We start from the raw sequence: 922,746 nt of genomic DNA, 5'->3' as shown, positions 1-922,746 counted from the left end.
AAGGCGCTGGAGGGCATACGCTACCCGATCGACTATCTGGGCATGCAGATACCTCTGGACCCCGCCCTGGGAGTGGCAATTTTTCCCGAGCACGGCACCGATGCCAATACCCTGATACGCCGGGCAGTGATCGCTGAAGGATCCGACTCTGCGCGGGAACGTGGCATTGCCTATTACAAATCCAAAAAGGACTCCTACAGCGCCGACCGATTGACCCTGGTGTCGGAGCTACGGCATGCGCTCAATACCAACGAGCTCGCTCTGTTCATGCAACCCAAGCAGAGCCTGAAAACCGGTCGAATCGTCGGAATTGAGGTTCTGATCCGGTGGCCCGGCCGGGCAACCCCCCTCCGCGCCGATGAGATCGTCAGCCTGGCCGAACAGACGGGACTGATTAAACCAATGACCCGATGGGTTCTCGAACAATCGCTTGAGCTACGGTCGCGATTGTTGGAGCGCGGCTGGCCCCTGAACATATCCATCAACATTTCACCCAACAACCTGCGCGAACCGGATTTTCCCATTTTTGTGCAGCGCCTGATGAGCAGCTACCACAGCCACCGGGGCGCAATCATTTTTGAAGTTACGGAAACGTCCATGATGCAGGACCCGGCCAACTCTCTCCGGGCGCTGAACTCGCTGAGTGCCACGGGAATCCCCGTGTCGATCGATGACTTCGGGTCCGGTTATTCCTCACTGTCCTACATCAAACAGCTCCCGGCGAGCGAGGTCAAAATCGATCGGTCGCTGGTCACCGAGCTGAACACCGAGGCGGAGGACCGCGTGATCGTCCAGACCACGATAGACATGTGCCATAGCCTCGGCTACCAGGTGGTGGCCGAAGGCGTCGAGGATGAGGTCACCGCCAATCTGCTCAGGGACATGGGTTGCGACATGATCCAGGGCTACCTGCTGACACCGCCACTACCCTTCGACGAAATGATGGATTGGCTGGATAACAATCACCAGCAGCCGGACCATCGCAAACTGGGCTAGCCGGCTAGGACCTCTGACGAATCAGTGCTTCCTGGGTAGTGGATGCCACCAGCACACCGTCCTGATTGAAGAAATTACCCCGATTGAATCCCCGTCCGGCCGAAGCGCTGGGGCTATCCTTGTCGTACAACAGCCATTCGTCCATGCGGAAATCCCGGTGGAACCAGATCGAGTGATCAAGGCTGGCCACCTGCAGCCCCTTGCTCATGAATGTCAGGCCGTGCGGGTTCAGGGAAGTCCCGAGGAACTGGAAATCCGATGCGTAAGTGAGCAGGCAACGGTGAAGTACGGGATCGTCTGGCAGATGCCCCTGGGCCCGGAACCAGCTCTGCTTGTGGGGCGGCCGCTTCTCCGGTTTCAGGGGATTGACCGGATTCACCGGGCGGATCTCGATCGGGCGGTCCCGGGTCAGAATCGGGCGCATCTTCTCGGGTACCTGGGGTGCCAGCAGTTCGCCCCATTCCTGTTCCGAGCGAAGTGTTTCCGGGTCCGGCGCATCCGGCATGGTCAGCTGATGCTCGAATCCTTCCTCGGCTACCTGGAACGACATGGAACCGGTCAGGATTTCCTTGCCGTCCTGGCGGGCAATCACCCGACGTACCGAGAAACTGCCACCATCACGGACCCGCTGGACCTCGTAGTCGATGGGCATGTCCTGATTGCCGGGGCGCAAAAAGTAGGCATGAAGGGAGTGGCAAAGGCGACCTTCAACAGTTCGGCTGGCCGCCATCAGCGCCTGGCCAAGAACCTGCCCGCCAAACACGTTTGGAAAGCCCAGATCCTCGCTGTCCCCCTGGAAATGGTCGTCACCGATGGGCGAGAGATCCAGCAACTCCACCAGTTTCTTGGTTACCTCAAGCATGCCTGCTCCTGTGATTTCGTTAGCACACGAAGGAGTTTTCTACCGCAAGCGGCGGAATTTCGCAATGAAAAGCCGTCGCCGGCCAAGAGAAAGCAGCCCCGTGGTATCGGGACTGCGGATTGGAGTCCGGCTAATCAGCCGTGTATCGGAGGCACTTCCTTGGACAGGGCCTGTTTCTCCATGGCATAGCTGCCGGTTACCGCAAACCCCAGTACATCGCCCCCGGCGCTCTTGAACAGCGCCTTGACGCTGGTGCCATCCTGCTCAACTTCCCAGTTGCCCTCGGCTTCCGACGGTGGTGGACAGACGGCGGTCGGGCAGCAGGGGGTCTTGATCATCACCGGCATGGTGCCATAGCTCACTTCGGTGCGCTCACCGAGCAAGGTTTTTGCAAGCGCCCGGGAACAGGCCATCAGCGGCAGGACATAAAGCAGCACGTGGCCGTCGACTTCGGCGCAATCACCGAGTGCGTAGACATCCGGCGCAGAAGTCTCGAGCGCGCGATTCACTACGATGCCCCTGGCCGTCTCCAGCCCGGCAGCCCGGGCCAGATCGGTCCTCGGGCGCAGGCCCACAGCGGACAGTACCAGATCAGCGTCCAGAGTCTCACCATTGGCCAGGGCCAGACTGACTCCGTCACCCCTGCGGTCGATCCGATCAACCACGGTTCCGAGATGAAACCCGACCCCCAGATTCTCGAGCTCCTGCTGGACAGCATGGGCGGCCGCCTCCGGCAGCAGCCCCGGCATCACCTCCTCGGAAGGAGCAATCACGTCAACCTCGTAACCGCCATTGCGCAGGTCGTTGGCGAACTCACAACCAATCAGACCAGCCCCCATGATCGCCACCCGCTTGCCGTCGCCCAGGGCGTCCCGGAAGGCACGGTAATCCATCAGGTCATTGATCGAAAACACATGCTCCTGGCCATCACCGTCCAGGCCAAGCCGGATCACATCGGCGCCCCATGCCAGAACCAGCTTGCTGTAGGCAAGTCGTTCATCACCGAGAATCAATTCGTGGGCGTCGGTATCAATGCCGGTGACCGTGGCAAATGTGCGAATCCGGACATTCAGCTGATCCGCCATGGCGTCGGTACCGCCCTGGGCCAGGCCATCCGCGTCCTTGCCCTTGGTAAAGCCGGTGGACAACATGGGCTTGGAGTAGCTCACGCCATCGTCGGCGGTAACCATCAGAACCGGGGTTTCCTTGTCCTGCTTCCGGATTTCCCGCGCCAGGGAATAACCGGACAAACCGGTACCGACAATAATGATGGGGGCCTGTTCAGTCATAACCGTGTTCCTGTATTTAACTCACCTGGGCGGCTTTTACCGGCCGTGCCGGGTGCTATCAACCGATCTCGATCATTTCAAAATCTTCCTTGCCGACACCGCAATCCGGGCATACCCAGTCTTCCGGTACGTCTTCCCACTTGGTGCCCGGCTCAATGCCGTCCTCGGGCCAGCCTTCGGCTTCATCGTAAATCAAACCACACACCACACACTGCCACTTCTTCATAACGTTCTCCCAACATCAGACGGGCGCAATAATAATTGTCAGACAATATTACACGCAAGTGTTTTATTCAGTTAACAGATACGAACAACTGTCGAATCAGGCCATCATACCCATCGCCCCGGTATTGACCAATGCCAATGCCGACGGTCCGGTCAGGGGATTTCTGCCAATAGCCACAAATACAGATCTGACAACCGGGGTGGCCCCTCCCTTCTGCAGGCCCTGTCCGGTATAATCGCCCGTTTTACGACAGGACCGACCGATATGACCGATACCGTCGCCGAAATGAACCAGGTTATGGCCGAAGCCGACTGCCTGGTGGATGAACAGCAGGTACAGACTGCAATCGGCAACCTGGCCGACGATATTACCGCCCGCCTGAAAGACAGTAACCCCCTGTTGTTCTGCGTGATGAACGGCGGGCTGATCCTGACCGGACAACTGCTACCCCGGCTCCGGTTTCCGGTCCAGGCCGAATACCTGCATGCCACCCGCTACCGTCAGGAAACTACCGGCGGCATTCTCGAGTGGAAACTGCAACCTGAAGCCAATATGCACGGCCGTACCATCCTGATTATCGATGACATTCTGGATGAGGGGACGACCCTGTGCGCCATCGCCGACTACTGCCGCGCTCACGGTGCCAGTGAGGTACTGACGGCCGTTCTGGTCGACAAGCAACATGACCGGAAAGCCCGTCCGGATCTGAAGGCCGATTTCACCGGCCTGGAAGTGGAAGACCGCTTCCTGTTCGGTTACGGCATGGACTACAAGGGCTACTGGCGCAATGCCCCCGGCATCTATGCAGTCAAGGGTCTCTGACATCGACAGTCACCTGACCATACCCCCGACGGACTGGTACCAATCGCTGACGGCCGCCGGCCTCCTAAACCCGGAGGTTCACGGGCCTGCCCGCTATTGGTTGCAGGTTGAGGGTTCGTTTACGCGGGCCCTGCAGAAACAGTGCAGCCATTCCTTTCACGTTGAGGTCCGCCGGGAGGGCTTTGCAACGCCGACACAGGAAGAGGCCCGGCGCCTGCGCATTCCCCACCGTCAACACGCCTGGATACGGGAAGTCAGCCTGTGCGGCGACAACCAGCCCTGGGTATTGGCCAGGACGGTCATTCCCCTGAAGTGTCTGGAGGGCGAGGGGCGCCGGCTGCTTCACCTGGGCAATCGACCTTTGGGCGCCTACCTGTTCACCAGCCCCCACTGGCAACGGGGCCCTCTGGAAACCGGCCTCTGCAGACCGGTAATCCCGGGACAGCCGGAACTGGCAAGGCGCTCCCTGTTCAGTGGCCACAACAGCTCTCTGCTGGTTGGTGAATACCTGCTACCGGCGCTGTTTCAGCGGAACACGCTTTAACCGGCCTCCTGCGACTGGCTATAATCCCAGCACTCATTCAATTCGAAGAACACCAGACGGACGCGCGCCATGCTGCCTGACGCTGTGCCAGAACCTATCCAGCGCCGGTTGGCCGACTACGCCAGCCTGCTCAGAATCGACCGCCCGATCGGAACCCTGCTCTTGCTGTGGCCGACCTACTGGGCCCTGTGGCTGGCCGGAGACGGCAGCCCCGCATTGGCTAATGTCATCATTTTCACCCTGGGCGTGTTCTTCATGCGGGCGGCTGGCTGCGCCATCAACGATTTCGCTGACCGGGACTGGGACAAGCATGTCAAACGCACCAAGGACCGGCCACTGACCGCGGGCCGGGTAAAACCCTGGGAAGCGGTGGCGCTGTTCGCGGGACTGTGCCTGGTTTCCTTCCTGATGGTGGTTCTGTTCACCAACCCGCTGACCCTGTATCTGTCGTTCGGCGGTGCCCTGCTGGCGTTTATTTACCCGTTCATGAAGCGTTACACCCATTTGCCGCAGCTGTTTCTGGGCGCGGCCTTTTCCTGGGCCATTCCCATGGCCTGGGCGGCGGAGGCCGGCGAACTGAGCCAGCTCACGTGGCTACTGTTCACGGCCAACGTGCTCTGGACCGTGGCCTACGACACCCTGTATGCCATGGTGGACCGGGACGACGATCTGAAAGTGGGCATCAAGTCAACGGCAATCCTGTTCGGAGAAGCCGACAAGGCGATCATTGGCATGCTGCAGGCCATGGTTGTACTGATCCTGATCATGGTGGGCCATCGTGCCGAACTGGGCACCTTCTACTATCTGGGCGTCGTGGCCATGGCCTGCCTGTTCGTTTACCACCAGTACCTGGCGCGGGAACGTGAACGGGACGGCTGCTTCAAGGCGTTTCTGAACAACAACTGGGCCGGCTTTGCCGTTTTTGCCGGTCTTGTAATTGATCTCATGGTCAGCTGAACCTGTCATATACTTGTAACACTTGAGCGTTGTAATGAGGCAGCAACAAATCAAGGTCTGACACAGGTTAAAAGCTCATGACTGGAAAAACTGTCCTGATCGTCGATGACGAGGCCCCGATCCGAGAGATGATCGCCGTGGCCCTCGAAATGGCGGATTATGACTATCTGGAGGCAGCGGACGCCCGGGAAGCCCATGCCCTGATTGTCGACAAACACCCGGATCTCGTACTCCTCGACTGGATGCTGCCCGGCACCAGCGGCGTGGAACTGGCACGCCGCCTCAAGAAAGAAGAAGCGACCGCCGACATTCCCATCATCATGCTCACCGCCAAGGTCGAAGAAGACAACAAGATCCAGGGCCTGGAAGTTGGTGCCGATGATTACATCACCAAACCGTTCAGCCCCCGGGAACTGGTCGCCCGCCTGAAAGCCGTGCTTCGGCGTGCGACGCCGCCGGGCGTAGACAGCCCGATTGAAGTGGAAGGCCTGACGCTTGATCCGGTCGGGCATCGGGTCACCACCCAGGATGGCGCCCTGACCATGGGCCCGACAGAATACCGACTGCTTCAGTTCTTCATGACGCACCAGGAACGGGTATATACTCGCTCCCAACTCCTGGACCAGGTCTGGGGTGGCAATGTCTATGTTGAGGAACGGACCGTGGATGTGCATATCCGCAGGCTCCGCAAGGCGCTTGGCGACCAGTATGACCACCTGATCCAGACCGTACGCGGAACCGGTTACCGCTTCTCGACCAGAGCCGCGTAAGTAACTCCGGCCAGCTGAGCATCAGCCCCGGAACGGACACAAGGCAGTTTTTGATGCAGCACAACTGGTCACGATACCTGCGCTACATTATCGGTGGCCTGATTGGCTCCACCCTGGTTGGCCTCTATTTCGGTGAGCCCGTCTACGGCCTTACCCTCGGGCTGATCGTCTATCTCTGGTGGACGCTGCTTCAGGCCAGGCGCCTCTACCAGTGGCTGTCCAACCCCAGCGCCACCGACGAAGCCCCCCAGAGCATCGGCCTGTGGGGCGATATTTTCGACAACCTTCACAAACTGCATCAGACCCACCTGAGAACCCAGGACCGGTTGAGGGCCCAGATCAATCGGGTTCAGGAATCCACCAACGCCATGCGCGATGGCGTGATCATGACCGATTCCCGCGGCGCCATGGAATGGTGGAACGGCTCCGCCGAGTATCTGCTGGGTTTCCGGCGCAACACCGATCAGGGCCAGTACATCCATAACCTGATCCGCACGCCGGCCTTCAAGACCTATTTCGATTCACGGGATTACCGCGATCCCCTGGAGATACATTCGCCGGCCAGACCTCATATTCACCTTCAGATCCAGATCAGCCTGTTTGGTGACGACGACCGTCTGATTGTCGCCAAGGACGTAACACGGCTGTACCAACTCGAACAGATGCGCCGTGACTTTGTCGGCAATGTGTCCCACGAGATGCGCACGCCCCTCACGGTCATCAGCGGCTACCTGGAAACCCTGGTGGACAATGCTGCCGACCTGCCGCCAAAGTGGCGCCGGGCCATTAACACCATGGCTGCCCAGTCATCCCGGATGGAAGCCCTGATCACCGATCTGATCCTGCTCTCACGTATTGAAACCGGGGAGCAAACGGTCAACGACACCCTCACGGACGTGGACCAGCTGCTGACCCAGATCTGTCATGACGCCCGGGCGCTCAGTGGCGAAAAACAGCACGAGATTACCGTGCATATCGGCGATCATCGCCTGCTGAAAGGCGATGAAAGCCAGCTGCGCAGCGCTTTCTCGAACCTGATATTCAATGCGGTGAAGTACACCCCTGCAAATGGCCAGATTATCGTGTCCTGGTCCACCAACCGGGAAGGCGCACACCTGTCAGTCAGGGATACCGGCATCGGTATCGACCCGGTCCATATCCCCCGTCTGACAGAACGTTTCTATCGGGCCGATCCCAGCCGTCACAAAGACACCGGCGGCACCGGCCTTGGCCTGGCAATCGTCAAACACGTGTTGCTCAACCACGATGGCAATCTGGAGATTCGCAGCCGGATTGGCGAGGGCAGTGAATTTATCTGTCATTTCCCGCGGGAGCGACTGGTCGAGCGGATCCCCGAGAGGGCAGAGAGCTAGCGCATACCCGCGCGGAAGCGGGCGACAAACCTCGACAGGTCCTCCAGCTTTTTCGGGTCTTCATCGACAAAACGAATGGTAACGCTGACAAAGTCCGTGTCCTGGCGTTTGTCCACCGCCTGCAACTGGTGCACGTAGCCGTTCAACCTCGCCATCTGGCCCTCGGCGATCTCGATGTCCACTACCGCCTGGTCGAGAATCCCCGGGAATACCTGGTCCCGCTTCGCGATCACCCGCACCTCCGTCAGATTGATATCCTTGACCACCGATTTCAGGGTGCTCTCGGCGAAGCGTACCGAGGCCAGGCTCATGGGCGCCCGGGCCGAGGTCGGCCTTGTCGGTGCCAAAGGCTCGGGCCCGGGGGGAGAGGACGGTGACTCGGCGGAAACCTCCGCCGCGGCTTCGGGCTTGCGGGTCAGTAGGTTGGCCGACTCTTTGAAGGCATCGGCAGGGCTGGCCATGGATTTGCCGCTCCGGTCCATGGCATCTTTCAGTTTGCGGCCCATCACCTTGATGATTTTCTTGCTCAACCCCTCGGGGCTGAACGGTTTACCAAGGTATTCGGAAACGCCGCCCTTGACCGCTTCGATCACGTGATCCTTGTCGCCCCGGCTGGTGATCATGATAAAAGGCACGTTTTCGTACTGGGGCTGCTGGCGCATCCATTGCAACAATTCCAGCCCGGACATTTCTGGCATCTCCCAGTCGCACAGAATCAGGTCAAACGCGGTCCTCGACATCAATGACTGCGCTCGCCGGCCGTTCTGGGCGTCGGTAGTCTCGATGACCGGGAAACGCTGGCGCACGGTTCGCTTGACCAGATCACGTACAAAGCTGGCGTCATCCACCACCAGCGCTTTCAGCATTGCCATAGTTCAGACCTTCCCCTATCCACAACCCGGTTCTATGTTGCAACTATAGAACAAACACCCACGCCAGAAACCTGTCGGCAACAAAAAGACCACAATCGCCGTTTTTCGGGAACCGTCAGGTTAAAGAATTGTCACTCCACGGGAGCCAGGACAGTGTTTCTCCGGCTGGAAAACGCGCTAACATGGGCTCAGGATACTCCACGTTCATCAGCCTGATAGAGGTTTTGTGTGCTGACCAAACCTGCAAGGATTCTTCGCCAGGGCGGCGTTACTCGCGGCTTATTGTTTTCCGGTTTTCTGTCATGTCTGTCACTGCCCGCCATTGCCCAGGACAGCGCTGAAGTTGAGCCGGCGGGATTTGCCGAATGCAAGGCCCGGCTTCAGGAGCAGGCCATTGCCGCCGGGGTCAGCAGCAAGACCGCCAGCGAGGTGATGTCCGGGGTCCAGCATCTGGCACGGGTGATCGAACTGGACCGGCGGCAACCGGAGTTCACCACTACCTTTGCCGATTACCTGAACCGACGGGTTAACGATGCCCGGGTCAACACCGGCCGCGAACTGTTGCAGGAACATCAGGAGCTGCTGGCAAGAGTCACCCGGGAAACCGGCGTGCCCGCGCCTTATTTGGTGGCCTTCTGGGGCCTGGAAACCAATTTTGGCAGCTATTTCGGCAAGATGCCGGTACCCAGCTCCCTGACAACACTGGCCTGCGATCCTCGCCGCAGCACTTTCTTTACCGAGCAGTTGATCGCGGCCCTGCGCATTATTGACGAGGGCGCCATACCGGCAGACCAGATGGAAGGTTCCTGGGCCGGCGCCATGGGCCACGTTCAGTTCATGCCGACGGTTTTCCTGAAACACGCGGTGGATGCCGATGGTGATGGCCGCAGGGATCTGTGGAACAGCCTTCCGGATGCCATGATGTCTGCGGGCCGGTTTCTCGAATCCATGAACTGGGACGGCGACTACCGTTGGGGCCGCGAGGTCCTGTTACCCGAGAATTTCGACTATTCCCTTGCGGACGGGCGTCGTCTGCCACTCGAGCAGTGGCGCGAAATGGGCATCACGGATGCCTTCGGCAAGCCACTGGCCCGCGAACCGATTAATGCCGCCCTGGTGGTGCCGGCAGGACACCGCGGGCCTGCGTTTCTTGCCTATCACAATTTCCGCGTGATCATGGGCTGGAACCGCTCCGAGTTCTACGCCATTGCGGTTGGTCATCTGGCTGACCGGATTGCCGGCGCGGGTAAACTGCAAAATCCGCCGCCCGAAGACGCCCCCGCGCTGTCCCGCGCCAACATCATCAACCTCCAGAAAGCCCTGCAGCAACGGGGGTATGAGCCAGGCAACCCCGATGGCATCATGGGCCCGGCAACGCGGTCTGCCATCCGTCAGTTCCAGGCTGCCAACAACCTGGTGGCTGATGGCTACCCCGGTGAATCGGTGCTGGCGGCGCTGGAAATACCTGCAGGACAGTGATCCACCGGGGAGTCGGTGGCCTACTACTGCAGGACACCGTTTTGATGCGAGACTGATCTGACATGGATTCACTCACCCAGGCCGCCCTGGGCGCCTCCCTGGCCGGCGCCGTAGCCGGCAAGACTCTTGGCCGCTCGGTTTTGCTGACAGGCGCAGTTCTGGGCACCCTCCCGGATCTGGATGTCGTCATCGATTACGGCACCGCAGTGGCCAATTTCACCCAACACCGTGGATTCAGCCATTCGTTGTTCGTTCTGGCCCCTCTGGCAGTGGCCCTTGCCTGGCTGCTCTGGCGCTGGAAACCACAACTGAGTTTTCAGCGGTGGCTCGCCCTGACGGGGCTGATCCTGATTACCCATCCTTTACTGGATGCCTTTACAACCTATGGCACCCAGTTGTTCTGGCCCATCGGGCCCCCCGTAGCCGTCAGCAGCATTTTTATCATCGACCCGCTATACACCCTGCCCCTGCTGGCCGGCTGCCTGTTTTTTCTCGCCCGGCCGCCCGCCAAAACAGCGATAGTTGCAGGCCTGGCAGTGTCCACCCTGTACCTGGGCTGGAGTGTTCTGGCCCAGCAAGTGATGACACAGCGAGTACAACCCGCGCTTGCGGCCGCCGGCCTGGAAGACCCGGACCTGCTGGTTCAGCCCATGCCATTCAGCACCCTGTTGTGGCGGGCGACGGCTCTGCAGGGTGATCAGCGGGTGGAAATAGTCACCGGCTTTCTGGATGGCGACACGCCACTGAATCTTGAATACTTTCCACGCCGCCCGGAGCTGGCGAGCGAAGTCTCGGACCTGCCCGAGGCCCGGCGTCTTGAATGGTTCACCCGGGGCTTCCTGGATTACGACCAGGCCGGCGACCGCATCACGGCCACCGATATCCGGCTGGGCATTCCAGGCGCGCACCCGTTTACCTTTGTTCTGGCGACCCGCAATGGCAGCGGCATCGACCCCACGGCGAGCTTTCGGACTCCACGCCCACCAGTAAGCTCCGAAGCTCTGGGGCTGCTCTGGTCCCGGATGATTGCCGAAACGCCGGTGCTCTGCCTGGCCAGTCTGAGCTCCCCGGCACCAGGACAACGCTGCTGAATACCATGCGACTGGACCAGTTTATTGCCAACACCACCGAGCTCTCCCGAAAAGAGGCCAAGCGGGCCATCGGCCGCGGAGAAGTAACGATCAATGAGCAAATCTGCAAGGGCGCCAACACCCGCCTGGCCGGGGATGAACGGGTGGCCTTGTCAGGCACCCCTCTGAGCCTCCCGGGCGAGCGCTATCTGATGATGAACAAGCCAGCAGGCGTGGTGAGCGCGACGACCGACAGCGACCATCCAACAGCGCTGGACCTGTTGCCAGCAGACATCACCCGACATCTCCATATTGCCGGGCGCCTCGATGCAGATACAACCGGCCTCCTGTTACTGACCACCGATGGACAGTGGTCTCACCGGGTCACCTCACCGCGAACCGACTGCCCCAAGACTTACCGGGTAACCCTGAACGAACCTCTGAGCGACGCCGCGGCACAGCAACTGGAACGTGGTGTGGACCTGCATAATGATCCCAGGCCGACGCGACCGGCCCGGGTGCATTTTCTGGAAGACAGGATCATTGAGCTGACGATTTCGGAGGGGCGCTATCATCAGGTCAAGCGCATGATGGCAGCCGTTGGCAACCACGTGGAAGCCCTTCATCGTGTCCGCATTGGACAGGTCGAACTGGACGATGCGCTGATGCCCGGCGAATACCGGGAACTGACCGCCGAGGAAAGAGACAGCCTGGCGTGATACTCAGGTGCGCTCGAAACGTTGCGCCTTGAGATTCTTGCGCACTGCACCGGCCTCGAACACTTCACCATTCATAGCAATATACACACCCGGCGGCAGCAGCTGCACCGCAGCCCAGGCAAACCCGACATTGAATACCGCATCGGTTCGGCGCATACGGGCCGGCTGCATCGCGCCGGTCAATACGATGGTCTTGTCCTTCAGGCCGGACAGCACCGCCGCAGTATCGGCCATGGTGTCCGTGCCGTGGGTGATAATGATTCGGCCACAATCGCATTCACTGGCCGCCGCCAGTACCTGCTGGCGATCATCATCGGTCATCTCCAGGCTGTCCTTGCGCAGCAGTTCCCGCAGGCGATAGCCCTCGTGGATGTTGGATTCAGACAGCAGCTCCGGCAGCAGGCTGTGCCCTACCTCGAACTCGCTGTTGGCATCGAAGTAGACCTTGTCGATGGTGCCACCGGTCGTGAATATCTGGATCATAACGGGATTCCCTTCAGTGTCAGTTCACACTGACCGTACTGTTACCAGCGGTCGCGTATGACGCGTTCTTTTCCTGTTCGTAACGCCGGGCGGCAGCGGCCACCGAGCCCCTGGCTCCGGTATCAAGCCAGCGCTTTATCCGTCCGGCATCGCCCATCGGCGAGCGGGTACCGAGGGAATCAAGCAGCACGGTCACCACCTCTTTGCCGTTCATCTTCGAAATCATCACCAGGCAGCGCCCGGCCTCGGAGAGATAGCCGGTCTTGCTGAGGGCCACCCCCCAGCTATCCCGATGCACCAGGGCATTGGTATTCCCGAACGACAGGCTGTAACGGGGCTGCCGGAATTGCCCACGGAAATAACCGGTGGTGGAGTACTCCCGGATTTCCGGGTAATCAGCCGCAGCGTTTACCAGCTTTACAAGATCCGCGGCGGTTGAAAGGTTCTCCGACGACAGCCCGGTCGGATCAACAAACCGGGTACCGGTCATTCCCAGGGCCGCGGCCTTGGCGTTCATCGCCTCGATAAAGGCATCGAACCCGCCCGGGTGGCTACGGGCAAGGGTGTAGGCGGCAAAATTTTCGGAGGACATCAGTGCAATGCGCAGGACATCTTTACGCCGCATCTCCGAGTCGATGCGAATCCGACTGTAGGCGTTGGCGGCGGCGGGCGTATGCCGCTCATGAAAAATCAGCCACTCATCCAGCGGCTCGCCGGATTCCAGCACGACCAGCGCGGTCATGACCTTGGTAACAGAGGCAATGGGTACGGACCGGTCGGCATTCTTGCCGAAAATCAGCTCGTTATCACCAGCCACGGCAACCGCGGCATTCACCGAAGCGAGCCTGGGTCCACTGTCTGTTTCTGCCTCCCGCTTTTGGGATTCATCCCCCGTTTGATGGGCCAAAAGCGATCCTGGCAGCCAGAGCAACATCAAGATCACGAAAGGGGAAAAGCCGGCGAGTCTCATTTGTACAGATCCTGTGGTTTATTCATGCATCGCGCAACCGGTCCGGAAACAGGCTTCTACAGATAGGATGGTCAGGGTTAACTATACCAGCGAATGTCTTGTTTGATCAGGTGAAAAGTTTCTTGCGCCAATTTCACCTGGCAAATGCAAGTGAGCTGAAAAACCATTAAAATTCGAGCTGATTCTTCGAGTCAGAAAACACCACTTAGCGGGACCGTCGCTTCATATGGATGACAGCACACATCAGACCGAAAAAGCCGTGCTGTCACAACTCCGAGCCCAGTCCGGGCTGACACCTTTTCGACGCTGGATGCCATTCCTGCTCCTGATGGCTGCCATGGCATACGGTCTGCTCGCAAGCCTCCTTCAAGCGCCTGAAAATCCGCTTTCCGCGCTGTCGCAGGTCGACTCTCCCGAGCCAGCGTCCCAGTCCTCCCGCATTGTGCAGATCGACTATCTGGTTACGCCTCTGGAGCAGGTTATAGAGGACGAAAACTGGCGGCAGAAAAACTGGCAGGCGGCCCCGTCAGAGAACTCCGGCATTGGCTATTACAACGGACCTGTCACCTTCAAGGTGACGGCGGAGAACCTTGGAGCCACAAACGCCGAACAGTGGGTCCTTGTATCCGCCCCCTACATCGACCGGCTCAGACCCGCCATTCTCGATGAAAATGGCGCTTTCCAGCGGCTTCGCGACATGGGAGACCTTTACCCATTCGGTAACCGGCTGATTTCGCTACCACCGTGGATCTGGCCAGTTTCATTACCGGCGGGTACGACCACACTGTTGTTCGAGGTTCAGAATGCCGGCCCCACGCTACTGCCCATTAGCATTCTGGAACCTGACAAGGTTGTAAGCGACATTGCAGGAACCATGACCTGGAAGGCATTCATCACTGGCCTCCTCGTTTTTGCGCTGTTGCTGAACCTCAGCTTCATGATGAAATTCAGGCTCCCGGGGCTGGCCTGGTTGGGCGTTCTCACGCTATCCGTTATTCACGTGCAACTTGTCATGGAGGGCTTCGGGCTCTGGCTGATTTGGCCAGACTTCCCGGAAATAAACGCATTACTGAACATCAGCCTCTGCCTTTGCCTCATCTCACTTTGCCAAATCACGCCAAACTTTATCCAGGTCTCCAGACTCCCGAGACTGCTACTGAATGCAGCGAGTGTTCTTGGCCTTTTACATCTGCTGGCCATGCCACTGCGGCTACCGTTGCTCGGTCAGGACTCCTTCCTGATACTGGCCCTGACCGGTGGTTCAATGATTCTGGCCCTGACGCTCAAACAGGCCCGACACGAGGTGTATGCCCGCTATTTTGCGTTATCACTGCTCTTCATTCTCCTGGGTACAGTTATCTCGGCGGCGCGGACTGTCGGCTGGGTCCCGGTGAACAGCTTTACCGATTCCGCCTTCTTTATCGGTGCAGCAGCCGCATCTCTGATCCTGACCAGCGGCATTGGCCGTCAGATATTGGAAGAGCGCAAAAAAAGGCTGGCTTCTGATATTCGGGCTCGCCAGGAACAAACACTGCGATCTCACGTAGAGCAAAATTACAAGCAACTCCTCAAAACCCACAGTGTTACCGGCAAACCCAATCGGGCCATGCTGGAGGAGTCGTTGGATCAACTTGATAGCCACCAACAGCCCTACACCGTCGCCATGATTCAGTTGACCCGGTTTAACGAAATCGAGCAGGCTCTCGGCTATCGGACGGCAGAGGATCTGCTCAGAAGTTATCTGTGGGAGCTCGACGGATTCCTGAAACGGATCATGGGTGATCAGTTGATCATGATTGACGGCTATGCCCTCGCCAGCATTGATACCAGCAATCATGCCTTTGCCTTTTTCCATACTGACGCCCCGGACGCTTACCCGGAAAAACTGAAAACGCTCATGAACTGGTTGGGAGAGAACTTCCGCGAGGGCCGGTTCTCGCTATCGTGGAGTTCATCGGTGGGTATCGCCCATGCTCCGGAGCATGGGGTCGACGCGTCAGATATCCTTTCATCAGCTGGCTTTGCTGCCCTGGATACGCATCAGCCCCTGACGGTTTACGACCCGGCTATCGCGGACTGGCAGTACCAGCAGCAAATGCTGATGCTGGATATCGAAGAGGCACTGGGTAATGGCTGCATATGGCTGGAATACCAACCAACCGTGCGAATACAGGACGCACGTATCGCTTCATTGGAAGCCCTGATCCGCTGGCAACACCCGGACTTCGGCACGGTTGCTCCGGATCGGTGGATCCCATTAGCCGAACAGGTCGGGATGATTCACCACGTTACGCTCTGGGTGGTGGACCGCGTCTGTGAAGATATGAGCGCGCTGAAGGCCCGTCACGGGGACCACATTGCCGTTGCGGTCAATATTTCTGCAAACGATCTCACCCACCCGGACTTTGTGGAAAAGGTGAAGGCAATTGTGCAGCACCATGGGGCACAACCTTCCGATCTTATTCTGGAGATTACCGAAACAGCGATGATGGCTGACACAGCCTTGGCAAAAGTCGTTATTCGGACCCTGAGCCAAAGCGGGTTCCGAATTGCCGTCGATGATTTTGGAACCGGGCACTCGTCGTTGGGAACCCTTGCCACATTCGAGCTGGACGAGTTAAAAATCGACCGGAGTTTTCTCAGCGACATACTCACCCAACCTGCCCGACAGCGAATATTCCGAGCGGCGCTTGACCTGGGTGAGGCTCTCGACCTGGATGTTGTGGTCGAAGGTGTGGAGGAGGAAGCTATCGCCGCCTGGCTACAGCAGTTCCCCGGCCTGTATGGCCAGGGATACTACTGGGGCAGGCCAGAACAGCTGAAGACCTGAGCTCCGATCAGATCAGGGCAAATCGGTCACAGCCCCTTTCGAGGCAGAACTTACGGTTCGCGAATACTTCGCCAGCGTGCCTCGGGTGAAACGGGGTGGTGGAGCCTGCCAGGCCTGCCGACGACGTTCCAGTTCCTGATCCGAGACATCCAGCTCAATCCGGTTACTGACGGCATCAATGGTTATGGTGTCGCCATCCTCGACCAGCGCAATCGGGCCGCCCTCGGCCGCTTCCGGTGTGATATGACCAACCACGAAACCGTGGCTGCCCCCTGAGAACCGGCCATCGGTAATCAACGCGACATCGCTGCCCAGGCCCTTGCCCATGATCGCGGAGGTGGGGCTCAGCATCTCCCGCATGCCCGGTCCGCCTTTGGGGCCTTCGTAGCGGATGACCAGCACATCGCCGGCCACCACTGTGCCGTCGAGAATCCGCTCCTGGGCTTCTTCTTCCGAATGGAATACCCGGGCACGGCCGGTAAAATGCGTGCCTTCCTTGCCGGTGATCTTCGCCACCGCTCCCGTTGGTGCGAGATTGCCAAACAGGATCCGCAGATGGCTGTCAGCCTTGATCGGGTTGTCGAAGGCGTGAATGATGTCCTGCCCTTCCGGATAGGGGTCAACATCAGCCAGGTTCTCGGCCAGCGTCTGCCCGGTTACGGTCAGACAGTCGCCATGCAGCAGACCGCGATCCAGCAGCATTTTCATCAGCGGCTGGATACCGCCGATGGCCACCAGCTCCGACATCATGTAGTGGCCGCTCGGGCGCAGATCCGCTAGCACCGGCACCCGCTTGCCAATCTCGACAAAGTCTTCCAGCTCCAGATCGACACCGACGGTGCTGGCCATGGCCAGCAGGTGCAGTACCGCATTGGTGGAACCGCCCAGGGCGATGACGACCGTAATGGCGTTTTCGAAGGCTTTCCGGGTCATGATGTCGCTAGGCTTGATGTCTTTCTCCAGCAGGTTCAGCACCGCAGCCCCGGCACCCCGACAATCCTCCGCCTTGGTTTCCGACACAGCGTTCTGGGCGGAGCTGCCCGGCAGGCTCATGCCCATGGCCTCGATAGCCGACGCCATCGTATTGGCGGTATACATGCCACCACAGGACCCTGGCCCCGGAATCGCGGTTTCCTCTATCTGCTTCACCTCAATCAGATCCAGATCACCACGGGCGTGGGCACCCACGGCTTCAAACACGGAAATAATATCGGTGTGGTTCTCGCCAGGCATGATGGTGCCGCCATACACGAACACAGACGGCCGGTTCAGACGCGCCAGCCCCATCATGCAACCGGGCATGTTCTTGTCGCAGCCACCGATCGCCACCAGGCCATCGAACCCTTCACAACCGGCCACGGTCTCAATGGAATCGGCGATCACCTCCCGGGACACCAGGGAATACTTCATGCCCTCGGTACCGTTGGCAATGCCGTCCGATATGGTAATGGTATTGAAAATAAGCGACTTGCCGCCGGCCTCATCGGCTCCGGCAGCCGACTCCTCAGCCAGTTGGTTGATGTGCATGTTGCACGGCGTGAGGTTACTCCATGTGGACGCAATGCCGATCTGGGGCTTTTTGAAATCCTCATCGGTAAACCCGACGGCCCGAAGCATGGCACGGCTGGCGGATTTGCCAATGCCATCAACAACGGGGGCCGAATATTTCCGGCGCTTGTCCTGATTCTTGTCTTGCGTCATGGGAGTCTCCTTATCAGGTGGCTTATTCGAACAGACTCTCAGAAACCATGGCTTTCGGCAACGGGCAGGCGAGCAAGCCTGTACGCGGGCGGGTGGAGCGCTTGGCTTGGAGCAGTCTGCAGAAAGATGCAGTTTCGACTGACCTGCATCAATGGCAGTTCACAGCGGTGGTTTTAAAATTCGCGAACACACTGACGCCATGGAGGCATCTCATGCCATTTCCCATTCAAACAGCAGCGGTGAATCATGCCGCTTCAGACTGCCCGGATTTCCGGCGCTGGTGCGATGGTTATGGCGTCATCCAGCACAGTGAAGCCACGCAACATCAGGTCAGCCTACTGGCAGAGCACCTGGTTGCTGCCGGCCACCAGCCCGATGCTGCCACGGTCTATCGTAAACTCGCCGACCTGGACAGACTGACCAGTGCCGGTCTCTGGCTGGTAGTTCACATGACCTACGCCCGCCGGGTTGATGTCTCCGGCCAGCCGCTGGCGCCTCAGGACTTCAAGACCAATCCGGAAGGCCACACCGGCGGGGCACTGAACATGGTGCCGGCCTATGCCGGCTATCTGGCTCTGAACAATCTGACCGGACGCACACGGAGCTGGCTGATGGGCCAGGGGCACTGCGTGGCAGCCGTGGACGCCCTGAACGTCCTCACCGGAAACCTTCACCCGGAACAGGCGGAACGTTATCGAGGGCCGGACGGGCTCTCAACTCTGGTTTCTGATTTCTACAGCTACCGCCAGAAGCCAGACGGTACCATGGCCGCGCCCCTTGGCAGCCACGTCAATCCGCACACCGCCGGTGGTATTATCGAAGGGGGCTACCTCGGGTTTGCCGAGCTGCAATACGCCCATATGCCCCTGCCGGGTGAGTCTCTGGTGGCCTTTCTATCTGATGGGGCCGCCGAGGAGCAGCGCGGCAGCGACTGGATCCCCCGCTGGTGGCGCGCCGAGGACTGCGGCGCAGTGATGCCGGTTATGATTGCCAATGGACGGCGCATTGAACAGCGAACCGAGCTGGGCACCCGCGAGGGTCTCGAACGTTTTGAAGCGCATCTCGAACACAGGGGCTTTGTGCCCTTCCGCTTTGATGGCCGCGATCCTGCCGCCTTTGTCTGTGCTCTCTATGAAATGGAGCAGGCACTCGCCACCAATGGCGAGGCGGCGCTACGGGGAGAGAGCGGCTATCCCGTTCGGGTACCCTATGGCATTGCGGAGACCACCAAGGGGTATGGTTTTTATGGCGCCAGCAGCAATGCAGCCCATAACCTGCCACTGCCCGGAAACCCGCGAATGGATGCCCGGGCCAGGGAGCTGTTTAACGAGCATGCCACCAGATTGTGGGTGGCTCCGGATCAGCTTCAAAACGCTATCACTCATCTTAACCAGCACGCCGGGCAATCTCGCCCACTTGAGCGTGATCATGCTCTCGCGACCCGCAATCCACCGGACCCGATAATCCCCCGGCTTCCGGCCTGTCGGGAATGCACCTCGCCGATGAAGGCTGTGGATGATTTTTTCCGTGCGCTGGTAGCCCAGAACCCGGACCTCAGGGCCAGAGTGGGCAATCCGGACGAGCTGGCAAGCAATCGTCTTGGCGGAGTGCTGGATGATCTGAAGCATCGGGTGAACGATCCCGAGAACGATCAGGAGTCGGTGCACGGCAAGATCATCACGGCACTGAACGAAGAATCTGTGGTATCGGCTTGTCTGGCCAATAAGGCGGGGCTCAATCTGGTCGCCAGCTATGAGGCCTTCTGCGTGAAAATGCTTGGCGCCATCCGCCAGGAGCTGATTTTTGCCCGGCACCAGAAAGAAATCGGGCGGCCTGCCCGCTGGCTCGGCTTGCCGGTTATTGCCACCTCACACACCTGGGAAAATGGCAAGAACGAGCAGTCCCATCAGGACACCACCTTCTGCGAAAGTATGCTCGCGGAGATGAACGACGTCTCCCGGGTGCTGTTTCCGGCCGACTACAACAGCACTCTGGCAACATTGCCATCGGTATTCCGTGAAAGGGGCACGATCAGTTGCATGGTAATCCCGAAACGGGAACGCCCCTGCGTCTTCGACACCCGGGAAGCGGAACTGCTGGCGAGGCACGGGGCCCTGGTGGTGGATGAAGATACCTCGTCCGGTGAACCATTGCTGCTCATCGCCAATGGCGCCTACCAGTTATCCGAGTCAATCAGAGCCTGTGAACGCCTGAGGGAGACCGGCACTCCCTTTCGCCTGGTCTATATCCAGGAACCCGGCAGATTCCGCCAACCTAGGGACACCATGGAAGCCCAGGTATGCCTGTCCGAATTCGAGCGGGAGCGCCTGTTCCCCCACCGCATTCGCCGACGGGTTGCTCTCACGCACATGCGCCCGGAGGTCTTCCGGGGCCATCTCCATCCGCTGTTCCCGGAACCGTCACAGGCCCGGGTTCTTGGCTACATCAACCGAGGCGGGACATTGAATGAGGCCGGCATGCTGTTTGCCAACGGCTGTTCCTGGGGCCATGCCCTGGCTGCCTGCGCCAGCGTAATGGACAAGCCCCCGGGCGAATGGCTGTCCAGTGCGGAGCTGGCAGCGGTAGAAGGCCGGGGGGACCCGGCGGTGATTACCCGGGGCCTGCCCTGAGCCAACGCCTTCTGACAACCGTTTCGATTTCGAGGATCACCAGAACCACCACACCGGAAGCCGCTGCAAACGCGAGCATTTCAAAGCTCAGCGCCTGCGTGCCAAAGGTCTCGTTGAACCAGGGCGTATAGGTAAACAGCAGTTGCAATGCAATAACCGCGGCGACTGCCAACAGGACGATCGGCGTACCCAACACCCCGCGCAGGGTAATTGACGCTGAATCCAGGTATCGCACCGCAAACAGGTAAAACATTTCCATTGCCACAAGCGTGTTAACCGCAAGGGTCCGGGCAGTGCTCTCATCACCATGATGATGCATGGCCCAGTACCAGGCAGCAAAAATGCCACCAAGGAACAGAAGTGAAACGAAGACCACGCGCCAGACCACGAATCCCCGAAGCAGGGACTCATTCCGCCCCCTTGGCGGATGCTTCATAACATCGGGTTCCGCGGGCTCAAACGCCAGTGTCATGGCCAGAACCACAGAGCTGACCATATTGACCCAGAGAATCTGCAGTGCCGAAATGGGCAGGGTCAGCCCAAGCAACAGGGCGGTAACGAGACTGATAGACTCCCCACCGTTAATGGGCAGCATAAAGGCAATGCCTTTTTTCAGATTGGCATAAACAGTTCGCCCCTCGCGCACGGCTGCCGCAATACTGGCGAAATTGTCGTCCAGCAACACCACCGAAGACGCTTCCCTCGCAGCCTCCGAGCCCTTCACCCCCATGGCAATACCCACATCCGCCCGCTTGAGGGCCGGTGCGTCATTGACCCCGTCCCCGGTCATGGCGACAACTCCATGCAGGGCCTGCAGCGCAGTGACCAGCCTCAATTTGTGTTCGGGACTGGTCCGGGCAAAGACATCCACTTCACCAACAAGACCCCGAAGTTGATCATCATCCAGCTGGTCCAATTCCTTACCAGTCAGAACCCGCCCGGTATTTTTCAGGCCCAGCTTGCGGGCAATAGCGCCTGCCGTGATCCCGTGATCACCGGTAATCATCTTCACCCGGATTCCGGCTTCGTGGCACTCGGCAATAGCCCGAATGGCTTCCTGCCTTGGCGGATCCAGCAAACCAACCAGACCAAGCAGTTCTGCACCCTGTTCAAGATCTTCAATGGCCAGTTCGCCACTGCCACGTTCTGCGGGCTTCCGGGCAAGGGCCAGCACTCTGAGACCATCGGATGCCATTTCGGTGATAACCCGCTCCCAGAAATCCCGGCGCAGTTCGCTGGTTTCCCCGGATTCGGCAACCTCGCTGTTACACATATCCAGGATCCGCTCCGGTGCGCCTTTCAGGTAGATCACGCTGTGGCCGTGGTGGTCATGGTTCAGCGTGGCCATGAAGCGATTCTCGGTATCGAAAGGGATCTCATCTTTCCGGGGCCAGTCGGCGGCGCTGCCATCAACATCAAACCCTGCTTTGCGGGCAAACACGGAGAGCGCGGCCTCCATTGGATCGCCGGCGATTCGGATTCTGCCTGAGTCATGGTGAACATGGGCGTCGTTACAAAGGGCTGCGGCCCGGGCAAGTTCGTCCAGCAGAGTGGAGCCCGACGAGTGACCATTTTCGGCGTTTACCGCACCATCAAGATCGTAGCCTTCGCCAGTCACCTCGAGCTGAACCCCGGATAACACCGCCCGAGTGACCATCATTTCGTTCCGGGTGAGCGTTCCGGTTTTATCCGAACAGATTACCGACACCGCGCCCAGGGTTTCGATAACCGGCATTCGGCGAACCACGGCCTGCCGGCGTGCCATCTGGCGCACACCGATGGCCAGGGTAATGGTGAGAATTGCTGGTAAGCCCTCGGGTATCGCGGCAACGGTGAGGCCAACCACTGCCATAAACAGTTCCCGGAATGGCAGACCGCTGAATGCAGCTCCGCCAACAAAAATCGCAATGCCGGCGGCAATCACGATGATGGAAAGGATTCGGGCGAACCTGTCCATTTGCTCCAATAAGGGGGTTTTCAGAGTTGTGGTCTGAGCGAGGAGTCCGGAAATGCGACCGATCTCAGTGCGCGCGCCGGTTCGAACCACAACGCCACGGCCGGTCCCGGTCGCAACCATGGTGCCGGAGAAGGCCATCCCGGACTGGTCCCCCAACGGAGCATCTGGAGCCACCGACCCTGTTGATTTATCAACAGCCTCGGACTCACCCGTGAGAATGGCCTCATCGATTTTCAGGTTGTGGGACTTTTCCAGACGCAGATCGGCGGGCACCCGGTCTCCGGGCTCCAACAGTACCGTATCGCCCGGAACCAGATTGGCAGCATCTATCTGATGCTGGCCATCAGACCGCACGACCCGTGCTTTGGGCGCAAGCATGTGGTGAATGGCCGACAGGGCCTGCTCGGCCTTGCCCTCCTGAACGAAGCCCACCAGCGTCTGGATAACAACAACGGCAAGAATGACGCCGGCATCCACCCAGTGGCCCAGGCTTGCCGTGATTACGGCGGCCCCTGCCAGTACGTAAATCAGGAAATTCTTGAGTTGCCGTCCGAGTCTCGCCCAAGGCCCCTTTGCACGAGCCTCCGGCAAAGCATTTGGGCCATGGCGGGCCAGGCGCTGGCGAATCTCATCCTCAGACAGGGGCTCCTTAGCTTTGAGCTCCTGCCTTGCTTCCGCGGACTGAAGCACATGCCACTCCGGCTCCCGCTGCTCGCACTCGCCGTTTTTCAAGACCTCCGATTCCGACATCCCCTGAGAGCTCCCTGCCATTGCAACACCCCATTAAACCCCGGAAAGCACCCGGGGTGGTTTGCGCTGCATCAAAGACAGAATAGTCTGGGGACCGGTCGGACTTCTTATCCTATGCCTGTGTCCTGCACCGTACGATTTCCGGGACCGGGCAATACCCGCCGGGAAGCGGTGCGGCTCGCGTCGATCTGATAATCCTTTGACTTGATGGTGTCCACGAAATACCAGTCGGCCCGGGCTTCTTCGGGCGTAAAGGTCACCAGCATGTAGCCACGCTGATTCACGTTCAGGTAATCCAGGTCATCCACCAGCAGACCAATGGCCTGTTCCGCGCCCTGAATCATGTCATCCGGAATGCCCAGATACTCCTCCAGGCCGGGTGATGTAACCGACGCTGTAGCGAACTCCACGCCAATCTGGTCGCCCTGGATGTCTTTCAGGTTGTTGGCCCAGGCGTTATGGGTATCCCCCGCCAGTACCACCAGGTTCTTGTTCAGCGCCTTGGCCGTTCCCAGAACCACTTCCCGTTCATATTGGTAGCCATCCCAGGCGTCCAGATTGTAGGGGGCAACCGTGTTGATGCGAGCCAATTCCTCTGGAGTCAGGGACGGATCCCCCTGGAGCTCCCGGCCTTTGAGCTGGGCCAGTTCCGCCAGTTTTTCCGGCAGACCGTCAAACTGCTCAGTAGCAATGGCCACCAGCAGCTCCGCAGGCAGATTCATTCGGCCCATGAGGACTTGTTGCCCCAGCACCTGCCATGTGGCGGTGGAGTAGTTCAGGGAAGACTGCAGCCAGAGCAGTTGCTCCGCACCTAGCATGGTACGGTTCTCACTGCCAACATCCGCAGTAAAGCGGACAGCATCGAGGCCTTCTCCCGTGAAATAGTCCATGTAGTCCAGTTGCTGATCACGCCCGATAATGCGGGTATCCAGCATGTGCAGGTCCACCAGATTGCCGAACCGGAAGGTCCGGAAGATGGCCTCGTCGCTGCCCTCGATCACAGGGCGGATCGGCATCCATTCGAAATAGGCCTTCAGGGCATTGAGCTTACGCTGGGTGAAATCGCCCTCGCCCTCGTTGTGGTTTTCAGCTCCCTCTTCCCAGGCGTCGTTCGCCACCTCGTGGTCGTCCCACACCACGATGAACGGCACTCTCGCATGCAGGGACTGAAGATCCGGGTCCGCACGATACGCAGCGTAACGTCTGCGATAGTCCACCAGTTCAATCAGCTCAAGATTGTTGTCCTCAGAAAAGGTCCTCCCCAGCGCCTGGGCATCCTGTGCCGCATAACTGCCGCTGTCGGAGCTGTATTCGTAGATGTAGTCGCCCAGATGGACCACGGCATCCAGGTCATTCTGTTTACTGATTTCCCCGTAGACGTTGAAATAACCGGCCGGATAATTCGCGCAGGAGACCACGGCCAGGCGCACTGAGTCGATACTGCCTTCCGGTAAGGTCCGGGTTACGCCCACCGGTGACTGCCGATCGGTCGTCTGAAAGCGATAATAGTAGCTCTGCCCCGGTGCCAGGCCGCGGACATCCACCTTGACGGTGAAGTCATGGGCTTCAGTGGCCTCTGCCGTGCCGGAGTGCACAAGGTTCTCGAAACCCTCATCCGTCGACACCTCCCAGGCGACACCGACAGGTGCCGAGCCGGTCGCCGGTGCAGCCCTGGTCCAGAGCATGACACCATCGGCAAGCGGGTCGCCGCTGGCCACTCCATGGGTAAAGCTGATTGTTCGCCTGTCGGAGCTGTCCAGTACACAGCCTGCGAGGCCGGTTGAAATCACCACGGCGCCCATACCCATGGCTGATGCCTTCAGAAAATCCCGTCGTGTCAGTCGTTTCATTGTTATATCTTCCCCTGCGTTCGTCCCTTGTAGTCTCGACGTTCTGCACCTTTCGCCGTTTCTACTCCCAATGAAGAAGCTAATCGGGCTTGGTTAAGAACGCATTGCCAATTTGCGACAGGGGGATGGCAAATCACGACAAGTCTTTTGCAAGGACCAGAAACCATAAAAAAGGGGAGCCAATGGCTCCCCTTTTACGGTCCGTTTAAACCCGGTCTATCCGCTGATAAATACCGGACCGACTCCGAAGTTCCAGAGAATGACGGAACCCACGCGAGTGGATACCAGGATCACCAGGGCGACGGTCAGCAACGCTCCGGCGTACATTACCGCCCGCTCCTTTTCGATGCCCATGACAATCGGCAGCCCGTCATACATCAGATAGGCGCCATAGCAGGCGGCGGCCAGGAAGACGATGGCGTTGAACCAGGGCACTGGATACAACAGGGCAAATCCTGCCAGGAACAGAGGAGTGCAGGAGTATGCTGCCAGGGCAATACCGTTCGAGGGTACGTGTTCCTCCTTGGCGCCGTAGGTTCTTGCCATCCAGTTGATGGCGTAACCCAGCGCAAAAACGCCGACCAGCATTGCCAGATAGGTCAACACGCTGAGCTGCATTGCACTGATCTCGGTTAACTTGATCAGCCGCTCATTGCCGACCGTCCAGCCGAAATAGGCGGTCGATATATAGGCACAAATGGGAGCTATCGCCGCCAGAATCAGAACATAGGCAACATAGACCCGGCGCGGAGTTTCATGTTCTTTTCGTATGGAAGCCCACTCTTCATCAGGATGGGTAAAGAGACCGAACGCATGTGACAGGAGCATGGATGACCCCCTCTCTCTTCTATTGTTGGTATTTATACGTACGGAACGCGGTAACCGGCAGATCAGACGCTGTTCCTTAATCTTAACTATAGTCAAGAACAGCGATTGCGAAAGCAAATTGACGCAGGATGATCGGGCAAGTTTTTTTCAGCCTTGGCTGGAGGCGGCGGCCGGCGATTGCCGGCCGCTCGGAGTCAGGAATTGCGCGGATCGGTCTCGGCAACCCAGGGGTAATCCCTGTGGCTGTCGCGGAAGGACAACAGGCTCTCCACACCGGAAAAGTCCACCAGGTCCCTGAAATCCAGCCAGTCCACCAGGCAATAAAGACAGATGGCCGGATAATTCCATTCCTCGAACTGGCCCTCTTCCGCCATTGCCGACAGCGTGCGCAAGGTTGTCATGATGCGTTCACGTTGAAGGTTGTAGAACATCAGGTCGGCGCCGGTATCGATTCCGGACTTCTCCGAGAGCAGCAACGTGACCGCGGAGTCATTGGCGCCATCAATCATGGTCAGCTGGTTTTCCTGATCCCAGGTCAGCGGATCGCGGCCCTGTTTGGCACTGATGTAACGGGCGATAATCCGGGAATCATAGATTTCCTTGCCACCGTCTTCGAGTACCGGAATTTTCAGGGTCGGATTGTTTCGCCGCAGCTCGTCCCGGCCTTCACCATAGATATTGAGATTGAGGAATTCATAGGGCTCTTCGTCCAGCAGGATACGAATACGCCGAACGTAAGGTGAAGTAGTGGATCCGATCAGTTTCATGGTTTCTCCGAGGATTTCACACTCAGGATCCCAACAGGGATTCAGGGTTGGTGTATGGGTGCCCGGTCGCTTCTGCCACTTCCCTGTAGGTCACCTTGCCCGCGGCCACGTTCAGCCCGGCCCTGAGGTGTTGATCTTCCTTCATCGCCCGATCCGGACCCTTATTGGCCAGGGCCGCCACAAAAGGCAAGGTGACGTTATTCAACGCCAGAGTCGACGTGCGCGCAACGGCACCCGGCATATTCGCCACGCAGTAATGTACCACACCATCAACAATATACGTGGGATCGTCGTGCGTCGTGGCCCGGGAGGTTTCGGCACAGCCACCCTGATCAATGGCAACGTCCACGATAACGCTTCCCTCCGGCATCCGGCGGATCATGTCGCGGGTGATCAGCTTTGGCGCAGAGGCCCCTGGAATGAGCACACTGCCGATCACAAGATCGGATTCCGTCACCGCCTGATCGAGAGTCTGGGCCGTTGAAAACAGGGTTGTGATGCGGTTGCCGTAGAGATGGTCCAGGTTTCTGAGTACGTCCATGTTGCGGTCCAGAACCGTGACCTGGGCACCCAACCCGACCGCCATGGCAATCGCATTCTGGCCGACAACTCCGCCACCAACGACCGCTACCCGCGCCGGACTGACACCGGGTACGCCGCCCAATAGCACGCCGCGACCGCCCATGGCTTTCTCCAGGCAATGGGCACCGGCCTGGATCGACATGCGCCCGGCGACTTCCGACATCGGCGCCAGCAGGGGCAAATGCCCTCCATGGTCGGTCACTGTCTCATAGGCAATGCAGGTAGCGCCGGACTTCACCAGGTCGTCCGTCTGCGCTTTGTCCGGGGCCAGATGCAGATAGGTGAAAAGCGTGTGTTCCGGCTTCAGCATGGCCCGCTCTTCGGCCTGGGGCTCCTTGACCTTGACGATCAACTCTGCGGTATCGAAAACCTCCCCGGCCGTCTCAAGAATTCGCGCTCCGGCCTGCCTATAATCCTCGTCAGAAAAACCGATGGCGAGGCCAGCTCCGGTTTCCACAAACACCTCATGATTGTGGCCGCACAGCTCATGAACGGCAGCGGGTGTCATGCCTACACGGTATTCGCGGTTCTTGATTTCCCTGGGTACACCGATCCTCATACACAACCTCCAGATCATTCGGGATTTGCGGGTGTCTGACTGTAGTGTAGTCAAAAGGTCCTATACTGGATTGGCAACTGATTGCATCGGTTTACCGGTTCCGGGCGTAGATTTCCGGACAAAAAGACAATCCGACCCAAAAGGAGCAGGACAGATCATGAAAACTATGAAAACAGTGGCGACCGCCGCAGCCCTGTCACTAACTCTGGCAAGCACACAGGTACTGGCAGAAATGCAAACCAAGACCGTTGAATACAAGGTCGGTGAAACCACCTTTACCGGCTATATGGCCTGGGATGACGAATTCGAAGAGAAACGCCCGGGCGTTCTGGTGGTCCATGAGTGGTGGGGCCACAATGAATTCGCCCGGGATCAGGCAGAGCGGCTCGCCGCCGCCGGCTATACCGCGTTTGCCCTGGATATGTATGGCTCTGGCAAGCAGGCGGACCACCCTGATACCGCCCAGAAGTTCATGCAGGAAGCGACCAAGGACATGGATCAGGTGAAGGCGCGCTTCATGACGGCGATGGAGATCCTGCAAAACCATGAAAGCGTTGATGCGTCCCGCATCGCTGCACAAGGCTACTGTTTCGGCGGCGCGGTGGTCCTGAATATGGCACGTATGGGCGTGGATCTGGACGGCGTCGTCAGCTACCACGGTGCGCTTGGCAGCCCCATAACCGCCGAAGCCGGAACAGTGAAGGCCAGGGTTCAGGTGTACACCGGTGGTGCCGACAAGATGGTTCCCTCGGACCAGGTCGCCGGCCTGGTGAAGGAGATGCAGGATGCAGAAGTCGATCTCACCCTGGTGAGCTTTCCCGGCGTGCTGCACTCATTCACCAATCCTGGCGCTGACAAGGTCGCCGAGGAGTTCGGCATGCCGATAGGTTATGACGAAGAGGCCGCCACCCGTTCCTGGGAGGGAACCATGCGTTTCTACGAGGCTATTTTCGCCCGGTAACACCGTGCGCTGAACACCGGAACCCGGCCGGACGGCTGGGTTCTTCTGCTTCAGAGGGACGACGCAATACTGTTGCGAACGTCTGTCATCAGATCATCCAGCGGCAAAGCCCCGGACGCCATCGGGGGATGAATGACGATTTCAATGGCACCGCTGCTGAAGGCAGCACTTCCCTTGGGCAATCGCTGGTGGGACCCACAGATGGTGACGGGCAGAATCGGAAGCTCGCCATCCTGTGCAATGACGAAACCACCCTTCTTGAAGGGTAGTAATTTGCCATCCCACGAACGGGTTCCTTCCGGGAAAATCAGAATGCCGGTGCCGTCCGGGAGCTGGCCGACACCCCGCTTGATGCTCTCCAGTGCATCACTGCCTTTCGAACGATCGATAAACAAATTCCGCGAGGCTTCCAGTGCCAATCCGAACAGGGGCGCCTTGCGCAATTCTTTCTTGATCACCCATCGATATTGCAGACCAAGGGCGAGCACCAGCGCCGGGGGATCAAGATAGGAGGCATGGTTGCTCAGAATGACATATCGCTGACCGGGCTCGATGTTTTCCCTGCCACGAACCTTGAGGCGGATACCGCAGACTTTCAGGATAATCCATGCATAGATCTGGGTGCCATGGAACGCCGCATCCCCTCGCTTCCCCAAAAGGGCTGCAATAACAATCGGGAAGAACAGAATCAGGGTGAGCAGTATGGCCCAGAACAGGATCCAGGCGGCCTTGAGCGGTCGGAGCATGTAATGATTCCTGGAGATCTCGACTTCCGGTTAAACGAGCAGCAGGTCGGTAAAGATTACACAATGATGGAAAAATAACAAAAGCGTGCCACCTTGCCAGGCGTTTTTCAGCCATTAAAAAAGGCAGCCGAAGCTGCCTTTTTGGCGGTTATTGCCGAATCCATCAGGGATTACAGGGCAACAACGTTCTCCGCCTGAGGACCTTTCTGGCCTTGGGTAACGGTGAACTCAACCTGCTGGCCTTCTGCCAGAGTTTTGAAACCGCTGCCCTGAATAGCGCTGTAGTGAACAAAAACGTCCGGGCCGCCTTCACGAGTGATAAAGCCAAAGCCTTTTGCTTCGTTGAAGAACTTAACAGTACCGGTAGTAGTAGACATACTTAAACTTCCTGAAATCAATCATATTATCTGCCGCCTCGCACCTTCATGGTGTCAGGTCAGCGTTTTGCGGAAATACAGAACTCGCGGAATCAAAAACAGGACGGTCACTACTAACTGCGGAGGTACGTCTTATTCATGAAATGCTTTACTGAATCTTTCCTACGCCCTTCACTCTACTCCTGAATCCGAAGCTTGCCAAGGGTATTTTCGAGAATTTGTGTAGGTAGTGGTACCCATCATCCCTTCACCAGGCCAAAGGTGTAAATTCCCAGTGCAGTCATGAGGATGGAGCCGACAACGTGGGCCAGAATACCGGTGATGGCCATGGCCCATTTGCCGTCCTGGATTGCAGCAAACATCTCGAGTGAAAACGTCGAAAAGGTGGTCAGCGCACCGCACAATCCGGTTATGGCAAAGAGCCGCCACTCCGGTGCCAGCGTGGTGCCATGGCTGAAGTAACCGATCAGCAGCCCGATCAGCCAACCACCACTGAGGTTGGCAACCAGCGTTCCGTAGGGGACGGCATGGTAGGTCGTGTTCAACCACAACCCCAGAGCCCAACGAAGGTTGGCGCCGATAACGGCGCCAACACTCACAGCAACGAACGACAACCACATGTCAGGGCTGTCTCCTGTCAGGCAGGGTTGTGATCAATCACTGTCTCCTTATTGCGCGCAAACTCATCAAACGGGAAGTCATCGACCGTCAGCATCTCAAGTACCACAGTCTCATACTGGCGCATGAAATCGGCCTCTTCCTTGGTATAGATACCAGCCTTCAGGGCCGCCTCAAACCGCTCTTCCGGATGCAAGGCGGTCATCGGCAATTCACCCTTGGCGTAGGCCTTGGTCGCTTTCCGGTATAGCTGTTCTGCCTTGTCGTAGTCCTTGAGCAAACCGTTGTAGCGAGCCACCGGATTCTCCACGGTACCCTCGCCATTGGTATGCCAGATGCTGGCAATCAGCTTGTTGCGGATAGGCGTGTCTGTGGAGATTGCACGAGCCAACTTGCGCGCAAGGTCGTCCTGCGGACTACCCCAGCGACGGCCGAGCGGCATCGTGACGCCCCGCAGAACCAGCGCCACGGCACGATTCGGCAGGTTCTGGAGGAACTCATCCAGGGCGTTTTCAGTGCGATGCAGCAGCATGCCCAGGCTGTACTCCATTACTTCCTTCTCACCCTCTACCGGCTGAGTCTCGTGCCAGTTCTTGAGGACCATGGAAGCCAGGTACAGGTTGGACAGCATATCCCCCAGCCGTGCAGAGATAAGCTCCCGCATTTTCAGTTCGCTGCCAAGCGTGGTCATCGCGGCATCCGAGCACAGACCAAAGGCCGCACTGAAGCGGGCCACGGCCTGCGCGTACTTGCGACTAGCGCTGTCAAACGGCACATCTGCCCGTCCAAGACCCAGAGCCTGGGTGAAGGCGCGGGCGGCATTGCCGAAAATCAGCCCGGCGTGGCCGAAGAACGCATCGTCAAACGCGTTGATATCGTCGTTGTCCTTGGCCGCCAGCTCCTTGAGCACATACGGATGGCAGCGAATGGCACCCTGACCGAAGATCATCAGGCTGCGGGTCATGATGTTGGCACCCTCAACAGTGATCGAGACAGCGGCACCGCTGTAGCCTATGCCCAGGTAGTTACGCGGGCCGAGCGTGACGGTCTTGCCACCGTGAACGTCCATGGCATCGGTCAATACACCGCGCTGGAACTCGGTAAGGTGGTATTTAAGGATGGCAGACGGCACTGCCGGCTTCTCACCTTTATCAATCATATTGGCAGTGTGGTTTACAGCTGCCTGCGAGATATAGGTCTTGGCGGCGATTCGGGCCAGAGGCTCCTGAACACCCTCCATATCAGCAACCGGCGTATTGAACTGACGGCGGATACGGGTGAAACCACCAGCGGTGCCAACGGCCGACGCAGCCGCACCGGCCGCACCGGACGGCAGGGTGATGCAGCGCCCCACCGACAGGCACTCAACCAGCATGCGCCAGCCCTGACCGGCCATATCCACGCCACCGATGATGTAGTCCAGCGGAATGAAGACGTCTTTACCCTTGATCGGGCCATTCAGGAACGGGCTGCCAATCGGGCAATGACGACGGCCGATCTCCATGCCTTTGGTGTCCCTGGGGATCAGTGCGCAGGTAATACCGTAGTCTTCGGTTTCGCCCAGGAGCCCGTCCGGGTCGAACATGCGGAAGGCAAGGCCAACAACCGTGGCGATGGGCGCCAGGGTGATCCAGCGCTTCTCGAAATTGAGCCGAATACCGACAACTTCCTTGCCATCGACTTTCTGTTTGCAAACGATACCGGTGTCCGGAAGCGACGTCGCATCTGAACCAGCCCTTGGGCCCGTCAGACCAAAGCACGGAATTTCACGACCGTCTGCAAGCCTTGGCAGGTAATGGTTTTTCTGCTCCTCGGTGCCGTACTTGACGAGCAGCTCGCCAGGACCAAGGGAATTGGGTACGCCCACAGACACCATGAGCGTCTCGTTGGATGCCAGTTTTTGCAGAACTGCAGACTGCGCCTTGGCAGAGAATTCGAGGCCACCGTATTCCTTGGGAATGATCATCCCAAAGAAACCTTCCTTCTTGAGGAAGTCCCACAGCTCTTTGGGCAGATCAGCCCGCTCGACCGCCACGTCCCAGGTGTTACACATGGAAATTGCCTGGACACACTGGTTGTCGACGAAGGCCTGTTCTTCCTCGCTCAGGCCGGTATTGCGGTTGATCAGCAGGTTGTGCCAGTCAGGCCGACCAGTGAACAGTTCACCGTCCCAGCCGACCGTACCGGCTTCGAGAGCCACTTTCTCAGTCTCGGAAACCTTCGGTGCGACCTTCTTGAACATCGCGAAAATGCGGGGTGTCAGCCAGCTTTGGCGAAACCCGGGGAGGCCGGCAGCAGCTGTTACGGCGGCACCAATAAACAAAACCAGGGCCAGCAAACCAGAGGCAAAAATCAGCGACAGCAGGCCGGTAACGGCCATTACGCCAATCGCGGACGTTGCACCAGACTCGCGCCGCATCACAATCAGCAGGCCAGCCAGTGCCACTACAAACAGTATGAAAGTCATCATAGGTTCTCTCTGTCATCCATGGTTCGGGAATGTCGAAGACTATAAACCGTTACGTTTACGGTACCGCATCAGATGAGGGCTGACCAGCAAATGCCGCACAGTCAGCCAGTTACGGAGATCACACCTGGCATTATGCGGTCACGATCACACGAATGCCTTCCAATGCCAGGCTGGCGTGCCCTATCGCCTCTTTTGCCGCTTCGAACTGATCGCGGAAAAAGTCGATTTCCTCCTCACGAATCGCCGGATTCACCTTTTGCAATGCTTCCAGCCTACGGATTTCCGGTCCGAAACTGGCCTCCAGCTGCTCAAGCGCCTGTGACTTCAGGGGCTCCAGATGAGGCTCCGACAACCGCTCCACGTGATCCACCATGGTTTCCACCTGGGGCCGGATCTGCGGAACGATGGCCTGGGCCGTGCGCCGCCGGATATTCGAGCACATCTCGTTGAGCCGGTCGTGAGGCAACGCGCCCGAGAGCTCCTTGCCATTCACATCCACCAGCAGCCGAAGTGGCGAGACCGGCAGGTAGCGGGTCAGTTGGAGCGCTTCCGGTGCCGGGCAGTGCACAGTAAACAGGGCCTCCATCAACAGCGTTCCGGGCGGCAGCGCCTTTACGGAAAGACTGGCGAGGGCGGCCTTGCCAAGGCCGGAGCTGGTCACCGAGTCCATCACCCCCGTGACCATCGGGTGCTCCCAGCTCATGAAAGCCAGATCTTCCCGCTCCAAGGCATTCTGTCGGTCCCAGGTCACGGTAATCCCGTCTTCCGGTAATTCGGCGACATGGCCGGCCTGATATTGCTCGCCGGGTCGCAGAATGTCGGAGTGATCGGCATGGTCTTCGACATCCACGCCGAGGATGTCAAAAGCCTCCATCATGTAATCCCGAACCCGGGCCTCGGATTCTTCGTCTTCTATGGCGGCGATCAGATCCTCTGCCACCTCAGGGCGACAGGAATTCAGCTCGATCAAGGCATCACGGCCAGCCTGCAAGAGCGTTTTCAGGCGCGTTGCTTCGTCCGCGGAGGCCTCGACGAGTCCATCAGCCACATCAAGGTCGCCATCAATAGCCTGCTGCCACTGGGCCTGCACCGCTTCCTGAACGGCAACGCCCACCGCGCAGCTTTCGGCAAAGGCGTTCAGGCCCTCGTGGAACCAGCGGAACTGCACCTCCTGACTGGTGCCACTGAGGTAGGGCACGTGAATATCAATCGCTTCTGTCTGGCCGATCCGGTCCAGTCGCCCGATGCGCTGCTCGAGCAAGTCCGGGTTTGCAGGCAGATCGAAGAGCACGAGATGATGGGCAAACTGGAAATTGCGGCCTTCGCTGCCGATTTCAGAGCAGATCAGCGCCTGGGCACCCTGCTCCGTGTCGGCGAAATAGGCGGCGGCGCGATCACGCTCGATCAGGCTCAGGTGTTCATGGAAGGCAGCACTGCGGATACCCGCCCGCAGCTGGAGATAATGCTCCAGGGCCATGGCGGTCTGGGCACTGGCACAGATCACCACCACTTTGGCGGGGCGCAGGCCGATCAGCTTTTTCTCAAGCCATTCAACCCGGGGATCGTCCGCCAGCCACTGCTCCTCGGGCACCAGTTGCTCCGGGGTCAACCCCTGAATACCTGAGGCCTGCCCTTCGTACATGGCCGGACAAGGCAACGGTTCAGGATCGGGTCGACGCTCGGGAAATCCCTGGATGGCCGCCCGGGTGTTCCGGAACAGCACGCGACCGGTACCATGCCGGTCCAGCAGGGCATCGATCACCGATTGCCTCGGATTGTCACCGGCCAGCAGCTGGTCCAGCTCTTCACCCAACCATTCCCGCAGCAGCTTCTGATCGCCCTCGCTGATATCGGAGCTTTCGTCCTGAAGCCGTCGGACAACACTGTTGATGGCTTCATACTGCTGCTCTTCTCTGCGGAAGGTTTCCAGATCATGGAAACGGGCCGGGTCGAGAAGCCGAAGGCGTGCAAAGTGACTGGCGATACCCACCTGCTCGGGCGTTGCTGTCAGCAAGAGCAGGCCGCGGCTGACCGCCGACAGTTCCTCAACAATCCGGTATTCCGGGCTAACCTCTTCAGGGCTCCACGCAAGATGATGGGCCTCATCAACAATCATCAGGTCCCAGTGGGCCTTGAGGGCATCGTCCTGCGCCTTCTGGCTTTTCTTCAGGAAGTCGAGGCTGCAGAGCACCAGCTGTTCGCTCTCGAACGGATTCACCGCATCTTCATCGCCAAAAATATGGTTAACCAGCGCATCCACGTCGCTTTCCTGCTCTTTCAGAGCGTCGTAGCGACCCTGATCCACTATGGAAAATCGCAGATTAAAGCGGCGGAGCATTTCCACCAGCCATTGATGGGTGAGGGAATCCGGTACCACGATCAAGGCACGCTTTGCCCGGCCAGTATGCAGCTGATAGTGGAGGATCAGCCCCGCCTCGATGGTTTTGCCAAGACCGACCTCATCTGCCAGAAGAACTCGTGGCGCATGGCGCCGGGCAACTTCATGGGCAATGTATATCTGGTGTGGCAGATGCTGCGTGCGGGCGCCGATCAACCCCTGGGCTGACGATGCCCGCAGGCGGTTCATGTGCTGAAGCGTGGCAAACCTCAGGCGAAAGGCGCCGTTGCGATCGAACTGGCCCGCAAACAGCCGCTGGTGCGGCGCAGAAAAATTCACGGATCCGGCGAGTTTCACCTCGGAAATTTCGTGCAGATCGGTGCCGTCGTCCCCGTGATACAGGAGCACCCCGCCCCGGTCCTCAACTGCACGGACGGTGTACCGTTCGCCATCGAAGGTCTCAATCTCTTCCCCCAACTGATAGATGATGCGGGACAGCGGGGCGTTATCAATCGCGTAGGTGCGCTCCTCATCGGCGGCGGGAAACCCGAGGGTCACCCGGCGCCCGGAGATATCCGTGACGATCCCGAGCCCCAGGCCGGTATCACTGTGGCTGACCCAACGCTGACCAATAACAAATTCCGATGTATCCAAGAAACCTCCAGACCAATTAAGTTCTTGTGGCGCCGTTCTCACGCACCCAGTAAGCCGTCGCCCCACATACCGCCGCCGGCACAACAAACAGATTCAGCACCGGCACCATGGCGGCCAGCGCCACCGGCAGGCCAAAGCCGAAGGCAGACAGGCGTGTGTCGCCGAGCAACCGTCGCAGGGCAGGGAAACTCACCTTGTGGTTGTCTGCCGGGTAATCCACGTATTGCAGCGCCATCATCCAGCTGTTGAACAGGAACCAGAGAACAGCAGCCACCAGATTAACAACCGGTATAAGACCGATGATCAGTAAACCGATAGCCCGCGGCAGGTAATACAGGATCTTCTGAACCTCGCGCCAGAGTGCGCGGGGAATATCCTTGATGATCGATGCCCAGCTGTCATCGGTATTCACCTCCTGGCCGGTCAGGTGCTTTTCTGTCAGTTCGGCAAGATAGCCATAGAAAGGGGAACCAATCAGATTGGCAACGATCACAAAGCCGTAGGCGAGCATCAGTACGATGACCGCCCCATACAGAATCCAGAACAACCAATCCAGTGCCTGAAGCCACGCCCAGTCAGGCAACCACGACATCGCGGCGGCAATCAGGCCTGCAAACAGCTCTCCCATGAAGAAGAACAGCAATCCGAAGAGCAGAATATTGATAACCAGTGGAATGATGACGAACAGCCGAAGACCGGGCTGACGAATCAGGCGGAAACCCTCACCCAGGTAGCCCAGTCCACGAAAAAAATTACCCTTGAGCATAGCTGGCAGGACCTCCGCTTCAATGACAATGACGGGGCGCAAAGCATATCATGTTGGCAACATTCCCACAGCCCGAGAACGCTCAGTGACTTCCCCGATGGATACATTGAAACAACAACTGACCAGCCTGCTGCAATTCCGCCCCCTCTGGCAGGCAGCCTTTGTGGTTTCCGTTCTGGCCATCGGGTTTCTGGCGACAACCGACAGCCCTCATGCCATACCTTCATCGTCGAACGACAAGGTGAACCATTTTATCGCCTTCCTCGAGCTCACCATCCTCACCCGGCTGGCCTGGCCGGAGCTCCGGGCCATCTGGTTTGCGCCGGCGCTGCTGGGCTTTGGTCTTGGCATTGAGCTTATCCAGGCAACCCTGCCCTATCGGGAATTTTCCCTGGCCGATCTGGCTGCGGACGGCGCCGGCATTGCCATCGGACTTCTTCCCTGGCCCGGCATCCGAAACGCCGGAAAACCGGATTTGCGAAATTCGCCAGAATCGCTGTGAGATATCTCTTACAAAGGCGTGAGATCTTGCAGTGACGTTGTGTGCGCGGCAGTGCCAGAAACTCTTTAGGAAAAAGCTAACTCACTGATAACTTTGTTTTATTGGAGACACCCACGCTGACATCTCCTGCGATGCGTGCACAGTTCACACGTTTGTCAGAATCCAGTTGGTATATTGTTGTTGTCAAGGATGACAGGGAAATGGACGACGCACTGGATGCACCCCGGCAAGGACCGCGGGGAGAGGTAGGGACACAAGGACGCCTCGCTTAAGGGATAACTATTCGGATAGCCGGCTCGGATGCCGGCACCACGGAGTGGCTCAAGGATCTCGCAACACGGCTGTTGCCAAATGCGCAAGGATGCGCCGACCTGTTCCGAGAAAGGGTAACCGTTTGGTTGCCCTTTATTTTTTTATACCTTCTTTTTTCTCACCTCTGATCCATCTCTGGTTGTTCTCGGCCAGGTAGATACGAACCTTATTGAACTCCTCGAATTCGTTAAGATCCGGCCAGGTCCGGGCCTCAAGCGTTGTCTGCTTGCGGTAGGCATCGTCACCCAACACTTTCATCCGCGAATCCGCCAGCAGCACCCGAGCAGCCGCCTCGCGTAAAACGCCGAGCAACGGCCGGTTTTCCGGATCGTAGAGCACATCCGCAGCGGTCACGACATCTATTTCGTCCGGCCGGGCTGTCCAGTCAGGGCAAAGGCCAACGGAAACACCATTGAGAGCCGCATTCGCATTGGCCGCGTCCAGCGCAGCCGGATCAATGTCACAGGCGATGGCTTCCCTGGCTCCGGCCATTGCCGCCGCGACAGCCACGATTCCGGATCCCGAGCCGAAATCCAGGACGCGCTTGCCCTCAACCCAATGGGGATTGTCCAGAATCCAGTTGGCGAGCACCTGGCCGCTGGCCCAGCAGAACGACCAGTAGGCGGGTTCGGCAACGACCGCCTGGGCCTCTTCGTGCGATAACGGCCCCTCAAGCACCCTCGGGTCAAAGAGGTACAGGGCAATGCGCTCACAGCCGGCAGGACGGGAAACGGCCACCCGGCCTCGGGAGAGGGTTTTGCGCAGGTGCTGATTCAGACTGTCCACTGACATGGGGTACCCAACCTCAATTTTCCGGAAGGCGTCATTGTACCCGTGACCAGTCCGGGAAACAGGCGGCGACAAGCAGAAAAACCCCATTTCCGCTATACTGCCGCCTCCATCTGACAACTGGTTTACCGCTGAAATGGCAAGCAGACCCGACACCGACGACTACCTTTCCCTGTTCCTGAATGATGTGCCGCTGATGGACGTCCGGGCACCGGTAGAGTTCAGCCGTGGCAGCTTTCCGAATACCGAAAACGCGCCCCTGATGAACGATGAGGAGCGCCATCGGGTTGGCATCTGTTACAAGGAGAAAGGTCAGGACAAGGCGATTGAATTGGGGCACCAGCTTGTGTCCGGTGACATCAAGGCCCAGCGCATTGAAGCCTGGAAACGTTTTGTCGCCCGCCACCCGAACGGCTACCTGTTCTGTTTTCGGGGCGGCCTGCGCTCCCGGCTCACTCAGCAGTGGATCCGGGAGGCCGGCATTGACTACCCGCTGGTCAAAGGCGGCTACAAGGCATTGCGCCGATTCCTGATCGACAGTCTGGAAGCGCAGATCGAATCCGGCGAGTTCCGCATTCTCAGCGGGCGCACGGGAACCGGCAAAACGCGGGTTCTGCAACAGTTACCCAATCCGGTGGATCTTGAAGGCCTGGCCAATCACCGGGGCTCCAGTTTCGGGCGTCAGGTAACACCGCAGCCTTCACAGATCGATTTCGAGAACCGGCTGGCGGTAGCCATGCTCAAAGCCCGCCACCTGAACAGTGGTCCGGTCTATCTGGAAGATGAAAGCCGCCTGGTGGGCCGTTGCGCCCTGCCCGAATCCCTCAAGGAGCGCATGGCCAGGTCGCCGTTGCTGATCCTCGAGCAACCGATGGAAGAGCGTATTGGCATCATTCGCGAAGATTATGTTGAGGGAATGTACTCGGATTACGTGGATCGCGACGGGACCGAAGCAGGGTGGCTGAATTTCCGGGACTATCTGCTTAGCGCCATTGACCGCATCCGCAAGCGCCTGGGTGGGGAGCGACACCAGCAGCTGCGCGGCCTGATGGAACAGGCACTCGCGCAGCAAGAAGCCACTGGAGAGACAGCGGCCCACAACGCCTGGATCCAGTCACTGCTCCAGGATTATTACGACCCCATGTACGACTACCAACTGGGCAAGAAAGAAGGCCGGATTCTTGTCCGCGGAGGCCCCGAGACCATTCTCGACTGGGCCAACAAGAGCTCGGTTGCGTAAGGCCCTGACTGAATATTACGCCTGCAGTACACAGCCCTGACATTTGTCTGCTATATAAAGAAATAGACGAATCAGGTTGTTGCAGTAATTTGTCCGTTAATCCGACACTTATGAAAAATACCAACGAACAAGGAGTCCTTTATGGAAGACCTATTTGGCGCTGAAGGCGGTGCCTCGGAACTCATGAATCAGGCCATGTCTCTGGTCATGACATACGCACCCAAGGTCGTGCTGGCGATTGTCACTCTGATTGTGGGCATGTGGCTGATCAACCGGTTTGTCGGTGTCCTCGATAACAAGCTGGGCAAAAAAGACCCCACCCTGAACAAGTTTCTCTGCGGCCTGATCGGAGCAATCCTCAAGATTCTGCTGCTGATCTCTGTCGCCTCCATGGTCGGCATTGCCACCACCTCCTTCATTGCCATTATCGGTGCTGCCGGCCTGGCCGTCGGTCTTGCGCTTCAGGGCAGCCTCGCCAACTTTGCCGGTGGCGTGCTGATCCTGATCTTCAAACCGTTCAAGGTTGGTGACACGATTGATGCCCAGGGCTATCTCGGCTCCGTCCGCGAAATCTCCATCCTGTACACCATCGTCGACACCTTCGATAACCGCCGGATTGTGATCCCGAATGGTCAACTGGCCAACGCCAGCCTGACCAACCTGAGCGCCTATGAAACCCGTCGCTGCGACATGAGCTTCGGTATCGGCTACGGTGATGACATCGACAAGGCCAAGGCCGTCTGCAAGCGCCTGATTGAAGAAGACGAGCGCGCACTGAAGGACCCCGAACCACTGATCGTTGTTGGTGCCCTGGGTGAAAGCTCCGTCGACCTGACCGTTCGGGCCTGGACCAAATCAGGTGACCTGTGGCCCTTCTACTGGGACATGCATGAGAAAGTGAAGAAAGCATTCGACGCCGAGGGCATCAGCATTCCGTTCCCCCAGCGCGATGTTCATATGATTAAAACCGACTGAGATTCGCGATCGGTTTCTCATTGATACATCCGGTTACTCGCAAACTGCGTAACCTCGACTAAGCTGACCATTAATGGCGGGGTTGACCAACCCCGCCAGGCCATCGGGGCCAGGCAATTAGATCAACACAGGCTCCGGAACGCTGTCATTGCTGGTAGGAGGTTGTCACTATGCCGGTACAGCAGTTGAAGGAATTCCTCGATGAGGCAGGTGTGGAATACATGTGCCTCTCCCACCCTCCTGCATTTACCGCCCAGGAACTCGCCCACCACGTCAAGATTGCCGGCGACCGTGTCGTCAAAACGGTGATCATCGAACTGGATGGTAAAATGGCAATGCTGGTGATGCCGGCCACCTGGCGAATCCGCTGGGACAGGTTATCCCGCATCCTCGACACCGACTTTCTTGACCTCGCTGACGAACAGGAATTCCAGGACCGCTTCCCGGATTGCGAGGTAGGCGCCATGCCCCCCTTTGGCAACCTGTTCGGAATGACCGTCTATTGCGCCGAAGCGCTGACCGAGCAGCCCGAACTGGCGTTCGCCGCAGGCAGCCACAGCGAATCGGTACATATGAAAACCTCGGATTTCCTGACCCTCGTGCAACCCATGGTCCTGAACCAGGGGTTCAACAAACCGGGTGCACAGAAGCCCGCCTGGCTGATCAAGAACCGTCGCAGGCCTGACGACGCTGCCGAGCCGCGGGTGTCAGGTATGGCAGGCTATTGAGGGTTTTCATTCCGGCTTGATCCCGGTCTCTTGTCTGGCTGCCGTCATCGCGTAAACTGAGGGCATCAGACAGGAAACCGATATGACTCAAGTCTTTGATATTGTTGTAGTTGGTGCCGGCATGGTCGGCGCTGCTCTCGCCACTGGCCTCGGCCAGAATGGCTTCCGCGTTGCCCTTGTCGACCGGGCTCCGCCCCCCGACTTTGACCCGGAAAGCGCCCCGGACATCCGGGTTTCTGCCCTGAGCGCCGGCAGTGAGCGCTATCTCCAAGGCCTGGGCGCCTGGGACCACATCCTCGGGATGCGCGCGACGCCCTACAAGCGGCTGGCCGTGTGGGATGAAACCCGCTATCCACTGCAGAACCTGGTACCCCGAAAGCTGGCTGAGGTCCAATTCGACGCCACCGAGCTGGGCGCCCACCACCTGGGACACATCATCGAAAACTCAGTAACCCAACAGGCGCTCTGGCAAACCGCCGAGGCCTGCCCCCAGGTATCCCTGTTCCACGGTCAGGGTGTCGCCTCACTGGCGCAGTCCGGTGATACAGCCACGGTCACCCTGGATGACGACCGCGAGCTGCTAGCAAGCCTGGTAGTCGGTTGCGATGGCGCCCAATCCCGGATCCGGGATCTGGCCGGCATCGGCGTAACCCGTAACCAGTATGACCAGCAGGCAATGGTTATCTCGGTACGCTATCAGGGGCCGGTTGAAGACATTACCTGGCAGGGCTTTCACCCCTCGGGGCCCCGAGCCTTCCTGCCCTTGCACAGTGCCGGTCCGGAACATCCCGGCGAAAGCTGGGGTTCCCTGGTCTGGTACGATTCGCCCGAAGAGCTTGCTCGCCTGAAAGCACTGGACGACAGTGCGCTGATGAGCGAGATCCAGTCTTCGTTTCCCGCAAGCCTGCCTTTACTGACACACATCGATAGCAAAGCCTCGTTTCCCATTGCGCGCCAGCACGCCAAACAGTACCACTGCGGTCGGGTCGTCCTGGCTGGCGACTCGGCCCACACCATCAACCCGCTGGCCGGACAGGGCGTGAACCTGGGCTTCCAGGATGCCCAGGCCCTTCAGTCAGCCCTCAAGGAGGCCAAGCGCGCAGGTGATGATCTGGCCACGCCAAAGTGGCTGAATCTCTATGAGCAACAGCGCCGGCCGGCAAACCGCAGAATGATGCTGACCATGGATGTGTTCTACCATCTATTCAGCAACCGGATTCCACCCGTCCACCTGCTACGCAACCTCGGCCTCGGCGCCGCCCGCGCCCTGCCCTTCGCCCGCAACCGGGTTGCCCGCTACGCCATGGGCATCGACGAGGAACTGCCGGCCGTGGTCAGGCAGATAACTTCCCGGATTCCCGGCCTTAGTCAGCTTTGAAGCCAAACAACAATCCCAAGGACACGCGAAAAGGAGCCACCATGTCAGAGACGATTTTCACCAAGATCATCAACCGGGAAATTCCCGCGGACATCCTGTACGAGGACGACATCGCCCTCGCCTTCAGCGACATCAACCCCCAGGCGCCGGTTCATTTCCTGGTCATCCCGAAAAAGGCCATCGCCACCATTAACGACATCACCGAGGAAGATCGGGAACTGGTGGGGCATCTGTATCTGGTGGCAGCGAAGATTGCCCAAGAGAAAGGCTTTGCCGACGACGGCTATCGCGTCGTCATGAACTGCGGGGAAAATTCGGGGCAGACGGTGTTCCACATCCACTTGCACGTTCTTGCCGGCAAGCCGCTGGGCTGGCCGCCTTATACCGACAAGATGAAGCAGGCCTGATTGTTTTAGGCTTGGGTGGAGGGACGGCATGTGGTGGGGCTTTCCGGGACCCGCTCGAGCCGTCCCTGGTCGCTTGACTTTCGCCATGGATGGCGAAAGCTAAGCGCGCATGGATGCCTTGAGCGTGTCCCAAACAGCACTACCAGCCCGCTTGCTTCCTCCAAAGCAAAAATCAGCGTCCGACCACCTTCTCAGCTTCTTCCACCGGCGTATGACGAACGTCCTCGCCTTTGACCATGAAGATCACGTTCTCGGCAATGTTACATGCGTGGTCACCCACCCGCTCCAGGGCACGGAGCACCCACATCACGGACATGCACCGTGAGATGTTGCGGGTGTCTTCCATCATGAACGTCAGCAGGGTACGGGCCGCGGCCTGATATTCCTCATCGACGCGCTTGTCTTCCTTCATGATCCGCAACGCCTGCTCCGAATCCAGCCGGGCAAAGGCATCCAGGGCATCGTGAAGCATGCTCAGCACGTGGGTGCCAATGTGGCGTACTTCCACATAGCCCCGCGGGGCCTGGCCTTCTTCCTGCAGCTTGATCGCAAGCTTGGCGATTTTCTTGGCCTCGTCGCCAACCCGCTCAAGGTCGGCCACCATCTTGATGACCGAGATCACCAGACGCAGATCCCGGGCCGTCGGCTGGCGACGGGCGATGATCAGGGTGGCTTCCTCGTCGATTTCCACTTCCATCCGGTCAACTTTCTTGTCGTTGGCACGGATTTCGTCGGCCAGATGACCATCGCCATCCACCAGGGCCAGGATGGCATTATCGACCTGGGCCTCAACCATGCCGCCCATTTTGAGGAACTCGGTCTTGAGTTCCATCAGTTCGTCATTGAACTTGTGGGAGATGTGATCCCCGTAAACGTCGTCCTTCTTTGTAGGCATACTGTTCTTCTCCAAAATTCCTCAGGTCCGGAATCAGCCAAAACGGCCGGTGATGTAGGACTCGGTCAGTTCATGTTCCGGCGAGGTGAATACCTTGTTGGTCTCGTTCACTTCAACCAGGTGTCCCAGGTGGAAGTAGGCCGTACGGTGAGATACCCGGGCCGCCTGCTGCATCGAGTGGGTCACGATAACGATCGTGTAGCTTTCGGACAGTTCAGCAATCAGTTCTTCCACTTTCGCGGTCGCAATAGGGTCCAGGGCCGAGCAGGGCTCGTCCATCAGCACCACTTCCGGGCTCACGGCAATGGCACGGGCAATACACAGACGCTGTTGCTGGCCGCCGGACATGCCGGTTGCGTTGGCGTCCAGGCGATCTTTTACCTCTTCCCAGAGGCCGGCCTTGCGCAGGCTGTTTTCCACTATCTCGTCCAGATCCGACTTGCGGTTGGCCAGCCCGTGAATCCGGGGGCCGTAAGCCACGTTGTCATAGATGGACTTGGGAAAGGGGTTCGGCTTCTGGAATACCATACCGACCCGGGCCCGCAGTTCGACCACATCCCGCTTGGGGTCGTAAATGTCGTGGTCGTCCAGTTGCAGGGAACCCTTCACACGACAGATATCGATGCTGTCGTTCATGCGATTCAGGCAGCGCAGGAAGGTGGATTTGCCACAACCGGATGGGCCGATGAAGGCAATGACTTCGTTACGGCCAATATCAAGGCTGATCTTCTTGATCGCCGGGGCATCCCCATAGAATACCTCGACATCCCGAAGCTTGAACTTGGGGTCGTCCGAGTAAGGCTTACCGACGGTCTTGCCTTCCTCGATGATGGTTTCAGCGGGCTTCGATTCCTGAACTGGCACGGCAACCTCGTCCGGTTGGGTAACTTCACTGGTAATGGTTGTATTCACACTATTCATCTTGATTCTCCTTACCACCGGCGCTCGAGACGTTTGCGCATCCAGATGGCCAATGCGTTCATACTGATCAGGAAGGCCAGCAGCACCATGATGGCTGCCGACGCTCGCTCAATAAAGGCCAGCTCCGGGCTGCCCGCCCACAGGAACACCTGCACAGGCAGCACCGTCGCCGAATCGAAGAACCCGTCGGGTACGTCCACAATGAACGCCACCATACCGATCAGCAGCAGCGGTGCGGTTTCACCCAGTGCCTGGGCCATACCAATGATGGAACCGGTGAGCATGCCAGGCATGGCCAGCGGCAGCACATGGTGCAGAACTACCTGCATCTTGGATGCACCGATACCTTCAGCGGCCTCGCGGATCGAGGGCGGAACGCTTTTGATCGCGGCCCGGCTGGAAATGATGATGGTCGGCAGCGTCATCAATGTCAGAACCAGACCACCAACCACAGGAACCGAACGTGGCATCCCGAACAGGTTGATAAACACCGCGAGGCCAAGCAGACCAAAGATGATGGACGGCACCGCCGCCAGGTTGTTGATATTTACCTCGATGAAATCGGTGAATTTGTTCTGGGGCGCAAACTCTTCCAGATAGATCGCGGCCGCGACACCGATCGGGAACGACAATATCAGGGTGACGAACATCGTCAGCAGCGAACCGACAATCGCCCCGAGAATACCTGCCTTGGACGGATCACGGGAATCGCCGCCACTGAAGAACACATCATTGAACGATGTCTCGATAATGCCCCGCTCCAGAAGATCATCTACCCAGGCTTTTTGCTGGTCGTTCAGCTTGATCGAGTAGGCATCATCCCCTGCATGCTTGACGTAGACATCCACATCAGTGTGCGTGAGAAACGTCATGGTCTGGGTGGTACCCAACCACTCGGGATTTGCCTTCAGGGCATCCCGGAGCGTCACCGAGGCGTAAGGGTTGATCAGCTCGCGAACCTGTTTCCGGTCGTCCTCCGTTGCTCCGGGGATCTCCTTGATCAGCGCCTGAACCAGAGGCTCGACAAAATCGGCCATCTTGATCTGGCGCTCGTCCGTGGGATCATCCAGGTACATCATCTCACCATCCAGATTTACATCCATGGTGATGGTGGTCTTCACGAAGCCGGTATAACCCTTGCCGATGATATCGGTGAACAGGATTAACAGAGCCCCCAGGGCAATGGCGATGGCCAAGATGCCGTAGGCGCGGAAACGGCGTTCCTTACGGTAGCGGCGCTTGAGCGACTGGCGGACAATCTCCGCCTGTGAACGTTGGTCAGTCATACTGTTCCCGATATTTGCGTACGATTTTCAGTGCAATGACGTTGAGCAACAGGGTTGCCAGGAAGAGCATGGCGCCCAATGCAAAGGCGGCCAGCGTCTTGGCGCTGTCGAATTCCTGGTCACCGGTAAGCAGGGTCACGATTTGCACGGTCACGGTGGTAACGGTTTCCAGCGGGTTGGCCGTCAGGTTGGCCGCCAGCCCTGCGGCCATGACCACGATCATGGTCTCGCCGATCGCCCGGGAGACCGCCAGCAGAATACCGCCCATGATGCCGGGCAGCGCAGCCGGGAAAATTACCTTCTTCATGGTCTCGGACTGAGTGGCGCCAAGTGCCAGAGAGCCATCACGCATAGCCTGTGGCACGGCATTGATCACGTCATCCGACAAGGAAGACACAAACGGAATGATCATGATGCCCATAACGGCACCGGCGGCCAGGGCACTCTGGGATGACGCCTCGATACCCATGGAGGCGGCCACATCGCTGATAAATGGCGCTACGGTCAGGGCGGCGAAGAAGCCGTAAACCACGGTGGGAATACCCGCCAGCATTTCCAGCAACGGCTTGACCACACCGCGCACTTTTCTACCCGCGTATTCCGACAGGTAAATAGCCGACAGCAAGCCGACCGGCACGGCCACAACCATGGCAATGGCAGAAATCAGCAGAGTGCCGGTAAACAGGGGGATCATGCCAAAGGCACCCTGGGAAGCTACCTGATCAGCACGAAGGGCGGTCTGAGGACTCCAGTGACTACCAAAGATAAATTCGGTGAACGGGACCTTGCCAAAGAAACGAAAAGTCTCGAACGCCACCGAGAAAATGATTCCGACGGTCGTCAATATAGCCAGGGCTGCACAGGCGAAAAATACCCACTTGAGAATGGACTCAACCTGGGAACGGGCATTCAGCCGCGGACGGATTCTCAACCAGCCAAGGAAACCGGCGAGCACGGCAACCGAGATAACAAGGCCAGACATCAGGAACCGACTCTGCGTGCGCAGCGTCTGTAAACGCTCGGCGGCCTCGGCTATCGGGGCTTCAACAAAGCCCGGAGGCAAGGCTCCGCTGGCCACATTGCTGATTTTGCTCAACAGCAGGCTCGCTTCACCGTCGGTCGCCGGAATCATGCCGTCCGGCAAACCACCAATAACAATCAGCTGAATGACTTTGCCCTGAAATGCGGCCCATAAACCGAGCACGATGAGGGCCGGGATACCACTCCACAATGCCGCTCTGGCTCCGTAGTAGAAAGGGAGGGATTTGAGATGACGGATCCCACCCAGCGGCATCGCCAACGACCGGGAGCGAGCGTAACCGAGCCAATAGGCTACGATCGCCAGCACCAGAGTCAGTAATAAAAGATTAGCCGGTTGCATGAAAATTCCTGTATTCGACTTCGGATTGGCGCACAGTTTACAGATTCAGGTCCGCACTGGCACCGGATCGTCCAAACGTGCAAAAGGTGCGGGCCTCCAACGAGACCCGCACCTCCATTCTTGACCGGACGACGGTGTTACTTGAGCTCGTCCAGGGTCAGGTTCGGCATGCTTTCTGCCTTATCCATCAGGTCCATCAGCGCAGCACGGGGCGGCACGATCAGGCCTACATCTTTCAGGTAGCCGTTCTGGCCCATGGCAGCGTTACTGATGAACTCGCCAATGTATTCCTGGATTCCCGGGACCACACCAACGTGGGCCTTCTTCACGTAGAAGAACAGTGAACGGGCCACCGGATACTCATCCGCAGCAATGGCTTCGGCAGTCGGGATCATACCGTTCAGGGTGGCAGCCTGCAGACGGTCTGCGTTTTCTTCCAGGAAGCTGTAACCGAACACGCCGTACATGCCGGTATCACCGATAAGCTTCTGCACGATCAGGTTGTCGTTCTCACCCGCTTCGATAAAGGCGCCGTCTTCACGAACGCTTTCGCAGATGGAGGCGTGCTCGTCCTTACCCAGATTGGCGGCTTCAGGCAGCTGGTCACAACCTGCGGCCAGGGCCAGCTCGTTGAAGGAGTCACGGGTACCGGAAGTCGGGGGCGGTCCCATTACGCGAATCGGCTTGTTCGGCAAGCTGGAGTCAACGTCGCTCCAGTTCTTGTTCGGGTTGGCAACCCACTCGCCGTTAACAGGCACTTTGGAACCCAGAGCCAGGAACAGCTGCTCCAGAGTAATATCCAGGTTCTCGGCTTCTTTGGAGCTGGCGATCACAATGCCGTCAGAACCGATACGGAACTCGGTAATGTCTGTAACGCCGTTGCTCTGGCAGAGCTCAAGCTCGGAGGTCTTCATACGGCGTGAAGCGTTGGTGATATCCGGGTGCTGGGTACCAATACCCTGACAGAACAACTTGAGACCGCCGCCAGAACCGGTGGATTCCAGCTTCGGAGTGCTGAAGTCGGTCTTGGTGCCAAAACGCTCGGCAACAACCGTGGCGAACGGATAAACGGTAGAGGAACCCACGATGCTGATGGTGTCACGGGCCATGGCCGGTGCAGACATGGCGGCAACGGAGCCAGCCAGTGCTACAGTCGCGAGTGCTTTGTTCAGTTTCATCACGTCAAGTCTCCATTATTCGGTTTGGACGTTGTGTCGGATGTGTTTTACCGATGTGTGCAGACTAATGGCACTCTGTGACAACTTTGTTACAGCTTCTGAAATATAGTCCGGAATGTTCAAATTTGCTTGCAGCGGTGCCTCAGCCCGCTACCATGCGTGTTAAAACAATTCCAGGCTCGCAAGAAGGCAGTACTATGACAGCGTTAGATGATGACAAACCCACGCCCCGTGGCGAACTCACCCTGCAGATTATCCCGCTCCCCTCAGACACCAATGCCAATGGCGACGTCTTCGCAGGCTGGCTGGTAAAACAGATGGATCTCGCCGCTGCGACCATGGCCGGACGGATTTCCCAGGGCCGTAACGCCACCGTGGCCATGGACCGGATGGAGTTCCTGTCACCGTTGCGAGTAGGTTCTCAGGTAGGTTGCTACTGCGAACTCGTCGATATCGGCCGCAGTTCCATGAAAATCAGCGTAGAAGTGTGGACTCTTGACCGCACTGCCAAGAATCCACGAAAGGTCACCGAGGGTCTGTTCGTCTACGTTGCCATTGATGAGCACGGTCGGATCCGCGAGGTGCCGGAGCAGGTTCTCTGACCCTGAGCCGCTCTATTTCCAACCGTGCAGAAGGCGGGCGTAGTTGAGACGCTCCCAGGTTCGGGCATTGGGGGCGTTCGCCATTGACAGGACGCCCCGTGCTTCCGCCAGCGAGCGGTATCCCATTCCGGAGAGCCGAGCCGTCATTTCCCGGGTAATCCTCGACAGGGCGCCAGTACCCTCCGACAACACGGCCGAGACCACCTGCACAGCGGAAGCGCCCGAAAGGATGGCTTTTGCCGCATCGTCACCACTATGAACGCCACCCGAAACAGCCATCTCCAGTGTTGTCTGGCCATACAACATGGCGGCTGCGTGTAACCGCAACGGCAGCTCCGCACTGGTCGACAGCACCACCTCCCGGCTTAACTCCAGCTCGTCCAGATCCATATCCGGCTGATAAAACCGGTTGAACAACACCACGCCCCGGGCCCCGGACTCTTCGATACCGGCGACGAACGCAGGCAAGGCCGAGTAGAAAGGCGACAGCTTGACGCTGACCGGAATGCTCACCTGCTCAGCCACTGACCTCACAACCGAGAGTTGCCTCTGTTCCAGTGCCTCCGCCGTTTCCTCCGGATTCGAGGCCAGGTCGTAGAGATTCAGTTCTATGGCATGGGCGCCCGCCACTTCCAGCTCACGTGCATGCCTGGTCCAGCCACCCGCTGAAATACCGTTGAGCGAGGCAACCACCGGCACACCCAGTGAATGTCGCAACAGCTCCAACCGCTGCAGGTAGCTGTCCGAGCCCATCTCGAAGAGTTCCGATTCGGGAAAAAACGATCGGGCCTCGGCGTCCATGTTGATCCGCGAATCAATAAACCGGTGAGCCGCCAGCTGCTCCTCCACAAGCTGCTCCTCGAAGAGGGAATGCATCACCACGGCACCGGCGCCAGCGTCAACACAGGCCTTCAGCGCGTCCAGGTCATCGGTCAGGGGGCTGGCGCCGACCACAAGGGGCGAGCGAAGCTCCAACCCCAGCCAACGGGTTGCCAATTCAGTCATGACGTTCACCCTTTTCGTTGTCAGGGTCAGAAGTTTCATGGGGCTCGAAGTGGATCCCCGCCAGCTGCTTGTAGAGCTCACGCTGCTCAGTTGCAGCCTCAGAAGCCGCGGCCACCAGCTGTTCGTAGCGTTGGGGATCCCGCAGCTCCAGCATCCGGAACCGGGCCTCTTCCTGCATATAGGCTTTCATGGTGACTTTCTGGCGCAGGGAGTCCAGCTGCAGGGGCGGGAGCCCTTCGTGGATGCGCCGGGGATCAAACCGGTACAGCGGCCAGGCCCAGCTGTCTACCGCCCGCTTCTGCTGTGCGGGCGAGTGCACCAGGTCGTAACCGTGGGCAATGCAGGGGCTGTGGGCGATGATCAGTGCCGGGCCGTCGAAGCTCTCGGCTTCCTGCAGTGCCTTGGTGGTGTGGTTGCTGTGGGATTGCATGGCAATCTGGGCCACATAGACGTGACCATAACTCATGGCCAGCAGGCCCAGATCCTTCTTCCGGGTGGCCTTGCCGGCAGCGGCGAACTTGGCAATCGCACCCATGGGGGTGGCCTTGGACTGCTGGCCGCCGGTGTTGGAATAGACTTCGGTATCGAGTACCAGCAGTTTCAGGTTCTGCCCCGAGGCCAGGGCGTGGTCGAGACCGCCATAACCAATATCGTAGGCCCAGCCGTCGCCCCCGATTACCCAGACACTCTTCGGACAGAGCTCATCGGCCAGACTGTCCAATTCCCGGGCCTCTGGCGTCTGCTTGTCTGCCAGCCAGTTCCGCAGCTGCTCAATGGCTGTGCGTCTGACTGCCATTGCCGATTCATCAACGGTGGTGCAGGCGCTGGTCAGCTCCGGGTAGAGTCCGTCAGGTAGTTCTTCCCGGAACCCTTCCAGTAACTGCCGGGCCCGACCGACAAGCTTGTCCAGCCCCAGACGCATGCCCAGGCCCAGTTCCGCCGCGTCCTCAAACAACGAGTTGTTCCAGGTAGGACCACGGCCGTCGGCGTTCACTGTGTAAGGAGTGGTGGGCAGATTGCCACCATAGATCGAGGAACATCCGGTGGCGTTGGCAATCAGCAACCGATCGCCCACCAGCTGGGTTAGCAGACGGATGTAGGGTGTTTCACCGCAGCCGGAACAGGCGCCGGAATATTCGAACAGGGGAATCAGCAGCGGCAGGGATTTGAAGTCCCGGGGGATACGGTCTCTGGGCACATCCGGCAATTGCCGGAAAAACGCCAGGTTCTCTGCCTCTACCTCACGGTGCGCTTCGATCGGCTGCATATTGATGGCTTTGCGTTTGGGCTGGGTACGGTCCTTTGCAGGGCAGACCTCGACACACAAGCCACAGCCGGTGCAGTCATCCGGTGCCACCTGAATCCGGTAATCCAGACCTTCCAGTTCAGAAGTCTGCGTTTCCGGCACCACCTCGAACGCCTCCGGCGCCCCTTTGATCGACTCGGACTCAAACACCTTGCTGGTGATCGCTGTGTGGGGGCAAATCATTGCGCAGAAGTTGCACTGCACGCAGAGGTCGGATTCCCAGATCGGGATTTCCAGGGCGATGGTTCGCTTCTCGTACTGGCTGGTTCCCGTTGGCCAGGTACCGTCCGGCGGGAACGCGCTGACCGGCAGTTTGTCCCCCTGCCCTTCCAATAACAGGCGAGTGACTTTCTGCACAAAGTCCGGCGCATTCTCGGGCACCCTTGGCGGTCGCGCGCGGGTTGCCGTCACCTTGTCCGGGACCGGCACCTCATGCAGGTTGTCCAGGGCAGAGTCCACAGCTTCCACGTTGCGGCGCACCACCTCCGGCCCGCGGCGGCCCCAGGTTTTGCGAATGGATTCCTTGATATGGGCAATGGCCTCTTCCCGGAGCAGGATATCTGCCAGGGCGAAGAAGCAGACCTGCATCACGGTGTTGATCCGCCGCTCCAGACCCGCCTTTTCCGCCACCTCGGCGGCATCAATCACGAACAGCCGGGCCTTGCGCTCAACCAGCGCGCGCTGGACCTCCACTGGGAGCCGGTCCCAGACCTCTCCCTCTGGCCAAGGCACATTGAGCAGCACCGTCGCGCCCTCGGCGGCATGCTCCAGCACATCAAATCGTTCAAGGAACTGAGGCGCATGAATGGCTACAAACTGGGCCTTGTTGATCTGGTAACTGGAGCGGATGGGCAGCGGCCCAAACCGCAGATGGGACACGGTGGTGGCGCCGGATTTCTTGGAGTCATAGACAAAATGGCCCTGGGCGAACAGCTCCGTGCCCTCACCCAGGATCTTGATGCTGGCCTTGTTGCTGCTGACAGTGCCATCGGCACCGAGACCGAAGAACAGCGCCCGGCGGGTTTTCGGGGATTCAATATCCAGTTCGCTATCCACCTCCAGCGAAAGGTGGCTGACATCGTCCCGCACGCCCACGGTAAAGCGGGTTTTCGGCGCTGCCGCTTTAAGTTCGTCGAAAATGGCGCAGACCATGGCCGGCGTAAACTCACGGGAAGACAGCCCATATCGGCCGCCAGTCACCCGGGGCAGTACCTTCCGATCCCCCCGGCTGTAGGCCTCCATCAGGGCACCGCTGACTTCCAGCAACAAGGGCTCACCCTGGGCTCCGGGTTCCTTGGTGCGGTCCAACACTGCCAGGTGCTCGATGGTCTCCGGCAAAGCGTCCAGAAAACGCGCCGTGGCAAAGGGCCGGAAGAGGCGGACCTTGAGGACACCGACCTTATCGCCCTGCGCCAGCAGCCACTCGACCGTTTCGTGGGCGCATTCGGCACCAGAGCCCATCAGGATGACCACACGGTCGGCCTCGGGGTGTCCCACGTAATCGAACAGCTGGTATTGGCGGCCGGTAATGCCGGCAAACCGGTCCATCACGGCTTCCAGCTTCTCCGGAAAGGCCTCGTAGAAAGGATTAATCGCTTCCCGGGCCTGGAAGAAGGCGTCCGGGTTCTGGGAGGTTCCTCGAACTACAGGCCGGTCCGGTGTCATCCGGCGGCTACGATGTGCTTCCACCCCTTCGTGCGATACCAGCGCCTGCAAATCCTCGTCACTGAGCGCTGCAATCTTGGAAATTTCATGGGAGGTGCGAAAGCCATCGAAGAAATGCATCACCGGAACCCTGCTTTCCAGGGTGACGGCGTGGCCGATCGCGGCCATGTCCTGGGCTTCCTGCACCGATCCCGACGCCAGCAGGGCAAAGCCGGTACCGCGGGCACTCATCACATCGGAATGGTCGCAGAAGATCGACAAGGCGTGGGTGGCAATGCTGCGGGCGGCAATGTGCATGCAGAAGGGCGATAGCTCACCGGCAATCTTGTACAGATTGGGCAGCATCAGCAGCAGCCCCTGGGACGCGGTAAAGGTGGTCACCAGTGAACCGGCCTGCAGTGCCCCGTGCATGGCACCGGCGGCACCAGCCTCGGACTGCATTTCGACCACACTGGGCACCTGCCCCCAGAGATTGGGCTTGCCCAGGGCCGCCCAGTCATCGGCATGCTCGCCCATGACCGAGGCAGGGGTAATCGGATAGATGGCAATGGTCTCGCTCAGGCGATAAGCCACCGAAGACACCGCTTCATTGCCATCGAGGGTATGAAACTCCATGGCCACGACTCCTTGTGGTGAGGCCGAAAGACAGTTCTGAGTCTAGTATCGGCCGGGCCAACCGCAAAGGAACGGGATTGATCTGAGACAGATTTGAAGAAGAAACAGGTTCAGGAACTGGCTGATCCTGCCTGGATCAAATCCTGGAACAGGGAATGATAATCGCCGGCCAGGCTGGATGCCCGCCAATCCTCCGGCGGGCAGGCCAGAAGCTGTCCTTCCAGCAGCTGTTCAAGCGTGTCGGCAGCCACTTCAGCCTCCAGCGCCGCATTTTCCTGATGACTCTCATAGCGACACAGATCCGGCACGTACTCGCGATAGGCCAGGCGATCCGGCGCCAGTGGCACGCAACCTGAAGCCATGGCTTCCAGCATCGACAGCCCCTGGAAATCGTGCAGTGCCGTGGAGATCACAATACCGGCCTGACGCAGCAACTGATCATAGTCTTCACGATTCTCGAGAAACCCCCAGTGTTCGATGCGATGACCAAACTGTTCCCGGATCCGGTCAAATGCCTTCGGATAGCTGCGAAATCGCTCACCCACCACACTCAACCTGAACGGCATCGAACGCTGGTCCAGCACCTGCAGGAACTTCAGCAGACGGTCAGGCCCCTTGTCGTATTCCCAGCGATGGTTCCAGAGCAGATGGGGGCAGGCCCGGTTCATAAGTGGCCGGCGATCAGCAAACAACCGGTCCTCGATCGGCACCGGTATCACCCTCGACTTGTCCCGCAGGGTTTCGATCAGGCCCTCGGGCACTGCGTCGGGCAGCTTCTTGAGGAAAGAGTCGGCGCCAGCCAGAAAACTGTCCCGGTTCCAGCCACTGTTGAACACCACACAGTCGGCCGAAAGCGCGCTGTACAGGTTCACCATCTGCGGGTCAGCACTGGCGTTCTGGCCGCTGGATACCGGGAAGGCGAACTGGTTTTCGTGCATGTAGAGCAGGCAGGGAGTGTGAGCAAGACGCGGGTGCAGCCCTCGGAGGGTTGCCAGATCCGCCATGGATGTCGCAATGATCAGATCCCAGTGTTCCTGCAGGAGTGGCTCGTTCAGCCAGCTCAGTGGATTGCCACGGATACGCCAGCGGAAGAACCTGGGCGGCAGAACAAGACTCTGCCATTCATAATGCGGAAACATGGCGCCTAACTGCTCCCGCCAGCGCCTGTGACTGGCGGCATCGTAGCCAGACAGAAGGAGTATTCTCGGCGTGGTTCCAGAGGTCGTCATACGATGTCTCACTAACCAGCCTGAACCTCAGGCCGAGCCCGGAAGAGCGCCCAAAGCCCGAGCACCGGACCGGGGAACAGCAGGAGAACCACCCAGACATTCAACTGGCCCCAGAGCCCACTGGTCAGCCAGATGGCAGGCAGCGTCAGACCAAACCCGACCGCATTCATCACCGCCAGAGAGGAGCCTACCGACTCCCTCGGTGCCGTTGCCGAGGCCAGCGCCGAGAATTGAGGTGAATCGGCAACCACAGCAATGCCCCAGACTATCAGCAAAACGATCAGCAAGGCCGGCGATAGTCCGTTCAGCCAGGGGTAAACCAGGCAGAAGGCTCCGGACACCATCAGGGCTCGCCGGGCCACCCATTCACTACCCCGTGTTCGGCTGAGCCGGCCACCACCGACGCAACCTGCCGCACCAATGCCAATGACAGCAAACGACAACCAGGGAATAAGTGCGTCACTCTGCCCCATCCGCTGCAGCTCCCGGCCGATGAGCAGGGGCGTCAATGTCCAGAATGCGTAGAGCTCCCACATATGGCCGAAGTAGCCACCGGCCACTGCCCGGAATCTCGGGATGCGAAGAGCCGCCAGCCCCTGACTCAGGGGCAATCGCCCGCTGCTTTTAGGCAGATGCGGGCCGTCACCCAGCAGGAACACCAGCAACCCTCCGGCCACGGCAAGACAGGACGCCGCCATCAGCGGCCACTCCCAGGGCATGCCGAGGGTTGCCCCGCGCATCAGGTGTGGCAGCGCCGTTCCAAGTGTCAGCATGCCCACCAGCCAGGCCAGGGCAGCCCCGGCGTACTTTGGCGTCCAGGCAATGACCATTTTCATGCCCAGGGGGTAGATGCCAGCCAAGCACAGACCTGTGGCAAAGCGCAGGAGGAAATCGAGTGGCGGCGCACCGGCAGCGAAAATAAATCCACCGTTAACCAGAGCCCCCAACAGGCTCGACAGCGCAAAGATCCGACTGGCGCCAAAGCGGTCGGCCAGGCCGGTCACCGCAATGGTCAGGGTGCCCGCGATAAACCCGGCCTGCACCGCCAATGTCAGCCGCCCGAGATCACTTTCGGTCAGGCCCAGCTCGCCGGCGAGCGACAACCAGACACCGTTGATACTGAACCAGAGCGAGGTGCCGAAAAGCTGGGCCAGAACGATCACAGGGAGGGGGTAACGTCGTAGTATGTCGATCATTGTTTCACCAGTCGATCCAGTCGCAGGCGCTCCCGGTCGTCGAACAGTCTTCGCCCGCCCCAGGAAACCGCCATCAGGGCACCGAATCCGGTACCGACGGCGATGATCAGCATCACCAGAATCTGGTATTTCACCGCCACTGCCGGCGGGCTGCCTGCGAGAATCTGGCCGGTCATCATGCCAGGCAGGCTGACGATACCGGCGGCGGCCATGGCGTTAATGGATGGCATCATACCACTGCGCATGGCGTCCCTCCGGATATCCTCCAGCGCCTGCTGCCAGGTCTGACCCAGCATCAGGCGGTTCTCGATGACGGCCCGCTGGCGCCAGACCGATTCATTCAAACGATCCAGTGCCAGGCTGACGCCTGTCATGGTGTTGCCGAGCATCATGCCCAGAAGGGGAATGGCATACTGTGGGGTGTACCAGGGGTCTGGGCCGATCACTACCGAGAGCGCCAGTACCGTCACTGAAAAGGACGATACGAACATCGATCCGGTGCCGATACCGAACGCCCACCAGCCCTGGAGTCGTCGGCCCTGTCGCGCTACCACTTCTCGCCCTGCCACCAGCAGCATGATCAGAGCCATCAACGCTATCCAGTAGAAGGCAGCGGAGGCAAACAGCGCTTCCAGAACCAGTCCGATCAGCGCCAGTTGAATCACCGTTCGAAGTGCAGCGATCAACAGGTTTCGGGTAATGCCCAGTCGGGCCAGATACCCCGTCCCAGCCAGGGCGAGCACCAGCAGCGCCGCCAGCCCCAACTTCCACCAGGCCAGATCAATCACTTCCATCTGCGCGCTCCAGACTGGTGCCAATAATCCGGTAATGGGCATCGGCCACCCGATTAATCTGGCCAACATCATGGGCGACCCAGAGCACTGCGATCTGCCGCCTCCGGATTTCCTCAAGCAACCAGGTTTCAATCGCTTCTGTGCTGTCGTTGTCGAGGTTGGCGGTGGGTTCGTCCAGTAAGAGAACCTCAGGCTCAAGCAGCAGGGCCCGCCAGAGCGCCAGCCGCTGCCGCTCACCGGAAGACAACCGGCTTACCGACCACTCCATAACCTCGGGCGGGAAGCCCAGCGCTGACGGCAAATCTGCCTTCACATGATCCGGGAAGTGACCTCCAACCCCATCAAACCACCACTGGCTGTCTGCCGGCACCATCACCACCCGGCTTCGCCATTGGTGGGCGGGCAAATCCTCCTGGCAGGTATCAGCCACAGACACGGTGCCCCCATGGGGCTCCAGGTCCGCCACGGCTCTCAGCAGCCGACTCTTGCCACTGCCTGACGGACCGGACAGACAGACAACCTGTCCACCAGGTACCGTCAAAGACACGTTACTGAGAGTGCCAACACAGAGATTTTTCAGGACCAAATCTGTCAAGATAGCCTCATCAGGGCTCGCCAATGTTCATAACGGATATACCATTGCACAGTGTCCTGCCAACAACCAGCCACACAGGCCAGGGATGTATGAAGCTTCGATCTCTTGTTACGTTCACACTGGCAGTTGCACTGATTGCCCCGCCGTTGGCAGCAGAGGTCAGTCTGGCACCGTTTGCCGGTTTTCGCATGAGCAGTTCGGTGGATATCGAGACCGCTGGCGCCAGCACCTCAGACCAGATCGACTTCCGGGATTCCGCCAGCCAGGGACTGGTGTTCAATTTTGATCTGGCAGAGCCCGGCAAACAGGGAGAGATTTATTTCGGCCAGCAGAGCACCTCGGCCCGACTGGACAATGGTCTGTTTGCACCGGGCCTGGATTCCATCGACCTGACCATCTACCAGCTCCAGTTCGGCGGGCTGTATTTCCCGGGTGGCCAGAATCACGGCGGGTTTGTCTCTGGTGTGTTCGGCGTTACCCGCCTAGAGCCGGACGATTCACGGTATGAAACCCACCACCGGGCCGCCCTGTCCATTGGCGGCGGGTACCAGTTTTTCCTGACGGAACAGATGCGCCTGAGGCTTGATCTGCGTGGCGTTTACACAGCCCTGAACTCGGGCGGCTCCGCGTTTTGCTCCGGCGGCTGCGAACTCAGATTCGACAGCAGCGGCTACCTGCAGGTGGAAGCCGCCGCAGGGCTGGCCATTCGGTTCTGAAGCCCGGTCAGGCCGTCACTGGCCGCCGCTGGGGCAACAAAACCGACAGCAACGCGGCCATGGCCACCAGACCCGACGATATCCACAAGCAGGCCTCCAGCCCCCAGGCTTGGTAGACCCAGCCTGACAGAATGGTTCCCAGCAGCCTGCCGGCGGCATTGGACATGTAATAGAAGCCCACATCCAGCGACACCCCATCCCCACGGGCGTAGCTAACGATGAGATAGCTGTGCAGCGACGAGTTGACGGCAAACAGCACGCCAAACAACAGCAGGCCACCAACAATCACGAATTGGGGTGACCAACCCGCTGCCAGGCCGATGGCAATCGCTGCCGGAATCAGCGCCAGCGCTGCTGCCCAGAGCACAGCAGGCTGCTTGCCTTCCATGTTGCCGGTGATGCGCGGGGCAATGGTCTGGATAAAGCCATAGCCGATAATCCAGCTGGCCATAAAGCCGCCTACTTTCCAGAAATCCCAGCCAAAGACCGTGTGCAGGTATACCGGCAAGGCCACCACAAACCAGACATCCCGGGCGCCGAACAGAAACATCCGGGCTGCGGACAAAACGTTGATGGCCCGGCTTTTGGAGAGGATCTCGCTGAACTTCGGTTTGGCCTTGCTCTTGCCCAGATCCTGTCCCAGCAGGAACAGGCTGGACAGCCAGACCAGTCCCAAAGCCACCGCCATGATAATCACGGCACCCTTGAAGCCGGCCGCCATCAGCAGGACCCCACCGAGGAAAAAGCCCACACCTTTGAGGGTATTCTTGGAGCCCGTCAGAATGGCCACCCACTTGTACAGGGTGCCCTGCTGCTCATCCGGCACCAGCAGCTTGATACCGCTCTTGGCGGACATCTTGTTCAGATCCTTGGCAATGCCTGAGAGCGCCTGCGCCGCCATTACCCAGGGCACCGTCAGCATCACCGCCGGGACTGCCAGCATGGCCAGCGCCACAATCTGCAGGAACAACCCGATGTTCATGGTGCGGTTCAGCCCCATACGGGCGCCCAGGTAACCACCCACCAGATTGGTCACCACTCCGAAGAACTCGTAAAAGACGAACAGCAGGGCGATTTCCAGGGGCGAGTAGCCCAACTGGTGAAAATGCAGTACCACCAGCATCCGCAGGGCGCCATCGGTAAGGGTGAAAGCCCAGTAGTTGCCGGTGATTACCAGGTACTGTCGGATGGCCGCCGTCATATCAGGCCAGACCCACCCTGCGCGCCAGTTCTGCGGTGCGGTTGGCGTAGCCCCATTCGTTGTCGTACCAGGCGTAGATTTTCACCTGGGTGCCATTCACCACCATGGTGGACAGGGCATCGACGATGGAGGAACGCGGGTCGGTCTTGTAATCGATCGACACCAGCGGTCGCTCTTCGTAACCCAGGATGCCTTTGAGCTCGCCTTCAGCGGCTTCTTTCAACAGCTGGTTTACGGTATCCCTGTCCGTCGCCGTTTCAACTTCAAACACGCAATCCGTGAGCGACGCATTGGTCAGCGGAACGCGCACTGCGTGGCCGTCCAGACGCCCTTTCAGCTCGGGGAATATTTCGATAATCGCCGTTGCCGAACCGGTGCTGGTAGGAATCAGTGAACTCCCGCAGGCCCGTGCCCGGCGCAGGTCCTTGTGGGGCGCATCGATAATGGTCTGGGTGTTGGTCAGGCTGTGAATGGTGGTGATGGAGCCGTGCTTGATGCCCAGCTTCTCGTGAATCACCTTCACCACCGGCGCCAGGCAGTTGGTGGTACAGGAGGCGGCAGTGACAATACGGTCGTTGGCCGGCTCGAAAATATCGTCGTTCACACCAACCACAATGTTCTTGGCGCCCGCCTCCTTCACCGGTGCTGTGACCACGACGCGTTTCACGCCCTGATCCAGATACGCCTGCAGGGAATTGACCTTCTTGTTGACGCCACTGGCCTCGATCACCAGATCGCAGCCGGACCAGTCAGTTTCGCCAATGGTGCGGTTATGGGTCACGCGGATGCGCTTCCCTTCGATCTCGATCTCCGTTCCATCCGCTGTTGCCTCATGGCTCCGACGACCATGGATGCTGTCAAAATTGAGCAGATGCGCCAGCGTAGCTGCGTCGGCACCCGGATCGTTGATGGCGACAAACTCCATGTCTGGCCAGCCCCAGGCGGCCCGCAAGGCCAGACGACCGATACGGCCGAATCCATTAATGCCTACTTTGATTTTGCTCATAATCTGCTCCTGATGAACCTGTTCCCTGAATTTAACCGCGCGGGCACTACAGGCATTGGACAGCCGGGCGGTCTGCCATGGCCTGCAATCGCGCCAGCGGGCTCTCTATCAATTGTTCGTTATGGCTGGCGGTTTCATCGAGCACCCGGGCCAACCACTGTGGAATTCCCGGGCTGAGGGAATAGTAGATCCACTGGCCCCGACGCTCCGTGGCCAGCAGGCCTGCATCCCTCAGAGTGGCCAGATGCCGGCTGACCTTTGGCTGGGGCGCCTCAAAGGCTTCCGTAAGCTCGCAGACACAGAGTTGTTCCTGGCTTCGAATCAGCAGCAGGGCTGCCAGACGGAAGTCGTCGGCCAAGGCCTTGAATACTGTAACCGGGTCATAGCTGGCGGGTTTTGGTCCGGTTTTTTTCTCATGCACCAGTGCGAACAGCGCAATTCGCTCTTTGATTTCCTTGAGAGTGAGGGCGAAGGTGGAGTGGCGGTTTGCCGGTACCGGATCGGCAAAATCCCAGGCAATCTGCTGGGCCGGCTGGCAGACCGAACCGCACTCGTTCGCGGCTTTTTCGCACAGGGTGATCACGTAATCCCAGTATTGCCCCTGCACATCGGCCAGCTGCTTGCTTTGTAAGCCTTCGGTGGATATGCCGGCTTCCTCCAGCACCTGCAGTGCCACGGGGTGGGGCCTGGTTGGCTCGGTACCGGCGCTGGCAACTTCAAACCGGTCCCCCGCCATGTCACGAAGCAAGGCTTCTGCCATCAGGGAACGGGCACTGTTGGCGGTACAAACAAATAAAACGCGGCGCTTCATATCTGGAGTTCCGTATATTCGGTTTTATGAATATCTAATTTTGTGCATAATAGATTCAGCCTCCCTACGAGTAAAGGAATCATCAAATACGATGACCACCAACACAGAAATAACCCGGGCTGAAGACGCCGACGGCGGCATGGATTTGTTCGGCAAGTTCCTGTCGGTATGGGTAGCCCTGGCCATCATCGCCGGCGTGGCGCTCGGTCAGCTCGCACCAGTGGTACCCGAGACCCTGTCCCGTTTCGAGTACGCGCAGGTCTCCATCCCCATCGCCATTCTGATCTGGGCAATGATTTTCCCGATGATGGCGCAGATTGATTTCAGTGCAGTGGTGGGCGTGCGAAAAGAGCCAAAGGGGCTGGCCATCACTACCATAGTGAACTGGCTTATCAAGCCCTTCACCATGTTTGCCATTGCCTGGTTCTTTCTGATGGTGGTGTTCGAGCCATGGATTGCGCCGGGGCTGGCCAGCGAGTACCTGGCCGGCGCAATCCTGCTGGGTGCAGCGCCCTGCACCGCCATGGTATTCGTGTGGAGTTACCTGACCAAAGGCGATGCCGCCTACACCCTGGTTCAGGTATCCCTGAACGACATCATCATGCTGTTCGCCTTCGCGCCGATTGTTGTTTTCCTGCTCGGTATTTCCGACATTCAGGTGCCCTGGGATACTGTGCTGCTGTCCGTCGTCCTGTACATCGTGATTCCGCTGACGGCCGGGTACCTGACCCGTCGCACCCTGATCTCGCGGCACGGTCAGCAGTGGTACGATGATGTCTTCATGAAGCGCCTCAGCCCGGTCACGCCGGCGGCGCTGATCGTCACCCTTGTGCTGCTGTTCGCCTTCCAGGGCGAAGTGATCCTGAACAATCCCCTGCACATCGTGCTGATCGCCGTGCCATTGATCGTTCAGACCTTCCTGATTTTCTTCCTGGCCTACGGCTGGGCCAGACTGTGGAAAGTACGCCACTGCATCGCAGCACCGGGGGCCATGATTGGTGCCAGCAACTTCTTCGAACTGGCCGTGGCCGCGGCTATCGCCCTGTTCGGCCTGCAATCCGGCGCAGCGCTGGCGACCGTGGTCGGGGTACTGGTGGAGGTACCTCTGATGCTGGTTCTTGTTCGCATCGCCAACAAGACCCGGGATCGGTTCCCGGCATAAATCGCGGCGGCCAGCGCCATGCTTTTGGTCACGGCGCTGGCCCCACTCGCATTACCTGTTCAGCTCATCCCCACCCTGCTAATATCGCGGCCACATTTCTGACGCACTGAACCTGACGGAATCCACGCAATGGACGTTTTCCAGGCCCTTTTCCTTGGCCTTCTCCAGGGACTGACCGAATTCCTGCCCATCTCCAGCTCCGCCCACCTGATCCTCACCCCGGCCCTGTTCGACTGGACCGATCAGGGCGTAGGCTTCGACCTGTCGGTGCACGTCGGGACCTTGCTGGCGGTTGTGCTCTATTTCCGGCAGGACGTCTTCGGAATTGCTCGGGACGGACTGATCTCCGTCAGCCGCCGCAAAATCGTTGGCCAGGGCGCCTTGGCCTGGTACCTAGTGATCGGCACCATCCCTGCCGGCCTGGCCGGCCTGGCGTTGCTGGATATGATCGACAACGAACTGCGGGCGGTGGAAGTCATCTTCTTCACCACCCTGTTCTTCGGCCTGCTCCTCGGCCTTGCAGACTGGTTGCCCAAACGTCAGCGCACCCTCGACAAACTGAACTGGAAAGACGCCGTCCTGGTTGGCATCGCCCAGGCCATGGCCCTCGTCCCCGGCACCTCCCGTTCCGGCGTAACCATCACCGCCGGCCTGTTCCTGGGCATGACCCGCGAAACCGCCTCCAGGTTCTCATTCCTCTTGGCAATCCCCATCATCGTGCTGGCATCGGCGGTGAAACTGCTGGAAGTAGCAACTTCGGATGTGATCGTCGACTGGAGTGGTTTTCTGATTGGCGGGGTGACTTCGTTCCTGATGGCCATTACCGCAATCCACTTCTTCCTGAAGTGGCTTAACAAGGTAGGGATGTGGCCGTACGTCATCTACCGGATTGTTCTGGCAGGTGTAATCTACGCGGTTCTTATGTAAGAGCGGCTGATAAATGGTCTGAAGCGCAGGTCGGGTAAGGGTTTCCAAAACTGTGCGGAGCCATGGATGGCGGAGCCCAAGCGCCACATGGGTGAGGCCGAGCGCTTATGAAGCGAAGCTTCATGCGACAGCCGAACGACTGCAATCTGTGATTGCAGGCTGGACCCCGGAGGGGTGCCGCAAGGAGCGTGTTTTGGAAAGGCCACCCCAACCCTGTGCACGCACTCAAACTAGCAGGCTTCTAAAGGCGCATAAGCCAAAACCAGCCACTTGGCGCCCTCATCAAAATTCACCTGCACCCGAGTATGGTGCCCGGTGCCCTCGGAATTCATCACGACGCCCTCGCCAAACTTGGGATGGCGTACCCGTTGCCCCAGGCTAAAGCCTGACTGCTGCGCAGAATCCTGGCTGAACATGCTCTCATTCGGACGCTCGACCATGGCCGGACGGGTGACGGTATTTCGCAGCCGCACTTCCTGCAGACAGTCGCCCGGAATCTCCCGCACAAACCGGGACAACGCGTTGAACTTTTCCTGACCGTACAAACGCCGGGATTCGGCGTAAGTGAGTACCAGCTTCTTCATGGCCCGGGTTATGCCCACGTAGGCCAATCGGCGCTCCTCCTCCATGCGACCCGGCTCTTCCAGAGACATGCCATGGGGGAACAGACCCTCTTCCACGCCGGCCAGGAACACGAGTGGGAATTCCAGGCCCTTGGCGGAGTGCAATGTCATCAGCTGAACACTGTCTTCATGGTCTTCGGCCTGAGATTCACCGGCATCCAGAGCCGCCTGGGCAATGAATTCCGACAGCGCGTCCACGCCATCCTCCACTTCGTAATCAGACAGGGCATTCACCAGTTCCTCAAGGTTCTCCACCCGGGCCTGGCCTTTCTCACCTTTTTCGCTGGCGTGATAGTCCTTCAGGCCGCTGTTTTCGATGGTCTGCTTCATCAGGCCATGTAAAGACGCATCGCCTACCATTTCGGAGAGGCCTTCAATAATGGCAATGAAAGACTGCAACCCGGTTTTGGCCCGGCCTTTCACCTGCCCGGCTTCCAGCAGACGCTCGGCGGACTCCCACAATGAGATGCTCTGCTCGGTGGCGTATTCCCGAAATTCAGCGAGACTTTTTGCGCCTATGCCGCGGGGCGGCACGTTCACCACTCGCTCAAATGCCGCATCGTCGCGGCGATACTGGACCAGCCTCAGGTACGCCAGGGCGTTTCGGATTTCCTGGCGGTCATAGAAACGCAGACCTCCATAGACCCGATATGGGATCCCCTGGCGCATCAGCGATTCTTCCAGCACCCGGGACTGGGCGTTGGAGCGATAGAGAATCGCGGATTCACTGCGCAGATTGCCGTCCTGCACCCAGGCGGAAATGCTGTCGGCAATGTAGTTGGCTTCGTCCTGTTCGTTGAACGCCGCGTAAAGGCTGATCGGTTCGCCTTCCGGACCGTCGGTCCAGAGCTCCTTGCCCAGCCGGCCCTGGTTGTTGGCGATCACCGCGTTGGCCGCCTTCAGGATCATCTGGGTGGAGCGGTAGTTCTGCTCCAGACGCACCAACCGGGCATTGGGGAAATCCCGCTGGTACTGCTGGATGTTTTCGACCTTGGCACCCCGCCAGCCGTAGATAGACTGATCGTCGTCCCCCACCACCGTCATTGGCACGCGATTGCTGGCCAGCACCTGCAGCCAGGCGTATTGAATGGTGTTGGTGTCCTGAAACTCGTCCACCAGGATATGCTGGAACCGGCTCTGGTAATGGGCCAGCAGCTCCGGGCGATGCAGCCACAGTTCATGGGATCGCAGCAACAGCTCGCCAAAATCCACCAGACCACCCTGCTGGCAGAGTTTTTCGTACTGGCGATAGATCTTCAGCATGATCGACAGGAAATGGTCGCCCGGATTCTCCTGGATATGGTCCGCCCGCAGCCCTTCGTCCTTCTGGCTACTGATAAACCACTGGGCCTGCTTCGGCGGCCACTTGCTCTCATCAATCTGGTTTTCCCGCATCACCCGCTTGATCAGCCGCAGCTGGTCGTCACTGTCCAGAACCTGGAAGTTCTCCGGCAAGCCAGCGTCTTTCCAGTGCGAGCGCAACAGACGGTGCGCGATGCCATGAAAGGTGCCAAACCAGAGGCCGCGAGCCGGAATGTCCATCATCTGCTCAATGCGGTAACGCATCTCCTTGGCGGCCTTGTTGGTAAACGTAACCGCCAGGATGCCAGTGGGCGGCACCCGATCCACGGTCATCAACCACGCAATCCGGTGCACCAGAACACGGGTTTTGCCGCTACCTGCGCCGGCCAGAACCAAGAGGTGATCGTTCTGAGCGGTAACAGCTTCACGCTGGGCATCGTTCAACGGATCGATGATGTGGGAGACGTCCATAAAGAATCGGTTCGCTACTGGTTAAATAAACAGGTTGTTGAGTATAACAGGAGAAAAGAGGGATTTCCGGGTGGGAATGTTTTGTAGTTGTTTGTCGAATTACGCTTCGCTAATCCGACCTACTCATGTCAGGCGAGAAGATTTGATAAGCGCTCATCTAATGCCAGAAAGAGCGCGGGGGAGGTTCCCCTTCAGGACTGTCTGTGGCCAAGGATGGCCACAGCCAAGCGCACATGGATGTGCTCGTAGCGTGTCCTGAAGGGGAACCTCCCCCGTGCGACACCCCCAAGAATGAGGGCTATTCTTTAGAAGCCTCTGGGTACAGTCTGAGCTTCCACGAACTCGAACAGACCTTCCAGGCCACCTTCACGGCCAATACCAGAGGCTTTCATGCCACCAAACGGCGCTTCCGGTGTCGGGCCGGTGCCGGTGTTCCAGCCGCAGTGGCCGAAACGAAGGCCAGCAGCCACGCGCTGGGCGCGTTCGGCATCGTTGGTGAACACGTAGGAGGCGAGACCGAACTCGGTGTCGTTACCAGCTTCGATGACTTCCTCTTCCGTGCGGAACAGGGCCATGGGCACCAGCGGACCGAAGGTTTCTTCCTGGTAGCAGCACATATCCCGGTTTACGCCGTGCACGACGGTCGGCGGGAAGAACAGATCGTTGCCCAGCTCTTCCGGTTTCTTGCCGGCCACCAGGGTTGCGCCTTTCTCAAGGGCATCCTGTACGTGGCGTTTGACCTTGTCGTAGCCCGCCTGGTTGATCAGGGGGCCAAGATCAACATCACCGTTGATGCCGTCACCGACGGTCATTTTGTTGACCCGCTCGGCGAGCTTCTCACCGAAGGCATCGGCCACTTTCTCATGCACGAAGATCCGGTTCGCGCAGACACAGGTCTGACCGCCGCCTCGGAACTTGTTGGCGATGAGGTTATCCGCCGCAGCGTCCAGATCGGCATCATCAAAGACGATGAACGGCGCGTTGCCGCCCAGCTCAAGGGCCAGTTTCTTGACCTGGTCCGCCGTGTCGACAATCAGCTTGCGGCCCACTTCGGTGGAGCCGGTGAAGCTGAGCATGGGTACATCCGGGCTCTCGCAGAGAACCTTCCCGATCACGCTGGCTTTGCCCATCACCAGGTTAACCATGCCGTCTGGAATGTCCGTGTGCTTGTCCATCAGGCTAAACAGGGCAATCATGGTCAGCGGCGTTTCGCTGGCCGGTTTGATCACCGACGGGCAGCCTGCCGCCAGCGCAGCCGAGAGCTTCTTGGCAATCATACCAATGGGGAAGTTCCAGGGCGTGATGAGACCGGTGACACCAATGGGCCGGTAGTGAACCGTCCAGGTGCAGTCTTTCGGCTTTTCCGGAATGGTATGGGCATCCAGGGCCTGGATATGCTTGGAGCAGTAATCAAAGAACCCTGCGGCGTAATCCACCTCACCCTGCGCCTCCTGCAGCGGTTTGCCGTGTTCCATGCACAGGATCCGGCCCACCTCCTCCTTGTTGGCCTTGAGCGCGTCCCGGATGTCTTCCAGCCACTTGCGACGGGTCTCGATGCTGTAGGGACTGGTCAGCCGAAGTGCCGACTTGCCGGAGGCAACGGCGGCGTTCACTTCGTCTTCCGACATGGACGCGACCTGGGCAATCACCTTGCCCGTTGCCGGGTTGTAAACATCAAAGGTGTTGCCATGCTCATTGTCAGTCCAGCGACCACCGATATAGCCGGTCAGCTTTTCCAGCAGGGGTGACTCGATCATCTCGGCTCCTCTTCTGTGATTGGCTCCGCCCCCGAGTGGGGCGCAGTACAGGTACTCTGGTTGCGTCAGTGTTTTATGTCTTCCATAGTGGATGTTGTATCCCGACCTGTAAAGTCAGGGGCAGGCTTTTGATCATCGCCTGAGTGTGCCTATACTCGGGAAATCAGACACCCAGGAGACCGGACAATGAAGGCATTTTTCCATCCCGCACAGGATGAGCATGTTCCACAGACCTACTTTACCCGGGGACAAATGCGCCAACCCCAGGAAATTCCTGCCCGCACTGGCGAAATGCTGGGTGGACTCAGGGAGCTGGGCATCTCTGTGCTGCAGCCGGCAGACCAGGGCGCGGGGCCTATTTCAAAAGTTCACGATCTGGGCTACCTGCGCTTTCTGGAATCTGCGCATCGGCGCTGGAAGCAGATGGATGACTGGGGCGACGAGGTTATTTCGAATATTTTCGTCCGCTCCCCGAATCACCTGACTGGCATTCTCGCCGAGGCGGCCCGCTATCAGGCCGATGGCAGCTGTCCGATCGGCGAACATACCTGGCATGCCGCGTACTGGTCTGCGCAGAGCGCGCTGGGTGCGGCCGATGCGCTGATCGCCGGCGACAGAACGTCGTACGCCGTGTGCCGTCCGCCTGGGCACCATGCCCGCCGGGATGCCGCCGGTGGTTTCTGTTACCTCAACAACGCCGCAATTGCTGCCGAGCATATGAAGGCCCGGTTCCCGAAAATCGTTATCCTGGATACCGACATGCACCACGGCCAGGGTATCCAGGAGATTTTCTACGATCGCAGCGATGTGCTGTACATCTCCATCCACGGCGATACCACCAACTTCTACCCGGTAGTCAGCGGCTTCGAGAACGAACGTGGTGAAGGGGAAGGTTTTGGCTACAACATCAACATGCCGATGCCCCATGGTTCCTCGGAAGATGACTTCTTCGCGAAACTGGACGACGCCCTTGCAGCGATCAAGCTGTTCCAGCCGGACGCCATCATTCTCGCCCTCGGGTTCGACATCTACAAGAACGATCCCCAGGCCAAGGTATCGGTATCATCGGAAGGTTTCTGCAGGCTCAGCACCCATGTGCGCCAGCTGGGACTGCCTACTCTGGTGGTGCAGGAAGGCGGATATGACCTGGACGCCCTGAGCGAGAACGTCCAGCAGTTCTTCAAAGGCCTGGCCGGCTGATATTTCAGGCCGCGGGCGCGTAAACCTTTACGTTTTCGTGCCCCTCGGCCCTGAGGTGCCCCGCATGCATGCGGCTCATGGTGCCGCGATCGCAATACAGGAGATACTGCCGGTTGGCCGGCAACTCCGGCAGCTGTTGATTCAGCTCGTAGAACGGAATCTGCAGAATTTCGTTGTTAGTCAGTTTCAGCGGTGAATGCTCCCCCTCGGAAGGGTGGCGGACATCAATGATCACGTCGTCCACGGAGGGCGTCTGCACCATTTCCACTTCCTCGGGGGTCACGGTCGTTTCCAGCAACCGATTGACCGGCGTTTCTTCCCGGGCCTCGATTGCGCTTGCAAGCACGGAAGCATCCATCCGGGATTCATCTTCCTCTACCCGGTGTAACTTGGCGCGAGTGGCCGGCTTCTGGGAAATCACACCACAGTATTCCGGCATGTTGCGGGCATAGACTTCGGTACCAATCTCCCTGGCGATGCGGATAATGGATTCCTTGTCCATGGACACCAATGGGCGCAGGACCACTTCGTCACTGGCCCGATCCACCACATTGAGGTTACTCAGGGTCTGGCTGGACACCTGGGCCACGGCATCTCCTGTCACCACCCCCGAGGCGTTGTTTTTGCGGGCAATCTCTGCTGCCGCCATCAGCATCTGACGCTTGAGCACCACGCCCCAGTGACGGTGACTCACCGAACGCATGATTTCAGCGACAACACCCTCGAAGGGCACCGATATAAACTTGGCACTGTGGGAGGCACCATAGCGATCCCACAGGTAATGCACTACCTGGCGCACACCAACCTCGTGAGCCGTGCCACCGAGGTTGAAAAACAGGAAGTGGCTGCGCAAACCCCGACGCATCATCAGGTAAGCCGCCACGGACGAATCATAGCCCCCGGAAATCAGGGTCAGCACATTTTCGACACTGCCCAGCGGATAGCCGCCCAACCCCCGGTGCTTGCGATGGGCAATATGGAACTGGTCGTCCTGGACTTCAATCCGCACCTCAACCTGTGGAGATTTCAGGTCAACCCCACTGGCACCCGATGCCTGCATAAGCGCGGCACCCACGGTGCGCTCCAGATCAATAGAGCGGAAACTGTGTTCACCGTGACGTCGGGCCCTGACGGCAAAGGTTTTGCCAGTCAACCGGTCCGCAAAGGCCTCAACAGCCTTCTCGGCAACGTCTTCCAGACTGACAAATGGAAACGCTCCGATTTCCTGGATCGTGGAAATGCCCGGTATGCGCAAAAGCAGCTCAAGGGCCGGCCCGGACAACCCGCGACCGTCTGGCACCTCCACGTCTACCCTGTCCCAGCTGCCTTCAACCCGAATCTCCGGATCAAGCCGCGCCAGCAGCTTTCGGATGTTCTGGCGCAGATGACGCATCTGCTGGCGACGGACGGGTTTACTCTTGATAGCAACTTCCGGAGCGGGACGAATAAGCAGTTTCATAAATCGGAATTTTGTCGGGTGGCGTATTGTACTGAAAGGCCTTAGTCTACCCTTTTGACTGCGTGCCTCAAAATCGGGCATTTCCGCAACATCCAGGAGTTTCACCGTTAATGCAGGAAACCACCATCAATGCCCTCGTCTCACCAGAGGGCAGCCTTGAAATTCTCTCCAATCATGAGGTCAACCGCCTCAAGGACCGCAGCGAAGGCGGGCTTTACCGGCTGTTTCGCCAATGCGCGCTGGCGGTTCTCAATACCGGCATCGAGACTGACGACTGCAAGGCATTGATGGAATCCCATGCCGACTTTGATGTCCGCCTGGTACCGCAGCCCCGGGGCCTCAAACTGGAACTGATCAATGCGCCCGGCCATGCCTTTGTTGATGGCGAAATGCTGAGGGCGATCCGCGAGCACCTGTTCTCGGTTTTACGAGACATTATCTACTCGCATTCGATCCCTCAGACAGCCGCTGGTTTTCGCCGGGATGATCCGGAGGACCTGACCAATTACGTATTCCACATTCTCCGCAACGCCCGGGTGCTGCAGGCAGGACGACAACCAGACCTCGTGGTCTGCTGGGGTGGTCACTCAATCGGCCATGATGAATACCAATACAGCAAGGATGTCGGTCATCAGTTGGGTCTCAGGGCCCTGAGCATCTGCACCGGATGTGGCCCGGGTGCCATGAAAGGACCCATGAAAGGTGCCACCATTGGCCACGCCAAGCAGCGGGTAAAGAACGGTCGCTACATCGGCATTACAGAACCCGGCATCATTGGCGCCGAAGCCCCAAACCCGATCGTCAATGAACTGGTCATCATGCCGGACATTGAAAAGCGCCTGGAAGCGTTCGTTCGCTGTGGTCACGGCGTGATTGTATTCCCGGGCGGTGTCGGCACCGCCGAGGAAATTCTCTACCTGCTCGGGATCCTGCTGCATCCGGACAATGCAGATCTGCCCTTCCCGGTGGTATTTACCGGCCGGCAGGAAAACGCGGAATACTTCGAGATGATCGACAAGTTCATCCGGAACGCCCTCGGGGATGAGGCTGCGAGCAAATACGAGATCATCATCGACGATCCGGTGCGCGTGGCCCAGACCATGAAAAAAGGAATGAAGGAGGTCGAGACGTTCCGGCGCGCGATGCAGGATGCCTATTATTTCAACTGGATGCTTAAGATCGACCCGGTGTTCCAGCTACCGTTCGAGCCCAATCACGACAACATGCGGGCGCTGGAACTGCATCGGGACCAGCCTGTGCACCTGATCGCTGCGAATTTGCGCAAGGCCTTCAGTGGCATTGTTGCCGGTAACGTCAAGGAGGGTGGTATACGGCAGGTTCAGGAAAAGGGGCCATTCGAAATCGCAGGCGACCCGACTCTGATAAAACCCTTGGAAGCCATGCTCGAGCAGTTTGTGACCCAGAACCGGATGAAACTACCGGGTTCTTCGGCCTACAGACCGAGCTATCGCATCGTCAGCGGAGCGGCCTGAGCCGCTTCGCTGACAGGGTAAGGCTTACTTGCCGCCGTCTGCCGGCAGGCTCGCGAAGTAGGCCGCCAGATTGGCAATGTCGGCGTCACTCAGGGCAGCAGCCTGCCCCTGCATAATCGCGGCCTGGCCGCCAGAGCGTTGCTTGTTCTTGTACGCCTTCAGGGCCGATACCAGGTACTGCTCGTTCTGGCCCGCCAGGTTGGGGTATGTCGGGATTTGCGCAAGACCATTCTGGCCATGGCACGCAGCACAGACTGCCGCCTTGGCCTTGCCGGCTTCGGCATCTGCGGCAGAAACTACTGCAGGCACAGCAGCGCCAAGCGCAAAAATTCCCGCAACAGCGTAGTGTTTCAGATTCATTGTTATTACCCTCTCATCGTCATTTTCCAGATTTTAAGGCCGGTTCGGAGGCCGGGCACTAAACTGACTTGCACTTATAGCACAGAGCGGGGCAACCTCAAATGCGATAGGTCAAGGACATCTTTTCGACGTTAGTCCTCTTTCCTGTTCTGGCTATTAGGGTGAAAGTACGTTCGATTCCGTATCCAAGATTGATTTAATTCTCCGGAGAAAACGCCAATGTCTGTAGAGGCCGAGGAACTTGCATGCCGCGAAGGGCACATGGGTGTTCTGACACTGAACTCCCCGGGCACTCTCAACGCGCTTTCCGAACACATGATCGAGCAGATTCAGGACATCCTGGACCGCTGGGCCAATGATGACCGAATCTGCATCGTGGTCATTCAGGGCGCCGGTGAGAGAGCCTTTTGCGCCGGCGGTGATATCCGCGAACTCTATGATGCAATTCTCGATGGGCAAGAGCCGGAGAAACCGGTACGGTTTTTCAGCCGGGAATACCGGATGGATTACAACATCCATCGCTTCCCAAAGCCCGTGCTGGGTATAGCCCACGGCGTGGTGATGGGCGGCGGTCTTGGTGTGTTCTCAGGCTGCCGGTATCGGCTGGTTACGCCCGATGTCACGCTGGCAATGCCCGAGATCACGATCGGGCTGTTTCCGGATGTGGGTGCCAGCTGGTTTCTGAAACGGCTGCCAGGAAGGCTGGGGCTTTTCATGGGGCTGACCGGCGCCCGTTTGAACGTCAGCGATACGCTGCGGGTTGGTCTCGCCGACATGGCCATCCTGCCGGAGGACCGGGATCGCCTGCTTGACCGACTGGCCTCGGAACGCTGGACCGGCCAAACCGCCGCCGATGACAATCGACTGTTCAGGTTACTCAACCAGATCCAGACACCGGATTACCGGACACTGCCACCCAGTCACCTCGCCCGGCACGAACAGCGGATTGCCAGGCTGAGCGCCGGCGATGAACTTCCGGACATCGTTGATCAACTGCTGGCAGCGGAGGTTGACTGCGACTGGTGGCATGCCTGTATGAACACGCTCAGAAACGGATGCCCGGTCTCTGCATGGCTGGTCTGGACCCAGTTACAGAAAGCGCAGCAAATGTCCCTGAAGGACGCCTTCCGCATGGAACTGGCGATGGTTTCCGAATGCATCCGCCGGCCTGATCTGGCAGAGGGAATCCGGGCTCTGGCTATCGACAAGGACCGCCAGCCAAAATGGAGTTACCCGAGCGTGGCCGATGTGCCGGAAGACGTGGTTGCGGCTCATTTCACTCCGGAGTGGGATGACGAGACGGATCCGATGGGCCTGGAGTAAGCCGGTCGGCGCTAGAACTCGGCGCCCGCCTGCACCAGCAACATTTCCAGATCCCGATTGTTGGTGGCGCGGGCAACGTCCAGTGCCGTTTGGCCGTCGCTCGCCTCGTAATTGACGTCGGCTCCGGCCGCCACCAACCGCTCCGCCGTCAGCAAATCCCCGTTGGCCACGATTTTCATCAACAGGGATTCGCCCCCCTGACTCACGTTGACGTTGGCACCGGCTGCCACCAATACCTTCACCACCGACAGATGGCCGTTTTCCGCCGCCCGCATCACGGGGGTATACCCGTACTGGTCACTGGTGTTCACATCGGCGCCGGCCGACAACAACAGCTGCACGCGCCGCTTTTCACCATTCCCGGCGGCTGAAACCAGCAGTGCATCCGCCTCGGCCAGGGCCTCGGGGCTCAGGGCAACCGGTTGGTTCGGGGAGGCGCAGGCGGACAGGAAAACAACAAGCGGAAGCAAAATCAGCAAAACACGGAAGGCGCCGGTTCCCTTGGCCATAACAAACAGTCTCTGTGGATCGCGTTGAAAGGATACGAGGGCCCATTCTGGGCAGACACCGGCGGAAATTAAATCGAGCGAGTCACAAACCCGGGCCATCCTTCAAAAGATCACGCACCACCTGTCGCAGACGATCTTCGCCTTCTCTCTGGCCCAGGCAAAGCCTGTCCGCCTGCAGCGCGGACCAGGGCCGCCCCTGAAGAACACCCTGGCACCAGACCGCAAGCGCCTCATGGCTTTTCAGCCACGCCATGATCCCCGGCACCTGACTCAGCTTCCGCAATACCGGGACAGTAACCTGAAAGCCACGATGCCCATTGGCGAAATTGCGGAGATCCCGCAAATCATCCTTGTCCAGCGTCGGCCCGGTGGGCAGATCGGCGGTTATCCCGGCCAGCAATGTTGGCTCCAGCCCCTGCCAGTTGCCGGGCAAGAGAGTAAGCCAATGATCGGCCAGGCGGTTGCGGATGCGTTCTTCCAGGTCGCGACCAGCCTGCGAAAAGCCGGCCACCATCTGCAGTGGGTATTCGCCACTGGATGCTTCCTGCTGCAAGCCAACCCTGACAACATGCAGACCGCAGGTCTGCCAAAACGCGAGCAGGTCAGCGCTGCCACCGAAGCTGGTTCCGAGGTAATCAACATCCTGCTCGGCGGCATACGCCCTGGCAGCCTGCACCATGCTTTGGCCAATGCCCGCGCGTCTGACCTCGCCTGATACTGCAATGCGGACAACCCTCAGACCCCGCAGGACCGCGGCCTCGGGATAGCCGCTGTGGCTGGCCAACGATTGCGGCAGCAGATGGCCCCGTATTCGCCGGGTACCCAGACTGACCTGCTGTGCCAGCTCATCCGGAAGGCCACCCTCAAGCGCGCACCAGAGCACACCAACCGTCTGATCGCCAATTCGCGCACGCCAGCTACGGGCGGCCGGGTCATCCAGCCACTGCCTCAGATCAGCGGGGCTGGTCCGGTAATGGGCATCCACCAGCAACCCAAAGGCACGGGACAGAGCTTCGTCACTTGCCGTTGCCGGCTCCCAGGGTTCGATGACCAGCTCGCCGGCGCTGTATTCAGTTTTCCCGGGCAAGCGACCACCGTCGGCCGCCAGCAAAAAGAGTCGGCTGATCAGGGCTTCCAGCGGATCGTTCATGGCCCAGCGTACCGGCTCGCTCAACGTTACCGACTGCCACTGGGGCGTTGATTGATCAAGGACCTGTCGAAAACGAATGGCAAAGCCCCGGCCAGCCCCTTCGTAACCATGGACCGTGGTGGCGAACGCCACTCTCGGCCAGCCGAGCAGAACCGATTTCAGCAGCGGCGCCGGAATCGCTGCTGCCTCATCCACCAGGACCACTTCGGCTTCCGGCAGCAAAGCCAGCAAGTCACGCACCGGAATAAACCTCAGGCGGCCACCGGTTCGGGAGGCGAGTATCCCCGGGCTGGCTTCGGCCAATTCGTCCCCGAGAGACTCAAGGGCGTGGCGAAAGAGGGTCTCCACATTCTGCTCCGAGGGCGCGGTAACCACGATGTCCTGCCTGCCTTGGCGCAACAATTCGGCTGCAGCCATACCCATCGCTGCAGATTTGCCACGGCCCCGGTCCGCCGTCACTATCAGCGGCCGGCGCCGTCGGCCCAGGCCAAAACGGACGAGGCGCTGAACCAATTGTTCCTGATCCCGGGTGGCGGCGATTCGAAAGCGTTTCTCAGGCAGGGGCGGAACCGGCGGCCGTGATTCCGGACGGTCGGGTGACACCCGGATGACCGCATCATCGTCGGCAAGCAGGTCGGCCATGCGGGCAGCAAACGGATGGTTCGGACCATGCTCCAGACCGGTTCTCGAGTAATCGGGATCCGCAAAGCGGGACCACTCTGCCAGCGGCGGCATCAGCCAGAACAGCAGGCCACCAGCGGTGAGCGCACCCGAGAGCGCGGCAAAGGCATCCGGAGGATTGCCGTGCCAGCCATCCCAGACGATAAGCGAGACTTCACACCCGAGCCACTTCCGGGCCCCGGGAGGCGTGACCCGGGTCAGCCGGGTATCGGGGCTATGATCCGCTGGTCCCGTCCAGAGGCCGCTCTGTATTTCCAGCCCGGGTAACAGACCGGAAAGCCACCTGAGGTTCTCTTCCCGATCACCCTCAAGCAGAACCAGTCGGCGTTCACCGTTGGCGGTGAGGCTGTCCTGCAAGGCACGCCATGCGGACGGATCCGCTTTGGCATCGGGTCCGGAATGGCTCATCAGCTAAGGTCGGCACCATGAGACTTGAGGTCGTCCAGGGCGCATTTTTCAAGGGCAGCCCGATGGGTGGCCCGCAGTCGGACCCTGGGGGCACAGCCGGCTTCAAAGGCTTCCTGCCACCGGCCGGCACACAGGCACCAGCTATCACCCGCTTTCAGGCCTTCGAAGCCGAATTCAGGCCTGGGGGTGCTGAGGTCGTTGCCCTGGGCTTTGGAGAATTCGAGGAATTCGTCGGTTACCACGGCGCAGACGGCGTGCAGGCCAAAATCATCCGGGCCGACGTTGCAGCAGCCATCGCGGTAAAAGCCGGTGATCGGGTCTTTGCCGCAGGTTTCGAGTTTTTCGCCAAGTACGTTTACCGATTCGGACATTTCCATGTTTAAGACCCTTTCGCTCTCATGTTTTGATCGCAATTATGCGGGAGCGGTATCCGCTCTACCAGCAGGCCGTTACAATACCGGCCATGCCGACCGAACCCCAAATTTCTGAGACCACCAACCTTCCGGATTTCCTCACCGATGAGCAGCGGGCGATTATCACCGCGGGCTATGAGCATTCGGTGATTACCGCCGTAGCCGGCAGTGGCAAGACGTCGACGCTGGCTTGGCGAATCCGGTATCTGCTGGAACAGGGCCACGATCCGGACCGGATGCTGGTGTTGATGTTCAACCGCAGCGCCCGGGTGGATTTCGAGCGCAAGCTGCAGGAGGTGTGCGCCCGGAGCGGGCTGGCGCTGCCAGAGATACGGACGTATCACGCCATGGGCTTGAGGTTGTACAAGAGGTTTGTTCGGGAGGGCTATCTGCCGGGGTTTTCGGACAAAATCCTGACCGAGCAGGAGATCAGCTTCCAGGCCTGGCAGTTGACCCGACGGCTGGCGCCGGAGGATCTGGCGGATGAAATCCGGCGCAACAAGAAGGATTTTGTCGAGACGGCGACGGGGTTTATTGATCTGGTAAAAACAACGCTGTCGCCGGCGGAAATCGTGTTTGAGGAACTGGGGTACTCGGACAAGCACAAATACCTCATTGACCTGTTCCACAGCTTTGAACAGTGGCGTAAGAGCCAGGGACGGATCAGCTACGCCGACATGCTGTACGAGCCGGTGATGGCGATTCACCAGAATCCGCCTTTGCAGCGGCTGGTAGGCAACAAGATGGATCTGATTCTGGTGGATGAGTACCAGGACACCAATGAGATCCAGCACCTGCTGCTGCGCTACGTGGCTGGAGACCGGGCCCGGGTGACGGTTGTTGGCGACCCGGACCAGACGATCTACGAGTTCCGGGGCGCAAAGCCCGAGTTTATTCTCAAGCGGTTCAGCGATGAGTTCGAAAGCCCGCTGGAGCAGACGCTCAGCTATACCTTTCGGTACGGCCATCGCGTCGCTTTGCTCGCCAACCATCTGATCTGCCACAACACCGGTCGCAAGGATGTGCTTTGCCATTCCCACGCTTCCACACCCGGCACGGAGATCACCCTGCATCGGTCGGAAAGCGATGCCGATACCGTTCTGCAAATTCTTCAGGGCCAATCGGAACCGGCTCTGGCAGGCACGGCCATACTGTTCCGGGTCTGGAGTCAGAGTGTCCCTATCGAGCTGAAGTTGCTGGCTCGTCAGATTCCCTACCGGATTGATGCCGGCAAGGGCGCGCTGTTCAGCCGGGAAGTTCAGGCGATCACTGCCCTTCTGATGGTGGTGACCGGGAAACTGGAAAACCTGCCGGACGAGGATCGCCTGGAGCTGGCACGGCAGTTGTTGCGCTTTCCTCATGTGGGTCTGAAAGAGCCGGAGCTGGAGCAGTTGGCGCGTTTCCTGGCAGGATTTTCCAGTGGCTGGCACGAACGTCTGCTGGCGATGGACTTCGACGCGCTGGCGCCCATGGCCGCCCGCAAGCTCAGGAAACTCGGCGAAGTGCTTGCCCAACTGCGCAGCTACGGAGGCCCGGTTGCAGGACTGATCAGTGTCTATGCCGAGCACACTGATCTTTACGAGGGCATCCGCAGCCTGGCGCTGACGCATGAGAGTGCCGAGGAACGGATCGATACGATACAAGGATTCCGGCAGTACCTTAAAAGCCTTGATGTCACAGCTGAAGGCGCCCTGGAGCACCTGAAAACCCTCAAGCAGCAGGCAGGTGAAAAACAGCAGGGTGGAGTGCTTCTCTCAACGATTCACCGCACCAAGGGTCTGGAATGGCCGACAGTTATCATTCCCGGACTGCAGGAGAAATACCTGCCGTACAGCCCCCGCCCCCAGGACAATGCCAGAGCATTTCTGGAAAGCGAGCGACGGCTGCTGTATGTGGCTATGACACGCACACGCCAGCAGCTGCACCTGATCACCCGACCGGCCAGCAAGCAACCGCACCTGGACGGCGATCTGGGCCCAAGCCGTTTCGTGGAAGAGTGCTGCTTTGAACTTGCCGAGGAATTCGGTCGCTGGCTGGATGATCGATCTCCGGCAGAAACATCAACCATTCGGTTAACTGCCCCCCTGACACCGGTCAGCCAGCGTTACGCCGACCGGGAGAGCGTCACCATTGAGGGCCAGGCAGCAACATTCGAAAACTCAACGGAACCACTCTGGCATCAAAAACGTCTTGGCCACGCGATCTTTGGTCCCGGCTCGGTGGTCGCCGAAGATGAGAATTCTTTCGAGGTACATTTCGACAACGGCGAGGTGCTTAACTTCAGTAAAAAAAGCGCGCATCTGTATTTTTCCGCTCTGGCCTGAAACGACCTCGGGGTCGTAAAGGTCAACTGGGTACAATTGCGGACGTAACAATCCGTATCATTTTTTTGTTTTTTTTGGCCTACTGGCCTAAATTCCGGGTATACAAGCACTTTTCATCTGGAAGTGCGGTACCACAACGACAATGAACAGGAGGTTCTGCATGAACGTCATGCGTCCGATTTCCGCGGCTGTACTGGCCGCTACCCTGGCAACCCCGGCCATGGCCGATCGTCAGGAAACCGTTTACATCAACCCGTTTGCCGGTTTTCAGCTGTTTGACGACAAGCGCGATCTGAGCGAAACCGGCACCTTCGGCGTTGGTGTGGAATACCGCTTCCGTCCCCACTGGTCGGTGGAAGCGCTTTACTCACGTGCCGATGCGGACCGCAAATACGTGCCGGGCGAATCGGAATTTGATGAAGTCCGGGTTGACGGTACCTACTACTTTGCAGGTCCGGACGAAGCCTGGAACCCATACGTGTCTCTGGGCGCAGGCCATGCAGACTTTGGTTCGGACAACAGTGGCGTTCGCACCGCGGGCAGCAATCATGACGAAACCCGAGTGAACGTGGGTACCGGCTTCCGCTACAACATCAACGACGCCGTATCACTGCGCGGCGACCTCCGTGAATTCCACGGCATCGATGAGAGCACCTTCGACACTCAGGTCTCTCTGGGCATCAGTTTTGCGTTTACCCGCACCGTGGCACAAGCGGCTCCGGCGCCTGCGCGCCCGGCAGATGCAGATGGTGATGGCGTGCCGGATTCACGGGACCAGTGCCCCGGCACCCCGGCAGGCGCAACCGTTGACAGCAATGGCTGCGAACCGGATTCGGATCGCGACGGCGTGGCCGACAGTCGTGACCAGTGCCCAGAAACACCGCGCGGTGCGGAAGTAAACAGCCGTGGATGTGAGCTGGACAGCGATAATGACGGCGTTGTGAATAGTCAGGATCTTTGCCCAGACACAACTGCGGGTGCTGAGGTCGACGAAACCGGCTGTGAAGGTGTCGTTGAAACCATCCAGACGTTCACCATCGAAGTGAATTTCCCGACCAACAGCTCTGTGATTGGGAACGCCTACGACAGTGAAATCAGTCGAGTTGCTGACTTCATGAAAGAAAATCCGGAAACCATCGTGGAAATTGCCGGTCACTCTGACAGCCGCGGTGATGCGGACTACAACCAGTTCCTGTCCCAGCGTCGCGCTGAAGCAGTTGCCGGCCGCCTGACCGGGCCTCTGGGTGTTGATCCGGCACGAGTGGAAGCCGTAGGTTACGGTGAGGAGCAGCCGATCGCATCCAACAACACAGCGGACGGCCGAGCTGCCAACCGCCGGGTTGAAGCGCGCATTCAGGTTCGCCGTTAATTTAAGGTTTTACCTGAGTGGTTTGAAAAGGCGCCTTCGGGCGCCTTTTTTTGTTTCTGCATAAATGCGAGGAACCGATGCTCAGAGCCATGGCACTGATCTTCACGCTCTCTGTTCTGGCAGTGCCGGCGCAGTCCCAGGTTTTTCGCTGCGAAAAAGACGGCAATACGGTGTTCTCGGACCAGCCCTGCGGCGAGGATGCTGAATCGCTTGAGCTACGGGATAACCGCATTGGCGGCAGTTTCAATCAGAATCTCCCGGTGCAGGAGTCCCCTGATCCAGAAGAACAGACCGAAGAGTCAGAACAAGAAAAAGAGGCCGGCACATGCCGTTTTATCAACTCCACCGATTTGCGTCGTTATCTGGTTCGCGAGCAGGTGGTGCGGGGCATGACCCGGGACAACGTGCGCCGTGCTTTCGGCAACCCTCCTGAAACCTACACCAGCCCCCAGGAAGTCTGGATCTACCAGACCCGCTATTACGGCGCGCTCTATGAGCTGACCTATGTGTATTTCAGGGATGGCTGTGTTGAACGGGTTGAGTACCGGAAACCCTGACCGCATCAAGCAGCAGGTTGCGGGGTGTCAGTGAACGATCGCAGAAATGCCCCAGCCTGACCCTGTACCCCTGCTCTTCCAGAAAGAGCGCGTAATCCAACACCATCCAGAGTTCCAGAGGACGCCGGAACAGATGCCTGACCAGCTCATGGCGGCGAACCTCGGCCAGCCGTTGCTCGCCAAACGCCTGCCAGTGATCAAAGTCCACCGTATCGGGTAATCGCAGCTGTTTTTTTGCCGCCGCCCAACGGCAAAAGGCGGGAAAACCTTCGTTCAAAAGGCGGGGCGGATTCGAAGGAACCGGCAGATACTCATCACACCCACTAAGTTGCCGCTGCAGACCATCAAATCCCAGGCGCCACTGGCTGACAAGGCGGGTCTGTTCTCTCACCCGCGCCGGTGCCGTCACGGTTTCCTGAACCGCAAGCCGAAGATCGTTACGGCTCGGCTGCAGCGCTTTTGGGTGATCCGCCGCCCGCTGTGAAAGCGGCCGGTAGTGTTCCATCTCGGTGAGGTGGTAGCAGCAGGGCGAGACGCTCAATCTTGGCAGCCCGGCTTCACTGCCTCGCTTCAGCAACTGTCGGTGCAGATCGCCACAAGCATGCAGTGCAACACCGTGGTGACGGCTGGGAAGCGACAAATCCTCTGCCATAACATCCTGGCAGCGGATCGACACGGGATCTCCGAACTGTTGTGCCAGTCGGTTGCCATCGCGCACCAGCTCCGGATTCCACTCGAAACCCTGTATCTCACTGGGGCAAAACGGCGCCAGCGTCCGGGACAGATGGCCCTTACCACAACACCAGTCCAGGGCGGGGTGTTCCAGCGGTGTCAGTGCCGCCGTAAAGGCGCCCGACTGCAGGCGTTTCCGACCGGGCATATCCGTGGCCCGGATTTCCGGGAGAGTCGCCTCTGATGCCTTTTCGGGTGCCGATAACAGCTCCGGCAGTTGAACCATGTCGGCGTAACGGTCTAGGGACGGCAACCATGAGGCAACCCGAGCCGCCAACTCAACCGGGCTGCCATCCAGTTGCTGGCATTCCCCATCGGTTAGTTCCGCCAGCATGGTGCCCAGTTCCGGATAACGACGCGCCCAAGCAGGCTCCGGCGTCATGAACGGCGCCGGTTGCCAGAACTCGGAATGCTGTACCAGCCAGTCGTTCAGCTGCTGCCAATGCTGGTAAAAAGATTCCGCGCCGTGGTGTAAACTCGCCGCCGGAGGTAACGTCATGCAACTGGCCTTTGTACTTGTTGAACCCAAGGTTCCGGAAAACGTCGGTGCGGCCGCCCGTGCGCTGTGCACCATGGGCTTCGGCGAGCTGTGGTTGGTCAATTCCGATCTGCACTCCCGCCCGGAAGCCCACTGGCTGGCCCATGGCAGCGACCATATCCTGGACAATGCGCGCATTTTCCCCGATCTGGCTGCGGTAAGAAACTCCGTAGACCTGCTGATGGGGACCTCCGCCAAGACCCGGCATCAGCGCCAGGATTGGCACGGCCCCTCAGATCTGCGGAAGGTTCTGGCCACGAAGGGTGCGTCCGTGGCAACCGCAGCACTGGTGTTTGGCCGGGAAGATCGCGGGCTGTCCAATGAAGAGCTGGCTCTCTGCGATCTGTTAACCGGCATCCCCATGAAGGTCACCTACCCCTCCCTGAACCTTGCCCAGTCGGTGATGCTCTACGCCTGGGAAATGTCCGGGCTTTCGGATGCCATGGATATCCGGCATGAACCTGCCGATGACAATCGTCTTGGCGCGCTCCGCGGCCGGCTCGAAACCTTACTACCGGAGCTGGACACTCCGCCGGAAGGGAAACTGTCCCAGTGGGTCTTTGAGCGGCTGCCGTTATTGTCTGATCGGGATATCGGGTTTGTTCATACGCTGTGCTCGAACATTGAGCGAAAGCTTGGCTCTAAGGCCCGCTCAGACTCTGAGAAGGCGCCGAACGGATAAGCCTTCCCGGGATACGCTGTGAATACGTCCATGTACGCTCGACGAAAACATCCATGTTTTCGACGATCCCGGGAAGGCTTATCCGTCCTGCTCCCGAGCCTTTTGCGCGCACCGGTTTGTTGGGACTATTCCCGAAATCTTCCGGGGCGGAAGGCATCCAAAGATATGGCTGGCTCCTCGCCTTCGATTACCTGGGCGATGACATCGGCACTGCCCGCGGACAGGGTCCAGCCGAAGGTGCCGTGGCCGGTGTTGAGGTAGAGATTTTCTCTGGGACCTCGTCCGATGATCGCCGGGCCGTCCGGGGTCATGGGGCGAAAGCCGGTCCAGGTTTCGGCGGCATCGAGGTCGGCGCAGCCGGGGAAACGGGATTCGACCGACTTCTTGATAGTTGCCAGTCGGGCTTCGGGAATATCCCGGTTAAAATCCGCCAGCTCGACGAAACCCGTAGCCCGTAGCCTGCTCCCCAGACGGGTGGAAACCACTTTGTAGTTGTCATCGTGAATGGTGGAGGCGGGGCCTCGTTCCGGGTCCTTCATGGGGACCGTCAGGCTGTAACCTTTTACCGGATAGATGGGCAGTTCGAGGCCCAGGGGCTGAACCAGGTGGTTGGACCAGCAGCCGGCGCTGATCACCACGGCATCCACTTCCAGGGCTTCCATGACTCCATCGCTGTTTCTGACTGAAATTGCGCTGACCCTCTGGTCATCGGCAATCAGCTTTTCCGCTTCCACGTTGTAACGAACCACTATCCCCTTTGCCTCGCAGACTTTAGCGAGTTCCCGGGAAAATTTGTGGCAATCGCCGGTTCCGTCGGTGTCATAGCTCAGGGCGCCATAAAGCGGACCATTGCCAACCATGCCGGGCTCGGCGTCGCGCACCTGTTCGGGTGTGAACAAACGGGAAGGGATGCCCAGTTCGTTCAGCAGTTCATGGGTCGTCCGGTAGCCTTCCAGCGCTTCCGGTGTGCTCGCCAGGTGCAGCAGACCCTGGTGGTCGCCATCGAAGGACAGATCAAGCTCCTTCTCAAGCGCCATGAATCGCTCCCGGCTGTGGATACCGAGGCGCAACATGGCGCGGCGATTCAACCCGAACAGCCCTGGCGACCAGGCGTAACGGAGCGTGGCGAACATGAACTTGAGTGTTTCCACAGACGGCGGAAAGCGTAGCTTCAGGGGGCCATCCTGCTTGAGGATCCAGGGGATGGCCTTGAATACAATCGCGGGATCGGCCCAGGGGTACACCACCCCATAGGATCGCTGGGCCGCGTTGGCCTTGCTGGTCTCGTTGCCGGCCATTGAATGACGTTCCAGCACAGTCACCTGGTGGCCCCGGCGATTCAGTTCATAGGCGGTGGTCATTCCCACCACGCCGCCACCGACAACAGCAATGTGCATGCATTCCTCCCTCATGTTTACTCCACGCCGGTCTTCGCCAGAAGACGCCGGTACTCTTTTAAAACGCTTTCATCTTCTTTCGGATATTCCGGCGCCAGTTTCTGCAATTGCTCAGCCAGTATGGCTGCGACAATCGGGCGCGCCTGGGGCTTCCGATCGCCCGGCACGATAAACCAGGGTGCCTGCTCTGTATGGGTCGCGGCAATGGCTTCCTCGGCAAACGCTTCGTACTCCCTGCGTTTTTCCCAGCCATCGATATCGGACCGATCAAACTTCCAGCGCTTGCGCGGCTTGTCCAGACGCTTGAGAAGCCTCTGGCGATGCTCATCCTCAGACAGGTTGAGCCAGATCTTGATCACCGTGGTGCCCTCTTCCACGAGATGATTCTCGAAGTTCCGGATGGAGCGGTAACGGTTTTCCCAGTTATAGCTGTCTGCTTCATGAACCGGCCAGACCCGTTCTGCGATCACAGCCTCATGATGGCTGCGATTGAAGGCGACCATCTCACCAAAGCCGGGCAGAAACGGCGTGACCCGCCAGAGAAAGTCATGGCGGGTTTCGGCCCCCCTCGGCCGGCTGAACGACCAGGCATGGAAACCAGCGGGGTCGGCGTAGGTTGCCAGAGTACGGATCAGGCTGTCTTTTCCACTGGTGTCCGGGCCGTGGGTAACCAATAGAACCGCCCTGGACTGGTTGGCCCAGAGCCGGCGCTGGTATTCACCGATCTGATCCAGACTGGCTTCCAACCCTGGCAGGGTGGTGTCATCGCCATCCAGAAAAGTCGGGTAATCCCGGAATCTGGGTTTTCCAGGGTCGTAGAGAAAAGAACTGGCAAACGCCGACAATTTCATCCAATGCTCCGTGCAAGTCCCTATGAATGTAATACAGGTCAACAATCGTACAAACTGGTAAACTTGTGAGATTGAATTCACAGAATAGCAGCCCGAATACAGGTTGCGATGGAGTGTAGTACCCGGCAATGAGTAAAAAACGTCGCGAGATTCCCGTATTCGATCACCCGATCATCGAAACCCACTGTCACCTGGATTACCTCAAGGACCGCCCGCTTGAGGAAACCCTGGAGCAGGCAAAACGGGTCAATATCGAGAAAGTGATCACCATTGCGGTGTCCCCGGACAACCTTGCCAGAGTACGCGAACTCAGCCAGGTTGCGCCTTGGGTTTATGGTACTCAGGGGATCCACCCCCACGATGCTGAAAGCTATTCTGATGACGTGGAAGCCGAAATCCGTGCCCACGCCCGGGACGAGAAGATCGTTGCGGTGGGCGAGATCGGGCTGGACTATTTTTACGACAACGCCGACCGGGACGTGCAGCGCGAGGTGTTCCGGCGCCAGCTCCAGATCGCCTGTGACACAGACAGACCCGTGGTGATTCATAGCCGGGAAGCCGACGAGGATACCATCGAGATCCTGGGCGAGTTTGAGACCACCCTCAAGCGCCGTGGCGTCATTCACAGCTTCACGTCCGGCCCCGGGCTTGCCCGTTATGCCCTGGACCAGGGGTGGTGCCTGGGCTTCAACGGCATCACCACGTTCAACAAGGCGGAGAACGTGCGTGACATCGTGCGTATGGCGCCGATCGAGCAGATCCTGCTGGAAACCGATTCACCCTTCCTGACCCCGGTGCCCTACCGCGGGAAGGAAAATGCACCGTTTTACCTGCCTTTTGTCGCCGAAAAAATCGCCGAGGTGAAAGAACTTCCCTTGGACGAGGTGATTGGTAAGACTTACGCAAACAGCCTGAGGACGTTTTTCCCCGGCGAATGATCAAGCGCGTCCCCATTTCCGCACTCAAGGTCGGCATGTACATAACCGACCTGAACAACGACTGGATTCCCCACAACACCCAGCGCAAGCGAGGTGTTATCAAAAAAGAGGAAACCATCGAGAAAATCCGCCGGATGGGGGTGGAGTTCGTTTATATCGACGCTTCAAAAGGCCTCGATTCCCAGGACTCGGAAACGGCCGCCGAAGTGGATCGTCGGAACGAGTCGGCCCTGCAAAAGGCGGGTGAACTGACGCCGGGCTTGCGGCCGCATGTTCCGCTTGCGGAAGAAATCGTGATTGCGCAGCAGATCCATAGTCAGGCCCAGGGGCTGGTGGGCGAGTTCATGAACCACGCCAAGGTGGGCAGCGCTATCGATGTGGCGCCCATCCACCAGTTGGCGGACGAACTGCAACACTCCGTGCTCAGGAATGCCAACGCACTAAGCTGCCTGGGGCGCATCCGGGAAAAGGACAATTATCTTCTGGAACACTCGGTAAATCTGAGTGTGCTGATGTCCCTTTTCGGAAACTACCGGGGCCTGTCGTCTGACGTCCTGCACCAGACCATCGTTGGCGCCCTGCTCCACGACCTTGGCAAGATCCTTACACCCGACGAGATACTGCACAAACCCGGCCGCCTGACTGCCGAAGAGTTCGAGGTGATGAAACTCCACGCCCGCCATTCACGGGACATTCTGGCTACCACAGAGGGCATTGGCGAGCTCACCGTCATCACGGCGGCCCAGCACCACGAACGCCTCGACGGCACAGGCTATCCAGAGGGTCTGAAGGGTGATGAGATCTCGGAATACGGTCGCATGGTGGCGATCAGCGATGTATACGATGCCATCACCGCAGACCGGGTCTATCACAAGGGCATGACACCAACACAGGGTCTGAAGAAGCTTCTGGAGTGGAGCGGCACTCACCTCGATCCCAGTCTGGTCAAACAGTTTATCCGTTGCCTGGGCCTTTACCCGGTGGGCTCGCTGGTGCTTCTGGAAAGTGGTCGCCTTGGCGTCGTGGTTGAAGCCAATGAAAGTGACCAGAGGCTGCCGACTGTGCGCATTATGTACCACACCAAATTCCGAATGCCGATCACGCTAGAAACCCTCGATCTCGCGAAACCGGGCACACAGGACCGGATTCTGCGAGCCGTTGATCCGGAAACCTACAAGATTGATGTCCGGAAATTCCTCGCCTGAGAACGCTGACAGCCGCGGACAGCTCGGAATGGAGTGGTTCAACGGCTGCTATCAGGAAGATGGATCAGAGAATCGGACATAGCGATTGCGGCCCCGGTGCTTGGCCTGATACATGGCCTGGTCGGCCTGGCGCAGGAGCTGGTCGCCGTCCAGATCCTCTGCCTGCGGGAACAGCGTGTAGCCGATACTGGCTGAAACTTCGACGCTGTGGTCCGCTACCCAGACCGGTTCGGCCACCCGGGCCAGCAAACGCATCAAGAGGCTTTCCAGGGCCGGATCGTCCTGAACATTCATGACAATGGCCGCGAACTCATCACCTCCGATCCGCGCCAGGGTGTCCTCTTCCCGGAGTTCCGAACGCATTCGGTGTGCGATCTCGACCAGCAACTGGTCACCCGCCTCATGGCCGAAGGCATCGTTTACCGGCTTGAACTCGTCCAGATCAATATAAACCACAGCCAGTTTGCCGCTCTGTCGGCGTGTCAGGGCCATGGCCTGCTGCAACCGGTCGGCAAACAGAACCCGGTTAGGCATTCCGGTCAGGGCATCGTAATGGGCCATGATCCGGAGCTTTCTTTCCTGCTCTTTAAGCCGACTGATGTCACTGAAAATACCGACAAAATGCGAGACTTCGCCATGATCGCCACGAACACTGCTGAGTGTTACCGACAAGGTAATCGGCTCGCCATCATTGCGCCTGCTGGCGAACTCTCCGGACCAGAAGCCCTGAGACCGGGCACTGGCGAAAATACCACTGCCTTCCTCCACCGGTAAGGGTGGCAGTCTTCCTATTGCCCGATTGCGGGGCCGGCCGGTTATCGCCAGATACGCATCGTTGGCATCAATCACGATGCCGTGATTATCAGTAATGAAAATAGCCTCGCGGGCGTATTCGAAGACGCTCGCCGCCAGCCGCTGCCGCTGTTCCGCGTGTTTCCGGAGAGTGATCTCATACAGGGAGCAAAGAATCAGAGCCTCCGGTTCGTCCTCGGTGTGGACGGGCGCCATGGTAAGCTCCACCCAGATCTCCGTGCCGTCAGAGCGATTCAGAACCCATTCGCACTGTTCCACCTGACCCGCCGAAACCCGGGCCAGCATGGGCGCCATTTTCTGTCGGGAAATCTGCCCGTCTGGCTGGAATTCCGGCGAAAAGACCGCCAGATCCTTGCCGACCAGTGATTCACTGGAGGTGTACCTCAGCAGGTCGACAGAAGCCCGGTTGGTGTCGATGAAAAGTCCACCCCGGATCAGCAATGCAGCTTGTGGCCAACCCCGGATAAGCTGGCGCAGACGCCTCTGTTCCGCGGCCAGCTGCCGCTTGCTCTTGCCCAGCCAGAGCGACGATGCCACCAGCAACATGAGCAACACCAGAATGGTAAAGACCCAGAGGCGATACTGGTGCAACGCATCCACCCAGGTAAGTTGGGGCGCCTGGTCGTAGGGCGGCACCCGTAGAGTGCGCGCCAGGTACTCAACCGACTGGTAGTCTGCAGGCGGCGAAAAACCCGAAATGCCGACTGACAGCGCCACCTCGTCTTCCGGCTCAATGGCAAAAAGCGCCGACGCGATACGACGGACAGCCCGCTCGTTTACATGGGGCAGCGCCACCAGGGGCCATTCCGGGTATAGACGGGTTGAAACAACGTAGGGGAAACCCGCCAGCCGCTGACGGTTCAGAACCTTTACCTTGGTAAACAGATCAGGGTCTTCCTGCGCCATCTGCTCCAGAATGCTGGTTCGGATAAAGCCTACATCGGCATCTCCGGAGAGAACCGATCGAACCACTCGGTCGTGGGTGCCCATAAACCGGATCAGATTCACTCTCCGGATATCAATACCGGCATCCAGGAGCTCGAGAACCTGCGTCTGGTAGCCCCCCAGGAAATGGACACCGGGCGAGGCAATGGTCTTATCACGGATATCAGCGAGCTGTTCAATGTCGTCGCGCTCGGCCCTGGTAAAGATCACGCCACCAAGACTGCCAGTCGAAGACTGGCCGGAGCGCCTGACCAGAGTCGCCAGAACGCCGGTCAGACTGCGTTCGCTTCGGATCAGTAGAAAATGGCTGGGATTGGTAAGAAAAAAATCGAGCCGGTTGGCGGCGATCGCCCGGCTCATATTCTCCTGATTGAGAACCTCCAGCCTTACGGATATGCCGGTTTCCCTGGACAAGTAGTCCGTCAGAGGCTGGTAACGTTCCTGAAGCACACTGTCCGGCCGATAGGCGAATACACCCATAGTCAGTGTTTCATCGGCACTGGCTGATGCCATCGCCACAAATTCCGTGGCAAACAGAAAACAAAGACAGGCAGCAAACCGGCGAATATTCAAGAGACCCTCGCTGGCAGAAACGAAGGATCTGACATGCGCTGGATGCCAGGATTCTGATCAATCATACCCTCTGCCAGCATAAGGCGAGACAGGGATCCGGCCATGGTTTCGATGGGTCCGGCTGCTCTGAGATAACGCTGGTTCGCGGCCAGATCCGGCAGCATAACGCTGGCCAGTGCCGTGCGGACCTCGTCCGGACTGATCCCCTGACGGGTGGCAATCCGGTACATTGAGTCGTGCATGCTCCGCACGAGATGCTGCAGGCCGGAAAAATGTCCGGTCAAAAGGTCGCGAACCGCTCTGGAATTGCTCTCTGCCACTTTCCGGGTCACCACCAACACATCGAAGATGGTTTCCGGAATGGCACTACTATCGAAGAGTCTGACGCCTCCGGTGTTCTCTATGAGTGACGCTGTTGGCTCGTAGCACACGGAAGCATCCACTTCACCGCGGGACCAGGCTTGTGCATGCTGGCTTACCGGCAAATCCACTTTTATCACGTCGCTGCGATCGAGCCCCGCTACCTCAAGGATTTTAAACAGCATAACGCCCGAGACACCGTCCAGCTCCACCGCAATTCGCTGCCCCTTGAGGGCTGCCAATTCCGTGATCGATGGCTTGACCATCAGTACATCGGCGCCGGCGGACACATCAGCGACGGCGACCACAACCAGTTCCAGCCCTCTCGACCATACGCGTATGGTTTCATCGAGAGTCAGCGCCGCCCCATCAAGCGCCCCTGAAAGAAGGCCCTCCATGGAGTCTTTGGCAGACGTGCCCGGCACCAGCGCAACCGTATCCGGCAACCAGTTGAAATCACGGGCAAGGTACAGTGGCTCTTAGCCGATCCAGGGGTGGATACCGAACCTCAGCGGGCCGGGATCGCTGCAACCCGGCAATCCCGCCGCGGACAGTCCGGCTGCTATCGATAGACCAAGGAATTCACGGCGTTGCATCAGGCTCCGGACCGGGCGAAGACATTAACATTTGTCAATAAACGACAGTTTACTGCTTCACATACTACCCGTAAAACCGCAACTTGCCTTGCACCGCGTCAATTTATCCCAAAGACAGGAACACCCCCATCAGCACCGGCGAGAGAAAAGACAGCAAGAAACCGGAGGCGATCGCCACCGGAACACAGGTCAGCCCGCCACTGCTGCGGATTACCGGCAGGGTGAAGTCCATGGCGGTAGCGCCACCATAACCAATAGCCATGGCCGGCCTGTTGGCAATCAACAAGGGGATGATTGCCAGCGCAACGATCTCCCTGAGCACATCATTGAGGAAGGCCACGCCGCCCCACGCAGGGCCAAGGGCTTCGCCGATGACAATGCCGGACAGCGAGTACCAGCCAAACCCGGAGGCAACCGCCAGGGCGTCGTGCCAGGGCAACCCAAGCCAGGGTATCAACAGGGCACCAGCCACCAGGGAACTGAGCGTCAGAGCCAGCGCGATACCGAGCCCCTGACGATTCATCAGAAGTTTGCGCAGCGACAGCCCGGCATTGCGCAACTGCAGGCCGATCAGAAACAGCAGCAACATCAGGGACCAGGTCGCCAGCTGTTCCGCCATGGGCATGTCCGGCAACAGGTAGTAGCCGGCAAGCAGCCCGGCAATAACCGCCACCAGCGGTTTCAGGCCAGCCAGAAAAAGCCGGCGGTATCCGGGGCTGACACTGCCCTCGACCCGCTCGATGGACATTGGCTGCCAGCGGTGGAACATCCAGAGCCCAAACATGTTGGCGACGAAAAGCACCAGCACCAGTGCCAGTACCTGGGTCGCCATGCCACCCAGTTGCGCCGCCAGGCCCTCCATCTGGCCAAGCCCCAGGCCCAGCAGCAACAGGATGAAGTAAACCAGTGCCTCCACCGTGTAATGGATCACCGTCATGGCCCGGCGGTTTTCCAGGGCGATGGCAAAACCCAGGAACAGGGGAGCAAGAATGAGCAAGGCTCCAGTCAGCATGGCGTCCTCGAAACAAAAAGGGGGTTATCAGGTCAGGGGTTTGAACTGGTCGGGGTCGGCATCCGGGCTGGCCTGTTCACCCTGCGGAACGCCGATGGTGCGGGCAAGACGTTGGGCGGTAACGGACCAGACCGCATAATCTCCGGGCTTCGGTTCGTAGCCTTTTCCCATCATGGTGCCGGCGACGCTCCGGAGAACCGATTCAGCCCGGGCCTGGGTTGGCCAGGGCCCACGGCAGAACTGCCCATCCGGGCGCGCTTGGTCAGGGCCAGAGAGAGCGACCAGGCCCCAATGGCCGCCGCCTGCTGGCCGGATGTGTAGCTCGATGCGTTGGCCGTCTTTCACCATGACAAGATCCCGGAGCGGGCTACGGCCGTGGAAATAGTGGAGCTTCATGGCGTTATGCTGTCAGTGCAGAACATGCCCTGACCTGTCCTGAACGAGAACCCAGGGTGCGATGACGACCGCCCAGAGTTCCGCATTGCGATCATACCAATCCTGCGCGGTGTCCGGCGCAACCTCACCAACGCGACCATCGTTCATCCACTGCTCGAAACGAGCTTTGTTATCCGCCGCCAACTCAGTCGCCACTTCAAGCAGATCCAGGTCCGGCGACACCCTGACGACCTGCCCCCTCGCAAAGTAGGTCTGCAGTTCGTGCCAGTGGATGCGAGAAGTCTCAAGATTCAGCTTGGCTTTCAATTCGTCCCGGGATGGGGAGGATGACATGACTACCTCATCAGTCTAAACAGGGCTCAGGCTGGCCAGACTACCGGAAATTGCATCTTTCCGCACCTGCCGGAGGACTCTGCCGATCTGCCGGTTTTACCCTCGGGAGTCTTGCAGAATACGTGAAATCTGATCCGAAAGGGTCATGGGGTCGAAGGGCTTCGGGATCACGCCCAACGCACCTAACTCACGGTACTCGCGTATTTCCGAATTCTGCAGTCGTGCCGTCATGAAAATAACCGGCACATCCGCCATCCCGTCAAGCTCGCGCAGGGCCTTGAGCGTTGCTGGGCCGTCCATACCCGGCATCATGACATCCAACAGAATAAGCTCGGGATCGAAGCCTGGAGCCGCTGCCAAAGCGGCAACGCCGGATTCGCACACAGCTGCCTCAAAACCACCGACATCTTGCAGAGCGATTTCAGCAATTGCCCGAATGTCCGGGTCGTCCTCGACGTAAAGAACTCGTGATATGGAGCTGGTATTGCCTGGTTTCATTGCGTCAATCCCTGATTGGTTCTTCTGTGTCCATTCCAAGGCGACGAAGAAGTCGCTGACACTCCTCGGACTCCTTCTGGCCACCGGCCAGCATTGCAGCGGCGCGCATGATAATCCGGTCCTCCTGCGTGCAATCGACAGGCAAAAAATGCACGGCGCCGATCAACTCCCTCACCCTCAATGGCAATCGCCACTGAACTTTCAGGCGATTACCATAGGATTGAGCCCAGGTGCGCACCAATTGCTCCGCCTCGGACGCATCAAGTGCCCCACCAAGGGCTATATAATCGTTGAGTACCTTGAGTACCGCCAGCTCACCCAGGCGACTGAGCAACGCGGCCTTTTGCAAAGAAACGGGCTGCTTCTTCAGTTTGATCGCCAGCCCCTGCGCCTCTTTGGCGACCTGCAGTGCACCCTCGTAGTGACTCTTCGCAAGCCCTTTGAGAACCTCGTGTTTGAGCTTGCCAGACACATCCAGAGACAAAGCCAACACCTGATTCAAGGCAAGACCTACCCCCATCGAGGAGATAGAATCCCGCAGGCTTTCTACTGGCTTACCGGTACGCCGAAAAGACGTGCTGTTGGCGACATCCATCAATCGAGCAGTAATGCTTGCCTCTTCGCGCCAACGTTCTGCCAACTGAGACGGCGATAATTCATCCTGACGTCTGATCAGTTCCAGAACGTCTGCCGGATCGACATCCGTTGGCAGCTGGATAATCCCCTCAAGCGAACTTTTCAGCAACGCCGACACTTCTGGAACTGTGTCTTGAGAAGGTTGAAGGAGTTTGACAAGACGTTGATGCAACTGTTGCACATCGAATGGTTTGGTCATATACCCATCGATACCGTAATGGGCGGCCTTCAGCACAGAATCGCGATCTGACCGGGCTGACACCATGACGATGGGTACATCACTATCTGATTTCCGGACTTTTTTGACGAGCTCCAGCCCGGCACCGTCAGGCAGATTCCAGTCAGCAATAAAGAGATCAAATGCATTTCCGCTCACCAGCTCGAGCGCCTCGCCCAGGCTGCCCGCCACTTTGACCAATGCACCGGGATAGATTCCCGCAACGACCGTCTCGAGCAGTTCCGAAACCAGATCGTCATCTTCGAGGATTAGCGCTTTCAAAAAACCACCACCTGACAAAAGAAAACACCGTCATTTCTTCGCGGAATAAATCGCGACCCCGTTACGCCCTTCATGTTTGCATTGGTAAAGTGCCTGATCTGCAGCTTCCAGTGCCTCCGCCCCGCTCGGGAAATCGTTGACGCCGGCAATGCCCGCGCTGAGCGTAACGTGGAAATTCTTTTCACCTACCGCAAAAACAAGCTCGGAAAAGCTCTCCCCAATGCTTTTCAGCAAATCTGCCGCCGCCTGCACCGAGCAATCAGGCAAAACAACCATGAACTCTTCCCCACCGTAGCGGCCGATCATATCCGTTTCCCGAAGCCGGTTCCGTAATAAATTTGCAAGCGCTCGTATCACGATATCGCCGTACCGATGCCCCCAGGTATCATTGACCTGCTTGAAATAGTCGAGGTCAATCATGGCGACGCTGGAAAGGTGGCCGAAACGACGGCATCGCGCGAGCTCTTTTTCAAGCTCCTGTTTGATCAACGAATGCTTGAGAAGCCCGGTCAGACTGTCACGGTTCATCAGGTCGGAAAGCTGACGCGCTCGATAGCAACGAATGCGCGCCGACCGAACCAGATAATCATCTGAAACCGGCTTTACGAGAAACTCATCTGCGCCTTTGGAGAGTGCTTCAAGCTGATCACCCCGGTCATCCTCTGAAGACAGGTAAATAATGGGCAAACTTAACCAGCGAGACTCGAAACGGATCAGTCGGGCGAGAGTGACGCCCGAGTAATCTCCAATCTGAACATCCATGAGCACGATGTCCGGCTGAAACGAGGATAGCTCCGCCATCAAACGCCTTGGGTCGGTGAGAGACTTCGCTTCTATCCCTGCTGCGCTCAGTACCAGACAGTAATGCTCGGCCAGCTCAGCATCATCTTCAACAATAAGCACCCGGCCGTTGACGCCAGAACTCCGTTCAATCGCCAGCAATTCAACACGCTCGGCCAACTCTGGCACGTTCACAGGAGCGGCAAAAAACGCCGATGCGCCAGCCTTTGCAATCCGATATTCATTATCAAAGGAGTCATTGGCACCAATGACAACAACAGGGGGACTGCGACGAGAGCCCTCGTTTTCCTGCTTCCTTGCGTGCTGCATAACAACAGGCATTGCCGAATCTCGGCAAAGAATAGAAGAAGCCCCTGTAATGCCAGAGAAAATACCCTCCAGAGCGGTTTCGTCATGCTGGTCCACGAATTGACAAACAAAACCGTAACGCCCTAGCTCGGTGGCCAATGAGGCGACCTGCCCCCCAGCATCATCGTCAACGAGAAGAATCCGGATCTGCATGCCATGGCTGCCCTCAAACCGGTTCTGATCCGGTGACGTTATATTTCCAGACTCCGCGCTTGAAAGATTCTCAGAGCTTTCCTCGATGAGACTGGCAAGAGCATCAATGCTGTCTGCAAAGCCGTCGGAAACCTCCACAGATTGCCTCTGCACCTCCGACGTTTCTCCCAGGGCTTCGGCCTGACTCTTCAACTGTTTTTCGATTAAGCGCGCCTGCTCACCCAGCCGAGGAAGGCCAAAGGTACCTGCCGAACCGGCAAGGCGATGCAACGACTGATAACAGCGGATAAGTCCCTCGGCAGACAATGTTCCAGACCGGGTCTGCTCGGCATAGCCGATCAACTCCCTGATGTCTGATCTGGCCCTGGTGAGAAACTTTTCCCTGAGGACTTTCAGCTTTTCGGAAACGTTATTGTCTGACTGCAAATCCACTACTCTCTTTCTTCCGGCAAAAGCAGTTTGCCGCAATGATTAAATCCACTATTCTCGTATCCAATGAAACCACGTTGCGGCCCACAAGGCTATTCTTCCAAGGAAGTACTTTGAAACGTCTGTCCCTCGGCACCCGAATTGCACTCATTACCCTCCTGACAAGCGCTATTACCGTTCTGATCCTCCTGGGAACCGCCTACAACGAGTTGCTGAAAGACTTCGAACGCGTTCTCAGCCAGAAACAGCTGATTGAAACGCGGGGCGTTGCAGACGAAGTCAACCGTTCGCTCGAGATTCGGTTGACGGCCTTGCAGGCCTTTGCCGCGACGCTGACAGATGGCAAAAACCTCATCCCTCTTGAGCGCATTAATAACCTGATGGGACGCCAACCCACTCTGAGCAATTATTTCAAGGAAGGCCTTACCGTGATGGATGCAAATGCCGTCGCCATCGCGGAAAACACTTTTGTGCCGGGCCGCATAGGCACCTCTTACGCTGACAGAAGTCACTTCCGGCGGGCAATGACAAGCAGGCAACCGGTTATCAGCAGCCCAATCATCGGCCGAAAAACGGGTCTCCCACTGCTGTCGTTTGTAGCCCCGATTGAAAACGACGACGGCGACCTGCTCGGGTTTGCCGGCGGCATTGTGAATCTCGAAGAATCCCGGATAGTGCCTCAAACCACCCTGGGTGATTCACAAACCATATTTCAGGTACTGGACACTGAAAGGTTCATTCAGGTCGATTCGCTGTCATCAAACGCGCCGATGCCCGAATTACCGGCGCCGGGAGAAAACCTCATCGTCGACGCGGCCCTCTCAGGTGTGACCTCCGGCGTTGTCACCGATAACGAAGGCAAGAAATGGATCTATGCCACCGAACACCTCGAGAGAGTCGGCTGGATGTTTTTGCGCGCCGTGCCCTACGAGAAAGCCACCAACCCGGCCTGGGCGTCGTTTCGGGAATTTCTCGTGGTAAGCGTTCTGGCTACCGTGTTGTTAGCGGTCACAGCCCTGATTCTTACTCGCGCAGCAACCCGTCCTCTGGAAATAATGTCGAAGAAAATACGAGCTATTAGCCGTGATGGTTCTGCCACCGGTCGCGTCTCGGAGTCCGGCCCCCCGGAAATCCGTAATCTTGCCCAGGCGTTCAACACTCTCATGCGGGAACGGGAGGGACTCGACCGCCTGAAAGATGAGTTCGTCTCCACCGTCAGCCATGAATTGAGAACCCCACTCACATCCGTTAACGGTTCCCTGAAGTTGTTGCAGGCGGGCGCAGCGGGCGAGCTGCCCGCAAAAGCACGGGCGATGGTCGATGTTGCGTTCCGCAACAGCGAACAGCTTCAGCACCTGATCTCAGACCTGCTGGATTTCAACAAGGCACTGGCTGGCCGGATGCCCATTCATCTCGGGCAGATCGAGGTGCAGCGGGCAGTCCATGAGGCCTGTCAAGGCAACGACAGCATGGCACGGCATTATCGGATCCCACTGAAGCCCGAGGACTGCGAACAGCACTGGCTCATGGCTGATCCACTACGGTTACGCCAGATACTGGATAATTTTATCAGCAACGCAATCAAGTTCTCGCCGGTGGATGGAACTGTTCGCATCTGGTCCAGTTATGCTCCGGATAACCAGATCAGGATTACGGTCGCAGATGAGGGCGCTGGCGTCCCGGAAACCTTTTCTGACAGATTGTTCCAACGCTTTGCCCAAGCTGAATCAGGTACTGAAAGGTCGAAGGCGGGAACCGGCCTGGGCCTTGCAATCACCCGGGAGCTGGCGGGCTTGATGGGCGGCGAAGTTGGTTACTATTATGAAAACGGGGCGCGTTTCTGGGTACAGCTGCCAGCGTGCAAACCCGATAACTCGGAGAAAGGGAGCGACCGTGAAGGCACCTGACGTTCCACCAGACGAACCCTTCCGATTGTCTGCCCTGGAGGAACTGGCTCTCCTTGACACACCACCTGAGGAAAGATTCGACCGGCTGACCCGGCTTGCCGCCCGAACCCTGAACGTCCCCATCGCGCTCGTATCCCTGATTGACACGGACAGACAGTGGTTCAAGTCGCGCCAGGGGTTGGATGCCAGAGAGACCGGTCGGGATATCTCGTTCTGCGGACATGCTGTCCTGCGCGAGGAAACACTTGTCATTGAGAACGCACTCGACGACGAACGCTTCTTTGATAATCCTCTGGTAACTGGCGATCCCCATATCCGGTTTTATGCCGGCGCTCCGCTCCACGACCCTCAGGGACAGAGGATTGGAACGCTCTGCATAATTGATCGCAAGCCCCGATCCTTTTCAGAAGAAGACAAAATAACCTTGAGGGATCTGGCAGACCTGGTGGAACGGGAATTCTCGATCGGTGCAATCCGGGACCACTCCGAGGATCGCACCCGAGCACTAAACGTGCTGACCGAGATCGTCCTGGATTCTGCCGGTGACACCAATGAGCGAGCGGCGAGAGCCCTGAGGATCGCCTGCGACTATCTTGGTCTTGAAACCGGCATTGTCAGCCGGGTCACCGACACGGTGTATACCATCCACTGGCATTTCACCCGTGGCACTAACCCAATCGAAAACGGCACGACCTTACCCCTCGAACAAACCTATTGCTCCCTGCTCCTCGAATCCAGCCATAAATTGTTTGCCATTCAAAACATGGCCGAATCCGGATTCACCAACCGCCCGTGTTACGAGATCTTCGGGCTGGAGACGTATCTGGCAGCGCCTATCTGGATCGACGGCGAAATCTTTGGAACCGTAAACTTCTCGTCGCACTCGCCCAGACATCGCCCATTCAGCGCAACAGAGGAGATGTTCGTCACTCTCTTTGCAGACTGGGTGGCCGATACCCTTTATCGCGTCCAGCGCACAGAAACCCTGAACAAACTGGTAACCCAGGCGCCCGGTATGCTTTACCAATACCGCCTGTGGCCTGACGGACACAGCAGTTTTCCTTACACCAGCCCGGGCATTAAAGAGATCTATGGGATTGACGCCGAAGAAGCGGCTATCGACGCCAACAAAGCCATAGCCCGGGTACACCCTGATGACCTTCCCGGGGTGCTCAAGTCGATTGAGGAATCTGCACAGACTCTTTCTCAATGGCAGCTCCGGTACCGAGTGCGCCTGGATACCGGTGGCTGGAGCTGGGTTGAGGGACTGGCACAACCGGAGGCTCTGCCCGATGACAGCATCCTGTGGCACGGTTACATCACCAATGTTGATGAACGCCAGAGAATCGATGAGATGAAGAACCAGTTCATCTCCACCGTCAGCCATGAATTACGAACACCATTAACCTCAATATCCGGTTCTCTGGGGCTGATCCTTGGCGGCGCAACCGGTCCAATCAACGAGAAAACCGCTCAGATGCTTGCTATTGCCCAGCGCAACAGTAAACAACTGCGGCATCTTATCGACGATCTTCTTGATATAGAAAAGCTGGTCAGCGGCAACGTGACGTTCGACGCGTCTGTCCAGAGACTGGATAAAGCAGCCGAGGCAGCCGTCGAAGAGATCCAGCCGATGGCCAGAAAGCGAGGCGTCGAGGTGCAACTGAATGTCCTGGAACGAGACCTGTATGCCAACTATGACATTGTTCGGCTTACCCAGGCCATAACAAATCTTCTGTCAAACGCAATCAAGTTTTCCCCGGCCGGTGCTGCCGTTAGGGTGGATTTGTCCAAATCTGGGGATGAGGCAAAGCTTGAAGTCAGGGATCAGGGCCCTGGTGTGCCTGAGAGTTTCCGGGACAGGATTTTTCAGAAGTTTGCCCAGGCGAACTCAACCTCTTCAAGGACAAAGGAAGGAACCGGGTTGGGCCTCGCGATTACGCGGGAATTGATGCAGGCAATGGGCGGTGAGGTCGATTTCGAATCCGAAGAGGGATCTGGCGCCTGCTTCTGGATCACCTTGCCGCTCGCGGAGCCGGGGACTCAATAAGGCCCCCGGTTCGCAAACGGTATGCTGAAAGCACGATGAATCAGCTGTCCAGCCCTTCCAGCAGACCGGCCATATCGTCGGCGTGCTCCTCTTCCTGAGCCAGGATTTCCTCGATAATCCGCCGTGAGGTCGGGTCCTGATCTCCCAGATAACGGGCAATTTCGCGGTAGCTGTCGATGGCAATCCGCTCCGCCACCAAATCTTCCACTACCATTTCCCGCAATGTATCGCCCTCAACGAACTCGGCGTGGGACCTCGTTAAAAGACCTTCGGGCGAGAAGTTCGGTTTCCCACCCAACTGCACGATACGTTCGGCCAGCCAATCGGCGTGCTGCTGCTCCTGGTCTGCATGCTCCAGGAACTCCTGGGCAGCGACATTGGCGTTGATGCCATCGGCACGGAAGTAATGGCTCTTGTAACGCAGGGTGCAGACAATTTCGGTTGCCAGCGCCTCATTCAGGATTTTCACGACATTGTCGCGGTTGGCACCGTAGCCCTCGGTAAGCGCTCCTTCTTCGATGTGCTTGCGGGCCCGCTCTCTGAGGGTTTTCACGTCGGTCAGAAACGGTTGATCGGTCATAATGTCTCTCTCGTTTCTCTCATTGATCTCTTGAATTCGGCATAGCGGCCGCCCGCTATGCCATTTCACCCTGTCCACTCAGGCAGTGCGCAACATTTCCCGCACCACGTAATGGAGGATGCCGCCATGCTTGAAGTAGACGGCCTCGTTGGCGGTGTCGATGCGAGATTTCAGCTCGCAGGTCTCCGTGGATCCGTCCTTGTACTTCACCGTCATCTTGAGGGTCTGTCCCGGCTTGATCTCGCCAGACAGGCCTTCGATGCTGATGGTTTCCTCACCGGTGAGCTTGAGGCTCTTGCGGTCCGTGCCTTCCGGGAACTGAAGTGGCATTACGCCCATACCGATCAGGTTGGAGCGGTGGATGCGCTCGTAGGATTCGGCCACCACAGCTTTTACACCCAGCAGACGGGTACCCTTGGCGGCCCAGTCGCGGCTGGAGCCGGTACCGTATTCCTTGCCGGCAATGACCACCAACGGCGTGCCTTTCTCCTGATACTTCATGGCGGCATCGTAAATCGCCATCTGTTCGCCCGAGGGCACGAATTTGGTGTAACCGCCTTCCACGCCGTCTAGCATTTCGTTCCTGATACGCACATTGGCAAAAGTGCCGCGCATCATGACTTCGTGGTTACCCCGGCGAGAGCCATAGGAGTTGAAGTCTTTCGGCTCGACACCGTGCTCCTGCAGGTATTTACCGGCAGGGGTGTCCGGCTTGAAGGAACCGGCCGGTGAGATGTGGTCGGTAGTCACCGAATCGCCCAGCAGTGCCAGTATGTTGGCATCCTTGATATCGTCGATCGCGTCCGGTTCTTCCTTGAGCCCTTCGAAGAACGGCGGATGCTGGATGTAGGTGGATTTATCAGACCACTCGTACACCTTGCTTTCCGGCACCTTGATGGACTTCCAGGTGGCGTCGCCGTCGAAGACTTCCGCGTATTCCTTACGGAACATATCGGTCTTCACTTTCTCCACCGCTTCAGCGATCTCCTGCTGGCTCGGCCAGAGATCCTTCAGGTACACCGGGTTTCCATCCTTGTCGTTGCCCAACGGATCTTTTGAGAGATCCAGGCGCACGTTGCCCGCCAGCGCATAGGCAACCACCAGAGGCGGCGATGCCAGCCAGTTGGTTTTCACCAGCGGATGCACCCGGCCTTCAAAGTTCCGGTTGCCGGAGAGCACAGAGGCCACGGTCAGGTCACCATCACTGATGGCTTTCTCTACCGCGTCCGGCAGAGGCCCGGAGTTGCCGATGCAGGTTGTGCAGCCATAGCCGACGAGGTTGAAGCCGAGCTTGTCCAGATCGTCCTGGAAGCCACCCACTTTCAGATAGTCAGTGACGACTTTGGAACCCGGCGCCAGCGATGTCTTGACCCAGGGCTTGGTACTCAGTCCCTTCTGGACCGCTTTCTGGGCGATCAGGCCTGCGGCCATCATAACGCTCGGATTCGACGTGTTGGTGCAGGAAGTGATCGCCGCAATGACGACCGCACCCGGATCCAGCCGGCTTTTCTCGCCATTCATCTCAAGGGGCTGGCTGGCATGATGCTTGTAGCTGTCGTCCACGCCCACCGCGGTCTGGCCACCCTCGGATTCCAGGTTGGCCTCACGGTTCTCGGCAGGCCCCTCGGCAGTTTCCATCAACAGCTCAAAGGAGGACTTCATGTTCTTCAGGGCAACACGATCCTGCGGGCGTTTGGGGCCGGCAAGGCTGGCCTCAACTTCGCCCATGTCGAGTTCCAGGTTGTCGGTGTACACCGGCTCATGGCCGGGCTCACGCCACAAGCCCTGGGCCTTGGCGTAGGCTTCCACCAGCTCCAGCTGTTCTTCCTCACGGCCGGTCAGGCGCATGTACTTGATGGTCTGCTCGTCCACCGGGAAGAAACCACAGGTGGCTCCGTATTCCGGGGCCATGTTGGCGATGGTGGCCCGATCTGCCACCGGCATGTCCTTCAGGCCGTCGCCGTAGAACTCCACGAATTTGCCAACCACGCCTTTCTTGCGCAGCATTTCGGTGACGGTAAGCACCAGATCTGTTGCGGTGATGCCTTCCCGAAGCTTTCCGGTGATCTTGAAGCCCACCACTTCCGGAATCAGCATGGAGACCGGCTGGCCCAGCATGGCGGCTTCCGCTTCGATGCCGCCAACGCCCCAGCCAAGAATGCCCAGGCCGTTGATCATGGTGGTATGGGAGTCTGTGCCCACGAGGGTGTCCGGGTAGGCGATGGTCTTGCCGTCCTGGTCCTTCTGCCAGACGGTCTTGCCGAGGTATTCCAGGTTCACCTGGTGACAGATACCCGTGCCCGGCGGCACCACACGGAAATTGTCGAACGCCTGCTGGCCCCAGCGCAGGAACTCATAGCGTTCCTGGTTGCGTTCCATTTCGATGGCTACGTTGTCCTTGAACGAGGACGCGTCGCCGAATTTGTCCACCATTACCGAGTGGTCGATCACCAGGTCGACCGGCGACAGCGGGTTGATCATCGCCGGATCCTTACCGGCTGCCTTGACCGCCTCACGCATGGCAGCCAGGTCGACGACGCCGGGCACGCCGGTGAAATCCTGCATCAACACACGGGCAGGCCGGAACTGGATTTCAGTGTCGGAATGACGATCCTTCATCCACTGCACCATGGCATCAATGTGGCTTCTGTCCACGGTGGTGCCATCCTCATTGCGCAGAAGGTTTTCCATCAGCACTTTGAGCGAAAACGGCAGGCGATTCAGGTCGCCGAGGGTGTCCGCAGCCTTGGGCAGGCTGTAGTAATTAAAGGTTTTACCCCCAGCATCCAGGCTGGAAAGGGTATTCAGACTGTCTTTACTGAGACTTTCGTTCGACATGTGGTGCCTCCTTTTTCGTCGTTATCCGCGTATTCCGGAAGGCTCTTTCGAAGCCCTTTCAGCAACGCATCGACCGGGAAAGCAATCCCATACCGGGCAATAGCCTGATGAAAGGACTCCACAGCGTGAAGTCACCTTTAACTATTGCAGCAATTAACAAGAGTTCAACCGCGGGCCGGTGAATGTTCGGCATCAGCGCGGTGAATATCAGACCAACGTCGGAGAGCCGGACGACTCTCCGACATCAGTTCCTGGAAGGTTTAGATGCGATACAGCTTCACCAGTTCATTCAGTTTTTCGGTGACCGCCTCAAGGTCTGAAGCCATGGTTCTGACCCGCTCCGCCTCGGATACCACATCGTTGTTCCGGTTGGCGATGGAATGAATATTCTCATTGATCTGAAGCGACGTGGCTGCCTGCTCTTCCGAGGCCGATGCGATCTGGTAATTCATTCGCGAAACCTCGCCGATGGCTGCTTCAACTTCGCGAATTGCCTCGCCAGTTTCTCGCATGGCCCGTGTTGACTCGGCAGAACGGGTCCGGCCCATCTCCATCGAAGCCTTGGTAGCTTCTGATATGTCGCTCAGTTCGCCGACGGTAGCCCGAATCTGGTCAGTAAATTCCTGGGTTCTCAGGGAAAGCGCCCTGACCTCATCCGCCACCACGGAGAATCCACGGCCATGCTCTCCGGCTCTTGCCGCCTCGATGGCGGCGTTCAGGGCCAGCAGGTTGGTCTGTTCGGAGATCGCATTGATAGAGCCGACGACAGAGGAAATGGATTCGATTTTTTCGCTCAGCTCATCAACCCGATTAGCACTGCTTTCAAGAGCTTCATCGGTAGACTCCGTGAGTTTCGACGCGTTAGCCATGGCCTCACCACCTCTGGTGGCGGCAGCAGAAGCATTGCTGGCCGCATCGGACGCCAACTGCGCGTTACTGGCGACTTCCTGGATACTGGCGGACATTTCATTGGTTGCCGTGGCCGCCTGATCAGTCTGAACCTGCTGCTCGTTGGCAATCTGCGTGGTTGTGTCACTGACACTGGTCATGTCATCAGCGTTCGAACGCAGTTGACCAGAAAGCTCTTTCAGCCGGGCGATGAGTTCGACAAACCTGTCGAGCATGTTATTGAAGGAGCTGGCCGTGACGGACTTGTCTGCGCCATCGAGACGTGAGGTAAGATCATTATCCGCATCGAACGTCCGTATAATGTCAATAATCTGAAACGACTGCCTTTGCTCTGCCCCCATTTGGATCGCAAAAAAGACGAGAATTGCAGACTCAAAAACCACGAATGCAGCATGCAGGAAGGTAATGGACCAATTGCAATCGTAGTTGAAGATCATGATCGGCATCTCGCCCAATGTGGCACCCGCCAGTTCAAGCGCTGTAAATGCAACATGATGCAACGCTATCGTTGCAGCACCGACCACCACGGGCAGCCAGTCGCGATAGATGATCACCAGCGCAAGCGCAGCAAAAATGTGGAAATGCATTTCAATACGACCCAACTGCGCCTGGATCATGATGGCCGAGAACAGCATCAGGCAGATTGCGAACAGTGACGACAAGGCCCTTGTTCCACGCATCGTAAAGAAGCCGGCAGTCGCAAGACCTCCCACTAGCAAAGACGCAATCAGAGCGAACATAGTGGTGCCATAGCCCATCGGCACCAGCAAGCCGACCACCGGAATATGAGCCAGAAGGATCAACAACATCTGGCGATCGGTGCGCTCCCGGATTTCAACTTCGTAAGACTGACTGTTTACTGCGGTCGTCATATGGAACTCTCGCTATTTTTGTCTTTTAGTAAGCGGCGAAGATCCTGTTCAACCAGCTTGAGATTCAGATCTGGTGTTGTGTAAACCAGCCTTCTGCGGAACTCTCCCGTCACCACATGCAGATGTGCGCTGTGAGCAATGAGATCATCCTCTGAACTACCCTGTTTAACGGCAAAATCGTTGTACGCTGAAGCCAGTTTTTGAGCGGCCCGGTGAGTTTCTGGCCGGTAGAATCTGAACGCCTTCCCAAGACTCTCCATGGTCTGGTCAAGCTCTTCCGGCGTGTCGTTTTCCGGGTCAAGGGTGACAAACAGGAATTCGACCTCAGCCCCATCCAAAAGCTGGCTCAGCTCCATCAGATTGACCAATTGAACCGGGCAAACAGTTCCGCACTGGCGATAACCAAAGAAAATAACGGAAAGCCCGTTCTGCGGCGGCTGGTAGCCATCCAGGTTCTCCCCCGGCTCATCAATCGCCATCCCGTAAAACCCGCTGTTGTTGAGCAACGACGGCATCACCGGGAGCGCAAGTGCCAAAAGGAAAGCTGCGGCGAAAAGCAGAATACTTGTCGTTTTCCTGTTCACATTTCCTGTCCGTGAAAGATCGGCGCAAGTTTGCAGAGAAGTTTGAAACCGGGCTATAGGTGCATTACGCAACGTTTAGCCCCTAGAACTTGCATTTGCAATCTTTTACGGACGCAAAAAGCGACAGATCTTTTTTTGTTGTAATGAGAAGTAAACTTTAGGGACAGGACTACATCTGGCGCTCGCCATAAAGTTGGGCGTACAGCCCTTCCCTGGCAATGAGCTCGTCGTGGTGACCCTCTTCAATAATCCGGCCATCTTCGAAAACACAGGCACGATCTGCCTGTTTTACGGCGCTGAGGCGATGGGCAATGATCAGCGTGGTGCGCTGTTTGAGGAAGGCTTCAAGATCTCGATGGAGCTGAAACTCGGTTTCCGCATCCAGCGCCGAGGTGGCCTCATCCAGGATCACCACTGAAGGCTCTGACAGGATCATCCGGGCAATGGCCAGGCGTTGACGCTGTCCGCCCGACAGGCGCACGCCCTGTCGGCCAATAACGGTATCAAGCTGGTCGTGCATTGCCGCAACCGTGCCGTCCAACTGGGCGATTCGCAGGGCATCCCAGAGCGCGGCATCGGGCTTATCCCGACCAAGGGTCAGGTTCTGTCGAACGGTATCGTTGAACAGAGCCGGGTGCTGAAGCACGGTCGCGACATGTTCACGAAGGCAGGGCAAGCCAATGCGCTCAACAGGCACTCCATCAATCAACACCTCGCCCTGCTGCGGGGTGTACATGCCGAGGATGACCTGAATCAGAGTCGACTTGCCGCCACCGCTGGCGCCCACCAGGGCCACTTTTTCGCCGGGCGCCAACTCCAGATTGATGCCCCGGAGCACCTGCTCCTCGCCATAAGCGAAGTGGATATTGCGCAGGGTAAGCCCCACGGTATGACGGTCGCGGAACGGGTTCTCCAGCGCCGGATAGCGGGGTTCTTCTTTCAGATCCAGCAACCGGTTGATACGCCCGAGCGCCGCATTGGCAGCGAACCAGGCGTACTGCATGTTGAGCATTTCCTGAACCGGCGTCAGCATGAACCAGAGGTAGCCGAAAATGGCGAACATCATGCCGATGCTCAGGTCGCTGAACAGCACGGTTACCATCGCGGCGGCCCGGAACGCGTCGACGCCGAACTGGAACAGCGCAAAGCTGGCCCGGCTGGCTGCATCGCTGCGCCATTCGAACTGGATCGCGTGGTCCCGCACGTTGCGGGCGCGGTCGATCAGCTGGCGCAGGTAATGCTTTTCCCGATTAGCCGCCCGCAGCTGGTGAATCGCATCCAGGGTTTCGGTCAGATCCCCCTGGAATTCCTCGTAAGCGCTGTTCTCCCGCCGCTTTAGCTCCTTGACCCGCTTGCCGATCAAAATTGTGGCGAAGATGACCAGCGGATTGAACAGCAGAATGAGCAGGCCCAGCTCCCAGTGCACCCAGAGCAGGACCCCAGCGGTACCCAGCACTGTCAGGCTCGCCACCAGAAAACGGCTGATGGTGGTACCCAGAAACTGGTCTACGGTATCCAGATCGGTAATAAAGTGACTGCTGATTCCGCCCGAGCCGCGAGTCTCGTACTCGGACATGGCCACCCGTTGCAAACGCCCAAGCAGGCGGGACCGGATGCGGAACACCACATCCTTGGAAACCTTGGAAAATTCCCGGGACTGCAAAACGTTGAACGACAGTGCCGCCACACGAAGCAGAAATGCCACCACAACCATCAGGCCGATATAGACCACCGGTGTTTCCCAGCTCCCCGGCAGGAAGGAATCCATTACCGGTAACACCGGGCCAGGCTCGTCCAGCAGCACTTCATCCACCAGAACCGGCAGCAGCAGTGGCACCGGCACACTCATCACGGTGGCCATGATAGCCAGCAGATTGGCACGCACCAGTCTTGGCTTGTGCTTGAGCGCAAGCCCAAAGATATCCCGCCAGGTGTACTGCTGCCGGGTTTCGCGAGTATCGATACCGGTTACGCTGTTTTGCGGGTGTTCCAAGCAACCTCCGGAGAATCAGATGTGCCCGGTTGGATACGCCCGGGAACTGACAATAGTCTACCTGTTAACTGGTTTGCTGCGATCAAAACCGACATCTGTCATCATGAGCCAACGATTTTCTGATGGACCAGGACACAAGCACCTGTGAAACACGATTGCCACTATCACCCCGGCGACCCTGCCAAATGGCACTGTGGGGAGTGCCAGATTCACTACTGCAGCCGCTGCATGCCCGACGCCGATACCCGACAGCGTCGGGCCCTGTGTCCGCAATGCAGCAAGGCCATGCGATACCTGGGCGCCGCCACCGAAGTGGTTCCTTTCTGGCAACGACTCGGCGCGTTCTTCCGCTACCCGTTCCATACCGATCCGCTGATCGTGATCGCCATCTGTACCCTGGTGCCGGTAGTCGCCCCCGCCAACCTGATTGGCATCCTTATCTGGCTGGTGCTGGCGCTTGCGCTCTTCAAGTACACCTATGCGGTGATCAACCACACCGCTGAAGGCCACCTGAAACCGCCCGCCGTGTCCGTCGCCTTCACCGGCAGCGGGTTTGATATTGTCATCCTGCAGTTGCTGGTCTTCGTGCTGATGGGCGGGCTGGTTGGCGCGGCTGCCATGCTCGGCGGCCCCATCCTGATGCTGCTGGCGCTGGCGTTTGTCATCCTGGCATTGCCGGCCAGCATCATGGTGCTTGCCATGGAGCGCTCGGTGGGCGCGGCGGTGAATCCGATGAATCTGGCGGTGCTGATCTCCCGAATCGGCACCCCCTATTTCCTGCTATACGGCTACCTGATCCTGCTGACCCTCGCCTCGGGCGCGGCCCAGGACTTTGCGGTGAATCATTTTCCGTTCTGGGTTGCCCAACCCCTCGCCGGCTTCCTGAACAGTACCTTCACCCTGATCCTGTTCCACATGCTTGGCTACCTGCTGTTCCAATACCAGGAAGAGCTGGGTTTTGCCTCGGATATCCAGGATGACACCGCCGGGCAAGACACCCACCAGCGCGACCGCAGCGCCCGCTTTGATGCCGATATCGATATGAACCTGAAAGACGGCAACTACGATCGGGTTCAGAGTATGTTGAAGGAAGCTTTGAAGCGGGACCGTGATAACGCCCTTAGAATCGGCCAGCTGTACCAGCTACTCACCGCCCGCCAGGACACCGACGAACTCTACCGCTACCATCCACGCATTCTGGGCTGGCTGGCCGACCGCAACGACGGCGAAGGCATCGCCGGTGTGCTGAATACGATCCAGAAAGCAGAACCCGGCTTCAAACTGGAGGATCCGGACCTTTCAGTGCGCTGCGCCCGGGCCCTGTACCACCGGGGCCAGTTCAAACCGGCCTTGCGAGTGCTTCAGGATTTCCACAAACGCTTCCCGGACAGCGAACAGCTGGCCCCAGCCTATCTGCTGGTGGCCCAGACCCTGGCCAACGGCTTGTCCCAGTGGGAAAAGGCAACGGCCTTCCTGACGTTTATCCAGAAAAAATGTGTGAATCATCCGCTGCATGAGCAGATTACGGTTTATCTGGAGCAGGCGCAGAATAAAGAGCCATTGAAGGGTCCCAAGGCGTCTTTTTCGGTTCAGGAGTAAGGCAGCGTATGGGGGCGGCTTCCCAAAACACGCTGTAAATACATCCGTGTACGCTTGGCTCCGCCATCCCTGGCTCCGCACAGTTTTGGGAAGCCGCCCCCATACCCTGCCCCGAACTGTGTCAATTGGCCTGCAATAATTGGCGATAATGGCGTGCTTTGGGCGCCATCTGGCGCTTTTCAAACTCTTCCACAAGCAACCGACAGGCCTCGGTGGTCAGCATGTCATCGCCCGTGCTTTTGAGCCGCTCGAAAGCTTTCTCGGCAGCCTTGAGGTCATGTTGCTTGAGACTGGTGAACAGGACCCGGTTATGGTCTTCTGCCGCTAGAGGCTGATAGCTTTCCCCTTTACCCAGGTATTCCTGCCAGATCGCAATCATCTGCTCTGGCTGGCGCCGGCTGAGGGCATCGTTCATCAGCTCTTTGGCGCGATCACGATATTCGGGCAAGTCCGGGCGGAGTTTGGCCAACTGGTAAAGGTGTTCCAGCAGAATATGGCGTTCCGGATAGTGCTCACGAAGAGCCTCGAATTGCCGCCGGGCCAAATCGAACTCCATTCGGCCGAGGCTGGCCATGGCCTGGGCGTAACCGGTGGTAAACCGGGCATCCTGCTCTTCCTCTTCGGGTTCGAAAAATTCCTCTCGCACCTGCAGCCAGCTTTTGCCAAGCAGCCAGACCAGACCGGCACCTGCGATCAGACCGCCAGCGTGGGCCATGTAGGCGATACCGGTGGCACCGGCATACCAGTAATCGTAGATTTCCTTGCCCACCCATACCGGTAAAAGAGCAATAGCCGGAGCACGAAAATAGTTGAAGTAAACGCCGAGAAAGTAGAAGAAACGGATCTTCTGCAGGCCATAGATGGCTACGTACATGCCCATCAGGCCGGAGATCGAGCCAGAGGCACCCACCAGGGGTACATAGCTACCCGCCGAAACCGCGGTAAACATCAGGCCAGACAAGGCACCGCAAACCAGATAGGCAATCAGGTACCGACCCGGCCCCAGGGCTTTCTCAACGGTGAATCCCAGTAGGAACAGGAAGATCAGGTTACCGATGATGTGGCCCCAGCCGCCGTGCAGAAACTGGTAGGTGATCAGGGTATACAGTGACAGATCGGCAGGAACCAGTCCCAACTGGTTGGCACTCAGCTTCTGGATGTACTGCTGCTCTATCGCAGTACGCTGCTCCTGCCAACGGGCCCTTTCTGTCGGCGCCCAGATCACATCACGGTTCTGCAGCAGATACTGGTAGAACTCCCGGTCCATCATCAGATTGATGGCCAGCCAGAAGGTTTCGTTCTCTTCCCGGAGTTGCTGAAACTGCTGTAGTTCGTATACCCGGCCTTCTTCACCCTGGAACTGGATTTGCCGTTGCAGGTAATCCTCGTAGGCCGGCGCCTCCAGCTCATGTAGGTCGGCGGCCAGGTACTGTTCAACGGCCTGCTCGAGTTTCCGGCTGTCGTCCCCCTGATAAAACAGGAAAACCAGCAGGCAGGCCATGATCAGGCCCAGGGTGACCCAGGGCGGGCGTTTCCAGTTGATGGCGTTCTCGGCGGGGATAATCAGCATGGGCGGTCACAATTCATCATAATCTGTCCCTGAAAGTCTGCTTTTTACCACAGCCACGCCTTCTTTTCGCGCTCAAATGGAATCCAGCGCAAAGGTCGCTATGGGTCAATCCCGGAAATGTGGCACACCCCACAGAGTCGGAAAAGCCCGGACTACCGGTGAGACTGTCATTGGCGCGTCACACAAATGACATTAAATCATTTCCAGCGACGGACTGTGCCGGGACATGTATCGACTTTTCGCCAATTGCCGTTATTCCTGCTCCGGCCAATAGTGAACAGGAATAACAAGAAAAACCGGATACCGAACCAAGGATTTTCAGATGACCGTACTTGTATTGGATAACCCGGGCCTGATCGCCAATGCTGCGATGGCCGCAGGCTTCACCGCTGCCACTTACGATGCCGGGACCAAACGCCCGCACCGCATGAAGTTCCATTACGGCTTCAACAAGCACTCACTGGACAAGGATGACATTGCCTTCCTGCAACAGCACGCCGCCTACCTGAAGGAGCATCCTTCCGTGAGCGTGCGGATTCATGGCCATTCCGACAACTTCGGTTCGGAGGATTACAACCAGTTTCTGTCACGATTGCGGGCCAATGCAGTGGCTCGAAGTCTCATTCAGGAAGGCGTGGATGAATCCCGGATTCTAATGCGGCACTGGGGCTCAGCGCGCCCTCTGGCAACGCCGGAAGACAGGGCTGCCAACCGCCGAGTAGAACTGGAATACATGGACATGGATGTCGCCCAGGCACTCTGAGCGGCAACGCCAACCCCATAGGCCGCCCCCGGACTTACCGCATAGCGGGGGCTGGATGCACCCTGCACAGGCGTGATGGAACACCCTGCAACCGCTGTCTGCGGCTTTTATGAAATCTTAATTATTCCGATTTCTGAAGCGATAAACGGATCAATTTCATTAAAACTGAAAATTATTATTCAATAAAAACAAGACTTTATTTACAAACTAGAAAGCAAACTTACATTTATTTAACGAACCTTTTGCCCGAATTCCTCGTCTTAGTCATGTATCCAGGGTTTAACTGTTACCTGACTAGAGAGGTCACTATGAACGCAAAAACCTTCACCACTGCCGCACTCATTGGTTCGATGTTCCTTGCCAGCGCCACATTCGCTGCAGGCGGTCCGCGCAACAGCGACGGCGGGGGTCGATCGGCAGAAACTGCCGATTCGGAAGATCTGACCACCATTGAGGTGAGCGATCTGCAGTTCATGCGCGAAGAGGAAAAGCTGGCCCGAGACGTTTATCTCACAATGGACCAGTACTGGGGCGACAGAACGCAGGTATTCGCAAGAATCGCGCTGTCCGAAGAATCCCATACCAGCACCGTAGACTACCTGTTGAAAAAGTTTGATGTTGAAGACCCGGTAGTGAATGACACGATCGGCGTATTCACCAATCAGGAACTTCAGGCCCTGTATGACGAATTGGTTGCCAAGGGAAAAAACTCGTTTGTTGATGGCCTGTTCGTAGGGGGCCTGATCGAAGAGAAGGATATGAGAGATATTCTGGCTGCGATTAATCAAACCGATGAGCGCGCCATCATTCTTGCCTATTCCAACCTGCTGGATGGCTCAAAAAGCCACCTGAAAGCCTTTGTAAGCGTGATCGAGGCACAGGGACTGACCTATGAGCCTCAGGTACTGGATGCGGAAGAAGTAGAGCTTATCCTGGAGGATGAGAGCCAGGTTGAAGACTGACCGGTTATAAAACCGGGTTGCTGAAAGCAGAACGGGCGGCCATTGGCCGCCCGTTCTTTTCTGGTCTAGCCATAAACCTGCCAGACGTTCCACAACAGCAATAAGGCTGTCACCAGAATCGCCAGCCAGGTCAGCAGAATGCCGATCATACGGGCCCAATGGGTGCCACCGCGACCGTTGATCATGCCGAAGGCATGAAGAATGCGGCCAACCACCAGCGCCATACCTGTCCAGTAAATCAGAGTACTGGAAACGCCGTTGAGCTCAGCGATCGCCAGCATGAGCAGACCGAGTGGCGCATACTCCACCAGGTTGGCGTGGGCCCGGACCGCGGCCTCGAAATCCCGATCATCGGTGACGCCCAGGCCCTTTTTGTACTTCAGACGAAATTTGACGACCTGCGCCGACAACACCAGCAAAAGAATGCCGATAACTGCGGCAAACACTCCGGTTACGGGTACGATCATGCTCAGGCCTTCTTGATTGCACTAACAATAGCGAGAAGCAACACAGCGCCTACCGTTGCGGTGACCAGCTCACCAACAGCACCCTGGGCCGCCAGACCCAGAAGACGGAACACAAAACCGCCGAGAAACGAGCCGACAATACCAATACCGATGTTGGCCAGAATGCCAAAACCACGGCCCTTCATGATCAAACCAGCCAGCCAACCGGCCACACCGCCTATAATCAAAAACAGAATCAGATTCATCTCTTGCCTCTCCCTGAGGGTCGTTGAACGAAACGATCAGTCCCGCAAGACTGCCCTGTTTACCGAAGTGCTTCAAGCACTTCCAGACGAGGCGATTACAATGTGGCAATCGTCTCCGACATTTTTTTATGGCAACGCTCGATCAGCTCCGGAATATCATCAGCCGTGAGACCCTCGGTTTCGATGGGCGGTAAAACCCGAATGGCCACTGACTCACGCCGGCCGGTCCAGCCGACGGCCTCATCGGCGTACTCCTGAACACAGACCATGGTGATGGGCGCGCCCGATGCTACCGCTGCGTGAAACGCGCCTTTCTTGAATTTCTGCAGTCCCCGGCCTCTGCTGCGAGTGCCTTCGGGGAACACCCAGAGGCTCTTTCGATCCCGTGCGATGGCGCTGCTTGTGGCCTTCATGACCGCAATGGCCTTGTGGGAGCGTCCGCGATTAAGGATAACGTTACCGCCCAGCCAGAAGACCTGGCCAAAGAAAGGCACCCAGACCAGTGACGATTTACCAACCGTGACGGTGCGCGGCGGCAACAAGTCGCCCACAACAAACAGATCGTCATTGTGCTGGTGATTGGCAATGACGACGGTAGGCCGGTCCTGCGGCATGTTGTCCCAGCCTTCAAGAGGACGCTCCATACCCAGAACCGCCCGCCCGAAACGAGCGACGACTCGCGCCAGGATACGGTTGTTATCCGGATTGAACGGCCTCGCCACGTAGAACACGAGCGCGAACAGGCAAATGATCGGTACGCTCAGCCACGCCAGCAGTTTTCTGATAATACCCATGCAACCAAACTCTGCAGCGAAATTTTGGCGCACAAGTGTACGCCAACTTTATATTCCGGCAACAGTGTCAATTTGTTCCCTTTGTTTACCCTTCGCCGAGGCTCTGACGACGTATCGCAGTGGCCCACCGGCGTCGACACTGTCGAACGGGTAACAGGTCACCAGCAGAAGCGTCCCCTCTGGCAGACGCTGGGTATCGATCAGCTCTGAACGGCTGTCCACCACCCGGGCACCCTCCACCAGGTAACTCTGCCAACGGCCATCCCTGCCCTGCAGACGCACCTCATTGCCGGTCTCCAGTGCTTTCAGGCTCCGGAAATGTGTATCCCTATGCCCGGCAATGATCACGGCTCCCCCAACATCTGCGCCTCCGGTTAATCGGCCCGGCCCAAAGGCCAGGCTCTCACCATGGGTATCGGCCAGAACAATCATCGAGTCGTTCAGTTCCGGAATAGCCAGCCGGGCTACCGGCCAGGTGTCCGCCCACGGCCAGGGGCGCGATTCCGTCTGCCGGGCCTGGCTTTCAGCCCAGGCGATCGCCAGTAATTCCTGGGCGATAACCGCCTTGAGCGGAATCCATAACCCGAATACCAACAAGGTAGCAGAGCTGGTCAATAACAGAAGCAGAAGCCGGGTCATGAGAACGCCCTCCTCTGCAGCAGCACAATCGCCAGTGAAAACATCAACCCCACCAAACCGAGCGCGATGAGCAACGGCGCCGATGTTGCCGTCTGTGGATAGCGCAGCATGCCCGCCTGGCTGCCCGCCGGTAGAAGAGTGGGCAAATTATCCGATTCCATGGGCGCCTCTGAACTTCGGGCGGGTGTGGAATCCACGGCCACAAAACTGGTGTAGGCAGACATCAGGCCGTGCTGAACCGCCAGCTCGGTCAGGCCGGCCTCATCCGGCTCCCGGCCTGTGACCTTAGCCTCATCCTCCAAACTGTCGATTTTCTCCCTCGCCCAATGCCGATGCAGCCCCGTTGCGGGAGCGGCCTGCTGCAGATCGAGCGTTCTGGTCCAGTCCCTGCCACCCGGCAGGCGCCCCGACACCTCCAGCTGCCCCATGGCCGGGACGCCACGGACCACATGAATCAGCGGCTCGCCCTGGAACAAATCGCCCGGGCGTCTCGGAAACGACTCCTGACCGGCTTTCTGGCCGGGCCAGTTGACCCCGATATCGGTCAGAACCGGTGACTCCATGGCTGAGAACAGGGCCTGCAGAGGTCCATCCACATCGGAAGGCGAGTGAATCGCCGTGTAGGTACCCCGCCCCCAGCGGGCGGCTTCGCGCATGAAGTGCCGGTTCGGCGCAGAGCCAATAGCCACCGTAAACAGCCTCTGGTTTCCAAGCTGCTGGCGGATCTGCCGGAACAGCGCAGCTTCATTTCCCACCGCGCCATCGGTGATGAAAATGACCTGGCGCACCCGTGCGCCGTCTTCAGTCTCGCCTCCGCCTTCCAGGGCTCTGGAAAGGGCCGGAGCCATCTCGGTGCCACCGTCGGCACGAAGGCGATCCACATACTGGCGCGCCCGGGCAAGGTTGTTACCGGTGGCCACTTCAGGCTGCATGAACAGGGAATGCGTCTGGCTGTTGAACTGGATGACATTGAACCGGTCCCTCGGTGTCAGTGTGTCCAGACCGGCCTGAAGAGCATCTCGGGCCTGGCGGATCGATTCGCCCGCCATGGAACCGGAGGTGTCGATCACGAACACCAGATCCCGGGGCAACGCCATGGCGCCGCTTTCTCCGGGCACCAGCATGGCCATGAGGTAGTCCTCTCCTTCCCAGGACTGATGGAACACCGCTGCCGAGGGCTCCAGCCCGGCAACCGGGCGCCAGCGCACCACAAAGTCCCGGTCCATAAGGATTTCGCCCCCATCGGGACGAACTGTGAACGTCTGGCCGTCCTGACTGGTCGCAAGTCGGTGCGACGGGCTGGAGACGCTCTCAAGGGGGAGCCCGGAATCAATCACCAGATTGATCACCGCCCGATGGCTATCGTCCGCCACATCACCCGGATTGACCGTAAAGGGACTGATGGCACCGGCGTCCGGCACTTCGGTCGTCGGCACTGCCCAACCACCCTGCCACTGATCCGGCGCTGCACTGAGCGCCTTTCCCGGCATGTAACGGGGCGTCAGCGTGGTTGGCACAGTGAGTTCGAACACGCCGGCCTGATACTGCACCGGTTGTTGATACTTCAGCTCCACCGATACCGTCTCCCCCGGGGGAATGTTGGCCACCCGTGCGGTAAACAGATTCGGCCGCTGCTGCTCGACATTCGCCGCGTGCTGCCCGGCCTGTTTTGCTTTCTCATAGGTCCGGCGCGCCGTCTCCTTCGGCTGCACCTTGCCTTCGATCGTCCGCTCGCCCACTTTCATGGTCAGTCCATACACACTGGCCTTTTCCGGCAGCGGGAACACAAACACGCCCTCCCGCCACCGGTCGCTGGTGTTTCGAAAACGCCTCAGCAGCCGGGAGTCGGCAATCAAACCGCTGATGCGCACATCGAAATCGCTCTCCAGAACCAGGGCCGGCTCCTGCCACTGACCCTGGCCGTCAACGAAATGAAACTGGCCAACGTTGTCGGTCTCATTCGCCTCGGCATAGAGTGGGTGGACAAACAGCATCAACATCACGGCGAGCCAAAGGCTGATGCCCTCCAGGCAGCGCTTTAACCGGATTCGCTGGCCGCTGTTAACGAAGGGACGTGAATAAAGCCTTAGAAGGGAACTGGAAATAATCATGAGGGAATCCTTGTGACTGCATGACTGTGCGAAACACCGCCATTTCAGCAATCCGGAAAGGAACTCCCATGGCAGATTGCGACAAACCGCCCTCGAAAAATGATGAATTGTGGCAACAACGCCCTTCAAACTTGTTATCAACACCTGCCGTGGTTAAATAGGCACACACCGGCAAGGGGAAGCAGCCGCCACCATGAAGAAACACGTTGTACTGATCGAAGACGAACCCGCCATCCGCGACAACTATCGCGCTGCGTTTGAGCGCCGTGGCTATCGTGTGAGCGCACACGGCGACCGGGCTTCCGCCTGGCAGGTGCTGCGTCAGTCGTTACCCGACCTGGCCATTATCGACGTCGGGCTGGGCGATGAACCGGAAGGCGGTTTTGCCCTGTGTCAGGACCTGAGATCACTGTCCCAGACCCTGCCGATTATCTTCCTGACCGCCCGAGACAGCGACATCGATTCCGTCCACGGTTTGCGCCTCGGCGCCGACGATTACGTCACCAAGGACATGAGCCTGGACCACCTGCTGGCCCGGGTTACCGCCCTGCTCAGGCGGGCCGACGCCTGGGCCGAAGCCCTGCAGAAACCGGACGAGGTGCTTGAGCGGGGCAAACTCTCCCTCAATGTGGATCGCATGACAGTGGCCTGGGATGAAACGCCCATCGACCTGACCGTCACTGAATTCTGGATGCTACACTCGCTGGTTCAGCACCCCGGCCATGTCCGCAGCCGGGAACAATTGATGGAAGCCGCAAGCACGGTGCTGGATGACAATACGGTCACCTCCCACATCAAGCGTATCCGCCGCAAGTTCCAGCAGATTGACGCAACCTTTGACGGCATACAGACCGCCTACGGCATGGGCTACCGGTGGAACGCCCGTGAGGTCTGAGTATTGAATCTCAAGCGCCAGCTGTTTGTTGCCAGCCTTCTGATGCTGCTGATCCCCTGGGCGGGCCTTCAGTTTGTTCTGGAGCTGGACGATGCCCTCCGCCAACAGGCCCGGCAGCAACTCCAGGCCCAGGCCGAAAGACTGGCCGCGACTGCCGGCGATCAGATCATCGGTACGCCGGTGGTCCGGCCCGGTGAGCCCGCCATCTACGTGGAACCTTTTGCCGGCAACCTGAACCTGGATGGTTACGCTGACGATTGGCCAGGATATGACGAGGCAAACCAGACCAGAAACTGGCAAAGGGTCACCAGCGGCAAAGCCGGGGAAACGGCTCTGCAATGGCAGGCCGCTACCGATAGACGGAACCTGTACCTGCTAATTCGCGTTAGCCATAGGCAACCCGTGTTCTTTAATCCCGGCAGCCCGGAACAGGCCCATGACCGGCTGAGGCTCTGGCTAGAGCCCTCAGGCGGCAACCTGGCCCAGGAATCCGGCCGGCAGTCCTGGTTACTGCGCACACCGGCTCCCGGCCAGCTCTATGGCCTTGAAGAGAAAGGCGGCCAGCCTGACTATCGCCTCTCCGGCTTTTTGCAGGGCGCCGGTGATGGCTGGCAGCTGGAACTGAAACTGCCCATGCCTGTCGACCGCAGCCGCCTGGGTTTTGCGGCCTTATGGGGCAGTGATCAGGTAACCGGCGTCTCCACGTCGGTTGATCCATTGCCGGTGCTGGTCAGTCGAAATCTCGCCCTGGAGCGACAGCTGGAACCACAACTTAACCCCGGCCAGCAGGCCCGACTGGTTGAACCGGCCGGATGGGTCATCGCGAGACAACAGGCTGACTCAGCCGTCACAGCGCCAGAGTTCGATAGTCTCAGCCCGGTGCAGGTGATCGAAAAGATCAGTCTCAATGCACTCAGGGGCCTGGTGCGCCTTTACCAGCCAGAACCCACCTCAATCGAAACCGACACCAACCGTGTGGACGTTGAGGCGCTACCGGAAACGAGCCTGGTCCGTCATGAAGATGACAGCGTCTGGCTGCTGACCACCCGGGAGGTTTTCGGTGGCCGCACGCTGATTCTGGAGAAGTCGCTGGATCAGCTTCTTACCCTCTCCGGCTCTGCCCTCGGCTCGGTCATTGCCCGCAGCACCCTCATCATTGTCGCTCTCACCCTGGTTCTGCTTGGCTATGCCAGCTGGTTGTCCTGGCGGATTACCCGGCTGCAGCGTGCTGTCAGCGCCAGTATTGATGAAGACGGCCGGATCACGGGCAGAGTGCCGGATGCCCGAAGCAAGGACGAACTGGGCCAGTTGCAGCGACACTTCAGCCTGATGGTGGATCGTCTCCACGGGTACAACCGGTACCTGGAAAGCTTCTCCCGGCGACTCTCCCACGAGCTTAAAACACCTGTCGCCGTGGTTCGTTCCTCGCTGGAAAACCTCAACCACAGCGATTCGGAGGAAGAGCGCAGGCAATACATCGAAAGGGCCGCTTCCGCCACCGAACGCCTCCGGCAGATACTCCATGGCATGAGCGAAGCGGCGCGCCTGGAACAGAGCCTGGACCATGCGGATAAAGAACAGTTCGATCTGGCGGAGGTGGCCGCAGAAGCAACCGCTGCGTATCAGGCCCTCGACAGCAGCCATCAGATCCGCTACTCGGGGCCGCAGACAGGCTGCAAGATCACGGGTTCGCCAGAACTGATGGTGCAACTGCTCGACAAGCTGGTCGATAACGCCCGGGATTTCACACCACAGGATGGCCTGATTCAGGTGGGCCTGAAAACAACTTCGGAAGGGCTGTGTCTGTCGGTCTTCAACGAGGGTTCAACGCTGCCCGAAGACACAACAACAGACATCTTCAGCCCCTTCGTTTCAATGCGGGACGGCCAGGAACAGGGCCACCTGGGACAGGGGCTACTCATTGTCAACCTGATTGCCGACTACCATGGTGCCCATGTGGAAGCCCGGAACCGCGCCCAAGGTGGCATTGACGGTGTGTCCTTCCGGGTTATGATCCCAGCTATCCACTCTTGACCACAGGACCACCCCGCCGTGAGCGCACGCCTGGAATCCCTCGACATTCACCCGCTTCGGAACGATCTCTACAACGAGCTGCACTCAAGGCCGTTCCAGGTGCTACCGACACCGGCGCGGGTTACCCAGATGGCGGTTCTGACAACACCTGAGCAACGGCAGGAACAATTCCGGCACCTGCAGGAACTCCATCGGCTGATGGGGCATCCGGTACCGGAGAACGAGGTGGGCTGCTTTGAACATACCTTCGGTGCCCTGCGGGTGCGTCGCGAGATGCACATGGAATTCGCGTCCTACACCTTTATCAACCTGGCTGCGGGTGAGGAAACACCCTTTAGCGAGACCGGCATTACACCGTTGCCCGAGGGGTGGCTGGAACAGCTGACCGGTACAGTGATTGCGGCATTCCACCTGGAAGTACGGCCCGCCGCTGACGGAACCGAAGGCGACCTGGACTATGTACGCAAGCACTTCGAAGGCATGCGACTGGTCGGGAGCAGTCCCCAGGAGGGTGCCGCCAGGGTATGGGGCACCTTTCGGCTACACAGTGACGGCTTTGGCCGGTTCATGGTGATGAACCACCACATGTCGGACAGCCAGCTGGGCCGTCTGACCCAGCGCCTGATGGAAATTGAAACCTACCGCCTGATGTCACTGCTAGCACTCCCCGTTGCCCGGGAAATCACACCGTCGCTGAACGATATGGATGAAAAACTGGCCGTGATCACCCGGTCACTGGCGGAAAATGAGGATGTCGACGAAGAAAAACTGCTGGCCCAACTGACCAACATTGCGGCCCGTATCGAGGCCTTCCGGGCCCACTCCACGTTCCGTTTCTCTGCCACCCGCGCCTATCACCGGCTGGTACTGACCCGCCTGGAGGAACTACGGGAAGACGAACTCTCCGGCCACCTGACCCTGACCGAATTCATGACCCGCCGGCTGACTCCGGCAGTGAAAACCTGCGAAGCGGTGAGCGAACGGCTGGAAGACCTTTCCCGACGGGTCGACCGGGCCTCGGACATGATGCGCACGCGGGTGGAGCTGGCAATCCAGAGCCAGAACCAGCAACTGCTAAGTTCCATGGACCGGCGCTCCAAGATCCAGTTGATGATGCAGCATACGGTGGAAGGCTTCTCGGTGGTGGCCATCACCTATTACCTGATCGGCCTGCTCAAATTCGGGCTGGATTCGGTTTACGAAGCCGGTGTCGTCTTCAACAAGACCCTGGTTCTGGGCATCGCCATTCCGGTGGTGATGACCCTGGTGTTTCTCGGCGTTCGGGTGGTCCACCATCACTTCATCAAGATGGCAAAACGGCAGTAGCTACTTCAGCCTGCCGAGATCCTGCTCGCCGGCAAACTGCCGGTAAAACTGCTGGGCCGTGCGCCCATTGCGTACGCCCTTGGCAGTGGCGAATCGGATCGCCTCCCGATGCAGGCCTTCCCGATCATCAAAATCGGGGAACAGCGCGTCCACCGCCTGCAGGTACACAGCCTGCGAAAACGCATAAAACGAAAGCTGAAGACCGAACCGGTCCGCCAGGGACACCTGCTCTTCGATGGCTTCGGCCGGGTGCAGCTCACCGTCGCGCATTTCGCTCTTGAGGTTATCAGACATGAACTCCGGCATCAGATGACGGCGGTTGGAGGTGGCATACACCCTCACATTCTCCGGGGGCAGTTCCAGGGAACCTTCCAGCACACTTTTCAGGGCCTTGTAGCTGGACTCACCAACGTCAAACGATAGGTCGTCGCAGAAGATCACAAACCGGAACGGCAACTCGCAGATGTCGTCAACGATTTCCGGTAGGTTGACCAGATCATCCTTGTCCACCTCGATCATCCGCAGCCCACGCTCCTGGTAGCGGTTCAACAGCGCCTTGATCAGCGACGACTTGCCGGTGCCGCGTGAGCCCCAGAGCAACGCGTTGTTGGAGGGTTCACCGGCCAGAAACCGCTCGGTATTTCGGGCCAGAGCCTGCTGCTGTCGGTCGATGCCCTTCAGATCCTGCCATTGCACCGGATCGAGCCGGCGGATGGCGCGCAGCCCCGAGCGATGCCGACGCCAGACAGCCGCCGGTGTGGATTGCCAGTCAAACGATGTTGTCGCGGACATAAACCTCTTTCCTATTCCGAACCGGGCCAGCCTGTGAAACACTGGCACCGTAAAAACCTTGATAACAGGAGACTTTACCCCAAATGGCCGTAAAATCCGTCGCTTTGGTGGCACACGACAACAAGAAAAAAGAACTGGTGGACTGGGTTGCCGAGAACCGCACCCGATTCGCTCCGCTGAAACTCTACGCCACCGGCACCACCGGCCGGCTGCTCCGGGATAACCTGGAGCGGGACGATATCCATTGCCTGCTAAGCGGTCCACTGGGCGGCGACCAGCAAATTGGCGCCAAGATCGCCGAGGGCGAAATCGACCTGTTGGTGTTCTTCTGGGACCCCCTGGAACCTCAACCCCATGACCCGGACATCAAGGCACTGCTGCGCATTGCCGCGCTATGGAACATTCCCGTGGCCTGCAACCGCGCAACTGCCGAATTCATTCTTACCTCGGCGTACATGACAGACGACCAGCATCATCCGAAAAAGCCGGATTTCTCCGATTACACCGGCCGCCCAGTGAGCACCTGAGTAATGTTCAATCGAGTCGGTTAAGGCTACACTTAAGTCGAAGCTGTGAAGCTGTAAAGGATCGCCGGCTCGCCGATGAAGACTTCCGATACTCACAAAGAAACTCGATACCGGAGCGTGGCCGCGACAGTCCTCTGGGCCCTTTGCCTTTTGCTCGCATCCCCACTGGCGATGTCCGAACAGGCCGACGACACCGTGACTGTCGGCATCGTGGGCGACAACAAACCCTTCTCGTTCGACGATGGTCCCGGCGCCTCCGGTTTTTCTGTTGATGTGCTTCGCGAGGTCGCCCGAAATGCCGATCTGAACTTCCGATTTCGCGCTGGCAGTTGGCCGGAGATCTACGATGCATTTGTTCGGGGTGATCTGGATGTCATTGACGGCATCTCGTTCAGTGACGAGCGGGCAGGAAACATCCTGTTCACCAAGCCCTACCACCTACGCCAGACCTATCTGATGCAAAACACCCAGAGGCCACTGGGAGACATCAATACTCTCTCAGATCTCAAGGGACTTCGGGTAGGCATTGTGCGCGACGTGTACTATCGCGACGCCCTCCAGGCAGAAGGTGTCTCCCTCACAAGCTATGATTCCGTTCACAGCCTCATTCGGGCCCTCGCGTTCGGCTGGGTGGATGTGATTGTGGGCCCCAGGCTCATACTTCAATACTATGCGAACCAGGCCGGATTCGGTTTTCTCGAAATTGCCGGCGCTGCGCCACTCGGGGAACTGGCGACCGAGGATTTTCGCATTGGCGTGCTGAAAACCAATGAAGACCTGTACCAGAAGATCGCCTTCGGGCTGGAACAGATTCCGAAAGAGCGAATCAGCGAACTGCTCAAGCGTTGGCAGGATCTTGGAGGTAACAGTCTCGTAGGCGGAACCAGTTTCTCCCTGTCGCCAGAACAGCGCCGGTTCATTGCTGAAACGGGCCCGGTTCGCGTTGGCCTGATGCGGGATTACGCACCCTACAGTTTCGAAAGCGGCACACGAATTCACGGCTTGAGCGTCGATATCCTCAATCGGATATCGGACCTGACGGGATTACAGGTGATACCAGTTGAGGGGCAATGGGTAGAACTGTTGCCATTATTCCGGGATGGCGAGATCGACGTCCTGGCCAACATGTCTTTCAGACCGGAACGGGAGGCTTTCACTCGTTTTACCAAGCCCTATCACACCATCCCGAATGTCGCTTTTACCCGGGACCCAACCCTGAGAACCGAGACTCTGGCTGATCTCAAAGATCAGCGTGTTGCCCTGGGTTCCGGTATTTACTACGAAGAGCCTGTCAGAGAGGCCCTGGGCGAAAATGCCCGAATATTCACGACCCAGGAGGCCATGTTCCAGGCGCTATCCCGAGACGAGGTGGATGTTGTTCTGGCCGCCCTGCCCAATGGCAACTTCTGGATTCGAGAGTTGGGCATCCCGGGTGTCCGGATCGCCGGCGAGCTGGTTCTGGACGAACAGACGGGAGAAGATCTGCGGTTCGGTGTGAGGCCGGGGCTCGCGCCGCTCGCGGACATCCTTGACGATGCATTGGCAGCAATCACGCCGGAAGAAATGCACACCATCGAGAGCCGATGGTTGGGCGCCAGTGTTGATATGGAAGTTCAGGAAACTGGCGAGGTTTCTCTGAACGCCGTTGAGCTCGCCTGGCTCGGGACGCATAACAATCAACTCAGCTACTGTATTGATCCGGACTGGTTCCCGTTGGAAGGCCTGGACGAGGAAGGCAGGCATGCCGGATTATCCGCAGAGGTTGCGCGACTCTTCTCCAAACGATCGCCAGTGGACTTCGAGCTGGTTGCCACGGACAGCTGGACCGAATCCATTGCCTCGATCAAACAGGGTAAATGTCAGATTTTTACCATGGCGATGCAAACGCCGGAGCGGTTGGAGTTCCTCAACTTTACTGAACCCTATCTTGAAGTGCCTACCGTTGTGCTGGGCAGGATCGAAGCTCCATTTATAGAGCGCGTGGGCGATCTTCGTGGCCAAAAAATTGGCGTTGTCGAGGACTATGCGTTCGCAGAGCTGCTCCAAAGCCGCTATCCCTCCTTGAACCTGGTCGAAGTTCCCAATGAACAAGCTGGCCTGAGGCAACTGCAGAACAACGAACTGGATGGTTACATCACCACTCTGGCAACCGCCAGTTACTATATGCAGGAACTCGGCCTCGCTGATTTGAAGGTCATCGGGCGGATTCCAGCAGACTGGTCGCTGTCTATTGCAGTCAGGAAAGACGAGCCTGTTGTTCTGGGCATCATGCAGAAACTGGTATCCAGTCTTACCACCCAGGAACGCAAAGACCTCGAAAGGCAATGGCGCAACATCCGCCTCAAAGAGCCTGTGGATTACACCCTGATCTGGCAACTGTCGATCGCCGCCATTGTGATCGCTTTCCTACTGGTTTACTGGAATAGAAAGCTGAATCGCCTCAACCATGATCTGACCGAGGCCAACGAGACGCTCGCGAAACTCAGCGTTACCGACGACCTGACAAAGTTGGGCAACCGAAGCTACTTTGACCAGGAATTCCGGAAGAGCTTCCAGTGGTGCCAGCGCCACAATTCTGGCTTTGCAGTGGCCATGGTCGACGCCGACCACTTCAAAAGGATCAACGACAATTACGGCCATGAAGCGGGCGACATCTGCCTGCAAACACTGGCAGAGCTTATGCGCAAACATTTCCGGCGGGAAACCGACCGGCTCTCGCGCTTCGGTGGCGAAGAGTTCGTTATTTTCGCCAGCTATGAGGACAACAGCGAAATTCGTAACCGACTGGAATCCTTCCGCAAACACGTCGAAAAAAGCTGCTCGGTGTGCGGAGAACACGACGTTCACCTCACCATCAGCATTGGCCTTGCCACTGGCATACCGGGCCCCGACGACTCGCCAGCAGAGTTTCTCAGACAGGCAGACCAGGCGCTCTACCAGGCCAAGCAGAACGGTCGCAACCGGCTGGAAGCGCGTTCAGTGGGTTCCTGAGTGGTGCTAGACTGAATAAAAACAAAGTAACAAGGAGAACGCCATGGCTCGCATCTACGAGGACAATTCCCTGTCCATCGGCAACACCCCACTGGTCAGACTGAACCGCGTGAACGACGGCGCCACGATCTGGGCCAAGATTGAGGGCCGAAACCCGGCCTATTCCGTTAAATGCCGGATCGGCTCTGCCATGATCTGGGACGCCGAGAAGCGCGGCACCCTGAAGGCGGGCATGACCATTGTGGAACCCACCAGCGGCAATACCGGTATCGCCCTGGCCTACGTGGCAGCCGCCCGGGGCTACAAACTGATCCTGACCATGCCCGCCTCCATGAGCCTTGAGCGTCGCAAAGTCTTGAAGGCACTGGGAGCCGAACTGGTGCTGACCGAACCTGCCAAAGGCATGCCGGGTGCCATCGCCAAGGCCGAAGAGATCTTCTCGTCAGACCCGGATAACTATTTCCTGCCCCAGCAGTTCCAGAACCCGGCCAACCCCCGAATCCACGAGGACACCACCGGCCCGGAAATCTGGGAAGACACTGATGGTGAAATCGATATCTTCGTGGCGGGCGTGGGCACCGGTGGCACGCTGACCGGCGTTTCCCGCTACATCAAAGGCACCAAGGGCAAACAGATTGCCACCATTGCCGTCGAGCCTACCGACTCACCGGTGATCACCCAGATGATGAACGGCGAAGACATCAAGCCGGCGCCCCACAAGATTCAGGGCATCGGTGCGGGCTTCGTGCCCAAGAATCTGGATCTGGAAATGGTTGACCAGGTGGAGACGGTCACCAACGAAGAGGCCATGGACATGGCCCATCGGCTGATGAAGGAGGAGGGCATTCTCTGTGGTATTTCCTGCGGCGCAGCGGTGGCGGCTGCGGTACGCATCAGCAAGCAGCCGGAGTACCAGGGCAAGAACATTGTGGTGGTGCTGCCGGATACCGCCGAGCGTTATCTTTCCACCGCGTTATTCGCCGGCCAGTTTGGCGAGCAGGAAAACGTTCAGTAAAAGAGAAAGGCGCAGCCTCGTGCTGCGCCCCGCACTCATCAGAACTGATATTTCAGGCCGACCCGACCGGTATCAAACTCCGGACCGCTGTTGGTTACCTGGCCGTTGAAGTCCTCTTTATCAATGTCGACGTTGTAGCGATTGTATTCCGCGAATGCCGTCAGAGCGGGCGTTACCCGGAAATCCACACCGGCACCGACAAAGGGCGACACCTCATCGTAGGTTTCACTTTCGTTGAATGCATCAACATCGAACGCAGACGCAAACGCGCCGGCCTTACCATAGACGCCGAAGCTGTCGGTCAGAGGCAGACGGCCAACAGCGCTCAGGCCAAAGCCTTTCAGCTTGCCTTCAACGTCGTCCTCGCCAAAGTTGCCGAAATCAATGTACTCCGCCTCCAGGGCAAAAAACGGATTGAACTGGTAGCCGACAGCGGCGCCAAGCAGATCGTTTTCGTCCTCGAACTCGCCGCCGTGTGATTTGTAGCCACCGTAGCTGCCGCTGACATACGGGCCTGACTGGTCCCTCTCCACGTTGCTCTGAGCTAATGCCACGGGCGCAGTAACAAACGAGGCTGTGAACAGTGCGGCGCTGGTAAAACGGATTGCGGAATTCATAGGGCGTTCCTCCTAATGAGTTCAAATATCCTTTCATTCCATGGAAATCGAAAGTTGCCTTTCAATTACCTGAACTCACCCTACTAGGAATTCCTGCCCTACCGGGTTAAACCCGGACTAAGATCCCGTAATCCGCAATTAACCTCGAAAAAACAACTAGTTTAATTCAGCGACTTCCTCACCAACCCCATGCAGTTGGCATAGAACGTTGTGGTGGCTGGCCAGTCCGAGAAGATACCGATGACACCTACCTCTCGGGCCAGAACATCGATCACGGTAAGCACGTCGCCGTCGTTGTTAATGGCGTCTGTCACTGTCTGGTAGTACCAGCCGCCGCCATTCTCCAGCGGGCCGCTGCGCTCGACGGTCCAGGCAATCAGGTTCAGGCCGGCTTCGCGCGCATTCTCCGCGTACCGGGACGGAACGATCTGCCCCTGGCTGTCCAGAGTCAGCAGCTTCCAGAGCGCCGGCGCCAAAATGTTCACACCCCTGCTTTTAAGGTAAGCCATATAGGTTGCGGACGCGTTCACAAGGGTAGACTCAGACTGGTCGAGGAAGACTGCCTGCCGACCAAATTCCGGCATTTCGTCTACCCAGAAAAGCACGTCCTGCAAGTTGAAGGACTGAGGCCATACGTCCTCCGGCTTTACTCCGGCATCAATGTAATCCTGGATCATCTGGCGGGCATAGTATTGCTGGCTGTAATCCCCCTCAAAGGGCATAGTAACCACCGGTGATTTCAGTTCCGGAGTGAACTTCGCGCCCAGAGCCCTGAACAACTCAATGCTCTCACGGTGTGTCATCAAGGTGCCCCGGCTGGAGTAGAGATCAGTGCGCCAGTCTGCGGTTCCAGCCAGGTATTCCTCCGGCGTGGTTGCCATTGGGTTGTGGGCATCCATCTTGCCCTCCAGTGACTTGAACTCGGCCAGGGTAATATCACTGGTGCGGCACTCGGCCTGTGCCGGCGTGCCCGTGGCAGGATCGGCGGGCACAAAAGGCTGGGTACACTTGGCGTTCAGCGCCGGAACGGCAACAATATTGGTGGTGGTATGAAGGTCGTCCTGGGCATGTCGGCAAACCAGTTCCCGATCCCTGGTGAAGGCGACATCACACTCCAGAATACCCGCACCCATGCGCGCTGCCGCAATGTAGGATTCACGAGTATGTTCGGGAAACTGCAGGGGTGCGCCCCGGTGGCCGATGGAGAAATCCGTTTTCTCGACAGTGTCGGTATTGCAGGCTTGCAGACGCTCTTTGAGCGGACTGTCGTCCATTGCACCAACCAGCCAGAAAGGCCGTGGCCCCAGATGGACCGAGGGCTCCGACTGTTCAGGCGCCAGCGCAATTGATTGCTGAGAGAGCTCTTCAACGGTCGCCGCTTGTGCCAGGGAAAGTACCGAGCACAGCACCAGCCCCGAAAGGATCCGTAACGTCATAACCTCCTCCTTGTGAGACCAATGATACCTTATCAACAGTCTCCCCAAGGAGGATTACGGCCAATTGACAGCCGATGCTGGATTATCTGGCAGGTTGCCCTCAGCTAGCCGCCGAAGCCTCATACTCGCGAATCATGGCAAACAACTGGTCCTTCAGATTCAGCCGCTTCTTTTTAAGGTTTTCCAGATACTCATCGGAGGTGTTTTCAGCGCCCGTTTCAATGCGATGAACGGCGTGATCCACTTGATGATATTCATCAAAAAGCTTGGCGAAGTGAGTGCTGTTGGTCTTCAGCAGGTGAATAGCTTCTTTGGATTCCGGCAGTTCGTGAATCAGATCGTGTTTTTCCAGGGACATTCGCGCAGTCTCCATGACTGTGGGGGATGAGATGTATTTGACTCATTCCAGTGTATGGCTAGCTGCGCTTGCCAGTCTTGACCCCCGTCAAGCGCCAGTGAGCCTGTGCGCTCAATTACCGCGCAGGTTCATCATTCCGGATACGGAGAAAGCTGGCAAAGCGGGGCAGCCCTGAGGCTGTGAGGCCATAGTGCTTGAATGTGATCGTGGTTCCGGGTCTCGGAGGAGACGCTCGCTCGGAATCGCTGAACCCCGTACCAATCCGGAATCGCCTGCCATCGTCCAACTCCACCAGCAGTGACCCCATCAGCCCCTCGTATTTGCCCTTTCCCGGCAGATGATGAACAACCACCGCTTCGGCATCCTGATACTGTTTTACTTTCAGTAGATCATCGGAGCGCCCACTTCGGTAGTGACTGGACCCCAGCTTCAACATCAAACCCTCTGCGCCGCCGTCGACGATCTTATCCAAACGCTGCATCAGTTTCTCATGGGTGCTCGCCCGTTGCTGATCGACAAGCGCCATGTAGGGTGATTCAACCTCTTGGATTAATACACGCAGCCGGGCCAAACGTTGGTCGAAGGTTGCCTCCTTATCCGGAAGATCAAACACCATGAACCGAATCCGCCGCCAATCGTTGTCATCGGGCACCACCTGACGCACCGCCCCTGACAATTCCGCAAAACGGCCCCGCCCCATCCAGAGCTCACCGTCCAGGGGACGTGCTGGAAACCCTCTGGTGAACCAACCGGGTGCCCGATACTCATGACCGCCACGGGAAAGAAATCGCTCGCCAGTCCAGTATGCTCGCACCCCGTCGAGCTTTTCACTGACCCAGTAGCCGTCCAGCGGCATGCCCTTTTGATACACGTTGGCGAGTGTCAGCTCGGGCGGTTTCGCTACCGCCACGGGGGAAAACAGAAGGGAAATCAGCACCGGCAGCGCGGCGCTGAACAATCGAAACGGCATGGCAATTCCTTTGCTCTCAGTTGCTTTTTCCTACAGAGGTCAGACTTTCCTTTCCGCCCCTGGTCAGCATCCGCGTATTAGTCGTTTCCGCAGGTGCTCCTCACCTTTTCCCGGAAATCCTCACGAATACGGGTATTCTCGGCCTCATTGACATAGACCCGCTCGCCCTGATCGTTGATGTTGTAGAAGGTCGAAACGCTGGCAAGAAACTTGAGGCGCGCCCGAAGCTTTTTGCACAGCTCGGCTTGCTTCTCCGCCTTCTCCTCGGCTTTGGCATTGGCAGCCTGCCGCGTCTCACGCTCTTCCTGCTGCTGCTCCAGAAACTCGGTCATCCTCTGATGCCGCTCCCGGGCTCCAGCATCCACGCTGGCCGGGGCGGCCTTTACCGTAACTTCACTTGATGCTGCCTGAGCTGGTGGACGGTCCCCGAAATGGGTCTGGCCGTTGGCATCGACCCATTTGTAGACGCCGGCGTTTGCCGAGAGGGGCATAAGGCAGACAGAGATCAGAACCAGAAATGCTTTCACAAAGAACTCCTTTTCACTTCGTTAACTCCATGGCTCACCTTCGAGGATATGCCTTCTACGTCGTTGGAAAGCCTAGCACCTCAGCGAGGAGGAGGTAAGCTCACCTGCTGGCGAAACTGAAGACTTTGAGACAGCGCTTGTACATTTCGTCTGTTTTCTGTTTGTAGGTGGCCTCGTCCATATCCCGCCAGTAACGGGGATTTCGGCCGCTGCGTTTGTCATGCTCGGCGGTCACCGGGTCCTTGTGACGATGCGGCTCAAACAGCGGGATATCCGGCAGCGGGGCGGTGCTGTCCATGTATTGCAGCCAAAAATTCCATAGGGCCTTGTGGTCTTCATCGTTGCTGGACGCAGCCTGGAAGTCGGTCAGGGGCAGCGCCTCTTCCCGGAAACGATGAACCATCGCACCGTAGTACAGGGGTAAGCCCTGGTGGGTCGGGCCAGTGTGGACATAGCCATCAAAGTCGGCAAACGGTGACTGCCAGGCAATCTGTCCAGCGTCCCGTTTTCGCTTGGGATTGCGGAAGGCGGTGACGAGCCCGGTTCGGCGGTTGAATTCCCACAGGGGGCCTTTGGGGGCTTTGTAGATCCAGCTGGGAAAGAGGTGTTCGATTAGGCTGACCCCCCCCCAAATGAGAGCGCAGCCGCCCCCTCCATAGACAACTATCGGCAAAAAGCCCTCTAGGAATAACTGCCTCTTTTCTTCGGCGCTAACATCAAGAAGGAGCGTAACAGCCACGGAAGCAAGGAAAATTCCCACTCCCCCTAAAATCAACGTAAACTTCGCAAAAACTTTGAGCAATAACCATCGCCAAGAAGATCCTGGCAGCGTAGCCCAGCGAATGCTTTCCTGGTTGATCCAGGCCATCGGAACTCTCTTCCTCTCCTCACCTCGGCCTTCTTCAACGTACCAGTTAGTGTCCTCATCCTGTCCCGGCAGCCAGGTTTCCAGAAAGTCGCCCGGGACCATGTTGGGAACATACTCTTTGGACAATTTCTGCCCAGCCTCCCACTGAAAGCGAAAACCCCGGGAACGCTGATCCAACTGCCCACGATGACGTGGACTACTGTCTCGCTCGGGGTGCCAAGCGGTAGGGCCGTAATACGAGCTTTCAAACATCTGAGGCTTCCTCCACAGTGTTCAGTTGTCGATGAGAAAGAACACTCAATGCTCGCCGATTGGTAGTCAAGCTAGCCCAGAACGGAGCACCATCTTTAGTAAAGTCCGGAGCCTCATGATTCCCGTGCCTGAACTCCTGGTAAACCAGAGGATCCCTGACCGGCGGCGCAGGAAATACGTACTCTCTATCAGTACCAAGATCCGCAACCATCCGCGCCCTTATCTTCCATTCGTGAAACACGAGCCCTCTGGGTCTCGGAGTTTCCAGCCAGTATTCTATGCCGTCAGGCAAAAATCTCCGATGCACCCACCAGTCGCCGTCCTGGGATTCCTGCAACTCAGTTTTGGCGACCGTAGTGCCCCCGGAGCCTGGATTAGGTCGGTGAACTTCCTTGACTCGACGAATGTTTACCCTGAGTGCACCGTCCAAGGGGCGCGCCGGAAACCCTATGGTGAACCAACCGGGTGCCCGATACTCATGTCCGCCACGGGAAAGAAATCGCTCGCCGGTCCAATATGCGCGCACCCCGCCGAGTTTCTTACTGATCCAGTAGCCGTCCAGCGGCATGTCCTTTTGATACACGTTGGCGAGTGTTAGCCCGGGCGGTTTCGCTACCGCCACAGATGAAAACAGAAGGGAAATCAGCACCGGCAGCGCGACGCTGAACAATCGAAACGGCATGGTCTAACCCTTCCGAAGAATCGGATACCACCGCAACTTTTCGGGCCGGTAGACTGGCGAGCCGAGCACCATGAGTGCGATACAGTTTCTTTTCCAGCTGTTGTTCCGGGCCCGTTTCCGGAAAATCACGCTTCAAAGGCGAGTCTTTCATGAAAAAGACCGAAGCCATTAAGGTAGGCCTCAAACTCAATGATAATTAACTTTTCCAAAAATCGCCTCGACTTCCTTCGGCCATTTGTATTTGAAGGGAGAGAATTTCCACCAAATAACTGTTGGCATAAGAAAAATAAATACCAGATGACCAAAAATCTTTGCTATTACAGGCTTCCCCTGCATCCCGTCCAAATATGAGTCGTAATTAGCCACTTCAAGATTACTGGAGTCTGCAGGAAGCAGGCCTTGATTAAAAAACCTCAAAACAAAGTTCCACCTCCGATAAAGATCTTCCTCTTTATAGCAAGAAAAAATCTTCTTGCGCTCCAGCTGCCTTTTGGGACGCCTTCCACAGAAATAATACTTTTCCCGAAGATAAATATGAGCGTAATATTGCTTATCCCACATGACGCCTGAACCAAAATATTGCCAATTGTATGAAAAAGCCACCTCTAGATCTTCCCAAGGGATCTGGTAACAGGTACCCCAACGGACAACGTAGACATTCTTACCTGCGCGATCAATTCTGATCGGCAGCGTTAGTGGAAAGAAAATCTCGAATAGATAGAACGTAACCCATACTGGCACAAGGAAGGCCGCTGTTGCCATTAATGCTTCCGAATAGAAATTATCGATAAACCACATTAGTAACAGAACGATCACCATAAATATATTTACCACAACCAGCATCCCTCTTCGGAAAAGGGAAAATGCCGTCCGTATATCTATAAATCGTTCGCAGATGTAAGCAACAGCCAATTCCATATCTTCCGACGAATCAGAAACACCAACCACTGGCTTTGCCGGCGGACTCGCAAGTCGCGCCCCCCGCGTGTGGAATACCCTGGTTTCAAGCAAGCCTTCCAGATTCGTTTCCGGAAAATCACATTTCAAAGGCGAGTCTTTCATCGACACTCAACTCCTCTACGTCGTTGCCATTAAGAATGAGGCGGAGTCCGCTTTCGCCCGTGATTTTCCGGCCATCCTTGACGTACTCAATCAGCATTCCAAGCTGGTCACACTTGTTGTGGTTGTAGTGGTCAAACCGAAATAAAACACCCCCAGTAAAAGAGTCTAACTGTTTCCTCCTATCAAACAGGTCTGAGATATCCTTCGATTCATCTTTCTCAAACCAGTTGGTGTCCAACTCGAACAGCTTGATGGAATACGTGCAAGTCCCATCACTGTAACCCGGTAAACACACCACAAAAGAGGTCATTTCCGACATGATCTGATGCTCACCCCGGTTTGTATCCCAATGAACTCCGATATGCTCAGTTATCCGCACAATGGGAGAGAACAGCATGTAATAAAACGCATCCAGCTCCGCTTCGAAATAGCGTCTAACTTCGACGCCCTCATTCGGAGAAATGGCGGTTCGGCTTTCCTCCAGCAGCTCTCCGTTCGATGGCCTGGGCTGCCGATCCCAGTATCGCAGCGTGGGCGCGTTACCCCAGAAAGACAGAGATAGGAAATCTTCAATCCGGGATCGAGTAATATAGGCCTGCACCATGCCGATCGCGACGGAAATTATGATCAGCGCAACACCTATGGCCACACCCACACCTAATGAAAAGACCCCAATCGCGGCCAAACTGGGTACAACAAGAAGACTGACACTGAGCCCAAACTGTACGCTTCCTAAGGCTACGGAGGCGTGGTGTCCAGTTTCCAACGACCTGTTAATAGTCCTAAACTCCAGCCACATCGTTAATATCGGCCCAGCGATCGCAATAGTCTTAACCATTCCTTTTGCAATTAATTTCGTTACAAGTCCCACCACCCTGAGTTCTTTAGAGGCACCAAGGACCACTGAAACCTTTAATCCTGTTGTCGCTGATATCCTCGTTTTCAGCACTTGCATGTGTTCGGAATTTGCCAATAAAGCACTGCCGTTAATGACACCTTCGGCCACACTGGCCAGACTATCCATAAAAGGCAGCCAACGTTCGAGGGCGGAGCGATCACCCAGCATCACGTCTTTTTGGGTCTCTTTCAGACCTGAGAACAGGTTGGCCACATTGATCGCGTGAAAGAAGGTCACAGCCCCAATGAACTTGCCCCGGTTCTGTTTAATGCTTTCAACCACCGGGTCCAACCGGGTATGAAGCCAGCCAAAGGGGTTGTCCTTGAAGTCCGGGGTCAAGTGGAAAACGTCGATCATGGTGCCTCGCAGGTAATTCCTGATCCTGGCATCCGCCATGCCGGCAGCCAGCGGCGTCATTGTCAGCTCAGACAGGTTATGGCCAGCGGCTTCCAGTGAGTTGCGGTGGACCGCCGTGAGCAGGTCCGTCGCGGTATTCAGAGTTATTCCCTGCCGATGAACATCTATGCCATAGCGCTTCTGGACGGCCTTGGTCCACTTTTTCCACCGCGGCCAGGTTTGAGGGTCTTTTGCCCAGGTTCCCATCTTTGCGGCGGGGGCGGCAAATTCCAGCATCAAGACGTCGGTGGCGGTGCTCACGCGCACATACGCTGGCATGTCGAAGATTTTGTTCACAATCTTCAGGCGACCATAATCAAAACCGGGGAGGTCTTTCAGTTTCTGGGCAATACCGTTGGTGGCAGATGCCAGAAACAACACGGTGTTGAGCATGTTACCGACAGTGCCGGCTTCGCCTTCGTCTGCTTCCAACCACCGCTCGGCGTCTTCCTTGCCCTTTTCCGCACCGACATATCCGTCCAGTATATCCGCCAGTTCCTGCTCAACCGCCTCGAACCCTTCCGCGCAATAACAGTCGTTGAACTCCAGCTTCCCGGCCAACTGGTCGGAGTCGATCCACCGCTTCCAGTCATCGAACACCAGTGCACGGGCCTGGTCATACTCTTCAATCTGTGTGTGGTAGCTTTCAACGAACGCGTCTTTTTCCCCTGAACGAATTCTTTCTTTCAGTTCCTCGGTCACTGCTTGCCGGTCGTCTTCCGTTTCCTTCTTGCTGGCCTCACGGGCAATGAGCGCATCCACCATCTGGGAGGTGGTGTAGGCGTAGGCGTTCTCCTCCGCATAATTCGTAATCAGGTTTACATGAAGGGCATGGAGTTGGCCCAGCTCAGAGGCGATACCTATTTCATCGGCAAGGGCGACGCAGTAAGAGAATTGAGTTTCTTTTTTGCACTGACCCTGCAAATCCGACTCACTGATTCCTTGTGCAAAATCCGTCAAGCTCCACTCGAAATCCACTGGCTCTGGCCGAAAATCTTCAACCACCTCGCTTATCGCTTCGGTTTCACTGATATTAACGGCCTCACCTCTTTCAGGGAGGCTACTCAAGTCGAACGACTGCATGTGCTCTTCGCGAATTTCCGCATCCGTGCGTACAAGTTCCTGCAAACGGGAAGTCCATCGATGTCGCACAAACTTAAGAAAAACTTTTCCTTCCGCCGGGTGATGTAAGGCGGGCAAAGCGCTTTGTGCGTCCACAGCGGAAAGAAGAACCGAGTTGAACCCCGGCTGCACTTCTGTCAACTCGCCTTGTTCGTTAACACGATACTCATGCAGCGTTCCGAATACTTCGGAGAACATATACACCCACCCGGGCGTTAGTTTTCGTACACAGTAATGCGTGGTTTCAAGCGCAACGGTGGGCGGTCGGAAGTGAGGGGGCAGCGCTACTTCTTCCTGACTGATCGCCCAACGTACCGGATACAACGCAACTGTCTTGAACTGGAGCGGGCACATCTGTGCCGCTGAGTCTATGTCATCAGCACCCTGTATAAACGCTGAGCTGTTAGCGCTACCCATGAACCAGTCCCTCCGTTGACTTTTTCTCGGCGAATTCTGCAATTCGCGCTATGGCTTTGCCTGGCGCTGCGGAATTCTCTTTCCACAGATTCTGTACTTCACTGTCGTCGAATGCATGGCGTCCAAGCCAGCCAGTCGTATTGATATACAGGGCGATATCGCGGGTGCTGTACAACCCCCGCGCTTTCGCCGCGTCGACTAGCGTAGAGACCATCCCCCAATCCTGCCCATCTGCATCGGTTTTTTGGAGCAAACGGGGAAAGTAGTTTGCAACGTGAAGTTCGAGCTTCCTGAGGGCTGTCTTTTCCGCCGCTCTTTCCATGGCAACCTGATGTTCCTCACGAATGCTAAACCTCTCAGCCGGCCGCTCACTACTGGGCTGATCGTTATGAAAGTAGTCCCACTCACCCTCGCGGCGATCCTGAATGGCAAACAGACTACAAGGCCCCATCAATCGCCTCACATTTTCACCTGACGAATCCAGCTTCAACAGGTGCCGCGCGATTTCAGGATCATAAAACCGGAAAACAACCTCATCTCCCGTGACCAACCTCGCCATAAGCAATCCACGCAAGTGTTGCATGACCTCTTCGAAGTGGCAGTCAGCCCGCAATACGATGGCAACACCCTGATGTTTCCAATCATTGAAGCATTTAAGTGTCAGCGAGCTATCTATTCCCGTTTCAACCAGCCACGGTGAAATTTCCAATAGGTCGGCAAGCTCCGTTTGCCTGTAGAGCGCATCACAATGAGGTGTTTCGATCTCACGATAAATAACTTGGGGCAGATTATTTACTTTGGCGCCATCAATAAGAATGAACGTCTTTCCCTCACCGGGAAGTCCAGCCAGATGCCCCATCAGATCGCACCTTGTGATTCTGGTGAGCAGACCTGGCAAATTCCCTTACCCTGATTCGCGGCATTCTTGATGGCGCGCATCTGGTCGGACTTCGCCATCGGTCTTTGCTGTGTCTCCGGCAGGGCCAACGGCGCAACAGCCCCCCCATTCTTATCCACCAACCCCGGCATCTCCGGCACCTGAACCTTCTGCCCACTCCCCTTACCCGGCGAACCTCCGGCATTCAGCTTGATGGCAGCGCCACCCATAGCCACACCGCTGGGGTCGATCTTCACGAAACTGCCACCGGCCTTGAGGGTGATTTCCGCACCGGCTTCAATAACGGTTTTCTGGCCGGCCTTGATGTGCAGTTCGGTGCCACAGTCGGTTAGCCAAGCCGTGCCGGCTTTCAGGTGCAACGTACCAGTGACGTTGAAACTACGGTCTTTGCCGGTTTTCTCCCGTTTTTCACCGTTCACCGTGGCGTGGTCACTGCCTTTGATGTGGGCCTTGCGGTCGTTGCCCACGGTCAGGTGGCGATCGTTCCTGATGACTTCAGTGCGGTTGTTCTCCGTGATCAGGGCCAGTTCTTTCTGGGCGTGAACGTAGATCTGTTCTTCGCCGGCTTCGTCTTCAAACCGAAGCTCGTTACTGCCCTCGCCCTTGTGGGTTTTGGTTTTCAGGGTGGTGCGGGTTTTGTGTTCCGGCAGCGAATACGGCGGTGTGTTGGTGGCGTGCCAAGTCCGGCCGGTGATGATGGGCTGGTCCGGGTCGCCGTCCAGGAAGGAAACGATCACTTCATGTCCGATCCGCGGCAGTGCGGTGAAACCATACTGGCCGCCGGCCCACTCCTGGCTGACCCGAAGCCAGGCACTGCTGTGCTCATCATTTGCCGCATAGCGATCCCAGGGAAACCGAACTTTCACGCGGCCGTATTGGTCGCAATGAACTTCCTCACCTTCCGGGCCGGCAACTACAGCCATCTGCGGCCCATCCATCAGGGGCTTGTGTTTACACAGTGGCCGCCAGCTTCGGTCTGCAGGGATGGCGGTAAAGTGGTTGGCGTAGCGTGTCGGTTCGCTGCCACCCTCTTCTTCCAGGGCCTGGGGTTGTGAGCCGGTGTGGGTGATCGCCGTGAGCAGCCAGTCGCGATTCATGGCTTCGTTGTCGTGGTCGGTCAGGGGCACCCTGGCCCCAGGTGCAAAATCCGGGCGATTGCTCTCGCCAAAGGCTGTGCTGGCGTCGCTGCGCAGGGCAGCAAGCCTGGCTTCAGTGAACGGCCGACCACTGGCATCCTGTTTGAATCGACCGGGGTAGTCGTAGTGCTGGTAATCCTCCCGGTGGACGAGCTGGTCACCAGACTGTTCATGCATCAGGGCGTAGGCCGGGTTTTTGAAGGTGTAATCCTTCATGACGACCGACGCGGGACGTACCCGTTCCCGGTAAGCGAACCGGAACACACAAGGCGTTCGGGTACTGCCCCCGGCTGTGCCTTTGTATGGGACGGCCTCAAGCCGTGGCGGATCACGATGATGATCGGCAAAAATCAGGGCCGGTGGCTCCTGGCCATCGAGGCTGCCGTGCTGGTAGCGGTAGTGCCAGCCTTCTTCGGCAGCCAGACGTTCAACAAAGGCCAGATCACTTTCCCGATGCTGGACGCAGTATTCCCGCTCCTCGGGGCCGCGTTTAAGGTCAAAGACGGTATCGACAATCCCCCGCTCCTCCAGCAGGGTACGCACAATCTCATCCGTGCCCCGGTTCTGGAAAATACGGCTGTTGTGCATAAGCGCCAGGCGCCAAAGCGGTGGCCGGAAAACCAGTTCGTAGCGGGTACGCCGATGGCCGGAATCACCACGGGAAAATTCGCTGACCACACCGGTAAAGCGACGCAGCGGCGCCCCGTCCCGCCAGACCACCAGATCCACCGTTTGCTCCAGAACGCTGGAGGCGCCAACGGACGAATCGGCACTGGCGAGATCAAGACGTCCCTGGAACAGCTCGGACAGCCGCTCTGTCAGCGCAAAGCCAACAACGGAAAAGTGATCAGAGGAGTATTCGCCAACTGTGGCGGTGAATTGCAGTCCGCTTGCCTGAGGCATGTCTTCGGTCCCTGAAGAGAAAAGAAAGTCCGGGCTTTCGCACCATCCTGTGCAAAAGTTTCGCCCTGATGAGAACATCCCGCTCTCATCAGGGCGGACCTAGTCTAATACAAGCTTCGGGGTATGCGGTACCCCGCCAGTAGTTCCTGTGTGAACGGGTTGGTGTTGCTGGCCGCATGGAGGCGATACCGCATCTCCCCGTCGTCAACCCGGAAACGGACATCCACCGCGCTGCTGCTCACGCCGGTAATGTCGGCGCTATCGAGCAGTCGGAACAGCGCCCAAGGGCCGCTTTCCGAGAGGCTGCGCGGCGAACGATTCACCTCCACCGGCACCAGGGTAATACGGCTCTCCACAGAGTCTCGGAGGGTATTCGGCCAGACCAGCGGAATACTCTGGCGCGGGCCGTGGCTGAACTCAACCAATTGGCCATCCACGTTGACCACGCTGCGCCGCTTGTTGGCTGAGAGATTGAGCGGCTCCAGCGCGAACTCCACGTCCAGGGAACCACCGCGAGTGAAGTAGGCCCTGCGGATTCGGTCAGCATTTTCCAGGGAAGTCAGTACCGCACCGCGCACCAGTCCGGCACGTCGGGCATCGCCCACCTGTTCCGGGTGATCCTCGAGGAACAGTTTCAGGTTGTCCTTATAGAAGGCGTCCAATACGCCGCCCGGGGCAAAGAATCGTTCAAAGTCCTGCAGTGCAACATCCCGCCCGGAGTCCGGGTTAAACGGATAATGGCGGGCCAGATTCTGCTGAAAAGGCTGATACACCTCGCGATACCACTCACGCTCTAGCTGCGCCACGGCCTGGTCCAGGACTACTCGCCAGCTTTCCGTAGCCAAACGTGTCAGAAGCCGGTTAAGAGGCTCCGGCTGGTTATCGGCCATGCGCTGCAGGGTGAATATCGGATCGGCACCCTGCAGGCCCATGCGGGCCCGGGCAGCGGCCAACGCAGCCTTGCCCTTGTCTGGCGCTTCCTGGATGTTACGCATGTATTCGTGCAGTTCCCCGACCACCAGCATGATCTGCTCAAGCCCGGTTGGCTGATCGCCATTTTCCCGGGTCAACTGATTGAGCTCCGCAAACTGCCGTTCAATATCCTGCAGCATGCGGAAATGGGGCGACTGCTCCAGAAGCTCCCGGGCTGCGGCATTCTCACCTTCTGCCGAAGGCACCAGGCGCGTGTGATGGCGAACCTGCCCGAGCAGGCTTGCCAGGGGCTCGTGGCCGCTGGTCAGGCTCTCGAGGATACGTACGCCGTGGTTGAGGTCCTCAAACCGCTGAATATCGATGCGGCTCAAGGCGGTGCGCCAGGCGTCGGCATAGTGCTCGGCATAGAGGGTCTGCAAACTGGCCAGCAGCCTGGCTTCATCCGCCTTGCTAAAATCGACGTTGTCCCGGCGGCCCAACACCCAGGCGTCTACCAGGGCCAGCTCCGTTACCGAGCCGGACTTGCGCAGGAACCACTTCTCAAGTCCCTCCCGGGTCAGCAACGCGGGGATAGTCAATGGGTCTTCCTCGACCGCTGCCCCAGAGTGGGAGGGCTCGCCATACCCATCCACCCGAGTGAACACAGTGCTGAATGCCGGCCCGGATGCCCGGGCCAGTTCCAACGGTGCACGGAATTCCTGTTCTGCTTCAATTTCCAGATCCCGGTAGACCCGGTCTGGCGTGGCAATCCGACCGAGCTCATGTTGTGCCCACTGCACACTGCTACGAAACGGCGCCAGGGTCATATCGGCAACCGTATCTCCCTGGCGAGTGAGCTGTGCCAGATCGGTATGCGCCATGGCATAGTCCAGATGACCCAGAAGCCGCTGCTGCAGGTCACTCTGACCGGGGAACGCCTGTTGCCAATAGTTCTGCATGTAGCGGGTCACAATATCGTCCCGACGACCACTGGCGTCATACAACATGCGCAACACCCGCAGGTGCTCCAGACGCTCAGTGCTGTTGTCCGGCGCCTGACCCATCTCGGCCATCACACCGAACATCAGGGCTGGCAAATACTGGTATGCCAGCATATCCAGATAGGATTCTTCTACTTCCGGGCCCACCTCATGGCCACGGAACAGGCCCATATCACTGAATAACGGCCAGTTCCGGCGATAATCGCCAAAGGCCAGGGTCGCCTCACGAAGTTCATCCAGCGGGCCGAGCAAATTCCGTCCGGTGTTATCCGGTTCAAAGCCCACCGGCTGCCAGTTATCGATGAACCCCTTAACACGGGTTTCCACGGCGGTCGCGGCCTCTGCATTCTTGATAAAGAAATGCTGCCAGCCGGCGGTCATACCCGCACCGGCACAAATGGCCACCACGGCGGCCACGGCCAACCGCCGTTGGCGGGACTGAATCACCCGTCGGTTATCACCGGCCAGGCCCGCCTCCGGATAGATGATCTGGGGGAACAGTGCCCGGGTAAACAGGGCAGCGGACTGCCCTGTCCGTTGAGCAGGCTGAATGGGTCCGGCAATCTGATAGTTGGCGGCAGCTGCTGAGACAAAGGCATCCTCCGGAACGCCCTCCTGCAACACCGAGGTGAAGTAGGTGCCGCGAACCATCGCAGGTGTCGAGAACACATCCGCAGACAGCAAATCGGTCAGGAATTGCTCCAGAACAGGCTTGAGGCCAGCAAGCTGGCGAGTAAAAGAGTAGGCTGCTGCCCGCTCCTCGGCGTCCCGGGTATTGGCCAGAACATCCGGCAAGCGATCGGTAAGCCGCTCAACCATGGCGGTGTATCGGTCCGCGAACTGGTGCAGCCAATCGTCGTTGTCCATCTGGCCCTCGAGGCTGAAGGTAAAGCCAAGGGCCTGTTCCTTCTCCTGCTTGCTCAGGGTCCGCACGAGCGGGCCAAAACCGTAGAGCAGGTCCATCTTGGTGAAAGTGACATAAACGGGCAGGCGGGAGCCGATTTGCTCCATCAGTTCCCTCAGGCGCGTCCGTAACAGGATGGCACGGTCCCGCCTCTGGCCGGGGTCTGCCACGCTGAGACTGGCCACATCAATGGCCAGCACCACACCGTTGAGGGGGCGTTGCGGGCGATTTCGCTCAAGCCAGGCAATGAAATGATTCCAAAGACGCTGCTGGATCTCCGCACCGGCACCCTGACTCTGGCTCAGCAGTTCACCATCCGGATCGATAAGGACACCCTCATCGCCGATCCACCAGTCAAAACCGAAGGCATTGCGATCCACCCGATTGTTGCGGGTTACGTTGGTGAGCGTGTAGGTCTGCCCGGAGCGTTGAATCAGGCTGGTCTTGCCAGCATCCTCCAGGCCCATCACCAGGTACCAGGGCAGCTGATAAATGCCTTTGCGGCCGGGGAGGTTGCTTTTCAGGGCCGCCAGCTGACGATCCAGCAGGCGCTGCTGCTTGCGCTCCATCGGCAGAATCGGATCTTCCTGTTCTTTCTGCACTTCGGCCTGCTGGACATTCACCTTGCGCAGGCGGCGCGCCAGCACCATGCCCCACATCATCGCGACCACAAGGACAACGCCCAGGGTTACGAGGGCCCGCATCTGCCAGGCCGCCAATGGAAACTCACCACTCAGCTCCCAGCGGGGCCCCAGCCACCAGGTGGCCACCAGCAAGGCGATAACGCCCAGTGTCAGCGTGACAGGGGCTGCATTTTTAAGGTATGGCAGAAGCCAGCGACCAATGAGTAAAGCTTTTCTCCACATGGTTTCCATTCCTGCTGTGATTCCTTGGTGTGCTCCGGGGATCAGCCCAGCTTTTCAAGCTGCCTGATCAGGGCTGGCTCCCAGTCCTCGAGAGCCAGCCCGCGAACCTGCGTTTGCAGATCCTGGACCTGCTGCGCGGCCAACGATTTAAGGCCTGCGTCTTTCATTAAACGCGCGCTGGCAAGACGCCAGTAAAAGCGGTCTCTTGGTTCTCTCGCTTCCGCCAGCCCGTCCTCCAGAAGTTGCATCCCGGCAGCCAGTTCCTTTTGTGAAACCAGATCCCGAGCTTTGTCATAAGTCTGCTCCCAGGCATTGGCGCTGCCGGCGGAACCACTGGTCGCCGGCGCGGACCAGAGCCACTCTTCCGCCTCGCAGGAGAGGAACGGCGTGCCATCGTTGAAGGTGAGCTCCGGCAACTGGGTAAGCCGCTCAACAAACTCCTTTGCAGACACACGGATGGCTTCAGCACAAGCATGATGGCCCAGGGCTGTCGCTACCCGGGCACTCAACCAATGGCCGTCGAGCCAGAACGGACTGACGGACAAGCTCTGCTCGATTTTCTGCCACAACGCCAGGTCGGCGGACTTTTCCAGGGCTTCCCGATAGTCGGCCACACGATCGGCACTCACGGCGGCAAGATCGGTACGCTTTCCATCCCGTGTCGGCGGTACCGTGGTGATGTTCTGCCAGATAGCGTAACGGCGAATCTGGTAACCCAGAGGCTGGTCCGGCCCGGTTTCGGTGAGCATGTCCGCGACTTTCAGAAGACTCTGCCGGGTTGCTCGCTCATCGCCCGGGTCCAGGGTTAGTGGCCCCAAGGAAGGCTTCGACGATGCGGGTTTCTGCTCTGGCGTATCCGTTCCCGAATCCTGGCTGACCGATCCTGCCGGCGAACGGGGTTCGGGGGCTGCCGTGGCGTCGTTAACCCTGGGAAGCTTTTCAACCGCCCGTTTAAGATCCTGCAGTGACTCCTCGGGTAACTCCCGGCCAGTGGCCTGGTCCATCAATCTGGCCAGAAGTTCAAGGCAGAACGCCCGACCGTCGCCAACGCTACCATCGAACGCCAGGGCGTCTACGCCTTTGCTGGCGCGCTGGAGCATCTGAGTGAACATCATTTTGCGGGCCCGCTTGCCCTTGTCCCCGGGATACGGCCAAGCTTGCTCCCACCATTCGTCCAGGATCCGGTGCAGCAGGTACAGAGACAGGGCGAACCGTTCACCGTCACCGCCACGTTGCAGAGCGATCAGCAAAAAGCCGAGAACTTTCAGATCCTTGCTGCGGTCCGAGAGAATCGTCAGGGCATCGCTTTCAACCCTGTTCCAATCAATATCGGTATGGGCCAGAGAGCCCACCTTCATGATCTCGTTTTCCAGAAACTCGAGCGTTGCATCGTCTCCGAGTGCCTCGCCGACAACTGAATCGCCGGGCAATGGTGAGACAACCTGTTCAACGTAGGGATGTTGCTCAATGATCTGCATGTTGCTGTCCTGAATCACTGTATTTCGCCGGCATTTACCAGCCACAGGTCTCGCGAAGCGGTTCGATTGCCCTGCGGTATCCCGAGAGATCAAACAGAAGGCCGTCAATGCGGCTGTTGGGCGAGTCGATGCGCGCTTCCGTACCAGTGATCATGGCTTTCACGGTACGAATGGCTGGCAGTCCCCGGCCGCCACTGAGCACGAAACCGTTGTCCCGCACCCGCCAGACGGTTTGTCCCCGGCCAAACCCCATCCGAACCCGCTCTTCGTCCATCGCCTTTGGCAGCATCAGAGTGAGCTCCGTAATGTTGTTGTGGCACTGAAGGGCCAGCAGAGGTCTGGGAGGTTGAACCCCCAAAGCCGGAACCGTCACTAGTTGGCCAGCTGCTTGCCCGGTATTCCGGTAAAGTACGCTCGCACCGGTATTTTCTGAATCGAGGCTGGCGTAGGCCTGTCGCCATCGCTCGGATCGCCGGGCATCCGGGGTCGAGAGTTCCTCGCCGGGTGCCGCCACGGGGGTACCAAAGACCTTGTCAAAGCAGGCCAGCCGTTCAAGTCGCTGGGACTCACTGGTACAGAGTCGAGCATCTTCAAGCTGGTCAGCGCAGGCATTGGAGACCAGTGAAACCAGCGCCAATGCCGCCGCAACACCACCGGTTAATCGCACTCTTCGGGGAATCATGACTCTGCCACCTGATACTTGAGGCACTTATGGGCAAGGGTCCGTTTTGGTAGGCCGAGGCTTTCTGCCGCCTGGGCCCGGTTGCCACCATACTGGCGCAATCGCTCGCGAATAATTGCCGCTTCAAATGCCTGTGCTGCGGCTTTAAGATCCCGAATCTCTTCCACAGCAGGTAGATCGATCGGATGTCCTTCTCTGACATCCCAGGGTGGGCTGGTCCAGCCATCGGACTCTTCGAACAGGTCATTAATCCTCAGAACCTCCGGCTGGATATCGTCACCGCATGGAGTTTGCAGGCAGGCCAGTTCAATGATGTTGCGCAGCTCACGGACATTTCCCGGGAAGTCGTATCCGGCCAGCAGGTGCAAGGCGTGGCTGGAAATGCCCATGGGTCCACTGCCCTCACGCTCGGTATATAGTCGGATAAAGTGACGGCAAAGAGCTTCGAGGTCGTCGGGCCGCTCCCGCAAGGGCGTCACCCGCAGCGGAAACTGGCTCAGGCGGTAAAAAAGGTCCCGCCGGAAGCTGCCGTCTTCGATACCTGCCTGCAGCGGCTGGTGGGTGGCCGCTACCAGCCGAAAATCCGAATGCTGTTCCTCGCGGGCCCCCAACGGGCGGAACTGACGACTTTCCAACACCCGGAGCAGTTTCGACTGCAGTGCCATGGGCATGTCACCGATTTCATCCAGGAACAGAGTGCCGCCGTTGGCCTGCGCCAGAAGCCCCTGCTTGTCCTGATCGGCGCCTGAAAACGCTCCCCTGGTATGCCCGAAAAGTTCGCTTTCCAGAAGGGTATCGGGGATGGCGGCGCAGTTGACCACTACCATCGGGCCTTCGGCCCGGTCGGACAGTTCATGGATACCCCGTGCGACGACATCCTTGCCACAGCCGGTCTCACCCTGAACCAAAACGGACAGCTGGCTGCCGGCGGCCCGGACGATCTGGGCCCGGAGGCTGGTCATGGCTTGGGAGTTGCCCACCAGTGTTCGGGCCAATTGTTCGCAACGGGTGCGAACGGTTTCCGCGTCGTGCAGATGATCCAGTGACCGCTTGAGCAGGCGGCGTTGCCAGACCTGATCGCGGCTCTGAAGTTGGGTAATCCATTGATGAACAAGCAGTTGCCGTAGACCACAGTACAGAGGCTGGCCGGTAATGCCGTCCCAGTCGGGTTCGTCCCGACACAGGACGAGCATGCCAAGGGTTCGGCCATCATTACCGGTGAGGGGCTCGAGCCACAGGGAACGCGGCCGGTCGCTAGCCTCGAACAAGGCCTGGAAGCCAACGTGGTCCAGGCGGTAGCTGGCGGCACGTGTGAGTTCCCGGGCTTTGCCGGTCTGCAGAACGTGAGCAAAGGGGTGGCTGAAGTCGCCGCAGTCGAATTCGCCCCCCTCGCCCAAGTCGCTGCAGTGCAGGGTCCGGCCACTGAGGTCGAGTTCGAGTGCCCAGCAGCGGGTCAGGCCGAAGGCGTTTTCCAGCTGCTTTGTGGCGGTTTTCAGCAGGTCCGGCAGGTTGTCCTGCTGGATCAGGGCCACCGCCAGGTTGATGCCGGTGTGCAGTTCCATCTGCATCCGTCCCATTCTTGTTCCCTTTATTGAGTTCTCGCCGACCGCGCACCCTGTGGTTCGGCTTTCCAAAACACTCTGTGAATACATCCTTGTACGCTCCGCCATCCATGGCTCCGCAGGGTATTTGGAAAGCCGAACCACAGGGTCCGCTACCTCCAGTTACCTCAAGCGACAGTTCCCACAAACTGCTGCTCATCTACACCGAGAGTCACTTTTCTTACCGGCTCCCGCGCCGCCAATTTTTCCAGCAACGCCAATGAAACCGGCGGCAAAAGCTCTCCCTCTATGATTGACTCAAGCATCCTTGCGCCGTTTTCACTTCTCGTCGCACGACTGCGAACGGCGTCAACCAGGCCGTCCTGAAGTTCCACGTCGGTGTGATAACGAACCTCGATCTGGTCTGCCAGGCGCTGGAGTTTGTCGCCCACGATCCGGTTGAGGGTTTCCTCGCCAAGAGGCAGGTAGGGCACCACTTCCATTCTTGCCAGCAAGGCCGGCTTGAAGAAGCTGGCCAGTTCCGGGTAGAGAGCTTCGTCCAGGCTGGCCGGCGACTCGGCGTGGTTGACGATGGTCTGGTATCCGAGGTTTGAGGTGAGGAAGAAGACCACGTTCTTGCAGTCGATCAGACGGCCTTCGCCATCGGCCAGTTCGCCTTTGTCAAATGCCTGGTAGAACAGATTGAGGACTTCCGGATGGGCTTTTTCGACTTCGTCGAGCAAGACCACGGAGTAGGGTTTCTGGCGGATGGCTTCGGTGAGGATGCCGCCTTCACCAAAACCCACATAGCCGGGGGGCGAGCCGATCAGACGGGAGACGGTGTGTTTTTCCTGGTATTCGGACATGTTGATGGTAGTAAGGAACTGACGACCGCCGTAGAGGAGTTCAGCCAGCTGTACCACGGTTTCGGTTTTGCCAACGCCGCTGGGTCCCACCAGCAGGAAGGCGCCCATGGGGCGGCCGGGCCGGCGCAGGTCGGCGCGGGCGGTAAGCAGGTGTTGGTGCAGGCAGTCGATGGCGGTGTCCTGGCCTTTGATATGCTCCTGCAGATAAGCCGGCAAATGGGTGATTTTTTCCAGTTCGTCGGTGGTCATGCGATTGACCGGAATACCAGTCCAGTCGGCAATGACTTCGGCCACCTGTCTGGCGTCAACCCGGGTGTGAACCAACGGCTCGTCGGCCTGGAGTTCCGTCAGTTCCTGCTCAATGGCGGCGGCTTCGCTTTTCAGGTCCGGGCGTTCTTCTGTTATCCCATCGGTCAATTCAGGGGTATTCGCTTCAGCCTGCGATTCGCCGGTGAGCAACTTTTCCCGGATCTCCACCAGTCGTGCCACCAGTTCGCGCTGGTCGTTCCAGCGTTGTTCCAGGGCTGCAGATTCAACAGTGATCCCGGCAACGCGCTGTTCCAGTTCCCGTTCCCGTTCGGCATCCACGGTCTGTCCCAGGGTGTGTTCCCGGCTCAGCAGGTTCTGTTCCATGGCCAGCTGATGCAGCTCGCTTCGGACGCGGCTCAGGCGTCTGGGCGGCGTGCTCAGATTCAGGCTAACGCGGGCGCAGGCGGTATCCAGCACGTCGATGGCTTTGTCCGGTAGCTGACGGCCGGCAAGGTAACGGGCAGACATTTCGGCGGCGGCTTTCAGGGCGCTGTCGGCGATAAGTACCTGATGGGCTTTTTCATAGACGGTGCGCAAGCCACGGAGGATGTGGACCGCTTCCACGGGAGTGGGCTCATCCAGCGCCACAGGCTGGAAACGGCGGCTCAGGGCTGGGTCTTTTTCGAAGTATTTCTTGTATTCGCGCCAGGTGGTCGCTGCGATGGTACGCAGCTCGCCCCGGGCAAGGGCAGGTTTGAGCAGGTTGGCAGCATCAGAGCCGCCTTCGCTGTTGCCTGCGCCAATCAGGGTATGGGCTTCGTCAATGAACAGGATGATCGGGGTAGCCGAGCCTTTGACCGCTTCAATCACGCCTTTGAGGCGTTTCTCGAACTCGCCCTTCACGGAGGCGCCCGCCTGCAGGGCACCCATGTCCAGGGTCCATAGCTCAACGCTCTTCAGACGGTCAGGCACGTCGCCGTTGACGATGCGCAGAGCCAGGCCCTCCACCACGGCGCTTTTGCCCACGCCGGCATCGCCCACCACAATCGGGTTGTTCTTGCGGCGGCGGCAGAGGATGTCGATCATCTGGTCGATCTCGGCGTCACGGCAAACCACGGGGTCCAGTTTGTCCTCCCGGGCCAGTCTGGTGAAGTCGGTGGCGTAGCGTTTGAGCGGGTCCAGATCCACGCTGGCCACTGGTTGCCCGGGTTCCTGCTCGCTTGGTTCCAGTCTCTCCGCGGAGCCCTCGGTGAACCGGTCAAATTGCTTGCGCAGCTGCTCACGATTGATGTCCACCATTGCCTTTGCCACCCGGGGCATCAGGTATCGATCGGCATTCATCAGCAGGGCCAGGAATACCGCGCCGGAACGCAATTCGGTGTGGCCAAGTTCGGTGGAAGCCAGCAGCCAGGCATCCTGCATTAGCTCCACCAACAGCGGAGAGAACGATGGGTAGGGCTCAGCGCTTTGCGACTCTCCGTTCAGGCTATCGCCTACCAGCGGTTGCAGTTGCTGATGCTCAAGGCCGGTGTGCTCCAGAATCTGGCGCACGTCGGAAAACGGCGTTTCCAGCAGTTTGAACAGCAAATGGGCCGGAGTGATTTCCGCGCCCTGACGGCTGATGCACAAAGCGGCCGAGGCTTCCAGCGCCTGGCGTGACATGTCGTTGAGGCGCCCGATCAGCGCTGGCAGTTCTACCCGAATCACGTTGATGTCCTTATTTCGGTAGTTGGTCGAGTACGCGCAATACGTCCGTGATGCGCTCGTTCAGTGCGATGTTATACAGGGAGTAGATGCCGGCCATGGCCGCCACAAACAGACCAGCAATGCCCCAGACAGGCATGCCGCTGCGCAACCGGTTCCGGGTTGGCGTTACATTTGCCCGGGCATCCGCAAGAGGCGCCGGTTCCTGCTCCTCCTGTAACGCTTTCAGTTGCTCGTGCAGGCCACGGACAATCTGGTCGTATTCATCGCGGCCGTTTTCCATCACCTTGTATCGCCCCTCGAAACCCAGACAGAGACACAGATAGATAAACGACAGCATGTCGCGATAACGGGCCGGCTCCTGCTCCATCCGGGCAAGAATGGCAAAGACCTTTTCTCCACCCCATGTCTCGTTGTGGAAGCGGGACAGCAGGGAGTGCTGTGACCAGATGCTATGGGCGCCCCAGTCGGTTCCCAGCACGGCCTCGTCGATTAAGGCGCAGAGGACGTACCGATAGGCGACAACAACCGGCCGGTCGTAACCCTGTTCCACCAGTTCCCGGTCGATGGCCGAGATCTCATCCACCACCTGCTGGTAGAGGATTTCCACTGCGCGATAGTCTGCCAACCTGCGTATCCTGATCACCAGGCCCAGCAATGGTGTGGCGGCGTCAATCAGGCGGTTATGTTCCAACCCTCTGAGCTGAAAATGCTCGTCGACCTGGCCTTCCCTATCGCCCTCAGCTGCTCCCCGGCTGTCGGCAAAAATCAGATCACTGAACGCACTGCTGCCGGAATTTCTGCCGCCATTGGGTAAGTCCATTACCTGTGCATCTGCCATGATTTAGCTCCTGATTGCCCAGAACTGCATTTCCATGCCCGGGAAACTGCCGGCCACGTGGAATGCGAAGCCGCTGGCGTTGTCGAGCATTTGCCAGGCCTGGCTCTGGTCGTCCAGGCGGAAGTACACGAAGCCGGCGTGGTACGGCAACTGCCGGGGTGCAACCGGCAATGCAGCAAGCGGAATCCCCGGCAGCTGCAGGCTGATCAGATCCCGGATCTTTTCCACCGAGGCCACCTTGCACTGCTGAGTGAACTGCTTGCGCAAGTCGTCCAGCGGCATGTCAGCTTTGACCGCCAGAATGAATTCCGCATCCCGGAGCAACTGGGCATCCTGGATCGGGGCCACGGTCAGTCCGTACTGGCGCTGCTGGAGCTGGATAGCCAGGGCCCTCGGTTCCAGCACTGTGCTCAGGGACTGCCGCAGAACCTGCATGAGCGGGGTAAAAGCATCCTCCGGGAGATCGTGGTCATAGGCCGGATACTCCCGCGGCAAGCGCCCTTCATCGGTGAAGGTCACCAGCTCACCACAAAGTTCAAGCAGGGCTTCGAACAGCCGTTCAGGATGCAACTGGCGAAGGCGAGCCAGATGCATGAACCTGGGGTGGGCGCGATTCAGCATCTGCAGCAACATGAAATCCGCCACGTCTGCAACGCCGGCCTGCCCAGGGGCACCGACACGCTCGGCAATATTGCGCGCCCGTTCCCGCATCAGTCCCGCCATTTCACCGACAAATCGCTGCAGCCTCGGTGCGGCTCGCACACTCAGCATGGTGGGGAGGAAGTTCGGATCCATCACCAGGCTTCCGTCCGGGCGCTTTTCAAGAATCCGGCCAATAGCCAGGGCCGCATAGGCGCTGCGATCTTCCCTCTCCAGCATCAGGCGGGGCGCCACTAGGCCCACATCAATGGCGTGGGCATCGCCGTCAATCGAATGCAGGTCCCGGATTTCCCGTGAGTCGGCACGGAACCGGCCGGCCACGGGGGCGTCCGGCCATTCCACTTCAGCCAGGCTTTCACTGCCCAGGGGTAACGCCAGGTAGACGACCTGGTTGGCCACTGAGGCATCGGTGATCTCCATCGGTTCAGGCATCACGTCGTCCTGGGGAAGACTGAAGCGGGTGCCATCCGGGAACAACCCCGATGCCCGAACCAGGCCAACCCGGCCGAAACTCAGATACTCCGCATTCAGCTCCAGGTCGCTGAAGCCATAGAGATAATCAGAGATCGCGAGCGCCCGTTCATTGATCTGATGCTCCAGATATCGTTGCTGTTGCTGGAAATGTTGAGGCTTGATAAACAGGCCATCACTCCAGACGACTCGATTGGTTACCGCCATCAGGTGTCATCCGAATGCTTGAGTTGAACTTCCCGCTCCCGCAGGTTCACTAGCAGGTTGTAGCGGCCGCCGATTGGATCCACCTTTACCACCTTCTTCCACTGGGACAGGTTGGGGTAGGCGTAAAAGGCGATCACGCCGATAAATCGGGTGTCCTCGCCAATCTCAAAGGGTTCGATGAACTTGAACTGGCCCGGCACCAGGGAGTAATCGCTGTGGTCCACATAGTTCTGGCCCAGTGACGACTCGAGGTCACTCAGTAGCTGGTCGAAATCCCCGGCCATCAGTAGTGAGCTGTCGCGCATCTCGATGATCTGAAACGCAACGGGCGTGGGTGCCAGGGATTCATTCGGGTTTACATCCGGTTCGGCCACCATGGTCAGTCCGACCCGGCTGGGCAGATCCTCCGGGTATCCCACCGGGATATCCGGGTCCCAAAGCACTTTTGCGGTTTTGGTGACCGCGTTATAGGGTGTGCTGCATCCGGCAAGCACGAATACGATGGCCAGCAAACTCCATTTGCAGGTCTTCACAACGGGTTCTCCCTCTGTAGTTGGCGCAGGTTCTGGTCGTAAGCCTGTTCGAACACTTCCTGGAACAGACGCTCGAATCCCTGCTGACGACTGGATTTCAACTCTCGGTAATAATGCTGGTACATATCCCATGCCCAGCGTCCCTCGTCCTCGTTCTGGCGCAGTCCCCGGCGGTAACCATGGAAACGACGCAGCAAGGCCTCGGGCGAAAAGGCATGCAGGATGGCCTCCAATGCCTCGCTGATGGCCTCACGGGTTGCCTGCTGGTGATGATTCAGGCTCTGCAGACTCTCCCGGACCGCCGCCGGCGCCGACAGGTGAACCGGGCTACGATGGCTGGCGAACAGGGTCTGCACCGTATCCTCATAACCCTCACCCAACCGCAGTGGATTATCCTCGATGGGTTGCAGGCGGGTTCGCAGCGCCTGATGCCTGCTGTCTTCTCCCTGATGCAGGGCCAACAGGCCTTCCACGGTCGACTTCAGTGTTTGCCCTGCTTCCTCCAGGAACAGACGCATCTCGTCGCTGTCGGCAAAGTCCAGCCCGACTTCCATACCCCGCAACAGGGGGGCACCACTGATGTGCTTGCTGCTCTGATCGGAAGCCTCCCTGCGATCAGCGCTCTCTGAAATCTCAGACATCCTGTCTTTCTCTCCTTTGCGAACTGGCAGGCCCATCGCTACGTCGCGGTTTTCACGGTACTCATCCGAAACCTGCCTTTCGGCGGCGCGCCAGGAGGTCTCGCTGACCATCAGCGCGTCAGCATCCGACTTCTGTTGGTCCGGCTGTAGGTTCCAGGGTGCCAATGGGTCATCACTGACTGCCTCCCCGGCTACCGCGCCAAAATTCTGCAGCGGCTCTGGGTTCTCAGTCTGGCTGGTTAAGTACCCGGCCCGCATCAGCGGCCCTTCATCGACATCAATCAGTTGCCGGGCCTGATCTGCCTCACCTCTCTCAAGCAACGGTTCACTTACAACCTCGGCCAACTCCGCACGAAGTTGATAGCGACCAATACTGATGGTATCGCCATGATTCAGTCGTGCCCGACGGCCCCGACCCACCGGCTGACTTGCGCTATTGATGTAGGTCCGGCCACTGCGATCAATCAGGCAGAAGCCGCCGTCCAGAAAACGGATCTCCGCGTGGCCGGGAACCGCACCCGTTCGGTGGGACGATAACCGCCAGGTATCACTGGCTGCTGTACCGATAGAGCCGCCACGAACACTGAAGCAGTGGTCGATGGTTGCCCCGCCGCCAGCAACAGTCGGATTGGTGACTGTCAGTTTGAGTCCCACAGCCTGTTGTTCATCCATGAATATCTTCCCTGCCGGATTCACCGGCGAATCTGGATCCGGACCGCCGGTCGGCGCCTTGCCTTTTCCGGGGTCACGAAGGAATTCCAGCCCAGCCGCACATCTTCTCCCAGCTCCATGGGACGGATGTCTTTCGGACGCATTTGAAGCTCCAGGTCGTACGCCAGCTGCTCCCGTGTGGTGAACTCAACGAGCTTGACCAGGCGTTGGTGGTCCTGGCCATTAGGCAGGAAATCCGCAAAGCGCTGTCGGCTGAGATTTCGCAACCGGAGCACGAATTTACCACTGCGGTCCCGAATGGCCGATCCCACCAGTGTGTCGCTGCCCAGACAGGCGTTAGCCTGGCCTAGTCGGGTCTGCTGATCATCGGCGATGGCCACCTTGCGCAGGACCCACTGTTCAATACTGACATCATCCAGATCGAAGCAATGGGCAACGATGCCGCTCACCACCTCAGGCGACCGGCTACGACCGGCCATCAGGCCGGAATAGGCCAGCATCTTGGACCAGTTCACCGGTGTCGCCTCCCGCAACCGGCTGTCGCCCAGACCTATCAGGGCAAAGATCAGCTCTGAAAAGCCGTCCGAGGCACCGGGTTGAAACCGAACGTAGTAGCGATACTTGCGCCATGCCCGGTGGAACAGCGTGACCAGGCGATGATTGAAAAAATCAAGAAAATGCCGCCGGATGCCCAGATTCTGCCCCGCTTCCCAGGCCAGGTCTTCAAGGTAATAGCCCGGCAACGGCGACTGTGAGCCGTGCAATCCCAGAAAGCTGACTTCCATCTGATACGGGGCGTGCTCGTGCTCCGGCGACAGCGCCGAAACCACATCGCTACCGGGAAACCCTAGCCCCGCGGAGGCAGAAAACCGGATCCTCTCCTGGCGGGGTTGATCGTCGCTGTTTCGCTCCAGGTCATCCCCGTGGTGCCGGTGAATCAGGTCCACCAGCTGGAAAAAACTGTATCGCCGCGCATTGCCCAGAACGGGTTGCAGCTCGGCTACATCAGCGGCTGCTGACCTTGCTGTAACGTCCATGTGTACCGTTCCTGGTTATCGGTGTTCACCACTTCCAGTTGGTGAAATGCGTTGATACTGGCGTAAAGAGCAAAGAACTGGCTGAGTACCGTGCCGAACAGGTAAAGATCGCCCTCCGATGCAAAGGCCTGCTGCTCCAGTTTCAGTACCGAGCGAATCCCCCGCACCGGCAGGCCTTTGACCATCCGGTCAACCGGAGCCGTCTCGATACAGGTAATACCAGCAAGACGCTTCTGTGATACCCGCTCCGCCTGACGGTCCACCAGAGCCCGGAAATCATAAACTCGAAGCACCGTGCGCAGAGCATCCACGTCCAGCATGGACAGGTAATTGAGCGACAGATTCGAGATCAGCGTCCACAAAAGGCTGCCATCCAGTGTTGGCCGCAGGGTCGCCGTGGGCCGGGTAATGTTGCTGAAGGCGGCAAACGCCGGCGTGCTCTCGGTCGCCATGCAGATTTCGCCTACCGCCAGTTGGCTGGGCAAGTGGCGGTTGGTGCAGGTGAGGGTCAGGGAAACCGCTTCCTGCCGACTCAGGCACTCCGACTCGTCGCCCCGGACAAACGACATATAATGATCAAAGCCGTCCCCGCGCACGCTATCCCGGGCCCGGACTCGATAGTACAGGGCGGTCCGTCCTCGATCCCGTTCCACCTCATGCTGGAAACTCTCAAAGGGCGTGTAGATGCGGGGCTCACCGCGCCCGGACCGTCCCTCCAGCCAGCCTTCCACCTGCTCAATGCTGAACACCTCGTAGTGATCCGGCGAGCGGCTGGAAGGCGAAATCCGGTATTCGGTCTGGCGGCCGTTCAGGTCCACCGGCTCACCTTCGTGGGTAAACAGGTTCACCGCCGGGGTACAATAGAGCTGGAAATTGTCCTCCCGCACTTTTGCATCCGGTGGCAATATCCGGCTGAAATGGAAACGCAGGCTGATTTCGTCGGCCTGCAGCGCTGGCAGCCGACGCCCGAGTCCGAGAAGATCCACAAAACGGAAGGCCTCCGGGAAACTGAGATACTCCTGTAGAATGCGGTAACCGGGGTAGGCGTTCTTGGGATACGGCAACAGGGCCTCTTCGTTGCCAAAACCGACCGGCCGCAAAAGCGAGGCAGGCAGACGGTAAACAGCGTCGCCCACCACCAGATCGATGCGTTCCAGATAGTGGTTCAACCAGAGAAAAAGGGTTTCGGCGATATGACTCTCGCCGCCCAGATAAAAGCGCAGGCTGTCCATGCCCAGTGACGACAGGGGCTGATCGGTGTGCAGTGCCAGGTCCACGGTCACTGAGGACACTTCCCGTGAGTGCTCTGCATGTGCCGCGGCAACGCTCACAGGAAATACATCCACCGCCCGGCAAGTACGAAACCGACACTGGGTCTGGCGATTCGCATCGCCCAGGGGACGGCTCTTGATCTCGGTATGACGCTCTACTCTCTGGCGTTCACTGATTGCATGCAACTGCGGATCGAAGCGCATGATCGTGCAACTGGGTACCGGCCGCAGATAATTCGGCCACAGCATGTTCAGCAGCGAGTGCGTGATCTCCGGAAACTCGTCCTCAACCTTTTCCCGCAGTTTGCCGGTCAGGAAAGCGAAGCCTTCCAGCAGCCGCTCCACATCCGGATCGGTACTCTGCTCTGAGAGGAACCGCGTCAGCTGTGGATGGGCATCTGCGAATTCCCGGCCCTGAAGCCTGAGAAAACTTAACTCGTCTCTGTAGAACCGATTTAACCTCATACTGCTACCGCATCCTTGGGAGTATGAGACGGTCGGTACACTTTTCTTCCGGGAAAAAACAACTCGCTACGCTCAGACATTTTTTTCCCTGCAGAAAAGCATCCCCACCGTCTCCTGCCATCCTTGGTGTTTGCTTATCCGTTTCGTTACACCACCTGGTAGTAACGTTTGTCATCCAATACCAAATCTATGGTTGTTTTGTCGTCTTTCGAACCGACGTTCAGATAGACCGTCACCTGAAACCGCAGCTGTAACGGATCAGGGCCCTGGGGCAAATTAACGACATCCACCCGCTTCACCCTGGGTTCGAACTTCTCGATGCACTGCCGGATCGCGCCACGGATCTGAACGCTCAGATCGTGGGTGCCGAGCGTGGCGTCGTTGAAGTCCAGCAGGCCCAGATCCGGTACACTGGCACTGTTACCCGGGTGGGCATTCAGCAGCCGAACCAGGTGGCGCTTGATCGATTCAACAACGCGGGTGACGTCTCCCATACTCTGGCCAGCCGGTTCAGCAGCCTGCTCGAGTCTCTCGAACAGGCTGCCGCTGCTGGCCTGCGATCCGTCGCTGGCCGGGTGCTGAAACACGGATTAATCCTTGTCCAGCCGGCCAACCAGTGACAGTTCGAAGTTGGCACCCATGTACTTGAAGTGGGGCCGAACCGCCAGGGACACCTGGTACCAGCCCGGATCACCTTCCACGTCAGAAACGGTGACCTGTGCCGCGCGCAGGGGGCGACGGCTGCGGACTTCGGCGGGCGGGTTTTCCTGGTCGGCCACGTACTGACGTATCCAGGTGTTCAGCTCCCGTTCCAGATCCTGACGTTCCTTCCAGGAGCCGATCTGCTCCCGCTGCAGGACCTTGATGTAGTGGGCCAGGCGGTTCACGATCATCATGTAGGGCAGCTGGGTACCCAGTTTGTAGTTGGTCTCCGCTTCCTTCCCTTCCTTGGTGTTAGGGAACTGCTTGGGTTTCTGCACCGAGTTGGCGGAGAAAAACGCAGCGTTATCGCTGCCTTTGCGCATGGTCAGGGCAATGAAGCCTTCGTCGGCCATTTCGTATTCACGACGATCGGTGATCAGCACTTCGGTCGGGATCTTGGCTTCCAGTTGACCAAAGGATTCGAACAGGTGCACCGGCAGGTCCTCGACTGCACCACCGCTTTGGGGACCGATGATGTTCGGGCACCAGCGGTACTTGGCGAAGCTTTCCGTCAGGCGGGTGGCCAGCAAGTAGGCCGTGTTGCCCCACAGGTAGTGTTCGTGGTCTGCCGACACGTCTTCTTTGTAGTTGAAGCTGCGCACCGGGTTTTCGGTAGGATCGTAAGGCACCCGCAGCAAGAAGCGCGGTGACGTGAGGCCCAGATAACGGGCGTCTTCGGATTCACGCAGGGAGCGCCATTTGGCGTATTTCGGGCCTTCGAAAACGGCCTTCAGTTCCTTGATGGCGGGTAGTTCCTGGTAACTGTCGACGCCAAAGAACGACGGTGCCACCGAGGACAGAAACGGAGCATGGGCCATCGCTCCGACAGACGATACGTACTGCAGCAACTTCATGTCGGGTGTGGACGGGGTAAAGGCGTAGTTGCCAACAACCGCGCCGACCGGTTCACCACCGAACTGGCCATATTCCGTGGAATAGATGTGCTTGTAGAAACCGGTCTGGGTAACGTCCGGCGCGAACTCGAAGTCTTCCAGCAGCTCGGTCTTGGTGGCGTGGAGGATATCCACCTTGATGTTCTCACGGAAATCGGTGCGGTCCACCATGAGCTTCAGGCCGCGCCAGGAAGATTCCAGCTCCTGCAGCTTGGGCGCGTGCAGGATTTCATCCATCTGGGCGCTGATCTTTCGATCCAGCTCCACCACCATCTGGTCCACCAGGGCCTTATTCACCGGCTGACCTTTTTCATCGCTTTTCAGCAGATTGGCTATAAATGTTGCCACGCCCTTGCGAGCGACATCGTAACCCTCATCCGCCGGCGCCATGCGGCTGTTGGCCATGACCTGGTCGAGGAGAGAGCCTTCAGTGACGGATTCGGAGGCAGCAGATTGCTGCACAGCAGTATCAGACATACCACATCCTTTTAGTACGTTTTGAATTCAGTCGGAAATTATGAGCGGGTGTTCCCTTACTCGTTGCTGTCTGTGGCCAGTTCCAGTTCGGCCAACAGCTTGTCCCGGGCGTCGTCGTTGTCCAGCAGTTCCTGAAGCTTGGAACGGAACGACGGTACGTTACCCAATGGGCCTTTCAGGGCCACCAGGGCTTCCCGCAGTTCAATCAGCTTGTTCAGCTCCGGAACCTGACGGGCAACGCTGTCGGGAGAGAAGTCATCAAGGGTCTGGAATTCCAGGTTTACCGGCAGTTCGTCGGCTTCCTCATCCAGCTTGTTGGTCACGGTGGTGGAAAGGGTCAGGCCGGCTTCCTTCATGACCGAACGGAAGTTGTTCTTGTCGACGGAAATGGCCTTGCGATCTTCGATGGGGGTTTCTTCTGCGTGTCCCTTGAAATCACCAACCACGAACATCTTCAGCGGCAACTCGGTTTCTGCCTGCTGATCTCCGGTGGCGGGGACGTACTTGATATTGATGCGCTCTTTAGGCGCGACGGAACCGTCTTTTGAAGACATGCGCTTGCTCCCTGTGCAAATCATTTGCAATTGTTCAATCCCTTGTACGCACCCTCCTGGCGCGCAACGAACAAAACTCTACACAGATCACTTGCCAGTCTCAAGCAAAAACTGGCCAACTTTGTTCGCGAATGTGCGGCCGGGCAAGCTTTTGCCAGAATACGCGGGATCTCCAATCTGTCATCACTCATACGAAAATTCAGTCAATGACGGCATTGTTGGCTGTGGCTATACTCGCCCAACGAGCAGGATCAACACGAAACCATAAGGAGATCAACATGAGTGACCTGAAAACCCGCTTCGACGAGGCCGTGAATTACATCCAGACTGCCGAGGGCGACTTCAAACCGTCCAACGAGATGAAACTGGAGTTCTATGCGCTCTATAAGCAGGCCACCGAGGGCGATGTGTCCGGCAAGCGCCCGGGCATGATGGATTTTGTCGGCCGCGCCAAGTTTGATGCTTGGGAAAAGGCCAAGGGCATGTCCAGCGATGAGGCCATGCAGAAGTACATCGACAAGCTTGAAGCCCTGAAATAACTGGTGTTCCAGCCCAGACTCTGGTCGAAAAATGACCAGAGTCAATCTTCCTGAATAAAGCTTTGCGCTCGTAAATGAGCTGTCATAAGATGCGCGCAAAATAACAATACCAATTCACCAGGAAGAGTTATTTATGGACATCACGGAAGCGCTGGAACAGTCCCAGCCAGGCTTGGTGGCACGGGTCAAGGACGCCATCCACGAACAAAAGCTCAATCAACGCTCGGAGCAAACCTACCTGCACTGGATCACCCGGTTCGTGCTGTTTAGTGATCTGAAAGATCCGGATGCGCTGGCCAATGAAGACCGCCGGCTGTTTCTGGAATACCTGAACGATCGCATGCGGGTATCCCGGGCGCGTTTCAATCAGGCCAGCCAGGCCCTGGCATTTTTCTATGAAGATGTACTTGGTAAGACGCCCGCCGGAGACAACGGCTGCGCCGCAGCCTGATAGCCTGTCTCAACGCTCATTCATATTGATGTTAAGCGCATCGTAAGTGCGGTTCTCGGGTGGGCGGATCACGTAGTTGTTGCTGTGGGTCTGCCCGGGGATGGATTTCGGATTGCTGAACCGGAACTCCACCGGAATCTGTGATCGGCCGAGGTCCGTGCGGTTATCTCCGGGTCGAAGCCCGAGGGGATCCAGGTAGAAGTCGTCTTCAACCCGGGGTTTGAGCGGTACACCCGCAGCCGGTGCCGCAAGGCCACCCTCGATAACGGTATTGGCCAGCGTCTCTTCCTCCATGGAATTCAGCTGGATGGTGTGGATGGTTGAGCGTTCTTCGTACTGGAAAGCACTGTCCTGCGCATCGCTCTGCGCAAAGGCCGCACCGGCAGAAAATGCCGCAGCCAAGACAAGCACCGTGATTACCCTGCTCTGAACGTTCCCCGCTTCTCCACGCATACCCATGGCATTTACCCCGGCAGACGATCCTGTCTGCGACCAGTTGTGACAAATTTTGATCAGTTTATCGACAAATCACACAACCTGCCCGGGCACTCGCCAATTTTGTGACATCATTCACTTGTCGTCGGATGGCGCCTCGTAGCGAATTCCTACGACAAAGACCGACTTCCAACCTTCCGGGGTGCGAACGCTCACTTCGTCGTCCAGGCGTTTGCCGATCAGGGCCCGGGCGAGCGGTGAGTTGATGCTGAGATAGCCTTTGTTCAAATCAAACTCGTCGGCGCCGACCAGGCGATAGGTCTGTTCGTCACCCTCTTCGTCTTCCACCGTTACCCAGGCACCAAAAAACACTTTGTCCCGGTCATCCGGCAATCGGTCCACAACGGTCAGCTCTTCCAGGCGCTTGCCCAGAAAGCGCACCCGACGGTCGATTTCCCGCAGCTGCTTCTTGCCGTAGATGTACTCGGCGTTCTCGGATCGATCACCAAGAGCGGCAGCTTCCCGCACGGCCTGAGTCACTTCCGGGCGCTTTACCTTCCAGAGATACTGCAGTTCATCACGCAAGGCCCGCTCGCCTTCCGGAGTGATGTATCTTGGGCGTGGGCCGCCATTACCGGGAACCTGGGTCATTGGTCTCGCAACGTCCTCTGCCAGTTGGGAATCAGAAATTGGAAGGGCATAAAAAAACCCCGTAAAAACGGGGTAAGGCTAGCGCTGTGCTGGAGGGAGAAGCAAGCAACAAATCTGCAGGCTTCCAAAGCTACAGTTTCAATTATGCACAGCATGGATTACACCGGCGTGGCCGAGGAATTACGTTTTGGTCAGGGAAACTACGAACGCTGGCCCCGGGAATTAGGTTGCAGACTCTAGGTTCGGAGCATAGCGTAGCGCTTATATTCTTTTCGAACGTTTCCATTCTCGGAGAAAACAACATGAATACACAGAAGCTGCTGAACATGGCACTCAATGGCGTGGATGCTATTGGTTACCGGCTCGACCAGTACGGAATTACTGGCAAGGTCAATCGGCACAACATTGCGGCTTTTCTCGCGGCCGAGCAGAAGCATCTGGAAGGTGAATGGGACAGCATTCAGGTGCGGGTAAACCGTCGCCGCTCCCAGGTGGAAAAGATTACCCACGAGATCGAGTCCCGAAGGGACGCGCTGATTGGCCCCGTGATGTCACGCATCAACCGTTTCCGCGCCAGTCAGTAAGTATTTACGCCGGCGGATCAAGAGGCGGTTCGGGTTTCCCCGGCCGCTGAATCCGTCGGCTGCTCGGCCTGGGCCGCGCGAATGCGTTTGCGGGCTTCAGTGTAGGCGGGAATCTTCACCGCCACGGTAAGCCCTGGCGATTCCTCCCCGGGATGCGTATCACTGAGGACAATCCGGCCCTGGTGAATCTCAGCAACAGCGCTCACAAGGCTCAGACCCAAACCATTCCCCGGTAGCGAACGGCTCTTGCCTACCCGGTAAAACCGCTGGAAGACCTGGTCTTTCTCGGCATCGGGAATACCGATTCCACTATCCCGAACTTCAAACACCGCATCGGCACCCTCGCGCCGAACCGAAACCCCTATAACGCCATGCTCCGGCGTATATTTGATAGCGTTATCAATCAGGTTGCTGACCATCTGAAACAGAAGGTCGCGGTCGCCCTCGATCATCACTCCGCTTTCCAGGCCCTGCTCGAACGACTGGTCCTTGTCCTCAGCCAAGGCCTCATAGAGCTCACAGGCATCGGTGACCAACTCATCCAGCGGCACAGGTTTCATGTCGGCGGTATTACCCCGGGTTTCCAGGCGGGCGATGCGCAACAACGCGTTGAAGGTGGCCAGCAGCTGATCGGCCTCCGCCACGGCGCGGCCGGCCTGCTCCCTCGCCTCGTCGTTATCCACCGACATCAGGGTGTTTTCCAGCTGGTTGCGGAGTCGGGTCAGGGGCGTGCGCAAATCGTGGGCAATACTGTCGGAAACGTGCCGGATGCCCTCCATCAGATACACAATCCGGTCCAGCATCTGATTCAGGTTTTCCGCCAGCTGGTCGAAATCATCGTCGGTGCCACGGGTTGGTATCCGCAGGGAAAGGTGGCCGTTCATGATCCGACGTGATGTGTTGTTGATAACCTCGATACGCCGGGTCGTACTGCGGCTCATCAGGAAACCACCAAGCAGCGCAAGGGCGAGGGTGATCCCCATACCCCAGTTGATGGCGGTTTCAATCACCCGCTTGAGGTTGGTGAGTTCGTCAACATCCCGTCCGACCAGCAGGCGCAAACCACCCTGAACCTCAAAGATCCGGGCACGGGCGAGGCGTTCGGGCCCCGTCCAGCCGACGGATTCGTTCAGGGTAAAATTGATCCAGCCGCTCTCTGACCGGCTGCCTTCCGGCCAGGTCTCTATGTTGCCGGCCAGCTTCAGGAAGTCGTCGGTGGTCAGCAGATAGATGGATTTGGCGTTGGGGTCGCGGGCAACACGCTCACGGATGATGGTGATGAGGCCATTTACGCCACGGCCACGATATTGCTCCGCCAGACCGGCAATTTCCGCTTCAATGGTTTCGTCGGTCTGGGCGGTCATGAAGCCCGCCGTACGCCAGTAGATAAAGGCCAGTAACAGAAATACCGAGGTGGCGAACACCACCATGTACAGCAGGGCTAGCTGGAAGGACGAGGTCCTGAGCTGGCTAAGCAGTTTCACGTAACATGTACCCTGCACCCCGGATGGTCTGCAGTAAGGGTGTATCGAATTCCTTATCGATCTTGGCTCGCAGCCGGCTGATGTGTACGTCGATAACGTTGGTCTGGGGATCGAAATGGTAATCCCAGACTTTCTCCAGCAACATGGTCCGGGTGACCACCTGGCCGGCATTACGCATCAGGTACTCCAGCAGACGGAACTCCCGGGGCTGGACATCAATATTCTGGCCGGCCCGCTTTACCGTGCGTGCGAGCAGATCCATTTCGAGGTCGGCGACCCGCAGTACGGTCTCGGTTTCAGCCGACTGCCGATTTCTGCGCACCAGGGATTCGATACGGGCCAACAATTCGGTGAATGAAAACGGCTTGGTGAGGTAGTCATCGCCGCCGCCACGCAAACCTTCCACGCGGTCGTCCACATCACCCAGGGCGCTGAGAATCAGAACCGGCACCTGGTTTCCGGTCGCACGCACGGTTTTAATAATGGACAGGCCGTCCATTCCCGGCAGCATGCGATCTACAATCATGATGTCGTAATCCTCGCTGGCCGCCATCATCATGCCTTCCTTGCCATCGGCTGCATGGTCGACCACGAAGTCGGATTCCTTCAGCCCTTTGACAAGATAATTTGCAACGTCCTGATCGTCTTCGATTACCAGCGCTTTCACCGGCTCTCCTCCCGATAGCGGATTACAGTAACGACAAGGGTACGAAGAAGTTGGCAACCCGGCCAGTTACGATCTTGTAAGAGGGTGTCGCCAATGGCGACGGTCAGGCTTTCCCCGGAAACCAGCCCAGACTCTCACCGGTCGCCCCGGTAGGCCGGTATTCCGCGCTTACCCAGCCGTCATATCCCATGGCATCGATAGCCGCAAAAACATTCGAAAAGTTAATCTCCCCCGTGCCGGGTTCGTGTCGCCCCGGGTTGTCCGCAAACTGAATGTGGCCGATCCAGGGCAAAAGACACTCCATGGAGCGCACCAGATCCCCTTCCATGATTTGCATATGGTAAAGGTCGTACTGCAGGCGCACGTTGTCGGCGTCGATTTCCTCGATCAGTGCGAGCACCTTGCCGGAGGTATCCAGTACGAAGCCTGGCATATCCACGCGCGAGTTAATGGCTTCCAGGCACAGGGTGATACCCTCGTCAGCCAGCTTGCCTGCTGCCCAGGCGACATTACTCACCAGCGTCTGCCAGGCAATGTCATCGGCAACGTTCGCCGGCTTCAGCCCCGCAAGGCAGTTCAGCTGCCGGCACCCAAGGGACTTGGCATAGTCGATCGCCTGATCCACGCCGGCCTGGAACTCCTCAACCCGGTCCGGGAGACAGGCGATGCCCCGTTCACCGGCGTCCCAGTTACCGGGCGGCAGATTGAACAGCACCTGAGTCAGCTGGTTATCGCTAAGCATCTGGCCGAGTCGCTCTTTGGGGTAGGCATAGGGGAACAGGTATTCCACGCCCTCAAAACCCGCGGCCCGGGCCATGGCGAAGCGCTCGGGAAAGTCCACTTCCGTGAACAGCATGGACAGATTGGCAGCAAAACGGGGCATGGCGTGTTTACTCCTTCGGTCCGCGGCCAGGGGAGCCAAGCAGGGCACCGTTCAGATGCTCCAGCTCCAGCAACAGGCCACTGTGGTCGACATCACTGTGGCCATTGGCCACCAGCGACAGGTATTCGTTATGCGTCTGTTGAGCCAGGGGCAGGGTCAACCCTTCCGCACGGGCCTCATCCAGAATCATCCGCATGTCCTTGAGCTGAATCCGCGCCGGCGCGCCGGGTGCAAATTCCCGGTCAATCATCCGTTGGCCGTGCAGCTCCAGAATCCGGCTACCGGCGAACCCGCCCAGCAACGCTTCCCGCACAGCGGCAGGATCGGCACCGCCTTTCGCCGCCAGCAAAAGCGCCTCGGACACAGCACCAATGGTGATACCAACAATAGCCTGATTGGCCAGCTTCGCCAGTTGCCCCGCGCCAACAGGACCAATCCGCGTGCACTTGCCGAGCGCCTCGAACACCAGCCGGGCGCGATCCACATCCGCTTCCGAGCCACCCGCCATGATACTCAGGCGGGCTTCAGCCGCGCCCACAGTACCCCCGGACACCGGCGCATCCACATACCCAGCGCCCTGCTCTGCAACCAACTCGCCATGCCGCCGGGCCACGGAAGGTTGAATTGAACTCATATCAATCACCAGCGCGCCCGGCTTCAGGGCATCAATCGCGCCCTGGGCGACCAGCACCTGCTCCACCACATCGCTGTTCTCCAGCATGGTGATCACCACATCGGCATTGGCAACGGCCTCCGCCGGGGATTCGGCGATCACCGCCTCAGAGGCAAACGGCTCGCACTTGCTGGACGTGCGGTTCCACAGAGTCATTGGAAAACCCGCGTTCAGGAGGTTACGGGTCATGGGCGTACCCATCAGGCCGATGCCGAGAAATGCAATATGGGGTTTAGTCGAGGTCATGGTTAGCTGGCCTTACTCAAAGGTTCGGGGCGTGGTTGGGAGGCGTCTTCCACAAAAGTTAGATGGCCGATTATACAAACAAAAACGCCACCAACCGGAACCGGTGGTGGCGTTTTTTACGACCCAGGTACTCAGTGGCTAGCCAATAACTCAGGCCACCTCTGACATCTGTATGCGAATCTTCTTCATCGCATTCTTCTCTAGCTGCCGTATACGCTCGGCAGAAACGCCGTACCTGTCGGCCAGCTCGTGCAGGGTCGACTTGCTTTCAGACAACCAGCGCTCCCGGAGAATATCCTGGCTGCGCTCATCCAGTTGCCCCAGAGCCTGCATCAGCCGGCCATTGGAATCGTCCGACCAATCCGCGTTTTCAAGCTGGGTCGCCGGGTTGCTGCGAGCGTCTTCCAGATAGTACGCAGGCGCCTGATAGGCGTTGTCGTCATCGTCGTCCTGAGGACCGTCAAAGGCGGTATCCTGAGACGCCAGCCGACCTTCCATTTCGCGGACAACCCTGGGCTCGACACCCAGATCCTCGGCAACAGCGTTCAGCTCATCATGGCTGAGCCACGCAAGCTTCTTCTTCTGGCTGCGAAGGTTAAAGAACAGCTTACGCTGGGCCTTGGTGGTGGCCACTTTAACAATCCGCCAGTTACGCAGGATAAACTCGTGAATCTCTGCCTTGATCCAGTGCACCGCAAAAGACACCAGCCGCACACCGTATTCCGGATTGAAGCGCTTGACCGCCTTCATCAGGCCAACGTTGCCTTCCTGAATCAAATCCGCCTGAGCGAGGCCATAGCCGGAATAGCTCCGGGCAATGTGAATCACAAAGCGCAGGTGGGACATAACCAGCTGACGGGCGGCTTCCACATCGCCCTCGTAATGGAGCCGTTCAGCCAGCTCCCGCTCTTCGTCAACTGTGAGCACCGGGATGCGGCTCGCAGCCTGAATATAAGACTCGAGATTCTGACCCGGAACCAGTCTGTCAACCAGTTGTAAACTCGTACCCATGCTCTAACCTCCGAACCCAACGGCCCTAAATATATCAATTACCCTTTAGACCGCCAAGAACCCTGAAAGTTCCCGAAATTCCCAGTAAAACGTTATAAAACAACTATCTGGAAAATTCACCGTGGCTTTACTATTTATCAACCTACGCTAATAGAAGCTGTCTCTTCAATACGGTTTTCCCGTTATTCGGATCATGCTCCTCCGGCAATATCACCCGGCTCCATGTCATCCAGATGACGCTTCACGGCCACCCAAGCGCCTAGCCAGCCTAGCAGCATCGAAACAATTATCAACGCCAGGGCGCCATCAATGTGCAGCCCATCCAGGGAAAAGTCGCTCCTGTACAGGCCTGCCAGCCGCTCTATGGGCCCGCTGAGCCACCAAAGTGACAATTGCAGTAATATCAGGGCAACAATCCCACCACCGAGCCCGAACCAGGCGCCGGTGTACAGAAAGGGCCTGCGAACAAAACTGTCTGTTCCGCCCACCAGCTTCGCAACCAGAATCTCGTCCCGACGGCTCTCGATTGAAAGCCGTACGGTATTGCCGATCACCAGCACAACCGCCGCCGCAAGCAGGATCGCCAGCGCCCAGACAGCACGGGCAAGCAGATCCGTCATGGCGTTCAGCCTCTGCAACCAGCCCAGGTCTACCTGAACCCGCTCTATGCCTTCCATGCCCTCGATAAACCGCACCAACCCCTCAACACCCTCAGTGGACCGGGCGCCCTCTTCCGGGGTAATCAGCAGGGTATGTGGCAGCGGGTTATCCCCAAGATAGTCCAGAGCATCTTCCAGGCCCGATGAAGCGCGGAACTCTGCAAGCGCCTGGTCGCGATCCACCAGCTCAACACCTGCCACCCGGCCGTCTCCGGAAATTTCGTTACCCAGCACTCGGGCTCGTTCGAGAGGCACATCCAACTGGATATAGGCGGTCACCCGGGCGCTGCTCTCCCAGCCTGCGCTGACTCCCTGAAGACTGGTCAGCAGCAACAGCAATGCCACTGGCAGCGCCAGGGCAACCCCCATGACCGTCCACGTCATCAGACTCGCCACCGGTGTATGCAAAAGGCGGTTGGCACTGTCCCTGGCGACCTTGCGGTGATGGATGAAATAACTTTCTGCCTGCTCACGCCAGGGCGCGCGAGCCTGGTTGGCGCCGCGGGTAGGCTGTACTTTCTTGCGGGGATCAGCGGCCATGGACACCTCCCCCGAGAACTGGCGTGCCGCCGGCCACCAGACGGCCATGATCCAGTTTCAGCGTTCGACGCCCCATCTCGTTGATCAGGGCGATGTCGTGGGTTGCGATCAACACGGTCACACCCACCTGGCTGAACTGCCCGAACAGATTCATGATGTCCGCAGACAGAGCCGGGTCCAGGTTACCCGTGGGCTCATCCGCCAGCAGCACCGGGGGTTTGTTCACCACCGCCCGGGCAATACCCACGCGCTGCTGCTCCCCGCCAGAGAGCTGCATCGGGTTCATTTTTTCCTTCTGCAGCAAACCCACCTTGTCCAGGGCCGCGCGCACGCGGCGACCCGTATCTCTGGGAGAGGCGCCCATGACTTCCAGTGGCATGGCGACGTTGTCGAACACCGTGCGGTCAAACAACAGTTGGTGGTTCTGGAAGACCACGCCAATGTGGCGACGAATGTAGGGAATCTGGCGTCGGGGCAAACGGTTGAGAACCTGCCCCCCAACCACCACTTCACCGGCACTGGGGCGCTCCATCACCATGATCAGCTTCAGCAAGGTACTTTTGCCGGCGCCGGAATGACCGGTCAGGAACGCCAGTTCGCCACGCTCCAGGCCAAAGTTGACCTGTCGCAGAGCGGTGTGATCACTGTCGTAACGCTTGGTGACCTGGCGAAACTCAATCATGGGCGGCTTCCGCGCGGCTGGATTCCGGGCTATTCGTCAAACAGGGCGTCCACAAAGGTTTCGGCATCAAAACTGCGCAGGTCGTCCACCTGCTCACCAACACCAATAAACCGGATGGGCAACTGCAACTGACGGGCGATGGCAAACACGATACCGCCTTTGGCCGTGCCGTCCAGTTTCGTTAACGTAATGCCACTGACGCCGACGGCCTGCTGGAACACCTGCGCCTGGCTCAGGGCGTTCTGGCCGGTGCCTGCATCCAGCACCAGCATGACCTCGTGGGGTGCGGATTCGTCCAGCTTCTTCATAACCCGGACCACCTTTTCCAGCTCCTGCATCAGGTTGTCCTTGTTCTGCAGGCGGCCGGCAGTATCGGCAATCACAACATCAACACCACGGGACTTGGCCGACTGGATGGCATCGAAAATCACCGACGCACTGTCAGCACCGGTGTGTTGCGCCACCACCGGAACCTTGTTGCGCTCGCCCCAGACCTGCAGCTGCTCAACGGCAGCGGCACGGAAGGTATCGCCGGCGGCCAGCATGACCGATTTTCCTTCGTTCTGGAATTTCTTGGTGAGCTTGCCGATGGTGGTGGTCTTGCCCACCCCATTTACGCCCACCATGAGAATCACATAAGGCGTCTTGCCGGAGTCGATCTGCAGTGGCTTGGTGACATCCTTCAGCAGACCGTGCAGTTCATCCCTCAGAGCCTTACGCAGGGCCTCGCCGTCTTTGAGCTGATTGCGCTCAAGCTTGTCGGTGAGTGAGTCGATGATTTCAGAAGTGGCGGTTACGCCAACGTCTGCCATCAGCAGCGTCGTCTCGATTTCCTCCAGCAGCTCCTCATCAATTTTCTTGCCAAGCGAGAACATGTCGGACAAGCCACCGGTCAGGCTTGCCCGGGTTTTGCCCAACCCCTTTTTGATGCGCTCGAAAACGCTGACCTGAGGCTCCGGTTCCGGTGCTTTCTGCGGTTCTTCCGCGGGCTCTGGGGTCGGTTCCGGCTCAGCCACCGGCTCTGGTTGTGGCTCTGCGGCGGCAGGCGCTTCAATCTCGCCCTCTTCCGGCTCTGGTGCCGGCCCTTTGGAAACCTCGGGCTTGCGCTGCGGCACCGGCTTGGGGCGTGGTGCCCGGCTACGGTTGCCGACGATATCCAGGACAAATACGAGCACAAGAAGGGCCAGGAGGCCGATTGAAATCCACTCTGCCGTCATAAAAATCAATCCATCAGTCTGAATGGGCGGGACAAAGAAAGCCGGTATTCTAGCAGACTGTCCCGGTGAAGTGAGGGTCGCTCCGATTATCGCGACCGTAAACGTTTCCGGTAAGATGCAGGCACATATCCTGAACCGAATATTTCCGTGGAGCGGCGGCTATGGCGCGCAGACAATCCGCAAGCAGGTCTCACCAGACGAGATCCCCAGCCGGTCGCGAGGCGGCTCCGGCTGGCAAAGGCAGCGGCACCGGTGAGCTGCGAATCATTGGCGGCGACTGGCGCAGCCGCAAACTGCGCTTTCCGGACGCCGGTGGCGTTCGACCCACCCCCGCGCGCACCCGCGAAACCCTGTTCAACTGGCTTGCCTTCCACCTTGCCGGCAGTGACTGCCTCGATTTGTTCGCCGGCTCCGGCGCCCTCGGGCTCGAGGCTCTTTCCCGGGGTGCCGGGCAGGCCACCCTCGTGGACCACACGCCAGCCCTGGCCAGAGCACTGCGGGACAACCTCCGGTTGTTGAAATCCGACAACGGCGAAGTGGTGTGTTCGGACGTCGAAAGCTATCTGGCCCAGAGAAACCGGCCGCCATTCGATATCGTGTTCATGGATCCGCCGTTTCGCCAGGGCTGGCTCGAAAAGCTGTTTCCGTTGCTGGAACAACAGGCGTGGATCAAACCCGGCGGCTGGGTTTACGTGGAACACGAGAGCGAGCTGCCAACGCCTTCTGTGCCCGTTTCCTGGCAGCTGCACCGGCAAAAAAGTGCGGGACAGGTCACCTACTCCCTGTTCCGGGTTGTTTCCGGGCCAGAATAAAAAAGGGCCAGATGAACACTTTCATCTGGCCCCGGATTCCCCGCCGAAGCAGGTTTACGTCGATTCTCTACCCGGTATCAGGCCGAGGGGCGCAGCGAGTAGGCCCGGAGGTGCTCGGCGAACTCTTCCAGATAGCGGATACCGCTGGCTTCCGCCTCACGGCACCACTCCATCAGCGCGTTCAGCTTGTCCTGGGGTTTGAGCCCACGCTGGCGCCAGAGCGCCTGCAGCTCGTGGCTCTTCTCATAGATCTGGCGCAGCACCGCATTGCGCTCCAGCACAGACTCGAGGGTTTCCTTCTCCTTCGGCTGAATCAGCGTGATCTCACGGGAGAGCAGTTGCTTGAGCTTCCGGTAACGGGGACGGATCTCATCGTCCATCAGCGACTTCTGCTGGCGCAGGACCGGCTCCATGACACGTTTACGATACTGGCGCATGATATCAAACCGGTTGTTGGCGATGGCCTGAACCGTTTCCACATCCACCTCCAGTTTACCTGGCACATGGTGGGCAATCGGTCGATAACCCTTGGGCTTGGCCAGCCCGAACAACTGGAACAGGCGGATGTAGCCCCAGCCGATATCCACCTCGAACCAGCGGCGAGACAGCTTGGATGAGTTGGGATAGGTATGGTGGTTGTTGTGCAACTCTTCACCGCCAATCAGAAGACCCAGTGGGCTGATATTGCGGGCGTTATCGGCACATTCGTAGTTCCGGTAACCCATCCAGTGGCCGATACCGTTGACCACTCCGGCAGCCCAGACTGGAATCCACATCATCTGCACCGCCCAGATCCAGATACCGTGAACGCCAAACAGGGCCAGGTTGATTACCGCCATCAACGCGATGCCGAGCATCTTGTAGCGGCTGTAAACATTGCGCTCCACCCAGTCTTCCGGTGTCCGCTGGCCATAGCGCTCGAGCGTTTCGGGCGTCGCCGATTCCGCATAGAGTTCGGCGCCCTGGAACAGGACCTTGCGAATACCCAAGACGACCGGGCTGTGGGGATCTTCCTCGGTTTCGCACTTGGCGTGGTGTTTACGATGGATGGCGGTCCATTCCTTGGTGTTCTGCGCAGTGGTTAACCAGAGCCAGAACCGGAAGAAGTGTTTCAGGGCCGGATGCAGGTCCAGCGAGTTATGCGCCGAATGGCGATGCAGGTAGAGCGTTACACTGACAATCGTGACGTGTGTCATTCCGAGGGTGACCAGAATGAGCTGCATCACCGACAGGTCAAGAAGACCATTAAACCACATAGCAAATCCTCAAAATCAATATCTTTGGCGCGAGGCCAACCTTCACACTTTAGCGTACAGCTGTAAGCCACAACAACAGCATTTGGATGCAAAATTGTTACTGATTACACTTAGTCGTTTTCCACCGGAGATTCCCGCCCGTGCCTGAACTGCCCGAAGTAGAAACGACCCGACGGGGTATAGCACCCCACTGCGAAGGCGAGACAATAACCCGAGTGACAGTCCGCAACGGCAGTCTGCGCTGGCCTGTTCCGGCCGATCTGGGCGAGAAACTGGAAGGTCAGGTGATTAAAAGTGTAGACCGCCGGGCCAAGTATTTGTTCCTGAACATGGACCGGGGCACGGTAATTGTTCACCTTGGCATGTCCGGCAGCCTGCGCATCATCACTGACAACACCCCTCCCCTGACCCATGATCATATCGACGTGGCATTACAGTCTGGCGTCATCCTTCGATTCAACGACCCACGCCGGTTCGGCTGCTGGCTGTGGGCTGATTCCGCCGAAGAGCACCCGCTGATCACCCACCTGGGTCCGGAACCCCTGGCCCCTGAATTCAATGGCGCGCACCTGTTCCGGCTCTCCCGCGGCAAAAACACACCGGTGAAATCGTTCATCATGGACAATCAGGTGGTCGTGGGTGCCGGTAACATCTATGCCAATGAAGCGCTGTTCAAATCGGGCATTCATCCCCGGCGCAAGGCCGGGAGAATCAGCCTCGACCGCTATCACAGGCTGGCCGAAGCCATCCGGGAAACGCTCAGCGCCGCCATTCTGATGGGCGGAACCACCCTTCGGGACTTCGTGAACAGCGATGGCAAGCCCGGCTATTTTGCCCAGTCCCTGCTGGTGTACGGCCGGGGCGGCCAGCCCTGCAAGGAATGCGGGGCACCACTGAAGGAAATCCGGATGAACAATCGCTCAACGGTTTACTGTCCCCGTTGCCAGCGCTGAACGCTTACCAGATCGCACATTCTGCAACGAAAAATCGTTTGAAAATGCGCAAATATGATTCATAGTTAACAGAGGATTAACGCCCACGGTTTACAATAGGATGGTATCCGGTAGATACGATCCGGGTTTGCTTTTCTTTAAAGCACTACCCTTTCAGGGCCACTAAAGCTCAGGAGACAGTAAGATGACCCGCAAGATTTCCCGCACCCTGGTAGCCACTGTGGCGGCCTGCCTGTTGGCATTCTCATCCCTCGGGCACGCCCAGGCCGTGGACGAAACCCCGTCGGCACTGGCAATGACCGGTGATGCGATTTTTGTTCGCCCGGCCTTGCTGGCTACCACCATCGTGGGCAGCGCTGTCTACCTGGTCTCCCTGCCCTTCTCCCTGCTGGGCGGCAACGCTGATGAAGCAGGGGAAGTTCTGGTAATGGGCCCGGCCAAGGCGACCTTCGTGCGCTGCCTGGGCTGCACCCGTACCGGCAAGAAACCCGAGACGGTCCAGACCAGCAACTGATCCGGCTCCATCGGGCGCGCCTCCGTACTATCACGGCTTGCCCCGACGAGCGAACTCCGGCAGCCTGAAGAAAATTCTTCAGGCTGTTTTTCTCTATGGTTGACTGGTCCTCGCTTAACACGGTGTTCCTGGATATGGACGGGACACTGCTGGATCTGCATTTCGATAACCACTTCTGGCTCGAGCATCTGCCGGCAAGGTACGCCGAGCACTACGACCTCCACCCCCAGGAAGCGAAAGACCGCCTGATTCCGATGATCATGGCCGAGCGCGGCTCACTGAACTGGTATTGCACCGATTACTGGAGCGAGCGGCTGTCCCTCGACATCACGGGGCTGAAAGCAGAGGTAGGTGACCGGATCGGTTACCGCCCCCACGTCACGGATTTTCTCGATGCCCTCCGACAAGTCGGGCTTCACTCGGTGATTGTCACCAACTGTCACCCCGACCCCCTGGCCCTGAAGCTGAAACGAACTGGCCTTGATACACGGGTGGATGCCATTGTTTCCAGCCACCAGTTGGGCAAGCCCAAGGAAGATCCCTCGTTCTGGCAGGACCTCCAGCGAGTAACGCCTTACCAGGCCGAAAGCACCCTGATGGTCGACGACAGTTTTCCGGTGCTGGAAAGTGCGCTGGCGGCCGGCATTGCCCAATGTCTGGCGGTACTGGCACCGGACAGCCAGCAGGAAGCCCGCGAACAGCACCCGGAAATACCCTGTATTCATCACTTCGATGAAATTCTCCCCGCGCTTCGCCAGCGGTCGCCCCTGCCATCCGGCCGATGACAGGGTTATAATTGGGCTACAAGCCCATCAGGTGAGGAGACATGACGGCATCAACCGCTGACGACCAACGTGTAAGACTCGATAAATGGCTCTGGGCCGCCCGATTCTACAAGACCCGCTCCCTGGCCAAGGAAGCGATCGAGGGTGGCAAGGTCCACTACAACAGCCAGAGATGCAAACCCGGCAGGCTGGTGGAAGCCGGCGCAAAGCTGACGTTGCGCCTGGGCTGGCAGGAAAAAATCATTATTGTTGATGACATCAGCGACCGGCGCCGTGGTGCACCCGAAGCCCAGAAGCTCTACCACGAAACCGAAGACAGCGTTAAGAAACGCGAGGAAATGGCCTGGCAGCGTAAAACCATGCAGGCAGCGCAGCTTCCTCCGGCCAGACGCCCCTCAAAGAAAGACCGAAGGGACATTCAGCGCTTTCGCGAACAGAACGGCCTCTGAACCCTTTATTACATCCCCGCCCTAAGTCAAACGTGCAACGACCGGCATTCAGCATTCAGGAGACACAACATGGCAGCCCGCGACCAGTTCCAGCGCTTTATCTTTGAACACAGCCAGGTGCGGGGAGCCTGGGTTCAGCTAGCGGACAGCTATCAGGAAATCGGCAGCCAGGCGCCCTACCCGGACACGGTCCGGGAACTCCTCGGTGAAGCACTGGTGGCAAGCATCCTGATGAGCAGCACCCTGAAGTTTGAGGGTACATTGTCGGTACAGGCCCAGGGTGAAGGGCCTCTGCGCACATTAATGGCCGAGTGCAGCCACGACAGACACATCCGCGGCCTGGCCCGCTTTGATGAGCATGCGGTCAGCGAAGACAGCTTCCACGATCTGCTCGGCGAGGGTCGGATGGCTATTACCATCACGCCCAACCGCGGCAACCGTTATCAGGGCGTTGTACCCCGGGATCAGGAGACACTCGCCGGCTGCCTTGAGGAATACTTTGATCGCTCGGAGCAGATTCCCACCAGCCTGTTCCTGTTTGCCGACGAAAACGGCGCCGCCGGCCTGATGCTACAGCGCTTGCCGGGCGCCACAGAGGAGGATGAAGACCTCTGGGACCGGGTAAACCATCTGGCCCGAACTGTGGAAGCCTCCGAATTACTGGAGCTGGACAGCGAAACCCTGCTTCACCGCCTGTTCCATGAGGAGACCGTACGCCTGTTTGACTCCGAACCGGTCGCCTTCCAGTGCAGCTGCTCACGGGAGCGTACCCTCGGCGCCCTGGAAGCCATCGGCCGCGAAGAGTGTTACAGCATCCTGGAGGAAGAGGGCTCTATCGAAATGGACTGCCAGTTCTGTCATGCTCACTATCGCTTCGATAGAAATGATATTGATCATCTTTTCACCGGTCATACGCTACACTAGAAACACGTTCGATTAGCCGGGAACCCGCTGATAGCAAGGCTTCCCGGGCAGTCGTTTTTTACCGGCGTCTCTGGCATAATAGCGCGCCTGAATTGACCCGATTGCTCAGATTTCCGTCAATTTTAGGAAGCGGCCTGAGCAATCACTAAGACATCCCGAGGGCGAGGTCGAAGTGAGCAACACTTATAGTGATCTGAGTACAGCACGACTGGTTGAGGTGGCACTGGCGCGTGAAGAAGGCCAGCTGGCATCCAACGGTTCCCTGGTCGTAAAAACCGGTGAGCGCACGGGCCGGTCTCCCAAGGACCGTTATATTGTCGAGGAGCCCAGCACCTCGGACGATATCCACTGGGGTCCGATCAACCGTCCTTTCGACGCTGAAAAATTCGACGCCCTCTGGGATCGTGTTGAAGCCTACATCGCCGAGAAAGACCAGTTCGTGTCTCACGTTCATGTTGGTTCCGACCCGGAACACTACCTGCCGGTCAAAATGACGACCGAGACCGCCTGGCAGAATCTGTTCGGCCGCAACCTGTTTATCCGTCCGGACAGCTATAACCCGGCAGACAAGCAGGAATGGCAGATCCTGAACGCCGCCAACTTCGAGTGCGATCCCGAGCGCGATGGCACCAACAGCAACGGCTGCGTGATGATCAACTTTGCCAAGCGCAAGGTTCTGCTGGCTGGCATGCACTACGCCGGCGAGATGAAAAAAGCCATGTTCTCCGTGCAGAACTTCCTGCTGCCGGAAAAAGACGTGCTGCCCATGCACTGCTCGGCCAACGTCGGTGAAGACGGCGAAACCTGCCTGTTCTTCGGTCTGTCCGGCACTGGCAAGACTACCCTCTCCGCCGATCCGCACCGCTTCCTCATCGGTGACGACGAGCACGGTTGGGGCCCGGGCACCGTATTCAACATCGAAGGCGGTTGCTACGCGAAGTGCATCGACCTGACCCGGAAAAATGAACCGATCATCTGGGACGCCATCCGTTTCGGTGCCATTGTCGAGAACGTGACCATCGACCCTGAGACCCGTGAGCCGGATTACACCGACGTATCCCTCACCGAAAATTCCCGCTGCGCCTACCCGCTTGAGCACGTTGAAAAGCGCGTGATCGAGAACCGCGCCGGTGAGCCATCTCACATCGTGTTCCTGACCTGCGACATGACCGGCGTCCTGCCGCCCGTGTCCATCCTGAGCCGCGAAGGCGCCGCTTACCACTTCCTGAGTGGCTATACCGCTCTGGTTGGCTCCACCGAGATGGGCTCCTCCTCGAAGCTGAAGTCCACCTTCTCAACCTGCTTCGGTGCGCCCTTCTTCCCCCGTCCGGCCGGCGTTTACGCCGAGCTTCTGATGAAGCGGATGGACGAGTTTGGCAGCAAGGTCTTCCTGGTCAACACCGGCTGGACCGGCGGTCCTTACGGTGAAGGCCAGCGATTCAGCATTCCGACCACCCGTGCCATCATCGCCTCAATCCAGAATGGCGACCTGGACGACGTGGAAACCGAACACCTGCCGACCCTGAACCTGGACGTGCCCAAGCATGTTCCGGGCGTGGACACCGAGCTGCTGAACCCGCGCAACACATGGGTAAGCCCGGACTACTACGATGGCAAGGCCCAGGAACTGATCGCCCAGTTCGTCGAGAACTTCAAGAAGTTTGACGTGGCAGATTCGATCGTCGAAGCCGGTCCGAAGCTGAGCTAAGTCGATTACGGCAAGTAAGGAAAGCGCCCTGCGAAAGCACGGCGCTTTTTTTGTATGATAGCCCAACACACTTTAGGAAACGGCTTCATGAAACAGCGTCTACGCCAGCTCTTTTCGTTTATTCTCAAACCACTGGAATCCGGAAAGGTTGGGCCCAGCTACAAAGATTCGCACCGCACCGTGCTGAATGTGGTGGGCGTCCTGTTCCTCGTTCTGGCGACGGTGTCGGCGGCTATGCTCGTTTACACCGGTAAGGCAGGCGCCTTGATTCCCGTGCTTGTTTTCTTCGGTATTGGTGGCGTGTCCCTGGTGGTCGGGACGTTGGGCTCGGATGCCGCGGTGTCGAAGATGTGGGGCAATCGGTGAGCTGAACCGGTTCCAACAAGGAGGGTTATTCGTGGGGAAGCATTCATGGAACTGAAGCGCAGTCTTCTCGATCAAGCCGCAGGCAAAGATATCATAACGGACGAACAGGCTGACCAACTCTGGACGTTCCTCTCAGAACAGCAGCAACAAACACCCTCTTTCCGTTTCACCCACATCCTCTATTACTTCGGCGGGCTGATTGCAATCGGGGCCATGAGCCTGTTCATGACCCTCTCGTGGGAAAGCCTTGGTGGATGGGGTCTGCTGCTGATTGCCCTGATCTACGCCGGCGCAGGCCTGTGGCTCACCGAGTTTTTCCTGAAGCGGCTGAACCTGAAAATTCCTGCCGGGATCACTGCCACTTTTGTCGTTGTCCTTACTCCACTCGCGGTTTTCGGGTTTCAGGCCGGCATGGGCTGGTGGTCGGGCGGCCATGAATACCGGGACTACCACCGCTACATCGACTGGAGCTGGTTATTCATGGAACTGGCTACACTGGCCTCAGGCGCAGTCATGCTGTGGCGCTACCGATTGCCCTTCCTGGTCATGCCGGTGGCCGTCACGCTCTGGTACATGAGTATGGATCTGGCTCCCTTCCTGTTCGGTGAGGAGTACCTTGCCTGGGAGCTCAGGAAATGGGTCTCCCTCTGGTTCGGACTCCTGATCGCCCTGCTGGCTTTCTGGGTGGATATCCGAAATCAGAGCAGCCGCGACTTTGCGTTCTGGTTATACATATTCGGTGTGACGGCTTTCTGGAGCGGACTTTCCCTGATGGAGTCTGAGAGCGAGTGGAGCAAGCTGCTCTACTGCATGGTGAATATTGCCATGATTTTCACCGGGGCCATTCTGGGCCGGCGGGTATTCGTGGTCTTCGGCGGTCTGGGAGTGGCCGGGTACCTTGGCTATCTTGCCTACGAGGTTTTCGAGAACAGCCTTCTGTTTCCAATTGCGCTTACGTTGATTGGTCTGGCGATCGTGTGGTTGGGCATTCTTTGGCAACGGCACGAACAGCCCGTTTCAGACCGATTGCGACGCCTTCTTCCCACACCGCTCAGGGAACTGATCGAGCGTCGCCATTAGACAGAGAGCCAACACCAAAACCTCAGGCGTAAAAGATAAGGGGTATGAAGGCCACCAGCACCAGCGAAATCCCCATGGCAATCAGCGGCATAATGATACGCTCATGGCGCTGATAAAAAGTCCCCGTTTCCTGTTGCGCCGCCAGCACTTCCGCCTCTCCAACCACCTGCCGGGTCAGCAGATGGTTCAGGGCTACCGGCGGGCTCAGGTAGCCAAGTTCAAATGCCACCAGGGTCACCATCCAGAAATGGATCGGATGAATTCCGCTGGAATAGGCAATCGTGGCAACCGTGGCGGTCACCAGGATCACGGCACCGAATGCGTCCATGATCATGCCCAGGATCACCAGGATTACCACCATCAGCAGCATGGCCGACCAGGCACTGTCGAACGACTGCGGGAAAACCTCCATCAGGTGGGCCCGCTCGATCACACCACCGATGCTGACCGACAGCCCCAGCAACAGCAGCAGCGCGCCAATTTCCGCCGTCGTATCGTTTGTGGCGCCGCGGAGACTTCGCTCCAGGCCCTGATGATTGATCTCTCCCGAGGCTTTTCCTGACCGGTTTTTCAGGCTGACATGCTCGTACACAAGGATTGCCAGCATGATCACCGGCAGCAGCCTTGGCGCCGAGAATTCATCCATGCTCACGTCCAGCGCCAGCCGGTAAAACAGCACCACGGCAGCGATGACCAGAACGTAGGGAATCAGGGGTTTGAGCGCCTGCGTCATGGCCGGGAAGGCTTCAGCAGAGGGCGCCAGGTTGAATTCACTCTGTCGGTTCACACTGAGGGCCACGATCGCGAACATGGTGGCGGTCAGCACGAACACCCAGATGCCCCAGCCAAACAGCTCATCAGTGGTGACTTCCCGGTTCAGGTAAGCAATGACAACCACCAGCAGGCAGGGGCGCAAAACCACGCCCAGGGAACCGGACATAGCGGTCGCCGCCAGGGCCAGATGCCGCCGGGCACCGGCGGCACGCAGCTCACTGTATATCACTGCGCCGGCCGCGATCACGAAAATGCCGGAAGCGCCGGTGTAGGCCGTTGGCACGGCCGCCACCAGAACCGCTACAACCGCCAGCATTTCCGGTGGCATGCGCCAGGGCCGGAAGACATTGAACACCAGGGTGGCCAGGCGGGTCTGCTTGAGCATCATGCCCACCCACACATACAGACCGACATTCAAAAACATGTCGGACAGCTCCATCATCTTGCCGAGATAGATACCAATCCCGGAGGCGTGTCCGATCAAAGCGAAATAGGTGCCGGAGATCAGGCACATCACGGTATACAGGGGAACAGCCAGGAAAGCCTTGTTCAGGCTGCCGCCCTCCTGAAGGTCATCGGGAACGCGGAACAGCCGGTACAGGCTAGCCAGGGTCAGGCAGGCGAAACCGATAATCCAGAAATTGTGCAGCAACAGCTCTTCCGATGAGACCGCCGTGTCCGAGCCAAGGCTGGATTGTCGGAAGATCGCACTCGAGCCCAACAACATGGCGTTGGCAATGGTTTGCAGGGTATGAGAGACGGTGTAATCCAGCCGGGTTTCCATGGCACGCATGGCGATATGATGACGAGTGAGAGTCGCCGTGACCGCACACAGCATGACAAGGATCACGAGGATGAAACGCTGTGACTCCAGGCCAAAGGCGATCAGGTCAGCAATAAAAAGTTCGATGGCCCGATAGGCTTTCACCCCTGGTGTCAGCTGTTCACTGAGATTCTCGAAATTCTGGTGGGCCTCGCGGCAGTCAGCAACCGCTCGTTCGATGGCAAGCCGGACGTCAGCCGGGTCTTTTTCCTCGGCCCCCAGCAACGCGGCCATCGGGTCATCCGTCTCGGCATCCGCCGCCATTTCTTCAGCAACCGCCGCGTCGATATCCCGGTTCGGGTCGCAGGTGGGCTGAACCGGATCCATCCGCAACTTGTAATAGCCACTCCAGAGCTGTTCACCGCCCCGAAGCATCTGGTTGTGGATGTCGCTGCTCGTGGAGAAAATGACCACCGCAAGCAATAACAGACAGGCGGGCAGCGATGAAAACCACTCCAGCCCGCTACGATGAAAACCGCCCTTCGACATAACTGATTACTCTGGGTAGGGAGTGGTTACAGCAGATCGTCCAGATCCATGGTTTCAACGGCTTCCGCCTGGTCATCCCAGAAGCTGCCCAGCTGCCCCATGGGGGTACGGTGCCCGGTGTTCTCAACCCAGAGACGGTCAGAAACCGCGACGATCATATCGGTGGCCATGGCGTCCACGAACCGCCACTGCTCATTGGCCGGCGTAGTCTCGATCGATTCGGCATGATCCCGGATCACCGAACGAACCATGGCTTCGTCACCCTTGTTCAGGGCCGCGATGGCGTGGAACACGTGGGGCAAACGCACACCCGCAACCTCGCCCTGATCGTCGGCGATGGCCAGCCGTTCAAACGCGTTCTCACCCTCGGGCTGGGCACCCGGAATCATCGCCCACACCGTTGCCCGCAATGCCATGGGCGCACCCCACCATTTTTCATTATCGAGGCAGCTTGTGGCCCGGGCGGCAATGGAGCCAACGTTCGCCGGTACGCCAATGGACGAGGTGGACTGAATCTGGGCATTAAGCGCCTGGAGGCCGGAAAGAAGACCCGCCATGTAGATGAACTCGTCCATGTCGTCATCAAAATCCGGGCATTCGCCATCGGCAGGATTGCCGTAATGGGCATTGTGGTGCTGCCAGGCCTTGTAATAGCGCCGGGCAGCAACGCTATGCGCGCGCTTCTGCCGGATCATGGCATCCTCGGCCTCATTGCCGTTCATGGCATTCAGGGCGGCAAGTGCGGCCAGCTCGTGCTCCCTTGCCTCTTCTTCGGCGCAGCCGCCGGCACTGAGGTAGAGCATCACCGCCAACTGGTCCGGCTCATTGGTAACGCGGCCGAAGGACATCAGCAGTGGCGCAGTCGCCTCGCTCATGGCGCACCCCATGGCCAGATCATTGCTTTCCATCAAAAAAGGCACCGTGTGATCCCTGGAGAAGCCCTGCATCACATCCCCGGTAGTCTTGTACATCACGTGATTCACCGCGCTGCAGCCGCCAAGGACCAAACTGGCCGTGAAAGCCGCCACAAGGTTACGTACTCGACGCGTGGAAAATGGCGACTTGCGGGAGGGATTCCGGAAATGGGTCATACCTTCTTCACCTTTTGCGTTTTTTGTTCTGATGCAGCCCTGCTGCAATCGCACGGCCCGGACTCTGGCGGAGAAACCGGTTTGTTACAGTCTGTAACCAGGCACGCATTATGGCGCAGGAGGCCCCGTTTTTATGCGACCGATGCCGCAAATGACGCCAATTTACACACACCTATGCCACCCCTTGGTTTGCACAATGGGCCGCGAGCCACTATAGATTGGAGCAACCGAGAGTCGTTGTGATTCCGGCCAGTACAGACCGAACCCGCAGAAATACAATAAAAGGAGTATCCGATGCGCAAACCTGAACTCGCCGCGGCCATTGCCGACCGCACCGGGCTGACCCGGGAAAAGGCCAGCGAAGTAATTACCGCATTTACCGACCAGGTATCGGCCGCCGCCTCCCGTGGCGAGGATGTCACCCTGATCGGCTTTGGCACTTTCAACATCCGCAGCCGCGAAGCGCGTGATGGACGAAACCCGCAAACCGGCGAGACCATTCGCATCCCTGCCAGCAAAACCGTAGGCTTCAAGGCCGGCAAGGCTCTCAAAGACGAAATCCGCTAGTCAGGCACAGGCCCGCAGCTGCGGGCCTGCTCTACCCCTGGTTCAGGTTCCGGCGACGGAAGCACACTCGGAGCGAGTGGCATCTACCCGGCAGCGAATCGCTTTCATCAACTTGATAGCCCGCTCATCGTATACACCGTCCTCCAGCAACGAGAGACGCACCTTGCGCAGCATCTTGTCGTATTCAGCGGTGTCTTCCTGGGGCAGCTGCATCCAGACGTCTTCCGGAATTTCAGCCTCTGCCTGGGCAATAATCTCGTAGGCTTCGTCTATGCGTTTGATGGCCTGGTCACGCACCATCTGGCCGGCCGAATCCGGGAACCGGTCACGGTGGATGATTACCTGGAAATTCATATACCCGAGGGCATATTTGACCACCGCACCGTTGGGCTGAACGCCCTTGTAAAGTTCCAGTGGTGTGTAGGCGACGGCCGGAGCATAGGCCAGGTCCACGCTACCGTTGTTGAACTTGCCGGCAAAGTTGGCGGAATTGGACCCCACCACAGATGCCCCCACATGGCGAACCATCCGCACGGATGCCTGATCGTAATCGAGGGTTGCAATCCGTTTGCCCTGCAGTTTCTCAACAGAATCGATGTTGCGGTCCCGGGTGTGGAGATAAATGGCGCCCCCGGGGAATACACCGGCAACCTCGTAGGGACCATCAATCAGGAACGGCCGGGCTTTGGGCTGGCTGAGGGTGTTGTACAGCAGCCGCATTTCCTCTTCGCCGGGCACTGCGCCCATGGCTTCAAGGCTGCCCGTGAACTTGTTGAATTCCCGGGCCCGGGTGCCGGTGAGCAGCACGGCGTCGCACTGGCCCGCCTTGAAGTCCTCGGCGGCCACCTTCTCATCGGTGTAGGCGCGAAGGTCCAGCTTGATGCCGTTTTTCAGAGCAACCGGCTGGAAGGTTTTGGTGATGGCAAACAGGGGACCATTGGCACCAACCGGGTCAAAAACGCAAAAGCTGCGTTCCAGAGGCTCGTTCTGCGCCTGTGCCTGCCCCATCGAGGGGAATACCAGACTGGCACAGAGGGCAGCTGCCAAAGCTACCCGCTGGGGGAGGTTTGCTGATTTCACGGGATGACTCCTGATTATTATTGTCGGGCGCCGGTCTGTGAAAATGAACCGGTCAGGCCACGCTTTCCTTGGTCGACCATAGGGCGACGGCTACAAGAATACGTTGGCACAGGTGCCTGCCATCAAGGGTTTTTCAGCAAAAAGGGGGGATTCTGTGATGGTGTCGACAGAGGTTCCGCAACCCCTGCCGCACTTTGTCGCCTAAGCCGGATTCAGATTGCCGGCTTTGGCCAGGCCTTTCGACCCTCACTGAGAGTGAGCCGGACGACACCCGGCAGTTCGCGATCGGTCACCGGCGCATGGCGACCGGCTGAAACCAGTGTTTTCGAGTTCGGTGTCCAGAAGGCATCAGGATCAAACACACAGACATCAGCGATTTCACCCTCGGCAAGGCGGGCTGTTCTGCCCAGCGCGGAAGCCGGACCGTTGGTCAGCGCGCGAATCAGATCAGGCAATGCCAGCTCATTCATCTCCACCAGTTCCAGCCCCAGCGACAGCACACTCTCAATGCTCGACAGTCCCGGCTCGGTGGCTGCCATGGGGGCCTGCTTGGCGGCGGTATCGTGAGGTTGATGCTGGCTGACAATGGCATCAATCACACCGTCCCGAACACCGGCTATCAACGCCTTCCGATCGCCCTCGCCGCGCAGAGGAGGCCGAACATGGAAGCGGCTGTCGAAACCGGCCAGGGCCTCCTCGGTGAACACAAGCTGGTGCATGGCCACATCGGCGGTTACCGCAATGCCGCGGCGGCGGGCTTCAGCCAGCATTTCAACACTGCGACCACAGGAGAGCTGGCTCAGATGCAACCGTACCCCGGTTTCCTCCGCCAGCAACAGCATTTCCATCACCGCAGCGGTTTCCGCCACTTCCGGAATACCGAGCAGCCCCAGGCGCGAGGTTACCAGGCCGTCGTGGGCGTAGCCGTCGGCAGCCAGGGCCTGGTTCTCGGGACTGAACATTACCGTCAAACCAAAGGTCTGGGCGTAGGCCATGCACCGGCGCAAGATGCGGGCGTTACGCACGCCCCGGGAGCCATTACCCACAGCGACACAACCCGCTGAGGCCAGGCCCGCCATGTCGCTGAGCAAATCCCCCTCCAGACCACGGGTGATGGCACCAATGGGCAACACCCGGATCGGCGACCGGCTGGCGGCGCCGTCCCGGATCAGGTGGGTGACGGCACTGGAATCGTTCACCGGCGAGGTTTCCGGCGAAGCGCAGACCGTCGTGAAACCGCCATGAGCCGCTGCGAGAGTTTCCGAGGCAATATTGCCTTTCTGGCCATTGCCCGGCTCACGGAGGTTACAGCAAAGATCCACAAAGCCCGGCGTTATGACAGCGTTTTCTGCGCTGATTGTCTCGTCGGCATGTGCCCGGGCGGCAGCTTCGCCCATCGCGGCAATACGGCCATCCCGAATCAGCAGCGCGGTATTCTGCTGCTCCGGGCCCTGACCATCGAACAGTCGGCCTCCGGTAATCTTCAGGCTGGTTCCGGATGTGTTGACACTGCTCATGCCTGGCCCCTCTCACTCAATTTCTGCTGCCGTTCTGAAACCTGGCCACCCATGGCCATGGACATGACCGCCATCCGGATGGCGATGCCGTTGGTCACCTGGTTCAGAATGACCGACTGTGGTCCGTCGGCAACCGCCGATTCGATTTCAACGCCCCGATTGATCGGCCCCGGGTGCATAACGATGCATTCCGGATGGGCCAACGCCAGTTTTTGCTGGTTCAGGCCGTAGAGCCGGTAGAACTCGCGCTCGCTGGGCAGCAATGCGCCTTCCATCCGCTCTTTCTGCAGTCGCAGCATGATGACCACATCCAGATCCTTCATCCCGCGGGTCATGTCGTATTCCACCGTGCAGCCGAGGCTTTCCACGTCTTTGGGAAGCAGGGTTCCCGGGGCAATGACGCGAACTTCCTCCGCACCCAGCTCGTTGAGAGCCCGGATCTGGGAGCGGGCCACTCGGGAGTGCAGCACGTCGCCAACGATAGCGACTTTGAGGCCCTCGAAACGCCCCTTGCGCTGGCGAATCGTCAGCATATCCAGCATGGCCTGCGTCGGGTGAGCGTGGCGACCATCACCAGCGTTGATGATGGCGACGCCGGGCGTCACGCTCTCGGCAATAAAATGCGGCGCACCACTCTGGGAGTGCCGGACCACGAACATGTCGCTGGCCATGGCTTCCAGGTTGAGCAGCGTGTCAGACAGGGATTCGCCCTTGGAGGTGGCCGAGGTGCTGATATCCAGGTTGAGCACATCCGCAGAGAGGCGTTTGGCCGCCAGCTCAAAGGTACTGCGGGTTCGGGTGCTGGACTCGAAAAACAGGTTTACCACGGTTCGCCCGCGAAGCAGTGGCACTTTCTTGATGGTTCGCTCACCGACCTCGATAAAGGAGTCCGCCGTGTCCAGGATGTCGGTCAGCAGCGCCCGATCCAGACCGTCGAGAGTGAGGAAATGCCGCAACTGACCATCCCGGGTCAGCTGCAAGTGGTGCGGGGAAGAGTCGTTCGCGGTCATGGGTCGCCTGTTATCCGATTCGGAGGTTTATTGTCCGGCTTCCTGAAGCTCGATACGGAGCGGGTCGGGGCCACGCAGTTTGACGCGTTGATGGGATTCCAACGCCATTGTCTTGCCAGCCACATCCGGCTGGATGGGCAGTTCCCGGGCACCGAGGTCAATCAGGGTGGCCAGTATGATACTGGCTGGACGGCCATAATCGAAGATCTCATTCATGGCGGCGCGGATCGTCCGGCCGCTCATGATGACATCGTCAATCAGGATGATGTCACGGCCTTCGGTATCGAAGGGCAGACTCGAGGGTTTCACCCGGGGATTCAGGCCGATGCGGCTGAAATCATCGCGGTAGAAGGAGATGTCCAGTTCGCCGAACGGCTCTTCGATGCCAAGGCGTTTGCTCAGCACGTCGGCCAGCCAGACGCCTCCGGTCCGTATACCGATCAGGACCGGGGATTGCACGCCCCGTTGCTCGAGCGCCTGACGCAGCCCGGTTTCCATCTGGTCAAGCAACTGATCAATATCAAGCAATGCCGTCATTCGGTCCTCACTGTTGAAAAAAGGTTTCCAGGATCAGCACCGCGGCCCGGTCATCCACTCCGTGGCGACCAAAATCACGACTGCCTCCGGCGGCCATCACTTCACCCTTGGCCTCGAAGCTGGTGAGCCGCTCGTCCACCATCTCGACCGGCACGTGGTAGCGCCCATGCAGGCGCTTGCCGAATTTGCGCGCCCGGGCACACATATCGTTTTCGGTGTCGTCCATGTTGAGGGGCAAACCGACCACGACCAGGTCCGGACGCCACTCCTCGAGCAGGGACTCAATCTGTTGCCAATCGGGGATACCGTCTCGGGCAGGAATCAGAGCCACCGGTTGGCCGGATCCAAGCAACTCCTGACCAACCGCTACGCCAATACGGCGGGTGCCAAAATCGAACGCCATGACGCGACGGCTGGCCGGTTCAGGCATGACCGACCGATTCGCTGAGCTGATTGAGATCAATGCCGATCAGCTGCAGCACCGCCTTGTAGCGCTCTTCCCAGGGAGTACGGAACAGGATGTCGGTGTTGGCCGGACAGGTGAGCCAGGCGTTGCTGCCCAGTTCCTCTTCCAGCTGCCCTTCGCTCCAGCCGGAATAGCCCAATGCCACCAGGTACTCGTCGGGACCTTCGCCACGACCAATGCCTGCCAATACATCGCGGGATGTGGTCAGCAGAACATCGTCGGTGACCTTCGCCGTGTTCTGCCAGCTGGTGCCTGGGGGATGCAGCACAAAGCCGCGTTCCGGCTGCACCGGACCACCGCTGAATACCGGCAGATCCAGCTCGCCGCCTGGCAGGTCCAGTTGTTCCAGGATTTCACCCAGGTGGATGTCCAGCGGCTGATTGATCATTAACCCCAGGGCACCGTCGTCGGAATGCTCGCAAATGTAGATCACGCCGCCATGGAAACGGGGATCAGCGAGATAGGGCGATGCCACCAGGAACTGGTGGCGCAAGCTATGGGGAGAGTGTTGTGATGCTGTCATCCGGATGTCAGCCCCCGACGCTGGAAGGACCAGGTACGTATGATTTCGAGTTCATCCACCTCTTTCCGCATTTCGTCCGGAAATGGTGCAAAAGGTGAGGCCATCCTGACTATACGGATGGCAGCATCATCCAGGACGGTGCTGCCGGAAGACTGCAGGATCGCCACCTCTTTAATGGTGCCGTCTTTCTTGAGTGACACCAGCATTCGCAGTGTGCCATAGATTCCGGCATTGCGCGCCTCGGTCGGGTAGTTGATATTCCCCACCCGCGTTACCTTGCTCACCCAGTTCTGAACGTACCAGGCGTTGGTGGACTTGAGCGTAGAGGCGGCGGTTACCCGCATCACCCTGGGTTTGCGGGCATAGGCCTGCTGCTGGGCATCGAATCGGGCCTCAAGGCTGGCAATTTCCAGGCTGCGCTCCATCAGGCTCTTTTTCTCGCGAACCGGCAGAGGCTCCTCTTCCGGCCTGGTGCGCTCCTCAGGCTGGCGAACCTTCTGACGGGAAGAACTTTCGGTCTGAACGACCTGCTTTTCCTGACGCGGCTGCGGCTCGGTTTGCGCAGGAGGCTCGGGTTGAACCTGGGCCACCTGCGGCTGGCTCACCTCCGCCGGCTGCGGGGTGGTCATTTCCCGAACCTCTTCCTCGGTACCACTGCCCTTCTGACTGGTCTGGGCCAGGAAATCCGCCTTCTCCGGAGCTTCCTCATCGTCAAACTGGGACAGGGTGATTTCCATGGTCTGGGCAGAGGAACGGGGCGGTTCAGGCGCAAAGGTGATTCCCAGCACCACGATGGCGTGCACCGCCAGCGCCATAAACAGGGTGAAGGAAAACCGGTCGAAGTCGCTTACCTGAACTGCCATTCCTGATATGGATCCTGTCGTTATACCTGCCCGGCCGCCATCACCGGATTATGCCTGGCCCAGACGCTTCGCAATCGCGTCCATCAATAAGCCACCAATATCGATCCCGAAGGCCGCATCGAGTTCCCGGATACAGGTCGGGCTGGTGACATTGATTTCGGTAAGGTAGTCACCGATGACATCCAGGCCCACAAAAATGAGGCCTTTCTCTTTGATCACCGGGGCAACGCGTTCGCAGATCTCACGATCCCGCGCGGTCAGTTCACGACCTTCACCCCGGCCGCCGGCGGCCAGATTGCCCCGATTCTCGCCATGGGAGGGTATTCTCGCAAGCGAATAGGGGACCGGTTCACCGTCGATCAGCAGGATGCGCTTGTCGCCATCGCTGATTTCGGGGATGTATTTCTGGGCCATGGCCTGGTGCGTGCCATAGTTGGTGAGGGTTTCGATGATGACACCGAGATTGAAATCGTTTTCCCTGATACGGAAGATCGAATGACCGCCCATGCCGTCCACCGGCTTCATGATGACATCGCCGTGTTCGGCGTAGAACTCGCGGAAGCGACTCGCCGAACGGCTGACAAGTAGTGGCGGCGTCAGGTCAGTAAACTGCGTGGCGAACAGCTTCTCATTGCAGTCGCGCAGCGTGGACGCCGGATTGACCACCAGAGCGCCCTGTTGCTCGGCCGCCTCCAGTATATAGGTGGCCATCAGGAACTCCCGGTCTACCGGCGGGTCCTTGCGCATGAGGATGACATCAAGATCTCCCAGCGCCCGGTCCTGGGACGGCCCGAAGCCGTACCAGTTTTCCGGATCCATGTGCACAGTCAGGTCACGGGTGTGCGCCATGGCACGGCCACCGTCCAGGTACAGGTCGGGGAGCTCCATGTACTCGATTTTCCAACCGCGTTTCTGGGCAGCCAGCAACATGGCCAGTGAGCTGTCTTTCTTGAAGTGGATATCTTCAATCGGATCCATCACGATCCCGAGTCTGACGGTCATGGGCGTTCCTGCACTCCTGAGGGTTAAAAACACGAACCGGTCTGCAGAGCGGACCAGACATTAAGTGCTATGCTTTGAAATCAGATGGTATTGTACCCGAACTGCAAATGCATCCGGAGAAATCCTCAGTCAGTTACGTGACGTTGCGGGCAGTAGTACATTTGGTCACAAACTAATACTTTTTATCCGGCCATTGATAATCTATAAATGAGCGGGGTTTATAGAAGAACCTTAAGGTTTGTGTTAAAACCCCCGTTTTAAAATAACGACAGTCGCTGAGCGCAAGGCAGTTGGACAATGGATGACAACTTCGAGAACTTGAAGATCATGGTGATCGACGACAGTAAAACCATACGTCGCACCGCAGAAACCCTTCTGAAAAAGGTCGGCTGTGAGGTCATCACCGCGACTGACGGCTTTGACGCTCTTGCCAAGATTGCCGATTCACAGCCGGACATCATTTTTGTCGATATCATGATGCCCCGTCTGGACGGCTACCAGACCTGCGCACTTATCAAGAACAATTCCTCCTTCAAAAAGACGCCGGTTATCATGCTCTCCAGCAAGGACGGTCTGTTCGACAAGGCCAAGGGCCGTATTGTCGGCTCGGACCAGTATCTGACCAAACCGTTCAGTAAGGATGAGCTGCTCAATACCATCCGCCAGTATGTTCCACAGGCGGAACAGTAAACCTGCTGACCCAAAGAACCATCGAGGAAACCATGGCCCGCATTCTTATTGTTGACGACTCCCCTACCGAGGTTAAGAAAATCTCCACGATCCTGGAAAAGCATAAGCACGAGGTGCTTACAGCTGACAACGGCGCAGACGGCGTTGCCAAGGCTCGTGCAGAGACCCCGGACCTGGTTCTGATGGATGTGGTTATGCCCGGCCTGAACGGCTTTCAGGCAACCCGCCAACTGACCCGCGCCCCGGAAACCGCGTCCATCCCGGTCGTCATCGTAACCACCAAGGATCAGGAAACTGACCGCGTTTGGGGCACCCGACAGGGCGCCAAGGGTTACCTGGTCAAGCCGGTTAACGAAGACGACCTGATCAAAACAATCAACAGTCTGATTGCCTGATCCCCAACCGTGGAGTAAGCATGTCCGCCCAGGCCGCCCCTTTTGCCGTTCTGACGGATATCGCCGCGCGCAGCCGGTCGCTGGCTGCCGGCCTGCCGGAACAACAGCAAGCCGTTGAACTGTGGAACGGCATCGGCTTCGTTCTCGCAGGCGAACGGTACGTTGCCCCCATGGGCGAAGTCACTGAAATCCTCCACGTCCCCCGGTTTACCCATATACCGGGGGTTCGCCCGTTTTTGCTTGGTGCGGCCAATGTTCGCGGCCGCCTCCTGCCCCTGGTTGATCTTGCCGGCTTTTTCGATATTCCCCGCTCTTCCCGTAGCCAGCGGGAACGGCGCGTGCTGGTGGTAGAGCAGGGTGACATTTTCAGCGGGCTGGTAGTCGATAGTGTGCTGGGCATGCAGTATTTCGCAACTGACAGTTTCAAGGATTCGCCCGAGGGCGTGCCTGAAAACGTTCGACCGTTTGTCTCAGGCGGTTATGAACGCAACGAGGAAGTCTGGAAAGTGTTTTCGGCCGTCGACCTGCTCGAGGACGAACGATTTCTTGACGTCGCACAGTGGTAAGGGTGGTGACAATGGCAGGAACATCACCCTGACCGCCTGAAACCCGAAAAAACAAACTTGCCAATTTCTTGAAGAGGCCGGGAGCCAGAAAATGAAGAACAGAGCCGGAAGACTCAGTATGGGACAGGGAGGCAACAAGCTGGTTGCCGGCCTGATCGCCGCGCTGATCGCACTCACTATCCTGCTCGTTGTGGTGCTGTTCATTATCAATACAGACAGCCAGAACGATCAGGAATATATCGCCAACACCGCCGAACTGAGGGTGCTCTCTCAGGAGATTGCGAAGAACGCGACCGAGGCTGCCGGCGGTACCGCCGAGGCCTTCAACCAGCTGCGCCGCTCCCGTGACGAATTCCAGCAGCTCTGGACCAACGTAACCGAGGGTAATCCGGAAACCGGTCTGCCGCCGAGTGAACTGGCCCAGCAGAGTGGCGTTCAGGAAAACTGGAACACCGTGCGGGAAAACGCCGACAGCATCCTCTCCACCCAGGATGCGGTGCTCGGTCTCCACGAGGTTGCCCGGACTCTGAACGAAACCATTCCGCAGCTGCAGGTTGAGTACGACGATATCGTACAAATCCTGCTCGACAACGACGCACCCGCCGAACAGATCGCACTGGCCCAGCGTCAGTCACTCCTGGCGGAGCGGATTGTTCGCTCGGTCAACAACGTACTCTCCGGTGACGAAGACGCGGTTATCGCCGCGGACCGTTTCGGTCGTGACGCGAGCCTGTTCGGGCGAGTGCTTGAAGGCCAGCTGAACGGCAACCCGGCCATGGGGATCTCTCAGGTAAATGACGAAGACGCCATCTACGGCCTTGAAGCTGTCGATGAACTGTTCCAGTTCGTTTCCCAGAACGTAGACGCAATCCTTGAAGCTTCTCCCGACCTCTTCAAGGTTCGTACTGCTGCCAGCGACATCTTCCAGAATTCCGAGATCCTGCTTTCCGAACTGTCTGTACTGGCCGAGAACTTCCGGACCCAGTCCGGCTCACGTCTGGTCAGCCCGACCCTGGCCTTCGCGATCCTGGCCGCCATGGTTGCCATTGTTGTGTTTATCGGTCTGGCCCTGTACCGCGAAGCCCAGGCCCGACTGGCTACTACGCAAGAGCAGAACGAGCAGAACCAGAACGCGATCCTGCGACTGCTGGACGAACTGGCCGACCTGGCTGATGGTGACTTGACCACCGAGGCCACGGTAACCGAGGACTTCACCGGTGCCATCGCCGACTCCATCAACTACGCGATCGACCAGATGCGCGGACTGGTACAGGCGATTCGTGGTACTGCCGTACGGGTAGCGTCAGCGGCTCAGGAAACCCAGGCCACTGCGATGCATCTTGCCGATGCTTCCGAGCACCAGGCCCAGGAAATCGCCGGCGCCTCCGCCGCGGTGAACGAGATGGCCGTGTCCATCGACCAGGTATCCTCGAACGCTGCCGAGTCCTCCGCGGTTGCGGAGCGGTCGGTTGCGATCGCGAAGAAAGGCGCGGAAGTGGTACAGAACACCATCCGCGGCATGGACAACATCCGTGAGCAGATCCAGGAAACCTCCAAACGGATCAAGCGTCTGGGTGAATCTTCCCAGGAAATCGGTGACATCGTATCCCTGATCAACGACATCGCCGACCAGACCAACATCCTGTCCCTGAACGCGGCGATCCAGGCCTCCATGGCCGGTGACGCTGGCCGGGGCTTCGCGGTTGTTGCGGACGAAGTACAGCGACTGGCGGAACGCTCCTCTGCAGCGACCAAGCAGATTGAAGCGCTGGTTAAGACGATCCAGTCGGACACCAACGAAGCCGTTATCTCCATGGAACACACCACCGCCGAGGTGGTCCGTGGTGCTCGTCTGGCCCAGGACGCGGGTATCGCCCTCGAGGAAATCGAAAACGTATCCATGTCTCTGGCGGAACTGATCCAGAACATCTCCAACGCTGCACGTCAGCAGTCTTCGTCGGCGGCGCACATTTCCAACACCATGAACGTTATCCAGGAAATCACGTCCCAGACGTCTTCCGGTACCAACGCGACTGCGAAGTCTATCGGTAACCTGGCAGAAATGGCGTCCGAGCTTCGGTCCTCCGTTGCCGGCTTTACTCTGCCGGAAGAAGAAGCGGCGGATTACGAGGAAGAGGAAGACAGCGACGTTCCGGTGGTGGGCTGATTTCCGTTCCAGGGCTGTTGACGGTTTATGGCGCAAATGCATAACAACCTGTCACCTGCCGAGGGCATCTGGTCACTGCGTCGACTCCCGGATATGGACGAGGCGCAGTTCAGCCAGTGGCAAACCCTGCTGGAACACCGAACCGGGATCACCCTGTCTTCCGAGCGCCGTTCGTTTCTGGAAACGAACCTTGGCATCCGGATGCGGGAAATCGGCTGCAGCAGCTATCAGGCCTATTACGAAAAGATCGTATCCGGGCCGGATGCGATCAGGGAATGGTCAACGCTGGTGGACCGGCTCACTGTCCAGGAAACCCGGTTCTTCCGGGATTCCGACGCTTTCCGGCTGGTATCCGACTATGTTCTGACACGGCCGCGGGAACAGCTGAAAAAGCGCCCCCTGGAGGCCTGGAGTGTCGGATGTTCCACCGGGGAAGAGCCCTACACCCTGGCCATGGTGCTGAATGAATGCATGGAGCAACTGGCATTGCAGCCTCTGTTCGGTGTCACCGGCTCTGATATCAGCAAGCCGGTGATCGAGAAGGCCCGGAACGGTCAGTTCAATCCCCGCAAACTGCTGGGAATGGACGAGGAAATGAAAGCACGGTATTTCCGCCCGGCCGAGCGGAACACCGTAGAAATCGTGAACAGCATCCGCGACAGGGTGTGCTTTACCAGACTGAATGTTCTGGACCTGGATAAAGCACCCATGCACGGGATGAACATTATCTTCTGCCAGAATCTGCTGATTTATTTCCGTCGCTGGCGCCGGCGGGAAATTGTCAAGCGACTTGCAGAGCGGCTGGCGCCCGGGGGGTTGCTGGTACTGGGCCAGGGAGAGCTGACCGACTGGCAGCCTCCAGGGTTACAGAGAGTCCCCTCGGAACATGTGCTGGCGTGGATCAAACGCCAGACTGACGAAGAATAACCGGAGTGGTTATGGGCAATCACCATGACAGCATCGCCCTCGACTGGGTTCGGGGAGAGATACAGGACACGCTGACCCAGGGTCAGCATGCACTGGAAGCGTATGTCGAGAATCGTGACGACACCGCGCGCCTGCGCTTCTGCCTGAATTATCTCCATCAGGTACATGGCACCCTGCAAATGGTCGAGCTCTACGGTGCAGCCCTGCTCACCGAGGAGATGGAAAAGCTCACCCAGGCCGTACTCAACGAAACCGTTGCCAATACCGACGAAGCCGTTGAAGTCCTGATGCAGGCCATCCTGCAGTTGCCCCAGTACCTCGAGCATCTGGCCAGCAGCCAGGACGATTTCCCGATGGTGCTGCTGCCACTGCTTAACGACCTCCGGGCCGCCCGTGGCGAATCCCTGCTGTCTGATACCTCTTTGTTCAAACCAGACCTCGCCCCCTCGCGAATGACCGTGTCCGGGAAGGTCTCTCAGCGCCTGCAGGACCCCACAGTCCTGGGCCACATCCGCAAACTGCGCCAGATGTACCAATTCGCGCTGGCCGGTGTTATCCGGGAAGCGGATCTCGATGCTCATTTCGAGTACATGCAGAAGGTGATTCAACGGTTGGTCCGTTTATGCCAGAAAACGCCCCGGGGCGAGCTCTGGAAAGCGGCCAGTGCGTTTGTGGAAACACTTCAGGCACATGTAAACCCGGTGAATGCGGCGGTGAAATCCCTGCTCAGGGAGCTGGACAGTGAAATACGCCGACTGACCGATGAGCACGCCGATATCCTTCAGCAACCGGCACCGGAAGCGCTGCTCAAACACCTGCTCTACTACGTTGCCCGTGCGCGGGATCTGGATTCACCCCAGGTCAGTGCCCTGCGGGATGCCTACCAGTTGAACCAGGCACTGCCGTCAGAAGACGATGTTGATGCCGCCCGAACCCGTGTCTCCGGCCCCGGCCGGGACGCCATCCATTCCGTTGTCGGCGCGCTCAATGAAGAGCTGGCGAAACTGAAGGATCAGCTGGATCTGTTTGTCCGCTCAGAGCTCCGCCAGAACAGTGAGCTTGACGACCTGTTGCCGGGTCTGCGCCAGGTGGCCAATACCCTGGCCGTGCTGGGTCTGGGCATACCGCGGAAAGTGATCACCGAGCAGGTCGAACTGGTTGAGAAACTCAGCGCCCAGTCCGAGCTGGTTGACGATGGCACGCTGATGGATATCGCCGGCGCACTGCTTTACGTCGAAGCCAGTCTCGCCGGTCTGGACAGCGAAGGTCAGCAGGAGTCGTCCGCTGACGAAACCTCCGATACACCGATTAACCTTGGCTCCCGGGAACTGGGCGAGGCCAGCGGCGCGTTGCTGCGGGAATCACGGAACACTCTGGAGCAGGTGAAATCCGCCATCGTCAATTTCATTGCCTCGCAATGGGATACCCGGGAAATCGAGCATGTCCCCGGCCTGCTGCACAGCATTCGCGGCGGCCTCAGCCTGATTCCGCTGGACCGGGTTGCAAGCATGCTGGCCTCGGCAGAGCGCTACATCAGCGATGTGCTGCTGGACGGCAAGCAGGTTCCTGACTGGAAGCAGCTCGACATCCTGGCCGATGCGGTTACCAGCATCGAGTATTACCTGGAGCGCCTCGCTGAAGGGATTGGTGAAAACGATTCGATTCTGCGGGTTGCCGAGGACAGTCTCGCTTCCCTTGGGTTCCCGGTCGGCGCAGAGCCCACCTGGACCGAAACTGCCGCAGAAGACGTGCCGGTTGTTGAACCGGCTGAAGAGCAACCGGAAACCACCGTTACGGCTGCCCCGGAAGAGGCCAAAAGCTCGGATTCGGAGCTCCTGGACGATGAGATTCTCGGCATTTTCGTTGAGGAAGCCGAAGAGGTACTCGAGACCATTCATGAATTCTATCCCCGTCTGCGCCAGAATCACGACGACCGTGAGGCTCTGACCGAAGTTCGTCGTGCTTTCCATACGCTCAAGGGCAGCGGACGACTTGTGGGCGCGACCAGTATCGGCGAATTGGCATGGTCTGTGGAAAACCTGCTGAACCGGGTGATCGATCAGACCATTCGCCCCACCGAAGACATGTTTACCCTGGTGGACGAGGTCAATGCCCGCATTCCGTCACTGATCCGTGAATTCAAGGACGGCCAGACCGCAGGCGACGTGGAGGAGCTCATCAACCGGGCCGAGGCCATGGCAACCACCCGTCGCACCGACGACGATGCCGTGACGGCGCAGGACATTCCCGAGGTCGAAGACACCGTCGCCGACTCGGGAGAAGAAGAGCAGGAAACCCCGCAATCCATCGTTGAAGAAGCCACCGTTGAGGCCGTGTCGGATGAGTCCGCCGATGACGATGACCTGATTGACGATGAAATACTTGAAATATTCGTCGAAGAAGCCGGTGAGGTGCTGGACACCATTCGCGAATACCTGCCAATGCTTTTGCGCCAGCACGATGACCGCAGCGCTTTGTCAGAAGTTCGCCGTGCCTTCCACACGCTGAAAGGCAGTGGCCGTATGGTCGGCGCGCTGGTTGTTGGCGAATTGGCCTGGTCCGTGGAGAACATGCTGAACCGCGTTATCGACGGCAGCATCTTCATGAACGATGACATCGCCAGTCTTCTGGAGGATGTCACTGCCAGCCTGCCGGCCCTGGTCGACGATTTCGAGAAGCGCCGTGCGGCTTCCCTCGATACCGCCAACCTCGAAGCCCGCGCCAACGCCCTGGCCAGCGGTGAGATTCCTGATGCCAGCATCATGCCGGCGGCCGAATCGGACGGCTCCGAAACCGTAGCGGAAGATGAGATCACCGCTGCAAGCGCAGAGATCGAGACGACTGAAGAGGATGCGGTCGACCCGGTATTGCTGGATATTTTCGAAAGTGAAACCGAGACCCATCTGCAGACGCTGAAGGATTTCCTGTCAGCAGCCGGAGACAAGACCACGGTTACCTACACCGATGATCTTTCCCGGGCCCTGCATACCCTCAAAGGCAGCGCCCATACCGCCGGCATTGCACCGATTGCTGCTGTAATCACACCACTGGAACGCTTCGTCAAGGAATCCCGGGCACAGAACAAGCGGGCCAACCGCGACGTGCTCTCGCTGATCGAATCCGCCTGCGATTTCCTGACACAGGGCCTGGCCCAGATCCGTGAAAATCCACAGGCCTCGCTGCCGGGCACCGAAGCCTTCCTCGAGAAGCTGGACCAACTGACCGAAGAGACACTCCGCGGCCACAGCGAGGAAGCTCCTCGCCAGCATCCGCAGCAGGCTCCGTCACGGCTGGTTCAGCTGTTCCTGAACGAAGGCCTTGACATTGTTCTGGATGCTGACCGGATTCTCGACCACTGGGCGGACAACCCCGGCGAGATGGAGTCGTTGAACCCGTTGCGTTCCGAGCTGGAGCAGTTGACCTCCGGGGCCTCGGAAGCCGGACTCAGCGACGTTGCCGCGCTCTCCAGCGCGTTGAAAGACACCTATGACGAAGCCGCCAGACACGATGAAGCGCCGGACGAAGCCTTTTTCGAGACCGTTCGGGCAGCTCACGAACAGCTGATCAACATGATGGATCAGGTGGCTGCCGGGCTTGCCACGGAATCCAGCGACGACATGGTTACCGCGCTCGAAAACCTGAAACGGGCCCCGAGCACAGAAAACCAGGAACCCGACGCCTTCGAGCAGGAATTCACCGGTGAACTCGAGGAAATCGATCTCAGCTTTGAGATGGATGAAACCGAAGTACCGGCAAATGAAGAACCAGCGGCGGCCGAACAACCGCCGCTGCCGGAAATGTCCGAATCCGATGATGAGATGGACGAGGAGCTTGCGGAGATCTTCCTGGAAGAGGCCCGCGACCTCATCGACAGCACCGCCGAAGCGCTGCAGAGCTGGAGCGAAAATGCCGGAAACCTGGATATCCTTCGGTTGCTGCAGCGGGATCTGCATACCCTTAAGGGAGGTGCACGCCTGGCCGACATTCCTGCCGTGGGCGATCTCTCCCACGAGTTGGAAAACCTGTTTGAGGGACTGACCGAGCAGCGGCTATCGATTAATGATGAGCTCTCAGATCTGCTGTTCCGCTGCCACGATCGGCTTGCGGGCATGGTCGAGAACCTGGAAGCCAAGGAGCCACCGCGCCCTGCGCCGGATCTGATTGGCGAAATCCAGGCGTACATGGACAGCGCCACCGGAACACGCCCGGTCACCAATGTTGCGAGCCCTGAAGAAGAAGCGGAACCGGATTTCAACGACGAAGAGCAGGCCCCGCTCCCGGAGGTCGAGGAACCCGTCGATTCCGATTCAGAAGCCGCGGAAACCGGCGAGGCGGAAGACGGCGTTGCCGATCTCTCGCACCTGGATCCGGAGCTGGTCGGCATTTTCCTGGAAGAAGCCTACGACCTGATCAACTCTACCGGCAGCGCCCTGCACACCTGGACCGAAGACCCGTCGGACCGGAGCATTGCCGCGGAACTGCAACGGGATGTCCACACGCTCAAGGGTGGCGCCCGGATGGCTGGCGTTGAGGCCATTGGCGACCTGACCCACGTGCTCGAAGACCTGTTCGAAAAGGTTGCAGAGGGCCAGCTGGAAGCCAGCGACGCCATGAACGACCTCTTGTTCGCCTGCCATGACCGGCTCGCGCAAATGGTTGAGCAGGTGGCGACGCAGAAGCCTTGCCCACCGGCGGAGGAGCTGGTCGCTCGCGTCCAGTCCATCCTTCGGGGCGAGTCGGCGCCGTCCGATGATCGTGAGCAAGAGCCGGAACAGCTGGCAGGGGCCGAAATTGCCGAGGCGCCCACCGAGGAGTCAGCAGATGCCCCCGACCTCAGCGAGACTCTGACACAGGCCAGCGATGATGACCTGATCGGCATCTTCCTGGACGAAGGCCTGGAAATCTACGACGCCATCAGTGAGTGTCTTGACCAGTGGCGCGAGGAACCGGAGGAACTGACCGGACTGACCCAGCTGCAGCAGGAACTACATACCCTCAAGGGTGGTGCACGACTTTCTGACGTCGATCCGATTGCCAACCTGGCAGAAGCCTGGTCCGACGCTCTGGATCCCCTCATCTCCGGGTCCAATAACCAGAAGACGTTGCTGAAGCTCAGCGACCGGGCATTGGGCAGCCTGAAGACCATGCTCAACAGCCTGGAACAGGGCAGCAAGCCCGAGCCGGATGCGGACCTGATCGAGGACTTCCGGGTGGCCCACGAAGTGGCCGCCGAAGAGACCGCTGCTCCCCGAGAAGAGTCCCAACAGGAAGCAATCGATCCGGAAGTACTGGAAATCTTCCTGGAGGAAGCCGGTGAAATCATGGATCAGCTGGAGCAGCTGCTCGATGACTGGCGCAAGGAGCCGGCAAACCACACCTTCAACCAGGAAGCTCAGCGTGCATTGCATACGTTGAAAGGCGGCGCTCGCCTCTCCCAACTGACCCAGCTTGGGGACAGGGCCCACGCCTTTGAGACACGTCTGATCGACCTTGGCGGCAATGCCCCAGATGAGTCCCAGTGGCAGGCCATCACCGAAGATCACGACGCCATCATCGCCCTGGTTGCCGACATCCGTAAGGGCTATGAGTCCGGCATGGGTGTGCCTTCGGCAAAGGCCGAACAGCCTGCGCCAGCCCCGGCCGCGCCGGAACCGAAAAAGCCTGAAGAGCCAACGCCTCCCGCCCAGGCAGAAAAACCGGTAGCACCGGCACCGAAGCCCGGGAAATCGCCGGCCAAGGTTCGCAAACAGGCGGCCGAGGCACAGCGGGCGGCCCAGGAGACCATTCGGGTGTCCGCACCGCTGCTGGATGAGCTGGTCAACCTGGCGGGTGAAACCAGTATTACCCGTGGCCGGCTTGAGCAGCAGACCAGTGATTTTGGCCATACCCTGGAGGAAATGGCCGCCACCATCGAGCGTCTGCGTGAGCAGCTGCGCCGGATGGAAATCGAGACGGAAGCCCAGATCCTGTTCAGTGCCGAGAAAGAACACGGGCCGGATTACGGCGACGACTTCGACCCGCTGGAGATGGACCGTTACTCCTCCATTCAGCAGCTGTCCCGCGCTCTGACCGAGTCCTCTTCGGACCTTGCAGACCTGCGGGAAACTCTGTCTGACCGGGTGCGGGACACCGAAACCCTGCTTGTGCAGCAGTCCCGGATCAACACGGAGCTCCAGGAGGGTCTGATGAAGACCCGGATGATTCCGTTCGCCTCCATGGTGCCGCGTCTGCGGCGCATCGTTCGCCAGATCAGCGGCGAACTGGGCAAGAAAGTCGACTTTGATGTCCGCAACGCCGAAGGCGAAATGGACAGGAGCATCCTGGAGCGCATGATCGCACCCCTGGAACACATGCTCCGGAACGCCCTGGACCACGGCATCGAAAGCCCGGCGGACCGTAAGCAAGCCGGCAAGCCGGAGACCGGCGAAGTCACACTGTCACTGACCCGCGAAGGCGGCGACGTTGTCCTGAGGATGATCGACGATGGCGCCGGCATTCCCTCTTCGGTCATTCGCGACAAGGCGATCCGTCAGGGCATGCTGCGGGAAGACGAGGATCTGTCCGAGCGGGAAATCCTGCAGTTTATCCTGCAGCCCGGCTTCTCCACCGCCCAACAAGTAACCCAGATTTCCGGCCGCGGCGTGGGCATGGACGTGGTTGCCAGCGAGATCAAACAGCTCGGTGGCAGCCTGGACATCGATTCCGCCGTTGGCCGCGGAACCACCTTCACGGTTCGCCTGCCGTTCACGGTTTCCGTCAACCGGGCACTGATGGTGTCCACCGGCGAGGATTTCTACGCGATCCCGCTGAACACCATCGAGGGTATTGTCCGGGTCAGCACCTACGAGCTTGAGGAATACTACAAGCCGGACGCACCGATGTACGAATACGCCGGCCAGGAATACCGGCTCCAGTATCTGGGCAGCCTGCTGAACAGCGATCACCATCCGAAGCTGCAGGGACAGGCCCTGCCGCTGCCAGTGATCCTGGTACGCGGCGCCGAGCAGCCCATGGCCCTGCAGGTGGACAACCTGATGGGCAGCCGGGAGATCGTTGTTAAATCCCTTGGCCCGCAATTCAGTTCGGTGCGCGGTGTGTCCGGTGCCACCATCCTGGGTGACGGCAACGTGGTGGTGATTCTCGACCTGCCTGCGATGATCCGTTCCGACATCCTGTCCGAGCGCCAGCGCCTGGCCAATCTCGAGAAAGCCCGCGAGTCTGCACGGTACGAGGAGCAGGCTACCGTGGTCATGGTGGTGGACGACTCGGTTACCGTACGAAAGGTTACCTCACGACTGCTGGAGCGCAACGGCATGGAAGTCATCACTGCCAAAGACGGCCTGGACGCGGTCGCACAGCTGCAGGATCACAAACCGGACATCATCCTGCTGGATATCGAAATGCCGCGGATGGATGGGTTCGAGGTTGCCAGCTTTGTGCGCCACGACGATAGCCTGCGGGAAATTCCGATCTGCATGATCACCTCACGGACCGGCGAGAAACACCGCGAACGTGCGCTGGCCATTGGTGTGAATGAGTACCTCGGAAAGCCGTTCCAGGAAACCGAGTTGCTTGAGACCATTGAGCGGCTGACCGGACGTCAGTGATGGCCGGCCAGACTGGCCGGCCACGGGTCGGGATCGTCTCGGATGTGGTTCTGCAGCGACACCGACTGCAGGCCGCAACATCCAAGTTCGGTCTCGAGGTGCGTTTTTCCGGGGATCCCGAGCGTTTGCTGGGCTACCCGGAGTTCCCGGATGCCAGCCTCTGGCTGGTCACCCTCGAAGACGAGGCCGATCACCCGTTACTGTTCGATCACCTGCTTGAAAATACCGATGCACCGGTACTGTTCGGATTGGATGAAGCACCCAAGCCGGGAAGTACCGAGTATTTTCGCTGGGAACGACGTTTACTGGGCAAGCTTGAGCAGCAACTGGGGCATCTGGAAGAGCTGGACTCAGAAGCCACTCTGGCAGAATTGGAGCAGGAAACGCCGGCACCAGCACCATCGCCGGACCTGCCTCACTGGATAACACCTGCAGTACCCGGTTCGGTGGCCGAGGAAGTCTGGATTCTGGGCGCTTCACTGGGAGGGCCGGCGGCGGTTAAGACGTTTCTGGACCACCTGCCGCCGAATCTGCCCGTGGGCTTCATCTACGCCCAGCACATAGATGGGAACTTCACAGAGGTTCTTACGCGGGTACTGGGTCGCCACGCCCATTACCAGCTCAAGCGGGCCGAGGAAGGCTATCGGGTCAGGAATGGTGATGTCGTGCTGATGCCGGTGGAGCACGAGTGGAAGCTGAGCGAGCAGGGAGCCCTCACCGAAACCAGCAATGCCTGGCCGGGGCCCTATGGCCCCTCCATTGATCAGGTCCTGCTTAACGTCGCGGACCATTACGGCCAGCGCTGCCATGCTATTCTTTTTTCCGGCATGGGTAATGATGGCGCTATTGCAGCGCCTTTACTGAAAGCCTACGGTAGCCGGATCTGGGTCCAGGAGAGCACAAGCTGCGGCAACAGCTCTATGCCCGAATCCGTCGCGGCCACCGGTTGCAGCGGTTTCTGTGGCACCCCGGAGCAGCTGGCACGGGAACTGGTAAAAACCATCGAAGAATCCTGCCTGCTCAAGAGCCGGCAGAAACGGGACTCCGCCTGAGGTAACACGCAATGAATGACAACAGCCAATCCCTCTCCTGCGTCATGATTCCCATGAGCGGACGGCAACTCTTGCTGCCCAACGTCTCGATTGCGGAAGTGGTCGACTATGCCAGCGCTGATGCCGGCGCGAACACGCCGGAATGGCTGGTTGGCTACCTTGACTGGCGGGGCCTGCAGCTTCCGGTGATTTCATACGACGCGGCCAACGGCGGCGCCCTCACCGTTCCAGGTGACAATCGCGGTCGCATCGTGGTCCTCAACACCATCGGCGATCATCACAAGGAAGTCCCGTTTATGGCACTGGTTACCCAGGGCATCCCCAGCCAGGCCCGTTTGGCGGAAGACCAGGTCAAGAAGCTGGAGGGTGAACCGGGGCCGGCGGATCTGATGCAGGTCGAGGTTGAAGGTGAGCATGCCTGGATCCCGAATCTGGAATTTCTGGAATCCCTGGTTGTAAAGTCCCGACACTGACCCGTGCCACTGCCAGACATGGCAGACAGCCCTGCAAATGTTATAATGTTTCAAATTTTGCAGGATTGCGACCATGTCTGCCCGTGCTATTCCCTACCGGCCTCACAACCACGATGCCTGTGTCATTCAGGCCCTGACTGACGCCCGGACCATTTGCCAGCGGCAGAATGCCCGACTGACGCCCATTCGGGAACGGGTTCTGGAGCTGATCTGGCAATCCCACAAGCCGCTGGGCGCCTACGATGTGCTGGCGGAGCTGTCGTCCGATGGTCATAACGCTGCGCCGCCCACCGTTTACCGCGCACTGGATTTCCTTCAGCAGCATGGGCTGGTGCACCGCATCGCGTCGCTCAACGCCTTTATCGGCTGTACCCACGCGGGTGAAAGCCACACCGGCATGTTTCTGATCTGTCGCGCCTGCGGCAATGTGCTCGAACTGACCGCTCCAGAGGTGTCAACAGAGGTTCGTAAAGCCGCATCCGGCGAAGGCTTCCGGGCCGAGACCACGACGCTTGAAATTGCCGGCCTTTGCCCCCGATGCCAGTCGGAGCCCGGCCATGACTGATCCTCTGGTCAATCTGGAGAACCTCACTGTCCGGTTTGACGAACGCCCCGTGGTTGATCAGGTCAACCTGAAGATTCACCGTGGCGACATCATCACCATCATTGGTCCAAACGGGGCAGGCAAGACGACACTGATCAAGGCCGTACTCGGCATCCAGAAAGTGTCTGAGGGTCAGGTTTCTCTGAAAAAGAACCTGGTGATCGGGTACGTCCCGCAGCATCTGACGCTGGAGGCCACACTGCCTCTGAGCGTCAAGCGGTTCATGCTGCTCAGCGGCCAGTCCCTCGCGGAATGTGAGTCTGCCCTTGCCCGCACCGGCGTCGGACACCTGCTGCATGCCTCCGTGCACCACCTCTCCGGGGGAGAGAAGCAGAGGCTGTTGCTGGCTCGGGCCCTGGCCCGCAAACCGGACCTTCTGGTCCTTGATGAGCCCGCCCAGGGCGTCGACATCAACGGCCAGGCGTCATTGTATGATCTGATACGCCAGCTGAGGGATGACCTGAACTGCGGTGTTATCATGATCTCCCACGACCTGCACCTGGTCATGGCAGCAACCGACAAGGTTATCTGCCTGAACCAGCATGTCTGCTGCAGCGGTTATCCCGAGGACATCTCCCACGACCCGGCTTTCATCGAAACATTCGGTCGCCCCGTCGCAGAGTCCCTCGCGGTCTATCATCATCACCACAACCACAGCCACGATCTGCACGGGGATGTTGTCGAGGGCAGACACACGGAGTGTGACCATGCCCATCATTGACGCGATTCTGGACGATTTCTTCTGGCGCGCCCTGATCGGCGGACTCGGCGTGGCCCTGGTAGCCGGGCCATTGGGCTGTTTCGTGGTCTGGCGGCGAATGGCGTATTTTGGCGACACACTGGCGCACTCGGCCCTGCTTGGCATCGCCCTGAGCTTCCTGATCAGCGTACCGCTGAACCTCGGTGTGATCATCACCTGTGTGGTGCTGGCCATGGCGCTGGTACTCCTGTCACGGACCCGGACTCTGGCAACCGATACCCTGCTGGGCATACTGGCCCACAGCGCCCTGGCCATAGGCCTGGTAACCCTGAGCTTCATGCCGGATGTCCGCGTCGATCTGACCGGCCTTCTGTTCGGGGATCTGCTGGCCATGAGCCGTGAAGACCTGCTGTGGATCTACGGCGGCGCGGCACTGATCATTATCCTACTTGCCGTGCTCTGGCAGGGGTTGCTGATGAGCACGATTCACGAAGAACTCGCCCGGGTGGAGGGTGTTGCCGTAGAGCGGCTTCGCCTGGTTCTGATGCTGATGTTCTCACTGGTCATCGCGGTAGCCATGAAAATCGTCGGCGTGCTGCTGATTACCGCACTGCTGATCATTCCTGCGGCAACCGCCAGGCGCCTGGCCCACAATCCGGAAATCATGGCAGCCATGGCCGTCGGATTCGGGTTTGTCGCGGTGAGCGGCGGTCTGAGTCTGTCCTGGCACCTGGACACACCGGCCGGCCCTTCCGTTGTTGTCACGGCTTTTGCCGTATTCCTGCTGGTCTACGGCGCAGCTGGCAAAGTCCGGACCTGAGCATTTCCCTCTCTTCATGAGCTGGACTAGAGTATAGGAGTAACGTCGGTCTGTTCTGAGGGTACAGACCCAGCCGCAAAGGACGCCCGGCATGGAAAGCTCGACTCCAGCCCGTTTCCGCAGACCGGTCTTATGGCCAGGAATCTGGATTCCCCTGCTTCTGGTCGCCGCCGGCCTGCTGGTAACCGGAATTACTGCCAACATTGAAGCGCGTCGGGCCATGGCGCTTGCCGAAGCGCGATATCACGCCCAGCATCAGGCCCTGGTGAATCATCTGCTGGCCAACGTTCCGGACCAGTCGATGGTGGGCGACCACAACCAACCCGTGTCTGCCTGGCTCCAGGCCTTGTTCAGTGACACCCTGCCGGATTCTCTCGGACTGCGCATCGACACCCTCGAACGACATACCAAGATGCCGCTGTTGGAACTGGGCACCAACGGTTCGGTGGACCCGACACGGGCGCTGCGTACCGAAGTTTCGCCAATGGATCAGAACTGGATACTCACGACCGTGCCGTCTCCAGAGGGACTTGAAGCGGTCGCCCAAGCCTCCCGACGAACCGTCTGGATCGCCGGTGCAGCCCTGTCGGTGTTCGCGGCCGCCCTCACCCTGGTGCTGAACCGACGGCTACACCGGCAAACACTTCACATCCGCGGTCTGGAACAGAGAGAAATTGGTGCTGACCATCAGATCGCCAACTTTCAGGTCGAAAAATCGATACTTCGGCGGGCACTGAACGATAGTGAGCAACGGAGCCGGGATCTGGTGGCCCTGTCCGGTGCGGTCATATGGGAACTGGACGAAAGAGGCAGGATCGGTTTTGTTTCACCGCAAATCGCCGAACTTCTGGACCAGGCACCCGCTGACCTGGTCAACCAGCCCCTGGAGGAACTTGTTGCACCGGCGTCCCGGGACAATTTCCGGCGAGCTCTTGCGGCCGCCCGCAGTGACAGTTCCATTGAACGCGTTGACCTTTCCCTGGTCCATCGTGACCAGGAGACGGAGATTCCAGTAGTACTCAGGGTTCGGGCGCTGAAAGACCCGGTTCACGGCCTCTCGGGCTTCAGGGTGAGCACCCTGCAGCGAATGGCGCTCTACTCGAGCGCTTTGTGACTGCCATCGCAGAGAGGGGCGTTACCGGTTTGCTTGCACCCGCAGAACCACACCCACTCTTTCTTCTCCGCCTCGTATTTGATCGGGGTCATCCCGGTCCCCTTGTGGGAACCGTCACAGAATGGCTGGCTACCACTGCGGCCACAGGCACACCAGAAGTAGTTCTTGCCCGCCTCAACCATCACAGAAAACGGTGTCTTGCTGGCGACCACCGGTTTTTCATCCGACATAACATATCCCCCGATTCGTGACTTTACTGCACCAGTATAGTCACTCTTTCGGAAGCCCTGTGTTCAGAGCGGCCTGATGACATCGGGCAGGCGCCGGGTTTCGGTGAGTTCCATAAACTCATCGCCAAGGCGATCACTCTCGGCAATCGCCGAACGCCAGGCTCGTTCCCGGCCGGCATCGTCACCGGCATAGCGCTCGAAATCCTTCCGGTCCGGGAGCTTGCGGTCAGGCAGGGACTCCAGATAGCTTCTTGATGGCGCAACCAGCAGCACGTCCTGCAACCGGGAGGCGTCGCCCCGCCGCCAGGGCAGGGACTTGTCGAACCAGCCGGGAACCACCTTGTCGGTGAAATGCGGGTAGAGCACCACGCCAGGCTGCTGGTAAGGCAGATCCAGGTGGTAGTCCAGCAAACCACCGTCTCGATAGACACCCTCGGGCGCGCCGGGGATATTGCGGACACCGGACATCACCAGGGGGATAGATGCGGAAGCCAGGAGAGCAGGCAACAGGTTATCCCGGTTAAACGCAACCTCGTGGCTGGGAAAATCCACCAGTTTGGACACAGGCGCTTTCAGGCGGGCGTCATGGATGATGCCCCGCTCCATGAACCTGCCCAGATGACGACGACTGACCATGTTGGCGCTGATTGCGCCCATAAGGCCGAGCCCCAGCCGGCCCCGGGCGTCTTCCGCCAGCATGCCAAGGCTGCGAACGACCACAACGTTCAATCGGTACCATGGGTGGTTCAGAATGGCGTCTTCCCGCCCACCGAGCAGCTCTTCCAGAAACAGCACGCTCTTGCGGCTCACTTCCGCAGCGCTGACACCCTTGGCAAAGCGTTGTGCGGTATAAAGTTCCGCCAGCCGGGCAAGCTGGACTTTCGGGTCATCGGAGCAAGCCACGGCGGCAAAACGCCAGCTACCGATCGACGAGCCGATCAATGATCGCTCCTGCGGAACCGTTGGCAACCAGTCACCGAAAATGGCTTTATCCAGGCCACTTATTCCCAGAGCCTTGGGGCCCCCGGCAGCACCCGGAATGACATGCACGTCCTCGGGCGACAGCGGCTTTTCCCTGAGGCGCTGCATCGCGCGCCGGCCTGCCCGGATCGTCAGAGCCGGTTCTCGGATGTGAATAGCAGTCATAGGATAGTCCCTGGGCGTGTCCCTGAATCAGTCCCGCGGAGTTTAACGAAGTGGACAAGGCGCGGCCAACTGAACAAAACTAATGGTGGTCATAAACGGCGCTATCTGCTTCATTAAATGAACGGCCATGCTAGACTTCAAGACTGTCCCGGCACCGGACGCGGGCGGATACGACTCAAACAGCGGGAGTATGCTGTGAATTTTTCGGTACCACCCTCCACCCTTGCCACCAACCCCACACTCGCGGTGCTGGGGTTCAAGCGCCAGTTGGTCTATCACCTGCATTTCTGGGCATTTATCGCCGTAGCGCCCCTGGTTCTGGTGCAATGGCAGCAATCCCATTATCTGCTTTCCGCGGTACTGGTCCTGTTCTGCACGAACGCCCTTCTGGTTATCGCATTCCTGAGGTTCCGGGGCACCTACTTCCTCAAAGGCCGTCTGTTTCCACTGCTCGCCGTGGTCAGTGCCGCCTACTCGACACACATCAATGGCCATGCCGGCCTGTACTGGGCCTACCCGGCTGCCACGGCCCTGTTCTTTTTACTACCGCTCAGGGAAGCGATTGGAAGCAACATTGTTTTCGTTGTTGTTATGGCCGTCGTGTCCTTTTTACGATTTCCCGAGGCCGACTTCTGGCGGATAACCTTTTCGCTGGGTCTCACGTGCCTGTTTGCCATGATTTTCGCCTGGCTGGTGGGCAAGCTTCAGCAGGAACTCACGCGACTGGCAACCACCGATCCCCTGACCGGCTGTCTGAACCGCTCGCAACTGGCCGACATCCTCAACGGTCAGATTCAGATGCGGGAGCGGTATGAGCGGGTCTCCAGCCTGATTCTGCTGGACCTTGACTACTTCAAGACGATCAACGATCAGTGGGGTCATCTGGCCGGCGACAAGGTGCTCACGGAAATGGCACTGCGCCTGAGATCCCGCCTGCGCGAGAGCGATCAGCTGTTCCGGATTGGTGGTGAGGAGTTCATGATCGTTCTGCCGGAAACCCGCCAGAAAGATGCCGATGTGCTGGCGAATCAGCTTTTGACCAGCATCAGCGCACGGCCATTCCTGGAGGATATCAAGGTAACCGCCAGTGCCAGTGTCGCAGAGGTCAGCAAGGGTGAGACCTGGTCAGTCTGGCTGAACCGGGCGGACCAGGCGCTTTACGAAGCAAAATCCCGGGGTCGCAACCAGGTCGTCAACGCGGCCCGGCCGCTACCGGTTGTAGGCCGGGGTGCCGAGGATATGCCCGATTCCGCATCGGGCTAAGGAAAGCCCGCCCCGGGGGTTATCCCTCGCAGCGCTTGCGAAACTCCCGATAGGCACTGAAAACCTCCCAGGGGCACTCCAGATGGGGGTAGTGCCCGATATTCCTGAGGGTGACCACATCACCATCGGGCATCAGTTCCCTGTAGCGTCTGACCATGCCGGCACCCGAGACCGGATCGGCGGTACCCGAAATCAATCGCATCGGCTGCGTTGCCTTCTGCAGCGCGCCAACCCACCGGTTGCGGTGACAGCGTCGTTCTTCCATGAACTGGATCAGATGATGCAGGATGCCCCGGCCGTTGTTATAGGTCAGCAGGTGCCAGAAATCCTCCATATCCTGTCGATCAGGCGGATTCTGGCTTCCGAATAACCGGCGGAAGTTTCGCTCGAAACTGCGTCGAGTCAGGCCCCGGCTGATCAGCCCGCCAAAGGGGCTCCCCAGCAGCTTCTGAATAAGCAGGGGATTGTGGACCTCGGGAAAAAGGGCGCCGTTGAGGAAACAGACACTCGCAATCCGGAAGGGCAGCAGGTCCTCTTGCTCCCTCGCCAGAAGCTCCTGGGCAACACTGCACCCGTAGTCATGAACCAGAAGGTGCACGGATGGCAGACCCAGACCCTCAATCCAGCCCTGAAACAGATCCGCCTGGTCTTCAATGCTGTAGTCGTAATCGGCGGGTTTATCGGAAAAGCCAAAGCCCAGCATATCCAGGGCCAGCACGTTGTGCTGCTGAATCAGCATCGGCCAGAGTCGATTCCAGTCCCAGCTGGCAGTGGGAAATCCATGAATCAGCACCAGCGGTTCTCCCGAGCCTGCCATCCGGCTGAAGATGGCATGTCCCTCGAAACTGAACCACTTACCTCCATGTTGCCACCCTTCTAGGGTGCCTTCCTCGCGCCCCGCGGCGGAAACCCCACCAACGGTCGGCATCACCTCATCCATGCATTGTCCCCGACGAACATTGATAGCCTGAAACTGTAGAACAAACCGGCCGCCACTGCCATAGCCCCACCGCCCATACCACTGGGCGTGGCGGCCAAAGTGGTCTTTTCCGACGATGCCTGCGTAAAGCGTAGAGATGGCGGGCAAATTGCCTTAAGCTTTGGCCCTCGTAAGACACTGCTAACCGGAAAAGACTATGAGCAAACTCCTTGACGACCTCTCAGGGCACTTCCGTGCCATCATCGATGGCCTGGGCGAAGACCCGGATCGCGAGGGTCTGCAAGACACTCCAATGCGCGCGGCCAAGGCCATGCAGTTCCTCACATGCGGGTACCAGCAGGACCTTGGCGACCTGGTGAACAATGCGGTATTCGAATCGGCCATGGATGAAATGGTCGTGGTTCAGGATATCGAACTCTACAGCATGTGTGAGCACCATATGCTGCCGTTCATCGGCAAGTGCCACATTGCCTACCTGCCCGCAGGCAAGGTACTGGGCCTGTCCAAGTTTGCCCGCATCGTCGACATGTACGCCCGCCGTCTGCAGATCCAGGAAAACCTGACCCGACAGATTGCCGAAGCTGTTGAGAGCGTCACGGGCGCCAAGGGCGTGGCCGTTGTCATCGAAGCCCAGCACATGTGCATGATGATGCGGGGCGTGGAGAAACAGAATTCCCGCATGAAAACCTCGATGATGCTGGGGCAGTTCCGCAAATCCCAGGCGACCCGCACAGAGTTTCTGACGCTGATCAGTAACAATCGCTGAACTATCTGACCCGAGGGAGGGCGCATGACAGACGTCAACGGGAATCACCTGGCAAAAGTCCGCATCAAGGATCTTCTTCTCAGGGCCTACATCGGCATCAAGGAAGAAGAAATCAATAATCAGCAGGACGTGTTGATCAACGTTGCGCTGACTTATGATGCGACGGAAGCCGTAAACCAGAATGAAATCTCCGCTGCCCTCAACTATCGAACCATCACGAAGCAGATCATTCACCACGTGGATGGCAATCGCTTCGCCCTGCTCGAGCGTCTGACCCACGAGGTCCTGACCATCGTCATGGAGCATGAAGCGGTACAGTGGGCCGAGGTGGAAATCGACAAGCCTCACGCGCTACGCTACGCGGAGTCCGTGTCTGTCTGTCTGCAGGCACACCGTTAATCCAGCGAGGTTTCGCCAGCATCATGCCCAGTACCAGCCCGGAACAGTTGCGTGACATCCTGACCACTGTAAGGACCATCGCCCTTGTCGGCGCGAGTGAAAAGACCAGCCGGCCTTCCCACGAGGTCATGGAATACCTGCAGTCCCAGGGCTACCGAATCCTGCCGGTCAATCCCCGCCTGGCCGGTCAGACCGTGCTCGGTGAAACGGTATACGCCGACCTCCGAAGCCTTCCCGAACCGGTGGACATGGTTGACCTGTTCCTGGCGCCGGAGCGCACCGATGCAATTATCGACCAGGCCATCGATCTGAAAATCCCCGTGGTCTGGCTCCAGATTGGCGTCATCAACCATGAGGGGGCGGCGCGAGCGGAAGCCTCGGGACTGACCGTGGTAATGGACCGTTGCCCCAAGCAGGAAATTCCACGACTGGGGATAACCGGAGTTTCCGGACACGCCTGATACCCGATTTGCATCAGGAACTGCGTCACACTTCCAGCACTCTTCTGTAACCGGCCTGTCAGGTCTGACATAATCACCGGACATAAAACAGAAGACTGGTAGAGCCATGTGGTTCCGACGTAAATCCAGCAAACAGCACCGACATTCCGTCTCGGCGCCGGCGCTCGCAACTCATTCGGACTCCCCTGTTTCGACTCTCCAGCGGGTGCGCTTACCGGTGGACCTTCTCCAGCCCGGCATGCGCGTCGTGAGCCTGGACCGGCCCTGGACCCAGGTGCCGGTTCTGTTTCAGGGCTTCACCCTGACTGATGACAACCAGGCGCAGATTCTGCGGCAGTACTGTGAGTGGGTTCTGGTGGAAGATGAAGAATCACGCCTGAACCCGGTGCTCGATCAGATCTCCCTACTCAAGCGTCGCACCAGCGAACCGCTGCCGGAAACCTGCTCTCTCCAGCAGGAACTCCCAAGGGCACACGCAACCTGGAGCCGGACCCAGGCCTTTGTGGAAGAAGTCACCCGACAGATTGAAGCCGGCAATGACCTCAACCTCCAGAGCGCCCGCCCTATCATCCGGGAGTGCGTGGACAGCGTGAAAGCCAACGCAAGCGCCATGTTCTGGATGAGCCGGATAAAGTCCCGGGATGCCTACACCGCAGAGCATTGCCTCAGGGTGGCTATATTCTGTGTCGCCTTTGCCCGCTTCCTGGGCATGCCGGACGACGACCTGGAGACCGTGGGCATGTGCGGTCTGCTGCACGACCTTGGCAAACTCAGGGTTCCCGACGAGATCCTCAATAAACCCGGCGCGTTGACGCCGGAAGAGCACAGCATCATGCGCCAGCACACAACGCTGGGTTACGAGTTGCTTCGTGCTGATGCCAATCTGGATCCGATTATCAGCGATGTCTCCCGTCACCACCATGAACGCATGGATGGTCGCGGCTATCCTGAACAGCTGGCGGAATGGCAGATCAGCCGTTTCGCCCGTCTGGTTTCCATCGTCGACGCCTTCGATGCCATCACCAGCGACCGGTGTTACCGGGATGGGCTACCGGCCTCCGAAGCCATTCGCATCCTGTTCCGTAACCGCGGCCAACAGTTCGACGCTTCCATGGTGGAAGCCTTCATACGGATGATTGGCGTGTATCCGCCCGGAAGCCTGGTCGAGCTGTCGACGGGAGAAGTGGCCATCGTCCTGGCGACCCACCCCCGGCGCAAGCTGAAACCAAAGGTGGAGGTGCTGCTCAATGGCGACAAGCAGCCAGTCACCCCGCGTATCATCGACCTGGGAGGCACGGGTTCCGAACCAGACGAGGGTTCTCCGGAAATTGCACGGCCACTGTCCGACGGCGCCTTTGGGGTCTCGCTTCGGGACCGAATCAAGCAACTGATGGCGGTGGCCGATAGAAATGCTTCATAATTGCGCTGGCGCTGCCGACTGCCCGGCACCACCGTTTCAAGTCACGGAGTAACCTGTGGAACAACCTGTATCACCCCCCAAAGCTGTTGTCTCGGGCCTGCTGAACCCGCTGTTTCCGGTGGTGATCTTTCTGGTTTTCCTGGGTCTGGCAGCCGGCCTGCGCTATGGGCTGGTGCAGCAGGACAAACGTCAGATAGAAGCAAACCTGGCCAACGAAGCCCGGGCCATGGCCAACCACCTCGAGCGGGAATTCCTGATTCATGCCGAAGCAATCCGGCGCATGGCTGAAAGACTCGAGACAGCTCCGGACATCACCGAACAGGAGTGGCGCCAGGACGCCCGCAACTATCTGGACGATTTTGGGGTTTACCAGGCTATTGAATGGATTGATTCTGATTTCGTTATCCGCTGGCTGGAGCCATTCACCGATAACGAGGAGGTCATTGGATACAACGTTGCCTTCAACGAGGAACGACGCCAGGCGCTGGAGCTGGCGAAGCAGACCGGCACCTGGGATCTCTCCGGTGTCATCAATTTGCGCCAGGGCGGCAAGGGCATGGTGATCTACGCGCCCGTGGGAGCAGGCCCTGCAAACAATGGTTTCATGGCCGGCGTGTTCAGGATGGAAGTACTGGCCCGCCAACTCCTCACCGAACGGGTTCTGGAATCGTTCCGGATCGAGATCCGTGAAGCCGGCGAAGTGAGCTACCAACTGAACGTGTCAGAGCCGGTCAGCAGCGAATTTTCGCAACGCCAGTCCGTGAATCTGCCAACGCTGGACTGGACCCTGACACTTCGCCCGTCTGTCGAGTGGGTGGAGAACCAATACAGCGACTGGCCGGCCCTGACCTTTACCACGTTCCTGTTGATGGGCCTTCTCACCAGCCTGACCACGTTACTGGTACAGCTGATTCTGAAACGCAATCAGGCCCTGCTGAAGACCCGCCGGGAACTGGATCAGGAAATCGAACAGCGCACTGCGATCCAGAAGGATCTGGCGCGGCTGGAATCCACCGACACCCTCACTGGTCTGGCCAACCGTCGGTTCTTCATGGAAGACCTGTCTCACACCCTGAACATTGCGGATCGCCAGATGCGCCAGGTTGCCCTGGTTATGCTCGACCTCGACCGGTTCCAGACGCTGAATGACTCGCTTGGCCACCAGTTCGGGGATGAGCTGCTGATCAAGGTGTCCGAGCGGCTCAACCGTTTGAGTAACGAACGGCTGCTGGTGGCCTACTCCGGAGGCGATGAGTTCATGTTCTGCCAGCAGCAGGTAGACGACATTGACGACATCATTCACCTGCTGGGCCAGATCAAACAGTGCTTTGACCAGCCCTACGAGGTTCAGGGCCAGTCCCACAGCATTACCGGCACCATGGGCGTGGCGGTGTATCCCCAGAGCGGTCTGGACGCAGATACGCTGTTGCGCAATGCCGACATTGCCCTGTATCGCGCCAAGGAACAGGGCCGGAATACCTACCAGTTCTATACCGAAGGCATGCAGGAACGGGAAGTCATGCGCCTGGAGCTGGACAAAGATCTCAGCCAGGCCCTGGCCAACAACGAATTCGTGCTCTTCTATCAGCCTCAATTGAATCTGGACACCGGTGAAATCCAGAGTGTTGAAGCGCTGATACGCTGGCGCCATCCCCGCCGGGGGCTGCTGCCTCCCGTGGAATTCATCCCCCTTGCTGAGGAGAGCGGCCGGATCACCGATATCGGGCGCTGGGTAGTGATGGCCGCCTGTCGGCAGCTGGCAGCATGGAAAGGGACGCCACAGGATGGCCTGCGCATTGCGGTCAATCTCTCGGGCCGGGAGCTGGACGACGAGGATCTGGTGGATCATATCCGGGAAGCGCTGGCCGCAGAGAATGTCCCGGCGGATCGTCTGGAGGTTGAGCTGACCGAGGAGATCTTCATCCAGAATATCGAGCACAATCGCAATCAGCTCTCCCGTCTGCATCAGCTGGGAGTGAACCTGGCGATCGATGACTTTGGTGTCGGTTATTCGTCTCTCGGCTACCTGCGGGATTTCCCGGTCGACCTGCTGAAGATCGACCGCTCGTTCATCACGGAGGTCACCGAACGCCACGACGATGCCGTCATTACCCGGGCGGTAATCAATCTGGCGCATAATCTGGGTATTCAGGTGGTTGCCGAGGGCGTGGAAACCGAGGAGCAACTGAGCTTCCTGAAGAACCAACGCTGCAACTTTGCCCAGGGTTACCTGATCAGTCGGCCGATCCCGGTCGATGATCTTGAGAAGGCGCTGGCCTCCGGTGTTCTGGTGGCAGGTATCACCGCCGATTCCGGATTGTAATTCCCCCCGGCCGTCCCCAAGATACGGGTAAATCCTCCAGGTGAGATTCTATGGCTGCGCAATACCTGACACCGGAACAGGACGACAAGATTCGCCAGTGGGAACGCTGGAACCGGAACTATTTTATTTTTGCCTTTGTGGCGCTGACCATCATTCTGGTGTTCAGCAGCCAGCTGGGCTTGTCCAGCGATGAAAGCTGGGGCCCCTTGGGTGTTCTGATCGCCGCCCTGATTACGCCGATCATAGTTCTGCAGCTCAAGCTGGCGTGCCCGGCCTGTTGCCACAAGATTGGCTGGCAGGCAAAGCTTATGGCGCCGGATCAATGCAAGACCTGCGGTACGTTTTTGCGTTCCCGAGATTAATAGGCCTTCTGTGAACCCCATCACTCTGAAAAAGGAGCAAGGCTTGACGGATGACTGGCTTCGCAGAGTGACTGGGAAAACCCTCCGCTCTAGTCCTAATTCAGAATCTCAGGCCCGTTACTCAGAAGTTTACGATACGAGTTCTCGGAATCTGCTGGAGTCCACTTCCCGGTTAAATGCTTTGCTACATACTTTTTGCTACAGCAGCGTAGCTAGCCAACGCATTAGCTCTTGATACAGAAGGCGGCGATGTAAAGAAAAGCTCACCATTCTCAAATGAACGTTTCATTTCCCCATCTTCCATAGAAGAAGTCATATCCTCATATTCCCTATGAAACCAGTCAGGCACTTTTTGAGAGTTGATCATGATTTGATGTTTGTTCAATGTGACACTGCTGCCTGCGAATGAAGTACCGCTGTCTTGAGCAGCTTGCGAAAAAGCTTCTTGGAACGCCTTTCCGGCGGCCACTACACTATCATCTGAAATCAAAAGGCCCTTTGACGACCATTCTTGCATCGTGTCTATACCAAGAGCCATTCTACCCAGCATATAGGTCCCAATTTCCCCAGTTACGCTTATTAACCCGCCATTTATTGGCTCTCCCGAGGTAAGGGATTTAGCCTCTCTGCTGATTTGCACAGCGTCCTCAGGAGGCTTCTCTTTTGGCAAATTATTGCCGCCTGTTGTGGCAAGTTTTGTACTATTTTCTGTAAAACCAGTCTGATTTAGCGCAGACAAATAACCCGTATTGTTCGATATCATATTTATTGCTCCTCCCATTTCTCGGGGGAGCAATATCAATGCCGCTTTCCCACTGAATCACAGCAGTCCTCGCCTAAAATACATTAATCACCGGTGGCGACACCGTATGGTAGAAACGCCGTTGGATAGAAGCCAAGACTTCTTCTGCTTTCTCCGCATTCAGACCAACGTCCGCAGCGATATCGACAAGAACTTCAGTCTGACCAATATCACGATCCTCTTGGAAGAATGCCCTCAACACGCGCCCAGAGTAATCATGGTCGAACCCCTGATCTTGAGCAAAAGCGAGCAGTTCAAACGCCTTATCAGTCCGTGGCTGCGGAGAAATTTAAGGCTGTTTCATCACATTGGCATCAGCTTATAGCTTGCGCCCCCGCCCCTGTTCATCCAATGCGATAACTGTGCTTTAGCCCGCCAATCGACCAAAAAATAAACGCAGCCAAACACCATTAATTGACTATTGCATTCAGTAAACATTTAAACCAAAATATTAACACGTCGGGCGTTTGTGTCCCCTCGTTTCACTGGCAGTCCCGTGGCAGAGGTTTTTCAACAAGGTCGAGCGGAGCAGAACACATTGAAGCTATTGCATCTATCGAGGATCGAGAATGATTTCGTCAAATTCATCACGACCCAAAACTGCGTCTCCAGTACCGAAGTCGGAAACTGAGCTTGTGGAAGAAATGAAAGAGGGCAGACCAGAGGCTTTTGCGGAGGCGTATAAACGCTACCAACCCTCAATGGCTCGCATAGCGAGAAGGCTGGTTGATCGGAACCTTGCAGAAGATGTCGCCCATGAAGCCTGGTTGGCGGCACTCCAGAGGATTACAGGGTTTGAAGGTCGGTCGACGCTTCAAACGTGGCTGTGTCGAATTACCTTAAACGTGGCATTCAATGCGCTGCGAAGAAATAAACATGAGGTCCAACTAACACCAGACCCGGGTGAATGGATTAACGAGCATAATCTGGGTTTGGCACCTGACCAATCATTGCCACTGAGTGAACCAGAGATGGCAACTCATGTTGCAAGAGTCCGAAGCCTTGTAGACGTGCAGCTAAAGAATATGAGCCGTGTTCAAGCGAATGCTTTGTACCTTACAGGTACTTCCTCAATGGATGGAAATCAAATCTCCAAGATATTTTCGATCTCGCACGGAAATTTGAGAGTTATTCTACATAGAGCCAGGGCGGATTTAAGCAGTAGCATCAGCATAAATTAGCAAGGTCGGTCTTTGCTGAAGTGAAGACGCGACTCTCACCCCACCTACTCTCTACTATTCCACCTGAGTGACTAAATCGTCACTTGGTGGAAGACTCCGCAATACTCCCGCTGAGCACCAAGGTCTTTCCTTCAAAGCAACGTCAGTGTTGAGCCAGCTGTTTTCCGAATTCTTCCAGCGCATTCGTTTGTCGCAAAGACCCCAAAATGATTTCGCGAATACATCCCGTTTTTGGTTGTGGCAGATGAGGCTCTCCAATTGGTCAGCAGAAGTGCCGAATCTGCCGACAGCATTCAGGAGCTATTGGAGCAATTCAAATTCTGAGTGATCGGTAGAGGGGACAAACCCTCCATGTTTGCAGTCTCTACCAACCAACGTTCAACGGACCTCAACGAACCCTGAAATTGAGGTCATAGATTTCTCTATCGTCACCGTTAACCGGTGTGATGTCCTGAGGGCAAGCAGACATCGCAACGATCAGATTGTCTAAGGCCTCAAACTCAATCACATCGCCTGCCTTCGAAATCGGTGGAAGAAACTCAATGGCACCATTCTTACCAAGCCCAACGTTCATCCATAAGTTCAGAGGTGATGGGAGATGTGTGGCAGTCTCACCGATTGCTGCGAGTGCCATTCTCAGGTTATCAGTACAGTTATCGTGGTAACCATCGACGCCTAGCCCCTTGTACCTATTGAGATCGCAGGAAGCGATGAGCATGTCATGCACGCCTGGAGAGGTGTCACTAAGCACCTTCAACACGGGACGCCGCCAGTTCGTGACTAATTCGTCCTGTTCCTTGATCGAGTTCCTTCCCAGATGAGTCCTGCAATGCTCCATAGATAACGATTCATGCAGGTTATCTTCCTTAAACGCCCAGAAATCACAAACCTGGCTCCCGATGTCATTCCTCAATTCGAGCGTGTTGCCTTTTTTCAGGCGCACGGCCACACCACAACGAGCTGGAACCCTGTACCATTGTCCCAGATTGGGGGTGCCATCTGAGGCAATTGCGCTAGTCAGAGAATCGTTACTGCCTTCGGGTATCCCTGGAGCAAAACTGAGAAAGTTCTCGTTCATGATGATCTTTACGCCTCTGCTGATTTCGGAATGGCCCTTCTCGCTACCTTCTCGAGGGCGGCGGTCAGAACTGCATAGCTAACGATGGTCGCAACGATGGCATTCAAAGGTGCGACACTGAAAACACCCGTGTCTGGCGATGCCACCGAGACGGCAATTGCAATTAACCAGGCGACAATCGCGACGCCGTTGAATCTTTGTGGCGTAAAGCTCTCAACGGATGGGTACTTTGTTCTGGCACGGAAGAAGAAGTCGGCAATGATGATCCCACCGATTGGTGGCAGGGACACGCTCAGGAAACTGAGCCATCCTATGAAGTTGTTGTACAAAAAGTCCGATGCGACCGTACCGAATATGCCAGCAGCCCATACCAGGTGGGATCGCTTCAGGCCGGTAATATTCACCAACCCAAGACCTGACGCGTAGAGTGCGTTGTCGTTGGTTGTCCAGATATTGAGGACGAGCAAAATAATCCCAGCGCCTAACAGGCCTTGTAGAGCCAGAACCTCAGCAATGTCCGAAACCCCTGTGGCGATTGCGCCGACAGCGCCAAAAATGAACATCAGGCTGTTACCGAACACGAAACCGATTGCAGTAGAAAAGACACCGATTCGCTTATTCTTTGAGAAGCGCACAAAGTCCGGAGTAAGCGTCGCCCCACTGATGAACGAACCGACGGCGAGTGACATCCCGACCGCAATGGTCATAGACCCGCTGGGCTCCGAGAAAAGGATCGTATCGATGCCTTCGGGCGCGTCAAATATGGCCTTGAAAACGGAAGTGAATCCGAGAATCAGTATGGCAGGAACCGCGATCATGCTGAGCAATTCAATGGCCTTGAAACCTACCGCTACGGTATAGGTCATTGCCAGACCGCCGACCAAGAGAAGAGGAACATAAGGGATGCCCACATACTTGGTAATGGGGGCAGACAACATCGCTATCCCTACACCGAACCATCCAATTTGCGTTATGGCCAGCATGAAAGAGGGAAGCTTCGACCCTTTAACGCCGAAGGAATGCCACAATAAAACGTGCGTTGAGAGGTTGGTTTTAGACGCAGCGAACGCCAGGAGGGAACCGTATATCCCGAGTAGCAGGTTGCCACCAAGAATAACCAGGAGAAGATCGGGCCAAAGACTGAAGTTCTGGCCTAACGTGCCGCCGGTCCACATGCTCGACGCAAAGAATGTGAATCCCAGCATTACCGCTGTCATAGAAATAAAGCCCCTTCTTGCATTGAGAGGGACCGCTGTTAATGCGTAGTCACCATGACTCTCCAGCTCGTCTTTGCTAGTTTGACTGTTCATAGCCTTATCCTTGTAGTTTGATCAAACTTCATTCTTGAACGTCCAACCATCGTCTTGAGAGATAGTTGTGTTCGTCCATCACCGAATTCCAAATTGCTATATTTGATCTACGCTCGAGATAGTTTCCGCCTTCGTGCACCTCCCCTGGGTCAATGATTTTGTTGCCAAACGGATCTTTAAGAGATTTTTTGGTCTCGCGACCTTCGTACCAATAATTCCATTCATCCTTTTCCAGAAACTTCTTGGTGCTTTTCGGGTTTGCGACATATGCACCGTTTCTTGTCATCGAAGCGCCGGCAAATCCGTCAAGCCACCAATTCAGGTACCGATATGCCATATCAAGTTTTTTACCTTGCGCTTCACTGGATATTGAGAGCCCACCAAACCAGCCTCGATATCCCTCTTTTGGTGTGCACATATTGATGTTTATTCCGAGACGGCGAAGATAAACAAATCCTTGCCACCACATACTTGATATTTGAACTCGTTGAGCATTGATTGCATTAGCCACTTCGGATTCTTCTTTCCAGAACTGTGCAAAATGCTTTTTCTTTTTTAATCCCAAAAGAGAATCGATCAATTCGTCTATTTCAGGGATTTCAAAGTTTCCCGCATCCTTAAAACCTTTTCCGGAATACGATTGGTAGGCGAGATAACAGTCGATCACACCGATTGCCGCATCATTCTGGATGCTTACCTGACCGGAAAATTCAGGATCAAATAAGGCTGCCCAACTATTGGCGTAGTCCGTTTTCTTGCCGACCATGGCAAAAGTGTCGGCGTTGTAGACCGTTGGCAACATGCTCAGCTTTTCGGTGCAATCTCCGGTTAAACGGTCCCCTGAATCGATAAACAGTCTTGAAAATGGACTTCCTCCGGGAGTTCCCTTGGAGTCACAAGAAACTTTTAGACTATTGAGGGACTCAGATATGTCATCCCAATGGGCAACCCTGTTGATGTCTATCGCTTGTAAGCTTTTAGTCGGCCAAATCAAATCCAGGTCGTGAAACCACTGGTCATATACATCAAACTTTTGAGGACTTAGCGCAGCAACCCGCTGCGCCTCAGTACCGTCCAATGTGATGTACTTAATTGGAAACCCAAGATCTGACTCAGCCTTTTTCTTTATTACTTCCAGGTGCGTTACTGATGTTCCCAAGACTGTTAATTCTTCTGTGTTGCTATTTTTTATAGTCTTCATCACATACTCCATTTCACATATAGGACGGTGCTTGTTCCATAATTTCTTTAAAAGTACAGAACTCAACACCCTCGTGGCTTAACATGTAATCAATTAACCTTTCGTGCATAAGAAGGACTTGAGGCCTTCCCGAAACATCTGGATGGATCGTCATTGGAAAAACCGCGAAATCGTATTCTCGATAAACCCAATCAAACTGGTCCTTCCACAATTCTTCAATTTGCCGTGGTGTGACAAACCCATGACTGTTTGCCTGGTTTTTCACAAACATCATTGGGACTTCATCATCCAGGTACCAATTTGCAGGGATCTCAAGAAGGTCAGTCACCTGCCCTCTTTCGATCGGTTTCATCCACTCTGCGGCATCCTTTGAGTAGTCGATCTTCGTCCAACGATCATTCTTTCTCAGGTAATAGGGCTGGAAGTCGTGGTGCATCAGACTGTGGTCGTACTTGATGCCGCGAGAAAGCAAAAGATCGGCGGTGTTTTTACTGAACTCCCACCATGGCGCGACGTATCCAACTGGCCGCTGTCCACTGAAGCGCTCCACCAGTTCAATGGATTTGTCCAGGACGTCACGCTCTTGCTCGTACGTCATTGAAATCGGGTTTTCATGGCTGTAGCCATGCAGCCCTACCTCATGCCCTGCCTCGACTATTTCCATGAATTGATTCGGAAAGCTTTCAATCGAGTGACCAGGAACAAACCAGGAGGCTTTGATCCCGAACCGATCAAACAGATCAATCAGTCGCGGAGTACCGACTTCGCCCGCAAAAACACCTCTGGAGATATCGCTGGGTGAATCCTCGCCTCCATAGGAGCCAAGCCAGCCGGCGACGGCGTCGAGATCAACTCCATAAGCAACCATTATTTTTTTCATCGGTATCACCTCAATGAGACACAGTGTCTGGTGTGTAAATGTTTTGTTTTGATAGCGCTGCTTCCAGGAAGAGCGCGGTTTTGAGAAGGAAATCGTCCTTGCCGGACGCCGCAGACAACTGAATAGACGTCGAAAACCCATTGGGGGCGTGGCCATTCGGAATGGCTATCGCTGGCATCCCAAGGTAATTCGCGTACATCGTGTTGCCGAGGATGAGTTTGTTGAACGCCTTGAATTCCTCGACGCCCTTTAGCACCGACTCAATAGCAGGCGGTAGAATTTTTACTGTCGGCTGGAGAAGGATCTTGTTACCAATACTGGAAGACAGCTCCGCTCGCAGGTTTCTTCTTATCTTCTGCAAGAGTGCATAGCTCTTCCGATTGAGTAACGTTCCCTCTTTCAGTCTCTGCAAAATCTTCGGGTCGATATATGAGGTCAGTCCATTCTCAAATAATGCTTCGTACTGCTGGGCGGCCTCATGGGCGACCAGGCTTCCATGTATTTCGAAGAGCCGGTCAACTTCGGCGTAGGGTGAAAAATCAACTTCGTGAATCTCGAACCCAAGGTTGGACAACAGATCCAGGGTTTTATCGAAATTGTCTTTGATGTGCGGATCCCGTGGCTGGATCGATTTATTCCGTGGCACCAGAAACTCGGTTTGCTCGGAGAGCATTCGAAACTTCGGTATGGGGGCCAGACCTCTCAGGGCCTGATCCAGAATGATGCAGTCCTGTACTGTAAGAGCATTTATGCCCAAATGATCCAGGGAGGGGGCCAGAGGGGCCACTCCCCTTAGGGGATACCTATCGAACGATGGCTTGAATCCGACGACGCCACAAAACGCAGCGGGGATCCGGGACGATCCCGAGGTATCCGTACCCAGTGACACGGGCCACAGTCCGGAGGCGACACCTGCGGCACTTCCCGAAGACGAACCGCCTGTGATGTATTTCCCGGTAGTTGCTCGTGGATTAATGGGACTGCCAAATAAGTCGTTTGTCCCAACTCCAGAAAACGCCAACTCGGACAGATTTGTCTTCCCGCCGAAGACCATTCCCTGAAAACCAAGTCTTTCGACGGCCTCGGCATTTCTTTTTGCTGGCGGCGCGTTCCTGTATAGAAGAGAACCGCGAGAGGTAGTGCACCCTTCAACATCGATAAGATCTTTTACTCCAAAAGGAATGCCGTCGAGCAATCCAAATTGCTCATCATTCAGATACCTTTTTTCACTGGAGCGAGCTTGGGCCAGAGAAGTTTCGCCCAGAGGCTCCACCAGGATCCCCTGGTTCTTGGAATACCCCTGTTTAAACCGAGTTTCCCTAAAGACATCGACCGGACTTAATCGACCTGATCTCATCCCAAAGCTAAGAGCCTCAATTCGACTTCTTAGGGCCCCCTCACGAAGAATTTCGCTAATTCTCATCACAATTGCCTTCCAGGTATTGTTCTATTTTTGAAAGATAGCTGAAAATGACTATTGGATACAATACCTATTTGTGATTAGCAAGGCTCTGTTAGGTCCAATTTGCATTACAGTGCAAAGTCGCTATGCTCCGACAAGCGTTTCGGGAGGAAAAAGGCATTGGCAAAACAAAGGGCTAGTGGGAAAAAACCGAATTTTGAGGTCATCAAGGACGCACTGGCGGCGGCGCTTGAAAGGAGAGCTTTTCCGGAAGGACAGGTTATTCTCGAGAGACCAATCGCTGAGATCTTCAAAACAAGTCGAGCCCCGGTAAGGCGCGCCCTGGCCGAGCTGCATGAAGAAGGCAAGCTGTTTAAGTTCGAAGGCAGAGGCTACAAAACCGACAACTCTGACATCATCCTGAGGGAGGAGATTCGCCCAGAGACGCTTGGTTTGGACGACGAAGCCCAGACTAGCGCTCCCGCAGAGGCTAGTATTATTGACGATGTTTACAGAGCGACTAAAAGGTCCACCTCAATCGCTATGACGTTTGGCCAATTCAGGATCCGCTCTGAAAAACATTCCCAGCATTTTGGAGTCAGCAGGACGATCTCCAGAGAAATTCTCGGCAAACTGATGGACGAAGGGCTTGTTGGAAAAGACAGTACCGGACACTGGATTACCGGGCCGCTCACGGCTCGGGATGTAAAGCAGGATTTTGAAACAAGACGGCTGTTAGAGCCTTACTCCCTTGAAACCTGCGGACCCTTGATTCCGGTGGAACTCCTAGAGCAGATGAAACTTCGCCTCCAGGAAGCACTTGCGCAAACCCCAGAAGAAAAGAATCAGAGTCTTTTGGAGACGATTGAAGCTGACCTTCATCAGCGATGCCACTCATTCAACCCGAATAAAAAAATCGCCAAATTTATCAACCAAAGCTTAACGCCTCTGGTTGTCGGGCTGGTTTTCAGCGACGCAGTAAGGGCGTCAGTTGAAAAACCTGGCCTTCGCGAGCACCTTGCTATTATTGAGTTGCTGATCGCCGGGAAGCACTCTGAAGCATCTGAGCATCTTCATGATCACTTGCTCAACGCAGAAACCAGGACTTTGGAAAGGATGAAGTCCCTATCCGTTATCCCAGAGCCTTCTTTGCCAAGCTACCTGGTAAAAATTTCCTAAAAAAAAGCCGGGCTAACTTCCGCCCGGCAAAGGGCTGACACTGTGCTAAGCCCATACCTCCCAACAGAACAACTACATTTTAAAACCCCGCTCCCAATTGGCTAGAGCCGTTTCGGATTGCACACCACCTGCGTACCTCAATACCTCATCCTCAAGTTGCCCTAAAAAACCTTTGACCTGTGAGTTGCTCACAGGTTTTAGTCTATCTTTAATATTTTGGAGTTGGCCGTGTCTGTGCGGGGCCGGCTTCCGAAAACCGCTGCGAGTACATCCATGTACGCTTGCGCTGAGCCATCCATGGCTCAGAGCATTTTCGGAAGCCCGCCCCGCACAAACTCTCCTCCAACTTTAGCGATATTTCCTGACAATCTCCGATTGGGGAGTTGAGGCAAATGAAAGTCAAAGAGATTGCACAGGCCGCTGGTGTTAATCCGGATACGGTTCGTTTCTACACCCGTGAAGAACTGCTCAAACCAACCCGTAACCCGGACAACAACTACCAGCAATACGATACCGAGGATCTTCGGCGGCTTCGATTTGCCCGGAAGGCCCGGCAGCTGGGATTTTCGTTGCCTGAAATTCGGCAGATTCTGGATCAGGCGGACGACCATCATTCGCCGTGTCCGATGGTTCGGGACGTGTTTCAACACCGGCTGGCAGAAGTTGAGCGGGAGATTCGGGAGTTGCAGCAGCTTCGCAAGCGAATGACCGCTGCGCTGGCGGCCTGGCAGGACATGCCGGATGGTACACCGGATGGTCATACCATTTGCCGGCTGATCGAACACTGGGATGATCCGGCGCCCTGTTGCGGGGCAAACGAACAGAACGAGGGGTGATTCTGGATGACTGATACACCTGTTCTACAAACAACCCTCAGCATTTCCGGAGCTTCGTGCCAGGGCTGTGCGAAGAAGATTCGTAACGCCCTGGAGCCGTTGACCGGCGATACCGGGCTCGTTGACGTCGATCTGGAAAAACAGACCGTGGCCTTGCCGGAGGGAGTGGATGCCTCTGAGGCCGCGCGTATTGTTACCGAGACTGGTTACCCGGCTGAGCCTTTTGAAGAAGACGCCAAGCCGGGCAGTTGCTGTTCTCCAGCTCATCAGGATAAGGGTCACTCTATCGACAGCGCCGAAGACCGGGCAACCGGTGAACGTTCGGCACCTGCCAGCTCTGACGCGACAACCGTAGCGGATGAGCAGATTCATCTTTCGGTGACAGGTGCGACCTGTGCCTCTTGTGTCAATACGATTGAAAAGGCCCTGATGTCGGTTTCCGGGATCAGCCATGCGCATATGAACCTGGCAGACAATACCGCCACCGCCACGGGTGATGCCGATCCCGAGTCACTTGTGAAGGCGGTTGAGAGTGCCGGTTATGGCGCCAGTGTGATCGAGGACGCGGACGAAGCGGACGATCGCAAGCAGGAGGAAGACCGGAGACAGTACAAGACACTGCTGATAAAGATGGCAGTGAGTCTGGGCCTGGGGCTTGGGCTGATGGTTTGGGGTATGGGCTTCGGAACCATGATGGTGACGGACGCCAACCAGGGCACCTGGCTCGGACTGGGTCTGTTGACGCTGATCGTGATGGCCGCCACCGGCGGGCATTTCTACACCGGTGCCTGGAAGGCGTTCCGTCACCACAACGCCAACATGGACACCCTGATTGCCCTGGGTACCGGCACCGCCTGGCTCTATTCCATTGTCGTGGCGAGTATTCCCGGAGCGCTGCCGGAGATGGCGCGCCATGTCTACTTTGAGGCCTCGGCGATGATTATCGGCCTTATCAATCTGGGTCAGGCGCTGGAGCTTCGGGCTAAAGGCAAGACATCAGAGGCGGTTCGCAGATTGCTGGACCTGCGGGCAAAAACGGCGCGGGTGATTCGCGATGGTGAAGAGCAGGATCTTCCGGTCGAGGAGGTTCGCAAGGGCGACCATATTCGGGTAAGGCCCGGGGAGAAATTGCCGGTCGATGGAGTCATCGCCGAAGGCTCCACCCGCATGGATGAGAGCATGCTCACGGGTGAGCCCATGCCGGTGAGCAAATCCGAAGGCGATGAGGTTTCTGCCGGTACCCTGAATACCCACGGTTCGATTGTCTATGAGGCTACCCGGGTAGGCAGTGAAACCGCGCTGGCGCAGATCATCAAGCTGGTGAAAAAAGCCCAGGGCTCCAAACCGGCTATCGGGCGGCTTGCCGACAAGATTTCATCGGTGTTTGTGCCCACCGTGATGCTGATTGCGGTAGTCGCGGCGCTGGTCTGGTACAACGTTGGGCCGGAACCGGCCGTGGTTCATATGATGGTGGCAGCCACCACGGTGCTGATTATCGCCTGCCCCTGTGCCCTGGGCCTGGCGACCCCGATGTCGGTGATGGTCGGAGTTGGCAAGGCCGCGGAGTACGGCGCGCTGATTCGTCAGGGCGATGCCCTGCAAACCGCCGGCAAGCTGGATCTGGTCATACTGGATAAAACCGGCACCATCACCGCAGGCCATCCTGCTGTCACCCGGGTTCATGCCATCGACGGAGATGAGCAGCGGCTGCTGGTCCTGGCGGCCGGGCTGGAACAACACTCCGAGCATCCCCTGGCCGAGGCCGTTCTGGAGAAAGCGAAAGCTCAAAGTGTGCAGCCCGCGAAGGTGACCGGTTTTGAAGCACTGAACGGCAAAGGGGTGCAAGGTAAACTCGACGGAGAGCCCCTGCGTCTGGGCAACCGCCGCTGGCTGGAAGACCAGGGCATTGGACTGGACGGACTGGCTGAGGCCGCCCGCGCAATAACCGAGGAGGCCGGCACGCCCCTGTTCCTGGCATTGGGCAACGAGGCCCTCGGCGTCATTGGGGTAGCCGATGCGATCAAACCGGACTCCAAGGCCGCTATCCAGCGACTCCACGAAGCTGGGATCAAGGTAATGATGGTCACCGGCGATGTCGACGCCACTGCAAGGGCAATCGCCAAAAAAGCCGGTATCGATGACTATCGCGCGGAAGTTCTTCCTGAAGACAAGGCCGAGGTAGTCAGCGAAATGCGCGGCAAAGGCCACGTTGTTGCTATGGTCGGCGATGGCATCAACGACGCCCCGGCCCTGGCGGCGGCGGACGTCGGCTTTGCCATTGGCACCGGAACGGATGTTGCCATTGAGAGCGCAGGCATCACCCTGATGCGCGGTTCGCTACACGGCGTGCCCGATGCCATCGAGATCTCCCGGGCCACCGTAAAAAACATTCACCAGAACCTGTTCGGCGCGTTCGTCTACAACACCCTCGGTATTCCGGTGGCCGCCGGCCTGCTCTACCCGGTCTGGGGAATACTGATGAGCCCCATTCTGGCTGGCGCCGCGATGTCATTGTCATCGGTCACCGTAGTCTCCAACGCCAACCGTTTGCGGCTGTTCCGAACCAGCCACCGTCCGGAACGGAACGACAGCAACAGTGATCCGAAAGAGCAACAGGAGCGGAACTGATGGAAACACTACTGGTCAACGTCGGAGGTCTTGCCCTGATGGCAGCCATCGTCTGGTGGTTCTGGCTTTCCGGTTCTGACGACACAGGCTCCAATGAGCATGAACATCACCACTGAGGTATTCGCCATGAAAAAACACACCCTGGCTTTTGGCCTGATGGCAGCCCTGGGATTCAGCACCACGGCGCTGGCAGCCGGTGCAGCCCAGAGCATACACGTTTACAAATCCCCAACCTGCGGCTGCTGCGGTGACTGGATTGATCACCTGGAAGAAAATGGCTTCGAGGTGGAGGCGACCAACACCAACGACATGGGCAGGATCAAGGCCGATGCCGGTCTGATCGCCGGTCTGGGTAGCTGCCACACCGCCTTTATCGGCGACTACGTCATTGAAGGCCACGTTCCGGCCGAAGACATCAAGCGCCTGATAAGCGAAGCGCCCCGGGCCAAAGGCCTCAGCGTGCCGGGTATGCCCATCGGATCTCCGGGCATGGAGATGGGCGACCGGAAAGACCATTACAAGGTCATCCTGTTCAACGAGTCAGGACAGACACGGATTTTTTCCGAACATAACTAGTATTGATCGCCACGCAGGGGTCGTTGCATCAGCGGCCCTTGCGACACTGATTCCCTCCCGAAACGTTCCCTGCCCTGTCTGTTTTTTCTACACTCTGATTAACCAGTGTTCTATCATTGGCGCCCAGAAACCCAGAAAAACCGAGAGGGACCCTCGTTGAGCATTAAAACCCGAATCCTTGGTCTGGCCGCCAGCCTGATAGTCGTGGCTTCGCTGGCATCTTGGCTGGCCTATCGGGAGCTATCCGAAAATATCATCGAACGCTGGGGCCAACAGGTGGCGGAAATACAGGTGCGCTACGACAGCGCCCGACTGCTGCAGTCCCTGGAGCGGGAGATTGGGCTGGCCAAACAGATGGCGAGCTCCTCCACACTGATCAACTGGGCCGCCAGTCCCGATGACGAAACGCTCAAGTCTGAAGCCATTCGCCAGATGGAGAGTTTTCGTTCCAACTTCCGGGACAATAATTACTTTGTCGCGCTGGTCGGGAACGGCCACTATTACTACAACAACGCAGAGAATGAGTACGCCGGCAGCCAGTTCCGGTACGTTCTCGACGAGGAGAAGCCCGACGACGCCTGGTTTTTCCAGCTGATAGAAGAAGGCCGCGACTTCCATCTCAACGTGAATCCGGATACCGAACTGGGGGTCACCAAGCTCTGGATCGATGTATTGATGCGGGACGAGGCCGGCGAGATAGTCGGCATGGTCGGAACCGGTCTTAGCCTCGATGCTTTCCTGCAGGATATTGTCGACATCGATCAGGAGGGCATCACCACGCTGTTTGTCGATTACAACGGCGCCATACAGCTGTACCGCGACCGCAACTACATCGATTTCGCCAGTATCATCAAACCCGAAGGTCAGAAGAACACGGTCGACCTGCTGTTCGAGGATCCCCAGGACAAACAGCAGATCCTCGGTATGCTGCAGCTGCTGAAAAAGCGCGGGGACCAGGCCGGTCAGGTGGAAAGCGGCTTTGTGACGGTGGATGGTCGCAAGCATCTGGCCGGGGTTGCCTTTCTGCCCGCCATTGGCTGGTTTGAAATTACTCTTCTGGATCTGCACACTCTCCTACCCCAAAGCTATCTCTGGCCACTCGTAGCCGTATTCCTGGTGACCTTGCTTGTGAGCCTGTTGCTGTTCCATTTCATCATCCAGTCACGGATTCTGAAGCCCATCATGAGCCTCGAACGCGCGGTGGAAAAAGTCCGTGAGGGTAGCTTCGACCTGCCACGTCTCGAAAAACCGAATAATGAGGTCGGCTGGCTTGCCGACCATTTCGAGAAAATGGCCCAAAAGCTGGGCCAGTCCACGCGGGAGCTAGAGACAAAAGTGGCTCAACGAACGGATGAGCTGAACCGGCTGGCCCGAATTGATCCGCTGACCGGTCTCAAGAACCGTCGTGGACTGGACGAGATACTGGAAGAAGAGATTCAGCGGGCTCGTCGGCAGGACAGCGGGTTTGGCGTTATCTGGCTGGATATTGATCATTTCAAGACGATCAACGACAACCTCGGACATCAGGCGGGCGACCAGATTCTCTGCCGTGTCGCACTCTGGCTCAAAGCAGGCGTTCGGCCTTACGATCATCCAGGAAGGTGGGGCGGCGATGAGTTCGTGGTTCTGCTATCACCCTGTGACCCTGACACTCTGGAACAGATTGCCCGGCGCATTCGGGAACTGGTGGAACAGGAGAGTCGAAAAACCGGCGCAGCGGTAACGGTCAGCGTCGGCGGATTTTTTGCCCGACCCGGCGACACCAGCGATACCATTCTCAGACATGCAGACCGCGCGCTTTACCGTGCGAAAGCCGGCGGCCGTAACCAGGTCTGCATCGACACGCGGGATGACGAAACAGCGCTTTCCGAAAACTGACAGACAAGCCGGAACCCCGAATCGGAGGCTCCGGCGGTATCAATAATCAGTACAGGAACGGCGCAAGGGCCAGCTCCAGCCGGGCCTGGGCCGAGTAGACATTAGCCACGGGAACGGCTGGCTGCTCGGGCGGCACCGCTGAGGGCCAGGCTTTTTGGAGCTCGTCCAGTGCCTTCACGGCATCACGCCAGGCTTCCCTGTTCTGCTTTTTCAGTGTCGCCTGATGGCTATCCAGATAGTCACGCGCGGAACTCACAAAGCCGCGACCGTCCTGATATTCGTGCACGGCAACAAAGCGCCCTTCTTCCAGGGCCTCGTCATACTCAAGCACGGCCTGCTTGGTCAGCGAGAGGACCACTCTCGAGACGGTTCCGGCGCTCTGTGCGTTCTTGCTATCGACAGCATTGACCGCTTTCTCGAGAGCCACCCAAGCCGCCTGGAACTCCTTGTTTATGTCGCTCCAGCGCTCAACCCCGCCGGCCTGATTCGCCAGCAACTCCAGACGTTCACTCACGTCGTTTTGACCCCGGCTCTCAAGGCCGGGTTCAACCATGCCGTAAAGCTCAACCCAGGGATGGGTCAGATGTGGACGCCCGTCAGCGACCTTGCCCGCCTTGATCAATTCCCGAGCCGCCATCAAATGACCCTGCATCATCTGCAACATGGCAACATAGGCGCCGTCAGAGGCGATAGGAGAAACAGCGGACGATCCGCCTTCGCCACCTTCTCCGCCTTCTCCGCCTTCGCCACCGGCGGCAAAGTAACTGAACGCCGCTCCTGCTCCGGCTTCACCACCTTCACCTCCATGGTGTTCACCGCCTCCACCTCCGTGATGTTCTCCGCCCTCGCCGCCTTCTGCTGAGCCCGAGGTCATCATATCGTCATGATGCTTCTCTTTATGCTCGCTGGCGACAGCTCCGGAACTGGCAATCAGCGTAGCCATGCCGATGCCGGTCCAAAGCTTCAGCTTTTCATTCTTCATTCCGTTCTTTCTCCTGTTAAAAACCGCCTGCTGCTCTTCGTCAACAACGGTAGAATTGATGGCATGTCCATAGTGGTGCATGATGCGCCACAGCAAATACTGATTGCAAATTATTCGTATTAAGAGTTGAGCTAACCATGATTATCTGTATCGACCAGATCCTGACCCCCGAACAGCTCGAGCGAATCCGCAACACTCTGGACGGCGGCGAGTTTCAGGACGGGCGGAGCACAGCCGGGTGGCATGCAAAGCTGGTCAAGAACAACGAGCAATTGACGGTGTCCGGGGGCCAGACGGAAGGTCTTCGGGCCGAGGTGGAAAAAGCCCTGACGGAACACCCCCTGTTCCAGATGGCAGTGCGGCCTGCCAAGGTCACACCTCTCATTTTCAGTCGCTACCGGGATGGTATGACCTACGGCAATCATGTGGACGATCCCGTGATGGGCCGGGGAGCCGGCAGGTTGCGGACCGATGTTTCCTTCACGCTGTTCCTGGACGATCCTGACAGCTACGACGGGGGCGAACTGGTTACCGAGACTACGGCGGGTGAGCAATCCTACAAATTACCGGCCGGCGCGGCGGTAGTCTATCCGTCCTCAACCCTGCACCGGGTTGATCCGGTCACACGGGGCCAGCGCCGTGTCGCTATCGGTTGGGCTCAGAGCACCATTCGGGAACCAGCCCAGCGGGAAGTGCTCTTTGATCTGGACACAGCCCGGCGACAACTGTTTGAACGTGAGGGCAAAACGACCGAATTCGATCTGCTCACCAAATCACTGGCCAACCTCCAGAGATTCTGGACAGAAATCTGATTTGCGTATTCTGCTATCTGACGCATAGAGCCATAACCGTTATACTCCGCCCCATCATTCATTATTTACCAGCCAGGTTACTTCATGCTCAATGCCGACGCCCTCAGCCAGTTGCGCCAGCTGAAATCGGATATCAAGGACAACAAGGTGGTTTTTCCAGGTACCGTCAAAGCCACCAATGGCCGTTTCGGGTTCGTTGCGCTCGACGAGGGTCGGGATGTTTTCCTGCCACCCGAGGAAATGCAGAAGGTGTTGCCCGGGGACCGGGTGAATGTCACCGAGCAGGAGGTTGAAAAAGGCAAAACCCAGGGCGTAGTGGACGAACTCCTGGAAACCCGCCTGAACACCTTTGTGGGTCGTTACCTGGTAAAAGGTAAAGGGCATTTCGTGGTGCCCGAGACGCCGGGGATCAACCGATGGATCTTCATTCCCCCCAAGGAGCGAATGAACGCCCAGCAGGACGATTACATCTACTGCCAGATTCACAAACATCCGATCAAGGACGGCAAGGGCCAGGCCAAGGTACTGCGGGTAATCGGTAAGGCCGGGGAACCCGGTATCGAACGCTCTTTCACCCTGGCCACCTTTGATCTGGCTGACACCTGGCCGGACGCTGTGCGCGCTCAGGCCGACAGCCTCGGTGAAGGCGATATCGAATCCAGGGAAACCGGACGGGAGGACCGCACGGACCGCCCGTACGTGACCATCGACAGCCCGGGCACGCAGGACATGGACGACGCCCTGCTGGCCGAACCCAACGCCACCGGCTGGACCCTCTCGATTGCTATTGCCGATCCGACCGCCGTGATCGACACCGACAGCCCGGCGGAACAGGAAGCGTTCAATCGGGCCACCGCTATCTATTTCCCGGGCGAGCCCCTGCCCATGCTGCCAGACAGCATCAGCACCCGCCTGTGCTCGTTGATGCCGGAAGCCAAGCGTCTGTCCCTGGTCTGCGATCTTCAGGTTAACAATGATGGCAGTCTTGGCGACTACAGTTTTCATCAGGCCGTTATCCAGTCCAAGGGCAAGCTCAGTTACGAGCTCGTTTCCAACCTGATCGAAGGACGGGAAGACGACGACATCAAGGCACTGCCGGAAGCCGTTGCCAACAGCCTCGATCAACTGCATCAGGCAGCGACAGCCCTCCGGAAATGGCGCAACGAACATGCGCTGCTGAGCGGCGACCGTCCCGAATTCCGCCTCCGGCTGGATGAAAACAAACGTATCCGGCTGATCGAACCGTCCATCCAGAATGAAGCCCATCGGCTGGTGGAAGAATGCATGGTTGCCGCCAACCGCTGCGCCGCGGATTTCCTGAGTAACCACACGGCCGGCCTGTTCATCCAGCATCCCGGATTACGTGATGATCGCGCCGACAACATCCGGTCACTGATCGACAGCCACGCACCGCATCTTTCAGGCGTCGACGCCCATCAGGCCGAGGGTTTCAGGAAGCTGATGAAGGAGACGGACTCTCTGGAGGCCGAGGTACCGGTCAAGGCCATCCTGTCCCGCCAGCTGGCCCGGGCCGAGCTGAGCTTCAAGCCGGCTCCTCATCAGGGCATGGGCCTCGATGCCTACACCACCTTTACCTCGCCACTGCGCAAGTTCTCGGATTTTTACGTGCATCGGCTGATCAAGGCGGCTCTGTGGGACACCCCCATGAAAGCGCTGACAGAGGATCAGCTGGAAGCCCTGCAAGCTGCCCAGATCCGCGCCCGACAGGCGGCGAACAGCCTGGAATCCTGGCTCAAAAGCGATTTTGCCAAAACTCTCGGCGAAGAACCCATGGCCGGCGTTATCTGCCGCACAGTGCCCGCCGGCTTCTTCGTTCGCCTGGATGCCAACGGGCTGGAAGGCTTCGTCAGCTGCAAGGATCTTGACGGAAAGTACAGCTTTGATCCGGTTACCATGCGCCTTATCCACAACAAGAACGGACGCATCTTCCAGCTGGAACAACCGGTAACGGTCAGCTTTTCCGGGGTGGATGACGAGCGCAGGCAGATTAATTTCAAGCTTGTGGAAGCCCAGGAAATTGCCAGCCAGAGCAGCACTGACGGCGGTTGAAAAACCACAATGGCAGGCGCATCGTATTCATCAGGACATGCTCCCCTGATGGAGGTGCGCCATGCCCATCACGCCCGATGAATTTCTGAAAAAGTACGGCTTCGACAAGGAAGACGAGGAGCGGGACCACAGCCTCCGCAACAACGCCATGGAGCATGCCAAACACTTGCGCAGGCCCCATGCTGGCACGCCCCACGACTGGGAAGAATGGGAGCGCTACAAGCGGGAGCATCCGGATGAAGTGGAGGATGATGATCACTGAGCATCAACTCCTTCCTCCACCTTGTTTTCGGGTTGGTTAACAAATTTTTGCATTGTTTTTCATTTCTCTATATTCCATAGAGCAGCCTGATAACTCTTTTCATTTCATTTAGTTAGAAAAAACACCTTCCTCATCTTCCTGATTCTATTGGGTCAATGCCTCATGCTGGTGCACCAGAGGCGAGACGCGCTCATTAAAAATTGTTTATACATTTACCCAAATTCCGGAGTGTCGCTGTCCCGGACTCATTTCAACCAGTGGAATTTGGGTAGCAAAATGAAGTTCAGTTGTTCTCAAAGCGTGGAAAAAAGAGGCGCTGCATTTGCAGCAGCCGGAAGGGCTCTCGTCAGTCTTGTCATGGTCTTTTTACTGGCCGGATGTCAGGTTTATCAGTTCGACCCGAATAGCGTGAGCGCCGAAAACCCGGGTTCGTATACAACAGGAACGGTCCCGTTCACCATTGTTGGAGAGGAGCGTCCTGACTGGCTGGTTCCGGAGTCTCCCGATGCGCCTGAAGTTATGGTCACCCGGACAACTGAAACCAAGGGGTCGACGGGTTTCAACGGCGCCAGCTTTTTTGGCTACATGGTTACCCTGTCTCTGATTCCTTATTACGATGAAGTCCAGTACGAGGACATCTACGCGCTCAGCTGGCAGGGTGAAACCTTGCTCGAAAGCCGGGTGACCTACTCCATTGATTCCTATCTGTCTCTGTATTTCCCGACGCCAATGATGTTCATGGGATCACTGAATGATGAAGCCGCCGAACAGGCAGTAGCCCGGGACTTCATCACCAACCATCACAAGGACAGTGTTCTGGCACTCATCGATGAGCAGCGCCGCGAATTCGAGCAGGCAAACCCTGAGACCGCCGCCGAGATTGCAGCCTACCTGAAAGCCGGAGGAGCGAACTCTGTCTATCGCCCGTCGGCTGTTCTCAGACTGATTGACCTGGCTCCCGACACCAACACGCTTGCCTATCACGCGGCCAACAGCCAGGTGCCCGGCTACGTTGACCTGCTACCTGCTCGCTATCAGGCCTGGCTGATCGGTCCGGAAGGTTTGCGTGGCATAGATCTGAAGACACAGCTCGCCGACGGAACCGACGCCGATCAGTTACTGGTCCGCATGCTTAACGCCTATCCAGACCAGAGTGGCGATGTTCAGTCCGGTTATTACACCGGTATGACCCGGGCGCACCGGGAGACATTGAAAGAAGCGGGCCTGCCCGAAGGGCTCGTGGATCGTATGACCAATGAGGCGCCCTCTGCTCAACTGCTGGCCGCCGCAAAAACAGGCAAACTCCGCGATGACAGCGGCAACATTCGTACTCCCACCGAAGAGGAATTGCTGGAACAATTGGTTCGGCAGGACAATCAGGGTAAATTCCTCAGCCCCTACACCAGCGATGACGTCCTTGCGGAATGGGTGAATTCCGCCATCAATGCCAATATCGGCGCAACTGTCGGCACTGGGCTCGGAGCAGCAGCAGGCGCCTATGCGGGTGAAAAAGCTCTGGAGCAGGTACCTTTCGTCGGCAGCTTTCTGGGTGGTGCCATAGGTGCCGAGATAGGCAAATCCGCAGGCCGCGAAACTGCGATCAGTGCCTCGGGTGGCTGGGAAGCGATTCGTGCCTCTTCAGACCGGAGTTTTGATGACATCCATTCCATGGCTCGCTACCTGAAAGCAAAATACGGCCACACCGGCAACTTCAAGGATGCCATGGAAGCCACCCGACAGATCTACCCGGAGCTGGCAGAAGCCCTCGCGAGTGCCTACTGAAATAATTGGAGATATACATGTTTACCAAGAATCATTTGAAACTGGTTTGCGCTGTAGCGCTTGCCTCCGGGTTTCTCTCGGGCTGTGCCAGCAAAATTGAAAACGTTCAGGGCAAGCCCAGTGTCTACGAGGACGTTTCCACCACCGGCAGCGTGGGCGGTGTCGGCATCGAAAGCCAGGACGTGGTCGCCATGACAGACCAGATGATGCGTGACATGCTGGCAAACCCCATGCTCACCGGCCGTTCGACGCCACCGCGAATCATCATCGACAATGAATACATCAAGAACGAGAGCACCTCGGTTATCAACACCAACATGCTGACAGATCGCCTGCGCATTGAGCTGAACCGCGCTGCGAACGGCCGCATGGTCTTTGTGGGTCGCCACTTCTCCGACATGGTCCAGAAAGAGCGGGATCTCAAACGAGATGGCGCCGTTGATGGCGGCACAATTCGCCAAACAGCTGCCCAGGCCGGTGCAGATTTCCGCCTGGGAGGCCGTATCTCTTCGCTGGACGCGATTGATCGCAACACCGGAACCCAGTCCCGTTACAGCCAGGTGACCTTCGAGATGGTCGATCTTGAGCTGGGCACCATTGTCTGGAGCGGACTCTATGAGATGAGAAAGGCGGCCCGTGACAATGTGGTTTACCGATAAGACCTGGCTGAGGCCGGCACTGGCGACCGCCATCGCCGGCACACTGGCCGGCTGTGCCAGCGGACCGAAAGTGTATGATCGGGCCACATTGGCACCGGCCGAAACGTCGCTTGTAGCGAGCAAGCCCGCGGTTCTTCGGGCCGATTTCGAGAACCTGTTCGAGGAAGGACAACGAAACAAAGTCCTTAACCTCATGGAAATCGGGATCAAGGCCTATAGGGCAGGCTATCGACAGGAGGCGAAGAACACTCTGACCCAGGCCCGCCTGGAGATCGAGAATGTTTACGCTGACTCCGACGCCGCCCGTAAGGCCCGCAGCATCTGGTATGAAGAAGCGGAAAAGGACTTCAAAGGCGAGCCTTACGAACGGGCTATGGTCTACCTGTATCTGGGCCTGGTTTACCTGGAAGAAGGTGACTACGGTAATGCCCGTGCCAGCTTCCTGGCAGGATTGCTGCAGGACGCCTTTGCCGAAGAAGAACAGAACAGCACCGATTTCGCGCTGTTGTTGTACCTGGCAGGCTGGTCCGCCATGCAGATGGGCAGCGACCAACTGGCGCGGGAGCATTTTGAGGAGCTGAAACTCTATCGGCCGGATGCGCCGATTCCCCAAGCCGACGACAACGCGCTTCTGATTGTGGAAACCGGCACCTCCCCACGGAAGCTCGGGGATGGCGTCGGCCACTATCAGTTGGTCTATCGCCGTGGCAAGAACTTCCGGGATGTAGCTGCCGAGGTCCGCAACGGTGAGGAATGGTCAGCCCTGTATCCCATGGAAGATATTTTCTTCCAGGCCTCCACTCGCGGTGGTCGGGCTATCGATCGGATTGTCGAGGGCCAGATCCAGTTCAAGGAAAACACCCGCGCCGTTGGCTCCACCCTCAGCAGTGTCAGCCAGGACAGCATGCTGGCCGGCTTCAGTAGCGCTGCCGGCGGCGCCGTCGGGGCCGGGTACGCTGCCATCAGCCTGATCAGCGTTGCGGCCGAAGGTATGTCAGCGTCCGCCAATACCCGGGCAGACATCCGGTACTGGGCGGGACTCCCGGACACCATACACCTGTTACCGGTAACCGCCGCCGATGGCGATCCGGTCACTGTCCGTTTCCTGGATAAAAACGGTCAGCCTGTGCCAGGCCTTGCCGACAATACCGAATTCAAATTTGATGGTCGCGGGGCCGGCCTGGCCTTTGCCACGTCTCGCCGCCCGGATTCCGGAGGAAGCCAATGAACAAACTGATTACTTCTCTTGCCATCGCTGCGACCTGCGTGGGTCTGCTTTCCGGGTGTGCCGGCAAATCCGCCAGCAGCACGGACCTGATTGAGCGCACCGCGCCAATCACCATGAACTCGGTGGCATTCACCGACTACAACCTGAAGCGCACCTGGAGCCGCGGGTTTGGCCAACTGGAAGACGGCGAACGCTATCGTCTGTCACTGGTCCAGCACGGCCAGCGGCCAACGGCAACCGGGACCACAGAGGTGTACGTGGTTCTGCGCAACCACACAGATTACGATTACCGGATCGAAGCCCGCACCCAGTTCTTCGATCAGGACGGCGTACCCACCGATGTGAAACCGACCTGGCAGCGCTCGACCATCCCGGCCAACAGCATCGCCACCTATCGTGAACTGTCTACCAGCACGCAACCTTTGCAATACCGCGTGGAAGTCCGGGAGCTTAACTGATGAAGCGATTTGCACTGGCACTCTGCGTGCCCTTGCTGGCGCCGGGTTTCGCCCTGGCAGCCGACCAGACCCATGAGGCTGCGCCGATGATGGCGCCGGCACAGAAGCCGTTGACTGATGAAGACCTGAAAGAAGATCGTTCGGCACCCCAGCGCACAGAAAGCGTGGACGTGATCCTCTCACGCTTCAAAGGTGCCTTCGGCGAACAGCCACCCCGCATGGCGGTGTTCTGGAATCGCGCGTTCGACGACCAGGTCAGCGACTGGAGCAGCAACACCCGTGGCGTGGTATCAACACGAGCCTCTCTGAATGGGGAGGTACCCGACGGTAACGTCAATCTCCAGGCACAGGGCCAGGCAGCAGCGCAGGGTGAATACCGCTCGAATCGTCAGACAGGCCCTGCCGGACCGGCGTTCGAACTCCAGAGTGGGCTTGTCAGCCAGATGGTTGAGGCCGGCGTCACGGTGGTGGATCGAGCGGCCATTATGCGTATTACCGATAACGCACTGGAAACCGGTGAGTTCTCTCGCCTCTCCCCGGATCAGCGCCGGCTGGAAATGCGCGCACTGGGCGAACACGCGGACATGTTACTGGTGTTTCGAAAGCTTGCCAGCGACCGATTCGAAGTGCAGGTTCTGGACGTTCGCGACGGCAGTGTCCGTGTGATGTTGAGCTCCAATGGTGTTCCGCCCGAGAAAGCCGGGGGCCGCCAGTGGAAAGCCACCGATCGCGGATTTCAGAAAGTCGAGCAGACCGTTACTCTGGATGAAATCGGCCGGGAACTGGCGCTGCAGACACTGGCAAGGCTGTCTTCCTGATTCAGGAAGACAGCATCCGGTCCAGCTTCTCATCCTTCTGGCTCCAGACTTCTCCGAGCCAATTCTTGACGTTCCGGCGGTGTTCTGCGTCGGATGAGTAATCGCGGCCCTTCAGATGGTCCGGGATATCAACCGTGCGGATTTCCATTTTCACTTCCTTGACCCGGCCACAGATGAAGTCCCAGAACGTGGGCGCCCCATCCGGATAGGCGATGGTCACGTCCACCAGGGTCTGAATCGAATCGCCCATGGCGTCAAGCACAAAGGCAGCACCGCCGGCCTTGGGTGTCAGCAGGTGCTTGTAAGGCGATTTCTGTTTGTCATGTTTGGCCTGGGTAAAGCGGGTGCCTTCAACAAAGTTCATCACGCTCACCGGGGTATAGCGGAACCTCTCACAGGCCTTGCGCGTTGAGCGAAGATCCTCACCTCGCTTCTCAGGGTGCTTGATCAGGTATTCACGGGTATAGCGTTTCATGAAGGGGAAATCCAGCCCCCACCAGGCGAGACCGATCACCGGAACCCATATGAGCTGCTGCTTGAGGAAGAACTTGAGGAACGGCGCCCTGTGATTGAAAACCCGCTGCATGGCAAAAATATCCACCCAGCTCTGGTGATTGGCCAGCACCAGGTACCAGCTCTCACGCTTGAGTTTATCGGCGCCCTCCACATCCCATTTCGTGCCATGGGTCAGCTTCATCCAGCCGGTATTGCACGCCACCCAGGCTTCTGCAATCCAGATAATGACTTTAGTGCACAGAACCCGGAAGCCGGTGATGGGGATAATGAGTTTCAGAATGGCCGGGATGTAGAGCAGGATGCACCAGAACAGGGTGTTGATTCCGAGCAGGATGGAATTGAGTACGCCGATCACGGGGGCGGGTAGAAAGCTGAGCATGGCGATCCTGTTTTTCTGGTTGTTCTTTCCAAATGGGGCCCAATGATAGCAACCACAGACCTCATTGGGCAGTGGCCTGAAGTGACCGGTTTGCCAACCGGTTTGGACACTTCTGCCATGGCCCCGAAGGGTGCATTTGCCCTATTCTTGCCACAGCCTGCGGGTTCGGGCGTTAGCACGTTGTGTTCGTCATCATTCTGAATCTTTGCTTTTACGGATAGTCCCATGCCCAATCTTTTCAAATCAGCCGCTGATCGCGCAGCGGGCGTTACCCGCCAGACAGCCCTGTACGCAGGCAACGCCTTTGACCGGGTTTTCCGGGCCGCCAGCCTGGTTCAGGCCGGGCAGACTCCGTTTGAAACCCTCTACACCGACGGTCTGGTCAGTCTGCGTTACTACCCGCCACTGGCCGAGGATTTTATCGAGCTGGACGGGGAGACCATCGCGGTTGAGCGAAAAGCGCACAGGACACCAATTGTGATCGTACCGCCCCTGGCGGTGAACATGCTCATCTATGACTTGTTTCCCCAGCGCAGTCTGGTGCGGTTTCTGCGGGCCAAGGGGTTCGAGGTCTATCTGATCGACTGGGGCACGCCAACACGGGAACACAGCCACTACAACCTGCATACCTATGTGGCCGAATTGTTGCCGGCCTATCTGAACCGGGTGCGGGAACACAGCGGTGAGCAGGAGCTGTCGCTGCATGGCTGGAGCATGGGCGGCATGTTCACGTTGTTCTATTCCGCACTCAGCAACGATCAGCACGTTCGCAATGCCATCGTACTGGGCTCGCCGATCGACAGTCACGCCTCGGGAATCCTGGGGCTTGTGAATCAGCGCATGGCGGATGTGGCCGGATTTGTCCGGGAACGGACCGGTTTCCGCCTTCACGATGTCAAACCCCACTGGTTTCACACGCCGGGCTGGGCCAACACCATCGGGTTTAAGCTGACGAATCCGATTGCCAGCGTGATGAGTTACTGGGAGCTGATCATCCGGCTGGGTGACCGGGAGTTTGTCACCAACCACGCCACGACGTCGGCGTTTCTGGACCGCATGGTGGCCTATCCCGGCGGGATCATTCAGGACACTGTGGTTCGGGTATGGATCGACAACCAGCTGTCCAAAGGTGAGATCCAGATCGGCGAAGATATCGCCAAACTGGACAATGTGAGTGCCAACTTACTGGCCATCGCCGGCGGCGACGACACGCTCGTTACCCCCGGTGCCGCAAAGCGGGTGATGGATCATGTAAGTTCTACGGACAAGACGTTCCGGGTTGTGCCGGGTGGGCACATGGGCATCCTTGCCGGGAGCAAGGCGCCTCGTCAGAGTTGGCTGGAGTTGGCGGAGTGGCTGGCTGTTCGGTCGGACTGAGCCCTCTGCCTCGGATGCTTTGGAGATTGCCGGCAGATGTCGGGGAGGGCTTTCCAAAACACGCTCCTTGCGGCACGTCCATGTGACGCTTGACTGTCGCCATCCATGGCGACAGACAGTTTTGGAAAGCCCTCCCCGACACCTGCCTTCGCTGGCATCAGAAGTTCCTCAGTGTTAACTCCAACTCTGAAAGACTGCTGATCACTGCTGAGGGCTGAATCCCCCAGTCTTCGAAAACCTTATCCGGATCCCTTTTTACCCAGATTGCGAGTAATCCCGCAGCTCGGGCACCAATGACATCCCAGGCATTGCTTGAAACCAGACACAACGGCTTCTCCCAACAGCCCGTGGCCCTTCGGGCATGGGTGTACACTGCCGGATCGGGCTTGAAGCTTTTGATGTCGTCTACCGATACCAGACCTTCGAACTGCTCCAGCAGATCGTTGTGTCCCAGGACCTTTTCCAGCGCCGGATAACTTCCATTGGAAAACGCGAACAGCGGATACTGCCCTTTCAGTGTTTTCAGTGCCGGCAAGGCATCGTCGAACGCAGGCAGAGACAGGTAAGCCGACATCAGGGCGTTTTCGCGTTCTTCGGACAGGGTCAGTTTGTGGGTTGCCATGGCGTAGCGCAGGGCTTGGCGGGTGCAGACACCGAAATCTTCGTAGACTTTCATCAGGCCCTTGCGAAACGAGAATTCCAGCTGTTTCTCCCGCCACAACGCGGCTACGCCCTCTGCCCTGTCACCAGCGTCTTCCGCCAGCAGGCGGGACATGCCCATGGGGTCAACCAGGGTTCCGTAGACGTCGAAAGCGAGGGTCATGCTCATCGGTGGGGCTCCTCATCCGGAAGGCGGTTCGGGGTCGTATACTGAAGTCACAGTATCGGGATTTGAACGATCACTCAACACAGTCACCAATGACGACGGTTCAAGCGAAAGGAGCGAATCTCACTCGCCGGCTATGATTATCCTCAGGAATTTGCTCGTTTTAATGGTGCTGGGCACGACCGCCGCCTGCGCCACCAGCACGCAACTCTACACGCCAGGGCCATCAACATTAGGGGCCGAACCGGTTACTGATTTCGACCGCTATGTGGCATCGGTCAAAACCTACGTCGATACCAATCTGGTGCCGGTGGAAGGGTTTGAACGGGAACAGCAGGTATTATGGAACCTGCCATACAGGCTGTCGCCGGCCGCCGATTGCAACTCCGGAGATCGCACCGGGCTGTTGCTGGTGCATGGCCTGAGCGATTCACCCTTTGTGTTCCGGGATCTGGCTCGTTACCTCGCGGATCAGTGCGTGGAAGTCCGAACCCTGTTGCTGCAGGGACACGGCACCCGTCCCGGGGATATGGTGACGGCCAGCGCCGACGTCTGGCGCGATCAGGTACGTAATCACTTCGTCGCCTTGTCGCAGGATGTGGACCGGGCATTCATTGGCGGCTTTTCACTGGGCGGGGCGCTGGCCACGGATTACGCTCTTTCGGAGACGGGGCCAAGACCGGCGGGCCTGATTGCAGTCGCGCCCGCCTGGCAGCTCAACGGTCTTCGGGATTACCTCTGGCTGGCGCCCATTGCCGACGTTTTTGGTGATTTCGTGGAAAAAGAACCCGAGCTTAATCCGGTGAAGTACGAGTCGTTTTCCTTTAATGCCGGCAGCCAGATCGGCGATGTCATCTCGGCGGCGCAAAGCCGGATAATCCAGAAGGAAAGCCTCGATATACCCCTGTTTCTGGCCGCCACGGAGGCCGACTCGGTGATCAATCTCGAGTATCTGGTCACGCAGTTCCGGGAGCGGTTTAGCAATCCCGGGAATGCCATGATGATCTTTCGGGATACCCGTAAACCCTGGCCGGTCGCGCAGGCCGATGAGCGCATCCGTTTCCTGAACAGTTATCTGCCTGATGCCAATATCCTGGAATTCTCTCATCAGTCCCTGCTGATTGCGCCAGACAACGAACTCTACGGCCTAGGCGCGCCGCTGCAACGGTGCCTGGAACCCAACAACATTTCCCTCGAGGATTGCCGGCAGTTGTCAGAAAAAGATCTCTGGTTCAGCGCCTGGCACGATACAGAGCGGCCCGTGTTTACCAGCCGGCTGACCTACAACCCATGGTTTGATGATCTTGCTCAGGCCATCTGGTCCTTCATCAAGGAAAGCGAGTACACCAAGGTGCCGTAGCGCCACAGGGGGCATCGGGTTACACTGCCATTCATGAACCCGATTGATACATTCAACCTGGATTTCCGGGCCCTGAGTACGTTCCTGGCGGTCCTTGATGAAGGCAGCGTGTCCCGTGCTGCGGTGCGGCTGGGTGTTACCCAGTCGGCGGTGAGCCACACGTTGGAGCGCCTGCGCCAGGCTTTGGGTGACCCACTGTTCGTGAAGTCCGGGCGAGGCATTGTGCCAACCCGCTACGCGCTGCAGGCCGGGCCGCATATCCGTCAGATCCTCGATGACCTGCAATCGCTGTCCTCAGGCCCGCCGTTCAGTCCGGCCACGGCCGAGTTCACGTTCACCATTGCTGCCAATGACTACCAGCGGGACCTGCTTTTGCCCGGCCTGGTGCGTACCTTGCGGCAGGAAGCTCCGGGCATCAGCCTTCAGGTGATTCCATCTGGCATTCCCCGGGCAGACCTGTTGCGGAAGGATGTCTGTGATCTGGTCATTTCTCCGCACGCGCCGGAGGCGACGGACATTATGCAGCGGGGCCTGATGGCCGATCGGATGGTGGTGTTCTACGATCCCGAGTACCGCAAACCGCCTGCAGATCTGCCGGAATACCTCAAGGCGGACCACATTGCGCTGCTGTTTGCCACTGGCGAGAAGCCAACGGTGGAGACCGCCATGGATACCCGTGGCCTGGTTCGCCGCAATGTGGTGACGGTTTCCAATTTTTCCGGCCTGCCTGAGTTCCTGCGAGGCACGGATATGCTTGCCACGGCGCCGGAGGGCATGAGCAAACACTTACTCCGCGACTTCGCCTGGGTGCCTCTGCCCTTTGATTTCAAACCCTTCACCCTGCTGATGTTGTGGCATCGCCGCAATCAGAACGATCCTGCCCACAAGTGGCTGCGGAATCAGGTAAATGCTGTTGCCGCTACGCTCAACGGTCTGAAAAGTTAATCAATTAGTTTTGCTCATAGGTTGTATGAGCCTTCTTGCCGTTATCTTCCCTCTGCTTCTGCCCTAGACTGCGTTTACTCCCCTGTCGACCGGGTCGGGTAGGGCTCTCCAAAACACGCTCCTTGCGGCACGTCCATGTGACGCTTGACTGTCGCCATCCATGGCGACAGACAGTTTTGGAGAGCCCTACCCGACCCGGCCTGTTGGACTTTTTGAGATAACGCATCAGGAAAACCATGCTGACTTTAACCAGTGTCTGGACAACGATACTTCTCGCCGCCGCTGTGGCCCTTGGGCCGCTGGCAACGGACATGTATCTGCCGGCACTGCCACAGATTGGTTCAGACTTTGGCACCGGTACCGATCAGGTTCAGCTGACGCTGAGTCTGTATATGGTCGGCTTTGCCATTGCTCAGCTGATTTGCGGTCCGTTGGCAGATCGCTTTGGTCGCAAGCCGATCATGATTGGTGGTTTCGTGCTTTTCGCCATTGCCAGCATTGGCTGTGCCTTGGCGTCGAACATCGAAACCCTGATTCTCTGCCGTTTCCTGCAGGCCCTTGGTGGTTCTGCCGGCCCGGTCCTGGGTCGGGCGGCGATTCGGGATATCTATACGCCCCGCGAGGCCGCCAAGATCCTGGCGATCCTGGCCAGTATCATGGCCCTGGCGCCTGCCGTTGCACCGACCATTGGCGGTCTGCTGACCGCCAGCCTCGGCTGGTCATCGGTGTTCCTTGCATTGGGTGGCTACGCCCTGGTGATGGCGGTGGTTGTGGCCTTTGGTATTCCCGAGCCGATGCGCCCGGAACATCGCCAATCCCTTAGAATCTGCAGCCTGCTGCGGAACTATCGGACCATCGCGAAGGACATCAGCTTCGTGGGCTACACCCTGACCAACGCGCTGATCTTTTCCGGACTGTTTGCGTTCCTGTCCGGTTCTTCGTTCGTCCTGATCGATTTCCTGGGCGTACCGACCGAGCAGTTCGGCCTGTACTTCGCCTGTATGGTGGCCGGTTATATTGTCGGCAACCTGACCGCCGTCCGTCTCGGCCGTCGTCTGCTGCCGGACCAGATTCTGGTTCGTGGCCTGATTATCGCCGTCGGTGGCGGCAGCCTGATGGCCGTTCTGGCCCTCAGTGAAGTATTCAACGTCTGGGCGGTTATCCTGCCCCAGGCCCTGTTCATGATTGGTACCGGGATGGTGCTGCCCCAGACCATGGCGGGCGCCCTGGCCAACTTCCCCACTATGGCCGGTTCTGCCTCTGCCCTGTTCGGCTTCACCCAGATGGCCGTCGCCGCCATCGCTGGCATGCTGGTCGGCCATCTGCACGACGGCACCTCCCTGGTCATGGCCTCTATCATTGCAGCATGCGCCGCCATTGCGATGGGCTGTTATCTGCTGCTGGTTCAGCGTTACCCTGCGAAAGGTTTCGAACCGCAAAGTGCAACCGGTAATTGAGGCAAAATCATCCAAAGTGGTCTACACAGAGTACGTTAGACTCTAAACCAGACACCGAGGAGCAAATACCATGAGCAGCGTTAACCTGGACGGCAACCCCATTGAATTGAGCGGTAAATTTCCCGAAACAGGCGACAACGCGCCTCCCTTTACCCTGACCAACAGCGGGCTGGAAGAAGTCAAACTCGACAACTGGTCCGGCAAGCGCAAGATCCTGAACATCATCCCGAGCATCGACACCGGCGTCTGCGCCGCGTCTACCCGGAAGTTCAACGAAAAGGCCGGCAGCCTGGACAACACCGTGGTCCTCGTAGTCTCCGCCGACCTGCCCTTCGCGGCCGCCCGCTTCTGTGGCGCTGAAGGTCTGAAAAACGTCGAAACCCTCTCCACCTTCCGGAACTACAGCTTCCAGCAGGACTACGGCGTCGCCATTCAGGATGGCCCCCTGGCCGGTCTCTGCGCCAGGGCGGTGGTCGTACTGGATGAGAACGACAAGGTCATCCACAGCCAGCTGGTTGATGAGATCAAGGATGAGCCGGATTACGATGCGGCGCTGAAGGTGCTGTAACGCTTCTTATCGCCCTGAGCGCCGGACATATCACCGGTTTTCGGGGCAGTTGGATGGGGGCGGGCTTCTGAAACCGTGCGGAGCCATGGATGGCGGAGCCGAGCGTACAGGGATGTATCCACAGCGTGTTTCAGAAGCCCGCCCCCAGCCGACTGCATGCTCCAAAACCAGAACCTGTTAGAATCCCCGCCCAAAGCCCGAATCCTAACCGAAGGCCCCTGACGCCCCGTGCAGACCACCACCCAAAACCCATCCCTGGCCCGCCAGCTCTACAGCATGACCTGGCCCATGCTCTTCGGGGTGCTGTCCCTGATGACCTTCCAGCTGGCCGACAGTGCCTTCGTGGGTCAGTTGGGGCGTGATCCGCTGGCAGCCCTGGGTTTCACCCTGCCGATGCAGCAACTGATCATCGGCCTTCAGGTGGGTCTGGGGATCGCCACCACAGCGATCGTATCCCGCACGCTGGGGGCCGGCGATGAATTGCGCGCCTTCCGGCTGGGCGGCCTGATCATTACCGTGGGCGGCAGCCTCGTTTTCGTCATTTGCATGGCACTGTGGTTCCTGCAAAGCCACATCATGACCGCCCTGGGCGCTGAAGGCTCACTACTGCCACTGGTCCGGCAATACTGGGTCCCTTGGCTGATGGCGGCCTGGACCGGGGCCTTCCTGTACTTCGGCTACAGCGTTTGCCGCTCCCACGGCGATACCAAATTGCCCGGGTACATGATGGTGGCCACGAGTCTGACCAACATCGCCCTGGACCCGCTCTACATCTTTGTTTTCGGCTGGGGACTGCCCGGCGCCGCCTGGGCGACCATTACCTCGTTCGGAATCGGCTGCCTGGTGATCTATCCGAAACTTCTGAAACGCCACTGGATCCGGTTCGACCTGCGCGAGCTTGCCCTTTGGAAGGCCCTGAAACAGCTCAACGGCATCATGGCCCCGGCCATGGTGAGCCAACTGATGCCGGCGGTCTCGGCTATGCTGGCGACAGCTCTCGTGGCCGGCTTTGGCTCCGCCGCCGTAGCCGCCTGGGGTCTGGGCACCCGTCTGGAATTTTTCTCCATTGTGGTGGTGCTGGCCCTGACCATGTCGATGCCGCCGATGATTGGCCGCATGCTGGGTGCCGGCGATATCGAGCAGATTCGTAAACTGGTGCGTCTTGCGGTCCGGTTTGTGGTGGTCTGGCAACTGGCCATTGGCCTGACCTGGGTGGTCGCTTCCGGGTTGGTGTCGGAACTGTTCTCCAGCGACAGTGATGTTCAGGAGGTTCTCGCCGGTTATCTGGTGCGGGTACCGCTCAGTTATAGCGGTCTGGGCGTGTGCATGCTGATGGTGTCGGTGTGCAATGCCCTCGGCCTGGCGATGCGGGCCCTGCTGGTCTCCACCCTGCGCCTGTTCCTGTGTTTCCTACCCCTGCTCTGGATCGGTAGCCAGATCAACGGCGTCTACGGCCTTATGAGTGGTGCCCTGGTGGGCAATCTGTTTGCAGGCGCCATGGCTTACAGCTTTTACCGTGCCGGCATGACGCGCCTTAAGGCCGAGATATCCTCAGGCAAAGCGTGAGCGGAAGCTCTCGGGCACCGGCACCACTTCCTTGCGGTGGTAGTTGAAGAAGACGAAGCCATACTTCGCCAGTGCCACCGGCTGGCCGCTCTCGGCCTTGGTGACCCGGAATACGAAATCCCCGCCATACTTGTTGAAGTCCATCAGACCCACTTCAAAGCGCAGCATTTCCGGGAAGAAGGACTCGGACTGGTACATGGTGGCCAGGTCGGTGACGATAATGCCGGTGCCGTCCTTGCTGGCTTCCTGTATGCCATAGCTGACCAGGAACTGGGCCCGGGCCTCGGAGAGCATGGAGATGAGGGCGTCGTTGCCGAGGTGGTTGGCGCCGTTGATGTCGGTGATTCTGACGGGCATCCTGGTTTCGAAGCAGAAGACGTCATCCGGGAAGGAGAGTTTGATTCGGGCCACGGGGGTTCCTGTTTTCACTGGGTATCTTGGGGCAAATCATACGCTGTTCGACTTTAGTGTTCATCTCAAGACGCCCAGTCCCAAATCGGTTATCTTGCTATGAGACCTCCGCGCCGATGGTTTTGGTGGAGCGACGGCAGGGAAGGGCTTTCCAAAACACGCTCCTTTCGGCACGTCCATGTGACGCTTGACTGTCGCCATCCATGGCGACAGACAGTTTTGGAAAGCCCTTCCCCGCCATCGTTCGTATCACTCCCGCGCACTGACAATAAATATTTGAAGATGGAGTTTTATGGATATTCGCCCTGCTGCCACACTGGTTCTGGTTCGAGATACGGCCGACGGCCTTGAAGTCCTGCTGCTGCAACGTACCTGGGACGCCGTGTTTATGCCCGGCTATTTTGTATTCCCCGGAGGCAGGGTCGAGGAAAATGAGACTCACGGCCAGGATCATATAATCGGGACCGCAGACGCCGAGATCAGTCAGATCATGAGCGTCGATGAGGGCGGCGCGGACTATATGTTGGCGGCGGTTCGGGAGTGTTTCGAGGAGTCCGGCGTTCTGGTTGCGGTGGATAAGCAGGGCAACCCGATCGCCGGGGATCATCCGGCCCACGCGGATCGGAAATCGGTGTTCGACGGCGATCTGTCTCTGGCCTGTCTGTGTAAAAAACACGGTCTGGCGATTCCGTTGGACCGACTGGCCTATCTCGGCCACTGGATTACGCCACCAGGACCGCCACGGCGTTTCGATACACGGTTTTTCGTGACGCCCGCTCCTGAAGGGCAACTGGCCGGGCACGACGGGATCGAAACCATTGATCATATCTGGACCAAGCCGGAGCAGGCCCTTGAGGACCATCGCAAGGGTCAGTGTTTGCTGGGGTTGCCGACGATCCGGACGCTGCGGGTACTCAGTGATTTCGACACCACTGAGGCGCTGATGCGCTACGCCCATGCCAATCCGCCGGAGCCTTATCCGAGCCAGCCCTGGCCCGCTCGGAAAAAGGGCAAACCGGTGACGCTGGAACCGGGTGCGCCGGCCTACGATGAGGCGGCCAAGCTGGATCCGGAGGGCGAAGGCTCCACCCGGGCGGAGATTATTCCGGGTGAGGCGGTAGAGGTTGCCGCCAGGGTCGTCCGTCTGACGGCGCCCAACCCGGGCATGATGACGGGGCCGGGTACCAACACTTACATTCTGGGCCATGAACGCTTTACGGTGATTGATCCCGGCCCCGCCAACGAATCCCATATCGAGCGGATTCTGGAGGTGACCGGTGGCGTGATTGACCAGGTTCTGGTGACCCACACGCATCAGGACCATTCGCCGGCGGTTGCTGCCCTGAAAGAGCGCACAGGTTGCCGGGTGTTCGGTTGGCCGGCGCCCGCGGGTGCCGGGCAGGATCAGACCTTCCGGGCCGACGATGAACCGGAGCACGGTGATCTGATTGTGACCGAAGCCGGGGTCCTGAAGGTGCTGCATACGCCGGGCCATGCGTCGAACCACCTGTGTTTTCTGCTGGTCGACCAGCAGCTGCTGTTCTCCGGTGACCACATCATGCAGGGCTCAACGGTGGTCATTAATCCGCCGGACGGCGACATGAAGGCCTATATCGAGTCGCTCTACGAGTTGCTGGCAGAGTCTGTACGTTACATTGCGCCGGCACACGGGTTCCTGATGGGGCATCCCGAAGCGGTGATCGATTTCCTGATTACGCACCGCCTCTCGCGCGAACACAAGGTGGCCCGTGCGCTGGAAGCCCTTACTCCCGTGGATCTGAAAGCCCTTACCGCCAAAGCCTATGACGATGTTCCGACGGCCATCCACGGCCTGGCGGCACGGTCAGCCCTGGCGCATTTACTGAAACTGGAAGCGGAGCACCGGGCGTTCCGGGAGGACGATCTCTGGCATGCCATACACGAGAGCTAACGCGGGAGTAACGAAAGCACACCGGATTTCGCAAAACACCCATATTGTTAATCGCTTTTCCGGCGTATAACAGGGTTCGTTATAACTTGCCCGGATTTCATGAAAGTGGCATTAAACCTTTGTCACAGCGGTATTCATGACCGACAGAGGCACTCTATCCTTGAGCGCACACTGACGAACCGTGAGGAAATATGCTGTTCGAGCGGCTTAAAAAACCGTCCCCCCGGATCCTGCTGATCGGCCTGGTGATACCCTGGCTGTCGGCACCGCTTTTGGCCGAAACCGATTCGGCAAAGGCCAACAAAAAATCTGAAGTGCTGGTTGCCGAGCTGGCCGAGGACGAAAGCGTCGAGGACGTTGAGCAGTCGGCTCCCTTGCAGACAAAAGGGCAGGAACACAAATCCCGGAAACCGGAAGCCCCGCGGGGCGGTGCCGGTGTCGATACGCCCTCAGCCGCATCACGGAAAGTGGCGCCGAATATCGATCTGAAACAGGTAGCACCGCCACCGGAAGCCCAGGTGTCAACGCCGGCGGACACGGATGCGGATGCCGCCGAATCCGAGGTGATGGCAACCGAAGCCGTGGCCGAACCTGAGCCGCAATCCGAACCCGAAATTCGCGAGGGCAAGGTATTCACCCTGCTCGAAAACGATGTCATGCCGGGCACGTCTACCCGCCTGGCCTGGACGCCAGGCATCCAGATTGCCGGTCTGTCCCAGACCACGCCGGTACTGGTGGTTAACGGTATCAACGCCGGCCCCACCCTGTGCCTCACCGGCGCCGTCCATGGGGACGAGCTGAACGGCATCGAAATCATCCGCCAGACCATGTACGACCTGAACCCCGAGAAGCTCTCGGGCACGGTGGTAGGCGTGCCGATTGTGAACCTGCCTGGATTCCAGCAGGGCAGCCGCTACCTCCCCGATCGTCGGGACCTCAACCGGCATTTCCCGGGCAGCCCCAACGGCAGCCTGGCGGACAGGATTGCCCATTCGCTGTTCGAGAACGTGATTCGCAAGTGCGACATGCTGGTGGACATCCATACCGGCTCGCTGAAGCGCACAAACCTGCCACAGCTTCGCGCCGACATGAACAATCCGGATGTGGCGGAATTTACCCGCGGCTTTGACCGCATGGCGGTGGTACACAGCTCGGGTTCTGCAGGCATGTTGCGCACGGCCGCCGTGGAGGCCGGCATTCGAACGGTCACCCTGGAAGCGGGCGAATCCCACCGTATCCAGCAACACCAGATCAGCGCCGGCGTTAACAGCCTCACCAGCTTGATGGAGCGCCAGGGCATGATCTCCCGAATGTTCGTGTGGGGCGATCCGGAACCCGTCTACTACGATTCCGACTGGATCCGGGCCGATCACGGCGGGATCCTGTTCAGCGAAATTGAATTGGGCGCCAATGTATCAGAAGGTGAGATTCTCGGTTACGTCTCCGACCCGATCACCAACGCCCAGCACCCCATCCGGTCCACCAGTGATGGCCGTGTGATCGGTATGGCCGTGGACCAGGTGGTGATGGCCGGTTTCGCCGCCTACCACATTGGTACGGAGGCAGAAGTTCCCGGAGAGTAGTATGCTAGGCTTTTTTCGGGCATCACCAACCCAGAGGAGCCTTTGTGTCTTCCGAGAACGCCGGAGTCTTATCACGTATTCCCGGCCTGGCCTACATCGGGCTCGTTCTCACCCCGCTATTCTGGGCCGGCAACGCCGTGGTGGCCCGGGGTACGGTCGAGAACATCCCGCCGTTATCCATGTCCTTCTGGCGCTGGGTGATCGCGCTGGCTATCCTGCTGCCCTTCGGGCTTCCCGGTATCTGGCGCCACCGCCAGGTTATCCGCCAGCGCTTCGGTTCCATGCTGGCACTGGCGACCTTCAGTGTGGGAGCCTTCAATACCCTGCTGTATCTGGCGGCCACCACAACCACCGCGACCAACATTGCCCTGATCAACGCCACCATTCCCATTTTTGTCGCTCTGCTTGCCTGGATCCTGCTCGGCGACCGGACCCGGCCGATTCAGGCCTTGGGAATCGCGCTGGCGATTACCGGCATCGTTACCGTGATTGCCCGCGGCGACCTCTCGGTGCTGACCAGTCTCCAGGCCCAACCGGGCGATCTGATCATGGTGGCGGCAGTATTCAGCTGGGGCCTGTTCTCGGTGCTACTGAGGCGACAGGCGGTGCCTCTGCCGGCACTGACTTTTCTGACCACCCAGATCCTCCTGGGCACGCTGGTTGTGCTGCCCTTCTACCTGACAGATCTGGTTTTCTTCTCCGGAGGCTTCGAGCTGTCAAAAACCACCGCCATGCCGCTACTGTACTTCGCGATCTTCCCGGGGATCCTGGCCTATGGATTCTGGAACCACGGTGTGCATAAAATTGGCCCGGCCAGAGCAGCCATCTTTATGTACCTGACGCCTGTCTTTGCCTCGATTCTTGCGGGCATTTTCCTGGCCGAGTCCCTCGGACTGTTTCACATTATCGGAGCCGTGCTGATTCTTGCGGGACTGGTGCTGGCGACACAAACCCGAGTACGCACGAACTACCCACTCTCAAAGCAGCAAGCAAAAGGAGACACCCATGGTTGAACTCACTCTCAGTAACGCTCGCGGCTTCTTTTGCCTGATTCTGATGCTGTTGACCGCGAGCCTGTCGGCACCGGCTGCGGCAGAACCCTGCGATCCGGAGACAGCCAAGTGGAATCCAGAGCATTATTACCCCGAAGATGCCGTGGTTTTCCATAAAGGCCACTGGTACGAGTCCAGAGAGATGCATAAGGGACTGGAGCCCGGCATCACGTTTGACTGGAACAAGCTCGACTCAGTGCCCGACTGCAGCAACCGACCCGAGAGCGGAAAGCAGGCCAAGGGCAGCGACAAACAGAATGACGGCAAATCCCATCGCGGCGAAACCGCCTCAGGAATGTGCGTAAGGCCGGAACAATGGCTGTTTTCGAAAAGCTATGAAAAAGGCGACCTGGCCAGTCACGGAGGACAGATCTGGGAAGCCACCGGGCCAACTCGGGGGGACATGCCAGACATGGACGAGCCCCCTCACTGGAAACTGGTTGAAGAGCACTGCGCCCTTCAAAATCAGTGATCTGACAAGTCCCTGTCCAGGGCCGCTTCAATGCGGCCAATGACCTCCTCAAGAACCGACCTCGGGCAGCCGATATTCAGGCGCATAAAGCCACTGCCCGGGTCGCCGAAGGAAAGTCCGGGATTCATGCCCACACCGGCCTTCCGAACAAAAAAGCGTTTCAGGCCCGCATCGTCCAGACCCAGTTCGCGGCAATCCAGCCACATGAGATAGGTGCCCTCAGGAGCAGACACCCGGATGCCGGGCAGGCGCTGACCAACCGCTTCCACCACATAGTCCCGATTTGCCTGCAGGTAGGTCATCAGGTCGTCCAGCCAGGGACCGCCATGGCGATAGCCGGCCTCAAACCCGGCAATGCTGAACGGATTGCACTGGGGCAGATGCATCGATTCGAACACCGCCTTGATAGCCTTGCGCCGGTCCGCATCCGGAATCACCAGCGCCGACAGTCCCAGCCCGGGCATATTGAAACTCTTGCTGGGCGCCACCGCCATGACCAGTGCGTCGTCAGGGCCGGCCAGGTTGGCCAGCATCGTATGACGGGGTTTGTCGGGAAAAATGAGATCGCAATGGATCTCGTCGGACACTACCACCACCTGATGTCGGCGGGCGATAGCCAGAACCGCGCTCAGCTCCTCCTCCGACCACACGCGACCGACCGGGTTGTGCGGTGAACACAGCAGCAGGACTTTGGCATCGGGACGTGCTGCACACTGTTCAAGGTGATCCAGATCCATGCGGTAATGGCCCGGGTCACCTGTGTCCCGATCCTCGGGCACCAGCGGATTCTCGATCACCAGCCGGCCACTGTGCCGGACCGAACTGAAGAACGGCGGGTACACCGGCGGCTGAATGATCACACCCTCGCCGGGCCCGGCGTAGGCCATGCACGCGGCGTTGATGGACGGCACCACGCCGGGCGCCATCAGTATCCATTCGCGCTGGATTTCCCAGCCGTGACGGTTGGCAAACCAGTCAATCATCGACTGATAAAGACTGTCCGGAAACAGGGTGTAACCGTAAACCGGGTGTTCCGCCCGCTCGGCCAATGCACGGGTAACCGCCTCCGGTGCCGCAAAGTCCATATCGGCAACCCACACCGGAATCACCTCCTCGGTGCCAAAAACCGCCTGGCGGGCATCGAACTTGACGGAACAGGTATTCTCACGGGAAACCGGGTCATCGAAAGGGCTGGACACAAGGACTCTCCAGAGCAGATATCAGTATTGGAAACCGGTATTGTGGTGGGCCCAACCAGGCACCGCAAGCGCCTGCCCGAACACAAACATTGTATTCATCTCCGGCTTTGGTCGAACATCGTCGATTAACACTTGCCCAGATGGGCCGATACTTGCGAACCTAACGGTTTATCCAACAAAAACTTCCAAACTTTCTCCCGGAGCCTGTTCAATGATTGGCCAGATCCTGTCCACCATGTTGCCGGTGTTCCTGATCGCTGGTTGCGGCGCCCTCTACGGCCGTTATCGGACCCCCGATATCCAGGGACTGAACGTTCTCAACATGGAGCTGTTCGTGCCCATGCTGGTCTTTGCCGTTCTCGCCGACCAACAGGCTCCGCTTCAGGAGTATGCCCGGCTGGCACTGGCGGCCACCGTGGTCGTGCTCGGGTCAGGTATTGTTCTCTACCCGCTGGCCAGGATTCTGAAGCTGAACCTGAAAACCTTCCTGCCGCCAATGATGTTCAACAACTCCGGCAACATGGGGATCCCGCTGCTGGTGCTGGCGTTCGGTGATGAGGCCCTTCCGGCGGCAATCGTGCTGTTTATTGTGGAAATGCTGCTGCACTTTTCGGTGGGGCTTTACATGCTTGACCCCCACACCTCCATCATCAAACGGCTCAAGCTGCCCATAGTATTTGCCAGTATTGCCGGGCTGTCGGTGAATCTCGGGGGCGTACCCCTGCCGGAATGGCTGCTGGAAACCCTGAACATGCTGGGGGGTGTCTGCATCCCGCTGATGCTCTTTGCCCTCGGCGTGCGCATGCTTGATATTGATTTCAGTGACTGGAAGCTGGGCATGCTGGGCGCAGTCGCCTGCCCCGCCAGCGGCCTGATACTGGCCTGGCCGATGATTGCGGTGCTGGATCTTCCCGGCATGCAGATAGCCGCGCTGTGGGTATTTGCGGCCCTGCCACCGGCTGTACTCAACTACATGGTGGCGGAACAGTATCGACAGGAGCCACACAAGGTCGCGTCGCTGGTATTATTGAGCAACCTGGGCAGTCTCATCGTTATGCCGGTTGTGCTCGGGCTGGTGTTTGCCGCCGGCTACGTTTGATCAGAGGAAGGACCCGATGTCTGAAACCGTTGCGGTGGTGCGCGCCTCCCGCCCGAACTTTCTGATACTCGCACCACTGTGCGCCGGTCTCGGTGTGGCCCTGGCCTGGCAGCAGGGCGCATCGCCGGCCCTGGTTGACACCTTGCTGGTTCTGATTGGCGCCCTCCTGGCCCATGCCGCCGTTAACCTGCTCAATGAATACGAAGATTTCATCTCCGGACTGGACCTGATCACCCGGCGCACGCCTTTCTCCGGCGGCAGTGGCGCTCTGCCGGAGGTTCCCTCCGCCGCCCGGCAGGTCCTGTTGGCCGCATCCGGTACGCTGGCACTGGTTGTGGCCATTGGCCTCTACTTTCTGTGGCTCCGGGGCCTGCCCATGCTGGTGCTGGGTGCCGCAGGCGTGGTGCTGGTGCTTACCTACACCCGCTGGATTACCCGTTCGCCACTGATTTGCCTGCTTGCTCCCGGGCTGGGATTCGGCCCCGTGATGATCCTGGGCAGCCTGATTGCCCTGGGGGCACGGCTCGATGCTGCGGCCGTTGCGGCCTCTGCCATCAGCCTGCTGCTGGTAAGTGAGTTACTGCTGATCAATCAGATTCCGGATGCCGATGCAGATCGGAAAGTCGGCCGGCGGCATCTGGTCATTACCATGGGCCGGCCGGCTGCTGCCCGCCTGGCAGGCCTGCTGTTACTTGGCAGCTACGGCCTACTCGGCTCGGCAATCTGGGTCGGATGGTTGCCGACCTGGACGGCCATCGCCCTTGCGCCATTGCCGGCAGCGATCTGGGTTAGCACCAGGCTGCGGGGCGCCCTGAGCAGCCCCGCACAGCTGAACACCCTTCTGGGCATCAACGTCGCGGTGCTGTTAGCCACTCTCGCGTTGTTGATCTGCGGGCTCAGCCTTTAAACCGGAAGACGCTGACCCGCGAACGCAGCTGCCCGGCAAGCACCGCCAGGTCCCGGCTGGCCCCGGCAACCTGCTCGGAACCGGCTGACGTTTCCACCGTGGCGTCGTGGATGCGGCTGATGTTGCGGTTGACCTCTTCCGCAACGGAACTCTGCTCTTCCGAGGCACTGGCAATCTGGGCGTTCATGTCGTTGATGGCGCCGACTTCATTGCGGATTCTGGCGAGGGCAGCTTCCGCCTCGCTGGTCTTGTCCACCGTGTTACGTGCCAGTTCACGACTGCTTTCCATCACGTTGGTCGCCTCGCCGGCACCGGTCTGCAGGTTGCCGATCATTTCCTGGATCTCCCGGGTGGAATCCTGGGTCCGCGACGCCAGGGAACGCACCTCGTCTGCCACCACCGCGAAGCCCCGACCGTGAGTACCCGCACGGGCGGCTTCAATGGCAGCATTCAGTGCCAGCAGGTTGGTCTGTTCGGCGATGGCATTGATCACTTCTATGATCTTCTCGATGTTGGCGCTGTCCTCAGACACCCGCTGCACGGTCCGGGTTGCCTGTTCCAGGGTTTCCGCCAGCTCGCCAATGGAGGCCGCGGTTTCCTGGACCACGCGATTCCCGCTTTCAACCTCGGTATCGGCCTTCTGGGTAGCGGTGGCCGCGCTGGCCGCGAAACCGGCCACTTCGTTTACCGTGGCCGCCATCTGGTTCACGGCTGTCGCCATCTGTTCCGCTTCGCTGGCCTGCAGACGGATCTGACGGCTGTTGTTGTCGGAGGTCGCTTCCAGTTCAGAAGACGAGCTGGACAGTTCCTCCGCCGCTGAGCGGACCTCCCGGATAATGCCGCCCAGTCGCTCCACGGTATCCTGCAACGCGCCCATCACGCTGTCCGGGTAGCGGGTTTGAATATCCTGGTCCAGCTCTCCGTCAGCCAGCTGGCGAATCGCCTGGGCAACATCCTCCGGTTCACCGCCAAGAATTTTCTTCAACCTGCGGATGATTACCATTGCTACAAGTGCACCCAGAACGACCGCAAGACCTGTTACCGACAGGTTCAGGGCATTAAATGTGCTCGCCGCCTCACGCACTTCATCAACACCGGTGGTCACCACGTCTTCCTGGTGGTCGATAAAGGCGTTGACCCGTTTGAGCCACTCCGAATAGGCGCCGGAGACATCGCTGAGAAGAAATGCCCTGGCCTGATCGATGTTGCCTGCCAGTCGCAGCTCGAGCAGTTCATCCGTTAACGTGAGGGCCCTGAGCTCAATGTCTTTTATCGCCGCCAGCAGTTGCTTTTCCCGGCTGGTAGCGCCTTCTTCCCGGAACATTTCATCCATGGGGCCAGCAGAATCCCGGTAAAACGCCTTCAACCGCTCAATGTCAGCGAGGTGTGTTTGCAGGTCCCGCTCGTTCTCTACCAGCACCGCATCCCGGATGGCTATCGCCCGATCGTGGACACTGCCGCGAAAGTTGATCGCGTACCGCTGTTTCACGGCAGCGCCGTCACCCACATCGGTCAGGGTCCTGTCGATGAAACCGACCCGCTGGTTGCCAATCAGACTGACCGCAATTACCAGGGACAGAATCAGTCCAAAACCAAGGGCTAGGCGTTTCGCAACGGTGAAATGACCAAACATCAGTAGGCTCCGGGGCAGATTTTTATTGAATGAGCCTATGACTTCTTTAAAAATGGCAAACTGGATCAATCAATAGAGCCTTCAACCCCGTTTTTTGACAATCCTTTTCATTACTGCAATCAATCTTTACATCTCACGCCCCGAGCCCTTGCAACTGCCTGAACTTTAACCGATGGTAAAAGTAGCTTCTGAGCAATTGCATTCACGATACGGAGGTCTCCCCATGAGTGTTCTTCTCCTGCTGATCAGTGCCCTGGTACTGATCTATCTGGGTATCGGCGGCACCACAGCCGCTGCCGTCATGTCTCTTGCGACCGTTGTGGGCCTGTTCCAGGATGAATGGCATCTGATCAGCATTCTCTGCGGCGGTGTGCTGCTGGCCCTGGCGTTGATTCTGGTTATCCCTGGCGACTTGCGTCTCGACAAGCTCAGCCGCCCACTGCTCGGCTGGGTACGCAGCCGACTGCCCAAACTCTCGGACACCGAAGCCGAGGCCCTGAAGTCCGGGTCGGTCGATTGGGACGGTGAGCTCTTTTCCGGCAAGCCCAAGTGGAACAAGCTGCTGGACGCCAAGCCGGCACACCTCACCAGCGAGGAACAGGCCTTCCTGGATGGACCGGTGGAAAAGCTCTGCGCCATGCTCGACGACTGGAAGATCACCCACGAGCAGTACGACCTGCCGGACAAGGTCTGGAAGTTTATCCGTGAGAACGGTTTTTTCGGCCTGGTGATTCCCAAAGAAGACGGCGGCCTGGGGTTCTCCAACACCGCCCACTCTGAAATCGTGATGAAGATTTCCACCCGGAGCGTATCGGCTGCCGTTACCGTGATGGTGCCCAACTCCCTCGGCCCGGGCGAGTTGCTGATGCACTACGGCACCGATGAGCAGAAACAGCATTATCTGCCCAGACTGGCCGGCGGCGACGAGATTCCCTGTTTCGCCCTCACCTCCCCGGTGGCCGGCTCCGACGCCGGCGCCATCCCAGACAAAGGCATCGTCTGCAAGGGCAAATGGAACGGCAAGGAAGTGCTGGGCCTGAAAGTCACCTGGAACAAGCGCTACATCACCCTGGCCCCGGTGGCGACACTGATCGGCCTGGCCATCAAGGTCTATGATCCGGACAAGCTGCTGGGCGATTCCGATGAAATCGGTGTGACCTGTGTACTGGTGCCCAAAGACACGGACGGGGTCAACGCCGGTGCCCGCCACCTGCCCATGAACACCGTATTCATGAATGGTCCTACCTGGGGCAACGACGTGTTCATTCCCATGGAACAGGTCATCGGCGGCCAGGATATGCTCGGCAAGGGCTGGACCATGCTGCTGGAGTGTCTTTCTATCGGCCGCTCCATCTCCCTGCCCGCCCTCGGCACCGGTGCCGGCAAGGTGGCCAGCCTGGCCACCGGCTCCTACGCCTACACCCGGGAACAGTTCGGCCGGACCATCAGCCAGTTTGAAGGCGTGCAGGAAGCCCTGGAGCCCATCGCAGGCTACACCTACATGATGGACGCTGCCCGGCTGCTGACCTCCGGCATGCTGGACCGTGGCGTTCGGCCCTCGGTGCCGTCCGCTGTGCTGAAATACCGCAATACCGACCTGATGCGGGAAGTCATCAACCATGCCATGGACGTAGTGGCAGGCCGCGGCGTCATCACCGGCCCCCGCAACTTCCTGGCCCGGGCCTACCAGGCGGTGCCAATAGGGATCACCGTGGAAGGCGCCAATATCCTTACCCGGAGCCTGATGATCTTCGGCCAGGGTTCCATCCGCTGCCATCCGTTCATTGTTGAGGAAATCGAAGCAGCAGGCATGGAAGACGAGGACAAGGCAGCGAAGAAATTCGACGGTATCTTCTACCGGCATCTGGCTCACACCACCCGCAATGCCCTTCGGGCCCTGCTGCTGGGGCTGACCAGGGGATGGGCCGAATCGGTGCCACGGCAAGGCAACATCAAGTCCAGCTACCGACAGCTGGCGCGGTTCTCAGCAGCCTTCGCCCTGATGACCGACGTCACTCTGCTTACCGTTGGTGGTGGCCTCAAGGCCCGGCAACGCCTCTCAGGGCGCATGGCCGACTGCCTGGTGCAACTCTATTACGCCACCGCCGTCATCAAGCAGTGGCATGAGGAGGGTTACCCGGATGACCAGCGGCCGCTGGTAGAGTGGTGCCTACAGACCTGCCTCAGGGATCTACAGGGCTCCATGCGCGAAGCCATCATCAACTTCCCGGTTCCGGCCCTGCGCTGGCCCCTGCGACTGCTGGTGTTCCCGCTGGGTGCCACTGGCCTGAACGGTCCGGACGACAAGTTGGGCGCACAGGTCGCGGAATCCATCGTCAAGGACACCCCGGTACGCCAGCGCATCAGTCGCGGTGCCTACACCACCATGGACCCGGAAGATCCGCTCGGGCGGGTGCTCAATGCCTACAAGCTGGCCAACGAGACCGCGGACATGCGCAGCCGGCTGCATGACGCCATGCGTAACCGCGATGAAGACGAACTGGGCGGCATTGACCTGTTGATGGGGCATCAGCGCAAGGAACTGGTTGACTGGGCCTGTGCCCAGGGCGTGGTCAAGGCAGACGAGTGCGACAAACTGCTGGAAGCACTGGAAGCGCTCTATGATGTGATCCGCGTCGATGCTTTCGATGCCGACGGCCTGAAAGCGCTTTCGCGCTGTGCCAAGGGCAAACGCAAGGTGGTCGAGCGCCCACCCAGAGAAGAGAAATGACGAGGAATAAAGCGTGGGCCAGTCGATGAACGATCCTGGTGATTTGCGTCCGAATGAGGAGGCCGTGGCACTTGAACCGGCCTCCGATGCAACGCTGCGATTCATCGGCACCATTCATACCCCCTGGCGCGATCGCAAGGACTGCCCGCGCCAGGGCCGCCTTAACGGCCCGGAGTGCCAGCTGGTTCTGGACCCTGTTTGGCACGACGCGCTGGCGGGGCTCGAAGACTACGACACCATTGAGGTGCTTTACTGGCTCGACCAGAGCCGCCGGGACCTGATCCGGCAAAGCCCCAGAAGCGACGGCCAGACCTTCGGCACCTTCGCCCTGCGCTCCCCGGTGCGACCCAACCCGATTGGCACGTCCATGGTCAAACTGGTTCGTATAGAAAAAGGAGCGCTGATCGTACGCGGCCTGGACTGTCTGGACGGCACCCCGCTGCTGGACATTAAGCCAGACCGCTGCGCCTTCAGCCCGAAAGCGCCGGATAAAACGGGCGGTGGGGAGTGACCCGTTACTGGTCGAGAAGGTTGATGATTTCCCGAGTGTCCTTGATCACCGTATAAATTCGGTCTTCCACTCTCACTTCTTCCCGACCATCGCCGATGTCGCGCACATCACCATAATCGTAAAGCTCACGATGCAAACGGTCGCCCCGGCCAATATCCACTTTTTTCTGCCAGCCAGGGGGCAGCGGCTTGCCCTGTTCCAACTTCTTCTGCAGCCCGGGCGGCAATGCATCGGTGTGATTGCCAGCGTTGACGGGCATGCTCGCACCAAACAGCAATACAATAACGACAGCGGACAGAGTTTTGTACATGGTCTTGTGGCTCCTCTCAAACAAAGGTCAGGAACGGGCTCGATGGATCGCCAAGCCCCGATAACTTTGTGTACACACGCTCAGTGTCCACGTTACGTTCCGTCGCAGGATTAGCATCCTGCTCGCCTGCCCGGCTAATCGGATACCTCTTCCGAACGTAATCCTGAATTGATCGCTTCTGAAACCAGCCAACGCCGCAGAAGCTGAATCCCTCGTTCACGACGACGGCTGGTTTTCCATGCAAAGTAAAAAATGTCGCCCGTCATCACGGAGTGGCAGGGCAAGCGCACAAAGTCACCGGAATCCTTGCGGGTGCTGAGCATGTAGTCGTTGGTCAGCGCAATTCCCTGGTGGAAGCGCGCAGCCTCCAGCGACAGCAGCATATGACTCGAGTGCAGTAAACGGCAGGATTTGGGCAGGTCCAGGCCCGCTTCACGATACCAGGCTTCCCAATCCCCACCCTGCCGGTTATAGATGCTGTAGGTCGACAGCAACGGAAACTCCGCCATCATCGCCGGCGTTAACGACACCGATGCCGGGTCGCCGGCAACCTCTTCCAACGCCAGCTCCCGGCGTATCTTCTGCCAGTAATCCTGGCTGCACACGGGGAACAGTCGCTCCTCGTAAAGCAGCTCATAGCTGAATGCAGGAGAAGAAGGCTTAACGGTAATAAAGCAATCTGCAACCCGGTCCGACAACACCGGATTGCCACTACTCATCTCCAGCGCCAGATCCAGCTGAGGATGCAACCGCTTCAGATCCGGCAACCTTGGCACCAGCCAGCGCACGGCAAACGAACTGAACACCGAGAGCCTCAGCAAGGACTCCTCATGCCCCAGAATCTGCTCACTGGCCCGCTCAATCTGCAACAGCGCTGAACTGACCGCATCCAGGTACTGCCGGCCCTCATCGGTCAGCGACAGCGTCCGTCCACTGCGCCAGAACAACTGCTCGCCCAGGTAGGTTTCCAGCTGCTTGATCTGATGGCTGACGGCACTCTGACTCACCGCCAACTCATCGGCGGCGAGTGAAAAGCTGTTGAGACGGGCAACGGCTTCGAAGACAGGCAGGGCTTTTAGAGGTGGGAGCTTCATTATCTAATTTTCTAATAGCAGATGAATATTGATCATTTTATCGGATATTAGCACTCAAATAGAATTCCTGAGCCAGTTAGGGGGGCCTGGGCAGGAAATGGCTTCCGAAAATGCTCGGAGCCAGGGAAGGCGGAGAGCAAGCGTACATGGATGTACTCGCAGCGGTTTTCGGAAGCCATTTGCTGACCGGGCTCATGCACCCAAAGTTGAAGAATTGAGGAGAAAAAAATGTCAGGAAAAACCGTAAACAGCGCCATCCTACTGCTGGTGATCGGCAACGCCATGGCATTGATCTCTGACGTGTTCATCAAACTCCTCGAACCCGGCGCCCCGGTGTTCCAGTTTGCCTTCCTGCGCTGCCTGATCACCCTGGCACTCCTGCTGCCAATGGCCGGGCAACTGGATCGGAAAAACCTGTTCGCCGGCCTGAAAATCCACACCTTCCGGGCCCACATCCACCTGGCCGGCCTGCTGTGCATGGTAGTCGCCCTGGCCAACCTGCCGCTGGCGACCGCTAACGCCGTGTTCTACGCCGCGCCCATCCTGGTGATGGTGCTCTCGGTATTCCTGTTCCGGGAAAAGCTCACGCCGCTGAGTGTCAGCGCTGTGTTCAGCGGCTTTGCCGGTATTGTGCTCATCCTGCGGCCAGTGGAATTCAACTGGGCGGCCGTGGCGGCGCTTGGCTCTGCCTTTGCCCTGGCCATCAACGCCGTGCTGGTCCGAAAACTGCCGAAACAGCAGAGCACCGTTCACAAACTGTTCCTGAATTACCTGCTGATTCTGCCCGCAGCGGGTGCACTGGCCTGGTGGGAAGGCGCCCAATGGGATTCTGGCATCCTGATCGGTGCCATGGGCTCGGCGCTGTTTATTCTCGGCTACAACATCACCGTACTGCTGGCCTATCGGCAGGTGGATGCCAACCAGGTCACCAGTGCCGAATACACGGGCCTTATCTGGGCCGTGGGGATTGGCTGGATCTGGTTCGGTGAAGTGCCCGACCTGTGGTTCCTGGCTGGCAGCCTGATGATTGTGGTGCCCCTGCTGCTCATTGGTCTGCAGCACCGGCGCAAGGAACCTGCAAGGGGGTTCAACCCGGCCCCCGAGCAACAGGGGCGCCGGAACCAGGAGGAATCATTCAGTGCCGGGAAGATTCAATTAGCACGTGAGTGTCGTGAATAATCCGACCGATACGGGCCTCCGGCGGCAATCCGTCACCATAGCCGAGTTTGATGCGGTAATGGCCCGAATGGTGACGGTGCCAGTCGCGCCGACGCTCGTATCTGTCGCGATAGACATCCCGCTTGTGTTTCTTGCCCCATCCGCGCTTGTCACCGTGGTACCTGTGGCGATCGTGGTACTTCCGGTCCCATTGATGCTTCTTGTAGTGCCGTGGTTTGTGGTGGTGCCGATGGTGACGGTCGTCCCGATAGTGGGCCTGCAGGAACTTTTTCTGGTGGCCTGGGGGTAGCGCACTCCCCCGCTCATGGTGCGGTTGCCAGCCATGACCGCGGCGGTCATCGTCACCGGCCATCACCGGAGCCGATGCCATCAGGAATGCCGTTACCAGGCTTCCGATCAACAGTCGCTTCATGATGATTCTCCCGTTCTGCTCAGAGACAGATCTCGCATCCGGACCCAGTGCCGGATGCCTCTGAACCCAGATTATCGAAGCGGGAGCGAATGTCAGTGCCTTGGGGCCGGCTTTGCAGGATCTTTACGCAAGGCCCCGTCAGCTTGACGTTTGAATGGCCGGTAGTGTCGTATTTTCTGTCAGAAGGTGAAGAAAACGTTCAGCGCCTCAGGTGGTTCTGCAGTCCTCGAAAATATTGAGCGACGGCTTGATCGCTTCGGTCTTCACGTTCATCAGTCCCAGCATGGAGGAGAACAGGTTGTCGTGGCTCAACGGTTGCGATGCGATCCGGTTGACGCACTCAGCATCAATCCGGTTATCCATCCGGAAACCGTCTGACAACCACACAACCATGGGCACATGGGTCTGGGCCTCCGGCGCCAGCATGTAAGGAATACCGTGCAGGTAGATGCCACCCTCGCCCAGTGACTCGCCATGGTCAGAGACATACACGAGAGCCGTGTTGTAATCCGCCTGCATGGATTTCAGCATGCGCACGGTTTCTCCGAGCAAGCGATCGGTTACCAGAATACTGTCATCGTAGGCGTTGATGATGGCCTGTTGGTCACAACTCTGCAGTTCATTGCTCTGACACTCGGGCAGGAACTTTTTCTGGTCCGGTTTGCTGCGCTTGTAGTACTCGGGACCGTGACTGCCAAGCTGATGCAGCACCATGAAATGGTCGTTGTTGTCTGCGGCATCGAGCTGCTGATGGGCACCCTTCAGCAGCACCAGATCATCACAGTACTCGCCCTGGCAGAGATCGGTATCCTCCGGACGAACGGTCGGAATCCGGTCACACATGCCCTTGCAGCCGGAGTTATTATCCAGCCAGGTACTGACAATGCCGGCGCGGGTCATGACATCCAGGAAGTTATCACTGTTCTTGGCCACGGCTTCATCGTAATCCGATCTGCCCAGCCACGAAAACATACAGGGCACCGACAAGGCCGTTGCGGTCCCGCAGGAGGATACCCGGGGAAAATTGACCAGTGTTCCGCCCGATTGCCGGGCCAGTTTACTGAGCTCCGGGGTGGTATTGCGCTGATAGCCATTCAGACCAAAATTGTCTGCGCGCGCAGTTTCACCAAGAACGAAAACCACCAGATTGGGTCTGCTGCGATCGGAAACCGGGAGAGAAACCGTCGCATCCAGCCCCACCTGCTGGTATTCCTGGGGAAACTGCGCCGCAGCCACCTTGCTACCCAGCGATGCCAGGGCAGCAACACTATTCACCGGCACCACAAGATCCTTGATGTCGCGGTGATTACGGAACGTTGAAGCCATCTCCTGATAGCTGGTCAACGCCAGTACCAGAATCAGAGCGATATCAACAATGATCGGGGCCAACCAGTGAGTGACCCTTTTCAGGCCCGCCGGCCAGCTCACACGAACCAGGAAAAGCAGCACAACCGGAATCACAAAAAAGAGCGCCATGTGCACAAGCAGTCCGAGGCTCAGCAGGCCGCGAGCCTCCTGCACATCGGTTTCGAACACGTTCTGCAGCATGTGCTTGTCGATCAGCACGCCATACGCGTTCATGAAATACCCACTGAGCGCTGCATTCAAAAACAGAAACACCAGTACCGGCTTGAGGATAAATCGTGCCGAAAACAGGCCGATCAGGAGATGGTTGACCAGCAGCAACAAAAACGCGAGTTTGAACATCAGCATCGGCTGATCAAAGCCGACGTATCGATCAATGGCGGTGTAGAAAGGACCGTTATACAGAGAGGTCAGTGCAAGGGCGCTGATCAACACCAGCCAATGCGGTTTGATTGCAGGCCATTGAAACCGGCCGGTTCCGCTACGCACAAACGGCTGCGCGTGAAGAGTGGGTTTTGAGGACAAGCCCATGGGATTTTCCGGGATAAGTGTGATTCAAGGTCTGGTGAGTGTGCTCCCCGAACCTTAAAGCAAACTTAAACGGACTTAGCTCAACTCATCACGCAGGTGGGATTCGATGGCAAAGGTGTGCGGGCAATCCGCACCCATTGCCCTCAGGGACTCTGCAAGGCGCAAGAGATAATCGGCATTCGGGCCACTGGGGCCTGAGGCAGAGGCGATCTGGCGGGCAATATCCGCATCCGGCGCGTGGCCCAGGAAGGCTTCGTTGTCTTCGGTGGCAATGTAAACCAGGCCGTCGGCATGGCTGCCATCGTCGAAGGTGAGCGTGATGCTCAGGCGCAGATAGCCGTTCTTTTCACGGACATCCAGGTGCTCGAACACTTTGGGTGACACCCTGAACGCCATGCCCTTGCAGACAGCATTTGGCTTTTCTACCAGGGTAACCACGCGGCCGGGCGCCTCCGGCGTGCCCCGATGATCGTGGGAACCCTGCCAGAACCGCCTTTCCCACCCGCGAATCGACGCCGGGCGCTGCTCCAGAAAGGGGAAATCCACCTTGTAGATCAGCGAGCCGTAACCAAACAGCCACACCGACTCCACGCCGGAGAAATCGTATCGTTTGCGATTGTGCTCAATGGTATTGGCAGACATCAGACACCCTGCAGCGAAAACCTGTCCCGCGATACTCTAGGTGGAGGCAATGAAACCCGCAATGCCCGTCAGCACGATTTCAGCCGCCATGGCCGAGAGGATCAGACCGCTGATCTTAGACATGATGTTCAGGCCGGTCTTGCCCAGCACCTTCTCCAGATAGCCGGACAGGTGCAGCAACACCGCGAGGATCAGCAGGCTGGATACCAGCCCCAGGAGCCCGCCTGCCACTTCGGATACCCGGTTAAGCTCGGCGCCATACACCATGATTGCACCAATGGTGGCCGGCCCGATCATCACCGGAATCGCCAACGGCACAACGGCAATGTCATCCCGATCTTCATCGGGCAGCCCGGTGGCGTGATTCCGGGTACCACTGGTCACCAGGCTGATGGCGGTCAGGAACAGCAGGCAACCGGCACCGATCCGGAACGAATTCAGCGTGATGCCGATGGCGCTGAACAACAGCGGGCCGGCAAAGAACAGAATCACGCCCATCAGAAAGGCCGAAACGCAGGCTCGGCGGATAATCGATGTTTTCTCGGTTGCTGGCAGGCCCCTGGTCAGCGCCAGGAACATGGTCACCACGAAAAAAGGCGCCAGCAGGAACAGAAAGCGAATGGTGCTGCTGATGTAAGTCGAGAAAAACGTTTCAATCATTCCGTGTCGTCCGGGTGCCATCGAAAGCCCGCAAGCATAGCTTGCTACGCGGCACTCTGCCGTAAGGAAGTGAACGTATGGATAAGCTTAACCACAGCCGGACGGGTGGATTCGGTTAAGTCGACAGTTCTTCCAGATAGGTTTCGCCGTCGCCGTACAGAGAGGCGAACTCCTCCTCGGGCACCACGGTCACGGCAATCTCCGGTTCATGTCCACCACCGCCCAGCAGGACACCCCGCATCGGTGTGATATCGGAAAAGTCCCTGCCCCAGCCGAGGGTAATGTGTTCCAGATCCGGCCGCAGGGCATTGGTTGGATCCAGTTCCAGCCAACCAAAATCCGGCACAAAGACGGCCACCCACGCATGGGTAGCATCGGCACCGACGAGTCGTTCCTTGCCCTCGGGCGGATGGGTCAGGATATAACCGCTCATGTAACGCGCGGCCAGGCCCACCGAGCGCAGGCAGGCAATCATGATATGGGAGAAATCCTGGCAGACCCCGCGACGGGCCTTGAACGCCTGCTCGACCGGAGTGAAGGTTTCCGTCGCCGTTGCATCGAAGCTGAAATCGCGATGAATCATCCGCATCAGGGCATCGGCCGCCTCCACCAGCGGGCGTCCCGGAAGGAACGCCTCCCGGGCATAGGCGGCGTACTGGGAATCAATGGGCACATTGGTGGAGACAAACCGGAACGCCGTGGCCTGAAGATGGTCTGGCGGGAACTTCCTGTCGGCTCGGTACCGCAGGCTGTCACGCACGGTTTCCCAGGGAACTTTTGCAGCGGCTGCCGAGGGCTTCGGACGTTCACGAAGCTCCACCCAGAATTCGCTGATGATCTCGAGGTACTCGTGGTCGGCGGTGAAATGAATCTTGGTAATCCGGTTGCCAAAGCAGTCCAGGAAGGAACGCCTTGCGGAGGGTTCCGGTGAGATCGCCAGGTGATGCTCAAGATTCCGCTGCCAGGGCAACGCCCGCGGCGTGAGCCTCAGCAAATGGTGGGACTCCCCCACCACCTGATCGTACTGGTAGAGGGTCTCATGACGCACATGGTAACGGACAAATGTCATGACAGGCGCCTCAATCCGGGTTCACAGACCGGTCGGAATACCGGGTGTGAATAAAACACTGCCGCTGGATTTCATCAGAGACACGATAGGCCTCCGACCGGATGTCACACAATAGCTCCGCCAGAGCTTCACAGGCTTTATCCGGGCGCTTGCGCTCAAACGGATGCAAATCAAGCGCTCGCAGCCGCTGCAGCGATTCGTTCAGATCCGGCGGAAACAGCTGACCAGTTTTACGCCCCATCTCCGGCAGGTCCTTCTGCAGCTGGCGCAGCTGGAACATCACCGAATGAGGATTGCTTGCGTCTATCACCAGGGTATGGAGTACCCCCAGAAGCTCCGGTGTCCGACGGTACCGGGTGCGGTAGGTGACTTCCGAGTTGGCCACTTCCAGCAGCCACTCGAGCATGGCATGGCGGCTGAACCGGTCGCTGAACAGGGGCACGCAAATCAGCGTACAGAGATTGGCCAGTCGCTCCAGGCGCCGGCCGATCACGAGGAAAACCCAGCTGGCATCCCGCGTAATGTCATCCATCGCAAAGCCCGCCAGGGAGATGCAGTCCAGCAACACCAGGTTCAGTGCCCGAATCGACCGGTCCGGCGTGGTTGGCGCCGGGCTCAGGGGCTTGCCCACCCGATTGAGCGTGTGCCAGTTGTCGGAAGACAGACGGTCCCGGACCTGGCTGGCATTGAACAGCAACGCCTGGAGAATCGACGCAATTGAACCCGGAAATTGCAGGTCACTCACCGCTCGCAACAAGGCGTCGGGAAGCGGCTCGGGGACCGCATCTTCTTCAGGCTCCGGAAGGGTCCCGAATTGCTCGGCTGCCTGTTGCAGCCCGAGCAGGGCTTCTTCACTGGCCTGGTCGTGGCCCGACAGACGGTTGAACGCCGCCCGCAATAAACGGGCGGTTCCCTCCGCCCGCTCCGAGTGCCGGCCCATCCAGAACAGGTTTTCCCCCACCCGGGAGGGCGTGTCCCGCTCGCCGTCGAGCAGGTCAGACACCTGCAGCCGTTTCTTAATCAGTGATTTGGAGGGAGCCGTGTAGCGAGCCTGTACCCAGGTGTCCTTCGACAGCCCTCCCCGTTGCATGGAGATGACTTCCACACCCGCATCCATGGCGACCCGGGTCAGCCCACCGGGCATGACCCGCCAGCCGGAGGGCGTGGCCGCCGCAAACAGCCGCAGGCCGATGGACCGGGTGGCCAGCGGCTGCTCCGGATCCCCCTTCCAGACCGGCGCCTGGGAAAGATGGACGAGCTCCTGGCCAACAAAGGCATGGGGATGGGCATGCATCTTCTTGATCAGGGCGTCACGCTCTGCACCTTTCACCTGGTAACCGAACACCGGCTCCATTCGCATGCTTGCGAAGGCGGGTTTAATGACCAGCTCGTCCAGGTGCTCGATGACATAGTCCAGAGCCGGTTTCTCACCACACCACCAGGACGCCACCGACGGCATAGCCAGAGGCGAGCCCAGTAATTTCTTCGAAATCTCCGGCAAAAACCCGAATAACGCCGCACTCTCCAGTACCCCGGAACCCAGAGCATTTGCCATCAGAACCTTGCCTGCCCGCACCGCTCCCAGAAGCCCGGGAATCCCCAGCACGGAATCGGCGCGAAGCTCCAGCGGATCACAGAAGCCATCGTCCAGCCGGCGATAAATGGCGTGTACCCGCCGCAGGCCCTGAAGCGTTTTCAGGTACACCGTGTCATCTCGCACGGTCAGATCCTGGCCCTCGACCAGCGGCAAACCCAGGTAACGGGCCAGGAACACATGTTCGAAATAGGTTTCGTTGAAACGGCCCGGGGTCAACAGAACGCAAAGCGGTGACTCGGTTCCGGCTGGCGACATGCCCGCCAGGCTGTTCTGGAAACCCTGGAAGAATTCCGAAAGGTTGGTCACCGGCAGGTTGTGGAATGGCGCCGGGAACGCCCGGGAAATCACCAGCCGGTTCTGAAGGGCGTAACCGGCGCCGGAGGGCGCCTGGGTACGGTCTGCCATCACCCACCAACCGCCGTCTGGTGCGCGCGCCAGATCCACGGCATACAGGTGCAGGAACCGGCCCCCGGCAGGCTGAATCCCCTGGCAGGGCCACTGGAAACCCGCCTGCCCATAAACCAGGGCCGGAGGCATAAGACCTTCTTTTAACAGCGACTGCTCGCCGTAAAGATCGGCCAGAACGCTGTCCAGGAGCTCTGCACGCTGGGCGACGGCTTTCGAGAGCCATTGCCACTCATCGGCGCCCAACACCAGCGGCAGCAGATCCACCTCCCAGGGTCGGGTATCGCCTCGGGGATCTTCATAGACGTTGTAGGTTACGCCATCTTCGGCAATGGCATTGGAAACCGCCTGAGCCCTGAGATTCAGACCGGCGACAGACTCAAGGTTCAGCTGCTGCAACAACGGCCGCCAGTGCGACTTGGGCCCGGAACCCTCGGTGCCAAGCTCATCAAACCGGTCCGGCACCGGATGGTACTGGCGGAGGATGTCAGTAACTGCTTGCTGCTTCGCCACCTTGAATTCAGGCTCCGTTAGTCAGTGAGCTGGAAGCATAGCCGCTTTCTACTCTCCGGAGCCAGCATCAAACCACACGTCCAGGCATCTTATTTGTGATATCGCAGATCCAGGGTAAACGGAAACTCACGATGCTCCGGAACCGGCCGCAGGGGCTGTTGCCCCGAGCTGTGTCCCATCCGGAAGAAGCGCGCCATGCGGCGGCCTTCCGCTTCGAACGAGTTCACCGGCAAAGTCTCGAAATTCCGGCCACCGGGATGGGTCACGTGATATTCACAGCCGCCCAGGCTGCGTTCATTCCAGGTGTCCACGATATCAAACACCAAAGGCCCATCGACACCAATGGTCGGGTGCATGCACTGGGATGGCTGCCAGGCCCGGTAACGGACGCCGGCGACCGATTCACCCACCATCCCTGTTGGCTGAAGTGGCAACGGCACCTGATTGCAGGTGATCTGGTAACGATCCGGGGCAGCGCCGCGTACCTTCACCTGCAAACGCTCCAGGGAAGAATCCACGTAGCGGGCGGTACCGCCGATCGCGCCGTGTTCCCCGGTCACATGCCAGGGCTCCAGAGCCGAACGCAGTTCAAGGGTTATACCCTTGACCTTGTAATCGCCGATCCGGGGGAAGCGGAACTCGAAATGGGGCGCGAACCACTCGCTCTCAAGCGGGTAACCCTGGGCCTTCATATCGTCGATAACGTCCTCGAAGTCCTGCCAGACATAGTGAGGTAGCAGGAACCGGTCGTGCAGCTCGGTTCCCCAGCGAACCAGCCCGCTGGGTTTGTAGGGCTGCTCCCAGAATCGGGCCACCAGCGCCCGCAGCAGCAATTGCTGGGTCAGGCTCATGCGGGCATGGGGTGGCATCTCGAAGGCCCGCAATTCGAGCAGACCATGACGCCCACCCGGGCCGTCCGGGGAATAGAGCTTGTCGATACAGAACTCGGCTCTGTGGGTATTGCCGGTGACGTCCGTAAGCAGGTCCCGGAGCAAGCGGTCCACCACCCAGGGCGCGACCTTTTTGCCCACAGGGCATAACCGCTCCATCTCCCGGAACGCCAGCTCCATTTCGAACACATGGTCGTTGCGCGCCTCATCAATCCGCGGCGCCTGGGAACTGGGACCAATAAACAGGCCGGAAAACAGATAGGACAGGCTGGGATGGTTATGCCAGTAGCTGATCAGGCTGCGCAGCAGATCCGGACGCCGCAGGAACGGGGAATCCTCTGCCTTTTGCGAACCCAGCACAAAATGGTTGCCACCACCGGTGCCGGTGTGACGTCCGTCCATCATGAACTTCTCGGAGGTCAGCCGGCACTCGTAGGCGTCCGCGTACAGAGTCTCGGTCTGTTCAACCAGCTCATCCCAGGTCCGGACCGGCTGCACATTCACTTCGATCACCCCGGGGTCTGGCGTGATGCGGAAATGACTCAACCGGTGATCCGAGGGCGGCTCATACCCCTCGAGCAGGACCGGCTGCTGCAGCTCCTTGGCGGTTTTCTCGATGGCGGAAACCAGGGCCAGGTATGGCTCCAGCTTTTCCAGCGGCGGCATAAAAATACGAAGAATGCCCTCCCGGGGCTCCACGCAAAGGGCGGTGCGGACGATCTCGGGTGCCGACTTTCCTTTTTTCGGCGGCGCCCGTTCCGGCGACACCTGCCCGGACTGGCCCCGGCTGTTCCATTGCCGGATTTCCTCGCTGGCAGGCAGCGGGCCACGGGGCGCAAACGGGTCCTGCTCATGGATCCAGGGGTAATCGGCTTCCTCCACCCAGGGCTGGCTGTCCAGGGGCAGCCGGTGCCCCATGGGGGAGCCGCCCGGAATCAGGTAACAGCGCTCACTGCGAAGGAACCACGGACCGGTTTCCCAGGCCTGTTCCTTTTCCGACACACGCAGTGGCAGCACATAGCCGACGGGCTCATCCAGCCCCCGGCTGAAAATCTGCTGAAGCTGCTTGCGCTCCAGGGCATTCTCGAGTTTTGCATCGAAAGGATCGACGTTGACCGGCAGCCGTCGTTCCCGCCACAAGTAATAAAAGGCATCCTCGAACCCCGGGAACAGCTGTTTTTCATCAACACCAAGCTCTTTCGCCAGGGCCGACAAAAACCTGTGAGCATCTTCCGGGCTTGCGTTGCCTTCGATGCGCTCATCCGCCAGCCAGCGCTCGTCCCGCCAGATCGGCTCGCCGTCCTTGCGCCAGTAACAGTTCAGGGACCATCGGGGCAGCGGTTCTCCCGGATACCACTTACCCTGCCCGAAATGGACCAGCCCGCCAGCGCCGTAGCGGTCCCGCATCCGGTGATAGAGCTCGATGGCCTTCTTGCGCTTGGTGGGGCCCATGGCCTCGGTGTTCCACTCCGGCTCGTCCCGGTCGTGATTCGCCACGAAGGTAGGCTCACCGCCCTGGGTCAGACGCACATCCAGTTCTGTCAGACGCTGGTCCACGTCATGGCCCAGCCCAACGATGCGCTGCCACTGGGCCTCGGTATAGGGTTTGGTCACCCGAGGTGCTTCCCAGATGCGCTGAACGCTCATCTGGTGCTCGAACTCAACTCCGCACTCCTCCACCATGCCGGTAATGGGCGCCGCCGAGGACGGATCCGGGCTGCAGGCCAGCGGGATATGCCCTTCTCCGGCAAACAGGCCGGACGTCGGATCCAGCCCAACCCAACCGGCGCCCGGCAGAAAGACTTCGCACCAGGCGTGCAGATCGGTGAAATCTTCCTCAGCGCCCGAAGGGCCATCCAGTGCTTTCTGGTCAGCCTTGAGCTGAATCAGATAGCCGGACACAAAGCGGGCCGCCAGCCCCAGATGCCGGAGCGTCTGCACCAGCAACCAGGTCGAATCCCGACAGGAGCCGGAGCCCTTTTTCAGGGTTTCCTCCGGGGTCTGGACACCCGGCTCCATCCGGATCAGGTAATCAATACGGTCAGCAAGGCTCTGGTTCACACCCACCAGGAAATCCACGCTGGGGGTTTCCTTGCGGTCTATGGTGGCCATCCACTTACGGAATTCCGGTGTTTCCGGCAGTTTCTGTAAATAAGGCGCCAGCTCTGCCGTCTGCCATTCCTCGTAGTCAAACGGAATGGTCTCTGCCCGGGGTTCCAGAAAGAAATCGAACGGGTTGATCACGGCCATCTCGGCAACGAGGTCCACGGTGATCTTCAGCTCGCCCGTTTTTTCGGGGAACACCAGGCGGGCCAAATAATTGGCCTGGGGGTCCTGTTGCCAGTTAAGGAAATAACCTTCTGGTTCCACCTTCAGCGAGTAGCTGAGGATGCGGGTTCTCGCGTGCGGACAGGGACGCAGACGAACTATCTGGGGCCCAAGGGTGATCGGGCGCTCATAGCGATAGTGGGTGGTATGGCTCAGGGCAACATGAATCGACATGGAACCTATCTCGCAGGCGAATAGAATTGGCAGTTTCAGGCTGTCTCGTAGACAGGAAACCAGGTCTCTGCAATGTCGTCGTGGAGCTCACCGATTTCCAACTGCAGGTTTTCCAGGAACAGGATCACGTCTTCCTTGCGGATCAGCGCATCCACGTCGCCCTCCCGGGTATGACGTACCGCCTGCAACGCGGTGCGTAACGGAATCTCGTTCCTTGGAAGGCGCCCGAGCGCGTTGGCCACTTCGCTGAGGCTGTGCAACACCGACCGCGGGAACGGCTCATTCTGCAGCAGAAAGCGAATGACCAGAGGCCCGCTGACCTTGCGCCGGACATTGTGACGGTACATCTGGAAGGCACTCTGGTAACGCAGCACACTGGTCCACAAGAGCCCGCCGTAGGTTTCGGTGCCATCCCAGCCGTCGAGGAACTGCAGGGCGCCCACTTCAATCTGCCGGGTGGCCATGTCCGCCCGCTCCAGGTTGCGGCCTACCCGGATGAAGTCATACCCCTCATCGTGACTCATGCAACCGGCCAGCAAACCATTGAGCATCTGGCAGCGACCCACGATTTCGTTGAGGAATTCGTACCTCGCCCGCTTACCAACCCCCTGGTCTATGTTCTCCAGGATGTACCGGTACAGCTCGTTGATCACCTCCCAGGCGTCGGTCGGAATCTGGTCGCGGGTGGTGCGCACGTTCTCCCGAGCGGCCTTGATGCAGGAGGCAATGGAGCTCGGGTTGTAGCCATCCGCCATCAGAAACTTCACACAGTTGCGCTCATCCGCCTTCTGATGATGCTGGTCAAACAGCGCCCCCATGCCCGTCACGGCCACCAGTCCCTTCCAGGAAAGCTGGGTTTCTCGGGGCATGTCCAGCGACAGGGAATTAAAGGCCATGATCATCCGGGCGTTGTTCTCGGCCCGCTCAAGGTATCTGGCCATCCAGTACAGTCGTTCCGCTACACGTGACAGCACATCAATTCTCCTCGTCCACGATCCAGGTATCCTTGCTTCCACCGCCCTGGGACGAATTCACCACCAGGGAGCCTTTTCGCATCGCCACCCGCGTAAGCCCGCCGGCAGTAACGTAGGTTCTCACGCCCTGCAGCACGAAGGGCCGAAGATCCAGGTGTCGGGGCGCCAGGCCCTCGTCGCACAACGTTGGGGCCACAGAGAGACTCAGTGTGGGTTGGGCAATGTAGTTGCGCGGGTTCTTTTTGATCAGGCGCGCGAACTCGGTGCGCTGCTTCTTGGTGGAATGCGGCCCCACCAGCATGCCATAGCCCCCGGACTCGTTCGCGGGCTTGACCACCAGCTCGTCGAGATGCTCAAGGACATACTCCTGATCCTGCTTGTTCACACACATATAGGTGGGCACGTTCGGGATGATCGGCTCCTCATCCAGGTAGTAACGGATCATGTCCGGCACGAAGGCATAGATCACCTTGTCGTCGGCCACGCCGGCACCCGGTGCATTGGCCAAGCCAACCTTGCCATTGCGCCAGGCTCGCATCAGACCGGGCACGCCCAGGGTGGAATCGGAGCGGAATACCTCCGGGTCCAGGAAATCGTCGTCAATGCGGCGATAAATGACATCCACACGTTCCAGCCCCTCGACCGTGCGCATGTAGACACAGTCATCCTCGCCAACCACCAGGTCGGCCCCTTCCACCAGTTCAGCGCCCATGCGCTGGGCCAGGAAGGAGTGCTCGAAGTAGGCGGAGTTGAAAATACCCGGTGTCAGCACCGCAATTTTCGGGTGGTCCTGAGGCCGGGGCGAGATTGACGCCAACATGTCGAACAGCTGGTTGGTGTAGTCGTCCACCGGCAGGATGTTGGTGTTGTCGAACAGCTCCGGGAACACCCGCTTGGTCAGCTGACGGTTCTCCAACATGTAGGAAACACCCGAGGGCACCCGCAGGTTGTCCTCGAGAACATACACCTTGCCGTCCTTGTCACGCACCAGATCCGATCCGCAGATGTGCGCCCAAACTCCCAGTGGCGGCGTGAATCCGCGACACTGCTCGCGGAAGTTCTTGGAGTTAGCGAACACGTACTTGGGAATCACCTTGTCCTTGACGATGTTCTGGTCGTTATAGATGTCGTTGATGAACATGTTGAGCGCCGTCAGGCGCTGCGCCAGGCCCTGCTCGATGGTTTCCCACTCCCGGAGCGAGATGACCCTCGGGATGATGTCGAAGGGCCAGGCCCGGTCGATGTTCTCGCCCTCACTGTAAATGGTAAAGCTGATCCCCATCTCCAGTATCGCCAGTTCGGCTGCCTGCTGACGCGCCTGGATTTCCTCGGAACCAAGGTTGCCCAGGTAGTCGGTAATCGCCGTGGCCGCCGGCCGGGGCTTGCCCTTGGCGGCAATCAGCTCATCGAAGAAGTCGTTGGGGTCGTAGTTTTTCCAGTCTATCGATTTGTTCTTTTTCATTTGGGGTCCTTTCGTTAACCACCGTGAGCTATTCGGTGTACCAGGCGGAGCTTCTCCACCACCGGAGCCGCAAGCACGAAGGGGTAGGCGTCCTCATGCCCCATGCTTCGGTTAAGGCTGTTGAGCGCAAGCGTCAGGGGTAACCAGTGCTTGATCAGTGCATCGAAATCGTCGGCCTGGTAGGGATCAAACGCAGGGTCTGGTTCGCTGTTCATTACCGGGCGCTGGCGGGCATTCACCCGCATCCCGAACTGCCAGGCAGTCTCTAATGTATCCACCATATGCAGGTAATGTGCCCAGGTCTCGGCCCAGTCTTCCCAGGCATGGCTGCTGGCATAGGCGCTGATGTACCAGCTCTGCCAGTCACCGGGCGGGCCGTACTGATAATGCTGGTCCATGGCCTGCCTGTAGTCCCTGGTGTCGTCACCAAATACTTCCCGCACCGGGCTCAGCCAGGGCCCGGACCGCACCAGCAGGTCCCAGTAGTAGTGGCCGGATTCGTGGCGAAAGTGCCCCAAAACAGTGCGATAGGGTTCAGCCATCTGGCTCCGCATTCGCTCGCGCTCTACGGGGTCCGCCTCCGCTATGTTCATGGTTATCACACCATTGGCGTGGCCGGTTTTTACTTTCGCGCGTTCGTCGAACATCGCCGGCTGGTCAGCCAGAAAATCAAACGCCAGCCCGTACTGGTCCTCATTACGGGGTTCGCAGGGCAGCTCAAGGCGCAACACCGAATACACCAGTCGCCGCTTTTCCTTCTCCAGACGCCGCCAGAGATCGTTGTTCTTCAAGATGCTGAGATCGGGGATGGTGCGGTTCAGTCGGCAGGCGACACAGAAGGTGTGGGAGTCCGGAGAAGGGATCAGCCAGTTGCAGGCACCCTGGTTCTGATAGTTGCCACACAGCCGGTAGAGGTCGCCCCGGGCGACGGCCGCCCAGGTGCCATCATCGTTTGGCTCGATAGCCAGCAAGTCCATGACATCCGGGGCAAAGCCCAGTCCAGACCCACAACTGGTACAACGACTGTTTTCAAAATACAGCAGGTTGGCGCATCGGCCACAGTGAAACAGCTTCATCAGGGGACATCCTTGGCCGAGAGCGGCAAGACCATCCTTTTAGTATTGGCCAAAAGGGCCAAAACGCAACCTGGACACGCCCGAAAGCTGCCCGAAAGTCCCCTGCTGCCAACCGTTAAACGGCCAGAGCCGATTCGTTCTCGCTAACCCCGGATTCTGGTGCACGAACCAGATATTGAGCCGCATCAAAGCGTCGTGTCTGCTGACGGAACTGCCAGGTGAAGCCTGGCCATAATGTGGTGTTCTTGCCGTTTTCGTTCACGTACCAGCTCTTGCAGCCGGTCTGCCAGACTGAATCACCAAGCTTTGCGTGAATGGAGGCGTTGTAGCGGCTCTGGGCGTCCTGTCTCACTTCCAGGGTGCTCCATTGATGCCGCTGCTTTTGTTTGAGGGCATCCAGCACATACTGAATCTGGCTCTCAATCATGTACACCATGGAGCTGTGGCCGAGGCCGGTATTCGGCCCCATCAGCATGAAGAAATTCGGGAAGCCGCTGATGGTGGTGCCTTTATAAGCTTCGGCGCCATCCTTCCAGGCCTCCAGCAAATCCTGACCATTACGGCCAAAGATCATGCCCGCGGGAATCGGGTCCTGGGCTCGGAAACCGGTACCGTAGATGATGCAATCCACTTGCCGCTTGTTGCCCTGGCCATCGATCACGGTGTTGCCCTGCACCTCACGGATACCCTCGGTCACCACATCCACATGATCCTGGGCCAGCGCCGGATAGTAGTTGTTGGAGATCAGCACTCGCTTGCAGCCGAAGTGGAAATCCGGGGTAACCTTTTTGCGCAAGGTCTTGTCCGGAATCTGGTTGCGAATATGCCGGCGGGCCTGCAATTCACCCAGCTTCAGAATACGCGGGTTGCCAACAAAGCCCAGTACCCGCGCCTCAAGCGACCAGTAAATACTCTGCCTGAACGCATTGAGTGTTTGTGGGAACATCCGGAACAGCCGCTTCTCCATTGGCCGGATGGCACGGTCCGGCTTGGGCATTATCCACGGAGGGGTGCGCTGGTACAGGTCTACCTTCGCCGCCTGCTTCGCCACTTCCGGAACAAACTGAATGGCCGACGCGCCGGTGCCAATCACCGCTACCCGCTTGCCACGCAGATCGTAGTCGTGGTCCCAGTCCTGGGAGTGGAAGCGCTTGCCCGTGAAGGACTCAATCCCTTCGATTTCCGGATACGCCGGCGTGCTCAATCCCCCCATCCCGGAAACGAGGATATCGGCCCTCAAGGTAGTGAATTCCGGCAGCCCCTTATCGGTTCGATCCAACCGGTCTCCCGGCTTCACGCCTCTTTCCTGCATGTACGCCCAAAGCGCCGGACTATCACAGGTTTCAACAACCCACCGCTGGTGATTCTCGTCAAATCGCGCCCCGGCCACATGGGTGTTCAGCCGGATATGCTTCATCAGTCCGTATTTCTCGGCACAATGCTTCAGGTAGGCCTTGATCTCACTTTGCTGGGCATACATCCGGCTCCAGTTCGGGTTCTGCTCGAAGGAGAAGGAGTAGAGTGCAGACTGAACGTCACAGGCACACCCCGGGTAATGATTCTGGTGCCAGGTGCCGCCGATGTCGTCGCTCTGTTCAAAGATCACGAAGTCGTTGTAACCGGCTTCCTTGAGTTTGATGGCCATGCCCAGGCCGGAGAAGCCGGTGCCGATGATGGCGATCTGTGTGTTCTGTGTCATTGCTGCACTCCTGCGTTGGCCTGCCCGGCCTTGTCTGTTGTTGTCCGGTTGGTCATGATGTCCGGTAGACACATGTATACACAGGTGGGTATACAGCCGTATACCAACGGAGCAGCGAATGGCCTGCGTTGACTAATACTTGGCCCCGCCTGCAGGCCCAACCTCCAAAAATGAGAAAAAGATGAGCGTAATAACCGGCGGAAAGCTGAAACTCATTCAGGCGGCGCTTCGGCTGATTACCGAAACCCGGAGCCTGACATCGCTGGGATTGCGGGAACTTGCCCGGGAGGCGGGGCTGAATCCGAACACGTTTTACCGGCACTTCAAGAGCCTCGATGAATTCGGGCTAACGGTACTGGGTTACATTGCCGAGGAGATGAAAGCCGGAGTACGGGATTTGCGCCAGATGGCCGATTCTTCGGAACAGGCATCCCGGGATACCGTGGCCTTCGTTTACCACTATTTCCTGGCCAATCCGGCGGCCACCACTGTCGCTGTCCGGGAGCTTCATGGCCCCTCGCCGGTACTGCGCCGGGCGCTCGAATCCCAGCTGGAAGCCAGCGCCCAAGAGATGGCCGAGGATATTATCGAGCGTCAACTGGTCAGCGACGTGCCACCGGAGACCATTCATGAAATCTCCCGCATGACCATTCGGTACATTCTGTTCCGGGCGATGGACTACATCGAGAAACCGGCACAGCGGGAAACCATCCAGGCCGAAACCGAGCGTTTCATCAACCGACAATTCCGGGGCGCCATTCTGGACGGCCTGTCGGAATCGTCGATTCAATCTCTGCGCCACCGCCTTCCCTAGCCTTCGGTACCGTCATTTGACCGTAAAGGTTCTCATTTAGGTGTTTCTCAGCAAATCTGGTACCATCCCCGGCTACGTAAAAACCGAGATATCCATTGAGTCGGTCGTTCCGGAGGACGCGCTTAACATGAAAATCGGTATCCCCAAGGAAATTTTCGAGGATGAGAGGCGGGTGGCTGCAACGCCACCCTCTGTTCACAAATTAGTCGGGCTTGGTTACGACGTCATCGTGGAAGGAGGCGCCGGCGAGGCGGCCAACTACTCCGATGCTGCCTATGAAAAAGTGGGCGCAGCCATAGCAACAGACACCAGTTCGCTCTGGAAAGAAGCCGACTTCATTCTGAAAGTCCGCGCGCCCATGGAAAATCCGGCGCTGGGTAAACACGAAGCGGATCTGATGAAAGAGGGCGCGTTTCTGGTCAGCTACATCTGGCCGGCGCAAAACCCGGAACTCCTGGAAAAGCTGGCCGCCAGAAAGATTACCTCTTTCGCTATCGACAGCCTGCCCCGCATCAGCCGCGCCCAGAAGATGGACGCCCTCAGCGCCATGGCCAATATTGCCGGCTATCGGGCGGTGATCGAAGCGGCCAACCATTTCGGGCGTTTCTTTACCGGCCAGGTCACGGCTGCCGGCAAGGTGCCACCGGCCAAGATCATGGTGATCGGTGCCGGCGTTGCCGGCCTGGCTGCCATTGGTGCTGCCAACAGCATGGGCGCCATCGTGCGAGCCTTCGATACTCGCCTGGAAGTGAAAGAACAGGTTGAAAGTATGGGCGCCCAGTTCCTGGTGCTGGACTTCGAAGACGAGGACGGCAGCGGCAGCGGCGGCTACGCCAAGCAGATGAGCGACGAGTTCATCAAGGCGGAAATGGAATTGTTCGCTGAGCAGGCCAAAGAGGTGGACATCATCATCACCACCGCTTTGATTCCCGGCAAGCCAGCACCGAAGCTGATCACCGCAGACATGGTGAAATCCATGAAGCCCGGCAGCGTGATTGTGGATCTGGCGTCCGAACGGGGCGGCAACTGCGAGCTCACCGAGCCTGGCAAAGTGGCGCACGAGCACGGCGTAACCCTGATCGGCTACACCGATTTGCCCAGCCGCATGGCCAAGGTGGCCAGTGAGCTCTACGCCACCAACCTGGTGCATCTGCTGACCGAGCTGACACCCGAGAAAGACGGCAAACCCGTGGTGAACATGGAAGATGATGTCATCCGTGGTCTTACCGTGGTTCATGAGGACGACATCACCTGGCCACCACCACAACCGGAGGCACCGGTCAGTCCCAAGCCGGCACCGGGTACGGAGGAGCCGTCGGCCGCTGACAAGGCCGCCGCGAAGAAAGAGGCCGATCGCAAGAGCCTGATCGGTAAAGGCGTCCTTCTGGCTGTGACCGCGCTGGCACTCTACGGGGTTGGCGCACACGCGCCGGAAAGCTTCCTGCAGCACTTTACCGTGTTTGTTCTGTCCTGCTTTATCGGTTGGCAGGTCATCTGGAATGTCACGCCTTCCCTGCATACGCCTCTCATGAGCGTAACCAACGCGATCAGTGGCATCATCGTGATCGGTGCGATTCTGCACCTGGCACAGGCGGAGAACATTGCCGTCGGGATCATGGCCTTTGTCGCGGTGCTGATTGCCAGCATCAACGTAGGGGGCGGCTTCCGGGTCACCCATCGCATGCTCAAAATGTTCCGCAAGTAGGAGACGCCCGATATGAGCACAGGACTGGTGAGCGTGGCCTACGTGGTCGCAAGTATCTTGTTTATTCTCAGCCTTGGTGGCCTTAGCCACCAGACATCGGCACGACGGGGCAATCTCTACGGCGTCGCCGGTATTATCATCGCCGTGGGAGCAACCCTGGCCAGCGTTGACGGCGGCATCGTCTCGATCCTGGTGGCCGTGTTGCTGGGCGCCGGCATCGGCATTGCTATCGCCAACAAGGTGGAAATGACCCAGATGCCACAGCTGGTGGCCCTGCTTCACAGCTTTGTGGGCGCGGCAGCCGTGTTTGTCGGCTTTTCAGGCTACATCGAGCCTCTGATTGCAACCTCCGGCGCGGAGCACACCATCAAGCTGGTGGAGGTCTTCGTTGGCATCTTCATTGGTGCGGTGACCTTTACAGGTTCGCTGGTGGCCTGCGGCAAGCTTGATGGTCGCATCGACAGCAAGGCCCTGACCCTGCCCGGCCGGCACCTGATGAACCTGGCAGGCGTTATCGTCTGTGTCTTCCTCGGGGCCTGGTTCCTGGGTACCGACAGCATGGCCCTGGGCATCGTGGCGCTCGTTCTAATGACCATCATTGCCTCGGTCCTCGGCATCCATCTGATCATGGCCATCGGCGGTGCCGACATGCCTGTGGTGGTCTCCATGCTCAACAGCTACTCCGGTTGGGCCGCAGCCTCCATCGGCTTCATGCTGGGCAATGATCTGCTGATTGTCGTTGGTGCCCTGGTGGGCAGTAGCGGTGCCATCCTCAGCTACATCATGTGCAAAGCCATGAACCGCTCGTTCATCAGCGTGATTCTCGGCGGCTTTGGCCAGACCAGCAGCAGCTCGGCTGCCGCCGATGCTGACCAGACCGTGCATGAATCCAGTGTGGATGAGGTCTGTGAAGAGCTACGCAACGCCCAGTCGGTGATCATCGTGCCCGGTTATGGCATGGCGGTCGCCCAGGCGCAGAACGGCGTCAGCGATATGACCAAGATCCTTCGGGACCGTGGCGTAAACGTGCGCTTCGGTATCCATCCGGTGGCCGGCCGCCTGCCAGGGCATATGAACGTACTGTTGGCGGAAGCCCACGTTCCTTATGACATCGTTCTGGAAATGGATGAAATCAATGATGATTTCCCGGATACCGACGTGGTGCTGGTTATTGGCGCCAACGACACGGTAAACCCGGCGGCAGCAGAAGATCCCGGTAGCCCGATTGCCGGCATGCCGGTGCTGGAGGTCTGGAAGGCTGGACAGGTTGTCGTGCTCAAGCGAGGCATGGCCACCGGCTATTCCGGCGTAGAGAACCCGCTGTTCTTCAAGGACAACACGCGCATGTTGTTCGGCGATGCCAAGGACAGCATCGACAAGCTGGTAGGAGGTTTGCGGGGCTGAAGGCAGCCCCGCGCCTGATCTGTTGCCAGTTTATTCCGTGGTGTTGTAGACGTAAGACGAGACCGTGCCGTCCTGGTTGAACCGAACAACCAGGTCGGTGGTTTCTGCATCACCAAAGGCAGACCACTTGTACTTGCCATAGGTCCAGGTGCGTTTGCCGTCTTCGATCCCGGTGCGCCACGGCTCGCCGAACATCTCCTGGATATCCGCCCGTGTGGTTTCACCAATCTGGATCTGGTCCACATTGTGGGTGGCGAAGTCTTTCCCAACGGTCGCACAGCCCACGATGGCCGAGATCATCAGAGCCACAGCCAGTGTTTTGATTGAACCCATCATCGACATGCTGATCCCTCTTACTTCAGGTGTGTTTCACCCATCATAACGTGTCTCTGATCAGACGCGATTACGAAGACGACAGATTCACCGGGCACAAAAAAGCCGCAGGCCCGAAGACGCTGCGGCAGGTTTCGATCGTCCGATCGAAAGGGGTTAATCAATAAAGCTTGGCGAGGGACTTCTTGGCGAAAGATTCCACCTCGTTCAGTCGGCCTTCTTTCACCTTGATCAGCCATTCCGGATCCTGCAGAAGTGCCCGTCCCACGGCGATCAGTTCAAACTCGTGGTTGTTCATTCGCTCCACCAACTCATCAATGCCGGCTTTCTCAACGGCTTCCTGCTTGCTGGCAAAGGTGCCGCTGATGAAATCTTCCGTCAGCCCGACACTGCCCACGGACATGGTCGGTTTACCGGAAAGCTTCTGGGTCCAGCCTGCGAGATTCAGATCCGAGCCTTCAAACTCCGGCTCCCAGAAACGGCGGGTGGAGGCGTGGAAAATGTCGACACCTGCGTCCACCAGAGGCTTCAGGAACCGCTCAAGTTCCTCAGGGCTATTAACCAGTTTGGCTTCGTAATCCTGCTGCTTCCACTGGGAGAACCGGAGCATAATCGGGAAGTCCGGGCCAACCCGATGACGCACCGCTTCAACGATCTCCACTACGAACCGCAGACGGTTCTCCAGGCTGCCGCCGTACTCATCGTCGCGCTGGTTGGTACCTTCCCAGAGGAACTGGTCCAGCAGATAGCCGTGGGCGCCATGGAGCTCGACACCATCAAAACCCAGGGCCTTGGCATCCTGAGCCGCATCGGCAAAGGCGACGACAACATCCTCGATGTCTTCTTTACTCATGGCCTTGCCGTTGGGCTTGCCCGGTGCGAACAAGCCGGAAGGACTGTAACCGGGTACCGAAGGATCCGGCGGGGTGCCCTCCTTCCTGACCGCACCCACGTGCCAGAGCTGCGGGAAAATCGCGCCGCCGGCCTCATGGACCGCGTCGACCACATGCTTCCAGCCCTCAAGAGCGTCGGTGCCGTGAAACGCCGGTACATTCGGATAGCCGTTGGCGGCCGCGTGATTGACGGTCGTGCCTTCGGTAATGATGAGGCCAACGCCCGCTTCGGCCCGTCGGCGGTAATAGGACACGACGTTCTCTCCCGGAATGCCATCCGGCGAGAAGTTACGGGTCATGGGCGCCATCGCCACCCGGTTTCGCAGTTTGAGGTTGTGAAGTTCAAACGGTTCGAAAAGCGGGCCAAGATTCATGCTCATGGTAGTATGCAACCTCACTAATTTGGTTTCGTAAAGCAACCCTATTAAATCTGGTTTTAAAATGCAACCCTATTCGGTACACTCCCGTCATGGCCAGAAAACGTTTTGATGACTCCAGCTGTTCCGTCGCCCGCGCCCTCAATGAAGTGGGCGACTGGTGGTCCCTCCTGATTGTCCTGCACGCCATGTATGGCACCCGTCGGTTCGTGGATTTCCAGCAGGAACTGGGCATTGCCAAGAACATCCTGTGTGATCGCCTGGCACGGCTGGTGGACAATGAAGTGCTGCGCAAGGTGGATGTGGGCGAACATGGGTCACGCTTTGAATACCGCCTGACCGAAAAAGGCAGAGATCTTTTCCCGGTGGTTATCGCTCTTCGTCAGTGGGGAGATAAGTGGAACCCTGCCCCGGACGAGCCTCCGCTCGATTTGCGCGACCGCGCCACCGGCCGGCCGATTCACACGGTAGAAGTCCAGGACGCTGATGGCCAGGCCCTGTCCATCAGAGACGTGTTTGTCCCGGACGAGAGCCTGCCCGTGCGGAAAAAGAACTCTGCCTGACTATTCGCAATAACCGCAGCAATCGAATCACCGTCGTTTTTTTTGAGTTGAATCAATCCGCTGATTAAACGCGCTCACCTGCCCGGGCATTCTTGCGCTAAATCAAGTTTCCATTTCCCGATGTCATTAATCTGCAGTCATCAACGATTCAGGTTAAGGAGATGGATATGTCCCGTACATTCAAACTTGGTGTTCTGGCTGCAGCGGTAATGGCTGCTGCTCCCGCTGTTCAGGCGTACGAAGCTGGTGATTTTATCGGCCGCGTTGGTGTGGCAACGGTTGATCCGGATTCTTCCAGTGGCAACTTGAACTCCAACGCGCTTGGCGAAATTGATGGCGCCAAGGTCAGCGTCGATTCCAACAGCCAGTTGGGACTGACCGCAACCTACATGCTGACCGACCAGATCGGGGTTGGTGTTTTGGCGGCAACCCCGTTCAAACATGACATTAATGGTGATGGTTCCGTTCTCGGCGGTGCCGGCAAACTGGCAGAAACCAAACACCTGCCTCCGACCATCACGCTGCAATATTTCCCGATGCCCAGCGGGAGCAAACTGCAGCCATACGTTGGCGCTGGTGTGAACTACACCAACTTCTTCGAAGAGAAGACCACTCAGACTCTGACCAACACCTACGCCACTCTGGCACCGGGTGTGACCAGGACCGACATCAAGCTGGATGACAGCTTTGGTCTGGCAGCCGAAATTGGTCTTGACTACATGATCACCGAAAACGTGGGTATCAACGCTGCGGTCTGGTGGATCGACATCGACACCGAGGCCACCATCAACGCGTACGCGGGCAATGCAGTCGCCGATACCAGCACCATCGACGTGGATATCGACCCCTGGGTCTACATGGTAGGCGTGTCCTACAAGTTCTGATCCCCGTGCCTCCGCCAGTCGCCACGGTCTGTTGGCTGGCGGAAGGTGCGTTTTCCTATGCGGGGCTTCTCCGGCCCCGCCTTTTTATATCGATACCCAATCATAAAACAGCTCTTCCCTGAGCCTGTCATCAAATCCTACTGAACCTCGAAGCTGAGCTTGGCCATAACCTCGGCAGGCGGTGGGTTCAATCTGGCGATTGTCTGGAACTCATCAACCCATTCATGCTCTCCGTGCAACCCATCAATAAAAGTTGGTCGGATAGACTGGTAGTAGAGAGTCGCATCCACCTGCAGGGGCAAAGCCACAGCCGCGCCAACCGGAATCCGATAGCGGATGGTGTCCCGCCCCGCGTTATCAGCGTTAAAATCACTATCCCCATTCAGCCCGATCGGCCGGACATCTTCTGGCACCGAGGCCATATCGAACCCCTTGGGAGGGATACGATTGTCCTTCAGCGGGTTAGCGGCGTAGAGCAGAATATGGGTAATTGCGCCGGTGGTTGAGCCAAGAACAGTTTCATAAACCGGCACATCGTTTTCGGACGATACCTCATTGAGATGAGCCTGATAGCAGACCGAGGAATCAAAATCGGAGGTCTTCTTTGCGGCCAGACAGGCCTCCGAAGTAAACACCGCATCCATTGGCAAACGATAAGACTCATCCGGGAGCCCGCTGGCAAACACCGTTGCGCCATTGGCATCACTCACCCGGGTTCCTACCCACATTCTTCGAGCGGGGAAACTGGTGGGTAACTTGTGGCCGGTTTCGTTCTGAATGGTCAGATCAAAGGCCAACTCGCCAGCTCCGAGGATCTGCCCGGTTACTGATAGCGTGACAGCCGTTTTGAGGAACGCCCGGGTCAACTCCGCCGTTGCCGCGAATTCTCCCGCCTCATTGATATCGCTGCGACCGAGTTCCTCCCTGAACAGTTCCAGGGTTTCAAGCAACCAGGTATTTCCGCCGAGCATCACATGAGGTGAGTAAGGCTGCCTCTCGGGCCAACTGGCGTTTACCGAGCCGTTCGGTCTGACCGCCAGACGGGTGAGGAAGTCCTCACCGATCTCTTCACGCGCCATATGGCACTGCTGACAGGAACGGGGATTGCTGCCATTGGGTCCGAAATCACTGTTTGCCCACTCGGTGTAAGGCGTCTGTTCGGGGTAATCCTCACCGTTGGGCTGATCCGTCTCCATATCGATGGTCGGGGTGTAAAGTTCGTGGCAGCTGGCGCACTGCCGGGAGTCCGACATATGCAGACCAAAGACTGGCGTGTAACCGACCTGATTCTGCATCGCCTGCCCCTGCGGGTTCTGGTATGGCCCATGGATCGTGAATGCGTCTGGATCACCCTCGGCAGGAATCTCGAAATTTCCGGAGTGCACGCCATCGGGGTAGGCATTACCGTCCAACACGCTGTCGGTTATCTGATGGCAGGCTGTGCAACTGACCCCCTCTCGGGCATGGGGGTCAACAAGGGCCTGTTCGGCCCGGTAAAAACCATCATCGAGACCTGACCCCGTCTGGTGAGCATGCGTGGTCGCCATGGGGCTGTGGCAGGTCAGGCATTTGTTCTCAATGAAACCTGCCAGATGGGGGAATGTCTCCGACTCATGCACCATGTTCGCCCGGAAATAAGGATCGGTGAACGCATTCGCCATCACCGTACTTTTCCAGTCTGCGAAGGGACTGATTTCATCACCCTGGGGCGAGGGCTGGTTCTCCGAGATCTGAGCATCTGGCGCCCGCAGCACGGCGGGGCTGTCACCCGGAGAACTGGCTTTGTGGCATTGACCGCAATCCGCGGCCGCCAGGAAAACGCCGGTCGGACTCCAGTGTTCTATCTGGGCAGTTAGCGAAGGTAAGACCTCTTCATGGCCGGAATCCGGGTCGGTTTCGTCGCTAACATCAAGCCCTGGCCCACCGCTGTCACTACAGGCTGCCAGAAATATTGCCGCGACTGCGACACATCGTCGCAGAAACGCACCGCTTCGGAGCAAATTTCCCATAACTACCTCGTAGAAATACCTGAATTTTCAGGCTGATACACAATCAGGATCGTGGTTTTGACGCTGATCAAATTTTCCTCAGAACAGTCAGGGATCAGTAGCCAATTTTTGCAAAAGAGTTTTAAGCTAATAACGAAAAGTCATGGATTGCAAGCATTCGCGAGGCGGTCTGCAAAAGAGAACTGGGGGTCAAAACATGAAGAAAACACTTCTTGCTAGCGCGTTAATAGCTGCCGTTGGCTCGTCCGGGATGGCCTGGGGGGCGACCGGGCTGAGTTTTGGTGACACCGTTCAATTGAGTGCCAATGGCGGCGCCAATAAAACCAAACTGGTCCGGATGACCAATGGTCGGCTGGTTTCCGTTTACGGCGATTATCTCGATCCCAACGGCAACACCGTATACGACGTCAAAGCCCAGGCCGAACGGCCAGCCCGGGACCTTTTCGCACGGTATTGCGATTCGGGTTGCGATGATATTGCCAACTGGTCAACCCCGGTCAACATCTCCGGTACCGCCAGTCAATCTTCCATTGACACTGATTGGTCAGGCGATGGCACCCGAACGCCTTTTGCGGGCGATTCTGACAAGCCCAATATTTTTAACAGCGGCTCCCGGATTATCGTGTCCTGGGTTGATAAATACTGCGATGGTGGTGCACAGAGAACGGTGACCTACCTTACCCGGGAAAACCGGGAAATCCCGTTCAGCTGTACTTACGCGGTCACAAGTGCCAATAACGGCGAAACCTGGTCCACGCCGGTGCAACTCTCAACCGGTGAGCGGGATGCAAAACAGGACGTACACCGGGGCCTCGGAACCGGAGAGTGGGCCATTACCTGGCAGGAAGATCCCCGGGGTCTTCAACTTGGTGAAGCGGACGGCCCGGGCGATGGCGCATCCGGCGCGAACGTAAGCCACGGTACCGATATATGGTACAGCTATGCCGTGGCTGGCTGGACGGTTCAGGATAAGGGCATCTGGACCACTCCAGTGCGAGTCACTGACAACTACGATACCCAGACTGCGTCCGGTAACTTTGACGTTATCCAGGACACCGCTGGCAACGTTGTGGCAGATGATCAGATCGAGGGAGGCACGGCCGGAGCGTCACGGGCCAACCTGGCCCTTCAGTTCGGGTCACTGGATTCCGTTCCACAAGTGATTCTTGCCTATGAGGAAACCAAAGGCTCGAGCGGTCTCGATGAAGGCAAGTACGTTCGCTACCACACCTTCGACTGGAACACGCCGGGCGAGGAAGCCGGCTGTATCATCAGTAATCCGGCTCTGAATGCCCGCCGGGTACGCTTTGTACCGCAAAAAGAAGCTGGCAGTGCCAGCGGGCTTCGCTTGGGCATCTTTTGGAAAGAAGGTGAATTTACCCAGGGCGGTCCCTCCGACATCATGCTTCGCAAAGGCGTGGTCAATGGCGGAAACGGCTTCTCAACGGCAGAAATGGTGCCCGCTGTGGATGCCAACTGCGCCGTATCCGACTACGCGTCCGCCATTGTGCTGAACAATCAGCCGGCACTGAACATGAGCAGCCGAACTGAAGACGCACAGGCGACCACCGATGCCAATATCGCCACCTCAACCATCTCCGATGACACGTATCAGAAGGTTGAGGAAAATGCGATTGCCCACCGGGGCCTCCTGCGGGGCGACGATCTCTACATTGGTTACACCTACACCCCGGTACTGGCAGAGCTGCTGTACACAAACACCAAGAACTACAACTTTTACATCCGGCATTACGATGCGGCGGCAGGCACCTGGTCTGTACCGGAAAACCTGAGCAATATCGAGGACACCGGCATCAATGTGCGAGAGCCCCGGCTGGTCGGCACGCCCGGCAGCACGCCAGCGTGCACAGCGCCGACACCGAATCCGGAAGAGTGCCAGGACAAGACCAAGTTCTACGTTGCCTGGGGCACCCAGACCAACGTCTCAGAGTGGAGCCTCGAGGAACCCAGCGAGCTGGACCTATATGCCGCACGGGCTGAGGACAAGGGTGATTACGTCACGCCGATAGTTCGTTTCGCGGGCGATGCGGAGGATGTGGAAGACTTCGAGTCACAGATTCGAATGACGCCGGCCGGCAACGAACTGTTCGTGGTCTGGAACGAAAATGATCCGTCAGGGACCCATGCCCTTTACCGTGAGGCAGTCACCACCGAGATTCCCGATGATGGCGGTGATGACAATGGTGACACCCCAACCGCAACCAGCAGCAGCGGTGGCGGTACCATCTTCGGATGCAGCTACAACCCGGGCGCTCCGTTTGACCCGACCCTGTTCCTCCTGACTGCGCTGGCCATTGGTGGTCTGACCGTAAGGAAGATCAAAGCCCGCGCATAACGGCCAGCGGCGATAACGAAAAACCCCGGCACTGAATTCAGGCCGGGGTTTTTTCAATGGTACTCAGGAAAACAGATACCAACCCGGCAACAGGGCAGCATTATAAGCAGCATGCAAAATCACACAGGGCAGCAGCGAGTCGTACCGGTCCCGAAAATACCCAAACACCAGAGCAGGCAGGAACACCAGCCAGGCCATCAGATCGGTTCGATAAACAAGATGCCAGGCGGTAAACAGAAACGCCGCGATAAGGTTTGCGAAGGACAGGCCGGCAAAGCGTTTCTGACCCACCGGAGTACTAGCCAGCCAGCCCTGCACCACCCCGCGAAATGCCAGTTCTTCGATGATAGGCGCCCAGAGCACCAGTGAAAGAATCGACAACAGATCAGCATCCTGCCAGCCACTGCCTCCGGCAAGCACTGTCAGCAAAACCCCAATCAGACAACCGGCAACCAGAGCGAGCACAAACTGACCATCGGCCATGGACCGCGTTGGTCGGCTCAAGCCCAACTGTGCCCGTAGAGAGCTGGATCGATGCATAGGCGGGAATATCCTGGCCGGACTGGTTTCAGACCCTGATACTAGAGCATCCACACTCAAAAAGTCAGGGCACCAGAAACAGAAAAACGGAGCCGAAGCTCCGTTTCTGATAACTGCCAATCAGCCTTCAGGCACTCTGGCGCTGAGCCGGACGGCTCCGCTGACTACCGCCATTCTGGCTACGGCCACCGCTGCGACCACCCGGCTTGGCGCCGAAGCTCTTCGGCTTTCCGCCGGGACGACCATTGCCACCGCCGTTACCATTACGGTTACGGGCACGGCTGGGGTCGGCCTTGGCCTTGGGCTTCAGCGGCAGGTTGTTGGTCGGCTCAAAGCCTTCCACTTCCGTGCGCGGCAGCTGCTTTTTAATCAGTCTTTCGATACCAGCGAGCATTTTGCCTTCATCGGCACTGACCAGTGACAGGGCGTGACCGCTTTCACCGGCGCGGCCGGTACGGCCGATGCGGTGCACGTAATCTTCCGGCACGTTGGGCAGTTCAAAGTTCACCACCTGGGGCAGCTGCTTGATGTCCAGGCCACGGGCGGCGATATCCGTCGCCACCAGCACACGCACTTCTCCGGCCTTGAAGTCCGCCAGCGCACGGGTACGGGCACCCTGTGACTTGTTGCCATGGATGGCAGCGGCGGTAATGCCGTCCTTCTCCAGCTTCTGGGTCAGGCGGTTGGCACCGTGCTTGGTGCGAGTAAAGACCAGTACCTGATCCCAGCTGTTGTCCCGTACCAGCTTGCTCAGCAGGGCTGTTTTCTGGCTCTGATCTACCGGGTAGACAGACTGCTTGATGTTTTCGGCAGAGGTATTTCGAGCCGCGACTTCAACCTGAACCGGGTTATCCAGCAGACCTTCGGCCAGAGTCCGGATCTCGTTGGAGAAGGTAGCGGAGAACAGCAGGTTCTGACGCTTGGCCGGCAACAACGAAAGGATCTTGCGGATGTCGCGGATAAAGCCCATGTCCAGCATGCGGTCGGCTTCGTCCAGAACCAGGATTTCCACTTCGTTGAAGCGCACAGCATTCTGCTGATAAAGGTCCATCAAACGACCCGGTGTAGCCACCAGCACGTCCAGGCCTTTGCGCAGCTTCATCATCTGCGGATTGATTTTCACACCACCGAAGACCACAGCGGCCTTGGTGGGGATGTATTTGCTGTAAAGATTCACGCTGTCATGAACCTGCGCCGCCAGCTCACGGGTGGGTGTCAGGATCAGGGCGCGGGGGCCTTTGCCAGTGCGCGGGTTTTCACCCAGACGCTGCAGCAGGGGCAAGGTAAAACCGGCGGTTTTGCCGGTACCGGTCTGGGCAGCAGCCATAACGTCCCGGCCAGAAAGCACGGCGGGAATAGCCTGGGCCTGAATGGGAGACGGGGTTTCATAACCCTGGTCAGACGTGGCACGGACCAGCTGCTCGGACAAACCGAGTGAAGAAAAACTCATATAAGATCAACTCTTGATTATTCTGCCTCCACGACCACCGTTTTCGGCGAATGCGGGCAGATGCCATGAACATTCATGGAATAAAAGACGACTACGGTCACGCGCCGTTATCGGGGTGACGTCCTCTGACAGGTCGTATGGAAAGGTCGCACGGGCTTAAAGCCTTAAACTGCGGAATCCCTAGAGGCAGGATGCGGGCACATTAACAGAGCCCCGGCCAATTAGCCATAGGTGATTATAATAAGCATCCGAAGGAACCTGGCACTCATCCTCAAGTCAGAGTGCTTTGATCCCCGCAACCTAACACGGAATTATAAGGAAGTTTCAGGAATGAGCGTCAGTATCGGCCCATTGAGCCTGTCCATCGGTCACCTGCTATTGGTTATTGCCTTCGGCCTGGCTCTACTGGTTGGAGGGATACTCGGCCGCAAACACCGGGTTCCGGTGGCCGGATCAGTGGCCGATATCTTTGTGGTAGCGATGCTGAGCGCCCGGATCGGTTTCGTGATCAGCTACTTCGAGCATTACCAGAACGACCTGCTGGGCATCATTGATATCAGGGACGGCGGTTTCGATGCGCTCTGGGGTGTCATCGGCGCCATCATCTTCACCGGCTTTCTGATGTGGCGCAGGAAATCGCAACGCAAGCCACTGGCTACGGCCGCGTTAACGGGCGCCCTGTTCTGGGCCGGCACCGCAGGCACCATCACACTGATCGAACAGCAGGCCCGCAGCATGCCGGACGTTACCCTGCGCTCGCTCAATGGCGAAGTGATCAACCTGTCCCGGTTGGCTCCGGGCCAACCCCTGGTGGTGAACCTCTGGGCGACCTGGTGCCCACCCTGCATCCGGGAAATGCCGGTGCTGGAGGAGGCCCAACACATCTATCCGGATATCGCGTTTGTGTTTGCCAACCAGCGGGAACAGCCCGAGACCATCCGTTCCTTTCTGGCGGAAAACCGCCTCAACCTGAATAACCTTTACCGGGACGATCAGGCCCAGCTGGCGCGAGCCGTGGGCAGCAATGGCTTACCAACCACGCTTTTTTATAATGCTCAGGGCGAGTTGATCGATTCCCACATGGGCGAGCTGTCACGGCCGACCCTGGCCAGGGGCCTGGAAAAGATCCGGGTACTCAAAGAGTGAACCAGACCCGCTGGTCCCGTTAGCCGCATGGCGTTTTTATTTATTGGGTTGCCGCTTTGGCAAAATTTCCCAGTGCGCCGCTTACTTTTCCAAGCACCTCATCGCATCCTTCAATGCCATGGCGGCTCTTGAGGTATTGCGGGTCGTTGTACCCCAGCCAGACATCACCGTTGGCATCCTCCCAGATCAGGGCCTTCTGGGGCAGGTCGATGGCGACACTCTGGGCGCACTGCATCAGGGGCGTACCGACTTTGGGATTGCCGAAAATAACCACTTCGGTCGGACGCAACGCCAGCCCGGCTTTTTCCGCGCCCTTCTGATGATTGACGCGAGCCATAACCGTCATGCCCTTCTCTTTGAGCACAGACTCGAGTTTGTCGGCCGTGGCTTTGACATCGTGACTGCTTTTGATCGCGACCAGCCCGTCTGCGGCATGGGTGAGCATGGCGAACAACAGGGTTGATGCCACCAGAACCAGTCTGAGAGTGCAGCGCATAATATCCTCCAGAGGATTTGCTGAAGTTTTCAGGATAGAACAGAGGCAGGCGTTACGCATGAACGCGCATCAGTAGATCGCTGCCGCACCCTCTGGCCTGCTCTTGAATCGCTTGTGCAGCCAGAGGTACTGATCGGGCTGCTCACGAACGGTGGTTTCAATAAACCGGTTCCAGACTTCGGCGTCCTGTTCGGGATATTCACCGAAGGATTCCTGAATCGGAGAAAATACGACACGGTAACTGCCATCGGGCATTCGCAAGTGACTCACGCAAATGACCGCGGCGCCGGACTCGCGGGCAATGTAACTCGGCGACGTAATACAGCCGGCACTGACTCCAAAAAAGGGCACAAACACCTCCGACTTCTTGCCGAAATCCTGATCGCAGGCGAACCAGACCTGTCCACCTTCTTTCAGGAACGACAACATGGGTCTGATCTGACGCTTGGTGAACGAACGGATACCAAAGTGCCTCCGCCGGCCACGTTCGATCATACGGTCAATCACCGGATTGTTGTTGGGGCGATACATGTAACCCGGTTTCTCAAGCTTGCAGGCGATCAAAGGCAGTGCAAAGTCGAAAATACTGTAGTGTCCGCCGATCAGCAGCACCCCCTTGCCACGTCGTTTCGCTTCTTCAAGGTGCTCGGTGCCATGTACCGAGGCGCTCTCGCAGTAAGGGGTCATATCCCGCCACCAGGCATGAACGCTTTCCAGAACGCCACGGGCCGAGGCCACAAAGGCGTCTTCAACCAGTTGCCCGCGACTTGCGGCGTCCAGCTCCGGCATACAGGCTGCCAGGTTGGCGTCTGCAACCCTGGCGCGGGATTGCATCTTTCTGGAAAGGAGCCTGCCCAGCCAGCCTCCCAGACGCTGCTTCAGCCCCATTGGAAGAAACGACAAAAGCCAGAGCAAGCAAACCAGAGTCCAGGCAGGCCAGTAGGACGGATGCCAGAGAGAGCGTTTCCTGTTTCTTTTGCCGGACGCCATGTAAAAGTGGCCTGTGATAATGAAAAAACGGTCGACCAGCCTGACACACTCTTCATCCGCTAGATAGGTGAGATTCTCATGGATGCGGTTGGTCAAAGGGAATCCGATTCCCGAGTTCAGGAGTATGGTTTTGAGGAGATACGTGTTAATACGTAGAAGTCATTCCAAAAAGACAGGAAACTCCTCGCTATGTTCCGATGGAAGTTCGCCCCAGCTCTTGTGATCATGCCGCTACTGCTAGCCGGCTGCAGTGATAACACCAGCACGAGCCAACCGACGACAACGGATATCAAGCCACCGTCGGAAACGGGGGTACTCAAAGTGGCTACCCGCAATGGTTCCACCACCTATTATCTGGACCGACATGAAAATCCCGTCGGCCCCGAACACGCCCTGATCAGCGCCTACGCCGAACAGCGTGGCTGGCAGGTGGAGTGGACCATGCTCGAATCCACGAGTGAGGTTCTTGCTGCGCTGGAGTCTGGCAACACCCACCTGGCGGCCGCCGGGCTGACCCATTTGGCCTCCCGCGATGAGCGCTTCGTACGAGGCCCGGCGCACACCGAGATTACCGAACAGCTGGTTTGCCATCGCGACGCACGTCCCATGCCCCGGAAACCCGAAGACATTCCCGGCACCGATATTGTCGTAACCGCCGGCTCCAGCTACGTTGAAACCCTGAACAAGCTGAATGAACAGCATCCGGGAATTGGTTTTGAGGAGGATGCGGACCGCACTACAGAGGTCATTCTCTCGGACGTTGCCGAACAGGATGTCGGCTGCACCGTCGCCGACTCCAACATTGTTCAGGTCATGCGCCGGCATTTCCCCCACCTGGAAGTGGCGATGACGCTCACTCAGGGCCGGAATCTTGGCTGGTACATGCCCAAGGCTTCCGAAGATCTGGCCTCCGATGCCCACGAGTGGATGAATAGCGTCGAAGGCGATGAGGCCATAGGGCTGATGGAGAACCGCTACTATGCCTACATTGGCGACTTTGATTTCGTGGATCTGCGGGCCCTGAATCGACGCATTGAAGACCGCCTGCCCGATTTCATCGATCAATTCCGGGAAGCGGAGGCCAAAACCGGCATGCCCGCAGACCTGCTGGCCGCGCTGGCCTATCAGGAATCCCACTGGGATCCAGCGGCGAAATCCCCCACCGGTGTCCGCGGCATCATGATGCTGACCCGACGGACCGCCGAATCTCTGGGAGTAACCAACCGGCTCGATCCCGATGCAGCTATTGATGGCGGCGCCCGCTATCTGGCCGACCGTCACCGCCGCCTGCCAGAGACTATTCCTGAGCCGGACCGCACCTTCCTGGCGCTGGCGAGCTACAACATCGGCCGTGGGCACCTGCTGGATGCCCGGGAGCTGGCGCGGAACCTGAACAAGAATCCGGACTCCTGGCAGGATATGACCGAGGTGCTACCCCTGAAAGCCGACAAGCGATACTACCCCAGCACCCGCTACGGATACGCCCGGGGCTATGAGCCGGTGCACTACGTGCAGCGCATTCGCAACTACCGGGATGTCATACGTTCGGCGTTTGAGTGATCAGGTTCCGAACAGGGCCGAGCGCAGGGGCCGCAGGAAACCCCCGGATTCCTTGTGGCTCGCATGGGTCCGCTTGCCATCGAATTCCAGGTAGCCATCCTCAATCGGCTCGAATCGCAGGATTCTGACGTCCTCGAGATAATTCTGGGACGATTTCCAGGGCCCGTGAGTGCCCTGGCGGGGCAGGCGATCGGCGGCCCGGCGAATGTAGCCAGCATCCAGAGAGCCAAGCACCGTGTCGTCGCCGCGACTGTTCTCAGTGTCCCGGGCCACCACGCTACGATAGCCACGCTTGTCCATCAGGTTCATCAGCCGGCACAGGTACTCGGCGGCAATGTCCACCTTCAGGGTCCAGGAAATGTTGGTGTAACCGAAGATCATGCCGGCGTTGGGCACGCCCTCCACCATCACGTTCTTGTAAATAATCTTGTCTTTCATCACGACTTCCTGGCCGTCCACGGTCGGCCGGATCCCACCCAGCATCTGGATATCCAGACCTGTTGCCGGGATGATGATATCCGCTTCCAGTTCCTCGCCCGATTTCAGGCGGATGCCGGTTTCCGTGAAGCGGTCAATATGATCGGTGGCAATGGACGCCTTGCCGGCTCTCATGGCACGGAAAAGGTCCCCGTCTTTTACCACGCACAGGCGCTGGTCCCACGGATTGTAATCCGGCGTGAAGTGCCGCATATCGGCGGTGTCCCCAACCTTGCGTTTGATAATGCCCAGGAACAGCCGGCGCATGAACTTCGGGCTCCTTCTGGAGCGCAAGTAAAGGAAACGGGAAATGGAAATATTCCGGGCCCGGGTCAGCCGATAGGCGGTTCTCTCGGGCAGAATTTTCTGCAGGGCCAGAGACACTTTGTCGGTTGAAGGCAGAGGCATCAGATAGGTGGGTGAGCGCTGAAGCATGGTGACATGCGAGGCCTTCTCGGCCATGGTCGGCACCAGGGTAATAGCAGTTGCGCCGCTGCCAATAACCACCACCTTCTTGCCCGCGTAGTCGAGATCTTCCGGCCAGTGCTGCGGGTGTACGATCTGGCCGCGGAAATCATTTTCACCCGGGAAGTCCGGCTTGTAGCCCTGATCATAGTTGTAGTAGCCGGTACAGCCGACCATGAAGTTGGCGGTGTATTGTTCTGTTTCGCCGGTGGCTTCGTTCAGGGCCGAGAGCTTCCAGCATTTGTCGACACCTGACCAGTCCGCTGTCCTCACCGCCAGCCCGAAGCGGATGTGGCGTTCGACATCATGCTCCCTGGCGGTCTCCGCCACATAATTCTTGATCGATGCGCCGTCGGCCAGCACCTTGCCGCCTGTCCAGGGGCGGAAATTGTAGCCGAAGGTAAACATGTCCGAATCCGAACGGATTCCCGGGTAACGGAACAGATCCCAGGTGCCACCCAGGGACTGCCGACGTTCGAGGATGGCAAACGACTTGCCGGGGCATTCACGCTTAAGATGGCATGCCATGCCAATGCCGGAAACGCCGGCGCCGATGATCAGTACATCGAAATGCTGGTTACTCATTGCCTGTCCTCTCGGATTCCAGTCCGCTTTTTATAATCAATGGCCTGCAATCAAGATAGCTCAGGCTGCGCTGGTCGGGAATTGGCCAAAGTGGTCCCTGCCCCTGGTTGTTTCAGTCAGTCTCGAGATGCGAAACCGCCGACCCGCAACGCCGTTCAACTCCCGGGCGTGAAATCGGGGTATTTCTTCTGCAGCCGATAGAGCCGGATGATGGTGATGATGTTGGTGACCAGCACCATGCCTTCTGCCAGGGTTCCACCCACGGAACCGATAACGATGTTGTTGAGCATCCAGGCCAGGGCAGCAAACCCGAGCACGATTCGCAGGGGAATTCCCCTGAGCATGAACATGCCCACGGTGCCGAAAACGGCGGCGGCGAGCGGGAATACATCGGTGATGGATTTCCAGGTCGCCCAGGCTACCACCAGGTTCACCACGAGCATGCCCAGCATAATAGGCCAGTTGCCCTGGTACTTGCGCGCCAAAGTAATGCGCACAATCACCAGAACGGTCAGTGCCGAGGCGGTCCAGCTCTCGAAGAACGCGAACATCAGGGCAAACGCAACGTTGGCGGAGATAAGCAGCACCATCAACCGGTCGTCATTCTTGTTCGCGAAGCCGGCAATGCAGAAACCCAAGGCTACAAGACCGCACACCTGGCCCAGAACCTCGGCGAGGGTCATGTCCGCGATCAGATCAATCATCCTTTACCGGCCTGTCGCTCGTCGCCATATCGGTAATCCCCTCTGCCCGCAAAAGGTTTCAGCCTGCCACAATCAGGGCCTTTGAGCCATCAAGCTCCCTGTGCCAAAGTGCTCACGTCATTCAGCAAGGACCACTCAAGACCATGAAAACCGTATTCTCTCCATTGCACAGCCGCCGACACGTCAAAACCGAACTGGATGGCGGACTGCTGATCGAGCCTCACGAGAAGCCGTCCCGTGCCGAAACCATCCTGGCACGAGTGAAAGAACAGGCGCTGGGAGAGATTCTGGAACCGGAAGAATTTGGTCTGGAGCCCGTCAAGCGGGTGCACACGGCGGATTACGTGGCGTTCCTGGAAACCTGCTGGCAGGAATGGCTGGCTGCCGGCAAACCGGGTGAAGCCATCCCGGCGGTCTGGGCGGGTCGCGGCATGCGCCACCGGCTGCCCAGGGACATCGACGGCCGGCTGGGCTATTACAGCTTCGCGGCGGAGACGTCGATCTCGGATGGCACCTGGGAAGCCGCCCGGGCATCCGCCAATGTGGCCCTTACCGCCCAGAAACTGGTGGCCGGAGGCGAGCGCGCTGCCTTTGCCCTGTGCCGCCCACCCGGACATCACGCCCACGCCGATCTGTTCGGCGGGTACTGTTTCTTCAACAACGCCGCCATTGTGGCTCAGGCCTTTCGTGACCAGGGCTATGGCAAGGTCGCGGTGCTGGATGTGGACTTCCACCACGGCAACGGCACCCAGGCGATCTTCTATGATCGCAACGACGTGCTCACCATCAGCCTGCACGGCGATCCGGATCTGGTGTTTCCCCATTTTCTGGGCTTTGAAGACGAGATTGGCGAGGGCGCCGGTGAGGGCTACAACCTGAACATGGTTTACCCGCCAAACACGCCCTACAGTGTCTGGAGTCAGGGTCTTGAAACCGCCTGCGAGCGGATCCATTCATTCCAGCCAGACGCCCTGGTCGTTGCCCTGGGTGTCGATACCTTCGAAGAAGACCCGATTTCGTTCTTCAAGCTGACCTCCGGCGATTATCTGACCCTGGGCCAACGTCTCGCCCGGCTTGGACTACCAACGGTATTTACCATGGAAGGCGGTTACGACGTCGACGCCATCGGCGTGAATGCGGTGAACGTGATGCAGGGATTCGACAGGGCTGCAGGCTGAATCAGCCCTTGAAGCCCTTGCCGAGAATGTAGACTTCCCGGGAGCGGGAGCGGGAGGAATCCGGCTTGCGCACCACAACCTTGTCGAAGACAGCGCGGACTGATTTCAGGTACTCGTCGTACCCTTCGCCCTGGAACACCTTGGCCAGGAAGCTGCCTTTGGGCTTAAGCACCTGGCTTGCCATGTCCAGGGCCAGTTCCACCAGATACATGGACGAGGCCTGGTCGGCCACGGTCACGCCGCTGATGTTCGGAGCCATGTCGGAGATCACCACGTCCACCGGGTCATCACCCAGGGTGGCCATAATCGACTCGAACACGTCGTTCTCAGTGAAATCGCCCTGAATGAAATCGACGCCGGCAATGGCGTCCATGGGGAGGATATCTGAGGCAATGACACGGCCCTTGTGGCCCACCAGTTTGGCCGCCACCTGAGACCAGCCGCCGGGCGCCGAGCCCAGATCCACCACCACCATATTGGGGTGGATCAGCCGGTCCTTCTTGTTGATTTCAAGAAGCTTGTAACTGGCCCGCGAGCGGTAGCCATCCACCTGCGCCTGTTTCACGAAGGGGTCGTTGACGTGCTCTTCAAGCCAGCGGTTACTGCTTTTGGATCGGGCCATGGGGTCTCTTCACAACGGGAAAGCCAAACCCTAATTGTACGTGCCGCGCCGGGTGGCGGCAAAATCCTGACAACCGGGACGGCCACACGTACAATCCTGCCTGAATTCTGTGATTTTTCAGAACCCACCACGCCCACCTGACGGGAGACCGCCTTCGTGAATCTGGCCGACATCAAAAAGCTGCACCAGAAAAAGTACCGGCAGTCGTTTGGCCACTATCTGGTTGAGGGCGAACACCTGGTTCTTGAGCTGCAGAAAGCCGCCGACCGCCAACCTGCTCTGAAGGCCTCGGAACTTTACGTCACCGGAGCTTATGATCACTGGCAGAGCCCGTTCAGGACTCATGTGATCAGCGATCGCCAGATGGCACAGCTCGCCGACACCCGAACACCCCAGGGGATTCTGGCGGTGTTGCCCATGCCGGAGCGCCCGGCGGAACCGGTGCCCGGCGAAAAAACGATTTACCTGTATGAGGTTCAGGACCCCGGCAACCTCGGTACGATACTGCGCACCCTCGCCTGGTTCGGCGGTTTCCGATGTCTGCTGAGCCCGGGCAGTGTCGACCCCTTCAACCCGAAGGTGGTGCGTGCCAGCATGGGGGCGCTCTTTCACGTCCCTCTCGAAACCGACGTTGCTCTGACAAGCCTTGCGGACCGATACCAGAGCTTGGCCTGCCTCGACCTCAATGGCGGTTCGATGGCATCCCGCGGCTTCAGGGAACACGACTGTTATCTGTTCGGCAACGAAGCCCGGGGCGTGCCGCGGGAAGCCCTCGATCAATTGAAGGCGGTGCCGTACAGCATTCAAGGCCAGGGGCAGATCGAGTCCCTGAACCTGGCCTCAGCGGTGAATATGTGCACCTACGAATTAATGCGGGACCTTTAGACTGCAAACCCCATGCTCTGAGCACTTTCCCCAATCGTTCTGGCGGAAACCGCCATTGCCTGTGCATTGCCAATTGAGCACGATCAGAGTCTGATCCCGAGACCGGACTGATGACTATGGAACGCTATCTCCAGCCCACCGCCTTTTTTGACTATGACCATCCCCGGCTGAAGGCCTGGATCGAGTCAGAGCTGGAGGGAGTTCCTGATGAGCCGGTGGAGCAGATCAAGGCGCTCTACCTCGCTGTTCGTGACAGCATCAGCTACAACCCCTACGTGTTCCGGACCGATGCCAACACGTTCAGTGCCAGCTACGCTCTGGAAAGCGGCGAAACCTACTGCATCCCCAAGGCGGTTCTCCTGGGCGCGGCAGCTCGCTCGATTGGCGTTCCCAGCCGCCTCGGCCTGGCGGATGTACGCAACCATCTCTCAAGCCCGAAACTGATCGAATGGCTGCGGTCGGACATTTTCCGTATGCACGGGTATATCGAGCTGTTCCTGAACGGCCAATGGGTCAAGGCGACGCCGGCGTTCAACCGGCAACTGTGCGAACTGATGAAGGTGGAACCGCTGGAATTCGACGGAGTGCACGATTCCATGTTCCAGGAGTACACCGAGGACGGCCACGCGCATATGGAGTATGTGAACGACCACGGCCTTTTCGACGACGTGCCTCATGAGTTCATCGTCTCTGGTGTCCGGGCGGCCTACGGTCACCTCTTTGCCGGGGAAGAGGAGCCTGAAGCTCCGAAAGGCAGTCTGGTGCAGGATATATCGAGCCCCTAGAGCCTGCTCGAATCCATGAAGACCTTATTCTCTCCTCGCTACCGTGTCTGCTCTCTGTCCTGCCAGCGCCCCAGTGATCGCATCCAGCACGGCATCAGAATCGGGCACTGTTTTCCCGGTCTCAGTCTCGCCAACGCGGCTGAAGCGCCTGAAATCAATGGCGCTCCAATTCTCAGGGTCCATAATGCGCTGCACCCGCTCAACATTGTCACGGGTTGCAGGTTCCAGCTTGTAGCGGAAAACATAGTCCGGTGACATATCTCCGAAATCCTGGCCATGGTGATAATCATGCAGCAGGAGCAAGGCAAGTCCACCGCCCATGAAATGTCGGCCGAGGCTGACCAGTAACTCCCCCTGCCGGATACTTTCCAGGGCCTCAGGTTCCCAGTCTACGCCGCCCACCAACAGATCTTTGCCCGGCGTCCGGCCGGCATTTCGAGCGGCTTCAATGGCACCCATTGCCATACCATCACTCGCGCTCCAGATTGAGACAGTATTCGGATAGCGCTTCAGCAGGACCTCCGTTTTTTCACGGGCCAGCGTGCCGCTCCAGTTGGCGTACACCAGTTGCATAAGCTCGCTGCGCTGCTGGACCGCAGCCGCCAGCAGCCCTCCATTCCTGTCCTTGGTGGCAGACGAATCAAGGGTTCCCGAGAGGGCGACCATGGGAATACTGGGGCCGGAGGCCAGCCCCAATTGTTCGGCCTGTTTGCCCAGCAGGGTGACCAGGGAACGGCCGGCGGCGATATTGTCCGGCGAAAGATGGCCAAGCCAGCCCGACAAGACGCTTCGGGGCATACCGATGCTGGCTCGAGCGGCGTCAGGCACATCGGTATTAAAGGTAAACGTCTTTACACCGGCCCCATCCGCGAGCCTGAGCATGGATTCGGTAACATGTTCCTTGCACATGAACAGCAGGTAGTCCGGCTTATCTTCACGGCTCAGCACGTCCTTCGCCATGCGAAGGTAGCTGAATCGATGACTCTCCCGATCGTATTGAACCTCCAGGTCAACCTCGAGATCCTCCGCCACCGCTTCCATGAAACCGGCCACCAGTTGCCAGAAACGGGAGTCGTCCGGGGAAAGAAAAACAACGCTTGGCCTTGGGCCGGCGTTCGCCAGAGGAACTGAAAGCAGGAGCAGGAAACTGATCAGAAAGCGGGCTGAATAAGACCTCATGGAACGAATTACCCTCTGGACGACCTAGCAGAGTTGGCTTTTAAGGGGCTTAAGCTACCGACCTGTCGTGTAACACACAAGCGGAGATCCGTAACCAATGTCTCAGTTCAGAAGGGAATGTTCAGAGGCCGGAGCGGGGTCTTCAAACTCAACGTAGAGCTGGCCGGCCAATTGTTCGTAGAGCCCGGCTTCTTTGAGGCTCTTCATCCGAGCCGAGAGCCTGGTCAGGAACTGCCGGTTGGCTTCGGTGTTGTGGCAGGTAAGCCGATCGTAACTTTCAAGAAGAGGCGTCTTCGGATCGTAGCTGAGCTCGTCCATGAAAGGCCGGACATCCGGAACCGCAGCAATCATGGCGCCGAATCTCTGGTGCTCGAGCATGGCCAGGTTCTGGGCATCGCTCTTCGACCAGATCACATTAACGTCGTGGCCCTCCAGCACTCCGTCCAGATAGGTCTCATGACCAATAACCGCACCCACGGTTTTCCCCTCCACTTGCGACAGGGAACTGATGGGATCTGCGTCCTGCGGGGTGAACAGGTAATAGGTGAATTTGCCGAGTGGAAAACTGGCAATAACCGCATCGTCGCCCAGTCGACGCTCCAGGACCTCGGTGAAGGAATAGATGCAGTCTGCGCCATGCTGCTCGAATACCATCATGGCCCGTTTGTAGGGAAAGAACTGCTCGGTCACAGGCACATCAAGGCCTTCCAGGGCCCTGTGCAGGATTCTCTGGTAAACACCATCCCGATTTTCGGTCAGCAGACTGGTGATATCCGGAACCGCGATCCGGATAACCGGATCGGCCACGGCAGGCGTACTCAGTATGACTGCGGCAAACAGGAGGACCCGAAATTCAGAGAGGTAGCGTTTCATGACTCGCGCATCAGTCCATGACGACAAATAAATGACTATTTTTCATACAGGTTCCTCAGTATGGCAATGTCGTTTTCTATACGCCAGAAAAACCTTGTTAAATATGGGGGTTTGAAAAAAAGGCACCGGATTGCTCCGGTGCCTTTCTCTCTCATCAGGCGGCGTTGAGTCGATTACGCCGCTTCGTCTTCGCTCTCGTCCACAGAATTGCGGATCAGGAAGTCAAAGGCGCTGAGTGCGGCTTTGGAACCTTCGCCCATGGAGATCACGATCTGCTTGTAAGGCACGGTCGTCGCGTCACCCGCCGCAAAAACGCCCGGGATGGAGGTTTCGTTGCGGTCGTTAACGATGATCTCGCCGTGCTGGCTCAGTTCGATGTCACCCTTCAGCCATTCGGTGTTGGGCACCAGGCCGATCTGTACAAACACACCTTCCAGAGAGATGTGATGCTGCTCACCAGAGGTGCGGTCGGTGTAATTCAGACCGTTGACCTTGCCGTTCTCCCCGGTAATCTCGGTGGTCTGTCCCGACGTGATGATCTCCACGTTCTTCAGACTCCGCAGTTTCTTCTGCAACACCTCATCAGCGCGCATCTCGGCACCGAATTCGATCAGGGTTACATGGCCCACGATACCGGCCAGATCGATGGCTGCTTCGACACCGGAGTTACCGCCACCGATCACCGCCACGCGCTTGCCCTTGAACAGGGGGCCGTCGCAGTGCGGGCAGTAGGCCACACCCTTGTTGCGGTACTCTTCCTCTCCCGGAACGCCCATCTGGCGCCAGCGGGCACCGGTGGACAGCACCAGGCTGCGCGCTTTGAGAGTGGCACCGTTTTCCAACCTTACCTGGTGGAGCATGCCCGGGCGTGACGCCGGGATCAGCTTCTCGGCGCGCTGCATGTTCATGATATCCACGTCGTATTCCTTGACGTTTTGCTCCATGGCCGCCACCAGTTTCGGACCCTCGGTGTAGGGTACGGAAATCAGGTTCTCAATGCCCATGGTGTCGGCCACCTGGCCACCGAAACGCTCGGCCGCGATGCCGGTGGAAATGCCCTTCCGCGCAGCGTAGATGGCAGCAGAGGCGCCAGCCGGGCCGCCACCAATGATCAGGACCTCAAAAGCGTCTTTCTGATTGATTTTCTCGGCGTCTTTCTCGCTGGAGCTGGTGTCCAGCTTGGCAACAATTTCTTCCAGAGTCATACGGCCCTGGCCCCACGGCTCACCGTTCATGTAAACGCTGGGAACCGCCATGACTTCGCGCTGCTCCACTTCATCCTGGAACAGGGCCCCATCGATAGAAGTGTTCGTGATGTTCGGGTTCAACACGCTCATCAGGTTAAGGGCCTGAACCACGTCCGGGCAGTTCTGGCAGGACAGCGAGAAGTAGGTTTCAAACTCGAACCGGCCTTCCAGAGACTGGATCTGCTCGATCACATCCTGGGACGCCTTGGAGGGATGGCCACCCACCTGCAGCAGGGCCAGCACCAGGGAAGTAAACTCGTGGCCCATGGGAATGCCCGCAAAGCGAACGCCAATATCAGTGCCTACACGGTTAATGGCGAAGGACGGACGACGCACGTCATTGGATTCTTCAGTGCGGAGACTGATCTTGGAAGACATCGGCTCCAGCTCTTCCAGCAACTCCCGGAGTTCCTGGGACTTCTTGCTGTCGTCATAGGCCGCAACCAGCTCAATCGGCTGCTGCAGCTTTTCCATGTAGGCCTTGAGCTGTTCCTTGATATTGGCATCCAACATAGTCTGACTTCTCCTTTAAATTTCGGAACTAAGTATTTGAATCAAATACGGTGGTTAAGTTGAGTTGGTGCAACAATACGGCCCGGCCACTCAATGCTCAAATTAATTGACCCAAACTGTTTGATAGGGCTTTGCTATACCACCAGATTCACCGCTGCTCGGGGCTTGACCAATAGCGCATATCCACCGAAAGCCTGCCGCAGTATGATGTTGTCATATCGTCGCAACATCATTCTCTGGTATCCAGAATAGGCAACGCATGTTTCTAGACCGTTTCCACTCCGTCCAGGACGGACACGTCGTAATTTCCGCCCTGCAGGCAAGCCAGTTCGCCAAGGAAATCGCGGGGGATTTCAATCCCATCCACGACCCGGATGCCCGCCGTTTCTGCGTGCCAGGAGACCTGCTTTTCGCCATTGTGCTCGCGCGATTCGGGCTGTCGGAGAACATGACCTTCCGGTTCCGCAGCCTGCTTGGGGAGAATGTGCCGCTCAAGTTCGTTGAAACCGAAAACACCATTGACGTCTGTGACGACGCCGGCAAAGTCTATATCGAGGTGGCCCGCAGTGGCGCGACAACCCGGGATGAGGAGTTGATCGAGACCATCACCCGTGCCTATGTGGCGGCCTCCGGCAAGAACTTCCCCCATACCCTGAAACCTTTGATGGAGTCTAACGGGGTGATGTTCAATCCTGATCGCCCCATGGTGATGTACGAGAGCATGAGCCTGGCCCTGGAGAATCTGGATCTGCCCTCGCCCGGGCTGGAATTGCACAACGCCACCCTGGAGGCAGCCGGTAAACGGGGTAACGTTCTCCTGGAATACCGTCTGACAGCCGATCACAAACCAGTGGGCGAAGTGACCAAACGGCTCGTATTAAGTGGTCTGCGGCCGTACTGTGCCGAGGCGATGGCCGGCGTAATTGAAGAGTTCTATCGCCTCAAGGCCCGGGGTGCCGACTATTTCAACAAGGACAACAGCGGAGACCATAGCAATGCCAATTCAGCCGGGTGATACCCTGCCAGACATCGAACTTCAGGTAATGGGCGAAAAAGGCCCTGAGAAAGTCCGTACCAGTGAACTCTTTGCCGGCAAGAAAGCCGTTCTGTTTGCTGTACCCGGCGCGTTTACCCCCACCTGTTCAGCCGCCCATTTACCCGGTTTTGTGGTAAATGCCGACAAACTGCGGGCCAAAGGCATCGACAGCATCGTTTGCACGTCAGTAAACGACGCGTTTGTAATGGACGCCTGGGGCAAGGCCCACAACGCCGAACAGATCGTCATGCTGGCCGATGGCGTGGCAGAGTTCGCCAAGGCTCTGGATCTGACCCAGGATCGGACCGCGAACGGCATGGGCATTCGTAGCCAGCGCTACGCCATGATCGTGAATGACGGCAAAGTCGAGCTGCTGAATATCGACGCTCAGGGATTGGACCAGACCAGCGCCGAAACCATTCTGGAAGCTCTCTGAACCTCACTTTTTCGTCAGACATAAAAAACCCCGGAAAATCCGGGGTTTTTTGTAACCAAGCTTTCCGTAAGGAGAGCTTAGATCTTGCCAACCAGGTCCAGTGACGGAGTCAGCGTTTCTTCGCCTTCCTTCCACTTGGCCGGGCATACTTCGCCAGGATTCTTGCGAACGTACTGAGCGGCTTTCACTTTGCGCATCAGGTCGTCTGCGTCACGGCCGATACCTTCAGCAGTGATTTCCATCGCCTGGATAACACCGTCCGGATCGATCAGGAAGGTAGCGCGGTCTGCCAGGCCCTGACCTTCGCGCATCACACCAAAGTTGTTGGTGATGGTGCCGTTCTGGTCGCCAACCATGTAGTAGTTGATCTTACCGATGGTCTCGGAGCTGCTGTGCCATGCCTTGTGGGTGAAGTGCGTGTCGGTAGACACGGAGAATACTTCAACGCCCAGTTTCTGCAGCTCTTCGTACTTGTCAGCCACGTCGCCCAGCTCAGTCGGGCACACGAAAGTGAAGTCGGCCGGGTAGAAGAAAAATACCGCCCACTTGCCTTTCACGTCTGCTTCGCTGATCTCAACGAACTCGCCGTTTTTGAAGGCGGTAGCGTTGAACGGTTTGATCTCGCTGTTAATGATGCCCATTAAAGAACTCCTTGTTGATGGATTCATAAGTTAATGAATTTGTGGCGCCCACAGTACGGATATCGGCGATGCGGATAAAATTGATAATTCCCAAGCCAGGGATAGAAAAAACCTATCTCTGGCTTTTGAAGGGAATTTTTCCGCCACCCCGTTTATGGGGTCTTAGCCAGCCAGTTCAATCTTTCCAAAGTCCAGAATATTTTCTTTCGGTGACGCTTTAATGGCAGCCACTTCGGCCCGCTTGTTCGCGAGGATATACACGAAGCAGCCAAAATACAGTGCAATCACCAGGGCGCCAACCCACTGAATCCGCAAGAAATCCAGCTGGAACAGCATGGTCAGACCAACCATCGCCAGGAAATTGAACACAACATAATTCACCCGCCCGAGGCGCTGGGCAGTGAGATTGAGGTTGTCGGTATAGAGCCGGATCAATGAATCCAGCGAGTTCACCACCATCAACACACCCACCGAAATCATGGCGAGATTGGTGAACGCCGCAATCTGCAGACCTTCCGCGTGATAGTGGTAAAGCACGGTAAACCAGACACCAATGGCGATGGACGGTACCACCAGCATGGCAATCAAGAGCTGCCAGGTGCGGATACCGCTCACGAAACGGGCGGTGAACTGGCCGATCATGATGCTCCAGGCAAACCACCAGAACAGGTAGAACTCGTGGTAGTCGTTGATCGGCAGGGCAAACTGGTGGATGTTGGCGAAGTACTCGCCGATCAATCCGGCGGTGCCAAAGAAGTCTGCCGGTGAGCCCGCACCCATAACGAACGCCCGGAACCACATGCCCACGATCAGGGCAATAAACAACAGGCTCGAACCCAGACTGAGGATGCGCACATATTTGATCTTGGAGCTGGAATAGACAGCCAGCGCAATCGAGGCAAAGACAATGAAGTAGAACGCTGGCACCACCGATTCGCCATCACCGAGCATGGGCAGGTACCAGGGCAGATTCACCAGCAGCAGATAGGCGGTAAACGCACAGGTGCCGATGATCACCACGTTATTTACGACCTTTACCAACGGAATCTCAAAGAACTGCACCCGCGGCTCAATGATCGCGAAGTAAAAACAGGTCAGGAAATAGAAGCCCCAGATCAGGAACGCCCAGAACCCGAACTCGATAGCCAGGGGGTTGGCAAAGCCGTACTCCGGGCTCGCAGACAGATCGCCATAGCCACCGAACTCGGTCAATGGGAACATGATCAGCCCCACATCCAGACCTGAGGTGAACAGGATGGCGATAAAGGTGAAGGTGCGGACGGGCGTCACGCCGATGCACTGGATGTCCCACCATTTGTACAGAATCAGCACAATGGCGGCGAAGGTGAAGATCAGACCTGCGGATAACCAGAGTGTCATAAGGTCCTCCGGTTACTTTGTTTCTTTGCAATGAACAGCATGGGTGTTCCTCCTCTACTTTGTAAGCGCTGCTTCTTTCGAATCGGACACAAACCCAGGACTTGCCTATCGGGCGCCCGAAAACGGCAGAACACCGTCGCGCTGATAGGGAAATCCTGAGGGCTTGCAAAACCCCGGGCGCGTTGCACGTCCGGGTGGGATGACGACGCACTATGCGAGCGCGCGCTTTGCCTGTCCCGGTCGCTGACGTGTCTGCCACTGGTCGTCCATCACCACAGGCGCGTCAGAAGGTTGCAGGGGCTCCCTGCCCCGGATCAGATCGGCTGCCCGCTCGGCCACCATGATGGTGGGCGAATTCAGGTTGCCATTGGGTATGGTCGGGAAGATGGACGAATCCACCACCCTGAGATTCCGGATACCGTGAACCCGCGTCTCCGGGTCCACCACCGCCAGCTCGTCGGTGCCCATCTTGCAAGAGCAGGACGGGTGGTAGGCGCTCTCGACCGCCTGGCGGACAAACGCATCAATTTCCTCGTCGGTCTGGACCTCGGCGCCGGGCTGGATCTCCGCTCCGCGGTAATGGTCCATGGCCGGCTGGTTGATGATTTCCCGGGTCAGGCGCACACAGTCCCGGAAGCCCTCGCGGTCTGCCTCGTGCTGCAGATAATTGAAGCGGATGGTCGGTGCCTGTTTCGGGTCGGCCGATTGCACATGCACAAAGCCCCGACTTTTCGGCTTGTTGTGACCAATGTGCAGCTGGAATCCGTCTCCGTTGAAGGCTTCTTTACCGTCGTAGCGCATGGCTGCCGGTAAGAAGTGATATTGCAGGTCGGGCCACTCGACGCCGGCCTTGGACCGGATAAAGCCACAGGACTCGAAGTGATTGGTGGCGCCCAGACCGTCCTTGCGGAGAATCCAGCGAACACCGATCTTCAGCTTGTTCCACCAGTCCAGCTTGCCGTTGAGCGACACCGGTTGTTTGCAGCGGTACTGAAAGTAAAACTCCAGGTGGTCCTGCAGGTTCTCACCAACGCCGGGTAGCTCGTGCTTTACCTCGATACCAGCCTTCTCCAGTACCTCACGCTTGCCTATTCCGGACAGCTGAAGCAGGTGGGGTGAACCGATAGAGCCCGCTGACAGGATGACTTCTTCGGCGGCTTTCGCCTCGTGCACCTTGCCGCCCTGCTCGTAACGGACACCGGTGGCGGTTTTGCCATCGAGCAACACCTTGTGCACCAGGGCATGGGTGACCACAGTCAGGTTATCGCGCTCCATGGCCGGGCGCAGATAGGCGTTCGCAGTGGACCAGCGACGACCGTTCTTCACGGTCATGTGCATGGCGCCGAAGCCTTCCTGCTGGGTACCGTTGTAATCATCGGTCTCAAAGTAACCGGCATCGGAACCCGCCCTGATAAAGGCCTTGTAGAGCGGATTCTGCATGTTATTGCCGTTATTCACACCGAGCGGGCCCTTATCGCCCCGGTAGTCATTGCCGCCAAAAGCCCAGGTCTCGGCCTTCCTGAAATAGGGCAGGACGTTGCGGTAATGCCAGCCGGTAGCGCCCTCGGAATCCCATTCGTCAAAATCCCGGGCGTGGCCACGGACATACACCATGCCGTTGATGGAGGAAGAACCGCCCAGCACCTTGCCCCGTGGGCAGTGCATACGACGGTTATCCAGGAAGGGCTCCGGCTCGGTCTCGAACTGCCAGGCGTATTTCTTGGTGTTCATGGGAATGGACAGGGCGGTGGGCATCTGGATAAAGATGCTCTTGTCGCTGCCGCCGGTTTCCAGCAGCAGCACCCGGTGGCGCGCGTCCTCGGTCAGGCGGTTGGCCAGCACGCAACCGGCGGAACCCGCACCCACAATGATGTAGTCGTATCGATTTTCTGTCATACGCGTTCTCCTGTGTGGCCTGCGATTAAAAGGGTGCGTCCAAATCTTCCATGCCCACATACACCGATTTGATCTGGGTGTAGTGCGCAATGGTTTCGCCCCCGTTCTCGCGGCCGATGCCGGAGAGTTTGTAGCCACCGACCGGCATTTCCGCCGGGGAAGCGCCGTAGCTGTTGATCCAGCAGATGCCGGCCTGGATCTGGTGAATCACCCGGTGAGCCCGACGGATATCGTTGGTGAACACGCCAGCGGCCAGACCGGTGTCGGTGTTGTTGGCCCGGGCAATCACCTCGTCCTCATCGCGGAACGTGAGCACCGACATCACCGGCCCGAAGATCTCTTCCTTCACAATGGTCATGTCATCGGTGCAGTCAGTGAAGATGGTGGGCTCCACGAAATAGCCGCCTTTGGAATCCTCCGGCTCAAAGGCCCGACCGCCGTGGCTGAGAGTCGCCCCTTCGGACAGGCCTTTGGCGATGTAATCGAGCACCAGATCCCGGTGTTTTGCGGAGATGAGCGCGCCGAAATTGGTGTCCGGATTCATCGGGTCGCCAGGCTTGATATTGTTGCGGGTGCGTTCCAGCAGACGTTCGATAAAGCGCGGGTACAGATCTTCATGAACAAACACCCGGGTGCCGTTGGTGCAGATCTCACCCTGGGTGTAGAAGTTGCCGACCATGGCGGCGGAAATGGCGTTCTCAAGATCCGCATCGTCAAAGATGATCAGCGGTGACTTCCCGCCCAGCTCCATGGTGACGTCCTTCAGGGTGGAGGATGCCGCTGCCATCACCTTCTTGCCGGTGGCCACTTCTCCCGTGAAGGAGACCTTGGCAATCTCGGGGTGGTGGGTCAGCCACTGGCCCACTTCGGCGGCGCCCTGCACCACGTTGAATACGCCCGCCGGCACGCCCGCTTCGGTAAAGATTTCCGCCAGCTTCACCGCACCCATGGGGGTTTCCTCAGATGGCTTGAAGATCATGGCGTTGCCGCAGGCCAGGGCCGGCGCGGATTTCCAGCAGGCGATCTGGATCGGGTAGTTCCAGGCGCCAATGCCGGCACAGATGCCCAGGGGCTCCCGGCGGGTGTAGTAAAAATCACCGCCCAGGTCCTGTTGGTTACCTTCGATGGAGGGTGCCAGGCCGGCAAAGAACTCAACCGCATCGGCACCGGTGACCACATCCACGGCTTCTGCTTCCTGCCAGGGCTTGCCAGTATCGCGCACCTCTGCGGCAGCCAATTCATCATTACGCTCTCTCAGAAGCGCAACCGCCCGAAGCAGAATCCGGCTGCGCTCAATGGCAGTCATGGCAGACCACTCGGCAAAACCGGCACGGGCACTTTCAATGGCGGCCTTCTGCACGGATTCATCCGCCACTTCCACTTCGTAGATAACCTGACCCGTGGCCGGGTTCACCACAGGGAAGGTTTCGCCGGTGCTGTTGGCCAGGAAACGGCCATGGACGAAATTCTGAACAACAGGAAGAGATGCAGACATAGTCGGTAATTAACCTCGGTTCGGTGTCTTCAGGCCTTGTGGGCCGTTCGAATCAATCTCGGCTCAGGCGGCTGCCTGGGCCAGTGTCTCGTGGACAAATTTCTTGCAGAGCCGCTCACCGGCTTCAAAGCTCTCTGCCGGGTCCAGGCTCAGGGCACTGCGCAACCAGAACCCATCGATCATTGCCGCGGTTTGCCGGGCGACCTCGGTCGCCGCAGCCGGTTCAAGCACCTGTGCGAAGGAATATCGCAGGTTGCTGTACAGCCGGGCGTTGTTGATCTGCTGCAGCCGCTTGAGCCCCGGCTCATGCATCGACCGGGCCCAGAAGCTCAGCCAGGTCTTGGCCGCCAGCGCCGAGCGCTGAAACTCGGAAAAGTTCGACTCGATGATGCAATTGAGCCGCTGTTCCGGGGAGCGGTCGGTCTTGGCCATGCGCTCCCGCAGTTCCTTGCCCAGTTGATCGAGCAGATAACGCAGGGCCGCCTCAATCAGACCCTGCTTGCCGCCGAAATAATGGCTGATAATCCCGGAGGACATGCCCGCCCGTTTGCTGATGCTCACAATGGTGGTGTTCTGCATGCCCAGCTCGGCAATTGAATGCATGGTGGCTTCAATCAGCTGCTGCTTGCGTGTGTCTTTGACCCCAACTTTTGGCATGGCGGCTTCGGTTACTCGTCTTGTTTCCGGTGTTGAAAAGCAGCACCAATCAGCCCTGCTTTTTATTAATTGAACGTTCAATTAATAAAAAGCTTACAGAAGCGAGGCGGGGAATTCAAACCTGATCAGAAAGCAGGGAAGCCTCGCGCCACTCTGATATGGCGCGGTTGTGACGGCAGGAAGGACAAGCAAATATCAGCTATGGCGACGGTAATCCGGGTCTGTCCAGCACACAGGAAGCGCTTCACCGGAGGGAAATGCGAGTTCGGCTTTTTTAAACAATTCAGGATCCTGCGCCTCCTCTCCGTAATGGAGGCTGCCTCGCACCTGCTGGCTATGGGGATCAAACAGCGCCTGTGTATCCAGAACTTCGATCAGGTGCCCGGTTGCTTTTTCAGCGACGAACATAGAGGCCTCCTTGGGAATGAATGTCTCCTTTCAACGTAGCAGATGGGCCGCTATCGAGACAGGTGCTTGAGGGCTACGGAGAGCACAAAGGGACGGGTGGGCAAGGCGGAGAATCTGCAGATATGAGACATTTCGCTACATTAAATATTGGTTCTCGGCTTTTCCGGTGAAGAAAGGCTGTTAAGCTGATGATCAGGAAAATAAAAAAGCCTGATGGCGATATAACGGGGTCTACTGTTGGTGATCCTCAGCACTGCTCTGCGTATCTTTTTACTGAGTCTGGCGACTTTCACGTCGCATTTTGCGCATGCGGATAGCGCCCCGGTCACACTTGCCTCAGAAAAACCGATTGAAAGCCATTTCCAGTACTGGGAAGACGCCAGCGCCGAAGCGGAGCTGGCCGATGTTCGCGCCCTCCCCGATGCAGCCTGGCAGACCAACCCATCGGGAAAGGCCACCTTCGGGATTACCGATTCCGCCTACTGGCTGCGGGTTGAGGTGCAAAACCAGACCGGCCGCGACCAGCTTCTGATTGCAGAGCTGGGCTATTCCCAGCTTGATGACGTGGTGTTTCACGAGCTCTCCGGCGGCACCCTGCTCCGAGAATTCGCCACCGGGGACACCCGCTCTTTCTACCCCAGGGATGTCGACCATCCCAACATGCTATATCGATTCCATGTAGCCCCGGACGCCTCGAAAACGCTTTATATCCGGGTCGCCACCCAGGGCACGATGGTGGTGCCGCTGCAGATCTGGCAACAGAATGATTTTTACGAGGCCGCTGCCAACGAGCAGAAACTGCACTTTTTCTATTACGGCAGTCTGGCAGTGATCATCCTGATCAACCTGGCCGTGTTCCTGACCCTGCGAGAAAAGCTGTACCTGTTTTACGCCCTGGCCATTTCCGGCTACTTCCTGTTCTTCGCCGCTGTGCGCGGCTATACACTTCAGCACATTTACCCGGGCGCACCGTTTCTTCACACGCATGTGCTTCTGCTGTCGATGCCATTCCTGGCGATGTTCTCGATACTGTTCTGCATGGAGTTCCTCCAGGTGCGCTCTAACAGCCCCAGGCTGTACCGGGCCCTGCAGGCGATGCTCTTGTTTGAAATGCTGTTTTTCCTGTCTGCGCCGCTGCTGGATTACGACACCGGTATCCGGGTGGCGGCCGTTTCCGCGTTCGCATTCTTCTCGCTGCTCCTGGTGGCCGGCCCTGTTGCCTGGGCTGCCGGTGTCCGGGCCGGGGTGTTCTTCACGATCGCCTGGACACCTCTTACGATAGGGGTCTCGGCAACGGCGGGGCGGGCCCTGGGCCTGTTGCCGGAGAATTTCTTTACCGAGTACGCCATGCAGATCGGCTCCGGGCTTGAGGCTTTCATTCTCACGCTTGCCCTCGCCGACCGCCTATACCGGGAACGGGAACAGAAAATCCAGGCTCAGGCCGATATCCTCAAACAACAGAAGGCCCGCAACGAAGCCCAGACCCAGTTGAATGAAGCACTGACCCATGACCCGGTGACCGGGCTACCAAACCGCAACCGGTTCGAATGGATGGTGGATGAGCAATTGCGGCAAAACCCCAACGGGCGCTTCATGGTGGGCGTTACCCGGATAACGCAGCTCAAGGAAATCAACCGGACCCTGGGCCTGGACCGCAGCGAACGTTTGCTCAAGGCCATGGCAGAGCAGATGACCCGTTTGGCCTCAGGCCTGCCGATGGTTCATCACATCGTCGATGCGCGTGGGAACGATGAGCGGGTATATCAGCTGTCTGGCGACAGTTTTGGTTTGTTGGTGAACGTCAGTAAAACGGCAGACGACTTCCAGTCGCTGGATAACGCACTTAAACAACTGGCGGAACCCGTGTTGCTGGACAACATTGCCATAGAGCCCAATCCCCGGTTTGGTGCCGCCAGCTATCCGGAACATGGCAAGAAAGCCGCTCTGCTGATCCGCAATGCCCATGTCGGCATGGAAATGGCGCCTCATGGCCCTTATCAGACCGGCCTGTATTCCCGCAAGGATGACATCTATGACGAAAGCCGGCTGACATTGATGTCCGACCTCCGGGAGGCACTGCACCACAATCAGACCGAGCTCTACTATCAGCCCAAAATCAGCCTGGCGACAGGCAAAGTGGTGGGTGTGGAAGCCCTGATCCGCTGGCATCACCCGGACCGAGGCTGGGTACCGCCGATTGAGTTCGTTCCGATGGCCGAGAAAACCGGGGTGATCAAACATCTGACCCGATGGGTGGTGGATCAGGCTCTGAACGATCTGAAGGAACTCCATACCCTCGATCCGGCTCTGACCGTCTCTGTGAATATCTCTGCCCGGGATCTGAGCTCTCCAGAACTGGTGGGGTTGTTCGAAACCCGGACAAAGCGAAATCAGCTGAACCCGGAACAGGTCATCATTGAGCTGACCGAAACCGCTGCCATGGACGATCCCCACAGGGGCCTGAACGCCCTCAACGATTTAACGGCTATCGGGCTGAAGCTGTCGATTGACGACTTTGGCGCCGGCTACTCCTCGCTTTCCTATCTCAAGAAACTGCCGGCCAGCGAAATCAAACTGGACCGCGCCCTGTTACAGGATATCGAATCCAGCGAGGGCGCGCGGATGATTGTCGAAACCGCCATCAGGATGGGCCAGGGCCTGGGCTATCAGGTGGTGGCCGAGGGTGTCGAAACCGAAAAGTCGGCCCGCCTTTTGAACCAGTTGGGAGCGGAAATGCTCCAGGGCTACTGGATCTGCTCGCCGAAGCCGCTGCACGAGCTACAGGCCTGGCTAGAGGTTGAAAGAAAGGCGCCCAGCCTCCAAGGACTACAACAGGTATAGAATTCCCTGAAAAGGACGGTATTAGCCATGAGCCTTGATCAGATTCAGGCCCTTATCGACACCTGGACGGGATTGGGCATCTGGCTGGCCCTTGTTGCGGCCAGCGTCGTCTGGGTGGTTTACGACCTGAGAACCAGCAACAGCCACATTGCCTCCATGATGCAGTGGGTGTGGGGGCTTACCGTGCTTTATTCCGGGCCGGTCGGCGTGGCTATCTACCGATACTCGGGGCGTAAACAGATCCCGACCGACAGCCTTGCCCGCAAGGGTTTCCGGTCGGTGGCACACTGCTACTCCGGCTGTGGGATCGGTGAAATTCTCGGCGTGATTATTTCGGTTGGCCTGTTTGCCATGGGTAATTTCTGGGCTGCCATCATCACCTTTACGCTGGCCTATATCTTCGGCTTCGCCCTGAATATTGGCCCGATGATGCAGAACGGCATGGCATTCAAAGAGGCGTTCAAGGGCGCCTTCTTCGCAGAAACCATAAGCATCGTTGTGATGGAGTCCGTGGCAATTACCACCGATCTCTACCTCGGCGGCAACGCCACCATGGGTGATGCCCTGTTCTGGTCCTCTCTTTACATCTCACTCTCACTGGGTTTGTTTGCAGCCTGGCCCGCCAACCTGCTGCTGATCAAATACGGCCTCAAGGGTGGCATGGGCGATCCGAGGGATGAGAACGCGGCTGCTCACGCGCACTGCCACTGAATTGCTGATCACATCCAGCGGCGAACCTCGGCACAGTAGGTCGCATAGGCGGCACCGAACTTGTCCCGCATGAACCGCTCCTCCGGAACAATCTGGAAATGGTTCATGTAGAGGACAAATGCCGGTAGAAAAAGCAGGGCCGGCAGATTGCCAAGCCACAGCCCCCAGGCGCAGAGAACCAGCAGGAATCCGAGGTACATCGGGTTTCTGCTGTACCGATAGACACCAGAAACCACGAGACTTTCCGACTGCCCGGGAACCCTGGGATCTACCGTTGTGCCCACCGTTCTGAACGCCAAGACACCAAGAACCGCGATCGCCATACCCGTCAGTGCAACGCCAGACGCCAACCAGCCTGCTGCTGGAATGGCGATTGCCAAGTCAGGTGCAATGCGGGACAGAGCCCACATTCCAACCGCCACAATAGAGACTAGAGCCACCGGCGGTACTTTCAGCTCAAGCGCTGTCATAAGCCATTACTCCTCTGTTGACCGGAGCGCCCGGCCAAGAGCGGTATAATAATCGTAAAAAGCGCTGTTGACGCGTTCGCGTTCCGCGCCCACCGGGTACAGACCCAGTTTTGCCTCTTCAGATTCCCGGGTTCCGCTCACCAGAAAGGCGTTCTTCACGTTTGCATCCTGCACAAACGCTTCAAACGCCCGGGCGCAAAGCTCTTCGGGCAAGCTGAAATATTGAATTCCTGCCGCTTTGTCCGCCTTCACCGAGCACCGGAAGAGCTCGCTGGGCTCTGCGCCTTTTTCGTCCAGAAGAATCGCCTTGAAGCAGGCCTGCAGTCGATCGTTCAGCGGATGCCGCACAGCGTCGTCACGGCCAAGCCAGAGCTTCGAGGCAAACTGGCCTCTCTGGGCCTCGCCGAAAAGTTTCTCGCCGATGTAATGATCGAAGGCGTGAAACCACTCGTGGGCGATGCTGCCGGGCCCGGCATTCTTGGCCAGTGAGAAGCTGCGCGTGGCCGGCGTGTAGTGGGCCGACACACCGGGCCGCCCACCAATGCCATATTGAAGAGCCAGGGTGCCACGCAGGGAAACCAGCGACTCGGTGTCGCCAAGAATGGTCATCAGGTCGCACAGGGCATCGTAGAACAGCGACGCACTGCGCTGTTTTTCCGGCTCGGTGACCCAGCGGCCAAGCTCGATGGAACGGAACTGGAAACGACGGCGGACGTCGAGAAAGGTAACCGGCGCTCCGGCTCGATGGTCCGGGCCCCGACGGTAAAAGGTTTTAGCCATGGGGCTATTGTACGATGAAATTCCGGCCTGTCTTTCAGGCACCGGGAGAAACATTATTTGGCGGGATTGACCGGTTTTATGTGAATTATGACCGTCTGATTTTCCGCCGGCTTGTGCCACACTGCCAGAACCAATAACGACAATATCCGGACCGAGTGTTTGCCATGACCGACACCCAGACCCACTACCGCACCTGTAACATCTGTGAAGCCATGTGTGGCCTCGAAATCCAGCATCGGGGTAGCGAGATCCTGTCCATCAAGGGTGACAGCAACGACCCGTTCAGCCACGGCCATATCTGCCCGAAAGCCGTTGCACTGCAGGATTTCTACAATGACAAGGACCGCCTGAAAGCACCCATGAAGCGCACCGCGGACGGCTGGCAGGAGATCAGCTGGGAAGCTGCCTTCGAGGAAATCGCCTCGCGGTTTCGGGGCATTCAGCAGGAACACGGGCAGGATGCGGTCGGGGTGTACCTGGGCAACCCAAACGCCCACAACTTCGGCAACGCCATCATGCTGCCGCGGTTCTTCAAGGCGCTCGGCACCAATAACCGCTACAGCTCCGCATCGGCGGACCAGTTACCACACCACGTGGCCTCCAATTACATGCTGGGTGCCGGCATGCTGATTCCGGTGCCGGACATCGACCATACGGATTTCATGCTGATCATTGGTGCCAACCCGATTGTTTCCAACGGCAGCCTGATGACCGCCCCCGGCGTCGGCAAACGCCTGAAGGCCATCCAGCAACGTGGCGGCAAGGTGGTGGTGGTTGATCCACGGCGCACCGAGACTGCGAGAAAGGCCGACCAGCACCTGTTTATCCGCCCGGAAACCGATGCCCTGTTCATGCTGGCCATGGTTCACACCCTGTTTGAGGAACAATTGGTTACCCTTGGTCATCTGGAAGACCGGATCGACGGGCTGGAGCAACTGGCCGAGGCCGTAAAACCCTATAGCCCGGAAACCGTGGCGGCAGCCTGTGGTATGACCGCAGAGGCCATCCGCGAGCTGGGCCGGGAGATGGCAGCTGCGAAGAGCGCCGTTTGCTACAGCCGCATGGGCGCATCGACGCAGTCGTTCGGCGGCCTCTGCCAGTGGCTCAACAATGTATTGAACATTCTCACCGGCAACTTCGATAGCCGCGGTGGCGCCATGTTCCCCCAGCCGGCCTTTGATCTTGTCAGGGACAAAAAGGGCAAGCCGAGTTCCTATGGCCGTTACGAGTCCCGGGTGCGAAAACTGCCCTACTTCAACAACGAATTCCCGGTCGCTACCCTGGCTGATGAGATCCTGACCCCGGGCGAGGGCCAGATCCGCGCGATGATCACCATCGCCGGCAACCCCGTGCTTTCGGCTCCCGGTGGAGCCCGCCTGGAAGGCGCCTTCGATAACCTGGATTTCATGGTGTCAGTGGATATCTACCTGAACGAAACCACCCGCCATGCCGACATCATCCTGCCGGCCACAACCGGGCTGGAAGTGCCGCACTTCGATGTGTTCTTCAACTCTTTCGCCGTTCGAAATACCGCCAAGTTCTCGGAACCGATGTTCGAGAAAGGACCGAACCAGAAACACGACTGGGAAATTCTGCGGGATCTGGCCCTGCAGTTAACGGGCCTGGAAGACGATGGCGTAACGCCGGAGGCCATGCTGGATCTGGGACTGAAACACGGCGCCTACGGGAAAGAGGGCATGAGCCTGGAGACCCTGAAAGCCAACCCTCATGGCGTGGATCTGGGACCGCTGCAGCCCTGCCTGGCGCAGCGCATCCAGACCGAAGACGGCAAGATCCGGTTGGCTCCGCAGCTGTATCTGGACGATCTGAAACGCCTGGATGCCTCGGGCCTGTTGCAGTCAGATGAGAACAGCGAGTATCCGTTCACGCTGATCAGCCGCCGCCTGCCCCGCAGCCACAACACCTGGACCCAGAACTCCCACCGGCTGGTAAAAGGCAAGAACCCGTGCACGTTACAGATGAACGCGTCAGATGCCCTCAAAATCGGGCTTGAAGACGGACAACTGGCCACGGTTACGTCGGCTTCCGGAAGCATCAACCTGCCGGTGGAAATCGACGACGATATGTTCGAGGGTGTGATCAGCATGCCCCAGGGCTGGGGCCACAACCGGCCGGACACCGCCATGTCGATCGCCGAGGGACAGCCCGGCGTGAGCATGAACGACGTCACTGATTCCGGGCGCATTGACGCACTGACCGGGAATGCGGCGTTTAATGGTACCCGGGTGGCGGTGAAGGCCGCATAAAGATGCCGGGCAGCTAGCCCGTGCAGCCTTATCGATAACTCCTGATCAGAGTCGTCAATTGTGACTGAAAGTCCGGCTTTTGCATGATTGCATCAACCTGATTGATCACATCGTTAGCGGATGGATGCTGGCGCGAAACCCCAAGATGGAAAGGGATCATGGAGTTTGGAATAAAATCGACCTTGCGAATCTTCAGGTTTTCGGTGTAGCCCAGTTTCCCTGCAATAAAACGGGCGTCTTCAGCGGGCTGCACCAGAAAATCCCCGGCTTCCCGGAACATCAGGAGATGCATCATCGTCTCACTGTCCCGACCGGGAACACGCTCCAGATAGCCTGGTATATTGTTCTCTTCCCATTGAGAGCCCTTTTCGACGATTACCTTCAAACCGGACAAGTCAGCAAAGCTGGAGGCCGATTCGATCAGGTCTTTATTGGGGTTTTCAGCCGAGTAAACCAGGTGGCCAAAATCCTGAATGAAAAGCGGCCCCGCTGAAAAGACTGCGTAGTTCTGCCGCTCCTTCGACGGATAGGTGAGGAGGCCATCGTTCAGCCCCAACCTGACGTTGTACTGCGCCCTCGACCACGGCATCACCGCGCTCGCCATATCGTAGTCGGGGATAAAACTGAAAGTTAACCGTACCACTTCCGGAAATAGCCCGGCTGCCTTTTCATCCTGAGAGAAACTGTAAGGTTTTGAATTGTCGGCAAACGCAAACTTCAGTGTACCCTCTGCCACGGAGACAGCCGGCAAAGCCAGCAACCCCATCGAGCAAACGAGGCACCACAGCGCGATGAGGGCTTTCAGACTGCGTTTGTTCACCAACGTTACCTCTGAAGAAATTCATGCCAGGCCCAAGGTTATACGCCCTGCTCGGATCACAGATTCATGCGAACACAGGGCGTATCACTCCGGCTGCTCGGCCGAATTTACCACTCTAGCTGCGCGCCCGTCTGGTACTCAATCACCCGGGTTTCAAAAAAGTTCTTTTCCTTGCGCAGTGTGGCCTGTTCATCCAGCCAGGGTGAGACGTTCTTTGCTCCGGGGAACGGCTCTTCAAGACCTACCGTCCTGGCACGGCGGTTGGCCACAAATCGGAACTGTTCGCTGTGGTACTCGGCCGAATAACCGAGAATCGGGTCTCGCAGGATGTAGTCCGCATAGGCCCTCTCGGCGGCTTCTGATTCGTCCCACATCTCGCGCACGGCCTTCGGATCGAAGGTGATGTTCTCCTCTTCCACGATCTGGTTGACCACTTTCAGGCCGAAGGAGAAGTGCATGGCCTCGTCCCGCAGGATGTACTGCAGCTGTTCGCCGGTGCCTCGCATTAGCCCACGGCGCTGGAGGGCGAAGATGGGGCTGAAGCCGTTGTAGAACCAGGTGCCTTCGAACACCGCCGCGAAGAACAGGTAAGACATGATGAATTCCTGCAGGTCGTCTTTGTTACGCAGGTTCATATCCGGCCGCATGGCCGCATCCAGCCGGCGGTTGGCAATCTGGATCTTGCCGTTGATGGCGGGCACCACGCGGTAGCGGTTGTAGATCTCGCTCTGGTCCAGGTTGAGGGTTTCGATGCAGTGCTGGTAGGCCCAGGTGTGCATGGCTTCCTCGTACACCTGGCGGGCCTGGTAGATCTGCAGCTCGGGCGCGCTCATCTTCTCCATCACCGCCAGGCCGATGTTGCGCATGGCGAGGATGTCGGAAGTGGTGAGGTAAGCCAACACGTTCTCGTACACGTGCTTTTCCGGCGCGGTCAGCCGGTGGTGGTAGTCGTGAACGTCCTGGGCCATGTTCACGTCCAGGGGGGTCCAGTGGTTCTTGTTGGCGTTCATGAAATACTCCCAGGCCCAGGGGTACTTGAACGGTGCCAGCTGGTTAATGTCGGTTTCGCCGTTGATGACGCGTTTGTCGTCCACGTTCACCGGTGCCGGGGCGCCGGGATGCGCCGCTTTGGATTCAGTTTTTGGTTCGTCGTCCCAATCAAGCATGGTTTTGCCTCGAAATCGTTAAGTGAGCAGTTACTGACAGGCTTCGCAGTCCGGATCGTCGATGCTGCACACCTGGGGTTGGGGCGCGGCAACCGGTGCGGTTTTTTCAGCGCCGGTAGCTCCCAGGGAGCGCAGGTAATAGGTGGTTTTCAGCCCACGTTCCCAGGCCAACTGGTACAGGGCATCCAGCTTTTTGCCGCTGGGCTCGGCCATGTACAGGTTCAGGCTCTGGGCCTGGTCCAGCCATTTCTGGCGCCGTGCTGCGGCTTCCACCAGCCATCTTGCGTCGATCTCAAAGGCGGTGGCGTATCGCGCTTTCAGTTCGTTGGGGATGCGGTCGATCTGCTGAACGCTACCGTCGAAATACTTGAGGTCATTCACCATCACGTTGTCCCACAGGTCTTCGGCCTTGAGGTCACGAACCAGGGAAGGATTGACCACCGTGAACTCGCCGGAGAGGTTCGATTTCACAAACAGGTTCTGGTACGCCGGTTCGATGGACTGGGACACACCCACGATGTTGGAAATCGTCGCAGTCGGAGCGATCGCCATCACGTTGCTGTTGCGCATGCCGTTTTTTGCGATCAGTTCGCGTACGGGAGACCAGTCCAGCCGGGCGTTGGTGTTCACAGACAGGTCCCCTTCCCGGCGGTTTTCCTTGAGCAGGTTGATGGAGTCGATGGGCAGGATGCCCTGCTGCCAGAGTGAACCCTCATAGCTCTCATAGGCACCTCGCTCACCCGCCAGCGAAGCTGAGGCGCGGATGGCGAAGTAGCTGAGTTGCTCCATGGCAACGTCAGCAAACTCAACCGCTTCCGGGCTGGAGTACGGCAGGCCCAATTGATAGAGCGCGTCCTGGAAACCCATGAGGCCGAGGCCAACCGGGCGATGCTTGAAGTTGGAGTTGCGGGCCTGGGGCACGGCGTAGTAGTTGATGTCGATAACGTTATCGAGCATGCGCACGGCGGTGTTTACCGTCTGTTCCAGACGCTTCACATCCAGCTCGCCATTGGCGATGTGGGCCGCAAGGTTCACGGAACCAAGGTTGCACACGGCGATCTCGTCGGCGCTGGTGTTCAAGGTAATTTCCGTACACAGGTTGGAGCTGTGTACCACGCCCCGATGTTGCTGGGGGGAGCGGAGGTTGCACGGCTCCTTGAAGGTAATCCAGGGATGGCCTGTTTCAAACAGCACGGTGAGCATCTTGCGCCAGAGTTGCTTGGCCGGGATCCTCTTGAACAGCTTGATTTTGCCCTGCTCTGCGAGGGCTTCGTAATGCTCGTAGCGTTCCCGGAAGGCGTTGCCATACAGGTCGTGCAGATCCGGCGCATCGCTGGGGGAGAACAGGGTCCATTCCCGATCTTCGCGCATGCGCTCGATCAGCAGGTCGGGCACCCAATTGGCGGTGTTCATATCGTGGGTGCGACGGCGTTCGTCGCCGGTGTTCTTACGCAGCTCCAGGAACTCCTCGATGTCCAGGTGCCAACTTTCCAGGTAGGCACACACCGCGCCCTTGCGCTTGCCGCCCTGGTTGACCGCCACGGCGGTATCGTTCACCACTTTCAGGAAAGGCACCACGCCCTGGCTCTGGCCGTTGGTTCCTTTGATGTGGGAGCCCAGCGCCCGCACCGGTGTCCAGTCATTACCCAGGCCGCCCGCCCATTTCGACAGCATGGCGTTATCGCGGATGGCGCCGTAGATGTCTTCAAGATCGTCGCCCACCGTCGTCAGGTAACAGGACGACAGCTGAGAATGGCGGGTACCGCTGTTGAACAGCGTGGGTGTGGACGCCATGTAGTCGAACGACGACAAGAGGTTGTAGAACTCGATGGCCCGGGCATTCGGGTCGTCTTCCCGCAGGGCCAGGCCCATGGCCACGCGCATGAAGAAAACCTGTGGCAATTCGAGGCGGGCCTTGTTCCAGTGCAGGAAATAGCGGTCGTACAGGGTTTGCAGACCCAGGAAGCCAAACTGCAGATCCCGCTCCGGCTGAAGGGCGGCACCCAGGCGCTCCAGATCAAAGGCGGCCAGAGCGTCATCCAGCAATTCGTAACGGATTCCCGCCTCGACAAAGGCGCTCAGTGCCTGTGGATAAATCTCAGCCAATGGCAGACTGATAGGCAGACCAAGGGCAGCGGCATTCTCCAGGCGAAGCTGCTCCAGGAGCAGGCGTGCGGTGACGGCACTGTAGTCCGGCTCCCGCTCAATCCGGCTGCGAGCCGTCATGATCAGGGCCGACAGCACGTCTTCCTCAGCGATGCCGTCGTACAGGTTGGTCAGGGCATCGTCCACCAGGGAATCACCGTCGATGCCCTCCAGCCCGGTGGCGGCTTGCTCCACCTGCACTTTCATCAGGCCCAGATCCAGCGGAGCAATCTCGCCACTGGTCTTTTTCACCGTCAGGTGGGGGTGTGCCTCAACCGGGGCATGGCGGGCGCGCTCGCGGGCATGCTCTTCCCGGTACAGGACGTAGGCGCGGGCCACCTTCTGCTCTTCCGCCCGCATCAGGGCCAGTTCCACCTGATCCTGGATGTCTTCGATATGCACCTTGCCACCGGCTTTCAGGCGGCGACCGATGGCCTGGATCACCTGGTCAGTCACCCGATGTACGGCATCGTTGATCCGTGCGGAGCCGGCGGCTTTGTCACCCTCGACGGCGAGGAAGGCTTTGGTCACGGCAATGCTGATCTTGGACGGATCAAAGCCCACAAGCGTGCCGTTGCGCTTGATGACCTGAAGGGATTCCGTGTCCGTGTGCGAGGTTGGCCGGGGTTCGGCCAGGGCTGAGGCAGACATGCAGTGTTCTCCTGAATACGCGTTGAGTTCCTTTCACCATCGCGTACGCAGGGGCACACCTCACCATGGGAATGGCTGGGCATAACCGGTCTGCTCACCCTGGGTCGCGAAGGTGCAGTTGGGAGCCTTAAGGCTCCTTCATCCCTGGCAGGTCTTCGGACTCAGGGGCGTGAATCGTTCGATTCGGCCTCGTGTGGCGACTTCCCGGCTTTCGCCAGTGTCTTGATGCCACGCTTGTTCCCCAATACCGCTGCGCGTCAGTTCCGGAGTCTCACCGGATTCCCGATACCAGAATGGCTGAGATGATCACACGTTGACCGAGTTGGTTACGCACTGATCACTACATCTGGTATTTGACCAAGGATAGAAACACTATATACACGATATTCGGAAGGGACAACCTGAAGCAATAAAAAAGGCCCCGGAGAGGGGGCCAAACACGTGACAGTTTCAACTCAGCCAATCAGTGGCTGATCATCCAGGGCCGCATGGAGGGAAACATCTTCTTCCCGTCAGCGGTGTAGAACAGCATGGACTTTCCGGGTTTCGGGGCGCCGCAGCCGCAGGCGCGACTGTGCTCCTTATCATTCGCCCTTCGGTCTGCGGTGGAAAACACCGGCTCATGCCGGGACCGCTCGTTCCGATCCTCGGCAGCCCTTTTGGCCGGGTCCATGGCGGCAATGTGGGATGGCAATACGATCACCCGCGGCGACATGACCTTGCAGGTGGGGCATTGCGCCGGCTTGGCCGCATCCTCCATGGTGGCCAGTGTGTGAAAGAGGCCATGTTCACGGCACTTGTAGTCATACACGGGCATGGCGATTACTCCTTATCTTTCGACAGCGGTACGTCCATGCCCCCGCTGACTTTTTTCTGCGGACCCTCAGCGGACGGGTTAATGTCGAAGTCGAAGATGCCCGTCGGTAACCAGAGCGTGGCGCAGGCGTTCGGGATATCCACCACGCCGCTGATGTGGCCTTCCACCGGCGCACAACCCAGAATCGCGTAGGCCTGAGCCTTGGTGTAACCGAACTTGGTCATGTATTCGATGGCGTTCAGACACGCCTGACGATAGGCCACATGAACGTCCAGGTAATGCTGGCCGCCGTCCTCGTCTACGGAGATGCCTTCGAAGATCACATAGTCGTCGTAACGGGGCTTGATCGGGCTGGGCTTGAACACCGGATTCTTGATGCCGTACTTCTTCACGCCGTCCTTGATCAGGTTTACCCGCAGATGAATCCAGCCGGCCATTTCGATGGCGCCACAGAAGGTGATTTCGCCGTCGCCCTGGCTGAAGTGAAGGTCGCCTACAGAGAGGCCGGCCCCGTCCACGTACACCGGGAAATACACCTTGGAGCCACGGGACAGATCTTTGATGTCACAGTTGCCACCATGTTCCCGCGGCGGCACGGTACGCGCGGCCTCGGCGCCGGCAGCTTTGGCGGCATCACCGGTCATCTGGCCCATGTGGGCGGTCTCACCATTGGGCAGTGTTGCCAGTTCCGGCACACGCTCCGGATCGGTCGCGACCAGTCCGGCTTCACGCTTGTTCCAGGTATCCAGCAATTCTTTGGAGGGCAGGCAGCCAATCAGGCCCGGGTGAATCAGGCCGGCAAATTCCACATTGGGAATGTGCCGGGATTTGGTGAACATGCCGTTGAAGTCCCAGATGGATTTCTGGGCCTCCGGGAAGTGTTCGGTCAGGAAGCCACCGCCGTTCTGCTTGGAGAAGAACCCGTTAAAGCCCCACTGGCTCTCTTCGAAAGTGCCGATGTCGAGGATGTCGACTTCCAGCAGGTCGCCCGGCTCTGCGCCCTCGACCCCGATCGGTCCCGACAGGAAGTGAACCTGGCTGAGATCAACATCGCGCACGTCGTCGGCGCTGTCGTCGTTCTTGATCTGGCCGCCGGTCCAGTCATAGCACTCAACGATGAAATCGTCGCCCGGCTTGACGGTGGCCACCAGCGGAATATCCGGGTGCCAGCGGTTGTGAATTTTGTCGTTCTCATAGGCCGACTTGTTCAGATCGATCTTGATAATGGTTTCAGCCATAACGGGCGCTCCTTGGTGTTGGCTTGCACGATTAGGTAACGGCTTTACTATCCGAAATCCCGTCCCTGTGAGGTATTCGCGAAATGCCCCCGGTGCCTACGTCATTCGACGTATTGGTGCACCGTGACCTTCCTGCCCTGCAGGCCGGCTTCAAACCGGCGACAGTCCGGATACGCCAGCAACGCCCGGGCAACGGCGGGTTCGAGCCGCTGGCGAAAAGCCCGCAGCAGTTCCCGGGCGCCATAGCGAGCGTCGTAGCCACGGCACAGTTCCTCTCGCAGCTCAGGCGACAGCGACAGCTCAGCGTGCTTTTTGGACAACCGGCGATTGAGGCCCGCCAGCTCAATATCCAGCAGGGCTTCCAGCCAGTTGTCGGTAAGTCGGTTGAAGGTGAGGATCTGATCAATCCGGTTGAGGAATTCCGGGTCAAAGTGCCGGCGCAGGGCGGTATCGCGAATGGCCTCGCCGTTGCCGGCTGATAACCCGAGCCAGCGGCGCCAGCCCCGCTGGTAGCTCTGCTCATACGTCTCCGCCTCCAGCGCACCGGCGTTGCTGGTCATGAAGATCAGGGTGTTGCGGAAGTCGATCTCGCGGTTACCGGAGGGAAACACCAGCCGACCGGTGTCCAGCACGTTCAGCAGCGTGCGCACCACTTCCTTGCTGGCTTTTTCGATTTCATCAAACAACACAATGCCGGGTTTGCTAAACGAGCCCTGTACCTTGTCCAGATCGAACAGGCTGTGGCCTTCCTTACTGCCCACGTAGCCCGGCGGTGCACCGGTCAGGGCTGCGGCGTAATGCTCCTGGGCCAGGGTGTTCATGTCGATACGGCACAGGCCATCGCGATTACCGTGGATGGCTTCGGCAGTGAGGCGCACGGTTTCGGTTTTGCCCACGCCGGTGGGACCCAGGAACAGGTGCACCGCCAGCGGCCGGCTGTCCTCGCCGATATCGGCTTTCACCCGCACCAGCATGGATTCCATGGCGGCCAGGGCCTCATCCTGGCCGACGATATTTTCCCGCAGTCTGGCCATCACGGCCTCGGGCTCGAAGCGGAACCGGGAAGCACGAACCGGGCCTGAGGCGGCCCGGTTCTTTTCAATGGTTTCCCGATTGGCTTCCAGCCGTTCGTTGATAAACGGCATGAACGCCTCCCGGGCTTAAGCCCCTGCGGATTTTTCCTTGCAGTCGAACGGCAGCTCGCCCACCGGGCACTCGGCGGTACCTACCGTCTTCCGGGTCATGGCCTCCACGTTTTCCTGCGCCTTCTGGGCGTCCATCACCCAGGTACGGTAGAACTCGAACGGGCAGTCGGCCACGCCCTTGTCGCCGTCCCCGGAGGCATGCACACCGGTGTAGCCCCTGTGCAGCAGCTTGAACAGGTGATTCTGGGACTGGTCGTTCGCACGGGCATCACGGATCTGGCTTACGGACAGCTGGGCATACTGGATACCCATATCTTCCTCACCGCATTCCCCGAGGGTACGGCCATCGAAGCCAATGATCGCGGAGTGGCCGAAGTAGGAATACACGCCGTCAAATCCGGCGGCGTTGGCCACCGCAACGTAACAGTTGTTGGCCCAGGCCATGCTCTTGGCCATCATCACCTGCTGTTCCTTGGCCGGGTACATGTAGCCCTGACAGCGAACAATCAGCTCCGCCCCCTTCATGGCGCAATCGCGCCAGATCTCGGGATAGTTGCCGTCGTCGCAGATGATCAGGCTGATCTTCATGCCCTTTGGCCCCTCGGTGACGTAGGTGGTGTCACCCGGGTACCATCCCTCGATCGGACACCAGGGGATACACTTGCGGTATTTCTGAACGACCTCACCCTCGTTGTTGATCAGAACCAGGGTGTTGTACGGCGCCTTGTTGGGGTGATCCTCGTGTCGTTCTCCGGTCAGCGAAAACACGCCCCAGGTGTTCGCCTCACGACAGGCGGCGGAGAAGATGGCCGTTTCGTCACCGGGCACGGTGGCCGCGGTTTCCATCATTTCCTCGTTGTCGTACATGATGCCCATGGTGCTGTATTCCGGGAACACCACCAGGTCCATGCCCGGCAGGCCGACTTTCATACCCTTGATCATGTCAGCAATGTTGCGGGCGTTGTCCAACACCTCAGCTTTGGTATGCAGCCGCGGCATCTTGTAGTTCACCACCGCCACGCCGACGGTATCGTTGCTGCTGGAAATATCACCGTGTCTCATCGTTCTGCTCCTCGTTAAACCGCCAGATAGCTCGCAATCTTGTCCTGATCCGCTTCTTCGCGGCTCTCTTCGTGCACAATCGCGCCCTTTTCAATCACCAGGATCCGGTCTGCCGCATCCATCACGAAGCTCAGAACCTGCTCCGACACCACAATCGACAGGCCCCGCTCATCCCGGATGCGCCGAAGGGTCTGCGCGATTTCCTTGATAATGTTGGGCTGGATACCTTCCGTAGGTTCGTCAAGCAGCAGCACCTTGGGCCGGGTGGCCAGTGCCCGGGCAATAGCCAGCTGTTGTTGCTGGCCGCCGGAGAGGTTGCCACCACGCCGGTTTTGCATTTCCTTCAGTACCGGGAACATCTCGTAGAGGTCCTCGGGTACCTTCTTCTCTCCCACGGCGGCCAGGCCGGTCTCGATATTCTCCCGTACCGTCAGTGTCGGAAAGATCATCCGCCCCTGCGGCACGAAACCGATTCCGGCGCGCACACGCTGGAAGCTCTTCAGGCCGGAAAGGTCGTTCCCATCCAGGCTGACCTCACCGCCTCGCGTGGGGGTCATGCCCACCAGGGATTTCATCAGCGTGGTCTTGCCCATGCCGTTTCGCCCCACCACGGCGACAATTTCGTTCTTTGCCACGTCGAGGTTGAGGTCATCGATGATGGTGCTTTGGCCGTAGGCCACCGAATGATGTTTGATGCTCAGCATGATCAGTGCCCCAGGTAGACTTCGATGACTTTCGGGTCCGATTTCACGTGCTCGATGGACCCTTCGGAAAGGACTTTGCCCTGATGCATGACCGTGACCCGGTCAGCGATATCACCGACAAACTGCATGTCGTGCTCGATCACCAGCACCGTATGGTCCCGGGTAATCACCCTCAGCAGCTCGGCGGTTTTCTTGCGCTCGGTGACGGACATCCCGGCCACCGGCTCATCCAGCATCAGCAGGTCCGGTTTCTGGATCAGCAGCATGCCGATCTCCAGCCACTGCTTCTGGCCATGGCTCAACGAGGCAGCCGGCTCATTCAGGGCCTCGGTCAGGAAGATGGTTTCAGCCACTTCCTCCACAGCCTTGATCACCTCCGCGTCGCGCTTGAATCCCAGGGCGCCCATCACGCTGTGTCCCTTTGGGTAGGACACTTCAAGGTTTTCAAAGACGGTCAGGTCCTCGAACACGGACGGGGTCTGGAATTTCCGGCCCACACCCGAGTGAACAATCTGGTGCTCCTTGAGCTTGGTAAGCTCCTTACCGTCAAACTTGATGGAGCCGGACGTGGCCTTGGTCTTGCCGCAGATCAGGTCCAGAACCGTGGTTTTACCGGCACCGTTGGGGCCAATGATGACCCGGATTTCCTTGGGATCGAGGTAGAAGGACAGGTCATCCACGGCCTTGAAGCCATCGAATGACACGGTCAGGCCTTCGACCGCCAGCAGGAAATCCCCACTTTTGCTTTTGGCTGCACTCATCACGATTTCTCCGGGCTGTAGGAATCGATCATCGGATCGTAATCAGGAGTCTTCTCAGCGGTCGGCTTCGGCTCTGCGGCTTTTTCCGCGGGCTTGGCCTCCAGCTGAGCACCCTTGTTGCGCTTGAAGATCTTGTCTTCCAGGGGCATGACGTAGGTCTGATACAGGCCGGCCAGACCGTTCGGGAAGGCCAGTACGACACCGATAAACAACGCACCCATGGCAAACGGCCAGAGTTCCGGGAAGGATTCCGAGAAGCCACTCTTGGCGGCATTCACGAGCAAGGCACCGTAGACCGCGCCGAGGATGGACAACCGGCCACCCAGGGCACAGAAGATGACCATCTCGATGGAAGCGACGATGCCGATGAACGACGGCGACATGAAGCCGACAATCAGGGTGAACATGGCACCACCGACGCCTGCAAAAGCCGCTGCCAGGCAGAACACGAAGATCTTGAAGGCGGCAACGTCATAGCCGGAAAAACGCACCCGGTTTTCCTGGGCGTTCATGGCCACCAGGATGCGGCCCAGCTTCCGGTTCTGGACAAGGCGCGCCACAAACAGGCAGAGGAACAGCATGCCAACACAGACAAAGTACAGGATGGTCCGGGCCTCATCGGTGCGGATGTCCCAGCCGTTCAGCGTCTGCAGATCGGTAATGCCGTTCACACCGCCGGTATAGCCCTGCTGTCCGATAATCAGGATCGTCAGGATTGCGGCAATGGCCTGGGTGATGATGGCGAAGTACACGCCCCCCACCCGCCGGGTAAACATGGCGAAGCCGATAACGAACGCCAGCAGAACCGGCACACCGATCACCGCAAGCAGGGTGAAGGAGAAGCTGTGGAACGGTTCCCAGAACCAGGGCAGCTCGGTGAGCTGGTTCCAGTCCATGAAATCCGGGATGCCGGGGGTGGACTGGATGGCGGTGGCCTCCGGAGTGGAGGCCTCCAGCTTCAGGAACATGGCCATACAGTAGCCGCCAAGGCCAAAGAACACACCCTGGCCCAGGCTGAGAATGCCGGCTTTGCCCCAGCACATCACCAGGCCAATGGCGACAAAGGCGTAGGTCAGGTACTTGCCCACCATGTTCAGGCGGAATGGGTCCAGCGCCAGTGGCAAAAGCACCACCAACAACACGGCCAGTGCGACGTAATACAGTCCCTCGCGGGTGGCAAACCATTTCAATGGGGATGAACTCTTCATGACAATCTCCTAGCGACGGACCTTGAGGGCCATGAGTCCTTCTGGACGCAGCATCAGGATGCCGACGACAACCAGCAGGGTGAGCACCTTGGCCATGGAACCACTGAGGAAGAACTCCATGGTGGACTGGGCCTGGGATATACCGAAGGCGGACACAATGGTGCCGATCAGGCTCTGGGCACCGCCAAACACCACCACCAGGAAGGTATCTACGATATAAGCCTGGCCAGAGGACGGACCGGTGGAACCGATCATGGTGAAGGCAGCACCCGCGACGCCGGCGATGCCACACCCGAGGGCAAAGGTGGCTCGGTCGATACCGGCACTGTTGATACCAACGGCTTCAGCCATGGGGCGATTCTGAACCACCGCCCGCACTTTCTTGCCATAGCCGGATCGGTACATCAGGAAATACACGCCCACGGCAATGGACAGCGCGATGATCATCACGAACAGGCCGTTGATGGGCAGCTCCACCAGGTCAGTCACCTGGATCGCTCCCATCATCCACTCGGGCAGGTCCACACCCACTTCCCGGGCGCCAAAGATGGATCGGTAAGCCTGCTGCATGATCAGGCTGAGACCCCAGGTGGCCAGAAGGGTATCCAGTGGTCGGTGATAGAGTCGCCGTATCATGAGCCATTCAATGAATGCCCCGAGGGCAGCACAAATCAGGAAAGCCAGAACCATGGCGACGAAGAAGTAGCCGCCGAACAGGCTCGGCAGATAGGACTGGAAAAAACCGGATGTCAGGTAGGTTGTGTAGGCGCCGAGGATCATGAACTCCCCGTGGGCCATATTGATCACCCCCATCTGACCAAAGATGATGGCCAGGCCCAATGCCATCAGTACGAACACTGAAAACAGGGAGAGCCCGGCAAACCCCTGCATGGCAAATATCGACATCAATTCACTGCTGGTGTAGCCATCAAACATGACCCTTACTCCCCTTTAGACCAACGTACCCTTCAAACCCTTAATCTCGTGTTCAGAGGCAACGGATGCTGGCGCCCGGGGGCGCCAGCAGTCCGGGCTTATTGGTAGCCTTCCGGGAACGGGTCCGGTTCCATCAGTTCTTCGGTCTCGTAGACAACCTTGTACTGGCCGTCAGGTTGAGCCTGCCCGATGCGGGTCTTGGACCACAGGTGATGGTTTTCGTGGATGCGCACGTAACCTTCTGGCGCTTTCGTGAACTCGATGCCTGCAAACTCTTCACGGATCTTGTCGATGTCGAATGAGCCGGCTTTTTCAACCGCCGCTTTCCACAGCCATGGGCCGAGATAAGCCGCCTGGGTCACGTCACCGATGACCATGTCATCGCCGTAGGCTTCCTTGAAAGCCGCAACAAATTCCTTGTTGTTGGGGTTATCGAGGCTCTGGAAATACTTCATGGAGGCGTAGATGCCGTCCACGTTCTCACCGCCGATACCGCGGATCTCGTCCTCGGTCACGGAGATGGTCAGCAGAAGGGGCTTCTCATCGGTGAAATCGATACCGGCTGCTTTCATCTGCTTGTAGAAGGCCACGTTGGAGCCACCGACAACCGAGGCAAAGATCACGTCCGGCTTGCGCAGCTTGATCTTATTGATAACGGAGTTGAACTGGGTGTGGCCCAGTGGATAATACTCTTCGCCAGAGACCTTGAGGCCCAGCTTGTCCTCGATGTGCTTGCGGGCGATCTTGTTCGAAGTACGGGGCCAGATGTAGTCCGATCCAAGCAGATAGAAGCTCTTGGCACCCTTGGTTTCTGCGGCCCAGTCGATACTGGCAAGAATCTGCTGGGTCGCTTCCTGGCCGGTGTAGACCACGTTGGGTGACTGCTCCAGACCCTCGTAGAAGGTGGGGTAATAGAGCATGCCGTTGTATTGCTCGATAACCGGGAGAACGGCCTTGCGGGAAGCCGAGGTCCAGGCACCGAAGATCGCAGCAACGTTGTCCTGGCGCAGTAGCTTCCGGGATTTTTCAGCGAAGGTCGGCCAGTCACTGGCGCCGTCTTCCTGAACGAATTCAATCTGGCGGCCCAGGACACCACCGGAGGCGTTGATCTGGTCAATAGCCAGCTTTTCCGCCTGAACCGAGCCAATCTCACTGATCGCCATTGTGCCGGTGATGGAGTGCAGAATGCCCACCGTAACGGTGTCATCCGTCACCGCCAGACCGGTCGTGTTGACCTCTGCTGTGGCCGGCACTGCCGCCTGTGCGGATGTCGCAAGCATGACGGAAGCCGCCAGCGTCATCAGGCTCTTTTTCAGCCCCAGTCCCTTACCGAACGACCGCCCGCTGGCGGCTTGATCTGTCGTATCCATGGTGATTCCTCGCAGTTTTTGAAGTCCGGATCCGCGCTTCCCTTCGAAAGCACAGTGCCCACGAGAATCATTCTGCTCGGCACCCGTACAGGTGCCCATTCGGCAATCGCCCCAGCGCGCTACGTCATTTGACGCATTCCTGTAACCAACAGGACAGGCTAAAAACGCAGGCATGCAAAAGAAGAACATCCCTGCACCGGTCTATGGCACGGATATTGTTCCGGCTTTCTCATCCGGTGCATTTCAGCTTGAAGCTGCACTAACGCGGGGCACCCAGAAACCAAAGGCAAGGCAGTCATGGCGGCAAGACAGAATATTTTTCGGGTTCGGCGAAGCTACAACCAGTGGGTAGCCAACCAGACCCTGGAAGACTATGCGCTTCGCTTTACTGCCAAGAGTGCCAGGCGGTGGTCTGCGGCCCGGGTGAGCAACACCGCCCTGGGCGCGATTTCCTTCCTGGCACTTGAGGCCATTGGGGGCTCCATTACTCTCCATTACGGGTTCGACAATGCGGTTGCCGCCATCCTGGCCGTAAGCCTGGTGATTTTCCTCACCGCCATCCCGATCAGTTACTACGCGGCCCGTTACGGCGTCGACATTGACCTGCTGACTCGCGGTGCTGGTTTTGGCTATATAGGCTCCACCATCACCTCGCTGATCTACGCCTCGTTCACGTTTATCTTTTTCGCCATCGAAGCCGCCATCATGGCCATGGCACTGGAAATGCTGTTCGGGGTTCCCCTGGTTCTCGGCTATCTGATCTGTGCCGTGGTCATCATTCCACTGGTCATACATGGCATCACCACGATCAGCCGTTTCCAGGTCTGGACCCAGCCGGCTTTCATCCTTTTGCAGCTGATACCGTTTGTTTTTATTGTTTACGCCGATGCCTCGTCAGTCAGCGACTGGACACAGTTCGAGGGACTTAACCCGGTTGATTCCGGTGGCTTCAGCATCGTTATGTTCGGGGCTGCGGCGGCTGTGGTGTTCTCATTGATTGCCCAGATCGGCGAGCAGGTGGATTTCCTGCGCTTCATTCCAGAACCCCGCAATGCCCGGGAAAAGCGACGTTGGTGGGCCGCCGTTATGGCAGGCGGACCTGGCTGGATTGTGATCGGCATGTTGAAAATCCTGGCGGGCTCCTTTCTTGCGGTTCTTGCCCTGAAACAGGGCGTTACCGCCTCAGAGGCGGCTGATCCAACCCAGATGTATCTGATCGCCTTCAATTACATTACCCATTCGCCCGAGATCTCCCTGGCGATGGCGGGCATTTTCGTCATTCTTTGCCAGCTCAAGATCAACGTTACCAATGCCTATGCCGGCTCCATCGCCTGGTCCAACTTCTTCTCGCGACTCACCCACAGCCACCCCGGGCGAGTTGTCTGGCTGTTTTTCAACGTCGCCATTGCCCTTCTGGTGATGGAACTGGGTGTTTACCGGGCGCTGGAGGAAACCCTGGGTTTCTACGGCATCGTCGCCATTGCCTGGGTTGGTTCGCTGGTGGCGGATCTGGTGATCAACAAACCACTGGGGCTCAGTCCCGCACACATTGAGTTCAAACGTGCCCACCTGTATGACATCAACCCGGTCGGGGTTGGTGCCATGCTGACGGCCTCTATAGTAGGCATCATCTGCCACACCGGCATACTGGGCGTCTATCCGGAGGCTCTGTCCCATTTTATCGCCATGGGCGTTGCGCTGATCATGGCGCCTCTGATCGCCTGGAAAACCGGTGGCCGTTTCTACACAGCACGGCCATTCGTCCCCATCGCTACTGACCATCAGCTCGTGCAATGCACGATTTGTGAACATCACTTCGAGCCGGAAGATCTCACCCATTGTCCCGCGTATGACGGCACCATCTGTTCACTGTGCTGTTCGCTCGATGCCCGTTGCGCAGACGCCTGCAAACCGGGGGCGGGATATCAGGAACAGCTCAATCAGTTTCTCGGGAGCCTGATGCCAAAACCGGTGTTGGCCGGTCTGCGCTCAAGGCTCGGGCATTTTCTGAGCCTGCTGGTGCTCATCAACGGCCTTTCCGGCCTGCTGCTGTCCCTGATCTATTTCAAGACGCCGGTCGCTTCACCCGCTGAAGGCCTTCTTTTGTCGGTGACCCTGTGGAAAGTATTCTTCATTCTGGTGATCGTAACCGGCGTGATCTGCTGGCTGTTCGTGCTCGCCCATGAAAGCCGGGTAGTCGCCGAGGAAGAGTCCCGACGCCAGAACCGCCTCCTGATGGAAGAGATCGTCGCCCACGAACGGACCGACCAGGCTCTTCAGCAGGCAAAAGAACAGGCGGAGGCCGCCAACGGGGCGAAAAGTCGCTACTTGACGGGGATCAGTCACGAACTCCGTTCCCCGCTCAATGCCATCCTCGGCTATGCCCAGTTGATGGAAAACGACGAGACCATTCCCTCCCACCGCAAGGAAGCCCTCGGCGTCATTCGCCGCAGCGGTGAGTACCTCGCCGATCTGATAGAGGGGCTGTTGGATATTTCCAAGATCGAGGCTGGCCGCCTGGACCTGCACCGCGATCAGGTTCGAATAGAGCTGTTGATGGAGCAACTGGTGACCATGTTCCGCCTGCAGGCAGAAGATAAAGGCCTGGCCTTCGATTACCACTGCCCCAACCCGCTTCCGGAAATGGTCACCACCGACGAGAAGCGGCTGCGCCAGATTCTGATCAACCTTCTCTCCAACGCCATTAAATACACGGATCGGGGAGGCGTCTCCCTGACCCTGCGTTATCGAAGTCAGGTCGCCGAGTTCACCGTACGCGATACCGGGGAAGGCATAGCCCCTGAGAATGTGGAACGCATCTTCCGACCCTTCGAACGTATCCGGACACCGGGGCAAAGCCGGGCCGGCACAGGCCTGGGTCTAACCATTACCCGCCTGCTCACGGAAATCATGGGTGGGGATATCTCGCTGGAGAGCGTGCCGGGCCAGGGTAGTGTCTTCCGGGTCAGTCTGATGCTATCAAGCCTGCATTCGTCGACACCTCGCTCGATATCAATGCCGGCCAAGCGCATCTACGGTTACCACGGTTCGCGGCGAAAGGTACTGCTGGTGGATGACGATGTGTCCCACCGCCAGGTCATGCGGGCCATGCTCTCGCCCCTGGGCTTTGAAATCGTCGATCTTGGCAATGCTCTGCAGGTTTTGGCAACCGTTGAGGCGGAACGCCCTGACCTTGTGCTTCTCGACGTGTCCATGCCGGGCCAAAGCGGCTGGGAAGTCCTGGCAATGCTACGACAGCACAAGCACACCATGCCTGTCGTGATGGTCTCTGCCGACGCTAACGAGGGCCACCACGCCGCAGACTCACCGCGTCTGCACGATGGCTACATCATCAAACCGGTTCGGCTGAACCTGTTGCTCGACACCATTGCCAGCGTGCTGGATCTCAATTGGCGATTCGATAAGAGCCCGGATCCCATGGCGGCTATTCCAGCACCCGACCATGGCGTTTTGCCTTTACCCAAAATGGAGCAGCGCCTGGCTCTGGCCACTCTGGCCCGGATCGGACACCGGAAAGGCCTGCTTGAGGCATTGCATGACCTGAAACACAGCGGTGAGGCAGCCGAACCCTTTGCGATTGAGCTCACCAGACTCACCAACGATTTCCAGTTTGAGAAAATTCTTGAACTACTCGAGGTAGCCGAACATGAAGCTTCATAATGACCGGAAGACTGTCGTGATGGTCGTAGATGACGCAGTCGACTCCATTCGAATGATCAACGATGCCATGGAAGAGGCAGGTATGACGGTGCTCGTTGCGCTGGAAGGAAACCAGGCCCTTACGATCAGCCAGAATATCACCCCGGATGTGGTATTGATGGACGCTTTGATGCCCCATATGGACGGCTTCGAAACCTGTCGTCGATTGAAAGAGAACCCTGCGTTCGCCGATATTCCCATCATTTTCATGACCGGTCTGAGCGATACCGAACACGTTGTTATGGGGCTCAACGCCGGTGGCGTGGATTACGTGACCAAACCGATTAACACCACCGAACTCCTGGCCAGAATGGATGTACACCTGACGAATGCCCGCATGACCCGCAGTGCTCGTAGCGCCCTGGATACGGCCGGTCAGAACCTGTTTGCGGTGGATCGCGAGGCAAATTTGCTCTGGGGCACGCCACAGGTTTGCCAGTACCTGCCCGACGCAGCACACCCCGAATTCCCCGAGGTACGCGCCAGACTGGAGGAATGGCTGGGCCATCGTCCCGAGCCGGGCCACAGCATGCCAGTCGAAATCATGGGCATCGACAGGACGGTAGAGTTTCTTGCCCTTGTGGATAACCGGGAATACCTGCTGCGGCTGAAAACACCACAGAACCAGAACAGCGCAACAGCAGCCTTGCGGCAACGGTTCGAACTGACACTGAGAGAATCCGACGTGTTACTCTGGATCGCCAACGGCAAGACCAACCGGGAGATAGGCCAGATCCTGGATATGAGTCCCCGAACCGTTAACAAACACCTGGAGCAGGTATTCCGGAAACTGGGCGTAGAGAACCGGACGGCGGCCGCAGCCAGTGCAATCCGCTTGCTGGCAATCCAGTAATGGCCTCGGGCACTTTTGCTCATAGCGTCTGTCCATCGGGGTACTGTGAACCTGAAAGCGAGAAGCGTGATGAGAAAGACTGCCACATTTTTATCAGTGCTGGTTCTGATGGGCCTGTCAGGGCTTTCGTTGGCACAGACACCATCCCCGCTCACACCTTTCTCGGAAATGCAGTCCCTGAATGATGGCTGGGAGCCTCTGGAATTCCCCAAGATAGATCAGCTCAGCCGCTATGAACTGACAACCGAAGACGGTCAGCAGGTCGTGCGGGCGACCACGGACGGCGGTGCGTCAGGACTGATCGCACGGGTCAGGCTGGAGCCAACCGATTCGCTGATTCTGCAATGGCGCTGGAAGGTCTCGAATGTCTTCGAAAACGGGGATGCCCGGGAAAAGTCCGGGGACGATTACCCGGCCAGAATCTATGTGGCGTTCGAGTTCCAGCCCGAGAAGGCGGGGTTTTTCGAGCGCGCCAAACGCAAGACCGTCGAGGTGTTATTCGGTGAGTCCCTGCCGGGCAATGCCCTCAACTACATCTGGGCCAATACTCTCCCGAAGGGCGAGATTGTGCCCAACCCCTACACCGAGAAAACCATGATGATTGCCGTTAATTCCGGATCAGAACAGGTCGGCGAATGGGTCACGGTGGAACGGGATATCATGGCCGACTATCGGGAAGCGTTTGGCGAGGAACCGCCACCGGTGGTGGGTATTGCCATCATGTCAGATTCGGACAACACCGGTGAGAAGGCCACGGCCTGGTATGGTGACATCCTTCTGAACCCGGGTTCCTGAGCACCGAACACGACTAACGGTATTGCTCGGGAAATCCGGGGATCACAAAGCTTTCTCCAAGCTTTCGTATCGGCGGCACTTCACCCTTTTCAGCCAGACGGATGTAGGCATCATCGAACTCTTCCCGCAGGATGGCTGCCCGGGGATTGGCCAGCGAGAACAGCCAGGTCAGATTCCTCAAACGGATCGCCGATTCACGGATTTTCTCGTCTTTAGGCATGGTCAGGGTTTCCACAACCGGATCCCGATGACCAAACAGGTAATGGCCGCGGCCAAGCTTGAGCATTTCCAGAGCAGCCCGATAGTTTGGAGCCTGGGTGACGTCAATCGAACCTTCCGCCTCCAGCCAGTACAAGAGCCCTCCATAGGTGTACCCGCCTATCGTGATGACGGTCTTGCCCTGCAGTTGATCAAAATGTGTAAGTGGTTCGGTTCCCTCCAGATACCAGGCGCTGAGCTGGGTCGCTAGGGGAGTGACCCAGGTCTCCAGAACTTCACCGTTAAGGGCGGGAACATTGGCCGAACCTGGCCAAACGTCAATTTTACCGTTGCGCAGATACAGGTATACCCGGCTGATGGGCAAGAAGAGAAATTCCGGTTCGTAACCTGCTTCCACAGCGATCTTCCGGGTAAGCTCGATAAAGCTGCCAGCAGCGCTGCCATCGCTGGCCTGATAGGTAATTGGGGGAAACTCCACATAGGCAATGCGCAGAGTCTTGTTTACGGATTCCGACGCGGCAAGGGAGGCGGAAGTAAATAATAGACCTACCAGCAATATCCAAAGCCGGACAACGATCAAATGCATGGCTTCAGAGAGTCGGGAAGAATGGACCGGGCAGTTTCTGGGCATGGAATCCGTATTGTTCGGGTCTGTTTTGCCAAAGATTAACAGACCCGGGAAGATCTGCACTGACACCGCCCGCAAAAATCTGAACAGAATGTCAAATATGGTTAATAACCATGTACAGACCGACACCGCCCATGACCAGCATGTAGGGAAACGCCATCACCACCATCTTGCCGTAGGACAGCCGAACCAGCGGCGCTATAGCAGACGTCAGCAAAAACAGGAAAGCCGCCTGGCCATTCGGTGTGGCAACGCTGGGAAGGTTGGTTCCGGTGTTGATGGCAACCGCCAACTTCTGGAAATGCTCGTAGCTGATGGCCCCTGCATCCAGAGCCTGTTTGACTTCACTGATATACACAGTCGCTACGAAGACGTTATCGCTGATCATTGAAAGCACGCCGTTGGCAATGAAGAACATGCCAGGCTGACGGGCTTCAGGAAGCGACAGCACGTAATCAATAATCGGCTTGAACAGGTGCTGTTCGTGGATCACCGCAACCACCGCGAAAAACACCACCAGCAGCGAGGTAAACGGCAGGGATTCCTGGAAGGCCTTACCAATTTGATGCTCGTCGGTAACGCCGGTAAAGGAGGTAATCAGGATGATGACCAGCAGGCCAATCAGGCCGACCTCGGCGAGATGGAAAGCCAGGCCTACCACCAGGATCGCGGCGGCAACGGCCTGTACCCAGAGCGCAGCCTGATCAGCCTTGGTACGCTTGGTCCGCTCGTTCTCCGCAAACTCTTCCAGCACCTGACGCACAGGCTTGGGCAAGCGCCCGCCGTAGCCGAACCAACGCAGCTTCTCCAGGGCCCAGCAGGTAAATAATCCAGCCGCCAATACCGGCAAACTCACTGGCGCCATATGCAGGAAGAAACCGGCAAAGTCCCAACCCACGACTTTGGCAATCAACAGATTCTGGGGCTCACCCACCATGGTGGCAACGCCGCCCAAGGCGGTACCGATAGCACCATGCATCAACAGGCTCCGCAAGAACGCCCGGAAATTTTCCAGATCTTCACGGTGCAGCTCGATTACCTCGTCGTCGCTGCCGGCGTTGTGATCCTTGTGCTGGTAACCCTTGCCGGAGGCCACCTTGTGGTAAACCGCGTAAAACCCGACCGCCACGCTGATAATTACCGCGGTAACCGTCAGGGCATCGAGGAAGGCCGAAAGCAGTGCTGCTGCGCTACAGAACAGCAACGATAACGCCGACTTGGAACGCACACCCACCAGAATCTGGGTGAACGTCACCAGCAGCAGTTCCTTCATGAAGTAGATGCCCGCCACCATGAACATCAGTAGCAATATCACCGGGAAGTTGGTGAGCACTTCCAGATACACTGCATCCGGCGTGGTCAGGCCAATCAGCAATGCCTCTACCGCCAGCAGGCCACCCGGCAGAAGCGGGTAACATTTCAGGGCCATGGCAAGAGTAAAAATAAACTCTGCGATCAGAAGCCAGCCGGCTGTTCCGGGCCCCAACGTCCACATGACAATCGGGTTGGCGATGAGAAACAGCAGGATGACCTGCTTGTACCAGACGGGCGCCTTGCCAAGGAAGTTGTGGGTAAAGCCGGAGATAACGGTATTGGGCATTACGGAAATCTTCTGAGAAAACGGGTTATTGGTATTGTGTGCCAGCAGGCCCGCATCTTCCTTGATATTTGCGTACCGGGGTATGGGCCAAAGGTACAAAATGAAGACCGATTTTGGTCTTACTAACAAGCAAATGGGGAATGGGCGCTGATCAACACAGATATCGTCGTAGTAGTACTTGATCAACAAAGATGTAGCGCGCGTATTTTAACCGATTTATGTGGCTGTGAGGTCGCTTTGTGAAAAAAATACACAATTGTTCTGGGAGAACGGCGCTGATGGGGTCTGTTGAGAAAATTTGTCGGAGTCGGCGCGTCCCTGCGCCGGGAGGATAATGTAATCAGAACCGGTAAGTAACGGAACCGGTCACTTCACGCCGCGTGCCGCACGTACCAGAACTGTCAAAAGCCGTTGCTACATACTGTTCGTCCAGCAGGTTCTGGGCATGCAGCCCCAGCGACACCTGGCCAATGTCGTAGGTAATCGCAGCATCCACCAGGGTGACATCCGGCACTTTGAGGACCGAATTATCCGCGTTGAATGCCGCTCCGAAACTCTCGCCGAGATAACGCACGCCGGCACCCAGCACCAGGCCATGCAGCATGCCACCCCGGAAGCTGTATTTTCCCCACAAGGCTGCTTCATGTTCCGGTGTGTATTCCAGCGGCTCGCCCTCTTCCACCGGGTTGCTGGCTTTGGTGATCTCGGCATCGGTATAGCTGTAGCTGGCGATCACATCCAGCGTCTGGAACAGACGGGTGCGGGCTTCCATCTCAAGGCCCTGTGAGTTGGCCTCGCCCTTCTGCTCATTGGCGAAGGTCGATGGGTTGGTGGTCAGGTAGTCTTCCCGGGTCAGGTCGAACCAGGCCAGTGTCACCAGCGTGTCCGTATTGGGCTGGTATTTTACGCCCACCTCGTATTGGTGTGCGGTTTCGGGCTCGAACGGGTTGCCGGCCGCATCGGTACCTGTGGTGGGGAGAAACGACTCCATGTAGCTCACATAAGGGGCAAAGCCATTCGCGAACTGGTAACTGGCGCCGACACGACCAGTGAAGGCCTCGTCTACCCGGCTAGCTGTGGCGCCGGTGAGAGTATTGATTGTCTCGGAACGGGCCACGTCATACCGGCCGCCAAGGGTAACCGTCCAACGATCTACCCGGATCTGATCCTGGAGGTAAATGCCGGTCTGTTTGAGTTGTCCGTCCTCGTCTTTAAACAATGGGGCATCAGGGACAGGCGCCCCATAGACAGGATCATAGATGTCCAGGTTACTGGCGGCCCCAAAGAACTGCCGGGATGACACATCGATATCCTGATGGTCGAGGCCGACCAAAACGGTATGTTCTGCCGAGCCCGTCTGGGCAGTCAACTGCAGCTGGTTATCCATGGCCAGTCCGTCAATGCGACCGAAACTGTCGAAGCGTGACCGGGTAATGGTTCTCTGATCCGCCAGCAAGCCGGTGGTGTAGATGGTCTGGTCGTCAACATCGTTACGGTAGTCCCGGACATTCTGACGCAGAACTATCTGGTCATTGATGCGGTGCTCAAACTCGTAGCCGATGGCACTCTCGCGACGCTCATAGGCATCGTACCCTGGCTCGCCGGTAAACCGGTTGGCAGGAATCGGGCCATTCGGATTTGGCTCCAACGTGCCCTGCAACGGGTAACGTTGAGATGGCTGGGTATCGTCGTACTGCCAGTGCGCCAATACCGTCAGTCGGGTGTCGTCCGTGGGCTGCCAGGTCAGGCTGGGGGCCAGGTACTTTCGGTCGTCGTTGACGAAATCCACCTGGGTTTCGCTGTCGCGAACCAGGCCTACCAGGCGAACCGCGAGGGTATCACTGTCATTCACCGCCCCACTGATATCAAACTGACCCTGGACCAGATCGTTGGTACCAGACTCAACGCGCACTTCTCTGCGGGTATCGAAAGTAGGACGCTTGGACACATAGTTCACCAACCCACCCGGACCGGCTTGTCCGTACAGAACGGAAGAAGGCCCCTTGAGCACATCAATGCGCTCGGCGCCATAGGGCTCCAGGCTGTAACCAGCGGCAAAGCCGGGGTTCGCCAGTTTCAGGTTGTCACGAAACAAGCCACTGGTGGCCACATCGAAGCCGCGTATTCTCAGAAACGTGGTGCGCGGCTCGAAACCAAAGGTCTCGCCTCGGGCGCCGGCTGTATAACGCAGAACTTCGCCCAGGTTGGCCGCGTTCTGGTCCTCGATCTGATCCGCTGTGACTGTGGAAATGGACTGGGGCGTTTCAACCACGTTGGTGGTTGTTTTCGTGCCGGTAACGGTCGCCTCTGCGGTGTAGCCATCACTCGGTGCGGTGCCGCTCGGTTCGGCGGCATCTGCCGATACTTCAATGGCATCCAGCTCGGTAATATTCGCTTCCTGCGCATACAGTATCGGGCTTGCCAGAACCCCGGCTATGGCCACGGCCAGGCCGGACGGGAGTATGTACTGGCGATTATCACGTAACGAATTCATTGATCAGCTCCAAACAACGCGCTTTACAAGTTTAAGTGTAATGCGAATTATTGTCGTTTAGATCCGAGCTTTGGTATTCCAGAAGCCAAAAAACCTGTGCGCAATGCTATTTCTTGTGATTGGCCGCCCGTTGTCGGGGAGAAAAGCCGAACTCTCGGCGAAACGCCGTCGAAAAATTGGTCGCGTGGGTGTAACCCACCCTGTTCGCGCTCTGTTCAACACTGAAGCCTTGCTCCAGATAATGTTTTGCCAACCGAAGTCGGCATTTTCTGAGATAGTCGAACACCGGCACGCCGTACATCGCCCGGAATTTCGCTCGCAAGCCGCTTGGGCTCATGGCAGCCATCTGTGCGAGGTCCTTTAGAGTGTGGTCATGGTCCGGGGTGAACTCCAGATGCTGCCTTACGAGCTCAAGTCGCTGACGTTGCTGGACCGGAACCACCGGAACATCCGGGGATTCATGCTCGTCGCCTACCAGACCCAGTCCGGCAAGCTGCAGCGCGAGGCCCTCCAAAACCAGGTTTTTCTGGGCGACGGTCATCGTGAGGCGTGCATGGGTCCGCAGCAACTCCTCGAACGGGTGGGGCAGACTCCATTGGCGCAGGGGAACCCGGGGAAGAATGGTCAGGTCTTGTAAGCTGGAGGAGACGTGGCCCAATGTTGCGCCCCGTGGATCGAAAGCGAGTGCCACAATTTGCAGATGCTCTTGCTCAGGCTGGTGCGCCCGTAACGGATAGTCCGGGTGCAGCTGCATGCTGACAGCATTACCCGGTGACAAAACGTGTTCGACCGACCCGAGGGTAAGCTCAACGGTGCCATCCAGAACGACCAGCACAAGCAACGGCGCATGACCAGAAGAGACTGATTCATACGCCTGGAGCACCTGAAGCGAAGAAAACGTAAACCGAAAACCCGAAGGCAGGCTGTACTCGGCAATCTCACCCCGGGCAACAATACGGTCATCACTTCCGGTGTCGCCCTGGATGGCCGGAAACCGAAATTCTATGTCGTAAAGCTGCCCGAAACGTTCGAAATCTGCCTGACTGAATGTGTGCAACCTGCCCACTCCACGCCTATCCAACCTGGTCTGCTAACTATGTCTCTGTTGTCCGGTTACGAGGTCAATGGAGCGTCCGTATCATAGTTGCCCGTCTTGGTGGAACGAAAGGTAAGGAAGGCCAGTTCAGGTAGTCAGCAAAAAAGTCTGCGTGCCGTGAAGGATCTATAAGCACAGAAACGCAGTCGTGGATATCACAGCAACCGTCGATGGGGGCGGCATGGTCCGGGTGCTGAAGGCTCTCCAGTGCCCGGAGAATCACCGCGTCCATACCGGCCCGCTCACCGCGATCGGAAAGGGCCCGGGAGACCAGTATGGCTGAGAGAGTCAGTTCGATGTGCATACAGGATTCATCCCGCGGCCCGTGCAGGCAAGCAAGATCGAAGGCGCTGCCAGCCAGCGAGATAACATCCCGCCACTGCCCCTGCTCACTGCAGTCGTGGGCATTCTCCATCCAGAACAGCCAGAGGTCTTTGCGTTCTTCCAGCGGCAGGTCCGCGAACTGTTGGCGGTGATTGGGACACAGGAATTCCATCACGTTCTCCTTGTTTATTCACGATAATGATAATAATTATCATTATCGCAAAATACAAGAAAACGTTTATTCTGTGATCGAGGCCTTGCTGGCCTGCGGGGCTATTCTACAGTGACGCTCTTGGCCAGGTTCCGCGGCTGGTCCACATCGGTACCCTTCAACACGGCCACATGGTAGGACAGCAGCTGCAGTGGCACAGTGTACACAATCGGCGCGGTAATCGGATGCACGGACGGAATCTGCATCACGTGCAGGCCCTCTTCCGCTTTGACGTCGGCCTTTTTATCAGCAAAGACAAACAGTTCACCGCCGCGGGCCCGGACCTCTTCCAGGTTGGATTTCAGCTTCTCAACCAGGTCATTGTTGGGAGCGACAGTGACCACTGGCATTTCGCTGTCGACCAGGGCCAGGGGGCCGTGCTTGAGCTCGCCGGCAGGATAGGCCTCGGCGTGGATGTAGGAGATTTCCTTGAGCTTGAGGGCACCTTCAAGAGCCACCGGGAACTGGGAACCGCGCCCCAGGAACAGGCTGTGGTTCTTATCCATGAATGCCTTGGACATCTCGGCGATCTCGCCATCCAGGGCCAGCACATCGCTGACCTGGCCAGGCACGAGGTGAAGAGCCTCGACGATTTCAGCTTCCTGCTCCTCGGGCAGCCCATTATGACGGGCCAGGGCCAGGGTAAAGATCAGCAAAGCCGTGAGCTGGGTGGTGAACGCCTTGGTAGAGGCCACGCCGATTTCCGGCCCCGCCTGGGTCATGATCACCAGGTCGGATTCGCGAACCAGGGAACTGCCCGGCACGTTACAGATGGCCAATGCTGCCCGGAAACCCGCTTTTTTCGCCTGACGCAGGGCCGCCAGGGTATCGGCGGTTTCGCCGGACTGGGAAATACAGAGGAACAGGGTGTCCTGCTGGATCACGTGTTTGCGATAGCGGAATTCGGAAGCCACCTCGACGGAACAGGCAACGCCCGCCAGCTCCTCAATCCAGTAACGGGCCACCATACCGGCATGGTAACTGGTGCCACAGGCAATGATCTGGACATGACGAACGTTTTCGAGGAGGTTCGCAGCCTCGGTCCCGAGGGCCTGTTCCAGCACCCGGGTCCTGGTGACCCGGCCTTCCATGGTCGCCTTGATCACCTTCGGCTGCTCGTAGATTTCCTTGAGCATGAAGTGGCGGTACTCGCCCTTGTCGGCGGAATCGGCGCCGTGCTCGAAGCGTGTTACTTCCCGCTCAACGGCATTGCCATCGCGGTCGAGAATGGCAATGGCGTCCTTTCGGATATCGGCGATATCGCCTTCTTCAAGGAACATGAACCGGTCGGTCACTGGCAGCAGCGCCAGCTGGTCAGACGCGATGAAGTTTTCGCCAATACCAACACCAATGACCAGGGGGCTGCCCTCACGGCATACCACGAGGTGCTCCGGTTCGTCGGCGTGTACCACCGCCAGGGCATAGGCTCCGCGCAAACGGGCGATCGCCGAACGCACAGAATCATGGAGATTACCCAGTGTGCGGTAGTGTTTCTCGATCAGGTGCGCGACGACTTCGGTATCGGTCTGGGAGGTAAACTCGAAACCGTCAGCACGCAATTCCTCACGCAACTCCTGATAGTTTTCGATGATCCCGTTGTGGACAATAGCCAGCCGGTCGCCGGACATGTGCGGATGGGCGTTGATCTGCGATGGCTCGCCATGGGTTGCCCAGCGGGTATGGGCAATGCCCAGATGGCCTGCCAGGGGATTAGCTTCCATAGCTTCCGCCAGGGCGGCTACCTTGCCCAATTCACGGGCGCGCTGGACACTGTGGTCGCCACCGATTACAGCCATACCGGCCGAATCATATCCCCGGTATTCCAGACGGCGCAGACCCTCAAGAAGGATACCCTGAACGTCCCTTTCCGAAACGGCGCCTACAATTCCACACATGCTGTTCTACCTGTCTGTTGATCGTTTGTATCAGTGTTTCTTCGGCTTTTCCCAACCGGCGATATTGCGCTGCCGGCCCCTTGCGACGGCCAGTTCGTGGTCGGCTACATCACGGGTGATGGTGGACCCGGCACCGATGGTGGCATCGGCCGCAACGGTAACCGGCGCAACCAGGGCTGTATTGGAGCCGACAAAGACCCCGTCGCCGAGCACCGTCCGGTACTTGTTCACACCATCATAATTACAGGTGATGGTTCCTGCACCCACATTCACATTACGGCCCAGTGAGGCATCACCCACATAGCTGAGATGGTTGATCTTGCTGCCCTCACCCACAATGGCCTTTTTGGTTTCCACGAAGTTGCCCACTTTGGTGTTGGCCGCCAGTTCCGTGCCCGGCCGGATACGTGCAAACGGCCCGATTTGGGCGCTGGCGCCAATTACGGCCCCTTCAATCACGCTGTTGGCCTTGATCTCCACGCCATCTGCAATGGTAGCGTCCTTGATGACGCAACCGGGGCCAATGGATACATTACTGCCAAGGCTGACCTTGCCCTCGAACACCACGTTCACATCAATCCAGAGGTCATTGCCGATACTCAGCTCGCCACGGACATCAATCCGGGCGGGATCCGCGAGTGTCGCTCCTTCTGTCATCAGCCGGTTAGCCTGCTGGCGCTGGAACCAACGTTCCAGTTCAGCCAGTTGAAGGCGATTGTTGACTCCCTGGACTTCATAGGGATTCTCCGGCTGGGACACCGCAATACGGAGACCCTGTTCCACCGCCATGGCAATGATATCTGTGAGATAGTATTCGCCCTGGGCATTGCTGTTGGAGAGCGTCGGCAACCAGGTTTTCAGGTGTTTCGCCGACACCGCCAGAATCCCGGTGTTCACCTCGCGGATCTGCCGCTGCTCGGCGGAGGCGTCTTTCTGCTCGACGATCGACTGCACGTCGCCATCAGCATTCCGGACAATCCGTCCGTATCCCTGGGGATTGTCCATGGTGACGGTCAACAAACCCAGGGTGTGGTCATCCAGTGTCCCAACCAATCCGTCGAGCGTCTCATGACGAGTCAGAGGCACATCGCCGTAAAGCACAAGAACACGGGCGTCATCGGGAAGATCCGGCAGGGCCTGAGCCACAGCATGGCCGGTACCCAACTGCTCACTCTGGGTGACCCAGTTTACCGAGACCTCATCGGTGGTTTCCCGAACCTTGTCAGCACCATGACCTATGACCGTATGGATCCTCTCGGCGCCAAGCTGTTTGGCGGTGTCGATCACGTGATGAAGCATAGGACGGCCGGCAATCGGGTGCAGCACCTTCGGCAGTGCGGATTTCATTCTGGAACCCTGGCCAGCGGCCAGAATGACGACGTGTAGCGGGCTCATGGAAAAGTCAGGCTCCCGGAGTGTTTACTCTCTGAATGCTGAAAATAAAGAACCGCACCCTTCAGGGCCGGACGGCCAACGCAACACGTTGGTCTTCCAGCCGCTCAGGATGCGGCTTCGGTGTTCGGCAAACCCGAAACGGAAATGCTTAGCGCATTTTGTTACGCAGCTGCTGGATGGTACGAAGCTGGGCAACAGCCTCGGCCAGCTCTGCAGCGGCACGGGAGTACTCGAATTCACCAGTCTTGTTGGCAAGTGCTTTCTCGGCTTCTTTCTGAGCTTCGAGCGCGGCTGCTTCGTCCACATCCTTTGCACGAACAGCGGTATCCGCCAACAAAGTCACCAGATTGGGCTGGACTTCCAGATACCCGCCGGACACGTAAAGAATTTCTTCCTCACCGCCCTGCTTGATAATCCGAATAGGGCCCGGCTTCAGCTGGGTCAGCAGCGGGGTGTGACCCGGGGCAATACCCAGGTCACCTTCAGAGCCCGCTGCGATCAGCATTTCCACCAATCCGGAATAGATCTTTGTTTCGGCACTTACCACATCACAATGCACGGTCATACCCATGTCAGTTGCCTCTTTGATCGATCCGGAAACAAATGCGTCGGCTCAGATTAGCTCTTTGCCTTGCTCTTCATTTCCTTCGCTTTCTCGACCGCTTCCTCAATGGTACCAACCATGTAGAACGCCTGCTCGGGCAGTTCATCATAGTCGCCATTCAGGATGCCCTTAAAGCTGCTGATGGTTTCCTTGAGGGAAACGTACTTACCGGGGGAACCGGTGAATACTTCAGCAACGTGGAACGGCTGGGACAGAAAACGCTCGATCTTACGGGCACGGGCTACAGTCAGCTTGTCTTCTTCTGACAGTTCATCCATACCCAGGATGGCGATGATGTCTTTCAGCTCCTTGTAGCGCTGCAGGTTGGTCTGCACGCCACGGGCCACTTCGTAATGCTCCTGACCGATGATCAGCGGATCCAGCTGACGAGAGGTGGAATCCAGCGGATCGATCGCCGGGTAGATACCCTTGGAAGCGATGTCACGGCTCAGTACAACGGTAGCATCCAGGTGCGAGAAGGTGGTTGCAGGCGACGGGTCAGTCAAGTCATCCGCCGGTACGTATACCGCCTGGATGGACGTGATGGAACCGTTCTTGGTGGAGGTAATACGCTCCTGCAGCTGACCCATCTCTTCAGCCAGAGTCGGCTGGTAACCTACCGCAGACGGCATACGGCCGAGCAGTGCGGATACTTCGGTACCTGCCAGGGTGTAACGGTAAATGTTGTCGACGAACAACAGTACGTCACGACCTTCGTCCCGGAACTTCTCGGCCATGGTGAGACCGGTCAGGGCCACACGCAGACGGTTTCCGGGGGGCTCATTCATCTGGCCGTAAACCATGGCAACCTTATCGAGAACGTTGGACTCCTTCATTTCGTAGTAGAAGTCGTTACCTTCCCGGGTCCGCTCACCAACACCTGCGAATACGGAGAGACCGGAGTGCTCTTTCGCGATGTTGTTGATCAGCTCCATCATGTTTACGGTTTTACCAACACCGGCACCACCGAACAGGCCAACCTTACCACCCTTGGCGAACGGGCAGATCAGGTCGATAACCTTGATGCCGGTTTCCAGCAGGTCCGCAGACGCTGCCTGATCGGCATAGCCCGGTGCCTTACGGTGAATCGCCCAACGCTCTTCTTCACCGATCTCGCCGGCTTCGTCGATGGGACGACCCAGAACGTCCATGATACGGCCCAGAGTCTGGGTACCAACCGGTACCGAAATCGGGTTGCCGGTGTTTTCTGCTTTCAGGCCACGCTTCAGGCCTTCGGTGCTGCCCATGGCGATGGTACGAACAATGCCGTCACCCAGCTGCTGCTGGACTTCCAGAGTTGTTTCGCCACCTTCAAGCAGCAGTGCGTCATATACTTTGGGTACGGAGTCACGTGGGAATTCCACGTCGATAACCGCGCCAATGATCTGAACGATTTGTCCGCTACTCATGCTCGGTTCCTCGTTATCTTGATAGTCAATAAAACCAGTTGGATTGTGGGTCGGATCAGACCGAAGCGGCGCCGCTCACAATCTCCGATATCTCTTGGGTAATGGCTGCCTGACGCGCCTTGTTATAAGCCAGCTGAAGCTCGTCGATAATGCTACCGGCGTTATCAGTTGCGCTCTTCATGGCGATCATCCGGGCTGCCTGTTCACATGCCAGATTTTCTACCACACCCTGGTACACCTGGGATTCAATAAAACGTGGCAGAAGGCCATCGAGGATCTGCCTGGCATCGGGCTCGTAGAGATAATCCCACTGGTTCTTGATCTCTTCTTCGTCTTCGCTCTCAGGCAGGGGCAGAAGCTGCTCCACCTTCGGGCTTTGGGTCATGGTGTTGACGAACTCGTTGCTGACCACATAAAGACGGTCGATCTTGCCTTCCGAGAACGCATCCAGCATAACCTTGACGTTGCCGATGAGTTTTTCAGAGCTCGGGCTGTCCCCCAGATGGGTCAGCGCCGCGACGACATTGCCGCCGTAGCTCCGGAAAAAGGAAGCCCCTTTCTGCCCGATGGCGCACAGATCGGTTTCCACTCCTTTTTCTTTCCACGCTTTCATTTCACGGACAAGCGCTTTGAACAGGTTGATGTTCAGACCACCACAGAGGCCACGATCAGTTGACACCACGATATAGCCTACGCGCTTGACCTCGCGCTCGACCATGAACGGGTGCTTGTACTGAGCATTCGCCTTGGCAATGTGCCCGATCACCTGACGCATCTTGTCGGCATACGGGCGAGTTGCCTGCATGCGTTCCTGAGCCTTACGCATTTTACTCGCAGCCACCATTTCCATGGCGCTGGTGATTTTCTGCGTGCTCTTGATGCTTGAAATCTGGTTACGTATTTCTTTGCCGACGGCCATAACTCACTGCCTTCTCAAGTTAGACACTCGTTGCTACGAAAAGCGGCCCGCGACAATTGCCGCAGGCCCGTTTTCTTACCAGCTCTGAGTGGTCTTGAATTTCTCAAGTGCAGCTTTGAGGCCGGCAGCGATTTCGTCGTTGTAATCGCCTTTCTCGTTGATCTTGTCGAGGAGGTCTTTCTGCTCGGAGCGCATCCAGTCGAGCATCTGCGCTTCAAACTTCACTACCTTGTCGACATCAACGTCGTCCAGGAAGCCTTCGTTGGCTGCGAACAGAACCGTACCCATTTCAGCCACAGACATCGGGCTGTACTGGTTCTGCTTCATGAGTTCCGTTACACGCTGACCGTGCTCAAGCTGCTGACGGGTTGCTTCGTCGAGGTCGGAAGCAAACTGTGCGAAAGCGGCCAGTTCACGATACTGGGCCAGAGCCAGACGGATGTTACCGCCGAGCTTCTTCATGATCTTGGTCTGGGCCGAACCACCTACCCGGGATACGGAGATACCGGCGTTCATCGCCGGACGGATACCGGAGTTGAACAGGTTGGTTTCCAGGAAGATCTGACCGTCGGTAATGGAGATTACGTTGGTCGGTACGAACGCGGATACGTCACCAGCCTGGGTTTCAATGATCGGCAGGGCGGTCAGGGAACCGGTCTGGCCTTTCACTTCACCGTTGGTCAGCTGCTCAACGTAATCAGCGTTAACACGGGACGGACGCTCCAGCAGACGGGAGTGCAGGTAGAACACGTCACCCGGGTATGCTTCACGGCCCGGCGGACGACGCAGCAGCAGGGAGATCTGGCGGTAAGCCACAGCCTGCTTGGACAGATCATCATAGATGATCAGGGCGTCTTCACCACGGTCACGGAAATATTCACCCATGGAGGTACCGGAGTACGGAGCCAGGAACTGCATCGCTGCAGGATCGGCGGCACCGGCGGCAACCACGATGGTGTGATCCATGGCACCGTGCTCTTCCAGCTTGCGTACAACGGCCGCAATGGAAGACTGCTTCTGACCGACGGCAACGTAGATACACTTGATGCCGGTGTCTTTCTGGTTAATGATCGCATCGATGGCGACAGCGGTCTTACCGATCTGACGGTCACCGATGATCAGCTCACGCTGGCCGCGACCGATCGGCACCATGGTGTCGATTGCCTTCAGACCAGTCTGAACCGGCTCATCAACGGACTGACGAGCGATAACACCCGGTGCAACCTTTTCGACCGGAGAGGTCAGGTCGGTACCGAGGTCGCCCTTGCCGTCGATGGGGTTACCCAGAGCGTCGACCACACGGCCCATCAGTTCCGGACCAACCGGTACTTCCAGGATGCGGCCGGTGCAACGAACTTTCTGGCCTTCGGCCAGATCTTCGTAGTCACCCAGCACAACCGCACCAACGGAATCACGCTCCAGGTTCAGAGCCATGCCGAACGTGCCGTTGGCAAATTCAATCATCTCGCCGTACATAACGTCGGCCAGACCGTGGATCAGCACGATACCGTCGGATACCGACAGGATCGTACCTTCGTTCTTTGCTTCGGAAGAGATGTCGAGTTTCTCGATTCTCTTCTTGATGATGTCACTGATCTCGGATGGATTCAGTTGCTGCATGCCAATATCCTCAAACCTTGTGCTGAAATCAGGAGCCCAGAGCGTCGGCCAGCTTGGTCAGCTTTCCGCGTACAGATGCGTCAATGACCAGATCGCCGGTGCGAATAATCACGCCGCCAATCAGAGACTTGTCCAATGACGCTGCGAGTGACACTTGCCGCTCGAGTTTCTTCGAAAGTGCCTGGGCGAGCTTCTGTTGTTGTTCGTCCGTCAGCTCGAAAGCCGCGGTAACTTCGATATCAACAGTGCGCTCCAGATCAGCCCGGTACGTGTTGAAGAGCGCTGCAATCTCAGGAAGAAGAGTCAGCCGGCGGTTTTCAGCCAGTACAGCGAAAAAGTTGCGGACCTGATCGGTGACGCCATCTTCAGCGACCTCCAGAATCAGTTCAGCCTTCTTCTGCTCTTCCAGACCCGGATTCGCGAGAAGCTGTCGAATGTCTTTGTTCGCGGTGACCTGCCCGGCGATCGTCAGCACCTTGGACCACTCAGCCAGCTGTTCATGCTCCTGAGCGGCACTAAATGCTGCCTTTGCGTAGGGACGGGCCAGCGTTCTCAGTTCTGCCATGATGAACCTCGTCGTTTAAAGTTCTGCCGCCAGTTTTTCCAACATCTCGTTGTGCTTGGAGGCATCGACAGAGGTTTCCAGGATCTTCTCGGCACCGGCAACGGCAATGCTGGCAATTTCTGCACGCAAAGCGTCACGAGCCTGATTCCGCTCCTGTTCAATTTCGGCCTTGGCCTGCTCAATCAGCTTCTGGCCTTCCTTGCGGGCGTCATCCTTGGATGCTTCCACAATCTGGGCCGCGCGCTTGTTGGCCTGTTCAATCAGACCAGCAGCTTGCTGCTTGGCTTCACGCAGTTCCTGAGCTGACTTTTCCTGAGCCAGTTCCAGATCGCGCGCAGCGCGGTCTGAGGCAGCCAGTCCGTCAGCGATCTTCTTTTGACGCTCCTGCAGTGCGGCCATGATTGGCGGCCACACGTACTTCATGCAGAAGACGACAAAGATAAAGAACGCGATGGCTTGACCAATCATCGTCAAATTAATGTTCACGTCTTCACCTCTCGCCTGTTTTGTTAAGAATCATCTGACCGGGGCAAAACCCCGGCTCTGGCGACTCGATTAACCGGCGATCTGGCCGACAAACGGGTTGGCGAAAGTGAAGAACAGTGCGATACCAACACCGATCATGGTTACGGCGTCCAGCAGACCTGCAACGATGAACATTTTAACCTGCAGCATCGGGGTCATTTCCGGCTGACGCGCAGCGCCTTCCAGGAACTTGCCACCGAGGATACCAAAGCCAATCGCAGTACCCAGGGCACCCAGGCCAATCAGCAGTGCAACGGCAATAGCGGTCATTCCAACTACAGTTTCCATGATAACTCCCAGTTTTCAGTTAGGTTTTTCAGTTTAAGGGTTTAGGGTTTAGAACTACGGCTTAATGGTGTCCGATCAGTGACTGTCTTCGTGAGCCATGCTCAGGTACACGATCGTCAACATCATAAAGATGAATGCCTGCAGGGTGATAACCAGAATGTGGAAAATCGCCCAGGGTACAGACAGTGCCCACTGTGCCCAGAACGGCAGCAGTGCAATCAGGATAAAGATCAGCTCGCCTGCGTACAGGTTACCGAACAGACGCAGAGCCAGTGAGATCGGCTTGGCGATCAGGCTCACGCCTTCCAGCAGGAAGTTGATCGGGACAAGCAAAATCTTCAGGAACAGATTGTCTGAAGAGAAGGGGTGCAGGGTCAGCTCACCAACGAAGCCACCCACGCCCTTCACTTTCAGGCTGTAATAGATGATCAGAGCGAATACGGACAGGGACATGCCCAGAGTAACGTTTACATCCGTAGTCGGAACGACCTTCATGTATTCCAGACCCATCAGGTGGAACAGCTGGGGCAGGAAGTCCACGGGCACCAGGTCCATCAGGTTCATCAGGAATACCCAGCAGAAGATGGTCAGCGACAGCGGCGCAATCACCTTGTTCTTGCCGTGGAAGGTTTCCTTGACGCTCTGATCGACAAACTCAACCATCACTTCAACAAAGTTCTGGAGCCCGCCCGGCTGGTCTGAGGTGGCGCGCTTGGCGGCCAAGCGGAAAATAAACAGGAACAGGGCACCGAGGGCGACTGCCCAGCCCAGTGAATCGATGTGCAGAGCCCAGAAGCCCATGTCGGATGCTTCCCTGCCGGTGTGAGCCAGCGTCCAGGTTGCATCTTGAAGTACGGTACCGTCGGCACGCTCGTAGCCTGCCGGAAGTTTACCGTAGGTGAGGTTCTGGAGGTGATGCTGGATATATTCGGATGCACTTCCTGCCATAACGGTTTCCCAGGTCCAGTTAGCTTTGCTGCGTATTGCTGCCCGCCAGAAGCGGTGTCAACCAGTTGGTGACCAGCATGATCGCAAATGTTAAAAAAAGTGCCGCAATATCAAGCGGCTGAATCCATTTGAACACCATCGTGAAGAGGATGGCGCACAGGATGAGCTTGCCGGCCTCACCCTGATAAAAAGACGTCATGATCTTCTTGGCAGACCGCGCGCCGGCGTAGCGGAATGCCTTGAGCGCAAAATAACCATGGGGGATCAGAAAGATAAGTCCACCCAGCAGCGCTGAATAACCGGAAACCTCGCCTCGCAAGAGAAACGCCACGCTGACGAAGACAAGTACCACACTCTCTATTACAAACCATCGTGCGATGGGTGGACGGCCAATGCCGCCTGAAGCTGCCTTCGTCATGTTCGTTCCGGAAGTACGGTGCTTTTCGGTCGATGTCGTTTAAAAAGTAAGCAAATACACCGACACGAGCGCCGCAGATTATATGTGTTCAATGTGCACGAATCAACAAAACCGGGAACCGGCTGATCCGTCAAAAGCGGCGTAATAACTGGGTTTTGGCAATTTTCGTCACAAATAGACGGCCGTTCAGTTTTTCACCACTACATGTTGTGTACGTAACCAGATACGAACTTTCGTAGGGGGGTCGGACGACCCACAAAACCCCGACGATTTTATTTGATGTGGCCCAGGATGCCGTCGAGTTCGTCGAGGGAACTGTACTCGATCACCAGCTTGCCTTTGCCACGCTGGCCATGATCGATCGACACTCGTGCACCCAATCGCTCCGCCAGGTCATCCTGGAGCGCGCGAATGTTGGGGTCCACCACTCCCTTTTTCCGGGATTTGCTGTCCGGTGTTTCCTGTTGCACCCGTCGTACGAGGGCTTCAGTCTGGCGAACCGACAGGGATTTGGCCACCACCTGTTTGGCCACCTGCATCTGCAGTTCCGGCGCCAGGGTCAGCATTGCCCGGCCATGGCCCATTTCCAGATCGCCATGCTCGAGCATAATACGAACGTCTTCGGACAAACCGATCAGTCGAAGCAGGTTGGTAATAGTCGTACGGGATTTGCCCACGGCTTCGGCCACTTGGGCCTGGGTCAGGCCAAACTCGTCCTGCAGGCGCTGAAGAGCGAAAGCTTCTTCAATGGGATTGAGGTTCTCACGCTGGATGTTCTCGATCAGCGCCATGGCGATGGCGGCTTCATCGGGGACATCCCGGATGATGGCGGGGATGCTGTCCAGGCCGGCCATCTGGGTGGCCCGCCAGCGGCGCTCACCGGCGATCAGCTCGTAACGGCCTTCAGCGATGGGACGAACCACCACCGGCTGCATCACGCCTTGTTGGCGGATGGAATCTGCCAGTTCCTGCAGGGCGGCGGGATCCATGTCGCGCCGGGGCTGGTACCGGCCGCGCTGGATCAGATCAATGGGAACTTCGCGGAGCTCACCGTCGTGGTCTTTCAGCTCCTGGTCAAGATTGACCTTGGAGCCCGCCAGCAGGGCGCCCAGTCCACGTTCACCCAAACCTCGTTTCTTCGCCGCCATGGTGTCAGTCATTCTTCCCGTTGAATATCGTTGTGCTTAAGTGAGTGACAGGGCGGTATGTTACACCGCAACCGGCGCGGATGTCTTTTTTGAACCGTGGCGGCGTACCATTTCGCCGGCCAGGGCCAGATAGGCGATCGCACCCTTGGAGGCGCGGTCGTATTTCAGGGCCGGAACCCCATAGCTGGGGGCCTCGGCCAGACGGACATTGCGGGGAATCACTGCACGATACACCTTGTCGCCAAAGTACTCGCTCAGCTGGCCGGAAACGTCCAGGGTAAGGCTATTGCGAGGGTCGTACATGGTGCGCAGAATGCCTTCCACCTGCAGATTCGGATTGACCGTTTCCTGAATCTGCTCAACGGTGTTCATCAGCGCCGCTAACCCCTCAAGGGCGTAGTACTCGCACTGCATTGGAATCAGCACAGAGTCTGCCGCCGACAGGGCATTCACCGTCAACAGGCTGAGCGATGGCGGGCAATCGATGAGGATGTAATCGTAATTATCACGAACGGTGTTCAACGCCAGTCTCAGGCGGTGTTCGCGACCGATCTCGTTCATCAGTTCCACTTCGGCCGCCGTCAGGTCACCGTTGGCCGGAAGGATATCGAAGCCGGAAGCCTCGGCGGGAATGATCACCTCGGCGGCGCTGGCGCGCTTGGTCAGCATGTCGTAGCCAGACAGTTCCAGGGCGTTTTTATCCACACCACTGCCCATGGTGGCGTTGCCCTGGGGATCCATATCCACCAGCAGCACCCGACGCTTAGTGGCGGCCAGGGAGGCAGCAAGGTTGACGCAGGTGGTGGTTTTGCCCACACCGCCTTTCTGATTGGTCACTGCAATCACGCGCGCCATGTCCTGCCTCCTTGTTTATGGGTTACCGGTTCAGAAATTGGACTGCCAAACTACCGGGAATTCACGGTCCGGGCGATCACCAGCAGGTGGCGGTCGCCATCGGCGCCCGGTACGTCCAGGGAATGGCTGGATGTTACCTGCCAGCCAGCCGGAAGGGCAGACACTTCATCATCCGGAAACTGACCTTTCATGGCAAGGAACTCACCCTCATTTGCCAGCAGATCACCGCACCAGCTCACCAGATTCTCGAGCGCGGTAAAGGCTCGGCTGCTGATCTGGCTGAAGGGTTCCGGAGGATTGCAATCTTCCGCGCGCCCGTGAACAACCTCGACATTTTTCAGGCCGAGCTCCAGCACACACTGGTTGAGAAAGCGGGTCTTCTTGCCGTTGCTGTCGAGCAGGGTAAAGCGTTTTTCGGGCAGGGCGATCGCCAGGGGAATACCGGGCAGGCCGCCGCCGGCGCCCACATCCAGAAGATGGTCCGTCGTTACCCACGGCAGAATGCTCAGGCTGTCGAGCAGTTGCCGGGACACCATCACACGCTCATCACGCACAGCAGTGAGGTTGTAAGCCCGGTTCCACTTGTTAAGCAGGCCCAGAAAAGCCAGCAGCTTTTCCTGCCGATCCTCATCCAGGGACAGGCCCATCGTGGCCAGTCCATCCCGGAGTTGGCCGTGCCAGAGTGACTTGGTCATGGGCGCGGATCAGGCCGACTGTTTGCGCAGCAGGTCGCGCTTTTTCAGGTGCACCAGGATCTGGCTCACCGCCGCCGGGGTCACACCCTGGATACGTGAGGCCTGAGCCACGGTTTCCGGCCGCACGGTCTTGAGCTTTTGCTTGATCTCGTTGGACAGGCCGCCGATGACGTCATAATCCAGATCCACCGGCAGGGCGGTGTTCTCGTTTTTACGGAGCCGCTCGATCTCGTCCGTCTGACGGGAAATATAACCCTCGTACTTGATCTCGATTTCCACCTGATCGGCGACCACCGGATCTTCGGCTTTCTCGGCACCGATCTCGGCAATGTGGCTGTAGACAATCTCGGGCCGGCGCAGCAGCTCTGCCAGGGACTGATCACGGGTCATCGGCTGCTTGAGAAAGCCGTTGGCGCGCTCACCGGCCTCGGTATTCGGGTGAATCCGGGTGGCCTCGAGGCGGCTACGCTCGGTGGCGATCGCTTCGCGCTTGTCATTGAACTTCTGCCAGCGCTCATCATTAACCAGGCCGAGCTTGCGACCGGTTTCGGTCAGACGCAGATCGGCGTTGTCCTCGCGCAGGATCAGGCGATACTCGGCGCGGCTGGTAAACATGCGATAGGGCTCGGACGTGCCCATGGTGATCAGGTCATCCACCAGCACACCCAGGTAAGCCTCGTCACGGCGCGGGTACCACTCGTCTTTTTCCTGCGACCGCAGGGCAGCGTTGATCCCGGCCAGCAGCCCTTGGGCGCCCGCTTCTTCATAGCCGGTTGTGCCGTTGATCTGGCCGGCAAAATACAGGCCCTGGATAAACTTGGTTTCCAGGGTATGGCGCAGGTCCTGCGGATTCAGGTAGTCGTATTCGATGGCGTAACCCGGCCGGGTGATATGGGCATTTTCAAAACCGGGAATAGAACGCACCGCCGCCAACTGGATATCAAACGGCAGGCTGGTGGAAATCCCGTTCGGGTACAGCTCGTTGGTGGTCAGGCCTTCCGGTTCTACAAAGATCTGGTGCGAATCCTTGTCAGCAAAGCGGTTTACCTTATCCTCGATCGACGGGCAGTAGCGGGGGCCCACACCTTCGATGCTGCCGGCAAACATCGGCGAACGGTCGAAACCGCTGCGGATAATATCGTGGGTCTGTTCGGTAGTCCGGGTCACGTAGCAGCACACCTGTTCCGGATGCTGGCTACGGCTGCCGATGAAGGACATCACCGGGGTGGGGTCATCCCCCCACTGCTCCTGCATTACCGAGAAATCCACAGACCGGGCGTCGATGCGAGGCGGCGTGCCGGTTTTAAGGCGACCAACGTTGAACGGCAGTTCCCGCAAGCGCTGTGCCAGGGCATTGGCCGGCGCATCACCGGCACGGCCGCCGGCATGGTGCTGCATACCAATGTGAATAACGCCGCCCAGGAAAGTACCGGTGGTAAGCACCACGGTCCTGGCGTTGAAGCGAATACCGGTCTGGGTCACGACACCGGTCACCTGGTCGTTTTCCACAATCAGATCGTCCGCCGCCTGCTGGAACAGTGTCAGGTTCGGCTGGCTTTCCAGGGTATGGCGGATGGCGGCTTTGTAAAGCACACGGTCAGCCTGGGCACGGGTGGCGCGCACGGCCGGTCCCTTGCGACTGTTAAGGACCCGGAACTGGATGCCAGCCTTGTCCGTGGCCTCGGCCATGGCACCGCCAAGCGCATCGATTTCTTTCACCAGATGGCTTTTACCAATACCGCCGATGGCCGGGTTGCAAGACATCTGGCCCAGGGTCTCAATGTTGTGGGTCAGCAGCAGGGTCTGGGAACCCATGCGCGCAGCCGCCAGCGCGGCCTCGGTACCGGCATGGCCACCACCAATGACAATGACATCGAAACGGGTCGGAAAATCCACAGCTCACCTCGGAAATCGGGGGATAAAATCGGGCGGCGAGTATAACGCTTCACCCGGGAAATTGCAGTCAGGATGTGCAAATTTTAACCAGAGACGAACTACGTTGAAAGCGGCAGTGGCCTGGTCAGGGCTCAAAGGGGAGTTTTCCGAGCGTTAAATGGATAGTGGAAAACCGAAACCTACGGCTTTTCATGGGTTTGGATAACTCTTCTCAGAAAAGTTTTCAAGAAAGTTATCCACATGCAAGACTACTTATTAATCACCCTAAAAAAACAACTAAGCTATTGTTTTATTTAATTTTACAGAAAGTAATCCAGAGGCTTTCCGTAGGTTGTCCAACTAATTATCCACAGAACTGCCGGCTGTTTTTCGTCGAAGCCGCCAGACCACCAGCAACACCAATCCGTTCAGGAGCGAGAGCAGGAGGAAAAACCCCGGAATGCTTACCTCCAACACACCAAGCACCACAATTCCGGCCAGGGCACTCACCACCATGAACAACGCATTAATGACATTCAGCGCAGCAATGATACGGGCACGTTTGGTCCGTGGCGTTTCGTGCTGGATAAAGGCGTACAGAGGCACGATGAAAAGACCGCCGCAAATCCCGATACCGACCAGATCCATCAAAACCCTCAGATAGACAGGATCGGTCAACAGGGTCCACCAGGTGGAGGCCATGGGATCATCCGGCACCGCAAAATACAGGTCTATTCCGAACAGGCTCAGCCCCAGGGCGCCCCAGGGCACGGGTGACAGGGTAATGCGGTGTTTGGTGAGTCGCTCGCACATCATGGAGCCGATGGAAATGCCGATCGTGAACATGGCCAATAACAGGGTCACCACGGTCTCGTCACCCAGGAGGTTGGTGCGGGCAAAATTGGGAAACTGGGTCAGATAGGCGGCTCCGAGGAACCAGAACCAGGAGATGGTCAGCACCGCCAGCAACACCTGCCGGCGCTCGGCCGCCAGAGCCATCAGTCTCCAGGTTTCGAGCACCGGTCGAAAACGGACATTGACACCGGAACCATCGGATTCGGTCACCGGAACCTGACGCGCCGCCAGATAGCCGAACACCGCCATGACAAAAACGGCAACCGCCGTCAGCCGGGCCGCCATCTCAAAGCCCATCAATAGACCTGCCGCAATGGTGCCCAGAAGGATTGCCACAAACGTGCCCATACCAACCAGGCCATTGCCGCCCACCAGCTCATCGTCCGCCAACACCTGGGGCAGGATCGCGTATTTCACCGGACCGAAGAACGTGGACTGGGTACCCATCAGGAACAACAGAACCAGCAACAACTCGTACCAGCCGAACCACAGTCCGAGTGCGGCAACGGCCATGATGACAATTTCCGCCAGCTTCACATTTCGGATGATTCGGGATTTTTCGTAGCGATCCGCCATCTCGCCGGCAATACCGGAAAACAGGAAAAACGGCAGTATGAAGAGGAAAGCGGCCAGGTTAACCACCACATTCACCGACAACCCCATCAAACCGCCGGCACTGAAGGTGATCAGCAGCAGCAGCGCGTTCTTGAACAGATTGTCGTTGAAGGCGCCAGAGAACTGGGTCAGATAAAACGGCAGGAACCGGCGTTGGCCAAGCAAACGGAACTGACTTTTCGATGGCATCAAGAAACCCTGTTTTGGTGCGTTGCCGGCATTACGACCGAAAATCTGCCCGGATCCGGTGCGGTAGCGTAGAAAGCGGCAATCATGTTCATTTATTTGACGGGGTTAAGCTTAGTTAAACGCTTGATTTTTGGCCGTCTGGTACGCAATTCGCTTGGTCTCCTTGTTCAGACACTATTTTATCAGGCCAGGATGGCTGGATTATTGGCACTATAAAGGTTCCTGACCATGAGCAGCGTAGTCCGACTTCCAAGGCGCATCTATCGCGGAGCCGAAATATCCAGGACTCCCAAGATCATCGACGACTATGATTTCAGTTCTGTTTACCAGCCGATCCTGAGCCCAACCCATCGAAAACTGGTTGGCTACGAGGCATTGGTCCGGGTCAGAAAGAATAATGAGAGTGTCTCTCCGTTTACGCTTTTCGAACAGGCCGAAAAAAACAACCAGACACCGGAGCTGGACCGGCATCTGTTGCAGCTTCACCTGGACAACTTTGCGGCCAGCTCCCAGGCCGTCTGGCTGTTCCTGAATATCAATCCCGGTACCTGCATCCATCCGGAAGCCTCCCTGGAAAAGCTTGCTCTGCAATGCCAGCGTAGCGGAATCGATCCCGAGAAAGTGGTTCTGGAACTGGTCGAAACCGCATCCGACAACCCAGCCGCACTTCTGGAATTCATCCTCAAGGCCAAAGCACACGGCTTTCAGATCGCTATCGACGATTTCGGTATGGGCGATTCCAATTTTGAGCGCCTGTGGCGCATCAATCCGCTGATTGTGAAACTCGACCGGAGCCTATTGGTAAACGCCGAGAACAACAGTCGCGCCCGAATGCTGCTGGAGAGTCTGGTAAAGATGATCCGCGAAAGCGGCAGCCTCGTGCTTCTGGAAGGGATCGAGAACCACACCCAGGCTCACATTGCCCTGCAAACGGAGGCCGATCTTCTGCAGGGCTTCCTGTTCGCAAGGCCGTCCAACCTGAAACAACACGAGCCGGAGCTGACCGAACAGGCGCTAAAACGCATCATTGCCGATTCCAGCGAGTCATCAGCCCAGGACATACGGGATCAGGAGAGTTATTTCCGCCTTCTGCGTTTCGAAATTCTCGAAGCCTGCCATTCCCTGAGCCGGGAGTTGCCGTTCAGCACCGCCTGCAACAAGCTGTTGGAAGTGGATGGCGTGAAACGCTGCTTCCTGCTCAATCCACAGGGCATCCAGCAAGGCAACCTTGCCCGCGCCAATCCGGACATTCATCGCGGAAAGTTCAATCCGCTGTATCATTCCGCCGGCGCTCAATGGACCCACCGGGAGTACTTCCGGAATGCCCTGGAACGGCCCCAGCACATCAGCAGCTGTCGGCCCTATGTCGGTCTGCCGGATGCAAAACGTACCGTCACCCTCTCAACAATGCTGCCGGGGCAACAGGTCTTGTGCGTCGACATACATCCGGATGAGATGTTTGGCGGCCAGCTGGAGTTCCCGGCCACCCTGTAATCATCCGGTCAGTCAGAAATCGTCGGCGCGTTTCTGTGGCGCGGCGGCCAATCCCGTGCCGCCCGCCTGTCCGGACGCCTGACGTTCCAGTTCTTTTTCCACCGCATTGGAAGACTTGGCAAACCGGGCCAACAGGTTGTAGAGCACCGGAATGATGAACAGGGTCAGCGTGGTGGCGAAAATCAGCCCGCCCAGAATGACCATACCAATCGCAGCCCGACTCTCGGCTCCCGCACCGGTGGCAATCACCAGGGGCACGGCACCGAAAATCGTCGATATGGTAGTCATCAGTACCGGACGGAAACGCAGACAGGCGCCTTCGAGAATCGCCTCCCGAACCTCGTAACCCTTGTCCCGGAGCTGGTTGGCGAACTCCACGATCAGTATCCCGTTCTTGGCCATCAACCCCAGCAACATGATGATGCCGATCTGGCTGTAGATGTTCAGACTGATACCCGTCCACCAGAGCGCCAGGAGAGCCCCGGTTACCGCCAGCGGCACCGACAGCATGATGATCAGCGGATGTATCCAGCTTTCAAACTGGGCTGCCAACACCAGGAACACGATGACGAAAGCCAGCGCAAAGGTAACGTAAATTGCCGCCGAGGATTCCTGGAATTCCCGGCTCAGGCCCTTGTAACTGACGCGGGCTTCCGGCGGCAGGTTATCCACAGCCAGGTTGTTCAGGTAGGTCAATGCCGAACCCAGGTCGTAACCATCCGCCAGAGACGCACTGATCACCACAGCGGGCAGGCGGTCGATGCGGCGGAGGTCCGGGTTGGCGCCGATCTCCTGCACGGAAACCAGTGCCTGCAATGGGATCAGGTTACCGCCCTCCCGGGGCCGCAGGAAAATCTGGCCCAGGTCTTCGGGCGTTGCCCGGTTGGCGTCTTCCGCCTGAATGATTACATCGTATTCCCGGCCTCGATCGATGTAAGTGGTTACCTGCCGGGAAGCCAGCATGGTCTGCAAGGTGAGGCCCACGTCTTCCACCGTGATATCGAGATCCGCGGCCCGCTCCCGGTCGATGTTTACCCGCAGTTCCGGCCGGGTCAGCTCGAAATCGGTATCCAGGTCCTGAAGATTGGGGTTTTCCTTGGCCCGCTCCACGATCTCCTGGCTCCAGGCCTGCACCGATTCGTAGTCCGGGCCGGCCACCACAAACTCCACGGCCTGGCTGAACCCCCGCTGACCCAGACCCGGCGGGTTCACGGCCACGGTCCGAATGCCGGACACATCGGCCAACTTTTTGCGGATTTCGCTGGTCACTTCCTGCTGCTTGATCTCCCGATCTTCCCAGGGCACCAGGCCCATGATCATGAACGCGTTGTCCTCTTCATCACGGAACCCGACGATGGCAAGCAGGCGGTTGGCTATGCCTTCATCCAGATACGGCAGCAATGACTCTTCCACCTGGCGGACGTAGTGGTCGGTGTATTCCACCGTTGAGCCACGGGGCGCGCTGGTGGGCATGATAATCACGGCACGGTCTTCGGTAGGCGCCAGCTCCTGAGGCAATTTCGGATACACCACGGCGGCAATGACCAGGCCGACAAGTCCAAGGCCCAGTAACAAGCCCGGCTGCCTCAGGGAAAACTCCAACAGCCTGCGGTAACCATTGGTCAGGCCATTCAGGACCTTTTCACTGGCGGCCCAGAGACGATGACCTTCTGCCGATTCGGGGCTGTGCCTGAGCCACTTGGAACACAGCATCGGCGCCAGGGTCAGGGCCACGAGGCTGGAAAACACCACTGCCGCCGCCAGGGTAAAGCCGAATTCGGCAAACAACCGGCCAATGTTGCCGCCCATGAAGGAGATGGGAACGAACACCGCCACCAGGGTCAGAGTGGTCGCAATCACGGCGAAGGCAACCTGCTTCGCGCCCCGGTAGGCGGCAAGCAACGGGGGCTCACCCTCGTCAATCCGGCGCTGGATGTTTTCCAGCATCACGATAGCATCGTCCACCACCAGGCCGATGGCAAGAATCACCGCCAGCAGGGTCAGTACGTTGATGGAAAAACCCAGGAAGCCGAGACCGATAAAGGCACCAATCACCGCAACAGGAATGGTCACCGCGGGAATGAGGGTCGCCCGCCAGGAGCGCAGGAACAGGAAGATAACCAGGATAACCAGGGACACCGCAATGGCGAGCGTGGTGACCACTTCCTTGATGGAAGCCCGGATGAAAATGGATTCGTCGTAGCTTTCCGCGATGGTGACTTCCGGTGGCAGTGTCTCCCGGATCTTCTCCAGCTCGGCGCGGACGGCATCGGAAACCGCAACGGTGTTGGCCTTGGACTGGCGGATAATCCCCATGCCGATGGCGGTCTGGCCATTGGCGCGCAGGCGGCTCACATCCGACTCCACACCCATCTGGACATTGGCCACCTCGCCCAGGCGCAACAGATCATTACCATCCCGGCGAACCACAAGCTCCCGGAACTGTTCCACGTTCGACAGCCGGCCCTCGGCCCGCACGGTGAAATTCCGGGTGGACGAATCCACCGATCCTGCAGGCAGCTCCACGTTGTTGGCACGCAGGGCCCGTTCCACTTCCGCCACGGTGATATCCCGGGCCGCAAGACGTTCGCGGTCCAGCCAGACCCGGATGGCATAGCGCCGTTCGCCGCCAATACGCACGTCGGCAACACCATCGAGTACCGACAACCTGTCCGCCAGGACCCGGTCGGCAAAGTCACTCAATTCGGCACTGTCCCAGACATCACTGCGCAGGGTCACCCACATCATCGGGCGTGCATCGGAATCCGCCTTGCGCACCACCGGTGGATCGGCTTCGTCTGGCAGCTGGTTCGCCACCCGGGACACCGCATCACGGACATCATTGGCGGCAATATCCACATCCCGCGCCGTCGTAAATTCAATACTGGTTCGGGACTCGCCCTGCTCGGTGGATGATTCGATCGACCGAATACCCTCAATGCCACTGATGGCACCCTCGATCACCTGGGTAATCTGGGTGTCTACCACCTCGGCCGCCGCGCCGGTGTAGTCGGTGGAGATGGAAACAACGGGTGGGTCAATATCCGGGTACTCGCGCACCGGCAGGCCCATCAGGGCTGCCAGACCGAACACAACGATCAGAAGACTGAGGACCGTAGCGAACACCGGCCGCTTGATGGAGACGTCAGAGAGGACCACCGGTTACGACTCCCTGGCCGTAATAAAACGGTTCTCGGGAATGGCTTTGTCGTCTTCCAATACCCGAACCCGGTCCCCACTGCTGAGCCGGTCCTGACCGGTCACGATCACCGGGTCTTCCTGGCTCAAACCGTTCGAAACTTCCACAAAACCGGGCATGCGCGAGCCCAGGCTCACCGAAACCCGCCGGGCCACACCGTCTTCAGCCACAAACACATACTGTTCATCACCCCGGATCATCACCGCCTGCTCGGGGATTACCAGCGCCTGCCGTTGCCGGAGTGTAAGCGTCGCAGACATGAACTGTCCCGGCCGGAGCAGGCCATCCGGGTTATCGATCAGTGCCCGGACAGGCAGCGAACGACTCAACTCACTGACCCTGGAACCCAACTCCACCAGCTGACCGGAAAAGGTCTGGTCCGGATAGGCCGGCGATGCGCCCCTTACCTCTTGCCCGAGACTCACCTGCCCCAGGAAACGCTCCGGGATCGAAAAGCCCAGTTCCATACGGTCGGTGGTATCCAGGGTAGTCACCGAGGTTCCGGCAGTGATATAGGCGCCGACGCTGATGTCACTCAGCCCGACCACACCGGCGAACGGCGCCTCAATCCGGTGGTTTTCCAGACGAACTTGAGCTGACTGGCGCTGTGCCTCGGCGACATCGACTGACGTTTTCAGTTGATCCACCTGGGACTGGGAAATACTGTTGTTCGAACGCAACCGCTGTGCCCTTTCGAGCTGTCGGCGGGCATCCGCCAGTTGCGCCTCGATCACCTGCAGGTCTGCCCGGGCCTGGCGATCATCAAGCCGCAACAGCACCTCGCCCTGCCCCACCCGGCGGCCGGTTTCCAGATTCAATTCCACCACCCGGCCACTGACTTCCGTGGTCAGTTCCACCGCGTTCAGGGCTTTTAGACTGCCAACGGCGTTGACCACATCCCGTACTGCCTCCATCTGCGGAAGCATGGTGTTAACCGCGCTGGCGGGACGTTCGCGGCCGCTCTGGGCGGCGGTCGCATCATCGAAGTTCTGATACACAAAGGCGCCGCCGATAGCGACAGCCACCAGTACCAACGCAATCAACCACTGTTTCCACATAGGATTTCCAGGTATTTCGGGGTCAGGTTAGTCGTCTGTTACTTTTTCTGGATGACCAGAACCACCTCGCCCACGTCGATTCCCCACTTGCTCATGGTGGTCTGATTGATCAACGTGTCGGGCGTAATCAGGTACATCCAGTCATCCATGCGTACGTCCAGGGTACCGTCGCCATAGGCCACCTGGAGCACATAATTCATGTGAATTGCATTGCCACTCCAACGCATGGTTCCGGGTTCAACCACGTCACCGGCGTCAGCATGGTAGCCGTCTTCCGCGGGAGTCAGGGTCCAGACGCGGGTCTGCACTTCGCCGTCATCGAAACGGAACACTTCATCCAGGGTGCCCACGCCCTCGTCATCCCACGACGCGCTGATATCCGCATCAAAGGTGCGAATCACCTCACCGGAAAAATTCTTGACCACCCCCCGGGCGGAAAGTTCGCCGGTAAAGAACTCTTCAGGGACCAGCTCTGGCGTGCGGTCGGCATAGTCCTCGAGCGAGGGGCTGGCACAGCCACTGAGCAGCAGTGCCGAAAACAATACCCAGAGTATAGGGGTCGACAGGCGTTTCGATATCTCAGTAAACAGGCTTTGCATGACTTTTACACTCTCCGAACAGGGATATGTGGGGGTCCTCGGCGCAAGGAAATACGCCGAAACCCTCTTTAACGATCATTACCCGGAATCCACGATCTCTGCTACGTCATCTCGGCCAATTGTCCTTTCTGACAGTCTGCCCGGTGCTTTTCGTCAATGGCAGTGCCCCGGTATTGGCGTAAAACACAAGGCAACGAACGGTGGTTGTCCACCAAAGATTGTTGAGAAAGACACAGAGGAATTGGCTATGCCGGTTTACAAAGCGCCCTTGCGCGACATGAAATTCCTGCTGAACGAGGTGTTCGATTACCCGGGTCATTACGCCACCCTGACCAGCGGTGAAAACGCTACGCCCGATATCGTGGACGCGATACTCGGCGAATGCGGAAAGTTTTGTGAAGAGGTGCTGAGCCCACTTTACCTCTCTGGCGACGAAGAAGGCTGCAAACTGGACAACGGTGAAGTCACCACACCCGCCGGTTACCGGGAAGCCTACCAGCAATACGCCATGGGGGGCTGGCAGGGGCTCTCAGCGCCCGAGGAATACGGCGGCCAGGGCCTTCCCGCTTCCATGGGACTGCTGAAACAGGAAATGATGGGTACCGCCAACTGGCCTTTCTCCATGTATCCGGGGCTGTCCCTGGGGGCCATGAACACGATTTTCCTTCACGGTACGGAAGACCAGAAACAGACCTACCTTGCGCCACTGACCGAGGGCCGCTGGGCCGGCACCATGTGCCTGACCGAACCCCAGTGTGGCACCGACCTCGGCCAGGTAAAGACCAAAGCCGAACCACAGGCCGACGGCAGCTACCGGCTTACCGGAACCAAGATCTTCATCTCCTCTGGTGACCACGACCTGACCGAGAACATTGTCCACATCGTGCTGGCCCGTCTGCCCGACGCCCCCAAGGGCACCCGGGGTATCAGCCTTTTTATCGTTCCCAAGTTCCTGCCCGACAGTAATGGCGATGTCGGTGAGCGCAACGGTGTCGTCTGCGGCAGCCTGGAAAAGAAAATGGGCATCAAGGCCTCGGCCACCTGTGTACTGAATTTCGATGGCGCCACCGGTTTTCTCATTGGTCCCGAGAATGAAGGGCTCAATTGCATGTTCACTTTCATGAACACCGCCCGCATCGGCACCGCCATTCAGGGCGTCGGGCCGGCGGAGCTGTCCTATCAGTGGGCGTTGGCCTATGCAAAAGATCGGCGCTCCATGCGGGCACTCTCAGGCAAGAAAGAGCCGGACCAGGTCGCTGACAGCCTGATCCATCATGCTGATGTGCGCCGGATGTTACTGACCCAGAAGGCCATCGCCGAAGGCGGTCGGGCCATGCTGTATTACGCAGCCCGGCTGGCCGATCACATGGTCGAGGGATTCACCGAGGGTGACGATAAAAAGGCGGAGAAGTACGATGACAAACTCGGCTTCCTGACGCCAATTCTGAAGGGCTTTCTCACTGAACTCGGCTGCGAAGCGGCCAACCTGGGGGTCCAGGTGTTTGGCGGCCACGGGTACATCCGCGAACACGGCATGGAGCAGATTGTCAGGGATACCCGCATCGCCACCCTGTACGAGGGCACCACCGGTATCCAGGCGCTGGACCTTCTGGGACGAAAAGTATTGCTGATGACCCAGGGCGGCGCGGTGCGCGAGTTCACCCTGAACATTGCCAATTTTGCCCGTAAGCATCTCACCGATAAACGGCTACGGCCCTGGGCTCTGGAACTGCTCAAGCTGACCGGGCAATGGAACCTGCTGACCGTCCGTATCATGCTCGCGGCGCGCAAGGATCGCGATGTGGTGAGTTCCGCATCCTACGATTTCCTGATGTATAGCGGCTACGTCACCATGGCCTATATCTGGCTGCGTCAGGCTTCGGTGGCTGTGGATAAACTCGATAACGGTGGTGAGGAATCCACCGGCTTTTACCAGGCCAAGCTCGCCACCAACGAGTTCTATTTTGAACGTTTGCTGCCCCGGGCCCAGAGCCACGCCACCAGCATGCTCAGCCCCAGCAAAAACCTGATGCAGCTCGACGCCGAGAATATGGCCTTTACCGGGTAAAGGTTCCGGTACAACTTACACCCGGGCCCCGGCCCGGGATTTTTTTGGCCTTGAAAACGGGCTCTCTGACCATACTCTTCTGGCGGACCTTTTATTGGAGCTTTTAACTAACTGAAGATATTGGACATTATCCGGAAAATAAAAGAAGGAGGTTCGAATATGGACACTCGTACTGACGACTTTTATCCAACCCGCCTGGAACGCCCCACCAAAAGCTTTGATCGGCAGGACCCCGTGGTACACAGCGAAGGTTCCGAGAAAACAAACGGACCACTGAGTGAAACCGAACTGGCACAGTATGAGCGCGACGGGTTTTTAGTCTTCGACAGTTTTCTCGACCAGGCCACCGTTCGCGAATTCCGCGAGGATCTGCGCGCCTACGAAGACGATGAGAGCATCCTGCGCTCCGAAGGCACCATCACCGAACCCGGAAAACAGGAAATCCGTTCGATTTTTGGCATCCACGAACTGTCAGACCGATTCGACCGCCTGACCAGGGATCCGAAGATTCTGGCGATGGTACGCCAGCTACTGGGCAGTGAAGCCTACATCCACCAGTCCCGGATCAATTTCAAACCCGGTTTCCACGGCAAGGGTTTTGACTGGCACTCGGATTTTGAAACCTGGCACGCCGAGGACGGCATGCCACGGATGCGGGCAGTCAGCTTCTCCATCGCCCTCACCGACAACACGCCTTTCAACGGCCCGCTGATGCTGATTCCCGGCTCCCACAAGACCTTTGTTCCCTGCGTTGGCCGCACACCGGAGGACAACTACCAGTCATCTCTCAAAAAACAGGAATTGGGTGTTCCCAACAATCGGGACCTGGCAGCCATGGCGGATGACTACGGTATCAAAGCGCCAACCGGCCCTGCCGGCTCGCTGATCATCTTCGAGTGCAACACGCTCCACGCCTCCAATGCCAATATGTCGCCCTGGCCGCGCAGCAACCTGTTTTTCGTCTATAACAGTGTGGAAAACCAGCTCCAGGCCCCATTCTGCGGCAACAAACCGCGCCCGGATTTCCTGGGCAACCGCAACAGCACTGAGGCATTGGTGCCAGTCACCTCCGAGGAACGCCGGAAGACCGGGTAGCGCTATTTACCGATACAGAAGCTGCTGAAGATCTTGCCCAGTAACTCATCAGGCGTCAGATGCCCGGTGATCTCGCCCAGGCTATCCTGGGCGGCACGCAGGTCTTCAGCCAGAAGCTCGCCGGCACCGAAACCCTCCAGCTGGCTCTGGCCCTGGATCAGCAGGGCCTGGGCGCGCTCCAGGGCATCAAGATGGCGGCGCCGGGCGAGGAAACCACCTTCTGTGGTGCTGGCAAACCCCATGCATTGTTTGAGATGGTCCCGGAGAATCTCCAGGCCCTCGGCAGACTTTGCTGCCAAACGGATCACCGGCGCGCTCTGATGCTCTTCGGCACTGATACCGACCGTTTCACCAGAGAGGTCCACCTTATTCCGTATCACCGTCACCGGGGCGTTGGCCGGTAGCTGGTCGATGAAATCCGGCCAGATTTCATGGGGACTGGTTTTATCGGTGGTGGTGGCATCCACCATCAGAAGAATGCGATCGGCCTGACGGATTTCCTCCCAGGCCCGGGCAATACCGATCTGTTCCACTTCGTCCGGGCTGTCCCGAAGGCCGGCAGTATCGATAATGTGCAGGGGCATCCCATCGATGTGGATATGCTCCCGCAGAACATCACGGGTTGTGCCCTCAATCGCCGTAACAATGGCCGCTTCGCGACCGGCCAGGGCATTGAGGAGACTCGACTTGCCGGCATTAGGCCTTCCGCCGATCACCACTTTCATGCCGTCACGAAGAATCGTTCCCTGCTGGGCTTCGGCCAGGATTTTCCCGAGCCGCTCCAGGAGGTTTTGAAGGTCACTGGCTACCTTGCCGTCGGCCAGGAAGTCGATTTCCTCCTCTGGAAAATCGATCGCCGCCTCCACGTAGATCCGTAGATGAGTGACCGCGTCCACCAGATCCTCGATCTGCCTGGAGAACACACCCTGCATCGAACGAACCGCGCAGCGGGCCGCCTGTTCCGAACTGCTTTCAATCAGGTCGGCAATCGCTTCGGCCTGGGCCAGGTCCAGTTTGTCGTTCAGAAACGCCCGCTCGGAAAACTCGCCGGGCCGGGCGAGCCTTGCACCCTGGCCGCACACCTCACGGAGCAGAAGATCGAGAATCACCGTACCACCGTGCCCCTGAAGCTCGAACACATCTTCGCCGGTGAACGAGTGGGGGTTGGGGAAAAACAGGCCGATGCCCTCGTCTATTAACTCGCCATGGCTGTCATGGAAGGGGCCGTAATGGGCGTATCGCGGTTTCGGCTCAAACCCCAGCATCTTTTTTGCAATGGCGAGGGACTTGGGCCCAGAGATACGAACAATGCCAACTCCGGCCTGTCCCGGTGCGGTGGCGATGGCTGCGATGGTGTCAGAACTCTGGCTCATGCTTTTTCCACAGGCTGAAAACAACAAAGGCTCCATACAGGAGCCTTTGCCGGGTCGGTTCGGGCACCGGTCAGTGCTTCTTGCCGGCCATTTCTGCTTCGATCTTGCGGGTAATGTACCACTGCTGGGCAATGGACAGAATATTGTTCACCAGCCAGTACAGAACCAGACCTGCCGGGAACCACAGGAAGAAGACCGTAAAGATCAACGGCATCATCTTCATGATCTTGGCCTGCATCGGATCCGGCGGCGTCGGGTTCAGACTCATCTGAAGGAACATGCTGGCACCCATCAGAATCGGCAGGATGAAGTACGGGTCCATGACCGACAGATCCTGAATCCACAGCATGAATGGCGCGTGGCGAAGCTGAACACTCTCGAACAGAACCCAGTACAGGGAGATGAACACCGGCATCTGCACCAGTATGGGCAGACAGCCACCCAGCGGATTGATCTTCTCCCTCTTGTACAACGCCATCATTTCCTGGGACATGCGCTGCCGGTCGTCTCCGTACAGTTCTTTCAGCCGGGTCAGCTGGGGCGCAACGGCCCGCATCTTGGCCATGGACTTGTAGCTGGTAGCGGACAGATGGAAAAACACCGCCTTGACCAGAACCGTCAGCAGGATGATGGACACGCCCCAGTTGCCAACCAGGCTATGGAACCAGTCCAGAATGATGAACAGCGGCAGCGAAATGAAGAACAACCAGCCGAAATCAACGGTACGGTCGAGGTTCGGAGCCATGCCTTCAAGGCGCTCAATAATCTTCGGCCCAACGTAGGCCCGGGCACCGATCTCTGCGGTTTCGCCCGGCGCCACACTGGTAGCCGGATAAACAAAGCCCATTACATAGTTCGGGCCACGGCGCGTGGTCTGGTACTGGGCGGGAATATCGCGCTCCGGTACCCATGCCGACAGGAAGTAGTGCTGCAGGAAGGCCAGCCAGCCGTTGGTAACCGACTGATTGATCTGGTTTTCCTGGAGGTCTCCGAAATCAAACTTCTCGTAGGGATCTTCCGGGGAGCTGATGACCAGACCCAGGAAGGCCTGGATACCCATGCTGGTCTGGGAGGTCGGGTCCGGGGACTGATCCCGGACGATCTTGCCGGTGAAATTGGCCTGCCATTCTTCACTCGACTGGTTTTCAACCAGATATTTGACGCCAATTTCGTAGCTGTTGCGTTCAAATTCATAACGCTTGGTGATCTGGACGCCATTATCAGAGGTGTAAGTCAGATCTACCTGAAGCTGATTGTCGCTTTCCGCCAGTTCATAGCTTGCAGCGTCAGCACTGTAGACCGGAGCCGAACCGTTTTTGCGACTATCCGGGCCATCACGACCAATCAGCCCACTTTCTAGAACGTACAGCCGATTCTGCGTGTTGTTCAGGAGCGTCAACGGCTTTTCGCTGTTCAGGGTATCGTCGTAATCAAGCAGCCGTGCTTTTACCAGGTTACCGCTGACCCGATCGATCTGCAGATCGTAGACATCGGTGCGAACTGTGATGAACTGATCGCTGACCGCGGTGGTGGTTTCGGTTGAGCTGATGACAGCCTGACCAGTCTCCGGAGTGGTGAACTCGCCATCACCATCAACCTGAGCGGAGCTGTCCTCCGGAAGCACCATATTGTCGGAATTGCCCATGTTGCCAGCGGTTTGCGAAGGCTGGGATTCAGCGACCTGAGCCGTCTCGGGCGGCTGATGGTAGTCCTCATTCCAGGCAAGCACCATCAGATAACTGACAATAGCCAGGCCGGCAAATAATACGATGCGTTGAATATCCATAGAGTTACTGTCTGGTCTGGGTTGTTGTATGGGAGTGATCAGCGTGTACGCAGGCTGTTGCGGTTTCCGGAGCCCGGGGTTCTGCCGTTCCCGGTACAGGATCATAACCGCCTTCCGCCCAGGGATGACACCTTAACAGACGCCGGATTGCGAGAAATAATCCTTTAAGCGCGCCATGGTGGTTAATGGCTTCAACGGCGTATTGTGAGCAGGTGGGGTAGTGGCGGCAGTGGCTGGCCATCAGCGGGCTGATTGCATACTGGTAGAAGCGGATGGGCAGAAGCAGAAGCTTGCGCATTAACCCGTTCCTCGATTGGCAGATTCCGATGGTGCTGCCCGGGATGGCTGAGATTGAGCGTACTTTTTCCTGAGACGTCGCCAGAGGTCATCCATGGATGCCCGAACCGAGTGGTTGTCCAGGGAAACCAGCCCCTGGCGTCCCAGAACCACAAGATCCAGGCCGGGCAGGTCCGTCTGGTGACGGAAACTTTCCCTGACCTGGCGCTTTACCCGGTTTCTCTGGACTGCAAGCTTCAGGTTTTTCTTCGAAAAGATCAAACCGATCCTGGCGTGACCGAGATTATTCGGTGTCGCCAGGATCAGAAAATTCCGGTGTGGAACTTTCAGCTGCACGTCGTTGAAGACTTTGCCGTAATCAGCAGGTCGCAAGAGACGATGTGATTTCGGGAAACTCAAAGCCTTTATGAGGCAATCAGAGCTTACGCGGACAGACGTGCGCGGCCCTTGGCACGACGACGGGAAATAACCTTGCGGCCGTTGGCAGTGGCCATACGGGCACGGAAACCGTGAACGCGCTTACGCTTCAGGACGCTTGGTTGAAACGTTCTTTTCATGGTGATGATCTCACAATTCGTAAGTTGGAAATTCAGTAACTGGCTGGAAAATGAACAGCCAAAACAGGAGCGGCATTCTATGCAAATACCGGTGGGAATTCAATGCTTATTGCTAGGGGGTTGTGCGCATGCCCGAAATTCTTAATCGGCCAGGTCAGCTAATAAATTCAGTAAGTCTTTTTAAAATTCTTTTAAGGATTAATTATTACTGTTATTAGTACCTAAGGTTTCTGTGGATAAGCGAAGAAAATATCAGAAAAACAGGTTGTTGAGCGGTTTATAAGGGTATTGATAAGGCACCCTGAGATCTGTGGACGATGGCAGGGTGAAATGTGGGTAAGTCGTTTTCGAAGCGACGTTCAAAGTTATCCCCGGTTGCATCCCGTGGTTCCTAACAGGGTTAAACCCGGGCTGTACACACAGGGCTGTGGGTAACTTTCATTGCAGGAATTTTCTGTACACAAGGTTGTAGGTAAGTTCGTAAGAAATTGAAATATAAAGAAATAAATTTCCACAGGCTGTTCATGAACTGGCTTTAGCCCTTTCACTGGAGGGCCGGTCGGGTTAGAATTCGGGGTCATCTCACAGGACAGGAAGTCCCTTGTCCGTTTAGAGACATTTCAGGGTTATCGGGAGCAGGCTGTCGTGCCAAACAGTATGTGGCATCAATGTCTTGAAGTACTCCGGGACGAGTTTCCCGCACAACAGTTCAATACCTGGCTCAGGCCCCTGCAGTCCGATCACCGGGAGGGGCAGCTGATGCTGTTCGCCCCAAACCGTTTTGTTATGGATTGGGTGAACGAAAAGTACCTGCGGCGTATCGAAGAGGTGCTCAAGGATCTGAACGGTGGGCAGGCGCCCCGGGTCAATATGAAAGTGGGTTCTGCACCCCGTGAAGGCGAACCGGTCAAACGGTCGGAAGTACCTGCCCGCGTCAACGGTCAGGTTCAGGAAGAGGCCGGCAGCCGGGTAACCGAAGAAGAAAAAGGCGTGGCCGCTACCGTCGCATCCACACCATCCGTGCGCCCGAAGAGTGACACACAGCGGCGTCCGGTTCAGGTTGAAGGTGACATCAAGCACCAGAGCTTCCTGAACGAGGGATTTACCTTCGAAACCTTTGTGGAAGGTAAATCCAACCAGCTGGCCCGTGCGGCATCCATGCAGGTGGCTGAAAATCCGGGTGGCGCCTACAACCCTCTGTTTCTCTACGGAGGTGTTGGTCTGGGTAAAACCCACCTGATGCATGCGATCGGTAACGAAATTGTCCGTCGCAATCCCAAGGCCAAGGTTGCCTATCTCCGGTCAGAGCGCTTTGTCGCAGATATGGTTAAGGCATTGCAGCTGAACGCCATCAATGAGTTCAAGCGCTATTACCGTTCAGTGGATGCCCTGTTGATCGATGACATCCAGTTCTTTGCCCGTAAGGAACGTTCCCAGGAAGAGTTCTTCCACACGTTTAATGCGTTGCTGGAAGGTGGTCAGCAGGTCATTGTCACCTGCGACCGGTTTCCGAAAGAAATTGTGGATATGGAAGAGCGACTCAAATCGCGGTTTGGCTGGGGCCTGACGGTGATGGTTGAGCCGCCTGAACTGGAAACGCGGGTCGCTATATTGATGAAAAAAGCCGATCAGGCCAACGTGAAGCTCAGCAGCGAAGCGGCCTTTTTTATTGCCCAGAAAATTCGTTCAAACGTTCGAGAGCTTGAAGGTGCGCTTCGTCTGGTGATAGCGAATGCTCACTTCACTGGCTCTGAAATCACGCCACCGTTTATCCGGGAGAGCCTGAAAGACCTGTTGGCGCTGCACGAGAAACAGGTGAGCATCGACAACATTCAGCGCACGGTGGCGGAATATTACAAAATCAAGGTGGCCGACCTGCTCTCCAAGCGCCGGACCCGGACGGTTACCCGGCCAAGGCAGGTCGCCATGGCGTTGTCGAAGGAGCTGACCAATCACAGCTTGCCGGAGATTGGTGATGCCTTTGGCGGGCGTGACCACACCACCGTATTGCATGCGTGCAAGAAAATCGTGGAGTTGCAGGAGACTGATCCGGGCATCCGCGAGGATTATCAGAATTTTATGAGACTGCTGACCACCTGATGCCGGGCGTTGGCGAACAACATTCACCCTTCCAACATAAAGAAAGCTGAGTGCCATGAAACTGACGATCAGCCGTGAATCCCTGCTTACCCCGCTGCAAAGCATTGCTGGCGTGGTGGAAAAGAAACAGACCATGCCCGTGCTCTCCAACGTCTTGCTGGTGGCCGAGGACAATACCCTGACCCTGACCGGTACCAATATGGAAGTGGAACTGGTGGCGCGGGTAACACCGGTGCATGTAGATCAGCCCGGCCGGATTACCGTTCCGGCCCGCAAGCTGTCGGATATCTCCCGGGCCCTGGGGGACGAGGCGCCGATGGAGCTGTCGCTTGAAGGCGATCGGTTGCACCTGCGGTGTGGCGCCAGCCACTTTACCCTGTCGACCCTGCCGGCGGAGCACTTTCCGAACGTGGAAGACGAAGACGAGAGCTTCCGTCTGGAATTGCCCCAGAAAGAACTCGGCCGGATGCTCGATGCCACGGCGTTCGCCATGGCTCAGCAGGACGTGCGCTATTACCTGAACGGACTGTTGCTGGAAGTGGACAAGGACCATGTGCGGACGGTAGCTACCGACGGCCATCGATTGGCCATGGCACATCTGGAACTGGCCACCAATTGCCCGGAGCTGCGTCAGGTTATTGTTCCGCGCAAAGGGGTACTGGAACTGGCCCGGTTGCTCGATGATGTGGAAACACCGGTGACCCTGGTTATTGGCGATAACCACCTGCGAGCGACGGTGGGGTCTTATACCTTCACCTCGAAACTGATTGAAGGCAAATTCCCCGACTACAATCGCGTGATTCCGCGCGGGGGCGACAAGATCGTCCTGGCGGACCGCGCCACCTTGAAGAATACCCTGCAACGGGCGGGCATCCTGTCCCACGAGAACATCCGCGGCGTGCGCTTGAACCTGGCATCCAATGAACTCCAGGTATTTGCCAACAACCCGGATCAGGAACAGGCCGAAGACGCGCTGCCGGTGGACTATCAGGGCGAATCCCTGCAAATCGGTTTTAATGTAGGCTATCTGGTGGATGTCATGAACGCGCTGGATGAGGACCAGGTAAAAATAACCCTGTCGAATCCGAACAGCAGTGCGTTGATAGAGGCGCAAAACGATAACCGTTGCCTCTATGTTGTCATGCCCATGAGGCTGTAGGAGGAGATGAGATTGATGAGTACCGTAACGAATGGAATCAAAGGCGCCTTCAGGATTGGCCAGACTGTGTCGGTACTCGGGCGCACCGGGATCAACTGGCTTCGGGGGGATCGCCCTCCAACGCCGCGCTTGCTGAGGCAGACGTTTGAATCCCTCGGTGCAACCTACATCAAACTGGGACAGTTCATTGCCAGCTCCCCGACGTTTTTCCCTAAGGAGTATGTCGAGGAGTTCCAGCACTGCCTGGACAGAACACCCAACCTGCCCTTTGGTGTGATCAAGAGAATTATCCGGGAAGAGCTTGGTCGGCCCCTGGAGGAAGTCTATTCGGAAATCGATCCGGTGGCCCTGGCGTCGGCATCGATTGCCCAGGTTCACGCCGCGCGTCTGGTCTCCGGTGAAGAAGTGGTGATCAAGGTTCAGAAGCCGGGTGTGGAAAACATTCTCTTAACCGATCTGAACTTCCTGTACCTGTCTGCCCGTATTCTGGAAACTCTGGCACCGAAACTGTCCTGGACCTCCATGTCCGGTATCGTAGAGGAAATCCAGCGGACCATGATGGAAGAGTGCGATTTCATCAAGGAAGCGAACAACCTGAAGGTGTTCCGGGATTTTCTGCATGATACCCATAATGAAGATGCGGCAGTACCGAGGGTGTTCGAACACTGCAGCACCCGGCGGATCCTGACCATGGAGCGGTTCCACGGTGTGTCCCTGACCGATCTGGAAAGTATCCGCGGTTACGCCCGTGATCCGGAGCGAACCCTGATCACGGCCATGAACACCTGGTTCTCCAGTCTGACCCAATGTGAGTTTTTCCACGCGGATGTGCATGCCGGCAACCTGATGGTTCTCAAGGACGGTCGGGTTGGTTTTATCGACTTCGGAATTGTTGGTCGTATCAAGCCGGATACCTGGCAGGCGGTGAGCGATTTCATTTCAGCCGTTATGGTTGGGAATTTCGAGGGAATGGCCGACGCGATGATCCGAATCGGTATTACCCGCCAGACGGTTCGGGTAGATGATCTGGCCAGCGATTTGAGACGGCTGTACCAGCAGATGGATCGAATGGTGCCCGACGAGGTTCCCTATGAGGCGGAGCAGGCAGAAGACGATGTTAATCATATCCTGATGGATATGGTTAAGATCGGCGAAAGCCATGGTCTGCATTTTCCAAGGGAATTTGCTTTGCTACTGAAACAGTTCCTGTATTTCGATCGCTATGTTCACATCCTTGCACCAGAAATGGATGTGTTCATGGACGAACGGTTGAACATGCTCCACTGAGGCTGTCGCCTTGAGCGATTGGCTTTTGTACACTAGGGCAGCGTTACCGACGGGAAGGTAACGCTGCCTTTTTCGTTAAAGGGTTTTGTGTTGTTTCCTGCCCTCGTCCCCTTCGAGTCTGCTTTTCTATGGCGCTTGTAAAATTCCAGACTGAGAACTTCCGTAACCTGTCGTCGGCGCCGGTCAGCTTTTCATCGTCGTTTAATCTGCTTTACGGAGAAAATGGAAGCGGTAAAACAAGCGTGCTGGAAGCCATCGGTTATCTGGGATTGGGCCGTTCGTTTCGGGTGAACAGACACCAGGCAGTGGTGAGTCATGGCGAACAACGGCTGACGGTGTTTGGTGGTCTAGATCATGGGTTGGACTCACGCAGGCATGGCAGCGAGACCGATCTGGTGCATCGCCTGGGAATATCCCGGGATGTGGGTCAGAAGGAAACGATGTTACGGGTGGATGGTGAGGCGGTCAGGAGTCTTTCTGCCCTTGCCAAGCATCTGCCGGTATCTGTGATCGATCCGGGTGTTTTTGATGTGGTGGCAGGTGGACCCGGCAAGCGGCGTCAGTTTCTGGACTGGTTAGTGTTCCACGTGGAACCTTCCTTTGGATCTCTCTGGCAACAATGCCAGAGAGTGACATCACAGCGGAATCAATCGCTGAGAAATGGTAGACTAGACGAAGCTTTAATGCGTGTCTGGGATCATCAGTACGCTACCCTGAGTGAGCGCATTACTGAGGCCCGTGTCGGCACCTTTGGCCGGTTCAAGTTAGCTTTTGAAAAGCTGGTTCGGGAAGTAGAGGTACCCTGGACCGAAGGTCTGAAGCTCGAGTATTACCCGGGCTGGGATGTCAGTCGGCCGCTGGCAGAATTACTGGTAGACCATCGGGATCAGGAGCGAAAAGTCGGGCACACATTGTATGGTCCGAATCGCGCAGACATCCGGTTGAAGTTTCAGGGCAGGCCTGTTGCCGAAACGTTCTCCCGGGGCCAGCAGAAAACCCTGGTGATTTTGATGAAGATTGCCCAAGGCATGGTGTTGAGTGACATGGGCAAGCAGGTGACCTTTTTGCTCGACGATATTAACGCCGAGTTGGATGAGGGCCATCGCGCCATGCTGGCTATCAGGTTACAGGCATTACGTTGTCAGGTGTTTATCACGTCTATTGAGCGTCCCATGGTGGATCAGCTCTGGCCCGAGGGTAATGCACCGGATTACAGATTGTTCCACGTGGAACATGGCAAATTGACGGAAGAATAAGACCGGTGCGAAGAGCAAAGAATGCTCCGGCCTATCACGCTTCAGGAGTTTCCGAATGAGTGAATCGAACTATAATTCCTCCAGTATCAAAGTCTTGAAAGGGCTGGATGCGGTGCGAAAGCGGCCAGGCATGTACATCGGGGATACCGATGATGGCACTGGCCTGCACCACATGGTCTTTGAATTGGTGGATAACTCCATCGACGAAGCGCTTGCGGGCTACTGCTCAGAGATTGGTGTGATTATCCACCCGGACGAATCGGTAACCGTGAAAGACAACGGACGTGGCATCCCGGTGGACCTCCACGAAGAGGAAGGCGTTTCGGCTGCGGAAGTTATCATGACCGTGCTGCACGCCGGCGGTAAGTTCGACGATAACTCCTACAAGGTGTCCGGCGGTCTTCACGGCGTGGGCGTCTCGGTCGTGAACGCATTGTCCTCTACCCTCACCCTGACCATTCGTAGAGACAACAAGGTTTACGAGCAGACCTATACCCACGGTGTTCCCAATGCACCTCTGGCAGCCGTCGGCGAGACCGACGCATCGGGTACCAAGGTGCATTTCATTCCCTCGCCGGAAACCTTTACCCACATTGAATTCCACTACGACATTCTCGCCAAGCGTCTGCGGGAACTCGCGTTCCTGAACAGTGGCGTGCGCATTCGTCTGACCGACGAGCGTTCTGGCAAGGAAGAAGTCTTCGAGTACGAAGGTGGCCTGCGCGCCTTTGTCGAGCATCTGAATTCCAACAAGACCCCGATCAACCGCGTTTTCCATTTTAATCGCGAGCGCGAAGACGGTATCGCGGTGGAAGTGTCCATGCAGTGGAACGATGCTTTTCAGGAGAACATCTACTGCTTCACCAACAACATCCCCCAGCGCGATGGCGGCACACACCTGGCCGGCTTCCGGGCGGCCCTGACCCGTTCTCTCAATAACTATATCGAGCAGGAAGGTCTGGGCAAGAAGGCGAAAGTTGCGACCTCCGGTGACGATGCCCGGGAAGGCCTGACTGCCATCATCAGCGTTAAGGTTCCGGACCCGAAGTTCTCCTCACAGACCAAGGACAAGCTGGTCTCCTCCGAGGTGAAGACTGCGGTTGAGCAGGAGCTGTACCAGAGTTTTGCGGAGTACCTGCAGGAGCAGCCGAACGAAGCCAAGCTCATCGTCAACAAAATGCTGGAAGCCGCCAGGGCTCGTGAAGCCGCTCGAAAGGCGCGTGACATGACTCGCCGCAAAGGCGCCCTGGATATCGCTGGTCTGCCCGGCAAACTGGCGGACTGCCAGGAGAAGGACCCCGCCCTTTCCGAACTTTACATTGTGGAGGGTGACTCGGCCGGTGGTAGCGCCAAACAGGGCCGTGACCGCAAGACCCAGGCAATCCTTCCGCTGAAAGGTAAGATCCTGAACGTGGAAAAAGCCCGCTTTGACAAGATGCTGTCCTCTGCAGAAGTGGGCACCCTGATCACCGCTCTGGGCTGTGGCATCGGCCGGGAAGAATTCAATCCCGATAAACTGCGTTACCACTCCATTATCATCATGACCGACGCGGACGTGGACGGTTCCCACATCCGGACGCTGCTGCTGACCTTCCTGTTCCGTCAGATGCGCGAAATCATCGAGCGTGGCCATGTCTTTATCGCCATGCCGCCGCTTTACAAGGTCAAGCGTGGCAAGCAGGAGCAGTACCTGAAGGACGAGAAGGCCAAGGAAGCCTACCTCACCCAGACCGCTCTGGAAGGTGCCCAGCTCTATGTGAACCCGGAAGCTCCGGCGATCAAGGATTCCGCTCTGGAAACCATGGTCAAGGACTACCAGGCGGTCATGAACATGATTGGGCGTCTGTCCCGGGCCTACCCGGCCAAGGTGCTGGAGCAGATGCTCCAGAACGTCACGCTCAAGCCTGAGCATCTGAAGGAAGAAGCTTCCGTGGCTCGCTGGGTTGCGCGTCTTGGTGATGGCCTGGACCTGGATACCCGCACCGGTACCAAATACACCTTCTCGGTCACCAAGGATACCGAGCGGGCGCTGTACCTGCCGAAGGTAACCATCTACGTGCATGGCATTCCCTACGAGCATGTATTCAGCCATGAGTTCTTTGAATCATCCTCGTACGCAGCGATCGCCCGCATGGGTGAAACCCTGGATGGCCTCATTGAAGACGGCGCCTATATCCAACGTGGCGAGCGCAAGCAGCCGGTGCTGTCGTTCGAAGGTGCCCTGGACTGGTTGATGAAAGAGGCCCAGCGTGGTCTGAATATCCAGCGCTATAAGGGGCTTGGCGAGATGAATCCAGAGCAGTTGTGGGAAACCACCATGGATCCGGAGACCCGCCGAATGATGAAAGTGACGATCGAAGACGCCATTGCGGCAGACCAGATCTTCACAACCCTGATGGGCGACGATGTCGAACCGCGTCGTAACTTCATTCAGACCAATGCCCTGGAAGTGACCAACCTGGACGTCTGATCACAACCGTCCAAAAGGCACAAAAAAAAGCGGCGAAGGCTTCAAACCTTCGCCGCTTTTTTTGTTTTCGATCCCGTGCGGCAACGACCCTCAGAGGTTTTATTTACCGGTGCTCGATTCCGACGATTCGTTTCGCTCCCTCTCTTTCTCCGCCAGATGCGGTGCCATCACCTCTTCCAGCGTGTACCCGGTCAGCCGGCGGATGGTGCGCCAGAGATAATAAAAGATCAACATCATCATAATCATGGAAGGAATGGCGATCATGGGATAGCTCACCAGGGTCATCCGACCAAGCTCCTCATTAAACGCCTCGGTACCGGACGGGCTGACCACGATCCATTTAGCAATCACGTAGTTCATGATGGATGAAAACAGGAAGGTGCCCGCAAAGAAGTAACTCGCCTTGAGCAGGCGGGCTTCGAATTCCTCAACCCGATTGTGTTCTTCAAGGGTCTTATGGATCTTATCGACATCCAGAACACTTGGGTTATACAGAAGGGTGCGTACCAGAGGGTACTTGGTCCGTGTGGAAGCCAGTACCGCCAGACCTATAATCGCGGGAATCGCGGCTTCCTTGATGGCTAACCAACCCGCATCCAGCTCAAGCAGGCCAATGCCGCCTGTCAGCCCGACACTGACCAGACCGAGTACCGCAATGAAGTTTTTCTTGCGGTACTTGATCAGTTCGAACAACCCCCAACCCAGTGGAAACGCCAGGCCGATGACCAGTGCGTTCACGCTGCCCAGATGTTCTTCGCCACTGAACTTCATCAGGATAACGGATGGAATGATAATACTGACCAGCAAGTCGACCCAGGGCCTTGGCTTGTGGTCCGGAACGTTGGTGGAGCTCGGAGACGTCATGTTCTAGCCTGATTGGTAAACTGGAGCAGGCCGGAAGGCACTGCCGGAGTAGTCTGGGCAGTATACGATGAATCCAAGTGTGGACGTAACCGCCGTCACCGCACACAGAAGCGGCGGTTTGGCTGAATAGAGGCTTTCCAAACGGGCATAAAAAAACCGGGCTTATGCCCGGTTTTTCTGTTTCCTCTTGAGCGTCAGCGCCGATCAGGCACCCACTTCCTTGAGGCTTTCTTCCACAATCGCCAGTCCTTCTTCCAGCACCTCGTCTTCGATGGTGACCGGCATCAGGAACCGCAAGGTGTTGCCGTACATACCACAGCTCAGGAGAATCAGACCCTTCTCCTTCGCCTTCTTGGTTACCGCCGCTGCCAGTTCCGGCTTCGGCGTACGGCTTTCCTTGCTTTCCACCAGCTCAAACGCAGCCATGGGACCAAGATTGCGCACATTGTCGACGTGGGCAAACTGTTCCTGCCACTGGCTGAAGCGCTGCTTCAGTTTTTCGCCCAGCGCCTGGGACTTGCCGAGGATGTCCTCTTCCTTGAACACGTCGAATACGGCCAGGGCTGCCGCACAGGCGGTCGGGCTGCCCGTGTAGGTGCCGCCCAGAGAGTTCGGCCCGGACGCGTCCATGTACTTGTCGGTACCGACGATGGCGGAAATCGGCATGCCATCAGCCATACTCTTGGCCATGGTCATCAGATCTGGCTCAACGCCACTGTGCTCTATGGCAAACATCTTGCCGGTCCGGCCAAAACCGCTCTGCACTTCGTCTGCGATCATGAGGATGTCGTTCTCGTCGCAGATCTTGCGGATTTCCTTGAGGAAGCTGGTCGGAGCCGCGTAGAAGCCGCCCTCACCCAGCACCGGCTCGATAACGATCGCTGCGGTGTTGTGGGCCGGGGAATCGGCTTTCATGGCCATTTTCAGGCCACGAAGTGCTTCATCTTCACTGACACCGTGGTACGGAACCGGATAAGGCGCACGATAAACGGTGCCGGGCATGGGGCCGAAATCCGTCTGGTACGGCGCTGCCTTACCGTTCATGGCCATGGTGTAGAAGGTCCGGCCGTGATAACCACCGTCGAAGCAGATGACGTTGGTTTTGCCAGTCGCTGCACGGGCGATCTTCATGGCGTTTTCCAGGGCCTCGGCACCGGAGTTGGCCAGCATTACCTTGGCGTGGCCACGCACAGGAACCACACCGCTGAGCTTCTCCGCCAGTTTCACGTAGCCCTCATAGGGCATAACCGTCTGGCAGGTATGCATCAGCTTGTCCAGCTGTGCTTTGACCGCTTCCACCACCTTCGGGTGGCGATGGCCGATATTCAGTACGCCGATGCCGCCGGCGAAATCGATCATGCGCTTGCCGTCTGCGTCCCACAGCTCTGCATTCGTTGCATGGTCGGCAAACTGTTCATTGGGACTTGCCGCGCCCGCCGCAACGTAGCGTTCTTTGAGTGCCTGCAATTCTTTATTGCTCACTTTGCCATTCTCCCTGGGTTCAGGTTCGAAAGTTTCACCTAACAGTGTAAGTAGTACGGTCACAGGAAACAAACCGACTATTGTCGCCCTCAGGCCGCATTGTCCCGGAATTGCAGTTTTGCCAGGCGTTGATAGAGGGCGTTATGGCGCATCAGTTCCTCATGGGTGCCCACCGCCAGCAGGCGTCCCTGGTCCATAACGGCAATCCGGTCCGCGTCCCGGACCGTGGCCAGGCGATGGGCAATCACGAGGGTGGTACGCCCGGCAGTGAGAGCTGGCATCGCTTGCTGGATCAGGTTCTCGCTCTCCGCGTCCAGTGCGCTGGTGGCCTCATCCAGCAACAGCACTGGCGCGTCGGCCAGCAGCGCCCGGGCGATGGCAAGACGCTGCTTCTGGCCACCGGACAGGCCCAGGCCGGCATCCCCGAGCAGCGTCCCGTAGCCTTTTGGCAGGCTCTGGATGAAATCATGGGCATGGGCGATCTTCGCAGCCTGCTCGACATCCTCCTGGCTCGCGTCAGGCCGCGCGTAACGGATGTTGTCGGCCACCGTGCCATGGAACAGGGCGGGATTCTGGGGCACCAGGGAAAAACACCGGCGCAGGGCATCGAGAGACAGATCGGCAGTGTCGACGCCATCGAGCAGAATTCGGCCCTCTGTCGGTTGATAGAAGTGCAGCAGCAAATCGAACAGCGTGGATTTTCCGGCTCCGGACGGCCCCACCAGGGCCAGTGTCTCGCCTGCTCTGATCTCCAGCGAAAGATCTGTCAGCGCGGGCTGTTCCAGCCGCCCCGGGTAACTGAAGCTCAGCCGCTCAATCCGGATTGCCCCCTGAACGTGTTCAGGGAGTGTCTGTGTCGACGCTTTGCGTTCAAACGCCGGCTCAGTCTGTAACAGTTCAAACAGCCGCGCCGCCGAGCCTGCAGCCCTCTGCAACTCGCCGATGACCTCGCTGATGGCGCCGGCAGCAACACCCACCAGCAGACTGTAGAAGACAAAGGCTGCCAGCTCGCCCGGGCTGATCCGGCCGTGAATAACGTCCAGACCCCCTATCCAGATGACGATGCCCACAGCGCCCATCACCAGGGAGATGGCCAGTGTGGTCAGCCAGGCGCGCTGACGGATACGCTGGCGGGCAATCTCGAATGCCCGTTCAGACACTTCGGAAAAATACTTGCGGTCGTGGGGCTGATGGTTGAAGGCCTGAACGGTCTTGATCTGGGTAAGGTTCTCGCCCACGTAGCTGCCGACATCGGCAACCCGGTCCTGGCTTAAACGGGAAAGAGCCCGCACCCGCCGGCCATAGAACAGAATAGGCGCGATCACCAGGGGGAAACCCAGCAGAATAATGCTCGCCAGTTTGGCGTTGGTGATGAACAGCAGCAGCAAACCCCCGACCAGCATCAGGGCATTGCGCAGCGCAATGGAAACCGTGGAGCCAATCACCGACTGCAGAACCGTGGTATCAGCGGTAAACCGGGACTGGATTTCCAGGGCCCGGTTCTGCTCGAAAAAGCCGGGATGAAGATCAATCAGGTGGTTGAAGACTTTTTTGCGGATATCCGCCACCACCCGTTCGCCGATCCAGGACACCAGATAGAACCGGGCAAACGAGCCAAATGCGAGGCCCAATACCAGGATGAAAAACAGACCGATGGCCCTGGCCAGGTTCTCCGGCGACTCGGTGGCTAATCCCTGATCGACAAGAATACGTAGACCCTGTCCTAACCCGAGTGTAATTCCGGCCGTAAAAATCAGCGCCACCAGGGCACCGGCGACAGCCCGGCGATAGGGGCTGATAAAGTCGATGACCAGTTTCAGGGCCTTGCGGTGACGAGTGTTAATGATGTGCCTCCTGGATACGGGGTGCTGTAGACTCCGCTAACAATACGGTTTGTACTCCATACAAGACCTATCATACAGCTACGCAAGAGCGTGCGGGTGGAGCAGCTTGCCAGGACCGTCGAAAGCCAGGGATGGCTTTCGCCGAGCGTACAGGGACGTATTTACAGCGTGTCCTGGCAAGCTGCTCCACCCGCGCGCTCGACTACTCCGAAGCGGAAGGAACATGAATTGAGAGCCTACGCCGACAACGATTACCCGGCAGATCATAAACCGGACTGGAAAATCATTTCAGGCCTCTGGCCCTATCTTGCCGAATTCCGCGGCCGAGTAGTCCTGTCCCTGGTTTTGCTGGTGTTGGCCAAGCTGGCGACCGTTGCCACGCCCATTGCCCTGAAATACATCGTCGACTACCTCGACCAGAACCGCGGCGCGGACATGCTGCTTTGGATCCCGGTGATCCTTGTGGTGGCTTACGGCACACTGCGGTTTGGCGCCACCCTGTTCAACGAGCTTCGGGATGCGGTATTTGCCCGGGTGGCTGAACGGGCCATGCGCCGGGTGTCCCTGCGAGTGTTCGAGCACCTGCACCAGAGGGAACTGGCCTTCCACCTGGATCGAAAGACCGGTGGCCTGGCCCGGGATATCGAGCGGGGTACCAACGGCATCAGCTTCCTGCTGCGTTTTACCCTGTTCAACATTGTGCCCACCCTGCTGGAGATCCTGATGGTCGCCGGCATTCTTTTCGTGGTGTTCAACGTGGGTTATGTGCTGGCGATCCTGGTGGCCGTGGTGGTGTATGTGGTCTTTTCCATCAAGATCACCGAGTGGCGGACGAAATTCGTGCGCGAAGCCAATGCCCGGGATAACCAGTCCAACTCGCGGGCCATAGACAGCCTGTTGAACTATGAAACCGTCAAATATTTCAATAACGAGCGGTACGAGGCCGAGGTCTATGATCGGGATCTGGACGACTGGGAACAGGCCCGTCTGAAAAACCGCCTGTCCCTGGCCGCGCTTAACTCCGGTCAGGCATTGATTATCGGTCTGGCGATGATCGTGATCATGGCCATGGCGGTCCGGGAAGTGGCCAGTGGTGAGATCACCCTCGGTGACTTCACCATGATCAATGCCTACCTGCTCCAGCTGTTCATTCCCCTGAACGCCCTGGGGTTTGTCTACCGGGAAATCCGGCAGGCACTGGTGAATGTCGAGCGCCTGTTCAAACTGCTGGGGGACAAACCGGCGATTGAAGATGCTCCAGATGCTACCGAGCTGGCCGTGGATAGAGGCGAAGTGCAGTTTGACCACATCCACTTTGCCTACCGCCCGGACCGCCCGATTCTGAAGGATGTGAATTTTTCCATCCCGTCCGGCCACAAGATTGCCGTGGTGGGAGCCAGTGGCGCCGGCAAGTCCACCCTCGCCCGCCTGCTGTTCCGCTTTTACGACGTCGATCAGGGCGCCATACGGATCGACGGCCAGGACATTCGGCAGGTGACCCAGGACAGCCTGCGCTCGGCGATTGGTGTGGTGCCTCAGGATACGGTGCTGTTCAACGATACCCTTTACCGGAACCTGGCCTATGGCCGGCCGCAAGCTACCGAAGAAGAAGTCTATCGGGCGGCCCGGATGGCTCACCTGGAAGACTTTATCCACAGCTTGCCGGAGGGTTATGAAACCAAAGTCGGCGAACGGGGCCTCAAGCTCTCCGGTGGTGAAAAACAACGGGTGGCCATTGCCCGGGTGATCCTGAAGAACCCGCCGTTGCTGATCCTGGATGAGGCCACGTCCTCTCTCGATTCACTTTCGGAGCAGGCCATCCTTACGGCGCTCAAGGAAGTCAGCCAGAGGCGTACAACACTGGTGATTGCCCACAGGCTGTCGACTGTTATGGATGCGGACAGCATCCTTGTTATGGAGGGCGGAAAAATCGTGGAGAGCGGACACCATCAGGATTTGTTGGCCCGGAACGGGCACTACGCCCGACTGTGGTTCCAGCAACACCAGTCTGATGGCGGGGATACCGAAATTCAGCCGGAATCCTGATCGTTGTAGTCAAACACGACCACTTGATTGCGGCCTTGAGCCTTGCCCCGGTACATCGCCTGGTCCGCACGTACCAGAATCTGGCTGGGTTTTTCGTCAGTCCGGTCGGAAATGGCAACGCCGCAGGTTATGGTGCCCCGCAGTTCATCAAAACCAATGAACCGCAATTGTTCAACGGATCGGCGAAGGCGTTCTGCAAATTGCCTGGCACTGTTCTCGTCGCACTGAGGCAAGAGCACGGCAAACTCCTCGCCACCGATTCGCCCCAGCGTGTCGCCCGTACGCAGTTCATTTTTGATGCGGTGGGCAGTCTCCCTCAGGACAAGGTCACCAACGTGGTGCCCGTAATGATCATTCACTCTCTTGAACCAGTCAAAATCGAAGAGTACGACCGCATAGCCGGCGCCGTTCCGTTTCAGCCTCTCAAACTCCCAGGACAGCACCTCGGTGAAGCGACGCCGATTGGCTGCACCTGTGAGATCGTCAGTGGTTGATGTCTGTCGGAGCTCTTCTTCAAGCGTTTTCTGGGAGGTGATATCCAGGATCGCGCCGTGCCAGATGACCGTACCGTTCGGCTTGAATTCCGGTTTGGAACGGCCCAGAACCCAGCTGACCACGCCCTCGTTTATAACCCGATATTCACAGATCCAGTTTTCGCCGCTTTTCTTCGAGTGGTTAATGGTCTGTTCAACAAAGCCGCGGTCTTCTGGATGAATGGCCTGGAACACAATAGTCCCATCGGCGAGCGCCTGCTCAGGCGTCACGCCATAGACCCGTTCAATGCCGGCACTGGCATAGGGAAACGTCATGGTTCCGTCCGGTCTGATCTCGAACTGGAACACCACTCCCGGCAAGAGCGACGCCATTTTTTCAAAACGCTGGATCGTTTGCTGTTGCTCAGCCTTGATTTGCTCCAGCCTCTGTTCGTACTGCTTGCTGCTGGAGATCTCTATGTGCGTTCCGGAAATCCACTCGGGCTCACCTTCAAGTGTCCGACTGACGAGGCGACCATAATCTCGGACCCAAACCCAGTAGCCGTCGCGATGACGCATGCGGGCTTCACACTCGTAATACTCGGAGTCGCCGCGGAAATGAGCCGTTAACTTCTGTTCGGACAGAGCCAGATCGTCCGGATGGGCGTGCTTCATCCAGGTGTCGATGGAAACCGGTTGAAGTTCTTCCAGCGAATACCCGATGATTTCCGCCCAGCGCTCATTAAAAATCGTCTCCCCCGTCTGGACGTTCCATTCCCAGGTTCCGGCGCCGGTCCCTTCCAGAATGGTTTTTAGACGTGAGGCTTCGTCTTGCTGAAGATAAAAAGAATGAGAGGGCATTCCACGTACTGCATGTCAGAGAGTTCCCGGCGATCATATAAGAACATGTAGCTGGAGGCGATACCCATTAGTCAGTAGATTCCACAAGTGCGAGCGCCAAACCTGAGGCCCTGGAGACCTGCTGCGAGACGGCCTCCCTGAGCACCGGAATGTCCCCAACAATCAGGCTGAACCAGTTCCGGGCGCGGGTGATGCCGGTATAGACCAGCTCTTTTGTCAGGACCGGGCTCAAACGGTCCGGCAAGACCAGGCAGGTGTGGTTGAACTCCGAACCCTGGGATTTGTGCACCGTCATGGCGTACACGGTTTCCAGCTGCTGCAGACGACTGGGCGAGATCCAGCGAATACCGCCAGCGGTGTCGCTATCCGGAAACGCCACCCGCAGGGTATAGCGAGGCTCACCGGTGTCGGTCCGGTCCCAGGGCACGTTGACGGCAATGCCGATGTCGCCGTTCATCAGGCCCAGATTGTAGTCGTTGCCGGTAATCAGCACAGGCCGGCCCTCATACCAGCCCTCGGCCCGCGGGATCAGTTTTTCAGCCAGTAACTGCTTTGCGATCCGGTCGTTCAGGCCTTCCACGCCCCAGGGGCCCTTGCGCAGGGCACAGAGCACCTGAAAGTCACTGAAGGCTTCAAGGAGCTGCACCGCCATCGCATCCCAGTCTTCGCGGGGACTGTTTTCGTTCAGGCCATGATTCTGCAAGCGTTCGAGGTAATGGCGGTAACCAACGGCTGGTGGCAAGCTCTGCCCATTCACTTGCCGGCCCTGCCCGGCATTTCGGAATGCCTCTGGTGAGCCGGTGATGGCATGTCGACACACCAGGTCCAGGGTGTCTTCCGTGTCCCCACTTTTCGACCGGCTGTTAAGCAAAATTACGTCGTCGAATTCTGCTTCCCGGATCTGGCGCAACATGGCGTTGTCAAGCGCGTTAGTGTTCACTGCTTCGGCAAAGGCGCGGATACCGCTGTCCTCCCGGAACCGGTAGCTCTTGCGCAGCATGGCCACGGCCTGATCCATGGGTTGGCCGGTTTCGTCCACCAGTGACTCCGGTATCTCGCCTTCGGCCATGGCGGCCAGCCACCGGGCCGTCTCCGGTGTGTAATGCGCCAGCAACGCCCGCTGGCAAAGTTCCCCCAGTACTGCACCGGCGTCCACCGAGGCCAGCTGGTCCTTGTCGCCCAACAGGATCAGCTGGGCGTTGGCGGGCAGGGCATCAAACACCGACGCCATAAGATCCACGTCCATCATTGAGGCCTCGTCGATCACCAGGATATCCACCAGCAAAGGGTTGTCCCGGTTATGGTGGAATTTGCGGGTATCCGGCCGGCTGCCCAGTAACCGGTGCAGGGTAGTGACCCTGGTGGGGATATCATTCAGGTCCACGTTGCCCGGCAGTTCGGCAAGGGGTAACCGGCTCACTGCACCACCGATGGATTCGTTCAGTCGGGCCGCCGCCTTGCCGGTCGGGGCTGCCAGGCGGATCCGGTATTTCCGACCGGCCCGTTCGGGGGATTCCCCGGCGACGGCCTGCAGGGCCGCCAGCAGGTTGACCACGGTGGTGGTCTTGCCGGTGCCCGGCCCGCCGGTGATCACGGCGAAATGGTTGCGGGCCGTCAGGGCACAGGCCAGTTTCTGGTAATCCACCGGTTCTGACGACCGGAACAGCGTATCCAGAGCGAGGGACAGGGTGCGGGCCGGACCGGATTCCGGATCTGCCAGGGGTGATGGCAAAGCCAGGCGGTGCCGGATACCCGCCGCAATGCGTTGTTCGTAGCGCCAGAATCTGCGCAGATAGAGCCGGGTTCCGTTCAGCACCAGGGGTGTTGTATGTGAGCCATCACTTACGGCGCAGGCGCTTTCCAGTGTGCTCAAGCATTCCGGCAGCGTTACAAGTGCAAGCACGTCGGCGGGCTTGGGCCGGTCCGGCTCGCTGGTGCCGGGATCGGTGAGCGGCTCCTGGACCGACTCCTCTGGCGGCAGTGACAGGGTACGCCCGGCATCGGCCAGGAGATTGCCCAGATCGACGCAGACATGGCCACGCCCCACCTGATGGGAGACCAGTGCCGCCAGCAGCAGGAGCAGTGGGTCCGGGCGTTCGCCCTGCTCTTCCGAGAGCTCCCGGATCAGCCGGGCAAACCCCACATCCAGCGCGCGGATCCACTCCGCCTGCTGCCAGTGCAGCAGCAGGGTCTCGGTTTTATCCGGGCTCGAGAGCAGATCTTTGATAGCGAAGGTGGTATCACCGGCAGCGGGTATGGTCGGCGTTTCCGCAGCGATGTCCTCCGCGAACAGATCAATCTGGTGGTCGGACTTTCCGGTTTGGGAGCGGGAACGGCTCATGCGGCCACCTCCGCAACCGACTCGCCATCAAACAGGGCATCCAGTTGTTCAATCAGGGCTCTGGGCGGTTTGTCGGTGAAGGCGCCACCTGTGCTGGAATCAATGCCTCGCAGGAACAGATACACCGCGCCGCCAATGTGTCGGTCGTAGTCGTAATCCGGCAAACGGGCTTTAAGCAGCCGGTGCAGGGCCAGCAGGTAGAGCACGTATTGCAGATCGTAGCGTTTATCCAGGATGGCGTTGCCCATTGCCTGATCGGTATAGGCGCTGTCGTCTTCGCCCAGGGTATTGGATTTGTAGTCCAGCACGTAATAGCGCCCGTTGTGTTCGAACACCAGATCGATAAACCCCTTGAGCATCCCGTTGAATCGGGTCTCCTCGACTCGGGGACGGTCCGCGTGATTCAGGGTGTGCGCGGTTACCAGCTCGTCGAGTTTCCGGATACTGACGTTGCGGCTTTCAAACCAGAACTCCAGTTCCGGGCGCAGGGTGGTCAGGTCCGCCAGGCAGACGGTTTCTGCACCGGCCCGGTCGAGGCTCAATGGTTTGCTGATCAATGCCAGCAACCAGCGCTCCAGCGACTCCACCCACTCGTTCCAGCCACGGGTCCCGCAGCGCCGAGTCAGTTGTTCATGAAGCAGCGGCGGGTTATCCACAACCCGCTGGAACCCCTGTTGCGTGCACCATTCCAGCAATTCGTGCAGGAAGGTGCCGGGTCCGGCGCCTTTCGGAAAGTTATGCTGGTTGCGCTGGTTGGCCATTTGAGCCGAGTCTTCCTCTTCGTCCAGGCTGCTTTCTTCCAGCAGGTTCTGGGTCTGGGCATCTTCCACCTCACCGGTAAACGCGATCCCGGTGCCGGTCATGCCGGTGTATTCGATGGAGGAGTAGCTGGCAATCCACCAGTCCTCTCTGGCCTCGCGGGAAGAGACCATGGCCGGGCCAAGCGCTTCCGGCGCCGGTTCGTGGTAGTGCGTATCGTCCGGATCCGGTAACGGGGCTATCCGGATCTCTGCTCTGCCCTCTGCCAGTTTCCCCAGGCAGTCGCTGATACGGCTTTGCCCTTCGCCGGCAATCAGGTAGCCCAGTCCGCTTTGCTGCCAGTTGTCCAGGGCCGCCGTGCCGACCCAGGTGGCGAAGCGGGCCCGGGTCAGGGCCACGTAGAGCTTGCGGATATCCTCGCCTAGGCGCTCCCGGTCCGCCCTGGCCACGTCGTCCGGCGACGGGTCGAATACCGTGACCAGCCTGCCCTGCTCATTGTGATAGCGCACGAAGGCCTGCTTTTCACTCTGGGCGCGAAAGGCCGTGCCGAAGGGAAGAAACACCAGCGGGTACTCCAGGCCCTTGGACTTGTGCACGGTGATGACCTTCACCAGCCCGGCATCACTTTCCAGCCGCAGGGTACGGTGTTCATCTTCCTCGTCGGCTGCACGCAGAATCTGGGTGTAGTGATGCACCAGGGCATGTTCGCCGTCCAGTTGCAGGCTGTCCTGCTGCAGCAACTCGGCAATGTGCAGAATGTCGGTCAACCGCCGTTCGCCGTCAGGGCGTTGCAGTAACTGGCCTGGCACCTCGAAATCCATCAGGAAGGTTCGCAGCATGGGCAGTACACCCTGTTTCTGCCATTGCTGCTGGTAACCAATAAAGCGCTCGATTTCCCGTTCCAGCACGAGCTCGTCGGTGAGAAGCTGATTCATGGCATGCCAGGACTGACCGAGGGTGGGTGTAGCCAGGGCCGCGCGGATATAGGCCAGCTGCCGGGGCTCGGCAAATGCCCGAAGCCAGCAGAGCATTTCCTGTGATTCCCGGGAGGTCAGCACCGAATCGCGGTCTGACAGGTACACACTCTTGATACGCCGCTGGCCCAGGGCGTCCCGCACGGCGCTGGCCTCGTTGCGGTTGTTGACCAGTATCGCGATGTCTTTGGGGGCAACCGGCTCCAGATTCTCTGAATTATCGTGCAAAGCAAAACCCGCCTGCCCGGCCTGGCCCAGGGTCAGCAATTGGGCGATCTCACTGGCGCAGGTTTCCGCCACATCGGCCGTGGCAGTGCCCTTGGCCATACCTTTCGGATTGCCGTCCCTGTCCTCTTCCCCGGATTCGTGGGTCCAGAACACCAGGCTGGGCTGCACTTCCCCGTTGATCGACCAGCTTCGTTTGGTGCCATGGGCGTCCACACCCTGGAACGGCAGCGGTGAGGTATCGCCCTTGCCGAACAGGAAGGCGCCGTCCCGGCTGTTCTGGTCACTGTGTTCAAAGACCCGGTTAACCGCCGCCACCATGGACTTGGCGGAGCGGAAGTTCTTACCCAGTGTGTAGGTGCGCTCTTTCACGCCCTGCCGGGCCTGCAGGTAGGTGTAGATGTCGGCCCCCCGAAAGCCGTAAATGGCCTGCTTGGGATCCCCGATCATCAGCAGGCAGGTACCGTGATCACTGCCCGCCACGTTGTAGATGCGGTCGAAGATACGGTACTGCACCGGGTCGGTGTCCTGGAATTCGTCAATCAGAGCAACGGGAAACTGGCGACGGATCGTCGCGGCCAGCTGGTCGCCCCGGGGGCCGTGCAGCGCATCGTCCAGACGGGTGAGCAGATCGTCAAAGCCCATTTCCGAGCGTTTCTGCTTTTCTGACTCCAGCCGCCCGGCAATCCAGTGGCTGGCGTGGCGCAGGATGTCGGATTTGGCGTTGGGCTGGTTCTGGCTGAATTCCAGCAGCGCTCCGATGGCATCAAAGGCCGGGTGATGAGGGGCAGAATCATCGCCCTTGAGAATCTTGTCGAGCCCTTCGGGCGTCTGATTCTTGAAGCCCGCGGCGCTATCGATCTTTTCGGGCAAAAGGTCGTCCGATTCCGCCCAGGCAACCAGCAAATCCCAGACCTTGATCATGGCATTCTTGCTGGCGCCATGGAGTCGCTTGCTCTTGTTCAGATCGTTCAGCAGCTCGATGACGTCATCGCGCCACTGGCGCCAGGGGTGGGCTTTCAGGGCCTGTGACTGTTCCAGACGCCGGTGGACCACCTGATCGATGGCCTGATAAACACTGTCCGGCGGTGTGCCCAGGCTCTGGGGATCGTCAATCAGGTTGCGAACACCCTGGCGCAGGTCCCCGGGGGTTTTCCAGTGGCTCAGGGCCTCGTCCATCAGCGCCGGCGGCAGAGGATAGACAAAGGTGCGCCAGTAATCCCGGGCAACCTCGTCCAGCAATTCGCTCTGGTCGGTTTCGAGGGTGAGTTTGAACAGGCTGCCGCTGTCGAAGGCGTGCTCGCTGAGCATGCGGTTGCAGAAACTGTGGATGGTGGATACCGCCGCCTCGTCCATCCATTCGGCGGCCAATAGCAGCTTCTTTCGGCATTCCGGCCAGCTGGCCGGATCCGGGTAGCTTTCATCCCGTAGCTGGTAGATCAGTGCCGTTTCCGCGGGTGGATTGGGCTCGTCGGGCGCGTCGGAAAACACCTCCGCGGCCTGGGTGAGCCGGGTGCGGATACGGTCACGCAGTTCCTTGGTGGCGGCCTCGGTAAAAGTGACCACCAGCAGGTTGGGAGGCAGCAGGTTTTGCAGCGGGCTGTCTGACGGCTGGCCGTGGCCAAGCACCAGTCGCACGTACAGGATGGCAATGGTGAAGGTTTTGCCGGTGCCGGCACTGGCCTCGATCAGGGCACTGCCGTTGAGGGCCAGTGCCAGGGGATCCAGGTTCGGATTCCGGTTGGTCATCTGCTCGGTCATTCCAGGCCTCCGATCTGATCTGCAGCCGATTTGTCCTGCTCGGCTTCCCAAACCGGCACGTAGAGCTGATGCAACAGGGCTTCGAATTCACCGCTGGCCATCAGCAGCTCCGGTGTTTCAAAGGCCCCTCTCAGGTAACCGGTATCCCGCTCCAGAGCAATGGAATAGGCCTGCTGCGCCTCCGATATGGCTCGCTCATGGTCACCGACGTACTTTTTGCTGCCGTAGAAACTGGTGATCCAGGCAAAGCCGGCCTCGCAGTGAATGGGCAGCGCCCGGGTGGTGGCGTCCATCCACCCGCTGAGCACCGTTTCGAACAACGGTCTGGCCCGCTCTGGATGCAATGGAGCAAAGCGGAATTTCCGTCCCTCCTCCTTGCCCAGAACCAGGGTCTCAAAAGGTTGACCGCCGAGCTGGCCTGCCAGATGGATCAGCCAGTCCCGCATCAGATTGGCATAGCGTACTTTCTTGCTGGATCCTGAACCGGTCAGCAGGCTGGAACTGGCTACCACCAGCCGGCACAGCTCTCCCTGGGCATTGCAGCGCAGGTTGTCGATCAGATCCGCGATTTCCACCGAACCCAGGGCGTTTTCAAACCGGTAATCAAAGGGCAGCGGTTCAGCAACCGCTTCCGGCCAGTCAGCCAGTGCGTTCTGGTAACGCTCGAACAGATCGGGCAAGCGCCCCGCCAGCTCGGAACGCAGGCGGTGTTCGGTCACGCCCATACCCAGGTCGCCGCGTCGCGCCATGCGGTCCAGAGTTGCCTGCAACCGATCGTGCAGTTCCTCGTCGCTGCTGGCTTTCAATAGCCCATCCTGGATCAGCTCGTTGTCCAGGCGCCAGCGGTCCAGGCCGTCCAGCTCGAAATTTTCGTTGTCGGTATCGTCGTCTTCGACATCCTCGAAGCGCACCTGCAGCCGGCGCTGGTAAAAGGTGTCGATGGGCTTTTTCAGGAAAGCCGCCAGATCGTTCAGGCTGATGGGCTCTTCGGGCGCCTGGTAAGGTAGTGCCGACTGTGTCTGCGCGGCAGCCTCACCACCATGGGCACTGCGCCATTCCCGCTCGTAGGTAAATAACCGGCGTGCCTCCAACACCTCGGCCAGGGGACGGGGCGAACTGGTTTCCCCCTTTGCACCCGCCTCCAGCCCGTTGGCTTTCGGGAAATAGCTCCGGCTGAACGGCTGTAACGGGTGTTGGGTAGTCAGTGCCTGGGTGACCTTGGTCTCCGGTTGCCCTGCCACGGACCACAGGCTGTCCAGATGATCCTGAAGCTGCCCCACCAGAACCGACGGCGGCCGTTCCGAATCATCCTTGATGCTGCGGCCTACCCAGCTGATGTAAAGCTGCTCCCGCGCGGATAACAGGGCTTCCAGGAACAGGTAGCGATCGTCTTCCCGGCGGGAGCGGTCCCCCGGGCGGTAATCCTGGGCCATGAGATCGAAATCCACCGGCGGCCGGGAGCGGGGATAGTCGCCGTCGTTCATGCCCAGCAGGCACACTTTCCGGAAGGGTATGGCCCGCATGGGCATCAGGGTGGCGAAATTGACCTTGCCGGCCAGGAAACGCTGGTTCAGGCCGCCTTCATCCAGCCCCTCCAGCAGCACATCCTTGACGATGTTCAGGGGCAGGGTCTGTTCCTCAAGGCCTGCTGCCAGGGCGTCTTCCAGCCACTGCTCCAACTGGCGGCGGAAACGGTTCAGCAGCAACAGGTCGCCGCCTTCGACCTTGTGGAAGAACTGCCCGAGCATCTCTGAGAACAGGCGTTCCCATTCGTCCGGTGTGCGATGGGTCTGAAGTGCCTGCCAGAGGGTTTCCAGCTGATGCACAAAGTCGTTCAGGCGGCCGGCAAGACTGGCCTGCAGCCCGCCGATCTCGCCGAAGGGTTCCACACCGGCCCAGGGCTCATCGTCGCCCATACCATAGCCCAGCAGCATTGAGCGCAGCCCGGATTGCCAGGTGTTGCGCTCCAGCTCGGAGGGCAGGTCCAGGCTTTCCCGGTGCTGGCCGTGCAGACCCCAGCGGATATTGGCGCCCTCGACCCAGCGACGAGCCAGGGGGATCTCGTCTTCATTGATTCCGAAACGGTCCCGTATGCCAGGTACTTCCAGCAGGCTGATGATCTCACTCACCGAAAAACGGCTGCGGGGCAGTGACATCAGGGTTTCCAGGGCAATCAGCACCGGCTCGTGGTGGCGCTGGCCCTGGTCGGAAATGGTGAAGGGAATGTGGCGCTTCCGGCCCGGCTGGTAGCGGCCGAATACGGCCTGGATGTGGGGCGCGTACACGTTGATATCGGGCACCATCACGATGACGTCCCGGGGCCGCAGCGTGGGATCGACGTTGAAGGCGGCGAGAAGCTGATCGTGCAGAATTTCCACTTCCCGCTGCGGGCTGTGGGCCTCGTGGAACGCCAGGGAATGATCCCGCTGAATATCCAGTTGTCGCCGTTGCTGGCGGATCTCCTGGAGGGGCGTCAGGTTGTGGATATCGTTCTGCAGCTGATGCAGCAGGCGCGGTGCTTCCGGGTTGCCATGGTCCGAGAAGATATCAATTTTCTGGTCCGGGGTCTGGAAGCTGCCCCGGTACTGGTCTGGATTGTCGAACTCGTCCAGCAGACGGATGTAGTCCCGGCCCTGCTTGCCCCAGGCGGCGAGCAACGGATTGGCGTGCTGGTGCAGCTGGTCCGGATCTTCAATGGCGGAAAGTGTCGGATGGGTCCTGCCCCGTTTGCGTTCGGCGGTGAGCAGCTCCCGGTCGCTGATGATGTCGGCCCAGTAGAACTGGCAGGGGTTGTGAACACACAGCACTACCTGACTGAACCGGCTCAGCACGTACAGGGCTTCCAACGCTTGCCGGGGCAGTGAGGAGACGCCAAAGACGACAATGCGGGTCGGCAGCCGGAACGGGTTGGCCGGCGCCTGAAGTCGCTGGCCCTGTTCCATGAACCGGGTATGGATCTGCGAGCGGCTGGTATGAGCGTCTGCGCCCACATCCTCAACCAGCCGGCGCCAGAGCAGGGGCTGCCAGCGGGTTTCCGCATCCAGAGGTTTTTCCTCGGCCCGGGCGGTGATGATCACATCCTTGCCCTGCTCCCAGGCCGCCAGCCAGTCGGCCCGGAACACCTGGTACTGGTCAAACAGATCGGCGACCTTCTCCGCCAGCTGGAAATTGCGCAGGTCCGGATCGTTACCTTCCAGAAAACGGGCCAACGGTGTAAAGGCTTCGTCCTGCCCCACCAGACGTGGCAATAACCGGTACAGCCGCCACACCAGCCGCCGCTTGTCGAAGGGCGACTGCTCCGGTACCTCACCGTCCGGAAGCACGGCCCGGTAGGCTTGCCAGATAAACCGGGCCGGGAACAGGAAATCCATACCGGCAGCAATCCCAAGGCCGCCTTCAAAGCCATCTTCGGTGCGCTTCTCCGCCAGCGCCAGCTTCAGCCACTGGGCAATACCGTTGCTCTGCACCAGGAAGGTCTCGCTCTCCAGTGGCGGCATGGGGTTGTGCCGACAGATGTAGACAACGGCCCGGCGCAAGTCTTCCAGATGGTTGGCGTGGATCGCGTGAAACCCGGGTTCGATCCTGGCGCGTTGCTCGGTGGGCTCGGTGGAGAGTGCGGCCATGAATTTCCTTGTCTGGTGTGCAGTTCAATCCTGTTGCCACAGGTTACCGTATGTGACCACAGATGCGGACTGTCTGAAACGTCTGATCTCCAAAAATCATAACGGCCCGTCGCGACAAACGGTGTCGTGAATTATCGGCAAAAGGGAGAAGCACTATGTGGACACTGATCACTGGCGCGGGGTCGGGCATTGGGCGGGCCCTGGCCCTGGAACTTGCTGCTCAAGGCCACGACCTGATCCTTGCAGGTCGCACCGTGTCGAAGCTGGAGGAGGTCGCGACAAAGCTCCGCGTGGAGGCGCCCGACCGTGAAGTGATGACGCTGCAAGTGGACCTTGCGGATCCCGAAAGCACCCGTGATCTCGCGCAGCAGGTGAGCGACGCGGTAGATCGTCTTTCAGCGTTTGTGTATTGCGCTGGCGTGGGTGAGCCAGCTGCGGATTTTGCCAGCCTTGGGCTCATCGATTTCCAGGAAGCCCTGACCGTGAACGTGTCCGCGCCCATGCTGCTCACCCAATCGTTGTTACCGATACTCAAAGGGGGTGATCCCGCGTCGCGAATCGTGATGATTGGTGCGGGTATGGACAAGCATGCGCAACCCGGAACGGGCAGCTACGGGATCAGCAAGATGGCGCTGCGTCGGCTGGTGCGTCAGATGTCCGTTGAGTTCGACACCATGTCGGACGGGCCGGTTGTCAGCCTCTTTCAGCCGGGGCTGGTGGATACGCCGGGTATTCGAAGCCATATCGATAAGGCGGGCAAGTTAGATCTGCCCCACGCGGAGTGGCTGGCCAATCGTCTGGCGTCGGGGGATTGCCTGAGTGCCGAACAGGCCGCCAGTGTCATCGTGTTTGCGCTCAATCAGATACCGGAAAGCGATTTTCACGGGGCCGTGTTCAACGGCGCCGATCTGGTGGATTCGCTCTCATTCGCTGGAAGCTAGGGGAACGTCAAGCGGGCCCTAGAGAGGGACCCGCATGGTTTCGGAGCCGCTGTCAGGCATACCAATCATTTCATCGGTTCCAGTCGGCGGAATCACCTCGGTGCGCTCGACCTCGTATTCGTGGAAATGTTCTCGCACCGCGCAGGCTCCGGTGAACATCACTGGCTTGTCGTAGGGGTCCGTCAGAACGTAGCCCTGACCATCCAGATAGAACCGCGCCATATAATAGCGCCCTTCCATCGAGACAATCTCCAACAGAGAAATCGTGTCGTACTTGTGTTTTTTCAGTTCGCCGGTGTCCATGTGCATGGGAAGTCTCCCGCAGGTTTATTGTCGTAAGGAACAGTACGAAACGCTTTCCGTTACAGGTCATAAAACGAGCAATTATGAGCAGGATTGATTTGGTCAAAGCCGCCGTGGACGAGCAGTTGAATGACAGCTACGACCTGCTGGCCATGCGGATGCTGTTTCCCCCGGACCATGTTGAAGTAAAAATTGATCAGGAAATCAAAGACCTGTACGTGTATCCGGAAAGGCTCGATACCGGGTATCGCGACGAATGGCGAGCCATTGCCACCCGGGCCTTGTTCCGGAACGCCTTTGACGATCACTGGCGGCCTGATGAAGAGAATCTGGAGCGCTACCTGCATTTTCTGAGAGATGAGGCCATTCCCCGTTGTGTTCACGACAACATCGAACTGTTTCGTATGCTCGGCGAGGTCCTGTCAATCGCGAGGTCTGACAACGCCATTGCCTTTCCGGATCCAAAGCGTCGTGCCCTGATGAAAATCATCTGGCCGGAGAAGGGTCGTCGGTGAGAGTAAGCTGGCTGGCGGAACGCGAATCCGGAGCCCTGATCCGACCGTATTGTTTAAAAGATGAACAATAGAGAGGTGCCATCATGGGTCACCAACACATCGTTTTCGGAAAGTGGCTGATTCCCGTGCTTCTGGCTTTCATTGGCCTCGCGGTTCTCGGGTCCCCACAATCTGTGGCCAGTGACAAAGACGCAGAAATCCGCGACACCATCCTGCGCCAAATCGAAGCGTTTGCGAACAACGACGAGGAGCAGGCCTGGGCCCACGCCTCCGAGGGCATCAAGCGTCGATTCGGGTCGTCACAGGTGTTTGTCGATATGGTTCGTGAAGCCTACCCGGCGGTGCACAACGCCACGGCCATCGAGTTTACCCAGCGCGTGCCCCACGGCGCCTTTGAAATCCAGGTGGTGCGGTTGCAGGGGCCGGAGGGCAAGCGATGGGACGCCTATTACCGGATGGTGCTCACGGAAGGGGCCTGGAAGGTGGCCGGCGTGAGACTCCAGCCGGCCGAGCTGGGCATTTAACGGGATCAAACCAGATGGCGCCCACCATCCAGGGGCAGGGTGCGGCCCGTGATATAGGGGTTGTCCAGCAGAAACTGCAGCGTGGCGACAGCGACCTCTGCCCCAGGTTCTATTCCCATAAGCGACTTCTTCAGGGTTTTCTCCCGATACGCCTGGCTATCGCCCTGGTTGAACATGATCAGGGACGGCGCCACGGCGTTCACCTTGACCCTGGGCGCCAGTAGACGGGCGAACGACAGGGTCAGGTTAGTCAGGGCTGCCTTGCTGGCGGCATAGGCGATGTGCTTCGCGCTGCCCTTCTCCACCACGTAGTCGGTCATGTGGATAATGTCGGTTGTCGAACCCTCCTGCTCCAGCATCGACCGGCACGCGAGGTTTATCCGGTAAGGTGTCATCACGTGAATCTGCATCATGGCGTTCATCACGTCTGCCGGGTCGGAGTCTTCGCTCTCTGGTATCCAGTCCGACGCATTGTGGATAATGGCACGTAGCGTGTCCGTCCGGGATTTCAGGGCCTGGATGAAGTCATCAATGCCCGCATTCGTGGCAAAATCCGCATGGAGACACACTGCTCCCGCCTTCTGCAGCGCGTCGATGGCCGGTCGATAGGTTCGGTAGGTGACGATGATGGGCTGGCCGCGGTCAAGACAGGCTCTGGCAAAGGCCAGACCAATGCGTTGGCCGGCGCCGGTAATCAGGATGGGTGCGGTCATGACGTCTCCAATCAGGGTTCAATCTGCTTAATCTCCGCATTGAATACGTCAATAATCGTTTCGCAGAGCCATTTATGGCCGGATTCTTTTTCTGAATTCTGATCCCAGCAGAGGTCAAAGGAGAACACGACCTCTTCCAATGGCAGAGGCGCGGATTTGAAGTGTTTTAGACGGGGATCCAGCGCCAGCAGGCGACGCGGCGCTATGGCAATCAGGTCCGTCTTCATCAGAATATCGGGAATAGCGTCCCAGCTGGACACGATCAGCGCCGAATGCCTTTCAAAGCCGCGCCCGGCGAGCGCATCATCAATCACTGTTGTACCGGTGGACGCCTGGGACAGTTTTACATGGGGCAGCCGGGCGTACAGCTCTGGTGTCATGGGTTCCGAGGCGCTGGGATGGTCGGGCCGCATCAGTACTACAACGTCATCAGCCATGAGGCGTTTACTGCGGACCGCCTTGGGCTTCAGACGCCCGGGGGTCAAACGAATCTGTGCGTCGACCCGGTCCCACTCGGAGCTCTCGGTGGAAATTGAGAAGGGCAGTATATCGATGGTGATATTCGGCGCTTCCTCGCGAATCCGCTGGGAAAAACTTGGCAGGAAAAAACCGGAAACATAATTGGCGACCTGCATACTGAACACGCGCTTTGACTCTGCCGGCACGAATTGCTGTTGGGCACTGATGGCGCTGGACAGGTATGACAGGCCGTCCTCCACCTGAACGATGAGCTCTCTGGCCCTGTCGGTGGGTTCCAGCCCCTTGGCGGTACGGTAGAACAACTGATCGTTGAGCATCAGACGCAGTCGCGCGAGCGCATGGCTCACCGCCGAGGGTGATAGCCCCAGCTCATTGGCGACTTTTGAGATAGAGCGTTGTTCCATGATGTTGGTGAAAATTACCAGCAAGTTCAGATCAAAATCGCGCAAATTCACCATATTTCCCGACTCTCGCAGCTTACCTTCATTGTTGTTATTGCAGCGTCCACCTGGCGCCGCCCGAGTGCCTCGGGGCGGCCATTGATTGCCAAAGGCTGCCGACAAGTCTCGCAGACCCTTCCTGTTTGCGCCAGATTCGGGGGGATACCAATAGGAGGAAGCCGATGCCCTTGTAACCAGGCACCGGACTGGGAACAGCGTATACGCGCAGAGGTGCCGGAAGCGGCCGCGATGGCCCGGCTCAGCCGAAGGTTGCGGGCAGCCAGAGGGTGATGGCCGGAACATAGGCGACCAGGCCCACCACAGCAAGCAGCACCAGCATGAAGGGCCAGATATGGCGCGCGACAGTCTCCACGCGCAATCCGCTGATGCTTGAGGCCACGAAAATGGAATAGCCAACGGGGGGCGTTACCATGCCGACGGCAAAGTTGATGACCACCATGGCGCCCAACTGGATCGGATCCAGGCCGATCTGCTGACCCAGGCCGATCAACACGCCACTGAGTATCACCATCGCTGAAATGTTATCCATCACGGCGCCAAGCAGAAGCAACATGAGGTTGACGATCAGCAACAGGATGATCGGGTTGTCCGTGAGCGCAAGCAGCGCCTGGGTGAGCTGGGCCGGAATCTGTTCACTGGCCATCACCCAGGCAAACCCGTAAGCCACCGCCACGATAAACATGATAACGGCGGTCGTTCTCATTGAGCTCATCAGGATCGAGGGCATTTTTTTCCAGTCCAGATCGCGGTACAGGAACAGGCCAACGATGGTGCTGTACAGAACACCCACCATTGCGGCCTCGGTGGGCGTGAACATGCCGCTATAGATGCCGCCCAGGATGACAACCGGAGCGAGCAGAGCCCAGATGCCATCCTTCATAGCGAACAGGAATTCTTTACCGGTGGCCCGTTTTTCCTTTGCCACACCGTGATACCGGGCATAAAGAACGCTTACGATGCAGAAGCCGGCGGCGGCAATCAGGCCGGGAATGATGCCTGCCAGGAACAGCTTGGCTATCGACTCCTCCGCGAGGACCCCCCAGATGACCATCGGGATGGAGGGCGGAATCATCTGTCCCAACGGTCCCACCGCAGTTGCAAGTGCTGCTGCATATCCACGCTGGTAGCCGCGGTCTTCCAGCTCATCAATCATGATCGAGCCGACCGCTGCCGTGGTGGCGGGTGCGGAACCGGAGATCGCGCCAAAGAAGGTTCCGGCGGCAACCGTCGACATCGAGAGGCCGCCGGTGAGGTGTCCGAAGAAGGTTTCGGCAACACGAACCAGCCGCCTGGACAGGCCGCCGGCGCTCATGACTTCCCCGGCGAGGATGAAACCGGGAATCGCGAGCAGGCTCGTGACACTGCTTCCGGCAATGAATTGCTGGGGCAGAATCATCGGGTTCACATCGGCCATCCAGATGCCTACAGCCGCCAGCAGGCCGATTGTGAACGCAATGGGCACGCCGAGGGCCAAAAGAACAATCAGGCCAATGATCATGACCAGGCCAATCTCACCCATGTTAATGCTCCGAGGATTTGTGGATCGGCCGTGGCCGGACAAGAAGGATCAGGGCATGAATACTGATCAGTGCGCCCCCAACGGGTACCGCTGCATTCCTGAGCCAGACCGGATAGCGGATGGCGGGAGATACCTGGCCGGCAGTGAACTCCGCGAAGTTCCAGCCGGTCCAGAGCATCACAAGCCCGAGGCTGATGATCAATATCATGATGCTTCTTTCCACCAACTCACCGAGCAGCGCCGGCAGCGAGTCGACCAGCAGGGTGACCCGAACATGGCCCCCGGTGCGCACCAGTGCACTGGCAAACAGGAAGACCGTCCAGGTAAAGGCCAGCGCTGCAACTTCATCGCTCCACACCAGCGCATCCCCGAGTACATACCGGTAGAAGACACCCAATAACAGGCTGCCGATCATGGCCAGAGCGGTTGCCACTCCGACAGCCTGGGACCCCAAGGCCAGGGCGTTGCCAAATTTATCCAGATACTGATACATCGAAACGGTTCCCGGTCAAAAGTCCTGATTGCCTCGGGGTGTTCCTGGACAGGTGGCGTTATTCGGCCACCTGCTCCAGGGCCATGTCGACAATATCCGAGCCAATCTTGCTGCGGTACTCGTCATAGACATTGGCGACCTTGCTCCGGAAGGCTTCAACATCGTCGACTTCATTGACGGTCATACCTGCGGCCTTGATCTGGTCCAGGACGTTGCCGTTGTTGGATGCAACGGTTTCCCGCTGACGATCAATGGCTTTTTTGGCGGCTTCCCTGACAAGTTCCTGGGTTTCCGGAGAAAGTTTGTTGAAGGTCTGCTTGGACATCAGCAGGGCCAGGGCGTTGTAGGTGTGGCTGGTCAGCGACAGGTAGTCCGTGACCTCCGGGTATTTGTTGGCATAGATAACAGGAAGCGGAATCTCCAGTCCGTCGACTGTGCCCTGCTGCACCGCGGTGAATACGTCGCTCCAGGCCATGGGCACCGGATTGGCGCCTATGGCCCGGAAGCTGGCAATGAAGAGGTCGCTGGGCTGAACCCGTAGCTTCACACCGTTGAAATCCTCGGGTGTGCGAATCGGGCGTTCGTTGTTAATGGTGTGCCGGAAGCCGGCCTCCGGAAAACCAAGCCCCACGATGCCTTTGGCATCAAGCTTTTCAAGAAGTGTCTTGCCTACTTCGCCATCGAGCACTTTATGGGCCTGCTGGTTGTTGGCATACAGGAAGGGTAGATCGTTGAGTTGGAAGGCCGCGTCCAGGGTGCCTACCTGTGTACCTGTAATCACACCTGCGTCCATGGTTCCAAACTGCATGGCCTGCAGCATCGCGGTGTCATTGCCGAGTTGGTGGTTGGGATAGAACTGGACGTTGAATTCGCCGGGAGCGGCAGCCTCGAGTTCTTCTGCAAAGTAGTGGGCAGCAATGGCGTAGGGGTCGACTTTACTGTCGGCCGTGGTCCAGCCGAGCTTGATGGTTGTCTGGGCTTGGCTCAACGTGGCGGCGCTGGCCAGGATGGCGGCGGCGATCAATTTACGATTCATGAGGTTCATTGTTTTTCTCCGATGTAAATCAAACTGGAAAAGGTTTCTTCTTGATGGCATTTGTTTTCCAGTCAGGCAGGTTGTGCCAAATTTATTTGTGTATATTTGCTCCGATTTCGATCGGTAAAATTAATTTAGGGCAGCCAAAACAAAAGCGCAAATTTAATATTATTCAGCTATTTGTGAATGAAACTAAAAAAGGATTTCTGCTGAATTTCATTCATAAGAAGCTGAATATAATTGAATTTGCAAAAAGTAATAAATCATATTATTTAATTGTTGTCTGATTATTTATTTAATGCGGTTGGTTATTTATTAAAAAAGGAAAAAGCGATGAGCCAGGAATTGTCATGTGAAATAGAGCGCCTGGGAAAAGACTTTTTATGGCCCGAAAACAAACGATTGGCGATTAATTTTAATATCGCGTTTGAGATGTGGACACCGGATTCCTGTTCCAGTGTAAATCCCATGGGCAATGTTCTTGCAGGAGACAGGGTAGATCCCAACGCTGACAGTTATGGTCGGTATAACGCCAACGTCGGTGCGAAAAGGCTGTTCGATATTGCAGAGCGTTACGGCGTGGCCACCAGTGTGTTTACCTCTGGACTGGTTGCCGAACACTGTTCGGCCGAGCTCAAAAAACGCTTTGATTATGGGCATGAAATCATCGGCCACAGCTATGGCCAGAATATGCTTTTCCCGTATCTGAACGAACAGCAGATCGAGGACAACATAAAAAAATCGACAGCGCTGATTGCGCAAGCCACCGGTGAGAAGCCTGGCGGCTGGATCAGTCCCCGAATCACCTCCGATCTGGATGTCCAGCGCCGTCTATCCCTGCATGGCTACAAATGGCACGGTGACGCACTGGATGATGATCGACCCTACCTTCAGCGGTTTTCCGAAAGTTCCATCATGGCGATCCCGGTAACTATTGATTTCAACGATCTGCCACACGCCATGCGATTTGGCAGAACGCCCGAGCAGTTTGTCGAGATGTTCACCGCGACGCTGGACAAGCTGTTGGCGAGCAATCGCGAAACGCTGATTCTCGACGTGATTGTGCACGGCCATTGCTACGGCAGGCCTGCCGGCGCCTGGGCCTTTGAGGAGATTGTCAAACGGTGTGCCGGGCAAAAGGAACTGTGGCTAACCACCAGAGGACAGATCTTTGATTATGTGAGACCATTTTTCGACGATTGATACCGGAGGCATCACGCCCACATTACTATGGCAGTACGGAACCCGATAAGCCGACAACCGGGTACCGCAGATCTGAACAATCCGCTGTACTACCTCGAGAACATGGAAACCGTCCTTGGCTGGGTCCAGAGCCATCACGGTGACTTGCTGACAGCAGAAGAGCTGGATCGACTGGCCAGTTTCCATACCCTTTCAATGCCGGCCCGGGCCTTGCTGACCCGAATGGTGATGCGCACGGGCGATCTCTTCCGGTCGGACAAGCTCAAGTATCCGGAGCTCGGCGTACCAGAGGCCCGTGCCCTCGACGAAATCACGGAGGCAGGCTGGTTGGACACCGATCCCCTGCTCAGCCTGGATGAACTTTTCAGATTGTTCACTCTTGGAGAACTGCGTCCGGCCATGGAGCCGCTTTTAAAGGCGGCCGGAGAGCCCGCCAACCTGCCCAAAGGCCGGATGCGCGACGCTCTGCTTCTGCGATTTCCCGACCCTCTGATCGTTGCCGACTGGCTTGGCCAGCACGCCAGGCCGGTTATCAGGCTCAAAACCATGGCGCTGTTTGACCGGGTGCGTCTGATGTTTTTTGGCAATCTTCGCCAGAGCTGGTCCGATTTTGTGCTGGTGGAACTGGGCCATCAGCAGTATGAGCCGGTCACTTTCACACCGGATTCCCGGGCCTTCCAGCAGCGTTCCGAGGTCGACCTGTATCTTGCCATGCACCAGTGTCGGGAATGGCTGGACCAGGGCGTACCCGCCCTCGAGGTTTGGCAGGCGGTTCCGTCGCCCTCGAATAACGCCTGGCTGACCAGCCGCCGTGACCGGCTGTTGCTGGAATTGGGCCGGCAGGCGGAGCGCCAGGGGGAGCGGGAACTGTCATTAGAGGCTTTCGCCAGCAGCGGCCATCGGGAAGCGCGGCTGAAACAGCTCCGGTTGCTGGAGCGTATGAAGCGTCACCGGGAAGCCTGGGCCATTGCCTCCGAGTGGCAGAACCGGGAACTGAGCGATGCTGAAGCCCAGGGCCTGGCGCGGATTCTCAAGCGGCTTGCAAGCCGGCTTGGCGAGATACCGCCACCGCCCCCAGAGCAGCCGCTTATCCGGGAGATCACCCTGACCCTGCCGAAGCCAGAGGTCGGGTCGGTCGAATACGCCGTTCGGGACCACCTGTATCGGGACGAGGCGCCCGTGCTTTATGTGGAGAATACCCTGATCAACGGCCTGTTTGGCCTGCTCTGCTGGCAAACCATTTTCGAGCCGGTGCCGGGGGCCTTTTTTCATCCCTTCCATGTGGGCCCAGCGGACCTTACCCGGGAAGATTTCGTCAGCCGTCGGAAGGCATCGTTCGAGCAGTGCTTTGCGCGGCTGGCGGATGGCAGCTATCGGGAGCGGATACTGGCGAATTACCGGGCCAAACAGGGCACCACCAATCCGTTCGTGATCTGGCCGGTCCTCGATGAGGAACTGCTCGGCCTGGCGCTGGACTGTCTGCCACCGGCGGATCTGGAACGCCTGTTCCGTCGCTTGCTGTTGAATATCCGGGAGCATCGCAGCGGCTTTCCTGATCTGATCCGGTTTCTCCCCAATGCGGCTGAGCCTGACAAGCGTTATGAAATGATCGAAGTGAAGGGGCCGGGTGATCGCTTGCAGGACCACCAGATCCGTTGGCTCGAATTCTTCGCGGTTGAAGGCATCCCCGCCAGTGTCTGTTACGTGCGATGGCAGAAGAGCGGGGCGATGGAATGACGGTGACAGTTGCCGTCCGGACTCTGTGCGAGTTTGCCGCGCGTAAGGGCGATCTGGACTTCCGCTATACCCCGGCACCCAGTGCCGAGGAGGGCATTGCTGGCCATCAGGCAATCCAGTCCCGGCGCGGCTACGGCTATAAAAGCGAGCATTTACTGACCGGTGAATGCATGGGGTTATTGCTTTCCGGCCGCGCCGATATCTATAACCCCCACCGAGGCCGGCTGGAAGAGATCAAAACCCATCGGGGTGACCTGTCCCGAATCCGTGAACATCAGCGGGCACTCCATCGCGCTCAGCTCAGAGCCTACGGCGCGCTGTTGTGCCGGCAGGAAAACCGGAAAACCCTGGAACTGGCACTGATCTATTACGACACTGGTAGAGACAAGGAAACGCCAGTGGTGGAGACCGCCAGTGCCGAAGAGCTCTGGCAGGAACTGGAAACCCTGTGTAGTCATTACAAGGCCTGGGCCGAACAGGAGGAGCATCATCGCGAACAGCGCAATGCCCTGCTAGCAGGCCTGGCGTTTCCCTTCCCCGCGTTTCGCCCCCGGCAGCGCCAGCTGGCGGAGACGGTGTACAAAAACACGGTAAAGTCGGGCACGCTGTTGCTGGAAGCCCCGACCGGGCTGGGCAAGACCCTCGGCACGTTGTTTCCGGCGTTGATGGCGATGCCAGCAGCCGGCCAGGACCGCCTGTTCTACCTCACCTGTCGCAATACCGCCCGTCAGTTGGCCATGGATGCGGTTGCCCGCCTGCGTTCGGCTCAAACTGCCCAGCATTGGCCACTGCGAACCCTGGAACTGGTCTCGAAAGACGACGCCTGCGAACACCCGGATAAAGCCTGTCATGGCGATTCCTGCCCACTGGCGAAAGGGTTTTTCGACCGGCTGCCCGACGCCCGGGCGGAAGCCGCCCAGAGCGAAGGCACGCTGGACCAGCACGCCCTGGCGAAGATCGCCGCCGGTCATGATATCTGCCCCTACTTTCTGGCCCAGGAAATGGCCCGGTGGAGCGATGTGGTGATCGGGGATGTGAACCGGCTGTTCGATCAATCCGCCCTGCTCCACGGTTTGATTCGCCAGAACAGCTGGAAGGCCAGCGTACTGGTGGATGAGGCCCATAACCTGGTGGATCGTGGCCGGGGTATGTATTCGGTTCGGCTGGATCAGCAGCGTTTGCTGAGGATAAAAAAAGCCGCACCTAAGCCGCTGAAATCCGCCATCGATCGCACCGCCCGCGCCTGGCAGAGCCTGATCCGGGATTGCCAGGCTGATACACAGAGCCCGGAGTTTCTGGAGACGCTGCCGACGCAATTGCTGGGTGCCCTGCAGGCGATGGTTTCGAATCTGACCGATTACCTGGCCGATAATCCCCCGGATCTGGCCCTGCAGGAGCTGTTGTTTGAAAGCGTCGCCTTCATGAAGCTGGCGGACTCCTTTGGTGATCATTCCCTGTGTGAATTCCAGCGCGCCGGTCGGGGGCGGGCCAGCCTGACCCTCCAGAACCTCATTCCGGCGGATTTCCTGCGGGAGCGGTTTGAAGCGGCGCATTCGGTTCTGCTGTTTTCCGCCACCCTGAGCCCCGGTGTTTACTATCGGGATTTGCTGGGATTGCCCGAGGATTCCCGTTTTACCTCCTTGCCCAGCCCGTTCAGCGCCGACCAGCTGCAGGTGCAGTTCACGCCCGGTATCAGCACCCGCCAGGTTCACCGGGAGGCATCACTCAAACCGATTGCCGACCTGATCGCTCGCCAGTTCCGGGATCGGCCCGGGCATTACCTGGCGTTTTTCAGCAGCTTCAAATACGCGAAGCAGGCCAGCGACGCGTTGGCGGAGCAGGCGCCGGATATACCCCAGCGAGCTCAGCAACCGGGCATGTCGCCTCAGCAGCGAGCAGATTTTCTGGCCGGTTTCCGGAATCCGGAGGGCAGTGTGGCGTTTGCGGTGTTGGGTGGGGTGTTCAGTGAAGGCATTGATCTGCCCGGTGATCAGTTGATCGGTGCCTTTGTGGCCACCCTGGGCTTGCCGCCGTTCGATGCCTGGCATGAAATCCTGAAGGTTCGCCTCGAAAAACGCTTCGGCGCCGGCTATGACTACACCTATCTCATTCCGGGGCTGCAGAAAGTGGCCCAGGCGGCGGGGCGGGTGATTCGCACCCCGGAAGACCGGGGGGTGATCTGGCTTATTGATGACCGGTTTCTGCAGCCGGCAATCAGCAGGTTTTTTCCGCGCTGGTGGTTTGCAGAGGGCGACTCTGCCGATCCGCGGCCCGAGTCTTCAGAGACCGGTTAATCACTATGGTGTCGACAGGGCCTTCCTGGGCAATAGCCGACAGTGCCTGTTCAAGTGTGGCATTGGCGATGGCCTCATGATCCTGGGGCAGAGAGTTGACCGCCAGTGGAAGAAAGTCCAGCAGCCGGTCATCGCCGAAGGTCGCTATTTTCAGAGTCTTCGGAAGCGGGCCCGGCTGATCGAGCAGAACATCCAGAACCCCTTGAAGCAGCGTGAAAGAGGCTGTAACCAGGGCATCCGGCAAACCATGGTCAGTCAGGATCCGACGCATCATTGCGGCGCCAGAGGCGCGATCGTAATGAGGGCCACTTTCTACCAGCGGGGCAATGCCGGCCTCATTTGCGGCCGCCATAAAACCTTCCCGGCGCTCCCGGGTCATGGCGATCTCCGGCACGGCATCCAGCCAGGCGATACTGGCGGTTTCTCCTTCCAGCACAGACCGGGTCAGGATCTCGGCTGCTGAGCGGTTGTCGCTGACCACACATCGAATCTGATCCGGAGACTGGGCGCGATCAACAGCAATCACCGGTAGACCTTCTTTCTGCAGTTGGGGATAAAAGGGGTCGTCCAGGGACAGGGCGCTGGCGACTATCAGGGCGTCGCAGCGCCTTGCTTTCAGTGCTCGGGCCAGGGATTTTTCGGTCTCGGGGTCGTCATCAGAGCCGGCAATCAGGAGCTGATAGCCTCTCGCCCTCGCGCCCTGCTCAAGCAATTTGGCCAGGCGGGCATAACTGGTGTTCTCCAGATCCGGCAGAATGAATCCGAGGGTTCGGCTGGCGCCACCCCGCAGCGCTGCCGCCTGGGTATCTACTTGAAAGTTGTGCTTGTGAGCCACCGTAAGCACTTTTTCGATGGTGTCCTGTTTGATGCGCCGTGCAGCCCCTTGACCATTAATGACATAGCTGGCCGTGGTTCTTGAAACGCCGGCAAGCCGGGCAAGTTCTGCAAGGGTCATGGACGACAGCTCCGATTAAAAGATTGCTTGATTTCTGATCATATCTGTTTCACCATCGATTTTAAGCATGCTGACACGATTCAGCAAACAAAAACTGATACGCATCATCAAAACAAAAAGCGAGGCAGCCTTATGCTGACGCTAACCGCCAATGACGTTCGATTGGGTGCCACTGCCTCTGACTGGCAGGACGCATTGCAACAGGCTGCTCGAGACCTTGAGCTCGCTGGCCGGACTTCCCCGGAATACCTGGCTGGAATGAGCGCCCGTGAACAACAGTCTTCCACGGTATTGGGCAACGGTATCGCCATTCCCCACGGTACACCGGAAAGCCGGGATGCCGTTCTTGAAACCGGTGTTCGCATTCTTCAATTCCCCGAGGGGGTCACCTGGCACGACGGTGCGCGGGTGCATGTATTGGTGGCCATCGCTGCACAGTCCGACGAGCACCTGGATATTCTCCGACATTTGACCCGGGTACTGGACAAGCCAGGACTGGCTGAGAAGCTGGGACATGCTACGGATGCCACCGAACTGGTTGCCTTGCTTTCCAAAGCTCCGGCCGTTGCCAAATGCGACAGCGAGACGCTCTGTCTCGGAATAGATGCCTCCACACCGAACGAACTGGCTTTGATTGCAGCTGCACGTCTGCAGAGTTTGCGGTGCGTCGACACGGATTTTCTGGCCAGCATCGTCGGCCAACCGCCGGTGGACCTTGGTCAGGGCTTCTGGCTGACCCATCACACTGTTGGCGCCAGGCGCCCGACCCTTTCATTGGCAACACCAAAGCGTGCAACTCCGGAACTGCGTGGGGTGTTTTGTCTGGCCGGACCCGGTGATGAATGCCATGACCTGCTGGAACGCATCGATACTTTCCTGGCTGGTGATGAAGCTATTCAGGGCCTGAGTGCTGAGGCCCTGTTGGCAAGGCTTTCCGGCGAGGCCGCTGATGCAGTGACTGCGAAAGTCACACTTTTGAATACGCACGGCCTTCACGCACGGCCTGCCAAGCAACTCGTCCAGGAGGCGCGTCGCCACAATGCCAGTATTCGGTTGCGCCTGTTGGAAGGCGAAGGTGCCGCAGTATCCGCTACCAGCCTGACTCGGGTGATCGGCCTGGGCGCCCGCAGGGGCCAGACGTTGCTGCTCTCGGCGACTGGGGATGAAGCAAGCCAGGCCATTCAGTCTCTGACCAGCGCCATTGAAGGCGGCTTGGGTGAGAAAGTCTCTCCATTGCGGTCTGCGGATCCGCAAACCAAGGTACCTGAAGCCGAACAGGCCCCCGCACTGACGGATGATCAGCCGGTTAAAGCGGTTGCCGCATCTCCCGGACTGGCGCTGGCACCGGCTTTCGTCATGCGACAGCCGACCCTTGAATATCCGCAATTAGCAGAAGATAGCGAACAACAGATCCAGCGTTTCAATCAGGCCGTCGATAGTGCTGACGGTCAGCTTCGAAACCTGATCCGTCAGGCGGAAGGCGGCGAAGCCGCGCCTATTCTCTCGGTTCACGTGGAAATGCTTCAGGACGAAGATCTCTACCAGGCTACGTTGGAAGCGATCAACGAAGGGGCGTCCGCCGAGGCAGGCTGGTGGAAAGCCATAGATACCGCGGCCAGGGCCCAGGAAGCGCTGGCGGACCGTTTGCTGGCCGAACGTCCCGCGGATCTGCGGGATGTCGGGCGCCGGGTCCTGTCCAACCTCTGTGGCGTGGCCATGCCAACGCCGCCAGACACTCCCTATATCCTGGTGGCTGACGATCTCGGGCCATCGGATGTGGCTCGGCTGGATACCACCAGGGTGCGTGGCCTGGTCACAGCCCGCGGGGGAGCGACGTCCCACAGTGCGATTTTGGCCCGCGCCCTGGGGCTGCCTGCGGTCGTGGGTGCCGGTGAGCGCATACTGACAATCCTGAATGGCTCCGATCTGGTGGTGGATGGCGAACGGGGTTGCCTGGTGCCGAACCCCGGGGCCGAACGCTGCGAGAAGATCCGTCGCCGTTTGCAACAACTGGACGCGTTGCAGGCCGAAGCTCATGAGAACCGCAATCAGCCTGCTACCACCGTAGATGGCCATACCATCGAAGTCTGCGCCAATCTCGGCAACACCGCCCACACCCCGGATGCTGTTGAACGGGGCGCCGACGGTGTTGGCCTGCTTCGAACCGAGTTCATTTTCATGGCCCATCCGGAAGCGCCGGACCTGGCCACTCAAGTCACTGAATACCAGCACGCGTTCGATGCCCTGAAAGGTTTGCCCCTGGTAGCCCGGACCCTGGATGTGGGTGGCGACAAGCCCCTGGATTACTGGCCGTTACCCCAGGAAGACAACCCGTTTCTGGGCATGCGTGGCATCCGCTTGTCACTGACCCGCCCGGACATCCTGGAAACCCAGGTCAGGGCCCTGCTGACTGCGGCAGGTGATCGCCCCCTTCGCATCATGTTCCCCATGGTGAAGGATCTCGAGGAGTTCCGGGCAGCCAGGGCCATTGTTACAAAAGTCCAGAGCGAGGTTTCGGCCAGTAATGTTCAGGTCGGCGTAATGATTGAAGTGCCCTCCTGTGCCTTGCTTGCTTCGACCCTGGCGCCGGAAGTGGATTTCTTCTCGATAGGTACCAATGACCTGACCCAGTACACACTGGCTATCGATCGCGGCCACGGGCAGCTCTCCGCGGAATCGGATGGACTGCACCCCTCGGTATTGCGACTGATCCGGATGACCGTGGAAGCTGCCCATGCCCACAACCGTTGGGTCGGGGTGTGCGGGGAGCTGGCCTCAGATCCCCAGGCGATTCCGGTTCTGGTCGGGCTGGATGTCGACGAACTGTCTGTGACCAGTCGTCGGGTGCCCCTGGTTAAGGCCTGTATTCGCGGTCTGAACCTTGAAAACGCCCGACAACAGGCTGAAAAGGCGCTGTCTCTGGCAACGGCGTCCGAGGTACGTGATGCCCTGGAGGCCTGGTGATGGCCCGTATCCTGACAATCACCCTGAATCCTGCTCTGGATCTGAGTGTTGAGACGGCGCCCCTCACTCTCGGAGAGGTAAATCGAACAGGTCATACCCTGATGGAGCCGGCCGGAAAAGGCATCAATGTGGCTCGGGTGCTTGCGCGTCTGGGCCATTCGGTCACCGTTGCAGGCCTGTTGGGCGACGCCAATGCCGCGCCCTTTGAACGTCTGTTTGAGGCAGAGGGCCTGCAGGACAGTTTTGTACGCGTTCCCGGCCAGAACCGAATCAACATCAAGATTGCTGAGGCTGGCGGCCGGGTAACCGATCTGAATGGCCCCGGTTTCCGGGTCCCGGAAGACGCAGTTCAGCGCCTTCGACTCCGCCTTAAATCCCTGCTGCCGGAATGCGACGCGGTGGTCATCGGAGGCAGTTTGCCAGATGGCTTTCCGCCTTCTGGATTGGCAAACCTTGTCGAGCAAGCTTCCCAAGCAGACAAACCGGTATGGCTGGATACCAGTGGCGCGGGCCTGAAGGCCGGCATCAAAGCTGGTCCCTACGCCATCAAACCCAACACGGACGAGCTGTCTGACTGGGCCGGCACACCCCTGAAGGATTTGGCCTCAGTGGCAGCTACGGTTGACGGCATCCGTGCCGGTGGCGTGTCCCACGTGGTGGTATCCATGGGTGCAGACGGCGTGTTCTGGTCGTCACCGGCCGGCATCCTGAGGTCCCGGGTACCCCCGGTCTCGCTGGTCAGCACCGTGTGCGCCGGCGATACCTTGCTCGCAGGCATGCTCCATGGCGTGCTTGGTGGACAGTCTGAAGACACAGTGTTGGCGTTCGCCACGGCTTTGTCTGCCGAATGTGTGCAACACATTGGTGTCGGAGACCCCGAGGCCCCGGACTTTCCCTCCCTTCTCCAACAAACCCGGGTGCAGCCATGGCCCGGGCAAAACAACACCGGAGAGATACGGTTATGAATCTGATCATTGTGACCGCCTGCCCCCAGGGCGTGGCGACTCGTTTCCTGGCCGCCCGGGCCCTTGAGCGGGCGGCGAACCGGCGCGGCTGGTCTGTTACCACCGATACTCGAGGCCCGGATGGTAAAGCCGAGAACAAGCCCAGCGAGGCGGCAATCCAACAGGCCGATCTTGTTATTGCCGCGGTCGGTGTTCCGGTAAATCTGGATGTCTATGCCGGCAAACGCTTGCTGCAGATTCCGGTCACCGCTGCCCTGCCAGACCCAGACGCCATCCTTACCCGGGCGCAGGCGGAGGCCACACCCTGGGACCCGGCAATGGCCAGTCAGGAATCTATAGCAACCAGTACCGCTGTCGGCAGTACCTCTGCCGGTAAGCGGATCGTTGCCGTTACTGCATGCCCCACTGGCGTCGCCCATACCTTTATGGCGGCAGAGGCCCTGACCGCCGCGGCGCAATCCGCTGGCCACAAGATCCGTGTAGAAACCCAGGGGTCGGTCGGCGCCCAGGATCCGCTGACGGAGGAGGAAATTGCGGCTGCCGATGTGGTGATCCTGGCCTGTGATATTGAGGTAGATCCGGGCCGCTTCTCTGGCAAGCGGGTCTGGCGGACCTCGACCGGTGCCGCCCTGAAAAAACCAGCCGATACCATCCGTGATGCCCTGGAACAGGCCGTGGTTCTGAACGCTGGCCAGAAGAAAACGTCTGGCGCTTCCGGAAGTGGAGAGAAAAAGGGGCCTTACAAGCACCTGCTGACCGGTGTCTCTTTTATGCTGCCCATGGTGGTGGCTGGCGGTTTGCTGATCGCTCTGTCCTTCGTGTTCGGGATTGAAGCGTTTCAGGAGGAAGGCACGTTGGCTGCCGCCCTGATGCAGATTGGTGGTGGCACAGCCTTCAAACTGATGATTCCGTTGCTGGCCGGATACATTGCCTGGTCGATTGCCGACCGTCCCGGCCTCGCGCCGGGAATGATCGGTGGGTTTCTGGCGGGCGAACTGGGAGCCGGATTCCTCGGCGGTATTGTGGCGGGTTTTCTCGCTGGTTATGTAGCGCGCTTTATCAGCCAGAAACTGCCAATGCCCGAGAGCATCGAATCGCTGAAGCCGATCCTCATCATTCCGTTGCTGGCCAGTCTGGTTACCGGGCTGGGGATGATCTATGTGATTGGAGAGCCCATGGCTGCCATCATGGGCGCCCTGACCGGATTCCTCGAGGGCATGGGAACGACCAATGCGATCCTGCTTGGTGGCATTCTGGGTGCCATGATGTGCTTTGACCTGGGAGGGCCTGTCAACAAGGCGGCCTATACCTTCGGCGTGGGACTGCTGTCTGAGGGCAGCGGCGGCTCGGCACCCATGGCTGCCATCATGGCGGCAGGAATGGTACCGGCCATCGGCATGGGTGTGGCGTCTTTCATCGCCCGGCGTAAGTTTGCAGAGGCGGAACGCCAGGCCGGACGGGCGTCATTTGTCCTGGGATTGTGCTTCATCTCGGAAGGTGCAATACCGTTTATGGCAAAGGATCCGTTGCGGGTTATCCCGGTGTGTATGATCGGTGGCGCAATTACCGGTGCTTTGTCGATGCTGTTCACTGTCAAGCTGATGGCACCCCATGGCGGGCTGTTTGTGCTTGCCATTCCGAACGCGGTTAGTGCGGTATTGCCCTACCTGATTGCGATTGCGGTGGGATCACTGGTGATTGGTTTCGGTTACGCGTTGCTGAAAACCGGTAAGGCGGAAGTGACGGCAGCGGTTAGCTGAAAAATAGAGACCGCGGCCCTCGTCTGAGGGCCGCAACTAATCAACCGAATACGAAAAACGCCAGCTTGTTGCCGTCCGGGTCCTTCACGTAGGCACCGTAGAACTGGTTCGGAATTCGCTGACCGGGCTCGCCGTCGCAGGTGGCGCCGAGCTCAATGGCCTTCTTGTACATTTCATCCACGCCCTCTTTCGAACCGGCAGGCAGAGCCACCATGTTGCCGTTGCCAGGATGGTTGGGCTCTTCATTGAAGGGAACGCAAACTACCAGCATGGGCGCGCTCATGCTCTTGCCGATAAATGCGATGCGTCCCATATCGAGAAGCACCTTGGCTCCCTGGTCGCTCAGTAAATCGGCATAGAATGCCTTTGCTCTTTCCATATCACTGACGCCAAGGGTGACGTATCCGATCATGCTTTTTCTCCATCAGGGTTGTTGTTCAAGGCCAGAATACGCTGTTTTTCGCCTGTCAGCTCTTTTCAGCGCCGAATTCGCTGACGACAACCTGGTTTCTGCCCGCCCGTTTGGCCTGGTAAAGCAACTGGTCGCATGCGGATAGCAGCTCCCGAACACCGTTTATGCTTCGGTCCCAACATACGACTCCGGCACTCAAGGTAACGTTGAAAGGGGTGTCATCGTCACTGAGAAAGCTCTCCGTCTCCATACCGATACGTAGGGATTCGGCAACATGCCGGGCATCACTCAACGTGGTGTGAGGCATCAGAACGATAAATTCCTCCCCTCCGGTGCGTGCAACAATGTCGGTCTTGCGGGTCCGCGTTTCGATCAGGCTGGCCACCTTGCGCAATACCTTATCGCCGGTAAGATGGCCCCAGGAATCGTTGACGCTTTTGAAGAAATCAATGTCCAGGGAAAGCAATGAGAACGGATGGTCGTAACGGGCAGATTGTTCCGCCAGTTCCTCAAGCTTTCTGAGCAGATATCTCCGGTTATAGAGCCCTGTCAGTTCATCGGTAATCGTCAGAGCTTCCAGCTGGAATTCCAGGCGTTTCTGGTCGTCGATGTCAGTAATAACGCCATGCCAAGTGGTGCTACCGTCCGGATTTCTCTCCGGCTGGGAAACACCTCGCAGCCATCGGGTCTGGCCATCTTTCATAATGCGGTATTCGCAAACCCATTCGCGTAGCGTCTTGCGGGAAAGCTCGATGGTCTCGTGAACTCTTGCAACATCCTCTGGATGAATGGCTTCAAACATCCGTTCCGGGTGGGTTCGGGTTTCCGCTGGCGTTACGCCATAGAAATCCTTGGCCTTGCGACTCATATAGGGAAAGAGAAAACTGCCATCTTTATTGAGGGTAAAGGTATATATGACCCCCGGGAGGGATTCGGCAAGTTGCTGCAGTTGGTGCTGGGAAACTTTCTCTTCCGTGACATCCAGATGGGTACCCATCAGCCAACGGCTTTCTGCCGTCTGGTCATTGTTGAACAGGGTCCCGCGGGTGTGGATGTAACGCCAGTCTCCGTCCTTGTGAAGCATACGCACCACGCATTCAAACTGGTGGGCATCACCGCTCAGGTACGCGGTCAATGCCTGGTTTGCTGACTCGATATCGGTGGGATGACTGAGCTTTTCCCAGGTCTGGAACGACAATGGCGAAAGCTCTTCCAGGGTGTAACCCAGCATGGTGGCCCAGCGTTCATTAAAGATGATTTCGCCGGTGTCCAGGTTGTATTCCCAGGTGCCTGCCCCGGTGCCGTCAAGAATGGCATTGAGCCTGGTTTCTGCAGTCAGGTGCATGTGATCCCTCACACGAAGGCCGCTTGTTCGCGGCTAGTTGTGGCCCGAATGGTAACGAGCCCAATTGAAATTATTGGCCCAGTCGAGCGCTTCTGCCAGTGGCAGAGGTGGACTGTACCGGTAGCCCTGCCCGACATCACAGCCAAGTTCGAGGAGACGTTGTTCTTGCTCGGCCGTCTCCACCCCTTCCGCCACGGTGCGCCTCTGAAAACTCTGGGACAGGCGTAAAATAGCTTCTACGATCATCGAGTTATCCTGGTTCCCTATCAGATCACCCACAAAGGTTCTATCAATCTTCACTTCCTGGGCCGGCAATGTCCGGAAGTAATTCAGTGAAGAGTAGCCGGTTCCGAAATCATCCAGGGAGATGCAAAGACCGGTATTGCGACAGACACTGAGATTCTTCATGACGGTAGTGGTGTCGTCCAATGCGGTCGTTTCCAGGATTTCAATGATCAGCCGGTCACGCACCTCGTGAGGGCACTCGTTCAGCATGCCCGTTATATCGGCGGGGAAGTGTTCACTCAGGAAGTGGGACGGACTGAGGTTGATACTCAGGGTATAAGGCAGCCCCAGGTCCATGAATTCACAGATGACGCTGACCGCGCTTTCCATCACGAACAGTCCAACCTGCCTGGCGTAATCGGTGAACTCCAGGTGCTCCAGAAAACGCGCCGGGGAAAGGAGTCCCTCCTCCGGGTGATTCCAACGAATCAGTGCTTCAAAACCTTCCACCGTTCCGGTGCGGTAGTTGATCTTGGGCTGGTAGTAGAGTTCGAACTGTTTTTTTGCCAGCGCTTCGTCGACCTGCTCGAGGACACGAACTCGCTCCTTGCGATTAAAGTGAGACGCCAGATCAAATAGGCTATAGGTATCTTTTCCCGAATCTTTTGCCGCATACATAGCCTGATCGGCATGCCGAAGGAGCGTATCCGGGTCTTCGGCGTCATCGGGATAAACGGTCACCCCCATACTGGCCGACAGTTTCATGACGGCATTCTGGTAGCTGATGGGCCGGCGGATAGCTTCCAGAATCCGGCTGTAGACTGTTGAGTCTTCGACATCCCTGAGAACAGCGACGAATTCATCGCCCCCGAGCCTGCCGATGGCATCGTGTTGCCGTATAGTGGCTTTGAGACGTTCGGAAATGATCTTCAGAACAGCGTCGCCCACGGCATGGCCCTGGTGGTCATTGATGGCTTTGAAACCGTCGAGGTCGATGAAGCAGAGTGCTACCGTGCCTTGGCGCAAGTTTGCCTCATGGAGCTCCTGGGTAAAGACTTCCGTGAGCCTCCGACGGTTAGGCAAACCCGTCAGGGCGTCGTAATTGGCTGCCTTCTCAAGGCGCTCCTGATGCTGCTGTTTTTCGTGATGCAGGCGCTTCCTTTCAATCAGATTCCCCAGGGTTTGTAGCAGTGGCTCCAACTCTTCGGCTAGCCTGGCTTTATACCCCCCGAGGCGATTGGCCAGCCCTACCAGCCCCACCTGTTGATCACCTGAGAAAATGGGAATCCCGATATAGGCGTCGATATTGGGATGCCCCTCGGGCAGTCCTCCGCGCCGGGGATCTGTGGCGACATCGTCCGAGATCACAACCTCTCCTGTTGTCATAGGAAGTGCGATCAGCGTATCGAGCCGATCAAAAATCAGCCCTCGTCGTTCAACCTGCTGGTAAAGCGCCTGTGTTTTTGGATTCCAGGCAATGTTGGTGATTGCGCCGATCTTCAGAAATGGATCGCCGTTTTCCCTGAATTGGGTTTCGCCGATGAAACCGAATTGGCTGCCAGTAAGCGAAAGCAGATCGTTCAACATCTGCTCGAAGGCTGCATGCTGGTTGTCACTGGTGAGAAAGACGTTCAGGGCCCTCTGGATCGAGCGGTTCAGGTGGGACACTTCAACAAATTCATGATTTTCGATCGAGAGATAGGTCCGCTCGAGTTCGTCTTCAATCATCGTGGCCAGGTTGCGAAGGATATCGAGATCCAACTCGCCGAAATCCCTGGGCTTATCGTCGATGATGCAGATTGTGCCGATTTTGAATCCGGTTGGCTCCCGCACCGGCATGCCGGCATAGAATCGAATATGGGGGAAGCCTGTCACCAGGGGATTTTGTGCAAAGCGTGGATCCTTCGTGGCATCCGACACGATAAACGCTTTGTCCTGCTGGATTGCGTAATCGCAAAAAGCAACTGAGCGAGGGGTTTCATTGACGTCCAGACCCTGACGGGACTTGAACCATTGTCGTTCGGAATCGAGCACCGAGAAAAGCGCGGTTTTCACGCCATAGTACTGGCGGGCAATCCGTGTGAGCCTTTCAAAGCGATCTTCCGGCGGCGTGTCCAGGATGCCCAGGCGTTCAAGTGCCGTGAGCCGACGTTTCTCCAGGGTACTGCTGTCCATGGTTGTGACTCACTTTGTTTGAGCAGGCGACTGCTGGGAAAAAAGTTCAATGGCTTCGTCAACCGGTAGTGGTTTCGACAGTAGATAGCCCTGACACAGATGACAACCCATTTCACGTAACAGTTCGAATTGCTGCGCCGTTTCCACGCCTTCTGCGACGACCTGAATGTCGTGAGCCGCCGCGATATCAATGATGGATTTGACGATAATTTTTCCTTTTTCCGTCAACACCTCATCAACAAAGGTTTTGTCGATTTTCAGGTCATCAATGCCGAGGTATCGCAGATAGTTCAGTGAAGAGTAACCCGTGCCAAAATCATCAATGGCGATGCGAACACCCTGGCTGCGAAGGGCATCGAGGTTTTGTCTGGCCTCTTCCGATCGTTCCATTACCGCCCCTTCGGTAATTTCCAGCTCGACACTTTCAATCGGAATGTTGGCATCTGCTATGCCGGCCAATACCAGCTTGTGAAAGTCCACTCGTGAGAAGTGCGCGGGCGTTATATTGATGGCAACAGGCGGAAAGTCGCGGATAGTCGCTTTGGCCGAGGCGATAAGCTCAAACACCCGAACCAGCACATAGTGGTCCAGCTCCAGCCCGAGCGAAGACTTTTCAGCTATCGGGACGAATTCGCCCGGTGATATGAAACCCTCTCTGGGATGATGCCAACGGACCAGTGCCTCATAACCTGCAATGGATTTATCACTGATCCGATATTTCGGCTGGAGGTAGATCGCCAGTTGGTGATTTTCGATAGCATCCTTGAGCCCCTGTTCGATTTCGATTTGCCTGTGGAGCACTTTGTGGTGCTCGAAATCAAAAATCCCGATCCGCTGGTTTCGGTCCCGAGCGAACCCGTTGGCCGACTCGGCCAGCTCCGGGAGAACTTCAATGACTTCCGAATCTTCAGGGTACATCGCGATGCCAATCGTGGCCCGCACATTGAGCTGGTTTTCCCGCAGTTTGAACGGTGTCGAAATATATTCGATGATCCTCTCCGCTACTGCCTCTGCGTCTGCCTGGCTGCTTACCTGGATCGCCGCAAGGAAGGTGTCTGCTCCTGCCCGCGCGCAATGATTTGCGCGCTGGATGGCACGCCCTATGCGGTTGGCAAGCTTGATCAAAACGGCGTCGCCAATCTCGTAGCCGTAGCGCTGATTGATAAGGCTGAAATGCTCTATATCGATGTAAAGCAGCGCGCCGGGGCTGGCACTCCTGAACCAGACCTTACAATCTTCAACGAGCGTCTGTTTGTTTAGCAAACCCGTTAAAGGATCGTGTGTTCTGAGGTAGTGTGCCTGCTCCAGGGCCCTTTCCTGCTCGGATACGTCGATACCAAATCCCTGTAATTCGGCTTCGTCGCTCCCCTGCGTCGAAGTTCTTCGGAAACTCCAGTCTACAAGAGTCTGCGAGCCGTCCTTGCCATTCATCGTGACTTTGACAGCAATCTCCTCAGAGGTGTTCTCGTCACTGAACAGGGACGCCAGACGTTGGCGGATACGATGGCCAGGTTCGTTAAAAAAGACCGTGATTGGCGCTCCAATGATGTCGGTGTTTTCTGTTCCCAACGCTCGGGTGAAAGACGCGTTGGCAAAGGTAATTCGGAAATCGCTGTCGAGTCGCAGTATGAACTGTTTCTGCGCCTGAACAATTTCACGGTAACGTTCTTCAGCCGCCGCCAGTTTGTCGAGAGCGTTCTTATAATTGCTGAGGTCGTGGCAAATTCCGACGAAAAGATGTTGGTCAGCAAATTCGCTCTCGCCAACCGAAAGGTGCATTGGAAAGGTTTGGCCGTCCTTTCTTTGCCCCTTCACATCACGACCGATGCCAATTATTTTTCCGACACCACTGTTTTTGTAGTTCTCAATGTAGCGATCGTGGTGACGAGCGTCCGGATAAGGCATGAGCATCGAGACGTTATGCCCGATCACTTCCTCGGGGGCGTATCCGAACAGGGCTCTGGCAGATTCGGAAAACTGCTCAATGATTCCCTTGTCATTGATAACAATGATGGCGTCAACCGCTGCATCCATCAGCGCCGATGCCAGGTCTTGCTTGCTCATACTGTGATGCCTTAACCCTTGGCTATTTGAACCTTACGACCAGTTCGTGCAAATCGTTGGCAATCTGTTCAATGTTTTTTACACAGTCGGTGGACTCCTCACCTTTCGACAAGTTGTTGGATGCCAGATCCGAAATTTTTTCCACCTGTTCGTTGATCTGATCCGATACCTGAGCCTGCTCCTCAACGGCCGCCGCCATCTGCAGTGCCATTTCGGCGATATTGGTAACCGATTCAGCGATGTCATTCAGTGTGCTTTCTGCCGACAGCATTTTTTCCATGCCTTCATCCGCCGACAGCTTGCCTTCGTCTGCTTTTCTGTTCGCGTCCTCGGACCGGGAAATCAATGCATTGACGATACCGTGGATCTCGCTGGTGGAATTCCGTGTGCGTGATGCCAATCCACGAACCTCCTCAGCGACTACGGCGAAACCGCGCCCGTGTTCGCCGGCCCTGGCAGCTTCGATCGCAGCGTTCAAAGCCAGCAGGTTCGTCTGTTCAGCGATTTCCTCGATAATTTTTGCAGCAGACGCTATTTGCTGGGTTTGTTGTGACAGTTCACCGACGGAGTCGCTGATGCTGTGGACAGAACCCTTCAGAGTCTCGATCGCTTCCCGCGTTCCCCGAACAACGGAGCGCCCCTCGTTGGCAAATTCCTTGGCGCTGTCCGCCCGCTCTGCGGTTGATTGAACGTTTGAAGAAACCTCAGCGATGGTCTGGGACATCTCATGCACGGCCGCCGCGACCTGTTCGGTTTCAGCCTGTTGCTGCCTGAGGGCTTCCTGCGCCTCGAAAGTGACTTCACGGCCTTTCACGGAAAACAGTCGCATTTCATCCGCAGAGTCTTCAAGTCTGGTCAGAACTGCGTCCAGATGCGCCTGCTGAGCTTTGACAGCAACCTTGATCCTGCCCAGGGGCAATTCGTCATCGGTGTAGCTTTTTGCAGCAAGGTCATCGGTGAAACTGTGTTCAAGTAACTGAGTGACTGACGCCATAAGCTGTTTTCGCGCAACATGCATCCAGCCCGCATAGATAATGACGCCGACAGCCAGTGAGAGCTCAGAGAACATTTTCTGGCCGGCAATAAACAAGATCCCTGCGACAATAAAGACAAATGCGAGGAAGAGGGTCGGCGGCTGGAAACGCTGCCAAAAGCGAATGCCAGAATGGCCTGAACGGATATCAGCGTAGAGTTTTTCCGCCCGAGCCACATCCTGTCGGTCCGGACAGGATCGGACGGATTCATACCCGACTACTTTGCCGTTTTCGGTGACCGGCGTGACATAGGCGCTGACCCAGTAGTAATCGCCATTTTTGCAGCGGTTCTTTACCAGGCCCATCCAGGGCTGCCCGGCTTTAAGGTGAGACCACATGTTTTCATAGGCGGCCGGAGGCATATCCGGGTGCCGGACGATGTTATGGGGTTGGCCTATCAGTTCGTCACGGCTGAAGCCACTGACCTCGACGAACGCCGAGTTGCAGTGTCGAATTTTCCCTTTGAGGTCCGTGGAGGAAATCAGTTTCTGATTAGATGGAAAGGTTTTTTCGTTATCCGTGACAGGTAGATTCTTTCTCATCGTAAGTCCTTGCGTATCCGGCTGCTTTCACTTCGAAAGGTAGTCGTTGATACGCCAGCCTGCCACGAAAAAGAAAGTGGGCGGGCTGGAATTGCAAGGACAAATACTGCAAATCTGGCTTTTCAGGCAGAGTTCTTATTTTTGGGGGGATCGGACTGCTGGCCTGGCAAGCCACTCGTGACCTTTCAACATGCCGTGCCAATACAAAGTGGGTAACTGTTTCGCCTTCAGCCACCAGGCCGCCCGGGTCGCTTTGGTGCCATCGTTGATCCATTTCGGGAAGCTGGGTTGAAGTACGCCGCCATAGCCAAATTCCGCGAGCACAATCTTGCCGTTTTCGACCGTCAGCGGGCAGGAGCCATAGCCCAGGTAGGCGGCTTCAAGCGGCTGGTTTCGGAGCGTGGCCACGAGGTTTTCAGCCACCACGGGTGCCTGCTTGCGCACCGCGGCAGCGGTTTTTGCGTTGCCGGTTCCGCTCGCGTCGCCAAGTCCAAAGATGTTGGCGTAGGTTTTGTGGCGCAGGGTGTCGTCTTCCAGGTCCAGCCAGCCGGCCTCGTTCGCCAGGGCAGACTCCCGGATCAGCTTCGGTGCCCGCTGGGGGGGCACAGCGTGCAGCATATCAAAGCTGACCTCGCGGTCTTCGGTATTGCCGTCGCCATCTGTTGAGCGGAACACAGCCGTTTTAGCAGGTCCGTTCACCGCAACCAGGGTACTCTGGAAATTCAGGTCGATGCCGTATTTTTCGACATAGGCTTCCAGGGCCGGGACGTAATCGGCGACACCAAACAAGACGGCTCCGGCGTTATGAAACTGGATATCCACATTGTTGAGCACGCCGTGCTTGAGCCAGTAATCGGCAGACAGATACATGGCTTTCTGAGGGGCGCCGGCACATTTAATCGGCATTGGCGGCTGGCTGAAAAGAGCCCGGCCTTTCTTGAGCTTCTGCACCATGTCCCAGGTGTAGCTGGCCATGCCTTCCCGGTAATTGGATGTGACCCCGTTGGAGCCCAGCGCTTCCTCAAGACCGTCGATGCCGGCCCAGTTCAGCTCTAGCCCGGGAGCGAGCACCAGGGCTTTGTATTCCACGGAGGAACCGTCATCAAGAGAAACCTGGTTGTTGTCCTGGTCGATGGCGGTTACCGGTTGCTGGTACCAGGATACGAATTTTGGCATCACTTCTGACATGGGCTTGGAGGTGACTTCTGGCCGGAAAACCCCACCACCCACCATGGTCCAGCCGGGCTGGTAGTGGTGCCGGGTAGCCGGCTCGATAATGGCGATGTCGATATTGCCATCCCGTTTGTGGATGCTGGATGCCACCGATATACCGGCCGCTCCGCCGCCCACGATTACGACGGTATGGGTTTTGACGCTGCCCGTGGTGGTTGTGTTGCTGGTCATGCCTCGAACCTCTTGTCTTTGTTTGCTGTGTGCGAGTGAGCTTGAGATATATCAAAGGGTACCAAACAAAAGGTTCTATCGTTAGATTAAATAAGAATATTGCCGACTGAAGCTCTAGTGCGTGGCTATAAAGTTAGGAAAACCTAATGAATTGGGATTATTCGAAAGCTTTTGTGCATTGCCTTCATGGGTGTTCGCAATTGGAAGAGTAAAACCTATAGCTATATTCTAATAACTAAAGTAAGCAATCACGCGTTTTCAATTCAGAGGAGGACGCACTTATGAGAACGTTTAAGCAATCACCGGCAAAACACGCCGGCACACCGAATGTGGCCGGGTTTTTCGATCCAAGAACGTTCAGTGTCCAGTACGTGGTTAGTGATCCGGAAACAAAGCAGTGTGCGATCATTGATCCAGTGCTCGATTACGATGAAAAGTCCGGCGCAACGGCGACGCACCACGCAGATGAACTCCTGGCATTTATTCGTGAACAGGGCTTTGAAGTTCAGTGGATCCTCGACACGCATCCCCACGCCGATCATTTCTCGGCAGCCCAGTACCTGAAAGAGCAGACGGGCGCTCCAACCGCAATCGGTGGTTATGTGACCGGAGTTCAGGAACTTTGGAAAGGCATCTATAACTGGCCCGATTTTCCTGCTGACGGTTCACAGTGGGACCATTTGTTCCGGGCCGGGGACGAGTTCCGGGTTGGCAACCTTCAGGGCCGTGTGATGTTTTCGCCCGGCCATACCCTGGCTTCTGTTACCTATGTGACCGGCGACGCTGCGTTCGTGCACGACACCATTTTCCAACCGGATTTCGGCACTGCCCGCGCGGACTTCCCCGGGGGAGACGCCCATCAGCTATGGGATTCCATCCAGGCCATTCTGGCCCTGCCGGACGAGACCCGCCTGTTCACCGGTCATGATTACATGCCCGGTGGTCGTGAACCTGAATGGGAAAGCACCGTTGGCGAGCAGAAGCAGGCGAACAAGCACCTGGCTGAAACCTCCGAAGCCGAGTATGTGGAGCTTCGGAACACCCGTGACAGCGAGTTGCCGATGCCGAAATTGATTCTGCATGCGCTGCAGGTCAACACCCGGGGTGGACGCCTTCCCGAGCCGGAAGCCAACGGCAAACGGTATCTGAAGATTCCATTGGACGCACTCGAGGGTGCTGCCTGGGAATAACCCGGGAGAGCGAGCACACAACCCCTTTGCCGGGCCGACAAAGCCCGGCTTTTTTGTGGGTGAAGAGCTGCTGGGCAGAGTTGAGTGACTTTGTCACTGAAGGCCACTCCCTGGCCGGATACATTGGTTTCGAAGTTATTCGATCCACCAAAAAGGAGCTTTTCCCATGATCAAGTCAATCAAGGCCATCGCCGCGGCTGCGGTGATTGCAGCCGTACCGTTCAGCGTTCAAGCCGACAGTCATAAAGGGGGTGTTGAAGAAGTGCTGGTGATCCTGTCCAGCGATTCGCTGCAGACACAGGGCATGGCGATGGTGCTTTCGAACACCATGGCCCAGCAGGGCGCCAAGGTAAACGTGCTTCTGTGCGACAAAGCCGGTGACCTGGCACTTAAGTCCTACGAAGCGCCCGCCCTCAAACCCAAAGATGTGACTCCGGGGCAGATGCTGCGCGGTCTGTTGAAAAATGGTGGTGAGGCGAAGGTCTGTGCGCTGTATCTTCCGAACAGCGACTACGGCAAGGACGATCTGATTGACGGCGTGGGCGTTGCCATGCCGCCGGAAATGGCCGGCCAGATGCTCAACCCGAAGATGCGTACGTTCACTTTCTGAGTTTGCAAGCCCGGTGTCCAGTGACCCCGGGCGTTTACATCTGACTCAAGGACGATAGATCTTGTCGGCGTTCAGCGTCATGGACCATGGCAGGCCGTCATTCTGCCAGCCATTTACAATTCTCATGCCTTTCTTCTTGCCTTCTTTGGCGCCACTTCCCTGGAAACCGTGGTCAATGTACTTCACATTGGTGAAGCCGCGCTCTAGAAGGTATTCCGCGCTTGGCTTGCCACGGCTGGACCCGGAGCGGCACATGGTAATGACCAGATCATCCTTGGTCAGGCCTTTTTCTTTCAGGGCTTCCTCTACCTGTGAAGCGAACTCCGGATTGGTGTTCATGGCAAACCGACCCTTGTCATCAAGGAAAGTCGAGCGATCGGCGAGTTTGAACGGGATATTCTTGTCGACCACATCGGTGAAGCCGATAAACATGATTTCAACCGGATCCCGGACATCCACAAACAGGAGTTGGTCTCCCTGCTCCTGAACCATGTCATAGGTTTGCTGTGGGGTGAGGGAAAGTGCCTCTTCCGCCTGGGCGCTGAAGGCAATGGCGATAGTGGCGAGCAGGGCTGTCAGTATATGCTTCATGATGGTTTCCTCCTGCATTGGGGAGGCCCGCCGAACGACGGGCCCCTTATCTATCCGCGAGTCGGATTAAAGCTTGGTGGTGCGGAGATACGGACGGATTTCATTCCAGCCCTGCGGGAACAGACCCTTGGCTTCCTCGTTGGAAATGGAGGGCGGAATGATCACGTCGTCTCCTTTGCGCCAGTCGGCCGGCAGGGCAACCTTGTTGGCATCACCGGTTTGCAGGGCATCAATGACCCGGAGGATCTCGTCGAAGTTACGGCCGACCGCCATTGGGTAGGTCATGGTCAGACGAATCTTCTTGTTCGGGTCGATGATGAACACGCTGCGCACGGCAGCGGTTTCGCTCTCACCGGCGTGGATCATTTCGTACAGCTCGGCCACTTTGTGGTCAGCGTCGGCAACGATCGGGAACTGGAGGTCGCAGTTCTGGGTGTCGTTGACGTCTTCAATCCACTTTACGTGCTCTTCCACGGTATCGGTGGAAAGACCCAGGGGCTTCACATTGCGGGCTTCGAATTCTTTCGCCAGCTGCGCGGTGCGGCCCATTTCAGTGGTGCACACCGGCGTGAAGTCGGCCGGGTGGCTGAAGAAGAATACCCAGGAATCACCTGCCCAGTCGTGGAAGTTGATCTGGCCGGCGGTGCTGTCGATGGTGAAGTTCGGGGCGGTAGAGCCAAGCAATAAACTCATGATGAATCTCCTGTCGGGTTTTGCTGGTGGAGGCGGGTTGCCTCTTGATGTCGGAATAACAATAACCCGCCAGGAGGCTCTTAGCCAATAAAGTTATATCTATAGAACAAATAGGCTTAACGAATTGAGGACGGGCCTTTCGCAGTAGATCGCTCTACGGTGAGGGTTACTTCTCTGTCCTGATAAAGCGTTTACTCTGTGGCATGCTTCAGATTGTGCCCATAGTCGCAGGCCCCCTTTGAAAATGATCGAAAGCCGAACTTTCGCCCCTCTCGCACTCCTACTGCTCACAGGTCTGCTGGCAGGTTGTGCGTTGCCATCCTTGAAAGACCGCTCACAGTCTGTCGCTTTCGTTCAGGCGCAGACGGCGGATACGCGCCTTGGCAGCGCAGTTGGCAGAGAGATTGAAGCCCACCCCGATCTCAGTGGTATTACAACGCTGGAGGATCCACTGGACGCTTTCGTTGCCCGCGCTTTGCTCGCCGAGGCCAGCGAGAGATCCCTGGATGTCCAGTACTACATCTGGCGGGACGATATTACCGGCAAGCTGCTTCTGTACTCGCTATATCGCGCGGCCGAACGCGGCGTTCGGGTTCGGCTGCTTCTGGATGACAACGGCATCGCCGGCCTGGACGATTTCCTGGCGGCGTTAAATCATCACGACAACGTCGAGGTTCGGCTGTTCAATCCGTTTGTGATTCGCAGCTCCAGAGCGTTGGGCTTTCTGACGGACTTTGGTCGCCTGAACCGCCGGATGCACAACAAGTCATTCACGGCTGACAATCAGGCCTCCATTGTTGGCGGCCGCAATATTGCCGATGAGTATTTCGGTGTGGGTGACGGTACGCTGTTCGCGGATCTGGATGTTCTGGCGATCGGGCCCGTCGTGGAGCGTGTCTCCAGGGATTTTGATCGCTACTGGGCGAGTCAGTCCGCGTACCCGGTGGATCGGTTGCTCGAAGGCACCGATGATGAGGATCTGGATGCCATGGCAGCAAGTCTTGCTTCCGTCGAACAGGATGCTGAAGCCCGGCGCTTCGTGGCTGCTTTGCAGAATTCGGATTTTCTCAGGGAATTGCTGGACCGGGAGGTCTCTTTTGTCTGGGCGCCGGTAGAGATGGTGAGCGACGATCCTGCCAAGGCCCAGGGGCTCGAAGGAGAGCAGGGTCGATTGAGCCAACAGTTGGCCCTGGCGTTGGGTGAACCTGAAAAGACAGTGACCCTGGTTTCGCCCTACTTCGTCCCCGGTAATCGTGGCGTCGAGCTGTTTCGCGAGCTTGAAAACGCCGGTGTGGAGGTGCGGATACTGACCAATTCCCTGGAGGCCAACGATGTAGCCCTTGTGCATTCAGGCTACGCGAAATACCGGGAGGCCCTGTTACAGGCGGGTGTCGAATTGTTCGAGCTGCGCAAATTCAAGTATGAGAGCGCAGATGAGAAACCGACCACTGGTGTTATCGGCAGCTCCGCCGCCAGCCTTCACGCCAAAACCTTTGCCGTAGATGGTCAGTCGCTTTTCGTTGGTTCCTTCAATTTCGACCCCCGTTCAGCGAATCTGAACACCGAGCTGGGTTTTCTGATCAAGAGCCCGGAGCTGGCGACCGCACTGGAATCCGCCTTTCCCGAGAAAGTCAGACTGGCGGCTTATGAGGTTGTGCTGGATGAAGACGGCGATCTCCGGTGGCTGGAGTTCACGGGTGCAGAAACGATCGAGCACTACCATGAGCCGAATACCGGCCCTTTCAAACGGGCATTGGTTTATCTGTTCTCGTTGTTGCCCGTGGAGCCGTTGCTGTAATCCTGGATGCCCGATTACTCTCATGAATCTATCAGCGAATCCTTGAGTCCTCGTTGCTCACGTACTCTTGTGAAGACACGGTGTTCTGCATAGTGAGTAACAAGTCGTTGCAGCTTATCCATTCGCAGCGGCTTGGTGCAGTAGTCATCCATGCCGGCCTCGAGACACTGGAGCCGATAGCTTTCACTGGCGTTGGCGGTAACCGCGATAATGGGTGTATCCAGGTTGGCGGCGGCTTTCAGCCGGATCTCACGGGTGGCCTCTATGCCGTCCATGACTGGCATCTGGCAATCCATGATAATCATATCCCATGGTTCGTTCATGGCAGCTTGTACAGCTTCCAGTCCGTTTTGGACCCCCTCTGAAATTACCCCTATTTTCTCGAGCTGCTTGCGAAGAATCATCCGGTTACCGGCGTCGTCTTCCACCACAAGAACCCTGGGGACCTGAATCACATCCCCAAGGTTAAGCTGATCTGGGTCGTGGTCCTCTGACTGGTGAACATCGCCATAGGGCACTGTGACTTCCAGCGTTGTGCCGTGATCAGATGTCTCAAGAACTCTCATAGCGCCGCCAAGGGCATTCGCCAGAGAACTGGCAAGGGGTAACCCCAGGCCCACACCGCCGTAACGCCGAGTGAGGCCAGCTTCTCCCTGCCTGAAGGCCTGGAATACTTTCTCCCTCTGTGCATCCGGGATACCAGGCCCAGTGTCTGATACCAGAATCCGCAAAACGGAATCATCTGTCAGTCTGCTCCCCCGAACCAGCACCTCGCCCCCTGCAGGTGTGAATTTCACGGCATTATCGATGAGCTGGTACAGGACCTTTTCAAGCATCAAACCATCCATGAAGACCTTTCCAGGTACTGAATCTTCCATGCCGAAGGCGAGGGAAACCGGTTTCGCCCTTGCGGTTTCCCGGAACTCGTATTCAAGGAGGTCAAACAGGGATTGAGGCTCGAACACCTGGGGCGAGCTGAGCAGGTTCTCTTCCTGGGCATCAACGAAGTCCAGAATGCCACCGACCTGCCGGGTCATTCGCAGATTGGCGTACTCGATCAGACGGAATGCGTTGCTCTGCTCCCGGTTAAGCGGTGCCTCCCGTAGCAGATCCAGCTGACCCTGGATGGTATGCAGGGGCGTGCGCAATTCATGGCTGACCGCATTCAGGAAGTCATCCTTGATGCGGTTGCTACTCTCGAGAGCCTTTCGGGCTTTTTCGCTGACTTCGATCTGCTGGGCCTGCAGGGTGTCCCGTTCGTCGCGAAGGATTTTTATGCGGGATGCCAGGGCTAGTGAGAACAGGGCCATTTCCCAGGACATGGCTCCGGGGATGTAGTACATCACCCATGGGCTGCCTTTGAGGATATTCAGTGACTCCAGTGAAGTTATATTTTGAGCGATGATCAGGGGAATCCATCCAATCAGAAAATACAAAGCAGGTTTGTATTTGTTCTTTGCCTGGATGACGGCAAAAGGAACAAACGAGAGGTAAACCACTATCCCGACGGAGGCCGCAAGGAAAGCTACGGTCTTGAAGGTGAAAAACGGCGTTGCAACCAAAATGCACAGGTAAATTGCTGATATGAATTTGTATATCCGGTCTACCCGTGGAAACAGCGTTTTGAGTTGAAGGATTCTGGAAAAAAATTGAATGCTTAGCAGAGGCATCAAGATTAAAAGGGTTTTGCCCAGCCAGTTAAACTGTTCTTCGCTCATTCCCAGGTAGGATTGCAGGTTGGTAAGAGTCAACGAGTAAAGTAACACGCCAACCGCCACTGCTACGTAGAGCAGATAGATTCGATCTCTGATACTGAAATAGAGGAAAAGGTTATAGACCGTCAGCGCAAAAATAACGGACGCCAGACTTACACTGAGCCCAGTGTGTAAAACCGCCTCATGGACCAATGCAGTCTGATCCACAACCTTAACGGGCGTACTTATCGGGAAGTTGGCCTCGAAGCGGATAAGCATATCCGAGGCTGATTCTGTTTTGGGTAATTCCAAGACAGGATGATGAAATGGAATGTCCTTTTGAAGCGGCTGGTCGAGCGCGGACACGGGATTCCGGGAAATCGGCGAACCATCTAGGAATACTTGGACACTTGAAGCAAGAGGACTTAATAGAAGCCAGCGCTGCTCCATTGTTTCTGCTGAATCAAGCTTACCCCTGATCCATACAAATGGTTCACGAGGCTCGCTGGTAAAAACATCATGATCGATTGGAGACCAGGCGGCGTGTTCTTCTGGCGGCGGCGTTTCCTGATCCCAGGTGCCCTCGAATACCTCCATCGTCTGGGCCAGATCTCTCACGTATCCCTGCTGCTCTGCCGCCCCTGCGCAAAAAGGTAACAGTGAAAGTGAAGAAAGGATCACTACGAAGAGAGAGGTCCATCTCCGATCAACATTCGCCATTCAAAGTTCCTTGATCTAAACGCCCACAAAACACCCAGAGGTTTTGCCAGTGAACCCTCGAAAGGATTTATGTTTTTGGAGCACTATTCATTCTATCGTTTGTTAAATAGTCAGGCCCGCTGTCTACTTTCATTTGATAGGTATGTCGCCGAAAACTATACTTCGGAGCCTACTCAAAAGGATGCTGTATGTATAGTTCAAGGTCAGGTTTTGTAAAGGAATTTCGTTCAGTTCTCCTCGTATCTGTATTTACTCCATTGGTCGCTTCTGCGGGCGGTCTGTCCAATGGTGATCAAAGTGCCAGTACTTCCGCAGTCAGCAACGCAGGCAGTGTCGCCAACCCGGAAAATGCTTCTACGATCTTTTTCAACCCTGCCGGAATGAGCGGACTTTCCGGGACCAATCTGTCTTTCGGAGCAATCCTGTTCGAGATCGACGCCGTCGGTCGGGATTCGCAAACATCAGCCACCCGTGCTAACGGGGACCTGGTGGTCGGTGATGGTGGTGGTGATCACGTTAAAACCTTTGCAGTACCCAATGCCTACCTTACCCATGAAGTGAACGACTGGCTGGACGTCGGACTGGGAGTGTACGTTCCCTACGGCCTGGGCTTCGATTACGGCGACGCTTTTGCAGGGCGGTATATTGGTGATGAAATTGAACTGGTGTCCTACGGCGTGAATCCTTCCTTTTCGGTGAACAGTGGCGAGGGATTCTCGCTGGGTGGCAGCATCAATGTACTCTATGCCGATGCCGAGCAGCGTAATCCAGTTGACTTCAGTGGAATTGAATCACGTTTTTCACTTCCTCGCGGCACCCTGAACGATGGCTACGCGACATTGGAGGGAGATGATGTTGCATTGGAGTTCACCGTCGGCGTTCTCTGGCAGGCGACTCCCGAAACGTCACTTGGACTCGCGGCCCGTACGGGCACCGAATTCAAACTGAAGGGTACCGGCACGATCAACCAGTTTCCCACTTTGTCAGCCAGTGGGCTGACTCAAACCACTGTCTCTGAGCAGATAGAAGTCCCGATCACGATTCCTCAAAGCCTGAGTGTCGGTCTTGCTCACCAATGGAATGCCACGCTTAAACTGCTTGCAGGCGCAACCTGGGCGAAATGGAGTGATGCCTCTGCCCTGTCCGTAGTGTCCCGAGAGACGTTGCCAGTTGCTTTTCCCGGCGAGCAGCCATCCGAGGAGCAGGTTCAGAGTTGGAAAGACACCTGGCAGTGGCGGGTTGGCGCAGTCTGGCAGGTGGCACCGACATGGTCACTAAAGGCTGGCTACTTGTTTGATGAATCGCCCCTTACCATCAAGACGCGTTCACCACTGACGCCGTTTGATGATTATCACCAGGTTTCTCTGGGTGCACAGATTCGCGATCTGGCAGGCGACTGGACGGTAGACATGTTCGTTGCACGAGTCTTTTATGAGGGCGATATTTCCATCGACTATAAGACGACGGATCCTCTGCAGGGGCAGACTTCATTTAAAAGTGAGTATGACGTGGTGCCGTGGACAGCTGGCTTGCAGTTAGGCCGGGAGTTTTAACACAGGAAGGAATCAAAACGGGAAAGTGGTCGGCGTGGCAGGATTCGAACCTGCGACCCCTTCGTCCCGAACGAAGTGCGCTACCAAGCTGCGCCACACGCCGATCAACGGCCGGTATTATACGGATTCGCTTTGGTTTTACCAGCCCTCGGCGGATAAAAGGGCATCCGTAAATTTGCTGAGATTATCGTAGATACTGACATCGGCGCCGGGTATGGGTCTGGCGTCCAGATGGCGTTCGGTGTCCAGTCCATTACCGGTTCTCACCAGTACCGGACGACACCCCTCGGCGTGGCCGGCTTCCAGGTCCTTGCGGCTGTCTCCCACCATGATGACCCCTTCAAGGCTGGCGAGATGAAAATGCTCGCGGATCTGCTCCAGCAGGCCGGTGAGTGGCTTGCGGCAGCAGCACTGGTCGTCGGGGTGGTGGGGGCAGTAGGCAATGAAGTCGATGCAGCCACCCTGGGCTTCCACCAGCTGCTCGAGCTTCTCGTGCATGGCATCCAGCTCATCGGTGTCGTAGTAGCCGCGGCCGATGCCTGACTGGTTAGTGGCGATGGCAATGCGATGGCCGGCAATACAGAGCCGGGCCACCGCCTCAACGCTGCCGGGAATGGGGTGCCATTCATCCGCCGAGCAGATGTAGTTGCCATCGTACTCGTTGATGACCCCGTCCCGGTCGAGAATGATCAACATCGCTGTGCGGGTGCCCCTTGGTCCGGTCTCAGCCTGCTGTGGGCAGCAGGGAGATATCCGCAACGCGCAGGAACAGGTTGCGTAGGCGGTTCAGCAACGCCAGCCGGTTGTTCCTTACCGCCTCGTCGTCGGCCATGACCATCACTTCATCAAAGAAGTTGTCCACCGGTGCACGTAGGCTGGCCAGTGAGCTCAGGGCACTGGCGTAGTCGCCGTTCTCGAACAGTGGCAGAACCTTCGCGGCCTGTTGGTCGACCTGCTCGGCGAGGGCCTTTTCGGCGCTGTCCTGCAGCAGGCTGGCGTCGACCGTTTCGCCGATGCTGTCGCCACCCTGTTTGGTCAGGATGTTCGAAACCCGCTTGTTGGCGCCGGCCAGAGCCTGCGCTTCGGGCAGCTGCCGGAAGGCTTCCACCGCTTTTACCCGGCGGTCGAAATCCAGCGGGCGGGTCGGACGGCGGGCGTGAACGGCCAGGTAGACCTCGGCGCCAATGCCCTGCTCGTCGTAGTAGGCACGGAAGCGCTCCAGCATATAGTCCACCACGGTGCTGGCGGTGTTCTGCTCGGTCAGCACGGTGAAGTTCTCTTCAGCCCACTCGCAGCAGGTTTGCAGGTCCAGGGGCAGTTCGCGCTCGATGATAATGCGCAGCACCCCGAGGGAGGCCCGGCGCAGGGCGAACGGGTCCCGTGTGCCGGATGGCGGCTGGTTGATGCCGAACAGGCCCACCAGGGAGTCCAGGCGGTCCGCGATGGCAATGGCACAGCCGGTCAGGGTTGTTGGCAAAGCGTCGCCGGCGAAACGGGGCATGTACTGTTCGTTCAGTGCCTTGGCCACGTCTTCCGGTTCGCCGTCATTGGCGGCGTAGTATTGGCCCATGATGCCCTGCAGGTCGGTGAACTCCAGGACCATTTCGGTGACCAGGTCGGTCTTCGCCAGCATGGCCGCGCGCTCGGCCAGGGCCGGATCACTGCCGATGGCGTCGGCGATTTTCTTGGCCAGTGCGGCAACGCGCACAGACTTGTCGTAGATGCTGCCCAGTTTTTCCTGGAACACGATGGGCTTGAGGGCGTCGATGCGATCCTCGAGCTTGGTCTTCCGGTCGGTTTCGTAGAAGAACGCGGCATCGGAGAGCCGGGGCCGGATCACTTTCTCGTTACCGGAAACAACCTGTGACGGGTCCTTGCTTTCGATGTTTGCCACGGTGATGAACAGCGGCAGCATTTCCCCGTCGGCGGCCACCACGTGGAAGTACTTCTGGTGTTCCTTCATGGAGGAAATCAGGGCCTCCGCCGGAACCTCGAGGAACCGTTCCTCGAATCGACCCATCAACGGCACTGGCCACTCGTTGAGTGCGGTGACTTCGTCCAGCAGGTCCTCATCGATGACGGCCTTGCCACCGGCTTCCTTCTCGGCCAGCTCGGTGACGCCGGCACGGATCTGTTCCCGGCGCTCGGCGAAATCGGCAATCACATAGCCTTCCTGCTTGAGGACGACTTCGTAATCACTCGGCGTAGGTACGATCAGGGATTTCGGGCAATGGAAGCGGTGACCGCGGGTCTTGTTGCCCGGAGTCAGGCCCATGATGGGCGCCTCGATCACCTTGTTGCCGAACAGCATTACTACCCAGTGGACCGGACGCACGAACTCGGTACGGTGGGCACCCCAGCGCATGCGCTTGGGAATCGGCAGGCCGGCCAGGGATTGCTCCACCAGTTCCGGCATCAGCTCTACGGTGGGCTTGCCCTGCTCGACCGTGCGGTAGACCACCCAGGCACCCTTGTCGGTTTCCAGGGTGTCGAGCTGGTCCGGGGTCACGCCCAGAGAGGTGGCAAAGCCGGTCAGCGCTCGGGTCGGATTGCCGGCATCATCAAAGGCCGCCTTGACGGCAGGGCCACGTTTTTCAACCGACTTGTCCGGCTGGGAGTCAGCCAGATCCCGGATGCGCACGGCCAGGCGGCGCGGAGCGGCAAAGGCTTCAACCTTGCCGAATTCGATGCCCGCTTCTTCCAGGCCCCGGGCAATGCCCTGGGTGAAGGCGTCAGACAGCGGCTTGAGGGCCTTGGGGGGCAGTTCTTCGGTGCCCAGTTCGACCAGAAAATCCTGTGTTGCCATGGTTATGCGTTCCCCTGTTCCTGCTGTGCCTTCTTCGCTTTCTTGCCCTTCTTGCTTTTCGCCTTGTCGTCGGCGGCCTCAGCGGCGGCAAGGACTTCCTTGCGCAGCGCCTCGGGAGCGAGCGGGAAGCCAAGCGAGCGACGGCTGTCGAAGTACGCCTGGGCGACGGCACGAGCCAGGGTGCGAACCCTCAGGATGAAGCGCTGACGCTCGGTAACCGAGATGGCGTGGCGGGCGTCCAGCAGGTTAAAAGTATGGGAGGCCTTGAGAACCTGTTCATAGGCTGGCAGGGCCAGGCCGGCTTCGATCAGCCGTGCGCTCTCCCGCTCGTGAACATCAAAGCTATGAAACAGGAACTCGGTGTCAGCGTGCTCGAAGTTGTAGGTGGACATCTCCACTTCCTGCTGGTGGAACACGTCACCGTAGGTGACCACACCGTCCGGGCCCTCGGTCCAGACCAGGTCGTACACGCTGTCGACGCCCTGCAGGTACATGGCGATCCGCTCTAGCCCGTAGGTGAGCTCGCCGGTCACCGGGAAGCACTCCAGGCCGCCAACCTGCTGGAAGTAGGTGAACTGGGTCACTTCCATGCCGTTCAGCCAGATTTCCCAGCCCAAACCCCAGGCGCCCAGTGTCGGGGACTCCCAGTTGTCTTCTACAAACCGGATGTCGTGAACGAGCGGGTCCAGACCCAGCGCCCGCAGGGAATCCAGGTACAGTTCCTGGATGTTGTCCGGTGATGGCTTCAGAACCACCTGGAACTGGTAGTAATGCTGCAGGCGGTTCGGGTTCTCACCGTAACGGCCGTCGGTGGGACGGCGGCTGGGCTGAACGTAGGCGGCGTTCCAGGTTTCCGGCCCGATGGCACGCAGGAAGGTGGCCGGGTGGAACGTGCCGGCACCCACTTCCATGTCCAGTGGCTGGAGGACCACGCAGCCATGCTGCGCCCAGAAATTCTGCAGAGCCAGGATAAGGCCCTGGAAGGTCCCGATATCCGGAGTTGTCTGTTTCGTTGCCTTGTCTGTCACGACGGTTGCCTGCTGATCAGTCTGTGTGTGGCGCCCCGGTTGTCCTTCGGGGCGCTCCGAAAAAAGAAAGGCGCATTATACGCGTGCTGGCTGTGTATTTCTAAGTCAGAAGAAGGTAAGACCCACCTGGAAGAGTTTTTCCACATCCCGGATGCGGGTTTTGTCCACCAGGAACAGGATTACGTGGTCGTCCGGCTGGATCCGGAGGTGATCGTGGGCGATCAGAACTTCATTGCGGCGCACGATGGCGCCGATGGTGGTGCCTTCTGGCAGGTTGATTTCATCAAGCCGTTTACCGACCACTTTCGAAGACCTGTGATCCCCGTGGGCAATGGCTTCGATTGCCTCTGCCGCGCCCCTGCGCAGTGAGTGAACGTTCACAACATCGCCCCGGCGAACGTGGGTCAGAAGGCTGCCAATGGTGGTCTGTTGGGGCGAGATGGCCACATCGATGTCGCCGCCCTGAATCAGGTCCACGTAGTCCGGATTGTTTATCAGGGTCAGGACCTTGCGAGCGCCCAGGCGCTTGGCCAGAAGCGAAGCCATGATGTTGGCTTCATCGTCGTTGGTCACTGCGCAGAACACATCGGTACTCTCGATGTTCTCTTCCAGCAGGATATCCTTGTTGGCGGCGTTGCCCTCCAGCACCACGGTCTTGCGCAGGTTCTCCGAGAGCATGACACAGCGCTCGTGGTCCCGCTCCAGCAGTTTGACCTGGTACCGGTTCTCGAGGGTATGGGCAAGCCGCTGACCGATATTGCCGCCCCCGCAGATGAAGATGCGCTTGTAGGGTTTGACCAGGGGTTGGAGTTCGCTCATCACCGACTTGATGTGGTCACCGGCGGCAATGAAGAACACCTCGTCCCCGTCTTCAATCACCGTGTTGCCCTCGGGCATGATCGCCCGGTCTTTGCGGAAGATGGCCGCCACCCGGGTATCGATCTTGGGCATGTGGGTGCGCAGGTAAGACAGCTCATGGCCCACCAGCGGGCCACCCTTGGTGGCACGGATGGCGACAAGGCGGGTCAGGCCCTTGGAAAACTCCAGTACCTGGAGGGCGCCGGGGTTCTCGATCAACCGGGTGATGTGTTTGGTCACCAGGTGTTCGGGGCTGATCAGAACATCAATGGGAAAACCCCGCAGGCTGTCGAGGTCCTTGGTCTGGTCGCGCTGGTAGAAAAGTTCGGATTTCGCCAGATAGGCGTTGGCTCGTACCCGGCATATGGTGGTCGGGGTCTTGTACAGCAGTTTGGCCACCTGGCAGGCGACCATATTTGTCTCGTCACTGTTGGTGACGGCAATCAGCATGTCGGCGTCTTCGGCCCCGGCCTGTCGCAGTGCCGTGGGATAGGACGCCGCGCCCTGAACGGTGCGGATGTCGAGCCGGTCCTGCAATTCGCGCAATCGGGCACCATCGCTGTCGATAATGGTGATGTCGTTGGCTTCGTTGGCTAGGTTTTCGGCAAGGGTACCGCCGACCTGGCCGGCACCGAGAATCAGGATTTTCATGGTTCGGGTTTCTCCAGCACGGCGTAGAAGAAGCCGTCATGGCTGTCCGGATCCGGGAGCAGTTGCCGCCCCGCACCCATATCGCGTCCCCATTGAGCTTCCGGCTCAACGAGAATGGCATCGGTCTGCTGCTTGCAAAACCGCTGAATTATACGGTGGTTTTCCTGCGGGAACACCGAGCAGGTGGCATACACCAGCCGGCCTCCGGGTTTCAGGATAGCCCACATTGCGTCCAGCAACCCGAGCTGTATGGCCGCCAGGGGGGTAATGTCCGATTCACGGCGCAATAACTTGATATCAGGGTGGCGGCGAATCACGCCGCTGGCGCTGCAGGGCACGTCCAGAAGAATGCGATCGAATGCCTCGCCGTCCCACCATTGTTCGGTCGCAGCCGCATCCGCCTGTTTCAGGGTGGCGTTGAGATCAAGTCGGTCCAGATTCTCCTGAACCCTGGGCAGGCGATCAGCGGATTCGTCGATGGCGACCACTTCTGCCAGCTCGCCACAGCTCTCCAGAATCGCGCAGGTTTTGCCGCCGGGAGCGGCACAGGCATCGAGAACCCTCTGGCCAGGCGCCAGGTCCATCAGGGTGGTGCACAATTGCGCGGCCTCATCCTGCACGCTGACAGCGCCATCGGCGAACCAGGGCAGCCGGTCGACAGGAACCGGAGTGGCCAGTTGAATGCCGTGGGGTGCGAAGCGCGTTGCCTTTGCTTCGATGCCGGCCTCAGCCAGCAGGCCAAGATACTCATCCCGGGCAAAACGGAGGGCATTTACCCGCAGGGTCATGGGGGCCTGGGCATTGTTGGCGTCGAGAATGTGCTGCCAGTCTTCCGGCCAGTTGTGGCGGAGCTTTTCCACCATCCACACCGGGTGGCTGAACCTGGCGGCATCGTCTGCCGGTTCTTGTGCGCCTTCCCGCTCCGCGGCCCTGAGGACACCATTCACCAGCCCGGTCAGATGGGGTTTGTCCAGGGCGCGACAGGCTTCAACGGTTTCATTGAGAACGGCGTAATTGGCCTGTTGGCTGAAGCGCAACTGGAACAGGGCAACCAGCATCAGGTGATGAATGATGCGGTCGGGCTTGCGCAGAGGTTTTTTCAGCCGGCTGTTGAGCTCGCCGTCCAGGCGATAAAACCAGCGGCAGGTGCCGTAACAGAGCGCCTGGAGAACCGGGCGTTCATTGGCGGGCAGGCGGTTCAGTGCGGGCGGCAGGCACTGGGACAGGGACTGGCCATTCTCCACGGAAAGCATCACACCCGCGGCGATGGCGCGCATGGGGTGTTGTCGGTCGCCCATCTCAGCGCAGCTCCTGGCCGGGCATGAGCAGTTCCTTGCCGCCATTGATCAGGTCGTTCACGCTCTGGGCGCGGGAGCCCGGCAGCTGGAGACGGGTGATGCGCAGGGTGCCGTTGCCGCAGGCAATGTCGATCCCGTCCCGGTCCCGTTGTACTACGGTGCCGGGGAAAGCGTCGCTGGCGGTAACCAGGGCCTGGGCTTCGTGAATCCGGATGCGTTGGTCACCCAGATCGGTGTAGGTTCCGGGCCAGGGGTTAAAGGCGCGAACCAGCCGTTCAATCGCTATGGCATCTGCGGCCCAGTCAATATGGCCTTCGGTCTTGCTCAGTTTGCTGGCGTAGCAGGCCAGCTGGTCGTTCTGGGATTCCCCGGTGAGTTCGCCCTTCTGAAGAAGCTCCAGGGCCTTGACGATGGCCTGGCCACCGAGTTCAGCCAGGCGGTCATGGAGACTGCCGCCGGTGTCGTTGTCCTTGATGGCGGTCAGGGATTTCAACAGCATGGCCCCGGTATCCAGGCCCTCGTCCATCTGCATGATGGTGATGCCGGTTTCCGCATCGCCTGCCGCTATGGCCCGCTGGATAGGTGCGGCGCCGCGCCAACGTGGTAGCAGAGAGGCGTGGATGTTCAGGCAGCCGTGGGTTGGAATGTCCAGGACCGCCTTCGGCAGGATCAGACCGTAGGCCGCGACAATCATCACGTCCGGATTCAGATCGGCCAATTGCTTCTGGGCGTCGGGCGTTTTCAGTGTTTCGGGCTGGAAGACCGGGATCCCGTGATCCAGCGCCACCTGCTTGACCGGGCTGGGCTGCAGCTTCCGGCCACGGCCGGCGGGACGATCCGGCTGGGAGTAAACGCCAACTATGGTGTGGCCGGCTGCAATCAGGGCGCGGAGCGCGGTGGCCGCAAAATCCGGTGTTCCAGCAAAAACAAGTCGCACGGTGTTGTGATCTCTGTTCCGTTGTATACGAAAAGACCGGGTCATGACCCGGTCCGGAATAGTGTCTGGTTTTGGGCTAGGCCACAGCCTGATCAGGCACTTTTCTTGTGCTGCTTTTCCAGCTTTTTGCGAATGCGATTGCGCTTGAGAGAGCTGAGGTAGTCAACGAACAATTTGCCGTTCAGGTGATCCATCTCATGCTGGATACAGACAGCCAACAGGCCTTTGGCTTCCAGTTCAAACGGCTTGCCGTCACGGTCCATCGCGCGAATCATGCAGTGTTCGATCCGCTCAACGTCTTCGTAGAAACCGGGCACAGACAGGCAACCTTCCTGCATGGCTTCACGTTCGCCGTCCAGCACTTCCACCTCGGGATTGATGAACACCCGCGGCTCGCTCTTGTCCTCGGACAGATCCATAACAATGATCTGTTTGTGCACGTTCACCTGGGTGGCCGCAAGGCCAATGCCGGGCGCATCGTACATGGTCTCGAACATGTCGTCGATCAGCTTGCGGTCGGCGTCTGTCACCTCTTCTACCGGTTTGGCAATGGTGCGTAGACGGGGATCCGGGTATTCGAGAATCTCTAGTATCATAGGTCGGTCTTTTAGCCTGTATGTCGGGATGCCCGCGGTGTTGTGCCGGCATGCCTTTTGACTTTGCTGCTCTTTGTAACAGTGTGAAACTGATCTCTGAAATGCGACAGCGTACTGCGCAAATTTTCACCTTGCCTCTACTATTATCGGGACAAGGCCCCAGCTTTCAACGGCTGGAGGGGTTCTCAAGGTTTATACGACTATTATCCAACAATTCGTCGATTGAGTACAAACTGATCAGTTAATAGTTAAAATCTTTCAACGACGGGATAGAATTTACTGGAAGAACAAAAGATAACATCACAATTTGCGAGACTTCTTCTATAGTAACTGGAATAACAACGTAATAAGCTGCAGGTAACTGACTGCATCCCAACAGAATGCAAAGAATCAAGGCACGCGATCAAGGACTTACACAATGAGGAAACTGCTGTACGCTCTGGCAGCAACTACGCTGCTTATAACCTCCTGGGCTCATGCTGCACCGGAGCTGCGGTCCGATCATCCCGAGCGTTACACCGTCGTTAAGGGTGACACCCTCTGGGACATTTCGGCCCGTTTTCTGAACAACCCCTGGTACTGGCCGGAAATATGGCATGTAAACCCGCAGGTCGCCAACCCTCACCTGATTTATCCTGGTGATCGCCTTGCCCTGGTTTATATTGATGGCAAGCCCCGTATTACCAAGGTCGCCAGCAACGATGTCGTAAAGCTGTCGCCCAAGGTACGTTCCGAGCCCATCGATACGCCCATCCCGGCGATCCCGCTTGATGCCATTGGCAGTTTCCTGACGGATACCCGTATTGTCAGCCCGGAAGAGATCAACGGTGCTCCGTATGTTCTCGAAGGTGAAGACGGCCGGATTATCACCGGTGCCGGCGACAAGCTCTATGCTCGCGGAGAAAAGCCTGCAGACAAGGTGGGTGTATTCCGTCGCAGCAAGGAGTTCCGGGATCCGGATACTGGCGAGTTCCTGGGTCTTGAGGCGCGCAGTATTGCCCGTGGTGATGTCGCCCGGGAAAACGGCGATGTGTTGACCGTAAACCTGACCAGCTCCAGCGAAGAAGTTCGCATTGGCGACCGACTGATGGTGAGTGAAGACCGCCGTCTGACCACCAGCTTCGTGCCCAGTGCTCCCGACCAGGATATTGAAGGACAGATGATCTCGGTTGACGGCGGTGTGAGCCAGATCGGTCAGTTTGATGTGGTCGCCATAAACCGCGGCACCCGGGAAGGTCTGGAAGCTGGCAACGTGATGGCCGTACTGAAAAGCGGCAACCTGGTTCGCGATCCGGTGACCGGAGAAACCATCGAGCTGCCCTCCGAGCGTGCCGGGTTGTTGATGGTTTTCCAGGCCTACGAAAAAATGAGCTACGGTCTGGTGCTGCAGGCCAGCCGCGTGTTGACGGTGGGTGACAAGGTTACTAACCCCTGATTGACTGACGAACGATAGACGCAACGGCCGGACCAGGAAGGTCCGGCATCGCTGTTTTCAAGGATGATGCCGTGTTTTCCTCTGCCACAGCCCGATGGCTGTTCCTGACTTGCCTGCCCGGCCTCGGCCGTACCCGTCGGCGTGAACTGCTGACTGAATTTCCTGACTTGCCCCAAATGCTTTCCATGAATGCTGCTACCCTGCGGGCCGTGGGCATGACTGCAGACGCCATGGCCGCAATCCAGGCCTGGCAAAAGCAGGATGATGCGCATCCGGCGATTCGTGAGGTGCGGACCATAATGCACGATTGCCAGAAGCATGCCGTCGGTATTCTGACCTGGGGAGATACCCACTACCCCGAGCAGCTCCGGCACATTCACGACGCGCCACTGGTGCTCTTTACCCGAGGTGACACGGAGCTCCTGGCACGTGACCAGATCGGCATCATCGGTAGCCGCAAGGCTACGCCTGCCGGTCTGGATCATGCCCGGCGTTTTGCCGCCGAACTGAGCGCCCGCGAGCTGATAGTGACCAGCGGTCTGGCGCTCGGGGTCGATGGCGCTGCCCATGCGGGGGCACTGGATGCGGGGTATCCCACCGTAGCGGTGATTGGCTGTGGCCTGGACCGAGTTTACCCTCACCAGCATCGCCGCCTGGGCGAGCGAGTCGTTGCCGACGGACTTATGATTTCCGAGTATCCTCCTGGTACGCCGGCGAGAGCTGCGCACTTTCCCCAACGCAACCGGATTATCAGCGGCCTGAGCCGTGGGGTGCTGGTAGTGGAGGCGGGTCTGCGCAGTGGCTCCCTGATTACCGCGCGGATGGCACTGGAACAGGGGCGGGAAGTATTCGCCATTCCGGGTTCGGTGCATAGCCCGGTTGCCAGGGGCTGTCATCATCTGATCAAGCAGGGTGCGCGCCTGGTGGAAACGGTGGACGATATTCTGGAAGAGCTTGGCGCCTGGTGGTCGCCACCATTGACAGACGAAGCGGCCGGCACCCCAGAGCCGAAGCCACAAGGCGACGGGCCTCTGGCCGGCCTGGACAGCCGCGAAATCGCGGTGTTTGAGGCTTTAGGGTATGATCCCCAATCAACCGATGCACTGAGTTCAGCAACCGGCCTTCCCGCCGATCAGCTTATGCAATCCCTGTTACTTCTGGAGTTGCAGGGGCTGGTCAGCTCGGCACCGGGAGGCTTCCAGAAAATCGCCTGAACCCCGTGTGAACATCTACCCGGACTGACGACTGACACAAGCAGTATGGCCCACTTCCAACCCCTGTCTGACTGGCAATTGCACTGCGCTCGCCGCACGGTTCTTGGCGGTGGCGTTATTGCCTATCCCACCGAAGCTGTCTGGGGGCTGGGTTGTGATCCTTGGGACCAGGAAGCGGTAGAGAGGGTCCTGAAGCTGAAGAAGCGGCCCGTCGAGAAAGGCGTGATTCTGGTAGCTTCTTCCGTTGACCAGGTCCGCTTCCTGCTGAATCCGCTTCCCCGTCCGCTCCAGGCCGAGGCAGAGCGTCACTGGCCCGGCCCCGTGACCTGTCTGCTGCCAGACGTAGAGCGTCAGATTCCGGAATGGGTTCGAGGCAAACACAGCTCCATCGCGGTTCGGGTCAGCGAGCACCCGGTGGTGCGCGCGCTCTGTGAGACAACGGGCATGCCACTGGTCTCCACATCCTGCAATCCGGCCGGGCGTCAGCCAGCCCGGTATATCTGGCAGGTCCGAGGGTACTTTGGCGATCAGTTGGACTGGATCGTGCCCGGAGCACTGGGCGGTAATCGCAAACCCAGCCGTATTATTGATATTGTCAGCGGTCAGCAACTTCGTTAGGAGCGTTTATGGCACAGCAACCCGATAGCCAGGCGGTCAAGCAGTATCTGCTGGGCCTGCAGGAGTCCATCTGCAACCGTCTGGAGGCCCTCGATGATGGCGCATCGTTCATCAAGGATGCCTGGGACCGGCCCGAAGGTGGTGGTGGCGTCAGCCGGGTGATCACCGAAGGCCGGGTGTTCGAGAAAGGTGGTGTTAATTTCTCTCACGTCATGGGCGATACCATGCCAGCTTCGGCCACAGCTCATCGTCCCCATCTGGCCGGTGCACCCTGGCAGGCCATGGGTGTGTCCCTGGTGATCCACCCCAACAACCCCTATGTGCCGACCTCCCACGCCAACGTGCGGTTTTTTATTGCCACGCCGGAGAACAGTGAGCCGGTTTACTGGTTTGGCGGCGGCTACGACCTCACGCCTTACTACGGTTTTGAGGAAGACTGTGTGCACTGGCACCGAACAGCCCGCGATGCCTGCGAGCCGTTCGGAGAGGGCACCTACAAGCGCTTCAAGGACTGGTGCGATGATTACTTTTATCTGAAACACCGGGATGAACCCCGGGGTGTTGGTGGTCTGTTTTTTGATGACCACAACACCGGCGACTTCGAGCAGGATTTCGGCCTGATGAAAGCGGTGGGCGATAGCTACATAGACGCCTACGAGCCGATCGTCCGGCGCCGAATGGATCATCCGTTTGGTGACCGTGAGCGGGATTTCCAGCTCTACCGCCGGGGGCGCTACGTGGAATTCAACCTGGTCTATGACCGCGGCACCCTGTTTGGCCTGCAATCCGGCGGTCGCACCGAATCCATACTGATGTCCCTGCCGCCGCTGGTGCGCTGGGACTACAACCGGACCGCCGAGCCCGGTTCGGAAGAAGCCCGGCTGACAGACTATTTCCTGACCGGGCGGAACTGGTTGGAGACCCAAGATGACTAACGATCTCTACGCGGTAGTTGGCAACCCCATCAGCCACAGCAAATCGCCGAGGATCCACAGCCTGTTTGCCAGCGAGACCGGTGAGCCGGTTGAGTACACGGCCATCCAGGCGCCACTGGATGATTTTGCCGGCACGGTGAGGCAATTCTTTGAACGGGGTGGCAAGGGCCTGAACGTAACCGTGCCCTTCAAGGAGGACGCCTGGAAGCTGGCGGACCGTCGTACCGAGCGGGCCGAGAATGCCGGGGCCGCCAATACCCTGTATCTCGATGACGAGGGCCGGCTCACCGCTGACAACACTGACGGGTGCGGTATTGTGCGAGACCTGGTTGTGAACCACGGTGTTGTCCTTGGGCAGGCACGCATCCTGGTGCTGGGGGCCGGTGGCGCGGTTCGTGGTGTTCTGGGGCCGATCCTGGCGGAGCATCCTGCCGCCATTACCATTGCCAACCGGACGGTTGCCAAGGCTGACGCGCTGGTTAACCTGTTTAAACCCGTGGCGGGCGAGACCGCGCTTTCTGCCTGCGGATTCGAACAGCCCCGGGAGCCTTTTGACGTGATCATCAACGGTACCAGTGCCAGCCTCCAGGGCGATCTGCCACCGCTGTCACCGGAGGTACTCGGAGAGCAAACGGTGGTCTACGACATGATGTATTCTCTGCAAACCACGACGTTCAATCAGTGGGCGCTGGAACAGGGTGCACAGAACGTTCATGACGGGCTTGGTATGCTGGTGGAGCAGGCGGCGGAATCCTTCCGTATCTGGCGCGGCGTGAACCCTGCCACCGGCCCCGTCATTGAGGAATTGCGTAACGACTGAGCCGCTGCCCCCGGATTGGGCTATGCTCAGGGTCAACTTCCGTAGGGATTTTCGATGGATATTCTTACCCTTGTAGGGCTTGTGGCAGGTGTCCTGATCGTCATCATGGCGATGCTCGCCAATGCCTCTTTCCTGACGTTCCTGAACCTTCCGGGGCTTGCCATTGTGCTGGGCGGCACCTTCGCCGTTACCCTGATCAAATTCCGAATGGCGTCAGTCATGAGCGCTTTCCGCCTGGCCATGTCGGCGGCGTTCACCGACCGTATGGCGCGGCCGACGGAGTTGATCCGGGAAGTGGGTTCGCTGGCCATGGTCGTGCGTAAGGAGGGCATTCTGGGCCTGGAAAACCACCAGACTGACAACGAGTTCCTCCAGAAGGCCATCAATCTGTGTGTCGACGGCCACCCGCCGGAACTGGTGGAGGAAGCACTGGCCCAGGAAACCCAGCAGACCGCCGAACGGTACGAAGTGGCCGAGCGGGTGTTCCGGGGCATCGGCGAATCGGCTCCGGCCATTGGCATGCTGGGCACCCTCGTAGGCCTGGTGCAGATGCTCAACACCCTCGACGATCCGTCCTCCATTGGCCCGGCCATGGCCATCGCCCTGCTTACCACCTTGTACGGTGCGTTTATTGCCCAGCTGGTTGCCCTGCCCCTGGCCGACAAGCTGCAGCTGAAAGCCGAGGACGAGGCCCGGAACCAGGTGCTGATCATCACGTCAATCAAGAACATCATGCGCGGTGAGAATCCCCGGGTAATGACCGAACTGCTGTCGTCGTTTGTTCACCCGGAGCAGCGCACCGGTCTGGCGCCGGAGCGGGAGGCCTGAGGGTTTGGAACTGGTCCAGAAGAAAAACAGGAAGCGTTTGCAGAACCAGACGCCGGCCTGGATCGTCACATTTGCCGATCTGGCCACCCTGCTCCTGACCTTTTTCATACTCCTGCTGTCGTTTGCCGAGATGGACGTGGAGAAGTACCGGGCCATGGCCAATTCCATGGCGGTCGCTTTTGGCTCCAGTAATGTCCTGGCCGATGATATCGGTGGTTCCCCCTTGACCATGATTGAATCCGAGACGGTATCCCTTCCCGAGCCAACGGAATCCCAGACCAGGGAGCCCGAATTTATTGATGAGCGCGCCGAGGGTGTCGCGCCCACCCAGATCCCCGGCGGCGTGATTGATCTGGCCAGCCGGATGATCCGGGAGCTGGAATCGGAAGTCGCGTCGGAAGCCCTGAGTGTCAATTACGACCAGAACCAGGTGGTGATCCGCTTTTCCGAGGAAGCCACCTTTCGATCCGGTGAGGCCGCCATAAAGCCCGAGATGATTCCGATCATCGAACGGGTGGTCAATGTGCTGTCCGCCTGTACCGGTGATGTCCTGGTGTCCGGCTACACCGATGACCGGCCCATCTCCAGTGACCGCTACCGTTCGAACTGGGATCTTTCGGCGGCCCGAGCCGTGTCCGTCGTGCACGAGCTGGTGATGAACCGCCAGGTACCCGCCGACCGCGTGGTGGCGGCCGGTCGTGCCGAGACCAATCCTCTGGCGCCCAACGATTCGCCGGAGAACCGGGCCCTTAACCGCCGGGTTGAGATCGCGATTCGTAATCCCGAGTGTAACGATGACGTCCCGACCGGCGACCTGCCGGTCGAAATCATGCCCTGAGTCTTATATCCGGCGTGAAGCTTCTCATTCGTAATCCATATAACTGTCGTGCTTTCAGGGCTTTATACTGTCCGCCGTTTATTGACTGGCACAGCGGAGCGAGAGGGTAACCATGAGTGGACCGGACAAGCCAAAAGTGATTGGCGAAGAGTGGAGTGATGAGCGGGTCAGAAGTTTTCTGGCTATCCAGCCCTGGGATGCTGCCGAGAACCCTGACTTCAACGCCCTGTTGAAAGCCTATCAGGCGATGCGGGCCGAAGATTTCGAGCGCTTTATCGGCTTTTTTGTTGCCGAGGGTCGGGATCTGAATGCCGCAGGCCCAGACGGGGAAACCATTCTTGACCTGATTTCCCGTCATCGCCGCAGTGTCGATTATGCCCGGGCGCTGGAGAACGCCGGCGCCAAGAAAACGGCCGCGGCGGGCAACTGAGCCCAGCGCGGCCGCTTCATCTGGCTTGAGATCAATGGCGTTTACTGCACGTCAACTTCAATGGCCTTGGGCTCTTTCGGCTCGGCTTTCTGAAGCGTCAGTGTGAGCATGCCGTCCTTGAAGTTCGCCTTCACGCTGTTTTCGTCAACGTTGTCCGGCAGCGTGAAGCGGCGAAGGAAGCTCCCGTAGAATCGTTCGATCCGGTGATGCTTCTTGTCCTTGGATTCATCTTCACTCTTGCGTTCGCCCTGAATACTCAGAACGCCCTCGTGTACCGTTACCTTTACGTCTTCCTTGGACATACCCGGCAACTCTGCCTCGATGGTGAAGGCCTCAGGAGTTTCTTTGATGTCTACGGCCGGCGCCCAGTCGCTGCGGCTGAACACGTCTTTACCTTCGCGCTCGCCGCCTGAGCGGGCCAGGCCAAACATGCGGTTGTAGCGGTTCATCAGGTCTTCGAACTCATTGACCGGATTCCAGCGGGTAAGATTGCTCATAAAGCATCCCTCCTTTTCAAACGAAACGAATCTGAATAGTTGAGCATCAGCTTCGATCGCGGAACTGCTCCATGCCGGTGGCGCCTGCCGGATGGCTATCCGTGAACCTCTGCTAATTCCGAATGTAGGTGCAGCAAAAATGTTTTCAAGGGTGGGGTTGGTCGAATTTTGATCAGGGTCAAATTGGCTTCAGAGTTCCCCGAAATGCCGGTGTAAAAACGGGCGGAATCGGCTCATGGTGGCGCCTGCCGTCTCCGAATCGGGCCGGATACCGGGTTGGAATCCCGGGAGCTCGCCGGACAGGAAAGGTTCCACCAGCGATGGGTTGGCACTGATGACATGAACGACCACATCCCGGCTGGCATCCTCGCCGGTGATCAATGGCGCCGGCTGATGGTCACCCAGAATGATCATCAGGGCGTCCTGGCGCAGATAGTGGGCGGCGAAGCCTCCGGCAACTTCCAGAGCATAGGCAATCGCCTGACCGTAATGTTCCCGGACCCGGTCCGGATCGCGCCACAGCGAAACCGGCGCCTCGCCAGCACCCTCCCAGCGCCGGAACACTTCACCGTTTCCGATGCTTTGCCAGTCATCGAGCACCGGCAGGATCGGCACCCAGGGGGCGTGGCTGCTGATCAGCGCCAGCTCGGCAAAGAGCGGCCCCTCATTCGCATCGCGAATGTCCTGAAACCGGTGCCAGGTGTACTGGTCGGGCATGGTGACCCAGTTGAATGGCGGCCCCTGGTAACCCAGATCATCGTGATCGTAAATCCGGTCGTAGCGGAACAGCCGGCCCTCGGGCCAGGCCTGGGTGATTGCCGGCATCACGGCAACAGTGCTGTGCCCTGTACTGCGGAAGTCATCGATCAGAGTGGCGTAGCCGGAGCTGAGAAGGGTTTCGTAGGCAAGCTGGTTGTGGATCCACTGGCCACTCAACACGGATAGATGACCAAGCCAGGACTGGCCACCCTGGATGGGTGATTGCAGCCGGCCAGTCACCACCGACAGCCCGGCCGCATCAAGGGACCGGCCCAGCGCCTCAAGGCCCGGATTGACGAGTGACCGGTAGCGCTCGTCCGTGACCGTCGACACCCCGTAGGATTCGATAAAACCCAGAATGACATCGGTATGTGCCAGCCTTGGCAGGGGCGTTGCCCGGCCTTCCCGCCCTGGCAGCGCACTCAATTCGTTGGCAAAGTTGCGGGTTGTCTGGTGAGTGTGAGTGATCAGCGAGGCCTGATTGGCAACGAAGGCCAGCGCCGGGCTGCCAATCCAGGGCGTGATGGCCCCGGCCAGAAACAGGCCTGCCACAAACCAGAGCGGTTTGCCCAAGTGTGCCGGCGAGTGGTGCGCCAGCCGTTCCAGGCCATGGCGAAACAGCCAGCCCACGCCTGCAAGCAAACCCAGCAGAGCGGCGAGGGCCGCAACCGCCAGAAGCGCTCCCAGGTTTGTGTTGAGCAGATTCCAGGCCGCATCCAACAGGCCAACTTCAAGATACAGGTTCAGGCCGCGGCCAAGACTCTCCCGAACCAGGGCATCTGCCAGAACAAGCAGGAACAGAAACGCGTAGGCGACAGCCAGCAAACGAGCGACGCGGTATCTCCGCTCGGGATCCCTGAGCCCGCAAATGATGGCCCACACGATCAGGGCCTCCAGAGAAAGCCAGGGGGTGTTACCCGGCAATGCCAGGGATGGAAACAGGAACAGCCCGTTCAGCAGAAAAAGCCAGACCAGTATCACGAAGCGACCTCAACCCAGGCGATCTGTTCCCGCCGACGGGGCAGGGGTGCCGGTATCGGCGAGTCTCCCTCAACCGATTGTGCCATACGAGTCAGTGTTTCCCGCCAGGGTGATTCATGGGAGGCATGCCAGACGCGCCAATGCAGGGCGGCTAACGCCTCCGGATGTTTGCAGATCAGGCTGAGCTCCCGGTGAGTCAGGCCCTGCTTTCCTTCCGTGGCGCAGCGATCCACCAGAGACGCCAGGGCCCGCGCTTTCTTGCCCCGTAATGGCGAGGCACTTCGCCTGTGGTCCCGGGCGGAAACGGGAGACAGAACCATCTGTTCGAACCAGTCCAGGCCGCCCGGTGTCCGATGACCCATAGGTGCGGGACCGGCAAGATCAATCACCCTCGTTGTCCGGTAATCTTCGGGCACCGCCAGCCATTGCCCTTCGCCCGGTTTTCGGCTCAGCCACCAGGCCAGAGCAGGTGAAAACAATACCGGTGCCAATACGGGCAGGGCCCAGGGTGTCAGCGACGGCGCGTGCCATTGGATCAGGCTGAGCGCCGCAACGGCGGAAGCCAGCAGGAGGGCAAAGTGCCGAAGGCTGAGCCCCGGCTTGGCAGCGCCGGACCGGTTCTGTCCCTGCCAGCCAACTTTGAGATTCGACAGCGCGCCTACAACATGAAAGGTGTGAATCAACATCCGGATGGGGGCCAGCGCCAGTGCTGCGAGCGTCTCCATCAGCGTGTTCCCCGAGAGCCTGAGCAGCCCGCCAAACCGGATAGTCCGCTTTGCCAGCGCATGGTCCGTTATCGCAAGCAGCCGGGGGCCGAACAGCAGCACCGAGGTCACCAGGACCAGCAGAAAGCCCGGACCAGAGCCGGTGTCCGTGGTAGCCATCACGCCCGGCAAAGCAGGCGTCGAATCGGCCAGCGCCACATAGCCTGACAAGCCCAGGAAAACCAGCCAGAGCGGAGAGGCCAGGTACGAGAAAATTCCGGTTACCAGGGCCATCCGATGGGCGAGCCGGATCTTCCCCAGGGTTGCCAGTAACCAAAGATGCTGGAGGTTGCCACGGCACCAGCGCCGGTCCCGGATCAGGTCATCCTCGAGGGTCGGCGGTGATTCCTCGAAACTGCCGGCGATGGCAGGTTCCAGCCAGACCTCGTAGCTGGCCCGTCCCATCAGTGCCGCTTCGATAAAATCATGGCTGAGTACCGGCCCCCGGAACAAACCTGGCCCGCGAAGCTTCCGAAGACCACAGTGGGTCATGAACGGCGCTACCCGGATGATTGCATTGTGGCCCCAATAGGTGGCCTCTCCCAGCTGAATGGCGGCCAGTCCGGCACCGTAAAGCCTGCCATAACAGCGGTTGGCGAACTGTTGCAGCCGCGCAAATCGGGTTTCTGCCCGGGCAAGGCGGGGTGTGGTCTGAATAATCCCCGCTTCGGGCCGGGCTTCCATGAGCTGTATCAGGCGGGTAATGCAATGGGCACTGAGCAGGCTGTCGGCATCCAGGACCACCATGTAGCGGTAGCGCCGGCCCCATCGACGCAGGAAATCGGCGATATTGCCGCTCTTGTAGTTCAGATTGATGTTGCGTCGCCGGTAAAACAATTGCTGACCGGGCGCCAGTTCTGAGCGTATCCGGTCGCAGGTCGCCTGTTCCTCGAGCCAGATTTCCGGGTCCCGGCTGTCCGAGAGCACATAGAAATCAACGGATTCCTGCTGTCCCGTTCGTTCGAGATCCCGGATGATTGCTTTAAGACCGCCGAGGGTGCGCTGCACCGGTTCATTGCAGACAGGCATCACGACGGCGGTAGGCGCGACCGTTGCGTTTTCGGGCGTAGGCTGGTCAACGCGGCTCGACAGGCTCCAGGGGTCGCCGCCAAAGCGGAGCGCAACAAAGCCAAAAACGGCGGTCCAGAAGCCCACGCCGATCCACGCAAATAGGAGCCCGAAGACGGCCAGCAACGTGGCAGTCGTTCCGCCATTCGCCTGCTCCGGCACTGTCTGGGCAAACAAATAGACGCCGGCCAGGGTTTGAGCGGCCACCAGGAAAACAAGCAGAAGGCGTCGCCGGAACGCGACCGGGCGCCAGCACGCGGCGCTATTCACGAGGGTAACCGATACTGGCCCGGGTAATGGGTGGCAGAGGGCGCCCCTGGCATGGCCCGGGCAGGGTAAACCACTCCGGCATCCGCGCCAGCAACTGCCCGTTGCTCAAGGCCGGGTTGTCAGCGGCGTGTACCTGCAGCAGGCTGTGCAACCGCGCCCGGGTTTCGGGACCGGTATCGTGGCCTGCCGCGCGCAGGTAGAGCAGTGCTCGATCAAACGGTTGGTCTGGTGTGTCCACAGTGGTCTCCGGGATGTAAGGTTACCCCGAAAGATACGGCCACGGCGGTGACTTCAGACCACTGGCTTACTGATCGTTAAGATACTCATCCTTCAGGCGGACATAGTTGGCGGCGGTGTATGTGAAAAAACCGCGCTCCTTCTCCGTCAGCGCCCGGGCTTTCTTGCAGGGCGACCCCACGTAGAGATGCCCGGATTCGAGCGTCTTGCCGGGCGGAACCAGGCAGCCCGCGGCAACAATCACCTCGTCCTCCACCACGGCGCCATCCATGATGATGCAGCCCATGCCCACCAGAACCCGACTGCCAATGGTGCAGCCATGCAGCAGTGCCTTGTGGCCCACCGTTACATCGTCGCCGATGGTGAGCGGATAACCGCCGGGGTTGTAGTCACTGGCATGGGTGATGTGCAGGACAGACCCATCCTGGATGCTGCACCTGTGCCCTATGCGGATTTTGTGCATATCACCACGAACCACGGTCATCGGCCAGATGGAAACATCATCGCCGGTTTCCACATCGCCAATCACTACGGCACTTGGATCGACCCATGCCCGTTCCCCAAAATGTGGCGTGATACCCTTGTGTGAACGTATATTCGTCATTACATAGTACCTGTGTTTTTGAATGTTCAGGTTCACTCCGAGGCCCGAGGCAGCTGTGGGAGAGGCCTTTCCAAAACTGTCTCTCGCCATGGATGGCGAGAGTCAAGCGTCACATGGACGTGCCGCCAGGAGCGTGTTTTGGAAAGGCCTCTCCCACAGATGCCAGCCCCGGAACCTGAAGAAACCAAACTACCCAAGATTCGACGAACTGAGAAGGGGACCTATGAATAACCCGTTACTGACTGACGACCTGTTGCCGAAATTCGACCATGTCCGTACCGAACACATGGAAATGGCAATTGACCAGATTCTCAGTGAAAACCGGATGAAAATCAGCCAAATCGCAGACCAGGACGATCCCACCTGGGAAACCCTGGCGCAGCCGATGCAGGCACTGGATGACAAGCTGAGCAATGCCTGGTCGGTGATTTCACACCTGAACGGCGTGATGAACAACGACGAGCTGCGAAAGGTGTACAAGAACTGCCTGGAGAAGCTCACCGAATACAGCACCGAGGTGAGCCAGAACGCAGCCCTGTGTGACGCCTACAAGAAGCTGGCCGATCGGGACGATTTCAAGAACCTGAACGAGGCCCAGCGCAAGTCCGTGCAGAACACGCTCCGGGACTTTCACCTGGGTGGTGTGGACCTGCCGGAAGACAAGAAAAAGCAGTACGCCGAGTTGTCCCGGGAGCTGTCCGAGCTGTCCAACAAGTTCAGCGATAACGTGCTGGATGCTACCCAGCACTGGTTCAAACATATCACCAACGTCGATGAACTCGCCGGCGTCCCCGAGACCGCTATTGAAAGCGCCAAACAGGCCGCCCGCCAGAAAGATTTGGACGGCTATGTCATTACCCTGGATTTTCCCAGTTTCTTCCCGGTCATGACCTACTGCGACAACCGGGATCTGCGCCGGGAAGTCTATGAGGCCTTTGTGACCCGCGCCTCCGACCAAGGCCCGGATGCCGGCCAGTGGGACAATACCCCGGTGATGGCGGAAATCCTCAAACGCCGCCACGCCCAGGCCAAGCTGCTGGGCTTTGACAACTATGCCGAGCGCTCCCTGGCCACCAAGATGGCCCGCAGCAGCGACGAAGTGCTGGACTTCCTGAACCAACTGGCGGCCAAGTCCAAGCCCCAGGCCGAGAAAGAATTTGCCGAGCTCAAGGCGTTCGCGAAAGATGAGTACGGCGCCGAGGAACTGCAGGCCTGGGATATCGGCTATTACAGCGAAAAGCTTCGCCAGAAGCGCTACGACATCTCCCCGGAAACCCTGCGTCCCTGGTTCCCGGTGAATAAGGTGGTGCCCGGATTGTTCCGTGTGGCTGAAAAGCTGTTCGATGTCCAGATTGAAGCGAAGCCGGAAGTGGAAACCTGGCACGAGGATGCGACGGCCTACTGCATCAGTCGCAACGGTGAGCCCCTGGCCTGGTTCTATCTCGACCTCTATGCCCGCCAGGGCAAACGTGGCGGAGCCTGGATGGCCGATTGCCGGGTGCGCTGGCGCAACCTGCGTGGCCAGCTCCAGTTGCCGGTAGCCTTCCTGACCTGCAACTTCACCCCGCCGGTGAATGGCAAGCCGTCGCTGTTGACCCACGACGAAGTGACCACCCTGTTCCACGAATTCGGCCACGGCCTGCATCACATGCTGACTCAGGTGGATGTGCTGGACGTCTCGGGTATCAACGGTGTGGCCTGGGATGCGGTGGAACTGCCCAGCCAGTTCCTGGAAAACTGGTGCTGGAATCCGGAATCGTTGGGGCTGATCGCTTCGCACCACGAGACCGGTGAACCGCTTCCGGAGGATCTGCTGCAGAAACTGCTGGCGGCCAAGAACTTCCAGTCCGGCATGGGCATGGTGCGCCAGCTCGAATTTTCCCTGTTCGACTTCCGCCTGCACGCGGAATTCACCGACGAAGCGCCCACCAACCCGCTGGATATGCATCGCAAGGTGCGCAGCGAGATTGCCGTGGTGGAAGCCCCGCAATTCAACCGCTTCCCCAACTCCTTCTCGCACATCTTTGCCGGTGGCTATGCGGCTGGCTACTACAGCTACAAGTGGGCGGAAGTGCTGGCGGCCGATGCCTTCTCCCTGTTCGAAGAGAAAGGCATCTTCGACCCGGAAACCGGCAAGGCCTTCCTTCACAATATTCTGGAGAAAGGCGGCTCACAGGAGCCGATGGAGCTCTTCAAGGCTTTCCGGGGTCGTGAACCGCAGGTGGATGCGCTCTTGAAGCAAACAGGGATCACGGACGAAGCGGCCTGACCCAATTTGAGCCGGCAGTCGTAAAGGCTGCCGGTTGTTCCAAACGGGAGTATTTTTATGGCGAGTCCAAAACGTTTTATCGCCGGCGCCGTCTGTCCCCGCTGCGCGGAGATGGACAAGATCATGATGTTCACCACCGACGACGATGACCAGGTTCGCGAGTGCGTGGCCTGCGGCTTCACCGATGCAGTGTCTGACGCCGAACAGCCGTCCAACCCCGAGCTCGAGACGCGGGTGAACAAGCGCAAGAACGAGGACGATCACACGGTCAAGCAAGTCGTGTTCTTCAAGTCTTCTGCCGACGACGAGTAAGCTGTTCTTCCTAGCCTGCAGGTTTGCGGGCGGAGAGGCCATGGGAATGCTTTTCTTCTGGGGAAAAGCAACTCGCTTCGCTCAGACATCTTTTCCCCGCCAGAAAAGCACACCCACACCCTCTCTACCTGACTCAAAAGATATTTCTTCAGAACAAGATCTTTTCAGCGATATCCGTGAGTTCTTATGTGAGGGGGCCGGATTATTTTTCCCGCCGGAAATTGATGTCTGAGCGCAGCGAGTTGCCATTTCCAAGGGAAAAATAATCCGGCCCCCTCACAATTCCCCTCAACACGAAGGCTACAAGGGACGGCAAACTCCAAGCTCAGAGAACCATAGCTGCCAACCACCCAAAGCCAAGCAGCGGCAAATTGTAGTGCAGGAACGTTGGCACCACGGTGTCCCAGATGTGGTTGTGCTGGCCGTCGGCGTTCAGGCCGGCGGTGGGCCCGAGGGTGGAATCGGAGGCCGGTGAGCCGGCATCGCCCAGGGCGCCGGCGGTGCCGACCAGGGCCACGATGGCCAGGGGGCTGAAGCCAAGTTGCAGGGCCAGGGGCACATACAGGGCCGCGATGATGGGGATGGTGGAGAAGGACGAGCCGATACCCATGGTGATCAGCAGACCTACCACCAGCATCAGCAGTGCGGCCATGGCCTTGTTCTCGCCGATCACGCCCACGGAGCTGTCCACCAGGCTGGCGATCTCGCCGGTTTCCCGCATTACTTCCGCAAAGCCTGACGCGGCGATCATGATGAAGCCGATCATGGCCAGCATTTTCATGCCCTCGGTGAACAGGTCGTCGGCCTCTTTCCAGCGCACCACACCGGACAGGTTGAAGAGTACGAAACCGGCCAGGGCGCCCAGGATCATGGAGCCCAGCCAGAGCTGCACTACGAAGGCGGTAACGATGGCCAACAAGGCCATAACCAGGGTGCGCGGGCTATAGCTGGTGTCTACCCGCTCGGCCTTGGTGATGGTTTCCAGGTTATAGGTGCGACCACTGCGGTAGCTGAAAAAGACCGCGATCAGCAAGCCGCACAACATGCCCAGTGCTGGCAGTGCCATGGCTTTCATGACGCTCAGGCCGGAGGCGTCGACGCCGTTGGCGTTGATCTTGGCGATCAGGATTTCGTTCAGGTAGATGCCGCCAAAACCGACGGGCAGGAACATGTAGGGAGTGATCAGGCCGAAGGTCAGCACGCAGGCTACCAGGCGGCGGTCCATGTTCAGCTTGGCCATCACGTACAGCAGCGGCGGCACGACCAAAGGTATGAAGGCAATGTGGATCGGCAGGATGTTCTGGGACGAGATGGCAATGGCCAGCAGCAGGCCGATGATCAGAAAGCGCATGCCATTCACGGCGGCGCCGTCTTCCTGGCGACCAACCAGGGCCAGGGCCTTGTCGGCCAGGGCGTGAGCGAGGCCAGACTTGCCGATGGCAACGGCGAAGGCACCGAGGGTGGCATAGGACAGGGCCACGGTGGCACCGCCGCCCAGGCCGTTATTGAAGGCTTCGATGGTGGCTTCCAGGGACATTCCTGCAATCAGGCCACCGGATACGGCACCGATGATCAGGGCAACAACAACGTGGATGCGACACAAACTCAGGACGAGCATAATCGCGACCGCGGCAACGACGGCATTCATGGCAAAACTCCGGGTAGGAATTAACGGTTGTCCCGGCCCCTTGTGGGGGCCGGCATCATGAAAAGCGCGGTAATGTGCAGGAAATGGTCGCGGTAGTCAAAGCGGTTGTGTAACGGTCAGGCTTCATCAAGGCGGGCAAAGCGGGGCACCTGTTCGCCGGCAACTTCCACGGTTTCCCGGAACATGGACAGAGGGCGCACCCAGAGGCTGTAGTCACCGTAAAGGCAGCGGTAGACCACCATCTGCTCTTCGGTCTCGCTATGCCGGGCAACGCCGATGACTTCGTAATCCTTGCCCTTGTAGTGTCGGTATTTACCCGGACGTATCTCGTTCTTGCGCTCGGTCATTATTGGCCTCAATGGATTCGGGCTATGCTGGCCCTGTCGTTACGGAGGACGTAGCACGCGCAACCGTCTAAACTGGAAACAATTGCAGGGATGCGTACGACTTAGTCAGGGCCTGAAAGTGTAGATCACCCGGACGGGCCCGGAAACCGGAAACAGCTATGATGCGGCAGTTAACCTGCATCCTCCTCGTTTTATTGTCGCTGGCGTGTCTGGTCAGCGCGCCTGTTCAGGCTGCTCCTGTCGCATTTGACTGGCTGGAGGCGCCCGAGGATGAATTGGCGCTGGAAGACGTTCGCGCCCTGCCCCCGGGCGGCTGGCAGACATCCGGCTCCAGTGAGGTGTTCAATCGTGGCTTCAGCGATGGCAGTTTCTGGCTGAAAGTCGAGATTCCGCCTGAGCCGGCGAACCGGGTGATGGAAATCGGTTATCCGTTGCTGGATGAGGTCTCCGTTTACTGGGTCCTGAACGGTGAGCTGATCCAGACCCACCACACCGGCGATACCCTGCCCTTCAGCAGTCGCCCGATTCACCATCGGAATTTTGTTTTCCTGGTGCCCTCGAACACCGAGCCGGTCACCGCCTTCGTGCGGGTGAAAACGCTGGGTTCGGTGCAGATTCCCCTGGAAGTTATTCCGTCGGCGGAATTCCTCGCCAATGAGCAGTTGTCCTACGGTTGGCAGACGATGTTCCTGGGCATCATCGTTGCCATGGCGCTGTACAATCTCTTCCTGTTCGTTATCGTGCGCCATTCCACCTATCTATGGTACGTGCTGACGGTTGTGTTTACCGGGCTGGTTCAGCTCAATTTCAATGGCTTGCTGTTTCAGTGGCTGTGGCCGGATGCTCCCGGTATCAACCGATATTTCGCCATTCCGGTTATCTGCTTCGCCCTCTTCTCCGCCATTATTTTCGCAATCCGCTTTCTGCACATTCGGCACTACAGTCTGAGAAGCTATCGGTTCCTGCAGTGGGTTCTGACTGCTATTTTCGCCTGCTTCTTGTTCGGTCTGTTCGGCAGTTATCAGACTGGCATTGTGCTGATAAGCGGTATTGCGGCGGTGGTGACTCCGGCGGCCTGGTTCATCGGTTTTCTGGTGTGGCGCAAGGGCCAAATCCTGGGTGGTTTTTATGTGCTGGCCTGGACGCCCCTGTTAATTGGCCACCTGATTCTGGCTGTCAGCAAGCTCGGTATGATGCCGCGCAGTTTTCTGACCGAGTTCATGCCCCAGATTGGCGTGGCGCTGGAGGTGGTTCTGCTGTCTTTTGCCCTTGCCTACCGGATCAATCTGGAGCGTCGCAAACGCCATGAGGCCCAGGAGCAGGCGCTGGCGATCCAGCAGCAGGCCAACCTGACCCTGGAAATGCGGGTTCAGGAGCGCACCGACGAACTGGAGCTCGCCAACGAACAGCTCAGAGCTATCAGTCTCACCGATGGGCTGACCCACGTCGCCAACCGGCGCCGGTTCGATGAGAAGCTGCAGGACGAATGGAAACGGGCCCAGCGACACGGTCACCCATTGAGCCTGTTACTCCTGGATATTGATCACTTCAAGCGGGTGAATGACGAGCTCGGCCACCTGGTCGGCGACGACTGCCTGACCGAAGTGGCCGCCCTGTGTGCGGCCGAAGTCCAGCGTTCCGGCGACTTGCTGGCCCGCTATGGCGGCGAGGAGTTCATCATTCTGTTGCCGGCAACACCGGAAGAAGGCGCGGTTCGCGTGGCCGAGAGAGTGCGTCAGGCTGTTGCCCGGTCGCCGGTCTATTCCAGCGAGCGGGTCGCCCCGGTCAGTCTCACTATCAGCGTGGGTGTTGCCTGCGTGGTTCCGGATCCGGATATGGAGCCCCAGGAACTGATCCGCCAGGCCGACGAAGCCCTGTACTCGGCCAAGGAGTCCGGCCGAAACCGGGTCATGGTGGCCCGTGATTTCAGGGCCGCGACCGTACCCGGTGCCTGAGGTGTCTCTGAGCCTCAGTTCTTCAGCTTGTAACGGCCCGGCCCGAGGAAAATCACTGCCACGGCGGTAAACAGGAAGAAGCCCTGCAGTTCCAGTGCCCAGCCGCCACCGCGTCCAAGGCTCAGAAGTTCGTTGCCATGTACCAGGATAATGGCAAACAGCATGTTGAAGATGATCAGCAGGGCTCCGATCCGGGTCTGATAGCCCAGAACCACCATCAGCGGTGCAATGATTTCGCCGACAAATACGCCGTAGGCAAGAAAGGTAGGCAGGCCGTGGCTGGCCAGCTCGCCTTCGATAAAACCAACACCGTTAAGCAGTTTGGCAATGCCGTGGAACAGCATCAGCCCGCCCAGGGTCAGGCGGATAATCAGTTTTCCCAGATCAGCGTTTTCGAGCAAGGTACGGGTCTCCGTTCTATAGGTTGCGAATGTCAGGATACAGCGGCACAAGCTGTTTGATCAGCCGGTTCTGGGCGCCGGTGGGAATATCGTTCTTCTCCATGGCCAGGATCAGGTTTTCCGCCAGGGCATTGAACTGGGTGTCGGTGATCGCCATGTCGGAATGCAACTCGCGCATCTCCCGACCGGTATAGGCACAGGGCCCGCCACTGAGCTCGCACAGCTGATCCGTGAGGTTGCGGTGGAACTGGGCAACATCCATGCCTTTGAACTGCTGGTTGATGCGCTCATCCTCGACGATCAGGTAAAGCAGGTCTTCCACCACGTTTGCGATGCCTTCCCGCTCACCCAGCTGCTGATACAGACTGTTTTCGGGTTCGGTATTCAGGCTCTGGCAGCCACCCAGTAGCAGTGCCAGCATCATCAACAGGGCGGAAAGCGTGGCGTAGCGATTGGTAAGGCCCATGTTCAGAAACTCCCCTGCAGCGACAGATACAGACCTTGCTGGTCTTCCAGTGTGGCAACGTCACCCAGGTTGACCAGAGCGCCTGTAATCGCCAGGCGACGGTCCGGAACCCAGGCGACAAACAGATCCCACCAGTCGTCTTCGGTGGCAAAGCTCAGGTTGTCCGGCTTCTGCCGGTATTCGGCACCTACCAGCCACTGACGATTCAGGAAAAGCCCGACGCTGCCCTCCATCATCAGTTCGTGGCTGTTGTTACGGTCACCGCCAAATCCCAAAAGCCCGCCCTGGTTGGCCCGGGTTGCCCGCGCGGTCAGGTTTACCAGCAGGTTGCGCTCCATCACGGCGGCAAAGAACAGCTTGCTGCCACTGACATACACATCGGTGCCACTGTCGTCCCGGGCGCCAATCGCCGACGGCACGGTGAAATCCCGCTGGCGCTTGTACTGCAGACCGGCAGACCACTGGCCCCAGGGACTGTACAGCACATCGCCGACGAGCCGGACCTTGGCGCCGAAAATATCCTGGTTCAGTTCGTCCTGTTCCAGGCCGAAGCCGTCTTTCAGGGTAAACACCAGGCTGTCCAGATCCAGGGTCTGCCGGGCCACGGTGAGCTCCAGCCGGTTGTTCCAGTTCAGGCCGGCACCGGTGACCGAGAGCGAGTAATCGTCCACTTCGGCCCGGCTGAGTGCAAGGGTGCCGCCCCACTCCTCGTCGCTGGCGTAGCTTCCAAGCAGTGCCCAGGGCACCAGGCCGCCGCCGGCACTGCCCTCGATGGTGGTAACGCCTCCGGTCGCCCAGATCCGGCTGCCAATGTCGGCGCCGGCCACCGGTGCGAACAGGAGCGCCACGGCCATTGTTACCAGGCCTCTTGCTGTCATTCTGAATACTCCGGGTTGGTATGGGTCAATTCTTCCCGGCGGTCAGCCAGGGCGCGGGCTGTCTCAGGCAGGTCCTCCGGTGCGACTGGGCGGCTCAGGTAGAAGCCCTGAGCCAGGTTGCAGCCCCAATGTTGCAGAAGGCGCCATGCCTCCAGGTTCTCGATGCCTTCGGCCACGACCTTCAGCCCGAGGCCATGGGCCATATCAATGGTGGAACGCACAATCAGCTGGTCCTGGGGCTCGGTATCCAGCCTGAGCACGAACGACTTGTCGATTTTCAGCTCCTGTACCGGGAGCTTGCGCAACTGGGAAAGCGAGGAATAACCGGTACCGAAGTCGTCTACCGACAGGGTCACGCCCAGTTCCCGGAGCCGGTTCAGTGTTGCCATCGCCTCTTCCGGGTCTTCCATCAGGGCGCTTTCGGTGACCTCCAGAGTCACCCGCTCCAGGCTGTGGTGCCAGCCCTCGAAGGTGTCGCCAATGTGTTGGATAAGGGCGGGCCACGTCAGGTCCATGGCGGACAGGTTGATGGCGACGCCCGCATCAACACCCTGTTCGTGCCAACGCCGGGCATCGCTGGCGACCCGTTGCAGGATATGGGCTGTCAGATCGTGGATTTGCCCCGACTGCTCGGCAAGAAAGATGAACTCCTCCGGGGATATAAAACCCAGCTCCGGGTGAATCCAGCGTACCAGGGCTTCCACCTGAACCAGCTCACCGGTCTGGCTGTTCAGTTTTGGCTGATAGTTCATGTGCAACCCGTTGTTCAGGATGGCGGTGTGCAGATCGGTAACCAGTTTCAGTTCCCGGAGATGACTTTCATCCTGTCCGGGCTTGTAGCGTGTGAAGGCTTCGGGATGGGCCTCGGCCTGCTCGAAGGTGAGATTGAGCCGGCGACGCAGGGCGTCGGTATCCGAGGCATCTTCCGGCAGTTCCATGGTGACGATGGTGACCCTGAGGGAGAAGGGCGTCTGGTCTACCTGCAAGGGAGATTCGATGAGGGCGTGCAGTTGCCGGATTCTGTCACTGCCTTGCTCCGGGGGCAGTGAAGGGATCAGGGCCAGGAATTCGCCGCCACCGGTGCGGGCGAGGATATGGGCGTCCGGGAGTTCCTGCTGCAGGCGCTTGGCAATACCGATCAGGACCTTGTCGCCGAATTCCAGCCCCAGGGTGTCGTTGATATCGGAGAGATCGTTGAGCCGGATCCCCACCAGTGAACCCGTGCCACGGTTCTCAAACAGCTCGGCGGCCTCCTGCATCAGGGCGTTGCGGTTTTTCAGTCCGGTGACGTCATCGTGGGTCGCCGCATAGCGGATCTGGGCTTCCCGCTCCCGAAGGCCAGACAGCATGTCCCGCAGGGCGTTGCGGAGCTGGGTCAGTTCGCCGCCGGCCCGGATGACCGGTGCCTCGGGTGTGGTGCCCTCACCGATAGCCCGCGCGTAGCTTGCCAGCTGCAACACCGGGCGTCCGAGGTTCCGGGCAATGACCAGCGCCAGCAGAATGGCGAAAATCAGGATGGCGGTCACCAGCAGGGCAATTTCCACCGCTCGCCGGTAGTAATTCTGGAGTGTGGCATCACGGCTGATCAGCAGCACGGCCTGGACGGCGGCGGGGTCTGATTCGCCCAGGTTGATTATCCGGGTGAAATAACCGGCACTTTCAATAAAATTGGCGTTGGCGGATGCGCCTGCAAGCTCCTGTTCCAGCTTGGCATCGATGCTGCTGGTGGCGGCAAAACTGTTCAGGTTGTCGTTCTGGTTCGATCGCGCCCGGAAGATCACCGAGGTGCCACTGAGCCTGGCGATAACCTCTGCAAGGGACTGGTCCATGGCAAAGCCGCTGACCAGCGAGGCCCGAAGCCCCGGGGCCTCTATCGGGATGATGAGAATCTCGTAGCCCCTGCCATCAATGGCCCGCAGCGACCGGGTAAACCCATTACGACGGGTGCTTGTCAGCTGTTCCTGGCTGACGGCAGGAAAAGGGTTTTGCAGGGTCGAGGCCAGGGGCTCTCCCTGACTGTCCAGCAAGAGCGCGAAGTCGGCACCCACCCTGCCGCTGTGGTTTTCCAGGGCACTGTCGATGGTTGCCGGGTCGCGGCTGGCAATGGCCGAGCGAAAGCCGAAATCCTGCACCACAACACTGAGCCGGGACAGTTCCAGCTCAGTCCGGCGGTCAATGACCTCGTTGGTCAGCCGCTCTCCGATGGCCAGTTGTTCCAGTGCCCGGCTTTTCTCATCCTCGAACAGGTACACCATCAGCAGGGCGACGATCACCAGGCTGACCAGCGCCACCAGCGAGATCATGGCGGCAATAAGCCGGCCCCGGAATCCGAGACGAGATACCAGACCCATCAAAGCTCCCGAAAGCGCTGCTGGAGACGGTCCAGCGAGCCTTCCGCGGCGGGCTCGGGCTCAAGATTGAGGGTGACGATTGCGGACTCGCTATCACGTTCGATTTCACGGGTGACCGGGCGGGTATTATCCGGCAGTCGTGGGTGCCAGATCTCAAGTGTCACCGTGCCCTGGCTGCCCTCGCTGGGCAGTGCATCGAGCGAGAGGGTGACCTTGCCGGAGGCATCTGTCCGGCCGGTGGCAGCGGTGTCGGTGACCACCACAAAGCCCTGCATGTGGTCGTGAATGTTGCAGCCCAGTTCAACGATGCCTGGCTTGTCGAAAACAATGGGAGCCGCCGGGCGGTCGGCGTAAAGCTCGATGTTGAAGGTTTTTGCCGGCGAGAAGGAATACACGTGATGCTGGGTATTGTCGCGATTCGGGAAATCCACGCTGGAGCCGACTGGCACCACCAATACATGGGGGTGGAAGGCGCGATCCCTCTGATAGATTTCGGCAGAAACCGGTGTTGCCGGACGGGCACTGTCTACGGAAACCACGGCATTGGCCACGGGTTCGGTGTTGCCTTCCAGGGTGACGGTTACGGACAGCTCGTACGCGTTGGCTGTCGATACCATGGCAGAAATCAACAGTCCCGCCAGCACTGCAATCGCTGATACTTTCATTAAACCTCTGAACCTGTCAGGCCAGGCCGGACCCGAGAGAAAATCGAATGTGGTTCCTTACCAGCAGATTTTCCCAGTAATGCCGCATCCAGTCCCAGGCGGCGTTATTCACCTGCTCGACAAACGGGTCGAGGTTGAGTTCGTAGTAGTCCGGCGTGCCTGCTATCTGCAACACGGTTACGGTGATGGAGTCGTCCAGCTCGTTGGCAAAGGGCTCGCCGATAAGCTGATGAGCCAGAAGATTAGCACGAGTTGCTTCCATATCCACGATTTCGCTGGCCCGGGTACACCGGTTGTTTTCGTACATTTCTTCCATCAACCGATGACAAAGGTAGGCGCGGATCAGCAGGCCATCGAGACCGTCGTAGCGAACCAGGAGCGCTGATGGCTGGGTAAAATACCGGATGGCGGCATTCACAAAGGGCTCAAACAGATCGGCTTTGCCGGCTTCCCGGGCACAGGCTTCGACGCATTCGATCAGCCTTGGTGCCATTTCGATGTACTCAACCACGAACTGGAACAGGCAGGTGGCGGGCTGATACCCCTCAATAGTGACCGCAGACGGGAGCGCGGCAACCTTTTCGTGAAGCTGTCGGAGGAAGGTCCCGGAGCGGGCTTCCTTGCGCCGCGCCTGGTCAATAATCTCAAGGACTACCTGTGGTGTCATTTCAGGAGAAGCCGATGTCTGAACGAATTGAGGTCGCAAGGCGCCTCCCGTTGTTAGCAACTGATAGCAACGAGTTCCCGGGCAGGAGAGGAGGGCTGGCTACCACATCGTGCCTGCCTTTTCAGACAAGTGTAGCCGAGATTTTTGCCCCTGCTTTTCCGCTGTGGTGAAAATACCCGCCTGTAATGTTACGGATTGAATCTGCGTCACTGGCTCTGGAACCAACGATCGTTCCTGGTATGGGACCAGCACAGCCATCCCATGCTCAGGGCCCGCGCCACCATCAGGGAGATCAGCGCGAACCAGAGCCCGTGGTTGCCCCATCCGGTTGTCAGCCACCAGACCGGTGCAAACACGGCAAGGGCCGAAAACAGCATGGTGTTCTGCATGTCCCGGGTCCGGGTTGCGCCGATAAAAATCCCATCAAGAAGAAAGCCCCAGACTGCGGCAAAAGGTAGCAGCCAGAGCCAGGGCAGGTAACGCCAGGCGGTGGCTCTCACTTCCTCGATACCGGTTAGCAGTGCAATGAGCCAATGCCCGCCGGCCACAAAAACAATGGTGAGCAAGAGGGCGCCCCAGAGTGACCATCGCAGGGCACTGCGAAAGACCACCCGGAAGCGCCGCCGGCTGCCTTTGCCGATAGCCTCGCCAATCAGCGCCTCGGCAGCATTGGCAAAACCGTCCAGGGCGTTGGAGATCAACAGAAGAAAGGTGATCAGAACGGCATTGGCAGCGAGGATGGTGTCTCCCTGACGGGCGCCCTGGGCGGTAAAGAATGCCAGCACCAATAACAGCGCGATGGTTCGGACCATGATGTAGCGGTTAACCCGGAGAATCCTCAGGTAATCCTCGAGTTTGCCGAACAGAGCCCTCGTCAGCCCCTGCCCCTCAGGCATTCGCCGTAATACGATCAGGAAACCGATGGCGGCGGCGCCGTATTCGGCGATCACAGTGGCAATCGCCACGCCACGGCTGTTCCAGCCAAGCACGGTAACAAAAAGAATATCCAGCACGATGTTCAGGCCGTTTGCCGCAATCAGCATGATCATCGGGCCCCGTGGAAACTGGGTGCCGATGAGCCAGCCAACCAGCGTGTACTGGCAGAGAACCGCCGGCGCGCTCCAGATCCGGATTCCGGCGTACTCGGCCGCCAGTTCGGTCACGTTGTCACTGGGATTCATCAGGCTCAGGCCGGTCTGGATCAGAGGCTGGTGAAACAGAATCAGAAGAAAGCCGATCCCGGTTGCCAACAGGATCGAGCGCAGCAGTAATGCCACCTGGCTGAAGTTGTCCCGCTTGCCCCAGGCCTGAGCGGCCAGGCCGGTCGTGCCCATGCGCATGAAGCCAAAGGTCCAGTACAGGATGCTGAACAGATTGGCGCCGACAGCAACCGCCCCCAGGAACTCCGGACTTTCCAGGTGGCCGAGCACGGCGGTGTCCACCAGTCCCAGGAGAGGAACAGTAAGGTTGGTGAGCATCAGTGGCCAGGCCAGAGCCCAGAGGCGCCGGTCGGTTGCCGGTAGATTAAAAGTCATATTCTTTTTAAGTCTTAAAATTCCGCGGTTAGCTTTTTTGGATTTAGCTGATTTTTTAGTCTTTTTTTGATCTGTGTCTATACTCGAATTTGAGGTATCCGTAAGCAGGCTTCCACTCTGGTTTTTCCGGTGTATGCGAGCGCCAGTAAGGCCGGTGGGATAACGCAAAATCCGACAAGAATAACACTCTGTGGAGACACAGTATGCGCGTGCACGCTCAGCGGGCAGGTGCCCTTTTAGGCGGTCTGATGTTCCCCGCCTGGTCCATGGCGGACTGGACACTGAACATGACCCCGGGGGTGACCGGCACCAGTAACGAAATTTTCAGCCTTCACATGACCATACTCTGGATCTGCGTCGTCATTGGCGTCGTGGTCTTCGGAGTCATGTTCTGGTCTATTTTTGCCCACCGAAAATCCCAGGGCGCCAAACCGGCCAACTTTCACGAGAACACCCTGGTAGAAATTCTCTGGACCATCATACCGTTTGTGATCCTCGTTGTTATGGCGATCCCTGCCACGGCGACCCTGGTCGACATGTATGACACCTCCGAATCGGAGGTGGACATCAAGATCACCGGGTATCAGTGGAAGTGGCAATACGAATATATCAATGAAGATTTCGGCTACTTTTCCAACCTGGCGACGCCACGAGACCAGATTGAGAACCGACAGGCCAAAGGTGAAAACTACCTTCTCGAGGTGGATAACCATCTGGTGATTCCGGTCGGGAAAAAGATTCGTTTTCTGGTAACGGCGAACGATGTCATCCACTCCTGGTGGGTGCCGGACTTTGGAGTCAAGAAAGATGCGATTCCAGGCTTCATCAACGAGACCTGGACCCGCGTCGACAAGCCCGGCATTTACCGCGGTCAGTGCACCGAACTTTGTGGCAAGGACCATGGCTTCATGCCGGTGGTTGTCGAGGCGGTTCCCGAAGAGGAATACAACACCTGGGTCGCGGAGAAGAAGGAAGCTGCCGAGCGCGAGCGCCAGTTGACCCAGAAAGACTGGACCATGGCCGAGCTGATGGAACGGGGCGAAAAAGCCTACCAGACCGCTTGTGCTGCCTGCCACCAGGCCGACGGCAGCGGTGCGCCACCGGCGTTCCCGGCGCTGAAGGGCAGTCCCATTGCAACCCAGGACATGGCGGCTCACATAGACATCGTTGTGAACGGCAAGTCCGGCACGGCCATGCAGGCTTTCGGCAACCAGCTGAGCGAAGTGGACCTGGCGGCGGTGATTACCTACGAGCGGAACGCCTGGGGTAACAACACCGGTGAAATGGTCACTCCGAAAGAAATTTTTGATTACAAGAACCAGCAGTAATCAACGCCAGATAACAGATATCACCAGCCACAATAAATGGCGGTAACGGGGGTTTTCATGAGTGCGGTTGCAGATACCCACGCCCAGGATCATCATCACGGCCCGGCAAAAGGCATCAGCCGCTGGCTGCTGACCACGAACCACAAGGATATCGGGACCATGTACCTGATATTCAGCTTTGCCATGTTCCTGTTGGGCGGGAGCATGGCCATGGTCATCCGGGCAGAACTCTTCCAGCCCGGGCTGCAAATCGTGCAGCCGGAATTCTTCAACCAGATGACCACGATGCATGGTCTGATCATGGTCTTTGGTGCGGTTATGCCGGCGTTTGTCGGCCTTGCCAACTGGATGCTGCCCTTGATGATCGGGGCCCCCGACATGGCGCTGCCCCGGATGAACAACTGGAGCTTCTGGTTGCTGCCCTGCGCCTTCCTGATTCTGGTTTCCACCCTGTTCATGGAAGGCGGCGGTCCCAACTTCGGCTGGACCTTCTACGCGCCCCTGTCCACAACCTACGGGCCGCCAAGCACGACCTTCTTCATTTTCGCGGTCCACATCATGGGTATCTCGTCGATCATGGGCGCGATCAACGTGATCGCCACCATTCTGAACCTCCGGGCGCCGGGCATGACCCTGATGAAGATGCCCCTGTTTGTCTGGACCTGGCTGATTACGGCGTTCCTGCTGATTGCGGTGATGCCGGTCCTGGCCGGTGTGGTGACCATGATGCTGATGGACATCAACTTCGGCACCAGCTTCTTTGACGCCTCCGGCGGCGGCGATCCGGTACTGTTCCAGCACGTGTTCTGGTTCTTCGGGCACCCCGAGGTATACATCATGATCCTCCCGGCCTTCGGGGCGGTCTCCCATATCATTCCGGCATTTTCCCGCAAACCCCTGTTTGGCTATGCCTCCATGGTCTATGCGGTCGGTGCCATTGCCCTGCTGTCTTTCGTGGTCTGGGCTCACCACATGTTCACCGTTGGCATTCCGATCGTTGGCCAGCTGTTCTTCATGTACGCCACCATGCTGATCGCGGTGCCCACCGGGGTGAAGGTGTTCAACTGGGTGGCCACCATGTTCCGGGGTTCTCTCACCTTTGAGGCGCCCATGCTGTTTGCCGTGGCCTTCGTGATCCTGTTCACCATTGGAGGTTTCTCCGGTCTGATGCTGGCCATCGCGCCGGCTGACTTCCAGTACCACGATACCTATTTCGTGGTTGCCCACTTCCACTATGTGCTGGTGCCGGGTGCCATCTTCGGGATCTTCGCTTCGGCTTACTTCTGGCTGCCCAAGTGGACCGGGCACATGTATGACGAAACCCTGGCCAAGACCCATTTCTGGCTGTCGTTTGTTGGCATGAACCTGGCGTTCTTCCCGATGCACTTCCTGGGACTGGCAGGCATGCCACGCCGGATTCCGGATTACGCGCTGCAGTTCGCCGATTTCAACATGGTTTCCAGTGTGGGTGCATTCATGTTCGGTGCCACACAGCTGCTGTTCCTGTTTATCGTGGTCAAGTGCATCAGGGGTGGCAAAGAGGCGGCCGCCAAGCCCTGGGATGGTGCCGAAGGGCTTGAGTGGACCGTGCCCTCACCGGCGCCTTACCACACCTTCTCGACACCACCGGAAGTGAAGTAACCGGAGGCCGGCACCATGTCGAACCAGCAGGCAAACAAGGCAGGCGCATCCCGCAGCACCAACCGTGTTGTGGGTTGGTGCCTGGCCGGGGTAGTTGGCATGTTTGCCTTCGGCTTTGCCATGGTGCCTCTCTACGACGTGTTCTGTGAGATTACCGGGATAAACGGCAAAACCGGCGGGCGATACGAGTCCACCGAGGTGGCCGAAACTGACATGAGCCGGACGGTAAAAGTTCAGTTTCTTGCGTCCAATGGCCCGGGAATGACCTGGAAGTTTCGCCCGGTTGTGCGCTCCGTGGACGTGCATCCCGGAGAGCCGACGACGGTGAACTTCTATGCCGAGAACCCCACGGCTGAGCCGATGGTCGGGCAGGCGGTTCCCAGCCTTGCGCCCTCGGAAGGCACGCTCTACTTCCACAAGACCGAGTGCTTCTGCTTCAACCAGCAACCGCTTGAAGCCGGCGAAAGCACTGAAATGCCCCTGATTTTTATCGTCGATAAAGACCTGCCGGCGCACATCACGAAACTCACCCTGTCCTACACGCTTTACGATCAGGGCAAGCAGCCGGCGGTAACGCAAACTTCCCGGAAAGACACAACAACAAACGATAACGGATAAGCCATCGGAGACTGTCATGGCGGAAAACCAGACCTACTACGTTCCGGAACAGAGCAAGTGGCCCATCATCGCGACGGTTGGCCTCGGCGTGACCCTCTATGGGGTTGCGGCCATCATGGTCAACGGCAAGCAGGGCGAGAGCACCACCGGTGCCTGGATCATGTTCATGATTGGCGCCATCATCATGGCGTACATGTTGTTCGGCTGGTTTGGGAACGTCATCAAGGAAAGCCGGGCCGGGCTTTACAGTCCGCAGATGGATCGTTCTTTCCGCTGGGGCATGAGCTGGTTTATTTTCTCGGAAGTGATGTTCTTCGCCGCGTTTTTCGGGGCCCTGTTTTACGTTCGGGTTTTCGCTGTGCCCTGGCTGGGTGGCGAGGGCGACCGGGGTTCCTCCAACATGCTGTGGGAAGGCTTTCAGTCGAGCTGGCCTCTCATCAATAACCCTAGCCCGGAGGCCTACCCCGGACCCAAAGAGGTCATCAGTGCCTGGGGCTTGCCGTTAATGAATACCATTCTGCTGGTGACATCTTCCTTCACGGTAACCGTGGCTCACCATGCCCTGAAGGCCGGTAATCGGGCGAAAACCAAGCTCTGGCTCGCCCTGACCATTGCGCTGGCCATCGTGTTCGTGTTTGTCCAGGGCTACGAGTACATGCACGCCTATCAGGACCTCGACCTGACTCTGCAATCCGGGATCTACGGCAGCACCTTCTTCATGCTGACAGGCTTCCACGGGGCACATGTGATTCTCGGGTCACTGATGCTGATCATCATGCTGATTCGCATAAACAAAGGCCACTTCACGGCCGATAATCACTTCGGGTTTGAAGCGGCGGCCTGGTACTGGCACTTTGTGGACGTGGTGTGGCTTGGTCTCTTTGTCTTTGTCTACATTCTCTGAAAAAGGCTGATCAGGGCGTCGGGTTCAATGTCAGGGCGCCCTGCCACAGAGCAATCAGAATGACCGCCAGGAGCAGTATGCTGAGTGTGACCCGAACCGCCAGGGAGTTCACCACCCGGTTGGTTTTGCCGCCATCCTTGATGAGAAAGAACAGGCCACTGAACAGACTCACCACGACGGCAAGCATCAGAAAAACGATAAAGCCCTTGAGCATGGGAGTTCCTGTTTTTGTTGGTGCAGTGAATGTACGGGCAGGGACAGGTTCCAGACCCGTTGAGGTCACTATAGCAGAGCATGTCTGATTCGCAGGGCCAACACCGTCAATGGCACTTTGACTGGCGATTGCTGGTGTTCAGCGGCGTCTTCCTGCCCATACTTATCGGCCTCGGTGTCTGGCAGCTGAATCGGGCGGAAGAAAAACAGCTTCTCCTGAACCAGTGGCAGCAGGAAGCGGAAAACCGGGCCTGGCAGGACATGGTGTCCGGTGATCTGACCCGTGGTCGGCCTCTGACACTGACCGGGATGTACGGAAGCCGAAGCTGGCTGCTGGATAACCGGACCCGTGATGGCATCCCGGGTTATGAAGTCCTGACAGAGTTTCGTCCTCTGGAAGGGCCGCCAGTGGTGGTCAATCGCGGTTGGGTTCAGGCGCCGCGAACCCGGGATCAGCTCCCGCAGCTGGAAACGCCGGAAGGGATTTTTACCCTGGAAGGACGACTCAGCGACTATCCGGTGCCGCCGGTGCTGGTGGATCAGCCAGAGGCACGCGGTCAGTGGCCCCGGCGGGTACAGAGTCTGTCCGGAGAGGCCGCTCGAAAGGAGATTCCGGATCTTCCCGACAAAATAGTAAGGCTTTCCGGCAATCGCCAACCGGGCGCTTACCGGGCTGACTGGGAACCGGACCTGATGGGGCCACAAACCCATTACGGATATGCCACGCAATGGTTTGCGCTGGCCGTGGCGCTGACTATATTGACTATAGTGGCGAGTTACCGAAAGACAGGAGCCAATAATGACAATGACAATGGCTAACCGGATATCAGACCAGGAACACAACGAAGGGCCAACTCCGGAACAGGTGCGTCGCGGCCGTCGCACGGCATTCCTTCTGTTTGCGCTGGGTTTTGGCCCGATGATTGTTGCAACCATCATGTTTTATACCGGCTGGCTGAACCCGGCCGGACACACCAATAATGGCGTTTTGCTCCAGCCAGTGGCCCCGGTTTCAACGCTCAATCTCGAAACGGCTTCCGGTACTCCGCTGGCAGAACGCTTTGGCCCGGAAAAAATCGATCCGGACTGGCTTATGATTGTGGCTGCCGGCCAATGTGGCAGTCAGTGCGAAGAGCTGCTCTATCTGGCCAGGCAGGTGAATATCGCCCTTGGCAAGAACGCCAACCGGGTCTCCCGGGCTGCCGCACTGGGTAGTGTGCCTGCCGATCTGCAGGCGCGTTGGTCCTCCGAATACAGCTCCATGGAGCGCCTTGTGCCTGCGGCGGGTGCCCGGCCGGACTGGCCAGCCGGTATCAATCCGGAAGCGGAGCCGCGCATCCTGCTGGTTGATCCGTTCGGTAATGTGATGATGCATTACGGTTCCGAGCATACTGGTAAGGATATGCTGGAGGACCTGAAACACCTGCTCAAACTGTCGCAGATCGGTTAATGGCCAGAGCGGAGAGTCAGCCTTGAATCAGTCATCTGTTTCCCCAACCACGGCAGCCCACAAGATGGCAAAGTGGGCAACCTTTGCCGTTTTGCTGGCGGTTGTCGTGATCATGCTGGGTGCCTGGACCCGCCTGGTGCACGCAGGGCTGGGGTGTCCTGACTGGCCCGGGTGCTACGGTTTTCTCACGGTGCCCCAGAGCGAATCGAACATTGCCATCGCGAATGCCCGTTTTCCCGATACGCCGGTGGATGTTCAAAAAGGTTGGCCCGAGATGATCCACCGTTACGCCGCAGGCACCCTGGGGCTGGTGGTGTTCGGCCTGGCGGCCTACGCGGTTCGTAACCGGCGCCAGGGTGTTCCGGTAAAGCTGCCTTTGTTTATCGCCGGTTTCATCATTCTCCAGGGCGCTTTCGGCATGTGGACGGTGACCCTGAAACTGTGGCCCCAGGTGGTGGCGCTGCACCTGCTTGGCGGCTTTACCACCCTGAGTCTCCTGACGCTGCTGGCCCTCCGGTTGCGACGTCAGGCCAGGCGGACAGGGGATCGGGAGCCCCGGCCATCCAATGCCCTGTCCGGTTTCCGACCCTGGCTCTATGGCGGGCTGCTGTTAGTGGTGATGCAGATTGCCCTGGGGGCCTGGACAGCGGCCAACTACGCGGCCGTTGCCTGTACCGATCTGCCCACCTGTCAGGGCCAGTGGTGGCCTGAGGGCATGGATTTCCGGCACGGCTTTGACGTGACCCAGCATGTGGGCCCGAACTACCTGGGTGGCCAGCTGACGGCGGATGGCCGGGTGGCCATTCATGTCACTCACAGACTTGGTGCCATGCTGGTGCTGGTCTATTTCGCCGCATTACTGGCGTTGATGTGGCGTCGACGTGGTGATTCCGGCCTGGATAACGCCATCCGGCTGGTGGCGGTCCTGCTGGGTGTTCAGATCCTGTTGGGTCTGGCCAACGTGATTTTCCATATTCCCCTGTCCATCGCCGTGGCCCACAACGCCATGGGCGCAGGTCTGCTGTTGTCAGTCATTCACCTGATCTGGCGGCATCAGCTATTACTCAAACCACATAGCATCCCGGCAACACACACAACAACAATGAACCAGGAGGTTACGGCATGAGCGAGCAAGTGGAAGCACTGCCGGCCCAGGCAATTGCGAGCGACTCCAGAACAACCATTTCCTGGCGTGACTACCTGGAGCTGACCAAGCCAAGGGTTGTCGCGCTGATGATCCTCACATCGGTTATCGGGATGCTGCTGGCGGCGCCAGGCGTGCCCGGTTGGGGCGTGTTGGTCTGGGGCAATCTGGGTATCGCCCTACTGGCCGGCGCGGCTGCGGTGGTCAACCATGTGGTAGACCAGAAAATTGACACCGTCATGGCTCGCACCCGCAAGCGCCCGGTGGCCACAGGCAAGATCTCGCCTGTGGATGCGATCCTGTTCGCAACGATACTCGCGTGTGTTGGTATGGCCGTGCTGATGTGGCAGGTGAACCACCTCACTGCCTGGCTGACCCTCGCCTCCCTGGTGGGTTACGCCGGTGTCTATACCCTGTTCCTCAAGCGTGCTACGCCCCAGAACATCACCATCGGTGGTCTTGCCGGGGCCATGCCACCGCTGTTGGGGTGGACCGCTGTGACCGGCCAGGTTGAGGGCCACGCTCTGCTGCTTGTGCTGATCATTTTCGCCTGGACCCCGCCGCATTTCTGGGCTCTAGCTATCCATCGCAAGGAAGAGTACGCCAAGGCGGGCATTCCCATGCTGCCGGTCACCCATGGCAACAAGTTCACCGAGCTGCACATCCTGCTCTACACCCTGATGTTGCTGGCAGTCAGTCTGCTACCTTTTGTCACAGGCATGTCCGGCGGTATCTACCTGGTGGGCGCCCTGGCCCTTGGCCTGCGCTTTCTGCAGTATGCGGTAAGGCTGTTGAAGGGTGACGATCGGCGGGTAGCCCTGAATACCTTCAAGTATTCCATCACTTACCTCATGGCCCTGTTTGTGGTATTGCTTGTGGATCATTTTGTATTCTTCTGAGTCAGACATTGTGCTGACGCAGGCGGGGATGGCTTTCCGAAACACGCTGTAAATACGTCCGTGTACGCTCGGCTACGCCATCCATGGCTCCCACGGTTTCGGAAAGCCATCCCCGCCTGCTTATCTGATCAACGAAGTGGACCACGCATGAAAAGCTCCAGCTCTGTTCGCCTTACCCTGTTCTGCCTTCTGCTAATCGTTGTTCTGATCTTTGGACTGGTTGTCGGACGGCAGGTGTTCCTGGTGGGCAACGAGGAACCGATTCCGGCGCCGGAGCTGACGGAGTTCAATACGTATGTTTATGACCAGCCACGGCAGCTGGCGGAATTTACGTTGACGGACGAGAACGGTGAAACGGTCACACGGGAGAGTCTGAGGGGTCGCTGGACCATTGCATTCGTGGGCTACACCAATTGCCCGGATATCTGCCCGGCAGCCATGGCCAATTTGCGCCAGACCGACAAGCTGCTGTCCAAGGAATTGCCCCAGCCTGACTATCTGCTGGTCAGCGCTGACCCAGAGCACGATACGCCGGAGAAACTCAAAGCCTACACGGACTTCTTCGGTGAAAATTTCCATGGTCTGACCGGAGATCTGGACACCCTGCGGGAACTGGCCAAAAGCCTGAACGCGGTGTTTGTCCATCGTGAGGTCGATGGTGAGCTGCTGGTGGATCACAGCGGCCATTTTGCGCTGCTGAACCCCGACGGCGAACTTGCTGCTGTGATCCAGCCGCCCCATAATCCGCACAACCTGGCCGAGGCCTTTGAGCGGATTTACCAGTGGGCAAAGGCCAATCGTGAACGGGTGAGCTCCTGACGCTTCAGAAACCCGGAATCCGATGCTCCCTATTGATGCCATTCTTCCAGACCTGAAAGCGGCCCTGGAACGCACGACTACCGTACTTCTGCAGGCTCCGCCCGGTGCCGGTAAAACCACCCGTGTGCCTGCCGCCCTTCTGGATGCGCCCTGGCGCGGTGACGGCAAGATCCTGATGCTGGAGCCCCGTCGGCTTGCAGCTCGCTCTGCCGCCCGGTTCATGGCCCGGCAACTCAATGAACAGCCCGGCCAGACGGTAGGCTATCGCACAAGGCTGGATACCCGGGTGTCTGCGGCCACCCGGATCGAAGTCGTGACCGAAGGCATCCTGACCCGGCTGATCCAGGCGGATCCGATGCTGGAGGAGTACGCGGCGGTCATCTTTGATGAGTTCCATGAGCGCTCTCTGCAGGCGGATCTGGGCCTGGCCCTGGTGCGGGAATCGCAGCAGGCGTTGCGGGAGGATCTGCGGTTGCTGGTGATGTCCGCAACCCTGGATACCGGGCCGATTGCGCAAGTGCTTGGAGACGTTCCCGTAATAACCAGTGAAGGACGGGCGTTTCCGGTCGATGTTCATTACCGGCCGTTGCCGCGCAGTGGCCGCATGGTGGATCAGGTTACCGCTGTGGTTCGGGAGGCATTGGCTGATCAAAGCGGGTCACTGCTGGTGTTTCTGCCCGGTGTGGGTGAGATACGTCGGGTTGAGCAACAGCTCCGTGCAAACCTGCCGGACCGGGTGCTGCTTGCTCCACTATACGGCAATCTGAAATCGGAGCAGCAGGACCAGGCAATCTCGCCGGCTCCCGAAGGCCAGCGAAAGGTGGTGTTGGCTACGGCTATTGCCGAAACCAGCCTGACCATTGAAGGGGTTCGGGTTGTTATCGATTGCGGTCAGCAGCGTCGCGCCGTGTTTGATCCCAACAGTGGCATGACCCGCCTGGTTACTGGCCGGGTATCCAGGGCTTCTGCGGAACAGCGTAAAGGCCGGGCCGGCCGGATGGAGCCCGGGGTCTGTTATCGATTGTGGAGCGAATCGGAACAGTTCGGATTGGCCGATTACACGCCGCCCGAAATTCTGGAGGCCGATCTGGCACCTTTGGTGCTGGAATTGGCCCAATGGGGCGCGCGGGAAGCCGATGCCGTCGCCTGGATTGATAAGCCCCCTGCCGCCCATTGGAGGCAGGCTGTGGCACTCCTGCAGTGGCTCGATCTGCTCGATTCAGACGGAGCCATTACGGGCCACGGCAAAGCGGCCCGGGAGCTGGGTATACACCCGCGACTGGCGCATATGGTGCTGAAAGGCCGTTCTATAGGGCTCGGAGGCCCGGCTGCGGCCGTGGCCGCCTTGCTGGAAGAGCGGGATCTCCTGGGCCCCGGAACTGGTGCGGACATGCACGAGCGGGTTCGGGTGTTCTTCGGGGAACGGCGGGATCGCACGCTGGATGTCGCTCGCCTTAAGGCTGTACGCCAGTCGGCCCGGCGTCTTTCCGGGCCCGGGACGACTGAGGCAACACCGCCCTCGGAGACCGAGATCGGCCGATTGCTTACCCTGGCCTATCCGGACCGTATTGCCAGGCGGCGATCGGATAAGGCGGCAAGGTATCAGCTCAGTAATGGCAAAGGTGCGGTACTGAGAGAGGATGATCCCCTGGCACGGCACGAGTGGCTGGTGGCGGCCGAGCTGGATGGCCAGGCCCGCGAAGCCACGATTTACCTGGCCGCGCCGGTGGACATTCCGGACCTGGAACTCGACCTGGCTGACCACATACAGGAGATCGAAGAGGCGCTGTGGGACGATAGCCAGGGTAAAATTCTGGCGCGACGTGCGCGAAAACTGGGTGAACTCGTGCTTGAGGAAAAGCCGCTCGGCCGGGTGGATCCGGAACTGGTCCGGCAGGGGCTGCTCAGTGCGATTCGGAAGAAGGGCCTGGAAAGCCTGCCCTGGGCTGATGGCAGTCGCCAGTGGCGTGCCCGATTGAGGTTGCTCGCCAGAACCTTCCCGGATTCCGGCTGGCCGGACACCGATGACGCGGCGCTACTGGATAATCTCGAGGTTTGGCTGGGCCCGTTTCTGGTCGGCATGACCCGATGGTCCGATCTGGCCCGGATCGACCTGCTGGCGGCCCTTAACAGCCTGATTGATTACCCGGCCCAGCAGCGACTTCAGAGTCTGGCGCCAACACACCTGACCATACCGACCGGCCAGCGGGTGAGTCTGGATTACAGCGCCGACAATGGCCCGGTGTTGGCAGCCAAGCTCCAGGCGCTGTTTGGCTGGAAAGAAACCCCTGCCGTTGCCGGTGGGCGGGTACCGGTGGTGCTTCATCTGTTGTCCCCCGCGCAACGACCTCTGGCGGTCACCGCAGATCTGGCCAGTTTCTGGCGTAACGCCTACCCCGAGGTGCGCAAGGATATGCGTGGGCGGTATCCCAAGCATCCCTGGCCGGAAGATCCGTTTACCGCCGAGGCTCAGCAGGGCACGAAAAAACGCCCAACTCGCTGATGCGTTTGCTGACCAGCGCGTGTGGCACCCGCTCAAAATAGATATTCCGTGGCGTTATCCAGTCTCCCGCCGGTGCGTTGAGTTCTTCCGCGGGCATTTCCTCGAGTTCAACCGACCCGGGGTCGGCGTCGCTGTTCCGGAAGCTGTCGGCAAGAACCCAGAGGGGCTTCCCGGCCGCATGGGCCGCCAGAGCCAACAAGTGTGTACCGCTTTTGTTGATAAAATGCCCATTGGAAAGCCAGGTATCGCACCCGGTGATCACCAGGTCAGCCTGGGGCACAAACAGCCCCATCTGCGCATCGGTGATCAGGGTGACGGGTATGGCTAGCTCGTTCAGCGCCCGTGCCAGGGAGTGGCCCTCGAAGCCCGGGCTGCTCTGGGTGCAGATGACAGAGAAGGCCCGGTCTTTTTCTGCCATGTTACGAAACAGCGCCAGTACCGCGGAGCTGGCGCTATGGGTCAGTATCACCGGCGACCCTGGCAGAAGATCGATGGCGTGCCGGGCAATGGTTCCGGTGGCATTTTCCAGCTGGTCTCTGATGTCCATGACGGCCTGCCGTGCGACCTGAACATCACTGGATAGACGCTGCTCGATCATGGCCAGTGCATTGCCAATCACGATCATGCTCGGGCGTGCCGCCCGGAGTTCTGCCAGTAGCCTCAGAAATGTCTCGCCCTCTGGCTCGACCTCGTCGAGGTAAGATAGCAGTTGATCGAGGGTGTTCAGTGCCAGCTGTGTAGCGCCTGACCGGGAGTCCGCTTTCAGTGCGGCCAGAAGGGACTTTGCCCTCGCATCAAGTTCCTGCATTCCGCTCTCCCGTGCTTCTGTGCTGCTTGAAGGGTAGCACCTGTACGGTCTTTTCCTGATGTCCGGACGTGAAAATAGCACTTGCCTGAATGTCAGCCCTGTATAAAATACGCGCAACTCAACCCCGAGTGCGCAGTATCCATGCACCTTGTTTCCTTCGATATTTTCCGAACCCTGGGTTTTCCCGACACCACCGTCCTCAAGCCGGAGCAGTTTTTGCGGCATAAAGAACTGTTGCGGGAAGCGGATTGGGTCCTGTTCCCAGAATACTGGCAGTTAAATGCCCTGGTTCACGGTCTCAAGTGCCGGGTGTTTCCCAGCGAAGCCAGCTACCGCATCGGCCACGACAAGGTGGAGATGACCCGCGCATTCCAGACGGTGGCCCCGGAGCACACGCCCTGGACCATGATTGAGGCCAACGGCCCGGTGGAACGTGACATGATCTGGGATGCCATGGTGCATCCGTTCGTGGCAAAGCTCCCCAAGGCCAGCATGGGCGAAGGCGTCTGGCTGATTGAATCCCGTGAGGACTGGCGCCGCTACTGCGAGCGCACTGACGTGCTCTACGCCCAGGAATACCTGCCTCTGGACCGGGATGCACGAGTTGTTGTGGTTGGCGATCAGGTGCTGACGGCTTACTGGCGAACCCAGGCCGATCAGGGCTTCTACAACAATGTGGCCCAAGGTGGCCGCATCGACAACAGCCCGGTTCCCCCGGCTATGACGGCGCTGGCATTGCGGCTGGCCCGGGATCTGGGTGTTGATCACGCCGGCTTTGATATTGCGCTGGTGGATGGCCACCCTTACGTACTGGAATTCAACCGGTTGTTCGGAAACAAGGGATTGGGCCAGGGCACGGAGCTCCAGGAAGCGATTCTCGGCTATCTACGGGAACAGACTGAACCGGAAGACCCGGACGGGCCTACCGAACCACCGCCGATATGGCCGGTGGCGGTCTGAGGGCTACGCGCGAACGTCGATCAGACTGCCGACGTTGTCAGACGGATTCGCTCCGGCGGTCGCTACTGCCGTTTCCGTTACGCCTTCAAGCAGTTGCAGGGCGCCCTGCTGGGCCATATCGAGGGAGGCTTTCAGGACTGAAAGCTGTGCCTGCTCCTGCACGCGTTGCTGATTCAGTTGAGTGCTGGCGGCGGCAATTGAGCTGATGTCCGACATATAAAAACCACTTGGCTCTGATCAAATAATGCTCAGTCTAACACGAGCGGAATAGCCCTCAACGCCCCTTTTCATTCGGTAACAAATTCCCTTCGTTTTATGGGTAAAAGTGCTCATATCCGGGCCCTCAAAAAAGCCCGATGATCGCGTTATCTAACGGGTGCTGCAGCGTTGCTGTAGTGCCTTTTTTTATGCCTGTTTGCCCTGTGGAGGGACACACCACCCATGACCGAAGCCGCTAACGCCAATATCGCCGATTACTACGAAGCCGACACGTTCAAGCGCATCAAGGACTTTGCCGACGGCAAGGAAACTCCGTTTGTGGTGATCGACACCGCAACGATTGACCGTCAGTACGACGAGCTGGTCGAGGGTTTCCCCTACGCCAAGGTTTACTATGCGGTGAAAGCCAACCCGGCCCCGCAGATCCTGACCATGCTGCGCGACAAGGGTGCCTCTTTCGATATCGCGTCGGTGTACGAGCTGGACAAGGTGATGGCCCTGGGTGTGACCGGTGAGCGGATCAGCTACGGCAATACCATCAAGAAGGCGAAGGACATTCGCACCTTCTACGAGAAAGGCGTTCGTATGTTTGCCACCGACTCGGAGGCAGACCTTCGCAACATCGCCAAGGCGGCCCCGGGCTCGAAAGTGTATGTGCGTATCCTGACCGAAGGTACCCTGACGGCAGACTGGCCGCTGTCCCGCAAGTTCGGCTGCCAGACCGACATGGCCATGGACCTGCTGATCCTTGCCCGTGACCTGGGCTTGGTGCCCTACGGCGTCTCGTTTCACGTCGGTTCCCAGCAGCGCGAGATTGGCGCCTGGGATGCGGCCCTGAACAAGGTGAAGGTGATTTTCGAGCGTCTGAAGGAAGAAGACGGTATCGAGCTTAAGATGATCAACATGGGCGGTGGTTTCCCGGCCAACTACATCACTCGCACCAATGAGCTGAAGGTGTACGCCGAGGAGATTGCCCGCTTCCTGCACGAAGATTTTGGTGCGGAGCTGCCGGAGATCATTATCGAGCCGGGCCGATCGCTGATTTCCAACGCCGGTGTTCTGGTGAGCGAGGTGGTTCTGATTTCCCGGAAATCCCGTACTGCCCTGCATCGCTGGGTGTTTACCGATGTGGGCAAGTTTTCAGGCCTGATCGAGACCCTGGATGAGGCGATCAAGTTTCCGATCTGGACGGAAAAAGTGGGCGAAGGCGAGGATTGTGTGATTGCCGGGCCGACCTGTGACAGTGCCGATATCATGTATGAGCATCACAAGTATCCGTTGCCGTTGAATCTGGCGATTGGGGATCGGATGTATTGGCTGTCTACCGGAGCCTATACAACGACATACAGCGCCATTGAGTTTAATGGGTTTCCTCCGCTGAAGGACTATTACATCTGACCCTGTATTAGTTCGGAGTCTGGCCGCGGGGCGGGGGTGTCCTTTCCTCTGGGAAAAACAACTCGCTTTGCTCAGACATTTTTTCCCGGCGGAAAGGACACCCCCGCCCCACGGCCGTTCCGGCTGGATACGGGGAGTCCGCGAAGGGAAAATTGGTATTCAGAGAAGGATCAGCTTTCGGGCTGGTCCTTTTTTCGTTCCAGGTTCAGGGTAAAGGCCAGGGGCAAGACCAGCAGGCCGTAGGTGATCATCAGCATCAGGGCGTGGCGGGCATCGCCGGTCCAGTCGGCGACGACACCGCCAAGCATGGGCACGCAAAAAGCGACGGTGTAACCGACCAGAAAGGTGCCGGCGGAGAGGCGGCCAGTTTCGGCGGAGGAGACCACCAGCGGGGGGATCGCTACGAGCAGGATCAGGAGCATGCCGGCGACCAGGCTCATGAGGGTGGCACTGACGATGGACCACCAGCCGGTAAGCATGACCGCGCCAATGGCGCCGAGCAGGCTGATGCTGGCCAGGGTGGCGATGACGCCGCGACGGCCGACCCAGTAGCGCGCCATTTTCAGCATAATCAGGGAGGCGAAGACCTGGGCAAGGTTGTACCAGAACAGGGCGTCCGGCAGTTTGTCGAACTGGCCCTGATGCTGCAGCAGGTTGCCCATGTACGCGTTGAGGCCAAAAAACAGCGAGCCGGAGAGGCCGAGCAGTAGACCGATTCTCAGGGTCAAGGGGTTATGCCAGTCCGGTAGCCAGGCTACTTTTCGCACCGGTTTGGCGCGGTCCCGTTTGGGCAGGAACAGGGCTGCGGCAACCAGCAGCGCCGGGAGTGACCAGGCCACCAGGGTGGCGCGCCAGCTGTTGTCCAGCAGGGGCATGAGCACAGGCAGCGTGATGCCGGCACCGATGAACTCACCCATCAGCATGCCGTTCATGTAGATCGCCGAGCCTAACGCGAGGTGGTGGGGTTCCAGCCACCGGGGCAGTAGTGCCGGCAGTGATGGTTGCATCATGGAAACGCCGATGCCCATGACGGCACTTGCAATCATCAGGGTCAGGGTGTCGGGCATCAGGCCGCGCCCGGCGGAGCCGATCACCATGATCATCATGGCCAGAGCCAGGGTATTGCGGGGGCCAATCCGGGCAATGGCCAGTGAGCCGGGCATGGAGCCGATGGCCAGCATCAGGATGGGGAGGGTGGTCAGGGCGCCGGTGAGTGCCTGGGTGAGTGCCAGTTCGTCGCTGATGAACGGCGCCAGGGGCGGCGCGACCAGTACCGGTATCCGCAGGTAAACGCCGGCCAGCCAAAGCAACACCGCCACCGGCAGCAGCTTCGCTGGCGGTGGCGGTGTGGTCGCGGCCTGGTGTTCAGCCACGGGCAAGACGATTCAGTCTTCGCTGGTGTCCGGCAGATAGGCACCGTCTTCGTCGTGGACTTCACGGCCGGTAACCGGTGGATTGAAGGCACAGATCAGTCGCATGTCTTCCGTGCCACCGTACAGGGTGTGCTGGTCATGCTTGTCGAGTGCGTACAGGGTTCCGTCAGTGATCTCATGGGTTTCACCAGTGGCTTTGTCCAGGATCTTGCCGTTGCCGGCAACACAGTAGACCGCTTCGAGGTGATGCTTGTACCAGAGGTTCAACTCGGCCCCGGCAGGGATGATGGTTTCGTGGAAGGAAAAGCCCATGCCGTCTTTTTTGAGCAGCATGCGGCGGCTTGTCCACCCTGGGCCGGTGACTTCCCGCTCGGTACCGATAATGTCTTGCACTCGTACGATTTTCATGAGCATTCCTCATTTTGTGATGGAATAGCCTTTTAGTATAAACATCCCTTTCAGGTGCGGTTCAACCGCCAATCGTCGTAAACGGCCATGGCCAGTTCGATCGAGGTGGCGAATCTTTCCCGCTGGCGTTCATCCAGGGGGCGCCGTTTCCGGCACTTGTCGAAGGCTTTCTGAATTTCCTGTCGGCTCGGTTTTTCAAGTCGCTCGAGCCAGTGATGGTCTGCTGGCTCAAGGTCCAGCAGGTCGCGACCAGCGTGATTCCGATGGGAGATATGCCACCAGTGATCCACGGCCCTTCCCAATACAACATAGCCGAACTGGCTGTCCTGTACAGGACCGAAGGTGGCTGTTTTCAATCCGTCCCTGAGCACGCCGATGCTCAGCGCCGGCAGGGCCAGCCGATCGCCGTAGAAATAGCTGCCGGCAGCACCGATCAAACCGCCCACCAGAGCACCGGTTCCAAGGGATGAGCCAAAAGTCAGCGCGTCGATTCCGGCGCCACTGACGGCGCCCGCGCCGAAGCCGGCGGTGGCCAGGTAGCGCTTGCTGACCGCCCAGGCTTTGCGGCTGTCTTCCGAGAACAGGTCGTGTTCGCTGTGCCACTCCAGTTCGGCTTCCTGGCGACGGATGCGCTGGTGCTGATAAAGATGTTCGATATCCACGCGCAGGGTCTGTTCCCGCTTGCGCTGGTGACGATACCAACGTTCCCGCAGCTGTTCGGCCAGGGAGCCGTCACTGGTTTCTGCAGCCTGGCCGGCGGTAAGCGTCCGTTTTTCCTGGTAGGACATCATGCTCTCAAGTGTCCTGGCGATCAGTACTGCGGCCTGATGGCGGCGCTGCTGCCGCTGGGCGGACAGGTAGTGAGTGGCCTGTTCCAGTGGTGTTTCCCAGTCCGGCTCCAGTTGTCCGAAAGCCCGTAAAAGGCCCAGATGTTGCTCGAATGGGGCGCGAACCGCGTCGAAACGGCGGACAACCTGAAAGAACTGGCCCAGAGCAGCCTGCCAGGTGTCACTGTAGTCGTCGGCGCCGATGCTGTTGATCAGGGCCAGGCTCGGACGGCCAGTCCAGCGCAGGATGGTCATTTCTGCCTCGTGCTCTGCGCTGTAAGGCACCGAGCCGTCCACCACGTAGATGATCCCGGCGCCTTCGATCAGCGGTCTGAGAAGCTCACATTCATCGGTGAATCGGCCGTCCCCCTCATGCTGTGCCACAAAGGCTTTGACGGTGTCTGCGTGATCAGAGGCGGAGACACTGTGGGCTTCCAGCCACTCCATTACCCGTCTCGGCCGCTGGAATCCGGGCGTGTCGACCAGAGTGTAGAGGGTCTGGCCGTCCACCTTCAGCGGGTAAGCCTGATGCCTGCGCGTGGTGCCGGGTTCCAGGGCAATGGCAATGGCATCGTTCTGGGACAGGGTCGCCACCACGCTGGATTTACCCTTGTTCGGGTGTCCGACGACCGCAAACGTGGGTATCTGAGTCATGACCCGTCCCCGATGGCTGTGTAGGGGTCCCGCATATGGAATGGGGGCAGAGACACCTGGACGAACTCGCTGCCCACCCTTTCGGCAAATCGCAGCCAGGGCTGGATCTGGTGGGCATCGGGTTGCTGATTGCTGTCCGTGGCCAGTGGCACCAGCGCGACCCTGGCGTTGTCGGGCCAGATGTCCCGGGCGGCCGCGAGGAAGTCCTGAAGCTCGCCGGTCGGGGGTTGCCAGCAGCGAACCAGCAGGATGACTGCCCTGGCGCGGTTTTTCAGATGCTCGGCGATCCGGTGCAGGGCCTGATCATCGTCCGAAAGGCTGGCGCTGCCGCCGGCGCTGAGCACGAGCTGCTTGCCTGACCGAAGCGACTCTGGCAATTCCGGCTCACCGGCGCCGGCCCAACACAAGAGAATGTCGCTGTCGGGCAGTGGTAGCAGGTTGCCTCGAGTGTCGGTGTCCGGCAGATCGTCGGCATCATGATGGCTGTTGCCAGTGTCCAGGGCGGGTGTTTCCATGCGATACAGCAGGGCGTGCATGGCCGGATGGCTGGTGAGCAGGCGCCGGGCTTTTTGCCCGGCCTGCACGGACGCACACGCCCAGAGAATTATCCTTGGCAGAAGAACCCAGGTCGACCACATCATGGCCACAAACGGCCACCACAGGCCCCAGAGGGCCGGGTCAGGACTTGCCGTCGGGTCACCGGCCCGGAAAAAACGCGTTGCCTCGACCAGCGCTAGATCCGGGGCCGCGGCAGGCCAGAGCCAGGCCCAGGGCATCGCAATGGCCTTTACCAATCCGTGATAGCTGGTGGCGGCAGTGTCCAGCGTGGTGCTCCAGCCGAAGGCGAGGTCCTGCAAGACGACCATGGCCAGCAGGGTAAACAGCCCTGCGATGGCGAACGCAATGCCGCCCAGGTGAGCCGCTCTGGCCATCAGAACAGGCTGAAGCCTGGTGAAGGCGCCATCTCCCGGGTTGACCCCCAATCGATGCGCCAACCAGCGCCAGGGCTGCCATCCGGCCATGGCTTGCACGGTGGTGAACAGGGCAAATATCAGGTGCAGCAACACGAACGCCAGGAAAACCGTGATGTTGATGCGCTGGCCGCCGTCATAGAACAGCAGCCCGGCCATCGCCAGCGTGCCCGCGACCGCGCCTGACACTGCAAAACCACCGTTGATCCGGCGCCACGATGCCAGTGTCCGGTCCGCGGATGTCGGGGTTGTCCGGGGACCGCTGAGGCGGTTCAGGTGGGCGAGCCAGCGGGCCGCGTCCGGGGCCTCGCCCTGCTCTTCACAGACGAGAGCGAACTTGCGGTCGCGTCGATGCAGGAAGGTAGGCGGCTGTGATCTGTCCCGTTGCGCCTGGCTGTCAAACTCCAGCAGCAATCGGAGGGGGTTGTCGGTCATTCAGGGTTCCGGTGTCGAATTCGGGCTGTCGGGCCCCGTCGGGCTTTAGTGCTAGGATATAGGGATACCCGCACCTGATACCAGACAACGAGAGTCCATGCCCCACCATCTGATGAACCTGCGCCATGTACCCGATGACGAGGCCGAGGAAATCCGGGCCCTGTTTGATGCCCATGATGTAGCCTATTACGAGACGCCACCAAGCCGCTGGGGCATCAGCATGGGTGGTTTCTGGGTGCACGACGACGATGAGGCGGCCAGGGCCAGGGCGCTGCTGGATGAGTATCAGAGGCAGCGCTATGAAACCCAGCGACAGGCCTACGAGGAGCACCTGGCCCGGGGCGAATCCGGCGGTTTCTGGTTCATGCTCAGGCATAGGCCGATCCGGACTCTGGCGGCCTGCATTGCCATTCTGGTCATCATGGGCCTGAGCCTGCTGCCGTTCATCCGAATCGGATAGCGACCCGGCAATCAGTTGCTTTTCTTTCGGTCGAGGAATGCGATTGCCTCGTCAACCGCATCGCCGGCTGTGAGAAAGCTGGTGACATGTCCTCGCAGATGCATTTCATAGAGTTCGCTGTATACCTGATGACTTGCGAGTGCGTCCCGGAAACGTTCGGCCTGGCTGAAGGGCACAAGCATGTCCACGGCGCCGTGAAACAGGAAAAAGGGCGGTGCGTTGGCCGTCACGTGACTGATCGGTGAGGCACTGCGATAGGTGTCCGGCATCGCCTGCTGCTCGCCACCGAGGAACTGCCGGATCAGCTTGCCCGAACCGAACGCCATGAGGTCAGACGGTAAGCCGCCGGCGACAACAGCGTGCAGCCGGGACTCCGGCCCGCCGTAGGGCTCGTTCAGCTCGCTGTCGGAGCTTGCCACCAGGGCCAGCAGGGCAATCAGATGGGCGCCGGATGAAAACCCGAAACCGCTGACTTGCTTGCGGTCGAGCCGGTATTTGTCGGCATGCTCGTTCAACCACTGGCGGGCGAGCTGGAGATCATGCAGCTGCGCCGGGAAGGTGTATTCCGGTGCAAACCGGTAGTCGATGTTCAGCACCGCGAAACCGTGGCTGGCCACTTCTTCCGCGATCCAGGCCATGTCTTGACGGGACCGTCGTTGCCAGCCACCCCCGTGAACCATCAGGACCACCGGATGGCGATGCCCTGAGGCTCCGTTCTCGGGCAGGTAAAGGTCGGCGAACAGTCGTTGTGGCCAGTTATCGGGGGAGAACTGTAAATTGCGCTCTACCTGAAAGGATTGTTCTCCCGGCAAGGCCGCGTTCTCTGGTGCATTGTGGTGGGTCGCGCATCCGGCCAGCAACAGCAGGCTGCCAATCACGCCGACCAACCCACCCCGTCTGCCCCCTGTTCGGTAACCGGGCACTGGGCTCTCCTTTTTCAGGCGAATTGAGGTTTCACATCAAATCTACGACGGACTGATATTGATGGATGCCGGTACGGGCGGATTGCCTGATCCAGACTCCATTGTCCGACATTCAGTACAGTGTCCGGTTTCAAGGACAATCTCTGCAAGGCTCGCAATAGGCGTGTTTCTCGATGATTGCCGGCCCCGGGGCTGTCCGGAAATCCGGAATTATTCATTAAAGTTCAAGTAAGAGGTAAATTTAACATTTATAAATCATAGACATAGCCAATTGGCACAGGATGCGCATGGCGTTCCCGGGGCCCGGCTTGCGGCCTGGTCTGTTCGTTTACAACAACAAACAAGGAACGATCATGAAACGAATAATGCTCTGCGCCCTGATCGGCGCCACAGGGTTGACCCTCTCAGCCTGCAAGGATAATCCACCGTTTAACGAAATTCCCGATTTCATTCAGGGCGATATCAGTCAGACCAGCTACGACGGTATTACCGATGACCTGCTTACTGCGGGCCTGGGTGCCAGCGGTCTGGCCAGTGCGCCCGGGCCTGCATTCGCAGACCCTTTGAACCCTACCGCTGCAGAACTCCGGCGGTTGGCGATCTATAACAACTATCGCGCACTGGTGGATACCGCCCCCGGAGGCGGTTATGGGACCTTCTTCGGTCCGCAGGTTAACGCCAGCGGTGAAGGCCTGATTGCGGGTGACGAATTCATTGCCTACATGTCTGTGCCCGGAACCGACGTGCCGGTTACGGTGATGGCCCAGGTGCCCGATAGCTTTGACCCGGATCGACCCTGCATGGTCACGGCGCCGTCCTCCGGCTCCCGGGGCATCTACGGTGCTATCGGTACGGCCGGCGAGTGGGGCCTGAAAAAAGGGTGTGCTGTCGTATACACCGACAAGGGCACAGGGACCGGTTCCCATAACCTGGCTACAAACACCGCCCAACGGATTGATGGCACGCTAACCTCCGATGTCGAACCAGTGCAGTTCCGGGCCGACCTGACCGATGGGCAGCGAGCGGATTTCGACAGCGCGTGGCCGGATCGGTTTGCCTGGAAGCACGCTCACTCCAGAGCCAATCCGGAAGCCGACTGGGGCCAGCATGTACTGCAGTCCATTGAATTCGGGTTTTACGTGCTGAACGAGAAGTTTGGCCGTGAGCTGGGCAACGGCGAAACGCTTCTGACCATCAAACCCAAAAACACCGTGGTCATTGCCTCCAGTGTCTCCAACGGTGGTGGTTCTTCCGTCCGAGCAGCCGAGCAGGATACGAAGGGCCTTATCGATGGCGTGGCGGTGTCCGAGCCGAACGTGAACCCGCAGGTGGACCGAAGCTTCACCATACGCCAGGGCGAGGGCCCGGAGATTACCGAGCACAGCCGCAGCCTGCTGGATTACACCACGGCCCTTGCCGTCTATCAGGGCTGTGCCAACCAGGCGCCGGCGATCCGGGACGATGCGCCTTTGAACGCTACCTTCAATCCCCCTGCAATCGGCGAGAATATCTGTAACTCCCTTGCCAACAAGGGTCTGGTGAGTGGTGCCACGCTGGATGACCGAGCAACAGACGCGCTGCGCATCCTGAACGAGGACTTTGGTATTCAGCCGGAGCAGAATCTGCTGGCGCCGGTGCACTTCGGGCTCGCCGTAGCCCAGAGTATTTCCATGACCTATGCCAATGCTTATGGTCGCGCCGGTGTCGAGGATCGTGTCTGTGAGCTCAGCCTGGCGGCAACCGATTCGGCCGGAGCCGTGACCCAGTTGGCGCCCGCTGCAGAGGCAGCACTTTTTTCGGCCAGCAATGGCATCCCGCCGTCGGCCGGGGTAAACATCGTCTACGATGGTGCCGATGGTCAGCCCACCAATCTGCCTGCCAGTGCTTCACCAAGTACCAACCAATTGGACTATGGCCTGGATGCACTGTTGTGCCTTCGTAGCCTTGCCCAGGGCAGCGACGCCGTCACCGGACCTGATCTGCAGGGCTCTGACGCCGAGCTGGCAACGGCTATAGCCGAGGGTATCGCCGAAGTCCGTGCCTCGGGTGATCTGCAGGGCAAGCCGACGGTCTTCGTGACCGGTCGTGCCGATGCGATTCTACCCATCAACCACACCTCCCGGCCCTATTTTGGCCTGAACCAGCGAGTGGAGGGGGAGAAAAGCAACCTGCGGTACTACGAAATCCTGAACGCCCATCATCTGGACGTGCTCAATGGGTTCCCGGGCGTTGCCGACCGTTATGTGCCCCTGCATCACTACTACTTCCAGGCGCTGGACCTGGTCTGGGCCAATCTGACCGAAAAGCAGGCGTTGCCGCCAAGCCAGGTAGTCCGGACGGTGCCACGGGGCGCTATCACAACACCGCTGGCGGAGGTCAACCTGCCGGCGATCAATCCCGCGCCGGATGCCGGCGACCGGATTGTCTTTACTGACAACCAGGTCCGGATCCCGGAATAAGTGTGACACGCGCCGGCCCGTTGCGGGGCCGGCTTCGTTTGCCCCCGGTCCGGGGGCCCCATATACTTCCGTCACTGCACCCGGCCTGTCGGGTGCGAGGGTTATCCAGATGAATGACATTCGACCCGTTGGTGCGCGGTACATGACACAGCTGTTTTCTGACAACAATAAAAGTGGCCTGACCAGAGACCTGATCGAAGCCCTGTTTCCCATGTTCGAGGAAGCCAGCGCCGGTGCCATCGCCGTGGACTGCGATGCACGGATTACCTGGATTAACAGCAGCTACTCCCATCTTCTTGGCCTGGGCGATCCGTCTACCATCATCGGCAAACCGGTGCGCCAGCTGATCCCTCACACCCGAATGCCCGAAGTGGTCGAAACCGGTAAACCCCTGCTGCTGGACATTATGGAGCACAACCAGCAACAGTTGGTGGTAACGCGCCTGCCGTACTACGACGACAACGGAAAAATCGTCGGTGCCGTGGCCTTTGTACTTTACGACGACCTTCAGCCCCTGACGCCACTGGTGTCGAAATACCGTCGGCTCCACCAGGATCTGGCGGCCGCGCGCAAGGCGTTGGCGAAAAAGGCACGAGGTACTCGCTACAGCCTCGGTGATTTCGTTGGTGCCAGCCCGGCAGCGCTGGAGGTCAAGCGTCGCGCGCGCTTGGCGGCCGGTCGCGATATGCCGGTTCTACTGCTGGGAGAAACGGGCACCGGCAAGGAAGTGCTCGCCCAGGCGATTCATACGGTCTCGGGACGTGCGGAGAAACCGTTCGTGGGAGTGAACGTGGCCGCCATTCCGGACAACCTCCTTGAGGCCGAGTTCTTTGGCGTCGCACCCGGCGCCTACACCGGTGCCGATCGCCGCACCCGGGAAGGCAAGTTTCAACTGGCCAACGGTGGCACCCTGTTTCTCGACGAAGTGGGTGACATGCCGTTGCCGCTGCAGGCCAAGCTGCTGCGGGCCCTGCAAGAGGGAGAGATTGAACCGCTGGGCTCCAACAAGGTGGTTTCGGTGGATGTTCGGGTTATTGCTGCCACCAGCAGAAATCTTGAGGTCATGATCTCCGAAGGAACTTTCCGCTCCGATCTTTATTACCGCCTTAATGTCCTGGAAATCCCCATCCCGCCCTTGAGGGATCGGCTGGCGGATCTCGGTGTGCTCTGCGAAGCCCTTCTTGAAGAGATCTGCGAGGGGCTGGAGTTGCGTGGTGAGATTACGGATGCTGGCGTCTCGGCGCTGGGCAGTTATGATTGGCCGGGCAATATCCGTGAGTTGCGCAACGTTCTCGAGCGGGCAATGACCATGGGCGAGGAAGGTGGCTTGCTCGATGCCGACGCGATTTTCAAGGTGTTGCCCCGAGCCGGGACACGTCCGGTGTCTTCTCTGGCGCCGCAACCGGTGAGGCCGTTGTCCCAGACACTCGCCGAGGCAGAGGCCCAGGCGATCGAAGAAGCTCTGGTGGCAAGCCGTGGTAACCGTACCCGGGCTGCCAAGCTGTTGGGTATATCCCGATCTGTTCTGTACGAGAAACTGGCCAAGTTGTCCTGAAATCCGGACGACTGTCTGCCCATCCGTACAATCCCTTACGACTGACGTCTAATGATGTCCTGAATTCCGGACACTTTTCCCCGTGTCTGCCCCGGCCTTATTTTATAACTAACTGAATTATATCAATAAAATTAAGATGGCATAGTGTCTGCTATATCCGAGGCGCAGGACGTCAGAACAATGCACAGAACAAGACTGACGCTAACTGTTGGACCCCAAACATCACCCTGTCCGTCTGTTCCTGCATTCTCTGACTATACTCAGTTCAGGCCTTTCTGGTTGAAAGCCGCCAGGCCAGACAAAACAACAAAGTTAGGAGACTTGCCAATGAAACTTCTCAAGGCTCTCACCGGTGTGGCCGGTGCGATCGCTCTTACCACGGGCTCCGCTTTTGCAGACGATCTGCGCTGGAAAATGCCCGTAGCCTTCGCAACCAACCTTCCTGGCCTCGGTTCTCCCGCTGCCTGGGTCGCAGACAACCTCACTACCGCTTCTGATGGCAGCATCCAGGTCCGTGTCTATGAGCCCGGCAAGCTGGTTCCGCCGTTCGACATCCTGCAGTCCGTCTCAGACGGCAAGGTTTCAGCCGGTTACACCTGGATCGGTTACGACCAGGGCAAAGTGCCTGCGATTCCCCTGTTTGCCGCTGTTCCCTTTGGCATGAAGCCGCCTGCCTACATCGGCTGGTATTACTTCGGTGGCGGCCATGAGATGCTGCAGGAAACCTATGCCAACAAAGGCTTCAATGTTCACGCACAGCTGTGCGGCATCATTGGGCCCGAGACTGCCGGCTGGTATTCCGAGCCCATCGAAACACTGGAAGACTACAAAGGCCTGAAGATCCGCTTCGCCGGCCTCGGCGGCAAGGTCCTCGAAAAGCTGGGCGCCTCTGTCACCATGATGCCCGGCGGCGAGCTCTACCAGGCACTGGAGAAGGGCACCATCGATGCCACCGAATTCTCCATGCCAGCCATCGATCAGATCCTGGGCTTCAACCAGGTGGTCAAGTACAACCTGTTCCCGGGCTGGCACCAGCAGTTCACAGCCCAGTACATGCTGATCAACAAGGACGAGTGGGCACGGGCCACCGAGGCACAGAAGGCGCTGGTCGAGGCCTCCTGCACTGCGGCAACCACCCGTGGCCTGGCTGAGGGTGAGTACAAGAACGGCAAGGTTCTGGCCGAGTTCCAGGACAAGGGCGTTCAGGCTGACCAGATCCCCCGCGACGTTCTGCTCAAGTTGCGCGAAGTAACCCAGGAAGTGCTTGAAGAAGAAGCCTCCAAGGATGCCGACTTCAAGCGTGTCTATGAAAGCCAGCAGGAGTTCATGGAATCCTACAAGATCTGGGATACCCGCGCCTATGTTCCGGCGGACCTCTAAGGTTCGGGGCTGACCCTGGGCACCGGACGCAATTCCGGTGCTCTTCGATTTAGTCTGGATGGCCCTGCGGGGCCATCCTTGTTTCACGGCAGGCTTTCTGAACGAGGAACTGTTGTATGACAGTGTCTGATAAAGGCTCACCACCCGATGTGCATGCATCGGCGTCGGACGCCGGTCAATTTATTCATCATCACACCGAGTTTCCGACCACCCGGCTGAGCAAGGTCCTGGACGGTGTGATTTCTGCGATAGGCAAGAGTGCCTCCTGGCTCTGGATTGTGGTTACCGGCGTGATCATCTACGCGGTGGTGGGGCGTTATGCCTTTGGCCAGGGTTCGGTAACGCTTGAAGAGGTCCAGTGGCACCTGGCAGGCGCCGGCTGGTTGTTGGGATTGGGTTACACCCTGGTGACCGATGACCATGTCAGGGTTGACGTCATTCATGAGCGCCTGTCGCTCAAAGGCCAGGCCTGGATTGAGCTATTTGGCCTGGTATTTCTCCTGCTGCCGTTTCTGGTGCTGGCGGTCTACGAAATGATTCCCTATGCCGTGAGCTCCTGGGAGCAGGGTGAGACCAGTCAGGCGCCGGCGGGCCTTCCTTACCGCTGGATCCTCAAGGGCGTTCTGGCGCTGTCGTTTGGGCTCCTGATCGTCGCGGCCCTGTCCCGTCTGCTGAAAGTGACGGCTTTGCTTTTCGGCTTTCCGAAGCCAATCCGGGTCGAGTCCGGTGAGACCAAGAAAGAGGATGCGTCCTGATGGAGCTTGAAACCCTATTCGTAATCGGCATGTTCCTCACCTTCGGGGCGCTGCTGATGACCGGCTATCCGGTTGCCTGGGTACTGGGCGGCACCGCGGTTATCTGGACCGTCGTTGGCGTCGTCGCCGTTGAGAATTTTGGAGCCAATCTGTGGTTCGATTATCAATCTTCCATGGGGCTTGTGCCCGAGCGAATCTGGAAGGTGGTCAGTAGCGAAACCCTTGTGGCACTGCCCATGTTTATATTCATGGGCATTATGCTTGACCAGTCCGGCGTAGCAGAGCGACTGATGAACAGCATGGTCAAACTGTTTGGCGCCGTTCGCGGCGGCTATGCGGTGACCGTCATCGTTATCGGCGTTCTGTTGGCCGCGACCACCGGTATCATCGGGGCGTCCGTAGTGCTCCTCGGCATGTTGTCCCTGCCGGTAATGATGGAGAACAAGTACGACAAGGGCTTTGCGGTGGGTACGGCATGTGCCACCGGGACCCTGGGTATTCTGATTCCGCCCTCCATCATGCTGGTTCTGATGGCTGACCGCCTGGCGGTTCCCGAGGCGTCAGTTGGTGACCTGTTTATGGGCGCCTTCTTCCCCGGCCTTATGCTGGGTGCCATGTACGTGGCCTACGCGATTATCCGTCCGATGCTGCAGCCGAACATTGCGCCGGTGCCGGAAGGTACCGAAAAAGTGAGCTGGGCCATCGTCTGGGAAGTGGCAAAGGCAGTAGTGCCAACCGCCGCGTTGATCCTGGGCGTATTGGGTTCAATCTTTGCCGGCATAGCGACTCCAACGGAGGCTTCCGGTGTGGGCGCCCTGGGTGCTCTCCTGCTGGCACTGATGTCTGGCCGACTGAACCTGAACGTGCTGAACTCTTCAATGCAGCAGACGACGCGCACCGCCGCGTTCATCTTTGCCATCTTCCTGGGTGCCACCGCGTTCTCCGTGGTCCTGCGGGGTCTGGGCGGCGACCAGGTGATCGAGGACGCCCTGTTGGGTCTGCCGTTCGGCCCTTATGGTGTGGTTCTGACCATTCTGTTCGGCGTATTCCTGCTCGGCTTTTTCCTGGACTGGGTGGAAATCACACTGATCATCCTGCCGTTGGTTGCCCCGGTTGTGCAAAGCCTCGGCTTTGATCTGGTCTGGTTCACCATCCTGTTTGCCATGTGCCTGCAGACTTCTTTCCTGACGCCGCCGGTCGGATTTGCGCTGTTCTACATCAAGGGTGTGGCGCCGCCGGAAATCAAGGTGACCGATATCTACCGTGGCGTTATACCGTTCATCATTATTCAGCTGGCAGCGCTGGCTATTGTGTTCGTGGTACCGGAAATCGCGACCTGGCTGCCCAGCGTGGCTTACGACTAAGGAGAAAATAACCATGCGTCTGGAAAACCGGATTGCTTTGATTACCGGTGCCGGTCGCGGCATCGGCCGGGCCATTGCCGAGGCCTACGGCCGCGAAGGCGCCAAGGTCGCTGTGGCTGATCTGACACTCGAGGCGGCCCAGGACACCGTAGATGCCATCGAGCAGGCCGGCGGCACTGCCATCGCCCTTGAAATGGATGTGACTGACGAAGATGCAGTTGACGTAAACGTCAACTCTGTGGTTAAACAGTGGGGTGGTCTGGACATCGCCATTGCGAACGCCGGCATCCAGCACATTGATCCGGTGCACAAACTGGCTTATTCCGATTGGCGCAAAGTCATGAATGTGCATCTTGATGGCGCTTTCCTGGTGACTCGCGCGGCACTCAAGCACATGTACGAGAGCGGCGGTGGCACCATGCTCTACATGGGGTCGGTGCATTCTCTGGAGGCTTCTCCCCTGAAAGCCCCTTATGTGGCGGCCAAGCATGGCATGCTGGGGTTGTGCCGGGCGGTGGCGAAGGAAGGTGCGGAACACGGGGTGCGGAGCAACATCATTTGCCCCGGGTTTGTGCGCACGCCCCTGGTGGACAAGCAGATTCCGGAACAGGCCAAGGAGCTGGGCATTTCCGAAGAGGAAGTGATCAGTAAAGTTATGCTCAAGAATACTGTGGACGGGGAATTCACCACCCTGGAAGACGTGGCAGAGTTGGCCGTTCATCTGGCTGCATTCCCCTCTGCGGCTTTGACTGGCCAGTCCATCGTGGTCAGTCACGGCTGGCATATGCAGTAACATTCAGGAGATATGGATGAGCAATGAAGAACAATCACCGGTAGTCTGGTCTCCGTCGGAAGACACCCTGGCCAATTCCCGTATGGGCCAGTTCAGGACATGGCTTGAGCAGCAGGGCTTCGGCCCGTTTGCTGACTACCACGCACTGCACCAGTGGTCCATTGATGAGCTGGAAACCTTCTGGCAAAAAGTCTGGGATTACTGTGGTCTTGTCTGCGATACACCGGCTGAAAAAGTACTGGGCAAGCATGAAATGCCGGGCGCCGAATGGTTCCCCGGGATGAAGCTGAACTTTGCTGCCAACCTGCTGAGGCTCGAAGATGGTGAGCACCGCGATCGCGAAGCGGTCGTGGCGTACTGCGAAACCCGTCCGGTGCTGCGTCGCACCTATGCCGAACTGAAAGCCGATGCCGGTGCCCTGGAAGCCTTCCTGCGCAGCAAAGGCATCAAACAGGGTGACCGGGTAGCCGGTGTTGTTACCAACGGCTATGAAGCCCTGGTAGGGATGCTGGCCGCTACAAGTCTTGGGGCCATCTGGAGTTCCGCGTCACCGGATTTCGGCATCGGCGCGATTCTTGACCGTTTTGGCCAGATCGAGCCTTCGGCTCTGATCGCCGTGAACGGCTACGGCTACGGCGGCAAAGTGTTTGCGCGCCAGCAGGATTTTGCCGAGCTCATTGCCGGCCTGCCAACGCTCAAGGCGGTTGTCAGTGTCCAGCAACTGCCAGACGAGGCTCCGATTTCCGGCGATCTGGTGACTACCTGGGAAAACGCCCTCGCTGCTGGCGAAGGAACGGCTCCTTCCTTTACGCCTCTGCCTCCGGATCATCCGGTGTATATCCTGTATTCCTCCGGCACCACGGGCAAACCCAAGTGCATCGTGCACGGCAATGCTGGCCTGCTGGTCAATCATGCCAAGGAGCTGATGCTTCACGGCGACGTTGGCCCCGAAGACCGATTCCTGTACTTCACCACCTGTGGCTGGATGATGTGGAACTGGCAGGCCTCCGCCCTGATGACCGGCGCCGCCGTAATCACCGTTGATGGCTCTCCGGGTTACCCGAGCCTGAACTTCCTGTGGGACACCGTTGCGGAAGAGAAGGTCACCCACTTCGGAACCAGCGCCCGGTTCATTGCCGGCTGCCGAAAAGGCGAACTCAAGCCCGCAAAAACCCTGGATCAGAGCAAGCTGCGAGTGGTGTTTTCCACCGGCTCACCGCTGTTGCCGGAAGACTATGACTGGGTTTACAGCGATGGCGCCCCCGACGCCCTGCTTGGCTCCATTGCCGGTGGCACGGACATCTGCGGCTGCTTCGTGGGTTCAACGCCACTGCTGCCTGTTCGCCGCGGTGAAATCCAGTGCCGTTTCCTGGGCGTCGACGCGGTTGCCTACGGCGACGATGGCCAGCCGGTCAGTGAAGGTCGCGGCGAGCTGGTCTGCCGTCAGCCGCTGCCATCCATGCCCGTCAGCTTCTGGCAGGATCCGGATGGCGAGCGCTACCGCGACGCCTACTTCAACACCTTCCCGGGCGTATGGGCCCACGGTGATTTCATCGAGTTCACCGAACACGGCGGGGCTATCATCTATGGCCGCTCTGACGCCACCCTGAACCCGGGCGGCGTTCGAATCGGTACCGCGGAAATCTACCGCCAGGTCGAAACCGTGGCCGAGGTCAAAGACAGCCTCGTCGTCGGCCGCCAGATCGACGGCGACGTGGAAGTGGTTCTGCTGGTGGTCCCGGCCGATGGCCAGGAAATCACGGACGACCTGCTCAAGCAGCTCAAGAGCCGAATCCGCGAAGGCGCCAGCCCACGGCACGTGCCCAAGCACATTGTGGAGGTGAACGACATTCCGTACACCCGCAGTGGCAAGAAGGTTGAACTGGCGGTGGCCCGGTTAATCAACGGCTCGAAAAAGGCCGACAACCGGGATGCCCTGGGCAACCCCGAGGCCCTAGACCATATTCGGGAGCGGTTGTCTGCGGTCGGGTTATTGCCGGAGTAAGGCCGGTTTTGTTGACAATAAGTCGCTGAAAACGGGCGAGATTCTTGCTGTAGAGCTCGCCTGAACAGCTCAACAGCGGGGCGGGTGGCGCCTCCCAAAACTGTGCGGAGCCATGGATGGCGGAGCCCAAGCGCCACAGGGATGTGCCGCAAGGAGCGTGTTTTGGGAGGCGCCACCCGCCCTGCGTCCACTCCAGGTCGATGTTAGAAAGTTTCGTAAATTCCCGCCATTTCATCGTCTTGTAACCGAAGATCAGGCATTTTTAGTCCGTTCTTATACTAAGATCGTAACCAAAATTAACGAAAAAATGGTATCTTAGTAGCCCTATCAAAAGTTCCTAATCAGTCATTGCTCAGGTCGGACGTTCAAAAGACGCCTGACCCCGCCATGACCGTCCTGAACCCACCCATTAGCCTGAGGACGAAAATGACATCATCCAAAGCCAAGATTGTCTACACACTGACCGACGAGGCGCCAGCCCTCGCAACACGGTCGCTTCTTCCTATCCTGGAAACCTACGCCAAGCCGGCTGGTATTGAATTCGAAACCAGCGACATCTCTCTCGCGGCGCGTATTCTGGCGAACTTCCCGGATTATCTGGAGGAAGATCAGCGGGTTCCGGATGCCCTGGCCGAACTGGGTGAATACACCAAGGACCCGGACGCCAACATCATCAAACTGCCGAATATCTCAGCGTCCATTCCCCAGCTGCGGGCCGCGATCAAGGAGCTGAACGAGCAGGGTTACAACGTTCCGGAATACAAAGAAAACCCGGAAAATGACGAAGAGAAAGAAATTCAGTCCCGCTATGCCAAGGTTCTCGGTAGTGCCGTTAACCCGGTGCTGCGTGAGGGCAACTCCGACCGTCGTGCGCCGACTGCCGTAAAGGCTTTTGCCCGCAAATACCCGCATTCCATGGGTGAGTGGAGCCCGGCCTCACGCACCCACGTGGCCCACATGCGCGGTGGCGACTTCTACTCCAGCGAGCAGTCCGTAACTCTCGACAAGGCGACCAAAGCCAACATCGTGTTCGAGAACAAGCAGGGTAAGCAGACGGTTCTGAAGTCCGACCTGCCGCTGCAGGAAGGCGAAGTTCTGGACGGCATGTTCATGAGCAAGAAGGCGCTGGTGAAGTTCTTCGAGGACGCCATTGCCGATTGCGAGAACACCGGTGTCATGTTCTCCCTGCATGTGAAAGCCACCATGATGAAAATCTCCCATCCGATCGTGTTCGGTCACGCGGTGAAGGTTTTCTACAAGGATCTGTTCGACAAGTACGGTGAGCTGTTCGACGAGATCGGCGTGAACCCGAACAACGGTCTGTCCAGCGTGGTCGAGAAGATCAAGCAACTGCCGGAATCCAAGCAGGAGCAGATCCAGGAAGACCTGCACGCCTGTTACGAGCACCGTCCGGAAATCGCCATGGTCGATTCCGTCAAGGGCATCACCAACCTGCACGTTCCGAGCGACGTCATTGTTGATGCCTCCATGCCGGCGATGATCCGTAACTCCGGCAAAATGTGGGCCCGGGACAACAAGCTTAAGGACACCAAGGCGGTTATGCCCGAGTCCACCTACGCCACCATCTACCAGGAAGTGATCAACTTCTGTAAGACCCACGGTGCCTTCGATCCCACCACCATGGGGACCGTACCGAACGTCGGTCTGATGGCGCAGAAAGCCGAAGAGTACGGCTCTCACGACAAGACCTTTGAAATCAAGGAAGACGGTGTTGTTCGCGTTGTTGCCGAAGACGGCACCGTGCTGACCGAGCACAACGTCGAGAAAGGCGACATCTGGCGCGCATGCCAGACCAAAGACCTGCCGATCCGTGACTGGGTCAAGCTGGCGGTCAACCGTGCCCGTGCCACCGGTATGCCTGCCGTGTTCTGGCTGGACGACGAGCGTGCTCACGACGCCCAGCTGATCCAGAAAGTGAACACCTATCTGAAGGATCACGACACTGAAGGTCTGGATATCCGCATCATGTCCCCGGTTCGTGCCATCCGCTGGACCATGGAGCGCCTGATTCGCGGTCTCGACACCATCTCCGTGACCGGTAACGTACTGCGTGACTACCTCACCGACCTGTTCCCGATCCTTGAGCTGGGTACCAGTGCCAAGATGCTGTCCATCGTTCCGCTGCTCAACGGCGGTGGCCTCTATGAGACCGGTGCCGGCGGTTCCGCTCCCAAGCACGTGCAGCAGCTGATCCAGGAAAACCACCTGCGCTGGGACTCCCTGGGTGAGTTCCTGGCTACTGCGGTCTCCCTGGACGAGCTGGGCGAGAAGCAGAACAACGAGCGCGCGCGTCTTCTGGGTCAGACCCTGGACAAGGCGACCGAGCGTCTGCTGGAAAACAACCAGTCTCCGTCCCGGGTTACCGGCGAGCTCGACAACCGTGGTTCCCACTTCCACCTCGCCCGCTACTGGGCAGAGGAGCTGGCCAACCAGGACAGCGACAAGGAGCTGAAGGAGTTCTTCACCAAGCTGTCTGCACAGCTGGAAGAGAACAAGGACAAGATCCTGGAAGAGATGACGGTGGTTCAGGGCAACCCGGCGGATATCGGTGGCTACTACCACCCGCCGATGGAGAAGGTCTGCGAAGTGATGCAGCCGAGCGCCACGCTGAACCGGATTCTCGAAGAAGCTCGCGCATCCGTGAAGTAAGTCAGCCTGTGAGCATCCGGCTTAACAGCCGGATGCCTTCAAAAAACCGGACAACCCTGGCGGGTTCTCCGGTTTTTTTGTGCCGGCCTCAGTCGTCGTCGGCGGGCTCCTCGTAACCCCTCCCGGTTTCGCCGGCTCGCTTGAGGTTGTACATCGTGATGGGTGGGCCAATCAGCTCGAAGAAAACGGTGGAACCGATGATCAGAGGTAGAATAAAGGCGACCTCCGGCAACCGGTTTGTGGCCACCAGTGCCAGCCCCATGGCCACGCCTGCCTGGGGCAGAAGGCAGGCACCGTTGCGCAGTTTTACCGCGTGGCTCGAATGGGCAAGCTGACCACCCATGGCGCCACCGAGTATCCGTCCGGCGATCCGTGCGGTCACGTACGCACCACCAAGCAGGCCCAGCGTGGGTAGCAAGTCCCACTCAAGGCTGAAGCCGGCAAGAAAAAAGAACGTTGCCAGAAACGGCTCGATGATCCCCTCGATAGAGCGGAAAGGCCGTACGTGGTGGTGGGCGCGGTTTGCAACGGTAACGCCCAGAGCCATACAGGTGAGCAGGTAGGACAGTTCCAGCGCCCCGGCTATGCCCGCCGCGAGAAAAACAAAGCCGGCGGATTCCAGCAGCATGGGTTCCCCTGGCTTGAGCCGGCCGGTCATCCAGGCCATGGGCAGGCCAAGGAGAACCCCCAGAATCATGGCACCCAGCACCTCATAGACACCGAACCCGATCGACTCGATAACTGCCGACCCATTACCGGAGACCAGTTCCGCGAAAACCAGCAGGATACTGAACAGGATGGCCCCCCAGGCATCGTCGATGGCGACCACCTGCGCGACAACGCGGGTCAGTGGCCCCCTGGATCCAGCCTCACGCATCACATCCAGTGTCGCGGCCGGATCCGTTGCCGTGGCGATGGCAGCCAGTAACAGGGACGCTGTCAGATTTCGGGTGACCAGCCAGACAACCACGAAAATGATCAGCGCGGTGACCAGGGTGACCGCGAGGCTCACGATAATCGCTTCCCTACCGTCCTTCAGATCGCGAACGGACATCCGTTCGCCCAGCAGAAATCCGACCATGGCGAGGGTGAGCTCGGTGACCAGCGGAAAGTTGTCACTGACTCGAACCGGAATGATATCCAGGAGTGAGGGGCCGGCCAGCGCTCCCACAAGCAGAAGCAGGGTTACCCTGGGGACATGGACCCTCTGGCCCAGCGTGTGAGCGCCAAGTGCGAGGAGCATGATCCCGCCGATCAGAAGAAGGTCGGTGGCGTGATTCAAGGCTTACTCCTGATGGAGTGGGAAAAAACCGCCGTTTACCAGTGTTGCCAGGTCCCGGGGCGCGAGTTCAATCTCCAGGCCTCGTCGCCCGGCACTCACGAAAATGGTCTCGAAGCCCAGGGCTGAGTCGTCGATAAAGGTTTTCAGCTTTTTCTTCTGTCCAAGGGGGCTGACTCCGCCCAGGACATAGCCGGTTGTTCGTTCAACCGCCTGCTTGTCAGCCATGGCGGCTTTTTTACCCTGCGCCGCCCGGGCAATGAGCTTCATATTGAGCATGGTGTTCACCGGGACAATGGCAACCACCAGCTCCTTGCCGTCGACGGCAACAACCAGTGTTTTGAAGACCCGGGCGGGATCCACGCCGGTTTTCTCGGCGGCCTCGGTGCCATAGCTCTCGCTGGCGGGGTCGTGGTCGTACTCATGGATGGTATGGGGTACAGCGGCTTTGCGCGCAGCGTTGATGCCAGGCGTCATGCTGGGCTCCTGAAAGACGGCAGAAACCGGGAATTAAAGCAGCTAAGCGGCATCACAACAACTGTCTGGCGTGGAGGCAAAACCCGATTCCCGGGTGGATTTTACCGGGCATGACATTTGACGCTCGACTTAAAGCGCCGTTATGACTATTTTTCGTACATTATAAATATTCAAACATCGATGGCGGTGTTCATGGAGCCTTCGTCGTCGAAATCTCAGGGAATGAAAAGCTTGAACGAAAACCGCACACCCCTGCGGCGCGCTGGCTGGGCTGCCGTGGTCTATCTGATCGCCGGCTTTGCCTGGATTGCGTTTTCCGACACTCTCGCGGAAACATGGTTTCCCGATCCGAAAACCCTCTCCGTCATCCAGACCTGGAAAGGCTCTTTCTTTGTGCTGATAACCGGGGTGATTCTCTTTTCTGTGTTGCTCCGCCAACTCACCAAGGATCGGGCCCTGCTCAACCTCCAGCACCGACAACGGCAAGCACTCCGTGAGCGCGAGCGTCAGCTCCAGATCCTGATGGACAATCTCCCGGGCATGGCCTATCGCTGCCTGTATGATCCCGACTGGACAATGAAATTTGTCTCCCAGGGATGCACCAAGCTGACTGGTTATGAGCCCGATGAGTTGGTCAACAACCGGGTCACCAGCTATGCGGCGCTGGTCAGCGACGCTTCTAATCAGCAACTGTTCGAGCAAGTCAGAGTGGCACTGGAAAAAGAAGAATCGTTTTCCCTGGAATACGAGGTCACCCGAAAAGACGGCAGTCGTATCTGGGTTTGGGAGCGGGGACGAGGCGTTCAGGAGGACGATGGCTCGCTCCACCTTGAAGGCATCATTCTGGATATTTCTGACCGCAAAGTGCTGGAGACAGAGCTTGAGCAAATGGCGACTCGGGATCCCCTGACCGGTCTTCTGAACAGGCGGGAGATGTCCCGGGTGCTGGATGAGGAGCTTCAGAGAGCCCGTCGTTACCAGCGACCCATGGCGGTGCTCTGGGTGGATTTCGACCATTTCAAGGATGTGAATGACACCTACGGCCATGCTGCAGGTGACTCGGTTCTCAGAGCTATCAGCCGCCTGTTGCTGGGTAGCGTCCGCAGCGTCGATTCCATCGGTCGGTTTGGCGGCGAGGAGTTCGTGATTGTTTTGCCTGAAATGGATCTGGAGGAGGCCCAGGAAACGGCCGAGCGTTTGCGGCGCAAAGTGGCGGAAGAACCGCAGCCGTTGGGGAATGGCGAGGCGGTGCCCCTGACCATCAGCGTGGGCGTTGCGGTCTACCCGGATCACGGGCAGACTGCTTCGACACTCTGTGCCGCCGCCGACAAAGCCATGTATCTGGCAAAGGATAGGGGCCGCAACTGTGTCGCCATGGCGCACCTGCACGACCAGGTCCATAATCAGTAGTGAGACTCGTGTCCCGGCAGGTGGAGGAGGTGACGTCCGCCTTGCTGCGGCCCGGCCAATGTGGCCCGGGCCGGTTCTGTTGAACATAGAAAAACAACAAACGTACTGAAAAAGGTTTGAGCCGATGAACCGACTTGCGCGCCGTGCCCTCCATAGCAGCCAGATTCCCGAGGATCTCGAATCCGTCACCTTTCGGGATGATGCCGGTGAAAATCCGGCTGCTGCCGGTGTCAGTCAGGAAACGGTTGATGCCCTGTGGCGCAGCGTCCAGAGCCTTTACCGGACCGGCGTGCACCCGGGTATCCAGATTTCCATCCGCCACAAGGGTGAGCAGGTTCTGCACCGGGCGATTGGCCATGCCAGTGGCAATGGCCCCCATGACCCGCGCGACGCCGCCAAGGTTCCGATGACGACTGATACCCCCATCTGCTACTTCTCCGCCTCCAAGGCGGTGACGGCATTGCTTATGCACATGCTGGCGGAACAGGGCCTGGTCAACCTGATGGATCCCGTGTCCTACTATTGCCCGGAGTTCGGGGTTAATGGGAAAAGGACCATCACCGTTCACCAGATTCTTTCTCACCGCGGGGGCATTCCTGCCATTCCGCGGGAAACGCCGATTGATGTGCTGTGGGATAACGATGAAATCTGGCGTCTGCTCTGTGCTGCACGACCGGTGGAAGTGGACGGCGCCAAGGTGGCCTATCACGCTATCACCGGCGGTTTTGTCCTGCAGCGGGTATTGGAACGCGTCACGGGCGACACCATTGAAAAATACCTCGACAAGCATTTGCGTCGGCCCATGGGCATGAAATGGTTTACCTATGGCATTGCCCCGGAGCATCTCGATGAGCTGGCCTGCAATTACGCCACCGGACCAACGCCCCGTTTCCCCGTTTCCTGGGTTGTTAACCGCGCGCTGGGTGGCGATATCCGGACCGTCGAGCGGGTTACCAATGACCCGAGGTTCCAGGAAGCGGTGATTCCTGCGGGCAATCTGTGCGGCACCGCCGAGGAAATGGGCCGCTTCTTCCAGATGATGCTGAATGGCGGGCTCTGGAACGGCCGTCGTATCTGCAGCGAAATCACCATCCGCCGGGCCATTCAACAGTTCGGTTCGCTACAGATAGACCGCACCATGATGATACCCATGCGCTTCAGTGCCGGCATGATGCTGGGTGGCAATCCGGTGGGCCTCTGGGGTCAGAACAGCCGGTTTGCTTTCGGTCACGTCGGTCTGATCAACAAGCTGTGTTGGGCGGATGCGGCCCGTGATATTTCGGTCAGTCTGCTGAACACCGGCATCCCGATCGTCGGTCATCACCTGCCGGCACTGGCGAAGTTCGTGTATACCGTGGGCAATCGTTTTCCGTTGATACCCGAGCACCGGCGACCGCTGATCGCCGCCTGAGGCAAAGGGTTCAGAGCGTCCCGAGCTGGGCTTCGAGTATGCCCAGCACGGAGGACAGAATGTCCCTGAAATCCGTCAGGGTCTGGGTGCGCTGGATGACGTCTTCCCGGTTTTCATCAAGTCGCTCAAGCTTGGGCACAACCCGGCGTATGCCTTCTGTAATTACCTCATAGGGGTAATGGTGGTCCTGGATACTGAGCTTGTTTATCTCGGCCACTTCCTGGCTGAAGATGCTGATAATGTCGTACAGCATGTCCTTGTGGTGAATGCTGCTGGCTTCCCAGTAGGCATCGTCCAGCAGTTCCAGCAGCGACAGATATTCACGGAGGGTATCCGCCACGGATGTCTGGGTCATGGGAGCTCCTGTCGGTGGGCAATGTCGTCTCTACAGGGAACTATAGCAGGGGTTCTGTCGTCTGGATGACAGGAGGTCCGGCAGAGCTGAAAATAAAAATGAAACTCTATTCATTTTAATTGCACTATGTCGGACAGTTGTGCAGACTTGCGTGATGGGAGAAGGATCTATCACGACTCATTGGACGAGAAGCCGAATGGACAAGCCCACACCCCCCAGTAACCAGCCCGCCTCCCGCGAGGTCAAGCTGGACCATCACGACAGCGTTCGCAATCATGTGCACCAGCAGGTGCGCTCTGAAGTTGAACGGCTGGAGCGCCGAATAGAAACCCTGCGTCTTGTCAAAGCACCCCACGCGGCCATCATGATTTCCACCTATGAACGCATGATCGACCGCAAGAAAGGCTTCCTGCAGAACTGGGACCTAAGGGATGGCGGCGCCGGCTAGCGGCCGGCGACAGGCACCGTTGTCCAGCTGGTAATCGCGTCGGCATCTTCCTGGTAGGTGCAATTGGCCGGATTCGGAATGGTGTCCTGCCCGTCGGTTGAGTCAGGGTCGTCAATGCGCGCTGGCTCGCCGTTCGAGGCAAAAATCCTCACCAGATCCATGTTGTAATCCAGCTCGACTCTCAGGCAGTCCGGGCTGTTGTCTCCCAGGCCATAACCTGGATAGCGATCAAGTGTGATCACCTCGGATTCGTCATTCTTTATAAACAGCGTGTCGGTGTTTTCGTCAATGAAATCCTGGCGCAGTTCAATGCTGCCATGGTTCCGGCTCAGGTAGTCGGCGGTGGCGAATTCGGTGGGGCTGTAGCCCAGTGTCATGAAACTGTTGGCATCAAACCGGCTGCCTGCCAGCACGCTGACCAGTTCCGGCTGGGCGGCCTGCTCCTCTTCTTCAACACTGCGGCTGACATACTGGATCGTGCGATATACCTTGTTTTCGAGATCCGAGCCTTCCGGGCCATCCGGCAGGTAACGCCAGTCGAGCGTCGGGTAGATCCAGAGCTGGTCGTTCAGCGGCAGATCGGCAATCACCGCCGACTGGTCTGTGAACCGGATCTGCGCGCCGTTGCCCCGACTGTTGTAGGTGCCTGCGACACCATCTGCAATCCTCTGGCTGATGTATCGTTTGCCTTCCTGGAAATTGGTGACTTCGCCGGAGGCCAGCACCTGGTTCATCAGGTCCAGCGGGTTGCGCACGCTGTCATAGCTGGTGCCGGCGTCCGTTGGCGTGGCGCGGATGAAAACCTCAATGTGGCTGCGTATTTCGCTGGTGGTTTGCAGGTCGTCGGAATCGTCTGCTGCCGGCTGGATGCCCCGGTAAAAGTCCCAGAAACGGGTATTGCCGAGGTTGTCCGGTGCCACCTCCGTGTTTTCCAGGTTGAAGCTCGAGAACGTCAGATCCACATTGGTCGCCGGATTGAACGCGGAAGGTCCGGTATCCTCAAGTCCGCAGCCACTCAGGACAAGTGTGGTCATGGAAACAGCGGCGAAAATGCAGGAATGTCTCATTTCAGATGGCCCCAGGATGCGAAAAACGGTGTAAACGGCTAAAGTGAGTCACCGGGACGGTATAGCCCCGGCGTGGCTACTGACAGTAAAACAAAAAACCGGTATCTACCCTCGCGGAGATCACATTTTGCGGCAACGGCTTGAATTGGCGCTTCCAGCGGTGACGTCTTTGGTAGCGGTCCTGCTGTTCCTGGTCACGGCCATGATGCCGGCGTCGGCCAGTGCGGCCGGGCCCTGCCATGATGGCGAGATTGTACTGGACGGCGGTATCGAGAGTATCCGTGATCTGGGTGGCTGCATCTGGTATCTCGAGGACCCGGGGCAGGAACTGACCCTCGATGAGGTTCGCGCTCTCGAATCGGGTGCCTTTACCCGCCACGAAGGCGGCGTGTTGAACTTCGGCTACACGGAATCCGCATACTGGGTGCGCCTGGATCTCCGCTCCGCGGGCAATCCGGACCAGAACGGATGGATCCTTGAGCTTGCCCTGCCTCTGGTGGATGAAGTCACCCTGTTCATGGTCCGCGACGGGGATCTGGTCGATCAGCGACAGGCGGGTTATGAGGACAACTGGGTGGAACGGGACCTGGCTGTCCCCAACCCGACATTCCGCCTTTCACTGGCACCGGATTCCCTGAGCCACGTCTACTTGCGGGTGGTCAACACCAATACTTTCCGTCTGCCGATCAGCCTCTGGCATCCGGACAGCTACATCGAAAAAGTCTCGGTGGATGAGCTGGTGCGGGGCATCCTGCTTGGTTCGGTGCTGGCCATTCTTGCCTACAACCTGTTCGTCGCGGTCTCGGTTCGCGAGCGGAGCAACATCTATTACGTGCTCTACCTGGTCTTTGCGGCCATCTTTATCTTCACCGAACAGGTTCACGGTATCCAGCTTCTCGACAGCCGGCCCGCTCTGTTCGACAAGCAGTTCCTGCACTTCCAGATCATTCTGACCTGGTTCTGGGGCCTGCTGATGGCAAGGTCGCTGCTTGAAACCCGGGAACGGTCGGCCGATCTTGATCAGGTCATCCGCCTGTGCCTGTATTCGGTGGTTGCCACTTTCGTGCTGTCGCTGTTCCTGCCCTACCACGTCGCCATGGAATGGATTGTGGTTGGCTCCATTCTGCTGAGCCTGATTCTGATCGTGGTCAGTTACCTGTCCTGGCGCTATTACAATCCGGCGGCCCGTTCCTATTTTTTCGCCTGGACACTGGCGCTGGTGGGCTTCGGTATCTATGCCCTGACGGTGATGGGCATACTGCCATTGAACACCTTCACCGCTTACTCACCCCAGTTTGGTCTGACCGCGCAGATCATCCTGTTTTCTTTTGCCCTCGCCGACAGGATCAAACAGGTCCAGGGCGAGGCCCTGGGCTGGAGCCAGCGGGCGCTGTCGAACCTTCAGCGTTACCAGTCGCTGTTCGATAACGCCATCGAGGGCGTGTTCCAGATGTCGCCGGACCGGCGATTTGTCACGGCCAATCCCGCCATGGCGCGCCTGCTGGGCTATAACAGCAGCCGCGAGTTGCTCAAGCGGAACCCGGACGTACTGGAAACCTGCATCGCCGACGAGCGGTTGCGGCGGCTGGTGATCGAGCAGCTGGAGGCCCGAGGCACGGTCAAGGGCATTGAGGCTCGATACCTGACCCGGGATGGTGACGAGCGCTGGGCGACCATCTCACTGCACACGGTGTATGACACCGAGGGTGAGCCGACCCATCTGGAAGGCACCTGCATCGACGCCACCGAAAGTCACAATCGCTTGAGAATCGAGAGGGAGCGCGAGCAGGAGCGTCTCGAGAAGGAGCTTGCCCGCAATTCCGCGGAGGCGAAAAGCCAGTTCCTGGCCAATATGAGCCATGAGATCCGCACACCGCTGGCAGCCATCATCGGTTACGGAGAAACGTTGCTTGATCCGGATCTCAGTGAGCCGGAGAAAAGAAGCAGTGCCGAGACGGTGGTGCGCAGCGGCCGACATCTGCTGGACCTGGTCAACGACATCCTCGACCACTCGAAAATCGACGCGAACAAACTGGATGTGGACATCGTATCGGTCAATCTGCCGGAACTTCTTGACGAGATTCGCGCCTTCTTCGCGCCAAGAGCCCGGGAAAAAGGACTGGATTTCAGCATCATCTGCGAATACCCGTTGCCGGAGCAGGTACGCACCGACCCCACCCGACTGCGCCAGATCATCATCAACTTGTGTGGTAATGCCCTTAAATTTACCGATAAGGGGTCCATTTCCCTGGTGGTCCGTTGTGATCGCGATCAGGAATTGCTCGTGGCCCGGGTCGTGGATACCGGCATTGGTATGAAGCCGGAGCAATTGGGGCGGCTGTTCGATCCCTTTGCACAGGGCAGCGCCGCCATTTCCAGGCAATATGGTGGCACCGGCCTCGGGCTCAGCATTTCCCGGCGTCTGGCGGAAATGCTTGGCGGCAGTATCCGGGTGAACAGCACCTATGGCGAGGGCAGCGAGTTTGAGCTTTCGATCCGGACCGGGCCACTGGATGAGGTGCATTTCCTGCGCGATGCCTCGGAGCTGAGCCAGCGCCGCCGGACCATCCCCATGGTTGTCGCGCCGCGATTGTCAGGGCGTATCCTGTGTGCCGAGGACAACGAGGTGAACCGGCGGCTTGTTTCCCTGCTGGTGTCTCGAACCGGAGCCGAGCTTGTCCATGTGAGCAACGGAGCGGAAGCCCTGGAAATGGCGATTCGCGAACCCTTTGATCTGATCCTGATGGACATACAGATGCCTGTGATGAACGGCCGTGACGCGACGGCGGCACTTCGAGAAGCCGGGGTGAATACGCCGGTCATCGCGCTCACCGCCAATGTGATGTCCGAGGACATTGCCGACTATCGCCTGGCCGGCTGCAATGAACACCTGGCGAAGCCCATCGACAAGCAGCGCTTCTATGAAACACTGGGACGATACCTGTCGGTGACGCCGGCCTCCGCTAATGAACGAACCTCACGCTATCAGGGCAAGGTGCTGGTTGCCGAAGACAACACGGAAAACCGGCAGCTGGTAGAGCGTATGCTGCGCCGGGAAGGTCTGGACGTCGTGGCAGTGACCGGCGGCGAGGACGCGGTTCGGACTGCATTGTCCGATACGGTTCATCTGGTGCTGATGGACCGTCACATGCCGGGAATGGATGGTGTTGATGCCACCCGGTTGCTGCGCCAGGCCGGGTTCCGCCGGCCGGTGATTGCCTTTACAGCCGGCGATCAGCAGGAAACCGATGCGTTGCTTGAGGCCGGTTGTGACGGCGTGCTGAACAAACCCATTGATCAGTCCCACCTGACGGCTCTGCTGGACCGGCTGCTGGGCACGGGCCCCGTTTTCGCCGCGGATACTGGCGAAGACGCTGAAATTGCCCACCTGGTGGCACAGTTTCTTGACGGGCTTGCCGCGCGGCGGACCCGAATGGATGCCGCGCTGGCGGACGCAGATCGTGAGGCAATGAAAACCGAAGCCCACCAGATCAAGGGCACGGCGGGTGCCATGGGCTATCCGCTGATGACCCGACAGGCGGGTATACTGGAAGATCTGCTGAAAGTCACTGAGCCGGACTGGGACCGTGTTCGCAGCGAACTGAAGGAACTCGGTGAAATGATAGACCGTGCCCTCGCCGCTGCGAAAACGCCAGGCTGACGTGTGTGAGTATGACCAACAGGAAGAACCCGATGAGTGAGCTGCCGGAACGCCGAGAACACCATTCCCTGAGCATGATGTATGGTACCTATGCCGACATCCTGTTTGTGTTGTTTCCCTTTCTGATTATCGGTATGCAACGGTTGTGGGAAGGCCGGCTTTACGAAACCCTGCTGCGACCGGACCTGAGCATCGCCGCCGCTATTCTTGCCGGTCTGGCTATCGGCAAGTTCGTGCTCGGTCTCGTGACCAACCGGGAGCTCGGGCGCTACAAGGAGCGGATTGTTTTCTTCATTGCCCTGACGCTTTTCGTGGTGCTGGGGCCGGCAATCATTCTGATCCTGAGTATACTGGGAAGCGCGGATGTACCCGGTTTTGTAACCTTTGTTCAGCCGATCCTTCTGATTATTGCGATATCCCTCTACACAACCGCTGTGAGCATCAGCAATATACTGACACGGTTTGGCATGGAGGACGGGACGACGGCCAATCCGGAGACCTCGCCACGCTCTGACTACAGTGACATGAGCGAGCCCCGACCAGCGCCGCTGGACCTGCCGCGGCGCACAGGCAACGACCCGACAGTTTGAGAGGAGCAACCCACATGACGGATCTGAAAGTGCTGGTAGTGGAAGATGAGCCTGTGATGCGAGAGCGGCTCGTGGATATGCTCTACAACGCTGGCGCAACCAAAGTGATCGAGTGTATTGACGCAGCTTCCGCCCGGACGGCTTTCAAGGACGGGGAATTTCACATCATCCTGCTGGATCTGGGGTTGCCGGACGGCGATGGGCACGAACTGATGCTGGAATTCAAGGACGCCCGTGAGGAGCAGCACATTGTGCTGGTGACGGCGGACGATTCGATCGAGAGTATTCAGCGGGCGATCAGTGCCGGCGCTAACGGCTACGTGGTCAAGCCTTATTCCCAGGAAAAAATACACGATGTGGTCAACAATTACGCCATGGTTCACGGCGGCGATATGGCGATGATGCAGGGTCTGAACCGGCGCCACTGACCGGTTCAGACACGCGGCTTCTGAATCAGGCGACCTGCCGGGCAATCCAGGAATTGTAACGGGTCGCCAATGCTCTGACGTACCTTGCCTCGGCGTCGTTCATATTGCCCAGGACGCCCTTGAAGATCCAGCCCCGCTCATACACTCCCAGCACCCGCTGTTCGTCATCCAGATTGACGCGCTGATTAAGTTTTTTGCAGATGGCATCCAGCAGCGGCAGCTTCTCCGGACGCTTGATCGGGCCCTGGCGATTGTTCATGGGCTGGTTTGCTGCGCGAGTTGTCGGATGTCTTTTCATGATGTTCTCCTTGTCGTTTTGCGGCTGCAAAAACAAAACCCCGGTGCCTGAAGCGACCGGGGTTTCGCGGAGAAGCTGACCCGGTCGCTACATAGGCTCCCGGGACTGACCGAAAGCCGTTAGATGTCTTTCACCATCGCGCGGACAGACTGCCCTGCATGGCAACCTGCTGCTGTGTAAGCGCTGAACTGTGGAATCATTCTGGTCATACCGGCTCTTATGTTTCGGTTCGACTACCAGTGTATAGGCTAATGGGCCGTTTGCAATAGCCCGGCTTCTTCGGCAAACCCCTACAGACGGCCTCCAGGGGCGCTTGGCATAATTCTTTCCGTCACGTGTTTTACGTTGTGCAATCCCGACTGCCTGCCGCGCCAGGCAGTCGATGGATCTCTCCTTTCTACGCAGCCTCTATGGCTGCGTTTTTTTTGGGTAGTGGAATCTTCGTAGCCATTACTTCTTACAGATTTTGCGGCCTGTCCCGGCGATAATTCGCACACTAATATTCGATTAATCGCCATCAACAGACAGAGGTTGAAACCTAGCAAAATGTCCGACGAAGCCGGATCTGCCAGTAAAAAATTCCGTTCCCACGCATTGATTGAACTCGCCCTGATTATTGCACTTGGTCTTTACCTGCTGGTCGCGCAAGAGCAGGTCGTGGGTGAGAATCTGGTGTTTACCGTGACCGGAGCCGCGCTCATGGCCCTTGTGACCTACTGGACGCTGAATACCCTTCGGGATGGTCTTGAGGTCATCGCACTGCGTGTCCGTCACGCCAGGCACTGATCAACCGGGAATGCGTCAGGCCTGCCGGGTTTGACCCGTTAACGGCGCCAGTTCGTCCTGATTCGGAGCAATCCGTTCCCAGGTTTTGTGGAGAATCAGGGCATCGTTTGCGGCCCGATGCACAGGCAGGCCAAGCTCTGTAATCACCTGCTGGCGAAGTGCTGACCATTCGCGCACCTGCCTCGTGTCCAACAGCGCTGAAATGGATTCAAGCTGAAACGTTGGCGTTATGCGGGCGGCCTTGAACAAACGGTGCAGCCAGAAACTGTCGAAGGTCCAGGCATCGCAAAACACCTGTTCCGGCAGCAGTTCGTTGAGGGCACTGGCGACTTCGCTCACCGCAATACCATCCGCTTCCAGGGTCTCGCGGGAAATGCCGTGAATCTGCTCAGCGCTTTGTGACCAGTCCTGCCACAGCACGTGGGGGCTGATCAGCCAGCTGTGGAGAGTGCCATCCGGCATGCAGATTCCCACCTCAATGGGGTAGCTCGCGATCAGATCAAGGCTTGATGCCTCGAAATCGATGAATGCCGGCTGGATAGTGGTCATGGAGTCAGTGTAGCTGATGAGTTGTTTTTCGCTGAGTTTACCCGCCCCGCAAGCGAGACGCGAACCCAACCTGTTCCTGCACTGTTACAATATGTCCATTCATTGTAAAAGCCCGATGACAGCAACAGGCCTCGGGCGCGACAGTAAACCAGCCAAATCCGAACCGCACCATACGGGGAGCCCGAATGACAGACACCGTAGTCGTTATCTATTCCGGAGGCATGGACTCCTACACCCTGCTGCATCTGGCCCGGGAGCGCGGCTACCAGGTTCATGCCCTGTCCTTCAACTACGGGCAGCGCCATGTCCGGGAGCTTGAGTGCGCGCGTTCGGTCTGTGAAGCGCTGGGTGTGCCCCACAAGGTGATCGATATCCGCGCCATGAGTGAGGTGATGGCCGGCTCATCGCTGACCTCGGATATCGATGTGCCGGAAGGCCACTATGAAGAAGACAGCATGAAAGCGACCGTGGTGCCTAACCGAAACATGATTCTCCTGTCCCTGGCGACCGGTTACGCCGTGACCGCAGGTGCTGGCGCCGTCTGGTACGGAGCTCATGGTGGCGACCACGCTATCTACCCGGACTGTCGCCCGGAGTTTGTGGATAAAATGGACGCGGTCTGCCGCGTGGCCAACTACGAGCCGGTCGGCATTGAGGCGCCCTTCATGACCATGGACAAGGGGCAGATCCTGGCTGAAGGCCTGCGCCTGGGACTGGACTATGCACAGACCTGGACCTGCTACAACGGCCGTGAGCAGGCTTGTGGACGCTGCGGCTCCTGTGTTGAACGACTGGAAGCCTTCGCTGCCAATGGTGTCAAAGATCCCCTGGACTACGAGGCGGCAAGCTGATGTATCGGGTCAAGGAAGCCTTCTACACGTTGCAGGGTGAAGGTGCCCAGGCCGGGCGTGCTGCCGTGTTCTGTCGTTTCAGCAAGTGCAACCTTTGGACCGGTCGCGAGAAGGACCGCGCCACTGCCGTGTGCAATTTCTGTGATACCGATTTTGTCGGTACTGATGGCCAGAATGGTGGTCGCTTTGAAACCCCGGAGGAACTGGCCCGTCACATACGCAATCTTTGGCCGGAGGCACCCGGCAAGCCCTACGTGGTCTGCACCGGTGGCGAGCCCCTGCTGCAGCTGGATGCTCCCCTGATCGAGGCTCTGCACCGGGAAGGGTTCGAGGTAGGGGTAGAGACCAACGGTACCCTGCCCGCGCCCGAAGGCATCGACTGGCTCTGCGTCAGTCCGAAAGCCGATGCCCCGGTGGTGCTTGAGGCCTGTGACGAGCTGAAGCTGGTCTATCCCCAGCCCCTGGCGATGCCGGAGCGATTCCTGGGCATTCGCGCAAGCCATTATTTCCTGTCGCCGATGGCCTCTCCCTCGATACCGGAAACGGCCGTGGATGAGATCAAACAAAGCAATACCCGACGCGCCACCGATTATTGTCTCGCGCATCCGCAGTGGCGCCTGACCCTGCAAATGCACAAGATCATCGGCATCGACTGATTACCCCGTGGCCAGTGCCCGCCTGGCGTTAATCAGCCCTGGGCCGGGCGGCGAAATTCGGTAATGGCTGGGGCTGCTGCCGGTCCAGCGCTTGAAAGCCCGGGTGAAATTCGCCGCGTCGGCGTAACCGAGGGCATCGGCAATTTGGCTCAGATTCATGGTGGTACTGCGGAGTAGATCCTGTGCCCGTTCCAGGCGGACCTGATCTACCAGCTGCTGGAAACTGGCGTCTTCTTCCTGCAGCCGCCGCTTGAGCGTTCTCTCGGACACAAACAGGGTGGCCGCTACCCTGGCCAGTTTTGGCGGGAAGGGGTGGCTGGTCTCGATCACCCGTCGGACGCGACAGGCAAATCCGGCGTCTTCGGTCAGCTGCCGCAGCGCTTCCTCGCACTGGGCTTTGGACGAGGCCGCCAGTTGATCATCGGTGAAGCGCACGGGCAGGCTCAGACGGCCAACCGGAATCACCAGGGCATTCTCCGTAGCGCCGAATTCCACCGGCACCGGGATCTGTGAGCGGAAACGCTGGAAATAGGCCGGCTCCGTTCCCCGGCGAACAATCCGCAAACCGTCAATGACCGAGCCCGTCAACTGTGCCCCCATGGAAACGCAACCGAACAGCATGGCATCCATGATAAAGCCGTGCAGAGGCCCCAGGTCGATATCACAATTCACAACGTACCAGGCCAGGTTGCCGGTCTCCCGTTTGCAGACCCGAAGGTGAGGCACCCTTAGCGTCAGGTATCGGGTCATCAGCTCCATGGCATCGCCCAGGGTACGGCTACTCATGACGGCCGTTCCCAGGGCGCCGTGCAGGGGCAGCTTCAGCTCCCTGGCGAGCATGATACCGAGTCCCGGTTCGCCGCTCTCGATAATGGCCCGGGTGACGAATTCGCTGGCCTGGGTCTGGCTCACCCGCCGATCGGTGGATTGCAGGCGGAGCGGGTCAAGACCGACCCGGAGGAGAAGGTCCTGTTCGTCAACACCGATGGTGTTCAGCAGTTCGGCCAGAAGATGCAGGTAGATGGCCGGCATGCCCAGGTCCTGTGCCGTTGAAACGGAGGCGCGCATGGGATTTCCTCGTCTGATTCTGTTCTTGTTATGTCGCAGAACGCTTGGTTTCGACGATTATGGCGCCTCGCGGCTCGTTGCCCCATGACTTCGGTGACGGAATAAATGGCCTGAAAGGCCAATCATCGGCCGATTGGCAGGAAGCATCCGGATCGATCATTGGCCATGACGGCGGACGAAGTGTTCCAGAGCTGCGGCAGATCGCCCGGGCGTTTCCAGCATCGGAAGATGCCCGACACCCCGGAACATGTGGATTTCTGCCTGAGGCGTGGCCGAGCTGAACCAGTTAACGCAGCGGGTCGGGGTAATCAAGTCACGGTCGCCCCACTGAACCTGCAGTGGCGGTGTCTCGGGGCCCAGGTAGCGGGCCGGTGCCAGCGCGTCTGCCACCATGTCACTGAAGATATGCCGGAGGGCCTCGGTGCGGCCCAGGAGGTCCGGTCCGAGAAGGCCGGCCATGGCAAGTCCGGAGACCGTGGGCTTGCCGGTGCCAACACTGTTGAACATGCGGTAGACGCCTTTCCAGTCCCGCGGAATCAGGATGCCATCCCGGTCAGACTTCAGGGGGGCGTGAATGTCTACCTCTTCATGTTCAGGGATGCCGGCGCTGTTGAGCAACGTCACCGAGCGGGGCGCCGGATCCAGTGTGTGGGCCAGTATTGCGGCAATCGCGCCACCCATGGAGCTGCCGGCCAGATGGATGTTGTCGGTGTTAACGCCCGCAAGCCACTGAGCCAGTCGACGGGCCTGGGTTTCGTAGCGGTAGCAGGCCTCCGGCCGGTAATCACTCTCCCCGAATCCCGGCAGATCCGGCGCCAGAAGATGCCAGTGTCTTGGCAGTCTTTGCAGCCACAGCCCCCAGTTTTCCTTCATGGCGGCAAAGCCATGAATCAGGACGATCGTCGGGCGGCCGACATCGGGCGATCCCCGTTCCAGGAAAACCATCTTGTGGCCATCGACCATGGTTTCACGGCGGCGGGCCTGGAGAAGAAATCGTTGTCCCGTGCGGGCAGCGGGCCAGAAGTTGGGGGCAGGAATTCTCATGGTTGTCAGCGATCAACGGTTTTGGGTCTGGCCACCAGTCTACCGGGACCAGAATCCGGAGCCTTGGCCACAGTGCCCGTGGACGTCGGCGAATGGGCAACAGATTGCCCGTGACGGGGCGTGGAAAGTCAGAGCTTCAGGTCGACAATCACCGGATTATGGTCGCTGGATCGCCAGGGTCCCCGGCTGGATGCCGGGTGATCGCTCCGGTAGTCGAGCACCCGGGGCTCATCGGCGTTCACCAGCCAGCTCCAGGCGCCCATGACCCTTGGTTTTAAGGTCTCGGAGGCGAGTGCGAAATCCAGCGAGCCCTTCTGACCACGGTAACGGTAGGTGTAGTGACCACAGGTCTTTTCGGTGCAGGGATGGAAATGGTGCACCATGCTGGTAAACCCTGTCTGCTCCAGCGCCGCGATGGGATGTTCGCGGGCATAGCTGTTGAGGTCACCGATTATCAGGGTGCCGAATGAATGGTGCCTGCGGGTATCGCTGCCGGACCAGGCCGCCAGTGTTTTCGCTTCGTTGGTCCGCCGGCTCGCGTAGCAGCCCTGGCCATCGGCCTGGTCCTGATCATCGCCACGGGCGCCCCGACAGGATTTCGATTTCAGGTGAGGAACAATGACCCGGACGGTAGCATCACCGTCCGTTCGGCCGAAATCCTGAGCCAGGGGAGGCCGGCCTCCCGATTCAAATGGCCCTTTGGCAAGCCGTTCTGGCGGGCCAACGGCGCTAATCCGGTCGCTGCGGTAGAGCAGGCCGGTCCGGATCTCGTCATCGCCGTCCTGGCCGGGCGTGCTGACGAACCGCCAGGTGCCGCCCAGGGCCTCTGCAAGTTCGGCTATGGAACTTGCCGGTCCATAGCCGTCGTTCTCAAGTTCGGTCAGCGCAAGAATGTCCGGATCGGGGGCCAGAAGTGTGTTCACCAGTTGTTGTTGCTGGCGCCGGAATTCCGCCGGTGTCCCGGCCCCGCGACTCGTTGGAAACTCGCCGCCCCGGCCATCCCCGTTAAAGAAATTACCAAGGTTCAGAGCCATGATCCGCACCGAAGCCTCATGCCGCGGCCCGGGTGCGGTTTCTCTGGGATTGGTGGCGAGGAAAGCCGGCTCCTGAGAGGGCTGGAGCCGCCAGGCATCGAAGCGGAAATCCAGCACACCGATGAGCCCTTTAATCTGATCCCCGGCCCTTACGGTTGCCGAAGACAGGCCGCCCGGGGGCCATGGTACCGGGCGGGGGTCTCTCCTGGACCGGTTGTCATCAAGCAGAACGCGGTTTGCCCCGTTCCGGGTGAATGCCCGGTGTGCTTCTTTGCCGGGGGGCAGGTATTCCGTAGGCTGGACCTGGTCTGAGGCCGCCAGCCCAAGCTCGCCGTAGCGAGCCAGGTTGTAGTTGTCCACCACCGTCAGGGGCTGGCGAAAGGTAACTCTCATGTTCTCCAGATGTTCCGGATCGACGGTCCAGGGCAGGGTGATGGCAATGGGCGCTGGAAGCGGCCCACGCCCGCACGCCCGGATGCTCCGAACCGACACCAGTTCGGTCAGCCCGTGGTATTCCTTCACCTTTCCGGTTACCCGCACTCGCATGCCGACATCGGCGATTTCACGATCGGTGTAAATAAACAGCGCTTCGGAAGTGGCGGGATTCCCGTCGGTCTGATGGTCGGCCTGCTGCAGGTAAAAACCACCAAAGCCGCCCTTTGCCCGGGAATCCTGGGTCAGGATGCCCTCGACGGTGACGGTAGCTCCTGCCATGGGTGAGGCCGGTCCAGTGCCCTGGACGCGGGAAATCGGCGTTGCGGGATCACCGCAGACCGATTCTGCCCTCCCTGCTGCAGGCAGAAACGACAGAATCAGAACGCCGAGAAAGACATACCGCCAGGTCCCAGAGCTCACACTGGCGGTTTAGCTGAGGCCGGCAACGGCTTTGAGGGCCTGTTCGCGTTTGCTGCCAAATCCCAACTGGTCGGGATTGGCCAACTCAAGCTGTTGCACCAGAGGATCCGGGTGCTGATTGTCGAAGGTAATACCGAGCCGTGACAGCACGTAGGGGGCAAGCGCGGCACGGGTAGCAACTTCCAGACGACCATGTTCCATGCCGTAGTCACGGGCAATGATCTCTTGCTGGGCTCGGGTCAGGCGCTGATCCGGGGTGACCACCAGGGTAACCTGCCGGTTCCAGTGCTCGTCCTGGTCCCGGGTGTGTCTGGCGCGCTGCCGGAGGGCCTCCGGCGAGGTCCGGAATCGGCTCAGGGCGAAATCCCGGAATTCCCGGTTTGAGTCGCACCATGCCCGCAAATGCCAGCTGTCGCCGGCACAAACCAGAGTATGCGGCTCAAGTATGCTTTCCACCGCTTCCGGTCGGCTCAGGGAGGCATAGCTGGCCCGCAGCTGTCTTCCCTGTCGTGTTGCCGTCACCACCGCACGCATGGTTTCGGGCGCGATGACCCGATTCGGACCCTGGACCACGGTGCTGTCCGGCAGGCCAATGTTCAGGGATTCAAACGTGGTGCTCAGGTTTTGCTGGCGGGCAAGCAGGTCCAGATATTCATTGACCACTCCACGGGTGACCACCGGGCGAAATCTATCGGCCGGGACATACCCTTTCAGGTGACGGTCGTAAACCAGATTGCCCGGCGCCAGTTCGCGCAGATAGGTGTTGATATCCTTGGACGCCTGCTGACGACCGATCCCGAAACTGTGGCAGATGTGGTTGGTCGTCAGGCGACCTTCCCACAGGGCAATCGTTTCGATAAGTCGATAGCGAAGCAGCAGATCCCAGCGGATGGGCCAGTCCGTTTTTTTCATAACCAGGCGCTCACGGTCCAATGAATAGCTCGTTTTCATGTTACCTGCTCCGGCACTCATGGTCTGTTACGGCGCATTAATGTGAAACCCTGTTAAACCGCTACATGGCGGCCTTTGCGGGTTTTTGTGATGCAGTTAACAGGTTTCGGGAAGTGCCTAGTGGTTTCATTTCCTGCTCCTGATCTAATACGTCGCCGGCAAAGTCCGGGACTTGCTGCTATTTTGTCTGTTATTCAATCCAGAACGCCCTGTAACGCCCGGAGCCGCTGTAATGACCCGAATGGTCACCTCCCTGTCTGCCCTGATTCTAAGCATTATTCTGCTGGTCAGCGGCAATGCATTCCTGATGACACTGCTGGGCATCCGTCTGAGTATCGAGGCGATCTCGCCGGATATTATCGGTTGGATTCTGGTCTGCTATTCCATCGGTTTTGTGTTGGGTACGCTCTACGTTCACAGGATTATCGGCCGGGTTGGTCATATCCGGGCGTTCGCGGTGTTTGCGGCCGCTGCCGCTGTGACATCGCTACTCTATCCGATGGCCGTTTCCGAGATTTTCTGGGCCGTTCTGCGGGTACTCTCCGGGTTCAGTATTGCCGGTGTGCTGGTGGTCATCGAGAGCTGGTTCTCCAGCCGTGCCACCAATGCCAACCGCGGTGCGTTGTTTGCGGTGTACCAGATTGTTTTCTATCTGTCCGCCGCCGGCGGCCAGCTCATCGTGAATATCGGCGACCCCGCCAATTTCATGCCTTTCTCGATTGCCGCAATTCTGTTGGCGCTGGCGCTGATGCCGCTGGCACTGACCAAAATGGAAGCGCCCGTCATTGAGCAGGTTCAGCGAATCTCTATTTTCACTTTGGCACGGGAATCCTTTTCCGGTGTTGCCGGCGCCCTGATCTGTGGCGTCATGATTGGCGGCTTTTATGCGCTTGGGCCGGTGTACGCAACACTGGTCGGGCTGGACGTTGCACGGACATCCACATTCATGGCCAGTGCCATTGTCGCGGCCATGATCCTTGCCTGGCCGCTGGGCCGGCTCTGCGACCGTTTCGACCGGCGCCGCGTGATGTTCTGGATCGCTCTGGTAGCGGCTTCAGCCGCAGGCGGTGTCGGAGTTCTCGGGGCCGAAAATGCGTGGCTTTTGACTCTTCTGGTTGGTGTGTTCACGGGGCTTTCAGCCGCTTTGTATCCCGTAGCCGTGGCCATCACGAATGACCGTATGGAAAGCACCCGTATTGTGGCGGCCAGCGCCACGCTGTTGCTGAGTTACGGCGTTGGCAGTGTCATCGGGCCGGTTGTCATGGCGGAGCTGATCAATCTCCTGGGGCCGAAAGGCCTGTTCTTCGGTAATGCCGGCTTCCTGCTGCTGCTGGCCGTGATTACCAGCTACCGGATCAGTCATACCGAGGACGTTGCCGTCGCAGATCAGGAGCACTTCGTGCCTGCCATGCCGGAAGCGTCGCCGGTGCTTGCTGAAATCGATCCGCGGAACAGCGAGTTCCACGAGTCTCCCGAAGTCGAGGAGATGCACGAAGAGCAGCGTCAGGCGAGCTGACGCTGCTTTCGGTTTTCCCCGATTTTGTTTTTACTTCCGTATCTGTTTTTATCACAATGGTTAGCATACTATTGGTGACTTTCCGATAATGTGATTAATTGGTCGAAGGCGCGGCAGCGCCCGGCCCGGGCCAAGCCCTCTTTTGATATGGAGTGACGACAAATGAGAGACCAGTTTCCTTTTGCGGTAGCGCGGGTTACCCGGCGCTGGAGAAAAATGCTGGACGAGCGCCTGAAGGATCTGGGCGTCACCCAGGCGCGCTGGAGCACGATGGTGTACCTGGAAAAAGGCGGTGAGGGCCTCACACAGCGTGAGCTGGCAAGCCTGATGGCGATCGAGAATCCGACTCTGGTGCGACTGCTGGACAGTCTCGAGCAACAGAATTTGATTGAGCGCCGGCCCTGCCCGAACGATCGCCGTGCGCGGCGGCTGCATCTGACCAACGCCGGCCGGGCGTTTATGGATGACCTTTCCGAGCGAGCCGAGGTGCTGCGCGAGGAAATGCTGGAAGGCATCAGCGACAAAGAGATCGAGTGCACCGTGAAGGTCTTCCACAAGATCCTGGAAAACGCCGAAAAGCAGAAATAACCCTTGGCTGATAACTCAGTTGAGGGCCTGAAAGCCCGCTACGGGGATCGCTGGCGCTGGCTGGCAGTGGCTACGGTGATGATAGGCACCATGGCCACCGTGCTCAGCGCCACCGTGGTGAACGTGGCGTTGCACGACATCATGGTGGAGTTCGGCATTCGCCAGGGCCAGGTTCACTGGCTGGCAACGGGCTTTATCGCCGCCATGACCACCACTATGCTGGCCTCCTCGTGGCTGCTGGATCACTTCGGGGTTCGCAAGACCCTTGCCGTAGCCATGTTTCTCTTTACCCTGATTTCCCTTGCCGGCGGTTTTGCCGAGACGCCGGGGCAGCTTATCGCCGCCCGGATCGGCCAGGGTGCCATGGCCGGCCTGATGCAGCCCATGGGCATGTATCTGGTGTTCCGGATTTTCCCCCGCGATCGCCGCGGCCAGGCCATGGGTATCTACGGTATGGGGGTGATTCTGGCCCCGGCCCTCGGTCCGGTGCTGGGAGGCTTTCTGGTTGATCAGCTGGACTGGCGCTACGTGATGTTTGCACCGGCTCCGGTCACGCTGCTGGGTGTTTTCATGGCCTGGCGCTTCCTGCCCTTGCCGGTGTCCCGGCCAGCCCCCTATCGCTTTGATCTCCCCGGCCTCGTATTGCTCGGGTTTACCATCGCCCTGTCGCTCGATGCTCTGAACCGGTTGCAACAGGCGGCAGGCCAGAAGAGCTGGATCCTGATCGAAGGGCTACTGGCCCTCGGCGGGCTGCTGCTCTTCGTGCTGCGTGAGCGGCAAACTGCCCATCCTCTGGTGAACATTGCCCTGCTGCGCAAGCCGGTCTTTGTTTTCGCCTGCCTGGGTGCCATGGCACTGGGGCTGGCGCTGTTCGGATCCACCTACCTCATTCCATTGTTCGTACAGACAGCTCTGGGCTTCAGTGCGACGGAGGCAGGTTTGCTAATGCTGCCTGCGGGTATTGTCCTGGGTATGACGTTTCCGTTGGCCGGCCGCATGGCCGACAGGCACAGTGCCCGGGGTTTGGTGGTGTTCGGTATTGGGGCATTTGCCCTTTCCGCCGTTCTGTTCGCACTGTCCGATCTTGAGCTCGCCTTTGGCTGGCTGGTGCTCTGGACAGTGCTGGGCCGCATCGGTATCGGTTTCATGCTCCCGGCCCTCTCGACCGGCGCCCTGAATCCGCTGGAGCCACAGGAGCTGGGGGCCGGTTCGAGCACGCTTAACTTCATGCGCCAGCTCGGTGGCGCCTTTGGCGTTAACCTGGTGGCACTGACCATTGAATTTGGTGAGCACACCTCCGGGATGCCCACGATCAACGCGTTCCACTCGGCCTGGTGGCTGGTAGCGGCATTCGTAGCGGTTGCGGCGATCCCGGTGTGGCGAATGCGGGTCTAGGAAGACCTGTGGTTGCGGCCCCGCGCCGGATTCATTATGATGCCGGCATCTCTTCAGGGGAGTAGCCTCCGCATCGGAATGTCCGAGCGGATGATAGTCAACATACTTGGGGCCAAATCCCCATGGCTATCATGTCTCACCGCAACACCGGTGATATTGGCAAGACCTGAGGCGGTTTCACCTCCATTGGGCGGAAGGTGGGCTGCCTCATGTCTGGTTATCCGCCCTGGAGTTTTTCATGGACGCTTTTCTCGCCTCGACGGTTGCTGTTGCCATAGCGGAAATTGGTGACAAGACCCAGTTGCTCTCGCTTTTCCTGGTTGCCCGATACGCCACCCGCCTGCCTATTATTCTCGGCATTTTTGTCGCAACGGTTCTCAATCACGCCTTATCTGCCTGGCTCGGTGCCTGGGTCGCTTCTTTCATTCCGGAAGCCTGGTTGCCGTGGATTCTGGCCGGCAGTTTTGTTGCGATCGCGCTCTGGTTGCTGGTACCGGACAAGGACGACAGCGATGATTCAAAGTTCCTGGGCATGGGGGCGTTCATGGCCACCACCATCATGTTCTTTCTGGCGGAGATCGGCGACAAGACGCAGGTTGCGACCGTCGTTCTCGCTGCCAGGTTTACCGAGACGTTCTGGGTTATTCTGGGCACCACGGTGGGTATGCTGCTGGCCAATATACCGGTTATCATGGCGGGACGCTGGCTGATGGAGAGGTTGCCCCTCGCCACAGCGCGGATTGGTGCAAGTGTGTTGTTTGTGGCGCTTGCCGTCGTAACAGTATGGGCGACCTATATGAACTCCTGAGGGTACTTGCTGTCACTGTACCCGGTTGCCTGATGCTTTCGGAACGTTTTCTATGTGGTTCAGATTTTTAGCGGTTTTTTCTCTGGCACAGTTTCTGGTGTTCCCGACCGCCGTGTTTGCGGAGGCTCAGGACGCTGCCAGCGACCCGGAATCCCCCGAGGAGCCGGATCGAAGCCCTCGTGTGCCCACATTCCCTGTCCAGGGGGATCTGGCAGGAGAGCTCGGTGTTTTTGAAACCCGTTATGAGGACACCTTTGCCGCCATTGGTAACCGCTTGGCCATGGGGTACCTGGAGCTGGTCAAGGCCAATCCTGGTGTGGACCCCTGGCTACCCGGCGACGGCACCACCATCACCCTGCCGCGCCAGTACGTGCTGCCGGACGCCCGGCGGGAAGGCATCGTTATCAATCTTGCCGAGTACCGCCTGTATTACTTCACCGATCAGGGTGTGCAGGTTTACCCCGTGGGCGTTGGCACGGCAGAGAATCCGTCGCCTCTGACCGATGCCGAGGTCACCATGCCACTTGAGTCCCCGGCCTGGTACCCGCCTGCGAGCATTCGGGCAGAGTACGAGGCGTCCGGAGACTATCTGCCCAGGATGATTCCGCCCGGCCCCGGCAACCCGCTTGGCACCCACGCCCTGCTCCTGAGTGAAAAAGGCTATCTGATCCACGGTACCAACAAGAAATTTGGCGTCGGCATGCCGGTCAGCCATGGTTGTTTCCGGATGTACAACGAGGATATCTCCCGGTTCGTGTATCAGGTCGAGAAGGGCACGCCGGTCCAGGTTGTCCACGACGCCGTCAAGATCGGTTTTTCGGATGGCGAGGTCTGGCTGGAAGTCCACCGTCCCCATGAAGACTACCCCCGCGAAGATCGAGAGCGCTTGTGGCAGCAGGTGTTCGCTGAAGTTGAAGCTTTCCGGAGCCGTCATCCGGAAGTCGAGGTTAAACGCGGTGCCATTGAACTGGCCGTCGACCAGGCGGATGGCCTGCCGACCATGATTGGTGAGCGGGTGACCCGGATGGCCGCCGACAAGACCGTGGAAGACAAGTCGCCGGAATCGGCCAAGGAGCCGGAGCAGCGGCTATACTTCTGATGCGGTGCGCTGAACACGGTTGCCGGCCTGTGTAGGACAGAACCGCGGCCCCGCTGCCATCGTATCTGTATCAAGTTGAATTTCTTCCGGATCCGGGGAGGCTTTATGCAGGCACACCGTCCCATGCGATCACAGAATCCCGCCCGCCTCCGGGCCTGGGCTCTGGTATTCCTGACAGGTGTGCTGCTAGCGCTGGCGTCCCTGGGCCATCAGGTTTTTGCCCAGCAGAAATCCTCCGAAACTGCTCTGGTACTCACGGTTGAGGGGGCTATCGGCCCAGCCACCATGGACTACGTGACCCGGGGCATCCGCCGCGCGGAATCCGAGGGTGCCGGTCTGGTGATTATCGAAATGGATACGCCTGGCGGCCTGATGGATTCCATGCGGGACATCATCAAGGTGATCCTGGCCTCCGACGTTCCTGTCGCGACCTATGTTTCCCCGCAGGGCGCCCGGGCTGCCAGCGCAGGCACCTACATTCTGTATGGCAGTCATATTGCCGCCATGGCGCCTGCCACCAACCTGGGATCGGCCACGCCGGTCCAGATGGGTGGGCTGCCGGGTAGCCCTGAACCCGAGAGCGATCCGGCCTCCGAAGCCCCGGAATCCGAGGAAGGCTCGGATTCCGCCTCCGACTCGTCAACCGACAATGAGCGTCAAGCCGGCGACGACGAAGGCAAACGGCGCGGAGGCACCGCCATGGAGCGCAAGGTTCTGGAGGACGCGGTCAGTTACATCCGCGGCCTGGCCGAACGCCATGGCCGCAACGCCGACTGGGCTGAAGAGGCCGTCCGTGAGGCTGTAAACCTCGGTGCCGAAGAGGCGCTGGAGAAGAACGTCATTGACGTGGTCTCCCCCAACCTCCGGGATCTGTTGCAGCAAGTAGATGGACGCACCGTTCGCATGGCGTCAGGCGACAGGACCCTGAACACGGCCAATATGGAAATCGTCAGATCCCAGCCGGACTGGCGCACCCGCCTCTTGTCGGTGATTACCAATCCGAACGTGGCCTACTTTCTGATGATCATCGGCTTCTACGGCATCATCTTCGAGCTGGCCAACCCCGGTGCCGTCGTGCCCGGCGTGATTGGCGCGATTTCGCTGATCCTTGCGCTATTCGCCTTCCAGGTCCTGTCGGTGAATTATGCCGGCCTCGCCCTCATTCTGCTCGGGTTGGCGTTCATCGTGGGCGAGGCTTTTGTGCCCAGTTTCGGGATACTGGGGGTTGGCGGGATTGTCGCCTTCGTGACTGGCTCGATCATCTTGATGGACGGCAGTCACCGGGATATTTCACTGCCGACCATTGGCGGCACGGCCGTCGTGGCTGCCGGTTTTATCCTGTGGACGGTGACACGGTTTATCGGGCTGCGTCGACGGCATCCGGTCAGTGGTGCTGAACAGATTACCCACGAGGAAGGTGTGGCGCTGGATGACTTCTCCGGAGACCATGGTCATTTTCGCGGCCACGTCCGTCTGAGCGGTGAGCGGTGGAACGCCATCAGCGAAGGACCGGTCAACGAAGGTGACCGGGTTCAGGTGACAGCAATCGAGGGTTTGACGGTAACCGTCAGGGTCATTCCGGACAACGGCTGACCTGGCAGACAAAGTAACGGCAATACAAGGAGGCCGTATGATTGGCGATCTGATTCCCTATTTGGCACCCACGGTGGTGTTACTGCTGATTCTCGCTTCGGCCATCAAGATCCTGCCGGAGTATGAGCGGGGCGTCGTGTTCTTTCTCGGTCGGTTCCAGGGTGTTAAAGGCCCGGGGCTGATCATTGTGATTCCCGGCATTCAGCAGATGGTGCGGGTGGACCTGCGGGTCATCACTCTGGATGTGCCCAGCCAGGATGTCATTTCCCGGGATAACGTGACGGTGCGAGTGAATGCCGTGCTTTATTTCCGTGTCGTGGATCCGGAGCGGGCCATTATCCGGGTGGAGGATTTCAATTCCGCAACCAGCCAGCTCGCCCAGACAACTCTCCGGTCGGTGCTGGGTAAGCACGACCTGGATGAAATGCTGTCAGAACGGGACAAGCTCAATTCCGATATCCAGGAGATCATCGATGCCCAGACGGAGGAATGGGGCATCAAGGTGGCCAATGTTGAAATCAAGCATGTGGATCTCAACGAATCGATGATTCGTGCCATTGCCCGCCAGGCGGAGGCCGAGCGTGAGCGTCGTGCCAAGGTCATCCACGCCGAGGGCGAATTGCAGGCGTCCAAAAAGCTGGTGGAAGCGGCGGATGTCATGTCTACCAATTCCGGTTCCATGCAGTTGCGTTATCTCCAGACCCTGGCGGATATGAGCAACACAAACTCATCCACTATTGTGTTCCCTCTGCCCATGGAACTGATGACCACGTTCCTGAAGGAGAACAAGCCCTTTACGCCCGACAAACCCGAACCGGAAAAGCCCGATTCCGGGGCATAAAAAAAGGCCGGCAATGCCGGCCTTTCTGTTACGTATCAGCTTATTTCTGGCTGGCACGCTCGAGCATACGCTTGGCACGCTCGTTTGCTTCGTCAGCGGCTTTCTGGGCTGCCTTAGCAGCGGCCAGAGCTTCTTCTGCAGTCTGCTGGGCAGTACGTGCAGAGCTTGCAGCGCTGTTAGCGGTGTTCAGTGCATTTTCTGCAGTGCGCTCAGCGGAGCTGGCGGTTGCATTTGCTTCGTCGATAGCGCCCTGGTCAGTGGTGGCACAACCTGCAGTCAGAGCAGTGGCCAGTGCAATCCCGGCGATCGTCAGTTTACGCATTGTAAATCCCCTTATTGGTCGAGTTATTTCCTGTGATCCGAAAGTCAGTATAGACGACTTCCTGTCAACCTGCGCAGCAACGTTTGTCAGGCAATGACTACCGGAGTCGTTAAACAGTGTAAAACACTGTAAGCGAGAATGTTAACTACAGATACGTAAATTTGCTAAGCATATGACAACAACTTAATGCGGCTGTCAGGTTTGGCTCATGGGTGAATGCTGATAGGGGTTCCGTTGGACACCAGTTGCCAGATTTCGTCCATCTCTTCGTTGGTGACGGCGATGCAGCCATCGGTCCAGTCCAGGCCGGTATAGGCAAAGGCCATGTCGCCCACGTTATTGGGCAGGCCATGGATCATGATGCTGCCACCGGGGTCCAGGCCCCAGGCGGATGCCAGTTCCCGATCCCGCTCACTGGGATAGGAGATGTGGATGGATTTGTAGAAATCGCTCTCGGCATTGCGCCAGTCGAGGGTGTAATCGCCCTCCGGTGTGCGCTCGTCACCCTCGTACAGCTTGTGGCCTTCCGGATTGTCGCCCAGGGAAATGCGGTAGCTGCGAACCACGTCCTCGCCATCCATCAGGTACAGACGGCGCTCTCCCTTGCGAACCACCACCCTACTGACGTTCTGAATGTCCGCGGGCTCATACATGGTGGCAACCGGCATCCGGGTGTCGGCCTTGGCCAGCAGCTCGGTTGCAACGGCGGTTGGAGCGGCCGCCATGCAGAGCAGGGCGAGGCTGGATAATAGGGCGCGGAAAATGCTCATGTCCTTAACTTACCAATGATTAATCTTTGTACAGGCGATTTATACCATAGCCCGCAAGGGATCTGTTAAGGGGTTTTGTTAACTTTTTTGGCTATCTGGTTCGCTGATCAACCATTTTGTGAATTGTCCATCTTCAGTCCCACCTTGGTTACCTGGTCAGCACTGGTGGCCCGGGCTACCAGCGTTACCGGGCCAAGGGTAACCACGTCACCGACAACCGGGTGCCCCTTGGTGCGTCTGGCAAAGCATTCAGCCAGGGACAGTTCCGGGGGCAGATCGTCGAATTCAATGCCATAAACCTGCTCGACGTCACCCAGCAGGGCATCGCCGTTAAGCACAAAATCTCCAAAAAATGCCCGTTCAGCCAGGTACTTGGGCGCGTGCCGGCCGCTCAGCGCCTTGCCGAGCTCCGGCAGCACACTGGGGGTTGCGAACATCGCCACCATGTCGCCACTGGAAACTTCCAGATCGGCTTTCGGCTGCAGGCAAACCCGGTTCCGGAAGACGCCGGCGACGGCGGTGTTCTCGGGAAACCGCAGCTGGCTCAGCCGCCGCGGCGTCTCCCAGATTTCGCCCCGCAGCGGGAACAGCATCAATTCGTGGTCGCCGGCGGCCGGCGCATCCAGGGGCAACCTTCGATAGGGATCCTCTCCGGCAGGAACTTCCAGGCGAAGTTTCCGGGCCAGGGGTGTCATGGTGGTGCCCTGAACCAGGAGCGAAACCAGTACGATAAAGAAAGCCGCGTGGAAGACCAGTTGGGCTTCCGGCAAGTCGGCGATGATCGGGAACAGGGCCAGTACAATCGGCACCGCACCCCGGAGGCCGACCCAGCTGATGAAACCAAGCTCGCGGCGATTGAAGGCAAACGGCCAGAGGGTGAGCATGACCGTCAGCGGGCGGATAATGAAGATCAGCGAGAGGGCCAGGATCAACCCGCCGCCGGCCAGCGGAATCAGATCGGAGGGCGTTACCAGCAGTCCGAGCATCAGGAACAGGCACAGTTGGGCCAGCCATGCCAGACCATCGTGCACCTGCAGGATCATCGGCATCATCCGGACATGGCGGTTACCGATCACCACCCCGGTCAGATAAATGGCCAGAAATCCGCTGCCGCCGAGGGCGTTTGTGGCAGAAAACACCGAGATGCCAGCAGCGGCGACCAGAAGGGGATACAGCGAAGGCGTCAGGCGGATCCGGTTGGCCAGCTCAACCACGGCGAAGCCGCCAATAATCCCGGCAACGGCGCCGACACCGAACTGCTGCACCAGCATGGTCAAGACCGCCCAGCCCGCGTGGTCGCCTTCGTTACCGATGAGCGTGACCAGCATCAGGGTCAGGAAAATCGCCATGGGGTCGTTACTGCCGGATTCGATCTCCAGGGTGGCACTGACCCGTTCGTTCAGGTGCAGGCCCCGCCCCTGAAGCAGTGAAAACACGGCGGCGGCATCGGTGGATGAGATGATGGCGCCAATCAGCAGGGCCGTCAGCCAGTGCAGGTCGAACACCCACCAGGCCACAACTGCGGCACCAGCGGCGGTCATCGCGACCCCGAGCGTAGCGAGCACCAGGGCGGGTTTCAGCCCCACGCGGAAGGTTTCGGCACGGGTGCGCATGCCGCCGTCCAGTAGGATCACGCCCAGCGCCAGATTGGCAATCAGGAACGCGAGCTCGAAATCGTCGAACTGGATGCCACCCGGGCCGTCCTCGCCCATCATCATGCCGACCACCAGAAAGATCAGCAGCACCGGCATGCCCACCCGGCTGGAAAGCGGGCTGAGCACAATACTGATGACCAGCATCAGGGCGCCAATCAGAGTCAGGGTGGGATCCATTGTTGCTCCAGACAGAATGCTTGCCCATTGCCGGGCGGACCGCTTATATTGCTTTCGCGGCCCTTCTTTTGCGGGTGTAGTTCAATGGTAGAACGGCAGCTTCCCAAGCTGCATACGAGGGTTCGATTCCCTTCACCCGCTCCACTTCATTGCCGCTCGACTGTATCTCTAGTGTAGTTTGAGTCGGGGTTGCATGGCACGGCTGATTTTATCCATCAGCCAGATAATCCCGGTGCGGAACATGCCGTGCAGGGCTACCTGATGCATCCGGTATAGGGACAGATAGAACATGCGGGCCACCTTGCCCTCGATGTACATGCTGCGGCCGGACAGGTTGCCCATCAGGTTGCCGACGGTGGTGTAGCGGCTGAAATTGATCAGCGAACCGTGGTCGTTGTAGACGAAGGGCACCGCCTCGCCATTGTCCAGGCGGTTGCAGAGGGTCTTGAACAGGGTGTCTGCCTGCTGGTGCGCAGCCTGGGCCCGGGGGGGAACCGGCAGGTCGGAATCCGGTTGCGGACAGGCAGCGCAGTCGCCGAAGGCGAAGATATTGGGATCCTGGGTGGTTTGCAGGGTCTGTTCCACCACCAACTGATTGCTCCGGTTCACCTCCAGACCTTCCAGCTCGGCCAGGAAGGCCGGGGCCTTGATGCCCGCTGCCCAGATGGTCATTTCCGAGGGTAATTCGGTGCCGTCTTTCATCACGACCGTACTGGACCGTACCTCACTCACCGGCTGGCCGGTCAGTACTTTCACCCGCTGGTGTTCCAGCTCCCTGGTGGCCGCCGCAGACAGCCGGCCAGGCAGGGCGGGAAGAATGCGGTCAGCGGCCTCGATCACGGAAATGGAAACGTCCGAGGGCTGAAGGTGGTTCATGCCGTACACCGGCAGCTCGCGGGACGCCAGTCGCAATTCTGCTGCCAGTTCCACACCGGTGGCACCCGCGCCAATGATGCTGATATTCAGGGTATGCTCAGCCCCCTGCAACGCCTCGTGATTCTTGCGCAGAAAGGCGTTGAGCATCAGGTTGTGGAAGCGCCGGGCCTGTTTGAGGCTGTCCAGGAACAGGCAGTTGTCCTGGGCGCCGGGCGTGCCAAAGTCGTTGGCGGTGCTGCCCACGGCAATAACCAGTGTGTCGTAGGGGATATGGCGTTCGGGAACGACCTCTGTGCCGTCGACATCGTGGAACGGGGCTATGACCACTTTCTTGCTATCGCGGTCCAGTCCGCTCATGCGGCCGAGCTGGAATTCGTAATGGTGTTTGCGGGCATGGGCGCGGTAGTTGATCTCGTTCGCGCTGGCATCTAGGGAACCGGAGGCAACTTCGTGCAGCAGGGGTTTCCAGACGTGGGTCAGACCGGAATCCACCAGCGTGATTCTGGCTTTTCCCTTTTTACCCAGTTTGTTGCCGAGGCTGGTAACAAGTTCGAGACCGCCGGCGCCACCGCCGACCACAACAATGTGATGAAGGTTATCCATACCAATCAGACCTGTAAGTGAAGAGAGCCAAGCACTCTTCAGGCGAGAATGCTTGGCTGTCCTCACTCGGAACCAGACGAGCAGCCGGAATTCGATCGGGAAACAGGGCGGGGCCTGAGCCGGGCAATAATGTTAACGCGCCCGGACCTGTGGGTACAATTCTACGGAAGTGCTGTTTCCTTCCGGCCTGGCGCTCGCGAACCTGTGGATGGCGCGCTCGCCGGAGCCGCAGAAGGAACAGCGGGTCTAATGCTGGGTGCGATACCCGTCCAGGATGGCGGCCATATCGTCACCAAGGTCTTGCATGGCTTGCGGATCCAGATTGCGTTCACCCATGGATCTCAGGCCCATGATCTGCGCCTGCAGGAGTCGGGCAAGTCGACGGCTGTCTACGGATTGCGCCAGCTCCCCTTTCACCCGAGCCTGCTCTACCAGGTCTGCAAGAGATCCCTCGATCGCAGCAAGAATGCTGTTGGCCTGGTCCGCCAGGGCCGAATGCGTATTGCTGGATTCCAGCAGCGTTTTCACGATCATGCAGGCTCGTGAGGGTGCCGCGCTTCCGTCGCCGCAACTGCAGGCGATGCCGCGCAGATAGTCCTGAAGGCCGTCAACAATGGAATCAAAACCCTTGAGGTGAACGGCCAACTCCCGGCCGCCCTGTTCCGCATAGGCGGCCAGTGCTTCTGAAAACAGACCGTCCTTGCTGCCAAACGTGGCGTAGATGCTGCCCGGCCGCATATCGAGGGCCTGCTCGATCTGCTTCATGGAGCTGCCGTGATAGCCCTTCTCCCAGAACAGGCCAACGGCCTTTTCCAGAGCGGTTTTTCGGTCATAGCGTGCGTGTCTGGCCATAACAACAATTCACCATCGTAGTGATTTGAATGACCACTCAATTATATCTTGAATGACCGCTCAATAACAGTTAGCCTGAAGTAGTAATTGAGCAATCATTCAATAAAGGAGTTAGCAATGACAGATTTCCCCCTTCACGACAAAGACACGGCACCGGAGAAATCCAGACCATTGCTGGACAACTCGCTCAAGGCGTTCGGCATGATTCCTGGCCTGCATGCGGTCATGGCGGAGGCGCCGGGCATCCTTGAGGGTTACCAGCAACTGCATCAACTGGTGCTGGACAGCAGCTTTGATAATGATGAAAAGACCGTCGTCTGGCAGACCATCAACGTGGAAAACGCCTGTCATTACTGCGTTCCGGCCCATACCGGGATTGCCAAAATGATGGATGTGTCTGACGACATTACCAATGCACTGCGGGACGAAACGCCGCTGCCGAGCGACAAGCTCGAGGCGCTGAGAACCTTCACTCTCGCGGTCATGCGCAAACGCGGCAATGTCAGCAAAGAGGATCTGGTCGCGTTTTATGAAGCGGGATACCAGCACCGCCAGGTACTGGAAGTGATTCTGGTGTTGTCCCAGAAAGTCATGAGTAACTACGTCAACCACATTGCGGAGACGCCCGTTGATGAGCCGTTCAAGAAGTTTGAATGGCAGAAGAAGCAATAATCCGGGCTTCGCGGCAACGGGACGGGTCAGCCCGCGTCCGTTGCCAGTATGTTCGCCTGTCTTGATCGTTTTTTGGTCTCGAGCCGCTTGTCGACGCACCGGGTGTCGTCCTCGAGAATAACGACGCATTCCAGGCACTGAATGCATTCGTCGTAATCGATCCGGCCATCCTTGCGAATGGCATTGATACCGCACTCATTCTTGCAGTGCTGGCAGGGGTTGCCACAGAGCTCAACCCGGTCCAGCCAGCTGAACAAGCGTAACCGGCCGAGCGCCGCGAGGCCTGCGCCCAGCGGGCACAGGTAGCGGCAGTAGAATTTGTGGATGAACATGCCGATCACAAGCAGGCCGACGGCGTAGAGAACGAAGGGCCAGGAGCGAACGAAAAACAGGGTTATGCTGGTTTTGAATGGTTCCACCTCCGCCATTTTTTCGGCGACGGTCAGGGAGTAGAAAGCGGTGCCCACCAGCGCGAGCAGGATCGGATATTTGAGCAGAATCAGGCGCCGGTGCCAGTGCTCGGGCACTTTGATCTGGCGGAACTTCAGTTTCTCGCCAAGCCAGGCGGCCATTTCCTGCAGGGCGCCAAACGGGCAGAGCCAGCCGCAGAAAAGGCCACGGCCCCAGATGAACAGGGTTATGAATGTGTACACCCAGAGAATAAAGATGATCGGATCCAGCAGGAAGACATTGAGAGAGAAACCGTCCCAGATCGCCAGGAACAGGGTGTAGATGTTAACTACCGAAAGCTGGCCCTGGGCGTAGAAGCCGATAAAGAACAGGGTGAAGAACAGAAATCCCCAGCGGAACCGGTGTACCAGCTTCGTTTTGCGGCTCAGGGTTTTCTGGCGGGCGAAGAACACGGTCAGAACGGTCAGGCCGATTACCAGCAGTGAAATCTGCCACCAGCGTTCTTTCCAAAGGCCGATCCAGACCGGTTCACGGGTGTCCTCCGGGTTGGGAGCAACCTCGACGGTTTCGAACAGTTCTTCATTGAAGCGAACCGGGATATTCAGGGACGTGCGGTCCACCATCAGGTGATTGCGGGCCAGTTCGACATTGAGCTTCAGATTGGCTTCCGCCCCGGGGTTGAAGCCGGCGTTACCGCCCACGCGGAACAGGTTTCCGGCATCGAATGACGGAATGCCGGCCGCCCCGAAATCGAGATTCTGGTCCAGCAGGTTGAGGTCGCGCATTTCCACGGCAAGGTTGTTCTGGGTGAGCCCGATGCGGTCCGGAGAGCTGCCGGGCACGAACTCGCGGGAAACGTGGGGAAAGGCGCCCCGGGACATGATGGCCAGAACCTGTGCGCCGTCATCCAGCCGTTGCATGAGGCGCTGGTAGCCATCGTCTCCGAGAAGGTTCCGTCCCACCATGGGCGAATTGATGTAGGCGAAGAAAAGCTCGGTAAAAGGTTCGCCGTCTGCGGGTTCGATGTCCATGGGGTAGTCTGAAAGAGGCCGGCCCAGCTCGGCCTCGATGGATTCGGCAGCAATCTGCCAGTGTCCGATGTAACCGCGATCCACCAGTTGCTGCCAGGACATGGGCTGGTAGAAATCCGGTTTCGCCCGTGTGGGTGCGCTCTGGGCAAAACCCTCGAGCTTCTTGCGGGCCACCTTGAGGGCTGAAGAGAGCACGGTGTCGTTGATGATCAGGACCGAAACCGTGGCCTTGCTGACACCGTCAAAGTGCACCACGTTGCCGTCGCTGGTTCGTCCGGAACGGCTGGAGTTGGAGGTGCTGACAATAATCTGCTCTTGTAACGAATGTCCTTCGTATTGGTCTACAAAGTCGAACAGGGGGCCTTCGCCCAGGCCATGGAGAAAAACCGGCTCGTGGTGATTCAGCACCTTGATGCCGGTGAAACGCCCTTTGCTGTCGAGGCCGATCAGCATGCTGATCGGTTTGCCGGCAAAGCCCTGTAGGCGGCTATGGTCTGCGGTTTCGTAGGCATAGCCGAGCAGTTCCTGGAGTTGATACACCGGGTACACGGGAAAATCGGGCAGCTTGTCTTCAATGACCGTTGCCGAGGGAAACAGCTCCTGAATCAGCGCCCGCTTGCTGTCTGACAGCTCGGCGTGAACCGGGGGCACTAAAAACAGACAGGCAAGAAGGAGCACGATGCGCCCTGCCATGGGGTACTCCTGTGGTTCTTTTTGTTTGAACTTCCATGCTAGAGTTTTCGGCCCCGGGCTCAATGCGACCTCGGAGCCAGCTGAATGCTACTTTGTGAGGAGAAATGCCATGACCGACGCTACCTACACGCCACCCAAAGTCTGGAAATGGGACTCTGAGAGCGGAGGTCGGTTTGCCAGTATCAATCGCCCGATCGCCGGTCCGACCCACGACAAGGCGCTACCGGTTGGCAAGCATCCGTTGCAGCTTTATTCGCTGGCGACGCCCAACGGCGTGAAAGTTACGGTGATGCTGGAGGAGCTGCTGGAGCTGGGTATCAAGGACGCCGAGTACGACGCCTGGCTCGTCAGGATTACTGAGGGCGATCAGTTTGGCAGCGGGTTTGTGGAGGTGAACCCCAACTCCAAGATCCCGGCCATGGTGGACCACAGTGTCACCCCGTCCATCCGCCTGTTCGAATCCGGGTCCATCCTGCTTTACCTGGCGGAAAAATTCGGGGCGTTCCTGCCCAGTGACATCGCCGGACGCGCGGAGACCATGAACTGGCTGTTCTGGCAGATGGGCAGTGCGCCCATGCTCGGTGGCGGCTTCGGTCATTTCTATGCCTACGCGCCGGAATACTACGAGTACCCGATCAACCGTTACACCATGGAAGTCAAGCGTCAGCTGGATGTGCTCGACCGGCAGCTGGCCAATAACCGCTACATCGCGGGCGATGAATACACCATCGCCGATATGGCGATCTGGCCCTGGTACGGCGCCCTGGTGAAAAACAAGGTGTATGACGCGGCCGAGTTCCTGGAAGCCCACACCTATACCAACGTCATTCGCTGGGCCGACGAGATTGCTCAGCGCCCGGCGGTCAGGCGTGGCCGCATGGTCAACCGGGCCTGGGGTGAGCCGAGCAGCCAGCTGCACGAGCGTCACGACGCCAGTGATTTCGAGACCCAAACCCAGGACAAGATTGGTGACGGTGAATGAAGGTCGCGGTCTATTGCGGCTCCCGGTCCGGAAATGATCCGCTTTACGCGGACAAGGCCCGGGAGTTGGGTGATTACTTCGGTCGTAATGGCATTGAGCTGGTGTTCGGTGGCGGCCACGTGGGTCTGATGGGTGTTGTGGCGGATGCGGTCCTGGCCGCGGGCGGCCGGGTCCACGGGGTCATCCCGGAGCATCTGCGGGATCGGGAGCTGGCCCACTCCGGCCTGACCGAGCTGCATGTGGTCAAAAACATGCACGAGCGCAAGGCCCTGATGGCGGATCTGGCTGACGGTTTCGTTGCGCTGCCAGGCGGGATTGGCACCCTGGAAGAACTGTTTGAGGCCTGGACGTGGGGCCAGTTGGGGTTGCACCAGAAGCCGTGTGCCATCTACAACGTCAACGGGTTTTTTGACCCTTTGCTGGCAATGGCGGAGAACATGGAACGTGCCGGTTTTTTGCAGCAGCAATACATCGACATGCTGATCCGGACTGACCAACCGGATCGCCTGCACAGGGCCTTCCGGGACTATCAGAGCCCCGGAGAAAAATGGACCTGATCGTGCAGGGGCCCGGCTCAGTCGGGCCCTGTTACTGCTCGTTCTTGGCTTTCTGAATGGTTTCCAGCTTCTCGTGCAGCAGGGCCTCAAGCTTTATCAGCTTTTCGCGGTTTTCCTCATTCGGCCGGTTGGTGTACAGATCGACGTAGGTCTTGGTGACCTCGCTCAGTACCGGATGCAGCTTTTTATAGTCTTCCTCGCTCATGGTCAGCACTCCTTTCGAACATAGTGGATTCCATACCAGTAACTATGGATCATCCCCAATAATCATCAAGGACGCAGATCAAGTCCGGGACGATTTTCCAGCTCACTCCATCCGGCTGACTTTCGCCATCAATCGACGCCAGTCTATTGGTAGCCGGTTCTCCAGTTCCTCCAGCACCGGGTCCTTCGGGTGCACCGACTGGAAGTGCTGTTTGCTGGCATAAACCACGGTGTTGTTACTTTTGCTTCGAAAGCCAAGAAGCACCGCAAAGTGCCTCTTGAGCCGCCGGAAGTAAGCCCCCTGGACATCCGGGGTCCGGTGGTAATTCAGCACCAGCCAGCCGTCCGCCGTGAGCACCCGGGCGCACTCATCCACAAACTGTTTCTGGGCCTGTGCAGGGCTCATCCGGTCTGCGTTGTACAGATCGGCCAGAATCATATCCGTGCTCGCCTCCGGCAGCTTTTCCAGGGCATCGCGGGCATCGGCAATGGTTACCTCAAGGCGCTCACTGCCGGGCAGATCAAAAAATTCCCTGGCAGTGTCCAGTACCGCCTGGCGCAGTTCGACGGCGTGTATCCGACACTCGGGATAAAGATGGTGAAAAGCGCCGGCCATTACGCCGCCGCCCAGACCCAGAATGGTGACGTGGCGAGGGTTGGCAAAGACCGCCGGCAGCATCATGGCCCGGTTGTACTCATGGACTGGCAGATAGGGAAATCGGCGATCAATCTTGCTTTGCTCGAACACCGAATTGAAGGTAAGCACCCGGTGTTTGCGGTAATCGACCACCAGAATGCTGCCGAGGGCATCCCGGGTGTGGTGGATAATCTCGCCTTTGTTGAACATGCCGGCTTACCGGCCGGATTCTTCGAACAGGCGCTTTACGCTGTCGGTTTTTGCCAGCGACAGAGCGGTATTGCCGTTGCTGTCCTTCGCTTCGCGATCGGCGCCTTTTTCCAGCAGCAGACGTACCGTTTCCGTGTGGCCATGCTTGCTGGCCAGGATCAGCAGGGTCTCGCCCTCGCTGGTGCGCATGTTCACCGGGACACCGGCATCAAGCATCACGCTCAGAGGTCCGGCACCGCCGTTGCGGGCCAGTTCGAAAATACCCTGGGCAAAGGCAACCGCATCCTCGTCTTTCTGGTTCGCGGGTTGTTGCGGCTTGCCGGGCTTCTGTTGGCTCATCGGGGCTCCGTGGTCAGTTCAATCGATTTTGTGTTAAAAACGTATTATCACAGAATGAGACTGTCCCAGACACAGTCAATGAGCCCAAGGCTAAAAACGACAGGAGGCAACGCCGTGAAACTACAGGTTGAAGGCATCGAAGAAGGCCAGCCGATTCCCGAGAAATTCGCATTCGGGGTATACAGTGAAGATGACCACATGAGCTTCGGTCCCAACCGGAACCCCGAAATTGTCTGGGACGGTGCGCCCGAGTGCACGAAAAGCTTCGTGGTGATGATGTTTGATCCGGATGTGCCCAGCGTTGCGGATGATGTAAACCAGGAAGGCAAGACGGTTTCCAGGGACATCCCGAGGGTCGATTTTTTCCACTGGCTGCTGGTGGATGTGCCTGCCGGCACCACCCGGATTCCGGAAGGCGAAGACAGCGATGGCGTGATTCCCAAGGGCAAGGAGCCGGGGCCCGGTCCCATCGGTATCCGCGGCGTGAACAATTACACCCAGTTCCTGGCGGGCAATCCCGACATGAACGGCACCTACGCCGGGTACGATGGTCCCTGTCCGCCCTGGAACGATGAGATCATCCATCACTACCACTTCGAGGTGCATGCACTGGATGTGGATACCCTTGCCCTGGATGGCGAGTTCGATGGTAACGATGTGCGCGAAGCCATGGCAGGTCACGTACTGGCCAGCGCCCGGGTGACGGGTACCTACACCCTGAATCCGGACCTGCGCTAACGGATTCAGACACCGAGCAGTGATATTCCGGTAACCCAATCGGTTACCGGATAGCCATCGTTCCCTCCCCCTGATTCCTTTCTGAACGTCACAGAAGTGTCTTGTTGTTGTCATGCCCCCGTCACCCGGTCTTGCCAAGGTGTCAGAATCCGGAATGGTTGAAAGACGGGAGGCAAGATGCGGAGCTACCGGAGCGTTTTCATTTCCGATGTGCACCTGGGCACGGCTGACTGCCAGGCCGAGTATCTGCTGGATTTCCTGAACGAGGTCCGCTGCGAAACTCTGTATCTGGTGGGCGATATCATCGACCTGATTGCGATGCAGCGACGGGTTCACTTCCCGGATTCCCATCAGGCCGTGATTCACAAACTCATTGAGCTGGCGGCCAGTGGAACGCGGGTGGTCTATGTGCCCGGTAACCACGACGATTTCCTGCGCCGGTTCTGCGGCCAGACCATTGCCGGAATTGAACTGCAGTACAAAGCTGTGCATACCACGGCTGATGGTCGACGCTTCATGGTCTGCCACGGCGACCAGTTTGATCAGGTGGTGCGATGCAGCCCACTGATGCTTCTGGTCGGTGACCGTGCCCACGGTATCCTGCTCCGCCTGAACCGCTGGTTCAACGCCTGGCGCCGGCTCAAGGGCAAGCCTTACTGGTCGCTCGCAGCCTGGGTAAAGAGCAGAATCGGCAAGGCGCGCACGTTCATCCGGCGGTTTGAACTGGCGGCGCTGACGGTCGCGGAAAAGGGCAACTACGACGGTTTTATCTGCGGCCACATCCACTCCGCCGGCTTCCTGCGCAGCGAAGATGGTCTTTACTGCAATGACGGCGATTGGGTTGAACACTGCACGGCGCTGGTGGAGCAGGAGAACGGCACACTGGAGCTGCTGCATTGGTCGGAAAACCCCAATGTTCTGGCCAGAGAGCCTGACGCCCCGCACCCGGATGTGTGCGGAGAAGCCCGGCCGGTGATTGATGCCCTGCCCACAGCGTTCGTGGAGCAGGTCAACCGGCTCGTCAGCTGAGCAGAGGTGTGCGGCGACCACGGCCGCCCTCGCACTCGCTCATGCCCATCGAGGCTTCAATACCCCTCCTTCAGGGTGGCTATTTTTCATAACGCCATCGTATCCCTTATACTCCGTGTCCCTACCAGCCCTTCATAGGCTTTATGGCTGAACATACGACATCACAGACAAGCGGTTTTGCTGGCGCTGGCCCCGGAACCGGCGCCGCCAGTCATCGCGCGCGTCGTTTCAATGCCTGGACGGTCAGCACCCTCGTGATCGCCCTGCTGGTTGCGATGCCAGTGCTGGTCATCCTTGCCCATGTGTTTTTCCCGTCCGGTGAAGTCTGGCAACACCTTGTCAGCACGGTTCTTGGAAGATACCTCAGTAACACCGTGGTGCTCAGTGTCTCTGTGGCTGTAGGAACCACCCTGATTGGCACTGCCTGTGCCTGGCTGGTGGTTATGTGCCGGTTTCCCGGCAGGCGGCTGTTCGAGTGGGCCCTTCTGCTGCCGCTGGCGGTGCCAACCTACGTTATTGCCTATGCTTACACGGATTTCCTGCAGTTTGCGGGGCCACTACAAAGCGCCTTGCGCGACTGGTTCGGCTGGGAGTTTGGCGACTATTACTTTCCGGATATCCGGTCTCTGGGCGGTGCTGCCCTGCTGATTACCATGGTGCTCTACCCCTACGTGTACCTGCTTGCCCGGGCATCGTTCATGGAGCAGTCGGTAAGTGCACTTGATGTTGGCCGCACTCTTGGCCTGGGACCGTGGCGTATGTTCAAACGCATTGCTCTGCCGCTGTCCCGTCCTGCGATCATCGGCGGCGTCTCGCTGGTCCTGATGGAAACACTGAACGAGTTCGGGGCAGTCCAGTTCTTTGGCGTCGATACCTTCACCACCGGAATCTACCGGACCTGGTTTGGCCTGGGTGAGCCGGTTGCAGCGGCTCAGCTCGCAGCTTGCCTGCTGGTGTTCGTGGTGCTTGTTGTTGTCCTGGAGCGCGTTTCCCGCGGTGGCAAGCAATACCATACCTCGGCACGGTATCAGGCATTGCCCGAGTATTCGCTGAATTCAGGCCAGGCTGCGCTCGCCTTTGCAGTGTGTTTCCTGCCTGTTCTCATTGGTTTTATTGTCCCTGCCCTGATTCTGCTGGAAATGGCCATTACGACCGGCGACAGCCTGTTTGGGACGCGTTTTCTGGAATTCGCGTTCAACAGTCTGATACTCGCCTCAAGCGCGGCGCTGGTTGCCGTTACGCTTGCGGTAATGCTGAGTTATGGCGCACGGCTGAATCCCAGCTCCTGGGTCCGGAGTGCGAACCGGATTGCGGCCATGGGCTATGCCATCCCCGGGTCTGTCATTGCCGTGGGCATTATGATTCCGCTGGCCTGGCTGGATCAGAAGCTCAATCTCTTTCTGCGTGACAACTTTGGTTTCATGGTGGGTCTGGTACTCAGTGGCAGCGCTTTTGTCCTGATCTACGCCTACACGGTGAGATTCCTGGCCGTGTCCTTCAATACGGTTGAGGCCAGCCTGGGGAAGGTTACGCCCTCAATGGACGCAGCTGCGCGAACCCTCGGTCAAACCGCCGGTGGCACCTTGCGCAAGGTTCATACGCCGATCATGCGCAGTAGCCTGCTGGCGGCCGGTATACTGGTGTTTGTGGACGTGATGAAGGAGTTGCCGGCGACCATCATACTCCGGCCGTTCAACTTCGATACCCTGGCGGTCCGTGCCTACAGCCTGGCCTCTGACGAGCGATTGGCCGAGTCGGCCATGTCCTCCCTCGCCATTGTTGTGGTCGGGATCATTCCCGTGGTCATTCTGAGCCTGGCGATGCGTCGTTCCCGTCCGGGAAGTAAAACGGGGTAGCCACGGTTTACTCGGCGAACAGAAAAACCTGCGACATATCCAGCTCAAGCGAGACAGCCTGTCCCTCTTCCGGGAGAAACACCCCGGGCACTTTTGCATGCAGGTGTATTTCCTGCCCGTCTGGCCCGTGAGCACAAATATGCAACAGACTGGTCGGGCCGAGCAGTCGGGACATCAGAACATGGCTGGTGCGGTCATCACCGGCCTGTCCTTCAAGTTGCCTGACTTTGACCGCCTCCGGACGTATCAGAATTCGAACGCTGCTGCCGTCCTCACAACCTTCAGCCTCCAGGTGGCCCAATGGCGTTGTCACCACGCCGTTGTGGACAACGCCGCGATGTTCGTTCACCTGCCCGAAAAAGTTGACCACGAACGGCTCGGCAGGATTGCAGTAGAGATCCGTAGGAGTCCCCGTTTGCACGATCTCTCCATCTCGCATCAGTGCGATCCGATCCGCCATGAACATGGCTTCCTCCGGGTCATGAGTAACCAGAAGGGTGGCCGTGTTCAGCTCTTTCAGCACATGCAGCGTATCGTCCCGAATCTGGTCGCGCAGCCGGGCGTCGAGGCTGGAGAATGGTTCGTCCAGCAGCATGACCCGTGGCGAGGGAGCAAGGGCCCTGGCCAGGGCTACCCGCTGCTGCTGACCGCCTGAGAGGGTATGTGGGTAAACATTGGCGGCATCGGCCATGCCCAGGCGCCCCAACAGTTCGAGTGCGCGGGAACGTTGCTGCTTTTTCGGCATGGAGCTGATGCCGAAGCAGACGTTCTCCAGCACCGTCAGATGGGGGAAGAGTGCAGATTCCTGGAATGCCAGGCCAACATTCCGCTTTTCCGGAGGTACCTGCACGCCACCGGGTGCCGAGACCAGGGAACTGCCGAGAAAGACTTTGCCGCGGGTTGGCATCTGGAGGCCTGCAGCGATACGCAGCAGCGTTGTTTTGCCGCAGCCAGAAGGGCCGAGGAGGCAGACTACTTCGCCCGCTTCCAGATGCAGGTTGATGTCTTTGACAACGCTATCGCCATGGAACTGGCAATGCACGCGGTCAAGCATCAATGACGGGCCCGACAAGCCGTTCTCGAGTTGGTCGCTGTAGGTTGGGCTTTCCTGATAAATACTCATGGTGCCGATCCAGCCTTCCGGTTCAAACTCCAGTGGAGATGCAATTGTAAGCTTGTTGCGTCTGATTGTGTATTGAATACGTAAAAGCGACTGATTCCTATTTATTGACTTCTATGCCCGGGTTCGTTTAAATCACATCTAAATACTAATCGTTTTCACCTGCAATAGTAATTAGCAACCAAGGAGAGATCCCGTGGTATCTCATAAAGCGAAGTTGGCAGCCGCTGCACTGGCAACAACACTGGCAGCAACGAGTGTCTCCGCGAGTGAAGTCAACCTTTACTCTGCGCGGCACTACGATTCGGACCAGGCAATTTATAACGCCTTCACCGAGGAGACCGGCATCAAGGTCAACCTGATTGAGGGCAAGTCCGATGCATTGATCCAGCGAATCCAGCGAGAAGGTGTCGCCAGCCCGGCGGATATCCTGATTACCGTTGACGCGGGTAACCTCTGGAGAGCCGACCAGGAAGGCATCTTCCAGCCGGTGGATTCCGAGGTTCTGAACAGCCGTCTGCCGGATTCCCTGCGTCATCCGGAAGGGCATTGGTTCGGCTTCAGTCAGCGTCTGCGCGTGATCTACTACGATCGGTCAGACTTTGATCCTTCCCGGATCAGTCAGTACGAGGACCTGGCCAAGCCGGAATTCAAGGGCGAGATCTGCATCCGGTCCTCCAGCAACATCTACAACCAGTCATTGCTGGCCAGCCTTGTTGAGTACCACGGCGAAGAAGGCGCTGAGGAGTGGGCGCAGGGCGTAGTCAATAACATGGCTCGTGATCCCCAGGGTGGTGACACCGATCAGATCCGCGCTGTGGCTGCCGGTGAATGCAACCTGGCGGTTGGCAACCATTACTACTACGCGCGCCTGCTGAACTCTGATGATGTTGCAGACCGTGAAGTGGCCCGTGAGGTTGGCATTATCTTCCCGAACCAGGACGGCCGTGGTGTGCACGCCAACATCGGTGGTGCGGGCGTCGTAGCGACTGCGCCGAACAAGGACAACGCAATCCGGTTCCTGGAGTTCCTGTCCTCCGATACCGCCCAGCAGATCTTCGCTGAGAGCAACCATGAGTTCCCGGCGGTAGAGGGTGTACTGAAAAACCCGGTACTGGATTCCTGGGGCAACCTGAACATTGATGACATCAATGTCAGCGTTCTGGGCACCAACAATCCGGAAGCGGTGAAGATCTTCGACCGTGTGGGCTGGCGTTAATCGAAGTATCACGAAATTGATCGCAGATTACGCTTGAGAGAGCGTGCCCAAGGGCCGGATGTTGGTAAGACATCCGGCCCTTTTTATTTTATCGAGGCGCCGGCTGTGCTTCCTGTTACCTGATGAGCGGGTAGAATAGCCGGATGACCCGATCGCCGCTGGTTTTCCGTCTCTCCTTTCTTGCCATTGTCGCGTTTTTGATGGCCACGATCTGGCTTCTGCTGCGTCAACTGGGCATGCCTGCCAGTTTTGCGCCAACGGTGCTGTCTGACTGGTTTGCCAGTCAGGGGGCTCTTGGACCGGTATTACTGATGCTCCTGATGGTTCTTGCTGTCGTGGTCGGGCCAATACCCACGTTGCCGATCAGTGCGGCGTCCGGCCTGGTTTACGGAATGTTCGACGGAACGGCAATCGCGGTCGCCGGTGCCCTGGCGGGTTCGCTGATTGCCTTTTATCTGGCGCGAGTGCTTGGTCGCGATGCTGTTCAGCAGAAGCTCGAAAACAACCCGGTATTCTCGGCCAGAGGGTCACAGCGGTTCCTGTTTATTGCAGTCCTCCTCACCCGGTTAATCCCTGTGTTCTCCTTCGCCCTGATCAGCTATGCCGCCGGAGTGACGGCGATACACCTTTGGCGTTACGCCCTGGCAACGGTTATTGGAATGTTACCCATGACCTTTGTGTTTGCCGGGTTGGGGCATACCCTCGAGCTTAACCCCACCCTGACCGTTATAGCGGCAGCTACGGTATTGCTGGTGATGAGCACGTTGCCCCTTTACCTGCGGCATCGCCCACATTCCCGTCTGGCTCGCTGGCTGCAGCTGGATGGAAGGGTCTGATGCCCGCTGCAGATTCTCAATTTCCCACAAGCGACTCGATATCCTGATAGACGGTCGCAGCATCCGTTACCCTGGCGAGCCAGCTCAGAGGAATGCCGTTCTCACCGCCAACACCGTGCATGGCGGCCATGGCCGGGCCAATCAGCCAGGCTCGACCGCAGGAGTCACCACCACAATGAATGTTGGCACGGATGGCTTCGGTGTAGCTCCGGGCCGTGTTAAGAATGTGAAAGCTGACCGGCATGGCTTCCTGCAGGTAACAGGTGCGGCCAAACGTGTCACCGGCAGCAACGCCGTTCAGTTCCGAGCTCTCAAGTGCCCGTTTGAGGGACGCCTGATCGGGTGCTTCGTCGATGGCCGAATTCATTGCCTTGGCAAGAGGCTCGCCCCTGAATAGCCCGTCCAGAAGCACCGCTGCACACTTTGCCCAGGCAACGGCCTCGTCGTTGTGATTGGTAACCCGCACGGCTGCTTCAACAACGTCCAGGAGGTTTGTGCTTCCGCTATGGGCGGCAACGAGTGGCGGCAGCTTGGACACCGCAGGCAACTGCATGTCGTCGGCGCCACTCGCCGGTACCAGATTGCGGTCGATGGTTTCCGCCAGATGAACGCCGGCGTCCTGAATGGCCTTTTCCTTGTACGTCAGGCTGATGGCCTCCCGCACCGGCTGCGCAAGCGCGCTGCCGCTCAGACGGCGGGTGTAGGGCATGACCTTCTGCACCAGAATCCGCTTCTGTTTGTCGGAAAGATCATCCGGCATGCCGGACTGCGCCTCCTCGACCGCCTTGCGCTCGATCGCATTGAAATTCTCCAGCGTGATCCGTGTCGGGTTATCGATGAATCCCCGCCATTGGCCACCGGGCCCAAAGAACGAACGAAACCGGCGCTGGTAATCGCGGATGTCCAGATTGCCGTTGGTGGCCAGTAAGCTGTCGGTCAGCACGCCGGTGGCTGCGCCGTAGTGACTCACATCGCCAACCTGTTTCCCCTCGTGAGCGAAGTAACCGAATCCCTTTGTGTAGTACTCGGCTCGTGGAGGCAGGAATTCGGCCGACTGTCCACCCACCTCCAGAATGCGCTCGCTGTTGTAGAGCCAGTGCAAACCCAGGCTGGCTGCGTCTGCGACCCAGCCGCCTGCCAGAGCAGCGGTGATGGCGGCTTTTCTTCCGGGAGGGAGATTGCTGACCATGGCGGGATCCTTGATGTCCGGTTTGTGAGTCCGACCTGAAGGATTATTCGATAACGTCGCTGATCTGGACTGTTGGCTGAACGTTGGTGAAGTTCGGGATGTCGCCAAGAATTTCCTTGGCATGGGGGCCGAAGGCGGTCTGGAAATCGCCAACTGAATCAAAATACATGTGCCCCATGGCAATGTAGGTAGGGCCTTCTCCGGGGGCGCCGCCGGCCAACCCGGATTCGATGGCTGTGCGCTTGCAGGCATCGCCCAGCCTGTCGCGGACCAACGCCATGTGCGTGTCTCGGTAGTAGGCAAGGTCAAAGGTGCTTTCTGCGGTTTTCGGATACATCACACTGACTTTGATCATTTCGGGCCTCGGTTTGTGGAATCGCGGGGACCCTCTTTTAGCGCCTCGGCCACCCGTTCGTCAATCTTGCGGATAAGCTCCTCGTCTGCCTGGCCAGAGGAATGTGCTTTTAACATGTCGGTGCTTGCCCGCAGATTGCCGATAAAGGTCCGGCAGTCCTTGCACATCATCAGGTGCATTTTGACTGACATGTTCTGGAGAACAGGCAGCTCGCCATCAATATAGTCGCTGGCAATTACCGCGAGATCCCTGCACATCAGCATTCGCCGGTCTCCTGGAAATTCTCCACCATCAGAAAGATCTTTTGCCTCGCTCGATGCAAAAGAACACGAAGATTAGAGACACTGACGTCAAGAATGTTACAGACGTCATCGGATTTATGCTGGTGGGCTTCGTAGAGCATCAGCGCCGAGCGCTGGGTTTCCGGAAGGGAGGAGAGGTGTTTGTCGAGGCAATCGCTGAGGGCGCCGTTCTCCATCAGGGTGTCGGCGGATTCATGGAATTGAAGTTTGGGTGGCAACTCCCAGCGTCCTTTGGCGTTAAAACGATGGGCCAGTTCTGGCTCCAGGCTGTCCGAAAAGTCTGTTGGGACTTCCCTGTTGGCCGATCGAAGCTGATTCTTGCAACGGTTGGCAACAACCCGGTGCAACCAGGTTTTTAAACCTGAACGACCTTCAAAGCCATGGATCGCATCAATAACTTTAACCCAGCAATCCTGAACGGCTTCTTCTGCACTGGAATGATCCAGATAGAACCGGGCGACTGCTAACATGCCGGGGGTGTAGGCACGTACTGCTTCCTGAAAAGAGTCATTATCACCCGTTTTCAAGCCCTGAATCAGTTCTATCTCCTTTTCCCGACTTGAGTCAGTCATGACCGTCCCCTTTTATGAGCAATTGTTCAAGAATAGCAGTAAGTTTGGAAATCGGTCGATAAGTTCCCGGCGTATTCGGTAGGCGGTGTAATCAAATTGTTAGATATTCATGAGCAATCGTTGACACAATGCGTTGCCGAACGACGTACAACAACGGTAAGCCGGTAACGAACACTGAGCCCAAGGTTTGATGTAACACTTCCGGGATTGGGGTGTCTCTTCGTTATCACGTTCAAGGTAGAAAGGATTATTTCATGACACTCAAGAAATGGATTCTGGTCGCGTTGATTGCGGCTGTGGTTGTCGGGTTTATTGCCAGTGGTGGTAGCGAGCTTCTGACTCTCGAGAACCTGAAGGAAAACCAACAGTCCCTCGGTAACTGGATCGATCATAATCTGTTGGTTGCGGTGCTGGGCTTCGTTGTTGTTTATGTCGTGGTAACAGCGCTTTCTCTGCCAGGCGCTACCATCATGACGCTGGCTGGTGGTGCGTTTTTCGGCAATCTCTACGGTCTGGCAGCCGTCTCCGTTGCTTCAACTATCGGTGCGTCGCTTGCTTTCCTGGTGGCGCGGTTCCTGATGCGAGACACGCTTCGAAAACGGTATGGCGAAACCGTGGCGAAGATGGATCGCGGCATTGAAAAAGACGGCGCCTTCTACCTTGCAACCCTGCGGCTTGTGCCGGTGTTTCCCTTCTTCCTGATCAACCTGGCCATGGGCCTGACGGCCATGAAGCTGCGCACCTATGCGCTGGTAAGCTGGATCGCCATGTTGCCTGGCACCTTTGTTTACGTGAACGCCGGTACCCAGTTGGGCCAGATCCAGTCCACCGGCGACATCGTCTCAGCCGATCTGCTGCTCTCCTTCGCGCTGCTGGGTCTGTTCCCGCTGATTGCCAAATTTGTGGTGGGCTTTATCCGCCGCCGCAAAGTGTACGCCGGCTGGCAGAAGCCCGAACATTTCGATTACAACCTGCTGGTCATAGGCGGTGGCTCTGCCGGTCTGGTCTCGGCCTATATTGCCGCAGCCGTGAAAGCCAAGGTGGCTCTTATAGAGAAGCACAAGATGGGTGGCGACTGCCTGAATACCGGCTGCGTGCCCTCCAAAGCGCTTGTCCGCAGCGCCAAGGCGGCGGACACCCTGCGCCATGCCAACCGGTACGGGCTGGAATCGGTGCCCGTTAAAGGCTCGTTCAAGACCATCATGAACCGGGTCAAGGATGTCATCGCGAAAGTGGAGCCCCACGATTCGCCGGAGCGATACCGCAAGCTGGGTGTGGACTGCATTGCCGGCGAAGCCAGCTTCGTGTCGCCCTGGGAGCTGGAGGTCCGGCACAACGATGGCCGCACCGAGCGCCTGACTGCCCGCAGTATCGTTGTTGCCACCGGCGGCAAGCCGGCCGTACCTCCGATCCCCGGTCTCAAGGACATGCAGCCGCTGACGTCCGACAACCTGTGGGAGCTGGAAGAGCAGCCGGAACGTCTGTTGGTGCTGGGCGGTGGTCCGATTGGCTCCGAACTGGCCCATGCCTTTGCCCGACTAGGCTGCAAGGTGACCCAGGTGGAGATGGGCGAGCGCCTGCTGGCCAGGGAAGATGAGGATGTCTCCGAACTGGTTTTTAAGCAGTTCCAGGCGGACGGCGTGGATGTCCGGCTGAAACATTCCGCCGCCGAGTTCCGTATGGAGGAAGGAGAGAAAGTTGCCTACTGCGAGCACGAGGGTGAGCGGGTGCGCATTCCTTTCGACCAGGTTCTGGTTGCTGTTGGCCGCGCTGCTAACACTGCCGGCTTGAACCTGGAGCGGATTGGTGTGGATACCCTGCCGAACGGAACCGTACCGGTAGAGGAAGACATGAGCCTGAGGTACCCGAACGTATTTGCCTGCGGCGATGTGGCTGGTCCATACCAGTTCACCCACGCGGCGGCCCATCAGGCCTGGTACGCGGCGGTCAACGGTCTGTTCGGGCAGTTCAAGCGCTTCAAGGTAGACTACCGCGTAATGCCCTGGGTGACCTTCACCTCGCCGGAAGTGGCGCGGGTGGGACTCAGTGAAGCCGAAGCGAAGGCGCAGGGCGTGGCCTACGAAGTGACCCGCTACGGGCTGGATGATCTGGATCGTGCCATTGCCGAGAGTGAGGATCATGGTTTTATCAAGGTGCTGACCCCGCCGGGCAAGGACAAGATCCTGGGCGCCGTTGTGGTTGGCAGCCACGCCGGGGAAATCCTGGCCGAATTCACCCTGGCCATGAAACACGGCCTGGGCCTGAACAAGATCCTGGGCACCATTCACCCGTACCCGACCTGGAACGAGTCGGCGAAATACGCTGCCGGTGAATGGAAGCGCGCTCATGCCCCCGAAGGCATCCTGAAGCTGCTGGAGAAACTGCACGGCTGGCGCCGTGGGAAAAACACGAATACACCGAGGAGCATCTATGCCCCTGATTGAAACCAGAACGGCCCGGAAACAACGCATTCCGGCCGTGGAAGTCCTGGAACCCCGGGCCCGTGATAGCTGGACCCACACTCGCAACGGCGACCCCCGGGGTTACATTGATGCCGACAAGTTGAAGGAGCTGTGGATCCACACCGGCACCGCCTGCAATCTGGCGTGTCCGTTTTGCCTGGAAGGTTCGCACCCCGGCGATGGCCGTATCCCGGGCATGAAGCTCAGCGACGTGAAGCCGTTTATCCACGAAGCCATCGACATGGGGGTGGAGCAGTTCTCCTTCACCGGTGGTGAGCCCTTCGTGATCCGGGACTTCGTCAATATTCTGAATTACGCCAGCCAGCACCGGCCCTGCTTCGTGCTGACCAACGCCACCGAGCCGCTGCACAAGCGCCAGCATCAGGTCCTGCCTTTGCTGGATAACCCCTACCCGATTCATTTCCGGGTCAGCCTGGACTTCCCGGACCGGGCCCGTCACGACAAGGACCGCGGCGACGGCAGCTTCGATGAGGCCTTGCAAGGCATCCGCTGGCTGGTCGATCAGGGCTTCAAGGTGTCCATTGCCCGCCAGACCGATCCGGAGGAAATTCCGGCAGATGTCGAAGCCGCGTTCCGTGACATCTTCCGGGAGTGGGGCATTCCGGAGAACCTGGCATTCACCGCATTTCGGGATCTGGGTACGCCAGGCTCGGAAGACGGCAGCCCGGAGATTACCGAGACCTGCATGGAGAAGTATCCGACCAAGGAGGCTCGCTCCCATTTCATGTGCACCTATACCCGGATGTTGGTGAAGAAGGGCGATGAGGTTCGGGTGTATGCCTGCACTTTGGTGGACGATGACCCGCAGTATGACCTGGGGGGGACGCTGGCCGAGAGTATGGATGAGCGCATCATGTTGCGGCATCACCGGTGTTTTTCCTGTTACCGCTTTGGGGCCAGCTGTTCGGCGCCGGCTTGATTCTGGTGTAGGGCCGCTCAGGACTGATAGTTGGTCATTGGCGGCCTGGGAGGTGAGGTTATTTTCCCTTTGGAAAAACAACTCGCTTCGCTCAGACATCTTTTTCCTGGCGGGAAAATAACCTCACCACCCAGACCGCGGATAGGGCTCTGCGATTCGGTTGCTTGGCGGGAAGAAAAGACAGAAAAGTAGAACGGATGAAAAAAGCTGCCGGGGTGGTTTGCTGGCTATCTCCTTTGCCGGGGAAGCCAAAACTTAGATTGGACAAGGGGCAGGCCGGTAGGGGCTTCAAAAAATGTGGAGCGCCAAGGACGGCGCGACCAAGCCCCCCATGGATGGGTTCACGGGCGTTTTTTTGAAGCCCCTACCGGCTTGCCCCGACAAGCGCCCAAGCCAGAAGTCACCGGGAAAGTCCCGGAATAAAGAACCAAAAAACAAAGGAACGAGAACATGAACTTCACAGAGGCCTCCCTGTTCTGGGGATTCCTGCTGGTCTACGGCGTGGTGATGTATTGGCTGTCGCCTCGGAGCAAGAACGCGAATTCGTTCTATAAGGGTGCCGATGACCAGGGTAACCCGGTGGGGCAGTGGTCGCTGACGGCCAGTATTTTTATCAGCTGGATCTTTGCCAAGTCGGTGACCAATGCGGCGAACCTGGGTGCGGCTTATGGTGTGGTGGGCGGTCTGGCCTATGCCAGTTACTGGCTCTCGATTCCTGTGGCGGGGTATGTGATCTATCTGATCCGGACCCAGACCGGGGCGCGGAGTCTGCAGGATTTTCTGACTTCCCGGTTTGGCCGGCTGGCCAGTCTGGCGTTTGCGGCGGCGATTCTGATTCGGCTTTATAACGAGGTCTGGAGTAACACCGCGGTGGTGGGCGGTTACTTTGGGTTGCCCGGTGAGTGGGAGTATTACGCGGCGGCGATGCTGTTTACGGTGTTTACTCTAGCCTACAGCCTGAAGGGTGGGCTGCGGTCGTCGATTTTCACCGATGTGATTCAGGCCTTTGTGTTTGTGTTCTTTGTGGGAGCGGTGCTGTTCCTGATTATACCGGCCAACGATACCAGCGCCCTGCTGACCAACGGCGAGTTCCGGCTCAATGCCGGCTTTGATCTCTTGCTGGTGGCTTTGCTGCAGCTGTTCAGTTATCCGTTCCACGATCCAGTGCTGACCGACCGGGGCTTTGTGAACAAGGAAAAGACCATGCTCAAGAGCTTTGTGGTGGCCGGGCTGCTGGGCTTCGTGGCGGTGTTTATCTTCAGTCTGGTGGGTGTTCACGCCCGGCTTAACGGCATTGAGGCGATGGGCAACGCGCCTGCTGCCGTGGGCCAGTCGCTGGGCCTGGCGGCGTTGTTCTTTATGAGCGTGGTAATGATGACCTCGGCGGGGTCCACCCTGGATTCCACTTTCACGTCGCTGGCCAAGTCGCTGGCGGTGGATCTGCCCCGGCTGGCGCAACGTGCTTCTGACAAGCTGCCTAGCATGCGGGTGGGTGCGATTGTGATGGTGATCTTTGCCTTCCTGGGCAACCTGCCTATGTTCGCCGGCACCGATATCCTCAAGGCCACAACCATCTCCGGGACGATGGTCATGGGGCTGGCGCCGGTGTTCCTGTTCTACGGTTTCACCAAGTGGTCGCCCTGGAGTTTCCACCTGAGTTTCTGGACCGGCCTGGGGCTTGGTGTCTTGCTTGCGGTTGGGCTGATTCCGTCCAGTTGGGCTATTGGCGATGGCAAGTACGCCATGTTGCTGGGCGTGAACGCTTACGGCTTCTTGATCTGCACGGCTGGCTTCTTTACGCCTTTATTGCTCCGTCGTCTTGCCGGTCGGTCACTGGCGGCGGGGGAGGCCTGAGCCGATGAGCGAAGGCCGCAGCTGTCCGTTGGCGTACCGGTACTCTGCCGAATCGCTTTGCCAGGATCCCCGCACGGTTTCCGAGGACGTGCTGTATATCATTGGAGGGCTTTACGGGAATCCCTGGGCCCTTGATGAAATCGAGCAGATGGCGCTGGCGGAGGAGCGGCAGGGGCATCGGGTGAAGCTGGTGTTCAATGGTGACTTCAACTGGTTCAACGCCAGCGATAGCCTGTTCCGAACCATCAACAACCGGGTGTTGGATCACACGGTCAGTCTGGGGAACGTGGATTTCGAGCTGGCCAATCCCAGTGCCGGTGCAGGGTGCGGTTGCGCCTACCCGGATTTTGTCGATCAGGGCGTGGTGGAGCGGTCGAACCTTATCATGGAGCGGCTTCAAGGGATTGCCGGGGAACATCCGGATATCCAGCGTCGCTTGTCCTTGCTGCCGCGGTATCGATGCCTGATCTTTGGAGGCCTAAAGGTTTTGGTGGTGCACGGGGATCTGGAGTCCCTGGCCGGATGGGGGTTGGCTCACGAAGCTTTTGTCGAGGGTAACGATGGCAAGCTCTCGCAATGGTTCCTGGCGTCGGGGGCCGATGTCATTGCCTCAACCCACACGTGCCTGCCGGTGCTCTGGTCGGGGCTGGTGGGTGAGCAGAGTCGGGTGGTGGTGAACAATGGCTCCGCAGGCATGGGGAATCTGCAATCAGACCCGCGTGGGCTGATCACCCGGATTGGTCTTTCCAGCCCCGTCATTGAGCCTGTTGCCGGAATTGAGCGGCATGGGCTGCATGTCTCTCTGCTGCCGGTGTCCTTCCCCCTTGAGGCCTGGCTGCCGGAGTTTGACCGGTTATGGCCGGCCGGCTCGCCCGCCGCCATCTCCTATCGGAACCGGATTCTGGCTGGCACCTCACTGATTGCCGATGATGTGGTTTTCCCTTCCATAATTTAACCATTCTGTTGCTGGCGGATGGACCAAAGCAGTCTATTCTGAAATAGATGGCTGAGCCCCGCCGTGTGCGGGCTTTCGGCCTGACTTGAAATATATTTTGTGGTCTATATAATTCAACACTAACTTTTTGCCACGAATTGATCTCGTTATGACATCAGAAGGATCGAATACCACCGCCATCACGCTTCGCACACCGGTGAAAGATGATGGCTTCAGGCTCCACCAGCTGGTGGCAGAGTGCCCGCCGCTGGACCCCAACTCGATTTACTGCAACCTGTTGCAGTGCAGCCACTTTGCCGAAACCGGCGTGGCCGCGGAGAAGGACGGCGATCTGGTCGGCTTTATCTCCGGATACATCCCTCCCCAACAGCCCGAAACCGTGTTTGTCTGGCAGGTGGCCGTGCATGAGAAAGGTCGTGGACAGGGCCTGGCCAAGCGGATGCTGAAAGAAATCGTTGGCCGTGATGCGTGCAAGAACGTCACCCACATGGAGACAACCATCACCGAAGACAACGAGGCTTCATGGGCGCTGTTCCGTTCGTTCGCCCGTGATATGGGAGCCGAGCTCACCTACCACGAGCATTTCGAGAAAGAGACCCACTTTGGCGGCAAGCACGATTCCGAGTTCCTGCTGCGCATAGGGCCTTTCACGAAGCCAGCCTGAGGGCCGCGGTCCTGGATCAGCCCTGCAACAAGATTGCGGGGCTGTGAACGACTGTAAAGCTGTGATTTGAATTAGCCGGCGGACCACTGAGGTAGGTCTGTCACAGGGCTTTAATCAACGCACGGTAGGCCTATCGCTACCCCATCAGCAGTTTTTGATAAGCCACCGCGCATCTACCTCGAACCTGACATGCTAAGAGGCAAACGATGGAAATTTTCAAGTCGACTGAATCCGAAGTACGTGTATACAGCCGTGCGTTTCCGGTTATCTTCAACCGCGCCAAGAACGCGCACCTCTACACTGAAGATGGCAAGGAATACCTGGATTTTCTCGCTGGCGCCGGGTCCCTGAACTACGGCCACAACAACGACACCCTGAAGAAGGCTTTGCTTGAGTACATCGAGGCAGACGGCGTGAGCCAGGGCCTGGATATGTTTACCACGGCCAAGCACGACTTCATGGAATCCTACAAGAAGCACATTCTGGATCCCCGTGGCCTGGACTACAAAATGCAGTTCACCGGTCCCACCGGCACCAACTGTGTGGAAGCGGCCCTGAAGCTGGCCCGTAAGGTGAAAGGCCGCAGCGGCATTATTTCCTTTACCAACGGTTTCCACGGCGTGACCATGGGCGCGGTTGCCACTACGGGTAACAAGCATCACCGCGGCGGTGTTGGCACGCCCCTGGGCAATGTCGACTTCATGTTCTATGACGGCTACCTGGGCGACGATGTCGATACCCTGGCGATCATGGATAAACTGCTGAGCGATGGCTCCTCCGGTTTTGAACTGCCAGCGGCGGTAATCGTCGAAGCGGTTCAGGGCGAAGGCGGTCTGAACGCCTGTCGCGCGGAATGGCTGAAAGGCCTGTCGGAGTTGTGCAAGAAGCACGATATTCTGCTGATTCTGGATGATATCCAGGCGGGCAATGGCCGCACCGGCGAGTTCTTCAGCTTTGAATTTGCCGGTATCAAGCCGGACATCGTAACGGTTTCCAAGTCCCTCAGTGGCTATGGCCTGCCGATGGCCCTGGTACTGTTCAAGCCGGAACTGGACGTGTGGGATCCGGGCGAGCACAACGGTACTTTCCGCGGCAACAACATGGCGTTTATCACTGCCCGCGCTGCTGTCGAGAACTACTGGAAAGACGATGCCTTTGCCAATGAGGTGAAGGCCAAGACCAAGGTGCTGGGCGATGCCCTTCAGTCGATTTGCGACAAGTACCCCGGTCAGTTCAAAATGAAGGGGCGCGGTTTGATGCGTGGTATTGAAGCAAAGCACGCAGACATCACAGGCCCGATTACCAAACGTGCCTTCGAGCACGGCCTGATCATCGAGACCAGTGGTCCGAATGATGAAGTCATCAAGTGCCTGATGCCGCTTACAACCAGCGAGGAAGACCTCAAGAAAGGGGCTGATCTGCTGGCAAAAAGTGTGGACGAAATCATGCAGGAAGGGCTCAGCGAGGCGTCGTAAGACGCCTGCACCTCCGGACATTCATGCTGCAGGATAGCAAAGGCAAGATTATGACCAGCCAACTACATACCGTTGAGAAAATCGGCGGCACCTCGATGAGTAATTACGAGGCCGTCCGTGACAACATCATTATCGGTAATCGCAAGAAGGATAACCTGTACCAGCGCATTTTTGTGGTCTCTGCCTATGGTGGCGTGACCAACGAACTGCTGGAACACAAGAAGACCGGTGAGCCAGGCGTTTATGCCCTGTTTGCGGATGCAGAGTCTGACTGGGCCTGGGGTGACGACCTCACCAAACTGGTCAAGTTCCTGACCGACATCAACGGCGAGCTGTTCGAAGACCCGATGCTGAAGCAGCAGGCGGATCAGTTTATCACCGACCGGATTGAAGGTGTTCGGGGCTGCCTGATCGACCTGCAGCGCCTGTGCTCCTATGGCCAGTTTCAGCTGGAAGAACATCTGCTGACGGTGCGTGAAATGCTGGCAGGTATTGGTGAGGCCCACAGTGCCTTCAATACCGCCCTGAAGCTCCAGCAGGAAGGCATCAATGCCCGCTTTGTGGATTTGACCGGCTGGCGCGATAACGAGTTGCTGCCGCTGGACGAAAAGCTCAAGCAGGCCTTCGATGCGGTGGACCTCACCCGTGAGCTGCCGATCGTGACCGGTTATGCCCAGTGCAAGGAAGGTCTGATGCGTACCTTCGACCGGGGTTACAGCGAGATGACCTTCAGCCGGGTAGCGGTAATCACCGAGGCCCGAGAGGCGATTATCCACAAGGAATACCACCTGAGCTCTGCCGACCCCAACATTGTTGGCGCAGACAAGGTGGTGCCCCTCGGTCGCACCAATTACGACGTGGCCGACCAGCTGGCCAATCTGGGCATGGAAGCGATTCATCCCCGTGCCGGTAAAGGCATGCGCCAGAACGAGATTCCGCTGCGTGTGATGAACACCTTTGAGCCGGAGCACACCGGTACGCTGATCACCGGCGATTACGTCAGTGAGAAGCCTCAGGTGGAGATCATCGCGGGCGCCAAAGGCGTTTTTGCCGTCGAAGTGTTCGATCAGGACATGCAGGGCGAGCCGGGCTCCGATCGCCGTATTCTGGATGTATTGAGCCGTTTCAAGGTTCGTTTCATGTCCAAGGACACCAACGCCAACACCATTACCCACTATGTGGGCAGCACGCTGAAACACGTCAAGCGGGTGGTCAAGGCGCTGAAGGAAGAGTTCCCCAATGCCGAAATCAACACCCGGAAGGTGGCGGTTGTTTCGGCCATCGGCAGCGATATGAAGGTTCCGGGTATTCTGGCCCGTTCCGTGAAGGCGCTGGCCGATGAGGAAATCAGTATTCTTGCGCTGCACCAGTGCATGCGTCAGGTGGACATCCAGTTTGTGGTGGATGAGGACGACTATGAGAAAGCCATCGTTGCTCTGCATGGCGTTCTGATCGAGCCTCACAACCATGAGTATGCGATCGTCGCAGCCTGAGTTTCTGTAACCTCCCCGCACGATACCCACAGCCGACCGTCCGTGTCGCCTGTGGGTTTTTACTGACCCTGCCCCGGTAAATCCATCAGCTACAGCACGTCGTATTCTTTGGTGTAAATTCTGACCGGTACCTAAGCCATGCGAACGACCGAAAGGCTGGGACCGTCTCCGACAACGCCCAACGATGGTGAAAGGGATTCCCTGGTCGGGCTGTACTTCAGGGATGCGTCCCGGTATGAACTGCTGACAGATGAGGCCGAACGCCGCCTCTCCCGCAAACTGACACTGTGCTACCGAATTATCAGTACCGAACTGGCCCTGCCGGAGGAGACTCCGCAGACGTTCCGGGAAGTGATTGGTAGCCTCGGAGACGCCTGTGCGTTTTCATCTCGATGTCGCCGGGCCTTTCATCTGGCGACGGCTTGTCGTCGCAAGCTGATACAGAGCAATCTGCGTCTGGCGGTGCATATTGCCCGCCGTTACGGGCAGCACGGCATCCCTATGTCTGACCTCATCCAGGACGCCAACGTCGGTCTGATCAAGGCGGTAGAGCGTTTTGATCCCACCAAGGGCTTCCGGTTCTCGACCTATGCCTACTGGTGGATAAGCGAGGAAGTCAAACGCTGCCTGCAGCGGGGGACGCGGTTGGTGCACACACCGGAAAACGTGGTGGATGAAATTCGCCAGCTGCACAAGGTGTCGCTGCGAATGCATCAGAGCCTTGGGCGGACGCCTTCCCAATCGGAGCTTGCCCGCGAAATGGAGGCAAGTCCGTCCAGGATCGGCGAGCTGAGGGCGCTGGCGACCCGGGAGATATCAACGGACGTTCCCCTTGTTGAGGACGGGTCCGTCACCCTGGGAGACAGCCTGGACGCCGGTGACCAGATGGCGCCGGATCATCCGATGTCGGACAGGGATCGGCAGCGCACCCTGAAGTCGATGCTCAGCGAGCTGAATGATCGTGAGAAAGACATTCTGTCGCGTCGTTATGGTCTGGGACTGCCGGAACCGGAAACGCTGCAGGTGATTTCCGACGATCTTGGCATCAGCAGAGAGCGGGTGCGCCAGATTGAGAAAACCGCCCTGAAGAAGCTGCAGAGTCGTTACGAATCCCCCGAAGACGCGTTTGGAGCCTGATATACATCAGGCTCCCGCATTCCCCTTCAGAGTTCAGTGAGCAGTGTGCAGCAGGAGAAACCAGGCTGCCGCTGTAAGCTGACAGACCAGGACCACCGAGGTGAGGACCAGTCTCAGGCGAAGATACCAGGCTGGCCAATAGACCTTCATCCAGCGGGCGTCCACCAGATAGAGGGCGAGATAGGCACTCGTATACAACACAATCTGGCCACTGACAGGAAGAAGTAGCCCTACCCCCGCAGCCACAAAAAAGACCTGGCTGAGTAGCATGGTCATCAGTGGCGACAACGGGTAGCAGCAGTTGTCCAGCTGCATGGCAATGGGCCAATAAACGCCAGCCATAAACGCCAGAATGCCTGCGCTGTACAGATAGAAGTAGCCGAGAAGCGCCACACTGTATTGCGGCATGAAAAACAGCCCCGCCAGGAGGCCGATAAACGGGATCAACCCCGCGATGCCAACGAGGATGGCGAGTCTCGCTACAGCAATCACGGTTTCTGCCTCTGCACCCGGATTCGCATCGGTTCAACCTCGGTCGGTTCCATTCCCACCATTTCGTGGTAAGCGGAGGGGTGGACCACCTGGGTCTCCCGAATGTCGAACGAGGCCAGGGTGTCCTGGATCTGCCAGGCACCCCGGAAAAGGCTGGTGGTTCCGTTCTTTTCCGAGAGGAGCAGGGTCTGATTGTCCATACTCAGGCGGGCCATGTAGTGCTGGCCCTCAAGCGAGAGGATCTCAAGCAGGTCGATAACCGGACTCTGCAGGCTTCTGAGTTGGTCAAGAGTGATTCGCACAGTAAAGCTCCGCGGTTTCAAACACTCCAGAACTTACGACCCCCCAGCCTATTGAGATCATTGGCTTAGTAAATAGCATTCCCGGTGTTGTGGGCACTGAACCAGATGATCGTTCACCATGCCGGTCGCCTGCATGAAGGCGTACACAATGGTTGGGCCGACAAAGGTGAAACCGGACCGCTTCAGAGCTTTCGACATGGCCTCGGATTCTGCGGTTGTGGTCGGTACTTCGGAGAAGGCGCGCCAATGGTTCTGGATTGGTTTATCGCCAACAAACGACCAGAGGAAATCACTGAAACCGATACCTTGTTCCCGCAGACCCAGATAGCCCCGGGCATTCTTGATGATCGATCTGACTTTTAGCCGGTTGCGGATGATGCCCGGGTCGGACAGCAGTTGCTCGACCTTCGCCTCATCGTAACGGACGATCTTTTCCGGATTGAAGTCGTCGTAAGCGGCTCGGTAATTGTGCTGTTTTCGCAGGATGGTGATCCAGCTCAGGCCGGCCTGTTGGCCGTCCAGGCAGAGTTTTTCGAAAAGGGCGAGATCGTCGTACTCCGGGCGGCCCCAGACGGTGTCGTGATAGTGCACGTAAAGCGGGTCATCCCCGCACCAGGGGCAGCGTTCAGCGGTCTCCATACAATAGCCTGTGTCATTTGTGTCTGGTTCGGGTTACGGGCTTTTTCGACGAATCGTGCGTTGGAACAGTGGCTCCCAGTAGGCCTCCATCGGCTCGGCATCCACCAGGGCGAAGTCCCGTGGCGGCGGCTCAAGTAGGGTGATTTCCGGCCATAGGGGCCGGCTTCCACGGTACACCACGGTCAACAGATAGCCTTCAATATAGCAACAGGCCGCCTGCCAGTCCTGCTCGGGCTGGTCGCCGTAGATCTCGAAATTCTTCCGCACCTCGAGCGTTTGCAGGTTGCCGGCAATGCCCCTGCCCGTGGCTTTCAGCCATGCTTCCTTCAGGGTCCAGACCTTGAGGAAGGTGTTGGAGTCGTCTTCCCGGAACAGCCACTCCTGCTCGACGGGGGAGAACCAGCGTTTTACCACTTTCTGCCATTGAGCATGGCGCTGGCAGGGTTCAAGATCCAGTCCAATGGGCGAGCCTGATAGAGTGGCGCAGGCAGACAGGCCCTGGCTGTGGCTGAGGGACAGTCGCCAGCCCTCGGGCGTGCCGGACGCATTGGGGCGCCCGGATACCGGGCAGCAGAGGTCCGGTGCCATCTGCGCTGACTTGCCGATGGCCTGACGAATCAGCCAGCGGCTGGAAAGGTATTCTCGTTCCCGGGGACCGCTGAACTTGCTCGCTGTCTGGCGTTCGTAGTCAGTCAGCCAGTGCGGGTGCGCAATTTCGGGCCCGTCGGTCTGGTGACACAGCCAGACCGACGGTCGGGATTCAGGGTTGAAGTCGCTGGATGAGCCAGCCATCGCCTTTCCTCACATATTCAAAACGGTCGTGAAGCCGGCTGGGCCTGCCCTGCCAGAATTCGATACGCTCCGGCACGATGCGATAGCCGCCCCAGAAGCTGGGAAGAGGCACTTCGCCCTCGCTGAATTTCCGCTTGATTTCGGCAACCTTCTGTTCGAGTAGGCCCCTGGACGTAATGGCCTTGCTCTGTTCGGAAACCCAGGCGCCGATCTGGCTGCCCCTGGGGCGCGATGCGAAGTACCGCAGGGATTCGGCCTTGCTGACTTTCTCAACGGCACCCTGGATCCTCACTTGTCGGTTCAATCCGATCCAGGGGAACAAAAGCGCCGCCTGCGGATTTTCCTCCATCTCCTTCGCTTTGCGACTGCCGTAGTTGGTGTAGAACACAAAGCCATGGTCGTCGAAGTACTTCAGCAATACCGTGCGTAGATCTGGCATGCCGTCCTGCCCCGTGGTCGCCAGCGACATGGCGTTGGGTTCCAGAATGCCTGCTTCCCGGGCATCCTCAAACCAGTTCTGGAACTGCTGCACCGGATTATTGTCCAGTGCATCGCGATCCAGCCCCTCGCTCTCGAAATCACGACGCATATCGCCGATGTCCATAACCTGTCCTCTTGCCTGCGCGTAAAACGACCCGGGAGAAATACGAGCCAGAAGCATATCGGGTTCAGGGTTCACTGTCAGCGCTGCTTATGTCTGAAACGGTTACATAAACCCAACAATAAAGTGAGACCCGGATCACAGCTGGCCCGTATCTCCTTCGACGCTGATGCGGGTCTGGTTTGGGCAAACTGCCTGGCGGGCCCGCGCGCACACACAAAACAAAGGTTTGCACAAATGATGTCCGAATATGATCTGCCCCTGGTTGTCGCCTCCTTTCTGGTTGCTGTATTGGCAGCTTATGCGGCTCTGTTTTTTGGCGCCAGACTCGTTAATGCGGAGTCTGGCGAACGTCGGAAATGGCTACTGGCCGGCGCCCTGCTGATGGGCACCGGAGTCTGGACGATGCATTTCGTTGGAATGCGGGCTATGCCGATGGGTGTTCCCATGTCGTTTGATGTGATCATGACCTTGGTTTCCTGGCTCGCAGCCGTGCTCGCTTCCGGTGTGGCTCTGCACATCATCGGGCGCAAACAATTGGGAGTCCCTCTGTTCGTCAGTGCGACCCTGTCCATGGCCAGCGGTATCGTAGTGATGCACTACCTGGGCATGTACGCCATGCGGATGTCGGCGCCGCCGACGTTTAACACCGTATTTTTGCTGATTTCGATCGCGATTGCCGTTGTGGCTTCGGGAGCCGCACTTGCCCTCTGCCGGAAACTGCAGGGCATGGACGGATCCGGCACCCTGGCGGTCCAGTTTGTGGCGGCCCTGGCGATGGCCGCTGCAATCTGTGGAATGCATTACACGGGCATGATGGCGATGACCTTTCCGGAGGGCGCCGTACCTGCAGCTGACAACGGCCTGCGGGGGAACTGGATGGGAATACCCCTGGCAGTCTTCTGCATTGCGATGCTGGCCGTGGCCCTGGTTGTGACCGTTCTGGATGTAAAACATCAGCGGGCACTTGAGGAATTCAAGGCGGAAGAGGATAAGCGGGTGGCAGAGCTTGCCTTCACCGATGCCGTTACCGGCCTGCCCAACCGGTCAGCGCTGGAACAACGCCTGCTGGATATCCTTGCCCGGGACAACGACCGCGGCAACCCGTTTGCCCTGATTTACCTCGACATAGCCAACTTCCGTGAACTGGCCACCGGAATGGGTGATGAGTCGTTGAACGCGGTCGTCAGGGAAATCAGCGAGGCATTGCGTGATCAGATGTCGGATCAGGTGTTTCTCGCCCGATACTCGGCCAGCGCCTTCTTTGCCCTGGTGCCAGATCATGAAGATAGCCAGCATGCCTTCATGTACAAGCGGTTGCGGCAGATTGATCAGCGTATCGGAACGCCTGCGATGCCGGTTACCTGGCGCGCCGGCCAGGCGGCCTATCCGAAAACCGGCAATTCGACCCGCAAGTTGGTGCGGGCTGCCATGGTACCCAGAGACCTCAATGAGATCGGCGAATTTGCGAACATGGCCGCCGACCCGGAGTTAGTGATGCCGGGTCATAACCGTCACAGCTGACAAACAGCCTCTGGGACGACTATCCTTGTGAACAGGCAGGTGGGCAAGATTGCCCCGGGAATCCGCCGTTTAGAAGGAGATGTCCGTGGCCCAGAGCCGTAAACGCAGTCATATGCCCAGGAATCTGTTGATCGGATTCCTGGTGCTTTTCATCCTCTATGCCCTGGCCGGTTTCCTGCTACTTCCCTGGTGGCTGGAGCGTCTGGTACCCGAGCAGCTGGACCAGCGTATGGGCTGGCAGGCAGAAATCACTGATATCCGAACCAACCCGTTCACCCTTCGAGTCGAGGCGCTGGGTCTGTCGGCAAAAGATCCCCAGGGTGAGCAGGTGGTTGCCTTTGACCGACTCATGTTGGACATGAACTTTTTCCAGCTGGTTCGGGGTATTGCCGGGTTTGAAGCCATCCAGCTGGATGAGCCCTATGTTCGGGTGGATCTGCTGGAGGACTACAGCGTCAATTTTGCGAGAGACTGGCAGGCGGCCAACCCGGGACCTGCAGAGCCAGCGCCTGAAGCGTCGCAATCGGATGACGCGGCGGCGCCACCACGGCTGTACTTCGGGAAAATTGAACTCAACGGCGGCGAAATGTTGTTCCGGGATTTTACCCAGGCCGACATGGCCGAGTTCCGGATTACCCCGATGGATCTTACCCTGAGTGATCTGGCCACCTGGCGTCGTGAGGGGCAGGACAGCGATTACTCCCTGCTGGCGGCGCTGGGCAGTCAGACCATTGAGTGGCAGGGTGATCTGAGCGTCGCCCCGTTCTACTCGAACGGCACGCTCAAGGTGTCATCGGTGGGCTATGAAACCCTGGCTCATTTCCTGACTCCTTTCTTTCCCTATGATCTGCGTGGTGGCAGCGTCACCCTGAGCTCCGACTATGAAATCCAGGCCGGCGACGGCTTTTTCCTGGAGACGACCAACGGTCAGCTGCAACTCGAGAATCTGGCCGTCGCTCTGGATGAAAAGAGTGAGCAGGCGAGATTGACCAACGCTGAGCTTTCTGTGGATGCTGTCGGGTTCGACTTGAATGGCCGCGAAATCCGTATCGGCCAGGTCTCTCTGGACAAGCTCAATGTGGCCATGGCCAGGAGCGCAAACGGAGAGATTGACTGGTTGGCGCCGCTGGCCACCAACAACGGTGAGACGGCGGGCGGCGGCGAAGCGTCCACCGGCGGCCAGCCATTCCGCTGGTCAGTGGCGGGCGTCGCGCTCTCCGGTGGGCGTATTCTCTGGCAGGACAGTCAACCGGCGACAGCGACTGAAATTGCCGTAGAGCAGCTTTCCGCATCCATCGGGCCACTGAGCCATCAACTTGAAGAACCGGTCTCTTACGAAATAACCGGAAGCCTGGCCAGTGGCGGCCAACTGTCACTGAACGGCCAGCTGACACCTGCACCGTTTACCCTGGAAGCCGCCATCTCCGGAAACGGCATCGCTCTGGCCGCCTTTGAGCCCTACGTTCAGGAAGGCGCCAATCTTGCCATTACCAGCGGCACGCTGGGCGTTGACGGCAACCTTGATCTGGATGGGCAGCAGGAGCCTCTCACGGGCACCTTCAGCGGCACCGCGGAAGTGGCCGGTCTGGATCTGAAGCTGCCCGACAGTTCCGGTTCGCTGGTTTCCTGGCAAACCCTGCGCCTGGCACCTATTGAATACAACGTGTATCCGGCACGCCTGGAAATAGGAACGGTGACCCTGGCCCAGCCGGTCATCAACGTTGTCCGCAATACCGACAATATCCACAACGTGGAGCGGATCGCCAAAGCGCCAGCGGCCGGTGGTCAGCAGGAGGCGACCGCAGATGCTCAGCAGGGGGAGGATTCCGAGCCGGGGTTCATTTTCCGTATTGGCCAGCTGATGCTGGAAAATGGCGAGCTGGCGTATACCGACCGCACGTTGGAGCCGGCGTTTACCACCTCGTTTGATGAGCTGAACGGCAGCGTGACAGGCCTCAGCAACATTTCCCCACAACAGGGCAAGGTCTCTATCCGGGGCCGGGTCGGCGGCGTGGCGGACCTGGACTTTGAAGGCACCATTGGCACCCTTGGTACCGAGGATGTCAGCGATCTGAAACTGAATATGCAGGAATTGTCCCTGCCTGCGCTTTCGCCTTACTTTGGTCGTTACCTGGGTTATGGCGTGGACAGTGGCAAGCTGAACCTGAATCTTGATTATGAAATTGCCGGATCAAGGATCGATGCGTCCAATCTGGTGGTGATGGATCGTCTCGAGCTGGGTTCGGCCATCGCCAGTGATCAGGCCGTTAATGCGCCGGTAAAACTCGGCCTCGCGCTGCTTCGGGACAGTAAGGGAGTGATTGAAGTCGACTTGCCCATCAGCGGGGACCTGTCTGACCCGGACTTCAGCGTCGGAAAAGTTGTGATGCGGGCGTTCGTGAACCTTCTGGCCAAGGCAGCGGCCTCACCGTTCAGTATGCTCGGCTCGATTGCCGAACTCGCCGGCCTGAGCGGAGAGGAGCTCGGGAAGGTGAGGTTTATCCCCGGCAGTATCCAACTGGCCGAAGGCGAGGCTGAAAAGCTGGCGGCGCTGGCAGACGCGATGCTGGAGCGCCCGGACCTGCTGCTGAATATTCGGGGTAATGTTCAGCCTCAGGCCGATGGCCTTGCCCTGCTTCGGGAAGACCTGACAGCGGGTGGTCAGCGGGATGTGTCCGAGGAGGAATGGCAAGCTGCCCGGGAGGCGTATCTTGCCGGTGAGCGTTCACTCGCTCCGGAAGCGTTGAGCAATCTGGCTTCGTCGAGAGGCGTGACCCTGCGTAATGTTCTTCAACAGACCCACGGTGTGCCGGCTGATCAGTTGTTCCTGCTGGATCCGGCCCGCAATGCGGGCGTGGGCAGTGAAGGAAACGTTATCGTCGCCTTCAACCTGGACGTTCGTTGAACTCAGGGGGCCTCGAAACCGGTCAGAAAACCGGCTGGCAACTGGAGTCCCCAGTTTTCCACGAGTTGCCGGTAGCGACCGTTATCGACCAGTGGCGCCAGAAGCCGCAGCATCTCGTCGGCGCTCGCAGCGCCGCCTTTGCGGGCGATGATGCTGAGCTGGTAGCGCTGGTCCGGCTCCCTTGAAACCAGCAATTTATCCCAGTCTTCAGGATGCCCGGCCAAGTGCCGCTGGAGGTAGGAATGGCTGACAATGGCGACTTCGGCAACGGACGGCCGGTCCGCCTTGATCAGTTTGATGTTGCGGCTGTGGCTGTCGGAGAACTCGATGTTGAATTTCTGCTCCAGCACGGAGTTGTCGGTTTCGTAACCGGTAAAACCATAGTGATAGCCTGAAATGGCGACAATCGACCGCTGTTCCAGGTCGTCAAAGAACGAGTCGTCACGGCCTGGTTTTTTGAGAGCGACATACAGCTCCTCATCTGCCAGGATCGGTCGGGAGATGTCGACGTTTCTCTTTGTCCAGCCCCAGCCGGGGCTTTCAAAGAAGATAACGTCGTACAGGCCGGCCTCGAAATCCAGGTAGCGACGCTTGGGCGAAGTATAGAAGACTCGGAAGGATACCGTTGGGTTGGCTTGCTCAAGTTCTTGCAGCAGGTCTCCGAGCAGCCCGGTGGGTTCCCCATTGTCGTCAACACTGGCAATCGGAGGGAAGTGGTAAACGCCCACGGTGATTTCGGTTTCATCGGCAAAAACCGGCGCCGCTGCCAGCATAATTGCGGCAGAAAACATGGCCAGTAGTTTCCAAATCGGTGCTTTTGTGAGCACGATGCTCCCCGGTTGTGTAACAATTGAATACGCATTCAGAATAGCACGGTGATTTTGTGCACCTGAAGCAAAAGATTATTAACTTATGCAAAACGGATCTGTAAGTGATGGGTAACGGTGTCAGCCATTTTTTTGCCTACGTCTCCCGCCTGCGCTGGATCAAGCGCTGGGGGCTGATGCGCAATGCCATTGAGGAAAACGTGGCCACCCACTCCTGGGAGGTGGCGACCCTCGCCCATGCGCTTGCCATCATCCGTAACCGGCATTTTGGCGGCCGGGTGAACGCCGATCGTATTGCCGCAGCAGCGCTTTATCATGACGCAACAGAGGTGATCACCGGCGATATGCCGACACCGGTGAAATACCATTCAAAGGTGATGCGAGAGGCCTTCGGAGATATTGAACACAAGGCGGAGGCCGAATTGCTGGCACTGCTGCCGGAGGATCTGCGGGAGGATTTTTCACCCTACGTTCGGGAATCGCAGCTACCGGCAGAAGACAAGGAACTCATCAAAGCCGCCGACAGGTTGTCGGCGTGGCTGAAGTGCCAGGCGGAGATCCGCGCCGGCAACAAGGAATTCGAGCCCGCCGCCCGACAGATCCGCAAGCGGTTGGACGAGGACGGGTTGCCAGAGGTTGCTTATTTTCTGAAGGTGTTTGCCCCCAGTTACGAGCAACCCCTGGATAATCTGCTGGGTTGAGAGGCCCTCAGGCTTTAGCTGTTACCGGCCGAGCCGACCAGCCCGCCACGCAGACCATCGCGCTGCAAATGCTGACGAACGGTGTCTTCCGGGCTACCGGCCAGTTCGCGGAACATGCCCATGGAGCCCAGAAGGGCCGAGGATTCATAGGGCACAAACACCCGCTCACCTTCTTTCGCCATATTCGGCAGAACCTTGATATAGCTCTGGCCCAGCAGGTAACCAATGACGGTCTGCTTGTTTTCCTCGGAATCGCCCATGGCACTGAGTACCAGACGGATGGACTCCTGTTCCCCCTGCGCCCGGAGAATGGCCGATTCCTTGTCGCCCTGGGCGTTGAGGATGGCGGACTCCCGCTGACCCTGGGCCATGGCGATGGCTGCTGACTTTTCACCCTCGGCTTCGGTGACCGTGGCCCGGCGTTTCCGCTCGGCAGCCATCTGCAATCGCATGGCTTCTTCCACTTCTTCCGGCATGCTGATGTCCTGAACCTCCACCCGGGTGAGTTTTACACCCCACTTGGAAGCGGCCTCTTCCATCTCGGCTTGGATCGCGTTATTCACCTCGCTGCGGGATTCAAACAGCTTGTCCAGTTCCATCTTGCCGACCACCGAGCGCAGGGTGGTCTTGGCCAGCACTTCCACCGCCTGGCTCATGTTGGCCACTTCGTACACTGCCCGGCGCGGGTCGATGATCTGGTAGTAGAGGGCGCCGTTGATCTTCACCGTCACGTTGTCGGTGGTCACCACGGGCTGTCCCGGAAAGTCCATGACCGTTTCCCGGCGGTCGATGCGGGTTTCGTCGCTCATCACCGGATGATAATCCTCACCCATGCGTACGTAGCGGATCATGGTGATCGGCCGTGGGCGCTCGATGAAGGGAATAATGATGTTCACACCGCTTTCGAGGATCCGGTTGAACGACCCCAGGCGCTCAATCACCATTACCTCCGACTGGCGCACGATGACCAGACCCTTGGCAATGATGAAAATGCCAATGGCGACTACGATCAGACTGATAACCAGTCCGGGTGAAAGATACTGTTCCATGTTTACTGTTCCTTGTGTGTGATCGTCTCAACAACGGCGGTCGTGCCGTCAAACTGTTTGAAAATGACGTCGGTTCCTTCCGGAAGGTCGGTTTCCCCGGTGTCGGTGACTCGCAGGCGATAGAAATCGCCGTTGACCTTGATGCCCGTGGCACCGTCAAAGTCCCGTTTCAGGGTCTGATAGCGCCGGCCCTGCTCGACGCCTGTGCCTGTCGTTCCATACGCCACGCCCTTGGGGGAAAAGCGCGGCCGTATCCAGCGTATGGCGACGGGAACCAGGATTCCCGAAAAAATCCCCATCCCCGCCAGTTGCCACTCAAAGGGCACATCGAGGAACGCCAGCAAGGCGGTCAGGGCCGCGGCGATGCCGAGGGCGAGCAGCAAGAGCACGCCGGAGGTGAGCTCGGCCAGGCACAGCACCAGTGCCAGGATCAGCCAGAAATGCGTAAGACTCCATTCCATACAGAAAATCCACAGGTTCGGGAGAGGCGTCGGGTTGCTTTTGCGCACCGAACGACGGCACCGGATTGTACCGGAAACCGGGGGCCGAGTCAGAGGGTGGCCGGAATGCCTTGCGGCCTGGTTCACTAAAGCCATATCCCGCGGGCGGGCAATTGTTAGAGTATCTGCTTTAATTGAAAAGCCTACAACAAGAGGTCTTTGACCATGAAAAAGCTGAAAAACAAAGTGGCCGTTGTTACCGGTGCCGGCTCGGGTATCGGCCGCGCACTCGCCAAATCGCTGGCGGACCGGGGCTGCCGGCTGGCGCTGTCCGACGTCAATGAGTCAGGCCTGGCCGAAACCGCTGCAGCGCTCAGCGGCGCTGATGTAAAAACCTACCGGCTGGACGTGTCTGATCGCGATGCCATATTTGCCCATGCCGAAGAGGTTGCGAAGGACTTTGGCCAGGTGAATCTGGTGATCAACAACGCGGGCGTTGCGCTGTCCGCCACCGTGCGGGAGATGACCGACGAGGACTTCAAATGGGTCATGGATATTGATTTCTGGGGCGTTGCCCATGGCACCCGCGCCTTCCTGCCACATCTGATTGCCTCGGGCGATGGCCATGTGGTGAACGTGTCCAGTGTGTTTGGCCTGATCGGCGTGCCCAAACAGAGTGCCTACAATGCCGCAAAGTTTGCGGTTCGCGGCTTCACCGAAGCCCTGCGTCAGGAGATGAAGCTGGAAAACCAGCCGGTTGCGGTGAGTTGTGTGCACCCTGGCGGTATCCGAACCAACATCGCCAACGCCGCCCGCATGGGTAAATCCGAGAACGCTGTGGCCCAACGCAAGGGCTTCGACAAACTGGCCATGACCACGCCCGAGAAGGCAGCGGAAACCATTGTGAAAGGCATCCTCAAGAATGAGTCCCGTATTCTGGTAGGCCCCGATGCCTGGGGAATTGACGCGATCAACCGACTGCTGGGGTCTGCGTACCAGCCGCTGGTCGAGCGCTTCTCCCGCAAGAACCTTTATATCTGACAACACCCCGTGTACAGCGGGCCTGACGACCGGGCCCGCTGTACATTTTACAAACAGTGTTTCGAGGCTATACTCGGAAGCTGATCCAAGGAAGAGTCAGCATGAATACGCCTCACCATTCCGACCTGGGGGCCACTCTGGAACAGAGCCGCTCGGGTTTGCGCGACAGTCACCGCCGCTCACTGATGCGGCTGCTTTTTCTGATCACCGGCTCGGCACTGGTGGTTTTCGCATGCCTGCAGATTCTCAATGGTTTCCTCTGGGTAGGCATTGGTGAACTCTGCGCCAGTGCCTTGCTCTATTTCGGCGTCTGGCGCCTGAAATCGACGCCCTACCTGCAGCAGTGGGTCTATGCCTACCTGGTGCCGCTGTTCGCATTCTTTCTGGTCATCATGCTGTTGCCCGAAGCATCGGTATCTGCGTTCGTCTGGGTGCTGATGATGCCGGTCCTCGCCTACCTGCTGCTTGGCAAAAAGGAGGGCATGATCCTCAGCGCTCCCTTTATGATCGTCGGCGGTGTTATCTATTACATCCACCTTGGTCAGGTCGGCAATCCCCACGCGATGATCGACCTTCTCAACATGGTGCTGTGCGGCGCACTCATGCTGGCATTCATTCACCTGTACGAAGGTCGCCGGGAACAGGCAGAGCAGCGCCTGGTGGATATGGCCCAGACCGATGCGCTCACTGGTCTGGCCAATCGCAGTAATTTCCAGGGCACGTTGAACCGAACTATTGCCGAGGGCGAGCGCAGCGGTATCGGATTTGCGCTGGTGGTGATGGATATCGACCACTTCAAGGTTGTGAACGACACCCTGGGGCACGAAGCCGGGGATTTCGTGTTGAAGAATATCAGCCGATGCCTGACCGAACGCCTGAGAAGCACGGACTTTGTCGGCCGCCTCGGTGGCGAGGAGTTCGGCCTGATTCTGAGAGATGTGAAGCCGGCGGATGCGTTTGTCCTGATGGACGAGCTGCGCCAGCGGATCTCTGACCGCGAACTGCCCTACGGCGACGCCCGCATCCGGGTGACCGCCTCCTTCGGGATTGCCCATTGGCCAGACCATGGTCGCGAGGCCGAGAGCCTGTTCCGGGTGGCCGACCGCTGGCTATACAGCGGCAAGCGAGCAGGGCGTAACTGCGTGGTCGGCGCCGGCCACAATCCCCGCCAGCTTGAGATTCTCACTGTCGAAGCGAGTTGATTACGTTATTCTTGTGGCAGACATCCTCCGGCAAGAATGAAGTAACCCATGTGCGAATTACTGGCCATGAGCGCCAACACCCCCACTGACCTGTGTTTCAGCTTTACCGGCCTGACCCGTCGGGGTGGACAGACCGGCCCGCACAAGGACGGCTGGGGTGTCGCCTTTTACGAGGGCAAGGGCGTCAGGGCCTTCCACGACGCCGACGCCAGCGCCAGTTCCCGCATCGCCGAGGTGGTCCAGACTCATCCGATCAAAAGCGAAGTGGCCATCTGCCACATCCGCCAGGCCAACGTCGGCGACATCTGCCTGGCCAACACCCATCCTTTCATGCGCGAACTCTGGGGCCGCTACTGGGTCTTCGCCCACAATGGCCAGCTCTCCGGTTTCCGTTCGAATTCCGGCTTCTACGAGCCGGTCGGTACCACCGACAGCGAAGCCCTGTTCTGCGACATCCTCAACCACATGCGCAGCCATTGCGACCGCAACACCCTCACCGACGATATCATTGATCGGCTGGTGCGCCTGTCGAGGGCCTACGCCAGCCAGGGCGTGTTCAACCTCCTGCTCAGCAACGGCGACTGGCTGTTTACCTACTGCACCACCAAAATGGCCAGCATTACCCGACGGGCCCCGTTTGGTCCTGCCCGTCTGAAAGACGCCGATGTAACGGTGGATTTCGAATCGGAAACGACGCCCAATGACATCGTCAGCGTGATCGTTACTGAACCTCTGACCACAGATGAAAAGTGGGATGTTTACGAGCCAGGTGAATGGCGGCTTTGGCGGAAGGGCGAGGTTATTCGCTCTGGCGTCGCCGAGCCGAAGGCCTGACCCGGGAGTGGGGAATCGGGCGGGGAGGTCTTTGTTCCGGGAAAAGGCAACTCGCTGCGCTCAGACATCATTTTCCCTGCACAAAGACCTCCCCACCCGCTTCCCTTCAGGGTTGGGAGTTGCTTCCGTGATTACTGAAGCGTCCTGCGATTACCTTTCTTGTATTGCGGTGCGATGTGCGCCTGGATTTCCTCTTTGAAGCGGGAAATCAGATCGCTGTTGTCGTGGTCCCATGGGTGGAAGCCGGGTTTGAAGTACTCCAGCCACGTAGGAATCAGGCTCGAGAAGGTACCGTTTACGCCCCAGAGGCGCCAGAGTCCCGTGGCCGTGTCTTTCAACGAGAAGTTCTTGCGGTCGTTCAGCATCATCCGGCTGGTGAAATAGCTGCTCATCACGCCCAGAGCGGCGGTGCTGAAGGCAAGATAAAAGGTTCTTTCGGCATAGGTGCCGCCGGCCGCCTGGAACACATCGTAGGCCACCGCCTTGTGCTCGGTTTCTTCAATCGCGTGCCAGACCCATAGCGGGCGCATGGATTCATCCATGTCCTGGCGCACATCGTCACGCTCCAGCAGCATGTCGGCCATCATGGCGGTGAGGTGTTCCAGGGCACAGGTGATCGCCAGCTGGTGACGCTTGGGCAGCTTCTTGGCGATTCCCAGAACCACTTCCAGATGTTTTTCCAGTTCTTCCACCGGCATGCCCTGGTCACGAACGTGCTGGTTCATGGCGACATGCTCCAGGGAGTGCATGGCCTCCTGGCCAATGAATCCGCGTATCTCTTCCTTCAGCTTGGGATCGGAGATCTGGTCCCGGAACGCTCTCACTGAATCCACGAAGAACTGCTCGCCCTGAGGAAACAGCACCGAGAGCCCATTCATGATGTGGCTGATGGTGTAGCTGTTGTCGACCCAGTAACGGGGCACTTGCTCACCAAACTCAAACCCCATGCGCTGGGCGGTGATGGTGACGTTGTCCGGTGTGTTGGAGGCTCGGGTAACCGGAGCCGTCTTCTTTTCTGCGGTTTTGCTGCTCAGCATGTGTGTACTCCTCACTCTGGCTGATGTCATGGCTCCAGTGTGTGGTAGTCAAGGCCGGGCAGGAATGCGCAAAGGGGACGGCCGTCGATCAGGATGGGACACGGGCCGGGATTTGATTGGCCAGGCTGACGGTGAGCAAGGTGTACCGGGCCCCACTGTAGCGGCGGGAGGCATCTGATAGAGTCGATTGAAGTGCTTCAGCCAACCCAATAAAAAGGAATGCCAATGAGTGCAACCGGTCTGGACAAAGAACGGCAGATGCTGGGATTGTTCCTGGTGCCGGGCGCTTACCTGCGGGTTCTGGCCGAGACCGTCCGCCAGCTGGGCTATAACGACCGGCTACTTTACGAAGGACTGGACTTCACCCCGGACGATCTCAAGTCCAACGACAGCCGGGTATTTGTCACCGATGCCATCATCATGGCCAAACGGGCCGTGAACCTGGCCGGCCAGGACGGTCTCAGTTTTATGCTGGCTCGTGAATTACGCCTGACCATTCACGGCACCCTGGGCTTCGCGGCCCTCACCAGCCCCACCTTCGCCGATGCCCTGGATTCGGTGCGCCGTTACCTGCATCTGCGGGTGCCTTTTCTCGGCATGAGCCAGTCCGAAGCGGGCGATCAGGTGCTGGTAAAACTCTGCACCGAATTCGAAGTGCCCGGCCTCTATCCGTTTCTGGCGGAGACCGTCAGCGCCACCCTGATCCTGCTGACCGAACAGCTCCTGGATCGGGAGGACGCGGCAAAACACGGCTTTGCCCTGGAAGACGGCAAACTGCCGGGTGTTTCCGTTCGCCTGAGCGCACCGGAGCCGCCCTGGTACCGGCAGTTTGCCGATCAGCTTCCCGTTCGATTCGAATACGGCCAGCCAGACGAGATGATGGTCTTCCCGCGGGAGCTTCTGAATGTGCAGATGCGTCTTGCCGACGCCGAAGCCTCCCGAATGGCCCGCGACCAGTGCGAGTTCGAGCTGCAGAAGGCCCTGAAGGAGCAGGGCGACATTGTCCTCGCGATCCGCAACATGCTCCGGATGATGCCGGGCCCCTTGCCGTCTCTGGAAGCCATGGCCGAGCGTTTCTGCGTCTCTTCCCGAACCCTGAAACGCCGGCTGGCGGATCGGGATACCAGCTACCGGGAAATTCTCGAGTCGGTGCTGAAAGACCGGGCGATCCAGTTGCTCCGGTACACCAACCAGTCCGTTAGCGAGATTGCCTACGAGTTGGGCTATGCGGACCTTTCCAACTTCAGCCGGGCGTTCCGCAAGTGGACCGGCAAGTCGGCCAGCGAGTTTCGCGAGGGTGGTCCGGATCCTGCCCCAGAGGTCGGTCCCTGATTCTTCCGGGCCTCCTGGTTTGGAGCGTGGTCGCAGGGTGGGGCATAAATTTTTCGGGTAAAAAGCAACTCGCTTCGCTCAGACATCTTTTTCCCCGAAAAATTTATGCCCCACCCCACGCCCTGCTGACAGCTGAGAATGCAGTCAGAAGAGTTATTGCTCGTTCTTAATTTGTTTTTCTAATCCTATGCCACAATGGTTCGACGGACGGGGGGAAGGAATATTTTCCCGACAGGAAAAAGATGTCTGAGCGAAGCGAGTTGTTTTTCCCGAGGGAAAATATTCCTTCCCCCCGGCCAGCCCCCAGCACATGCAGGCTGGGTCTATAGTGTAAATCGGCTACGAATCCAGAAGGATGAGAACGGATATGACAGAACGCCCAGACACCCACAGCAAACTGATCGGCTACCTGCTCTGGATCTTCGGATTCCTCGGCTCACACCGGTTTTACTACGGCAAACCCGTCACCGGCACCATCTGGTTCTTTACCCTGGGGCTGCTGTTTATCGGCTGGATTATCGATCTGTTCCTGATCCCGGCCATGGACCGCGAAGCGGACCTGAGGTTCCGGGAAGGCGAGGTCAGCTACAACATCGGCTGGATCCTGCTGACCTTCCTCGGTGTGTTCGGCATTCACCGGATGTACATGGGCAAATGGATCACGGGCATCATCTACCTGTTTACCGGCGGCCTGTTCCTGATCGGTGTGCTCTACGACTTCTGGACTCTGAACAACCAGATCTCCATCCGCAACGAAGAGCGCCGCTTCGGCTGATCGACCGGCTCACAGGCCGGCAGCGGCCTCCAGTTCGACCAGGGCCTCTTCCAGGTAGTCGAGCATCCGCTGCAGGCTGGGTAGCGTGCGGCGGCAGCCGATGAGGCCGAACTCCACCTGGTCGCCGTAGCTGGTCAGGGTCATGTTCAGGGCCAGGCGATCCATGGCGATGGAGACCGGGTACATGCCGTCCATCATGGCGCCGTTCCAGTAGCAGGTCTCCCGGGGCCCGGGGACGTTGGAAATGACCACGTTGAAGGTCTGCCATTTCGGTGCCATGCCGGTAAGCAGATGGAACGCCGCCGGCGCCAGGGTCAGGGCGGTGTAGTTGATGATTTCTTCCGCAGACATATGGGCGTAGCGGTCTTTGGCCGCCTTAACATCCTCGTGGATCTGCATCAGCCGGGTAACCGGGCTGGTGACGTCGGTGTGTAGCGAGGCGAGGATAACGCCCACCTGGTTTCCGCCGGAGCTGTCATCCTTGCGCAGGGACACCGGCACCATGGCGATCAGCGGCTTTTCCGGCAGGGCGTCCTGGTTCATCAGGTAGCTGCGCAGTGCTGTGGCGCACATGGCCATCACCACATCATTCACCGTGGTTCCGTAGATTTTACACACTGCCTTTATCCGGCTGAGGTCATAGGACTGTGCGGCGAAGCGTCGGGAGCCGGTGATCTTCTGGTTAAGAATGCTGCGGGGCGCGTGGAATATGGAGGAGTAGGCGGGGTCTTTGCAGGCGTTATTGATGGTTCGCAGCAGTTCCCGGGCGACGGTGGGCACGGTACCCAGTTGCTTCCCGGATTCACCCAGCAGGTGGCCAATGCTTCGCCATAGCGAAGGGCCGCCATCATCCTTCTCACGCTCCGGGCGTGGTGGCATGGCCCAGATCGGCGGCATATCCCGCTCTCCGGTATCCTGGCACAGCATCCGGGTAACCATCCGCATGGCCGATACACCGTCTACCAGAGCATGGTGTACCTTGATGTACACGGCAAACTGCCGTTCTCCCAGCCCTTCGATCAAATGAAATTCCCACAGCGGTCGCTCCCGATCCATCAGGTGGGAATGTTCCGCCGAGACAAACGACAACAGCTCTCTTACCCGTCCCGGGGTCGGTAGCGCTTCGAACCGGAAGTGATGCTCCAGATCCAGGTGCTCATCCTCTACCCACACCGGCTGACCGAAACGGTAATCCAGTCGCTGGTTGAAAGGTGGCGTCACCTTTGTGTGTTGCCTTAACCGGTCCGCCAGCTGGGCGACGTAATCATCCGGAGCGCCTTCGGGAAAAGAGAACAGTTGAAGACCGCCCACGTGCATGGGTTGCTGCCGTTTTTCCAGCCAGAGAAAAAGCTGATCCGTGGGGCTGAGAGGTTTCACAGGGCATCCTTGTTGTCAGTATTGTGACAATAGTAGCGCAGATGGATTGGAACGGAATTGACCCCGGTATGCATTGACTTCAATGGTGGGGCCAAACGCGGTCCGAGGTCCGGACGGACGTTTTCATCGTAGGTCATTCTTTAAAGTTAGCAATTGCATCCATCGCACTGATTCATGGAGAAAAGGACGTGGGTAACGCTACCAGGACCCTGCAAGGGGTCTTATTGTCTGTCTGCAGTCTGTTTCCTCTGTTCGCCGCGGCTCAGGATTTACCCGGCGTCCAGTTGGAGACAGTGTCTTCCGAGGACATTGTTCAGGAAGTCACCCTGAACGGGACGGTAAACGCCCTTCGTGTCTCAGGCATGTCCGCGGCGGTAGCCGGCCTCCTGGACGAGGTTCGGGTGGAAACCGGTGATCGGGTTTCCCGGGGTGATGTGCTGGTGGCGCTGGATGATGAAATGGTGACCTGGGAGCTGGCGGCCGCCAGGGCCGAGGCTGAAGAGGCCCGAAGCCGGTTGGAGGAAGCCCGGCGGAGACTGCGCGAGGCCAGGTCTGTGGGTGCGGGCCGTAATATTGCAGCAACGGAAGTCAGTGCCCGGGAGAGTGCGGTTGCCGCCAATGAAGCCACCTTGGCCCGCCTGGAAGCTGCCCGGCAGCAGGTTGAAGTCATGGCTGGCCGTCACCGTGTGACCGCGCCCTTCGATGGCGTGGTCAGCGAGCGCTTTCGGGATCTCGGGGAATGGGTAACCCCGGGTGACCAGCTGCTGACGCTGGTGGATACCGAAAACCTGCGACTGGATTTCCAGGTGCCCCAGGCCTTTTTCAAGCGCATCGACGACAACAGCCGGCTGTTGGTGCAGAACGACGAGGAACTGAGCCAGGCCACCATCGATGTCCTGGTGCCGATCAACGACCCCCGGTCCAGAACCTTTCTTCTTCGAGCGATAAAATCGGATACCCTGAAACTGCTTCCAGGCATGGCGGTGCAGGCGGTACTGCGGGTCACCACCGGGGAGCGGGGCTTGACGGTTTCCCGGGATGCCATCAACCGTTATCCCGAAGGACGGACCACGGTATGGATCGCCGAGCCGGCGGATGAAGAGACCTGGACCGTTCAGGAAAAGCGGGTGCGTCTCGGCACAGGTTTTGAGGGGCGGGTTGAGATAATCAGCGGTCTTGAGACCGGCCAGCGCGTGGTGGTTCGTGGCAACGAGTCCCTGAGCGAGGGTATCAGTGTGCGCATTGCCGAACGGGAGAGCCGCTGATGTTCGCCGGCATTATCCGTCATGGCACCCTGGTTACCGTTATCGCCCTGATCGTTGCCATTCTTGGAACCGCCGCGGCGCTCCGGATTCCGGTTCAGATGATTCCGGACCTGGAAGTGCGTACCGTCACCGTTGAAACCAGCTGGCCGGGTGCGACGCCCCAGGACATCGAGAAGGACATACTGATTGAGCAGGAACGGTTCCTGCGCAATGTTCCGAACCTGAGCCGGATGACTTCCACCGCATCCAGCGGCGCGGCGGAGATCGAGCTGGAGTTCCCGTTCGGGGTGAATATCACCGAGACCCTTATCCAGATCAACAATGCCCTGAGCCAGGTCCCTGATTACCCGAGAAACGTCGATGAGCCGCGCATAGTGGCGGCATCTTTCTCATCCAATGCGTTCATGTATTTCCGTGTCGCTACCCTGGAGGGCAATCCCCGCGAGCTGGACATCGAGCTTATGCGCGATTTCATCGAGGATCGCGTCCGGCCAAGGATGGAGAGTGTGCCGGGGGTTTCCGAGGTTACCGTTGGCGGTGGCGCCGACCGGCAGATGCAGATCATTGTGGACGAATCCGCCCTAGCCCAGCGCGGCCTGAGCCTGGTGGATCTGCGCAACGCAATCGTGGCCCGTAACCAGGACATTTCCGGCGGCGAGATCGACTCTGGCAAGCGCCGGTATCTGTTGCGCACGGTCGGGCGCTTTGACGACGTTGAATCCCTGGAACAGCTGGTGGTACGCCGGCAGGGTGACAGCGTGGTGCGCCTTGGTGAGGTGGCCCGGGTTCAGCAGGGCCATTCCCGGATCCGGGAGCTGTCCTTTATCAACGGACAGCGGGTGATTGGCCTGCAGGTGCGCCGTGAAAGCGGCTCCAACGTCATTGATATCAAGCGCGCGATGATGGACGAAGTGGCCGCCATCAACCAGGAGGTGCTGGAGCCGGCGGGCATGACGCTGGGCCTGACCGCAGACGATGCCCGTTACGTGGAAGCCTCGGTGGCCAATGTCTGGACCAACCTGGGGATTGGCGCCGCCTTCGCAACCCTGGTGATGTTCCTGTTTCTGAGGTCCGGCCGGGCCACGTTTGCCGGGGTGGTGGGCATACCGCTGTCTGCCATAGCCGCGTTTATCGGACTGCTGATCACCGGCCGCACCATCAACGTGATCTCTCTGGCCGGTATCGCCTTTGCCATCGGCATGACGGTGGACAACAGCATCGTGGTGCTGGAGAACATCGAGCGACACCGGCGTTTGGGGCTGGACCGTTTCGAATCGGCCCTCAAGGGCGTGCGTGAAGTCTGGCCGGCGGTGCTGGCGTCCACCACCACAACCATCCTGGTGTTCCTGCCGATCCTGTTTATCGAGGAAGAGGCGGGCCAGCTGTATTCCGACGTGGCCATTGCCATCTCTGCTGCCATTCTCGCCTCCATGTTGGTGGCAATCACCATCATACCCACCCTCTGCGCCCGGCTGGATTTCGGCCGCCGGGGCGTGACCACCGATGAATACGGCAACGAAACCTCGGGTCGCTGGAGCGGGGCCGCCATGGGGGCGGTGCGATGGCTGGTGAATGGCACGGTCCGCCGGCTTCTGGTGATGGCAGCCACCGTCGGCTTTTGCCTGTGGGTGATTTTTGTGCTGACCCCACCCGCCGAATACCTGCCGGAAGGTGAGGAGCCCAAGACCTTTGCCGCCATGTCGGCGCCGCCGGGTTACAACCTCCAGGAGATGGAAGCCATTGCCCGCCAGGTGGAAGACTACTTCCTGCCCCACGTGAACGCGGACGGCCAGGCCTACGCCGCGGGCGAAACCAGCGTGCCGCCCATGGCCTATCTCAATATGCAGGTGACGCCCACCCGAATCCGGATCATCGCCGAGACCCTGAACCCGCGGCACATCGAAGCCCTGATGGACGAGATCACCCGGTTCTATGAACAATTCCCCGGCATGCGCGCCTTCGCGGCCAAAGGCTCCATCATTTCCAGTAACGATGGCGGAACGCGCAGCATCAACCTGGACATCTCGGGGCCGGATCTGGTGTCGGTCTACGGCGCTGCGAACGCAGCTTACCAGCGCGCCGAGCAAATCTTCGACAACCCCCGCATCCAGAGCCAACCCTCCACGCTGTCTCTGGCACAGCCGCTGATCCAGATCATGCCCGACTGGGATCGTGCGGCGGAACTCGGCCTCGGCGCCGAAGGCATTGGCTTTACCGTGGCCTCACTGACCGAGGGCAGCTACGTCGACGATTTCTTCCTTGATGACGAGAAGATCGATATCTACGTCTATCGCAGCGAGGGCCGCAACCCGTCGCTGGACAGTCTGCCGGATGTCATGGTGCATACACCCCAGGGTGCTACCCTGCCACTCTCCAGCCTGGCTACCATCGAGGAAACCGTGGATACCAGCACGGTCCGCCGGGTGGACGGTCGCCGCACCGTGACCCTGAATGTGATTCCCCCGGACGACGTACCGCTCGAAGCCGGCGTGGAGAGGGTGCGCACGGAACTGTTGCAGTTCATGCGGGACAGCGGCGCATTGCCCGCGAATGTGAACGTGGATATCTCCGGCGCCAGCGACCAGTTGAATGCCACCCGGGAGGCACTGACCGGCAATTTCATCATTGCCATTGCCATCGTCTACCTACTGCTGGTGGCCATCTTCGCGCACTGGGGATTCCCGCTGCTGATCATGACCGCAATACCGCTTGGCGTGGCCGGTGGCATTGTGGGCCTGGCCCTGATGAACCTGGTCGGTGGCCTGCTGCCCATGATCGGCCTCCAGCCTCTGCGACAACCTTTCGACATGATTACCATGCTGGGCTTTCTGATCCTGATGGGAACCGTGGTGAATAACCCGATCCTGGTGGTGGACCAGGCCCGGCAGAACCTGCGTCAGAAAGGCGTTACCGTAGTACAGGCCGTCACCGCCGCCGTCCAGACCCGCCTGCGCCCCATCGCCATGACCACCCTGACCACCATCTGCGGCCTCTCGCCCCTGGTATTCCTGCCGGGCGAAGGCACCGAACTCTACCGGGGCGTGGGCGCAATCGTCCTGTTCGGCCTCTTGGGGGCTGCCATCGTAACGGTCACCTTCCTGCCGTCACTGACCATCTTTGTGCTGAGCTGGCGGGAGCGTTGGCGTCGCTCCAGAGAGGTTTAGCTTCGGAGTATCGCCGTCACGCGCCATGGGAGGTCTTTCTTCCGGGGAAAAGCAACTCGCTTCGCTCAGACATCTTTTCCCCTGCACAAAGACCTCCCATACCACGCGCCGGCTTCCGCCGGCATTGTTAAGGGCTTAGGCCGCGATGGATTCTCGCTGGTTGGCCCGGACCTCCAAGCGGATCTGATTGCCGTCCAGCAGAACAGGGTAGGTTTTGACCCGTACGGCATCGTCTTCCAGACACACACCGGTGCGCAGACTGAAATGCTGCTTGTACAGCGGCGAGGCCACCACCGGCTCCCCTTTCAGATCCCCGGTAATCCCCCGGGCTAGCACATTGGCGCCGCTGAACGGGTCAGTGTGACTGATGGCAAACAACGCGGGCAGCCGGTGAGGCAGATAAAACACCGCGACCGGTCCTTCGTCTGTCCAGACTGCAACGCCGGATTCCGACACCAGGTCGTCTACCGTGCAAACTGCTTCCCAACGAGTGCGTGGTTTCATTTTGTTTCTCCTAATCCTTCCGCGTTTATCTCAACGATTTTCTGATGCGATACCACCAAAGCTTGGCGAGCGAGGTGGTATGGGGGTGCTTTTCTGGCGGGAAAAAGATGTCTGAGCGAAGCGAGTTGTTTTTCCCAGAAGAAAAGTATCCCCATGGCGCCTTGCTCAAAACGCCAAACCCGCAGGCTACGCAGACTCAGTCTCCAAAACAGGCCGCCGCTGCCCCCGCTCAACGGTCCACTCCTGCACCGGATCCGACTGCGAAGGCGCATTAACAAACTCCCGGAATCGCTTCCGCTTGTCCGGATCCTCAACGGCGGTTTTCCACTCGCACTGGTAAGTCCCAACAATCCCCTCCATGTGCTCCTCCAGCTCCGCGCCAATCCCAAGGCTGTCTTCAAGCACCACCTGCTTCAGGTACTCCAGACCACCCTCCAGGTTTTCCATCCAGACACTGGTGCGCTGCAGCCGGTCGGCGGTGCGCACATAGAACATCACCACCCGGTCAATGGTCCGGATCAGCTCCTCGTCCGACAGGTCGGTGGCAAACAGATCGGCGTGGCGAGGCCGCATGCCGCCGTTGCCGCAGACATACAGGTTCCAGCCGTTCTCCGTGGCGATCACACCAAAGTCCTTGCTCTGGGCTTCGGCGCATTCCCGGGTACAGCCGGAGACCGCCATCTTCACCTTGTGGGGCGCCCGCAGGCCCTTGTAACGGTCCTCGAGGCGAATCGCCATGCCCACGCTGTCCTGAACGCCGTACCGGCACCAGGTGTTGCCAACGCAGGACTTCACGGTACGCAGTGACTTGCCATAGGCATGGCCGGTCTCGAACCCGGCGGCGATCAGTTTTTCCCAGATCTCCGGCAGCTGGCTCAGGGTGGCTCCAAACAGGTCCACCCGCTGGCCGCCGGTGATCTTGGTGTACAGGTCGTACTCCTTGGCCACCTCGCCCAGCACGATCAACTTGTCCGGGGTGATCTCGCCGCCGGGAATCCTTGGCACGATGGAATAGGTACCGTTCTTCTGCATGTTGGCCATGAAGGTGTCGTTGGTGTCCTGCAGCGGCACGTGATCCGTGGCCAGGATGTGCTCGTTCCAGCAGGTAGCCAGGATCGAGGCCACCGCCGGTTTGCAGATATCGCAGCCGTGGCCTTTGCCGTGCTGGCTGATCAGGGTGCGGAAGGTGCGAATGCCGTTCACCTTCACGATATGGAACAGCTCCTGGCGACTGTAAGGGAAGTGCTCGCACAGATCCTTGCTGACTTCCACGCCGCGCTTTTCCAGTTCGCTGTCCACCACGTTCTTCAGGAGCGCCGTACAACCGCCGCAGCCGGTGCTGGCCTTGGTCTCGGCCTTGACGCTGCCAAGGTCGGAGCAGCCCGCATCAATGGCACCGCAGATATCGCCCTTGGTGACGTTGTGGCAGGAGCAGATTGAGGCGGTTTCCGGAAGAGCGTCGGGTCCCAGGGCCGGCGCCCCTCCCTGGCTTTCCGGCAGGATCAGCGTTTCCGGATTCTCCGGCAGGGTGATGCCATTGAGGGCGTATTGCAGCAGGGTGTCGTAGTGGCTGTTGTCGCCCACCAGGATGGCGCCCAGCAGGGTCTTGCCATTCTCGCTGATGACCATTCGCCGGTAGTGGCCGGCCTGTTCATCGTTAAAGCGGATGTTGCGGGCGCCCGGGGTCTGGGCGTGGGCGTCGCCGATGGAACCCACATCCACCCCCAGCAGTTTGAGCTTTGTGCTCATGTCGGCGCCGGTGAAACTGGTCTCCCGATCGCCGTTCAGCGCAGCCGACAGGGTGCGGGCCATGGTATAGCCCGGGGCCACCAGGCCGAAAATCTTCTGTTCCCAGAGCGCGCACTCACCAATAGCGTGCACATGCGGATCCGAGGTCGTGCAGTAATTGTCGATCACGATGCCGCCGCGCTCGCCGATCTCCAGGCCACTGGCCCGGGCCAGGGCATCCTGGGGCCGGATGCCGGCGGAAAAGACGATCAGGTCGGTTTCCAGAAAGGACTCGTCGCTGAAGTTCATGCGCAGCCGGGCGTCCTCGCCCTCAGTGATCGCTGTAGTCGCCTTCTCGGTGTGCACCTGGACGCCCAGCTCCTCAATCTTGTGGCGCAGTAAGGCGCCGCCATCGGCATCCAGCTGAACCGGCATCAGCCGGGTCGCAAATTCCACGACGTGGGCTTCCAGTCCCAGGCTTTTGAGCGCATTGGCGGCTTCAAGACCCAGCAGGCCGCCTCCGACCACCACGCCTGCGCGGGCACCTTCCGAGCTGGCTCGGATGGCATCCAGGTCATCCAGGGTCCGGTAAACCAGGCAGTGTGGGCGATCATTGCCCTCGATGGGGGGCACAAACGGATAGGAACCGGTGGCCAAAACCAGTTCGTCGTAACGGTAGCTGCCCCGGGGCGTCGCCAGGGTGCGATCTTCCCGGTTGATGCCGGTCACCTGCTCGTTCAGGTGCAGCTGGATGCCCTGCTCGGTGTACCACTCCAGCGTGCCCATGGCGAGATCGGCGTGGGTGGAGCCGCCGAAATACTCCGACAGGTGAACCCGATCATAGGCCAGCTGCTTTTCCTCGCCGAATACGATGATCTCAAAATCGGCAGCGGCCGGGCTGGCGCAGAATTGTTCCAGGAAGTGATGGCCAACCATGCCATTGCCAATCACGATCAGGGTTTTCTTGCTCATTCCGGTTCTGCCTCCCACACAACAAAAAAAGCCGGAGCATCTATTCCCGAGGGTGGGAAATCGATGGTCCGGCGCCAATGCCAACAACAATGATCTGATGGTCCGGCCTGATCCGTGGCCGGGACGTTCGTCCTTGACAAATACTTAGCGATCTTCGTGCCAGGTTTTTAAAGCCATTAAAAACAAAGTCTTGAGAATTTCCGCAGGATTCGAGGGCGATTTCTGATCCGAAAACTGCCCTGTCGCAGGGCAGACTGCACGGCTTTGGCGCCTGTTTCGTGTGGCCCGGTAATTGCTCCACTGTCTCTGCGAATTGCAGAGAATGCCCATGGTGGTAAGGGTGAAAGCGCCCGGGAGTGTAATGATGAATACCAAGCGCAATACCGTTCCGGAAATTCCCGGTGCAGGCGACTATCTGATTGCGTCCAAGACGTGCGAGCTGATGAGCCTCCAGTACTTTTTGCAGATGGGCAGGCTGGTTCAATGCATCAGTAGTCTGGTTCATGGTCTGCAACGGGAGCGTGGCGCTTCCAATGTGTTTCTCGGTTCCTCCGGCAAGAAGTTTCAGGAGGAGCGAAAGTCGCTGGCAGTTGAATCGGACCGACTCAAACGCGAGTTTGAGCTGGCGCTGGCGGAGATCCACGAGGAACTGACAGGCCACCCTGTCAGTAGCCGTCTGCTGAACCAGATTGCCAGCGCCCTGCATGGCCTTGAGGGGTTGGGCGAATTAAGACGTTGCGTTGTTGCCCGGAAAGTCACTGCCGAATCGGCCACTGAGGACTACAGCAGTCTCATTCATAATTTGATCGCGGTTGTATTCGAGGCCGCCGACACGGCTGTCGATCCCACCATTGCCGGGTTGTTGGTGGCGATGGTCCACCTGATGAACGGCAAAGAGCTGTGTGGGCAGGAACGGGCCGTGGGTTCTGCCGGTTTCTCGAGCGGGGCATTCGATCGTGCACTTTCGGAGCGCATGGCGCACCTCATTGAGGCGCAGGAACGCTGTTTTGAAGTATTTGCCGGTTTTGCCGATGCGGATTCCCTGTCTCTCTGGCAAAAGGTGAGTAGCCACGAGCGTGAAGGTGAGATCGAGCGAATGAGACGTCTGGCGTCTTCTGTGGGCCGGTTCAAGGACCTCGATCCCGAGCTCGCCGATCAGTGGTTCAAGCTGATGACAGAGCGTATCGATGCTCTGAAACAGATTGAGGATTCTGTCGAGGGCTGCTTTCACACCCGATGTATTGAGCGCTTTGCCGCTGCCAAAAAGTCATTGGCGCATCAGGAGACACTGATCGCATCGCTTGATACCGGTGGGGCTGCCAGTCAACCCTTGCTGGTTCTGTGCAATTCCGGAAGCGAAGGCTCAACGGGTGAGGCGTTTTCAAGTGAAGGGATGGGTCAGCAGTTCGGCCGCTCAATCTTTGAGCTCGTGCAGGAGCAGACCCGCAGTCTTCAGAAGATGACGGACGAACTCCAGAGTGCGAAGGAAGCGCTGGAAGACCGGAAAACCCAGGAGAAGGCCGTACTCTTGCTGATGAAGCATCGAAAAATCAGTAACGACGAGGCCCACCGCCTGCTCAGGAAACTGGCCATGGATCAGGGGCGGAAATTGCCCGAAGTTGCCCGGTCGCTCATTTCGATGGCGGACGTCCTGCAGTAAACGACGGCGTCGTTAACGTGGGCTTAACCGGCTCAGCATCTGCACCGGTACCCGGTAGCGCACGCCTTTCGAGGGACCGATACCGTCAACGGTGCAGGTTTTGCGATTGACCCGGATGATTTCCCCCTGCATCTCCCGTCGGCCGGCACCGAAGCGAACCGCGTCGCCCACCTGCCAATTGGCCAGCTGCTGCCTTGTGTCTACCGGCTCGAAGGGCGCATCGGGCAGCGCCAGGCCCTGATCCCTGGCCCTCTCTGCCAGGGCTGTGCGGGTGGTTTGCGCGGCACCGCTCGCGTGCAACTCATCCAGAATCGTGTAGAAATGACGGTTGTGCACGGAGCCCCGATATCGCTGTCCGGCACTCTGCTGCAGGAGATGGGCAAATTCGTGGCAGCATGTGTGTGCCAGCAGGTTCAGAGTGCTCAGTTCCCCGCCGAAGTACCCACGTTTCCGTATTTCCCGGCCCGACAGCCAGCCGCTGGCTGTCTCCGGCTGATGCTTGGCGACAATCATGCGGGCACCGTAGGTGATCAGGTGCTGCCGGTCTCGGGAATCGTAACGGTGGTAGGTGGCCTGGCCGGACCCAACCCGGCAATGCAGGACGCTGCCGGGATTGCGTTCCCGGACCCACTGCTCTGCCGGTTGCCAGAGCCAGTCCCGGGTGACGGCGCACATCAGTTTGCCGATTTGCTGAATATCGTTGTTGTCCATGGATCGCACAGTAAGGGGTGTACTGCTGCGATCATACCCGTTGCCGGGGTTGGGGTAAAAACAACAACGGCCGGTGAGACCGGCCGTTGACTGGAAAGCGCGAGGGTAATCAGGCCTCGATCGGCGAACGCCAGTCGTCAGCACCGGACGTGCCGGCAACGGCGTGTTCCCAGGTTACCTTGCGGTAGGACAGCGAAACGGTGACCAGCTGGGTGAAGTCGGCGTTGCCGGCATCCTGGCAGTGGGGCATGTTGCAGTTGATGTCGATGATGGTGGCATCTTCGAGGATGGTGGAGAAGAAGTGCTCCTGCTTGCCCTCAACGGAGGTGCGGTACCATTTCAGTTCGACCTTCGGCAGCATCTCGCCGGAGGCGAGGGCGTTGTACATCAGTGGGGTGGCTTTGTTCAGTGCGGAGGTAAACTTGAACGGCTTATGAACGCGCTGACCGGATGGCTGACCGGACTGGGGATCGGTCGGTACGGTAACAACGTGGCTGAATTCCTGCACCAGCACTTCGTCTTCGTGGCCTTCCACGTAGATGTTGCCGACGGAATCGGAAGTGAAAGCGCCGGCGGTAATGTTGCCCTGGGTTTGGCCTTCGATGCTGATATAACAAGGAGTTGGCATAGTCTGCTCCATGACTTGTGAATGAATATTGTCCTCGGGTGTTCCCTGGACGCCGACCTCCAGTACAAAGCCTGTGCCAGAACATGTAATGTTGTTTAAAACAGTAGGTTATCTTTTTTCTCGGAGATGCTGCGGGCGTGCCGGGCAATCCCGCGCCCGAATGCCAGGCGACGGATTGCTGGCGGGGCAAGAACTTGCTCGGGTAATTCCCGCTTTAGCCCAGGCCTAGGGCTACCAGCAAGGCCAGGAGCAATAGCCCGGATACACCCTGCCAGAAGGCCACGGGATTGCGCTCCATCAATGGCGGTCGACGACGCCTGTGCCAGTCGGCGGGAGGATGTCGGAGGTTATAGAGGTATTCCGAAAGTGCCGAATAGCGTCTGTGGGCCTGGGGATGAACCGCTTTTTCAATGGCATCGTCGACCCAGGCGGGCAGAGTCTCCAGGAACTGTCGGGCAGGTTGATATTTCAAGTTTCGAAGCTGGCTCCTGCTGTGAATCTTGGGCACCTCCGGACCATAGGGGAGCCGGCCGGTGAGCAGCTGATAGGTAATCACTCCGAGGGAATACTGATCTGACAGCCAGGTTCCCGGCTCACCGAGAAAAGTCTCCGGAGCCGTGTAAAGTGCTGCCCCTCGTGGGCCAGCCTGCTCGCCGATATCAGAATCCTCAAGGCCGGCAACCCGGGTGGCACCAAAGTCGATCAGTGTGATGGTGCCATGGGTATCGACCAGTACGTTTTCCGGTTTCAGGTCCTGGTGCACCATTTCAAGCCGGTGAAAGGCCCGCAAGCCCTTAGCGATCTGCTCGACGAGGCCGCGAACCGTTTCAATGGGCGGCGCCGGATTATCCAGCATCCATTGCCGAAGTGTGCAGCCGTCAACGAACTCCGTGGCCTGATACAGAAAGCTGTGTTTCCGGGCGGTGGTATACGGCCGAACAACATAGGGGCTGTTGATTCGCCGGGCAATCCACTGTTCCGTAGAAAACTGTTCCAGATAGACCCGATCATGCCGTTGTTCCATTGACGGCATTTTCAGCGCCACCCTGCTTCCGGTTTCCTCATCAACCGCCAGGTAGATGTGGCTTCGACTGCTGGCGTGAATCTGTCTCAGAATGCGGTAGCCATCCAGACGTTGTCCCGGCTGCAGTTCTGGCGCAAACGGCAGCTCGGCCAGCTCCCTGAACATCTCGCTGTTCCCGAGTGCCCGTGGCGTCGATTCGATCCTGATGATCTGGGCCGTCAGGTTATCGTCACTGCCCTGCTTCAGCGCGGCCGCGGCGAGCTGGCGGGCAGCCGCCTCCAGATCGTGCGTTGATTCCCGGATAATGCGGGCCATGGTTCGTTCATCCAGGTGTTCGTGGATGCCATCGGTGGTAAGCAGGAAGGTGTCGCCTGTTTGTACCGGCAGGCTGTGATAATCAATATCCAGTTGGTGGCCAATGCCCATGGCACGAGTGAGGCAGCTCTCTTCCCTGGAAATCCAGAGCCGATGATCGGTGCTAACCTGTTCGAGCTGTTCAGGATGGACCCGGTAAATGCGCGCATCGCCCACGTGGAACAGGTGCGCCGTGGCAGATTTCAGCACCATCACGCTCAAAGTGCAGACATAGCCCCGGTCGCGGTCATAGCGGTACTGGCTTTGCCGGGTCTGGGCATATAGCCAAGCGTTGGTTGCCCTCAGAACCCGTTGCGCGGACTGTTTGACCGACCAGGTCTCCGGGGTTGAAAAGTAGTCGTTGAGAAACCCGGCGACGGCGGATTCGCTGGCAATCTGACTGACATCGCTGGAGCTGATACCGTCGGCGATGGCAACGGCAATGCCTTTTGTAACCAGCTGACGCCCCGTAGGCACTAACAGACCGTGGAAATCCTGGTTAATCGGCTTTGCGCCAGCTTCCGAGTGCTGGCCGATGGAAATGGACAAGGATGTTGTCATGGAAAACTGGGATTTCCCTGCGGGAGGAAAAAGCAACTCCGGCGGGTGCGGCAGCCGGAGTTGCAGGAAGACCCTGCTTAGTTGGAGCTGGCCAGGGCAGCATCGTTGTAGGCCGTTGCAATCTTGCGCTTCGGCGCAGTTCTTACATGGGTGGTGTAGAGCGTCAGGCCGGTAAAGGCCAGGCCGCCGACAAGGTTACCCAGTACGGTGGGAATCTCATTCCACCAGAGGTAGTCCATCACCGAGAACTCGCCGCCCATGATGATGGCGGACGGGAACAGGAACATGTTCACGATGGAGTGCTCGAAACCCATGAAAAAGAACAGCATGATCGGCATCCACATCGCCAGTACTTTGCCGCTGACATTGGTGGAAATCATGGCGCCGACGACGCCCATGGAAACCATCCAGTTACACAGCATTCCGCGGATAAAGATGGTGGCCCAACCGGCTGCGCCGTATTCGGCGTAACCGAGTGTGCGCGCTTCTCCGACACTGGCGATCTTGGCACCGACCGCCCCCGGATCGGTGTTGAAACCATAGGTGAAAATAAAGGCCATCATGAAGGCTACGGTCAGTGCGCCGCCCAGGTTGCCAAGAAAGACCCATCCCCAGTTCCGCAGAATGGCCGCCGGGGTTACGCCGGGGCGTTTATCAAGCAAAGCCAGGGGCGTGAGCATGAAAACGCCGGTCAACAGGTCGAAGCCCATCAGGTAGAGCATGCAAAAGCCGATCGGGAACAGGATGGCGCCGATCAGGAACACCCCGGTCTGGACCGCCACGGTAATGGCAAACGCTGCAGCCAGGGCCAGGATGGCGCCAGCCATGAAGGCCCGGATCAGAGTGTCCCGGGTTGACATGTAGATCTTGGATTCGCCGGCGTCGACCATCTTGGTGACGAATTCCGAAGGCACGATGTAAGACATAGTGTTTTCCTCTGACTTCTATCAAGTGGCCAGACTTTTTGATTGGCCATAAAAAAACGGCGTTACTCGCCGCCTGCAATCTGCAGGTACAAGTAGACGCCGTCGTCTGAATAAATCTGTCGCTGTGAACAGAACCAACATTGGTTCCGTTAAATCCAGGTCTGCAGAGTTTGTGCCAGTTTGGATTGATTCAAAAAAATCAGAATTAAATCAGCTTGGTATGTAATTTCAGGTGGAAGTGCCTGAGTTCGTGCCAGGCATGAAGCCTGTTGTCACGCACTCGATCGGTGCGTGAACTCCGCGGATTGCTGCAAGCTGGCGCAGCGGTAGCCCGGTTCAGCGGAGGCGAAAACGTACGGGCAGTGCGTAACGGAATTTCTTACCTGATATCTCATCAGGCACGGCCGGAAGAGGCTCTGCCTGCTCCAGCATGGCAAGAGCCGACTCGTCCAGAAGCTGATGTCCGGAGCTGGCCCTCAGGCTGTGTGCCACCAGGGATCCATCCCTCCGAAACTCGAACACGATTACGGGGGTGCCTTCCTGACCGAGCCTTCTTGCCCGGCGGGGATATTCATAATACCGGGCAAGGTGGCGGCTGAGCCTGGACAGGTAATTATCCACTTCTGATCTGACGCCAGCGTTCTGAAGCGGAACGGTCGCCTGGGATTGCTCCAGGGTCTCCGTTTCCACGGGATCGCCAACCGGCGTCTCTGCTTCTGTAACCTGCTCTGTGACCTCAGGTTCGGGCGTCGGCTGCGTTACCGGTTCTGGCTCAGGCTCAGGCTCAGGCTCTGGTTCGGGGTCAGGCTCTGGTTCCGGTTCCGGCTCTGGCACAGGTTCCGGCTCTGGCACAGGTTGCGGCTTCGGCTGTGGCTTCGGTTCCGGCGCAGTCACAGGCTCGGACCTGGGAGCGGGCTCGCCAGCCAGCTTTATGCGAATGGCGGGCGCGGTGTTGACGGCGGATTCGCCCAGAGTATTGAGCTCCACCGTCTTTTCGGGAGTTGCGAAGACCAGGGCAACAAAGGTGATCACAAATGCCAGCAGCAAAAGTACCCATCGGGAGCGCGGTTGTTGCGGCATCATTGGGCTGGCTCGGTCAACAACAGGACATCCTGATACCCGGCCTTTTCCAGCAAGCGCAAGAGTGCCTCCAGATCCGCCATGCTGATTCCTTCGGAAGCGGCAATTTTCAGGGGTTGCTCTTCGTCAGGCGTTGGCAGTCTGGCAACCAGAGACTCCCTGTCGAGCAGATCGCCACCAACTCTCCACTCGCCTTCTGCGCTGACAATCATGTCCGCATGGGGCGACTGCTGGTCCTCAGCCTGCTGCGTGGCGGGCAATTCCGGAAGTGGGTCGTCGGTCAACTGGCCGGCAACGATGAAAAACATGAGAAGCAGAAATACCAGATTGATCAACGGCAGAAGTGCATCTTCTACGCGCTCCATCAAGGTTTTGCCGGAGGTAAACGGAGGTGGAACCAGATCGCTCATGGTGTCTGTGGTTTCGCCCGCTTCCAGTGGGTGTCTATATTCTGCTCAGTCAAGCCGCTGAGGACCCTGGTGAAGGCTCCCAGAGGCGTATCACCCGTCGTCGCGAGGTTTACTTCGGTGATACCGGCGTCTCCCAGCTTGCTCACAAGCTGATCGGGGGCCATGGATTGCCCCTGCCATTGCACCTTGCCATTGGCAGTCACGGTCAGCTCAGGCAGAGGCTCGCCAGTGACCGGGCTGCGGCTGGAGGTGTTATTTGCAAGTTCCAGGTAGTCGACTGGCAACAGACGGGTGGTCAGCATAAAGAACACCAGGAGGATGAAGACGACATCGATCAGGGGCGTGATCCGTATCGGGATCGGGCGACTCGGCCTTGGTTCAACCAGTTGCATGGGCGAATCGCTGACCCCGGGCAGTTGTATAGCGGTCGGGCTCGTCCCCGGCTGCCTCGCTGTGAAGCTGCTGTTCAGGAACCTGGTAGTCTGCTTCATCAGCGTCCAGAGTCTGTTCCGGCACAATATGCAGAATCGAAACCAGGGTACTGTTGATGGTCTTGTGGATGCGTCGCAGCCGGAACTCGATCCATGCAGCCAGTGCAGCAAACGGTATGGCCACGACCAGGCCCGCGGCGGTGGTGGTCAGGGCCTCGTAAATACCGCCACTGAGCTGGGTGGCATTGGCACGGCCTTCGGTAGCCGCCATGGCGCTGAAGGCCTCCATCATGCCCAGCACGGTTCCCAGCAGGCCGAGAAGAGGAGCCAGCGCGGCAATGACTTCGATGATCTTCAGAGGCGCTTCGAACGGCTCCAATGAATGCTGCGCATCCCGGGAGGCCGTTTCCCGGATCTTGCGGTCGTCCTCGCCGTTGTGTATCGCCTCAATCGTATCGACGACAAGGCGCTGAAGCGGATTTAACCGGCCTAATCGGCCTGCCTGATATCGTATTTCGGAAGGCCGCACCGAAGCCGGATTGCTCTGCCAGTCCATTACGGTTTTTTTAAGACGGCCCGACATTCGCGGCGCATAGAGGGCGCCAAGAAGCATCAGATAGACAAAAGTGACGAGCCCGATGACGGCAAGTGCCACGAGCACAACCATTACAGGCCCTCCCATATCAACAAGTTGGGTGAGCGGGCCAGTGTTCAGGGGCAAGGTGAGGTCCGTCATTGGGAAAGGCGCTCGTTGTGCAAAAATGGACCTAAATGATAACGATTTTCATTAAATTTGCAAGTGCGTAACCTGACATTGAATGCCTCTCTGGTAGACTTGAACCACTGGTCACCAGAACAGAAAGCCTGAGATTGGAGGTAAGGTCATTACGGGTCGTCGAAACCGTCCGGGAGTGCGGATGCTGTGCTGATCAAACAATGGTTCGGCAGTCTGGTGAATCGGGCCGTTGCCCTCGTGGTGGTGGCGATCATCCTTTCGGCATTGCTGGTAACTGTGGCAGGGTCTCTGCTGAGCCGGTCGGAGCTGGAGCAGCAGGCCCGTAACCAGGTCGAAACGATTGCCACTCTGATTGCGGGGGAGCTGGACGACAAGCTGGCCCTGCGCCTTGAAGCACTCAACCATGTGGCCCAGAACCTCACCATGTCTCGCGATGTGCTTAATGCGCGGGCCCAGATTCTGATCCGGCGGCAAACGGCCCTGGAGCACCTGTTTGATGCTGTGTACCTGATGGATGAGAACGGCCTGGTGGTCGCCGAGCATCCGGAGGATTACCGGCAGTCGGGACTGGATGTCAGCAAACGGGAATATTTCCGCCGCGTCGCGTCCACTCTCACGCCGGTGATCAGCGAGCCCTACCTGTCCCATTATCAAGAAAAGCCGGCCATCATGGTTGCCGCGCCGATCTTCGACCACCGCCAACGGTTCATCGGCGTCATTGGCGGCGCCATTGCCCTGGATGGCAACAACTTCCTTGATCAGTTTATCAATATCCGGATTGGAACCACCGGCTATCTGGGTGTCGCCACCCGGAGCGGGTTCGTTGTGGTCAATCAGCAGAATGAAAGGGCCATGTCACCGGTTCGTGTTGCCAATCCGGTGCTGCGGGACGCCATGGAGGGCTTCGAGGGCACCGTGGACACCCGCAACAGCAGTGGTGAAAAGACCATCATGTCGGTGCAGCAGCTGACCCAGGTTCCCTGGTTTGTGTCGGCGTCCTGGCCGGCTCGTGAAGCCCTGGCCCCGATGACCCGGACGTTGGATGCGTTTGTGTGGATTCTGCTGGCGGTGATCCTGTTGATCGCGCCTCTTGCGCTCTGGCGCTTCCGGCGATTGATGGCGCCGCTGAAAACCCTGGGCGAACAGATTCGCGAGCGCCACCTGGGTATGCGCTCGGACCCGGTGGACGTCGCCGGAGGGAAGGAAATCCGCCAGGTTGCAGAGATTTTTAACACTGTAACCGATGAACGGGACGAGGTTCTGGTATCTCTCGCTGAAAGAGAGGCGTTTTTCCGTTCCCTCACGCAAAGTGCGCCCATCGGTATCGTGCAGACCGACGTTCTGGGCCGAATTGAGTTTGCCAATCCGGCTTTTGAGGCCATCGTTGGTCATCCGGCGGAGCAACTCACCTACAGTTATCTGGCCAATCGTGTGCATGAGAGCGATCGACTGGAGGCGATTGCCGGCTGGAAGACGGCGATCAGGAACCAGAGCGTTTTCCGGGGACGGTTGAGGCTGGCATCGCCCGCACCGGACCGGGTGATCTGGGGTGATGTGATGACGGCTGCAATACAGACGCCTGAGAAGGCGCTCGGCACCATCACTGTCGTTCGCGATATATCCCATGAGTTGGAGGTGGAAGAGGCCCTCAGGGCAGAGCAGCAGCGCGCAGAGACAATACTTGGCGTGCTCCAGGAGGGGGTTCTGATGGTAGACGTCGCGGGTGTCATTCGTTTTGCCAACGATGCCGCATGTCGTCTTCTGGGAACGGAGGGTGAATGCGTGCTCAGGAACTTCTTCCAGCTGGTCACCATTGAAACGGAAGAACGCGAAATAACGGCGGAGCAGTTCCTGACCGGTGATGACCTGGACAGCCTCTATGTGACGCTCCGCAATTCCCTGGGTGTTCCCTTCCCCATAGATCTGACCATGCTGCACATTCGTCAGGGCCGAGAGGATGAACGCCTGGTGTTTGTGCTGCGGGACGACAGCGACCGGCGCCGGCAGGAGGAGCGACTGTCCTGGGAGGCGACCCACGACAGCCTCACCCAGTTGCTCAACCGGCGCGCGTTTAACGCTTCGCTGGTTCGCACCTTGGGTGAGGCCGGTCGCCAGGAAGCCCGTTCGGTACTGATGCTGATTGATCTCGACTATTTCAAACCGGTGAACGATGAAGGCGGTCACCTGCTTGGTGACGATCTGCTCAAACGGCTGGCGGATCTGTTCAAAGACGCGGTTCGCCAGTCCGACACCGTGGCCAGACTGGGCGGAGATGAGTTCGGCATCATTTTGCCTGCCTGCGGCATGACCCGGGCCGAGGCGCTGGCGGAACGGATCCGCGCCGACGTGGAGGCGCTTCGCATTGACCATGAGGGCCGCTCATTCGGCGTAACCACCAGCATCGGCCTGACGGAACTGACAGCGGAAGACAGCGGCCCCAGAGAGGTTATGGCCCGGGCGGACGAGGGTAGCTACATCGCCAAATCCAGGGGGCGTAACAGGGTTGTCGTGGTGCCTTCACCACCAGCCGGCTGAGAGACTGGCCTGCCAGAGCAGGCGAATCGCCAGCGCTGTAAGCACGATATTGAAGATCAACGTGAACTTGCTGTTGCTCAGGGAACGGAGCACATGCAACCCAAGCCAGGTGCCGGCAAAGCCGCAGGCAATCATGGCGAGAATGAAGGGCAGCCACTCGAAGAACATGAAGCCCGCCGCCCCGAACACCAGCGCCTTGGGGGCATGCTGCAGTGTCATGGCAGTGGCAAACGTGGCCACGGTTCTGAACCGGTCGGTATGAATCTGCTTGATGAACGCTGCAACAAGTGGCCCGGTGGCGCCCACGAACAGACTGACAAAACTGGTCAGCGCCGACGCCAGGAATACCCCGGGAGCACCAAATGCACCCTTGGGTAGCGCCGGTCCCCAGCAGAGGTAGAGCACGAACAGGGCGATGGTCAGCTGCCAGACGTGGGCGGGGAGATTTACCAGTAGCCAGGCGCCCAGCGCCGCACCCAGGATCACGCCGGGCAGAAACGCGGCAATCACCCGCCAGTCTATATGCCGCCACGTCAAAGCCGCCCGGCCAACGTTCGAGCCCAACTGAATCATGCCGTGCACCGGGATAATGGCTGTTGGTGGCATCCAGCTGGCCATCAGTACCAGCAGCAAAACCCCGCCACCGGCGCCAAGGCTGGCGGTGATCATCGAGGTGATGGTTGAGCTGGCAAGCAGGAAAACGGCGACAGGAAGGCTCAGGCTTTCAGGTATCAGTTGGTTGAGTACTTCCATTCACAGAATTCCGTTGATTTCAGTTTGGCCGTGCGACACAGGGCCTCGGTTGCCAGCTGAACGTCGGCCACATAGTAGAGCGAGGCGAGCCCCAGGCGGTCTCGCCCCAGATTGTGGAAAATCAGGCCGAAGGCAATATCACCGGCGGTGAAGCGTTCATGGTTGGCGGCAAAATACTCTGCTGGCTGCGCCAGTACCGGATCATCCAGCAGCGCCTGCACCCGTCCGGCGCCGCCATGATACGCCTGAACCAGCAGGAGGGTGAATAATCGGTCCCTTTTGGCCTCCGGCAGATGGCCGAAGCGTTGCTGGAAAACCGGTGCGAGATTGCGGGCGTTCTGGTTCATCAGGCGCAGGGCACAGTCTATCTGTGCCAGTCGGTGCCAGAAATTGTCCGGGGCAATCTCGCAGTCCGACAGGGCGGCTGGCGACAGCTGAAGGATTCCCCTGGCGTTGGCACGGGAGTGGGCTCTCGCCTGGGCTCCACTTTCGATCAGGATCTGGCCGGCCAGGTACCGGGGCAAGGCTTGCGGCAGGGTAAGGCGATTCTGGCTGCTGCGGTGGTTGAAGACATACATGAGCGCGTCGTGCAGGCTTTCCGGTGCGCCACTGGTGGCAAAGATGAGGTCGTCCCAGGCGCCCCATATCCGGTCCGCAGGGAGGGTGCCAAGATAGCGGGCAACGGCTTCATCCACGTTCACATGAGGTTGATCGCAGGAAAGGGCGAACGGATAGCCGGTCTGGCCCGTCTCGCCAGGCACCCAGTCTTCCACCTTGTTATTCTCATACAGCGATTGTCGCGTGGCATTCAGCAGGCGCTGGGTGGCCTCACGGTCATCACCATCACTGATCCAGGCCAGAAAACGGCCGCGCATGTCATAGAGAACATGTCGATCCGCACTGGAACAATAGCCGGATTCTTTGAGCACCCAGCGCCTGATGGTGAGAATGTTCTCGAAGACCCCCTGACTGACCCAGTAGGGTGATGTCCGGACAACTCGGGTCCACTCGCTGCTCTCGCCAGAGTCCGGCGGGGCCTCCTGAGCGCTCGCAGCGACCGATGCCGTCAGGATGAAAATCACGGCAAGCTGGCGTAAGCTCTTGAGAAATCTGATCATAGACGTTATACCCGTGACCTTCCTCGAATCAGAATAACAAATGGAACCTGCCATGAAGCAATCCGAGTACCTCCGTTACGATGCAACCGCTCTCGCTGATCTTATCCGCCGCGGCGAAGTCACTTCCGGTGAAGTATGCGAGGCCGCGGTGGAGCGGGCAACCCGCGTAAACGGCAAGCTCAATGCGATCTGTTATCCCCAGTTCTCCGAAGCGCCAGCCCAGCCCTTTCCCGAGCAGGGTGTTTTTGCGGGCGTTCCCTTGTTGCTCAAGGACCTCGCCCAGGAACAGGCAGACCATCCGTGTACCTACGGAAGCCGCGGTATGACAAAGAATATAGCCCCTCGGGACTCGGAGTTTGTTCGCCGGGCCCGGGATGGCGGCCTGGTATTCCTGGGGCGCACCGCCACGCCCGAGTTTGGTCTGAAAGCGGTGACCGAGTCCGAGCTCTGGGGGCCTACCCGTAACCCCTGGAACACCCAGCTCACCCCCGGCGGCTCCAGTGGCGGCTCTGGCGCGGCGGTGGCAGCGGGCATCGTGCCAATGGCGGGCGCCAACGATGGCGGCGGCTCTATCCGTATTCCTGCCGCCTACAACGGGTTGTTCGGGCTGAAACCCTCCCGTGGACGGATTTCTTCGGGGCCATTCATGGGCGAAGCCTGGACAGGCGCCTCTACCGATCATGTGGTCAGCCGAACGGTCAGAGACAGTGCCGCGATGCTGGATGTGCTCAGTGGTCCGGCACCGGGCGATCCCTTTGTGATTCCACAGGCGCCGGCGCCTTACGCTGAACTGGTACAGCGGTCCCCCGGCAGTCTGAAAATCGGTGTCTTTACCTCGTCGCCCTATAACACGGAGGTGGCCCCCGAGTGCGTTGCTGCCGTCGAGGAAACCGCCCGGGTTCTCGAGAGTCTCGGTCACAGGGTTGAATACGCGGCGCCGGAGTTCGATGGCATGGCCCTGGCCCGATGTTATCTGGGACTTTACTTTGGCGAAGTGTCTGCCCTGATGGCGAAGGCGAAAGAGCAGTTCGGTGCCGCCGACAGTGATTTCGAGCTGGATACCCGGTTAATTGGCATGCTGGGAAACACCATGCCGCTCTCCGATTACGTTCGCCGCCGCCAGCAGTGGAACGAGTTTGCCCGGGCCCTTGGCGTGTTCTTCGGCCGTTATGATCTTTACCTGAGCCCCACTACCGGGCAGTTGCCTGCGGCTATCGGGGAGCTGGAAACACCAGCCCATCTCAAGTTCGCCGCCCGCCTGATGCTGAAACTCAATGCCGGTAAACTGGTGCATCGAACCGGCCAGGTGGACCAGATGGCGCTGGAAAGCCTGGCGCGAACGCCTTTCACCCAACTGGCCAATCTCACTGGAACGCCGGCCATGTCGGTGCCCATGCACTGGACCGCCGAAGGTTTGCCGGTGGGTGTGCAATTGGGCGGTCCCCACGGCGCCGAGGCGACCCTGCTGCAGCTGGCGGGGCAGTTGGAAGAGGCGAACCCCTGGTTTGGCAACTACGAAAGGCTTGAGGATGCGTTCTGATTAATGCAGGGGTTGTGATCCGGCAGGTCAAACTCCACGTTTATCTTTGTAGCCGGAACAGGCTATGCTGTTAGTCAGGAAGACCCCTTCTTCCTGATAGATCCTGATGGCATCGAGGAGGCGAGCGTATTATGAACCAACCGATGGCAATCGATGAACTGGTATCAGTAGCACAAGCCGAGGCCATGGGGGAGCTAGACGCCCCGATGATGGCCATCGTCCTGTCCAGTGAACAAAGCTACGACTTGCCCATCAATTCCCTTGAAACCGATGCCGACAAGGCCCGCTGGGGTTTGATCCTCCGCGCTGCCCGCGAGCATGTGGAAGCGGATGCCGTGGCCGTGCTCTATCCGGCCTGGACCACCATCCGTCACAAGAAACCAGAGGTGGAGGCCGAAGCGGCTCCCGAAACTCTTGCGGAGGAATCTGAAGGCTCTGATGATTCAGACGGACCTATAGACACCCTGTTTGTGCAGCTGCACACCAGGGACCACGTTTACTGGCGGGGTTTTGAACAGATTCGGGATCCCAAGCACCAGCGCATTATCGGCTTCCGCCGTATCAAGGCGCTGTCCACCGATTACAAACGAGACGAAGCGCCTTCCGTCGCCTCCTGGCTGAGCACCCTGTTCGAGCCGCTGCCGGAAGAAGGTGAAGAGACCACGGTAGACCGCGAACTGGCCGACCTGCTGGAAGAGCCGGAAGTCAGTGCAGCGCTCTATCCGCGTCAGATGCGGGCCCTGCACTAAGGTCATCCGGCGCGCGCTCAGAACAAGGGCGCGCGCTGGACAACCCAGAACAGGCTGATCGCACCAATGCCTGCCAGCATCACTGGCACGGCGCCCTTTTGGTACATCCGATTTTTGCCCAGATAAACCAGTACCGGGAACCCCACCACCAACAAGGCCAGCTGACCGAGTTCCACTCCGAGGTTGAAACCTGCCAGCGCCACCGCCAAGCCGGATATGCCACTGGTGAGATCGCCCAGAACACTGGCGAAGCCAAAACCGTGTACCAGACCGAAACCGAAGGCCAGCCTCCAGGTTTTATGCCCCAGAACCGGCCAGGCGACATTCAGTGCGGCCAGTCCGATGGACAATGCGATAACCGTTTCCACCCATGCGATCGGCAGTGACACGATATCGAGGGCGGCCAGGGCCAGAGTGATTGAGTGCGCCACGGTAAATGCGGTAACAATGCCGGCCAGTTCAAGCAAGCGGCCCCGTAAGGCTTTTGTTTGGACGCCGGGCGTGGGGTCTTTGTGAGTGGAAAGCGTCGCCGGGATGATCAGAACCAGCAGGAACAGAATGTGATCCAGGCCGATCAGCAGGTGGATAACGCCCTCATAGACAAACGTTTTGAAGACACTGAAATAGCTGGGCGTGTCCGTACCTGCCAGATTCAGAGTCCGGGAATCAGGCCCCAATACGGCCAGACGCGTTTGCCCGTTGTAGTCCAGGCTCACCAGGCCCCGGTGCAGTGCATCCTGCCCAAACAGGAGGTTGTACTCCAGTGCTTCGGGTGGCTCACCGTCGGGGCAACGAATGGCGTAACGGGCGGCGGAATAGACCCCGTCACTGTGCTCGCTGATACCCCAAGTCTTACCGGCCAGACCGCAGTCACCACTGCTGTTCGAAAAGGTGAGTGCGGATTCGATGGTCCGCGTAATTTCTGGTCTTGCCTGTCGCAGTTCCTGACCGGATATTTCGTTATCTCCGTTGCTATCAATGCTCACGAGCAGCGCGAGGTCCCGCAGTGCAACATCCATTCTGAGTTCCGTCGGCCCGCTGTCGAGGTAAAGAAAGCTGTCGCTTGCCTTGTGTGCTGCTGCCATCCCACTGGCTGACATCAGCGCTATTGTGGTCAGGGCGAGCCAGATTCTTATTATTATCCTCATTGTTTGAACTCCGGATAGCGGGCATCGATCTGACCCTGCTGACTGAGCCATTCGCTCACTCTTTGGCGCTGGGCCCTGTCATTTGAAGCCAGGGCAGATCTCAGCAAAAGCCGTGTGTCCAGGGGCTCCCTCTGACTTTCCCAGTTTTCGATCGCCAGTCTCAGGGCATCGTGCGGCTGGCTCTCTACATCCAGCTGGAAACGGGCAACATCCCTGGCGTGCAGTAAAGTGCCTCGCCAGCGAGCCTCTTCAAATCGTTGCCTTAAACGACGGTTCAGTTCGTCACTGCCAGGGTGGCCCATGCGTTTCATGGCGATGGCCCGAATCACGGCAAGTGTGTCAACGGCCTCGAATCCGTGAGTGAGTGTCAAAACGCGCTCGAGCTGGTCCTGCTCAAGGAGCCAGTCGGCAAGTTGGGCTCGGGTATACAGGTCACTCGGAGATGCCTGCAAAACCCTTCGCCAATGCAGTTCGGCTTCGGACAGCCCTGCCTGGGCCGCGATATCGCCGAGGGTGCCCTCGGTCCAGAGTCGACTGGTGGAATCAGCCTGCTGGCGGCCTGTCGACTTGGCGAGTTGTTGAGCAAGATTCCGGTAGGCTTTTTGAGGGTCGGATGTCCTCGCCTGCACGGAAGCCAGGCAACTCTTCGCTATCAGGCCGGGATAGGCCGACTGAAGTGCCTGACAATGCCGCCCGGCCTCGGTGTAACGACCTTGAACCAGCTCGAGATTGGCAAGGGTCAGACGAGCCTGGATACGTTGTTGATTGTCCGAAGAGCTTGAAATTACCTGTTCAAGATCGGCGCGGGCGGAATCAAATTGATGCAGGCTCTGGCGCAGAGTCGCCCGGAGGACCCTCAGCCGGTGGGTCAGCTGCTCTTCCGGCCAGCGATTAATCAATGTCTGGGCGTACCCCAGATATCTCGGATCACCACTGGCCCTGGCCTGTGTGATCAGCATTTGCAGACGGTCCCCAGCCTCTTTGGGTGAGTCCGTCTCCCGGAATATTTCGGTAGCGGTGTTGGGTAACTTGGTCAGTATTTCATCGTCCCTGAACTCCGTGATGATGGCATCCGGGGCGGCTTGGATCTGGAAGGGCGCGAAAATCGCAATCAACCAAAAAGTCCTGCCCCGAAGGGCAGGCAAAGAAAAGACCGGCCCGAGAAAGCGGGAAAACCGGCCACGTGGAGTTTTATTGAAGGAGGTCATCGAAAGCCTGTGGATTGTTCTGGTCATTGAAACTCAGGTCGACTCCGTTGACGTTCTCCGGCTGAGCCTCGTCGGTAGTCCGGTCGAACTGGGTCTTAACAAACTCCGTGAAATCGACGGTCGGAGCCGGCGCCTCCGCCCGGCTGTTCGACCCATCGAAGCAGCCGGCCATGAATAGCGACATCGCGCAGATCGCCGTAAGTTTTGTGAGTAATTTCATAGCCATCTCCCGGTTATTCGTTGGGTGAACCGGCGATAGGTGTCGCCAGGTAAGGGAACGACTCGAAGTCCGCAGGTAGGCTGGCAGGATCTGCTGCCAACTGGACGCCGTCGGTGTACTCGAGGCTGCCATCGGGCGCATCGGCGGGGTCTGCCAGTACACCCATGGCGACGCGAAGCGCAATGTCGACGGTGTCATCGTAGGGCCGGCGGCCATTCGGGAAGCCGGCGTTGTCACCCGCCAGAACACCAAGATCGTTCTGGCTGTCCAGCGGCGTTGGCGCAACGGCGGGCGTCAGTCGCAACATTTCGGAGGCAGTTACGCCCTCGGGCATGTTGACTCCGGGTACGCCAGTGAGGAATGCCGTGACAAGATCGTTGCGCGGAAAGTTGTTCGGTGCAGTCACGGGGAACAGCACTTCCAGCAGCTCCGGCAGTGTCGGGTGTGTCACATAGGTGGCGAACTGACCATCATCCTTGGGTTCGCTGGCGTTGAAACGGTCTTTGTCCTTGAGTCCGATAACCACTTCGTTAACCAGCGGCATGCCCAGGCGGGAAACCTGGGTGTAGGCTCCGCCTTCAACGGTTGCACCACGGCTTTCACTGCTAGGGGCAGGGTTGATGATGCGTGCCTGACGAACGCTCGCCGTTGTCCAGGCACCGATGACCGGCTGGCCATTGGAGTTCATGGCGGTGCCGGTCAGGCACTCGGTGGGTACTTCCAGGGCAAAGGACGTTACGTTCTTGTCGGCCAGATCACCGGGACCTTCTCCATCCCGGGCGCCCAGGGGGTTGGTGTTCACCAGATCGAAAATTTCACCCAGGTTCACTGCGAACGCTTCCTGGCGCTGGCCGACAAAGACACGGCCGTTGGTGCCGCAGCCGGGAATGGCGATATCAAACACGTGTTGGCTGGCGTAGCCGGCGTAATCACCAAAGGACTTCGCACCAATGTTATCCAGGGGTTTGTCAAAGACTTCGGTGCCGGTGTTCACGTTGGTGGCGGCCTGCGCGGCGCCCGTGCGGCGATCGCCGGAAATGACATCCACTGTGTAGGTTTGCCGCAATTGGACGTTGCCAGCATTACTTGCATCGCCAATGTTCTTGAGGGGCACAGACACCATCCGCTGGTCGCCATCCGGCCCGACCGGCAACTGAATGTCGTTCAGGTTGTCTTCCAGTTGGAAGCGGAACGTCAGGTCCTCAATGGCATCGCCATTGTTATCGACGTGAATCTCATAGATGGCATCGTCATCCAGATCAAAATAGTTGGGACCGCCGTAGGCGTCCTGCAGTGGCAGGTAATTGGCAATCAGAGTCACGAAATCGCTTCGGCCACTCTCGTAGCTCCGGAACATATAGAAGTCCGTGCCGTCGACTTTCGGGATTTCAGTGATAAAGGGCGCTTCACGGTGACTCGAAGCCTGGGCCAGGCCCGTGGCGAGGCAGGCTCCGGCCACGGCGATAGCGAGGCTGGACCGTTTCAGAATTGTTTTCATGTCGCTTTCCTCTTTGTGTTTGGGTGCGTCGGGGGAAGGAACGGCCGGTGCGCGTCAAAAGTTGCAGTTGCTGCAAAAAAAGTTTTTTGGCAGGCGCGCAACTTCAGCTCCCGTGCGCCCGTACCTTCGGCAATAACCAGAACAATGAGGGTGTTTATGGCTTATGCCGAGGTAAATCAGGACGAGCTGATGCGATTGCTGCGCTCAGTGGCAAGGAAGGATCGACAAGCGTTCCAACAACTGTACAGCCGGGTGGCGGCGAGAATGTTTGGCTTGTGCGTCAAGCTCGCGAACCATCGTGAATTGGCGGAAGAAGCGATGCAGGAGAGTTTTATACAGATCTGGCATCACGCGGGCGAATATCACCGGGATCGGGGCGCGCCTCTGGCCTGGATGATGACCATTGCCCGGTACCGAACTCTTGATCTGATGCGCGCCCGGAAAGCGCGACAGACGACCGGCGATGAGCACCTTGCACAGGTAGGGGACAAGCGGGGTGGGCCGATGGATGATTCGTTGCGCAGCGCCGGCTCGGCACAGCTGACCGGCTGCCTGGAAGAACTCAGCGATGTTCAGCGGGATAGCATCCTGCTCGCCTATTACCGGGGCTTTACTCACGATGAGTTGTCGGAAACTTTCAATTCTCCGGTTGGCACCGTGAAGAGCTGGATCCGGAGGGGGCTTATGGCGCTTAAGAGGTGTCTTGAACGATGAGAAAATCACCTGAGCGCGTAGAGATTCTTGCCGCGGAATATGTTCTGGGATCCCTCAAAGGCCCTGCCCGTCTCCGCTTTGAGGGATGGATGATGGAGTCAGGCCGGGTACGCCAGGAAGTCTGGTTCTGGGAACAGCAGTTGGGCGCGTTATCGACGGCCGCACCGCAGGAAACCCCGCCGCCCCGCGTATGGTCAGACATCCAGAGGCGGTTGTGGCCGGAACAGGCCACACCGACAGCCGAGTCCCCAGCAAAAGCCGGTTGGTTCTGGCCAGGCTGGGGCTTGATGGCAACGGCTGCCGCGGTTCTTTTCGCAGTCCTGTTGCTGCAGCAGCCGACCCCGGGTGTGGAGCGACCCTTGTTGGCCGGGGCAATTATCAAGGCCGATATGGGCGATCCGCTGTGGCTATTGAGCGAAACCGGTAGTGGCAACCTGCTGAAGTTGCGCTCTGTTGCCGCAGGCACCGCGGAGTCAGGCAAGGATTATGAACTCTGGGTTGTTCCGAAGGATGGTGAGCCACTTTCTCTCGGGGTCCTACCGGCGGCTGACACTCATGAGGTGGCGTTGTCGGATGAAGCCCAAAGCTCCTTGACCCGCAGCCGGACTCTGGCGATCAGTCTTGAACCCGAAGGCGGTTCACCGACAGGATCGCCAACCGGGCCGGTTTTGCACGTCACGAGGCTCTACGAGCTCTGAGTCAACGCTAGTGGGTCGAGATTAAGGTCAGGCACAGCTGCGCGTTCTGAATAAAGTGGCCGAAGGCTGATAGCTGCTCTTTTGAGGGCGTATAGGCCCCGGCCGCATTGTCGGCATAGAACAGACCGATGAGCCGGCCATTTGCCTTGATCGGGCCAATCAACGCCGGCACTTTGCCGAGCCAGCGATCATACGCCACGCCTTCGGCGTTTGGTTTTGGTTCGTAGATGCTGCAATGGGCATGAGGCAGAAGCGGGCCCAGCGGCCCGGTACCGTCCTTGGGAATCACGAAGTGTTCACGCCATTCCTCGGTGCCGCGGCCGCCGAGTTTTCGGGGCACCAGTTCGTTGCCGGTGCGGTCACTCATCAACAGGGCGACTCGCTGCATACCAATAGCCCGGTGTATGCCCTCAATTACCAGCTGGCAGACTTCATTGATATCCGGTTTTTCGGCGAGGCAATGGCTTAATTCGCGCAGGATTTCCAGCTGCAGTTCCGCATCCATGTCCGGCGCCCTTGCGCCGGTGTCGCCTGACTTGCCCTCGGCGCCCGGCATCATGGCAGTGACTTGCGGAATGCCCAGGGAAACGGCCACGAGGGTGGCCTCCGATGCGTTCACCTTGAGCTGGTCGCGAACCACCGCCGGGGGCTCACCAATATCCCTGCCCAGGCGTTCCAATACCTTGTCCATGTCCGGACCGCTCCAGCCCTGTTCTGACAGTCGGGCCATTTCCACGGAATTCCGCACCAGGCTCGAAGCCATGGAATTGGCCTGACCCGGAGACACAACATCCCTGATAAATGGCCCGAGGGACCAGGCCTCCACAAGACCGCGGGTGATTTCGGTAAACGTTGAGTGCAGAACGGCTTTCTGGGCCTCAACCGGCGGTTCCTCAAGCCGCAGTCGTTCCTCGAGTTCCGTCGCCTGTTCTGTCTCGCAGGACCAGAACGCCAGCTCGCCGATGTTCATCAGCAAGGCCCCGATAAAAACCTCCTCCAGGGCCGTTTCATTCCGTTTGGGCATTAGACACCGGGCCTGAACCGCGGCGTGAATGGCTCGTGCCAGGCAGCGCAAGAGGTGCGGGCGGTCGTTGCGTTTCAGGAGCGCGTCGACGATCAGCGAGGAAATGGCCATGGATTTCACGGCATCGAAGCCGATCAGGGTAATGGCCCGACTGACCGTGCTGACCTGCGTCCGCGTCTGGTTGTAGAACACGGTGTTGGACAGTCTCAGCACCTGAGAGGTGAGCTGGGCATCGTTGAGGATGACGTTGGCCAGTTCGTTAACCGTGCTGTTTCGGCTGTCCGTCAACTCATTGATACGCTTGAGAGTGTTGGCCAGAACCGGCAGCTCGACCTTGCTGAGATAAGTGACCCATGCCTGGGTGGAGTTCATCCGTGAGGGCGTTGGCTGTTTTTCAATGGTCACGTTTTGGCATCTCTGGGTGGCGCGGCTCTCGAAACGGAGGGAAATTAAGGTTCTTATGACTTCCAAGTTTAGTTCAGGGCTGTGGCGGATGTCAGGTAACCGTTTGTGTAGGGACATCTACCCACACTGAGAATCATTCCGGAATTCGGGTTTGCCAACCGAATGGGCTATAATCGCCGGTTTTTAACGCTGCACCCACAAGGCGCTGACCGTGATTATATTTGACCAGGTACAGAAGTCGTATCAGGTAGGCGGCCGGGCGATCCCCGCGCTTCATCCCACCGATATGACCATTGAAACCGGCGAGGTATTCGGCATCGTTGGCCATTCCGGCGCCGGTAAATCGACGCTGGTGCGTCTGATCAACCTGCTGGAACCACCCACCGGCGGTCGTATTCTGATCGACGACGAGAACATCACCGACTACGACGCTGCCGAACTCCGTGCCTTTCGCCGCAAGGTGGGAATGATCTTCCAGCACTTCAACCTGCTGTCGTCGAAAACCGTGGCGGACAACATTGCCTTCCCGATGAAGCTGGCGGGCATCTACTCGAAGGCCGAGATTCGGGATCGGGTTGAGGAACTGTTGGCCCGGGTCAGCCTCACCGACCACGCCAACAAATACCCATCGCAGCTCTCCGGCGGGCAGAAACAGCGAGTGGGCATTGCCCGCGCCCTGGCCTGCCGGCCCACGATCCTGCTGTGCGACGAAGCAACCAGCGCTCTCGACCCGCAAACGACCCAGTCGGTGCTGAAGCTGCTGGCCGACATCAACCGGGAACTGGGCCTGACCATCGTACTGATCACCCATGAAATGGACGTGGTTCGCCGGGTCTGCGATCGCGTGGCAGTGATGGACGCTGGTGAAGTGGTCGAAATGGGCCCGGTCAGCGAGGTGTTCCTGCACCCGAAGCACCCGACCACACGAGACTTTGTCTTCGAGAGCGAAAGCATTGACCGGGATGAACTCCAGGAAGACCTGAGCAAGGCCAGCGGCCGGATCCTCCGCCTGACCTTCAAGGGCGAATCCACCTATAAACCGCTGCTGGGCAGCGTTGCCCGGGAGTCCGGCGTGGATTTCAGCATTCTTTCCGGCCGAATCGACCACATCAAGGACACACCCTACGGCCAGCTGACCCTGTCACTGGTGGGCGGTGATCTCGAGGTGGCCATGCAGGCGCTCAAGGCCGCCGACGTTCACGTGGAGGTGCTGCGCTGATGGAAGACCTGTTAAGCAATGTAGACTGGACCGAAATCGGCTGGGCCAGCTGGGATACCCTGGTCATGGTGGGTATGTCCCTGCTGTTCAGCGTCCTGATCGGCCTGCCCATCGGCGTTCTTTTGTTCCTGTTCGGCAAACGCCAGCTGCTGGAACAGCCGGTGGCCTATGCGGTGCTGTCGTTCGTGGTGAACGTGCTCCGTTCCGTACCATTCATCATCCTGCTGATCGTCATGATCCCCTTCACCGTAATGCTGATCGGCACGTCTTTGGGCGTAGCCGGAGCGATTCCGCCGCTGGTGGCTGGCGGTGCGCCGTTCTTCGCACGGTTGGTGGAAACCTCCCTGCGAGAAGTGGACCGCGGGATCATCGAGGCCACCCAGGCCATGGGCGCCAGCGTTAAACAGATTATCTTCGGCGCTCTGTTACCGGAAGCGCTTCCGGGCATCATCGCGGGCATTACTGTTACTGCAATAACGCTGGTTTCCTATGCGGCCATGTCCGGAGTCATAGGTGGCGGCGGTCTCGGCGATCTGGCGATCCGCTTCGGCTATCAACGATTCCAGACCGACGTAATGGTCATTACAGTCGCGCTACTGGTTATTTTCGTACAGGTGCTGCAGATGGTCGGCGACCGTCTGGTTCTGTACTTCAGCAGAAAGTAGAAAAGCTGGATATAGGCCGGTGGGCGGTCGGAGTACCCTTCCGAAAACGTGGAGCGCCAGGGATGGCGCGACCGAGCCCTACATGGGTGAGGCCGAGCGCATATAAAGCGAAGCTTTATGCGACAGCCGAACGACAGCAATCTGTGATTGCTAGCTGGACCCCGCAGGGGTATTCACGGGCGTTTTTCGGAAGGGTACTCCGACCGACCGCCGGCCGTACTCCGAACCCGAACTCATTTGTTCAAGATGCTCAACAGGAGAATCGATCTATGAATCTGAAGAAAACACTCGCAGCACTGGCTGCCGCAGCTACGTTTTCCGGCGCCGTTGCTGCCGAAGAACTCTCTGTAGCTGCCACCCCGGTTCCCCATGCCGAGATCCTGGAATTCGTGAAGCCACAGCTGGCCGAGCAGGGCGTGGAACTGGACGTGAAGGTATTCACTGATTACATCCAGCCGAATATCCAGGTGGACCAGAAGCGGATGGACGCCAACTTCTTCCAGCACCAGCCGTACCTGGATGAATTCAATGAAGGCCGTGGTACTAACCTGGTAACCGTGACCGGCGTTCACGTTGAGCCGTTTGGCGCCTACTCCAGCAAGATTGATTCGCTGGACGAGCTGAAAGAAGGTGCCGTGGTTGCCATTCCGAACGACCCCACCAACGGTGGCCGTGCGCTGCTGCTCCTGCAGAAGGCCGGCGTGATCACCCTGAAAGACGAGAGCAAGATCACTGCAACACCCCGTGATATCGCCGATAACCCGAAAGATCTCGACTTCAAGGAACTGGAAGCTGCCACCCTGCCCCGTATCCTGAACCAGGTCGACCTGGCGCTGATCAATACCAACTATGCGCTGGAAGCCGGTCTGAACCCGTCTGAAGACGCGCTGGTGATCGAGGGCTCCGAGTCACCTTATGTGAACATCCTGGTCGCCCGTCCGGACAACAAGGACAGCGAGGCTATGCAGAAACTGGCTGCGGCTCTGAAGTCTGATGCGGTTCGCGACTTCATCATGGAAAAGTATGAGGGTGCAGTGGTTCCGGCATTCTGATTGCCTGATCCACAACCATGAAAAAGGCCGGACAGCGAATGCTGCCCGGCCTTTTTTATAGGCTTAATAGGCTAGTGATCAGTCACCGCTCCAGTTGGCTTTCGGGTCTGGTGTCATCCGCAGGTAGGATTTCACCGCCTTGTAGCCTTTCGGGAAGCGTTGCTTGATTTCTTCCTCGTCCTGAAGGGACGGAACGATAACCACATCGCCACCGCGCTCCCAGTTGCCCGGGGTCGCGACCTTGTGTTCGTCGGTCAGCTGCAGCGAATCGATCACCCGCAGAACTTCGTTGAAGTTACGACCGGTGCTGGCCGGGTAGGTAATCATCAAGCGAACCTTCTTGTTCGGGTCGATCACGAACAGCGAGCGCACGGTAAGGCTGCTGTCGGCATTCGGGTGAATCATGTCGTACAGCTGGGACACCTTGCGATCATGGTCTGCAATGATCGGGAAGTTTACCGAGCAGCCCTGGGTTTCATTGATGTCCTTGATCCACTCGTGGTGGGAATCGACCGGATCAACGCTCAGTGCGATGGCCTTGACGCCGCGCTTGGCGAACTCGTCCTTCAGTTTGGCGGTCAGGCCCAGCTCGGTGGTGCAGACCGGGGTGAAATCCGCCGGGTGCGAGAACAGCACGCCCCAGCTGTCGCCCAGCCAGTCGTAAAACGAAATCTTCCCTTCACTGGAGTCCTGTTCAAAATCAGGGGCGGTATCTCCGAGACGTAAAGTCATGTGTACTCTCCTTTGATCATGTTAGTGACAATTTCGTTTGTTATTCCGGCCCTGAAACGGCCGGGTTATGTTCTGAGTGTATACGACAAACCTTGGTGCCAGATGAGGCAATTACAAGGGGCTCAGACCCCCAGCGCTTTCTCCTTCTCAAAATGCTCACGGGTGAGCTTGAACACAATCGGGCTCAGCATCAGCAGGGCAATCAGGTTCGGCAATGCCATCATGGCATTCAGGGTGTCTGCCACCAGCCAGACAAAGCCCAGGTTCAGGGTGGCACCCACCGGGATTGCCAGAATCCATGCAATGCGGTACGGCACGATGGCCTTTACGCCGAACAGGAACTCGATGCAGCGCTCACCATAGAACGACCAGCCCAGAATGGTTGTGAACGCAAAAACCGCGAGGGCAATGGCTACAAGATAGTTGCCAACGCCGGGCAGCGCCTCCTGGAATGCCATGGAGGTCAGTGCCGCCCCGGATTCCCCGGAGGTCCAGGTGCCGGAAGTGATAATCACCAGTCCGGTAATCGTGCAGATGATAATGGTATCGATGAATGTGCCGAGCATGGCCACCATGCCCTGATTGATCGGGTTTCGGGTTTGTGCGGCGGCATGGGCAATGGGCGCGGAGCCCAGGCCGGCTTCATTGGAGAAGATGCCACGGGCCACCCCGAAGCGGATGGCTGCCCAGACTGCCGCACCGGCAAACCCACCCTCGGCGGCGATGGGGCTGAAGGCATGTTTGATCACCAGGGCAAAAGCGGCAGGAATATCAGCGGCGTTGATAGCCAACACCACAAGCCCGGCGAGCAGATAGGAAACTGCCATCAACGGCACCAGGGCGCTGGCGACATGGCCAATCCTGCGGATACCGCCGATCAGGACCATACCCACCAGAGCCATAAGAACGAGGCCGGTCACCCAGTGCGGCAGCCCAAAGTTGGTCTCCATGACATCGGCAACCGAATTTGCCTGCACAGTATTGCCGATGCCGAAACCGGCGATGGCGGCAAAGACGGCAAACAGGACGCCAAGCCAGGCCCACTTGTGACCCAGGCCGTTGCGGATGTAATACATCGGGCCGCCCACGTGGGCACCGCGTTCGTCGACTTCGCGAAAACGCACCGCCAGGACCGCCTCGGAGTACTTGGTGGCCATGCCCACAAGGGCCGTAAGCCACATCCAGAAAAGCGCGCCGGGGCCCCCAAGGAACACGGCTGTGGCAACCCCGGCAATGTTGCCTGTGCCAACGGTGGCTGAGAGCGCTGTCATCAACGCCTGGAACGGCGGGATTTCACCCTCGGATTCAGATCCCGCGGCGGAGCGGCCTTTCCACATCAGCCGGAAGCCGGCGCCCAACTTCAGAACCGGCATCATCTTGAGACCGAGGCTGAGGAAAACCCCGACACCCAGTATCAAAACCAGCATGGGTGGGCCCCAGACCAGCCCGTTTATCTGCCCTACGAATTCAGAAATAGCTTCCATGGGATCTCCCTCTGTCTGCCATGGATTGGTTTGGATTTTTGACCCGGATTGGGTATAACCGACTGAGTTTAGTCAGAAATTTTCCCATGTAAACCGATGGCCCGGTAAAAGTGGTGGATTCAGGGGTGATTGCCTATGCTCATTACATTGGCGACCATCCACCGAGGAGAGAGATTCTGCCCATGCGTTCACTCAAAGTTTCAGATGTCATGTGGAACCACATCGAGCCGGTCCGTTGCGGCACGCAGCTCACCAAAGTGGTGAAGACGCTGCTCCACAACCACGTAACTGGTCTGCCGGTCGTTGATGACCAGCGCCATGTGATCGGTTTTATCTCCGAGCAGGATTGCATCCATGCTCTGCTGGTCAGCGGCTATCATCGGGAGGGCGATCCGCTCGTTGACGATGTCATGTTCCGGAAACCGGTCACGATTTCGGCAGAGATGTCGGTGGTCGATCTCGCCCAGAACCTCGGTGCCGGCAAGCCAAAGGTGTACCCTGTTGTGGATCACGGCAAACTGATCGGTATTGTCACGCGTACTGCTATCCTGGCCGAGCTGGCTCGCACCGGCTTTGGTCTGGAGCCGCCGAAGCACGCCAGTGCCGAATACTGAAACACACTTTTCCCAAAATTGAGGACACTATGGAACTCCTATCCACGAACGTCAGTTTCGAAGGCGAGCACCGCCGCTACCGGCATACCTCCGCTACCCTCGAATGCGACATGGAATTTGCGGTGTATCTGCCGCCCGTGGCTGTGGGCTCCAACCCGAAGAAGGTGCCAGTCCTCTACTGGCTGTCGGGGCTGACCTGCACCGACCAGAATTTCATGCAGAAAGCCGGCGCCCAGAAACGGGCCGCTCAGCTGGGTATGGCCATCGTCTGTCCTGACACCAGCCCCCGTGGTGTGAACCTGCCGGGTGAGGATGACAGTTATGACTTTGGCTCCGGCGCCGGCTTCTACATCAACGCCACCGAGCAACCCTGGGCACCCCATTACCGGATGTACGACTATGTGGTGAAGGAATTGCCGCAATTGATCGAGAATGAGTTGCCGGTAACAGACAAGCGCTCCGTCAGCGGCCACTCCATGGGCGGCCACGGCGCTCTGATCTGCGCCCTGAAAAATCCGGGCCGCTACGCCTCGGTGTCGGCGTTTGCGCCCATCGCCAACCCAACCGAGTGCCCCTGGGGTCAGAAAGCCTTCAAGGGTTATCTTGGAGACGATCCGCGAAGTTGGGAAGAATGGGATGCCACATTGCTCATTCCCACTGCTCAGGAGCGGTTGCCGCTACTGGTGGACCAGGGCACAGCGGACGAGTTTCTGGACAGCCAGCTGAACCCGGATGCGCTGGCGGATGCCTGTGAGAAGTTCCACCATCACATCAACCTGCGCATGCACCGGGGTTATGATCACAGCTATTTCTTCATTGCCTCATTCATTGATGATCACCTTGATCATCATGCAAAAGCACTGGGTTTATAGCGTGGTGACGTTGGTCAGGAGCGGAAGCCCCAGACCAGGCTGAAGTCCATGGAAGGCATGACTTCCGGCTCTTCCAGGGACTGGATGCCGAAGTCCGGCTCGCTGGTGTCCCGCTCGAAGGTGCCGGTGTAACGGTTGCTACGGGGACCGAAAATGGCTTTGACGAAAGGTCCCCGGGCTCTGACTGGCCGGCGGGTAACCACGCCCACTTCGTTGTTTTCCAGACGAACCAGAATGCCGGGCGGATACTCCCCGAGAATCTGCAGCAGGGCCTTGGGGATGGCCGGTCGGAACTTGCCGTCGGCCAGGTTGGCAATCAGCTTCCGGGCGTCGGCCACATTCATGCGTTGCCGGTAGGCCCGTTTGGTGATCATGGCCACGTAACGCTCTGCCAGCGCCAGGATCTCCGCTTCCGGCCGTATTTCGGTGCCACTCAGACCTTTCGGATAGCCGCTTCCGTCGGCCTGCTCGTGGTGTTGCGCAATGATGGTCAGCAGGAGCTTGTTATCGATGCCCGCGGCCTGCAGGGCCTGGATGCTGCGTTCGGGGTGTTTGCGAATGACGCCGCGCTGTTCATCGTTCAGCACTGTATTGGACGCATTCAGCTTGTCGGCGATGGGCACGAGCCCGAGGTTGGCAGTGAGGGCGGCAGCAGTCAGTACAGCTACTCGTTTCTCCTCCAGGCCGAATTGCCGGCCAATAAACTGGCAAAGAATGGCGTAAAACAGGATCTGTTCGTGAATGACCGGGCCGATTGAGTAGAGGTGAACCAGTGCCAGGGTTGCATCGGGTGATTCCGTGCATGTGCGCTCGATCATCCGGGCCAGGCCGAGCAGCCGTTTTTGGGCCGAGGGGTCGGAATCGGTAATGGCCTTCAGGGTTGCTTCGAGGGAATGGAGCAGATCCGGGTAATCGGCAAACGGGTTCCTGTCCCGGGTATCCTCGAACGTTTCTTCCTGAGGGCGTTCGATTTTGCGAGGTTTGAATCGGCCGCGCTCGAACAATTGTTCCAGCTGGGAATCTGTCTGAATTACATAGCCCTGGCGCAGAAGGATATTGCCGTCTGCATCGTAGACGTCCCAAGGCAGGGGCCGGCCGATGGTCAGCGCCCCGGGCGCAATTCGGACAAGTTCGGTCAAATCAGGTGTCTCTGGTACAGGTTAATTGTGTCGCCAGTGTAACCCCGAATGCGGCTGGGGCTCCACTGGCGCGGGCTGGCTCTCGCCAGGAAGCAGTGTGGTTTTACCTGATTTTACCGCTGCCCCTGTTTTGGGAGGAAGAAAAAATGAGCAAGCGTTCACACTTTGTCTTTTTTGATAGAGAATATGTAAAGAATCGTTGTCCTTTAACGATCATTCAAATTGGTTGAGCTATTCTGGAATTCTGGATAGTACTTTTGTCGGACGAAAACGCTAAATGCTCCATCGCCTCAAGACCGATTTCCGATTATCGATCATCACCCTGCTGGGGGTGAGCGCGTTTCTGGGGATTACTCCATTTGCCGTGATGCGCTACCTGCAGGGAAATCTGCTGGCCGGACTGGTGGATACAACGATTCTTCTCGGTATCTGCTCTGCGCTGGTCTATGCATGGGTAACCGGGGACACGCGACGAAGTGGCGTGGTGGTCGCCAGTGTTGCTTGTGGCGGCGCGGTCGTCGTGGGCATTGTGGTAGGCGAGCCGGGACTGTTCTGGTTATACCCGTGTCTTGTCACTACCTTCTTTCTTGTTAATCCCAGGATTGCGGTAGCCCTGAACATTGCCTCGGTCATTGCCCTGATGGTTCATGGTGGGGCTTTCCGTTCTGATGTCCAGATGTGGTCGTTTGCTTCAACGGCCTTTGTGGTCAGTGCCTGCGCCTACGTCTTTGCCCACAGGAACCACGATCAGCGGGAGCGTCTGGAGCATCTGGCAACGATCGATCCGCTGACCGGCATCAAGAACCGGCGCTCAATGGATCAGGAGCTGGATCTGGCGGCGGCGAATGCCGAGCGTACCGGTTTGCCCTATGCCCTGGTCATGCTGGATATCGATCACTTCAAGAAGATCAACGATGAGCATGGCCATGGCGTGGGCGATGGTGTCTTGACCGATCTGGTGGCGCTGCTGAAACAGAACACCCGCAAGTCAGACCAGCTGTTCCGGTACGGTGGCGAAGAATTCGTACTGCTCCTGCCGGGTGTCGATGGCATTGGCCTCAAGGCCGTGATGAACAACCTGCAACAGGTGCTGCGCAAATACATGAAGCACCCCGGCGGTTCGGTGACGGCGTCGTTCGGCGTGGCACTGCTCGAGCATGGCGAAAGCGTTGATAGCTGGCTTGCCCGGGCGGATGCGGCACTCTATGAGGCCAAGGAAGCTGGCCGGGATTGTGTCGTATTTGCCGATGCTCAGCGCACGCCGGAGCTTGCAGCCGAAACGGCCTGATCGCTATTGGGAGCAAACAGAAAGAGTCTGCACCCCAACAGAATGCTGGCGGATGCCAGGCCACCCGTGAGGCCTACCCAGAAGCCGGCAGCCCCCATGGCCGGCACCAGCCAGTCCATGAACGTCAGCACATACCCCAGTGGCATACCAACGCCCCAGAATGAAAACAGCATGATGAACATGGGAATCCGGGTGTCCTTGTAACCCCGCAAGGCGCTGATGCAGGTTACCTGGATAACATCGGCAATCTGGAACAGGGCCGCAAACATCAGAAGCCTCACGGTGACCGCCTGTACTTCGGTATCACTGGTATAGAGCGCTGCGATCTCCCGGGAGAATACAAACAGCAGTATTGCAAAAACCAGCGCTGTAGCAGCCGCCAGAATCAGTGAACTTCGGGAGATAAGTCGTGCGGTGGCGGGCGCCCGGGCGCCCATGAGGAAGCTGACCCGGAGAGTCAGCGCCATACCGATGCTCAACGGCAGCATGAACAGTAGAGATACCACGTTCAGGGCAATCTGGTGCCCGGCCACCACCACCGGGCCAAGGGGGGCCAGAAACAGAGCAATTACCGAGAACAGGCTGGCCTCGACAAAGATGGTGAAGCCGATGGGCACGCCGATGCCGAGGATGTAGCGCATGCCTGCCAAGTCCGGCTTCACCCAATCGGCAATCAGGTGGAACTGACGGTAAACCCGGCTTCGATTCAGATACACGAGCAGTGCCGCTGCCGCCACACCGTTGGAAATGGATGTGGCCCAGCCACAACCAACACCGCCCATCGCAGGCAGCCCCAGCTTGCCGTAGATGAAGATGTAGTTCATCGGCAGATTGATCAGTGTGCTGAGTACAGAGAATGCCATGATCACGCGGGTGTGCCCGAGGCCATCGGTCAGGCCCCGTAGTGCCGTCATTAACAGCAGGGCCGGGATGCCCCAGGCGAAGGCGTTGAGGTAGCCCTGGGTGATGCGTGCGGTATTGGCTTCCAGGTTCAGAAGCGCCAGCACCGGGTGCACGTGGGTCAGCAGCAGGATCATGATCACGGATCCGGCGGCGGCCAGGTAGAGCCCCTGCCAGGTTGCAGGCATGATTTTCCCCACCTCCCGGGCACCGTTGTAGCCGGAAATAATGGGCTGCAGTGCCCCCAGCATGCCCATGAAAAACAGGAACAGGGGCATCCACAGGCTGCTACCAATACCCACTGCCGCAAGATCCTCGGCACTCGCGTGGCCGGCCATGATGGTATCGATCACGCCGTTGGCCATCTGGGCCAGTTGGGCGATCAGGATCGGCCCGCCCAGAATGGCGAGGGTTCGCCACTCTGTCAGTGTTCTGGTGACCAGCGGCTGGCGGGGTTCCGGTAATGGCTGGTGGATCTCATCCATGGGGTTTTATCCCGTGTTTCTGCACTGCAAGTTTCTCCGAAAACCGTTAAAGTACGCGCCTTGATCACAACAGATGGCAGTGGCGATGGGACTTCTGGTTTTTGTTACCGTTCTGTGGGCGTTTTCATTCAGTCTGATCGGCGAATTTCTGGCCGGCCAGGTGGACAGCGATTTTGCGGTGCTCAGCCGTGTGCTGCTCGGTGCCCTGGTCTTTCTGCCGTTCACCCGTTGGCGGGGCGTGGCTTCCGGACAGAAGCTGGGTATTCTGGTTACCGGCATGCTGCAGTTCGGGATTACCTACCTCTGTCTGTACCGGTCCTTTAGCTACCTGACCGTCCCGGAAGTCCTCCTGTTCACGATTTTCACTCCGCTGTATGTGACCCTGCTGGATGACGCCCTGTTTCGCCGGTTTTCACCGGTGGCGCTCCTGGCTGCAGCCATCGCAACTGTCGGGGCGGGTATCATACGCTACGACGGGCTCAGTGAGGACTTCATTACCGGCTTCCTTTTGCTGCAGGTGGCGAATTTTACCTTTGCAGCCGGCCAGGTAGGTTACAAGCACGTGATGCAACACTACCAGAGTGATCTGCCGGGCTACCGAACCTTCGGCTATTTCTTCTTTGGCGCCCTGATTATTGCGTTGCCGTCCTTCCTGATATTCGGCAATGCCGAGAAGCTGCCGACCACACCGGTACAGTGGGGCATCCTGGCATGGCTGGGGCTTGCTGCCTCCGGCCTGGGTCTGTTCCTGTGGAATCGCGGTGCCTGTGTGGTTGACGCCGGCACCCTGGCTATCATGAATAATGCGTTGGTGCCTGCAGGCCTGATCGTCAACCTGCTGATCTGGAATCGAGACGCCGATTTGCTGAGGCTGGCGATTGGCGGTGGCGTGATTGCCTTCTCCCTCTGGGTAAACGCCCGCTTCCATCCCCGGGCCCGGCTGGCGGTTACGACATAAGTACCTGCACGCACTAAGGTTCCGCTCACCTCTGCCGTTACACTCCACATACGCAAGGTAACCTTTGATGAATATCAATGATATTCATAGGGGCTTACCCTTGTTTGCCCATATTTATCCCCGTGGTCAGCCCCGAGTCAGAAGGTCCGTTTATGCGCAAGAATCTCCCGGTAACCCAGCGTGAAGTAAAAATGCGGAAAGGCGGTCGGTTGATTACCACCACGGACCTGAAAGGGGTGATCACCTACTGCAACGAAGAGTTTGTGGAAATCAGCGGTTTCTCCCGGGAAGAACTGGTTGGCCAGGCTCACAACATAATCCGCCATCCGGACATGCCCCAGGCCGTATTCAAGGATATGTGGGATTACCTGAAGGCCGGCAAGGCCTGGATGGGTGTGGTGAAGAACCGGGCGAAGAGCGGCGACCATTACTGGGTCAGTGCTTACGTTACGCCGATCCGTGAGAACGGCCAGATGGTGGGCTTCGAGTCGGTTCGGGTCGAGCCGACCCGCGAGCAGATCGCCAGGGCCGAACGGCTGTATTCCAAGATCTCTGCCGGGAAGATGACCTCATCCTTCAGCAATCGTGCCTTGTCGATGCTCCGTTCCGGCTGGCCATTCCTGGTGTCGCTGGTACTCAGCCTTGGTGCCCTCAAGATCAACCAACCCTGGTTGGCAGCAGGCCTGATTGTTATGGGTCACGCGCTAGGGTTCGGCCTCGTGTTCAACTCCCTGGCCGCTCGCTTGCGCAAGCTGCTGGACTTTCGCCCAGATGCCTTCCGGGATCCCATTGTTGCCCGTACCTACAGCGACGAACGCGGACTGTTCTCGCAGCTGTCGCTGTTGCTGGTCAGTGAAGAGGCCCGGGTTCGTACGGCCCTGGCGCGGATTGATGACCAGGCAGAACTGCTCTACGAGCAGGCGCGGGCTTCTCACGGCTATATCAGCGATGGCGCGGCGGCGATCGCCCGGCAGCGGGCGGAAACCGATCAGACTGCCTCGGCCATCAATGAAATGACCGCCTCAATCCAGGAAGTGGCCGAGTCGGTGACCAGTAACGCCCGTGAAGCCGAGGAGGCCAATCGTCTTGCGGGTGTGGGCAGCGACCGGAGCGCCGAAGCGCTGGTTGCGATTGAAGAGCTGGTAACCCGCGTAAATGGTATTGGTTCGACGATCAGCAAGCTGGGTGAGTCCACCAACAGCATCGGTGAAGCCGCCAACCTGATTTCCGAGATTGCCGAGCAAACCAACCTTCTGGCATTGAACGCGGCTATCGAAGCGGCGCGTGCCGGTGAGCAGGGGCGGGGTTTTGCAGTGGTAGCGGATGAGGTGCGCTCACTGGCCCGCCGGACCCGGGAATCCACCGTGCGAATCCAGAACGTGATCGATGATTTCCGTCAGCAGGTGGACTCGGCGGTCCAGGCAACCCGGGACGGTGAGGCTGTTGCCGGTCAGGGCCTTGAAAAGGTGCGGGAGGCCGAGAACTCGCTGCGCGATATCGTGACCTCGATCCAGACCATTTCCGACAGCTTTATCAGTATGTCTGCGGCCTTTGAGGAGCAGAGCCAGGTGTCCGACGAGATCAATCGCCAGATTACCAATATTGCCGAGCTGGCCGATCATAGTGATGCCCAGGCCGACTCCGCCAAGCAGAGCAGTGACCGGCTCAGCGCCATGTCCCGTGGCCTGAAAGACCTGATAGCCAGGTTTATCAGCAAAAACGGCTAGTTAGCTTTAGCTTCCTTTTCCTCCCGCCGGACCAATCCGGACCGGGAGGGCGCCAGCACTGGCATCGACGCGCCAGTGCTGGCAGAATCCCGCCCCAATTGCCCCGGCAACGCCGTGGCTATCCCTTTTTGAAGACATTCCTCAGCCAAAAGCACAGGAACACAACATGACTCAGTCCAACTCGGTTTCGGGCAACGGTTCAGGGGCCGCTCGTGGTCTCTGGTCTTCCCGGTTGGCGTTTATTCTGGCGGCAACCGGTTCGGCCGTCGGTCTCGGTAATATCTGGAAGTTCCCCTACGTTACCGGCGAAAACGGTGGTGGCGCCTTCGTGCTGGTTTATCTGCTGTGTATCGCAGTGATCGGTATCCCCATCATGATGGCGGAAGTGTTTATCGGCCGGAATGGTCGACATAACCCCATCACCAGCATGCGGCTGGTGGCAGAGCGCAACCTCAGCGCGCCGGGCTGGCGGATCTCGGCCATCATCGGGATGATCGCGGCCTTTGTGATCCTCTCTTTCTACTCGGTGATCGGCGGCTGGGCGGCGTCCTATGTGGGACATGCCGCCATGGGCGACTTTACCGGTGGCACCGCAGACTCCATCGGTGAGTTGTTCGGCGGCCTGCTGGCCAGCCCCGGGCAGCTGCTGCTCTGGCACACGATCTTTATGGCGCTGGTTATTCTGGTGGTGTCCCAGGGACTGAAAGGAGGCCTGGAACGGGCCGTTACCATCCTGATGCCGGCCCTGTTTCTGTTGCTGCTGGTGGCGGTAGGTTATGCCACCACGACAGGCCATTTTGGTGAGGCCGTCAGCTTCCTGTTTACGCCGGACTTTGGTGCCCTGACCATCAACGGGGTTCTGATCGCCCTTGGCCACGCCTTCTTTACCCTGAGCCTCGGTATGGCCATCATGATGGCCTACGGTTCCTATTTGGGTCGGGATGTGTCCATTGGCCGCACCGCTGTCAGCGTGGCCATCATGGATACCGTCGTCGCACTCCTGGCCGGTCTCGCCATTTTCCCGGTAGTGTTTGCCAACGGTCTGGAAGCCGGTGCCGGTCCCGGACTGATTTTCCAGACCCTGCCGCTGGCCTTTGGCAATATGCCCATGGGCGGCCTGTTTGGCACCCTGTTCTTTATCCTGCTGTTGTTCGCCGCCTGGACCTCCGGTATTTCCCTGCTTGAGCCGGTAGTTGAGTGGGTTGAGGAAAAAACCAGCCTGGCCCGTACAGGCAGTTCCATCCTTGTCGGTGTGCTCTGCTGGGCGCTGGGCATTGCTTCGATTCTGTCGCTGAATGTCTGGGCCGACGTCGCGCCGCTCGCTATGTTTGAGCGCTTCGAAGGCAAGACCATCTTTGACCTGCTGGACTTCTTCACAGCCAACGTGCTGCTGCCGCTCTCCGGTTTGCTGACGGCGGTATTTGTCGGCTGGTTTGTGGCCAAAGAGTCGCTGAAATCCGATCTGGCCCTTCAGGGAGGAGCCTTTACCCTCTGGTACAACCTGATCCGGTTCGTGACTCCCATCGCAGTTGCCATCGTCTTTTTCTACAACCTGATGTCCTGAGCAAAGGTATCCACATCACGGTTGAATGAAACCTGGCAATGAAAAAGCCCGGCAAGTGATCTTGCCGGGCTTTCTGTTTTCCGGTGGCTGCTTCCTACTCCTCGCCTAGCTGTCTCAGCGCCTCTACGTGGGGACGCACCGCCTCGATATCTGCCGCCGGAGCGTTGCTCGCGCTTTGCATGGCGCCCATCGCACCCTCCATCATGGCCCGCATCTGGGCTTTCTGTTCGGCCGTCATGTGAGGGCTGTTTTCCATCTCGGCGAGCGCGGCTTCCATCTCCTGCCTGGCGGCCGGCTTCTGCTCTGCCATTTCGATGGCCATCCAGGCCTGGAACACCCGGTCTCCGGTGGCACCCCAGGATTCCAGGCTGTCGAAGCCGTGATCCTGCACCACGTCTTCGAGGCGGCCATAGGCTTCATGGCCCTTCATCTGCTCCAGGGATTCCGACACGATCCGGGAGAAATCCGGCATGGTGCTTTCGTTCTGGTTGTCCATCTGACGCTCCAGCTCCTCGAATTCCGGTGCCAGTGTTTGTGCAGCCCGAACGCTTTCGATAAACGAGGCCACTCGCTGATCGGAAAGGGTGTCGGCCTGGCTTTGGGCAGGGAGTAGAGGAAGCAGGAAGAAAAAGACTGTGAGGATGACGCTGTTCAATGCCAGCATCGGCTCTCGTTGCGGGTTATGCATGGCTGTTCTCCTTGTGTGGGCTTCCGGTTCCTTTGTCCGGAAGTCCCACGAGATTAGCGCTTACCCGCTTTGGCTGGCAACTTTGCTTTCAGGTCAGGTTCAGAACAACAGGTCCGGCAGCCAGGTGGCAATCTCCGGAAACACCATGATCAGAATGATGCCGACAATCTCCACAATCACGAAGGGGATGATCGACTTGTAGATGTCCTTCATGGTGATTGACGGTGGCACGATGCCCTTCAGATAGAACAGGTTGAAGCCGAAGGGTGGCGTCATATAGCCGATTTCCATGTTGATCACGAACAGGATGCCGAACCAGATCGGATCGAAGCCCAGGGACTCCACAATCGGCATGAACACCGGCAGGGTGATCAGCATGATGCCTACCGGATCCAGCACCATGGCCAGCAGGAACACGATCACCATCATGGCGATGATGATGCCCCAGGGGCCACCGGGGACCATGTTCATCAGGCCTTCGATCAGTTCCTGGGCGCCCATGCTCTGGTAGGCGGCGCTGAAGGCATGGGCGGCAAACAGGATCCACATGATCATGCCGGTAAGCTTGAACGTGCGGATGGCAGCTTCCTTCAGGATGCTCCACTTGAACTGCCGGTACACCGCCGCCGATATCAGGGCGCCTAGAACACCCATGGCAGCGGCTTCCGTCGGGGTAGTGATACCGCCGATAATGGAGCCCAGAACCATCACGACGACGCCGATTGGCAGCAACACCGCGCGCAGGGCACGGAATTTTTCCGGCCAGGTGCCCCGGTCTTCTTTTGGCAGCGCCGGGGCCAGTTCCGGCTGCAGGTGGCAACGCACAATGATGTAGATAGCGGTCAGCACCATCAGAAGCACGCCCGGCATGATACCGGCGGCGAACATCTTGCCAACGGAAACACCAGTGATCAGGGCGTAGAGAATCATAAGGATGCTGGGAGGAATCAGGATGCCCCAGCCACCGCCGGTATTGATAACGCCCAGAGCCATGCTCTTGTCATAGCCCCGCTCAAGCATCGAAGGCAGCGCGATGGTGCCCATGGCAACCACGGCCGCACCGCTGATGCCCACCATGGCAGCAAACACCGCGCAGATTCCAAGGGTGCCGAGGGCCAGGCCGCCTCTCAGTCCGCCACACCAGAGATGCATCATGCGGTACAGGTCCCGGGCTACACCTGTGCGCTCCAGGATCATGGCCATGAAGACGAACAGGGGAATGGCGACCAGCGTAAAGCTGCCCATGGTGCCCCAGATCTGGGAGGCGACCATGTAGAAGGAGTCGAAGCCCCAGGTGAAATACAGGAACACCACCGAAACACCGCCCAGGACGAACGCCAGCGGCAGGCCCAGCAGCAGGAAAAACAGCAGCGAACCGAAGAACAGGAGCGTCAGGGCTTCAATGCTCACAGCTGCTCTCCTTCTGACTCGGACTCTTCGGGCGTGTAGTAATCCAGGTTGAACGCCACGGCTATGTCTTCAAGGAGTTTCACCAGCCCCTGCAGAACCAGCAGTGCGGTGCCGATGGGGATGGCCAGTTTTACTGGCCAGATGGGCGGGTTCCAGGCCGAATAGGAGGTTTCCCAGCTGGACATGGATTCCTGGGCCATGTCGATCCCGAACCACAGCAGGGCCAGCGTGAAAATAAAGAACACCAGGGAGGTCACAATATCCAGGACTGCGCGCTTGCGTGGTCTCAGGTGGGAATGCAGCAGGTCTACGTTGACGTGGCCCCGGTGGGCCATGATGTAGCCGCCCGACATCACGGCATAAATGCCGAAGAGCATCTGGGTCAGTTCATTGGTCCAGACCGTCGGGGAATTGAACAGGTAACGGAACCCCACTTCCAGCAGCAGGAACGCGAACATCGCGAAGATCAGAAGGGCGACCCACCGGCCGATAAAATCATTGAGACGGGTAACCCCTCTCATGAATGCGGCGATCATCACACTCACGGCAATCTCCCACGGGATACTGGTTTGGTTCCGGGACAGAAAGGCCGGGGTCAGGAACCCCGGCCTTGGTCAGAGCAACGGCTGATCAGAGGTAGCCGAGGTCGGCCAGGTAGCCTTTCAGCATGTCCAATGCCTTCTTGGCGTTTTCGCTACGTTTGCCTTCCTCGTCCCACATCGCCTGGGCCGTAGCAACCAGCTTGTCCTGGACTTCGTCCGGCAGCACATTGAGCTGCACACCCTGTTCTTCGATGGCCTTGGCCAGGGTGATGCGCTCCTTGTACTGGTACTCGTTGGTGCGGATCCAGAACTGCTCATTGAGGGCATCCTTGACGATGTCCTGCATGTCTTCCGGCAGCTTGTCCAGAGCCTTCTGGCTAACGATGATCACGTCGGTGCCGGCAATGTTCAGGGCGGGCTGCACATGGTATTTGGCAACTTCATACAGGCCCATGCTGTAGGCACCCTGCGCCGCACCCCAGTGCGCCCCGTCCACAATGCCGGAGTCCAGGGCCGAGTAAAGTTCGCTGCCCGGAATGTAAGAGGCGGCTGCGCCTGCTTCGGTCAGGAAGGTTTGCAAAGCGCCGGAGGAGCGGATCTTGAGGCTGGTGAAGTCTTCCCAGCTCTCGATCGGCTTCTTGACCACCATTTCCGTCGGGTACACCTTGTCGGTGGCCCAGTAAACGCCATGCTCTGCGGCCTCGTCACGGAGCATCTGCTCGAAACCCATGTTCTGGTGGAAGTAGGCGGCTTCCCAGACATTGCGGAAGGCAAATGGCAGACCGGAGGCAATGCCTGCGAGGGAAACCTTGTCCTGGGCGTAGGATGGCGAAATCGTGCCCATTTCCAGGATGCCTCGGCTGACGGCGTTGAAGGTTTCCTTGGCCTTGAACAGGGCGCCTGCCTCGTAAAGCTGTAGTTTCAGGCGGCCATCAGTACGCTCTTCCAGAACACGTTTGATGCGGCCAAGGCTGTCTGTGTAAGAGCTGCTGGAGCCGGGCCAGTGGGACTGGACCTTCCAGGTAAAGGTGTCCTGGGCGGCAGCGGGTGCTGCTGATAGCGCGGCGCTAATACCGAGGGTAAGGGCTGACGCATACACCGTCAGAGTCTTGCGAGCAGTAGCAAAGAGTTTCATGAGCTTGCCTCGTTCATTGTTGTAGTGGCTTTGCTTTTTGTTTCACTGTGCAGAACTCATAACTGCAGGGTGAATTTTATTCTCTGAATCTATCACAACATCGGGGCTTTGCAATAGGATGTTTGTCGTTCGAATTTGCAGTGGCCCGTGGTTCAAGGGTAGTTCACAAGACCGGTTTCCACCGCCGCCAGGAGCTGCGTTATCAGTGCCTGACGTCTGCTCACGGGGGGTGGTGAGCGGCGTTGGTAGCGAGAAAGTTCGGCCCGCTACTCGTTGTCTTTTTCATTTTTCGTCGATCTTCATCAATCCTGTTTTACTAGATGAAATAACCTTTCAAATATATTGACTCAAAACCGTAAGGCGTGACAAATTACGAAAACAACAGAACTACAAAGACCACATGAGCCGCCTGGCCCACCTGGAATGAATGTCTGATGAGTGAGGAAAACCGCCATATTATCCACGGGCAGGATCTGCCCGGCTTCCACAGCCTGCTTGGCTACCGCCAGGCCTCCTGGGAAGAAAACGAAGCTGTCATCGAGCTTGAGCTTCGGCCCGGGCATCTGAATCTTGGCGGTGTTATTCATGGTGGTGTGTTGACGTCTCTGTTGGACATCGCCATGGCGCAGGCAGGTACCTACTGTCCCTTTCCGGGCCGGATGCGCAAGGCAGTCACCCTGTCGCTTTCCACCACGTTTACCGGCCAGTGTTCCGAGGGCGTGATTCGGGTAACCGGCCGAAAACGCGCCGGAGGGCGCCGGATCTTCAACAGTACCGGCGAGGTGCATGACGACAAGGGCAACCTTCTGGCAATTGCCGAGGCCACGTTCCGCATTCGCTCCGGCAGCGAAGGGCCGGAAGGCGTCCCGATCTGAACGGGTGATTGCCGGTTTGATGGCGGTCACGAACCACAACAACAAGAGGAAACGGCAATGTTCGAGCTGTCTGACAGGGCAAAACAGCTGCAGTCTGAGTTAAACGAATTCATGGCTGCCCACATCTACCCGAACGAAGAGGCCCATCATCGACAGATCGAAGATGCCGAGGACCGGTGGGCGCCGGTCCCCATTATTGAAGAACTGAAGCAGAAGGCCAAAGCCGCCGGCCTGTGGAACCTGTTTCTGCCTGACAGCGAATTCGGCGCCGGCCTCAGCAATTTCGAATACGCCCACCTCTGCGAAATCATGGGCCGTTCGGCCATGGCCCCCGAGGTCTTCAACTGCTCGGCGCCCGATACCGGCAACATGGAGACGATCGCGCGCTACGGCAATGCGGAGCAGCAGGAACAATGGCTGAAGCCGCTCCTTGATGGCGAAATCCGCTCCTGCTTCTCCATGACCGAGCCGGACGTGGCATCTTCAGACGCCACCAACATCGCCTGCGAAATCCGCCGCGAGGGCGACGAGTACGTGGTCAACGGTCGTAAATGGTGGTCTTCCGGCGCCATGACCCGGAATTCGAAAATTGCCATTGTCATGGGCAAAACCGATCCTGATGCCGAGAAGCACAAGCAGCAGTCCATGATTCTTGTGCCCCTGGATGCGCCCGGTGTGAAGATGATCCGCCCGCTGCATGTGTTCGGCTACGATCATGCGCCACACGGCCACGCGGAAATTCACTACGACAACGTGCGGGTGCCGGCCAGCAACATGCTGCTGGGCGAAGGCCGTGGTTTCGAGATTGCCCAGGGCCGGCTCGGGCCGGGCCGTATTCATCACTGCATGCGAACCATCGGCGTTGCGGAACGTGCCCTGGAGCTCATGTGCAAACGCGCCAACGCCCGTGAGGCCTTTGGGCGGAAGCTCTCGGAGTTCGACTCCATCCGCAAGGACATCGCCCGTAGCCGTATGGAGATCGAACAGGCCCGCCTGATGACCCTGAAAGCCGCGCACATGATGGACACGGTCGGCAACAAGGTGGCCCGTCAGGAAATCGCCATGATCAAGGTGATTGCACCGAGCATGGCCTTGAAGGTCATCGATCGGGCCATTCAGGTGCACGGTGGTGCAGGGGTTTCCCAGGACACCTTCCTGGCCGAGGCCTGGGCCAAGGTTCGGACGCTTCGGCTGGCGGACGGGCCGGACGAAGTGCACATGGATTCCATCGCCAAGATGGAGCTTCGGCAGTATCGCTGAATCGATCACCTCTGAGACAGTGCGCGAGGACCCGACGATGAACAATTCACTGTTTGATATGACCGGCAAAGTCGCGGTGATTACCGGTTCCACCAAAGGCATCGGCCGCGCCATCGCCGGGGAAATGGCCGTGTGCGGCGCAAAAGTGGTTATCTCCAGCCGAAAGGCCGAGGCCTGTGAGCAGGTGGCGGAGGAACTCAAGGCCCAGGGCTTCGAGGCCATGGCCGTTCCCTGTCACGTGGGCAGGAAAGAAGACCTGCAGAACCTGGTAGAGAAGACCAACGAAGCCTGGGGCAGCATCGATGTACTGGTGTGCAACGCCGCCACCAACCCGGTCTACGGACCCACGGCAGAAATGACCGACGACGCCTGGGACAAGATCATGGACACCAACGTCAAAAGCACCTTCTGGCTGACCAACATGGTGCTGCCACAAATGGCGGAAAAAGGCGAGGGTGCGGTCGTTCTGCTCTCCAGCATTGCAGGCCTTCGAGGCAACACGGTGATCGGCACCTACGGCGTCTCCAAAGCCGCCGAAGCCGCTCTGGCTCGCAACCTGGCGGTGGAATGGGGCCCAAAAGGTATCCGGATCAACAGCATTGCTCCTGGCCTGATCAAAACCGACTTTGCCAAAGCGCTCTGGGACGACCCGGTTCGTGCGAAGCAGGCGGAAGACAAAACTCCGCTACGCAGGATTGGTGATCCGGTCGATATCGCTGGACTGGCGGTATTTTTGTCCACCAGGGCCAGCGCCTATATCACCGGTCAGGTAATCGTCGCTGATGGCGGAGAAACCATTTGTTAGGGCAAGCCCAACGAAGGTATGCCGAGGCCGGTGGGTTGGGGTGGTCTTTCTGCAGGAAAAAAGATGTCTGAGCGAAGCGAGTTACTTTTTCCGGAAGAAAGATCACCCCTGCCCGCCGGCCGCTGCCCCAAAAACGAAGGCCATTGATGTTATGACAACAAGACCAGAGCTGGTAGATGTTCTCCCGGCCCACAAGTTCGACGAGCCCCGGCTCTTGGCCTGGCTACAGAAGTCGCTGCCGGAATTTGGTAGTCGAATGGAGGTCAGGCAATTCCAGGGTGGCCAGTCCAACCCCACGTTCCTGCTGGAAACCGACAGCGGACGCTATGTTCTGCGCAAAAAGCCGCCGGGGAAAACCTTGCCGTCAGCTCACATGGTCGAGCGGGAATACAAGGTCATGCACGCTCTGGGCGAACACACAGACATGCCGGTGCCCAACGTTCGGGTGCTGTGTGAAGACACCGAGGTGATCGGCACACCGTTTTACGTGATGGACTATCTGGACGGGCGCATCATCACCCATTCAGCGTTGCGGGATCTGAACTACCACGATCGGCTGCCGGCGTATTACTCTGCCATCGATACTCTTGCGGCGCTGCATTCAGTGGACGTGACCGCCGTTGGCCTGGGCGACTACGGAAGGCCGGAAGGCTACGTGGCGCGTCAGGTAGCGCGCTGGAGCAAACAGTACCTGGCCTCGAAAACCGATGACCTGCCCGCCATGGACAAACTGATGGCGTGGTTGCCGGAACACCTCCCGGCGAAGGATGAAACTGCCATCGCCCACGGAGATTACCGCTTCGGCAACCTGATGCTGGCACCGGACCGACCGGCGGTGATCGCCATTCTGGACTGGGAGCTGTCCACCCTGGGTCATCCCCTGGCAGATCTGGCCTATTTTTGCCTGCCCTTTTACCTGCCCGCCGACATGGCGGGTATGCGCGGATTACAGGGTGAAAACCTTGAGGCGCTGGGCCTTCCGGACGAGCAGGCCATTATCCGCCGCTACTGCGAGAAGACGGGACGGGAAGGCATTGAAGACTGGCATGTGTATCTGGCGTTTTCGTTGTTCCGCCTCGCGGCGATTTTGCAGGGCGTCTACAAGCGGGCGCTGGATGGCAATGCCGCAAACGCCAACGCCCTGGAAGTTGGCAAGCGGGCGAGCCTGCTGGCGGACACCGGGTGGAAGATTGCCTGCGAAGGTGCGACGTCCTGAGATATCAGATTTACCCTGGAGAATAACAAGATGTTTGATCGTCACTACAAGGTCTGGCCCAAAGAACTGCCGAAAACCATGACGCTTCCGAAAACCAGTGTTTACACCAACCTGGAGATTTCGGCGCGGCGCTACCCAGACCATACCGCCATTATTTTCTACGATGCGCCGATCACCTACCGGCGTCTCAATGAGGAAGTCGAGACGTTGGCGGGTTACCTGCAGGCGCAGGGCGTGAAGAAAGGGGACCGGGTGCTGCTGTACATGCAGAACTCTCCCCAGTATGTGATCTCCTACTACGCCATCCTGCGGGCCGATGCCGTGGTGATACCGGTGAATCCGATGAACCGCTCGGCGGAACTCGAGCACTTTATTGCCGATACCGGAGCCACGGTTTGTCTGGCGGGGCAGGAACTGGCGGGCTTTATTGCGCCCATGATCGGCGACAGCAATCTTGACCAGGTGGTGGTGGCTTCCTACAGCACCTACATTGATCCCGAGACAGATCTGGACCTTCCTGCGGAAGTGGCGGCGCCGGTCTGGTCGCGGGACCTGCCTGGCGTTGTTACCTGGGAAGTGGCCATGGCGGCCGGATACGCACCGGGCCCTCACACGGCCACGCCGGATGACCTGGCGGTGATTCCCTACAGTTCCGGCACAACCGGTGCGCCGAAAGGCTGTATGCACACCCACCGGTCGGTGATGGCCACGGCTATCCACCGGATATTCTGGAACCTGACCACGCCGGACAGCGTCCAGCTCGCCACCCTGCCATTTTTCCACGTTACCGGCATGACGGGTTCGATGAATGGCCCCATAGCAGCCGGCGCGGCCTCCGTGATCATGACGCGTTGGGACCGAACCACCGCATCACGGCTGATCGAACGCTACAAAGTGACCGGCTGGACCAACATCGTCACCATGGCGGTGGATTTTCTCTCAAACCCCGATATTGGCCAATACGATCTGAGCAGCCTCAACATGATTGGCGGCGGCGGGGCCACCATGCCTTCTGCCGTGGCCGAAAAGCTCAAGCGGATGACCGGGCTGGACTACATCGAGGGCTACGGCCTCTCGGAAACCATGGCAGCCACGCATATTAATCCCAATGCCCACCCCAAATCCCAGTGCCTGGGCATTCCCGTTTTCGATGTCGATAGCCGGATTATTGATGTCGATACGCTGGAGGAGAAAGGTCCGGGCGAGATCGGGGAGATTGTTTCCTGTGGGCCCCAGGTAACCAGGGGGTACTGGAACCGGCCGTCGGAAACCGAGGCGGCGTTTGTGGAAATCGACGGCAAGCAATTCTTCCGGACCGGCGATCTGGGCTATTACGACGAAGACGGCTATTTCTTCATGGTTGATCGCGTCAAGCGGATGATCAACGCCTCGGGCTACAAGGTATGGCCATCAGAAGTTGAAGGGATGATGTACCGGCATCCGGCGATACACGAGGTCTGCATCATTTCCGCGCCGGACCCCAAGCGGGGTGAGACGGTGAAGGCTTGCATTGTTCTGACGCCGGAAGCCGAGGGCCAGACCTCGGCTGAGGACATCATTGCCTGGTGCAAGGAACAGATGGCGACCTACAAGGTGCCGACCATGATCGACTTTGTAGACCAGTTGCCGAAGTCACCCACGGGCAAGCTGATGTGGCGGGCCTTGCAGGAGGAGGAATGGAAGGAAAAGAGCTGACTGATCTGGTTGTAAGTCACTCAGCCTGAGGGTTGTTCCTCATCACTTTCCGTTGCATTGGAGCGGGCGCTATCGGCCGGTAACGGGTCCCGGTTAACATACACCGAGCCCATAGGCTGAGAAGCCCGGCGCTGGAGCAGTTGCGCAAACTCCAGCAGCAGCTGCCTATCCTGTTCGAGCAGCGAAATGAACGTTGCGTTCAGGGCGACCTGCTCGGAATCCAGTTGCTTCTTCTCGGCAACCGAGAAAATGTCGGTGAGTGACAGGCTTAACGCTTGGGCGAGGCGGTAGAGCAGCTCAAGGCTTGGCCTTGCCTGGTCCCGTTCAATGCGGGAAAGGTTACCGACATGAGAGTCGCAACGCTCTGCCAGATCCGCAAGCGTCATTCCCCGCTCTTTTCTCAAACGCCTGATTGCCTGACCTAAACTCATCGTGTGCCTCGGTTTCCAAGACAATGATATTACAGAGAAAATTCCAAACAGACAAAGTTTCTAAATGCACATAAAATCGCTTATAAATAAGCTTTCAAGGCATTAATTCGGTCTGCTCGGTCTCAATGAGTGGTCAGTTATTATCCTATTCCTATCGCTTCAGGTTGTAACCTGTTTTCCTCGTCTCTCAAGAATAGGGGGGCAGGAGGATCAGCCTCCCGCCGTTTGCTGTCTGGTCAACGGGGGAGGCAGATCGGTTTGTGGGGCCCGGATCTCCGCTTCGTGGCGGTATCCGTTTTACTTTAACAACGCTGCATAACGCTCAAGATGGAAGTCGTCGTCGCCGAGCTGATGATTGATCATCACCAGGCGCTTGGCATAGTGGGCGAAGTTGTACTCCCAGGTCATGCCGATACCGCCATGGGACTGGATGCCCTGTTCAGAGATGAACTGGCCGCTGCGGCCGATCACGTTCTTGGCGGCAGCGAGAATCCGGCGCCGTTCGTCGCTCTGGGGCTCGTCGGCAACACTCGCGGCCAGGATGGCCATGGAGCGGGCCTGTTCCAGCTCGGACATCATGTCGACCATCCGGTGCTGTAGCACCTGGAATTTGCCGATGGGCACGCCAAATTGCTTCCGCTGCTTGAGATACTCCAGAGTGAGGTCGCAGGCCACTTCCATGGCGCCCACGGCTTCGCCGCACAGCGCGGAAATAGCGCGCCCACTCTGGTATTCGATGACTTCGGCCGCCTTGCCTTCGTCTCCGAGCAGGGCGTCGGGGCCCAGTTGGACATTGTTCAGGAACAGGTCACAGCCTTTGGAGCCATCAATCGTCGGGTAGGTCCGGCGCTCCACGCCTTCCGCGTCAGCCGGAATCAGGAACAGGCTGATGCCTTCGGCATCGCGGCTGTCGCCGGAGGTTCGGGCCGACACCACCAGCACGTCGGCACAATGCCCGCCAATCACCACCGCCTTGCGGCCATTCAGCACGTAACCGTCATCAGACTTCTCGGCCCGGGTGTCGACGTCGTTCAGGTTGTAGAAGCTCTGAGGCTCTTGCAGCCCGACAGCCGCTCGAATCTCGCCGCTGGCAATGCCACCAAGCCACTGTTCCTGCTGGGCGCTGTTGCCGGCCTGGCTGATAAGCCCGCCACCCAGAACGACCGATTGCAGGTAGGGCTCTACGCAAAGGCCGCGTCCCAGTTCGGTCATCACGCTCTGCACTTCAACGCCAGTTCCGCCAAAGCCCCCGAGTTCTTCCGGGAATGGCACGGCCGTCAGTCCCAGCTCACCCAGCTGTTTCCAGAAATCCGCGCTGAAGCCCAGCTCGGATTCACTGTACTCCAGGCGCTTTTCAAAACTGTACTCACCGCGCACCAGGCGGGCCACGGTGTCCTGCAGCATCTGCTGCTCTTCGTTCAGTCGGAAATCCATGGTCGCCTCCTTAAAGCCCGAGTATCATTTTCGACACGATGTTCTTCTGGATCTCGTTGGACCCGCCGAAAATCGACAATTTGCGGTTATTAAAGTACTGGGGCGCTACCGGAGCGGCGTTCTCGTCCGACAGGAAGTCGCCGTCATAGTCTAGATCCAGTTCTTCTTCCACGAAGGGGATGGCGTAGGGGCCAATTGCCCGGCGGGCCAGATCATTGATGGTCTGTCGGATTTCGGTGCCGCGGACCTTCAGCATGGAGCTTTCCGCTCCCGGCATGCCGCCGCCCTCCACGGATGCGATGATGCGCAGATTGCTGATTGCCGCGGCCATCAGATCAATCTCGACCTGGGCAATACGCTGGCCAAACGACGCATCCTCAATCAGTGGACGACCGTTCTTTACCCGCCGGGTGGCCAGTTCCTTCAGGTGCTGCAGTGCAGCCTTGGAAATGCCAATGCCTGCCAGACCGGTGCGTTCGTAGGTCAGCAGATATTTGGCGTAGGTCCAGCCCTTGTCTTCCTCGCCCACCAGGTTCTCTGCTGGCACTTTCACGTCTTCGAAGAACACCTCATTCACTTCGTGCTCACCATCCAGGGTAATGATGGGACGCACGGTAATGCCCTGGGTGTCCATGTCGATCAGCAGGAACGAGATGCCTTCCTGGGCCTTCACTTCGGTGTTGGTGCGCACGAGGCAGAAAATCATGTTGGCGTGCTGGCCCAGGGTGGTCCAGGTTTTCTGGCCATTAACAATATAATAGTCGCCGTCGCGGACGGCCCGGGTCTTGAGCGAGGCCAGGTCTGAACCGGCGCCCGGCTCGGAATAGCCCTGGCACCACCAGTCTTCTCCGCTCAGGATTCTTGGCAGGTATCTCTGCTTCTGCTCTTCGGTGCCAAACTTGATAATGACCGGCGCCACCATGTTGACGCCGAAAGGCACGGAACGCGGCGCGCCATAGCGAGAGGATTCTTCATCCCAGATGTGTTTCTGGACCGGGCTCCAGTTCACTCCGCCGTATTCTTGCGGCCAGTGGGTGGCGTACCAGCCCTGTTCGCTGAGAATCTTCTGCCAGCGCTGGTGGTCTTCCTTGGACAGCCGGCGGAACCCCTTGACCTTGGCGGCAATATCCCCGGGCAGCTTTTTATCCAGGAACGCGCGGACCTCATCACGGAAGGCGAGCTCCTCGGTGGTGTAATTCAAGTTCATGAATAGCCTCTCTTGCTGGAAAGCGAAAACATATACCGCATAGCAGAATATCCCCATATTCGAAGAAAAGGTGGGTATATGTCAATAAAAATGCAAAAGCGTGTACCGCTAGGCGAAATCAAAAAGCTTGAAAGTGGAGGAACGTTCGAACGTTGCCGAAGGAGTTTTTCCCGGAACCCGGCATTACATTGCGCAGTTTTAACCCGGTTTGGAGCTTGCATTGGGCACAAAAGCCTATATGGTTGTAAAAGGCGAGTCGTTCAGCTAACAACAGCAGACACCGAATATGCCGAGTTATTCCATTAACAGAAGCACCCTGCAATTCAGCCTCATGGCAGTGCTGATCACAGGCCTGTTTGTGGTGTTTCTCAATGGCTCGTCCCACCCGGCACTGGATCCTCAACTAGACGATCACCTGACGCCCACGCTGATCTCGGTTGACGGGACCGGCGACCCCTCGTCGCCGGATGCATCTGTTTCGATCACCTCACCCCTTCTGTTCCCCGGGGGGGATTTCCGGGCTGTCTTCTCGGCCAGTCTCGATTTCATTCAGCCACCGCTCCGGCTGCTTAGCTACCCGGTGCTGCCCCAGGGCCCGCCCAGCCTCGTTTAACTCTGACCATTACGGATTTGTCCCTGTGTACACAGGGAACTCCAACCTGAATTCAGATTCACGAGGTTTACCATGAACAGTGTATTCAACGCATTGCCAGTACAGGATCTGGGACGCACCGGCGCGTTACCCACCGCCAAACCCCTGTCTCATATAGGAAGCGAGGATTCGGCAGTCCACCTGCTGACAGACTTCTCCGAGCAGCGCCTGTCCGTTTTGAGTTCCGATATGTCCGTTTCGGAGGCGAGGTTGTGGATGAGACTTGCCGATACGTCTTTCAAGGTGGTGGAAAACCAGGCGGGGGATTGTCTGGGCATTCTGGCCATCGAAGATGTGAACGGCGAGAAGGCCATGAGTGTAGCCCATCGACAGGGAGTGCCCCTCAAGGACGTTCGGGTCCGCGATATCATGCGCCCGATAAGTGAGCTGCCGGCTATCCATTATCAGGATTTGCGCGCGGCAACCGTGGGCGACCTGGTTAGCACATTCCGTGAGGTTCATGAAGGCTATCTGCTTGTGCTGGATGACGACCGGCATCAGCCTTCCCGTTCCTATCTCCGGGGACTGGTCTGTGCGGAAGAGCTTCTGCAGCGGCTGGACCTGGCGATCGATCTGGAGCATCGGGCAACCAAGTTCTATGAGATCGTCCACGTGGTGAAAGGCGGCTTCTAGTCTGGCAGCTGCCATCGGCGCTCCCCGGGGCGCCGATGATTCCCGTGGAACCGGGAAAGCATCGAAAAAAACGATGTTTATTACCCAGAAAACCGTATTGAACCGATGCCGTAATCACGTGACACTCTCTACGACTTTAGTCACATCAAAGGACGCCCATGCAGGACGCCCAACAAAAATGCCGGACGCAGGCGTTAAGCCTCTTCATAATTCTGGCATTGGGCCTGGTTTCATTGCCTACCCATTCTTCGGACTCTGCGCCAACCCCCCTGTCCTGTGATGCGGCTTTCTGCCCGTTATTGTCGGATGTGACAAGCGACGGTGGTCAGGAGGGAGGGCTTTCCCATGGCAACCGCATGCGGGATTTCAGTCTTCACCCGGCCGGTGTCCTTCCGGGCATCAGGGGCTATTCGGGCGTGGTGCATTGCGCCAGCTTTCCGGTCCTGCCGCAGGCGCCACCTGGCATCTGAGCTTTTGCTGACTGAAGGGCGTGCCTGCCCTTCGAACCAACCTTTCGATTTAAACGACTTCCATCACCTGGAGGATTTTCCATGGCTATTCGGAAGCTGCTGATCGCCAATCGCGGAGAGATTGCGGTCAGGATTGCCCGGGCCTGCAGCGAACTGGGCATCCGCTCGGTCGCTATTCATTCGGAGGCTGACGAGTACTCCCTGCACGTCAAAAAAGCCGACGAAGCTTATCAGATCAGCAAGGACCCCCTGTCGGGATACCTGAACCCCCACCATATTGTGAATATGGCGGTGGAAACCGGCTGCGATGCACTGCACCCCGGCTATGGTTTCCTGTCGGAGAATGCGGAACTGGCTGCGATTTGTGAGCAGCGAGGTATTACGTTCGTCGGACCGTCGGCGAATGCTATTTCATCCATGGGCGACAAAACCAAGGCCCGCCAGACGGCCCTTGCCGCGGGTGTCCCGGTAACGCCGGGTTCTGAAGGCAACCTTGCCGATGTCGAGGATGCCGTCGCCCAGGCCGCCGATATCGGCTATCCGGTGATGCTGAAGGCCACCTCCGGTGGGGGTGGGCGAGGCATTCGCCGGTGCGATAATGAAAAAGAGCTTCGCCAGAACTTCGAGCGGGTAATCTCCGAGGCCACCAAAGCCTTTGGCAGTGCCGAGGTGTTCCTTGAGAAGTGCATCATCGAACCCCGTCACATCGAGGTCCAGATTCTTGCCGATACCCATGGCAACGTTGTCCATCTGTACGAGCGGGATTGCTCTATCCAGCGCCGCAACCAGAAACTGATTGAGCTGGCGCCGTCGCCGCAGCTTGAGGAAAGTCAGCGCGAATACATCGGCGATCTGGCCAAACGGGTGGCGAAGCAGTGTGGTTACGTAAATGCCGGCACTGTCGAGTTCCTGCTGGACCACGATGGCAGCTTTTACTTCATGGAAATGAATACCCGGGTTCAGGTTGAGCACACAATCACCGAGGAAATCACCGGGGTGGATATCATCAAGGCGCAGATACGGATCGCTGCCGGCAAACCACTGGGCCTCAAGCAGGAAGACATCTCCTACCGGGGCTTTGCTGCCCAGTTCCGCATCAACGCCGAAGATCCGAAGAACGGCTTTCTGCCGAGTTTCGGCCGCATCAGCCGCTACTATTCCGCCGGCGGTCCGGGCGTGCGCACCGATGCCAATATGTATACCGGTTACGAGATTCCCCCGTATTACGACTCCATGTGCGCCAAGCTGATTGTCTGGGCCATGGACTGGGACGAGCTGATTGCCCGCTCCCGCCGTGCTCTCGGCGATATGGGCATTTACGGCGTCCAGACCACCATCCCCTATTACAAGCAGATTCTCGAGCACCCGGATTTCCAGGCCGCTGACTTCAATACCGGCTTTGTGGAACGTAACCCCCAATTGCTTGAGTACAGCAGCAAAACCCGCCCGGAATCCATCGCCACAGCCATTGCCGCAGCCATTGCGGCGCAGGCGGGCCTGTAAAAGAACATCGGAGAGATCCCAATGACCAAGCGCAAGATTCATATTACCGACGTTATTCTCAGGGACGCCCACCAGTCTCTGATCGCCACCCGGATGCGCACGGAAGACATGCTTCCGGCCTGCGAGTGGCTGGACCAGGCCGGCTACTGGTCCCTGGAGTGCTGGGGGGGTGCCACGTTTGACGCCTGTGTGCGTTTCCTGAAGGAAGATCCCTGGGAGCGCCTGCGGACCCTGAGAAAGGCCCTGCCCAATACCCGCCTGCAGATGTTGCTGCGCGGCCAGAACCTGCTGGGCTATCGCCATTATGGCGATGACGTGGTTGAGGCATTCGTGGCCAAGGCTGCCGAAAATGGCATGGATGTGTTCCGCATTTTTGATGCTCTGAACGATGTGCGCAATCTCGAAACCAGCATCAAGGCGGTCAAGAAGGCTGGCAAGCATGCACAGGGCACCATCTGCTACACCGTGAGTCCGGTACATGGCACTGATGCCTATCTGGAGCAGGCCAAGGCCATGGCTGACATGGGCGCGGACAGCATCGCGATCAAGGACATGGCAGGGCTGCTGACGCCGGCGGTAACCGCTGAGCTGGTCGGTAAGCTGAAGCAGACCCTCAATCTGCCCGTTTTCCTGCACTCCCACGCCACCTCGGGCATGGCGCCCATGTGTCAGTGGGCGGCCATGGAAGCAGGCGTTGACCATATTGATACCGCGCTGTCGGCCTTTGCCGGCGGCACCAGCCATCCGCCCACGGAATCACTGGTGGCCGCGCTGCACGATGCCGGTCTGGAGACCGGGCTGAACCTGGAACTGCTGGACAAGGCCACACGCCATTTCCGGGAAGTGCGCAAGAAGTATCACCAGTTCGAGAGCGCCTATAACGGTGTTGATACCTCGGTGCTCCTGTCCCAGGTGCCCGGTGGCATGATGTCCAATCTTGCCAACCAATTGAAGGAACAGGGCGCGCTGGATCGCATCCAGGACGTGTTCGAGGAAATTCCGCGGGTTCGCAAGGATCTTGGTTACCCACCGCTGGTAACACCCACCTCCCAGATCGTGGGTACCCAGGCGGTGATCAACGTGCTTGCCGGCAAGCGCTACGAGTCCATTACGAACGAGGTGAAGAAGTACCTTCAGGGCTGGTATGGCAAGGCGCCGGCTGCGGTTGATAAATCGCTTCAGCAGCGCGCCGTCGGCAAGGAGGATCTGATTGAAGAACGCCCCGCTAACCTGATCCCCCGTGAACTCGACGAGTTGCGCAAACAGGTGGGCGAACTGGCCACCAGCGAAGAGGATGTGCTCACGTACGCCATGTTCCCGGATCAGGCCAAGGCGTATCTTGAGCAGCGGCGTGACGGCACTCTGCAGCCAGAGCCCCTGGAGCCCATTCCCACCGGTGCTTCGGGCGGCTCGGTCTCCAGCAAATTCAAGATCACGGTTCATGGTGAGAGCTACGATATCCACGTCACCGGCGCCAACCCCTCCGGTGAGAATGAGCGTCGTTTCTACATGACCGTCGATGGGGTGCCGGAGGAAATCCACCTGGCTTCGCTGGGCGAAGACGGCGAGGGTGCGCGGTCCAGTGGTGGCCGGGCCACCGCCACCAAGGAAGGTCATGTGACCACAAGCATGCCCGGCAACATCGTGGATGTGCTGGTGAAGGAAGGTGACGAGGTTCAGGCCGGCGATCCGGTGCTGATCATCGAGGCCATGAAGATGGAAACCGAAGTAAAGGCGACCACGGCCGGAAAGGTTTCCGGCGTGTTTATTGCCAAGGGTGATCGTGTGGTGCCCGGAGAAGTTCTGGTCGAGATCGAATAGGTTCGCCAGAGCGTGATGCAGAACGGCCCCTCATCTTGAGGGGCCGTTTTCGTTTGGCGGGTTACCCGGGCGAGATCAACTGAAAGCCTGAATGCCTGTCTGGCCTCGGCCCAGAATCAGGGCGTGGACATCGTGGGTGCCTTCATAGGTGTTCACGGCCTCCAGATTCATCACGTGACGGATCACATGGTACTCGTCGGCGATGCCGTTGCCACCGTGCATGTCCCGGGCAACCCGGGCGATATCCAGTGCCTTGCCACAGTTGTTGCGCTTGAGCAACGAGATGGCATCCGGCGTTACGGTGCCGGCATCCATCATGCGGCCCAGTTGCAGAACAGCCTGCAGGCCGATGGTGATCTCGGTCTGCATATCCACCAGCTTTTTCTGGATCAGCTGGTTGGCGGCCAGGGGCTTGCCAAACTGCTTGCGCTCCAGGGTGTAGTTGCGGGCCGCGTGCCAGCAGAATTCAGCGGCGCCCAGAGACCCCCAACTGATGCCGAAGCGGGCCTTGTTGAGGCAGCTGAACGGACCTTTCAGCCCTTCCACCTCAAGATGATTTTCGTCCGGAACGAACACCTCGTCCATAAAGATGGAGCCGGTTTCCGAGGCCCGCAGGGAAAACTTGCCCTGGATCTTCGGCGTTTCCAGGCCCGTGGCACCCTCACGCTCAATCACAAAACCGTTCACCTTGCCGTCCAGCTTGGCCCAGACCACGCAGACATCGGCAATCGGAGAGTTGGTGATCCAGGTTTTTGAACCGCTCAGCAGGTACCCGCCGTCGACCTTTTTGGCCCGGGTTTCCATGCCACTGGGGTCGGACCCGTGATTGGGTTCGGTCAGACCAAAGCAGCCAACGTACTCGCCGGAGGCCAGCTTGGGCAGGATGCGTTTTTTCATCGCTTCCTTACCGTAGGAATAGATCGGGTACATGACCAGGGAAGACTGAACGCTCAGGGCCGAGCGGTAGGCCGAGTCCACCCTCTCCACTTCCCGGGCAATCAGGCCGTAGCAGACATGGTTCAGCCCGGGCCCACCGTATTCTTCCGGTAGGGTCGCGCCCAGCATGCCGAGTTCACCCATCTGGTTGAAGATAGAGCGATCGAACTTTTCGTGCCGGTTGGCCTCGGTGATTCCGGGCATCAGTTGCTCGTCACAGAAGCTGCGGATGCTGTCTCGTACCTGACGCTCGGTTTCGTCCAGTTGGGCGTCGAAACCCAGCAGATCATTCCAGGGTGCGGAAGCCATTGTGTACTCTCCTGAAAGCGAATATCGAAGGCCCGACGCTAGGGGCGAGGGGCTAATCTGTGCTATCTTTGTGTGAACGATGTTTCATTGAGCGAAACACAGTTTTGTAATTTGCTTCCGAAAGACTAATCCGGGTGTTATGGAAATGCAAGCAGTGTTCAAGGCTGACCAGGTGCCCCCGTGTTGAGTGGCATGCTCCAGTGGTTGGTGTCCCTGGCGGTGGTTACCGAGCTGGTTGCCATTTGCCTGGAGAGCCGCGAGCTCAGTGCTGTGGCGGGCGTTATGTTTGTCTCTGCCTTTCTGGCAGGGGCCGGTCGCCTGCAGGGGTACGCCCGGATGCTGCTGGTAATCGCCCTGCTGGTCCTCGGCGGCTTCGCCTGGCGCGGATCTCTCGACGCCGGGCAACTGCTGAAAGCGGCGTCTGACGCGGCCTTCTACTCTGCGTTTCTGGGTAGCCTGGGCATGATGCAGTGCCTTGTTCGCCGGTTCGAGGTATTGCGCCGGATTCACGATGTGCTACTGGATGGAAAGCCTATACTGCTTTATCCCAAGTACGCCCTGGTCAGTTGTGGCGTAGCCACGGTTCTGAGTTTTGGAATGATGAACCTGTTGTGCGGAAGCCTCTCTGAAACACTGCGTGAGCGCGGTATCAGCGGCGAGTCGCGCCTGCAGTGGTTGCGGAGCGTTCTGATCAGTGCCCTCAGGGGCTTTGCCCTGGTGCCGCTGGTGGCGCCCACCAGTGTGGCCGTGGCCATTCTTACCCGCGAACTGCCGCAACTCAGCTGGTCACAGCTGCTGCCATTCGGTCTGGTTGCGGCGCTTCTGATGGTGCTGATTGGCTGGGTGCTGGAACAGCGGCGCTTCCGCAAGGTCAGCAGTGAGCGCATCGCCGTCGAAGGCTGGTTGCCGGGCACGGGGCGCCTGCTTGCGCTGATCCTGGTGGTATTCACGGTGATGGCGGGCCTGGTGGCGACGACCGGTTTCAAGGTGTCGGTGGCGGCCATGTTGTCGGTGCCCACCGTAACGCTGCTGTACATGCTCTCGCAGGAGCGGGCGCTAATGCCGGTTTTGAAGGAGGGTGCGGGCCAGGTATGGGCCATGCAGAATGAAATGGCAATTTTTGCCGCCTCTGCCATCCTGGGAGTTGCCCTTTCTGCGGTCATTCCGGCGGATGCGCTTGCTGGCCTTGTCGCCACTGGTGGCGGCGTGTTCCTGGTCGCTGTTGTGGGCATGCTGATGCTGCCCATGTTCTCCATGATCGGCATCATTCCCATCACGGTTCTGAGTGTCCAGGCGGGCTTGCTGCCCCAGCTGGTAGCAGAGGGGATGGATTTGCTGCCAGTCGCCGTGGCTCTGGTCATCGGCTTTTCCCTGGCCATGATGCTCTCGCCCTTTGGCCCCTCCGTCATGCTGCTGTCCCGGTTCGGGCAGATCTCCCGGTGGGTTGTGGCGTTTCGGTGGAACGGCCTGTTTGCGCTGATCGCGTTGCCTGTACTGCTGGTTCTTACGGCGCTGGTGGCCTGGCTGGCGCCGGCCCTGACCTGACCGACGCTGCACATGGCGTGGATCAGTAGCCCCGTTCGGTGTCCACGATTCCCGTAATGGCAAGGCCCTGGGCATGATCGCGTATCTTGCCGGTGATCTGCTCGATGGTGGCATCCCGCAGGGTTCGCGCAGAGATGTGCGGGGTAATGGTGATTTCTTTCCGCTGCCAGAACGGGTGTCCCTCCGGAAGGGGCTCTTTCCGGAATACATCCAGGGATGCGCGCAGCAAGGTACCGTCGTCCAGGGCCCGAAGCAGGTCGTCCTCGACCAGGTGTTCACCCCGGCCTACGTTGATCAGCACGGCGCCGGGTTGAAGCTGACTCAGTAGTTCATAGTCGATGATGTTCCGGGTGTTGTCGGTCAGGGGCAGGGTGTTGACCAGAACCCGGGTGGCTTTCAGAAAGTCACCGAGCTCGTCCGGACCGGCATAGGTGCTAACCCCTTCCAGGCTATGCTCTCCGCGGGCCCAGCCGCTCACCCGATAGTCCAGATTGGCCAGCGTGCTAGCAACCCGCTTGCCGATATGGCCCAGTCCCATGACACCCACCGGCCACTCGCTGCGTTTGATAGGCCGATGGATTTTCCAGACCCCCTGACGCTGTTGCTCACGGTAGGTTTCCATCTCGCGGCTGGCTTCCAGCAGTTGATGCAGCACGTATTCTGCCATCTGCACAGACATGCCCGCGTCTTCCAGACGCACAACCGTCAGTGCCTCAGGCAGGTTGGCAACCTTGAGCAGTCCGTCAATGCCCGCCCCCAGATTGAATACGGCCTTCAGATGCTTTTCCCGCTCGAACAGGGCCTCGGGTGGCTGCCACACGATGGCGTAATCCGCATCAACAGCGGGCCCTTCCGGATCCCAGACGTAAACCTTGGCTTCCGGCAGCAGTTCCTTGATGGGCACTGTCCAGCGCTCGGGTTTCGGGTCGCCTGCCACAAAAAGAATCTTCATTTTGCCTCCGGGGGTCGTCACAGGGTTCGCTGGCTGCTAGTTTGTTTTGCAATGCAGAACGGTAAATCGGATAAATTCGGAAAAGTCGGTACACAATACCGCCTTGCGATTCCAAATTTGAAACATAAGTAATAAGTGTTTCATATTTGGTACGGATTTTGAAAAGACTTTCTGGTACTTGATTTCTGCAGCGATTAAAATGATGAATTCTTGATTATTCACCATATTAATACACCGGTTACCGGAGCGGGCGACGCGGTTGGAGGACGTCCCATTATGGCAGGAAAAAAGCAGATCTCACCCGAACTGAAAGTGGCATCCACTGACGGTGAGCCCGTGAAGCCGGAGAAAGACCGCAAGTTCGTCGAAGCCCTGTCCCGCGGCCTGGACGTGCTCCGCGCCTTCAGTCAGGGGCCTGTCATCCTGGGGAACCAGGACATTGCCCGCATCACCGGGCTGCCCAAGCCGACCGTGTCGCGGATGACCTACACCCTGACCAAGCTGGGTTACCTCAGCTACAACACCCAACTGGAAAAGTATCAGTTGAGTTCCGGGGTGCTTGCACTGGGTTATGCCTACGTGTCCAACCTCAAGGTTCGCCAACTGGCCAAGCCCTACATGGACGAGTTTGCTCGCCAGACCAACATGTCGGTCGGCCTTACCTGCCGTGACAGGTTGCACATGATCTATGTGGAAAACCGCCTGCCACCGGAAGCCTCCCTGCTGCGCATGGACATCGGCCTGAAGCTGCCCATGGCCACCACCTCTGCCGGCCGTGCCTACTACTGCGCCATCAGCGACAAGGCCCGCCTGGTGATCGACGACGCCATGGCCGCCAAATTCGGAGATGACTGGCCCGAGAAAAAGGCCGGCCTCGACCAGGCCATGAAGGATTACAAGGAACACGGCTTCTGCCTGTCCATCGGCGAGTGGGACCGCAATATCAACTCCGCCGGCGTGCCCATCCATCTGCAGGACGGCACCATCATGGCCCTGACCTGTGCCGCGCCGTCCTACCTGGTGCCGGCCGAAAAGCTTCGGGGTTCCATTGCCCACCAGCTGGCCATGCTGGCAGGCGATATAGAATCTCTGGGTGTTTAGCGTTTAAATGCTGAAGCCAGAAGGGAGGCTGCGGGAAGGGTTTTACGAAACCGTGCGGAGCCATGGATGGCGGAGCCGAGCGTACAGGGACGTATTCACAGCGTGTTTCGGAAAACCCTTCCCGTAGACTCCCAGACTCCGTGCTCCAAGAAACCGCAGAAGAACCCCTGCGGTTTTTTTGTGCCTGTAGTTTAATGGGTGGTTGAAACCACAAACGAACTTGTATTAAATCGTACGCATGTTTCGCTAGTTAAAACCATATTTCAGAACGAATGCGAGGAGAAATCATGTCTGAGGTCGTTAGCTATAACCGGGAAGGCAACATCGGCGTTATTACCGTGAACTACCCGCCGGTAAACGCCCTCGGCCAGGCTGTTCGTTCCGGTCTGCTCGCAGCCCTGGAGCAGGGCCAGAAAGATGCCGAGGCCAAGGCGCTCCTGCTGGTTTGTGAAGGGCGCACCTTTATTGCCGGTGCAGACATCCGTGAATTCGGCAAACCCATGCAGGAGCCCACGCTGCCGACACTGGTCAACACGTTTGAAAACAGCGACAAGCCGCTGGTTGCCGCGATCCATGGCACGGCCCTCGGTGGTGGTCTGGAAACCGCTCTGAGCTGTCACTACCGGGTTGCGATCAGCAGCGCCAAGGTAGGCCTGCCGGAAGTGAAGTTGGGCCTTCTGCCGGGTGCTGGCGGCACCCAGCGGCTGCCGCGCCTGACCGGCGCCCGCAAAGCCCTGGAAATGATCACCACCGGTGAATTTGTCGGCGCCAAGGATGCCCTGGCACTGGGCATTCTCGATGCCGTCGAAGAAGGCGACGATATCCGCGCAGTGGGCATGGCCTATGCGCAGAAAGTAGTCGACGAAGGCAAGCCGGTACGTCGTGTTCGGGATATCACCGACAAAATCGAGGCGGACAAGGGCAGTGATGTCTTTGACCAATTCCGTGAAGAACTGAAGAAGCGGGCCCGCGGCCTGTTCTCGCCGTTCAAGTGTGTCGATGCCGTGGAAGCGGCGTTCAATCTGCCTTTTGACGAAGGCATGAAGCGCGAGCGGGAACTGTTCATGGAATGCATGGAATCGCCCCAGCGCGCCGGTCTGATCCATTCGTTCTTTGGGGAGCGTGAAGTCTCCAAGGTCAAGGGACTGTCCAAGGATACGCCGGTTCGTGACGTGAAGAGCGTTGGCATAATTGGTGCCGGCACCATGGGTGGCGGTATTGCCATGAACTTCGTCAACGTGGGTATTCCGGTCACCATCGTCGAGGTCAAACAGGAGGCCCTCGACAAGGGCCTGGCTATCATTCGTCGCAACTATGAGAACTCCGCGAAGAAGGGCAAATTGACCCAGGAGCAGGTGGAACAGCGGATGGCGCTGATCACCCCGAGCCTGACCTACGACGATTTCCGGGACGTTGATCTGGTCATCGAGGCGGTGTTCGAGAACATGGCCATCAAGAAAGAAATCTTTGCCAAGCTCGATGAGGTCTGCAAGCCGGGTGCGATTCTGGCGTCCAATACTTCAACCCTGGATATCGATGAGATTGCGTCTGCCACCAAGCGACCGGAAGACGTAGTGGGCATGCACTTCTTCAGCCCGGCCAATGTGATGAAGCTGCTGGAGAACGTGCGTGGCAGCAAGACCTCCGACGAGGTCAAGGCCACGGTGATGGCGGTTGCCAAGAAGATCAAGAAAGTGGGCGTCATGGTGGGCAACTGCTACGGCTTTGTCGGCAACCGGATGCTCCACAAGCGCGGCACCGAGGCCATGTCCCTGGTGGACGAGGGCGCCACCCCGCAGCAGGTCGACAAGGTATTGACTGATCTTGGTTTCCCCATGGGCCAGTTCGCGATGTCAGATCTGGCAGGGATCGATGTCGGCTATCGCATCCGGGAAGAGCGCCGCAAGGCTGGCGAAGACATTCCCGCCAGCTGGATGGATAAGCTTGCCGAACAGGGCCGCCTTGGTCAGAAGACCCAGGCAGGTGTATACAAGTATGAGGAAGGCAGCCGCAAGCCGATTCCCGACCCGGAAGTGGAGCAGCTGATCGAGCAGTTCCGCAAGGAACAGGGGATTACGCCCCGGGAGATCACCGATCAGGAAATTCTCGAGCGCTGTGTGTATGTGATGATCAATGAGGGCGCGAAGATCCTGGAGGAAGGCATCGCCGATCGTCCTCTGGATATCGACATTGTCTGGATCTACGGCTATGGCTTCCCGGCCTATCGCGGTGGCCCCATGTTCTGGGCCGATCAAGAAGGTCTGGATACGATTCTTTCGGCGGTGAAGAAGTACCAGGATACCGTTGGTGGCGAGCAGTGGGAGCCGGCGGCTCTGCTCGAGAAGCTGGTTGCTGAAGGCCGTAAGTTCGCTGACCTGTAACTTGGCGGGCGGGTCGCAGGGCGGGGTGTCTTTTCCTCTGGGAAAAGCAACTCGCTTTGCTCAGACATCTTTTCCCGGCGGAAAAGATACCCCGCCCCACGACCGGCTTAGCTGAGTGTTTAGGCTAACCCGACCTACATGTTTCAAAAATTGAGGGCATTGTTATGTCTGATGCAGTAATCGTCTCCACCGCGCGCACCGGCCTTGCGAAATCCTACCGGGGCTCTTTGAACAACACGCACAGCGTGGATATGGCAGGTCACGTTATCAAGCATGCTGTTGAGCGCGCAGGTATTGATCCGTCTATTGTTGAGGATGTGATCATGGGCGCGGCCTATCAGGAGGGCGCCCAGGGCCGGAATATTGCCCGTCTGGCGGCCATCCGCGCCGGTCTTCCGGTGACCACTGCCGGGTTCTCCATCAACCGGTTCTGCAGCTCGGGGTTGCAGTCCATTGCCCTGGCGGCACAGCGGGTGGTGTCCGAGAAAGTACCCGCCATTGTGGCCGGGGGCGTTGAGTCCATTTCCCTGGTGCAGAACGAGAAGATCAACAGCTTCCACGCCACCAATGAGTGGCTGATGAAGAACAAGCCCGAGCTGTACCTTTCGATGATTGAGACGGCGGATATTGTCGCCAAGCGCTACAACGTCAGCCGTGAAGCCCAGGATGAGTATTCGCTGATTTCCCAGCAGCGCACGGCGGCGGCCCAGCAGGCTGGCAAGTTTGACGATGAGATCGTGCCTTTCGATGCCACCATGCTGGTCAAGGACAAGGAAACCGGTGAGGTCAGTGAAAAACAGGTGACCCTTAAAGGTGACGAGTGTAATCGCCCGAATACGACCCTTGAGGGCCTTGCGGGTCTGGAGCCGGTGCGTGGTCCGGAGCAGTTCATCACGGCGGGCAACGCCAGCCAGCTGTCGGACGGCGCCTCCGTGTGCACGGTGATGAACAGCACCTATGCCGAGAAGCACAACATTGAACCCATGGGTATTTTCCGTGGCTTCGCTGTGGCGGGTTGTGAGCCGGATGAGATGGGCATCGGCCCGGTGTATGCGATTCCGCGCCTGCTTGAGCGCAATGGTCTGACCATGGATGACATTGATCTGTGGGAACTGAACGAAGCCTTCGCGTCGCAGGTGATTTACTGTCGTGACCGCCTGGGCATTCCCATGGAGAAGCTGAATGTAAACGGCGGCTCAATTTCCATCGGCCACCCCTTTGGTGTTACCGGCGCCCGCCAGACAGGCCACGCCCTGATCGAAGGCAAGCGCCGTGGGGCGAAATACGTGGTGATCACCATGTGCATCGGCGGTGGCCAGGGTGCTGCTGGCCTGTTCGAGGTGGTTTGAAGCCGGCCTGTATGAGATCGGGGTCAGAAGAATGCTTTCTTTTGACCCCTTGTTGACCAAAAGGGGAAATGCATGGACAGACAAGCAAAAGCCGTCGTCTGCCGGGAATGGGGGCAGCCTGTTCAGGTGGAAACCATCACGGTAGAAGGCCCCAAGCGGGATGAAATCACCATCAAGATCGCGGCCTGCGGTGTTTGCCACAGCGATCTGTCTGCCACCACGGGTAAGATTCCCTACCCGCCTCCCCTTGTATTGGGGCACGAAGCCGCCGGCGTGGTTGTCGAAGTCGGTGAGGGCGTCACGGCCTTCAAGGAAGGCGACCATGTGGTGAGTACCTTCATATCCATGTGCGGCAAATGCAGCCAGTGTGTTCGTGGCCGCCCGGTGCTCTGCGAGAACGCCCGCAAGGCCATGTTCAACCTGCCGGATGGCACGGTCAGAACCAAAGGCGCGGACGGCGAGCCCCTGAACGTCTTCGGCGCCTGCGGCGTGATGGCCGAGTTCGCCACCATGCACGTGGACAACTGCGTGAAAGTGGATGAAACCGTACCGATGCAGAACGCCGCCCTGGTGGGCTGCGCCGTGATGACCGGTGTCGGCGCTGTCTTCAATACGGCAAAGCTGGAGCCCGGCTCCCGGGCCGCCGTGTTTGGCATCGGCGGCGTTGGCCTCAACGCCATCCAGGGCTGTGTGACCGCCGGCGCCGAGATGATCGTGGCGGTGGACAGCAACCCCGCCAAGCTGGCGATGGCGAAAGAGTTTGGTGCCACCCACACCGTGAATATTAACGAGGTGGAGGACGCCGCCAAGGCTGTGAAGAAAATGACCGGCGGCGTTGACTACGCCTTCGAATGCGTCGGTGCCGGGCCGGTGGTGGAACAGGCCTATAAGAGCCTGGGCCGTGGCGGTACCGCCGTGGTCGTGGGTGTGGCAGATCCGAAGGACAAGACCTCGCTGACCACCCTCACCCTGCCGGCGGACGAGCGAACCCTGAAAGGCAGCTGGCTGGGTTCGGCAAGGCCGCAGCACGATTTCCCCAGGATCCTGGGTCTTTACAAGGCTGGTAAACTCAAGCTGGATGAACTGGTTACCCGGACCTACACCATAGAAGAAGCCGCACAGGCGTTCGATGATATGGTGGCAGGCAAGAACGCCCGTGGCGTTATCGTATTTGAATGAAGGGGGAAGCATGAACGAGCTGAACAGGAACTACATCAACGGCCAATGGGTTAGCTGGGCCGGTGACATGATCGACGTTCACGAAGCTGGCACCGGTGACGTGATTGCCCGGGTGCCTGCCGCCGGCGCGGATGAAATGGAACAGGCCATTGCTGCCGCCGATGCGGCGTTTGAAAGCTGGTCGGAAAGCACCCTGGAAGAACGAATCAAGGTGCTGGAACAGCTGCACGCGGGCCTGAAAGAGCGCGCGCCGGAAATCGCCGAGACCGTCTGCCGGGAAGTGGGCATGCCCATCAAACTGGCCACGCCGATCCAGGCTGGTATGCCGGCAGCCGTGACCAAGAGCTACCTGAAACTGCTGCCCGACTTCCCGTTCACCGAACAGTCCGGCAACTCCGAGGTGCAGTATGCGCCGGGCGGTGTGGTTGGTTGCATTACCCCCTGGAACTACCCGCTGCACCAGGTGATCCTGAAAATCGTCCCGGCGATTGCGGCCGGTTGCACCGTGGTGCTCAAGCCTTCGGAGATCGCTCCCCAGACGGCGTTTATCCTTGCCGAGATCCTCGATGGCACAGACCTGCCCAAGGGCGTGTTCAACATGGTGTGCGGCTATGGTCATACGGTGGGTGATACCCTGATCAAGCATCCGGATGTGCGCATGGTGTCCTTCACCGGCTCCACCCGCACCGGCAACCTGATCGCCCACGCCGCTGCCGATGACTTCAAACGCTTCGCCCTGGAGATGGGCGGCAAATCCGCCTCCGTGATCCTCCCGGACGCCGACCTGGCGGCTGCCGTTAAAGGTACCATCAACAACTGCCTGCTGAACTCCGGCCAGACCTGCACCGCGCTCACCCGCATGCTGGTTCCGGCCGACAAGCACGACGAGGCCTGTGAACTGGCCGCCGCTGCCGTGGCTAAAATGACCCCGGGTAACCCGCTGGAAGAAACCACACGGTTGGGCCCGCTGTCGTCTGCCCAGCAGCGTGACAAGGTGATCGACTACATCAAACTGGGTATCCAGGAAGGCGCCAAGCTCATCGCCGGTGGGCCGGAAGCGCCCGAGGGTTGTGACAAGGGTTACTTCGTAAAGGCGACTGTCTTCGGCAACGTCAAACCAGACAGCCGCATCGCCCAGGAAGAAATCTTCGGGCCGGTGCTGTGCGTGATCCCATACAACGACGAAGCCGAAGCGGTGAAAATCGCCAACGGCACCCAGTACGGGCTATCCGGTGCGGTCTGGTCCGGCGACGACGCCAAGGCCAAGAAAATCGCCAGCAAGTTGCGCACTGGTCAGGTATTCGTGAACGGTGGTGCGTTTAACCCGATGGCACCGTTTGGCGGCTTCGGCCATTCCGGTATCGGCCGCGAATTTGGCAAGTGGGGACTGGAGGAGTTTCTGGAAATCCGGTCTTTGCAGCTGTAAATGCCGATAGGCTGGGCTGCCGATCGGTGGCCCTGAGAGTTAGATCGGCCACGGGGTGGGGGTGTCTTTTCTGCCGGGAAAAAATGTCTGAGCGAAGCGAGTTGTTTTTCCCAGAAGAAAAGACACCCCCGCCTCGGGGCCAGCCCCCAAAGCCTGTAAGCCCTAGGCCTTCCCCCCAAGCAAAATCCGCACGGCCGTACAGGCATCCTCCAATTCTGCCTCCCTGGGTTCCCGCCCGGCGATGATGTCGCTGTAAAGGCAGGACTCTGCCAGTCGGATCATGAAGTAAGACAGGCTGAAGATGTTCATTGGTGGCTTGATATGCCCGGCCGCAACCTGGTCTTTCAGCATCCGCGTGTTGGTTTCCACCGTGCGGGTGTGGAGAATGGATTGCGACGAGGTGAGGATTTTCAGGGCATATTCCGGATCCTGGTTGATGAATCGCCGCAGCGGCTCGAAGTGCAGGATCGCGGAGTTGGTGCGGCGGTACACGCCGACAATGTAGTCCACGCCAGTGCCGGGCGTTTCGGCCATGGCCTGTCGCCAAAGGGGTTCGTACAGGGACCAGAGAATCTCGCCGATCAGCAGATCCTTGTTGCCGACCCAGCGAAACAGGGTGGCGCGACCAATTCCGAGCTCATCAGCCAGCGGCGCCAGGTGAATGCGCTCACCCTTGAGCCACATGCGACGTGCTCGCTTGAACGCCTCGGCCGGTGTTGCCCTGGTTACGGTTTTGTCTGCCACTGAAACCTCATGCCCGAATTTGGATTCATTTTAACGGCTAAACCCGGAGCCGGCTATGCGCGCGGTTCTGGCGGCTTGTGATGGTTTTGTGAACTTTTCCGCCTACACTCTGCCATGAAAGCATCGAAAGCCACCGGCAAATTCAGCGAAGCCCACCACCATGACGCGAACGGTACTGATTATTGAAGACAACCCCGGCATCGGTGAGCTGGTCCGTATGCAGGTTTCAGATCTGGGAATGAAGCCCGTGCTCGTGGACCGGGGGGATACCGGCCTGGAACGGTTCCGTGAGGGCGGCGTCGATCTGGTTATTCTGGATCTGATGTTGCCTGGCCTGGATGGTTTGGCGGTGTGCCGCGAGATTCGTGCCTGTCCGGGCTATGTGCCGGTTCTGATGTTGACGGCAAAGAGCACAGAGCTGGATCGGGTCCTGGGCCTGGAGATGGGCGCGGACGATTACCTGACGAAGCCGTTCAGCGTGGCGGAGCTGGCAGCCCGCATCAAAGCGCTTTTCCGACGTGTAGACGCACTCTCTCAGGCAGCGCCTGCCGGCGATCAGGCTGATGAGATTGAGGTGGACGGGCTTCGGATTGATCCGATTCGCCGGCGAGTGTTTGTGGATGATCGGGAAGTGGACCTGACCGCCCGCGAGTTCGACCTGCTCTGGCACTTTGCCTCCCATCGGGGCCGGGTGTTCAGCCGGGCGCAATTGCTCGATTCTGTGTGGGGTTACAACCATGAGGGCTACGAGCATACCGTGAACACTCACATCAACCGCCTGCGCAACAAGATTGAAGCCGATCCCGCCGACCCACGATACGTTCAGACGGTCTGGGGTGTTGGCTATCGGTTCATGGATTAGCGATGGCCCTGTCTGTCTTCCGTACCCTCTATGCCCGGCTGGCGATCGGTCTGTTCCTGCTGCTGCTCGTGGTGGGTGGGCTCTTTACCTTTCTGAGTCTGGCTTCGGTGAGGGAATACTCGGCTGCGGTCAACCAGCAGCTGAACCGCGACCTCGCCCGTAACCTGGTGTCTGACCGCAACCTGGTAACCGATGGCAAGCTCAACCGCGATGCCCTGAAGCAGCTCTTCGAGCTGTACATGACCATCAACCCCAGTATTGAAATCTACCTGCTGGATACCGAAGGTAATATCCTTTCCTACTCCGCCGACCCGAACAAGATCAAGCGCAACCGGGTATCCCTGGAACCGGTACGCACCCTGCTTGAAAACCCGGGCGCTTACCCGCTGCCCGGCGATGATCCGCGCAGTCATGACCGGCGGAAGGTCTTCTCGGTAACGCCGGTGCCTTCGGCTGCGGATCCAACGGGGTATCTGTACGTGGTTCTGCGCGGCGAGGAGTACGACCTGGCCGAGAGCATGGTGCACAGTAACCGGCTCCTCCAGTTGGGCGCGGGCGCGCTGGCGGTGAGCCTGTTCGTGGGCCTGCTGGCCGGGCTGGTGTTCTTCCGATTGCTGACGCGTCGGCTGTCGCGGCTGACCGAGCGGGTGGAATCCTTCGAGCGCGGCATGTCGCCGGAGCGCGCCGCCGCGGTGGCGGGCAAAGGCGATGACATTGATTACCTGGCCGCCCGGTTCGATCAGATGGCCCAGCGAATTGTTGCCCAGCTGGACCTTCTGAAACACAAGGATGCCCAGCGCCGGCAGCTGGTTGCCCAGGTCTCCCACGATCTGAGAACGCCACTGGCATCCATCCAGGGTTATATAGAAGCCTTGCGCATGAAGCAGGACACGCTCGCCGCCGAGGAGCGGGCACGTTTCCTGGATGTGGCCCTGACCGAAAGCCACCGGCTTGGTCGCCTGGTGGAGGAACTGTTTGAACTTGCCGCACTGGATGCCCGAGAGAAACAGCCGAAGACGGAACCGTTTGTGGTTGCCGAACTGCTGCATGACGTGGTGCAGAAGCACCAACCCGAGGCGGAGCGCGCGGGCGTTGCCCTGTCGATTGTTTCCGTTGCTCCGGTCCAGGTGCTGGCGGATATCGCCATGACCGAGCGGGTATTGGATAACCTGATCAGCAACGCCATCAGCCATTCGCCGAAAGACACGGAGATTACACTGGGCGTTGTCGAACAGGCCGGGGGTGCGCAAATTACCGTCGCCGACGCTGGCCACGGTATCAATGATGAGGACCTGGAGCACGTCTTCGAACCCTTTTATCAGGCCGCAGGTGCGTCCAGGACGGGCCATGCCGGCCTTGGGCTCGCGATTGCCCAGCGAATGGTGACGCTGCAGCAGGGACAACTCTCGGTGCGCAATGCCGATGGCGCCGTTTTCAGCGTCTGGCTGCCCCTGGCCCGCAACAGCTCTGTCCCGGGCGGCGAAAAATCCACAGCGTTATGAATTCGTAATACCTGGTGAACGTTTTCGTGAATCCACCGCCCTACGCTGTAGGTATGGAATCACGTGAAGGAGATATCTGATGAAACGCAAGATTATGGGTCTGTTTTCCGCAGTGGCATTTGTCTCTGCAGTTGGTCTGTTCACCACCTACGCGGTTGCCGAAAAGTCGGAGTCGCAGATGAGCAAATACGCACCGGATCAACCGGGTCTGGCCGTGGCAACCTTTGCTGGCGGTTGCTTCTGGTGTGTTGAGGCCGGCTACGAAAAGCGGGTGCCGGGCGTGGTGGAAGTGGTCTCGGGCTATTCTGGTGGGAAAGAGGCAAGCCCCTCCTACAAGCAGGTTGCCTCGGGGCAGACTGGCCATACCGAAGCGGTACAGGTCTATTACGACCCCAACGAAATGACATACGAGGGCTTGTTGCAGGCGCTCTGGCGGATGATGGACCCGACCGATAATCAGGGTCAGTTTGTGGACCGCGGCCAGCAGTATCGTCCTTCTATTTTCTACCATAACGCTGAGCAGAAGCGCCTGGCCGAGGCGGCCGTTGCAGAATTGGAGGCATCCGGAGTTTACGAGAAACCCGTGGTGATCGAAATCGTGCCGTTTGAGAAATTTTACCCGGCGGAGGAATACCACCAGGATTATTACGACAAAAACCCGGTGCGCTACAACTTCTACACCTTCAACTCTGGACGCTATCAGTTTATCGAGAAGGTGTATGGCGAAGATTACGAGCTCGATTACACCCGGTTCCAGGAGAATGCCACAGTGGACGCCAGTGACGATCTGGTGGGCGATGAAAGCGCCAGCACAGAGCCCGGCCAGATGGGCGGTGGCTTCGATCCGGCAAGCTTTGAAAAGCCGGCTCAGGATGTCCTGAAGCAGCGCCTGACGGATATGCAGTACGAGGTGACCCAGGAAGACGGCACCGAGCCGGCGTTTAACAACAAATACTGGGACAACAAGAAGTCAGGACTCTACGTGGATATTGTCTCCGGCGAGCCGCTGTTTTCTTCACGGGACAAGTACAAATCCGGTACCGGCTGGCCCAGCTTTACCCGGCCGATCACACCAGACGCGGTGGTGGAACGTGAGGACAACTCGTTCTTCATGACCCGTACGGAAATCCGCAGCAGCCACGCGGATTCCCACCTTGGCCATGTCTTCAACGATGGCCCCGCGCCAACCGGACTACGCTACTGCATGAACTCCGCGTCTATGGACTTTATCCCGCTGGAGAAGATGGAAGAGGCCGGTTATGGCAAATGGGTTGATGACGTCAGACCAGAGAGCGACGCCTGACTCACAACCACAAATCCGCCACCCGGGTGTCCCGGCTGAAATGGTGCAACACCTGGGCCTGCAGGAGTTCAGCCGTGGCAACCGCATCAATCAGGGCGTTGTGGGCGGCATAGTGAGGCAGCCCATAACGCAGCCGGCTATCAGCCAAGCGAATCGACACGGGCTTCTTCCCCAGCAGTTGTTGCCAGCGTGACGGGTTTCGGTCCGGGTGCAGGTGAGCCTCAATGGCCATGGTATCGATCAACGGAAACCGGATTCCTTCCCCCAGGCGCCATTGCAGGGCAACGTCGAAGAACGATCTCTCGATGTTGCGGTAGTGAACCACGGGGATACGCCCATTCAGGCTGGCAAACAGATCCTTCAGGATATCGTTCAAATCCGGGGCCTGGTCGATATCACTGTGGGTAATGCCGTGGATAGTAATCGAGGTCTGGTGTAGCGGGAGCTTGGGCCGCACGATCCAGTGGCGGGCTTTGCCCAGCTGGATGCCGTCGAGCGTAAACGGCACCAGACCGATACTGACAATCGAATGTTGATTGGCGTCCAACCCGGTGGTCTCGAAATCGAGCGCGACAAAGGGCACCTCGGATAAGGGCGTCTCCGGCGACACACACCCACTCTCGTAATAGGCTTTAAGAATCGGGGACTTGCTCTGCTCCGCCAGGGCCTTGAATTGCTCGGGCCATGGCAGGCGTGTAACAGAATTCTCGGCCTGCTCCTCACTAGACATTACGGGCCACCCCGGCGTGATACCGGAATTTCAGGAACTTCTGGGCACCGCTGACTACCTGGAACGCATCCTTGAGATGGCTGCGCTCAAACGGTGAAAGGTCTTCGGGCCGTACGTTGTTGTCCGGCTGCCGGTCAGCCTCGATTGCCAGGGCCTGGTGTCGGATACGAACGATGGAGATAAACTCAAGCGCATCCCTCAGGTTGCCCAGGTCGTCGTCCAGCAGGAGCTTGGTATTGCCAATGGCTTTCAGTCGTTCGAACGAGTTCTGTGCACGGGAGCCGCAGGCCAGGGCGTGCACCCGGATCAGATCCGACAGGGGCGCTGTTCCGCGACGTTTCAGGTTGAAGGTCTTCTGGTGCTTGCCATCCTCTTCCAGCACGAAGGTCCGGAAAAAGCCGATCGGCGGCGTGCGGTTCAGGGCGTTGCGCGCCAGCATTGCCAGGAACCGCTGGCTGTTGCTGGCTTTGTCCGCCACCAGTGTCTTGAGCTGTTCGGCAAAGTCGGTCTCGCCGTAGATGCCATCCAGATCAAAGAAAATATTGCTGTTTAACAGAGCCTCGGCTTTCGGATTATCAATCCAGTCGGTGAAGTAGTCCTTCCAGACGCGCAGTGGCTGCCGCCATTTCTGGTTGGTGGCCATGATGTCGCCGGTGCAGTAGGTATAGCCGCACTCCGCAAGGCCATCGCTGACGAATTTCGCCAGCGCCAGGAAGTATTCGTCGTGTTCTTCCGGCACAAAGCTGTCGTCCAGGATCATGGCGTTATCCTGGTCCGTGACCACCAGTTGCTCGTCCCGCGCCATGGAGCCGAGGGCCATGAAGCAGTAGGGCACGGGTGGGGGGCCGAGCTTCTCTTCGCCCAGTGTCAGCAGGCGCTGTGTAAAGCTGCGCCCGATACCGGCCATGGCACTGCCAATCATGTGGGAGTTGGCATCTTCGTTCACCATGCGAACAAAGCTGTCCCGCACATCCAGGCTGATCTTCTTCAGCCCTTTTACATCCTGCTGATGGTAGATATTGCTGACCAGGTATAGGCTGCTCTGACTCTCGTACTTTACGATGTCAGACAGCGCAATCACGCCGCGAACCTCATCCCGATCCATCACCGGAAGATGGTGCACATTGTTGTGCAGCATGGTGAGCATGGCCTCGAATATGAACATGTTCGAGCGGATGGTGATCAGATCCTCCGACATGATCTCGCTGATCGGAGTTTCCGAGGCCAGGGCTTCGCTAAGGGCCCGGGTGCGCAGGTCCCGGTCGGTAATGATGCCCTTGAGCAGGGGCTTTTCACCTTCCTCGTCCATCAGCAGCAGTGCGGAGACGCCGTTTTCGGTCATGATCCGCGCCGCTTCCTGCAGGCGAACGGTGTGGGGCGCTGATACCGGCTCCCGGGCAATCAACCGGGTAACCTTGGACGTCATCAGCTGGTTGGACTTTTCGCGACGGGAAACGGCGGATCGCAGGCGGCTTCGGTCTTCGATCTCAACGAAATCGGCGAAGTTGTCGTCATTTTCCCAGAGGTACTGGAACGTATCGTAAGGAATCTTGTAAAGCAGGACGTCTTCGAGGGCTTTGGCTGGGAAGCGTACCTTCCTGTTCATCAGCAGGCCAAACTGGCCGAAGACTTCGCCCTCGCTGATGCGGTTGTACAGCTCCCCGGTGCGCCGATAGATCTCGACGGCGCCACTGCGCACGTAATACAGCCAGCTGCTCGGGTCACCCAGTTCGAGGATCTGGCTCCCGGCCTTGAAGTACACAATCTCGATGTCGCCAACCACTCTGTCGAGCAGCTCCTCGGCCATCTCGTCAAACGGCGGGTATTGAGCCATGTGATTGCGGATGTCGACCAGCTCGGCCTGCATAAAACTCCCTGTTCTGGCGAAGAATAAGTGATTGTCAGTCATGGAATATAGCAGTGGCAGAGGTCTGCGGCCATGTCGACCTTTGATGGATTTCATTGACCGCTTACCCGGGTGTTGCTAGCCTTGCCACACTTTTTTCAGGTGTCCGTCGCAAAGCGCGACGGGTGAAACGGGAAATCGGTGAGCCTGGTAATGCCAGTGCAAGGCCGATGCTGCCCCCGCAACGGTAAGCAGGACAACGGCAATCTGTGCGCCACTGTGTCGCCACGACATGGGAAGGTGATTGCCCGGGAACCCAGGGTTCCGCCTGCCAGCCCGGAGACCGGCCTGGAAGAACACCCGATGTTGCGGTGGGCAACCTGGGTGGGTGATATGCCGGTTCCGCTCTCCTGACACCTGTCTACCGCCTGCCCTCATTCCCTGTTCCGCAACAAAACCCAGATTCCCGTGCGGGTGCGCGCGGAGTGCGGAGCAAGTTTCATGTTCAGAATTCAAAGCCCTGTTCTACTGGCCGGCCTTTCCCTGGCTGCCCTGCCATTGGCCGCTTCGGCCCAGTCTGCCCCAGAAACCGATGCCCTTGACCCGATCGTGGTTACCGCGACACTGGGGCCGAAGACCGTTGGAGAGAGTCTGTCTTCGGTTACCGTCATCGACAAAGAGGATATTGATCGGCAACAGCCCGCGGAATTCCGCGACCTGCTGCGCGCGCAGCCGGGGATCAACGTGGTGTCGGACGGCAGCTACGGCAAGACTACCAGCGTATTCCTGCGTGGCGCGGGGAGCTCTGGTACGGTGCTGCTTCTCGATGGTATCCGACTGCGCTCTGCCTCTGCGGGCATCCCTCCCTGGCAGTTTTTGCCTCCGGAATTGATGGAACGGGTTGAACTGGTGCGGGGCGCGAAGAGCTCCCTCTACGGTGCCGACGCGGTGGGCGGTGTCATCCAGGCGTTCACTCTGGAACCGGAGGCCGGACGCCAGGGTTGGGGCGAGCTAAAAGGAGGCTCCCATGAAACCCGCGAGGTTAACGCTGGATTGGCTGGCCGGGAGGGCCGTTCCTCGTTCCTGGCCAGTGGCGTCTATTCGGACACCGATGGCACCAATCTGAGAGATGGCGGTGAAGACAAGGGCTTTCGGAACACCGGCGGCCTGGCGAAGCTGAGCCACAGTTTTGATCAGGGCGGTGGCGCAGGGCTGACCGTGTTCCAGTCTGAAGGCAACACCGAGTTTGAAGGCGGTGACACCGATTTCCTGATCCGTGCCATGGGTCTGCATCTGGAGGCTGTTGCCAGTGACTACTGGCGCACAAGGATCCAGTTCTCGGAAGCCCGCGATGAACAGGATACCTTCGGAGCCAATCCCAGCACTTTCGACACACTGTCTCGCTCAGCGCGCTGGGAAAACACCCTGACGGCCGGTGTTCATGAGCTGGTTCTGGGTACGGAGGTCATGATTGATGAAGTGGATGGCACCAGCAACTTTACAGAAGATAGCCGGACCAACAGCGCAGTCTTTGGGCAGGGCCGTCTGAACTTTGATGCCACCGATCTGATGCTCAGTCTGCGTCTTGATGACAACGAGGCCTACGGGAAAGAGGAGACTGGCGGCGTGGCCTTTGGTCATCAGCTGGACCGCGCCCATCGTTTTCGCCTCAGCTATGCGACCTCGTTCCGGGCGCCAACCTTTAACGATCTTTACCTTACGGTGCCGTTCTACACCGGTAATCCCGACCTGGACGCAGAAGAGGGGCAGATGGTCGAGGCCGGTTTCTCCGGACGATATGACCAATGGTACTGGGATGTTGCCCTCTATCAGAACGATGTGAAGGACCTGATTACCTATGTTTCTGACCCGGCGACGTTTGAGGGCACCATGGAAAATGTCGAAACGGCCAGAATCCGTGGCGTTGAGGTTTCGTCCGGTATTGAGACGGCTGACTGGAATCTGGCGGCAGCGGTAACCTACGCGGATACCGAGAATCGTGATACCGGCGCACGTCTACCACGCCGTGCGGAAAAGAATGTGCGTTTGGATGTCGATCGTCTGTTCTCTCAGTGGTCCGTGGGCGCCAGCTTTATCGCCGAGAGTGACCGCTATAACGATGCAGCGAATACCAGCCTGCTGCCAGGCTATGGCACTGTGGACTTGAGGGCGGCCTGGAACTTCCAGCCTGGCTGGTCGGCATCGTTCAAGGTGGATAACGTATTGGACCGTCGCTATGCCACAAGCATCGGATATGACAGTACCACCTTCGCGCCTTTTGACTATCTGGCCGCAGGCCGAACCTTCATGGCCTCGGTGCGCTATGATTTCCAGCAGTAAATTCACCGATCTGAGAGGCTCACTCCGTCGATGAGGCGCCCCTGGCTCGCTGCATTGTTTGTGCTCTCTCTGCTTGTGCCCTCGCTGGCACAGGCGGAGAGGCCCTGTGTAAGCGACGCGCTGGACCAGCGTGTATGCCTAGCCGAGCCCGCGCAACGCGTTGTTTCCCTGTCGCCGGGTGCCACCGAGCTGCTGTTCTCCGCAGGGGCCGGTGACAGGGTCGTTGCCGTGAGTGCCTGGAGCGATTATCCCGCAGAATCCGCGGACTTGCCGCAGGTGGGCGACAGCAATCGCCTGGACCTGGAAGCCATTGTCTCGCTGGCGCCGGACCTGGTGGTGGCCTGGGTGGATGGCAATTCCCGCAGCCAGCTGGAACGCCTGTCAGATCTTGGCATTCACGTTTTCTGGCTTGCTCCGCGGACGTTTGACGACATTGCCGCGGCGGTATCGGATCTGGCGTTGCTGACAGGATTACCGGATCTGGGCAATGAGCGGGCCGAAGCGTTTCGCGCAGAAATGGCCGCGCTTGAAGCTCAGTATGCCGATGTCAGACCGGTTAAGGTGTTCTACCAGATATGGGAGCAGCCACTGATGACCGTGAACCGGGAAGAGCTGATCAGCAAGGCCATAAGCCTGTGCGGCGGCGTTAATGTGTTCGGCGATTTGCCACGCCTGGTGCCCCGGATCAGTCGGGAGGCGGTTCTGGAAGCCAACCCCGAGGCCATTATTACCGCCGGATCGTCAGACGACAGGCAGTGGCTGGAGGCCTGGCGTGAGTTTCCGGGCCTGGCAGCGGTAGCCGCGGACAACCTCTTCCTTGAACCACCTGACCTGCTGGCACGCCCGACGCTACGTATGGCAGACGGCGCCAGACACCTGTGCCAGACCCTGGAGCAGGCCCGTGCCAATCTCTAGCCCTTTCAAGCCCCTCCTGATTCTGCTGCTGGCGGGCTTTCTGGCGGCACTGCTCTCCGTCAGCATTGGCAGTACGTCCATCGGTTTTGGTGACACTCTGAGGGTGATCACCGGCAGTGGCACCGAGTTGCAGCAAACGCTGATTCTGGAGCTGCGCCTGCCCCGAACCCTGAGCGCGTTCGCGACCGGCGGATTGCTGGCCGTGGCCGGGGCATTGATGCAGGTCTTGTTGCGAAATCCTCTGGCCGATCCTTATGTGTTGGGGCTTTCTGGTGGCGCGGCAGTGGGAGCGTTATTGGCCATGCTGGCCGGCGCTGCCGGTTTTCTGGTATCCGGCTCCGCGTTTGCAGGTGCCATGCTGGCCACCCTGCTGGTGTTTGGTCTGGCTCACGGCAGTGGCAGCTGGACCCCATCGCGGCTGTTGCTTACCGGTGTGGTGGTCGCCGCCGGCTGGGGCGCCATCATTACCCTGATCCTCTCGATGACCCCGGCCAGCCGATTGCCGGGCATGCTGTATTGGTTGATGGGCGATCTTTCCCACGCCGCCACTCCGTGGCCGGGACTGATCATTCTTGTGCTCGTATGCCTGATGGTGTTTCCTCTGGGCCGGGCCCTGAACGTGCTGGCACGGGGCTCCCTGCAGGCGGCGGCGCTGGGCGTTTCGGTGCGGCCACTGGAATGGTCGATCTACCTGATGGCCAGCCTGCTGACCGCAGCCGCCGTCACCATGGCCGGTTCGGTTGGTTTCGTTGGCCTGGTGGTACCGCACATGTTGCGGCTGGTGCTGGGCAACGACCAGCGCCTGATTCTGCCGGCCTGCGCACTGGCGGGCGGTACGCTGCTGGTGCTGGCGGATACCCTGGCGCGGGTGGTGATTGCGCCGGAGCAGTTGCCGGTTGGGGTGATCACCGCGCTGATCGGCGTCCCGACCTTCCTGTACCTGCTGTATAGGAGTCGATGATGACACGCCTGGCAACTGAAGCGCTGATTATCGACATTCCGGGCCGCAGCTCAGGCGTTCCCCTGAATCTGGCCATCGAACCGGGACAGGTATGGGGCGTGCTGGGCCCTAACGGTGTGGGTAAAACCACCTTGCTCCATACCCTCGCAGGATTGCGGGAGCCCAGAAGCGGAAAGCTGCTGCTTGATGGAACGCCGTTGGACGCCATCCGCCGCAAGACCGTATCGCAACGCATGGGCCTGGTATTTCAGGACCGGCAGGATGGATTCCCGGCAACGGCACTGGAAACCGCCCTGATCGGCCGCCACCCCTGGTTATCGCCTTGGCAGATGGAGAGTGGTGATGACCTCGCGATTGCGGAAAGGGCTCTTATAGAGCTGGACGTGATCCACCTGAAAGATCGTCTGGTGAACACCCTCTCCGGCGGTGAACGCCAGCGGGTAGCCATTGCCACCCTCATGACCCAAAGCCCTGAAATCTGGCTCCTGGACGAACCCACCAATCACCTGGATTTACAGCACCAGACTGCCGTTATGAAGCTGCTGCGCCAGCAGGCAGCGTGCGACCGGGGCGTGTTCATGTGCCTCCACGACCTCAACCTGGCTGCGCGATGGTGCGACCAGATCCTCCTTCTGTACCCCGACGGCCAGGCCTGCTGGGGAGCGGCCCGCGACATGCTGGTGACTTCTGCGCTCGAAAGCCTGTTTGGGCAGCGTTTGCTATCAGCCGAACTGGATGGTTTTCCGGTGTTTGTGCCGGGGTAACCACGCAGCAGACCCGGCTGTACTGTGCGCTCAATCTGACCATCAAGGGATGTCGGCTCTTGGGACACCTTGCCTTGATGGTTTATTCGGAGTTCTCAGCTCTGATTCGTAAATCTTGCTCCAGAGCTGCAAGCTGCTCGTTGAGCTTTTCCAGCATCCGGTAGGATTTCAGTTCGAGAGAGGTTTTACTTCTGAGGACCTTCACCAGTGGTGTGATGGATTGGCCGTAAACTTCAGCCAACGACAACAAAGCCTCACGCATTCCGTCAGGCCCCTGGAACGTAATTTCCGGGGCAACATTGATCGAGCCAAAAGCAGTCTGAAGCCTTTCGACAATGGGCTCCCAGTTAGTTTGAGGGATTTCACGGGTCGCCGCTGTCGAGACAGAATCGCTTAATGATTTGATGTGATCACTAATGCCCACCAGTTGCCTGACCATCTTTTCGCCAGGGTCACCATCACCTCCAGCCTGCACCTTGGCGCGATAACTGGCTTTGATGGTTTCCCACCGGGCTTGGTCTGCTTCGGACATTGCGCCTCGAAGTTCTTTTAGCTTGAGCAGGTTTTCTTCGGCGCCTTGGGTGAGCAGCTGCGCTTCGCCTTGATAGTGGTCATCAATCAGTTGCTCGAGCTCCACCTCCGACATCACCGGCGTGACTTTCTCGGCAAGCTTGTTCATGTTCCGATAACTGCCCTGCAGCTTGAAAGGCGGCTCGGTTCGGTAGGCATCGTGCTGACCGCTGGACGAAATGTAGGTCTCGTTAACGGCGAGAATGACATCGCGAACACGCAGCAGACGCTTGAGAACAGCCACGATCTCTTCGCGCTCTGCCGCGCTGTAATCGTGGTCAAAGTCAGCACTGTTAACTTCTTTCCCAGCCGCAAGGTCAGCAAAACGATAAAAGTCGTCCATGCTTCTGGAAGCCAGTGGAGCCGTCACCGCATTTGAGCTCATGCTGTTCTCCAGATAGGAGAGCGCAAAGACATCTTCCATGCCGCTTAGCTGATCACCGAGATTTCGAACATCGGCACGGTTAGCCAGCATGTCCGGAATCTGAAATACCTCGCCAGATTCGGTGTAGGGGTTACCGCCCATACAGATGGCGAACCGTTTACCGCGCATGTCATAGGTTTTGGTCTTGCCATTCCAGATACCCTCGACGCGACGAGTACCGTCACACAGCGAGATAAACTTCTGTAAGAATTCGGGATGCGTGTGCTGAATATCATCCAGATACAGCATGACGTTGTTGCCCATCTCGAACGCGAGGTTGAGCTTGATCAGCTCGGTTTTGGCGGTTGAGTTGGGTGCACGCTCCGGGTCCAGAGAGGTCACGTTATGCCCCAGCGATGGACAGTTGATCTTCATGAAGATCAATCCGAGCCGGCTGGCCACATACTCCATCAGGGTGGTCTTACCGTACCCGGGCGGAGAAATCATGATCAGCAGGCCCATCAGGTCTGTGCGGCGGTCGTCGCCGACGGTACCCATCTGCTTTGCGAGGTTGTCCCCCACCAGCGGCAGGTAAACCTGTGATATGAGCTTATTGCGGACGAACGAGGTAAGCGGCTTGGCAGTAAATTCCTCAACGCGCAAGCGGTCCTGCTGTTCTTCCAGCATCTGATGCCGAATCTTCTGAAGCGATTCCCAGCGCGGCAAGCGATCATTTATATGCCTGCGTAAGCGTGTTTCGAATTCATCCAACGCCAGCGCGAGGCTCTGCTCGCTGAGGCGTTCGTGACGACCAAGCAGCCCGTCAATCTGGAACGTCAGGTTGGCATTGCGCGGCGAGAACTCGCCCACGGAAAAGCCATTCTCGGCGATGAGCATCATTGCCGCTTCTGGACAGAAGTGTTCGCTAAGGGCTTCACCGTCCTGTCGTGCAAAAGCTCGCAACCAGGCCAGCAATGTTTGCCAGAGTCGATTGGCATCGGTTTTCGCTTCGGCAATGACCTGATCCAGCACCTGTTGCTGCTTTTGCTTCGTCACATAACTCTTGAAGCGCTTCTCGAGGTCCTTGCCGACGGTGGACACTTCAAAGACTTTCGGATCGTGCGCCAGCGCAAGACACAGGTAATCCGCAGCCTGCTCGGTGACCCAGCCCTCAAAATCGAGATCTTGCTGTTCGATAAATGTTGCCATTTCAGCGCAAACAGACTGCTGCAGGCGAGACATGAGATCACTGGATCGCATCAGATTCTGCAGCACGCCCGCGCTGGCACTCTCTGCCTGTACCCGTTGGCGGTAACTAAGGCTCTGAAAGCACCAGAACACCAGAGCGGCGCCCCGAACCAGCGGCGCAAATCTCAATAGACCTGCTTCGGCCTTGGCGGGGCCGAGCTTTTCCAGGATCCTGACCGCGTCATGGTCATGAATACCTTTTTCGTATCCATCACGATAACGGGGGCTGGCGAACTGTTTGACGGCTTGTTCCAGCCCTTCCGAATCATTCCAGTCCACGCTGTCGTGTTGACCCGCGTCCACGGCCTCCATAAATCGGTATGCCAGATACTCGGCTTTATAGACATCGGGTGCTTCAGCCGGAGTGTGCAGCCCCCAGCAGTCATCGAGATTCTCTAAGCGTTCATCTTTCACAGTTTCGTAGAACTGGGTACCAGAAATGTGCAGGCGAAGGCCATCCTCTGCAGGCACCAGGATAAGTGCAGGCTCCTGTCGGTTGACAGAAAACCGGTGTCTGGGCCCCAGTTTGATAATGGCACCGCCATCCTCGTAAATATCCGCTCGATCGCGCACCGCGCGCTGGGCGTTGTCCTGTGCGGCTTTGAGCTGCGACTCCAGATCATCAGCTTCCAGGGGCGAGTCAAGCTCTCGTAAGCGACCTGTAAGTTCCCTGACCTTGGCAACCATGGCATCGCTGGCGAAAAAAGTATGGACCTCGGCGACTTCGTTGAACTGATCCGACCGCTTGGTCAGATTATTCAGAATTCGCTGGCCGGCCTCTTTCAAAGACGCGGCCTTGCGCTGACGCTCCTGCGACAGTTGCTGCCGGCGGGCTTCAATCGTTTCCTGGGTGGTTTCCCGCTGCTCGATCAGGGCGTTGAGAAATTCATCATATTCACCAAATTGGCTCTCGATTTCCTGCAGTTGGTTGAGCATTCGAGCTAGCAGCCCGTCACAGTCATCCGGCGTGGCTACGGTGTGAACGCCGTTGGCCAGGCTCTGTTCATAAAGCCGTAACTTGGACGCAAACTGAACTTTCGCCTCGGCGCGGCCACAATCATTGAGCTTGATTTCCGCTCGCGACCTGTCCTGATTGATCCGTGAGTACAGCGAAGACAAATTATCCGCAATAACGGCCTGTTGTTCAGTATCGTCGGATGCCAGGGAAGACAGAAGTTCCTGAACGAAATCGAGGCCATCAGTAATCTCATGGTATTCCTCCACGAGATTCTGCAATTCCTTGCGATCTTCAGATGCTTCCACCTGATCGCGCAGGCCGTCCACCTGCTCTGTGTACTTTGTCAGGGCTTCGGGCTTGGCAAGAAACGTTAGCGTGCGGTCGGCCAGCTTGTCGACAGCTTCGGCAGCTTTGTTGTCCAGGGTTTCAAGGAGGGCCCGATCAATATACCGACGCTCTGACAACGAACGCACCAGGCCTCGTTGGTCCTGCAATTTCTTGAGGTGAGTAACAAATTGATGGGGCTCGCGCCAGGACTCCGGTCGAGTCTCCTGAATCAATATTGTCAGGGTTTTGTCCGCCTCGTTGAGCGCTCGATTCGACTGGGCACGAACGGCTTCAACTTTTTCATATTCGTCCACCACCAGCTCGGCGGTGGAGCGTACTTCGTGCAGTGCCGTATTGATGGGCGCGAAGTGTTGCTCATGTAACCAGAAACGCTGATCGAGTAATTTGTCCACTCGTTTGATCAGCGTATCGAAATGCCGCAAACCCGCATCTTCAAGATCGGCGAGTTTGACCACCTCATACAGGTCAGCAATTCCGCTCACCAGCTCTGGGTTGCCAATACGTCCCAGCTCTGAGTCGTCCGACGTGGTTTTATCCGCATAAAATGCCTGGGATTCGAAAGGCGTTTTCCACAGTTGGACCGGGTGGACCTGCGAGGGCTTACCGTCTGCTGTAAAGACAGCCAGCTCCCCGCCATCAAACAAAGCATAGCCGTGCCCGGTTATCGGCGGAGCCGTGTTGCGGGTGATCAGATTATAGCGAACCAAGGCAACCGCCCCGGATTCAGGCGCGTAGAAGATGATAAGCACATCTTCCCCGTTGGGGGCTTCAACCATGCGTTTGAAGCGCAGTCCGGCAGGTACGTCGACGGTTTTCAGGTCATCGCTGTAAAGGTAAATGCCGCCAGGAAAAACCAGACCATGGTTTTCGGGGAGTGTGCGTACTGATCCGGCGAGGGCATCCTGCCGGTGCAGGACTTTCTCGGCGGGGTTAAACACATAGTAGCGTGTCAGATTCTCGCCGTAGGGTTTTATCCGGATCAGGAAAATACTGCCCCGGCGGGCGTATTCAAACACGCCATCGCTTAGCGACTGACTCGCCACCTCCACGGGATCTTCAAAGATCCCCTCACCAGTGCTGGTGTTGTTCTCGATTTTGAAGGTGATCGCACCGCCGGTATTGTCCACGAACAGCTGGTCTTCAATCGAATAGTGTGGGGAAACGCCCTGCACCATGTGCTCACGGTTCAACTGCGTCCACTCAAAGTCGAAGCGGGCCGGAAGCCGGAAATCGTCCGCGCCTCGATCATCGATGTAGCTCCGCACGGAGCCATCGTTGTTGAGCGACCAGCGGAAAACCTTAAGGTGGTCGCCGCGATCGCCCACCTGGAAGACCATGAGTAGCCGACCATCCATGGTGACCAGCTGGATCAGACGGGCTTCTTTGTGAAATCGGAACAGGGACGAGAAATCCGTCTGGAATTTATCGTTTTCCAGAAACGACCCGGTTACCGCTGAGAGAGTGATCTCCCAGCTACCGGCATTCTCTTCCAGCCGGTACAGGCTGAAAACTTCAGATAATTCGACGGTCTGCTTCAGACCATGCTCAACGTTGAACCCAAAAAGCAGAAACTCACCTAGCCGGACCACATCCCTTGCAATGCAGTTGTGAGGGGTTCGAGCACGCACCCTACCCAGCACATCCATGTTGGACGCACCAAACTTGGCTTCACGTTCCTCATTCAGCGACCGTACGGTGGAACGCAGAGCACTAGAGTGATCGGTTAGCCGTTTTTTGAGCGTGGCGAACGTGCCACCTTCACGGATGATGGCTTCGGTGGAGAGAGTTTCTGCCATGGGCTGACGTTCCTTGATCCTTGCATCTGATATAGGGGCAGGGGCCGGCAGACATCCGTCTGCCGGCCATCGAACTTAGTCCGTTGTGTCGTTGTCGGTCTTGAGACGACCGGCTGACCCGCCATTCATGATTTTCTCCATGATGGAGCTGACGAATGGCGTCATGCTCGAAGCGTTCTTCAAAAAGTGATCTGCGGCTCGACCGTAGCCGATACCCTGAGCCACCTTGTTGAAGACATCGCCGTCACCACCAATGAATTCCATCTTGGCGTTGGCCAACGCTTCGCCCATAGCTTTGGCCTGCGCTTCGCTGATTCGAACGTTCGCCTCAATCCGAGACATAGTCTCGTCGCGGTGGATGTCAAGGTTACGGTTCATCACCTCGAACTCGCGGCTCGACTCGTCCATGCGCTCGTAGGCTTCTGCCTTCTTCGTGATACCTTGCGCTTCGGCTTCTGCCATCTTCAGAGCGGCTGCAGCCTTTGCGTTGCCGAGTTCTTCCTCGCCCTTGGCCCTGGCAAGCAGCATGTCTTCTTCGTTCTTCGCGCGGGTTTCGCCTTCCAGACGCTCTGCTTTTGCGGCCTCGCTGCGCCCAAACGCTTCAGCTTCGGCCACGGCCCGTGATGCCACTGCATCCGCTTCACGGATTTGCGCCTGCGCCAGGCCTGGTGCCGCTGCCTTCGCTTTTTCGCCTTCAGCAATTTCAATCATTGCAGCCTTGCGCAACTCGGCAGACTGACGCTCTGCCTTGGCGCTTTCCACCTGCTCGATACGCACCTGATCAGCCTTGGCTTCTGCCGTGATAACCAGGGTTTCCTTGTTACGCTTGGCATCTTCGCGGTTGCGCATGCTGAGGATGTTTTCTTCTTCCTCGGCCACACGGGCTTCGACCTGAATACGCTCGGCCTGGATGTCTGCAATTTCTTTCTGTTTGACCTCAAGCACCTTGTCCTTCTCGATCCGCTGCTCTTCTACGCGGCGTTCGCGGTTAATATGCTCTAGCTCAGTTGCTGACTGGATAGCCACTTCTTCCACGGCAATCGCTTTTTCACGGGCCTTGGCCGCGAGCTCTTGCTCACGTTGACGTTCCTCTTCGGCAATATCGATCGCCTTCTGCGCTTCGGTTCTTGCAAGTTCTGAGGCGCGGCGCTGCTCTTCATGAGCTGCATTGCGACGAGCTTCTTCTTTCGATGTTAGCTCGGCAATTTCACGATCCGTCCGGGCTTTGGTTTCGGCTTGGGTTTTACGGAGCGCTTCCTGCTGCTCGAAAGCGGCGGTGTTACGCTCACCGATGGCAACCTCTGCGTCGCGTTCCAGAACGTTAGTCGCAACACGGTTCTTTTCGGTAATTTCCTTGATACGGCGGATGCCGTCTGAATCCATGATGTTGTTTGGATCCAGCTCGCTGACAGGCGTTTGCTCGAGGTAGTCGATGGCCACATCTTCCAGGACGTAGCCATTCAGATCCGCGCCGATCAGATCGACGATGGCCTGACGGAACTCCTGCCGCTGCTCGAACAGCTCGACAAAGTTGAATTTCTTGCCGACAGTTTTCAGAGCCTCAGAAAACTTTGCGTTGAACAGTTCGTCTACTGCCGCCTTGTCACTGGCGCGTGCAACGCCCACTGACTTGGCGACGCGCAAAACATCGTCCGCTGTTTCATTCACCCTCAGATACAGGCCAATGGAGATGTCCGCCCGGTAGTTATCCTTACAGATCAGGCCGTTCTTTCCACGGCGATCAATTTGCAGAGGGATAACGCTGATGCGCATTTTCTCGGCGCGATGGATAACCGGGAGCACCATGGCACCGGTGAAGTGGACGCTCGGGATTTTGCTCATGTTGTTAACAATGAGCGCCTCGCCCTGATCTACCTTTTTGTAGAACGCATTGAAGAGTCCCAGGATGCCCATGATCGCGACGAAGCTGACGCCGACGATCATGAATACCGGCATAATCCAATCAAGCATGTTAATTACCTCAGTTCCTTGGTGTTAACGGGTCAATCCCGTCAGAAAATCGGCTTCAGGAACGACCTGATACACCGCGTCGTTTTTGTGGTACTTGATGACCACAGCTTTCTCTCCCGGCGCCATTTCTGTGGAGCTACGGGCTTCGAGTCGGAGGTGGGCACCATTGACCGCACAGTCAATCACACCCGCAGTAGGGGAAACGGCATAAACCACAATGCCCGTAGCACCCAATAGATCGTTATTGGAGGCCCGGGTGTTCTTAAAAAGTGGCTTGAGTGGTTTGATAATCCATGCCGCCGGTTTGAGGCACAGCAGGGCAGAACCAAGCAGGATTAGTATCGAACCAATCATGGCAACGAGCCCTGAGGCCTCGGGCCCAAATATCAATAAATCGGCGAAATAGCTGATGGTCCAACCAGACAGGCTGATCGCGGTGAGCGCCACCGAAAGGGGAACTCCATCAAGGCCCAGGGATGCTGCAACGCCCGCAATGCCCTCAAGCCCGCCATCGGGGAGCTCAGGATCAATTTCTGGCGTGTCAAAGTCCGCCAGGCCGATCAGCGCCACGCCCCAGTACATCAGGCAGAACAATAGAAGGCCGGTCCAAAGGACCGTGGGGAAGGAGGAAATCAGGGTGAAAAACGTTTCCATACGTTTTCAAATCCTTTTGGAAGTCCGTTTTATGCGCGCTTCAGATAATACACACAAGCTGTCGTCTCGAGTCATTGTGACACTTAACACAGACAGAGCATGTGTTCCTTTTGTGTATTGAGAAGTCCGTTAAAGTTTCAGATGGAACTATAACGAAACAACTGTTATATCATATAGATCAGATCACAAATACAACAGGAATTGACTCGCATGGAAGGAGCGAAAGCCAACGGGCTGGAATATGAGGAGGTGAGCAGACGCCTTCTGAAAGCCGAAATGGCCAAGCGAAGTCTGCACTGGGACGACCTTTCCCGCGACCTCGCCAGTGTCGGAATCGACCTTTCCTCAGCGAACCTCCGGCGCATGGTTTCGATGGGCACCCTGCGAGCCTCTGTTTTTCTGGCGCTGATCGAACTGTATGAAATCGATACCGCCAATTCGGAAGAAATCCGCCACTATATTCAAACCATCCGACGCTATCCCGTGGGGCCTGCGTCAGCTTAATTTGGAAAAGAGGGCTTAACGGTCCTGGCAGAAGGAAACAAGCATGAGCGAAAAGGAACTAAAAGCCGCAGTTGCCCAGGATGATCGCCTGCCAGAATTGAAAATTAAGGCAGCCGAAGTGGTACAGCAACTTGTCGTTATCGGTCCACGGGAGTTGGATCAGCGCCGAGAAATGGTGACTGAAGTCGAGACCTTGGGTAGGGAAGTCGAACACAAACTATCCGAGACCAGCGCGCTTCTAAAAAAACCGATTCATGAACTTGCACAGGCGGCAGAGGACGGCAGCGAAGTTGATCAGAGGCTGCTGGCGCTGCAGGGCAAGGTCCGTGAGGTTAACCCTAACGAAATCGACTTTTCGATGGGCTTTATGCGCCGCATGCTGTCCAAGCTTCCCTTCGTAGGCACGCCGATCTCTCGTTGGGCATCCAAGTATCAGGAAGTCAGTTCGGTAATCGAAGATATCGCCAATGCGCTTCGGCTGGGCATGCAGCAGCTTTCCGAAGATAACAAGTCGCTCGCGGTTGATCGCGACCGTATGCGTGCACTCACCTTTGAGCTTGAAGACTATGTTGCCTTCGGTGAGTTGCTGGATGCGGAAGTGGTGAGCAAGATTGAACAGGAAACCGATGCTGAGAAGAAAAAGTTCCTTGAGGAAGAAATTCTGTTTGCCCTTCGCCAGCGCATCATGGACCTTCAGCAACGGCTGGCCGTCAACCAGCAGGGCGTCCAGTCGGCCGATTTGTTGATTGGCAACAACAAAGAACTGATTCGCGGCATCAAGCGCGCGCTGGATGTCACAGTCGAAGCGCTATCCGTTGCTTCCACCATCGCGATGGGCCTCGCCCGTCAGAAGAAACAGCTGGACGCCCTTCAGACCACCAATGAAACCGCTTCTGACCTTCTTCTGCAAACATCCGAGCGACTCAAAACACAAGGCGTGGAAATTCACAAACAGGCCGCAAGTGCATCACTGGATATGGACAAGCTCAAGCAGACGTTTGCGAACTCCCTGGCTGCCTGGGAAGACATCAACAGCTTCCGCCGTGAGGCGCTGCCATCAATGCGTCAGACCATTAACGAGTTACAGACGCTGTCTGACAGCCAGCGTGAACTGACCGAACAGATGGAACAGGGGCAGGCGGCTCGCAACCGGTTTTCCAAGACCTTCTCACTGGACAGTATCGAGCATAAATCCAGCTAAGACAGAGGGCCCCCATAGCCCCCGGTACAATGATCAAAAACCGTGAGGTCGCAGGCCAGTCGGAAAACACTGCGCTGCTGACATCCCCAACAAGGCCATCACCATGACCATTGAACGTATTTCCACCAACAGCCGAATGAGCAAGATCGTAAAACACAACGGCACCGCTTACCTTTGCGGTCAGGTTGCCAAGGACCGTAACGCCGATATTCATACCCAGGTAACCGGGATGCTGGAGAAAGTCGACGAGCTGCTCGAGACCGCCGGCTCCAGCCGCGATCGAATCCTTTCTGCAACCATTTACCTGGCAGACATGGCCGATTTCAAAGCCCTGAACGAGGTGTGGGACAACTGGGTGCCTGAAGGTACGGCGCCGGCCCGGGCCTGCGTTCAGGCTCAAATGGCGTCGCCGGAGTTGCTGGTGGAAATCTCGGTGATTGCCGCAACCTCCTGACGGCAGCCGGGAAGGTCTGGCGATTTGTCGGTCTGAGAAGTCGGCCGTTTATTTCTGGTAGGAACAGGAGCACACCATGGCGTCCCCACTCGTAACCACCGACTGGTTGCAGGAAAACCTCGATAACGAACGGTTGGTTCTGATCGACGCGAGTATGGCCACGGTTATTGGCAAGGAGCCGATCGTTTATGATCACCCGGTGTGGATGCCGGGGAGCTTCCAGATTGATCTGGAGGGAACGCTCTGCAATACGGAATCGGCCCAGCTCCATGCGTTTCCCACCGAGGAGCAGTTCACTCAGGAAGTTCGCAGGCTGGGCATAACGCCTGAAAGCCTGGTGGTGCTTTATGACAACCAGGGAATCTATTCCGCTCCCCGGGCCTGGTGGATTCTCCGGTCGATGGGCCTCGAACAGGTTTTCGTGCTCGATGGTGGCCTGCCACAGTGGTTGGCAGAGGGGCGTGAAACGGTTTCGGCTCCGATTAATGGTGCGGCTTCCGCCGGGAACATGGCGGGCCGTCTGGACCGCGGACGGGTTCGGGATTCCGCCTTCGTGCTTCAGCATTTGGACGACGAGCGAGTTTCGGTGATTGATGCGAGATCCCGGGCGCGGTTCCTGGCCCAGGCCCCGGAACCCCGTCCGGGTGTGCGCGGCGGCCATATTCCGAACTCACTCAATCTTCCGTTTACCGAGGTGCTGGATGGTTACCGGTTCAAGCCAGTTAGTGAGCTGGAATCAACGTTCAAGCGGCTTGCTCCGAGCCTCCAGCCCGGAGACGGGCATCAACTGGTGTTTTCCTGCGGTACCGGCATCACCGCCTGCATCATTCTGCTGGCGGCGGAGCTGGCCGGGTATGACCAGCTTTCTCTTTACGATGGTTCCTGGGCGGACTGGGGCAGCGACGATTCGCTGCCGGTGGCTTGAGCCCGAGGGTTTTCCTGTATCCCGGGCCGTCAGGCCATGCGCTTCATGATCCGGTCTCCCAGCAGGTACTGGTGTGCCAGGGCGGCAGCCACGTGTATGCCGATCATGAGCCACAACACGTTGGCCAGCACTTCATGAACCTCTTCCCCGCTGTCTTCCAGCCACTCGATTTCCGGGCCGTAGCCAAAGACTGTCCAGCCGAAAAAGGTAACAGGATCGCCTTCACCGAGGGAGGATGCGAGCCCTGACAGCGGCATCAGGATCATCAGGGCATAGAGCGCAATGTGCCCGAGCTTGGCCATGGTCGCCCATTGAGCCGGTGGTGTTATACGTGCGCGGTTAAGCCAGCGCCAGAGACCGCGAAAGATAACCAGCCCGAAAATGGTCAGGCCCAGGGTCTGGTGCCAGGCCATAAGCGACGCATCAGAGAGTGTGTGCTCCAGGGCTTCAAACCAGACTTCGCTGGCAAGCATTACCAGCAACATAACCGCCATTATCCAGTGCACAGCCCGGGAAACGGCCCCATAGCGGTTGTCAGCGTCCATCAATGTCATCGCGATTCTCCTTGATCAGGGGTTGGCGGAGCACCTTCCGGGCCCCGCGCTGTCAGCTGGCAATCAGTCCCGGCGGCCGCCGCGAACCGGAGCGCCGTACTGGTTGAATTCCTGCTCCCGGATCAGGTTCTGCTCGGCATCCCGCAGTTGTACCCGGTAGGTGCCATCCGGAGTTTCGTCAACGGACACCTTCACGCCCGGTCCAAAGCGCCTGAGTGCCTGGCCATAGGCCATAATGCGCATCTCGTCGGTGCTGTACTGCTTGAGGCTGGCGCGCATGTGCTTGCCGTCACCGCGATGTTCATAGCGGTCTTCTTCCCAGTAGTCGTCATCGGCCGATGCCAGCAGGGGCGCCGTACTGAGCAGGGCAGCGGCAGAGATGGCGGCAATGGTGGTGGTTTTCTTCATGGTTGAACTCCTTGGTTGGTTTAGTCCTTATTGGGAATGCCCTCGTTTGTCAGGATCTATTGCATCAAGGAAACGTCGCAGAATTGTCTCGGTGACCCACCGACTTTGTCGCAACTTGTCGCAAGGCCGGGATTTGCGACGGTTTTTGACAAGATCGCGCCCAAGTGGGAAGTCGACTCCCCTATAATCAGGGCAGACGGTAATTCAACGGAGTAACGAGTGAGCGACTCTCCCACCATCCTGGTCGTCGATGACCACCGGGACATTCGAGATCTGGTCGGCCGCTATCTTCAGGAGCATGGCCTGCGCGTGCTGCTGGCAGATGGCGGCGATGCCATGAAACGACAGTTGCGACAGCACTCCGTCGACCTGGTTGTGCTGGACATCATGATGCCCGGGGACGATGGCCTCACTCTCTGCCGTTACCTTCGTGAGCACACCGAGTTGCCTGTTATTCTGCTTACAGCCATGAGCGAGGAAACCGATCGCATTGTCGGCCTCGAAATGGGCGCCGACGATTACCTCACCAAACCCTTTAACCCCCGGGAGTTGTTGGCCCGCATAAAAGCAGTTCTGCGCCGTACCACAGCGCTGCCACCGCAACGCAGCCCCATGGCCGGGCAGTCCCTGACGTTCGAGGGCTGGACGCTGGACGTCGACCGCCATCAACTCATCGATCCGGAAGGTGTCGAGGTGTCGTTGAGTACCGCCGAGTACAAGCTTCTGCTCGCCTTCCTCGAGCACGCCGGTCGCGTGTTGTCCCGTGATCAGCTGATGGACCTGACCCTCGGCAGAGAGGCGGATGCTTTCGATCGCAGCATTGATAATCATGTCAGCCGCCTGCGCCGAAAGATCGACCCGGATGCCCGCAGCCCCAGGCTGATCAAGACAATCTGGGGCGGTGGCTACCAGTGGATTGCTGCGGTCGAAGGGGCTGAACAATGAGACTGTGGCCAAGGCGCGCCGGTGGGCAGCTGGCGCTGTTATTGATTCTGGTGCTGCTGGTGGCCCAGGTTATCACCATCGTTATTCTGGCGGGTGAGCGCCAGGGAGCGTTGCGCAGTGCCAGTCTGGAACACGTCCTCCAGCGGGTGGCCGATGGCTATACCCTGGCCGATACTACCGATCCGGAACGGCAGGAGCGCATCCTCCGGGCACTCTCCAGCCCGACCCTGCGGCTTTCCATTGATCCCGCGCCCTATCTGACCGAGGATCAGTCCTCCGACATGAGGCGCCGGCTGGCCGAGGAGCTGGGTCTGCCCGTGGCGCAGGTTCGAACGGCCATGGAGGCTGATGGAGACGACTGCCTGCGGGATCGCGATGATCATCGGGACCGTGAACGGCATGACGATGAGGATGATGAACACCACGAGTATGAAGAACACCGTGATGATGACGACCATCACGATGAACGGCACGAATGCCCGCCGGTGCTGGGTGTTTCCCTGGCGCTGTCTTCCGGCCAGTGGTTCAATGCCCGGGCCCGGCCACCGGCGCCCTCCTGGCTGTGGCTAAAGGCGACGCTCACCAGCGTTGGTATTACCGCAGTGCTGCTCACGCTGACCTTATTGCTGGCGGTCCGTCGAATACTGCGGCCAATGAACGAGTTGAGCCAGGCGGCCCACGCGTTCGGGCGGGGGGAGAAAGTCCGGATTCCTGAAAAGGGACCGGAGGATGTTCGTGAGGTTACCCGCGCCTTCAACCAGATGCAGGATCAGGTTGGCCGCGCCCAGGAAGACCGGGCAAGGCTGCTGGCGGCTCTCGCTCACGACCTCAGGACACCCATTACCTCCATGCGGCTGCGGGTGGAAATGCTGCCGGAAGGTGAGGACAGGGACCGTCTTCTCGATTCCCTCAGGGAAATGCAGCATCTTGCCGAAGCCACCCTCGATTTCATCCGGGGCACCACCACCGAACAGCACCGTCGCTATGATCTGGCGACCCTGCTGGACAGCCTGTGTGGTGATCTCCAGGAAATGGGCTTGGCGGTGCACTGTGATGACAGCCCGAGATGTGTACTTCAGGGCCAGCCCGAAGCCGTCAAACGTGCCCTGCGTAATTTGATTGAGAACGCCGTTAATTATGGCGAGCAGGCGGAAGTAACACTGGCAACCACAGACACAGAAGCGGTTGTCACGATTGTTGACCAGGGTCCGGGAATTCCCGAGGCGGACCGGGAACGGGTTTTTGAACCCTTCTATCGGCTGGAACACTCACGCAGCCGCGAAACCGGTGGCGCAGGCCTGGGCCTGGCTATTGCCCGTACCCTGATTCGGGGGATGGGTGGCGATATCCGGCTGGATGCTGGCCCGGGAGGTCAGGGCCTGCAGGTTTCGGTGACTTTGCCCAAAACCAGGTAGGGCCTGTCAGAACAGCACTTCGGCACGGGCAAATCCCAGAGCGTCGAGTGCCTCGACGGTCGCATCCAGGTTTGCGTAGCTGCAAACATGATCGTCGTCGGATATCAGGAAAAAGGTCTTTCCTTCAATATCCTTAAAAAGTATGACCCATTCGTGCGCATTCGAGGGGGATCGTACGATTTTCACGGAATCAACACGGTTTTCTTCCCGACGGGCTTTAATTTCATGCTTTTTCATCGTTTCTTCTTCTCTTAATCCCTCGCCAGCTCAATCCTGCCAACTGCCGGGCTCAGGCGTGGTAAACCGTTTGACCTTGTCTGGTGGTGCGCAGCTGGGGTTCATTTGTTCATCAGTCAATAATAGGTAGCTGTCCCGGTGTGCCGTGCCCACGGGAATGGCACCCTCTTTGGTGAAGCAGGGTAGCTTAATCTGATCGGCGACGAGGAGATAGCTGTCCTCGGTTTCGCTCATCCATAACCAGGCATTGCGATTTTCCTGTTCCCGACCGGTGAAGAAGCTGAAATGGGTAAAGTCGCGTTTGGAAAACAGCAGGAACTGTTCCCGGAAGTCGATCATGCCGAGCTGCCCGCCGGGCGGGATATGCTGTTCTGCGGCGGCCAGCACGTTGCGAGGAGTTCGAAGCGGCTCAAGAATTCGATAGCCCCAGGTGCCCAGCAGCAGCCAGGTGATCATCATGGCCAGGAACAGACGCCCCAGCGCACGGGAGCGCCAGAACCCGAACAGGGTGATCAGCCAGGCCAGTCCTATGACGAAGACGAACGTCCCCGCCTCGTGCAGTTTGGCCGGGTCGGTGCTGTAGTCAGCCACTTTTTCAACCAACCTGGGGTGGTCGTTCCAGGCCAGGACGCCAACCGCCATCAACGCGATACCGAGCAGTAACTGCACACCTGTCAGGAGCGGCGGAAACCACCCCGCCGGTTTCTGGCTGCTAAGCAGCGGGGCGAGAATCAGCGCCAGCATGGGCAATGCTGGCAACAGGTAAACACCGCGCTTGCCGGGGCTGAGGCTGAAAAACACGATGACCAGGGCAATCCAGCCCAGAAGTACAGGAATAATCGGCCGGTACCGGGCGGTTTCAGACAGGGGCCGGATCAAGGCCAGCAGCAACAGCGGAAGAGGAAACCAGAGCGAGGGAATTACGCTGGTGAGGTAATAGTACCAGGGCTGGATATGGCCCCATGAGTCGGCATAGCGCTCGCCGGTCTGCTTGAACAGGATATTATTCCGATAAGCCAGGGCCTCTTCGGTGCCGAGATTGTTGACGTAAAGCACCATGGGAATCAGCCAGGCGGCAACCACTGCCAGCATGGCCAGCGGGCCCAGTGCGCATCGCCAGGTGAGCGTGCCACGGAACAATGCGCGATCGCGAAGCTTCATGACCACGATCGGAATGAGCATCAGCGCCGGCAGGAAGCCAACCCCTTTGGTGATGATCCCGAGCCCCATAAACGCCCAGCCGACGAAGTACCAGCCCCAGGCGGGCCCGGTGAAAAAGTGTCGGATCAGGCCGTAGCAGGCAACCGCAATCCAGCAGGCGACCATGGCGTCGATCTGGGCTTTCTGGGCCTGGATCACGAACTGGGGCGCAAGCATCAGCAACATGACCGCGATGGCACCGGTTCGCTGGTTCCACAGGCGGGTGCCCAGATCAAAGACCAGTCCCAGTGTCAGCAGGCTACACAGCGCATTGGGCAGCAGGAATGCAATCTTCAGGTTGCCGGTCAGCCAGTAAAAGAAGGCAATACTCCACATGAATACCGGTGGCTTGTCCGGGTAGAACTCACCACCCCGCATGGGGATCAGCCATTGCCCGGAGGCGACCATTTCGCGGGCCACTTCCGCGAACCGCGGTTCGTCGGCAGGCCAGGGGGAACGTAGTCCGATCCCGGTAAAAATTACGACTGCGGCAAAGGCCAGCAGTAACAGCAGGAGTTGATTGCGGGACAGGTTAAACACGGTGTCCGGCAGGTGGCGGACGAAGGGTGATGCAGCCATGGTTCGGTCTCAGAGAGAGTCGGAAACGGAATCGGCCAGCGTCCTGGCCCTCTGGTTGTGATAGAGAAAAGCACCAATCAGCGAGGCGAGAATGAAAAAGCCGATGCTCACGGCAAGCTGATAGGCATTGGCATTGCCGATACCGGCACCGGCCAGGGCAAACACCAGCATCTGGGGCAGATAGCCCAGGGTGCTGCCGAACAGGAACGGTGAGAAACGGATCCCGGAGCAGCCTGCGACAAGGTTGGTCACCAGGTTACTGCCCACCGGCAGCAAACGCACCATGAGAACCTTCAACAGCGTCTGCTCCCGGAACAGGCGATCAAACTGCTGCATGCGATGGCTGAACCGCCGGCTCAATGGCGTTCGCAGCAGCCAGCGGGCGGTCAGGAAACAGCCGGTGGCCCCAATGGCGGCGGCCAGGGTCGACAGCAGTGTCCCGTTGAGCCCGCCCAGTGCAAAACCCAGCACGAAGGCGAGCAACTGGCGTGGAGCGCCAAGGCCGGTAAACAATGCGCCGGCGAGGGTAATCACCACCAATCCGCCGACACCATGACTGTGGAGATAGTTCGCCACTTCATTCTGGTCGGCAATGAAGTCGAGCCAGCCGTTGTGGATGGTCAGATAGCCAACCAGCACCAAGGCTGCGAAGGCCAGCCAGCGGGAACTGTTGATCATGTCAGGAGCGCTCCGCCACCGATCCCTGTGGATCGGCCTGACCGGCACTGCTGATAACAGGAACCCGGGTGCGGTGCAGCAACCAGAGTACACCGAGCAGATCCAGGATGCCGGCCCAGGTCCGGTTCCAGGCGTTGTACTTGGAAATCCCTGCGGTGCGTGGGCGGTGGTTTACCTCCACGATGGCAATGTCACCGCCGATCCCTCGTACCAGCGCCGGGATGAATCGGTGTCCGTGATCGAACCAGGGGAGTTTGAGGAAGGTTTCCCGGGGAAACAGCTTCAGGCCGCAACCGGTATCGGGCACGCCATCATGAAGCAGTGCATCCCGCACGCGATTGGCCAGGCGTGACTGGAATCGCTTCCACGCAGTGTCCTTGCGATTCTTGCGATAGCCGGCAATACAGAAGTCCGGGTTCCGCATGGTGTTGGCTTTCTGCAGCATGGCGGGAATGTCGGCCGGATCATTCTGGCCATCGCCATCCATGGTAACAATCAACTTACTCCGGGCCTGTCGGATACCCGATGCCAGGGCACCGCTCTGGCCGATGCTGCGCTCGTGGCGAATGGTCAACAACCGGCCCCCGAGGGCCCGGGCTGTCCGAACGGCTGTGTCCAGCGTGCTGTCGGTGCTGCCATCATCCACCAGCACCACCTCAAAGCCGTGATAGTCACGCATTACCCCATAGGCCTCGGTCAGCAGGGTAGCGATGTTGGCTTCTTCATCCTTGGCCGGTATAACCAGCGAAAGAGTTCTTTCCTGACCCATGTAAAGACATCCTCGAAAACGGAATATCAACCGGGCCGTCTGTCGGCCCTGTTCAATTGGGCCGGAGTATCCTCCTCAAACCTTAAAACAACCTTAAACCTTCTTGAGACGAGAGGTGGCACGGGCCGGGAGCCAGATGCTGACGCACAGGCCCGAGTTGCCATCCGGCCGGTCGCCCAGGGTGAGCTGGCCACCATGAAGTTCAGCGATGCGCCTGGCGATGGCCAGCCCGAGACCCGCGCCACCACCGAGTCGCTGGTCCAGCCGGACAAAACGGCTCAAAGCCCGCTCACGTGCCTCGGCTGGGATGCCGGGGCCCTGGTCGCACACGGTTATATGGTATCCCTCACCGGCAGGCGTGAGGTGTGTTTCGATGCTTGTGTGTTCGGGGCTGTACTGGATGGCGTTCGCCAGCAGGGAGCGCATGAGGGTGTTGATCAAGGCACTGTGGCAGGAGACCAGGGCCTGACCGGCATCGTCCTGCAGCACGGGGTCGATGTCCTTTTTCAGGGCCAGCGGTGCCACATCGGCAATGCTCTGTTCCACGATGGCAGACAGGTTGTGGTATTCCGGGGTGAAATCGGCACCAGAGTCGACGCGGTTGAGCAGCAGCATCTGCTCAACCAGGTGCACCATGCGGTCCACGGACTGGATCAGATCGCCGTATTGCTCCGGGTCGTTCTCGTAGACTTTTTCCAGATTCAGACGCAGGGCCGTAAGCGGTGTCCTCAGTTCATGGGCGGCATCGGCAGAAAACCGCCTCTCCCGTTCCAGGGCCTGGTTGAGGCGCCGGAGCAGACCATTCACCGCCTGCACCAGACCGGCGACTTCCTTGGGCGCCTGCCGGTCGTCCAGTGGGTGTATATTTTCCGGGGCCATGTTGCGTACGGGCTTCTCGAGCTTTCTAAGTGGCTGGAAGCCCACCTGGATCGACACCAGCACTGCCAGAGCCAGCACGGGCAGCACGATCAGGAAAGGCAGTACGTTGCCGAGAGCGATTTCCTGGCTGAGTTCATCCCGGACATCTTCACGCTGGGCCGTGCGGATCCAGAAACCGGTCGCCGGATCTTCAAGGGTGAAGGTTCGCCATTGATATCCGGCTACTTCCTGCCATCCGAAACCACGCTCCAGGCCCTGCGAATCGTTGGCGCGCAGGGTGTCCAGAATCGGCTCCCGGTCCGGCGACCAGACCTCAAAGGCCAGCTTCCGTTCGTATTTGTGGCCCGCGCCGCCGGGCAGGATTTCATTCTCCTCCTCGTCGCCCTGGTACACGCCGTCTGGCAGTTGGAGCGTCTTCTCCAGGGTATGACTGATCTGCTCCATCGACTGCGTGGAAGAGAGATGCTCAACCAGGCCCTGGACAATGCGGGTGCTCTGGGCCAGCTCCGCGTCGAAAAGCTCTTCCAGTTGATGGTCGCTTACGTAGAAGCCCCAGCCGGCAGCAATCAGAGTGATGAAGAACACCGTGCTGGTGATCAGAAGGATCAGTTTTCGGGTCAGGCTCATTCGGGAGAAACCTCCGCAGCGGCCTTGCTGTCCAGCATGTAGCCAACGCCACGGACGGTGCGGATGGTCTGTTTGCCAACGCGCCGGCGCAAATGATGGACATGCACCTCAAGGGCATTACTCTCTGCGCCCTGCTCCCAACCATACAGCTGCTCTTCCAGCCGACGGCGGGTTGCCACCTGGTCGGGGTGGCGCATCAGGTAGTGCAGAATCTGGAATTCGCTGCGCGGAAGAGCCGCCGTTTCGGTCCCCAGCTTGAGCTGGCCTGAATCGGGGTCCAGAATCAGCCTGCCCACCTGCAGACCGCCTGTCCGGACACCGGCTCCGCGCCGCGTAACGGCCCGAATTCGAGCTTTCAGTTCCGCCATGGCGAAGGGCTTCGTCAGGTAGTCGTCAGCGCCCGCATTGAGGCCCTGAAGTTTTTCGTCCAGATCGCCGCGGGCGGTGAGGATGATGACCGGCGTCTCGATACCCTGGCTGCGTACCTTTTTCACGATATCCAGCCCGTCCACGCGGGGCAGCGTCAGATCCAGGATGGCCAGATCGAAGCTATCGTTCAGGAGTGCATTGAGCGCCTGCTGGCCGTCATCCAGCCAGTCAACGGTGTTCTGCTCGTCACGCAACATACCCAGCATGGTGTTGGCCAAAAGATGATCGTCTTCAATCAGCAATATTCGCATACAGCAGGAATCCGGTTGGTTTTCAGCTAAGCGGGTGATCGTTGGATGCATTGTAATCGATACCGCCGGTTTTGCTTTTTTCCTGAAAGCTGGTCGCGGTATTTCCCGAGGATGGCTTCAACAGGAAAAGCCGGTAGCGACGGTTTTCCTCAATCGGTCTGGTGAGGTCTTCAAGGCGCCTGATCATTGCGGTGTTGCCCTTCTCTACAGCCAGAGCCATGGGTTCCTGCAGGTTGCCCGATTCAATGCGATCGATAACGTCTTCCTGGGCAATGGCATGAGCATCGCCACGGCTGTAGAAGCGTGCCGAGAACGGGGCCTTGCCCAGGTAAAACAGATTGTCTGCGCTCATGCCGGGGAGTTGTTCGATTTGCGCGACCAGATCCCGCTCGGTTTTCAGTTGCTCCGGATGCAGGGTAAGCCAGCCTGCGGCGGCGATCCCGATCATGGGGATTGTCAGCACTGCAGCCAGGCTGGAGGCCGGCATCCGACCGGAAAGTTCCCTCGGCCAGAGGCTGGATGCCAGCACGGCAAGAAACGGCAAACCGGGAAGCACGTAGGTCCAGAGAATGTTGCCGGAGAGGGTGAAAAAGACGGCAGGACTCAGCGCGGATGCCAGAACCAGCCCGCCCACGCCTTTTTCAACGGGCTGCCACTGTTGTGGTGCAGGTTGACGGCGCCAGCGGCTAACGCCAAAAGCAACAATCGCGATCAGACCCCAGGGGAAACTGGCGGCAACCAGGTACAGCCAGATGGTGCCCCGGGTAAACTCGTGTGCGTTGCCATAAAGATCACCCTGCCAGCTACTGACAAGGAATCGCTTGATGTGTTCTCCCACGATGAAGTAATCGAGAAAACCGGGTGTCTTGAGCTCGGCGAGAACGTACCAGGGGGCTGCAATGGCCATCATCAAAAGTGAACCGCGTAGCCAGGGCAGTTGCTGCCACAGGACCAGCCAGCGTCGGGTCGTCGCAACCCAGAGAAAAACCGGCAGCCCGGTCAGAACCAGAATCAGCGGGCCCTTGGCGAGCAGGCCGATGGCAAGACCGATAAAGAAGAGCCAGCCCCACACCATGGGGCCGCCCTGAAGACGAACCACAAGACTGGTCAGTACCAGCGTTGAGCCGAGGGCAAGGAACGAATCGGTCATCACCGTGCCCGCTGTCAGGAAGCCCAGGGCCGTGGTGGCGTAAATCAGAGCGGCCCAGAGACCAGCCGACGTTGCCGCTTGGCTGTCGCGTTCGGGATGCAGGTAACGACGCAGGGTGAAGACCAGGTAGACGATAATGACATTGGCCAGCCAGGATGGCAGCCTGCCCGCGAATTCAGAAACACCCAGCAATTTGAACGACAGTGCCTGCGTCCAGAACGACAGTGGTGGCTTGCCCCAGAACGGCACTCCGTAGTCGAACCATGGGGTTATCCAATCTCCGGTGTGGGCCATTATGCGGGCAATTTCGGCATAGCGCGGTTCGGTGGTGTCCGCCAGCGGCAGTATCGCCGCCAGTCCGAGCCGTGCGGCAAGCACGGCAAACAGTAGCCAGAGCAGGGTGTTAATGTTTCTGGTCATTACCCGCTACTCGCAGTTGGGTGAGAACCGGCTGGGCAATGTCGTCGCTGTCTTCCGCAACAATAAACACCGGGCGCTGCTTGGTCTCCATGTAGATCCGACCGACGTACTCCCCCAACAGGCCAACGCATAGCAGTTGAACCCCTGAAAGGAACGTGATCATGGCAATCATGGAGGCGTAACCCGGTGTGGATATGCCGAAAGCCAGTGCCCGGATAACTTCCCAGGTGCCGAAAAGGCCTCCGGCGCCGGCGGCAAAGAGGCCGAGGATCAGGGCAATCCGCAGTGGGCGCGTGGAGAACGAGGTAATCCCTTCCATCGCCAGATGCATGAGCTTCAGATAGTTCCACTTGGTTTTGCCTGCAAGACGTGGATCGCGGTCAAATTCGAGAGTGACCGTTGGCATGCCAACCCACGCGAACATGCCTTTCAGGTAGCGGTTGCGTTCGGGTAACCGGTTGAGGGCATCTACGGTGCGCCGGCTCATCAGTCGGAAGTCGCCAGTATCCACCGGTATCGATGCGTCACTTATGTGGTTGATCAGACGATAGAAAATGCTCGCAGTGGTGCGTTTCAGCCAGCTTTCACCGGCCCTTGATCGCCGTTTCATCAGAACGACGTCTGCCCCCTGCTGCCATGCCTGAACCATTCTCGGGATCAACTCCGGGGGATCCTGGAGATCGGCGTCCATCAGTACCACGGCACCGCCACGGGCACTCTCAAGGCCCGCGGTAACGGCCGCTTCCTTGCCAAAGTTCCGGGAGAGCTGAACGACACGGATTCCGGTGTAACGGTCGCTGGCCCGCAGCAGCTGTGCAACAGAATCGTCCCGGCTGCCATCGTCCACGAACAGCAGCTCAACCTGGCCCGGCAGTTGGCGGCAGACCAGATCCAGCCGTTTCAACAGGGTCGGAATCACATCGGCTTCGTTGTGAACCGGGATAATGATGCTCAGCATCGGGTTACTGAACGTTAATTGTCTGTTCTTCATGGAAAACAAACCTCTGTGCAAAGAGATAGTTGGCAAAGGCAACCAGGCCGGTCGTGATTAGTTGCGAGGGGGCGACGCTGAGACCCGCAAACAGGAGTAGCGAAAAGCCCGCTAAATTGAGGGCCCAGCCCAATGCAGCCCCCGTGAGATATCGCGGGAACGCAATTCTATGAGGCAGGTTGGAACAAAAAGCGTAGCGATGCTGGCCAACATAATTTGCCAGCAATCCAGCCGTGGCACCGGTGGCGGTTGCGAGAACGGCGTTCAGTCCCCAACCGATCAAGATCAGCATGGCCAGCCAATGCAGCAGGGTGGCGACGCCACCGGCCAGCAGGAATCGTGGCAATCTGCCCCAGCCATTTGACCGCAATAACGGGAATCTCATACAGCCTCACTTAAGAACCCGGGCGTTATCGGAAGAATCCGAATGATGGCCGGCACGTTACCGGGCCATCCTTAAGCAAGCCTTAACCGCGACCTCTGAAAAATCTTAAGCCGGCCTTAAGGTTTCTCCCGGCCGTCCTTAAGCCTGGTTTAAGGCTTTGCTCCTAATCTGGTACCCGTGATCAAAGCGCCCACGGGGAGCGAAACTGGAGAGCCCATATGACAGACCCGCTGATGATGTCCACATGTTGTCCCCCGGACTCCGGGGAGGTGGTTCCGGTCATCCGTTGTGCCGGTCGCTGGTTTAACGAGATCCGTCCCGAGACGGCAATGGCCGGGACGGTCGCGGATTTTATCCGTCGGCGCTTCCTGCATGCCTTTGGCGCCGAGCCTTCTCTGCGCATACCGGCATTGCTTGCCCTGACAACGGCTCAGGGCAGTCTTCTTGCCGCGGTCGGTGTTCGTAACGCCGCGCTGGAAAAACTGTTCCTGGAAGATTATCTGTCGGTGCCGGTGGAGTCGGTGATGCCGGTTGCGGGCATCGAGCGACATCGGATCGCGGAGATTGCCCATCTGGCGGGCGTTGAAGCCGGCGTCAGCCGTTTTCTGTTTGCCTCGTTGTCGGTGTGGCTGGATGGGGCCGGTTATGACTGGGTGGTGTGCACCGGCACGGATCAGCTACGCAACAGTTTTCATCGCCTGGGCATTGCCACTCAGGTCCTGGCGACTGCCGATCCCGCCATGTTGCCCGATGGCGGTGCCGGCTGGGGGCGTTATTACGACCATCATCCGGTGGTGATGGCCATTCGTGTCGCCGATGGTATGTCGGCACTGCGGACCGCCGGTTTGCTCCGGTTGATTCAGCCGGTTGAGTCCGAAGCCCCCGGAGAAGAAGCGATGGCAGGAGGTTCCTATGGCCACATTGCCTGAACTTCTTCAACGCCAGGCGGCCGTCCAACCCTCACAAACGGCGCTTCAAGGGCCGGAGTCGGCCTTCACTTATGCTCAGATGATGCAGGCGGCCGAGGCTCTCGCCGACCAGTTGACCCGCCTTGGTGTGCGCCGGGCCGGCCTGTGTGGCGACAACTCTGTGGCGTGGATTCTTGCCGATCTGGCCTGTTTGCTTGCCGGCGTGGTGTGTGTCCCCGTGCCGGTGTTTTTTTCACGGACTCAGACGGAACACCTGACTGAACGCGCGGGCCTTGATTGCCTGTTGTCAGGAGGCGCAAGCAATGGCGGTGAGCACATCGGCCATGGTGTCTGGCTAAGGCATTTGCCGGTAACAGCGGCAGCCGCCTGGATGCCGGAGCAGACCGCGAAGATAACCTTTACGTCTGGCAGTACAGGCAACCCAAAGGGCGTCTGCCTGTCGGTGGCCCAGATGACGGCCACCACGCTGGCCTTGAAGGAGCGTCTTGAGGGCGTCGACCTTGAGCGGCACCTGTGCATCCTGCCACTGGCCACATTGCTGGAGAACATTGCCGGGGTTTATCTGCCATTGCTTATGGGCAGTACGGTAATGGTCGCACCCTTGCAGGATCTGGGCATGACCGGAAGCAGTGGGCTGGACATCGGCCGGCTGGTGCAGGGCATCAACGAACACCAGCCGCAATCCCTGATTCTGGTGCCGGAACTGGCTATGACGCTGGTGTCTGCGGCCGAACAGAAACAGCTGGACAGTAATTCTTTCCGGTTTCTGGCGGTTGGTGGCGGACGGGTTTCGTCCGACCTGCTTGCCAGGGGCCGCGCGGTCGGCCTGCCGCTTTATGAGGGTTATGGGCTTTCCGAGTGCAGTTCCGTGGTTGCATTGAACGTGCCTGGAACCGAACGCGAAGGTGCGGTGGGTAAACCGCTCTCCCATGTTCGGGTACGGGTGGATGACCGCGGACACATTCTGGTGGCCGGGAACACCCACCTGGGTTACCTGGGGGATGAACCGGTAGGGGATGAGTGGCTGGATACCGGTGACCTGGGTTCCCTGGATGCCGGGGGTTTCCTGTCGGTGAGCGGTCGCGCGAAGAATCTTCTGATTACCAGCTTTGGTCGCAACATCAGCCCGGAATGGCTGGAGAGTGAACTCATACAGGCGATAGGTGCCCGCCAGGCGGTGGTGTTTGGTGATGGCGATCCCCGCCCTTCCGCCCTCGTTGTGGTGCAGGATGGTCGTTCACCTGAAGCGTTGCGCTCGCAGCTGGACGCTCTGAACAACAATTTGCCGGACTACGCCCGTTTGTCCGGTGTCTATATCCGCCGTCAGCCATTGAGCCAGGCTGAGGGCTACCTGACTGCAAACGGCCGGCCTGTTCGCCAACAGATTCAGGCGGATCTGCCAACGCTGCTGGCCGGCGCATTTCCGATTTTCATGAATCTTTCGATATCCAATTCTGAACTTTCAAACCCGCCAGGAGGATCTTTCATGGCATTTTTCGATCGACTGCAGTCCGAAACTGCACAAGCCCGCGCCCACGTAACCGGTGCGCCTGTTATTGAGGCCATCCGCGAGGGCCGGTTTGACCTGAATGGCTATACCTGGTTTCTCACCCAGGCGTATCACCACGTGAAACACACCGTGCCCCTGATGATGGCGTGCGGTGGCCGCTTACCCGAGCGTCTGGAATTTGTGCGAAAGGCGTTGGTGGAATACATCGAGGAGGAGTATGGCCACCATGAGTGGATCCTCAACGATCTTGCGGCCTGCGGAGAGGACAAGGAAGCCATTCGTCATGGCAGCCCGGATACCTCTATCGAGCTGATGGTCGCCTATCTCTATGACCGCATTAACCGCGGTAACCCGGCCGCCTTTTTCGGCATGGTTCAGGTGCTTGAGGGAACGTCGATCGAGCTGGCGACGCCGCTCGGTGAAGCCATCCAGAAACAGCTTGGCCTGCCCAAGGAAGCGTTCAGCTACCTCTACTCCCATGGTGCTCTGGACCAGGAGCATTTCGAGTTCTTCCGGAACCTGATGAACGAAATCACCGATCCGGATGATCAGCAGGCCATTATCGAGGCGGCCCGTATGGTCTACCGGCTATACGGCGACATGCTGCACAGCATTCCCGTGCCCGAGAATCGCAAGGAGCGGCGCCATGAGGCTGCATGATCGGGTGTTCCTGCTTCTGGGTGGCACCGGCGGTATAGGGAAGGCGCTTGTGGAACCGTTGGTCAGGGCAGGTTCTCGGGTGATTATCGCTTCCCGGCACCCGGAAAAGCTCGAACATCGGGAAGGTGTCTCGCTCGTACATCTGGATCTTGCGGCGCCGGACCTCGACCAGCAGCTGGTTCGGCTCGGCGATGCCTATCCGGATATTGATGGCGTTATCCACTGTGCCGGCCAGAACTGCTTTGCCAGCCTGGGCAATATGACAGTTAATGAACTGGACGCCCAGATTGCCGTCAATCTCCGGTCAGCGATGATTGTCGCCAGGCATTTTGCACCAAGGTTTGAAAAAGCCGAACAGGGAGCGCTGGTGTTCGTGGGGTCCACCTTTGGCAGCATCGGTTTCCCCGGCTACACCGCATACTGCGCCAGCAAGTTTGGTCTGCGCGGTTTCAGCGAAGCCCTGCGCAGGGAACTGGCCGATACTCCGGTTCAGGTGATCTATGTGGCCCCCCGCGCCACTGCCACGGACATGAACCCGGAGGCCGTGAACGAGCTGAACCGGGCACTTGGCAACGCCATGGACGCGCCTGAGGCGGTGGCGGCGCAGATTCTGGCGGCTATGGAAAATGACGATCGCCGGCGTTTTCTGGGCTGGCCCGAGAAGTTGTTCGTGGTCATCAACGGCATTCTGCCCAAAATTGTCGATAAGGCGATGCTGAAGCAACTGCCGGTGATCCGGCGGTTTCTGAATCCGGGAGTGTTGTCATGAAACGTGTTTTATTGATGGTCTTGTGTCTGGCTGCCCAGCCGCTTTGGGCGGCTGCTCTTGAGACCGAGTTGGCCGACATTCAGCATCGCTGGGCCGAGATCCAGTACCAGGTACCGGAGGACGAAAAAGAGAAAGCCTTCGAGGGCCTGGCTGGCGAGGCGGAACAGTTTGTTGCCCATTATCCGGATCGGGCAGAGCCGCTGATCTGGCAGGGTATTGTGTTGAGCACCTACGCCGGTGCCAAAGGTGGTCTGGGTGCCCTGGGCCTGGTCAAGGACGCCCGGAAATCCCTGGAATCGGCCCTGGCAATCGATCCCGATGCGCTGGATGGCTCGGCTTACACATCCCTTGGCAGCCTTTATTACCAGGTCCCTGGCTGGCCACTGGGCTTCGGTGATGACGACAAGGCCCGTCAGTATTTGCAGAAAGCATTGGCGATCAATCCTGATGGTATGGATGCCAATTTCTTTTTTGGCGATTTTCTGCTGGACCAGGGCGAGCCTGAACGAGCCCGGAGCTATCTGCAGAAAGTCCTCGAAGCACCCGACAGGGCGGGCCGCGACGTCGCTGATGCCGGTCGGCGGGAAGAAGCCAGGAACCGTCTGGACTCGCTCTGATTCGTCGTCTCCGGAATCGGTTTGCTTCCTGTCAGCGTGGGCTACACTCTTTTATGAGCAGGGTGATTCGTCCGTTGGGAGGACAGGGTGTCCAAGGCGTCAAGGTCCGGCAACGGGCAGCAAACCGGTTTGTCTGCCCGTTTTTTCCAGAAACTGGCCTCAGGGGTGCCTGGCGTCCTTTTCATCTATTGGCTGGGTGTAGATCGGGAGTCCCATCGATGCCCCTTCATCAGTGAACGTGTTCAGGCACTTTTTGGCATAGCCCCGTCGGATCTGAATGACAACGCGGATCCGATTTTTGCGATGATCCACCCCGACGACGTTGAGTCCGTCATGGAGAGTATCCGTTTCTCTGCGGATACCCTGAAAACCTGGTCGTATCGCGCGCGGCTCAGACTGCAGAATGGCGACTACGAGTGGTTCGAGGTGAGCTCCGAGCCGGAGCGGCAACCCGATGGCAGTACCCTCTGGTACGGTCAGTTCCATAACATCCAGCATTACAAAAACCTGGAGCAGAGCCTCCGAGAGAGCGAGGCGGAGTTTTCCTTCCAGGCTGGTTTCCAGAGGCTCATTGCCCGCCTTTCCACCGAATTCATCAATCTGGGCTTTGGCACCATTGATCAGTGCATTGATGAGCTCCTGCGATCCATCGGCCTGTTTTTCAAGGTAGACCGGGCCTACCTGTACTGCTTTACCGACGATTACGCCGTAATGACCAATACCCATGAATGGTGCAGGGACGGTGTCCCTGCCCTGATTGAGACCCAGCAGGAGGTATCGATCGAGGATTTTCACTGGTGGCAGGAACAGATCGAGGGCATGGTCAGTGGCAGCCGCGTGGTGTTCATCGAAGATGTCGATCGACTGCCGCGGGAGGCCGCACCCGAGCGGGATCTGCTTCAGGAGCAGGGCGTATCTTCCATGTTCTGTGTGCCCATCCGGGTGCGTGGACGGGTCACCGGGTTTTTCGGCGTTGACTCCCTGCGTCGACGAAGCTGGCGTCTGGATCAGGCCGATCTGTTGATCATCGTCTCCGGCCTGTTGTCGGGTGCTCTTGAGCGCAATCGCCTGGAAGAAGAGCTGCTTAACCAGTCCATTCGTGATCCGCTGACCGGTCTGCACAATCGCCGCTACCTGATGCCAAGGCTGGATGAAATGCTGGGCCGGAGTAACCGTCGGGGAGAACGTTTCGCCCTGGCGATCTTCGACATCGATCACTTCAAGACGATCAACGACTCCATCGGACACCTCGGGGGCGATTATATCCTCCAGCGCTTTGCTGACATCCTGGTGAGCCAGACCCGCTCCATGGATGTGGTTGCCCGTTTCGGTGGCGAGGAGTTCATTGTTGTTTTCAGTGCCGTGGAACACGGGGACGTGAGGCAGTTTGTGCAGCGAATTCTCGAAGCTGTGCATGAGGAAAGGTTTGTGTTCAATGACAAGGACATTCCGGTAACCGTCAGTGCGGGTGTGGCGGGGATCGAAGAGTTCGTTGACCAGCCAGCCACTCCCGATGCCCTGATTGCCGGGGCAGATGACCGGCTTTATTTGGCCAAGCAGGCAGGGCGGGACTGCCTTGTTGATGCATCAGGAACATTGCGCATATAAAAAAAGATCATTTCACCTCATATTACGAAATAGTATATGCTTAGATTAAAATTGATATTCGGATACTCCAGAGGTGACTGCCATGAGCAACCCGATCGTTCAGCATTTTTTTGATGAACCCACCAATACCTTCAGTTATGTGGTGCGCGACCCGGACAGCCAGGCCTGTGCCATTCTCGATTCGGTCCTGGATTTTGATTACGCCGCTGGCACCACCGACGTGCGTTCTGCAGACGAGATTATCGAGTACATCCGCAGCAACGATCTGAAGGTCGAGTGGATTCTGGAGACCCACGTACACGCGGATCACTTGTCGGCCGCGCCTTACCTGCATGAGAAGTTGGGCGGCAAGACCGGCATTGGTGCGCACATCCGAGACGTACAGGAAATATTTGGCAAGGCGTTTAACGCCGGCACCGAATTCCAGCGCGACGGAAGCCAGTTCGATCAGCTGTTCAGAGAGGGCGACACATTCGCCATCGGTGGTCTTGAGGGGCGCGTATTGCATACCCCGGGGCACACCCCTGCCTGCCTGACCTATGTGGTTGGCGATGCCGCCTTCGTGGGTGACACCCTGTTTATGCCGGATTTCGGCACCGCCCGCTGTGATTTCCCGGGTGGCGATGCCCGCACCCTGTACCAGTCTATCCAGAAGGTACTGTCTCTGCCGGCAGAAACCCGTATCTTCCTGTGTCACGACTACAAGGCGCCCGGCCGTGACGAGTATCAGCATATGACCACGGTGGCCGAGCAGCGGGAAGCGAACATCCATGTCCACGAAGGTGTTTCCGAGGAAGAGTTCGTGAAGATGCGGACCGAACGGGACGCGACCCTGGATATGCCGCGGCTGATTCTGCCTTCGGTCCAGGTCAACATGCGGGCAGGCCATATGCCTCCGGCTGAAGACAATGGTCAGGTTTACCTGAAAGTACCGGTTAACCTGTTCTGAGATTCCCGATGAATCTTAAACGCTATCTGCCCATTCTGGATTGGGCCCCAAAATATCGCCGGGACCAGGCCACCAGTGATCTGGTGGCCGCGATCATCGTTACCGTGATGCTCATACCCCAGTCGCTGGCCTATGCCCTGCTGGCCGGGTTGCCTGCCCAGGTGGGTCTGTACGCCAGTATCCTGCCCCTGGTTATTTACGCTGTCTTCGGCACCAGCCGAACACTGTCGGTGGGGCCGGTTGCAGTGGCTTCCCTGATGACCGCGGCGGCCCTGGCGCCTCTTGCGGAGTCCGGCACGCCGGAATACGTGGCCGGTGCCGTTTTACTGGCGGTCATGTCTGGGTTGATGCTGACCCTGATGGGTGTCCTCAGGCTGGGTTTCCTGGCCAATTTTCTCAGCCATCCGGTGATTTCCGGCTTTATCACGGCCTCCGGCATTGTGATTGCTGCCAGTCAGTTGAAGCATATCTTCGGAATCCAGGCCTCGGGTCACAACCTGCTGGAGATTGCTCACTCCCTATTGGGATCCATCGGTGACACCAACCTGGCAACGTTGGGGGTCGGTGCCGGAGCGCTGATTTTCCTGATGCTCGCCCGCAAACGCCTGAAGCCGCTTCTGATGGCAATGGGTTTGGCCCCGAGAATGGCGGATATTCTTACCAAAACCGCGCCGATTCTGGCGGTTCTGGTCACCACCCTGGTGGCCTGGCAGTTCCAGCTTGATGGCCAGGGTGTGCGTCTGGTCGGGGATGTGCCCCGGGGACTTCCCGACTTCACCATGCCCAGCCTGGACATGGGGTTGTGGCAACAGCTGGCGGTCAGCGCGTTGCTGATCAGCGTTGTGGGCTTCGTGGAGTCGGTGTCTGTTGGCCAGACCCTGGCCGCGAAACGTCGCCAGCGTATCGATCCGGACCAGGAGCTGATTGGCCTGGGTACTGCCAACCTGGGCGCCGGTTTTTCCGGCGGCATGCCGGTCACCGGTGGCTTCTCCCGTTCCGTAGTCAACTTTGACGCCGGGGCCGAGACTCCCGCCGCCGGCGCCTATGCCGCTGTGGGTATCGCCATGGCAACGTTATTCCTGACGCCAGCCATTGCCTATCTGCCCCAGGCGACCCTGGCAGCGACCATCATCGTCGCCGTGGCCACGTTGATCGACCTTCCGGCCCTGGGTCGCACCTGGCGCTACTCCCGCACGGACTTCGGCGCCATGCTCGCCACCATCGTGTTGACTCTGGTGCACAGTGTCGAGGCCGGTATTATCGCCGGGGTGGCGCTTTCGATCGGCCTGTTCCTGTATCGAACCAGCCGCCCCCACAGCGCGGTGGTTGGTCGGGTACCGGGAACCGAACACTTCCGCAACGTGCTTCGCCATGACGTGGAGCTGTGCCCGAAGGTAACCTTCCTGCGGGTGGACGAGAGCCTGTACTTCGCCAACGCACGCTTCCTTGAGGAAACGGTTATGGACCTGATGATACGGGAGCCAGAGCTTAAGGATCTGGTGCTGATGTGTCCGGCCGTGAATCTGGTGGACGCCTCGGCCCTCGAAAGTCTGGAGGCAATTAACGAGCGTATGAAGGATGCAGGAGTGAGGTTGCATCTGGCGGAAGTGAAAGGCCCTGTCATGGACAAACTGAAAGGCACGGAACTGCTTTCCCACCTGGGTGGCGAGGTTTTCCTCAGCGCCTTCGAAGCCTGGCAGCGACTCACCGACCTTGGCAAGCAAGAGAGACAGGTCGCCTGATCTGTCCGGGCTCGCTTGCACCGGGGGTGGGGCGAGCCGCTAAGATGTCATACCCGACCCCGTTACTGCGGTACGTTCACTATGGGCATGACTGAAAATCTGCTATCCACCAGCCAGTGGATCATCACGCTACTGCTTTTTCTGGTAATTCTTGTCCGGGCGGTGCGCTCCATTGACTGGCCAGCCTTACGCAAGGACAACGCGCTCCAGCATTCGTTCTTCGGCGCGGCCGTGGTGCTCGGATTCGTCTGGCAGTTGAGGGCAGGCATTTCTCCCGGCCTGGCCATCCACATTTTCGGGATCACGGTGATAACGCTGATGCTGGGGTGGGCGCTTGCGGTGCTGGCGGGATTGCTGGCGCTGGTGATCACGGTCATTACCGGACGAGAACCTCTGATCATGTTTGCGGCCAACGGGCTGATTACCGTGATGGTGCCTGCCATTGTCAGCCACGGAATCATGCTCTGGGAACGCCGGCGGGATTTCCGGAATTTCTTCGCCTATATCTTCTTCTGCGGGTTCTTCGGGGCCGGCATTTCCGTGGCAGCCGCCGGTGGTGTCATGTGCCTCATGCTATGGAGCAGTGGCGTCTACACGTTTGACCAACTGGTGCATGAGTACATCCGTTACCTGCCGTTGTTCATGATTCCCGAAGGGTTCGTGAACGGCACTTTTGTGACTGGCCTCATGGTCTTCCATCCGGACCGGTTGACCACGCTGGACCAGAGACGCTACCGGTAGAGCTTTCCGGCTCAGAGGCCCTTGCCACTGGCGACGGCGGTGCTGAGCAGGTCGCCGGCCTTGCCGGAACGGGCCCTATGCTGCCATTTCCTTCCCCAGCCCAGCACCTCGGTTGCCGGCATGGGGCGGGCGATCCCGTAGCCCTGCACGAAATTGCATCCCATCTGCCTGAGTGTCCGGGCGTGTTCCACGGTTTCAACGCCTTCGGCCAGAACCGGGTGGGCAAACCGCTGGGCCAGGAAGATCACGCTCTCAACGATGGCGCGGTCGCCGGCATCCTCAAGCATGTTGCGAACAAAACTCTGGTCGATCTTGATGATGTCCACCGGAAGCGTACGCAGGTAGGTCAGGGATGAGAAACCGGTGCCAAAATCGTCCAGCGCCACCTGAAGGCCGAGGCTCTGGCAGCGCGCCAGAACGTTGCTGGCTCGCTGGGTGTCCTCCAGTGCAGTCGATTCAAGAACCTCCAGCGTGATCTGGCCGGGTGCCACCTCCGGGTGGCTGTGCAGGTAACTCTCCAGGTAGTCGGCAAATGAGCGGTCCATCAGGTGCGGAGCGCTGATGTTAATGCTGATCGCCAGATTCTCTCCCGCTTCCTTCCAGGCGTTCATCTGGTGAATGGCTTCTTTCAATACCCACTGTCCCAGTGGTACTTCCAGGTGACTGTTCTCGACAATCGGCAGAAATTCGCCCGGTGAAACCAGCCCTTTCTGGGGGTGGTTCCAGCGGATCAGCGCCTCAAAACCGAAAAGCTCGCAATCGGTGACACGGATCTGGGGCTGGAAAAACAGCTCGAATTCCTCGTTTTCCAGGGCCCTGGAGATTTCCATCAACTGATTGCGCCGGTTCCGGCGATGCTCGTCCAGGCCGGGATCGAACAAGTGATACTGATTGCGGCCTTTTTCCTTGGCGGAGTACATGGCCTGATCGGCATGCCGAATCAGACCTTCGGCGTCTGATCCATCTTCCGGGTAGCGGGTAATGCCGAGGCTGGCCGTGAGTGAAACATTCTGATCGCCCACCGTTACCGGATCGCCGACGGTGGCCAGAATGCGCTGATAAACCGCTTCGTGGTTGTCATCGCCCTGCAGCAGGAGGACAAATTCGTCGCCACCGATCCGGGCAACGGTGTCGCCGCTGCGCAGCGCACGGGTCAGTCGCTCGGCCAGGGTGCGCAGGGTCTGGTCACCGGCCGACTGCCCCCATTTGTCATTGATACCCTTGAAGCCGTCGAGGTCCAGATAGCACACCGACACGCTGCGATGTTGCCGGTCGGCGTGGCTGCGGGCTGTGCGCAGTCGCTCTTCCAGCAACTGGCGGTTGGGCAGGCCGGTCAGATCGTCGTAGTTGGCCGCCCGGTCGAGTTCGCGCGCATGGTTCTTGAGTGCGGTGATGTCCGAGAAGGCCGCCACATGGTAATACTGCCCGGGTTCTTCCAGATGCACGCGGCTGATGGATAGCAGTTCCACAAACTCTTCACCGTTTTTCCGGCGGTTCCAGATTTCGCCCCGCCAGTGGTCGGTTTTCTCGATGGTACGCCACATGGACCGGTAGTATTCCCCGGAATGTCGGCCGGAGCTGAGAATCGCCGGGTTGAGGCCCAGAACCTCCTGCCGGCTATAGCCGGTAATCCGCGAAAACGCGGGATTCACATCCAGGATCCGGTTCGACTGGTCGGTGATCAGGATGGCTTCGTGGCTGCGGTCGAACACGCTGGCCGCGATCCGCAGGCCCCGCTCGCTGTTCTTCCTGTCGGAGATGTTGTTCTGAATGGCGATATAACCAGGGTCAACGCCCTGCTCTGTACCTATCGGAACGCAATAGGTATGCACCCAGTAGGGCTGTCCGGCTTTGGTGTAGTGAAGAATGTCTTCTTCAATGATTTCGGCCCGGTGCAGCTTCTGGTTAATGCGCTTGATGGTTTCGGGGTCGGTGTCCGGCCCGTAAAGCACTTCCTTTGGGAGGCATCCGCGCACCTCCTCAAGCTTATACCCCGTGTGTTCCTCAAAGCTGGGGTTAACCCATTCAATGCGGCCGGCATCATTCAGCATCACCAGAAAATTGGGCGTAGCCGCCGCAACCAAGGCCAGGCGCTTGGGGTCGATGTCTGAGGGTGGTGTAATCGTCGTGGGGGATCTGGGCATGAGAGTCAGTAATTTGAGTTTCCGGTCTTTAAATTAACGAACTCTCCTCCCTGTGAGACCTGTTCGAGCGGCCGCATATGCTACCGCAATACCCCTGAAAAACCATGGGTAAATGGTCTAGGTGAATTGATAAATGTCAGTTTTGCGCCAGATACCTATGGTTATAGGTCAGCGCCAGCGCGAGTGCTTCTGGAGCTTTCGTTGCAGGGTACGTCGATGCATGTTCAGGGCGCGGGCGGTGGCAGAGACGTTGCCCTCGTTTTCGTTGAGAACCCGCTGGATGTGCTCCCACTCCATTTCCTCGACCGAGGGCGGCTCCGCCCGGAGATCCGGCGGTGCATCAATCGGCTCGAATCCGGCCAGCAGCTGGTTGACCGTTACCGGTTTGCACAGATAGTTCACCGCGCCACGGCGCATGGCTTCGACCGCCGTGGCGATACTGCCGTAACCGGTCAGCACCAGGATTTCCAGATCCGGATGCGTGTCCAGAATCTCTGGCAGAAGCTGCAGGCCGCTTTCGCCGGCCAGGTTCAGATCCAGTACGCACCGGTGAAAGGTTCCCTCCAGCAGGGCGGCTTTTGCTTCCTGATGCCCGTGGGCAAGCTGTGCTTCGATGCCCTGGCGTCCGAGTGAGCGCTGAAGCACCTGCAGAAAGGCGTCGTCGTCATCAATAAGCAGCCACGCCTGTTGTTTGCTCACGCCTGTTCTCCCGCTAGGCCGTTGGTCGCTGCCGTTATCGGCAGCTCTATGATGATGGTGGTACCGTCCGCACTACCCCGGGCTTTCAGTGTGCCTCCAAGACGCTGGATGGTGGCGTTGGAAAGGAAAAGGCCAACTCCGAGCCCATTCTCCGAACTGACTACCTTGTCCCCGAGCGTACCTTCCGGGGTAGATTCGAGGCCATCACCATGGTCCTCGACAACCAGTTCCAGCCGGCCATCGGCACCCTCACTGGCTGCAACGGCGACCCAGGACGGGCTGGCTGTTACTGCGTTGGCCAACACATTCAGAACGGCCTGATCAAGGGTGGCGTCCACGGCAACCGGGCAGTCCGGCACAGGCTGACGCCATTCAATGGCGGCACCCGGCCAAAGCAGGGTAGCGGATTCCCGAAGACGTGCCACCCAGTCCCGGGCTGGCAGGGTTTCCAGTTGCGCGGTCTTGGCCTGCACGGCCGCCGAAGACAGCTGTTGCAGGTGGGTCGTGCACAGGCCCAGTTGACTTTCCATCAGTGCGAGGTCGTCGGCAATGGGGTCGCCGACCGGGGCAGCGGATTTCATTTCCTCCACCAGCAGCGTCATGGTGTTCAGCGGCGTCCCCAGGCGATGTGCCACTGCAGCAGCCGACAGTCCGAGGGCGATGATCTGCTCATCTCGCAGCCGGGTTTCCCGTATCTGTGCGAGCTGGGCCTGTTGCTGGCGCAGGCGACGTGCCAGGGCACCGACAACCAGCAGCAGGATGGCAGCGGTTGTGGCGAAGGTCACCCACATGCCGACCAGATGTAACTGGGCCAGGTTGGCGTTGTGATGTCCATGGGTGACCGGCGTATGCCAGATCACCAGGGAGGTATAAACCGCAACGCCGGCGACGGTAACGGCAATGCTCTGGCCCAGTGGCACCAGCACAATGGCAACGGCGATAGGCAGCAGCAACAGGGAAACCAGGGGGTTGGTATAGCCGCCCGTCAGGTAAAGCCAGACTCCGATCAAAAGCAAATCGACAATCAGCACCAGGCTGACGGCCTGTGTCGAGCGCGGTGGGCGACGGGTAAACCAGAGCCAGGCCAGGGTTGCCATAACCCCATAGGCGAGGGGCAGGATAACCGCTTCAGCCCGATGGGCCAGGGTTACCATGGTTTCCGCCACGGCGATCGAAATAAGCTGCAGCGCAACAATAGCCAGACGCATGCCCAGCAGATAGCGGGCAGTCTGTTGAAATCCGGTCTGTGAGTGGGTCAGCCATTCCATAGCGGGCATTCTAGCGTTTTTTTCCATCGGGATACGCGGTAATACCTCCGAGGGGATGCGGCATTTGGTCTCAGGCGCTGGCGCCGGCTGATGTTTATGATTGGCGCCAACTATCAGAGCTGGTCAGGATGAGGTTGTATGGCGACGGTAATTGGAACGCGTTTCATCGGATTGTGTGCTGCGGGATTGGTTTCCTTGCCCGCCGGAGTGTTGGCCCAGGAGAGTTCTCCCGACTTGCCGGTCATTCATGTTACTGAGGGGCAGAGCATAGAAGAGGCCTCGAGTACGTTGGCTTCAGAGCCCGTTGAACGTTTGTCCTCTGATCCGTCAGTGTCGCTCTCCCGAATGGGAGGTCGCGGCCTGGAACCGGTGATTCGTGGTCAAAGCCAGGAGCGGGTGGATGTGCTTCTGGACGGTATTCGCGTTGAAGGGGCCTGCCCGAATCGCATGGATCCCCCAACCAGTCGCCTGAGTTCGGCACTGGCGCCCTTGCTCGAGGTGCGCACCAGTAACCAGACCCTTCGCTGGGGCCCGATCACCGGTGGCCAGATTATTGCCACCACAGCAGCGCCAGTCTTCGATGATTCCGCCACCACAGGTCATTTGACGGTGGGCGGCGCGGACAACGGCAATGGCAAACTGGTCAATGGCAGTGCCGCAGTGGGGAGTGACAGTGCCTGGCTTCGGCTCGCAGGCGGTTACGACGAGGCGGACGATTACGAGGACGGCGATGGCAACGAAGTGCGCAGCGCCTACAAGAACTCCGAGGCCCGCCTCGATGCCGCGTGGAAGGCGGATAACGGGTTCTATATCAAAGGCCTGGTAAGCCGTCAGGAGGAGCGGGACGTGAAATACGCCGGCTCCGGCATGGATGCGCCGAAAACCGATACCGACATCATGCGACTGGAGCTGGGCTCGCCCGTGGCCAACGGCAACTGGAACCTGCTGTCCTGGCAGGCCGATGTTGATCACATCATGGATAATTTCAGTCTCCGTGAGTCCATGATGAAAATGCTGACCGATTCCGAGACCGAAACCCGGGGCCTCCGTCTGACCCTGGATCAGAGTCCGGATGCCAGAACAGACTGGGCCATTGGTGCGGATGTCGAGACCAATAACTGGCACGCCGAACGGTTTGGCGGCGCGAATCTGGATACGCTGACGTCGGTACTCTGGCCCGACGTGGATCGAGACCGTTTCGGCCTCTTCGCTGAGCGCTTCTACCGGGTAACCCCGGCGTTAAAACTGGGTGGTGGCGTGCGCTACGATCGCGTGGAAATGTCCGCTGGGGCCGCCGATCAGGTGTTTGGTAGTGGCATGATGGCCATGTCTGCCGCCGATGCCTACGAGGCGATCTACGGCACTACCAACACCGATGCGAGCGATGACAACTTCAGTGGCTTTGTAAGCAGCGATTGGCGGTTTTCTCCCATCCAGTCGCTGGTGGTTACGGCAAGCCATAGCGTCCGCAGCCCGGGCGTGACTGAACGCTACATTGCCAGCTGGAACAACATGGATCCGGCAAGACGCTGGGTAGGCAACCCTTCTCTCGACCCTGAGACGCATCGAAAGGTGGAAGTGGCGATGCCTGGCCAGAGCAACGGCTGGCATTGGCGCCCGGCCGTATGGGTGGATCAGGTGGATGACTTCGTCCTGCGCACTCGCAATGTGGATCAGGTCAGCGTCTACCGCAATATCGATGCGCGGCTGATGGGTGTTGAGGCTCAGCTTGGGTGGAGCAACGGCACCTGGAGCACTAACAGCAGTCTGGCCTCGGTACGAGGTGAAAACCGTGACGAAAACAAACCCCTGCCGCAGATTCCGCCGGTGCAGTTTATTCAGACCCTTGGCTGGCAGCACATGGGCCATGGCGTTGAACTGGAGTGGGTGCTGGCCCGCCGACAGGACCGGGTGGACCTGGAATCCGGCCAGGATCCCGGCACCTCGCCAGGCTACGGCGTGCTGAACCTGTCCGGGAGCCACCCGCTCGCCGACTATCTGAGCATCAGCTGGGCAGTGGATAACCTGTTCGACAATACCTGGGCGCCCCATGTTAGCAGGGCCAATACTGATCCATTCAACCCCGAAGCCGTAAGAGTTAATGAGCCTGGCAGGACCCTGCGTGCCGCACTGACAGCCAGGTGGTAAGACCTTGCATGGCGGTTACCCGCTTCTCATAGCCGGCGGGTGACATTCTTGCCCCGAGTGGAAACAACTCCTCCACCCGGGGCTTTTTTATGGTTGATTAAAAATTGCGCTATCTCAATTCAGGAAGCGGCGGGCTGCACTATGCTGGCCTCATGCAGATCCGAACCAGTGGCCATCAGCCGCTGAGGCTGTGTTTGGCTTCTTGAGGTTCCCGGAAGGAACCTGTCTGCACAATGCGATTCACGAAAGGAGACGCATCGTGACTGAAGACGAAAAATTGCCAGAAAATCCCGAAACCGACCTTGCTTCCCGATTCCCCACCGCCTACACGATTCTTTTCGGCCTGATTATTCTGGTGGCCGCGCTGACCTGGCTGATTCCGGCCGGGCAGTATGAGCGCGCCATGAATGAAGAGGTTGGTCGGGAAGTGGCAGTTCCGGGCACCTACCAGACCGTTGATCCGAATCCCCAGGGGTTCGTTGATGTCCTGATGGCACCCACAGCCGGGTTCTACGACCCCGACAGTTACGTTGCCAATGCCATCGATGTCGCCATGTTTATTCTGTTCCTGGGTGGTTTCCTCGGTGTGATGAATGCGACCGGAGCTATTGATACCGGCATTCGCAGCGCGATGCGGCATCTGAAAGGCCATGAGATCTGGATGATTCCGATACTGATGGTGCTCTTCGCCATCGGTGGCACCACCTACGGGATGGCAGAGGAGACCCTGGCTTTTTACGCCATTCTGATTCCCGTGATACTTGCGGCCGGCTACGACGCCGTTACAGGCGTTGCCATCATCCTGATCGGAGCGGGTATCGGCGTGTTGGGTTCAACCATCAACCCGTTCGCCACGGTGATTGCAGCCAATGCTGCTGGAATACCGTTCACCGACGGCATCGTGCTCCGTTTCATTCTGCTGATCGGCGGCCTGTTGATCTGTATCGGCTACGTTATGCGATATGCCCATCGCGTAAAAACCGACCCCTCACGCTCGGTGGTGGCAAAGCAATGGGCAGCGCACAAGAAACTGTTTCTGCAGGGAGGTGACCAGGAGATTCACAGCGCCACCCTGACAACCACCCAGATTATTGCACTGGTTATCTTTGCCCTGACCTTTGCCGTGATGATCTGGGGTGTGTCATCCCAGGGCTGGTGGATGGCCCGGATGGGCTCTCTGTTCTTTGGTGCAGCCATTGTGATCGGCATCATCGCACGACTGGGTGAAAAGAAACTGACCGGCAGTTTTGTCGATGGTGCCAGGGATCTCCTCGGGGTTGCGCTGGTGGTCGGCCTGGCCCGCGGCATTGTGGTGATCATGGAACAGGGCATGATCGCCGATACCATCCTGCACAGCGCCGAAACCTCGCTGGGTGGCCTGCCGGAACTGGCCTTTATCAACCTGATGTTCTGGATCGAGGTGGGCATGAGTTTCTTCGTGCCGTCGTCCTCTGGCCTGGCCGTCCTGTCCATGCCGATCCTCGCGCCGCTGGCGGATTTTGCCAACGTCGGGCGGGATCTGGTGGTGACTGCCTACCAGTCTGCCAACGGCCTGGTGAACCTGATCAATCCCACCTTTGCGGTGGTGGTTGGCGGGCTTGCCATCGGGCGCGTGTCCTACGATCGCTGGCTGGCCTTTATCTGGCCCTTACTGCTCATTCTGACCGTGTTTATCACTGTGGTTATCAGCGTCGGCACACTTTTGTGACCCCCGCTGTGACCCTGCGACAAAAGGAGTTTTGTCATGTCTGAACAAACACTTGGAGTGCACTCTGAGACCGGGACCCTGCGCCAGGTCATCATCTGCCGGCCGGGGCTGGCGCACCGGCGGTTGACGCCGTCCAACTGCGATGCCCTGTTGTTCGATGATGTGTTCTGGGTCAAGCAGGCCCAGAAAGATCATGACGTGTTTGCCAGCGTGATGCGTGGTCGGGGCGTGGAGGTGCTGGATGTCAACGAGTTGCTGGCGGAAACGCTGGCCATTCCCGAGGGACGTGCCTGGATTCTTGATCACCGGATCAACTGGAACCATATCGGCGTGGGCATGGTGTCGGACCTGCGCGCCTGGATGGATGAACTCCCCGAAAAGGCGCTCGCCGAATTCCTGATCGGTGGCCTGGAGGTAGGGGATCTGCCATTCGATCCCGTTGGACTGTTCGGCAACCACCTCGGGCGTTTCGGATTCGTGCTGCCGCCGCTGCCCAACTTCCTGTTCACCCGGGATAACAGCGCCTGGGTGTATGGCGGGGTTACTCTCAACCCGATGTATTGGGTTGCCCGCAAGCCTGAGACCTTGCTGATGGCCGCTATCTACCGATTCCACCCGAAATTCGCCGGCAAGGTGAACGTGCATTGGGGCGATCCTCTGGAAGATCATGGACTGGCAACCCTGGAGGGTGGGGACATCATGCCGCTGGGGAACAGAACGGTTCTGGTAGGCATGGGCGAGCGATCCTCTCCCCAGGCCATCGGGCAACTGTCAAAAGCACTCTTTGATGGCGGAATGGTGGATCGGGTAATCGCCTGTCAGCTGCCCAAAACCCGGTCGGCCATGCACCTGGACACCGTGTTTACCTTCTGTGGTGGCAACGTGGTCACGGCCTTCAAGGAAGTGGCCGATGCCGTGATCTGCTACGACCTGCGCCCCGGAGAGGGAGCAAAAACACTGGCGTTCAATCAGGACTCGCGGCATCTGTTTGAGGTGGTCGCGGAGATTCTCGGTTACCCGGCCCTGGAGGTCGTGCCAACCGGCGGTGACACGCCGGAAGAGCGCGAGCGGGAGCAGTGGAACGACGGCAACAATGTGCTGGCCCTGAGCCCGGGTGTTGTTGTCGGTTACGACCGCAACGACGATACCAACGCGGCGCTTTCGGCGGCGGGCATCGAAGTTCTGGCAATACCCGGCGCCGAGCTGGGCCGTGGCCGGGGCGGCGGTCGGTGCATGAGTTGCCCGACCATCCGGGACGCTATCTGACAGCCAGGGAGAAACGCTATGGCATTCAATCTCAAGAACCGACACTTCCTTACCCTGCGGGATTTCAGCCCCAGGGAAATCGCTTTTTTGCTGAAGCTGTCTGCGGATCTGAAGACGGCCAAGTACGCGGGCACCGAAGTGCCCAAGCTCGAAGGCAAGGACATCGCCCTGATCTTCGAGAAGAATTCCACGCGGACCCGGGTCGGGTTTGAAGTTGCTGCCTTCGACCAGGGGGCGCGGGTAACCTACCTGGGGCCGACCGGAACCCACATTGGCCATAAGGAATCGGTGAAGGACACCGCCCGGGTTCTTGGCCGGGTTTACGATGCCATTGAGTATCGGGGGTTCGGACAATCGGTTGTGGAAGAGCTGGCACAGTACGCCGGCGTGCCGGTCTACAACGGGCTCACCAATGAATTTCACCCCACCCAGATACTGGCGGATTTCCTGACCATGCAGGAGCATGTGGAAAAGCCGTTGCGGGATGTGGCCTACGTGTTCATCGGCGATGCCGCCAACAACATGGGCGACAGCCTGCTGATCGGTGGCGCCAAGATGGGCATGGACGTGCGCTTGTGCGCACCAAAAGCCTGCTGGCCTGGCCAGGCCGTTCAGGAGGAGGCCCAGGCGCTGGCGGCTGAAACCGGAGCCCGCATCACCATCACGGAGGATGTTGACGCCGCCGTTGCGGGAGTCGATTTCGTCTATACCGATGTCTGGGTCTCGATGGGCGAGCCAAAGGAAAAATGGGCCGAACGGATCAAACTGTTGATGCCTTACCAGGTGAATGCGGCCCTGATGGCCAAGACCGGCAATCCGCGGGCGCGTTTCATGCACTGTCTGCCGGCCTTTCACAACACCGAAACCGTGGTGGGCAAGGAGATTCAGGAGACCTATTGCATTGACGCCATGGAGGTGACTGAAGAGGTTTTCGAAAGCCCCGCTTCGATTGTTTTCGATCAGGCCGAGAACCGCATGCACACCATCAAGGCCGTCCTCGTGGCGACCCTGGGAGGCTGACATGCTGGTTGTGGCAGCGTTGGGGGGGAATGCCCTTCTGAAACGCGGGGAGCCGCTGACTGCAGAGGTCCAGCGCAACAATGTGCAGATTGCGGCCCGATCGCTGGCCGCGGTTGTCCGGGCCGGCCACGACCTGGTGGTCACCCATGGCAACGGGCCCCAGGTGGGGCTGCTGGCTTTACAGGGCGCCTCCTACAAACCGGATGAGGCTTACCCGCTGGATGTCCTGGGAGCGGAAACCGAGGGCATGATCGGCTACATGATCGAACAGGAGCTGGAGAACGCCCTGGAACATGACCGGCCTGTCGCAACCTTGCTTACCCAGGTCGTGGTGGATCCCAGAGACCCGGCTTTTGAAAAGCCGACCAAGTTTGTGGGCCCGGTCTATGACCGTGAAGAAGCAGAGCGCCGGGCAGCCGCTGCGGGCTGGAGCATTGCGCCGGACGGCGACAAATGGCGCCGGGTGGTGCCTTCTCCTAAGCCCCTGGAAATACCGGACATGCGCGTACTGAAGTTGCTGCTCGACCAGGGCGTAGTTGTGGTGTGTGCCGGGGGTGGCGGAATACCGGTGCTGCGCAGGGACGACGGCAGCATGGTCGGCATTGAGGCGGTCATCGACAAGGATGCCGCCAGTGCCTTGTTGGCCAGGCAACTGGGTGCGGACGCGTTGCTCCTGCTAACGGATGTTGAGGCGGTCTACCGGGATTTCGGGACCGACCGGTCGACGGCGCTTTCGGAATTGACAGTGTCAGAGGCACGTGCCCTCGAGATGCCTGCCGGCTCCATGGGTCCGAAACTGCAGGCCGCCTGCGATTTTGCCCAGGCTGGCGGGATCAGCGGCATCGGGCGCCTCCAGGATGCCGTGGCTATACTTGAGGGATCGGCGGGCACTCGAGTGTCGGCCAAATAAAAGGCATTTGTCATGAGCCACAATGAGTCTCTGGATACCTTGCAGGATGCCGGTACAGGTACCGTGGTGGCCATCCGTGGTGGTGTGGTGAGCGTCAGGTTTCCGGAGCCGGTACCCCAGATACGCGAGCTTCTCTATGCCGGCAAGATTGCGCTTGAGGTGGCCGCGCTTGAAGACCGGGGTGTGGTCCGCTGCATGGCACTGGCTCCGGTAAAGGGGCTCGGCCTGGGGATGCCGGTTCGGGCAACCGGCTCACCGATCACGGTGCCGGTGGGTGATGCCATTCTCGGAAGGATGCTGAATGTGTTTGGTGCGCCGGTCGACAATCAGCCTGTGCCGGCTACCAGCGAGCGCCGCGCGATTCATCAGCTCCCACCCCTGCTGGAAGATCGCGTGGTTCGTAGCCAGATCCTCGAAACCGGCATCAAGGCCATTGATCTGTTATCGCCTATAGAGCGTGGCGGCAAAACCGGTTTGTTCGGCGGTGCCGGTGTCGGCAAGACGGTGCTGATTACAGAACTGATCAACAACACCGTTCAGCAGCACAAGGGCGTCAGCCTGTTTTGCGGCATTGGTGAGCGTTCCAGGGAAGCGGAGGAGCTTTATCGGGAAATGGGTGAGGCTGGCGTGCTCGAGAACACCGTCATGCTATTCGGCCAGATGAACGAGGTTCCAGGGGTCCGGTTCCTGATCGGCAAGACCGCTCTGACCATGGCGGAATATTTCCGCGATGAACAGCATCGGGATGTGCTTTTGCTGATCGACAATATTTTCCGCTTTGTCCAGGCGGGCTCGGAAGTTTCCGGGCTGCTCGGGCGTATGCCTTCCAGGGTTGGCTATCAGCCCACCCTGGCGACCGAGTTGGCCGAGCTGGAGGAACGAATCACCTCCACCCACAGTGCCGCGATTACCTCGGTTCAGGCGGTGTATGTGCCAGCGGACGACTTCACGGACCCTGCCGCCGCCCATATCTTCTCGCACTTGTCCGGCTCTGTGGTGCTGTCCCGCAAACGGGCCAGTGAGGGGCTTTACCCGGCGATTGATCCCCTGGCGTCTTCATCGGTCATGCTCACACCGTCGGTGGTCGGTCAACGGCATTACGACATTGCGCGGGCGGTGCGAAGAACCCTGGCCGAGTACGAAGAGTTGCGGGACATCATTGCCATGCTGGGCATCGAGGAGCTCTCGGCGGCTGACCGAACCACCGTAGCCCGTGCCCGCCGGCTGGAGCGCTTCCTGACCCAGCCGTTTTTTACCACCGCCGCGTTTACCGGTGCCGAAGGCAAGCGGGTGACCATTGCCGAGACCCTCGATGGTTGTGAAGCGATTCTGGAGCAGACCGAATTCGATCAGGATGAGAGTGAGTACTACATGATTGGCGCTTTGCCAGAGGTGGTCGCATGACGCTGGCTGAAGCAATGGACGTCACTATCCGGCTGCCGACCCGAATGCTCTTTGAGGGCAGGGCCCGCAAGCTGTTCGCGGTGGCCGAAAATGGGGCCTTCGGAATGCTGCCCAATCACATCGATTTTGTCACCTCGTTGGTGCCGTCGGTGCTGATTCTGACCCTGGAGGACGGCCATGAGCAAATCTTCGGAATCGACGAGGGCATTCTTGTGAAACAGGGGCACAAGGTGGATGTTGCGATCCGGCGCGGCGCTCCGGGCAAGGATCTGGCGACCCTGCAGGAGAGTGTCCGCAAGAACTTCATTGAGGTGGATGAAGACGAACGGGTGGCCCGGTCAGCCCTGTCCAGGCTGGAGGCTGGCATGGTCAGGCGGTTCGCAGACCTGCAGCGGCCCAAGCCATGACTCAGAAGCGCAGAACGCCGGAAGATGAGATCGGGCGCCGGGCCCGGCGCCTGAAGAAAGCCCGGGAAAACCCCGGGGCAAGCCCGCTGCGCGGTCTGGGTGCCTTCGGGATGATCGGTTGGTCGATCGCTGTCCCGACTGTTGGCGGCGCGTTTCTCGGGCTTTGGCTGGATCGCACCATGCCCCAGGATTTCCCATGGGTGCTTGCGCTGATTCTGGGTGGCGTCACTCTGGGCGGTTTCATCGCCTGGGCGTGGATCGGAAGAGAAAGCAGGGAAGAGGAGGATGGTCATGATGATTGATTGGCAGGGTGTGCTTTGGGGCTTTGGTGCTGGCCTCGTCGTGAGTTTTGTTTATTTTGCGGGCCTCGCAGCGAGTGTGCGTTTTGCCCTGGGCGCATCACGGCCAGTGGCGGTGCTTTTGCCCAGTGCCGCAGTCCGAATTGCACTGCTGTTGAGCGTCGGGTGGCTGGTTACAGCGGGGGCGACCGAGGTCTGGGCGTTCGTGGGCTACGGTGCCGCGTTTTTCGTGGTGCGTTACCTGGCCACTCTTCTTGCGCGAACACCGCATCCGGAGAAAGTCTGATGGAACTGACGCCCGATGAAGCAACGCTCTTCACAATCTGGAGCCTGGATATCAGCGAGACAATCGGCTTCACCTGGATCGTTATGATCCTGCTGACCGTCACGTCCATTCTGATTACCCGGAATCTGCGCCCGGATGTGCCTCCGAACCGCTGGCGCACGACCCTGGAAGTCATTGTGACGGCCATCCAGAGCCAGATCGAGGACATCTCCCCGCGGGCCTCTCGACATGTGCTCTACTTTTCCGGAACCCTGTTTTTGTTCATCGCCTTTTCAAACCTTCTGCTCGTTGTGCCGGGCTTCACACCACCGACGGCCTCGCTGTCGACCACCGCAGCGCTGGCACTGTCGGTGCTGATTGCGGTGCCACTGTTCGGCATTACCCGGCAGGGCATCGGCGGTTATCTGAGGACCTATATAGAACCTTCCGTGGTGATGCTGCCGTTCAATATCATCAGCGAATTCTCGCGCGGCATATCCCTGGCCATCCGGCTTTACGGCAACGTTATGAGCGGTGCGGTGATCGCCGGCATCCTGCTGGGTGTGGCGCCGTTCTTTTTCCCTGTGGTGATGGACATGCTCGGACTGCTCACGGGCCTGATTCAGGCCTATATATTCGCCATCCTGGCGACGGTTTATATCTCATCGGCGACAGCGACAAAGCCTTTGAAGAAGGAGAAAGATAAATGACAGATCTCGCACTCATTGCCATGGTGTCCATCCTGACCGCCGGGCTGACTGTGTCCTTTGGTGCTCTGGGCCCGGCGCTTGGGGAGGGGCGGGCGGCCGCTGCGGCGCTTTCTGCCATCGCGCAGCAGCCGGATTCCGCCTCTACCCTGTCGCGGACCCTATTCGTGAGCCTGGCCATGATCGAGTCCACGGCCATCTACTGTTTTGTCGTGGCGATGATTGTCCTGTTTGCCAATCCGTTCTGGGATCAGGCGCTGCAGGCTGCCCAGTCGGCGGCAGGTTGAATCATGGCCATTGACTGGATAACGGTGCTTGCCCAGATCGGTAATTTCCTGGTGCTGGTATGGCTGCTCAAACGTTTTCTGTACAAGCCCATCCTGAACGGTATCGATGCCCGTGAGACCGAAATCGCGACTCGTATGGGTGAAGCCGAGGTGGCGCGAAAAAAAGCGGCCGCAGCAGAGGCTGCCTTTGTCCAACAGAAACAGGCATTGTTGGTCGACAACTCCGAGCAGGCCGAGCGGATTCGCGAGCAGGCAGAAAAGGAGAAAGATGCCCTGCTTGCAGCCACACGGGAGAGCCTTGAACGGGAAAAGCAGGAGTGGCAGGCCCATCTGGAGGCCGAGCGGGACCGGTTTATCAGTGAGCTGCACTGTGCCAGCGCCGAAACGCTCTATCAGCTTGTGCGTCGGGCCCTGCACGATCTGGCGGATGAAGACCTGGAAGAACGGATTGGCCTGCATGTCATCAGCAAGCTGAAGCCCCTGGCCCACGAACTGGTCTCCGCAGGTGCCAACGCCGAACAGGCTGTCGCGACCACTCACAAATCGCTCCCGAACAGCACTCAGGAAACCATTCGGGACGCATTGGCCGGCATGGCCCCGGGCCTTGATCTGAAGTTTTCGGTGGATCCGCGTCAGGCTCCGGGGATGATCCTGCGGATCGGCAGTGTGCAGATGGCCTGGACAGTCGACAGTTACACCGACGAGCTGACGGGGATGCTCTCTGAGCGATTGGCGTCGGGTGGCACGGGCTGGGTGCAGAACCATGGCTGAGAGACCCGCGTTGAGCCCGGCCGAAGACTTTCTGGATGCCTTGCTGGACGTTCCGGCCCCATCCCCGGCACTGACCGAAGTAGGAACCGTGGCCGAAGTTGGTGATGGTATTGCAGTTGTCGCTGGCCTGGCCCGGGCCCTGGCGGACGAGCTGCTGGTGTTCGCTTCAGGTGTGCGCGGCGTGGTGCTGGATCTGGAACCGGACCGGCTGGGCGTGATTCTGTTGGGACCGTCCGATCGGATAACGGCTGGGGAGGATGTCTGGCGAACCCATAAGGTATTCAGTGTGCCGGTCGGCAATGGCCTGCTTGGCCGCATTCTCGATGCAACCGGGGGCCCGCGGGACGGCAACGGGAGTGTCGCGTCGACCGCTGAGCGGCCGGTGGAGGCCAGCGCACCGGGTATACTCAGCCGGGCGCCGGTCAACCGGCCCCTGGCCACCGGCATCAAGGTCATCGATGGCGCGGTCCCTATCGGATTGGGGCAGCGGGAGCTCATCATTGGGGACCGCCAGACAGGGAAAACGTCCATTGCGATCGATACGATTCTTAACCAGGCCCGCTCCGATGTCGTGAGTATTTATTGCGCCATCGGCCAGCGCGGAGACGCGGTTGCCCGTGTTATCGAAACCCTGCGCAAAAGTGGCCAGCTCGCAAACACCGTCGTGGTTGCAGCCGGTGATGAGGATGCCCCAGGGTTAGCCTATGTTGCGCCCTATGCCGCGATGACTATGGCCGAATACTTTGCGGACCAGGGGCGTGACGTGCTGGTGGTTTTCGACGACCTGACTCACCACGCGCGCTCCTATCGCGAGTTGTCGCTGCTACTGCGGCGCCCGCCGGGGCGCGAGGCTTTCCCCGGGGATATATTCTACGTACATGCCCGTTTGCTTGAGCGGGCAGGACAGTTCACTCCAGAAGCCGGAGGCGGTTCCATTACCGCTTTGCCGGTTGTCGAAACCCAGGCAGAGAATCTCTCCGCCTACATTCCGACGAATCTCATTTCGATTACCGACGGACAGATCTACCTGTCCCCCAGGCTGGTGCGAAAAAACCAGTTCCCTGCGGTGGATATCGGGCTTTCCGTGTCCAGGGTCGGAGGCAAGGCCCAGCATCGGGCGTTCCGGGAGGTGGCAGGAAATCTACGTGTCACCCTGTCCCAGTTCGAGGAGCTGGAGGATTTTGCCCGATTCGGAACCCGGCTGGACGACAACACCAGGGCCCGTCTGACCCGCGGGGTAGCGGTCCGGACCGCATTGCGGCAGCCCGAGCGGGATCCCATGCCGGCTGTCGAGCAGCTTCTGGTATTGATGGCTGCCCTGGAAGGGCTGCTCGATGGTCTTTCAGAGAACGAAGTTGCCGAGACCATGATCAGGATGCGCAACAGTGTGGGTGACTCCCTGAAAGATGTAGACGAGAGTATTCGACAGAATCGTTCGCTGGAGGAAGCGGAAAAGCAAAGCCTGTTGCGGGTGGCCACGACAGCCCTGGCAATGTCAGGAGAGGATCGTCATGGCCCAGACGCTTGAAACCCTGTCCAGGCGGACGGACACCCTTGGCAGCATTCGCAGCATTGTTCATACCATGAAAACCATGTCTGCGATCAATGCAGTGCCCTATGAGCATGCCGCCCGATCCATTGAGTCTTATCACCAGACTGTGCTGGACGGTCTGCGGGCATTTGTCGCGAAAACCGGGCCTGTGTCTGTGCCGGACGTCGCTCAGGCCGAACGGCTTTTGGTGGTGTTCGGTTCCGATCACGGTTTGTGCGGCAACTACAACGAAATACTCGCAGAAAGCGCAAGGTCGGAGTCATTGAAGGCCGGTAGCCCGGCCCGTGTTCTTTGCGTGGGTGCGCGTATGGGCGATGCGCTCGGCGATCAGGGCATCCGCCCTGAGTTTACCTTCCTGCCGCCGGCATCGGCCGATGGCATCGGACGCCTGGCCAGCGACATAGTGACGCGACTGGACGAAATCGGGGGTGGCGATGTGCATAACAGGATCGCTGTGACCCTGGTGTTCACCCGACGAGCCGACAAAGGACAACGTGAACCGGAAATAAGCCAGTTGCTGCCGCTGGAGCCCACGTTGTTGTCAGGTTCCGGGGCGTCTGGCTGGCACTCCCGCTCCCTTGCCGATTACACGATGCCGCCAGCCCCATTGTTCGCGGCGCTGCTGCGTAACCACATATTTGCCAGCGTTTTCCGCGCGTCGGCCGAAGCGATGGTTACGGAGAACGCGGCCCGCCTGGCCCTGATGCAACAGGCGGAGCAGGCGGTTGATGACCGGCTTGAGGAGGTGGGCGGTCAGTTCCGATTGGTACGGCAGGACGAAATAACCAACGAACTGATGGACATTATTGTTGGCTTTGAGGCCCTCAAGAAGCCATCCGTCGTGCATTCCAGCAGTTCGTAGAATGCTCTCGGCTCCCATTTTTGATAACCTTTAGATATTACCTAATAACCTGAATTGGAGGTGCGCAATGGGTCGGCTGGTCGCTGCAGGCGTGATGGTCTCCCTGGCGTTGCTGTCCGCGATGGCTCAGGCCCAAAGCAATGAACGGGCGTTGATGTCAGAAGCGGTCGAACGCAGCATGTTGCAGGAGACCGTGCATCTTGACGGCGTCATCGAAGCGGTACAGCAAAGTACGGTGTCCGCCCAGACCAGCGGTATTGTCCGGAGTCTCCCCTTCGATGTTGATGATTCCGTGGCTGCCGGCGACCTGATTGTCCAGCTGGAGGACAGTGAACAGCGGTCCCGTCTGCGCCAGGCCGAGGCCGGGCTTGAGGAGGCCGAGGCGGCATTGGCGGATGCTGGGCAGCGCTTTGAGCGTATTGAAGCGGTACACGAGCGTGGCCTTGTGTCCCGGCAGGAATTCGACCAGGCCCGCAACAACCTCGCTGCTGCCAGGGCCCGGGTCGAGCGCGCCCGGGCTTCGGTTTCCGAGGCGCAGGAGCAACTCTCCTATACCCGTGTGCTGGCACCCTACGGTGGCATTCTTACCGAACGACATGTCGAAGTCGGAGAAGCGGTCAACCCCGGCCAGCCGCTGCTCAGCGGCTTGTCCCTGGAGCAGCTCCGGGTTGTGGTGGATCTTCCCCAGAAGTATGCCGAACTGGCCCGCATGGAGCGTCAGTCCCAGGTCACCCTGGCTGATGGCCGGGTGCTGGAAACCGGTGAGATGACCTTCTACCCCTATGCCGATCCGCAAACTCACACCTTCCGTCTGCGGATGCGACTGAGTGAACCCAATGGCTCGCTGTTTCCCGGCATGCTGGTGAAGGTCAGTGTGCCGGTTGCCAGCCGTGAGACCCTGTGGATTCCGTTCAGCAGCCTGATCCAGCGCAGCGAGCTCCGGGCGGTATTTGTGCTCGATGATCAGGATCAGCCCAGGCTGAGGCAGGTTCGCACCGGAGTGCGGGACAATGGCCGGCTGGAGATTCTTGCGGGCCTGAGCGAGGGCGAGCGGGTAGTCACAAACCCGTCTGTCCTGGTGGGCAGCGAGCGCCTGAATCCGCTTGAAAGAACGGGCGAGGAGTCGAGCCCGTGAGCCGTGATTTGCCGCCAGTTGGCCCCTCCGGCGCCATTGCCCGAGTCTTCCAGGACAACCACCTGACACCGTTGCTGGCCATTCTGGCGATCATTCTTGGCGTGCTGGCTGTGGTGGTCACACCCAAAGAGGAAGAACCCCAGATTGACGTCACCATGGCCGATATCATGGTGGCGTTTCCGGGCGCCAGCACCCGGGAGGTGGAAAGCGCGATCGCCACGCCGGCAGAACAGGTGATGAGCGAGATCAAGGGCGTCGAGCATGTCTATTCCGTGTCCCGCCAGGGCCAGGCGGTGATCACGGTGCAGTTCGAGGTGGGCATCCCGCGGCAGGAAGCCCTGGTCAGGCTCTACAATCAGGTGTATTCCAACCAGGACTGGTTGCCGCCCAACCTGGGCGCTGCCCAGCCGGTGGTCAAGCCCAAGGGCATTGATGATGTCCCGGTGATGACACTCACTCTCTACGATCCGGTCAACGGGCATACGGGGGAGGAACTGACTCGCCTGGCGCACATGCTGGAAGTCGCCCTGAAACGGGTCCCCGGCACCCGGGATGTCTATACCACCGGCGGGATCCCGGATCGGGTCGATATCCGGTTCGATCCGGCGTTGCTGGCGGGGTTCAACCTCACCATCGATGACATCCGGAACGCCCTTATGGCGGCCAACACCAGCAGCCAGGAGGCACGGATTGCCCGGGACAACCTGTCGATACCGGTCCAGGCCGGAACGCTGCTGGAAACCGTGGAGGATGTCCGGCGCCTTGTTGTGGGCATGCACAATGGCTCCGCGGTGTACCTGGAGGACGTGGCGCAGGTCCGCCGGGGAGGCACCGTGGCGGACCAGAGTGTAATGACCGGATTCGGGCCGGCCCGGGAAGCCGGCGTGGCTGGCCAGCCCGGCGAGGTTTATCCGGCAGTTACCCTGGCCATCGCCAAGAAGCCGGGCGAGAACGCCATCAATATCACCACGGCCATTGAAGAGCGTCTGGACCAGCTGCGCAACCGGGCCCTGCCGGAATCGGTGGAAGTGCTGGTCACCCGGGACTATGGCGTAACCGCCTCCCAGAAAGCCCGCAAACTGATTACCGATCTGATCTCCGCCACTTTGTGTGTTGTGCTGCTCGTGCTGGCGGCCATGGGCTGGCGCCAGGCCCTGATTGTCGGCATCGCGGTTCTGATTACCCTGCTGCTGACGCTGGTGTTCTCCTGGGCCTGGGGATTTACCCTGAACCGGGTGTCCCTGTTCGCGCTGATATTCTCCATCGGCATCCTGGTGGACGACGGCATCGTCATCACCGAGAACATCAATCGCCGGATCCAGAACTCCCGTCGTGCGGTCAAGGACATCATCCCGGTGGCCGTGGATGAAGTGGGCACGCCTACCATCATGGCCAGTCTCACCATCATGGCGGCGCTGATTCCGATGGCCTTTGTCAGTGGCCTGATGGGCCCCTACATGAGCCCGATTCCGATCAATGCCTCCGCGGGTATGGTGCTGTCCCAGATTGTCGCCTTCGTGGTGGCCCCCTGGCTCGCCTTCAGGCTTCTCAAACACAAGAAGGGGCAGCAGGCTGCCGAAGCCGAGGAGGCGTCCAGCTCTGCGGATGGCGTCAGCCCGGTGTCCCTGCGGATTTTCCGGACCGTGCTCGGGCCATTCCTGGGGGATCATCCCTGGCGGCGCCGTTTGCTGGCACTGGGGGTGGTGGGTCTTACCCTCGTGGCTTCGTCATTGCCGGTGTTCCAGGCGGTGATCCTGAAGATGCTGCCGTTCGACAACAAGTCGGAACTTCAGGTTGTGGTCGACATGCCCGAGCGCACGCCCATGGAACAGACCCAGCGGGTGTTGCTGGATATGGGCGGCTACCTGGAAACGGTGGACGAAGTGGCCAACTGGCAAACCTACGCCGGCACCGCCTCACCCATCAATTTCAATGGCCTGGTGCGGCAGTATTACCTGCGTGGCGATCCCTACCACGGGGATATACAGATCAATCTCATGGATGAAGAGAGTCGGGACCGGTCGTCCCATACGATTGCACAATCCCTCCGGGACCCACTGACCGAAATCGGTGACCGATACGGAGCCAGCGTGAAAATCGTCGAAGTGCCGCCCGGGCCGCCGGTACTGTCACCCGTGGTGGCCGAGATCTATGCGGTGGATGAAACCCGCCGGGCAGAGCTGGCCCGACAAGTGGCCGAAGGCATGACCAGCGTTGATGGCCTGGTGGATATCGACACCACCCTGGAGGCACCCACACGGCAGTGGGAAGTGGTGGTGGATCGGGACCGTGCGGCACGGCTCGGTGTTTCCCAGGCCCAGGTGGTCGGTGCCCTGCAGACCGCCCTGGGGGGAACCGGGGTCAGCTTCCTGCATGATGATCATGCCAAATACCCTGTTCCGATACGGGTGATTCTGGGTGAAGGCGACAAGGCCCAGCCATCGGTGCTGTTATCGCTGAAGGTGCGGAGCCGCAGCGGCGCACTGGTTCCTCTGGCAAGCATTGCGGACGTACGCGAAGCCGACTGGATGGGGGCGATCTACCACAAGGATCTGCTACCGGTAACCTACGTGACAGCAGACATGGCGGGGGAGATCGATTCGCCGCTGTACGGCATGTTTGCCATGGTCGAGCGCCTGAACCAGCAAGCGGGGGCCCCGGAGCAGTATTTCATCGACCAGCCCCCATTGCCGGAAAAGGGCACGCTTAAATGGGACGGCGAATGGCAGATCACTTACGAAACCTTCAGGGACATGGGCGCGGCTTACAGCGTGGGTGTGTTCATGATCTTCGTTCTGCTGGTGGCGCAGTTCCGTTCCTATATTCTGCCGCTGGTGATCATGGCGCCCATCCCGCTGACCCTGATCGGCATCATGCCCGGCCATGCGCTGCTGGGGCGCGAGTTCACGGCCACCAGCATGATTGGCATGATTGCCCTGGCCGGGATCATCGTGCGCAACTCGATCCTGCTGGTGGTGTTTATCCGGCAACTGATTGAGGAGGGTGTCGAGCTTGATGAGGCGGTGGTTCTGGCGGGCGCGGTGCGCATCAAACCCATCGCGTTGACGGCGATCTCGGCGATGGTGGGTGCTTACTTTATTCTGAACGATCCGATTTTTAACGGCCTGGCGATATCGCTGGTATTTGGCCTGGCCATGTCCACCTTGTTGACCGTTCTGGTGGTGCCACTACTTTATTACACACTGGCGCGTTGCAAATGGGTGTGAGCTAGATTGATTACGCCTGGCAGGGAACCAGGGCGCTGTCGGAGCTGATGATCCGGTTACGTCCGGAATCCTTGGCGTGATAGAGGTACTGGTCGGCCCGGCCGATCAGGCTGCGCAGATCGCCACCGTCCGGACCAAACTGGGCAATGCCACCGCTGATAGTCAGGCCAATGGATTGGTCCTGATAGGGCACGGGGTGAGATTCAATCGCACCCCGGATCTTGTCTGCCACCCGATGAGCCTGGTCTGCGGTGGTGTTGGTGAGCAGAATGGCGAACTCCTCGCCACCCAGCCGGGTGGCCAGATCGGTTGCTCTGAGCGAAGCGCGCAGGGTGCTGGCGACATGCCTGAGCGCCAGGTCTCCGGCCTCGTGACCATGCTGATCATTGACCTGTTTGAAATGGTCGAGATCCAGTACCAGCACGGATAGTGGGGTTCCGTTACGGAGGCTGCGTTTGCGCTCCTGTTCAAACACATCGCTGAGGCGCGCCCGGTTGGCGAGGCCGGTGAGTGCGTCAGTTTGGGCCATTTTTAGCAGGCGTGATTCGGATTGCTCCCGAGTGATCTCGTAAATGTGAGAGAACGCGAGGATGGTCAGTGACATCAGCCCCATATTGGCAATAGGAAGGGGCTGTATCATGTCCGGAGCATCCTGGTATTTGAAAAAGAAGATCACGGCTGCCGTGCCCATGAACACGGCAGATACCAGCAGTCCCAGGCGCCGGCCCATCAGAAGGTGGGAAAGGATGGGAATCAACAGGACCCAGGCGAAGACCGTGGTGGTTGCCCGGGGTGATGTGAGTGCGAACATCATGGTGATGCAGAAAGGCAGGATAAAGGCGAGAATCCAGCGTTCCAGGTGTCTCGTGTTGCCAATGGCCCAGAGGATGAAAACCGAGTAGCCGGCCATGCCAAGCTCGGCAAAGGCCAGGGGGTAATTCTCTCTCTGGACGTTGAGGGTAAAAAACAGCAGGCCGCTGATGGCGGTAAAGATCAGCAGCGTCTTCAGTACCGCTTTGCGGTAAGGACGGGCAAGGTGCTTCTGTGATTCCCTGTAGCTTTCCATGGGTCTGGTCTGAATGTCCGGCGCTCTGGGGCGATATGTACAAAGACAGTGCACATGCCGCAAGATCCGGGTATTAGATCAGAATCCATGCAAAGTAACCGTCGATCTTAGACTAAAGTCTAGCGGGTGGGCCAGTAACGCTGCATTTCCACGAACAGGAAGGAGGCGCTCCAGGTGATCAGAACCAGCCCGGAAAGCGCTTCTATGCCGGTGAGGAAACGCAGTATGCCGAAGGGTTCGACATCCCCGTAGCCGACGGTGGTAAATGTGGTGAAGGAGAAGTAGACGCAGTCCAGGATGCTGCCGCTGAAATTGCCGCCAAGTTCGCCCCAGCCCTCGGCATGGTGCATGAGATAAAACGCACCGGCAAAGATCCAGACTTGCAGGGTGTGTGCGGCGAGAACGCCGAATACGGCAGCAATCAGCCGGAACCGATGGCTCTGCCGCATTTTCGACAGGAGTCCACTCAAATTAATCAGTACTTCGTGGTGGATCAGGACCACGACGGCAACGATCAACCCGTTGATCAGCGTTGCGTTCAGGAGATTGACATGATGTTCTACTGCCAAGACAGATACTCTCCGTTGCCATGAATGGAGGATACACCGCGTAAAATTGACGCAGGACCCAGGCTTGTCCGATCCGAAAACGAGCCTTGATTGTATAGTAGTCTGAACCTAACAGCCCGACGGGCTTTTTTTACCTTAGCTGGCCAGCAAGTAATGTCCAAACGACTCATTCCCGTATTGATTCTCGCCGTCGGTATCGCCGGTTTCATGATTCTCAAGATGACACGCCCGGAGCCTGCAGAGGTCAGTGCCACCGAGCGGAGTTGGCGTGTTCAGGTTCAGCAGATTGAGCCGGGTACCCACACGCCGGTTTTGCCCCTTTACGGAGAGGTTCTTGCGCCTGAGCAACTGACGGTAACCGCCACCCTGGCGGGCCGTATCGGTGCCAGACCGGTAACGGAGGGGCAGCGTGTCAGTGAGGGAGAGCTTCTGGTGGCTCTGGATGAGGCCGATATCCAACCCGCCCTGGCTCAGGCCGAGGCTCAGGTAAACGATCTGAAAGCCCAGATCCGATCGGAGCAGGTGCGCTACCGGAATGACCAGGCAGCGCTGGCCAGCGAGCAGGCGATTCTCGAGAACGCCCGCCGACAGCTGGAGCGAACCCGATCGCTGGTTAGCCGGAACCTGGCCTCCCGCGAAGCGCTGGAGGCGGCTACCGATGCTGCCGCACGAGCCGAGCTGACGGTGAATACCCGGCAGCGCGCGATTGAAGAGCACCCGGCTCGGCTGCAGAGCCTCGAAGCAAAATTGGCCCAGGCCGAGGCAAACCTGCTCAGCACGCGGCGGGATGCCGAACGAGCCCGTATGGTTGCGCCTTTCGACGGCATGGTGACCGATATCCGGGTTGCCGAGGGAGATCAGGTAAGTCGAAACGAACCGCTGCTGTCGCTCTACCCCGTGGATGGTCTTGAACTCAGGGCCCGGGTCCCGGAGATGTTCCGTGGCGAGCTGCTGGATGCGCTGGCCCGCGGGGAAACCCTGACGGCCACCAGCGAGGGGGATCAGCACCGGTTCCGGCTCACCCGCTTCGCCGGCACCAGCGATGCCTCCGGTACTGAAGCCATTCTTGAGCTTGAGGGTGAGGCCGGTGGAATACGGCCGGGGGGCCTGTTGCCCGTGACCCTGGAGCGGGCCGCCCGCAGCAACACCGTGTCGATTCCGTTCAGCGCCCTCTACGGTGCCGACAGCGTCTATCTGATGTCCTCAGATGGCCGGATGGAGCGCGCCCGGATCGAGCGCATTGGCGAAGCCCGGGGTAGCAATGGCGAGCGTCGCCTTCTGGTGTCTGGCGAAGCCCTGGTGTCTGGCTCGCAACTGATCACCACACACCTGCCCAATGCGGTGACCGGCCTCAAGGTGGATGTCGCGGATTCCGGAGCTTCGGCACAATGAGGCGGAAAAAGGGCGTCATCGGTTTTTTCGTTCACCATCGGGTCGCTGCCAACCTGGTGATGCTGGTCATGCTGCTGGGTGGCGTACTGGCACTCACCCGCATGAATATCCAGTTTTTCCCGACTTTTGCCCTGGACGTGGTCAGTGTCCGCGTGGTCTGGAGTGGGGCCTCCGCCGAGGACGTCGAACAGGGCATCACCAACCCCCTTGAGCAGCGACTGCGAAGCGTCGATGGTCTGAAGAAAATGACCTCCACCTCGGCCCAGAGTGTCTCGTCCATCACGCTTGAGTTCGAGGAGGGCACCAACCCGATCCAGGCCCTGGATGACGTGCGCCAGCAGGTGGACGAGTTCACCAACTTCCCGGCCGAGGCGGAGGAGCCCCAGGTCACCCGCATTGAACGTTATGAACCGGTGGCCCGGTTGCTGGTTTATGGGGATGTCGATCGCAGTGAGTTGCGGCAAATGGCGTACCGGTTTGAAGATGAACTGCTCCAGCGTGGCATTGACCGGGTGTCGATCCGGGGCCTGCCGGAACAGCAGATCAGCATTGATGTACCGGTGGAGCGGCTCGAGACACTGGGGCTTTCATTGGAGCAGATAGCCGAACGTGTGGCGGCCATTTCCCGCGACCTGCCCGCGGGCATGATGGCGCAGCAGGACGCCACCCGGGAATTGCGCGCGGTTGAGCAGCGACGCAGCCCGCAGGAATTTGAAAACATTCCGGTGCTCAGTGGTGAGCGGGTTCAGCTCCATCTTGGCGATGTCGCCATCATTCGCCAGGAGGCCCGTGAGAGCCAGGTAACGCTGGAAAAGGACGGCAAGCCGGCGGTTGAGCTGCAGTTGCAGCGATCGGAAAACGGCAATTCGCTGGAAGCGGCCAAAGTCCTGGAAAACTGGCTGACGGATACTCGGCCGGTGCTGCCGCCAACGGTGGAACTGGAGGTGTACGATGAGACCTGGCAACTGCTGGATGATCGTATTTCCCTGCTGGTGAAAAACGGTCTGGGCGGTCTGGTGCTGGTGATCTGTCTGTTGTACCTGTTTCTGCCGGGTCGGGTGGCCCTGTGGGTGGCCGTCGGGATACCCACTGCCTTTCTGGCGGCCATGGCAGTGCTCTGGCTGATCGGTGGTTCCATCAACATGATTTCCCTGTTTGCACTGATCATGGCACTGGGGGTGATCGTCGACGATGCCATTGTGGTGGGCGAGGATGCCGATGCCCATGCCCGGATGGGGGAGGAATCCATCTATGCCTCGGAAGGTGCAGCGAAACGCATGGTCTGGCCGGTACTGGCCTCGTCGCTGACCACCGTTGCGGCCTTCATGCCTCTTTTGGTGGTGGGCGGAGTCATCGGCAATATCCTGGGTGATATACCACTGGTGATGATCTGTGTTCTGGTCGCTTCGCTGCTTGAGTGTTTTATCGTGTTGCCCGCGCACCTGCGCCATGCCTTTGTACCCCGGCGCAAGAAAAAATCTCAGGCGTCGGAGCCGAAAAAGCCGGGCCCGATTGAACGTTTCCGGCAGGGCTTTGAACAGCGGTTCGACCGGTTCCGGGAAGGCCGGTTCCGGCGCTTCTCCCGATACAGTCTTCAGCATCGGGGCGCCACGGTCGCCAGTGCCCTGGCCCTGGCCATCGTGACCATCGGCCTGCTGGCCGGCGGTCGTCTGGGTTTTAACTTTTTCCCGACCCCGGAGCCTTCGGTGTTCTATGCCAACGCAAGCTTCGTGGCCGGGACCGATCGCGGCACGGTGGATGACTTCCTGACACAGATGCAGCGAACACTCAATGAGACCGAAGAGGCCCTCGGCGGCGACTTTATTCTTCATGCCGTGACCACCCGGGGCGCGACCCAGGGTGCCGAAGGGAGTTCTCGCAGCGGCGACGAGCTGGGCTCGATGATGATCGAACTGATGCCTTCCGACCGTCGCACCGTCCGCAACCCGGAATTCATCACCGAGTGGCGCAGCCGGCTGGAGACCCCCGCCGGGCTGGACAACCTGACGATTTCCGAGCGCCAGGCCGGGCCTCCTGGCCGAGACGTCAACGTGCGGCTGACCGGTGAGAACGCTGAACGCCTCAAGCAGGCCGCCGACGAACTGGGGCAGGCGCTGTCGACGCTGCCTGGCGTGCTCGATGTGGAAGATGACATGCCCTGGGGACGGGAGCAGCTGATTTACCAGGTGAGTGCCTATGGTGAAGCATTGGGGCTGACCACGTCGGATCTGGGTCGCCAGCTCCGCGCGGCCTTTGATGGCCGTATTGCCCAGATCTACCAGGATGGCCGGGATGAAGTGGAAGTTCGTGTACAACTGCCACAGGATCAGCGCGAGCGGCTTTCGACCCTGTCACGCATCACCATCCGGGTTCCGGACGGTCGTTTTGTGCCATTGACCCAGGTCATGAACCTGGATCACCGGCAGGGCTTCCAGGCCCTGCGACACGCTGAAGGGCGACTGGCCGTTGAGGTGACGTCCGGGCTGAACACCCGGGTCAGCACCACTGACCAGATCCTCACCAGCCTCGAGGCCGAGGCCCTCCCCGACATCGCCAGTCGTTATAACGTGCGTTACAGCTTCGAGGGCCGGGCGGCCGACCAGCGGGAAACCCTGGGTGATATGCAAACCGGCCTGGTTATCGGTCTGGCGCTTATGTACGTGGTGCTGGCCTGGGTGTTTGCGTCCTGGAGCCTGCCGCTGATTGTCATGGCCATCATTCCCTTTGCCCTGGTGGGCGCATTGTTGGGCCACTGGCTGATGGGGTTGCAGCTGACCATTCTCTCCCTGTTTGGCCTGTTCGGTCTGTCCGGGATTGTGGTCAATAACGCGATCATCCTCGTAGCCTTCTATAACCAGCAGCGGAAAAAAGGGCTGGACATCACGGATGCGCTCAACGAAGCGGCGGTACAGCGGGTTCGGGCAGTGATGCTGACATCGCTGACAACGATCGGTGGTCTTCTGCCCCTGTTGTTCGAGACGTCCCTGCAGGCCCAGTTCCTGATTCCCATGGCCACGTCCATCGCGTTTGGTCTGGGGCTTTCGACCCTGCTGGTGTTGCTGGTGGTTCCTGCCTTGCTTTCTTGGCTGGAGCAATTCCGGGAATGGCGCGCACGGCGGCATGGCGAGATGGCAGAGCCGATCGGGGCGCCCGAGTGACAGGACAAGCATGGTGGATTCTTTGCTATCGGCCCGAGGCCTGAACAAGCAGTTTCGCAGCGGCGATGAGCCGGTGCCGGTGCTTACCGATTTCTCGTTGCAACTCGGTGCGGGTGAATCGCTGGCGCTGACAGGCCGATCGGGGTCCGGCAAAAGCACCCTGTTGAACATCCTGTGCGGCCTGGAAAAGCCCGATTCAGGCACTGTTCAGGTGCTCGGAGAAACATTTGATGCCCGGTCAACCGAGGCCGCAAGCAAGGCTGACGCGCGCTGGGGCGGTCTACGCCGACAACAGATCGGTGTGGTGTTCCAGGAAGCCAATCTGATGCCCGCCCTGTCGCTGCTGGACAATGTGCGTTTTCGGGCCCGGCTTGCCGGTCAACCCGAGGACGATGGCGGGGACTGGCTGGAGCGACTGGGCATTGGCGAGCTTGCGGACCGCTTTCCGGATCAGGTGTCTGGCGGGCAGCGCCAGCGTGCCTCGCTTGCCATGGTCTTTGCCATGAAGCCGGCGCTGATTCTTGCCGATGAACCGACCGGCAGTCTTGACCGGCATACCGCTGAGGCCGTGATCGGGCAGCTTTTCGAGCTGCAGGCCCGTCACGGTTGCGGACTGATCCTCGCCACCCACGATCCCGAACTGGCGACCCGTTGCAGCCAGCACCTGGATCTGGGCCATCTGCCGCAAACCTGAGCCCGCGATGACTCTTCCGGCCGCCCTGTTCAGCCACTACCGTCGCCACCCTCTCCAGTTGCTGGCCCTGGCCGCCATGATCGTGCTTGCCACTATGCTCTGGACGGGCGTCCACCATCTCACCAGCCAGGCCCGCGCGAGTCTCGACCAGAGCGAGTCGGCGGTGGCCGAGCGCCAGCAGGTGGCTCGCACAGATGGTAGCCCCGTAACTGTGGACGACTTCGTGGAGCTGCGTCGAGCCGGGCTTTGTGTCATGCCCTGGCTGGAGGTCTCCGGGCCGGAAGGCGGTCGAGTCGTGGGTGTCGACCCTCTGGCAGCGGGCTGCTTCCAGGCCCCCGGCGGGCAGGAGTCGCCCTGGGACGGGGAGCTGGATGGCCGGCCTTTTGTGGATATCAGTGAAGCGGCGGAGCTGGCCCGTGAGCAGGGCAGCGAATTGTCGCTGCTGGTATCTGATGACCACAGCAAGGGCGATCTACCACCCGGCTATCAGCTGGTGCCGTTCAGCGTTGGCCCGGCTACCGGTGAACTGGGTGACAGTTTCCTGTTGAATCTGGATGCCCTGGGGGTCCTGGTTCTCCTCATTACCGCTTTGCTGGTGCGAAGTGTTTACCTGCTCGGCCTGGCCCAACGGCGCGACAGCTTTGCCCTGTTGCATCGGTTTGGCGTTCCCCAGGGCCGGGTGAACCGCCTGCTGGTTGTCGAGATTCTCTTGCTGGCTGCGGTTTGTGTCCTGCCCGGAATCTGGCTTGGCCGCTGGTTGGCGGCTGGTCTGGGCAGCGGCTTCGGGCAGGCGCTTGAGGGGCTCTTCGATCAGCCGTTATACGCAGGCCAGGGCGGGAGCTGGCTGGTGCCGCTTGTCACCATGATGGCCGTGATTCTGGTTGCTTGTCTGGCGGATTTCCTCCGGCCAATTTTCCGGGGGCTTGTGGGAGGCAACCGCCGATACGGAGGCCTGGTGTTGTTGGTGCTGATCGCAGGCCTCGCCTTGACGGTTTGGGTCATCGATCTGCTCTGGCTTTTCATTGCCGTGGCCATGGTATTCGTGGCGGCGGGAATTCTCGCGCCCAGGCTGATTGCCTCGCTTGCAGACTGGCGGTCCGGCAACGACAGGGATCTGCAGGCACGCTGGCGCCATCGGGAGCTTGCCGTGCTGGCTCGTCGCCTGGCCTTGCCATTGGTAGCCCTGCAGTTCGCAATGGCGATGGTCCTTGCGGTGCAGGCACTGGTTACGACTTTTGAGAGCACGTTTGACCGGTGGCTGGCGCAGAGACTGGAAGCGGACTATTACGTCGAAGTCCCGGAATCAGCAGATGCTGCCCTGGCTCTCGACTGGCTCGCTGAACAGCCGGGGCTCTCTGCTTCCGGGCTGTGGCACCGGGTCATTCGTGGCCGGGCAACCCTGCCGGGCGGCGAGGATGAGGAAGAAACCAGGGTAGACGTCTTTGCCATCGGTCCCGTTGGCCCACTGGTGACCGGTTGGGAGTTGTTTGAATCAGCGCCGCAGCCCTGGCAGCGACTGCAACAGGGCCAGGGCGTGATGGTGAATGAACAGCTGGCGCGCCGGCAGGATATAGCGGTCGGCCAGACACTGACGGTACTTTTCGGAAGCCAGTCCTTCGAACTTCCGGTACTGGCCATTTACCCGGACTATGGCCGTCCAGCCGGCGAGATCCTGATTCATCCGTCGGTTCTTCCGGCGGAGTTCGAAACCGGCTTCCAGAGCCTGTCAGTTTCGCCGGGCAATCTCTCCATTGATGCAGTGACCGATGGATTAAAAGGGGTATGGCAGGTCGAGGCGTTGACGGTCCGGGACAACCGGGCGATTGAAGAGCTCGCCTCTGCCATTTTCGACCAGACCTTTTTGCTGACCCGGGCCATGACCACCCTGACCCTGATACTGGCGGCTATCGCCCTTCTGATGATGGGCTGGGTCTTTTTCTCGACCCGTGCCTGGTATTTCCAGCTGCTTGTGGTGTGGGGGCTGTCACGAAGGCAGGCGTCGGCCCAACTGGTCCGGTTGTCAACGTCGTTGACCGGTGCCATTGCCCTGCTGGCCCTGCCATTGGGTGTCTGGTTGACCTGGGTGCTGGTGCATCGGATCAATCCCATCGCGTTTGGCTGGTCCCTGCCCATGGCCGTCTATCCGGGGTTCTGGCTGGAGCTTGGTGTGCTCAGCATGCTGATCGGTCTCAGCATCGCCTTACTGATGAGCCGCCAGTTGAAATCGCCGACGGTCGCACCCGTAAACGCCAATGCCCTGGCAGGAGGTGAGCGATGAGGCGCTGGATCTTCCTCTGGTTCGCCGTGGTTCTGGCCGGCTGTTTGGAGCCACAGCAAGAGTCAGGCTTTGCCGGACTGGCCGGCATCGCGGATAACGAATCCGGTGTGCCCTTTCTGCAGCCTGGCCCGGGAGAGCGGCTGTCGTTTCCCGAGGATTATGGCCCCCACCCGCAGCACAGGATCGAATGGTGGTACCTGACCGCCAATTTGAAGACTCAGGATGGCGAGCCCCTTGGCCTGCAATGGACCCAGTTCCGCCAGGCAATCGAGCCGAGGCCGGCAGACGCTGAGCCTCCGGATGCAAATAACTGGCCTTTGGAAGCCGCCTGGATGGCTCACGCGGCAGTAAGCTTTGATACCCGGCACTACTTCGCAGAGAAGCTGGCCCGGGGCGACGTTGGCCACGCCGGAGCGAGGGCGGAGCCGATCGCCGTGTGGCTGGACGACTGGCAGCTTGAGGCTGAACCCGCGCATGGTTCATGGCGGTTGCAGGTCGCGGCGGATGGCTGGTCCTACGATTTGACCCTGAGCATCACCGGAAAGCCGGTAGCTCACGGCGATCAGGGTTTCAGCGCCAAATCCGCCGATGGCGAGGGTTCCATGTATTTCAGTCTGGTGGACCTTCAGATCGACGGCAGGGTCACCCTGGGCGATCAGACGTTGGACGTCAGTGGGAAGGGTTGGTTTGACCGGGAGTGGAGCAGCCAGTTTCTGAAATCCGGCCAGCAGGGCTGGGACTGGTTTGCGCTGCACCTGGAGTCGGGCGACAAACTGATGGCTTTCCAGCTCAGGGAAGAAGACGGTGGCTTTCGTGCCGGAACCTGGATTCCGGCTGATGGCGAGCCCATCGCCCTTGGCGCCGATCAGCTCAGCCTTAGGCCATTAACCCAGGGCGACGGCTATCCCCGTGCATGGCGTCTGGAAGTGCCAGACTTTGGCCTGAACCTGGAGGTGGCTGCGCCAGCGGGGGACTATCGAAACACCGGGCTCTACCCGTACTGGGAGAGCCCGGTGTCGGTATCCGGCAGCCATGGTGGCGTGGGCTACATGGAGCTGACCGGATACGGCGAGTGAACTGCACCGTAACCGGTGTTACTCGACCGCGGTCGCCCCAATCCGGTGGATGCTCAGGTCCGCTCCGTTGAATTCTTCCTCTTCGGTCAGGCGCAGGCCGGAGATGGCGTTGATTGCGCCATAGACAATCAGGCCGCCGACAAAGGCCACAACCACGCCGGCTACTGAGCCGATGATCTGCGACATCAGGCTGACGCCGCCAAGGCCTCCCAGCGCTTCCTGGCCGAAAATGCCGCAGGCAATCGCGCCCCAGACACCACAGACACCGTGCAGAGGCCAGACACCCAGAACATCGTCCAGCCGTTCGATCTTGGCTTGCGCCCATTCAAACAGGTATACGAAGATGGCGCCTGCTACGCCGCCAGTCACGAGAGCGCCTACCGGATGCATCAGGTCAGAGCCGGCACATACCGCCACCAGTCCCGCTAGCGGGCCGTTGTGGATAAAGCCCGGGTCCTTGCGGCCCAGCAGCATGGAGACGAGGATGCCGCCGACCATGGCCATCAGGCTGTTCACGGCCACCAGGCCGCTGATGCCGTCCAGGGTCTGGGCCGACATGACGTTGAAGCCAAACCAGCCGACGGTCAGAATCCAGGCGCCCAGGGCGAGGAAGGGTATGTTGGAGGGAGCAAAGGCCACCACCTTGCCGTTGCGGTAGCGCCCATTTCGTGCACCCAGAACCAGTACGGCCGCCAGGGCGATCCAGCCGCCCACCGCGTGCACTACAACGGAGCCGGCAAAGTCGTGGAAGGATGCACCAAACTGGTTCTCCAACCAGCCCTGGAAACCATAGTTGCCGTTCCAGATCAGCCCCTCAAAGAAGGGATAGATAAAGGCAACAATCAGGCCTGAGGCAATCAGCATCGGGTAGAACTTGGCGCGTTCGGCAATACCGCCGGACACGATGGCGGGAATGGCCGCGGCGAACGTCATCAGGAAGAAAAACTTCACCAGATCATAGCCGTTGGCAGCAGTGAGCTCGGCGGCGCCGCTCATGAAATGGCTGCCGTAGGCGATGTAATAGCCGATAAAGAAGTAGGCCACGGCGGAGATGCCGAAGTCGGTCATGATCTTGACGAGGGCATTGACCTGGTTCTTGTGGCGAACCGTGCCCACTTCCAGGAAGGCAAAGCCGGCATGCATGGCCAGCACCATAATGGCGCCGATAAGGATGAACAGCGTGTTGGCGCTTTCGGTCAGGGTATGTACTGCACTCGTGATGTCCACGGGTTTTCGCTCCTGATGTTGTGTGTCCGGCCTCTATCGGACCGTTTACGTTGGCTTGTGCATTGTTGAGGTGCAGCTGAAGCAAGAGCTGTTCCAAAACAAGGCATATCAAGAGCTGAAGGGCAGTTGAGGGGGCTTTCAGAAATGTGAGGTACTATTTTAACTCTAATAGTGCACTAATGCTGTGCGTTTTAGCGTGTAGCGCACCAAAATAGAGTGCGCTTACCAACTGATTTCGTTTGGTGTCGAGCTGTCGGATTCGGATTCGATCCCGAGGCTGGATTCGGCATCATCCGATTCGGACTGGATCAGTTCCCGAAGGCGTACTTCCTGTTCCTGCATCGGGCCGGAGAGATCAATGATGATTTCCACGCGCCGGTTCTTGGCGCGGTTCTCTGCAGAGGTATTGGGTACCCGCGGCTCGGTATCCGCCAGACCGGTGACGGACAGACGGGTGGGTTCCACCTGGTCCCGGGCAACCAGAACGTTGGCAACGGCGGCTGAACGGGCGGCGGAGAGGTCCCAGTTACTGTAAAAACGGTCGGTCCGGATAGGCACGTTGTCGGTGTGCCCCTCGATCGTCAGGTCACCGGGAATGCCTTCAATCACCTCCGCCATATCCAGCAGCAGGCCCTCGAATTCCCAGGTCAGCTGAGCCGAGCCGGAAGGGAAAGAACCTTTTTCCTCAACCCGAATCACGATTCGCCGCTGATCCTCGCTCACATTGATGCGCCCATCCGCGATCGCCGGCTCCAGGACTTTCAGGATATCGTCCATGGTTTCCTGCAACTGTTCCTCCATGGCGGCTTCAACGGCCATGTCGGTGGGGCTTTTCAGGGTCTGGAGCTCCGGCGCTTCGTCCGTGGTGGTCTGTTTGACTTCGTTGACCACGGTGGGCTCTGGCGGCGCCGGGGAAAACTTGTCAAAAATGGGGCTGGTACCCTTCGGGATCTCCAGAGCCGGCACATCCCGCTGGACGCCAAAGGCTTTGGAGAGTTCACCGGCAATCTGCTTGAACTTCTGGGCGTCGATCTCTGAAAAGGACAGCAGCAGAACAAAGAAGCACATCAGCAGGGACATGAGATCGGCGAAGGTGACAACCCAGGCGGGAATTCCCGGTTTTTCCTCTTCTGGCAACTCGTCCATGATTACGCGCCTTCCGGTTCAGCCACTTTTTCACGTTCCTTGGGCGGCAGGTAGCTGGAGAGCATCTGCTCGATGATGCGCGGGTTGGTACCCTCCTGGATGGCAACCAGGGCATCAATATAAAGCGACTGCATGCGCGCTTCCTCGGTCATGCGCAGAGAGAGCTTGTCGGCAATCGGGGTGGCAATCATGGTGGCAATCATGGCGCCATAAAGCGTGGTCAGCAGGGCAACGGCCATGGCCGGGCCGATGGATTTCGGGTCTTCCATGTTCGACAGCATCTGAACCAGACCTATCAGCGTGCCGATCATGCCCATGGCCGGCGCCACGTCCGCCATGGCCGTGAAGACCTTGGCGCCGGAGCGGTTGTGGTCGAGAGTCATCAGGCGCTCCTTGTTCAGAAGCTCCTTGATGGTTTTCCCGTCCTGCCCGTCCACCAGCATCTGGATACCCTGGCCAAGGAACGGGCTGCTGATCTCTCTGTCTTCCAGCCCCAGAACCCCTTCTTTACGGGCCACATTGGCAATATCCACCAGCTCCTCAATGCTCGCCTGGGTTTCCGGCAACTTGAACTTGAAGGCGCGGGCAGCAGCTTTGAAGGCACCCAGGAACTGGGCAAAGCTGAACTTGGCGAGAACAACCAGCAGGGTACCGCCGACAACGATCAGCAGGGATGCGGGATTGATAAATACCAACGGAGAGGTGCCAAGAATAACTGCCGAAGCAATGAGTAAACTAGCGCCAACAAGACCGATAAGAGTGGCGAAATCCACGGTATCTCCAGATTTGGTTTGAGCAAGGCTGAGAAGGGGTGTGAGATTACCTTCAGATCAGAATTTAATCAATTCGTCTGATGGGTTCTTTCCAGTTCTTCCTGCTGTTCTTTCCAGGCAGCATAGCGGTGAATATCGGACTCCACCAGCTTCAGGCACAGCGCAACAACGCCGGCGTCGTCCACCAGACCGAAGCCGAAAATCAGGTCGGGAATGACATCGAGGGGGTTCATCACATAGATCAGCGCACCGGCCACCGCCGCGATCGTTTTCCACGGAACGCTCCGGTAATTGCCGTACCAGTAATCGCGGATCATCGAAAACATCAGCTTGATGTCGGCACTGAAGCGAGACAGTTTGCCGCTTTCTTTCACTTTCTCTTCAATGCTGCGCTGGCGGTCGAGCAGCGTTTCCAGATCCGCCCGATGCACCTTGCCCGCTTCGGCGTCCAGCTGTTTCCGGGCGTTTTTCTGGTTGAACAATGCCATCGAGAGGGTTCCTCACTTGCTTGATGCCTGAGTGCTCATGATCGCGCAGCTTCGCCGTCAATGCCAATGACAAGGCGTTTATCGGTGCTTGTACTGGGTCGGACAATAGCCGCGGTCTACACCCTCAGGTCGTAGCTGGCGATGTTTGGTGTTGCGCCCGGTTACCCGCTTGCGCCATAGCCGGAAGCTACTGGGCTTGAGCTCACGACGCATCAGGCGAATAACATCTTTTTCGCGAAGGCCATAGAGGGCTTCGATGGCCTCGAAGGGTGTGCGGTCCTCCCACGCCATCTCGATGATGCGGGAGAGCTCCGCCGGTTCAAACTGCTCTGACATGGGGTTTCTCTGTTTGACTTACGTGTTCCCAGAGTACGTTTGAGCTGGCCAGTCGTCTCACCCGCCTGGTCTATTGGTAGTGCCTGTGCAGCCGGGCCGGGATCTGGGCCAGCTGTTTGTCGACCAGTGTGCGCATGGCGTGGGCGATTGGCCGGGTATCCAGCTCTGGCTCAAGCACATTGAGCAGATAGGCAACGGCCTCTGCCGTAGCCAGGCGGTGTTCTCCGGGCGCCTTTCGGATGGCGTAGGCGGAGGCCGGCGGACTGGCGAAATGGAAACGCGGCAATGCAGAGAGTTCCGGGTTCTGGTGAAGGATTTTGGCGGCCTTGCGCCAGGTGCCGTCGACAATGATCCAGTGATCGAACTGGCGTACGTCTGAGGTTTCGAGCGCCTCACTGCCGGGCCCCGGAAACAGCAGGGCCGGGTGATGACTGCCGGCGACGGAATCAAACCCGGCCTGATGGAAATCGCCCGGCATTTCGCCTGTGAAGAGCCTGAGATTTGCGAGGCACCGGGTGAGGATACGAACGGTACCCTTGGCATGGCCGACCTCGGTCGGGTGCTGCAGTATCGTCACCCCCGTGCGGTTTCGCACGGGGGCACACGCTTCGCAAACACAGATATTCGGATGCATGCCGCAATCGGCGCAAATCGGTCTGGGCAACCCCTGTTACCCCACGAAAATTCGCTTCGCCAGACCGGCCCCGCGCCAGCCCTGAATGGCCAGGGTGCTGACCAGTCCACCGATCATTGCGCCCACGACACCGCAGGTGAGGATATCCTGGCCGGTAAGGTAGAGCCCGGGGATGTCGGTCTTGGGTTTCAGCCACTCCTGTTCGAAGCGCTCGGGGTTGTGGTCAAGGCCGTAGAGCTCGCCCCGGCCGTAACGGCAGAACCAGGCGGTGGAAAGCGGCGTTGAGGTTTCCACGTAATCCACTTTTCCGCGCAGCTGGGGCAGTTTCTCGTACATCACTTCCAGCAACTGGTCGGTGATTTTCTGCTTCAGGGCCTCATAGTCTTCGCCCCGCTTGCCCCAGATGGTGTCCTGCCAGGGCTCGAACATCTCCCAGGTCGTCGGGGCGACGATCTCGATGGTGGAGGTGCCTGGCCAGCGGTTCTGGTAATCCGGATCCTTGGCTGCCGGAAAGGAGATGTAGACCACCGGGAACTCGGTGTTGTCCGGGTCATCCAGAAACTGTTGCACGTTGCCATCGTGGTCCGCGCTGGGATAGATCCAGAAATTGGTCCGCGGCAGGCCCAGTGCCTCCGGTGTGCCCTTCAGGCCAATGTAGAGGCCGATGTGGGGCATGGAGGGAATGATGTGCTGGCGTTTGCTTTTGTAGCCGATCTTCTCCGCGGACTCCGCGGGCAGCAGTTTTTCGAAAGTGTTGATAACTCCGGCGTTGCTGATGACCAGCGGTGCCCGGATTTCCTCGCCATCGGCCATCCGAACGCCGGTTGCCCTGCCTTTCTCCACCAGGATGTCGGTGACGTCGGCGTAGGTAAAGACTTCACCGCCGGGCTGCTGGATAACAGGGATAATGGTTTTGGCAATTTCCGACGCGCCGCCGACGGGGTAAAAGCCACCGTAGAGGTAATGTTTGGCAATCAGCGCATGGACCATAAAGCTGGATTGCATCGGCGTGACGCCGCAGTCGCCCCATTGGCCGGTGATAGCGCCTATCAGTTCGTGATTGTCGGTGAGCTCGCTCAGCACTTCCCAGGTGGTCTTGTTGAAACAGTCAGGCAGGGCAACATCCAGCCCTTTGTTGATAACCGGGCTCAATATGCCGGGGGCGAGCTTGGAGAGTGTGTACCACTGCATGCCGTCTGCCACCTTGCCAAGCAGCTTTACATACTGGTCGATGGCTTCTTGTTCATCGGGAAAGGCATCGAGCAGGGAGAGACGCAGCCCTTCCTTGCCGGCGCGCAGATTCACGACCTTTTCGCCCAGGAAGAAGCGGTCGTAGTTCTCGTCCATGGGGGCCCATTCCAGCTTGCCGTCGGTTATGTAATCGAACAGCCTGCGGCCCAGGGTGTGGGGAGAGCCCATGTCGCCGATGTAATGGACGCCTACGTCCCATTCGTAGCCGTTGCGAGCGTAACTGTGGGTGTAGCCGCCGGCCGTGTAATGCTGCTCAAGCACGAGGACTTTCTTGCCCGCCTTGGCCAGGCAGGCTGCGGTGGTCAGGCCGCCGATGCCGGAGCCAATTACGATGGCGTCGTAGGGGCCTTTCAGGCGATTGGCCCGGTAACGGGTACCGATCCTGATCGTACTGGGCTTCAGTTTCTGAGAAGACGGACTGTTCACTTCAGTGCTTTTTACCACCATGCCTTGCCCCACATTTCCGGATTGGCCCAGTTCTCTGGATTGTTCCAGGCCCGTTTGTGGTTGTAAGTATCCAGATTGTAGGTGTACAGCGTGAGTGCGCCGTTATCATTTTCCAGTTCGGCATGGCGACGGAAGCCAAGGCCGATGAAATCCGTAAAGGCCCAGCCTGGCGCTTCGCCAACCAGCACCGCGATCTGATGGGTGCCATAGTTTCTTAGCTGGCCTAGCAGCAAGGCGCCTTCATCATGAGGCAGGTGTTCCAGGGTGCCGGTTATCAGCGCCAGATCGGCAACCCGGTCGATGTGCAGCCTGGCGTTGGGGTCGATGGTGTCGAGAGTTCGAACATCGACACCATCCTGGTGCTTCTGCCACATCCGCGACATTTCGGTTGCGAGGCTGCCGCAACTCAGCAGGGTTGCCGGTGAGCTGGTTTCGATGATGCGGGCCAGTGTCTCCCGTGCTACATCCGAGTTGCTGTTGTCCGTTATTTCCGCCATGGCGATTCGCCTTTTACTACAGGGGCCAGTCTGCCGCATCCACTGTGTGTAAGCCTACGGGCTGATCCGCATGCCCGCCCCAGCGGTCAATAAAGGTGCCGGTGGGATCGTACTGCTGCGTCTGTTTTTCGAGGTTGAACTGCCGCAGGCCTCTCGGGTCCGCCCCTACGCCAGCCAGGTACTGCCAGTTGCCGTAGTTGCTCCCTACATCATAGTCGATCAACTGCTCCTCAAACCATGCCGCTCCGTAGCGCCAGTCCAACCCGAGTTCGTTGATGAAGCAACTGGCGACCAGTTGTCTGGCCCGGTTGCTCATGTAACCGGTTTCCCGCAGCTGGTTCATGGCGGCGTTCACGATCGGATATTCGGTGTTGCCCTGGCACCAGGCCTTGAAACGATGGCCGTAGAAGGTGCCATGCCGGCGTTTGCGCTGGACGCCGTCCCGGCGGAACAGGTTGGCGCCATGTTTCAGGGCGTACCAGTAGAAGTATTCGCGCCAGAGGAGCTCGAACCAGAGCCAGTAGGTGGATTCGTTTTTAGTCTCGCTGGCTTCGTATTCGGTGATGGTTTCTGCTACTTCCTGGACCGAGAGACAGCCGTTGGCCAGCCAGGGTGAGAACTTGGAGGAGGCATCCCAGGTGTCCAGGGCGTTCCGGGTTTCCTTGTAGCGGTCAATGCTGTGGTTGCCATAGAGGAATTCCTGCAGCCGCGTCAGGCCGGCGGCTTCACCGCCCATAAACTGTAACGGATGCACCGGTTCCGGTATCGGCGGGCAGTCGCCGCGATTGTCCTCCGGGAATCCCGGCGGTGGCGGCAGGGCCGTCAGGGTGCGGATTCGCAAGCGCTCTGAACAGCGATCTCCGGTTTTCTCAACTTGCTTGCGGAACTGGGAGAAGGTATCCGGCAACTCCCCGAGCGCCATCGGCAGGGAACCCTCGGTGAACAGGCTCAGAGTCTCGAATTGCTGGAATACTGCCTTGGGCAGCCTGTCCTTGATGGCTTGCCACTGACCGGCCTCCTGGGTGCCCGGAAGCCGGGAGCGGACAACCCGTTCAATGCTGTGGGCGTGCGCAAGTTGCGGAATGACCGTTTCCGGCTCACCAAAGGCGATGTGGAGCCGCTGGCCCAGTGGTCGAAGGCTGCGTTCCAACGCCATCAGGCTCTGCCAAAGAAAGCGCCACCGATGATCCCCCATGGCCTTGCTCTGCAGGGGACCGGGCGCAAACCAGCGCGGATCGACCACATAGAGGCAGAGCAGCATGTCGGACTTCGAGGCCGCCAGCAACGAAGCGTTGTCGTGCAGGCGAAGATCCCGCGTAAACCAGTAAAGCGTGCGCAACGTAAGAGCTCCTCTCTCGGTATCTGTCAGCTGTGAGAAGATACGAGCCAGTTCCGAAAAAGATTTCGCCGCCCATCTGGTTGCGCACTTCGTCTAGAATGAACGAACAGCCGGCACATCGTGGCGTGAAATCCAAAACACAGATCCGAATTCAACAGGAGTCCGACAGTGATTAAATCCCGTGCAGCGGTGGCTTTTGAGGCCAACAAGCCGCTAGAAATTGTCGAAGTCGATGTGGCGCCGCCCCAGGAGGGCGAGGTTCTGGTGCGCATCGTTGCCACCGGTGTTTGTCATACCGACGCCTACACCCTGTCTGGTGCTGACCCTGAAGGCCTGTTCCCGACCATTCTGGGCCACGAAGGTGGCGGTATTGTCGAGGCGGTCGGACCCGGCGTCAAAAACCTGGAAGTGGGTGACCACGTGATTCCGCTTTACACGGCCGAATGCGGCGAGTGCAAGTTCTGCACCTCTGGCAAGACCAATCTGTGTGGTGCCGTGCGTGCGACCCAGGGCAAGGGCGTGATGCCCGACGGTACCTCCCGTTTCTCCTATAACGGTCAGCCACTCTATCATTACATGGGCTGCTCCACGTTTTCCGAATACACGGTACTGCCGGAAATCTCCCTGGCCAAGATTCCCAAGGAAGCGCCCCTGGACAAGGTGTGCCTGCTTGGCTGCGGCGTCACCACTGGCATCGGCGCGGTACTGAACACTGCCAAGGTTGAGGAAGGCGCTACCGTGGCCATCTTCGGTCTGGGTGGCATCGGCCTGGCGGCGATCATCGGAGCCAAGATGGCCAAGGCGGGCCGGATTATCGGCGTCGACATCAATCCGGGCAAATTCGACATCGCCAAACAGCTGGGTGCCACCGATGTGGTTAATCCCAACGACTACGACAAGCCGATTCAGGAAGTGATTGTCGACATGACCGACGGCGGCGCCGACTACACCTTCGAATGCGTAGGCAACGTGAAACTGATGCGCGCAGCGCTTGAGGCCTGCCACAAAGGCTGGGGTGAATCCACTATCATCGGTGTTGCCGGTGCCGGCGAGGAAATCAGCACCCGTCCGTTCCAGCTGGTGACCGGTCGGGTCTGGCGTGGTTCAGCCTTTGGCGGTGTGAAAGGTCGTACCGAGCTGCCGGGCTATGTGGAAAAAGCCGAAAAGGGTGAGATCCCGCTGGATGTGTTCATTACCCATGAAATGCCGTTGGAAGACATCAACAAGGCGTTTGACCTGATGCATGAGGGTAAGAGTATCCGGACGGTTATTCATTTCTAACCTGATGCAGTCGTGAGCAGGCCAGGCCTGTTTGGCCTGCTCCATGCCCATTGCTGGCCGATGTGGTTCAAGAGGTCGTTTGCTCATCGGGATGAGTCGCCTTTCTTGGGAAACAACCAGAATGCGAACCAGCGAGTCATCCTCGGCATGAGCACATAACTCATCATCAGCATCACCACCGCGGTGACCAGCAGTGTTCGTACAAAAAGCGGTATCTGTGCCAACCAGTCTCCGAACATTACGAAGACGAGCGTGACAGCCGGATAGAGTGCCAGCCAACTGACAAGGGTCATCTTCCATTTGGGTGGTGGCGTCACCGGATTTTGACCCGGCAAAGTGAACCAGGTAACGATTCCCGAAGTCACTTCCCGTTCACTGGGTTGAACCAGCAAACTTTCTATCTGCTCCAGCAGCTCCGCTCTCTCATTGGAAGCTTCCCATGCAGCAAGGGATTCCCGGTCTCGGAACTTGAACACGATGCGGTATTCGGGATCGTCGGGTGACGCCGGCCGGAACATGGCAGTACCGAGATATCCCGGAAAACGGGATGCTCGTTCGGTCATTTTGCTGCTCAGAGCCTCGAACTCTTCCTGATTGCCTTTTTTGACCCGCCGAGAGACGACAACTGTCAGGGGATCTGTTGAACCTTGTTCGCTGGCAGTTGATTGGCTATCCATCATGTTCAATATCCTCAATGATCCAAAAAAGGGGCCCGCAGAAGCGGGCCCAATGGAGAAGCAACAAAGATCCGTGGATCAGCTTCCGGTTGCCCGGAGGTGTTGAACGTTGAACATCTGGGGCGGCGACAGTTCCGGATCAACCTGTCCCTTGAACTGGCCGGTGGTGCAGTGGCTGGCCTGGACATCAATCATGCTGAAGCTGTCGTCAATGGACACACCGCTGCCCTTGTTTTTCGGCAGGTGGTGATCGGGGTGTGCCTGGCCAATGGTAAAGGTCTTCCAGAGGCTACCCTTGCGGTCGTAGGAAACGGTTCGGGGAATGGTGAAGGTTTGTGCGTCCATGAAATGAACACGCTTTGAGAGCGGGTGGCTCTCGTCCACAGGAACGGATTCAACTTCGTAGACCTTGCGCAGCTGCCAGGTGATATCCGGGAAACAGCCACCCTGGCCACTGAAGGACACAACCTGATAACCATCACTGTCGCTGTGGGTTTCGGCATCCAGCGTCAGATCATTGTGGTTGTAGAAGGGCATCAGCATGTAGCGAGTGCCTTTGTAGGTCCAGTTCATGTCTGAAATCCGGCCGTTATAGCCCTCAAAGTCCTCGATCATCAGATCAGAGCCGAGGAACGCGTCGGTGACCTGGCCAGTTGCCAGACGACGGACCCGACGCTGGAAGCCCAGGTACAACCAGGAGTTGTCCCGCTTCAGATCGTCCGCTGCACGATGGATCAGGAGCTGGGTGTTGCGGACATCAGCCGGGTCCAGTACCTGCACATAAATCGCCCGGAACAGGTCAGACGGGTTCGGCGTGATTTCCGGCGTCGGTTCCTGGATGACCCGGCCTTTATAGTTCAGGAAGTGGAAGTTGAACTTGATAGTGCGTTCCACCTTGCCAGAGTCCATGTCCCGGTATTTCCAGTAGAACGGGTAGATAGCCGCGCTGTCGCCCCAGTTGTAGCCATACTTGTAGTTCCAGGCCAGCTTCTCGCCGGCTCGTGGATCGTTGGCGTCAGGTTCTTCGGGGAAGGGGCGGCCCGCACTCCAGCCACTGATCTCGCCCACCTCGTTTCCAAGAGACACCTGTCCCAGCGAAACCCGTGTAGCTTCGACATAGTTCGGGTGCAGATCAAAGGAGGTGGTCTCGCCTACGGTGATGGTGGTCATGCCCTGCTCGATAAAACCGTAGAATGCGGGATCGATGGCGTCCTTGAACTGGGCAACGTTGCTCTGGTCAATGACCATTCCGGCTTTTAGTCCATCAAAGCTCGGTGTCTCTGTGTTGTAGGGATAGAAGGAGTTGGTAATAACTGCTTCATCGGCCATTAGCGCTGTCGACATCAGGCCTGCCGTGCAGCCAGCCATCAGCCATCTAAAAACGGATTTGTTCTTTGTCGTAGTCATTTTGGTTCCTCGTTATCAGAAGCTGTAACGTGCGGTCAGCTGGATTTCGTCTTCTTTCTGGGCCATGCCGATCGGTCCTGACTGGAAGCGGCCAAGGGGTTCGTATCCGGAAAGACCGGCAGATTCACCCGCAGGCTGGCCAGGATAGGCGGCGGTGAACGGATCCCAGGGGTTACAGGTGCGGCAGTCATCGAACTTGCGGGCACCATCGCCGACCTTGAAGTTGGCGCCGGCTGTGAGCCTGAAGTTGTCGTTAACCAGCCACTCCACTGACGGTGCAACTGCAGTTGCCTGGGCACGGACGTCGTGGGCGGTAATGATTTGTGGGCTAAGACGGCCATTCATGTAGAAACCCTTGATCAACAGGGTCGCAATCCAGTTCTGTTCCCAGTCTGGAATGCCGGCTTCGCCCAGCAGACGCTGCTCGCGTTCGTGGTCAAGAATGTGCTGGCCAAAGATCTGACCGGAAAACAGGAACGCCTGGGACTCGTTCAGGGCAGGGATGAAGATGTTCTTGTCGGCCCCCACGACGTAGCGAACGACATCAGACTCGGAATACAGCTTCTCGCGCAGGGTGTTGGCAAACTCTTCACCAGAGGTGTAGGCAGTCTCAACCCGGAACACGGTGTCGATGCCCTGGGAGTAGTAGTCCAGTGAGCCGCCGACCAGGTTTACTCTCGGGAAGTGGATATCGAACGCGATCAGGCTTGGCCAAACGGCGGTATCGCCGGTGAATGCGTTCTCAGCCGGAATGCCACCGCGGAGGGAAGGGAGCTGGGAACGGTAGGTCAGAGCGTTCAGAGAGAAGCCGAGATCGCCGTATACACCTTCCAGTTTCAAACCCAGCTGGGTGTTGGAAAGGCTCCAGCTCGGCAGATGCGCCTCACGGATACCGATCTGCCCGGGGCCAAAGTCTGTTGCGATGCTGCCGTTGGCAAAGTTGGCAACGGTGCCGCCGTTTTCCCATAGATTATTCATACCACGGAAGAAGCAGCCTGCATCCAGGATGACGTTCGGCTGCCCACACTGGCCGATATCGTGGGGACGGAACTGATCGAAGTTCCAGACCACCTGGAAGTTCAGGTCGTCGAAGGCCAGGCCATCGAATACCTCGGTGGGGCCCATGCGATAGTCTGACTTCAGTATCCACATGGGGATTCGGATGTCTTCCAGCTCGTCGTAGATGTTGTTGCGGGAGAAATCCACCGGGTTGATAACATCCAGCACCCGGAACAGGTCCGTGCGGCCCCAGATGACCTGCTGTTTACCCAGGCGGGTGCTAAGCACGTTGCCGCTGTCGAAGTTCAGGTCAAAATCGACATAAAGTTCACGGATGAAATCCGCCCGGTCGTTGAACTCCTGGAAACGAAGCTCGTTCAGATCCTTGTCCAGGTAGTCATCAATACAGCCCCGGCTGTCGACATCGCAGGGGCGCACCGGAACACCAAATCCGACACCACCATCCTGAGGGTGCAGGTTTTCACCAAGGACGATCATGCCGTCGTTGGGGTTCTGGTTGATGTCGAAACCGAAGTTGGGTGTCGGAGCGATACCGCCACCATGGGGTACGAATGGGTCAGGATTGGGCGCCAGTGCGGTGTCTTCGAGAAGAATGGCACCACCAGCGGTACGTCCATATTCATCCTTGTTCAGGTCGTACACCCCGTCATAGGTGCCGCGCAATGTGCCGTTGATGGAAACGTTGCTGAAAATGCCCACGTCGCCAATTCGTTTCTCGCCTTCCAGTTGCAGCGTATTCCGGAACTTGGATAGACCGACGCCCTCTCGCCCGTAGGTTGCGTTTTCGTAGAAACCGTTGACGCGGGCATCTTCCGCAGCAACGGCTGTAGTCATTGGAACCAGCGCCAGGGTGGCACTACCCGCAAGGGTGCAGCACCAGAACCTCAGGCCTTTTATTGTTGTTTGCATGGCATGTCCTCGTTACAGGTTTTAGTGGGGCTTGGTACCGGGTTCAGGCCCGGTACGGCGCTCCCGTCACAAACCCATCGTCCTGTCTTGAATCCAACACAGGGGATGGAGCTGATTTCGTTTCCTTGTGGTCCGAATGCAGGATTCCGTCTTCATCGGCATAGACGTCGGTGATGAATCGCGGTTTGAAGGCCAGTACCCAGGAAGGCACCAGCAGCATGGCGGCCATGCCGTTGATGACGATCATCACGCACAGCAGCAGCGCAGCGTCGGACTGGAATCGAAGATTGGAGAAGATGACCCACATGATGATCCCGGCCATCAGGGTCAGTGCGGTAAAACTGATGGCCATACCTGTGGTTGAAATGGCACGTCTTACGGATTCGCGCAGGTCCCCGCACTTGGCCATTTCCTCGCGAATGCGGTCCATCATGTAGATTGAATAATCGATGCCTACGCCGATTCCCACAGCGATGACCGGAACGGTATTGATGTCGATGCTCAGGCCATTCAGGCCCATGTAGGCGTAGGTCAGGGTGGTGGCGAACAGCATTGCCAGGAGCATCATCAGACCGGCGTGCCAGGAGGTGTAGAACAGCATCACGAAGGCAAAGATGAGCAGAAAGACCAGAGGCAGAACGATTACATTGGTTTCAAAGGCTGATTCGTTCATGGCAGCTGCCACACCAAGCGTGCCGCCCGCCAGTCGAATGGTCAGGCCTTGAACGCTGTCTCCGTTTTCAGCGATCCATTCCTTGGCCATATGAATCGCCCGGCGGATGGTTTCGCCCTGACGGTCCTTGTAATAGAACACCAGGTTGGCGACACGATCGTCGGTGTCGTTGAACTCATCCAGAGCGCCAGGCACCGGGCTCGATGCCATGTACGTGAACATCAACCCACCCACGTAGCCGGCATCGTGGGGAATCTGGTACCAGCGCGGGTCATCGTTGTGCATCAAACGATTCACCTGCTTGACCAGGTCGGGTAATCCCTTGCTGCCGCCCACTTCCGGATCCAGCAGCATATGAGCCTGAAGATCAGACAGGGCCTCAAGCACCTCGGGACGCTTCAGTCCGCCTTTTTCACTGGTTTCGGCAACAATGTAGAGCTCCTCGGAACCCGGGAAACGGTCATTAACCACGCGGGAAGAGATGTTGTAATCGTGGTCGGGGTAAAGGATCGGCGAGCCGGGCTCGGAATCACCAATCTGTACATTGGATGCGGCCAGCAAACCACCCAGCATGGATATAGCTGCCACGGCGAGAATGACTCGGGCCGCTCCGGGCCGAGTAACCGTTCGTGAGCAGCTGGCGCCAATGTGGCGCAAGGCAGTTTCGCGAATTTCCGGATTCTTGGGCGTAGGCAGAATGGAGAGCAGTAGCGGAACACCGATCAGGACGGTAAAAACAACGGTGATCGCCCAGAGTGACGCGTAGATGCCAAGATGGGTGTTCAGGGGGATCGAGCCAATGGCGATCAACGAAAGACCAATGGCGTCGGAGACCACCCCCAGAGAGCCTGGCCGGAAAAGGCTGTCGAAGGTTGCTTTCGCCGCCTTTGGGCCGCTACCCAGTACCAGGGTCTCTGCATAGTAGCGCTCGACCAGTTGCACACCGTGGCTCATGGCTCGCGCTGCAATCAAAAAGGGGATTACCAGACCTAAGGGGTCCAGGTTGTAGCCGAGTACACTGATAATCCCAAGTCCCCACACGGTGGAGATTAGAACGCCTCCAAGGGGGATTAGCACACCGTACGCTTTACGGAAGTGGAAGATGAGCAGTGCCAGCATGGTCAGCACTGTGAAAATGAAGATCTGAAGGATCTGGTCCATGTAGGTGTAGGCCCAGCCCACCAGCACCGGCTGACCGGTGGCGTAGATGGTGACACCCTCGCCAGCCTCATTGGCGCGCAGTTCCTGAAGTTGGGCAAAGGTTGCTTCGTAATCCAGTTTGCCTTCAATGAGCTGCGCCTTGACCAGCGCCATCTTCAGATCGGGGGAAACCAGCGGCCCGTAAACCCGCGGATTGGCGGCTACATCGGCGCGCATGGCATCCAGTGCCTGCTGGGAATATTCGCCGCTGGTAGAGTCGTAATAGGGCTCGGAGTTGATGCTGCCGACTTCCGTCAGCCAGATTTTCCGGGAATTGCGGTGGGTGACGCTGGAAACCAGGTTGTGGTTGACGCCCGGCAGGCTGTCGACCGCCTGGGTGATTCGATCGATTCTGGCCAGGTTGTCGTTAGTGAAGATATCACCGTCGGAAAACTCGATCCCGACCACAAGAACATTGGCACCACCGAAACTGTCCTTGATGCTGTTATGCAGCTGGATGTAAGGGTGTTGCTGAGGCAAAAGATCCGCGAAATCCGTGTAGATTTTCAGACCTGGGATACGCAGGGCGAAGATCAGCGTCAGTATCGCGATCACTGAAAGCACCTTGCGAGGGTTGTTGAATATCCACACTTCCAGCAGATGCAGCAGATGTGTGAAACGATGCAATCCGGGCATGGTTGATATCCTCAGTCTTTGCTGGCGGCGTTCGCCGCAGGAAGTTCAAGGTCGAAAAGCAGGCCACGACCTCCGGCAACAAGCAGTCTTTGCTCGGGCATGAGCAGGCCGGTTCGCAGATACAGCGGCTGGTCAGATTCCGAGATTTTTTTCCAGGCGGGCCCCTGCAACTGAAGAACGGTGGCATTGTCGGCAACCGCATAGAGTTCGGAGCTGCCGGGGATGAAACCGAATACCGGAGCATTGGTCTCAGTAGGCATCTGCTCCCAGCTCTCACCACCGTCTGTGGTGTGGTAGATGAACCCGTTCAGGCCGCCAACCCAGCCCTCCTCCATGGAGCGGAAGTAGCTGGTATGGGCGTAGAACTCATCCGGCAGATAACCGGCGTAATCCCAGTTAAAGCCACCATCATCGCTGCGAAGCACCATGCCGTACTCGCCGGTGGCGATGGCCTGATCCTCGTTAATGAACTGCAGGTTGTTGATGATGGCGTCTTCGTAAAGAGAGGTTTCATCCCAGTTCTGGCCCAGATCAGAGCTGTACTGGATGGTGGTAAAGCTGCCTGCTGCCCACCAACTTCCGTCAGGGGCACAAGCCACGGTCAACATTTGTTCCTGGCTTGGCAACGGGTGCGGGGTCCAGAGGCTTCCCTGGACATTGCCTTGCCATACCTGGTTGTCGAAGGTCAGTCCGATAAATGAGTTGTCCGGGCAGACATCCAGAGCCAAAAAGCTTGCTGTGGAATTCAGTGCCTGTCTCTTCCAGGTTTCGCCGTTATCCCGGCTGGTAAGCAGTACACCGTCGTTGCCAGTAACGACAATGACCTGATCGTTCCGGACCATGGACTGGTAGAAGTCTGTGCGCTTGGAGGATTGTTCGGAAACCTGGCGTACCGCCTCGAGATTGAGGGGCGCTTCGCAACCCGTCAGCAGCAGCGATGAACTACTGGCTATTGCGATCGCTGTACCGACAGTGCGCCATGAGCGCAGAGGGGTATTTTGCATTTTCTGTCACCGTCTTTGTTTTTGTGAAAAAGCGACTGACGGTGAGAGAGCAACCGGTATGCCATGTCCTTTAAGGCTTTTTTAACTAGCTGAAAATAAATAATTAATTCAGAATTTAACTGGTCGTTTGGACTCGCTATCAGGCCGATAGAAAAGTTTGATTTTAATCAAATGATCAAACCAAGAGGCGGATTGCTTATTTCATAAGGTGGGATTCGGTCGTCGCAACATCCCTGTTGCCCGATGGGGTTTGCTTTCAGTTTTCGGCGAGGATGCCGGATTTTTTAAGCCGGTAGGCCAGGGCCGGGCGGGTAAGCCCGAGTATGCGTGCAGCACCAGAGACATTTTGGTTGGCCTGCTCCATGGCGCGGCGCATGAGTGTCTCTTCAACTTCATCCAGACTGATGGAGTCGCCCAGAATCTGATCCGCCCAGCCCCCGGAATTTCCTGGCGAACCTTCGTGTACCACATGACCCTCGCCATCCACGACTTCATGGGGTTTTTCCGAATGATTGTCCGGGAAGACGGCGAACAAGGATTCCTGACTGATAGATTCGTTGTTATCAGTAAGAATCACGCCCCGCTCGATCACATTTTCAAGCTCTCGAATATTTCCGGGCCAACGATAATTCATACACAGAGCCAGTGCCTTGTCCGAAAGACCCAGGGTTCTTTTGTTGTATTCCGAATGGAACTTCTTTAGAAAATGCTCCACCAGTAGAGGCAGATCTTCCAGCCGGTCCCGAAGGGGTGGGATTTTTACCGGGAACACATTCAGTCGGTAGTACAGATCCGCGCGGAACTTACCGGATTCAACGGCTTCGGCGAGGCTTTCGTTCGTGGCAGCAATCACTCGAACATTGACCGAGCGGGTGCGATTGTCACCCACGCGTTCGAGTTCACCTTCCTGCAGTACCCTTAACAGCGTGGCCTGCGCTCGAGCCGTAAGTTCGACCACTTCATCCAGAAAAATGGTGCCACCGTTAGCCCGCTCAAAGCGGCCCGGACGTGACTGATTCGCGCCGGTGTAGGCCCCCTTTTCGACACCAAAGAGTTCGGCTTCAATCAGGTCGGGAGGTATGGCTGCGCAGTTCACGGCGACAAACGGCTGCTCCGCCCGCTCGCTGCGGAGGTGGACGCTTCTGGCGATGACCTCTTTGCCGACGCCGGTTTCACCCAGAAGGAGGACCGAGACCTTGCCCATGGCGGCCTTGTCGATCATCTTGCAGACCTTGTTATAAGACGCGGACTGGCCAATGCCGTAATACTGCCCCTGTTGATTCTCAAGGCTGCTGCGAAGTGAGCTCACCTGAGACTGCAAGTCGTAGAGCTCTTCGATCATGGGGTCTGCTTTGAAGTATTTGATGAACTCCTCTGAGTCTTCCCACTCTTCGGCCGGTTTCCCGACAATGTGGCATTTCTCGTCGCCGCAGCCCCGGCAGGTGACCTCCTTGAAAATGATCTGGCGTCCCATAAACGAGGAGGTATATGCGCAGGCATAGCCGAGCAGCGACCAGCAGGCAGGCTCGTCCATCTGGCCGAGTTCGGTCTGACAGATCTCCACCTCGAAAGAGTCAAACCAGTCAAGTTCCCCGTAAAAGCCCCCAGTGTCCTGATCGATATCAATCTCAATCGGGATGACTTTCACCATGCCCTTCAGAGAATGGAGCTGGGGCCCGGCCAGGAATATGTCCAGTTCGCTGCAGTGCGGGCGAAGCTTGCGGGCAAGTTCTGCATCCCGAAGTCCGGACTGATAGCCAAGGCGCAGGAAAAACCCTTTTGCCCGTTCAATGCCGATGGTATTGACCATCTCACGGCGGAATGCAGCCATGGCGGAGACCTGCATGAGGAGCATCCGCTGTTCGCCAAACCAGATTTTGCCTTCCGTGCTTTGAAACCGGATCTGTTCCGTAAGATCCTGAAAGTCCACGTATTGCAGCTGTGGCTTGTAGCTGATTGCCATGTCAGGAGCCCCGTTTGTTGTTGTGTGGGGTTGGGGTTGTGCCCTGGTTGAGAGTCCGAGTGCGGGCACGAAATTGCTGCTCTATATAACACCTGATGAAAGTCAAAAATCAATCAAATGATAAAAATCTGGCCATTGGTCTGATGATTTTCTGTGCATCTGAGCATTTGCTGAGATAGCTTTCCCGAGTTGATCAAATAGTGAAAATCCGCCCGTTCCAACCCTCGTTGTGTTCCCTGAAACATCCTTGCCTGCGACTCCGAATAACAAAATAAAGCTAATAAAAACAGTAGATTGAAAACTTTGATTGTCGCCCGCTCAGGGTTTGGCACACCCGTTGCTCCTCTCTCACCAGCCAACAACAAAGACAATGGGGCAAACAATGACGACCCAGAACGACATCAAATCCTTCGACGAGCTGACGCGATACATCCGGGTGCGGAGTGAGCCGGGCGACAAGTTCGTGGAATTCGACTTCGCCATTGGTTACCCGGAGCTGTTCGTTGAACTCGTTCTTCCCCGCGAGGCCTTCGAAATCTTCTGCAGGCACAACAAGGTGGTCCACATGGACTCCGAGATGATCCGCGAGATCGATGAAGACATGGTCAAGTGGCGCTTCGGGGAGCGTGGGCAGCGTTACTGAGCGAAGCGCATCAGCATCCATATTCACAACAACAAGACGGTAAGGTTGATATGAGTATCGAAATCAAGACCAACTCGGTGGAACCCATCCGCCACACCTATGGCCACATTGCCCGTCGCTTTGGCGACAAGCCGGCAACCCGCTATCAGGAAGCCAGTTACGACATTGAGGCCAAGACCAACTTCCACTATCGGCCGCAATGGGATTCCGAGCATACCCTGAACGATCCGACGCGCACCGCGATCCGCATGGAAGACTGGTATGCGGTTACCGATCCGCGCCAGTTCTATTACGGCGCCTATGTAGGCAATCGCGCCAAGATGCAGGAGGCGGCCGAGACCAGCTTTGGTTTCTGCGAGAAGCGTAATCTGCTGACCCGCCTTCCCCAGGAAACCCAGAAACAGCTACTACGCCTGCTGGTGCCCCTGCGTCATGTTGAGCTTGGTGCCAACATGAATAACAGCAAGATCGCCGGTGATGCGACCGCCACAACTGTCTCCCAGATGCATATCTACACCGGGATGGATCGACTGGGGATTGGCCAGTACCTCTCCCGGATTGCCCTGATGATTGACGGCAGCACCGGGGCCGGACTCGATGAATCCAAGGGCTACTGGATGGATGACGAGCTCTGGCAGCCCATGCGCAAACTGGTCGAAGACTCCCTGGTGATTGATGACTGGTTCGAGCTGACCCTGGTTCAGAACATCCTCATGGACGGCCTGATGTACCCCCTGGTCTACGACAAGATCGACACCTGGTTCGAGAGCCAGGGTGCGGAGGATGTCTCCATGCTCACCGAGTTCATGCGCGACTGGTACAAGGAGTCGCTTCGCTGGACCAACGCCATGCTGAAAGTTGTTGCGGGTGAAAGCGACGACAACCGTGAACTGCTTCAGAAGTGGATCGATCACTGGGAGCCCCAGGCCTACAACGCCCTGAAACCGTTGGCGCAAGCCTCAGCTGGCATCGACGCGCTAGACGAAGCCCGCGCCGAACTCGCCACCCGTCTCAAAAAATGTGGCTTGCAGAGCCAGGGAGTATCCGCATGAGCCAGCTCGTATTCATTGCCTTTCAGGACAACGACAACGCCCGGTATCTGGCGGAAGCCATTATGGAGGACAACCCGGAAGCGGAGCTCCAGCACCAGCCAGCAATGATCCGGATCCAGGCCGAGAAGCGCCTGGTCATCAACCGGGAAACAATGGAAGAAAAGCTGGGCCGGGACTGGGACGTTCAGGAAATGCTCATCGATGTAATCAGTATCGGCGGCAATGTCGATGAAGACGATGACCACTTCATTCTTCAGTGGAACTAATCGGGAGACCTATCATGGCTGTTAAAAACAAGAAATTGAACCTGAAAGACAAGTACCAGTACCTGACCCGGGATATGTCTTGGGAGCCGACCTACCAGAAGAAAGAAGACATCTACCCGGACGAGCGGTTCGAAGGCATCAAGATTACCGACTGGTCCCAGTGGGAGGATCCGTTCCGGCTGACCATGGATGCCTACTGGAAGTACCAGGCCGAGAAAGAGAAGAAGCTGTACGCGATTTTTGATGCGTTCGCCCAGAACAATGGTCACCAGAACATTTCAGATGCCCGTTACGTCAACGCGCTGAAGCTGTTTCTCAGTGGTGTGTCGCCGCTGGAGCATGCGGCGTACCAGGGTTATGCCAAGGTTGGCCGCCAGTTCAGCGGTGCCGGTGCGCGGGTCGCCTGTCAGATGCAGGCCATTGACGAGCTGCGTCATTCCCAGACCCAGCAGCACGCGATGAGCCACTACAACAAACACTTCAACGGGTTGCATGATGCGGCGCACATGCACGACCGGGTGTGGTTCCTCTCGGTGCCGAAGTCGTTCTTTGACGACGCTCGCTCTGCCGGCCCGTTCGAGTTCCTGACGGCGATTTCATTCTCGTTCGAGTATGTGCTGACGAACCTTTTGTTCGTGCCGTTCATGTCCGGTGCTGCCTACAACGGCGATATGGCAACCGTTACCTTCGGTTTCTCCGCCCAGTCAGACGAAGCCCGGCACATGACGCTTGGTCTTGAGGTGATCAAGTTCATTCTGGAGCAGCACGAAGACAACGTGCCCATCGTCCAGCAGTGGATCGACAAGTGGTTCTGGCGTGGTTTCCGCCTGCTGAGCCTGGTGGGGATGATGATGGACTACATGCTGCCGAACAAGGTCATGTCCTGGGCGGAAGCCTGGGAGGTGTACTACGAGCAGAACGGGGGCGCGCTGTTCAAGGACCTGGAGCGTTATGGCATTCGTCCGCCCAAGTACCAGGACATCGCCAATGACGCGAAGAACCATGTAAGCCATCAGGCGTGGGCCACCTTCTACCAGTACGGCCATGCCACCAACTTCCACACCTGGATGCCTGAAAAGGAAGAGCTGGACTGGCTGTCCGAGAAGTATCCGGACACCTTCGACAAGTACTACCGTCCACGCTTCGAGCATTGGGCGAAGGAGCACGCCGAAGGCCGTCGCTTCTACAACAACACGCTGCCCCAGCTGTGTCAGGTGTGCCAGATCCCGACCATTTTCACCGAGAAAGACGATCCGAGCATGCTCAGCCACCGCCAGATCGAGCATGAGGGCGAACGTTATCACTTCTGCTCGGACGGATGCTGCGACATCTTCAAGAACGAGCCCGAGAAATACGTCCAGGCATGGCTGCCGGTGCACCAGATCTACCAGGGCAACTGTGAAGGCGGCGACGTCGAGACGGTGGTTTCGAAGTACTACCACATCAACATCGGCGAAGACAATTTCGACTATGTGGGGTCCCCGGACCAGAAGCGCTGGCTCGCCATAAAGGGCAAGTCATCCGAGGAGAAGACCGAGAGCGCCAAGCAAGACGCAGCCTGATCCGGGATTCGCCCGATGTCATCGGCACCGGGCGTTTCACCCACAAAAACAACAAGGTGACCATCATGAGTGTGAACGCTTTATACGATTACAAGTTTGAACCCCGGGACAAGGTAGAGAACTTCCATGGCATGCAGTTGCTGTATCTCTACTGGCCCCATCATCTGATGTACTGCTCACCGTTTGCCTTCCTGGTGCAGCCAGACATGACCTTTGGAGCCTTCATCGAGGAGGTGCTGAAGCCGGCGGTCGAGGCTCACCCGGACTCGGCCAGAGCCAGATTCCTGGACGCCCAGTGGCAACTCAACGGCGAGCCTTTCACGCCGGACCCATCGGCCATCCTTAAGAGCAGTGGCATTGACCACAAGAGCATGCTGACTGTGATCACTCCAGAACTGAACGGCATTGCCGGCTCTGCATCCTGAGGTAAGCGCCATGAGTCACACCGTAACGATCGAGCCCATAGGCGAGCAGATTGAAGTGGAGGATGGGCAGACCATCCTTCAAGCCGCACTGCGCCAGGGTGTCTGGTTGCCATTTGCGTGCGGGCATGGCACCTGCGCCACCTGCAAGGTCCAGGTACTGGAAGGTGATGTCGAAATTGGTGACGCCTCGCCCTTCGCCCTGATGGATATCGAACGTGACGAGGGCAAGGTATTAGCCTGCTGCGCCACTGTTGAAAGCGATGTCACCATCGAAGCGGATATCGATGTGGATCCGGATTTCGAGGGCTACCCGGTTGAGGACTATACCGCCACTGTGACGGACATCGTGGAGCTTTCTCCAACCATCAGAGGTGTGCATTTGAAGCTGGACCGCCCCATGACGTTCCAGGCGGGCCAGTACATCAATATCGAGTTGCCTGGTGTCGATGGCGCCCGGGCATTCTCTCTGGCTAATCCACCCGGCAAAGCCGATGAAGTGGAGCTGCATGTTCGTCTCGTTGAGGGCGGTGCTGCCACTACTTACATCCACGAACAACTGAAAACCGGTGATGCGCTGAATCTTTCAGGCCCCTACGGCCAGTTCTTCGTGCGCAGTTCCCAGCCTGGCGACCTGATCTTCATCGCTGGCGGTTCAGGGCTGTCCAGCCCCCAATCGATGATCCTGGATCTTCTGGAACAGAACGACGAACGCAAGATTGTCCTGTTCCAGGGCGCCAGAAACCTTGCCGAGCTCTACAACCGGGAGTTATTCGAGGCTCTGGATCGCGATCACGACAACTTCACCTATGTACCGGCTCTCAGTCAGGCGGAAGAAGATTCTGAATGGCAGGGTTTCCGTGGCTATGTCCATGACGCCGCCAAAGCCCATTTCGATGGCCGTTTTGCTGGCAACAAGGCCTACCTGTGTGGCCCCCCTCCGATGATTGATGCGGCTATCACGGCACTGATGCAGGGGCGGCTGTTCGAGCGTGACATCTTTATGGAGAAGTTCCTGACAGCGGCGGACGGGGCGGAAGACACCCAGCGTTCGGCCCTGTTCAAGAAGATATAACCGGAGGTGCGCCATGGGTATCGGATGCCAGGTAACCAACCGGACAACCGGGGACAGCTTTACTTGCGGTGAAGGGCAAAGCGTTCTCAAAGCGATGGAGCAATGGGGTGTGAAGTGCGTGCCCGTCGGCTGCCGTGGCGGTGGCTGCGGCTTCTGCAAGATCCGGGTGGTCGAGGGTGAATACGAGTGCGGAAAGATGAGCCGCGCACACGCACCGCCGGAAGCCATTGAGCAAGGGGAGGTCCTGGCCTGCCGGATCTATCCGGTCACCGATCTGACTATTGAGTGCCTGGAGCCATCCGCGCCGGGCGAAACGAGCGAGCAAACAACAACAAGAGCGTTGAGGTAACTGTCATGAAAAAAGGTGTAATGCGTCCCGGCCACGTCCAGATCCGCGTACTCGATATGGATGAGGCCCTCAAACACTACACAGACCTTCTGGGTCTGATTGAAACCGACCGGGACGATCACGGTCGCGTGTATCTGAAAGCCTGGACGGAGGTGGACAAGTTCTCGGTTGTGCTCCGACCTGCTGATGAGCCTGGCATGGACTTTATGGCCTTCAAGGTGGTGGATGAAGCCTCCCTGCAGCAACTCGAAAAAGATCTGGCAGATCATGGCGTGGAGGTTGAACAGGTTCCGGAAGGGGAACTGAAAGATTGCGGTCGGCGGGTTCGGTTCAACGCCCCCTCGGGTCACACGTTCGAACTTTACGCTGACAAGAAGTACACCGGCAAATGGGGCATTACCGAAGTAAACCCGGAAGCCTGGCCGCGTGGCCTGGATGGCATGAAAGCGGTCCGCTTCGACCACTGTCTTCTTTATGGGCCAGAGTTGGCTGCCACCTACGACCTGTTCGTTAACGTGCTCGGATTCTATCTGGCCGAACAGGTGCTCGACGGCGACGGAACCCGAATCGCGCAGTTCCTCACTCTGTCCACCAAGGCTCATGACATTGCCTTTATTCATCATGAAGAGAAAGGCAAGTTCCACCACGCTTCGTTCTACCTGGAAACCTGGGAAGACGTGCTCAGGGCGGCCGATCTGATCTCTATGACCGACACCTCCATTGATATCGGTCCCACCCGACATGGCCTGACCCATGGCAAGACGATCTATTTCTTCGATCCTTCCGGCAACCGCAACGAAGTGTTCTGTGGCGGAGATTACAACTACCCCGATCACAAGCCGGTTACCTGGCAGGCAGAGCAACTGGGCAAAGCCATCTTCTACCACGACCGGGTATTGAACGAACGGTTCCTGACGGTACTGACCTGACAACCGACACTGGCGCAACAGGATTTAGCAGCAATGAAAGACATCAAACACTACATCAATGGGCAGTACGTTGGTTCGGCCAGTGGCAGGCTGTTCGACAACGTTAATCCTGCGAACGGCAAAGTGATCAGCAAGGTTCACGAAGCCGGCCGGGAAGAGGTGGACGCAGCAGTGAAGGCGGCAAGAGCCGCGCTGCGGGGTCCCTGGGGCAAAATGACCCTGGAACAGCGTACCGCCATCCTTCACAAAGTGGCGGATGGTATCAACGCCCGTTTTGATGAGTTCCTGGAGGCAGAGTGTCTCGATACCGGCAAGCCGAAATCTCTGGCCAGCCATATCGACATCCCCCGGGGGGCCGCCAACTTCAAAGTGTTCGCGGACATGATCAAGAACGTGCCCACCGAATCCTTTGAAATGCCGACTCCGGATGGTACCGGTGCCCTGAACTATGCGGTCCGTCGTCCGAAAGGCGTCATTGGCGTCATCAGTCCCTGGAACCTGCCTTTGCTGCTGATGACCTGGAAGGTCGGACCGGCCCTGGCCTGCGGCAATACAGTGGTGGTCAAGCCGTCGGAAGAGACACCGACCACCACAGCCCTTTTGGGCGAGGTGATGAAAGAGGCCGGCGTTCCGGACGGTGTCTACAACGTGGTGCATGGCTTCGGCGGTGATTCTGCCGGTGCGTATCTGACCGAGCATCCACAGGTAGACGGCTTTACCTTCACCGGCGAGACCGGTACTGGCGAGGTCATTATGAAGGCCGCTGCTAAAGGTATCCGCGACATTTCCCTGGAGCTGGGAGGCAAGAATGCCGGTCTGGTATTCGCAGACTGTGACATGGAAAAGGCGATTGAGGGCACCATGCGTTCCGCCTTCGCGAACTGTGGTCAGGTCTGCCTGGGTACCGAGCGGGTCTACGTTGAGCGTTCGATCTTCGACGAGTTCGTCGGCCGTCTGAAGGAAGCGGCGGAGGGCCTGAAGATCGGTCCCCCCGATGATGCCGACGCCAACCTTGGGCCACTGGTGAGTCTCAAGCACCGTGAGAAAGTCCTCTCCTACTACCAGAAAGCGGTTGATGACGGCGCTACCGTGGTCACCGGCGGCGGTGTTCCGGACATGCCTGCAGAGCTGGCGGGCGGCGCCTGGGTTGAGCCGACCATCTGGACCGGTCTCCCGGACGACTCGGCGGTGGTGACGGACGAAATCTTCGGCCCCTGTTGCCACATTCGCCCCTTCGACACCGAAGAGGAGGCCATTGAGCTGGCCAACAGCCTGCCGTACGGGCTGGCCTCTGCGATCTGGAGCGAAAACATCACCCGTGCGCACCGCGTTGCTGGCCAGATTGAGGCGGGCATTATCTGGGTGAATAGCTGGTTCCTGCGGGACCTTCGGACCCCCTTCGGCGGGAGCAAACAATCGGGTGTTGGCCGCGAGGGTGGCGTTCATTCGCTGGAGTTCTACACCGAGATGAAGAACATCTGCGTGAAACTGTGAGGCAGCCATGAACGCTCCTGTAGAGAGTCCGGAAATCGGGCGAGAGATTAACGCCGCTGGCTACAGCACCAACCTGCACGACCTGGGAGAGGGATTTCCGGTCATGATGATTCACGGGTCAGGTCCAGGCGTTACAGCCTGGGCCAATTGGCGACTGGTGATGCCTGAGCTGGCTCGAAATCGGCGCGTGATTGCGCCAGACATGCTTGGTTTTGGATACAGCGAGCGGCCTGCGGACCAAACCTACAACCGGGAACGCTGGGTGAAGCACGCAATTGGCGTTCTGGACGAGTTGGGCCTGGAACAGGTTGATCTCGTGGGTAACTCGTTCGGCGGCGGACTGGCCCTCGCCCTGGCCGTTGAACATCCGCAAAGGGTGCGTCGGCTGGTGCTGATGGGGTCGGTGGGTGTGAGCTTTCCGATCACCCAGGGTCTGGATGAAGTCTGGGGTTACGAGCCCTCGCTGGACACCATGCGCCGGCTGATGGATGTGTTCGCCTACGACAAGAGTCTGCTGACCGAAGAGCTGGCACAGATGCGCTACCAGGCCAGTGTTCGTCCAGGTTTCCAGGAGTCGTTTTCCGCCATGTTCCCGGCGCCGCGCCAGCGTTGGGTCGACAACCTTGCGAGCAAGGAAGAGGACATTCGGGCGCTACCCCACGAAACCCTGATACTCCATGGCCGCGAGGATGAAGTGATCCCGCTGGAGGCGTCACTGAAGCTGGCCGAACTGATCAACCGGGCCCAGCTTCATGTTTTTGGACGTTGCGGACACTGGACACAAATTGAACATGCCAGCCGTTTTGCACGACTGGTCAACGATTTCCTGAGCGAAGCCGACCAGGCCGCCACCGGAGGTAATTAATGGAACAGTCAAAAATTCAGGCGCTTGGCGACGAGTTATACCAGGCCATGTTGAGCCGGGAGGCAGTCGCGCCGCTGACCAGTCGTGGTCAAGAAATCAGTATCGACGATGCCTACCACATTTCCCTGCGCATGCTGGAGCGTCGTCTTGCCGATGGGGCCTCCATCATTGGCAAGAAGATCGGTGTAACCAGCAAGGCGGTGCAGAACATGCTGAACGTACACCAGCCGGATTTCGGGTACCTCACCGACGACATGGTGTTCAACAGTGGCGAGGTGATGCCCATCAGTGATCGGCTGATTGCCCCCCGGGCTGAGGGCGAAATTGCCTTCATCCTGAAAAAGGATCTGACCGGACCAGGGATCACCAATGCAGACGTTCTGGCGGCAACCGAGTGTGTGATGCCCTGTTTCGAAATCGTCGATTCCCGCATCCAGGACTGGAAGATCGCCATTCAGGACACCATTGCCGACAACGCCTCCTGTGGTTTGTTTGTTCTGGGGGATCAGGCGGTGTCTCCGCGTAAGGTGGATCTGGTGACTTGCGGCATGGTGGTGGAGAAGAACGGCAGTGTTCTCAGTGCCGGAGCCGGAGCGGCAGCACTCGGTTCTCCGGTGAATTGCGTTACGTGGCTGGCTAATACCCTGGGCGAGTTCGGTATTTCCCTGAGGGCCGGGGAGGTCATCCTTTCCGGTTCTCTGGTGCCACTGGAGCCGGTCAAGGCCGGTGACTATATGCGGGTTGATATCGGTGGCATCGGTAGCGCCTCGGTGCGTTTTGCCTGATTGAAAAGAACAACGAGGACTAGGCTATGAGCAAGAAAATAAAGGCAGCCATCATCGGCTCGGGCAACATCGGCACCGACCTGATGATCAAGATTCTGCGCAACGGCAAGAACATTGAAATGGGCGCCATGGTCGGGATCGATCCGGAATCGGACGGTCTGGCCCGTGCTGCCCGGATGGGCGTGGCCACCACCCACGAAGGGGTGGATGGACTGGTGAAGATGCCGGAATTCGCCGACATCGACATTGTATTCGATGCAACCTCTGCAAAGGCCCACATGCACAACGAGGTTTTTCTGCGCGGCCACAAGGAGAGCATCAAGATTATTGATATGACGCCTGCGGCGATCGGCCCCTACTGCGTGCCGGTGGTGAACCTTGAGCAGCAGCTTCAGGAAGGCAACGTCAACATGGTTACCTGCGGCGGCCAGGCCACCATTCCCATGGTTGCGGCGGTTTCACGAGTGGCCAAGGCCCACTACGCCGAAATCGTTGCCTCGATTTCCTCGAAGTCCGCCGGCCCCGGTACCCGCGCCAATATCGACGAGTTTACCGAAACCACGTCCCGGGCCATTGAGGTGGTGGGCGGTGCCCAGAAGGGCAAGGCCATCATCATCCTGAACCCGGCCGAGCCGCCCCTCCTGATGCGCGATACCGTGTACGTGCTCTCCGACGCCGCAGACAAGGCTGAAGTGGAGGCCTCGGTGGAAGAAATGGTCCAGGCCGTAAACAGCTATGTGCCAGGCTACCGCCTGAAGCAGAAAGTGCAGTTTGATGACATCCCCGAAGACCAGCCCATGAACGTTCCAGGCCTGGGTCGCTTCAGCGGCCTGAAGACTTCCATCTTCCTGGAAGTGGAGGGAGCGGCCCACTACCTGCCGGCCTATGCAGGCAATCTGGACATCATGACCTCCGCCGCTCTCGGTACCGCCGAGCGCATCGCCGAATCGCTGGTCAACTGAGGAGGATATTCCCATGACATTCAACCCCGGCAAAAAACTCTACATCTCCGACGTGACCCTGCGCGACGGCAGCCACGCCATTCGCCACCAGTACTCCATCAAGAACGTGCAGGACATCGCACGGGCACTGGACAAGGCCAAGGTGGACTCCATTGAGGTAGCCCACGGTGATGGCCTTCAGGGCTCAAGCTTCAATTACGGCTTCGGCGCCCACACTGATCTGGAGTGGATCGAGGCGGTGGCGGAAGTGATCGAGCACGCCAAAATCGCCACTCTGCTGTTGCCCGGCATCGGTACCGTCCATGACCTGGATAACGCCTATAACGCCGGTGCCCGGATTGTTCGTGTGGCAACCCACTGCACCGAAGCGGATGTCTCTAAACAGCACATTGAACACGCCCGCAAGCTGGGCATGGACACCGTTGGTTTTCTGATGATGAGCCACATGCAGACACCAAAAGGGTTGGCAGAGCAGGCCAAGCTGATGGAAGACTACGGCGCCACCTGCCTGTACGTCGTCGACTCCGGCGGCGCCATGAACATGAACGACATCCGGGACCGGTTCCGGGCACTCAAGGATGTGCTCAAGCCGGAGACCCAGACGGGCATGCATGCTCATCACAATCTCGCGCTGGGCGTGGCCAATTCCATTGTTGCCGTTGAGGAAGGTTGTGACCGGATCGATGCTTCCCTGGCCGGCATGGGTGCTGGCGCCGGCAACGCACCGCTGGAAGTGTGCATTGCGGCCTTTGACAAGATGGGCTGGGAGCATGGCACGGACGTGTACGCCCTGATGGACGCGGCCGATGACATTGTGCGCCCGTTGCAGGACCGCCCGGTGCGGGTGGACCGCGAAACCCTGGCCCTGGGCTATGCCGGTGTCTATTCCAGCTTCCTGCGCCACTCCGAAGTGGCGGCGCAGAAGTACGGTCTGAAGGCCGTGGATATCCTGGTTGAGTTGGGCAAGCGCCGCATGGTTGGCGGCCAGGAAGACATGATCGTGGACGTGGCGCTGGATCTGCTGGCGGCCCAAAAGGAGCAAAACGCATGAGCAAAACACTAAACCAAGAGCAGGTTCTGGCTCTGGCCGAGCATGTGGAAAACGCCGAACTTCAGGCCCACGACATCACCAAGGTCACCAACGACTTCCCGGATATGACCTTCGAGGATGCCTATGACGTGCAGTGGGAGATCCGTCGTCGCAAGGAAGCCCGTGGTAACAAGATTGTGGGTATGAAAATGGGCCTGACTTCCTGGGCCAAGATGGCCCAGATGGGCGTCGAGACTCCGATTTACGGATTTCTGGCGGATTACTTCAGCGTGCCCGATGGAGGGGTGGTCAACACCAAAGAGCTCATCCACCCGAAAATCGAAGCGGAGATAGCTTTTGTTACCAAGGCACCCCTGAAAGGGCCGGGCTGCCATATCGGCCAGGTTCTGGCAGCCACCGACTTTGTCATACCAGCTGTCGAAGTCATCGATTCCCGCTATGAGAACTTCAAGTTCGACCTGGTAAGCGTTGTAGCAGACAACGCCTCGTCCACCCGTTTTATCACCGGTGGCCAAATGGCCGATGTTGCCGATGTTGACCTGAAAACGTTGGGTGTTGTGGTTGAGAAGAATGGCGAGGTTGTTGATGTGGGCGCGGGTGCTGCGGTGCTTGGCCACCCAGCTTCCAGTGTTGCCATGCTGGCTAACCTGCTTGCCGAGCGAGGAGAGCACATTCCGGCCGGCACGTTCATTATGACTGGAGGCATTACGGCTGCGATTGCTGTTGAGCCCGGTGACAACATCACGGTTCGCTACCAGGGGTTGGGTACTGTGTCTGCCCGCTTCGAATAAGGAGATCACATGCCTGTCGCGCAAATCAATATTCTTGAAGGGCGGTCGGATGAGCAAAAGGAAATGCTTATCCGTGAGGTGACCGATGCGATTTCACGGTCGTTGGGGGCGCCGGTGGAAAGTGTCCGGATCATTATTACCGAAATGCCCAAGCAGCATTTTGGAATTGGCGGCCAGTCGGCTAAAAAACTGGGGCGTTGACGCCCCGGTTCGCCGATCGATTCGCCCGTTAATCGCTTGATGGGAGGCTTCGTGCCGAGATTGCCAGTGTTTTACCTGTCCTGTGACAGAGATGCATATTCAGCTCCGATAAGCCAACCCCGGCTCCGTCGTCTGATCAAGCGAGACATGCAGGTTGGCAATGTCACCTTTATCACTTCTCGAAAGGGCGGCGATAAACCCGAAATCTTTCACCAATGCGGCAAAGGCCTTCTCGCAGAGCGTCTGCAATCGCTGATGGCCGATAGAGGATTTCAGGCCACTATTGAGGGTGGCCGGGACCCCGGACTGGAATCGCTGGCTGCGAGCATGACCGGTGTGGCGCCGGAAGAAGTCATTGAGTTGAGGCTGAATACCGGTATGACCAGCGACGACTACAGGCAGATTGGTCACTGCCTGGAGGCGCTCCGGGAGCAGGGTATTCTGCTTATCTGCCTGGATCAGAAAGAGCAGGGCGCGAGTGAGATAAATCACCAACCGCACGATGCCTACATTCGCAACCTCATACAGCAGTGGGAGCATGAGCAACTCTGGCGTCAAGCCATGTCAGAGGGAAGTCTGGCCGGGCGCCGAGCCAGGCGTGGGCAGGATGTCCCTGTTGCCGACCCCACCCTGTGCGTGCTGAATACTGCGTTCAGTCTGGGGGGGCTGAAAGCCCCCCAGCGGGTATTCGGCTTTGCATTGAATGAGGACAGTCATTCACTCGCCGGCTATGGCTGGATGCAATAGACTGCGGAAAACATTGGGGATTCCGTAAATGCTCAGATTATTGATAGTGGGTGCCGGTGGCATCGGCGGTTACTATGCCGCCAGGCTGCTGCACGCCGGACATGAGGTGGTTCTGACCGCACGTGGTGCGCATCTGGCGGCTCTGGAGGAGCAGGGGCTGACGGTTCAGTATGGGGATGAGGTATGGTCATTTCCGGTTCAGTCGATGGACCATTCCGAGGTGGTTGCCCGTTTCCGTCCGGATGATTTTGATGTCGTACTGGTCACGCTCAAATCCACGGCGACTGAAGCGATGCTGGCCGAGTTGGGTCCCTGGCTCTATCACGGCAAGGTGCCGGTCCTCTCGCTTCAGAACGGGGTGGATAACGAGCCCGCCTTGGCCTCATTGCTGGGGGAACACAGGGTTCTGGGTGGCCTGGCTGTCCGAATTGGTGGGCATATTGTCCAGCCGGGCGTAGTGCAAGCCGAGGGCCCTGCCCAAATTGTCATGGGTGAATGGCCTATGGCCGTGGGATCTGATCGTCGCGGTCAGTTGCTGCAGCAATTACAGGAAGACTTCGAAGCGGCCGGTATTCCAATAAACGTCTCTGACAACATACGTTACGAGCTCTGGCGCAAGCTGGTGATCAACAACGGCGTGAACCCGCTCTCGGCCCTGACCGGCCTTGACACCCGGAGCCTTACTCACCACCCCGAGTTCCGGAAGATTGTCCACGGAATGATGGCGGAAACCGTAGCAGCGTCGAAGGCCGATGACGTGAACCTAGGGCCTGAGGATCTGGCCGAGATGTTTGACCTGATCAGCAACTTCAACGCCATCAAGACGTCCATGCTGGTCGACAAGGAAAAGGGGCGGCCCCTCGAACTCGACAGTATCGCCGGTGCGGTCCTGAGACGCTGCGAGCGCCTGGGCATTGAGGCGCCATACACCAGGACAGTGAGCGCCCTGTTAACCCATTCGCAGAGTTAGCGATCTGTAAGCTTCAGCTCAATCCTCCGGTTTCTCTGCAACGCCTCCGGAGAGGTGCCTTCCGCTACCGGGAAGAACTCGCCAAATCCGGCCGCCGCCATGCGCCGTTCCGGTACACCCTGCGCTGCAAGGTAGCGCACGACTGCGACGGCTCGGGCAGTGGACAGCTCCCAGTTCGAGGGGAATCTCGGGGTATTGATAGGTATGACATCGGTATGACCATCAATCCTCAGGATCCAGTCAACGTCCTCTGGAATCTTTGCGGATACATCCAGCAGTAGTTTGGCTAGCTTGTCGAGCTCCTGCCGGCCTTCCTCACCCAGTTCCGCCGAGGCGGAAGCAAACAACAGTTCGGAAGGTAGCAAGAAACGGTCGCCGACGATCCGGACATTCTCGTTGCCTGCCAGAATATCCCGCAACCGGGCAAAGAACTCGGACTGATACTGTTCGAGTTGGTTGACGCGCTCGGCCAGTAGGGTGTTCAGCCGTCTGCTGACCTGTTCCAGTTCCTGCTCCTTGTCGGCGGTCATCTGTTCCTGGAGCTCCAGCGCCGAGGCAATCTGCCTGAGTTGCTCTCGCAAGGAGGCTATCTGATTCGACAGCCTCAGGATCATCGCCTGCTGGCTGGCCGATATATCGTCTTTCTCGTCAATCGACTCTTCCATGCTGGCCAGTCGCTCCGATTGCGCATCGGCCATGGCGGTTTGCCGCATCAGTTGTTCACGGGTGGATTCCAGCTGACCGACCAGACTGTTGTTCCGCTCCTGAAGGCTGGTTAACTGATTTTCCAGTGCCTCGCTTCTGTTTTCTTCCAGGCCGAGCAATTCCGAGAGCTCGTTCAACTGGGCATTGAGTCGGGCGAGCTGGGTATCCCGGTCAGAGAGTGTCTGGGACAGGTAGAGCTGGCTGACCACATAGACCAGCAGCATGAATATGACCAGCATCAGCAGAGCCGATAGGGCATCCACATATCCCGGCCAGACGTTGGTGGTGCTTCGGCTTCGGCGCCTGGAACCGATCATGACAGGTCTTTCTCGTCGTCTATCCGGTCCACGAGGTTGGTCACACCGGTCAGCCACTCCTCCAGGCCGTCATAAAAGCGGTTCTGGGCATGGCCGGCCTGGATATCCAGGAAGCCCAGTATCAGTGAGCCGCCCAATCCCAGCAGAGAAGAGCTGAACGCGGTGCCCATACCCTCAAGCGGCGTAAGCAGGCCTTCCTGAAGCTCCGCAAACACCTTGCCGAAGTCTTCCTGGCTCATATCCAGTCCGGTGATGACCTGGCCGACCGAGTTGATGGTGCCCAGCAGGCCCCAGAAAGTACCCAGCAGGCCGAGGAAGACCAGCAGGCTGATGAAATAGCGCGTGATTTCCCGCTGTTCGTCCATGCGGGAGTGGATACCATCGAGCACGGTTCGAAGGGAAAGGGTAGACAGTGTGAACCGGTCCTTGGTTGCGTCCTCGCCGAGCTGTCTTGCCAGCGGCTTCAGCAACTTGGGCTCCTGAACCACCGAAAGGCCGGCGTGTCCGGTTCTGAACTGGGCGATCCACTTCAGTTCCGGAAACAGCACGAACACCTGCCTGTAGGTGAGGGCGATGCCGATGATCAGAACCCCGAGAATCAGCAGATTGAAAACCCAGTTGGCCATAAAGGCCGAAATCAGGGGCTTGTGGATCAGGGCGCCGACGATGACGACCACGCCGAGGAACAGCGTCATCCAGAAAAGGGTGTGCTTGGGGTTGCTCATAGCGATGGCCAGCTTTTTTGAGATATTCCTCAAAACGTTAGCACAGATATGAGAAGCTGTTGGCGACAGTAACTGAACTTTAATCGGAGCGCGTCATGGCTGGTGAATTGCCTTTCCGTTTTCGCTTCCGGGTTCGCTATGGTGAATGCGATGCCCAGGGCGTGGTGTTCAACGCACGTTATGCGGATTTCGTTGATATTGCTGTCAACGAATATATTCGCACCCTGTTTGGCGATTATCAGCACCTGCTGGATCAGGACCTGGATATCCAGGTGGTGAGCCTGACGGTGAACTGGAAGGCCCCGGCGAAGTTTGACGATGTTCTGGAAGCCCGCATTCGCGCCGGGCGAATCGGAAACACTTCATTTACCCTGCATCTGGAGTTTTTCCGGTATGGGGATGACGGATTTATCGCCGATGCGGACGTCACCTATGTGCTGATTCAGCCTTCGGTGATGGGCAAGGTGGCGATACCGGATCACATTCGTCAATTGCTGGAGCTGGGCGCTCCGGGCGAGTTGATCAGTCACGCAGGGGAGTAGGCTGGAAGCAAAAAAGAAGGCCAGATGAAATTCATCTGGCCCTGGATTCATCCTGCAGTTACTGCCGGATCAGGCCTCTTGAAGAGCCTGCACAACGGCCTTCGCTGCCCCCTCGGAAGAGGCCGGGTTTTGCCCGGTAATCAGCTTGCCGTCCACCACGATGTGCGGTGCCCAGTCGTCACCGCGGGTGTAGGTGGCGGTGTTTTCCTTCAGCATGTCTTCCAGCAGGAAAGGCACCACGCCGCTCAGACCAACCGCTTCTTCCTCGCTGTTGGTGAAGCCTGTTACTTCCCGGCCGCCAACGATGTTCTGGCCCGGTTTCACTTCCACGTTTTTGAAGACGGCTGGTGCGTGGCAAACTGCACCAATCACCTTGTCCTGCTCGTAGGCTGTCTTGATCAGGGCAATGGACTTGTCGTCGTTAACCAGGTCCCAGAGCGGGCCGTGACCACCTGGATAGAAAATCGCGTCGTATTCGTTCATGTCCACGTCGCTCAGCTTTTTAGTGCTGGCGAGGGATTCCTTGGCATGGGCATCCTGCTGGAACCGACGCGTGGTCTCGGTCAGCGCTTCCTCGGCCTCGCTGTTGGGATCGACTGGCGGCTGGCCGCCCTTCGGTGACGCAATGGTGATGTCTGCGCCGGCATCCCGGAAAACGTAGTAAGGCGCGGTGAACTCTTCGAGCCAGAAGCCGGTCTTATGGCCGGTGTCGCCCATCTGGTCATGGGATGTAAGAACCATCAGAATCTTCATGGTGTCCGTCCTTTTCATTGACGAATGAATGGCGCTTCTTGATTGCTGTGATAATGAAGTTGTGCCATCAGTGACTGAATTCAACCGTCAGTACGTAAATCCGACGATCCCGGATCTTGAACCGTCTATACTGGAGACAGATGGCCAGACCTCATAAGAATCTGAAAACCTCACAGGCAAGGATGACTGGAATGCGAGTGTTCGCCACCGCTGTTCTGATGGCGTTAGTGTTTCCTGTTTCGGCCCAGCAGGGCACGGAAACCGTGGAAGCGCTGACCGTAACCGTGGGTGCCAATCATGCGCCCCCCTACCGGATTATCGAGGGTGGGGAGCCAACGGGCCTATATGTGGATATCTTCCAGGAAATCGCTGATCGGTTGGGTTGGAAAGTGCATTATCGGGAGGCGCCTTTCCGGCGGGTCTTGAGGATGGTGCAGCAGGGTGAGGTGGATGTCATGCTGGGGCCCCTGGAGACCGCCGAACGGACCGAGCTCATGGAGTTCGTGGCGCCGGCATTTCCTCCGGAACGGCGATTGTTTTTTTACCTTAACGCAGAAAATCGCATTGAGCGCTACGCCGATCTGTATGGACGAGCCATTGGTATTCTGGAAGGGGCGTCGTATTTCTCCCGGTTTGATACTGATGACAAACTTCTCAAGGAGCCTGCGCCCCGTTACGAAAACCTGATGCTGATGATGCAGAAAGGCCGGGTAGATGTCGTGATCGCCCCAGAGCTTGTCGGTTTGTACGCGGTCGAAAAGTTGGGGCTGGATGTTAAGGTTTCACCGTTCTTTGTGCCTGGAGAGCGCTCCTACATCGCTGTTGCGAAGAACTCGCCCGTGCTGAAGTATGCCGATGACATTCGGGCGGCGCTGAAACTGATTGAATTGGAAGGCATACACGAGGACCTGGTGTTGAAGTACATGGACCGATTTGCTGAATGATTCCCGAACAGTCTGACCTCTGGTTCCTACCCCTGGGTGGAACCGGTGAAATTGGTATGAACCTCAACCTCTATGGCCACGATGGTGCCTGGTTGATGGTGGATTGTGGTGTTACCTTTCCAAAGCCTGGTCGCATTGCTGCTGATGGCACGGTGCATCATCGTGGCGAGCCGCCGGTTCAAATGGCGGATCCTGCGTTCATTGCTGACCGCCGTGAACGGCTGGCGGGCCTCGTAATTACCCACGCCCACGAAGATCATGTCGGAGCTGTACCCTACCTCTGGCCGCTGCTGCAGTGCCCGATATACACCAGCCGGTTCACGGCCGAAATTCTGCGTCGCAAGCTCGCGGAGTTCGACCTGCTGCACCGGGTGCCGATCATCGAAGTGGAGACCGGCCAGAGCAAACAGGTCGGGCCATTCAGCGTGCAATGGCTGGCGCTGACTCACTCCATCCCGGACCCTAACGCGCTGATGATTCGCACCGCCGCCGGTAACATCTTCCACAGCGGTGACTGGAAGCTGGATGAACAGCCGCTGGTAGGCCATGGCTATTCGCCAAAAACCTTCACCGATCTGGCAAACGAGGGCGTGAACGCCATGGTGTGTGACTCCACCAACGCCACAGTCTCGGGTCACTCGGTATCCGAGGCGGCCTTGCATGAAGGATTGCTCAGAGCGACCCGCTCCGCCGAAGGCCGCGTTGTAGTGACCTGTTTTGGCAGTAATATCGCCCGATTACATACTCTGGCCTCAATCGCGAGGGAAACCGGCCGTTATATGGGTTTATTGGGCCGGTCTTTGATCAATATGAGTGGCGCCGCCAGGGCTGCAGGGCTGTGGGATTCGGCTGACCAGTTGATCAATCCGGCACATCTGGGGTATCTCCCGCGGGACGAAGTACTGGCCGTGGCCACGGGCAGTCAGGGCGAGCCGCGAACGGCTCTGCGCAGACTGGCCTCTGGTACCCATCCGGATTTTGAGCTGGAGGCGGGCGACACGGTAATCTTCAGCGCTCGTGCCATCCCCGGCAACGAGGAATCCATCGAGGCGCTGGTGACCAGATTGCAAGAGTTGGGGGTGAGGGTAATCACGGCCGAGGATGCTGATTTGCCAATTCATGCTTCAGGTCATCCCGCACAGGAAGAACTGGAGTTAATGTATAAATGGGTAAAGCCTGCCATTGCCATTCCGGTCCATGGTGAGGCTGAACACATGGAAACGCATGCTGACATAGCCAAAGCAACTGGTGTACCCCGTGCCATGGTGGGCCGAAACGGCGATCTTTTCATGATCCGGCCGGTGCCGGGAATTCGTCGTCAGGTTGTCGAAACTGGCCGTCTGGGCTGGCACAAAGAGGGTCTTGTGAGAGTTGAATAAGTCATTTTCTTCTGTTGTCGGTAGGTCACTTGTATTCGCAGTGGCCGCCTTGTTTCTGGCCCCGGTTCACGCATTGCCAGACCCTTCCTGCAATACGCTCATCGTGAGCGGGAATCCGGAGTATCCACCCCTGCTCTGGCGCGACCAAGAGCGCCCGGGCTATCTGATTGGCGCGGTGCCTGCTTTGCTCAAGGAAATCACGGAGCCATTGGGCGTCAATGTTGAAGTGAAAGACATAGGCTCTTGGGCCCGGGTCCAGCGCATGGCACGCCAGGGCGATATCGACATGGTGGCGGGCGCGTTCATTACTTCGGAACGCATTGGCTACATGGATTATTTGCTGCCGCCAATAACGCATCTGCCGACCGCGGTCTGGGTCCCCAAAGGCCGGGAGTTTGTCTACCGCCACTGGCCGGACCTGGTGGGTAAGCGGGGCAGCACATTGATCAACAACAGTTTTGGCCAGAATTTCGACCGGTATGCGGAACAAAACCTCCTCATTGAGGGAGTCAGGTCGATTGAACAATCCTTCCAGATGGCGCTCGTTGACCGGGTGGATTATGTCCTCTATGAAGTTTTGCAGGGTGAGGTGAAACTGGAGTACCTGGGTATCGCCGATCAATTTGTTCCCCTGCCGACCCCGGTGAGCCGAGAGGGTCTGTTTTTTACCTTCTCCAAGGCAGCGCCATGCAACTCCTTCGAGCTTCGGGAGCGACTTGCCGAGCGCCTCTATGAGCTCGTGAACTCTGGTCGCGTGGAAGAACTGATCAGGCGCTACAAGGCTGTGTACTCCGCCTCCAGTTGAAGTATGTTGATTGGGCAGGTGTCAAACCGATGCGTCGTTTAGTTCCAGAGTGAGCCCGTTATCGATGAATCGTTGCAAGACGATTCCGTAGGTGCCGTCAGGAACCTCTTTAATGATTTCGAACGGTTCTCCGACACTGTTAAGAGGCTCCGTCTGCAAGTCCAGAAGACGGTATTTTGCAGGCCGCTGTTTGTTTTCATCCCGAACCAAAACCACCTTTGGCTTTCGTCGATTCTTCGGGTTTGAGCCAATCACGATGGCTACCTCGCCCGATTTCATTTCAACAATGGCGCCGGGTGGGTAGATCCCGATCAGCAGGACGAACTCCCGGGCAAGCTCGGGATCAAACTGAATGCCTCTGAAACGGTGGATGATTTCCAGCGCCTCCCGGGAGGAGCGCGCGCGGTCATAAGCTCGATTGCTGGTGATTGCATCGTAGGTATCGACGATGGCCACAATTTTTGCGAAATAGGGAATCTGGGAATCAACGAGGCCCCGGGGATAGCCCCTGCCGTCAAGGCGTTCATGGTGGTTGTAGGCTACGTCGACGGCCGCATGCACGACGCGGGGAAGGGCCATGAGCATGTCACGGCCCCAGTTGGCGTGGTTCTGCATGATTCCGTGTTCTTCGGGGGTCAAAGGTCCGGGTTTTTGCAGCAGATCGACAGGGACTTTGGCTTTGCCTATGTCGTGGAGTAGGCCGGCCAGCCCCAACGACCGAATCTCTTCTTCCAGCAAGCCCAGCTTTTTGCCGAACGCCGCCGACAGTATCGAAACGTTGAGGGAATGCTCTGCGGTATATTTGTCCTTGTTTTTCAACTTTGTAAGCAGTAACAGTGCGTCTTCATTTCTGAGGATGCTGTCTACGCAGTTATCTACGACCTCACGAGCCTTGTTGAGATCAAGTGTGCGACCAACGCGTAGACCGGACATGATGCTGTCGGCAAAGGACTTCGCCTCGGCGTAATGTCCAGATGCTTTTCGTATTTCCCTGTCAACACTGACCTTGTTGATGTAAGTAATCCGTTGACGCGACCGGGAATTGCCGGTTTCCGCAATGGGCTCTTGCGGGCGATTCGATATTTCCTGTTCGGATGTCGGTCCATGGAACATGGAAAAACGGGACTTCGCCGATGTCCGTGACTTTCGTTGGGAAATGTCCGGCTCAGTGTTCTTGACTTTGCCTTCAATCACGACGCGTCGGCATTGGGACTGAAGGGCATCGATATCCTCTTGTCGCTGGACCACAAAGCCCTGGATCAGGAAATCAGTGTCTTCCCAGGGGCGGTCCAGCCGGACGACGTGCATTCCGACCCGCAGTTCCGAGACATCAATTTCAAGTTCGACCGTTTCGTATCGCATACCAATCAACCTGGCTGTCTGGAGTTCATCATACGGTCTCATTATTCCGGGGTCACAGGTTGTCGGCGGTTTTTTGTAGCAGAAATCTAAAATCCTGTAATACGTAATGAAAGGATACGCATCAGTATGAACTTACCGAAGCTTGGCTTCGTAAATGTGTGGAGAAGCTCTTCTCAACTATCATAAATAAACAGTGGAGCTGTCTAGGGAAGGAGGCCGTAGGAATGGTAAGCGCAGTTACCCGGGAGCAAAAGGAATTTGTTTACAGGCTCTCTCTGGGCCTGGCCCGGTCCAAGATCGACCAATTGGATACCAGCGTTCACAGCTTCATCGCCGAGCTTGGCGATAGGCTCTGTTCAGATCGCGCCTACCTGATCACGTTTGAAGAAGCCACCCAGACCATTTCCATCACGCATGAAGCCTGCAGAAACGGCGTGACACCTCAGAGAGATGCAATCCAGAACGTGCCGATGGCCCGCTTTCAATGGCTGATGGGCCAGTTGCAAACTCTCCCGGTGCTTGTCATCCCCGAAGTCGAAGAACTGCCTTCTGAAGCTGAAGAGGAGAAACTGGAATTCCAACGGGAGGGTATCCGGAGCCTGGTCCTTGTCGGTTTGAAGCTTGAAGGTCAGGTCCGTGGCATCCTGGGTTTCGATTTTCTTCAACAGTCTCGAGTGCTGGATTCCGAAACCGAAGAATTCGTGCTTCAGGTTGGGGAAGTTTTAGGTGCATCTGTCCACCGACAGATCCTGGCCAGTCGTAACGTGAGGTTCGAGAATAGCCTTTATCGTTATTCCGACCAGTTCCCGGGCGTCATCTTTCAGTTCAGGATGTATCCAGGCGGGCATGTAACCTTTCCTTTCATCAGCGAAAAAGTTGAAGATATATTCGGGCTTTCGGCTGATCAGCTGAGTAAGGATGCTCAGCCGTTACTGAACCTGATCAAGGATGAAGACAAGGCATCCTTTTTGGAAAAGGTCGATGAATCTCGTCGGTGCATGACGCCGTTCGAAACAAGCTTCCGAGCTTGCAAGAGCGATGGCACGATGGCCTGGGTGGAAGCCAGGTCGGTGCCCGCCCGACTGGCCGACGACAGCATGACCTGGCACGGCTATTTTTTTGATGTGACGGATCGCAAGCAATCGGAATCCGAGATCGAGAAGCTTGCCTTTTACGACCCACTGACCGGCCTGCCCAACCGACGCCTGCTCAGGGATCGCCTGGCGCAGGCGTTAACCGGGAGCAATCGGGATCATAATCATGGTGCTCTGGTATTTATTGATCTTGATAACTTCAAGAACATCAATGATTCCGCGGGTCATCTGACCGGCGATGAGCTGTTGGTCCAGGTGGGGGAGAGGTTGAAAAACACGGTCCGGGACTGGGATACCGTTGCCCGGCTCGGTGGGGACGAGTTTGTTCTCATTCTGAAGGGGTTTCCCGCCGAGCCGGCCGATGCTGCTGCCAAGGTCGAGAAAGTCTGCGAGAAAATCCGCGATGCCCTCAACGAGCCCTATGATCTCAACGGCATAGAGTACACAGGCACTCCCAGCATCGGCATTACCCTGTTCTATGATCACGACACTTCCCTTGAAGAGCTTCTGAGCCAGGCCGATATGGCCATGTTCCGCGCCAAGGAGGATGGCCGTAACTGCATCCGCTTCTATGACTGCATGATGCAGAAGAAAGTGTCCGAGCGCCTGGCTCTCGAGTCGGACCTCAGGGTGGCACTGCGGAAGAATCAGTTGGCAGTTCACTATCAGGTACTGGTGAATGAGAAAGGTGAGCCTGTGGGCGCCGAGGCTCTGCTTCGGTGGCATTGCCCGGGGCGCGGCATGGTGTCTCCCGCCGAGTTCATTCCTCTGGCCGAGGAAACCGGACTCATTGAATCGGTCGGCTACTGGGTTCTGGAAGACGTTCTCTCGCGGATCGCCAGTTGGAAAGAGCGAGGCGGACCGCTGTCAAAGCTCCAGGTTTCGGTCAACGTGAGTGCCAGGCAGTTCCACCTCCCCTCTTTCTGTTCGACTGTGATGGCGCTATTGAGAAAAACCGGTGCGTCCCCGAGAAATCTTAAGGTGGAAATTACCGAAAGCGCTCTTGCCTACGATCTCGAGTTGGTGGAGGAAACACTTCGAACCCTGAGAAGCATGGGAATACGGATCTCCCTCGATGATTTCGGCACGGGTTATTCGTCCCTCGGCTACTTGAAGCGCCTATCTCTGGATGAGCTGAAAATTGATCAGGGGTTTGTGCGAGACATCCTGGATGATCCCAATGATGCGGCTATCGCAGAGACCATCCTGGCCCTGGCTTCTGCGCTCAAACTGTCAGCGGTGGCCGAAGGTGTGGAAACCAAAGGGCAGCTGGAACGCCTTGTTCGCATGGGGTGCACCCGCTTTCAGGGCTACCATTTCAGCCGCCCGCTTCCGGCGCTGGAGTTCGAGAAGTTGATTGAGCAAGCAAGCGGAGATCGAAAGAGAAGGGCTTGGTAGTTCGCATCCTATCTGTATAAACTGGTGCCTTGCTTCTAATCCATTTCAAACAACATTGAGACCAGTCTCTTATGGCAATCTGGACCAGCACCCCGAACCTTGAACACCTTGCCAAAGCCAGCGAAAACACCGCGGTCAGCTACATGGGTATCGAGTACCTTGAAATTGGCGACGACTATGTCAAAGGCCGCATGCCTGTTGATGAGCGTACCGTGCAGCCTTTTGGCATTCTGCATGGAGGCGCATCGGTGCTGCTCGCGGAAACCCTTGGCAGTATGGCGGCCAATTGCTGCCTGAAGAACCCGGAAACTGTCGCTGTTGGACTGGATATCAACGCCAATCACATCCGCCCGGTCACCAAGGGCTGGGTGTATGGCACGGCGAGGCCAGTTCACATCGGTAGTGCCACTCAGGTATGGGAAATTCTGCTTGAGAACGAAGAGGGGAAGACAACCTGTATTTCCCGGCTGACCATGGCGGTCACGAAGCGGCCGGGGTGAGTTGCTACGGGTGCGTTTCAGGGCTTGACGCGCACCCGACCCCTGCCAAGGGCCTTTGACTCATACATCGCGCTGTCCGCCCTTGCCATAAGATTCTCGAGGTTTGGCTCGTCCGGGTGAAGGGATGAAATGCCGAAACTGGCGGTTGGCCGGATACGAACATCATGATATCGGACTGGTGTTTCATGCATGACGCCCAGTAAACGTTCTGCCAGTTCCGAAGCCTGAGCCGCATGAGCATCGCCGAGTAGGATCGCGAACTCTTCGCCACCAATGCGCGCCGCAATATCCGCCTCACGAACGTTGCTCATCAGAACCCGCCCCACGTGCCGCAATACTTCATCTCCGGCATCGTGGCCGTGGTTATCATTGATCTTTTTGAAGTGGTCCAGATCAAACATGATGATCGCCAGAGGCGAGCCGTTTCTTCGGGTCTGTTTCAACAGCTGATTGCCCAGTTCGAAAAAGGCTCTTCTGTTGTGAAGCCCGGTAAGGTCGTCCTCCAGAGCAGCGGCCCGGGCCTTTGCATGGGCCTCCTTTAGCGCCAGCTCCATCTCCTTCCGGTCGGTGATGTCTGTAGCAATTTCGAGGCGGACCAGTCGGCCGTCTATCCAGGGAATTGCCTGATCCCGGCACTGGTACCAACGGTTGTCCAGTCGATTCTGGAATTCCCAGATATGCGGGGGAGATGGATTGCCTTCAGAATCAATCAGCAGGTGATTGGTGCAGAAGTCGCAGGGGCTGGCGTTATCCTGCAGGACTTCCCAGCACTTTTTCCCATCTATAGAGCCCCAGATTCTTCGGCCATAAGCGTTCATGTAAAGGAGCTCATGGGTTTCGAAATCAGAGACGTAAACCAGGGCGTCCAGATTGTCGAGTACGGCCCTGAGACCTTCGGCCGGAGTAATCTCCGAAATGCCAGAACCTTCTGGAGCGGCCGGAATGTTGAGGGAGGGAATGCCGGAGTTCATGTTTTGATGTGCCGGAATCTGTTTGAAAAGCAGTATAGCAGGGCATTCCGGGTTAGAAAGTAACAGACTGTCCCTTTATTTGGCGCCAGTGCTAAGGCGCGGAGTGGTTACAATCAGCCCCTGATCGACAAACTCCTGGAGTACTATGTTGTAGGTACCATCCGGGACCTCCCGGGCAATGCGGTAGATTTCGCCTGAGGCATCTTCGGGGCTGACCTTAAGGTCTACCGTCCGATAGGGGGCCATCACGCTTTTGTCAGACTCCCTGACCAGCAGAACGCAAGGCTTGAGTTTATGCTCCGGCCGGCTCTCCACAACGATGCCCACCTCTCCGTTGATCATTTCCACGATGGAGCCTGGCGGGTAGATGCCGATGAGTTGGATAAACTCATCCGCAAGTTCGGCGTCAAACTGGGTACCCCGGTGTTTGTGGATGATATCCAGCGCCTGCATGGACGCCCTGCCTTTATCATAGACGCGGTCACTGGTAATGGCGTCGTAGGTGTCGACAAGGCCCACGATCTTTGCAAAGTAGGGAATTTGATGTGCTTCGAGGCCTCTGGGGTAGCCTGAGCCATCCATCCTTTCATGATGACTGAACGCAACATCGACCGCGGTGTTGAGCGAATGGCTGGTGCCCATGAGAATCGTTCTGCCGTGAGTCGTGTGGTGCCTCATCAACTCAAACTCTTTCGGAGTCAGAGCGCCCGGTTTGTTCAGGATTTCGTCCGGGATTTTTGTTTTGCCAACATCGTGCAACAGACCGCAGAGCGCGAGGGTCTCGATTTCGCCCTGCAACAAACCGAGATGTTTTCCGAACGCTGCGCAAAGAATCGAGACGTTGATGCAGTGCTCGGCCGTATACGCGTCCTGATGCTTGATCTTGGTGAGTAGCATCAGTGCGTTCTCGTTTCTAAGCACGCTCTCAACGCATCCTTTGACGACTTTGCGCGCATTGTTGATGTCCAGGGTGCGACCGACCCGCAGTCCTGACATGATCGCTTTGGCCGTCTCTTGCGCATCCTCGAATCGGATCCTGGCCGTAGCCATCTCAGTGCCAGCGTCGACCTTATTGATGTAGGTGACTCGCTTACGAGGTACGGAAGGTTTTTGGGGTGCCGGTTCTGATTTCGATTTGCGCTTGAAAAGCCCCCGCAATCCTGATGGTTTCTGATTGCGTTTGTTTTCTTCATGACCGGTATTCGTTTTCTGAACCCGTCCCTCAATAAAAACGAACCCGCATTGAGCGCGTAGCGCCTCAATTTCCGACTGGTCTTTGATCACAAAGCCCTGAATCAGAAAATCGGTCTCTTCCCAAGGGCGGTCCAGTCGAACCACATGCATGCCGATCGCAAGTTCGGCAACGTCTAATTGGGTTTCGACAATTTCCTGATGGCTTTTATTCATGACTAGATCCTATCACCCGCTGCTGCCATTTTGACGGAAGAAGGAGATAAAAGCGGAGGCTAAATTGCAAAATCTGGTCAAATAGTGTTCGCTTATTGTGCTCGGGTTAAGCGACTGAAGAACAGTCGGTCTTCGCTTTTCGATACTTGAACGGGAACCGTCCGTCATGTCCGATCACCGCTTTTTCCATCTCTGGTGGCTTGCACTGGCTGCGGCGCTTATCCCGCTGTTAACCATCCATGTCACGTTTACAGTTTCAGTGCTGGAAGGGCATGTGGATCTATGCAACCCATACTGGGACAGCTGCACCAGCATCAGCCGGACTGGTCGTCACGGCACCTCCTACTTCATTTTCAAAGGTACCATGCTACCGGCGGCTCTGTTGGGCATTCTGTTCTGGTGGCTTAACGGTCGGTGGCTGCGCCAGCTCGGCGTTCATTCCAGCGGTGTGGCCTGGGTCCCCTGGCTGGGCCTGGTGGCCAGCGTCTCGCTCGGCGCCTATACCCTGGCTCTGGGACACGCCGGGGACGGCTTCAACCTGATCCGCCGTATTGGCGTGGTTCTGTATTTCTCGCTCACGTTCATCTGTGAGCTGCTGGTCAGTTCCGGATTGCGCAGCCATCCGTTGTGGAAGAACACGGGCATGAGGCTGCTGAATCTTTGCCAGCTTATTCTGGCGGTAGGCATTCTTTCAGTCATCCTGAATGGCGTGGCGCCCGAGTTCTACAGCCGCAAGGACGATGCATTCGAGTGGATTCTGGCGTTCCTGATCAATGCTCACGCGCTCTGGCTGGCTTTGTTATGGAAGAAAAACCGATTCCGCGTGCGCCTCTGGGCCGATTCCTAGAGTGAGATCAGCCCCCGAATCAGCGCCGCCGTTCCGGCGATGGCAGCGATACCGAGAATTACCGGGCGAAGCCCCTCGAAGGGCATACGGTGGACCAGCTTGCCTGACAGCCAGAAGCCCAGGAATACTCCAGGAAAAGTAACGGCGAACAGGAAAAGCTCTCGGGTTCCCAGGTATCCAGAGGCGAGCAGGCCTGACAGGCTCAGCACGCTGGCAGCCAGGAAGAAAGCCGACATGTTGGCCCTGACCAACGGTCCCTTTTCATTCTGGTAAATCAGCGCAATTGGCGGTCCACCCACGGCGGTAATCGTGCCCATGTAGGTGGAAGCGGCTCCGGCCAGCACGCTGTTCCGTGCGTTGAGCGCCGGCTTGAGACCGCCAACACTGAGCGCTACGCCGGCAAGAATGAGAATGCCGAAGGTCAGTTCGAAGCCTTTGGTTGAAATTACCAGCAACGTCAGTGCTGCCAGGACTGCGCCGGCAACGCCGCCACCGATGGCAAAACGCACTTCCCTGACCTGCAATGCGCCGCGATTGCGGATCAGCATGAATACAGTGAGCAGAGTGGCATTCAGGATCAGGGGGCCGGGCACTAACACCGGGCTGATCAGGAATAGCAATGGCGCGGCCAGTGTGCCAATGCCATAGCCGGCCACGCCTTGCAGGCAGGCTCCGGCAAGAATGGCAAGGTTGGCCAGAAGAATCTGTAACAGCGACACATCTGTCAAAGGAAATCACCAAAAAGGTCAGGAGAGTAGGCCGGAGCAACGCCGGTTTGATATTGATACACTGCCGGATTACGAGCATAGCCGAAACGATCGAAGCCCGATGATTCTACAGACTGAAAATCGAAACTGCCCCTGCGGAAGCGGTAAATCCTACAGCGAATGCTGCCAGCCTCTCCATCAGGGCGAAGCAGCGTCTACTCCGGAAGCGCTGATGCGATCCCGGTATGCGGCCTTCGTTCTGAAGCTGCCGGATTATCTGAGGGCCACCTGGCACGAGAGTTCACGGCCAGAGACGCTTAGCCTGGAAGACTCACCAGACTGGACCTCCTTGCAGATCCTGGACACCAACAAGTCCGGCGATCGTGGCACGGTGCTTTTTCGTGCGGTCTACCGCCTGGGCAAAGGCTGGGGGTTTCTCGAAGAAAACTCCGATTTTGTCCGTGAGCAGGGCCGCTGGTATTACCTTCGTGGTGACACCAGCGAGGGCCAGTTGAAGCCCGGTCGCAACGAACCCTGCCCCTGCGGGAGTGGCCGAAAGCACAAGGCCTGCTGCCTGTAAACGCCCGTTACTCGAAGGACGGCAGTTCGGGTTTGGCAACCGGTTTGTTGGCTTCCTGCCAGGCATCAAATCCTCCGGCGATGGACTGCACGTGCATGTAGCCCATTTCTTTCAGGGCTTTGGCACTCAGCGCGGCTCGCCCGGATGTCTTGCAGTAACACACGATGTTCATGTCGCGGCTCTCGAACGCCGGATCATTGGTGAACTTGAACTCCAGCAAACCACGGGAAATGTTGACCGCGCCGGGTATGTGGCCGGCCCGGTACTCATCCGCATCACGCACATCGAGGAGTAAGTCAGCGTTCTTGATGGCCTCTTCCGCCTGATCAAGAGGTACTTCCTGAATCTCTTTCCTGGCGGCTTCTACCAGATCATGGGCAGTTTTCATGGTTAAGCTCCTCATACTGATGGAATAAGGTTATACCTCAGGATAAGGGTTTGGGGCGCCTGGCGACACCCCGTACATGCATGATTAAGCGGTTTCGTTATCTCCGATGGCGCAGGCGTATTTGCGCTCATAGCGTTTGTCTGCCCATTTCCCGTAGATGCGCGAGGCAATCTGGAAGATACCTGGCCACAGCAGGGGTTTGAACAGAAAACCAAAGGGCGTGTGGGACCAGGCGCGAACATTTGCGGGCAGGCCGATGACCCACTCGCCGGTCCAGGTCATCAGGTGCAGGCGTCTGAGCAGAGCTTCGTGACTTGGCAGGTTGGCGCTGCCGTCGCGCTGTTCATGGATGTCTGCAAAGATCAGATTGCCACGCTGGAGTTTGCGCAGGGTGCGGATCTCTTTGGCGCAAAGTGGGCATTGTCCGTCGTAAAACAGGGTGTCATAACGGGGCTCCATCGAGTCCTCCAAGGGTCAGAATCTGTTTCCGGGCGTTCGCCTTGTGGTCTTCCAGCGTTTCCACGATCCCATTTAGCGCGGCTGGCAGTACCTCTGGCGCCGCCTGGCGGAACTGGTCGAGAAGCAAAATCTGAACGTGCAGATCCTGGAACCGGCCATAGAGCTCTTGCCGCTCCTTTAACGTTTTCAGGTTGCGCTTCCAGGTTTTTGCATCCAGTTCCATCAGGTAACGGATTCGTTTGAGTTGCTTGCGCAGCCGATGGATATCTTCATCCGGTGAAGTATGCATCAGCTCGGCAGTGCGTTTATTGAAGTCCTTGATACGACGTTCCACGGCCCTTCGGATGTCTTTCGGCCGGAGTGTTGCGGCCAATTTCTGAAACTTTCGCGAATCAATCAGATTGCGCCAGTGTTCCAGGCTGTCCTGGTAGCGCTTGCTTTTCAGTCGCTTTGCCAGCTTTTTATGATGGCTGGCGGCTTCGCGCTCGAACCAGATCTGCAAGGCTGCCCGAATTTCCGCGTCATCTGCGCAAAGTTCCGGCAGGTCCTGAAGAAACACGTGAAGGTCGCGCAGTGGGCCCGTTGAGCTTGCATGGCGCTTCAGGGTTTTAACCCCCTTGGCCAGCGACTTGTCACCAGTCACGTCCTGAACCGATTCGGCGATGGCCCGGCTGCGTCGAATCGCAATCCGGTACTGGTGAAGAAATTCGTCATCCAGGCCAAGGGCGACGCCCCGTTCCAGTTGCCTTAGCCGATCAAGTTGATGGTGAAGGGCCTTGGGAATGTCCCTTGCAGGATTGTCCCCCGCGGTTCTGGCTCTCTTTTTAAGCTTTCGTTCGAAGTGGGCGTAGCTGTAATCCTGTGGCGTTATCAGAGTCACCAGTTTGCCCTTGCCGCGATCAATCTGGCGCCAGTGTTTGATCGAAAGCCGGATGTGAATAACGCTGGCGGTGGGTAGCTGTTCCGGGGGCTGCTTCAGTAGGGACTGGGCCAGTTCCAGTAACGCCGGGTTGTGGCCGACCAGGGTAATCTGTGGGGCGTCTGCCTGCTCTTCGAGCCATGCGAGTAGTCGCCGATAGTCGAAGGTATATAGCTCGCTCAGGGTATGGCAGCGCTCGGCTGCGACTGTGTCGGGCAGTATGCCTTGAAGTGTCGCGACGGCCCGCCTGGCGTTGCTGCTGTAAACCTCGCCTTCGAACGCGCCGACAGATTTCAGGGCATTTCCCAACGGCGCCAGTTGGCTGTCGCCCCGCGCATTGAGGGGGCGTTCCCGGTCAGAAAGTGATTCATCGGCCCAGCTGGACTTGGCGTGGCGTACCAGAAACAGGTGCTTCATTGGCCTACCTTCGTAGTGGTCCTTTAGTCTGATTCCCGCTCAAGACAATCGGGTTACTGCCGTTACTGTACCTAGCTGAAAATAATGGTGGAAGGTTTGTCCGATGGCAGGCGGCTCGGCGAATCAGTGCGCCTGCTGAAACCTGCCTTAACAAACTGGAACAGATCACTCTGAGTGGTCCGTGGATAATCCTCACCAACGGAAATTCCCTGGAGAGTTCGGAAAATGAATGTCTTGAGTAAAGTGAAAATACGCTCGCGCTTGCTGGTGGCAGTACTGGTGCCAGTACTCGTTACGGCGGCAACATTGGCGTGGATCACCGCCAGTCAGATTCAGGCCAATGGTGAAGATGAGCTCAAGCGTCTTGAGAACAGCCTCCTGGAAGCACGGAAGGCTGGTTTACAGAACCTCATTGATGCCGCAGAGGCCGTGGTTCTGGAGGCCAAGAATGACCCATCGATGACGGAGGCGGAAGCGAAGGAGGCGGCAGCGGCGCGCCTGCGCTCGATCCGTTTTGATGAGACGAACTACGTGTTCGCCTATACCAGGGATGTATACAACCTGGCCTATGCTCCGGACCCTTCCAAGGAAGGACCGACCAAGAATCCGGTTGTCAGGGGGTTGGTGGCCGATCTGTTCGCCGCTGCCCGCGGTGAGGGCTTCTACGGCTATAACTGGATGAACCCTGCCTCCGGCAATGAAGAACCCAAGATGTCCTATTCCACCATTATCCCGGACTGGGACTGGATGATCGGTGCTGGTGTCTACATTACCGATATTGACCGGCAGGTCGCTGCTGCTCGCGAGGACATTGAGGCGGGTATGGCGGAGGCCTTGGGCTTTATCCTTCTGGTGACGGTTGTGGTTGTCGTAATCGCTTTGGTGATCGGCGTATTCGTTGGCCGTAGCGTGACCCGGCCGCTGAAGAACGTCAGCAACATGATGCAGGAAATTGCTGATGGTGAGGGCGATCTCCGCCAGCGGTTGCCGGATGAGGGTACCGACGAGCTGGCCGAGCTCGGTCGTCGTTTCAATGCCTTTGTTGTGAAGATTCAGGACACCATGCGAGAAGTTGGCGCCACCACGGATCAGGTGGCGTCCGCGGCGGAAGAGCTCAGCCGGGTCGCGAATGAAACCCGGGCCTCGGTTCAGGAACAGGGCTCCGAGACTGACCAGATTGCCTCTGCGATCAATGAAATGGCCGCGACCATCCAGCAGATTTCCGGCAATGCCAATGAGGTTGAGAGCTCGGCCTCGGACGCCGACCGCATGGCCCGTGAGGGTGGCGAAACCATTAGCAGTGCCCAGGGCGCGGTGAACAAGCTGTCCGAGGAGATCGAGGACACGGCCCGCAGTATCAACGCCCTTGCGGAAAAATCCGATGAGATCCAGCAGGTACTGGATGTCATCCATGCGGTAACTGAACAGACCAACCTGCTGGCTCTCAATGCCGCGATTGAGGCAGCCCGGGCCGGCGAGCATGGTCGTGGGTTCTCGGTGGTTGCTGATGAAGTACGCCAGCTTGCAAAACGCAGCGCTGAGTCCGCTGATCAGATTCGTACCATGATTGACGGCTTTGTTACTGAATCCAAGGCATCGGTGGAGCGGATGAACAAATCACGCAACCGTTCAACGGAAACGGTCGAAAGGATCAATCATGCAACCAGCGCGCTGCGAACCATCGAGACCTCGGTTGGCAAGATTCATGATCAGGTAACCCAGATTGCAACAGCCTCGGAGCAACAAAGCCAGGTTGCCGAAGAGATCAACCAGAACGTCGTGCGGATCGTTGATGCTGCCCAGCGCAGTGATACTGGCGTAACCCAGACCAACGAGGCCAGCCACGAACTGGCGCGTCTGGGTGAGAGCTTGCGGGATCTGGTAGGGCAGTTCAAAGTCTGAGCGCGGCTCATGGTGTTCTGCCGATTGGCGGAACACCATGAGGAAGCTATGATGGTCACGCGAAAGAAATACCTGTTTTCATACCAACAATAATGGAAGCCAACACAATGACAATCCGGAAAACACTGCTTGCGGCCGTGGCCGCTGCAGCGACTGTGTTCAGCGTGTCCTCGGTGGCCGAGGAAAACTATACCTTGCGCCTTGCGCAAACCTGGGGGCCCAACTCTCCGGTACTGGGAGAGACAGTTCAGCATATGGCGGACATGGCAGAAACCATGTCAGACGGCCGCTTGCAGATTCGCATAGATCCGTCCAACAAGCACAAGGCGCCTTTCGGGATTTTTGATCTGGTGCGCAATGGCCAGTACGACATGGGCCATACCGCGTCCTATTACTACAAGGGCTCTATCCCGAACGCCATGTACTTCACCACCATTCCGTTCGGGCTGATCGCGCCCGAGATGTACGCCTGGTTCTACCACGGTGAGGGCATGGAGCTGATGCAGAAGGTGTATGAGCCCTACGGCATGCTCTCCTTCCCGGGTGGTAATACCGGTAATCAGATGGGTGGCTGGTTCCGCAAGGAGATTAACTCCCTTGAAGACCTCAAGGGCCTGAAGATGCGCACCCCCGGTTTTGCCGGCGAGGTTATGTCTGAACTGGGCGTTGCCGTGACCAACCTGCCGCCAGGTGAGCTCTATACTGCCCTCGAGCGTGGCACCGTGGACGCCGTTGAGTGGGTCGGCCCTGCCCTCGATTTCCAGATGGGCTTTCATCAGATCGCCAAGTACTACTATTCGGGTTGGCAGGAGCCGGGCGCGGAAGTCCAGTTCCTTATCAACAAGAAGACCTGGGAAGAGCTGCCAAAGGATCTGCAGGAGATCCTGCGGGTTTCCATGCGCACCGCTGCCTATGACATGTACATCCAGAGCACCCACCAGAGTGGTGTCGCCTGGGATCGCATGAAAGAAGACTATCCGGATGTGACTCACAAGGTATTCCCGCCGGAAGTCATTGATGCCCTGCGCAGCACCACTAACCGGTTGCTGGCCGAAGCCGCTGAGAAAGATCCGCTGGCGAAGGAAATTATCGATTCACAGCGTGACTACCTCAAGCAGGTTCGTCAGTGGACCAACATTTCCGACAAGGCCTATCTGAACAGTGTGGCTGAAGACTGAAGCCTGACAATACCTGAGAGCCCGTCGAAGGCTTGAGGGCTTTGTCAGTCAAAGGGGCGCCGGGGCTGTAATACTCCGGCGCCCCTTTTTGTTTGCGTCGGTTTCTGGAAAAATAGGCCGCTCATTCTTTGGGCAGCGCCGATGAAACAGACACTGCTATCCCTGAGCAATCTTTCCAAGCAATTCGGTGGCAAAACGGTGCTCGACGGTCTGGATCTTGAGATCTACGACGGCGAGTTCATTACCCTGTTGGGGCCTTCTGGTTGCGGTAAGACTACGCTGCTGCGCCTGATGGCGGGCTTTGAGCATCCTGACGAGGGCACCATTACCCTGGCGGGAGAAAATCTCACTCACACCGCCCCGGAAAACCGGCCGCTGAATACCGTTTTCCAGCACTACGCGCTGTTCCCCCACATGTCAGTGTTCGACAACGTGGCCTACGGCCTGAAGATGGAAAAACGTCCCAAGGACGAGATTCGCCAGCGTGTCGATGAAGCCCTGGCCATGGTGCAGTTGCAGGATTTTGCCCGGCGCAAACCCCATCAGTTGTCCGGCGGACAGCAGCAGAGGGTCGCCATTGCCCGCGCGGTGGTCAAACGCCCACGCCTGCTACTGCTGGATGAACCCCTTTCGGCCCTCGATTACAAACTGCGTCGCACCATGCAGGTGGAGCTGAAGCGACTGCAGAGAGAGCTCGGCATCACCTTTGTCTTTGTGACCCACGATCAGGAAGAGGCGCTGTCGATGTCGGATCGGGTGGTGGTGCTCAAGGATGGCCTCGTTCAGCAACTGGGAACGCCCCGGGAAGTCTATGAGCGACCGGCGAATCTGTTCACCGCGCGGTTTGTGGGTGAGACGAACTTTTTTCCGGGCACCGTTGAGTCGGTTCAGGACGGTTCCATTACGGTGGATGTGTTTGGCCTCAAGCGAACACTGCGTCGTCCGGATTTTCCGGTGCAGGCCGAGCAGTCCCTGCATGTCCTGCTGCGACCGGAAGATATCCGGGTTCTCGAGCCTGACGACGAGAACGGCGTCGCAGGCAAGATTGTCGAGCGCAATTACAAGGGCAGCACGCTGGATTCGGTCATCCATCTCGCCGATGGCACCGAAGTTCTGGCCAGTGAATTCTTTGATGAAGATGACCCGGCGTTTGATTACCGGCTTGGAGAGCCCGTAAAAGTCAGCTGGGTTGATGGTTGGGAATGGCTGCTTCCAGAAGAAGCCAGCCAGAGGAGCGAAGAGGAACTGCCGGCCGATGCATAGCATTATGCAGCAGCCGTTCAAAAACGCTGTCCTGATTCTGGTCTGGGGCTGGCTCCTGTTCCTGGTACTGGCGCCGAATCTACTAGTGGTAGGCGCCAGTGTCATGACCCGTGACCCGGTCTCGTTTCTGTCGCTGCCCCTGAACCTGGATGCCTATCGCCAGCTGTTTGATCCGCTGTATCTGGACGTCTTCCTGCATTCCCTGTACATGGCGGCGATGACCACGCTGGTGTGTTTGCTGATTGGCTATCCGTTTGCCTGGGCCCTGTCCAAAGTGGGCAAGCAACGTCAGCTGGTCCTGATCTTCCTTCTGATCGTGCCGTTCTGGACCAACTCTCTGGTGCGCACCTACGCACTGAAGCTGATCCTCGCCACCAATGGGCTGCTGAACAGCGCCTTGATGTCGATCGGGCTTATCGATGAGCCGCTGCAGCTGCTTTACACCGAGGGCGCAGTGATCATTGGCCTGGTGTATCTGCTGTTGCCGTTCATGATCCTGCCACTGTATTCGGTGTTTGAGGATCTGAAGCAGGAGCTGCTACTGGCTTCTCATGATCTGGGCGCGGGTCGGCTTTCCACCTTTGTGCACGTAATAGTGCCGCTCACATTGCCCGGAGTGCTGGCCGGCGTGATGCTGGTCTTGCTGCCGGCCATGGGCCTGTTCTTCGTTCCGGATATTCTGGGCGGTTCAAGAAACCTGCTGGTAGGCAACGTGATCAAGAACCAGTTTCTCGATGCCCGCAACTGGCCTTTCGGGGCTGCCGCCAGCATCGTGCTGACCGTGACCATGGCGTTTCTGATGTTTGCCCACCGGTTGAGCAAGCGGCGTATCGGTGAGGAGGGCGCGTGATGACGAAGTGGCTGCCCCGAACCTATCTCACACTGGTCTACCTCCTGCTTTATGTTCCCATCGTGGTGCTGGTGGTGTTCTCGTTCAACGAGTCCCGCACCGGCTATGCCTGGGGTGGCCTCAGCCTGCGCTGGTACGAATCGCTGTTTAACAACCGGGCCATGGTCACCGCCATGTGGAATTCGCTCTGGCTGGCGCTGTCTGCGGCCACTGTGTCCACGGTGATAGGTGCCCTGACCGCCCTGGCCCTGCACCGGTACCGGTTCCGGGGCAAAAAGCTGCTGAACGGCATGCTGTTTGTGGTGATGATGTCTCCAGAGATTGTCTTGGCGATCTCCCTGCTGGCCCTGTTCCTTCTGGTAGGGCTGCAGCTGGGTTACGTTTCCCTGCTGCTGGCCCATGTCACCTTCTGTCTGCCGTTTGTGGTGATCACGGTCATGGCCCGGTTGAGTGGTTTCGACGAGAGCCTGCCCGAGGCAGCCCGGGATCTGGGCGCTTCTGATTTCACGATGACCCGCACAGTGTTGATCCCGGTGATCATGCCGGCGTTACTGGCAGGTTGGCTGCTAGGGTTTACACTGTCCCTCGATGATGTGGTGGTCAGTACGTTTGTCAGTGGCCCCAGCTATGAAATTCTGCCCCTTCGCATTTACTCCATGGTGCGTGTGGGCCTGAAACCCGAGGTGAATGCCCTGGGCACACTGTTGCTGGTGTTTTCACTGGTTATGCTGATGTTGTCTCAATGGATTCTGATAAGGAGCAAACGATGAAGAAACTGGCACTTGCCGGCTTGCTGGCGGTGGGGTTAACGGGGTGCAGTTCCGAGGAGCCCCAGGTTCTTAACCTCTATAACTGGTCTGAGTACATGCCTCAGGAAGTCCTAGACCGTTTCACCGAGGAAACCGGCATCCAGGTGGTCTACACCACCTACGACAGTAACGAGGCCATGTATGCCCGTTTGAAACTGCTGGACGACAGTGCGGCTTATGACCTTGCGGTGCCGTCGACCTATTACGTCAGCAAAATGCGCCAGGAAGACCTGCTGCTACCGATTGATCGCAGCAAGATCGAGGGCTTCGATAACCTGGATCCGGAGCTGGTAAACCTGGATATCGACCCGGAGAACCAATTCTCCGTGCCTTATCTCTGGGGCACCACGGGTCTGGCCGTGGATACTGCAGATATCGAAGGTGAGCCTGTTACTGCCTGGGAAGACCTGTGGGAAGATCGCTTCGATGGCCGGGTGATGCTCACCAACGACATGCGGGAAGTTTTCCACGTTGGCCTGCGGGTGCTGGGCTATTCCGGCAACAGCACCAATCCGGACGAGATCGAGGCAGCCTATGAAAAGCTTGCCGAGCTGATGCCTTCGGTTCGCACCTTCAACTCCGATGCGCCCCGCATGCCCTACCTGGAAGGTGAGGCCGACGTGGGCATGATCTGGAACGGCGAGGCCGTTATGGGCAAGGACACCATGGAGTCGCTCGAATATGTGTATCCGGAAGAGGGTATCATTGCCTGGCTGGACAGCTTCGTTATTCCGAAAAACGCCAAGAATCCGGAAGCGGCCCATCAGTTCATCAGTTTCGTGCTGCAACCTGAAATCTCTGCGCTGATCAGTGAGGAAATCGGTTACGCCACACCAAACCTGGCGGCGCGGGATCTGTTGCCGGACGAGGTTGCGAATAACCGTGCGAGCTATCCGAACGCCACCGATATGATCAATGCCGAGTTCCAGACCGATATCGGCGACGATGCCCTGCAGGTGTATGCCAAATACTGGGAAATGTTGAAGTCCGGTCGCTAAGGGCGCGGATACTGCATCGCGCTACGGAAAACGGAGGCTTCGGCCTCCGTTTTTTCGTACCGGGTTTCACAAAACTGCAATACATGGTCTATAACTTCCTGATAACAAATGGTTAGCAAACTCTTGAACTTGCCATCAGTAAGGACACGTTATGATCATGCCCTCTCGCTCGACACGGAACCGTGCTTTTTTGCTGTCTGCAGCCCTGGCCTCTGGCAGCTTCTCTGCCAACACCCTGGCTGAAGAGCTGCGCCTGATTACCTGGGGTGGCTATGCTCCCGACGATGTGGTCGCCCAGTTTGAGGAGGAGACCGGCATCGATGTGAAAGTAACCCTCTCCAATAACGAGGACATGATCTCCAAGCTCCGAGCCACTGGCGGAGCGGGTTTTGATCTTGCCCAGCCTAGCCAGGACCGCATTGTTGGCGTGCAGCGCCAGTTCAACATCTATAAGCCTATTGATTTCAGCCGCGTTAACACCGATCAGTTGCAGCCGTCCATGGTCAAGGCGACCCAGGACTCCACTGAACTGGATGGCAAGTTTTATGGGGTGCCTTCGGTGTGGGGAACCAGTGGTCTGATCGTCCACAGCTCGGTGGCCGATACCGTAACTGATTATATCGACCTCTGCGATACCGCTGTTGAAGGCCAGGTCAGCTACCGACTCAAGCGGCCCACCCTGATCGGTTTTGCCTTTGCCATGGGGATGGACCCGTTTGCGGCCTATGACAATCGCGACGAGTACGAGACCATCATGACAAAGGTTGAGGACAAGCTGATTGACTGCAAGAGCAATGTGAAAACCTACTGGACCGGCGGCGACCAACTGCTGGCCCTGCTGCGCACCGGTGAAGTGAAAGCGGCCATGGCCTGGGATGCCGGCGGTTGGAAGCTCAACGCTGAAAACCCGGACATCCGGTTTGTGGCTCCCGAATCCGGTGCCCTGGGCTGGATTGATACCTTTGCGATTCCACGTCGCAGCGAGAACGAAGAAGCCGCCTACAAGTGGATCAATTTTGTGATGCAGCCGGAGATTGCGGCCCGTATCACCAATGCATCGGGCAACTTCACCGCCTCTAAAGGTGCCGATGAGTTTGTCAAAGCCGATCTCCGGGACGCTTACCGCGAAAGCTTTGATGACGCCGCCATCAACAATATCAAGTGGTATCCGCCGGTTCCGCCAGGGCTGGAAACCATGGAAGGTCAGGTGCTGGATCGCGTCCAGGCCGCGAACTGATTCCCATGGGAATGGATTCGGACCTGTTCTGTGAGGGACTGGTCCGCCGGTTCGGCAGCAATGCCGCGGTGGATCATGTGTCCTTGGACGTGCCTGCGGGCACGTTTTTCTCGATTCTGGGACCCTCCGGTTGCGGCAAGACCACGTTGTTGCGACTCCTCGCCGGGTTCGATAAACCCGATCAGGGAGACATCCACATCCGTGGCCAGCGTATGAACGATGTGCCCCCCAACCGTCGACCGGTGAACATGGTGTTCCAGCATCTGGCCCTGTTTCCCACCATGACGGTCGGTGACAACATCGCCTATGGGCTGAAGCGCCGGAAAATGCCTCTGGTAGAGCGGCGAAAGCGCATTGCCCGGGTGCTGGAGCAGGTGGGGCTGCCAGATCTGGAACACCGTAACCCCCAGGAGTTGTCCGGTGGCCAGCGACAGCGGGTGGCCCTGGCGCGCTGCCTGGTACTGGAGCCCACGCTCCTGCTACTCGACGAACCCCTCGGCGCCCTTGACCTGAAACTCCGTGAGCAGATGAAGGTGGAGCTCAAACACCTCCAGAAACAGTTCGGCACTACCTTCGTGTACATCACCCACGACCAGTCGGAAGCCATGGTAATGTCGGACCAGGTGGCCGTCATGCGGGACGGTCGATTCGATCAGGTCGCGCCGCCGGAAGAGCTCTATCGGGAACCGGCGACCCCGTTTGTAGCGGGATTCGTTGGCGATAATAACCGTCTGTCGGGAGAGCTTGTCTCGGTTCGCGACAACCTGGCCGAACTCCGTCTGGATGATGGTGTACTGGTTCAGGGCAGAGTGGCATCGGACAACCTTCAGGCTGGCCACCGGGCTGAACTGTACATCCGGCCTGAATCTCTGGTTCTCTCCGGGGATGCGCTCAGTTCCGGATTCTCGTCGATGCAGGCGAAAGTGCGAACCACCCTGTTCGATGGCGCCAATAGTCGGGTCGAGGCTGAGACCTGCGGGCAACCGGTTTATGCCCGCCTGCCTCAGGATGGCTCGGCACCAAGGCTGTCTGTCGATAGTTCCATCCGGCTGGCCTGGAACCCGTCATTGGCCAGGGTCTTTGGAGCCGAGAGCCTGTGAGGTCCTCAGTCAGTCGCCTATCGCTCTGGTTATTGCTTACCCCGTTCCTGCTCTGGATCGTTTTGCTGGTGCTGCTGCCCCACCTGCAGATGCTACGGGTATCTTTCTTGGTCCGGGAAAGCTGGGACACCCTTGCCTGGGGCCTTGAGCAGTATCAGAACTTCTTTACCGAATCCTATTACTGGCGGACCTTTGTACGCACCGGGGTGATGTCGCTGTTCACGACCTTTCTGACGCTGATCATCGCCTTCCCCATTGCCTGGTATATTGCACGACTAGCCCGGGGCCGCTCCAAGGGCTTCCTGTTTCTGGCCTGCCTGATCCCATTCTGGGCGAGTGAGTTGGTACGTACTTACGGTTGGATGATTCTGCTGCGCGAAAGTGGGCTGTTCAGTTCCTGGCTTCAGGCCCTGGGCTGGGCGGATGGCCCGGTGGAGATGCTCTACAACGATGTGGCGGTCATCATCGGGCTTGTCTACAACGGCCTTCTGTTCATGGTTGTCCCACTGGTGACAACCCTTGATGGCATGGATGAAAACCTGGTGGAAGCCGGTTACGACCTGGGTGGCGGTCACGGCACTGTGTTGCGCGAAATTGTGGTGCCCTGGGCCATGCCCGGTATCGTTTCCGGATGCATCGTGGTGTTCATGCTCACTCTTGGCAGCTATCTGACGCCGGTACTCATGGGGGGCAAGGACAGCGCCTGGTTTACCGAGCAAATCTTCACCCAGTTTATCACCCGTTTTAACTGGGAGCAGGGGGCTGCACTTGGTGTGCTGCTATTGGTCCTGTCGTCGGTCATCGTGTGGCTGGGGCTGAAGATCTCGGGTCAATCGCTGCGCAAGGTGATGGGATGACGTCATGATTAGTTCGGTTCCCCGCTCCCGGCTCTTCGATAGCCTCTATCTGGCCTATCTGGTGGCATTTTTCGTGTATCTGGCCTTACCCCTGGTGGTCACCGCCGTGTTTGCCTTCAACGATGCGCCTTTTCCGTCGCTGCCATGGAAAGGCTTTACCCTGGACTGGTATTTTGCCGATGGCAGTGAGGGCCGCACCGGGCTTTTCCACGACGATGGTCTGCTCACAGCGCTCTGGGTCAGTGCCAAGATCGCCTTCTGGGTGACTCTGGTGAGCGTCGCCCTGGGGTGCGTCAATGCCGTGCTGTTTGAACGGGTACAGTTCCGGGGCAAGGAGTTCCTGTACCTGCTCATGTTGCTGCCACTGGTGATTCCCGGGGTCATTCTGGGGGTATCCATTCTGGTGTTCTACAGTGGTATGGCCAATGATGTTTCATCGGCCTGGGGTATCGAGCTGGATCTTTTCCGGCCTGGTATGACCCTCGTGGTGATGGGGCAGGTCACTTTCATCGCGACCCTGAGCACCTTGGTGATTGCGGCCCGGTTACGCAAGTTTGATCCCCAGCTGGAAGAAGCTGCCCTGAACCTGGGCGCTACGCCACTGGTGGCCTGGTTTACCGTAACCTTGCCCTGGCTTTTGCCGTCCATTTTCGGGGCTGCCGCCATGGCCTTCCTGATGTCATTTGAAAACTTCAATACCACCGTTATGCTCACAGGTAGTGACACGCCGTTGACGGTGGCATTGTTCAACCGTCTTCGGGAGGGGTCGACGCCCGTGCTCAATGCGGTGGCCCTGCTGCTGATGGTTGGATCCGCACTGTTGGCATTGCTGGTGATGGGGCGTTCCTCACGTTAACGTTATCCGCCGCGCAGACGGGCAGCGAGACCGGACTCAACAGACAGCCGTCGGGAGGTCTCATGAAGTTCATTTTCGAAGTGCACATCCGGGAGGGGCACACCGCTGAGGAATACGCGGATGCCTGGGTCAGAGCCAGCGAAATCATTCAGCAGGCGCCCGGAGCTCGGGGTACCGAATTGCATCGCAAGATTGGCGACCCCAATACGCTGATTGCAATTGCCTCCTGGGAGAGCAAAGAACAGCGCGACGCCATGGAGGGGCAGCACAACCCCGACGTGGCCGCCATCATCCGGAGTGCGGCGCCCTTTGTCGATATCAAGCCCATTGGTGAGTTTGAAGACCCGGAATGGGTGGTGAAGCCCAAAAAAGACTGATTAGCAGGCGAAGCAGCCCCCACCTTTTCAGGGCGCTGGGCTATAATCAACTCTCATCGCCAGATAACGCGGGTTCGCTTTCCTGATGTCATTGATAAGCCTGCTGCGCCTCTCAAGTGCGCTGCTCCTGGTTTTCCTTATGCCCGCGTTGGCCAACGGTGCATCGCAGCCGGTAACTCAGGGTTGGGAATACCGCTGGGGCGACTCTCCGTTTACCTCCGAAGGTGTTCCCCAGTGGGTGTTGCAGGATGCGCCGGAAAAGTGGACCAGCATTGGCTTCCCGTCCAACCCTCCTGGCCGCGAAGGTCGTGAAAACGTCTGGTTCCGGGTGACTTTGCCCGCAGGGGAGTGGCAGGAGCCCGTTCTTTATATCTTCAGTGTCGATCTGATCGTGCAGGTCTGGGTCGACGGCGAGAAAATCTACCAGTATGGAGAGTTCGACGCCGAGGGTCGTGGCCGCTTTGAGGGCTGGCCTTGGCATGAAATCTTCCTGCCTGAGGGGTATGAGGGCAAGCCCGTATACTTCCGTGTGTTCTCCAACTACACAGACATTGGGCTGTGGGGGGAAGTCTCCATCATGGACCACCCGGACCTGGTGTTGTACATCCTCAAGAATTCCCTCGAAGCTCTCGCAATCGCAGGCTTCGCTACCCTGATTGCGCTGCTGGCGATCATTTTTGCGTTACTCCAGACGGAAAAGAAGACGTTTGCCAGTATTTCACTGTTCACCCTCGCTTCGGCCCTGATGCTGGTATCAGAAAGCCAGGCCAGTCTGCTGATTGCCTATCAGCCGTTGATGTGGGATTACCTGGCCGCCGGTTCCTACTACATGCTGCCGGTAGCGCTGGCGCTTCTGCTCGAACAATGGCTGACAAATCATCGCCCCTGGTTAATCAACCTGATCTGGAAGGTTCATCTGGTGTATCTCGTCGGTGCATTGCTCGGCGCGCTTGCTGGCGTGTTTGATCTGTCCTCGACATTCCCGCCATTCGATGCCCTGTTCCTTGTTTCTCTGGTTATCATTTTTGCCGTGGTGCTGCGTCGTATCCGTCGGATGTTGCGGGAACAACAGATACTGCTACTGGCCTTTGGCATTTTCTGTGGCTTGCTGATTGTAGATATGGCAGTTGCCCACGGGGTACTGCCCTGGGGACGGGTGCCGGTTAGCTGGGGTATGCTCCTGTTCTCCCTGGCCGTGGTGGTTATCTCTCTGTGGCACTATGCGGGAACCCAGGAAGCGCTGAAGCGGTTGAACGTGTCTCTGGAGGAAAAGGTGGCTGAACGTACCGCCAAAGCAGAGGCACTGGCCCGGCGTGAGCAGGCACGGGTCCGGATGCTGACCTTCGAAAACGAGAAAAACAGGATTCTGGGCGACGTTCTTACCGAACTCCAGGACTGTCTGGGCCTGAAGCAGGCGTTCGGTTTGCTTGTACGGGCGCTCCCGGATATCTGCAGCCCACTGAAAGGCGCCTTCTATCAAAGGGGGTCAAGCGACCGGTACGATCGCGTCGCTGTCTGGGGATTCAGCCGCCCGGTCCCTCTGCCGGTGTTGCTGGACGCCCGCAAAGGTCTGCCGGAACCCTCCAGGCTGCCGCAACTGAGACAGTGGCATGGCGCCGAAGGGGTGGATAGAGAAGTCGAGAGTGCCACGCTTTGCTTCTGGGTGAACGTGGAGTCAGCCAGCGCGGGTAACGTCACTGAAGGCATTCTGCTGCTGGAGGGGGATGGCGTTTTCGATAACGCAGAGAGCGAGTATGGTTCGGCCCGTCTTTTAGCGGCACTGGATCAGGCCATTCAGAGAATCAGTATTACTCTCTCCAGCATTGCTCTTCGGGAAGAGTTGCAGAAGTTTTCGTACGAGGATGGACTAACCGGGCTTAAAAACCGCCGCTACTTTGATCAGCTTTTCGAGCATGAGAGCGCTGTTGCACAGCGCAACGATCTTCCGCTGTCGCTGTTGATCATCGATATCGATCACTTCAAGAAGTTCAACGATACTCACGGTCATGAAGCTGGAGATAATGCCCTCAAAATAGTTGCGGGCATCCTGCAAAAGCAGTTCCGTGAGAGTGATCTTGTTTGCCGCTATGGCGGTGAAGAGTTCGTGGTGGTGATGCCGGGAGCCACATCAGAAGCGGCAATGGATAAGGCAAGCCAGCTCAGTAGCGCAGTGAGGGACGTGGCGATCATTCATCGGGAGAAAGATCTTGGCGCACTGACAGTCTCGGTGGGTGTTGCCAGTTGGCCGGAAAGTGGCGAGAAACCGTTGCAGATTCTGACCCTGGCCGACAGGGCGCTCTACCGCGCCAAGGAAGCCGGCCGTAACAGGGTCGAAGTTTTTGGTTAGACGGTTAAACCACAAGAACCGGGCATTTCGCGTGAGATGCTACCCGATGCGAAACACTGCCCAGAAACAGGCCATCCTTGTCACTGTGCGTACCCTTGGTACCGATGACGATCAGATCCACCCCTTTGTCCTTGGCAAAATCGACAATGACCTTCGAAGGCTTGCCTGCTTTAACGAAGCCTCTGACGTTTTTGCCGCCGCGCTCCGCAGCCAGTTGTTTCGCGTGATTCACCACGTCCTTGGCGTACTCCGAAAGCACTTTATCCGGGATGTCCATTTCAGCCGGCCGTCCGATCGACAGGGATGCCTCAAAGAGGCTGTGATGCTTGTACACGCAAAGCAGGTAGATCTCTGCATCCGTCAGTTCTTGTAGCTCAATAGCCTTGCTCAAGGCCTCGAAGGAGGTCATTGAACCGTCTACTGCCACCAGAATCCGTTTGAACATGTCGCTCTCCTTTGTATTCACCCTCCAGGGTGGTCAGATCACCTGAAGGCCAGGTCGCGCAGGAACAATGCTATTTGCGGGAACGCAATCAAAAGCCCGGCAGCAGCTATCAGCATGAATACGAACGGCGGCGTGCCCCGAATAACCTCCAGGTAGGGGCGCTTGAAAATCGCAATGGCAGTGAAGATGTCACAGCCGAACGGCGGTGTCGCCGAGCCGATGGCCACCTGCAGGGTGATCAGCACACCGACCAGGACCGGGTCCAGGCCTGAAGCCTGGATTGCTGGCGCGAAGATTGGTGTCAGCACCAGAATCACCACGATCGGATCCACGAACATACAGGCAATAAAGAAGGCGACACAGATGGTAATCATCACGCCAACCGGTCCCATGTCGCTGATCCCGACTGAATCCAGAATCGCCTGGGGAATCTGGGCAAAGGATATAATCCAGGAGAAGCCGGTGCCCACGGCGACCAGGATAAACACGACTGCGGTGATCAGGCCGGTGGACTTTGCAATCCGGTAGATGTCAGCAAGCTTCAGTGATCGGAACACCACGAATTCCAGCAGGAAAGCGTAGAGCACGCAGACGGCCGCCGCCTCTGTCGGGCTGAAGATGCCACCGTAGATCCCGCCGACGATAATGACCGGGAAGAATAGCGGCCATAAGGCCTCCCGCATGGCCACGGCTCGCTGGCCCCAGGTGGACTTCTCCTCGGTGGGAAGTTTGTTGACATGGGCGTAGATCAGGCAATAGATCGAGAACATGATCAAAATCATGATGCCAGGCCCGATACCGGCAATGAACAGTTCCGCAATGGAGGTCTCGGAGATAACCCCGTAGATGATGAAACCGATGCTGGGCGGGATCAAAAAGGCAATGTCGCTGGAGTTGATAATCAGTGCCAGCGAAAACGAATCCGAATAGCCGGCTTTCAGCAGTTTTGGCCGCAGGGAGGAGCCAACAGCCACGACCGTGGCCTGGGTAGACCCGGACACAGCACCGAACAGGGTGCATGAAGTGGCGGTGCTGATGGCCAGACCGCCTTTTACGTGGCCGATGAACGCCATGACCATGTTGATCAGCCGGTCAGCCGATTGACCGCGGGTCATGATGTCCGCCGCCAGAATAAACATCGGCACAGCAATCAGTGAGGCGGGCCGGATACCGCCCATCATCTGCTGGACGAAGGTGCCCATCTGGCCGAAGCCATCGAACATCATTACAAAGCCGACCACCGCACCTGTGATCAGCGGAACCATCATCGGGAAGCCCAGCAGCAGCAACCCGATCATGATCAACATCATTATAGTTGCCATGATTTCCTATCCTTCCTTAACGTCAGCTGCAGGGTTCATACTTCCGATTCTGTATCCGCGTAGCCGTCGACAACCCCAGTGGAAAGATAAACATCCTTGCTGGTGAAGTTCTTGATGGCCGTCAGGAGGTACTGAATACCTGTAATGGCAAAACCGATCGGGACCCAGATATAAATCCACCAGATCTCAAAGCCCAGGGCGGGCAGAATACGCCCACGACTGTAAAGAGTTTCGATGTATCCGAAGGAGTGGTAGCAAAGAAAGAACATCACAAGAGACGTGAACAGGGCGATGATGATCATCAAAACCTTGCGGCCCTTGACTGGCAGTGCGTCGTAGATTGCGGACATCCGGATGTGCCTGCCGTGGCGGGCTGCATAGCCGATGCCGGCAAAGGTGATGAGTATAATCAGGATCCGGTTGATTTCACCTGAGAAAAAGAGGCCTTCACCGAATACATACCGCGCAATGACATTCACACAGGTATTGATTGCCATCAGGATGACGCCAGCGGCCAGCATGAACGCCTCGACCTTGGCAATGATTTCATCGATGGTCCCCAGAAATCCGGGCAGGCCGGACTCGTAGGTGCCGGTGTCGTCTTCAAGATCCGGGGAATTCTCGGACATGGGGTCTGCTCCAGAGCATGTCGCTCCCTGCCGGTAGGGAATCCCCGGCGGGGCGGGGTTAGCACAGCTGCCCGCCGGCCGGAGCCGGCGGGAGTGGTTCCTCTAGTCTTAGTTGTTCTGAACTGCTTCCAGGTCTGCTTTGAACTGGTTCAGCAGTTCTTCGCCACTGTCGCCAGTCATTTCGATGAACTTCTCTTCCACCTGGGGCGCACGGGCCTTGAAGGCTTCGATCTGTTCGTCGTTCAGACGGGTGACGGTGACTTCATCGCTGGCTTTCTGGATCTTGGCCAGGGCTTCGTCTGCCAGACCGTCGATGTGCACAATGATTTCTTCAAAGGCAAAGTCTGCAGCGTCCTGAACCAGTTTCTTGTCGGCGTCAGACAGGCCATTATAGAAATCCTGGTTGGCCATCATGGCAGTGGTGAACCAGCCGTGCTTGGTGAAGACCAGGTTCGGGGACACTTCATAAAGACCGCCGGACTCGATCCAGAAGATCGGGTTTTCCTGCCCCTGGATCATGTTGGTCTGCAGCGCACCATAGACTTCACCCCAGGGCAGCGGGGTCGGTGTCGCGCCGAAGGCAGAATAGGTTTCTGACAGAAGCGGGTTGGTCATGACCCGGATCTTCTTGTTGTTGAAGTCCTCGGGCTGGGTGACCGGCTCATCAACCGTTACAACCATTTCCCCTTCCGGATACATCTTGAGAAGCTCCAGACCCTTCTCTGCGTAAAGCTCCGGGAAGTCTTCATTGATGGCTTTACTGGTGCGGAAGAATTCGATCACCGTATCCATGTCGGTCGGCATCAGGTAAGGAATAAAGAAGATCTGCGCTTCCGGAATCAGGGAGCCTGTAAAGCCGGGCGACTGGTTAACAAAGTTCAGGATGCCTGCCTGGGTTTGCTCCATGATGTCGTCAGACTCACCCAGCTCGCCGAAACGGTATACCTGCAGGGTGTGGTCAGAGTTATCCTCAATGTATTCCTTGAACTTGTAGGCGAATACGTCCTGAACGTCTCCTTCGTACTCTTCGTGCGCATAGCGCCAGTTAGCGGCGTTTACCGAGTTCGCCATGGTCATCGCAGCGAATGCGAACGCTGAAATTCCGGCCAGTTTCTTGAACTTACTCATGCTGCTCATCGGGTTTTCTCCGTTCGTTTTTTTGCTGAAATTTATTGTTACATTAATAAAGACTGGCAAAACAAAGTGGTTTTCGCAAGAAAATGGCCAAAACAATCGTTTCAGCAGAGATGGTTTTGACCGTTTCGCAAGTTCATGAAATCACGGTCGATTCATATCTGAAAGGCAGGTTTGAAGGAATTCGCGGAACTCACTGACGACCCGATCAAGACTGTTTTCCAGTCGGTGCCCATCCGGCAGGACAAGAATCGGAAGGCCCTGATCACGGGCCAGATCAAGCACCGGCGCTACCGGTACCACGTCGTCATCCCAACCATGAATGATCTGACGGTGGTCCGCCTGGATCAGCGGGCTGGATTGGGGATACCGGGCCATCGCCAGGGCTGGCGCCAGCATGAAGCATCCCAGAACAGGCGTTTCCGAGGATGTCTGTGCGCAGACCCAGCCCCCCATGCTCGAACCGGCAAGGATGGTGTTTTCCGGCTTGGCATTGCATTCAGCCATTGCCTCGCGCATCTGGGCCAGCCGTGTCGCTGGATCCCGGGTGCTGCTGTGATCAATCGCGTGGGCCTGAATGCCCGGAAAGGTTTCCGACTCGGCTTTCATGGCCTGGATCTTGGTGCTGCCAGGGCCGCTCTCCAGGCCGTGGGAAAGGAAGACGTGGATCGGGGTGTCTGTCATGATGAATGTTGCTCCGGTGCTGAACGCTTTAATCACCTGAATGATGAGCAGCAGGGCCTGCTCTGTCCACCGTGCTGGCTGAGCCATCGGTCCGGTTGCGGCGTATAAATGAAACTTAGTTGAACAGGGAATCCGGATCCATGAAACAGGTAAAACGAGGTCTGATAATTACCGCTTTGATTCTCGGTCTTTCAGGAGCGCAGGTAGTCATGGCGGACAGTTGTCCGGCGTTTCTCGATCATGAACAACGCAAGCTTCACTCAACAGACACGGTAAACCTGTGTGATCTCGCGGCTGGCAAACCCATGCTGGTGGTCAACACCGCCAGCCGTTGCGGATACACAGGGCAGTTCGAGGGGCTCGAGGCCCTGCACAAACAGTATTCGGAGAAAGGGCTGGTTGTGGTCGGCTTCGCCAGCGACGATTTCCGGCAGGAGGCAGATTCCGAAGCCGAGGCGGCCACCGTCTGTTTCAAGAACTTCGGAGTGACCTTCACCATGATCGCACCAGGAGCGGTGACCGGAGCCGAGGCCAACCCGGTGTTCCGGGCCATCAATGAGCAGAGCCAACCCCCGCGCTGGAACTTCACCAAGTATGTGATTGATCGTTCCGGCACGGTCGTCGACTCCTTTCCGAGCCGGGTGCGCCCACAGGATCCGGAGCTGATCGACGCGGTGGAATCTGTGCTTTAGGACAATGCCAGCCCGGCATTTCTGGTTTGCGCCAGGATGTCGAGCGCATGCCGGCGCCTCTCGGGGTCGTAGATATCCACCGTGAACATCAGCTCCTCGACCTCAATGTCCGAGAGAATTTGTCGCAGCTGTCTCCCGATCGTTTCGGCATCGCCAAGCAATTGCAGACCCAGAAAATCCTTCACACTGGCTTTCTCGCCTGCGTTCCAGAGCCCGTCCATGCTGTTTACAGGCGGTTTCATCCACAGCGGTTGTCCGCGGAAGAGGGCGAGAATGCGCTGATAGCTGGTGGTAGCCAGAAACTCTGCCTCCTGAATGGAATCGGCCGGGACGGCTGGCAGGGCAAGCATGGCATAGGGTTGTTCAAGTGTTTCCGAGGGCTGGAAGTTGTCGCGGTAAACTTTGAGCGCTTCCCTGTAGAGCCGGGGTGCGAAATGTCCGGCGAAGGCATAGGGCAGGCCGCGCATGGCGGCCAGCTGGGCGCTGTAAAGGCTTGATCCCAGCAGCCAGAGTGGCACATTGGTGCCTGCACCGGGAATGGCCTTCACGGGCTGCCCTGGCTGCAGGGGGCCAAGCAGGGACTGAAGCCGGGCGACATCCTCAGGAAACTGTTCAGCACCCAGGCCGTCGCGCCTCAGGGCCCGCGCGGTCACCGGGTCAGTGCCCGGCGCGCGGCCCAGTCCAAGGTCAATCCGCCCCGGGTACAGACTCTCCAGTGTTCCGAATTGCTCGGCAATGACCAGTGGCGGGTGGTTGGGCAGCATGACACCACCGGAACCGACCCGAATAGACTTCGTTTTGCCTGCGATGTGTCCGATCAGGACAGACGTCGCGGAGCTGCTGATGCCTTCCATGTTGTGATGCTCGGCCAGCCAGAAGCGCTTGAAACCGAGTTTCTCGGCCCGTTGGGCATAGGCCACGCTGTTGGCAAGCGTGGTGCCTACCGAGTCGCCCTCGCGGACGGAGGCCAGTTCGAGCAGCGAGTAATCTGGACAGTCAGGCATGGAGCTCCCGCAGTAAAAGTGGAATTCGAGAGATAGAAAACATGGTGTCTGCGGGCGCCTGTTTCAAGATTAGCTGCGAACGGTGCTAAAGATCGATCACAATCGGCGGGTTCAGCGGTTTGAAGCTGCCGTTACAGGTGCTGGCATTTACGTGGAGACAGTCGCCAATCTGTTCCTGGCCGTAACCCTCATGGATGTGACCGAAGATGTGTAGCTTCAGGGACAGTCTGGCGACTCGTTCAGCCAGGTCGTCGCAACCTGGTCGTATTGTGCCAGTAGGTGAATCGATCACATCCAGAATACCCGCGGGAGGCCCGTGGGTGATGAGGACATCGGTGTCTCCGGGGATGCGGGCCCAGCGCTCGGCAATGGCATCGCCCCGTTCCAGATTGAATGCCCAGTTGAAGAACACTGGCGTCCACGGGCTGCCCCAGAACTTCAGGCCGGCAAGCTCCAACGGGCTGTCCTGCAAATAATGAGCGTTACGTACCAGTTCCCGGGCCTCTGCCGGTTCGTCCTGGAAACACCAGTCGTGGTTTCCGGCAATCAGTATCTTGTTGGTATGGGGCAGCTCCGAGAACCACTGGTCCAGATCCTCGAGTTCGTCCAGTGTGCCAACCCCGAGGGAATCCCCGGCGTGAATCAGCAGGTCGCCGTCCGGAACCTGGATCTGGCGGTGCATGCTGTGGGTGTCGGAGATGCAGACAATTCTCATGGTGTTGGCGGTTCCGGTCAGTGACATTCGCGCATTTTTGTTTTGTCTAAGATAGCATTTACCGCCCGTTCAGCCTTCATGCTTTTCGAGTAATGCCATGCGATTGATACTCAGCCGAAAAGGATTTGATTCTTCTGCCGGTGGATGTCCCAGCCCGGTCCTGCCGGATGGCTCCCTGTGCGTTTTGCCTATTCCTGATACCCGGTCCCGAATCCGCTATGACGATGTGGTTTTCGACAAACGCAGGCTCGGCAAGATTGCCCGGGATCTCACCGGTGGCCGAATCCGGGGTAGTCACGGTGCCCACCTGGATCCGGATCTGATAGCGGGTGCCTACCCCCGTGGAGAAGGCTGGCGACCTCTGCTGGGTCAGACTGGCTCAGCCCAGGGACACCTTCGCAATCAGGGAGTTGAGCTGGGAGATCTGTTTCTGTTCTTCGGCGTTTTTCGCCACGCCGAAATGCATAACCGGCGCTGGCGGTTTGTACCCGGATCCCGTCCGTTCCATGCCCTCTGGGGGTGGCTTCATATCGACCGGGTTCATACTGTTGACGAACTGGGTCCGGATGCCCTGCCATGGGCCCGGTATCATCCGCACCTCCACGGCGAGCCGGATCCAGGCAATACGCTCTACACGTCCTCACTGTCGTTTCAATTGGCAGGCGGCGCAGAGGTTTGGTCCGGCAGTGGCGTGTTTCCGAAGCTTCGCGAGGAACTGGTTCTGACCGCCCCGCAGAGCCGCCTGCCCACGCGGTGGCGCCTGCCCGCCGGGTTTTATCCCGGCGATAAACGGCCTCCCCTGAGCTATCACACCAGGCCGGACAGGTGGTGCCTGGAACCGCCCTGGTGCTATCTGTCTTGTGCTGCCAGGGGGCAGGAATTCGTGCTCGATCTCGACGCTTATCCCGAGTTGACGGACTGGCTTACGGGATTGCTCAGAACTGGCCGTGGCGGCCAGCACCCTCTTTGAATTTCCTGGCCCCGGCAATGGCCTCCTCAAAGACCACCGAATAGCCTCCGGCGCCTTCGGCTTCGAGGGCTTCCGGAGTCTCCAGGTCCCATTGGTGTATAGCGGATGCACGGTCTGCCCTGAGGCACTGTTGGGGGAATCCGGCCAGGGTCATCGCAAGTTCCTGCGCGGCTTGCAGTGCAGAGCCGTCCGCCACTACCCGGTTTGCCAGGCCCATCTCCAACGCTTCCTCTGCCGCGACGGGGCGCCCGGTGAGGATCATATCCATGGCCCGGCCGTGGCCCACGATTCGGGGCAACCGCACGGTTCCGCCGTCAATGAGCGGAGCGCCCCATCGCCGGCAGAAAACGCCGAACACCGCGGACGCTTCCACTACCCGCAGGTCGCACATGAGCGCCAGTTCCAGGCCACCCGCCACCGCGTAGCCGGAAACCGCAGCAATCACCGGCTTTGAAAAGTGCATTCGGGTGGGCCCCATTGGGCCATGACCTGTGCCGTGAGGATCAATCCGGTTTCGCCGCTGTTCATCACCGATCGCTTCCAGATCGGCGCCGGCGCAGAAATTGCCTCCGGCGCCGCAGAGTATCGCCACCTTCAGGGCATCGCTCTCTTCAAATTCGGTGAACGCCCTGCGCAGAGCGTCGGCGGTTGGTCCGTCCACGGCATTGCGCCTGGCTGGCCGGTTTAGGGTGATGGTGAAAATGCCACCGTTGGCGCTGGTCAGAACTGCGTCATTGCTCATTGCTTTATCCTGCTCATTGATCTGTCCGGGTGATATTCACCTAAGATAGTAGACGAGCGAATCTCAGGGAGAAGGGAATGTATCGGTACAGTCTGGGAAACCGGCGCTGGCAGTTTGCAACGCTGGCCGAGTTAATGGCGAAGGCAACCCCCGCGCGTTCCGGTGACCGGCTGGCCGGCGTCATCGCCCATACCGCCGAGGAAAGGGTGGTGGCCCAGATGGCTCTGGCCGAGTTGCCCCTGAAGACCTTTCTGACTGAAGCCCTCGTCCCCTACGAGCAGGATGAAGTTACCCGGTTGATTCTCGATGATCACGATGTCGGGGCCTTTGAGCCGGTTTCCCACCTGAACGTGGGCGACTTCCGGAACTGGTTGCTGAGCGATCTGGCCACTCCCGAGATGCTGGTGCGTATCCGCGCCGGGATCACTCCGGAGATGGCGGCGGCTGTATGCAAGATCATGCGCAACCAGGACCTGATCCTGGTCGCGCAGAAATGCCGGGTGCAAACCGCTTTCCGAAGCACCATTGGGCTGCCGGGGCGGATGTCGACGCGGCTCCAGCCCAATCATCCCACGGATGATATAACTGGCATTGCCGCCAGCATCCTGGACGGGTTGCTGTATGGCAGCGGCGATGCGGTGATCGGAATCAATCCTGCCACGGACAACGTGGCCCAGAGTGTCCGGCTGCTGCAGTTGATGGATGAGGTGATCCGCAAGTACGAGATTCCCACCCAGTCCTGCGTACTGACCCATGTAACCAATACCCTGGAAGCCATCGAGAACCGGGCTCCGGTGGATCTGGTGTTCCAGTCCATTGGCGGCACCGAAGCCACGAACAGGAGTTTCGGATTTGATCTGGCCACCCTGGCCGAGGCCCGGGACGCAGCGCTGTCTCTTAACCGCGGCACGGTGGGTAAGAACGTGATGTATTTCGAAACCGGCCAGGGCAGCTCGCTGTCGGCCGATGCCCATCACGGTGTCGATCAGCAAACCTGCGAGGCCAGGGCGTACGCCGTGGCCCGCAAATTCGAGCCGCTTCTGGTGAATACCGTGGTCGGGTTTATCGGGCCGGAATACCTGTATGACGGCAAGGAGATCACGCGGGCCGGGCTGGAGGACCATTTCTGTGGCAAGTTGCTGGGCCTGCCAATGGGGTGTGATATCTGCTACACCAATCATGCCGAGGCCGATCAGAACGACATGGACAACCTGCTGACTTTATTGGGCGTGGCCGGCTGTAACTTCATCATGGGTATACCCGGCTCCGACGACATCATGCTGAACTATCAGACCACCTCGTTTCACGATGCCCTTTACGTTCGCCGGGTGCTCGACAAACGGCCGGCGCCGGAATTCGAACAGTGGCTCACCCGCATGCAGATTTTCCAGGATGGCGCGGGCAAGGTGCCCGCAGACGGGTTACCAGAAGCCTTCCGGAAAAGCCTGGCCAGTTTGCCCGGAGGGGTCGGATCATGACTGACCATAAGCCATCAGTAATCGCCAACCCCTGGAGCCGGCTCTCAGCCTGGACCGATGCACGGATTGGTCTTGGCCGGGCCGGTATCAGCCTGCCCACGCATGAGATGCTGGCGTTTCAGCTCGCCCATGCCCAGGCAAGGGATGCGGTCCATCTGCCACTGGATACCTCAGCGTTGATGAAGGACCTGGCCGAACTGACCGAGCGGAGAAAAGCGTTATTGCCCCATGAGCCGGTTCATCTGCAAAGTCAGGCCAGCGACCGGATAACCTACCTGCAACGCCCGGATCTCGGGCGCAGGCTCAGCCAGAAATCCTGTGAGGCGCTGGACCGCCAGGGCCACACCGGTGATTCACCGGTCGACCTGGCTCTCGTGGTCGCAGACGGCTTGTCCTCCTATGGCGTACAGGAAAACGCCGTGGGGTTTCTCGAGGCGCTGCTGGCGAATCTTGAGGCCGATGATCAGACCTGGGAACTGGCGCCCCTGATCGTTGTCTCTCAGGGACGGGTTGCGATTGGTGATGATGTCGGTAACCGGCTTAACGCCCGATGTGTTGTGGTGCTGATTGGTGAGCGCCCCGGCCTGAGTTCTCCGGACAGCCTCGGGCTTTACCTGACCTGGGCGCCGGAGCCCGGACTGACTGACGCCAGCCGAAACTGCATATCCAATATCCGCCCGGCGGGGTTGTCGTTCGAAGAGGCGAGCCGGCGGCTCGGGTATTTGCTCAGGGAGGCTCGCCGTCAGGAGGTTTCCGGCGTGCCTCTCAAGGATCGCTCGGAAGAGACGGTTATTGATCAGGGTATTGGCAACTTCCTGTTACGCTAGATGAAGCCGTTGAACCATTCAGGGTAGGAGAATTCTCTTGCAGCAAGCCGAGTACTATGAAAACGACACCACACTCGCCCAATACCTGGAATTTCACTTTGGCGAGCGGTGGCACGGAGAGGCCAACTTCCCCAAGGCGCTGGCGGATGCCGCCATGCATGCGATTGATGGCAGGCCCCTGGATCGTGCGCTGGATATTGGTTGTGCCGTGGGCCGCACCAGCCTTGAGTTGGCCCGCCATTTCCGGCACGTGGACGGCATTGATTTTTCCAGGGCGTTCGTCAACAAATGCCAGGAAGTCGCTCGCGACAGAAGGGTGCGTTATGCGCGCCCGGAGGAGGGGGAGCTGGTAACCTTTCAGGACCAGTCTCTTGCGTCCCTCGGGCTGGAGGAGGCCGCTGAGCGCGTGTCTTTTCATCAGGGCGACGCCTGCGATCTGCCATCGCAGTTCACCGGGTATGATCTGGTACTCGCAGGCAACCTGATCGACCGGTTGTACCAGCCATCGCTGTTTCTGGAGACCATCCATGAGCGGATTAACGAACTCGGGCTTCTGGTGATTGCCTCACCCTATACCTGGCTGGAAGAGTACACGCCGAAGGAACACTGGGTTGGCGGGTTCAAGAAGAACGGAGAGGATTTCTCGACATTCGACGGCCTCAAGGAGATGCTGGCGCCCCATTTCCGGCTGTTGTTTGAACCCTGGAGCCTGCCGTTTGTCATCAGGGAAACGAGAAACAAGTTCCAGCACAGCTTCTCCGAGCTGACCGTCTGGGAGAAAGTAAGCCAGTAAGGATGCGGGAATTTTGAGGATGGCCTGAAGGCTGTCATCAAACTGTCACCGGAAAAGCATAGCCTGAGAACTCATCAGGACGACATGCATTGTGTTGTGCATCTTGTGAATGCTTTAACCGGGGACTTCCCCGGTTTTTTTATGCCTGGATTAAGGGATCTGACAGGATGAGGACCATTGCGTTTTACAGTCTGAAGGGCGGTGTTGGCAAAACCGCCGCCGCCGTGAATATCGCCTATCTGGCCAGCCAGGCGGGCTATCCCACACTGCTCTGGGATCTTGACCCCCAGGGCGCCTCCAGCTGGTATCTGGCCGGGGCCGACAAAATCAAAGGGCACAAGTTATCGCAGCTGCTCAAGGGCAAGACGCCCATCGCCGAATTCATTCACGAAAGTGACTATGAAAACCTGGATTTCATCCCGTCTCACACCAGTTTCCGTAACCTCGATGTGAAGCTGGACCAGGAGGATGGCAGTAACCTGATCAAGCAGTGGCTGGCGCCACTGTCCGAGGAAACCAGCCTGGTGATACTGGATTGCCCGCCGTCGCTTTCCAGGCTTTCCGAGCAGGTGCTGAAAGCGGCAGACGAGGTGTTCGTGCCGGTGATTCCCACCTGGTTGTCCCTGAACAGCTGGAAGCAGTTGCTGGAGTTTGCGAAGGACAAGAAGCTGAAGCCAGGTAAGCTGCACCCGTTCTATTCCATGGCCGACCGGCGCAAAGGGCTGCATCGGGAGCTGATCAACGCGCAGGATGAGATTTTACCCAAAGGCCTGAAAACCATCATTCCGAACGCCAGCGTGGTGGAGAAGATGGGCGAAGAGGGCACGCCGGTAGAGCTGCTCGCGCCCAGCTCCGTTGCCGCCGATGCCTATCGCAGGCTGTGGAAAGAGATCAATCGCCTGCTCTGAGGCCCTCATCGCATGCGCTCAGGATCGGGCGAGCTTGTCCCTCCGCAGGGAGCGCTCTAGTCGGCGGTGGCTCTCACTGCGTTCTGAGAGTACTTGCTGAACGTACTGGATGTGCTTGCCGGCCAGTTCCCGGGCTTCCTCGGCCTTGCCTTCAGTGATGGCTTCGTACAGCATCCGGTGCTGTTCCACCAGACCCTGCCGGGTCTCCGCCTCTCTTCGATACATGCCGCCGATGTTGGTAACCACGTTGCTTTTCAGCATGTTGAACAGGTTTCGAATGGTGTGCAGGAGAATCACGTTATGGCTCGCCTCGGCAATCGCCAGGTGGAACCGGGCATCGGCTGCCCCTTCGGCTTCCAGGTCCCGGTTCCTGTCGCTGCCATAGCAGGCTTGCAGTGCCTCGTAAGCGGTTTTCAGGTGAGCCTTGTCGACCTCTGTCGCTCGCAAGGCTGCGTAATAGGCGCAGTCCGCCTCCAGTGTGCGGCGAAATTCCAGTAGATCCCTTTGTGCGTCTGGCCGGTTTTCAAGCAGAGGAATCAGCGGATCGCTGAAACTGCCGCCGAGGGACTCAGTGACATAGTTCCCTCCGCCCTGGCGGCTGATCAGCAGGCCTTTGGCGGTCAGCCGCTGAATGGCCTCCCGCAGGGAAGGGCGGGACACGCCGAACTGCTCCGACAATACCCGTTCCGGGGGCAGCCGCTCGCCCGGTTGCAGGGTGCCTTCCAGAATCATGGTTTCCAGCTGTTCCACGATGGTGTCCGCGAGTCTGCGTGGGGCGATCTGTCCGACGTCCATAAGAACGAATTTCCTGTCCAGGAATTTATTGGTAATACCAATACCACAGGGCGCGATTTAGGCCAAGCCCCGGTGTATCTGCGATGGTTAGACTGAAGTCTGCTGCGGAAAACTTTGACATCAGCAAGCGGTCTCGAATACCTTGGTTATTATTTTATGTCAATTGGTATTACCAATTTTCAGTTTGTCTGTCTGAGACTGTCTTGAGGCGCAATCAATGAGTCAGCTGTTTTACGATGCCGCTCCCAATGCCACCCGGGTATCGCCCGAGCGGGAAGCCGACCGGCATTACCCGGAGAAGCCGGAAGCGGTCACTCTGTTCGGTACCTGCGTGGTGGATCTGTTCTTTCCTGAGGCCGGGCTGGATGCCATTCGCCTGCTGGAGCGGGAAGGTGTTCGCGTGCATTTCCCCCAGGAGCAGAGCTGTTGCGGGCAGCCCGCCTGGACTTCCGGATATCGGGATGAGGCCAAGGCAGTGGCCCGCGCCCAGCTGGATATCCTCGATCGATCGGGTTTGCCGGTCGTGGTGCCGTCCGGCTCCTGTGCCGGGATGTTCCGGCACCATTACCCGGCGTTGTTTGCCGATGAGCCGGACACGCTCAAGCGGGTAGAAGCGCTCGCCGAGCGCACCTTCGAGCTGACCGAGTTCCTGCTGAAAGTCTGCCGGGTGCAGCTGGCAGACCGGGGCGCGCCCAGCAAGATTGCACTGCACACCTCCTGCTCCGCGCGCCGGGAAATGAACACCCACCTCCATGCTCGCGAGCTTCTGAAACAGCTTGGAGCGGTCGAGCGCGTTGATCACGACCATGAAAGCGAATGCTGCGGGTTTGGCGGCACCTTCTCGGTGCGAATGCCGGAAGTTTCAGGGGCCATGGTTAAAGACAAGACCCGTTCACTGATCGACTCCGGCGCGGTTGAAATGGTGACCGCTGACGGCGGCTGCCTGATGAACATCAACGGGTCGCTGGAGAAACAGAAAGAGAGCTTCCGGGGCCGGCACCTGGCCAGTTTCCTCTGGGAGCGTACCAACGGCGCCAACGCGGGGGAGGTGGCATGAGTCAGCGTATTCCGGTTACCGAGCTGACCCCGGACTTCCGGGGCCGCGCCGAAGAGGCTCTTGCGGACGGTCAGCTGCGCAACAATTTCCGTGTGGCCATGGACTCGCTGATGACCAAGCGGGCCAACGCCTTTCCAGATGCCGACGAGCGTGAAGGCCTGAGGGAACTGGGTAACCGGATCAAGGCCGGTGCCCTTTCCCGTCTGCCGGATTTGCTGGAGCAGCTTGAACAGAAGCTCACTGAAAACGGTGTCAAAGTCCACTGGGCGGAGACCGTCGAGGAAGCCAACAGCCTGGTGCATGGCATCATCGAAACCCGCAAGGGCAGCCAGGTGGTGAAAGGCAAGTCCATGGTCAGCGAAGAAATGGAGATGAACGACTACCTGGCGGAGCGGGGCGTCGAGTGCCTGGAATCCGACATGGGGGAATACATTGTTCAGCTCGACAACGAAAAGCCCTCCCACATCATTATGCCGGCGATCCACAAGAACGCGCGGCAGGTGTCCAAGCTGTTCCACGACAAACTGGGCGAGCCGGAGACCGAAGACGTTAACCAGCTGATCCAGATTGGTCGCCGGACCCTACGCCGTAAATTCATGGAAGCGGATGTGGGTGTTTCCGGAGTGAACTTCGCCATCGCCGAAACCGGCACCTTGCTGCTGGTGGAAAACGAAGGCAACGGGCGCATGAGCACGACCGCGCCGCCCGTGCACATTGCGGTAACAGGCATTGAAAAAGTGGTTGCGAACCTGAGGGACGTGGTGCCCCTGGTGTCCCTGCTGACGCGCTCGGCCCTCGGCCAGCCCATTACCACCTACGTGAACCTGATCTCCGGCCCCCGTAAGCCCGACGAGCTGGATGGTCCGGAAGAGGTGCACCTGGTGCTGCTGGATAACGGCCGCACCGGCGCTTTTGCCGATGCCCAGATGCGCCAGACCCTGAACTGCATCCGCTGCGGCGCCTGCATGAACCACTGCCCGGTTTATACCCGGGTGGGCGGCCACACCTACGGTGAGGTCTACCCAGGCCCGATTGGCAAGATCATCACGCCGCACATGGCCGGCCTGGACAAGGTGCCGGACCACCCCAGTGCTTCCTCTCTGTGCGGAGCCTGCGGCGAGGTCTGCCCGGTCAAGATTCCCATTCCTGAACTTCTGCAGCGCCTACGTCAGGAGAACGTGAAAAACCCGGAGCAACCGCAGCAGGTGAAAGGAGGCGGCGCCAAATATTCCCGGACGGAACGGTGGATCTGGCGTGGTTGGCAGATGCTGAATACCCGGCCGGCGCTGTATCGCAGTTTTCTCTGGGCCGCGACCCGCTTCCGGGCGCTGGCTCCGAACAAGGCCGGCCCCTGGACCGAGAATCACAGTGCGCCGGTGCCCGCCCGCCGCTCCTTGCATGATCTGGCGGCCCGGCACCTTGACCAGAACGGAGGTCGGCCATCATGAGCGCCCGCGCGAACATCCTTGGCAAATTGAGAAACAGCCTCGCCGGCACGACGCCCCGCCCCGACGAGTTCGACGAGCGGCTGGTTACGGCCCCCTGGCGGTACGCGCCGGAAGACCGGATCGACCGGTTGCGTAGCTTGATGGAAGCGGTCCACACTGAAGTGCATCCGTGCCGGTCTGACAACTGGCCGGAATTGGTGGCCGAACTTCTGAACAAACGCAACCTCACCAACCTGTTGTGCGCCCCGTCGAGAGAACATGGCCGGGCGCTGCAGGCATACTTCGAGGCCACGGAGCAGAAGGTCGAGTTATTGGCCTACGATCAGCCGGTGGAAGCCTGGAAAGAAGAGCTGTTCTGGAACGTGGAGGTCAGCCTGACCGGCACCCTTGGCGGTATTGCCGCCACCGGCACGCTCGTGCTCTGGCCGGACCGCAATGAACCGCGGCTGATGAGCCTGGTGCCGCCGGTACATATTGCCCTGCTCAAGGCCAGCGAGATTCACGACAATCTGTATGACATGATGGTGGCTCAGGACTGGGCGGCCGGGCTGCCAACAAATGTTCTGCTGGTGTCTGGCCCGTCCAAGACCGCGGACATCGAACAGGTGCTGGCCTATGGCGCCCACGGCCCCCGTGAGCTCATTGTGCTGGTTCTGGAGGATGCATGACTTTTACCCCGGAAGTGTTGGCCGATATCCGGCAACGGATTCCCGAAAACCGGGTCTTTAACGATCCGGTGTCCACCCTTGCGTTCGGAACCGACGCCAGTTTCTACCGCCTGATCCCAAAGGTGGTGGTGCGGGTTCAGGATGAAGCAGAGGTTGTCGATCTCCTGGCCATCGCCCGCCGCCACAAGGTCCCGGTGACCTTCCGGGCCGCCGGTACCAGCCTTTCCGGACAGGCGATCAGTGATTCGATCCTGATTGTTCTGGGCGATCAGTGGAACGGCCACGACATCCGGGAAGAAGGCCGCCAGATTCGTCTGCAACCGGGTGTGATCGGCGCTCAGGCGAATGCCTGGTTAGCACCCAAGGGCTTCAAGATCGGACCGGATCCTGCGTCCATCAACGCCTGCAAGATTGGCGGCATTGTTGCGAACAATGCCAGCGGTATGTGCTGTGGCACCGCCCAGAACAGCTACCACACGCTGGCCGGTATGCGGCTGGTGCTGGCCGACGGGGCAGTGCTGGATACCGAGGATCCGGCAAGCGTTTCGGCGTTTCGCGACAGCCACGGTGATCTGTTGGCGGCCCTGAAAAAGCTGGCCATCAATACCCGGGAGAATCCCGAGCTGGCAGAGCGCATTCGGCACAAATACCGCCTGAAAAACACCACCGGCCTGTCCCTGAACGCCCTGGTGGATTTTACCTGTCCACTCGACATCCTGACGCACCTGATGGTGGGCTCCGAAGGCACGCTGGGTTTCGTCAGCGCGGTAACCTACAACACCGTTCCCGAATATCCTGACAAAGCCACGGCCCTGTTGGTGTTCCAAGATGCGGAGAGCTGCTGCCGGGCAGCGTCGGCACTGCGCTCTCAGCCTGTGGCGGCGGTGGAACTGCTGGATCGACGCAGCCTTCGTTCGGTGCAGGACAAGCCGGGCCTGCCGGACTGGATTCATGATCTGTCGGAAAGCGCCTGCGCGCTGCTTGTGGAGACCCGGGCGTCGTCTTCGCAGGTTCTGGATGAGCAGCTGACCCGGATCAGGGCGTGCCTCGCTGAATTCCCGCTTGAGCAGCGGGTGGATTTCACCCGCGACGCCAAAGTGTCTGATCAGATGTGGGCCATTCGTAAGGGTACTTTCCCTGCCGTGGGGGCAGTCAGGCCGAACGGCACCACCGTGATCATCGAGGATGTGACCTTCCCGATTGATCAGCTATCCGAGGGGGTCACCCGCCTCCAGTCGCTGTTCGTCAAGCATGGTTATGACGACGCGATCATCTTTGGCCACGCCCTTGAAGGAAACCTGCACTTTGTGTTCCCCCAGGGCTTCGACGACCCCGCGGAAGTCGCTCGCTACGAAGCTTTCATGCAGGATGTGGCACAACTCGTTGCCGTGGAATTCGGCGGTTCTCTGAAAGCGGAACATGGCACCGGTCGCAACATGGCGCCCTTCGTAGAACTGGAATGGGGGCATGATGCCTGGCAGTTGATGTGGCAGATAAAGCGGCTGCTGGACCCGGAGAACCTGCTCAACCCGGATGTGGTGCTCTCGGAAGATCCCCAGATCCACCTCAAGAATCTGAAGCCTCTTCCGGAGGCGGATCCGCTGGTGGACAAGTGCATCGAATGTGGCTTCTGTGAGCCGGTGTGTCCGTCTGAAGGGCTGACACTGTCGCCCCGTCAGCGCATCGTGATCTGGCGGGACATCCAGGCCCGCCGCCGCGTCGGTGAAGATACTGCCGAGCTGGAAAAGGCCTACCAGTATCACGGTCTGGATACCTGTGCCGCGACCGGTCTCTGTGCCCAGCGATGCCCGGTCGGTATCAATACCGGCGATCTGGTACGCAAGCTGCGCAGTGAAAAGGCCAACGGTCAATCCGTGGCAAATCAGTTGGCAAAGCATTTTGCCGGCGCCTTGAAAGCCACCCGTTTTGTGCTGGCCAGCGCATCAATGGCCGAAAGACTGTTGGGTGCGCCACTGCTGACCCAGCTCAGTGGCGGCGTTCGAAAGGTGTCTGGTGGTCGGGTCGCCCAGTGGGATCCGAGTCTGCCCCAGCCGGTGCGGTTTGTTTCACCGAGCGCGCCGGAACCGTCCGATGGCCGGCCCCGGGTGGTGTATCTGGCGGCCTGTGTGTCCCGGACCATGGGCCCGGCGCGGGGCGATAAGGCGCAGGAACCGCTGATCGAAGTGACCCGGCGGCTGCTGGAGAAGGGCGGTTACCAGGTGGTGTATCCGGAGGCCCTGGACAGCTTGTGTTGTGGCCAGCCATTTGCCTCCAAGGGCTATCCGGAGCAGGCGGCGACCAAGAAAGATGAGCTGATTTCGGCGCTGTTGCGGGCCAGCCGGAATGGCGTTGATCCGATCTACTGCGACACCAGCCCCTGCACACTGCAGATCCGCGAAGCCGCCGAAGAAGCCGGCCTGACGCTGTTTGATCCTGTCCGGTTCATTCGGGATCATCTCTACGAGCGTCTGGACTTCGAGCCGGAGCAGACCCCGCTGGCGGTGCACGTCACCTGCAGCACCCAGCACCTTGGGGAGTCGCAGGGACTGATCGATATCGCCCGGCGGTGCAGCACCCAGGTGGTGGTGCCCGAGGGTATCCACTGCTGTGGCTTTGCCGGCGACAAGGGCTTCAATGTGCCCGAGCTGAATGCCCATTCTCTGAAGACACTGGCAGAGCAGACGGCCGGCTGCGAGGAAGGAATATCCACCAGCCGAACCTGCGAAATCGGGCTCAGCCGGCACAGCGGTATCGACTATCACGGCCTCGTGTATCTGGTTGACCGGGTCACGAGGCCGCGAGCAACTGCCTAGCGGTTATTTCATCTCGAAGCCGCATTTGCGCAGGAAGTCGCGCATGTGCGGTCGCAGTTTCGAGGTGAACAGCGGCTTGAGCTGCTCGGACCAGGTAGTGTCCTTGTTGCCACCGGTGCGTTCCCGATAGTACTCGTTCATGGTGCGATCGAACCCGGCGACCAGCTCCTCGTCCCGTGCATCGGAATAGTAATCTTCCCTGAGAATCGCCTCCACCGGCAGGCGTGGCTTCACCTCCGGGTTCTGGTCCGGGTAGCCCAGGCACATACCGAACACCGGATAGACATGTTCGGGAAGCCGGAGAATTTCGCTAATGTCCGCGGGGTTGTTGCGTATGCCCCCGATATAGCACAGACCCAGCCCCTCTGATTCCGCGGCGATGGCCACGTTCTGGGCCATCAGGCTGGTGTCGATGGTGGCAACCAGAAGCTGCTCAGTCATCCCCCGCACCACGTCTGCCCCGGCCCTTCCGGCGGCATCGGTAGAGCGCCGCATGTCGGCACAGAACACCAGAAAGTCCGAGCAATCGGCGATGTAGTCCTGTCCGCCCGCGAGTTCGGCGATTTTCCGGCGGTTGTCCGGATCAATCACGTGAATGATTGAATACGCCTGCACGTGGTTCGAGGTGGCGGCGCACTGGCCGGCGCGGATCAACTCCCGGAGCAGGTCCTCAGGAATTTTCTTGCCGGTAAATTTGCGTATCGAACGATGGGATTTCAGAAGGTCTATGGTCGGATTCATGGAATCTCGCAGTGAGTGCATGGATGTCGAGTCAATCTGTGACAATTATCATACCAAACGCTACATGGCACGTGCGCAGGCCTGGGCGGGAAGCTGATACCCTGACGAATCCCATTGTATAGCCTGGAACGCTGTGCCTTTATGGATCTGAACATGCACCTGCCAACGCTGCTGGTCACTTCGATCATGATTAACCTCCTGATCGGCGGCATGCTCTGGGCAATCTACCATCTTCGCCACCGTGAACGTTGTTTCCTGCTCTGGGCACTGGCCTGTCTTACTTTTGTGGCGGGCACGGCGTTAGCGGTAGTTAATGAGATAACCGAAGCGCCCGGGCTCATGCAGTTTACGGTTCATCTGGCGCTTGGCGGGTCTCCCTTGTTGCTCCTCGCAGGGATACATGCCCTGATGCAGTTGCCCATGGCTGGCACCCGAGGTTCCTCCCGTTTTTTGTACGGAGCGTCTCTACTCTATCTGTTCGGTTTGGTTGTGAGTACAGGATGGGATCCGGTGGCTGCCAGATTCCTGACGGCACTGTTCTCGGCACTGGTCTTTAGCCTGGCGATCTATCGTCTGGCTTACATTGAACGCAAACCGCGGCTGCCGCTGCGGATCCTGCAAACGCTGTTCGGCATCCACGGTACCCTCATGATGGCCCAGGTACTGGTGATTGCGGTCTCCGTGACAGGAAGTGCCCCGCTGGATCTGCACGGGCTGCTGAAACTGATTCTGGTGAACCACCTGTTGCTGGTGAGCGCGACGGCCATGGCGCTTCCGTTGCTGGCATTTACCCGTGCCGAACAGGCCCTGGTCGCGCTGGCAGAGCGAGACGGCCTTACTCAACTGTTCAATCGACGGGCCTTTTACCGGGAGGGTAATCTGGCGTTTGAAAAGGCGCGGGAAGACGGCTCACTGATCACCGTTCTCATGATCGACCTCGATCACTTCAAGCTGATCAATGACCGCTGGGGGCACGCCACCGGTGACGAGGTGTTGAGGGTTGTGGCAAGCCTGATGAAAGCCGAGCTTCGGGATGACGACATCATTGGTCGCGTTGGAGGTGAAGAGTTTGCGGCCGTGCTTCGTAATAACAACCGCGAGGCGATTGAAGCGGTAACCGGGCGTCTGTTGGAACGAATTGTCGAGGCCGGTCGCGAGGTTGACGGTGTTCCGATCCACCTGTCTGCCAGTATCGGAGGCGCCGCTCTTACACGGGGGCATGCCGCCTTTCAGGACGTCATGGCCTCAGCAGACAGGGCGCTCTACCAGGCCAAGGACAATGGCCGCAATCGGGCCGAATTCGTAACGGCGTCAGCAGCCGCGAAATCCTGACGCCCTTTTGGCCAGAAACGCCGACACGCCCTCGGCAAAATCCTCGGTTCGGGTCATTTCAAGGAAGGCCGCGCGCTCTGCCTCCAGATGGGCGGCCAACCGGTCACCGTTGGCAAGATCGATCAGTCGGCGAAAGGCACCGAAGGCCCGAGTCGGTCCCTTGGCGACTTTTTCGATCATACGGTTCACCCGGCTCTCGAATTCGCTGGCCGGGACGACCTCGTTGACCATTCCCCAGTCTTTTGCTTCGCCGGCATTCAAGGTGCGTCCCAGCAACATCAGCTCCGCCGCCCGACCAGCGCCCAACTTATGGGCCAGGGCCCAGCTGCCGCCGCAATCCGGAACCGCGCCAATACCGTTGTAGGCGACCAGAAATTTCGCGTCTTCCTCGGCGATCACCAGATCGGACATCAGCGTGAGACTGAGCCCTGCGCCGGCGGCGACGCCCCTGACCGCAGCGATAACCGGTGCGTCTATGCTGCGAAGTAGCAGGATAGCGGGATTGACGGCATCCAGGATCGCGCCTATCGCTTTGCCTGCCTGCTCTGACGTTCCGGCCATGCTGGACACGTCTCCGCCGGCCATGAACGCTCGCCCTGCGCCTGCCAGGACAATGCACCGAACGCCGGAAAGGTTATTGATATGCTCGACTGCCGCAAGAAAGGCCTCTGCGAGGGCCACGTTAATGGCGTTCAGGGCTTCGGGGCGATTAAAGGTCAACCTGGCTACCCCTGTTCCGGCATCAAAAGCGGTGGTTACCAGCGTGTCTGTCATGATGAATCGCCCTCCCTGTTCGGCAGGTCTGAAGATCAGAAACCTGCGTAATGATGATGGTTGTCGTTCGGGTATCAGGATAGAGCGGTTTGCCTAATGTTGCCTGAATGGACTACTTTAAATCTGGATCGGGGTTAACCCCGACGACAAGAAAAAACAAAAATTACAATCATCTTCGGGCGTGAGATGGGTATCGGCAGGGCGTGTTCACGTGCCTGAGTACCCGGCGCCAGGGGTGCCGGGAGGTATAGTGAGCATCCTTGAGATCAGTAACCTGTCTCTGTCGTTTGGTGGTGTGAAGGCGCTGCAGGACGTGAGCTTCCGGGTGCCTGAAAACACGGTAACAACCATTATCGGCCCGAACGGCGCCGGCAAAACATCGCTGTTCAACTGCATCTCCGGCTTCTACAAACCCCAGCAGGGCACCATCCGCTATCAGGGGCAGCCGCTGCCGGGCAGTATCAAGCCGCCGAAACGGGCAGCATTGGGCCTTGCCCGAACCTTCCAGAACATTGCCCTGTTCCGGGGTATGACCGTCCTGGACAACATCAAGCTGGGCGCCCACGTGCACATGAAGAGCGGACTGCTCAGTGCGCTGGCCTATTTTGGCCCGGCCCGGCGTGAGGAAATGGCCGTCCGTAAGGATGTGGAAGAGCGGATCATCGATTTCCTCGAGATAGACCACATCCGTCGTCAGCCGGTTGCGAGCCTTTCCTACGGCCTTCAGAAGCGGGTTGAGCTGGCCCGGGCGCTGGCCATGCAGCCGAAAGTCTTGATGCTGGATGAGCCGGTGGCGGGTATGAACCGGGAGGAAAAGGAAGACATGGCCCGCTTCATTCTCGATATTCGGGAAGAGTGGGGTGTCACCGTGCTGATGGTGGAGCACGACATGGGCATGGTCATGGATATTTCCGATCACATCGCGGTGCTCAACTTTGGTCAGGTCATCACTGAAGGCCTGCCTGCGGACGTTCAGAACAACCCCGAGGTTATCAAGGCTTACTTAGGCAACAGTGATATCGAGAGCCTTCGCAAAAAGCTCAATGCCGAGGGGGAGGCCGCCTGATGGATTGGTTGTTCTTCGGCGAAATCAGCCTGGCAGGCCTTGCCATGGGCGGCCTTTACGCCCTCATCGCCCTGGGCTTTGTGATCATCTATAAAGCGACGAGGGTGATCAATTTCGCCATCGGCGAGATCATGATGTTCGCGGCCTACCTGTTCCTGGCGTTTGCCGGTGGCATGGAAATGTCGCCCTGGATTGCCCTTCCGCTGGCTGTCATCGGCGGCAGTATTCTCGGTGGCGTCATTGAAAAGACCATGATCCGGCCGATGCTGGGCGAGTCGCCGATTTCAGTGGTGATGGTGACCATCGGGATTGCGAGCATCCTGGTGGGTCTGGTGGAGTTCATCTGGACGGCGGATCCGCAGTTGCTACCCAATTTCCTGCCTCGCGAGCCGGTGTTTATCGGCGAGCTGTATCTGGCCCCGAAAATTGCCTACGGCTTTCTTATCGGGTCGGCCCTTCTTATTGTCTACCTGCTGTATTTCCGGTTCTCCCGGGGTGGCGTGGCCCTGCGAGCCACCGCCTCAGATCAGGCGGCAGCCTATTCCATGGGCATCAATGTGCGCCGGGTGTTCAACATGGCGTGGGTGTTTGGCTCTCTTGCGGCATCCCTGGCAGGTGTGCTGGTGGCGGCCACCGGAGGCCTCAGCCCGCAGTTCGGGATCATTGGCCTGAGTGTTCTTGTGGTGGTGATCGTAGGCGGCCTGGACAGTATTCTCGGCGCCCTGGTGGCCGGCGTGTTCATCGGCTGGCTGGAGACGGTAGCTGGCGCCTATCTGGGCGGTGAATACCGGATGCCGGCAACTTTCCTGGTGCTGGCGATCATCCTGGTGATCCGCCCCTACGGCCTGTTCGGCACCCACGAAATAGAGCGAGTTTAAGATGCGCATCGGTGACGCAAAACAGAGCTACGAGGCCGATGAGGCAATCTGGACAAGCCAGACCCAGAAATTGTGGCTGGGGTTCTTCCTGCTGATCTTGCTGGTATTCCCTTTTTTGGTGGACTCCTATCTTCTCTACCTGGGGTGCCTGGTCGGCATAGCGGTGATCAGTACTACCGGCCTTAACATCCTGACCGGTTTCACCGGACTGATTTCCCTGGGGCAGGCCGGGTTTATGGGTGTGGGCGCCTACACCGTTGCCTGGCTGTCGATTAACACCGCATTGCCTTTCCCGGTGACCCTGGTACTGGCCGGCCTCATGGCAGCTGCAGTCGGAATCCTGGTGGGTCTGCCCTCACTTCGCGTCAAAGGTTTGTATCTGGCCATCGCGACTCTGGCGGCCAGCGTGTTCCTGCATTTCATCTTTGCCGAGTGGGAGTCGGTAACCGGAGGTATGGGCGGCCTCAGCCTGGAGCCGGCGCACCTGTTCGGACTGACCTTCCAGAGCGATTTCATGATGTATTTCATCATTGTGCCCCTGGCGGTGCTGATGGTTCTGGCAGCCCGAAACGTGTTCAGAACCCGGATTGGCCGGGCCTTTATCGCCATTCGTGACCGGGATATTTCCGCCGAGATCCTGGGCATTAACCTGCTGCGTTACAAGCTGATGTCGTTTGCGCTCAGCTCGTTCTATGCCGGGATCGCCGGCGGCCTGTTCGCCTATTTCTATCGGGTGGTCACGCCAGAGAGCTTTCCGCTTTCCATGTCCATTTTCTATCTGGCGGCCGTGATTGTCGGCGGTATGGGGAACTTGCTGGGAGGCATTCTTGGCGCCGCCTTCATGACCCTGGTGCCGGAAGCCCTGAAGCTGCTGACCGCCGCGCTGACGCCTTTCTATCCGAATGCGCCGGTGTTCATGTCGCCGATGCTGGAAATCATCTTTGGCGCGCTGATCGTGGGCTTCCTGATTTTCGAACCCCACGGTTTGGCGGAGATCTGGCACCGGATCCGTCGCTTCTTCCGCCTGTGGCCGTTCAGGAATTAATCGTGTTTCAACGGGTTCGCTACCTGGGACCCATGCACCACCAACAACAAGAAGCAGCAAGGAGAAGAAACATGTTCAGAAACATCCTCGAAAAAGGTCGCCGGCTTGCCGGGCTTGGTAGCCTGGTCGCTGCACTGACCGTTGCTGCCCCGGCGATGGCTCAGGATAAAGAGCCCATCGTGTTCGGTGGCTCCATACCGCTTTCCGGTGTCTTTGCCTTTGCCGGTATTCACCTCCATGCCGGTCTCACCGACTACACCGATTGGATCAACAGCCAGGGCGGCATCAATGGTCACCCCGTGGAATACGTCATGGAAGACACTGCCTATGAGGTGGACCGTTCGGTCGCGGCTTTCAAGAAGATCTCCGGCAGCAGCTCGCCGGCCACCTATTACGGCGACAGCACCGGTTTCATGAAGGCCATCGCCTCGGAGCTCAACAGCCAGGGCAACACGCTTATGAGCGGCGCGTCCTTCGCTACCGTGCTGACCGACAACGAAACCTATCCGTACCAGTTCATTCCGGGGCCGAACTACAGCCAGATGTTCGGCATCATCCTCGAGTACATCGCATCCCAGGGTGAAGGCGGCGATATGCCGAACGTGGCGTTTGTCTACAGCGATACCGAATTTGGCAAGGACCCGATCGAGAATGGCAAGGCCCGCGCTGCCGAGTTGGGCATCGAAGTGGTGGAAGAAATTGTCACCAAGCCCGGCAGTGTCGACGTCTCTGCCGAGGTGCTGAAACTGCGTCGGGTGCGCCCCGATTACGTGGTCTTCCACGGTTATGTGCTGTCACCGATCAACGAATTCATGGTGCAGATGCGCCAGATGGGCCTGGATACCCAGTTCATGGGTACTTTCTGGTCCTCCGACAAGCTGATCATCGACAAGATGGGCGCGGATGCCGACGGCTACATGGGCGTCATGCCCTACAACTACTACGACAGTGAGGAAAGTGGCCCGATGCTGGATGCCCTGAGGGCCCAGGCCGAGAAGAGTGATCCGGAGGCCGGTTACCGTCCCACCGGGTATATCCAGGGCTGGTTCAACGCCATGGTCTGGACCGAAGTGATCAAGCGCACCCTGGATGCCGGCAAGGAGCTGAACGCGGACAACATGGCAGAGGCCCTGGCCTCCATAGAGGACTGGGACACCGGCGGTATCATCGGGATTCCGGTCACCGTGCGGGACATGTCTTTCCCGGTAGGCCGTATCTGGCGGGTGAACGCTGACAAAGGCCGCTATGAGCCGGTGTCGGACTGGATCCACCTCGACTGAGGGGCTGTATGGAAGCCTTACTGGAAATCGATAATATCGAGGTGGTCTACAACAAGTCAGTGCAGGTCCTTCGGGGCCTGTCACTGCGGGTGCCGAAGGGGGCCATTGTGGCGCTCCTCGGCTCCAACGGTGCTGGTAAATCCACCACCCTCAAAAGCGTCTCGGGGCTGCTGACCCTGGAAGACGGAGAGGTCACGGCCGGCGAAGTACGCTTCAGGGGCAAGGATGTAAAAGGCGTTCCGCCGGAGCGGCTTGTGCGCGACGGACTCTTTCATGTCATGGAAGGCCGCCGAGTGTTCGAGGACCTCACGGTTGAGGAGAACCTGATTGCCGCCACCTATGCGCTCAGTGGCAGTAAGCCGTCCCTGAGTGACAGCTATGAGCTGGTTTATAACTATTTCCCGAGACTGAAGGAGCGCCGCAAGCAGTTGGCCGGTTACCTCTCCGGCGGCGAGCAGCAGATGTTGGCCCTGGGTCGGGCGCTGATTGCACAGCCGGATCTGATCATGCTCGATGAGCCCTCCCTCGGTCTGGCGCCGCTGCTGGTGGAAGAGATCTTTACCATCGTGGCCAGAATCAACCGGGAACAGGGGACTGCCATTCTTCTGGTGGAACAGAATGCCGCGGTGTCACTGGCGATTGCGTCCTACGGTTACATCATGGAAAACGGCAAGATCGTGATCGACGGCCCGGCAGACAAACTCACGGCCAATGAAGATGTTCAGGAATTCTATCTGGGTGTGGGTGGCAAGGAAGGTGAGGCCCGCAGTTATCGAGACATCAAGCACTACAAACGCCGTAAACGGTGGCTGTCATGACAACGCCTTCCATCCCTGACCTCACGCTGACACAGATGCTCCGGGCCCACGCCCGGGAGCGGCCGGACGCCCTGGCCCTGCGCCAGAAGGACTTCGGTATCTGGCAGGCCTATTCCTGGCAGGATTATTACCGGCGGGCCCGGCACTTCGGGCTGGGGCTGCGTGCCATGGGGCTCGAACCGGGTGGCCACGTGGCCATTATCTCGGAAAACCGGGCGGAGTGGGTCATCGGCCAGATGGGCATCGGCCTGGTGCAGGGCATCTGTGTCGGGGTCTATCCCACCAGTCCCTGGAACGAGGTGGCCTATGTCCTGGAGCACAGCGACGCGGAATTTGTGATCTGCGAAGATCAGGAACAGACCGACAAGGTGCTGGAGGCCTGGCCAGATTTGCCCAAACTGAAGCACTGCATTGCCATTGATATGAAGGGCCTGCGCTATTACCCGGAGCCGCCGTCGGCATTCGAGGATATCGAGGCCAGGGGCCGGGAATTCGAAACGCAGCATCCCAACCTGGTGGATGAATTGCTGGACAGCCAGAAAATGGATGACACCGCCCTGATGATCTATACCTCCGGGTCCACCGGCCGACCCAAGGGGGCAATGATCAGTTGGCACAACCTGCACGCCGCGGCGCCGGGGCTGATTGAGCTGTTGCAGGCGGACGAACACGGCTCCAGCCTTTCCTATCTGCCGCTTTGCCACGTGGCAGAGCAGGCCTTTACCAACATTGCACCGGTCTATGTAGGCAGTACGGTCAGCTTCGGCGAGAGCCTGCGGACCATTCAGGAGGATTTGCGGGAGATTGCGCCAACCTTTTTCCTGGGGGTGCCGAGGATATGGGAGAAACTGCACTCGTCCATCTACATCAAGATTCAGGAGACCGGGCGCTTGCGGCAGGCGTTGTTCAACTGGGCGATCCGGGTCTGTTCGCCTATGGCCACGAAACCCCGCGCAGACTGGAACCTGAAGGAAAAATGCCTGTATGGCATCAGCTACTGGCTGGTGTTGCGCGCCTTGCAGAATTTTATCGGCCTGCGCCGATGCAGCATTGCGCTCACCGGGGCAGCCCCTATATCAACCGGCATACTGGAGTTCTTCCGGACCATCGGGATTCCCCTGGTTGAAGTATATGGCCAGACGGAAAGCACCGGCGTTGCCACGGCGCAACCCGTTGATGACGTGCGCCTGGGAACGGTGGGTGTGGCTGTGTCCGGGGTGGAGGTAACGCTTGGCGAGCACAACGAGATCATCATGCGCGGTGGCAGCATGTTCAAGGGGTATTACAAGAACGACGAGGCCACGGCTTCAACTTTGAAGGATGGCTGGCTGCACACCGGCGACGTGGGTGAATGGCGGGATGGCCAGCTAAAGATCGTCGACCGTCTGAAAGACATCATGATCACCGCCGGCGGCAAGAATCTTTCACCAACGGAGATCGAAAACACCATCAAGGCCAGTCCCTATATCAAGGAATGCATTGTGATCGGTGAGGCCAGAAAATACGTGTCTGCGCTGATCCAGATTGATTTCGATACGGTAGCCAAGTGGGCAGAGCAGGAGCGTATTGCCTACACCACCTTCCGGAGCCTGACCGAGCAGCCTCAGGTGAATGAACTCATCCAGGCAGAAGTGAACAAGGGCAACGACCAGCTACCACAGGTGGCGCAGATCAAACGCTTCCACTTGCTGACCAAGGAACTGGACCACGACGATGACGAGGTAACGGCGACCATGAAAGTCCGCCGGAGCAATATCTACGAGAAATATACCGAGGTGATCGAGTCGCTATACGCCTGACAGCGAGGCGTCTAGAAACGGGCGCCTTCTTCCACCCGGATTCGTTCCATGTACTGGGTCAGGGCGGCGTTAATCAGTGCCAGAACCAGGAACAGCAGGATACCCTTGGGCACCAGGGCGTGAATTTCCGGGTTGGGCGCGGTGCTGGCGGTGACCAGGATCAGGCCCAGAATGTTGCGGGCCAGGCGCATGGTGAGCATGGCGCACAGATACCCGGACTGGAAAGCCGATTCTGCCCCCCTGAGCAGACGGCCGAAGGCCGGCATCAGGTGCACGGTGTTAAACAACAGGACAGAAAAAATAACTAATTGAAGAACACTGTAAATGGTCATGACCAGAGACTACCCAACGACAACAGTACTGGTTGAAAAACGGTCGAAATTATCCCTGATTGGACAGATTTAATCCAGTTCATGCCCGTGCCGGCTAATAACTGCTGTTCAGAAGGTCGTGGTAGTCACTCCGAAATCTCTGGAAACTCAGATAGTTATTCCTGTGGTCTACCAGATTTGCCGAATTGAATGCTTCCACAAAGGCCCGGGACTCTCCGGTGCTGATCTCACCATAGAATCCGCCATCCCAGTCAAGCACCTGCACCATTTCCAGTAATACCGTCATCGCGAGGGCGCCATTGGCCTTTTCCAGGTAGCGGTAGGCCAGCCCGTAATGCTCGAACCGATAGGGGAAGTTTGCAGTGTCACCGGGAGTCACATCCCAGAGAGGATCGTAGTCATAGTGCTGATAGACCTCTGCAATTGGCTCTCCTGCCACAGCAACGGCCTGTCCCTCTGCAAACCAATAAGGCAGCAGACTGTAACTGGCGTCATACCGTGACAGGTTTTGCTGGACGAAATGGGCCAGGTCGTGGGCGACGATGTTTCCTGTCTCGTAGGGCCACTGGCCGTAGTAAGGGTTGAACGCCACGGCGGCCATCGAGGCAGACACGAACTCGCTGTGCGGCACCTCGGGGCTGAGGCAGCCGATCACCTGGCGGGGATAGGCAACTGCGGCGCTGCGGTCCTGGACAAACTCGGACCAGCGCAACTGGAACCGGGCCAGTACGCCGTCGATTCGGCGCTCAAGCTCTGAAGCCACGGCCCGGAACGAGGTTTCACTGTAGGCCGGCGAGCCATAGACCCGCACCCGACCGCTATGGGTTTCGAAATACAGAGGTTCATTTTGGCATGCTTCGGTATAGCGGGTGAGTGACCAGGGACTCGTAGGGTAGTGCCTGCCAGTATCCCGTGCGTCGTAGAAAAGCCCGGAGACGAAGGCCCCGGAATCCGGGTAATGGTGACTGTCAGAGGTGGTGACCTTGCACCCGGTCAATGCGAGCAAGAGAACACCGAGTATCAGCATGGCTTTGCTGGTTACCATAAACGACTCCGAATCGATCCTGTTATTCAGGATCATCGCAGGGTTTTCGGGAAGGCTCCGTCAACGGGGTGTAAAAATCAGGTAAAGCGAGCTAGCGTGTTGATAGATATGGATGAGAGGGAACGGATACATGGATTACATCGCTCCTGTCAGCAGCGCCATCATGGCGATCGTCTGGATTGTCTACTTCCAGCTGTTTTTCCTACAGTACAAACGAAATAACCGCCCATACCTTGTTATTCACCACGCTCAGAACGAAAACCCGGATGCCCTGTGTCTGCTGGTGAACATGGGCAAGGAAACGGTGCACGTGCAGTGCGTTCAGGTGGTTCTCTACACCCGCGCGGGCGAAGAGAAAATTATGACGGTGACCGAGTATCGTCGTGTCGGCGCGGATGATGCCAACGTGCATCAGGTGCTGCGCCAGGGCCCGTTACAGCCCGGTGGGTATCTGGTGCTGGGCTCGTTCAGGAACATCATCCTGGGACGTCGCAGTGAAGAAAGCGAAAGCGATTACCTGTTCGAGGATATCACCGGCGTTGAAATCCGGGCCGCCGTGATCCACGGGCCCACGAAGTATCCGGTGGGTGTGCGGCGCAGCTTTTCTCTGAGTCATGAAGGAAGGCCCGAGATCTTTCCCCGCAACATTCACAGCGAGCAGCTGGTGCGCCGGAAAGATCGACACCAGGTGAGACGCTGGGTTGAAGAGGAATTGCAGCCCGAGCGCAAGGGCAGTTCGGAATCTGACGACTCGGACCAATCCGGACCAGAAAAGTAAGAGTGGCTCAGAGTAACATTATGACTATTGGAATTTTCGGTCAGTACGCCCCGCGGATCAGATCAATCCCTGGCGTCAAAACCTCACGCCACGCAGCATCCAGTTCAGGTGAGTATTCCGGGTCATGCAGGCGGACGGTTTTCAGGAGCGAATCCAGCCAGAGGGAATACCACTCGGGCTTGATGTCGTAATGTGAGCGGCTATGACTTTCACCAAGTGCCTTAAGTTTTCTGTCAGACATTCCGCGAGCATGCAGGATCAATTGCATGATGCCGTTGCGTAGCAGGTGGCGTTGAGCGGCCATATCCGTTTTTACAAAACGTTCCCTGATAATGTTCGAGCTGGCCATGAAGAAGTCGTAAAAGTCGACAAAGAAAGCATCCCGGTTGCAGCAGCGTCCGTAACTCTGAAAGACGAGGTCCGTTTTGTTCATTTGCAGTAAGTGTCCTTGCTTGATCTGTCGGTGATGAAAGCGAGGCGGGAGGATACTCGGCACGATGAGCACTTTCAGTTGAAATTTGTTACTGGTTTTCCGAAATAACTGTCGCTGAATCAGTCATATAGCTGGTCTACGGGTTGCGTTTCCGCTCCTAGTTCTTGAGGATGTGGTTAAACACTCGCCATTAAAGCAATGGAGGCATTTATGTCACTGAAAGACGAACTGATCAAAAAGGCCGAAACCCAGCTGGAAGAATGGGAAAAGCAAGCCGATTCCCTGAAAGCCAAGGCCAAAGCCAAAGAAGCCGAAGCCGAGAACGAGAAGGCGAGCGCAGATATTCAGCAGAGCACGTCCGATGCCTTGCGTTCGGTTGAGAATAAAATTTCGGATGGCCGAAAAAAACTGGACGAACTCAAGCAGAGCGGTGAAGACAACATCGACAGCCTGCGCGAGCGGCTTTCCGACCTGATTGGCCCTGACAACAAGCGCTAGGCCGCCTAGCTAAGGAACGGCAGGCTGCGTCTACTGAAACTGGGTGTAGCAGCGCTGTCGTTTGGTTTGCCAGCCCCGCCACTGGGGCTCGCGGTGATGGAGCCGGTAACGTTCCATTACCGCCATGAACCTGCCCATGTAATCGCATTGACCCGAAGCCGGCAACCACTCATCGGGGCCACGTCCATCCCTCAATATCCTGTCAGTCTGACTCATTCTGATCTGGTTCTCCGGGTCTTCCAGAAACCGCTCCTTCATCGAGGGTGTCCACTGATCAGCGCCCAGCTCTTCGGCAAATACCAGAGGTACAACGTGGGTCTTCGCCAGGTTTTCCGAAGCAGCCGGTTGCTCCCTTGTCGCCGCCGCCAACACAATCAGAATCGCTGCAATGAACAGGGCCAGCTTGGTGTCTTTCATGACTCACCTTGCTCGTGGGTTAGCTACACCAAAACCTACGAGCAGGTTGGGCAAAGGGCTTACCCGGATCCGGACAAAACTTTGTGACCCGACAACTCCGAATTGCTGGATGCAACGTAGGGTAAAGCTCACCTGTATTGCAGATAGACCGGTCAGGAGCGGAAACGAGTATGCCCGAAGGTCCCGAAATACGCCGTATGGTCGATGATATTCATAAGGCCGTTGGCGGCAAGACAGCTCAATCTGTGTTTTTTGCCTTTGAACACCTGAAACCTTTCGAAAGTGCCCTTCGGGGACGCAGAGTCGAGAAAGTGGAAGCGCGGAGCAAAGCCGTGTTGGTGTTTTTTGAGGCCACAGATGAAGACGGGCCGTGGTGCGTTTACAGCCATAACCAGCTGTATGGCAAGTGGCGCATGGGCAAACCCGATCGGGAACCGAGTACAAACCGGCAACTGCGATTTGCCATTATCGGTCCGAAGAAAGCGGCCCGGTTGTACAGCGCCTCCGACATCCAACTGGTTCGGCCCGATGAATTGAGCGAGGTTCCCTATCTGGCACGCCTGGGGCCGGACCCTCTCAATCAGGATGTCAGCGTCGATCAACTGTTGGCGGTGTTTGATGACAAGCGGTTCCGGGGCCGGAACCTGAGTGGTTTGCTGCTGGACCAGGCGTTCGTTGCCGGAATCGGTAATTACCTTCGCTCGGAAATCCTCTTTGAGGCGGGGATTTCACCGCGGGCACGTCCTCGTGATCTGGACGCCGATCAGCAGTCGAGATTGGCCGAGGCGATTCTGATTCTGGTTCAGCGAACCTATCGATTAAAGGGCATCACCAATCCGCCCGACCGTGCAGAGCGGCTCAAACAGGAAGGATGGACGTTCGGGCAGCGCCGGCACATGGTGTTTAACCGCGATGGCGAACGCTGCCACGATTGCGCGTCGCGTCTTGTTAAAACCATGATGGCCAGCCGGCGCCTGTATTATTGCCCTGAGTGCCAGGGTATGCCGGATTAAGTGAATTGTTCGGTACAGGCCCGTCCTAGCCGATCGTGAACGGCCAGCCACTGGCTTTCCCGGGGCGGAAGCTCAATCACGATCCGATCCACGTTCGCCTTGTCCATGGCGTGCATGGCGGTGTAGAGCATGCGAGCGTACTCGTTCGGATCGGCGCTGAGCATAATGGACTCGGAAGCCAGCTCGCCCGGGGCAGACTGCCACCAGATAACGCCAATCTTTTCGCCTGCCGGTGTAACTTCTGGCAGAAGCCCGGCAAACCGATCCGTGGCCACGCCAACGGTAGGTGTGACCGGCTGGTAGTGGCGCTTTACGCTCCCCGGTACGGCCTGGCTGGCCGCTTTGCCCGGGGCGAGCGCGATTCCGAGGCAGGCTTCGATATCGCTCTGGCCGATCTGCCCGGGTCTGGCAATAACTGGCGTGTCGCCGGTCAGATCGACAATGGTGGATTCAATGCCTACCGAACAGTCCCCCCCGTCCAGAACTGCCTCGATTTTCCCGGACAGTCCCGCGAGTACGTGCTCTGCGTTGGTCGGGCTGATCCTGCCATAGGGATTGGCGGACGGGGCGACAAGCTCCCTGCCAAGCCGTTGCATGGTCGCCAGCGTGGCCGGGTGCGCCGGCATCCTGACCGCCACGCCCGGATTGCCGCCGGTAATAAAATCGCTGACGCCGCTTTTCTTCGGCAGTAGCAGCGTAAGCGGGCCGGGCCAGAATGCCTGGATCAGCTGCCTGGCAGTCTCCGGGATCTGGTCGACCCAGAGACTGATCCGATCCGGTGATGCCACATGCACGATCAGCGGGTGTCCGACCGGGCGCTGTTTCGCCTCGAATACCTTCCGGACCGCCTGATCGTTGCTGGCATCGGCCGCAAGCCCGTACACAGTTTCGGTGGGTATAGCGACAAGGTGGCCGGCAAGAAGCAGGCTGGCGGCTTTCTCTAGGTCGCCTGATTGTGTTGCGTCTAACTTGATGGTTGCGGGCATAAGGTCTCAGGGGTTACAGGTTGGGCAAAAATCAGGTTCCGTTGTCACAGCCTCCGCGGGGCGCGACTCTGAGTGGTCGCAGGCGTGGCAGGACCAGACAAAAGACCTTGGCCGGTCTGTCGGCGTATCGCACGCACTGCATGGCAGGCCTCTCTCAATATCGGTTATCCAGAATCCCGGCAGGGAACACCCTGGGCACAGGCTCTCCATTTTGTTGCGAAGGTTTTCTGCCGCCAGTGCAATATTGGCCATTCTGCCAGGCGACTCATGGGCTCGAAGGTCGTACTCGATAAAAACCTGTCCAGACGGCGAGGCATTCCGGAGTGCTCTGAACAGGGTATGCATTTCCTGGTGGTCGCGCAGCCCTTTGTAAATCTCCGGGTGCCCGGCATGCTCGGGCCGCATTACCAGGCCCTGGCCTGCAGGGCATCGATCCAGAAATATCTGCAAGTCCTCGACGGAACGGATGCTGGCCTGCTCAAGACCAAAAGGCGCGCTGTGCTCGCCAAAGAGGGTAAGGCCGTGCTCCGGATCAAACAGGCAAACGACCTCCAGATTGATGCAGAACAGACCACCGCCAAAAGCCCCCTCGCTACCGAGGCCGATACAATTCTCGCCCTGCGCCGCGGCAATTCTGGCTTTCTCGAGCGCGGTTTCCTTTTGACCGGCGAAACGTTCTGTTTCCCGGGTAAAGGTCCCAAGGCGATCGGTGTCGAAGCTGCTGTCGCAGGTTAACGCCAACCCGAGCGGTTCCAGTGGCCGCGCAATGGCGGACAACTTGCCGTGCCGGGTTAGCAAAACCGCGGAGCGGCCGCCCCAGATCGACATCAATCCTCTCCGCTTTGACCGCCGGTGGAACTTGAACGAGTGGCTACAGGCTGCCACTCATTGCGGTACAACCTCTCGATCGAGGTCTGCTCATCGTCGATCCGGAACAGGTACAGCCAGTCGTTATCGATCAGTTCCTGCACAACTTTGTGTTTTTGCGCGATCTCGGCAATGGCTTCCCTCGGTGCCGCCAGATAAACGCTCAGGCGCAAGGGCTCGTGAACCCAGCGCTTACCATCGTGTACTGACTGCAGCGGCAAACCGATTCGCAAATCGCCGCCGTTGCCCTCGAAAACGCCCAGGTGGCCGCCAACCACGTTGTGCAGGACCTTGTTGCCGCTACCGTAATGCAGATTGTCGGTAACAGACATGAAGTACTGGAGGTTGATCCAGTGGGTGACCACCATCGGCGCGGTCATGATCAGTTCGAGGATGTTGAAGCCTTCATCCTCGCGCCAGCGGTAGTCGTGGAGGAAACTGCGGCCACCCAGATCCAGGTGTCGCGTGGCCGAGCGAGGCGCCACGATAAAGCTGGCGTTGCCGGCAAGCCCCCATTCCGGCCGTACTTCGGACCAGTCCTGGCTGCGCTTTTTGATGGCGCTGTCAACATCGCTCTCGATTGCGATACCAAGCCGCAGGGCGCGTTCACGACGTGCCTGGGCGCCGGCATTGGCCAGGAAACCCCGGATCTCGTCAGGAACATCACCTGAGCACTCGACCTCGTCGGTGGTTGTGTTATGCAGTGCCCCCACGAATCGGGTTTCGGAGGGGATCGAAATCCCCTGCTTAGCCAGGGCCGCACGCACGTCCTTGTCGTTCAGGATGCCGGCAAGTACGCGAACGTTTACCGAACCGGTCTGTCCGCCGCAGGCGCCGCAGTCGAGGCCCGCTGCATGGGGATTGTTACGCGTACTGCTGCCGTGCCCGACAAGGAGAACGGTGGCCGCAAAATTATGCGTCAGGGTCATGGCCCGAAGAATACCCCCGGCCAACTCCGCTTTCTCCGCAGCGCCCAGCAAGGTCCCGTTCTGGCGGATCTCGAACTCGGTCTGTCCCTTATGGAGTTGATCGACCGGGTTATCCGAGGACTTACCGAAAAAGGTTTTGCGAACCATGCGTCCCAGACCTGCGAGGCCCATGCTCTCGATAAAGCTGAAGCTCGCCGGGCCGGCGTTGGAAAACTGTGACCAGTGGGAGTGGTTGGCTAATGATTGCCGGCTGAAGCTGTCGGCGGGTTCGGCCTCAGTAACCTCGAGCGCCGGCGCCAGCAAGCCCGGCAATTGTGGCCGGCAAAACCCGGTGCCCTTGGGTCGATAGGAGATCGGGAGGCCGAAGAACCCGGCAAACCCGAGGGTCTGGATAGCGGGATTCTGGGCTTCCAGCGCACGACGATAGACCTCCGACCGAACATCAATGCAGAAGGCCGCCTGTAACTTGAGCGGCTGATCGTCCGACGAGGGATTTTCAGGACTGGTAAGAAGCTTTTCAGCCATCTGTGACTGGTAGGCCGACTCAGCCTCTGTTTGCTGGCGCCAACCTGTCGTTTGAGATTGCTCGTGGGTCTGCAGCATCTCTGGCCAGGCATCCCACTGTTTGAGCCAGCGTTGTTTCAGTTCGGCAAAGATGGCCCCGCCAACGTGTTGGACGTGCCGCCATATGGCAAGCTCCCAGGCCAGTCGGATGGCCAGGAGACCCGGCAGCAGGTCTTCCTCGTGGCCACTGAGTCGCGCTTGCCACCGCAAGTAAGCGGCCCAGGATGACCAGCCGTTGATATCCAGCAGGAGCGCATGGGCGTAATCCGGCGCATAGTCCGGTTGTGATGCCAGGGCGTCGAGAGCATCGGTAATCAGTTTTTCATGCTGATCCGGTAACACCTGAAACTGCGAGGGCAGGGATGGTTCGCCCATAACAATGGCAATGCCGCGGTCAGCCCGGGTCATTTGCAGCCAGCTATGGTAAAGGTCCTGGGCATCCGCCTTGAAATCACCGGCATCCAGACGCTGGAAATAGTCGCCGCAGAACTGGCTTATCTGATGCACAACTTCATCCTGCCAGCCTACCTGGTGGGCGGTGTCGCGATTGCGATCCAGCTGGGCGCTCAGATTCTGCCAGTGTTCGGGCATGCTGGCGGTCTCCGCGGCCGCCGAGCCGTTGCCCTGTCCGGCAAGCGCGGCCTGATTCTGGCAGCAGGTGCCATTGAGTGCCGCCATGCGTGAAGCGACCCTGGTGAATGGCAGGTCCCGCATTTCCCAGAACGGATTCACGGCGATCATCTGATCCAATGGCCAGGAGGGCGCGATTCGCGCGCAGGCATCGGTGACGGCCGCATGCCAATCTGGTGTATGGGTGGTTGCTTCGGTGGTGGCATTAAGGCTCGACGCTAACATTATGCGGACTCCCTGGAACCAGAGGTTGAAGAGACGCTGACCACGGCTCGCGGCCGAACGACATCAGGCAGTTTGGCAGGCCATATTTTCAGGGTCAGACGGGTGGACCACTCATCGAGGTAGCCCGCGGCGAACAGGAACCGATAAAGCCTGGCGCCTGCGGGTGAGAAACGGTGGTAGCGAATCTGGTAGTAGCCGCGTACCAGTATTGCGATAAGGGCAGCGACAAAAACCACTTCCAGCAGGCTTGCCTGGCTTTCCGGTGGCGCAAGCAGAAAACCGAAGAAGGTTTTCTGTAGCCAGTACAGTGCCCAGAAGGCAGCACCAATAACCAGGCCACGGGCAACGGTGAGAACGCCGCCGCCGGCTGACAGGAACTCTGAGAGCAGAATCGTCAGGGCGATGCCTGGCACAATCCATGAAAACATGTGCGCCGTGCCGGCCTCATTGGATACGAAAACAGTCGGCAGCATGAACAGGCCCGCCAGGGCGGCAGCGGCCAGCCACTGTTTTGGCCCGGGCTCATTGACGGCAACCAGGCGTTTTTTCATCGACAACTCAACGGTATTGCCGGCGTTCAGGAAGGTGTGAGCCTTGTACGCGGAATGCGCAACCAGATGCAGGAGCGCCAGCTCGTACAGCCCCAGAGCGCACTCAACCAGCATCCAGCCCATCTGGGAGCAGGTTGACCAGGCCAGCCTTACCTTGATGGAAATACGGGTCATCATAACAAGGCTTGCAAACACCGCCGTGGGGCCTGCCACGGCAAGCAAAAGCCACTGGGCAGCGCTTACTTCGGAAATAAGCGGTGCCATCAGAATCATCAGGAAACCGCCAAGGTTTACAACGCCGGCGTGAAGCAGGGCAGAAACCGGCGTGGGTGATTCCACCACCTGAATCAGCCAACCGTGGAAAGGCATCTGTGCGCATTTGAGCAAAGCAGCCACAGCCATCAAAACCGCAGCGATCTGGGCGCCGGCGGGCACCTCTGTTGCACCGGATACCTGGACCAGAATCCGATCAATAAAGGGCGTGTCGTACTGGACGTAAAGCAGGAGGAACGCCAGTGCCAGGCAGAGCTCCGCAATTCGGGCAAAAATGAATTTTTTGTGCGCCGCCAGGGCGGCGCGCGGGCGATCAGGAAAGAACATCAGCAACTGGTGCAGGCTTACGCTGATGGCAATCCAGCTGACGAGGAACACCAGCAAATGATTGGTGATGGCGATCATGGCCACGCTGGCGAGGATCACCTGAAGCCAGATCATGAAACGGCGCTGGCCGGGATCCCCGGCAAGATACCTCTCCGAGAAGCGTCCCAGCACCATTCCAAGCAAAGTGATCAGCAGCAACATGATTGAGGCCAGAGGCGCGTGACTGAACCAGACGCCATCGACCGGCCACCACCAACTTCCGATTGCGGCGGCCAAAGCCGATACAAAGGCAAGCTTGAAGGTCAATGACCGTGCGAGAAGGTTGCTCTGGTTGGTTGCCAATCCGGTCGCGACTGCGCCGGCACCGAAAAGCACCGGTACCAGCAGTGAGAACAAGGATTCGATCGCCTGAACATCGAACATGCGAGGACCTCGGAATCAGGAGTATTTAGTACGCGTAGTATCCGAGGCTTTCGCTGTGAACAAAAATATATATATCTGATCGTTTCGTTCGTTATTAAAGAATGATTGCCGGGTATGGAAACTGGGTCAGGTCCTGTAAGAGTCCAATTGAGACTTCAGTTTTTCAGCGAGTTGTTTCAATGTTTCTGCCGCTTCATTGGTTGATGCGGCGTTCTCCTGGCTGCTGCCAGCCATTTGCCGAATGTGCTCAAGGCGCTGGTTGATGTCCTCAGAAACCTGGCTTTGCTGCTCGGCGGCGCTGGCCATTTCAATGTTGGTATCCCGAATGGTTCGAACGCTCTCGCGCAGTGCGTCGATCGCGTTACCGGTTTCGCGGATCATGTCGTTGGTTTCAGTAGCCAGCTGGCTGCCAACCTCAATAACGTTTGTTACACCGGCAACGCCTTCCTGTAGGTGATTGATCTGGTCCTGGATCTCCTTGATTGATTCCTGGGTTCGACGGGCCAGGTTCCTGACTTCGTCGGAGACCACAGCAAAACCTCTGCCGTGCTCCCCGGCTCGGGCTGCCTCAATCGCTGCGTTCAGGGCCAGAAGGTTGGTCTGTTCTGAAATGTTTTCGATGACGGAAAGAATATTACCGATGTTATCCGATGCTGCTCGCAGTGAAGCGCTGGTTTGCACGGAGCTCTGGTTGTTTTCGAGCTGGCTCTGTATTTTTGCGGTGGTTTTTGCAATGAGCGACTGGCCACTTTCGGCCAGGCCATCCGCCTCTTTTGCAATGTTTTCGGCCCTGGATGCGCTTTCGGCAACGGTTTGAGCGGTTGCTGTCATTTCATTCATGGCGGTTGCAACCTGCTCTGTCTCCTCGGTTTGTTGCGAGACGACGGTTGCGGAGTCCGATGCAATGCCCCTGAGACTCGACGAGGCCTCAAGCAGGCTTTCCGACGAGCCTTTGGTGTCTGAAATCGTGGTTTGTAACCGATCAAGCAAGCGGTCGAAGCCCTGGGCCATGACATCCAGTTCGCTCTTGCCCGTTGCATTGAACCGCACAGTGAGGTCGCCCTCTCCACTGGCAATGTCGTTGATGGCGTTGATCATTCTTTGAAGAGGCCGGGCTACAACCAATTGTGCGAGGGCACTCAGGCAGCCGATCAGCACCAGTCCGCCGATCAGAATTGCAATGATCGTCTTGATAGTCTGATTGCGAACCATGGCTGCCACTTCGTCTTCTGAATAGCCGGTTACAATCTGGTACCCCCAGGGATCAAACGCAGTGCGTTCAAGGTTCCAACCGTCCGGCTCGGTTTCCAGCAGGTTTTGCAGTGGATCGGGCTCAATTGAGTTGGAGTGCATGCGGAGTCGACCCTTGTCGTCCACCAGGGCGAGAAACCCCCTGTCCAAGAGGCTGGATGAGGTGATGGCCGCTTCAAGTTCTTCAAGGTCCGCTGAATAGCCCACATACCAGATGCCGATAATCTGGTTTGAGGCGTTACGGATCGGGCTGTACGCGGTGAGGTAGGGGTTGCCGAGGATATCGACCTGCCCGAAGTAAGCTTCGCCCCGGCTGATGGCCTGCCCGGCGGCGCCCGCCATATTCAGCTTGGTACCGATGGCACGGGATCCATCATCTTTCTTGACGTTCGTGGAAACCCTCACGAAGTCCTGCCCGTCGCGAACGAAGAGTGTGGCTGTGCCGTCCATGACCTGGGTAATCCCGTCCACCAGATCAAAATTGTTGTTGATCATGGTGTCGCCCAGAAACAGTGCTGGCGCCGATTTGCCTGCGACGGGTTCCGTTCCCTGAACCCTGGCGGTTCCCATTTGCTGACCACGCTCAATCAGCAGATTCAGAGAATTCTTCACCCGTTTTGACATGAGCTCGTCGGTGATGGAGAGCATTCCGGTGATCTCCTCGACAAGATCACTCTGCCTTTCAGCGACGTCTGCCGTGATCGTTTTCTGCGTGTTCAAAGCGATCACAATGCTTGCGAGCAATGCGATGACCAGCAGAACAACGGCAATCGAGACGATGAACAGTTTTCTGATAGACATTCTGATTCCCCAGAATCTATAAGCCGGACGGAGTATTGGAGCACGCAAACCACTGCGATCTTTTTTTATATCGGCCAGGATCGGTGCTTCGTTAATCATTATTTCGTCATTCGTGAATGATTCCAGAAATTACGACGCGTATGTGCTGCCAAGAGAGCAGAAATGTCGCTCCGGAGGCACAGGCCTGGCTGCGGGTTTGTAAAACCTTCTTGCAATCACCATATTTCGGCGTCCACGAAATGATCCATCGATGGAGCTCGAGCTCATCGTTCAATGGGCATTCCTGGACGACGCGTGCAAGAAGTGAAAACCGGAAAAGACCGAGGCAAAGAATTGGATTGTGAAAAAAAGGGCGCTTTCCTGGCTCGAAGGAAAAAGCACTCGACCCTGACCGCCGGGGTTTATTACCCGAAACCCGAAGCCAGTGCAGCCGACTACTGGGGTGTCTTCGTTGATAATACGCCCTACATATTATTGGTGCCTGACGAAGAACGCAGTGCCCGTGAAAAGGCCGAACGGCTGGCTGAATCCGCGAATTTCCGCACGTTGCTTGAAGCAACCCTGACAGCCTGTGAGCGTATTGAAGCGAAACCTGTTGATGGCAGCGCCGTGGATTGGGGCGCGCCCCTCACCGTGATAAGCGCCAGTCGCTCTGGCGACGTTGAGACGGGGACAAGAGAGATCGGCGAGGTCAGGGCAATCCTGATGCCCGGTTGTCATCAGGCCGTGGCAGACACCCTGTGTATCGACGATACGCTGGCGACTGTGATCGATTCGAAATTCCCGCAGATTTCGAATTTTGACGATCTTCCAGAACTGTCGGAGCGAGACGTGAAAATGTCGCTGGGTAACCTGGAAGCCCGCAAGCATCCACTAGGTGGTCACTAGGGGCAGGTGCTCGCCGGGATTTCCGGAGTTTCCTGGAGGGGAATTGCGCAATCTTCCGGCAATGCGTCGGTCAGCTGCATCAACAGATCTGTTGTGTGGCTCATTTGCTCGCTGAGTTGACTGTAATCAGTGCTCTGCTGATTCTCTGACTGCTGGGCGGCAAGCTGGTACTGCTTTTCGAGGATCAGGTCCTGCAGGAATCTTATTTGCCGGGCAGTCAGCATTACCGGTCGACTGTCGTCGCTCATTGTTTGGCCTTTTCGTCTGTATTAAATAGAGATGAGGGTAGGGTTACGGTGGTTTGCTTGCTATGGATCTGACGCAGGTCTCGATCCTGTTTGTTTACAACGTGGTTGTCTGCGGCGAACGAAGAAACGCGTCCATCGCGTCCGTACCAAGGGGGCGACTGAAGTAAAAGCCCTGGGCATCACATTTTGCCTGCTTGAAAAACGCCACCTGAGCCTCGGTTTCAACACCCTCGGCAATCGTTTTCAGTTTGAGGGTTTTTCCCAAACCAATAATCGCACGCACAATGGCTTTGTCTTCTTCGTCATCCGGCAAATCCATCACGAAAGACCGGTCTATTTTCAATTTGTCGATGGGCAGTCTTTTCAGGTAGCTCAGGGAGGAAAAGCCGGTACCGAAGTCGTCAATGGCGATGGTGATGTTTCTCTCTCTGAGTGCGTGAAGCTTCGGTATGGCCCTTTCGGGTTGGTGCATGAACGAGCTCTCGGTTAACTCCAGTTCCAGATGCTCTGGAGGCAATCCGGATTCGTCCACAATCGCTAATACCTCGGCAAGAAAGTTCTCATCGTGAAACTGCGATGCAGCGACATTGATAGAGATGCGTCCTATGTCCAGGCCGGCATCCAGCCAGGCTTTACCCTGGTGGCAGGCGGTTTGGAGCACCCACTGTCCAATGTTTCTTATGGTGCCATTTTGCTCGGCGATCGGTATGAAGCGATCCGGTGTAATCAGTCCCTTGTCTGGATGCTGCCAGCGTATCAGTGCTTCCATACCGGTGAGTTTTCCAGGCTCCAGATCAAACTGGGGCTGATACTCAAGGAAGAGTTGATTGTCAGAAACAGCCCTCCTGAGCGCATTCTCGAAGAACACGTACTCCAGTGCCCGGGCGGTCGATTCGCTCGAATAGAATGCATAGGTGTTTCTGCCGTTCTCTTTGGCCTGATACATCGCTGCATCGGCGTCAGCCAACAGTTCTGCCGCATCATTGGAGTCCTGTGGGAAGAGGCTGATTCCCATGCTCACGGTTACCCCGATCTCGACACCGTCCATGGCGAACGTCTCTTTAAACGCTTTCATCAGAGTGTCGGCGACCTGTCCGGCATGTTCCGCGCCTTCAATGTCTTCCAGAAGAACGACGAACTCATCACCTCCAAGGCGTGCCGCCGTGTCGGAAGCACGTAGCTGCTCCCTCAGGCGAGCAGCTACGTGCTTCAGCAGTTCGTCCCCCGTGGGATGGCCCATGCTGTCGTTGATGTTCTTGAATCGATCAATATCGATGAACAAGACCGCTATAGAACGACCGGTTCGTTCCGACAGACGGATGCTCTGTTGCAATCGGGAATTGAAAAGGAGGCGGTTTGGCAGGCCCGTCAGGGGATCGTGGTGAGCCAGATAATCCAGCTTTTCCTGATGGGCTTTCAGTGTAGAAATGTCCGAAAATACCGTCACATAGCCGACCGGCTCGTCTTTGTTGAGAATAGTACTGATGGTCACTAGTTCCGGGAAGACACTTCCGTCTTTCCTGCGGCTCCAGATTTCACCACGCCAGTGCCCGTTTTCCCGAACACTTTGCCAAATGGCATTGAAGAAGCTTGGATCGTGTTTTCCCGAATCGAGAAGGTCTGGCGTTTTGCCGATTGCCTCCTCTTCCGTATAGCCCGTAATCTGGGAAAAGGCGTCATTAACCTCAATGATCCTGTTATCCAGATCGCTGATCATCACGCCTTCAACCGTGCTCTGGAACACCGTCGCCGCTTGACGCAGCTTGTCATCAGCGATGCGCGCCTCTGTCACATCAATAGCAACTGCATAGATCAACCCCGCCTCGGGGGATGTCACTGATGACCAGGACAGCCAGCGGTAGGAGCCGTCTTTGTGCCGATACCGGTTTTCAAACTCCGATGACCCTTCGCTGTTTTCTATCACTCTGCCGGCTTCGCTCAGGGTTTTCTCACGGTCCTCCGGATGGACAAACTCGATGAAAACCTCTCCTTCCAGTTCGTCGCGACGATAGCCCAGCTTTGTTTCCCAAAGTCCATTGACCCGCACGAACTTGCCTTCGAAGTCGACCATCGCGTTCATCGTCATGCGCTGATCGAAGAAACTGTCCAATGCTTCCTGGGTCTGACGTTCGCGTGTTACATCGATGATCACGCTATTCCAGCATATGTCTCCATTTTCACGCTGTTTGGGAGTGCCGGTACCACTCAGCCATTTCACAACGCCGGATGCTGGCTTGATCCGCCACTCGTGTCTCCAGAAGGTCATGGTTTCCGCAGAGCCACGAATCGACCGGGCCAGTCCCTCGACATCCTCAGGCAGAATCATTTCCCATAGTGGGCCTGGATCCCGTTTCAGTTCTGCCGCTTCAATCTCCCACAGATCAACACACCCCCGGCTGATGTAACTCAACTGGTCGGTGCCGTCAGGATGGAGAATATACTGAAAGATTGCCCCGGGGATGCCATCGGTAAGCTCCAGGTAAAGGGCGTTTTCCTCGCCTGGCGTGGAAAAGAGTGGGTCTGAACTCATCGGAATGCCAATTATTAGAGAGCCTAATTAAAGATAGGCTGTTGGCGTCTGATTTTCCAAGAGGGCGTGGTGAAGCGCAGGGAAAGATTGAACGTTCAGTTGCAGTTTTATGCCAGGGAAATACGGTAACGGGTGACGCCAGCGTCTTCCTCTCTGGTCCATTCAATCCGGTGGCCGGTGATATCACAGAGGGCCTGAAGGTCCTTTCGGCCGGTGGGATCATCTGCCAGGAAATCGACGAGTGTTCCGCTGGGCAGGTCTTTGGTCCGTTTTTTGAAGCGCAGGATGGGGAGAGGACATACCAGACCGACAGCGTCGATCTGGTATACCCCGGACTGATCAGTCAAGGCGAACGCTCTCAGAGCTGGTTTGCGCTGCCGAGGACCAACCAAACTGGTTAAGCACCATCGGTGCAGCTGTAGCAATCAGCAGAGCTGCGACAAAAGCGGAAATCATGACTTTCACGACGAACCTCCTTTGCCTTGTTTGGCTTCAACCTCAGCGACCCACAGGTCGTGGTGCTGGCGGGCCCATTCCAGGTCCACCTGGCCGTTGCCCATGGCGTCGAACGCGCCCTCCATACCAACAGAACCGATGTAGATGTGGGCAATGATGGCCAGCATCATCACAAACGCTACAATCGAGTGCCAGATGTTGGCGTATTGCATCTCTTCGTGTGGCGTGAGCTCAGTCGGGAAGCTGGTTCCGATGATGCTGTTGATGATACCGAAGGTGTCGGCAAACATCGGCATGTGGAACGGGAACAGCAGCGATAGCCCGGACAGGGAAACGGAGGCGCCCAACACCATCACGGTCCAGAAAATGATCTTCTGGCCAGCGTTGAATTTCTTCGCCGACGGATGCCCTTTGGTAAAGATGCCCCCGCCCGCTTTGAGCCATTGCCAGTCCAGCTTGTTGGGAATGTTGTGGGCTATCCACATTACGAACGTCATCACCAGTCCCAGCATGAAAGACCAAGCGATGTTGTTGTGGACCCACTTGGAGCCGGCAGCGATGGTTGCAAAGGCGTCGTGGCCGATCACCGGAATCAGGAAGCTACGCCCCATCAGCGTTAACAGGCCTGTGATGCCGAGTGCGATGAAAGAGCCTGCCAGCAACCAGTGTCCGAATCGCTCGATGGCTTTGAACCGCTGAATTGTTGTGCCCGCAGGGCCTCCATCAATCATGATCTTGCCGCGAACGAAATAGAAGACAACCAGCAACGCAAGGAAGCCGAGTATGGCGCCCCCACCGTACGTGATGATCGGACCTTCGCGCAGTTGATACCAGGGCATGCCTGCGTCCTGAATCATTACCTCGTTGGCAGGGCCAGGGGACTGAATTCGGGGATCGATCTCGTTATAACGGATTGAACGCCAGACATCGGCATCCGAGCGCCCGCCATTTGTGCCCAGAGGCGCAGTGGTAGGTGCTGCGTTTTCAGGGTTGCCGAGGTTTTCAGACCGAAACGAATCATCCATCTCCAGCTGTTGCTGGCGGCGCATGATGTCCTCGAGGGTTTGGGCCCCCCCGGTCGCGGTCCGGTCAACCGTAGGGGACTCTTGTGCCCACACAGGGTTGAACAGAAGTGTCGCCAACACGAGGAGGGCGGCACTAAAAAGTTTTGTTTTCATTAGAGCACTCCAGCGGAATGAACAAGAAGAAATTGTCGTCTTGACCGACGTCGGGGCCCCGAAGGGCCCCGCATGAGTCAGGCCAGTTTATGCACCTTTCTTCTCGTAGGCAGTGCCCCATCCCCAGGCGCCGGAACCGAAACCACGATTCACAACACGCTGGCGATAGATGTCCGCCACCTCGTTGCCGTCACCGGCCAACAGGGCTTTGGTCGAGCACATTTCCGCACAGATCGGCAGTTTACCCTCAGCAATACGGTTACGACCGTATTTCTGGAATTCAACTGTGGAGTTGTCTTCTTCCGGGCCACCTGCACAGAACGTGCATTTGTCCATCTTGCCGCGGCTGCCAAAGTTGCCCGCTTGCGGGAACTGGGGCGCACCGAACGGGCAAGCGTAGAAGCAATAGCCACAACCGATACAAAGGTCCTTGGAGTGCAGTACCACACCGTCTTCGGTCTGGTAGAAGCAATCCACCGGGCAGACGGCCATACAGGGGGCGTCTGAACAGTGCATGCAGGCTACCGAAATCGAACGCTCTCCTGGCTTGCCATCTTCGATGGTTACCACTCGGCGACGGTTGATGCCCCAGGGGACCTCGTGCTCATTCTTACAGGCCGTTACGCATGCATTACATTCGATGCAGCGCTCGGCGTCGCAAAGGAATTTTGCTCTTGCTTGTCCTTCAAGTGCCATGGTCTACACCTCTTGTTATGCCGGCATAATCGAACATAGGGTGGCTTTGGTCTCTTGCATCTGAGTGACCGAGTCATACCCGTATGTTTGAACTGTGTTGGTGGATTCGCCCAGAACGATGGGGTCGGCGCCCTTGGGATACTTGTCCCGCAGGTCCTTGCCCTGATAGTGCCCGCCGAAGTGGAATGGCATGAACGCCACACCCTCGCCAACACGCTCTGTCACCATGGCCTTCACCTTGATCTTCGACCCTTCCGGACCGGACACCCAGACGTCGTTGCCGTCGCGAACATTCAGATTGTTGGCGTCGCGTGGGTTGATCTCGATGAACATGTCCTGCTGCAGTTCTGCCAGCCAGGGGTTTGAACGGGTTTCGTCACCGCCACCCTCGTATTCGACCAGACGGCCGGAGGTAAGGATGATCGGGAACTCCTTGCTGAAGTCGTTCTTCTGGATTGACTCGTACAAGGTCGGCACCCGCCAGAACGTCTTGTCCTCGTAGGTCGGATAATCCGCTACCAGGTCGCGACGTGTGGTGTACAAAGGCTCACGATGCAGCGGCACCGGATCCGGGAAGTTCCAGACAATGGCGCGTGCCTTGGCGTTGCCGAAGGGCGCACATTCGTGTTTGATGGCTACGCGCTGGATACCACCAGACAGGTCTGTCTTCCAGTTGGTTGAGGCGCCGGCGACAGCTTCAATGCTGGCTCGCTCCTCAGCCGTCAGGTCACCATCCCAGCCCAGGTCCATCAGCATCTGCATGGTGAACTCGGGATAGCCGTCCTTGATTTCCGAATTCTTGGAGTAAACACCGTCCGCCAGAATGTTCTGGCCGTTATGTTCAACACCAAAGCGAGCCCGGAATGTCAGGCCGCCTTCGGAAACCGGCAACGACATGTCGTACAGGTTGGCGGTGCCCGGGTGGTTCATCTCCGGGGTGCCCCAGCACGGCCACGGCATACCGTAGAAGTCACCATCGCAAGGTCCACCGGTCGCTCGCAGGGTGGTCTTGTCGAAGTGGTGCTGGTACTTCATGTGTTTCTTGAGTCGCTCCGGCGACTGGCCGGTATAGCCGATGGTCCACATGCCGCGGTTGAACTCGCGGGTGATGTCTTCAATCGACGGCTCATTGCCATCAATGGCGATGTTGCGGAACATGCGATCGGTGAAGCCGAACTTGTCCGCAAACAGTTTCATGATTTCATGATCGACCTTGGAGTCGAACAGCGGCTCTACCACTTTTTCACGCCACTGCAGAGAACGGTTCGACGCGGTTACCGAGCCGTAGGTCTCGAACTGGGTGGTCGTGGGCAGAAGGTAGGCGCCTTCCTTGCGATCGTGGAGTACGGCAGAAACGGTCGGGAAGGGATCCACTACAACCAGCAGGTCGAGTTTCTCCATGGCTTCCTTCATTTCTGTCATCCGGGTCTGGGAGTTGGGCGCGTGGCCCCACAGAACCATGGCCCGGGTGTTGTCTGGCTGCTCAAGGTTTTCCTTGGCTTCCAGAACACCGTCAATCCAGCGGGAAACCGGAATGCCCTTCTCGTTCATCATGGCCCGGGATTTGCCATCTTTATCCCAGACGGCAAAGCGGCCTTTGAGGTAGTCCAGGTCCTCTTCCCAGACACGGGCCCAGTGAGCCCAGGAGCCTGCTGAAAGACCGTAGTAGCCGGGCAGGGTGTCAGCGAGTACGCCGAGGTCCGTTGCGCCCTGAACGTTGTCGTGGCCACGGAAGATGTTGGTGCCACCACCTGCGACGCCCATGTTGCCAAGGGCCAGCTGGAGCACACAGTAGGCGCGGGTGTTGTTGTTACCGTTGGTGTGCTGGGTACCACCCATACACCAGATAACTGTGCCGGGGCGGTTGTTGGCCAGAGTGCGGGCCACACGCTCAAGCTGTGCTCCGGGGGCGCCGGTTACACGCTCAACTTCCTCGGGATTCCAGCGCTTCACTTCCTCGCGAATGTCTTCCATACCGTACACACGGGTACGGATGAATTCTTTGTCTTCCCAGCCATTTTCGAAGATGTGCCAGAGAATACCCCACACCAGCGCTACGTCGGAGCCGGGGCGGAAACGTACAAACTCGTCGGCATGGGCCGCTGTGCGGGTGAAACGCGGGTCGCACACGATCAGCGGGGCGTTGTTCTCTTCCTTCGCCTTCAGCACGTGGAGCAGCGACACCGGGTGCGCTTCGGCGGGGTTGCCCCCGATAATGAAGATCGCCTTGGACTTGTGGATGTCGTTGTAGGAGTTGGTCATTGCCCCGTAGCCCCAGGTATTGGCTACGCCGGCTACGGTCGTGGAGTGGCAGATACGAGCCTGGTGGTCCACGTTGTTGGTGCCCCAGTAGGCCGCAAACTTACGGAACAGGTAGGCCTGCTCGTTGTTGAACTTTGCGCTGCCCAGCCAGTAGACCGAATCGGGACCGCTTTGCTCACGAATTTCGAGCATCTTGTCGCCGATTTCGTTGATGGCGGTATCCCAGGAAATCTTCTGCCACTGGCCGTTGACCATTTTCATGGGCGACTTGAGACGACGCTCGCCGTGGGCATGCTCCCGTACGGAAGCGCCTTTGGCGCAGTGAGCACCCAGATTGAAGGGGCTGTCCCAGCCTGGTTCCTGGCCAGTCCACACGCCGTTCTGAACTTCGGCTTCTACGGTGCAGCCAACCGAACAGTGCGTACAAACCGATTTCTTGACGACCACTTCTCCGCCACCGGTTGCCGGAGCCGCAGCTTCAACCCGTCCCGATGTCAGCGACAGTGCCGCCAGACCACCCACTGCCACGCCAGACGTTGTCAGGAACTGACGACGGTCCAGAGTCTTGGCAGCGAGAGAAGAAAGCAAAGAGCCTGCACGGGAGCCTTTCGCTACCCCGTTGGTCTTCTTCCTTAACATGTCGTTTACCTCTCTCTTTATTATTCTCGTTTTTTCGGAAAGCCGAGTCTCTCAAGGGCCTTTCGCAACCTCGATCAACTCAAATCCCCGTTAAAAGCGAGCCGATTCGAAATACTTACGTGTGTGTTCGGTATCACGTAAACCGCGGCTTTTCGGAACGTCTGTTCTGACGACCTCGGCTGCGGCGTTCGGTGCAACCGTCATTGCAACGGCAGCTGGAGCTGCTGCTGCAGCCATTTGCAAGAAACGGCGACGGCTGTTTTCACGCTTCGGGTTGTCCATTGGACACCTCCCCCTGGGTTTATGGGACCTTGAGATCCCGGTTACTGAATTGCAAAGGCGTCGGCTTCTACCGCCATGAAGGCTCGACCGAGCGAACCCACTGGTGCGTAAAAAATGGCGCTTTGCGCTTCTTCCAAGTCGGTAAAAAACAAGGCTGCCCACTTTGCCAGGTGGGCATCAAAAAATGCTTTTTGCGACGGCAGTCCGCTGTCGCATGGAAATTCCCCGGTGATGATGCCCGCCATGATTTCGCAGAGGGTGCCGATGTGATCTTCCGGCTCCTTTACGTCGCTGCGGGATTTGATACCGCGGGTCATGAGATCCGTACGTAGCTCCGCCAGGGGCTTCTCATTCAGGAAGCCAGTGAGGTAGTAGCTGGCATAGGGGAGCAGTTCTCCGCGACCGAGTCCGACAAACAGATTGTTGAACTCTCGCTCGGCGTCATACGGGTTGGTGCGTTCGGCGAGGGCTGCCAGGTTTTTGCAGGCCGAACCGAGGGGTGTCTCGTCGCCTTGTAATGAAGCCAGCCCTTTCAGCAATTCACTGGAGGGCGGGTCTACAAGCAGGACGCCAAGCAGCTGATAGATCTGGGCCCTGGCACGATCTTCTTCAGAGATCGAACGCGGGCACTGGATTTCCGCAGTGTTACTCAATTCCTGTTCCTTCTAATTATTATGTGCGGCCTGTCACGCTATTCTAGTACACAAACCAGAATAGTGGCCTGACAGACCTTTAATTTGCTAATAGCTGAAACGTATTCTGCTAATAGTCAAAACGCATACGAGGACGGAATCGTGGTTCCGGCTCCTCTTCCGAGTAGGTCGCCTCTTCTTGGGCAAGCTGCTGCTCGGGAAGTTCCGTCGGCGTTGCCATATCTTCCAGTTCGGGACTGTCCTCAGAATCCGGTTCCTCGGCGGTTGTGGAATCAGGCCCTGCCAACGATGAGACTGCCTGCTTTTCCGACTGATCGTCCACGACGTCCGCGGCTTTTTTGGCTTTGTCGACGAGCCCCTCTCCAACCTTGTATAAAGTTTTCACTGTCTGTCCGGCCGTCGAGGCCAGTGTATAGTCCTCATCGTAATCATTGAGGCCGTCCAGAACGGCCAGCACCGGGTTGGATTTCCATAGTCCCCTCAGGGCCTTGCGGCGGAGGAACTCCGGAATTTCCTTGCGCATGAAACCGGTGATGTCTGTACCCAGTTCAATGTTTTCCGGGTCAGGCAGGCCATACTTCTCTAGCAGCTCGTGTTCCGGCAATGCTTCATTGATTGCCAGTTCCTGCTCCTCCGGGGCTGGCTCAGTCTCGATAACCGGAGGAGGGGATGGTTCCGGGCGCTTGGCGGCTTCGGCCTTCTTGCGAGCCCAACGCTGGAGTCTTGATTCGGCCATTACTGAATTCTCGGCTTTTTGATGTTCGCAGGGGCACGGTAAACGTCGCTTTCCTGGCGAATGCGCGGGTCGCCCTTGGCATCCTCGGCGCCATCAACGCGAACTTCATCGCGGCGACGTTTCTTGAACGGCTCCTCGATGTAGTGCATGTCGATAAATTCCTTGATCCACGCCGCCATTGATTCGGGAATGGGAACGGCCTCAACAATGCTTTCGCCACTATCAAGGGCGTCCAGTGCTTCATGGGCGCTGGCGGTAATAGTGCTCACGACCCATCCGGAGGGCGACTGGCTCGTTACATCTTTATCCATGATGATCCATACGGATGGAACGGCCATGTTCAGTGAGACCAGATAGCCTTCGACGTCGGCCCGAAAAAGCTCCATCGTAACGGTGCTCGCGTGGTAATCGACCACGTCTTCCTCGCGAACCAATTCTTTCCAGAATGCATCAGGTGCACCAGGTATGACGGCAACCGGCTTCCAGATTTCTTTTACCCAGCGAGTGACGCCCGGGGATCGACGAACGACAGCGCCAACCCTCAGCTCGCGTTTCCACTGTTCTGTACGACTACTCATGGTGCTTCTCATTTTTTGTTATAGCGTAAAACTAGCAGGGCACAAAAGATTATCCAATTGTCCAAAAGATAATGCCTGTGGCATGCTCGAAAAGCGATACGTAAGCGTATACGTATAAAAACAACGAAAGAGTCAATTTCCTGATGACGGCACATAAGACTTTATTACTATGCAGCTGCGACAAATCACAGACCTTCGATTCAGAGGCTTTGCGCAAAGCCGCAGGCGCTGAGCAGGCGATTGCAGTTGATCAACTGTGCGGCAAGGAACTGAGTGTTGCCGCCGAGCATCTGGGCGCCAGCAATGATGTCCTGATTGCCTGTGGCCAGCAGGCCGCCTTGTTCGAGCGCCTTGCGGAGGACGTTCACGCCGAGATCCAACACGCCGCGCCACTCCAATCCATTGATATCAGGGATCGTGCTGGCTGGAGCGCCCCCGACGCGAAGCCCGAGCGCCTGCATGCGAAGCAGGCAGCCCTGATTGCCGCCGCCCAATTGCCGCCGCCCATGGCGCCGGCTAAAACCATTCAGTCCAACGGCGTGTGCTGCATCGTCGGTCCTACCGAGAAGGCGATCCGGATGGCCGGACTGGTGCAGGACGAACTGGGTGTTACCTGCATTGTTAATGATGCCGGCCCCATCCAGCTGCCATCTGCCGCTTACGACGTGGCCAAGGGCCAGCTGACGGGAGCCTACGGTGCACTTGGCAATTTCAAGCTGGAATTTGCCCACCTGCAACCCTTGCACCCGGCCGGTCGCGGTGAACTGGGTTACGAGGCGGCCAAGCCCACCGCCCGCAGCGAATGCGATGTGTTTATCGATCTGCGGGGCGGCGCCCCGGCATTTCCGAGCCACGAGAAGCGCAACGGCTACTTCTGGGCCGATCCGGGAAAGTCCGGCGAGCTGGAGCGCATTGCCCTGACGGCAAGGGAAATGGTGGGTGAATTCGAGAAAACCGTCTATTTCAGGCTCGAAGAGTCTCTGTGCGCGCACTCCCGGGCCAACAAGCCTGGTTGTACACGGTGCCTGGATGTCTGCCCGACAGAGGCTATTTTTTCCTTCGGGGATCACATCCAGATTGATTCGGATATCTGTGCCGGTTGCGGCTCCTGCGCTGCCGTCTGTCCCACCTCTGCAGTGACCATGAATGAGACGCCGTTCGAGGCGATCACCAAGGCTGTGGAAGTGATGGCCAAAGTCTACCGCGAGCATACCCACGAATCGCCCCGCCTGGTCTTCCATACCCTGGAAGCTGGCACAGAGGCCATTGCCAACCTGGCCCGCTACGATAATGGTCTCGCGGATGATCTGATCCCGATGGGGCTGGAGCATGTCGACCGGATCGGCCACGCTGAAATCATGGCGGCGTTTGGTGCCGGCTACGCCGAGGTTCTCATCCTTGCGGACAACGAGCTGGATCGCCGTGCAGTGACCGCAGAAGTTGAGCTGGCCCAGGCCATGCTCAAGGGTACCCACAACTCGCCGAGCCGGATCAGGGTTATTTCCGCCATCGAGCTTTGCGACGCCGGGGACAATGCCGGTCGCGTGAGCGACCCTGTGCTGCTGGTGGGCGGTCGCCGCGATATCACCCGGGTGACAGTGGCCGCCATGTCGGAGAAAATTGAAGAGCCGATTCCGTTGCCCAAAGGCGCGCCTTATGGTGCCATCGAAATTGATTCCGATAAATGCACCCTCTGCCTTGCCTGTGTATCACTATGCCCGACCGGTGCCCTTGGTGACCATCCGGATCGGCCCGAGGTGCAGTTCACGGAAAACGCCTGCGTCCAGTGTGGTATCTGCGAGAGTACCTGCCCGGAAACCGCCATCACCCTGAAGCCCCAGCTTGATGTGTCCAAGGCGGCGCTCAGTGCCCGGGCGTTGCACGGTGAAGAGCCCTTCGAATGCATCAAGTGTGGCACCCCGTTTGGCGTAGCCAGCACGATTAACCGCATCGTCGAGAAGCTGGAAAACCAGCACTGGATGTACAAGAACTCTGATAACGTGCAGCTCATCAAGATGTGCGATGACTGTCGGGTCAAGGCCCAGTTCCATGGCAGCACAGCGCCCATGGCAGGCGGCGAGCGCCCGAGGGTCCGCACCAGTGATGACTATCTGGACAGCTAAAAACAACAGGACACACCATGGTTGAGTACACCGAAGTAGGAAAAAAGCCGAATCTGATCGGTACTGACGCTCCAAGGCCTCAGGACAAGAACCCGAGGGGCGTGGATCGCATTATTGCCATTGCGTCGGGCAAGGGCGGCGTTGGTAAATCGACCGTGTCGTCCAACCTGGCGGTGGCCCTGGCCTCGAAAGGGCTGAAGGTCGGCTTGCTGGACGCTGACGTCTATGGCCCGAGCCAGCCCCGCATGCTGGGGGTTTCTGGTCGTCCGTCCAGCCCGGATGGAAGCACCATCCTGCCGCTGAGAAATCACGGCGTAACGCTGATGTCCCTGGGCCTGATGGCACCGGAGGACGAAGCTATCGTCTGGCGCGGGCCGATGCTGATGGGCGCCTTGCAGCAGATGATGAACCAGGTTGAATGGGGCCGGCTGGACGTGCTGCTGGTGGATCTTCCGCCGGGAACCGGTGATGTCCAGATGACCCTGAGCCAGAAGTTCTTCGTGGCGGGAGCGGTCATTGTCTCGACACCGCAGGACATCGCCCTGATGGATGCTCGCAAGGGCATTGATATGTTCAAGCGAATGGACGTTCCGCTGTTCGGGCTGATCGAAAATATGGCGTCGTTTATTTGCGATGGCTGTGGCAAGGAACACCATCCGTTTGGGCACGGCGGCGCACGAGCCGAGGCGGAGAAGCTGGGCTCGCCTTTCCTCGGAGAAATTCCCCTGGATCTCGATATCCGGTTGGGATCGGACGGCGGTGTTCCGATTGTGGTCTCGAAGCCTGACAGCCCCCAGGCCCAGGCTTTCCAGCGCATCGCCGATGAAATTGTCGCCTCTGACGTCTACGCCCGGGCCATCCAATGATCGAATCACCCCAGTTCCCACCGTTACTTACGGGAGAAGTGGTGCCCAGACACATGGACCCGTTTGATAAAGCCGTCAGCCGGGCCATCGCGGGTGTCGATTCCGGCACGGTGTTCTACTCCGAGCAAGACGACACCCTGCGCGCAGCCCTGGTCCTGGCGCCCGAAACACCGCTTGAAGAGGCGATTCAGGCAGTCTATGTGGCCCAGATCGGCCTTGCAGAGAGTCTGGGCGCGCTGGCCCCGCCCGAAGTGCCGGTGTACTTTGAGTGGCCTGATCGCATCAAGGTAAACGGTGCGCTCTGTGGCAGTGTTCGTTTCGCATCGGATGTGTCTGATCCCAATGCCTACCCCAACTGGCTGGTGATTGGAATTGAGGTGCCGTTTATTCCGAAGACGGACCAGCCGGGAGAAAATCCGGATGAGACCTGTCTGTATGAAGAAGGCTGCATCGAAATCACACCCATGGCCCTGCTGGAAAGCTGGTCCAAGCACACGTTGCTGTGGCTGACCTACTTTTTGGACAGCGGCTTTGAGCGGGTACACAACGAGTGGCGGCCAAGGTGCGACACCTTGGGCAAAAGGATTGAACGGCCCAGACCAGGCACCTTCGTTGGCCTGGATGAAAAAGGCCGGATGCTGTTGCGTCAGGATGTCATGACCGAGACGCTGAGTTTGATCGAATTCGCGGAGCACGTATGAAACTGGCCCGAACCCTTCAGTTGGATATTTCCGACGAAAACGTATTTGAAAAGCCTGCACCCAGCGGTGAGTGGGCGATCTCCGGTGGCTTCGAGTTTTCCAACTGGACCGAGGGAGACCTGAAAGGCAAAGCCCGTCAGGCGTTCAGTAACGGCTGGTACAGCATTGAATCAGGCGGGCGCGCCAGTTTCGTGGGGGTCTGCAACATTACCGAACCGGAACTGGAGCATGTTCGCCGGACTCTCGCGCAGACCTTTGTTGACCATTACGGCGCGCCGGATATCGACGCGGCCTACCCGGTTGCCTGTGAGGAAATCGACCAGATGCGCAGCATGTGCGAGGACTTCGAGGACAACACCCTGTTGATGGTCAGCCGCACGCTGACCGAGCTGGGTGTCGAGGAAACCTACCGTTCCCGGGGGCCTCAGGATGCCTCACTGGAAGCCTTTGCGGTTCACGGCAGCGTCGACTGACTACAGACCGAAGCTGCCGTATGGAATAAACCGCACGGGAGTGCCCGGCTCAATCTGCTGGGCACTTTCATCCAGTTCCACCAGCCCCTCGGACCAGGCCAGGCCGGTCACCCGGCCGGAGCCTTCCGAACCGAACACCTCTACCTGCCCATCCCGAACCCGTGCCCGCAGCATCTCGCTGCGCCCGGGCTTTTTGTTTTTCGAAAAATTCGCCGGCATCACGTAGGCCTGGGGTTCGAACCATTCACCGCCTGCAAGTAATGCCATTGCAGGGGCACCAAAACGCAGGGCACAGACCCAGGCGGCGACCGGATTGCCCGGCAGGCCCACCACGGGCGTGCCCTGGAACATGGCGAGGGCCAGGGGGCGGCCAGGTTTGATGGCAATGCGCCAATTGCTGATGTCGCCGTGGGCTTTCAGGGTTTTCGACACGTGATCTTCGTCCCCGGCCGATACGCCGCCGCTGGTGAGGATCAGATCGCACTCTTGCGCCCCTGTTTCCAGCGCCGATTTGACCTCGTCAGCCCGATCGAGTGCATGGCCAAGGTCCACCAGCTCGTAGCCCAGTTGCGAGACCAGGGCGCTGAGCATCGGCCGGTTGGCATCGTAGATCTGCCAATCAGTGACCGGGGCGCCCACCGGTTTTACCTCATCGCCGGTGGACAGAACGCCAACCCGCAGCTTCTGGTAGACGTCGACCGACTCCACCCCAACGCTGGCGAGTACGGAAATCTGCGTCGGCGTCAGGCGAGTTCCTGCGATCAGGATTCGATCCTGGGCCTGGATGTCTTCACCGGCTTTGCGGGCATTGGCGCCCGCTTTCAGAGTACCGTTCAGATACAGCTGGCCATCCCGGACTTCGCAGTCTTCTTCGAGGACCACCGTGTCTGTCCCGGATGGAATGACTGCGCCGGTGAGAATCCGGATCGCATGTCCTGCGGGAACCTGGCCTTTGAAAGGCTCGCCGGCGGCACTGCGACCATCGACCAGAGGCAGTGTGCAGGGAACATCCGTTACTGGGCCCGCCAGTGCATAGCCGTCAACCGCCGAGTTGTTGCTTGGTGGGTGCGCCCGGGGAGCGTAGACGTCGCTTGCCAGGATACGGCCGTTTACCCGGGACAGGGGAACGGCGTGTTCAGTCTCCACCACAGGGTGCAACCGTGAACGCAAACGCTCAAGGGCCTCTTCGACCGGCGTCCAGTTGACGCCGGGGGGCAGGGCAAAGCAGTCGTTGCGAAGCGGTTTCATGGATCTTCGGCTCCTGGTTGTGCCGCTCAGGCTTGCTTGCGGTTCAGAATAAAATCAGCGATGGCGGGAATGTCGTTGATGTCGAAAACGGGGCCCGAGAATTCGGCAGCGTAGTCCGACGCCACAGCAATAATGCTCGGGTCCTCGTTGAACAGCGGTGACCTCGAACCCTCTCGTCGATGCACTTCGATCTTGGCGTGGGTGTGGGTTTTGAATCCCTCCACCACGACCCAGTCACAGGGGCTCAGTCGTGCCAGCAATTCATCCAGCGTCGGCTCCGCCGCTCCCCGGAGTTCGTGCATGATGGCGAAGCGCTGGCCACCAGCGAGGATGACCTCCCGGGCGCCGGCGTCACGATGCTTGTAGCTGTCTGTTCCGGGTTGGTCCACATCCACCATGTGGTGGGCGTGCTTGATCGAATTGACCGTTAACCCCCGACTGGACAGCTCACGAATCAGGGCCGAGGCCAGGGTGGTCTTTCCGGAGTTTTTCCAACCTACAATGCCGATGACGTTCACTTCAGGTTCTGCTCCGCCCAGGCCAGATCTTCCGGCGTATTGATGTTGAAAAAGTCGCCCTCGTTGAACACCACCAGGGTTTCGCCCTGGGACTGAGTCCACTGGCGGATCTTGCGAACCCCATCGTTCAGGGCCGCCCGAAGGTTGTGGCGCAAGGATACCTGCCAGCGACCAAAAGTTGGTTGTGGCAGTCGGCCCCGCTCCGGGTCCGGCGTGGCTGCCAGTACCACCGGGGTATCATGTCCGGCCAGTCTTTCGGCCAGGTCCCGGGGAAAGGAGGGGGTGTCCGCGGCAACGCTGATCAGCCAGTCATGGCCCTGCTCGGCCGCCCAGTCCATGCCGGCGAGAACACCGGCCAGCGGGCCGGGGAAGCCCTCGATGGAGTCTGCGACCACTGGCAAACCCAGATCGTCAAACCGATGTATATCGCCGTTGGCATTCAGTACCACCGCGTCAACCTGCGGAGTGATTCGCTCAATAACCCGCTGGATCAATGACTGGTCGCCGAGCATAAGCCGGCCTTTGTCGCCGCCGCCCATCCGGTTTGCCTGGCCGCCGGCCAGGATGACTGCGCAATCGGTCACGCCGTGCCTCCGTCAATCATGCTGAGCCCCTTTTCGACGCAGCTTTTTGTCTTCATCGGGAACCTGCGAGAGGTCCTGATCGAACACCAGGCGGTGTTGGCCGCTCAGACAGGTGAATTTCTTGCCTCGCATCCGTCCGATCAGGGTCAGCCCGACTTGCCGGGCAATATCGACGCCCCAGGCGGTAAAGCCGGAGCGGCTGATCAGAGTGGGAATGCCCATGAGCGATGTCTTGATCACCATTTCCGAGGTGAGTCGCCCGGTGGTGTACAGCACTTTATCGGCCGAAGAAATATTGTTCAGGTGCATCCAGCCGGCAATCTTGTCCACGGCATTGTGGCGACCGACATCCTCCATGTAGGCCAGGATCTTCTGGCCCTGGCACAGCGCGGTGCCGTGGATGGCGCCGGTCTCCATGTACAGGCTGGGTGTGTGGTTGATCTGGTAGGAAAGGTCGTAAAAGGTGCTGGTGTGTACCGGAGTGTCTGGCAAAGATAGCCCTTCCAGTCCGGCCATCATGTCGCCAAAGACCGTGCCCACCGCGCATCCGGAGGTGCGGGTTTTCTTTTCCAGCTTGTCCTCAACGTCAGTAACGCTGGAGGTTCGAACCACGGCAACCTCAAGTTCCTCATCAAAATCGATCCCGGTGACCTCATCGGTCTCTTTCAGCATGCCCTGGTTGAGCAGGAAGCCGAGGGCCAGGTACTCGGGGTGATCGCCAATGGTCATCGCCGTGACGATCTCCTGGCTGTTCAGGTAGATGGTCAGTGGGCGCTCTTCGATCACGCTGATCGATTTGGCCTCGCCGTTTTCGTCAACGCCTTCTACCGGCCGGGAAAGCCGGGGATCCGTGGGATCGGGAAGTATGGGATTAATCGTCATTTTTGTTATAGCCGTTTCATGAATGCCGCAGAATGGAAGTTGTACGGAGATTGGCAGAGATTAGCTTATTTGGCATTCGGGAAAAACAGCTGCTTTCAGCCAATAAAAAACCCCGGCATGGCCGGGGTTTTTTATTGGCGTAAAACCGGGTCAGGCCGGGGGCCTTAGAACTTTGCCCGATTTGTCCTACTGGGCGTTCGGGAAGAACAGTTGCTGCCCGTCTACCTTGAAGTCGGCAATTGCCTTCTGTCCATCGTCGGACAGCAGCCAGTTATGCCATTTTGCGGCCATCTCATGCTTGAGATGCGGGTGCTTCTCTTCAGAAAGCAGCAGGCTGCCGTACTGGTTGAACAGCACTTTGTCACCTTCGAAGAGCAGCTTCAGGTTCTGGCGGTTTTCAAATGCGACCCAGGTTGCGCGGTCTGACATCACATAGGCATCCATGGCGGCGGCAGTGTTGAGGGTGGGCCCCATGCCGCTACCCAGTTCGCGATACCAGCTGCCGCCCGGTTCAACACCGGCACTTTCCCACAGGCGAAGTTCTGCACGGTTGGTGCCACTGTCGTCACCACGAGAGGCAAACGGTGCCTCTGCTTCGGCAATGGCAGACAGCGCTTCAGCGGCGGTCTTCGCTGCGCTGATGTTGGCCGGATCATCGGCAGGGCCAATCAACACGAAGTCGTTGTACATCACGTCGGCCCGCTCTGTGGCGTAGCCGTTCTCCACAAAACGTTTCTCGCCTGCGGTGTCGTGTACCAGAAGGCTGTCGGCATCACCACGGCGAGCGATTTCGAAGGCCTGGCCGGTACCAACGGCGACAACGCGCACTTCGATGCCAGTGGCGTCCTCGAACTTTGGCAGGATCGAATCAAACAGGCCCGAGTTCTCGGTTGAGGTTGTCGAGGCCAGCGTTATGTAATCTTCGGCATGGGCGCTGAAGGCCAGGCCCATGGTAGTGACGGCTGCAAGAACCAGGTTAAGGGTCTTTTTCATCTTGTTATCTCCATTTTGGGTTTCATCCATCGAGTGAGCAATGACTTGATGCGTTTTCGATTTGTTGTATCAGGCTACGAGCTCGCCATTGAGGTAGGCCTGTGCCTGCCGCGAGACCGGGGCACGGAAAAATATGTCCGCGGGTGTGTGCTCCTGTACCTTGCCTTCAGAAAGAAACAGGACATCGCCGGCCAGTCGCCGGGCCTGGTGGAGATCGTGAGTGGTCATTACGACGCGTGTACCCTGCTTGTGAAATTCCTGTACGGCGAGTTCTACGGCCTTAATCGCGGCAGGATCCAGTGCGGAGGTGGGTTCATCCAGAAACAGCACTGCCGGTGAAAGCGACCAGGCACGTGCCAGTGCCAGGCGTTGTTTCTCGCCGCCGGACAGCACCCGCGCAGGCGTGTCGGCGCAGGAGGAGAGGCCAAACCGGGCCAGGGCTTCGAGAGCCAGCTCTGTGCGCAGCTTGCGTGGCACGTTGTTGACCGCAAGTGCGTGCCGGAGGTTGGCCAGCGCCGAACGGCGCAAAAGAATTGGCGTCTGGAAAACCATGGCCTGGCGGGGCGCGCTGGCGCCTGACCAGCTCACGGCGCCCTCCGTTGGTGTGAGCAGGCCGTGCGCCAGTCGCAGCATGAGGCTCTTGCCGGCGCCATTGGGGCCCATTACCAGCGTGGGGCCGGGGCCATCGAGCGTGAACGAGCAGGGACCAAAAAGCCGGTGCCCGAAAGGGTTGAACTCAACGTTTTCAAAACGCAGCGAAGGGGGTGCGCTGAGCTCGATCGAATTGTTGAGAGGCACGTTCAACGAAGTCATCCCATGCGCCTTTTTGCCATTTCACTCAGAATGTAGGCCGTTGCGTTGATGGCCATAACCAGGGTCAGGAGCACGATGCCCAGACCCAGCGCCAGGGGCAGGGCGCCCTTGCTTGTTTCCAGCACGATGGCTGTGGTCATGACCCGCGTTACACCATCAATGTTGCCGCCAACCATCATCACGGCGCCTACTTCGGCGCTGGCCCGCCCGAACCCTGCGAGCAGAACGGTCAGCAGGGCGAAGCGGGCATCCCACAGCAGGGTGGGCATCATGCGCGCCCTGGACATGCCCAGAGAGACAAACTGTTCCCGGTATTCACCAAGCAACTCCTCCACTTTTTGCCGGGAAAGCGCAGCGAGAATGGGCAATACCAGAATCACCTGCGCAATCACCATGGCGCCGGGCGTGAACAGAAGCCCCAGCTCCCCGAGAGGCCCGGCCCGCGACAGCAGAAGGTAAACGCCAAGCCCGGCCACAACCGGAGGTAATCCCATGAGCGCATTCAGCGCCACAATTACCCCGCCGCGCCCGGGGAACTGCCATAACGCGACTGCCGCACCGAGCGGAAAACCCAGCGTTGCCGCTATCAGGACTGCCAGAAGCGAAACCTGCAGCGAAAGCACCACGATCTGGTACAGCGAGGCGTCGAGATTCACCAGTAGCGACAAAGCTACGTAAAACGCATTATCTTCCACAGCAGCGTCTCCTTAGTGTTGAGCATCGTGGCGTTTTTAACTACGCTTTGCACAGCCTTCTGAAAAATATGCAGCCAAAAACAGTCTGGTGCTTTTGCCCGATCCGCCGGAGAAACCGATGTCCCTTCCCACCTATCTCACTACGGCCGAGGCCGCCGAGTATCTGCGCCTGAAAGAACGCAAGGTCTACGATCTGGTCAGCCAGGGTGTCATTCCCTGTGTGCGAATTACCGGAAAGCTATTGTTCCCACGCCAGCGTATTGATTTGTGGCTGATGAACCATCTGGAAGGGGACGACGCGATCAGTGCGCCAACCCCGCCGGTGCTGGTGGGTAGTCAGGACCCGCTGCTCGAATGGGCGGTAAAGGAGAGCAACGCAGAGCTGGCCATGTTGTGCCAGGGAAGCGGTGATGGGGTGCAGCGGCTGGTCGATGGTCGGGCCATGCTCGCGGGTATGCATATCTGGCACGCCGAGAGCGAGCGTTATAACGATCCGGCAACCCTGGGTTTGACCGGGATGCGAGACCTGGTGCTGATTCGTTGGGCCAAGCGACAGCAGGGCCTGCTCCTGGCGCCGGGCAATCCCCACAAACTGACGCAACTGGAGGATATCGCGCGGCCCGGTCTTCGCCTGGCCCATCGACAGCCGGATGCCGGTGTCAGTCATCTGTTGCAGAGCCTGCTTGCCCGCCATCGTATCGAGGGCAGTCAGCTGACCTGGGCCGAGCATCCTTCACTCAGCGAGGATGATCTGGCCCTCGCCATTCGCCAGGGGGAGGCGGACGTGGGCATAGGTATAGAAGCGGCGGCAAGGCGGCAGGGCCTGGCGTTTATCCCGCTGCAGCAGGAGCATTTTGACCTGGCCATGCGCCGGCGTCATTACTTCGAACCCGCCATGCAGCGATTGATGGCTTTTGCCCGCAGTGACCGATTTGTTCAGCGAGCGGAGGCATTGGGTGGTTATAATATCAGTGAGCTTGGAAACGTTGTGTACAACGCCTGAGCAAAAATAATAAACAGGCAGATCAAGCAGGGGCCTGCATGGGGTCAATCGGAAACAGAACTGTCAAAGAGTTCAGCGGCGCTTTGGGTGACATTGGTACCCTGCTGCCACTGAGCCTCGGTGCCATTGGCGTGGCCGGTCTGGCGCCGGTACCGGTTCTGCTGGGCTTTGCCCTCTTCTATATCGCCACCGGTCTGTATTATCGACTGCCGGTGCCTGTGCAACCCATGAAAGCGGTGGCCGCGCTTCTTCTTACCACCCAGGTCAGCGCCCAGAGCCTCGTTGCCAGTGGTGTTCTGATCGGCGCGATTCTTCTGATTCTCGGTTCAACCGGGTGGATCAACCGGGCTGCACGCCTGGTACCGGGGTCGGTGTTGAGCGGCCTGCAGTTGGGGCTGGGGTTGTTGTTGGCCAGCATGAGCCTGGAACTGATGACTACCTCTTTGCCGTTGGGGCTCTTGGTCCTTGCGTTGCTGGCCGTCACCCTGAAACTTTTCCCCAGTTGGCCTGCGGCATTGCTTGGTCTTGCCGTGGCGATGGTTCTCGGGGCGCTGCTGGGCTCCCCCGGGCTACCGCTACCGGCCGATCCGGCGATTTTCTCGATGCCGGAGCTGCCCTCAATGGATGACTGGCAGCAGGGATTTTCCATCCTGGTGCTGCCACAACTGGCGCTGACCATCACCAACGCGATCGTTCTGACGGCCCTGGTGGTCGGGGATTATTTCGGCGACCAGTCCCGGGTCTCGCCTGCGCGTCTTTCCGTTACAACCGGCCTGGCCAACCTGTGCCTGGTTCCGTTCGGTGCCTTGCCCATGTGTCATGGTGCTGGCGGTGTTGCTGCACACTATCGCTTCGGTGCCCGTACCGGCCTTGCGCCGGTCCTGCTGGGCGTGGGTTTGCTTCTGGTGGCAATCGTACCCGGCGGGTTGTCGTTTATCGCTGCTGTACCCGCGGCCGGTCTCGGCGCCTTGCTCATGGTCGCAGCTGTTGAGCTTGTCCTCACCAGGCGTCTCTGGACCGCGAAACCATCCTGCTGGCCGGTGATCGGAATCACCGCACTGATTACCTTCTGGGCCGAGCCGTTTTTCGGATTCCTGGCCGGGGTGGCGGCGGAGACGTTCCGGACTGCCTGGTTGCGGGGACGTTTCAACAGTGTGCATCAGGACTGAGAGAGTTGCCTCAGTCTCCTAATACCCCCCGAATGCCAACGTTCTTATCCTGCGGATCAAACAAAGCGCCCGGATTCAGGATGCCCTGAGGATCCAGGAAGTGCTTGCCCGCCGCCAGGGTCTGACGAAACAGCGGTGATGTCTGCTGCTCATAGCCAAAGCGATGGTCCCGGCCAACGGCGTGGTGATGTGTAACGGTAGCGCCATGCTCGGCCAGCACTTCCATGGAGATGCGCTTGAGCTGTTTCCACTTTTCCAGGGCTTTGCCCAGATCGCCGGTGGTGTCGCCCACGCAATAAAAAGTGAAATAGGGTGCGGGACCGTCCGGGCAAACGTGAGTAAAACGGCAGGAAAATGAAAACGGACGTTGCGTGATCTCCCGAAGCGCGGTCTCCATGGTGGATTTAACCGCCTTGTAGAGCTCCGGGAACTTGTCCCAGGTAATCGCGGTTTCAAAGGTGTCGGCGATCATGCCCATGGCTGTCAGGCGGTTACGCCAGTAGGGCATGCGAATAAAGGCATTACGCCACGACTCGGCCTCGCTGGCCCCTTTCTCTGAATGATCCGGGTTATAGGAAATGCCATCTTTTTGCAGGACGCCGCCATGCTCCTCGGCAATAGCAACGGCCCTTTCGATTTTCTGGTCTTGGGGATGGTCTGCGGATTCGAAGCCAAGAACCAGCACGGCGCAAGGCCTGTCAGCAATCCGGTTGATGATCACTTCGGCTTCATCGAGCAGGCGGCAGTTGGATGGAAACAAGCCCGATTGCGCAATTTGCCGGACCGCATCGACGCCTTTCATGAAACCGTCAAACCGCACCGAGGCCGTGGCTCTCCAGTTGGGACGGTGCTGCAGTCGCATAGTTGCCTCGGTAATGATGCCCAGGGTGCCCTCCGAACCACAGACCATGCGATCTGCCGAGGGACCGGCGCCTGAGCCGGGCAAGGCCCGGGTCTCGATAATGCCTTTGGGCGTGATCAGCCTGGTTGCTTCCACCATGTCTTCAATGTGGGTGTAAACGGTCGCAAAGTGCCCGCCAGCCCGTGTGGCGAGCATGCCTCCCAGGCTCACAAAGGGAAAGCTCTGCGGATAATGGCGCAGCGTCAATCCGTGCTGTTTCAACTGCCGCTCAAGATTCGGGCCTTTGATACCAGCCTGAATCCGTGCCCGGCGGCTGACCGGATCGATCTCCAGAATCCGGTCCAGGTTCTCCATATCAACGCTGATGGTCGCCCGGTAGCTGTCGCCAACATCGGGCTCGACGCCGCCACAGACGCTGGTGCCGCCACCAAAGGGGATGAGTGCAATGTTGTTTGCGGCCGCATAGCTGAACAGTTGCTGGATGTCGTCTTCGGTTTTGGGAAAGGCAACGGCGTCGGGCGGATTATTTACTTGCCGCATCAGCATCCGGGCCATATCGGCGTAGGACTTTCCGTAGCTGTGCACCAGACGGTCGTAGGGCGTCGTGGAAATAATGTCTGACAGATGCTCGGGAATCGTTGGTAATCGGGACGCGGGAAGCTCGAAGTCTTCAACCGCTGGTGGCTCAATCTCCACCAGACCTTCCGGTACAAACATTTTCGTGACCGTTTCGATCATGGCATGTTCGTCCGGGTGCAGATCCTCGTCCTCATAGCCCCAGCCCCAGAACCGCAGGGGTTTGCGAAGTGACTTGGTGCCGGATTCAGGCATCTGGTTCTCCATCTGTGAAGGGGCTGCCCCGTTACTCTGAACACTTCATCCTTTGAAATGATATCCTCGTACACCGCTATCAGACACGCAAATAAATCCTGAATGCCGCTATCCTTCAGGCCACCTTTAATGAGGAGTTCGAGCCTTACCCATGAAAGTTATTATTCGTTATTTTTTCCGCACCCTGCGCCTGGTACTGACGCCCTTTATGCTACTCAGCGAAAAGCTCAGCACGCCAGAGAGCGTGAATCGAAGCGCTGAAGAGCAGGCCCGTGTCGATGAAGCCAGCAAGGATCTCGCCCTTTACCAGTTCAAGGCTTGCCCGTTCTGTATCAAGGTAAGAAAGGAAATTGCCAGGCTGGGTCTCAACATCGAAACCCGCGACGCCCAGCATGACCCGGAGCATCGTGCGGCCTTGGAAGCCGGTGGTGGTCGTGTCAAAGTGCCCTGCCTGAAGATTCGGCATGAGGATGGCAGTGAACGTTGGTTGTACGAGTCTGGTGAGATCAAGGCATGGTTGCAGGAGCGGTTTGAGCCGGCCTGAGTGCGTTTATTGATGGAGTGGGCCTGGTCAGCCACTCAGCATCATTTCTCCGGAATGGTCGACTCCAGTGAAATGTCGATAAGCTCATGCTGAAGCTTTTTCAGAAGGTGAAGCAGGCTGACACCGTCATCAAAACTCATCCCTTGCATGGCCTGTCTGTAGAACTCGGCAATCGAGTCTTGCAGCCGGTCCCAGAAAAGCCGACCAGACTCGGTCAGAACGACCAGTCTGGCTCGGCGATCCTGGGGGTCCGGTATCCGGACGACATGCCCGTCCCGTTCCATTCGTTTGAGCACGCCGTCGAGGTTTTGTCGACTGACGTAGAGGTACTCTTTCAGTTGATTGAATGATGTGCCGTCTTCGAAGCCTTCTCGCGACAGTGCGCCAAGAACCGCCCATTGCACGGCGCTGATGCCCATTTCATTCTGGACCTGGCGCTGGAGAATGTTTCCGGTCTGGAACAGGCGGAAAAACAGGCGGTTGGGTATGCCTCCGGATTCATTGACGATCATCTGCACTCCTGTAATGCCCCGCTGGCGGTTGAACCGTTGAGGGCGGTTTTCGGCGTCCTGAATCACGGAAGGCATGGGACGCGTCACTTTGGCAGGTATTCGCGGGCGATAATGTTTTTCATGATCTGCGCGGTACCGTCACCTATCTGAAGGCCCAGAACATCCCGCAACCGTTGGGCGAAAGGCAGATCCTCACCCCATCCGGTATGGCCATGGGCCAGCAGGCACTGTTTGACCACATCGAAGGCGAGTTTTGGCCCCCACCACTTGTTCATGGCTGCTTCTGCGTTGTGGGGCCGATTGTTGTCCTTGAGCCAGAGCGCATGGTAGCACTGCATGCGGGCCGCATGAACATAGGTCTGGTATTCGGCCAGGGGGTGGGTCAGACCCTGGAATGCAGACAGGTTCTGGCCGAAGGCGGTGCGCTCGGTCAGCCACTGCCAGGTTTCATCCAGGGACTGCTGGGCCACCGCCAGGCATTGCAGGCCGATCAGGGCGCGGCTGTAATCGAAGCCCTGCATCACCTGTTTGAAGCCTTTGCCCTCGTCGCCCATCATCTGGCTGGCGTGAACTTCCACGTTATCGAAGAAGATGGAGCCGCGGCCGATAGCGCGCTGGCCGTTGTCTTCGAAGCGGGTTGTGGTAATGCCCGGGCTGTCCATCGGAACCAGAAACGCGCTGATGCCGGAAGCGCGCTGTTCCACCGTGCCGGTGCGGGCAAACACCACCGCCACATCGGCCTGGTCAGCCATGGAGATGGAGGTTTTTTCGCCATTGAGCACGTAAACGTCGGCCTTTTTCTCCGCTTTCAAGCGCAGGTTTGCAGCATCTGAGCCCCCGTGCGGTTCGGTCAGCGCGATACAGGCTACTTTCTGGCCGCTGGTCATACCGTGCAACCATTCTTTGGCAAGGTCCGGCGCGGCGTGGCTGGCGATGATCTGGCCGTTGAGGGAGGTCAGCAGGGGAATGTAGCCAACGTTGAAATCCCCTTTTGAGATCTCCTCGATGATCAGGCCGCTGGTAACACAATCCATGCCGCTGCCGCCGAATTCCTCCGGTAGCTCGCCACCGAGCAGTCCCATCTCGCCGAGCTGGCGGATGACGTCCTTTCCGATAATCCCTTCCTGGTCTCGCTTGCGATAGCCCGGAGCCAGAACCTCGGCACTGAAACGGGCCACAACCTCGCGAATCGCGTTCTGTTCTTCATTGAAACCGAAATTCATGATGCTCTCCGGGCTATCTGGCCGTTACTTGTAGTACTTGCGGAATTCCGGCTTGCGCTTTTCCAGGAAGGCTTTCACGCCTTCTTTGGACTCGTCGGTGTCGTAGTAGAGGCTCAGGGCCTGCATGCCGAGGGCGCCTATACCGGCAATGTTGTCGCTGTCGGCATTGAAAGAGCGCTTGGCGATGGAAATGGCCGTTGGGCTTTTTTCCAGGATTTCCTCGCACCACTTCTGCACTTCTTCGTCCAGTTGCTCCGGCGGAACCACGGCGTTGACCAGGCCCCACTCCAGCGCCTGCTGAGCGGAATACTTGCGGCACAGGTACCAGATCTCCCGGGCCCGTTTCTCGCCCACGACCCGGGCCAGGTACGCGGTGCCAAAGCCGGGGTCCACTGAGCCAACTTTGGGGCCGACCTGGCCGAAGATGGCGGTTTCCGAGGCAATGCTCAGATCACAGATCACGTGCAGCACATGGCCGCCCCCGATGGCGAAGCCATTGACCCGGGCGATCACCGGTTTTGGCACTTCGCGAATGGTGCGCTGAAGCTCTTCCACCGGCAGGCCGATCAGGCCACGGCCGTCGTACTGGCCCTCATGTGCGCCTTGGTCACCGCCGGTGCAGAACGCCTTTTCACCGGCGCCCGTGAACACGATGACGCCGATGTCCTTGTTCCAGCCGGCGCGGTTAAACGCGTCCAGCAGTTCCATGCAGGTCTGTCCCCGGAAGGCGTTGTAGCGGTCCGGCCGGTTGATGGTGATGGTGGCGACGCCGTTGTTTTCGTCGTACAGGATGTCTTCGTAAGTCATGGTCCGTTCTCCTGAATCGTTTGACTGTTTGCTCAGCCGGCCATGGTCAGGCCGCCGGATACGCTGATCACCTGGCCAGTGATGAAGTTGGCATCGTCACTGGCGAGCAGGGCGATGAGGCCGGGGTAGTCCTCCGGTTGGGCCAGGCGCTTCATGGGCACCGCGTTGCGGAAGGCTTCCAGCAACTTCTCCGGATTTGGGGCGGTTTCTGCCACGCCCTTGAGCAGGGCGGTGTCGGTGGGGCCGGGGCAGACCACGTTCAGGCACACGTTCTTGGTGGCCAGTTCCCGGGCCACGGTCTTGCTGAAGCCCACCAGGCCGGCCTTGCAGGCGGCGTAGACGGATTCTCCGGATGAGCCCACGCGGGCTGCGTCGGAGGCGACGTTGATCACCTTGCCGCCGCCGGCAGCAATCATTCTTGGCAGCACGACATGGTGCATGTTCAGGGCGCCGGTGAGGTTCACAGCGATCAGCTGGTCCCAGAGTTTCGGCTCGGTCTTCAGGAATGGCATAAAGCGGTCGAAACCGGCGTTGTTGACCAGCACGGTGGGTACGCCCAGATCGCTTTCGATGGCGGCCACGGTGTCAGTGATCATGACGTAATCGGTGATGTCGGCGGCGTAAGCTTTTGCCCGGCCTCCAGCTTCGGTGATCAGGTCTGCCGTGGCCCGGGCGGTGCTTTCGTCACGGTCCAGCACCGCCACCAGGCTGCCTTCCTCAGCAAAACGCAGGCACACGGCACGACCAATGCCGCCACCGCCACCGGTCACGATGACTGTTTTTCCCTCGAGGCCTCTCATGATGACTTGCTCCTGTTGTTGTGAGATCAATGGGATTAATGGTGTTTGTTGGGTTCCAGGCGAACGTTTCTGGCCTGCTCGCGCAGTTTGAATTTCTGGATCTTTCCGGAGGCCGTGCGAGGCATGGCCTCAATCACTTCCAGGTATTCAGGCAGGTAGTTTTTGGACAATTGCTGCTCGGTCAGGTAGGTCTTGACCTGTTCCAGGGTCAGGTCGGTGGCGTTCTCATCCAGGGTGACATAGGCGCACAGGCGCTCACCCAGGCGTTCGTCCGGGCAACCAACCAGGGCGACATCGACAATGCCCGGGAACTTGTAGAGCAGGTTCTCTACCTCCACTACGGGAATGTTCTCACCGCCTCGAATCACCACGTCCTTGGTTCGGCCGGTGATGCGGATGTAGCCGTCTTGATCCATTCGAGCGAGGTCGCCGGTGTTGAACCAGCCGGATTCGTCCACGCCATAGAGTTCGGGGCGCTTTAGATAACCGACAAACAGGCTGGAGCCGCGAACCAGCAGGCTGCCTTCTTCACCGGCAGGCAGTTCGTTGCCCTGGAAATCGGTGACCTTCACTTCCATGAAGGGCATGGCCTTTCCGTCGGACTGGCTGGCCCGCTCGGCTGGATCCTCCGGGCAGGTCATGGTGACAGCGCCGTTTTCGGTCATGCCCCAGGCGGAGACAATCTTTGCCTTCAGTACCTTGCCGGCCTGCTCAACCACGGCGCTGGGGATCGGTGCGCCGGCGGAGACGAAGATCCGTAGGGAGTCCAGTTCACCCTCGTGCTTTGGCGCGGTCTTCACAAGGTCGGCCAGGAACGGAGTGGCGGCCATGGTGAAGGCCGGCTTTTCGGCACCAATCACCTTGCAGACATAGTCCGCGTCCCAGATGTCCTGCAGGATGGCAGTGGTGCCCAGATAGACGGGCATCATGATGCCGTACATGAAGCCCGTCTGGTGGGCCAGGGGGGAGGCCATCAGTACCTTGTCATCGGAAGTCAGGTGCAAGCGGTCGGCGTAGGGTCGAACATTGGAAAACAGCGTGTTGGAGGTATGCATTACGCCTTTGGGCTCACCGGTGGTGCCAGAGGTGTAGAGGATCTGGATCGCATCATCAGCGTTGAGTTGGCGTTCTGCGAACAGGCTTGCGATGTCCTGCTGTTCTTCCCAGGGCGTCTCCATCAGGCGTTGTTCGAAGCTGCGTTCACCTTCTCCGCCGATGACCAGCAGAGTTTCCAGGGCCGGCAACTCCCCGCGAATACCGTCAACCATCGCCTCGTAGTCAAAGTCCCGGAAGACCTTTGGAATCACCAGCAGTTTGGCTTCGCCATGCTTGAGCATAAAGCGGAGCTCACGCTCACGGAAAATGGGCATGAGCGGATTCAGGATGGCGCCGATGCGCATGCAGGCCAGATGCAGGGCCGTGGTCTGCCACCAGTTGGGTAACTGGCAGGCCACCACTTCCCCCTTTCCGATGCCCATAGCCGCCAGGCCCGCTGCCATGCGAGTGACTTTGTCATTGAGTTCCCGATAGGTGAGGGCGGTGCGGGTGTCGCTGGTGACCTGGTAACCGACGATGGCTTCCCTGTCCGGGGTGCTGGCGACCGCCTGGTCGAAGTAGTCGGTAATGATCTTGTCGTTCCACGCGCCGCTTTTGATCATCGCGGCACGGCGTTCCGGATTAAGAGTGATGCCTGTATCCATCTTTTTCACCTGTTCGTTCCGGTTTTTGTTATTAAAAGGCCTGGCTGAAGCTGAAATCTGGTCCAGCCTCATTAGCTTCACAATACGCCTCGCCAAAATAATATGTCAACATGTTGCTTTAAAAGTGCAAAGCGATGGCCATTTCCTTTGCCAGTTATTCTCAGGTGTTCAATACGTTAGACAGGACGACGGATGCCGCGATGGTAGTTCATTGAAGATTTGCGAATTCCAGAATCAAGGCGCGCAATTTACCTGCCGCCGGTGAAAGCGGTCTCCCGCAGCGTTGCAAGACACCATAACGGGTCCGAAGAGTTTCAATCCCGGTTACAGAAACGGTTGTCACCTTTCCGCTTTCAAGCAAGTCAGCCACGATCGGTCTGGGCGCAATACTGATGGCCTTGCTGCCGGTAACAATGGCCGCGAGCATGGCAATATTGTCGCACTCTATTCTCCGTTTAAGCCCGCCTTGTTGCGCGCTCATGGCCTGGATATTTCGTTCCATATCTTCAGGAACACGGGTCATGGCCAGGGGGTAATCGAGCAAATCTCCCCAAACGACCCCTTTTTCCCGGGCCAACGGGTGATCATGACGACAAAACACAACAACCTCGGGCTGCCGCAAATGGGTAATGTCCAGGTCCGGATCGCCAGACAATTCGCCGGTATCGGCCACAAACAGCTCTATCTCATGATCCAGCAGCGCAAGGCGCAAGTCCTGCCAGTTATCTGTTCGAATGTTGAGGCGGATTCCCGGGTATTGATCCACAAACCGGGCACAAACCTTATCCATCAGGGCCAGCGCCGGATAGGGGCCAGTTCCGATACTCAATTCGCCTGTCTCAAGCTCGTCGATGGCCTCGACTTCCTGCCTTAAAGATTCTGCCGCGGCCAGCAGGCCCCGGACATGAGGCAGAGCGGCCCGCCCATGCGCGGTTAAAACCACTCCGAAGCGCCCCCGATCGAACAGTCTTGCCCCGAGTTGGCGTTCTAGTTCCTGGATGCTGCGGCTTAACGCCGGTTGAGACAGGTGCACGACCTCAGAGGCGCGAGCAAAACTGCCGCACTCAACCAACGCCATGAAGTGCCGGATGTGTCGTGTGTCCATGGCACTATATCTATGCGTTTTGCGCATGTTAAGTCAAGAAACATTGCATTGGATGAACGGAACACCTCGCTTCAGACTGCAGTTACGTGGCGCACGATTCAAAACCAACAAAACCCAGGTGCCGCCAAAAAGAGGAGATTCCGCATGCTACCCCTATTCAAGAAGGCCATGCTGGCAGCGTTAGGTGCCGGTTTGCTGTTCCCGGCGATCGCTCAGGCCGAAACCTCCAAGCCGGCAACTGCGGTGACAGCAAAGGTTAACCAGGCAGTCCTTAACGAGCTGCCGTTTGCTGACACGCGATCATTTGAGGATGCGCGTCGTGGTTTCGTGGGTGCGCTACCGAATGGTCGGGTAGTGGACGAAGAGGGGCATGTGGCCTGGGACATGGAGCCCTATGCCTTCCTCAATGGTGATTCAGCGCCGGATTCCGTTAACCCAAGCCTGTGGCGCATGGCGCAGTTGAACGCAATCCATGGGCTGTTCGAGGTGGTGGATGGCATGTACCAGGTCCGCAACATGGATCTGTCCAATATGACCATCATCGAGGGCGACAGCGGCCTGATCGTTATTGATCCCCTGCTTACGCCTGCCACGGCCCGCGCCGGTCTTGAACTCTATTACCAGCACCGAAGCAAGAAGCCCGTTGTGGCCGTGCTTTATACACACAACCATGCGGATCATTTCGGGGGTGTGAAAGGTGTGGTTAATGAGGAGGATGTTCGGGCCGGGAAGGTGCGGATCTATGCTCCGGAGGGGTTCATGGAGCATGCCATTGCAGAGAACGTGATCGCCGGCAATGCGATGACCCGTCGTGCCACCTACCAGTTTGGCGCCGGCTTGCCTCCAGGGGTTAGAGGCCATGTTGACACCGGGCTTGGCAAGGCATTGGGTAGTGGCGGGCTCAGCCTCATTGCACCTACGGATACGGTACCTGACAACGCCAACCTGACCATTGATGGCATTGATATTGAGTTCCAGATGGCCCACGGCACCGAAGCCGAATCTGAGATGATGATGTATTTCCCCCAGTTCAGGGTGCTCAACACCGCCGAGATCACCAGCCAACACCTGCATAACATCTACACCATCCGCGGAGCCGCGATTCGGGACGCCAATTCCTGGTCCAAATTTATCGATAAGGTGCTGGTTCGCTTCGCCGATCGCGCGGAGATTCTGGTGGCGCAGCATCACTGGCCGATCTGGAACCCGGAAGACATCACGCATTTTCTGGAAGTTCAAAGGGACCTTTACAAACATATCCATGATCAGACGGTTCGTATGATGAACCGTGGCATGTTGCCCGGGGATATTGCTGAAAACCTGCAGGTGCCTGAAAGCCTGAACCAGGAATGGTCAGCGCGCGGTTATTACGGAACCGTCAGCCACAATGCCCGCGGTGTATATCAGCGCTACATGGGCTGGTATGACGCCAATCCCGCCAACCTAAACCCTTTGCCACCTCGTGAAGAATCGAGACGCACCATTGATTACATGGGCGGCGAGGCGGAAGTGCTCCGAAAGGCCCGTACAGACTTTGCCGACGGCGACTATCGCTGGGTGGCATCAGTAATGCGACATCTCGTGTATGCCAACCCTGAAAACCGTGAAGCGCGCGAACTCGGGGCGGACGCTCTCGAGCAGCTTGGCTATCAGGCTGAGGCAGGCACCTGGCGTAGTGCCTACCTTGTTGGCGCGCACGAATTGCGCCACGGCGTGATTACACCGAAACATGTGGGGCTGCAGCCAGACCTGATGCAGGCGCTGGAAACTAGCATGTTTTTTGATGCCATGGGGGTAAGGATTGACCCGGAAAAAGCGGCCGGAAAGCACCTGGTGATCAACTGGTCCATCACCGACAAGAGAGAAGATTATCGGCTGAACCTCCAGAACGCCACGCTGACCCATCGGTCGGGGGAGCTGGACGAGCATGCCCACGCCAGCGTGAGTATGTCCCGAGCGGTTCTGGACAATATCCTCCTGCAAAAAACAAGTTTCCCGGAGGCGGTGCAGGCAGGCGATATCCAGGTTGAAGGATCAGTGGAGGCCTTCTTTGGCTTGCTGCAAATGCTTGAACAGCCGCCATCAAACTTCGCCGTCATTGAACCGGTGGCGGTGCAATGATCTACAACAGCTTTGATTACATCGTCGTCGGTGCCGGCTCTGCCGGCTGTGTACTGGCAGACCGCCTGTCAGCTGACGGCCGATATTCTGTCTGCGTGCTGGAGGCCGGGCCCGGCAAGGGTTCGTTCACAATCCGGACGCCGGGCGCTTTTGCTGCCCATATGTTCATCAAGACATACAACTGGGCGTTCAACGCCCGACCCGACCAGCAACTGCGTGGTGGCCAGCCTCTGTTTACCCCTCGTGGCAAGGGGCTTGGGGGGAGTTCGTTAATCAACGGTATGTTGTATGTGCGGGGCCAGAAAGAGGATTACGACGAGTGGGAGGCTCTGGGTAATGAAGGCTGGGGCTATGCCGAGATGTTGCCTTACTTCCTGAAATCGGAACACCACGAGACACTGGCCGGAACCCCTTATCACGGCAAGGGCGGCAACCTCTATATCAGTGCCCCGGAAACGGCGGAATATCCGATGTCTGGAGCCTTCGTTGATGCGGCCCGGCAGACCGGTTTTCACTACAGCAGTGATTTTAACGGCGCCGAACAGGAAGGTGTGGGGTATTTCCACCTGAACATCAAAAACGGCCGTCGGTTTGGTGTCGCCGATGCGTACCTGAAGCCCGCGATGAGCCGCCAGAACCTCACCGTGCTTACCGAAGCGCGAGTCAAAAAACTGGTGCTCGAGGGGAATCGGGCCGTTGCAGTGGAGCTTCGCCACAAAGCCAGCGACCTTGTCTTGAATGCGAACCGGGAGATCATCCTGAGTGGTGGAGCTATCAATTCACCACAGTTGCTTCAGCTCTCCGGCATCGGGGATCACGATGCGCTGGAAAGCCTCGGTATCCGGTGCCGGCACGAATTACCGGGAGTGGGCAAGAACCTCCAGGAGCACGTGGATGCCTGTGTGCTGGTCTCAAGCCGGAAAAACAACGGCTTCACGGCCTCGCTCGGCGGCCTGCTGAAAATGGTCCCGGATACCATCCGATACTTCCTCAGTAAACGGGGCAAGCTCGCTAAATCCATCACCGAGGCTGGCGGTTTTATCAAATCCAGTGACAGCGTTAATCGCCCGGATGTTCAGCTCCACATGCTGCCGCTGCTGTTTGATGATAGCGGTCGGGACCTGAAACTCATGTCCAACCCCGGTTATTCAGTGCATGTCTGTGTGCTGCGGCCGAAGAGCTCAGGCACCGTAACCATAACGTCGGCCGATCCGTTTGCGGCGCCGGAAATCGACTACAACTTCTTTGCCGATCCCGATGACTGCAAAGTCATGGTGGATGGTATCCGCCAGGCCCGCCGGATTCTCGCGGCGAAGGCCTTTGACGATTATCGGGGTGAGGAACTCCACCCAGGCGCAGATCGCCAGTCTGACGAGCAGATCATCGAAAAGGTGAAGAAAAAGGTGGGCCTGGTATACCACCCGGTGGGCACCTGCAAAATGGGAACTGACAGGATGGCGGTCGTGGACCCACAACTCAGGGTGCACGGGCTCGAGGGCCTCCGTGTGGTGGACGCGTCCATCATGCCACGGCTGATTAGCGGCAATACCAACGCGCCTACGATTGTCATTGCCGAAAAGGCTGCTGACATGATCCTCGAAACGGCGGAGGGCTGCGATATCTGATTGTCAGCTTATAAACGAAAGCGGACATTCGCGACGATCAAAAATGATGGCTTTTTTCCCACCAAAACGATCGAAATGAAGCGCATTATGAACCTGGCAATCGATCAAAAAGACTCACGGTTCCCGCCCGTCGATCACCCAATATATGCGTGTAGATTTCAGTTGTTCTGATATCGCTGTGCCCGAGTATTTCTTGCACCGTTCGAATATCACTTTCAGATCTTAATAACTCTGTCGCAAAGGCATGCCGAAAAGTATGTGCCGTGACTCGTTTATTAATGCCACTGGCTATAACTGCCTGTCTTAATTGCCGCGAATAGGTTGAGTGGTGAAGATGGTGTCGGCACACATAACCGGCTATTGGATGAACGCATCGGGTTGATGAAGGAAACAAGTATTGCCATCCGAGGTCTTTCATTACGGGCCCCTACTTTTTGTGCAGAGAGGCAGGAACTGAAGTGAGCCCAAATCCATCGGCCAGATCAGATTCATGAACTGCCCTGACATAGGTTTGCAAGATAAAGACCTTTAGTCATTGCCGTCCCCATTCATTTCCTCCCATTTCAACCAACCGAGAAGCGGCTCGTCGAAAGGAAAAGGCGAGATCATTGGCAGACGATAATTGTGCCAGCGACACGCCAATTCGACCCGTCGCCGACCACTCATAATATTCTCCCTCTTTGGTGCGAATCATGGTGGTCGCAAAGGAACTTGAGTTTCCTCCCTTTTCATTGACAATCAATTCTTCATCTCCGTCGCTGCTTTCGGCTTGCGCTTCAAAATCAACAAACAACTCGTCGAGCGGGACTTGTGCCGCCAGCACCAAGCGGGTGCGAGATTCATAACACGCGTCAATGAGGGTCACGAATCGTCGTGCTTCGTTGAGGTGATTGGCGTCCAGTTGGGGGACGCGCTCCATGATGATGACCGGAAATCGGCGGCAGAGAGAAATATAATCGGCCGCCCCGAGCGGTTGGTAGCACAACTCGGAAAAGTCAAACCAGGCGCACCGGTCATTCAATCGGGTCACCTGGACGGTGCGACCAAAGAGGACGGGAATGATCTCGGCCTCAGTTCCGGATGCAGTGCTACCAAATATTTTTTCCAACTGCGCTTGCATGTTGTTTTTACTATTATTATCACTATGAACTTTCTTGTTTGACCAAAAATAGGATTGACCATCCGCTCGATTTTCAAGTCGATAATCCTTGCTGGAATCCTCCATGGAAATAATGTCGAATGTGTGTTTTAACATGTCTATGAAAGGCAAAAAGAGGGAGCGGTTGATGCCTCCCTCATACAAGGCATCGGGAGAGCGATTCGAGGTAGCCACTACCACCACATTCAAATCCAATAATAATGAAAAAAGTCGCTTCAAAATCATGGCATCGGCAACGTCTGTCACTTGAAATTCATCGAAACAGAGGAGTTGGGCTTCTTGTGCCAATTGTTGCGCGATGATGGGAATCGCATCACCTCGTGGGTACTCCTGTTTGTAGGCAAAGATGCGATGATGGACGTCTAGCATGAACTCATGAAAGTGGACGCGGCGTTTGGTTATGTTTATGTGTTTGTGGCTGTCATTAGTACAGCAAGAATTATCATCAGGAACAGAAACCGATGCGTAAAAGAGATCCATTAGAAAGCTCTTGCCGACCCCGACCGGTCCATGAATGTACATGCCTCGCGGTGGTGGACCAAAAGACCACAAATGGAACTTCTTTCGAAGAAAAGACTGAGCGTGTGCCAAGGATCGCGCCAGTAATCGTAACAGTGGACTGCTGTTTTTAAAGCTGCTTTCTGTCGGTTCGTCGCTGCGTACTGATACTGGTGGGAGCGAGGTAAGAGACTCGTGCAGGGCATCGAATTTTGCCGCCAGAGCGACCTGCGCGTCATCTCGTCGCACCTCCCCCGCATCCACCATGCGTTTATACGCTGCTGTCACGGGGCCTGGCGGGAAGGACCGCCAAGCGACGCGATGTTGTGCTGTCATATTCTTCATCACAGTCTTGATCATGGAACTGATGGGTTTATTAACATGGTGGTATGGTACGCTGGATTTCTGTATGTGTATCAAATTAACCCTGACACACCTCCTCTATTTTTAACAAAAGATTTGCTCATAGGCGCCGATATTCAAGTCGACAATCTGTTTAGTGCAATGTGAAAACGCCTAGGCTTCAGAGTATAGGTAAAATAAAACGTCATTTTTCCTAAACTTAAAATACATGACGCCTCATGTTTTCCATATTGACATCTATTTAATGTTATTTAGAGAGTGAAAAGTCTTCTATTTTTCGTCTATTAATCAACGTTTCCCACGTAGGTAAGCATTTAAGACAAGCGTCTCCTTAAGATGTGCAAACCTGTTTTGAGTATAAGTTTTATTTAAAAAGACTTATCTGAGGCCAAGTTTGATTAATCAAATGATGATACTTCTATCAATATAGTCTGATAGTTCTAATTTTCTATCGTCAGCTATAGTTCTATTGTTCGCCTTTTAAAACTAGAGCCTAACGACCGCAATTGAACTCAAGGTCTAATTGAGCCAGTCAGTAAGCTTGTGGGGCGGCAAGATACGTAAAGCGGAAGCTGACCAAAAACTCTTATTACCTTCGCTAATTGAACAAGCGGACGTTCGCCCGCTCTCAGTTATCTTGACCTGCTCCCCTCTAGCTTAACCGTTTTCCGTTTCGTATGAATGTCCGCTTTGCGACCGATTGCCCTATTTGGAGGAAGAAACCCACTTCTTGAGTCATACTTAAAGGCCCCCGCCCTGAATAGGGGTTGTACGGCCTCCCGTCACCCTCTATCAACCAACCTCACGAGAGGCAATGGTATGACTCACTTCAACCTATTACTCCCAATCACCCTGACGATGCTCGTTCTTGTGCCCTTCGTCGGTGCAAAAGATCAAGAAGCACAGCCGCTTCTCTACCAGACAGGCGACCCCACCGAATGGCCTCCCGAGCTGGACGCAGTCATCGCCGCGCCGGAAAATCACACAGTGCTCCTGGAAAACGAGCGAGTGCGCGTGTTCGAAGTTACCCTCGCCCCCGGTGAACTGGAGAACCTGCACCATCACCGTTGGCCCAGCGTTCTTCACATCACGGAGGCAGGTCACTTTATTGACCGCAACGCGGACGGCGAAGTCATCTTCGACTCCCGGGAGATGAGCGGGCCGCTAACGTTGCCGCTGACGATGTGGAAGGATCCGGAGGCTCCTCATTCCGTCGAGAACCTGAGTACTACGCAGAGGCTCAGGCTCCTCCGGGTCGAATTGAAGCAGTAGGGGGCGCTAATTCGGCAGGCCGGGGTTCTGGCGGCGCTCTCTCAGAGCTTCGCCACCAAGCCGTCTGACCAGTCGCTTAGGCGCCGTTCCGGCCGTAAGCCGCCACTGAGCGCCCTAATCAGGGAGCTCTTAAGCTTATGCGTTCGAATTAAAACCTGAATGTTTGCTTTGCGACCGCCGGTTACGAATAAATAGCGGTCAATTATTTGCGCACCGCAACGAAAAGCAATTCGTTTTATCCTTCCAGAAAATATGGAAAATAGAAATATCGATCCTGGACCAACAGAGCGAACAGCGTGGAATACCTCGTTTCGATGTGGGAGCTGGCTAAAGCCGGTGATAAGCAAGGTGTCGTATTTTTCATCGCCCTTTACTGCTTTTTGATAATGAGTCTTTCACTCATAGGCCAGTTGAGAATGCGACAGTGGCCTTCAGTCAGAGGCAAATTGCTGGATGGCGGCACCCGCACCTTCGGCGGGAGCGATCGATATGACGCTGATACTCGATATGTTGTTAGCGCGCTCTATGAATATGAGGTCGATGGCAAAAGGTATCAGGGCAAACGTGTCTCACCTTGGATCTTCGTCACCAATCGAAACGCTAGGGGTATTCTCGATCATCAGTTCAAAAGTGTGGATCGGCACGGGGACTTAATTAAGATTTTCTATAACCCGAACAACCCGAAGAAAAGCACACTGTTAAAGCCCGGTAAATTCGGACTTTGCGTATCTTTCGCAATTTGGATAGGCCCGCTGCTAGCCTACGGGGCGTCTTATCATTAAACCTCGCCGATGATGCCGGCAACTGAAACTGAGATCTGAACGTCCGCTTTGCGACCAAAGGTTTCGACAACAAGGCGTTTTGGATTCATAGATAACGCGGAGTGGCTGTGCCTTGGAGATGGTGAGGTGGAAACCGTGCAATGGTCTTTTTACTGAGTGATATAGCAGCGGCCTAAAGTGACTGGGCTCCAGCAAGGCACAATTTGGGCACAGGCAAATAAAAAAGGCCTGCGTTTTCACGCAAGCCTTTGAAAATAATGGCGCGCCCGATAGGATTCGAACCTATGACCTTTGCCTCCGGAGGGCGACCTCAAAGGTAGGCAGCAACCGGTCTAAATCGGTGAAAAATCTCAAAGATCAAATGCCTAAAGCAAAAAACGCAACCCTACAAAACCCCGATGTATCAGCATTTTAAGCCAATTAATACCGAAGTGTGGCACATATCTGTCAGGTAACCGATGTCCGGAAACAGGACATTTGATCGTTGCCCACCAGGCACCCTAAACGGATATTTGGATCCGAATTTGTCAGGTCGGGGAGTTCACAATTGTCAGGATTTCAGTGTCTGGAAATCGGACACGCTTTAGGATCCGGAGAAAATTAGATCGTTGAATTAAAGAAACAATCTCATTCTTGCCACCCTGTTTCGATAAATTTTGTTGAGCGTGACTTGCTCGGAGAAATGCAACCTCGGAGTGGCTTCTCACTTAAACGAGGTCGTTTATGCTGCGACTTAGAGCGGTGGCGACTTATTGTAAGTCTCTAGTCTTGGGCGCCTCAGTAATCACGACTAGTTGTTTGGTTGAAAACGCCTCGACCGCGATGTACCACGGGGTTTTCTGGGTCCTTTGCGGCTTGAACCGAGATTGATTGCTGTCAGGTTTCAGCACCTGGATAAGTGTCTGCACTGAGCGGATAGATTAACGCCTCAGAGATCCCTAATGTTTTTAAAACGCCTCAGTTTCCTCTTGCACTGTTAACGTCGCGGCTTGCCTGGCAGGAAATATTAACGCTACCCGGAATACCTATGACGGCCGGATTTGCTCTCTTTACTAAGCTGATTCCGCTCTACGTAACGGTTGCTCTGGGCTGGATTGCGGGCCGCTATCTGGAGGCCAACAGCCGAAACATAGCGGGCATCATGCTTTACATCGTGACCCCATCGGTCGTTTTTTCCGGTGTGATGGCCGCGCCGCTTTCAACAGAAGTTATCCTGTTGCCCTTTCTCATTTTTGCGATTGCATCTGTACTAGGTATTGTCCAGATGAAAGTAGCAAGTAAGTTTCTCAATGATGGCAGTGCCAACATCATCCCTTTGTGTGTCGGTTCAGGAAACAACGGATACTTTGGAGTGCCGGTAGCGCTACTACTTTTTGGAAAAGAGGGGCTGGGGCTATACATCATGTGCATGCTCGGAACAACGCTTTTCGAAAACTCGGTGGGTTTTTATCTCGCCGCACGAGGTCAGTTCGGAATTAAAGACGCCCTTTTCCGGGTTCTGAGGCTCCCAGCCGTGTATGCCTTTATTGCCGCTATGGCGATGAATCTTTCTGGGGTCGACATTCCAGAAATTTTCGTTCCGCTTTTCGATAATTTCAGAGGAGCTCACAGTGTTCTGGGCATGATGATTATCGGTATGAGCATCATCAGTTTCCGTGTATTGGCAGGCAACATTCGTTTTACGGCAATGGCCTTTTTTGGAAAGTTCGTGATCTGGCCCTTGGTTGCGATTGGCTTCTGGTGGCTGGATGCAACATTCCTGGATATATACGACTCAGCTGCCCACAAAGCGATTTTCCTGATCTCAATCACGCCAATACCTGCGAATGCTGTTGTTATCGCCACCTTGATGGATGTGTCACCGAGCCAAGCAGCTGGAACGGTTCTACTGACTACAATTTTTGCCCTTGCTTTTATACCGATCATGATTTCTCTAGCATTCTGACCGCTTCGATTTTTAATTCCTCGCAGTATCCGCTCTCAGTTCATTGCCAGCACCTGCAGATTTGCGTTCGGCGCAACGCCATCAGGCGTTTGCTTTATCGGGGGCTTGCCAATGAGAGAAGGGCGTTTGATTGGTTGTTGATTGATCATGCCGTTTTCTTTAAAGTGAATGAATTAATAATAAGTAAATGAGGCAGCTGATGTTTAGTCAACAACTTGCAGGCGGAACAATCCTCCATGGGGCACACCCGGAAGAAGTGTCATCCTTCGTCAATAAGCATATCGGACATCATAGACTCGAAATGGTCGGTGGGCAGGAACAAAAGTCACGTCTAAGTTTCAGGGAGTTTGCCGGATTTGGTTTGTCTCAAATTAGCTACGGAAATTGCGTCCGGGTAAAAAGTCCTGAACTGGAATCCATTTACCACCTGCAAATCGTCACCAAAGGGGAGTGTGTCTGGCACCAGGCTGGCGAACGGATGAAAGTTCGCAGTGGCCAGGGCCTTATGGTGAACCCCTATGAGAAAATTGATCTCGAATATTCAGAAGATTGCGAAAAGTTAATCATCAAAGTTCCTGAGTTAGCATTGATCAACGCCCGGGAGGTGTCTCTTCGGCGGTTGCCAGAAAATGGTATTCGTTTTGATCGGATTCCCGTCGATCTCAAATTATGTCCGGCACTCATCAAAATTATTGAAGCCGTTTTTTCGGAGCTTGATGATGCCGAGGATGAGGAAATAAGCGCAGTCGGAGCGCCTTACCGGGACATCATACTCAAGAAGCTGCTGAAAGCTTTTCCGAGTAACTGGTCAATTGAAGAGGGCGAAACTGCTCATACGCCCATGCTGGGTAAGATGCTGAGGCACATAGAACAGAACGTGCATCGCAATATTGATATCGAAGAACTCTCCAGCGTCTCTAATATGAGTGTTCGATCCATCTACAATGCCTTTTCAAAAGCCTTCGCAACGACTCCGAAGTGTTACATTAAGCAGTTGAAATTGCAGAAGTTGCGGGAAGATCTCATACAGGGAAAATGCCGCAATGTTACCGAGATCGCGCTGGACTATGGCTTTAGCCACTTGGGCCGGTTTTCGTCGGATTATCGAAAATCCTTCGGCGAATTGCCCTCTGAAACCCTGCGAATGGCCGGTTAAGCCCGGCCATTGCCTTCTCGTTGTTGCCCGCAAATCTGGCGAGTGACCCGTTTACTGCACTCCAAGACCTTTTCGAACAGAAATGAGCCTTCGCTAATATCTGTGTCCCTATCAAGACCCAACAGTGTGATGACGGTGACAATGCTGCCGTTAATATCGAACACGGGACAGCTAAGCACATTGATTTCGGGAAGGTAATCGCTGAAAAACGCGCAGTAGTTATCCCGTTTGATGGTGTCCAGATGAAGTTGCAGTTCGTCTCGGGTGACGGGCTTGCCCCGATGTTTTGGGAGTGACTTGGAGTTCTCGTAGTGCTGGTCTATCAACTCCTTGCGTCGTTTGTCTGGTAAGTGGGCCAGGTAAATCCTTCCTGACGCAGAGTTCAGTGGCGATAACTCCGCGCCCAACCTCACGTTGACCGAGATTGGCTGGCTTGAATCCAACCACTTGATGATCAATGGGCCGTTACCATTCCATACAGTCACGGAAACCGTTTTGTCTGTTTCTTCATTAAGCCGATCAACAGCCGCATAACTCAATTGAATGGGGTTAATGCGCCGGAGCGCAGAAATACCGAGAGTCAGGCTGGAGTTGCCGAGAGTATACTGGGTCTGATTCACCTGATTGATATAGCCCTCTCTCAGCAAACTGACGAGGTACTTGTGAGCGCGGCTAGGCGAAAGGTCCAGAGCGCCCGAAAGTTCCTTCAGGGTCGGGGGTCTGGATGCTACGGATATGTAGTTGAGTATGTGTAATCCAATTTCCAGCGAACCGATTCCTTGTCGCTTTGTGGTCTCTTCTGCCATTGACGTTACCGTTTTCGAATGACTGGTTCTGCCGTGTGCCAGTGGAAAACAGGCGCCCTGGGGAACGAGGACGCCCGCCTTTCCGGTTTCTTTCAAAGTACCAATTCTGAAGGTCTGGATCAGAACTTGTATTTGGCCATTACCTCAACCTGCTGGCCTTCCGGTAGAAGTGGGCCGAAGGCGAGGTTGTATTTGCGCCACTCTATCCCGGCTTCCAGATCCCGCGTAATGTTGTGGATCAAGTTGACGCGGTGGGCCTCGTAGTTGGTGTCGGCGTTATCGTCCACTTCAACGGCTGTGTAGGCTACATTGGCTCGCCAATCGCTGTTTATGACGTAGCGGAATCCGACGTCGACGCCTGCCTGGCTTACAGCATCGCCGTTTTCTACATCGGGGGATGACAGGCTGTTGTTCACGCCTACACCGGTGAACGCTCCAAGTCCTTCGCCGTAGTGGGCGTTTAAGTTAATGCTGTGCGGCCCGATCATGAACTTTGATCCAATGGCACCGCCACCCACGAAGTCGCCGTTTTCAACTTCGCGACCGGATGCGGTGAGGATAACACGGTGACCGCCGTCGAAGTTCAGGTTGTAGTTGACGGCCAGATCGGGGGTGTCTGCGTCGTTGTTTACTGGATCCTGTGCGGTAAAACGAAATCCGGCCACCTCATGGCTAATCAGGTTGGTGCGGAAGTTCAACCCGCCCAAGGTGCCGCGTGGCCCACCGAGAAAATCCAGGTAGTCGTGGTATGCAACGGCCCAGAATTGGCCGGTCCATGTTTGACCTACGGTGGTCTGGTCAACCTTGATGAACGCGTGGCGAAGACGCAGGTCGTTGTTCTCCCCAGGATAGGTTCCGCCGTAAAAGTCGCCTTCCACAAAACCGACAATGGTATGGCCTTCCTTCTGGGTCACCGTCTTGAGGTTCACGCGAGACTGGTTTGAGCGACCGAAGATGCGCGAGTCCCCATCATCGACCTTTTCATAGATGGCTTCGGCTTTGAAATAACCACCGATGCTAAATTTGGTGTCGTTGAACTCGCCGAGTTCGAGAGCATGAGCGGAAGGTGTTGCGCTGAGACCGGAAGCGATCGCCAGCGCTAGCAGTGAGTTACGATAGTTCATTTGCCTTCTCCTTGTTGTTTGGCACTTGAACTATCGGTTATTACGGCGGGGTCAAATATCCGGTTAATGAACATCCCTATCCGTTTTCTGTAAATTTACACACTGAGTGCCGTTTCGACTTTTTCTAGGTTCTGGTCCAGCTCCTCAGAGCTGCCGTCGAAATGAACTTTTCCTTTTACAATAACGACATGACGGTCACAGAGCCTCTTCAGGGCCTTGATGTTCTTGTCCACGATCAATGTAGAAATGCCGGACTCGCGAATGGTTGCGATAACCTTCCATATGTCCTCTCGGATCAGCGGTGCAAGGCCCTCGGTGGCTTCGTCAAGAATCATCAGTCTCGGATTGGTGACCAGCGCCCGTCCGATCGCCAGCATCTGCTGCTCACCCCCAGAGAGTTCCGTTCCTAAATTAGACAAGCGCTCCTGAAGGCGAGGGAAAGTCGACATAACTCGGTCGAAGTCCCAGCCGGATTTTCCATTGCTGTCGGGGCGTGCGGCCATTTGTAAGTGTTCTTTCACCGTAAGGTTGTGGAACATGCCCCGGCCCTCGGGAACGTAGGCAATGTCCCTTCTCATCCGCTTCCATGTCGGCAGGTTACTAATGTCCTGTCCGTCAAAGTAAACATGACCACTGCGGGGTGGCACGATGCCAAGAATGGACTTAAGCGTGGTGGTCTTGCCCATGCCATTGCGTCCCATCAAGCTCATGGATTGCCCTTTCTCAAGTTTAAAGGACAGGTCGTGGAGGATGTGGCTGCGGCCATAAAGTGTATTGAGATTCTTAACTGCTAGAAGGCTGTTGCTCATGCCGCTTCCTCCTCGTCTTCCTTGCCCAGGTAGGCTTCTTTCACCCGGGGCTCGTTGCGAACTTCATCCACGGTGCCAGTAATCAGGTGGGTGCCGTTATCCAGCACGGTTAATTGGTCGGACAGCTCAAAAATTGCGTCCATGTCGTGCTCTACCAGCACAATGCAGTAGGTCTGTTTGAGCTCGTTCAGCAGCGCGATAATGCGCTGAGATTCTTCGTGGCCCATGCCAGCCATGGGCTCATCCAGAAGGAGGATGCACGGATCGGTTGCCAGCACCATGGCCAGTTCGAGCTGGCGCTGCTCTCCGTATGAAATTTCCGCCGCAACGGTATGGATGCGGCTTTCGAGCCCCACCTGACATAAAGCCTTTTCAGCGGCTTCCTGAACAAGCTTGTTGGAATGACGCGACGCGAACAAATTGAAGCTACCCGCAAATCGGCGCTGAGCCGCCACCGCGCAGTTTTCCAGGCAGGTGACATCGGCGTAGATGTTGGTTTTCTGGAAGCTGCGGCCGATGCCCCGGCGCACGAATTTCCACGGCTTCATGCCTTCAATCTGCTCGCCCTTGTGGAAGATACATCCGCTGGTTGGCTGCAGGGTGCCGCACAGCATATTCAACAGCGTGCTCTTGCCGGCGCCGTTTGGGCCGACCACGCCGTGCAGTTGTCGATCATGAAACTGCAGGGAAATGTCGTTGAGTGCCTTGATCCCGCCCCAGTGTTTACTGAGGGATTCGGTTTCCAGAATGATGTCGTTGGCCATGATTATTTCTCCAGCAGCTTTTCAAGGTATCCGGCCAGGCCTTTGCGCAGCAGCAGGACCATAAGGATGATGGCGCCGCCCATGAACAGCATCCAGTCTTCGCTCATGTGCTCGAAGAAATACTGCAGACCTTCATAGGTTATGGTGCCGATAATGGCGCCGTAGATCGTGCCCATCCCGCCGAGGATGGACATCACCAGCGCTGTTCCAGACATTTCCCAGGTCATGAATTGCGGGTTTACATAGCCGTACTGCAGGGCAAACAGCAAACCGGCGTAGGCCGCCAGGGTGCTGCCAATGACGTAGCTGATCAGGCGGAAGGCAAAGATGTTGTAGCCCAGCGCCGCGGTACGTTCCGGGTTCAGGCGGCTGGCTTCGACGATGCGGCCAAAGCGCGAACGCAGGATGATCTTGATGGCCAACAGGGTGACCAGCACCGCCAGCAATGCCAGGTAATAGAAGTGGGTGGGGTTGTCCAGGTTCAGGAAGCTCAGTCCGAAGATACTGGTTTCTGGCTTCATGAAGATAAACAGACCGTCGTTGCCGCCGAACTCCAGGGAATCGAAGAAGTAGTAATAGGCCATCTGCGAGATGGCCAGGGTGATCATGATGAAGTAGATTCCGGAGGTGCGTAGCACCACCGCACCGATCACCAGCGCAATCAGGGCATTAAGCCCCATAATGTAAAAGGCGTAGATCCAGAAATTGACTGCCTCATACTCCGGCGTGAGGATCACGAATAAATAGCCGCCAAGGCCATAGAACAGGGCGTGACCCAAGGTGACCAGGCCAACTCGCCCAACCAGGAAGTCCAGAGACATTACAAACACCGCCAAAATCAGGATGGTGGTGGCTTTGCCCACGAAGAAGGAGTTCTCCTCCAGGAAAAGGGGAATACAGAGGGCGATGACAAAGAAGATCGCCAGGAAAATCCGTTCGGTGCGTTTTTCGAAAATCATGTTCGGCTCCCGCTTACTTGGCGAACAGGCCCTGGGGCTTCACCAGCAGCACCAGGATCATAAAGATGTAGATAATCATGTTGGACATGGTCGGTATTAGAACCGCAGCAAAAGTGCTGATAACACCGACCAGCAGGGCTCCCACGAAGGCGCCCTTAATCGAGCCCATGCCTCCTATGACCACTACGACAAAGCAGGTGATCAATACACTTTCGCCCATGCCGGGAACGATGGAGCGCATTGGTGCGGCAATAATGCCCGAAACGGCTGCAAGCATGACTCCGATGGCAAACACGATGGTATAGAGGCTTTTGATGTTGACTCCGAGAGCTTCTACCATTTCTCGGTTAGATTCGCCGGCGCGAATCAACATGCCCAGCCGGGTTTTGCTCACCACGAAGTACAGGGCAGCGGCGATGGCTATGCAGACCATTGCAGCGAAGATGCGATACACCGGATAGCTTGAGTTGTCGGTAAAAGGCACCGAACCGCTCAGTGCTTCCGGAACGGCAACACCATAGGGATCATTGCCCCAGAGAATGCTTTGCAAAGCGTTGAACACGAAGATCATGCCTATGGTCAGCAGTACCTGGTCCAGGTGATTGCGGTTATAGAGTCGCTGGATCAATACCCGCTCGATGAGTATGCCCAGGCCAAGCGCGATTACTGCCGACAGAATGGCCGATACCGTAAAGCTGCCGGTCACAGCGACGAAGTACCACACCAGATAGGCGCCGACCATGTACATGGAACCATGGGCCAAGTTAAGGATGCCCATGACGCCGAACACTAGGGTCAGGCCGGAAGCGATCAGGAAAAGAAGCAACCCATACTGGATGCCATTAATAAGTTGCACGAAGAAAAGTTCGGTAGACATAGTAATACCCAACGGTTTTACGGATAAGTCAATTCAGGTATGGGCAGGGAGCTTCAGGTAAGCCCCCGGCTCTTGCCGGGGGGTAACAGAGCCCGTGCTCAGAGTTTGCAGCCACGGGCGGGATCTTCCAGCGCTTCGGCGGCGATACTCTGCACCACGTTCACGCCATCTTTCACTTCCCGCAGGTAGATGTTCTGAATCGGGTTATGTGCCTTGGAGAAGGTGAATTCCCCACGCGGGCTGTCGATGGTCAACTTTTCCATGGTGCTGATCACCGCCTGCTTGTCTGAAATATCACCTTCAAGCTGGTCGATGGTGTTGGCGATGGCCTGCCCTGCGTCATACCCCTGAACGGCGTAGATATCCGGGTAGTGACCATACTCGGTGTTGAAGGCTTCCCGGAACTCTCGGTTCTTCGGAACGTCCAACTGTTCTGCGTAGTGCAGCCCAGTCATCACGCCTTCTGCAGCATCACCTTGTGCCTGCAGTGTACCTTCGGTGAGGAAGCCGGACCCCATCAGCGGAATCTTGCCGCGCAGGCCCATGGCGTCGTAATCCTTCACAAACTTGATGGCGCCACCACCGGCGAAGAATGTGAACACCGCATCAGGATTCTCGTCAGCTATGTCGCTGACGTGGGACTGGAAATTGGTGGACGGGAAAGGCAGCAGTACCTTCTCGACAATCTCACCCCCACCGGCGGTGAAGGACTCTTCGAAGGCGTCGAGACTCTCGCGGCCCATGCCGTAGTTCCAACTGATCGCATAAACCTTCTTGTAGCCTTTTTCAAGCGCCACTTCGCCCATGGGGTAGGACGGCTGCCAGGATGAGAAGGAAGTGCGGAATACGTTGGGAGAGCAAAGAGGACCGGTCGCCGCGGCAGAACCCGCGTTGGGGATAATCATAATGGTATCTTTACCGCGCAGCATCTTGATCATGCCCATGGCAACGCCGGAATGAACCGGACCAATCACGAAATCTGCTTCGTGCTGGTTCAACAGCGAAGATGCTAGCTCCGGAGCGCGTGAGGGCTTGGCTTCAGTATCAAGCTCGATGAACTCAACTTTTGATCCGTGAAGTTTTTCGGCATGCTCTTTCAGAGCGAGCTTCAGGCCATCTCGGCCGGCTTCACCAAGTTGTGCGTAAATGCCGCTGAACGGAAGCATGACACCGATCTTTACCGGGTCACCAGCGGCCGCTAGGGCAGAGGTTGAGAGCCCGGCGGTAAGGGTGGTTGCCAGTACAGCACCGGCAAGCGTTTTGATCTTGCTCATTTCAACACCTCAGATTGTTGTTGTGGGTTCTGTCATTAGAGGCGTGTGGGGGCTGCAGAGATATCCGTTTTCTGCATAGGCGTGTCCGGTTATTGCAGAGGTATTGCGAGACCTTTCAAATTCAGTAGCTTGGTCGATAAAAAAGCCTGAAGAACCGGGCGTTCTTCAGGCAAGGGCAGATCGTTCCCAACGGGAACCGACGCTCAACAAGAAATGACAGGCGAGCTCATGGTTCAAAAAGGATACTGCATACCCTCTTCCATCACGCTCACCCATTGGCTGGTGGTGAATTCTTCAATGTTGGCTGGACCACCAAAGCGGCCGCTGTTACCCGAGCTGCCCATGCCGCCAAAGGGTACCTGGAACTCGTTGTTTACAGTTTGATCGTTGATATGAATCATCCCAACATGGATTTGATTGGCAATCTTCAGTGCTCGTTCTGTCGAGCCTGAATGAATCGCTGCAGCCAAACCATAGGGAGACTCATTGACCAGATCACGAGCTTCTGAATCCGAGTCGAAGGTCATCACTGGTGCTACAGGCCCGAAGACTTCCTCGGAAAAGACTGGCATGTCCGAGGTGACGTCGGCTATAACTGTGGGCTCATAGTAGTTGCCATTACGTCTGCCGCCGACGACGATGCGTGCGCCCATTTCGACAGAGCGGTTGACGATACCCTCTACCCGCTTTGCCTGAACCTCGTTGATCAGTGGACCTATATGAACCTGTTCTTGCGCAGGGTTTCCGCAGGCAAGGTTTCCGGCGCGAGCGGCCAGGCGAGCAATATAAGCGTCTGCCACCGAACTTTGGACGAGGTGTCGACCGGTCTGCATACAGATTTGCCCCTGATGCAGAAAAGAGCCCCATGCACCACACGAACTTGCAATGTCCAGGTCGGCGTCTTCGAGAACCACCTGTGCGTTGTTTCCACCTAGCTCCAGCGAGGCTTTCTTAAGCATCCGACCACAGATCTCGCCAATCTTTTTCCCAACCGCGGTGGAACCGGTAAAAGAGATCATTTTGACCAGCGGATGTTCAACGAGAGCCTGGCCTACATCAGGGCCGCCCGGCAGAACATGAAACACCCCTTCGGGCAGTCCGGCGTCTTCGAGAATTTGAGCCATCAGTGCACCGCCACAAATACTGCTTTTGGGATCCGGCTTGAGTATCACACAGTTACCCATGGCCAGGGCCGGAAACACGGAACGCATTGAAAGAAGGATGGGAAAGTTCCAGGGTGCGATAACACCTACGGTACCAAGTGGTACCCGCTTCCAATAATTCCGCTTTCCGGGAATGCTTGACGGGAATATCTCGCCATTGGGCTGCATTGGCATGGCTGCAGCCATCTGAGCCTGTTCGTAGGTAGCCTGTAACTCCCAATCTGCTTTTGGACCGATTGAGCCGCACTCGCGGGTATTCCATCCGTTGATTTCTTCCGCGCGCTCCTTGAGGAGGGCTGCGGCCCTGCGCAGGATCTCGGCTTTCTGATCAAAGGGCACTGCCATCCACTTTTTCTGGGCGTCTTTGGCGATGATGGCGGCCCGGTCAACGTCAAGAGGCGTCGCCGCTTTCAGTTGTGTGATCACCTCCCCGGTCGCTGGTTCCATTATATCGACCTGCTCACCGTCGCCATTTTGCCATGAGCCCAGGAAAAGGTTCTGTTGCCAAACAGAGTTTACTGGCACATCCATGGTATTTTCTCCTCAATGCTTTCGACTGTAATCAGGTGTGCGCCCGGTTGATCTGGTCGCTTATATAGTGGGCCAGCGCGTAAACTGTTTCCGAGGGGTTGTAACCGATCGATGTCGGCAGCAGGCTCGCATCCACGATGTAAAGGTTCTTGATCTCATGGGTTTCGCCCGTGGGAGAAACCACTGTGGATTTCGGGTCTGCCCCCATACGGCAGGTACCCTGGGGGTGAAACGAGGTGTAGCGATAGCGGGCGGGCTCATTGTCGAGCCCATCGATGACAGCATCAATCTGATCTTCACTGTCGATGGTCAGCTTGTGGGATGTCGGAATGAACAGTTGCTTCGCACCGGCGGCAAAAAGTACCCGAGCATTGGTCTTTAGGCCGTTCTTCATGATTTCGAAATCGCCGTCGTCGACGAAGTATTTGATCTCTTTCACGCCGTCTTTCCAGTTTACCTCGCCCACGTTTTGATCGTGGATGAGGGTGATTAGGCGAACTGTGTTGCGATATTTCGACATGTAGGACATGTACGGCTTACCAGTGCCTGGCTCGGCCTGAAAACTGGCCTCCACGGGTTCCTGGATAGCATCGAGCAGCAAGTAGCTTCCATCCCCAGGCATTACATGTTTATCCATGTATAGGGAATGGGTGGCACCGTAGAAGTTATCAACGTTCTCCTCGAACATGCCGGTCACAGACATGGTTGGATGGCAGGCGAAGTTCTTGCCCACCTGGCCATTGCTGTTGGCTAGTTTGCTTTTCTGAAGCAGGATTGGCATTTGGATCGGTCCAGCCGCGCCGACGACGATCGGAGCGTTGACCTTGAGCCTGCTCTTTACCGTTTTGCTCTGCTGGTCAACAATTTCGGCCAATACGCCAGTGGCTTTGCCATTTTCTGCGAGGATCTGTGTGGCCCGCGTGTCAGAATAGATGGTCGCACCATAGGCCACGGCCCAGGGCAGGTAGGTGACCATCATGGATTGTTTACGGTCGGATTTGCAGCCAGCGAAGCAGAAACCAGTCATAGCACAATTGCGAATATTGCGTTTGGCATTACCTTCGGGAAGGTTCAGCTTTTTCATGCCGCCTCTGAGCAGTTGGGCGCCTGGACTGGTCTCAAAGGACTTGTTCGGTGCAATGCCGAGATTTTCTTCGACTTTCTCAAAGTAGGGCAGCATGACTTTCGGTGTGAGATTGGTCAGCCCGAACTCCTTCCCCCATCGGTCGAGATAGTAATCCGGGGTTCGAAAACACAGGGCAGCATTTACGACTGTGGACCCACCAACGCAGGCACCCTGCAAGATTGAGATGTCACCGGCGGAGTTGGACTGACCGCCGTGGTCGGCATAAAGCTGATCCATGGAAACGGCCAACATTTCTGAAAATTGTTCAGATGGCACATAAGGGCCGGCTTCCAAAACCACCACTTTTTTTCCGGCTTTGGCCAACTCATAAGCTGCAATGGCTCCGCCGGCACCTGATCCAATTACGACAGCATCGGCGTTGAGCTCAATGTTGTCGCTGGTCACGTCTGACGCTTGGGTTACCTGCAAACCGTGGGCAGGTATTGTTTTAGCTTCGATTGTTTCTTGCATGATCTACTCCTGCCGCTCAGCTTTTTGGTAAGGGTGCATTGCCCAGAGACACCAGGTTCCATTTTTCAGTCACCGGTCCGCCGTAGCCGAGAGGCTCCCAGGTCGGGGGATTCGCCCAATAGGCCAGCCCGATCAGCTTTTTCAGGCCCATAGCAAGTGCTCTTTGCGGTACTTCGTCGGAATTGGCCCAAGTGTCACAGAATGCTGCGGCTTGCTTGTCGGACAGTTCCACAAAAGGTTTGCCATAAAAGGTCTTAGGTCCGTCATTAAAGTAGGCGATACCACCTTTCAGGCCTTCGAGAATGTGGGGTGCCATAGTCGCCATAAGTGCGGCGTCCAATGTCTGCATGACCGGGATTTCACTTGCCGGAACTAGACCGGTTCCCTCGCTCGCCAGCTGAACCTGCATCAGGCGATTCATCACGTGATATTCGCTGGCGGACATAACATTTATGCCTTCTGGGGTTGAGGCGAAAGCGTGCGCTGCCCCCAGAAGTCCGGTGCCGACTGTCGCAGCAACCGCAAGGCCGCTTGCCGCTTTAAGAAAGCTTCGGCGGCTTAGGCCATTGATCTGGTCGATGGCTTCTTTTGTTTGATCGCTCATCTGACTCATGGTGTTCTCCGAATTATTGCCTGTGTTCGAAAGGCATGTTCATGTTCTTGGGGGTCAGAATACCTTCAATATTCTCAGATTTACGCGGGTATCTTCTTTGAATCCGTTTTCCACGTCGATGTCCTGGCCAGCCTGAAATTGCAGTTGCACAGTCGGATCAACAAAAGTTGCGTAGGTTGCCTGCCAGCGATTGGTGTTCACCCTGTCGTCCTGCTTTTGGCCGCCAACAGTGGTTTCACCCCCAAACGAATGGTAGTAAGAAAGTGCCACGTGGCTTTGCTTGGACAAGAGGTAACGAAGATGGCTCTGCAGGCTCTGCGCATCTTCCTGTTCGCGTTTGAAGCCGAGGAAGTCGTCGTTGTCGCCGTATACTGAATACTCTGCGATCAGGTCCAGCACTACACTGGAGCTTAAATGTTTCACGTAGGCAGCTTGAAAAATTCCCTTCCAACGATTCTCGCCAATATTTACTGGACCTTTGGCCTCATCGTATTGGCCGACCGGCACGGATGCGAAAGCGGACAGGCCAACCCATTGCTGATCATCGGGGTTGTTGAGAACCCAAGCAGTTGCGCCGATGATCGGGTCACCGATACCACTTTCTGAGGTCGGCTGAAGCGGACCGAAGGGCTCTGTCAGTTCCACCTTTCCGAAAGGAACGATGATCTGGGGATCAACAATAATGCCACCAATGTCCATGTAGTGGACGAAGCGTGCCAATCCTATAGTGGTGTCCAGTCCAGCCTCGGCGGGGACTTTGTTGCCATCGGCGTAAGCTGCGTCGCGGGTGGCATATTGGCCGTATAGAATCCCAAGGTTTACACCTGCTGGCAGCGGTGTGTAGTCGCCGGGGTCAGTGGCAATTTCGGCAGCTTGGGTTGGAACCGAGAAAATGCTCATGGCCAGTATCAGGGTTGAGCCCAAAGCAAGTGATTTTGATGGTGTGTACTTCGAGGTCGATCGCATAGTTGCTCTCCAAATTTCGTGTTGTTGTTGTCAACGCGAAAACAGTTAGCGACGATCATGCCAACAGTTCGTTTCTATAAAAAAGGCTATTTAAATCATTTGATTAAGGGAGTTTTGTTATCGTTAAGAGGGGCTATGAATGTTTCAATCGGGGAAACAGGGAGGCACTGTCTCAGAATGAGACAGTAAGTGGCATGTCAACGAATTTTCAGGCGGTCCTTATTAAAGAACGTGTTAAAGTTTCAAGAAAATGACAAGAAGAGCCAATAAGGCCAAAGCGCAGGGTCGCATCAAACGACAATAATCAGTCCTGCGATAGAGGAAAATCAATGAGCGCACTTATTCCTGCCGACCAGAGGCGTGCCAAGGCACGTGAAACCTTTTTTGAGCATGGTCAGATTCCAACGGGCCTGATCGATGATGCCATTGTTCATTCCTGGCAGCGTTGTTCCGCGGCGAGAAAAAACGTGAGTGAGCGTGTTCAGTTCGACACCGTGTCCAGAAACGGTTTAATAGAGCTGATGGATAACAACCGAATTTTGTTGGAGGCAGCCACCCAGCCGCTGGAACAGTTGGGCCAAACCGTTAATGGCGCAGGCTATTCCGTTCTGCTTACGGATGACAAAGGGGTTGCTCTGGCAGCGAGACGTTCGGGTCGGTGCGCCAATACACTGATTAATGACGCCTTTCGACAGGGAGTCAATCTCTCCGAGGCGAATATTGGCACTTCCGCGATGTCTTGTGCTGTGTTGGAGCGTCGTCCAGTGCTAGTTGCCGGAGTCGAGCATTACTTGCATGCAAATCGAGTATTCAATTGTGCGGCCTCTCCCATTGTGGACCCCATGGGCAGGGTATTGGGGGCCATTGATATTACTCGTGGAAATCCGTTGGAGCCGGGAAGCGCGCTTTCCTTAGTGCAACAATGTTCAGCTAGGATTGAACGCCAGTTGATGGGTATGTTGTCGCCTTGGCTCATGATTAGTCTAGGGTGGGAGCAGAGTGATCCTCATGCCACGAGTGACATGTTGGTGGCGCTTGGGCCGGACGGACAAGTGCTTGGTTTGTCGCCCCGGGTGCGCGAACTGACGGGGTTGGCCTCAACGGATGGGACGTTGCGCTTTCAGGATTTGTTTGATTTGCGCTTTGAGGCACTCGTTGATGGGTTCCGTGGCCGGAATCACCCTATAACGGCCAGGATGCACTCTGGGCTGTCATTCTCGCTACGACCGGTCGATGCTGGTTCGCGAAAAACCACGAGACGTACGGCTTCCGCGCCTTTGGCTAATCGTGTACCAGAATCCACAGATTTTGGTGATCATGCAATTAGTCGTCAGGTAAACCAAGCAAGCAGAGCAATGGAGAAGGGGCTGCCGGTGCTTATACTAGGTGAGACCGGGACCGGAAAGGAAGTGATGGCAACGTCACTTCATAACGGTAGCGCATTTTCTTCCGGCACGTTTGTTGCGATTAACTGTGCGGCCATCCCGGAGTCGCTTATTGAGGGTGAGCTCTTTGGTCACGCTGATGGTGCCTACACAGGTGCGCGACGAGGCGGTGCTCCAGGTAAGATCGAGCAGGCAGATGGTGGCACCCTGTTTCTGGATGAGATTGGTGACATGCCGTTGGCGCTCCAGTCCCGTTTATTGAGAGTGTTGGAAACCCGTGAAGTGACCCGTCTTGGAAGTGCTACCCCAAAGCAGGTCCGTTTCCAGTTGATCTGCGCAACACATCGGAACCTGTCAGAAGCTGCCAGGGACGGAGAATTTCGCGAGGATCTGCTCTACCGCATTAAAGGTATGGCTATACGCCTGCCAAGACTTTCGGAACGCTCGGATTTGCAAAGCTTCATTGTCGACCGATGCCGTGCTCTGACACAGGGTAGTCGCGAGTTGTCGCAAGACTGTTTGGACGGTTTAATGCGGTACGACTGGCCGGGAAATGTTCGTGAGCTCGTCTATGCCCTGACTCACGCAGACGCACTTGCGGACCCCGGTGAAGTTTTGCAACTTTGCCATCTGCCTGAAGAGATAGCGGCCCCGACAACCATGGCAGTTCGAAGCAATAGGGCAGCGAGCAAACGCGGTACTTTAAAGACTCTGGAGCGCGCCGTTATCGAGGAAGCGCTGGTAATTGAGGGGGGGAATGTCAGTCGCGCAGCAAAACGGTTGGGCATTGGTCGAGCGACACTGTATCGGAGGCTCAAAGTCGCCAATGCGGGCGTTCAGTGAAAACTTAGGTTGTTGGTCGTCACCCGGCCATGGGAAGCCCGTCCCAAAAAAGATCAATGCTCAGTGCTGAGGTCAGTATAAAGTTGACGGGTGAGCTCGCTCTGGACCTGCAAGCGTTTGGTAATGCCCTGAACCACTTCCATACGAGCGACAGCTCCGGCCTGAATGTCTTCCATTGCTTGTAAGGCTTCCCCCGACTGGTTTAGGCAGTGATCACACGACTGGCGGATTTTTTCCATACCGCTACCGGCCTCCACGGAGGTCGAATTCAGGCTGTTGGCGATTTCACGGATACTCTCGCTGGATTCGTTCGCTCGAACAGCTAGGTTACGCACTTCGTCGGCCACTACCGAAAAGCCGCGACCGTGTTCTCCCGCTCGCGCGGCCTCAATGGACGCGTTCAGAGCCAGCAGGTTGGTCTGTTTGGCAATATCCTGAATGTTGCCGACAATGCTACCGATTTCTTCGGACTGTTTAACCAACTGAGTGAAGACGTCATCGATACGACTCATGAACTCCGCCAGCTCCCTAATCGAGGCCTCGGCCCCGGAAATGCTGTTCGCGCTCTGGGCTACCTTCGCGCCGGACGCTTTGGCTAGTTTGCCAGCTTCATCCATTTCTTCGAGTATCATGTCCACGTTGTTTCGCAGGTCGTCTAGGTGGCCGATCAGAACGGGGTCGGGTGATTTCGGTTCGGGCACAGGCGTTTCCGGTTCATGAACCGGTTCGGGACGGGACTCCACTGGTGGCACCGGTTCGCGTATCGTGACGGTGGTCGGACGCATTCGTGCGCACAGAATAAGTGCAGTAGCTGTCAGCCCAAGAGTTATGGCTGCAAGCGTGGTTTGGAATACCGTGTCTGCGTTGACAAGCATCAGTGCGGCAAAGGCGAGAGCCAGGAGGAACGCTCCATACATTGGGACTTTGGAAGAACCGGTCTCAGAGGTTTCTTTTTCTAATGTGAGAGTGTTGTCCATGGTACTGTTCCCGGCGGGCAAGGTTTAGCATTGTGGAGCAACGCTAAGGTTTTTTTCGGAATGAACCTATCCGCAAAGTGCAGACAGTTATCCAGATTCTGAAGCGCGGAAGTGGTTGGCTGCAAACCAGGACCGGAGTAAGCTGCGGTCTGGTCTGCGCGCTAAGTGCTCAGGTCAGGGCATCAAGCAGAATCTGGCTGAATGCATCGGGGCATTCCACCGACGGCACGTGGCCAATCTGCTCCAAAATGACCGGCTCCGCTGCACCGCTGACGCCGGCCAGCGCCCTGAGTGTGTCTGGGGGCGTGGCCACATCGTCAGAACCACCAAGCAGTCGGAGTGGCACTTGACGCTGCCCCAGCTGCTCTCGGAAGTCGACCCGCCCCAGCATCTCACACAGCAGGGCATAACTACGGTCATCACCGCGTCCCATGATCACGCTCCAGCCTTCCACCAGCGCCGGCTGCTTTTCGCACGCGTGGGGGCCGAACCAACGTGGCACGATATCCACCGCCATGGCCGGCAGGCCGAGTTCCAGAACGTTGGCCGAGCGGGTATTCCAGGCATCGGGTGTGCCGATGACGGCGCCGGTGTTTGTGAGCGTGGCTGAAAGCAGCCTTTCAGAATGCTTGCTGAGGAGTTGCTGGCCAATGGCGCCGCCAATCGATGTTCCGACAAAGTGGAACTTATCTGACTCTGCCACTTTCGCGAGCGCGATGGCTTCCTGCGCCAGGTTTTCCGGTGTGATTTCGTCGGATTCTTCCGGCCAGGCGGCGCTGGCGCCGTGTCCCGGTAAATCCCAGGCCAGTACCCGAAATTTTTCGAGTAGCGCTGGCAACATGTCGTCCCAAACCCCCTGGGTCATGCCTAGGGGATGAGCGAGCATCAGCAGCGGTTTGTTGCTGTCACCCAGCAGTCGATAACAAATCGTGCGACCGTCGTGTTTTAGAAAAGCCATGTTTGCTCCTTAGCTCAGACCCGTTCGATGAGTGTCGCGATACCCTGGCCGACACCTACGCACATGGTGCACAAGGCATAGCGGCCACCGGTGCTCTGCAGTTGGTGGGCGGCGGTCATTACCAGTCGGGCACCGGACATCCCCAAAGGATGGCCCAGGGCGATGGCGCCGCCGTTAGGGTTCACGCGTGAATCACCATCGGCAACGCCCAATTCCCGCAGTACCGCCAACCCTTGGGCGGCAAAGGCTTCGTTCAGTTCGATCACGTCAATGTCGTCAATGCCGATGCCTTGTTTCTCCAGCAGCTTGCGAACCGCCGGCACAGGGCCGATGCCCATGATGCGCGGTTCCACGCCGGCCGTGGCCATGCCCAGTATGCGGGCCATGGGGTTTAGTCCGTGGGTTTTGACGGCGGTCTCACTGGCAACCAGCATCGCAGCGGCGCCATCGTTCACGCCTGAGGCGTTGCCTGCGGTCACGCTGCCGTTTTCGCGGAATGGCGTGGGCAGGGATGCGAGATTCTCCAGCGTACTTTCGCGGGGATGCTCGTCGGTATCGAACACCAGCGGGTCTTGTTTCCGTCGCGGAACGAACACAGGCACGATTTCTTCGGCGAAGCGTCCTTCCTTCTGGGCTCGGGCGGCCTTTTCCTGGGAACGGAAGGCGAACAGGTCCTGATCCTCCCGCGACACCTTGTATTGTTCGGCCACGTTCTCCGCCGTTTCCGGCATGGAATCGATGCCGTACTGCTTTTTCATCAGCGGGTTCACAAAGCGCCAGCCGATGGTGGTGTCCTCAATCTTCTGGCCACGTGAAAAGGCGCTGTCAGCCTTGCCCATCACATAGGGTGCGCGAGACATGGATTCCACGCCTCCTGCTAACACTAGGTCCATTTCACCTGCACGAATGGCGCGGAACGCCGTACCCACGGCGTCCATGCCGGAGCCGCACAGACGATTGAGAGTGGTGCCGGGAACAGACGTAGGCAAGCCGGCCAGCAGGGCAGACATCCTCGCCACGTTGCGGTTGTCTTCACCGGCCTGGTTAGCGGAGCCCATCATCACTTCGTCGATAGCGGTCGGGTCGAGTTTCGAAGCCTGCTCCAGTACCGCTTTAAAAATGTGAGCGGCGAGGTCGTCAGGGCGAATGCTGGCAAGGGTGCCACCGAAACGGCCAATCGCCGAACGACGAGGATGGCAGAGATAAACGTCAGTCATGATATTTCTCACTGTTGACCGGCATGATGTGCATTTGTGCGTGCTTTCAGATCACGCAGAACTTCCAGCTCTTTGGCACTTGGCTCTGGCGTGGTCTCCAACGTGTCGGCAAACCGGATTTCCCACCCAGTGGCATCGATCACTTCTTGCCGAGTCACATTGGGATGCAGAGAAGTGACTACCAGTTCTTTGCTATCAGGGTCAGGCTTGAGAATGCACAGGTCGGTAATTACCACGGTGGGACCACGTCCAATGTTGGGTACATTATCCCGTGCCTTGCCGTCGCGTCCAAAGCCAACGGTGGTAACAAAGTCGACGTCCTTCACGAAGGTACGCTTGGAATGCTTGACGGTAATGAACACTTCCTTTGCATTGGTGGCAATTTCCGGGGCGCCACCACCCCCAGGCAGGCGGACTTTCGGTTCGCGGTAGTCGCCAATCAGCGTAGTGTTCAGGTTGGCGTAACGGTCAATCTGGGCAGTACCCAGGAAGCCGACGCTGATGTGTCCACCCTGCAGCCAGTACCGGAACATCTCCGGTACTGCCACGGTGGTCAGGGCGGATTCACATAGCTCGCCGTCGCCGATGGATAGAGGCAGCACGTCCGGTTTGGTTTGCAGGGTGCCGGATTCATAAATCAGGGTCACGTCCGGTGCGTGGGTCAGTCGCGCCAGGTTGGCAGCCTCGCTGGGCAGTCCAATGCCCACGAAGCAGGTCATGTCGCTGGTCAGTGCGCGGGCGGCAGTGACGCTCATCATTTCTGAGGAGGTAAATTCAAGGCTCATCACGCAGCTCCTTTTTCAAACACGTTGTCTTTCAGCCAGGTCTGGAACGTTTCCCGGTCGCGGGCGATGCCGTCCCACTCTTTGTAGAAGGCGTTGTCACGGTCGTAGTAGCCGAGGGCGTAGGAGGGTTTGGCGCCTTTCGGGGCCTCGGCGATGGCGGTGATGGCCCAGGAGGGCAGTACGCAGGCGTTCACGGAGGCGCCGAGGTCATCCACGATTTCCTCAACGGTCACAATGCTCCGCTTGGCGGCCAGCACCACTTCCTTCTGGATACCGACGATGCCTTCTATCAGCACATTACCCTTGCGGTCGGCCCGCTGGGCATGAATCACGGCTACATCCGGACGAACAGAGGGTACTGCCGCCAGGCGCTCACCGGTAAAGGGGCACTCGATGAATTTGATCTGGTCATTGACCTTGGGCAGGTCGCTGCCGACATAACCGCGCAGAACTGCTAGCGGCAGCCCGGCGGCGCCGGCTTCATAGGCGCAGGCCATGGCTGCGTGGCTATGTTCCAGGATCTCCAGTTTGTTCGGCCAGCCTTTCTCAACGGCATCCCGCAAACGGTGCAGGGAGCCCACGCCCGGGTTGCCACCCCAAGAGAAAATCAGTTTTTTAGCGCAGCCGGCACCGATCATCTGGTCATAAACCAAGTCCGGGGTCATGCGGATCAGGGTCAGGTCACGTTTTTGCTGGCGGATGATTTCGTGTCCAGCGGCAAACGGAATTAGGTGGGTAAAGCCTTCCATCGCAACGGTGTCGCCGCTGTTGATGTGTTTGCCTACCGCTTCCTTGAGAGAGAGGAATTCGGCCATCGCAGTGTCTCCATCGTGTTTTGGCTGAGTAGTTCGATATACGAACATAAGTTTAATATGCGAACATAATGGCGTGATTGGTTTTCGGTCGTCAAGTACAAATTTTCACCAGTTGGTCAAAAGCACGGATGTTCGTAATGCGAACTGACTGATACCATGCGCTGACATGATGTGCGGCAGGCTAAATAAGCTTGTTACAGGAGCTGGAATGGACGAACAGATTCTCAAGCCGGGAGACCGGGATTACGTGGGCGCACTGGCGTCGGGTCTAGAGGTTCTTCAGGCATTCGATGCCGATCACCCTCACATGACCCTGAGCGAAGTGGCGGCCCGCACTGATATGGACCGAGCTAAGGCACGGCGATTTCTGCTGACCCTGCACGCGTTGGGGTTTGTGAAGCGCACCGGTCGCCAGTTCGAGCTGACTCCTCGGGTGCTGCAGCTGGGTTATGCCTATCAAGCATCAAACCAGTATCGAGCAGTCATTCAACAGTATCTGGAAGACATTACCGCCGAGCTTGGAGAATCCTCATCCCTGGCGGTTCTGGATGGTGACGATGTAGTGTACGTGGTGCGGTCGGCCGCCCGGCATCGCCTAATGGCCATTACGCTGTCGGTGGGTACCCGCCTGCCTGCGGCCTATACCTCAATGGGGCGGGTGCTGCTGGCACAGTTGCCGCAGAGCGAGCTTGAGATCTATATAAACAGGATTCAGCTTGAGCGTCATACGTTATCCTCAATCACAGAAAAAAACGTTTTGCGGGAGGAGATCGACAAGGCGCGAAATCTCGGGTACGCCGTCGTAGATCAGGAGCTTGATCTTGGTTTGCGATCTGTGGCGGTGCCCGCCTATTCTGCGAGCGGCGAGCTTTTGGGTGCACTTAATATCAGCACCAATGCCGCCCGAGTGGACATGGATACTCTGTTGAACATGTATTTGCCGAGGCTGCAGATTGTGGCTGATCAGATTCGCCAGGCGGCTCGATAAGCCTCACGGATAACGACCGGTCAGCCGGTTCTGTACGAGTTCATCCAGGATAGTGTTAGCCAGCCGCATCACGGCGTTCGGGTTTTCGCCTCGACGACGGGAGGCGATAACGGGCGTGGTGATGTTGTTATCCTCTAGCGGCATGAATTCCACCCCCTCACGATTAAGTTTTCGGACCTGTTCTGGCACCAGCGTGAACCCCATGTCGGAGGCGACCAGCGATAGGGCCGTTTGAAGATCGTTGACATGCTGGCTGACATGAATTTTCAGGCCGCGTCTGTGAAAAAGCCCCTGGGTGATATCTGCAAAGTTTGGGCCCGGCCCGGAAGGGAAGGCGACCATGGGGTGGGCAGAAAGCTCTTTCATAGACGGAGGGTGTTTGCTGAGCGGGTGACCCATGGGTATGGCAGCGATGATGGGCTCGTCGAACAGTAGCTCCTGCTCCACGTCGGGGTCTTCTATGCTCACCCTTCCAAAGCCAATGTCGATCTTGCCAGTCTTAAGTGCTTCGACCTGTTCCCGTGTTTTCAGTTCATGCAGGACTATCTCCAAGTTCTTGTTTCGGCGCAGACGCCGAACCATGAGAGGTAGCTGGCCATAAAAAACGGATGGGACAAACCCGATGGAAAAAATAGTCTTTCGATGCTGTGCGATCCTGCGAGTGTCATCAACCGTCGCAGTTACTTTGTCCAGTATCTGTCGGGCCTGTTCCAGAAAATATTCCCCTCCATTGGTCAGCTCAAGGCCCCTGGGCTTGCGGATAAAAAGCTCTACACCTATTTCTTCCTCAAGCTGCTTCATTGCCCGGGTTAGTGGTGGTTGTGCAATAAACAGTTTTTCTGCTGCCCGGGTGAGGTTGCCTTCCTCTGCAACGGCGACGAAATATCGCAGGTGTCTGAGTTCCATCCATACCTCCTAGGTATCGCTAGCTACTTAATCAATATTGGTTCACATCCGTGAAACTTCGTACTGTTCGAGTCACAGGCATTATAACTTGCGATTCGGAGAGCACATGTCCGCAACCATTCAGTCCATCGAAGCGATCCTGGTCGACATTCCGACCATCCGGCCGCACAAGCTTTCCATGACAACCATGGGGGTTCAGAGCATGGTGATCGTGCGGATGAAGGATTCCGATGGTCTTGAAGGGTTGGGTGAAGCCACCACCATCGGTGGCCTTGCCTATGGCCCGGAAAGCCCCGAAAGCGTGAAACTTACCATCGACACCTATTTTAGGCCACAACTGATTGGCCAGCCGGCCGACGCAATCAATACCCTAAGGGTAAAGCTAAACCGAGCGTCCCGTGGAAACAATTTGGCCAAGTCCGCTATTGAAACGGCTCTGCTGGATCTGCAAGGCAAGCGGTTGAACTGCCCGGTATCCGACCTATTCGGCGGGGCTGTACACCAGCATATCCCGGTGCTCTGGACCCTTGCCAGTGGCGATACCGCCAAGGATATCGAGGAGGCCCTCGGCCTAATCGAAACCCGGCGCCATTGTGATTTCAAGCTCAAGATTGGGTCGCGGGCGTTGATGGACGACGTTCGTCATGTGGCGGCCATCAAGGATGCCGTGGGTGAGTCCGCCAGTGTTCGGGTTGATGTGAACCAGGCTTGGGATGAGTCAACGGCTGCCAAAGGCATGGCGGAACTGCAAGCCGCCGGTATTGACCTGGTCGAGCAGCCCACACCCATGAAGGATCACGCCGCGCTGGTGCGCCTGTCGCAGAAATTCCACCTGCCTATCCTGGCCGACGAAGCCGTCGCCGATGCCAGCGATATGTACAACCTCTCTGCCGCCGGCTTTTCGGGGGCCGTCGCCCTTAAGATCGCCAAGGCTGGCGGCCCGGCGCAGGCCCTAAAGCAGGCCGCGGTTGCCCAGGCGGCGGGTATCGGCCTGTATGGAGGTACCTTGCTGGAAGGCACGATCGGCACCGTCGCTGCACTGCATGCCTGGTCCACTCTGGAAACCCTGCACTGGGGCACGGAAATGTTCGGCCCGCTACTGATGAAGGACGACATTGTGGAAAAGCCCCTGAGCTTCCACGACAACGGAGTGGACCTACCACAAGGCCCTGGATTGGGCGTCACGCTTAACGAAGACAAGCTCGCTGAATACAGCCGCAAAGATCAATAACGGAGGAGCGCACATGCTGTTCAAAGTTGAAATGAAGGTCAATCTGCCCACCGATATGCCGACTGAGGTTGCTGGCGAGATCAAGGCCCGGGAAAAAGCCTACGCCCAAGGCCTTCAGGAAAAAGGCAAGTGGCGCCATCTGTGGCGTGTGGCGGGCAGCTACGCGAATGTCAGCATTTTCGACGTTGAGGACAACGCCGAGTTACAGGACCTGATCAGCAACCTTCCGCTGTTCCCTTATATGGACATCACCGTTGCGCCCCTGTGCCGCCATCCGTCCTCCATTCACGAGGACGATCGCTAAGCAAAATTTTTCACAAGATCCGGCCCCGTTCTGTGGTGAAAGGGGCTTCAAAGATGATGTTGCCAACTGATTGGGACGTCTTGAGCAACAACAACAAAAGACCGAGGAGACCAACAATGACTGTTAAAACCATGCAAACCGCCGAAGTGAAAGATCTTCTTGAAAAAGTTGCCGGCTTTGATCAGCAAGGCGGTGACGAGCGGATGAAGAAGATTGTCCACCGTGTAATGCACGACATTTTTCAGATCGTGGAAGATTTCGATGTCACGCCGGAGGAGTTTTGGAGCGCCGTCTATTACGTTGGCGAACTGGGTGCAAACGGCGAAGCCGCCCTGCTGGCCCCGGGCCTGGGCATGGACCGTTACCTGGATATCCGTCAGGACGCCGAGGACGAACAGGCCGGCTTGACCGGCGGCACGCCACGCACTATTGAAGGCCCGCTTTACGTGGCCGGTGCCCCAATCAGCGAAGGATTTGCTCGCATGGATGACGGCTCCGACAAAGACGCCGAGGTGATCCTGATCAAGGGCCAGGTTACCGACGAGAACGGCGCGCCGCTGGCCAATGCTATCGTGGATATCTGGCATGCTGATACCAAGGGCGCCTATTCCTACTTCGACCAGTCGCAGAGCGAGTACAACCTGCGCCGCCGCATCAAGACTGATTCTGAAGGTCGCTATGCTGCCCAGAGCATTATGCCGTCCGGTTACGGTTGCCCGCCTGAGGGTTCAACCCAGCAGCTGCTGAACCATCTGGGCCGTCACGGCCAGCGCCCGGCGCATATTCATTACTTCGTGTCCAAGCCTGGTTACAAGCACCTGACCACTCAGATCAACATCGCCGGTGACGAATACACCTACAGCGACTTTGCTTTTGCCACCCGTGAAGAGCTGGTGGTGGAAGCCAAGCACGTAGACCAGTCCAAAGAAGGGACCAAGCACGGCGTCACAGGACCGATTACCGAAGTCGAGTTCAACGTCGCCCTGGTTGCTACTGACAAGCCCGAGCTCCAGGAACGCCACGCACGTCCGCGTGCCCTGGAAACCGACGCTGCGTAAGCGCCACCCAAGAACAAGACGGAGTGAACGACATGACCAGCAAGCTTGAAAAACTCGCCGAAAAGGTACGTGACGCGGTAATAGCCGATCCGAAAACCGGACGCTACCAGTGTGATCGCAGCATCTTCACCGATCAGGAACTGTTCGATCTGGAGATGAAGTATATTTTCGAGGGCAACTGGGTTTACCTAGCTCACGAGAGCCAGATCCCGGAGCCGGGTGACTACTTTACAGTAACTGTCGGTCGCCAGCCGGTGATCATCACTCGTACCAAGGATGGCGAGCTGAAAGCCATCCTCAACACTTGCTCGCATCGTGGTGCGACTCTGTGCCGTAAAAAACGGGGCAACAAGACCTCCTTTACTTGCCCGTTCCACGGCTGGACCTTCCGTAATGACGGTCAGCTGTTGAAGGCGAAAGACCAGAAGAAAGGCGGCTACCCAGAGCAGTTCAACACCGACGGCTCCCACGATCTGAAGCAAATGCCAAAGTTCGGCAACTACCGTGGCTTTCTGTTCGGCAGCCTCAATGCCGACGTGGTCTCTCTCGAAGAGTATCTGGGCGAGACAACCAAGATCATTGACAACATCGTGGATCAGTCCGAAGACGGCCTGGAAATCCTGCGCGGAAGCTCGACCTACACCTACGAGGGTAACTGGAAGTTGACCGCCGAGAACGGAGCCGATGGATATCACGTGGGCACCGTGCATTGGAACTACCTGTCCACCATGGGCCAGCGCAATTACGACAAAGGCGGCACTGAAGCGGTCGACGCCAAGAGCTGGTCTGCGGAAGGCGGTTTTTACTCCTTCGAGAACGGTCACATGATGCTGTGGACTCGACTGCTGAACCCAGAAGTGCGTCCGATCTTCAGCCAGCTGGAGCGCCTGAAGGAAACCTACGGAGAGGCTCGTGCGGACTCCATAGTAAGGACCACCAAGAACCTGTGTCTCTACCCGAACGTTTACTTGATGGATCAGTTCTCCACACAGATCCGCGTGACCCGGCCCATCGACGTCAACAAGACGGAAGTGACCATCTATGCCTTTGGTCCAAAGAACGAGCCGGCAGAGCTACGTGCCAAGCGTATCCGTCAATATGAAGACTTCTTCAATGTGACCGGCATGGGCACACCAGACGACCTGGAGGAATTCCGCGCCTGCCAGAACGGCTATGAAGCCCGCGACATGCGCTGGAACGACATGAGCCGTGGTGCAGCGCACTGGATCGACGGCCCCGATGAGCACGCCAACCAGATCGATATGAAGCCCATCATGAGTGGCGCGCGGCCCGACGACGAAGGGCTGTATGTTAATCACCACCAACATTGGCAGGAGGAAATGACCCGTGCCATCGAGGCAGAGCGGGCCCGTTTCATTCCAGTGACTTCAGAGGAGGCGTCGGCATGAGCCTGAGCTACCACGATATCGAGCAATTCATCATCCGCGAAGCCCGTTTTCTGGACGACCGCGAGTGGGACAAATGGCTGGCCTGCTATCACGAAGACGTCACTTATTGGATGCCGGCCTGGGACGATGACGATGAGCTGACCGAGGACCCGCAAAGCGAGATCTCGCTCATCTATTACCCCAACAAGGAAGGCCTGGAAGACCGGATCTATCGCATAAAGACTGAGCGTTCCGGTGCCAGCTCCATGCCGGAGCCGCGAACCACGCACTTCACCAGCAACTTGGAGATCCTGTCCCAGGATGAGAGTGAAGTGAAGCTGCGGTTCAACTGGCTGACCAAGGCGTACCGCTACAAGAAAACGGCGGAATTTTTCGGAACGTCCTTCTACACCCTGGACATTACTGGCGAGCAGCCGCTGATTCGGGAGAAGCGACTGGTTCTGAACAACGATTGCATCAATCAGGTGCTGGACGTTTATCACCTGTAATTGATGGGGAGAGCATCATCATGAGTTACAACATTGCGCTGAACTTTGAAGACGGCGTTACCCGTTTTGTGTCCTGCAACGAAGGCGAAACGGTTCTCGACGCCGCCTACCGTGCGCAGATCAATCTGCCCATGGACTGCTCCGATGGCGTTTGTGGCACCTGTAAGGGTGCCTGCCGTCAGGGCGACTTCGACATGGGTGAGGAATACATTGACGAAGCGCTGTCTGACGAGGAAGCCGAACAGGGCATGGTACTGACCTGCCAGATGGTGCCTTCCAGTGACTGTGTGGTGGAAGTGCCTGTCGCTTCCACCATGTGCAAAACGGGCAATGCCGAAGTCGGTGGTACCGTGGCGGAGGTGAACCTGATCTCGCCCACATCGATCGAACTGAAGATCACCGCGGACGATGACATTGCCTTCCTTCCTGGGCAGTACGTGAACATTCAGGTGCCGGGTTCTGAAGAGACGCGCGCTTATTCCTTCAGTTCCAAGCCAGGTAGCCGTGATCTGAGTTTCCTAATTCGCAATGTGCCAGGGGGGCTTATGAGCTCTTGGCTGGTGGGCAAGGCCCGCACTGGGGATAAGGTAACCCTAACCGGCCCCATGGGAAGTTTCTATCTGCGACCCATCGAGCGTCCGATACTGATGCTGGCAGGAGGCACTGGCCTAGCGCCCTTCCTATCCAAACTAGAGCATATGAAAGCCAATGGCTGCGACTTACCAACACATCTGATTTACGGCGTCACTAATGATGATGATTTGGTGTACCTCGATATCCTGGACCGTTTTACCGAGGAGTTGGCCAATTTTACATACGTCACTGTAGTTTCTGGAGAAGAGAGCGACCATCCGAGGAAAGGATATGTTACCCAGCATATGGATGACGCTCCCCTAAATGAGGGGGATGTCGATGTCTACTTGTGTGGTCCCCCTCCCATGGTTGATTCGGTGCTCGGATTTTTCCGAGAAAAGGGCTTGAAACCGAATTCGTTTCATTATGAAAAGTTCGCTCCTAGCGCTCCTGCAGAAAAGGAGAAGGTCGCATGACATCTCGCTTCACCGATAAGGTAATGGTGATCACTGGAGCCGCCCAAGGAATAGGTAAGCGTGTAGCCGAACTGGCGGCCGCAGAAGGCGCTCGCCTGCTTCTCGTAGACATTGCGGACTATATTCACGGCGTCGCTGCAGAGTTGCGTGATGAGGGAGCTGATGCTGTTGCTGTTCAGGCCAACCTTGAAACTTGGGCAGGGGCCGAGAAAGTAATGGCGGAGGCGCATCAGCACTTTCAGCGTATCGATATTCTCATTAATAATGTCGGTGGCACTATCTGGGCTCAGCCATTCGAGCACTACACGCCGGAACAGATTGAAAAGGAAATTCAGCGTTCGCTTTTTACGACTCTATGGTGTTGCCGCGCAGTTTTACCTTACATGCTTGAGCAAAATGAAGGAGTGATTGTCAACGTCTCCTCCATAGCAACGCGTGCTTTAATGCGGGTTCCGTACGGTGCAGCCAAAGGAGGGGTTAACGCTTTGACTGTGAACATGGCGTATGAATATGCGCCACACAATATCCGAGTAAATGCCGCAGCGGCGGGCGGTACAGAAGCGCCACCGAGGCTGACGCCTCGAAATGCGGAAGAACAGAGTGAGCAGGAAAAGGCGTGGTATCAAACCCTGATTGATCAGACCATAGGGAACAGCTTCATGCATCGATACGGAACTTTGGATGAACAGGCTGAGCCAATTCTCTTCTTGGCATCTGATGCTGCCAGCTACATTACGGGAACAGTGGTCCCGGTTGCTGGGGGCGATCTAGGGTAAGTTCTGTAAGAAATGCGACCCCAGGGTAGACAGTCAGTCATGCCCTCTTTGGCCCCGGCGTTTAACCGCTCGGGGCCCTTTTTCATGACCTGAATCTACAATAATCAATAACGGATTCAAACTTATGCAAAAACTTCTAAAAGACCTTTCCCTGCCGGCAGTTGTGGCGGGCTTCTTAGCGGTTCTCGTATCATATTCGGGCCCCTTAGCCATCTTTTTCCAAGCTGGAGCCAGCGCTGGAATCTCGTCCGATATGATGACCTCATGGGTTTGGGCTATCTCTGTGGGAGCCGGCATATCTGGGATTGCGTTATCGATTTGGCTTAGAGCTCCTATTGTGACCGCTTGGTCTGCACCGGGCACCGCGTTGCTGGTTACACTGTTCCCCGAGTTGTCTCTAAACGAGGCAATAGGCGCTTATATTAGCGCGGCGATTATGATCTTTATTATTGGTGTTTCAGGTACCTTTGACACATTTGTCAGAGCGATTCCGAAGGGCATTGCTGCTGGGATGATGGCTGGTATTCTTTTTCAGTTTGGTGTGGGTGCTTTTACCGCAATAGAAACCACTCCCGCTTTGGCCATCGGAATGCTTGTTTCCTATGTTGTGTTTCGTCGCCTTTTCCCCAAGTACACCCTGGTTCTCTTGTTAATTTCAGGGGTGATACTTGCGGTCGCTCTGGAAGGTGCCTCCTTGTCAGGCGTTCGTTGGAGCGTTGCGGTGCCTCAGATCATTCAGCCAGAGTGGACATTAAGTTCAACCCTTAGTTTTGCCATTCCGCTTGTCCTGGTGAGTTTAACTGGACAATTCCTACCCGGCATGGCGATCCTCCAAAGTGCAGGCTACCCAGTTAAGGCAAAGCCCATTATCGGAATTACAAGCCTGGTTTCACTCCCAATGGCGTTTTTCGGCGGAATCACTACTGTGGTAGCTGCTATTACCGCTGCCATCTGCACAGGTAAAGACGCCCATGAAGATCCGTCTCGTAGATACATCGCGGGGGTGTTCAATGGTATTTTCTATCTGGTGGGAGGTTTGTTCGCCGGTACCATCGTTAGTCTATTTACATCACTTCCAGCGGCATTTGTAGCTGTGCTTGCCGGGCTTGCTCTCCTTGGAGCGATTGCAGGTAATCTATTCTCCGCCTTAGAGGAGCCTAGTCACCGCGAAGCGTCATTGATCACCTTTGTTGTCACAGCTTCGGGTATGTCTCTATTTGGACTCTCATCAGCTTTTTGGGGTGTTGTCATTGGTTACTTCTGCTACTTGGTTCTGAATGGTAGTGGCGGTCGAAAATGATCCTCTTGAAGTAACTTGTTTAGGCCTTTGGCGGTTTGATTTCAGGTCACAAGTCAGGTCAAGTATTTCAAAGCTGTACCCAGAAATGCCCCGGCGAATGCGCAAGCTCATTGCCGGTTGTTACAGTCCATCAGATCGCCACGAACTCCGTGTTTACGGTGGATGAAAACACTAAGAAACTGTCCCCTCTTCCCACTTGCGCAAGAGGTTTCGGATTTTTTGCACACCGGTTTTAGTTGCCATGAAGGATGCCGGTGTGCGATCGCCGAGAACTTTAATGGGTGACGATAACCACAAGTCGGCAGCAACCCTATCTCCCTCGAATAGTTCCATGATCTCCCGATAAACGAGATCCCGGAGTTCAGCAACGGTGTACTCTTCAATCACATCAAATGCTCCCAGCTGACTTCCATATCAGTTTTGCATGATCTGACCGTGTTGCAAGGATAAAGTCAGATTACCTCTCAATAGAAAGTGGCCATGATGGCCTGAGGTCTACTTTTGAAACTCGATAAAAATGGGGGGGGATTACCGGTTCATTTGCGAGTCGTCGAAGATGGTCGAAGTAGTTTCTTTCGTGAGAATAGCGGGTGACTGGAAGGAAAGGGCGCAGCCAATGACATCACTGGCTGCGCCAAAAGACCTTTGGTCAATGGAGGTTAGTTTAGTGTTCCTCCTCTAAGTTATCCTCAGTCGCATCCCGCCTTGCTAACAGATTGAGCATCGTAATCCCGAATTCGACTGGTCGAAGCATGGGCAGATGGTCGTCGACGCCTGCAACGCCTTCCAAAACTGCCCACTTAGCCAATTCATGCATCAGTTTTTCTTGATATGCAACGTTCTCCTGATGCTTTTCTTCCGCTTCTTGAAGGGCCTGCTTCATTTCCGCCAAGGCTTCATCGAGCCAATCAATCCGCAGCCAAGATGACCGGATAACCGAGTGCAATGAGATGATTTCATCCAGTTTTTCTTTAGGGTCCATAAATAACCTCGCAAATGAGTTGAATTGCACAGAAAGCGTAACGAGTAATCCGGGGAGCGAGGCTCGTCTAATTGAGCGAAAAATTGAATTAGACCCATAAGCAGGGCTTTTTGAATGAAAACCAAGGATGGGCGCCACCATAACTGGACGGATTGCTGACCGTACTAGCGCGCGGTAAGCAATCGGCATGGCAATTTTTGCTTAAACTGGCTCGCACATGGCAAACCTCTCGGAGCAGGAGGCTCGATGCAAAACCAAGTGTTTCCTGAAGAAGAGCTGTTGAGAGGCTTGGATGCACAATCTGCTCATGTGCACGAACTGGCTAATCCAACTCAAAAGAGGTGACGCCGCTTGAAAGTTTGAGAGGTTGGCCATTCGCAGCAGGATTGGTCCCATGATTTGGGTTCAGTTGTTTTGCATGGTGACTAGCTTGTTGGGTGGTGCGTTGAGCTGATCTTGGCTTAGACGATAGATCTCCAATTGTTGGTTGCGACTTCACGGAATCACTGTACCTAGACCCACGCCTGCAGGACGCAGGAATTTTGGCGACGATGTTTCTTTCACCCACTTATAGCATTTTATGGCCGGATCGCATGCTGCGACATCTAGGCCTTGTCTGAAGGTTGGCTCCCAAGGCGCTTGTTGAACGATACATGATCAGTAGTGGTTGCAGGGGGCGGCCTACCGGAAAGCTTAGGTTAGGACTCCATGCTCCAACCGGCCGATTAACGTACGCACTTTTTCTATACCCATGGATGTGCCCATCAGTCCCTGAGGAGGTCGATTACCAAGCCCTCGCTGAGCTGTCCTCATCCATTTCATAGCAGCCATTTCATCACCCTCGAACAGAGCTATAGCTTCTTGAATAGCCAGCTCTCGCAATTTCTCAATGGTTTTCGTGTCTGTCATTGTCTCCAACTCCTGAGACCTGCTTCATGATTTACCAATCCAGCATTTCACATTTTTTGATTGATGCAAGGCTGATGGAGACGAAGATTAAGACTTTTTAATAAATCGTCTAAACGCACTTTTCAATCAATTAGACAAAACAGCGCGGTTTCACAGGTCGCCAGAATGACTCTCATCACTTTTGAGGAGAGCAGCATGACTGACCACACCTATACACTGAAAACGATCTCACCTACGGACCTTGAGGAATCCCCAGTATTGCGGGGAAAACACTTTCTTGAGCAGTTCGCAGCACTGCCATTCCGGGCAAGCGCTCTGGGTGAGTTAACCGAGCCAGCTATCTTGGACTATCTGCACCGCCATCCGATGGTGGTTGAAGAGAGAAAGAAAAAGAAGAAAAAGAACGAAGGAGAAAAGGGAAAAGGAACGGAGAACAAAACCGAGTACGTCTTATATTACATTGTAACGGGCAATCTGCGATCTGCGGCGTTGGTTTCGTGTTTGAATCCTGAGACTCCGATTCCTGTCCTTGTTGAGAGCCCTCCAATCCCTACCGACATTTTGCTCACCGAAGTGATTGAACGTGAGCTGCTGAATTTGTCCCTGATGGCAATGCAGACAGGGGGCTATTCAAAAGCTATCTCCTCTCTATTTCGTCTAATGAAGAAGTGTGGCTCTGCTAGTTCGATCTTCCCCACAAAAAGCCGTTTATCCCTGGTCGCTGGCGTGAATCGCCGAGAGATTTGAGGCAGGAATCTCCGATTATTTATCAAAAGTTAGGGAGTCAATGATGTCCCCGAGTGTTGCACTTGAGCGGCTTATTCAGCCACCTGAGACACGCGCCCAAATCCAGACTGTCGCTATGGCTTTTTTGCCAATTGCGGGTCGAATGTCGTCGATTCTTGAGAAAAAGAATCATCCTAGTATGGATGACTTGGGCAAGACCTTGCCGGGAATCATCGAGTTGTGTCGAGATATTATCGATGGTGTATATGTTGACGAATCTTGGCATCCGACTTCTGACGAAAGGCCAAAAATCACTCCGTATCCTGTCTATGCCGCATTGCTGAAAATGGGTGACCAGGTCTCTTTAGACAGCAAGCATATGTCGATCTTGGCTCATGCGTTTATCGCGATTTGGGTCGGGGTTCCCGAAGCGCCTGATGGAAAAGTTCCGCTCTCGAACCTGCAAAAAGTTTTTCTGGAGTTCCGGCGAGCCCATCTTTGGATGGATAGCCTTGAGAGCGTTGATACCTCGGAGCCCGAAAATTGCTATACCACGCTTGATCAATTGGAACAGCGACTTAGGGAGCGTGGTGAACTGCGAGCCGGGCATTTGTCGCCTATCCGTCGGCTACTGGGACTGTCGTTGCAAAAAGAGTCTCTCATTGAGCGAAGAGCACGAGCTGAAATCGAAGTCTCAGCAGGTACAGGTGAGTACGAGAATCGCGCCGGCAGCGACTTTGAGATGGAGCGAGTTCACCTCGATACTGAAGAGAATGATGAGATCGATTCCGCTGCGTTGATTGAGGCGCTCTCTTTCCCTACTAGGACCAGTGTTGACCAGGACAAACTATTCCAAACAGCAGAGCGCAATGCACTCCCATCAGATGACCTAGTTCACCCGCCCATAGTTGCGACAAGCCAAGGCCCCTCAAAGCATCGGAAGCCTTGGGTTGGGAAAAATGGGGTTGCTAGAGACCGCGCAAAATCCGATCAGCTTCGACGTTCTAATCAAACGCTGCCAAACCGATGGGAACGACCGACGGAGTACGAACTCTACGTGTACTGGAAAGCGGTTACTGAGCCCGTTGACGCCGATATATCGGCTGCACTGGCGCTCCTTTTGGTCCTTTTGACAGGGCGAGAGCTAGATTTGGTTCTGCAGACGCAGCTGAAACCCCAATTGAGTGACTTGCCGGAGCGTGGAGACGAGGGGCGAATATACATTTGTCATGAGTCTGCGATTTGGCAAAGCGCTGCACCGCAACCGGTACGGAAGACACAGCTCGACGCGGAACTTCGGCACCAATTGGTTCAGACCGTGCCATCAATGCGGATGCCTGTTGTTGGTCCTCTCTGGAAGCTGCTGGAGCGTTATCTGGGCTCTGACCCAACTGCCTGGCGGGGCGCGCTTTTCAAGAACCACAAGAAAGAGAGTGTTGCGGGACAAGCGGTCGGCCTGTTTGAACGAATCAAAAAAGACGGTGACGTCAGATTGACCCTCAAACGAGTTCAACGAGCGTTATTTCACCGTTTGTCTGACGGTGCCGGTGACATGGTCCAGGCGATTCTTATTGCCGGCGATCATGATGAGATCAGTAAACACGTGGGAATAAATTACTACTGCACCTATGAGTCGGACTTGCAAGAAAATTACTTGCTGGCTATTTCGCAGCTAATGCCCGCATTTCGCGATGCGTTGTGTTCGGTAGCAGCGGTGCAGTCTGACCGGCGCATTGGTTCGCCTTATTGCCCAAGATCTAATGTATTGAGTCAGCTTGCGACGGATTTGAAAACACATTTCCAGGCAATGCTGCGCCAGCCAATCGGAAAATCGACACTTCCCGATATTCATAATGCATACACGTTATACACGGTTCTTTTGCTTTTTTTGTGCACCGGGTACCGAAGCGTTCAAGCGCCCCTATCCCGAATTACAGATGTAGACCTGAATCGCAGGTTTGCGGTGATCGCGGACAAGGAGGGCGACTATTGGAGTCACTCGCGCATTGTGCCACTGACCGAAAATTTCTTGAGTCACTGGGAGTATTATCTGCGCCACCGGCACCATGTGGTGCGGATGGTTGAGACGTACTTGGGTGAGTCAGCTCCGGATCACGTGTTCTTTTTTCTCTCAACACCGACTCAGAGAATTACGAAGCCGCTCCCCGTGACGCCTGATGGGATTGAGGATCACCTTTCACCATTCTCACGTTTACCGCTAAATGTTGCGCGGCATCTCCTGCGTAGTGAGCTGATACATCGCAAAGTTCCTGTGGCATTAGTGGATGCCTTGATGGGGCACTGGGTGGCGGGTCGAGAGCCCATGGGGAGATTCTCGACACTGTCGCCGATTGAGTACAAGAAAATTCTGTTGCCAGTGCTGGCGGAGATCCAAACGGAACTCGGTTGGACACCGTTGAGAGGGATGGGCTGATGGGCGATACAAAATCCAACAATAAAACGCTGCACGGCGATGAGCGGCGCGAGTACGAGCGGGCAAAGCTCGTACAGGCTGAACGTGATGCTGTGGACCGAATTCTTGCCCAGTCCTTTTCAGGGTTGGTTGCAGGTGCTGTGCCTAACCCGATTGATGAGGGAATGATCGCGCGCGTTTTCGATACTGTCTGCGCTGATGTAAAAGGGCATGCACTACGCACCCGTCACAATCACGTTGTGAGGCGTCTCGATGAGATCGCACAGAAGCATAGCCTCGAAGTTCCAAACCGGGATTTGATGATAGTCGTTCGAATGGATACGCCGCCGATGACGCCGAAATCCTTTGAGCACAAATCAGCTTACGAGGAGATTGAGGTAGATTTCTGGAAAACCTTGGACAGTGGCGATTTGGCTGGGAACGAACGCCTGATGCATGATGCTGGCCGGTTGATATATTCCATGATTTGGTTTGGCGGGCTATGCACCCAGAAGCGTCTCAATGCTATCTGTGAAGTCATTCCCCGCGGTATGCAAACTGCCAAAAAGCAACTGGGGCCAAGGAAGCTGTATTGGGTGGAGTGTGGTGAAGGGGTGGAATGTTTCCGTTGGTTTCCAGACCCGGTCACGCTGTGTTTGCTGCATCGGTTTAATCGTGAGCATGGTATTGACGCCTTCCCGAGCGCATCGCCGGGTTCTCTACTGTCAATGTTTGTTGGCCGGATTGCATCTACAAAGAACATAGTCTCTAAGGAGGGCGCTAAATTTGTCCGTAATTTGATGGACGCGTCCTCCACACTGGCGTCCCTGAACGTTATGGGAATTGCCGGTTTCGTACAAAACGCTCCCGGCGTCTTTGTCTCTATGCATAGCGACGCCTGGATCAGATTGATTACCGGTCGTGTTCCAAAAATCCGGCACAGCAAATCGTCAAAACCCACCTCGGAGTTGATTAACGGGGAATCACCTTGTCCGCTTTATGGATTAAAAGGCGAAAATTCCAACGAGGCAATGGATGCGATCGCTCAGGCGTTGGCGCTCGATAAGACTGTGAAGCGGCTTTCTAAAAAAAGCCGGAGCTACAAGGCACTCATGGAAATTGCCCGTGCGAATTCCTTTTCCCCCATCGTCAGGGTTCTAGCTTCGTGGTGCGCATGTTTAAGATTCTCTGTGACAGATAGTTCTCTGCAACGGTATCTGTCGGAGTTTGCCGAACCACTGGTCGCAGAGTTGATTGATGAAGAGGACCTGAATGACCTGGACGAAGATGACTGGGAAGGGCTGTACGCACAGTTGCTACAGGCCAGTTCTTCAATCCAACAGCGAGCCTACCGCTCTGGCGTTCTCAGACGATTTCATCGTGACCTGGTCACGCAGCACGGTTTGCCAGACACCTATATCGAGGGAGTGAGCAGTAACGGCCAGGTGGATGCAGAGATATTAACGCCCGCAGAATATGCGAGGGCTATGTCCATGCTCGATGATGAGGCAGACCGGCGGTTAGCTGAAGCACGACAGGTTGCACTCATACTCGGCTATCGGTGCGGTTTGAGACGAGGGGAAATCCGACGATTGCTCCTCCGGGATCTGCAGGGATTGTATGAGCCTGCCCTGGCGTTTCCGACGTTGGTCGTCAGAGGGAACAGGTTTGGCTCCACCAAGACCAGTAACGCCAATCGAGTGTTGTCATTGTGGGCGTTGCTAACTGACGCAGAGTTGGATTTGGTGAGGCGTTGGTATCGCAGGCGGACCTTGGAGCAGACATCGAAGAAACGTAACCAATTGTTCCTGTGTGAGTTGCATCAGCCAAATTTTTTGATGCCGTCTAAGGCGTTGATCGACCCGGTTCAGGATGCGATGCGAATCGCCTCGGGAACACCCGGGCTTAGTTTTCATAATCTGCGACATTCCTGTGCGACGTGTAATGCGTTGCGATTGATGGAATCCTATCCAGGAGAGCTTTTCCCGGTTGAATGGGCCTGCAGTGATGACGGTGAGATCATCATGCCTCACTGGGGAGAGAACTGGTATGCGGTTTTGTGTGGGGAAGAGCAGTATGTGCCTGCGATCGATAAGCTCCAGTACCTAAGCTTTTTGATGGGGCATGCGTCTCCGGGGCAAACCACCCGAGTCTACACACATCTGCTGGACGTCGCGGTTGGCCTGATGCGTTGGTCGGTACCAATGAATACTTTATCAGATAGCCGGCAAATCGAGCTCCTGGGTTTTACCCGGGCTAATTTTGATCAGCTTCGTAAACGACGAGGCCTTAAAGAGGGCTCTACTCTTCCTCAACTGGCTGCCGTGTTGGGTCGTTTTAAAAAATGCGGGGAGGTTGCCGCAGACAAGTCATTCGCTGAATACCAGCCGTTGGTCTCATCAGCGGTAGGGCCCAAGCCTGAGGCACAGGAGATGCCGGAATCCCCATTGTTGGTTTATCAGGCGCTTGATCATATCTCTCAGCTCATAACGAACGGTGCAGAGTTGGAGAATGCGATTGTCGGAACCGCAAGCTTGTTCGGATTGTCCGAGTCCTGTTTGACTTGCTGCCATAGGCGTGGTGAGTGGTTGATGGACCAATATGCACGGCATTTCAAAGAGGGGCACCTGGGTCAACGCAACGCATTTACTTTGGGCAAGAGACCGAATGCCCACAGTATTGCTCACCGAGTTGGAGTGGGTGGAGTGGCCAATCCTGTCCAGCGCATGTGTCCGGCACCACCCAAGTTGACGGCATCGCATCCGGCCGCTGAGAAGATGTATGAAAGCCTGGTCGAACTTGCTCGCTCGGACGCTAAACGCTTTGTCGCGCTTGTAGAGAACGTTGTCAATGCTGTGCAGAGGAGCCACACGCAGTTGAAGTTTTCTTCGACCGAGAAGAAAGTTCTATATCTCCAGTTTCTGGAGGTTATAGGTTTTCAGAAACTTGCGTGGGTGGATGTGCGTGCGCCAGAAAACGGTCCTGATAGACAGCAAATGAAGACATATTGGAGTAAGGAGCTGTCTCTGCCCGAATCCCATGTTCGGGTGCGTTGGGATGATCCTGCAGGCCCAAGAAATGCAATGGGTGTCGCTCAAATAGTGGTCGATCAGCCCACTAAAGGTTTTGGTGGGCGCTCTCTGCAGCATGGCATGACAGCTATTCGATTTGTGGCATTTATAGCGCTGATTGGATTCGCCGGACGAGTGTATGTTGATGATAAAATCCGGAAGGAGAGAGCCATCCATGGCCGCTGAATATAGTCCTTTTTTAAGGTGAGGTGGGGCGTGTAGAGGCGCTAGCCAGGTGCGTTGACGCTGTGTGCATCAGTTCTGACTGGAGTTGCGCGGCAAGCAGGTGAGATGACTGCACAACCATAGCCTTTGGGTCTGGCTGTGTAGGGCTTCCGATGCGGTACATCGAGGCAATAATAAACTGAATGCTTCGGGCTGCCTCAGGAAGTTGTCGCCCTAATCGCTGTAGGTCTTCCGCCAGTATGCCCAGTCCCTTCAACACTGCCTTTAGGTAATCGACTGGTTTGGAGTCAGGTAACTCGATCCGGCCGACCCCATGCAGAAGTCCCGCAATAGCAGCCAGCCAGCGTTCCGTGTCGTTATAACCGCGGCATGCATCGAATGATCGTATGGCTACATCAAGGCCGTGTCTTGCCAGGCTTCCTGGCTGTTGGCGGCCGTCTTCTTGCATTGCGCCATTCAAGAAGCGCAGCCCAACTGATGGTCGACCCAGAACTCGTCGAACAAAATCAGCTAACGGTTGCACCGGGCACGGTTCGAGGAACAGTTCAATGTCGACCGTTAGGTCAGGGCAGGCGAGTTTCGACTCAGGCAAATGCAGTATTGTGTCAGGCGTGTCCAGCAGAAGGACGGTGTCTGAGCGCGACACGGCACTTCCCCGCTCACCTTCCCAGAGCACCAACTGAACGGCACAGTCTGGGATTTGAGAGAGCTGGAGATCCGGGTGGGGTTGGAACATTACGACCTGATACCGATCGAACGAATTTTCGATGTTCAGTTCCAGAACCGGTAGGTCGTCCCCGTTCGGAATTTCCGTCAAGTGGGTAATGGTCCCGATGAATATTTCCGGCTCGGTTTTCCAGCTGGTGTTGACGACAATGCTCATGCGAAGTCCTCCTGTGCAGAGTGCAGAAGACGTTCCAGATTGTTGAGCAATTGCGGCAGCGGGTCCTGAAGGGCCTCGTCGTCCATCAACCACATCTCATTTTCCACCCAGTGAGTGAGCGCAGCGAGATTGGAGCTTTCGCCGCCTTCACCAAGCAAAGCAACGAGTTGAGTTCCGCCAGGAATTTGCATTGAGAATGCGAGTGCACTGGCCAAACGACTTGCGAAAGACCTTCGGCTGATAGAAAACGGTTGAGAATAGTTCATGAGTTACCTTCCTTCTTGGGGTCAGTTTTGGCATTGAATTCGTTAATGAGTAGACGCTCGATGGCGGAGCCATCGCGACGGGTCAGGTTTGGTACATACCGTGAGTAAACCCGGAACAACATTTCCGTGGTGGTATGGCCCATCTGCCGTGCGATCCATTCAGGGTTCTCGCCCGCTGCCAGCCACAAAGTTGCTGCGGTGTGTCGGGTTTGATAAGGCCGCCGTTTGCGTAGCCCGAGATGGCGGAGCAGGGGGTACCAGATCCGCTGAGTCATGTTGTTATGATTAAGCGGATTTCCCTCGCGATTGCAGAACACAAAGGTATTTTCCCCTGTGGCTTTTTGCTGATCCTTGAGGGCGTCGAACACCAGCTGAGACATCTCAACGTGCCGATAGCTGCCATCCGTTTTGGTCTGCTCAATTTCGCCTTCTACTATTGCCTGGCGAACCAAAATTTGCCGACGCTGAAAATCGACGCAGTCCCACGGCAAGCCATCGATCTCGCCCGTGCGGAGGCCAGTGAAAAACCTGACCACGTAGTAATTTCTGAAGTCGGGCCGAACTGAATCCAGAATCAGTCGAACCTCCTCCAGTGAAAAAGGCTCCACTTCCGACCTCGGAACTTTCAGCGATTTGATACCTTGGTAGGGTGAGGTAAACTCATAGCGGTTGGCTGCCTCTCCCAGAATCATGCGCAGTGGCGTCAAGATTCGGTTGATACGGCTGGCGGAAAGCTGCTTTCCATTTCGGGCTGTGACTTTGGCGAGTGATGCCCGAAATGAAAGAATTTCCTGCCTGGTGATGCGGCCGACCTCTTTTTCCCCGAATTCGGGTAGCAGATAGTTGTTCAGTGTCCCGGTCACCGTTTTGATGTGTGATTTCCGCCACTGGATCTTCATCTCATTCAGCCAGTCCTTCGAGAACTCACTGAACAGCGGCGTGTCATGAGCCGCCCGAGCGCGCTGCAATTCAGCTTGTCGGTTAAATTCCTTCGCCCGGAGGCTGTCGGGGAAATACTTGGGGTACTCGAAAGTCCCCAAGGTGATCTCCGCCTCGATTTTTTTCAGAATCGTCTGAAGTTTCTTCTTGTTCGCGGGCGTGTCGTCGAGGGCGGTCTGCTCTCGGCACCGTTTGCCTCGGAAGCGGAAATCGAAGTACAGCTTTCCGGATTCGGGTCGTGCGACGATCTTACCCACGGCACACTCCTCCCCGAGCCATCGGCACGGCAAAAGCGACATTGCTGGCTTGATCGAACATGTCCTGCTCGACTTTCTCCCAGATGTAGAGGATCTTCCTTCCGCCGAACGGCCGAATGTAATGAATACCCTCTAGCAGGACGGAATCCTTCAGCCGTTCGCGGATCGTGCGCGCGTCGTACTTAATCCGCTGAGCAAGCTCTTCGGTAGTCAGATACTCCTGTGACATAACTATTCACCTCTGATATCTTTGAGTGCTGGAGGACATACCGCATGACTAGCGCCTCAAAATGTCCTCCTGAAGATCATTATGCACTCATAAAGACCTTTTGCAAGTCTTTTTGATCTCCTGTGGGTTAATTTGTTCTTTGGTGGGCCAAATGATTAAGTGCCATCTGTCAAAGCTGATGGGCGAGAAGAAGCTCAAGATTGTTGATGTGGCGAGGGAAACAGGTGTGAACCGGGGTACCATTACCCGGCTTTATCACGAGACTGCCAGCCGCGTAGAGCTGGAAACGATTGACGCGCTTTGCCGCTATCTTGGTTGTGAGGTGGGCGACTTGTTCGAATTCATGGACGAGCAATGAATTGAGTGACGACAGGGAGCACTGAAGGCGATGGCAATACCCGATTTCCAATCAGTCATGCGCCCGGTTCTCGAATCGGTCACCGATGGTAAGCCGTATGCTTTGGCTGATGTCCGTGATGCAGTCAAAGAAGCCTTCGGACTTTCAGACGAGGAGCGTAAAGAGCGGCTTCCATCAGGCAATCAGACGGTGATTAATAATCGGGTCGGTTGGGCGAGAACCTATTTAAACAAAGCTGGGCTGCTAACCATTCCCCAGCGTGGAATGGTTCAAATTACTGATCGCGGTCAAGATGCGCTAAAAAGCGGACCGGAGCGAATCAGTGTTGCATGGTTGAAACAGTTTCCTGAGTTCCATGATTTTCATACTCACAAGCCAAAACCTGCTTCGACCGCCTCGGAGATCGTTGAAAACGATTTAGAGGAAACTACACCAGACGAACAGCTTGCATCGGCGCATCAATCGTTAATGGAGAATCTGGCTGACGAGGTTCTTGATAGCATCCGAAAAGCATCGCCTTCGTTCTTTGAGAAACTGGTCGTCGATCTCATGATTTCTATGGGTTACGGCGGTTCGAGGAAAGAGGCGGGACAAGCCACACAGACGACCAACGACGATGGGATCGATGGCATCATTAAGGAAGACAAGCTAGGTCTCGATACCATATTGTAGTAGCCCCCATTTAAACCGGACACCTTGGTAGAAGCAAAGGCCTAGGCATAGACCTAGTGCAAAGGAGTGTCCAAGGTGGAGAGAATCGAA

General features: G+C 58.1%; 814 protein-coding genes, 2 tRNA genes, 1 pseudogene and 3 riboswitches (1 of these 820 only partly in view). Of the genes and pseudogenes, 381 read left to right on the top strand and 436 right to left on the bottom strand.

Annotation, left to right across the window (positions count from 1 at the left end):
• Positions 1–996, top strand: partial view of an EAL domain-containing protein gene (locus EDB94_RS11490; RefSeq protein ID WP_108018428.1) — the 3' portion only. The gene continues 1,584 nt to the left of window position 1, outside the view; only the last 996 of its 2,580 coding nucleotides appear in the window; the start codon falls outside the window, past its left edge; its stop codon occupies positions 994–996.
• Positions 997–1,000: 4 nt separating this feature from the next.
• Here EDB94_RS11490 and tesB read toward each other — a convergent pair whose 3' ends face one another.
• The 3 genes from tesB to EDB94_RS11475 form a co-directional block, all read right to left on the bottom strand.
• Entirely contained in the window at positions 1,001–1,858 is an 858-nt protein-coding gene (tesB, locus tag EDB94_RS11485; protein WP_053113187.1) for an acyl-CoA thioesterase II, read from the bottom strand.
• A 134-nt stretch (positions 1,859–1,992) separates the two neighbouring features.
• Entirely contained in the window at positions 1,993–3,147 is a 1,155-nt protein-coding gene (locus tag EDB94_RS11480; protein WP_108018427.1) for an NAD(P)/FAD-dependent oxidoreductase, read from the bottom strand.
• Between the two features lie 58 nt (positions 3,148–3,205).
• Entirely contained in the window at positions 3,206–3,373 is a 168-nt protein-coding gene (locus EDB94_RS11475) for a rubredoxin (RefSeq protein ID WP_008173532.1), read from the bottom strand.
• Positions 3,374–3,637: 264 nt separating this feature from the next.
• Between EDB94_RS11475 and EDB94_RS11470 the strand changes: the two genes are divergently transcribed.
• The 5 genes from EDB94_RS11470 to phoR all read left to right on the top strand — a co-directional run bounded on the left by EDB94_RS11470 (position 3,638) and on the right by phoR (position 7,839).
• Positions 3,638–4,195, top strand: a complete 558-nt coding sequence (locus tag EDB94_RS11470; protein WP_108018426.1) for a hypoxanthine-guanine phosphoribosyltransferase — start codon at positions 3,638–3,640, stop codon at positions 4,193–4,195.
• Positions 4,176–4,739, top strand: coding sequence for a chorismate lyase (locus EDB94_RS11465; RefSeq protein ID WP_008173535.1), 564 nt, complete (start codon positions 4,176–4,178; stop codon positions 4,737–4,739). The genes EDB94_RS11470 and EDB94_RS11465 overlap by 20 nt, the downstream gene beginning before the upstream one ends.
• Positions 4,740–4,808: 69 nt before the next feature.
• Entirely contained in the window at positions 4,809–5,696 is an 888-nt protein-coding gene (gene ubiA / locus EDB94_RS11460; protein ID WP_108018425.1) for a 4-hydroxybenzoate octaprenyltransferase, read from the top strand.
• A gap of 77 nt (positions 5,697–5,773) precedes the next feature.
• Positions 5,774–6,466 carry a phosphate regulon transcriptional regulator PhoB gene (gene phoB / locus EDB94_RS11455; RefSeq protein ID WP_008173539.1) on the top strand — a complete coding sequence of 231 codons (693 nt, stop codon included), beginning with the start codon at positions 5,774–5,776 and terminating at the stop codon, positions 6,464–6,466.
• A gap of 53 nt (positions 6,467–6,519) precedes the next feature.
• Positions 6,520–7,839 (top strand): phosphate regulon sensor histidine kinase PhoR, encoded by a 1,320-nt coding sequence (gene phoR, locus EDB94_RS11450; RefSeq protein ID WP_008173541.1) that lies wholly within the window; start codon positions 6,520–6,522, stop codon positions 7,837–7,839.
• On the opposite strand, the gene EDB94_RS11445 is transcribed toward phoR, so the two are convergent.
• Positions 7,836–8,711: a response regulator gene (locus EDB94_RS11445; RefSeq protein WP_108018424.1), complete on the bottom strand. Its 876-nt coding sequence runs from the start codon at positions 8,709–8,711 to the stop codon at positions 7,836–7,838. The genes phoR and EDB94_RS11445 overlap by 4 nt on opposite strands.
• A gap of 228 nt (positions 8,712–8,939) precedes the next feature.
• On the opposite strand from EDB94_RS11445, the gene EDB94_RS11440 reads away from it, so the two are divergent.
• The 3 genes from EDB94_RS11440 to rsuA all read left to right on the top strand — a co-directional run bounded on the left by EDB94_RS11440 (position 8,940) and on the right by rsuA (position 11,979).
• Entirely contained in the window at positions 8,940–10,190 is a 1,251-nt protein-coding gene (locus EDB94_RS11440) for a lytic murein transglycosylase (protein ID WP_104270799.1), read from the top strand.
• A gap of 62 nt (positions 10,191–10,252) precedes the next feature.
• Positions 10,253–11,281: a metal-dependent hydrolase gene (locus EDB94_RS11435; protein ID WP_108018423.1), complete on the top strand. Its 1,029-nt coding sequence runs from the start codon at positions 10,253–10,255 to the stop codon at positions 11,279–11,281.
• 5 nt (positions 11,282–11,286) lie between these two features.
• Complete coding sequence (rsuA, locus tag EDB94_RS11430) at positions 11,287–11,979, top strand: 16S rRNA pseudouridine(516) synthase RsuA (RefSeq protein WP_108018422.1); 693 nt, start codon at positions 11,287–11,289, stop codon at positions 11,977–11,979.
• Between the two features lie 3 nt (positions 11,980–11,982).
• Here rsuA and EDB94_RS11425 read toward each other — a convergent pair whose 3' ends face one another.
• On the bottom strand, positions 11,983–12,462 hold the full coding sequence (locus EDB94_RS11425; protein ID WP_008173551.1) for an asparaginase domain-containing protein: 480 nt from the start codon (positions 12,460–12,462) through the stop codon (positions 11,983–11,985).
• A 19-nt stretch (positions 12,463–12,481) separates the two neighbouring features.
• Positions 12,482–13,369: a D-alanyl-D-alanine endopeptidase gene (gene pbpG / locus EDB94_RS11420; protein WP_260312568.1), complete on the bottom strand. Its 888-nt coding sequence runs from the start codon at positions 13,367–13,369 to the stop codon at positions 12,482–12,484.
• A gap of 289 nt (positions 13,370–13,658) precedes the next feature.
• Between pbpG and EDB94_RS11415 the strand changes: the two genes are divergently transcribed.
• Entirely contained in the window at positions 13,659–16,262 is a 2,604-nt protein-coding gene (locus tag EDB94_RS11415) for an EAL domain-containing protein (protein ID WP_108018420.1), read from the top strand.
• Between the two features lie 12 nt (positions 16,263–16,274).
• On the opposite strand, the gene ilvD is transcribed toward EDB94_RS11415, so the two are convergent.
• Positions 16,275–17,963 (bottom strand): dihydroxy-acid dehydratase, encoded by a 1,689-nt coding sequence (gene ilvD, locus EDB94_RS11410; RefSeq protein ID WP_014578545.1) that lies wholly within the window; start codon positions 17,961–17,963, stop codon positions 16,275–16,277.
• Between the two features lie 212 nt (positions 17,964–18,175).
• On the opposite strand from ilvD, the gene EDB94_RS11405 reads away from it, so the two are divergent.
• On the top strand, positions 18,176–20,593 hold the full coding sequence (locus EDB94_RS11405) for a xylulose 5-phosphate 3-epimerase (RefSeq protein ID WP_108018419.1): 2,418 nt from the start codon (positions 18,176–18,178) through the stop codon (positions 20,591–20,593).
• On the opposite strand, the gene EDB94_RS11400 is transcribed toward EDB94_RS11405, so the two are convergent.
• The 5 genes from EDB94_RS11400 to ald form a co-directional block, all read right to left on the bottom strand.
• Positions 20,574–23,300 (bottom strand): HAD-IC family P-type ATPase, encoded by a 2,727-nt coding sequence (locus EDB94_RS11400; RefSeq protein ID WP_108018418.1) that lies wholly within the window; start codon positions 23,298–23,300, stop codon positions 20,574–20,576. The genes EDB94_RS11405 and EDB94_RS11400 overlap by 20 nt on opposite strands.
• Positions 23,301–23,407: 107 nt before the next feature.
• Positions 23,408–25,150, bottom strand: coding sequence for an alkaline phosphatase (locus EDB94_RS11395; protein ID WP_108018417.1), 1,743 nt, complete (start codon positions 25,148–25,150; stop codon positions 23,408–23,410).
• Between the two features lie 216 nt (positions 25,151–25,366).
• Entirely contained in the window at positions 25,367–25,978 is a 612-nt protein-coding gene (locus tag EDB94_RS11390) for a Yip1 family protein (protein WP_008173563.1), read from the bottom strand.
• Positions 25,979–26,172: 194 nt separating this feature from the next.
• Positions 26,173–26,745 (bottom strand): glutathione S-transferase family protein, encoded by a 573-nt coding sequence (locus tag EDB94_RS11385; protein ID WP_008173565.1) that lies wholly within the window; start codon positions 26,743–26,745, stop codon positions 26,173–26,175.
• Between the two features lie 22 nt (positions 26,746–26,767).
• On the bottom strand, positions 26,768–27,886 hold the full coding sequence (ald, locus tag EDB94_RS11380) for an alanine dehydrogenase (RefSeq protein WP_053113198.1): 1,119 nt from the start codon (positions 27,884–27,886) through the stop codon (positions 26,768–26,770).
• Between the two features lie 157 nt (positions 27,887–28,043).
• Between ald and EDB94_RS11375 the strand changes: the two genes are divergently transcribed.
• Entirely contained in the window at positions 28,044–28,847 is an 804-nt protein-coding gene (locus EDB94_RS11375; RefSeq protein ID WP_219908245.1) for a dienelactone hydrolase family protein, read from the top strand.
• A 50-nt stretch (positions 28,848–28,897) separates the two neighbouring features.
• Here the strand turns inward: EDB94_RS11375 and EDB94_RS11370 are convergent, their stop codons facing one another.
• From EDB94_RS11370 to cysZ, 6 genes are all read right to left on the bottom strand, one after another.
• Positions 28,898–29,593 carry a lysophospholipid acyltransferase family protein gene (locus EDB94_RS11370; RefSeq protein ID WP_108018416.1) on the bottom strand — a complete coding sequence of 232 codons (696 nt, stop codon included), beginning with the start codon at positions 29,591–29,593 and terminating at the stop codon, positions 28,898–28,900.
• 170 nt (positions 29,594–29,763) lie between these two features.
• Entirely contained in the window at positions 29,764–29,970 is a 207-nt protein-coding gene (locus EDB94_RS11365; protein WP_008172950.1) for a cold-shock protein, read from the bottom strand.
• 239 nt (positions 29,971–30,209) lie between these two features.
• Positions 30,210–30,590, bottom strand: coding sequence for a fluoride efflux transporter CrcB (gene crcB, locus EDB94_RS11360; protein WP_008172952.1), 381 nt, complete (start codon positions 30,588–30,590; stop codon positions 30,210–30,212).
• Between the two features lie 17 nt (positions 30,591–30,607).
• On the bottom strand, positions 30,608–33,058 hold the full coding sequence (locus tag EDB94_RS11355) for an acyl-CoA dehydrogenase (RefSeq protein WP_092030551.1): 2,451 nt from the start codon (positions 33,056–33,058) through the stop codon (positions 30,608–30,610).
• A 130-nt stretch (positions 33,059–33,188) separates the two neighbouring features.
• Positions 33,189–36,050 (bottom strand): RNA polymerase-associated protein RapA, encoded by a 2,862-nt coding sequence (gene rapA / locus EDB94_RS11350; RefSeq protein ID WP_108018415.1) that lies wholly within the window; start codon positions 36,048–36,050, stop codon positions 33,189–33,191.
• Between the two features lie 16 nt (positions 36,051–36,066).
• A complete protein-coding gene (gene cysZ / locus EDB94_RS11345) occupies positions 36,067–36,816 on the bottom strand; it encodes a sulfate transporter CysZ (protein ID WP_092030554.1) in 750 nt (249 codons plus the stop codon).
• Positions 36,817–36,913: 97 nt separating this feature from the next.
• Between cysZ and EDB94_RS11340 the strand changes: the two genes are divergently transcribed.
• Entirely contained in the window at positions 36,914–37,318 is a 405-nt protein-coding gene (locus EDB94_RS11340) for a VanZ family protein (protein ID WP_108018574.1), read from the top strand.
• Positions 37,319–37,723: 405 nt separating this feature from the next.
• Here the strand turns inward: EDB94_RS11340 and EDB94_RS11335 are convergent, their stop codons facing one another.
• Positions 37,724–38,422 carry a methyltransferase gene (locus tag EDB94_RS11335; RefSeq protein WP_108018414.1) on the bottom strand — a complete coding sequence of 233 codons (699 nt, stop codon included), beginning with the start codon at positions 38,420–38,422 and terminating at the stop codon, positions 37,724–37,726.
• Between the two features lie 133 nt (positions 38,423–38,555).
• On the opposite strand from EDB94_RS11335, the gene mnmH reads away from it, so the two are divergent.
• The 5 genes from mnmH to EDB94_RS11310 all read left to right on the top strand — a co-directional run bounded on the left by mnmH (position 38,556) and on the right by EDB94_RS11310 (position 43,147).
• A complete protein-coding gene (mnmH, locus tag EDB94_RS11330) occupies positions 38,556–39,659 on the top strand; it encodes a tRNA 2-selenouridine(34) synthase MnmH (RefSeq protein WP_108018413.1) in 1,104 nt (367 codons plus the stop codon).
• Positions 39,660–39,800: 141 nt separating this feature from the next.
• A complete protein-coding gene (locus EDB94_RS11325) occupies positions 39,801–40,634 on the top strand; it encodes a mechanosensitive ion channel family protein (RefSeq protein ID WP_014578561.1) in 834 nt (277 codons plus the stop codon).
• Between the two features lie 170 nt (positions 40,635–40,804).
• The gene (locus EDB94_RS11320; RefSeq protein ID WP_062785948.1) at positions 40,805–41,362 is read left to right on the top strand and encodes an aminoacyl-tRNA deacylase; all 558 of its coding nucleotides are present in this window, start codon (positions 40,805–40,807) and stop codon (positions 41,360–41,362) included.
• Between the two features lie 82 nt (positions 41,363–41,444).
• A complete protein-coding gene (locus EDB94_RS11315) occupies positions 41,445–42,740 on the top strand; it encodes an FAD-dependent monooxygenase (protein ID WP_108018412.1) in 1,296 nt (431 codons plus the stop codon).
• 41 nt (positions 42,741–42,781) lie between these two features.
• Entirely contained in the window at positions 42,782–43,147 is a 366-nt protein-coding gene (locus tag EDB94_RS11310) for a histidine triad nucleotide-binding protein (RefSeq protein ID WP_014578564.1), read from the top strand.
• 172 nt (positions 43,148–43,319) lie between these two features.
• On the opposite strand, the gene phoU is transcribed toward EDB94_RS11310, so the two are convergent.
• From phoU to EDB94_RS11285, 5 genes are all read right to left on the bottom strand, one after another.
• Positions 43,320–44,042: a phosphate signaling complex protein PhoU gene (gene phoU / locus EDB94_RS11305; protein WP_008172965.1), complete on the bottom strand. Its 723-nt coding sequence runs from the start codon at positions 44,040–44,042 to the stop codon at positions 43,320–43,322.
• Positions 44,043–44,075: 33 nt separating this feature from the next.
• Positions 44,076–44,963, bottom strand: a complete 888-nt coding sequence (gene pstB, locus EDB94_RS11300) for a phosphate ABC transporter ATP-binding protein PstB (protein ID WP_041645688.1) — start codon at positions 44,961–44,963, stop codon at positions 44,076–44,078.
• Positions 44,964–44,974: 11 nt separating this feature from the next.
• Entirely contained in the window at positions 44,975–46,249 is a 1,275-nt protein-coding gene (pstA, locus tag EDB94_RS11295) for a phosphate ABC transporter permease PstA (protein ID WP_108018411.1), read from the bottom strand.
• Positions 46,242–47,630, bottom strand: a complete 1,389-nt coding sequence (gene pstC, locus EDB94_RS11290; RefSeq protein ID WP_014578568.1) for a phosphate ABC transporter permease subunit PstC — start codon at positions 47,628–47,630, stop codon at positions 46,242–46,244. The genes pstA and pstC overlap by 8 nt, the downstream gene beginning before the upstream one ends.
• Positions 47,631–47,767: 137 nt before the next feature.
• Positions 47,768–48,808 (bottom strand): substrate-binding domain-containing protein, encoded by a 1,041-nt coding sequence (locus EDB94_RS11285; RefSeq protein ID WP_169702178.1) that lies wholly within the window; start codon positions 48,806–48,808, stop codon positions 47,768–47,770.
• Between the two features lie 197 nt (positions 48,809–49,005).
• Between EDB94_RS11285 and EDB94_RS11280 the strand changes: the two genes are divergently transcribed.
• Positions 49,006–49,410, top strand: a complete 405-nt coding sequence (locus EDB94_RS11280) for an acyl-CoA thioesterase (RefSeq protein WP_008172970.1) — start codon at positions 49,006–49,008, stop codon at positions 49,408–49,410.
• A 12-nt stretch (positions 49,411–49,422) separates the two neighbouring features.
• Here the strand turns inward: EDB94_RS11280 and EDB94_RS11275 are convergent, their stop codons facing one another.
• The 6 genes from EDB94_RS11275 to EDB94_RS11250 form a co-directional block, all read right to left on the bottom strand.
• Positions 49,423–50,415: a dihydroorotate dehydrogenase-like protein gene (locus tag EDB94_RS11275; RefSeq protein WP_108018410.1), complete on the bottom strand. Its 993-nt coding sequence runs from the start codon at positions 50,413–50,415 to the stop codon at positions 49,423–49,425.
• Positions 50,408–54,001: a pyruvate:ferredoxin (flavodoxin) oxidoreductase gene (gene nifJ / locus EDB94_RS11270; RefSeq protein WP_108018409.1), complete on the bottom strand. Its 3,594-nt coding sequence runs from the start codon at positions 53,999–54,001 to the stop codon at positions 50,408–50,410. Before nifJ ends, EDB94_RS11275 begins: the two co-directional genes overlap by 8 nt.
• Before the next feature lie 110 nt (positions 54,002–54,111).
• The gene (locus EDB94_RS11265; RefSeq protein ID WP_108018408.1) at positions 54,112–55,230 is read right to left on the bottom strand and encodes a DUF3524 domain-containing protein; all 1,119 of its coding nucleotides are present in this window, start codon (positions 55,228–55,230) and stop codon (positions 54,112–54,114) included.
• An 11-nt stretch (positions 55,231–55,241) separates the two neighbouring features.
• Complete coding sequence (locus EDB94_RS11260) at positions 55,242–56,426, bottom strand: nitrate/nitrite transporter (protein WP_108018407.1); 1,185 nt, start codon at positions 56,424–56,426, stop codon at positions 55,242–55,244.
• Positions 56,423–57,220: an ABC transporter permease gene (locus tag EDB94_RS11255; RefSeq protein WP_108018406.1), complete on the bottom strand. Its 798-nt coding sequence runs from the start codon at positions 57,218–57,220 to the stop codon at positions 56,423–56,425. Before EDB94_RS11255 ends, EDB94_RS11260 begins: the two co-directional genes overlap by 4 nt.
• A complete protein-coding gene (locus EDB94_RS11250) occupies positions 57,207–57,815 on the bottom strand; it encodes an ATP-binding cassette domain-containing protein (RefSeq protein ID WP_108018405.1) in 609 nt (202 codons plus the stop codon). The genes EDB94_RS11255 and EDB94_RS11250 overlap by 14 nt, the downstream gene beginning before the upstream one ends.
• Before the next feature lie 89 nt (positions 57,816–57,904).
• Here EDB94_RS11250 and EDB94_RS11245 point away from each other — a divergent pair, with 89 nt between their 5' ends.
• Positions 57,905–58,531 carry a hypothetical protein gene (locus EDB94_RS11245; protein ID WP_108018404.1) on the top strand — a complete coding sequence of 209 codons (627 nt, stop codon included), beginning with the start codon at positions 57,905–57,907 and terminating at the stop codon, positions 58,529–58,531.
• A gap of 7 nt (positions 58,532–58,538) precedes the next feature.
• Here EDB94_RS11245 and arsJ read toward each other — a convergent pair whose 3' ends face one another.
• Genes arsJ through EDB94_RS11230 form a run of 3 tightly spaced genes read right to left on the bottom strand, consistent with a single transcriptional unit; the run spans position 58,539 to position 61,549 of the window.
• On the bottom strand, positions 58,539–59,732 hold the full coding sequence (arsJ, locus tag EDB94_RS11240; protein ID WP_108018403.1) for an organoarsenical effux MFS transporter ArsJ: 1,194 nt from the start codon (positions 59,730–59,732) through the stop codon (positions 58,539–58,541).
• Between the two features lies 1 nt (position 59,733).
• Positions 59,734–60,738 (bottom strand): ArsJ-associated glyceraldehyde-3-phosphate dehydrogenase, encoded by a 1,005-nt coding sequence (locus EDB94_RS11235; protein ID WP_108018402.1) that lies wholly within the window; start codon positions 60,736–60,738, stop codon positions 59,734–59,736.
• Positions 60,739–60,784: 46 nt separating this feature from the next.
• Positions 60,785–61,549, bottom strand: a complete 765-nt coding sequence (locus EDB94_RS11230) for a metalloregulator ArsR/SmtB family transcription factor (protein ID WP_108018401.1) — start codon at positions 61,547–61,549, stop codon at positions 60,785–60,787.
• Positions 61,550–61,640: 91 nt separating this feature from the next.
• Between EDB94_RS11230 and arsB the strand changes: the two genes are divergently transcribed.
• Entirely contained in the window at positions 61,641–62,711 is a 1,071-nt protein-coding gene (gene arsB, locus EDB94_RS11225) for an ACR3 family arsenite efflux transporter (protein WP_108018400.1), read from the top strand.
• 129 nt (positions 62,712–62,840) lie between these two features.
• Positions 62,841–63,638, top strand: a complete 798-nt coding sequence (locus EDB94_RS11220; RefSeq protein WP_108018399.1) for an undecaprenyl-diphosphate phosphatase — start codon at positions 62,841–62,843, stop codon at positions 63,636–63,638.
• 230 nt (positions 63,639–63,868) lie between these two features.
• On the opposite strand, the gene uvrD is transcribed toward EDB94_RS11220, so the two are convergent.
• Together uvrD and EDB94_RS11210 are read right to left on the bottom strand one after the other, a co-directional pair.
• Positions 63,869–66,034: a DNA helicase II gene (gene uvrD / locus EDB94_RS11215; RefSeq protein ID WP_108018398.1), complete on the bottom strand. Its 2,166-nt coding sequence runs from the start codon at positions 66,032–66,034 to the stop codon at positions 63,869–63,871.
• A gap of 305 nt (positions 66,035–66,339) precedes the next feature.
• The gene (locus tag EDB94_RS11210) at positions 66,340–67,791 is read right to left on the bottom strand and encodes an NAD-dependent succinate-semialdehyde dehydrogenase (RefSeq protein ID WP_064229697.1); all 1,452 of its coding nucleotides are present in this window, start codon (positions 67,789–67,791) and stop codon (positions 66,340–66,342) included.
• 186 nt (positions 67,792–67,977) lie between these two features.
• Between EDB94_RS11210 and EDB94_RS11205 the strand changes: the two genes are divergently transcribed.
• Positions 67,978–68,991, top strand: a complete 1,014-nt coding sequence (locus EDB94_RS11205; RefSeq protein ID WP_008172990.1) for a histone deacetylase family protein — start codon at positions 67,978–67,980, stop codon at positions 68,989–68,991.
• A 4-nt stretch (positions 68,992–68,995) separates the two neighbouring features.
• Here EDB94_RS11205 and thiI read toward each other — a convergent pair whose 3' ends face one another.
• Positions 68,996–70,450 carry a tRNA uracil 4-sulfurtransferase ThiI gene (gene thiI / locus EDB94_RS11200; RefSeq protein ID WP_108018397.1) on the bottom strand — a complete coding sequence of 485 codons (1,455 nt, stop codon included), beginning with the start codon at positions 70,448–70,450 and terminating at the stop codon, positions 68,996–68,998.
• Positions 70,451–70,560: 110 nt separating this feature from the next.
• On the opposite strand from thiI, the gene ppnN reads away from it, so the two are divergent.
• Complete coding sequence (ppnN, locus tag EDB94_RS11195; RefSeq protein WP_108018396.1) at positions 70,561–71,943, top strand: nucleotide 5'-monophosphate nucleosidase PpnN; 1,383 nt, start codon at positions 70,561–70,563, stop codon at positions 71,941–71,943.
• A gap of 24 nt (positions 71,944–71,967) precedes the next feature.
• Here ppnN and EDB94_RS11190 read toward each other — a convergent pair whose 3' ends face one another.
• Entirely contained in the window at positions 71,968–72,303 is a 336-nt protein-coding gene (locus EDB94_RS11190) for a c-type cytochrome (RefSeq protein WP_014578588.1), read from the bottom strand.
• 219 nt (positions 72,304–72,522) lie between these two features.
• On the opposite strand from EDB94_RS11190, the gene EDB94_RS11185 reads away from it, so the two are divergent.
• Positions 72,523–73,626, top strand: coding sequence for an enoyl-CoA hydratase/isomerase family protein (locus tag EDB94_RS11185; protein ID WP_008172996.1), 1,104 nt, complete (start codon positions 72,523–72,525; stop codon positions 73,624–73,626).
• Positions 73,627–73,637: 11 nt separating this feature from the next.
• Here EDB94_RS11185 and EDB94_RS11180 read toward each other — a convergent pair whose 3' ends face one another.
• The 3 genes from EDB94_RS11180 to EDB94_RS11170 all read right to left on the bottom strand — a co-directional run bounded on the left by EDB94_RS11180 (position 73,638) and on the right by EDB94_RS11170 (position 76,751).
• Positions 73,638–74,135: an ankyrin repeat domain-containing protein gene (locus EDB94_RS11180; protein ID WP_062785891.1), complete on the bottom strand. Its 498-nt coding sequence runs from the start codon at positions 74,133–74,135 to the stop codon at positions 73,638–73,640.
• Between the two features lie 82 nt (positions 74,136–74,217).
• Entirely contained in the window at positions 74,218–76,374 is a 2,157-nt protein-coding gene (locus EDB94_RS11175) for a tRNA(Met) cytidine acetyltransferase TmcA (protein ID WP_108018395.1), read from the bottom strand.
• Positions 76,374–76,751 (bottom strand): DUF2237 family protein, encoded by a 378-nt coding sequence (locus EDB94_RS11170; RefSeq protein ID WP_008173000.1) that lies wholly within the window; start codon positions 76,749–76,751, stop codon positions 76,374–76,376. The genes EDB94_RS11175 and EDB94_RS11170 overlap by 1 nt, the downstream gene beginning before the upstream one ends.
• A gap of 38 nt (positions 76,752–76,789) precedes the next feature.
• Between EDB94_RS11170 and EDB94_RS11165 the strand changes: the two genes are divergently transcribed.
• The 3 genes from EDB94_RS11165 (at position 76,790) to EDB94_RS11155 (ending at position 81,037) form a co-directional block, all read left to right on the top strand.
• Positions 76,790–79,111, top strand: coding sequence for an ATP-dependent helicase (locus EDB94_RS11165; RefSeq protein ID WP_108018394.1), 2,322 nt, complete (start codon positions 76,790–76,792; stop codon positions 79,109–79,111).
• 160 nt (positions 79,112–79,271) lie between these two features.
• Complete coding sequence (locus EDB94_RS11160; RefSeq protein WP_108018393.1) at positions 79,272–80,480, top strand: OmpA family protein; 1,209 nt, start codon at positions 79,272–79,274, stop codon at positions 80,478–80,480.
• 77 nt (positions 80,481–80,557) lie between these two features.
• Positions 80,558–81,037: a DUF4124 domain-containing protein gene (locus EDB94_RS11155; protein WP_008173005.1), complete on the top strand. Its 480-nt coding sequence runs from the start codon at positions 80,558–80,560 to the stop codon at positions 81,035–81,037.
• On the opposite strand, the gene EDB94_RS11150 is transcribed toward EDB94_RS11155, so the two are convergent.
• Positions 80,994–82,268 (bottom strand): methyltransferase, encoded by a 1,275-nt coding sequence (locus EDB94_RS11150; RefSeq protein ID WP_108018392.1) that lies wholly within the window; start codon positions 82,266–82,268, stop codon positions 80,994–80,996. The two genes, EDB94_RS11155 and EDB94_RS11150, sit on opposite strands and share 44 nt — an antisense overlap.
• Here EDB94_RS11150 and EDB94_RS11145 point away from each other — a divergent pair.
• On the top strand, positions 82,267–82,989 hold the full coding sequence (locus EDB94_RS11145; protein WP_108018391.1) for a tRNA/rRNA methyltransferase: 723 nt from the start codon (positions 82,267–82,269) through the stop codon (positions 82,987–82,989). The two genes, EDB94_RS11150 and EDB94_RS11145, sit on opposite strands and share 2 nt — an antisense overlap.
• Positions 82,990–83,114: 125 nt before the next feature.
• Here the strand turns inward: EDB94_RS11145 and EDB94_RS11140 are convergent, their stop codons facing one another.
• Complete coding sequence (locus EDB94_RS11140) at positions 83,115–84,386, bottom strand: D-amino acid dehydrogenase (protein WP_108018390.1); 1,272 nt, start codon at positions 84,384–84,386, stop codon at positions 83,115–83,117.
• Between the two features lie 17 nt (positions 84,387–84,403).
• Positions 84,404–85,237, bottom strand: a complete 834-nt coding sequence (locus tag EDB94_RS11135) for a polyphosphate kinase (RefSeq protein ID WP_014578597.1) — start codon at positions 85,235–85,237, stop codon at positions 84,404–84,406.
• 128 nt (positions 85,238–85,365) lie between these two features.
• Between EDB94_RS11135 and EDB94_RS11130 the strand changes: the two genes are divergently transcribed.
• A complete protein-coding gene (locus EDB94_RS11130) occupies positions 85,366–86,175 on the top strand; it encodes a TatD family hydrolase (RefSeq protein ID WP_108018389.1) in 810 nt (269 codons plus the stop codon).
• Entirely contained in the window at positions 86,172–87,380 is a 1,209-nt protein-coding gene (locus tag EDB94_RS11125; RefSeq protein WP_108018388.1) for an HD-GYP domain-containing protein, read from the top strand. Before EDB94_RS11130 ends, EDB94_RS11125 begins: the two co-directional genes overlap by 4 nt.
• Positions 87,381–87,431: 51 nt before the next feature.
• Here the strand turns inward: EDB94_RS11125 and EDB94_RS11120 are convergent, their stop codons facing one another.
• The 9 genes and pseudogenes from EDB94_RS11120 to EDB94_RS20895 form a co-directional block, all read right to left on the bottom strand.
• The gene (locus EDB94_RS11120) at positions 87,432–89,651 is read right to left on the bottom strand and encodes a PhnD/SsuA/transferrin family substrate-binding protein (protein ID WP_227499656.1); all 2,220 of its coding nucleotides are present in this window, start codon (positions 89,649–89,651) and stop codon (positions 87,432–87,434) included.
• Between the two features lie 56 nt (positions 89,652–89,707).
• Positions 89,708–90,517 carry an ABC transporter substrate-binding protein gene (locus tag EDB94_RS11115; protein ID WP_260312567.1) on the bottom strand — a complete coding sequence of 270 codons (810 nt, stop codon included), beginning with the start codon at positions 90,515–90,517 and terminating at the stop codon, positions 89,708–89,710.
• Between the two features lie 253 nt (positions 90,518–90,770).
• On the bottom strand, positions 90,771–91,679 hold the full coding sequence (locus EDB94_RS11110) for a lysine exporter LysO family protein (protein ID WP_014578602.1): 909 nt from the start codon (positions 91,677–91,679) through the stop codon (positions 90,771–90,773).
• A 27-nt stretch (positions 91,680–91,706) separates the two neighbouring features.
• Complete coding sequence (locus EDB94_RS11105; RefSeq protein ID WP_053113227.1) at positions 91,707–92,075, bottom strand: hypothetical protein; 369 nt, start codon at positions 92,073–92,075, stop codon at positions 91,707–91,709.
• Positions 92,076–92,087: 12 nt separating this feature from the next.
• Positions 92,088–92,408, bottom strand: a complete 321-nt coding sequence (locus EDB94_RS11100; protein WP_014578604.1) for a DUF2288 domain-containing protein — start codon at positions 92,406–92,408, stop codon at positions 92,088–92,090.
• 96 nt (positions 92,409–92,504) lie between these two features.
• Positions 92,505–92,906 (bottom strand): response regulator, encoded by a 402-nt coding sequence (locus tag EDB94_RS11095; protein WP_014578605.1) that lies wholly within the window; start codon positions 92,904–92,906, stop codon positions 92,505–92,507.
• Positions 92,907–92,910: 4 nt separating this feature from the next.
• A complete protein-coding gene (locus EDB94_RS11090) occupies positions 92,911–94,059 on the bottom strand; it encodes a response regulator (protein WP_108018387.1) in 1,149 nt (382 codons plus the stop codon).
• Positions 94,060–94,071: 12 nt separating this feature from the next.
• Complete coding sequence (locus EDB94_RS11085) at positions 94,072–95,343, bottom strand: diguanylate cyclase (protein WP_260312580.1); 1,272 nt, start codon at positions 95,341–95,343, stop codon at positions 94,072–94,074.
• Positions 95,344–95,517: 174 nt separating this feature from the next.
• Positions 95,518–95,775, bottom strand: a pseudogene (locus EDB94_RS20895) (Hpt domain-containing protein); the annotation flags it as partial.
• A 110-nt stretch (positions 95,776–95,885) separates the two neighbouring features.
• On the opposite strand from EDB94_RS20895, the gene EDB94_RS11080 reads away from it, so the two are divergent.
• The gene (locus EDB94_RS11080; RefSeq protein WP_108018385.1) at positions 95,886–97,679 is read left to right on the top strand and encodes a sensor histidine kinase; all 1,794 of its coding nucleotides are present in this window, start codon (positions 95,886–95,888) and stop codon (positions 97,677–97,679) included.
• Positions 97,666–99,729 carry a GAF domain-containing protein gene (locus EDB94_RS11075; RefSeq protein ID WP_260312566.1) on the top strand — a complete coding sequence of 688 codons (2,064 nt, stop codon included), beginning with the start codon at positions 97,666–97,668 and terminating at the stop codon, positions 99,727–99,729. The genes EDB94_RS11080 and EDB94_RS11075 overlap by 14 nt, the downstream gene beginning before the upstream one ends.
• 40 nt (positions 99,730–99,769) lie before the next feature.
• On the opposite strand, the gene EDB94_RS11070 is transcribed toward EDB94_RS11075, so the two are convergent.
• The 5 genes from EDB94_RS11070 to EDB94_RS11050 all read right to left on the bottom strand — a co-directional run bounded on the left by EDB94_RS11070 (position 99,770) and on the right by EDB94_RS11050 (position 107,505).
• Positions 99,770–100,309, bottom strand: coding sequence for a bacterioferritin (locus EDB94_RS11070; protein WP_008173036.1), 540 nt, complete (start codon positions 100,307–100,309; stop codon positions 99,770–99,772).
• A gap of 78 nt (positions 100,310–100,387) precedes the next feature.
• Positions 100,388–103,147 carry an aconitate hydratase AcnA gene (acnA, locus tag EDB94_RS11065; RefSeq protein WP_108018384.1) on the bottom strand — a complete coding sequence of 920 codons (2,760 nt, stop codon included), beginning with the start codon at positions 103,145–103,147 and terminating at the stop codon, positions 100,388–100,390.
• Positions 103,148–103,407: 260 nt separating this feature from the next.
• A complete protein-coding gene (locus tag EDB94_RS11060; RefSeq protein WP_108018383.1) occupies positions 103,408–104,928 on the bottom strand; it encodes a methyl-accepting chemotaxis protein in 1,521 nt (506 codons plus the stop codon).
• Complete coding sequence (locus tag EDB94_RS11055; protein ID WP_260312565.1) at positions 104,925–105,512, bottom strand: SCO family protein; 588 nt, start codon at positions 105,510–105,512, stop codon at positions 104,925–104,927. Before EDB94_RS11055 ends, EDB94_RS11060 begins: the two co-directional genes overlap by 4 nt.
• Before the next feature lie 169 nt (positions 105,513–105,681).
• Positions 105,682–107,505 carry an ABC transporter ATP-binding protein gene (locus EDB94_RS11050; protein WP_108018382.1) on the bottom strand — a complete coding sequence of 608 codons (1,824 nt, stop codon included), beginning with the start codon at positions 107,503–107,505 and terminating at the stop codon, positions 105,682–105,684.
• 144 nt (positions 107,506–107,649) lie between these two features.
• Here EDB94_RS11050 and EDB94_RS11045 point away from each other — a divergent pair, with 144 nt between their 5' ends.
• Complete coding sequence (locus EDB94_RS11045; protein ID WP_108018381.1) at positions 107,650–109,104, top strand: hypothetical protein; 1,455 nt, start codon at positions 107,650–107,652, stop codon at positions 109,102–109,104.
• A 121-nt stretch (positions 109,105–109,225) separates the two neighbouring features.
• Here the strand turns inward: EDB94_RS11045 and EDB94_RS11040 are convergent, their stop codons facing one another.
• Positions 109,226–110,674, bottom strand: coding sequence for a rhomboid family intramembrane serine protease (locus EDB94_RS11040; protein WP_108018380.1), 1,449 nt, complete (start codon positions 110,672–110,674; stop codon positions 109,226–109,228).
• 322 nt (positions 110,675–110,996) lie between these two features.
• On the opposite strand from EDB94_RS11040, the gene EDB94_RS11035 reads away from it, so the two are divergent.
• Together EDB94_RS11035 and EDB94_RS11030 are read left to right on the top strand one after the other, a co-directional pair.
• Positions 110,997–111,437: an OmpA family protein gene (locus tag EDB94_RS11035; RefSeq protein WP_108018379.1), complete on the top strand. Its 441-nt coding sequence runs from the start codon at positions 110,997–110,999 to the stop codon at positions 111,435–111,437.
• Between the two features lie 308 nt (positions 111,438–111,745).
• A complete protein-coding gene (locus EDB94_RS11030) occupies positions 111,746–112,399 on the top strand; it encodes a DUF2202 domain-containing protein (protein WP_062785841.1) in 654 nt (217 codons plus the stop codon).
• 65 nt (positions 112,400–112,464) lie between these two features.
• Here EDB94_RS11030 and EDB94_RS11025 read toward each other — a convergent pair whose 3' ends face one another.
• The 5 genes from EDB94_RS11025 to EDB94_RS11005 form a co-directional block, all read right to left on the bottom strand.
• Positions 112,465–112,866, bottom strand: coding sequence for an MAPEG family protein (locus EDB94_RS11025; RefSeq protein WP_041645712.1), 402 nt, complete (start codon positions 112,864–112,866; stop codon positions 112,465–112,467).
• A 2-nt stretch (positions 112,867–112,868) separates the two neighbouring features.
• Positions 112,869–113,111: a GlsB/YeaQ/YmgE family stress response membrane protein gene (locus EDB94_RS11020; RefSeq protein ID WP_008175780.1), complete on the bottom strand. Its 243-nt coding sequence runs from the start codon at positions 113,109–113,111 to the stop codon at positions 112,869–112,871.
• Between the two features lie 95 nt (positions 113,112–113,206).
• Entirely contained in the window at positions 113,207–113,905 is a 699-nt protein-coding gene (locus EDB94_RS11015; RefSeq protein ID WP_108018378.1) for a 1-acyl-sn-glycerol-3-phosphate acyltransferase, read from the bottom strand.
• A gap of 48 nt (positions 113,906–113,953) precedes the next feature.
• Complete coding sequence (locus EDB94_RS11010; protein ID WP_053113239.1) at positions 113,954–114,544, bottom strand: class GN sortase; 591 nt, start codon at positions 114,542–114,544, stop codon at positions 113,954–113,956.
• The gene (locus EDB94_RS11005) at positions 114,541–116,655 is read right to left on the bottom strand and encodes a marine proteobacterial sortase target protein (RefSeq protein WP_108018377.1); all 2,115 of its coding nucleotides are present in this window, start codon (positions 116,653–116,655) and stop codon (positions 114,541–114,543) included. Before EDB94_RS11005 ends, EDB94_RS11010 begins: the two co-directional genes overlap by 4 nt.
• Before the next feature lie 193 nt (positions 116,656–116,848).
• On the opposite strand from EDB94_RS11005, the gene pdsR reads away from it, so the two are divergent.
• Genes pdsR through EDB94_RS10990 form a run of 3 tightly spaced genes read left to right on the top strand, consistent with a single transcriptional unit; the run spans position 116,849 to position 120,910 of the window.
• On the top strand, positions 116,849–117,550 hold the full coding sequence (gene pdsR, locus EDB94_RS11000) for a proteobacterial dedicated sortase system response regulator (protein ID WP_014578623.1): 702 nt from the start codon (positions 116,849–116,851) through the stop codon (positions 117,548–117,550).
• Positions 117,551–117,553: 3 nt separating this feature from the next.
• A complete protein-coding gene (locus EDB94_RS10995) occupies positions 117,554–119,584 on the top strand; it encodes an ATP-binding protein (RefSeq protein WP_108018376.1) in 2,031 nt (676 codons plus the stop codon).
• An 18-nt stretch (positions 119,585–119,602) separates the two neighbouring features.
• Positions 119,603–120,910, top strand: a complete 1,308-nt coding sequence (locus EDB94_RS10990; protein ID WP_008175769.1) for a DUF3422 family protein — start codon at positions 119,603–119,605, stop codon at positions 120,908–120,910.
• On the opposite strand, the gene EDB94_RS10985 is transcribed toward EDB94_RS10990, so the two are convergent.
• Positions 120,911–121,702, bottom strand: coding sequence for an ATP-binding protein (locus tag EDB94_RS10985; RefSeq protein ID WP_092034293.1), 792 nt, complete (start codon positions 121,700–121,702; stop codon positions 120,911–120,913).
• Positions 121,703–121,785: 83 nt separating this feature from the next.
• Here EDB94_RS10985 and EDB94_RS10980 point away from each other — a divergent pair, with 83 nt between their 5' ends.
• The 3 genes from EDB94_RS10980 (at position 121,786) to cysK (ending at position 126,235) form a co-directional block, all read left to right on the top strand.
• Positions 121,786–122,229, top strand: coding sequence for a methylglyoxal synthase (locus EDB94_RS10980; protein ID WP_008175765.1), 444 nt, complete (start codon positions 121,786–121,788; stop codon positions 122,227–122,229).
• Between the two features lie 75 nt (positions 122,230–122,304).
• Positions 122,305–125,220, top strand: coding sequence for a transporter substrate-binding domain-containing protein (locus EDB94_RS10975; protein WP_260312564.1), 2,916 nt, complete (start codon positions 122,305–122,307; stop codon positions 125,218–125,220).
• A 43-nt stretch (positions 125,221–125,263) separates the two neighbouring features.
• Positions 125,264–126,235 carry a cysteine synthase A gene (gene cysK / locus EDB94_RS10970; protein ID WP_108018375.1) on the top strand — a complete coding sequence of 324 codons (972 nt, stop codon included), beginning with the start codon at positions 125,264–125,266 and terminating at the stop codon, positions 126,233–126,235.
• Between the two features lie 38 nt (positions 126,236–126,273).
• Here the strand turns inward: cysK and EDB94_RS10965 are convergent, their stop codons facing one another.
• The 25 genes from EDB94_RS10965 to tssB all read right to left on the bottom strand — a co-directional run bounded on the left by EDB94_RS10965 (position 126,274) and on the right by tssB (position 158,404).
• Positions 126,274–126,852, bottom strand: coding sequence for an outer membrane beta-barrel protein (locus EDB94_RS10965; protein WP_014578628.1), 579 nt, complete (start codon positions 126,850–126,852; stop codon positions 126,274–126,276).
• A gap of 161 nt (positions 126,853–127,013) precedes the next feature.
• Positions 127,014–128,288 carry a glycerophosphodiester phosphodiesterase family protein gene (locus tag EDB94_RS10960; protein WP_108018374.1) on the bottom strand — a complete coding sequence of 425 codons (1,275 nt, stop codon included), beginning with the start codon at positions 128,286–128,288 and terminating at the stop codon, positions 127,014–127,016.
• A 100-nt stretch (positions 128,289–128,388) separates the two neighbouring features.
• A complete protein-coding gene (locus tag EDB94_RS10955; protein ID WP_108018373.1) occupies positions 128,389–128,646 on the bottom strand; it encodes a YdcH family protein in 258 nt (85 codons plus the stop codon).
• Between the two features lie 115 nt (positions 128,647–128,761).
• Positions 128,762–129,616, bottom strand: coding sequence for a DNA ligase (locus tag EDB94_RS10950; RefSeq protein WP_108018372.1), 855 nt, complete (start codon positions 129,614–129,616; stop codon positions 128,762–128,764).
• A 77-nt stretch (positions 129,617–129,693) separates the two neighbouring features.
• On the bottom strand, positions 129,694–130,143 hold the full coding sequence (locus tag EDB94_RS10945; protein ID WP_227510596.1) for a DUF4124 domain-containing protein: 450 nt from the start codon (positions 130,141–130,143) through the stop codon (positions 129,694–129,696).
• Positions 130,144–130,243: 100 nt separating this feature from the next.
• Positions 130,244–131,011, bottom strand: coding sequence for a hypothetical protein (locus EDB94_RS10940; RefSeq protein WP_146162208.1), 768 nt, complete (start codon positions 131,009–131,011; stop codon positions 130,244–130,246).
• 244 nt (positions 131,012–131,255) lie between these two features.
• Positions 131,256–131,945, bottom strand: coding sequence for a hypothetical protein (locus tag EDB94_RS20890; protein ID WP_228743725.1), 690 nt, complete (start codon positions 131,943–131,945; stop codon positions 131,256–131,258).
• Positions 131,946–132,131: 186 nt separating this feature from the next.
• Positions 132,132–133,007 (bottom strand): DUF6708 domain-containing protein, encoded by an 876-nt coding sequence (locus EDB94_RS10930; protein WP_108018370.1) that lies wholly within the window; start codon positions 133,005–133,007, stop codon positions 132,132–132,134.
• Positions 132,982–135,840 (bottom strand): toxin VasX, encoded by a 2,859-nt coding sequence (locus EDB94_RS10925; RefSeq protein ID WP_108018369.1) that lies wholly within the window; start codon positions 135,838–135,840, stop codon positions 132,982–132,984. The genes EDB94_RS10930 and EDB94_RS10925 overlap by 26 nt, the downstream gene beginning before the upstream one ends.
• A complete protein-coding gene (locus EDB94_RS10920) occupies positions 135,833–136,699 on the bottom strand; it encodes a DUF4123 domain-containing protein (protein ID WP_108018368.1) in 867 nt (288 codons plus the stop codon). Before EDB94_RS10920 ends, EDB94_RS10925 begins: the two co-directional genes overlap by 8 nt.
• Positions 136,699–138,777 (bottom strand): type VI secretion system Vgr family protein, encoded by a 2,079-nt coding sequence (locus EDB94_RS10915; RefSeq protein WP_108018367.1) that lies wholly within the window; start codon positions 138,775–138,777, stop codon positions 136,699–136,701. Before EDB94_RS10915 ends, EDB94_RS10920 begins: the two co-directional genes overlap by 1 nt.
• A gap of 104 nt (positions 138,778–138,881) precedes the next feature.
• The gene (tssM, locus tag EDB94_RS10910) at positions 138,882–142,469 is read right to left on the bottom strand and encodes a type VI secretion system membrane subunit TssM (RefSeq protein ID WP_108018366.1); all 3,588 of its coding nucleotides are present in this window, start codon (positions 142,467–142,469) and stop codon (positions 138,882–138,884) included.
• Positions 142,470–142,501: 32 nt separating this feature from the next.
• Positions 142,502–143,938 (bottom strand): type VI secretion system protein TssA, encoded by a 1,437-nt coding sequence (tssA, locus tag EDB94_RS10905; RefSeq protein WP_108018365.1) that lies wholly within the window; start codon positions 143,936–143,938, stop codon positions 142,502–142,504.
• Between the two features lie 34 nt (positions 143,939–143,972).
• Complete coding sequence (vasI, locus tag EDB94_RS10900) at positions 143,973–144,620, bottom strand: type VI secretion system-associated protein VasI (RefSeq protein WP_108018364.1); 648 nt, start codon at positions 144,618–144,620, stop codon at positions 143,973–143,975.
• Positions 144,617–146,188, bottom strand: coding sequence for a sigma 54-interacting transcriptional regulator (locus tag EDB94_RS10895; RefSeq protein ID WP_108018363.1), 1,572 nt, complete (start codon positions 146,186–146,188; stop codon positions 144,617–144,619). The genes vasI and EDB94_RS10895 overlap by 4 nt, the downstream gene beginning before the upstream one ends.
• A 161-nt stretch (positions 146,189–146,349) precedes the next feature.
• Entirely contained in the window at positions 146,350–148,983 is a 2,634-nt protein-coding gene (gene tssH / locus EDB94_RS10890) for a type VI secretion system ATPase TssH (protein ID WP_108018362.1), read from the bottom strand.
• A 10-nt stretch (positions 148,984–148,993) separates the two neighbouring features.
• The gene (gene icmH, locus EDB94_RS10885; protein WP_108018361.1) at positions 148,994–149,821 is read right to left on the bottom strand and encodes a type IVB secretion system protein IcmH/DotU; all 828 of its coding nucleotides are present in this window, start codon (positions 149,819–149,821) and stop codon (positions 148,994–148,996) included.
• 3 nt (positions 149,822–149,824) lie between these two features.
• Positions 149,825–151,159 (bottom strand): type VI secretion system baseplate subunit TssK, encoded by a 1,335-nt coding sequence (gene tssK / locus EDB94_RS10880; RefSeq protein WP_108018360.1) that lies wholly within the window; start codon positions 151,157–151,159, stop codon positions 149,825–149,827.
• Positions 151,159–151,692 carry a type VI secretion system lipoprotein TssJ gene (tssJ, locus tag EDB94_RS10875; RefSeq protein WP_008175720.1) on the bottom strand — a complete coding sequence of 178 codons (534 nt, stop codon included), beginning with the start codon at positions 151,690–151,692 and terminating at the stop codon, positions 151,159–151,161. Before tssJ ends, tssK begins: the two co-directional genes overlap by 1 nt.
• Positions 151,689–153,005: a type VI secretion system-associated FHA domain protein TagH gene (gene tagH / locus EDB94_RS10870; RefSeq protein ID WP_108018359.1), complete on the bottom strand. Its 1,317-nt coding sequence runs from the start codon at positions 153,003–153,005 to the stop codon at positions 151,689–151,691. Before tagH ends, tssJ begins: the two co-directional genes overlap by 4 nt.
• A 20-nt stretch (positions 153,006–153,025) precedes the next feature.
• A complete protein-coding gene (gene tssG / locus EDB94_RS10865) occupies positions 153,026–154,042 on the bottom strand; it encodes a type VI secretion system baseplate subunit TssG (protein ID WP_008175716.1) in 1,017 nt (338 codons plus the stop codon).
• Positions 154,006–155,778: a type VI secretion system baseplate subunit TssF gene (gene tssF / locus EDB94_RS10860; RefSeq protein WP_108018358.1), complete on the bottom strand. Its 1,773-nt coding sequence runs from the start codon at positions 155,776–155,778 to the stop codon at positions 154,006–154,008. The genes tssG and tssF overlap by 37 nt, the downstream gene beginning before the upstream one ends.
• 146 nt (positions 155,779–155,924) lie before the next feature.
• Entirely contained in the window at positions 155,925–156,365 is a 441-nt protein-coding gene (gene tssE, locus EDB94_RS10855; RefSeq protein WP_062785799.1) for a type VI secretion system baseplate subunit TssE, read from the bottom strand.
• A gap of 3 nt (positions 156,366–156,368) precedes the next feature.
• Positions 156,369–157,850 (bottom strand): type VI secretion system contractile sheath large subunit, encoded by a 1,482-nt coding sequence (gene tssC, locus EDB94_RS10850; protein WP_008175710.1) that lies wholly within the window; start codon positions 157,848–157,850, stop codon positions 156,369–156,371.
• Positions 157,851–157,906: 56 nt separating this feature from the next.
• On the bottom strand, positions 157,907–158,404 hold the full coding sequence (tssB, locus tag EDB94_RS10845; protein ID WP_008175709.1) for a type VI secretion system contractile sheath small subunit: 498 nt from the start codon (positions 158,402–158,404) through the stop codon (positions 157,907–157,909).
• A 278-nt stretch (positions 158,405–158,682) separates the two neighbouring features.
• Here tssB and EDB94_RS10840 point away from each other — a divergent pair, with 278 nt between their 5' ends.
• Positions 158,683–158,943, top strand: coding sequence for an acyl-CoA-binding protein (locus tag EDB94_RS10840; protein ID WP_008175707.1), 261 nt, complete (start codon positions 158,683–158,685; stop codon positions 158,941–158,943).
• A gap of 133 nt (positions 158,944–159,076) precedes the next feature.
• Positions 159,077–159,394 carry a site-specific integrase gene (locus EDB94_RS10835; protein WP_108018357.1) on the top strand — a complete coding sequence of 106 codons (318 nt, stop codon included), beginning with the start codon at positions 159,077–159,079 and terminating at the stop codon, positions 159,392–159,394.
• 9 nt (positions 159,395–159,403) lie between these two features.
• Here the strand turns inward: EDB94_RS10835 and EDB94_RS10830 are convergent, their stop codons facing one another.
• Entirely contained in the window at positions 159,404–159,853 is a 450-nt protein-coding gene (locus EDB94_RS10830; protein WP_008175703.1) for a hypothetical protein, read from the bottom strand.
• A gap of 111 nt (positions 159,854–159,964) precedes the next feature.
• Positions 159,965–160,480, bottom strand: coding sequence for a transcription elongation factor GreB (greB, locus tag EDB94_RS10825; protein WP_014578652.1), 516 nt, complete (start codon positions 160,478–160,480; stop codon positions 159,965–159,967).
• Positions 160,481–160,782: 302 nt separating this feature from the next.
• On the opposite strand from greB, the gene EDB94_RS10820 reads away from it, so the two are divergent.
• Positions 160,783–161,064, top strand: coding sequence for a hypothetical protein (locus EDB94_RS10820; RefSeq protein ID WP_108018356.1), 282 nt, complete (start codon positions 160,783–160,785; stop codon positions 161,062–161,064).
• Positions 161,065–161,081: 17 nt separating this feature from the next.
• Here the strand turns inward: EDB94_RS10820 and EDB94_RS10815 are convergent, their stop codons facing one another.
• The 8 genes from EDB94_RS10815 to ftsY all read right to left on the bottom strand — a co-directional run bounded on the left by EDB94_RS10815 (position 161,082) and on the right by ftsY (position 169,126).
• Positions 161,082–162,548, bottom strand: a complete 1,467-nt coding sequence (locus tag EDB94_RS10815; RefSeq protein WP_041645737.1) for a HAMP domain-containing sensor histidine kinase — start codon at positions 162,546–162,548, stop codon at positions 161,082–161,084.
• Positions 162,535–163,215: a response regulator transcription factor gene (locus tag EDB94_RS10810; RefSeq protein ID WP_008175694.1), complete on the bottom strand. Its 681-nt coding sequence runs from the start codon at positions 163,213–163,215 to the stop codon at positions 162,535–162,537. The genes EDB94_RS10815 and EDB94_RS10810 overlap by 14 nt, the downstream gene beginning before the upstream one ends.
• A gap of 103 nt (positions 163,216–163,318) precedes the next feature.
• Positions 163,319–164,098: a hydroxypyruvate isomerase gene (hyi, locus tag EDB94_RS10805; protein ID WP_108018355.1), complete on the bottom strand. Its 780-nt coding sequence runs from the start codon at positions 164,096–164,098 to the stop codon at positions 163,319–163,321.
• A 7-nt stretch (positions 164,099–164,105) separates the two neighbouring features.
• On the bottom strand, positions 164,106–165,017 hold the full coding sequence (locus EDB94_RS10800) for an NAD(P)-dependent oxidoreductase (protein ID WP_108018354.1): 912 nt from the start codon (positions 165,015–165,017) through the stop codon (positions 164,106–164,108).
• Positions 165,018–165,167: 150 nt separating this feature from the next.
• Positions 165,168–166,028: an RNA polymerase sigma factor RpoH gene (gene rpoH / locus EDB94_RS10795; protein ID WP_014578656.1), complete on the bottom strand. Its 861-nt coding sequence runs from the start codon at positions 166,026–166,028 to the stop codon at positions 165,168–165,170.
• A 191-nt stretch (positions 166,029–166,219) separates the two neighbouring features.
• Positions 166,220–167,227, bottom strand: a complete 1,008-nt coding sequence (gene ftsX / locus EDB94_RS10790) for a permease-like cell division protein FtsX (RefSeq protein ID WP_108018353.1) — start codon at positions 167,225–167,227, stop codon at positions 166,220–166,222.
• Entirely contained in the window at positions 167,217–167,909 is a 693-nt protein-coding gene (gene ftsE / locus EDB94_RS10785; protein ID WP_008175683.1) for a cell division ATP-binding protein FtsE, read from the bottom strand. Before ftsE ends, ftsX begins: the two co-directional genes overlap by 11 nt.
• 29 nt (positions 167,910–167,938) lie before the next feature.
• The gene (gene ftsY, locus EDB94_RS10780; RefSeq protein WP_108018352.1) at positions 167,939–169,126 is read right to left on the bottom strand and encodes a signal recognition particle-docking protein FtsY; all 1,188 of its coding nucleotides are present in this window, start codon (positions 169,124–169,126) and stop codon (positions 167,939–167,941) included.
• A 161-nt stretch (positions 169,127–169,287) separates the two neighbouring features.
• On the opposite strand from ftsY, the gene rsmD reads away from it, so the two are divergent.
• Positions 169,288–169,938, top strand: coding sequence for a 16S rRNA (guanine(966)-N(2))-methyltransferase RsmD (rsmD, locus tag EDB94_RS10775; RefSeq protein ID WP_108018351.1), 651 nt, complete (start codon positions 169,288–169,290; stop codon positions 169,936–169,938).
• 77 nt (positions 169,939–170,015) lie between these two features.
• Here rsmD and EDB94_RS10770 read toward each other — a convergent pair whose 3' ends face one another.
• The gene (locus EDB94_RS10770) at positions 170,016–171,194 is read right to left on the bottom strand and encodes a fatty acid desaturase (protein ID WP_108018350.1); all 1,179 of its coding nucleotides are present in this window, start codon (positions 171,192–171,194) and stop codon (positions 170,016–170,018) included.
• 140 nt (positions 171,195–171,334) lie between these two features.
• Between EDB94_RS10770 and mutM the strand changes: the two genes are divergently transcribed.
• From mutM to EDB94_RS10730, 8 genes are all read left to right on the top strand, one after another.
• Positions 171,335–172,147, top strand: coding sequence for a bifunctional DNA-formamidopyrimidine glycosylase/DNA-(apurinic or apyrimidinic site) lyase (gene mutM / locus EDB94_RS10765; RefSeq protein WP_039882121.1), 813 nt, complete (start codon positions 171,335–171,337; stop codon positions 172,145–172,147).
• A gap of 184 nt (positions 172,148–172,331) precedes the next feature.
• On the top strand, positions 172,332–172,661 hold the full coding sequence (locus EDB94_RS10760) for a hypothetical protein (protein WP_008175672.1): 330 nt from the start codon (positions 172,332–172,334) through the stop codon (positions 172,659–172,661).
• Between the two features lie 95 nt (positions 172,662–172,756).
• Positions 172,757–173,446: a GMP/IMP nucleotidase gene (gene yrfG, locus EDB94_RS10755; RefSeq protein ID WP_108018349.1), complete on the top strand. Its 690-nt coding sequence runs from the start codon at positions 172,757–172,759 to the stop codon at positions 173,444–173,446.
• 41 nt (positions 173,447–173,487) lie between these two features.
• On the top strand, positions 173,488–173,895 hold the full coding sequence (hslR, locus tag EDB94_RS10750; protein ID WP_008175667.1) for a ribosome-associated heat shock protein Hsp15: 408 nt from the start codon (positions 173,488–173,490) through the stop codon (positions 173,893–173,895).
• Positions 173,896–173,964: 69 nt separating this feature from the next.
• Positions 173,965–174,819 carry an Hsp33 family molecular chaperone HslO gene (hslO, locus tag EDB94_RS10745; RefSeq protein ID WP_008175666.1) on the top strand — a complete coding sequence of 285 codons (855 nt, stop codon included), beginning with the start codon at positions 173,965–173,967 and terminating at the stop codon, positions 174,817–174,819.
• 172 nt (positions 174,820–174,991) lie between these two features.
• Entirely contained in the window at positions 174,992–176,527 is a 1,536-nt protein-coding gene (locus tag EDB94_RS10740; protein WP_008175663.1) for a phosphoenolpyruvate carboxykinase, read from the top strand.
• A gap of 87 nt (positions 176,528–176,614) precedes the next feature.
• Positions 176,615–176,893 carry a hypothetical protein gene (locus tag EDB94_RS10735; RefSeq protein ID WP_014578662.1) on the top strand — a complete coding sequence of 93 codons (279 nt, stop codon included), beginning with the start codon at positions 176,615–176,617 and terminating at the stop codon, positions 176,891–176,893.
• 45 nt (positions 176,894–176,938) lie between these two features.
• A complete protein-coding gene (locus EDB94_RS10730; RefSeq protein ID WP_108018348.1) occupies positions 176,939–177,973 on the top strand; it encodes a DUF2157 domain-containing protein in 1,035 nt (344 codons plus the stop codon).
• Positions 177,974–177,995: 22 nt separating this feature from the next.
• Here EDB94_RS10730 and EDB94_RS10725 read toward each other — a convergent pair whose 3' ends face one another.
• On the bottom strand, positions 177,996–180,059 hold the full coding sequence (locus EDB94_RS10725) for a TRAP transporter large permease subunit (protein WP_108018347.1): 2,064 nt from the start codon (positions 180,057–180,059) through the stop codon (positions 177,996–177,998).
• Positions 180,060–180,085: 26 nt separating this feature from the next.
• Entirely contained in the window at positions 180,086–181,150 is a 1,065-nt protein-coding gene (locus EDB94_RS10720) for a hypothetical protein (protein WP_108018570.1), read from the bottom strand.
• Between the two features lie 294 nt (positions 181,151–181,444).
• On the opposite strand from EDB94_RS10720, the gene EDB94_RS10715 reads away from it, so the two are divergent.
• Entirely contained in the window at positions 181,445–181,717 is a 273-nt protein-coding gene (locus EDB94_RS10715; protein WP_008175654.1) for an HU family DNA-binding protein, read from the top strand.
• 42 nt (positions 181,718–181,759) lie between these two features.
• On the opposite strand, the gene EDB94_RS10710 is transcribed toward EDB94_RS10715, so the two are convergent.
• The 8 genes from EDB94_RS10710 to gshB all read right to left on the bottom strand — a co-directional run bounded on the left by EDB94_RS10710 (position 181,760) and on the right by gshB (position 188,715).
• Positions 181,760–182,725, bottom strand: coding sequence for a putative solute-binding protein (locus EDB94_RS10710; RefSeq protein ID WP_228743866.1), 966 nt, complete (start codon positions 182,723–182,725; stop codon positions 181,760–181,762).
• A gap of 284 nt (positions 182,726–183,009) precedes the next feature.
• Entirely contained in the window at positions 183,010–184,314 is a 1,305-nt protein-coding gene (locus tag EDB94_RS10705; protein ID WP_108018346.1) for a dihydroorotase, read from the bottom strand.
• Positions 184,311–185,324, bottom strand: coding sequence for an aspartate carbamoyltransferase catalytic subunit (locus EDB94_RS10700; RefSeq protein ID WP_108018345.1), 1,014 nt, complete (start codon positions 185,322–185,324; stop codon positions 184,311–184,313). The genes EDB94_RS10705 and EDB94_RS10700 overlap by 4 nt, the downstream gene beginning before the upstream one ends.
• A gap of 27 nt (positions 185,325–185,351) precedes the next feature.
• Positions 185,352–185,861, bottom strand: coding sequence for a bifunctional pyr operon transcriptional regulator/uracil phosphoribosyltransferase PyrR (gene pyrR, locus EDB94_RS10695; RefSeq protein ID WP_008175647.1), 510 nt, complete (start codon positions 185,859–185,861; stop codon positions 185,352–185,354).
• Positions 185,862–185,868: 7 nt separating this feature from the next.
• A complete protein-coding gene (gene ruvX, locus EDB94_RS10690; protein WP_008175643.1) occupies positions 185,869–186,291 on the bottom strand; it encodes a Holliday junction resolvase RuvX in 423 nt (140 codons plus the stop codon).
• Entirely contained in the window at positions 186,284–186,850 is a 567-nt protein-coding gene (locus tag EDB94_RS10685) for a YqgE/AlgH family protein (RefSeq protein WP_181259031.1), read from the bottom strand. Before EDB94_RS10685 ends, ruvX begins: the two co-directional genes overlap by 8 nt.
• Entirely contained in the window at positions 186,847–187,713 is an 867-nt protein-coding gene (locus EDB94_RS10680; RefSeq protein WP_108018344.1) for an energy transducer TonB, read from the bottom strand. The genes EDB94_RS10685 and EDB94_RS10680 overlap by 4 nt, the downstream gene beginning before the upstream one ends.
• A gap of 48 nt (positions 187,714–187,761) precedes the next feature.
• Positions 187,762–188,715 (bottom strand): glutathione synthase, encoded by a 954-nt coding sequence (gene gshB / locus EDB94_RS10675; protein ID WP_088558730.1) that lies wholly within the window; start codon positions 188,713–188,715, stop codon positions 187,762–187,764.
• A gap of 297 nt (positions 188,716–189,012) precedes the next feature.
• Here gshB and pilG point away from each other — a divergent pair, with 297 nt between their 5' ends.
• The 12 genes from pilG to EDB94_RS10615 all read left to right on the top strand — a co-directional run bounded on the left by pilG (position 189,013) and on the right by EDB94_RS10615 (position 205,830).
• Positions 189,013–189,405 (top strand): twitching motility response regulator PilG, encoded by a 393-nt coding sequence (gene pilG / locus EDB94_RS10670; protein ID WP_008175635.1) that lies wholly within the window; start codon positions 189,013–189,015, stop codon positions 189,403–189,405.
• Between the two features lie 32 nt (positions 189,406–189,437).
• Positions 189,438–189,800, top strand: a complete 363-nt coding sequence (gene pilH / locus EDB94_RS10665; RefSeq protein ID WP_011787171.1) for a twitching motility response regulator PilH — start codon at positions 189,438–189,440, stop codon at positions 189,798–189,800.
• A 20-nt stretch (positions 189,801–189,820) separates the two neighbouring features.
• Complete coding sequence (locus EDB94_RS10660) at positions 189,821–190,366, top strand: chemotaxis protein CheW (protein WP_008172777.1); 546 nt, start codon at positions 189,821–189,823, stop codon at positions 190,364–190,366.
• 91 nt (positions 190,367–190,457) lie between these two features.
• Positions 190,458–192,533: a methyl-accepting chemotaxis protein gene (locus EDB94_RS10655; protein WP_053113269.1), complete on the top strand. Its 2,076-nt coding sequence runs from the start codon at positions 190,458–190,460 to the stop codon at positions 192,531–192,533.
• 27 nt (positions 192,534–192,560) lie between these two features.
• On the top strand, positions 192,561–193,460 hold the full coding sequence (locus EDB94_RS10650) for a protein-glutamate O-methyltransferase CheR (protein WP_108018343.1): 900 nt from the start codon (positions 192,561–192,563) through the stop codon (positions 193,458–193,460).
• Positions 193,461–193,471: 11 nt separating this feature from the next.
• Positions 193,472–201,067: an Hpt domain-containing protein gene (locus EDB94_RS10645; protein WP_108018342.1), complete on the top strand. Its 7,596-nt coding sequence runs from the start codon at positions 193,472–193,474 to the stop codon at positions 201,065–201,067.
• On the top strand, positions 201,067–202,119 hold the full coding sequence (locus tag EDB94_RS10640; protein ID WP_108018341.1) for a chemotaxis protein CheB: 1,053 nt from the start codon (positions 201,067–201,069) through the stop codon (positions 202,117–202,119). The genes EDB94_RS10645 and EDB94_RS10640 overlap by 1 nt, the downstream gene beginning before the upstream one ends.
• 11 nt (positions 202,120–202,130) lie before the next feature.
• Entirely contained in the window at positions 202,131–202,592 is a 462-nt protein-coding gene (locus tag EDB94_RS10635) for a chemotaxis protein CheW (RefSeq protein WP_014578677.1), read from the top strand.
• A gap of 73 nt (positions 202,593–202,665) precedes the next feature.
• Positions 202,666–203,157 carry a Fur family transcriptional regulator gene (locus tag EDB94_RS10630; protein WP_108018340.1) on the top strand — a complete coding sequence of 164 codons (492 nt, stop codon included), beginning with the start codon at positions 202,666–202,668 and terminating at the stop codon, positions 203,155–203,157.
• Positions 203,150–203,917 (top strand): zinc ABC transporter ATP-binding protein ZnuC, encoded by a 768-nt coding sequence (gene znuC / locus EDB94_RS10625; protein WP_008172767.1) that lies wholly within the window; start codon positions 203,150–203,152, stop codon positions 203,915–203,917. Before EDB94_RS10630 ends, znuC begins: the two co-directional genes overlap by 8 nt.
• A complete protein-coding gene (gene znuB, locus EDB94_RS10620) occupies positions 203,904–204,716 on the top strand; it encodes a zinc ABC transporter permease subunit ZnuB (protein ID WP_008172766.1) in 813 nt (270 codons plus the stop codon). The genes znuC and znuB overlap by 14 nt, the downstream gene beginning before the upstream one ends.
• Positions 204,717–204,807: 91 nt before the next feature.
• Positions 204,808–205,830, top strand: a complete 1,023-nt coding sequence (locus EDB94_RS10615) for a PAS domain-containing protein (protein ID WP_008172765.1) — start codon at positions 204,808–204,810, stop codon at positions 205,828–205,830.
• Here EDB94_RS10615 and EDB94_RS10610 read toward each other — a convergent pair.
• Positions 205,812–206,060, bottom strand: coding sequence for a CDGSH iron-sulfur domain-containing protein (locus tag EDB94_RS10610; RefSeq protein WP_108018339.1), 249 nt, complete (start codon positions 206,058–206,060; stop codon positions 205,812–205,814). The genes EDB94_RS10615 and EDB94_RS10610 overlap by 19 nt on opposite strands.
• 63 nt (positions 206,061–206,123) lie before the next feature.
• Positions 206,124–207,206 (bottom strand): patatin-like phospholipase family protein, encoded by a 1,083-nt coding sequence (locus EDB94_RS10605; protein WP_108018338.1) that lies wholly within the window; start codon positions 207,204–207,206, stop codon positions 206,124–206,126.
• A gap of 195 nt (positions 207,207–207,401) precedes the next feature.
• Between EDB94_RS10605 and EDB94_RS10600 the strand changes: the two genes are divergently transcribed.
• Positions 207,402–208,469 carry a diguanylate cyclase gene (locus tag EDB94_RS10600; protein ID WP_014578682.1) on the top strand — a complete coding sequence of 356 codons (1,068 nt, stop codon included), beginning with the start codon at positions 207,402–207,404 and terminating at the stop codon, positions 208,467–208,469.
• Between the two features lie 19 nt (positions 208,470–208,488).
• Here EDB94_RS10600 and EDB94_RS10595 read toward each other — a convergent pair whose 3' ends face one another.
• Positions 208,489–209,409: an alpha/beta fold hydrolase gene (locus EDB94_RS10595; protein ID WP_008172759.1), complete on the bottom strand. Its 921-nt coding sequence runs from the start codon at positions 209,407–209,409 to the stop codon at positions 208,489–208,491.
• A 196-nt stretch (positions 209,410–209,605) separates the two neighbouring features.
• Here EDB94_RS10595 and folE point away from each other — a divergent pair, with 196 nt between their 5' ends.
• The 6 genes from folE (at position 209,606) to EDB94_RS10565 (ending at position 215,140) form a co-directional block, all read left to right on the top strand.
• Positions 209,606–210,175, top strand: coding sequence for a GTP cyclohydrolase I FolE (folE, locus tag EDB94_RS10590; protein ID WP_008172758.1), 570 nt, complete (start codon positions 209,606–209,608; stop codon positions 210,173–210,175).
• 24 nt (positions 210,176–210,199) lie between these two features.
• Positions 210,200–210,574 carry a dihydroneopterin triphosphate 2'-epimerase gene (gene folX / locus EDB94_RS10585; protein WP_008172757.1) on the top strand — a complete coding sequence of 125 codons (375 nt, stop codon included), beginning with the start codon at positions 210,200–210,202 and terminating at the stop codon, positions 210,572–210,574.
• Positions 210,575–210,597: 23 nt separating this feature from the next.
• Entirely contained in the window at positions 210,598–211,035 is a 438-nt protein-coding gene (locus EDB94_RS10580; RefSeq protein WP_108018337.1) for a CoA-binding protein, read from the top strand.
• Between the two features lie 106 nt (positions 211,036–211,141).
• Positions 211,142–212,455 (top strand): HD-GYP domain-containing protein, encoded by a 1,314-nt coding sequence (locus EDB94_RS10575; protein WP_108018336.1) that lies wholly within the window; start codon positions 211,142–211,144, stop codon positions 212,453–212,455.
• Positions 212,456–212,510: 55 nt separating this feature from the next.
• Positions 212,511–214,778, top strand: a complete 2,268-nt coding sequence (locus EDB94_RS10570) for a bifunctional diguanylate cyclase/phosphodiesterase (protein ID WP_260312563.1) — start codon at positions 212,511–212,513, stop codon at positions 214,776–214,778.
• A 50-nt stretch (positions 214,779–214,828) separates the two neighbouring features.
• On the top strand, positions 214,829–215,140 hold the full coding sequence (locus tag EDB94_RS10565; protein WP_108018335.1) for a hypothetical protein: 312 nt from the start codon (positions 214,829–214,831) through the stop codon (positions 215,138–215,140).
• Between the two features lie 184 nt (positions 215,141–215,324).
• Here the strand turns inward: EDB94_RS10565 and EDB94_RS10560 are convergent, their stop codons facing one another.
• Positions 215,325–215,903, bottom strand: coding sequence for a hypothetical protein (locus EDB94_RS10560; protein WP_108018334.1), 579 nt, complete (start codon positions 215,901–215,903; stop codon positions 215,325–215,327).
• Between the two features lie 73 nt (positions 215,904–215,976).
• Complete coding sequence (locus EDB94_RS21015) at positions 215,977–216,231, bottom strand: DsbA family protein (protein WP_219908254.1); 255 nt, start codon at positions 216,229–216,231, stop codon at positions 215,977–215,979.
• Positions 216,232–216,586: 355 nt separating this feature from the next.
• Here EDB94_RS21015 and EDB94_RS10550 point away from each other — a divergent pair, with 355 nt between their 5' ends.
• Positions 216,587–217,123 carry an RNA polymerase sigma factor gene (locus EDB94_RS10550; RefSeq protein WP_260312579.1) on the top strand — a complete coding sequence of 179 codons (537 nt, stop codon included), beginning with the start codon at positions 216,587–216,589 and terminating at the stop codon, positions 217,121–217,123.
• A gap of 388 nt (positions 217,124–217,511) precedes the next feature.
• Here EDB94_RS10550 and EDB94_RS10545 read toward each other — a convergent pair whose 3' ends face one another.
• Genes EDB94_RS10545 through EDB94_RS10525 form a run of 5 tightly spaced genes read right to left on the bottom strand, consistent with a single transcriptional unit; the run spans position 217,512 to position 223,015 of the window.
• Positions 217,512–218,201, bottom strand: coding sequence for an urea carboxylase-associated family protein (locus tag EDB94_RS10545; RefSeq protein ID WP_108018332.1), 690 nt, complete (start codon positions 218,199–218,201; stop codon positions 217,512–217,514).
• 8 nt (positions 218,202–218,209) lie between these two features.
• Positions 218,210–219,511 (bottom strand): cytosine permease, encoded by a 1,302-nt coding sequence (gene codB / locus EDB94_RS10540; protein ID WP_108018331.1) that lies wholly within the window; start codon positions 219,509–219,511, stop codon positions 218,210–218,212.
• 28 nt (positions 219,512–219,539) lie between these two features.
• Positions 219,540–220,712 carry a PotD/PotF family extracellular solute-binding protein gene (locus tag EDB94_RS10535; RefSeq protein ID WP_181259030.1) on the bottom strand — a complete coding sequence of 391 codons (1,173 nt, stop codon included), beginning with the start codon at positions 220,710–220,712 and terminating at the stop codon, positions 219,540–219,542.
• A 13-nt stretch (positions 220,713–220,725) separates the two neighbouring features.
• Positions 220,726–221,592 carry a polysaccharide deacetylase gene (locus EDB94_RS10530; protein ID WP_014578696.1) on the bottom strand — a complete coding sequence of 289 codons (867 nt, stop codon included), beginning with the start codon at positions 221,590–221,592 and terminating at the stop codon, positions 220,726–220,728.
• A gap of 10 nt (positions 221,593–221,602) precedes the next feature.
• Positions 221,603–223,015, bottom strand: a complete 1,413-nt coding sequence (locus tag EDB94_RS10525) for an amidase family protein (RefSeq protein ID WP_108018329.1) — start codon at positions 223,013–223,015, stop codon at positions 221,603–221,605.
• Between the two features lie 159 nt (positions 223,016–223,174).
• Here EDB94_RS10525 and EDB94_RS10520 point away from each other — a divergent pair, with 159 nt between their 5' ends.
• The 5 genes from EDB94_RS10520 to EDB94_RS10500 all read left to right on the top strand — a co-directional run bounded on the left by EDB94_RS10520 (position 223,175) and on the right by EDB94_RS10500 (position 230,091).
• Positions 223,175–224,173: a GntR family transcriptional regulator gene (locus EDB94_RS10520; RefSeq protein ID WP_181259029.1), complete on the top strand. Its 999-nt coding sequence runs from the start codon at positions 223,175–223,177 to the stop codon at positions 224,171–224,173.
• A gap of 392 nt (positions 224,174–224,565) precedes the next feature.
• Positions 224,566–225,009, top strand: coding sequence for a MerR family DNA-binding protein (locus EDB94_RS10515; RefSeq protein WP_062785740.1), 444 nt, complete (start codon positions 224,566–224,568; stop codon positions 225,007–225,009).
• A gap of 6 nt (positions 225,010–225,015) precedes the next feature.
• A complete protein-coding gene (locus EDB94_RS10510; RefSeq protein ID WP_108018327.1) occupies positions 225,016–227,637 on the top strand; it encodes a heavy metal translocating P-type ATPase in 2,622 nt (873 codons plus the stop codon).
• 126 nt (positions 227,638–227,763) lie between these two features.
• Positions 227,764–228,213: a DUF411 domain-containing protein gene (locus EDB94_RS10505; RefSeq protein WP_108018568.1), complete on the top strand. Its 450-nt coding sequence runs from the start codon at positions 227,764–227,766 to the stop codon at positions 228,211–228,213.
• 156 nt (positions 228,214–228,369) lie between these two features.
• Complete coding sequence (locus EDB94_RS10500; RefSeq protein ID WP_014578703.1) at positions 228,370–230,091, top strand: sensor domain-containing diguanylate cyclase; 1,722 nt, start codon at positions 228,370–228,372, stop codon at positions 230,089–230,091.
• A 46-nt stretch (positions 230,092–230,137) separates the two neighbouring features.
• Here the strand turns inward: EDB94_RS10500 and EDB94_RS10495 are convergent, their stop codons facing one another.
• On the bottom strand, positions 230,138–231,073 hold the full coding sequence (locus tag EDB94_RS10495) for a hypothetical protein (RefSeq protein WP_260312562.1): 936 nt from the start codon (positions 231,071–231,073) through the stop codon (positions 230,138–230,140).
• A gap of 137 nt (positions 231,074–231,210) precedes the next feature.
• On the opposite strand from EDB94_RS10495, the gene EDB94_RS10490 reads away from it, so the two are divergent.
• The 8 genes from EDB94_RS10490 to EDB94_RS10455 all read left to right on the top strand — a co-directional run bounded on the left by EDB94_RS10490 (position 231,211) and on the right by EDB94_RS10455 (position 239,162).
• Positions 231,211–231,885 carry a Fe2+-dependent dioxygenase gene (locus EDB94_RS10490; protein ID WP_108018325.1) on the top strand — a complete coding sequence of 225 codons (675 nt, stop codon included), beginning with the start codon at positions 231,211–231,213 and terminating at the stop codon, positions 231,883–231,885.
• An 84-nt stretch (positions 231,886–231,969) separates the two neighbouring features.
• Positions 231,970–233,955, top strand: a complete 1,986-nt coding sequence (locus EDB94_RS10485; RefSeq protein WP_108018324.1) for a ribonuclease R family protein — start codon at positions 231,970–231,972, stop codon at positions 233,953–233,955.
• Between the two features lie 61 nt (positions 233,956–234,016).
• Positions 234,017–234,217 carry a hypothetical protein gene (locus EDB94_RS10480; RefSeq protein ID WP_014578707.1) on the top strand — a complete coding sequence of 67 codons (201 nt, stop codon included), beginning with the start codon at positions 234,017–234,019 and terminating at the stop codon, positions 234,215–234,217.
• 276 nt (positions 234,218–234,493) lie between these two features.
• Complete coding sequence (locus EDB94_RS10475; protein WP_260312560.1) at positions 234,494–235,999, top strand: carboxyl-terminal protease-like protein; 1,506 nt, start codon at positions 234,494–234,496, stop codon at positions 235,997–235,999.
• A gap of 17 nt (positions 236,000–236,016) precedes the next feature.
• Positions 236,017–236,658, top strand: a complete 642-nt coding sequence (locus tag EDB94_RS10470; RefSeq protein WP_014578709.1) for a hypothetical protein — start codon at positions 236,017–236,019, stop codon at positions 236,656–236,658.
• Positions 236,642–237,886 (top strand): hypothetical protein, encoded by a 1,245-nt coding sequence (locus EDB94_RS10465; RefSeq protein WP_108018323.1) that lies wholly within the window; start codon positions 236,642–236,644, stop codon positions 237,884–237,886. Before EDB94_RS10470 ends, EDB94_RS10465 begins: the two co-directional genes overlap by 17 nt.
• On the top strand, positions 237,883–238,344 hold the full coding sequence (locus EDB94_RS10460; RefSeq protein ID WP_014578711.1) for a YcfL family protein: 462 nt from the start codon (positions 237,883–237,885) through the stop codon (positions 238,342–238,344). The genes EDB94_RS10465 and EDB94_RS10460 overlap by 4 nt, the downstream gene beginning before the upstream one ends.
• Positions 238,344–239,162 (top strand): hypothetical protein, encoded by an 819-nt coding sequence (locus tag EDB94_RS10455; protein WP_014578712.1) that lies wholly within the window; start codon positions 238,344–238,346, stop codon positions 239,160–239,162. Before EDB94_RS10460 ends, EDB94_RS10455 begins: the two co-directional genes overlap by 1 nt.
• 1 nt (position 239,163) lies before the next feature.
• On the opposite strand, the gene EDB94_RS10450 is transcribed toward EDB94_RS10455, so the two are convergent.
• Positions 239,164–240,057, bottom strand: a complete 894-nt coding sequence (locus EDB94_RS10450; RefSeq protein ID WP_108018322.1) for an acyltransferase — start codon at positions 240,055–240,057, stop codon at positions 239,164–239,166.
• 225 nt (positions 240,058–240,282) lie between these two features.
• Here EDB94_RS10450 and EDB94_RS10445 point away from each other — a divergent pair, with 225 nt between their 5' ends.
• Complete coding sequence (locus EDB94_RS10445) at positions 240,283–241,434, top strand: alpha/beta fold hydrolase (RefSeq protein ID WP_062783958.1); 1,152 nt, start codon at positions 240,283–240,285, stop codon at positions 241,432–241,434.
• Positions 241,435–241,591: 157 nt separating this feature from the next.
• Here EDB94_RS10445 and EDB94_RS10440 read toward each other — a convergent pair whose 3' ends face one another.
• Positions 241,592–242,263 (bottom strand): haloacid dehalogenase type II, encoded by a 672-nt coding sequence (locus tag EDB94_RS10440; RefSeq protein WP_108018321.1) that lies wholly within the window; start codon positions 242,261–242,263, stop codon positions 241,592–241,594.
• Between the two features lie 163 nt (positions 242,264–242,426).
• Between EDB94_RS10440 and EDB94_RS10435 the strand changes: the two genes are divergently transcribed.
• The 5 genes from EDB94_RS10435 to EDB94_RS10415 all read left to right on the top strand — a co-directional run bounded on the left by EDB94_RS10435 (position 242,427) and on the right by EDB94_RS10415 (position 248,156).
• On the top strand, positions 242,427–243,620 hold the full coding sequence (locus EDB94_RS10435) for a carboxylesterase (protein ID WP_260312559.1): 1,194 nt from the start codon (positions 242,427–242,429) through the stop codon (positions 243,618–243,620).
• Positions 243,621–243,653: 33 nt separating this feature from the next.
• Complete coding sequence (locus EDB94_RS10430) at positions 243,654–244,565, top strand: LysR family transcriptional regulator (protein WP_108018319.1); 912 nt, start codon at positions 243,654–243,656, stop codon at positions 244,563–244,565.
• Positions 244,566–244,801: 236 nt separating this feature from the next.
• The gene (locus EDB94_RS10425; protein WP_108018318.1) at positions 244,802–246,022 is read left to right on the top strand and encodes a Bcr/CflA family multidrug efflux MFS transporter; all 1,221 of its coding nucleotides are present in this window, start codon (positions 244,802–244,804) and stop codon (positions 246,020–246,022) included.
• 70 nt (positions 246,023–246,092) lie between these two features.
• Complete coding sequence (tpx, locus tag EDB94_RS10420) at positions 246,093–246,590, top strand: thiol peroxidase (RefSeq protein ID WP_014578719.1); 498 nt, start codon at positions 246,093–246,095, stop codon at positions 246,588–246,590.
• Positions 246,591–246,818: 228 nt separating this feature from the next.
• Positions 246,819–248,156 carry an MATE family efflux transporter gene (locus EDB94_RS10415; protein WP_260312557.1) on the top strand — a complete coding sequence of 446 codons (1,338 nt, stop codon included), beginning with the start codon at positions 246,819–246,821 and terminating at the stop codon, positions 248,154–248,156.
• Here EDB94_RS10415 and EDB94_RS10410 read toward each other — a convergent pair.
• Positions 248,142–248,567: a thioesterase family protein gene (locus EDB94_RS10410; protein WP_008172718.1), complete on the bottom strand. Its 426-nt coding sequence runs from the start codon at positions 248,565–248,567 to the stop codon at positions 248,142–248,144. The genes EDB94_RS10415 and EDB94_RS10410 overlap by 15 nt on opposite strands.
• Positions 248,568–248,859: 292 nt before the next feature.
• Between EDB94_RS10410 and EDB94_RS10405 the strand changes: the two genes are divergently transcribed.
• From EDB94_RS10405 to EDB94_RS10390, 4 genes are all read left to right on the top strand, one after another.
• A complete protein-coding gene (locus EDB94_RS10405) occupies positions 248,860–250,497 on the top strand; it encodes an MBL fold metallo-hydrolase (protein ID WP_108018317.1) in 1,638 nt (545 codons plus the stop codon).
• Positions 250,498–250,688: 191 nt separating this feature from the next.
• On the top strand, positions 250,689–252,080 hold the full coding sequence (locus tag EDB94_RS10400) for a succinylglutamate desuccinylase/aspartoacylase family protein (protein ID WP_108018316.1): 1,392 nt from the start codon (positions 250,689–250,691) through the stop codon (positions 252,078–252,080).
• Positions 252,081–252,124: 44 nt separating this feature from the next.
• Positions 252,125–253,093, top strand: a complete 969-nt coding sequence (locus EDB94_RS10395) for a DMT family transporter (protein WP_108018315.1) — start codon at positions 252,125–252,127, stop codon at positions 253,091–253,093.
• A complete protein-coding gene (locus EDB94_RS10390) occupies positions 253,086–253,604 on the top strand; it encodes a carbohydrate-binding protein (protein WP_108018314.1) in 519 nt (172 codons plus the stop codon). Before EDB94_RS10395 ends, EDB94_RS10390 begins: the two co-directional genes overlap by 8 nt.
• Here the strand turns inward: EDB94_RS10390 and EDB94_RS10385 are convergent.
• Positions 253,598–254,803, bottom strand: coding sequence for a MalY/PatB family protein (locus tag EDB94_RS10385; RefSeq protein WP_108018313.1), 1,206 nt, complete (start codon positions 254,801–254,803; stop codon positions 253,598–253,600). The two genes, EDB94_RS10390 and EDB94_RS10385, sit on opposite strands and share 7 nt — an antisense overlap.
• A 211-nt stretch (positions 254,804–255,014) precedes the next feature.
• Here EDB94_RS10385 and EDB94_RS10380 point away from each other — a divergent pair, with 211 nt between their 5' ends.
• Positions 255,015–255,902 carry an AEC family transporter gene (locus tag EDB94_RS10380; protein WP_108018312.1) on the top strand — a complete coding sequence of 296 codons (888 nt, stop codon included), beginning with the start codon at positions 255,015–255,017 and terminating at the stop codon, positions 255,900–255,902.
• Between the two features lie 16 nt (positions 255,903–255,918).
• Positions 255,919–256,809: a prenyltransferase gene (locus EDB94_RS10375; protein ID WP_108018311.1), complete on the top strand. Its 891-nt coding sequence runs from the start codon at positions 255,919–255,921 to the stop codon at positions 256,807–256,809.
• Here the strand turns inward: EDB94_RS10375 and EDB94_RS10370 are convergent.
• Entirely contained in the window at positions 256,799–258,442 is a 1,644-nt protein-coding gene (locus EDB94_RS10370; protein ID WP_108018310.1) for a methyl-accepting chemotaxis protein, read from the bottom strand. The two genes, EDB94_RS10375 and EDB94_RS10370, sit on opposite strands and share 11 nt — an antisense overlap.
• A gap of 223 nt (positions 258,443–258,665) precedes the next feature.
• Between EDB94_RS10370 and EDB94_RS10365 the strand changes: the two genes are divergently transcribed.
• Together EDB94_RS10365 and tsaA are read left to right on the top strand one after the other, a co-directional pair.
• Positions 258,666–261,173 (top strand): acyl-CoA dehydrogenase, encoded by a 2,508-nt coding sequence (locus EDB94_RS10365; protein ID WP_108018309.1) that lies wholly within the window; start codon positions 258,666–258,668, stop codon positions 261,171–261,173.
• A 13-nt stretch (positions 261,174–261,186) separates the two neighbouring features.
• Positions 261,187–261,684 carry a tRNA (N6-threonylcarbamoyladenosine(37)-N6)-methyltransferase TrmO gene (gene tsaA / locus EDB94_RS10360; protein WP_260312555.1) on the top strand — a complete coding sequence of 166 codons (498 nt, stop codon included), beginning with the start codon at positions 261,187–261,189 and terminating at the stop codon, positions 261,682–261,684.
• 4 nt (positions 261,685–261,688) lie between these two features.
• Here the strand turns inward: tsaA and EDB94_RS10355 are convergent, their stop codons facing one another.
• Both EDB94_RS10355 and EDB94_RS10350 read right to left on the bottom strand, forming a co-directional pair.
• On the bottom strand, positions 261,689–261,994 hold the full coding sequence (locus EDB94_RS10355) for a hypothetical protein (RefSeq protein ID WP_108018308.1): 306 nt from the start codon (positions 261,992–261,994) through the stop codon (positions 261,689–261,691).
• A gap of 134 nt (positions 261,995–262,128) precedes the next feature.
• Positions 262,129–263,088 (bottom strand): LysR family transcriptional regulator, encoded by a 960-nt coding sequence (locus tag EDB94_RS10350; RefSeq protein WP_108018307.1) that lies wholly within the window; start codon positions 263,086–263,088, stop codon positions 262,129–262,131.
• 228 nt (positions 263,089–263,316) lie between these two features.
• Between EDB94_RS10350 and EDB94_RS10345 the strand changes: the two genes are divergently transcribed.
• Entirely contained in the window at positions 263,317–264,267 is a 951-nt protein-coding gene (locus EDB94_RS10345) for a DMT family transporter (protein ID WP_108018306.1), read from the top strand.
• On the opposite strand, the gene EDB94_RS20620 is transcribed toward EDB94_RS10345, so the two are convergent.
• The 11 genes from EDB94_RS20620 to EDB94_RS10290 form a co-directional block, all read right to left on the bottom strand.
• On the bottom strand, positions 264,224–264,679 hold the full coding sequence (locus tag EDB94_RS20620; protein WP_062783919.1) for a hypothetical protein: 456 nt from the start codon (positions 264,677–264,679) through the stop codon (positions 264,224–264,226). The two genes, EDB94_RS10345 and EDB94_RS20620, sit on opposite strands and share 44 nt — an antisense overlap.
• Before the next feature lie 207 nt (positions 264,680–264,886).
• A complete protein-coding gene (locus EDB94_RS10335; RefSeq protein WP_108018305.1) occupies positions 264,887–266,575 on the bottom strand; it encodes a phosphoethanolamine transferase in 1,689 nt (562 codons plus the stop codon).
• Between the two features lie 75 nt (positions 266,576–266,650).
• Positions 266,651–267,217 carry a gamma-glutamylcyclotransferase gene (locus EDB94_RS10330; protein ID WP_092030729.1) on the bottom strand — a complete coding sequence of 189 codons (567 nt, stop codon included), beginning with the start codon at positions 267,215–267,217 and terminating at the stop codon, positions 266,651–266,653.
• Between the two features lie 36 nt (positions 267,218–267,253).
• Positions 267,254–267,877: a MarC family protein gene (locus EDB94_RS10325; RefSeq protein ID WP_008172684.1), complete on the bottom strand. Its 624-nt coding sequence runs from the start codon at positions 267,875–267,877 to the stop codon at positions 267,254–267,256.
• Positions 267,878–267,992: 115 nt separating this feature from the next.
• Positions 267,993–268,946 (bottom strand): transglutaminase family protein, encoded by a 954-nt coding sequence (locus EDB94_RS10320; protein WP_014578742.1) that lies wholly within the window; start codon positions 268,944–268,946, stop codon positions 267,993–267,995.
• A 10-nt stretch (positions 268,947–268,956) separates the two neighbouring features.
• Complete coding sequence (locus tag EDB94_RS10315; protein ID WP_014578743.1) at positions 268,957–271,461, bottom strand: circularly permuted type 2 ATP-grasp protein; 2,505 nt, start codon at positions 271,459–271,461, stop codon at positions 268,957–268,959.
• 89 nt (positions 271,462–271,550) lie between these two features.
• Entirely contained in the window at positions 271,551–274,853 is a 3,303-nt protein-coding gene (locus tag EDB94_RS10310) for a DUF2126 domain-containing protein (protein WP_108018304.1), read from the bottom strand.
• 35 nt (positions 274,854–274,888) lie between these two features.
• On the bottom strand, positions 274,889–275,827 hold the full coding sequence (locus tag EDB94_RS10305; protein WP_041645786.1) for an alpha-E domain-containing protein: 939 nt from the start codon (positions 275,825–275,827) through the stop codon (positions 274,889–274,891).
• 1 nt (position 275,828) lies between these two features.
• Positions 275,829–277,289: a circularly permuted type 2 ATP-grasp protein gene (locus tag EDB94_RS10300; protein WP_014578746.1), complete on the bottom strand. Its 1,461-nt coding sequence runs from the start codon at positions 277,287–277,289 to the stop codon at positions 275,829–275,831.
• A 14-nt stretch (positions 277,290–277,303) separates the two neighbouring features.
• Entirely contained in the window at positions 277,304–278,365 is a 1,062-nt protein-coding gene (locus EDB94_RS10295) for a putative zinc-binding metallopeptidase (protein WP_108018303.1), read from the bottom strand.
• Between the two features lie 115 nt (positions 278,366–278,480).
• Complete coding sequence (locus EDB94_RS10290; protein ID WP_108018302.1) at positions 278,481–280,064, bottom strand: NAD(P)/FAD-dependent oxidoreductase; 1,584 nt, start codon at positions 280,062–280,064, stop codon at positions 278,481–278,483.
• 181 nt (positions 280,065–280,245) lie between these two features.
• Here EDB94_RS10290 and EDB94_RS10285 point away from each other — a divergent pair, with 181 nt between their 5' ends.
• The 3 genes from EDB94_RS10285 to pntB all read left to right on the top strand — a co-directional run bounded on the left by EDB94_RS10285 (position 280,246) and on the right by pntB (position 283,987).
• Complete coding sequence (locus tag EDB94_RS10285) at positions 280,246–280,878, top strand: TetR family transcriptional regulator (protein WP_014578750.1); 633 nt, start codon at positions 280,246–280,248, stop codon at positions 280,876–280,878.
• Between the two features lie 127 nt (positions 280,879–281,005).
• On the top strand, positions 281,006–282,583 hold the full coding sequence (locus tag EDB94_RS10280) for a Re/Si-specific NAD(P)(+) transhydrogenase subunit alpha (protein WP_062783895.1): 1,578 nt from the start codon (positions 281,006–281,008) through the stop codon (positions 282,581–282,583).
• Between the two features lie 12 nt (positions 282,584–282,595).
• On the top strand, positions 282,596–283,987 hold the full coding sequence (gene pntB / locus EDB94_RS10275; protein WP_062783892.1) for a Re/Si-specific NAD(P)(+) transhydrogenase subunit beta: 1,392 nt from the start codon (positions 282,596–282,598) through the stop codon (positions 283,985–283,987).
• A gap of 30 nt (positions 283,988–284,017) precedes the next feature.
• On the opposite strand, the gene bamE is transcribed toward pntB, so the two are convergent.
• A complete protein-coding gene (gene bamE / locus EDB94_RS10270; RefSeq protein WP_014578753.1) occupies positions 284,018–284,323 on the bottom strand; it encodes an outer membrane protein assembly factor BamE in 306 nt (101 codons plus the stop codon).
• A 157-nt stretch (positions 284,324–284,480) separates the two neighbouring features.
• The gene (locus tag EDB94_RS10265) at positions 284,481–285,593 is read right to left on the bottom strand and encodes an NADH:flavin oxidoreductase (RefSeq protein ID WP_108018301.1); all 1,113 of its coding nucleotides are present in this window, start codon (positions 285,591–285,593) and stop codon (positions 284,481–284,483) included.
• An 89-nt stretch (positions 285,594–285,682) separates the two neighbouring features.
• On the opposite strand from EDB94_RS10265, the gene EDB94_RS10260 reads away from it, so the two are divergent.
• Together EDB94_RS10260 and EDB94_RS10255 are read left to right on the top strand one after the other, a co-directional pair.
• Positions 285,683–286,153, top strand: a complete 471-nt coding sequence (locus tag EDB94_RS10260) for a helix-turn-helix domain-containing protein (protein WP_014578755.1) — start codon at positions 285,683–285,685, stop codon at positions 286,151–286,153.
• A gap of 167 nt (positions 286,154–286,320) precedes the next feature.
• Entirely contained in the window at positions 286,321–287,037 is a 717-nt protein-coding gene (locus tag EDB94_RS10255) for an OmpW family protein (RefSeq protein ID WP_108018300.1), read from the top strand.
• A gap of 137 nt (positions 287,038–287,174) precedes the next feature.
• On the opposite strand, the gene EDB94_RS20615 is transcribed toward EDB94_RS10255, so the two are convergent.
• A complete protein-coding gene (locus EDB94_RS20615; protein ID WP_146162206.1) occupies positions 287,175–289,046 on the bottom strand; it encodes a hypothetical protein in 1,872 nt (623 codons plus the stop codon).
• A 196-nt stretch (positions 289,047–289,242) separates the two neighbouring features.
• Here EDB94_RS20615 and EDB94_RS10235 point away from each other — a divergent pair, with 196 nt between their 5' ends.
• Positions 289,243–291,402, top strand: a complete 2,160-nt coding sequence (locus EDB94_RS10235; RefSeq protein ID WP_146162205.1) for a choice-of-anchor O protein — start codon at positions 289,243–289,245, stop codon at positions 291,400–291,402.
• A 63-nt stretch (positions 291,403–291,465) separates the two neighbouring features.
• Here the strand turns inward: EDB94_RS10235 and mrtJ are convergent, their stop codons facing one another.
• Positions 291,466–291,942, bottom strand: a complete 477-nt coding sequence (mrtJ, locus tag EDB94_RS10230; protein WP_260312554.1) for a JDVT-CTERM system glutamic-type intramembrane protease MrtJ — start codon at positions 291,940–291,942, stop codon at positions 291,466–291,468.
• A gap of 127 nt (positions 291,943–292,069) precedes the next feature.
• A complete protein-coding gene (locus tag EDB94_RS10225) occupies positions 292,070–293,392 on the bottom strand; it encodes a DEAD/DEAH box helicase (protein ID WP_108018294.1) in 1,323 nt (440 codons plus the stop codon).
• A gap of 330 nt (positions 293,393–293,722) precedes the next feature.
• Between EDB94_RS10225 and EDB94_RS10220 the strand changes: the two genes are divergently transcribed.
• A complete protein-coding gene (locus EDB94_RS10220; protein ID WP_108018293.1) occupies positions 293,723–294,538 on the top strand; it encodes a TlpA disulfide reductase family protein in 816 nt (271 codons plus the stop codon).
• Positions 294,539–294,578: 40 nt separating this feature from the next.
• On the opposite strand, the gene EDB94_RS10215 is transcribed toward EDB94_RS10220, so the two are convergent.
• Entirely contained in the window at positions 294,579–295,034 is a 456-nt protein-coding gene (locus EDB94_RS10215) for a DUF302 domain-containing protein (RefSeq protein WP_108018292.1), read from the bottom strand.
• A 69-nt stretch (positions 295,035–295,103) separates the two neighbouring features.
• The gene (locus EDB94_RS10210; RefSeq protein WP_260312552.1) at positions 295,104–296,120 is read right to left on the bottom strand and encodes a lysophospholipid acyltransferase family protein; all 1,017 of its coding nucleotides are present in this window, start codon (positions 296,118–296,120) and stop codon (positions 295,104–295,106) included.
• 93 nt (positions 296,121–296,213) lie between these two features.
• Between EDB94_RS10210 and mltF the strand changes: the two genes are divergently transcribed.
• A complete protein-coding gene (mltF, locus tag EDB94_RS10205) occupies positions 296,214–297,584 on the top strand; it encodes a membrane-bound lytic murein transglycosylase MltF (RefSeq protein WP_108018291.1) in 1,371 nt (456 codons plus the stop codon).
• Here mltF and EDB94_RS10200 read toward each other — a convergent pair whose 3' ends face one another.
• Both EDB94_RS10200 and EDB94_RS10195 read right to left on the bottom strand, forming a co-directional pair.
• Entirely contained in the window at positions 297,585–299,111 is a 1,527-nt protein-coding gene (locus tag EDB94_RS10200; protein ID WP_108018290.1) for an NAD(P)/FAD-dependent oxidoreductase, read from the bottom strand.
• Between the two features lie 155 nt (positions 299,112–299,266).
• Positions 299,267–299,815, bottom strand: coding sequence for a YgjV family protein (locus tag EDB94_RS10195; RefSeq protein WP_108018289.1), 549 nt, complete (start codon positions 299,813–299,815; stop codon positions 299,267–299,269).
• A 143-nt stretch (positions 299,816–299,958) separates the two neighbouring features.
• Between EDB94_RS10195 and EDB94_RS10190 the strand changes: the two genes are divergently transcribed.
• Positions 299,959–300,993 (top strand): histone deacetylase family protein, encoded by a 1,035-nt coding sequence (locus EDB94_RS10190; RefSeq protein WP_108018288.1) that lies wholly within the window; start codon positions 299,959–299,961, stop codon positions 300,991–300,993.
• 1 nt (position 300,994) lies between these two features.
• Here the strand turns inward: EDB94_RS10190 and rlmE are convergent, their stop codons facing one another.
• Complete coding sequence (gene rlmE, locus EDB94_RS10185; protein ID WP_014578767.1) at positions 300,995–301,615, bottom strand: 23S rRNA (uridine(2552)-2'-O)-methyltransferase RlmE; 621 nt, start codon at positions 301,613–301,615, stop codon at positions 300,995–300,997.
• 156 nt (positions 301,616–301,771) lie between these two features.
• On the opposite strand from rlmE, the gene EDB94_RS10180 reads away from it, so the two are divergent.
• The gene (locus tag EDB94_RS10180; protein WP_108018287.1) at positions 301,772–302,500 is read left to right on the top strand and encodes an RNA methyltransferase; all 729 of its coding nucleotides are present in this window, start codon (positions 301,772–301,774) and stop codon (positions 302,498–302,500) included.
• A gap of 116 nt (positions 302,501–302,616) precedes the next feature.
• Positions 302,617–303,285, top strand: a complete 669-nt coding sequence (locus EDB94_RS10175) for a transglutaminase family protein (protein ID WP_108018286.1) — start codon at positions 302,617–302,619, stop codon at positions 303,283–303,285.
• Between the two features lie 24 nt (positions 303,286–303,309).
• Here EDB94_RS10175 and EDB94_RS10170 read toward each other — a convergent pair whose 3' ends face one another.
• The 3 genes from EDB94_RS10170 to ahpF all read right to left on the bottom strand — a co-directional run bounded on the left by EDB94_RS10170 (position 303,310) and on the right by ahpF (position 307,097).
• Complete coding sequence (locus EDB94_RS10170; protein WP_108018285.1) at positions 303,310–304,464, bottom strand: ABC transporter substrate-binding protein; 1,155 nt, start codon at positions 304,462–304,464, stop codon at positions 303,310–303,312.
• A gap of 102 nt (positions 304,465–304,566) precedes the next feature.
• Positions 304,567–305,337: an ABC transporter substrate-binding protein gene (locus tag EDB94_RS10165; protein ID WP_108018284.1), complete on the bottom strand. Its 771-nt coding sequence runs from the start codon at positions 305,335–305,337 to the stop codon at positions 304,567–304,569.
• 173 nt (positions 305,338–305,510) lie between these two features.
• The gene (ahpF, locus tag EDB94_RS10160) at positions 305,511–307,097 is read right to left on the bottom strand and encodes an alkyl hydroperoxide reductase subunit F (protein WP_108018283.1); all 1,587 of its coding nucleotides are present in this window, start codon (positions 307,095–307,097) and stop codon (positions 305,511–305,513) included.
• A 259-nt stretch (positions 307,098–307,356) separates the two neighbouring features.
• Here ahpF and EDB94_RS10155 point away from each other — a divergent pair, with 259 nt between their 5' ends.
• Together EDB94_RS10155 and EDB94_RS10150 are read left to right on the top strand one after the other, a co-directional pair.
• Positions 307,357–308,112 (top strand): DUF3581 domain-containing protein, encoded by a 756-nt coding sequence (locus tag EDB94_RS10155; protein WP_008172632.1) that lies wholly within the window; start codon positions 307,357–307,359, stop codon positions 308,110–308,112.
• On the top strand, positions 308,093–308,569 hold the full coding sequence (locus EDB94_RS10150) for a peroxiredoxin (RefSeq protein WP_108018282.1): 477 nt from the start codon (positions 308,093–308,095) through the stop codon (positions 308,567–308,569). The genes EDB94_RS10155 and EDB94_RS10150 overlap by 20 nt, the downstream gene beginning before the upstream one ends.
• Positions 308,570–308,646: 77 nt before the next feature.
• On the opposite strand, the gene ahpC is transcribed toward EDB94_RS10150, so the two are convergent.
• The 6 genes from ahpC to EDB94_RS10120 form a co-directional block, all read right to left on the bottom strand.
• On the bottom strand, positions 308,647–309,210 hold the full coding sequence (gene ahpC / locus EDB94_RS10145) for an alkyl hydroperoxide reductase subunit C (protein ID WP_008172630.1): 564 nt from the start codon (positions 309,208–309,210) through the stop codon (positions 308,647–308,649).
• A gap of 162 nt (positions 309,211–309,372) precedes the next feature.
• Entirely contained in the window at positions 309,373–310,590 is a 1,218-nt protein-coding gene (locus EDB94_RS10140) for a choline transporter (RefSeq protein WP_092030698.1), read from the bottom strand.
• A gap of 210 nt (positions 310,591–310,800) precedes the next feature.
• Positions 310,801–312,486 carry a choline dehydrogenase gene (betA, locus tag EDB94_RS10135; protein WP_108018281.1) on the bottom strand — a complete coding sequence of 562 codons (1,686 nt, stop codon included), beginning with the start codon at positions 312,484–312,486 and terminating at the stop codon, positions 310,801–310,803.
• A gap of 25 nt (positions 312,487–312,511) precedes the next feature.
• Positions 312,512–313,981, bottom strand: coding sequence for a betaine-aldehyde dehydrogenase (gene betB / locus EDB94_RS10130; protein ID WP_108018280.1), 1,470 nt, complete (start codon positions 313,979–313,981; stop codon positions 312,512–312,514).
• Between the two features lie 63 nt (positions 313,982–314,044).
• On the bottom strand, positions 314,045–314,638 hold the full coding sequence (betI, locus tag EDB94_RS10125) for a transcriptional regulator BetI (protein ID WP_108018279.1): 594 nt from the start codon (positions 314,636–314,638) through the stop codon (positions 314,045–314,047).
• A gap of 195 nt (positions 314,639–314,833) precedes the next feature.
• Entirely contained in the window at positions 314,834–315,046 is a 213-nt protein-coding gene (locus EDB94_RS10120) for a hypothetical protein (RefSeq protein WP_053113332.1), read from the bottom strand.
• A 240-nt stretch (positions 315,047–315,286) separates the two neighbouring features.
• Between EDB94_RS10120 and EDB94_RS10115 the strand changes: the two genes are divergently transcribed.
• Together EDB94_RS10115 and EDB94_RS10110 are read left to right on the top strand one after the other, a co-directional pair.
• Positions 315,287–317,887, top strand: coding sequence for an EAL domain-containing protein (locus EDB94_RS10115; RefSeq protein WP_108018563.1), 2,601 nt, complete (start codon positions 315,287–315,289; stop codon positions 317,885–317,887).
• A 27-nt stretch (positions 317,888–317,914) separates the two neighbouring features.
• Positions 317,915–318,598: a DUF4396 domain-containing protein gene (locus tag EDB94_RS10110; RefSeq protein ID WP_014578781.1), complete on the top strand. Its 684-nt coding sequence runs from the start codon at positions 317,915–317,917 to the stop codon at positions 318,596–318,598.
• Positions 318,599–318,606: 8 nt separating this feature from the next.
• On the opposite strand, the gene EDB94_RS10105 is transcribed toward EDB94_RS10110, so the two are convergent.
• Together EDB94_RS10105 and EDB94_RS10100 are read right to left on the bottom strand one after the other, a co-directional pair.
• Positions 318,607–319,068: an isoprenylcysteine carboxylmethyltransferase family protein gene (locus EDB94_RS10105; RefSeq protein ID WP_108018278.1), complete on the bottom strand. Its 462-nt coding sequence runs from the start codon at positions 319,066–319,068 to the stop codon at positions 318,607–318,609.
• 6 nt (positions 319,069–319,074) lie between these two features.
• On the bottom strand, positions 319,075–319,848 hold the full coding sequence (locus EDB94_RS10100) for a CLCA_X family protein (RefSeq protein ID WP_108018277.1): 774 nt from the start codon (positions 319,846–319,848) through the stop codon (positions 319,075–319,077).
• A gap of 164 nt (positions 319,849–320,012) precedes the next feature.
• On the opposite strand from EDB94_RS10100, the gene EDB94_RS10095 reads away from it, so the two are divergent.
• The gene (locus tag EDB94_RS10095) at positions 320,013–322,115 is read left to right on the top strand and encodes a molybdopterin-dependent oxidoreductase (protein ID WP_108018276.1); all 2,103 of its coding nucleotides are present in this window, start codon (positions 320,013–320,015) and stop codon (positions 322,113–322,115) included.
• 28 nt (positions 322,116–322,143) lie between these two features.
• On the opposite strand, the gene EDB94_RS10090 is transcribed toward EDB94_RS10095, so the two are convergent.
• The 12 genes from EDB94_RS10090 to urtA all read right to left on the bottom strand — a co-directional run bounded on the left by EDB94_RS10090 (position 322,144) and on the right by urtA (position 336,138).
• Complete coding sequence (locus EDB94_RS10090) at positions 322,144–322,935, bottom strand: ABC transporter substrate-binding protein (RefSeq protein WP_108018275.1); 792 nt, start codon at positions 322,933–322,935, stop codon at positions 322,144–322,146.
• 107 nt (positions 322,936–323,042) lie between these two features.
• A complete protein-coding gene (locus EDB94_RS10085; protein WP_108018274.1) occupies positions 323,043–324,101 on the bottom strand; it encodes a ribonucleotide-diphosphate reductase subunit beta in 1,059 nt (352 codons plus the stop codon).
• A 30-nt stretch (positions 324,102–324,131) separates the two neighbouring features.
• The gene (locus EDB94_RS10080) at positions 324,132–326,897 is read right to left on the bottom strand and encodes a ribonucleoside-diphosphate reductase subunit alpha (protein ID WP_108018273.1); all 2,766 of its coding nucleotides are present in this window, start codon (positions 326,895–326,897) and stop codon (positions 324,132–324,134) included.
• A gap of 128 nt (positions 326,898–327,025) precedes the next feature.
• Positions 327,026–327,234, bottom strand: a riboswitch (cobalamin riboswitch).
• A 126-nt stretch (positions 327,235–327,360) separates the two neighbouring features.
• Positions 327,361–327,714, bottom strand: a complete 354-nt coding sequence (locus EDB94_RS10075; protein ID WP_108018272.1) for an FmdB family zinc ribbon protein — start codon at positions 327,712–327,714, stop codon at positions 327,361–327,363.
• Positions 327,715–327,719: 5 nt separating this feature from the next.
• Positions 327,720–328,952, bottom strand: a complete 1,233-nt coding sequence (fmdA, locus tag EDB94_RS10070) for a formamidase (protein WP_108018271.1) — start codon at positions 328,950–328,952, stop codon at positions 327,720–327,722.
• Between the two features lie 101 nt (positions 328,953–329,053).
• Positions 329,054–330,097, bottom strand: a complete 1,044-nt coding sequence (locus EDB94_RS10065; protein ID WP_108018270.1) for an AAA family ATPase — start codon at positions 330,095–330,097, stop codon at positions 329,054–329,056.
• A 15-nt stretch (positions 330,098–330,112) separates the two neighbouring features.
• Positions 330,113–331,159 (bottom strand): aliphatic amidase, encoded by a 1,047-nt coding sequence (locus EDB94_RS10060; protein ID WP_108018269.1) that lies wholly within the window; start codon positions 331,157–331,159, stop codon positions 330,113–330,115.
• A 14-nt stretch (positions 331,160–331,173) separates the two neighbouring features.
• Entirely contained in the window at positions 331,174–331,863 is a 690-nt protein-coding gene (gene urtE / locus EDB94_RS10055) for an urea ABC transporter ATP-binding subunit UrtE (RefSeq protein WP_014578803.1), read from the bottom strand.
• 2 nt (positions 331,864–331,865) lie between these two features.
• Complete coding sequence (urtD, locus tag EDB94_RS10050) at positions 331,866–332,624, bottom strand: urea ABC transporter ATP-binding protein UrtD (RefSeq protein WP_162851866.1); 759 nt, start codon at positions 332,622–332,624, stop codon at positions 331,866–331,868.
• Positions 332,624–333,832, bottom strand: a complete 1,209-nt coding sequence (gene urtC / locus EDB94_RS10045; RefSeq protein ID WP_014578805.1) for an urea ABC transporter permease subunit UrtC — start codon at positions 333,830–333,832, stop codon at positions 332,624–332,626. Before urtC ends, urtD begins: the two co-directional genes overlap by 1 nt.
• Before the next feature lie 9 nt (positions 333,833–333,841).
• Positions 333,842–334,768 (bottom strand): urea ABC transporter permease subunit UrtB, encoded by a 927-nt coding sequence (gene urtB / locus EDB94_RS10040; protein WP_108018268.1) that lies wholly within the window; start codon positions 334,766–334,768, stop codon positions 333,842–333,844.
• A 98-nt stretch (positions 334,769–334,866) separates the two neighbouring features.
• Complete coding sequence (urtA, locus tag EDB94_RS10035; protein ID WP_108018267.1) at positions 334,867–336,138, bottom strand: urea ABC transporter substrate-binding protein; 1,272 nt, start codon at positions 336,136–336,138, stop codon at positions 334,867–334,869.
• A 297-nt stretch (positions 336,139–336,435) separates the two neighbouring features.
• Between urtA and EDB94_RS10030 the strand changes: the two genes are divergently transcribed.
• The 3 genes from EDB94_RS10030 (at position 336,436) to EDB94_RS10020 (ending at position 341,506) form a co-directional block, all read left to right on the top strand.
• A complete protein-coding gene (locus EDB94_RS10030) occupies positions 336,436–339,819 on the top strand; it encodes an ATP-binding protein (RefSeq protein WP_108018266.1) in 3,384 nt (1,127 codons plus the stop codon).
• Positions 339,806–340,711 (top strand): DNA-binding response regulator, encoded by a 906-nt coding sequence (locus tag EDB94_RS10025; RefSeq protein WP_053113353.1) that lies wholly within the window; start codon positions 339,806–339,808, stop codon positions 340,709–340,711. The genes EDB94_RS10030 and EDB94_RS10025 overlap by 14 nt, the downstream gene beginning before the upstream one ends.
• Before the next feature lie 108 nt (positions 340,712–340,819).
• The gene (locus EDB94_RS10020; protein ID WP_181259039.1) at positions 340,820–341,506 is read left to right on the top strand and encodes a DUF3047 domain-containing protein; all 687 of its coding nucleotides are present in this window, start codon (positions 340,820–340,822) and stop codon (positions 341,504–341,506) included.
• Between the two features lie 13 nt (positions 341,507–341,519).
• Here the strand turns inward: EDB94_RS10020 and EDB94_RS10015 are convergent, their stop codons facing one another.
• The 21 genes from EDB94_RS10015 to EDB94_RS09915 form a co-directional block, all read right to left on the bottom strand.
• A complete protein-coding gene (locus EDB94_RS10015) occupies positions 341,520–342,356 on the bottom strand; it encodes an ABC transporter substrate-binding protein (protein ID WP_260312551.1) in 837 nt (278 codons plus the stop codon).
• Between the two features lie 91 nt (positions 342,357–342,447).
• The gene (gene nhaB / locus EDB94_RS10010; RefSeq protein ID WP_092030666.1) at positions 342,448–343,953 is read right to left on the bottom strand and encodes a sodium/proton antiporter NhaB; all 1,506 of its coding nucleotides are present in this window, start codon (positions 343,951–343,953) and stop codon (positions 342,448–342,450) included.
• Between the two features lie 340 nt (positions 343,954–344,293).
• A complete protein-coding gene (locus tag EDB94_RS10005; RefSeq protein WP_108018265.1) occupies positions 344,294–346,447 on the bottom strand; it encodes a TonB-dependent siderophore receptor in 2,154 nt (717 codons plus the stop codon).
• 106 nt (positions 346,448–346,553) lie between these two features.
• Complete coding sequence (locus EDB94_RS10000; RefSeq protein WP_108018264.1) at positions 346,554–347,513, bottom strand: AraC family transcriptional regulator; 960 nt, start codon at positions 347,511–347,513, stop codon at positions 346,554–346,556.
• Between the two features lie 55 nt (positions 347,514–347,568).
• Entirely contained in the window at positions 347,569–348,039 is a 471-nt protein-coding gene (locus tag EDB94_RS09995; RefSeq protein WP_108018263.1) for a hypothetical protein, read from the bottom strand.
• A gap of 101 nt (positions 348,040–348,140) precedes the next feature.
• Positions 348,141–349,973 (bottom strand): glutamine--fructose-6-phosphate transaminase (isomerizing), encoded by a 1,833-nt coding sequence (gene glmS / locus EDB94_RS09990; RefSeq protein WP_108018262.1) that lies wholly within the window; start codon positions 349,971–349,973, stop codon positions 348,141–348,143.
• A gap of 30 nt (positions 349,974–350,003) precedes the next feature.
• Positions 350,004–351,368 (bottom strand): bifunctional UDP-N-acetylglucosamine diphosphorylase/glucosamine-1-phosphate N-acetyltransferase GlmU, encoded by a 1,365-nt coding sequence (glmU, locus tag EDB94_RS09985; RefSeq protein WP_108018261.1) that lies wholly within the window; start codon positions 351,366–351,368, stop codon positions 350,004–350,006.
• A 148-nt stretch (positions 351,369–351,516) separates the two neighbouring features.
• Positions 351,517–351,939: a F0F1 ATP synthase subunit epsilon gene (locus EDB94_RS09980; RefSeq protein WP_008172596.1), complete on the bottom strand. Its 423-nt coding sequence runs from the start codon at positions 351,937–351,939 to the stop codon at positions 351,517–351,519.
• Positions 351,940–351,986: 47 nt separating this feature from the next.
• A complete protein-coding gene (gene atpD / locus EDB94_RS09975) occupies positions 351,987–353,381 on the bottom strand; it encodes a F0F1 ATP synthase subunit beta (protein ID WP_008172594.1) in 1,395 nt (464 codons plus the stop codon).
• A gap of 55 nt (positions 353,382–353,436) precedes the next feature.
• Positions 353,437–354,300 carry a F0F1 ATP synthase subunit gamma gene (gene atpG / locus EDB94_RS09970; RefSeq protein WP_008172593.1) on the bottom strand — a complete coding sequence of 288 codons (864 nt, stop codon included), beginning with the start codon at positions 354,298–354,300 and terminating at the stop codon, positions 353,437–353,439.
• Positions 354,301–354,375: 75 nt separating this feature from the next.
• Complete coding sequence (atpA, locus tag EDB94_RS09965) at positions 354,376–355,920, bottom strand: F0F1 ATP synthase subunit alpha (RefSeq protein ID WP_108018260.1); 1,545 nt, start codon at positions 355,918–355,920, stop codon at positions 354,376–354,378.
• A gap of 28 nt (positions 355,921–355,948) precedes the next feature.
• Entirely contained in the window at positions 355,949–356,485 is a 537-nt protein-coding gene (locus EDB94_RS09960; protein WP_008172588.1) for a F0F1 ATP synthase subunit delta, read from the bottom strand.
• Positions 356,486–356,500: 15 nt separating this feature from the next.
• Positions 356,501–356,971 (bottom strand): F0F1 ATP synthase subunit B, encoded by a 471-nt coding sequence (locus tag EDB94_RS09955; RefSeq protein ID WP_008172587.1) that lies wholly within the window; start codon positions 356,969–356,971, stop codon positions 356,501–356,503.
• A 69-nt stretch (positions 356,972–357,040) separates the two neighbouring features.
• A complete protein-coding gene (gene atpE / locus EDB94_RS09950) occupies positions 357,041–357,298 on the bottom strand; it encodes a F0F1 ATP synthase subunit C (protein WP_012138088.1) in 258 nt (85 codons plus the stop codon).
• 75 nt (positions 357,299–357,373) lie between these two features.
• Positions 357,374–358,246 (bottom strand): F0F1 ATP synthase subunit A, encoded by an 873-nt coding sequence (gene atpB, locus EDB94_RS09945; protein ID WP_008172580.1) that lies wholly within the window; start codon positions 358,244–358,246, stop codon positions 357,374–357,376.
• A 19-nt stretch (positions 358,247–358,265) separates the two neighbouring features.
• Positions 358,266–358,664 (bottom strand): F0F1 ATP synthase subunit I, encoded by a 399-nt coding sequence (locus EDB94_RS09940; protein ID WP_108018259.1) that lies wholly within the window; start codon positions 358,662–358,664, stop codon positions 358,266–358,268.
• Between the two features lie 272 nt (positions 358,665–358,936).
• Complete coding sequence (locus tag EDB94_RS09935) at positions 358,937–359,812, bottom strand: ParB/RepB/Spo0J family partition protein (protein ID WP_039881967.1); 876 nt, start codon at positions 359,810–359,812, stop codon at positions 358,937–358,939.
• Between the two features lie 60 nt (positions 359,813–359,872).
• Positions 359,873–360,667, bottom strand: coding sequence for a ParA family protein (locus EDB94_RS09930; RefSeq protein WP_008172572.1), 795 nt, complete (start codon positions 360,665–360,667; stop codon positions 359,873–359,875).
• Positions 360,668–360,717: 50 nt separating this feature from the next.
• Positions 360,718–361,362 (bottom strand): 16S rRNA (guanine(527)-N(7))-methyltransferase RsmG, encoded by a 645-nt coding sequence (rsmG, locus tag EDB94_RS09925; RefSeq protein ID WP_008172570.1) that lies wholly within the window; start codon positions 361,360–361,362, stop codon positions 360,718–360,720.
• Between the two features lie 9 nt (positions 361,363–361,371).
• Positions 361,372–363,258, bottom strand: coding sequence for a tRNA uridine-5-carboxymethylaminomethyl(34) synthesis enzyme MnmG (gene mnmG / locus EDB94_RS09920; RefSeq protein WP_008172567.1), 1,887 nt, complete (start codon positions 363,256–363,258; stop codon positions 361,372–361,374).
• Between the two features lie 339 nt (positions 363,259–363,597).
• Positions 363,598–364,896, bottom strand: a complete 1,299-nt coding sequence (locus EDB94_RS09915; protein ID WP_108018258.1) for an MFS transporter — start codon at positions 364,894–364,896, stop codon at positions 363,598–363,600.
• A 228-nt stretch (positions 364,897–365,124) separates the two neighbouring features.
• Between EDB94_RS09915 and EDB94_RS09910 the strand changes: the two genes are divergently transcribed.
• Positions 365,125–366,390, top strand: coding sequence for an EAL domain-containing protein (locus EDB94_RS09910; RefSeq protein ID WP_108018257.1), 1,266 nt, complete (start codon positions 365,125–365,127; stop codon positions 366,388–366,390).
• Positions 366,391–366,402: 12 nt separating this feature from the next.
• Here EDB94_RS09910 and EDB94_RS09905 read toward each other — a convergent pair whose 3' ends face one another.
• From EDB94_RS09905 to EDB94_RS09895, 3 genes are read right to left on the bottom strand one after another with little or no spacing between them, the layout of a single operon-like run.
• On the bottom strand, positions 366,403–369,549 hold the full coding sequence (locus tag EDB94_RS09905) for an efflux RND transporter permease subunit (RefSeq protein ID WP_108018256.1): 3,147 nt from the start codon (positions 369,547–369,549) through the stop codon (positions 366,403–366,405).
• 3 nt (positions 369,550–369,552) lie between these two features.
• On the bottom strand, positions 369,553–370,647 hold the full coding sequence (locus EDB94_RS09900) for an efflux RND transporter periplasmic adaptor subunit (RefSeq protein ID WP_108018255.1): 1,095 nt from the start codon (positions 370,645–370,647) through the stop codon (positions 369,553–369,555).
• 38 nt (positions 370,648–370,685) lie between these two features.
• Positions 370,686–371,246, bottom strand: a complete 561-nt coding sequence (locus EDB94_RS09895) for a DUF3833 domain-containing protein (RefSeq protein ID WP_008172557.1) — start codon at positions 371,244–371,246, stop codon at positions 370,686–370,688.
• A 247-nt stretch (positions 371,247–371,493) separates the two neighbouring features.
• Between EDB94_RS09895 and EDB94_RS09890 the strand changes: the two genes are divergently transcribed.
• Both EDB94_RS09890 and thpD read left to right on the top strand, forming a co-directional pair.
• Positions 371,494–373,314 (top strand): acyl-CoA dehydrogenase C-terminal domain-containing protein, encoded by a 1,821-nt coding sequence (locus tag EDB94_RS09890; protein WP_108018254.1) that lies wholly within the window; start codon positions 371,494–371,496, stop codon positions 373,312–373,314.
• Between the two features lie 159 nt (positions 373,315–373,473).
• Entirely contained in the window at positions 373,474–374,409 is a 936-nt protein-coding gene (gene thpD / locus EDB94_RS09885) for an ectoine hydroxylase (protein WP_108018253.1), read from the top strand.
• Positions 374,410–374,411: 2 nt separating this feature from the next.
• Here thpD and mnmE read toward each other — a convergent pair whose 3' ends face one another.
• The 5 genes from mnmE to rpmH form a co-directional block, all read right to left on the bottom strand.
• Positions 374,412–375,782, bottom strand: coding sequence for a tRNA uridine-5-carboxymethylaminomethyl(34) synthesis GTPase MnmE (gene mnmE / locus EDB94_RS09880; RefSeq protein WP_108018252.1), 1,371 nt, complete (start codon positions 375,780–375,782; stop codon positions 374,412–374,414).
• Between the two features lie 70 nt (positions 375,783–375,852).
• Positions 375,853–377,568 carry a membrane protein insertase YidC gene (gene yidC, locus EDB94_RS09875; RefSeq protein ID WP_108018251.1) on the bottom strand — a complete coding sequence of 572 codons (1,716 nt, stop codon included), beginning with the start codon at positions 377,566–377,568 and terminating at the stop codon, positions 375,853–375,855.
• 4 nt (positions 377,569–377,572) lie between these two features.
• Positions 377,573–377,866 carry a membrane protein insertion efficiency factor YidD gene (yidD, locus tag EDB94_RS09870; RefSeq protein ID WP_008172546.1) on the bottom strand — a complete coding sequence of 98 codons (294 nt, stop codon included), beginning with the start codon at positions 377,864–377,866 and terminating at the stop codon, positions 377,573–377,575.
• Positions 377,866–378,273, bottom strand: a complete 408-nt coding sequence (rnpA, locus tag EDB94_RS09865) for a ribonuclease P protein component (protein ID WP_075267623.1) — start codon at positions 378,271–378,273, stop codon at positions 377,866–377,868. Before rnpA ends, yidD begins: the two co-directional genes overlap by 1 nt.
• 14 nt (positions 378,274–378,287) lie before the next feature.
• Positions 378,288–378,422 (bottom strand): 50S ribosomal protein L34, encoded by a 135-nt coding sequence (gene rpmH / locus EDB94_RS09860; RefSeq protein WP_008172542.1) that lies wholly within the window; start codon positions 378,420–378,422, stop codon positions 378,288–378,290.
• A 657-nt stretch (positions 378,423–379,079) separates the two neighbouring features.
• Between rpmH and dnaA the strand changes: the two genes are divergently transcribed.
• The 5 genes from dnaA (at position 379,080) to gyrB (ending at position 386,694) form a co-directional block, all read left to right on the top strand.
• Positions 379,080–380,522, top strand: a complete 1,443-nt coding sequence (gene dnaA / locus EDB94_RS09855; RefSeq protein WP_228743933.1) for a chromosomal replication initiator protein DnaA — start codon at positions 379,080–379,082, stop codon at positions 380,520–380,522.
• Between the two features lie 55 nt (positions 380,523–380,577).
• Positions 380,578–381,681 (top strand): DNA polymerase III subunit beta, encoded by a 1,104-nt coding sequence (gene dnaN / locus EDB94_RS09850; protein ID WP_008172539.1) that lies wholly within the window; start codon positions 380,578–380,580, stop codon positions 381,679–381,681.
• A gap of 15 nt (positions 381,682–381,696) precedes the next feature.
• Positions 381,697–382,968 (top strand): AarF/ABC1/UbiB kinase family protein, encoded by a 1,272-nt coding sequence (locus EDB94_RS09845; protein ID WP_041645856.1) that lies wholly within the window; start codon positions 381,697–381,699, stop codon positions 382,966–382,968.
• A gap of 128 nt (positions 382,969–383,096) precedes the next feature.
• Positions 383,097–384,224, top strand: coding sequence for a DNA replication/repair protein RecF (recF, locus tag EDB94_RS09840; protein ID WP_108018250.1), 1,128 nt, complete (start codon positions 383,097–383,099; stop codon positions 384,222–384,224).
• Positions 384,225–384,279: 55 nt separating this feature from the next.
• The gene (gene gyrB, locus EDB94_RS09835; protein ID WP_008172535.1) at positions 384,280–386,694 is read left to right on the top strand and encodes a DNA topoisomerase (ATP-hydrolyzing) subunit B; all 2,415 of its coding nucleotides are present in this window, start codon (positions 384,280–384,282) and stop codon (positions 386,692–386,694) included.
• Positions 386,695–386,793: 99 nt separating this feature from the next.
• Here the strand turns inward: gyrB and EDB94_RS09830 are convergent, their stop codons facing one another.
• From EDB94_RS09830 to EDB94_RS09820, 3 genes are all read right to left on the bottom strand, one after another.
• Positions 386,794–387,558, bottom strand: coding sequence for a VC0807 family protein (locus EDB94_RS09830; RefSeq protein ID WP_108018249.1), 765 nt, complete (start codon positions 387,556–387,558; stop codon positions 386,794–386,796).
• Between the two features lie 204 nt (positions 387,559–387,762).
• Positions 387,763–389,040: a 4-aminobutyrate--2-oxoglutarate transaminase gene (gabT, locus tag EDB94_RS09825; protein ID WP_014578841.1), complete on the bottom strand. Its 1,278-nt coding sequence runs from the start codon at positions 389,038–389,040 to the stop codon at positions 387,763–387,765.
• Between the two features lie 89 nt (positions 389,041–389,129).
• On the bottom strand, positions 389,130–390,860 hold the full coding sequence (locus tag EDB94_RS09820) for an ABC transporter transmembrane domain-containing protein (RefSeq protein ID WP_108018248.1): 1,731 nt from the start codon (positions 390,858–390,860) through the stop codon (positions 389,130–389,132).
• A 252-nt stretch (positions 390,861–391,112) separates the two neighbouring features.
• On the opposite strand from EDB94_RS09820, the gene EDB94_RS09815 reads away from it, so the two are divergent.
• Positions 391,113–392,930, top strand: a complete 1,818-nt coding sequence (locus EDB94_RS09815) for an ABC transporter ATP-binding protein/permease (protein WP_108018247.1) — start codon at positions 391,113–391,115, stop codon at positions 392,928–392,930.
• On the opposite strand, the gene EDB94_RS09810 is transcribed toward EDB94_RS09815, so the two are convergent.
• The 4 genes from EDB94_RS09810 to recC form a co-directional block, all read right to left on the bottom strand.
• On the bottom strand, positions 392,915–394,264 hold the full coding sequence (locus EDB94_RS09810) for a sensor domain-containing diguanylate cyclase (RefSeq protein WP_108018246.1): 1,350 nt from the start codon (positions 394,262–394,264) through the stop codon (positions 392,915–392,917). The two genes, EDB94_RS09815 and EDB94_RS09810, sit on opposite strands and share 16 nt — an antisense overlap.
• A gap of 67 nt (positions 394,265–394,331) precedes the next feature.
• A complete protein-coding gene (recD, locus tag EDB94_RS09805) occupies positions 394,332–396,605 on the bottom strand; it encodes an exodeoxyribonuclease V subunit alpha (protein ID WP_108018245.1) in 2,274 nt (757 codons plus the stop codon).
• Positions 396,602–400,324 carry an exodeoxyribonuclease V subunit beta gene (recB, locus tag EDB94_RS09800; protein WP_108018244.1) on the bottom strand — a complete coding sequence of 1,241 codons (3,723 nt, stop codon included), beginning with the start codon at positions 400,322–400,324 and terminating at the stop codon, positions 396,602–396,604. Before recB ends, recD begins: the two co-directional genes overlap by 4 nt.
• The gene (recC, locus tag EDB94_RS09795; protein WP_108018243.1) at positions 400,321–403,947 is read right to left on the bottom strand and encodes an exodeoxyribonuclease V subunit gamma; all 3,627 of its coding nucleotides are present in this window, start codon (positions 403,945–403,947) and stop codon (positions 400,321–400,323) included. Before recC ends, recB begins: the two co-directional genes overlap by 4 nt.
• Positions 403,948–404,102: 155 nt before the next feature.
• On the opposite strand from recC, the gene EDB94_RS09790 reads away from it, so the two are divergent.
• On the top strand, positions 404,103–404,888 hold the full coding sequence (locus EDB94_RS09790; protein WP_108018242.1) for an SDR family oxidoreductase: 786 nt from the start codon (positions 404,103–404,105) through the stop codon (positions 404,886–404,888).
• 18 nt (positions 404,889–404,906) lie between these two features.
• On the opposite strand, the gene EDB94_RS09785 is transcribed toward EDB94_RS09790, so the two are convergent.
• Positions 404,907–405,197, bottom strand: a complete 291-nt coding sequence (locus tag EDB94_RS09785; protein WP_108018241.1) for a DUF6482 family protein — start codon at positions 405,195–405,197, stop codon at positions 404,907–404,909.
• Positions 405,198–405,274: 77 nt separating this feature from the next.
• On the opposite strand from EDB94_RS09785, the gene EDB94_RS09780 reads away from it, so the two are divergent.
• Both EDB94_RS09780 and EDB94_RS09775 read left to right on the top strand, forming a co-directional pair.
• Positions 405,275–405,706 (top strand): hypothetical protein, encoded by a 432-nt coding sequence (locus tag EDB94_RS09780; protein WP_014578849.1) that lies wholly within the window; start codon positions 405,275–405,277, stop codon positions 405,704–405,706.
• A gap of 83 nt (positions 405,707–405,789) precedes the next feature.
• A complete protein-coding gene (locus EDB94_RS09775; protein WP_062783665.1) occupies positions 405,790–406,230 on the top strand; it encodes a DUF4864 domain-containing protein in 441 nt (146 codons plus the stop codon).
• Between the two features lie 5 nt (positions 406,231–406,235).
• Here the strand turns inward: EDB94_RS09775 and folM are convergent, their stop codons facing one another.
• The 5 genes from folM to EDB94_RS09750 all read right to left on the bottom strand — a co-directional run bounded on the left by folM (position 406,236) and on the right by EDB94_RS09750 (position 410,941).
• Entirely contained in the window at positions 406,236–406,943 is a 708-nt protein-coding gene (gene folM / locus EDB94_RS09770) for a dihydromonapterin reductase (RefSeq protein ID WP_108018240.1), read from the bottom strand.
• A gap of 11 nt (positions 406,944–406,954) precedes the next feature.
• Positions 406,955–407,881 (bottom strand): LysR family transcriptional regulator, encoded by a 927-nt coding sequence (locus tag EDB94_RS09765; RefSeq protein WP_108018239.1) that lies wholly within the window; start codon positions 407,879–407,881, stop codon positions 406,955–406,957.
• A 241-nt stretch (positions 407,882–408,122) separates the two neighbouring features.
• Positions 408,123–409,403, bottom strand: coding sequence for a TRAP transporter large permease (locus EDB94_RS09760; RefSeq protein ID WP_108018238.1), 1,281 nt, complete (start codon positions 409,401–409,403; stop codon positions 408,123–408,125).
• 1 nt (position 409,404) lies between these two features.
• Positions 409,405–409,896 carry a TRAP transporter small permease gene (locus EDB94_RS09755; RefSeq protein WP_108018237.1) on the bottom strand — a complete coding sequence of 164 codons (492 nt, stop codon included), beginning with the start codon at positions 409,894–409,896 and terminating at the stop codon, positions 409,405–409,407.
• 58 nt (positions 409,897–409,954) lie between these two features.
• Positions 409,955–410,941: a TRAP transporter substrate-binding protein gene (locus EDB94_RS09750; RefSeq protein ID WP_108018236.1), complete on the bottom strand. Its 987-nt coding sequence runs from the start codon at positions 410,939–410,941 to the stop codon at positions 409,955–409,957.
• A 267-nt stretch (positions 410,942–411,208) separates the two neighbouring features.
• Between EDB94_RS09750 and EDB94_RS09740 the strand changes: the two genes are divergently transcribed.
• Genes EDB94_RS09740 through EDB94_RS09730 form a run of 3 tightly spaced genes read left to right on the top strand, consistent with a single transcriptional unit; the run spans position 411,209 to position 416,166 of the window.
• Positions 411,209–412,135, top strand: coding sequence for a polysaccharide deacetylase family protein (locus EDB94_RS09740; RefSeq protein ID WP_260312550.1), 927 nt, complete (start codon positions 411,209–411,211; stop codon positions 412,133–412,135).
• Between the two features lie 27 nt (positions 412,136–412,162).
• The gene (locus EDB94_RS09735) at positions 412,163–413,872 is read left to right on the top strand and encodes a VRR-NUC domain-containing protein (RefSeq protein ID WP_108018233.1); all 1,710 of its coding nucleotides are present in this window, start codon (positions 412,163–412,165) and stop codon (positions 413,870–413,872) included.
• Complete coding sequence (locus tag EDB94_RS09730) at positions 413,869–416,166, top strand: ATP-dependent DNA helicase (protein WP_260312549.1); 2,298 nt, start codon at positions 413,869–413,871, stop codon at positions 416,164–416,166. Before EDB94_RS09735 ends, EDB94_RS09730 begins: the two co-directional genes overlap by 4 nt.
• Here the strand turns inward: EDB94_RS09730 and cra are convergent.
• The gene (gene cra, locus EDB94_RS09725) at positions 416,087–417,121 is read right to left on the bottom strand and encodes a catabolite repressor/activator (RefSeq protein WP_108018232.1); all 1,035 of its coding nucleotides are present in this window, start codon (positions 417,119–417,121) and stop codon (positions 416,087–416,089) included. The two genes, EDB94_RS09730 and cra, sit on opposite strands and share 80 nt — an antisense overlap.
• A 132-nt stretch (positions 417,122–417,253) precedes the next feature.
• Between cra and ptsP the strand changes: the two genes are divergently transcribed.
• The 3 genes from ptsP to EDB94_RS09710 are packed head-to-tail and all read left to right on the top strand — an operon-like array spanning position 417,254 to position 422,810.
• A complete protein-coding gene (gene ptsP, locus EDB94_RS09720; protein ID WP_108018559.1) occupies positions 417,254–420,085 on the top strand; it encodes a phosphoenolpyruvate--protein phosphotransferase in 2,832 nt (943 codons plus the stop codon).
• Positions 420,085–421,050: a 1-phosphofructokinase gene (pfkB, locus tag EDB94_RS09715; RefSeq protein WP_108018231.1), complete on the top strand. Its 966-nt coding sequence runs from the start codon at positions 420,085–420,087 to the stop codon at positions 421,048–421,050. The genes ptsP and pfkB overlap by 1 nt, the downstream gene beginning before the upstream one ends.
• The gene (locus EDB94_RS09710) at positions 421,047–422,810 is read left to right on the top strand and encodes a PTS fructose-like transporter subunit IIB (protein ID WP_108018230.1); all 1,764 of its coding nucleotides are present in this window, start codon (positions 421,047–421,049) and stop codon (positions 422,808–422,810) included. The genes pfkB and EDB94_RS09710 overlap by 4 nt, the downstream gene beginning before the upstream one ends.
• Before the next feature lie 40 nt (positions 422,811–422,850).
• Here the strand turns inward: EDB94_RS09710 and EDB94_RS09705 are convergent, their stop codons facing one another.
• The 6 genes from EDB94_RS09705 to EDB94_RS09680 all read right to left on the bottom strand — a co-directional run bounded on the left by EDB94_RS09705 (position 422,851) and on the right by EDB94_RS09680 (position 432,011).
• Entirely contained in the window at positions 422,851–423,222 is a 372-nt protein-coding gene (locus tag EDB94_RS09705) for a VOC family protein (protein WP_108018229.1), read from the bottom strand.
• A 55-nt stretch (positions 423,223–423,277) separates the two neighbouring features.
• Positions 423,278–424,567 (bottom strand): sensor domain-containing diguanylate cyclase, encoded by a 1,290-nt coding sequence (locus EDB94_RS09700; RefSeq protein WP_108018228.1) that lies wholly within the window; start codon positions 424,565–424,567, stop codon positions 423,278–423,280.
• A 33-nt stretch (positions 424,568–424,600) separates the two neighbouring features.
• Complete coding sequence (locus EDB94_RS09695; RefSeq protein ID WP_108018227.1) at positions 424,601–426,967, bottom strand: EAL domain-containing protein; 2,367 nt, start codon at positions 426,965–426,967, stop codon at positions 424,601–424,603.
• 9 nt (positions 426,968–426,976) lie between these two features.
• Positions 426,977–429,031, bottom strand: a complete 2,055-nt coding sequence (locus tag EDB94_RS09690; RefSeq protein ID WP_108018226.1) for an EAL domain-containing protein — start codon at positions 429,029–429,031, stop codon at positions 426,977–426,979.
• A gap of 22 nt (positions 429,032–429,053) precedes the next feature.
• Entirely contained in the window at positions 429,054–430,607 is a 1,554-nt protein-coding gene (locus EDB94_RS09685; RefSeq protein ID WP_108018225.1) for a PAS domain-containing methyl-accepting chemotaxis protein, read from the bottom strand.
• A 135-nt stretch (positions 430,608–430,742) separates the two neighbouring features.
• Entirely contained in the window at positions 430,743–432,011 is a 1,269-nt protein-coding gene (locus EDB94_RS09680; protein WP_108018224.1) for an FAD/NAD(P)-binding oxidoreductase, read from the bottom strand.
• A gap of 281 nt (positions 432,012–432,292) precedes the next feature.
• Between EDB94_RS09680 and EDB94_RS09675 the strand changes: the two genes are divergently transcribed.
• Positions 432,293–433,201: an MBL fold metallo-hydrolase gene (locus tag EDB94_RS09675; RefSeq protein WP_108018223.1), complete on the top strand. Its 909-nt coding sequence runs from the start codon at positions 432,293–432,295 to the stop codon at positions 433,199–433,201.
• A 166-nt stretch (positions 433,202–433,367) separates the two neighbouring features.
• Positions 433,368–433,811 (top strand): hypothetical protein, encoded by a 444-nt coding sequence (locus tag EDB94_RS09670; protein WP_014578866.1) that lies wholly within the window; start codon positions 433,368–433,370, stop codon positions 433,809–433,811.
• Between the two features lie 45 nt (positions 433,812–433,856).
• Here the strand turns inward: EDB94_RS09670 and EDB94_RS09665 are convergent, their stop codons facing one another.
• Complete coding sequence (locus EDB94_RS09665) at positions 433,857–434,402, bottom strand: rhodanese-like domain-containing protein (RefSeq protein ID WP_227510506.1); 546 nt, start codon at positions 434,400–434,402, stop codon at positions 433,857–433,859.
• A gap of 66 nt (positions 434,403–434,468) precedes the next feature.
• Complete coding sequence (locus EDB94_RS09660) at positions 434,469–435,095, bottom strand: peroxiredoxin (protein WP_014578868.1); 627 nt, start codon at positions 435,093–435,095, stop codon at positions 434,469–434,471.
• Between the two features lie 244 nt (positions 435,096–435,339).
• On the opposite strand from EDB94_RS09660, the gene EDB94_RS09655 reads away from it, so the two are divergent.
• Entirely contained in the window at positions 435,340–436,893 is a 1,554-nt protein-coding gene (locus EDB94_RS09655; protein ID WP_108018221.1) for a phospholipase D family protein, read from the top strand.
• Between the two features lie 20 nt (positions 436,894–436,913).
• On the opposite strand, the gene EDB94_RS09650 is transcribed toward EDB94_RS09655, so the two are convergent.
• Complete coding sequence (locus EDB94_RS09650) at positions 436,914–438,866, bottom strand: 7TM diverse intracellular signaling domain-containing protein (protein ID WP_181259028.1); 1,953 nt, start codon at positions 438,864–438,866, stop codon at positions 436,914–436,916.
• A gap of 629 nt (positions 438,867–439,495) precedes the next feature.
• Here EDB94_RS09650 and EDB94_RS09645 point away from each other — a divergent pair.
• Entirely contained in the window at positions 439,496–440,860 is a 1,365-nt protein-coding gene (locus tag EDB94_RS09645) for an OmpP1/FadL family transporter (RefSeq protein ID WP_108018219.1), read from the top strand.
• Positions 440,861–440,886: 26 nt separating this feature from the next.
• Here EDB94_RS09645 and EDB94_RS09640 read toward each other — a convergent pair.
• From EDB94_RS09640 to def, 8 genes are all read right to left on the bottom strand, one after another.
• Positions 440,887–440,963, bottom strand: a tRNA-Pro gene (locus tag EDB94_RS09640).
• Between the two features lie 35 nt (positions 440,964–440,998).
• The gene (gene gmhB, locus EDB94_RS09635; protein WP_014578870.1) at positions 440,999–441,556 is read right to left on the bottom strand and encodes a D-glycero-beta-D-manno-heptose 1,7-bisphosphate 7-phosphatase; all 558 of its coding nucleotides are present in this window, start codon (positions 441,554–441,556) and stop codon (positions 440,999–441,001) included.
• A 28-nt stretch (positions 441,557–441,584) separates the two neighbouring features.
• Positions 441,585–443,666, bottom strand: coding sequence for a glycine--tRNA ligase subunit beta (gene glyS, locus EDB94_RS09630; protein ID WP_108018218.1), 2,082 nt, complete (start codon positions 443,664–443,666; stop codon positions 441,585–441,587).
• 2 nt (positions 443,667–443,668) lie between these two features.
• On the bottom strand, positions 443,669–444,694 hold the full coding sequence (gene glyQ / locus EDB94_RS09625) for a glycine--tRNA ligase subunit alpha (RefSeq protein ID WP_041645858.1): 1,026 nt from the start codon (positions 444,692–444,694) through the stop codon (positions 443,669–443,671).
• 105 nt (positions 444,695–444,799) lie between these two features.
• Entirely contained in the window at positions 444,800–446,203 is a 1,404-nt protein-coding gene (trkA, locus tag EDB94_RS09620) for a Trk system potassium transporter TrkA (protein WP_008176663.1), read from the bottom strand.
• Positions 446,200–447,501, bottom strand: coding sequence for a 16S rRNA (cytosine(967)-C(5))-methyltransferase RsmB (gene rsmB, locus EDB94_RS09615; protein WP_053113429.1), 1,302 nt, complete (start codon positions 447,499–447,501; stop codon positions 446,200–446,202). The genes trkA and rsmB overlap by 4 nt, the downstream gene beginning before the upstream one ends.
• A 1-nt stretch (position 447,502) precedes the next feature.
• Positions 447,503–448,438 carry a methionyl-tRNA formyltransferase gene (gene fmt / locus EDB94_RS09610; RefSeq protein ID WP_108018558.1) on the bottom strand — a complete coding sequence of 312 codons (936 nt, stop codon included), beginning with the start codon at positions 448,436–448,438 and terminating at the stop codon, positions 447,503–447,505.
• Positions 448,439–448,530: 92 nt separating this feature from the next.
• Entirely contained in the window at positions 448,531–449,034 is a 504-nt protein-coding gene (gene def / locus EDB94_RS09605; RefSeq protein WP_108018217.1) for a peptide deformylase, read from the bottom strand.
• Between the two features lie 418 nt (positions 449,035–449,452).
• Here def and EDB94_RS09600 point away from each other — a divergent pair, with 418 nt between their 5' ends.
• From EDB94_RS09600 to EDB94_RS09565, 8 genes are all read left to right on the top strand, one after another.
• Positions 449,453–450,469, top strand: coding sequence for a LysM peptidoglycan-binding domain-containing protein (locus EDB94_RS09600; RefSeq protein ID WP_014578875.1), 1,017 nt, complete (start codon positions 449,453–449,455; stop codon positions 450,467–450,469).
• A 71-nt stretch (positions 450,470–450,540) separates the two neighbouring features.
• Positions 450,541–451,683, top strand: coding sequence for a DNA-processing protein DprA (gene dprA / locus EDB94_RS09595; RefSeq protein WP_108018216.1), 1,143 nt, complete (start codon positions 450,541–450,543; stop codon positions 451,681–451,683).
• Positions 451,684–451,728: 45 nt separating this feature from the next.
• Entirely contained in the window at positions 451,729–452,301 is a 573-nt protein-coding gene (locus EDB94_RS09590; protein ID WP_108018215.1) for an L-threonylcarbamoyladenylate synthase, read from the top strand.
• Between the two features lie 8 nt (positions 452,302–452,309).
• Positions 452,310–453,236, top strand: a complete 927-nt coding sequence (hemF, locus tag EDB94_RS09585; RefSeq protein WP_108018214.1) for an oxygen-dependent coproporphyrinogen oxidase — start codon at positions 452,310–452,312, stop codon at positions 453,234–453,236.
• Positions 453,229–454,056, top strand: coding sequence for a shikimate dehydrogenase (aroE, locus tag EDB94_RS09580; protein WP_108018213.1), 828 nt, complete (start codon positions 453,229–453,231; stop codon positions 454,054–454,056). Before hemF ends, aroE begins: the two co-directional genes overlap by 8 nt.
• 54 nt (positions 454,057–454,110) lie before the next feature.
• On the top strand, positions 454,111–454,884 hold the full coding sequence (locus EDB94_RS09575; RefSeq protein ID WP_041645862.1) for a motility protein A: 774 nt from the start codon (positions 454,111–454,113) through the stop codon (positions 454,882–454,884).
• Between the two features lie 4 nt (positions 454,885–454,888).
• A complete protein-coding gene (locus EDB94_RS09570; RefSeq protein WP_053113436.1) occupies positions 454,889–455,722 on the top strand; it encodes a flagellar motor protein MotB in 834 nt (277 codons plus the stop codon).
• 112 nt (positions 455,723–455,834) lie between these two features.
• Positions 455,835–456,152 (top strand): PA4642 family protein, encoded by a 318-nt coding sequence (locus EDB94_RS09565; RefSeq protein ID WP_014578883.1) that lies wholly within the window; start codon positions 455,835–455,837, stop codon positions 456,150–456,152.
• 41 nt (positions 456,153–456,193) lie between these two features.
• Here EDB94_RS09565 and EDB94_RS09560 read toward each other — a convergent pair whose 3' ends face one another.
• The 5 genes from EDB94_RS09560 to EDB94_RS09540 all read right to left on the bottom strand — a co-directional run bounded on the left by EDB94_RS09560 (position 456,194) and on the right by EDB94_RS09540 (position 461,332).
• Entirely contained in the window at positions 456,194–456,649 is a 456-nt protein-coding gene (locus EDB94_RS09560; protein WP_014578884.1) for an Hsp20/alpha crystallin family protein, read from the bottom strand.
• A gap of 189 nt (positions 456,650–456,838) precedes the next feature.
• The gene (locus EDB94_RS09555) at positions 456,839–458,389 is read right to left on the bottom strand and encodes a sulfatase (RefSeq protein WP_108018212.1); all 1,551 of its coding nucleotides are present in this window, start codon (positions 458,387–458,389) and stop codon (positions 456,839–456,841) included.
• A complete protein-coding gene (mdoH, locus tag EDB94_RS09550) occupies positions 458,386–460,491 on the bottom strand; it encodes a glucans biosynthesis glucosyltransferase MdoH (RefSeq protein ID WP_260312548.1) in 2,106 nt (701 codons plus the stop codon). The genes EDB94_RS09555 and mdoH overlap by 4 nt, the downstream gene beginning before the upstream one ends.
• On the bottom strand, positions 460,484–460,729 hold the full coding sequence (locus EDB94_RS09545) for a hypothetical protein (RefSeq protein WP_108018211.1): 246 nt from the start codon (positions 460,727–460,729) through the stop codon (positions 460,484–460,486). The genes mdoH and EDB94_RS09545 overlap by 8 nt, the downstream gene beginning before the upstream one ends.
• Before the next feature lie 66 nt (positions 460,730–460,795).
• Positions 460,796–461,332 carry a gamma carbonic anhydrase family protein gene (locus EDB94_RS09540; RefSeq protein WP_108018210.1) on the bottom strand — a complete coding sequence of 179 codons (537 nt, stop codon included), beginning with the start codon at positions 461,330–461,332 and terminating at the stop codon, positions 460,796–460,798.
• Between the two features lie 223 nt (positions 461,333–461,555).
• On the opposite strand from EDB94_RS09540, the gene prlC reads away from it, so the two are divergent.
• The 3 genes from prlC to EDB94_RS20610 are packed head-to-tail and all read left to right on the top strand — an operon-like array spanning position 461,556 to position 464,145.
• Positions 461,556–463,601, top strand: a complete 2,046-nt coding sequence (gene prlC, locus EDB94_RS09535) for an oligopeptidase A (RefSeq protein ID WP_108018209.1) — start codon at positions 461,556–461,558, stop codon at positions 463,599–463,601.
• 57 nt (positions 463,602–463,658) lie between these two features.
• Positions 463,659–463,913 (top strand): YheV family putative zinc ribbon protein, encoded by a 255-nt coding sequence (locus EDB94_RS09530; RefSeq protein ID WP_041645867.1) that lies wholly within the window; start codon positions 463,659–463,661, stop codon positions 463,911–463,913.
• Between the two features lie 40 nt (positions 463,914–463,953).
• On the top strand, positions 463,954–464,145 hold the full coding sequence (locus EDB94_RS20610; protein ID WP_146162204.1) for a hypothetical protein: 192 nt from the start codon (positions 463,954–463,956) through the stop codon (positions 464,143–464,145).
• Between the two features lie 93 nt (positions 464,146–464,238).
• Here EDB94_RS20610 and EDB94_RS09525 read toward each other — a convergent pair whose 3' ends face one another.
• Complete coding sequence (locus EDB94_RS09525; protein WP_108018208.1) at positions 464,239–465,561, bottom strand: Na+/H+ antiporter family protein; 1,323 nt, start codon at positions 465,559–465,561, stop codon at positions 464,239–464,241.
• 116 nt (positions 465,562–465,677) lie between these two features.
• Positions 465,678–465,908, bottom strand: a complete 231-nt coding sequence (locus tag EDB94_RS09520) for a DUF1653 domain-containing protein (protein ID WP_014578892.1) — start codon at positions 465,906–465,908, stop codon at positions 465,678–465,680.
• A gap of 158 nt (positions 465,909–466,066) precedes the next feature.
• Between EDB94_RS09520 and EDB94_RS09515 the strand changes: the two genes are divergently transcribed.
• Positions 466,067–467,863, top strand: coding sequence for a diguanylate cyclase (locus EDB94_RS09515; protein ID WP_181259027.1), 1,797 nt, complete (start codon positions 466,067–466,069; stop codon positions 467,861–467,863).
• A gap of 14 nt (positions 467,864–467,877) precedes the next feature.
• Here the strand turns inward: EDB94_RS09515 and EDB94_RS09510 are convergent, their stop codons facing one another.
• The 7 genes from EDB94_RS09510 to EDB94_RS09480 all read right to left on the bottom strand — a co-directional run bounded on the left by EDB94_RS09510 (position 467,878) and on the right by EDB94_RS09480 (position 474,826).
• Positions 467,878–468,264 (bottom strand): DoxX family protein, encoded by a 387-nt coding sequence (locus tag EDB94_RS09510; RefSeq protein ID WP_062783591.1) that lies wholly within the window; start codon positions 468,262–468,264, stop codon positions 467,878–467,880.
• 16 nt (positions 468,265–468,280) lie between these two features.
• Positions 468,281–468,730: a group 1 truncated hemoglobin gene (locus EDB94_RS09505; protein WP_108018207.1), complete on the bottom strand. Its 450-nt coding sequence runs from the start codon at positions 468,728–468,730 to the stop codon at positions 468,281–468,283.
• Between the two features lie 2 nt (positions 468,731–468,732).
• On the bottom strand, positions 468,733–469,608 hold the full coding sequence (locus EDB94_RS09500) for a DUF3034 family protein (protein ID WP_108018206.1): 876 nt from the start codon (positions 469,606–469,608) through the stop codon (positions 468,733–468,735).
• The gene (locus EDB94_RS09495) at positions 469,605–471,959 is read right to left on the bottom strand and encodes a bifunctional diguanylate cyclase/phosphodiesterase (protein ID WP_108018205.1); all 2,355 of its coding nucleotides are present in this window, start codon (positions 471,957–471,959) and stop codon (positions 469,605–469,607) included. The genes EDB94_RS09500 and EDB94_RS09495 overlap by 4 nt, the downstream gene beginning before the upstream one ends.
• Positions 471,959–472,624 (bottom strand): methylamine utilization protein, encoded by a 666-nt coding sequence (locus EDB94_RS09490; protein ID WP_108018204.1) that lies wholly within the window; start codon positions 472,622–472,624, stop codon positions 471,959–471,961. The genes EDB94_RS09495 and EDB94_RS09490 overlap by 1 nt, the downstream gene beginning before the upstream one ends.
• Before the next feature lie 16 nt (positions 472,625–472,640).
• Entirely contained in the window at positions 472,641–473,291 is a 651-nt protein-coding gene (locus tag EDB94_RS09485; RefSeq protein ID WP_008176713.1) for a hypothetical protein, read from the bottom strand.
• A gap of 206 nt (positions 473,292–473,497) precedes the next feature.
• A complete protein-coding gene (locus EDB94_RS09480; RefSeq protein WP_062783580.1) occupies positions 473,498–474,826 on the bottom strand; it encodes an MATE family efflux transporter in 1,329 nt (442 codons plus the stop codon).
• A 203-nt stretch (positions 474,827–475,029) separates the two neighbouring features.
• Between EDB94_RS09480 and coxB the strand changes: the two genes are divergently transcribed.
• From coxB to EDB94_RS09460, 4 genes are read left to right on the top strand one after another with little or no spacing between them, the layout of a single operon-like run.
• Complete coding sequence (gene coxB / locus EDB94_RS09475) at positions 475,030–476,154, top strand: cytochrome c oxidase subunit II (protein ID WP_041645870.1); 1,125 nt, start codon at positions 475,030–475,032, stop codon at positions 476,152–476,154.
• 57 nt (positions 476,155–476,211) lie between these two features.
• Entirely contained in the window at positions 476,212–477,795 is a 1,584-nt protein-coding gene (ctaD, locus tag EDB94_RS09470) for a cytochrome c oxidase subunit I (RefSeq protein ID WP_041645872.1), read from the top strand.
• 15 nt (positions 477,796–477,810) lie between these two features.
• Positions 477,811–478,413: a cytochrome c oxidase assembly protein gene (locus tag EDB94_RS09465; RefSeq protein WP_108018203.1), complete on the top strand. Its 603-nt coding sequence runs from the start codon at positions 477,811–477,813 to the stop codon at positions 478,411–478,413.
• Positions 478,414–478,429: 16 nt separating this feature from the next.
• Positions 478,430–479,317 (top strand): cytochrome c oxidase subunit 3, encoded by an 888-nt coding sequence (locus EDB94_RS09460; RefSeq protein ID WP_014578903.1) that lies wholly within the window; start codon positions 478,430–478,432, stop codon positions 479,315–479,317.
• 10 nt (positions 479,318–479,327) lie between these two features.
• On the opposite strand, the gene EDB94_RS09455 is transcribed toward EDB94_RS09460, so the two are convergent.
• On the bottom strand, positions 479,328–479,531 hold the full coding sequence (locus tag EDB94_RS09455) for a twin transmembrane helix small protein (RefSeq protein ID WP_053113472.1): 204 nt from the start codon (positions 479,529–479,531) through the stop codon (positions 479,328–479,330).
• An 80-nt stretch (positions 479,532–479,611) separates the two neighbouring features.
• Here EDB94_RS09455 and EDB94_RS09450 point away from each other — a divergent pair, with 80 nt between their 5' ends.
• From EDB94_RS09450 to hrpB, 6 genes are all read left to right on the top strand, one after another.
• Positions 479,612–480,349 (top strand): SURF1 family protein, encoded by a 738-nt coding sequence (locus EDB94_RS09450; RefSeq protein ID WP_108018202.1) that lies wholly within the window; start codon positions 479,612–479,614, stop codon positions 480,347–480,349.
• Positions 480,342–480,980, top strand: coding sequence for a hypothetical protein (locus EDB94_RS09445; protein WP_108018201.1), 639 nt, complete (start codon positions 480,342–480,344; stop codon positions 480,978–480,980). Before EDB94_RS09450 ends, EDB94_RS09445 begins: the two co-directional genes overlap by 8 nt.
• A 64-nt stretch (positions 480,981–481,044) precedes the next feature.
• Positions 481,045–482,106: a heme A synthase gene (locus tag EDB94_RS09440; protein WP_108018200.1), complete on the top strand. Its 1,062-nt coding sequence runs from the start codon at positions 481,045–481,047 to the stop codon at positions 482,104–482,106.
• On the top strand, positions 482,103–483,023 hold the full coding sequence (gene cyoE, locus EDB94_RS09435) for a heme o synthase (RefSeq protein WP_014578909.1): 921 nt from the start codon (positions 482,103–482,105) through the stop codon (positions 483,021–483,023). Before EDB94_RS09440 ends, cyoE begins: the two co-directional genes overlap by 4 nt.
• Positions 483,024–483,170: 147 nt before the next feature.
• The gene (locus tag EDB94_RS09430; protein ID WP_108018199.1) at positions 483,171–483,842 is read left to right on the top strand and encodes an SCO family protein; all 672 of its coding nucleotides are present in this window, start codon (positions 483,171–483,173) and stop codon (positions 483,840–483,842) included.
• 22 nt (positions 483,843–483,864) lie between these two features.
• Entirely contained in the window at positions 483,865–486,345 is a 2,481-nt protein-coding gene (hrpB, locus tag EDB94_RS09425; RefSeq protein ID WP_108018198.1) for an ATP-dependent helicase HrpB, read from the top strand.
• Here hrpB and EDB94_RS09420 read toward each other — a convergent pair.
• The gene (locus EDB94_RS09420) at positions 486,299–487,153 is read right to left on the bottom strand and encodes a translation initiation factor eIF-2B (RefSeq protein WP_108018197.1); all 855 of its coding nucleotides are present in this window, start codon (positions 487,151–487,153) and stop codon (positions 486,299–486,301) included. The genes hrpB and EDB94_RS09420 overlap by 47 nt on opposite strands.
• 141 nt (positions 487,154–487,294) lie before the next feature.
• Here EDB94_RS09420 and EDB94_RS09415 point away from each other — a divergent pair, with 141 nt between their 5' ends.
• On the top strand, positions 487,295–488,113 hold the full coding sequence (locus EDB94_RS09415) for an alpha-L-glutamate ligase (RefSeq protein ID WP_062783560.1): 819 nt from the start codon (positions 487,295–487,297) through the stop codon (positions 488,111–488,113).
• Between the two features lie 3 nt (positions 488,114–488,116).
• Here the strand turns inward: EDB94_RS09415 and EDB94_RS09410 are convergent, their stop codons facing one another.
• Entirely contained in the window at positions 488,117–488,329 is a 213-nt protein-coding gene (locus EDB94_RS09410) for a YjfB family protein (RefSeq protein ID WP_014578913.1), read from the bottom strand.
• Positions 488,330–488,554: 225 nt separating this feature from the next.
• Between EDB94_RS09410 and EDB94_RS09405 the strand changes: the two genes are divergently transcribed.
• Entirely contained in the window at positions 488,555–489,730 is a 1,176-nt protein-coding gene (locus tag EDB94_RS09405; RefSeq protein WP_014578914.1) for a type III PLP-dependent enzyme, read from the top strand.
• 170 nt (positions 489,731–489,900) lie between these two features.
• Here EDB94_RS09405 and EDB94_RS09400 read toward each other — a convergent pair whose 3' ends face one another.
• Genes EDB94_RS09400 through EDB94_RS09385 form a run of 4 tightly spaced genes read right to left on the bottom strand, consistent with a single transcriptional unit; the run spans position 489,901 to position 494,398 of the window.
• Positions 489,901–491,103 carry a CynX/NimT family MFS transporter gene (locus EDB94_RS09400; RefSeq protein ID WP_108018196.1) on the bottom strand — a complete coding sequence of 401 codons (1,203 nt, stop codon included), beginning with the start codon at positions 491,101–491,103 and terminating at the stop codon, positions 489,901–489,903.
• A 12-nt stretch (positions 491,104–491,115) separates the two neighbouring features.
• Positions 491,116–491,511: an ectoine synthase gene (locus tag EDB94_RS09395; protein WP_008176749.1), complete on the bottom strand. Its 396-nt coding sequence runs from the start codon at positions 491,509–491,511 to the stop codon at positions 491,116–491,118.
• A gap of 50 nt (positions 491,512–491,561) precedes the next feature.
• Complete coding sequence (locus tag EDB94_RS09390) at positions 491,562–492,992, bottom strand: GTPase/DUF3482 domain-containing protein (protein ID WP_108018195.1); 1,431 nt, start codon at positions 492,990–492,992, stop codon at positions 491,562–491,564.
• Positions 492,989–494,398, bottom strand: coding sequence for a DUF2868 domain-containing protein (locus EDB94_RS09385; RefSeq protein WP_108018194.1), 1,410 nt, complete (start codon positions 494,396–494,398; stop codon positions 492,989–492,991). Before EDB94_RS09385 ends, EDB94_RS09390 begins: the two co-directional genes overlap by 4 nt.
• Positions 494,399–494,495: 97 nt before the next feature.
• Here EDB94_RS09385 and EDB94_RS09380 point away from each other — a divergent pair, with 97 nt between their 5' ends.
• On the top strand, positions 494,496–494,858 hold the full coding sequence (locus EDB94_RS09380; RefSeq protein ID WP_108018193.1) for a DUF6164 family protein: 363 nt from the start codon (positions 494,496–494,498) through the stop codon (positions 494,856–494,858).
• Positions 494,859–494,869: 11 nt separating this feature from the next.
• Here the strand turns inward: EDB94_RS09380 and EDB94_RS09375 are convergent, their stop codons facing one another.
• Entirely contained in the window at positions 494,870–495,781 is a 912-nt protein-coding gene (locus EDB94_RS09375) for an alpha/beta hydrolase (protein ID WP_108018192.1), read from the bottom strand.
• Positions 495,782–496,134: 353 nt separating this feature from the next.
• Here EDB94_RS09375 and EDB94_RS09370 point away from each other — a divergent pair, with 353 nt between their 5' ends.
• The 8 genes from EDB94_RS09370 to EDB94_RS09335 all read left to right on the top strand — a co-directional run bounded on the left by EDB94_RS09370 (position 496,135) and on the right by EDB94_RS09335 (position 508,762).
• Positions 496,135–498,240: a 3-hydroxybutyrate oligomer hydrolase family protein gene (locus tag EDB94_RS09370; protein ID WP_181259026.1), complete on the top strand. Its 2,106-nt coding sequence runs from the start codon at positions 496,135–496,137 to the stop codon at positions 498,238–498,240.
• 142 nt (positions 498,241–498,382) lie between these two features.
• Positions 498,383–499,795 (top strand): sigma-54-dependent Fis family transcriptional regulator, encoded by a 1,413-nt coding sequence (locus EDB94_RS09365; RefSeq protein ID WP_014578922.1) that lies wholly within the window; start codon positions 498,383–498,385, stop codon positions 499,793–499,795.
• A 327-nt stretch (positions 499,796–500,122) separates the two neighbouring features.
• Entirely contained in the window at positions 500,123–501,175 is a 1,053-nt protein-coding gene (locus tag EDB94_RS09360) for a TRAP transporter substrate-binding protein (protein WP_041645879.1), read from the top strand.
• 116 nt (positions 501,176–501,291) lie between these two features.
• Entirely contained in the window at positions 501,292–501,930 is a 639-nt protein-coding gene (locus EDB94_RS09355) for a TRAP transporter small permease subunit (RefSeq protein WP_014578925.1), read from the top strand.
• Positions 501,930–503,294, top strand: a complete 1,365-nt coding sequence (locus EDB94_RS09350) for a TRAP transporter large permease subunit (RefSeq protein ID WP_014578926.1) — start codon at positions 501,930–501,932, stop codon at positions 503,292–503,294. The genes EDB94_RS09355 and EDB94_RS09350 overlap by 1 nt, the downstream gene beginning before the upstream one ends.
• 13 nt (positions 503,295–503,307) lie before the next feature.
• Entirely contained in the window at positions 503,308–504,087 is a 780-nt protein-coding gene (locus EDB94_RS09345; RefSeq protein WP_053113490.1) for a 3-hydroxybutyrate dehydrogenase, read from the top strand.
• A gap of 16 nt (positions 504,088–504,103) precedes the next feature.
• Entirely contained in the window at positions 504,104–506,092 is a 1,989-nt protein-coding gene (locus EDB94_RS09340; RefSeq protein ID WP_108018190.1) for an acetoacetate--CoA ligase, read from the top strand.
• 426 nt (positions 506,093–506,518) lie between these two features.
• Positions 506,519–508,762 (top strand): NADP-dependent isocitrate dehydrogenase, encoded by a 2,244-nt coding sequence (locus tag EDB94_RS09335; protein WP_014578929.1) that lies wholly within the window; start codon positions 506,519–506,521, stop codon positions 508,760–508,762.
• Positions 508,763–508,850: 88 nt separating this feature from the next.
• Here EDB94_RS09335 and EDB94_RS09330 read toward each other — a convergent pair whose 3' ends face one another.
• Both EDB94_RS09330 and ybaK read right to left on the bottom strand, forming a co-directional pair.
• Positions 508,851–510,044 carry a cation:proton antiporter gene (locus EDB94_RS09330; protein ID WP_108018189.1) on the bottom strand — a complete coding sequence of 398 codons (1,194 nt, stop codon included), beginning with the start codon at positions 510,042–510,044 and terminating at the stop codon, positions 508,851–508,853.
• Positions 510,045–510,047: 3 nt separating this feature from the next.
• Entirely contained in the window at positions 510,048–510,518 is a 471-nt protein-coding gene (gene ybaK / locus EDB94_RS09325; protein ID WP_108018188.1) for a Cys-tRNA(Pro) deacylase, read from the bottom strand.
• A gap of 222 nt (positions 510,519–510,740) precedes the next feature.
• Between ybaK and EDB94_RS09320 the strand changes: the two genes are divergently transcribed.
• Positions 510,741–511,928, top strand: a complete 1,188-nt coding sequence (locus tag EDB94_RS09320) for a GGDEF domain-containing protein (RefSeq protein WP_108018187.1) — start codon at positions 510,741–510,743, stop codon at positions 511,926–511,928.
• A gap of 124 nt (positions 511,929–512,052) precedes the next feature.
• Positions 512,053–513,339, top strand: a complete 1,287-nt coding sequence (locus tag EDB94_RS09315; protein WP_053113496.1) for a serine hydrolase — start codon at positions 512,053–512,055, stop codon at positions 513,337–513,339.
• A gap of 10 nt (positions 513,340–513,349) precedes the next feature.
• On the opposite strand, the gene EDB94_RS09310 is transcribed toward EDB94_RS09315, so the two are convergent.
• Positions 513,350–513,694 carry a hypothetical protein gene (locus EDB94_RS09310; protein WP_108018186.1) on the bottom strand — a complete coding sequence of 115 codons (345 nt, stop codon included), beginning with the start codon at positions 513,692–513,694 and terminating at the stop codon, positions 513,350–513,352.
• Positions 513,695–513,890: 196 nt separating this feature from the next.
• Between EDB94_RS09310 and EDB94_RS09305 the strand changes: the two genes are divergently transcribed.
• Positions 513,891–514,142 (top strand): hypothetical protein, encoded by a 252-nt coding sequence (locus EDB94_RS09305; RefSeq protein ID WP_008176788.1) that lies wholly within the window; start codon positions 513,891–513,893, stop codon positions 514,140–514,142.
• On the opposite strand, the gene EDB94_RS09300 is transcribed toward EDB94_RS09305, so the two are convergent.
• Positions 514,139–515,176: a hypothetical protein gene (locus EDB94_RS09300; RefSeq protein WP_260312547.1), complete on the bottom strand. Its 1,038-nt coding sequence runs from the start codon at positions 515,174–515,176 to the stop codon at positions 514,139–514,141. The two genes, EDB94_RS09305 and EDB94_RS09300, sit on opposite strands and share 4 nt — an antisense overlap.
• Before the next feature lie 235 nt (positions 515,177–515,411).
• On the opposite strand from EDB94_RS09300, the gene EDB94_RS09295 reads away from it, so the two are divergent.
• The 3 genes from EDB94_RS09295 to EDB94_RS09285 are packed head-to-tail and all read left to right on the top strand — an operon-like array spanning position 515,412 to position 519,888.
• Positions 515,412–518,870, top strand: coding sequence for a response regulator (locus EDB94_RS09295; RefSeq protein ID WP_260312578.1), 3,459 nt, complete (start codon positions 515,412–515,414; stop codon positions 518,868–518,870).
• Between the two features lie 32 nt (positions 518,871–518,902).
• Positions 518,903–519,460 carry a hypothetical protein gene (locus tag EDB94_RS09290; RefSeq protein ID WP_008176794.1) on the top strand — a complete coding sequence of 186 codons (558 nt, stop codon included), beginning with the start codon at positions 518,903–518,905 and terminating at the stop codon, positions 519,458–519,460.
• A 14-nt stretch (positions 519,461–519,474) separates the two neighbouring features.
• Positions 519,475–519,888, top strand: coding sequence for a response regulator (locus EDB94_RS09285; RefSeq protein WP_108018184.1), 414 nt, complete (start codon positions 519,475–519,477; stop codon positions 519,886–519,888).
• A gap of 25 nt (positions 519,889–519,913) precedes the next feature.
• Here EDB94_RS09285 and EDB94_RS09280 read toward each other — a convergent pair whose 3' ends face one another.
• Complete coding sequence (locus EDB94_RS09280; protein ID WP_041645887.1) at positions 519,914–520,186, bottom strand: hypothetical protein; 273 nt, start codon at positions 520,184–520,186, stop codon at positions 519,914–519,916.
• 546 nt (positions 520,187–520,732) lie between these two features.
• Between EDB94_RS09280 and EDB94_RS09275 the strand changes: the two genes are divergently transcribed.
• A complete protein-coding gene (locus EDB94_RS09275; RefSeq protein ID WP_008176800.1) occupies positions 520,733–520,972 on the top strand; it encodes a hypothetical protein in 240 nt (79 codons plus the stop codon).
• 15 nt (positions 520,973–520,987) lie between these two features.
• On the opposite strand, the gene EDB94_RS09270 is transcribed toward EDB94_RS09275, so the two are convergent.
• Positions 520,988–521,521: a hypothetical protein gene (locus EDB94_RS09270; RefSeq protein ID WP_014578938.1), complete on the bottom strand. Its 534-nt coding sequence runs from the start codon at positions 521,519–521,521 to the stop codon at positions 520,988–520,990.
• A 185-nt stretch (positions 521,522–521,706) separates the two neighbouring features.
• Here EDB94_RS09270 and queC point away from each other — a divergent pair, with 185 nt between their 5' ends.
• Together queC and queE are read left to right on the top strand one after the other, a co-directional pair.
• The gene (gene queC / locus EDB94_RS09265) at positions 521,707–522,372 is read left to right on the top strand and encodes a 7-cyano-7-deazaguanine synthase QueC (RefSeq protein ID WP_108018183.1); all 666 of its coding nucleotides are present in this window, start codon (positions 521,707–521,709) and stop codon (positions 522,370–522,372) included.
• Entirely contained in the window at positions 522,372–523,028 is a 657-nt protein-coding gene (gene queE / locus EDB94_RS09260) for a 7-carboxy-7-deazaguanine synthase (protein WP_008176809.1), read from the top strand. The genes queC and queE overlap by 1 nt, the downstream gene beginning before the upstream one ends.
• Here queE and EDB94_RS09255 read toward each other — a convergent pair whose 3' ends face one another.
• The 4 genes from EDB94_RS09255 to EDB94_RS09240 form a co-directional block, all read right to left on the bottom strand.
• A complete protein-coding gene (locus EDB94_RS09255) occupies positions 523,029–524,096 on the bottom strand; it encodes an AraC family transcriptional regulator (RefSeq protein ID WP_108018182.1) in 1,068 nt (355 codons plus the stop codon).
• A gap of 156 nt (positions 524,097–524,252) precedes the next feature.
• Positions 524,253–525,140 (bottom strand): alpha/beta fold hydrolase, encoded by an 888-nt coding sequence (locus EDB94_RS09250; RefSeq protein ID WP_108018181.1) that lies wholly within the window; start codon positions 525,138–525,140, stop codon positions 524,253–524,255.
• A 128-nt stretch (positions 525,141–525,268) separates the two neighbouring features.
• A complete protein-coding gene (locus tag EDB94_RS09245; protein WP_108018180.1) occupies positions 525,269–526,888 on the bottom strand; it encodes an ExeM/NucH family extracellular endonuclease in 1,620 nt (539 codons plus the stop codon).
• Positions 526,889–527,038: 150 nt separating this feature from the next.
• The gene (locus EDB94_RS09240; RefSeq protein ID WP_181259038.1) at positions 527,039–527,941 is read right to left on the bottom strand and encodes a YafY family protein; all 903 of its coding nucleotides are present in this window, start codon (positions 527,939–527,941) and stop codon (positions 527,039–527,041) included.
• A gap of 271 nt (positions 527,942–528,212) precedes the next feature.
• Between EDB94_RS09240 and EDB94_RS09235 the strand changes: the two genes are divergently transcribed.
• The 7 genes from EDB94_RS09235 to EDB94_RS09205 all read left to right on the top strand — a co-directional run bounded on the left by EDB94_RS09235 (position 528,213) and on the right by EDB94_RS09205 (position 535,820).
• Positions 528,213–529,496: an MFS transporter gene (locus EDB94_RS09235; RefSeq protein ID WP_014578944.1), complete on the top strand. Its 1,284-nt coding sequence runs from the start codon at positions 528,213–528,215 to the stop codon at positions 529,494–529,496.
• A 162-nt stretch (positions 529,497–529,658) separates the two neighbouring features.
• Positions 529,659–530,084, top strand: a complete 426-nt coding sequence (locus tag EDB94_RS09230) for a MarR family transcriptional regulator (RefSeq protein WP_008176821.1) — start codon at positions 529,659–529,661, stop codon at positions 530,082–530,084.
• A gap of 3 nt (positions 530,085–530,087) precedes the next feature.
• Positions 530,088–531,479: an MDR family MFS transporter gene (locus EDB94_RS09225; RefSeq protein ID WP_014578945.1), complete on the top strand. Its 1,392-nt coding sequence runs from the start codon at positions 530,088–530,090 to the stop codon at positions 531,477–531,479.
• 46 nt (positions 531,480–531,525) lie between these two features.
• A riboswitch (yybP-ykoY riboswitch) is annotated at positions 531,526–531,713 on the top strand.
• A 4-nt stretch (positions 531,714–531,717) separates the two neighbouring features.
• Positions 531,718–532,287 carry a TMEM165/GDT1 family protein gene (locus tag EDB94_RS09220; RefSeq protein WP_014578946.1) on the top strand — a complete coding sequence of 190 codons (570 nt, stop codon included), beginning with the start codon at positions 531,718–531,720 and terminating at the stop codon, positions 532,285–532,287.
• 52 nt (positions 532,288–532,339) lie between these two features.
• Complete coding sequence (locus EDB94_RS09215) at positions 532,340–533,386, top strand: L,D-transpeptidase family protein (protein ID WP_108018178.1); 1,047 nt, start codon at positions 532,340–532,342, stop codon at positions 533,384–533,386.
• Between the two features lie 105 nt (positions 533,387–533,491).
• On the top strand, positions 533,492–534,979 hold the full coding sequence (locus EDB94_RS09210; protein ID WP_108018177.1) for a nodulation protein NfeD: 1,488 nt from the start codon (positions 533,492–533,494) through the stop codon (positions 534,977–534,979).
• A gap of 37 nt (positions 534,980–535,016) precedes the next feature.
• A complete protein-coding gene (locus EDB94_RS09205; protein ID WP_108018176.1) occupies positions 535,017–535,820 on the top strand; it encodes a slipin family protein in 804 nt (267 codons plus the stop codon).
• A 40-nt stretch (positions 535,821–535,860) separates the two neighbouring features.
• On the opposite strand, the gene EDB94_RS09200 is transcribed toward EDB94_RS09205, so the two are convergent.
• From EDB94_RS09200 to EDB94_RS09190, 3 genes are all read right to left on the bottom strand, one after another.
• Positions 535,861–536,142 carry an Lpp/OprI family alanine-zipper lipoprotein gene (locus EDB94_RS09200; RefSeq protein ID WP_014578950.1) on the bottom strand — a complete coding sequence of 94 codons (282 nt, stop codon included), beginning with the start codon at positions 536,140–536,142 and terminating at the stop codon, positions 535,861–535,863.
• A 206-nt stretch (positions 536,143–536,348) separates the two neighbouring features.
• On the bottom strand, positions 536,349–536,912 hold the full coding sequence (locus EDB94_RS09195; RefSeq protein ID WP_092032269.1) for a murein L,D-transpeptidase family protein: 564 nt from the start codon (positions 536,910–536,912) through the stop codon (positions 536,349–536,351).
• A 107-nt stretch (positions 536,913–537,019) separates the two neighbouring features.
• On the bottom strand, positions 537,020–538,744 hold the full coding sequence (locus tag EDB94_RS09190; protein WP_108018175.1) for a potassium/proton antiporter: 1,725 nt from the start codon (positions 538,742–538,744) through the stop codon (positions 537,020–537,022).
• A 70-nt stretch (positions 538,745–538,814) separates the two neighbouring features.
• Here EDB94_RS09190 and EDB94_RS09185 point away from each other — a divergent pair.
• A tRNA-Gly gene (locus tag EDB94_RS09185) sits at positions 538,815–538,888 on the top strand.
• Between the two features lie 24 nt (positions 538,889–538,912).
• On the opposite strand, the gene EDB94_RS09180 is transcribed toward EDB94_RS09185, so the two are convergent.
• Positions 538,913–540,223, bottom strand: coding sequence for an NAD(P)/FAD-dependent oxidoreductase (locus tag EDB94_RS09180; RefSeq protein ID WP_108018174.1), 1,311 nt, complete (start codon positions 540,221–540,223; stop codon positions 538,913–538,915).
• A gap of 246 nt (positions 540,224–540,469) precedes the next feature.
• On the bottom strand, positions 540,470–541,075 hold the full coding sequence (locus EDB94_RS09175) for a TetR/AcrR family transcriptional regulator (RefSeq protein ID WP_108018173.1): 606 nt from the start codon (positions 541,073–541,075) through the stop codon (positions 540,470–540,472).
• A 117-nt stretch (positions 541,076–541,192) separates the two neighbouring features.
• On the opposite strand from EDB94_RS09175, the gene EDB94_RS09170 reads away from it, so the two are divergent.
• Positions 541,193–541,747, top strand: coding sequence for a carboxymuconolactone decarboxylase family protein (locus tag EDB94_RS09170; protein WP_108018172.1), 555 nt, complete (start codon positions 541,193–541,195; stop codon positions 541,745–541,747).
• A gap of 26 nt (positions 541,748–541,773) precedes the next feature.
• On the opposite strand, the gene EDB94_RS09165 is transcribed toward EDB94_RS09170, so the two are convergent.
• Positions 541,774–543,882 (bottom strand): NosR/NirI family protein, encoded by a 2,109-nt coding sequence (locus EDB94_RS09165; protein ID WP_108018171.1) that lies wholly within the window; start codon positions 543,880–543,882, stop codon positions 541,774–541,776.
• A gap of 109 nt (positions 543,883–543,991) precedes the next feature.
• On the opposite strand from EDB94_RS09165, the gene yghU reads away from it, so the two are divergent.
• Positions 543,992–544,864, top strand: coding sequence for a glutathione-dependent disulfide-bond oxidoreductase (gene yghU, locus EDB94_RS09160; RefSeq protein WP_014578957.1), 873 nt, complete (start codon positions 543,992–543,994; stop codon positions 544,862–544,864).
• A complete protein-coding gene (locus EDB94_RS09155; protein ID WP_062783482.1) occupies positions 544,861–545,421 on the top strand; it encodes a TIGR00730 family Rossman fold protein in 561 nt (186 codons plus the stop codon). Before yghU ends, EDB94_RS09155 begins: the two co-directional genes overlap by 4 nt.
• Positions 545,422–545,452: 31 nt before the next feature.
• Here the strand turns inward: EDB94_RS09155 and EDB94_RS09150 are convergent, their stop codons facing one another.
• From EDB94_RS09150 to EDB94_RS09140, 3 genes are all read right to left on the bottom strand, one after another.
• Entirely contained in the window at positions 545,453–545,626 is a 174-nt protein-coding gene (locus tag EDB94_RS09150) for a hypothetical protein (RefSeq protein ID WP_227510501.1), read from the bottom strand.
• Between the two features lie 102 nt (positions 545,627–545,728).
• Entirely contained in the window at positions 545,729–546,472 is a 744-nt protein-coding gene (locus EDB94_RS09145) for a spermidine synthase (RefSeq protein WP_108018170.1), read from the bottom strand.
• A gap of 6 nt (positions 546,473–546,478) precedes the next feature.
• Positions 546,479–546,811: an ankyrin repeat domain-containing protein gene (locus EDB94_RS09140; protein ID WP_108018169.1), complete on the bottom strand. Its 333-nt coding sequence runs from the start codon at positions 546,809–546,811 to the stop codon at positions 546,479–546,481.
• 114 nt (positions 546,812–546,925) lie between these two features.
• On the opposite strand from EDB94_RS09140, the gene EDB94_RS09135 reads away from it, so the two are divergent.
• The 3 genes from EDB94_RS09135 (at position 546,926) to EDB94_RS09125 (ending at position 550,434) form a co-directional block, all read left to right on the top strand.
• Positions 546,926–547,549, top strand: a complete 624-nt coding sequence (locus EDB94_RS09135; RefSeq protein ID WP_108018168.1) for a YbhB/YbcL family Raf kinase inhibitor-like protein — start codon at positions 546,926–546,928, stop codon at positions 547,547–547,549.
• A 177-nt stretch (positions 547,550–547,726) separates the two neighbouring features.
• Positions 547,727–548,578, top strand: a complete 852-nt coding sequence (locus tag EDB94_RS09130) for a UDP-2,3-diacylglucosamine diphosphatase (RefSeq protein WP_108018167.1) — start codon at positions 547,727–547,729, stop codon at positions 548,576–548,578.
• Between the two features lie 143 nt (positions 548,579–548,721).
• A complete protein-coding gene (locus EDB94_RS09125; protein ID WP_008176862.1) occupies positions 548,722–550,434 on the top strand; it encodes an iron ABC transporter permease in 1,713 nt (570 codons plus the stop codon).
• Positions 550,435–550,441: 7 nt separating this feature from the next.
• Here the strand turns inward: EDB94_RS09125 and EDB94_RS09120 are convergent, their stop codons facing one another.
• On the bottom strand, positions 550,442–551,557 hold the full coding sequence (locus EDB94_RS09120) for an ABC transporter ATP-binding protein (RefSeq protein ID WP_108018166.1): 1,116 nt from the start codon (positions 551,555–551,557) through the stop codon (positions 550,442–550,444).
• A gap of 193 nt (positions 551,558–551,750) precedes the next feature.
• On the opposite strand from EDB94_RS09120, the gene EDB94_RS09115 reads away from it, so the two are divergent.
• Both EDB94_RS09115 and EDB94_RS09110 read left to right on the top strand, forming a co-directional pair.
• Positions 551,751–552,773, top strand: a complete 1,023-nt coding sequence (locus EDB94_RS09115; protein ID WP_014578966.1) for a Fe(3+) ABC transporter substrate-binding protein — start codon at positions 551,751–551,753, stop codon at positions 552,771–552,773.
• Positions 552,774–552,916: 143 nt separating this feature from the next.
• The gene (locus tag EDB94_RS09110; RefSeq protein ID WP_108018165.1) at positions 552,917–553,609 is read left to right on the top strand and encodes a TVP38/TMEM64 family protein; all 693 of its coding nucleotides are present in this window, start codon (positions 552,917–552,919) and stop codon (positions 553,607–553,609) included.
• Between the two features lie 16 nt (positions 553,610–553,625).
• Here the strand turns inward: EDB94_RS09110 and EDB94_RS09105 are convergent, their stop codons facing one another.
• The 4 genes from EDB94_RS09105 to EDB94_RS09090 are packed head-to-tail and all read right to left on the bottom strand — an operon-like array spanning position 553,626 to position 556,027.
• Positions 553,626–554,798, bottom strand: a complete 1,173-nt coding sequence (locus tag EDB94_RS09105; protein WP_108018164.1) for an ADP-ribosylglycohydrolase family protein — start codon at positions 554,796–554,798, stop codon at positions 553,626–553,628.
• A 43-nt stretch (positions 554,799–554,841) separates the two neighbouring features.
• A complete protein-coding gene (locus EDB94_RS09100; RefSeq protein ID WP_108018163.1) occupies positions 554,842–555,153 on the bottom strand; it encodes an EthD family reductase in 312 nt (103 codons plus the stop codon).
• Positions 555,150–555,416, bottom strand: coding sequence for a zf-HC2 domain-containing protein (locus tag EDB94_RS09095; RefSeq protein WP_108018162.1), 267 nt, complete (start codon positions 555,414–555,416; stop codon positions 555,150–555,152). The genes EDB94_RS09100 and EDB94_RS09095 overlap by 4 nt, the downstream gene beginning before the upstream one ends.
• Positions 555,410–556,027, bottom strand: coding sequence for an RNA polymerase sigma factor (locus tag EDB94_RS09090; protein WP_108018161.1), 618 nt, complete (start codon positions 556,025–556,027; stop codon positions 555,410–555,412). Before EDB94_RS09090 ends, EDB94_RS09095 begins: the two co-directional genes overlap by 7 nt.
• Before the next feature lie 254 nt (positions 556,028–556,281).
• Here EDB94_RS09090 and EDB94_RS09085 point away from each other — a divergent pair, with 254 nt between their 5' ends.
• From EDB94_RS09085 to EDB94_RS09050, 8 genes are all read left to right on the top strand, one after another.
• On the top strand, positions 556,282–558,471 hold the full coding sequence (locus EDB94_RS09085; RefSeq protein ID WP_108018160.1) for an FAD-dependent oxidoreductase: 2,190 nt from the start codon (positions 556,282–556,284) through the stop codon (positions 558,469–558,471).
• Positions 558,458–559,429 carry a radical SAM protein gene (locus tag EDB94_RS09080; protein ID WP_108018159.1) on the top strand — a complete coding sequence of 324 codons (972 nt, stop codon included), beginning with the start codon at positions 558,458–558,460 and terminating at the stop codon, positions 559,427–559,429. The genes EDB94_RS09085 and EDB94_RS09080 overlap by 14 nt, the downstream gene beginning before the upstream one ends.
• A 450-nt stretch (positions 559,430–559,879) precedes the next feature.
• Positions 559,880–561,283 (top strand): sodium:solute symporter family transporter, encoded by a 1,404-nt coding sequence (locus EDB94_RS09075; RefSeq protein WP_108018158.1) that lies wholly within the window; start codon positions 559,880–559,882, stop codon positions 561,281–561,283.
• 4 nt (positions 561,284–561,287) lie between these two features.
• Entirely contained in the window at positions 561,288–562,238 is a 951-nt protein-coding gene (locus EDB94_RS09070) for a hypothetical protein (protein ID WP_108018157.1), read from the top strand.
• 148 nt (positions 562,239–562,386) lie between these two features.
• Positions 562,387–562,902 (top strand): diaminobutyrate acetyltransferase, encoded by a 516-nt coding sequence (ectA, locus tag EDB94_RS09065; RefSeq protein ID WP_014578976.1) that lies wholly within the window; start codon positions 562,387–562,389, stop codon positions 562,900–562,902.
• 206 nt (positions 562,903–563,108) lie between these two features.
• Complete coding sequence (ectB, locus tag EDB94_RS09060) at positions 563,109–564,377, top strand: diaminobutyrate--2-oxoglutarate transaminase (protein ID WP_108018156.1); 1,269 nt, start codon at positions 563,109–563,111, stop codon at positions 564,375–564,377.
• A 50-nt stretch (positions 564,378–564,427) separates the two neighbouring features.
• Positions 564,428–565,870, top strand: coding sequence for an aspartate kinase (locus EDB94_RS09055; protein ID WP_039882177.1), 1,443 nt, complete (start codon positions 564,428–564,430; stop codon positions 565,868–565,870).
• Between the two features lie 138 nt (positions 565,871–566,008).
• Positions 566,009–567,007: an RNA polymerase sigma factor RpoD/SigA gene (locus tag EDB94_RS09050; protein WP_008176892.1), complete on the top strand. Its 999-nt coding sequence runs from the start codon at positions 566,009–566,011 to the stop codon at positions 567,005–567,007.
• Positions 567,008–567,040: 33 nt separating this feature from the next.
• Here the strand turns inward: EDB94_RS09050 and EDB94_RS09045 are convergent, their stop codons facing one another.
• Genes EDB94_RS09045 through pdxH form a run of 5 tightly spaced genes read right to left on the bottom strand, consistent with a single transcriptional unit; the run spans position 567,041 to position 569,836 of the window.
• The gene (locus EDB94_RS09045; RefSeq protein WP_014578978.1) at positions 567,041–567,499 is read right to left on the bottom strand and encodes a DUF3429 domain-containing protein; all 459 of its coding nucleotides are present in this window, start codon (positions 567,497–567,499) and stop codon (positions 567,041–567,043) included.
• A complete protein-coding gene (locus EDB94_RS09040) occupies positions 567,496–567,801 on the bottom strand; it encodes a DUF6482 family protein (RefSeq protein WP_108018155.1) in 306 nt (101 codons plus the stop codon). The genes EDB94_RS09045 and EDB94_RS09040 overlap by 4 nt, the downstream gene beginning before the upstream one ends.
• Positions 567,802–567,858: 57 nt before the next feature.
• Positions 567,859–568,440 (bottom strand): DNA-3-methyladenine glycosylase I, encoded by a 582-nt coding sequence (locus tag EDB94_RS09035; protein ID WP_108018154.1) that lies wholly within the window; start codon positions 568,438–568,440, stop codon positions 567,859–567,861.
• A 33-nt stretch (positions 568,441–568,473) separates the two neighbouring features.
• Positions 568,474–569,232, bottom strand: a complete 759-nt coding sequence (locus EDB94_RS09030; RefSeq protein WP_008176898.1) for a 4'-phosphopantetheinyl transferase superfamily protein — start codon at positions 569,230–569,232, stop codon at positions 568,474–568,476.
• Positions 569,201–569,836 (bottom strand): pyridoxamine 5'-phosphate oxidase, encoded by a 636-nt coding sequence (gene pdxH / locus EDB94_RS09025; protein ID WP_008176900.1) that lies wholly within the window; start codon positions 569,834–569,836, stop codon positions 569,201–569,203. Before pdxH ends, EDB94_RS09030 begins: the two co-directional genes overlap by 32 nt.
• Positions 569,837–570,070: 234 nt before the next feature.
• Here pdxH and EDB94_RS09020 point away from each other — a divergent pair, with 234 nt between their 5' ends.
• Positions 570,071–571,357, top strand: coding sequence for an MHYT domain-containing protein (locus EDB94_RS09020; protein ID WP_108018153.1), 1,287 nt, complete (start codon positions 570,071–570,073; stop codon positions 571,355–571,357).
• Between the two features lie 79 nt (positions 571,358–571,436).
• Entirely contained in the window at positions 571,437–574,262 is a 2,826-nt protein-coding gene (locus EDB94_RS09015) for a DUF748 domain-containing protein (RefSeq protein WP_108018152.1), read from the top strand.
• Positions 574,263–574,264: 2 nt separating this feature from the next.
• Here the strand turns inward: EDB94_RS09015 and EDB94_RS09010 are convergent, their stop codons facing one another.
• Complete coding sequence (locus EDB94_RS09010; RefSeq protein ID WP_108018151.1) at positions 574,265–575,053, bottom strand: ABC transporter substrate-binding protein; 789 nt, start codon at positions 575,051–575,053, stop codon at positions 574,265–574,267.
• Between the two features lie 143 nt (positions 575,054–575,196).
• Here EDB94_RS09010 and yfbR point away from each other — a divergent pair, with 143 nt between their 5' ends.
• A complete protein-coding gene (gene yfbR, locus EDB94_RS09005; RefSeq protein ID WP_014578986.1) occupies positions 575,197–575,790 on the top strand; it encodes a 5'-deoxynucleotidase in 594 nt (197 codons plus the stop codon).
• Between the two features lie 14 nt (positions 575,791–575,804).
• Here the strand turns inward: yfbR and EDB94_RS09000 are convergent, their stop codons facing one another.
• Together EDB94_RS09000 and EDB94_RS08995 are read right to left on the bottom strand one after the other, a co-directional pair.
• Positions 575,805–576,839: an SPFH domain-containing protein gene (locus EDB94_RS09000; protein ID WP_014578987.1), complete on the bottom strand. Its 1,035-nt coding sequence runs from the start codon at positions 576,837–576,839 to the stop codon at positions 575,805–575,807.
• A 2-nt stretch (positions 576,840–576,841) separates the two neighbouring features.
• Complete coding sequence (locus EDB94_RS08995; protein ID WP_041645902.1) at positions 576,842–577,300, bottom strand: NfeD family protein; 459 nt, start codon at positions 577,298–577,300, stop codon at positions 576,842–576,844.
• A gap of 204 nt (positions 577,301–577,504) precedes the next feature.
• Between EDB94_RS08995 and EDB94_RS08990 the strand changes: the two genes are divergently transcribed.
• The 3 genes from EDB94_RS08990 to EDB94_RS08980 all read left to right on the top strand — a co-directional run bounded on the left by EDB94_RS08990 (position 577,505) and on the right by EDB94_RS08980 (position 580,356).
• Positions 577,505–578,320, top strand: coding sequence for an SDR family oxidoreductase (locus tag EDB94_RS08990; RefSeq protein WP_041645903.1), 816 nt, complete (start codon positions 577,505–577,507; stop codon positions 578,318–578,320).
• Between the two features lie 101 nt (positions 578,321–578,421).
• Positions 578,422–579,522, top strand: coding sequence for a sensor domain-containing diguanylate cyclase (locus EDB94_RS08985; protein WP_108018150.1), 1,101 nt, complete (start codon positions 578,422–578,424; stop codon positions 579,520–579,522).
• Positions 579,523–579,570: 48 nt separating this feature from the next.
• A complete protein-coding gene (locus tag EDB94_RS08980; RefSeq protein ID WP_108018149.1) occupies positions 579,571–580,356 on the top strand; it encodes a class II glutamine amidotransferase in 786 nt (261 codons plus the stop codon).
• A gap of 131 nt (positions 580,357–580,487) precedes the next feature.
• Here the strand turns inward: EDB94_RS08980 and EDB94_RS08975 are convergent, their stop codons facing one another.
• Positions 580,488–581,393 (bottom strand): metal-dependent hydrolase, encoded by a 906-nt coding sequence (locus tag EDB94_RS08975; protein WP_108018148.1) that lies wholly within the window; start codon positions 581,391–581,393, stop codon positions 580,488–580,490.
• A gap of 225 nt (positions 581,394–581,618) precedes the next feature.
• Here EDB94_RS08975 and EDB94_RS08970 point away from each other — a divergent pair, with 225 nt between their 5' ends.
• Together EDB94_RS08970 and EDB94_RS08960 are read left to right on the top strand one after the other, a co-directional pair.
• Positions 581,619–582,725 (top strand): AraC family transcriptional regulator, encoded by a 1,107-nt coding sequence (locus EDB94_RS08970; protein ID WP_108018147.1) that lies wholly within the window; start codon positions 581,619–581,621, stop codon positions 582,723–582,725.
• A 367-nt stretch (positions 582,726–583,092) separates the two neighbouring features.
• Positions 583,093–583,500, top strand: coding sequence for a TM2 domain-containing protein (locus tag EDB94_RS08960; protein ID WP_014578994.1), 408 nt, complete (start codon positions 583,093–583,095; stop codon positions 583,498–583,500).
• Positions 583,501–583,509: 9 nt separating this feature from the next.
• Here EDB94_RS08960 and EDB94_RS08955 read toward each other — a convergent pair whose 3' ends face one another.
• Complete coding sequence (locus EDB94_RS08955) at positions 583,510–584,877, bottom strand: wax ester/triacylglycerol synthase family O-acyltransferase (RefSeq protein WP_108018145.1); 1,368 nt, start codon at positions 584,875–584,877, stop codon at positions 583,510–583,512.
• A gap of 188 nt (positions 584,878–585,065) precedes the next feature.
• On the opposite strand from EDB94_RS08955, the gene EDB94_RS08950 reads away from it, so the two are divergent.
• Positions 585,066–586,142 (top strand): efflux RND transporter periplasmic adaptor subunit, encoded by a 1,077-nt coding sequence (locus EDB94_RS08950; protein WP_260312546.1) that lies wholly within the window; start codon positions 585,066–585,068, stop codon positions 586,140–586,142.
• The gene (locus EDB94_RS08945) at positions 586,142–589,306 is read left to right on the top strand and encodes an efflux RND transporter permease subunit (RefSeq protein ID WP_108018143.1); all 3,165 of its coding nucleotides are present in this window, start codon (positions 586,142–586,144) and stop codon (positions 589,304–589,306) included. Before EDB94_RS08950 ends, EDB94_RS08945 begins: the two co-directional genes overlap by 1 nt.
• A gap of 135 nt (positions 589,307–589,441) precedes the next feature.
• Here EDB94_RS08945 and nirD read toward each other — a convergent pair whose 3' ends face one another.
• Both nirD and nirB read right to left on the bottom strand, forming a co-directional pair.
• Positions 589,442–589,810 (bottom strand): nitrite reductase small subunit NirD, encoded by a 369-nt coding sequence (nirD, locus tag EDB94_RS08940; RefSeq protein WP_108018142.1) that lies wholly within the window; start codon positions 589,808–589,810, stop codon positions 589,442–589,444.
• A gap of 186 nt (positions 589,811–589,996) precedes the next feature.
• The gene (gene nirB, locus EDB94_RS08935; RefSeq protein ID WP_108018141.1) at positions 589,997–592,510 is read right to left on the bottom strand and encodes a nitrite reductase large subunit NirB; all 2,514 of its coding nucleotides are present in this window, start codon (positions 592,508–592,510) and stop codon (positions 589,997–589,999) included.
• A gap of 361 nt (positions 592,511–592,871) precedes the next feature.
• On the opposite strand from nirB, the gene EDB94_RS08930 reads away from it, so the two are divergent.
• The gene (locus EDB94_RS08930) at positions 592,872–594,170 is read left to right on the top strand and encodes a nitrate regulatory protein (RefSeq protein ID WP_181259025.1); all 1,299 of its coding nucleotides are present in this window, start codon (positions 592,872–592,874) and stop codon (positions 594,168–594,170) included.
• Positions 594,171–594,182: 12 nt separating this feature from the next.
• Here the strand turns inward: EDB94_RS08930 and EDB94_RS08925 are convergent, their stop codons facing one another.
• The 8 genes from EDB94_RS08925 to EDB94_RS08890 form a co-directional block, all read right to left on the bottom strand.
• Complete coding sequence (locus tag EDB94_RS08925; protein WP_108018139.1) at positions 594,183–594,881, bottom strand: hypothetical protein; 699 nt, start codon at positions 594,879–594,881, stop codon at positions 594,183–594,185.
• 109 nt (positions 594,882–594,990) lie between these two features.
• Entirely contained in the window at positions 594,991–595,509 is a 519-nt protein-coding gene (locus EDB94_RS08920; protein WP_008176957.1) for an Hcp family type VI secretion system effector, read from the bottom strand.
• Between the two features lie 214 nt (positions 595,510–595,723).
• Positions 595,724–597,448, bottom strand: a complete 1,725-nt coding sequence (locus EDB94_RS08915; protein ID WP_108018138.1) for a bifunctional protein-serine/threonine kinase/phosphatase — start codon at positions 597,446–597,448, stop codon at positions 595,724–595,726.
• Positions 597,449–597,525: 77 nt separating this feature from the next.
• A complete protein-coding gene (locus EDB94_RS08910; protein ID WP_014579005.1) occupies positions 597,526–598,374 on the bottom strand; it encodes a formate/nitrite transporter family protein in 849 nt (282 codons plus the stop codon).
• Positions 598,375–598,710: 336 nt separating this feature from the next.
• Positions 598,711–599,457, bottom strand: coding sequence for an energy transducer TonB (locus tag EDB94_RS08905; protein WP_108018137.1), 747 nt, complete (start codon positions 599,455–599,457; stop codon positions 598,711–598,713).
• The gene (locus tag EDB94_RS08900; RefSeq protein WP_108018136.1) at positions 599,454–599,864 is read right to left on the bottom strand and encodes a biopolymer transporter ExbD; all 411 of its coding nucleotides are present in this window, start codon (positions 599,862–599,864) and stop codon (positions 599,454–599,456) included. The genes EDB94_RS08905 and EDB94_RS08900 overlap by 4 nt, the downstream gene beginning before the upstream one ends.
• Positions 599,861–600,256 carry a biopolymer transporter ExbD gene (locus tag EDB94_RS08895; protein WP_108018135.1) on the bottom strand — a complete coding sequence of 132 codons (396 nt, stop codon included), beginning with the start codon at positions 600,254–600,256 and terminating at the stop codon, positions 599,861–599,863. Before EDB94_RS08895 ends, EDB94_RS08900 begins: the two co-directional genes overlap by 4 nt.
• Entirely contained in the window at positions 600,243–601,031 is a 789-nt protein-coding gene (locus tag EDB94_RS08890; RefSeq protein ID WP_108018134.1) for a MotA/TolQ/ExbB proton channel family protein, read from the bottom strand. Before EDB94_RS08890 ends, EDB94_RS08895 begins: the two co-directional genes overlap by 14 nt.
• A gap of 186 nt (positions 601,032–601,217) precedes the next feature.
• Here EDB94_RS08890 and EDB94_RS08885 point away from each other — a divergent pair, with 186 nt between their 5' ends.
• On the top strand, positions 601,218–603,566 hold the full coding sequence (locus tag EDB94_RS08885) for a diguanylate cyclase domain-containing protein (RefSeq protein ID WP_108018133.1): 2,349 nt from the start codon (positions 601,218–601,220) through the stop codon (positions 603,564–603,566).
• Here the strand turns inward: EDB94_RS08885 and EDB94_RS08880 are convergent.
• Both EDB94_RS08880 and EDB94_RS08875 read right to left on the bottom strand, forming a co-directional pair.
• Positions 603,549–604,319 carry a sulfite exporter TauE/SafE family protein gene (locus EDB94_RS08880; RefSeq protein ID WP_108018132.1) on the bottom strand — a complete coding sequence of 257 codons (771 nt, stop codon included), beginning with the start codon at positions 604,317–604,319 and terminating at the stop codon, positions 603,549–603,551. The genes EDB94_RS08885 and EDB94_RS08880 overlap by 18 nt on opposite strands.
• A complete protein-coding gene (locus EDB94_RS08875; RefSeq protein ID WP_108018131.1) occupies positions 604,298–605,437 on the bottom strand; it encodes a hypothetical protein in 1,140 nt (379 codons plus the stop codon). The genes EDB94_RS08880 and EDB94_RS08875 overlap by 22 nt, the downstream gene beginning before the upstream one ends.
• Positions 605,438–605,489: 52 nt before the next feature.
• On the opposite strand from EDB94_RS08875, the gene EDB94_RS08870 reads away from it, so the two are divergent.
• Complete coding sequence (locus EDB94_RS08870) at positions 605,490–606,977, top strand: amidase (RefSeq protein ID WP_260312545.1); 1,488 nt, start codon at positions 605,490–605,492, stop codon at positions 606,975–606,977.
• 131 nt (positions 606,978–607,108) lie between these two features.
• On the top strand, positions 607,109–607,726 hold the full coding sequence (locus EDB94_RS08865; protein WP_014579014.1) for a hypothetical protein: 618 nt from the start codon (positions 607,109–607,111) through the stop codon (positions 607,724–607,726).
• Between the two features lie 17 nt (positions 607,727–607,743).
• Here EDB94_RS08865 and EDB94_RS08860 read toward each other — a convergent pair whose 3' ends face one another.
• The 4 genes from EDB94_RS08860 to EDB94_RS08845 all read right to left on the bottom strand — a co-directional run bounded on the left by EDB94_RS08860 (position 607,744) and on the right by EDB94_RS08845 (position 611,800).
• Positions 607,744–608,874 (bottom strand): HupE/UreJ family protein, encoded by a 1,131-nt coding sequence (locus EDB94_RS08860; RefSeq protein WP_260312544.1) that lies wholly within the window; start codon positions 608,872–608,874, stop codon positions 607,744–607,746.
• Positions 608,871–609,989, bottom strand: coding sequence for a lipopolysaccharide assembly protein LapB (locus tag EDB94_RS08855; RefSeq protein WP_108018129.1), 1,119 nt, complete (start codon positions 609,987–609,989; stop codon positions 608,871–608,873). Before EDB94_RS08855 ends, EDB94_RS08860 begins: the two co-directional genes overlap by 4 nt.
• Before the next feature lie 76 nt (positions 609,990–610,065).
• The gene (locus EDB94_RS08850) at positions 610,066–610,302 is read right to left on the bottom strand and encodes a hypothetical protein (RefSeq protein WP_260312543.1); all 237 of its coding nucleotides are present in this window, start codon (positions 610,300–610,302) and stop codon (positions 610,066–610,068) included.
• Positions 610,303–610,315: 13 nt separating this feature from the next.
• Positions 610,316–611,800 (bottom strand): DUF4331 domain-containing protein, encoded by a 1,485-nt coding sequence (locus EDB94_RS08845; RefSeq protein WP_108018128.1) that lies wholly within the window; start codon positions 611,798–611,800, stop codon positions 610,316–610,318.
• Between the two features lie 156 nt (positions 611,801–611,956).
• On the opposite strand from EDB94_RS08845, the gene EDB94_RS08840 reads away from it, so the two are divergent.
• Entirely contained in the window at positions 611,957–612,514 is a 558-nt protein-coding gene (locus EDB94_RS08840; RefSeq protein WP_181259024.1) for a sigma-70 family RNA polymerase sigma factor, read from the top strand.
• Complete coding sequence (locus EDB94_RS08835) at positions 612,511–613,212, top strand: anti-sigma factor domain-containing protein (RefSeq protein WP_108018127.1); 702 nt, start codon at positions 612,511–612,513, stop codon at positions 613,210–613,212. The genes EDB94_RS08840 and EDB94_RS08835 overlap by 4 nt, the downstream gene beginning before the upstream one ends.
• A 7-nt stretch (positions 613,213–613,219) precedes the next feature.
• On the opposite strand, the gene EDB94_RS08830 is transcribed toward EDB94_RS08835, so the two are convergent.
• Complete coding sequence (locus tag EDB94_RS08830; protein WP_108018126.1) at positions 613,220–614,641, bottom strand: HDOD domain-containing protein; 1,422 nt, start codon at positions 614,639–614,641, stop codon at positions 613,220–613,222.
• A 211-nt stretch (positions 614,642–614,852) separates the two neighbouring features.
• Between EDB94_RS08830 and EDB94_RS08825 the strand changes: the two genes are divergently transcribed.
• The 3 genes from EDB94_RS08825 to EDB94_RS08815 all read left to right on the top strand — a co-directional run bounded on the left by EDB94_RS08825 (position 614,853) and on the right by EDB94_RS08815 (position 617,577).
• A complete protein-coding gene (locus EDB94_RS08825) occupies positions 614,853–615,860 on the top strand; it encodes a methionine ABC transporter ATP-binding protein (RefSeq protein ID WP_108018125.1) in 1,008 nt (335 codons plus the stop codon).
• Positions 615,860–616,525, top strand: a complete 666-nt coding sequence (locus EDB94_RS08820; RefSeq protein ID WP_008176989.1) for a methionine ABC transporter permease — start codon at positions 615,860–615,862, stop codon at positions 616,523–616,525. Before EDB94_RS08825 ends, EDB94_RS08820 begins: the two co-directional genes overlap by 1 nt.
• A gap of 269 nt (positions 616,526–616,794) precedes the next feature.
• Positions 616,795–617,577 (top strand): MetQ/NlpA family ABC transporter substrate-binding protein, encoded by a 783-nt coding sequence (locus EDB94_RS08815; RefSeq protein ID WP_053113603.1) that lies wholly within the window; start codon positions 616,795–616,797, stop codon positions 617,575–617,577.
• 78 nt (positions 617,578–617,655) lie between these two features.
• Here EDB94_RS08815 and EDB94_RS08810 read toward each other — a convergent pair whose 3' ends face one another.
• Both EDB94_RS08810 and EDB94_RS08805 read right to left on the bottom strand, forming a co-directional pair.
• Positions 617,656–618,309, bottom strand: a complete 654-nt coding sequence (locus EDB94_RS08810) for a peroxiredoxin (RefSeq protein ID WP_069182577.1) — start codon at positions 618,307–618,309, stop codon at positions 617,656–617,658.
• 122 nt (positions 618,310–618,431) lie between these two features.
• Positions 618,432–619,793, bottom strand: a complete 1,362-nt coding sequence (locus EDB94_RS08805) for a sodium:alanine symporter family protein (RefSeq protein WP_108018124.1) — start codon at positions 619,791–619,793, stop codon at positions 618,432–618,434.
• Between the two features lie 182 nt (positions 619,794–619,975).
• Between EDB94_RS08805 and EDB94_RS08800 the strand changes: the two genes are divergently transcribed.
• On the top strand, positions 619,976–620,407 hold the full coding sequence (locus EDB94_RS08800) for a CBS domain-containing protein (protein WP_041645917.1): 432 nt from the start codon (positions 619,976–619,978) through the stop codon (positions 620,405–620,407).
• Between the two features lie 29 nt (positions 620,408–620,436).
• Positions 620,437–621,279 (top strand): S-formylglutathione hydrolase, encoded by an 843-nt coding sequence (gene fghA / locus EDB94_RS08795; protein WP_108018123.1) that lies wholly within the window; start codon positions 620,437–620,439, stop codon positions 621,277–621,279.
• A gap of 14 nt (positions 621,280–621,293) precedes the next feature.
• On the opposite strand, the gene EDB94_RS08790 is transcribed toward fghA, so the two are convergent.
• Positions 621,294–622,418: an HD-GYP domain-containing protein gene (locus tag EDB94_RS08790; RefSeq protein ID WP_108018122.1), complete on the bottom strand. Its 1,125-nt coding sequence runs from the start codon at positions 622,416–622,418 to the stop codon at positions 621,294–621,296.
• Between the two features lie 5 nt (positions 622,419–622,423).
• Here EDB94_RS08790 and EDB94_RS20775 point away from each other — a divergent pair, with 5 nt between their 5' ends.
• Together EDB94_RS20775 and EDB94_RS08785 are read left to right on the top strand one after the other, a co-directional pair.
• A complete protein-coding gene (locus tag EDB94_RS20775) occupies positions 622,424–622,648 on the top strand; it encodes a hypothetical protein (protein WP_221180316.1) in 225 nt (74 codons plus the stop codon).
• 47 nt (positions 622,649–622,695) lie between these two features.
• Positions 622,696–623,706: a GGDEF domain-containing protein gene (locus EDB94_RS08785; RefSeq protein ID WP_062783353.1), complete on the top strand. Its 1,011-nt coding sequence runs from the start codon at positions 622,696–622,698 to the stop codon at positions 623,704–623,706.
• Here the strand turns inward: EDB94_RS08785 and EDB94_RS08780 are convergent.
• Positions 623,670–625,091 carry an MATE family efflux transporter gene (locus tag EDB94_RS08780; RefSeq protein WP_108018121.1) on the bottom strand — a complete coding sequence of 474 codons (1,422 nt, stop codon included), beginning with the start codon at positions 625,089–625,091 and terminating at the stop codon, positions 623,670–623,672. The genes EDB94_RS08785 and EDB94_RS08780 overlap by 37 nt on opposite strands.
• Positions 625,092–625,176: 85 nt before the next feature.
• Here EDB94_RS08780 and EDB94_RS08775 point away from each other — a divergent pair, with 85 nt between their 5' ends.
• The 3 genes from EDB94_RS08775 to EDB94_RS08765 all read left to right on the top strand — a co-directional run bounded on the left by EDB94_RS08775 (position 625,177) and on the right by EDB94_RS08765 (position 629,340).
• Positions 625,177–626,049, top strand: coding sequence for a carboxylate/amino acid/amine transporter (locus EDB94_RS08775; protein WP_041646450.1), 873 nt, complete (start codon positions 625,177–625,179; stop codon positions 626,047–626,049).
• Between the two features lie 152 nt (positions 626,050–626,201).
• Positions 626,202–627,776, top strand: coding sequence for a PAS domain-containing methyl-accepting chemotaxis protein (locus EDB94_RS08770; protein WP_108018120.1), 1,575 nt, complete (start codon positions 626,202–626,204; stop codon positions 627,774–627,776).
• A 166-nt stretch (positions 627,777–627,942) separates the two neighbouring features.
• Positions 627,943–629,340 (top strand): sodium-dependent transporter, encoded by a 1,398-nt coding sequence (locus EDB94_RS08765; protein ID WP_062783344.1) that lies wholly within the window; start codon positions 627,943–627,945, stop codon positions 629,338–629,340.
• 94 nt (positions 629,341–629,434) lie between these two features.
• Here the strand turns inward: EDB94_RS08765 and EDB94_RS08760 are convergent, their stop codons facing one another.
• The 4 genes from EDB94_RS08760 to dctP (EDB94_RS08745) all read right to left on the bottom strand — a co-directional run bounded on the left by EDB94_RS08760 (position 629,435) and on the right by dctP (EDB94_RS08745) (position 633,115).
• Positions 629,435–630,028, bottom strand: a complete 594-nt coding sequence (locus tag EDB94_RS08760) for a hypothetical protein (RefSeq protein WP_227499671.1) — start codon at positions 630,026–630,028, stop codon at positions 629,435–629,437.
• Between the two features lie 99 nt (positions 630,029–630,127).
• Entirely contained in the window at positions 630,128–631,438 is a 1,311-nt protein-coding gene (locus EDB94_RS08755; protein WP_014579037.1) for a TRAP transporter large permease subunit, read from the bottom strand.
• Positions 631,435–631,974: a TRAP transporter small permease subunit gene (locus EDB94_RS08750; RefSeq protein WP_041646454.1), complete on the bottom strand. Its 540-nt coding sequence runs from the start codon at positions 631,972–631,974 to the stop codon at positions 631,435–631,437. The genes EDB94_RS08755 and EDB94_RS08750 overlap by 4 nt, the downstream gene beginning before the upstream one ends.
• Positions 631,975–632,068: 94 nt before the next feature.
• Positions 632,069–633,115, bottom strand: a complete 1,047-nt coding sequence (gene dctP / locus EDB94_RS08745; RefSeq protein WP_014579040.1) for a TRAP transporter substrate-binding protein DctP — start codon at positions 633,113–633,115, stop codon at positions 632,069–632,071.
• A gap of 434 nt (positions 633,116–633,549) precedes the next feature.
• On the opposite strand from dctP (EDB94_RS08745), the gene EDB94_RS08740 reads away from it, so the two are divergent.
• From EDB94_RS08740 to EDB94_RS08720, 5 genes are all read left to right on the top strand, one after another.
• Complete coding sequence (locus EDB94_RS08740) at positions 633,550–633,990, top strand: PaaI family thioesterase (RefSeq protein ID WP_108018119.1); 441 nt, start codon at positions 633,550–633,552, stop codon at positions 633,988–633,990.
• 57 nt (positions 633,991–634,047) lie between these two features.
• Positions 634,048–635,250 (top strand): acyl-CoA dehydrogenase family protein, encoded by a 1,203-nt coding sequence (locus tag EDB94_RS08735; protein WP_062783335.1) that lies wholly within the window; start codon positions 634,048–634,050, stop codon positions 635,248–635,250.
• Between the two features lie 37 nt (positions 635,251–635,287).
• Positions 635,288–636,055 carry an SDR family NAD(P)-dependent oxidoreductase gene (locus EDB94_RS08730; protein ID WP_108018118.1) on the top strand — a complete coding sequence of 256 codons (768 nt, stop codon included), beginning with the start codon at positions 635,288–635,290 and terminating at the stop codon, positions 636,053–636,055.
• A 151-nt stretch (positions 636,056–636,206) separates the two neighbouring features.
• Positions 636,207–637,271, top strand: coding sequence for a phosphotransferase (locus tag EDB94_RS08725; RefSeq protein WP_108018551.1), 1,065 nt, complete (start codon positions 636,207–636,209; stop codon positions 637,269–637,271).
• Positions 637,272–637,301: 30 nt separating this feature from the next.
• On the top strand, positions 637,302–638,966 hold the full coding sequence (locus EDB94_RS08720; protein ID WP_108018117.1) for a long-chain fatty acid--CoA ligase: 1,665 nt from the start codon (positions 637,302–637,304) through the stop codon (positions 638,964–638,966).
• Positions 638,967–638,986: 20 nt separating this feature from the next.
• Here EDB94_RS08720 and EDB94_RS08715 read toward each other — a convergent pair whose 3' ends face one another.
• The 3 genes from EDB94_RS08715 to EDB94_RS08705 all read right to left on the bottom strand — a co-directional run bounded on the left by EDB94_RS08715 (position 638,987) and on the right by EDB94_RS08705 (position 642,038).
• On the bottom strand, positions 638,987–639,397 hold the full coding sequence (locus EDB94_RS08715; protein ID WP_081449856.1) for a helix-turn-helix domain-containing protein: 411 nt from the start codon (positions 639,395–639,397) through the stop codon (positions 638,987–638,989).
• Between the two features lie 297 nt (positions 639,398–639,694).
• The gene (locus EDB94_RS08710) at positions 639,695–640,831 is read right to left on the bottom strand and encodes an acyl-CoA dehydrogenase family protein (RefSeq protein ID WP_108018116.1); all 1,137 of its coding nucleotides are present in this window, start codon (positions 640,829–640,831) and stop codon (positions 639,695–639,697) included.
• 10 nt (positions 640,832–640,841) lie between these two features.
• Positions 640,842–642,038, bottom strand: coding sequence for an acyl-CoA dehydrogenase family protein (locus EDB94_RS08705; RefSeq protein WP_108018115.1), 1,197 nt, complete (start codon positions 642,036–642,038; stop codon positions 640,842–640,844).
• Between the two features lie 286 nt (positions 642,039–642,324).
• Between EDB94_RS08705 and EDB94_RS08700 the strand changes: the two genes are divergently transcribed.
• The 5 genes from EDB94_RS08700 (at position 642,325) to oadA (ending at position 647,117) form a co-directional block, all read left to right on the top strand.
• Positions 642,325–642,651 carry a hypothetical protein gene (locus EDB94_RS08700; RefSeq protein WP_041645919.1) on the top strand — a complete coding sequence of 109 codons (327 nt, stop codon included), beginning with the start codon at positions 642,325–642,327 and terminating at the stop codon, positions 642,649–642,651.
• A 72-nt stretch (positions 642,652–642,723) separates the two neighbouring features.
• Positions 642,724–643,323: a hypothetical protein gene (locus EDB94_RS08695; protein ID WP_014579051.1), complete on the top strand. Its 600-nt coding sequence runs from the start codon at positions 642,724–642,726 to the stop codon at positions 643,321–643,323.
• A gap of 158 nt (positions 643,324–643,481) precedes the next feature.
• Positions 643,482–643,793: a hypothetical protein gene (locus EDB94_RS20600; protein ID WP_146162202.1), complete on the top strand. Its 312-nt coding sequence runs from the start codon at positions 643,482–643,484 to the stop codon at positions 643,791–643,793.
• 81 nt (positions 643,794–643,874) lie between these two features.
• The gene (locus EDB94_RS08690; RefSeq protein ID WP_108018114.1) at positions 643,875–645,296 is read left to right on the top strand and encodes an acetyl-CoA carboxylase biotin carboxylase subunit; all 1,422 of its coding nucleotides are present in this window, start codon (positions 643,875–643,877) and stop codon (positions 645,294–645,296) included.
• Between the two features lie 21 nt (positions 645,297–645,317).
• Positions 645,318–647,117, top strand: coding sequence for a sodium-extruding oxaloacetate decarboxylase subunit alpha (gene oadA / locus EDB94_RS08685; RefSeq protein WP_108018113.1), 1,800 nt, complete (start codon positions 645,318–645,320; stop codon positions 647,115–647,117).
• A gap of 75 nt (positions 647,118–647,192) precedes the next feature.
• On the opposite strand, the gene EDB94_RS08680 is transcribed toward oadA, so the two are convergent.
• Positions 647,193–648,362, bottom strand: a complete 1,170-nt coding sequence (locus tag EDB94_RS08680) for an acyl-CoA dehydrogenase (RefSeq protein ID WP_014579055.1) — start codon at positions 648,360–648,362, stop codon at positions 647,193–647,195.
• A gap of 183 nt (positions 648,363–648,545) precedes the next feature.
• Between EDB94_RS08680 and EDB94_RS08675 the strand changes: the two genes are divergently transcribed.
• Entirely contained in the window at positions 648,546–649,907 is a 1,362-nt protein-coding gene (locus tag EDB94_RS08675; RefSeq protein WP_108018550.1) for a hypothetical protein, read from the top strand.
• A 22-nt stretch (positions 649,908–649,929) separates the two neighbouring features.
• Here the strand turns inward: EDB94_RS08675 and EDB94_RS08670 are convergent, their stop codons facing one another.
• Positions 649,930–650,859 carry a glyoxylate/hydroxypyruvate reductase A gene (locus EDB94_RS08670; protein ID WP_014579057.1) on the bottom strand — a complete coding sequence of 310 codons (930 nt, stop codon included), beginning with the start codon at positions 650,857–650,859 and terminating at the stop codon, positions 649,930–649,932.
• A 276-nt stretch (positions 650,860–651,135) separates the two neighbouring features.
• Between EDB94_RS08670 and EDB94_RS08660 the strand changes: the two genes are divergently transcribed.
• The 5 genes from EDB94_RS08660 (at position 651,136) to EDB94_RS08640 (ending at position 658,295) form a co-directional block, all read left to right on the top strand.
• A complete protein-coding gene (locus EDB94_RS08660) occupies positions 651,136–651,960 on the top strand; it encodes an IclR family transcriptional regulator (RefSeq protein ID WP_014579059.1) in 825 nt (274 codons plus the stop codon).
• Between the two features lie 287 nt (positions 651,961–652,247).
• Positions 652,248–654,341 carry a 3-hydroxyacyl-CoA dehydrogenase NAD-binding domain-containing protein gene (locus tag EDB94_RS08655; protein ID WP_108018112.1) on the top strand — a complete coding sequence of 698 codons (2,094 nt, stop codon included), beginning with the start codon at positions 652,248–652,250 and terminating at the stop codon, positions 654,339–654,341.
• Positions 654,342–654,505: 164 nt separating this feature from the next.
• On the top strand, positions 654,506–655,690 hold the full coding sequence (locus EDB94_RS08650; protein WP_108018111.1) for an acetyl-CoA C-acyltransferase: 1,185 nt from the start codon (positions 654,506–654,508) through the stop codon (positions 655,688–655,690).
• A gap of 72 nt (positions 655,691–655,762) precedes the next feature.
• On the top strand, positions 655,763–656,869 hold the full coding sequence (locus EDB94_RS08645) for a zinc-binding dehydrogenase (protein ID WP_008177059.1): 1,107 nt from the start codon (positions 655,763–655,765) through the stop codon (positions 656,867–656,869).
• A gap of 10 nt (positions 656,870–656,879) precedes the next feature.
• The gene (locus EDB94_RS08640; protein WP_108018110.1) at positions 656,880–658,295 is read left to right on the top strand and encodes an aldehyde dehydrogenase family protein; all 1,416 of its coding nucleotides are present in this window, start codon (positions 656,880–656,882) and stop codon (positions 658,293–658,295) included.
• A 162-nt stretch (positions 658,296–658,457) separates the two neighbouring features.
• Here EDB94_RS08640 and EDB94_RS08635 read toward each other — a convergent pair whose 3' ends face one another.
• Entirely contained in the window at positions 658,458–659,039 is a 582-nt protein-coding gene (locus EDB94_RS08635) for a QsdR family transcriptional regulator (protein WP_014579065.1), read from the bottom strand.
• Between the two features lie 160 nt (positions 659,040–659,199).
• Here EDB94_RS08635 and EDB94_RS08630 point away from each other — a divergent pair, with 160 nt between their 5' ends.
• From EDB94_RS08630 to msrB, 3 genes are all read left to right on the top strand, one after another.
• Positions 659,200–659,901, top strand: coding sequence for a response regulator transcription factor (locus EDB94_RS08630; protein WP_108018109.1), 702 nt, complete (start codon positions 659,200–659,202; stop codon positions 659,899–659,901).
• Positions 659,902–659,903: 2 nt separating this feature from the next.
• Positions 659,904–661,403: an ATP-binding protein gene (locus tag EDB94_RS08625; RefSeq protein WP_108018108.1), complete on the top strand. Its 1,500-nt coding sequence runs from the start codon at positions 659,904–659,906 to the stop codon at positions 661,401–661,403.
• 79 nt (positions 661,404–661,482) lie between these two features.
• A complete protein-coding gene (msrB, locus tag EDB94_RS20965) occupies positions 661,483–662,706 on the top strand; it encodes a peptide-methionine (R)-S-oxide reductase MsrB (protein WP_108018107.1) in 1,224 nt (407 codons plus the stop codon).
• A 1-nt stretch (position 662,707) separates the two neighbouring features.
• On the opposite strand, the gene EDB94_RS08615 is transcribed toward msrB, so the two are convergent.
• Positions 662,708–663,436, bottom strand: a complete 729-nt coding sequence (locus tag EDB94_RS08615) for a 3'-5' exonuclease (RefSeq protein ID WP_008177073.1) — start codon at positions 663,434–663,436, stop codon at positions 662,708–662,710.
• Entirely contained in the window at positions 663,429–665,303 is a 1,875-nt protein-coding gene (locus EDB94_RS08610) for a putative nucleotidyltransferase substrate binding domain-containing protein (protein WP_014579070.1), read from the bottom strand. The genes EDB94_RS08615 and EDB94_RS08610 overlap by 8 nt, the downstream gene beginning before the upstream one ends.
• Before the next feature lie 122 nt (positions 665,304–665,425).
• Positions 665,426–665,649: riboswitch (cobalamin riboswitch) on the top strand.
• Positions 665,650–665,783: 134 nt separating this feature from the next.
• On the opposite strand from EDB94_RS08610, the gene EDB94_RS08605 reads away from it, so the two are divergent.
• From EDB94_RS08605 to EDB94_RS08590, 4 genes are read left to right on the top strand one after another with little or no spacing between them, the layout of a single operon-like run.
• Positions 665,784–667,622: a TonB-dependent siderophore receptor gene (locus EDB94_RS08605; RefSeq protein WP_108018106.1), complete on the top strand. Its 1,839-nt coding sequence runs from the start codon at positions 665,784–665,786 to the stop codon at positions 667,620–667,622.
• A 30-nt stretch (positions 667,623–667,652) separates the two neighbouring features.
• On the top strand, positions 667,653–668,537 hold the full coding sequence (locus EDB94_RS08600) for a cobalamin-binding protein (protein ID WP_108018105.1): 885 nt from the start codon (positions 667,653–667,655) through the stop codon (positions 668,535–668,537).
• The gene (locus EDB94_RS08595) at positions 668,524–669,498 is read left to right on the top strand and encodes an iron ABC transporter permease (RefSeq protein ID WP_108018104.1); all 975 of its coding nucleotides are present in this window, start codon (positions 668,524–668,526) and stop codon (positions 669,496–669,498) included. Before EDB94_RS08600 ends, EDB94_RS08595 begins: the two co-directional genes overlap by 14 nt.
• On the top strand, positions 669,498–670,262 hold the full coding sequence (locus EDB94_RS08590) for an ABC transporter ATP-binding protein (RefSeq protein WP_108018103.1): 765 nt from the start codon (positions 669,498–669,500) through the stop codon (positions 670,260–670,262). The genes EDB94_RS08595 and EDB94_RS08590 overlap by 1 nt, the downstream gene beginning before the upstream one ends.
• 82 nt (positions 670,263–670,344) lie before the next feature.
• On the opposite strand, the gene EDB94_RS08585 is transcribed toward EDB94_RS08590, so the two are convergent.
• The 3 genes from EDB94_RS08585 to EDB94_RS08575 all read right to left on the bottom strand — a co-directional run bounded on the left by EDB94_RS08585 (position 670,345) and on the right by EDB94_RS08575 (position 678,171).
• On the bottom strand, positions 670,345–675,546 hold the full coding sequence (locus tag EDB94_RS08585) for a DNA repair ATPase (RefSeq protein WP_108018102.1): 5,202 nt from the start codon (positions 675,544–675,546) through the stop codon (positions 670,345–670,347).
• 75 nt (positions 675,547–675,621) lie between these two features.
• The gene (locus EDB94_RS08580; RefSeq protein ID WP_219908243.1) at positions 675,622–677,517 is read right to left on the bottom strand and encodes a flotillin family protein; all 1,896 of its coding nucleotides are present in this window, start codon (positions 677,515–677,517) and stop codon (positions 675,622–675,624) included.
• A 24-nt stretch (positions 677,518–677,541) separates the two neighbouring features.
• Positions 677,542–678,171 (bottom strand): hypothetical protein, encoded by a 630-nt coding sequence (locus tag EDB94_RS08575; protein WP_108018101.1) that lies wholly within the window; start codon positions 678,169–678,171, stop codon positions 677,542–677,544.
• Positions 678,172–678,381: 210 nt separating this feature from the next.
• Between EDB94_RS08575 and EDB94_RS08570 the strand changes: the two genes are divergently transcribed.
• The 4 genes from EDB94_RS08570 to EDB94_RS08555 all read left to right on the top strand — a co-directional run bounded on the left by EDB94_RS08570 (position 678,382) and on the right by EDB94_RS08555 (position 681,255).
• Positions 678,382–678,675 (top strand): DUF6471 domain-containing protein, encoded by a 294-nt coding sequence (locus EDB94_RS08570; protein WP_108018100.1) that lies wholly within the window; start codon positions 678,382–678,384, stop codon positions 678,673–678,675.
• Positions 678,676–678,718: 43 nt separating this feature from the next.
• On the top strand, positions 678,719–679,876 hold the full coding sequence (locus tag EDB94_RS08565) for a toxic anion resistance protein (protein WP_108018099.1): 1,158 nt from the start codon (positions 678,719–678,721) through the stop codon (positions 679,874–679,876).
• 103 nt (positions 679,877–679,979) lie between these two features.
• Positions 679,980–680,330, top strand: coding sequence for a RidA family protein (locus EDB94_RS08560; RefSeq protein WP_008177087.1), 351 nt, complete (start codon positions 679,980–679,982; stop codon positions 680,328–680,330).
• 76 nt (positions 680,331–680,406) lie between these two features.
• Positions 680,407–681,255, top strand: coding sequence for a sulfurtransferase (locus EDB94_RS08555; RefSeq protein WP_108018098.1), 849 nt, complete (start codon positions 680,407–680,409; stop codon positions 681,253–681,255).
• Positions 681,256–681,284: 29 nt separating this feature from the next.
• On the opposite strand, the gene EDB94_RS08550 is transcribed toward EDB94_RS08555, so the two are convergent.
• Both EDB94_RS08550 and EDB94_RS08545 read right to left on the bottom strand, forming a co-directional pair.
• Complete coding sequence (locus EDB94_RS08550; RefSeq protein WP_088558428.1) at positions 681,285–681,809, bottom strand: cytochrome b; 525 nt, start codon at positions 681,807–681,809, stop codon at positions 681,285–681,287.
• A gap of 63 nt (positions 681,810–681,872) precedes the next feature.
• A complete protein-coding gene (locus EDB94_RS08545) occupies positions 681,873–682,217 on the bottom strand; it encodes a hypothetical protein (protein ID WP_053113681.1) in 345 nt (114 codons plus the stop codon).
• Between the two features lie 219 nt (positions 682,218–682,436).
• On the opposite strand from EDB94_RS08545, the gene EDB94_RS08540 reads away from it, so the two are divergent.
• Positions 682,437–683,162, top strand: a complete 726-nt coding sequence (locus EDB94_RS08540; RefSeq protein ID WP_014579078.1) for a response regulator — start codon at positions 682,437–682,439, stop codon at positions 683,160–683,162.
• A complete protein-coding gene (locus tag EDB94_RS08535; RefSeq protein WP_108018097.1) occupies positions 683,159–684,577 on the top strand; it encodes a HAMP domain-containing sensor histidine kinase in 1,419 nt (472 codons plus the stop codon). Before EDB94_RS08540 ends, EDB94_RS08535 begins: the two co-directional genes overlap by 4 nt.
• Positions 684,578–684,583: 6 nt before the next feature.
• Here the strand turns inward: EDB94_RS08535 and EDB94_RS08530 are convergent, their stop codons facing one another.
• The 9 genes from EDB94_RS08530 to EDB94_RS08490 form a co-directional block, all read right to left on the bottom strand.
• Positions 684,584–684,814, bottom strand: coding sequence for a hypothetical protein (locus tag EDB94_RS08530; protein ID WP_014579080.1), 231 nt, complete (start codon positions 684,812–684,814; stop codon positions 684,584–684,586).
• A gap of 30 nt (positions 684,815–684,844) precedes the next feature.
• Complete coding sequence (locus EDB94_RS08525; RefSeq protein WP_108018096.1) at positions 684,845–686,593, bottom strand: glycosyltransferase family 39 protein; 1,749 nt, start codon at positions 686,591–686,593, stop codon at positions 684,845–684,847.
• A gap of 9 nt (positions 686,594–686,602) precedes the next feature.
• Complete coding sequence (locus EDB94_RS08520) at positions 686,603–687,271, bottom strand: TVP38/TMEM64 family protein (protein ID WP_053113691.1); 669 nt, start codon at positions 687,269–687,271, stop codon at positions 686,603–686,605.
• Between the two features lies 1 nt (position 687,272).
• Positions 687,273–688,040, bottom strand: coding sequence for a glycosyltransferase family 2 protein (locus tag EDB94_RS08515; RefSeq protein WP_014579083.1), 768 nt, complete (start codon positions 688,038–688,040; stop codon positions 687,273–687,275).
• A gap of 93 nt (positions 688,041–688,133) precedes the next feature.
• Entirely contained in the window at positions 688,134–689,546 is a 1,413-nt protein-coding gene (locus tag EDB94_RS08510) for an ATP-binding protein (protein WP_014579084.1), read from the bottom strand.
• The gene (locus EDB94_RS08505; protein ID WP_053113696.1) at positions 689,543–690,226 is read right to left on the bottom strand and encodes a response regulator transcription factor; all 684 of its coding nucleotides are present in this window, start codon (positions 690,224–690,226) and stop codon (positions 689,543–689,545) included. The genes EDB94_RS08510 and EDB94_RS08505 overlap by 4 nt, the downstream gene beginning before the upstream one ends.
• Before the next feature lie 22 nt (positions 690,227–690,248).
• Entirely contained in the window at positions 690,249–691,796 is a 1,548-nt protein-coding gene (locus tag EDB94_RS08500) for a glycosyltransferase family 39 protein (RefSeq protein ID WP_108018095.1), read from the bottom strand.
• Positions 691,780–692,787: a glycosyltransferase family 2 protein gene (locus EDB94_RS08495; RefSeq protein ID WP_260312542.1), complete on the bottom strand. Its 1,008-nt coding sequence runs from the start codon at positions 692,785–692,787 to the stop codon at positions 691,780–691,782. The genes EDB94_RS08500 and EDB94_RS08495 overlap by 17 nt, the downstream gene beginning before the upstream one ends.
• Positions 692,759–693,133, bottom strand: a complete 375-nt coding sequence (locus EDB94_RS08490; RefSeq protein WP_260312541.1) for a GtrA family protein — start codon at positions 693,131–693,133, stop codon at positions 692,759–692,761. The genes EDB94_RS08495 and EDB94_RS08490 overlap by 29 nt, the downstream gene beginning before the upstream one ends.
• 257 nt (positions 693,134–693,390) lie before the next feature.
• Between EDB94_RS08490 and EDB94_RS08485 the strand changes: the two genes are divergently transcribed.
• The 8 genes from EDB94_RS08485 to EDB94_RS08450 all read left to right on the top strand — a co-directional run bounded on the left by EDB94_RS08485 (position 693,391) and on the right by EDB94_RS08450 (position 702,697).
• Positions 693,391–694,101, top strand: coding sequence for a thermostable hemolysin (locus tag EDB94_RS08485; protein ID WP_181259023.1), 711 nt, complete (start codon positions 693,391–693,393; stop codon positions 694,099–694,101).
• Complete coding sequence (locus EDB94_RS08480; protein WP_108018092.1) at positions 694,085–696,271, top strand: AMP-binding protein; 2,187 nt, start codon at positions 694,085–694,087, stop codon at positions 696,269–696,271. The genes EDB94_RS08485 and EDB94_RS08480 overlap by 17 nt, the downstream gene beginning before the upstream one ends.
• On the top strand, positions 696,258–697,040 hold the full coding sequence (locus EDB94_RS08475; protein ID WP_108018091.1) for an SDR family oxidoreductase: 783 nt from the start codon (positions 696,258–696,260) through the stop codon (positions 697,038–697,040). Before EDB94_RS08480 ends, EDB94_RS08475 begins: the two co-directional genes overlap by 14 nt.
• Complete coding sequence (locus EDB94_RS08470) at positions 697,037–697,657, top strand: tetratricopeptide repeat protein (protein ID WP_108018090.1); 621 nt, start codon at positions 697,037–697,039, stop codon at positions 697,655–697,657. Before EDB94_RS08475 ends, EDB94_RS08470 begins: the two co-directional genes overlap by 4 nt.
• 87 nt (positions 697,658–697,744) lie before the next feature.
• On the top strand, positions 697,745–699,265 hold the full coding sequence (locus EDB94_RS08465; protein WP_108018089.1) for a diguanylate cyclase: 1,521 nt from the start codon (positions 697,745–697,747) through the stop codon (positions 699,263–699,265).
• An 82-nt stretch (positions 699,266–699,347) separates the two neighbouring features.
• Positions 699,348–700,214 (top strand): MBL fold metallo-hydrolase, encoded by an 867-nt coding sequence (locus EDB94_RS08460; protein ID WP_008177122.1) that lies wholly within the window; start codon positions 699,348–699,350, stop codon positions 700,212–700,214.
• Positions 700,215–700,222: 8 nt separating this feature from the next.
• Positions 700,223–701,956: a SulP family inorganic anion transporter gene (locus EDB94_RS08455; protein WP_108018088.1), complete on the top strand. Its 1,734-nt coding sequence runs from the start codon at positions 700,223–700,225 to the stop codon at positions 701,954–701,956.
• A gap of 81 nt (positions 701,957–702,037) precedes the next feature.
• Entirely contained in the window at positions 702,038–702,697 is a 660-nt protein-coding gene (locus EDB94_RS08450; protein ID WP_008177124.1) for an energy-coupling factor ABC transporter permease, read from the top strand.
• Positions 702,698–702,708: 11 nt separating this feature from the next.
• Here EDB94_RS08450 and EDB94_RS08445 read toward each other — a convergent pair whose 3' ends face one another.
• The 3 genes from EDB94_RS08445 to EDB94_RS08435 all read right to left on the bottom strand — a co-directional run bounded on the left by EDB94_RS08445 (position 702,709) and on the right by EDB94_RS08435 (position 706,808).
• Entirely contained in the window at positions 702,709–704,841 is a 2,133-nt protein-coding gene (locus EDB94_RS08445; RefSeq protein WP_108018087.1) for a GGDEF and EAL domain-containing protein, read from the bottom strand.
• A gap of 168 nt (positions 704,842–705,009) precedes the next feature.
• Positions 705,010–705,540, bottom strand: a complete 531-nt coding sequence (locus EDB94_RS08440; protein WP_108018086.1) for a response regulator transcription factor — start codon at positions 705,538–705,540, stop codon at positions 705,010–705,012.
• Entirely contained in the window at positions 705,537–706,808 is a 1,272-nt protein-coding gene (locus tag EDB94_RS08435; RefSeq protein ID WP_108018085.1) for a sensor histidine kinase KdpD, read from the bottom strand. The genes EDB94_RS08440 and EDB94_RS08435 overlap by 4 nt, the downstream gene beginning before the upstream one ends.
• Positions 706,809–706,946: 138 nt before the next feature.
• Between EDB94_RS08435 and EDB94_RS08430 the strand changes: the two genes are divergently transcribed.
• From EDB94_RS08430 to EDB94_RS08355, 16 genes are all read left to right on the top strand, one after another.
• Positions 706,947–708,956 carry a TonB-dependent receptor domain-containing protein gene (locus EDB94_RS08430; RefSeq protein WP_260312540.1) on the top strand — a complete coding sequence of 670 codons (2,010 nt, stop codon included), beginning with the start codon at positions 706,947–706,949 and terminating at the stop codon, positions 708,954–708,956.
• A gap of 259 nt (positions 708,957–709,215) precedes the next feature.
• Positions 709,216–710,664, top strand: a complete 1,449-nt coding sequence (locus EDB94_RS08425) for a YfcC family protein (RefSeq protein ID WP_008177132.1) — start codon at positions 709,216–709,218, stop codon at positions 710,662–710,664.
• A 36-nt stretch (positions 710,665–710,700) separates the two neighbouring features.
• Positions 710,701–711,930, top strand: coding sequence for an arginine deiminase (locus tag EDB94_RS08420; protein WP_014579102.1), 1,230 nt, complete (start codon positions 710,701–710,703; stop codon positions 711,928–711,930).
• A gap of 18 nt (positions 711,931–711,948) precedes the next feature.
• Positions 711,949–712,950, top strand: a complete 1,002-nt coding sequence (locus tag EDB94_RS08415) for an ornithine carbamoyltransferase (protein ID WP_108018084.1) — start codon at positions 711,949–711,951, stop codon at positions 712,948–712,950.
• Between the two features lies 1 nt (position 712,951).
• Positions 712,952–713,860 (top strand): carbamate kinase, encoded by a 909-nt coding sequence (arcC, locus tag EDB94_RS08410; protein ID WP_092031271.1) that lies wholly within the window; start codon positions 712,952–712,954, stop codon positions 713,858–713,860.
• Between the two features lie 12 nt (positions 713,861–713,872).
• Positions 713,873–715,264 (top strand): F0F1 ATP synthase subunit beta, encoded by a 1,392-nt coding sequence (gene atpD / locus EDB94_RS08405; protein ID WP_108018083.1) that lies wholly within the window; start codon positions 713,873–713,875, stop codon positions 715,262–715,264.
• The gene (locus EDB94_RS08400; protein ID WP_108018082.1) at positions 715,261–715,671 is read left to right on the top strand and encodes an ATPase; all 411 of its coding nucleotides are present in this window, start codon (positions 715,261–715,263) and stop codon (positions 715,669–715,671) included. Before atpD (EDB94_RS08405) ends, EDB94_RS08400 begins: the two co-directional genes overlap by 4 nt.
• On the top strand, positions 715,668–715,973 hold the full coding sequence (locus EDB94_RS08395; RefSeq protein WP_014579107.1) for an AtpZ/AtpI family protein: 306 nt from the start codon (positions 715,668–715,670) through the stop codon (positions 715,971–715,973). Before EDB94_RS08400 ends, EDB94_RS08395 begins: the two co-directional genes overlap by 4 nt.
• The gene (locus EDB94_RS08390; RefSeq protein ID WP_041645938.1) at positions 715,963–716,256 is read left to right on the top strand and encodes a hypothetical protein; all 294 of its coding nucleotides are present in this window, start codon (positions 715,963–715,965) and stop codon (positions 716,254–716,256) included. Before EDB94_RS08395 ends, EDB94_RS08390 begins: the two co-directional genes overlap by 11 nt.
• Complete coding sequence (locus EDB94_RS08385; RefSeq protein ID WP_108018081.1) at positions 716,256–716,945, top strand: F0F1 ATP synthase subunit A; 690 nt, start codon at positions 716,256–716,258, stop codon at positions 716,943–716,945. The genes EDB94_RS08390 and EDB94_RS08385 overlap by 1 nt, the downstream gene beginning before the upstream one ends.
• Positions 716,942–717,229 carry a F0F1 ATP synthase subunit C gene (locus tag EDB94_RS08380; RefSeq protein ID WP_014579110.1) on the top strand — a complete coding sequence of 96 codons (288 nt, stop codon included), beginning with the start codon at positions 716,942–716,944 and terminating at the stop codon, positions 717,227–717,229. The genes EDB94_RS08385 and EDB94_RS08380 overlap by 4 nt, the downstream gene beginning before the upstream one ends.
• Before the next feature lie 3 nt (positions 717,230–717,232).
• Positions 717,233–718,000, top strand: a complete 768-nt coding sequence (locus EDB94_RS08375) for a F0F1 ATP synthase subunit B (RefSeq protein WP_108018080.1) — start codon at positions 717,233–717,235, stop codon at positions 717,998–718,000.
• Positions 717,993–719,528, top strand: coding sequence for a F0F1 ATP synthase subunit alpha (locus tag EDB94_RS08370; protein ID WP_108018079.1), 1,536 nt, complete (start codon positions 717,993–717,995; stop codon positions 719,526–719,528). Before EDB94_RS08375 ends, EDB94_RS08370 begins: the two co-directional genes overlap by 8 nt.
• Positions 719,512–720,414, top strand: a complete 903-nt coding sequence (locus EDB94_RS08365; protein ID WP_108018078.1) for a FoF1 ATP synthase subunit gamma — start codon at positions 719,512–719,514, stop codon at positions 720,412–720,414. The genes EDB94_RS08370 and EDB94_RS08365 overlap by 17 nt, the downstream gene beginning before the upstream one ends.
• A gap of 67 nt (positions 720,415–720,481) precedes the next feature.
• Complete coding sequence (locus tag EDB94_RS08360; protein WP_108018077.1) at positions 720,482–721,549, top strand: efflux RND transporter periplasmic adaptor subunit; 1,068 nt, start codon at positions 720,482–720,484, stop codon at positions 721,547–721,549.
• The gene (locus tag EDB94_RS08355) at positions 721,546–724,776 is read left to right on the top strand and encodes an efflux RND transporter permease subunit (RefSeq protein ID WP_108018076.1); all 3,231 of its coding nucleotides are present in this window, start codon (positions 721,546–721,548) and stop codon (positions 724,774–724,776) included. The genes EDB94_RS08360 and EDB94_RS08355 overlap by 4 nt, the downstream gene beginning before the upstream one ends.
• Positions 724,777–724,786: 10 nt before the next feature.
• On the opposite strand, the gene EDB94_RS08350 is transcribed toward EDB94_RS08355, so the two are convergent.
• Positions 724,787–725,842 carry a GGDEF domain-containing protein gene (locus EDB94_RS08350; RefSeq protein ID WP_108018075.1) on the bottom strand — a complete coding sequence of 352 codons (1,056 nt, stop codon included), beginning with the start codon at positions 725,840–725,842 and terminating at the stop codon, positions 724,787–724,789.
• Positions 725,843–725,961: 119 nt separating this feature from the next.
• Positions 725,962–726,411 carry a potassium channel family protein gene (locus EDB94_RS08345; protein WP_014579117.1) on the bottom strand — a complete coding sequence of 150 codons (450 nt, stop codon included), beginning with the start codon at positions 726,409–726,411 and terminating at the stop codon, positions 725,962–725,964.
• Between the two features lie 153 nt (positions 726,412–726,564).
• Here EDB94_RS08345 and EDB94_RS08340 point away from each other — a divergent pair, with 153 nt between their 5' ends.
• The 5 genes from EDB94_RS08340 to EDB94_RS08320 are packed head-to-tail and all read left to right on the top strand — an operon-like array spanning position 726,565 to position 735,009.
• Entirely contained in the window at positions 726,565–727,803 is a 1,239-nt protein-coding gene (locus EDB94_RS08340; protein WP_108018074.1) for an efflux RND transporter periplasmic adaptor subunit, read from the top strand.
• Entirely contained in the window at positions 727,800–730,961 is a 3,162-nt protein-coding gene (locus EDB94_RS08335) for an efflux RND transporter permease subunit (protein ID WP_108018073.1), read from the top strand. The genes EDB94_RS08340 and EDB94_RS08335 overlap by 4 nt, the downstream gene beginning before the upstream one ends.
• A 10-nt stretch (positions 730,962–730,971) precedes the next feature.
• Positions 730,972–731,655, top strand: a complete 684-nt coding sequence (locus tag EDB94_RS08330; RefSeq protein ID WP_108018072.1) for an ABC transporter ATP-binding protein — start codon at positions 730,972–730,974, stop codon at positions 731,653–731,655.
• A gap of 7 nt (positions 731,656–731,662) precedes the next feature.
• Positions 731,663–733,933, top strand: coding sequence for an FtsX-like permease family protein (locus tag EDB94_RS08325; protein WP_108018071.1), 2,271 nt, complete (start codon positions 731,663–731,665; stop codon positions 733,931–733,933).
• A complete protein-coding gene (locus tag EDB94_RS08320) occupies positions 733,930–735,009 on the top strand; it encodes a lipocalin-like domain-containing protein (RefSeq protein ID WP_108018070.1) in 1,080 nt (359 codons plus the stop codon). The genes EDB94_RS08325 and EDB94_RS08320 overlap by 4 nt, the downstream gene beginning before the upstream one ends.
• A gap of 18 nt (positions 735,010–735,027) precedes the next feature.
• Here EDB94_RS08320 and EDB94_RS08315 read toward each other — a convergent pair whose 3' ends face one another.
• The 9 genes from EDB94_RS08315 to EDB94_RS08275 form a co-directional block, all read right to left on the bottom strand.
• Complete coding sequence (locus tag EDB94_RS08315; RefSeq protein ID WP_108018069.1) at positions 735,028–736,236, bottom strand: ammonium transporter; 1,209 nt, start codon at positions 736,234–736,236, stop codon at positions 735,028–735,030.
• 222 nt (positions 736,237–736,458) lie between these two features.
• Positions 736,459–737,382, bottom strand: a complete 924-nt coding sequence (locus EDB94_RS08310) for a flagellar motor protein MotB (RefSeq protein ID WP_108018068.1) — start codon at positions 737,380–737,382, stop codon at positions 736,459–736,461.
• Positions 737,383–737,384: 2 nt separating this feature from the next.
• Positions 737,385–738,155, bottom strand: a complete 771-nt coding sequence (gene pomA, locus EDB94_RS08305) for a flagellar motor protein PomA (protein WP_062783172.1) — start codon at positions 738,153–738,155, stop codon at positions 737,385–737,387.
• Between the two features lie 68 nt (positions 738,156–738,223).
• On the bottom strand, positions 738,224–738,643 hold the full coding sequence (locus EDB94_RS08300) for a YkvA family protein (protein WP_053113743.1): 420 nt from the start codon (positions 738,641–738,643) through the stop codon (positions 738,224–738,226).
• 78 nt (positions 738,644–738,721) lie between these two features.
• A complete protein-coding gene (locus EDB94_RS08295) occupies positions 738,722–738,979 on the bottom strand; it encodes a TIGR03643 family protein (protein WP_108018067.1) in 258 nt (85 codons plus the stop codon).
• Between the two features lie 70 nt (positions 738,980–739,049).
• On the bottom strand, positions 739,050–739,643 hold the full coding sequence (locus EDB94_RS08290; protein WP_260312539.1) for a tRNA-uridine aminocarboxypropyltransferase: 594 nt from the start codon (positions 739,641–739,643) through the stop codon (positions 739,050–739,052).
• 6 nt (positions 739,644–739,649) lie between these two features.
• Positions 739,650–741,311, bottom strand: a complete 1,662-nt coding sequence (locus EDB94_RS08285) for an NAD(P)/FAD-dependent oxidoreductase (protein WP_108018065.1) — start codon at positions 741,309–741,311, stop codon at positions 739,650–739,652.
• A complete protein-coding gene (locus tag EDB94_RS08280) occupies positions 741,302–741,808 on the bottom strand; it encodes a DUF6231 family protein (RefSeq protein WP_108018064.1) in 507 nt (168 codons plus the stop codon). The genes EDB94_RS08285 and EDB94_RS08280 overlap by 10 nt, the downstream gene beginning before the upstream one ends.
• A 16-nt stretch (positions 741,809–741,824) precedes the next feature.
• Positions 741,825–743,147: a DASH family cryptochrome gene (locus tag EDB94_RS08275; RefSeq protein WP_108018063.1), complete on the bottom strand. Its 1,323-nt coding sequence runs from the start codon at positions 743,145–743,147 to the stop codon at positions 741,825–741,827.
• Between the two features lie 168 nt (positions 743,148–743,315).
• Here EDB94_RS08275 and EDB94_RS08270 point away from each other — a divergent pair, with 168 nt between their 5' ends.
• A complete protein-coding gene (locus EDB94_RS08270) occupies positions 743,316–744,428 on the top strand; it encodes an S-(hydroxymethyl)glutathione dehydrogenase/class III alcohol dehydrogenase (protein WP_053113753.1) in 1,113 nt (370 codons plus the stop codon).
• An 83-nt stretch (positions 744,429–744,511) separates the two neighbouring features.
• Here EDB94_RS08270 and EDB94_RS08265 read toward each other — a convergent pair whose 3' ends face one another.
• The 6 genes from EDB94_RS08265 to EDB94_RS08240 form a co-directional block, all read right to left on the bottom strand.
• A complete protein-coding gene (locus EDB94_RS08265; RefSeq protein ID WP_108018062.1) occupies positions 744,512–745,108 on the bottom strand; it encodes an antibiotic biosynthesis monooxygenase in 597 nt (198 codons plus the stop codon).
• 75 nt (positions 745,109–745,183) lie between these two features.
• Positions 745,184–746,512: a DUF1329 domain-containing protein gene (locus EDB94_RS08260; RefSeq protein WP_049784508.1), complete on the bottom strand. Its 1,329-nt coding sequence runs from the start codon at positions 746,510–746,512 to the stop codon at positions 745,184–745,186.
• A gap of 15 nt (positions 746,513–746,527) precedes the next feature.
• Positions 746,528–748,441 carry a DUF1302 family protein gene (locus EDB94_RS08255; RefSeq protein WP_014579135.1) on the bottom strand — a complete coding sequence of 638 codons (1,914 nt, stop codon included), beginning with the start codon at positions 748,439–748,441 and terminating at the stop codon, positions 746,528–746,530.
• A 43-nt stretch (positions 748,442–748,484) separates the two neighbouring features.
• On the bottom strand, positions 748,485–750,950 hold the full coding sequence (locus EDB94_RS08250) for an RND family transporter (protein WP_108018061.1): 2,466 nt from the start codon (positions 750,948–750,950) through the stop codon (positions 748,485–748,487).
• 11 nt (positions 750,951–750,961) lie between these two features.
• Complete coding sequence (locus tag EDB94_RS08245; RefSeq protein WP_064229182.1) at positions 750,962–751,954, bottom strand: YCF48-related protein; 993 nt, start codon at positions 751,952–751,954, stop codon at positions 750,962–750,964.
• Between the two features lie 256 nt (positions 751,955–752,210).
• Positions 752,211–753,917 carry a sigma-54-dependent Fis family transcriptional regulator gene (locus EDB94_RS08240; RefSeq protein ID WP_064229181.1) on the bottom strand — a complete coding sequence of 569 codons (1,707 nt, stop codon included), beginning with the start codon at positions 753,915–753,917 and terminating at the stop codon, positions 752,211–752,213.
• Positions 753,918–754,299: 382 nt separating this feature from the next.
• Here EDB94_RS08240 and EDB94_RS08235 point away from each other — a divergent pair, with 382 nt between their 5' ends.
• From EDB94_RS08235 to EDB94_RS08155, 17 genes are all read left to right on the top strand, one after another.
• Positions 754,300–754,560 (top strand): phenol hydroxylase subunit, encoded by a 261-nt coding sequence (locus EDB94_RS08235; RefSeq protein ID WP_014579139.1) that lies wholly within the window; start codon positions 754,300–754,302, stop codon positions 754,558–754,560.
• Positions 754,561–754,610: 50 nt separating this feature from the next.
• Entirely contained in the window at positions 754,611–755,612 is a 1,002-nt protein-coding gene (locus EDB94_RS08230) for an aromatic/alkene monooxygenase hydroxylase subunit beta (protein ID WP_014579140.1), read from the top strand.
• Complete coding sequence (locus tag EDB94_RS08225) at positions 755,609–755,878, top strand: MmoB/DmpM family protein (RefSeq protein WP_014579141.1); 270 nt, start codon at positions 755,609–755,611, stop codon at positions 755,876–755,878. The genes EDB94_RS08230 and EDB94_RS08225 overlap by 4 nt, the downstream gene beginning before the upstream one ends.
• Before the next feature lie 14 nt (positions 755,879–755,892).
• Positions 755,893–757,440, top strand: a complete 1,548-nt coding sequence (locus tag EDB94_RS08220) for an aromatic/alkene/methane monooxygenase hydroxylase/oxygenase subunit alpha (protein ID WP_014579142.1) — start codon at positions 755,893–755,895, stop codon at positions 757,438–757,440.
• Positions 757,441–757,505: 65 nt separating this feature from the next.
• Entirely contained in the window at positions 757,506–757,865 is a 360-nt protein-coding gene (locus EDB94_RS08215; protein WP_108018060.1) for a phenol hydroxylase subunit P4, read from the top strand.
• 10 nt (positions 757,866–757,875) lie between these two features.
• Positions 757,876–758,937: an NADH:ubiquinone reductase (Na(+)-transporting) subunit F gene (locus tag EDB94_RS08210; protein WP_108018059.1), complete on the top strand. Its 1,062-nt coding sequence runs from the start codon at positions 757,876–757,878 to the stop codon at positions 758,935–758,937.
• Positions 758,938–758,950: 13 nt separating this feature from the next.
• Positions 758,951–759,286: a 2Fe-2S iron-sulfur cluster-binding protein gene (locus tag EDB94_RS08205; protein ID WP_014579145.1), complete on the top strand. Its 336-nt coding sequence runs from the start codon at positions 758,951–758,953 to the stop codon at positions 759,284–759,286.
• A gap of 5 nt (positions 759,287–759,291) precedes the next feature.
• Positions 759,292–760,215, top strand: a complete 924-nt coding sequence (locus EDB94_RS08200) for a catechol 2,3-dioxygenase (RefSeq protein WP_014579146.1) — start codon at positions 759,292–759,294, stop codon at positions 760,213–760,215.
• Positions 760,216–760,248: 33 nt separating this feature from the next.
• The gene (locus EDB94_RS08195; protein ID WP_014579147.1) at positions 760,249–761,709 is read left to right on the top strand and encodes a 2-hydroxymuconic semialdehyde dehydrogenase; all 1,461 of its coding nucleotides are present in this window, start codon (positions 760,249–760,251) and stop codon (positions 761,707–761,709) included.
• A gap of 7 nt (positions 761,710–761,716) precedes the next feature.
• Entirely contained in the window at positions 761,717–762,574 is an 858-nt protein-coding gene (locus EDB94_RS08190) for an alpha/beta fold hydrolase (protein ID WP_108018058.1), read from the top strand.
• Complete coding sequence (gene dmpE / locus EDB94_RS08185) at positions 762,574–763,359, top strand: 2-oxopent-4-enoate hydratase (protein WP_014579149.1); 786 nt, start codon at positions 762,574–762,576, stop codon at positions 763,357–763,359. Before EDB94_RS08190 ends, dmpE begins: the two co-directional genes overlap by 1 nt.
• Positions 763,360–763,385: 26 nt before the next feature.
• Positions 763,386–764,321: an acetaldehyde dehydrogenase (acetylating) gene (locus EDB94_RS08180; RefSeq protein ID WP_062783127.1), complete on the top strand. Its 936-nt coding sequence runs from the start codon at positions 763,386–763,388 to the stop codon at positions 764,319–764,321.
• A 13-nt stretch (positions 764,322–764,334) separates the two neighbouring features.
• Positions 764,335–765,372 carry a 4-hydroxy-2-oxovalerate aldolase gene (gene dmpG / locus EDB94_RS08175; RefSeq protein WP_014579151.1) on the top strand — a complete coding sequence of 346 codons (1,038 nt, stop codon included), beginning with the start codon at positions 764,335–764,337 and terminating at the stop codon, positions 765,370–765,372.
• Complete coding sequence (dmpH, locus tag EDB94_RS08170; RefSeq protein WP_014579152.1) at positions 765,369–766,163, top strand: 2-oxo-3-hexenedioate decarboxylase; 795 nt, start codon at positions 765,369–765,371, stop codon at positions 766,161–766,163. Before dmpG ends, dmpH begins: the two co-directional genes overlap by 4 nt.
• Positions 766,164–766,172: 9 nt before the next feature.
• On the top strand, positions 766,173–766,364 hold the full coding sequence (locus EDB94_RS08165; RefSeq protein WP_014579153.1) for a 4-oxalocrotonate tautomerase: 192 nt from the start codon (positions 766,173–766,175) through the stop codon (positions 766,362–766,364).
• Positions 766,365–766,415: 51 nt separating this feature from the next.
• Complete coding sequence (locus tag EDB94_RS08160) at positions 766,416–767,111, top strand: hypothetical protein (protein ID WP_227715699.1); 696 nt, start codon at positions 766,416–766,418, stop codon at positions 767,109–767,111.
• Positions 767,112–767,139: 28 nt separating this feature from the next.
• Positions 767,140–768,081 carry a ketopantoate reductase family protein gene (locus EDB94_RS08155; RefSeq protein WP_181259022.1) on the top strand — a complete coding sequence of 314 codons (942 nt, stop codon included), beginning with the start codon at positions 767,140–767,142 and terminating at the stop codon, positions 768,079–768,081.
• Here EDB94_RS08155 and EDB94_RS08150 read toward each other — a convergent pair.
• Complete coding sequence (locus EDB94_RS08150; RefSeq protein WP_008177163.1) at positions 768,078–769,103, bottom strand: peptidoglycan -binding protein; 1,026 nt, start codon at positions 769,101–769,103, stop codon at positions 768,078–768,080. The two genes, EDB94_RS08155 and EDB94_RS08150, sit on opposite strands and share 4 nt — an antisense overlap.
• Complete coding sequence (locus EDB94_RS08145) at positions 769,100–769,828, bottom strand: MotA/TolQ/ExbB proton channel family protein (RefSeq protein ID WP_014579156.1); 729 nt, start codon at positions 769,826–769,828, stop codon at positions 769,100–769,102. The genes EDB94_RS08150 and EDB94_RS08145 overlap by 4 nt, the downstream gene beginning before the upstream one ends.
• Positions 769,829–769,923: 95 nt before the next feature.
• Here EDB94_RS08145 and EDB94_RS08140 point away from each other — a divergent pair, with 95 nt between their 5' ends.
• Positions 769,924–770,370 (top strand): thioesterase family protein, encoded by a 447-nt coding sequence (locus EDB94_RS08140; RefSeq protein ID WP_014579157.1) that lies wholly within the window; start codon positions 769,924–769,926, stop codon positions 770,368–770,370.
• 69 nt (positions 770,371–770,439) lie between these two features.
• On the opposite strand, the gene EDB94_RS08135 is transcribed toward EDB94_RS08140, so the two are convergent.
• The gene (locus EDB94_RS08135) at positions 770,440–771,123 is read right to left on the bottom strand and encodes a type 1 glutamine amidotransferase domain-containing protein (protein WP_041645947.1); all 684 of its coding nucleotides are present in this window, start codon (positions 771,121–771,123) and stop codon (positions 770,440–770,442) included.
• Positions 771,124–771,263: 140 nt separating this feature from the next.
• On the opposite strand from EDB94_RS08135, the gene EDB94_RS08130 reads away from it, so the two are divergent.
• Genes EDB94_RS08130 through EDB94_RS08120 form a run of 3 tightly spaced genes read left to right on the top strand, consistent with a single transcriptional unit; the run spans position 771,264 to position 774,251 of the window.
• Entirely contained in the window at positions 771,264–772,067 is an 804-nt protein-coding gene (locus EDB94_RS08130; protein ID WP_014579160.1) for an ABC transporter substrate-binding protein, read from the top strand.
• Positions 772,064–773,446, top strand: coding sequence for a ribonuclease J (locus EDB94_RS08125; protein ID WP_108018057.1), 1,383 nt, complete (start codon positions 772,064–772,066; stop codon positions 773,444–773,446). Before EDB94_RS08130 ends, EDB94_RS08125 begins: the two co-directional genes overlap by 4 nt.
• A gap of 40 nt (positions 773,447–773,486) precedes the next feature.
• Positions 773,487–774,251 (top strand): ABC transporter substrate-binding protein, encoded by a 765-nt coding sequence (locus EDB94_RS08120; protein ID WP_062783110.1) that lies wholly within the window; start codon positions 773,487–773,489, stop codon positions 774,249–774,251.
• Between the two features lie 21 nt (positions 774,252–774,272).
• Here the strand turns inward: EDB94_RS08120 and EDB94_RS08115 are convergent, their stop codons facing one another.
• Positions 774,273–775,613: an HD-GYP domain-containing protein gene (locus tag EDB94_RS08115; RefSeq protein WP_041646472.1), complete on the bottom strand. Its 1,341-nt coding sequence runs from the start codon at positions 775,611–775,613 to the stop codon at positions 774,273–774,275.
• Between the two features lie 224 nt (positions 775,614–775,837).
• On the opposite strand from EDB94_RS08115, the gene EDB94_RS08110 reads away from it, so the two are divergent.
• Positions 775,838–778,105 carry a bifunctional diguanylate cyclase/phosphodiesterase gene (locus EDB94_RS08110; RefSeq protein ID WP_108018056.1) on the top strand — a complete coding sequence of 756 codons (2,268 nt, stop codon included), beginning with the start codon at positions 775,838–775,840 and terminating at the stop codon, positions 778,103–778,105.
• 71 nt (positions 778,106–778,176) lie between these two features.
• Positions 778,177–778,605: a hotdog fold thioesterase gene (locus EDB94_RS08105; RefSeq protein ID WP_104270490.1), complete on the top strand. Its 429-nt coding sequence runs from the start codon at positions 778,177–778,179 to the stop codon at positions 778,603–778,605.
• A gap of 17 nt (positions 778,606–778,622) precedes the next feature.
• Here EDB94_RS08105 and EDB94_RS08100 read toward each other — a convergent pair whose 3' ends face one another.
• A complete protein-coding gene (locus EDB94_RS08100; RefSeq protein ID WP_062783107.1) occupies positions 778,623–779,576 on the bottom strand; it encodes a GGDEF domain-containing protein in 954 nt (317 codons plus the stop codon).
• Between the two features lie 75 nt (positions 779,577–779,651).
• Positions 779,652–780,983: an HD-GYP domain-containing protein gene (locus tag EDB94_RS08095; protein ID WP_108018055.1), complete on the bottom strand. Its 1,332-nt coding sequence runs from the start codon at positions 780,981–780,983 to the stop codon at positions 779,652–779,654.
• Between the two features lie 166 nt (positions 780,984–781,149).
• On the opposite strand from EDB94_RS08095, the gene EDB94_RS08090 reads away from it, so the two are divergent.
• Positions 781,150–781,830: a hypothetical protein gene (locus EDB94_RS08090; protein ID WP_108018054.1), complete on the top strand. Its 681-nt coding sequence runs from the start codon at positions 781,150–781,152 to the stop codon at positions 781,828–781,830.
• Here EDB94_RS08090 and EDB94_RS08085 read toward each other — a convergent pair.
• Positions 781,827–782,549, bottom strand: a complete 723-nt coding sequence (locus EDB94_RS08085; RefSeq protein ID WP_014579169.1) for a sulfite exporter TauE/SafE family protein — start codon at positions 782,547–782,549, stop codon at positions 781,827–781,829. The genes EDB94_RS08090 and EDB94_RS08085 overlap by 4 nt on opposite strands.
• Here EDB94_RS08085 and EDB94_RS08080 point away from each other — a divergent pair.
• Complete coding sequence (locus EDB94_RS08080) at positions 782,512–783,117, top strand: YchJ family protein (RefSeq protein ID WP_311316507.1); 606 nt, start codon at positions 782,512–782,514, stop codon at positions 783,115–783,117. The two genes, EDB94_RS08085 and EDB94_RS08080, sit on opposite strands and share 38 nt — an antisense overlap.
• Positions 783,118–783,124: 7 nt before the next feature.
• On the opposite strand, the gene EDB94_RS08075 is transcribed toward EDB94_RS08080, so the two are convergent.
• The 3 genes from EDB94_RS08075 to EDB94_RS08065 form a co-directional block, all read right to left on the bottom strand.
• Positions 783,125–783,505 (bottom strand): rhodanese-like domain-containing protein, encoded by a 381-nt coding sequence (locus EDB94_RS08075; RefSeq protein WP_108018052.1) that lies wholly within the window; start codon positions 783,503–783,505, stop codon positions 783,125–783,127.
• A gap of 84 nt (positions 783,506–783,589) precedes the next feature.
• Entirely contained in the window at positions 783,590–783,964 is a 375-nt protein-coding gene (locus EDB94_RS08070; RefSeq protein WP_008177187.1) for a thiol-disulfide oxidoreductase DCC family protein, read from the bottom strand.
• On the bottom strand, positions 783,948–785,300 hold the full coding sequence (locus EDB94_RS08065; RefSeq protein WP_108018051.1) for a CHAD domain-containing protein: 1,353 nt from the start codon (positions 785,298–785,300) through the stop codon (positions 783,948–783,950). The genes EDB94_RS08070 and EDB94_RS08065 overlap by 17 nt, the downstream gene beginning before the upstream one ends.
• A gap of 225 nt (positions 785,301–785,525) precedes the next feature.
• On the opposite strand from EDB94_RS08065, the gene EDB94_RS08060 reads away from it, so the two are divergent.
• The 12 genes from EDB94_RS08060 to EDB94_RS08005 all read left to right on the top strand — a co-directional run bounded on the left by EDB94_RS08060 (position 785,526) and on the right by EDB94_RS08005 (position 799,074).
• Entirely contained in the window at positions 785,526–787,202 is a 1,677-nt protein-coding gene (locus EDB94_RS08060; RefSeq protein ID WP_108018050.1) for a methyl-accepting chemotaxis protein, read from the top strand.
• A gap of 107 nt (positions 787,203–787,309) precedes the next feature.
• A complete protein-coding gene (locus EDB94_RS08055) occupies positions 787,310–788,380 on the top strand; it encodes a TRAP transporter substrate-binding protein (RefSeq protein ID WP_172835828.1) in 1,071 nt (356 codons plus the stop codon).
• Between the two features lie 141 nt (positions 788,381–788,521).
• On the top strand, positions 788,522–789,643 hold the full coding sequence (potA, locus tag EDB94_RS08050) for a spermidine/putrescine ABC transporter ATP-binding protein PotA (protein ID WP_108018049.1): 1,122 nt from the start codon (positions 788,522–788,524) through the stop codon (positions 789,641–789,643).
• Positions 789,636–790,493: a spermidine/putrescine ABC transporter permease PotB gene (gene potB, locus EDB94_RS08045; RefSeq protein WP_041645954.1), complete on the top strand. Its 858-nt coding sequence runs from the start codon at positions 789,636–789,638 to the stop codon at positions 790,491–790,493. The genes potA and potB overlap by 8 nt, the downstream gene beginning before the upstream one ends.
• Positions 790,493–791,263: a spermidine/putrescine ABC transporter permease PotC gene (potC, locus tag EDB94_RS08040; protein ID WP_041645956.1), complete on the top strand. Its 771-nt coding sequence runs from the start codon at positions 790,493–790,495 to the stop codon at positions 791,261–791,263. Before potB ends, potC begins: the two co-directional genes overlap by 1 nt.
• Positions 791,260–792,300, top strand: coding sequence for an extracellular solute-binding protein (locus tag EDB94_RS08035; protein ID WP_014579176.1), 1,041 nt, complete (start codon positions 791,260–791,262; stop codon positions 792,298–792,300). The genes potC and EDB94_RS08035 overlap by 4 nt, the downstream gene beginning before the upstream one ends.
• 157 nt (positions 792,301–792,457) lie before the next feature.
• Positions 792,458–793,537, top strand: a complete 1,080-nt coding sequence (locus tag EDB94_RS08030) for an extracellular solute-binding protein (RefSeq protein ID WP_404935309.1) — start codon at positions 792,458–792,460, stop codon at positions 793,535–793,537.
• Positions 793,538–793,542: 5 nt separating this feature from the next.
• A complete protein-coding gene (locus EDB94_RS08025; protein ID WP_108018047.1) occupies positions 793,543–794,637 on the top strand; it encodes an ABC transporter ATP-binding protein in 1,095 nt (364 codons plus the stop codon).
• On the top strand, positions 794,634–795,494 hold the full coding sequence (locus EDB94_RS08020) for an ABC transporter permease (RefSeq protein ID WP_041645960.1): 861 nt from the start codon (positions 794,634–794,636) through the stop codon (positions 795,492–795,494). The genes EDB94_RS08025 and EDB94_RS08020 overlap by 4 nt, the downstream gene beginning before the upstream one ends.
• Before the next feature lie 4 nt (positions 795,495–795,498).
• Complete coding sequence (locus EDB94_RS08015; protein ID WP_108018046.1) at positions 795,499–796,350, top strand: ABC transporter permease; 852 nt, start codon at positions 795,499–795,501, stop codon at positions 796,348–796,350.
• 62 nt (positions 796,351–796,412) lie between these two features.
• The gene (locus EDB94_RS08010) at positions 796,413–796,727 is read left to right on the top strand and encodes an antibiotic biosynthesis monooxygenase (RefSeq protein WP_062783081.1); all 315 of its coding nucleotides are present in this window, start codon (positions 796,413–796,415) and stop codon (positions 796,725–796,727) included.
• 85 nt (positions 796,728–796,812) lie between these two features.
• Positions 796,813–799,074: a diguanylate cyclase gene (locus EDB94_RS08005; protein WP_108018045.1), complete on the top strand. Its 2,262-nt coding sequence runs from the start codon at positions 796,813–796,815 to the stop codon at positions 799,072–799,074.
• Positions 799,075–799,078: 4 nt separating this feature from the next.
• Here the strand turns inward: EDB94_RS08005 and EDB94_RS08000 are convergent, their stop codons facing one another.
• The 5 genes from EDB94_RS08000 to EDB94_RS07980 form a co-directional block, all read right to left on the bottom strand.
• Positions 799,079–799,519 carry a universal stress protein gene (locus EDB94_RS08000; RefSeq protein WP_008177208.1) on the bottom strand — a complete coding sequence of 147 codons (441 nt, stop codon included), beginning with the start codon at positions 799,517–799,519 and terminating at the stop codon, positions 799,079–799,081.
• Between the two features lie 38 nt (positions 799,520–799,557).
• The gene (locus EDB94_RS07995; protein ID WP_108018044.1) at positions 799,558–800,841 is read right to left on the bottom strand and encodes a TRAP transporter large permease; all 1,284 of its coding nucleotides are present in this window, start codon (positions 800,839–800,841) and stop codon (positions 799,558–799,560) included.
• Positions 800,842–800,876: 35 nt separating this feature from the next.
• Positions 800,877–801,470, bottom strand: a complete 594-nt coding sequence (locus EDB94_RS07990) for a TRAP transporter small permease (RefSeq protein ID WP_008177210.1) — start codon at positions 801,468–801,470, stop codon at positions 800,877–800,879.
• 108 nt (positions 801,471–801,578) lie between these two features.
• Positions 801,579–802,607, bottom strand: a complete 1,029-nt coding sequence (gene dctP, locus EDB94_RS07985) for a TRAP transporter substrate-binding protein DctP (RefSeq protein WP_041645964.1) — start codon at positions 802,605–802,607, stop codon at positions 801,579–801,581.
• 141 nt (positions 802,608–802,748) lie between these two features.
• A complete protein-coding gene (locus EDB94_RS07980; protein WP_014579187.1) occupies positions 802,749–803,375 on the bottom strand; it encodes a YqiA/YcfP family alpha/beta fold hydrolase in 627 nt (208 codons plus the stop codon).
• A gap of 53 nt (positions 803,376–803,428) precedes the next feature.
• Between EDB94_RS07980 and EDB94_RS07975 the strand changes: the two genes are divergently transcribed.
• Positions 803,429–803,980 (top strand): glutathione peroxidase, encoded by a 552-nt coding sequence (locus tag EDB94_RS07975; protein ID WP_041645966.1) that lies wholly within the window; start codon positions 803,429–803,431, stop codon positions 803,978–803,980.
• On the opposite strand, the gene EDB94_RS07970 is transcribed toward EDB94_RS07975, so the two are convergent.
• Positions 803,977–804,984, bottom strand: coding sequence for an LLM class flavin-dependent oxidoreductase (locus EDB94_RS07970; RefSeq protein ID WP_041645967.1), 1,008 nt, complete (start codon positions 804,982–804,984; stop codon positions 803,977–803,979). The genes EDB94_RS07975 and EDB94_RS07970 overlap by 4 nt on opposite strands.
• 85 nt (positions 804,985–805,069) lie before the next feature.
• Positions 805,070–805,726, bottom strand: a complete 657-nt coding sequence (locus tag EDB94_RS07965) for a metallophosphatase domain-containing protein (RefSeq protein WP_108018043.1) — start codon at positions 805,724–805,726, stop codon at positions 805,070–805,072.
• 70 nt (positions 805,727–805,796) lie between these two features.
• Between EDB94_RS07965 and EDB94_RS20695 the strand changes: the two genes are divergently transcribed.
• Entirely contained in the window at positions 805,797–806,669 is an 873-nt protein-coding gene (locus EDB94_RS20695; RefSeq protein WP_181259021.1) for a hypothetical protein, read from the top strand.
• Here EDB94_RS20695 and EDB94_RS07950 read toward each other — a convergent pair.
• The gene (locus EDB94_RS07950) at positions 806,635–807,411 is read right to left on the bottom strand and encodes a crotonase/enoyl-CoA hydratase family protein (protein WP_108018040.1); all 777 of its coding nucleotides are present in this window, start codon (positions 807,409–807,411) and stop codon (positions 806,635–806,637) included. The genes EDB94_RS20695 and EDB94_RS07950 overlap by 35 nt on opposite strands.
• A 77-nt stretch (positions 807,412–807,488) precedes the next feature.
• On the opposite strand from EDB94_RS07950, the gene EDB94_RS07945 reads away from it, so the two are divergent.
• The 4 genes from EDB94_RS07945 (at position 807,489) to EDB94_RS07930 (ending at position 811,417) form a co-directional block, all read left to right on the top strand.
• Positions 807,489–808,889: an ethanolamine ammonia-lyase subunit EutB gene (locus tag EDB94_RS07945; protein ID WP_108018039.1), complete on the top strand. Its 1,401-nt coding sequence runs from the start codon at positions 807,489–807,491 to the stop codon at positions 808,887–808,889.
• Positions 808,886–809,716: an ethanolamine ammonia-lyase subunit EutC gene (eutC, locus tag EDB94_RS07940; RefSeq protein WP_108018038.1), complete on the top strand. Its 831-nt coding sequence runs from the start codon at positions 808,886–808,888 to the stop codon at positions 809,714–809,716. Before EDB94_RS07945 ends, eutC begins: the two co-directional genes overlap by 4 nt.
• A gap of 37 nt (positions 809,717–809,753) precedes the next feature.
• Positions 809,754–810,509: a putative 4-mercaptohistidine N1-methyltransferase gene (locus tag EDB94_RS07935; RefSeq protein WP_108018037.1), complete on the top strand. Its 756-nt coding sequence runs from the start codon at positions 809,754–809,756 to the stop codon at positions 810,507–810,509.
• A 167-nt stretch (positions 810,510–810,676) separates the two neighbouring features.
• On the top strand, positions 810,677–811,417 hold the full coding sequence (locus EDB94_RS07930; protein WP_108018036.1) for a ParA family protein: 741 nt from the start codon (positions 810,677–810,679) through the stop codon (positions 811,415–811,417).
• Between the two features lie 18 nt (positions 811,418–811,435).
• On the opposite strand, the gene EDB94_RS07925 is transcribed toward EDB94_RS07930, so the two are convergent.
• Positions 811,436–812,212 carry an FCD domain-containing protein gene (locus tag EDB94_RS07925; protein WP_108018035.1) on the bottom strand — a complete coding sequence of 259 codons (777 nt, stop codon included), beginning with the start codon at positions 812,210–812,212 and terminating at the stop codon, positions 811,436–811,438.
• 217 nt (positions 812,213–812,429) lie between these two features.
• Here EDB94_RS07925 and EDB94_RS07920 point away from each other — a divergent pair, with 217 nt between their 5' ends.
• From EDB94_RS07920 to EDB94_RS07905, 4 genes are read left to right on the top strand one after another with little or no spacing between them, the layout of a single operon-like run.
• Positions 812,430–813,269, top strand: coding sequence for a (Fe-S)-binding protein (locus EDB94_RS07920; protein ID WP_108018034.1), 840 nt, complete (start codon positions 812,430–812,432; stop codon positions 813,267–813,269).
• The gene (locus tag EDB94_RS07915; protein ID WP_108018033.1) at positions 813,266–814,717 is read left to right on the top strand and encodes a LutB/LldF family L-lactate oxidation iron-sulfur protein; all 1,452 of its coding nucleotides are present in this window, start codon (positions 813,266–813,268) and stop codon (positions 814,715–814,717) included. The genes EDB94_RS07920 and EDB94_RS07915 overlap by 4 nt, the downstream gene beginning before the upstream one ends.
• A complete protein-coding gene (locus EDB94_RS07910; RefSeq protein ID WP_108018032.1) occupies positions 814,714–815,385 on the top strand; it encodes a lactate utilization protein C in 672 nt (223 codons plus the stop codon). The genes EDB94_RS07915 and EDB94_RS07910 overlap by 4 nt, the downstream gene beginning before the upstream one ends.
• The gene (locus EDB94_RS07905; RefSeq protein WP_108018031.1) at positions 815,382–818,198 is read left to right on the top strand and encodes an FAD-binding and (Fe-S)-binding domain-containing protein; all 2,817 of its coding nucleotides are present in this window, start codon (positions 815,382–815,384) and stop codon (positions 818,196–818,198) included. The genes EDB94_RS07910 and EDB94_RS07905 overlap by 4 nt, the downstream gene beginning before the upstream one ends.
• A gap of 3 nt (positions 818,199–818,201) precedes the next feature.
• Here EDB94_RS07905 and nfsA read toward each other — a convergent pair whose 3' ends face one another.
• Complete coding sequence (gene nfsA / locus EDB94_RS07900; protein WP_053113821.1) at positions 818,202–818,939, bottom strand: oxygen-insensitive NADPH nitroreductase; 738 nt, start codon at positions 818,937–818,939, stop codon at positions 818,202–818,204.
• 141 nt (positions 818,940–819,080) lie between these two features.
• Here nfsA and EDB94_RS07895 point away from each other — a divergent pair, with 141 nt between their 5' ends.
• Complete coding sequence (locus tag EDB94_RS07895; protein ID WP_108018030.1) at positions 819,081–820,271, top strand: diguanylate cyclase; 1,191 nt, start codon at positions 819,081–819,083, stop codon at positions 820,269–820,271.
• Here the strand turns inward: EDB94_RS07895 and EDB94_RS07890 are convergent.
• Complete coding sequence (locus EDB94_RS07890; RefSeq protein ID WP_108018029.1) at positions 820,251–821,045, bottom strand: enoyl-CoA hydratase/isomerase family protein; 795 nt, start codon at positions 821,043–821,045, stop codon at positions 820,251–820,253. The genes EDB94_RS07895 and EDB94_RS07890 overlap by 21 nt on opposite strands.
• A gap of 250 nt (positions 821,046–821,295) precedes the next feature.
• Here EDB94_RS07890 and EDB94_RS07885 point away from each other — a divergent pair, with 250 nt between their 5' ends.
• The 6 genes from EDB94_RS07885 (at position 821,296) to EDB94_RS07860 (ending at position 827,931) form a co-directional block, all read left to right on the top strand.
• The gene (locus EDB94_RS07885) at positions 821,296–822,111 is read left to right on the top strand and encodes an ABC transporter ATP-binding protein (RefSeq protein ID WP_104270507.1); all 816 of its coding nucleotides are present in this window, start codon (positions 821,296–821,298) and stop codon (positions 822,109–822,111) included.
• Positions 822,111–822,989 carry a branched-chain amino acid ABC transporter permease gene (locus EDB94_RS07880; protein ID WP_014579204.1) on the top strand — a complete coding sequence of 293 codons (879 nt, stop codon included), beginning with the start codon at positions 822,111–822,113 and terminating at the stop codon, positions 822,987–822,989. Before EDB94_RS07885 ends, EDB94_RS07880 begins: the two co-directional genes overlap by 1 nt.
• 1 nt (position 822,990) lies before the next feature.
• Entirely contained in the window at positions 822,991–824,034 is a 1,044-nt protein-coding gene (locus tag EDB94_RS07875; RefSeq protein WP_108018028.1) for a branched-chain amino acid ABC transporter permease, read from the top strand.
• Positions 824,035–824,105: 71 nt separating this feature from the next.
• Complete coding sequence (locus tag EDB94_RS07870; RefSeq protein ID WP_062783026.1) at positions 824,106–825,314, top strand: ABC transporter substrate-binding protein; 1,209 nt, start codon at positions 824,106–824,108, stop codon at positions 825,312–825,314.
• An 8-nt stretch (positions 825,315–825,322) separates the two neighbouring features.
• On the top strand, positions 825,323–826,132 hold the full coding sequence (locus EDB94_RS07865; protein WP_014579207.1) for an ABC transporter ATP-binding protein: 810 nt from the start codon (positions 825,323–825,325) through the stop codon (positions 826,130–826,132).
• Entirely contained in the window at positions 826,129–827,931 is a 1,803-nt protein-coding gene (locus EDB94_RS07860) for a long-chain fatty acid--CoA ligase (protein WP_108018027.1), read from the top strand. The genes EDB94_RS07865 and EDB94_RS07860 overlap by 4 nt, the downstream gene beginning before the upstream one ends.
• Before the next feature lie 11 nt (positions 827,932–827,942).
• On the opposite strand, the gene EDB94_RS07855 is transcribed toward EDB94_RS07860, so the two are convergent.
• Both EDB94_RS07855 and EDB94_RS07850 read right to left on the bottom strand, forming a co-directional pair.
• Positions 827,943–828,263: a hypothetical protein gene (locus tag EDB94_RS07855; protein ID WP_014579209.1), complete on the bottom strand. Its 321-nt coding sequence runs from the start codon at positions 828,261–828,263 to the stop codon at positions 827,943–827,945.
• Positions 828,264–828,357: 94 nt separating this feature from the next.
• Positions 828,358–829,308, bottom strand: a complete 951-nt coding sequence (locus tag EDB94_RS07850) for a hypothetical protein (protein WP_146162201.1) — start codon at positions 829,306–829,308, stop codon at positions 828,358–828,360.
• A 130-nt stretch (positions 829,309–829,438) separates the two neighbouring features.
• On the opposite strand from EDB94_RS07850, the gene EDB94_RS07845 reads away from it, so the two are divergent.
• Positions 829,439–830,086: a hypothetical protein gene (locus EDB94_RS07845; protein ID WP_108018025.1), complete on the top strand. Its 648-nt coding sequence runs from the start codon at positions 829,439–829,441 to the stop codon at positions 830,084–830,086.
• A gap of 40 nt (positions 830,087–830,126) precedes the next feature.
• Here the strand turns inward: EDB94_RS07845 and EDB94_RS07840 are convergent, their stop codons facing one another.
• On the bottom strand, positions 830,127–830,519 hold the full coding sequence (locus tag EDB94_RS07840) for a globin domain-containing protein (protein ID WP_108018024.1): 393 nt from the start codon (positions 830,517–830,519) through the stop codon (positions 830,127–830,129).
• Positions 830,520–830,729: 210 nt separating this feature from the next.
• Here EDB94_RS07840 and EDB94_RS07835 point away from each other — a divergent pair, with 210 nt between their 5' ends.
• The gene (locus EDB94_RS07835; protein ID WP_041645974.1) at positions 830,730–831,017 is read left to right on the top strand and encodes a hypothetical protein; all 288 of its coding nucleotides are present in this window, start codon (positions 830,730–830,732) and stop codon (positions 831,015–831,017) included.
• A gap of 30 nt (positions 831,018–831,047) precedes the next feature.
• Here the strand turns inward: EDB94_RS07835 and EDB94_RS07830 are convergent, their stop codons facing one another.
• Positions 831,048–831,434 (bottom strand): hypothetical protein, encoded by a 387-nt coding sequence (locus EDB94_RS07830; RefSeq protein ID WP_108018023.1) that lies wholly within the window; start codon positions 831,432–831,434, stop codon positions 831,048–831,050.
• Between the two features lie 170 nt (positions 831,435–831,604).
• Between EDB94_RS07830 and nei the strand changes: the two genes are divergently transcribed.
• On the top strand, positions 831,605–832,447 hold the full coding sequence (nei, locus tag EDB94_RS07825) for an endonuclease VIII (RefSeq protein WP_108018022.1): 843 nt from the start codon (positions 831,605–831,607) through the stop codon (positions 832,445–832,447).
• On the opposite strand, the gene EDB94_RS07820 is transcribed toward nei, so the two are convergent.
• The 5 genes from EDB94_RS07820 to EDB94_RS07800 all read right to left on the bottom strand — a co-directional run bounded on the left by EDB94_RS07820 (position 832,444) and on the right by EDB94_RS07800 (position 840,274).
• A complete protein-coding gene (locus EDB94_RS07820; RefSeq protein WP_108018021.1) occupies positions 832,444–833,433 on the bottom strand; it encodes an L-threonylcarbamoyladenylate synthase in 990 nt (329 codons plus the stop codon). The two genes, nei and EDB94_RS07820, sit on opposite strands and share 4 nt — an antisense overlap.
• A 6-nt stretch (positions 833,434–833,439) precedes the next feature.
• Complete coding sequence (locus EDB94_RS07815) at positions 833,440–834,261, bottom strand: DUF6671 family protein (protein ID WP_123499268.1); 822 nt, start codon at positions 834,259–834,261, stop codon at positions 833,440–833,442.
• Positions 834,261–836,648 (bottom strand): YbcC family protein, encoded by a 2,388-nt coding sequence (locus EDB94_RS07810; RefSeq protein ID WP_108018019.1) that lies wholly within the window; start codon positions 836,646–836,648, stop codon positions 834,261–834,263. Before EDB94_RS07810 ends, EDB94_RS07815 begins: the two co-directional genes overlap by 1 nt.
• On the bottom strand, positions 836,648–838,222 hold the full coding sequence (locus EDB94_RS07805; RefSeq protein WP_108018018.1) for an NADH-quinone oxidoreductase subunit L: 1,575 nt from the start codon (positions 838,220–838,222) through the stop codon (positions 836,648–836,650). The genes EDB94_RS07810 and EDB94_RS07805 overlap by 1 nt, the downstream gene beginning before the upstream one ends.
• Positions 838,223–838,348: 126 nt before the next feature.
• The gene (locus EDB94_RS07800) at positions 838,349–840,274 is read right to left on the bottom strand and encodes a methyl-accepting chemotaxis protein (RefSeq protein ID WP_108018017.1); all 1,926 of its coding nucleotides are present in this window, start codon (positions 840,272–840,274) and stop codon (positions 838,349–838,351) included.
• A gap of 333 nt (positions 840,275–840,607) precedes the next feature.
• Between EDB94_RS07800 and EDB94_RS07795 the strand changes: the two genes are divergently transcribed.
• Complete coding sequence (locus EDB94_RS07795; protein WP_260312538.1) at positions 840,608–841,162, top strand: hypothetical protein; 555 nt, start codon at positions 840,608–840,610, stop codon at positions 841,160–841,162.
• Here EDB94_RS07795 and EDB94_RS07790 read toward each other — a convergent pair.
• From EDB94_RS07790 to EDB94_RS07745, 11 genes are all read right to left on the bottom strand, one after another.
• Complete coding sequence (locus tag EDB94_RS07790; RefSeq protein WP_062782992.1) at positions 841,159–841,410, bottom strand: hypothetical protein; 252 nt, start codon at positions 841,408–841,410, stop codon at positions 841,159–841,161. The genes EDB94_RS07795 and EDB94_RS07790 overlap by 4 nt on opposite strands.
• 94 nt (positions 841,411–841,504) lie before the next feature.
• Positions 841,505–843,940, bottom strand: a complete 2,436-nt coding sequence (locus EDB94_RS07785) for an EAL domain-containing protein (protein ID WP_108018015.1) — start codon at positions 843,938–843,940, stop codon at positions 841,505–841,507.
• 107 nt (positions 843,941–844,047) lie between these two features.
• Positions 844,048–844,287, bottom strand: coding sequence for a sulfurtransferase TusA family protein (locus EDB94_RS07780; RefSeq protein WP_088558325.1), 240 nt, complete (start codon positions 844,285–844,287; stop codon positions 844,048–844,050).
• Positions 844,280–844,405 carry a hypothetical protein gene (locus EDB94_RS20875; RefSeq protein ID WP_260312582.1) on the bottom strand — a complete coding sequence of 42 codons (126 nt, stop codon included), beginning with the start codon at positions 844,403–844,405 and terminating at the stop codon, positions 844,280–844,282. The genes EDB94_RS07780 and EDB94_RS20875 overlap by 8 nt, the downstream gene beginning before the upstream one ends.
• Entirely contained in the window at positions 844,402–845,574 is a 1,173-nt protein-coding gene (locus tag EDB94_RS07775; protein WP_108018014.1) for a formate dehydrogenase subunit gamma, read from the bottom strand. The genes EDB94_RS20875 and EDB94_RS07775 overlap by 4 nt, the downstream gene beginning before the upstream one ends.
• 87 nt (positions 845,575–845,661) lie before the next feature.
• Positions 845,662–846,270, bottom strand: a complete 609-nt coding sequence (gene fdh3B, locus EDB94_RS07770; protein ID WP_041645983.1) for a formate dehydrogenase FDH3 subunit beta — start codon at positions 846,268–846,270, stop codon at positions 845,662–845,664.
• 15 nt (positions 846,271–846,285) lie between these two features.
• Positions 846,286–849,171 carry a formate dehydrogenase subunit alpha gene (locus tag EDB94_RS07765; RefSeq protein ID WP_014579228.1) on the bottom strand — a complete coding sequence of 962 codons (2,886 nt, stop codon included), beginning with the start codon at positions 849,169–849,171 and terminating at the stop codon, positions 846,286–846,288.
• Positions 849,172–849,261: 90 nt separating this feature from the next.
• Entirely contained in the window at positions 849,262–849,453 is a 192-nt protein-coding gene (locus tag EDB94_RS07760; protein WP_081449860.1) for a twin-arginine translocation signal domain-containing protein, read from the bottom strand.
• Between the two features lie 41 nt (positions 849,454–849,494).
• A complete protein-coding gene (locus tag EDB94_RS07755; protein WP_008177286.1) occupies positions 849,495–850,106 on the bottom strand; it encodes a molecular chaperone in 612 nt (203 codons plus the stop codon).
• Positions 850,107–850,215: 109 nt separating this feature from the next.
• Complete coding sequence (locus EDB94_RS07750; protein ID WP_108018013.1) at positions 850,216–850,842, bottom strand: DUF3306 domain-containing protein; 627 nt, start codon at positions 850,840–850,842, stop codon at positions 850,216–850,218.
• Positions 850,842–851,420, bottom strand: coding sequence for a DUF3305 domain-containing protein (locus tag EDB94_RS07745; RefSeq protein ID WP_181259020.1), 579 nt, complete (start codon positions 851,418–851,420; stop codon positions 850,842–850,844). Before EDB94_RS07745 ends, EDB94_RS07750 begins: the two co-directional genes overlap by 1 nt.
• A gap of 143 nt (positions 851,421–851,563) precedes the next feature.
• On the opposite strand from EDB94_RS07745, the gene EDB94_RS07740 reads away from it, so the two are divergent.
• The 4 genes from EDB94_RS07740 to EDB94_RS07725 are packed head-to-tail and all read left to right on the top strand — an operon-like array spanning position 851,564 to position 855,583.
• Positions 851,564–853,543 carry a 4Fe-4S binding protein gene (locus tag EDB94_RS07740; RefSeq protein ID WP_108018011.1) on the top strand — a complete coding sequence of 660 codons (1,980 nt, stop codon included), beginning with the start codon at positions 851,564–851,566 and terminating at the stop codon, positions 853,541–853,543.
• Positions 853,544–853,560: 17 nt separating this feature from the next.
• Positions 853,561–854,409 carry an Mrp/NBP35 family ATP-binding protein gene (locus EDB94_RS07735; protein ID WP_108018010.1) on the top strand — a complete coding sequence of 283 codons (849 nt, stop codon included), beginning with the start codon at positions 853,561–853,563 and terminating at the stop codon, positions 854,407–854,409.
• Complete coding sequence (locus EDB94_RS07730) at positions 854,406–855,110, top strand: biotin/lipoate--protein ligase family protein (RefSeq protein ID WP_108018009.1); 705 nt, start codon at positions 854,406–854,408, stop codon at positions 855,108–855,110. Before EDB94_RS07735 ends, EDB94_RS07730 begins: the two co-directional genes overlap by 4 nt.
• Entirely contained in the window at positions 855,107–855,583 is a 477-nt protein-coding gene (locus EDB94_RS07725) for a DUF6505 family protein (RefSeq protein ID WP_014579234.1), read from the top strand. The genes EDB94_RS07730 and EDB94_RS07725 overlap by 4 nt, the downstream gene beginning before the upstream one ends.
• On the opposite strand, the gene EDB94_RS07720 is transcribed toward EDB94_RS07725, so the two are convergent.
• The 7 genes from EDB94_RS07720 to EDB94_RS07690 all read right to left on the bottom strand — a co-directional run bounded on the left by EDB94_RS07720 (position 855,584) and on the right by EDB94_RS07690 (position 861,316).
• Positions 855,584–856,831 carry a molybdopterin-binding protein gene (locus EDB94_RS07720; protein ID WP_108018008.1) on the bottom strand — a complete coding sequence of 416 codons (1,248 nt, stop codon included), beginning with the start codon at positions 856,829–856,831 and terminating at the stop codon, positions 855,584–855,586. It abuts the gene before it with no gap.
• Positions 856,832–856,857: 26 nt separating this feature from the next.
• Positions 856,858–857,349 (bottom strand): molybdopterin-guanine dinucleotide biosynthesis protein B, encoded by a 492-nt coding sequence (gene mobB, locus EDB94_RS07715; RefSeq protein ID WP_108018007.1) that lies wholly within the window; start codon positions 857,347–857,349, stop codon positions 856,858–856,860.
• Positions 857,346–857,933, bottom strand: coding sequence for a molybdenum cofactor guanylyltransferase MobA (mobA, locus tag EDB94_RS07710; RefSeq protein WP_108018006.1), 588 nt, complete (start codon positions 857,931–857,933; stop codon positions 857,346–857,348). Before mobA ends, mobB begins: the two co-directional genes overlap by 4 nt.
• A 12-nt stretch (positions 857,934–857,945) precedes the next feature.
• Positions 857,946–858,815: a formate dehydrogenase accessory sulfurtransferase FdhD gene (fdhD, locus tag EDB94_RS07705; RefSeq protein ID WP_108018005.1), complete on the bottom strand. Its 870-nt coding sequence runs from the start codon at positions 858,813–858,815 to the stop codon at positions 857,946–857,948.
• 186 nt (positions 858,816–859,001) lie between these two features.
• Entirely contained in the window at positions 859,002–859,808 is an 807-nt protein-coding gene (locus tag EDB94_RS07700) for a substrate-binding domain-containing protein (protein WP_108018004.1), read from the bottom strand.
• A gap of 69 nt (positions 859,809–859,877) precedes the next feature.
• Entirely contained in the window at positions 859,878–860,621 is a 744-nt protein-coding gene (locus EDB94_RS07695) for an ATP-binding cassette domain-containing protein (RefSeq protein ID WP_108018003.1), read from the bottom strand.
• A complete protein-coding gene (locus tag EDB94_RS07690) occupies positions 860,618–861,316 on the bottom strand; it encodes an ABC transporter permease (protein ID WP_053113881.1) in 699 nt (232 codons plus the stop codon). The genes EDB94_RS07695 and EDB94_RS07690 overlap by 4 nt, the downstream gene beginning before the upstream one ends.
• Before the next feature lie 118 nt (positions 861,317–861,434).
• Between EDB94_RS07690 and EDB94_RS07685 the strand changes: the two genes are divergently transcribed.
• Together EDB94_RS07685 and EDB94_RS07680 are read left to right on the top strand one after the other, a co-directional pair.
• Positions 861,435–862,319, top strand: coding sequence for a helix-turn-helix transcriptional regulator (locus tag EDB94_RS07685; RefSeq protein WP_108018002.1), 885 nt, complete (start codon positions 861,435–861,437; stop codon positions 862,317–862,319).
• A 38-nt stretch (positions 862,320–862,357) separates the two neighbouring features.
• Positions 862,358–863,488: a putative sulfate/molybdate transporter gene (locus tag EDB94_RS07680; protein WP_108018001.1), complete on the top strand. Its 1,131-nt coding sequence runs from the start codon at positions 862,358–862,360 to the stop codon at positions 863,486–863,488.
• A 10-nt stretch (positions 863,489–863,498) separates the two neighbouring features.
• Here the strand turns inward: EDB94_RS07680 and EDB94_RS07675 are convergent, their stop codons facing one another.
• On the bottom strand, positions 863,499–865,181 hold the full coding sequence (locus EDB94_RS07675) for an FAD-binding oxidoreductase (protein WP_260312537.1): 1,683 nt from the start codon (positions 865,179–865,181) through the stop codon (positions 863,499–863,501).
• Between the two features lie 151 nt (positions 865,182–865,332).
• Between EDB94_RS07675 and EDB94_RS07670 the strand changes: the two genes are divergently transcribed.
• Positions 865,333–865,725 (top strand): glutaredoxin, encoded by a 393-nt coding sequence (locus EDB94_RS07670; protein ID WP_062782960.1) that lies wholly within the window; start codon positions 865,333–865,335, stop codon positions 865,723–865,725.
• Between the two features lie 41 nt (positions 865,726–865,766).
• On the opposite strand, the gene EDB94_RS07665 is transcribed toward EDB94_RS07670, so the two are convergent.
• The 6 genes from EDB94_RS07665 to EDB94_RS07640 all read right to left on the bottom strand — a co-directional run bounded on the left by EDB94_RS07665 (position 865,767) and on the right by EDB94_RS07640 (position 871,872).
• A complete protein-coding gene (locus EDB94_RS07665; protein WP_260312536.1) occupies positions 865,767–866,312 on the bottom strand; it encodes a MarR family winged helix-turn-helix transcriptional regulator in 546 nt (181 codons plus the stop codon).
• An 8-nt stretch (positions 866,313–866,320) separates the two neighbouring features.
• Entirely contained in the window at positions 866,321–867,460 is a 1,140-nt protein-coding gene (gene aliB / locus EDB94_RS07660) for a cyclohexanecarboxyl-CoA dehydrogenase (protein WP_108017999.1), read from the bottom strand.
• Between the two features lie 24 nt (positions 867,461–867,484).
• Positions 867,485–868,267: an enoyl-CoA hydratase-related protein gene (locus EDB94_RS07655; protein WP_108017998.1), complete on the bottom strand. Its 783-nt coding sequence runs from the start codon at positions 868,265–868,267 to the stop codon at positions 867,485–867,487.
• Between the two features lie 32 nt (positions 868,268–868,299).
• Positions 868,300–869,067 carry an SDR family NAD(P)-dependent oxidoreductase gene (locus EDB94_RS07650; RefSeq protein WP_062782954.1) on the bottom strand — a complete coding sequence of 256 codons (768 nt, stop codon included), beginning with the start codon at positions 869,065–869,067 and terminating at the stop codon, positions 868,300–868,302.
• Between the two features lie 35 nt (positions 869,068–869,102).
• Positions 869,103–870,767 (bottom strand): AMP-binding protein, encoded by a 1,665-nt coding sequence (locus EDB94_RS07645; RefSeq protein WP_108018544.1) that lies wholly within the window; start codon positions 870,765–870,767, stop codon positions 869,103–869,105.
• Positions 870,768–870,975: 208 nt separating this feature from the next.
• On the bottom strand, positions 870,976–871,872 hold the full coding sequence (locus tag EDB94_RS07640; RefSeq protein WP_108017997.1) for a LysR family transcriptional regulator: 897 nt from the start codon (positions 871,870–871,872) through the stop codon (positions 870,976–870,978).
• Positions 871,873–872,016: 144 nt separating this feature from the next.
• Here EDB94_RS07640 and EDB94_RS07635 point away from each other — a divergent pair, with 144 nt between their 5' ends.
• Together EDB94_RS07635 and EDB94_RS07630 are read left to right on the top strand one after the other, a co-directional pair.
• A complete protein-coding gene (locus tag EDB94_RS07635; RefSeq protein ID WP_181259019.1) occupies positions 872,017–873,993 on the top strand; it encodes an alkyl/aryl-sulfatase in 1,977 nt (658 codons plus the stop codon).
• Positions 873,990–875,618 (top strand): GMC family oxidoreductase, encoded by a 1,629-nt coding sequence (locus EDB94_RS07630; RefSeq protein ID WP_108017996.1) that lies wholly within the window; start codon positions 873,990–873,992, stop codon positions 875,616–875,618. Before EDB94_RS07635 ends, EDB94_RS07630 begins: the two co-directional genes overlap by 4 nt.
• Positions 875,619–875,703: 85 nt before the next feature.
• On the opposite strand, the gene EDB94_RS07625 is transcribed toward EDB94_RS07630, so the two are convergent.
• Positions 875,704–876,036: a tyrosine-type recombinase/integrase gene (locus EDB94_RS07625; RefSeq protein ID WP_311316506.1), complete on the bottom strand. Its 333-nt coding sequence runs from the start codon at positions 876,034–876,036 to the stop codon at positions 875,704–875,706.
• 114 nt (positions 876,037–876,150) lie between these two features.
• A complete protein-coding gene (gene zapE / locus EDB94_RS07620; RefSeq protein WP_108018542.1) occupies positions 876,151–877,635 on the bottom strand; it encodes a cell division protein ZapE in 1,485 nt (494 codons plus the stop codon).
• 822 nt (positions 877,636–878,457) lie between these two features.
• Between zapE and EDB94_RS07615 the strand changes: the two genes are divergently transcribed.
• The 4 genes from EDB94_RS07615 to EDB94_RS07600 all read left to right on the top strand — a co-directional run bounded on the left by EDB94_RS07615 (position 878,458) and on the right by EDB94_RS07600 (position 882,793).
• Complete coding sequence (locus EDB94_RS07615; RefSeq protein WP_108017995.1) at positions 878,458–878,910, top strand: hypothetical protein; 453 nt, start codon at positions 878,458–878,460, stop codon at positions 878,908–878,910.
• A gap of 296 nt (positions 878,911–879,206) precedes the next feature.
• A complete protein-coding gene (locus EDB94_RS07610) occupies positions 879,207–879,692 on the top strand; it encodes a DUF3592 domain-containing protein (RefSeq protein WP_108017994.1) in 486 nt (161 codons plus the stop codon).
• Positions 879,693–880,719: 1,027 nt separating this feature from the next.
• Positions 880,720–881,637, top strand: a complete 918-nt coding sequence (locus tag EDB94_RS07605; protein WP_108017993.1) for an AEC family transporter — start codon at positions 880,720–880,722, stop codon at positions 881,635–881,637.
• 199 nt (positions 881,638–881,836) lie between these two features.
• Positions 881,837–882,793, top strand: a complete 957-nt coding sequence (locus EDB94_RS07600) for an AraC family transcriptional regulator (RefSeq protein ID WP_108017992.1) — start codon at positions 881,837–881,839, stop codon at positions 882,791–882,793.
• On the opposite strand, the gene EDB94_RS07595 is transcribed toward EDB94_RS07600, so the two are convergent.
• The 11 genes from EDB94_RS07595 to EDB94_RS07545 form a co-directional block, all read right to left on the bottom strand.
• Positions 882,790–883,599, bottom strand: coding sequence for an IclR family transcriptional regulator (locus EDB94_RS07595; RefSeq protein ID WP_094182557.1), 810 nt, complete (start codon positions 883,597–883,599; stop codon positions 882,790–882,792). The two genes, EDB94_RS07600 and EDB94_RS07595, sit on opposite strands and share 4 nt — an antisense overlap.
• Before the next feature lie 119 nt (positions 883,600–883,718).
• Positions 883,719–884,723: a porin gene (locus EDB94_RS07590; protein ID WP_108017991.1), complete on the bottom strand. Its 1,005-nt coding sequence runs from the start codon at positions 884,721–884,723 to the stop codon at positions 883,719–883,721.
• Positions 884,724–884,818: 95 nt separating this feature from the next.
• Positions 884,819–885,532, bottom strand: coding sequence for an ABC transporter ATP-binding protein (locus EDB94_RS07585; protein ID WP_108017990.1), 714 nt, complete (start codon positions 885,530–885,532; stop codon positions 884,819–884,821).
• A complete protein-coding gene (locus EDB94_RS07580) occupies positions 885,529–886,296 on the bottom strand; it encodes an ABC transporter ATP-binding protein (protein WP_053114030.1) in 768 nt (255 codons plus the stop codon). Before EDB94_RS07580 ends, EDB94_RS07585 begins: the two co-directional genes overlap by 4 nt.
• A gap of 2 nt (positions 886,297–886,298) precedes the next feature.
• Positions 886,299–887,255: a branched-chain amino acid ABC transporter permease gene (locus EDB94_RS07575; RefSeq protein ID WP_108017989.1), complete on the bottom strand. Its 957-nt coding sequence runs from the start codon at positions 887,253–887,255 to the stop codon at positions 886,299–886,301.
• 13 nt (positions 887,256–887,268) lie between these two features.
• Complete coding sequence (locus tag EDB94_RS07570) at positions 887,269–888,132, bottom strand: branched-chain amino acid ABC transporter permease (protein WP_108017988.1); 864 nt, start codon at positions 888,130–888,132, stop codon at positions 887,269–887,271.
• Positions 888,133–888,230: 98 nt separating this feature from the next.
• Positions 888,231–889,406: an ABC transporter substrate-binding protein gene (locus EDB94_RS07565; RefSeq protein ID WP_108017987.1), complete on the bottom strand. Its 1,176-nt coding sequence runs from the start codon at positions 889,404–889,406 to the stop codon at positions 888,231–888,233.
• 233 nt (positions 889,407–889,639) lie between these two features.
• Entirely contained in the window at positions 889,640–891,100 is a 1,461-nt protein-coding gene (locus EDB94_RS07560; RefSeq protein WP_108017986.1) for a benzaldehyde dehydrogenase, read from the bottom strand.
• A gap of 31 nt (positions 891,101–891,131) precedes the next feature.
• A complete protein-coding gene (locus EDB94_RS07555) occupies positions 891,132–892,697 on the bottom strand; it encodes an FAD-dependent oxidoreductase (RefSeq protein WP_108017985.1) in 1,566 nt (521 codons plus the stop codon).
• A gap of 16 nt (positions 892,698–892,713) precedes the next feature.
• Positions 892,714–893,310, bottom strand: coding sequence for a gluconate 2-dehydrogenase subunit 3 family protein (locus EDB94_RS07550; protein ID WP_108017984.1), 597 nt, complete (start codon positions 893,308–893,310; stop codon positions 892,714–892,716).
• A 54-nt stretch (positions 893,311–893,364) separates the two neighbouring features.
• Positions 893,365–894,276 (bottom strand): transporter, encoded by a 912-nt coding sequence (locus EDB94_RS07545; RefSeq protein ID WP_108017983.1) that lies wholly within the window; start codon positions 894,274–894,276, stop codon positions 893,365–893,367.
• A gap of 329 nt (positions 894,277–894,605) precedes the next feature.
• Between EDB94_RS07545 and EDB94_RS07540 the strand changes: the two genes are divergently transcribed.
• Positions 894,606–896,504 (top strand): sigma-54-dependent Fis family transcriptional regulator, encoded by a 1,899-nt coding sequence (locus EDB94_RS07540; RefSeq protein ID WP_108017982.1) that lies wholly within the window; start codon positions 894,606–894,608, stop codon positions 896,502–896,504.
• Between the two features lie 53 nt (positions 896,505–896,557).
• Here EDB94_RS07540 and EDB94_RS20960 read toward each other — a convergent pair whose 3' ends face one another.
• The 5 genes from EDB94_RS20960 to EDB94_RS07515 all read right to left on the bottom strand — a co-directional run bounded on the left by EDB94_RS20960 (position 896,558) and on the right by EDB94_RS07515 (position 901,256).
• Entirely contained in the window at positions 896,558–897,481 is a 924-nt protein-coding gene (locus EDB94_RS20960) for a methyl-accepting chemotaxis protein (RefSeq protein ID WP_108017981.1), read from the bottom strand.
• 169 nt (positions 897,482–897,650) lie between these two features.
• Entirely contained in the window at positions 897,651–898,439 is a 789-nt protein-coding gene (locus EDB94_RS07530) for an alpha/beta fold hydrolase (RefSeq protein WP_108017980.1), read from the bottom strand.
• Between the two features lie 14 nt (positions 898,440–898,453).
• Positions 898,454–899,656, bottom strand: a complete 1,203-nt coding sequence (gene pcaF / locus EDB94_RS07525) for a 3-oxoadipyl-CoA thiolase (RefSeq protein WP_108017979.1) — start codon at positions 899,654–899,656, stop codon at positions 898,454–898,456.
• Between the two features lie 8 nt (positions 899,657–899,664).
• The gene (locus tag EDB94_RS07520; RefSeq protein ID WP_108017978.1) at positions 899,665–900,441 is read right to left on the bottom strand and encodes a CoA-transferase subunit beta; all 777 of its coding nucleotides are present in this window, start codon (positions 900,439–900,441) and stop codon (positions 899,665–899,667) included.
• Complete coding sequence (locus EDB94_RS07515; protein WP_108017977.1) at positions 900,441–901,256, bottom strand: CoA transferase subunit A; 816 nt, start codon at positions 901,254–901,256, stop codon at positions 900,441–900,443. The genes EDB94_RS07520 and EDB94_RS07515 overlap by 1 nt, the downstream gene beginning before the upstream one ends.
• Before the next feature lie 208 nt (positions 901,257–901,464).
• On the opposite strand from EDB94_RS07515, the gene EDB94_RS07510 reads away from it, so the two are divergent.
• On the top strand, positions 901,465–902,244 hold the full coding sequence (locus EDB94_RS07510; RefSeq protein ID WP_108017976.1) for an IclR family transcriptional regulator C-terminal domain-containing protein: 780 nt from the start codon (positions 901,465–901,467) through the stop codon (positions 902,242–902,244).
• 3 nt (positions 902,245–902,247) lie between these two features.
• On the opposite strand, the gene EDB94_RS07505 is transcribed toward EDB94_RS07510, so the two are convergent.
• A complete protein-coding gene (locus EDB94_RS07505; protein WP_108017975.1) occupies positions 902,248–903,150 on the bottom strand; it encodes a LysR family transcriptional regulator in 903 nt (300 codons plus the stop codon).
• A 106-nt stretch (positions 903,151–903,256) separates the two neighbouring features.
• On the opposite strand from EDB94_RS07505, the gene EDB94_RS07500 reads away from it, so the two are divergent.
• The 8 genes from EDB94_RS07500 (at position 903,257) to EDB94_RS07465 (ending at position 910,765) form a co-directional block, all read left to right on the top strand.
• Positions 903,257–904,381 carry a muconate/chloromuconate family cycloisomerase gene (locus EDB94_RS07500; protein ID WP_108017974.1) on the top strand — a complete coding sequence of 375 codons (1,125 nt, stop codon included), beginning with the start codon at positions 903,257–903,259 and terminating at the stop codon, positions 904,379–904,381.
• Between the two features lie 13 nt (positions 904,382–904,394).
• Positions 904,395–904,685 carry a muconolactone Delta-isomerase gene (gene catC, locus EDB94_RS07495; protein WP_053114064.1) on the top strand — a complete coding sequence of 97 codons (291 nt, stop codon included), beginning with the start codon at positions 904,395–904,397 and terminating at the stop codon, positions 904,683–904,685.
• Between the two features lie 116 nt (positions 904,686–904,801).
• Positions 904,802–905,743, top strand: a complete 942-nt coding sequence (gene catA, locus EDB94_RS07490; RefSeq protein ID WP_108017973.1) for a catechol 1,2-dioxygenase — start codon at positions 904,802–904,804, stop codon at positions 905,741–905,743.
• Positions 905,744–905,775: 32 nt separating this feature from the next.
• Positions 905,776–907,152 carry a Rieske 2Fe-2S domain-containing protein gene (locus EDB94_RS07485; RefSeq protein ID WP_053114068.1) on the top strand — a complete coding sequence of 459 codons (1,377 nt, stop codon included), beginning with the start codon at positions 905,776–905,778 and terminating at the stop codon, positions 907,150–907,152.
• A complete protein-coding gene (gene benB, locus EDB94_RS07480; RefSeq protein WP_053114070.1) occupies positions 907,149–907,640 on the top strand; it encodes a benzoate 1,2-dioxygenase small subunit in 492 nt (163 codons plus the stop codon). Before EDB94_RS07485 ends, benB begins: the two co-directional genes overlap by 4 nt.
• Before the next feature lie 20 nt (positions 907,641–907,660).
• Positions 907,661–908,689, top strand: coding sequence for a benzoate 1,2-dioxygenase electron transfer component BenC (gene benC, locus EDB94_RS07475; RefSeq protein ID WP_053114072.1), 1,029 nt, complete (start codon positions 907,661–907,663; stop codon positions 908,687–908,689).
• Entirely contained in the window at positions 908,686–909,465 is a 780-nt protein-coding gene (gene benD / locus EDB94_RS07470; protein ID WP_108017972.1) for a benzoate diol dehydrogenase BenD, read from the top strand. Before benC ends, benD begins: the two co-directional genes overlap by 4 nt.
• Positions 909,466–909,589: 124 nt before the next feature.
• Positions 909,590–910,765 carry a benzoate/H(+) symporter BenE family transporter gene (locus tag EDB94_RS07465; protein WP_108017971.1) on the top strand — a complete coding sequence of 392 codons (1,176 nt, stop codon included), beginning with the start codon at positions 909,590–909,592 and terminating at the stop codon, positions 910,763–910,765.
• Between the two features lie 171 nt (positions 910,766–910,936).
• On the opposite strand, the gene EDB94_RS07460 is transcribed toward EDB94_RS07465, so the two are convergent.
• From EDB94_RS07460 to EDB94_RS07450, 3 genes are all read right to left on the bottom strand, one after another.
• Complete coding sequence (locus tag EDB94_RS07460; protein ID WP_108017970.1) at positions 910,937–911,152, bottom strand: MbcA/ParS/Xre antitoxin family protein; 216 nt, start codon at positions 911,150–911,152, stop codon at positions 910,937–910,939.
• Between the two features lie 277 nt (positions 911,153–911,429).
• The gene (locus EDB94_RS07455; RefSeq protein ID WP_146162200.1) at positions 911,430–911,747 is read right to left on the bottom strand and encodes a hypothetical protein; all 318 of its coding nucleotides are present in this window, start codon (positions 911,745–911,747) and stop codon (positions 911,430–911,432) included.
• A gap of 693 nt (positions 911,748–912,440) precedes the next feature.
• Entirely contained in the window at positions 912,441–912,656 is a 216-nt protein-coding gene (locus tag EDB94_RS07450) for an MbcA/ParS/Xre antitoxin family protein (RefSeq protein ID WP_108017968.1), read from the bottom strand.
• Positions 912,657–912,851: 195 nt separating this feature from the next.
• On the opposite strand from EDB94_RS07450, the gene EDB94_RS07445 reads away from it, so the two are divergent.
• Genes EDB94_RS07445 through EDB94_RS07435 form a run of 3 tightly spaced genes read left to right on the top strand, consistent with a single transcriptional unit; the run spans position 912,852 to position 919,052 of the window.
• Positions 912,852–913,403, top strand: a complete 552-nt coding sequence (locus EDB94_RS07445) for a hypothetical protein (RefSeq protein ID WP_146162199.1) — start codon at positions 912,852–912,854, stop codon at positions 913,401–913,403.
• 43 nt (positions 913,404–913,446) lie between these two features.
• Positions 913,447–915,816: a hypothetical protein gene (locus EDB94_RS07440; RefSeq protein WP_146162198.1), complete on the top strand. Its 2,370-nt coding sequence runs from the start codon at positions 913,447–913,449 to the stop codon at positions 915,814–915,816.
• Positions 915,816–919,052 (top strand): site-specific integrase, encoded by a 3,237-nt coding sequence (locus EDB94_RS07435; RefSeq protein ID WP_146162197.1) that lies wholly within the window; start codon positions 915,816–915,818, stop codon positions 919,050–919,052. Before EDB94_RS07440 ends, EDB94_RS07435 begins: the two co-directional genes overlap by 1 nt.
• A gap of 13 nt (positions 919,053–919,065) precedes the next feature.
• Here EDB94_RS07435 and EDB94_RS07430 read toward each other — a convergent pair whose 3' ends face one another.
• From EDB94_RS07430 to EDB94_RS07415, 4 genes are read right to left on the bottom strand one after another with little or no spacing between them, the layout of a single operon-like run.
• Positions 919,066–919,935, bottom strand: a complete 870-nt coding sequence (locus tag EDB94_RS07430; RefSeq protein ID WP_108017964.1) for a hypothetical protein — start codon at positions 919,933–919,935, stop codon at positions 919,066–919,068.
• On the bottom strand, positions 919,932–920,201 hold the full coding sequence (locus EDB94_RS07425) for a hypothetical protein (RefSeq protein ID WP_108017963.1): 270 nt from the start codon (positions 920,199–920,201) through the stop codon (positions 919,932–919,934). The genes EDB94_RS07430 and EDB94_RS07425 overlap by 4 nt, the downstream gene beginning before the upstream one ends.
• Entirely contained in the window at positions 920,198–921,397 is a 1,200-nt protein-coding gene (locus tag EDB94_RS07420; RefSeq protein ID WP_108017962.1) for an Arm DNA-binding domain-containing protein, read from the bottom strand. The genes EDB94_RS07425 and EDB94_RS07420 overlap by 4 nt, the downstream gene beginning before the upstream one ends.
• Complete coding sequence (locus tag EDB94_RS07415) at positions 921,390–921,626, bottom strand: hypothetical protein (RefSeq protein ID WP_108017961.1); 237 nt, start codon at positions 921,624–921,626, stop codon at positions 921,390–921,392. Before EDB94_RS07415 ends, EDB94_RS07420 begins: the two co-directional genes overlap by 8 nt.
• A 151-nt stretch (positions 921,627–921,777) precedes the next feature.
• On the opposite strand from EDB94_RS07415, the gene EDB94_RS07410 reads away from it, so the two are divergent.
• On the top strand, positions 921,778–921,984 hold the full coding sequence (locus EDB94_RS07410; protein WP_108017960.1) for a helix-turn-helix transcriptional regulator: 207 nt from the start codon (positions 921,778–921,780) through the stop codon (positions 921,982–921,984).
• A gap of 30 nt (positions 921,985–922,014) precedes the next feature.
• Positions 922,015–922,656 carry a winged helix-turn-helix domain-containing protein gene (locus EDB94_RS07405; RefSeq protein WP_108017959.1) on the top strand — a complete coding sequence of 214 codons (642 nt, stop codon included), beginning with the start codon at positions 922,015–922,017 and terminating at the stop codon, positions 922,654–922,656.
• Positions 922,657–922,746: the final 90 nt, after the last annotated feature.

The sequence above is a fragment of the Marinobacter sp. 3-2 genome (assembly GCF_003751355.1).
GTDB lineage: Bacteria > Pseudomonadota > Gammaproteobacteria > Pseudomonadales > Oleiphilaceae > Marinobacter > Marinobacter adhaerens.
The sequence above is the reverse complement of the archived record's forward strand: the minus strand, read 5'-3'. Positions and strand labels throughout refer to the sequence as shown.

Excerpts from the sequence above, each read along its gene's own strand:
- tesB (WP_053113187.1), bottom strand. The coding sequence starts at position 1,858 with ATGCTTGAGGTAACCAAGAAACTGGTGGAGTTGCTGGATCTCTCGCCC.
- EDB94_RS11480 (WP_108018427.1), bottom strand. The coding sequence starts at position 3,147 with ATGACTGAACAGGCCCCCATCATTATTGTCGGTACCGGTTTGTCCGGT.
- EDB94_RS11475 (WP_008173532.1), bottom strand. The coding sequence starts at position 3,373 with ATGAAGAAGTGGCAGTGTGTGGTGTGTGGTTTGATTTACGATGAAGCC.
- EDB94_RS11470 (WP_108018426.1), top strand. The coding sequence starts at position 3,638 with ATGACCGATACCGTCGCCGAAATGAACCAGGTTATGGCCGAAGCCGAC.
- EDB94_RS11465 (WP_008173535.1), top strand. The coding sequence starts at position 4,176 with ATGCAGTCAAGGGTCTCTGACATCGACAGTCACCTGACCATACCCCCG.
- ubiA (WP_108018425.1), top strand. The coding sequence starts at position 4,809 with ATGCTGCCTGACGCTGTGCCAGAACCTATCCAGCGCCGGTTGGCCGAC.
- phoB (WP_008173539.1), top strand. The coding sequence starts at position 5,774 with ATGACTGGAAAAACTGTCCTGATCGTCGATGACGAGGCCCCGATCCGA.
- phoR (WP_008173541.1), top strand. The coding sequence starts at position 6,520 with ATGCAGCACAACTGGTCACGATACCTGCGCTACATTATCGGTGGCCTG.
- EDB94_RS11445 (WP_108018424.1), bottom strand. The coding sequence starts at position 8,711 with ATGGCAATGCTGAAAGCGCTGGTGGTGGATGACGCCAGCTTTGTACGT.
- EDB94_RS11435 (WP_108018423.1), top strand. The coding sequence starts at position 10,253 with ATGGATTCACTCACCCAGGCCGCCCTGGGCGCCTCCCTGGCCGGCGCC.
- rsuA (WP_108018422.1), top strand. The coding sequence starts at position 11,287 with ATGCGACTGGACCAGTTTATTGCCAACACCACCGAGCTCTCCCGAAAA.
- EDB94_RS11425 (WP_008173551.1), bottom strand. The coding sequence starts at position 12,462 with ATGATCCAGATATTCACGACCGGTGGCACCATCGACAAGGTCTACTTC.
- EDB94_RS11415 (WP_108018420.1), top strand. The coding sequence starts at position 13,659 with ATGGATGACAGCACACATCAGACCGAAAAAGCCGTGCTGTCACAACTC.
- ilvD (WP_014578545.1), bottom strand. The coding sequence starts at position 17,963 with ATGACGCAAGACAAGAATCAGGACAAGCGCCGGAAATATTCGGCCCCC.
- EDB94_RS11405 (WP_108018419.1), top strand. The coding sequence starts at position 18,176 with ATGCCATTTCCCATTCAAACAGCAGCGGTGAATCATGCCGCTTCAGAC.
- EDB94_RS11400 (WP_108018418.1), bottom strand. The coding sequence starts at position 23,300 with ATGTCGGAATCGGAGGTCTTGAAAAACGGCGAGTGCGAGCAGCGGGAG.
- EDB94_RS11395 (WP_108018417.1), bottom strand. The coding sequence starts at position 25,150 with ATGAAACGACTGACACGACGGGATTTTCTGAAGGCATCAGCCATGGGT.
- EDB94_RS11390 (WP_008173563.1), bottom strand. The coding sequence starts at position 25,978 with ATGCTCCTGTCACATGCGTTCGGTCTCTTTACCCATCCTGATGAAGAG.
- EDB94_RS11385 (WP_008173565.1), bottom strand. The coding sequence starts at position 26,745 with ATGAAACTGATCGGATCCACTACTTCACCTTACGTTCGGCGTATTCGT.
- ald (WP_053113198.1), bottom strand. The coding sequence starts at position 27,886 with ATGAGGATCGGTGTACCCAGGGAAATCAAGAACCGCGAATACCGTGTA.
- EDB94_RS11375 (WP_219908245.1), top strand. The coding sequence starts at position 28,044 with ATGAAAACTATGAAAACAGTGGCGACCGCCGCAGCCCTGTCACTAACT.
- EDB94_RS11370 (WP_108018416.1), bottom strand. The coding sequence starts at position 29,593 with ATGCTCCGACCGCTCAAGGCCGCCTGGATCCTGTTCTGGGCCATACTG.
- EDB94_RS11365 (WP_008172950.1), bottom strand. The coding sequence starts at position 29,970 with ATGTCTACTACTACCGGTACTGTTAAGTTCTTCAACGAAGCAAAAGGC.
- crcB (WP_008172952.1), bottom strand. The coding sequence starts at position 30,590 with ATGTGGTTGTCGTTCGTTGCTGTGAGTGTTGGCGCCGTTATCGGCGCC.
- EDB94_RS11355 (WP_092030551.1), bottom strand. The coding sequence starts at position 33,058 with ATGATGACTTTCATACTGTTTGTAGTGGCACTGGCTGGCCTGCTGATT.
- cysZ (WP_092030554.1), bottom strand. The coding sequence starts at position 36,816 with ATGCTCAAGGGTAATTTTTTTCGTGGACTGGGCTACCTGGGTGAGGGT.
- EDB94_RS11340 (WP_108018574.1), top strand. The coding sequence starts at position 36,914 with ATGGATACATTGAAACAACAACTGACCAGCCTGCTGCAATTCCGCCCC.
- EDB94_RS11335 (WP_108018414.1), bottom strand. The coding sequence starts at position 38,422 with ATGTCAGTGGACAGTCTGAATCAGCACCTGCGCAAAACCCTCTCCCGA.
- mnmH (WP_108018413.1), top strand. The coding sequence starts at position 38,556 with ATGGCAAGCAGACCCGACACCGACGACTACCTTTCCCTGTTCCTGAAT.
- EDB94_RS11325 (WP_014578561.1), top strand. The coding sequence starts at position 39,801 with ATGGAAGACCTATTTGGCGCTGAAGGCGGTGCCTCGGAACTCATGAAT.
- EDB94_RS11320 (WP_062785948.1), top strand. The coding sequence starts at position 40,805 with ATGCCGGTACAGCAGTTGAAGGAATTCCTCGATGAGGCAGGTGTGGAA.
- EDB94_RS11315 (WP_108018412.1), top strand. The coding sequence starts at position 41,445 with ATGACTCAAGTCTTTGATATTGTTGTAGTTGGTGCCGGCATGGTCGGC.
- EDB94_RS11310 (WP_014578564.1), top strand. The coding sequence starts at position 42,782 with ATGTCAGAGACGATTTTCACCAAGATCATCAACCGGGAAATTCCCGCG.
- phoU (WP_008172965.1), bottom strand. The coding sequence starts at position 44,042 with ATGCCTACAAAGAAGGACGACGTTTACGGGGATCACATCTCCCACAAG.
- pstB (WP_041645688.1), bottom strand. The coding sequence starts at position 44,963 with ATGAATAGTGTGAATACAACCATTACCAGTGAAGTTACCCAACCGGAC.
- pstA (WP_108018411.1), bottom strand. The coding sequence starts at position 46,249 with ATGACTGACCAACGTTCACAGGCGGAGATTGTCCGCCAGTCGCTCAAG.
- pstC (WP_014578568.1), bottom strand. The coding sequence starts at position 47,630 with ATGCAACCGGCTAATCTTTTATTACTGACTCTGGTGCTGGCGATCGTA.
- EDB94_RS11285 (WP_169702178.1), bottom strand. The coding sequence starts at position 48,808 with ATGAAACTGAACAAAGCACTCGCGACTGTAGCACTGGCTGGCTCCGTT.
- EDB94_RS11280 (WP_008172970.1), top strand. The coding sequence starts at position 49,006 with ATGACAGCGTTAGATGATGACAAACCCACGCCCCGTGGCGAACTCACC.
- EDB94_RS11275 (WP_108018410.1), bottom strand. The coding sequence starts at position 50,415 with ATGACTGAATTGGCAACCCGTTGGCTGGGGTTGGAGCTTCGCTCGCCC.
- nifJ (WP_108018409.1), bottom strand. The coding sequence starts at position 54,001 with ATGGAGTTTCATACCCTCGATGGCAATGAAGCGGTGTCTTCGGTGGCT.
- EDB94_RS11265 (WP_108018408.1), bottom strand. The coding sequence starts at position 55,230 with ATGACGACCTCTGGAACCACGCCGAGAATACTCCTTCTGTCTGGCTAC.
- EDB94_RS11260 (WP_108018407.1), bottom strand. The coding sequence starts at position 56,426 with ATGATCGACATACTACGACGTTACCCCCTCCCTGTGATCGTTCTGGCC.
- EDB94_RS11255 (WP_108018406.1), bottom strand. The coding sequence starts at position 57,220 with ATGGAAGTGATTGATCTGGCCTGGTGGAAGTTGGGGCTGGCGGCGCTG.
- EDB94_RS11245 (WP_108018404.1), top strand. The coding sequence starts at position 57,905 with ATGAAGCTTCGATCTCTTGTTACGTTCACACTGGCAGTTGCACTGATT.
- arsJ (WP_108018403.1), bottom strand. The coding sequence starts at position 59,732 with ATGACGGCGGCCATCCGACAGTACCTGGTAATCACCGGCAACTACTGG.
- EDB94_RS11235 (WP_108018402.1), bottom strand. The coding sequence starts at position 60,738 with ATGAGCAAAATCAAAGTAGGCATTAATGGATTCGGCCGTATCGGTCGT.
- EDB94_RS11230 (WP_108018401.1), bottom strand. The coding sequence starts at position 61,549 with ATGAAGCGCCGCGTTTTATTTGTTTGTACCGCCAACAGTGCCCGTTCC.
- arsB (WP_108018400.1), top strand. The coding sequence starts at position 61,641 with ATGACCACCAACACAGAAATAACCCGGGCTGAAGACGCCGACGGCGGC.
- EDB94_RS11220 (WP_108018399.1), top strand. The coding sequence starts at position 62,841 with ATGGACGTTTTCCAGGCCCTTTTCCTTGGCCTTCTCCAGGGACTGACC.
- uvrD (WP_108018398.1), bottom strand. The coding sequence starts at position 66,034 with ATGGACGTCTCCCACATCATCGATCCGTTGAACGATGCCCAGCGTGAA.
- EDB94_RS11210 (WP_064229697.1), bottom strand. The coding sequence starts at position 67,791 with ATGATCGAGTCACCCCTGCTGGAAAAGCTGACCGGCTATATCGGTGGT.
- EDB94_RS11205 (WP_008172990.1), top strand. The coding sequence starts at position 67,978 with ATGAAGGCATTTTTCCATCCCGCACAGGATGAGCATGTTCCACAGACC.
- thiI (WP_108018397.1), bottom strand. The coding sequence starts at position 70,450 with ATGAAACTGCTTATTCGTCCCGCTCCGGAAGTTGCTATCAAGAGTAAA.
- ppnN (WP_108018396.1), top strand. The coding sequence starts at position 70,561 with ATGCAGGAAACCACCATCAATGCCCTCGTCTCACCAGAGGGCAGCCTT.
- EDB94_RS11190 (WP_014578588.1), bottom strand. The coding sequence starts at position 72,303 with ATGAATCTGAAACACTACGCTGTTGCGGGAATTTTTGCGCTTGGCGCT.
- EDB94_RS11185 (WP_008172996.1), top strand. The coding sequence starts at position 72,523 with ATGTCTGTAGAGGCCGAGGAACTTGCATGCCGCGAAGGGCACATGGGT.
- EDB94_RS11180 (WP_062785891.1), bottom strand. The coding sequence starts at position 74,135 with ATGGCCAAGGGAACCGGCGCCTTCCGTGTTTTGCTGATTTTGCTTCCG.
- EDB94_RS11175 (WP_108018395.1), bottom strand. The coding sequence starts at position 76,374 with ATGAGCCATTCCGGACCCGATGCCAAAGCGGATCCGTCCGCATGGCGT.
- EDB94_RS11170 (WP_008173000.1), bottom strand. The coding sequence starts at position 76,751 with ATGGAAATGTCCGAATCGGTAAACGTACTTGGCGAAAAACTCGAAACC.
- EDB94_RS11165 (WP_108018394.1), top strand. The coding sequence starts at position 76,790 with ATGCGGGAGCGGTATCCGCTCTACCAGCAGGCCGTTACAATACCGGCC.
- EDB94_RS11160 (WP_108018393.1), top strand. The coding sequence starts at position 79,272 with ATGAACGTCATGCGTCCGATTTCCGCGGCTGTACTGGCCGCTACCCTG.
- EDB94_RS11155 (WP_008173005.1), top strand. The coding sequence starts at position 80,558 with ATGCTCAGAGCCATGGCACTGATCTTCACGCTCTCTGTTCTGGCAGTG.
- EDB94_RS11145 (WP_108018391.1), top strand. The coding sequence starts at position 82,267 with ATGCAACTGGCCTTTGTACTTGTTGAACCCAAGGTTCCGGAAAACGTC.
- EDB94_RS11150 (WP_108018392.1), bottom strand. The coding sequence starts at position 82,268 with ATGACGTTACCTCCGGCGGCGAGTTTACACCACGGCGCGGAATCTTTT.
- EDB94_RS11140 (WP_108018390.1), bottom strand. The coding sequence starts at position 84,386 with ATGCACATTGCTGTTGTCGGTGGCGGCGTGGTGGGAATGACCACCGCC.
- EDB94_RS11135 (WP_014578597.1), bottom strand. The coding sequence starts at position 85,237 with ATGAAATTGTCGGCGTTTGCCAGTTCTTTTCTCTACGACCCTGGAAAA.
- EDB94_RS11130 (WP_108018389.1), top strand. The coding sequence starts at position 85,366 with ATGAGTAAAAAACGTCGCGAGATTCCCGTATTCGATCACCCGATCATC.
- EDB94_RS11125 (WP_108018388.1), top strand. The coding sequence starts at position 86,172 with ATGATCAAGCGCGTCCCCATTTCCGCACTCAAGGTCGGCATGTACATA.
- EDB94_RS11120 (WP_227499656.1), bottom strand. The coding sequence starts at position 89,651 with ATGGCATCAGCCAGTGCCGATGAAACACTGACTATGGGTGTATTCGCC.
- EDB94_RS11110 (WP_014578602.1), bottom strand. The coding sequence starts at position 91,679 with ATGCTGACTGGAGCCTTGCTCATTCTTGCTCCCCTGTTCCTGGGTTTT.
- EDB94_RS11105 (WP_053113227.1), bottom strand. The coding sequence starts at position 92,075 with ATGAAGCTCCACTATTTCCACGGCCGTAGCCCGCTCCGGGATCTTGTC.
- EDB94_RS11100 (WP_014578604.1), bottom strand. The coding sequence starts at position 92,408 with ATGTCATCCTCCCCATCCCGGGACGAATTGAAAGCCAAGCTGAATCTT.
- EDB94_RS11095 (WP_014578605.1), bottom strand. The coding sequence starts at position 92,906 with ATGAAACCAGGCAATACCAGCTCCATATCACGAGTTCTTTACGTCGAG.
- EDB94_RS11085 (WP_260312580.1), bottom strand. The coding sequence starts at position 95,343 with ATGCAGATCCGGATTCTTCTCGTTGACGATGATGCTGGGGGGCAGGTC.
- EDB94_RS11070 (WP_008173036.1), bottom strand. The coding sequence starts at position 100,309 with ATGACCGATCAACCGTTTCTGACCGACGTGAAAACCCTCAGAGAGCGG.
- acnA (WP_108018384.1), bottom strand. The coding sequence starts at position 103,147 with ATGTCGAACGAAAGTCTCAGTAAAGACAGTCTGAATACCCTTTCCAGC.
- EDB94_RS11060 (WP_108018383.1), bottom strand. The coding sequence starts at position 104,928 with ATGACGACCGCAGTAAACAGTCAGTCTTACGAAGTTGAAATCCGGGAG.
- EDB94_RS11040 (WP_108018380.1), bottom strand. The coding sequence starts at position 110,674 with ATGCTGATTATCCCCGCCGAGAACGCCATCAACTGGAAACGCCCGCCC.
- EDB94_RS11035 (WP_108018379.1), top strand. The coding sequence starts at position 110,997 with ATGACCGTACTTGTATTGGATAACCCGGGCCTGATCGCCAATGCTGCG.
- EDB94_RS11030 (WP_062785841.1), top strand. The coding sequence starts at position 111,746 with ATGAACGCAAAAACCTTCACCACTGCCGCACTCATTGGTTCGATGTTC.
- EDB94_RS11025 (WP_041645712.1), bottom strand. The coding sequence starts at position 112,866 with ATGATCGTACCCGTAACCGGAGTGTTTGCCGCAGTTATCGGCATTCTT.
- EDB94_RS11020 (WP_008175780.1), bottom strand. The coding sequence starts at position 113,111 with ATGAATCTGATTCTGTTTTTGATTATAGGCGGTGTGGCCGGTTGGCTG.
- EDB94_RS11015 (WP_108018378.1), bottom strand. The coding sequence starts at position 113,905 with ATGGGTATTATCAGAAAACTGCTGGCGTGGCTGAGCGTACCGATCATT.
- EDB94_RS11010 (WP_053113239.1), bottom strand. The coding sequence starts at position 114,544 with ATGACCCGGCTTCTGCTTCTGTTATTGACCAGCTCTGCTACCTTGTTG.
- EDB94_RS11005 (WP_108018377.1), bottom strand. The coding sequence starts at position 116,655 with ATGATTATTTCCAGTTCCCTTCTAAGGCTTTATTCACGTCCCTTCGTT.
- pdsR (WP_014578623.1), top strand. The coding sequence starts at position 116,849 with ATGAAGAAACACGTTGTACTGATCGAAGACGAACCCGCCATCCGCGAC.
- EDB94_RS10985 (WP_092034293.1), bottom strand. The coding sequence starts at position 121,702 with ATGTCCGCGACAACATCGTTTGACTGGCAATCCACACCGGCGGCTGTC.
- EDB94_RS10980 (WP_008175765.1), top strand. The coding sequence starts at position 121,786 with ATGGCCGTAAAATCCGTCGCTTTGGTGGCACACGACAACAAGAAAAAA.
- EDB94_RS10975 (WP_260312564.1), top strand. The coding sequence starts at position 122,305 with ATGAAGACTTCCGATACTCACAAAGAAACTCGATACCGGAGCGTGGCC.
- cysK (WP_108018375.1), top strand. The coding sequence starts at position 125,264 with ATGGCTCGCATCTACGAGGACAATTCCCTGTCCATCGGCAACACCCCA.
- EDB94_RS10965 (WP_014578628.1), bottom strand. The coding sequence starts at position 126,852 with ATGAATTCCGCAATCCGTTTTACCAGCGCCGCACTGTTCACAGCCTCG.
- EDB94_RS10960 (WP_108018374.1), bottom strand. The coding sequence starts at position 128,288 with ATGACGTTACGGATCCTTTCGGGGCTGGTGCTGTGCTCGGTACTTTCC.
- EDB94_RS10955 (WP_108018373.1), bottom strand. The coding sequence starts at position 128,646 with ATGTCCCTGGAAAAACACGATCTGATTCACGAACTGCCGGAATCCAAA.
- EDB94_RS10950 (WP_108018372.1), bottom strand. The coding sequence starts at position 129,616 with ATGCCGTTTCGATTGTTCAGCGCCGCGCTGCCGGTGCTGATTTCCCTT.
- EDB94_RS10940 (WP_146162208.1), bottom strand. The coding sequence starts at position 131,011 with ATGGCCTGGATCAACCAGGAAAGCATTCGCTGGGCTACGCTGCCAGGA.
- EDB94_RS20890 (WP_228743725.1), bottom strand. The coding sequence starts at position 131,945 with ATGCCGTTTCGATTGTTCAGCGTCGCGCTGCCGGTGCTGATTTCCCTT.
- EDB94_RS10930 (WP_108018370.1), bottom strand. The coding sequence starts at position 133,007 with ATGAAAGACTCGCCTTTGAAATGTGATTTTCCGGAAACGAATCTGGAA.
- EDB94_RS10925 (WP_108018369.1), bottom strand. The coding sequence starts at position 135,840 with ATGGGTAGCGCTAACAGCTCAGCGTTTATACAGGGTGCTGATGACATA.
- EDB94_RS10920 (WP_108018368.1), bottom strand. The coding sequence starts at position 136,699 with ATGGGGCATCTGGCTGGACTTCCCGGTGAGGGAAAGACGTTCATTCTT.
- EDB94_RS10915 (WP_108018367.1), bottom strand. The coding sequence starts at position 138,777 with ATGCCTCAGGCAAGCGGACTGCAATTCACCGCCACAGTTGGCGAATAC.
- tssM (WP_108018366.1), bottom strand. The coding sequence starts at position 142,469 with ATGGAAACCATGTGGAGAAAAGCTTTACTCATTGGTCGCTGGCTTCTG.
- tssA (WP_108018365.1), bottom strand. The coding sequence starts at position 143,938 with ATGCAGATCATTGAGCAACATCCCTACGTTGAACAGGTTGTCTCACCA.
- vasI (WP_108018364.1), bottom strand. The coding sequence starts at position 144,620 with ATGATTCCCCGAAGAGTGCGATTAACCGGTGGTGTTGCGGCGGCATTG.
- EDB94_RS10895 (WP_108018363.1), bottom strand. The coding sequence starts at position 146,188 with ATGCAGATGGAACTGCACACCGGCATCAACCTGGCGGTGGCCCTGATC.
- icmH (WP_108018361.1), bottom strand. The coding sequence starts at position 149,821 with ATGGCAGATGCACAGGTAATGGACTTACCCAATGGCGGCAGAAATTCC.
- tssK (WP_108018360.1), bottom strand. The coding sequence starts at position 151,159 with ATGGCGGTAACCAATCGAGTCGTCTGGAGTGATGGCCTGTTTATCAAG.
- tagH (WP_108018359.1), bottom strand. The coding sequence starts at position 153,005 with ATGGATGAACAACAGGCTGTGGGACTCAAACTGACAGTCACCAATCCG.
- tssG (WP_008175716.1), bottom strand. The coding sequence starts at position 154,042 with ATGGACGTTACAGCAAGGTCAGCAGCCGCTGATGTAGCCGAGCTGCAA.
- tssF (WP_108018358.1), bottom strand. The coding sequence starts at position 155,778 with ATGAGGTTAAATCGGTTCTACAGAGACGAGTTAAGTTTTCTCAGGCTT.
- tssC (WP_008175710.1), bottom strand. The coding sequence starts at position 157,850 with ATGTCTGATACTGCTGTGCAGCAATCTGCTGCCTCCGAATCCGTCACT.
- tssB (WP_008175709.1), bottom strand. The coding sequence starts at position 158,404 with ATGTCTTCAAAAGACGGTTCCGTCGCGCCTAAAGAGCGCATCAATATC.
- EDB94_RS10840 (WP_008175707.1), top strand. The coding sequence starts at position 158,683 with ATGAGTGACCTGAAAACCCGCTTCGACGAGGCCGTGAATTACATCCAG.
- EDB94_RS10835 (WP_108018357.1), top strand. The coding sequence starts at position 159,077 with ATGGACATCACGGAAGCGCTGGAACAGTCCCAGCCAGGCTTGGTGGCA.
- EDB94_RS10830 (WP_008175703.1), bottom strand. The coding sequence starts at position 159,853 with ATGGGTATGCGTGGAGAAGCGGGGAACGTTCAGAGCAGGGTAATCACG.
- greB (WP_014578652.1), bottom strand. The coding sequence starts at position 160,480 with ATGACCCAGGTTCCCGGTAATGGCGGCCCACGCCCAAGATACATCACT.
- EDB94_RS10820 (WP_108018356.1), top strand. The coding sequence starts at position 160,783 with ATGAATACACAGAAGCTGCTGAACATGGCACTCAATGGCGTGGATGCT.
- hyi (WP_108018355.1), bottom strand. The coding sequence starts at position 164,098 with ATGCCCCGTTTTGCTGCCAATCTGTCCATGCTGTTCACGGAAGTGGAC.
- EDB94_RS10800 (WP_108018354.1), bottom strand. The coding sequence starts at position 165,017 with ATGACCTCGACTAAACCCCATATTGCATTTCTCGGCATCGGCCTGATG.
- rpoH (WP_014578656.1), bottom strand. The coding sequence starts at position 166,028 with ATGGGTACGAGTTTACAACTGGTTGACAGACTGGTTCCGGGTCAGAAT.
- ftsX (WP_108018353.1), bottom strand. The coding sequence starts at position 167,227 with ATGGCCGCTGATCCCCGCAAGAAAGTACAGCCTACCCGCGGCGCCAAC.
- ftsE (WP_008175683.1), bottom strand. The coding sequence starts at position 167,909 with ATGATTGAGTTTCGCCAGGTCACCAAGCGTTACGACAGTGATCACACC.
- ftsY (WP_108018352.1), bottom strand. The coding sequence starts at position 169,126 with ATGACGGCAGAGTGGATTTCAATCGGCCTCCTGGCCCTTCTTGTGCTC.
- rsmD (WP_108018351.1), top strand. The coding sequence starts at position 169,288 with ATGGCGCGCAGACAATCCGCAAGCAGGTCTCACCAGACGAGATCCCCA.
- EDB94_RS10770 (WP_108018350.1), bottom strand. The coding sequence starts at position 171,194 with ATGTGGTTTAATGGTCTTCTTGACCTGTCGGTGATGCAGCTCATTCTG.
- EDB94_RS10760 (WP_008175672.1), top strand. The coding sequence starts at position 172,332 with ATGACCCGCAAGATTTCCCGCACCCTGGTAGCCACTGTGGCGGCCTGC.
- yrfG (WP_108018349.1), top strand. The coding sequence starts at position 172,757 with ATGGTTGACTGGTCCTCGCTTAACACGGTGTTCCTGGATATGGACGGG.
- hslR (WP_008175667.1), top strand. The coding sequence starts at position 173,488 with ATGACGGCATCAACCGCTGACGACCAACGTGTAAGACTCGATAAATGG.
- hslO (WP_008175666.1), top strand. The coding sequence starts at position 173,965 with ATGGCAGCCCGCGACCAGTTCCAGCGCTTTATCTTTGAACACAGCCAG.
- EDB94_RS10735 (WP_014578662.1), top strand. The coding sequence starts at position 176,615 with ATGAAACAGCGTCTACGCCAGCTCTTTTCGTTTATTCTCAAACCACTG.
- EDB94_RS10730 (WP_108018348.1), top strand. The coding sequence starts at position 176,939 with ATGGAACTGAAGCGCAGTCTTCTCGATCAAGCCGCAGGCAAAGATATC.
- EDB94_RS10725 (WP_108018347.1), bottom strand. The coding sequence starts at position 180,059 with ATGTCGAAGGGCGGTTTTCATCGTAGCGGGCTGGAGTGGTTTTCATCG.
- EDB94_RS10720 (WP_108018570.1), bottom strand. The coding sequence starts at position 181,150 with ATGACCCATTTCCGGAATCCCTCCCGCAAGTCGCCATTTTCCACGCGT.
- EDB94_RS10715 (WP_008175654.1), top strand. The coding sequence starts at position 181,445 with ATGCGCAAACCTGAACTCGCCGCGGCCATTGCCGACCGCACCGGGCTG.
- EDB94_RS10710 (WP_228743866.1), bottom strand. The coding sequence starts at position 182,725 with ATGGGGCAGGCACAGGCGCAGAACGAGCCTCTGGAACGCAGCTTTTGC.
- EDB94_RS10705 (WP_108018346.1), bottom strand. The coding sequence starts at position 184,314 with ATGAGCAGTGTCAACACATCCGGAACCAGCCTGAAGATTACCGGAGGC.
- EDB94_RS10700 (WP_108018345.1), bottom strand. The coding sequence starts at position 185,324 with ATGACCGCGAACGACTCTTCCCCGCACCACTTGCAGCTGACCCGGGAT.
- pyrR (WP_008175647.1), bottom strand. The coding sequence starts at position 185,861 with ATGACGGCATTGCTTGATATTGATCAGTTGCTTGACCAGATGGAAACC.
- ruvX (WP_008175643.1), bottom strand. The coding sequence starts at position 186,291 with ATGCCTGAACCGGCCAGCCGTCGCGTCATGGCGTTCGATTTTGGCACC.
- EDB94_RS10685 (WP_181259031.1), bottom strand. The coding sequence starts at position 186,850 with ATGACAGCATCACAACACTCTCCCCATAGCTTGCGCCACCAGTTCCTG.
- EDB94_RS10680 (WP_108018344.1), bottom strand. The coding sequence starts at position 187,713 with ATGGCAGTTCAGGTAAGCGACTTCGACCGGTTTTCCTTCACCCTGTTT.
- gshB (WP_088558730.1), bottom strand. The coding sequence starts at position 188,715 with ATGACCGTCAGACTCGGGATCGTGATGGATCCGATTGAAGATATCCAC.
- pilG (WP_008175635.1), top strand. The coding sequence starts at position 189,013 with ATGGATGACAACTTCGAGAACTTGAAGATCATGGTGATCGACGACAGT.
- pilH (WP_011787171.1), top strand. The coding sequence starts at position 189,438 with ATGGCCCGCATTCTTATTGTTGACGACTCCCCTACCGAGGTTAAGAAA.
- EDB94_RS10660 (WP_008172777.1), top strand. The coding sequence starts at position 189,821 with ATGTCCGCCCAGGCCGCCCCTTTTGCCGTTCTGACGGATATCGCCGCG.
- EDB94_RS10655 (WP_053113269.1), top strand. The coding sequence starts at position 190,458 with ATGAAGAACAGAGCCGGAAGACTCAGTATGGGACAGGGAGGCAACAAG.
- EDB94_RS10650 (WP_108018343.1), top strand. The coding sequence starts at position 192,561 with ATGGCGCAAATGCATAACAACCTGTCACCTGCCGAGGGCATCTGGTCA.
- EDB94_RS10645 (WP_108018342.1), top strand. The coding sequence starts at position 193,472 with ATGGGCAATCACCATGACAGCATCGCCCTCGACTGGGTTCGGGGAGAG.
- EDB94_RS10640 (WP_108018341.1), top strand. The coding sequence starts at position 201,067 with ATGGCCGGCCAGACTGGCCGGCCACGGGTCGGGATCGTCTCGGATGTG.
- EDB94_RS10635 (WP_014578677.1), top strand. The coding sequence starts at position 202,131 with ATGAATGACAACAGCCAATCCCTCTCCTGCGTCATGATTCCCATGAGC.
- EDB94_RS10630 (WP_108018340.1), top strand. The coding sequence starts at position 202,666 with ATGTCTGCCCGTGCTATTCCCTACCGGCCTCACAACCACGATGCCTGT.
- znuC (WP_008172767.1), top strand. The coding sequence starts at position 203,150 with ATGACTGATCCTCTGGTCAATCTGGAGAACCTCACTGTCCGGTTTGAC.
- znuB (WP_008172766.1), top strand. The coding sequence starts at position 203,904 with ATGCCCATCATTGACGCGATTCTGGACGATTTCTTCTGGCGCGCCCTG.
- EDB94_RS10615 (WP_008172765.1), top strand. The coding sequence starts at position 204,808 with ATGGAAAGCTCGACTCCAGCCCGTTTCCGCAGACCGGTCTTATGGCCA.
- EDB94_RS10610 (WP_108018339.1), bottom strand. The coding sequence starts at position 206,060 with ATGTCGGATGAAAAACCGGTGGTCGCCAGCAAGACACCGTTTTCTGTG.
- EDB94_RS10605 (WP_108018338.1), bottom strand. The coding sequence starts at position 207,206 with ATGACTGCTATTCACATCCGAGAACCGGCTCTGACGATCCGGGCAGGC.
- EDB94_RS10595 (WP_008172759.1), bottom strand. The coding sequence starts at position 209,409 with ATGGATGAGGTGATGCCGACCGTTGGTGGGGTTTCCGCCGCGGGGCGC.
- folE (WP_008172758.1), top strand. The coding sequence starts at position 209,606 with ATGAGCAAACTCCTTGACGACCTCTCAGGGCACTTCCGTGCCATCATC.
- folX (WP_008172757.1), top strand. The coding sequence starts at position 210,200 with ATGACAGACGTCAACGGGAATCACCTGGCAAAAGTCCGCATCAAGGAT.
- EDB94_RS10580 (WP_108018337.1), top strand. The coding sequence starts at position 210,598 with ATGCCCAGTACCAGCCCGGAACAGTTGCGTGACATCCTGACCACTGTA.
- EDB94_RS10575 (WP_108018336.1), top strand. The coding sequence starts at position 211,142 with ATGTGGTTCCGACGTAAATCCAGCAAACAGCACCGACATTCCGTCTCG.
- EDB94_RS10565 (WP_108018335.1), top strand. The coding sequence starts at position 214,829 with ATGGCTGCGCAATACCTGACACCGGAACAGGACGACAAGATTCGCCAG.
- EDB94_RS10560 (WP_108018334.1), bottom strand. The coding sequence starts at position 215,903 with ATGATATCGAACAATACGGGTTATTTGTCTGCGCTAAATCAGACTGGT.
- EDB94_RS10550 (WP_260312579.1), top strand. The coding sequence starts at position 216,587 with ATGAAAGAGGGCAGACCAGAGGCTTTTGCGGAGGCGTATAAACGCTAC.
- EDB94_RS10545 (WP_108018332.1), bottom strand. The coding sequence starts at position 218,201 with ATGAACGAGAACTTTCTCAGTTTTGCTCCAGGGATACCCGAAGGCAGT.
- codB (WP_108018331.1), bottom strand. The coding sequence starts at position 219,511 with ATGAACAGTCAAACTAGCAAAGACGAGCTGGAGAGTCATGGTGACTAC.
- EDB94_RS10535 (WP_181259030.1), bottom strand. The coding sequence starts at position 220,712 with ATGAAGACTATAAAAAATAGCAACACAGAAGAATTAACAGTCTTGGGA.
- EDB94_RS10530 (WP_014578696.1), bottom strand. The coding sequence starts at position 221,592 with ATGAAAAAAATAATGGTTGCTTATGGAGTTGATCTCGACGCCGTCGCC.
- EDB94_RS10525 (WP_108018329.1), bottom strand. The coding sequence starts at position 223,015 with ATGAGAATTAGCGAAATTCTTCGTGAGGGGGCCCTAAGAAGTCGAATT.
- EDB94_RS10515 (WP_062785740.1), top strand. The coding sequence starts at position 224,566 with ATGAAAGTCAAAGAGATTGCACAGGCCGCTGGTGTTAATCCGGATACG.
- EDB94_RS10510 (WP_108018327.1), top strand. The coding sequence starts at position 225,016 with ATGACTGATACACCTGTTCTACAAACAACCCTCAGCATTTCCGGAGCT.
- EDB94_RS10505 (WP_108018568.1), top strand. The coding sequence starts at position 227,764 with ATGAAAAAACACACCCTGGCTTTTGGCCTGATGGCAGCCCTGGGATTC.
- EDB94_RS10495 (WP_260312562.1), bottom strand. The coding sequence starts at position 231,073 with ATGAAGAATGAAAAGCTGAAGCTTTGGACCGGCATCGGCATGGCTACG.
- EDB94_RS10490 (WP_108018325.1), top strand. The coding sequence starts at position 231,211 with ATGATTATCTGTATCGACCAGATCCTGACCCCCGAACAGCTCGAGCGA.
- EDB94_RS10485 (WP_108018324.1), top strand. The coding sequence starts at position 231,970 with ATGCTCAATGCCGACGCCCTCAGCCAGTTGCGCCAGCTGAAATCGGAT.
- EDB94_RS10480 (WP_014578707.1), top strand. The coding sequence starts at position 234,017 with ATGCCCATCACGCCCGATGAATTTCTGAAAAAGTACGGCTTCGACAAG.
- EDB94_RS10475 (WP_260312560.1), top strand. The coding sequence starts at position 234,494 with ATGAAGTTCAGTTGTTCTCAAAGCGTGGAAAAAAGAGGCGCTGCATTT.
- EDB94_RS10470 (WP_014578709.1), top strand. The coding sequence starts at position 236,017 with ATGTTTACCAAGAATCATTTGAAACTGGTTTGCGCTGTAGCGCTTGCC.
- EDB94_RS10465 (WP_108018323.1), top strand. The coding sequence starts at position 236,642 with ATGTGGTTTACCGATAAGACCTGGCTGAGGCCGGCACTGGCGACCGCC.
- EDB94_RS10460 (WP_014578711.1), top strand. The coding sequence starts at position 237,883 with ATGAACAAACTGATTACTTCTCTTGCCATCGCTGCGACCTGCGTGGGT.
- EDB94_RS10455 (WP_014578712.1), top strand. The coding sequence starts at position 238,344 with ATGAAGCGATTTGCACTGGCACTCTGCGTGCCCTTGCTGGCGCCGGGT.
- EDB94_RS10450 (WP_108018322.1), bottom strand. The coding sequence starts at position 240,057 with ATGCTCAGCTTTCTACCCGCCCCCGTGATCGGCGTACTCAATTCCATC.
- EDB94_RS10445 (WP_062783958.1), top strand. The coding sequence starts at position 240,283 with ATGCCCAATCTTTTCAAATCAGCCGCTGATCGCGCAGCGGGCGTTACC.
- EDB94_RS10440 (WP_108018321.1), bottom strand. The coding sequence starts at position 242,263 with ATGAGCATGACCCTCGCTTTCGACGTCTACGGAACCCTGGTTGACCCC.
- EDB94_RS10435 (WP_260312559.1), top strand. The coding sequence starts at position 242,427 with ATGGTGCTGGGCACGACCGCCGCCTGCGCCACCAGCACGCAACTCTAC.
- EDB94_RS10430 (WP_108018319.1), top strand. The coding sequence starts at position 243,654 with ATGAACCCGATTGATACATTCAACCTGGATTTCCGGGCCCTGAGTACG.
- EDB94_RS10425 (WP_108018318.1), top strand. The coding sequence starts at position 244,802 with ATGCTGACTTTAACCAGTGTCTGGACAACGATACTTCTCGCCGCCGCT.
- tpx (WP_014578719.1), top strand. The coding sequence starts at position 246,093 with ATGAGCAGCGTTAACCTGGACGGCAACCCCATTGAATTGAGCGGTAAA.
- EDB94_RS10405 (WP_108018317.1), top strand. The coding sequence starts at position 248,860 with ATGGATATTCGCCCTGCTGCCACACTGGTTCTGGTTCGAGATACGGCC.
- EDB94_RS10400 (WP_108018316.1), top strand. The coding sequence starts at position 250,689 with ATGCTGTTCGAGCGGCTTAAAAAACCGTCCCCCCGGATCCTGCTGATC.
- EDB94_RS10390 (WP_108018314.1), top strand. The coding sequence starts at position 253,086 with ATGGTTGAACTCACTCTCAGTAACGCTCGCGGCTTCTTTTGCCTGATT.
- EDB94_RS10380 (WP_108018312.1), top strand. The coding sequence starts at position 255,015 with ATGATTGGCCAGATCCTGTCCACCATGTTGCCGGTGTTCCTGATCGCT.
- EDB94_RS10375 (WP_108018311.1), top strand. The coding sequence starts at position 255,919 with ATGTCTGAAACCGTTGCGGTGGTGCGCGCCTCCCGCCCGAACTTTCTG.
- EDB94_RS10370 (WP_108018310.1), bottom strand. The coding sequence starts at position 258,442 with ATGTTTGGTCATTTCACCGTTGCGAAACGCCTAGCCCTTGGTTTTGGA.
- EDB94_RS10365 (WP_108018309.1), top strand. The coding sequence starts at position 258,666 with ATGAGTGTTCTTCTCCTGCTGATCAGTGCCCTGGTACTGATCTATCTG.
- EDB94_RS10355 (WP_108018308.1), bottom strand. The coding sequence starts at position 261,994 with ATGTACAAAACTCTGTCCGCTGTCGTTATTGTATTGCTGTTTGGTGCG.
- EDB94_RS10350 (WP_108018307.1), bottom strand. The coding sequence starts at position 263,088 with ATGAAGCTCCCACCTCTAAAAGCCCTGCCTGTCTTCGAAGCCGTTGCC.
- EDB94_RS10345 (WP_108018306.1), top strand. The coding sequence starts at position 263,317 with ATGTCAGGAAAAACCGTAAACAGCGCCATCCTACTGCTGGTGATCGGC.
- EDB94_RS20620 (WP_062783919.1), bottom strand. The coding sequence starts at position 264,679 with ATGAAGCGACTGTTGATCGGAAGCCTGGTAACGGCATTCCTGATGGCA.
- EDB94_RS10335 (WP_108018305.1), bottom strand. The coding sequence starts at position 266,575 with ATGGGCTTGTCCTCAAAACCCACTCTTCACGCGCAGCCGTTTGTGCGT.
- EDB94_RS10330 (WP_092030729.1), bottom strand. The coding sequence starts at position 267,217 with ATGTCTGCCAATACCATTGAGCACAATCGCAAACGATACGATTTCTCC.
- EDB94_RS10325 (WP_008172684.1), bottom strand. The coding sequence starts at position 267,877 with ATGATTGAAACGTTTTTCTCGACTTACATCAGCAGCACCATTCGCTTT.
- EDB94_RS10320 (WP_014578742.1), bottom strand. The coding sequence starts at position 268,946 with ATGACATTTGTCCGTTACCATGTGCGTCATGAGACCCTCTACCAGTAC.
- EDB94_RS10310 (WP_108018304.1), bottom strand. The coding sequence starts at position 274,853 with ATGTCGATTCATGTTGCCCTGAGCCATACCACCCACTATCGCTATGAG.
- EDB94_RS10300 (WP_014578746.1), bottom strand. The coding sequence starts at position 277,289 with ATGAAAAAGAACAAATCGATAGACTGGAAAAACTACGACCCCAACGAC.
- EDB94_RS10295 (WP_108018303.1), bottom strand. The coding sequence starts at position 278,365 with ATGAAGCTGTTTCACTGTGGCCGATGCGCCAACCTGCTGTATTTTGAA.
- EDB94_RS10290 (WP_108018302.1), bottom strand. The coding sequence starts at position 280,064 with ATGACACAGAACACACAGATCGCCATCATCGGCACCGGCTTCTCCGGC.
- EDB94_RS10285 (WP_014578750.1), top strand. The coding sequence starts at position 280,246 with ATGAGCGTAATAACCGGCGGAAAGCTGAAACTCATTCAGGCGGCGCTT.
- EDB94_RS10280 (WP_062783895.1), top strand. The coding sequence starts at position 281,006 with ATGAAAATCGGTATCCCCAAGGAAATTTTCGAGGATGAGAGGCGGGTG.
- pntB (WP_062783892.1), top strand. The coding sequence starts at position 282,596 with ATGAGCACAGGACTGGTGAGCGTGGCCTACGTGGTCGCAAGTATCTTG.
- bamE (WP_014578753.1), bottom strand. The coding sequence starts at position 284,323 with ATGATGGGTTCAATCAAAACACTGGCTGTGGCTCTGATGATCTCGGCC.
- EDB94_RS10265 (WP_108018301.1), bottom strand. The coding sequence starts at position 285,593 with ATGAGCATGAATCTTGGCCCGCTTTTCGAACCGTTTGAACTTCACAAC.
- EDB94_RS10260 (WP_014578755.1), top strand. The coding sequence starts at position 285,683 with ATGGCCAGAAAACGTTTTGATGACTCCAGCTGTTCCGTCGCCCGCGCC.
- EDB94_RS10255 (WP_108018300.1), top strand. The coding sequence starts at position 286,321 with ATGTCCCGTACATTCAAACTTGGTGTTCTGGCTGCAGCGGTAATGGCT.
- EDB94_RS20615 (WP_146162206.1), bottom strand. The coding sequence starts at position 289,046 with ATGGGAAATTTGCTCCGAAGCGGTGCGTTTCTGCGACGATGTGTCGCA.
- EDB94_RS10235 (WP_146162205.1), top strand. The coding sequence starts at position 289,243 with ATGAAGAAAACACTTCTTGCTAGCGCGTTAATAGCTGCCGTTGGCTCG.
- mrtJ (WP_260312554.1), bottom strand. The coding sequence starts at position 291,942 with ATGCATCGATCCAGCTCTCTACGGGCACAGTTGGGCTTGAGCCGACCA.
- EDB94_RS10225 (WP_108018294.1), bottom strand. The coding sequence starts at position 293,392 with ATGAGTTTTTCTTCACTCGGTTTGTCCGAGCAGCTGGTCCGTGCCACG.
- EDB94_RS10220 (WP_108018293.1), top strand. The coding sequence starts at position 293,723 with ATGAGCGTCAGTATCGGCCCATTGAGCCTGTCCATCGGTCACCTGCTA.
- EDB94_RS10215 (WP_108018292.1), bottom strand. The coding sequence starts at position 295,034 with ATGCGCTGCACTCTCAGACTGGTTCTGGTGGCATCAACCCTGTTGTTC.
- mltF (WP_108018291.1), top strand. The coding sequence starts at position 296,214 with ATGTTCCGATGGAAGTTCGCCCCAGCTCTTGTGATCATGCCGCTACTG.
- EDB94_RS10200 (WP_108018290.1), bottom strand. The coding sequence starts at position 299,111 with ATGAGTAACCAGCATTTCGATGTACTGATCATCGGCGCCGGCGTTTCC.
- EDB94_RS10195 (WP_108018289.1), bottom strand. The coding sequence starts at position 299,815 with ATGATTGATCTGATCGCGGACATGACCCTCGCCGAGGTTCTGGGCCAG.
- EDB94_RS10190 (WP_108018288.1), top strand. The coding sequence starts at position 299,959 with ATGAAAACCGTATTCTCTCCATTGCACAGCCGCCGACACGTCAAAACC.
- rlmE (WP_014578767.1), bottom strand. The coding sequence starts at position 301,615 with ATGGCCCGATCCAAAAGCAGTAACCGCTGGCTTGAAGAGCACGTCAAC.
- EDB94_RS10175 (WP_108018286.1), top strand. The coding sequence starts at position 302,617 with ATGGAACGCTATCTCCAGCCCACCGCCTTTTTTGACTATGACCATCCC.
- EDB94_RS10170 (WP_108018285.1), bottom strand. The coding sequence starts at position 304,464 with ATGAGGTCTTATTCAGCCCGCTTTCTGATCAGTTTCCTGCTCCTGCTT.
- EDB94_RS10165 (WP_108018284.1), bottom strand. The coding sequence starts at position 305,337 with ATGAAACGCTACCTCTCTGAATTTCGGGTCCTCCTGTTTGCCGCAGTC.
- ahpF (WP_108018283.1), bottom strand. The coding sequence starts at position 307,097 with ATGTTGGATGCCAATATCAAGGAACAGCTCAAGGCCTACATGGAAAAG.
- EDB94_RS10155 (WP_008172632.1), top strand. The coding sequence starts at position 307,357 with ATGTTTCTAGACCGTTTCCACTCCGTCCAGGACGGACACGTCGTAATT.
- EDB94_RS10150 (WP_108018282.1), top strand. The coding sequence starts at position 308,093 with ATGCCAATTCAGCCGGGTGATACCCTGCCAGACATCGAACTTCAGGTA.
- ahpC (WP_008172630.1), bottom strand. The coding sequence starts at position 309,210 with ATGGGCATCATTAACAGCGAGATCAAACCGTTCAACGCTACCGCCTTC.
- EDB94_RS10140 (WP_092030698.1), bottom strand. The coding sequence starts at position 310,590 with ATGACACTCTGGTTATCCGCAGGTCTGATCTTCACCTTCGCCGCCATT.
- betA (WP_108018281.1), bottom strand. The coding sequence starts at position 312,486 with ATGACAGAAAATCGATACGACTACATCATTGTGGGTGCGGGTTCCGCC.
- betB (WP_108018280.1), bottom strand. The coding sequence starts at position 313,981 with ATGTCTGCATCTCTTCCTGTTGTTCAGAATTTCGTCCATGGCCGTTTC.
- betI (WP_108018279.1), bottom strand. The coding sequence starts at position 314,638 with ATGCCAAAAGTTGGGGTCAAAGACACACGCAAGCAGCAGCTGATTGAA.
- EDB94_RS10120 (WP_053113332.1), bottom strand. The coding sequence starts at position 315,046 with ATGTTCGTCGCTGAAAAAGCAACCGGGCACCTGATCGAAGTTCTGGAT.
- EDB94_RS10110 (WP_014578781.1), top strand. The coding sequence starts at position 317,915 with ATGAGCCTTGATCAGATTCAGGCCCTTATCGACACCTGGACGGGATTG.
- EDB94_RS10105 (WP_108018278.1), bottom strand. The coding sequence starts at position 319,068 with ATGACAGCGCTTGAGCTGAAAGTACCGCCGGTGGCTCTAGTCTCTATT.
- EDB94_RS10100 (WP_108018277.1), bottom strand. The coding sequence starts at position 319,848 with ATGGCTAAAACCTTTTACCGTCGGGGCCCGGACCATCGAGCCGGAGCG.
- EDB94_RS10095 (WP_108018276.1), top strand. The coding sequence starts at position 320,013 with ATGACCGACACCCAGACCCACTACCGCACCTGTAACATCTGTGAAGCC.
- EDB94_RS10085 (WP_108018274.1), bottom strand. The coding sequence starts at position 324,101 with ATGCTTGATTGGGACGACGAACCAAAAACTGAATCCAAAGCGGCGCAT.
- EDB94_RS10080 (WP_108018273.1), bottom strand. The coding sequence starts at position 326,897 with ATGTCTGCCTCAGCCCTGGCCGAACCCCGGCCAACCTCGCACACGGAC.
- EDB94_RS10075 (WP_108018272.1), bottom strand. The coding sequence starts at position 327,714 with ATGCCCGTGTATGACTACAAGTGCCGTGAACATGGCCTCTTTCACACA.
- fmdA (WP_108018271.1), bottom strand. The coding sequence starts at position 328,952 with ATGGCTGAAACCATTATCAAGATCGATCTGAACAAGTCGGCCTATGAG.
- EDB94_RS10065 (WP_108018270.1), bottom strand. The coding sequence starts at position 330,097 with ATGCCGTTTATCAACGAACGGCTGGAAGCCAATCGGGAAACCATTGAA.
- EDB94_RS10060 (WP_108018269.1), bottom strand. The coding sequence starts at position 331,159 with ATGAGACACGGTGATATTTCCAGCAGCAACGATACCGTCGGCGTGGCG.
- urtE (WP_014578803.1), bottom strand. The coding sequence starts at position 331,863 with ATGCTGAGCATCAAACATCATTCGGTGGCCTACGGCCAAAGCACCATC.
- urtD (WP_162851866.1), bottom strand. The coding sequence starts at position 332,624 with ATGAGTGCAGCCAAAAGCAAAAGTGGGGATTTCCTGCTGGCGGTCGAA.
- urtC (WP_014578805.1), bottom strand. The coding sequence starts at position 333,832 with ATGAAGAGTTCATCCCCATTGAAATGGTTTGCCACCCGCGAGGGACTG.
- urtB (WP_108018268.1), bottom strand. The coding sequence starts at position 334,768 with ATGTTTGATGGCTACACCAGCAGTGAATTGATGTCGATATTTGCCATG.
- urtA (WP_108018267.1), bottom strand. The coding sequence starts at position 336,138 with ATGGATACGACAGATCAAGCCGCCAGCGGGCGGTCGTTCGGTAAGGGA.
- EDB94_RS10030 (WP_108018266.1), top strand. The coding sequence starts at position 336,436 with ATGGCGGCAAGACAGAATATTTTTCGGGTTCGGCGAAGCTACAACCAG.
- EDB94_RS10025 (WP_053113353.1), top strand. The coding sequence starts at position 339,806 with ATGAAGCTTCATAATGACCGGAAGACTGTCGTGATGGTCGTAGATGAC.
- EDB94_RS10020 (WP_181259039.1), top strand. The coding sequence starts at position 340,820 with ATGGGCCTGTCAGGGCTTTCGTTGGCACAGACACCATCCCCGCTCACA.
- EDB94_RS10015 (WP_260312551.1), bottom strand. The coding sequence starts at position 342,356 with ATGCCCAGAAACTGCCCGGTCCATTCTTCCCGACTCTCTGAAGCCATG.
- nhaB (WP_092030666.1), bottom strand. The coding sequence starts at position 343,953 with ATGCCCAATACCGTTATCTCCGGCTTTACCCACAACTTCCTTGGCAAG.
- EDB94_RS10005 (WP_108018265.1), bottom strand. The coding sequence starts at position 346,447 with ATGAATTCGTTACGTGATAATCGCCAGTACATACTCCCGTCCGGCCTG.
- EDB94_RS09995 (WP_108018263.1), bottom strand. The coding sequence starts at position 348,039 with ATGGAATTCCTGTGTCCCAATCACCGCCAACAGTTCGCGGACCTGCCG.
- glmS (WP_108018262.1), bottom strand. The coding sequence starts at position 349,973 with ATGTGTGGAATTGTAGGCGCCGTTTCGGAAAGGGACGTTCAGGGTATC.
- glmU (WP_108018261.1), bottom strand. The coding sequence starts at position 351,368 with ATGAGCCCGCTACACGTCGTCATTCTGGCCGCTGGCCAGGGTTCCAGA.
- EDB94_RS09980 (WP_008172596.1), bottom strand. The coding sequence starts at position 351,939 with ATGGGTATGACCGTGCATTGTGATGTGGTAAGTGCCGAAACAAAGATC.
- atpD (WP_008172594.1), bottom strand. The coding sequence starts at position 353,381 with ATGAGTAGCGGACAAATCGTTCAGATCATTGGCGCGGTTATCGACGTG.
- atpG (WP_008172593.1), bottom strand. The coding sequence starts at position 354,300 with ATGGCCGTCGGCAAAGAAATACGTAACCAGATTTCAAGCATCAAGAGC.
- atpA (WP_108018260.1), bottom strand. The coding sequence starts at position 355,920 with ATGCAGCAACTGAATCCATCCGAGATCAGTGACATCATCAAGAAGAGA.
- EDB94_RS09960 (WP_008172588.1), bottom strand. The coding sequence starts at position 356,485 with ATGGCAGAACTGAGAACGCTGGCCCGTCCCTACGCAAAGGCAGCATTT.
- atpE (WP_012138088.1), bottom strand. The coding sequence starts at position 357,298 with ATGGAAACTGTAGTTGGAATGACCGCTATTGCCGTTGCACTGCTGATT.
- atpB (WP_008172580.1), bottom strand. The coding sequence starts at position 358,246 with ATGGCAGGAAGTGCATCCGAATATATCCAGCATCACCTCCAGAACCTC.
- EDB94_RS09940 (WP_108018259.1), bottom strand. The coding sequence starts at position 358,664 with ATGACGAAGGCAGCTTCAGGCGGCATTGGCCGTCCACCCATCGCACGA.
- EDB94_RS09935 (WP_039881967.1), bottom strand. The coding sequence starts at position 359,812 with ATGGCGGCGAAGAAACGAGGTTTGGGTGAACGTGGACTGGGCGCCCTG.
- EDB94_RS09930 (WP_008172572.1), bottom strand. The coding sequence starts at position 360,667 with ATGGCGCGCGTGATTGCAGTGACCAATCAGAAAGGCGGTGTGGGCAAA.
- rsmG (WP_008172570.1), bottom strand. The coding sequence starts at position 361,362 with ATGACCAAGTCACTCTGGCACGGCCAACTCCGGGATGGACTGGCCACG.
- EDB94_RS09915 (WP_108018258.1), bottom strand. The coding sequence starts at position 364,896 with ATGCCATCGAAAAGTCAGTTCCGTTTGCTTGGCCAACGCCGGTTCCTG.
- EDB94_RS09910 (WP_108018257.1), top strand. The coding sequence starts at position 365,125 with ATGAGCAGCGTAGTCCGACTTCCAAGGCGCATCTATCGCGGAGCCGAA.
- EDB94_RS09900 (WP_108018255.1), bottom strand. The coding sequence starts at position 370,647 with ATGTGGAAACAGTGGTTGATTGCGTTGGTACTGGTGGCTGTCGCTATC.
- EDB94_RS09895 (WP_008172557.1), bottom strand. The coding sequence starts at position 371,246 with ATGCAAAGCCTGTTTACTGAGATATCGAAACGCCTGTCGACCCCTATA.
- EDB94_RS09890 (WP_108018254.1), top strand. The coding sequence starts at position 371,494 with ATGCCGGTTTACAAAGCGCCCTTGCGCGACATGAAATTCCTGCTGAAC.
- thpD (WP_108018253.1), top strand. The coding sequence starts at position 373,474 with ATGGACACTCGTACTGACGACTTTTATCCAACCCGCCTGGAACGCCCC.
- mnmE (WP_108018252.1), bottom strand. The coding sequence starts at position 375,782 with ATGAGCCAGAGTTCTGACACCATCGCAGCCATCGCCACCGCACCGGGA.
- yidC (WP_108018251.1), bottom strand. The coding sequence starts at position 377,568 with ATGGATATTCAACGCATCGTATTATTTGCCGGCCTGGCTATTGTCAGT.
- yidD (WP_008172546.1), bottom strand. The coding sequence starts at position 377,866 with ATGCGCAAGCTTCTGCTTCTGCCCATCCGCTTCTACCAGTATGCAATC.
- rpmH (WP_008172542.1), bottom strand. The coding sequence starts at position 378,422 with ATGAAAAGAACGTTTCAACCAAGCGTCCTGAAGCGTAAGCGCGTTCAC.
- dnaA (WP_228743933.1), top strand. The coding sequence starts at position 379,080 with ATGTGGCATCAATGTCTTGAAGTACTCCGGGACGAGTTTCCCGCACAA.
- dnaN (WP_008172539.1), top strand. The coding sequence starts at position 380,578 with ATGAAACTGACGATCAGCCGTGAATCCCTGCTTACCCCGCTGCAAAGC.
- EDB94_RS09845 (WP_041645856.1), top strand. The coding sequence starts at position 381,697 with ATGAGTACCGTAACGAATGGAATCAAAGGCGCCTTCAGGATTGGCCAG.
- recF (WP_108018250.1), top strand. The coding sequence starts at position 383,097 with ATGGCGCTTGTAAAATTCCAGACTGAGAACTTCCGTAACCTGTCGTCG.
- gyrB (WP_008172535.1), top strand. The coding sequence starts at position 384,280 with ATGAGTGAATCGAACTATAATTCCTCCAGTATCAAAGTCTTGAAAGGG.
- EDB94_RS09830 (WP_108018249.1), bottom strand. The coding sequence starts at position 387,558 with ATGACGTCTCCGAGCTCCACCAACGTTCCGGACCACAAGCCAAGGCCC.
- EDB94_RS09810 (WP_108018246.1), bottom strand. The coding sequence starts at position 394,264 with ATGCCCTCTCATTCTTTTTATCTTCAGCAAGACGAAGCCTCACGTCTA.
- recD (WP_108018245.1), bottom strand. The coding sequence starts at position 396,605 with ATGAGCCGTTCCCGCTCCCAAACCGGAAAGTCCGACCACCAGATTGAT.
- recB (WP_108018244.1), bottom strand. The coding sequence starts at position 400,324 with ATGACCGAGCAGATGACCAACCGGAATCCGAACCTGGATCCCCTGGCA.
- recC (WP_108018243.1), bottom strand. The coding sequence starts at position 403,947 with ATGGCCGCACTCTCCACCGAGCCCACCGAGCAACGCGCCAGGATCGAA.
- EDB94_RS09790 (WP_108018242.1), top strand. The coding sequence starts at position 404,103 with ATGTGGACACTGATCACTGGCGCGGGGTCGGGCATTGGGCGGGCCCTG.
- EDB94_RS09785 (WP_108018241.1), bottom strand. The coding sequence starts at position 405,197 with ATGCACATGGACACCGGCGAACTGAAAAAACACAAGTACGACACGATT.
- EDB94_RS09780 (WP_014578849.1), top strand. The coding sequence starts at position 405,275 with ATGAGCAGGATTGATTTGGTCAAAGCCGCCGTGGACGAGCAGTTGAAT.
- EDB94_RS09775 (WP_062783665.1), top strand. The coding sequence starts at position 405,790 with ATGGGTCACCAACACATCGTTTTCGGAAAGTGGCTGATTCCCGTGCTT.
- folM (WP_108018240.1), bottom strand. The coding sequence starts at position 406,943 with ATGACCGCACCCATCCTGATTACCGGCGCCGGCCAACGCATTGGTCTG.
- EDB94_RS09765 (WP_108018239.1), bottom strand. The coding sequence starts at position 407,881 with ATGGTGAATTTGCGCGATTTTGATCTGAACTTGCTGGTAATTTTCACC.
- EDB94_RS09760 (WP_108018238.1), bottom strand. The coding sequence starts at position 409,403 with ATGGGTGAGATTGGCCTGGTCATGATCATTGGCCTGATTGTTCTTTTG.
- EDB94_RS09755 (WP_108018237.1), bottom strand. The coding sequence starts at position 409,896 with ATGTATCAGTATCTGGATAAATTTGGCAACGCCCTGGCCTTGGGGTCC.
- EDB94_RS09750 (WP_108018236.1), bottom strand. The coding sequence starts at position 410,941 with ATGAACCTCATGAATCGTAAATTGATCGCCGCCGCCATCCTGGCCAGC.
- EDB94_RS09735 (WP_108018233.1), top strand. The coding sequence starts at position 412,163 with ATGGCAGTACGGAACCCGATAAGCCGACAACCGGGTACCGCAGATCTG.
- EDB94_RS09730 (WP_260312549.1), top strand. The coding sequence starts at position 413,869 with ATGACGGTGACAGTTGCCGTCCGGACTCTGTGCGAGTTTGCCGCGCGT.
- cra (WP_108018232.1), bottom strand. The coding sequence starts at position 417,121 with ATGACCCTTGCAGAACTTGCCCGGCTTGCCGGCGTTTCAAGAACCACG.
- ptsP (WP_108018559.1), top strand. The coding sequence starts at position 417,254 with ATGCTGACGCTAACCGCCAATGACGTTCGATTGGGTGCCACTGCCTCT.
- pfkB (WP_108018231.1), top strand. The coding sequence starts at position 420,085 with ATGGCCCGTATCCTGACAATCACCCTGAATCCTGCTCTGGATCTGAGT.
- EDB94_RS09710 (WP_108018230.1), top strand. The coding sequence starts at position 421,047 with ATGAATCTGATCATTGTGACCGCCTGCCCCCAGGGCGTGGCGACTCGT.
- EDB94_RS09705 (WP_108018229.1), bottom strand. The coding sequence starts at position 423,222 with ATGATCGGATACGTCACCCTTGGCGTCAGTGATATGGAAAGAGCAAAG.
- EDB94_RS09700 (WP_108018228.1), bottom strand. The coding sequence starts at position 424,567 with ATGCACCTGACTGCAGAAACCAGGCTCAATGCCATTCTTGACGGCACC.
- EDB94_RS09695 (WP_108018227.1), bottom strand. The coding sequence starts at position 426,967 with ATGGACAGCAGTACCCTGGAGAAACGTCGGCTCACGGCACTTGAACGC.
- EDB94_RS09690 (WP_108018226.1), bottom strand. The coding sequence starts at position 429,031 with ATGAGCAAGCAAGACCTGGCATCGGCGCTGATGGATGCAGCGGTTGAC.
- EDB94_RS09685 (WP_108018225.1), bottom strand. The coding sequence starts at position 430,607 with ATGAGAAAGAATCTACCTGTCACGGATAACGAAAAAACCTTTCCATCT.
- EDB94_RS09680 (WP_108018224.1), bottom strand. The coding sequence starts at position 432,011 with ATGACCAGCAACACAACCACCACGGGCAGCGTCAAAACCCATACCGTC.
- EDB94_RS09675 (WP_108018223.1), top strand. The coding sequence starts at position 432,293 with ATGAGAACGTTTAAGCAATCACCGGCAAAACACGCCGGCACACCGAAT.
- EDB94_RS09670 (WP_014578866.1), top strand. The coding sequence starts at position 433,368 with ATGATCAAGTCAATCAAGGCCATCGCCGCGGCTGCGGTGATTGCAGCC.
- EDB94_RS09665 (WP_227510506.1), bottom strand. The coding sequence starts at position 434,402 with ATGAAGCATATACTGACAGCCCTGCTCGCCACTATCGCCATTGCCTTC.
- EDB94_RS09660 (WP_014578868.1), bottom strand. The coding sequence starts at position 435,095 with ATGAGTTTATTGCTTGGCTCTACCGCCCCGAACTTCACCATCGACAGC.
- EDB94_RS09655 (WP_108018221.1), top strand. The coding sequence starts at position 435,340 with ATGATCGAAAGCCGAACTTTCGCCCCTCTCGCACTCCTACTGCTCACA.
- EDB94_RS09650 (WP_181259028.1), bottom strand. The coding sequence starts at position 438,866 with ATGCTTATCCGCTTCGAGGCCAACTTCCCGATAAGTACGCCCGTTAAG.
- EDB94_RS09645 (WP_108018219.1), top strand. The coding sequence starts at position 439,496 with ATGTATAGTTCAAGGTCAGGTTTTGTAAAGGAATTTCGTTCAGTTCTC.
- gmhB (WP_014578870.1), bottom strand. The coding sequence starts at position 441,556 with ATGTTGATCATTCTCGACCGGGACGGGGTCATCAACGAGTACGATGGC.
- glyS (WP_108018218.1), bottom strand. The coding sequence starts at position 443,666 with ATGGCAACACAGGATTTTCTGGTCGAACTGGGCACCGAAGAACTGCCC.
- trkA (WP_008176663.1), bottom strand. The coding sequence starts at position 446,203 with ATGAAAATCCTGATTCTCGGTGCCGGCCAGGTCGGCGGTACCCTTGCC.
- rsmB (WP_053113429.1), bottom strand. The coding sequence starts at position 447,501 with ATGGGCGACCGACAACACCCCATGCGCGCCATCGCCGCGGGTGTGATG.
- def (WP_108018217.1), bottom strand. The coding sequence starts at position 449,034 with ATGATACTAGAGATTCTCGAATACCCGGATCCCCGTCTACGCACCATT.
- EDB94_RS09600 (WP_014578875.1), top strand. The coding sequence starts at position 449,453 with ATGAGGAAACTGCTGTACGCTCTGGCAGCAACTACGCTGCTTATAACC.
- EDB94_RS09590 (WP_108018215.1), top strand. The coding sequence starts at position 451,729 with ATGGCCCACTTCCAACCCCTGTCTGACTGGCAATTGCACTGCGCTCGC.
- hemF (WP_108018214.1), top strand. The coding sequence starts at position 452,310 with ATGGCACAGCAACCCGATAGCCAGGCGGTCAAGCAGTATCTGCTGGGC.
- aroE (WP_108018213.1), top strand. The coding sequence starts at position 453,229 with ATGACTAACGATCTCTACGCGGTAGTTGGCAACCCCATCAGCCACAGC.
- EDB94_RS09575 (WP_041645862.1), top strand. The coding sequence starts at position 454,111 with ATGGATATTCTTACCCTTGTAGGGCTTGTGGCAGGTGTCCTGATCGTC.
- EDB94_RS09565 (WP_014578883.1), top strand. The coding sequence starts at position 455,835 with ATGAGTGGACCGGACAAGCCAAAAGTGATTGGCGAAGAGTGGAGTGAT.
- EDB94_RS09560 (WP_014578884.1), bottom strand. The coding sequence starts at position 456,649 with ATGAGCAATCTTACCCGCTGGAATCCGGTCAATGAGTTCGAAGACCTG.
- EDB94_RS09540 (WP_108018210.1), bottom strand. The coding sequence starts at position 461,332 with ATGACGAATATACGTTCACACAAGGGTATCACGCCACATTTTGGGGAA.
- prlC (WP_108018209.1), top strand. The coding sequence starts at position 461,556 with ATGAATAACCCGTTACTGACTGACGACCTGTTGCCGAAATTCGACCAT.
- EDB94_RS09530 (WP_041645867.1), top strand. The coding sequence starts at position 463,659 with ATGGCGAGTCCAAAACGTTTTATCGCCGGCGCCGTCTGTCCCCGCTGC.
- EDB94_RS20610 (WP_146162204.1), top strand. The coding sequence starts at position 463,954 with ATGGGAATGCTTTTCTTCTGGGGAAAAGCAACTCGCTTCGCTCAGACA.
- EDB94_RS09525 (WP_108018208.1), bottom strand. The coding sequence starts at position 465,561 with ATGAATGCCGTCGTTGCCGCGGTCGCGATTATGCTCGTCCTGAGTTTG.
- EDB94_RS09520 (WP_014578892.1), bottom strand. The coding sequence starts at position 465,908 with ATGACCGAGCGCAAGAACGAGATACGTCCGGGTAAATACCGACACTAC.
- EDB94_RS09515 (WP_181259027.1), top strand. The coding sequence starts at position 466,067 with ATGATGCGGCAGTTAACCTGCATCCTCCTCGTTTTATTGTCGCTGGCG.
- EDB94_RS09505 (WP_108018207.1), bottom strand. The coding sequence starts at position 468,730 with ATGGGCCTTACCAATCGCTACGCCACGCTTTCCGCCCTGTTGATGATG.
- EDB94_RS09500 (WP_108018206.1), bottom strand. The coding sequence starts at position 469,608 with ATGACAGCAAGAGGCCTGGTAACAATGGCCGTGGCGCTCCTGTTCGCA.
- EDB94_RS09495 (WP_108018205.1), bottom strand. The coding sequence starts at position 471,959 with ATGGGTCTGGTATCTCGTCTCGGATTCCGGGGCCGGCTTATTGCCGCC.
- EDB94_RS09490 (WP_108018204.1), bottom strand. The coding sequence starts at position 472,624 with ATGAAAGTATCAGCGATTGCAGTGCTGGCGGGACTGTTGATTTCTGCC.
- EDB94_RS09485 (WP_008176713.1), bottom strand. The coding sequence starts at position 473,291 with ATGACACCACAGGTAGTCCTTGAGATTATTGACCAGGCGCGGCGCAAG.
- EDB94_RS09480 (WP_062783580.1), bottom strand. The coding sequence starts at position 474,826 with ATGACTTTTAATCTACCGGCAACCGACCGGCGCCTCTGGGCTCTGGCC.
- coxB (WP_041645870.1), top strand. The coding sequence starts at position 475,030 with ATGCGCGTGCACGCTCAGCGGGCAGGTGCCCTTTTAGGCGGTCTGATG.
- ctaD (WP_041645872.1), top strand. The coding sequence starts at position 476,212 with ATGAGTGCGGTTGCAGATACCCACGCCCAGGATCATCATCACGGCCCG.
- EDB94_RS09465 (WP_108018203.1), top strand. The coding sequence starts at position 477,811 with ATGTCGAACCAGCAGGCAAACAAGGCAGGCGCATCCCGCAGCACCAAC.
- EDB94_RS09460 (WP_014578903.1), top strand. The coding sequence starts at position 478,430 with ATGGCGGAAAACCAGACCTACTACGTTCCGGAACAGAGCAAGTGGCCC.
- EDB94_RS09455 (WP_053113472.1), bottom strand. The coding sequence starts at position 479,531 with ATGCTCAAGGGCTTTATCGTTTTTCTGATGCTTGCCGTCGTGGTGAGT.
- EDB94_RS09450 (WP_108018202.1), top strand. The coding sequence starts at position 479,612 with ATGTCTGATTCGCAGGGCCAACACCGTCAATGGCACTTTGACTGGCGA.
- EDB94_RS09445 (WP_108018201.1), top strand. The coding sequence starts at position 480,342 with ATGGCTAACCGGATATCAGACCAGGAACACAACGAAGGGCCAACTCCG.
- EDB94_RS09440 (WP_108018200.1), top strand. The coding sequence starts at position 481,045 with ATGGCAAAGTGGGCAACCTTTGCCGTTTTGCTGGCGGTTGTCGTGATC.
- cyoE (WP_014578909.1), top strand. The coding sequence starts at position 482,103 with ATGAGCGAGCAAGTGGAAGCACTGCCGGCCCAGGCAATTGCGAGCGAC.
- EDB94_RS09430 (WP_108018199.1), top strand. The coding sequence starts at position 483,171 with ATGAAAAGCTCCAGCTCTGTTCGCCTTACCCTGTTCTGCCTTCTGCTA.
- hrpB (WP_108018198.1), top strand. The coding sequence starts at position 483,865 with ATGCTCCCTATTGATGCCATTCTTCCAGACCTGAAAGCGGCCCTGGAA.
- EDB94_RS09420 (WP_108018197.1), bottom strand. The coding sequence starts at position 487,153 with ATGCAGGAACTTGATGCGAGGGCAAAGTCCCTTCTGGCCGCACTGAAA.
- EDB94_RS09415 (WP_062783560.1), top strand. The coding sequence starts at position 487,295 with ATGCACCTTGTTTCCTTCGATATTTTCCGAACCCTGGGTTTTCCCGAC.
- EDB94_RS09410 (WP_014578913.1), bottom strand. The coding sequence starts at position 488,329 with ATGTCGGACATCAGCTCAATTGCCGCCGCCAGCACTCAACTGAATCAG.
- EDB94_RS09405 (WP_014578914.1), top strand. The coding sequence starts at position 488,555 with ATGACCGAAGCCGCTAACGCCAATATCGCCGATTACTACGAAGCCGAC.
- EDB94_RS09395 (WP_008176749.1), bottom strand. The coding sequence starts at position 491,511 with ATGAAAATCGTACGAGTGCAAGACATTATCGGTACCGAGCGGGAAGTC.
- EDB94_RS09390 (WP_108018195.1), bottom strand. The coding sequence starts at position 492,992 with ATGACTCAGATACCCACGTTTGCGGTCGTCGGACACCCGAACAAGGGT.
- EDB94_RS09385 (WP_108018194.1), bottom strand. The coding sequence starts at position 494,398 with ATGACCGACAACCCCCTCCGATTGCTGCTGGAGTTTGACAGCCAGGCG.
- EDB94_RS09380 (WP_108018193.1), top strand. The coding sequence starts at position 494,496 with ATGCCCCACCATCTGATGAACCTGCGCCATGTACCCGATGACGAGGCC.
- EDB94_RS09370 (WP_181259026.1), top strand. The coding sequence starts at position 496,135 with ATGAAACGAATAATGCTCTGCGCCCTGATCGGCGCCACAGGGTTGACC.
- EDB94_RS09365 (WP_014578922.1), top strand. The coding sequence starts at position 498,383 with ATGACACAGCTGTTTTCTGACAACAATAAAAGTGGCCTGACCAGAGAC.
- EDB94_RS09360 (WP_041645879.1), top strand. The coding sequence starts at position 500,123 with ATGAAACTTCTCAAGGCTCTCACCGGTGTGGCCGGTGCGATCGCTCTT.
- EDB94_RS09355 (WP_014578925.1), top strand. The coding sequence starts at position 501,292 with ATGACAGTGTCTGATAAAGGCTCACCACCCGATGTGCATGCATCGGCG.
- EDB94_RS09350 (WP_014578926.1), top strand. The coding sequence starts at position 501,930 with ATGGAGCTTGAAACCCTATTCGTAATCGGCATGTTCCTCACCTTCGGG.
- EDB94_RS09345 (WP_053113490.1), top strand. The coding sequence starts at position 503,308 with ATGCGTCTGGAAAACCGGATTGCTTTGATTACCGGTGCCGGTCGCGGC.
- EDB94_RS09340 (WP_108018190.1), top strand. The coding sequence starts at position 504,104 with ATGAGCAATGAAGAACAATCACCGGTAGTCTGGTCTCCGTCGGAAGAC.
- EDB94_RS09335 (WP_014578929.1), top strand. The coding sequence starts at position 506,519 with ATGACATCATCCAAAGCCAAGATTGTCTACACACTGACCGACGAGGCG.
- ybaK (WP_108018188.1), bottom strand. The coding sequence starts at position 510,518 with ATGACGCCTGGCATCAACGCTGCGCGCAAAGCCGCTGTACCCCATACC.
- EDB94_RS09320 (WP_108018187.1), top strand. The coding sequence starts at position 510,741 with ATGAAAAGCTTGAACGAAAACCGCACACCCCTGCGGCGCGCTGGCTGG.
- EDB94_RS09315 (WP_053113496.1), top strand. The coding sequence starts at position 512,053 with ATGAACCGACTTGCGCGCCGTGCCCTCCATAGCAGCCAGATTCCCGAG.
- EDB94_RS09310 (WP_108018186.1), bottom strand. The coding sequence starts at position 513,694 with ATGACCCAGACATCCGTGGCGGATACCCTCCGTGAATATCTGTCGCTG.
- EDB94_RS09305 (WP_008176788.1), top strand. The coding sequence starts at position 513,891 with ATGGACAAGCCCACACCCCCCAGTAACCAGCCCGCCTCCCGCGAGGTC.
- EDB94_RS09300 (WP_260312547.1), bottom strand. The coding sequence starts at position 515,176 with ATGACCACACTTGTCCTGAGTGGCTGCGGACTTGAGGATACCGGACCT.
- EDB94_RS09295 (WP_260312578.1), top strand. The coding sequence starts at position 515,412 with ATGATGCCGGCGTCGGCCAGTGCGGCCGGGCCCTGCCATGATGGCGAG.
- EDB94_RS09290 (WP_008176794.1), top strand. The coding sequence starts at position 518,903 with ATGAGTGAGCTGCCGGAACGCCGAGAACACCATTCCCTGAGCATGATG.
- EDB94_RS09285 (WP_108018184.1), top strand. The coding sequence starts at position 519,475 with ATGACGGATCTGAAAGTGCTGGTAGTGGAAGATGAGCCTGTGATGCGA.
- EDB94_RS09280 (WP_041645887.1), bottom strand. The coding sequence starts at position 520,186 with ATGAAAAGACATCCGACAACTCGCGCAGCAAACCAGCCCATGAACAAT.
- EDB94_RS09275 (WP_008176800.1), top strand. The coding sequence starts at position 520,733 with ATGTCCGACGAAGCCGGATCTGCCAGTAAAAAATTCCGTTCCCACGCA.
- EDB94_RS09270 (WP_014578938.1), bottom strand. The coding sequence starts at position 521,521 with ATGACCACTATCCAGCCGGCATTCATCGATTTCGAGGCATCAAGCCTT.
- queC (WP_108018183.1), top strand. The coding sequence starts at position 521,707 with ATGACAGACACCGTAGTCGTTATCTATTCCGGAGGCATGGACTCCTAC.
- queE (WP_008176809.1), top strand. The coding sequence starts at position 522,372 with ATGTATCGGGTCAAGGAAGCCTTCTACACGTTGCAGGGTGAAGGTGCC.
- EDB94_RS09255 (WP_108018182.1), bottom strand. The coding sequence starts at position 524,096 with ATGCGCGCCTCCGTTTCAACGGCACAGGACCTGGGCATGCCGGCCATC.
- EDB94_RS09250 (WP_108018181.1), bottom strand. The coding sequence starts at position 525,140 with ATGAGAATTCCTGCCCCCAACTTCTGGCCCGCTGCCCGCACGGGACAA.
- EDB94_RS09245 (WP_108018180.1), bottom strand. The coding sequence starts at position 526,888 with ATGGCAGGAGCTACCGTCACCGTCGAGGGCATCCTGACCCAGGATTCC.
- EDB94_RS09240 (WP_181259038.1), bottom strand. The coding sequence starts at position 527,941 with ATGAAAAAAACGGACTGGCCCATCCGCTGGGATCTGCTGCTTCGCTAT.
- EDB94_RS09235 (WP_014578944.1), top strand. The coding sequence starts at position 528,213 with ATGACCCGAATGGTCACCTCCCTGTCTGCCCTGATTCTAAGCATTATT.
- EDB94_RS09230 (WP_008176821.1), top strand. The coding sequence starts at position 529,659 with ATGAGAGACCAGTTTCCTTTTGCGGTAGCGCGGGTTACCCGGCGCTGG.
- EDB94_RS09220 (WP_014578946.1), top strand. The coding sequence starts at position 531,718 with ATGGACGCTTTTCTCGCCTCGACGGTTGCTGTTGCCATAGCGGAAATT.
- EDB94_RS09215 (WP_108018178.1), top strand. The coding sequence starts at position 532,340 with ATGTGGTTCAGATTTTTAGCGGTTTTTTCTCTGGCACAGTTTCTGGTG.
- EDB94_RS09210 (WP_108018177.1), top strand. The coding sequence starts at position 533,492 with ATGCAGGCACACCGTCCCATGCGATCACAGAATCCCGCCCGCCTCCGG.
- EDB94_RS09205 (WP_108018176.1), top strand. The coding sequence starts at position 535,017 with ATGATTGGCGATCTGATTCCCTATTTGGCACCCACGGTGGTGTTACTG.
- EDB94_RS09200 (WP_014578950.1), bottom strand. The coding sequence starts at position 536,142 with ATGCGTAAACTGACGATCGCCGGGATTGCACTGGCCACTGCTCTGACT.
- EDB94_RS09195 (WP_092032269.1), bottom strand. The coding sequence starts at position 536,912 with ATGAGCATTTTCCGCGCCCTATTATCCAGCCTCGCCCTGCTCTGCATG.
- EDB94_RS09190 (WP_108018175.1), bottom strand. The coding sequence starts at position 538,744 with ATGGATCCCACCCTGACTCTGATTGGCGCCCTGATGCTGGTCATCAGT.
- EDB94_RS09180 (WP_108018174.1), bottom strand. The coding sequence starts at position 540,223 with ATGGATAACCTTCATCACATTGTTGTGGTCGGCGGTGGCGCCGGCGGT.
- EDB94_RS09175 (WP_108018173.1), bottom strand. The coding sequence starts at position 541,075 with ATGGCCAGACACGCACGCTATGACCGAAAAACCGCTCTGGAAAAGGCC.
- EDB94_RS09170 (WP_108018172.1), top strand. The coding sequence starts at position 541,193 with ATGACAGATTTCCCCCTTCACGACAAAGACACGGCACCGGAGAAATCC.
- EDB94_RS09165 (WP_108018171.1), bottom strand. The coding sequence starts at position 543,882 with ATGGCAGGGCGCATCGTGCTCCTTCTTGCCTGTCTGTTTTTAGTGCCC.
- yghU (WP_014578957.1), top strand. The coding sequence starts at position 543,992 with ATGACCGACGCTACCTACACGCCACCCAAAGTCTGGAAATGGGACTCT.
- EDB94_RS09155 (WP_062783482.1), top strand. The coding sequence starts at position 544,861 with ATGAAGGTCGCGGTCTATTGCGGCTCCCGGTCCGGAAATGATCCGCTT.
- EDB94_RS09150 (WP_227510501.1), bottom strand. The coding sequence starts at position 545,626 with ATGAGCGAGGAAGACTATAAAAAGCTGCATCCGGTACTGAGCGAGGTC.
- EDB94_RS09145 (WP_108018170.1), bottom strand. The coding sequence starts at position 546,472 with ATGTTCAACAAAGGCGAGATTATCCACCACACCCGGGATGCCCTCGGC.
- EDB94_RS09140 (WP_108018169.1), bottom strand. The coding sequence starts at position 546,811 with ATGAGCCAACAGAAGCCCGGCAAGCCGCAACAACCCGCGAACCAGAAA.
- EDB94_RS09130 (WP_108018167.1), top strand. The coding sequence starts at position 547,727 with ATGCGGAGCTACCGGAGCGTTTTCATTTCCGATGTGCACCTGGGCACG.
- EDB94_RS09125 (WP_008176862.1), top strand. The coding sequence starts at position 548,722 with ATGGCTGAACATACGACATCACAGACAAGCGGTTTTGCTGGCGCTGGC.
- EDB94_RS09120 (WP_108018166.1), bottom strand. The coding sequence starts at position 551,557 with ATGAGTATTTATCAGGAAAGCCCAACCTACAGCGACCAACTCGAGAAC.
- EDB94_RS09110 (WP_108018165.1), top strand. The coding sequence starts at position 552,917 with ATGACCCGATCGCCGCTGGTTTTCCGTCTCTCCTTTCTTGCCATTGTC.
- EDB94_RS09105 (WP_108018164.1), bottom strand. The coding sequence starts at position 554,798 with ATGGTCAGCAATCTCCCTCCCGGAAGAAAAGCCGCCATCACCGCTGCT.
- EDB94_RS09100 (WP_108018163.1), bottom strand. The coding sequence starts at position 555,153 with ATGATCAAAGTCAGTGTGATGTATCCGAAAACCGCAGAAAGCACCTTT.
- EDB94_RS09095 (WP_108018162.1), bottom strand. The coding sequence starts at position 555,416 with ATGCTGATGTGCAGGGATCTCGCGGTAATTGCCAGCGACTATATTGAT.
- EDB94_RS09090 (WP_108018161.1), bottom strand. The coding sequence starts at position 556,027 with ATGACTGACTCAAGTCGGGAAAAGGAGATAGAACTGATTCAGGGCTTG.
- EDB94_RS09085 (WP_108018160.1), top strand. The coding sequence starts at position 556,282 with ATGACACTCAAGAAATGGATTCTGGTCGCGTTGATTGCGGCTGTGGTT.
- EDB94_RS09080 (WP_108018159.1), top strand. The coding sequence starts at position 558,458 with ATGCCCCTGATTGAAACCAGAACGGCCCGGAAACAACGCATTCCGGCC.
- EDB94_RS09075 (WP_108018158.1), top strand. The coding sequence starts at position 559,880 with ATGAACTTCACAGAGGCCTCCCTGTTCTGGGGATTCCTGCTGGTCTAC.
- EDB94_RS09070 (WP_108018157.1), top strand. The coding sequence starts at position 561,288 with ATGAGCGAAGGCCGCAGCTGTCCGTTGGCGTACCGGTACTCTGCCGAA.
- ectA (WP_014578976.1), top strand. The coding sequence starts at position 562,387 with ATGACATCAGAAGGATCGAATACCACCGCCATCACGCTTCGCACACCG.
- ectB (WP_108018156.1), top strand. The coding sequence starts at position 563,109 with ATGGAAATTTTCAAGTCGACTGAATCCGAAGTACGTGTATACAGCCGT.
- EDB94_RS09055 (WP_039882177.1), top strand. The coding sequence starts at position 564,428 with ATGACCAGCCAACTACATACCGTTGAGAAAATCGGCGGCACCTCGATG.
- EDB94_RS09050 (WP_008176892.1), top strand. The coding sequence starts at position 566,009 with ATGCGAACGACCGAAAGGCTGGGACCGTCTCCGACAACGCCCAACGAT.
- EDB94_RS09035 (WP_108018154.1), bottom strand. The coding sequence starts at position 568,440 with ATGGAGACCGCTGAACGCTGCCCCTGGTGCGGGGATGACCCGCTTTAC.
- EDB94_RS09030 (WP_008176898.1), bottom strand. The coding sequence starts at position 569,232 with ATGGCTGGCTCATCCAGCGACTTCAACCCTGAATCCCGACCGTCGGTC.
- pdxH (WP_008176900.1), bottom strand. The coding sequence starts at position 569,836 with ATGGACATCGGCGATATGCGTCGTGATTTCGAGAGCGAGGGGCTGGAT.
- EDB94_RS09020 (WP_108018153.1), top strand. The coding sequence starts at position 570,071 with ATGATGTCCGAATATGATCTGCCCCTGGTTGTCGCCTCCTTTCTGGTT.
- EDB94_RS09015 (WP_108018152.1), top strand. The coding sequence starts at position 571,437 with ATGTCCGTGGCCCAGAGCCGTAAACGCAGTCATATGCCCAGGAATCTG.
- EDB94_RS09010 (WP_108018151.1), bottom strand. The coding sequence starts at position 575,053 with ATGTTTTCTGCCGCAATTATGCTGGCAGCGGCGCCGGTTTTTGCCGAT.
- yfbR (WP_014578986.1), top strand. The coding sequence starts at position 575,197 with ATGGGTAACGGTGTCAGCCATTTTTTTGCCTACGTCTCCCGCCTGCGC.
- EDB94_RS09000 (WP_014578987.1), bottom strand. The coding sequence starts at position 576,839 with ATGGAACAGTATCTTTCACCCGGACTGGTTATCAGTCTGATCGTAGTC.
- EDB94_RS08995 (WP_041645902.1), bottom strand. The coding sequence starts at position 577,300 with ATGGAATGGAGTCTTACGCATTTCTGGCTGATCCTGGCACTGGTGCTG.
- EDB94_RS08990 (WP_041645903.1), top strand. The coding sequence starts at position 577,505 with ATGAAAAAGCTGAAAAACAAAGTGGCCGTTGTTACCGGTGCCGGCTCG.
- EDB94_RS08985 (WP_108018150.1), top strand. The coding sequence starts at position 578,422 with ATGAATACGCCTCACCATTCCGACCTGGGGGCCACTCTGGAACAGAGC.
- EDB94_RS08980 (WP_108018149.1), top strand. The coding sequence starts at position 579,571 with ATGTGCGAATTACTGGCCATGAGCGCCAACACCCCCACTGACCTGTGT.
- EDB94_RS08975 (WP_108018148.1), bottom strand. The coding sequence starts at position 581,393 with ATGCTGAGCAGCAAAACCGCAGAAAAGAAGACGGCTCCGGTTACCCGA.
- EDB94_RS08970 (WP_108018147.1), top strand. The coding sequence starts at position 581,619 with ATGAGTGCAACCGGTCTGGACAAAGAACGGCAGATGCTGGGATTGTTC.
- EDB94_RS08960 (WP_014578994.1), top strand. The coding sequence starts at position 583,093 with ATGACAGAACGCCCAGACACCCACAGCAAACTGATCGGCTACCTGCTC.
- EDB94_RS08945 (WP_108018143.1), top strand. The coding sequence starts at position 586,142 with ATGTTCGCCGGCATTATCCGTCATGGCACCCTGGTTACCGTTATCGCC.
- nirD (WP_108018142.1), bottom strand. The coding sequence starts at position 589,810 with ATGAAACCACGCACTCGTTGGGAAGCAGTTTGCACGGTAGACGACCTG.
- nirB (WP_108018141.1), bottom strand. The coding sequence starts at position 592,510 with ATGAGCAAGAAAACCCTGATCGTGATTGGCAATGGCATGGTTGGCCAT.
- EDB94_RS08930 (WP_181259025.1), top strand. The coding sequence starts at position 592,872 with ATGATGAATACCAAGCGCAATACCGTTCCGGAAATTCCCGGTGCAGGC.
- EDB94_RS08925 (WP_108018139.1), bottom strand. The coding sequence starts at position 594,881 with ATGGACAACAACGATATTCAGCAAATCGGCAAACTGATGTGCGCCGTC.
- EDB94_RS08920 (WP_008176957.1), bottom strand. The coding sequence starts at position 595,509 with ATGCCAACTCCTTGTTATATCAGCATCGAAGGCCAAACCCAGGGCAAC.
- EDB94_RS08915 (WP_108018138.1), bottom strand. The coding sequence starts at position 597,448 with ATGACAACATCCTTGTCCATTTCCATCGGCCAGCACTCGGAAGCTGGC.
- EDB94_RS08910 (WP_014579005.1), bottom strand. The coding sequence starts at position 598,374 with ATGTCTTACATCGTGCCTTCGGAATTCGTCACCAAGATGGTCGACGCC.
- EDB94_RS08905 (WP_108018137.1), bottom strand. The coding sequence starts at position 599,457 with ATGATGCCGCAACAACCGCGCTCCCGATGGGTACTTTTGCTGCTGGCA.
- EDB94_RS08900 (WP_108018136.1), bottom strand. The coding sequence starts at position 599,864 with ATGAGCGATCTGGTTCCACCTCCGTTTACCTCCGGCAAAACCTTGATG.
- EDB94_RS08895 (WP_108018135.1), bottom strand. The coding sequence starts at position 600,256 with ATGCAACTGGTTGAACCAAGGCCGAGTCGCCCGATCCCGATACGGATC.
- EDB94_RS08890 (WP_108018134.1), bottom strand. The coding sequence starts at position 601,031 with ATGACGGACCTCACCTTGCCCCTGAACACTGGCCCGCTCACCCAACTT.
- EDB94_RS08880 (WP_108018132.1), bottom strand. The coding sequence starts at position 604,319 with ATGGAAGTACTCAACCAACTGATACCTGAAAGCCTGAGCCTTCCTGTC.
- EDB94_RS08875 (WP_108018131.1), bottom strand. The coding sequence starts at position 605,437 with ATGATCAGATTTCTCAAGAGCTTACGCCAGCTTGCCGTGATTTTCATC.
- EDB94_RS08870 (WP_260312545.1), top strand. The coding sequence starts at position 605,490 with ATGAAGCAATCCGAGTACCTCCGTTACGATGCAACCGCTCTCGCTGAT.
- EDB94_RS08865 (WP_014579014.1), top strand. The coding sequence starts at position 607,109 with ATGAACCAACCGATGGCAATCGATGAACTGGTATCAGTAGCACAAGCC.
- EDB94_RS08860 (WP_260312544.1), bottom strand. The coding sequence starts at position 608,874 with ATGAGGATAATAATAAGAATCTGGCTCGCCCTGACCACAATAGCGCTG.
- EDB94_RS08850 (WP_260312543.1), bottom strand. The coding sequence starts at position 610,302 with ATGAAATTACTCACAAAACTTACGGCGATCTGCGCGATGTCGCTATTC.
- EDB94_RS08845 (WP_108018128.1), bottom strand. The coding sequence starts at position 611,800 with ATGAAAACAATTCTGAAACGGTCCAGCCTCGCTATCGCCGTGGCCGGA.
- EDB94_RS08840 (WP_181259024.1), top strand. The coding sequence starts at position 611,957 with ATGGCTTATGCCGAGGTAAATCAGGACGAGCTGATGCGATTGCTGCGC.
- EDB94_RS08835 (WP_108018127.1), top strand. The coding sequence starts at position 612,511 with ATGAGAAAATCACCTGAGCGCGTAGAGATTCTTGCCGCGGAATATGTT.
- EDB94_RS08820 (WP_008176989.1), top strand. The coding sequence starts at position 615,860 with ATGGAAGACCTGTTAAGCAATGTAGACTGGACCGAAATCGGCTGGGCC.
- EDB94_RS08815 (WP_053113603.1), top strand. The coding sequence starts at position 616,795 with ATGAATCTGAAGAAAACACTCGCAGCACTGGCTGCCGCAGCTACGTTT.
- EDB94_RS08810 (WP_069182577.1), bottom strand. The coding sequence starts at position 618,309 with ATGACTTTACGTCTCGGAGATACCGCCCCTGATTTTGAACAGGACTCC.
- EDB94_RS08805 (WP_108018124.1), bottom strand. The coding sequence starts at position 619,793 with ATGGAAGCTATTTCTGAATTCGTAGGGCAGATAAACGGGCTGGTCTGG.
- EDB94_RS08800 (WP_041645917.1), top strand. The coding sequence starts at position 619,976 with ATGCGTTCACTCAAAGTTTCAGATGTCATGTGGAACCACATCGAGCCG.
- fghA (WP_108018123.1), top strand. The coding sequence starts at position 620,437 with ATGGAACTCCTATCCACGAACGTCAGTTTCGAAGGCGAGCACCGCCGC.
- EDB94_RS08785 (WP_062783353.1), top strand. The coding sequence starts at position 622,696 with ATGCTCCATCGCCTCAAGACCGATTTCCGATTATCGATCATCACCCTG.
- EDB94_RS08780 (WP_108018121.1), bottom strand. The coding sequence starts at position 625,091 with ATGGATGAGATCCACCAGCCATTACCGGAACCCCGCCAGCCGCTGGTC.
- EDB94_RS08775 (WP_041646450.1), top strand. The coding sequence starts at position 625,177 with ATGGGACTTCTGGTTTTTGTTACCGTTCTGTGGGCGTTTTCATTCAGT.
- EDB94_RS08770 (WP_108018120.1), top strand. The coding sequence starts at position 626,202 with ATGCGCAAGAATCTCCCGGTAACCCAGCGTGAAGTAAAAATGCGGAAA.
- EDB94_RS08765 (WP_062783344.1), top strand. The coding sequence starts at position 627,943 with ATGACTCAGTCCAACTCGGTTTCGGGCAACGGTTCAGGGGCCGCTCGT.
- EDB94_RS08760 (WP_227499671.1), bottom strand. The coding sequence starts at position 630,028 with ATGCATAACCCGCAACGAGAGCCGATGCTGGCATTGAACAGCGTCATC.
- EDB94_RS08750 (WP_041646454.1), bottom strand. The coding sequence starts at position 631,974 with ATGATCGCCGCATTCATGAGAGGGGTTACCCGTCTCAATGATTTTATC.
- dctP (WP_014579040.1), bottom strand. The coding sequence starts at position 633,115 with ATGAAACTCTTTGCTACTGCTCGCAAGACTCTGACGGTGTATGCGTCA.
- EDB94_RS08740 (WP_108018119.1), top strand. The coding sequence starts at position 633,550 with ATGAGTGAGGAAAACCGCCATATTATCCACGGGCAGGATCTGCCCGGC.
- EDB94_RS08735 (WP_062783335.1), top strand. The coding sequence starts at position 634,048 with ATGTTCGAGCTGTCTGACAGGGCAAAACAGCTGCAGTCTGAGTTAAAC.
- EDB94_RS08730 (WP_108018118.1), top strand. The coding sequence starts at position 635,288 with ATGAACAATTCACTGTTTGATATGACCGGCAAAGTCGCGGTGATTACC.
- EDB94_RS08725 (WP_108018551.1), top strand. The coding sequence starts at position 636,207 with ATGACAACAAGACCAGAGCTGGTAGATGTTCTCCCGGCCCACAAGTTC.
- EDB94_RS08720 (WP_108018117.1), top strand. The coding sequence starts at position 637,302 with ATGTTTGATCGTCACTACAAGGTCTGGCCCAAAGAACTGCCGAAAACC.
- EDB94_RS08715 (WP_081449856.1), bottom strand. The coding sequence starts at position 639,397 with ATGAGTTTAGGTCAGGCAATCAGGCGTTTGAGAAAAGAGCGGGGAATG.
- EDB94_RS08710 (WP_108018116.1), bottom strand. The coding sequence starts at position 640,831 with ATGGATTTCCGACTGAACGAAGAGCAGCAGATGCTGCAGGACACCGTG.
- EDB94_RS08705 (WP_108018115.1), bottom strand. The coding sequence starts at position 642,038 with ATGAACTTGAATTACACCACCGAGGAGCTCGCCTTCCGTGATGAGGTC.
- EDB94_RS08700 (WP_041645919.1), top strand. The coding sequence starts at position 642,325 with ATGCCGAGTTATTCCATTAACAGAAGCACCCTGCAATTCAGCCTCATG.
- EDB94_RS08695 (WP_014579051.1), top strand. The coding sequence starts at position 642,724 with ATGAACAGTGTATTCAACGCATTGCCAGTACAGGATCTGGGACGCACC.
- EDB94_RS20600 (WP_146162202.1), top strand. The coding sequence starts at position 643,482 with ATGCAGGACGCCCAACAAAAATGCCGGACGCAGGCGTTAAGCCTCTTC.
- EDB94_RS08690 (WP_108018114.1), top strand. The coding sequence starts at position 643,875 with ATGGCTATTCGGAAGCTGCTGATCGCCAATCGCGGAGAGATTGCGGTC.
- oadA (WP_108018113.1), top strand. The coding sequence starts at position 645,318 with ATGACCAAGCGCAAGATTCATATTACCGACGTTATTCTCAGGGACGCC.
- EDB94_RS08680 (WP_014579055.1), bottom strand. The coding sequence starts at position 648,362 with ATGGCTTCCGCACCCTGGAATGATCTGCTGGGTTTCGACGCCCAACTG.
- EDB94_RS08670 (WP_014579057.1), bottom strand. The coding sequence starts at position 650,859 with ATGAAGATTCTTTTTGTGGCAGGCGACCCGAAACCCGAGCGCTGGACA.
- EDB94_RS08660 (WP_014579059.1), top strand. The coding sequence starts at position 651,136 with ATGGCAGGAAAAAAGCAGATCTCACCCGAACTGAAAGTGGCATCCACT.
- EDB94_RS08655 (WP_108018112.1), top strand. The coding sequence starts at position 652,248 with ATGTCTGAGGTCGTTAGCTATAACCGGGAAGGCAACATCGGCGTTATT.
- EDB94_RS08650 (WP_108018111.1), top strand. The coding sequence starts at position 654,506 with ATGTCTGATGCAGTAATCGTCTCCACCGCGCGCACCGGCCTTGCGAAA.
- EDB94_RS08645 (WP_008177059.1), top strand. The coding sequence starts at position 655,763 with ATGGACAGACAAGCAAAAGCCGTCGTCTGCCGGGAATGGGGGCAGCCT.
- EDB94_RS08640 (WP_108018110.1), top strand. The coding sequence starts at position 656,880 with ATGAACGAGCTGAACAGGAACTACATCAACGGCCAATGGGTTAGCTGG.
- EDB94_RS08630 (WP_108018109.1), top strand. The coding sequence starts at position 659,200 with ATGACGCGAACGGTACTGATTATTGAAGACAACCCCGGCATCGGTGAG.
- EDB94_RS08625 (WP_108018108.1), top strand. The coding sequence starts at position 659,904 with ATGGCCCTGTCTGTCTTCCGTACCCTCTATGCCCGGCTGGCGATCGGT.
- msrB (WP_108018107.1), top strand. The coding sequence starts at position 661,483 with ATGAAACGCAAGATTATGGGTCTGTTTTCCGCAGTGGCATTTGTCTCT.
- EDB94_RS08615 (WP_008177073.1), bottom strand. The coding sequence starts at position 663,436 with ATGTCTAGTGAGGAGCAGGCCGAGAATTCTGTTACACGCCTGCCATGG.
- EDB94_RS08610 (WP_014579070.1), bottom strand. The coding sequence starts at position 665,303 with ATGCAGGCCGAGCTGGTCGACATCCGCAATCACATGGCTCAATACCCG.
- EDB94_RS08605 (WP_108018106.1), top strand. The coding sequence starts at position 665,784 with ATGTTCAGAATTCAAAGCCCTGTTCTACTGGCCGGCCTTTCCCTGGCT.
- EDB94_RS08600 (WP_108018105.1), top strand. The coding sequence starts at position 667,653 with ATGAGGCGCCCCTGGCTCGCTGCATTGTTTGTGCTCTCTCTGCTTGTG.
- EDB94_RS08590 (WP_108018103.1), top strand. The coding sequence starts at position 669,498 with ATGACACGCCTGGCAACTGAAGCGCTGATTATCGACATTCCGGGCCGC.
- EDB94_RS08585 (WP_108018102.1), bottom strand. The coding sequence starts at position 675,546 with ATGGCAGAAACTCTCTCCACCGAAGCCATCATCCGTGAAGGTGGCACG.
- EDB94_RS08580 (WP_219908243.1), bottom strand. The coding sequence starts at position 677,517 with ATGCTTGATTGGATTATGCCGGTATTCATGATCGTCGGCGTCAGCTTC.
- EDB94_RS08575 (WP_108018101.1), bottom strand. The coding sequence starts at position 678,171 with ATGGAAACGTTTTTCACCCTGATTTCCTCCTTCCCCACGGTCCTTTGG.
- EDB94_RS08570 (WP_108018100.1), top strand. The coding sequence starts at position 678,382 with ATGGAAGGAGCGAAAGCCAACGGGCTGGAATATGAGGAGGTGAGCAGA.
- EDB94_RS08565 (WP_108018099.1), top strand. The coding sequence starts at position 678,719 with ATGAGCGAAAAGGAACTAAAAGCCGCAGTTGCCCAGGATGATCGCCTG.
- EDB94_RS08560 (WP_008177087.1), top strand. The coding sequence starts at position 679,980 with ATGACCATTGAACGTATTTCCACCAACAGCCGAATGAGCAAGATCGTA.
- EDB94_RS08555 (WP_108018098.1), top strand. The coding sequence starts at position 680,407 with ATGGCGTCCCCACTCGTAACCACCGACTGGTTGCAGGAAAACCTCGAT.
- EDB94_RS08550 (WP_088558428.1), bottom strand. The coding sequence starts at position 681,809 with ATGACATTGATGGACGCTGACAACCGCTATGGGGCCGTTTCCCGGGCT.
- EDB94_RS08545 (WP_053113681.1), bottom strand. The coding sequence starts at position 682,217 with ATGAAGAAAACCACCACCATTGCCGCCATCTCTGCCGCTGCCCTGCTC.
- EDB94_RS08535 (WP_108018097.1), top strand. The coding sequence starts at position 683,159 with ATGAGACTGTGGCCAAGGCGCGCCGGTGGGCAGCTGGCGCTGTTATTG.
- EDB94_RS08530 (WP_014579080.1), bottom strand. The coding sequence starts at position 684,814 with ATGAAAAAGCATGAAATTAAAGCCCGTCGGGAAGAAAACCGTGTTGAT.
- EDB94_RS08525 (WP_108018096.1), bottom strand. The coding sequence starts at position 686,593 with ATGGCTGCATCACCCTTCGTCCGCCACCTGCCGGACACCGTGTTTAAC.
- EDB94_RS08520 (WP_053113691.1), bottom strand. The coding sequence starts at position 687,271 with ATGATCAACAGTTCCCGCTGGCTGGCCTTCGCAGCCTTGGTGCTGGTT.
- EDB94_RS08515 (WP_014579083.1), bottom strand. The coding sequence starts at position 688,040 with ATGGGTCAGGAAAGAACTCTTTCGCTGGTTATACCGGCCAAGGATGAA.
- EDB94_RS08510 (WP_014579084.1), bottom strand. The coding sequence starts at position 689,546 with ATGAGCCTGACCCGAAAACTGATCCTTCTGATCACCAGCACGGTGTTC.
- EDB94_RS08505 (WP_053113696.1), bottom strand. The coding sequence starts at position 690,226 with ATGCGAATATTGCTGATTGAAGACGATCATCTTTTGGCCAACACCATG.
- EDB94_RS08500 (WP_108018095.1), bottom strand. The coding sequence starts at position 691,796 with ATGACCAGAAACATTAACACCCTGCTCTGGCTACTGTTTGCCGTGCTT.
- EDB94_RS08495 (WP_260312542.1), bottom strand. The coding sequence starts at position 692,787 with ATGAAGAACAGACAATTAACGTTCAGTAACCCGATGCTGAGCATCATT.
- EDB94_RS08485 (WP_181259023.1), top strand. The coding sequence starts at position 693,391 with ATGACAGACCCGCTGATGATGTCCACATGTTGTCCCCCGGACTCCGGG.
- EDB94_RS08480 (WP_108018092.1), top strand. The coding sequence starts at position 694,085 with ATGGCCACATTGCCTGAACTTCTTCAACGCCAGGCGGCCGTCCAACCC.
- EDB94_RS08475 (WP_108018091.1), top strand. The coding sequence starts at position 696,258 with ATGAGGCTGCATGATCGGGTGTTCCTGCTTCTGGGTGGCACCGGCGGT.
- EDB94_RS08470 (WP_108018090.1), top strand. The coding sequence starts at position 697,037 with ATGAAACGTGTTTTATTGATGGTCTTGTGTCTGGCTGCCCAGCCGCTT.
- EDB94_RS08460 (WP_008177122.1), top strand. The coding sequence starts at position 699,348 with ATGAGCAACCCGATCGTTCAGCATTTTTTTGATGAACCCACCAATACC.
- EDB94_RS08455 (WP_108018088.1), top strand. The coding sequence starts at position 700,223 with ATGAATCTTAAACGCTATCTGCCCATTCTGGATTGGGCCCCAAAATAT.
- EDB94_RS08450 (WP_008177124.1), top strand. The coding sequence starts at position 702,038 with ATGGGCATGACTGAAAATCTGCTATCCACCAGCCAGTGGATCATCACG.
- EDB94_RS08445 (WP_108018087.1), bottom strand. The coding sequence starts at position 704,841 with ATGCCCAGATCCCCCACGACGATTACACCACCCTCAGACATCGACCCC.
- EDB94_RS08435 (WP_108018085.1), bottom strand. The coding sequence starts at position 706,808 with ATGGAATGGCTGACCCACTCACAGACCGGATTTCAACAGACTGCCCGC.
- EDB94_RS08430 (WP_260312540.1), top strand. The coding sequence starts at position 706,947 with ATGGCGACGGTAATTGGAACGCGTTTCATCGGATTGTGTGCTGCGGGA.
- EDB94_RS08420 (WP_014579102.1), top strand. The coding sequence starts at position 710,701 with ATGTCTGAACAAACACTTGGAGTGCACTCTGAGACCGGGACCCTGCGC.
- EDB94_RS08415 (WP_108018084.1), top strand. The coding sequence starts at position 711,949 with ATGGCATTCAATCTCAAGAACCGACACTTCCTTACCCTGCGGGATTTC.
- arcC (WP_092031271.1), top strand. The coding sequence starts at position 712,952 with ATGCTGGTTGTGGCAGCGTTGGGGGGGAATGCCCTTCTGAAACGCGGG.
- atpD (WP_108018083.1), top strand. The coding sequence starts at position 713,873 with ATGAGCCACAATGAGTCTCTGGATACCTTGCAGGATGCCGGTACAGGT.
- EDB94_RS08400 (WP_108018082.1), top strand. The coding sequence starts at position 715,261 with ATGACGCTGGCTGAAGCAATGGACGTCACTATCCGGCTGCCGACCCGA.
- EDB94_RS08395 (WP_014579107.1), top strand. The coding sequence starts at position 715,668 with ATGACTCAGAAGCGCAGAACGCCGGAAGATGAGATCGGGCGCCGGGCC.
- EDB94_RS08390 (WP_041645938.1), top strand. The coding sequence starts at position 715,963 with ATGATGATTGATTGGCAGGGTGTGCTTTGGGGCTTTGGTGCTGGCCTC.
- EDB94_RS08385 (WP_108018081.1), top strand. The coding sequence starts at position 716,256 with ATGGAACTGACGCCCGATGAAGCAACGCTCTTCACAATCTGGAGCCTG.
- EDB94_RS08380 (WP_014579110.1), top strand. The coding sequence starts at position 716,942 with ATGACAGATCTCGCACTCATTGCCATGGTGTCCATCCTGACCGCCGGG.
- EDB94_RS08375 (WP_108018080.1), top strand. The coding sequence starts at position 717,233 with ATGGCCATTGACTGGATAACGGTGCTTGCCCAGATCGGTAATTTCCTG.
- EDB94_RS08370 (WP_108018079.1), top strand. The coding sequence starts at position 717,993 with ATGGCTGAGAGACCCGCGTTGAGCCCGGCCGAAGACTTTCTGGATGCC.
- EDB94_RS08365 (WP_108018078.1), top strand. The coding sequence starts at position 719,512 with ATGGCCCAGACGCTTGAAACCCTGTCCAGGCGGACGGACACCCTTGGC.
- EDB94_RS08360 (WP_108018077.1), top strand. The coding sequence starts at position 720,482 with ATGGGTCGGCTGGTCGCTGCAGGCGTGATGGTCTCCCTGGCGTTGCTG.
- EDB94_RS08350 (WP_108018075.1), bottom strand. The coding sequence starts at position 725,842 with ATGGAAAGCTACAGGGAATCACAGAAGCACCTTGCCCGTCCTTACCGC.
- EDB94_RS08340 (WP_108018074.1), top strand. The coding sequence starts at position 726,565 with ATGTCCAAACGACTCATTCCCGTATTGATTCTCGCCGTCGGTATCGCC.
- EDB94_RS08335 (WP_108018073.1), top strand. The coding sequence starts at position 727,800 with ATGAGGCGGAAAAAGGGCGTCATCGGTTTTTTCGTTCACCATCGGGTC.
- EDB94_RS08330 (WP_108018072.1), top strand. The coding sequence starts at position 730,972 with ATGGTGGATTCTTTGCTATCGGCCCGAGGCCTGAACAAGCAGTTTCGC.
- EDB94_RS08325 (WP_108018071.1), top strand. The coding sequence starts at position 731,663 with ATGACTCTTCCGGCCGCCCTGTTCAGCCACTACCGTCGCCACCCTCTC.
- EDB94_RS08320 (WP_108018070.1), top strand. The coding sequence starts at position 733,930 with ATGAGGCGCTGGATCTTCCTCTGGTTCGCCGTGGTTCTGGCCGGCTGT.
- EDB94_RS08310 (WP_108018068.1), bottom strand. The coding sequence starts at position 737,382 with ATGGACGAGTTGCCAGAAGAGGAAAAACCGGGAATTCCCGCCTGGGTT.
- EDB94_RS08300 (WP_053113743.1), bottom strand. The coding sequence starts at position 738,643 with ATGGCATTGTTCAACCAGAAAAACGCCCGGAAACAGCTGGACGCCGAA.
- EDB94_RS08295 (WP_108018067.1), bottom strand. The coding sequence starts at position 738,979 with ATGTCAGAGCAGTTTGAACCGGCGGAGCTCTCCCGCATCATCGAGATG.
- EDB94_RS08285 (WP_108018065.1), bottom strand. The coding sequence starts at position 741,311 with ATGGTGGTAAAAAGCACTGAAGTGAACAGTCCGTCTTCTCAGAAACTG.
- EDB94_RS08280 (WP_108018064.1), bottom strand. The coding sequence starts at position 741,808 with ATGGCGGAAATAACGGACAACAGCAACTCGGATGTAGCACGGGAGACA.
- EDB94_RS08265 (WP_108018062.1), bottom strand. The coding sequence starts at position 745,108 with ATGATGGATAGCCAATCAACTGCCAGCGAACAAGGTTCAACAGATCCC.
- EDB94_RS08260 (WP_049784508.1), bottom strand. The coding sequence starts at position 746,512 with ATGACTACGACAAAGAACAAATCCGTTTTTAGATGGCTGATGGCTGGC.
- EDB94_RS08255 (WP_014579135.1), bottom strand. The coding sequence starts at position 748,441 with ATGCAAACAACAATAAAAGGCCTGAGGTTCTGGTGCTGCACCCTTGCG.
- EDB94_RS08250 (WP_108018061.1), bottom strand. The coding sequence starts at position 750,950 with ATGCCCGGATTGCATCGTTTCACACATCTGCTGCATCTGCTGGAAGTG.
- EDB94_RS08245 (WP_064229182.1), bottom strand. The coding sequence starts at position 751,954 with ATGCAAAATACCCCTCTGCGCTCATGGCGCACTGTCGGTACAGCGATC.
- EDB94_RS08240 (WP_064229181.1), bottom strand. The coding sequence starts at position 753,917 with ATGGCAATCAGCTACAAGCCACAGCTGCAATACGTGGACTTTCAGGAT.
- EDB94_RS08235 (WP_014579139.1), top strand. The coding sequence starts at position 754,300 with ATGACGACCCAGAACGACATCAAATCCTTCGACGAGCTGACGCGATAC.
- EDB94_RS08230 (WP_014579140.1), top strand. The coding sequence starts at position 754,611 with ATGAGTATCGAAATCAAGACCAACTCGGTGGAACCCATCCGCCACACC.
- EDB94_RS08225 (WP_014579141.1), top strand. The coding sequence starts at position 755,609 with ATGAGCCAGCTCGTATTCATTGCCTTTCAGGACAACGACAACGCCCGG.
- EDB94_RS08220 (WP_014579142.1), top strand. The coding sequence starts at position 755,893 with ATGGCTGTTAAAAACAAGAAATTGAACCTGAAAGACAAGTACCAGTAC.
- EDB94_RS08215 (WP_108018060.1), top strand. The coding sequence starts at position 757,506 with ATGAGTGTGAACGCTTTATACGATTACAAGTTTGAACCCCGGGACAAG.
- EDB94_RS08210 (WP_108018059.1), top strand. The coding sequence starts at position 757,876 with ATGAGTCACACCGTAACGATCGAGCCCATAGGCGAGCAGATTGAAGTG.
- EDB94_RS08205 (WP_014579145.1), top strand. The coding sequence starts at position 758,951 with ATGGGTATCGGATGCCAGGTAACCAACCGGACAACCGGGGACAGCTTT.
- EDB94_RS08200 (WP_014579146.1), top strand. The coding sequence starts at position 759,292 with ATGAAAAAAGGTGTAATGCGTCCCGGCCACGTCCAGATCCGCGTACTC.
- EDB94_RS08195 (WP_014579147.1), top strand. The coding sequence starts at position 760,249 with ATGAAAGACATCAAACACTACATCAATGGGCAGTACGTTGGTTCGGCC.
- EDB94_RS08190 (WP_108018058.1), top strand. The coding sequence starts at position 761,717 with ATGAACGCTCCTGTAGAGAGTCCGGAAATCGGGCGAGAGATTAACGCC.
- dmpE (WP_014579149.1), top strand. The coding sequence starts at position 762,574 with ATGGAACAGTCAAAAATTCAGGCGCTTGGCGACGAGTTATACCAGGCC.
- EDB94_RS08180 (WP_062783127.1), top strand. The coding sequence starts at position 763,386 with ATGAGCAAGAAAATAAAGGCAGCCATCATCGGCTCGGGCAACATCGGC.
- dmpG (WP_014579151.1), top strand. The coding sequence starts at position 764,335 with ATGACATTCAACCCCGGCAAAAAACTCTACATCTCCGACGTGACCCTG.
- dmpH (WP_014579152.1), top strand. The coding sequence starts at position 765,369 with ATGAGCAAAACACTAAACCAAGAGCAGGTTCTGGCTCTGGCCGAGCAT.
- EDB94_RS08165 (WP_014579153.1), top strand. The coding sequence starts at position 766,173 with ATGCCTGTCGCGCAAATCAATATTCTTGAAGGGCGGTCGGATGAGCAA.
- EDB94_RS08155 (WP_181259022.1), top strand. The coding sequence starts at position 767,140 with ATGCTCAGATTATTGATAGTGGGTGCCGGTGGCATCGGCGGTTACTAT.
- EDB94_RS08150 (WP_008177163.1), bottom strand. The coding sequence starts at position 769,103 with ATGATCGGTTCCAGGCGCCGAAGCCGAAGCACCACCAACGTCTGGCCG.
- EDB94_RS08145 (WP_014579156.1), bottom strand. The coding sequence starts at position 769,828 with ATGAGCAACCCCAAGCACACCCTTTTCTGGATGACGCTGTTCCTCGGC.
- EDB94_RS08140 (WP_014579157.1), top strand. The coding sequence starts at position 769,924 with ATGGCTGGTGAATTGCCTTTCCGTTTTCGCTTCCGGGTTCGCTATGGT.
- EDB94_RS08135 (WP_041645947.1), bottom strand. The coding sequence starts at position 771,123 with ATGAAGATTCTGATGGTTCTTACATCCCATGACCAGATGGGCGACACC.
- EDB94_RS08130 (WP_014579160.1), top strand. The coding sequence starts at position 771,264 with ATGGCCAGACCTCATAAGAATCTGAAAACCTCACAGGCAAGGATGACT.
- EDB94_RS08125 (WP_108018057.1), top strand. The coding sequence starts at position 772,064 with ATGATTCCCGAACAGTCTGACCTCTGGTTCCTACCCCTGGGTGGAACC.
- EDB94_RS08115 (WP_041646472.1), bottom strand. The coding sequence starts at position 775,613 with ATGCGATACGAAACGGTCGAACTTGAAATTGATGTCTCGGAACTGCGG.
- EDB94_RS08110 (WP_108018056.1), top strand. The coding sequence starts at position 775,838 with ATGGTAAGCGCAGTTACCCGGGAGCAAAAGGAATTTGTTTACAGGCTC.
- EDB94_RS08105 (WP_104270490.1), top strand. The coding sequence starts at position 778,177 with ATGGCAATCTGGACCAGCACCCCGAACCTTGAACACCTTGCCAAAGCC.
- EDB94_RS08100 (WP_062783107.1), bottom strand. The coding sequence starts at position 779,576 with ATGAACTCCGGCATTCCCTCCCTCAACATTCCGGCCGCTCCAGAAGGT.
- EDB94_RS08095 (WP_108018055.1), bottom strand. The coding sequence starts at position 780,983 with ATGAATAAAAGCCATCAGGAAATTGTCGAAACCCAATTAGACGTTGCC.
- EDB94_RS08090 (WP_108018054.1), top strand. The coding sequence starts at position 781,150 with ATGTCCGATCACCGCTTTTTCCATCTCTGGTGGCTTGCACTGGCTGCG.
- EDB94_RS08080 (WP_311316507.1), top strand. The coding sequence starts at position 782,512 with ATGGCAAGGTTGGCCAGAAGAATCTGTAACAGCGACACATCTGTCAAA.
- EDB94_RS08075 (WP_108018052.1), bottom strand. The coding sequence starts at position 783,505 with ATGAAAACTGCCCATGATCTGGTAGAAGCCGCCAGGAAAGAGATTCAG.
- EDB94_RS08070 (WP_008177187.1), bottom strand. The coding sequence starts at position 783,964 with ATGGAGCCCCGTTATGACACCCTGTTTTACGACGGACAATGCCCACTT.
- EDB94_RS08065 (WP_108018051.1), bottom strand. The coding sequence starts at position 785,300 with ATGAAGCACCTGTTTCTGGTACGCCACGCCAAGTCCAGCTGGGCCGAT.
- EDB94_RS08060 (WP_108018050.1), top strand. The coding sequence starts at position 785,526 with ATGAATGTCTTGAGTAAAGTGAAAATACGCTCGCGCTTGCTGGTGGCA.
- EDB94_RS08055 (WP_172835828.1), top strand. The coding sequence starts at position 787,310 with ATGACAATCCGGAAAACACTGCTTGCGGCCGTGGCCGCTGCAGCGACT.
- potA (WP_108018049.1), top strand. The coding sequence starts at position 788,522 with ATGAAACAGACACTGCTATCCCTGAGCAATCTTTCCAAGCAATTCGGT.
- potB (WP_041645954.1), top strand. The coding sequence starts at position 789,636 with ATGCATAGCATTATGCAGCAGCCGTTCAAAAACGCTGTCCTGATTCTG.
- potC (WP_041645956.1), top strand. The coding sequence starts at position 790,493 with ATGACGAAGTGGCTGCCCCGAACCTATCTCACACTGGTCTACCTCCTG.
- EDB94_RS08035 (WP_014579176.1), top strand. The coding sequence starts at position 791,260 with ATGAAGAAACTGGCACTTGCCGGCTTGCTGGCGGTGGGGTTAACGGGG.
- EDB94_RS08030 (WP_404935309.1), top strand. The coding sequence starts at position 792,458 with ATGCCCTCTCGCTCGACACGGAACCGTGCTTTTTTGCTGTCTGCAGCC.
- EDB94_RS08025 (WP_108018047.1), top strand. The coding sequence starts at position 793,543 with ATGGGAATGGATTCGGACCTGTTCTGTGAGGGACTGGTCCGCCGGTTC.
- EDB94_RS08015 (WP_108018046.1), top strand. The coding sequence starts at position 795,499 with ATGATTAGTTCGGTTCCCCGCTCCCGGCTCTTCGATAGCCTCTATCTG.
- EDB94_RS08010 (WP_062783081.1), top strand. The coding sequence starts at position 796,413 with ATGAAGTTCATTTTCGAAGTGCACATCCGGGAGGGGCACACCGCTGAG.
- EDB94_RS08005 (WP_108018045.1), top strand. The coding sequence starts at position 796,813 with ATGTCATTGATAAGCCTGCTGCGCCTCTCAAGTGCGCTGCTCCTGGTT.
- EDB94_RS08000 (WP_008177208.1), bottom strand. The coding sequence starts at position 799,519 with ATGTTCAAACGGATTCTGGTGGCAGTAGACGGTTCAATGACCTCCTTC.
- EDB94_RS07995 (WP_108018044.1), bottom strand. The coding sequence starts at position 800,841 with ATGGCAACTATAATGATGTTGATCATGATCGGGTTGCTGCTGCTGGGC.
- EDB94_RS07990 (WP_008177210.1), bottom strand. The coding sequence starts at position 801,470 with ATGTCCGAGAATTCCCCGGATCTTGAAGACGACACCGGCACCTACGAG.
- dctP (WP_041645964.1), bottom strand. The coding sequence starts at position 802,607 with ATGAGCAGCATGAGTAAGTTCAAGAAACTGGCCGGAATTTCAGCGTTC.
- EDB94_RS07980 (WP_014579187.1), bottom strand. The coding sequence starts at position 803,375 with ATGGCTCAGCCAGCACGGTGGACAGAGCAGGCCCTGCTGCTCATCATT.
- EDB94_RS07975 (WP_041645966.1), top strand. The coding sequence starts at position 803,429 with ATGAAACAGGTAAAACGAGGTCTGATAATTACCGCTTTGATTCTCGGT.
- EDB94_RS07970 (WP_041645967.1), bottom strand. The coding sequence starts at position 804,984 with ATGCCTGACTGTCCAGATTACTCGCTGCTCGAACTGGCCTCCGTCCGC.
- EDB94_RS07965 (WP_108018043.1), bottom strand. The coding sequence starts at position 805,726 with ATGTCACTGACCGGAACCGCCAACACCATGAGAATTGTCTGCATCTCC.
- EDB94_RS20695 (WP_181259021.1), top strand. The coding sequence starts at position 805,797 with ATGCGATTGATACTCAGCCGAAAAGGATTTGATTCTTCTGCCGGTGGA.
- EDB94_RS07950 (WP_108018040.1), bottom strand. The coding sequence starts at position 807,411 with ATGAGCAATGACGCAGTTCTGACCAGCGCCAACGGTGGCATTTTCACC.
- EDB94_RS07945 (WP_108018039.1), top strand. The coding sequence starts at position 807,489 with ATGTATCGGTACAGTCTGGGAAACCGGCGCTGGCAGTTTGCAACGCTG.
- eutC (WP_108018038.1), top strand. The coding sequence starts at position 808,886 with ATGACTGACCATAAGCCATCAGTAATCGCCAACCCCTGGAGCCGGCTC.
- EDB94_RS07930 (WP_108018036.1), top strand. The coding sequence starts at position 810,677 with ATGAGGACCATTGCGTTTTACAGTCTGAAGGGCGGTGTTGGCAAAACC.
- EDB94_RS07925 (WP_108018035.1), bottom strand. The coding sequence starts at position 812,212 with ATGGACGTCGGACAGATCGCCCCACGCAGACTCGCGGACACCATCGTG.
- EDB94_RS07920 (WP_108018034.1), top strand. The coding sequence starts at position 812,430 with ATGAGTCAGCTGTTTTACGATGCCGCTCCCAATGCCACCCGGGTATCG.
- EDB94_RS07915 (WP_108018033.1), top strand. The coding sequence starts at position 813,266 with ATGAGTCAGCGTATTCCGGTTACCGAGCTGACCCCGGACTTCCGGGGC.
- EDB94_RS07910 (WP_108018032.1), top strand. The coding sequence starts at position 814,714 with ATGAGCGCCCGCGCGAACATCCTTGGCAAATTGAGAAACAGCCTCGCC.
- EDB94_RS07905 (WP_108018031.1), top strand. The coding sequence starts at position 815,382 with ATGACTTTTACCCCGGAAGTGTTGGCCGATATCCGGCAACGGATTCCC.
- nfsA (WP_053113821.1), bottom strand. The coding sequence starts at position 818,939 with ATGAATCCGACCATAGACCTTCTGAAATCCCATCGTTCGATACGCAAA.
- EDB94_RS07895 (WP_108018030.1), top strand. The coding sequence starts at position 819,081 with ATGGATCTGAACATGCACCTGCCAACGCTGCTGGTCACTTCGATCATG.
- EDB94_RS07890 (WP_108018029.1), bottom strand. The coding sequence starts at position 821,045 with ATGACAGACACGCTGGTAACCACCGCTTTTGATGCCGGAACAGGGGTA.
- EDB94_RS07880 (WP_014579204.1), top strand. The coding sequence starts at position 822,111 with ATGGATTGGTTGTTCTTCGGCGAAATCAGCCTGGCAGGCCTTGCCATG.
- EDB94_RS07875 (WP_108018028.1), top strand. The coding sequence starts at position 822,991 with ATGCGCATCGGTGACGCAAAACAGAGCTACGAGGCCGATGAGGCAATC.
- EDB94_RS07870 (WP_062783026.1), top strand. The coding sequence starts at position 824,106 with ATGTTCAGAAACATCCTCGAAAAAGGTCGCCGGCTTGCCGGGCTTGGT.
- EDB94_RS07865 (WP_014579207.1), top strand. The coding sequence starts at position 825,323 with ATGGAAGCCTTACTGGAAATCGATAATATCGAGGTGGTCTACAACAAG.
- EDB94_RS07860 (WP_108018027.1), top strand. The coding sequence starts at position 826,129 with ATGACAACGCCTTCCATCCCTGACCTCACGCTGACACAGATGCTCCGG.
- EDB94_RS07855 (WP_014579209.1), bottom strand. The coding sequence starts at position 828,263 with ATGACCATTTACAGTGTTCTTCAATTAGTTATTTTTTCTGTCCTGTTG.
- EDB94_RS07850 (WP_146162201.1), bottom strand. The coding sequence starts at position 829,308 with ATGGTAACCAGCAAAGCCATGCTGATACTCGGTGTTCTCTTGCTCGCA.
- EDB94_RS07845 (WP_108018025.1), top strand. The coding sequence starts at position 829,439 with ATGGATTACATCGCTCCTGTCAGCAGCGCCATCATGGCGATCGTCTGG.
- EDB94_RS07840 (WP_108018024.1), bottom strand. The coding sequence starts at position 830,519 with ATGAACAAAACGGACCTCGTCTTTCAGAGTTACGGACGCTGCTGCAAC.
- EDB94_RS07835 (WP_041645974.1), top strand. The coding sequence starts at position 830,730 with ATGTCACTGAAAGACGAACTGATCAAAAAGGCCGAAACCCAGCTGGAA.
- EDB94_RS07830 (WP_108018023.1), bottom strand. The coding sequence starts at position 831,434 with ATGAAAGACACCAAGCTGGCCCTGTTCATTGCAGCGATTCTGATTGTG.
- nei (WP_108018022.1), top strand. The coding sequence starts at position 831,605 with ATGCCCGAAGGTCCCGAAATACGCCGTATGGTCGATGATATTCATAAG.
- EDB94_RS07820 (WP_108018021.1), bottom strand. The coding sequence starts at position 833,433 with ATGCCCGCAACCATCAAGTTAGACGCAACACAATCAGGCGACCTAGAG.
- EDB94_RS07815 (WP_123499268.1), bottom strand. The coding sequence starts at position 834,261 with ATGTCGATCTGGGGCGGCCGCTCCGCGGTTTTGCTAACCCGGCACGGC.
- EDB94_RS07810 (WP_108018019.1), bottom strand. The coding sequence starts at position 836,648 with ATGTTAGCGTCGAGCCTTAATGCCACCACCGAAGCAACCACCCATACA.
- EDB94_RS07805 (WP_108018018.1), bottom strand. The coding sequence starts at position 838,222 with ATGTTCGATGTTCAGGCGATCGAATCCTTGTTCTCACTGCTGGTACCG.
- EDB94_RS07800 (WP_108018017.1), bottom strand. The coding sequence starts at position 840,274 with ATGTCTATCAGAAAACTGTTCATCGTCTCGATTGCCGTTGTTCTGCTG.
- EDB94_RS07790 (WP_062782992.1), bottom strand. The coding sequence starts at position 841,410 with ATGAGCGACGACAGTCGACCGGTAATGCTGACTGCCCGGCAAATAAGA.
- EDB94_RS07785 (WP_108018015.1), bottom strand. The coding sequence starts at position 843,940 with ATGAGTTCAGACCCACTCTTTTCCACGCCAGGCGAGGAAAACGCCCTT.
- EDB94_RS07775 (WP_108018014.1), bottom strand. The coding sequence starts at position 845,574 with ATGAAAACAAAACTTTTTAGTGCCGCCCTCCTCGTGTTGGCGACACTT.
- fdh3B (WP_041645983.1), bottom strand. The coding sequence starts at position 846,270 with ATGGCACTTGAAGGACAAGCAAGAGCAAAATTCCTTTGCGACGCCGAG.
- EDB94_RS07765 (WP_014579228.1), bottom strand. The coding sequence starts at position 849,171 with ATGTTAAGGAAGAAGACCAACGGGGTAGCGAAAGGCTCCCGTGCAGGC.
- EDB94_RS07760 (WP_081449860.1), bottom strand. The coding sequence starts at position 849,453 with ATGGACAACCCGAAGCGTGAAAACAGCCGTCGCCGTTTCTTGCAAATG.
- EDB94_RS07750 (WP_108018013.1), bottom strand. The coding sequence starts at position 850,842 with ATGGCCGAATCAAGACTCCAGCGTTGGGCTCGCAAGAAGGCCGAAGCC.
- EDB94_RS07745 (WP_181259020.1), bottom strand. The coding sequence starts at position 851,420 with ATGAGTAGTCGTACAGAACAGTGGAAACGCGAGCTGAGGGTTGGCGCT.
- EDB94_RS07740 (WP_108018011.1), top strand. The coding sequence starts at position 851,564 with ATGACGGCACATAAGACTTTATTACTATGCAGCTGCGACAAATCACAG.
- EDB94_RS07735 (WP_108018010.1), top strand. The coding sequence starts at position 853,561 with ATGGTTGAGTACACCGAAGTAGGAAAAAAGCCGAATCTGATCGGTACT.
- EDB94_RS07730 (WP_108018009.1), top strand. The coding sequence starts at position 854,406 with ATGATCGAATCACCCCAGTTCCCACCGTTACTTACGGGAGAAGTGGTG.
- EDB94_RS07725 (WP_014579234.1), top strand. The coding sequence starts at position 855,107 with ATGAAACTGGCCCGAACCCTTCAGTTGGATATTTCCGACGAAAACGTA.
- EDB94_RS07720 (WP_108018008.1), bottom strand. The coding sequence starts at position 856,831 with ATGAAACCGCTTCGCAACGACTGCTTTGCCCTGCCCCCCGGCGTCAAC.
- fdhD (WP_108018005.1), bottom strand. The coding sequence starts at position 858,815 with ATGACGATTAATCCCATACTTCCCGATCCCACGGATCCCCGGCTTTCC.
- EDB94_RS07700 (WP_108018004.1), bottom strand. The coding sequence starts at position 859,808 with ATGAAAAAGACCCTTAACCTGGTTCTTGCAGCCGTCACTACCATGGGC.
- EDB94_RS07695 (WP_108018003.1), bottom strand. The coding sequence starts at position 860,621 with ATGACTTCGTTGAACGTGCCTCTCAACAATTCGATCGAGCTCAGCGCA.
- EDB94_RS07685 (WP_108018002.1), top strand. The coding sequence starts at position 861,435 with ATGTCCCTTCCCACCTATCTCACTACGGCCGAGGCCGCCGAGTATCTG.
- EDB94_RS07680 (WP_108018001.1), top strand. The coding sequence starts at position 862,358 with ATGGGGTCAATCGGAAACAGAACTGTCAAAGAGTTCAGCGGCGCTTTG.
- EDB94_RS07675 (WP_260312537.1), bottom strand. The coding sequence starts at position 865,181 with ATGCCTGAATCCGGCACCAAGTCACTTCGCAAACCCCTGCGGTTCTGG.
- EDB94_RS07670 (WP_062782960.1), top strand. The coding sequence starts at position 865,333 with ATGAAAGTTATTATTCGTTATTTTTTCCGCACCCTGCGCCTGGTACTG.
- EDB94_RS07665 (WP_260312536.1), bottom strand. The coding sequence starts at position 866,312 with ATGCCTTCCGTGATTCAGGACGCCGAAAACCGCCCTCAACGGTTCAAC.
- aliB (WP_108017999.1), bottom strand. The coding sequence starts at position 867,460 with ATGAATTTCGGTTTCAATGAAGAACAGAACGCGATTCGCGAGGTTGTG.
- EDB94_RS07655 (WP_108017998.1), bottom strand. The coding sequence starts at position 868,267 with ATGACTTACGAAGACATCCTGTACGACGAAAACAACGGCGTCGCCACC.
- EDB94_RS07650 (WP_062782954.1), bottom strand. The coding sequence starts at position 869,067 with ATGAGAGGCCTCGAGGGAAAAACAGTCATCGTGACCGGTGGCGGTGGC.
- EDB94_RS07645 (WP_108018544.1), bottom strand. The coding sequence starts at position 870,767 with ATGGATACAGGCATCACTCTTAATCCGGAACGCCGTGCCGCGATGATC.
- EDB94_RS07640 (WP_108017997.1), bottom strand. The coding sequence starts at position 871,872 with ATGGACACACGACACATCCGGCACTTCATGGCGTTGGTTGAGTGCGGC.
- EDB94_RS07635 (WP_181259019.1), top strand. The coding sequence starts at position 872,017 with ATGCTACCCCTATTCAAGAAGGCCATGCTGGCAGCGTTAGGTGCCGGT.
- EDB94_RS07630 (WP_108017996.1), top strand. The coding sequence starts at position 873,990 with ATGATCTACAACAGCTTTGATTACATCGTCGTCGGTGCCGGCTCTGCC.
- EDB94_RS07625 (WP_311316506.1), bottom strand. The coding sequence starts at position 876,036 with ATGAAAGACCTCGGATGGCAATACTTGTTTCCTTCATCAACCCGATGC.
- zapE (WP_108018542.1), bottom strand. The coding sequence starts at position 877,635 with ATGATCAAGACTGTGATGAAGAATATGACAGCACAACATCGCGTCGCT.
- EDB94_RS07615 (WP_108017995.1), top strand. The coding sequence starts at position 878,458 with ATGACTCACTTCAACCTATTACTCCCAATCACCCTGACGATGCTCGTT.
- EDB94_RS07605 (WP_108017993.1), top strand. The coding sequence starts at position 880,720 with ATGACGGCCGGATTTGCTCTCTTTACTAAGCTGATTCCGCTCTACGTA.
- EDB94_RS07600 (WP_108017992.1), top strand. The coding sequence starts at position 881,837 with ATGTTTAGTCAACAACTTGCAGGCGGAACAATCCTCCATGGGGCACAC.
- EDB94_RS07595 (WP_094182557.1), bottom strand. The coding sequence starts at position 883,599 with ATGGCAGAAGAGACCACAAAGCGACAAGGAATCGGTTCGCTGGAAATT.
- EDB94_RS07590 (WP_108017991.1), bottom strand. The coding sequence starts at position 884,723 with ATGAACTATCGTAACTCACTGCTAGCGCTGGCGATCGCTTCCGGTCTC.
- EDB94_RS07585 (WP_108017990.1), bottom strand. The coding sequence starts at position 885,532 with ATGAGCAACAGCCTTCTAGCAGTTAAGAATCTCAATACACTTTATGGC.
- EDB94_RS07580 (WP_053114030.1), bottom strand. The coding sequence starts at position 886,296 with ATGGCCAACGACATCATTCTGGAAACCGAATCCCTCAGTAAACACTGG.
- EDB94_RS07575 (WP_108017989.1), bottom strand. The coding sequence starts at position 887,255 with ATGATTTTCGAAAAACGCACCGAACGGATTTTCCTGGCGATCTTCTTT.
- EDB94_RS07570 (WP_108017988.1), bottom strand. The coding sequence starts at position 888,132 with ATGTCTACCGAACTTTTCTTCGTGCAACTTATTAATGGCATCCAGTAT.
- EDB94_RS07565 (WP_108017987.1), bottom strand. The coding sequence starts at position 889,406 with ATGAGCAAGATCAAAACGCTTGCCGGTGCTGTACTGGCAACCACCCTT.
- EDB94_RS07560 (WP_108017986.1), bottom strand. The coding sequence starts at position 891,100 with ATGGATGTGCCAGTAAACTCTGTTTGGCAACAGAACCTTTTCCTGGGC.
- EDB94_RS07555 (WP_108017985.1), bottom strand. The coding sequence starts at position 892,697 with ATGCAAGAAACAATCGAAGCTAAAACAATACCTGCCCACGGTTTGCAG.
- EDB94_RS07550 (WP_108017984.1), bottom strand. The coding sequence starts at position 893,310 with ATGAGTCAGATGAGCGATCAAACAAAAGAAGCCATCGACCAGATCAAT.
- EDB94_RS07545 (WP_108017983.1), bottom strand. The coding sequence starts at position 894,276 with ATGCGATCGACCTCGAAGTACACACCATCAAAATCACTTGCTTTGGGC.
- EDB94_RS07540 (WP_108017982.1), top strand. The coding sequence starts at position 894,606 with ATGAGCGCACTTATTCCTGCCGACCAGAGGCGTGCCAAGGCACGTGAA.
- EDB94_RS20960 (WP_108017981.1), bottom strand. The coding sequence starts at position 897,481 with ATGGACAACACTCTCACATTAGAAAAAGAAACCTCTGAGACCGGTTCT.
- EDB94_RS07530 (WP_108017980.1), bottom strand. The coding sequence starts at position 898,439 with ATGGCTTTTCTAAAACACGACGGTCGCACGATTTGTTATCGACTGCTG.
- pcaF (WP_108017979.1), bottom strand. The coding sequence starts at position 899,656 with ATGACTGACGTTTATCTCTGCCATCCTCGTCGTTCGGCGATTGGCCGT.
- EDB94_RS07520 (WP_108017978.1), bottom strand. The coding sequence starts at position 900,441 with ATGAGCCTTGAATTTACCTCCTCAGAAATGATGAGCGTCACTGCCGCC.
- EDB94_RS07515 (WP_108017977.1), bottom strand. The coding sequence starts at position 901,256 with ATGGCCGAATTCCTCTCTCTCAAGGAAGCGGTAGGCAAACACATCAAC.
- EDB94_RS07510 (WP_108017976.1), top strand. The coding sequence starts at position 901,465 with ATGGACGAACAGATTCTCAAGCCGGGAGACCGGGATTACGTGGGCGCA.
- EDB94_RS07505 (WP_108017975.1), bottom strand. The coding sequence starts at position 903,150 with ATGGAACTCAGACACCTGCGATATTTCGTCGCCGTTGCAGAGGAAGGC.
- EDB94_RS07500 (WP_108017974.1), top strand. The coding sequence starts at position 903,257 with ATGTCCGCAACCATTCAGTCCATCGAAGCGATCCTGGTCGACATTCCG.
- catC (WP_053114064.1), top strand. The coding sequence starts at position 904,395 with ATGCTGTTCAAAGTTGAAATGAAGGTCAATCTGCCCACCGATATGCCG.
- catA (WP_108017973.1), top strand. The coding sequence starts at position 904,802 with ATGACTGTTAAAACCATGCAAACCGCCGAAGTGAAAGATCTTCTTGAA.
- EDB94_RS07485 (WP_053114068.1), top strand. The coding sequence starts at position 905,776 with ATGACCAGCAAGCTTGAAAAACTCGCCGAAAAGGTACGTGACGCGGTA.
- benB (WP_053114070.1), top strand. The coding sequence starts at position 907,149 with ATGAGCCTGAGCTACCACGATATCGAGCAATTCATCATCCGCGAAGCC.
- benC (WP_053114072.1), top strand. The coding sequence starts at position 907,661 with ATGAGTTACAACATTGCGCTGAACTTTGAAGACGGCGTTACCCGTTTT.
- benD (WP_108017972.1), top strand. The coding sequence starts at position 908,686 with ATGACATCTCGCTTCACCGATAAGGTAATGGTGATCACTGGAGCCGCC.
- EDB94_RS07465 (WP_108017971.1), top strand. The coding sequence starts at position 909,590 with ATGCAAAAACTTCTAAAAGACCTTTCCCTGCCGGCAGTTGTGGCGGGC.
- EDB94_RS07455 (WP_146162200.1), bottom strand. The coding sequence starts at position 911,747 with ATGGACCCTAAAGAAAAACTGGATGAAATCATCTCATTGCACTCGGTT.
- EDB94_RS07450 (WP_108017968.1), bottom strand. The coding sequence starts at position 912,656 with ATGACAGACACGAAAACCATTGAGAAATTGCGAGAGCTGGCTATTCAA.
- EDB94_RS07445 (WP_146162199.1), top strand. The coding sequence starts at position 912,852 with ATGACTGACCACACCTATACACTGAAAACGATCTCACCTACGGACCTT.
- EDB94_RS07440 (WP_146162198.1), top strand. The coding sequence starts at position 913,447 with ATGTCCCCGAGTGTTGCACTTGAGCGGCTTATTCAGCCACCTGAGACA.
- EDB94_RS07435 (WP_146162197.1), top strand. The coding sequence starts at position 915,816 with ATGGGCGATACAAAATCCAACAATAAAACGCTGCACGGCGATGAGCGG.
- EDB94_RS07430 (WP_108017964.1), bottom strand. The coding sequence starts at position 919,935 with ATGAGCATTGTCGTCAACACCAGCTGGAAAACCGAGCCGGAAATATTC.
- EDB94_RS07425 (WP_108017963.1), bottom strand. The coding sequence starts at position 920,201 with ATGAACTATTCTCAACCGTTTTCTATCAGCCGAAGGTCTTTCGCAAGT.
- EDB94_RS07415 (WP_108017961.1), bottom strand. The coding sequence starts at position 921,626 with ATGTCACAGGAGTATCTGACTACCGAAGAGCTTGCTCAGCGGATTAAG.
- EDB94_RS07410 (WP_108017960.1), top strand. The coding sequence starts at position 921,778 with ATGATTAAGTGCCATCTGTCAAAGCTGATGGGCGAGAAGAAGCTCAAG.
- EDB94_RS07405 (WP_108017959.1), top strand. The coding sequence starts at position 922,015 with ATGGCAATACCCGATTTCCAATCAGTCATGCGCCCGGTTCTCGAATCG.